The organism is Vibrio rhizosphaerae (assembly GCF_024347095.1).
GTDB classification, from domain to species: Bacteria; Pseudomonadota; Gammaproteobacteria; order Enterobacterales; family Vibrionaceae; genus Vibrio; species Vibrio rhizosphaerae.
This window is the reverse complement of the sequence record NZ_AP024903.1, coordinates 115,343-1,038,088: the sequence shown is the minus strand read 5'-3', so window position 1 is coordinate 1,038,088 and position 922,746 is coordinate 115,343. Positions and strand designations below refer to the sequence as shown.

765 protein-coding genes, 11 tRNA genes, 7 rRNA genes, 2 other RNA genes, 10 pseudogenes and 1 riboswitch (2 of these 796 only partly in view) are annotated in these 922,746 nt (G+C 45.9%); of the genes and pseudogenes, 305 read left to right on the top strand and 490 right to left on the bottom strand.

Translation table 11 applies throughout. The features are described from left to right. Together OCV37_RS04440 and bamE are read left to right on the top strand one after the other, a co-directional pair. Positions 1–532, top strand: the 3' portion of a protein-coding gene (locus tag OCV37_RS04440) for a BUD32 family EKC/KEOPS complex subunit (RefSeq protein ID WP_157635000.1). It extends 38 nt beyond the left edge of the window; 532 of the gene's 570 nt are visible here — the last part of the coding sequence; its start codon lies beyond the left edge, outside the window; it ends in the stop codon at positions 530–532. 547 nt (positions 533–1,079) lie between these two features. Then, complete coding sequence (gene bamE / locus OCV37_RS04435) at positions 1,080–1,442, top strand: outer membrane protein assembly factor BamE (protein WP_038182150.1); 363 nt, start codon at positions 1,080–1,082, stop codon at positions 1,440–1,442. Positions 1,443–1,579: 137 nt separating this feature from the next. Here the strand turns inward: bamE and OCV37_RS04430 are convergent, their stop codons facing one another. Continuing rightward, the gene (locus OCV37_RS04430; RefSeq protein WP_038182152.1) at positions 1,580–1,891 is read right to left on the bottom strand and encodes an RnfH family protein; all 312 of its coding nucleotides are present in this window, start codon (positions 1,889–1,891) and stop codon (positions 1,580–1,582) included. Next, entirely contained in the window at positions 1,888–2,319 is a 432-nt protein-coding gene (locus OCV37_RS04425; protein ID WP_038182733.1) for an SRPBCC family protein, read from the bottom strand. The genes OCV37_RS04430 and OCV37_RS04425 overlap by 4 nt, the downstream gene beginning before the upstream one ends. Positions 2,320–2,538: 219 nt before the next feature. Between OCV37_RS04425 and smpB the strand changes: the two genes are divergently transcribed. Further along, on the top strand, positions 2,539–3,018 hold the full coding sequence (gene smpB, locus OCV37_RS04420; RefSeq protein ID WP_038182156.1) for an SsrA-binding protein SmpB: 480 nt from the start codon (positions 2,539–2,541) through the stop codon (positions 3,016–3,018). A gap of 68 nt (positions 3,019–3,086) precedes the next feature. Beyond that, positions 3,087–3,452, top strand: a transfer-messenger RNA (tmRNA) gene (gene ssrA, locus OCV37_RS04415). 200 nt (positions 3,453–3,652) lie between these two features. Here ssrA and OCV37_RS04410 read toward each other — a convergent pair. The 4 genes from OCV37_RS04410 to OCV37_RS04395 form a co-directional block, all read right to left on the bottom strand. Beyond that, positions 3,653–3,943: a type I restriction-modification system subunit M N-terminal domain-containing protein gene (locus tag OCV37_RS04410; RefSeq protein ID WP_038182159.1), complete on the bottom strand. Its 291-nt coding sequence runs from the start codon at positions 3,941–3,943 to the stop codon at positions 3,653–3,655. Then, complete coding sequence (locus OCV37_RS04405; protein ID WP_169739368.1) at positions 3,933–6,407, bottom strand: N-6 DNA methylase; 2,475 nt, start codon at positions 6,405–6,407, stop codon at positions 3,933–3,935. Before OCV37_RS04405 ends, OCV37_RS04410 begins: the two co-directional genes overlap by 11 nt. Positions 6,408–6,822: 415 nt before the next feature. After that, a complete protein-coding gene (locus OCV37_RS04400) occupies positions 6,823–7,422 on the bottom strand; it encodes a metallophosphoesterase (RefSeq protein ID WP_038182162.1) in 600 nt (199 codons plus the stop codon). A 316-nt stretch (positions 7,423–7,738) separates the two neighbouring features. Then, positions 7,739–9,025, bottom strand: a complete 1,287-nt coding sequence (locus OCV37_RS04395; RefSeq protein ID WP_038182165.1) for a hypothetical protein — start codon at positions 9,023–9,025, stop codon at positions 7,739–7,741. 499 nt (positions 9,026–9,524) lie between these two features. On the opposite strand from OCV37_RS04395, the gene OCV37_RS04390 reads away from it, so the two are divergent. Next, entirely contained in the window at positions 9,525–10,403 is an 879-nt protein-coding gene (locus tag OCV37_RS04390; RefSeq protein WP_038182168.1) for a HEPN domain-containing protein, read from the top strand. A gap of 135 nt (positions 10,404–10,538) precedes the next feature. On the opposite strand, the gene OCV37_RS04385 is transcribed toward OCV37_RS04390, so the two are convergent. The 3 genes from OCV37_RS04385 to OCV37_RS04375 all read right to left on the bottom strand — a co-directional run bounded on the left by OCV37_RS04385 (position 10,539) and on the right by OCV37_RS04375 (position 16,956). Then, positions 10,539–13,832, bottom strand: coding sequence for a type I restriction endonuclease subunit R (locus tag OCV37_RS04385; protein ID WP_038182171.1), 3,294 nt, complete (start codon positions 13,830–13,832; stop codon positions 10,539–10,541). An 84-nt stretch (positions 13,833–13,916) separates the two neighbouring features. Next, complete coding sequence (locus OCV37_RS04380; protein WP_038182174.1) at positions 13,917–15,338, bottom strand: restriction endonuclease subunit S; 1,422 nt, start codon at positions 15,336–15,338, stop codon at positions 13,917–13,919. After that, positions 15,328–16,956, bottom strand: coding sequence for a type I restriction-modification system subunit M (locus OCV37_RS04375; RefSeq protein ID WP_038182177.1), 1,629 nt, complete (start codon positions 16,954–16,956; stop codon positions 15,328–15,330). Before OCV37_RS04375 ends, OCV37_RS04380 begins: the two co-directional genes overlap by 11 nt. Before the next feature lie 280 nt (positions 16,957–17,236). On the opposite strand from OCV37_RS04375, the gene OCV37_RS04370 reads away from it, so the two are divergent. From OCV37_RS04370 to OCV37_RS04355, 4 genes are all read left to right on the top strand, one after another. Further along, a complete protein-coding gene (locus OCV37_RS04370; protein WP_038182180.1) occupies positions 17,237–19,855 on the top strand; it encodes an MIX and LysM peptidoglycan-binding domain-containing protein in 2,619 nt (872 codons plus the stop codon). Positions 19,856–20,218: 363 nt separating this feature from the next. Continuing rightward, positions 20,219–20,551 carry a hypothetical protein gene (locus OCV37_RS04365; RefSeq protein ID WP_038182186.1) on the top strand — a complete coding sequence of 111 codons (333 nt, stop codon included), beginning with the start codon at positions 20,219–20,221 and terminating at the stop codon, positions 20,549–20,551. Positions 20,552–20,789: 238 nt separating this feature from the next. Then, on the top strand, positions 20,790–21,668 hold the full coding sequence (locus OCV37_RS04360) for a HEPN domain-containing protein (protein WP_038182189.1): 879 nt from the start codon (positions 20,790–20,792) through the stop codon (positions 21,666–21,668). A gap of 288 nt (positions 21,669–21,956) precedes the next feature. Continuing rightward, complete coding sequence (locus OCV37_RS04355; protein WP_038182192.1) at positions 21,957–22,877, top strand: hypothetical protein; 921 nt, start codon at positions 21,957–21,959, stop codon at positions 22,875–22,877. A gap of 62 nt (positions 22,878–22,939) precedes the next feature. Here the strand turns inward: OCV37_RS04355 and alsE are convergent, their stop codons facing one another. The 6 genes from alsE to OCV37_RS04325 all read right to left on the bottom strand — a co-directional run bounded on the left by alsE (position 22,940) and on the right by OCV37_RS04325 (position 28,357). Then, positions 22,940–23,632: a D-allulose 6-phosphate 3-epimerase gene (gene alsE / locus OCV37_RS04350; RefSeq protein WP_038182194.1), complete on the bottom strand. Its 693-nt coding sequence runs from the start codon at positions 23,630–23,632 to the stop codon at positions 22,940–22,942. A gap of 186 nt (positions 23,633–23,818) precedes the next feature. Further along, on the bottom strand, positions 23,819–24,919 hold the full coding sequence (locus tag OCV37_RS04345; RefSeq protein ID WP_038182198.1) for a PTS fructose transporter subunit IIC: 1,101 nt from the start codon (positions 24,917–24,919) through the stop codon (positions 23,819–23,821). Positions 24,920–24,975: 56 nt separating this feature from the next. Further along, positions 24,976–25,299, bottom strand: a complete 324-nt coding sequence (locus OCV37_RS04340; RefSeq protein WP_038182201.1) for a PTS fructose transporter subunit IIB — start codon at positions 25,297–25,299, stop codon at positions 24,976–24,978. A 68-nt stretch (positions 25,300–25,367) separates the two neighbouring features. Then, on the bottom strand, positions 25,368–25,835 hold the full coding sequence (locus tag OCV37_RS04335; RefSeq protein WP_038182204.1) for a PTS sugar transporter subunit IIA: 468 nt from the start codon (positions 25,833–25,835) through the stop codon (positions 25,368–25,370). Positions 25,836–26,243: 408 nt separating this feature from the next. Further along, positions 26,244–26,699, bottom strand: a complete 456-nt coding sequence (locus OCV37_RS04330) for a PTS sugar transporter subunit IIA (RefSeq protein ID WP_038182207.1) — start codon at positions 26,697–26,699, stop codon at positions 26,244–26,246. 23 nt (positions 26,700–26,722) lie between these two features. After that, positions 26,723–28,357, bottom strand: coding sequence for a BglG family transcription antiterminator (locus OCV37_RS04325; RefSeq protein WP_211252067.1), 1,635 nt, complete (start codon positions 28,355–28,357; stop codon positions 26,723–26,725). Between the two features lie 782 nt (positions 28,358–29,139). On the opposite strand from OCV37_RS04325, the gene OCV37_RS04320 reads away from it, so the two are divergent. The 7 genes from OCV37_RS04320 (at position 29,140) to OCV37_RS04290 (ending at position 34,184) form a co-directional block, all read left to right on the top strand. Then, complete coding sequence (locus OCV37_RS04320; RefSeq protein WP_038182217.1) at positions 29,140–30,120, top strand: 6-phosphofructokinase; 981 nt, start codon at positions 29,140–29,142, stop codon at positions 30,118–30,120. A gap of 44 nt (positions 30,121–30,164) precedes the next feature. Continuing rightward, complete coding sequence (locus OCV37_RS04315) at positions 30,165–30,458, top strand: PTS sugar transporter subunit IIB (protein ID WP_038182220.1); 294 nt, start codon at positions 30,165–30,167, stop codon at positions 30,456–30,458. A 117-nt stretch (positions 30,459–30,575) separates the two neighbouring features. Further along, positions 30,576–31,949: a PTS sugar transporter subunit IIC gene (locus tag OCV37_RS04310; protein ID WP_038182223.1), complete on the top strand. Its 1,374-nt coding sequence runs from the start codon at positions 30,576–30,578 to the stop codon at positions 31,947–31,949. Beyond that, positions 31,936–32,778, top strand: coding sequence for a class II fructose-bisphosphate aldolase (locus OCV37_RS04305; protein WP_038182226.1), 843 nt, complete (start codon positions 31,936–31,938; stop codon positions 32,776–32,778). Before OCV37_RS04310 ends, OCV37_RS04305 begins: the two co-directional genes overlap by 14 nt. A 131-nt stretch (positions 32,779–32,909) precedes the next feature. Continuing rightward, a complete protein-coding gene (locus OCV37_RS04300) occupies positions 32,910–33,173 on the top strand; it encodes a hypothetical protein (RefSeq protein WP_051680597.1) in 264 nt (87 codons plus the stop codon). A 13-nt stretch (positions 33,174–33,186) separates the two neighbouring features. Further along, the gene (locus tag OCV37_RS04295) at positions 33,187–33,624 is read left to right on the top strand and encodes a PTS sugar transporter subunit IIA (protein ID WP_038182228.1); all 438 of its coding nucleotides are present in this window, start codon (positions 33,187–33,189) and stop codon (positions 33,622–33,624) included. Then, positions 33,621–34,184, top strand: a complete 564-nt coding sequence (locus OCV37_RS04290; RefSeq protein ID WP_051680602.1) for an AAA family ATPase — start codon at positions 33,621–33,623, stop codon at positions 34,182–34,184. The genes OCV37_RS04295 and OCV37_RS04290 overlap by 4 nt, the downstream gene beginning before the upstream one ends. Positions 34,185–34,307: 123 nt before the next feature. On the opposite strand, the gene OCV37_RS04285 is transcribed toward OCV37_RS04290, so the two are convergent. Then, positions 34,308–34,841 (bottom strand): helix-turn-helix domain-containing protein, encoded by a 534-nt coding sequence (locus tag OCV37_RS04285; RefSeq protein WP_051680603.1) that lies wholly within the window; start codon positions 34,839–34,841, stop codon positions 34,308–34,310. 21 nt (positions 34,842–34,862) lie between these two features. On the opposite strand from OCV37_RS04285, the gene OCV37_RS04280 reads away from it, so the two are divergent. Then, the gene (locus OCV37_RS04280; RefSeq protein ID WP_038182231.1) at positions 34,863–35,075 is read left to right on the top strand and encodes a hypothetical protein; all 213 of its coding nucleotides are present in this window, start codon (positions 34,863–34,865) and stop codon (positions 35,073–35,075) included. 236 nt (positions 35,076–35,311) lie between these two features. Here OCV37_RS04280 and OCV37_RS04275 read toward each other — a convergent pair whose 3' ends face one another. After that, complete coding sequence (locus tag OCV37_RS04275) at positions 35,312–36,802, bottom strand: UxaA family hydrolase (protein WP_038182234.1); 1,491 nt, start codon at positions 36,800–36,802, stop codon at positions 35,312–35,314. Between the two features lie 313 nt (positions 36,803–37,115). On the opposite strand from OCV37_RS04275, the gene OCV37_RS04270 reads away from it, so the two are divergent. From OCV37_RS04270 to OCV37_RS04255, 4 genes are read left to right on the top strand one after another with little or no spacing between them, the layout of a single operon-like run. After that, entirely contained in the window at positions 37,116–38,549 is a 1,434-nt protein-coding gene (locus OCV37_RS04270) for a tagaturonate reductase (RefSeq protein ID WP_038182237.1), read from the top strand. A gap of 37 nt (positions 38,550–38,586) precedes the next feature. Then, the gene (locus tag OCV37_RS04265; RefSeq protein ID WP_038182240.1) at positions 38,587–39,579 is read left to right on the top strand and encodes a C4-dicarboxylate TRAP transporter substrate-binding protein; all 993 of its coding nucleotides are present in this window, start codon (positions 38,587–38,589) and stop codon (positions 39,577–39,579) included. A gap of 51 nt (positions 39,580–39,630) precedes the next feature. Next, on the top strand, positions 39,631–40,161 hold the full coding sequence (locus OCV37_RS04260) for a TRAP transporter small permease (protein ID WP_038182243.1): 531 nt from the start codon (positions 39,631–39,633) through the stop codon (positions 40,159–40,161). A 2-nt stretch (positions 40,162–40,163) separates the two neighbouring features. Then, positions 40,164–41,450, top strand: a complete 1,287-nt coding sequence (locus OCV37_RS04255) for a TRAP transporter large permease (protein WP_038182246.1) — start codon at positions 40,164–40,166, stop codon at positions 41,448–41,450. 240 nt (positions 41,451–41,690) lie between these two features. Here the strand turns inward: OCV37_RS04255 and OCV37_RS04250 are convergent, their stop codons facing one another. Continuing rightward, positions 41,691–42,596 carry a GntR family transcriptional regulator gene (locus OCV37_RS04250; RefSeq protein ID WP_038182250.1) on the bottom strand — a complete coding sequence of 302 codons (906 nt, stop codon included), beginning with the start codon at positions 42,594–42,596 and terminating at the stop codon, positions 41,691–41,693. A 134-nt stretch (positions 42,597–42,730) separates the two neighbouring features. Here OCV37_RS04250 and OCV37_RS04245 point away from each other — a divergent pair, with 134 nt between their 5' ends. Then, a complete protein-coding gene (locus tag OCV37_RS04245; protein WP_038182252.1) occupies positions 42,731–43,750 on the top strand; it encodes a zinc-binding alcohol dehydrogenase family protein in 1,020 nt (339 codons plus the stop codon). 577 nt (positions 43,751–44,327) lie between these two features. Further along, positions 44,328–45,617, top strand: a complete 1,290-nt coding sequence (locus tag OCV37_RS04240; RefSeq protein WP_051680604.1) for an anaerobic sulfatase maturase — start codon at positions 44,328–44,330, stop codon at positions 45,615–45,617. A 3-nt stretch (positions 45,618–45,620) separates the two neighbouring features. Here OCV37_RS04240 and OCV37_RS04235 read toward each other — a convergent pair whose 3' ends face one another. Further along, positions 45,621–47,621, bottom strand: coding sequence for a glucose PTS transporter subunit IIA (locus tag OCV37_RS04235; RefSeq protein WP_038182254.1), 2,001 nt, complete (start codon positions 47,619–47,621; stop codon positions 45,621–45,623). An 18-nt stretch (positions 47,622–47,639) separates the two neighbouring features. Next, positions 47,640–48,491, bottom strand: coding sequence for a BglG family transcription antiterminator LicT (licT, locus tag OCV37_RS04230; RefSeq protein WP_038182257.1), 852 nt, complete (start codon positions 48,489–48,491; stop codon positions 47,640–47,642). A gap of 333 nt (positions 48,492–48,824) precedes the next feature. On the opposite strand from licT (OCV37_RS04230), the gene OCV37_RS04225 reads away from it, so the two are divergent. Then, positions 48,825–50,369 carry a methyl-accepting chemotaxis protein gene (locus OCV37_RS04225; RefSeq protein ID WP_038182259.1) on the top strand — a complete coding sequence of 515 codons (1,545 nt, stop codon included), beginning with the start codon at positions 48,825–48,827 and terminating at the stop codon, positions 50,367–50,369. A 274-nt stretch (positions 50,370–50,643) separates the two neighbouring features. Continuing rightward, entirely contained in the window at positions 50,644–51,243 is a 600-nt protein-coding gene (locus OCV37_RS04220) for an RNA-binding S4 domain-containing protein (protein WP_084717474.1), read from the top strand. Positions 51,244–51,472: 229 nt separating this feature from the next. Here the strand turns inward: OCV37_RS04220 and OCV37_RS04215 are convergent, their stop codons facing one another. The 5 genes from OCV37_RS04215 to OCV37_RS04195 form a co-directional block, all read right to left on the bottom strand. Continuing rightward, positions 51,473–52,876: a hypothetical protein gene (locus OCV37_RS04215; RefSeq protein ID WP_038182264.1), complete on the bottom strand. Its 1,404-nt coding sequence runs from the start codon at positions 52,874–52,876 to the stop codon at positions 51,473–51,475. A 325-nt stretch (positions 52,877–53,201) separates the two neighbouring features. Then, positions 53,202–67,847 (bottom strand): non-ribosomal peptide synthetase, encoded by a 14,646-nt coding sequence (locus OCV37_RS04210; protein WP_051680607.1) that lies wholly within the window; start codon positions 67,845–67,847, stop codon positions 53,202–53,204. Beyond that, the gene (locus OCV37_RS04205; RefSeq protein ID WP_051680609.1) at positions 67,844–75,316 is read right to left on the bottom strand and encodes a condensation domain-containing protein; all 7,473 of its coding nucleotides are present in this window, start codon (positions 75,314–75,316) and stop codon (positions 67,844–67,846) included. Before OCV37_RS04205 ends, OCV37_RS04210 begins: the two co-directional genes overlap by 4 nt. Continuing rightward, complete coding sequence (locus OCV37_RS04200) at positions 75,313–82,071, bottom strand: non-ribosomal peptide synthetase (protein WP_051680612.1); 6,759 nt, start codon at positions 82,069–82,071, stop codon at positions 75,313–75,315. Before OCV37_RS04200 ends, OCV37_RS04205 begins: the two co-directional genes overlap by 4 nt. Before the next feature lie 36 nt (positions 82,072–82,107). Further along, entirely contained in the window at positions 82,108–83,034 is a 927-nt protein-coding gene (locus tag OCV37_RS04195; RefSeq protein ID WP_157635004.1) for a TauD/TfdA family dioxygenase, read from the bottom strand. Positions 83,035–83,367: 333 nt separating this feature from the next. Between OCV37_RS04195 and OCV37_RS04190 the strand changes: the two genes are divergently transcribed. Together OCV37_RS04190 and OCV37_RS04185 are read left to right on the top strand one after the other, a co-directional pair. Next, positions 83,368–85,632, top strand: a complete 2,265-nt coding sequence (locus tag OCV37_RS04190; RefSeq protein ID WP_038182268.1) for a TonB-dependent siderophore receptor — start codon at positions 83,368–83,370, stop codon at positions 85,630–85,632. A 239-nt stretch (positions 85,633–85,871) separates the two neighbouring features. Then, entirely contained in the window at positions 85,872–86,567 is a 696-nt protein-coding gene (locus tag OCV37_RS04185; RefSeq protein ID WP_038182270.1) for a thioesterase II family protein, read from the top strand. A 13-nt stretch (positions 86,568–86,580) separates the two neighbouring features. Here OCV37_RS04185 and OCV37_RS04180 read toward each other — a convergent pair whose 3' ends face one another. The 9 genes and pseudogenes from OCV37_RS04180 to OCV37_RS04140 form a co-directional block, all read right to left on the bottom strand. Then, entirely contained in the window at positions 86,581–87,537 is a 957-nt protein-coding gene (locus OCV37_RS04180; RefSeq protein ID WP_038182272.1) for a transposase, read from the bottom strand. Between the two features lie 290 nt (positions 87,538–87,827). Continuing rightward, entirely contained in the window at positions 87,828–88,427 is a 600-nt protein-coding gene (locus OCV37_RS04175) for a nitroreductase family protein (protein WP_038182275.1), read from the bottom strand. Beyond that, positions 88,424–89,962, bottom strand: a complete 1,539-nt coding sequence (locus OCV37_RS04170) for an ATP-binding cassette domain-containing protein (RefSeq protein ID WP_051680616.1) — start codon at positions 89,960–89,962, stop codon at positions 88,424–88,426. The genes OCV37_RS04175 and OCV37_RS04170 overlap by 4 nt, the downstream gene beginning before the upstream one ends. Positions 89,963–90,155: 193 nt before the next feature. Continuing rightward, positions 90,156–91,127, bottom strand: a pseudogene (locus OCV37_RS04165) (ABC transporter permease subunit); the annotation flags it as partial. After that, positions 91,124–92,179: an ABC transporter permease subunit gene (locus tag OCV37_RS04160; protein ID WP_038182277.1), complete on the bottom strand. Its 1,056-nt coding sequence runs from the start codon at positions 92,177–92,179 to the stop codon at positions 91,124–91,126. The gene OCV37_RS04160 and the pseudogene OCV37_RS04165, both read right to left, overlap by 4 nt. Next, positions 92,176–94,023 carry an extracellular solute-binding protein gene (locus OCV37_RS04155; protein ID WP_084717476.1) on the bottom strand — a complete coding sequence of 616 codons (1,848 nt, stop codon included), beginning with the start codon at positions 94,021–94,023 and terminating at the stop codon, positions 92,176–92,178. The genes OCV37_RS04160 and OCV37_RS04155 overlap by 4 nt, the downstream gene beginning before the upstream one ends. After that, positions 94,017–95,708 carry a cyclic peptide export ABC transporter gene (locus tag OCV37_RS04150; protein WP_051680618.1) on the bottom strand — a complete coding sequence of 564 codons (1,692 nt, stop codon included), beginning with the start codon at positions 95,706–95,708 and terminating at the stop codon, positions 94,017–94,019. Before OCV37_RS04150 ends, OCV37_RS04155 begins: the two co-directional genes overlap by 7 nt. A gap of 367 nt (positions 95,709–96,075) precedes the next feature. After that, complete coding sequence (locus OCV37_RS04145; protein WP_051680621.1) at positions 96,076–96,504, bottom strand: YbaN family protein; 429 nt, start codon at positions 96,502–96,504, stop codon at positions 96,076–96,078. Positions 96,505–96,890: 386 nt separating this feature from the next. Further along, a complete protein-coding gene (locus OCV37_RS04140) occupies positions 96,891–97,793 on the bottom strand; it encodes a LysR family transcriptional regulator (RefSeq protein ID WP_038182280.1) in 903 nt (300 codons plus the stop codon). A gap of 275 nt (positions 97,794–98,068) precedes the next feature. Here OCV37_RS04140 and OCV37_RS04135 point away from each other — a divergent pair, with 275 nt between their 5' ends. The 4 genes from OCV37_RS04135 to OCV37_RS04120 all read left to right on the top strand — a co-directional run bounded on the left by OCV37_RS04135 (position 98,069) and on the right by OCV37_RS04120 (position 102,683). Next, positions 98,069–99,532, top strand: coding sequence for a coniferyl aldehyde dehydrogenase (locus OCV37_RS04135; protein WP_084717477.1), 1,464 nt, complete (start codon positions 98,069–98,071; stop codon positions 99,530–99,532). 56 nt (positions 99,533–99,588) lie between these two features. Next, positions 99,589–100,266: a type 1 glutamine amidotransferase domain-containing protein gene (locus tag OCV37_RS04130; RefSeq protein ID WP_038182283.1), complete on the top strand. Its 678-nt coding sequence runs from the start codon at positions 99,589–99,591 to the stop codon at positions 100,264–100,266. A 205-nt stretch (positions 100,267–100,471) separates the two neighbouring features. Next, a complete protein-coding gene (locus tag OCV37_RS04125; RefSeq protein ID WP_038182286.1) occupies positions 100,472–101,113 on the top strand; it encodes a hypothetical protein in 642 nt (213 codons plus the stop codon). A gap of 268 nt (positions 101,114–101,381) precedes the next feature. Then, the gene (locus tag OCV37_RS04120; RefSeq protein ID WP_038182288.1) at positions 101,382–102,683 is read left to right on the top strand and encodes a hypothetical protein; all 1,302 of its coding nucleotides are present in this window, start codon (positions 101,382–101,384) and stop codon (positions 102,681–102,683) included. A gap of 88 nt (positions 102,684–102,771) precedes the next feature. Here the strand turns inward: OCV37_RS04120 and OCV37_RS04115 are convergent, their stop codons facing one another. The 6 genes from OCV37_RS04115 to OCV37_RS04090 form a co-directional block, all read right to left on the bottom strand. After that, a complete protein-coding gene (locus OCV37_RS04115; RefSeq protein WP_038182291.1) occupies positions 102,772–103,899 on the bottom strand; it encodes an HNH endonuclease in 1,128 nt (375 codons plus the stop codon). 11 nt (positions 103,900–103,910) lie between these two features. Further along, on the bottom strand, positions 103,911–104,510 hold the full coding sequence (locus OCV37_RS04110; RefSeq protein WP_038182293.1) for a class I SAM-dependent methyltransferase: 600 nt from the start codon (positions 104,508–104,510) through the stop codon (positions 103,911–103,913). Positions 104,511–104,634: 124 nt separating this feature from the next. Then, positions 104,635–106,467: a response regulator receiver domain gene (locus OCV37_RS04105; RefSeq protein ID WP_084717478.1), complete on the bottom strand. Its 1,833-nt coding sequence runs from the start codon at positions 106,465–106,467 to the stop codon at positions 104,635–104,637. Further along, positions 106,460–109,441, bottom strand: coding sequence for a sensor histidine kinase (locus OCV37_RS04100; RefSeq protein ID WP_038182296.1), 2,982 nt, complete (start codon positions 109,439–109,441; stop codon positions 106,460–106,462). Before OCV37_RS04100 ends, OCV37_RS04105 begins: the two co-directional genes overlap by 8 nt. A gap of 85 nt (positions 109,442–109,526) precedes the next feature. Continuing rightward, positions 109,527–110,693: a DNA cytosine methyltransferase gene (locus OCV37_RS04095; RefSeq protein ID WP_038182298.1), complete on the bottom strand. Its 1,167-nt coding sequence runs from the start codon at positions 110,691–110,693 to the stop codon at positions 109,527–109,529. Between the two features lie 90 nt (positions 110,694–110,783). Continuing rightward, a complete protein-coding gene (locus OCV37_RS04090) occupies positions 110,784–111,302 on the bottom strand; it encodes a very short patch repair endonuclease (protein WP_051680623.1) in 519 nt (172 codons plus the stop codon). A 576-nt stretch (positions 111,303–111,878) separates the two neighbouring features. Here OCV37_RS04090 and OCV37_RS04085 point away from each other — a divergent pair. Next, the gene (locus OCV37_RS04085; RefSeq protein ID WP_038182300.1) at positions 111,879–112,787 is read left to right on the top strand and encodes a HEPN domain-containing protein; all 909 of its coding nucleotides are present in this window, start codon (positions 111,879–111,881) and stop codon (positions 112,785–112,787) included. Between the two features lie 12 nt (positions 112,788–112,799). Here OCV37_RS04085 and OCV37_RS04080 read toward each other — a convergent pair whose 3' ends face one another. Both OCV37_RS04080 and OCV37_RS04075 read right to left on the bottom strand, forming a co-directional pair. After that, on the bottom strand, positions 112,800–113,168 hold the full coding sequence (locus OCV37_RS04080; RefSeq protein ID WP_038182307.1) for a hypothetical protein: 369 nt from the start codon (positions 113,166–113,168) through the stop codon (positions 112,800–112,802). A gap of 227 nt (positions 113,169–113,395) precedes the next feature. Continuing rightward, positions 113,396–113,797 carry an HVO_A0114 family putative DNA-binding protein gene (locus OCV37_RS04075; protein ID WP_038182310.1) on the bottom strand — a complete coding sequence of 134 codons (402 nt, stop codon included), beginning with the start codon at positions 113,795–113,797 and terminating at the stop codon, positions 113,396–113,398. A gap of 304 nt (positions 113,798–114,101) precedes the next feature. Between OCV37_RS04075 and OCV37_RS04070 the strand changes: the two genes are divergently transcribed. From OCV37_RS04070 to OCV37_RS04030, 9 genes are all read left to right on the top strand, one after another. Continuing rightward, positions 114,102–114,278 (top strand): hypothetical protein, encoded by a 177-nt coding sequence (locus OCV37_RS04070; protein WP_157635008.1) that lies wholly within the window; start codon positions 114,102–114,104, stop codon positions 114,276–114,278. 524 nt (positions 114,279–114,802) lie between these two features. Continuing rightward, positions 114,803–115,078 (top strand): helix-turn-helix domain-containing protein, encoded by a 276-nt coding sequence (locus tag OCV37_RS04065; protein ID WP_038182313.1) that lies wholly within the window; start codon positions 114,803–114,805, stop codon positions 115,076–115,078. Beyond that, a complete protein-coding gene (locus tag OCV37_RS04060; RefSeq protein WP_038182317.1) occupies positions 115,071–116,306 on the top strand; it encodes a type II toxin-antitoxin system HipA family toxin in 1,236 nt (411 codons plus the stop codon). Before OCV37_RS04065 ends, OCV37_RS04060 begins: the two co-directional genes overlap by 8 nt. 342 nt (positions 116,307–116,648) lie before the next feature. Beyond that, the gene (locus tag OCV37_RS04055) at positions 116,649–116,936 is read left to right on the top strand and encodes a putative quinol monooxygenase (protein WP_038182320.1); all 288 of its coding nucleotides are present in this window, start codon (positions 116,649–116,651) and stop codon (positions 116,934–116,936) included. 144 nt (positions 116,937–117,080) lie between these two features. Then, the gene (locus tag OCV37_RS04050) at positions 117,081–117,329 is read left to right on the top strand and encodes a hypothetical protein (RefSeq protein WP_157635010.1); all 249 of its coding nucleotides are present in this window, start codon (positions 117,081–117,083) and stop codon (positions 117,327–117,329) included. 250 nt (positions 117,330–117,579) lie between these two features. Further along, entirely contained in the window at positions 117,580–119,253 is a 1,674-nt protein-coding gene (locus OCV37_RS04045; protein WP_038182325.1) for a CurL C-terminal domain-containing protein, read from the top strand. Positions 119,254–119,281: 28 nt separating this feature from the next. Next, positions 119,282–120,511 carry a CaiB/BaiF CoA transferase family protein gene (locus OCV37_RS04040; protein ID WP_038182327.1) on the top strand — a complete coding sequence of 410 codons (1,230 nt, stop codon included), beginning with the start codon at positions 119,282–119,284 and terminating at the stop codon, positions 120,509–120,511. Positions 120,512–120,531: 20 nt separating this feature from the next. Beyond that, complete coding sequence (locus tag OCV37_RS04035; protein WP_038182329.1) at positions 120,532–122,040, top strand: condensation domain-containing protein; 1,509 nt, start codon at positions 120,532–120,534, stop codon at positions 122,038–122,040. Between the two features lie 41 nt (positions 122,041–122,081). Beyond that, positions 122,082–123,092, top strand: coding sequence for an NADPH:quinone oxidoreductase family protein (locus OCV37_RS04030; protein ID WP_038182338.1), 1,011 nt, complete (start codon positions 122,082–122,084; stop codon positions 123,090–123,092). Between the two features lie 120 nt (positions 123,093–123,212). Here the strand turns inward: OCV37_RS04030 and OCV37_RS04025 are convergent, their stop codons facing one another. From OCV37_RS04025 to OCV37_RS03965, 13 genes are all read right to left on the bottom strand, one after another. Further along, a complete protein-coding gene (locus OCV37_RS04025; RefSeq protein ID WP_084717480.1) occupies positions 123,213–124,118 on the bottom strand; it encodes a shikimate dehydrogenase in 906 nt (301 codons plus the stop codon). Continuing rightward, complete coding sequence (locus OCV37_RS04020; protein ID WP_038182341.1) at positions 124,109–124,939, bottom strand: TIM barrel protein; 831 nt, start codon at positions 124,937–124,939, stop codon at positions 124,109–124,111. Before OCV37_RS04020 ends, OCV37_RS04025 begins: the two co-directional genes overlap by 10 nt. Before the next feature lie 40 nt (positions 124,940–124,979). Next, the gene (locus OCV37_RS04015; RefSeq protein WP_038182344.1) at positions 124,980–126,050 is read right to left on the bottom strand and encodes an NADH:flavin oxidoreductase/NADH oxidase; all 1,071 of its coding nucleotides are present in this window, start codon (positions 126,048–126,050) and stop codon (positions 124,980–124,982) included. Positions 126,051–126,121: 71 nt separating this feature from the next. Then, the gene (locus OCV37_RS04010) at positions 126,122–133,462 is read right to left on the bottom strand and encodes an SDR family NAD(P)-dependent oxidoreductase (protein WP_038182346.1); all 7,341 of its coding nucleotides are present in this window, start codon (positions 133,460–133,462) and stop codon (positions 126,122–126,124) included. After that, positions 133,452–145,061 (bottom strand): SDR family NAD(P)-dependent oxidoreductase, encoded by an 11,610-nt coding sequence (locus OCV37_RS04005; protein WP_169739369.1) that lies wholly within the window; start codon positions 145,059–145,061, stop codon positions 133,452–133,454. Before OCV37_RS04005 ends, OCV37_RS04010 begins: the two co-directional genes overlap by 11 nt. A gap of 63 nt (positions 145,062–145,124) precedes the next feature. Continuing rightward, positions 145,125–153,977, bottom strand: a complete 8,853-nt coding sequence (locus OCV37_RS04000; RefSeq protein WP_038182349.1) for a type I polyketide synthase — start codon at positions 153,975–153,977, stop codon at positions 145,125–145,127. Then, positions 153,977–160,126 carry an SDR family NAD(P)-dependent oxidoreductase gene (locus tag OCV37_RS03995; RefSeq protein ID WP_051680625.1) on the bottom strand — a complete coding sequence of 2,050 codons (6,150 nt, stop codon included), beginning with the start codon at positions 160,124–160,126 and terminating at the stop codon, positions 153,977–153,979. The genes OCV37_RS04000 and OCV37_RS03995 overlap by 1 nt, the downstream gene beginning before the upstream one ends. Then, on the bottom strand, positions 160,123–165,306 hold the full coding sequence (locus OCV37_RS03990; RefSeq protein WP_169739370.1) for an SDR family NAD(P)-dependent oxidoreductase: 5,184 nt from the start codon (positions 165,304–165,306) through the stop codon (positions 160,123–160,125). The genes OCV37_RS03995 and OCV37_RS03990 overlap by 4 nt, the downstream gene beginning before the upstream one ends. 51 nt (positions 165,307–165,357) lie before the next feature. Continuing rightward, positions 165,358–172,047 carry an SDR family NAD(P)-dependent oxidoreductase gene (locus tag OCV37_RS03985; protein ID WP_084717481.1) on the bottom strand — a complete coding sequence of 2,230 codons (6,690 nt, stop codon included), beginning with the start codon at positions 172,045–172,047 and terminating at the stop codon, positions 165,358–165,360. Continuing rightward, the gene (locus tag OCV37_RS03980; RefSeq protein ID WP_038182355.1) at positions 172,037–179,995 is read right to left on the bottom strand and encodes a type I polyketide synthase; all 7,959 of its coding nucleotides are present in this window, start codon (positions 179,993–179,995) and stop codon (positions 172,037–172,039) included. The genes OCV37_RS03985 and OCV37_RS03980 overlap by 11 nt, the downstream gene beginning before the upstream one ends. Before the next feature lie 16 nt (positions 179,996–180,011). Further along, positions 180,012–180,791, bottom strand: coding sequence for a thioesterase II family protein (locus OCV37_RS03975; RefSeq protein WP_169739371.1), 780 nt, complete (start codon positions 180,789–180,791; stop codon positions 180,012–180,014). A gap of 110 nt (positions 180,792–180,901) precedes the next feature. After that, entirely contained in the window at positions 180,902–181,837 is a 936-nt protein-coding gene (locus OCV37_RS03970; protein WP_038182359.1) for an aspartyl/asparaginyl beta-hydroxylase domain-containing protein, read from the bottom strand. A gap of 75 nt (positions 181,838–181,912) precedes the next feature. Next, complete coding sequence (locus OCV37_RS03965) at positions 181,913–183,490, bottom strand: NAD(P)/FAD-dependent oxidoreductase (protein ID WP_038182362.1); 1,578 nt, start codon at positions 183,488–183,490, stop codon at positions 181,913–181,915. An 848-nt stretch (positions 183,491–184,338) separates the two neighbouring features. On the opposite strand from OCV37_RS03965, the gene OCV37_RS03960 reads away from it, so the two are divergent. Both OCV37_RS03960 and OCV37_RS03955 read left to right on the top strand, forming a co-directional pair. Beyond that, positions 184,339–184,692: a GIY-YIG nuclease family protein gene (locus OCV37_RS03960; RefSeq protein ID WP_038182365.1), complete on the top strand. Its 354-nt coding sequence runs from the start codon at positions 184,339–184,341 to the stop codon at positions 184,690–184,692. A gap of 21 nt (positions 184,693–184,713) precedes the next feature. Continuing rightward, the gene (locus OCV37_RS03955) at positions 184,714–185,310 is read left to right on the top strand and encodes a hypothetical protein (RefSeq protein WP_051680627.1); all 597 of its coding nucleotides are present in this window, start codon (positions 184,714–184,716) and stop codon (positions 185,308–185,310) included. 3 nt (positions 185,311–185,313) lie between these two features. Here OCV37_RS03955 and OCV37_RS03950 read toward each other — a convergent pair whose 3' ends face one another. The 3 genes and pseudogenes from OCV37_RS03950 to OCV37_RS03940 form a co-directional block, all read right to left on the bottom strand. After that, entirely contained in the window at positions 185,314–186,696 is a 1,383-nt protein-coding gene (locus OCV37_RS03950; protein ID WP_051680629.1) for an MATE family efflux transporter, read from the bottom strand. Positions 186,697–186,956: 260 nt separating this feature from the next. After that, positions 186,957–187,093 (bottom strand): annotated as a pseudogene (locus OCV37_RS03945) (IS3 family transposase); the annotation flags it as partial. 195 nt (positions 187,094–187,288) lie between these two features. Then, complete coding sequence (locus OCV37_RS03940) at positions 187,289–189,181, bottom strand: PTS fructose transporter subunit IIABC (RefSeq protein ID WP_038182367.1); 1,893 nt, start codon at positions 189,179–189,181, stop codon at positions 187,289–187,291. Between the two features lie 488 nt (positions 189,182–189,669). Between OCV37_RS03940 and OCV37_RS03935 the strand changes: the two genes are divergently transcribed. After that, entirely contained in the window at positions 189,670–190,518 is an 849-nt protein-coding gene (locus OCV37_RS03935; RefSeq protein ID WP_051680647.1) for an AraC family transcriptional regulator, read from the top strand. Here the strand turns inward: OCV37_RS03935 and OCV37_RS03930 are convergent. The 5 genes from OCV37_RS03930 to ulaR form a co-directional block, all read right to left on the bottom strand. Then, a complete protein-coding gene (locus tag OCV37_RS03930; RefSeq protein WP_038182370.1) occupies positions 190,515–191,306 on the bottom strand; it encodes a PTS sugar transporter subunit IIA in 792 nt (263 codons plus the stop codon). The two genes, OCV37_RS03935 and OCV37_RS03930, sit on opposite strands and share 4 nt — an antisense overlap. Continuing rightward, positions 191,303–191,608 carry a PTS fructose transporter subunit IIB gene (locus OCV37_RS03925; protein ID WP_038182375.1) on the bottom strand — a complete coding sequence of 102 codons (306 nt, stop codon included), beginning with the start codon at positions 191,606–191,608 and terminating at the stop codon, positions 191,303–191,305. Before OCV37_RS03925 ends, OCV37_RS03930 begins: the two co-directional genes overlap by 4 nt. A 136-nt stretch (positions 191,609–191,744) precedes the next feature. Continuing rightward, complete coding sequence (locus tag OCV37_RS03920; RefSeq protein ID WP_038182378.1) at positions 191,745–192,782, bottom strand: hypothetical protein; 1,038 nt, start codon at positions 192,780–192,782, stop codon at positions 191,745–191,747. Between the two features lie 278 nt (positions 192,783–193,060). Further along, entirely contained in the window at positions 193,061–194,128 is a 1,068-nt protein-coding gene (gene ulaG, locus OCV37_RS03915; RefSeq protein WP_038182381.1) for an L-ascorbate 6-phosphate lactonase, read from the bottom strand. A gap of 125 nt (positions 194,129–194,253) precedes the next feature. After that, entirely contained in the window at positions 194,254–195,009 is a 756-nt protein-coding gene (gene ulaR / locus OCV37_RS03910; protein ID WP_038182384.1) for an HTH-type transcriptional regulator UlaR, read from the bottom strand. A gap of 366 nt (positions 195,010–195,375) precedes the next feature. On the opposite strand from ulaR, the gene OCV37_RS03905 reads away from it, so the two are divergent. From OCV37_RS03905 to OCV37_RS03865, 9 genes are all read left to right on the top strand, one after another. Then, on the top strand, positions 195,376–197,136 hold the full coding sequence (locus OCV37_RS03905) for a PTS ascorbate-specific subunit IIBC (protein ID WP_038182387.1): 1,761 nt from the start codon (positions 195,376–195,378) through the stop codon (positions 197,134–197,136). Positions 197,137–197,236: 100 nt separating this feature from the next. Further along, positions 197,237–197,716, top strand: a complete 480-nt coding sequence (locus OCV37_RS03900) for a PTS sugar transporter subunit IIA (protein ID WP_038182390.1) — start codon at positions 197,237–197,239, stop codon at positions 197,714–197,716. A 9-nt stretch (positions 197,717–197,725) separates the two neighbouring features. Beyond that, on the top strand, positions 197,726–198,436 hold the full coding sequence (locus OCV37_RS03895; RefSeq protein ID WP_038182393.1) for an L-ribulose-5-phosphate 4-epimerase: 711 nt from the start codon (positions 197,726–197,728) through the stop codon (positions 198,434–198,436). A gap of 6 nt (positions 198,437–198,442) precedes the next feature. Then, positions 198,443–199,264 (top strand): pyridoxal phosphatase, encoded by an 822-nt coding sequence (locus OCV37_RS03890; RefSeq protein WP_038182397.1) that lies wholly within the window; start codon positions 198,443–198,445, stop codon positions 199,262–199,264. Between the two features lie 5 nt (positions 199,265–199,269). Continuing rightward, on the top strand, positions 199,270–199,917 hold the full coding sequence (locus OCV37_RS03885; RefSeq protein ID WP_038182402.1) for a 3-keto-L-gulonate-6-phosphate decarboxylase UlaD: 648 nt from the start codon (positions 199,270–199,272) through the stop codon (positions 199,915–199,917). A 4-nt stretch (positions 199,918–199,921) separates the two neighbouring features. Beyond that, complete coding sequence (locus OCV37_RS03880; RefSeq protein ID WP_038182405.1) at positions 199,922–200,821, top strand: L-ribulose-5-phosphate 3-epimerase; 900 nt, start codon at positions 199,922–199,924, stop codon at positions 200,819–200,821. 197 nt (positions 200,822–201,018) lie between these two features. After that, the gene (locus OCV37_RS03875; protein ID WP_038182816.1) at positions 201,019–201,444 is read left to right on the top strand and encodes a hypothetical protein; all 426 of its coding nucleotides are present in this window, start codon (positions 201,019–201,021) and stop codon (positions 201,442–201,444) included. A 113-nt stretch (positions 201,445–201,557) separates the two neighbouring features. Then, a complete protein-coding gene (dgt, locus tag OCV37_RS03870) occupies positions 201,558–203,084 on the top strand; it encodes a dGTPase (RefSeq protein WP_038182410.1) in 1,527 nt (508 codons plus the stop codon). Between the two features lie 488 nt (positions 203,085–203,572). Beyond that, positions 203,573–205,129, top strand: coding sequence for an alanine/glycine:cation symporter family protein (locus tag OCV37_RS03865; protein ID WP_038182412.1), 1,557 nt, complete (start codon positions 203,573–203,575; stop codon positions 205,127–205,129). Positions 205,130–205,247: 118 nt separating this feature from the next. Here OCV37_RS03865 and OCV37_RS03860 read toward each other — a convergent pair whose 3' ends face one another. Together OCV37_RS03860 and OCV37_RS03855 are read right to left on the bottom strand one after the other, a co-directional pair. After that, positions 205,248–206,327 carry an ATP-binding protein gene (locus tag OCV37_RS03860; protein ID WP_038182415.1) on the bottom strand — a complete coding sequence of 360 codons (1,080 nt, stop codon included), beginning with the start codon at positions 206,325–206,327 and terminating at the stop codon, positions 205,248–205,250. Next, on the bottom strand, positions 206,324–207,088 hold the full coding sequence (locus OCV37_RS03855; RefSeq protein WP_245609130.1) for a response regulator: 765 nt from the start codon (positions 207,086–207,088) through the stop codon (positions 206,324–206,326). The genes OCV37_RS03860 and OCV37_RS03855 overlap by 4 nt, the downstream gene beginning before the upstream one ends. Positions 207,089–207,197: 109 nt before the next feature. On the opposite strand from OCV37_RS03855, the gene OCV37_RS03850 reads away from it, so the two are divergent. From OCV37_RS03850 to OCV37_RS03820, 7 genes are all read left to right on the top strand, one after another. Then, positions 207,198–208,412: an efflux RND transporter periplasmic adaptor subunit gene (locus OCV37_RS03850; RefSeq protein WP_245609131.1), complete on the top strand. Its 1,215-nt coding sequence runs from the start codon at positions 207,198–207,200 to the stop codon at positions 208,410–208,412. A 68-nt stretch (positions 208,413–208,480) separates the two neighbouring features. Next, positions 208,481–211,627, top strand: coding sequence for an efflux RND transporter permease subunit (locus tag OCV37_RS03845; protein WP_038182421.1), 3,147 nt, complete (start codon positions 208,481–208,483; stop codon positions 211,625–211,627). Positions 211,628–211,631: 4 nt separating this feature from the next. Beyond that, complete coding sequence (locus OCV37_RS03840; protein ID WP_038182822.1) at positions 211,632–213,041, top strand: efflux transporter outer membrane subunit; 1,410 nt, start codon at positions 211,632–211,634, stop codon at positions 213,039–213,041. 206 nt (positions 213,042–213,247) lie between these two features. Further along, positions 213,248–213,802: a GNAT family N-acetyltransferase gene (locus tag OCV37_RS03835; protein ID WP_038182424.1), complete on the top strand. Its 555-nt coding sequence runs from the start codon at positions 213,248–213,250 to the stop codon at positions 213,800–213,802. 157 nt (positions 213,803–213,959) lie between these two features. After that, positions 213,960–214,409, top strand: a complete 450-nt coding sequence (gene soxR / locus OCV37_RS03830; RefSeq protein WP_038182427.1) for a redox-sensitive transcriptional activator SoxR — start codon at positions 213,960–213,962, stop codon at positions 214,407–214,409. Positions 214,410–214,670: 261 nt separating this feature from the next. After that, positions 214,671–216,110, top strand: coding sequence for a methyl-accepting chemotaxis protein (locus OCV37_RS03825; RefSeq protein ID WP_038182430.1), 1,440 nt, complete (start codon positions 214,671–214,673; stop codon positions 216,108–216,110). A gap of 334 nt (positions 216,111–216,444) precedes the next feature. Beyond that, positions 216,445–217,200, top strand: a complete 756-nt coding sequence (locus OCV37_RS03820; protein ID WP_038182433.1) for a helix-turn-helix domain-containing protein — start codon at positions 216,445–216,447, stop codon at positions 217,198–217,200. Between the two features lie 74 nt (positions 217,201–217,274). On the opposite strand, the gene OCV37_RS03815 is transcribed toward OCV37_RS03820, so the two are convergent. From OCV37_RS03815 to rbsK, 5 genes are all read right to left on the bottom strand, one after another. Next, positions 217,275–217,925, bottom strand: coding sequence for a LysE family translocator (locus tag OCV37_RS03815; RefSeq protein ID WP_038182435.1), 651 nt, complete (start codon positions 217,923–217,925; stop codon positions 217,275–217,277). A gap of 177 nt (positions 217,926–218,102) precedes the next feature. Next, complete coding sequence (locus OCV37_RS03810) at positions 218,103–218,309, bottom strand: hypothetical protein (RefSeq protein WP_157635014.1); 207 nt, start codon at positions 218,307–218,309, stop codon at positions 218,103–218,105. 296 nt (positions 218,310–218,605) lie between these two features. Continuing rightward, complete coding sequence (locus OCV37_RS03805; RefSeq protein WP_038182438.1) at positions 218,606–219,625, bottom strand: aldose 1-epimerase family protein; 1,020 nt, start codon at positions 219,623–219,625, stop codon at positions 218,606–218,608. A 49-nt stretch (positions 219,626–219,674) separates the two neighbouring features. Further along, positions 219,675–221,003 (bottom strand): L-fucose:H+ symporter permease, encoded by a 1,329-nt coding sequence (gene fucP / locus OCV37_RS03800; protein WP_038182441.1) that lies wholly within the window; start codon positions 221,001–221,003, stop codon positions 219,675–219,677. A gap of 86 nt (positions 221,004–221,089) precedes the next feature. Continuing rightward, positions 221,090–222,019, bottom strand: coding sequence for a ribokinase (gene rbsK, locus OCV37_RS03795; protein ID WP_038182445.1), 930 nt, complete (start codon positions 222,017–222,019; stop codon positions 221,090–221,092). Between the two features lie 215 nt (positions 222,020–222,234). Between rbsK and deoC the strand changes: the two genes are divergently transcribed. After that, positions 222,235–222,894: a deoxyribose-phosphate aldolase gene (gene deoC / locus OCV37_RS03790; RefSeq protein WP_084717483.1), complete on the top strand. Its 660-nt coding sequence runs from the start codon at positions 222,235–222,237 to the stop codon at positions 222,892–222,894. Between the two features lie 43 nt (positions 222,895–222,937). Further along, a complete protein-coding gene (locus tag OCV37_RS03785) occupies positions 222,938–223,774 on the top strand; it encodes a DeoR family transcriptional regulator (RefSeq protein WP_038182448.1) in 837 nt (278 codons plus the stop codon). Positions 223,775–223,951: 177 nt separating this feature from the next. Here the strand turns inward: OCV37_RS03785 and OCV37_RS03780 are convergent, their stop codons facing one another. Then, positions 223,952–224,824: a LysR substrate-binding domain-containing protein gene (locus tag OCV37_RS03780; RefSeq protein WP_261888119.1), complete on the bottom strand. Its 873-nt coding sequence runs from the start codon at positions 224,822–224,824 to the stop codon at positions 223,952–223,954. Between the two features lie 105 nt (positions 224,825–224,929). Between OCV37_RS03780 and OCV37_RS03775 the strand changes: the two genes are divergently transcribed. From OCV37_RS03775 to OCV37_RS03765, 3 genes are read left to right on the top strand one after another with little or no spacing between them, the layout of a single operon-like run. Beyond that, on the top strand, positions 224,930–225,145 hold the full coding sequence (locus OCV37_RS03775) for a carboxymuconolactone decarboxylase family protein (RefSeq protein WP_245609136.1): 216 nt from the start codon (positions 224,930–224,932) through the stop codon (positions 225,143–225,145). Continuing rightward, a complete protein-coding gene (locus OCV37_RS19795; RefSeq protein ID WP_390902281.1) occupies positions 225,078–225,251 on the top strand; it encodes a carboxymuconolactone decarboxylase family protein in 174 nt (57 codons plus the stop codon). The genes OCV37_RS03775 and OCV37_RS19795 overlap by 68 nt, the downstream gene beginning before the upstream one ends. Positions 225,252–225,295: 44 nt before the next feature. After that, on the top strand, positions 225,296–225,781 hold the full coding sequence (locus OCV37_RS03765) for a DUF4865 family protein (protein WP_315973425.1): 486 nt from the start codon (positions 225,296–225,298) through the stop codon (positions 225,779–225,781). Between the two features lie 28 nt (positions 225,782–225,809). Here OCV37_RS03765 and OCV37_RS03760 read toward each other — a convergent pair whose 3' ends face one another. Further along, entirely contained in the window at positions 225,810–226,001 is a 192-nt protein-coding gene (locus tag OCV37_RS03760) for a hypothetical protein (RefSeq protein ID WP_038182450.1), read from the bottom strand. A gap of 120 nt (positions 226,002–226,121) precedes the next feature. Continuing rightward, positions 226,122–226,973 (bottom strand): SDR family oxidoreductase, encoded by an 852-nt coding sequence (locus OCV37_RS03755; RefSeq protein WP_038182452.1) that lies wholly within the window; start codon positions 226,971–226,973, stop codon positions 226,122–226,124. Between the two features lie 265 nt (positions 226,974–227,238). Here OCV37_RS03755 and OCV37_RS03750 point away from each other — a divergent pair, with 265 nt between their 5' ends. Further along, positions 227,239–228,165 (top strand): AraC family transcriptional regulator, encoded by a 927-nt coding sequence (locus tag OCV37_RS03750; protein WP_038182454.1) that lies wholly within the window; start codon positions 227,239–227,241, stop codon positions 228,163–228,165. Positions 228,166–228,233: 68 nt separating this feature from the next. Here the strand turns inward: OCV37_RS03750 and OCV37_RS03745 are convergent, their stop codons facing one another. Continuing rightward, positions 228,234–228,482 (bottom strand): hypothetical protein, encoded by a 249-nt coding sequence (locus OCV37_RS03745; protein WP_038182457.1) that lies wholly within the window; start codon positions 228,480–228,482, stop codon positions 228,234–228,236. 210 nt (positions 228,483–228,692) lie between these two features. Further along, on the bottom strand, positions 228,693–229,466 hold the full coding sequence (locus OCV37_RS03740) for an SDR family NAD(P)-dependent oxidoreductase (RefSeq protein WP_038182460.1): 774 nt from the start codon (positions 229,464–229,466) through the stop codon (positions 228,693–228,695). A 290-nt stretch (positions 229,467–229,756) separates the two neighbouring features. On the opposite strand from OCV37_RS03740, the gene gcvA reads away from it, so the two are divergent. Next, positions 229,757–230,683 carry a transcriptional regulator GcvA gene (gene gcvA, locus OCV37_RS03735; protein ID WP_038182464.1) on the top strand — a complete coding sequence of 309 codons (927 nt, stop codon included), beginning with the start codon at positions 229,757–229,759 and terminating at the stop codon, positions 230,681–230,683. A 122-nt stretch (positions 230,684–230,805) separates the two neighbouring features. Beyond that, positions 230,806–232,020 carry an MFS transporter gene (locus OCV37_RS03730; protein WP_084717484.1) on the top strand — a complete coding sequence of 405 codons (1,215 nt, stop codon included), beginning with the start codon at positions 230,806–230,808 and terminating at the stop codon, positions 232,018–232,020. Positions 232,021–232,076: 56 nt separating this feature from the next. Here OCV37_RS03730 and OCV37_RS03725 read toward each other — a convergent pair whose 3' ends face one another. Both OCV37_RS03725 and OCV37_RS03720 read right to left on the bottom strand, forming a co-directional pair. Continuing rightward, entirely contained in the window at positions 232,077–232,226 is a 150-nt protein-coding gene (locus OCV37_RS03725; RefSeq protein WP_157635016.1) for a hypothetical protein, read from the bottom strand. A 614-nt stretch (positions 232,227–232,840) separates the two neighbouring features. After that, entirely contained in the window at positions 232,841–233,773 is a 933-nt protein-coding gene (locus OCV37_RS03720) for an aromatic alcohol reductase (protein WP_038182466.1), read from the bottom strand. Between the two features lie 115 nt (positions 233,774–233,888). Here OCV37_RS03720 and OCV37_RS03715 point away from each other — a divergent pair, with 115 nt between their 5' ends. Together OCV37_RS03715 and OCV37_RS19750 are read left to right on the top strand one after the other, a co-directional pair. Continuing rightward, positions 233,889–234,785 (top strand): LysR family transcriptional regulator, encoded by an 897-nt coding sequence (locus tag OCV37_RS03715; protein ID WP_038182836.1) that lies wholly within the window; start codon positions 233,889–233,891, stop codon positions 234,783–234,785. A gap of 88 nt (positions 234,786–234,873) precedes the next feature. Continuing rightward, on the top strand, positions 234,874–235,038 hold the full coding sequence (locus OCV37_RS19750; RefSeq protein ID WP_084717485.1) for a helix-turn-helix domain-containing protein: 165 nt from the start codon (positions 234,874–234,876) through the stop codon (positions 235,036–235,038). Here the strand turns inward: OCV37_RS19750 and OCV37_RS03710 are convergent. The 3 genes and pseudogenes from OCV37_RS03710 to guaB form a co-directional block, all read right to left on the bottom strand. Continuing rightward, positions 234,979–235,419 (bottom strand): annotated as a pseudogene (locus tag OCV37_RS03710) (tyrosine-type recombinase/integrase); the annotation flags it as partial. The gene OCV37_RS19750 and the pseudogene OCV37_RS03710 overlap by 60 nt on opposite strands. Positions 235,420–235,726: 307 nt before the next feature. Beyond that, the gene (guaA, locus tag OCV37_RS03705) at positions 235,727–237,304 is read right to left on the bottom strand and encodes a glutamine-hydrolyzing GMP synthase (RefSeq protein ID WP_038182469.1); all 1,578 of its coding nucleotides are present in this window, start codon (positions 237,302–237,304) and stop codon (positions 235,727–235,729) included. A gap of 97 nt (positions 237,305–237,401) precedes the next feature. Further along, the gene (gene guaB / locus OCV37_RS03700) at positions 237,402–238,868 is read right to left on the bottom strand and encodes an IMP dehydrogenase (RefSeq protein WP_038182472.1); all 1,467 of its coding nucleotides are present in this window, start codon (positions 238,866–238,868) and stop codon (positions 237,402–237,404) included. Between the two features lie 210 nt (positions 238,869–239,078). On the opposite strand from guaB, the gene xseA reads away from it, so the two are divergent. Beyond that, entirely contained in the window at positions 239,079–240,419 is a 1,341-nt protein-coding gene (gene xseA, locus OCV37_RS03695; protein ID WP_038182476.1) for an exodeoxyribonuclease VII large subunit, read from the top strand. On the opposite strand, the gene OCV37_RS03690 is transcribed toward xseA, so the two are convergent. Further along, complete coding sequence (locus tag OCV37_RS03690) at positions 240,416–240,658, bottom strand: zinc ribbon domain-containing protein (protein WP_038182479.1); 243 nt, start codon at positions 240,656–240,658, stop codon at positions 240,416–240,418. The two genes, xseA and OCV37_RS03690, sit on opposite strands and share 4 nt — an antisense overlap. Positions 240,659–240,685: 27 nt before the next feature. Here OCV37_RS03690 and OCV37_RS03685 point away from each other — a divergent pair, with 27 nt between their 5' ends. Continuing rightward, entirely contained in the window at positions 240,686–240,811 is a 126-nt protein-coding gene (locus OCV37_RS03685; RefSeq protein WP_261888118.1) for a hypothetical protein, read from the top strand. Between the two features lie 327 nt (positions 240,812–241,138). On the opposite strand, the gene der is transcribed toward OCV37_RS03685, so the two are convergent. The 18 genes from der to trmJ form a co-directional block, all read right to left on the bottom strand. Next, positions 241,139–242,629, bottom strand: coding sequence for a ribosome biogenesis GTPase Der (gene der, locus OCV37_RS03680; protein WP_038182845.1), 1,491 nt, complete (start codon positions 242,627–242,629; stop codon positions 241,139–241,141). A 186-nt stretch (positions 242,630–242,815) separates the two neighbouring features. Continuing rightward, positions 242,816–243,976, bottom strand: coding sequence for an outer membrane protein assembly factor BamB (gene bamB, locus OCV37_RS03675; protein ID WP_038182482.1), 1,161 nt, complete (start codon positions 243,974–243,976; stop codon positions 242,816–242,818). Positions 243,977–243,988: 12 nt separating this feature from the next. Then, the gene (locus OCV37_RS03670; protein WP_038182485.1) at positions 243,989–244,603 is read right to left on the bottom strand and encodes a YfgM family protein; all 615 of its coding nucleotides are present in this window, start codon (positions 244,601–244,603) and stop codon (positions 243,989–243,991) included. A gap of 45 nt (positions 244,604–244,648) precedes the next feature. Continuing rightward, on the bottom strand, positions 244,649–245,926 hold the full coding sequence (gene hisS, locus OCV37_RS03665) for a histidine--tRNA ligase (protein ID WP_038182488.1): 1,278 nt from the start codon (positions 245,924–245,926) through the stop codon (positions 244,649–244,651). Positions 245,927–245,953: 27 nt separating this feature from the next. Further along, positions 245,954–247,081, bottom strand: coding sequence for a flavodoxin-dependent (E)-4-hydroxy-3-methylbut-2-enyl-diphosphate synthase (gene ispG, locus OCV37_RS03660; protein WP_038182492.1), 1,128 nt, complete (start codon positions 247,079–247,081; stop codon positions 245,954–245,956). A gap of 8 nt (positions 247,082–247,089) precedes the next feature. Continuing rightward, positions 247,090–248,067 (bottom strand): cytoskeleton protein RodZ, encoded by a 978-nt coding sequence (gene rodZ, locus OCV37_RS03655; protein ID WP_051680631.1) that lies wholly within the window; start codon positions 248,065–248,067, stop codon positions 247,090–247,092. 449 nt (positions 248,068–248,516) lie between these two features. Next, positions 248,517–249,641, bottom strand: a complete 1,125-nt coding sequence (locus OCV37_RS03650) for a bifunctional tRNA (adenosine(37)-C2)-methyltransferase TrmG/ribosomal RNA large subunit methyltransferase RlmN (protein WP_038182500.1) — start codon at positions 249,639–249,641, stop codon at positions 248,517–248,519. A 146-nt stretch (positions 249,642–249,787) separates the two neighbouring features. Next, positions 249,788–250,225, bottom strand: a complete 438-nt coding sequence (ndk, locus tag OCV37_RS03645) for a nucleoside-diphosphate kinase (RefSeq protein WP_038182503.1) — start codon at positions 250,223–250,225, stop codon at positions 249,788–249,790. Between the two features lie 60 nt (positions 250,226–250,285). Next, complete coding sequence (gene pepB / locus OCV37_RS03640; RefSeq protein WP_038182507.1) at positions 250,286–251,572, bottom strand: aminopeptidase PepB; 1,287 nt, start codon at positions 251,570–251,572, stop codon at positions 250,286–250,288. 166 nt (positions 251,573–251,738) lie between these two features. Next, positions 251,739–251,933: a Fe-S cluster assembly protein IscX gene (iscX, locus tag OCV37_RS03635; RefSeq protein WP_038182510.1), complete on the bottom strand. Its 195-nt coding sequence runs from the start codon at positions 251,931–251,933 to the stop codon at positions 251,739–251,741. A gap of 38 nt (positions 251,934–251,971) precedes the next feature. Beyond that, complete coding sequence (gene fdx, locus OCV37_RS03630; RefSeq protein ID WP_038182513.1) at positions 251,972–252,310, bottom strand: ISC system 2Fe-2S type ferredoxin; 339 nt, start codon at positions 252,308–252,310, stop codon at positions 251,972–251,974. A gap of 13 nt (positions 252,311–252,323) precedes the next feature. Beyond that, on the bottom strand, positions 252,324–254,183 hold the full coding sequence (gene hscA / locus OCV37_RS03625; RefSeq protein ID WP_038182517.1) for a Fe-S protein assembly chaperone HscA: 1,860 nt from the start codon (positions 254,181–254,183) through the stop codon (positions 252,324–252,326). 21 nt (positions 254,184–254,204) lie between these two features. Further along, positions 254,205–254,720: a co-chaperone HscB gene (gene hscB / locus OCV37_RS03620; RefSeq protein WP_038182520.1), complete on the bottom strand. Its 516-nt coding sequence runs from the start codon at positions 254,718–254,720 to the stop codon at positions 254,205–254,207. A 170-nt stretch (positions 254,721–254,890) separates the two neighbouring features. Then, a complete protein-coding gene (gene iscA / locus OCV37_RS03615; protein ID WP_038182523.1) occupies positions 254,891–255,214 on the bottom strand; it encodes an iron-sulfur cluster assembly protein IscA in 324 nt (107 codons plus the stop codon). Between the two features lie 59 nt (positions 255,215–255,273). Next, entirely contained in the window at positions 255,274–255,657 is a 384-nt protein-coding gene (gene iscU / locus OCV37_RS03610) for a Fe-S cluster assembly scaffold IscU (RefSeq protein ID WP_038182526.1), read from the bottom strand. 36 nt (positions 255,658–255,693) lie between these two features. Continuing rightward, complete coding sequence (locus OCV37_RS03605) at positions 255,694–256,908, bottom strand: IscS subfamily cysteine desulfurase (RefSeq protein ID WP_038182530.1); 1,215 nt, start codon at positions 256,906–256,908, stop codon at positions 255,694–255,696. 26 nt (positions 256,909–256,934) lie between these two features. Then, positions 256,935–257,456: a Fe-S cluster assembly transcriptional regulator IscR gene (gene iscR / locus OCV37_RS03600; protein WP_038182532.1), complete on the bottom strand. Its 522-nt coding sequence runs from the start codon at positions 257,454–257,456 to the stop codon at positions 256,935–256,937. 113 nt (positions 257,457–257,569) lie between these two features. Beyond that, positions 257,570–258,292 carry a tRNA (cytosine(32)/uridine(32)-2'-O)-methyltransferase TrmJ gene (trmJ, locus tag OCV37_RS03595; protein WP_038182535.1) on the bottom strand — a complete coding sequence of 241 codons (723 nt, stop codon included), beginning with the start codon at positions 258,290–258,292 and terminating at the stop codon, positions 257,570–257,572. 198 nt (positions 258,293–258,490) lie between these two features. Here trmJ and suhB point away from each other — a divergent pair, with 198 nt between their 5' ends. Next, positions 258,491–259,294 (top strand): inositol-1-monophosphatase, encoded by an 804-nt coding sequence (gene suhB / locus OCV37_RS03590; protein WP_038182538.1) that lies wholly within the window; start codon positions 258,491–258,493, stop codon positions 259,292–259,294. Between the two features lie 77 nt (positions 259,295–259,371). Here suhB and secF read toward each other — a convergent pair whose 3' ends face one another. The 5 genes from secF to queA all read right to left on the bottom strand — a co-directional run bounded on the left by secF (position 259,372) and on the right by queA (position 264,962). Beyond that, positions 259,372–260,319, bottom strand: a complete 948-nt coding sequence (gene secF / locus OCV37_RS03585) for a protein translocase subunit SecF (RefSeq protein WP_038182541.1) — start codon at positions 260,317–260,319, stop codon at positions 259,372–259,374. Between the two features lie 31 nt (positions 260,320–260,350). Further along, positions 260,351–262,207, bottom strand: a complete 1,857-nt coding sequence (gene secD / locus OCV37_RS03580) for a protein translocase subunit SecD (RefSeq protein ID WP_084717487.1) — start codon at positions 262,205–262,207, stop codon at positions 260,351–260,353. A 19-nt stretch (positions 262,208–262,226) separates the two neighbouring features. Then, the gene (gene yajC / locus OCV37_RS03575) at positions 262,227–262,559 is read right to left on the bottom strand and encodes a preprotein translocase subunit YajC (RefSeq protein WP_038182546.1); all 333 of its coding nucleotides are present in this window, start codon (positions 262,557–262,559) and stop codon (positions 262,227–262,229) included. 106 nt (positions 262,560–262,665) lie between these two features. Next, positions 262,666–263,799: a tRNA guanosine(34) transglycosylase Tgt gene (gene tgt / locus OCV37_RS03570; protein ID WP_038182848.1), complete on the bottom strand. Its 1,134-nt coding sequence runs from the start codon at positions 263,797–263,799 to the stop codon at positions 262,666–262,668. Positions 263,800–263,900: 101 nt separating this feature from the next. After that, positions 263,901–264,962 (bottom strand): tRNA preQ1(34) S-adenosylmethionine ribosyltransferase-isomerase QueA, encoded by a 1,062-nt coding sequence (gene queA, locus OCV37_RS03565; RefSeq protein ID WP_038182549.1) that lies wholly within the window; start codon positions 264,960–264,962, stop codon positions 263,901–263,903. Positions 264,963–265,187: 225 nt separating this feature from the next. On the opposite strand from queA, the gene OCV37_RS03560 reads away from it, so the two are divergent. Continuing rightward, positions 265,188–265,655, top strand: a complete 468-nt coding sequence (locus tag OCV37_RS03560) for a CBS domain-containing protein (protein WP_038182553.1) — start codon at positions 265,188–265,190, stop codon at positions 265,653–265,655. Positions 265,656–265,818: 163 nt separating this feature from the next. On the opposite strand, the gene aceA is transcribed toward OCV37_RS03560, so the two are convergent. The 3 genes from aceA to OCV37_RS03545 all read right to left on the bottom strand — a co-directional run bounded on the left by aceA (position 265,819) and on the right by OCV37_RS03545 (position 270,432). Then, positions 265,819–267,129: an isocitrate lyase gene (gene aceA, locus OCV37_RS03555; RefSeq protein WP_038182558.1), complete on the bottom strand. Its 1,311-nt coding sequence runs from the start codon at positions 267,127–267,129 to the stop codon at positions 265,819–265,821. 197 nt (positions 267,130–267,326) lie between these two features. Next, entirely contained in the window at positions 267,327–268,964 is a 1,638-nt protein-coding gene (gene aceB / locus OCV37_RS03550) for a malate synthase A (protein WP_038182561.1), read from the bottom strand. 562 nt (positions 268,965–269,526) lie between these two features. After that, positions 269,527–270,432, bottom strand: a complete 906-nt coding sequence (locus tag OCV37_RS03545; protein WP_038182563.1) for a hydrogen peroxide-inducible genes activator — start codon at positions 270,430–270,432, stop codon at positions 269,527–269,529. Positions 270,433–270,622: 190 nt separating this feature from the next. On the opposite strand from OCV37_RS03545, the gene OCV37_RS03540 reads away from it, so the two are divergent. Then, positions 270,623–271,234, top strand: coding sequence for a peroxiredoxin C (locus OCV37_RS03540; protein ID WP_038182566.1), 612 nt, complete (start codon positions 270,623–270,625; stop codon positions 271,232–271,234). A gap of 116 nt (positions 271,235–271,350) precedes the next feature. Here OCV37_RS03540 and phoU read toward each other — a convergent pair whose 3' ends face one another. From phoU to OCV37_RS03520, 4 genes are read right to left on the bottom strand one after another with little or no spacing between them, the layout of a single operon-like run. Beyond that, complete coding sequence (gene phoU, locus OCV37_RS03535; RefSeq protein ID WP_038182569.1) at positions 271,351–272,064, bottom strand: phosphate signaling complex protein PhoU; 714 nt, start codon at positions 272,062–272,064, stop codon at positions 271,351–271,353. A 39-nt stretch (positions 272,065–272,103) separates the two neighbouring features. Continuing rightward, entirely contained in the window at positions 272,104–272,922 is an 819-nt protein-coding gene (gene pstB, locus OCV37_RS03530) for a phosphate ABC transporter ATP-binding protein PstB (RefSeq protein ID WP_038182572.1), read from the bottom strand. 2 nt (positions 272,923–272,924) lie between these two features. Next, complete coding sequence (gene pstA, locus OCV37_RS03525) at positions 272,925–274,565, bottom strand: phosphate ABC transporter permease PstA (RefSeq protein ID WP_038182576.1); 1,641 nt, start codon at positions 274,563–274,565, stop codon at positions 272,925–272,927. A 17-nt stretch (positions 274,566–274,582) separates the two neighbouring features. Further along, the gene (locus OCV37_RS03520; RefSeq protein ID WP_038182579.1) at positions 274,583–276,781 is read right to left on the bottom strand and encodes an ABC transporter permease subunit; all 2,199 of its coding nucleotides are present in this window, start codon (positions 276,779–276,781) and stop codon (positions 274,583–274,585) included. A 495-nt stretch (positions 276,782–277,276) separates the two neighbouring features. On the opposite strand from OCV37_RS03520, the gene ppk1 reads away from it, so the two are divergent. After that, a complete protein-coding gene (gene ppk1, locus OCV37_RS03515) occupies positions 277,277–279,382 on the top strand; it encodes a polyphosphate kinase 1 (protein ID WP_038182582.1) in 2,106 nt (701 codons plus the stop codon). Continuing rightward, a complete protein-coding gene (gene ppx / locus OCV37_RS03510) occupies positions 279,366–280,868 on the top strand; it encodes an exopolyphosphatase (RefSeq protein ID WP_038182585.1) in 1,503 nt (500 codons plus the stop codon). The genes ppk1 and ppx overlap by 17 nt, the downstream gene beginning before the upstream one ends. A gap of 70 nt (positions 280,869–280,938) precedes the next feature. On the opposite strand, the gene OCV37_RS03505 is transcribed toward ppx, so the two are convergent. From OCV37_RS03505 to phoB, 3 genes are read right to left on the bottom strand one after another with little or no spacing between them, the layout of a single operon-like run. Then, positions 280,939–281,877: a PstS family phosphate ABC transporter substrate-binding protein gene (locus OCV37_RS03505; protein WP_038182589.1), complete on the bottom strand. Its 939-nt coding sequence runs from the start codon at positions 281,875–281,877 to the stop codon at positions 280,939–280,941. A 26-nt stretch (positions 281,878–281,903) separates the two neighbouring features. Continuing rightward, entirely contained in the window at positions 281,904–283,205 is a 1,302-nt protein-coding gene (gene phoR / locus OCV37_RS03500) for a phosphate regulon sensor histidine kinase PhoR (RefSeq protein ID WP_038182592.1), read from the bottom strand. Positions 283,206–283,253: 48 nt separating this feature from the next. After that, positions 283,254–283,943, bottom strand: a complete 690-nt coding sequence (gene phoB / locus OCV37_RS03495; RefSeq protein ID WP_038182595.1) for a phosphate regulon transcriptional regulator PhoB — start codon at positions 283,941–283,943, stop codon at positions 283,254–283,256. A gap of 293 nt (positions 283,944–284,236) precedes the next feature. Between phoB and rdgC the strand changes: the two genes are divergently transcribed. The 3 genes from rdgC to OCV37_RS03480 all read left to right on the top strand — a co-directional run bounded on the left by rdgC (position 284,237) and on the right by OCV37_RS03480 (position 287,101). Then, a complete protein-coding gene (gene rdgC, locus OCV37_RS03490) occupies positions 284,237–285,148 on the top strand; it encodes a recombination-associated protein RdgC (protein WP_038182598.1) in 912 nt (303 codons plus the stop codon). A gap of 293 nt (positions 285,149–285,441) precedes the next feature. Next, the gene (trhP, locus tag OCV37_RS03485) at positions 285,442–286,842 is read left to right on the top strand and encodes a prephenate-dependent tRNA uridine(34) hydroxylase TrhP (RefSeq protein WP_038182599.1); all 1,401 of its coding nucleotides are present in this window, start codon (positions 285,442–285,444) and stop codon (positions 286,840–286,842) included. Position 286,843: 1 nt separating this feature from the next. Further along, positions 286,844–287,101, top strand: a complete 258-nt coding sequence (locus OCV37_RS03480) for a YfhL family 4Fe-4S dicluster ferredoxin (protein ID WP_038182601.1) — start codon at positions 286,844–286,846, stop codon at positions 287,099–287,101. Positions 287,102–287,186: 85 nt separating this feature from the next. On the opposite strand, the gene nfsA is transcribed toward OCV37_RS03480, so the two are convergent. Continuing rightward, a complete protein-coding gene (gene nfsA, locus OCV37_RS03475) occupies positions 287,187–287,909 on the bottom strand; it encodes an oxygen-insensitive NADPH nitroreductase (RefSeq protein ID WP_038182602.1) in 723 nt (240 codons plus the stop codon). 41 nt (positions 287,910–287,950) lie between these two features. Next, positions 287,951–288,283: a DUF1904 domain-containing protein gene (locus tag OCV37_RS03470; protein ID WP_038182852.1), complete on the bottom strand. Its 333-nt coding sequence runs from the start codon at positions 288,281–288,283 to the stop codon at positions 287,951–287,953. A 139-nt stretch (positions 288,284–288,422) separates the two neighbouring features. Here OCV37_RS03470 and OCV37_RS03465 point away from each other — a divergent pair, with 139 nt between their 5' ends. Continuing rightward, the gene (locus OCV37_RS03465; RefSeq protein ID WP_245609132.1) at positions 288,423–288,875 is read left to right on the top strand and encodes a hypothetical protein; all 453 of its coding nucleotides are present in this window, start codon (positions 288,423–288,425) and stop codon (positions 288,873–288,875) included. Positions 288,876–289,461: 586 nt separating this feature from the next. On the opposite strand, the gene OCV37_RS03460 is transcribed toward OCV37_RS03465, so the two are convergent. The 3 genes from OCV37_RS03460 to OCV37_RS03450 form a co-directional block, all read right to left on the bottom strand. Continuing rightward, positions 289,462–291,165, bottom strand: coding sequence for an ApeA N-terminal domain 1-containing protein (locus tag OCV37_RS03460; protein ID WP_157635018.1), 1,704 nt, complete (start codon positions 291,163–291,165; stop codon positions 289,462–289,464). A gap of 258 nt (positions 291,166–291,423) precedes the next feature. Beyond that, positions 291,424–292,377, bottom strand: coding sequence for a phage integrase (locus OCV37_RS03455; RefSeq protein ID WP_038182606.1), 954 nt, complete (start codon positions 292,375–292,377; stop codon positions 291,424–291,426). Then, positions 292,374–293,027: a LexA family transcriptional regulator gene (locus OCV37_RS03450; RefSeq protein ID WP_169739372.1), complete on the bottom strand. Its 654-nt coding sequence runs from the start codon at positions 293,025–293,027 to the stop codon at positions 292,374–292,376. The genes OCV37_RS03455 and OCV37_RS03450 overlap by 4 nt, the downstream gene beginning before the upstream one ends. Before the next feature lie 142 nt (positions 293,028–293,169). On the opposite strand from OCV37_RS03450, the gene OCV37_RS03445 reads away from it, so the two are divergent. From OCV37_RS03445 to OCV37_RS03350, 20 genes are all read left to right on the top strand, one after another. Next, positions 293,170–293,397: a hypothetical protein gene (locus OCV37_RS03445; RefSeq protein ID WP_021020732.1), complete on the top strand. Its 228-nt coding sequence runs from the start codon at positions 293,170–293,172 to the stop codon at positions 293,395–293,397. Beyond that, positions 293,394–293,591 (top strand): hypothetical protein, encoded by a 198-nt coding sequence (locus OCV37_RS03440; protein ID WP_038182610.1) that lies wholly within the window; start codon positions 293,394–293,396, stop codon positions 293,589–293,591. The genes OCV37_RS03445 and OCV37_RS03440 overlap by 4 nt, the downstream gene beginning before the upstream one ends. Further along, complete coding sequence (locus OCV37_RS03435; RefSeq protein ID WP_157371839.1) at positions 293,584–293,760, top strand: hypothetical protein; 177 nt, start codon at positions 293,584–293,586, stop codon at positions 293,758–293,760. Before OCV37_RS03440 ends, OCV37_RS03435 begins: the two co-directional genes overlap by 8 nt. A 212-nt stretch (positions 293,761–293,972) precedes the next feature. Continuing rightward, positions 293,973–295,772, top strand: coding sequence for a replication endonuclease (locus OCV37_RS03430; RefSeq protein ID WP_038182863.1), 1,800 nt, complete (start codon positions 293,973–293,975; stop codon positions 295,770–295,772). A 2-nt stretch (positions 295,773–295,774) separates the two neighbouring features. Continuing rightward, a complete protein-coding gene (locus OCV37_RS03425) occupies positions 295,775–295,954 on the top strand; it encodes a hypothetical protein (RefSeq protein ID WP_038182612.1) in 180 nt (59 codons plus the stop codon). Then, positions 295,947–296,342, top strand: coding sequence for a hypothetical protein (locus OCV37_RS03420; protein ID WP_038182614.1), 396 nt, complete (start codon positions 295,947–295,949; stop codon positions 296,340–296,342). Before OCV37_RS03425 ends, OCV37_RS03420 begins: the two co-directional genes overlap by 8 nt. Next, on the top strand, positions 296,342–296,824 hold the full coding sequence (locus OCV37_RS03415) for a hypothetical protein (RefSeq protein ID WP_038182617.1): 483 nt from the start codon (positions 296,342–296,344) through the stop codon (positions 296,822–296,824). Before OCV37_RS03420 ends, OCV37_RS03415 begins: the two co-directional genes overlap by 1 nt. Continuing rightward, positions 296,811–297,470, top strand: coding sequence for an ATPase (locus tag OCV37_RS03410; protein ID WP_038182619.1), 660 nt, complete (start codon positions 296,811–296,813; stop codon positions 297,468–297,470). The genes OCV37_RS03415 and OCV37_RS03410 overlap by 14 nt, the downstream gene beginning before the upstream one ends. A gap of 244 nt (positions 297,471–297,714) precedes the next feature. Further along, a complete protein-coding gene (locus tag OCV37_RS03405; RefSeq protein WP_038182622.1) occupies positions 297,715–298,521 on the top strand; it encodes a major capsid protein P2 in 807 nt (268 codons plus the stop codon). 10 nt (positions 298,522–298,531) lie between these two features. Next, entirely contained in the window at positions 298,532–298,798 is a 267-nt protein-coding gene (locus tag OCV37_RS03400) for a hypothetical protein (RefSeq protein WP_021020721.1), read from the top strand. Positions 298,799–298,808: 10 nt separating this feature from the next. Continuing rightward, entirely contained in the window at positions 298,809–298,967 is a 159-nt protein-coding gene (locus tag OCV37_RS03395; protein WP_162841948.1) for a hypothetical protein, read from the top strand. Beyond that, positions 298,964–299,185, top strand: a complete 222-nt coding sequence (locus tag OCV37_RS03390; protein ID WP_038182626.1) for a hypothetical protein — start codon at positions 298,964–298,966, stop codon at positions 299,183–299,185. Before OCV37_RS03395 ends, OCV37_RS03390 begins: the two co-directional genes overlap by 4 nt. After that, positions 299,182–299,595, top strand: a complete 414-nt coding sequence (locus OCV37_RS03385; protein ID WP_038182629.1) for a hypothetical protein — start codon at positions 299,182–299,184, stop codon at positions 299,593–299,595. Before OCV37_RS03390 ends, OCV37_RS03385 begins: the two co-directional genes overlap by 4 nt. After that, complete coding sequence (locus OCV37_RS03380; protein ID WP_038182632.1) at positions 299,595–300,071, top strand: hypothetical protein; 477 nt, start codon at positions 299,595–299,597, stop codon at positions 300,069–300,071. The genes OCV37_RS03385 and OCV37_RS03380 overlap by 1 nt, the downstream gene beginning before the upstream one ends. Then, complete coding sequence (locus tag OCV37_RS03375) at positions 300,068–300,679, top strand: hypothetical protein (protein WP_157635020.1); 612 nt, start codon at positions 300,068–300,070, stop codon at positions 300,677–300,679. The genes OCV37_RS03380 and OCV37_RS03375 overlap by 4 nt, the downstream gene beginning before the upstream one ends. Next, entirely contained in the window at positions 300,679–301,515 is an 837-nt protein-coding gene (locus OCV37_RS03370) for a hypothetical protein (RefSeq protein ID WP_038182638.1), read from the top strand. Before OCV37_RS03375 ends, OCV37_RS03370 begins: the two co-directional genes overlap by 1 nt. Before the next feature lie 61 nt (positions 301,516–301,576). Then, on the top strand, positions 301,577–301,987 hold the full coding sequence (locus tag OCV37_RS03365) for a virion protein (protein ID WP_038182866.1): 411 nt from the start codon (positions 301,577–301,579) through the stop codon (positions 301,985–301,987). Between the two features lie 91 nt (positions 301,988–302,078). Next, positions 302,079–302,300 carry a hypothetical protein gene (locus OCV37_RS03360; RefSeq protein WP_038182641.1) on the top strand — a complete coding sequence of 74 codons (222 nt, stop codon included), beginning with the start codon at positions 302,079–302,081 and terminating at the stop codon, positions 302,298–302,300. 304 nt (positions 302,301–302,604) lie between these two features. Continuing rightward, complete coding sequence (locus OCV37_RS03355; protein WP_038182644.1) at positions 302,605–302,967, top strand: hypothetical protein; 363 nt, start codon at positions 302,605–302,607, stop codon at positions 302,965–302,967. Continuing rightward, entirely contained in the window at positions 302,964–303,284 is a 321-nt protein-coding gene (locus OCV37_RS03350) for a hypothetical protein (protein WP_051680633.1), read from the top strand. The genes OCV37_RS03355 and OCV37_RS03350 overlap by 4 nt, the downstream gene beginning before the upstream one ends. A gap of 43 nt (positions 303,285–303,327) precedes the next feature. Here the strand turns inward: OCV37_RS03350 and OCV37_RS03345 are convergent, their stop codons facing one another. The 11 genes from OCV37_RS03345 to rluD all read right to left on the bottom strand — a co-directional run bounded on the left by OCV37_RS03345 (position 303,328) and on the right by rluD (position 314,686). Continuing rightward, a complete protein-coding gene (locus OCV37_RS03345) occupies positions 303,328–303,495 on the bottom strand; it encodes a hypothetical protein (protein ID WP_157635022.1) in 168 nt (55 codons plus the stop codon). 317 nt (positions 303,496–303,812) lie between these two features. Continuing rightward, positions 303,813–303,889, bottom strand: a tRNA-Trp gene (locus tag OCV37_RS03340). A 31-nt stretch (positions 303,890–303,920) separates the two neighbouring features. Beyond that, positions 303,921–303,997, bottom strand: a tRNA-Asp gene (locus OCV37_RS03335). A 164-nt stretch (positions 303,998–304,161) separates the two neighbouring features. After that, a 5S ribosomal RNA gene (rrf, locus tag OCV37_RS03330) occupies positions 304,162–304,277 on the bottom strand. An 86-nt stretch (positions 304,278–304,363) separates the two neighbouring features. After that, positions 304,364–307,252 (bottom strand): 23S ribosomal RNA (locus OCV37_RS03325). A gap of 435 nt (positions 307,253–307,687) precedes the next feature. After that, positions 307,688–307,763: transfer RNA gene (locus OCV37_RS03320), tRNA-Ala, on the bottom strand. Between the two features lie 98 nt (positions 307,764–307,861). After that, positions 307,862–307,938, bottom strand: a tRNA-Ile gene (locus OCV37_RS03315). A gap of 184 nt (positions 307,939–308,122) precedes the next feature. Beyond that, positions 308,123–309,664 (bottom strand): 16S ribosomal RNA (locus tag OCV37_RS03310). The 16S, 23S and 5S rRNA genes sit together here with 4 tRNA genes alongside, the layout of an rRNA operon. Positions 309,665–310,306: 642 nt before the next feature. After that, positions 310,307–312,880 carry an ATP-dependent chaperone ClpB gene (gene clpB / locus OCV37_RS03305; RefSeq protein ID WP_038178031.1) on the bottom strand — a complete coding sequence of 858 codons (2,574 nt, stop codon included), beginning with the start codon at positions 312,878–312,880 and terminating at the stop codon, positions 310,307–310,309. Positions 312,881–312,989: 109 nt separating this feature from the next. Then, positions 312,990–313,709, bottom strand: coding sequence for a peptidoglycan editing factor PgeF (gene pgeF / locus OCV37_RS03300; protein WP_038178032.1), 720 nt, complete (start codon positions 313,707–313,709; stop codon positions 312,990–312,992). Next, complete coding sequence (gene rluD, locus OCV37_RS03295) at positions 313,706–314,686, bottom strand: 23S rRNA pseudouridine(1911/1915/1917) synthase RluD (protein ID WP_038178033.1); 981 nt, start codon at positions 314,684–314,686, stop codon at positions 313,706–313,708. Before rluD ends, pgeF begins: the two co-directional genes overlap by 4 nt. Before the next feature lie 151 nt (positions 314,687–314,837). Here rluD and bamD point away from each other — a divergent pair, with 151 nt between their 5' ends. From bamD to OCV37_RS03255, 8 genes are all read left to right on the top strand, one after another. Continuing rightward, positions 314,838–315,566, top strand: coding sequence for an outer membrane protein assembly factor BamD (gene bamD, locus OCV37_RS03290; RefSeq protein WP_038178034.1), 729 nt, complete (start codon positions 314,838–314,840; stop codon positions 315,564–315,566). Positions 315,567–315,929: 363 nt separating this feature from the next. Further along, positions 315,930–316,259, top strand: coding sequence for a ribosome hibernation-promoting factor, HPF/YfiA family (hpf, locus tag OCV37_RS03285; protein ID WP_038178035.1), 330 nt, complete (start codon positions 315,930–315,932; stop codon positions 316,257–316,259). 225 nt (positions 316,260–316,484) lie between these two features. Then, positions 316,485–317,660: a prephenate dehydratase gene (gene pheA / locus OCV37_RS03280; RefSeq protein ID WP_038178036.1), complete on the top strand. Its 1,176-nt coding sequence runs from the start codon at positions 316,485–316,487 to the stop codon at positions 317,658–317,660. 185 nt (positions 317,661–317,845) lie between these two features. Then, a complete protein-coding gene (locus OCV37_RS03275; RefSeq protein ID WP_390902288.1) occupies positions 317,846–318,883 on the top strand; it encodes a polyamine ABC transporter substrate-binding protein in 1,038 nt (345 codons plus the stop codon). Beyond that, positions 318,867–321,191, top strand: coding sequence for a putative bifunctional diguanylate cyclase/phosphodiesterase (locus OCV37_RS03270; protein WP_038178038.1), 2,325 nt, complete (start codon positions 318,867–318,869; stop codon positions 321,189–321,191). The genes OCV37_RS03275 and OCV37_RS03270 overlap by 17 nt, the downstream gene beginning before the upstream one ends. Beyond that, on the top strand, positions 321,191–321,733 hold the full coding sequence (gene yjjX, locus OCV37_RS03265; RefSeq protein ID WP_038178039.1) for an inosine/xanthosine triphosphatase: 543 nt from the start codon (positions 321,191–321,193) through the stop codon (positions 321,731–321,733). Before OCV37_RS03270 ends, yjjX begins: the two co-directional genes overlap by 1 nt. A 74-nt stretch (positions 321,734–321,807) precedes the next feature. After that, a complete protein-coding gene (locus OCV37_RS03260; RefSeq protein WP_038178040.1) occupies positions 321,808–322,191 on the top strand; it encodes a hypothetical protein in 384 nt (127 codons plus the stop codon). A 17-nt stretch (positions 322,192–322,208) separates the two neighbouring features. After that, positions 322,209–323,591 carry a class II fumarate hydratase gene (locus tag OCV37_RS03255; protein WP_038178041.1) on the top strand — a complete coding sequence of 461 codons (1,383 nt, stop codon included), beginning with the start codon at positions 322,209–322,211 and terminating at the stop codon, positions 323,589–323,591. Between the two features lie 89 nt (positions 323,592–323,680). Here the strand turns inward: OCV37_RS03255 and trpR are convergent, their stop codons facing one another. After that, positions 323,681–323,980 carry a trp operon repressor gene (trpR, locus tag OCV37_RS03250; RefSeq protein ID WP_038178259.1) on the bottom strand — a complete coding sequence of 100 codons (300 nt, stop codon included), beginning with the start codon at positions 323,978–323,980 and terminating at the stop codon, positions 323,681–323,683. Between the two features lie 59 nt (positions 323,981–324,039). After that, positions 324,040–326,031: a transglycosylase SLT domain-containing protein gene (locus OCV37_RS03245; RefSeq protein WP_169739338.1), complete on the bottom strand. Its 1,992-nt coding sequence runs from the start codon at positions 326,029–326,031 to the stop codon at positions 324,040–324,042. A gap of 194 nt (positions 326,032–326,225) precedes the next feature. Between OCV37_RS03245 and ettA the strand changes: the two genes are divergently transcribed. Together ettA and OCV37_RS03235 are read left to right on the top strand one after the other, a co-directional pair. Continuing rightward, positions 326,226–327,893, top strand: a complete 1,668-nt coding sequence (ettA, locus tag OCV37_RS03240) for an energy-dependent translational throttle protein EttA (RefSeq protein ID WP_038178042.1) — start codon at positions 326,226–326,228, stop codon at positions 327,891–327,893. A 110-nt stretch (positions 327,894–328,003) separates the two neighbouring features. After that, the gene (locus tag OCV37_RS03235) at positions 328,004–328,399 is read left to right on the top strand and encodes a PilZ domain-containing protein (RefSeq protein ID WP_038178043.1); all 396 of its coding nucleotides are present in this window, start codon (positions 328,004–328,006) and stop codon (positions 328,397–328,399) included. Between the two features lie 112 nt (positions 328,400–328,511). Here the strand turns inward: OCV37_RS03235 and tyrA are convergent, their stop codons facing one another. Then, entirely contained in the window at positions 328,512–329,639 is a 1,128-nt protein-coding gene (gene tyrA, locus OCV37_RS03230) for a bifunctional chorismate mutase/prephenate dehydrogenase (RefSeq protein WP_038178045.1), read from the bottom strand. Between the two features lie 12 nt (positions 329,640–329,651). After that, positions 329,652–330,722 (bottom strand): 3-deoxy-7-phosphoheptulonate synthase, encoded by a 1,071-nt coding sequence (locus OCV37_RS03225; protein WP_038178046.1) that lies wholly within the window; start codon positions 330,720–330,722, stop codon positions 329,652–329,654. 243 nt (positions 330,723–330,965) lie between these two features. Between OCV37_RS03225 and OCV37_RS03220 the strand changes: the two genes are divergently transcribed. Together OCV37_RS03220 and btsR are read left to right on the top strand one after the other, a co-directional pair. After that, complete coding sequence (locus tag OCV37_RS03220; RefSeq protein WP_038178261.1) at positions 330,966–332,636, top strand: sensor histidine kinase; 1,671 nt, start codon at positions 330,966–330,968, stop codon at positions 332,634–332,636. Positions 332,637–332,659: 23 nt separating this feature from the next. Further along, a complete protein-coding gene (btsR, locus tag OCV37_RS03215) occupies positions 332,660–333,370 on the top strand; it encodes a two-component system response regulator BtsR (protein ID WP_038178047.1) in 711 nt (236 codons plus the stop codon). Between the two features lies 1 nt (position 333,371). Here btsR and nagZ read toward each other — a convergent pair whose 3' ends face one another. Next, positions 333,372–334,364 (bottom strand): beta-N-acetylhexosaminidase, encoded by a 993-nt coding sequence (gene nagZ, locus OCV37_RS03210; RefSeq protein WP_038178048.1) that lies wholly within the window; start codon positions 334,362–334,364, stop codon positions 333,372–333,374. A 221-nt stretch (positions 334,365–334,585) separates the two neighbouring features. Between nagZ and OCV37_RS03205 the strand changes: the two genes are divergently transcribed. Beyond that, a complete protein-coding gene (locus tag OCV37_RS03205) occupies positions 334,586–335,704 on the top strand; it encodes an anhydro-N-acetylmuramic acid kinase (protein WP_038178262.1) in 1,119 nt (372 codons plus the stop codon). Between the two features lie 20 nt (positions 335,705–335,724). Beyond that, positions 335,725–336,645, top strand: a complete 921-nt coding sequence (gene murQ / locus OCV37_RS03200) for an N-acetylmuramic acid 6-phosphate etherase (protein WP_038178049.1) — start codon at positions 335,725–335,727, stop codon at positions 336,643–336,645. 64 nt (positions 336,646–336,709) lie between these two features. On the opposite strand, the gene OCV37_RS03195 is transcribed toward murQ, so the two are convergent. After that, on the bottom strand, positions 336,710–337,063 hold the full coding sequence (locus OCV37_RS03195; protein ID WP_051680282.1) for a DUF2799 domain-containing protein: 354 nt from the start codon (positions 337,061–337,063) through the stop codon (positions 336,710–336,712). A gap of 278 nt (positions 337,064–337,341) precedes the next feature. Between OCV37_RS03195 and OCV37_RS03190 the strand changes: the two genes are divergently transcribed. Further along, a complete protein-coding gene (locus OCV37_RS03190; protein WP_038178050.1) occupies positions 337,342–338,829 on the top strand; it encodes a carbon starvation CstA family protein in 1,488 nt (495 codons plus the stop codon). 82 nt (positions 338,830–338,911) lie between these two features. On the opposite strand, the gene ispH is transcribed toward OCV37_RS03190, so the two are convergent. The 6 genes from ispH to murJ form a co-directional block, all read right to left on the bottom strand. Then, positions 338,912–339,874 (bottom strand): 4-hydroxy-3-methylbut-2-enyl diphosphate reductase, encoded by a 963-nt coding sequence (gene ispH / locus OCV37_RS03185; RefSeq protein WP_038178051.1) that lies wholly within the window; start codon positions 339,872–339,874, stop codon positions 338,912–338,914. 29 nt (positions 339,875–339,903) lie between these two features. After that, entirely contained in the window at positions 339,904–340,362 is a 459-nt protein-coding gene (gene fkpB, locus OCV37_RS03180; protein WP_051680284.1) for an FKBP-type peptidyl-prolyl cis-trans isomerase, read from the bottom strand. Positions 340,363–340,451: 89 nt separating this feature from the next. Beyond that, positions 340,452–340,952, bottom strand: a complete 501-nt coding sequence (lspA, locus tag OCV37_RS03175; RefSeq protein WP_038178052.1) for a signal peptidase II — start codon at positions 340,950–340,952, stop codon at positions 340,452–340,454. Between the two features lie 22 nt (positions 340,953–340,974). Next, the gene (ileS, locus tag OCV37_RS03170; protein WP_038178054.1) at positions 340,975–343,836 is read right to left on the bottom strand and encodes an isoleucine--tRNA ligase; all 2,862 of its coding nucleotides are present in this window, start codon (positions 343,834–343,836) and stop codon (positions 340,975–340,977) included. Between the two features lie 61 nt (positions 343,837–343,897). After that, positions 343,898–344,833 carry a bifunctional riboflavin kinase/FAD synthetase gene (gene ribF / locus OCV37_RS03165; protein ID WP_038178059.1) on the bottom strand — a complete coding sequence of 312 codons (936 nt, stop codon included), beginning with the start codon at positions 344,831–344,833 and terminating at the stop codon, positions 343,898–343,900. A 179-nt stretch (positions 344,834–345,012) separates the two neighbouring features. Continuing rightward, on the bottom strand, positions 345,013–346,530 hold the full coding sequence (gene murJ / locus OCV37_RS03160; protein ID WP_390902287.1) for a murein biosynthesis integral membrane protein MurJ: 1,518 nt from the start codon (positions 346,528–346,530) through the stop codon (positions 345,013–345,015). 491 nt (positions 346,531–347,021) lie between these two features. Here murJ and rpsT point away from each other — a divergent pair, with 491 nt between their 5' ends. Then, positions 347,022–347,282, top strand: a complete 261-nt coding sequence (gene rpsT / locus OCV37_RS03155) for a 30S ribosomal protein S20 (RefSeq protein WP_038178065.1) — start codon at positions 347,022–347,024, stop codon at positions 347,280–347,282. 83 nt (positions 347,283–347,365) lie between these two features. Here the strand turns inward: rpsT and OCV37_RS03150 are convergent, their stop codons facing one another. Then, positions 347,366–347,659, bottom strand: coding sequence for an ArsR/SmtB family transcription factor (locus OCV37_RS03150; protein ID WP_038178066.1), 294 nt, complete (start codon positions 347,657–347,659; stop codon positions 347,366–347,368). Between the two features lie 193 nt (positions 347,660–347,852). Continuing rightward, the gene (gene nhaR, locus OCV37_RS03145) at positions 347,853–348,743 is read right to left on the bottom strand and encodes a transcriptional activator NhaR (protein ID WP_038178068.1); all 891 of its coding nucleotides are present in this window, start codon (positions 348,741–348,743) and stop codon (positions 347,853–347,855) included. A 189-nt stretch (positions 348,744–348,932) separates the two neighbouring features. Between nhaR and OCV37_RS03140 the strand changes: the two genes are divergently transcribed. Together OCV37_RS03140 and OCV37_RS03135 are read left to right on the top strand one after the other, a co-directional pair. Then, positions 348,933–349,766 carry a thymidylate synthase gene (locus tag OCV37_RS03140; protein WP_038178069.1) on the top strand — a complete coding sequence of 278 codons (834 nt, stop codon included), beginning with the start codon at positions 348,933–348,935 and terminating at the stop codon, positions 349,764–349,766. A gap of 24 nt (positions 349,767–349,790) precedes the next feature. Next, complete coding sequence (locus OCV37_RS03135) at positions 349,791–350,174, top strand: GFA family protein (protein WP_038178070.1); 384 nt, start codon at positions 349,791–349,793, stop codon at positions 350,172–350,174. 79 nt (positions 350,175–350,253) lie between these two features. Here OCV37_RS03135 and OCV37_RS03130 read toward each other — a convergent pair whose 3' ends face one another. From OCV37_RS03130 to rppH, 5 genes are read right to left on the bottom strand one after another with little or no spacing between them, the layout of a single operon-like run. Further along, positions 350,254–350,988 carry a hypothetical protein gene (locus OCV37_RS03130; protein ID WP_038178071.1) on the bottom strand — a complete coding sequence of 245 codons (735 nt, stop codon included), beginning with the start codon at positions 350,986–350,988 and terminating at the stop codon, positions 350,254–350,256. 37 nt (positions 350,989–351,025) lie between these two features. Then, a complete protein-coding gene (gene lgt, locus OCV37_RS03125; protein ID WP_038178073.1) occupies positions 351,026–351,838 on the bottom strand; it encodes a prolipoprotein diacylglyceryl transferase in 813 nt (270 codons plus the stop codon). A gap of 47 nt (positions 351,839–351,885) precedes the next feature. Further along, complete coding sequence (locus tag OCV37_RS03120; RefSeq protein WP_038178074.1) at positions 351,886–352,680, bottom strand: sulfite exporter TauE/SafE family protein; 795 nt, start codon at positions 352,678–352,680, stop codon at positions 351,886–351,888. A 19-nt stretch (positions 352,681–352,699) separates the two neighbouring features. Next, positions 352,700–354,946, bottom strand: a complete 2,247-nt coding sequence (ptsP, locus tag OCV37_RS03115; RefSeq protein ID WP_038178075.1) for a phosphoenolpyruvate--protein phosphotransferase — start codon at positions 354,944–354,946, stop codon at positions 352,700–352,702. Between the two features lie 2 nt (positions 354,947–354,948). Beyond that, positions 354,949–355,467 carry an RNA pyrophosphohydrolase gene (gene rppH / locus OCV37_RS03110; RefSeq protein WP_027694250.1) on the bottom strand — a complete coding sequence of 173 codons (519 nt, stop codon included), beginning with the start codon at positions 355,465–355,467 and terminating at the stop codon, positions 354,949–354,951. Between the two features lie 628 nt (positions 355,468–356,095). On the opposite strand from rppH, the gene mutH reads away from it, so the two are divergent. Then, positions 356,096–356,761, top strand: a complete 666-nt coding sequence (gene mutH / locus OCV37_RS03105; protein ID WP_038178078.1) for a DNA mismatch repair endonuclease MutH — start codon at positions 356,096–356,098, stop codon at positions 356,759–356,761. 214 nt (positions 356,762–356,975) lie between these two features. Further along, on the top strand, positions 356,976–358,025 hold the full coding sequence (locus OCV37_RS03100; protein WP_038178079.1) for an NADP(H)-dependent aldo-keto reductase: 1,050 nt from the start codon (positions 356,976–356,978) through the stop codon (positions 358,023–358,025). 100 nt (positions 358,026–358,125) lie between these two features. On the opposite strand, the gene OCV37_RS03095 is transcribed toward OCV37_RS03100, so the two are convergent. The 5 genes from OCV37_RS03095 to brnQ all read right to left on the bottom strand — a co-directional run bounded on the left by OCV37_RS03095 (position 358,126) and on the right by brnQ (position 364,842). Continuing rightward, entirely contained in the window at positions 358,126–358,386 is a 261-nt protein-coding gene (locus OCV37_RS03095) for a hypothetical protein (protein WP_038178081.1), read from the bottom strand. A gap of 572 nt (positions 358,387–358,958) precedes the next feature. Further along, the gene (gene vpsR, locus OCV37_RS03090) at positions 358,959–360,290 is read right to left on the bottom strand and encodes a cyclic-di-GMP-binding transcriptional regulator VpsR (protein ID WP_038178082.1); all 1,332 of its coding nucleotides are present in this window, start codon (positions 360,288–360,290) and stop codon (positions 358,959–358,961) included. 356 nt (positions 360,291–360,646) lie between these two features. After that, on the bottom strand, positions 360,647–362,179 hold the full coding sequence (lysS, locus tag OCV37_RS03085) for a lysine--tRNA ligase (protein WP_038178083.1): 1,533 nt from the start codon (positions 362,177–362,179) through the stop codon (positions 360,647–360,649). A gap of 30 nt (positions 362,180–362,209) precedes the next feature. Continuing rightward, positions 362,210–363,308, bottom strand: a protein-coding gene (gene prfB / locus OCV37_RS03080; RefSeq protein WP_157634848.1) for a peptide chain release factor 2 whose coding sequence is annotated in 2 segments (ribosomal slippage) — positions 362,210–363,232 and positions 363,234–363,308 — 1,098 coding nt in all. Because the reading frame shifts where the segments join, the coding sequence is not laid out codon by codon here. A gap of 217 nt (positions 363,309–363,525) precedes the next feature. After that, positions 363,526–364,842 (bottom strand): branched-chain amino acid transport system II carrier protein, encoded by a 1,317-nt coding sequence (gene brnQ / locus OCV37_RS03075; RefSeq protein ID WP_038178085.1) that lies wholly within the window; start codon positions 364,840–364,842, stop codon positions 363,526–363,528. Between the two features lie 354 nt (positions 364,843–365,196). On the opposite strand from brnQ, the gene OCV37_RS03070 reads away from it, so the two are divergent. Further along, the gene (locus OCV37_RS03070) at positions 365,197–365,919 is read left to right on the top strand and encodes a tRNA1(Val) (adenine(37)-N6)-methyltransferase (protein ID WP_038178265.1); all 723 of its coding nucleotides are present in this window, start codon (positions 365,197–365,199) and stop codon (positions 365,917–365,919) included. A gap of 170 nt (positions 365,920–366,089) precedes the next feature. Continuing rightward, complete coding sequence (srmB, locus tag OCV37_RS03065; RefSeq protein ID WP_038178266.1) at positions 366,090–367,334, top strand: ATP-dependent RNA helicase SrmB; 1,245 nt, start codon at positions 366,090–366,092, stop codon at positions 367,332–367,334. Between the two features lie 66 nt (positions 367,335–367,400). Here srmB and prfC read toward each other — a convergent pair whose 3' ends face one another. From prfC to ubiT, 29 genes are all read right to left on the bottom strand, one after another. Then, entirely contained in the window at positions 367,401–368,990 is a 1,590-nt protein-coding gene (prfC, locus tag OCV37_RS03060; RefSeq protein ID WP_038178087.1) for a peptide chain release factor 3, read from the bottom strand. Between the two features lie 274 nt (positions 368,991–369,264). Beyond that, the gene (locus OCV37_RS03055) at positions 369,265–369,807 is read right to left on the bottom strand and encodes a porin family protein (RefSeq protein ID WP_038178088.1); all 543 of its coding nucleotides are present in this window, start codon (positions 369,805–369,807) and stop codon (positions 369,265–369,267) included. Positions 369,808–370,084: 277 nt separating this feature from the next. Continuing rightward, positions 370,085–370,813, bottom strand: coding sequence for a response regulator transcription factor (locus tag OCV37_RS03050; RefSeq protein ID WP_038178089.1), 729 nt, complete (start codon positions 370,811–370,813; stop codon positions 370,085–370,087). Between the two features lie 120 nt (positions 370,814–370,933). Continuing rightward, positions 370,934–372,502 carry a polysaccharide deacetylase family protein gene (locus OCV37_RS03045; protein WP_038178090.1) on the bottom strand — a complete coding sequence of 523 codons (1,569 nt, stop codon included), beginning with the start codon at positions 372,500–372,502 and terminating at the stop codon, positions 370,934–370,936. A 348-nt stretch (positions 372,503–372,850) separates the two neighbouring features. Further along, on the bottom strand, positions 372,851–373,297 hold the full coding sequence (locus tag OCV37_RS03040) for a low molecular weight protein-tyrosine-phosphatase (RefSeq protein WP_038178091.1): 447 nt from the start codon (positions 373,295–373,297) through the stop codon (positions 372,851–372,853). A 19-nt stretch (positions 373,298–373,316) separates the two neighbouring features. Next, positions 373,317–373,997, bottom strand: coding sequence for a YccT family protein (locus tag OCV37_RS03035; protein WP_038178093.1), 681 nt, complete (start codon positions 373,995–373,997; stop codon positions 373,317–373,319). 82 nt (positions 373,998–374,079) lie between these two features. Then, positions 374,080–375,042, bottom strand: a complete 963-nt coding sequence (locus OCV37_RS03030) for a porin (RefSeq protein ID WP_038178094.1) — start codon at positions 375,040–375,042, stop codon at positions 374,080–374,082. A gap of 262 nt (positions 375,043–375,304) precedes the next feature. After that, positions 375,305–376,705, bottom strand: a complete 1,401-nt coding sequence (locus OCV37_RS03025; protein WP_038178095.1) for an O-antigen ligase family protein — start codon at positions 376,703–376,705, stop codon at positions 375,305–375,307. Positions 376,706–376,787: 82 nt separating this feature from the next. After that, on the bottom strand, positions 376,788–377,261 hold the full coding sequence (locus OCV37_RS03020) for a hypothetical protein (RefSeq protein ID WP_261888117.1): 474 nt from the start codon (positions 377,259–377,261) through the stop codon (positions 376,788–376,790). Positions 377,262–377,567: 306 nt separating this feature from the next. Further along, a complete protein-coding gene (locus OCV37_RS03015) occupies positions 377,568–378,383 on the bottom strand; it encodes a polysaccharide deacetylase family protein (protein ID WP_051680261.1) in 816 nt (271 codons plus the stop codon). 13 nt (positions 378,384–378,396) lie between these two features. Continuing rightward, positions 378,397–378,843 carry an acyltransferase gene (locus tag OCV37_RS03010; protein ID WP_051680263.1) on the bottom strand — a complete coding sequence of 149 codons (447 nt, stop codon included), beginning with the start codon at positions 378,841–378,843 and terminating at the stop codon, positions 378,397–378,399. 27 nt (positions 378,844–378,870) lie between these two features. Next, on the bottom strand, positions 378,871–379,344 hold the full coding sequence (locus OCV37_RS03005) for a glycosyltransferase (RefSeq protein WP_038178098.1): 474 nt from the start codon (positions 379,342–379,344) through the stop codon (positions 378,871–378,873). Next, positions 379,341–379,790, bottom strand: a complete 450-nt coding sequence (locus OCV37_RS03000) for a glycosyltransferase family protein (RefSeq protein WP_038178099.1) — start codon at positions 379,788–379,790, stop codon at positions 379,341–379,343. The genes OCV37_RS03005 and OCV37_RS03000 overlap by 4 nt, the downstream gene beginning before the upstream one ends. Further along, entirely contained in the window at positions 379,780–380,526 is a 747-nt protein-coding gene (locus OCV37_RS02995) for a heparin lyase I family protein (RefSeq protein WP_169739340.1), read from the bottom strand. The genes OCV37_RS03000 and OCV37_RS02995 overlap by 11 nt, the downstream gene beginning before the upstream one ends. Positions 380,527–380,541: 15 nt before the next feature. Next, positions 380,542–381,567, bottom strand: coding sequence for a glycosyltransferase family 4 protein (locus tag OCV37_RS02990; protein WP_051680267.1), 1,026 nt, complete (start codon positions 381,565–381,567; stop codon positions 380,542–380,544). A 2-nt stretch (positions 381,568–381,569) separates the two neighbouring features. Continuing rightward, positions 381,570–382,109, bottom strand: a complete 540-nt coding sequence (locus OCV37_RS02985) for a serine O-acetyltransferase (protein ID WP_038178271.1) — start codon at positions 382,107–382,109, stop codon at positions 381,570–381,572. Positions 382,110–382,120: 11 nt separating this feature from the next. Beyond that, a complete protein-coding gene (locus tag OCV37_RS02980) occupies positions 382,121–383,269 on the bottom strand; it encodes a glycosyltransferase (protein ID WP_038178100.1) in 1,149 nt (382 codons plus the stop codon). After that, positions 383,266–384,255, bottom strand: coding sequence for a glycosyltransferase family 2 protein (locus tag OCV37_RS02975; RefSeq protein WP_051680269.1), 990 nt, complete (start codon positions 384,253–384,255; stop codon positions 383,266–383,268). The genes OCV37_RS02980 and OCV37_RS02975 overlap by 4 nt, the downstream gene beginning before the upstream one ends. Continuing rightward, positions 384,245–385,576, bottom strand: a complete 1,332-nt coding sequence (locus OCV37_RS02970; protein ID WP_038178102.1) for a flippase — start codon at positions 385,574–385,576, stop codon at positions 384,245–384,247. Before OCV37_RS02970 ends, OCV37_RS02975 begins: the two co-directional genes overlap by 11 nt. Next, entirely contained in the window at positions 385,573–386,928 is a 1,356-nt protein-coding gene (locus OCV37_RS19860; protein ID WP_038178103.1) for an O-antigen ligase family protein, read from the bottom strand. The genes OCV37_RS02970 and OCV37_RS19860 overlap by 4 nt, the downstream gene beginning before the upstream one ends. A gap of 47 nt (positions 386,929–386,975) precedes the next feature. Next, on the bottom strand, positions 386,976–387,377 hold the full coding sequence (locus OCV37_RS02960; RefSeq protein WP_038178104.1) for a VanZ family protein: 402 nt from the start codon (positions 387,375–387,377) through the stop codon (positions 386,976–386,978). Continuing rightward, positions 387,378–388,157: a hypothetical protein gene (locus tag OCV37_RS02955; protein WP_157634852.1), complete on the bottom strand. Its 780-nt coding sequence runs from the start codon at positions 388,155–388,157 to the stop codon at positions 387,378–387,380. It lies immediately after the preceding gene. Next, positions 388,120–390,312: a GumC family protein gene (locus OCV37_RS02950; RefSeq protein WP_038178107.1), complete on the bottom strand. Its 2,193-nt coding sequence runs from the start codon at positions 390,310–390,312 to the stop codon at positions 388,120–388,122. The genes OCV37_RS02955 and OCV37_RS02950 overlap by 38 nt, the downstream gene beginning before the upstream one ends. A gap of 37 nt (positions 390,313–390,349) precedes the next feature. Next, positions 390,350–390,889 carry a polysaccharide biosynthesis/export family protein gene (locus OCV37_RS02945; protein WP_245609093.1) on the bottom strand — a complete coding sequence of 180 codons (540 nt, stop codon included), beginning with the start codon at positions 390,887–390,889 and terminating at the stop codon, positions 390,350–390,352. 69 nt (positions 390,890–390,958) lie between these two features. Continuing rightward, the gene (locus tag OCV37_RS02940) at positions 390,959–392,362 is read right to left on the bottom strand and encodes an undecaprenyl-phosphate glucose phosphotransferase (RefSeq protein WP_038178110.1); all 1,404 of its coding nucleotides are present in this window, start codon (positions 392,360–392,362) and stop codon (positions 390,959–390,961) included. Between the two features lie 648 nt (positions 392,363–393,010). Beyond that, the gene (gene rimI / locus OCV37_RS02935) at positions 393,011–393,454 is read right to left on the bottom strand and encodes a ribosomal protein S18-alanine N-acetyltransferase (RefSeq protein WP_038178111.1); all 444 of its coding nucleotides are present in this window, start codon (positions 393,452–393,454) and stop codon (positions 393,011–393,013) included. Further along, entirely contained in the window at positions 393,451–393,855 is a 405-nt protein-coding gene (locus tag OCV37_RS02930; protein ID WP_038178113.1) for a DNA polymerase III subunit psi, read from the bottom strand. Before OCV37_RS02930 ends, rimI begins: the two co-directional genes overlap by 4 nt. A gap of 62 nt (positions 393,856–393,917) precedes the next feature. After that, complete coding sequence (locus OCV37_RS02925) at positions 393,918–394,436, bottom strand: GNAT family N-acetyltransferase (protein WP_038178114.1); 519 nt, start codon at positions 394,434–394,436, stop codon at positions 393,918–393,920. Further along, complete coding sequence (gene ubiT, locus OCV37_RS02920; protein WP_038178116.1) at positions 394,420–394,950, bottom strand: ubiquinone anaerobic biosynthesis accessory factor UbiT; 531 nt, start codon at positions 394,948–394,950, stop codon at positions 394,420–394,422. Before ubiT ends, OCV37_RS02925 begins: the two co-directional genes overlap by 17 nt. 193 nt (positions 394,951–395,143) lie before the next feature. Here ubiT and OCV37_RS02915 point away from each other — a divergent pair, with 193 nt between their 5' ends. The 3 genes from OCV37_RS02915 (at position 395,144) to OCV37_RS02905 (ending at position 399,220) form a co-directional block, all read left to right on the top strand. Beyond that, positions 395,144–397,183, top strand: coding sequence for a putative bifunctional diguanylate cyclase/phosphodiesterase (locus OCV37_RS02915; RefSeq protein ID WP_038178117.1), 2,040 nt, complete (start codon positions 395,144–395,146; stop codon positions 397,181–397,183). Between the two features lie 103 nt (positions 397,184–397,286). Then, the gene (gene ubiU, locus OCV37_RS02910) at positions 397,287–398,300 is read left to right on the top strand and encodes a ubiquinone anaerobic biosynthesis protein UbiU (protein WP_038178119.1); all 1,014 of its coding nucleotides are present in this window, start codon (positions 397,287–397,289) and stop codon (positions 398,298–398,300) included. A 32-nt stretch (positions 398,301–398,332) separates the two neighbouring features. After that, positions 398,333–399,220 (top strand): U32 family peptidase, encoded by an 888-nt coding sequence (locus tag OCV37_RS02905; protein ID WP_038178120.1) that lies wholly within the window; start codon positions 398,333–398,335, stop codon positions 399,218–399,220. Between the two features lie 41 nt (positions 399,221–399,261). Here OCV37_RS02905 and OCV37_RS02900 read toward each other — a convergent pair whose 3' ends face one another. From OCV37_RS02900 to rlmE, 16 genes are all read right to left on the bottom strand, one after another. After that, positions 399,262–400,587: an MATE family efflux transporter gene (locus tag OCV37_RS02900; RefSeq protein WP_038178122.1), complete on the bottom strand. Its 1,326-nt coding sequence runs from the start codon at positions 400,585–400,587 to the stop codon at positions 399,262–399,264. A 138-nt stretch (positions 400,588–400,725) separates the two neighbouring features. Beyond that, positions 400,726–401,628: a lipoprotein NlpI gene (nlpI, locus tag OCV37_RS02895; RefSeq protein WP_245609090.1), complete on the bottom strand. Its 903-nt coding sequence runs from the start codon at positions 401,626–401,628 to the stop codon at positions 400,726–400,728. Positions 401,629–401,744: 116 nt separating this feature from the next. Continuing rightward, on the bottom strand, positions 401,745–403,880 hold the full coding sequence (gene pnp, locus OCV37_RS02890) for a polyribonucleotide nucleotidyltransferase (RefSeq protein WP_038178124.1): 2,136 nt from the start codon (positions 403,878–403,880) through the stop codon (positions 401,745–401,747). A 278-nt stretch (positions 403,881–404,158) separates the two neighbouring features. After that, a complete protein-coding gene (rpsO, locus tag OCV37_RS02885; protein ID WP_038178125.1) occupies positions 404,159–404,428 on the bottom strand; it encodes a 30S ribosomal protein S15 in 270 nt (89 codons plus the stop codon). Between the two features lie 131 nt (positions 404,429–404,559). Next, entirely contained in the window at positions 404,560–405,498 is a 939-nt protein-coding gene (gene truB / locus OCV37_RS02880; protein WP_038178127.1) for a tRNA pseudouridine(55) synthase TruB, read from the bottom strand. Beyond that, positions 405,498–405,893, bottom strand: coding sequence for a 30S ribosome-binding factor RbfA (gene rbfA, locus OCV37_RS02875; protein WP_038178128.1), 396 nt, complete (start codon positions 405,891–405,893; stop codon positions 405,498–405,500). The genes truB and rbfA overlap by 1 nt, the downstream gene beginning before the upstream one ends. A 120-nt stretch (positions 405,894–406,013) precedes the next feature. Further along, the gene (gene infB, locus OCV37_RS02870) at positions 406,014–408,716 is read right to left on the bottom strand and encodes a translation initiation factor IF-2 (protein ID WP_038178129.1); all 2,703 of its coding nucleotides are present in this window, start codon (positions 408,714–408,716) and stop codon (positions 406,014–406,016) included. Positions 408,717–408,740: 24 nt separating this feature from the next. Next, positions 408,741–410,228 carry a transcription termination factor NusA gene (gene nusA / locus OCV37_RS02865; RefSeq protein WP_038178130.1) on the bottom strand — a complete coding sequence of 496 codons (1,488 nt, stop codon included), beginning with the start codon at positions 410,226–410,228 and terminating at the stop codon, positions 408,741–408,743. 21 nt (positions 410,229–410,249) lie between these two features. After that, positions 410,250–410,705 carry a ribosome maturation factor RimP gene (rimP, locus tag OCV37_RS02860; protein ID WP_038178131.1) on the bottom strand — a complete coding sequence of 152 codons (456 nt, stop codon included), beginning with the start codon at positions 410,703–410,705 and terminating at the stop codon, positions 410,250–410,252. Between the two features lie 233 nt (positions 410,706–410,938). Beyond that, a tRNA-Met gene (locus tag OCV37_RS02855) sits at positions 410,939–411,015 on the bottom strand. 58 nt (positions 411,016–411,073) lie between these two features. Beyond that, positions 411,074–411,157 (bottom strand) — tRNA-Leu (locus tag OCV37_RS02850). 10 nt (positions 411,158–411,167) lie between these two features. Further along, a complete protein-coding gene (gene secG, locus OCV37_RS02845) occupies positions 411,168–411,518 on the bottom strand; it encodes a preprotein translocase subunit SecG (RefSeq protein WP_038178132.1) in 351 nt (116 codons plus the stop codon). A gap of 256 nt (positions 411,519–411,774) precedes the next feature. Beyond that, positions 411,775–413,115, bottom strand: a complete 1,341-nt coding sequence (gene glmM / locus OCV37_RS02840; RefSeq protein ID WP_038178134.1) for a phosphoglucosamine mutase — start codon at positions 413,113–413,115, stop codon at positions 411,775–411,777. Positions 413,116–413,131: 16 nt separating this feature from the next. Next, positions 413,132–413,968, bottom strand: a complete 837-nt coding sequence (gene folP, locus OCV37_RS02835) for a dihydropteroate synthase (protein WP_038178135.1) — start codon at positions 413,966–413,968, stop codon at positions 413,132–413,134. A 66-nt stretch (positions 413,969–414,034) separates the two neighbouring features. Further along, a complete protein-coding gene (gene ftsH, locus OCV37_RS02830) occupies positions 414,035–415,996 on the bottom strand; it encodes an ATP-dependent zinc metalloprotease FtsH (RefSeq protein ID WP_051680271.1) in 1,962 nt (653 codons plus the stop codon). Positions 415,997–416,094: 98 nt separating this feature from the next. Continuing rightward, positions 416,095–416,724, bottom strand: coding sequence for a 23S rRNA (uridine(2552)-2'-O)-methyltransferase RlmE (gene rlmE, locus OCV37_RS02825; RefSeq protein ID WP_038178273.1), 630 nt, complete (start codon positions 416,722–416,724; stop codon positions 416,095–416,097). Between the two features lie 122 nt (positions 416,725–416,846). Here rlmE and yhbY point away from each other — a divergent pair, with 122 nt between their 5' ends. Beyond that, positions 416,847–417,143: a ribosome assembly RNA-binding protein YhbY gene (yhbY, locus tag OCV37_RS02820; RefSeq protein ID WP_038178137.1), complete on the top strand. Its 297-nt coding sequence runs from the start codon at positions 416,847–416,849 to the stop codon at positions 417,141–417,143. 61 nt (positions 417,144–417,204) lie between these two features. Here yhbY and greA read toward each other — a convergent pair whose 3' ends face one another. After that, entirely contained in the window at positions 417,205–417,678 is a 474-nt protein-coding gene (gene greA, locus OCV37_RS02815) for a transcription elongation factor GreA (protein WP_038178138.1), read from the bottom strand. Between the two features lie 576 nt (positions 417,679–418,254). Here greA and OCV37_RS02810 point away from each other — a divergent pair. Then, complete coding sequence (locus OCV37_RS02810) at positions 418,255–419,274, top strand: porin (RefSeq protein WP_261888116.1); 1,020 nt, start codon at positions 418,255–418,257, stop codon at positions 419,272–419,274. Between the two features lie 76 nt (positions 419,275–419,350). Next, positions 419,351–420,814: a serine-type D-Ala-D-Ala carboxypeptidase gene (gene dacB, locus OCV37_RS02805; RefSeq protein WP_038178140.1), complete on the top strand. Its 1,464-nt coding sequence runs from the start codon at positions 419,351–419,353 to the stop codon at positions 420,812–420,814. A 72-nt stretch (positions 420,815–420,886) separates the two neighbouring features. Here the strand turns inward: dacB and tyrS are convergent, their stop codons facing one another. After that, the gene (gene tyrS, locus OCV37_RS02800) at positions 420,887–422,074 is read right to left on the bottom strand and encodes a tyrosine--tRNA ligase (RefSeq protein ID WP_038178141.1); all 1,188 of its coding nucleotides are present in this window, start codon (positions 422,072–422,074) and stop codon (positions 420,887–420,889) included. A 129-nt stretch (positions 422,075–422,203) separates the two neighbouring features. Here tyrS and OCV37_RS02795 point away from each other — a divergent pair, with 129 nt between their 5' ends. Beyond that, the gene (locus OCV37_RS02795; protein WP_038178143.1) at positions 422,204–423,496 is read left to right on the top strand and encodes a peptidoglycan DD-metalloendopeptidase family protein; all 1,293 of its coding nucleotides are present in this window, start codon (positions 422,204–422,206) and stop codon (positions 423,494–423,496) included. A 135-nt stretch (positions 423,497–423,631) separates the two neighbouring features. Here OCV37_RS02795 and erpA read toward each other — a convergent pair whose 3' ends face one another. Next, entirely contained in the window at positions 423,632–423,973 is a 342-nt protein-coding gene (erpA, locus tag OCV37_RS02790) for an iron-sulfur cluster insertion protein ErpA (RefSeq protein ID WP_038178274.1), read from the bottom strand. A 396-nt stretch (positions 423,974–424,369) separates the two neighbouring features. Here erpA and hemL point away from each other — a divergent pair, with 396 nt between their 5' ends. From hemL to rsmC, 3 genes are all read left to right on the top strand, one after another. Then, on the top strand, positions 424,370–425,659 hold the full coding sequence (gene hemL / locus OCV37_RS02785; RefSeq protein WP_038178146.1) for a glutamate-1-semialdehyde 2,1-aminomutase: 1,290 nt from the start codon (positions 424,370–424,372) through the stop codon (positions 425,657–425,659). Positions 425,660–425,861: 202 nt separating this feature from the next. Next, positions 425,862–426,935: an AI-2E family transporter gene (locus OCV37_RS02780; protein WP_038178148.1), complete on the top strand. Its 1,074-nt coding sequence runs from the start codon at positions 425,862–425,864 to the stop codon at positions 426,933–426,935. Positions 426,936–427,007: 72 nt separating this feature from the next. After that, complete coding sequence (gene rsmC, locus OCV37_RS02775) at positions 427,008–428,048, top strand: 16S rRNA (guanine(1207)-N(2))-methyltransferase RsmC (protein WP_038178149.1); 1,041 nt, start codon at positions 427,008–427,010, stop codon at positions 428,046–428,048. Between the two features lie 150 nt (positions 428,049–428,198). On the opposite strand, the gene OCV37_RS02770 is transcribed toward rsmC, so the two are convergent. From OCV37_RS02770 to hrpB, 6 genes are all read right to left on the bottom strand, one after another. Next, positions 428,199–429,428, bottom strand: coding sequence for an ammonium transporter (locus tag OCV37_RS02770; RefSeq protein ID WP_038178151.1), 1,230 nt, complete (start codon positions 429,426–429,428; stop codon positions 428,199–428,201). Positions 429,429–429,455: 27 nt separating this feature from the next. After that, positions 429,456–429,794 carry a P-II family nitrogen regulator gene (gene glnK, locus OCV37_RS02765; protein WP_038178152.1) on the bottom strand — a complete coding sequence of 113 codons (339 nt, stop codon included), beginning with the start codon at positions 429,792–429,794 and terminating at the stop codon, positions 429,456–429,458. Positions 429,795–430,032: 238 nt separating this feature from the next. After that, on the bottom strand, positions 430,033–430,401 hold the full coding sequence (locus tag OCV37_RS02760; protein ID WP_038178275.1) for a YacL family protein: 369 nt from the start codon (positions 430,399–430,401) through the stop codon (positions 430,033–430,035). Between the two features lie 209 nt (positions 430,402–430,610). Beyond that, positions 430,611–433,208 carry a bifunctional aconitate hydratase 2/2-methylisocitrate dehydratase gene (gene acnB / locus OCV37_RS02755; protein ID WP_038178154.1) on the bottom strand — a complete coding sequence of 866 codons (2,598 nt, stop codon included), beginning with the start codon at positions 433,206–433,208 and terminating at the stop codon, positions 430,611–430,613. A 353-nt stretch (positions 433,209–433,561) separates the two neighbouring features. Continuing rightward, positions 433,562–435,931 carry a penicillin-binding protein 1B gene (gene mrcB, locus OCV37_RS02750; protein ID WP_038178155.1) on the bottom strand — a complete coding sequence of 790 codons (2,370 nt, stop codon included), beginning with the start codon at positions 435,929–435,931 and terminating at the stop codon, positions 433,562–433,564. A 273-nt stretch (positions 435,932–436,204) separates the two neighbouring features. After that, positions 436,205–438,688, bottom strand: a complete 2,484-nt coding sequence (gene hrpB, locus OCV37_RS02745) for an ATP-dependent helicase HrpB (RefSeq protein ID WP_261888115.1) — start codon at positions 438,686–438,688, stop codon at positions 436,205–436,207. A 55-nt stretch (positions 438,689–438,743) separates the two neighbouring features. Here hrpB and sfsA point away from each other — a divergent pair, with 55 nt between their 5' ends. The 7 genes from sfsA (at position 438,744) to panC (ending at position 444,793) form a co-directional block, all read left to right on the top strand. After that, positions 438,744–439,487: a DNA/RNA nuclease SfsA gene (gene sfsA / locus OCV37_RS02740; RefSeq protein WP_038178156.1), complete on the top strand. Its 744-nt coding sequence runs from the start codon at positions 438,744–438,746 to the stop codon at positions 439,485–439,487. Between the two features lie 124 nt (positions 439,488–439,611). Next, positions 439,612–440,058: an RNA polymerase-binding protein DksA gene (dksA, locus tag OCV37_RS02735; RefSeq protein ID WP_038178158.1), complete on the top strand. Its 447-nt coding sequence runs from the start codon at positions 439,612–439,614 to the stop codon at positions 440,056–440,058. A 121-nt stretch (positions 440,059–440,179) separates the two neighbouring features. Beyond that, positions 440,180–441,052 carry a tRNA glutamyl-Q(34) synthetase GluQRS gene (gluQRS, locus tag OCV37_RS02730; protein WP_038178160.1) on the top strand — a complete coding sequence of 291 codons (873 nt, stop codon included), beginning with the start codon at positions 440,180–440,182 and terminating at the stop codon, positions 441,050–441,052. Between the two features lie 101 nt (positions 441,053–441,153). Next, positions 441,154–442,521: a polynucleotide adenylyltransferase PcnB gene (gene pcnB / locus OCV37_RS02725; RefSeq protein ID WP_038178161.1), complete on the top strand. Its 1,368-nt coding sequence runs from the start codon at positions 441,154–441,156 to the stop codon at positions 442,519–442,521. Beyond that, entirely contained in the window at positions 442,518–443,018 is a 501-nt protein-coding gene (gene folK / locus OCV37_RS02720; RefSeq protein WP_038178162.1) for a 2-amino-4-hydroxy-6-hydroxymethyldihydropteridine diphosphokinase, read from the top strand. Before pcnB ends, folK begins: the two co-directional genes overlap by 4 nt. Before the next feature lie 12 nt (positions 443,019–443,030). After that, a complete protein-coding gene (gene panB / locus OCV37_RS02715; RefSeq protein ID WP_038178165.1) occupies positions 443,031–443,825 on the top strand; it encodes a 3-methyl-2-oxobutanoate hydroxymethyltransferase in 795 nt (264 codons plus the stop codon). A gap of 56 nt (positions 443,826–443,881) precedes the next feature. Then, the gene (panC, locus tag OCV37_RS02710; protein WP_038178166.1) at positions 443,882–444,793 is read left to right on the top strand and encodes a pantoate--beta-alanine ligase; all 912 of its coding nucleotides are present in this window, start codon (positions 443,882–443,884) and stop codon (positions 444,791–444,793) included. Between the two features lie 119 nt (positions 444,794–444,912). Here panC and OCV37_RS02705 read toward each other — a convergent pair whose 3' ends face one another. The 17 genes from OCV37_RS02705 to OCV37_RS02625 all read right to left on the bottom strand — a co-directional run bounded on the left by OCV37_RS02705 (position 444,913) and on the right by OCV37_RS02625 (position 462,024). Then, positions 444,913–445,665, bottom strand: coding sequence for an IclR family transcriptional regulator (locus OCV37_RS02705; protein WP_038178167.1), 753 nt, complete (start codon positions 445,663–445,665; stop codon positions 444,913–444,915). A 138-nt stretch (positions 445,666–445,803) separates the two neighbouring features. Beyond that, complete coding sequence (locus OCV37_RS02700) at positions 445,804–446,292, bottom strand: YhcH/YjgK/YiaL family protein (protein WP_051680273.1); 489 nt, start codon at positions 446,290–446,292, stop codon at positions 445,804–445,806. Positions 446,293–446,301: 9 nt separating this feature from the next. Further along, on the bottom strand, positions 446,302–447,186 hold the full coding sequence (locus OCV37_RS02695) for an SMP-30/gluconolactonase/LRE family protein (protein ID WP_084717396.1): 885 nt from the start codon (positions 447,184–447,186) through the stop codon (positions 446,302–446,304). 11 nt (positions 447,187–447,197) lie between these two features. After that, positions 447,198–448,310: a substrate-binding domain-containing protein gene (locus OCV37_RS02690; RefSeq protein WP_038178169.1), complete on the bottom strand. Its 1,113-nt coding sequence runs from the start codon at positions 448,308–448,310 to the stop codon at positions 447,198–447,200. Continuing rightward, complete coding sequence (locus OCV37_RS02685) at positions 448,310–449,347, bottom strand: ABC transporter permease (protein ID WP_038178170.1); 1,038 nt, start codon at positions 449,345–449,347, stop codon at positions 448,310–448,312. The genes OCV37_RS02690 and OCV37_RS02685 overlap by 1 nt, the downstream gene beginning before the upstream one ends. Further along, positions 449,334–450,872 (bottom strand): sugar ABC transporter ATP-binding protein, encoded by a 1,539-nt coding sequence (locus OCV37_RS02680; protein WP_038178172.1) that lies wholly within the window; start codon positions 450,870–450,872, stop codon positions 449,334–449,336. Before OCV37_RS02680 ends, OCV37_RS02685 begins: the two co-directional genes overlap by 14 nt. Before the next feature lie 326 nt (positions 450,873–451,198). After that, on the bottom strand, positions 451,199–452,068 hold the full coding sequence (locus tag OCV37_RS02675) for an L-ribulose-5-phosphate 3-epimerase (RefSeq protein WP_038178173.1): 870 nt from the start codon (positions 452,066–452,068) through the stop codon (positions 451,199–451,201). Between the two features lie 18 nt (positions 452,069–452,086). Next, positions 452,087–452,851, bottom strand: a complete 765-nt coding sequence (locus OCV37_RS02670; RefSeq protein WP_038178174.1) for an IclR family transcriptional regulator — start codon at positions 452,849–452,851, stop codon at positions 452,087–452,089. Between the two features lie 9 nt (positions 452,852–452,860). Then, the gene (locus tag OCV37_RS02665; protein ID WP_038178175.1) at positions 452,861–453,511 is read right to left on the bottom strand and encodes a 3-keto-L-gulonate-6-phosphate decarboxylase UlaD; all 651 of its coding nucleotides are present in this window, start codon (positions 453,509–453,511) and stop codon (positions 452,861–452,863) included. Beyond that, positions 453,508–455,010 (bottom strand): FGGY-family carbohydrate kinase, encoded by a 1,503-nt coding sequence (locus OCV37_RS02660; RefSeq protein ID WP_211252026.1) that lies wholly within the window; start codon positions 455,008–455,010, stop codon positions 453,508–453,510. The genes OCV37_RS02665 and OCV37_RS02660 overlap by 4 nt, the downstream gene beginning before the upstream one ends. A gap of 33 nt (positions 455,011–455,043) precedes the next feature. Further along, positions 455,044–455,739: an L-ribulose-5-phosphate 4-epimerase gene (locus tag OCV37_RS02655; protein ID WP_038178176.1), complete on the bottom strand. Its 696-nt coding sequence runs from the start codon at positions 455,737–455,739 to the stop codon at positions 455,044–455,046. 94 nt (positions 455,740–455,833) lie between these two features. Continuing rightward, on the bottom strand, positions 455,834–456,808 hold the full coding sequence (locus tag OCV37_RS02650; protein WP_038178177.1) for a TRAP transporter substrate-binding protein: 975 nt from the start codon (positions 456,806–456,808) through the stop codon (positions 455,834–455,836). Positions 456,809–456,820: 12 nt separating this feature from the next. Then, positions 456,821–458,101 carry a TRAP transporter large permease subunit gene (locus OCV37_RS02645; RefSeq protein WP_038178178.1) on the bottom strand — a complete coding sequence of 427 codons (1,281 nt, stop codon included), beginning with the start codon at positions 458,099–458,101 and terminating at the stop codon, positions 456,821–456,823. Continuing rightward, positions 458,098–458,655 carry a TRAP transporter small permease gene (locus OCV37_RS02640; protein ID WP_245609091.1) on the bottom strand — a complete coding sequence of 186 codons (558 nt, stop codon included), beginning with the start codon at positions 458,653–458,655 and terminating at the stop codon, positions 458,098–458,100. The genes OCV37_RS02645 and OCV37_RS02640 overlap by 4 nt, the downstream gene beginning before the upstream one ends. A 48-nt stretch (positions 458,656–458,703) precedes the next feature. Continuing rightward, positions 458,704–459,705 (bottom strand): 3-dehydro-L-gulonate 2-dehydrogenase, encoded by a 1,002-nt coding sequence (gene yiaK, locus OCV37_RS02635; protein WP_038178179.1) that lies wholly within the window; start codon positions 459,703–459,705, stop codon positions 458,704–458,706. Positions 459,706–460,268: 563 nt separating this feature from the next. Then, entirely contained in the window at positions 460,269–461,039 is a 771-nt protein-coding gene (locus OCV37_RS02630) for an ABC transporter permease (RefSeq protein WP_038178180.1), read from the bottom strand. 13 nt (positions 461,040–461,052) lie between these two features. Continuing rightward, complete coding sequence (locus OCV37_RS02625; protein ID WP_038178181.1) at positions 461,053–462,024, bottom strand: ABC transporter ATP-binding protein; 972 nt, start codon at positions 462,022–462,024, stop codon at positions 461,053–461,055. Between the two features lie 420 nt (positions 462,025–462,444). Here OCV37_RS02625 and can point away from each other — a divergent pair, with 420 nt between their 5' ends. Continuing rightward, positions 462,445–463,113 (top strand): carbonate dehydratase, encoded by a 669-nt coding sequence (gene can / locus OCV37_RS02620; protein ID WP_038178182.1) that lies wholly within the window; start codon positions 462,445–462,447, stop codon positions 463,111–463,113. A gap of 182 nt (positions 463,114–463,295) precedes the next feature. Here the strand turns inward: can and hpt are convergent, their stop codons facing one another. Next, a complete protein-coding gene (gene hpt / locus OCV37_RS02615; protein ID WP_038178183.1) occupies positions 463,296–463,829 on the bottom strand; it encodes a hypoxanthine phosphoribosyltransferase in 534 nt (177 codons plus the stop codon). Positions 463,830–464,258: 429 nt separating this feature from the next. Between hpt and OCV37_RS02610 the strand changes: the two genes are divergently transcribed. Next, positions 464,259–464,879, top strand: coding sequence for a LuxR/HapR/OpaR family quorum-sensing transcriptional regulator (locus OCV37_RS02610; RefSeq protein WP_038178184.1), 621 nt, complete (start codon positions 464,259–464,261; stop codon positions 464,877–464,879). Positions 464,880–465,014: 135 nt separating this feature from the next. On the opposite strand, the gene lpdA is transcribed toward OCV37_RS02610, so the two are convergent. The 7 genes from lpdA to xerD all read right to left on the bottom strand — a co-directional run bounded on the left by lpdA (position 465,015) and on the right by xerD (position 475,949). Beyond that, positions 465,015–466,439: a dihydrolipoyl dehydrogenase gene (gene lpdA / locus OCV37_RS02605; protein WP_038178185.1), complete on the bottom strand. Its 1,425-nt coding sequence runs from the start codon at positions 466,437–466,439 to the stop codon at positions 465,015–465,017. Between the two features lie 244 nt (positions 466,440–466,683). Then, entirely contained in the window at positions 466,684–468,558 is a 1,875-nt protein-coding gene (aceF, locus tag OCV37_RS02600) for a pyruvate dehydrogenase complex dihydrolipoyllysine-residue acetyltransferase (RefSeq protein ID WP_038178186.1), read from the bottom strand. Positions 468,559–468,574: 16 nt separating this feature from the next. After that, positions 468,575–471,235, bottom strand: coding sequence for a pyruvate dehydrogenase (acetyl-transferring), homodimeric type (gene aceE, locus OCV37_RS02595; RefSeq protein WP_038178187.1), 2,661 nt, complete (start codon positions 471,233–471,235; stop codon positions 468,575–468,577). A gap of 65 nt (positions 471,236–471,300) precedes the next feature. After that, positions 471,301–472,071: a pyruvate dehydrogenase complex transcriptional repressor PdhR gene (gene pdhR, locus OCV37_RS02590; RefSeq protein ID WP_038178188.1), complete on the bottom strand. Its 771-nt coding sequence runs from the start codon at positions 472,069–472,071 to the stop codon at positions 471,301–471,303. Positions 472,072–472,409: 338 nt separating this feature from the next. Continuing rightward, positions 472,410–474,149 carry a single-stranded-DNA-specific exonuclease RecJ gene (gene recJ / locus OCV37_RS02585; RefSeq protein WP_038178189.1) on the bottom strand — a complete coding sequence of 580 codons (1,740 nt, stop codon included), beginning with the start codon at positions 474,147–474,149 and terminating at the stop codon, positions 472,410–472,412. A gap of 196 nt (positions 474,150–474,345) precedes the next feature. Next, a complete protein-coding gene (dsbC, locus tag OCV37_RS02580; protein WP_038178190.1) occupies positions 474,346–475,080 on the bottom strand; it encodes a bifunctional protein-disulfide isomerase/oxidoreductase DsbC in 735 nt (244 codons plus the stop codon). Between the two features lie 14 nt (positions 475,081–475,094). After that, positions 475,095–475,949 carry a site-specific tyrosine recombinase XerD gene (gene xerD, locus OCV37_RS02575; protein WP_245609094.1) on the bottom strand — a complete coding sequence of 285 codons (855 nt, stop codon included), beginning with the start codon at positions 475,947–475,949 and terminating at the stop codon, positions 475,095–475,097. Positions 475,950–476,185: 236 nt separating this feature from the next. Between xerD and fldB the strand changes: the two genes are divergently transcribed. Beyond that, positions 476,186–476,704: a flavodoxin FldB gene (gene fldB / locus OCV37_RS02570; RefSeq protein WP_038178192.1), complete on the top strand. Its 519-nt coding sequence runs from the start codon at positions 476,186–476,188 to the stop codon at positions 476,702–476,704. 36 nt (positions 476,705–476,740) lie between these two features. Here the strand turns inward: fldB and ampD are convergent, their stop codons facing one another. Then, complete coding sequence (gene ampD, locus OCV37_RS02565; protein ID WP_245609095.1) at positions 476,741–477,292, bottom strand: 1,6-anhydro-N-acetylmuramyl-L-alanine amidase AmpD; 552 nt, start codon at positions 477,290–477,292, stop codon at positions 476,741–476,743. A 142-nt stretch (positions 477,293–477,434) separates the two neighbouring features. Here ampD and nadC point away from each other — a divergent pair, with 142 nt between their 5' ends. From nadC to OCV37_RS02485, 15 genes are all read left to right on the top strand, one after another. After that, entirely contained in the window at positions 477,435–478,325 is an 891-nt protein-coding gene (gene nadC / locus OCV37_RS02560) for a carboxylating nicotinate-nucleotide diphosphorylase (protein WP_038178194.1), read from the top strand. Positions 478,326–478,499: 174 nt separating this feature from the next. Continuing rightward, a complete protein-coding gene (locus tag OCV37_RS02555; RefSeq protein WP_038178195.1) occupies positions 478,500–479,066 on the top strand; it encodes a hypothetical protein in 567 nt (188 codons plus the stop codon). Between the two features lie 181 nt (positions 479,067–479,247). Further along, positions 479,248–479,691, top strand: a complete 444-nt coding sequence (locus tag OCV37_RS02545) for a pilin (RefSeq protein WP_038178196.1) — start codon at positions 479,248–479,250, stop codon at positions 479,689–479,691. A gap of 50 nt (positions 479,692–479,741) precedes the next feature. After that, the gene (locus tag OCV37_RS02540) at positions 479,742–481,505 is read left to right on the top strand and encodes a GspE/PulE family protein (RefSeq protein WP_051680278.1); all 1,764 of its coding nucleotides are present in this window, start codon (positions 479,742–479,744) and stop codon (positions 481,503–481,505) included. Further along, positions 481,486–482,709: a type II secretion system F family protein gene (locus OCV37_RS02535; protein ID WP_038178197.1), complete on the top strand. Its 1,224-nt coding sequence runs from the start codon at positions 481,486–481,488 to the stop codon at positions 482,707–482,709. Before OCV37_RS02540 ends, OCV37_RS02535 begins: the two co-directional genes overlap by 20 nt. Before the next feature lie 107 nt (positions 482,710–482,816). After that, complete coding sequence (locus OCV37_RS02530) at positions 482,817–483,689, top strand: prepilin peptidase (RefSeq protein ID WP_038178198.1); 873 nt, start codon at positions 482,817–482,819, stop codon at positions 483,687–483,689. A 1-nt stretch (position 483,690) separates the two neighbouring features. Beyond that, a complete protein-coding gene (gene coaE, locus OCV37_RS02525; protein WP_038178199.1) occupies positions 483,691–484,299 on the top strand; it encodes a dephospho-CoA kinase in 609 nt (202 codons plus the stop codon). Positions 484,300–484,330: 31 nt separating this feature from the next. Beyond that, on the top strand, positions 484,331–485,071 hold the full coding sequence (zapD, locus tag OCV37_RS02520) for a cell division protein ZapD (protein ID WP_038178200.1): 741 nt from the start codon (positions 484,331–484,333) through the stop codon (positions 485,069–485,071). A 33-nt stretch (positions 485,072–485,104) separates the two neighbouring features. Then, positions 485,105–485,308, top strand: coding sequence for a DNA gyrase inhibitor YacG (gene yacG / locus OCV37_RS02515; RefSeq protein WP_038178201.1), 204 nt, complete (start codon positions 485,105–485,107; stop codon positions 485,306–485,308). A 258-nt stretch (positions 485,309–485,566) separates the two neighbouring features. Next, positions 485,567–486,193, top strand: coding sequence for an RNA polymerase factor sigma-70 (locus OCV37_RS02510; RefSeq protein ID WP_038178202.1), 627 nt, complete (start codon positions 485,567–485,569; stop codon positions 486,191–486,193). Then, positions 486,190–486,384 carry a zf-HC2 domain-containing protein gene (locus tag OCV37_RS02505; protein ID WP_261888114.1) on the top strand — a complete coding sequence of 65 codons (195 nt, stop codon included), beginning with the start codon at positions 486,190–486,192 and terminating at the stop codon, positions 486,382–486,384. The genes OCV37_RS02510 and OCV37_RS02505 overlap by 4 nt, the downstream gene beginning before the upstream one ends. 87 nt (positions 486,385–486,471) lie before the next feature. Then, entirely contained in the window at positions 486,472–486,747 is a 276-nt protein-coding gene (locus OCV37_RS02500; protein ID WP_038178203.1) for a BufA1 family periplasmic bufferin-type metallophore, read from the top strand. 15 nt (positions 486,748–486,762) lie between these two features. Next, positions 486,763–487,683: an MNIO family bufferin maturase gene (gene bufB, locus OCV37_RS02495; RefSeq protein ID WP_038178204.1), complete on the top strand. Its 921-nt coding sequence runs from the start codon at positions 486,763–486,765 to the stop codon at positions 487,681–487,683. Continuing rightward, a complete protein-coding gene (locus OCV37_RS02490) occupies positions 487,667–488,416 on the top strand; it encodes an HvfC/BufC N-terminal domain-containing protein (RefSeq protein WP_051680279.1) in 750 nt (249 codons plus the stop codon). The genes bufB and OCV37_RS02490 overlap by 17 nt, the downstream gene beginning before the upstream one ends. Before the next feature lie 10 nt (positions 488,417–488,426). Beyond that, positions 488,427–488,903, top strand: a complete 477-nt coding sequence (locus OCV37_RS02485; RefSeq protein WP_038178205.1) for a DoxX family protein — start codon at positions 488,427–488,429, stop codon at positions 488,901–488,903. A gap of 117 nt (positions 488,904–489,020) precedes the next feature. Here OCV37_RS02485 and parC read toward each other — a convergent pair whose 3' ends face one another. From parC to nudF, 6 genes are all read right to left on the bottom strand, one after another. Further along, on the bottom strand, positions 489,021–491,309 hold the full coding sequence (gene parC, locus OCV37_RS02480) for a DNA topoisomerase IV subunit A (RefSeq protein ID WP_038178206.1): 2,289 nt from the start codon (positions 491,307–491,309) through the stop codon (positions 489,021–489,023). Positions 491,310–491,311: 2 nt separating this feature from the next. Beyond that, the gene (gene parE / locus OCV37_RS02475) at positions 491,312–493,192 is read right to left on the bottom strand and encodes a DNA topoisomerase IV subunit B (RefSeq protein ID WP_038178207.1); all 1,881 of its coding nucleotides are present in this window, start codon (positions 493,190–493,192) and stop codon (positions 491,312–491,314) included. A gap of 245 nt (positions 493,193–493,437) precedes the next feature. Continuing rightward, entirely contained in the window at positions 493,438–494,022 is a 585-nt protein-coding gene (gene yqiA, locus OCV37_RS02470; protein ID WP_038178208.1) for an esterase YqiA, read from the bottom strand. A 41-nt stretch (positions 494,023–494,063) separates the two neighbouring features. Next, on the bottom strand, positions 494,064–494,885 hold the full coding sequence (gene cpdA / locus OCV37_RS02465) for a 3',5'-cyclic-AMP phosphodiesterase (protein WP_038178209.1): 822 nt from the start codon (positions 494,883–494,885) through the stop codon (positions 494,064–494,066). A 12-nt stretch (positions 494,886–494,897) separates the two neighbouring features. Continuing rightward, positions 494,898–495,356, bottom strand: coding sequence for a DUF1249 family protein (locus OCV37_RS02460; protein ID WP_038178210.1), 459 nt, complete (start codon positions 495,354–495,356; stop codon positions 494,898–494,900). Beyond that, on the bottom strand, positions 495,344–495,973 hold the full coding sequence (nudF, locus tag OCV37_RS02455; protein ID WP_038178211.1) for an ADP-ribose diphosphatase: 630 nt from the start codon (positions 495,971–495,973) through the stop codon (positions 495,344–495,346). Before nudF ends, OCV37_RS02460 begins: the two co-directional genes overlap by 13 nt. Positions 495,974–496,206: 233 nt before the next feature. On the opposite strand from nudF, the gene tolC reads away from it, so the two are divergent. Then, the gene (tolC, locus tag OCV37_RS02450; RefSeq protein ID WP_038178212.1) at positions 496,207–497,514 is read left to right on the top strand and encodes an outer membrane channel protein TolC; all 1,308 of its coding nucleotides are present in this window, start codon (positions 496,207–496,209) and stop codon (positions 497,512–497,514) included. Between the two features lie 92 nt (positions 497,515–497,606). Here the strand turns inward: tolC and hldE are convergent, their stop codons facing one another. From hldE to OCV37_RS02430, 4 genes are all read right to left on the bottom strand, one after another. Then, positions 497,607–499,037 carry a bifunctional D-glycero-beta-D-manno-heptose-7-phosphate kinase/D-glycero-beta-D-manno-heptose 1-phosphate adenylyltransferase HldE gene (gene hldE, locus OCV37_RS02445; RefSeq protein ID WP_038178213.1) on the bottom strand — a complete coding sequence of 477 codons (1,431 nt, stop codon included), beginning with the start codon at positions 499,035–499,037 and terminating at the stop codon, positions 497,607–497,609. Between the two features lie 77 nt (positions 499,038–499,114). Beyond that, the gene (gene glnE, locus OCV37_RS02440; RefSeq protein WP_038178214.1) at positions 499,115–501,961 is read right to left on the bottom strand and encodes a bifunctional [glutamate--ammonia ligase]-adenylyl-L-tyrosine phosphorylase/[glutamate--ammonia-ligase] adenylyltransferase; all 2,847 of its coding nucleotides are present in this window, start codon (positions 501,959–501,961) and stop codon (positions 499,115–499,117) included. A 194-nt stretch (positions 501,962–502,155) separates the two neighbouring features. Beyond that, positions 502,156–503,412, bottom strand: coding sequence for a methyl-accepting chemotaxis protein (locus OCV37_RS02435; RefSeq protein ID WP_038178215.1), 1,257 nt, complete (start codon positions 503,410–503,412; stop codon positions 502,156–502,158). Between the two features lie 323 nt (positions 503,413–503,735). Then, positions 503,736–505,256, bottom strand: a complete 1,521-nt coding sequence (locus OCV37_RS02430) for a CYTH and CHAD domain-containing protein (RefSeq protein ID WP_038178283.1) — start codon at positions 505,254–505,256, stop codon at positions 503,736–503,738. 202 nt (positions 505,257–505,458) lie between these two features. On the opposite strand from OCV37_RS02430, the gene OCV37_RS02425 reads away from it, so the two are divergent. The 4 genes from OCV37_RS02425 to OCV37_RS02410 all read left to right on the top strand — a co-directional run bounded on the left by OCV37_RS02425 (position 505,459) and on the right by OCV37_RS02410 (position 509,578). Next, entirely contained in the window at positions 505,459–506,139 is a 681-nt protein-coding gene (locus tag OCV37_RS02425) for a TIGR00153 family protein (protein ID WP_021020529.1), read from the top strand. A gap of 129 nt (positions 506,140–506,268) precedes the next feature. Further along, the gene (locus OCV37_RS02420) at positions 506,269–507,528 is read left to right on the top strand and encodes an inorganic phosphate transporter (RefSeq protein ID WP_038178284.1); all 1,260 of its coding nucleotides are present in this window, start codon (positions 506,269–506,271) and stop codon (positions 507,526–507,528) included. 156 nt (positions 507,529–507,684) lie between these two features. Beyond that, positions 507,685–508,293 (top strand): TIGR04211 family SH3 domain-containing protein, encoded by a 609-nt coding sequence (locus tag OCV37_RS02415; protein WP_038178216.1) that lies wholly within the window; start codon positions 507,685–507,687, stop codon positions 508,291–508,293. Between the two features lie 61 nt (positions 508,294–508,354). After that, positions 508,355–509,578, top strand: a complete 1,224-nt coding sequence (locus OCV37_RS02410) for a multifunctional CCA addition/repair protein (protein WP_038178217.1) — start codon at positions 508,355–508,357, stop codon at positions 509,576–509,578. Between the two features lie 74 nt (positions 509,579–509,652). On the opposite strand, the gene eno is transcribed toward OCV37_RS02410, so the two are convergent. From eno to rlmD, 5 genes are all read right to left on the bottom strand, one after another. Further along, positions 509,653–510,954, bottom strand: coding sequence for a phosphopyruvate hydratase (gene eno, locus OCV37_RS02405; RefSeq protein WP_038178218.1), 1,302 nt, complete (start codon positions 510,952–510,954; stop codon positions 509,653–509,655). A gap of 74 nt (positions 510,955–511,028) precedes the next feature. Then, entirely contained in the window at positions 511,029–512,669 is a 1,641-nt protein-coding gene (locus OCV37_RS02400) for a CTP synthase (RefSeq protein WP_038178219.1), read from the bottom strand. 201 nt (positions 512,670–512,870) lie between these two features. Further along, positions 512,871–513,680, bottom strand: a complete 810-nt coding sequence (gene mazG / locus OCV37_RS02395; RefSeq protein ID WP_038178220.1) for a nucleoside triphosphate pyrophosphohydrolase — start codon at positions 513,678–513,680, stop codon at positions 512,871–512,873. 76 nt (positions 513,681–513,756) lie between these two features. Continuing rightward, a complete protein-coding gene (gene relA, locus OCV37_RS02390; RefSeq protein WP_038178221.1) occupies positions 513,757–515,976 on the bottom strand; it encodes a GTP diphosphokinase in 2,220 nt (739 codons plus the stop codon). Between the two features lie 97 nt (positions 515,977–516,073). Continuing rightward, the gene (gene rlmD, locus OCV37_RS02385; RefSeq protein ID WP_038178222.1) at positions 516,074–517,405 is read right to left on the bottom strand and encodes a 23S rRNA (uracil(1939)-C(5))-methyltransferase RlmD; all 1,332 of its coding nucleotides are present in this window, start codon (positions 517,403–517,405) and stop codon (positions 516,074–516,076) included. A 357-nt stretch (positions 517,406–517,762) separates the two neighbouring features. Between rlmD and barA the strand changes: the two genes are divergently transcribed. Then, positions 517,763–520,546: a two-component sensor histidine kinase BarA gene (barA, locus tag OCV37_RS02380; protein WP_038178223.1), complete on the top strand. Its 2,784-nt coding sequence runs from the start codon at positions 517,763–517,765 to the stop codon at positions 520,544–520,546. On the opposite strand, the gene acpS is transcribed toward barA, so the two are convergent. From acpS to rpoE, 11 genes are all read right to left on the bottom strand, one after another. Beyond that, positions 520,535–520,924, bottom strand: coding sequence for a holo-ACP synthase (gene acpS / locus OCV37_RS02375; RefSeq protein ID WP_038178224.1), 390 nt, complete (start codon positions 520,922–520,924; stop codon positions 520,535–520,537). The genes barA and acpS overlap by 12 nt on opposite strands. 3 nt (positions 520,925–520,927) lie before the next feature. Continuing rightward, a complete protein-coding gene (pdxJ, locus tag OCV37_RS02370; protein WP_038178225.1) occupies positions 520,928–521,659 on the bottom strand; it encodes a pyridoxine 5'-phosphate synthase in 732 nt (243 codons plus the stop codon). Further along, positions 521,656–522,387 (bottom strand): DNA repair protein RecO, encoded by a 732-nt coding sequence (gene recO, locus OCV37_RS02365; RefSeq protein WP_038178226.1) that lies wholly within the window; start codon positions 522,385–522,387, stop codon positions 521,656–521,658. The genes pdxJ and recO overlap by 4 nt, the downstream gene beginning before the upstream one ends. Before the next feature lie 91 nt (positions 522,388–522,478). Then, a complete protein-coding gene (gene era, locus OCV37_RS02360; protein ID WP_038178227.1) occupies positions 522,479–523,444 on the bottom strand; it encodes a GTPase Era in 966 nt (321 codons plus the stop codon). Continuing rightward, a complete protein-coding gene (gene rnc, locus OCV37_RS02355; RefSeq protein WP_038178228.1) occupies positions 523,437–524,114 on the bottom strand; it encodes a ribonuclease III in 678 nt (225 codons plus the stop codon). The genes era and rnc overlap by 8 nt, the downstream gene beginning before the upstream one ends. Before the next feature lie 81 nt (positions 524,115–524,195). Continuing rightward, positions 524,196–525,092: a signal peptidase I gene (gene lepB / locus OCV37_RS02350; protein ID WP_038178229.1), complete on the bottom strand. Its 897-nt coding sequence runs from the start codon at positions 525,090–525,092 to the stop codon at positions 524,196–524,198. Positions 525,093–525,235: 143 nt separating this feature from the next. Next, complete coding sequence (gene lepA / locus OCV37_RS02345) at positions 525,236–527,029, bottom strand: translation elongation factor 4 (protein ID WP_038178230.1); 1,794 nt, start codon at positions 527,027–527,029, stop codon at positions 525,236–525,238. Between the two features lie 125 nt (positions 527,030–527,154). Continuing rightward, on the bottom strand, positions 527,155–527,643 hold the full coding sequence (locus OCV37_RS02340; RefSeq protein ID WP_038178231.1) for a SoxR reducing system RseC family protein: 489 nt from the start codon (positions 527,641–527,643) through the stop codon (positions 527,155–527,157). Beyond that, entirely contained in the window at positions 527,640–528,623 is a 984-nt protein-coding gene (gene rseB / locus OCV37_RS02335; protein ID WP_038178232.1) for a sigma-E factor regulatory protein RseB, read from the bottom strand. Before rseB ends, OCV37_RS02340 begins: the two co-directional genes overlap by 4 nt. Beyond that, on the bottom strand, positions 528,620–529,282 hold the full coding sequence (locus OCV37_RS02330) for an RseA family anti-sigma factor (RefSeq protein WP_038178285.1): 663 nt from the start codon (positions 529,280–529,282) through the stop codon (positions 528,620–528,622). Before OCV37_RS02330 ends, rseB begins: the two co-directional genes overlap by 4 nt. Before the next feature lie 32 nt (positions 529,283–529,314). Then, a complete protein-coding gene (gene rpoE / locus OCV37_RS02325; RefSeq protein ID WP_021020509.1) occupies positions 529,315–529,887 on the bottom strand; it encodes an RNA polymerase sigma factor RpoE in 573 nt (190 codons plus the stop codon). A gap of 438 nt (positions 529,888–530,325) precedes the next feature. Between rpoE and nadB the strand changes: the two genes are divergently transcribed. Continuing rightward, positions 530,326–531,939, top strand: coding sequence for an L-aspartate oxidase (gene nadB / locus OCV37_RS02320; protein ID WP_038178233.1), 1,614 nt, complete (start codon positions 530,326–530,328; stop codon positions 531,937–531,939). Between the two features lie 40 nt (positions 531,940–531,979). Here nadB and OCV37_RS02315 read toward each other — a convergent pair whose 3' ends face one another. Both OCV37_RS02315 and OCV37_RS02310 read right to left on the bottom strand, forming a co-directional pair. Further along, a complete protein-coding gene (locus tag OCV37_RS02315; RefSeq protein WP_038178234.1) occupies positions 531,980–532,327 on the bottom strand; it encodes a hypothetical protein in 348 nt (115 codons plus the stop codon). Positions 532,328–532,358: 31 nt separating this feature from the next. Next, on the bottom strand, positions 532,359–532,619 hold the full coding sequence (locus OCV37_RS02310; protein ID WP_038178235.1) for an FAD assembly factor SdhE: 261 nt from the start codon (positions 532,617–532,619) through the stop codon (positions 532,359–532,361). 309 nt (positions 532,620–532,928) lie between these two features. On the opposite strand from OCV37_RS02310, the gene ygfZ reads away from it, so the two are divergent. The 3 genes from ygfZ (at position 532,929) to OCV37_RS02295 (ending at position 535,267) form a co-directional block, all read left to right on the top strand. Further along, on the top strand, positions 532,929–533,903 hold the full coding sequence (ygfZ, locus tag OCV37_RS02305) for a tRNA-modifying protein YgfZ (RefSeq protein ID WP_038178236.1): 975 nt from the start codon (positions 532,929–532,931) through the stop codon (positions 533,901–533,903). Further along, entirely contained in the window at positions 533,893–534,381 is a 489-nt protein-coding gene (locus tag OCV37_RS02300) for an aminoacyl-tRNA deacylase (protein ID WP_038178237.1), read from the top strand. The genes ygfZ and OCV37_RS02300 overlap by 11 nt, the downstream gene beginning before the upstream one ends. A 679-nt stretch (positions 534,382–535,060) precedes the next feature. Further along, positions 535,061–535,267, top strand: a complete 207-nt coding sequence (locus OCV37_RS02295) for a DUF1107 domain-containing protein (RefSeq protein ID WP_038178238.1) — start codon at positions 535,061–535,063, stop codon at positions 535,265–535,267. A 68-nt stretch (positions 535,268–535,335) separates the two neighbouring features. Here OCV37_RS02295 and OCV37_RS02290 read toward each other — a convergent pair whose 3' ends face one another. The 3 genes from OCV37_RS02290 to OCV37_RS02280 all read right to left on the bottom strand — a co-directional run bounded on the left by OCV37_RS02290 (position 535,336) and on the right by OCV37_RS02280 (position 538,507). Then, complete coding sequence (locus tag OCV37_RS02290) at positions 535,336–536,556, bottom strand: FAD-dependent 2-octaprenylphenol hydroxylase (protein WP_038178239.1); 1,221 nt, start codon at positions 536,554–536,556, stop codon at positions 535,336–535,338. Between the two features lie 11 nt (positions 536,557–536,567). Continuing rightward, the gene (ubiH, locus tag OCV37_RS02285) at positions 536,568–537,746 is read right to left on the bottom strand and encodes a 2-octaprenyl-6-methoxyphenyl hydroxylase (RefSeq protein ID WP_038178240.1); all 1,179 of its coding nucleotides are present in this window, start codon (positions 537,744–537,746) and stop codon (positions 536,568–536,570) included. A 182-nt stretch (positions 537,747–537,928) separates the two neighbouring features. Further along, positions 537,929–538,507, bottom strand: a complete 579-nt coding sequence (locus OCV37_RS02280) for a YecA/YgfB family protein (protein WP_038178241.1) — start codon at positions 538,505–538,507, stop codon at positions 537,929–537,931. Positions 538,508–538,766: 259 nt separating this feature from the next. Here OCV37_RS02280 and zapA point away from each other — a divergent pair, with 259 nt between their 5' ends. The 5 genes from zapA (at position 538,767) to serA (ending at position 542,179) form a co-directional block, all read left to right on the top strand. Continuing rightward, positions 538,767–539,075 carry a cell division protein ZapA gene (gene zapA, locus OCV37_RS02275; RefSeq protein WP_038178242.1) on the top strand — a complete coding sequence of 103 codons (309 nt, stop codon included), beginning with the start codon at positions 538,767–538,769 and terminating at the stop codon, positions 539,073–539,075. A 15-nt stretch (positions 539,076–539,090) separates the two neighbouring features. Next, a non-coding RNA gene (gene ssrS / locus OCV37_RS02270) (6S RNA) lies at positions 539,091–539,274 on the top strand. 1 nt (position 539,275) lies between these two features. Then, a complete protein-coding gene (locus OCV37_RS02265; RefSeq protein ID WP_245609092.1) occupies positions 539,276–539,902 on the top strand; it encodes a 5-formyltetrahydrofolate cyclo-ligase in 627 nt (208 codons plus the stop codon). 141 nt (positions 539,903–540,043) lie between these two features. Beyond that, positions 540,044–540,700, top strand: coding sequence for a ribose-5-phosphate isomerase RpiA (rpiA, locus tag OCV37_RS02260; protein ID WP_038178244.1), 657 nt, complete (start codon positions 540,044–540,046; stop codon positions 540,698–540,700). 249 nt (positions 540,701–540,949) lie between these two features. Further along, complete coding sequence (serA, locus tag OCV37_RS02255; RefSeq protein WP_038178245.1) at positions 540,950–542,179, top strand: phosphoglycerate dehydrogenase; 1,230 nt, start codon at positions 540,950–540,952, stop codon at positions 542,177–542,179. 146 nt (positions 542,180–542,325) lie between these two features. Here the strand turns inward: serA and OCV37_RS02250 are convergent, their stop codons facing one another. From OCV37_RS02250 to OCV37_RS02240, 3 genes are read right to left on the bottom strand one after another with little or no spacing between them, the layout of a single operon-like run. Further along, complete coding sequence (locus OCV37_RS02250) at positions 542,326–543,645, bottom strand: TRAP transporter large permease (protein ID WP_038178246.1); 1,320 nt, start codon at positions 543,643–543,645, stop codon at positions 542,326–542,328. Next, positions 543,635–544,282, bottom strand: coding sequence for a TRAP transporter small permease subunit (locus OCV37_RS02245; protein WP_038178247.1), 648 nt, complete (start codon positions 544,280–544,282; stop codon positions 543,635–543,637). The genes OCV37_RS02250 and OCV37_RS02245 overlap by 11 nt, the downstream gene beginning before the upstream one ends. A gap of 54 nt (positions 544,283–544,336) precedes the next feature. Further along, positions 544,337–545,353 (bottom strand): TRAP transporter substrate-binding protein, encoded by a 1,017-nt coding sequence (locus OCV37_RS02240; protein WP_038178248.1) that lies wholly within the window; start codon positions 545,351–545,353, stop codon positions 544,337–544,339. Between the two features lie 219 nt (positions 545,354–545,572). Between OCV37_RS02240 and OCV37_RS02235 the strand changes: the two genes are divergently transcribed. From OCV37_RS02235 to pdxR, 3 genes are all read left to right on the top strand, one after another. Further along, a complete protein-coding gene (locus OCV37_RS02235; protein ID WP_038178286.1) occupies positions 545,573–547,000 on the top strand; it encodes an NAD-dependent succinate-semialdehyde dehydrogenase in 1,428 nt (475 codons plus the stop codon). A 44-nt stretch (positions 547,001–547,044) separates the two neighbouring features. Beyond that, the gene (gene gabT / locus OCV37_RS02230; RefSeq protein WP_038178249.1) at positions 547,045–548,322 is read left to right on the top strand and encodes a 4-aminobutyrate--2-oxoglutarate transaminase; all 1,278 of its coding nucleotides are present in this window, start codon (positions 547,045–547,047) and stop codon (positions 548,320–548,322) included. A gap of 92 nt (positions 548,323–548,414) precedes the next feature. Continuing rightward, positions 548,415–550,205, top strand: coding sequence for a MocR-like pyridoxine biosynthesis transcription factor PdxR (gene pdxR / locus OCV37_RS02225; RefSeq protein ID WP_038178250.1), 1,791 nt, complete (start codon positions 548,415–548,417; stop codon positions 550,203–550,205). 54 nt (positions 550,206–550,259) lie between these two features. Here the strand turns inward: pdxR and ilvN are convergent, their stop codons facing one another. The 5 genes from ilvN to OCV37_RS02200 all read right to left on the bottom strand — a co-directional run bounded on the left by ilvN (position 550,260) and on the right by OCV37_RS02200 (position 555,894). Continuing rightward, complete coding sequence (gene ilvN / locus OCV37_RS02220) at positions 550,260–550,754, bottom strand: acetolactate synthase small subunit (protein WP_038178251.1); 495 nt, start codon at positions 550,752–550,754, stop codon at positions 550,260–550,262. Further along, entirely contained in the window at positions 550,754–552,475 is a 1,722-nt protein-coding gene (locus tag OCV37_RS02215; RefSeq protein ID WP_038178252.1) for an acetolactate synthase 3 large subunit, read from the bottom strand. Before OCV37_RS02215 ends, ilvN begins: the two co-directional genes overlap by 1 nt. A 470-nt stretch (positions 552,476–552,945) precedes the next feature. Then, positions 552,946–553,914, bottom strand: coding sequence for a transcriptional regulator LeuO (leuO, locus tag OCV37_RS02210; protein WP_038178253.1), 969 nt, complete (start codon positions 553,912–553,914; stop codon positions 552,946–552,948). A gap of 403 nt (positions 553,915–554,317) precedes the next feature. After that, positions 554,318–555,364: an MJ1255/VC2487 family glycosyltransferase gene (locus OCV37_RS02205; protein ID WP_038178287.1), complete on the bottom strand. Its 1,047-nt coding sequence runs from the start codon at positions 555,362–555,364 to the stop codon at positions 554,318–554,320. Beyond that, positions 555,361–555,894, bottom strand: a complete 534-nt coding sequence (locus OCV37_RS02200; RefSeq protein ID WP_038178254.1) for a phosphatase PAP2 family protein — start codon at positions 555,892–555,894, stop codon at positions 555,361–555,363. The genes OCV37_RS02205 and OCV37_RS02200 overlap by 4 nt, the downstream gene beginning before the upstream one ends. Positions 555,895–556,499: 605 nt before the next feature. Here OCV37_RS02200 and leuA point away from each other — a divergent pair. The 4 genes from leuA to leuD all read left to right on the top strand — a co-directional run bounded on the left by leuA (position 556,500) and on the right by leuD (position 561,314). Further along, a complete protein-coding gene (leuA, locus tag OCV37_RS02195; RefSeq protein ID WP_038178255.1) occupies positions 556,500–558,047 on the top strand; it encodes a 2-isopropylmalate synthase in 1,548 nt (515 codons plus the stop codon). 95 nt (positions 558,048–558,142) lie between these two features. Continuing rightward, positions 558,143–559,234, top strand: a complete 1,092-nt coding sequence (leuB, locus tag OCV37_RS02190; protein WP_038178256.1) for a 3-isopropylmalate dehydrogenase — start codon at positions 558,143–558,145, stop codon at positions 559,232–559,234. Positions 559,235–559,293: 59 nt separating this feature from the next. Further along, positions 559,294–560,709: a 3-isopropylmalate dehydratase large subunit gene (gene leuC / locus OCV37_RS02185; RefSeq protein ID WP_038178257.1), complete on the top strand. Its 1,416-nt coding sequence runs from the start codon at positions 559,294–559,296 to the stop codon at positions 560,707–560,709. 2 nt (positions 560,710–560,711) lie between these two features. Beyond that, the gene (leuD, locus tag OCV37_RS02180; protein ID WP_038178258.1) at positions 560,712–561,314 is read left to right on the top strand and encodes a 3-isopropylmalate dehydratase small subunit; all 603 of its coding nucleotides are present in this window, start codon (positions 560,712–560,714) and stop codon (positions 561,312–561,314) included. Between the two features lie 136 nt (positions 561,315–561,450). Here leuD and rrf (OCV37_RS02175) read toward each other — a convergent pair. The 11 genes from rrf (OCV37_RS02175) to OCV37_RS02125 all read right to left on the bottom strand — a co-directional run bounded on the left by rrf (OCV37_RS02175) (position 561,451) and on the right by OCV37_RS02125 (position 571,259). Next, positions 561,451–561,566: ribosomal RNA gene (gene rrf / locus OCV37_RS02175) — 5S ribosomal RNA — on the bottom strand. Positions 561,567–561,591: 25 nt separating this feature from the next. After that, positions 561,592–561,667: transfer RNA gene (locus OCV37_RS02170), tRNA-Thr, on the bottom strand. 227 nt (positions 561,668–561,894) lie between these two features. Further along, positions 561,895–562,010 (bottom strand): 5S ribosomal RNA (gene rrf, locus OCV37_RS02165). An 87-nt stretch (positions 562,011–562,097) separates the two neighbouring features. Beyond that, positions 562,098–564,986: ribosomal RNA gene (locus tag OCV37_RS02160) — 23S ribosomal RNA — on the bottom strand. A 493-nt stretch (positions 564,987–565,479) separates the two neighbouring features. Beyond that, positions 565,480–565,555: transfer RNA gene (locus OCV37_RS02155), tRNA-Val, on the bottom strand. Positions 565,556–565,584: 29 nt separating this feature from the next. Next, positions 565,585–565,660: transfer RNA gene (locus OCV37_RS02150), tRNA-Lys, on the bottom strand. Between the two features lie 17 nt (positions 565,661–565,677). Beyond that, a tRNA-Glu gene (locus OCV37_RS02145) sits at positions 565,678–565,753 on the bottom strand. A gap of 102 nt (positions 565,754–565,855) precedes the next feature. Beyond that, positions 565,856–567,397, bottom strand: a 16S ribosomal RNA gene (locus OCV37_RS02140). A 350-nt stretch (positions 567,398–567,747) separates the two neighbouring features. Continuing rightward, positions 567,748–569,022: an HD-GYP domain-containing protein gene (locus OCV37_RS02135; RefSeq protein ID WP_038178974.1), complete on the bottom strand. Its 1,275-nt coding sequence runs from the start codon at positions 569,020–569,022 to the stop codon at positions 567,748–567,750. A gap of 340 nt (positions 569,023–569,362) precedes the next feature. After that, the gene (locus OCV37_RS02130) at positions 569,363–570,883 is read right to left on the bottom strand and encodes a hypothetical protein (protein ID WP_038178976.1); all 1,521 of its coding nucleotides are present in this window, start codon (positions 570,881–570,883) and stop codon (positions 569,363–569,365) included. 291 nt (positions 570,884–571,174) lie between these two features. Then, positions 571,175–571,259: transfer RNA gene (locus tag OCV37_RS02125), tRNA-Leu, on the bottom strand. Between the two features lie 200 nt (positions 571,260–571,459). On the opposite strand from OCV37_RS02125, the gene OCV37_RS02120 reads away from it, so the two are divergent. Next, positions 571,460–571,939: an RDD family protein gene (locus OCV37_RS02120; RefSeq protein ID WP_038178978.1), complete on the top strand. Its 480-nt coding sequence runs from the start codon at positions 571,460–571,462 to the stop codon at positions 571,937–571,939. 39 nt (positions 571,940–571,978) lie between these two features. On the opposite strand, the gene lptG is transcribed toward OCV37_RS02120, so the two are convergent. Continuing rightward, complete coding sequence (gene lptG, locus OCV37_RS02115; RefSeq protein WP_038178980.1) at positions 571,979–573,052, bottom strand: LPS export ABC transporter permease LptG; 1,074 nt, start codon at positions 573,050–573,052, stop codon at positions 571,979–571,981. Beyond that, a complete protein-coding gene (gene lptF / locus OCV37_RS02110) occupies positions 573,045–574,154 on the bottom strand; it encodes an LPS export ABC transporter permease LptF (protein WP_038178981.1) in 1,110 nt (369 codons plus the stop codon). Before lptF ends, lptG begins: the two co-directional genes overlap by 8 nt. A gap of 192 nt (positions 574,155–574,346) precedes the next feature. Between lptF and pepA the strand changes: the two genes are divergently transcribed. The 3 genes from pepA (at position 574,347) to OCV37_RS02095 (ending at position 579,390) form a co-directional block, all read left to right on the top strand. Further along, positions 574,347–575,858, top strand: coding sequence for a leucyl aminopeptidase (gene pepA / locus OCV37_RS02105; protein WP_038178984.1), 1,512 nt, complete (start codon positions 574,347–574,349; stop codon positions 575,856–575,858). A gap of 125 nt (positions 575,859–575,983) precedes the next feature. Continuing rightward, a complete protein-coding gene (locus tag OCV37_RS02100) occupies positions 575,984–576,433 on the top strand; it encodes a DNA polymerase III subunit chi (RefSeq protein WP_038178986.1) in 450 nt (149 codons plus the stop codon). Between the two features lie 95 nt (positions 576,434–576,528). Beyond that, on the top strand, positions 576,529–579,390 hold the full coding sequence (locus OCV37_RS02095; RefSeq protein ID WP_038178988.1) for a valine--tRNA ligase: 2,862 nt from the start codon (positions 576,529–576,531) through the stop codon (positions 579,388–579,390). Positions 579,391–579,499: 109 nt separating this feature from the next. Here the strand turns inward: OCV37_RS02095 and OCV37_RS02090 are convergent, their stop codons facing one another. The 4 genes from OCV37_RS02090 to rluA all read right to left on the bottom strand — a co-directional run bounded on the left by OCV37_RS02090 (position 579,500) and on the right by rluA (position 583,669). Further along, entirely contained in the window at positions 579,500–580,495 is a 996-nt protein-coding gene (locus OCV37_RS02090) for a M48 family metallopeptidase (RefSeq protein WP_038178990.1), read from the bottom strand. Further along, positions 580,495–581,667 (bottom strand): YjgN family protein, encoded by a 1,173-nt coding sequence (locus tag OCV37_RS02085; protein WP_038178992.1) that lies wholly within the window; start codon positions 581,665–581,667, stop codon positions 580,495–580,497. The genes OCV37_RS02090 and OCV37_RS02085 overlap by 1 nt, the downstream gene beginning before the upstream one ends. Before the next feature lie 259 nt (positions 581,668–581,926). Continuing rightward, positions 581,927–582,889, bottom strand: a complete 963-nt coding sequence (locus OCV37_RS02080) for a D-2-hydroxyacid dehydrogenase (protein WP_038178994.1) — start codon at positions 582,887–582,889, stop codon at positions 581,927–581,929. A gap of 42 nt (positions 582,890–582,931) precedes the next feature. Then, positions 582,932–583,669, bottom strand: coding sequence for a bifunctional tRNA pseudouridine(32) synthase/23S rRNA pseudouridine(746) synthase RluA (rluA, locus tag OCV37_RS02075; RefSeq protein ID WP_038178996.1), 738 nt, complete (start codon positions 583,667–583,669; stop codon positions 582,932–582,934). Positions 583,670–583,995: 326 nt separating this feature from the next. Between rluA and OCV37_RS02070 the strand changes: the two genes are divergently transcribed. Beyond that, on the top strand, positions 583,996–585,285 hold the full coding sequence (locus OCV37_RS02070) for an NRAMP family divalent metal transporter (RefSeq protein ID WP_038179000.1): 1,290 nt from the start codon (positions 583,996–583,998) through the stop codon (positions 585,283–585,285). A 75-nt stretch (positions 585,286–585,360) separates the two neighbouring features. On the opposite strand, the gene rapA is transcribed toward OCV37_RS02070, so the two are convergent. Further along, entirely contained in the window at positions 585,361–588,267 is a 2,907-nt protein-coding gene (gene rapA, locus OCV37_RS02065; RefSeq protein ID WP_038179002.1) for an RNA polymerase-associated protein RapA, read from the bottom strand. A gap of 486 nt (positions 588,268–588,753) precedes the next feature. Between rapA and OCV37_RS02060 the strand changes: the two are divergent. The 9 genes and pseudogenes from OCV37_RS02060 to OCV37_RS02020 all read left to right on the top strand — a co-directional run. Then, positions 588,754–588,900: pseudogene (locus tag OCV37_RS02060) on the top strand (PhoH family protein); the annotation flags it as partial. Between the two features lie 183 nt (positions 588,901–589,083). Then, positions 589,084–590,460 (top strand): PhoH family protein, encoded by a 1,377-nt coding sequence (locus tag OCV37_RS02055; RefSeq protein WP_038179006.1) that lies wholly within the window; start codon positions 589,084–589,086, stop codon positions 590,458–590,460. A 786-nt stretch (positions 590,461–591,246) separates the two neighbouring features. Then, entirely contained in the window at positions 591,247–592,635 is a 1,389-nt protein-coding gene (locus OCV37_RS02050) for a glycoside hydrolase family 1 protein (RefSeq protein WP_038179008.1), read from the top strand. A 231-nt stretch (positions 592,636–592,866) separates the two neighbouring features. Beyond that, positions 592,867–594,738 (top strand): beta-glucoside-specific PTS transporter subunit IIABC, encoded by a 1,872-nt coding sequence (locus OCV37_RS02045; RefSeq protein WP_038179010.1) that lies wholly within the window; start codon positions 592,867–592,869, stop codon positions 594,736–594,738. 99 nt (positions 594,739–594,837) lie between these two features. After that, positions 594,838–595,683, top strand: coding sequence for a BglG family transcription antiterminator LicT (licT, locus tag OCV37_RS02040; protein ID WP_038179012.1), 846 nt, complete (start codon positions 594,838–594,840; stop codon positions 595,681–595,683). Between the two features lie 388 nt (positions 595,684–596,071). Beyond that, complete coding sequence (gene argF / locus OCV37_RS02035) at positions 596,072–597,076, top strand: ornithine carbamoyltransferase (protein WP_038179014.1); 1,005 nt, start codon at positions 596,072–596,074, stop codon at positions 597,074–597,076. A gap of 279 nt (positions 597,077–597,355) precedes the next feature. Beyond that, the gene (pyrB, locus tag OCV37_RS02030) at positions 597,356–598,285 is read left to right on the top strand and encodes an aspartate carbamoyltransferase (RefSeq protein ID WP_038179015.1); all 930 of its coding nucleotides are present in this window, start codon (positions 597,356–597,358) and stop codon (positions 598,283–598,285) included. A 12-nt stretch (positions 598,286–598,297) separates the two neighbouring features. Continuing rightward, positions 598,298–598,762 (top strand): aspartate carbamoyltransferase regulatory subunit, encoded by a 465-nt coding sequence (gene pyrI / locus OCV37_RS02025; protein WP_038179018.1) that lies wholly within the window; start codon positions 598,298–598,300, stop codon positions 598,760–598,762. Positions 598,763–598,848: 86 nt separating this feature from the next. Beyond that, complete coding sequence (locus OCV37_RS02020) at positions 598,849–599,235, top strand: RidA family protein (protein WP_038179020.1); 387 nt, start codon at positions 598,849–598,851, stop codon at positions 599,233–599,235. 84 nt (positions 599,236–599,319) lie between these two features. Here the strand turns inward: OCV37_RS02020 and OCV37_RS02015 are convergent, their stop codons facing one another. The 8 genes from OCV37_RS02015 to mlaF form a co-directional block, all read right to left on the bottom strand. Next, entirely contained in the window at positions 599,320–600,063 is a 744-nt protein-coding gene (locus OCV37_RS02015) for a 1-acylglycerol-3-phosphate O-acyltransferase (RefSeq protein WP_038179022.1), read from the bottom strand. Positions 600,064–600,153: 90 nt separating this feature from the next. Next, the gene (murA, locus tag OCV37_RS02010) at positions 600,154–601,419 is read right to left on the bottom strand and encodes a UDP-N-acetylglucosamine 1-carboxyvinyltransferase (RefSeq protein ID WP_038179023.1); all 1,266 of its coding nucleotides are present in this window, start codon (positions 601,417–601,419) and stop codon (positions 600,154–600,156) included. 9 nt (positions 601,420–601,428) lie between these two features. Beyond that, the gene (gene ibaG / locus OCV37_RS02005; RefSeq protein ID WP_021019064.1) at positions 601,429–601,683 is read right to left on the bottom strand and encodes a BolA family iron metabolism protein IbaG; all 255 of its coding nucleotides are present in this window, start codon (positions 601,681–601,683) and stop codon (positions 601,429–601,431) included. 17 nt (positions 601,684–601,700) lie between these two features. Beyond that, positions 601,701–602,009, bottom strand: coding sequence for an STAS domain-containing protein (locus OCV37_RS02000; protein ID WP_038179026.1), 309 nt, complete (start codon positions 602,007–602,009; stop codon positions 601,701–601,703). After that, positions 602,006–602,641: a phospholipid-binding protein MlaC gene (gene mlaC, locus OCV37_RS01995; protein WP_038179028.1), complete on the bottom strand. Its 636-nt coding sequence runs from the start codon at positions 602,639–602,641 to the stop codon at positions 602,006–602,008. The genes OCV37_RS02000 and mlaC overlap by 4 nt, the downstream gene beginning before the upstream one ends. Positions 602,642–602,644: 3 nt before the next feature. Further along, positions 602,645–603,154 carry an outer membrane lipid asymmetry maintenance protein MlaD gene (gene mlaD / locus OCV37_RS01990; RefSeq protein WP_038179030.1) on the bottom strand — a complete coding sequence of 170 codons (510 nt, stop codon included), beginning with the start codon at positions 603,152–603,154 and terminating at the stop codon, positions 602,645–602,647. Positions 603,155–603,156: 2 nt separating this feature from the next. Further along, the gene (gene mlaE, locus OCV37_RS01985) at positions 603,157–603,948 is read right to left on the bottom strand and encodes a lipid asymmetry maintenance ABC transporter permease subunit MlaE (protein WP_038179032.1); all 792 of its coding nucleotides are present in this window, start codon (positions 603,946–603,948) and stop codon (positions 603,157–603,159) included. Beyond that, positions 603,938–604,741 (bottom strand): phospholipid ABC transporter ATP-binding protein MlaF, encoded by an 804-nt coding sequence (mlaF, locus tag OCV37_RS01980; RefSeq protein ID WP_038179035.1) that lies wholly within the window; start codon positions 604,739–604,741, stop codon positions 603,938–603,940. Before mlaF ends, mlaE begins: the two co-directional genes overlap by 11 nt. Before the next feature lie 535 nt (positions 604,742–605,276). Here mlaF and OCV37_RS01975 point away from each other — a divergent pair. From OCV37_RS01975 to mgtE, 12 genes are all read left to right on the top strand, one after another. Continuing rightward, positions 605,277–606,242: a calcium/sodium antiporter gene (locus OCV37_RS01975; protein ID WP_038179036.1), complete on the top strand. Its 966-nt coding sequence runs from the start codon at positions 605,277–605,279 to the stop codon at positions 606,240–606,242. A 21-nt stretch (positions 606,243–606,263) separates the two neighbouring features. Beyond that, entirely contained in the window at positions 606,264–607,238 is a 975-nt protein-coding gene (gene kdsD / locus OCV37_RS01970; protein ID WP_038179037.1) for an arabinose-5-phosphate isomerase KdsD, read from the top strand. Then, positions 607,238–607,795, top strand: a complete 558-nt coding sequence (gene kdsC / locus OCV37_RS01965; protein ID WP_038179038.1) for a 3-deoxy-manno-octulosonate-8-phosphatase KdsC — start codon at positions 607,238–607,240, stop codon at positions 607,793–607,795. The genes kdsD and kdsC overlap by 1 nt, the downstream gene beginning before the upstream one ends. Further along, entirely contained in the window at positions 607,792–608,355 is a 564-nt protein-coding gene (lptC, locus tag OCV37_RS01960) for an LPS export ABC transporter periplasmic protein LptC (RefSeq protein WP_038179039.1), read from the top strand. Before kdsC ends, lptC begins: the two co-directional genes overlap by 4 nt. Next, positions 608,336–608,833, top strand: coding sequence for a lipopolysaccharide transport periplasmic protein LptA (lptA, locus tag OCV37_RS01955; RefSeq protein ID WP_038179040.1), 498 nt, complete (start codon positions 608,336–608,338; stop codon positions 608,831–608,833). Before lptC ends, lptA begins: the two co-directional genes overlap by 20 nt. Before the next feature lie 3 nt (positions 608,834–608,836). Beyond that, positions 608,837–609,562, top strand: a complete 726-nt coding sequence (gene lptB, locus OCV37_RS01950; RefSeq protein WP_038179041.1) for an LPS export ABC transporter ATP-binding protein — start codon at positions 608,837–608,839, stop codon at positions 609,560–609,562. Positions 609,563–609,635: 73 nt separating this feature from the next. Beyond that, positions 609,636–611,108: an RNA polymerase factor sigma-54 gene (locus OCV37_RS01945; protein ID WP_038179043.1), complete on the top strand. Its 1,473-nt coding sequence runs from the start codon at positions 609,636–609,638 to the stop codon at positions 611,106–611,108. A gap of 24 nt (positions 611,109–611,132) precedes the next feature. After that, a complete protein-coding gene (gene hpf / locus OCV37_RS01940) occupies positions 611,133–611,423 on the top strand; it encodes a ribosome hibernation promoting factor (RefSeq protein WP_038179044.1) in 291 nt (96 codons plus the stop codon). Between the two features lie 2 nt (positions 611,424–611,425). Further along, on the top strand, positions 611,426–611,875 hold the full coding sequence (gene ptsN, locus OCV37_RS01935) for a PTS IIA-like nitrogen regulatory protein PtsN (protein WP_038179046.1): 450 nt from the start codon (positions 611,426–611,428) through the stop codon (positions 611,873–611,875). Positions 611,876–611,893: 18 nt separating this feature from the next. Then, positions 611,894–612,760: an RNase adapter RapZ gene (rapZ, locus tag OCV37_RS01930; RefSeq protein ID WP_038179048.1), complete on the top strand. Its 867-nt coding sequence runs from the start codon at positions 611,894–611,896 to the stop codon at positions 612,758–612,760. A gap of 37 nt (positions 612,761–612,797) precedes the next feature. After that, complete coding sequence (locus OCV37_RS01925) at positions 612,798–613,076, top strand: HPr family phosphocarrier protein (protein WP_038179050.1); 279 nt, start codon at positions 612,798–612,800, stop codon at positions 613,074–613,076. Positions 613,077–613,188: 112 nt separating this feature from the next. Next, a complete protein-coding gene (gene mgtE / locus OCV37_RS01920) occupies positions 613,189–614,547 on the top strand; it encodes a magnesium transporter (RefSeq protein ID WP_038179052.1) in 1,359 nt (452 codons plus the stop codon). Positions 614,548–614,747: 200 nt separating this feature from the next. Here mgtE and pmbA read toward each other — a convergent pair whose 3' ends face one another. Next, positions 614,748–616,094 carry a metalloprotease PmbA gene (gene pmbA / locus OCV37_RS01915; protein WP_038179054.1) on the bottom strand — a complete coding sequence of 449 codons (1,347 nt, stop codon included), beginning with the start codon at positions 616,092–616,094 and terminating at the stop codon, positions 614,748–614,750. A 109-nt stretch (positions 616,095–616,203) separates the two neighbouring features. Here pmbA and yjgA point away from each other — a divergent pair, with 109 nt between their 5' ends. Continuing rightward, entirely contained in the window at positions 616,204–616,731 is a 528-nt protein-coding gene (gene yjgA, locus OCV37_RS01910; RefSeq protein ID WP_038179056.1) for a ribosome biogenesis factor YjgA, read from the top strand. A 73-nt stretch (positions 616,732–616,804) separates the two neighbouring features. Here yjgA and thiQ read toward each other — a convergent pair whose 3' ends face one another. From thiQ to mpl, 5 genes are all read right to left on the bottom strand, one after another. Next, a complete protein-coding gene (gene thiQ, locus OCV37_RS01905) occupies positions 616,805–617,512 on the bottom strand; it encodes a thiamine ABC transporter ATP-binding protein (RefSeq protein ID WP_038179059.1) in 708 nt (235 codons plus the stop codon). After that, entirely contained in the window at positions 617,499–619,097 is a 1,599-nt protein-coding gene (gene thiP, locus OCV37_RS01900) for a thiamine/thiamine pyrophosphate ABC transporter permease ThiP (RefSeq protein ID WP_038179208.1), read from the bottom strand. Before thiP ends, thiQ begins: the two co-directional genes overlap by 14 nt. Positions 619,098–619,111: 14 nt before the next feature. Further along, positions 619,112–620,101, bottom strand: a complete 990-nt coding sequence (thiB, locus tag OCV37_RS01895) for a thiamine ABC transporter substrate binding subunit (protein ID WP_038179209.1) — start codon at positions 620,099–620,101, stop codon at positions 619,112–619,114. Positions 620,102–620,180: 79 nt separating this feature from the next. After that, a riboswitch (TPP riboswitch) is annotated at positions 620,181–620,316 on the bottom strand. Between the two features lie 40 nt (positions 620,317–620,356). After that, positions 620,357–620,980, bottom strand: coding sequence for a flavin prenyltransferase UbiX (locus tag OCV37_RS01890; RefSeq protein WP_038179061.1), 624 nt, complete (start codon positions 620,978–620,980; stop codon positions 620,357–620,359). After that, positions 620,977–622,335, bottom strand: a complete 1,359-nt coding sequence (mpl, locus tag OCV37_RS01885; protein ID WP_038179063.1) for a UDP-N-acetylmuramate:L-alanyl-gamma-D-glutamyl-meso-diaminopimelate ligase — start codon at positions 622,333–622,335, stop codon at positions 620,977–620,979. The genes OCV37_RS01890 and mpl overlap by 4 nt, the downstream gene beginning before the upstream one ends. A 304-nt stretch (positions 622,336–622,639) precedes the next feature. Between mpl and fbp the strand changes: the two genes are divergently transcribed. Both fbp and ppa read left to right on the top strand, forming a co-directional pair. Beyond that, positions 622,640–623,653, top strand: a complete 1,014-nt coding sequence (gene fbp / locus OCV37_RS01880; RefSeq protein ID WP_038179065.1) for a class 1 fructose-bisphosphatase — start codon at positions 622,640–622,642, stop codon at positions 623,651–623,653. A gap of 135 nt (positions 623,654–623,788) precedes the next feature. Continuing rightward, on the top strand, positions 623,789–624,319 hold the full coding sequence (gene ppa / locus OCV37_RS01875; protein ID WP_038179066.1) for an inorganic diphosphatase: 531 nt from the start codon (positions 623,789–623,791) through the stop codon (positions 624,317–624,319). Positions 624,320–624,542: 223 nt separating this feature from the next. On the opposite strand, the gene OCV37_RS01870 is transcribed toward ppa, so the two are convergent. From OCV37_RS01870 to tamA, 4 genes are all read right to left on the bottom strand, one after another. Further along, on the bottom strand, positions 624,543–624,875 hold the full coding sequence (locus OCV37_RS01870) for a hypothetical protein (protein ID WP_038179067.1): 333 nt from the start codon (positions 624,873–624,875) through the stop codon (positions 624,543–624,545). A gap of 236 nt (positions 624,876–625,111) precedes the next feature. Next, the gene (locus OCV37_RS01865) at positions 625,112–625,462 is read right to left on the bottom strand and encodes a gamma-glutamylcyclotransferase family protein (protein ID WP_038179070.1); all 351 of its coding nucleotides are present in this window, start codon (positions 625,460–625,462) and stop codon (positions 625,112–625,114) included. Between the two features lie 158 nt (positions 625,463–625,620). After that, positions 625,621–629,400, bottom strand: a complete 3,780-nt coding sequence (gene tamB, locus OCV37_RS01860; protein WP_051680381.1) for an autotransporter assembly complex protein TamB — start codon at positions 629,398–629,400, stop codon at positions 625,621–625,623. Beyond that, on the bottom strand, positions 629,397–631,115 hold the full coding sequence (gene tamA / locus OCV37_RS01855) for an autotransporter assembly complex protein TamA (RefSeq protein WP_038179211.1): 1,719 nt from the start codon (positions 631,113–631,115) through the stop codon (positions 629,397–629,399). The genes tamB and tamA overlap by 4 nt, the downstream gene beginning before the upstream one ends. Before the next feature lie 451 nt (positions 631,116–631,566). On the opposite strand from tamA, the gene msrA reads away from it, so the two are divergent. The 7 genes from msrA (at position 631,567) to OCV37_RS01820 (ending at position 637,151) form a co-directional block, all read left to right on the top strand. Then, on the top strand, positions 631,567–632,196 hold the full coding sequence (gene msrA, locus OCV37_RS01850; RefSeq protein ID WP_038179072.1) for a peptide-methionine (S)-S-oxide reductase MsrA: 630 nt from the start codon (positions 631,567–631,569) through the stop codon (positions 632,194–632,196). 87 nt (positions 632,197–632,283) lie between these two features. Further along, positions 632,284–632,598 carry a DUF2607 family protein gene (locus OCV37_RS01845; RefSeq protein ID WP_051680383.1) on the top strand — a complete coding sequence of 105 codons (315 nt, stop codon included), beginning with the start codon at positions 632,284–632,286 and terminating at the stop codon, positions 632,596–632,598. A 207-nt stretch (positions 632,599–632,805) separates the two neighbouring features. Beyond that, positions 632,806–633,447 carry a zinc uptake protein ZrgA gene (zrgA, locus tag OCV37_RS01840; RefSeq protein ID WP_038179074.1) on the top strand — a complete coding sequence of 214 codons (642 nt, stop codon included), beginning with the start codon at positions 632,806–632,808 and terminating at the stop codon, positions 633,445–633,447. A gap of 61 nt (positions 633,448–633,508) precedes the next feature. Next, on the top strand, positions 633,509–634,219 hold the full coding sequence (locus OCV37_RS01835; RefSeq protein ID WP_038179076.1) for an ABC transporter ATP-binding protein: 711 nt from the start codon (positions 633,509–633,511) through the stop codon (positions 634,217–634,219). Positions 634,220–634,221: 2 nt separating this feature from the next. Then, positions 634,222–635,481 carry an ABC transporter permease gene (locus OCV37_RS01830; protein WP_038179078.1) on the top strand — a complete coding sequence of 420 codons (1,260 nt, stop codon included), beginning with the start codon at positions 634,222–634,224 and terminating at the stop codon, positions 635,479–635,481. Positions 635,482–635,489: 8 nt separating this feature from the next. Next, a complete protein-coding gene (locus OCV37_RS01825; protein WP_038179081.1) occupies positions 635,490–635,990 on the top strand; it encodes a DUF3299 domain-containing protein in 501 nt (166 codons plus the stop codon). A gap of 267 nt (positions 635,991–636,257) precedes the next feature. Further along, positions 636,258–637,151, top strand: a complete 894-nt coding sequence (locus OCV37_RS01820; RefSeq protein ID WP_038179083.1) for a TIGR03899 family protein — start codon at positions 636,258–636,260, stop codon at positions 637,149–637,151. A 55-nt stretch (positions 637,152–637,206) separates the two neighbouring features. Here OCV37_RS01820 and cysC (OCV37_RS01815) read toward each other — a convergent pair whose 3' ends face one another. The 5 genes and pseudogenes from cysC (OCV37_RS01815) to cobA form a co-directional block, all read right to left on the bottom strand. Continuing rightward, positions 637,207–637,836, bottom strand: coding sequence for an adenylyl-sulfate kinase (gene cysC, locus OCV37_RS01815; protein WP_038179085.1), 630 nt, complete (start codon positions 637,834–637,836; stop codon positions 637,207–637,209). Positions 637,837–637,892: 56 nt separating this feature from the next. Beyond that, a complete protein-coding gene (locus tag OCV37_RS01810; RefSeq protein ID WP_038179087.1) occupies positions 637,893–639,617 on the bottom strand; it encodes an SLC13 family permease in 1,725 nt (574 codons plus the stop codon). Between the two features lie 44 nt (positions 639,618–639,661). Further along, positions 639,662–641,089 (bottom strand): sulfate adenylyltransferase subunit CysN, encoded by a 1,428-nt coding sequence (gene cysN, locus OCV37_RS01805; protein ID WP_038179090.1) that lies wholly within the window; start codon positions 641,087–641,089, stop codon positions 639,662–639,664. Between the two features lie 17 nt (positions 641,090–641,106). After that, a complete protein-coding gene (gene cysD / locus OCV37_RS01800; protein ID WP_038179091.1) occupies positions 641,107–642,015 on the bottom strand; it encodes a sulfate adenylyltransferase subunit CysD in 909 nt (302 codons plus the stop codon). A 135-nt stretch (positions 642,016–642,150) separates the two neighbouring features. Continuing rightward, positions 642,151–642,930, bottom strand: a pseudogene (gene cobA / locus OCV37_RS01795) (uroporphyrinogen-III C-methyltransferase); the annotation flags it as partial. Between the two features lie 329 nt (positions 642,931–643,259). On the opposite strand from cobA, the gene OCV37_RS01790 reads away from it, so the two are divergent. The 3 genes from OCV37_RS01790 to OCV37_RS01780 all read left to right on the top strand — a co-directional run bounded on the left by OCV37_RS01790 (position 643,260) and on the right by OCV37_RS01780 (position 646,447). Then, the gene (locus OCV37_RS01790) at positions 643,260–645,236 is read left to right on the top strand and encodes a bifunctional 2',3'-cyclic-nucleotide 2'-phosphodiesterase/3'-nucleotidase (RefSeq protein ID WP_038179094.1); all 1,977 of its coding nucleotides are present in this window, start codon (positions 643,260–643,262) and stop codon (positions 645,234–645,236) included. 71 nt (positions 645,237–645,307) lie between these two features. Further along, the gene (locus OCV37_RS01785) at positions 645,308–645,901 is read left to right on the top strand and encodes a Crp/Fnr family transcriptional regulator (protein WP_051680385.1); all 594 of its coding nucleotides are present in this window, start codon (positions 645,308–645,310) and stop codon (positions 645,899–645,901) included. Positions 645,902–645,991: 90 nt separating this feature from the next. Further along, positions 645,992–646,447 (top strand): GNAT family N-acetyltransferase, encoded by a 456-nt coding sequence (locus tag OCV37_RS01780; RefSeq protein ID WP_038179096.1) that lies wholly within the window; start codon positions 645,992–645,994, stop codon positions 646,445–646,447. Positions 646,448–646,578: 131 nt separating this feature from the next. Here the strand turns inward: OCV37_RS01780 and OCV37_RS01775 are convergent, their stop codons facing one another. Beyond that, positions 646,579–647,190, bottom strand: coding sequence for an OapA family protein (locus OCV37_RS01775; protein ID WP_038179098.1), 612 nt, complete (start codon positions 647,188–647,190; stop codon positions 646,579–646,581). A gap of 228 nt (positions 647,191–647,418) precedes the next feature. Here OCV37_RS01775 and OCV37_RS01770 point away from each other — a divergent pair, with 228 nt between their 5' ends. From OCV37_RS01770 to OCV37_RS01760, 3 genes are all read left to right on the top strand, one after another. After that, positions 647,419–648,039: an FKBP-type peptidyl-prolyl cis-trans isomerase gene (locus OCV37_RS01770; protein ID WP_038179100.1), complete on the top strand. Its 621-nt coding sequence runs from the start codon at positions 647,419–647,421 to the stop codon at positions 648,037–648,039. Between the two features lie 110 nt (positions 648,040–648,149). Next, positions 648,150–648,632, top strand: coding sequence for a DUF2780 domain-containing protein (locus tag OCV37_RS01765; protein ID WP_038179102.1), 483 nt, complete (start codon positions 648,150–648,152; stop codon positions 648,630–648,632). A 211-nt stretch (positions 648,633–648,843) separates the two neighbouring features. Next, on the top strand, positions 648,844–650,112 hold the full coding sequence (locus OCV37_RS01760; RefSeq protein WP_038179105.1) for an O-acetylhomoserine aminocarboxypropyltransferase/cysteine synthase family protein: 1,269 nt from the start codon (positions 648,844–648,846) through the stop codon (positions 650,110–650,112). A gap of 116 nt (positions 650,113–650,228) precedes the next feature. On the opposite strand, the gene rplQ is transcribed toward OCV37_RS01760, so the two are convergent. From rplQ to kefG, 37 genes are all read right to left on the bottom strand, one after another. Then, the gene (rplQ, locus tag OCV37_RS01755) at positions 650,229–650,615 is read right to left on the bottom strand and encodes a 50S ribosomal protein L17 (protein WP_038179107.1); all 387 of its coding nucleotides are present in this window, start codon (positions 650,613–650,615) and stop codon (positions 650,229–650,231) included. Positions 650,616–650,641: 26 nt separating this feature from the next. After that, positions 650,642–651,634: a DNA-directed RNA polymerase subunit alpha gene (locus tag OCV37_RS01750; protein ID WP_038179109.1), complete on the bottom strand. Its 993-nt coding sequence runs from the start codon at positions 651,632–651,634 to the stop codon at positions 650,642–650,644. A 24-nt stretch (positions 651,635–651,658) separates the two neighbouring features. Then, positions 651,659–652,279, bottom strand: a complete 621-nt coding sequence (gene rpsD, locus OCV37_RS01745; RefSeq protein WP_021019664.1) for a 30S ribosomal protein S4 — start codon at positions 652,277–652,279, stop codon at positions 651,659–651,661. Between the two features lie 27 nt (positions 652,280–652,306). After that, entirely contained in the window at positions 652,307–652,696 is a 390-nt protein-coding gene (gene rpsK, locus OCV37_RS01740; RefSeq protein WP_001118870.1) for a 30S ribosomal protein S11, read from the bottom strand. Positions 652,697–652,714: 18 nt separating this feature from the next. Further along, positions 652,715–653,071 carry a 30S ribosomal protein S13 gene (rpsM, locus tag OCV37_RS01735; RefSeq protein WP_038179111.1) on the bottom strand — a complete coding sequence of 119 codons (357 nt, stop codon included), beginning with the start codon at positions 653,069–653,071 and terminating at the stop codon, positions 652,715–652,717. A 148-nt stretch (positions 653,072–653,219) separates the two neighbouring features. After that, a complete protein-coding gene (rpmJ, locus tag OCV37_RS01730; RefSeq protein WP_000868186.1) occupies positions 653,220–653,333 on the bottom strand; it encodes a 50S ribosomal protein L36 in 114 nt (37 codons plus the stop codon). Between the two features lie 27 nt (positions 653,334–653,360). Continuing rightward, a complete protein-coding gene (gene secY, locus OCV37_RS01725; protein WP_021019662.1) occupies positions 653,361–654,698 on the bottom strand; it encodes a preprotein translocase subunit SecY in 1,338 nt (445 codons plus the stop codon). Between the two features lie 18 nt (positions 654,699–654,716). Next, positions 654,717–655,151 (bottom strand): 50S ribosomal protein L15, encoded by a 435-nt coding sequence (rplO, locus tag OCV37_RS01720; RefSeq protein ID WP_021019661.1) that lies wholly within the window; start codon positions 655,149–655,151, stop codon positions 654,717–654,719. A 5-nt stretch (positions 655,152–655,156) separates the two neighbouring features. Continuing rightward, positions 655,157–655,333 (bottom strand): 50S ribosomal protein L30, encoded by a 177-nt coding sequence (gene rpmD / locus OCV37_RS01715; RefSeq protein WP_021019660.1) that lies wholly within the window; start codon positions 655,331–655,333, stop codon positions 655,157–655,159. Positions 655,334–655,338: 5 nt separating this feature from the next. Continuing rightward, positions 655,339–655,839 carry a 30S ribosomal protein S5 gene (rpsE, locus tag OCV37_RS01710; protein ID WP_021019659.1) on the bottom strand — a complete coding sequence of 167 codons (501 nt, stop codon included), beginning with the start codon at positions 655,837–655,839 and terminating at the stop codon, positions 655,339–655,341. A 14-nt stretch (positions 655,840–655,853) separates the two neighbouring features. Continuing rightward, positions 655,854–656,207, bottom strand: a complete 354-nt coding sequence (rplR, locus tag OCV37_RS01705; RefSeq protein WP_021019658.1) for a 50S ribosomal protein L18 — start codon at positions 656,205–656,207, stop codon at positions 655,854–655,856. 9 nt (positions 656,208–656,216) lie between these two features. Continuing rightward, positions 656,217–656,750, bottom strand: coding sequence for a 50S ribosomal protein L6 (gene rplF / locus OCV37_RS01700; RefSeq protein ID WP_261888113.1), 534 nt, complete (start codon positions 656,748–656,750; stop codon positions 656,217–656,219). A 15-nt stretch (positions 656,751–656,765) separates the two neighbouring features. Continuing rightward, the gene (gene rpsH, locus OCV37_RS01695) at positions 656,766–657,158 is read right to left on the bottom strand and encodes a 30S ribosomal protein S8 (RefSeq protein ID WP_021019656.1); all 393 of its coding nucleotides are present in this window, start codon (positions 657,156–657,158) and stop codon (positions 656,766–656,768) included. 29 nt (positions 657,159–657,187) lie between these two features. Continuing rightward, the gene (gene rpsN, locus OCV37_RS01690; RefSeq protein ID WP_038179113.1) at positions 657,188–657,493 is read right to left on the bottom strand and encodes a 30S ribosomal protein S14; all 306 of its coding nucleotides are present in this window, start codon (positions 657,491–657,493) and stop codon (positions 657,188–657,190) included. A gap of 17 nt (positions 657,494–657,510) precedes the next feature. Beyond that, positions 657,511–658,050, bottom strand: a complete 540-nt coding sequence (rplE, locus tag OCV37_RS01685) for a 50S ribosomal protein L5 (protein ID WP_038179114.1) — start codon at positions 658,048–658,050, stop codon at positions 657,511–657,513. 23 nt (positions 658,051–658,073) lie between these two features. Further along, a complete protein-coding gene (gene rplX / locus OCV37_RS01680) occupies positions 658,074–658,391 on the bottom strand; it encodes a 50S ribosomal protein L24 (protein ID WP_038179115.1) in 318 nt (105 codons plus the stop codon). Positions 658,392–658,403: 12 nt separating this feature from the next. Further along, positions 658,404–658,775, bottom strand: coding sequence for a 50S ribosomal protein L14 (gene rplN, locus OCV37_RS01675; protein ID WP_021019652.1), 372 nt, complete (start codon positions 658,773–658,775; stop codon positions 658,404–658,406). 155 nt (positions 658,776–658,930) lie between these two features. Further along, positions 658,931–659,185 carry a 30S ribosomal protein S17 gene (rpsQ, locus tag OCV37_RS01670; protein WP_038179116.1) on the bottom strand — a complete coding sequence of 85 codons (255 nt, stop codon included), beginning with the start codon at positions 659,183–659,185 and terminating at the stop codon, positions 658,931–658,933. After that, positions 659,185–659,376, bottom strand: a complete 192-nt coding sequence (rpmC, locus tag OCV37_RS01665) for a 50S ribosomal protein L29 (protein ID WP_038179117.1) — start codon at positions 659,374–659,376, stop codon at positions 659,185–659,187. The genes rpsQ and rpmC overlap by 1 nt, the downstream gene beginning before the upstream one ends. Then, positions 659,376–659,786 carry a 50S ribosomal protein L16 gene (rplP, locus tag OCV37_RS01660; protein WP_021019649.1) on the bottom strand — a complete coding sequence of 137 codons (411 nt, stop codon included), beginning with the start codon at positions 659,784–659,786 and terminating at the stop codon, positions 659,376–659,378. The genes rpmC and rplP overlap by 1 nt, the downstream gene beginning before the upstream one ends. 11 nt (positions 659,787–659,797) lie before the next feature. Next, on the bottom strand, positions 659,798–660,502 hold the full coding sequence (gene rpsC, locus OCV37_RS01655; protein ID WP_021019648.1) for a 30S ribosomal protein S3: 705 nt from the start codon (positions 660,500–660,502) through the stop codon (positions 659,798–659,800). A 19-nt stretch (positions 660,503–660,521) separates the two neighbouring features. Further along, the gene (gene rplV / locus OCV37_RS01650) at positions 660,522–660,854 is read right to left on the bottom strand and encodes a 50S ribosomal protein L22 (protein ID WP_038179118.1); all 333 of its coding nucleotides are present in this window, start codon (positions 660,852–660,854) and stop codon (positions 660,522–660,524) included. A 10-nt stretch (positions 660,855–660,864) separates the two neighbouring features. Then, complete coding sequence (rpsS, locus tag OCV37_RS01645) at positions 660,865–661,143, bottom strand: 30S ribosomal protein S19 (protein ID WP_004398469.1); 279 nt, start codon at positions 661,141–661,143, stop codon at positions 660,865–660,867. 20 nt (positions 661,144–661,163) lie between these two features. Next, the gene (rplB, locus tag OCV37_RS01640) at positions 661,164–661,988 is read right to left on the bottom strand and encodes a 50S ribosomal protein L2 (RefSeq protein ID WP_038179119.1); all 825 of its coding nucleotides are present in this window, start codon (positions 661,986–661,988) and stop codon (positions 661,164–661,166) included. A 16-nt stretch (positions 661,989–662,004) separates the two neighbouring features. Next, a complete protein-coding gene (rplW, locus tag OCV37_RS01635) occupies positions 662,005–662,307 on the bottom strand; it encodes a 50S ribosomal protein L23 (RefSeq protein ID WP_021019645.1) in 303 nt (100 codons plus the stop codon). Then, entirely contained in the window at positions 662,304–662,906 is a 603-nt protein-coding gene (rplD, locus tag OCV37_RS01630) for a 50S ribosomal protein L4 (RefSeq protein WP_038179121.1), read from the bottom strand. Before rplD ends, rplW begins: the two co-directional genes overlap by 4 nt. A 16-nt stretch (positions 662,907–662,922) precedes the next feature. Then, positions 662,923–663,552: a 50S ribosomal protein L3 gene (gene rplC / locus OCV37_RS01625; protein ID WP_038179124.1), complete on the bottom strand. Its 630-nt coding sequence runs from the start codon at positions 663,550–663,552 to the stop codon at positions 662,923–662,925. A gap of 14 nt (positions 663,553–663,566) precedes the next feature. Continuing rightward, a complete protein-coding gene (gene rpsJ, locus OCV37_RS01620) occupies positions 663,567–663,878 on the bottom strand; it encodes a 30S ribosomal protein S10 (RefSeq protein WP_001181007.1) in 312 nt (103 codons plus the stop codon). A 377-nt stretch (positions 663,879–664,255) separates the two neighbouring features. Beyond that, positions 664,256–664,996, bottom strand: coding sequence for a 23S rRNA (guanosine(2251)-2'-O)-methyltransferase RlmB (gene rlmB / locus OCV37_RS01615; protein WP_038179126.1), 741 nt, complete (start codon positions 664,994–664,996; stop codon positions 664,256–664,258). Between the two features lie 10 nt (positions 664,997–665,006). Further along, a complete protein-coding gene (gene rnr, locus OCV37_RS01610; protein WP_038179128.1) occupies positions 665,007–667,451 on the bottom strand; it encodes a ribonuclease R in 2,445 nt (814 codons plus the stop codon). A 197-nt stretch (positions 667,452–667,648) separates the two neighbouring features. Further along, complete coding sequence (gene motX / locus OCV37_RS01605) at positions 667,649–668,284, bottom strand: flagellar protein MotX (RefSeq protein ID WP_038179131.1); 636 nt, start codon at positions 668,282–668,284, stop codon at positions 667,649–667,651. A 200-nt stretch (positions 668,285–668,484) separates the two neighbouring features. Continuing rightward, on the bottom strand, positions 668,485–669,786 hold the full coding sequence (locus tag OCV37_RS01600) for an adenylosuccinate synthase (RefSeq protein ID WP_038179133.1): 1,302 nt from the start codon (positions 669,784–669,786) through the stop codon (positions 668,485–668,487). A 147-nt stretch (positions 669,787–669,933) separates the two neighbouring features. Then, positions 669,934–670,878, bottom strand: coding sequence for an isoaspartyl peptidase/L-asparaginase family protein (locus tag OCV37_RS01595; RefSeq protein WP_038179135.1), 945 nt, complete (start codon positions 670,876–670,878; stop codon positions 669,934–669,936). A 101-nt stretch (positions 670,879–670,979) separates the two neighbouring features. Then, a complete protein-coding gene (slyD, locus tag OCV37_RS01590) occupies positions 670,980–671,522 on the bottom strand; it encodes a peptidylprolyl isomerase (RefSeq protein WP_038179137.1) in 543 nt (180 codons plus the stop codon). Positions 671,523–671,643: 121 nt separating this feature from the next. Beyond that, positions 671,644–671,844 (bottom strand): YheV family putative zinc ribbon protein, encoded by a 201-nt coding sequence (locus OCV37_RS01585; protein ID WP_157634892.1) that lies wholly within the window; start codon positions 671,842–671,844, stop codon positions 671,644–671,646. A 3-nt stretch (positions 671,845–671,847) separates the two neighbouring features. Then, positions 671,848–673,653, bottom strand: coding sequence for a glutathione-regulated potassium-efflux system protein KefB (kefB, locus tag OCV37_RS01580; RefSeq protein WP_038179141.1), 1,806 nt, complete (start codon positions 673,651–673,653; stop codon positions 671,848–671,850). After that, positions 673,654–674,238 (bottom strand): glutathione-regulated potassium-efflux system ancillary protein KefG, encoded by a 585-nt coding sequence (kefG, locus tag OCV37_RS01575; protein WP_038179143.1) that lies wholly within the window; start codon positions 674,236–674,238, stop codon positions 673,654–673,656. Between the two features lie 273 nt (positions 674,239–674,511). On the opposite strand from kefG, the gene OCV37_RS01570 reads away from it, so the two are divergent. From OCV37_RS01570 to crp, 6 genes are all read left to right on the top strand, one after another. Further along, entirely contained in the window at positions 674,512–676,434 is a 1,923-nt protein-coding gene (locus OCV37_RS01570) for an ABC transporter ATP-binding protein (protein WP_038179145.1), read from the top strand. Next, on the top strand, positions 676,431–676,913 hold the full coding sequence (locus OCV37_RS01565; RefSeq protein WP_038179147.1) for a TIGR02444 family protein: 483 nt from the start codon (positions 676,431–676,433) through the stop codon (positions 676,911–676,913). The genes OCV37_RS01570 and OCV37_RS01565 overlap by 4 nt, the downstream gene beginning before the upstream one ends. A 50-nt stretch (positions 676,914–676,963) precedes the next feature. Further along, positions 676,964–677,941 carry a hydrolase gene (locus tag OCV37_RS01560; protein ID WP_390902285.1) on the top strand — a complete coding sequence of 326 codons (978 nt, stop codon included), beginning with the start codon at positions 676,964–676,966 and terminating at the stop codon, positions 677,939–677,941. Between the two features lie 202 nt (positions 677,942–678,143). Continuing rightward, on the top strand, positions 678,144–678,356 hold the full coding sequence (locus tag OCV37_RS01555; protein WP_038179149.1) for a YheU family protein: 213 nt from the start codon (positions 678,144–678,146) through the stop codon (positions 678,354–678,356). 117 nt (positions 678,357–678,473) lie between these two features. Then, positions 678,474–679,343, top strand: coding sequence for a phosphoribulokinase (locus OCV37_RS01550; protein WP_038179151.1), 870 nt, complete (start codon positions 678,474–678,476; stop codon positions 679,341–679,343). Positions 679,344–679,613: 270 nt separating this feature from the next. Further along, complete coding sequence (crp, locus tag OCV37_RS01545) at positions 679,614–680,246, top strand: cAMP-activated global transcriptional regulator CRP (protein WP_038179153.1); 633 nt, start codon at positions 679,614–679,616, stop codon at positions 680,244–680,246. Between the two features lie 73 nt (positions 680,247–680,319). Here crp and OCV37_RS01540 read toward each other — a convergent pair whose 3' ends face one another. The 5 genes from OCV37_RS01540 to OCV37_RS01520 form a co-directional block, all read right to left on the bottom strand. Next, entirely contained in the window at positions 680,320–681,114 is a 795-nt protein-coding gene (locus tag OCV37_RS01540; protein ID WP_038179155.1) for a DUF1338 domain-containing protein, read from the bottom strand. A 64-nt stretch (positions 681,115–681,178) separates the two neighbouring features. Further along, the gene (gene astA, locus OCV37_RS01535) at positions 681,179–682,201 is read right to left on the bottom strand and encodes an arginine N-succinyltransferase (RefSeq protein ID WP_038179157.1); all 1,023 of its coding nucleotides are present in this window, start codon (positions 682,199–682,201) and stop codon (positions 681,179–681,181) included. A gap of 105 nt (positions 682,202–682,306) precedes the next feature. Then, positions 682,307–683,518, bottom strand: coding sequence for an aspartate aminotransferase family protein (locus OCV37_RS01530; RefSeq protein WP_038179159.1), 1,212 nt, complete (start codon positions 683,516–683,518; stop codon positions 682,307–682,309). Positions 683,519–683,780: 262 nt separating this feature from the next. Further along, the gene (locus OCV37_RS01525; protein WP_038179160.1) at positions 683,781–684,359 is read right to left on the bottom strand and encodes an aminodeoxychorismate/anthranilate synthase component II; all 579 of its coding nucleotides are present in this window, start codon (positions 684,357–684,359) and stop codon (positions 683,781–683,783) included. 156 nt (positions 684,360–684,515) lie between these two features. Next, positions 684,516–685,676 carry a 5-methyltetrahydropteroyltriglutamate--homocysteine S-methyltransferase gene (locus OCV37_RS01520; RefSeq protein WP_038179162.1) on the bottom strand — a complete coding sequence of 387 codons (1,161 nt, stop codon included), beginning with the start codon at positions 685,674–685,676 and terminating at the stop codon, positions 684,516–684,518. A 317-nt stretch (positions 685,677–685,993) separates the two neighbouring features. Between OCV37_RS01520 and OCV37_RS01515 the strand changes: the two genes are divergently transcribed. Next, complete coding sequence (locus OCV37_RS01515; protein WP_157634894.1) at positions 685,994–686,188, top strand: hypothetical protein; 195 nt, start codon at positions 685,994–685,996, stop codon at positions 686,186–686,188. Positions 686,189–686,450: 262 nt separating this feature from the next. Here the strand turns inward: OCV37_RS01515 and OCV37_RS01510 are convergent, their stop codons facing one another. The 3 genes from OCV37_RS01510 to OCV37_RS01500 form a co-directional block, all read right to left on the bottom strand. Then, positions 686,451–686,792 (bottom strand): hypothetical protein, encoded by a 342-nt coding sequence (locus tag OCV37_RS01510; RefSeq protein ID WP_038179163.1) that lies wholly within the window; start codon positions 686,790–686,792, stop codon positions 686,451–686,453. A 261-nt stretch (positions 686,793–687,053) separates the two neighbouring features. Then, the gene (locus OCV37_RS01505; protein ID WP_051680389.1) at positions 687,054–689,021 is read right to left on the bottom strand and encodes a glycoside hydrolase family 44 protein; all 1,968 of its coding nucleotides are present in this window, start codon (positions 689,019–689,021) and stop codon (positions 687,054–687,056) included. A 564-nt stretch (positions 689,022–689,585) separates the two neighbouring features. After that, positions 689,586–690,569, bottom strand: a complete 984-nt coding sequence (locus OCV37_RS01500; protein ID WP_038179167.1) for a glycoside hydrolase family 5 protein — start codon at positions 690,567–690,569, stop codon at positions 689,586–689,588. A 384-nt stretch (positions 690,570–690,953) separates the two neighbouring features. Here OCV37_RS01500 and OCV37_RS01495 point away from each other — a divergent pair, with 384 nt between their 5' ends. Both OCV37_RS01495 and OCV37_RS19780 read left to right on the top strand, forming a co-directional pair. Further along, entirely contained in the window at positions 690,954–691,997 is a 1,044-nt protein-coding gene (locus OCV37_RS01495) for a CARDB domain-containing protein (protein WP_038179169.1), read from the top strand. 152 nt (positions 691,998–692,149) lie between these two features. Further along, positions 692,150–692,263: pseudogene (locus OCV37_RS19780) on the top strand (hypothetical protein); the annotation flags it as partial. Between the two features lie 36 nt (positions 692,264–692,299). Here the strand turns inward: OCV37_RS19780 and OCV37_RS01490 are convergent. Next, positions 692,300–692,593, bottom strand: coding sequence for an immunity protein TriTu family protein (locus OCV37_RS01490; protein ID WP_038179171.1), 294 nt, complete (start codon positions 692,591–692,593; stop codon positions 692,300–692,302). A 98-nt stretch (positions 692,594–692,691) separates the two neighbouring features. Continuing rightward, positions 692,692–693,957 carry an RHS repeat domain-containing protein gene (locus OCV37_RS01485; protein ID WP_038179173.1) on the bottom strand — a complete coding sequence of 422 codons (1,266 nt, stop codon included), beginning with the start codon at positions 693,955–693,957 and terminating at the stop codon, positions 692,692–692,694. A gap of 160 nt (positions 693,958–694,117) precedes the next feature. Here OCV37_RS01485 and OCV37_RS01480 point away from each other — a divergent pair, with 160 nt between their 5' ends. After that, positions 694,118–695,389: an NAD(P)/FAD-dependent oxidoreductase gene (locus OCV37_RS01480; RefSeq protein WP_038179174.1), complete on the top strand. Its 1,272-nt coding sequence runs from the start codon at positions 694,118–694,120 to the stop codon at positions 695,387–695,389. 52 nt (positions 695,390–695,441) lie between these two features. On the opposite strand, the gene trpS is transcribed toward OCV37_RS01480, so the two are convergent. From trpS to pilM, 11 genes and pseudogenes are all read right to left on the bottom strand, one after another. Beyond that, positions 695,442–696,476: a tryptophan--tRNA ligase gene (gene trpS / locus OCV37_RS01475; protein WP_038179175.1), complete on the bottom strand. Its 1,035-nt coding sequence runs from the start codon at positions 696,474–696,476 to the stop codon at positions 695,442–695,444. 118 nt (positions 696,477–696,594) lie between these two features. Then, a complete protein-coding gene (locus OCV37_RS01470) occupies positions 696,595–697,281 on the bottom strand; it encodes a phosphoglycolate phosphatase (protein WP_038179176.1) in 687 nt (228 codons plus the stop codon). A gap of 82 nt (positions 697,282–697,363) precedes the next feature. Then, positions 697,364–698,038, bottom strand: coding sequence for a ribulose-phosphate 3-epimerase (rpe, locus tag OCV37_RS01465; protein WP_038179218.1), 675 nt, complete (start codon positions 698,036–698,038; stop codon positions 697,364–697,366). A 157-nt stretch (positions 698,039–698,195) separates the two neighbouring features. After that, complete coding sequence (locus OCV37_RS01460; protein ID WP_038179177.1) at positions 698,196–699,035, bottom strand: Dam family site-specific DNA-(adenine-N6)-methyltransferase; 840 nt, start codon at positions 699,033–699,035, stop codon at positions 698,196–698,198. Between the two features lie 80 nt (positions 699,036–699,115). After that, complete coding sequence (locus OCV37_RS01455) at positions 699,116–700,660, bottom strand: SPOR domain-containing protein (protein WP_038179178.1); 1,545 nt, start codon at positions 700,658–700,660, stop codon at positions 699,116–699,118. A 35-nt stretch (positions 700,661–700,695) separates the two neighbouring features. After that, a complete protein-coding gene (aroB, locus tag OCV37_RS01450; RefSeq protein ID WP_038179179.1) occupies positions 700,696–701,784 on the bottom strand; it encodes a 3-dehydroquinate synthase in 1,089 nt (362 codons plus the stop codon). 28 nt (positions 701,785–701,812) lie between these two features. Beyond that, positions 701,813–702,331, bottom strand: coding sequence for a shikimate kinase AroK (aroK, locus tag OCV37_RS01445; RefSeq protein ID WP_021019597.1), 519 nt, complete (start codon positions 702,329–702,331; stop codon positions 701,813–701,815). Between the two features lie 187 nt (positions 702,332–702,518). Further along, a pseudogene (gene pilQ / locus OCV37_RS01440) lies at positions 702,519–703,478 on the bottom strand (type IV pilus secretin PilQ); the annotation flags it as partial. A 160-nt stretch (positions 703,479–703,638) separates the two neighbouring features. After that, entirely contained in the window at positions 703,639–704,256 is a 618-nt protein-coding gene (pilO, locus tag OCV37_RS01435; RefSeq protein ID WP_038179182.1) for a type 4a pilus biogenesis protein PilO, read from the bottom strand. Then, entirely contained in the window at positions 704,246–704,893 is a 648-nt protein-coding gene (locus tag OCV37_RS01430; protein WP_038179184.1) for a PilN domain-containing protein, read from the bottom strand. Before OCV37_RS01430 ends, pilO begins: the two co-directional genes overlap by 11 nt. Continuing rightward, positions 704,883–705,794 (bottom strand): pilus assembly protein PilM, encoded by a 912-nt coding sequence (gene pilM / locus OCV37_RS01425; protein ID WP_038179186.1) that lies wholly within the window; start codon positions 705,792–705,794, stop codon positions 704,883–704,885. The genes OCV37_RS01430 and pilM overlap by 11 nt, the downstream gene beginning before the upstream one ends. A 274-nt stretch (positions 705,795–706,068) precedes the next feature. Here pilM and OCV37_RS01420 point away from each other — a divergent pair, with 274 nt between their 5' ends. Beyond that, positions 706,069–708,663 carry a penicillin-binding protein 1A gene (locus OCV37_RS01420; protein ID WP_038179188.1) on the top strand — a complete coding sequence of 865 codons (2,595 nt, stop codon included), beginning with the start codon at positions 706,069–706,071 and terminating at the stop codon, positions 708,661–708,663. A gap of 142 nt (positions 708,664–708,805) precedes the next feature. On the opposite strand, the gene oxyR is transcribed toward OCV37_RS01420, so the two are convergent. Next, positions 708,806–709,699, bottom strand: coding sequence for a DNA-binding transcriptional regulator OxyR (oxyR, locus tag OCV37_RS01415; RefSeq protein ID WP_038179190.1), 894 nt, complete (start codon positions 709,697–709,699; stop codon positions 708,806–708,808). A gap of 161 nt (positions 709,700–709,860) precedes the next feature. Between oxyR and OCV37_RS01410 the strand changes: the two genes are divergently transcribed. Next, entirely contained in the window at positions 709,861–710,604 is a 744-nt protein-coding gene (locus OCV37_RS01410; RefSeq protein ID WP_038179192.1) for a glutathione peroxidase, read from the top strand. Positions 710,605–710,907: 303 nt separating this feature from the next. Further along, positions 710,908–711,156, top strand: a complete 249-nt coding sequence (locus OCV37_RS01405; protein WP_038179193.1) for a DUF3624 domain-containing protein — start codon at positions 710,908–710,910, stop codon at positions 711,154–711,156. Between the two features lie 322 nt (positions 711,157–711,478). Here the strand turns inward: OCV37_RS01405 and argH are convergent. From argH to argC, 4 genes and pseudogenes are all read right to left on the bottom strand, one after another. Beyond that, a pseudogene (gene argH / locus OCV37_RS01400) lies at positions 711,479–712,858 on the bottom strand (argininosuccinate lyase); the annotation flags it as partial. Positions 712,859–712,952: 94 nt separating this feature from the next. Next, positions 712,953–714,170, bottom strand: coding sequence for an argininosuccinate synthase (locus OCV37_RS01395; RefSeq protein ID WP_038179195.1), 1,218 nt, complete (start codon positions 714,168–714,170; stop codon positions 712,953–712,955). A 101-nt stretch (positions 714,171–714,271) separates the two neighbouring features. After that, positions 714,272–715,066: an acetylglutamate kinase gene (gene argB / locus OCV37_RS01390; RefSeq protein ID WP_038179196.1), complete on the bottom strand. Its 795-nt coding sequence runs from the start codon at positions 715,064–715,066 to the stop codon at positions 714,272–714,274. A gap of 7 nt (positions 715,067–715,073) precedes the next feature. Beyond that, complete coding sequence (gene argC, locus OCV37_RS01385; protein ID WP_038179197.1) at positions 715,074–716,078, bottom strand: N-acetyl-gamma-glutamyl-phosphate reductase; 1,005 nt, start codon at positions 716,076–716,078, stop codon at positions 715,074–715,076. A 248-nt stretch (positions 716,079–716,326) separates the two neighbouring features. Here argC and argE point away from each other — a divergent pair, with 248 nt between their 5' ends. The 3 genes from argE (at position 716,327) to OCV37_RS01370 (ending at position 721,300) form a co-directional block, all read left to right on the top strand. Beyond that, positions 716,327–717,463: an acetylornithine deacetylase gene (argE, locus tag OCV37_RS01380; protein WP_038179198.1), complete on the top strand. Its 1,137-nt coding sequence runs from the start codon at positions 716,327–716,329 to the stop codon at positions 717,461–717,463. Positions 717,464–717,761: 298 nt separating this feature from the next. Continuing rightward, positions 717,762–720,395 (top strand): phosphoenolpyruvate carboxylase, encoded by a 2,634-nt coding sequence (gene ppc / locus OCV37_RS01375; protein WP_038179200.1) that lies wholly within the window; start codon positions 717,762–717,764, stop codon positions 720,393–720,395. Positions 720,396–720,760: 365 nt separating this feature from the next. Continuing rightward, a complete protein-coding gene (locus OCV37_RS01370) occupies positions 720,761–721,300 on the top strand; it encodes a PadR family transcriptional regulator (RefSeq protein ID WP_038179201.1) in 540 nt (179 codons plus the stop codon). A gap of 61 nt (positions 721,301–721,361) precedes the next feature. On the opposite strand, the gene cysE is transcribed toward OCV37_RS01370, so the two are convergent. From cysE to epmA, 5 genes are all read right to left on the bottom strand, one after another. Beyond that, the gene (cysE, locus tag OCV37_RS01365) at positions 721,362–722,186 is read right to left on the bottom strand and encodes a serine O-acetyltransferase (RefSeq protein ID WP_038179202.1); all 825 of its coding nucleotides are present in this window, start codon (positions 722,184–722,186) and stop codon (positions 721,362–721,364) included. 57 nt (positions 722,187–722,243) lie between these two features. After that, complete coding sequence (gene gpsA / locus OCV37_RS01360) at positions 722,244–723,233, bottom strand: NAD(P)H-dependent glycerol-3-phosphate dehydrogenase (RefSeq protein WP_051680393.1); 990 nt, start codon at positions 723,231–723,233, stop codon at positions 722,244–722,246. Between the two features lie 185 nt (positions 723,234–723,418). Then, positions 723,419–723,895 (bottom strand): protein-export chaperone SecB, encoded by a 477-nt coding sequence (secB, locus tag OCV37_RS01355; protein ID WP_038179203.1) that lies wholly within the window; start codon positions 723,893–723,895, stop codon positions 723,419–723,421. 56 nt (positions 723,896–723,951) lie between these two features. Continuing rightward, positions 723,952–724,386 (bottom strand): rhodanese-like domain-containing protein, encoded by a 435-nt coding sequence (locus OCV37_RS01350; protein ID WP_038179204.1) that lies wholly within the window; start codon positions 724,384–724,386, stop codon positions 723,952–723,954. Between the two features lie 194 nt (positions 724,387–724,580). Beyond that, the gene (gene epmA, locus OCV37_RS01345; protein WP_038179206.1) at positions 724,581–725,558 is read right to left on the bottom strand and encodes an elongation factor P--(R)-beta-lysine ligase; all 978 of its coding nucleotides are present in this window, start codon (positions 725,556–725,558) and stop codon (positions 724,581–724,583) included. Between the two features lie 234 nt (positions 725,559–725,792). Between epmA and frdA the strand changes: the two genes are divergently transcribed. The 5 genes from frdA (at position 725,793) to OCV37_RS01320 (ending at position 730,386) form a co-directional block, all read left to right on the top strand. After that, positions 725,793–727,595 carry a fumarate reductase (quinol) flavoprotein subunit gene (gene frdA / locus OCV37_RS01340; protein WP_261888112.1) on the top strand — a complete coding sequence of 601 codons (1,803 nt, stop codon included), beginning with the start codon at positions 725,793–725,795 and terminating at the stop codon, positions 727,593–727,595. A 2-nt stretch (positions 727,596–727,597) separates the two neighbouring features. Continuing rightward, positions 727,598–728,338, top strand: coding sequence for a succinate dehydrogenase/fumarate reductase iron-sulfur subunit (locus OCV37_RS01335; RefSeq protein ID WP_038180694.1), 741 nt, complete (start codon positions 727,598–727,600; stop codon positions 728,336–728,338). A gap of 3 nt (positions 728,339–728,341) precedes the next feature. After that, complete coding sequence (gene frdC / locus OCV37_RS01330) at positions 728,342–728,725, top strand: fumarate reductase subunit FrdC (protein WP_038180690.1); 384 nt, start codon at positions 728,342–728,344, stop codon at positions 728,723–728,725. 9 nt (positions 728,726–728,734) lie between these two features. Beyond that, on the top strand, positions 728,735–729,097 hold the full coding sequence (gene frdD, locus OCV37_RS01325) for a fumarate reductase subunit FrdD (protein ID WP_261888111.1): 363 nt from the start codon (positions 728,735–728,737) through the stop codon (positions 729,095–729,097). Between the two features lie 80 nt (positions 729,098–729,177). After that, positions 729,178–730,386: an IS256 family transposase gene (locus tag OCV37_RS01320; protein WP_261888062.1), complete on the top strand. Its 1,209-nt coding sequence runs from the start codon at positions 729,178–729,180 to the stop codon at positions 730,384–730,386. 140 nt (positions 730,387–730,526) lie between these two features. Here the strand turns inward: OCV37_RS01320 and OCV37_RS01315 are convergent, their stop codons facing one another. Together OCV37_RS01315 and efp are read right to left on the bottom strand one after the other, a co-directional pair. Next, the gene (locus OCV37_RS01315) at positions 730,527–731,915 is read right to left on the bottom strand and encodes an SPFH domain-containing protein (protein WP_038178702.1); all 1,389 of its coding nucleotides are present in this window, start codon (positions 731,913–731,915) and stop codon (positions 730,527–730,529) included. A gap of 261 nt (positions 731,916–732,176) precedes the next feature. After that, a complete protein-coding gene (efp, locus tag OCV37_RS01310) occupies positions 732,177–732,743 on the bottom strand; it encodes an elongation factor P (RefSeq protein ID WP_038178704.1) in 567 nt (188 codons plus the stop codon). Positions 732,744–732,777: 34 nt separating this feature from the next. Here efp and epmB point away from each other — a divergent pair, with 34 nt between their 5' ends. Beyond that, a complete protein-coding gene (epmB, locus tag OCV37_RS01305; protein WP_038178706.1) occupies positions 732,778–733,800 on the top strand; it encodes an EF-P beta-lysylation protein EpmB in 1,023 nt (340 codons plus the stop codon). Positions 733,801–733,835: 35 nt separating this feature from the next. Here the strand turns inward: epmB and OCV37_RS01300 are convergent, their stop codons facing one another. From OCV37_RS01300 to OCV37_RS01290, 3 genes are all read right to left on the bottom strand, one after another. After that, complete coding sequence (locus OCV37_RS01300) at positions 733,836–735,284, bottom strand: ATP-binding cassette domain-containing protein (RefSeq protein ID WP_038178708.1); 1,449 nt, start codon at positions 735,282–735,284, stop codon at positions 733,836–733,838. Positions 735,285–735,398: 114 nt separating this feature from the next. After that, positions 735,399–737,036, bottom strand: a complete 1,638-nt coding sequence (groL, locus tag OCV37_RS01295; RefSeq protein WP_038178710.1) for a chaperonin GroEL — start codon at positions 737,034–737,036, stop codon at positions 735,399–735,401. A 75-nt stretch (positions 737,037–737,111) separates the two neighbouring features. Next, positions 737,112–737,402, bottom strand: a complete 291-nt coding sequence (locus OCV37_RS01290; RefSeq protein ID WP_038178715.1) for a co-chaperone GroES — start codon at positions 737,400–737,402, stop codon at positions 737,112–737,114. Positions 737,403–737,648: 246 nt separating this feature from the next. On the opposite strand from OCV37_RS01290, the gene OCV37_RS01285 reads away from it, so the two are divergent. Next, positions 737,649–738,269, top strand: a complete 621-nt coding sequence (locus tag OCV37_RS01285) for a helix-turn-helix transcriptional regulator (protein WP_038178717.1) — start codon at positions 737,649–737,651, stop codon at positions 738,267–738,269. A 130-nt stretch (positions 738,270–738,399) separates the two neighbouring features. After that, the gene (locus OCV37_RS01280; protein ID WP_038178718.1) at positions 738,400–738,741 is read left to right on the top strand and encodes a DUF3135 domain-containing protein; all 342 of its coding nucleotides are present in this window, start codon (positions 738,400–738,402) and stop codon (positions 738,739–738,741) included. A gap of 120 nt (positions 738,742–738,861) precedes the next feature. Here OCV37_RS01280 and OCV37_RS01275 read toward each other — a convergent pair whose 3' ends face one another. Next, on the bottom strand, positions 738,862–739,212 hold the full coding sequence (locus tag OCV37_RS01275) for a tautomerase family protein (protein ID WP_157634880.1): 351 nt from the start codon (positions 739,210–739,212) through the stop codon (positions 738,862–738,864). Positions 739,213–739,418: 206 nt separating this feature from the next. Here OCV37_RS01275 and tpiA point away from each other — a divergent pair, with 206 nt between their 5' ends. Then, a complete protein-coding gene (gene tpiA, locus OCV37_RS01270) occupies positions 739,419–740,189 on the top strand; it encodes a triose-phosphate isomerase (protein ID WP_038178722.1) in 771 nt (256 codons plus the stop codon). A gap of 132 nt (positions 740,190–740,321) precedes the next feature. Next, complete coding sequence (locus tag OCV37_RS01265) at positions 740,322–741,701, top strand: MATE family efflux transporter (RefSeq protein WP_051680343.1); 1,380 nt, start codon at positions 740,322–740,324, stop codon at positions 741,699–741,701. Positions 741,702–741,746: 45 nt separating this feature from the next. Here OCV37_RS01265 and rraA read toward each other — a convergent pair whose 3' ends face one another. From rraA to priA, 7 genes are all read right to left on the bottom strand, one after another. Continuing rightward, entirely contained in the window at positions 741,747–742,310 is a 564-nt protein-coding gene (rraA, locus tag OCV37_RS01260) for a ribonuclease E activity regulator RraA (protein ID WP_038178724.1), read from the bottom strand. A gap of 76 nt (positions 742,311–742,386) precedes the next feature. Beyond that, a complete protein-coding gene (locus OCV37_RS01255; RefSeq protein WP_038178725.1) occupies positions 742,387–743,304 on the bottom strand; it encodes a 1,4-dihydroxy-2-naphthoate polyprenyltransferase in 918 nt (305 codons plus the stop codon). 176 nt (positions 743,305–743,480) lie between these two features. Beyond that, entirely contained in the window at positions 743,481–744,812 is a 1,332-nt protein-coding gene (gene hslU / locus OCV37_RS01250; RefSeq protein WP_038178727.1) for an HslU--HslV peptidase ATPase subunit, read from the bottom strand. 44 nt (positions 744,813–744,856) lie between these two features. Continuing rightward, positions 744,857–745,396, bottom strand: a complete 540-nt coding sequence (hslV, locus tag OCV37_RS01245) for an ATP-dependent protease subunit HslV (RefSeq protein ID WP_038178732.1) — start codon at positions 745,394–745,396, stop codon at positions 744,857–744,859. A 142-nt stretch (positions 745,397–745,538) separates the two neighbouring features. Beyond that, entirely contained in the window at positions 745,539–746,084 is a 546-nt protein-coding gene (gene ftsN, locus OCV37_RS01240; RefSeq protein WP_038178733.1) for a cell division protein FtsN, read from the bottom strand. A 105-nt stretch (positions 746,085–746,189) separates the two neighbouring features. Further along, a complete protein-coding gene (gene cytR, locus OCV37_RS01235; RefSeq protein ID WP_038178734.1) occupies positions 746,190–747,194 on the bottom strand; it encodes a DNA-binding transcriptional regulator CytR in 1,005 nt (334 codons plus the stop codon). Positions 747,195–747,443: 249 nt separating this feature from the next. Then, positions 747,444–749,648 carry a primosomal protein N' gene (priA, locus tag OCV37_RS01230; RefSeq protein WP_038178924.1) on the bottom strand — a complete coding sequence of 735 codons (2,205 nt, stop codon included), beginning with the start codon at positions 749,646–749,648 and terminating at the stop codon, positions 747,444–747,446. Positions 749,649–749,899: 251 nt separating this feature from the next. Here priA and rpmE point away from each other — a divergent pair, with 251 nt between their 5' ends. Together rpmE and OCV37_RS01220 are read left to right on the top strand one after the other, a co-directional pair. After that, the gene (gene rpmE, locus OCV37_RS01225) at positions 749,900–750,121 is read left to right on the top strand and encodes a 50S ribosomal protein L31 (RefSeq protein WP_038178735.1); all 222 of its coding nucleotides are present in this window, start codon (positions 749,900–749,902) and stop codon (positions 750,119–750,121) included. A gap of 319 nt (positions 750,122–750,440) precedes the next feature. Then, positions 750,441–751,718, top strand: a complete 1,278-nt coding sequence (locus OCV37_RS01220) for a malic enzyme-like NAD(P)-binding protein (RefSeq protein ID WP_038178736.1) — start codon at positions 750,441–750,443, stop codon at positions 751,716–751,718. 82 nt (positions 751,719–751,800) lie between these two features. Here the strand turns inward: OCV37_RS01220 and OCV37_RS01215 are convergent, their stop codons facing one another. Continuing rightward, positions 751,801–752,451: a glutathione S-transferase family protein gene (locus OCV37_RS01215; protein WP_038178737.1), complete on the bottom strand. Its 651-nt coding sequence runs from the start codon at positions 752,449–752,451 to the stop codon at positions 751,801–751,803. Positions 752,452–752,543: 92 nt separating this feature from the next. Further along, a complete protein-coding gene (gene metJ / locus OCV37_RS01210) occupies positions 752,544–752,861 on the bottom strand; it encodes a met regulon transcriptional regulator MetJ (RefSeq protein ID WP_038178738.1) in 318 nt (105 codons plus the stop codon). A gap of 213 nt (positions 752,862–753,074) precedes the next feature. Here metJ and OCV37_RS01205 point away from each other — a divergent pair, with 213 nt between their 5' ends. The 3 genes from OCV37_RS01205 (at position 753,075) to metF (ending at position 757,783) form a co-directional block, all read left to right on the top strand. Further along, entirely contained in the window at positions 753,075–754,241 is a 1,167-nt protein-coding gene (locus tag OCV37_RS01205) for an O-succinylhomoserine (thiol)-lyase (RefSeq protein ID WP_038178739.1), read from the top strand. Further along, complete coding sequence (locus OCV37_RS01200; RefSeq protein WP_038178740.1) at positions 754,241–756,652, top strand: bifunctional aspartate kinase/homoserine dehydrogenase II; 2,412 nt, start codon at positions 754,241–754,243, stop codon at positions 756,650–756,652. Before OCV37_RS01205 ends, OCV37_RS01200 begins: the two co-directional genes overlap by 1 nt. A gap of 240 nt (positions 756,653–756,892) precedes the next feature. Continuing rightward, positions 756,893–757,783 carry a methylenetetrahydrofolate reductase gene (gene metF / locus OCV37_RS01195; protein ID WP_038178741.1) on the top strand — a complete coding sequence of 297 codons (891 nt, stop codon included), beginning with the start codon at positions 756,893–756,895 and terminating at the stop codon, positions 757,781–757,783. A gap of 117 nt (positions 757,784–757,900) precedes the next feature. Here metF and zapB read toward each other — a convergent pair whose 3' ends face one another. Next, on the bottom strand, positions 757,901–758,143 hold the full coding sequence (zapB, locus tag OCV37_RS01190) for a cell division protein ZapB (RefSeq protein ID WP_038178743.1): 243 nt from the start codon (positions 758,141–758,143) through the stop codon (positions 757,901–757,903). Between the two features lie 319 nt (positions 758,144–758,462). Between zapB and glpX the strand changes: the two genes are divergently transcribed. Beyond that, a complete protein-coding gene (gene glpX, locus OCV37_RS01185) occupies positions 758,463–759,470 on the top strand; it encodes a class II fructose-bisphosphatase (protein ID WP_038178745.1) in 1,008 nt (335 codons plus the stop codon). Positions 759,471–759,601: 131 nt separating this feature from the next. Here the strand turns inward: glpX and pfkA are convergent, their stop codons facing one another. After that, a complete protein-coding gene (pfkA, locus tag OCV37_RS01180; protein ID WP_038178747.1) occupies positions 759,602–760,564 on the bottom strand; it encodes a 6-phosphofructokinase in 963 nt (320 codons plus the stop codon). A 564-nt stretch (positions 760,565–761,128) separates the two neighbouring features. Between pfkA and OCV37_RS01175 the strand changes: the two genes are divergently transcribed. After that, positions 761,129–762,619, top strand: a complete 1,491-nt coding sequence (locus OCV37_RS01175; RefSeq protein ID WP_051680373.1) for a M28 family metallopeptidase — start codon at positions 761,129–761,131, stop codon at positions 762,617–762,619. Positions 762,620–762,758: 139 nt separating this feature from the next. Here OCV37_RS01175 and fieF read toward each other — a convergent pair whose 3' ends face one another. Together fieF and OCV37_RS01165 are read right to left on the bottom strand one after the other, a co-directional pair. Beyond that, positions 762,759–763,670, bottom strand: a complete 912-nt coding sequence (fieF, locus tag OCV37_RS01170) for a CDF family cation-efflux transporter FieF (RefSeq protein ID WP_038178752.1) — start codon at positions 763,668–763,670, stop codon at positions 762,759–762,761. Between the two features lie 257 nt (positions 763,671–763,927). Continuing rightward, entirely contained in the window at positions 763,928–764,440 is a 513-nt protein-coding gene (locus tag OCV37_RS01165; RefSeq protein ID WP_051680344.1) for a Spy/CpxP family protein refolding chaperone, read from the bottom strand. A gap of 220 nt (positions 764,441–764,660) precedes the next feature. Between OCV37_RS01165 and OCV37_RS01160 the strand changes: the two genes are divergently transcribed. Both OCV37_RS01160 and cpxA read left to right on the top strand, forming a co-directional pair. Next, positions 764,661–765,356, top strand: a complete 696-nt coding sequence (locus tag OCV37_RS01160) for a response regulator (RefSeq protein ID WP_038178754.1) — start codon at positions 764,661–764,663, stop codon at positions 765,354–765,356. After that, the gene (cpxA, locus tag OCV37_RS01155; RefSeq protein ID WP_038178756.1) at positions 765,356–766,783 is read left to right on the top strand and encodes an envelope stress sensor histidine kinase CpxA; all 1,428 of its coding nucleotides are present in this window, start codon (positions 765,356–765,358) and stop codon (positions 766,781–766,783) included. The genes OCV37_RS01160 and cpxA overlap by 1 nt, the downstream gene beginning before the upstream one ends. A gap of 107 nt (positions 766,784–766,890) precedes the next feature. Here the strand turns inward: cpxA and OCV37_RS01150 are convergent, their stop codons facing one another. Both OCV37_RS01150 and OCV37_RS01145 read right to left on the bottom strand, forming a co-directional pair. Further along, the gene (locus OCV37_RS01150; protein WP_038178758.1) at positions 766,891–767,355 is read right to left on the bottom strand and encodes a tRNA (cytidine(34)-2'-O)-methyltransferase; all 465 of its coding nucleotides are present in this window, start codon (positions 767,353–767,355) and stop codon (positions 766,891–766,893) included. 55 nt (positions 767,356–767,410) lie between these two features. Next, on the bottom strand, positions 767,411–767,890 hold the full coding sequence (locus OCV37_RS01145) for an FxsA family protein (protein WP_038178760.1): 480 nt from the start codon (positions 767,888–767,890) through the stop codon (positions 767,411–767,413). 330 nt (positions 767,891–768,220) lie between these two features. Here OCV37_RS01145 and OCV37_RS01140 point away from each other — a divergent pair, with 330 nt between their 5' ends. The 6 genes from OCV37_RS01140 (at position 768,221) to OCV37_RS01115 (ending at position 776,976) form a co-directional block, all read left to right on the top strand. Beyond that, positions 768,221–770,092 (top strand): sensor domain-containing diguanylate cyclase, encoded by a 1,872-nt coding sequence (locus OCV37_RS01140; protein WP_245609102.1) that lies wholly within the window; start codon positions 768,221–768,223, stop codon positions 770,090–770,092. Positions 770,093–770,281: 189 nt separating this feature from the next. Beyond that, positions 770,282–771,727 carry an aspartate ammonia-lyase gene (gene aspA, locus OCV37_RS01135; RefSeq protein WP_038178763.1) on the top strand — a complete coding sequence of 482 codons (1,446 nt, stop codon included), beginning with the start codon at positions 770,282–770,284 and terminating at the stop codon, positions 771,725–771,727. A 264-nt stretch (positions 771,728–771,991) separates the two neighbouring features. Further along, positions 771,992–773,785 (top strand): protein-disulfide reductase DsbD, encoded by a 1,794-nt coding sequence (locus OCV37_RS01130; protein ID WP_084717419.1) that lies wholly within the window; start codon positions 771,992–771,994, stop codon positions 773,783–773,785. A 242-nt stretch (positions 773,786–774,027) separates the two neighbouring features. Continuing rightward, positions 774,028–774,657, top strand: coding sequence for a response regulator transcription factor (locus OCV37_RS01125; RefSeq protein WP_038178765.1), 630 nt, complete (start codon positions 774,028–774,030; stop codon positions 774,655–774,657). A gap of 334 nt (positions 774,658–774,991) precedes the next feature. After that, the gene (locus OCV37_RS01120) at positions 774,992–775,258 is read left to right on the top strand and encodes a DUF4212 domain-containing protein (RefSeq protein WP_038178767.1); all 267 of its coding nucleotides are present in this window, start codon (positions 774,992–774,994) and stop codon (positions 775,256–775,258) included. 14 nt (positions 775,259–775,272) lie between these two features. Next, on the top strand, positions 775,273–776,976 hold the full coding sequence (locus OCV37_RS01115; RefSeq protein WP_038178769.1) for a sodium:solute symporter family protein: 1,704 nt from the start codon (positions 775,273–775,275) through the stop codon (positions 776,974–776,976). Between the two features lie 149 nt (positions 776,977–777,125). Here the strand turns inward: OCV37_RS01115 and OCV37_RS01110 are convergent, their stop codons facing one another. After that, entirely contained in the window at positions 777,126–777,797 is a 672-nt protein-coding gene (locus tag OCV37_RS01110; protein WP_038178772.1) for a 7-cyano-7-deazaguanine/7-aminomethyl-7-deazaguanine transporter, read from the bottom strand. A gap of 339 nt (positions 777,798–778,136) precedes the next feature. Next, positions 778,137–779,420: a dicarboxylate/amino acid:cation symporter gene (locus OCV37_RS01105; RefSeq protein ID WP_169739346.1), complete on the bottom strand. Its 1,284-nt coding sequence runs from the start codon at positions 779,418–779,420 to the stop codon at positions 778,137–778,139. 435 nt (positions 779,421–779,855) lie between these two features. Here OCV37_RS01105 and gmk point away from each other — a divergent pair, with 435 nt between their 5' ends. From gmk to OCV37_RS01065, 8 genes are all read left to right on the top strand, one after another. Next, complete coding sequence (gene gmk / locus OCV37_RS01100; RefSeq protein ID WP_038178933.1) at positions 779,856–780,494, top strand: guanylate kinase; 639 nt, start codon at positions 779,856–779,858, stop codon at positions 780,492–780,494. A 96-nt stretch (positions 780,495–780,590) separates the two neighbouring features. Next, on the top strand, positions 780,591–780,863 hold the full coding sequence (gene rpoZ / locus OCV37_RS01095) for a DNA-directed RNA polymerase subunit omega (RefSeq protein WP_038178773.1): 273 nt from the start codon (positions 780,591–780,593) through the stop codon (positions 780,861–780,863). Positions 780,864–780,897: 34 nt separating this feature from the next. Beyond that, a complete protein-coding gene (spoT, locus tag OCV37_RS01090; RefSeq protein WP_038178774.1) occupies positions 780,898–783,012 on the top strand; it encodes a bifunctional GTP diphosphokinase/guanosine-3',5'-bis pyrophosphate 3'-pyrophosphohydrolase in 2,115 nt (704 codons plus the stop codon). Positions 783,013–783,211: 199 nt separating this feature from the next. Next, positions 783,212–785,290 carry an ATP-dependent DNA helicase RecG gene (recG, locus tag OCV37_RS01085; protein ID WP_038178775.1) on the top strand — a complete coding sequence of 693 codons (2,079 nt, stop codon included), beginning with the start codon at positions 783,212–783,214 and terminating at the stop codon, positions 785,288–785,290. A gap of 321 nt (positions 785,291–785,611) precedes the next feature. Next, entirely contained in the window at positions 785,612–786,088 is a 477-nt protein-coding gene (locus tag OCV37_RS01080) for a MarR family winged helix-turn-helix transcriptional regulator (RefSeq protein WP_169739347.1), read from the top strand. Further along, positions 786,085–787,533: an efflux transporter outer membrane subunit gene (locus OCV37_RS01075; protein WP_038178776.1), complete on the top strand. Its 1,449-nt coding sequence runs from the start codon at positions 786,085–786,087 to the stop codon at positions 787,531–787,533. The genes OCV37_RS01080 and OCV37_RS01075 overlap by 4 nt, the downstream gene beginning before the upstream one ends. 21 nt (positions 787,534–787,554) lie before the next feature. After that, on the top strand, positions 787,555–788,745 hold the full coding sequence (locus OCV37_RS01070) for an HlyD family secretion protein (RefSeq protein ID WP_038178937.1): 1,191 nt from the start codon (positions 787,555–787,557) through the stop codon (positions 788,743–788,745). Between the two features lie 17 nt (positions 788,746–788,762). Beyond that, positions 788,763–790,262, top strand: coding sequence for a DHA2 family efflux MFS transporter permease subunit (locus tag OCV37_RS01065; RefSeq protein WP_038178777.1), 1,500 nt, complete (start codon positions 788,763–788,765; stop codon positions 790,260–790,262). Positions 790,263–790,277: 15 nt separating this feature from the next. On the opposite strand, the gene envZ is transcribed toward OCV37_RS01065, so the two are convergent. Together envZ and ompR are read right to left on the bottom strand one after the other, a co-directional pair. Then, complete coding sequence (gene envZ / locus OCV37_RS01060) at positions 790,278–791,597, bottom strand: two-component system sensor histidine kinase EnvZ (RefSeq protein WP_038178779.1); 1,320 nt, start codon at positions 791,595–791,597, stop codon at positions 790,278–790,280. 100 nt (positions 791,598–791,697) lie between these two features. Beyond that, a complete protein-coding gene (gene ompR / locus OCV37_RS01055) occupies positions 791,698–792,417 on the bottom strand; it encodes an osmolarity response regulator transcription factor OmpR (protein WP_038178781.1) in 720 nt (239 codons plus the stop codon). A gap of 175 nt (positions 792,418–792,592) precedes the next feature. On the opposite strand from ompR, the gene OCV37_RS01050 reads away from it, so the two are divergent. Both OCV37_RS01050 and OCV37_RS01045 read left to right on the top strand, forming a co-directional pair. Beyond that, positions 792,593–793,936 carry an aminotransferase-like domain-containing protein gene (locus tag OCV37_RS01050; RefSeq protein WP_038178784.1) on the top strand — a complete coding sequence of 448 codons (1,344 nt, stop codon included), beginning with the start codon at positions 792,593–792,595 and terminating at the stop codon, positions 793,934–793,936. Between the two features lie 411 nt (positions 793,937–794,347). Continuing rightward, positions 794,348–795,994: an RICIN domain-containing protein gene (locus OCV37_RS01045; protein WP_051680348.1), complete on the top strand. Its 1,647-nt coding sequence runs from the start codon at positions 794,348–794,350 to the stop codon at positions 795,992–795,994. Positions 795,995–796,108: 114 nt separating this feature from the next. Here OCV37_RS01045 and OCV37_RS01040 read toward each other — a convergent pair whose 3' ends face one another. From OCV37_RS01040 to OCV37_RS01025, 4 genes are all read right to left on the bottom strand, one after another. Beyond that, complete coding sequence (locus OCV37_RS01040; RefSeq protein ID WP_038178785.1) at positions 796,109–796,813, bottom strand: DUF1481 domain-containing protein; 705 nt, start codon at positions 796,811–796,813, stop codon at positions 796,109–796,111. A 48-nt stretch (positions 796,814–796,861) separates the two neighbouring features. After that, positions 796,862–797,134 carry a nucleoid-associated protein HU-alpha gene (hupA, locus tag OCV37_RS01035; RefSeq protein ID WP_038178786.1) on the bottom strand — a complete coding sequence of 91 codons (273 nt, stop codon included), beginning with the start codon at positions 797,132–797,134 and terminating at the stop codon, positions 796,862–796,864. A 237-nt stretch (positions 797,135–797,371) separates the two neighbouring features. Next, entirely contained in the window at positions 797,372–797,947 is a 576-nt protein-coding gene (locus OCV37_RS01030; RefSeq protein ID WP_038178787.1) for a uracil-DNA glycosylase family protein, read from the bottom strand. Positions 797,948–797,961: 14 nt separating this feature from the next. Continuing rightward, on the bottom strand, positions 797,962–798,879 hold the full coding sequence (locus OCV37_RS01025; protein WP_038178788.1) for a D-2-hydroxyacid dehydrogenase: 918 nt from the start codon (positions 798,877–798,879) through the stop codon (positions 797,962–797,964). Between the two features lie 229 nt (positions 798,880–799,108). On the opposite strand from OCV37_RS01025, the gene OCV37_RS01020 reads away from it, so the two are divergent. Further along, positions 799,109–799,696, top strand: a complete 588-nt coding sequence (locus OCV37_RS01020; protein ID WP_038178789.1) for a YjaG family protein — start codon at positions 799,109–799,111, stop codon at positions 799,694–799,696. A 52-nt stretch (positions 799,697–799,748) separates the two neighbouring features. On the opposite strand, the gene wbaP is transcribed toward OCV37_RS01020, so the two are convergent. The 17 genes from wbaP to OCV37_RS00935 all read right to left on the bottom strand — a co-directional run bounded on the left by wbaP (position 799,749) and on the right by OCV37_RS00935 (position 819,518). Further along, positions 799,749–801,122: an undecaprenyl-phosphate galactose phosphotransferase WbaP gene (wbaP, locus tag OCV37_RS01015; RefSeq protein WP_245609103.1), complete on the bottom strand. Its 1,374-nt coding sequence runs from the start codon at positions 801,120–801,122 to the stop codon at positions 799,749–799,751. A 224-nt stretch (positions 801,123–801,346) separates the two neighbouring features. Beyond that, positions 801,347–802,171, bottom strand: coding sequence for a glycosyltransferase (locus OCV37_RS01010; protein ID WP_038178791.1), 825 nt, complete (start codon positions 802,169–802,171; stop codon positions 801,347–801,349). Next, complete coding sequence (locus tag OCV37_RS01005; RefSeq protein ID WP_038178793.1) at positions 802,152–803,327, bottom strand: O-antigen ligase family protein; 1,176 nt, start codon at positions 803,325–803,327, stop codon at positions 802,152–802,154. Before OCV37_RS01005 ends, OCV37_RS01010 begins: the two co-directional genes overlap by 20 nt. Continuing rightward, the gene (locus tag OCV37_RS01000; protein ID WP_169739348.1) at positions 803,299–804,549 is read right to left on the bottom strand and encodes a lipopolysaccharide biosynthesis protein; all 1,251 of its coding nucleotides are present in this window, start codon (positions 804,547–804,549) and stop codon (positions 803,299–803,301) included. The genes OCV37_RS01005 and OCV37_RS01000 overlap by 29 nt, the downstream gene beginning before the upstream one ends. Before the next feature lie 17 nt (positions 804,550–804,566). Continuing rightward, positions 804,567–805,409, bottom strand: a complete 843-nt coding sequence (locus OCV37_RS00995; RefSeq protein WP_084717421.1) for a glycosyltransferase family 2 protein — start codon at positions 805,407–805,409, stop codon at positions 804,567–804,569. A gap of 129 nt (positions 805,410–805,538) precedes the next feature. Continuing rightward, positions 805,539–806,477, bottom strand: a complete 939-nt coding sequence (locus OCV37_RS00990; RefSeq protein WP_038178797.1) for an NAD-dependent epimerase/dehydratase family protein — start codon at positions 806,475–806,477, stop codon at positions 805,539–805,541. A 23-nt stretch (positions 806,478–806,500) separates the two neighbouring features. Further along, complete coding sequence (locus OCV37_RS00985; protein WP_038178799.1) at positions 806,501–807,085, bottom strand: D-sedoheptulose-7-phosphate isomerase; 585 nt, start codon at positions 807,083–807,085, stop codon at positions 806,501–806,503. Between the two features lie 3 nt (positions 807,086–807,088). Then, positions 807,089–807,808: a nucleotidyltransferase family protein gene (locus OCV37_RS00980; RefSeq protein ID WP_038178801.1), complete on the bottom strand. Its 720-nt coding sequence runs from the start codon at positions 807,806–807,808 to the stop codon at positions 807,089–807,091. Between the two features lie 38 nt (positions 807,809–807,846). Continuing rightward, positions 807,847–809,019 (bottom strand): DegT/DnrJ/EryC1/StrS family aminotransferase, encoded by a 1,173-nt coding sequence (locus OCV37_RS00975; RefSeq protein WP_038178803.1) that lies wholly within the window; start codon positions 809,017–809,019, stop codon positions 807,847–807,849. Next, complete coding sequence (locus OCV37_RS00970; protein WP_051680351.1) at positions 809,012–809,998, bottom strand: transketolase family protein; 987 nt, start codon at positions 809,996–809,998, stop codon at positions 809,012–809,014. The genes OCV37_RS00975 and OCV37_RS00970 overlap by 8 nt, the downstream gene beginning before the upstream one ends. Next, the gene (locus tag OCV37_RS00965; RefSeq protein WP_038178805.1) at positions 809,991–810,818 is read right to left on the bottom strand and encodes a transketolase; all 828 of its coding nucleotides are present in this window, start codon (positions 810,816–810,818) and stop codon (positions 809,991–809,993) included. Before OCV37_RS00965 ends, OCV37_RS00970 begins: the two co-directional genes overlap by 8 nt. Next, positions 810,805–811,752, bottom strand: coding sequence for a GDP-L-fucose synthase family protein (locus OCV37_RS00960; protein ID WP_038178808.1), 948 nt, complete (start codon positions 811,750–811,752; stop codon positions 810,805–810,807). Before OCV37_RS00960 ends, OCV37_RS00965 begins: the two co-directional genes overlap by 14 nt. Before the next feature lie 2 nt (positions 811,753–811,754). Further along, the gene (locus OCV37_RS00955) at positions 811,755–812,744 is read right to left on the bottom strand and encodes a GHMP family kinase ATP-binding protein (protein ID WP_038178810.1); all 990 of its coding nucleotides are present in this window, start codon (positions 812,742–812,744) and stop codon (positions 811,755–811,757) included. 79 nt (positions 812,745–812,823) lie between these two features. After that, positions 812,824–814,344 carry a B12-binding domain-containing radical SAM protein gene (locus tag OCV37_RS00950; RefSeq protein ID WP_038178812.1) on the bottom strand — a complete coding sequence of 507 codons (1,521 nt, stop codon included), beginning with the start codon at positions 814,342–814,344 and terminating at the stop codon, positions 812,824–812,826. A 169-nt stretch (positions 814,345–814,513) separates the two neighbouring features. Further along, a complete protein-coding gene (locus tag OCV37_RS00945; RefSeq protein WP_051680353.1) occupies positions 814,514–815,482 on the bottom strand; it encodes a Wzz/FepE/Etk N-terminal domain-containing protein in 969 nt (322 codons plus the stop codon). Between the two features lie 40 nt (positions 815,483–815,522). Beyond that, positions 815,523–818,177, bottom strand: coding sequence for an SLBB domain-containing protein (locus OCV37_RS00940; protein ID WP_051680355.1), 2,655 nt, complete (start codon positions 818,175–818,177; stop codon positions 815,523–815,525). 39 nt (positions 818,178–818,216) lie between these two features. Continuing rightward, entirely contained in the window at positions 818,217–819,518 is a 1,302-nt protein-coding gene (locus tag OCV37_RS00935) for a capsule assembly Wzi family protein (protein ID WP_169739349.1), read from the bottom strand. Between the two features lie 927 nt (positions 819,519–820,445). Here OCV37_RS00935 and OCV37_RS00930 point away from each other — a divergent pair. From OCV37_RS00930 to cysN (OCV37_RS00890), 9 genes are all read left to right on the top strand, one after another. After that, on the top strand, positions 820,446–820,751 hold the full coding sequence (locus OCV37_RS00930) for a hypothetical protein (protein WP_038178820.1): 306 nt from the start codon (positions 820,446–820,448) through the stop codon (positions 820,749–820,751). Positions 820,752–820,928: 177 nt separating this feature from the next. Further along, positions 820,929–821,546, top strand: coding sequence for a YjbF family lipoprotein (locus OCV37_RS00925; RefSeq protein WP_245609104.1), 618 nt, complete (start codon positions 820,929–820,931; stop codon positions 821,544–821,546). Further along, positions 821,543–822,328 (top strand): capsule biosynthesis GfcC family protein, encoded by a 786-nt coding sequence (locus OCV37_RS00920; protein ID WP_038178821.1) that lies wholly within the window; start codon positions 821,543–821,545, stop codon positions 822,326–822,328. The genes OCV37_RS00925 and OCV37_RS00920 overlap by 4 nt, the downstream gene beginning before the upstream one ends. Before the next feature lie 44 nt (positions 822,329–822,372). Then, complete coding sequence (locus tag OCV37_RS00915) at positions 822,373–824,535, top strand: YjbH domain-containing protein (protein WP_390902284.1); 2,163 nt, start codon at positions 822,373–822,375, stop codon at positions 824,533–824,535. A 260-nt stretch (positions 824,536–824,795) separates the two neighbouring features. Beyond that, positions 824,796–826,526, top strand: coding sequence for an SLC13 family permease (locus OCV37_RS00910; RefSeq protein ID WP_038178823.1), 1,731 nt, complete (start codon positions 824,796–824,798; stop codon positions 826,524–826,526). A gap of 33 nt (positions 826,527–826,559) precedes the next feature. Continuing rightward, on the top strand, positions 826,560–827,474 hold the full coding sequence (gene cysD / locus OCV37_RS00905; RefSeq protein WP_038178824.1) for a sulfate adenylyltransferase subunit CysD: 915 nt from the start codon (positions 826,560–826,562) through the stop codon (positions 827,472–827,474). Next, complete coding sequence (gene cysC / locus OCV37_RS00900) at positions 827,474–828,112, top strand: adenylyl-sulfate kinase (RefSeq protein WP_038178825.1); 639 nt, start codon at positions 827,474–827,476, stop codon at positions 828,110–828,112. Before cysD (OCV37_RS00905) ends, cysC (OCV37_RS00900) begins: the two co-directional genes overlap by 1 nt. A 2-nt stretch (positions 828,113–828,114) precedes the next feature. Next, a complete protein-coding gene (locus tag OCV37_RS00895) occupies positions 828,115–829,083 on the top strand; it encodes a hypothetical protein (RefSeq protein WP_038178826.1) in 969 nt (322 codons plus the stop codon). Positions 829,084–829,125: 42 nt separating this feature from the next. Next, on the top strand, positions 829,126–830,535 hold the full coding sequence (gene cysN / locus OCV37_RS00890) for a sulfate adenylyltransferase subunit CysN (protein ID WP_038178827.1): 1,410 nt from the start codon (positions 829,126–829,128) through the stop codon (positions 830,533–830,535). A 28-nt stretch (positions 830,536–830,563) separates the two neighbouring features. On the opposite strand, the gene OCV37_RS00885 is transcribed toward cysN (OCV37_RS00890), so the two are convergent. After that, positions 830,564–831,112: a sugar transferase gene (locus OCV37_RS00885; protein WP_038178829.1), complete on the bottom strand. Its 549-nt coding sequence runs from the start codon at positions 831,110–831,112 to the stop codon at positions 830,564–830,566. Beyond that, positions 831,109–832,059 carry an NAD-dependent epimerase/dehydratase family protein gene (locus tag OCV37_RS00880; protein WP_038178831.1) on the bottom strand — a complete coding sequence of 317 codons (951 nt, stop codon included), beginning with the start codon at positions 832,057–832,059 and terminating at the stop codon, positions 831,109–831,111. Before OCV37_RS00880 ends, OCV37_RS00885 begins: the two co-directional genes overlap by 4 nt. A gap of 196 nt (positions 832,060–832,255) precedes the next feature. Between OCV37_RS00880 and OCV37_RS00875 the strand changes: the two genes are divergently transcribed. Together OCV37_RS00875 and OCV37_RS00870 are read left to right on the top strand one after the other, a co-directional pair. Continuing rightward, the gene (locus OCV37_RS00875; RefSeq protein ID WP_038178834.1) at positions 832,256–834,133 is read left to right on the top strand and encodes a polysaccharide biosynthesis protein; all 1,878 of its coding nucleotides are present in this window, start codon (positions 832,256–832,258) and stop codon (positions 834,131–834,133) included. Next, positions 834,130–834,873, top strand: a complete 744-nt coding sequence (locus OCV37_RS00870; RefSeq protein WP_038178836.1) for a glycosyltransferase — start codon at positions 834,130–834,132, stop codon at positions 834,871–834,873. Before OCV37_RS00875 ends, OCV37_RS00870 begins: the two co-directional genes overlap by 4 nt. A 172-nt stretch (positions 834,874–835,045) precedes the next feature. Here the strand turns inward: OCV37_RS00870 and rffA are convergent, their stop codons facing one another. From rffA to rfbB, 22 genes are all read right to left on the bottom strand, one after another. Further along, a complete protein-coding gene (gene rffA, locus OCV37_RS00865) occupies positions 835,046–836,188 on the bottom strand; it encodes a dTDP-4-amino-4,6-dideoxygalactose transaminase (protein WP_038178838.1) in 1,143 nt (380 codons plus the stop codon). Then, positions 836,181–838,490, bottom strand: a complete 2,310-nt coding sequence (locus tag OCV37_RS00860; protein WP_157634884.1) for a hypothetical protein — start codon at positions 838,488–838,490, stop codon at positions 836,181–836,183. Before OCV37_RS00860 ends, rffA begins: the two co-directional genes overlap by 8 nt. Before the next feature lie 6 nt (positions 838,491–838,496). Further along, positions 838,497–838,871 carry an EamA family transporter gene (locus OCV37_RS00855; RefSeq protein WP_038178841.1) on the bottom strand — a complete coding sequence of 125 codons (375 nt, stop codon included), beginning with the start codon at positions 838,869–838,871 and terminating at the stop codon, positions 838,497–838,499. Between the two features lie 4 nt (positions 838,872–838,875). After that, positions 838,876–839,850, bottom strand: a complete 975-nt coding sequence (locus tag OCV37_RS00850; protein WP_211252034.1) for a glycosyltransferase family 2 protein — start codon at positions 839,848–839,850, stop codon at positions 838,876–838,878. Positions 839,851–839,914: 64 nt separating this feature from the next. Continuing rightward, positions 839,915–841,318 (bottom strand): AMP-binding protein, encoded by a 1,404-nt coding sequence (locus OCV37_RS00845; RefSeq protein ID WP_038178844.1) that lies wholly within the window; start codon positions 841,316–841,318, stop codon positions 839,915–839,917. Between the two features lie 6 nt (positions 841,319–841,324). Further along, positions 841,325–842,359 carry an N-acetylneuraminate synthase family protein gene (locus OCV37_RS00840; protein ID WP_051680359.1) on the bottom strand — a complete coding sequence of 345 codons (1,035 nt, stop codon included), beginning with the start codon at positions 842,357–842,359 and terminating at the stop codon, positions 841,325–841,327. Positions 842,360–842,375: 16 nt separating this feature from the next. Then, entirely contained in the window at positions 842,376–844,160 is a 1,785-nt protein-coding gene (locus OCV37_RS00835; protein WP_038178845.1) for a thiamine pyrophosphate-binding protein, read from the bottom strand. Positions 844,161–844,167: 7 nt separating this feature from the next. Next, positions 844,168–844,641, bottom strand: a complete 474-nt coding sequence (locus tag OCV37_RS00830) for a 3-hydroxyacyl-ACP dehydratase FabZ family protein (RefSeq protein WP_038178847.1) — start codon at positions 844,639–844,641, stop codon at positions 844,168–844,170. A 2-nt stretch (positions 844,642–844,643) separates the two neighbouring features. Next, a complete protein-coding gene (locus tag OCV37_RS00825) occupies positions 844,644–844,880 on the bottom strand; it encodes an acyl carrier protein (protein ID WP_038178849.1) in 237 nt (78 codons plus the stop codon). Between the two features lie 58 nt (positions 844,881–844,938). Then, complete coding sequence (locus OCV37_RS00820) at positions 844,939–845,664, bottom strand: hypothetical protein (RefSeq protein WP_038178850.1); 726 nt, start codon at positions 845,662–845,664, stop codon at positions 844,939–844,941. 11 nt (positions 845,665–845,675) lie between these two features. After that, positions 845,676–846,887: an acyl-CoA reductase gene (locus OCV37_RS00815; RefSeq protein WP_038178851.1), complete on the bottom strand. Its 1,212-nt coding sequence runs from the start codon at positions 846,885–846,887 to the stop codon at positions 845,676–845,678. Then, a complete protein-coding gene (locus tag OCV37_RS00810) occupies positions 846,868–847,950 on the bottom strand; it encodes a LuxE/PaaK family acyltransferase (RefSeq protein WP_038178853.1) in 1,083 nt (360 codons plus the stop codon). The genes OCV37_RS00815 and OCV37_RS00810 overlap by 20 nt, the downstream gene beginning before the upstream one ends. A 56-nt stretch (positions 847,951–848,006) precedes the next feature. After that, a complete protein-coding gene (locus OCV37_RS00805; RefSeq protein ID WP_038178854.1) occupies positions 848,007–849,539 on the bottom strand; it encodes a hypothetical protein in 1,533 nt (510 codons plus the stop codon). 9 nt (positions 849,540–849,548) lie between these two features. Further along, positions 849,549–850,418 (bottom strand): glycosyltransferase, encoded by an 870-nt coding sequence (locus OCV37_RS00800; protein WP_051680361.1) that lies wholly within the window; start codon positions 850,416–850,418, stop codon positions 849,549–849,551. A gap of 23 nt (positions 850,419–850,441) precedes the next feature. Then, complete coding sequence (locus tag OCV37_RS00795) at positions 850,442–851,371, bottom strand: hypothetical protein (protein ID WP_038178856.1); 930 nt, start codon at positions 851,369–851,371, stop codon at positions 850,442–850,444. Then, positions 851,355–852,392: a sulfotransferase family protein gene (locus OCV37_RS00790; RefSeq protein WP_038178857.1), complete on the bottom strand. Its 1,038-nt coding sequence runs from the start codon at positions 852,390–852,392 to the stop codon at positions 851,355–851,357. The genes OCV37_RS00795 and OCV37_RS00790 overlap by 17 nt, the downstream gene beginning before the upstream one ends. A 72-nt stretch (positions 852,393–852,464) precedes the next feature. Continuing rightward, on the bottom strand, positions 852,465–853,808 hold the full coding sequence (locus OCV37_RS00785; RefSeq protein ID WP_038178859.1) for an ABC transporter ATP-binding protein: 1,344 nt from the start codon (positions 853,806–853,808) through the stop codon (positions 852,465–852,467). A 26-nt stretch (positions 853,809–853,834) separates the two neighbouring features. Further along, positions 853,835–854,653: an ABC transporter permease gene (locus OCV37_RS00780; RefSeq protein WP_038178861.1), complete on the bottom strand. Its 819-nt coding sequence runs from the start codon at positions 854,651–854,653 to the stop codon at positions 853,835–853,837. Between the two features lie 28 nt (positions 854,654–854,681). Continuing rightward, positions 854,682–855,245 (bottom strand): dTDP-4-dehydrorhamnose 3,5-epimerase, encoded by a 564-nt coding sequence (gene rfbC, locus OCV37_RS00775; RefSeq protein ID WP_038178862.1) that lies wholly within the window; start codon positions 855,243–855,245, stop codon positions 854,682–854,684. Between the two features lie 6 nt (positions 855,246–855,251). Beyond that, complete coding sequence (rfbD, locus tag OCV37_RS00770) at positions 855,252–856,130, bottom strand: dTDP-4-dehydrorhamnose reductase (RefSeq protein WP_038178864.1); 879 nt, start codon at positions 856,128–856,130, stop codon at positions 855,252–855,254. Between the two features lie 9 nt (positions 856,131–856,139). Next, positions 856,140–857,015: a glucose-1-phosphate thymidylyltransferase RfbA gene (gene rfbA, locus OCV37_RS00765; RefSeq protein WP_038178865.1), complete on the bottom strand. Its 876-nt coding sequence runs from the start codon at positions 857,013–857,015 to the stop codon at positions 856,140–856,142. Between the two features lie 2 nt (positions 857,016–857,017). Further along, positions 857,018–858,085, bottom strand: a complete 1,068-nt coding sequence (rfbB, locus tag OCV37_RS00760) for a dTDP-glucose 4,6-dehydratase (protein WP_038178866.1) — start codon at positions 858,083–858,085, stop codon at positions 857,018–857,020. A 243-nt stretch (positions 858,086–858,328) separates the two neighbouring features. Between rfbB and rfaD the strand changes: the two genes are divergently transcribed. From rfaD to waaA, 8 genes are all read left to right on the top strand, one after another. Next, positions 858,329–859,270: an ADP-glyceromanno-heptose 6-epimerase gene (gene rfaD, locus OCV37_RS00755; protein ID WP_038178867.1), complete on the top strand. Its 942-nt coding sequence runs from the start codon at positions 858,329–858,331 to the stop codon at positions 859,268–859,270. Between the two features lie 81 nt (positions 859,271–859,351). Continuing rightward, positions 859,352–860,518, top strand: a complete 1,167-nt coding sequence (locus tag OCV37_RS00750; RefSeq protein ID WP_038178868.1) for a nucleotide sugar dehydrogenase — start codon at positions 859,352–859,354, stop codon at positions 860,516–860,518. 176 nt (positions 860,519–860,694) lie between these two features. Then, positions 860,695–861,750 (top strand): glycosyltransferase, encoded by a 1,056-nt coding sequence (locus OCV37_RS00745; protein WP_051680363.1) that lies wholly within the window; start codon positions 860,695–860,697, stop codon positions 861,748–861,750. Positions 861,751–861,828: 78 nt separating this feature from the next. Then, entirely contained in the window at positions 861,829–862,860 is a 1,032-nt protein-coding gene (gene waaF / locus OCV37_RS00740; RefSeq protein ID WP_038178951.1) for a lipopolysaccharide heptosyltransferase II, read from the top strand. Positions 862,861–862,868: 8 nt separating this feature from the next. Next, positions 862,869–863,891, top strand: a complete 1,023-nt coding sequence (locus OCV37_RS00735) for a glycosyltransferase family 9 protein (RefSeq protein WP_038178870.1) — start codon at positions 862,869–862,871, stop codon at positions 863,889–863,891. 2 nt (positions 863,892–863,893) lie between these two features. Beyond that, on the top strand, positions 863,894–865,117 hold the full coding sequence (locus OCV37_RS00730) for an O-antigen ligase family protein (RefSeq protein ID WP_038178953.1): 1,224 nt from the start codon (positions 863,894–863,896) through the stop codon (positions 865,115–865,117). Between the two features lie 12 nt (positions 865,118–865,129). Continuing rightward, positions 865,130–865,909 (top strand): glycosyltransferase family 32 protein, encoded by a 780-nt coding sequence (locus OCV37_RS00725; protein ID WP_038178872.1) that lies wholly within the window; start codon positions 865,130–865,132, stop codon positions 865,907–865,909. A 1-nt stretch (position 865,910) separates the two neighbouring features. Continuing rightward, on the top strand, positions 865,911–867,191 hold the full coding sequence (gene waaA / locus OCV37_RS00720; protein ID WP_038178874.1) for a lipid IV(A) 3-deoxy-D-manno-octulosonic acid transferase: 1,281 nt from the start codon (positions 865,911–865,913) through the stop codon (positions 867,189–867,191). Here the strand turns inward: waaA and OCV37_RS00715 are convergent. The 3 genes from OCV37_RS00715 to OCV37_RS00705 form a co-directional block, all read right to left on the bottom strand. After that, complete coding sequence (locus tag OCV37_RS00715) at positions 867,169–868,149, bottom strand: hypothetical protein (RefSeq protein ID WP_038178876.1); 981 nt, start codon at positions 868,147–868,149, stop codon at positions 867,169–867,171. The two genes, waaA and OCV37_RS00715, sit on opposite strands and share 23 nt — an antisense overlap. Positions 868,150–868,255: 106 nt before the next feature. Beyond that, entirely contained in the window at positions 868,256–869,296 is a 1,041-nt protein-coding gene (locus tag OCV37_RS00710; RefSeq protein ID WP_038178955.1) for a glycosyltransferase family 9 protein, read from the bottom strand. Positions 869,297–869,299: 3 nt separating this feature from the next. Continuing rightward, on the bottom strand, positions 869,300–870,001 hold the full coding sequence (locus OCV37_RS00705) for a 3-deoxy-D-manno-octulosonic acid kinase (RefSeq protein ID WP_038178878.1): 702 nt from the start codon (positions 869,999–870,001) through the stop codon (positions 869,300–869,302). A 100-nt stretch (positions 870,002–870,101) separates the two neighbouring features. On the opposite strand from OCV37_RS00705, the gene OCV37_RS00700 reads away from it, so the two are divergent. Beyond that, positions 870,102–871,154 (top strand): glycosyltransferase family 9 protein, encoded by a 1,053-nt coding sequence (locus tag OCV37_RS00700; protein ID WP_038178880.1) that lies wholly within the window; start codon positions 870,102–870,104, stop codon positions 871,152–871,154. 110 nt (positions 871,155–871,264) lie between these two features. Then, a complete protein-coding gene (locus OCV37_RS00695; RefSeq protein ID WP_038178882.1) occupies positions 871,265–872,044 on the top strand; it encodes a glycosyltransferase family 2 protein in 780 nt (259 codons plus the stop codon). Here the strand turns inward: OCV37_RS00695 and OCV37_RS00690 are convergent. After that, complete coding sequence (locus OCV37_RS00690; RefSeq protein WP_038178885.1) at positions 871,983–873,047, bottom strand: glycosyltransferase family 9 protein; 1,065 nt, start codon at positions 873,045–873,047, stop codon at positions 871,983–871,985. The two genes, OCV37_RS00695 and OCV37_RS00690, sit on opposite strands and share 62 nt — an antisense overlap. Before the next feature lie 169 nt (positions 873,048–873,216). Here OCV37_RS00690 and coaD point away from each other — a divergent pair, with 169 nt between their 5' ends. Further along, complete coding sequence (coaD, locus tag OCV37_RS00685; RefSeq protein ID WP_038178887.1) at positions 873,217–873,711, top strand: pantetheine-phosphate adenylyltransferase; 495 nt, start codon at positions 873,217–873,219, stop codon at positions 873,709–873,711. Positions 873,712–873,726: 15 nt separating this feature from the next. On the opposite strand, the gene mutM is transcribed toward coaD, so the two are convergent. The 6 genes from mutM to OCV37_RS00655 all read right to left on the bottom strand — a co-directional run bounded on the left by mutM (position 873,727) and on the right by OCV37_RS00655 (position 878,428). After that, positions 873,727–874,536, bottom strand: coding sequence for a bifunctional DNA-formamidopyrimidine glycosylase/DNA-(apurinic or apyrimidinic site) lyase (mutM, locus tag OCV37_RS00680; protein WP_038178888.1), 810 nt, complete (start codon positions 874,534–874,536; stop codon positions 873,727–873,729). Position 874,537: 1 nt separating this feature from the next. Next, positions 874,538–875,041 (bottom strand): hypothetical protein, encoded by a 504-nt coding sequence (locus OCV37_RS00675; RefSeq protein ID WP_038178890.1) that lies wholly within the window; start codon positions 875,039–875,041, stop codon positions 874,538–874,540. 138 nt (positions 875,042–875,179) lie between these two features. Beyond that, on the bottom strand, positions 875,180–875,347 hold the full coding sequence (rpmG, locus tag OCV37_RS00670; protein ID WP_004728408.1) for a 50S ribosomal protein L33: 168 nt from the start codon (positions 875,345–875,347) through the stop codon (positions 875,180–875,182). Between the two features lie 13 nt (positions 875,348–875,360). After that, a complete protein-coding gene (gene rpmB, locus OCV37_RS00665; protein WP_021704597.1) occupies positions 875,361–875,597 on the bottom strand; it encodes a 50S ribosomal protein L28 in 237 nt (78 codons plus the stop codon). A gap of 365 nt (positions 875,598–875,962) precedes the next feature. After that, complete coding sequence (radC, locus tag OCV37_RS00660) at positions 875,963–876,637, bottom strand: RadC family protein (RefSeq protein WP_038178891.1); 675 nt, start codon at positions 876,635–876,637, stop codon at positions 875,963–875,965. A 111-nt stretch (positions 876,638–876,748) separates the two neighbouring features. Next, a complete protein-coding gene (locus OCV37_RS00655; RefSeq protein ID WP_038178892.1) occupies positions 876,749–878,428 on the bottom strand; it encodes a methyl-accepting chemotaxis protein in 1,680 nt (559 codons plus the stop codon). Positions 878,429–878,623: 195 nt separating this feature from the next. On the opposite strand from OCV37_RS00655, the gene coaBC reads away from it, so the two are divergent. The 4 genes and pseudogenes from coaBC to lpxM all read left to right on the top strand — a co-directional run bounded on the left by coaBC (position 878,624) and on the right by lpxM (position 882,471). Then, positions 878,624–879,826 (top strand): bifunctional phosphopantothenoylcysteine decarboxylase/phosphopantothenate--cysteine ligase CoaBC, encoded by a 1,203-nt coding sequence (gene coaBC, locus OCV37_RS00650; RefSeq protein WP_038178893.1) that lies wholly within the window; start codon positions 878,624–878,626, stop codon positions 879,824–879,826. A gap of 71 nt (positions 879,827–879,897) precedes the next feature. After that, positions 879,898–880,488: a nucleoid occlusion factor SlmA gene (gene slmA / locus OCV37_RS00645; RefSeq protein WP_038178957.1), complete on the top strand. Its 591-nt coding sequence runs from the start codon at positions 879,898–879,900 to the stop codon at positions 880,486–880,488. 6 nt (positions 880,489–880,494) lie between these two features. Next, entirely contained in the window at positions 880,495–881,439 is a 945-nt protein-coding gene (gene lpxL / locus OCV37_RS00640) for an LpxL/LpxP family Kdo(2)-lipid IV(A) lauroyl/palmitoleoyl acyltransferase (RefSeq protein WP_038178894.1), read from the top strand. A 19-nt stretch (positions 881,440–881,458) separates the two neighbouring features. After that, positions 881,459–882,471 (top strand): annotated as a pseudogene (gene lpxM / locus OCV37_RS00635) (lauroyl-Kdo(2)-lipid IV(A) myristoyltransferase). Between the two features lie 73 nt (positions 882,472–882,544). Here lpxM and pyrE read toward each other — a convergent pair. Continuing rightward, positions 882,545–883,189, bottom strand: coding sequence for an orotate phosphoribosyltransferase (gene pyrE / locus OCV37_RS00630; protein WP_038178899.1), 645 nt, complete (start codon positions 883,187–883,189; stop codon positions 882,545–882,547). Positions 883,190–883,346: 157 nt separating this feature from the next. After that, entirely contained in the window at positions 883,347–884,063 is a 717-nt protein-coding gene (rph, locus tag OCV37_RS00625; RefSeq protein ID WP_038178900.1) for a ribonuclease PH, read from the bottom strand. Positions 884,064–884,296: 233 nt separating this feature from the next. On the opposite strand from rph, the gene OCV37_RS00620 reads away from it, so the two are divergent. After that, positions 884,297–885,163, top strand: a complete 867-nt coding sequence (locus OCV37_RS00620; protein WP_038178901.1) for a YicC/YloC family endoribonuclease — start codon at positions 884,297–884,299, stop codon at positions 885,161–885,163. Positions 885,164–885,343: 180 nt separating this feature from the next. Then, positions 885,344–885,538, top strand: coding sequence for an Arm DNA-binding domain-containing protein (locus tag OCV37_RS00615; RefSeq protein WP_038178902.1), 195 nt, complete (start codon positions 885,344–885,346; stop codon positions 885,536–885,538). A 10-nt stretch (positions 885,539–885,548) separates the two neighbouring features. On the opposite strand, the gene OCV37_RS00610 is transcribed toward OCV37_RS00615, so the two are convergent. From OCV37_RS00610 to OCV37_RS00545, 15 genes and pseudogenes are all read right to left on the bottom strand, one after another. Beyond that, entirely contained in the window at positions 885,549–885,776 is a 228-nt protein-coding gene (locus OCV37_RS00610; RefSeq protein ID WP_051680365.1) for a hypothetical protein, read from the bottom strand. A gap of 28 nt (positions 885,777–885,804) precedes the next feature. Beyond that, complete coding sequence (locus tag OCV37_RS00605; RefSeq protein ID WP_245609107.1) at positions 885,805–886,623, bottom strand: nuclease domain-containing protein; 819 nt, start codon at positions 886,621–886,623, stop codon at positions 885,805–885,807. Further along, positions 886,610–886,837, bottom strand: coding sequence for a DUF2357 domain-containing protein (locus OCV37_RS00600; RefSeq protein WP_245609105.1), 228 nt, complete (start codon positions 886,835–886,837; stop codon positions 886,610–886,612). The genes OCV37_RS00605 and OCV37_RS00600 overlap by 14 nt, the downstream gene beginning before the upstream one ends. A gap of 5 nt (positions 886,838–886,842) precedes the next feature. Then, positions 886,843–889,983 carry a DUF3427 domain-containing protein gene (locus OCV37_RS00595; protein ID WP_038178904.1) on the bottom strand — a complete coding sequence of 1,047 codons (3,141 nt, stop codon included), beginning with the start codon at positions 889,981–889,983 and terminating at the stop codon, positions 886,843–886,845. Positions 889,984–889,993: 10 nt separating this feature from the next. Continuing rightward, a complete protein-coding gene (locus tag OCV37_RS00590) occupies positions 889,994–890,326 on the bottom strand; it encodes an HVO_A0114 family putative DNA-binding protein (RefSeq protein WP_038178906.1) in 333 nt (110 codons plus the stop codon). 329 nt (positions 890,327–890,655) lie between these two features. Continuing rightward, positions 890,656–890,914: pseudogene (locus tag OCV37_RS19745) on the bottom strand (DUF927 domain-containing protein); the annotation flags it as partial. Between the two features lie 144 nt (positions 890,915–891,058). Further along, positions 891,059–892,036, bottom strand: a complete 978-nt coding sequence (locus OCV37_RS00585; RefSeq protein ID WP_084717424.1) for a TauD/TfdA family dioxygenase — start codon at positions 892,034–892,036, stop codon at positions 891,059–891,061. A 15-nt stretch (positions 892,037–892,051) separates the two neighbouring features. After that, positions 892,052–892,468, bottom strand: coding sequence for an ACT domain-containing protein (locus OCV37_RS00580; RefSeq protein WP_169739350.1), 417 nt, complete (start codon positions 892,466–892,468; stop codon positions 892,052–892,054). Between the two features lie 101 nt (positions 892,469–892,569). Then, a complete protein-coding gene (rsgA, locus tag OCV37_RS00575; RefSeq protein ID WP_051680371.1) occupies positions 892,570–893,622 on the bottom strand; it encodes a ribosome small subunit-dependent GTPase A in 1,053 nt (350 codons plus the stop codon). 110 nt (positions 893,623–893,732) lie between these two features. Beyond that, positions 893,733–895,010 (bottom strand): MFS transporter, encoded by a 1,278-nt coding sequence (locus OCV37_RS00570; RefSeq protein ID WP_038178909.1) that lies wholly within the window; start codon positions 895,008–895,010, stop codon positions 893,733–893,735. Then, on the bottom strand, positions 895,003–896,736 hold the full coding sequence (locus tag OCV37_RS00565) for a non-ribosomal peptide synthetase (RefSeq protein ID WP_038178912.1): 1,734 nt from the start codon (positions 896,734–896,736) through the stop codon (positions 895,003–895,005). Before OCV37_RS00565 ends, OCV37_RS00570 begins: the two co-directional genes overlap by 8 nt. A 27-nt stretch (positions 896,737–896,763) precedes the next feature. After that, positions 896,764–899,820: an amino acid adenylation domain-containing protein gene (locus OCV37_RS00560; RefSeq protein ID WP_038178914.1), complete on the bottom strand. Its 3,057-nt coding sequence runs from the start codon at positions 899,818–899,820 to the stop codon at positions 896,764–896,766. Continuing rightward, complete coding sequence (locus OCV37_RS00555) at positions 899,817–904,148, bottom strand: non-ribosomal peptide synthetase (RefSeq protein WP_038178916.1); 4,332 nt, start codon at positions 904,146–904,148, stop codon at positions 899,817–899,819. Before OCV37_RS00555 ends, OCV37_RS00560 begins: the two co-directional genes overlap by 4 nt. After that, positions 904,141–905,877, bottom strand: a complete 1,737-nt coding sequence (locus tag OCV37_RS00550) for a non-ribosomal peptide synthetase (RefSeq protein WP_038178918.1) — start codon at positions 905,875–905,877, stop codon at positions 904,141–904,143. The genes OCV37_RS00555 and OCV37_RS00550 overlap by 8 nt, the downstream gene beginning before the upstream one ends. Positions 905,878–905,921: 44 nt before the next feature. Continuing rightward, on the bottom strand, positions 905,922–906,833 hold the full coding sequence (locus OCV37_RS00545; protein WP_157634888.1) for a hypothetical protein: 912 nt from the start codon (positions 906,831–906,833) through the stop codon (positions 905,922–905,924). 48 nt (positions 906,834–906,881) lie between these two features. On the opposite strand from OCV37_RS00545, the gene OCV37_RS00540 reads away from it, so the two are divergent. Further along, complete coding sequence (locus tag OCV37_RS00540) at positions 906,882–908,090, top strand: IS256 family transposase (protein WP_261888062.1); 1,209 nt, start codon at positions 906,882–906,884, stop codon at positions 908,088–908,090. 359 nt (positions 908,091–908,449) lie between these two features. Here OCV37_RS00540 and OCV37_RS00535 read toward each other — a convergent pair whose 3' ends face one another. The 9 genes from OCV37_RS00535 to OCV37_RS00495 form a co-directional block, all read right to left on the bottom strand. Next, positions 908,450–910,012 (bottom strand): NAD(P)-binding domain-containing protein, encoded by a 1,563-nt coding sequence (locus OCV37_RS00535; RefSeq protein ID WP_051680529.1) that lies wholly within the window; start codon positions 910,010–910,012, stop codon positions 908,450–908,452. Positions 910,013–910,023: 11 nt separating this feature from the next. Further along, positions 910,024–911,052, bottom strand: coding sequence for a TauD/TfdA family dioxygenase (locus OCV37_RS00530; RefSeq protein ID WP_169739363.1), 1,029 nt, complete (start codon positions 911,050–911,052; stop codon positions 910,024–910,026). Between the two features lie 19 nt (positions 911,053–911,071). Next, the gene (locus OCV37_RS00525) at positions 911,072–912,670 is read right to left on the bottom strand and encodes an MBL fold metallo-hydrolase (protein ID WP_261888139.1); all 1,599 of its coding nucleotides are present in this window, start codon (positions 912,668–912,670) and stop codon (positions 911,072–911,074) included. 725 nt (positions 912,671–913,395) lie between these two features. Further along, positions 913,396–913,881: a hypothetical protein gene (locus OCV37_RS00520; protein ID WP_157634962.1), complete on the bottom strand. Its 486-nt coding sequence runs from the start codon at positions 913,879–913,881 to the stop codon at positions 913,396–913,398. Between the two features lie 440 nt (positions 913,882–914,321). Further along, positions 914,322–915,281 (bottom strand): LacI family DNA-binding transcriptional regulator, encoded by a 960-nt coding sequence (locus tag OCV37_RS00515; RefSeq protein WP_038181071.1) that lies wholly within the window; start codon positions 915,279–915,281, stop codon positions 914,322–914,324. A 179-nt stretch (positions 915,282–915,460) separates the two neighbouring features. Then, the gene (locus OCV37_RS00510; protein WP_038181073.1) at positions 915,461–915,769 is read right to left on the bottom strand and encodes a PTS lactose/cellobiose transporter subunit IIA; all 309 of its coding nucleotides are present in this window, start codon (positions 915,767–915,769) and stop codon (positions 915,461–915,463) included. A gap of 38 nt (positions 915,770–915,807) precedes the next feature. After that, on the bottom strand, positions 915,808–917,193 hold the full coding sequence (locus tag OCV37_RS00505; protein ID WP_038181075.1) for a glycoside hydrolase family 1 protein: 1,386 nt from the start codon (positions 917,191–917,193) through the stop codon (positions 915,808–915,810). Positions 917,194–917,268: 75 nt separating this feature from the next. Further along, positions 917,269–918,597, bottom strand: a complete 1,329-nt coding sequence (locus tag OCV37_RS00500) for a PTS sugar transporter subunit IIC (protein ID WP_038181076.1) — start codon at positions 918,595–918,597, stop codon at positions 917,269–917,271. A 25-nt stretch (positions 918,598–918,622) separates the two neighbouring features. Then, positions 918,623–918,937 carry a PTS sugar transporter subunit IIB gene (locus tag OCV37_RS00495; RefSeq protein ID WP_038181079.1) on the bottom strand — a complete coding sequence of 105 codons (315 nt, stop codon included), beginning with the start codon at positions 918,935–918,937 and terminating at the stop codon, positions 918,623–918,625. A gap of 405 nt (positions 918,938–919,342) precedes the next feature. Between OCV37_RS00495 and OCV37_RS00490 the strand changes: the two genes are divergently transcribed. After that, complete coding sequence (locus tag OCV37_RS00490) at positions 919,343–920,659, top strand: PTS sugar transporter subunit IIC (protein WP_038181080.1); 1,317 nt, start codon at positions 919,343–919,345, stop codon at positions 920,657–920,659. 184 nt (positions 920,660–920,843) lie between these two features. Here OCV37_RS00490 and OCV37_RS00485 read toward each other — a convergent pair whose 3' ends face one another. Beyond that, positions 920,844–921,983, bottom strand: coding sequence for a PspA/IM30 family protein (locus OCV37_RS00485; RefSeq protein ID WP_038181082.1), 1,140 nt, complete (start codon positions 921,981–921,983; stop codon positions 920,844–920,846). 557 nt (positions 921,984–922,540) lie between these two features. Here OCV37_RS00485 and OCV37_RS00480 point away from each other — a divergent pair. Then, positions 922,541–922,746: the beginning of a hypothetical protein gene (locus OCV37_RS00480; RefSeq protein ID WP_038181084.1), read on the top strand. It continues 883 nt past the right edge of the window; 206 of the gene's 1,089 nt are visible here — the first part of the coding sequence; the start codon lies at positions 922,541–922,543; the stop codon falls past the right edge of the window.

Sequence of the window (922,746 nt, the reverse complement as noted above, 5' to 3'; positions counted from 1 at the left end):
GTTGCTTTATTTAAACTCGATTGGATTTCAGGTTCCTCAGATCGCGCTGGAAGGAAAACGTTTCTTTGTCACATCGGATCAAGGCCTGCCGCTTTCACAGGTTGAAGCGGAACGCATCACCGATGATGTCTTGATGCAGCTCATCACTTTATTTATCAAATTACACAATGCGGATATTGCCCATGGCCGCCCGGCTCTGCGCGATATATTAATCGACCAGCATAATCAACTCAGTCTGATCGACTTTGAAGAGTCAATCATGCATGCGAGCACCAAACTCAAAGCCAGAGACATTTATCTGTTACTGTTGGATCTATGTCGTATCAAACAAGTCACCATTGAACAAAAACGGCGCATCTTATGTTATTGGAAACAACAGGTTTCCGATGAACACTGGCAAAGCTTATTAGAAATTCATCAACTTTTACGCAGATTTAAACTACTTGCACATGGTATTCTATGCTTTAAAAAGAACAATAAATTAAGTCAACAATTTTTGGAGACGTGCATATTATTTGATATGTTTTTATAATCAGTCCGACTTATTATTATTCATCAGAATAAATTATTCACATTCATCAATATGACACCCGTTAATTAAGTCTCTTTAAAAATATAAACATTGATACTCATTTTATTTACTCATCAATAACCACAAATAATTATAGGATATTTTTTATTGTGGTTATTGTTCATGCTGTCCGTCCACAAGATGGCACCTTATCATCAGATACAACGTTCTTAAACGGCTTCATCTTTATTCCCCGGTTTTATGGCCCCGGTCTTCTTTCTGCCCTCTACCCTCTACCCTTTAAAAATACCCGACGATCCGATTTAACTCACCGCTCCCGGATATCGTCACCCCCATCCGTGTAGACCCGGCAAAAAATCCGCCGTCATTGCTTATCAAGGTCTATGATGGGTGATGAATATTGAAAAAAAACCGATCCGATGCAACAAAATCCAAAATTTGTAGTCAGAGTGAAGGATAAGATGGTGGGGAACCCTTTTACTTCTTCACCAAGCTTGTTTATTATCAGCCAAGCTTTCACTCTAAATGACAATGTAGTAAACAAACTATGCAATTGAAGAAGTCTCTCATCACCGCATCACTCGCAATGCTTGTCCTCAGTGGATGTTCATCGGTGACCGATATGTTGGTTTACCGAATCGATATCAACCAAGGCAACTATGTTGATCAACAAGCGGTCGATCAACTGAAATTTGGCATGACCAAACAGCAAGTCCGCTATGTCCTTGGCTCGCCGATGCTGGTTGAGAATGGTTATCCCGATACTTGGTACTACATTTATCATCATGTCTCAGGCCATGAAGACCCGGTACAGAAAAATCTGATTGTCAAATTTGACAAAAGAGGCTCACTCATTCATCTGGCCGGTGACTTTCATAACAGCGATCAATTTTTCGAAAGTATCCAATAGACCGAATCAAATCCCAAACAAGAAAAAGCTCGCATCATGCGAGCTTTTTCTCATTCAAATCATACAGACTCATTTTGTGACGCTATCCGCCGCGGTCATGAGTGACAACAATCTGCCACATCCGTACAAATCATCACTCACTCAGCTTTTGCAGCAGCTTTGGCCTGTTCAGCCCGCTTTCTGCGGATTTCTTTCGGATCGGCCAGTAATGGACGGTAAATCTCAATCCGATCCCGGTCCCGAACCGTTGCATCCAGTTTGACCGGACGGCTGAAAATCCCGACTTTATTCTTTGCCAGATCAATTTCAGGATACATCTTCAACACCCCGGACTGACGAATAATCTCTTCGACCGTCATCGCCGGAGAGACCACTAACGACAAGACGCGCTGTTCATGCGGCAGCGCATACACGACCTCAACATGAATCCGATGCTCTGCATCTGTCATACATACACCTGCTTAGCCCGTTTGGTGAAAGCATTGACCATATTATTGGTCAGATCATTGAATATCTTACCGAATGCCAGCTCAATCATCTTACTGGAAAACTCAAATTCAAGTTTCAGTTCAACTTTACAGGCCCATTCATCGAGCGGTGTAAAGTACCATCCACCCCGCAGGGTTTTAAACGGCCCGTCCACCAAGTTCATCAATATTGCTTCACCCGCCTTTAACTGATTCGACGTGGTAAACGTTTTGCTGATCCCCGCTTTGGAAACATCAACAGAAGCGACCATTTTATCGGCATCTGACGCGATCACTCTTGCACCGGAACACCCCGGCAAAAACTCAGGATAACGCATCACATCATTGACTAAATTAAACATCTGCTCAGCGCTAAACGATACCAGTGCAGAACGACTCACCTGCTTCATTGATGCTCCTTCTTCCTCTTTACACCCAAGCGTTGTGATTTTACTGTGATACACAAGTGAGCTCAAGGTCAGCATCTCCGGCTGGCACCTTCCTAACCGGCCCACCCCAACCACAGTACGACAACAAATGCAGATTTATCAGTCAATTGTGTATATTTTGCCCCAATGCCAACAAAAGGATTTCCCAACCTACACGCAATCCGTATAATACGCCCCACTATGGCAAAGAAAAAATCAAAAGCAGGGAGCAACACGATTGCTCTGAACAAAAAAGCTCGCCACGAATATTTCATCGAAGATGAGATAGAAGCTGGTCTGGAGCTTCAGGGCTGGGAAGTCAAATCACTTCGCCAGGGCAAAGCAAATATCGCAGAAAGTTATGTGTTCTTGCGTGACGGAGAAGCATTTATCTCTGGCATGAGCATCATTCCGCTGCAACAAGCGTCAACACATGTGATTGCCAACCCGACCCGGGTGCGCAAACTCCTGCTCTCACGTCGGGAGCTCGATAATTTATTTGGCCGAATCAACCGTGAAGGAATGACCCTCACAGCGCTGTCGCTGTATTGGTCTCGCTCATGGGTCAAAATAAAAATCGGAGTCGCGAAAGGTAAGAAACTGCATGACAAGCGGGATACAGTCAAAGACCGAGACTGGCAACGCCAAAAAGACCGCGTCATGAAAAGCGCGTTGCGCTAAACTTAACCATATGATTGTGCAGCACTAGACACTAGGAACAATTCTGGTAGTATGCACACTCTACCTCTGGGGCTGATTCAGGATTCGACGGGAATTTTGCAGTCTGAGGTGCATGCCGAGGTGCGGTAGGCCTCGTTAACAAACCGCAAAAAAATAGTCGCAAACGACGAAAACTACGCACTAGCAGCTTAATAACCTGCTGAGAGCCCATCTGCCCTAGCCTCTGCTTGTAGGACGGGGAGTTCAGATGGTCAAACCAAAACAAGCTGGCGTGGATTCCCCCACCTGAGGGATGAAGCGTAAGAGATAATTCAGGTTAGCTATTCATTCGCGTGTCGGTTCGCAGGTGGTAGTGAAATTAAAGATCGACTAAGCATGTAGTACCAAAGATGAATGATTTTCGGACGCGGGTTCAACTCCCGCCAGCTCCACCAAATTCGTATACGAAGACGTTCTAGAACGTTTGAAAGCCCCGCTAAGCTCCTAGCCTAGCGGGGCTTTTTGTATCTATAATGTTCGAGATTGTTTTACTAGATTCGTAAAACTTGGTACCAAGCTATGTACCAAGGTGAGTTTAGTACTAAGCATCTTGGTACTAAGTTTGGTTTAGTACCCCTCAACCCCATACCTGGATTTATAAAAATGGGCGTGACACAGAATAATGAACAGTCTCGATGTAGAAGGTACTATCGTACTCATCTTCATCATCTGCTAACTCTTCTGCTTGCGCTTGTGTTTTACCTTTACCTAGGTAGTACTGAATGACTTTCTCTTGCTCTTCTTCAAACGCATCCGACATTCGCTTTAAGAACATCATGCCAAAAATATAGTCTTTAAATTCAGAGGCATCCATGTTGCCACGAAGGATATCAGCGGTTTCCCATAGGAAAGATTCAAGCTGCTGGAGGGTGAGTTTATTGGTCATTTGTTAGTGCTACTTTAAAGTGATTCTGTATGTATCTTAACATTTCAACACCTGTTAGTTCAGGCGAAGATGTGTCTGTTCTAATGTAAAACTTGCTGTTGTCTAAAAACATTGGGGCAGGTGCTGGTAGGCAATCAATACGTACTACTGTTTTTCCGTCAAATGGTACCTCGGTCAATTGGCAGTACTGGGCGTAATCAGCACTAATTCGCGATGCTAGCTGTGCTCCTAATTCTTGAAAATAATTGTCCATCTTCTTAAACCCAAAACGTTTCTGTTCTATGTCTACACCTGTCACCTTTCCTTTATCATTGACACCTATAAGCAGAATCCCACCTTCCGTATTCAAGAACGAAACAATGTCTTTTATGATTTCAGCTTGTACATCACGATTTTTCTCTACTTTCTTCGATTCATCACGAAGCTTGTCTACATTGGCAAAAAATGATTGTTTAAACTCCATTTGGCGAGTCTCACCAAGAGAAATTAAATGCTGTAGATGCTTAACATCACTTAGCGCCGAAAGCCTGAACACCATTTCATCAGTACTATCTTCGATGGATTTATATTTCTTAGGTTCAGTGGTCAACTTCTTAAAGAACTCTTCAATTTGTTCTCGCGCTATTTCTAACTTTGATGCCACCTTTATGACTTCGAGTTGAACATCTGGCTTAGGAATGGGAATGCTTAAGGATCGAATAGAGCTTGCACTAAGTGATTGAATACTCGTTCCTGTAGGAATTTGACTCAACATTTTTCGTCCAAGTTCAGATTCAAAGAATAACTTTGCATATTCAGACAGCAGTTTCTCCTTACAAAACCTAACCTGAATAAATTTTCCTTTAGGGGCATTTGGACCTTTTAAGCTTAACAATATCGCCCCTACCTCAGGCCTAATCCTCTTAAAATAAATCGTATTTGATTCATCTAAGTCATCTACTGCCGAAGCAATACTGACTGACTTCACGAGCTTTTTATTTGAGAGAGGTACACGCTCAAAGCCTTCATGATGGCTCATAAGGGCGTCTATCTCCCGAATTACCGGAGAATTGTTCACATAATGTGTAGTGTTTAAGTTGGAGTTTTTAGACAAAATGTCATCAACTGAAACAACTTTACAAAACGTACCTACCGATTCGAACTTCTCAAATGAGCAAACAATTTTATGGATATCGTCTTCTCGCAAGACATTCATCTGCCTTTTCGAAAAGAAATCTTGCGACGCGTCAACAAACAAAACTTTATGCTTACGTTGACGTTGTTTGTTTTTGTTTATGATCACAATACTGGTAGGAATGCCAGTCCCATAAAAAAGACCGGGAGGTAAACTAACTACCGCCTCTACCAAGTCGTCTCTTAGTATTCCTTCACGTATACTTCTCTCGCCATTTCCTCTGGATAATGCGCCATTGGGCAAAATCATTCCTGCCTGACCATGCTCATTCAGGCTAGAAATCATATGTTGCAAGAAAGCAAGATCTGCGGAGCTTTTGGGCGGAACGCCATAATAAAAGCGGTTATAGCGGTCATACCAGAAAACGTCAATTTCATGAATCTTTACATTATACGGTGGGTTAGCTACGGCTATATCAAACTTCGCTAAACTTCCCTCTGTAACATGCTTCGGTTCTAGTAACGTATCACCTAGCCTTACATCTGCATTTAGTGCACCGTGCAAGAACATGTTCATCTTACAGATAGCCCAAGTATTGCGGTTTATCTCTTGTCCATATAGCGAAAAACTATCTAAATTTACTTCTCGTTCTTTTAGCGAATTACAAGCTTGTATGAGCATCCCCCCTGCACCACAAGTTGGGTCATAAAGGGACATTCCCTTCTCGGGCTTCAGAATTCCGACTAAAAGTCGTACAACCTCATTAGGTGTATAAAACTCACCCGCTTTCTTCCCTGACTCATCTGCAAACTTTTTTATTAACCACTCAAAGGCATATGAAAAGACATCGGGGCTAGTTAAGTAATTGTCACTAAGAGTGAAGTCAGATAGATAATAAATCATCTCCTTCAGAGGGTTATTTCTGGAACTTGTTTCTGGGATAAAATCGATAGCTGTTAGTACCCCTTCAAGCTCCTTAGTACCTCGTTCAATTCCATAACAAATATCGTTGAGCATATGAGCGATTTCCAAATCGCTTTCTAAATTCTCAATTTTTGACCACCTAATGGTTTTAGGTATACGAAATCCGCACTGATCTGCTGCAATTTTTTCTGACAGTTTCTCTGCTTCATCTTCTGAATATCCATCGTTTAACAACAGCTGAATTTGTTGTTCTTCGATCTCCTCGAATGAATCAGACAAGCGCTTGATGAAGACAAGCCTTAGAAACTGATCCTTAACATTTGAGAGATTTGCTCTTCCTCGAAGCAGTGAGGCGGCTTTCCATAGAATTGTATTAAGTTCTTGAAGGTTTAGATTCGAAGACATTTTATAAGTAGCTTTATTCACACGCTTAGATCCTGACATATTACTCGTGAGGATATGCCTTAACAATCATATAAACTAAAAACTGAAGTACTGGGGAGGAAGAAAATCGTACTTTATATAGAGTTGGCCGCCCAGAAGCTACTGTTGATATAACGTGCCAACTTCACAATGACAAAAATTTATTACTACCAAGTAACGAGACATTTTAGTACCAAGATAAGTACCAAGACAAAAACTCAAACTAAACTTAATCAATATAAAACAACATATTAGAATTACAGTTCAGATGCCGCCAGCACAAATCAAAGCTTAAAGACGCCCTCGGGCGTCTTTTTTCTTGTCTGGAACAAGCTCAATCGGATTCGGTGTTTATGAGTATTGTCGATAATTTCTTAGAATTGAACTCCAACGATCAATTTGGACAGCCACCAATAAATCAATGATCAGATATTGTTATCGTATGATGAGAAATATCATCGGACAGATGGAAAACATTAAATCCAATTGCTATTTTTTGATCATACTTGATCTCATCATGACAAGTATGATCAAATTGAACCCATGAAGAAGGACACGATAAAAATATAGTATTTTCTCTTTCTTCTATGAAGTAGTTATGGCAATGTCCATAAGCAAGATATTTTAAATGATTTATTTCCGATATCGATTTCATCAATAAATCACCATTATCAAGACATATCTTCTGAAACCAATCTGCTCCGATTTTAAAAGGTGGATGATGAATGAAGATGATCTTATTCGAATTCTCTCTAAGCTTAGACTTTATCGTTTCAAAATAAGCAATATCGATCTTTCCTCCGCCTAGATATTCTCCTTTTTCACTAGAATCCAAGAAAATAACATCATTGCCACATATTTGTATAACATCATGAATTTTAAATAAATTTTCTTGTGTCGCTAACTCCTGCATTAAGACTATATCATCATGATTACCGGGAATAGCATATATTGGATTGTGAGTAAAAGTTCTTATATATTGATAAAGTTCAATATAATGAGATTTATCAGCTTTCATGACCAGATCGCCAGAAAGCACTAAAATATATTCATTATATAAACTGTTTATTTAATACTAAGGATAGATTTTTCCTTGAATCGTGATTTTTGTCTTCAATACAAAAATGTATATCTGATATTTGAATGACTTTATCCATTTTTATTTAGATTCCCTATAATTTTCAACTTCGTACATATTATCCGAATTAAATCGATTATAGGGAGAGCTATCATCAGATATATCGTTTTTTTGCAATGGCCTTCACTGATATGATAAAGAATTGTGTTATGGGAAAGTTTACACAATTCTTTATCAAGCGTTGCCATCATACACCTCAATCCCAATCAGAAACCGCAAAATTATAATCATGCGCTTGTATATGACTACCGAGCTTTTCCAGTTTTGTCTCGCTTCCCACAATCCACTGCCACATAGTATCTACGGCTGATTTGGAGTTACTTTCATTCATAAATTGTGTCAGAGAGCTTGCTGGTCTCCACTTCCGATCTTGTTTGTTCCCGCCGATATAAACCCCTCGTCCATCTGTGAACGGCCCGACATCCTTTTGATTTAAGGGATTTAAAAAGCTTGGTACGATAGAGACAAGTTGCGCTTGAGATTTGTAATGCGCCAACGCTTCTAAAGTGATCTCATGCGGTACTGCAATCGTGAGGTTTTCATTAATATTGAGTGATTGTAACCACCCGACATAATCTGCATGAAACTCAACATGCCAACCATGCATCAACTTAGCGACCTTTCTCACCACTGAACGGTAAATGTGTAATCCGACCTGAGAAGGCGCACCATCTTCTGCAGCCTTTCCGCCACCGTAAGGATATAGATTCCCAACCAAAGTTGAATGTGTACCAGGAACGCCATAAAGGTGGAAGCTTCGGTTATTAACAAGACCAGTCATAGACGGCATAGTGGTAGCAAAACCAACCGAACGTTCGTCATGAGCATAAAAGCCATGATATTCAGTGACATGTTCAGGAAGTTCCCACCAATTAACCAGTTTACTGTTGAGCAGCTTCAAATTCTTGACAACCGTTTCGCCAAACTGATGTGTATAACTGGATAACCACGTCACGGCTGACATAGCAGCAAGATCCAACCAGCCCATATCTAGCGCTCGCACATTGGTACCGAGCCCAGATACAGGATCCATTGCTACGACTTTTATGTCGAGAGTAATCGACGGGCGGTCGAATTTATCCAGTTCGGTCCAAACTTTTGACACCATGTGAGCCGCATAAATACAGCCAATCCCTCCTCGACTCCACCCCATCATCGTAACAACGAGCTCAGTATCATGGCTGTGTCCGTGTTCAAGCGCCGCTTCCATGGTTGTTCTTGTATTCATGACAAATGTAACAATAGCTTGTACATCGCTTCTCATTTGCACGCCAAAAGCTGTACCGAGTCCACTTGATACAGTATTTCCGCCTTTACTACCACCGACCCCATTGATACGCAATACATTGTTAATTTGCCCATCAGCGTCTTTGGCATACTTTCCAAAACGTGACACAATTTCACCATGGATGAAACGACCTTCCTCTCTAAAATCTCTTTCATAATTAGAGTCTGTACCGTTATAAAAAACATGTAGTTTCATATATACTTTCCACCTGACAAATATTCAGCGGGCACATCAGTTAAATAAACACATTGAATTTATTAATATTTTTGATATACCCATGATTCATATTATTGAAGGTCAATTTAAGCTGATTTATCTGGTATCACTCGGCGTTATGCATGCGGTTTACAGTTTAAATCATGTTGTTAAGGGGCTAATAATCTGGCTTCGAAGGTAAAATTCATCAGACAGATATTGATATTTTTGATGTTTTCATATTCAAGATAGGTATCCGGCTGCCTCCCAGCGCCAGCACAATCCATCCCCCACAAGCATTAGAAAAGTATGATTTTTCCTGAATTGTGTCGCAAAGTGCCCCTGCGTATATCGCCACCGCCACCAAAATCGCTCACGATACCGACATCAAATCACAGCCGGGTATCACCATGACAAAACCGCAAATCATCAACAAAAACAACACCGAACGATGCGGTAACGGTTTGTTTTCCCTCCGGCTCATAGTAGGATAACCGCGATGAAAACAGCACTCGACCACCTCCCGGAGCGGAAGCAACAAGAACTTCATACCATCACCACCGTATTACGCGATACGCTGGATGATTTCTTACGCAACAAAAATGGCAGTAAAGCTGAGTTTCGGATCCTTAAAATTATCCTGTTTGGCAGCCATGCCAAAGGGACATGGGTCAGTGACCGCCCCAACGGTTATATCAGCGATTACGATATTCTGGTGATCGTCAACCGCTCGTCATTGGTCGAAGAGTACGCGGTGTGGCACAGTGCCGAAGAGCAGATCGCGCGTCGGGTTAACTCCGCCCCGCTCGGCTTGATCGTCCACACGCTCAATGAAGTCCATCAGCAACTCCAGCAAGGTCACTACTTCTTTAAAGATATTCGGGAACAGGGTATTGAACTGTTCAGTGCCGATAAGCGGGAACTGCCCATGCCGGGGAATTTAAGTGAGTCAGAGCGAGTGGCAATTGCCAGTAAACACTTTAGCCACTGGTTTGAAAGTGCTGAACAACATGAAAAATATTTCAAAATTATGTTCGAGAACAAAGACTTGAATCTCTCAGCATTCATGCTTCACCAAGCCACCGAACGCTTTTTTGCTTGCACCCTATTAGTGTGTACCAACTATCTGCCCAAAACCCACAATATTGAAAGCCTGCGCTCGATGTGCGCCCAGCAAGACCCGGCCTTTGCCGAGTTATTCCCGATGGAAAACAAGTTCCACCGTCGCAGCTTCCAGCGCCTCAAACGCGCCTACATCGATGCCCGCTATTCCGAACATTACGAAATCACCGCCGAAGAGCTGACGTATTTACAAAGTGAAGTGGACAAATTACGGGAGATGACGGAACGGGTTTGTCGCGGGAAGATAGCACCCTAGTTGCTTTGTCGTGATCAACTCAAATTGTCGTGTTCAACTCAAATTGGACTGAGGTGCTTGGATCCAGAGACTTGAGACACAATAAAGGCTAGCCAATCTGGCTGAGAGACCGGCTATCGGAGAGACAGAGGCGATTTATGCGTTCATATGCTTTTTATAGTTCACCGCCTGCTCTAACACGCTTTTATACACATCATCGTTTGCGATAGGCGGAAAGCCGAACTGATGTAGTAGCAGAATTAAATCGACTTTGAGTTTGGCTTTGATGTCATCACGGTTGCTCCAGTCCGGGTACTGCGCGGTGTTATCCACCACCACTTTCATCTGTTGTGCGAGCGCTAACATCTTGTCGTTATCGTAAGTGAAATGATACTTGGTACACATATGCTCCAGAATATCGAGAAAAGCTTTCTCTTCCATATCGATACCAATGTCTTCAAACGACATCATTTCACTGCGGATGTTGTAGATCATATCGGTCATCTCTTGGCTAAAGGTATCGAACTCTTCGCCGTTCAATGCATCGTTTTCTTTGCGCTCATTGTACGTGTCCACCAGTGCCTGAAAGCGTTTCGAGAAATTAATCCCTTGCAGTTGGTTCACCTTTTTAAATTCATTGATGGCTTTTTGCAGCATTTTTTGCAGCAACTGCATTTTGGTATTGGGCAGTTTGATTTTATTGATGCGATCCATGTAGGCATCATCAAAAATATCGATGGTTTCCGCTTTGTCTTGCCCGAGGGTAAAGATTTCCTCAACCCCATCGGCACGAATGGCTTCAGCAATCATCTCCCGGACTCGCGCATTCATTTGCGCGGTATCGGGCGCATCCCCTTTAGTCAGTTTGTATACAATCGACCGTACCGCGATATAAAAATGAATCTGCTCACGTTCCGCTTGCGTGATCGCGTCACTGCCGACACACACGTCATAAGCGGCTTTCAGGCGTTTCACCAGCCCCATAAAGCGCAATTCAATCTTTTTGGTTTGCAGCGCAAACTCTGCCGCACGATTCAGACAAGCCAGTTGATTGACCGGATTCTCGGCAAAGTAATCCTGACTATCGAAGTGATGGAACATCTGCGCCAACAGGTGCAAGTGGTTACGCACTTCAATCAACGATTGTTGAGTCTCCTCAAAGTTGCTTCCATCGACTTTGGAATACATCGCAAGCGCCTGATTCATGCGGGATTTAATCCCGATATAATCAACCACCAACCCTTTATCCTTACCTTCAAACTTACGATTGACTCGCGAGATGGTTTGAATCAGGTTGTGCTTTTGCAGTGGCTTATCGATGTAGATGGTATCAAGCTCCGGCACATCAAATCCGGTTAACCACATATCTACCACAATGGCGATTTTAAAATTCGACTGCGGATTTTTAAACTGCTTATCCAGCTCTTTGCGATAATCCTTAGTACCAAGCAGTGCATACATTTCAGCGGCATCGTCTTGGCTACGCGTCATCACCATGTTAACCATCGGTAATGCCAGCAGCTCTTTTGGGTCTTTGTCGGTCAGCGCAATCCCCTCAATGGCTTGTTGCGTCTCAAACCCTTTTTCTATAAACCAAAGAGGACGCAGAACTTTCACCGCTTGGTAGAAGCCATAAGCAATCTCACGACTGGCACAGACAAACATCACCTTGCCTTTGACGGTCGCACCTTCCTCAACCCGTTTCTCGTAATGGGTGACAAAGTCTTCAGCCAACATTTGGATGCGATCCGGATCTCCCAGAATGGTATTCATATTGGCCGTGGCTTTTTTGCTCTCTTCAATCTGATGCTCATTCGCGCCCGCTTGCTCGCACGCTTGATAATATTTTTCTATCTCTTCAAGCTTGCTGTTATCCAAAATCACTTTAGCCGCACGGCCTTCATAGACAATCCGCACGGTGATTTCATCATTGACAGATTCAGTAATGGTGTAACTGTCTACCGGGTCACCAAACACATCCAGCGTGGCGTCGATCGGCGTCCCGGTAAAGCCAACATATGTGGCATTGGGTAATGAGTCATGCAGGTATTTGGCAAAGCCGTAAGTCTTTTTCACCGTGCCTTTGTTCTGATCCACTTTGATTGTTAGATCAAGATTGATTTGGCTGCGGTGCGCTTCATCAGAAATACACACCACGTTACAGCGATTGGTCAGCAGTTTGATGTCTTCGGTAAACTTATGAATGGTGGTCAGGAACACACCGCCACTGGCGCGCCCGGCTAATTTGTCACGCAAATCCTGACGGCTGGTCACCGGTTCAACCACTTCATCGCCAATATACGTGGTGGCATTACAAAACTGTTTGGAGAGCTGTTCATGCAGATCGGTACGATCGGTAATCAGCACAATGGTTGGGCTGGCAAAATCGACGCTTTTCATCAGCAAGCGAGCCAGAAACTGCATGGTAAAACTTTTGCCGCAGCCTGTGGCACCAAAGTAAGTGCCCCCTTTACCGCTGCCGCCCGCTTCACGCGGCACGATATTCCCCTCAGCATCGAGCACTTTACGCTCTTTTCTGATGTTGTAATACAGCTTACGTGCCGCGTAATACTGCGGGTAACGACAGCAAATTTTTTGTTCTTTTTTACTGGTATCCGGGAAGAAGACGAAATTTTTGATCACATCTAATAAACGAGTGGGATGAAACAATCCGTTGACCATGGCATTGAGTGAATCAATGCCCTGCTTCTCATTAGATTCATTGCCGGTGATTTTGCGCCATGAATAGAAATACTCATACGGAGCGAACAGGTTGCCCATTTTGTTATTCACGCCATCGCTGATGATACACAGGGCGTTATAGACAAACAGTTTGGGAATATCGCTGCGATAACGATTCGTCAACTGATCCCAGGCATGGTAAGTCGTCGCCGCTTCTTCACGCACGGCGGATTTCAATTCAAACACCACCAGCGGCAGGCCGTTGACGTATAAAATGACATCCGGAATGCGCTTTTGCTGATCGGTGCCGATAATCTCTAGTTGGCTGACTAAACGATAACGGTTGTGATCATCGCCAATGGTGGCATCGCCTGCAACAAACATCGCATTGAGCCGCTGCGACAAGGCTTGGGTATCGATCAATTCGATATAGAGATCTTTTTGCTGGCGATCGTCACGTTTGAACAGGAAACCATTATTTAACCACTGACAGAAGGTTTTGTTGCTCTGATACAAATCGCTGGCGGGCAGGGTTTGCAACTGGCGAATAATGGCGTCGATTTCCGCATCCGTAATGCCATCGGCGTGATAGCGCTTGGCAAGATAAGCACGCACATCATCGAGGATTAACACCTCTTCTTTACTCTCGCGCGGGATCTCGCTGCCAATAAAATGCGGGTACACAGTCGTGCCAGAAACACGTTGATGTTGCCCCAGCATCGCGATGATCGCTTGTTCCAACTTAGCTTCTGTAAAAGTGGTCGTCATAACGTCCTGTTCTTATCGTTCTTCTTGGGTTTAGCACAGTGCAAAACAAAAAAGGCAGCCGAGAAGGCTCAGGCTGCCGATGGGTTATGCGGTGGTTGTTTCTGCGATGGTGGATTCCACCTCATCCAAGCGTAATTCACCGGAGATGAGTTTGGGTAACAAGGTATCGCGAAGATTAATTAGCGTTTCAATCTCATCATTCCTTTTTTCACAACGATCAAGAAAACAATGAGAATACCTTGAATAAACAGATATTAACCTATCGTCAGGTACCAAAATCTGCACTGGATTTAAATTAGCTATAGTCATTTGTGGTTGTGCAGATCCAGAAGTTAAGCTAGTTAGATCTTGCTGAATTAGACAATAAAACAAAAATATAGAACTTATTTTCTGCTCTTCTATAACAAGCGAATTATTAGTAATAAAACTAAAAGGCTTTGTCCAATGAACTTTCCCGGAAGCAGCACCCCGACATGAAATTATTACTTGTGACTTCTCATACAGATAACGGTCATATGAACCAATTATTCCATTTCCACCGTAAACAGGATAACCATCTTTCAAAATTTTCGATTTAGGTAAATTTTTCCCATAAGTGATGGTAGAAATGTCTTTCAGGTACAATACACTCCACCCCTTCGGCACCCAGCCTAACTCACTTTCCTCAAAGGCATTGGGGAACAGTCGGCGGATGTCATCCGGTAGCGGTTGATAAGGGGACGCTAACGCATCGCCAGCCGCTGGGTTGCTGTGAGTGCTATGCGGCTGGTTTGCCTTATTTGCCTTATTTGCCTCATTTACTGCATGGCGCAGAGCTTGACGCTGCTCGGCGCGCGCTTGCAGTTCATCAGGAATGGCCTTTCCCTGATCAAAAAAGCCCGCATCCAGTGCGTTATCAATCACCGGATCGAAATCCACAAACCACGATTTAAACAGCGTCTGCGCCATTTGTTCTAGGGTTTGGTTGATTTGGCGGTTAAGGGTGATTTTGTTATCGAGTGTTTTTAAAATACTCGCAATCTTCTTTTGTTCTTCTCTCGGTGGATAACTTATTTCCAACCGACCGATCATCTCATTGTTTAGGCTAGCCCGTGTAGACATTGTTGAAAATGCCAACATTGCCTGTCGAAACTTAGGACTACGAAGATAGTAACCTACATACTCTGGTTCCAACTCACATTCAGAGTTTGGTCGTAGACGTTTACAGAACCCATTAAAAGTTGCATCTTCATAATCTTTTAACGCAACACAACTCATCCCCAATTCATTCATCGTTTCACTGGTTCGAGTTAAAAAAACATCACCTCTTTTGACTGAACAACCGTCTCTTTCTTTATCACTAGATTCAACTAAATCACCAAGAATATCCGGAGTGAAATAATTATAAAAAACATCTTTAAAAGTCAAAAATGGGTAACCACTACCAAAATCCTTAGCAGGCTTCGATAATCCAGAACGGACATCATACATATCAAGTAATCTGGCTGTTTTCCAATCACTCCCCATAACCCAATGCCTCCATATTAGTACGAATCGCTTTATCCAGCGCTTTGGCTTCATCCAATTGGCGATATAAGGTTTGGGTCAGTTCAGTCATTTTGGTTTCAAACGGAATGCCATCGTCTTCTAAGTCCGCTGCGCCCACATAACGCCCCGGGGTGAGGACAAAATCGTTCGCCGCAATCTCGGCAATGGTTGCCACTTTGCAGAAACCTGCTTGGTCTTCATATTGCGATAAGCTGATCTCTTTCGCTTCGAGGCGACGTTGGATTTCCGCCTCATCACTGCGCCACGCGTGGAAGGTGTCAGCGATTTTGGCGATATCTTCAAAAGTCAGCTCTTTATTGACGCGGCTGACCATGGTGCCCATGTCACGGGCATCGATAAACAGGGTTTCACCCGTGCGGTCGCGATAACCAAATTTCGGGTTGGCGGCTTTGCTCTTCGACATAAACCACAAACACACCGGAATTTGCGTGGTAAAGAACAGTTGCCCCGGCAGCGCAATCATACATTCGATGCGATCGTCGTTAACCAGCTTGGCGCGAATGTCACCTTCACCGCTGGTGTTGGAACTCATCGAGCCGTTGGCTAACACAAAACCGGCGACCCCATCTTCGCTCAGCTTCGACAGCATGTGCAAAATCCACGCGTAGTTGGCATTGCCTGTGGGTGGCGTGGTAAAGCCAGCAAAGCGCGCATCATCGGTCAGCTCGGCATCGTTACGCCAGTTTTTCAGGTTAAACGGTGGGTTAGCTAGGATGTAATCGGCTTTTAAATCTTGGTGCTGATCCGCGTGAAAAGTATCCGCCGGGCGTTCGCCTAAGTTACCGGTTAAGCCGCGAATCGCTAAGTTCATTTTCGCCAGTTTGTAGGTGGTAGTCGTAAGCTCTTGGCCGTAAATGGCAATGTCTTTACTTTTACCCTGGTGGCTTTCGACAAATTTCAAACTCTGCACAAACATACCGCCAGAACCACAGCATGGATCGTACACTTTGCCTTGATACGGTTCGAGCATGTCTGCCAGCAGGGTCACAACGGATTTTGGTGTGTAGAATTCGCCGCCGCCTTTACCTTCATTCGCCGCAAAGCGACCGAGGAAGTATTCATATACCCGGCCAATCAAATCTTCTTCACTGGTGTTTTCGTTACATTCGCTCGCGAGGGTATTGATGTTCTCGATGGTATCAATCAGCGACGCCAAGCGTTTCACTTCAAGATTCATGCGCGAGAAGTAGTTATCCGGCAACGCGCCTTTGAGGCTCGGGTTGTTCTTTTCAATGGTCGCCAGTGCGGTATCAATCACCACGGCGATATCATCTTGTTTAGCGCGCACTTTCACATACGACCAACGCGCCACTTCCGGCAGGAAGAAGATGTTGTCTTGCTGATAAAACTCCGGCATGTCGACGAAGGCTTCCATCCCGGTGGCTTTCAGTTGCTCGCGCTTGGTTGCAAATTTATCGCTGATAAATTTCAGGAACACTAAGCTCAATACCACGTGTTTATATTCGGAGGATTCAACGCTACCGCGCAGTTGGTTGGCGGTGTCCCACAAGGTTTCTTCAAAGCCTTTGGCTGATTTTTTCTTCGCTGAACTTTTCTTTGCTGGTGCTTTTGCCATGAGTCTGCATTCTTTTATCTATGAGGCGTACGATTTACCGTACGATAATTCCGATTGATTATATATGAAAATGAGACCAGTCAGAAAGCGAGTTGGTGCATGAGTGTGTGACCAACCTCAGCTTATCAGGCGCTCAAAAATATAAACGGTTTTTCCTTACTCCGGGGAAACGGCAGAGCTTGCAAAAAAACAATCTCAACCATTCATGACCTGATCCATCTTTGTCTATTTCCTGTAATATATGCACCCCATTTAATTGCAACCCAACAAAATAATAACAATGAGTTACAACGTCGTTCGTCTTTCCGATCTGATGGCTTATGAATTTGGTCAGGTCGAAGGTGATTTTGATTCCCTCAGAGAATCCGATTTAAAAACAGCGTTTCCCGCCGGCATGAGTTTCAGACAATTGCAGGCCGAGTTAAAAAGCGGTGAGCTGGTTTTACTGCACGATACCCCCTCAGAGCCGTTGATGATCCCGGCTCAGGATCAAATGAACCACCAGCGCTGGCAAATCAATCCGCGCATTGCCACTCAACTGGAGCCACTGGCACAACAAGCTTATCTGGAACGCGTTGCGCTATCAGAGAAAGGTGGCGGAAGTCATGCTGCCGGAGGAGGTTCCGGTACTGGCTATTCAGGGAGTCTGCATCCGGCTCAGCCGATGCCGCCTTATGTTCCTGAGCCGACCATCCCGGATAATGCCGATCAGGTTCCTGCTTCAAAATATGAATATATGCTGGAAATCGCCTGCTCAGATGAATCCCGCCTGTCGATGCTTCGTTATGGCTTTGTGCTACAGGGTAAAAAAGCAGAAGTGAAAACCGGGCCACAACAGCAAGACCGGACGGAACACGGCACTCGTTATGTGTACCGCGCAGCCTATAACGAGCAGAAAAGGCTCTATGCTTTCAGTGACAGCGCACCGCTTGGCGTCAGTCTGCCAGATCCGGTACGGGTAAAACCCATTGGTTCAGCGATGGTTCGTGATGCCTATATTCCTATCCAGCCTGCGGTGCAGGTCGGCGGACGGCTTGGTTTTCCGGCGTCCGGGTATCTGTATCATTTCCGGGATAACAAATTGGTTCAGGAATATTGTCTGCCGGAAGATGGTGAAGGCCTCTTTTATGCCACGCTTTCCCGTGAAGGGGTGCTGAACACCGCAAGAGGCTGTCCGTGCAGTCACCGGGCTTTACTGGTGTTCTGGAAGATAAACGGGGTGGCGATCAACCATCAGTCACTGGTTTATCTGAAACACCCCATCACCTTGGAGCAACTGAATCATCTGGATGACACCATTGCACAGCATGGGATTCATCTGGATATCCGTGCCCTGCTGGATGCAACCCGTCAACCGGTCATGAGCCGGGAGTCGGCAGAGCAGAAACAAGAGCAGCCCGAAGAGCCGACCACCCACACGGTGCAGCGTGCTCCGGGAAGTAACAAGCGAGAATCGTGGCCGGAGATCGCCCAACAATACGGACTCAGTGCTAAAGAATTGCTGAATCTGAATCCCGCTTATCACGCAGACCCGATGACATTGAAAATCGGGGATGTGCTGAATATCAGCACGAAACAAGAAAGCGCCGTCGTGCCGGAACGGATCAGTGCGATGCCACCCCAATCCCCGCAGGATTACAATCAGCCGCTCAATAGCTGGTATCGCTATCAGGAAAAATATCTCTCCGGCACTCAGGTGATCGCAATTCATGATCAAAGTCTGGTCACGGCAGATATTCCGCTGGTGCGTATTACCGATGAACCTGTTGCTTTTGATTTGGGCTTTTCTATGGTTGAAAAGCATCAGTCTCAGGCCAGCTTGTGGAACGATTTACTTGCGGATGAAACCGCTCCGCAAGTGCGCTCGATGCTGCAACAACTGAACGGTCATCTGAATGACCCGGTTCGCCCCGGAGAGCTGGTGATACTTGCCAGTCAGGCGCCACAATCAGACCAAGAACAACAAAAACTCAAGGTATTACAGGAAGAGGCGAAAATCGCCAGCGAAGCCATTGGTGAACTATCGGATGAACAGGCCGAACTGAATCACCGTTACTTTGAAACACTGGATTGCAAAGTCTGTGAAGCGTTCGAACAAGGCGCACCAAGCGATGCCTTTGCATGGAGCAGCGCCGCCACAGGAACTTTGGCCCCGGCAATGCAGAAACATCTGGAAAACGTGGCTACAACCCTGCAAAAGCTGGATGGTTTATATATTCGTTTCTTAGGCAAACATATCGCCCGGGACGCATTTATCCAACAACGTCAGGCATTAACCGGCCTGCTCGACTCACAACTGGATAAACTCACCCAGAGAACGCTGAGCCTTCCCGTCCATACCGGATTGAAAGAAAAGCTCGGCATTCATTCAACCAAATCACTCATTCACCATGCGGATGAAATTCTGGAAGGCGGACGCGTACCGGAGCTTGGCAGACATCTCGCAAATACATCAAAATGGGTGAAATACGCAGAAAACGCAGGCAAAGTGTCCATCGGGTTGAGTATTGCCAGTGCTACCTATTCAGTCACGCAGCAATGTGAAGCCGGTGGATTGAGTGATTGTGCAAGGGCAACAATGGTTGAAACTGGTGGCGTTGCTGGTGGTTGGGTCGCAGGGACAGCAGGTGCGATTGCTGGGGAAGCGATTGTTATAGCGTTCAGTATTACTTCGGCTCCAGTTATCTTAATCGTTGTTGGTGGGGCCGCGTTAGGCGTAGGTATTCTAGGTGCTGGTGCTGGAAAAATGGGAATGGGCTCTTTCTTTGACTCCATGAAATTTGGCGACTTACTTGATAATATTGAATCTAAATTTATGGATGATATCCCCAATGAGATCGAATCCTATATCAACAAAAGTATCTTTAGTGATTTTGGTATTCCAAGTAATTTTAACTAGTTAGAAATAATAATTATTATGAATGAAGTAATTTCAAGATGCCTTGGTTTGTTTGGTATGGTCTGGATGATAGTCTTCTTTATCTGTAGCCTACGTTATAGTTTTGGAGATAGAAAACATGTACAGACATTAGTTCGTAAGCTGGCAAGAAACCCGAGTTGGTACCTAGAAGATAAAGGTTTCATCATGATCTCAGGGATCAGCGCTGGCGGACTCTTAGCAATCTATAGTTTTATTTACCCTTTCGTTGTCCGTCGTTCTGTAAAGCGTGGTTATAAATTGGATATTATGATGTGGTTACACTGGCTGTGGTGGATGGTTTTTTCATACGCTGTCATTGTAGAACTTATGAAGTAGCCCGTTATGTATGAGATTATTTTGCGTGGTATCGGTATTTATGCCCTTGTCTGGATGATAGTCATATTTATCTGTAGCTTGCGTTACAGTTTTGGCGATAGAGAGCATATTCAGGTATTGGTTCGTAAACTAGCCAAAAATCCTCGTTGGTATTTGGAAGACCGGGGCTTTCTCGTAATTTCAGGCATGAGTGCTGCGGGTATATTTTTCATGTACACAATGATCTACCCACTTATTGTTCACCGTTCTATCAAGCGTGGGTATAAAATGGATCTGATGATGTGGCTACACTGGCTGTGGTGGGTATGCTTTTTATTCCCATGGTCTTACGTAGTGTAGTAGTGCAAAATATTAGCGCAATATCTTCCCCACAAGCATTAGAAAAGTATGATTTTTCCTGAATTGTGTCGCAAAGTGCCCCTGCGTATATCGCCACCGCCACCAAAATCGCTCACGATACCGACATCAAATCACAGCCGGGTATCACCATGACAAAACCGCAAATCATCAACAAAAACAACACCGAACGATGCGGTAACGGTTTGTTTTCCCTCCGGCTCATAGTAGGATAACCGCGATGAAAACAGCACTCGACCACCTCCCGGAGCGGAAGCAACAAGAACTTCACACCATCACCACCGTATTACGCGATACGCTGGATGATTTCTTACGCAACAAAAACGGCAGTAAAGCTGAGTTTCGGATCCTCAAAATTATCCTGTTTGGCAGCCATGCCAAAGGCACATGGGTCAGTGACCGCCCCAACGGTTATATCAGCGACTACGATATTCTGGTGATCGTCAACCGCTCGTCATTGGTCGAAGAGTACGCGGTGTGGCACAGTGCCGAAGAGCAGATCGCCCGTCGGGTTAACTCCGCTCCGCTCGGCTTGATCGTCCACACGCTCAATGAAGTCCATCAGCAACTCCAGCAAGGTCACTACTTCTTTAAAGATATTCGGGAACAGGGTATTGAACTGTTCAGCGCCGATAAGCGGGAACTGCCCATGCCGGGGAATTTAAGTGAGGAAGAATCACGTTCGATTGCAGCAAAACACTTTAAACGTTGGTTTGCTAATGCAGAATCGTTTTACCTCAATTACGGCCACTGTATTGAACGTGAAGATTATCCGATCGCTGCTTTTGAGCTTCATCAGGCCACCGAACGCCTGTTCGCCTGCACCCTGTTGGTGTGTACCAACTATCTGCCCAAAACCCACAATATTGAAAGCCTGCGCTCGATGTGCGCCCAGCAAGATCCGGCCTTTGCCGAACTGTTCCCGATGGAAAACAAGTTCCACCGCCGCAGCTTCCAGCGCCTCAAACGCGCCTACATCGATGCCCGCTATTCCGAACATTACGAAATCACCGCCGAAGAGCTGACATATTTACAAAGTGAAGTGGACAAATTACGGGAGATGACGGAACGGGTTTGTCGCGGGAGGATAGCACCCTAGTCGTTTTGTAGTGGAATACCAATTAAGTAAAATTGCTCTCGTTTAGCTCAATGCAATTGGGCTACACACAATGAAATTCTTAGTGGTTATATAATCGCATTCCAAGAATGTCCCCTTGTAATCATCCCCCAAACTAGAGAACACACATAACAATTTGCTATAGTCACTCGCCGGCTCGCTAGCACAAATTCTCAGGCAGTGCCGCTTCGTTAAAATATCCCATATGTTTTTACGCCTGTAGCGGGCATATAAGAAAACAACACAAATTCTATTTTGAGAGAAATAATCATGAGATCGTACTTTTTTATTCTGATTGCATCATTTTCAGTGGTGATATTAGGTTGTAATGATGATCAAAAAAATGAGCCAGTCAAATCAGCCGTCAAACAGATTGATGAACCCGTTTACTTTGACTATATTCCTGATGGCACATATCAGATTTCTTTGACGCAGACGAATACTACCAGTTCACGTATGGTGCCTATGTTGTCACCATCCAACAATTCTCCCACGGAGATTAGAAGTTATAGTGAATGGAACCTAACTCATCAAGGGGATAGTTATCGGTTTGAATTGGTTGATATTCACTATGAGTATTCATTTCTCTCTCACACGGTGATATTCGATACGCGCAATGATAACGTAGAACTTGAAAGCTCATATGCTTCGGTTCGTACAACAAAAGAAGGTGAGTCAGAATTTTCAGCAGCGCTAAAAGCGCTCAAAAAGGTGAAAGGTTTTTCCTTTACTCTCGGAAAAGATGCGAACTTGCCAGAAGGTATGTTTGGGCTGACTTCCAAATATCAACTGCCCCTTAAGTCAATGACGGTTGCAAACAATCCCTACTCGCCTCATGAAGAAATTAAATTACATTTAGGCGAAGAAAAAATCGTCCCGATATTTACCATGATGCTCGCTCGCCCATTAAAACCGATGACGGCGAATGAAACCTACACAACGGCTACGGGTACTTGGGAATTGTCCAAAAGAGCAGATAAATTAATTTATCGAGAAAAAGATGGTGATACTTCAACGGTGGTTGTCGATGCTTTTGATTACAACAATCACTGGGAAAGTAGCGATTTTCAGCGCTTTAAATCAACCAAGAAAGACATCAAGTTTGGAAATAATAAAATGAAGATGATTACTAGTCACACACATGCCGCGGAAATAGAAATTCGCCGCGTCAATGATAAGAGCGCCCAATAAAAAATCGGTCCGGGCTGTGTGTTCATCGCCCCACAGCCCGGCCACCACTGACTTGAACCAAACTAACGAAACGTTTCCCCCGTCGCTTGTTCAAACTCAGCCACCATTTGGAACCATGAACTTTCAATATGATCCGTCAAATTGAACAGCCCGCTGCGCCCAATCACGTAAATATCGGGTTTGGCAGCATGGATCACTTGCCAGTGCTCTTTATTGGTTGAGCCATCCATTTCAATCAGATAGTGGTAGTCATGCGCATCACGCAACTGTCTTAACTCGGTAATTTTATCGAGCATCTTGACCAAGAATCGTTGCCCGGCAAATCCCGGGTCAACGGTCATGATGGTGACTTTATCAAGCAGATCGATATACGGCAGAATCGCGCTTACCGGCGTCTCGGGGTTTAACACCACACCGGCCTTGAGCCCGGCAGCATGAATTTGGTCAATCAGACGAAAGGCAGTGCCATTGGTGTTTTCTGCCGGCATACAGATGAATTCACATTTGATATTGATCAGTTGCTGCACCCAGAATGCCGGGTCAGTAACCATCAAATGGGCGGACATCGGTTTATTGCTCAGTTTACGGGTCTGTTCAATAAACCACGGCGATAAACTTAAGTTCGGGACAAAATGTCCATCCATAATATCAATATGAAATGAATCAACGTGATCGTTTAAAAAAGTAATTTGCTCTTTAAATTGATCAAGGTCCATAGTCATTAACGATGGAGAAATATGTATATGTTCACTCATATTTTCAAATTCCGTTCTTTGGTGAAAAGATAGATCAAATAGCAATAACAAACCCTCACCATTCAATAACGAGGCGAAAGTTATATAATTCACGCCATTATTTATATGGATGATTTCAATATTTGAATTTGATACTGAGTCTATTTAAAGCACTATATTATTCATTGCTATTTTACCAAGAGAGCACTAGTTAATTTTAATATCATCTAAATTGAGCTCTTCTTCGTCATTATCTGCGATGACATCCATCGGGACATCTTTTTTAATCAGCGCATAAACCGTACCGGTCACGAGAATATTGACGACTAAAGCCATCAGTCCGGCCATCGGGTTCGACATGGTGGGCAGCATAAAGATCCCCCCAAAAGGGACAGTCGCATCAGCGCCATACACCAGAGTAATCGCTCCACCACAGGCACCGCCAATCGCTGCCGCAGTAATCCCGCGGGCAATATCGTTCATCACAATCGGAATCGCGCCTTCCACTATATTAACCACGCCCATTGGAACCGCAGATTTAAGGGTTTCGATTTCCTCGTAGTTATAAATATTTTTACGCAGCAGTTTGGCAATAAAATAAGCCAGACCAAAACCAACCGGTGTGGCTGTATTAACCAACTGGAGGGCGGTAATCGGTTCATTAATCCCCTGCGCCTGAAGCGTTAATACAAAGGCAAAACATGTTTTATTAATCGGCCCGCCAAAGTCAATAATACACAGCGCACCAATCACCGCGCCTAATACCAAGTTCGATGAAGTGCTCATACTTTTTAAGAAAGAGGTCAGCACCTCGGTAAAAACCCCCACGGGAGTACCGATGATATAGACCATAACCAGCGCACTGATGAGCGAGGCAAAGAAAGGCACAATCAAAGTCGGCATTAATCCTTTCGCCCAATTAGGCACCTTGACATGTTTAATGATGGCAAGAGCCAGATAGCCCGCCATGTAACCACCAAGAATCCCGCCAATAAAACCGGCAGAAATCGCATTCGCTGCGAGCCCGACCACAAAACCCGGTGCGACACCCGGTTTACCGGCAATCGAACCGGCGATCCCGCAGGCAATCACAACCGGCAACAGACCGAGCGCCTTGGCGCCGACGGTGGCGAGAACGCCCCACACATCAAATTGCCCGGGAACCAGTGTGTCTTGAACGGTCCCGCCCAGCGATAAACCGATGGAAATAATAAAACCAGCACCGCAAACAATGGGAATTAAAAATGATATAGCGGTGAGCAGATGCCCTTTCGGATTGGCTGCTTTCCATATTTCTTTCATGCTCATATATAGCACCTTCTATTTCATGTGGGATGTAATGGATAAATCAATCGCTGTTATTTTTATTGTGCTTGACTGCTTAAGACGATTTCTTGTAGTTTTTCTATCAGTTTATTGGGTGACTTCACCGCCATTTCTGTCGGCACTTTGACGACTTTTTTCCCGGCGAATCGTTCTTCTCCGGAGACCTGAACATCAGCCGCCAGTAAAACAATATCGGCTTGGGCAATGTCCTCTGCTGTTAATGCATTCTCAATCCCAATCGTGCCCTGCGTTTCAATTTTTGCATGATGGCCCGCTTTCTGGGCTGCGATTTCAATCTTTTTCTGTGCAATATAGGTATGTGCAATCCCTACCGTACAGGCTGAAATACCAACAATATTCATAATCACCCTCGATAATTCATTCAGTGTTTTATTTCTGCGATGAGAAATAAAATGAGTGGACGTTCAACTTAAGCATTCACTTCATGTTGTGTATTAAAAATTTTAATCATATTTTCCGGATCATTTTCTGCCAGTAATTGCGCGATAATCTCCTCGTCGGCTAATGCGCTTGAAACTTGTGTTAATAACCGGATATGCATCGTGTCCTGATCCGCTAAACGCACAGCAAATAAAATCACACAACGAATATCGCTCCCGTCCATGGTTTCCCAAGGGATCTCATGCTGAGTGCGACCGATAGCCAGTGTGGTATGAGTCACCGCTGAAGACTTGCCATGCGGGATCGCAACATGGTTTTCAAATCCGGTTGAACTTTGTTCTTCCCGTAACCAGACATCCCGAAGAAACTGCGCTTTGTCGCTGACAGAGCCATCCTGCACTAATAAATCGGTTAATTCTTCAATGGCCTCTTCCTTGGTTCTGGCGAGCATATTTAATTTAATATGTTTCGCCTTCAGCACTGTCGAAATATCCATAAACCACCTTTGTTAATATTGAATGAAAATTGAGAAACAGTTTGTGTATCACTGACCGGATATCACTTTCTGTCATAAAAATTACTGTAATGAGAGACATCTTTAATAAAAATTCTGTCATGAAAATTCCGGCATAAAAAAGTGCTGTCATGCGATTATTCTTTAATATTGAATAAACGATTTGAGACCTCACCCAATCACCTTGCCCGAAACCCAATCAATCATCAGATAAAATCAAATTCGCTGCTCAAACTATCTGGTCATTATTATTCGGCTGTCCTCGATGATAATAACGATAAGAAAAATCACCCCGGGTCACAATACTAAATAGTGTCCATCATTCAGGACAATTGATGAACACTGCCAAGATGAGAAAATAAAAACATACCGACTCATTTTATCGGTGACTCACAACGGTTGATTCAACATTGCGATGATATTGTGAGGTTCATTTTCTGCGAGTAATTGCGCAATGATCCCCTCATCTGCCAATGCACATGAAACCTGAGTTAATAACCGGAGATGCTCCGTATTAGGCGCATCCGAACAAATGGCATATAAAATAATGCAACGAATATCGCTGCCATCGTCAACTTGCCAGTCAATGCCCTGCGGCGGTCGCCCAATCGCCAATGCGGTTTGGCTGACCGCCGAAGATGTGCCATGCGGCAGGGCGATATGATTTTCAAATCCGGTGGTTCCTTGCGCCTCTCGTTGCCAGACATCCCGAAGAAACTGAGCTTTGTCGCTCACACAGCCCCCCTGCACCAATACATCGGTTAATTCTTCAATGGCCTCTGCTTTGGTTCTGGCGCTCATCTTTAATTTGATATGTTGCGTCTTCAGCACTGATGAAATATCCATTGATGTTCCCCGTTAACATGAAATCAAGCTTGCTTCACCGCGTACGCATCGCTGGCTTGCTGTAGTTTCTCTGTAATGAGCTTTTCCGTAATCCGCTGGATATCGGCATCATTCAGAAATGCGGTGACATAGACGACCGGCGTCTCGACCTCTGACACATGAACCGTAGAAATAATCAGGTCGGGCTGCATCTGCTGGTTCACTCGCTGCACATTCCCGACGGGCACCGCGGCAACAATCTCCCAATCAGGAAATGCACGCAGAATCCGGCTTTTCAGCAAATGTGATGTGCCGATTCCGGTAGAGCACACCAACAGAACACGCTTGTGGGTGATCTGGCGTTCAATCGCTGCCTGAAAGTGAACCGCCAGATACCCCACTTCATCATCAGACACTTTATGTTGCGTCGCTGTTTGCTTAATCGCTTGTTTTTCAATGCCTTCTTGTTCAATGTTTTCCTGTTCAAGGCCGTCTTGTTTAAGGCGATAGCGCAAGACATTTTCTATCGCAATCCGGGTTAAGTGATAGACATCCACCAGCTCATTTTTAATATCCTCCAGCAAAGGGTTGCGAATATTAATCTGATAATGCAGTCGATTCATCAGGGGACGGATATGCACGACCAAGCCGTCATACAACTGGCTGTCCTGACTCAGATCGATATTGATGAGCTGTGAAAAGTGCGTCACTAAATCCGATGTAATCTCACGCGCCTCATCGCTGAATAATTCTGAGTGCAACTTCTGGCTGTTGTGATTTTCAACGACTAATACACCCGATGAAATAATGTACTGGTAAATAAACCACACTTCATCATCGGGTAGCGGTAAAGCAATGTATTGCTCAATTTTTTCGACCATGCTTTCGGCGACGAGAAACACAGTGTCCGCCAAGGGTTGGCGGGAGACAGGCTCAGGTTGATCGAGTAAATTTCCTCTGGTACGGCGATGCATCATAATCAAAATATGGGTAAATAGGTTGATGTAGTACGCTTCACCTAATGGGTAGGCCAGTTCTTGTTCCATGTCTTGCAGCAGCCCCTGAACAAAGGCGACTTCATCGTGACCGAAATACTGAACCAGCGCTTTATAGCTCCCCGAGTCCAGTCTTGAATGGTTGACAAGACCAAGCTCCTGATGGTTGATTAAGCCGTTGATCAAGGCAGCCATCGCCTGACGGACATGATTTTCATCCCCTTGAATCCGGGTACCGCTTTGACTGCGAATCAACTGTAACCCAAGCGGCGTTATCCAATCTTCAATCATTCTCAGATCATTCACGACAGAGGCATTACTGATATAAAAACGTTCTGACAGCTTGTTGATTGACGTTTCTTTGGGGGTCTCACTCAATAGCCAGGACACAATTTTTATCCGGCGGGCGTGCCCCATCATGTTGTCTGAATCTTCACTCTCACCATTGAGTTGTAGTTCCAGTTGCAAGAGGTCTGCGGTATTGTCGGCCAACAGCAAAACCCCTGCCCCGACTTTTTTATCCACCTGAACGTTCGAACCCGCTAAGTAATCCTCAATCATATTCAGATCACGCTGGATTGTTTTTTTCGAGACGTCAAATTGCTCTGCCAAATTGAATAAGGTGACATACTCTCGCTGTTGGAGCAGAAAACGTAATAATTTATGTTGTCGTGAGGTAATCATTTCAATTTTTACCTTTGGTTATCAATCCATGATTCATCGTTCAATCTATGCTATTTCGTCTTCGGTTTCGGAGCGGTGGAGACTCTGTGAGTTTCAAGATAAGAAAATATTGATGTGGTCACAATACTAAATAGTGTCCATAACTCAGGACAATTGATGAACACTAAAGGAGATAACAGTCAACATAAGATGCTGATTAAAATAAATAATCCATCAAATACAGCGCATCAGCCAACGTCCCCAAAAACTACCAAAACATGATATCGGTTCGCCTTTTTGGTTCATTCATCCCGGTCATTACGCCCCAAAAAAGCAAGACCCGGCCTTTGCCGGGCGATTCCCGATGGAAAACAAGTGCCACCGCCGCAGCTTCCAGCGCCTCAAACGCGCCTACATCGCGCGATGTAGGGTAAACAAAAGAGTGCGTGTGTTCCATGACTGACGAATCAGTGTAAACCGAAGAGTTCTAAAATGGTCCAACAATATAACCACCTGATCGGATACATAAGTCGTAAAAGTGATCGCCACTTGATATATGTTGTACTTGTTTGGAGAAACTCAGCCTCATCAATCCATACTTCTGCCCATATGCATCATCCTTCAAAATTTAACATTTAAATAACAAATGGGATATTTTCGTGATTTAAATCACAATAAATAGCAGTGATCCAGATCGATTTTATTCACAGATTATTTTTTGATCTAATTTTTGTCGATCTTGATCACAACAAAGCTTTATTGAGTGTTTAATAATCAAACCATAACAAGATAAGGAGAATCCTATGAAAATTGGTATCGTGATTAGCGGCGGAGATGGCGCTGGTATCAATAACTTTATTTTTCAGGTGGCTAGACTATCCGGTGCGGATATCACGATTTTTAATGGCGGTATCTACGGGTTGCTCAACGGCAGCAAGATTGATATCAGCTACCGCGATTTAATTGATTACTCGATTTCTTCAATGCCGATTATTTCATCGGGCCGTTCTGAGCGGTATTTAAACCCGAGAGAGTATGAACAGATCGCAACACGTTTGAAGAAGGAAAAAATATCCGTCCTGATTCTGGCCGGTGGTGACGGCTCGATGAAGTTTCTGCATAAACTCAGTGAGTATGGCGTCAACTGTTTCGGTGTCGGGATGACGGTTGATAATGATTTGGAAGGCTCTGAATATACCATTGGGTTTTCAACCGCCTGTGAAGAAGTCTTACATGAAGTGACCAAATTAAGAAATACCGGCCGGGCATTGCCGAATCGTGTTTTTATGGTTGAAGTGCTCGGGGCATATTGTGGTGAATTAACCCTTCAGTCTGCCATCAAATCGAATGCTGATTTTGCCTTAATTCCTGAATATATGATTCCGATTGAAGAATTAGCCAGCCGGGTGAAAGATAAATTAGCCATTCAAAATAGCGTAATTATTTTATGTGCCGAAAGTTACACCCATGAATATACCCCCGGATTTCAGGGTGCAATTAATACCGTGGCAGAACAACTAGAACCATTAATTGGTATCAGAATCAGAAAAACCACATTAGGATTTGGTTTAAGGAATGGAAATCCAACCACTGAAGAAATTTATCAGGGTACGATTGCTGCCAGCGAAGTCGTACGTTGTATCAAGAGCGGCATGGCGAATAAAGTCATTGTTATTAATGCCAGTAATAAACCAATTCCGGTTGATTTGAATACCATGCAAAACCGGACAATTGATAAGGAAGGTCACTATTTTAAACTCGCAAAACAATTAGAAATTATATGAAAACATAACGTGAAACAAGGTAGAACATGAAGAGGGATTAGCTCATGACTTATAACATATGGTGTGTGTGCGGTTGTGGTTTGGGCTCTAGTTTTGCATTAGAAATGACAGCGAAGCCCATCCTGGAAAAAATCGGTATCGACTTTAATTTAAATCATACGACGGTATCCGAGGTTTTAGCACTAAAACCGGATGCCATTATTACCTCAACGTCATTCTCTGACGCAATAAAAGCAAGCGCCTCGCCCGAGGATGCTGAAAAAATAATTACGATCCAAAAGTTTACAGATAGTCATGAAATGGAAGAGAAATTAAATAAGTTCTTTTTACATAAATAAGCTCTTTTTACATAAAGCATATTTCTCAACCCATTTTATTTATATCACTCTCAAACATAGCTTAATTATAAAAAATTAAGCTATGGCACCCTATTAATTAAAAATGGAGCACATATTATGAGCGCCTTTTTCGAATTTATTGTAAAAGACTTATTAGGTCAGGCATCCATACTCATTGCATTTATTGCCATGATTGGTCTGATATTACAGAAAAAAACCTACGGCAAAATATTTGAAGGCACATTTAAAACCATGCTGGGTTTTTTAGTGATGATGGCCGGGATTAATATTATTGTCGAAACCCTTACTTTTCTGAACCAAATTTTTACCACGGGATTCGGCATGTCGGGCTATATTACCGATGTCGCCGCGATTGCGGGCGTTGCTAATAAACAATTAGGCAGTGAGGTCGCGTTAACCCTGCTGGTGATCTTCGCGACGAATATTCTGATCGCCCGCTTTACACCGTGGAAATATATCTTTCTCACCGGTCAGGCGTTGCTATGGATGAGTACCATTGGTGCCGTCATTGGCTACAAAGCCGGATTAACCGGACTCCCCCTGATCCTGACCGGTGGGATTTTCGGCGGCATTATGGCGGTGGCGATGCCCGCTATCGCGCAACCTGTGGTGCGTCGTATCACCGGCAACGACAGTATTGCACTGGGGCACTTCTGTACCATTGGTTATATGGTTCAGGCTGCTGTCGCGAAAGTGGTCGGTAAAAACTCCAAATCAACCGAAGACATTCAACTGCCGAAAGCATTCTCTTTTTTGAATGATACTTACCTGTCGATGGCGGTGGTGATGATCCCGATGTACCTCATCCCGGCAATCGCCGCAGGCCCGGAATATATTGCAAAATACTCGAACGGTATGAATTACCTGATGTATGCATTCATGCAGGCAATGGTGTTTGTTGCCGGGGTCTTTGTGCTCTACTCCGGGGTACGCCTGTTGCTGCAAGAGTTGGTACCGGCATTTCAGGGCATTGCAATGCGTTTGGTGCCGAATGCCAAGCCTGCGTTAGATTGCCCGGTGCTGTTCCCTTATGCACCGAATGCCGTGATTCTGGGCTTCTTGTCCACCACCGTGGGCACCGTGATTGGCATGCTGCTGTTCCCGATGTTCGGACTGGCAATGATCCTGCCCGGCTTATTAACCAACTTCTTCGCCGGAGGAACCGCCGGGATTTTCGGTAATGCCATCGGCGGCCGACGGGGTGCCATTATCGGTGGTGTCGTCCACGGCTTATTCATCACTTTCTTACCCGCCATTCTGATCCCACTGCTTGAAACCTACGGGTTTGTCGGTGTGACCTTCAGTGACTCCGATGTTATCTCATCCGGTTTGCTGCTCGGCAACGCCTTCAACGGCAACTGGGGATTTGTGGTGACCTTCATCGTCTTTGTGATCGCCATTACCTACTTCGTCAACAAATCGCTTTCTCGCTCTGAAGATAAAAAGGATATCGCTAATGAAACTGCTTAATTTCAAACAACTCTTGCCCATTGCACAACAACGCGGATTTCATGCAGTGGGGTCATTTAACTTGCACTGTCTTGAAATGCTCCCCGCTTATTTCGAAGCAGCACTCGATACCAATGCCCCGTTGATGATTCAAATCTCTACGGGAACGGCGGAATATTTAGGCCGGGAGTTATTGGTAAGTTCGATTCAAAGCCTGGCGGAAAAACACGATGTGCCCACCTGCCTGCATCTGGATCACTGTTCAAATCTCGATGACATTAAGAAAGCCATCGACAGCGGGTTCAGCAGCGTGATGTACGATGGGTCGCATTTACCGTTAGCGGAAAATATTGCCAATACCAATATCATTCTGGAATACGCCCGCCAGTTCGATGCCACGGTCGAGGCAGAACTCGGGGCCATAGGCGGTGCGGAAGACGGTAAAGCGGTCGCCGACAGTGACATCGCTTTTACTACGGTAGCAGAGGCGACTCAGTTTGTCCGCGAGGCTGATGTTGATATGCTGGCCGTTAGTATCGGCACCGTGCACGGGTCTTACACCGCCAAAACCAACATTCAGCACGAATTATTGGCAGAAATCCATCAGGCGGTCGATAAGTCTCTGGTTCTTCATGGCGGGACAGGCGTCAGTGATGAAGACATGCATTTCGTCATCCGCCACGGGATGGATAAGGTCAATGTCGGCACGGAAATGAATGTCCAGTGGGTGAAGCACTGTCAGGATACCTTCTCCAGCGGCAAAGTGGATGACTCGGTGCGTAAGTTCTTTATTCCGGCCCGCAAAGCGGTCAGAGAGGTCATTGCGGAGAAGATGCGTCTGTTTCAATGATAAAAAGATGTGATGACAGACGTTATCACCGAGACTTTATCACCGAGACTTCAATCACCGCATGGATTTCCATGACATCGTTCAATCACGATTCAGCGCCCCGCTGCGGCGGGGCAATGAAGGAGGCTTATATGCAATTCCTGAAAAAGTTATTCGCTGGCCACACCCCCCCGGTTGTCACTGCAAGTGAAGCGGATGCCATTCACCAAGCTATTTTGCAACTGGAACAACAATATGCTGCAACCCCCGATGATATCACCCTGCGGCAAGAACTGTTGATTAAATATACTCAGGCAGCCTCGATTTATTCGCAAGTTCCGGCCTATCAAAGTCGCGTTGACGATGTGTTTGACAAAATGAACGAGCTGAGAAATACCGCGCGGAAAAATTTCTGAGAAGGAAACCTTTATGCTGAAAGCGCTTTTAGTAGAAGCCGATGCCATCCAGTTACAAGTGGATGTACAAAACTGGCAAGAGGCTCTCGATATTGCGGCTCGCCCACTGTTGGAGCATCAATTTATCGATCCCTCTTATTTAGATGCGATTAAATCGACCACCGAAGAAACCGGCCCTTATTATGTGTTCGAAGACGAACGGTTTGCACTGCCCCATGCCCGTCCGGAGGACGGTGTCAACCGGCTCGGTTTTAGTTTAGTGACCCTCAAACATCCGATTACCATTCAATCAAGCCCTGAAGTGGATCTGATCATCATGTTATGTGCGTTAGATGGTCACAGTCATATTGAACAAGGTCTTCGGCCTATTTTTGAACGACTCGGTGATGCCAAGACCCGGGCACGATTAAAACAGGCGACGACCAAAGAAGAGGTGCTGAATTTACTATGAAAACTGTCATTCTTGTGAATGGAATCCCGGCTTCAGGCAAAAGCACGACGGCAAACCGCATCGCCGATTATCTGACGTGCCCCTATTTGTCGATCGATACCATCAAAGAGCCGTTTATGGCGCTGTATCACGATGTGGATCGCAACCTCAACCGCAGACTTGGTCAGGCGGCTTATCAAGTCATCTGGGACACGATTGCTCAGGCTCCCGACGCCTGTGTGTATGTAGTCGATGCGTGGTTTGGTTTCCGTCCCAAAGAGGAACTGCTCCGGTATGTGGATGCGGCCAATATTGATCATGTGATCGAAGTGTGGAATCAGGTGTCGCCCGAGACGGTGGTTGAACGTTACAAACAGCGTTTACCCTACCGACGAAAAGGCCATCCCGGTGCTGAATATCTGCCTGAACTGGAAACATTAGCCCAAAAAGCAAAACCGATGCATATCGGGGAGCTGATTTGGCTCGATCAGGACGATACGCCGAGTCACACCCAATTATTACCGGAAATCAGCGCACGGATAGCAGCCCGCGACCCGGTCAAAAAAACGATTAACTCTTAAAAAACCATCAACACTTACAAAAATCCTTAAAACGTCAAGTAAACGCCCTGCTGTTGTGGGGCTTCTTCTACACATCACCGGTTCCCCCAAGGGAATCGCTGTTGCAGTTTACTTTTGCCGGGTCTAACGCTGCCGGTATTGGCTTGGAGTAAACCCGCTGGCCAGTTTAAACCGATTGGAAAAATGCCCCGATGAGCTGAAGCCACACTGCAAAGCGATGGTGACTAAAGACAGATCCGTGTTTTTCAGCAAGGTTTTTGCCAACAGTAAGCGCTGCTGCATCACGTATTGATGCGGAGCCAGTCCGACGGATTGTTTAAACATCCGTGCAAAGTGATATTCACTTAAATTCACCACTGCCGCTAAATCAGCGAGTTGGATGCCGGCACTGAGATTGGCTTCAATATAGGCCTTCACCCGGGCAAGCAGGTATGGTGCGAGCCCGCCGGTGACCTGAACCGGCTGCCATTTAAAATGGGTGTAGTGATGTACCAGATGGGTTAACAATAATGTCGTCGCGGCGCTCAGCGCCAGACGATCTGCCGTGTCATTCCAGCTCAGATTCAATAAGAACTGCCGGTACAGCGTCGTAACTTGCGGATCATCGACAAAAATCCGTTCATCGACACTGAGTCCGTACGGGCTCTTGTCCCACACGGATTCTGCGATCTGCTTTAAGTGCTTGTCCGTGGGCGTATCGGGACAGGCGCGGCTGCTTATGCGACGATCTTATTCCCGCTAGTGGCATTATCGATCTCAACGCTGTTTGAAGGTTATGTCTGGACCCAAAGCGCCGTGGTTGGCTTAGTACTGATTCTGACCGGTAATGTCGTGATGTTTTTCAAAATCCCCTCCCGGCCGAAGCCGCATCCGAGAGCAGTTCTTGATTAAAAACAGTTCTTGATTAAAAGCCGCTCTTAATGAAAAGCGGCTCCTGATTAAAAACGATACGGACTCATTGATGAATTCGCTTTTACCTAAACGCAATCGGCAGTGCGCCCGGCAGATGCATTCACATCGCCGGGCGCTTTTACCGGAGGAAATGGGCAAAACGGTATCTGAGAACGACTGTGTTTGAGAACGACAGCATCTGAGAACTATCGTATCGAGAACCATCGTATCGAGAACTACAGCGTCACCCCGGATTTAAAGATCGCCAGTTCACGAAAATCATTCTTTTCGTTGTTAGCCGGCTCACCACTGGCAATCGCAACCACACGTTCAATAAACTGGTCGAGAATTTCAGGCATGGTGACCCCTTCGACCAGAGATCCGGCATTGAAATCAATCCAATGCGGTTTTTTCTCCGCCAGTTCCGAGTTGGTGGCAATCTTCATGGTCGGCACAAACCCGCCATAAGGCGTACCACGCCCCGTAGAAAACAGCACCATATGACACCCGCTCGCAGCCAGCGCCGATGTGGCAACCGCATCATTGCCCGGAGCACTCAACAGATTCAAACCGGGTACAGATAGCGTGTCACCATAGGCCAGCACATCGATCACCGGGCTATTGCCCGCTTTTTGTGTACATCCCATCGATTTATCTTCCAGCGAAGAAATCCCGCCTTTTTTATTCCCCGGTGACGGGTTCTCATAAATCGGCTGGTCATGGGCAATAAAGTATTGCTTAAAGCCGTTAATCATCGCCACAGCTTTATCGAAGGTTGCTTCATCGATGCACCGTTCGAAAAGAATATGCTCGGCACCGAACATCTCCGGGACTTCGGTTAATACCGAGGTGCCGCCAAACTGAATCAGATAATCAGAGAACGCGCCGAGCATCGGGTTCGCAGTAATCCCGGATAACCCGTCCGAGCCGCCGCACTCTAACCCGACGCGTAACCGGCCGATACTCATCTCGGTACGGGTATCCTGACGGACGGTCTGATAGATTTGCGTAAGCTGTTCAACCGCCGCAGCCACTTCATCCCGTTCGTTTTGCGCCACCATGTAGCGTACCCGATCGGGATCGACGTCACCGACCAGCTCCTGAAACGGGACAATCTGATTGTTCTCACATCCCAGCCCAATGACTAATACACCACCGGCATTGGGGTGTTTAACCATGTTGGCCAGAATTCTACGGGTATTTTCATGGTCGTCACCGAGCTGTGAGCAACCATAGTTATGGGCAAACAGATGGACGCCGTCACACTGCAACTGCGGATGATTTTGTTTGAAGCGCTCAACCGCCTGTCTCGCAATGCCATTGACACAACCGACGGTCGGAATCACCCAGATTTCGTTACGAATCGCCACGTCGCCATTGGCACGCGCATAGCCCTGAAAGGTGCGCTCTTGCGTGCTCAGCAGTGGCACAGGCACAAATTTAGGATGATATTGGTAGCTATCGGTATCCGACAGATTGGTCTTCATATTGTGGGTATGTACCCACTGCCCGGCTTCAATATCAGCCGTCGCCCCGCCAATCGGGCTGCCATATTTGATAATGTTATCACCACGCGAAATTGATCGAATGGCCACTTTACTGCCCCGTTCGACATCTTCTGCAACGGTGATCATGACGCCGTCCACATCAAGCTGCTGATGGGCCTGAATCGCGTCGAGACAAACGACGACATTGTCGCTTGGATTGATTTGAATGAACTTTTTCATGGGTATCCCTGTTAAGTGACCCCGTCCGACGCATAGAGTGTACTCTGTGACCTGTATTTTAAGCAAATAAAAAACAACCCATCTTAAAAAAATGCGCGCTTAAAATAACAAATTCCATGTTCACCCCGTCTTTAACGGCTAATCTATGATTAAAATCGGAATAAAAAACAGATAAAAAACAGACAAGAATGATCACTTACACGTTTGAAGGTTTTTTGCTGTTACAATTTTTTTACCTGACCTTAGACTTTCCCTAACGCATTCGATAACGCCTGTCCGACACACAGAGTTACGTATAATTTAGGGATATGAAATGACGCTACTGAGCAGAGACCTCTCAACCCAACCCCGCCGTCCTGAAAAAATCATTCAGTTTGGTGAAGGTAATTTTTTACGCGCATTTGTCGATTGGCAAATTGATCTTCTCAATGAACAAACCGACTTCAATGCCGGTGTGACCGTTGTCAGACCGATTGATGCCGGCCATCCTAAACTGGATACTCAGGGCGGGGTTTATACCGCGTTGATCCGCGGCATCAATGAAGCCGGAGACAGTGTCTCGCAGCCGCGGATTGTCACCTCAGTCAACCGCGAAGTGCTGGCTTACGGCGAATATGAACAAGTGCTGCAAATTGCCGAAAACCCCGAGTTAGCGTGGGTGGTGTCTAACACCACGGAAGCAGGCATTGCATTCGATGCACAGGATCGCGTTGATGCTTTTCCGCCGAAAACTTTTCCGGCCAAGTTAACCCAGTTTTTATTCCGTCGTTATCAGCACTTTGAAGGCGCACAGGACAAAGGACTGATCTTACTGCCGTGTGAACTGATTGACGACAACGGCGAGAAGCTCAAAGAAATGGTGCTCAAATATGCCCGACTTTGGAAGCTTGAAGACGGTTTTACCAATTGGATCTTGACCGCCAATACATTTTGTTCAACGCTTGTTGATAGAATCGTTACCGGCTATCCAAGAGATGAGATTGATGCACTCGAAACCACCCTTGGCTATCAAGATAAGTTTCTTGTGGCAGCAGAATACTACTACTTGTTTGTGATTCAGGGCCCGCAATGGCTTAACGACAGGCTAAAATTGGATCAGTGTCCGCTCAATATTAAGATTGTTGACAACATCAAGCCTTATAAAGAACGCAAAGTCGGGATTTTGAATGGTGCGCATACCGCGATGGTGCCGGTGGCTTACTTGTCTGGTTTAGATACCGTCGGTCAAGCCATGCAGGACGAGGATGTGGCCACATTTCTCGATGAACTGCTCAATGACGAAGTGATTCCGTCCTTATCGATGAGCGAAGAAGAACTTCAGGCATTCAAAGAGAGTGTTCTGGACCGCTTTAGAAATCCTTATATCAAACATTATTTGATTTCGATTGCGCTTAATTCACTGACGAAATTTAAAACCCGGCTCCTGCCGCAGCTGATCACTTATACCAAGAGCCGGGGAACCGCACCGAAGTTTCTCAGCTTTAGTCTCGCCGCTCTTTACTGCTTCTATCTGGGCCGGCGTGACGGGGATGATATCCCGCTCAATGACGATGAACATTTGTTAGACCATTTCAAAACGTGGCGGACAACCACGGGTAGCCATGCAGCACCGGTCCGGGATTTTCTCGGTCTGCAACAACATTGGGATGTTGATTTAACCGAACTCCCGAATTTAGAAAACCTCGTCGTGACCTATGTAGACACGATTCAATCAATTGGAATGAAAGCAGCACTGAAAAAACTTTAAGTTTTTTCACTCACAGAACTGATAAAGGAATAAATCCATGAGAACCCTACAGCGTAATCTTAAGAAACTGACTTCGGCAATCGGCCTGACTCTCGCCGTGAGTTTCGGTGCCAATGCAGCCACTGAAATCATGATTGCCTATGGTAACCAACCGGGTGAACCGATTGATAAAGCGATGCACTACTGGGCCGATCAAGTTCAGGAAAAATCGCATGGTGATATCAAATTCCGCCTCTTCCCTTCCAGCCAGCTCGGCGGTGAAACGGAAGTCATGGAACAGGCCAAACTCGGGGCCAACATCATCACTATCAGCTCTTACGGCTATCTGATGGATACCATCCCTGACTTCGGGGTGATTAACGCACCTTATTTGTCACAATCGTTTGAGAAAAAATCGAAACTGCTTCACACCGATTGGTTCAAAGGCCTCAGCCACCAGTTGGAAGGTAAAGGTCTGAAGATCGTCGTCCCTGATGTGGTCTACGGCACACGTCACCTGCTGTCGAAAAAACCGGTTCATACCCCGGCAGATCTCAAAGGCGTAAAAGTCCGCGTCCAGCACTCGCGCTTATTTGTCGCCACGGTCAAAGCAATGGGTGGTATTCCGACACCGATGTCCCTGTCTGACGTTTATCCGGCACTTTCTCAAGGGGTAATCGATGGCGTGGAAAACCCAGCAGTGGTTCTCTTCGGCGGTAAATTCTATGAAGTGGCGAAAAACCTCAGCTTAACCGCGCATACCAAACACATGTCGCCATTTGTCGCAGGAACCAACTTCTGGAACACCCTGTCGCCAGAACAACAAAACATCATCATCAGCACCAGTCGGGATATGGTGAAATATGGGGCGGACCTGATTGCTCAAAGTGAAACTCAGGCAATCGATAAGCTGAAAGCGGCTGGCGTCAAAGTCAACGAAGTTGATATTCAGGCCTTCGAAAAAGCGGCACGTCAGGCAGTTCAGAAGGACTTCCCTGAATGGTCTCCTAACTTATATAAAGATATTCAAGAAAAGCTATCTCAGTTGTAATCAAGACGGGGCTCAGACTTGAGCCCCTTGCTCAGCTTTCTGGAGCTCATCATGGAAACTCAAATGTTGCAAAATCAGGTCGTTCCAACCTCAAAAAACAGACTCATCGCCGTTTTAGACCGTATCAGTCAACTCGATGTCGTGATTGCTACCACCTCGCTGGCGCTCATTGTTTTGCTGATGAGCTACGGTGTGGTAACACGCTACGTCTTCAACTCACCCAGCTCATGGGTCGAAGAAGTCTGTCTTGCGTTGTTCACATGGACGACCTTTATGGGCGCGAGTGCCTTAATGCGCACCGATGAAGTGGTACGGATTGATTTTCTATCGCATAAACTGCCTGCGGCAGCAGCCGACATCCTCGATAATCTGATTCGCCCGTTATTTGTTATTTTTGCGTTGGCTTTCATTATCAATCTGGGCTGGAAGTTACTGCCATTTTCACAAGTCCGGTTTACGCCCTCACTCCAGATTCCATACGTCTATATCTATGCGGCCATTCCGTTCAGTGGCATGTTTATGCTCTATCACCAATTGAAACACCTTTACACCTTTTTCACATCACGTCGTAAGGAAGACTAATCATGTCCGTTACTTTACCCATTGCTGCACTGCTGTTTTTATTTGTGCTAGGGATTCCGGTTGCATTTTGTATCTTCATCGCGACACTGACTTATTTCTTGCTCAATAACCACCTGCCGATGATGATTCTGATTCAGCGGCTTGCCGGAGGTCTGGATTCCATCACCCTGCTTGCGATTCCATTCTTTATTATGGCCGGTGTATTTATGAACTATTCGGGGATCAGTAAACGACTGCTGAAATTCTCTGAAGTGCTGACCGGACATATGAACGGCGGTCTGGCACAAGTTAACGTTATTCTCAGCACCCTGATGGGCGGCTTGTCCGGCTCAAACATCGCAGATGCGGCCATGAGTTCTAAACTGCTGGTGCCACAGATGGTCAAACGCGGCTATAGCGCGTCATTTTCATCTGCGGTCACTGCGGCCTCATCGCTGATTACGCCGATTATCCCGCCGGGTATCGCGTTGATCATCTACGGTTACGTCAATAACGTCTCTATCGGGAAACTGTTCCTTGCCGGGGTGGTACCGGGCATTTTACTCTGCCTGATGATGATGGTTTTGGTGGCTTTCATTGCCAAAAAACGCAACTACGCACCGATTCGCGAAAAACGTGCCTCGGTCCGTGAAATCACCGTCTCAGCCAAAGATGCTTTTCTGGCTTTGCTGCTGCCGGTAATTATTATCGGCGGGATTCGCTTCGGGATCTTTACCCCGACGGAAGCTGGTGCGGCAGCGGTCGTTTATGCGCTGGTGTTAGGGATGTTCGTCTATAAAAATATGAACACCAAAACCCTGTGGGATGCGACCAAAGAATCGGTACTGGCTTCTGCCAATGTCCTGTTGATTATTTGTATGGCGGTCGGTTTTTCTAAGTTCCTCACCTGGGAGCGCGTCCCTCAACAACTGGCGTCCTGGCTCACCGCCACCGTGGAAAGCCCGATGACCTTCCTGCTGTTGGTCAATCTGTTCCTGTTAATTATCGGTATGTTTCTGGAAGGCAACGCGGTGATGATCGTTCTGGCTCCGCTGCTGGCACCGGTCGCTCAGTCTTACGGCATCGATCCGGTTCACTTTGGGATCGTCTTTATTTTCAACGGTGCGATTGGCACCATCACCCCGCCGCTCGGGACGGTGATGTTCACCACGTGCTCGATCACCAAGGTGTCGATTGAAGATTTTGTCAAAGAGATCATGCCGTTCTGGATTTTGTTGATTGTCGCCCTGCTGATGCTCACCTATATTCCGGTGATCTCAACCGGCCTGCCCAATTTAGTCTTCGGATAAACCATCGCTATCAATACAAACGGGCCCATCAGGGCCCGTTTTGTTTGGCGGCATATAGCACGTCTGTCCTGCTAACACGTCTGCTAACACGTCTGTCCCGCTAACAACTTCGCACGCCTGTCCTGCTAACAAATTCAAATAGAGCAATTCAATTAAAGCGTCTGTCCCGCTAACGCGAATAGGGCATCTGTCCTGCGAACCATCTGACCAATCAATTAAAGCGTCTGTCCCGCAAATCAATCAGAGCGTGTTGGTTATCAGGCTGTTTTCCATGGTGCGTTTTGCGGTCTGCAAATGGCGTCGTAACTCCCCCATTGCCCCGAGATCATCGCCGCTAATCATCTTACTCAGAATTGCCATATGCTCTTCAATCGCGACCATATTGCGCTTACGTAAATCGGAATTGTCCCACTGATAGTGATAATGGAAGATCACCGAAATAATGTCATAGAACTGGTCCATAAACGGGTTGTTGGAAGCCGATAACAGCAGCGAGTGGAATTTATGGTCAAGCTCAGAAAAGGCCTGATATTCACTCACCATCGCATCGCGCAGTTCCCGGTGCTCATAGAGCAGGTACTGGGCTTTCAGCCAGCGTTCATCGCTGCGCGGCAAATTCATAAAGCGATTCAGCGCATGGCATTCGAGCATTTCCCGCAACTCAATCAGGCTCGCGGCATAATGTGTATCAAAACGAATCATTCGCCAGCGGCCGCGGTTGATATTCTCAATAAAATTAAACCGGGAAAAGCGGATCAAATGCTCACGAACCACCGAGGTTGAACACTTAGAGCGTTTCGACAATTCCAGCTCGGTAAACTCCTGCCCCGGCAGCATCCGTTTGTTTTTAATCTGATCGTTAAAGAACACTTCAAACACTTTACTTTGCAGATCTTTCTCTGACATCGTAGTGGCATATTCATCCTCCTCTGAGGGTAAACGCGCCACCTCCCAGCCATTGTCGCTCTCGCTTAGTATCCCTTTGTCGCGCAGGTCGTTCATGATGTGCCGAATCGTAGTCCGGCTGACACTGAACAAGTCCGCCAGCGAAGACTGAGACGGTAACGGTGATTCAATATGCTCAAGACGAACTGCATCGAGTAACTGGTTCGCAATGATCTCGCGAAGTTTTTTATTTCTAGCCATTGATACCCTCCATCCCGATAAAATACCATTAAAAAACAGAAAAAATTGACTACGCCTGAGCATTTTCGAGAATTTAATCAAATAAAAAACAACCCAAATACAATGTTTTCATGCATCCATCATGAGAGATACCTATGAAAACATTAGTCTGCGATAAACCGTTTGATTTGCAGTATGTCGAACAAGCCATACCGCAAGCGCAAGCCAAAGAGATTCTGGTCAAAGTCTCCTCCGTCGGAATTTGTGGTACCGATATCCATGCCTACACCGGCAACCAACCGTTCTTCTCTTATCCCCGCATTCTTGGCCACGAACTCTGCGGCACCGTCCATGCGCTGGGTGAAGGTGTCACCACCGATTTTGCAGTGGGTGATAAAGTGGCTTTAATTCCGTACGTCGCCTGCCATGCCTGTCCTTCTTGTGACAGTGGCAAAACCAACTGCTGTGAAAATATTTCCGTCATCGGTGTGCATCGCGACGGCGGATTCAGCGAATACTTAACCGTGCCCGAGGGCAACCTGCTGAAGGTCAACAATGTTGATGATCAAACCGCAGCATTGATTGAGCCGATGGCGATCAGTGCCCATGCCGTTCGACGTGCTGATGTAAAACCGAATGAAGCGGTGTTGGTGGTCGGTGCCGGTCCGATCGGGATTGGGGCGGCGGCAATTGCAGCCGCTGACGGGGCTAATGTGATCATGGCAGATACTCAGCCGGAGCGAATCGCCCATGTCCAGCGTGAGCTGAACCTGCCGACACTTAACCCGCTTGATGAAGACTTTCACGAGCAACTGGCAGCGGCATTCGGCGGCTCACTGGCTCAGACTGTGATTGATGCTACCGGTAACCCGCGTGCGATGAATAGTGCTGTCAATCATATTCGTCACGGAGGCAAAATCGTCTTTGTCGGTCTGTTTAAAGGCAACTTGGAAATCAACGATCCTGACTTCCATAAGAAAGAAACCACGCTGATGGGCAGCCGCAACGCAACGATGGAAGACTTTTGTAAAGTCCAGCGCCTGATGGAAGCCGGGAAACTCACCTCGCGCATCATGCTGACCCATACGTTTGATTTCAACACCATTGGTCATAGCTACGAAACCGATGTGATCAATAACAAGGCTCTGCTCAAAGGCTTAATCAAAATCAGCTAGTCACTCATGCCCGTTCTCATTGCGGGGCAATCGTTGCTTACCGTCACCATGACGGACAGCCGTGACATAGCAGCGCAACATAGCAACCGTGACATGACAACCACCTGCTGCGATGCAGTCGGTGGTTGAAGTCCAAAGGTTGAAGCTCTATCGGTTGAAGCACTATCGGTTGAAGCACGAAAGAGGGCTTCGTCACCATCGCATTGCAGGACGCACAATACTGTTCGATACACCAATAACACCACCACCTTTATGTGACGCAAAGCTCAAAAAACACGACTGTACGGCTATATCTGTGATCAGATACGGTGTTTACCCCGTCACAGATATTGCTATCTAAGGGTGGGTATGTTTATGCTCTTAGTCAGGCGCAGTCTTCCCGTCATCCTGTTTGTCAATATAGTCCGGGCGATCGTGACATCACGGAAAACACAGCCAGTCAAAATGAGCGCAACCTTGGGATTGTTACTGTTCCTATCAGGCAAAACCTAAATAAGTCAGCATCGATTGAGGGTGTTGAGTTGTTTAGGTTTTTTTTATTCATATTTTTGATAACGAGAATTCAGAGAGCCATGTCATGAATGACCACACCATCCCCATCAATATTGTTGATCCATCGCAACAGGCTTCACCTTCCCTGCATTTACCGAAGCTGGGCGATGATGATTTCTACATGTACCACAACATGGTGAAACCAACCGGCTCATTATGTAATCTGGATTGCACTTACTGCTTTTATCTGCACAAAGAGCAGCTCCTGAATCAATCCAAGCGGCCCAGAATGGCACCGGATCTGCTGGAACTTCATATCCGACAGTATATGGAAGCCAATACCGGCCCGACGGTTGATTTCACATGGCAAGGGGGAGAGCCGACGCTGGCCGGGCTCGACTTTTATCAAAAGATTATCCGCATCCAGCAAAAATATAAGCGCCCGGATCAAATCGTTTATAACGACTTACAGACCAATGGTCTGCTGCTGAATGATGAATGGTGTCATTTTTTAAAGGAACATGATTTTCTGGTCGGTTTATCGATCGATGGTCCGGCTGAATTTCACGATCTTTATCGTTACACCAAAACTAAAATGCCAACCCATGCCAGAGTGATGGAGGCAGTCTCACTGCTCCACCAATATAACATTCCGTTTAACGCCTTGTGTGTCGTCAACCGTGACAATGCAAAACAACCGTTGGCTGTCTATCGCTTCCTCCGCGATCAGGTGAAGCCCCGGATCATTCAATTTATCCCCGGTATCGAAACCAAAGATTTTGAATCGGTCGCCCCGGGTCAGTGGGATCCGGATAAACTGCCCATGCTCTCTTCTTCGGCAGCAAGACCCGGTAATCCAGACTCGGTCGTGACCGACTGGAGCGTCGACCCGATCGATTGGGGGAACTTTCTCTGTACGATTTGGGATGAGTGGTTCCGGCGTGATTTTGGCCGGACCTTTATTGATCAGTTCGAAAACATCATCTCAATCATGTTCAATCACGGCCCGCAAAAGTGTGTGAATGCGCAAGTCTGCGGCAAGGCCGTTGCCATTGAACACAACGGAGATATCTATTCCTGCGATCACTTTGTCTATCCCGAATATAAGCTGGGCAATATCCGACAGGTTCATCAGGGGGATTTAGTCTTCTCTGACGCACAGAAAAAATTTGGCTTGGCTAAATTTGAATCTTTGCCAAAACATTGTAACCAATGTTTCTTTCTCAATTTGTGTTGGGGAGAGTGTCCGAAAAGCCGCTTCCTCCGCACACCGGACGGGGAAGCCGGGCTCAGTTATCTTTGCTCAGGCCTGAAGCTCTTTTATGCCAAAGCGACCAATGCCTATCCTCAGTTGAAACAGCTGCTGAAACTGTAGCCATCAATCTTTAGTCCGCACGCTCAGTAATCTGGCGCCATGCTCAATCGATGCTCCCTTTTGCGCATGGCATATCGCTTCCGCATACGCCGCTGAATTTTTGATAATAATCGCCGTCTCTAAGTTGTAGCCCATCGCGGCAATGGCGGCATCATCAAAATGGATGAGTGGCTGGCCTTGTTTGACCGACATGCCTTTTTGTAATGCTTTAGAAAAATGCATCCCTTCCAGTTTGACCGTATCGATTCCAATATGAATAAAGACTTCCAGACCCTGCTGAGTTTTGATGCCAATCGCATGACTACTGTTAAAATCGGAGACCACCTCCCCATCAACCGGTGCGTACACCGTGCCACTGTCAGGAATAATCACCACCCCCGCACCTAAAATCCCCATGGCAAAAATCGAATCGGATGACTCTTCAAGCGGCAGAATATCCCCGGATAAAGGCGAAAAAATTGTCTCACTGAAAACGGTCTCACTGAATTCACTTGGATCCGATGGGTCAACGGCTATTGGCGGTTGCGACTCAGCCGATGCCTCCGGGACATATCTGGAAACCCGCCCTGATAACGGCTTGTGGTGTTGCACAGGGTCTTTCTCTTCGTTGCCGTCCGCCTGAACCCCGGACGCCTTCTGAACGGGCTGGCCGGAGAAATAATAACTGAGATACCCGGCCAATAATGCCGCACTCAGGTTAGCGGCCAGAGCGGCATAAACGGTGCCGTCGATGCCGTGCTCGGGAATGATCTGGGTCAGCGTAAACAGACTCATTACCCCCATGGAATAGACTTTGGTTTGATAAAAACCAACCAACATTCCCCCTAAAGCGCCCCCCAGACAACCAAACAGAAAAGGACGTTTTCTCGGTAAGGTAAATCCATAAACTGCCGGTTCGGTAATCCCAAACAAGGCCGTCACTGAAGCAGATCCCAATAGCCCCTTTCGTTTACGGTCTTTTTCACGCAAGAACAGTCCGAGACAAGCCCCCGCCTGACCAAAGACGGCAGGCATCAGCAACGGTACTAAGACATCATAGCCATAGACAGACACATTATTCATCACCGCAGGCACCAGCCCCCAGTGAATGCCAAACACCACCAGAATTTGCCAGATGCCGCCCATTAACAGCCCGGCAAATGCGGGGCCGACCTGATAGAGTGAAATAATCAACCATGATATTTCGAAGGCAACCCAAGAGGAAAGCGGCCCGATAAAAATAAACGTCATCGGAACCATCACCGCAAGACATAACGCCGGGATCAGTAAATCTGCAAAAGAAAATTTCACGAATTTTGCGAGAAAATGCTCAAGCTTCGCATTCATCCACGTCGCCAGTATGACCGGAAGAACACTCGATGAATAATTAATATAGTAAATCGGCAGGCCAAAAAAGGTATCCGGTGCCTGACCATTGTCCAGATTGTGTGAGAAAAATAAGCTGGCGGCACTGGTAATATCGGGGTGGACCATGGCAGCACCGATTGCCATCCCTACAAATGGTCGTCCCTTAAATTTTTTTGCAGCGGTAAACCCCAAAAAGACGGGCAGAAAGATGAAGGTTGATGTCGATGCAAGACTCAGTAAACGATACACACCACTATCGGTCGAAAGCCAGCTCAACGTGACACATAAGGTCAACATCCCATTGAGAATTCCAGCCCCGGCTAATAATCCAAGCAACGGCGTAAAAATACTGGTAATCATATCAATGGACTGGTTAAAAAATCCGTGAACACGTTTCTCTTCTACGTTTCCACCGAGCAGACACATTAACTCATGATAGGTCTGGACGACCGGTCCCCCGACCACAATATGATACTGGCCAAAACTCTTCATCACCGCAACGACATCCGGCAAATCAAGTAGTTGATCACCGGCGACCTTCTCTTCATTTTTCAACACAAAACGCAGCCGCGTCGTACAATGCACCACGCTTTTAATATTATTCGCGCCCCCCACAAAGATAAGAATCTGACTTGCCAGTTCCTGATAATGATTCATTTCACTTTGTCTCTGCAATTATGATGAATGAGCCGCTCGTCTGACTCGCTCTATATGAACCGTCAGAAACATCATCTCTTCTGAAGTCATCACATGTTGATATTTCTTCTCGACGTACTGACCAATTTTCTCGGTACAGTCAAACGACTTCGGATATTTGTCTTTAATTGAGATAAATAAAGAGTCGTCATCGGAGGCAATGGTTGTTTGATGGATGAGTCGATGGGCAAAAAATTTCAGATGAGTAACCAGTCTTTGAAAATCGGTTCCTTTCTCATCCAGACTAATCGCCATCTGGTACTGAATCATCTGCACAATATCACGAATCAGATTGGTGACACTGATGGTATTGTTCATATCTTCATTGAGCTGCGCATTCACTAAGTGCAGCGTGATAAAGCCGGCTTCATCTTCATCAAACTGAATGCCTGACGCTTCTTTCAATAAACGTAATGCTTCCAGACCGACGCGGTATTCCTGCGGATAGAGCTGGCGGATTTCCCAAAGCATCGCATTTTTGATCTGTTGTCCTTTCACCATTCGCTCGAGGGCAAAGAATAAGTGGTCAGCGAGCGAAATACGCACACTCGGATGCAACTGCCCCGGTAAATCCCGTTCAGCTAAGCTGACAATCGATTCCGTCACCGAAAGCAGTTCTAAAGGAATTTTTTCCAGCAACTCGTGATAACGCGCATCGAGCGCTTTATCATCGGTTTTGGCCAGCGTAAATACTTTCTCAATGCGTTGTGCATTGATCGACATTCCTTTCTTCATTTGAAAGCCGATCCCTTTCCCCATCACAACGACTTCATGTCCATACTCATCAACAGAGATAATGACATTATTATTCAGTACTTTTTCAACCTGCATGTTTGTCCAAACTCGTTTTTATATAAAAAAACCTGAACACCGAAAGCCATGCGTATCACATAGGCTTTCGGTGTTCAGGTTTTGCATGCTTGTGCATTCGCAATCCTTATTGATTATCAAAATAGCATGTTATTTAGGGTGCTAACAATGCAAGGCGATGTAACTGTGCTGCGCAGCACAGTTACAATAGCGATTCAGTTGATGACCCATATCAACGTCCTGTCATGTTTATTTGATAAAATTATAACCTTGTATGCAAGTGACTGCGTTTAAATACAGCAAGCGCTGGATCAATCATCACGGACCGATCGATCGTATAGTAAAGAGATTACAATGACAGACAAAAGAGTCAGTTTTTCAGAGGATGACAGCCTCATCTCCACCACTTCCCCCGACAGCCATATCACCGATTGTAACGAAGATTTTTGCCGCGTTGCCGGCTATCAACCTGACGAGCTGCTCGGAAAGCCCCATAATATCATTCGCCACCCGGATATGCCCCGGGCCGCTTTTGGCCAAATGTGGGAATATATTCAATCCGGTAAAAGCTGGATGGGACTAGTCAAGAATCGATGTAAACATACCGGGCATTATTGGGTGTCTGCTTTTGTCACCCCGATTATGGGCAAAGATGGCAAAGTCTACGAATATCAATCGGTCAGAACCCAGCCGACCGACGCACAGATTTCACGGGCAACGGCACTTTATCGCCATTTAAAAAAAGGCCCCGTCGCGATCAGACGCCGCCCATGGATCACTCTGTTACTGGCGCTGGCCCTGCTACAATTTGCGACCCTGCTCGCTTTTGCTTTCGACCTCTTGTCACTGCCGCTCGCACTCGGTGTGATGATGCCATCAGTCGTGCTCCAAATCGCCTGTGTATTGCGACTGAAACAGCGCATCACATCGTTAAATAAACAAGCTCAGGCGCATTACGATAACCCGCTCATGGAACACCCTTACACCGGCTACTGTGATGATCTCTCCCGCATTGAACTGGCCCTGCTGATGAAGCGCGCAGAGTTGAGAGCCGCCACCGCACGGGCCACAGAAACATCGGACGCGTTACTCCGGGCAGCCAATGAAGAAGTCCACAATCGGATGCTCATTGATCGGGAACTGAACGGACAGGAAACCGCTACCAGTGCGATGGCAGTTTCAGCGGAAGAGATGTTAGCCTCCATTGATGAGGTCTCCAAACAGGCGAAACAGAGTGCAGAATTTGCGAACGATGCGCAAAACAAAGCGCAGGAAGGCACCCAAACCATTGATGAAGCTGTCCGGACGGTTCATATCCTGAGTCAACATCTGACCCGGTCAAAAACCGCACTGGAGCAACTGTATAGCGACGTTGACGGCATCGAAACGATTCTGGAAATGATTCAGGATATCGCCGAACAAACGAACTTACTGGCTCTCAATGCCGCGATTGAAGCTGCAAGAGCCGGAGAACATGGCCGGGGCTTCGCTGTGGTCGCCGATGAAGTCCGCGCCTTATCAGCCAAAACAAGCACTTCAGTCGGGGGGATTCGCTCAAAAATTGAAGAGCTGCAAACCACCGTCAATAAAACAGGCCAATTAATGGAAGAAGGGGTCAACGCCTCAGAACAGAGCGTCGCCAAATCACAACAGAGTAAGGCCTCATTCGAGGCGATTGTGAGTGACTTAATCTCGATCGGCGAGCAAAGTGCGTACACGGCCCAAGCCATCACCGAGCAAGTACAGGTTACCCAAGGCATCAATGCGCATGTGATGCGGATGAATGATGCAATTCAGTCGACAAAATCACTCTCGTCTTCATCGGTTGCTCGCACCAACGCGCTTGTCACACGTCTGGAGAGCCTGCAACGGCTGGTACAGCAATTTAGTCAATCGTAAATCGATTCTGCATTCCCCATCCGGGCAGCATGACCGCTCTCCGGATGGATAAAGTGTTATCCGATGGCGGATTGAAGACGTAACTGCATCAAAATGAAATAGCGTCTGTCCCCGTAACGTTCTAGTCCCCGTGACCTTTCCGTAACGAAAAGAACCCACAGTGCCTGTCCCCATCACTGATTCCTGTTCATTCTGCTATTTTCGATCAATAGCACTGTCACTTGTGACGGCAAACCGATACACTCTCCCCAAAATCACCTCTCAGAATTTAGCTATGCAAAACCATGACAACCACGCTGATGAAGCGACAGAAATTGAAATCGAAGCGATTGGCATTGAAGTCAACCATCAGCCCATCGAACTCTATAAAGTTCTGAAATTAGCCAATGTGCTCAGCGGTGGCGGAGAAGCCAAGTATGCGATTGCTGAAGGATATGTGGTGGTCAATGGAGAGGTCGAACGACGTAAACGCTGTAAAATCTATGACGGTGATCTCGTCGAGTTTAACGGTGAATACTATCTGGTGATTTGTGATGTCCCGGTAGCTGAGCCTGCTTCGCCTGACGCCATACAGAAAAAAGCGAGTAAAAAGGCACCTCAGACAACCGCTTCAGAGCATGCTTCACCGCGTCAAAGCAAAAATAACCGGGCGAAAAAAACGTCGGCGCACAAAAAGGCACCTCCGTCAAAACAGGGAAAAACCAATCACAATGCACTGATCATTGGCAAACATTATCAGCCTGAGCAGGAAAAGAATCCCGTCCCCAATAACCATCTTGCCGACAAAAACCCGAAAAAGAAAACGCCCACAGACAAATCCCAACCCACAGAGCATGACGTGGTTGGCGGCCGCGGTGCGATTAAATTTTTCTGACACTATGGGTCGGATGATGTTTGATACCAGCCGCCACCGGACGATCATGCGAATATTTGAACCATCGGCATCGGATGCGGGCAATGGCAATTGAGCGATCACCCATCATGTATCCCCCAAGCGGTTTATCATGACCCTCGATATAAAAAACCTGTTTCCGGGTGATGAACTCAGAAACAGGTTGAACAGGGTTAATCAACTGAATGGGTGTTAATCAACGCAATGGATATTACCCATGATATGTCAGATGAGAGATATCATAAAAAATAATATAACCCTTATCTGTTGTGTATTGTGAGCGACTACCATCATACGATGTCTCGTCTATCACCATTTGAGGGATCGGGGATAATTTGCCGCCATAGTCAACATAAATAACCAACGCATGAAGATCATAATGATAGGTATAGACTGGACCATAGAATAAGAGACGACCGTAATCTGCCGGGGATTTTACCGTGAGTTCAAAATTACCGTTGTCATCTGTTGTCGCCCAGGCGACTTCATTCAAAGACTTTCCGGCATTACTTTGAAACTCAAACTTTAATTTCGCGGTAGCAATCGGTTCACCGGCTGAATTGATGGCTTGACCTTTGATAACGGCAGAAGTTTTAAGTGCAAAGTAGTCACCCTGACCATAGTCTATTCTTCTGGAACTATATTCGTCTGTTGTAACGCTTAGTGATAAACCTGCCAGTTTTTCAGTTGTAGTCAGGGTATAGGTATCCGTAGCAACCACCTTGTCACCATCAGCCCTTACCGCCCAATAGTAAGTCCCCGCAGAGAGTGTTGCTGAGGCTGGGTCTTTGTCATCGATCACCCCGAGACTCTGACCATTCGCATTGAATAGTTCAGCTTTATAATTCCCATAGCCTTCTCCGGTGAGAGCAAAAACCAGTTGTTTCTGCGTGGGGATCTCAATTTTAAACACATCAAGATCATACATATTGTCCATTTGCCCGGTAATCGGCCCCATGCCTTCAACATTGGTGGCTTGCCAGAAGTTATCGTTCGGCTCATTGTCATCATATTTCGTTGAAAATGCAGTCGTCAGAACAAAGCTATCACCATAATTCTCCCCTTCAGAGCGAATCACCAATATGTAGTCACTTGCTGCACTGCTCGTTGCTGCGATTTGTTGTCGTAAAGCGCCCAGCGTGGTTGAAAAACCAACCGAGGTATAATCTGCCGATGCATCACCCGCAGGTTTGCTATACAGATACGCTTTGTAAGTCATGTTGCTCGGAATCTGAGACGCAATCACAGTCACCTTTCCGGCTTCATTGGCACTGAAAGCATACCAGTGTTCAGGAGAATCGGCAGTCAGGGTATCTTTGTAGGCATTATTTAATGCAATCGAAAAGACGGGCGGCGCGGTATCAGATGCTGCGGTTTGTAAGATTGATTCGGCATCATGAGTCAGATCGAACTGACGGACATCAATCGACTGTTCAAAAGGTTGTGTTGTGACATTGAAGTCAGATTGCGTCGTCATCCCAGTCTGATGCATGGGTTTAATCCGTAGCTGAACATCGTCAGTGATCAGTTGGGGTTGAGCGTAAACATAGGTAGAAATTAACAGACAACCACTAAGCAATGCCTGAATAACGCCCTTATAGGCTGTATATTTCATAATTATTTTCCATGAGTGAAATCTAAGAAATGGATGATATGGCTACAACAGAAGTGACGATAAAGAATACAAGACAATAAAGACCTTCAACCGGGAAGGGAGCATAACAAAACAAACATATGAAATGTATGGCATATTATTATTTATATGCATCACCCCTCATTTTATATGGTTTCTAATCGAGATAACTAGCAACGACTCAGCTATCCAAGCGGTAAATATTTGCATCCGATTGAAAATCGATGCGTTGATACCACCCCATCGATGACAGAGCCCGGCATTGCCGGGCTCTTCTGTTGAGGCACATCCCCACTCAGCCAATCACTCAGCTCAGTTCATCACTGACAGCGATAGCCAAACGTTGAATACGGACGAGGATCTGCTCAGCCACATGCGGATCACGCACAATACTGTCATGATCCCCGGAGAACACCTGCGACTGCACCTGCCCGTAACAATCCCACTCACTGGTATCCGCCCCCTGCTGATAACGAGAACCATCGAGTGTCTGACTCGACCAGAATACCTGCAACGGCGCGGCAACCGGCTTCAGTACATGCTCACGCATGAGCTGATGGCTGTGCATCAACAACTGCATCTGCATCAAACGCAGCGCCCGATCTGCGGCTTCATCATCCAAAAGCGCCGTCTCCCCCAGCAACTGCGCCAGTGTGTCGAACACAAACAAGTCCTGCGCTTGCGGGGACAGACGCCCGAACACCTGCGAGGACAGACACCCTTGCCCTGTTGTCTCGGGGCTTATGGTACCCGAGTCACTAACGGGGACAGACGCCTCAACACCCTGCGAATCTTGCGGGGACGGCGAATCTTGCGGGGACAGACGCCCTAATCCCTCCCCTGATGATTCCGGATCCGGTTGCGCCGTCTGTCCTGCTAACGTTTGCTCCAGCGATATCAGTTCAGCCAGATGATTCTCCAGCAATAACACCCGGTGGCGATGATTGAGGCAAGCTAAGTAACGCGTCACCCGATTGAGCTGTGGGACTTGCAAGCGTGCTTTCTCCACCTCAGCCCGCGCATCGATAATGGTCACGCTCTCGACCGTTTCATTGAGCGCTTCAAGCTGGTGCGCTATAGCCATGGCCAGCCACGCTCCGAACGACCATCCCACCAAACGGTAAGGCCCGTGAGGTTGCACGGTGCGAATCAGTGCGACATAGCGTTCAGCCAGTTGCTCCAGATTTGCTGAATCTGCCATGCTGAGACCATGCAATTGCGGGGATTCAATGCCATAAACCGGGAAACGGTTATCGAAGTGTTGCACCATAGTCTGATAAGCCCGGACAATCCCCCCGGCAGGATGAAGCAGGAAGACATTACCCTGTGCCTGACTGGTGAGTAGATTGGCTTCGGCCTGAGCATTCATCGGGACCAGCAATGCCGTATCAGTTGACGTCGCATCCGTCTGTCGCTCCGCATCGGCATAACACTCATGCTGCGGCTTGTCGGCCGTATCCGGTGTCGGTTCTGCTTCGACATGCAGCGCAAGTGCCTGTAACTCAGAATGACGGAACACCGCAGTGAGTGGCAAGGTTAGTCCACTCTGACGCCGAAGCATGGCTACCAAGCGGCCGGCCAGCAGTGAATTGCCGCCAAGGGCAAAGAAGTCATCTTCCCGATAAACCGTGGCGACACCAAGCAGTGACTGCCAAATCTGAGCCAGCGTCGTCTCAGCCGAAGTCTGCGGCACTGTTTTCTGTGTCGAAATAAGCGCAGATAACTGCGGCTCAGGCAGGGCTTTGCGATCAATCTTATCGTTCGCATTGAGTGGCATCTGTGTCAGATAAACGATCTGCTGAGGCACCATATACGCAGGCAGTGTGCGCTTGAGTGATGACAAAATGGTATCGCTGTTCATCACTTCGTCGTGCGCTCTGACGGTTGAATGAACGGTGACATATCCGACTAAGCAGGCTCGCTCCGTACCGGCATAACAGAGGCTGACCACCGCTTCACGGATCCCGTCGATCGCGCCGAGCCGCGCTTCTATCTCACCGGTCTCAATCCGGTAACCACGTAACTTGATCTGAAAGTCCGTCCGGCCGACATAGAAGAGTTCGCCATCGGCCGACAAACGGACCCGATCCCCGGTTTTATACATCAGGGCGTCAGCACGGTGCGCAAATGGATCCGGCAAGAAGACTCCGGCGGTCAAATCGTCCCGGTTGAGATACCCCAGCGACACGCCGTCGCCGCCGATGAATAACTCACCTTCTGCTCCCGGAGCCACCGGATGGTGCCATGCATCCAACACATATAATTGCGTATTGGCAATTGGCCGGCCCAGCGGCGGCTGCGCCATATTGGCAGAGGTGATTTCTGCACAAGATGACCAGACCGTGGTTTCCGTCGGACCATACATATTCAGCAGACGCACACCGCGGGCAAGCATGCCTTCGGCCAATGCCGGCGGCAGCGCTTCCCCGCCGACCAGCGCGGTCAGATGTGACCAATCCTGTACAGGTTGTTCCATTAACATCTGCCATGTGATCGGTGTTGCCTGCATCACTGAAATGCCCCGCTGTTGCAGACATACCGATAACGCTGCACCATCGCGCACCATCGTTTCATCAGCAATGACCACCTGTGCGCCGACAAGCAAAGGTACGAACAGCTCCAACACCGCGATATCAAACCCGACCGTCGTCACAGCCAGTAACTTATCGTGCTCAGTCATGCCGGTCACCGACACCATACTCTGCAAGAAATTACTCAATGCCGAGCGGGGGATCTGAACGCCTTTCGGCCGCCCGGTCGACCCGGAAGTAAAGATGGTGTAGGCCAAGCCTTGATCTTGCTGTGTCAAACGCATCAACGCCTGCTCGCGGTCGGCGTCACTGAATGGTGTGGTCGCAATCAGTGACGACACACTGTGATTCAGACCCGTCTCACCGAGCATCACCGAGCCGTCATTCAGGATCAAATCCGGTGAGATCTCTTCCAGAATCAATTGTAGACGAGCTTGAGGCTGGGACGGATCCAGTGGCACATAACCGGCACCGGTCGCATAAACGCCCAGTAATGCAACCAACATATCAGTCTGACGCGCATGACACACCACCACACGACTGTGCGCCGTTACTCCCCGGCATCGTAATGCATACGCAAGATGCAATGCACGCTCCAGCAGCTCAGCATAAGTCAACTCGCCATTCCCGTCAGACACCGCCACACGGTGTTGTTTCGTGGCCCAGTCCGCCAGAATTCCTGTTCCGAGATGCCATTGATCCAACGTGACAGATTCACCGCGCAAACCGGCATCAGCGGTGACACTCTGACGGCTGATATCCGTCAGCACATCACGGCTCTGAGCGGTGGTAAAGGCAGAAAGAACCCGTGTCAGCGTTGCCAACATGGCCTGGGCTGCCCGAAGAGAAACCCGTTCACCATCGCAACCCATCCGCAACATCAACGCTTCATGGGGCATCACTGTCAATGTCAGCGGATAATTATTGCGCTCATAAGCCTGCAATGGCGTGACTGACAAACCGTGATTACTATTACTGCTCTTGCCTGCCCCCTCGCCGAGCGCTTCATTTTCAAACACGAGTAGCGCATCAAAAAGCGACTGTCCCCGCAATGCGCCATTTTGTGCCAACGCACTCTGGGCAGTAATCTCCACCAGCGGCAGACATTCGTGTTCCCGCAATTCCACGCCCTGACGGTGTACCAGCGCCAGTAATTGAGCCAGCGTCTGATCAGGCTGTAAACTTATCCGCACCGCGATCGTATGAATAAAAATACCGATAATCCGCTGTGCTTGCGGTAACTCAGCAGGACGCCCGGATGTGGTCATGCCGAACACAATATCGTGCTGCCCGCTGTGATGAGCAAGCGTCAAAGCCCACGCCGCCTGCATCACCGAATTGAGCGTCACCCCATGCTGCCGACACAGCGACTTGACCGCCGAGGTAAGCGTTTCACTCAGGCGATGCTCAAACAACGCAAATGAATCACGATCGGAGCCGGAAGGCAAGGCGACCGGGGTTTCAAATCCACGCAGATAGTTGTTCCAGAACGCTTTAGACGCATCGAGATCCTGCTCAGCCAGCCAATCGAGATAGATCGAAAAATCCGGTCGCGGAGTCAGTTGGATCGCGGTATCTCCCATCGCCTGACGATAACGCTGCATCACATCCTGAATCACCAGAGCCGAACACCATGCATCAACAATCAAATGATGACGACTCCAGATCAACCAATGCTGCTGCTCCGCAATACGAATCAGCGTCAAACGCATTAATGGCGGCGTATTGAGATCAAACCCTCGCGCCCGATCAGCCCGACAAAACGCATCCAGTTGTTGATGCAGCTGTTGTTGATGCTGCGATTGCGTGATGTCATCACCGGACCAATCCAACATTTCAACCGGCAGCGTGACTTGATCCGCAAAATACTGGCGAGGCTCACCCTGTGCATTATCCTGAAAACGTGCCCGCAGCGCCTGCTCAGTATTAACCGTTTGCTGCCACGCCTGCACAAATGCTTCGGCATCCAGCGCGCCGTCAATCGCCACCGCTGTCTGATTGAAATATACCGAGTCCCCCCCTTGCAGCGCAGAGCTATGCAGATACATCCCCTGCTGCACCGGCGTCAACACATACCCAGCCACCGGCTGGGCCGTCTGTCCTTGTAACGTCTGTTCCTGCGTCTGTCCTGCTAAAGGCGTCTGTCCCCGTAATGCTAAAGGCGTCTGTCCCCGTAACGTCTGTTCCTGCGTCTGTCCTGCTAAAGGCGTCTGTCCCTGTAAGGACGAGACACGTTCAAGCCCCTGTTCAAAGGCATCAACCACAGGGTCGAGCTGCGGCTTCAGCGCTGGCGGATACTGCCAAACCACCGTCAGCTGGCCGTCCCGGATTTGTGCTGTGACTTCAATCAACTGGCGGCGCAAACTCTCAGGATGGCGCGCTTGTCCGGCACCGTCAGTCAGCTGCCAGTCCATATCGGACGTGCCGGTTTGGCCCAGATAATTGAACAAAATCTGCGGCGCGGGGAATGCCAGCCGTTGATGCAGATAACGCAACACACCGTAACCGATACCGAGGTCAGGCACAGCAGCCAGTTGGCCAGCGACGCGCTCTAAATCCTCCGATGCAGTGTCCAAGCGAACCGGGAAGCGACTGGTCAGCCACCCGACGGTCTCACTCAAGTCTTGCCCGGCAAGCCAAGGACAACGTCCGTGACTCTCCATTTCAATCAGTAGCTGATCCCGTGGAAACTGCACCTGAACCGCCTGAGTCAGCGCGGCAAGCATCGCCACTTCACAAGCCGAGCGCTGATGCAGGCTCCCTAATCCCAGCAAATGGGCGGTCAGTTGCGGTGAAAATGTCTGGTGACGACGATATACTGCGCCGATCGTACCGGGCTGAGCGCCGGCTATCAGAATCCCGGCATCAAACCGATTAACCATCGGCTGCCAGTATTGTTGCGCCGCGACAAGTTTGTCATCCGGCAAATCCAGCAACTGGTGCTGCCACTGGGCAGCGGTGGTTATTTCCTCACCGAGCGTGACCGCATCCCCATTCAATAAGCGCTGATAGGCCTGATGTAATTCCCGGCCAATGACACGCCACGAGACCCCGTCCACCACCAGATGGTGCGCAACCAGTAACAGCTGACTACGGCCGTCAGCCAGATTAAAGGCGACCACTTTGAATAATGGTCCTTCGCTCAGATTGAGACTCTGCTGGGTTGCCGCCACCAACGCGGTTAATCCGGCCGTATCCTGACCATCGAATCCGGCATACACCGCCGCCGTTTCATGCGACAAACGATAGCCAGCCTGTGCCGGTGTATCCAGATGTTCAAAACGTGCCGTCAGCAACGGATGCTTGTGTAACAGCGCATCGACTGCCTGACTCATCACCCGGTGAACAATCCGGGTCGGTACTTGGAGCATGACCGCCTGATTCCAGTAATGCGGATGGGGCTGCGGCTGTTCGAGGAACCACTGTTGAATCGGCAGAAGCGGCAGGAGCGACGGCTTTGCTGATGCGGTGTCAGTGTCTGGTGTCTGCACGCTCGTTTCAGCCGCTACAGCGGCAGACTCCGCGCCTGCCGAAGGTGGCGCTGTTTCACCGAGTGTCACCGCCAGCTCAGCAATGGTCGGCGTGGCATAGAGCATTTTCGGCGTAATCACCAGACCATGCTGCCGCGCCCGGGCCACCAATTGCAAGGCGATAATCGAATCCCCGCCCAGGGTGAAGAAATTATCATCCACCGATACCGGTTGCCGGAGTAACGCAGCCCAGAGAGATTGCAGTGTTTCGGTGACGGATGGCGTTCCGGCCACTGTGGCCGACGCCTCAGCAGATGGTTCAGCCATTGATGGAGCATGTACCGGTGTCTTGCATTCAACCGGTGTGATTTTCGCAGCGGCACCGCCAGATTCAGCGGTTTGTTCCGCCAGCAATGCCGTCAACGCAGCAATCGTCGGTGCGGCATAAATCTGTTTCGGCGTCAGTTTCAAGCCATGCTGCCGTGCTTTGGCAATAAATTGCAGACAGATAATCGAATCAGCGCCCAGCGTAAACAGGTTATCTTCGGCTTGCGGCCGGACATTGAGCAGACGCTGCCACAGGTCGCCGAGTACCTCATGAATTGCAGTTGCAGTCGGTAAAGCAGGTTCACCGTCAGTCTGAGCTGTGGCAGCCGAATCCGTGTCAGGCAGCGACGGTGAACCGACTTCTGAGAGCGAAGGGGTCACCATTGACGCAAGCAAACACGATGTCAGCGCCTGTCGATCCAGCTTGCCGTTTTTCTGTAACGGGAACTGAGTCAACGCCTGCCATAACCGTGGCACCATATAATCAGGCAACAGAGCTTCCAGCGCGATTTCAAGCTGTTTTAACCGGCGCGGGTCTGCATCTTCACAGGGAGCCAGCCTCACTGCTGCCGCCAAACGTTGACCACTCGGCCCGTCAACCGCCAGCACCACAGCTTCTTCAACTTCAGGCAGATCTTGCAAGGTCGCACTCACTTCTCCCAGCTCAACCCGGAACCCCCGAATTTTTACCTGATCATCCTGACGCCCCAGATAGCGTAGTTCGCCCTGTGCCCCTCGCATCACGCGATCTCCGGTTTTATACAGCGGCAACCCAACCGAGTCATCACTCAAGCCCAGAATATCGGTACGGCTGAACTGTCTGGCCGTGTTATCCGGCTGATTCAAATAACCTTTTGCGACTCCGGCACCGGCAATCCACAATTCACCGGCGACGCCGTTAGCCACGGGCAATCCCGCATCATCAACCACATAGGCGACCCCATTTGCCAGCGGTGTCCCAATCGAACCGAGATCATCCGCTGAACGAATTTCTGTGGCGCAGCAACCAATCGTTGCCTCCGTCGGGCCATAGTGATTGATGAGGGTCATCGTCGGCGCAAGCGCTTGCAACTGTGCCCAAAGGGACGCATCCAAGGACTCTCCACCGACGATCAGACATTGCTGCGGTAATAACCGTTGCGGCTCAGCAACGGCTAGTAATGCTTTCAGATGTGACGGTGCGATTTTCAGCACATCCACCGGATGTTGTGCCAGCCGTCCGGCCAAGGCTTCGGGATCAAAATAGTCATTCGGAGGCAACAAACGCAAGGTTCGGCCACTGCATAATGAAGCCAGTACACACGTGAAACCCAGATCCGCAGCCACAGTAGCAAAGGTGGTCATCGATGCATCCGGTGTCAGCGGGACGCGCTCAAACAGCGCATCCACATAACTGAGCAGATTACCGTGACTCACTTGTACTCCTTTGGGTTTACCCGTTGAACCGGAGGTATACACCAGATACGCGGTGTCCTGTGCCGTTAATCGTGGTAACGGCGACACCGGTGCTGTTGTCACGCCAGCGCATCGACTCAGCTTGGTGATATCGATCCACGCACATGCGTGATGTACCCGCGCTTGATCGGCGTCGTTACGGGGGACGTCGTTACGGGGACAGACACCCCAATCACCGGAGGACTCATTGCGGGGACAGACGCCCCACCGCCCGTCACCCCAGTCACTGGCCCAGCTTGGCACTTCCCCGCCAATCACATAAGCCGGTTGTGCATCGTCGATGATGTGCTGAATCCGGGAAAATGGCAGCTCCGGGTCAATACATACCCATGCCGCCCCCTGATACCAGGCCGCCAGCATTGCAACGATTTGTTCCGTCTGTCGCGGCATACAAATCGCCACGACAGGCACCTCGCTGCCTCGCTCAGTGCGGTTCACCCCATCTCGATTTATTTCAGGTAGCTGCTGCGCCAATTGCCCGGCCTGAGAGAGCAATGTCTGATACGACCATTGTGTCAGTGAATCTTGGCCGGAATGAAATGCGAGCGCTGTCGCTTCACTTGGCTGCGTCTGTATCCGTGCCAGTGCATGTTCAGACGGTACAGAAGTGACGTGAGATAACGCCCCGAGCGAAGCCGGTACGGCACCTGAACATTCCGCCTCAGACCAGCGACGGATCAGGTTCATCAGTGATTGCTGCGGTGAATGCGGATCGGCAACCACCCGCTCAATCCAGCCGATTAATTGACTGACCAGCCCGGGCATCCGTCCGGCATCGACTTGCTGCGGGTTGATCAGCAGATCAAATTGCAGATTGGTTCTCGGCACCACCCGCAATGTCAGCGGGAAATTATTCTCCACATGGTGCGCATCCAGAGACAGCGAAAGTCCGTCGATCGGTGTTGAATCTGACACCGGCAGATTTTCAAATACCAACAGGCTGTCAAACAACGGACCGCTACCGGATAGCGCGGCATAACGCTGAATATTCGCCAACGGGGTCTGCTCGTAATCGCGCATATTCAGATTTTGATCCTGCAATGCGGCCAGCCAGTCCCCCAGCAAGGTATCGGCCTCAATCCGCAGACGCAGTGGGAGAGTATTGATAAAGACCCCCATGATCCCATCCGCATTGGCGAGATCTGCCGGACGGCCGGATGTTGTTACGCCATACACCACATCATCTGTGGCCAGATAACGGGACAATACCAGTCCCCATAATCCCTGAATCACGGTATTTAAGGTGATCCCTTGCGTCCGCGCCCAGCTTGTCAGTGCGGCACTGAGCGACTCACCCAACGACTGCGAATGGAACGTTGTGTCCGAACGCACCGATGCATCAGCCACAGGCGCGGGAAGTGACTTGCCTTGCTCAAATCCTGCCAGAGCACGCTGCCAATATGCTTTCGCATCAGTAGCGCGTTCTGATTCAGCCAGCCATGCGATAAAATCGCGATAAGCGGATCCGGCGGTGCCGGGTAAAGACTCCCCCTTCACCAATGCCCGGTAATCGGCCATCACTTCTCCCACCAGCCGTTGCAGACACCAGCCGTCCATAATTAAATGGTGAATTGTCCAGATCAGGCGGTAATTCGCTTGCCCGTCTGCGGTATCGGGCCAGCGCACCAAAGCCAGTCGCATCAGCGGTGCTTGTTCAAGATCCAACTGTGTACGCGCTTGCTGTTGTAATCGGTGTAACTGTTGCTGACGTTCAGCCTCGGTCAGCGCCGACGCATCATATTCATCAAACACCAGCGGCACTTGCGGCGTCTGTCCCTGTAACGCCTGTCCTTGTGAAGACTGTCCCCGTAACGGCTGTTGCACCAGTTGATGCGGCTCATCAACCCCGTCACAAATAAAGCGGGTCCGCAAGGCGGTATGACGGTTGACTGCCTGTTGCCATGCCTGCCGGAAATACGCCGGATGCAACGGCCCCCGGCATGTCACCACACTCTGACTGATATAGGCATCGGGATGGTCGAGGCAGTGGAAGTACATCCCCTGTTGCGCCGGAGACAGCGGGTAGAGGTCTTCCACGCTCATCCCCTGATGTTCGGCCTGACGCACAATCGCCTGCACCTGTGCCTCACTGACCTTCGCCAGCGGATAATCTGCGGCAATCGCTCCCGCGGCGATCTCGCGGCTCTGCGCCAGCGATTCAAGACTATCGGCTAACAACGTGGCAAGTCGCTGTGCCTGTACCTGAGGTAACCATTGCGCAGCATACTGCACATTGATCACCAACTGCCCGTGTTGAACAAACGCATTGATTTCGATCGGCCAGTGACGTGGGTTTTGTTCATCGCGGAATGCCGACAATACTTCAGGTGCTTTGCTAAACAACGCGGCTCCGTCGCGGGATGTCGATGGCAGATCCAGTTGTCCCAGATAGTTAAACACCAATGTCGGTTGCCAGCGTGCCGGTGACAACTCACTCAAACGTGACTGAATCGGTAAAAATGGCATTGCCTGACCGCGCTCCGGGTTATGGCTCAGTGCAACACGATTCGAAAGCAACGCCTGCTGCCACGGTTGATCCGCTGTCGCAGGAGCACTGATCAGCGCCGGATAAATCCGGGTAAACCACCCCAGCGTTTGACTGACATCGAGATCCAATTGATCCCGGCCATGCCCCTCAAGCTGAATCAGATGGTGCGGTTGTCCGCTCCATTGCCACAAAGCATACGCCAAGGCCGTCAGACAAATTTCTTCGCCATTGGCTTTTACCGCCGGCGCAATGCGCTCAAACAGAGTCTGCGTGGTGTGAGGCGACAACTCAAAACGTTCCATCGCAGCAATCCCTGCCGGCTGCTGCGGAAACAGCGGTTGTTCCGCCAACGGGTAAGTTACTTGTAAGGCTTGCTGAACGTCCGGCTGGGCAGTCCACGCCTGCCATGCTTCCAGCCCGGTGTATTGCTCAGTCACCGACGGATCGGTCGTCTGTCCCGGTAAGTCCTGCTCTAAAACCGTCTGTCCCCCGAAGCTGGCAGCAGAGCCGAAACGTGCTGCAAACTGCTCGGTCCAGCCTTTGTAAGGCAGTGTCTGAGCCTGAAAAATCCCGTCTGGCAGAGCCATCGGTTGCGGTGTCTGTCCCTGTAAGAGCGTCTGTCCCGGCAAGGCCATCTCCTGTAAGCACAGATATCCCTGATGCAACGCCTCCAGTAAAATTCGCCATGAAACCGCATCGATAATCAGGTGGTGTGCGACCAGCAACAGCCGGTATGAGCAGTTCGCTGTTGCATCCTCGGCAATACGCACCAGAACCGCGCGGAACAGCGGGCCTTCGCTCAGCGACAGGGCCGACTGCGTTTGCTGACACAGTTGATCGATGCGAGGCTGAAGTGGCTCGTCTGCGGAGACTTGCCACTCCAGAGACTGAAATGCCAACTGCTCAGCGCTGATCTGATTTGGGCGGGGAATCGACTGAATCCATTGACCATCCGAATTGCGCGAAAAGCGGGCAGCAAGCAATGGATGTACCTGTAACAGCCGTACGAGTGTCTGTTCTACCAACGCAGGGTCAATCACGGCCGTACTGGTCAACAACACAGCCTGATTAAACTGATCGGGATTGGGCAGGTTCTGACTGAGGAACCAGTGTTGAATCGCACTCACCGGCGCGTCGCCATAATACCTTTCAGCAGAAAAATCGGCCTGTTCACTGACTTGAGCAACCGCGGCCAGCGCTCTGACTGTGGCATACCGGAAGACTTGCTTCGGCTCTATCGCCAATCCGACAGCCCGGGCTTTAGACACCACCTGAAGGCTCATGATCGAATCCCCTCCCAGCGCAAAGAAATTATCTTCAACACTGACGGTTTTGAGTCGCAGCACGTCAGCAAACACTTGTGCCAGTTGTGCTTCACGCGGTGACTGCGGTGCCACATACGCGCCTGCGTTCTGACGTGCCAGATCGATCGCCGGTAAAGCTTTGCGATCCGCTTTGCCGTTGGCATTGACCGGCATCGCATCGAGACGGACAAACACCGCAGGAATCATATAAGCCGGTAAATGAGACGCGAGTAACGTCTGCCACTGCGCCCAGTCCGGTTCATCGCCCTCTATCACCACATAAGCGGCTAACGTTTGTTGATCCGGTGCGGTGACCAGTACCTCTTTGACAAAATCCAGCGCAAGAATCGCAGCTTCAATCTCCCCTAACTCAATGCGTAAACCACGGACTTTGACCTGAAAATCGGTCCGCCCCAGATATTCAATGCTGCCATCTTCGCGGTAACGGGCCAGATCGCCGGTCCGGTAGAGACGCGCATACCAGCGTGTGTCCTCGTTAGCATGCCCCGCCTTCAGGCGTCTGTCCTTGTAATCTTCATAAAAAGGATTGGCGATAAATGCCTGCTCGGTCAGGTCATCCCGGCCCAAATAGCCGCGGGCTAAACCGGGGCCACTCAGATAAAGCTCACCAGCGACGCCCACCGGTACCGGATTCAGCTCTGCATTGAGAATCCAGGTTTGCATATTGGCAATCGGATAACCGATCGGCACGATGGCCGGACACGGGGTGCTGCAATCCCAGTAAGTGACATCGATTGAGGCTTCCGTCGGCCCGTACAGGTTATGTAACTGGCAGGAGAACAGCGAAAAGAAGCGCTCTTTCAGGGCAAAGGAGAGCGCTTCGCCACTGGTAAATACCCGGCGCAGCGAGGTACAAGCCGTCACATGCTGATGATCTAAAAAGGCTTGCAGCATGGTCGGAACAAAATGCAGAGTCGTCACCGTATGCTGGCGGATCAAATCGACTAATGTCTGGCTGTCTTTATGTGCATCGGGCGGCGCGACGACCAGCGTCGCCCCCACCATCAGCGGCCAGAAAAATTCCCAGACCGACACATCAAAACTGTACGGCGTTTTCTGGAGTACCACGTCTGTCCCGTTAAGGGGATACTGATCCTGCATCCACAAGATCCGGTTCATGACACCCACATGCGGCACAGCGACGCCTTTGGGCTTACCCGTCGAGCCGGAAGTAAAGAGGACATACGCCAGATGATCCGGTTCTGTCTGATTTGGCACCTGCCAGTCCGTCGCTTCCTGAGCCACCAGAGACCAGTCATCATCCAGCACATGACACGGCAAGTCTCCGGCAAATGTGTGGGTAAAATGGTCCAGTTCAGGGACAGTCAGCAGCAAGCTTGGTCGGGCTTGTTGAACAATAAATGCCAGTCGCTGTGCCGGATGCTCCGGGTCAACCGGCACGTAAGCACATCCGGCTTGCACCGTCGCCAGCAAACTGACCACCATCTGAGCGCTTCTTGGCATACAAATGGCAATCCGGCTTTCCGGTGCGACACCTTGTTTACGAATCCAATGGGCCAGCTGATTGACCTTATGGCTGAGCGTCTGATAATCCCAGCACACTTCCTGCAGCCCTTGGGGTGTGGTTTGCGTGAAAACCAAGGCCCGCTGCTGTGGTGTTTGGCGTGCCTGTCCTGCGAAGGCCTCACCGAGTGTCGCATGTGCCAGTTGGGGCGGCAGAAAAGCCGGCTGTTCAGTTTGGTTCCACTGCCATAAGGTCTGCCACTCGGAGTCACTGAGACCGGACATAGTGCGCAGTGGCCGGGTCGGTTCCCCGGCCAGGCATTGCAATAAATCGCGCAGCGCCGTCAGATAACACTGAGCCAGACGCGCCACATCTTCGCCGCGATAACAGGCGGTCCGATACTGGAATGACAACGCAAGTTGTTGGTTTTGATGAACGGCAAATAAAGAAAGATCATATTTGGCGGTAAATTCCGGAACCGGCAGCGATTCAATCACCATCTGCCCCAGCCGGATCGGCGCGGAGGATGACTGCTCCAGATAATTGAACATGCTCTGCGCCAGCGGTTCATGGCTGATATCCCGTGTCGAAACCAGTGCATCGACCAGCTTTTCAAACGGCATCGCACTGTGACTTTGCGCCCCAGTCAGTGCCTGATGAACCGTTTGCAACCACGTTTCTGCGGTCGTGTCAGTGCTGAGTTGCGCGCGAATCACCAGTGTATTGACGAACAGCCCCAACATATTTTCGAATTCAGGCAGCGCCCGCTCTGCCACCGGACATGCAACCCGGATATCTTGCTGTCCGGTGCGCTGACTCAGCATCCACTGGTAGGCGGCAAGCAACACCGTATAAGGTGTCATCCGATACGTTTCACAGACACGTTTCAGTTGCTGATAGTCCGTCGGTGCCAGCGAAAAATGATAACGTGCACCGTCATCCTCTCCGACGCTCCCGTTGTTTGTCGTCCCCGACAGCGCTTCAGCTGAACAACGCATCGGCAGCTCAAGGTGATAGTCGCCGCTTTCCAGCGTATTGCACCAGTAAGTCATCAGTTGCTCGTAGGTCTCACCGCTCAGCAACTGTTTCTGCCATTGGGCATAATCGATATATTGAAACGCCGGCGATGCGGCTTGCGGTGAATTTGACGCGCCTGCCATCACCTGTCCGGTCAACGACCGCGCCATCAACTGACTGGCTTTCTCCACCATCATGCGTGTCAGATTCTGCAATGACCAGTGATCGACCAGAATATGATGGAAGGTCAGGAGCAACTGGGACGCTCCTGAGGCACATTTCAGATGCGTGAGGCGGAACAGCGGCGGCTGTGCCAAATCGAACGGTTCGCTCATGGCGGCTTTCAGCGCCGCCTGATAGGCAACATCAGCGGCTTGTGGCGACTCGGTAGCACATAAATCAATCTCACGGATTTGCCATGCATCCATGATCGCCTGTGCGGTATGGATATGCGCAGCCGGACGGCCATCCGCTGCGGCTGAAAATGAGGTCCGCAGAATTTCGTGCTCTGCCACGAGCTGGCCAAAGACTTGCTGAAACAGTGCCAGATCAACCTGCCCCTGAACGGCCAGTAGCGCATTAACATTATATTGGCCGCTTGCCTGCTCAAACTGCTGTAAGAACCACATCCGTTCCTGAGCAAAAGAGAGGGGCAAGGCATCATCTGTCCGGCTGACCTGAGTCAGCACCGGCCATGTCCGGGACGGTTGCTGCTGCGCCAGATGCGCAATCATATCGGCTTTTCTCGCCTGTAATGTCTGCTTTACCTCGGCAGTCAATGCCCCTTTCGGCGCATCCACTTTTAATTTGCCATCTTCCAGACGTAAGTGAATATCACGCTGGAATAACTCAGCTAAAAGTACGGCAATACTCATAATTCAAAGCTCTCCCGTTCATCTTCGTGGTCGGTCGCAGATTCAGCCAGCCGCGAATGATCATTCATATCCACATAAGCAGCCAGACTGGCCAGATCCGGTAGTTCGATCAACTGTGCCAGACGAAGATTCAGGTTAAATTGTTGATTGATTCGGTTCACCAGACGGGTCAGCAATAGCGAATGCCCGCCCAGCGCAAAAAAGTTGTCGTGACGCCCGACAGATTCGATCCCCAGCAACGTCTGCCACAAGGCTGCCAGTTGCTGTTCGGTCGGGGTTTGCGGTGCGGAGAACATCACGCGCTGCCAGCTTGGCTCCGGTAAATGTTTGCGATCCACTTTGCCGTTATGGGTCAGCGGCAAAGCACTCAGGATCTCGATTTGATCCGGCACCATATAAGCGGGCAACCGCTGTTGCAGGAAGGTCATCAGCGGCTCAACCGGCAGTTGCTGATCACAGACCACATACCCGACCAGCGCATCCTGTTGTCCCCGCGCACGCACCTGTACTACCGCTTCGCGGATCGCCGGATAAGTTGCCAGCACGGCTTCGATTTCTCCCAGTTCAATCCGCTGACCACGAATTTTGACCTGAAAGTCCGCCCGTCCCAGATACTCGATGGCCCCATCCGCACGATAGCGCGCCAGATCCCCCGTGCGATACAAACGGGCATACTGCGCATCGCTGGTTGGCTCGGCTGCGGCTGCATTTACGGCCAACGGATTGGCAATAAACACCGACTCGGTCAGCTCAGGCTGTCCCAGATAACCCGCCGCCAGACCAACCCCGGCCAGATATAACTCCCCTGCCACGCCAACCGGCACCGGATTGAGCTGCGCGTCGAGAATCCACGTCTGCATATTGGCAATCGGATAACCAATCGGCACTTCGTTGACAATATTTTGTGCCCGACAATCCCACCAGGTGACATCAATCGATGCTTCCGTCGGACCGTACAGGTTATACAGTTCCACATGCGGCAATAACGTCAGGCAGTGTTGCTGGACGTGATAAGGCAACGCTTCCCCACTACAGATCAACCGACGTAACTGCGGATGCGGACTGGCCGTTTGCTGAGCAGGCATTGATTGAGAAGTAACTGGTTGAGAAATAACTGGCGACGAAGCGGCTTGCGGTGTCTGTCCCGCGAAGGATGCTGCGTCTTCAGGCGTCTGTCCCGCTAAGACGGCAGCAGATTCGAGCGTCTGTCCTGCCAAGGAATTTTCTGTGAAGGATTCAAGGAATCCATGCAGCATCGCAGGCACGAAATGCATCGTGGTAATCCCGTAATCGCGCACTAACTCAGAGAGTCTGCCACTGTCTTTATGTGCATCCGGCTCAGCCATCACCAGTCGTGCGCCACTGACCAACGGCCAGAAAAACTCCCAGACCGAGACATCGAAACCATACGGGGTTTTCTGTAACACGGCATCGTCATGCTGCAAACCAAATGTGTCCTGCATCCATGCAATACGGTTGACGATCCCGGCATGAGGCACCGCAACGCCTTTCGGCTGGCCGGTCGAACCGGAGGTATAGAGGACATACAGAATATCGTCCGGCTGTACGATCTGGCTGTCTGCGGGCTGCCATGGCTGGCCGTGGTAGATCTGACTTTCCGCGATTGCCGTTTCAACCCCCAGCACCATTATCGGTGTCTGTCCCGCTAACGGCGCCTCTCCTTCAGGCGTCTGTCCCGCTAACGTCGTCTGTCCTTCGAACTCGTCTTTGAATTCGTCGAACAGATGCATCACGCCCTGCTGTGCCAGCACCACTTTTGGCCGGGCACTGGCGACGATCATTGCCAGTCGCTGAGCCGGCAGATCAGGATCGAGCGGCACATAAGCACAACCGAGCTTCACACAGGCAAGTATGGCAATCACCATCTCCGGTGAGCGACGCATGCATAACCCGATGCGCTCGCCTCGCATACACTGATGTGACCGGCGCAGGGAATGGGCGAAGCGGGTCGCCAGCGCATCCAACATCTGATAGCTCAGCGCGAAGTCCTGACCCGGTTGCCATTCGTTGTTGTCCGAACACCGCGCTTCCGGGGAAAGTGCATCCAGATCAAACGATGTCCCCCGGTCCGCCGGACACATATCAGCCGGACACACCAAGGCAATCCGCTCCGGAGTCTGTTCAACCTGACGTGCAAGATAAGCATCCAGCGTGGCCGGAACATCATAAACTTGCTCAGTCTGGTTCCACAGCCATGGACCGGTCTGTTGAGACTCATTCACCAAAGCACGAATCAATTCATCTTCATGTATTTCATCTCCGGCACAGGCTGCCTGAGTCAGTAACGTAACAAAATCCGCCAGCATCGCGGTGGCAACCAACGGCTCAATCTGACTCGAATCGAGGGTGAGACGCATATCCAGTTGTTGATGCGGCACCAGCACTAACGTCAGCGGATAGTTATTGCGCTCCAGCGTTTCCCGGACGGTAAACTGTAGTGCATCATCCATCTGGAACTGTTCACCGGGATAATTTTCGAACACCAGCAAGTTATCGAACAGTGCATCGGTCAGCCCGGTTGCTTTCTGAATCTCAACCAATGGCACATGCTCATGTTCACGGCTGTTGATCAACTGATTTTGTAAACGGTGTGCCAGCATCACCAATGATTGTGATTGATTGAGCTGCGCAACTAACGGAATCGTGGTAATAAACACGCCCATCATCTGCTGTGCATTGTCCAGAGCATCAGGGCGCCCGGCACTGGTGATGCCCATGGTGACAGTGTCATGATTGGTGTAACGCTTGAGAATCAGTGCCCAGACCGCCTGACACAATGAGTTCAGCGTCAATTGATGTTTGGCCGCCAACGCTTTCAGCCCTGCGGTCGATGCCGGAGACAGCGTTTGGGTATACTGCTGCACCACTGATGGACGAACTGACGAACCCGCAGTACGCATCGATGCCTGTCCTTGTTCCGATTCTCCTTGTTCCGACTGTCCTTGCACCGGCTTCAGTGGCCGGGGAAGCCGGACACCATCTGTTGCGTTAGTCGTGGTCAACAACTGTTGCCAGTAATCTAAACTGGCCGTGGTATCTTGCTGTTTCAGCCACGCAACAAAGTCAGCAAACGCCCCGACACTGACCGAATCAGCAGCCCCTCGTCCCGCCGTCAGGCTTTGATAAGAGCGGCGCACTTCGGCCACCATTTGTCCGGTACACCAGCCATCAACAATCAAGTGATGTCGGGTCCAGATCAGGCAGTGATGGTCAGCTGTGAGACGTACCAGACGGAAACGCATCAGCCCCGGATGTGTCAGCGTAAATTCTTGTTTGAACGCGGCTTGTGCCAGCTGATGAACTTGCTGCCCGGACGCCGTATCGTCATCACCAGTGATCACTTGCCAGTCAAGCGGCACGGTCTTGGCCACATATTGCAACGGAACATCCAGCCCTTGCCAGATGAAACCGCTGCGTAGCACCGGATGGTGGTCGAATAATGCTTGCCAGGCGTGCTGCAACGCCTGTACATCCAGTTCCCCATGAAAATCAATGATGCTCTGATTGAGATACAATCCTTGGTTCGGTTCCGCAAGAGAATGGAATAGCATCCCCTGCTGCGTCGGAGTCAGCGGATAGAGATTATCCAGAGCATCCGGTGCAATCGGGAGTTGTTTCAGCAAATTCTCGAATGCGGCCTGAGATGGCACCACATCCATGATCAACGGATAATCGCTGAGTGACCGGACGGACGATGTCCGCTCACAATGCTCAATCAACGCCGATAACAGCGAGATGAAATCTTGCGCTACTTGCCGGATCATCGCGGACGTCTGAACATTGCAGTTGAACTGCCAGCGCAGGGTTAACGCACTGTGTTGGATCATCGCATTGATATCCAGCCACTGTTTACGGCGATTGCTGCCATGACGCTGTTCGGGAACCGTTTCATCCGCGAGGGAAATATCGCCAATCGCTAAACCGCGATCCAACTGACCGAGATAGTTAAACACAACCGAAGGGGTCACCAGTGCATCCAGCTCACCGCCCAGATATTTCAGCACGCCGAAGCCCTGCCCCTGATCCGGCACCTGACGCAATTGCGCTTTGGTATCCAGAATCAATTGCCGCATGGTGGCGTCTGTCCACGCAACGCCGTTCCCTAAACCGTCTGTCCCCGTAACAGAAGCGTCTGTCCCCGGAGTAACATCGGTCTCCGTGGTTATCTGGGCATGGCACTGCAAACGCACCGGATAACGACTGGTAAACCAACCGACGGTTTGCGATAAATCTAATGCTTCGTGTTGCCGGCCGTGACCTTCCAGTTCAATCAGCAACTCAGGCTCTTTGCGCCATGTCGCAAACACGCCATTGAGTGCGGCAAGTAACAGGTCATTAATCCCGAGTTCGTAGGCTTGTAATGCCGTTGTGGTTAATTTTTGAGTGAGTGCAGGCTCAAGCTGTACCTCAAGAGTATCGGTATCCGCCAGACGGTTGGGCTGGGTAAAGTCGATCTCCCCGAGCGAGGCAGGTAAACGCACCCAGCGGTGCTGCGTTGCGGCGTCTGTCCCTGCAAGCGGCTGCCAGTATTGGCGGGCAGCTCGCTTGCGGGATTCAGGCCACTGTTGCAGATAATTCACCCACTCGCCGTATGAGGCACTTGGCGCTGTCAACTCAGGTTGCTCGCCGCCTGAAAGACTAAAATAAGCCTGACATAACTGACTGAGTAATACTCGCCAAGACACGCCATCAACCACCAGATGGTGCGCCGTCAGTAAGATCCGGCCACCGTCTTGATCGTGAAAGTCGATCACATCAACACGAATCGGCGCCGTCTTTTGCAGGTCAAGCAATGACTGCTGCGCGCTTAATAAACGGTTGAGTTGCTGAGCCGGAATAGCATGAGCCTCGACCGGCCACTTTTCCTCGCCAAGCAGTCCCTCGCCAAGCTGCTGTAATACCGTTTGTTTCTCAGCATGGGCATTCGCGGTTTGGGTGTCTGTCCCTGTAACAGCATCACTCCCTGTCGAGACATCGGTTAGAGCGTCTGTCCCCGTAATCACGTCATCAACAGCACTGACTTCATCAGCAATAAAGTAGCGCGCTGACAACTGAGGATGCAGAGCAAACACCTGAGAGACCGCCTGACGCAGGCATGGCAGATCAAGCGTGTCGGTATAACTTAATAACACCGATTGATTCCAGTGATTGGCTTGCGCCAGATGCTGGGTGAAAAACCAGTGTTGAATCGGAGCCAGCGGTATATCCGATGAGCGCTGTACTGTGCTCTCCGTCTGGACGGCAGGTTTGCAGCCAGTCAGCTCACGGGCAAGCGCAATCGGTGTCTGCAGGGCAAAAACCTGTTTCGGCGTCAGTCGGATGTCGGATTTTTTCAGTAACGCAACCAGTTGTAAGCAGAGAATGGAGTCACCGCCCTGCCGGAAAAAACTGTCATCCAAAGCAACGGTTTTGTTCAGCAGAGTGCCATATCCGGCAGCGATCTGTGCTGCCAGCCGGAGAACATCATCGGTATCACTCGATGCCGCCTGTAGCTGTTCCCGGGCAATCTTCAGCGGGGTTTGCTGCGCAAAAACCTGTTTCGGCGTCAGTCGGATGCCGGATTTTTTCAGTAACGCAACCAGTTGGAGACAAAGAATAGAATCGCCACCGAGCTGGAAAAAGCTGTCATGCAGCGTCACATCTTTACGTAGCATCTCTCGGTAGCCCGCCGCAATTTGCCCGGCCAGTTGCATGACCTCATCGCTGTCCGTAAACGAAAGCGTATCGGCCCCCGTATCATCGGCATGCATCGGTTCAGCCGGCTCCCGTTCACGGATATCCCATAACTGATCAGGTTGCCCAAACACCTGCGTCAGGGTTTGCAGATACGTTTGCAGGAAAGCCTGTATCGTCTCCTGACGGAACAGTTCGGTACTGTATTCAAGATCAATCCGTAATGCCGACTCGCCGTCAGCCTGATCAATCTCATTTAAACGCACGGTCATATCGAAACGCGCCTGTTTAAGGTCGCGTTCTGCCACATCAACCGAGACATCGGTCAGGGCCAGTGAACTGCGCGGCACATTACGGTAGACAAACAGTACCTGAAACAGCGGGCTCCACGCCTGTCCCCGTTCGATATTCAGTGCATCCAGCACCAGATCAAAAGGCAGATCCTGATGTTCGAACGCCGCTTGTGTGGTCTGCGACACTTGTGAGACCAAGCGTCGGAACGTCACTTGCGACGGTAACTGATGACGCAACACCAGTGTATTGACCAAAAATCCGAGCATGTTCTCTAATTCAGGTCGTTGCCGGTTGGCTACCGATGTTCCCAGACAGATATCTGTCCCGGCCCCTTGCCGGTTGAGTTGGAGTAAAAAAGCGGCTTGCATGACGTTATATAAGGTGGTTCCTTCGCGAGCAGCAAAGTGTTGTGCGGCCTGAAACACATCATCTGGCAGCGTCAGACGCTCTTGTGCGCCCTGATAGTTGCGCTGAGCAACACTCGGGTAAGGAAAATCAAACGGTAACTGAATCTGACCCGGCGCATTGGCAAGGGTTGTCTGCCAAAATTCACGTTGTTGTTGCGCCTTGTCACTGGTCAGCCATTCTTGCTGCCAGAGTGCATAATCCGCATATTGCAACGGCAACGGCCGGATAGCCTCCTCGTCCGGGTGCATGAGGTGATGATCATATAATTCAGCCAGTTCCTGAATCAGCAAAGACTCCGACCACGCATCAAAGGCGATATGATGAATCACAAACAGCAAGTGCCAGCGCTGATGTCCCTCTTGCGGGGACAGACGCCCTTGGCTTGCATCTGCCGCTCCCCTTGCGGGGACAGACACCTTGAGTTCGGCTTTCCTTTCTGAAGACCGTGCTTGCGGGGACAGACGCTTTTCAGAAGCCTCGGAATCCTCTTCAGCCGAAGCTTCGCCGACAGATGAAAGCAACGCCACTCTGACAGGCAGGTCGCGATCTAATGCGAACGGCTGATTGCTGATCTGTTCACAGCGCTGCTCTATATCGGTGACCCGAGTATAAATCTCAAACGGCAGTGGATAGTCCTGCTCGACTTGCTGGTACACCTGACCGGCCGCATCGGTCTGATAAGTACTGCGCAAAATATGATGACGTTGCAATAAGCCGGCAAACGCCCGCTGCATTGCCTGTAGGTCAAGCGCGCCGGTCAGAACCAGCCGCCCGGTCAGGTTATACAAGGCCCGGCCCTGCTCATACTGTTCAATAAACCACAAGCGTTGCTGAGCACTCGACAGCACAGCACGATTGTCCGGATGGGCCCCTGGAACAATCGGTAATTGCCAGCTGTCAATCTGCTTCGATTGCAACAATGCCCGGAACTGCTGCTTTTTCTCCGCAGGCAGCTGCGCCAGACGTTGCGCGATGTGATAAGGATCCAGCGGGTTCTCCGGCTTGGCCGGCTGTTGTCCGTCCCGCGGATTGGATTCAGGAGAATTCTGTTGATTCAATTCGGCATGACTCATAATTCAAACTCATCTAACAGGGCAGCCATCATCGCTAAATCATCTTGCTGTGAAGTGTCAGCGGTAAGTTTGTCTGCCAGTGCTTTGATTGTTGGGTTGTGGAAAATTTCAGCCAACGGCAGACGTTGATTGAAAGTGCGCTGAATGCGGGCCTGCAAGCGCGTTGCAGACAGGGAGTTGCCGCCTAAGTGGAAGAAGTTATCATCCACGCTCACTGCGGTTACATTGAGAATTTGCTGCCAGATATCGGCCAGACTTTGCTCGGTTGCGGTTTCCGGTGGCAGATGGCGACGCCCGGCTCCCGCTGTCGGATAAGGCAGGGCCTGACGATTGATCTTGCCGTTGGTATTGAGCGGTAGCTGCTCCATGACCTCAATACAGGCAGGCACCATGTATCCCGGCAGATGTTCGGCCAGATAGGCAGTCAGATCCGTCGGCTCGGGATGGCCGTGACGAATAGAAACATAAGCGGCGATAAAGGCGGAATCTTGCTGAGCATCCCACAGCACCACGACCGCATCTCTGACCGCATCGTGATTGAGTAGCAGCGCTTCAATTTCGCCGAGTTCAATGCGAAAACCACGGAGTTTGACCTGAAAATCCATACGCCCGAGGTAGTGAATGCGCTGCTGTGCATCCATCATCACCCGGTCGCCGGTGCGGTACATTCTCGCCCCGGCCTCAGTGCGAAATGGATTGGCAACAAACTTTTCTGCGGTCAGTTCAGCCCGGTTCAGATACCCCTTCGCCAAACCGTCACCGGCGATATACAGTTCACCTTCAACCCCGACCCGCACCGGATGCTGCATCTCATCCAGCACATAAAAATCGGTCTCGGCAAACGGCTGACCAATCACCACATGGTTGGTTGATCCGTTTTCCAGTGACGCCCAAGAGACCGGTTCACAGCTTGCCCAAATGGTTGCTTCCGTCGGACCATACAGATTAAATACCCGATTCGCTTGCCGAAGCAGTGTGGTGGCCAACGTTTTCGGCAAGGCCTCCCCACCGGATAAAACATCGAGCGTCTGCCACCATGCCCCTTCATATTCGGCCAGTCCCTGCCAAGTGGCCGGTGTCGCCTGTAACAGGTTGATGTCATGATTGATGATCTGCTGCACCAAAGACTGGGTATCTTTGCAAACATCGTCTCCGGCCAACACCACCAAACCACCATGTAGCAATGGCAAAAACAGCTCCAATGCGGCGATATCGAATCCGACAGTGGTGACGGCCAGCAAACGGCTTTGAGCAGAAACCGGAATCTCGTTGGCAATCACGTGCATGAAGTGTTGCAACGCCCCTCTCGAAATCTGTACCCCTTTCGGCCGCCCTGTAGAGCCGGAAGTAAAAATACTGTAGGCCGTCGCCTCAGCCGGAATAGTCTGCTCTAATGTCGGCACCGGTGTATGAGCTGACACGGTAACCGTTTGTAATTCAGCAACCGTTACCTGACGAATATCGCTGCTGAGTGCCAGCGGCTCAGCCACCAGCAAACAGATTGCACCGGACTGTTGCAGAATGTTCTCCAGCCGCTCCGACGGATGTCCCGGGTCCAGCGGAATATAGGTTATCCCGGCGCGGTATAACGCCAGCAAGTTAATCACCAGCTCGGTATTCCGCGGCAATGCCACCGCGACGGTCCGCGTCAAGGCGTCTGTCCCTGTAACAGTGTCTGGCTCTGTAAGGCCGTCTGTCCCTGTAAGGGCGCCATCAAAAGCGTCTGTCCCCGTAAGTTCAGCCACCAGTCCGGTCAGTACCGCCGCGCGGTTTTCAACCGCCTCAACCAATGTCGCATAGGTATATGTTTGATCGGTGGCGATCAGCGCTGGCTTATCAGGTGTTTGACGGGCCTGATGATGTATTTGCTGAATTAAGTCATCACTTGGGCGGGACGCTGTACTCTTAGCGGGGCCTCGAAGGATCGCCAGTTCACTGTCGTGTGCGATCAGAGCGGCCAGACAGCTATCGATGCGCTGCGTGAATGACCGACCAAGCTGAATTAAAGCCTGTTCAAAAATTGCCAGTAAGGTGGTGATCTGTTGTTCGCAGAGACGCAGCTGATCATACCGGCAGTGCAAGGTCAGCGTCTCACCGGGTTCGATCTGCAGCATCAGCGGTAAGTTGCTGTGTTCAAGAACCGATAATAATTCGATTTTCGGATCGTCCAGATCAGCCAGTGCCGGCGGGAACGGGTAATTCTGATACACCAACACTGTATCGAATAGTGCCTCTCCCGGTGGCAGAGATAATGCGGACTGAATCTGCGCGAGCGACAGAAAATCGGCATGGCGGGATTCCGAGGCACTGAGCTGCACTTGTTGCGCCAGTGCTTGTAGCGACTGATCTGCTTTCAGGATCACCCGTTGCGGTAAGGTGTTAATGAACATCCCTGCCGTTTGCTGAATCGCGGTTACGGCATCGCTCCGCCCGGAAGTGGTACTGCCAAAGACAACATCACTGCGCCCGGTTGCTCGGTTTAAGGTCAGCGCCCATCCCAGCTGCAGTAAAGTATTGACCGTCAGATTATGGGCTCGAGCCTGCTGTGTTAATTGTGTCAGCAGGCCGGCATCCAGCTCTGTTTTTACATAATTGGTTTTTACACAATTGGCTTTCGGTGCGGTGTTTTGCGGAGAATCAGTTTGATCCTCAGGCGAATCAACCGTTACGTTCACAGCATGCGCCGCGTCAGCCGAAACGGCAGATGCCAGCGTTGTCGGCCCTTCAACACCGGCCAGTGTTTGTTGCCAGTAAGCCATTGCTTGAGATACATCCGCATCAGCCAGCCATTGGCTGTAAGCCTGTAGTGTCGGCGCTTCAGCCAGTGTTTCCTGACGATACAACGCTATCGCTTCTCCGGCGATCAACGCGGATGTCCAGCCATCAACCACCAGATGATGACGCGTCCACACCAAGCGGAACTGTGCTTGCCCGAAGTGCACTAACGTGACTCGCATCAACGGGGCGGTGCCGATATCAAACCCGTTATCAGCCTCATGGGTTAACAATCCGGCAAATGCGGTTGACTGATCCTCACCACTCAAATGCTGCCAGTCCTGATAATCGGTTTCGATTTGCAGCCCGCGGCACACCACCATGACCGGTTGATCCAACCCTTCCCAGATAAATCGGCTGCGCAGAATATCGTGACGTAACGCCGCTTCTTGCCATGCATGAAGAAAGTCGAACGGCTCTATCTGCCCGGTCAACGACATCGCCGTGACATTGGTATATAAACTCGGATCATTTTCCAGCAGACAATGATAGAAAATCCCTTGCTGGCCGGGTGACAGCGGCAGAATATCCTCAATCACTGCCGCCTCAATCTGCGCGGTGATCTGCGTCAGATCCGGCTGGCTGAGATCGGCCGTCACATCCCCACATTCAATGCTGTTTGGTAATAATGCCATCTGACGCCGGCTGCACGAGCGTTGCGGTGATGCAGTCCGGTTATCCGTTATCTCAGCCGTCGCATTCACAACCTCTTTTGCTTGTTGTTCAGCAAGAAATTCAGATAGTGCAGCCGGGCTTTGATGACGGAAGATAACCTGAGGGGTCAGCGGTAATGATGCCTTTCTTGCCATCGCGACCAGTTGCAGCGCCAGAATTGAATCGCCACCCAGCGCAAAGAAGCCAGCCTGAGGATCAATGGCCGACGGTTCCAGTTGCAGCACCTGAGCAAAAAGGGTCTGGAGCTGACGGACCCATTGCGAATGTGGCGCAGCTAGATCGGTCTGTCCTTCTGACTCGCCCGCTAACGCCGTCTGTCCTTCTAACTGTGTCTGTCCCGCTAACTTCTCAGCCTCTAAAACCGTCTGTCCCCCCAAGCTCGTTTGTCCCGCTAAGGGTGTCTGTCCCGCGAAGCGGGAAGGCGTGGTTGTTGGGCTGCCAATTAACGTTTGAGCCTGTTCACGCAAGGCTTTGCGGTCAATCTTGCCGTTACTGTGACGCGGTAGTTGCGCAAGGTGCTGCCAGAAATGCGGTAACATATAGCCGGGCAATTCACTTTCCAATGCCGTGATCAGTTGCTCGGTGTGGCGGTCAGCAACAACAAATGCGACCAGCGACTCACGACGCGCATCCCGTTCGAAACAGACAGCCGCTTCCCGCACCGACGGAAGTTGTGCCAGCCTGCGTTCAATCTCGGCCAGTTCGACGCGGTATCCGCGGATTTTTACCTGACCATCCGCACGACCGATAAACTGTAACGCCCCGCCGGGTAAGCGTCGGACCCGATCTCCGGTCCGGTAGATGGTCTCCCCGGAGATTAGCGGATGGGCGATAAAGCTTTGGGCGGTTTTTTCAGCATCCTGCCAATATCCTTCGGCAAGCTGCTCGCCGGCAACGTAGAGTTGACCAATCGCTCCGGTCGGAACCGGAGACATCGCATCATCCAGCACATAAATTCGGTTACCGGCCAATGGTGTTCCCAGAGAAACCGGCTGGTCAGCCGTCAGTCGGCCGGCAAGGACACCGACCGTTGTTTCTGTCGGCCCATAGTGGTTAAAGACCGTCAGGTTCGGCGCGGTTTGCCATAACTGTTGCAAAAATGTCTCGGTGGTCCCTTCTCCGCCGAGCACTAAAGCGCAGCGGGGCAGAATCTCCAATCGCCCGGAGGCCAGTAATCCTTGCAGATGGGACGGTACGACTTTCAGCATATCGACCGGATAGGCAGACAGATGGTCGGCCAGCCCTTCCGCATCGAGCATCCAGTCTTCATCGAGGACACGGACAGGGAAGCCGCCCAGTAATCCGCCCCACAATGCGGTATAACTCAAGTCGGTTGCGATACTGGCCAGACTGGCGTAAACACTGCCGGGTTGCAGATTCAAACGCTGATTCAGGGCCGTGACATAAGCAGCTAACGCTTGATGTCCGACAGCAACAGCTTTCGGTGTCCCGGTCGAACCTGAAGTGAAGATCATATAAGCGGTTGATGCAGCATGGGCCGGTAAGGCAGCAAATTCAGTGGAGAAACCGTCAATCCCGGAGGCATCCAGCCACACAATCGTATCGGCCAACCATGCCGGACGTGCCCCCAGCCCGACACAGGCTCGCACTTGTGCATCGGCCATCATGCCGTGTAAACGCGCTGTCGGTAACTTGTCATCAAACGGGACATAAGGCATCCCGAATTGCCAGGCTGCCAGCATCGCGGCAACCTGCTTCTCCCCCCGGGGAAGCAATACCGCGAGTGAACCCTGACTTTGGGGGCTAAATCCCTGCTGAACAAGTCCATTGCACAGACTGGCGACAGTCCGGTTTAACGCCCCGACCGTGATCACGTCTTCGTGATGTAATAACGCAACGTCATCGTCGGCGCGTTGCTGCCAGAGTGCCCATGCAGTGGCAGGTTGAGATGCCGTGGACTGAGTGATCGTTTGAAGGTCAGCCCGCGAGTGATCGGGTTCAGAGACGGTCATCCACGCCATCACCGGTAAAGACTGCAGCGTGTGTTCCGGATTAGTGGTGAGACAGTCGAGTAAGGCAAAGAAATCATCTGCCATTGCCGCGATCGTTTCCTCACGGAACAAGCTGGTGTTAAACCGCCAGTGACATGACAGCTCTCCGGTCTGAGATTTATACACACCAAGATTCAGTTCGTGTGCTGCGCCCCGTTGTCCGGTTTCCAGCATCCGGCCAATCAGCGGGCGACAAAAATCAAGCGCATGGGTCGGCGTGTAAGTCAGCATATGACTTACCAAGCCACTGCGATCCGCACTGCGCTCTTTCATCAGTCCTTGGGCAAGTCGGGCAAACGGCAACTTCTGGTGCGGTACAGACGTTTTCAAAAACGCCGTATTGTGTTGCATCAACGCAGCAAAACTGGTGGATTGTGAGAAATCAGCCATCACCGGGATCGGGTTCGCACAATAGCCGACCACGTCGCGGTCACGTCGTCCGCGCCGACCGGATGTGGGTGACGCAATGAGAAAGCGCGTCTGTCCACTTAAGCGATGGAGGTAATACTGGAATGCGCTCAGTAACAAAACATACGGGGTGACCTGATAGGTTTTTGCCGTGGCAAAAATCGCATCGCTCAGGCGGCTGTCTGCCTGACAAATCCACTCGTCACCGGTAAAAGCGCGGATTTCAGGACGCTCAAAGTCAGTCGGAATATTTAATCCCTCTGGGACATCGCCAATAGCCTGTTGCCAGAACGTCGTGGCTTTGTCTGCTGATTCACTGGCTAACCATGCTTCCTGACGGCTCAGCCAATGCGAAAACTGTTCATGGACCTCCGGTGCCGGTTGCCCTGTCGTCAGGTGGGTATAAAATTCAGCCCATGTCTGCATAAACCGCTCCATGCCATAGAAGTCCCCGGCGATGTGGTGTGCGGTCACGGTAATATAAGAAATCCCTTCCCCGATCAGCAGATTGACGCGCAACACATTCCCGGTTTCAAGTTGAAACGGTTGATCGGCTGACCGAGCGATCCATTCCTGACGCTCTGAGTCAGTGCATGTGCGGTGTTCGACACAAAATTCAGCCTGTGTTGCGGCAAACGCCCGCGCACAGACTTGTTCACCTTGCTGAAAATATCCGGTTCGCATGATGACATGAGATTCAACCGCCAGATAAAAGCTCTGTTCCAGTTTATCCAACTGCAACGCTGGCTCTCCCGGCTGGCCTAATTCACTGACGAAATAAACGTTATATGCGGCAGAAGCCGGGGCAAGCTGGTATAAAAACCACAGGGCGGCCTGATTGAGTGACACCGCTTGATTGACCTGTTCCAGAGAAGTGGATTCCATCGTTATATTTTCCTCACCTAGCGCTCAAAACAATGATTAGCAGTTTGGTTCTGCCATCGCGACAACCACTTTTCGCGGCCCGGTAAAACGGGATCGAGCATGGGCAACCAGCATGTTGTCTAACATCAGGACATCTCCCTGTTGCCACGGGAATTTCACCATGCACTCGTCTAATACCCCGCGAATTTCATCGAGAATGCCATCTTCTATCGGTGAGCCGTCACCGTAATAAACGTTCCGGGGGAGATCGTCTTCTCCGACAATCGATAACAGCGTTTCACGAATATGAGCTTCGAGATTGGAGACATGGAACAGATGTGCTTGATTGAACCAGACCATCTCCTGTGTCACCGGATGTCGGGCGACCGACTGACATACCTGACGGGTTCTCAGCTCACCATCGCCTTTCCAGGTAAAATCAATCTGATGGGCGCGACAAAACGCTTCGACCTGTTTGGGATCATTGGTGGCAAACACCTTTTCCCACGGCAGATCCAGCCCGTTACCATAGTTACGGACATACATCAGTTGTTTCTCTTCGAAGCGCTCACGGATGCGAGTCGGGATCCGACGATAGACTTCACGACTGTCAGCAATTGGCGTTTCACCTTCCGTCTCTGCCGGTTGGATACAGTGGAACCAGATTTTCATCGGCCAGTTGAGGGTATAAGCCTGTTCGTTATGGAGAGGAATAACCTGATGAGCAGGATATTCGGTGGTGGTATAGACCCCTTCCCCGAGGTCGGTGCGAGGCGTTGAGCCAAACTCATAATTAAGCAGCGGAAACCCGAATGATCGGGCAAAGGCTTGAAATTCCGCTTCCCCCAGAATATCAAATCCGCGGAATAGAATACCGCCATGCCGATGAAGGTGATCAGAAACAATCTGGTGCATCTTACTCAGATCTTGTCTCCATCCTTCTGAATTTTGCATGATGACTTTCAGGGGTAATTCAATGGCCATCGCAATATCTCCTCTTGTTATTTTGGGTCGGTTATCTCTGTACGGAAAACACATACACTTTATGGGGTATATGCATAAATGCTCTATGAAATAGAAAATAGAGCACCATCATAATCTAAATGATAGTGATATTGAAAATAATTATCATTAAAACTTTACAGTTGTATATAGAATTGTTTACATTTACTGACGCTCAATTTACATGCAACGGTGAGATAGCTATCTGTTGATAACTATGGAATTAATGGTGCTTCTATAGAAAGGACACACGGCATTGTCAGTAGTCAGATCGGTTATCTCGAATTACTTTCATCGGAAAAAGCAGTCATCAAAATGAATAAAATACCTTTAGCTCAAATCATTCGTGAATTGATCCACCCCCGTAATGTGTTAATGCTCGGATTCACCGCTTCTCCAGTTTTCGCCGCAACCAATGAAACCGATCAGGACAATGCAGATGTGATGGTCGTGACCGGCACCAGTATTAAACAAACGCTGACTTCCAATATTGCGCAGTCCACCATGCGGACTGAAGCTGACCTGACGGAAATTCCACGTTCAGCAGTGGTGCTTAACCGTGATTTGCTCGACCAGCAAAATGCGGTCGATATGAATGATGTGCTGAGTAACATCAGTAATGTTACCAAAGGAAATGACTACGGCGGGACTCGGGATGAATTCACGATCCGGGGATTTAAAGCCAGTGTTTACGAAGATGGTACCCGTGTGTATGGCTTGGCTTCAGATAAAGCTGTTTTGGAAGATATTGAATACGTCGAAGTCGTCAAAGGGCCGGAGTCGATTCTGTACGGCAACATGAATCCGGGCGGCCTGATTAACCTCATCGGCAAAAAACCGGAAGCAGAACAAAGCACTCAGCTCACGATGAACCTTGACGAGCATGGCAAGCGACGCCTCAGTATCGACACAACCGGTGCTGCTAACGAAGAGGGAACGCTGCTGTATCGCCTTGTCGGGGTCGCCGATGATTCCGAAGGATGGCGTGATGACTCCGACAGCAGACAAACCTATATCGCCCCCTCTTTAACCTGGATTGCTAACGAGGACACACGCCTTACCTTCTCGTATAAATACAACAAAGAAAAGGTCCCCTTTGACCGAGGCACCTTAGCCGTACTCAACTCATCCGGTGGTGACTGGCGATTCCTTGATATCGGCAGCAAACGTCTTGGGGCGGGATTCTCTTCACAAGAGAGAACCACACAGAAATGGGGACTCGATATCGAACATGACATTAATGATATCTGGACGACCCGACTGAAATTGCGTCATCAGAAACGAGATTATGACGGCACACGTGTGCATTTCTATGCCTCCTCGGCGGCTTCCCGAAGCAAAATAGCCGGTGTGACGATTTACGGCCAAGACCAGAACAAAAAGGTTTTCGACGGGACAATCAACCGTTATATCGGTGGTGAAAATACGTCAAGCCGGACCGATGTACTTTCTTGGGAAAACCAACTGGCCTTTGATATTGGTCAGACCTATCATCAAATCACCACAGGGGTCGATGCAACCCGCTATAAAGAAGATAAAACGACCAGCGTTTCTGCCAGCTGGAGTGGTTTACAAAGTGCAACAACAATCTATTCAAAACGTGTGCTAAAAACACCGAATCCGAATAGTGGTGCTTACGACTATAACTCAGACAATTTTACTAATGTGTCCGACCCCAATGACATGTTCAAGATCCAAGATGAATCCCAGACATTAACGGAGTACGGGATTTACCTGAATGATCTGATTGAGTACGGTGACTGGCACTTTGTTGCAGGCCTGCGCGCTGACCGTTATTCACGTAAGTATATCCAATCAACACTTCCATCATTTAAGGCAAGTGAGACAAAGGCTCCTTACGAAACGAACGTCAGTGGTCAGTTAGGCGCTTTATACAAGTTCACTGACAATGTTTCAGGCTTCTCAAACGTCGCAACCTCTTATATGCCCAACAATAAGTATGATTCGGTTGCGAATCATTGGGTGGATTCTCAAAAAGGGACTCAATATGAAGTTGGTACCAAACTGGCCCTATTGGATAAAAACCTTAATCTGACACTATCAACCTATCGGATTGATTTGGACAATGTCGCATATGCGGGGGATGTTACGGGTAGCTTCAATGTATATAAACAGCGTAGCCGCGGCTTTGAAATCGATGGTGATTACACCATTACCGATCAACTGACGGCTATCTTCTCTTACGGTTATACCGATGTTGAGTTTGTCAATGCACCGGATACAACCGCAAAACCAGTGAACGTGCCAGAGCACAATGCCAGCACCTGGTTGCTTTATGATATCAATGATCAATGGGGTGCGGGGACAGGCGTCGTTTATGTCGGAGAGCGCGCCGGTAACCAACGTCAAGGCTATGATTATACACTCGATGCGTACACACTAGTGAACATGACCGCTTGGTATCAACCAGCCTTTGCTGATAAAAAGCTGCGTGTCCAACTGAATGTCGCCAACCTGTTCGACAAAGACTACTACGCATCATCTTCTGATTCATCACAGAATGCGGTGTATCTGGGATCGCCCAGAACTGTATCGCTGAAAGCGAGTTATAAGTTCTGATGTTGTTATTGCATTGTTGAAAGTGCAAGGCCGTTTGGAGGACAGACGGCCTTTCTTTTGTCTTCTTGTCTCAGCGGGACGGACTTCTAAGTGGGACAGGCACTTTTGAAATTCTACGGTACTGGCGGGACAGTCGAACATAGCGCGACTGAACATTCGCAAGAACAGACTTTCGAATTTCTTAGTGGGACAGATGGGTTATTGAATGGATGCGTTATGGAATGATTTGAGGAAACAACATGGCAACACTGATATGTCTACCATCTTCTGGTAGTTCATCTTCACTCTACGCTGACTGGCGCACCCAACTTGCAGCGCACAATATCACACTTTATTGCCCTGAATATCCGGGGCGGGGACGACGATTTACTGATCCATTACCGACCAGTATTCCCGTGCTGGTGGATGATCTGATCCAACAACTCGGAGACCGTCTCTCCTCTCGTGAACCATACGCTCTATTTGGGCACAGTCTGGGCGGCCTGATTGCCTATGAACTTACTTTAAAAATCCAGCAAACATCAGGCCTTACATCACCACAAAGGTTGGTGATATCAGCCAGCCATGCACCTCACTTACGAGGAGAAAACCAGCTCAGAAGTGATCTTTCAGAGCAAGCGCTTATCGCTTTACTGCAAGAGATGGGAGGGATAAAACATGAAGTGTTTGAACATCCTGAACTACTTGAGCTTTTTTTACCGATTATCCGTTCGGATCTTGCCCTGAATGACAATTATAACCGGCAAGAGATTGAACCATTAATTTGCCCAATCACGACCATTCATGGCCTAAACGATCCGGTTGTCACCCAAGAGAAAGTCAAACAGTGGACTCGGTATACTTCTGACTACCAGCATTTGGACTGGCCAGGAGATCATTTCTATTTTCAGCAGAATTTGACGGCTTTTTTAGAGCGGTTGGTTCAACTGCTCTGAAAAGATAAGACATTCAAATCGTGATACCGTGTAGTCTTTGGCGATTCAACAAAGACTTCACATGCTGAAGACGTTGTTTGGGGCCAATCCATAGGCCTCGCTCTTTTTCAAGTCGGGAGTAAAGACCGAGGCTATCCATTTGGTTCAGAGATAAGCGACTGATAATACGAGGATGTTTGTGATCGATATATCCCGGTTTACCTTCACGTATTTGTCGTCCGATCCAATCCACCCATTCTATATAATCGATCAGACGAAATGGCACACCACTCGGTTGTTGCTGAGATCGATTTCCGATAAATGGCAACAAACCTGAAGGGGTCTCCTGATTATTCTCCAATGCGTCAAAACGTCGCTTGAACGACGTATATTCTGAGGTCTCTGGCGTTTCAGCAATATTGGCCCGGACAGGATTCAAATCGGTATACGTCATCGCTGCCAGTAAGGCCTTTTCATCTAACAGCGCCTGAGATTTGAATCGCCCCTCCCAAAAGTGCCCGCGACACTGATCCTCTTGGTTGGCCCTTAAAGCGATATGATAGTTCAGCTCTTTCATCAACCAACTGAGTGAATAAAGCCGTTCACGCCAAATTGCTATTAATTTCATACAAGCAGGATATTCAGACGCTGACAGTTGCCCAGTCAGATAGGATTGTATCAAGGGTGGGAATTGATGTTCTTGCCCCCATCTCGCAATCACTTCCCTTTCTGAAAGTTGCAGAGCTTTAGCACGATTGACATGGACAACCAAATGATAATGGTTACTCATCACCGCATAAGCGCAAATATCGATACAGTAAATTTTAGCCAAAGCCAAAATTCGCTGCTCAACCCAATGACGACGATGTTCATAAGAAATACCGGTGAATGGGTCATCACCGCAGAGGAAAGAGCGCCGAACACAGCGTGACACACAGTGGTAGTACGAAGTGATGTCAGGGGAAACGAGCTGTGTTCGGGCAATCGTCATAAAAATTCCGGTCGAAAAATGATGAAATCAGTCTGCCGCAAATCAGGATGTTGAAAAAGAGTCCTCTGACAAAGCTACGAGTGATATAACTTTTTTCGATGTAACTTTTATGTTGATAAAGAATGACATACTAACTGGATTTGAAGCATTGCTGGTTTATTGGGAGATTTATTTGGTGTGTCCTGATAAGTCCATAAAGTCGATAACATCCTTATGTCGTCTGTCCCGATAAAAATCTGCCTGTCCCCGGAATATCCCGTCAGTCCCCTCAATATCCCTATCTTTCCTTCTCAATCTTCGAAATATGGTGTTGGCTTTGCTGCTAATCCTTGCCATTCAAAGCAGTACGGGTTGGGTGATTGCCGCTCTACGGGGCGGACAGCGCGTGCTTTCGGGGTACCGACGGAGATGGCGCCAAGCACTTGGTCTTCCGGCTGCATGCCCAGAATAGGCTTCAGCTCGTCACCGGCCAAAAAGGTATACCAAAATCCGCCATAGCCCATCAGATGCAGCCCCGTCATGATATTTTGTACTGCGGCACCACCACATAACCACTGATCCCACAATGAAACATGATGCGCCGGTTTTAAGTCAGTCACTGCGATAATCATCATCGGGGTATTGGCAATCTCCTGACAGGAGCGCCGTGCCTTTTCGGTCAGTTCGCCATTCGGGAGCTGCCGACGATACATCTCTAAGGTCGCATCTGCCAGCATCTGCATTTTCTCGCCTTTGACAATCAAAAAACGCCAAGGCTTCAAATTACCGTGGTCTGGTGTGGTCATCACCAGTTCAAATAAATGATGGAGTTCTTGATCACTGGGTGCCGGATGGATGAGTTTCTTTCGTGCATAAGAACGTCTGGACAATAACGGTGCTAAAGATTTCATGATTCAATAACCTGTCGTGAGATGGGTGTTTCGTGCCAGTTTGCATCGGCAACATCGTCATGATGGGGCATATCGTGCCGGACAGAGCGCGCCTTCCCGGCCAATTGTCTGCCTTGAGATAAAACCAAATATTGATGACAGAGTGTGGCTAATAGCCCCTGATCATGGCTGATCACAATCAAGCTGAAATGTCGTTCGGCCTGTAAACGCTGAAGCAACGCAATAATATGCCGACGATTCACTTGATCCAGTGCCGTGGTCGGCTCATCCAGAATCAACAGTTTCGGAGACACAATCAGTGCTCTGGCAATCATCACGCGCTGCCTTTGCCCGCCAGATAGTTCATGGGGATAACGCGCCAGTAATGTCTCATCAAGACCAACATCTTGCATTGCTTGGCGGAGGTGTGGCTCAACATGATGAGTCTGCCCCTGATGCTGGGCCAGATAAGCATCTTTGAGAGACTGGAAAATCGTCAGACGCGGATTAAAACTGGATGTTGTATCCTGAAAGACAAACTGCATCTTCCCGCGTTGCGCGCGCAGTTCTTGGCGGGACAGACGCTGCCAGTCCATGCCATCAAATTCGATACTTCCCGTTGCAGGAATAAGCCTCAGTAAGGCTTTCGCCAGCGTTGATTTTCCGGCCCCACTCTCACCAATCACACCGAGATTTTCTCCCAGTGCCAATTCGAAATGAATGCCATCAATAATGTGTTTAACGGTCAGATGACTGACACGTAGCAACGGCGCAGAAACTACTGGCTCAGGCCGTTGGAATGACGGTCGCGCTAACAACATGCGTGTGTAGTCTTGCGTCGGAGCGGTAAAGATTTGTTCAGTCCTGCCCTGTTCAACAATCTCGCCTCGTTTCAGAACCACCACTTGATCAGCGATATCTCTGACTAATTGCAAATCATGAGAAATCAAGATCATCGCAATGTTCAGCTCTTGCTGTAAGCGTTTCAAAAGCCGCAAAATTTGCTGCTGAGTTTGCTCATCCAGTGCTGTTGACGGTTCATCGGCAATCAACAGCCGCGGGGAATTCGCGATAGCAATGGCAATCAGCAGACGCTGCCTTTGTCCACCAGACAACTGGTGCGGAAAGCGCTTGCGATGTTCAGGACGTAACCCGACCTGAAGCAGTAGCTCATCGATACGCTGACGAAGTTGCGAGGGAGACCGTTTGTGAGCAGGCTGATGTAATTGAATCGCTCGACTCAGTATCCATTCAGCGCGCTTGACCGGATTCAGCGCCGATAGCGGTTCCTGAGCCACCCGGCCGATAGCACTACCGCGCAACGTGCGCCATTGCTTATCAGTCAGAGCAGTCAGCTCCTGATGCTCAAAGAGAACCTCTCCGTCCTGAACACCATCCGTTGGAGCAAACCCCATCATCAGTTTAGATAACAGCGTCTTCCCGGCACCACTTTCCCCGACAATCGCAAGGGTCTCCCCCGCAGCCAGCTCAAAACTGACATCCTTTAACAATCGCTGAGAACCAATTGAGAATGAAAGATCATGACATTTCAGCATGCTTGTCTCCCCCTTTGATTTCGCTGCCAGACTTGCATGAGGTTAAACCGTTCGGGTGTCTGTCCTCGCAAGAATCAGCCCGAACTGAGGTGTCTGTCCCGGTAACATCTTTCGCCGCCGCCATATCCGTAAAAGCGTCTGTCCCCGTAACACCACTATTAGAGCCAACGTTGGAACTTCGTCTTGCGGCCAGTTCCTGAACCATCTCGCCAATCAAAACCACCGAGGTCACCAGCACTAAAATATAGGTGCATCCAATCATCCCCAGCCAAGGTGCCTGCAAATTATTTTTCCCCTGAGCCAGCAGCTCCCCGAGTGAAGGATAACCGGCAGGCAGCCCAAAACCGAGAAAGTCTAATGTGATCAGCGCACCGAGAGCCCCGGCAAAAATAAATGGCAGATTACTGATCAATGCAACGACAGCATTTGGCAGGATATGGATGAAAATAATTCGTCGGTCGGCAACGCCGGCAATGATTGCAGCCTGCACATAATCAAGCTGGCGAATTCTCAGGACTTCCGCCCGGACTTGCTGTGCCAAATGATGCCAACCTAACAGTGACAAAATCAGCAACAGTATCCAGGGGCCGGGCTGGACCAGACTCGCCATAATCATGACAATAAAAATAGCCGGAATCGCGCCCCAGATTTCAGTCACCCGCTGCCCGATCAGATCAATAACGCCGCCGAAGTATCCCTGACAAGCCCCAAAAAACAGGGCCAGACATGCAACAATCAAGGTCAGCCCCAGCGCAAACATCAGACTGATTTGTGTCCCGTAGAGAATCCGGGCCAGCACATCCCGTCCCTGATCATCCACCCCCAGCCAGTTTGTCGCGGAAGGTGGCGATGGAAAGCTGACATCGTAGTTAATGGTGTCGAAAGAAAAATGCACCGGAGGCCATAACCACCAGCCATGCCGGGTAATTTCTTTGGCAACGAACGCATCTTTATAGTCCGCTTCGGTATCGAAAAAACCGCCGAATTCGGTTTCAGGATATTCATGGATCAGCGGAAAGTACCACTGCCCCTGATACACAATCAGCAATGGTTTATCATTGGCCAGTAAGGGGGACAGACAACTGATGACGAAAATCATGGCAAGGAGCACTGCGGCTAACTTACCTCGCCGGACGACTTTAAACTGCTTCTGCTGCAACCTCATCCGTTCACCGCCTCAAACGTCATTCGCGGGTCAACCAGACGATACAAAATATCGCCCAGTAATGTCATGAGTAACCCGAGGAGTGAGTAAATATAAATGATCCCCAAGACCACCGGATAATCACGCTGCAACAGTGATTCAAATGCCAGTAACGCCACGCCGTCGAGTGAAAAGATGATTTCAACGAGCAAAGCTCCGCCGACAAATAACGCCAGTAAGTCGGCAGGGATCCGGGCAATCAGAACCAATAAACTGTTTGGCAAAACATGGCGGAATAAAACACTCTGTCGGCTTTCACCGATACTGAGGGCGGTTTCCACATAAGGCTGGTTGAGTTGATCAACCACGGAATTGCGCATCAAGACCGTAATCGGTGCCAGTCCGCCCGCCACGCAAGTCATCACTGGCAAGAAAATATGCCAAAGATAATCTTTTATCTGCGCCATCAGCGTCATCTGTTCAAACCCCGGAGAGACCAGCCCCCGCAGTGGAAACCAGTTAAACACACCGCCGCCGGCAAATAAAATCATCAACAAAATCGCAATAATGAAGGTCGGCAGAGCGACCGAGAGAAAAAGCACAAAACTGGTAGCGGCATCCAGCCATCCACCGCGATTCAGTGCTTTCCAGACACCGAGAGGAATCGCGATCACATAAGTAATCAACAAACTCCAAAAACCGATAGAAAAAGATGTCGGTAATTTGCTCCCGATTAACGCCGCCACGGACTTCCCGCTAAAATAACTCTTGCCGAGATCCAGCGTCAGGTAGTGCCATACAGTCTCGGTATAGCGTTGCCAGAGCGGCTGATCAAACCCGTACTGCCGGGCAATTTTCTCGCGCAACCGAGTGTCGATCTGCTGCCCGTCTAACTGCGTATTTTCACTGTCGAACAGCGACGCGGTGCCCGTATCCATTCCCCCCATTTTGGCAAGAACAGCATCAAGCGGCCCGCCGGGGAGCCACTGCAACAGAAAGAAATTCAGCGTCACAATCGTCAGCAAAGTCGGCACAATCAAACACAACCGTTTGACTACATATTGGCGCATCATGGGTGGGCGCTGTCCTGCTGTACTTTATTCCGACTGTCCCCGCTATTCCGACCGCTATTCCGACTGTCCCACCAAAATTCGATTTCATAACCATAGGCAGGATTCACTTTGGGCCGCTGAATATAATCCGCATGTGCGACGAGCTGGAAGTTACGGGCCCATAACGGCACAAAGTAATATTTCCATTTCAAGACGCGATCCAGTGCTCTGCCGTAAACTTCAGTTCTCTCATAACTGTCGGCGTGAACTAAATCGTTCACTAACGCATCAATCACCGGGTCATTAAATCCGGCAATATTGTTGCTGGTTGCGACATCCGCAAACGACGACAATAAAGCAGAACGGACTTCGGTATTGGGCGGAATGCGTACTTTGTATTGAATCGGTGTCATATCAAACTGACGCTGCATCAGCTGCTTATAGAATTCCGTACCGGTACGTACCGTCACCTGTCCTTCGATGCCCAACCGCTTCAGATTTTGCAAATAAGCGCCAAGGACGGGCTTCATCGCCGGAGACGGAACCAGAAAATGAATCACAAAGGGCTGATGATTGGCATCAACCAACCGACCCTGCTCAGTTTTCCAGCCAGCGGCTTCAAGCAGTTGCTTCGCTTTGATCAGGTTCGCCCGATCATTGCCTGAACCATCAGTGGTCGGCCAATGAAAGGTATCGGTGAACAAGGCGGGGGGTAATGCTTGCTTGAACGGTGCTAATACCGCCGTTTCTGAGGAAGATATGGGACCTTCAGCGGCGAGAAAACTATTGTTAAACAGACTTTCCGCACGCTGATATTTGCCCTGAAAGGCACGCTTATTCAGCCACTCAAAATCAAATGCATACGCCAGAGCTTCACGGGTTTTCGGGTTAGCAAACTTCTCTTCACGCAGGTTGAACAATAACGCGGTCACAAATGACGGTGCCTGATAATCAATCCTGTCTTTGACGACTGTCCCTGTATCGAATGCCTTGCCTTGATAGAGTTTTTGCCAGCGCGCCAGATTTGACTCGGCAATATAATTCACTTCCCCCGCAGCTAACGCTTGTACAGCGGCATTACGGTCCCGGAAATATTCGACACGAATCGTTTTGAAATTATATTTGCCACGATTGACCGCCAGATCTTTGCCCCAGTAATCATCGCGTAATTGATAAGTAATACTCCGCCCGGGGATCACCGAGGTAACCTGATAAGGGCCAGAACCGACGGGCTTCTCTAGTGACGGTTTGGTGAAGTCTTTTCCTTGCCAGACATGCTTTGGCAGGACAGGCAGATTACCGGAATTAAGGATCTGTAAACGGCTGCCTTGATCACCAAAATTAAACTTCACTTTTCGTGGTCCTAACACCTCGACCGACTGCACGCCCTGAAAACGGGATTTAATGTTACTCAGTCCCACGGTTTGAAACTGTTTAACAGAAAAGGCCACGTCTTCAGCCGTTACCGGTTGTCCGTCACTAAAACGGGCATTTTTTCTCAGCTGGTAGATCACCCATGAGTCATCATCAGCAATGGTGATCGTTTCCGCCAATGCGCCGTAGCGGGTTTTGATTTCATCTTTGTCATGACCGCGATCCGTCAGGCTGTCATAAAGCCAGAACAGGCCTCTGGGCTTGGTACCAAGATTAATAAATTGATGCAGTGAATCAAAACTGCCAATTTCCGCAATCACCAATTCCCCCTGCTTCGGCGCATTCGGGTTAGCGTAGGCAAAATGGTCAAAACTGGCAGGATATTTCGGCTGACCGTACAGGGAAACCGCGTGAGTCACTTCATCCGCCGAAACGGGCTGACAGAACCAACCCAACGTAAATATCAGGATACCCAGTGTTTTTCTCAGCATACGACGTCTTCCTTTTTATCTGAGGCGTTGTTCTCGGATTGAGATGACTGAGGTTGAGATGACTGACCATGAAGCGGCTCATCGTCCAGCATGATATGCCCTTGATCAATCCGGTAAATTTTGTCAGCCATATAGAAATAGTGATCATCATGCGTAATCGCAATGACTGTCTTCCCTCTTGCTTTCAGCTCAGGCAGTAACTCGGTATAAAAGACTTTGCGGAATGCCGGGTCCTGATCAGCCGCCCATTCATCCAGCAAGATAATGCTGCGATTCTCTAAATAAGCCAGCAGGAGTGCCAGACGTTTACGCTGCCCCTGAGACAGTTTGGTGGTACTCAACTCGCCCTCAGTGACCGTCACTTTCTGTTCCAACGACAGTGCTTTGAGATAATGCTCAACCAGTGCAGGATCGGGACTGTCCCCTGATTCATTAATCAGTTGTTTAAACAGATAGAAATCCGCAAAGACCACCGAGAAATGGCTGAGAAACCAATCGCGGTTTTCTTCATTGATCTCCTGACCGGCAAATACGATATTGCCGCCATGGGGCGTGTAAAGACCGGTGACCAACCGGGCACATGTTGATTTACCGCTGCCGTTCCCCCCGACCCAAAACACCAGCTCCCCCTGCTTCAGTTCAAAATCAATCGGGCCGACACCAAATCCGGGTTCACCGGATTCTGACGGGTATTGGTAGGTCACATTCTGCATGTGTAACGACTGCCAGCATGCTTCCTGCGCCGGCTGTTCGCCTACGGCGTCTGTCCCTTCATGCAATGCCAGTTGCTGTACTTTGGCATAAGCGACCGAACCTAAAATCAAAGCGGGTAATGAACCAATCATACCGGCCAGCGGAGAGCGTAAATACAAAATCGTCAGCGCAAAAGTGGTCAGCTGTTCTTTGGTTCCGACCCCAAATACACTGTGAATCAAAATAATCGAAGCAATCAGCAACAAAATAGAGGTATTGACCCAACTGCCGTTTAATACCGTATATCGATCTGCTTTAACTTCCAGCCCTAATGCCCGGCTGACAACCGGTTTTAAGCCATCGCTAAAGAAACTACTGCGACGCTGACGGCTGAGTTTCAACTCGTTACGCCCCAACAACAGACCCGAATAACGGTCATAGAGTTGGTCGTCGTTTTCCCGCACTTCACGCTTCAATTGTCTGGAGGCTGACATCAATTGCCGGGCAATCACCACCGCAAGAATAGTCATCACCAATGTACAAAGGAAAAATGGCAACGACAGTTGCAACAGATAGCCGTAACAACACAGCAGTACCGCAGCACCATAGACCACAAAAGGCAGGCTGTTAAACGCCTGACTAATCGACGTCACATCCTTAGTTAAAGCGGCCAGAATCGCCGGTTGCCCCAGTTGATCAATGCGCTCCACCGAGGTTTTTAACACTCGTTGAGACAGATGCAGTCGCAACCGATACACCACATGATGGCCCAAAGATGTCAGCATTGCCTGAGAGAAAAAACTTAAGCCAAATAACAGGAAAATCAAGACGAACAGTAAAGCGACATCCTGACCGGTAATCACATCCGCTGATGAGACGCGACTCATCATTGCAATCACCGCCACTCCGGCACCCGCACTCAAAGCACTTAACAGAATTGCCGTCAGAAACTTGAACGTGTTTCCCTTTAATAACGTCCACACTAATGTCATACAACACACCAGAAAACAAATAAGAATTATTAGCGTTCGTATTATGTACGAGTGTCTTATAAAAAGATAGAGAAGAAAGAATCAATTATGTGCAATTCATTGCCATTCATAACGAGGACAGGCGGCATAAGAAAGACCAACAGATGGGAGACCTTATGGGGACAGACGGAATTACAGGGACTGATATGGTAATTGTGATTACGAGGACAGACGCTAGACAGTGAATAACGTGATTGCGTGGACAGGCAGGATTACCGATTGATTGCGAGGACAGGCACAATGGGAAAACGAATACAAATAGGGAAAATAGCGGGGACAGACGCCACAATGCACAACCCCTAACATTGCAAGCTTTAATGCATGGAGCTTAATGTTCGTCCTGACTGAGATCCGGAGCTTCCGGCACTTTTTCCGGGCGTCTCCAGATATAGAAACTCCCGATCAACATACCCATGGTCGAGACTGCCACCCAGACGAAAGCCACTTTGTGCAACAACAAAATCAGCAGACAGACTGACATCGATAACGCTGACAAAATCTTATTCTTGCGGGAGATAACTTTGCCATTTTGCCAGTTCTCGATCATGTTGCGGAAAAAGGGCTTTGACATGAGAAAACGATGAATCGTCGGAGAACCTTTTGCCGAGGCCCACGCACATAAAATCACAAATTCTGTCGTGGGCAATCCCGGTAAAATCGCCCCGATAATTGCCAGAATCAGACTGATAACCGCAATCAGTTTATACACCCACAGATGTATGCCTGATGCCTTTTGTTGCTGTTGTTCTGTTGTCATTGCACTTACCGATATTCTCCGGGGGCAAACCCCATCACAGCCCAGAGCGGATGGGGAGGAAGAACAATGAATATCATTGCTCAGATGTTATCACGCATCATATCACGATTGATGCATGACTCACGACTCCCTTGGAGTGTCTGTCCCGCGAAGAAAATTATCTGTCTCCTCCCTCGACAAACCGACCTGTAAAATTTCCTAGAAAAAGTGCCTGTCCTTCCTAGAAAAAATTGAAAAAGCGCCTGTCCTCCTAACGGTCAGTCATTCTCACACCACATGGCAGATGCTTAAACCGTCTGCTTAAACCGTCTGTCCTTGTTAGAAAAATCTTAATCTGCCTGTCCTTTCTATTCCCTTTTATTCTGCCTGTCCTTTTTACTTTCTTTTTATTTTTTACTTGCATGCAACGGATTCAACAACCACAAAAGAGTCTGCCGTGCATGGGCAATGCGGGGTTGTCTCAAAGCACTGGGGGCCCATGCCATGTAATATTCCAAGCGGGTGTCAGCAACCGGAGCGATGATCCGCTGCAAATCTCCCTGTCGGATCTGTTCATGACACAAATAATCCGGCATAACTGTCCAGCCAAATCCCTGCATCAGTAAACGACGTAGCGCCCGTAAATCCTGACTCACCAACGCAGGGGGATGGTTGCCCAGATGAATGTTATTTTTCTTCATCCAGTGATCAATCACCGACAACTCAAGGTTGTACGTCAACATCGACTCATTGATCAGCGCCTGAGTCAAATCGTCTGCCTGTGCAATACGTGTAGCGACAGCGGGAGCAGCAACCGCCATCACAGGCACAGTCATCACAGTTTCGCTGCGCAGGCGCTTATCCGTCACCGGGTGAGCAGTAAATCCCAGATCGCAGTGCCCTTCCACCAGCATGTGATGAACTAAATCACCGTCACCGGCATGCATTCTGACCCGAATGTCCGATTGCAATAACGGCAGCAGACGCGGTGCAATCACCTCCGCCATAAAATCCGCATGGCCAATAATTTGCAACACCCCCTCCATATTGACGGATCTGGATCTCGCCTGTGCGAGTGCTGATTCAACGGCATCGAGCTTATCACCGATATCAACTGCCAATTCATCGGCAGCGGTGGTCGGTTCCACCCCGGAGGCTTCACGGGTAAATAACTTTCTCCCGACAGCCACCTCCAGCCCGGCGATATGCTGTGACACCGCCGGTTGAGTCAGATTCAAATTCCTTGCCGCAGCGCTGATCGATCGCTGGCGATAAACTTCGACAAAGGTTCTTAACCGGTTCAGAGACATTGACACTCCTGCGCTTCAAAGAAAGCCATAAAAATATTTATACCCATCCTAAAATAACCTTGTTAGCCCCATCACGCCACTCTCATATATGCTTTTTTACCGAAAGCACAGCAGTCGAATCACATCATTGGCTGTCTTTATCATGGGTTGTATGAATCCATACGTTTTATTCACTGAGGCGTTTTATTAACCAATCGGTTGAATGAACGAATATTACAGCCAACGAATTCAGCACTGCATTCAACCAACAAGGTTAGCTTTATTAAGGAGTTTATATGTCTGTTCAAACATCATCCGCTCAAGTGGCCGCAGCGAATCTCGATTCTGCTGATACATCATCTTTTAATGAGATGAACTCAATTCTCAGCAGCATGAAACGGGCGCATCTCAAATCTGGCCCTGCCGATGCCGAGTTACGTCAGGACCGCCTCCTACGGTCGATTCGATTACTGAAGGAGAACCACGTAGCACTGGCACAAGCGATGAGTGAAGACTTTGGACACCGCAGCACTTATCAGTCGATGCTGGCCGACATCGTGACCTCAGTACGGGCACTGCAATATGCGGCCGAGCATGTGGCAGAATGGATGACCGCCGAAACCATCGATGCAGACCAAGGAATGCAGGCGCGAATCCAGCCGCAGCCACTGGGCGTCGTTGGCGTCATCAGTCCGTGGAATTTTCCGCTGAACCTGTCATTCGGCCCGCTGGCGGGAATTTTTTCAGCCGGTAATACCGTGATGCTGAAACCTTCCGAACTGACGCCAAAAACATCCGAACTGATTGCGGAACTGGTGGGACGTTACTTTGACCCGATGGAATTTGTCGTGGTACTGGGTGACAGCAAAATCGCAGCGCAATTCAGTTCATTACCGTTCGATCACCTGCTCTTTACCGGCAGCACGGCAGTCGGTAAAAAAGTGATGCGTGCCGCCTCAGAAAATCTGGTGCCGGTCACGCTCGAACTCGGCGGTAAATCTCCGGTTGTCATCGCCCCCGATGCAGATTTGTCGACCGCGATGACTCGCACCTTGGCGATTAAAGCATTTAACGCCGGTCAGATTTGTCTTTCGCCAGATTATGTTTTATTGCCTCAAGGGAAAGAGGAATCGCTGATTGATGCCGCGCAGCAGGCAATTCGCCACAGCTTCCCAACCATGCAGGCGAACCCGGACTACACATCAATCGTTAACGAGCGACACTATCAGCGCTTGATTGACTTACTTGACGATGCGCAGCGAAAAGGTGCACGGGTCATCAGTCTCGCCCCTGCAGGAGAAGTCGCTTTTGATCAAAGCAGCCGCAAAATAGCTCCCCATCTGGTTCTGGATGTCACCGATGAGATGGCCATCATGCAAGAAGAGATATTCGGCCCGCTGCTCCCGGTCAAAACCTACCATGAGTTAGGCGATGCCATTGACTATATCAATCAGCATCCTCGTCCGCTGGCAGCGTACTACTTCGGCGAGAGTCAGACACAACAAGCCCAGTTTGCCAGTCAAACCACCTCAGGCGGGCTGGTCATCAATGATGTGATGACACACGTAACCATTGAAGAACTCCCATTTGGTGGTGTTGGTGCATCCGGGATTGGCGCGTATCATGGGATCCACGGATTCCGTCGCTTTACCCATGCCAAACCAATAGTTATCCAAAGTAAAGAAGGCGCATCCAGCCAGCGTATCCGTGCGCCCTATGCCGATAAAATGGCACAACTGGAAGCATTTTTGAGTCAATAAACCCGAGCAATGACTCACCACATATCAACAACAAAGACTTGAAAAGGAAGAAAATAATGAAGATTTTAATGGTACTGACCTCACACAGTGAACTTGGCAACACCGGTGAAAAAACCGGCTTCTGGCTCGAAGAATTTGCTGCCCCCTACTACAGCTTCCTCGATGCAGGTGCTGAAGTCGTACTGGCTTCACCGGAAGGCGGGCAGCCGCCACTTGATCCGAAAAGCGATCTGGCTGATTTCCAGACAGCGCAGACAGAACGTTTTAAAGCAGATCCGGCGGCACAAAAAGCCCTTGCCAATACCGTCAAACTGGCCAGCGTCAAACAACAAGATTTTGATGCAGTCTTCTACCCGGGCGGACACGGCCCGCTGTGGGATCTGACCAACTCACAAGATTCAATCAAACTGATTGAAAGCTTCGAGCGTGCCAACAAACCGATCAGCTTTGTCTGTCATGCACCGGGCGTTCTGCGTCATGTCAAAGCAGCCGACGGAACCCCGCTGATTCAAGGTCGCAAAGTCACTGGCTTTACTAACAATGAAGAAGCTGGCGTACAACTGACTGACGTGGTGCCGTTTTTGATCGAAGATGAATTCAAAGCACTGGGCGGCCTGTATGAGAAAGGCGATGACTGGGCACCTTATGTGGTTGAAGATGGTCTGCTGATCACCGGCCAGAACCCAGCCAGCTCAGAAGCGGTTGCGCAAGCGCTGTTAAAAAAACTCGCATAAGCCGCAATTGAGCGGATGACGCTCAAACAAAATCCACTGTCTATCAAACGATACTGTTTCGGCCTGCTCAGGAATGAGCAGGTCTTTTTTATTGTGTTGACCAACGCTCACTTTTTTCACGCTATCCCTTTAATTTATATAATAAAGTTATCAATTATGGTATAAGCCAACTGAATAAAAATATGGTTCAGATCAGGAAATAAACATGAAACAATTTATTGCAACGATTGCCGGGCTCTCTTTACTCTCAGGTTGTGCGACCATCAAGCCCAGCGCTACATGGATGTATCGGAATCAACCAGCAACCGCCGAACAAATCGCCCAATCGAAACAAGACTGTGGCTGGAAATCAGATCTCAGCAAACTATATGACACCTATCAAAAAGAATCTCTGTCGGAAGCAGAACAAATAAACCGCACAGATCAAATGTTCAAGCAGAAAATGACCTGTATGGCCACCAAAGGCTATTCGGTCAAAACCATTTCAGGCACAGACCATAGCATCAATGCCCGTTTAAGCATGACAGCACAGAAAATGAATCTGCTACTCCCGATATTCATAAACAACGCGATAATATTAGATAAATTAGAAACTGGTGATAAAGAACTACGGTTTAAATATACCATCCTTAACCGGAAATTATCAGCGCTTGCTCCCCATGCATTGACCAAAACAATGAGAGCAATGATCACCAGAGATAACTGCCACAATCTTTACTCCGAACAATTTATTACTCACCACATTCCTACAGTGCATATTTTTCGAGATAAACAGGGGAAAGAAATCAGCTCAATTAAACTATTTTGGGAAGACTGCCAACCCCCTTTAGCTCACAAAGTACGATAAAAACGCAAAACAACTCAGTCAGGAAAAAATTAAAAACATCAAGTCGATAATAGCGAAGGAGCTATGTTCATTACCCAATATCGAGTTACACCGATGCCATGATGACCACACCAAAAAATATAATTTCTTTAAAAATCATCAAATAATAGCAACATTCCTATTGATATACCGAACATTCGATTTATTATGAACCCTCTTTTGATGGGTAGCGTTCAATGCAAACATTGAAAAAATCAATCTGCCTTTAACAATATGTTGGAAATACGGTATGAATTTAAATCGAAAAAAAAACAATTCTCTTTTAAAGAGTAAAACATTGCTAAAAAGCGGGCAGCGTTTATTGGCCAAATCATGCTTCTTATTTTTGATTGGCTTCTCTTATTCAGCGATTGAAAATAACGCGCATGCTTTCGGCCTTGGCGATGTTGTCAAAGTCGGCGGTGATCTGGTTGATTCAGCGATGAAGAAACAAGACGAAAAAGAAAAAAAAGAACAAGAGCAAAAACAGAAGATATTACAAGATGCCAGAAACTATGCCGACCCGATACTAAAACGATATAAACATGTTTCTGGCTATCATGGCATTAAAATTTCCCACGACACCCAAACACTCTATAGCGACCTGAAATATGTTTACAGTGGCGATGATGCTGACAAAATTCGTCAGGCTGCGAAAAAGCTTGATGAGAACCTGAGCCCTTACCAGTCACAAATTAACCGTATCGAACAACAGAAAAAGGCACAAAAAGAGAAAGAAAGACAACAACGTCTTGCTGCTGAGAAAAAACGTCAGGAAGAAATGCAAAAGCAAGCAGCAGCTGAAAAAGCGGCGACGACACCTCAAAAAAAACCTATATCAGATATTGAAAGAGAATCACAAGAAAGACTAAAACGTTTTAATGAAGAGTCAGCAAAAAGACAAGCTCATGATGAAGAAATGAGAAAACAGAGAGAGCTTAAATTAATACAAGATGCAGAACGCCAACAAGCAGAACAAGAACGCCAACAAGCGGAGCAAGATAAAGAAAATGAAAAGAACAGGCAATATTTTATAACTGAATTGAAAAAAAGAAGAATATTCGATGACAAACTATCTAAATATTCCGAGCTGTATCCGTTATCTCAACTCCAATTAGCTGTCGCTTCTTACAGTGGTCGCATGGAATACAAAAAAGCGACAAGCGAATTGGCACGAGGTGCCACCCGTGGACAACGTAAGAGTTTACTATGTGGTCTCCAAGGCAAACACTACGATTGGATCGGTAAGGTCACAGAGCTGACAACCAATAGTGAAGGGAAAGGAGTGCTCGCTGTGAAGTTCGGTGAACATATGTACCTGACAACCGCCAATAATGTTTTTAGTGATATTGGTGTAAACAGTTTGCTCGACCCTAGCAGTGAGATATTCCAGTCTGCACTCACACTAAGCCGTGGTGACATTATTCGGTTTGATGGCTACTTATTCTCAAGTCAAAACGACTGTGTTCGAGAATTCAGTGCCACATTGAGAGGCAGCATGACAGAACCTAACTACCTGTTTAAATTTATTCACGTAGAAAAAATCAACTAATATATTGTTGGTCAACAAACGTAGTAGAACCTGCCCATTTGTGGGCAGGTTTTTTATTCTCTGTATATATCATTGAAAACAAATCGGTTCAGACCCCTTTAAACAACTCAACCCGATGATAATCGAGATATTTCCGGTGCTCCCGATGCAGAGTACAGTGCATGTCTGCGTGGATGCCGAGGGTTGTCGGGGATTGGAGCTGCCCGGAGATCATGATCCGGCCATTCGCCTCAAATGAAATAAAACCGAGATCGAAAGCTTTATCGAGATTGGCAAGCAGCAACAAACCGTTGAATTTATCCAATCGCTCTTCGTTCGTCGAATATCGCCAAGGCTTGATGTGTGAAGCAACCAACAATTGGGTATTCGGATAACGAGTCACGGCACAGCCCTGCCACAGATCAATCAACTGCCTGCGGTAACTTCCCTGCCCCATACGGGTATTCATCAGAATTTTCTTTTCCGTCGTTGTCAGGCGTGGATCACTCATGATTTGATTGACATCATCCTGAAGATCAACCTGATTCAAATCCTTCAGAAAGAGCAGATAAGATTCAATCACTTGGGAAAACAGTGGATGATGACGAGAATCAGCAACTTGCCCTTGTTGAGATACCTTAAATTGAAGGGCCAGCGCATGAAAATCGCGGAATGATTTGATGTCAAACACGGCATGCTCAATGCCTAATTGCTGTTGCAGCCAAAGGGATAAATCGTGTTCAATCACCCGGCAATATTCGCGAATCGTGTTTTGCGTATGTCCGGTATCAGCCAACCACTGCTGATACAGAAAAGCCAGATCGGACAAGTTATGATTGAGCGCTTCTCTGAGATCATGATTGGTGATGCGGCTTTGCATATATTCAAACAACGCATCATCAAGGGTGACATGAGAAATCGCTTTTTTGGAGTAACGTTTTACCGTCGCAGGGTCAATGCCGGGATTGTAGACAACATGCCAGAAGCCTTCACTTTTCAGGTGAAAGTACGGATTCTCCGGGGTATCTTTATCGGTATCGCTGCGACGCTGATTAAAATAGTGGCTGAACGCCGTTTTCAGTGTGTCATCGAGATCAATCCGGTTGGTTGCAATGGTACCGTTCTCAATCAACTCAATCACCGCCAGCAGCATACACACCTTATGCGGGCTTTTATGCTGGCCTTTGGTATTCATATTCAGATTGCGAAACATCTCGCAGTAGTCATCCAACAACATGAATTATCCTTTCAGGCTTTTCCTTGCGACAAAACCACCGTTTGCCAGCAAATATCTTGTCGTTTGAGACTGTCATCTTGTCGGGATGAAATCAAGCGTGGCGTCAGTCCGACGCCTTCTGCCTGAGCAATCAATTCGTCGTCAGACAACAGATAAGTCACTCTTTCATCGGCAAAATCACCATAGCGTAAAGAGATCACCAAACGCCCACCGGGTACCAGCAACGCCGCCAGATGCCCCAACGCCAACTGACGTTGTGCCGAGGTTAAATGCATCCACACCGCACTGACCAGAATCACATCGAATTGCCGTTTGCGTTCAGCAAGCTGCGATAACTCAGGCAGTGCGTCATCCAGCCATTCAACCGAGTTTCCGGTCAACCGTTCACCTTCCGCCCGCATCTGCGCCACCGGCTCCGCCGCCAACACCACACAACCTTGCGCCGCCATCCAAAACGCGTCCCTCCCGGAACCAGCCCCGACATCCAACACCACCTCACCTTTCTCCGGCCAGAAGTGCTTCCAACTTGCATGCACTTGTTCGAAGCTGAGGGTGTTGTATTGGGTTGCGAGAGATTGGGCGTTTTTTTGGTAGAAGGGGGAATTCGGCATAAGACTTACCAATTACCTTATTTAAGATACAGAGGAAACGACAATACTCGAAATAATCGGAGAGCAAATTTCCCTCCGATTAACTTTAATAGTCGATTAAACGTCATTCCTGATATATCAATGCCTACTGTAAAAAAGCAGAGTTATCAATAAAGCCTAAACCGACCCTTGATTGGCTTGCTGAGAACTTATGAAGCAGGTTCAGAGCATATTCGTACCGTAATTCGGCAATAGCTTCGGCTTCAAGAACAACAGATTCTAAAACATCATTCCCTTGTTTTTCTCTGAGACAAGTCAGTTGAAAGATACCTTTCTCACCAAATATACCTTGTTTCGCCGCAAAAAATGTATCCCAGGTCGGATTATCTTTCCCGGAAGACAGACAAAACGCTTTCGGCTCTCCGCTGTTCGATATCAAATAGATATAATTGTTTGTGTTTGCTTCTTTATTTGCCGTAGATAATTGTGCTACTGATTGAAGCCTAACCGCTTTAAAAGCCAGGTGACTTTCACCAATTCTCGATGCCCACTGTTGTCGTTTACGTGGCACAAGGTCACAAGCCGGGGTCAGACAAACCCAATACTCATCTTCAGCCTTGAAGACAGTTCCGGTTGTCAAATGTTTCCCTAACAAAGGATGAGAACAATTGAATGCATTTAAATGACCCAAGGTTTTGTCTTTATCACTGACACATTCATTGAAAAAATGTTTTACAACATCAAGAGGATTACCGGATACTTTTCTGTTTGCAGCAGTAACTAATTTTGCAGAAAAGTCTCTGAGTTCATCTTTTGTCGCTCTGTTCAATTGCTCCCAATGTGCATCAATCACAATATCATGCTCATGTGAATTCTCGGTACTTTTAGTAATCAGATTGTATAACCAGCCTGCCTGTGCTTCTCTTTTGGCGACGATTTTATTCGCCTGCTCTAATCCTCGCTCATCAATATCATGGCGCATTTTTGCCATAAGCAGATGCATGGGAGAAGCATTCAATTCAATCAGTGAACGTTTGAGCGGTTCGATAAGTTCATCCTGAGGTTCACCGTTACGCTTTCTGATAACAGAAATAAACACTCTGCCTGTTGCAATATAATTCAATTGACCTTTTTCATTCTCCCAACTCCATTTAAGACCTCCCTGACAAATACCGTCACATTTTTTTTTCAACCGCTCAATTTGATCTCCGACAAACCATTTAACCAACTCATCACATGTAATATTGATTAGATTCGATACTGTATTTAATTCTTCCTGAAAAGCATGGAGAAAATGTTTTGGAGAACGGACAGCAACAGCTGAACTATCAGAAAATTTTACATGTTTCAGTATGTCCTGAATACTCATCTTTTTCTCAAAAAAAGAATATTCAACACCGTTATTTTCATCCAACCACTCTTCAACTTTCTCTTTTATCTCATCAGTAACTTGAAAATTATGGTCATCAGGAACAGAAGCAAATTGGCATAGTATTTCATTAAACACCTGTTCTATATCGCCGTCACCAAATCCTTTTGTGTGAACAAGGATTATATTAAAGTGATTGTTATTTTCTAATACACTGATAATTTTCCTTGCCTTCTCTCCGTTATCGGTTGTCGGTTCGCCGTTAAGGTGATAGTCCAGAACGACCAAGTCACTATGATTCAAATGCGGAGGAACGGTATCATTGTTTCCTAACTCAGGGCTTTTCCCGTCAAAAACATCGACACTCCAATTTCTGTCAGTATGGCAAAGACTGATTATTTTTTGCAGTCGTTGAAGATTCGGCAATTTCTGTTGGTCTTTCGGCAGCTCATCACCGGATACTTTCGCTGATAAAAACTGTGTCAGTGTCGGATATTCATCATCGACTACAGTTATATTCCGTATCGGGTCAATAAATGCCTCATAAATTAAATCTTCGTACGCCGGGAATGTTGCTGCCTGTTCCCCTGTATTTACCATATCAGCCATGAGTCACCCCTTTGAATTCGATTGCAAAATTAGCTCCCGGAAGAGCTTTATAATTCTCACGTGTTTCATATCTTATTTTATGGCCACCGGCCTGTAAGTTTTGCTTAGACAAATAAAGACCGACTCCCCGTCCGCCACGTTGTTTTCGGGTAAAAAACAGAGTGAACAATTGCTCAACATCATCCGAATCAACCCCCGGCCCGTTATCTGCAACAATAATCTCATTATTGTTCACATCCAGTGTAATATATCGTTTCTCATTTTCTGTTCGTTGCACCCAATATAAGGCGTTATTCACAAGGTTAATGAAAACAGGATAAATTCGCGAAGGATATTCATGAACAAACAATGATGCAAAAGATTTTGTCATACTGAATACAACATCGGATTTAGCAAACTGCTCTTCAAAGTAGTCATTTACATAATTATAAATTTCCTGACCGGAGATTCGCTTTGATATTTTCTCGCCGGACAATTTCAGCGGAGATAAAAACCTTAGCTTTTCCATTAATGAAAGATGAGCATCGTTGGCTTTCTTCAGATAATCTTTCTGCTCACCATTCAATTGTGTTTCAGCGATTGACTTTAGACTGCTGTCAATAATCAAGTCCAGACTTTCTAACTCATGACCGACAATTTCAACGGTGACCCCCAACTGAGCCAAAGAGTGAAGCCGAGCTAATTCTTCTCGATATTTAGTTGACTCATTCATACTATGAATAGCAAGTCCTTCAAGATCAATCTCTTCGTTGATTCTTTCCAGTGCAGTAATATAAGGAGACAATTTCTGAGCATTCTCTATTTCAACTTTTTCCTGCTCTTCGTCAAGAATCGTCAGCACTTTGCTCAGTGGTATTTTCTCCAGCTTTAAATCTTCTAATTCATTTTCAACAACAGTTTTATATTGTTCCCGACAATGTTTAACTAAATTATCCAACTCTGTCTGTTGCTTACTGAGCATTTCCCTGCCGCGTGTAGCATACTTCGTGATTGAATTATTAACGGACGCAAGTTTACTGCGATATATTTCCGTCGCTTTCTCATAATCAGTTTTTTGCTGTGATTCAGCAATTGCACGATTCACCGCGGAAGTCAATTGCTGAATTATCTCTTTCGCAGCCAGTTCACTCCTCCTGTACGAGCGATAATCATCTTCCAAGCGTCCCAGACTGGGGGGAATCGGACTTAAAGAAAAGCTTTGAGTGACTTCCGTTAACTGATCAATTTCACTTTTCAGTGCCTGAAGTTCATCAATAGTGTTGATTGACAAGCGACTTTCGGCTGACTGGCGCAACTCGTTCAACTTCTGGAGATGATTAATTAAACGCGATGTATTATTTTTAATTGACCGTCGGATTCGCCCTCTCTCTTTACTCAGTAATTTTTTTCGGTCTTCTTCTGCTTTTAACTGCGCTTTCTGTTCTTTAATCGCCTCTATCGTCGGTTTTCTTGTCTCTGAGTAGCGCCCCAGATGTTTTTTAGCCACATCAATAAGAATATTTTCCACAATTTCCCGGAACAGCTTTGAGGCTTTATTATCAATAAATCCTTCCCGACCAGCTTTGTCTTTCAGATTCGGATTGGACTCCCGGGTCAAAGCGACACGGCCGAACATCCTGCGGTTTGACCAGAAATACATACCTGCATTCTTGGTACGCCGTTCTTCTACCCGAAAATAGTCACTGTCTGCTCTGCCGTACGGCATAATTCGTAAACCGTCTCTGAACACCAGCAAGCCGCTGTATAATTCAGACTGTTGCTTAAACATTGAATGAAGATCATCAGGAAGTGATGTATTACCTATCTGATCTTCATATGAACCTATACGTAAATGAAAAGGGCCGAAAGCAGTATCCTTGCGGGTTTTATATGCTTGTTTAGGTTTTACGGTATAGTCTTCCGCTACCCACTCACCGAACACTTTCACCCGCCCCTTGAAATACCCTTCGTGGTCCACACTACCTTCAATGATATGTTCCAGATCTTCTAAATTTGCAATATTGAATTGTTTTTCTTTATGCAGTATTTCATCAGGCAAGTTTCCCCGCCATGCAGTCACCGAGTAATCAAAATTATCCGTTGCCGGTTCACCTTTTTTTGAATACGGATCGGTAAAATTCGACAGTGTCTGAAAGAAATTTTCCCGGTAACTTCTTTCATAATCTTCCGCTTCTTTCAGTGGTGTTGATGAGAGCAAAGCCTGAAGCGCATCCTGAAGACCAGCAACGAACATCGCCGTACCGTGGTCTGCCTCAGAACGCCATACCTGCCATTGATTAAAATGACGCTCGGTAAACACTTCTTCAATTAAAGTGTTTTCAATCCGGCATTTTGTAGTGTCATCCGCTTCAACGCCGACAGATAACTCCCGTTCAGAAAACATTTCCCACGCTTCAGCTAATCTCTGATTCCGCGCTTCATCATCAGAATCCCCCCAGATATTGCCCATCAGGCCGTCAAACATTCCGGGAAGTTCTTCAAGCAGTTGATAACAATGATCGAACTCTGTCACAGGAATACGTATATCCTGAAGATAAATAAAAGGATTCTCGAACAAACGCCAGTCTATCAATGAAGCAACAAAGCGAGAGTCTTTTCTTTTGGAGACCAATAATAAAAGCGGTCCTAAAGCCGCACTGGAAAGACGCCCAATTCCTTTTTGTCCCTGTTTAGGACGGGGATACAACCCATTTCTGTCTTCCGGTCTAGCTTCAAAACCGTCGGTTTTTGATTCTGTGCCTACCGTCAGCCATTTATTTTCAAACTCTTCACGGTTCATACCATGACCGTTATCCAATAAGCCTGCGACATCAATGTTTCCGTCAAACAAGTGTAAACTTACTTCAGTTGCGTAGGCATCGTAAGAGTTTTTCCAAAGTTCTGATATGGCTGTCGGGCAATCAGCAATCTGTTCCCGTCCGAGATGATCTATTGTTCTTGCTCTGGTTTTAAACGACGACGAGGTATAAGCCATAAGATTAATTCCGACCAATTCTACAGAGCCTGTTTCAGGCTGCTCATTGAAATAAAAAAAGTGCCTGACATTGTAGGCACTTTTTTTATTTCAATCTACTGCATATCTCTCTGATTAATATCGTCCCGAGGAGAGGAGGAATGGCATTACCAATCTGTCTTGCTTGTTCCGTGGAATTACCGAAAAAATTAAAAGAGTCGGGGAATGATTGCAAACGGGCAGCATGACGTAGCGTGATACCATGATTTTCCCAAGGATGGATGAAGCGCCCTTTTGAAGGGTTATGACAACCGGTTGTAATCGTATTACTCGGCAAGTGGATAAGAACCCTTCCGTACACATCTTTATGTCCTTTATATCCGCCGGAGTGGCATCTCAACCTGTGCCTTTCTCCGGCATCTTCCCGACTTCCGTTCAGCGGCGTATCGATGAATCGCTCCTCCATTAACTTTGTCGGTACCATATGAACACCGCACACATCATCTTTTTCTACCGGAGTCCCGTACTCTAATTCTCCGAGTAATTCCATGGTTTGTTCATAAGTCAGATCCGTTTTTTTACGGAAATACTCATCCCAATAAGCGTGATACAAATAATCAGGAATAGGCTCAAAAGCGCAAGAAGCAGCCCGCCACCGGGGAAATTTACCGGAACCGGGAGAAAAATGAGTAGGAGCAGGCGGGAAACTGATATTTATCACATCCGAATCTCTTCGGACACCGTATATGAAAACACGCTTACGATTTTGAGGAACACCATAATCCTTCGCGTTAAGAGCATTACAAAACTTTATTTCATAATTTTCTTTATCGGCTAATGCTAAAAATTTCTTCAGATACTCCTCATGGCGCTTCCAAAGCAAACCGGAGACATTCTCCACAAGAAAAATTTTCGGACGAAATTCATGTACAAATTCAAAATAACGGAGCAATAAGGAATTCCTCGGGTCACCGACTCCGGCATTTTTGATGCGATGTGTCGAAAACCCCTGACACGGCGGCCCTCCGAGAATGAGATCTAACTCCGAAACTTCCAACCCCAACTCTTGACGTAACTCACGAGGAGAAATTTGATTGATGTCATCATTCAACAGAGTGATATCACGTTGCTGCTGCTCAATAAAATTCTTTCTGTATGTGTATGCAGCTGCTTTATCAAACTCGATAGCAGCCAGAACATCCACACCCGCCTCAATAGCAGAAAGTGTAAAACCACCCGCGCCGGCAAATAAATCAATCGCTGTAAAAGACATCACACTATTCCTGAAAATTTAGCCGGGACATTTTACAGATTTACGGATAAAACACCATATAAGCAAGCGACTTAATCACCATGTTTTTAATCAGCTCTTCTTTGCATGAAACCATGTCATCTCATCCGGGATATGTTCATAAGAAGTAAAATTATGCAATCCCTGAGTGTCGATGATTCCTATAGGCGTCCCGCTTTTTAACCATGTAATCACAAGCAATCCGAGAGTACCTTCAGGTAGTTTCCAGCTTCCCGAAACAGAACATTCCCAGACAATCAAAACCCGAGTCCCCATATCACACAGTTTCTTTGTGGTGTCCGAATCCCTTTGTACATTTTTATTTAGCTTTTGGCTCCAAAAATCCTTCCGGGTTTGCGGCAACCTGAAGTGTTTGCAATTATGCGCATGCCAAAAACAGCCGTGTACAAAAACTGCCGCTTTATATTCAGGAAAATAGAGATCCAGTTTTCCCGGAAGCTCTTGAGGGCAAATCTGATAAAAAAGTCCTCTGCCACTGAGGACATTACGTAACAAGATTTCCGGTGTAGTGCCACCAGCTTTAACAGCCTTCATATTCTTACTTCGGGTTTCTTTATCATGAATATCCACAATGTCCTCCCGCGCAAAATCTATACAGACTCACTTAAGCCCAAGTATGCACCCGATAAAGAAGTAGCTAAATACTGATCCTTCAGCAGAAATAATTTTCTGACAATATAATGGTAGAGACATCTCCGATTTCTCCACAAACCACACATTTATGCCCCCGCTCCGAAGAAAATGACTCCGTTTTTTTCAGACGAATGGCACTACGACGTTTTTCAGAAGTATTAAATCTAAGGAAAAAATTCACAAATAAATTTTTAGGCTTTTTCGGGCAGAACGCCCGTAAAAGCCGATCCTGACCTGCGTGCACCGATGCCTGACAAAAAAGAGTTTCTGGTTCATCTTTGCTCTTTCAAAGATGAACTGATGCGCAGACACCAATGCGACTGAAACCCACAAAACCCTTCGCGCATCACAAACCACTCAAACTAAAACCGTGGCAACAATCAGCGAAAATCACATTATCTAATACTCCAACCAACACCCCATTTACACCAAAAACCGCACTCACACGCAAAACGCACCTCAACCCCGAGACTCCCATTTACCCGATTCTCACCGCGTAGTACGATGACCGACATGAAAAAGACACTTGACCATCTTCCCGAGCGGAAACAACAAGATATTCACACCATTGCGACCATTTTGCGCGATGTGGTGGATGAATACGTCGCTGGAAGAAGCGGCAAAAAAGCCGGTTTTAAAATCCACAAAATTATCCTGTTCGGCAGTTATGCCAAAGGTAACTGGGTCAATGACCCGGCCAACGGCTATGTCAGCGATTATGATGTGCTGGTGATCGTCAATCGCTTCGAACTGGTGGAAGAATTCACCCTGTGGAGTCTGGCGGAAGACCGTATCAGCCGTCGCATCCCCAAAACACCGCTGGGGCTGATTGTTCACACCCTCGGCGAAGTCAATCAATGGCTACACGACGGGCACTATTTCTTTCGGGATATCCGCGAACAAGGTATCGAGTTGTACAGTGCCGATGGCCGGGAACTGGCACTACCGGGGGATCTGACGGCCGAAGAAAGTCAGCAGATTGCGCAAAATCATTTTGATCGTTGGTTCAAAAGTGTGCTCGACTGTCTGAATGTCTTTCAGATCATTTTCAAGAATCCACAGTTTGAGCTGGCAAAAGCAGCCTTTGAACTTCATCAAGCCACCGAGCGTCTGCTTGCCTGTACCCTGTTAGTGTGTACCAACTATCTGCCTAAAACCCACGATCTGGAAAAACTGCGCGCCTTCTGTGCCGGACAAGACGAACGATTCGCCCGCCTCTTCCCTGCCGACAACCAGTTCCGTCGCCGCAGCTTCCACCGCCTCAAACGCGCCTACGTCGATGCCCGCTACTCGGAGCATTACGAAATCACCGTCGAAGAGCTGGACTATCTGGCCGAAGAGGTTGAAAAACTTAAAATGCTGACCGAAGAGGTTTGTCGGGGAAGGATTGGAGAGAATATTGAATCGCAAAGGGAGAAATAAGTATTGAGGTATTTACTGACATTTTTTTAAATTACTCCAAAGTATATAAAAGACCAGAACAGATATTGAGAAATCCATCCCTAAAGAAAACAGCCAATCAGGATCTTTCTTTTGGTCCGAATATTTAATCAGTGGATATACATGCTCTAATAATGTAATAACAGGAAACGAGCAGGCTATTATCTTTAATTCAATCTCTTTTAGATTTAATTGCCCACGAAATATTCCAAAAAGAGCAATAATGACAAAGAAAATGCTAGTTATTGTAAAAAAGGCAAGCATTTTTTCTACAATATCTCCCCAAGTCCCCCAAGCATTAAGAACACCATAGCTCAGGATAAAAAGTGCACACAAGGCACCGGATGTTTTTCTTAACGTCATACGTTATTACCGATTGATTGACAAAGCCTTATCGTATCAAAAGTCCTGAGAGTCGTTATGTTATTTTTTGCCCAGAACATCATAGAATTATCCACCAGCGATACATAATGCTATCAATAGAGAATGACTAAAATGATTTTCAGATTCGCTCTGCTCAATTGTCTCCGCACTGCGGAGACAATCTTAACCGAGCAGAAATGACGGGCACATATTTAGGAGCTTTCGCCTCAGGCCGCTGACATCGAAGCCATTAATTTCAATAACTTTTGCTCAAGTGCAGAGTCCGAAATAATCTCAAAATCCGTATAAATCGCCACCGGTTTCAGAGCTTTACCGGTCGTCGGCTCCATGCGGACGAAACCTTTTTCACTAAGCGTTTTCAACGTGTTGGATAAGTTAGATTTGGCCCGACCGGAGATTTTGGCCAACGCAGTCAGGCTTGCCGGTTTTTCCGTCTCAATCAGGCGTAATAAGGCGATATTCTCCGGCCTTAAAATCTGTGCTACCGCATTGACCGATGTGTACCAAACCTTCGGCTCGTCCGCTTGCGGCACATATTTCCCCTGCGCGATCGCCAGCAGACGGAAACGAATCAGTGCTTCAGACATAATGCCGATTCTGGCTTTCATGTGATTTCCCCTCTATTGCTACGATGGTTGGCGGAACCGTCCATGCTTCAATTTTCCACCAATAACCATCATCCCGGTACACGACTGTGCCATGCATACTTAACAAAGTATCTAATCCTTCCATCAGCTCTCCTGATGTTATACTCAGAGCATAACAAAATAAATCCTATTAGGAAGTCATTCATCACCAAATGATGCCGTTCCGCACTTTTCAATTCCCCAAAAACCTCACTCACACGCAAAACTCACCTCAACCCCGAGACACCCATTTACCCGGTTCTCACTGCGTAGTACGATGACCGACATGAAAAAGACACTTGACCATCTTCCCGGGCGGAAACAACAGGATATTCATACCATTGCGACCATTGTGCGCGATGCCCGCGACTCGGAGCATGACGAAATCACCGTCGAAGAGCTGGACTATCAGGCCGAAGAGGTAAAAACTGAAAGTGCTGACGGAAGACGTTTGTCGGGGTAGGATTGGAGAGAATATTGAATAGTTCTAACTTCCCGCCCCTCAAGTCGCCCCCAAGTTAATACTTTGATTTTATTGACAGAGTACTGAGTTCGATGATTATTTGTAGAGAATATTCAATCGAAAAGGAAGAAGAATACAACCAGACAATACTAAATTGAAAACCTTGCAGCAGTTGTTGGCCGAAGGTGAGTAAAGTGATGATACCGACTACGATTTAGATGAACTTATCGGTGAGCTTGATACTCCGGAAGCAAAACAAATGGGTCGAATAATAGAAGACAACCCGGATTTATCATATGCATTCATGCAGTAATTACTGATTGCCAAAGCCGAAAAAGATGTCGGGGAGCTGGAGGCATAGACCTTTAGCTGAAATCCAGCAGGTTCTGCAAACCCCGACATGCAGAAAAACAGTTAGACAACGTAATCTCAATCGAAAAACAGAGCCATAAAATTGATACTATAATGGCAAATTTATAGTAAATATGTATACTTTAGTTACTACTGTAACAAAAAGGTACATCATGCTTTCTTTATATACCGCCTATGATGTTCAGCTTGAACTGAAAACATTCATCAAACAATCCCGCAAGCAACAAAAGCTCACCGTAGAAGCGTTGGCAAAACGTTCCGGTGTGCCTTACAGCACGATCAGAAAATTTGAAAGCAGTGGTAATATCTCTCTCCGGCAGTTTCTGATGTTATTTGAAGCAGTCGGTGATCTCAGCCAAATCAGAGCACTCACTCAGACGCACCAGTCGGAACCCAAAAGTATTGACGAGGTTTTAAAAGATGCTTAATGCGCCGCTGTACGTCAAAAGAACTTTATCCGACGGGAAGAAAATCACCGTCGGCACCCTTGCCGAAAATAAAAACGGCACTTACTTTCAATATGATACTACCTATCTGCAACAGCATCCGACGTCGCTTGCTCCTTTCAATCTCAAAGCAGATCTGACGCTGCAAAAAGCACCGAAGCATCCACATTACGGTCTGCATGGTGTCTTTGCCGACAGTTTACCGGACGGCTGGGGTCTCTACCTGATGGATCGGGTTTTCAGAAAGCATGGTTACAATCCTCAGTTGATTACTGCTTTAGAGCGGCTTGCTTACATCGGTGATCAATGTCTCGGCGCACTGTCTTATGAACCGGAGATTCAACTGACAGACCCCGATACTGCTGATGTAAATCTTATGCAGCTAGGTAAAGAGGCAATAAAAGAGTTTGAAGGCACTGAATCACATCTGATTGAGCATTTAATGAATGCAGGCGGGTCCGGTGGTGCCCGCCCAAAAATGAACGTCACCCAATGTAGTGACGGCCGATATTCTACCCATCCGGATGCTATCGGTAAAAAGCTGATCGTCAAACTTACCTCCGAGAAATTTGCGTTAAAACATGCGGAAAGTCTGGTGGAATTCACCTATATGACGATGGCGAAAAATCTGGGAATCGAAGTCCCTGAGTTTGCGCTGATCGATGCTGGTGACGGCCAGTTCTGGTTGCAGCAAACTCGCTTTGACTGCACAGACAAAGGCCGCTATCACATGATCTCTGCCAGTGGACTACTGGATGCCTCATTCCGGGAACCATCATTGGATTATGTTGATCTCATTAAAGCAACCCGGTTGTTATGTAATCCGGATGAAGCTAGAAAGATGCTCAAAAGAGCACTATTTAATTTTATGACCGTCAATCAGGACGATCACGCAAAAAACTTTGCCTTTCTCGCAGACGACAATGATCAGTGGCGGCTGTCACCTTTTTACGATGTTGTCTACAGTCCATCCCCCTATCAGGAGCACATGACAGCCTTTCACGGCAATGGTAGAAATCCCGCAAAAGCGCTGGAACAGATGGCCGGGCAAGCCGGGTATTCCAGTGTAAAACCGCTGCTGGAAATGATGGAGGAAATTTATAGTGAGACCCGGAATTTTAGAACGCGAGCCAGACATCTTGGACTCCCCGAACACTTGATCAAAGAAATCGGGCAGCAAATAGATGCCCGCTGGAAGCAGATCCAATGATCAAAAAAAACCTATATTTCAATAGCATAGCATCATTGTCTCTGTATGATGAAGAGATGCGCGTCTCTCACGCTTCACTCTGTTGTTTTAATCCTGGATAAACAGGCTCGACTAAAATGCTAATGACATCACCGAAGCCATGCTCCGATTAAGAAAAGAATTGCCACAGATTAGCAATCTGGTGATTGCTAGCACCGAAAGATGTCAATATGATGTAGCGATGCATCCAGAACCTGACATCGCTACCGGGTTCTGTTCAAAGGAGAAAACAGCTGAAATCATACCGTACAGATTGTGCCGGTCTGTGATTTTGTCCGTTTTGTATGTTTCAGGAGGCAATGTATGTACGTTGTGACGGTAACTTTCACTCTTGTTCCCGAGTCATTTGAATCATTTATTAAGCTCGCTAAAGAAAACGCTGATATCGCAAAAGATGATCCCGGATGTCTTCAGTTTGATATCTGCTGGAATGACAAAGAGAAACAGGTCTTTTTCTATGAACTTTATGGGTCGGAAGAAGAATTCAATGAATGTCTGCAAACCGAGCATTCGCTCATCTTTGAGCAAAAAATAGGGCCCATGATTGCAGAGAAAAAATCCAAAACATTTTCTCAAATCCATATGGCATAGCAATCAGCAGATGAGATAGCCAACAACAAATAGCATCGCTATCAATTTGTGATCCGCACCGACTCAGCAGATGCGGATCGTCGTTTATATCAGAGACTCACCGACTGTAGTTTCGCCTGACGCATTTTCTTCAATGCAATGCAGGTGAGCGCAGTAACAACGGCGCCAAGTGCCATGCTATCCGTGCTCCTGATAGAGAAATTCATCACCGCAGGCAGTCAAGTCCCTATTTTGATGATGGTTGGTCAAAAGGCGAAACAACGTTCTGTTGGAGCGATGTTGCTCAAAGCCAATCCATTAACGCAAGTTCTTTCTATAGGTATGTCTGATAATTCAAAAAAATATCATTTGAAATTATTATTAAAAATGACAGGAGCAACAAAACAAGGTTAATTTATTCATTGCTCAACTTTTTCAGTTCAGCAAGTTCTCTTGTTATCAAGATAAAGATCTTAATCCCTTCCTGATGGATTTTTTTGAAAAATTATAAGAAGAGAAAACGACGTTGCAGGTGGTATGTTCGTCTCACTAAATATATTCCTTGTTTTTCTAATAACATTCCGACAAAATGTGCAACAAGTTAAATACTTGTTGTTCATTAGTTAATTAATTCTCACTTATTTGTTGCTCAGGAAGAATCAATATGACTGAATCGGAATTAAGTAAGAGCAAACCGTCAGAGATTGCCATTATCGCTGCTATCCAATCCTCAAAAGCACCTTTAAGACCAAGCCATTTTCACAACGATAGCAAGCCATTCTTATTTGATACAAACGCTTCAACTGATATTAAGTCGAATAAAAATCACAACACTACGTCTCTGGATACGAATTTTTTTGAGACGATTTATCAACCAGAATTATACCTTGATGAGCAGGTTAAATGTTATCTAGAAATGATCTGGCAGCTACTTGAATCAGCAGGCGTCACAAGAGACGTTATTAATAAAAACAATAGTGACAACATTGTCGTTTATATCAATCAAGAACCAAATTTTGCGATAGATACAACCTTTAGTGACACTAGACTCAGTAATTATCAGGAATATCAAACAATATATGAAAGCATCACCAACCATCTCTCCAAATTATTGGGTTTACCCTCTTCCTGTTTTTTAAACGAACGAGCTTTACCTACCTCTATCCATTCATTTGGTGAGTTATCCCATTATTTATTGGTTGGAGATACTCAGATTGCTATAATACTTGGCGTCCCCTTATCTAAAACATCCAATCAATTACAATTGAGTACAATGCCCCCGGATGCAACACCTTGGGGCGTCTTACTTGGTAAGGATCCCAGAAGCAGCCAGCATCATGAACTCCCTATTTTGGCTATGGTGTCACCTGATTCTGAAAGACCTAATAAATTCAATAATTATTCCTCTCATATCCTGTCTCCAGTAGAAATACCAGCCACAGCCCCCGAGCTGAACCACCCTGAACTTATTGTTCTATCAGCCAACACATCTCAAGCACTACAAATAAAAGCTGCCGAACTATTCAATCATATCCTTGATTTTATTCCCCTTGAAAAGATCAATAATGCCAGTTCAATGCTCACGAACTCCGGAACGCTGTCCTTACAAGATCTAGCTTATACTCTGCAATGTGGTAGAGAGGCGATGGGCTATAGATTAGCAATGGTTGTCAACCGCTTAGATGAACTTCTCTTCGGTCTCGCTCAATTTCTCACAAACGAGGGAGAGGCCACCCCCCCCGTGCAAAATGTATTAAATAGGGTTCAACCTCAAGTGCCAGTGAATCTCTATCGTGGTCATCCAAATCGTAACAACCAATTTCAAAACCTTTTCTCCGGTAGTAGTGGGGAAACGATGCTCAACACGCTCATTGAAACAGGAGAACTCAGTAATCTCGCGTTATATTGGAGCCAAGGCGGTGATATTTCATGGACAAGAATAAAAAGATCGGTCATACCGAATAAAATTCACCTGCCTGTTTATCCTTTTTATCAGCCATCCACACATACACAGCAAAATGCCGAAGAAAATACCGCCTTGTCTTCGAGTATCACCATCAGTGGCATCGAATCCGACTTAACCACTATCTGGCAAGAGCTCTTAGGGAGACCGAAAATAGGGCGACATCAAAACTTTTTTGAAATCGGCGGGGATTCACAGTTAGGAATGCATATGCTCTCCATTATACGTGGCACCATAGGCGCTGATTTACCACTCAACTGTCTCTATGAAGCACAAACCATTGCCAAGATGAGTGAACAAATCGTACTCACTCTTGCGCTCTCATCATCCGAATACTCTCAAGACGACGAATATGAAGAAGGCTTCATCGTCTAGTATTTTTCCGAAATGAAAGGAATTCAGTATGCTAAAACAACCGCCCCCTCTAAAAGGGATCCGAGTCATTGATTACAGTCACTTTCTCGCAGGTCCTTATGTTTCACGCTGTTTAGCCGCGTTAGGTGCCGAAGTCATTAAGGTTGAGCGTCCCAAAGCAGGCGACGCAGGACGAAACCATCCCTATTTTATCAAAGGACACAGTGGGTATTTTCTACAGCAAAATATGGGGAAAAAAGGACTATGTGTAAACGCCAAAGATCCTCGTGGTCTGGAATTCATCAAAAAGCTGACGAAAACGGCTGATGTCTTTATCGAAAACTACAGACCCGGCGCTCTAAAAAAACTAGGATTGGGATACGACACACTAGCAGAAGAGAATCCGGGCTTAATCTACTGCTCTATCTCAGCCTACGGACAAACTGGACCTGATTCCGAGCGTGCAGGTTTTGGTTTAATTGCAGAGGCAAAAAGTGGTGCAATGGATCTCATTGGCCAACCAAATGATGTGCCACCACTGATGAGAATGCCTGTCGCTGATATGTATGCGGGTAGTCATGGTGTTTCTGCGGTATGTGCAGCTTTATTTAGTCGCCATACAACCGGTATTGGCCAACATATTGATATTGCATTATATGACTGTATGGTTTCAATGCATGATTTTGCAGTACAGTTCCATACCCTGAGCGATGGTACCGATGTGGTGAAGCGAAGTGGTAACCATTTGCCTCAATCCACCCTTTATGGTGTATTTCCTGCTTCTGATGGTGCTATCGTCATTGCTGCACAAGTGAATGAAGTTTGGCAACAATTGGCGCACCTCATTGGGGGTGAAGAACTCGCCAACGATACTCGCTTTCAGACAGCAGAAAATCGTAATACAAATAGTCAAGCTGCTGTTGACTTGGTCAAATCCTGGGCAAAACACCGAACAGTCGCAAACTGTATTGAGCTTCTTGAAAAAGCGAATGTGCCTAACGCCCCAGTCCAGACAATCAAACAAGTATTGGCAGACCCACAGATTCATGCACGTCGAATGATCATTGAACAGGAACATCCAGAATTAGGTACCATTTTGATGCCCAATGTTCCTTTTAATTTCTCCAATATTGAACCTCAACGGTTAGATATCGCACCAAATCTTGGTCAACATAATCAGGATATTGCCGAAAGTATCGGCTACACCGATGAAGAAATTAAGGCATTGGAAAATGATGGTGTTTTATATCAAGTCCCCCTTAAAGATGAAACTAACTGATATTAAGGAAGAACATTTTAATGGAAAGTATTCCCCATTTAATTTTCAATTTCCAAAATAGAGGAATAGCCTTAACGCTGAAGGATGGTGCGCTCGCTTATAGAGCGCCAAAAGGCACCCTCACAAATCAAGATAAAACCACGCTCAGTGAACACCGAGATGAGATCATCACTTATTTATCAGCGCTAGAAACTCAACTTGAAACACCTGTGACTTTTGAAGAATCGACCGAAATAGAACCCTCCGCGTTACAGAAACTTTGGTGGTTTTGGTATGGCGTACCAGAACGTCAGCTAGAACAGGAACGACTTCCATTAATTAAGCCTTATCGGAATACCAGCAAAGCCAGAGTCGAAGCTGCAATTAGACAACTCATCTCCCGACATAACATACTTAGAGCATCATTTTATGAGGATGACGGTTATTTAAAGATCACCTTAAATGATGCGGGTTCGTTTCCGATTGAATATCAGACCTATACACCCACAGGCTCAGAACTGGAAACGGAAAAAGAACTGAAAGAATTAGCAAAAGCATTTTCAGAAAAGCAACTTCCACTCAATGGTCAGTGGCTGCTCCGAGCCAAAATTGTGAGCCTTTCCAAAGAAGACTTTTTGTTATTGTTCGTTTTCAATCATATCATTGTCGATGCAGGATCAATCGTATTAATTATGTCTGAATTGGATACTCTGATTTCCAACGCTCTTCCACAAACACTCCCGCCTGCCATACAGTTTACTGATTATGTCATATGGGAAAAACAATGGCTGAACAGCGCAGACCGACAGCCCTTATTCAATTACTGGAATCAGCGTCTGCAAAATTTATCGCCACTGAAAGCCCCAGTTAGCAAGGAAATTCTCAGTTGGCAATCTGGCACGAAAGTAGACTATAAATTTATCATAAAAGGCTACTTTCTACAGCAAATCAGAGCATATGCTGTTGCACACAAAACCTCATTATTTAATGTATTTCTTACCACTTTTGCACTTGCTCTGTCTCGGTGGTCTGGTATTTCAAAATTTCCGATCCGTTGTGTGGGGAATTTACGTACTGCCCCCTCAGTCACTCCCATCATCGGTTATCTTGTTTGCAGTGACCTTGTAGAAGTTGACATACCATCCGATTACGATTTCGAATCCATACTGAAATACAATGAGATTGAATACCACAGTGCTATAAAACTCAGAATTCCTACCATGCTGAGAGTTCCGTTACCAAGTGGTACCACAGGACAAGGCGTTGAAGATCCAAGACATATTGCAACAGGGATAAATATGTTCATTATTCGCCAATCCGACGCGAAACAAACGTCTGAGACGGAAACATATGAATGGCCACCCAAAGTAACGCGTTCCTCAGGGGAACCTTGGCCTATCCTTTTGCCATCGATTTATTTCCGACTGCTCGATTTTGGCGATTCAATCGATGTTTCTCTAGAGCTCAATGATGAACAGTTATCCGCTCAAGAACAACAAGCTTTGCTCGATACGTTTTTCGCAACAACAGCAGAATTTTTGTTTCAATAATGTGAATTTGAAGTGACTATCTTCATAAAAAGGAAAGAATAATGAGAGCTTTACTAAGTAAAACAACGGGAGGACCAGACAGCCTTGAACTGTGTGAAGTGCCAGACCCCGAATTGGCGCCGAATGAAGTGCTGATCAAGGTTAGATCTTGTGCAATCAATTACCCGGATATCTTGATTATTCAAGATTTATATCAGGATAAACCACAACGCCCCTTCATTCCAGGCTCTGAAATAGCAGGCATTGTCGAAGCGATAGGTACCCAAGTTAAAACTTTGCAAATCGGTGACCATGTATTTGCGGCCACAGGTAATCAAGGTGGCCTCGCAGAGAAAATTACATTAAGCGAAAAAGACTGTTATTTGTTTCCTCATGAACAGTCTTTTGAAGAAGCTTCGAGTCTACTGCTCACTTATGCAACAGCCTATTACACTTTAAAGAACCTTGCTGATCTCCAAGCAGGGGAAACACTCCTAGTCCTTGGCGCAGCAGGAGGCGTTGGGCTTGCTGCTGTAGAGCTAGGTAAGGTCATGGGAGCGCATGTTATTGCTGTCGCCTCTTCAGAAGAAAAGCTCTCTCTGGCTTATCGCTATGGGGCACATGCTGGGATCATCGGTCCAGAAGATATATCAACTCAAGAAGCATCAAAGTATTTTAAAAATCAACTTCAGGCCACCTGCGGTCAACACCTTCCAAATGTCATCGTTGATCCTGTTGGTGGTTGCTATTGCGAGCCAGCATTACGGACTATAGCTCATCGAGGACGCTACTTAGTGATAGGATTTACAGCCGGTATTCCTAAAATCCCAATGAATCTGATTCTACTCAAAGCTTGCCAAGTATTTGGTGTCCTTTGGGGGAAATTTGTTAACGATGAAACAGTATCCAATCGTAAAAATGTGCAAGAACTCATCACACTTTGGCAAGCAGGTAAGATTAAACCCTTCATTTCAGAGACTTTCCCTCTGGCTCAGTCAGGAACAGCTATGAAACGCTTACAGGATCGTAAGGTCATGGGCAAAGTTGTTGTCACAATGGAATCTATAGATTAAAACACTCAATCGATGCCCTTTAGGGCATCGATTGAGTGTTTATTTATATTTTAAGCTCATAATTCTCAACGACAAAGACTAATTTTTCAGCCTCTTCTGACGACGCATCAGTTAAGTATTCTATGCATGATTTGCTTGCGATTGTCTAAAACGTTTCAACATGCGAGTGACATCAGCCTGCTGCCCCGTAAACAATTCAAATGCCCTCACCGCCTGATGGATCAGCATGCTCAAACCATCCAATGTTGGACATCCTAATGATCGGGCTGCTTTTAAAAGCACTGTTTCATCTGGGGAATAGACGACATCTGCAACCCACATATGGGAGGAAAGCAGGTTCAGTTCAACTACTGAACCTGAATACTTATCTGAGCCGATAGGCGTCGCATTAACGATACCCATCGTTGCTTTTATCTCGGCATCTGAAGGATGGGTCATTGTAATTTCGCGCTCTGGGAAATAGGCCTTAAGTCTATCAACCAGTTGGTGCGCGCGGTCATCGATGACATCCACAATTGTCAGTTTCTGAGCCCCAAGCTCTAACAAACTAAATGCGGTTGCTGCACCGACACCACCGGCTCCAAACTGTATGACTCGCTCTAGATTCACATGCTGCAACTGTGCGAGAAAGCTTTCACGGAATCCCTCAGCATCCGTGTTATATCCCACCCGTTTGTGGCCTTGAAAACAAACGGTATTGACTGCTCCAATCGCTTTTGCTTCCAGACTCAGTGTATCTAACAAGGGAATCACGGATTGCTTACAGGGAATCGTAATGTTGAGCCCCGAAAAAAGGGAGCGTTCTGCCTGCGCCAATAGTTCTGATAAATCTCCGGTTTCTGGCTCATCTAAATCAAACAGCGTATAAGTACACTGAATTTGATGCGCAGTGGCTTCAGACTTATAAAGCGCTGGCGACAATGAATGTCCAATCCCTGAACCAATCAACCCTAATTGACACACAGGTGACTGCTCAGTGTCGATCACATTGCCGCTTACAGGAACTTGCAAATCATTTAAAGACATAGACTTTCCTCTACCCGATGGATCAAATTTATTGTGGATTGAAAGATTTCTTGAGCATGCTGCGCAGCAGGCTTATCACTATTTGTCGGGACTTCCAAAGAGATTGCAGTCCCATCAGCCAATGTTGTTAATAAAGATTTCAAAGGTAAAGAGCCTTGTCCCGGAGCTAAACGCCCTGAACGAGCTTCTTGCAGTAAATCTTCAGATGTTGCCGGACATTGTTCAGCTATCGCATCACACAACTGAATAGAATGAATGAAGTCAGGTGCACGTAATATGTCTTGCACTGTCCCTCCAGTGCGAAATAAATGAAGCGCGTCAATTAACATACCGCCATTCGATTGCCCAGCGGCGGTTACAACGTCAAACGCATCCTCAAAATTTTTCACCGCCCGCCAAGCCATATATTCCAGTTCCACATAAAGATCATAAGGTGCTGCCAACTCACACAAACGCGCATAATTATCAATTAAGCGAGTTTGATCAGGATCATCGCCACAAACATATAAACGTTTGGCACCGAGAGCGCCAGCGGTATCAAGGAGGCCTTGCAAATCTGAAGGGTTAAAATTTTCACCAATACCAATAAATTCAATATCGTTGACGCCAATGCCTTCATCACTCAAACGACGTTGCATATCACGACATTGGGCAGAACCTTCAGGTAATTCATAAAAAATTGAACCCGAAAAAGCAGGATATAACCGCAAGCCAATATCAGAAAAACCGACCTTTGCTGCCAGGCTGACCAATTCGAGTGGTGGCACATTTAAAACCGACAAATGAGCAAGTGCCAAACTCGGTATATTTGATAAATTCATAAATCAATCACTTCCTTTATATAAAAATTATCCTGATGATCTAAGTGGCAGACGACCAAGCCCGTAAATATTGTTTGGGGACACAAACCTCAGCACCACACGCCGTAGCCGCACGAAAAGGAAAATAAGGGTCACGCAAAGACTCTCTGGCAAACAATACAAGATCCGCATCACCTCGATAAATGATGTCATCTGCTTCCTTACCAGGAGTAATCATGCCGACTGTACCTGTTGCAATGCCTGCCTCACGACGAATCTGGGCAGAAAATTTAACTTGATATTCGGGTGCAAAAGGAGGTTTTGCATCCGCAATATTCAAGCCAGAAGATGTATCTATCAGATCCACACCATCTTCTTTCAGCCAAATCGCCAATTGAACACACTCGTCAATATCCCAGCCACCGGGTGCCCAATCTGTTGCCGATAAACGAACAACCAATGGAAAGGGAGCTGGCCACTCGCTTCTGACAGAGGCAATGACTGAACGCAGCAACCGCGCCCGGTTCTCAAGGGAGCCGCCATAATCATCTTCTCTTTGGTTTGATAAGGGGGAAAGGAATTCATGGAACAAATAGCCATGCGCTGCATGAATTTCAATCACGCTAAAGCCGGCAGACTTCGCCCTCCGAGCCGCTGAGGCAAAGTCTTCTATCACTTTAGCAATACCGCCTTTATCCAATGTAACTGGCACATTGTACCCCTGATTAAACGCCAGTGGACTTGGTGCATAAGAGGTCCATCCCCCCGCATCCGGGGGAAGTGGATGACCACCTAACCAAGGTAAATCGGTACTTGCCTTACGTCCGGCATGAGCGAGCTGAATGCCCGGGACAGTCCCTTGCGCATGTAAAAAGTCCACAATCCGCGCCCATGCAGATACCTGCTGGTCATTCCATAACCCTGTACAACCATGTGTAATACGTCCCTCAGGTGAAACTGCTGTAGCTTCTGTAAATATTAAGCCAGCACCACCGACTGCCCGACTCCCGAGATGAACTAAATGCCAATCATCTGGTATGCCATCTTTCGCGCAATACATACACATGGGTGAGATAGCTATTCGATTTTTTAATGTGGCATTACCAAGTTCAAATGATGAAAAAAGCGACACTCTGATTCTCCATAACCAAAATATTAATGTAATAGATTGAAGTAAAAGCAATGAAATAAATCATTAGCTATTTACTCATAGGTTGTACCTATTTCTTCTCCCATCTGGGGTTCCCGTCGTCTCTGTTCGCCCGTTGTCGGACCTGAGAGCCAATAACGTTGTCGCTCAAAGGGATAAGTTGGCAAACTGATACACTTCACCGGCTGCCCCTGTCGAAGTTTATCCCAACAGATACGCCCTCCCTGTACCCAGTGCAGCATCAGTTTCTCCAACTGCCGTTCAGCAATCAAAGACTGAGCCATCGCTTCTCCGGCCACTCCTAAAAGGAGGTTTCGCAGCTCGAGCTGGTCTTGAATGTTCCCCGTTTGTATAAGAACAGGAGCGATATCCTTCCCTGAAACCGTATCAAGAACAGATTCAGAAGAAAGATAATGAGATAACCCCTGACGTAACTCATCAATACTGCTAACCAGCAATGACAAACGACAATCCATTTCTTCCCTGCCAGTCTGCAAAGTATGTGCAATATCAGCCAACCATTTCGATTGTGTCTCAACCTCATTTGATTGATGTTTGTCCAAATACATCAGCATATTCTTCACCATCTGTTGCAACTGAGTTTTTGAGCGCGCAGAAAGCACGATCATCTCGTCTCCATGAGGAACAATTGATGATTTCAGTGCCGTACTTCTCTCGGTCGGAGCATACTCTTCTAGGATCAGGTGCGCATTGGCGCCACCGGCACCAAATGAACTGACCGTCGCACGTCGTTGATCATTCTCTGGCTGTTCCCAACGCTGACACTGATGCAACAGACGGAAGGGAGACTCTAACAGTGGAATGTTTGGATTCAGAGGCTCGGCTTTCACCGTTGGGATCATTGTCTGATGCTTCATCTGCAAAATAACTTTCGCAATTTGCGCCATACCAGAAGCCGCTTCAGCATGACCGATATTCGACTTAACCGTCCCCATCGGACAACTGCCTTTTTTCACACCGGCATTCATGAATACTTGGTTCAATACTTTAAATTCAATGGAGTCTCCAAGGCTGGCCCCATTGGCTGCCGCCTCAACATACTGAATACTGTCAGGAGTAAGCTGCGCGCGCTGAAAGTTTGTCTCGATCAACTCGGTCTGAGCTTCAGGATTCGGCGCATAAAACCCAGTTGAATGACCGCCATGATTGATCGTTGAAGCTTTAATCACCGCTTCGATTCGGTCACCATCTTCGATAGCTCTCTCTAAAGGTTTGAGTAGTACAGCACCAACCCCTTCAGACGGTAGATACCCATCTCCATCGCTGAAACTTCGGCTCCCTGCATGACTGCCCATGATGTGAGCCTGACTTAATCCGACATATTTCAAAGGATGAAGAGAGAGATTGACCCCGCCTGCAATCGCAATCTCACAATCTCCGTTATATAGACTCTGGCAAGCCAAATGCACGGAGGTAAGAGAAGATGAACACATGGTGTCAATGGCAACACTCGGCCCCTTAAGATTGAAGAAATAGGACACACGGTGAGCAATAGCATTATAAGAAGACAGCATCGTTGCCGTCTGCTCATGAACATTCCCGGCACACGCACTATAGAGTTGATACATCGCCCCCACAAAAACACCAACCCGAGAATGATAATTCTGTTTCAGTTTATCCCGGGTATAAGCTGCGTCTTCCAACAAATTCCACACGGTTTCAAGGAACAGGCGCTCTTTGGGGTCAATGTAGGCTGCCATATGCTGTGGGATATTGAAAAACTCAGGGTCAAACTGATCTACACCTTCAATGAATCCCCCGATATCCCCATAGCTTTTACCGGATACATTTTTACGTTCATCATAATAAGCAGCAGCATCCCACCGTTCTTCTGGTACACGAGTGATGCCATCGTAACCTTCCCGTAAATTTTCCCAAAACGTCTCCAGATCAGATGCGCCAGGATAACGTCCCGATAAACCGATGATCGCAATATCACCCTGCTTAGCGTTAGAAGTGTATTTTCTATGACTTTCATTTTTTCCTGAACCAGCAACTTGATCCTGTGGCGTTTCTTGTGGTTTCTCTGGTTGTGAGATTGTCACCTTCACATCAGCACTGCTTAACAAATGATGCATCGGATTAGCCGTTGGCGAATGCTCCTTTTGCGTCGCTTCAACTTCAATGTCTTTGATCACGTCGTTTAACAGATAGGTTGTTAAACTTTCGATCGTCGAATAGTCATGGAAAAGTGTCGATGCCAAGACACAATCCAGATCTTTTTCTATCCGTAGTCTCAAATCAACACCTAATAAAGAATCGAGCCCAAGATCAAACAGACTGGCTCGCTCATCAAGCTGACCCGGAATTTTTAACATCTCACCGATCACTTGATTTAAATATTGCTTCAGCAGACGGCATCGATCATTACCATGAACACGTCCTAAACTTGCCAGAACGCTCAGAGCTGTGGATTGCTCTTCAGGTTTCTGCATCGCGGATGTCGAAAGGTGCTTACGATCATCGTCCAGAACATTGCTTAATAATTGACGTAGATACGGCATTTTATCGCCATCAAGGGTCATTTGACGATTCAAAGGCAAGACAGCAAATTGAGGATGCGCACTGATGAGCTGCTCCTCTATCACCTGAATGCCCTGTCTGGGTGGAATCAAGCCAAGTAGCGCATTTTCTCTATCAGGTACTTGCTGCGCCATATTGGCTGCCAAGCCAATTTCTGACCAGCCCCCCCAATTAATTGATGTCGCAGCGACACCTTGACCTCTTAAATACCAAACAAAGCTATCCACAAACGAATTTGCAGCTGCGTAATTTGCTTGCCCAGGGTTTCCTAATATTGATGCTGCAGACGAGTAGATCACAAAGAAATCGAGTGCTTGTTCACGCACCGCTTGATAGAGCGACAAAGTCCCTGCAACCTTAGGCGCAAATACTTTGAGGTAATCCTCCCATGACTGCTGTGCTACAACGCCATCGGCCAAGACACCCGCTGAGTGGACGACTCCTTTTAAAGGAGGTAGGCCAATCAACCGTTCAGTTAAGCTGTTGACAAAAGCATGCGCCTTCGAAATATCTGCAACTAATGGATAGACAGAAGCGCCCAACGCCTCAAGAGACTGTATCGCGGCTTGACTGTCATCTGTGAGACCAGCCCGACGGCCGACTAAAATGAGATGACGAGCCCCTTGACGAATTAACGCTTTCGCTGTTTCTAAGCCAAGTGCACCTAATCCACCAGTAATCAGATAGGTGCCTGTAGTATCCAATTGAACATTGTGAGACAAATCTGTCTGACTTGGGAGAATTCGAGCAATCAAACGTTGGCCATTCCGAATAGCGAATTGACATTCATTCACTTGATCCAGTATGTGGAGCACATGGTCAAGGTCATGATTATTGATAAGATCTGTTGACAACAAGTCAATCAAATTTGCATGAACTACATTTTCATTGATGTAGCTCGTCACGTGGCCCCATAACATCGCAGCCAACGGTTGTGAAGGCGCTTGTCCATAAACAGGCTGACTGTCACACGTCAGAAAGCTCAATGCCAACCGTCTTCGCCGAGGATCCAAAATTGATTGACATACCCAAAGTGGGTACTTGGCATAAATCGATAATTGCTCATGTCCAAGACTCTCCGCTTCAAATGGGGTGACTGACCAGCCATAAATCACACCGGTTAGAGCATGTACATCATGCTCCACTGCGTCGAATACCTCATTTAGATCTGCCATACTTTGAAAAGAAACTTGCCGATAATGAGGTTCCTCGGGTTGGTTCAGGCAGAGAACGGAAACACGATCACCACGGTCAATCAATGCTGTTTCCAGTGCCTTGCAAACACTGCCCTGATCAGAAAAGAGCAACCAATGACGTTCAACAGATGCTGGGTTTTCCGCTCTTGCCTGAATGGATCCGTCCGTTTCATCAGGTAACCATTGCTTGTCATACAACCATTCATGATAAGCGGCAGTTTTAACAGATTCAGTGTCCGTATAATGCGTTGTTTCAAACCTCTCAATGGTCATCACCACCTCACCGAGCGAATCAAACACAGTCAGAGAAGCGTAACTATTTCCGGCCTCCGGTTCCTCCGTATCAGACGAGTTCACAGAAGAGACCTCAACAGCACACCATAAAATTTCCGGGAGCGGTTTGAAGAGACGAATGCCTCGAACCTGTGAAGGCACCCGAACCCCCTGCTCATGACGCTGCACTGATGCAGCGACAATCGCCTGCAAGCACCCATCCAATAGAATTGGATGGGTGCTATATCCAACAAGAGACTGCTCGACCGTCGGTGGTAAAGCAATTTTTGCCAGTGCTGTATGGGGGCCCCGATATATCTCGAAGATACCCTGAAAGTCTTCCCCATAAGTCATGCCACTTAATGCAATTCCCTGATAGAAATGACGAATAGCTATCGCCTCATGGCATTGATGCTGAAATTCAGACAAACTGACCTGTGGCGTCATTGCCGTCGCCTGAGCACTAGTCGATAGTCTGCCTCTGACATGTTGCTGCCACTCTTTTGCGTGCTGTAATTTGCTATACACTGAAACAGTTCCAGCATCTGGGTTGACATGGCAATAAATGTCAATCGGTGCTTCACCTAAAGGACACTTATGCAGCAACTGCAAGTCTTCAATCCATAGGTTTTGCTCTGGCCAACACCACCGACCTGCCGTGAGAACAATATCAACAAACAAACTAACCGGCACAATGGATTCACCGAGTATCTGGTGTGCGCCCAGGTAAGGCATTCGAGCCAGTGAGAGTTCGCCTTGGAAGTTACGAATCCCTGAAGGACAGGCAAAGACCGTCTGTAAGATTGGGTGTTCAATGACCTCTTCACCCTGACGCTCATGGCGTGATGACATCTGTAACATTTTTCCGGAACGACCAACCGTCGATGGAAGCGTCTCATCAAACGAGTAACCCCACTTAGTCCATATGCTTTGCCGTTGGAAAGGATAGGTCGGTAAACTCATTTTCAGACATTGACTATCCTCATAGACTCGCTCCCAATGCAAGGTATAACCACTCATATAACACTGTGCCAGAAATCCTTGGAGCGGCATTGTTGCATCCCGATTTGTCTGACCATATACCCATTGGAACAGATTTTCCTCGGGCGTATCCGTCATCGTCAGTGACAATGTATCGTCCAAGGAAATACAACAATAATCTACCGTGTCGTATTCGATACTAAATGTGGCTCCGAGGGTTTCCAGTGTCACATTCTGTGCCAGAGGCTCATGCCCAAACCAAGATTCGGGTAATACTGCATTTTTGCCGGCACTACTGACAAAGTCATATCGCTTGCGACCCAAAGCAATGGTTTTTTTGACCGTCCCTGTGGATAGAATATCCATCAGCGACTGCCAACCAATCAAGCCAGCGACACTCGCAGCAACATATTCCCCAACCCCAATCCCCGTAATACACGTCGGAGATAAGCCTAGATGAACCAACAGTTCAGCCAGTGCCCAGCGATGGATTGCATGAGGTAATACATCCGCTGTCTGCTCGGTCCCTGTCAAAATTGATTCAAAGTCAGCGAGCGAGTGTGGATACCCCATTTCTTCTAGATATTTGTAAGCTTTCTCAATTGAAGATCGATAAGTGCTTCGCGTCTGGTATAGGTGATGCGCTAAGCGCCAGTCCACATTGGTTTGGCCACTGATCACCCAAAGTAAGGGGAAGGAACCTGCTTCTGGCAAAAATTCATCGCCTCCCGTGACCTCAATATATTCTTTCAGACAAGCTTCTAGGTCTTTGACATCGTTAACCGCAAACGCGATTCGATACGCGCTATCATCACGCCCGGTTGCCGCGGTGTAACACAAGGCAGACAAGTCGATGTCAGAATGCTGATTCAGGAATTCGAGATATTGTTTTGCATAATCATTCAGAGCAGCGCGGGAACGAGCAGACAACCGAAATATTTTCCCTTCATTTTCATCCTTCGGTTCTTTCGCTTCTGTATATGATTCCAAAATAATGTGGGCATTCGTCCCACTAAAGCCAAATGAGCTCACGCCAGCAAATACAGGCCCTTCAGTAGCCAAAGGCGTCGGTTCATCGACAATATGAAGCATACTTTGATCCACTTTGATTTGTGGATTCAATGTTTTGAAGTGAAGATTTTGAGGCACCTTACGGTGACGAATCACTTCCATGGCTTTGTGTAATCCACCAATACCAGCCGCAGACTCCATATGACCAAGATTCGATTTTAGTGCACCGAGTTTTAAGGGCAGCCTATCCACAGGCTGATCTGCCTTTCGCTGATGATGCGATTGCTTGATATAAGCCGATTCAAGCGCACGAACTTCGATTGGATCACCAAGTGCTGTTCCCGTGCCATGACATTCAACAAATTCAATTTTATCAGGTGAAACCCCTGCATCATCTAAAGCGGCAGCAATGACTTTGCGTTGGGCTTGACCACTCGGTGCCGTTAACCCTTGGCTACGGCCATCGTGATTGATCGCTGACCCACGAATCAATGCATAAATTTGATCCCCATCTTGCAACGCACTGCTGAGACGTTTCAACAAGACCGTACCGCACCCCTCTGAACGAACATACCCATCCGCATTGATATCAAAAGTCTGACAGTGTCCTGATCGTGATAACATTTGAGAACGACAAGCAACAACACTACCTTGTGGTGAGAGAATAAGATTCGCTCCGCCCGCAATTGCCTTATCACACTCACCGCGGCGGATCGCCTGCACAGCGAGGTGCACACTCACTAAGGATGAAGAGCAAGCCGTATCAATCGTCATCGCAGGCCCTTCCAGCCCATAGGTATAAGAGAGTCGACCAGCAGCACAACTACGTGCCGTCCCCGACCCCACATAGTAGCTTGCTTTTTCCAAAGGGCCCTGCAACTGACCATAGTCATCGCTCATTAACCCAATATAGACACCGGTCCGGGTGCCCGAAAAACTGTCTACAGCATATCCTGCATCTTCAATCGTTTCCCAAACCATTTCCATCAAGAGCCGATGCTGAGGATCCAAATGTATTGCTTCTTCAACCGATAAACCAAAGTGTGCAGGATCAAAACGGTCAACATTCTCAAGCAACCCCATCGCATCACTATAAATACCACCTTCGGTATGAGGATTATCAGTAAGAAAACGGGACATCGGCCAACGCTGATCTTGCATTCTTTCAATGCAATCACGTCCTTGCTCCAGAGCTTCCCAGAACTGTTCCAATGATCCAATTCCCCCCGGATACCGACAAGCCGCTCCGACAATGGCAATGGGCTCCTTATGCATCGTTTCCAGTTGATGGTTAATCGCTTTCAGTCGTTTAATTTCATTCAGACTCTTACTGAACAATTCCTTTGTATCTTGCATCGGTGTCGTTTCCTGCAAATTTCTATGCGTCATTTTCTAATTCCTGTTCCAGCATTTTAGAGAGCTGCTCAATTGTCACGTCCTCTGAGATTGGCTGAGGTGATACATCGAATGACAATAGTTCCATTACCTGTGTAGTGAGCGTTGATAAATTGGGGTAATCGAAAATAATGTCGACATGTAGTTCGAGTGCAAATGCTTCTCCCACATGACGACTGAACTCAACCGCAGTAATTGAGTCCATCCCTAAGTCAAAAAATGGCTGTTCATCCTTAATATGGCTTCCATCAACCTTTAGAAACTCACACAAAATGTTCCGAATCGTCCGTTTGATATGATGTTGCTTCTCATCAACAGATAAACGGGACAAAGTATCCACGAGTGCTCCGTCTTCCCCGCTGATAACAGGATCGAATGAAGGCACATCCTGTAACAACAGTTGCAGCACATAATCTGCAAGGCTCAGCAAATTGGGATAGTCGAAAACAATATCAACGTGAAGCTCAACCCCAAAGACTTCACCGACTTGGTGACTGAAATCGACTGCGGTAATTGAATCCATCCCACAATCAAAAAATGGCTGCTCATCCTTAATGTGGTCGGGATCAACCTTAAGAAAATCGCTCAATATGCTCCGAATCGTCTGGCTGACAGTATTGTTTTGTTCATCTGCCGATAAATTGAAGAACGCCTCTCCAAACAAACGATGTTTGAGCTCTTCATTGAGAGAAGTACCACCCGACAGCTCCAAACCAGATGTATTCAAAGCCCTATTTTCTCTAAAACATACCACCTGAGGTCTTGGGTTTTGCATCAGGAAGCAGAGAGATGAAAGAGCCTGCTCTGGACTCAAACGCTGTTCGAATCCAATACCTTTCGCTTCAGCGCGTCCAGCCATCCCCGTATTTTCCCAGGCGCCCCAGTTGATACTCATCACCGGAACACCTAACTGCGACCAAGATTGTGCGAAATAATCTAGAAAGGCATTCGCAACTGCGTAATTAGATTGACCGATTGATCCCCCAATAGATGCAATGGAAGAGAACAGGACAAAACAGTCCAGTTCCATCTCTCGACTCATTTCAAGTAAATTCAGAGCCCCCTGTACTTTAACCGACAACACATCCGCCCAGTCGGCCGCCGTCTGTTGTGTCATGAGGGCATTGGCTGAAATAGCGGCCGTATGGAAAATACCAGCAACAGGGGGCATGCAAGACGTCATCTGCTCAATATGTGCTTGCAGGACCGTCATATCGGACACATCACCCAGTCGGATCTCGACCTGACATCCAACATTTCGCAGCGCTTCAATACGTTCATTCGTATTGGTATGCTCGTTCCGACTCATGAGTACCAATGAGGTCGCCCCTTCCGAGACTAGCTTTTCAGCCGTGAGTAGGCCAATATCACCTAACCCACCTGTAATTATATAAGTCCGGTTCGGTTTGACAGGAGAGACGGAATTCCCACAAGACACGTCTTCTATAGAATGTACGGCTTCCAAAACGCTTCGGTAACGTTTTCCCTCACGGTAAGCGACCACAGAGTCTTGTACCGACGGTGTGATTTCCGCTAACCATCCGATACCATCCTCGCTTTCTGTCGAAAGGTCATCCAAATCGATCAGTAGAACCGGGAATGACGGAAATTCTTGAACAGCAGTTTGCACCAGAGCCGCAGCCGCGACACTTGCCGCAGATAAGGGCACATCATTCAGACAGACAGACTGTCCGGTTCGGGTCAGAACGATAAATGGCTTACCTTGTTTGCTTGCAGCAACTAACCATTGCTGCAAATACCAAATATCTTGAGTCAATATTTCAACATCGTGTGGTGATCGATCAGATGCTTCAAGCAACTCAGTATAGATGAACGCGCCAGCCTTTGAACATTCATCCAATAGAAGGCGAAGTTCATCGACTGATTGCCGTGCAGCTTCTGCGGCATCCACTTGGTGACAAGCACAATCACTTAATTGCTCTTGCAACCGTTGTTGAACAGCATTTGCTTTACCAATTAGTAATACATTTTGTAAGTTTTCAACTGCATCAATTGCGATTGAATTCACGGACTCTGTATTTCGTAAAGGCGAGGGTTGCCATCGCAATTGATGGATAATCGATGTCTCTGGCTTGGCGCTGTCAACCATAGGGACATTGACTTTTCTGAAGCTGGCATGTTCAAACCGCGCACAAATACGTTCATGTTCATCCACAACGGTAATATCGTAGACCAATTCATCAGCATGACTGTTCTCGGGTAAAAACTGCGTCATGCACCAAAAATGTGAGCCTGACGGCCAGTCATGAATAGAAATACTTTGTATCGCATAAGGCAAAAAGAGTCCGTCTGATTGTCTCTCTAACTTGTCCCCCACCCCGTTGACAGACTGTATACAGGCATCCAAAACACGCGGATCTAATACAAATTCAGATGAAATATTCCGAATTCTAGCAACCAAACACAGACCATCACCTTGCACTTCCTCAATCAGTCGATATGACTCTCCAAGATTCAGTTCTCGAGGGATAGACGCCTGATAAAAGGTCTCTTTATCCATGGTGTACCTAGGCGCATTCAGTACAGCGTGGAATGTCGACAAAAGTTGATTATCATCCGTGATGAGAGCTCTCTCAGTCGATGATTCACTCATGTCAATGGCTTCCATCGTTGCAAAGACATGCCACTCTTTCATGGTTGGTTCACAATAAAATAGCTCCGTCCGTCCTGTCGGCTTCATCGCAAGCTGAACGGACAACTGTGATTCAAAATGAACGGGGCGAACCAAGCGAACCCCTTTCATTTCAAGAGGATACGAACATTGATGAGCATGAAGGATAAAAGCCAGACTCCCAGCGGCAGGCAATATCCGTGTATTACTCAAACGATGTTCGTCGAGGAAAACCTGATGTTCAACAGATAAGTGGAAGTCAACATATCGACACCCATCTACAGCTGCAGTGATGTCCTGACTGATCAGTGGCACTTGGCGTGTTTGTTCTTGCTCGAGTGATTCATTAACCCAGTACCGTCGCGTTGGGAAGTGACTAGAAGGCAAGGCTATCCGATGCGGTTCAACGGGAGAAAAATAAGTATACCAGTCAATATCCAATCCCAGAGAAGAGCACATGCTCAGTAACTGGTGGAGTTCAGTAAACGCTTTCCCATTGACAGCACTTCGAACAAGATCCAGAGAAATATCACTGTCCCCCCAAACATAATCAACGGACGTTTTTGGACAAATAGAGTCGCAGCGTTCATTGACAGCAGAGGACAAACGACGATCAGCTTTAAAGCTCATCCTCATATGACCATGAGAAAAATGGATCCCGGCTAAAATAGCTTTAAGCTCAGTATCACTGTCCGCAAGCATACCATCGATCATCTGTTCGATATCCGACACACCGACGAGGGTTGCAACACATAGCAAGGATAACCCTTCAACTTGGATACACTCGGGTGCAATGCCTAGTGACAAGAGCAAACGTCCATACGCTACATTTAAGATGGCCAAACGAACTTGCTCAGGTAGCGCGATATTTTCGTCTACAGAACCGTCTTTCAATGTACATAGTTCTATCGAGGACAATACATCGAAACCTCGCTGCTTGAGCGCTTCAACACTGGCATCAATCGTCCCTCGAAACAGATGATACAAGTCATAGTAAGTACAGGCCTGATTCATCCATGCAGCTCTTTGATTCACCGATATCTGCCACTCCAACCGTGGCCGTTTAATCTTTCTATCTACAATATCCAGCTCACCATCGGCTAATCTCTTTAACCCAGCGAGCAATGCTTCTTGTGTTTGCGCCGGAAAGACTGCCTGCACACTTTGCCCAGTACGAGATATACAGAAAGTATAAGCTGCATCCATTAGCAATGGCGTATCCTCAGTCAGTAACTGATGGTATCGGGCCGCATCACGCTTTAGTTGTGTCGGGTTGATGTGAGAGAGCGCCACCAAAGGTACAAACTCTGAGGGTTGTTTTCGAGGGAGCATCATTTCCTGAAACTCTTCGACTACAAGATGCGCATTTGTTCCACTTAACCCAAAAGAACTCACTCCAGCTCGACGCTTTGTTTTCGACGTCCACTCATGAAGAGAAGTCGTTACCTGTATATTGCTCTGTTCCCAATCAAAATTGGGGTTAGGCTGTTCAAAATGCAAATGAGGGACGAAGGTTTCGTGTTTCAAACAGAGTAGAACCTTGATCAACCCGGCAACACCCGCTGCAGCCTCAGCATGACCAATATTGGTTTTAACCGAACCGACATATAATGGCGCCTTATCGCGTGATTCACTGAAAACCGCCTGTAATGCATTTAGTTCCAGAGGGTCCCCGAGGTGAGTTCCCGTGCCATGTGCTTCAATATAGGAGATATCAGAAGGGGATAACTGGGCATCATGAAGCGCTTTTTCCAACACCTTTTGCTGCGATAACCCACTCGGTACGGTCAAACCGCCGGCACGCCCATCATGGTTCACTGCACCGCCACGAATCACACCCACGATTGGGTCCCGATCCCGCTTAGCATCCGCCAAGCGTTTTAAGACCACTACACCACAACCTTCCCCACGAACAAAACCATCAGCACTGGCATCAAATGTGCGACAGTGCCCGCTTGGTGAAAGCATGCCACCTGCACACTCGATAACCAGAGGTTCTGGAGAAAGCTGTAAACTTACACCACCTGCTATCGCCATATCACATGCACCAGACCGCAAATTAGTGCATGCCATCTGAACCCCGACTAAGGAAGATGAACAGGCTGTATCAAGAGTCATTGTCGGCCCCATCAGACCGAAGACATGAGACACTCGTCCTGCGACCACACTATTCGCAGAACCAGTTCCGACATAAAACGCATTCTCACGCACATGTTGCGTCAAATGTAAGTAGTCCTGCGTCATAACCCCCATGAAGACGCCCGTTTCAGAACCGCCTAATCCCATTGGGTTCTGTCCTGCACTCTCTAAAGCTTCATAACAAACATCTAAAAGTAGCCGCTGTTGCGGGTCCATAAGGTCTGCTTCAATACCAGCAATACCAAATCTCTCTGGACAAAACTGAGCGACTTCATCAATAAAACATCCTTCTGCAACATAGATTTTCCCCGATTGCGTTTTGTCCGGGTCATAATATCGCGAATGATCCCAACGTGTTTCAGGAATCGGCTGAACCGCATCTACACCATTTTTCAGTAATTCCCAATACTCTCCAATCGAATTTGCCCCCCCAGGGAAGCGGCAGGACATCCCAACCACCGCAATCGCATCATCTCCTTGCAGTTCGACATCAGCAGTTTTCGTTGCAGGATCACTGGAAAGCGTTTCTGCATGATGAGTGAACGGAGTTTTTTGCTGCCCATGATTGTCACTGACACATTGGAGAAGAAACTCAGTCAATGAATGAATGGTGGGATAGTCATACAATAGGGTTGACTCAAATTTCTGCCGGAATTGATTTTCCAACAAGCTTCGCAAGTCAATGGCAAGCAGAGAATCAAGCCCCAATTCAAATAAACTGGTTTGATGTTCAATGTTCCCATGTTGCTTGAGTAATTTGACTAAGGTACCTTGTAGATAATTTTCGACTTGACGTTGTCGTTGAGCTTCATCCATTTGTAGCAAGTCTTGCACAAACTGATCTGCATGTTCCTTTTCTCGATTATCAGGTGCTGTTCCTGCTTGCTGGACTCCCGATTTGTTACTCTTCAGTAGGCTCGATAACAAACGTTGAACCTGTGGTAAATACTGTGTATCTATCTTTCGGTCGAAGTCTATAGGTAATACAGTGAACTGCACATTTTTACTGGCAAACTGTTTTGCAATCAAATCAGCACCCTGCTCAGGAGAGATGGTACCTGCAATGGATTGATTTTGAGTCAAACGCGCTGTAATCCCTCTTGCAGCCGCAGCACCTATTTCAGACCAAGCCCCCCAGCCAATCGCAAGCCCAGGGCAGCCTTGTCCACGCAGATACCAAGCGAATGCGTCTAAAAATGCATTGGCAGCGGCATGATTAGCCTGGCCTGGATTTCCCATTACCGCTGCTGCTGAAGAATAGATCACAAAAAAATCCAGGTCGTAACCAGATACTGCCTCATAGAGGTGAATTGCACCAAAGACCTTGGGTTTTAGTACCTTCAGATATCTTTCCCAGCGTTGTTTTTCTATTACGCCATCATCTAAGACCCCCACCGAATGGACAACCCCTCGAATCATGGGTAACTCATCTAACACTTGGTTCAGTGCAGTATTGAGTGCCTCACCATCACTGACATCAACATAAAGAGGAACGACATTCACACCTTGTTCACGGAGCATATCCAATGTTTTCATGACATCTCGACGCTCACGACGGCCAATGAGAATCAAGTTTTGGGCCCCTTGTTCAACAAGTTTTTGTGCCGTTTGCAGTCCTAAATCGCCAAATCCACCGGTGATCACATAGGTCCCATCAGCCACAATGTTACACCGCTGTGCTGGCGCTTCCGGAACCGATAACGTTGCCCGTTTAAGACGTGCAGCACACAACTGCCCCTCTCGAACAACCAACTGACATTCTTCTTTTTGTGTCAACGCTTCATACAAGCATTCACCTGAAACAGAAGTACCATCTAAATCAATAAGCCGTGCAAATGCTGCATTTTCGTTGATATAAGTGAACACGTGTCCCCAAACCATCGCCTGTAAAGGCTGTGCAACTTTGTGATCCCGTGGCTGGGCACCTGCGGTCAAAAAGCTAGGAGAAAGGTGTCGCCAGCGCGCATCCAACAGCGTTTGACAAAGCAGTAATGGATATTTCAGATAACGCTCAGACTTCTCCAATAGGTCGTCACAGTTTAGGTCTGACGGACTCATAGACCACGCATAGACTAAACCGATAATCGGGCCTTGCTGCGCTTCCACCGACATCAGTAATGTTGAAAATGCATCTAATTCTTGAAAGCGAGGATGCTGCATGAATTCATTCAGGGAAATAAACACCCAATCCAATCCACGTTGCGCCAACTCATTTTTCAGGGCGTTTAGCCCTTGGGTTTCGATGGTGTCTTCATCACCAAGAACTAAGTAGCATCCCTTAGATACCACATCAGTGGTGCTCGCAATTTTCTCTGCAATAAATATACTTTCGGTTCGCTCTAGCTCATCCGTCACAAGCGTTGACTCAAACCCCGAATCATGTAACAAAGTCTGCCACTCTTCGGTATTTAATAATGGTCCATTTTGACGTAACGATGTGTCCGTATAACTCCACCAGCCAGGTGTCATCCCAAAGCTGAGGTCAAGCCAGGCTTGCTGCTCTGTTACCTCACGTAATAACAAGAGGCCGCCATCGGCTAGACAGAGAGATAAATGATTCAGGGTCTGAGTCAGATCAGCGGTTGCATGCAGCACATTTACTGCAATCACAACATCAAATGCCCCAGCAGTGAATTCTTGTTCTAGTGGATTTTGCTGCAAATCAAATATCCGATAGTCTACCGACTCGAATGCACCAAATTTTTCTTTTGCACGCATCAAAAAATGGGGCGAAATGTCGGTAAAGACATAATCGATGTTTTTACCATCGACTTGCTCCAAAACTTGTTGCGTTGTAGCACCAGTCCCTGCACCAACTTCTAAAATCCTTAATCGTCTGCCTGAAGGTATTTGACTTACAGCTTCAGCAACCAGTGTTGCTATCCGTTGATTTAACAACAAACTCCCAGGGCTATCTTGATAAAGCGCCTCGGTCCCTTGTGAATGGCCCGCCTCGAATAGCAGATCAACCGCTTTCGTTTGCCCTTGCAGTACCTCAGCTAGTGCGTTACCACAGCGAACGAATAAGTCCAACTCATGCGTTTCTTCCCCTAGCTTAGATCTCAGTTTTGATTCGATTTCATCAGCAGGCAGTGCTGAAACAGGGAGGTGCTCACTCAGGGAAACTAATTTTTTTAGTAATCGCTGATAATCTGGCAGAATCCCGTATTGTTCGAGCATCTCATCGGGCAGCGTATGAGCAGTAAGTAATGATGTAAAAAACTGCTCATCGAAGCCAAACTGCGTCAATGCTCGATGAATGAAATGTCCAGAAAGCGCATCCAGATCCTGCATCATGTCCACAGACATCGTATAAGGTACAGTACTAAACCGAGATTGTGCCTGCGTCAGCAATGCAGACACATCGACATCTAATTTCTCGGAAGAAAACCGACAGGGTATCCATTGCTTTTCTAGCAACCATTCTTGCCATAATGCCCCTTTAAGCTCCGGCCGATACTTCGATGCCTCAAAACGCTTAATTGAGAGAATCGCTTTTCCCTGTTCATCATATACATATAAAGCAACGGAAAGCTTTTCTTGTTGGCTCAAGTAGTCATACATCGTTGCTTCATTGTGAAACACTTCGTCAGGGGCAAGAATTTGTACAAAACACCATAAGCTCTCAGCACTATTTCCCTGAAGATGCATTTCATGAAGCTCTGTCGGCACATACAAAGGTAGTTTTCTGTCTGAATTTTGCGTCCCCATTGCCCCACTGATGACCTGAAAGCAAGCATCCAACATCACCGGATGTAAGCCACAACCTGACCAGTAATTCGGCAAATCAGATGGCCATTCGATTTTGGCCAATGCAACACCTGAACCGCTATATAACTGACGAATGGCCTGAAAAGAAGGGCCATACTCAATACCCGACTGTTTGGCTCTGAGTAAGTGTTGTTCAACAGAGATGACCTGAGAGCACCGTTTCCGAACATCAGCAAGCGGCTTGATATTTAACTCGGCACGAAAACCAACATTTACTTGCGCACTGACATGTTTCGTCCATTTCCCACGCTCTGATGTTGTATAAATTTCAACCTTCGCTATGCCATTCTCAGTCGGGTCGACTCGACAATACACACCAATGGGTTGAGAATCCAAAATACACGCTTGGCTGATCTGTATTTGAACAATGTTCGCAGGCAGTCCATCGGGACCGACACACACCTCTGCAATTAAGTTTATATAAACACTTGCAGGTAGAACAATCTCTCCTGCAACGAGGTGATCTCTTAAAAATGGTAACCGTGATAAGGCAAGTTCACCCGCATATAAGCTTCCACCATCAGGCACGGCTAAAACTGTTGTAAAGATACTGTGCCCCACAGTTGAGAACATTGATGGGAGTGACGCCACTCGCTCTGTCACTTGTGGGGGTAACCAATAGCGACGTCGTGCAAAGACATAATCCGGCAAGACGGGATATTGAGATTTATCCTGCGGTATCGTCGTATAGTCCCATCGCAGCGTCGCCCCACGATTAAACAAATTGATGCGTAAATTAATCCATGAGGGCTGAGTCTCGGATTCGATAGTCTTCTGAGGAAAAATCTGCAAAGCTGAAACATCAATGCCAATCTCTGAGTCTAGCATTGACCAGTGATACGGATGCTGTTGTGAGAGCAACGCCTCAAGCAGTCTTTGCTTTGCTTCTGAGACATTGTGATAAGGCCATTTTACCCAATCGACATCCTGACGCGTCGAGTCATGTCCTTTGACAAAGATCTGACGCTGCGCTTCTTTTAGGTGTATGTCCTGAATCAGATATCGGATATCCGCTTCAACTCGTTGCTCTTGCTCTGTTAAATCAGCTCCTGAGATTTGATCCAAGCGCACACATAAATCTGCTGCTTGCTCAAGTGTCAAAGATTTAGCAAAAACGAGGGCAGCAATCGTGCCTGTACCAGATGCCTGAACCTTTCTTATCTCGGCCCCTTCTTCCACGAGGTGCTCGACATAAGAAAGTTGTGAAATCAAGTGGCGCAGGGTGGGATATGCCTGAGACGACATCAACGCTTCGATACTGAATTCAGTCGCTTGTGTGACTCGGGTTTCAATACACCGAAAATACGAGCACCATGTGTCAGAGGCAAAGATCTGAGGTGGTATGGGATATTGACTATTGGAAGGACCAAAACAGGCGACCATAGTCGGTTTTCCAAGCGGCTCTGAGTATTCACCTTGAATCCCTGACACAAGACAAGATAAAAGTTCTTGCCTCGTTGCCGCATGACAACCAAAACGATAAGCAAAATGATTACGAATACTATTCACCGCTCCGGAAATAAGAGGCAGTGAAAGGTGAGGCGTTTCTTTCAAAAAATCACGGAATTGAGAGAGTTGTTGGCGCAATGACGTAATGCTATGCGCAGAAAAATAGAATGGATAAACAGCTTGGGACTGTGTCTTACTTGATTCAGCATGGGCTTGAACGTTCAGCGCATCTTTCTCAGTCGAGTGCTGAGAGACTATCATATGAACATTCGTACCGGTATAACCAAACGAGCTCACAGCAGCGATACGAGACTGCTCATCATGCCATGTGAACGAAGACGTCCCATCTTTCGACGCGCCCTTCGGAAAAACAAGCGACTCGCTCAAACCATCAAAGTGCGGGTTGAGTTGCTCCAAATGCGTAATCGGCGGCAGTACATCGCCTTGGACCATCTGGATTAACTTAATCAACCCAGCAACCCCTGCAGCCGATTCACAATGACCGATATTGGCTTTCACCGCCCCCATCACTAACGGTTTGGTACGCCCTTTTGCTTGTCCATAGACCTGATCCACAGCCTGAACCTCAACAGGGTCTCCGAGGGCGGTGCCAGTCCCATGCGCTTCGAGATAATTTACCTCGGCAGGATCCAGCTTTGCCTGAGACAAAGCCTGACGGATAACGTCCATCTGGGCGGGTCCATTGGGAGCATTCAATCCATGACTGCGTCCATCCTGATTCACTGCTGAACCTCGAATTACCGCCAGTATCTTGTCACCGTCTTTTTCCGCTTGCTCCAAGGTTTTGAGTAAGACGAGGCCACACCCTTCAGAGCGAACATAACCATCCGCCCCGTCACCAAATGTATTGCAGCGCCCACGCACTGAAAGCATGTGAGCAACAGAAGCACCAATCGCAGCTTCGGGGCTTAATAATAAATTTACCCCTCCGGCTAAAGCCGTAGAGCACTCTCCCATCCGTAAACTTTGACAAGCAAGATGCACAGCAACCAGTGATGAAGAACATGCCGTATCGACAGATACACTCGGACCATTCAGCCCAAAAACATAGGACAACCGACCTGAAGCAGCGCTCAACGCGTTACCTTGTCCTACATAGGCATTCAAATCCTCAGTACTTTTGATCAAATTTGTATAATCACTGTTCATTTGACCAACAAAAACACCCGTATCTGAACCTCTCAGTGCCATGATATCGAAACCTGCGCGTTCAAAACAATGCCATGCCTGTTCAAGTAGCAACCGATGCTGCGGATCCAGATAAGGTGTTTCTTCCTCTGAGATACCAAAAGCAGAAGGGTCAAATTGATCAATATCTTTCAACAACCCAAAATGACATGTGCTTATTTTTCCGGGTTCCCCCACAAGTGGGGAAAAGTATTCAGCCATATCCCACCGCTGGTCTGTCATCGTGGTGACCGCATTCTCTCCATTTCGGATCAATTGCCAGAACGATTCCGGATTCGAAGCACCAGGGAAACGGCAAGATAAACCAATCACCGCAATAGGCTTATCTCGCTCACCTTCAAGCGCTTGTATTCGCTGATCTTTCTCCTGAATCTTCAGGATGGAATTTTTCAATAAATCCTTGTAAGAATTTTCACTTCTTTTCTGTGTTTGATTCATATTCAAGTGAATACTCCTTTACAGCAGTGTTTCCAGTATGTGTGCGAGTTGCTCTTCATCCAGCTCATCCATATGCTTATTTGTATCCGGCAATGGCTTCTCTGTTGACTCACAGTCCGGTTCTAGTGTTTGCATAATATAGGTTGCTAGACTTTCTACATTGGGATAGTCAAATATCAGAGTTGCAGGTACTCTTATACGCAACTTTTTATATAGCTTTTGCTTCAGTTCAATGGACATCAAAGAATCAAATCCAAAGTCTTGAAATGGCTTTTGGTCATCCAGTTCACTCTCTTCATCCAACTTCATGATCTTTCTTGTAATTTGACGTAAATAGCTTTTAACAGAATCAAGTCGAGCCATTGATGGAAGCGCTCGAAGTTCTTCCAACAGATTAACGCTATTGTCTTCTTTCTCATTGTCGGTATCCGTTTGGTCAACCTGATGACTTTCTATCCAATGTTGAACAAACCCGGGTATCGGTCGATGCCCAAGCGCGCTAAAGATGGACCAATCCACATCAATGACCCCCGCTTGAATCACATCAGATGACATCAAGCGTTCCAAATCCATAATCGCTCTCGCTGGATTCAATAAACGCAGCCCAGTCTCTGATGTCTTTCCTGCTGCCATACCGATTTCGTCCCAGCCAGACCAATTGAGCGCCAGTGCTGGTAAGCCTAAAGCATGTCGATAATGCGCAAGCTGATCCATAAAACCGTTTGCAGCGGCATAATTACTTTGTCCTGCTGCCCCCAGTAACGAAGCCAATGATGAATACAGAACAAAACAATCAAGCGACATGTCCTGAGTTAATGTATGTAAATTCCAGCTTCCAATGACCTTGCTACGCATAACATGAGCGAAGTCATCATCAGTTAAGGAAGAGAAAGCCCCATCAGACAGCGTCCCAGCACAATGGAAAATGCCACACAGCGAGTCAGAAATCTGTTCCTCAGCAAGCAACGTCTCTAAAGCCGTCCTGTCAGAGACATCACAGGCTCTATACTCGAACTGAGCATTAAATGTGTCATGAAGTTCTTGCAATCGTTGACTGATTTGCTCATTTTCAGCACGTCGTCCTAGCAAGAGGAAGCGTCTTGCGCCATGACTTAGAAGCCATTTGCATGTCTCCAAAGCGAGTGCCCCCAATCCTCCTGTCAACAGGTAAAGCCCCGTGTCACGACAATGAAAAGCATTCTTCCCAACAATCTCCTCGCCAGCAAATTCCCCAATCCGTCGAACATAGCGGTGTTCTTGATGATAGCAGACCCAACTCAATGGCATTTGACACCATTCATTTTCCAAAAGGGTTGCGTTTTGCTGCAATGATAACGTATCCACATCGAGCATTCCGACAGAGCAATTTGACCATTCAAGGCTCAGTGATTTACAAAGTCCCGATGCAAACCCAAACAAAGGAGAACCACTTACTTTGCCAATTGGATGGGCATGTTCTTTTGAAAGCACCTGAAAACGTGTTGCTATACCAGAGTCAAACAAGGTTTCACTAAGGTTATGAGCGTATCTGACGGCAGAGACAAGCGCCATCATCCCTTGCATCCCGTCGCTGTTTGCTACGCTGCCATGCGGATCATATTGAGATAAACAGTAAATCAAAACAACATCATGACTTTCATGTCGTTCACGACACGTTTGTTCAACCACCTGAGTCGTAGGGTGATGCAGTATGTTCAGCGGTGCTAAAGCAGATGCGAAATCAGGGTCAATTTCATCTTCGACCGTGTTTAACAAAACATAAATTGGCGCCCCCTCTTCCGATGGTGTCAATGGCGTCGCCAAAGGTTCAGCCACCCACGCTTCATTCAGATAAGCAGAAGAAGCTCTGATCGGTTTGATCTGCTGCGCACTCACCCACCGAGTACATAATCCCTCAATACTCAGAAATGGTTGTTCCCCTTCGACCGACAAAGCGATGTCATGGACAAAAGCAGCGCCACGATCTTCTTTATTGAGACGGGTCTGACAGATAAATGGCAAGTTTGGGACCGCCTCTCTATCTCCCAGAGATGCCACAAGTAATCTATCAATAGTAACGGGAATTGTCGCCCCGCTCATATGACTAGTGCCTGGCTGTTCAGCCTTTGTCGCCAAAGCGATCGTTTGTAATAGTGAATCGAGCTCTCCCGGCACTAATGGCCCTGAATCACCTGCATACCAACGCATTTCTGACTTCGAGTAGCCAACAAACTGTTGGATCGACACAATACTGCGAAATTCATGAGACAAGGCAATTTCTGAAGAATAAAGTTCATCATAAAAAGTGGCTGCATTGATTTCAGTTAATGGTGGATTCGACACTGGAATCACGATAGAAGCAGCTTGAGTCTCCGTCGATTTTGCTCTAGCTCGCAAGTGTGTCCGGATCCCCTCAGAGTGTTCACTTAGAACTTCAATGCTGAACGCTTCGCCTTCATCTTCAGTGATCGTCGTAAACTCATACAAGGCCACTTCTGTCTCTGCATCAGGGATGAATGTTCCCTCACATAAAACATCTAAAACTTCCCAGCAACAACTCCCGCGCAAATCCCTGAGCATGCCAATAATCAGGGCTAAATGTGCAGCGGCTGGTACCACAAATTCGTTATGGACCAAATGGTCTTCGAGATTGAAAGGGGGCTGATTCAGGTAATCAACGGCATAAACCACCTTCGTTGCGCTTCTGGGGCCCAATCTCACGCCCAGATTAACTGCGTTGGAGCGTTCTTTTCGAACAGCTGAGAGTGGTTGCCAGAAATGTTGCCGCTGGAATGGATAACACGGTAAAGATCCGCCCAGCATCGACAGAGCCGACGTTTGGTGTCCCACACTTGTTACCGTGTGTGAACTTTCCAATATTGAGCGAAGTTCAGCAATCATCTCCCCCTGCGGCGCAGCTGCAAATATCCTTGTATGCGCCAACTCAGCACGACGCCAACTCTGCTGGCAAAAATCTTCATATTGTTTTGCAGGTAGCACAACCAATCTATCAAGATAAGCATGCATCATGTCGTTGAGTGCAACTTTTGTCGCGGCTGAGATTCGTAAACCATCTGGTGTATCCCTCTTTGTAGATATAGAGGCTCTTTCAGGTGCAGATTGCAATATCATGTGGACATTTGTCCCACTGAAACCAAATGAACTCACGGCTGCATAACGCTCAGTACCATCATGTGGCCATGGCTGTGTTGTGTCTGGGATACGAACCGTGTCGTCGAGCTGAATTTCTGGATTCAATTGCGCCAAATGTAGATGGGGCACAATCGTCTGATGGTACAAACAAAGCGCTGTTTTTATAAGTCCGGCAATGCCTGCCGCTGCTTCCGCATGTCCCATATTTGTTTTGACAGACGATACCCATAACGGGGAATGACGAGACAGCCTCTCTGCATAAACAGCTTGCGCTGCTGACATTTCAATGGGATCACCCAACGGTGTTCCCGTCCCATGCGCTTCCAACAGTTCAACCTGCGTGGGGTCAACCGCAGCATCCCGTAAAGCTCGACGCAAAACACGTTGTTGCGACTGTCCATTGGGTGCGGTAAGTCCTTGACTGTGACCATCCTGATTGGAAGCAGATCCTCGAATCACTGCGATGACATCATCCCCATCAGCAACGGCATCTTTTAAGCATTTAAGAACAACAAGACCACACCCTTCACTGCGGACATATCCATTCGCCTTGGCATCAAATGTTTTACAACGCCCATCAGGCGCTAACATACTCCCTTTAGAAAGTAAAACAGATGTTTCTGGTGACAACAGCAAATTCACGCCCCCCGCAAGCGCAATACTGCATTCACCTTGACGTAAAGCCTGAGTTGCGAGATGTACAGCCATTAGTGATGAAGAACATGCTGTATCCACCGCCAATGTTGGCCCTTGCCAATCCAGAGTGAAGGCTAAACGCCCAGCAGTAACACTTAATGCATTTCCTGTGCTATGGTGATGAGATAAGGTCGCTGCATCCGTCGGAAATCGCTTCGCATAATCATCAGGACCAGGACCAATGAATATCCCCCCCAGCACATCGGTGGCTGAAAAATCGTACCCCGCGCGCTCCAGGGCTTCCCACCCGGCCTCCAACAATAATCGTTGTTGTGGATCCATACACTGCGCTTCACGCGGCGTAATACCAAACAAACCACAGTCGAAAGCATCCAAGTGATCGATAATACCAGCACGTGCCGTGACTAGCTGCCCTTGACGCATCAATGATCGAACATCCCAACGAAGTGCATCAATCTCCCCGACTAAATCTCTCCCTTCCTTCAACGCTGACCAAAACGCTTCAGGGGAGTTCACACTACCAGGGAAACGACAAGCGATACCAACAATCGCAATATCCCGACGACTTGCTTGCTCATCAGACTCTGCGGGCAGCGTCTCAGACGTACTATCATACCCCTCTGTCGCACGCTGTTGATTGTCATGATCATGGAGTTCAATCTGTAAATGCCGAATAAGCTTGCCCACTTGTGGAAAGTCAAACAAGAACCTTGTCGGAATCTCCGCCCCAAGTTGCAATTGCAATTGTTCACGTAATTCAACCAAAGTGACTGAGTCCATACCCAGCGCATTGAGCGTGTCCATTTTTCCGATCTGGTCAGACTCAGATATACCGAGAATCGCAGCAATCGTATCGATCACGATAGTTTCAATCTGTTCGCGTTGGCATTTCCCCTTATTTCCGGATAGAGATGAGGACATTGACTGGGTTATTGCGCCATTTATGGGCGGCAACATCTCCGTCAAGAATGGGCGTGCAGTCTCCCCTTCCCGGGCTCGAACTCTGGGCCAATCAATCTCTGCTAACATCGACAATGGTGATGACGCCCCCAACCATGCTGCACACCGGTGTCGAATGACAGACAAAGGCAACGGCTTGATCCCCATACGACGGAGCTGGCGTTTCACATCGTCATGTGCTGTCATACCAGTGTCAGCAACGGCCCCCAGACGGATGCTCATGACAGGCTTACCTTGCTCATATCGTTGTAATGCGAGACCATCAAGATAACCATTCGCGGATGCGTAATTGGCTTGTCCAACCGCCCCCAACACCGATGCAATCGAGGATGTCATGACAAAAAAGTCCAGCGGCATATCTTCACTCAGTCGGTCAAGCCACCACCCACCGACAGCCTTAACATCAAATGCACGCGCAAACGATTCTGCATTCAATTGATTGAAAGCGGCATCCGACAATTGCCCAGCAGCATGAATGATGCCGGCCAAAGGCAGATGAGTATTCTTCAACACTTCAAAAACGTTCTGAATTGCATCACCATCAGTCAAATCAACACCATAGACACTAAGACGAGCCCCCAAAGACGTCGATTTCGTTCTTAATTCATTCAGTACATGATGCTCTGTCTGGCGAACCAAGAGGATTAGATCTTTCGCACCTTGCTCGAGAAGCATCTCCGCAAATAAGCGTCCTAAAGTCCCCGTTCCCCCGGTCACGAGATAGCTCCGTTCTGGGTGAACATTCACCCGGGATCGCTGATGCGTATCGGTTTGAGATGCAGAGACCAACCGGGGAACCAGAACCTGATCATCCACAAGGCGTCTCTCCCAATCGCCACAACGAGGCGTATGAATTTCGGCAGCTAACATCTGAGCCCGGCGTGTCACGTCTAAGCGATCATCCAAACCAATCAACGTCAGATCGAATGATGTTTCTTCACGCACGGTGCGGCAAAGTCCGGCAAGACCAGAAGCCAATGGCCTATAACCTTGTTCGCCACTATCAACCACAATGACTAACCTGGGAGTACGAGCCACTCGGTCTTGAGTCATTTGTACAATCAACGACAATGTTTCAAAACATGTTTGCGATTCAGGCGGAGCTTGTCCGTCTGGCATATATAAAATCACTGAATGACAATGATCAAGGGCACTCCCGTCTTGAATCAAAGCTTTCGGTGCCACAATTTGACATTCTGTCCCAATCTGAGCCATTGAATTCGATAAAGCTGCAGCCAATTGACACTCTTGTTCCGTGCATACTAAACAAAAATTATTCTGCTCATTCTCTGATTTTAAATATGTGTCTCCTGCCTGACTGAACAACACATGATTCCATACCACATCGTAGTCTAAGTTTGCTGAAGCAACGTTTCTGCGTCGTTCTCCCTCTAACCAATATGGTTGCCGAATAAACGGATACTGCGGCAAAGGCTGTGAACTCTTATAGGCGGAAATTTCTGGCCATTGAAACGGTAGGCCAGCAAGGTATAGAGAACGCATCGTTTCATAGCAGACATGATGGTTATTCCCACTTTGGAGCATATTCAACCATTGAGCATCTGACGTATCAGGTAACATTCTTGCCATATCAATCAGTTGTCTATGTGGCCCTAACTCTACACACAAACGAGAAGAGGCATCCTGCCAATCCGGTTCTGCCGTCAGGGCCGCAATGGCCTGTTCAAACAGAACAGCCCCGCTGACCTGAGAGACCCAATAGGATGAATCTAATAATTCTTCATCGACGGAACGTCCCAACGCAGTAGAAATAAAGCTAATCTGCGGACGATTAAAATTAGTCTGTTGCACAACGGCTTCGAATTCACGCAACATAGGGGTCATCATCGATGAATGAAAAGCATGAGAAACCGGCAATGAAACACACCGAATGTCGCGTTTCCCAGCAATCTGAGCCAAATGCTGAATGGCCTCCCCTGAACCAGATAGCACGTGGTTTTTGGGACCATTTACAACGGCTAAACTCACATCTTGACGGCTATGCGTTAACAATTCCTCTACTTGTTGGCGATCCGCAAAAACGACCATCATTCCCCCGGGGGAACAACGTTCAACCATTAATCGTCCTCTAGCAACGATCATCCGAGCAGCATCATCCAAATCGAAGATACCAGCGACAACCGCTGCGGCATATTCGCCGATACTGTGTCCCAACACATATTGGGGCATCCCAACACGTGTCGACAAAAATTGAGCAAGAGCATACTGCAAACAGAATATGGCCGGCTGAGTATACTGAGTGTCATTGAGTTGAGCAGCTTCATGCCAGATTACAGATAGAATTGAACGACCAAGGTGAGGTTGAATAGCCGCGTCAGCGTGTTCTAACCACCGTCGAAAATCCGGCTGGGTTTCAAACAGAACCTTTCCCATCTGAACATACTGCGAGCCCTGCCCCGTAAAAAGCCATGTAACAAGCGGTGGCAGTGAGGGTTCCCTTACATCCTCATTATGGCTGGCAGCTTTCAGTTGAGATACCAGCGTTTGACGATCTGTCGCAACAAAACCGGCACGATACGGATATTGACTGCGCCCTGCGTTAACAGCAGCACAAGCCCCTTGCCAGTCTCTTTCTGAGGCAAAATACTCACTGTAGTCTTGCAGCAATAATTTTAAGGCTTGTGGATCTTTAGCCGAAATACCAAGAAAAGCATGAGATTCTGAGGTCGACTTTTCAAGAACAGGAGAGATTGTTTGCGGAGCCTCCACATCAACAACAGCACTGACCGGGTCCTGAAGAATAAGGTGGGCATTGGTGCCACTAAAACCAAAACTGCTCACTCCCGCATAAAACGGGTGCTCAGGGTCATAGGTCAATGGGGTCGAATTGTTGACAATATCTAAATCATCCCCCCAATAAATCAATGTGGATTTTTGTGCCACATTGATTTGTTTTGGCAACATGTGATGTTTCAAGGCCAATACGACTTTTATCACCCCAGCGACCCCACTCGCGGCCTCAAGGTGACCGATATTCGCTTTAATTGAGCCAATCAAAAGTGGCGATTGTCTTACCTGCTCTTGACACAGTGCCTGTCGTAGTGCCTTCGCTTCAATCGGATCCCCTAGCTCTGTCCCAGTACCATGTGTTTCAACATACTGAATTGCCGCCGGGTCCACTTGGGCAACCTTCAATGCCGTCTTGATTAAAGATTGTTGTGCATAACCATTCGGAACCGTTAAGCCACTACTGGCACCATCTTGGTTGACATGCCCAGAACGAATGACAGCTAGTATTTGGCATTTCTCTGCCACGGCATCTTCAAGTCTCTTGAGCACAAGCACGCCACATCCTTCACCTCGCACCAATCCATCAGCATCATGACTAAATGGACTGCAATGACCACTGGCACTCAGTACTTTATTTTGCGCTAATGCAACCGTTGGTCCGGGACTCAATAAAGTATTCACCCCGCCAGCCAAAGCTGTATGGCATTCCTGATTCACGAGACTTCGACAAGCCTGATAAATTGCAACCAAAGAGGAAGAGCACGCCGTATCAATTGCTAAGGCCGGACCATTAAAACCGTAGTAGTAAGCGAGCCGCCCTGCCGCTGAGTTCAACGATGTACCTGTAATCGAGTAGGCATCAGGGCTCGCATCACGATCCCCTGAAAAGGTCATTGCACCGTATTCACTCGAGCTAATCCCAACAAAAACACCGACGGCTTCATTCCGTAAACGCTCAGCAGATATCATTGCATTCTCAAGTGCATGATAACTGACTTCCATTAATAAACGCTGTTGTGGATCCATTTGACGGGCTTCTCGCGGAGAAATACCAAAAAATCTCGCGTCAAATTGCTCAATATCTGACAGATAACCAGCACGACGGCTATAGGTTTTTTCTGGTGTCCCAGGGTTCGGATCGTAATAATCATCGATGTCCCAACGCGTCAATGGCACCTCCGATATAGCCTCGTCACCTTGTTGAAGCAATTCCCATAATGCTTCAACATTATCTGCACTGGGAACACGACACCCCATCCCTACAATCGCAATCGGTTGATTAATCTGTGCTGACAAAGCACGGATCTTCTCACGACTCTGTTTTATCAATGCATTCTGTCTGGCTAAGAGTAATTCATGCGTCTGGTCCATCAGATATCCTCCAATGTTTCTTGCATGGCTTTTAATTCATGCTCTATCTGTTCCAAAGTGACTCCAGATGTAACGGAGTCCTGCGGTTGAGACGCGTTGAACACAGAAGAAATATGCTGTCCATTTTTCTGTGTCACATCGGTCTTCTCTAGTTGATGTTTGAATTGGTCAAATAACCACTGACTCAAGCGTTGAAGATTTGCATTGTCCAAAACATCAATAGACGACACTTCTTTTCCAGACATGCCTGCAACCTTTTCTGCAAAAGACATCGTTAATAACGAATCCATCCCGAGTTCATGAAACCCTGTTTCCAGATAACTTTTGATGTCACCGCTTAATCCCAACACATCTCGCAAAATACTGAACAATTCTGCCTCAACAAATTTTCGACGCTTCGCGACTGGTTGTGCCATAAAACGATTTGAGAATGAATATTCATCAGCATGAGTCATAACAGAGGCATCACTGCGATAACTTCTCAAACCAAGTTTCTCAAAATAGGACTGCAACCAACTTCCTCGATAGAAAGGTTTAAAGATGCGCCAATCAATGTCTAAAATCGCACACTCAGCAGCTCGCAATTCACCAATGAGCATCTTTGCGATGTCCTGCACTTTGAAACTTCGAACACCAACCCGCAGTGCCGCTTCCTTACCCGCAAGATTTAACATTCCGGCATCCACAGGTCCCAACTGGACAACAGAGCCAGCAAGCCCTAGCGAACGACGAAGCTGTATTACACGATCAGCAAAATGATTCGCAAACACGTAGTGTGCTTTCCCTTTAGCCCCCCATAGCCCAACCATCGAAGAGAGAACTAAGAATGTTTTAAGATCCCTTGGTGCGCGTTGATGCAGATACCAAGTGCTTGCTAGCTTGGATAACACCACCTCTCTTAAATCACCCGACTGACTTTCACGAATCATCTGATCACCACCGATACCCGCGGTATGAATTAAATGTTCAAGATGGAGAGATTGGGCTTCTATCTGTTCGAAGACATCATCGACTTGAGCGGGAATACTCAAATCCGCTTCAATCGCTAGCACTCTAAAACCCATGTTTTCCAAAGCATGTACCTGAGTTTGTTGAGAGCTGCCTTCGATATGACGGCTAACCAAGACCAAAGTACCTTTTGTATTTTGTCCTGTAGGATAATTTCCATTTGACTTCATAAATGCCCCTAAAGCATTCGTCAACGCAGTTCCAATGCCACCAAAACCACCCGTGATGAGCACAGCACCTCCAGCACAGAGGCTTTGAACTATCGAATTAGACATAGCCCCTTCTTCTTTGGCTATGTCAGGCAACAATAATGGCTGATAGGGTTGATTAGCTCTGATCGCGATATAGCGTAAATGTCCTGGCTGCCGAATATGGGACAACATTTGTTGAATCATCGATACTCTGTCTTGATCACCGCACAGTTTTTCACAATCAATCACACCGCCAATCCGACCTGGGTATTCTAATGCTGCACTTTTCATCACTCCCGTCATGGTCGATTGGCCAAGTCCTGTGAGTGGATCCGACGGCAACACTTTTTCGGCTTGTGTCGTCACCCCCCAGACACGGGTTTGATAAAAACGTTTGTCTTCAAATAAATGACGGCACAGTGACATCGTTGATTCAGCACACTGTATACTCGCTTCAACGATGTCTGGACTGTCTTCAGTATCCGGAGGAAAACAAACAAGGTAATCTGGCGAGTATTGTGCGGGTAACTTGACACCACTCATGATATCTTTCCAAGAAAGACATTCACACAAAGCGCCTTGTTGCTTAAGCTCTTCGACCCAGATTTGCGCCTGACCATCTTGAATTAAAAGCCATTGTTCCTGTTCGGAACAATTTTCAGCTTGAGCCACAATGAGCGCTTCAGCGCTCATTGGATGAGGCAGGATAGACTGAGCGTAAGAAAAATCGTGTTCTAAAAGTTGCTGCTCCCATTGTTCAGCACTCATCACCGCATAATCAGGGCGTAGCATCGTGTCTTCAAAACGCCACCAACCTTCTGTCATCCCAAAACTCAAATCGGCAGCCAACTGTTGTGAAATACATTCCCGTAACAACAAGTATCCATCAGGGGCGAGCAACTCTCGAACGTGTCCCAGTGTCTGAGAGATAGAGCGTGTTGCATGCAGGACATTTGCTGCAATGATGAGATCATAAGTCCCAGCTTCAAATAATTGCTCGGCAATCGGTTGTTCGATATCTAAAATTTGGAATTCCATGAAGGAATGGTTCTGGAATATCTCCTCCGCCCTTTTAAGAAATAATGATGAGATATCCGTAAAGCAGTAAGTCTCAACAGGGAGGTCATGCAAAGCCTCAAGTACACTTTTCGTTGTTCCTCCAGTTCCTGCTCCAATTTCTAAAATCCTTAACGGACGCTTTGCACTCAAGGCCGCTACCATCTGCCCAAGCTGCGCATTGAGCGCCCTAGAAATGGGGGAATTCAAATAAACAGCATCACTACCAACCATTGATGTATCCCGGAATAGGATATCCAATGGGTCTTGTTCACCCAGCAGTACACCTCTTAAAGCAGAGACACAGTGTTGCATGAATATGGTTTCCGAGTCGTACTCGGGATAAGATACGGAAAGTTGTGTCCAATCTATATGGGCTAGCTCATCAGCAACCGAGGCCTCTTGGCCTGTCTTTTTCAACAAGTGCCAAAGGTGAGAAAACAGTTTCTGCTGAGACTCATGAATCCGGCATTGGGCCAATGCTTTCGGAAGAGAAATGTTGTCAACATATCCCAATTCTCGGAATGTTTTGACAACAGCTTTTAAACAGAACTGCTCAACACCTTGCCGATAAGCATTATAAGTTTCCAATCCAAATCGCTCTGCCCAAAAATCAGCTGTTTCAACATTCTGAAATAAAGCAGAAGGAGATAAAAAGCTAGTGGGTTCAGCCCCCCCCTCTGTTTTCCAAGATGATCGTTGCCAGGTCTGAGAATAAAAACATTGAGCAGGAGACAACCATTCAGAGGTTGACTGAACTGCTGTTGAATGCGTTGAAGCTTTCGGCAATCGTTTAAAGAAGACATCAGAAAAAGCCCCCACAACTTGCCCATTTTGCTGGGTAATCAATACATCAAAACAACGCCCATCATTACTTGGTTTCGATAACATCCGCACAATTAAGCTCGATGGTAAATCCGTTTCAAATACTGCATTTCCCAGAGACGCAAGCAAATGAACGTCAGAGTTCGTTTCTGGCTGGCCACCGCTAATCTGGAAACAACTATCAAGTAACAGGGTAAATAATGTCGTCGATTCGGCCAGATCTGCTTTTTCAAGGACAACTTGACCTTCCAGCACATTGGTATTTGACTTCAACTGTTTTACGCCCCGGAATTGTTCCCCTAATATCACCCCGGCTTCATGATGCTGCGCATACAATTGATCAACATCTAGAATATCCCAGCGATACTCATCAGCAACGTGGAAGGACTCTAGGTCAATTATGGACACAACTGATTCTGTTCGAGGGGTACATTTTGCACTTGCATGACGAATCCAATCTTTATCTCGAACTGTCGAACCACGACTCCACAAAACGATATCGACTTGTGGTGTTCCCCCATCAGAGGGGTGTCGTTGAACCTGAGCAAGGTATGACCTATCAGCTAAATCAAGATCAACGGGATGGAAAAACTCGATTGCTGACAACTGTAACTGAGCAACATCCAGCGCATCTGCCGCTAAATGATGCATGAGTTCGATTAATAATGAGGCAGGTAAAATTCGATGCCCCTGAACACGATGCTGTTCAATGAAATCGAGCCATGGTGTCTCTGCATCCAATTCATAGGTCAACATCTCATTCGGTTGACTGAGTTTATGCGTGACCATTGGATGAATATCAGACCTGAGCATATTTTTTTTGTGTAGTATGCAATCAACCCGAGGGGACTTGAATGTTTTATAGTCAAATTGACGCTTCGGAAAATCGTCAATCACAGCATACTTTTGGGAATAACAAGATGACCACTGAATCGCCACACCTGCGGAAAATAGTTTAGCCAGTGCAGGAGATAATGTTTTCTGACCCGCCAATACCTGAAACTCACACTTATCCTTGTCCAGAAAATCAGGGCATCTTTGCCCTAAGACAAGAGATGACGACATTGCCGCAGCCATATCTTCTGGTTGCTCCAGTTGTAGAGTCGCATTCGGCCCAATCAGCCAAACATCAGGTGCTGCTGACGACCGTATCAAATAAGGTTGTTGTGTAGGCGCTTCTGTCCCTGTCAACCAGGCATGAATATACGCAGGTTCAATGCCTTCCGCCAAAATCTGATCAGGGTAAACACCATAATGTGCGAGTTGCTCGAGTAAACCACGATGCAATCGAACATGCTCAGTTTCCTGAGACCAAGAGCCTGTCACGATGTCTTCATGCTTCTCTGTTGAAATGAGTTCACGTAATTGGTCTGGATCATCCTCTCCTGACAAAACCAGCACGATGGGATTGCGTTGCATAGAAGACACTCTTCCTCGCATCGCTTCTTGTAATGCTTTGATCAACTCATCGGGGTCAGCCCCACAAACAGCAATTCGTTCAGACAAAGCTGCCCGTCGACAAGTCGAGGTGTAACTCACAGTGGGTAAGGTTTGTGTCGACTGGCTCCCAAGGTAGCGAATCATATCTTCGACATGACGATGTAGCGCTCCAGATGTTTTCGCACTCAAGGCAAGTACCACTGGCCCCGTCATCGATGTATCCGTCTTGTCCGCATGTACCTCTTTATTGACCGATACAGCAGACACAATGGCATGAACATTGGTTCCACTAAAACCAAAGTTACTAATACCAGCACTCACGCTTGCCCCATCAGGGCAGCTCAGTTTTTCGGTTGTCAGAGGAATACGAAAAACATCACTATCCCAGTCGATCTTCGGGTTAATTTGCTCGAATCCGCGTTGTGGGGGGGCTTCTGAACGACTGACGATAAGAGCGGCTTTAATCAGACTGGCAATGCCCGAGGCGGCTTCCAAATGCCCTAAGTTAGCTTTGACACTCCCGACATGAATTGGCAACTGCGCGTCATGTCCTAAAGAAAAAACGGATGCCAATGCACGTGCCTCTATCGGGTCACCCAAACTGGTTCCTGTGCCGTGAGCTTCAACATATTGGATGTCCTCTGCTCTGAGATTGGCCTGAGCAAGTGCTGATTGAATCACCGCTTCCTGAGCCGAACCATTCGGAACAGTCAATCCACTACTATGACCATCATGGTTGATCGCGACACTTTTGATCACCGCATGGATACGATCTCCATCTTGTAAAGCATCTGACAATCGTTTGAGTACGACAACACCGCAGCCTTCACCTCGAACATAACCCTTTGCACGCGCATCAAATACATGGCAATCGCGTTCTGAAGTCAACATTCGTGCCCGTGAAAAATTCACCCCGGAATGTGGGGTCAGAACAGCATTCACGCCCGCAGCCAGCGCCAATTGACAATGATGATCCTGTAAGCGCCGACAAGCTTCATTCACAGCAACAAGAGAAGAAGAGCAAGCCGTATCGATTGACATCGTTGGCCCAGTAAAGTCATAGAAATATGATAAACGTCCGGCAGCCATACTTGGCGAATTGCCCGATGCAATATAAGCATTCGCATGTTGAACATCAGCCGATAGTGCCATGCCATAATCTTGGCTACCAATACCGACAAAAACTCCCGTATCACTCCCCCGCAATGCATGTATATCATAACCGGCATCTTCTAATGCTTCCCAGCTTTGAACCAGCAACAGCCGTTGCTGCGGGTCAAGGTTTTCTGCCTCAACCGCTGACAAACCAAAGAATTCAGCATCAAAGTCATAAATGCGTTCCAGTAACCCGGCATAGGGAGAGACTAATTTACCGACCGCATCATAATCCGAATCAACAAACTGCTGATTACTCCATCGGTCGTTGCCAACTTCAATGACACCACTTTTACCGGCATCTAACAGATTCCAGAATGACGAGAGATCACGGACCCCTCCGGGAAATCGGCAGCCAATACCAATGATTGCAATATCTGTTTGGTGATTTTTTTCATATTGTGCAAGTCGATTTTTGAGCGCTTTAATCGTTTTAATCGATTGCAGCAGCACATCTTTATTGTTTGCCGTCACGAGGTTTCCTCCAGACGTTCAATCTCTTCGTGTAAAATCCGTGCCAGCTCATCTTCGCTATAATTCACCATCTCATCAGTCTCATGCTCTTCTTGCGCCATTGAAGGTGTATGGACAAACAACGAACCCAGTTGATGTTTGGCAAGGAAACTTGATAGTGCAGTAATAGTCGGATAATCGAAGGCGATGGTTTGGGGCAACGGACAACCCAGTTCTTTTTCTAGTTTTTTATGGAGAATCATAGAATGAAGTGAGTCGATCCCGAGCGCACTAAAGCCTTCAAAATCCTCAATTAATTGAGGGGCATTCTGGTCAAGACACTCACTTACAATCTGCTTAAGGCGCTCTTTCAGCAAACGCATGCGGCGTTCAGGAGCAACCTTCGATAGAGAAGATGATAAACTTTCATCCGGTTCATCATTTTCGGTTTGATCATGCAACAGTCCGGTCTCGACTGAATGTAAGTCTTCGCACAATGGCAGCGGTGCCATTGTGGTCGATAAATAACGCTGCCAGTCAATATCACCAATCGCAATAACCGGTGGCAAAGACTCAGGTTCGGTAGCACTCGCCAATACCCCCCCTAGCGCGTGGAGGTAGCTCTCCTCCTCCAACATCGAGACACCCATTTGTCGATAGTGTGCTGCTAATCCTTTTCCCGCCCGACTGGCCATGCCACCACCAGCCCAAGGCCCCCATTGAATGGCCAGTCCGGGCAAATTCTGAGTACGGCGATGTAGGATGACCTTCTCTGCCATCGCATTCGAAAAGGCATAACCTGACTGACCACTCTGACCTAGCAATGACACCAATGAAGAGAACACGACAAAATACTGTAATGGTTGATCGAGGGTCGCTCTATGAAGATTGAGAGTCCCTTGATGCTTCGCATGCAACATTTCTTCAACTTGTGACCAGGTATGCTGTTCAAACAAATTTTGCTCCAGCACACCCGCACAATGGAAAATACCATTCAATGGAGGCGCTTTTGCGAGTGTGTTCTCCAGCACACCTTGTAAGGTAGCAAAATTGGAGACATCCCCCCTGACCGTTTGAATGCTTGCATTGAAATCGCGACACCATTGCTGCAACAATACTGTTTGCGCCTCATCAGGAGGACGTCGATTCAGATTAATGATATGTCGTGCTCCACAACGTAACAGCCATTGGATGAGACTTGCGCCCGCTCCCCCCGTTCCCCCTGTCACAATGTAACTATGTTGTGCCGACAGAATTGGCATGTAATTCGCTGAAAACGGAGGAAGCTCTGTCAGTCGTGGGATATAAGCTTGATTTGCTGAGAGGTAACACTCCGTTTCTTTTGTCGTGAGCAACCATGTCATAGACTGTGGTAAGCAGTCAGACAATTCAGCATTGCATGAAACCAGTGTCGCTGAAAAATCAGCTCGCTCTTTACGATAGCAGGATAAAACTGCCTGCCAGCAGGAATTGCCCCCGGTGGAGGCACGATTCAACCGACTGGATTCACACACAAGCAGATGGCCACTTTCAAAACGTGCTGTCACAAGATCTTGTAAGACTTGCCAAACAGACGCGGCCGAGTTCTGCCAAGAAGCGGTAGACATATCTTCTGTCGACTCTGCTCCATCATTCAAACAAACGACGGTTCTATCAAATCGCCCCTGTAAAGAAGGAACTTGTTCGAAACTTGCTTCCGTAATAGTCAAACCTTGTGCAACCAATGTTTGATACCATTGCTGACACAACCGCTCGGCACCCTTCTGAGAGACAAGTAGCACATGGGAAAGTGTTGACAGTTCCGACGCTGCTTGGTGGCACTCAACCTCGGCATCTTTCCACCGCTTAACATAATACTTGGTAGGAACACACCATTGGGTTGCTTGTTCCTGGCGCTGAGAAAATGCTTGTGCAAGTCCGACACTTTCATTGAGTGGGCGGTCACTATACCAACAGCGAACACGATGGAAAGGTTGGGCTGGCAAGGCGCGGGAATGCCCCCCTTCCCCACGCTCGACAATTACATGTGCATTGGTCCCGTTAAACCCAAAAGAACTGACCGCACCCAATAATCGCCCCGTATCCTCTAGTACCTGAGATTGACGAGGAATGACGATCCCCTGCGTCGCATCAATATAAGGATTGATCGTATTAAAATGTAACTGGCCAGGCATTGTTCGCTTTTGCAGGGTCAATACCAGTTTTAATAATCCCGCTAAACCAGAAGCAGACTCTGTATGACCGATGAATGACTTGATGGTCCCTAATTTCAGAGGCGCAGACCTCGACTTTCCATCCGTATAGACAGCACGTAAGGCATGATATTCAATCGGGTCGCCAAGTGGCGTTCCTGTCCCATGAGCTTCAACCAAAGTCACCTGTTCGGGTGAAACCTCAGCATCTTTTAATGCGGCACGAATCACCTGCTCTTGAGCCCTCCCGTTGGGAGCGGTCAGTCCACTACTCCGCCCATCATGATTGACCGCACTGCCGTGAATCACCGCATGAATTCTGTCTCCGGCCGCTTGAGCATCAGACAAACGTTTGAGCACCATCACAACACAACCTTCGGCTCTGACATAACCATCTGCCGATGCATCAAATGCAGATCCTCGTCCTCTCTTCGACAAAGCACCAGCCTTAGACAACAACACAAAACTTTCTGGTGCAATTAATGTGTTCACACCACCAACAATGGCGATTTTCCCTGATTCACGACGAAGGTGACGTACGGCAGCATCTAACGCAACAAGAGAAGATGAACAGGCAGTATCATATGCAATCGCCGGCCCCTTGAGTCCAAACAGATGAGAGATTCTCCCTGCAATCAAGTTCATCGATTGCCCCGTAGGCATCAGCCCTGCGTACTCACTACTTATATCTGATCGACACAGTGGACCATATTCGTTCTGACCAATCCCAAAAAACACCCCCGTATCGGCCATCTCACTCGATGTGCCATCGATCAAATGATGCGGTTCTATACCTGCATCTTCAAAGGCCCGCCACGTTGTTTCAATCGCTAGTCGTTGCTGCGGATCCATGAACTTCGCTTCATTATGAGACAATTGAAAACATGCATGGTCAAAACCTGAAATATCGTCCAAATATCCCCCAGCAAGGTTAAATGCCTTACCTGATTCATCATTCATCGAACAAAAACGGGACAGATCAAAACGATGAACAGGCGTGCGATTAATCACATCTTTGCCATCATTCAGCGCTTGCTCCATCATCGTCCATAAGGATTCTGGGTTATCAGCACTGGGTAACTGACAAGCCATTGCCACAATAGCGATAGCCTCATTTCCCTGTGCGTTTGTATGGGTAGAATGCGTTTGTTCAACGGTAGGAGCATTTGCTTCCTGTTTCATCGTCTGAGCATATAGCTTGTACCATTGCTCAGAGATATCGACTGACATTTCGTAGAGGTTCGGATAATCGTAAATGACAGTTGGACGGCATGGCACTTCAAACCGCTGACGGATTCTCTGACTTAGCTCAACACCGAGAATCGATGTTAAACCAATCTCTTGCGTCGGTTTGTAAACCGCATTCTCAATCAACACCTCACCCAGTAACTCACTCACGATGCTACACAAGACCTCCAACGTTTGCTGCGGGTCAGAGAAATTTTCAAGACTTGTATTTTCCACAACTGGTTGGTATATGGTCTCAGCACCACCAATCAAATGTCGAAACCAACGCAAATGCTTGTCCATCGGTAGATGCTGAGCGTAACGTTGCCACGCGACATCAACCACCTGAACCTGAGATCCAACCGTATTCATTAAACGGCCAAGCATCGCCATACCGACATTCGGTTCAATCAAACCCAATCCTAAATGGCTGAAAGACTCCTGCTGCTGGTCAATAACCATTCCGATATTTGCCCAAGGCCCCCAAGCAATACTTTTCGTGAAGTGTCCCTGATGATTACGATACGTACTCAAAGCATCTAGGAATCGATTCGCCATCGCATAAGGAATCAACGATGCGGTTCCCCAGCAACCAGATATGGATGAAAAATAAATCTGGAAATCAAGGGCCGCATCTCTTGTCAGCACATCGAGGAACAAGGCGCCAGCAGCTTTTGCTCGCATCATGCTATCAATCGAGTCGATATCCAGATGATTTAAAGCGACTTGCTGGCTACTGCCCGCGACATGAAAAATACCTTTTAATGCGGGTCCCTGCCGACGTAAGTCATCTAACGCTTCTCTCACTGCTGACAAGTTGCCCAAATCGACCGAAATCAAATCAATCTCAGCATGCGGGTACATTCGATGCCAATGATTCAAGGTTTGTTCAATCTCTGGTACCTCTTTCCCTCTCCGGCCAAATACAACGACTCGAGATACGCCATGATTGAGTAGATGCGACACCAACCGACGCCCAATGCCTCCCATTCCCCCAGTGACCAGATAAGTGGCATTCGGTTTTAGACGAACCATATCACCGGTCGATTTTGTAGCCGTCGTCGAGCGATGAAGTTCCGGGATATAGCGTATTCCTGCTCGGTAGGCGACCTCTTCATCCCCCGCATCACACAAGACTTCTTCGATCGCAGAGGTGAGAGACAATGTTGACGTATCTAAATCGATGCATCCCCCCCACATCCGAGGACACTCTAATGATAAAGATTTTCCTAAAGCAATCAGAGGGGAAGCGACAGTATCAATTTCATGTTCATCCTCGGGTAACGACTGCCCCCAATGCGTGAACAACCATAATCTGGGAGGACTGACCCGCTCTGCGATCACAGCAGCCAAAGCCATTGTTGCCGACCAAATATCTAACATCGTCTGCGCAGCCTTTGGTGCTGAGATATCAAATGAAGTATTTGGCAAAAGAAAGATTAATATATCAATATATTCGAGACGCCCCTCTAGTTGTCTTGATATGTTTTGTGGCGTCCACCCCTGAGTTGTATCCAGTACGAAGTACTCAACCTGAATGCCACTGTCCTCCATCGATATTTCAGGGAAACTCTCATGGGAAGGGATAATGATCATCAACCGAGCAGATATCTCTCCGTCTTCAAGTTGCGGTAGAGATATTTGTTGCCAATGGGTCTGATAAATAGGCACTTCACTAACTTCATCTGGCCTTAGCTGTAACACTTCCTCACGTAATGCTACGACCAATTCACTCAATTGAGCTTTGGTCAGATGATTAAGTTGGTCTCGAAAATGGGGCAATTCAGTCTCCTTCGCCATCCCTGTAGGACAGCCATCAATCCAATGATTCAATTAATTCAAGAGCAGCTCTTCAAGCATACGATTCACCGGGTTTTCACCACGAACCAAACCTTGTGGTCTTGAACAGTCCCGTCGTTCAAATGGGTAAGTTGGCATCAATCGACGCTGGCAGTGACTATGTTCGAAATACACATCCCAATTCACTGTTCGTCCACCGCACCAAAGTGTCCCTAGCGCGTTTCGCCATAAACTGTCATCTTTGCTTGACACAACATTCAGACAATGGTGACCGACGCCTTCAAAATCTGATAAAAGTAAAGAGCCACCACTCAGACTAGTTCTCTCCAACGGAATCCGTCCTAACTGAGATGGTGCCTCAGAAACGCCATGCAGCAATTGTTCGATCGCACTCTCCCAAGTGCATTCCTGCCATAACACCGCGGTAACCAACCACATATCATCACTGAACAAAACTTTGTCCGGTTGAATACCCACAGACATCAGCCATCGGATTGTCGCGTAATGCACACAAAACCAGGATAATTTCAGTCGTAAGGCTGGACTGATATCAGCTTGACTGACATTGTGAAGATCGATACTTGCGTACTGGAGGATGCTTTGTTCTGCCATGTGTAATGAATCAACAAACTGCTGTTGTCGGTTCATGGCAAGCGCTTTCAATGGCGGAATATCTGTACTCAATGTTAAACAAAAAGCGACTTGCTCTATGGACTGAGGTAACGGCAACTTATCCTGATTCATAGATGTTTCTATTGCTCGCAGTTGCACAATCAGATCTTCATAACTATCTGGGTATAAACACATGGTATGTTGATGGCGACAACGGCCAACAAGTGATGAATAACAACTATTGGCCAAAACCGTGTCCCTGTCTTCTGAAGTTGGTAAACTTTCCAATGCGGAAATATAGCGTTGACTCAAGGCCAGTAATGCTGTTGGTGTTCGAGCTGACAGACAGAAAATTCGATCATCAGAATTCTTACTATATAACTGAGCCTTATCATTGTCATAGGCAGCCACGACCAAATGTGCATTTGTGCCACTAAACCCGAATGAACTCACTGCACACATTAACTCATTATTTTCTTTGTCTTTTAATGCGACAGGTGTAGTTGGAATACGAACGACTGATTCGTCTATTTCTAATAACGGGTTTAATTGATGGAGATGTAAGTTGGGCGGAATCTGTCGATGCTTAAGCATTAACAAAACTTTCAGCAGCCCCACCGCACCCGCAGCACTCTCTGTATGTCCTAGGTTACTTTTCACTGAGCCGACATAGAGTGGATTCTCAGCATCATGGTGACTTCCATAAGTTTGTTGCAGCGCTGACATTTCGATAGGATCACCCAGCTTGGTGCCAGTACCATGTGCCTCAACATAACGGATCATTGACGGCTGTAGATTCGCTTTGGTTAGCACCGACTCAATCAGGTTGGCCTGTTGAAGGGCACTTGGCGCAGTCATACTCTGACCTTGTCCATTCTGATTGGTCGCTCCACCTTTTATCACCCCCCAAATCACGTCGCCATCTCTCTCTGCATCGGACAAACGCTTGAGCAAAACCATAGCACACCCCTCGGAGCGAATATAACCATCGGCCTCACTATCAAAAGTCCGGCATCGACCGCTTGGAGACAACATACCTGCTTTAGATTGAACGATATTATTGGCGGGTGAAAGAATCAGATTCACTCCCCCAGCCAAGGCAACCCGACAATCTCCCTGATTAAGATGTTGTGCCGCGGTTAGCACCGCCACTAAAGATGAGGAACAAGCCGTATCAATCGCCATACATGGCCCTTTCCAGTCAAAGTGATACGCAATACGACCAGGGATCGCACTAATATGGTGGCCCTGACTCATTAACCCCGTAATCGCTTTAGTATGTCGTTGTGATAGATCTGCAAAATCAGAAGGCCCGGGGCCAATGAAGATGCCTCCCTGATCCGCGAGAGATTCTGGCGTGTAGGCCGCTGATTCAATCGTCTCCCAGGCAACTTCCAGAGCAATACGCTGTTGTGGATCCATATATTCGGCTTCACGATCACTCAGTCCGAAAAGTTGGTTGTCAAATCCGTGTACATTTGTAATCTGTCCGCCATCATTCGAATACATACGCCCATTCGCTGACACATCATCAGAATAGAAACGATTGATATCCCAACGGCTTCCATCGAAAGGACTCACTAAGTCCACACCTCCGATAAGATTGTTCCAGAAAGCCTCAATCCCATCCGAACCGCCAGGTAAACGGCACCCGACACCAATAATCGCAATATCTTGATTATCCATCCTTACTGGCGATGAGGACACTGGTGGCGACAGAGTCTGCGCTGCCTCCATCGAAGCACTTTCTTCAGCAACTATAGGAGCTGCATGGTGAATCGAGTGTATACCGACAGTTTCTGTTTCTTCAGCTCTCGCTTTATGTTGTTGACGCAATTCGTCCAGAAGCAAGCGGGACACACCATCAATCGTCGGCTTATCAAACATGAGAGAAACCGGTAGTTTCAAATCCAATTCGGTGGCAAAACGATTTCGTAATTCGACCGACAACAAAGAATCCATCCCCATGTCGAGCACCGAAGTTTTCGGATCAATGTAATCTTCGCTGTCGATAGCTAAGACTTGACGAATCGTGGTTTCAACATATTTTGCCAACTGGTGTATGGCAACCGTGTCATTTTGTCGTTTCAGTGCGCTTGCTAAATCACGGTGGTTGTTATCCTCATGATGGGAAGATGCATCAATGGTGGCAGACTGCGAAGCCTCAAGCGTCGTTTGTGTGAATTGAGATAATAGAGGCAGTGGCACTCGTTCCGCCAAATAAGCATTGATACGCGGCCAATTAAATTGAGCAATGACTGACTCTGTCTGATGCTCGGTCAACGCATCTAGCATAGAGGACAACGCTAAATCGGGGTCAATTAGAACCAAACCAGAGCGCTCGATCTTATGGTTTAATCGTTCATCACTTGCCATCCCAACATCTGACCAGGGTCCCCAATGTATGACCGTAGCGGGCAATCCGACGGCACGACGCGAACGCCCCAATGCAGCGGTAAACCCATTCGCACTGGTATAGTTGGCCTGCCCTGCCGACCCTACCAAACTGGCTATCGATGAAAATAAAAGGAATAAATCCACATCAGTGCCAGACACCATCTCTTGCGAGAGACGATGTAGATTCAAAGCCCCTACAACCTTTGACTGAAAAACTTGTTGAAATTGTGTATGAGTCAGATTCTGTAATGATGCATCGGCTAGTTGACCAGCACTATGAATAAAACCAGCTAAGGGAAAATTGGCTGACGATTCAACGGCACCACGTAAGGCATCATAATCTTGCACATCAGCCTGAACCAGTGTCACGGACATTCTTTCCCGTTTGAGCGTCGCCAATCTCTCTGCGACATCGGGCGCTTCACTTCCTCGACGTGACACAAGCAATATTTGACCAGCCCCGGCACGGGATAACCATCTCGCTACCGAGAGCCCGATGCCACCCAATCCCCCTGTAATTAAGTAGGCTCGATCATGACGTACGGTCACCGATTTTGAGAGCACTCGGTCAGCTTTTGCCAAGCGATGAATATATCTGCGTCCCTGACGAAATGCCAAATGATTTTCATCATCCTTCGAGTATAATACAGTCACAATCTGAGCGAATTTATCGGCCGCTAAGCTATTAGGATCCAGATCGATACACCTTGGACGCAACTGCGGTTGTTCCATGCACAACGTCTGTATAAATCCATTGACCAGCCCATCAACCACATTCACTGCAGTCCGCTCAGAAATACTTTCAACCCCTTCGGTAACAACCCCAAACCGGAACTGACTATAATTTGTGCGTTCTAGAAGCGCCTGTGTCAGGTTTAATAACGCTTTAGCACGTTGTTCAACCGCGGTCACGATGGTTTCATGGGACTGACTGTCACTATGCCATCCCGTAGAAAAGCTATCATGAGGTCTAAACCAGACGAGTAGCTCTACAGGCGTGGAACGATCAAGATGGTATTCAGTCAATACCGTGTCGATCACAGCTCTTTCTTGCCACCCTTTGGGCAGAACCCCCAACGTTACCTCTGATGGTAAGTTCTCCATCGGTAAGTCATCTATCGGCCCTTCAATCAGAATAACACACGGTTTAATGTCAGACACGGCTGCCAGCGTTACTGTTTCCTCTTGCCATAACACCTTAAATCGATGGCAATCTTCAGGACTGACTTCATGTAATTGTTTCGTTTTGGCATTCTCAGGCCAATAATGGCGACGTTGAAAAACATAATTGGGCAGCACGAGACGTCGGGGACGAGTACCACTATATAGCCCTTCCCAATGAAGTTTTAGACCCGCTTCATACAAGGTAGCCCAAATAGTGTCCCAATCTTTTGCATCCTCATGCTCGCCCAATAGGGGAAGCACTGATGAGCCTTCTGCTGTTTGAAAACCATCCGTAACACTGAGAAACAGCGTTTTTCTATCTACGCCGCTATTTAACAGCGTTCCTTGATTTGGCTCTTCTAACCAACCCCTGAAGCTTTCGATGTCCTGATAAAGTGCTGAACAGTTCCCACCATGCCATATATCAATCAGAGAAACCGATGGGATGCCAAGTTGCCAACCTATCATTGCTTCTTTGTGCAGACATACTCTGAGATAACGCAAACCATCCTGATGCTGAATCATGCCAACAGCACTGGCAGCAGCCAATTTACTACACAAATCAGTCCCAGTAATCGCAGTAAATGCAACACCCGCTGTCCGTAATGTTTGGCAGAGGGCACATAGCACAAGATAAGAAGCTTCTTCTTTACCTAGCGCATATTTATCTAAATCAATTAGACCGTGTAAATCAACGTGGGTATCAGCAAACGATGCTTCAAATATTGTTTTGAAATGCTGAGCAAAAACTGAGCTAGATTTAGAAAATTTCTGTTGTAGTCTCTGTGCATCTTCCCCTAAATCACTCAAAATCAACACAATACCATCATGATCGACTTTGGGCGCATATCTATCATGAGAAAAGCTGGAAATCGCCCTATCTAAAGATTCTCTTAGCGTACTTAGCGCCTCTCCATCCAAAGCGATCCGTACCGGGAAATGATCTCGTCCCACTTGACTGGTATAGGCTAACGCCTGTAAATCTAGGCTCTCATCGGAAATATAATCACGATAACGCAGCATCAAATCCAACAGCGCTTTGGGAGTTTCGGCGGAAATGGTTAACAGTTGTGGACTTCGCCATGTCACTATTGGTGATGTGAGCTGTACATTGCTCACAATTGCGTGCGCATTTGATCCACTGAAACCAAAAGAATTCACAGCGCCATAGTGCAATTGGAATGGTTCAGACTCGGATTCTGAAGGGGAAAATGACTGTGTTTCTGTCGCGATTTCTACGCCATCCAGTAATCGGATATGAGGATTTAAACGAGTGAAATTACGCTGTGGAATGATTCTGTTTTTTGACACACATAAAGCCAGTTTAATAAGCCCCGCAACACCCGCACTCGCCTCGGTATGTCCAATCAATGCTTTCACTGATCCAATTTTCAATGAATTATCTTCACTCCGCTCCTGACCATAAACAGACTGGATTGAATTCATCTCAATCGGATCACCCAATGGCGTACCGGTCCCATGCGCCTCAATGAAACGAACTTGCGATGGTTGAATCCGCGCTTTTTTGAGGGCAGTTTGCATCAACTCAGCTTGTGCCGTTGAACTAGGTGCAGTTAATCCCTGACTCCGCCCATTATGATTGACAGCTGTAGCTGCAATTGTGGCCACCACTGGATCACCATCTGCCAGGGCATCAGACAAACGTTTGAGTGCGACAACGGCACACCCTTCACTGCGCACATAACCATCTGCTTTCTCATCAAAGGTCCAGCATTGACCTGTTGGCGATAACATACGAGCATTAGAACTGACGATAGACGCTTCTGGAGAAAGGATAAGTGAACTACCACCAGCGATTGCATAATCACATTCATCCTTGAGCAAGCTTTGACACGCCAGATGCACCCCCACTAGAGAAGAAGAACACGCCGTATCCAACGTCATACACGGCCCGCGAAGTCCTAGAATGTATGCTAACCGACCAGCACCAATACTAAATGCTTCACCAGATGCGTAATAAGGGGAATGCTTTGCATTGACACCCATCATGTCTGGCGCATTCAAGTGAAGATAATCTTTATTCATCATCCCGATGAACAAACCAACCGATTTTCCTTCAAATTCTGAACAGGCATGACCACTATTTTCAATGGCTTCCCATGTCACCTCTAACAAAAGTCGTTGCTGTGGATCCATAGATTCAGCTTCACGCGGCGTAATAGAAAAGAAGCTCGCATCAAACTTATCCACCTGATCCAACAAACCGACAGAACGTGTATGAATTTTCCCAGCCACCTCAGGATTGGGATCATAAATCCCCTGCATGTGCCATCGTTCATCAGTCATCTGAGTGATTGCACTTTCCGATGAACACAAGAGTTTCCAATAGCTATCGGTGTCCACCACACCGCCAGGAAATCGACATCCAATACCAACTATCGCAACTGTGTCATCCGGTTGCATAACCTGCTGATTGACATCAAGTAGTTGTTCTCTCTGCCGAAGTGCCAGAGCTAACAACTGATTTTTTGACAACTGATTCAGTCTTTTTAGGTAACTCCCTTTCCACGAACTGGATTCACTCATCATCTATCTCCTCACTCAATAAAGCAGTAAGTAGTTCGTCATCAAGATTCTCGATTTCATCTAAATCCTTGTCTATCTCAAAGAAAGATTCATGGGACAAACTGTCATCATTGATGGGAACACTATCATTGCTCTGGTCTCTCAACGCACTCCGTTCCAATACGTATTCCGCCAACAAACTGAGCGTTGGATAGTCAAACATCATGGTCGTCGCAAAAGTTGCACCGACACTGGTGGTTAACATTGAACTGAGTTCAACACTAACAATGGAAGTAACACCATAATCAGAGAACGGTTTGGACGGTTCAATCACGTCGGGAGATAGACCCGTTAATTGGGCGATTTTTTCTGCCACAAAACGACGGGTACGTAACACCTGTTCTTCACCTAATGCCCCTTCTAAAACCGATGCCAACGAGACAGAGACCTGCTCTTGTATCGGTTGGGTACGCAATGAAGACAAAATTTGCGGCAGATATTTTTCCTGATTGATGTGTTCAATATGCCACTGAACAACACAACATTGTGCTTCATCCGAATTGAGCAAAGCAGTAAACAAATCATCACTACAAGCGCTCGGATCAATCCCCGTCATAAAATAACTCGCACGCTCTAGCGCCATCTGAGACAAATCAGACAGCATTCCCGTCTCTTTCCAGGGGCCCCAGTTAATCGATGTTGCCCTAATACCTTGTTGCCGTAGATAATGCGCATAACTGTCCATCACCGCATTGGCTGTTGCATAATTCGCCTGCCCTACAGCCCCCAAAATACCGACGATAGAAGAGAATAACCAAACGAAATCAAGAGACTCTGTTGCAAACGCATCCACAAGATGTTTCGTCCCCTCAACCTTAGGGGCATAAACCCGAGAAAGCATTTCCTGAGTCTGATTGACGAGCAACGCATCTTCCACAACTCCGGCTGCGTGAATCAGTCCTCGGACCGTGGGACCTTGCTCTAACTGCTTCATCACATTGGTAATATCGTGCGGCTCTGTCACATCACAGCGAAGCAGAATAATCGCTTGACGTTTTTGATTAAGGTGTTGCACCCAAATGGGTAATTCTTCAGGAAATGACCGTCCCAACAGTACAATCTGCCCTGCGCCTTCTTTATGAAGAAATGTAGTAATGTATTGCCCAATTCCCCCGAGCCCACCGGTGACAATATAGCTGGCATCACCCGAGATTCTGATAGATTCAGTCGAGCTTGTTACTGGTTGAAGCACACGTTGAAATAAAGCGCCCTGTCGTAACGCAAAATGTTCAGGCCAATCCGTGGCTTCTGTAGCCTTGAGTGTCGCATTAGACGTCAGCAAAATTTGCTCAGCCTGACGACGTGCTTCTTCCTCAGTTTGTGTCGGTGCAACATCAACAAGGGTGAGTTCATGCGTAGCGACTTCGGCTCGTAGTGTATTCACCAACCCCCAAAGCCCCGCACCTTGGTCAACATCCATCTCGTCAGTTTTCAAAACCGGATAGGCATGTGATGTTAGGAAAATAGCCCGCGATAAACGCTCTGTATCTGTTGAGGCTACAAACTGAGCCACAGCTAAATCAAGTTCATACCGCCCCCTAGCATGAGCACCATTAGTCGGTTGAGTTAACCACCAACTATGAACGAGTCCAAATGGTGTCTCTTGTGATGTCGAGAAATTCATTAACTGTCTGGTAAATATGGATGGCTTCTGAGCCTTCTCCCATTGCAGCACTTCAACTCGCATCCCTGCCGAGGTCAGCACATCGATAATTGCCTGCCCCTGACCATTATCATCAGTAAGTACCAACCAAGCAGGGATTTGTTCTTTGAGTGAGACAAGTGATAAAAGCTCAGCTGATACCTCAGATGCCATCCAATCGGGACGATAAATCTCCGGTGTACTGCTCGGAATGGCTTGCAAACCTAGACTTTGGCGATTCACCCACACGCAGTTCAACCCAACAATATTAACTAATAATTGACCTGCAATGTCATAAATTGACATGTTGGCTGATATGCCACGGGTCGTCGACTGACACACACATGCGACATTCACTTCAGACGGAAGTGACGACAACCAAGTAAACTGCTCAATAATGACTGGGAGTAAAAGTTGGTCATGGTTAGCTTCTAAATCATCGATGACGACAGCGAGAATGGTTTGGAAACACCCATCCAGACTCCATGGCGTCGCTGCATAGCCTGCATTTGGCGTTGTATTAGAAAATCTGAGTGTCGTGACCAAAGTATTTCCAGCGCGCCGAACATTCCGAATCCCTTGGAACGGAGGCCGATAGGCATAGCCTAATGCTGAAATTCGTTTATAGAACGTTTCTCCCTGCATGACAGCGTCACTGGTTAATGGCAGATCAACAGTTGTGACTTCCTTTTCCCAAGCATCCTCCGGACCAAACGTCAGTGCTTTCATTGCTGTTCTTGCATACAAGGATCGGGGAGCCTTCTGATCCGCCTGCCATGCTTCTAATTGTATAGAAAGCATATTGCCCGAATCACCTTCTGAAACTCTCACTTGAATATAGGTTTCTTGTTCATCAGACAGTGTCAACATCTGTTCGAGATGCATATCTCTAAGCTCTACGTAACCGTCTCGCTTCAAACAACACATCCCAGCCTCTAACGCCAACCCAATGTAACCACTGGCAGGAAATAGACTCTCGCTGCCAATCGCATGCGCCCATATATCACGGTCACGCTTTGGTTCGATACGGTTCGGAAAGATACCAACTAAGTTAGGCGTAGCAGACTGCGGTTGTGATTCGGTCTCTTTGTCTATATCGCGCCTTGTATCCTGTTCTGCGCTATCATCGACGGAGACAGATGTAAGAGCGTGCTCTTTCGAAGACTCAGTGAGCCAGTATTTGCTTCGATCAAACTGATAAAGTGGTACGTCAGAGAGTCTCGTCACGCTTTCATGAGGATAAAAACGCCAATCAATGTCTACACCAGACTGACTCAACCGAGTAAAGAGACTCGCTAGATTATGGTTCTCAGCATCGACAAGAGTAGAAAGCCAAAGCGTATTTTTATCTGCATCAATCAGTAAACCCATATTCGTCAGAATCGGACGGGGGCCAATTTCGACCACCATATCGACCCCATGCTTCAGAAGACTTCGTACAGATTGCTCAAAGTTCACGGGTGAGCTGATATGATCAGTCCAATATTGGCTATCCATCACCTCGGTATATCGATCACCAGTTAAGTTTGAAAAAAGATCTGACTGTGGTGCCTGATAAGTCAGTGGTTCCGCTATCGCTTTGAATGGTTCGAGAATAGGGGCCATCAGCGGAGAATGGAAAGCTCTTTCCACGGTGAGTGGAAATGTTTTCATCTTCAGTTGTTCAGCATTTTGAACAATGCGCTCGATCTGTTCTGGATCCCCCGATATTACCTGATTTGAAGGCCCATTCTTCGCTGCAATAGAGACAAGTTCATAGCCTTCAACTAAGCACTCAACATCGCTCAATGGTGCAAGAACTGCAACCATCTTACCCATTGCAGTTTGTTCATCCATCAACTTACCGCGATAAAAGAGCAATTGGATCGCGGTTTCGAGGCTAATGACTTTGGTATAACAAGCTGCCGCATACTCTCCGACGCTATGTCCAAGAACCGCTTCAGCTTCAATCCCTGACTCCCGTAACATTTCAGAGAGACTATATTCGATACAAAATAACGCGACTTGAGTATAGCGAGGTTGGTGGATCAGAGTCTCATCATTCCCCCAAAGAAGCTCAAATAAATCAAATTCACCATACGTCTGAACGAAAGCGGCACACTCTGACAGGTGTTGATGGAAAACCGGACTAAAACGATCCAGGCGAGAAGCCATCCCCTTATACTGAGCCCCCTGACCAGTAAACATAAATGCGATTCTGGGTTGAACCGATGAAGTAACAGGCGGATTCTCTGAGGATAAATTTTTTAACTGCGCTTGCAGAGACGTTTTCAGTGTCTCAAGCGAATCAAAAGGAAAAGAGATTCGGTAACAATGCTGCGTACGTCCTTGTGTCAGTGTTTTCGATAGTGCAGCAAGATTGAGTGTTGCCCCGTGCTGATCGATATACGTCAGCAAAGCAAGGATATTCTGCCGTAACGATTGAATCGATTTGGCAGAGATAACAGCGGGTAATGGGCTACGTCCATGCCACTGCTCAGAGTCAGGCATGTGAAACTCTTCTAGTACAATATGAGTGTTACTACCGCTGAAACCAAAAGAGCTAATCCCAGCCAATCTTGGTTGGCCTTCGGTCACTTCCCAGAACTCACCTTGCGTCGGTACATCAATGTCAGCCTGCGCAATATTCATCAATGTATTCATATTTTGAAGATGCAGATGTGGTGGAATCCATTGATGTTGCATCGATAAAGCGACTTTGATGATACCAGCCATCCCTGAAGCCGCTTCTGTATGGCCTAAATTGGTTTTCACTGAACCAACTTTTAATGTGTTCCGACGTGCCGTACCATCACAGAAAACCTGTCTGAGTGCCTGCATCTCTACAGGATCCCCTAGATAAGTCCCCGTCCCATGCGCTTCGATATAACTGACATCCTCAGCTTTGTATCCGGACAACTGCACAGCTCGACGAATCACATCTTCCTGAGCGAGGCCATTCGGTGCCGTAAGACCATTGGTGCGTCCATCCTGCATCAATGCGGCCGATTTAATCACTGCGTGAATAAAATCCCCATCCCGGATTGCATCGGCTTTTCTTTTTAACAGTAGGAAAGCCCCACCTTCACTTCGCACATAACCATTGGCCTCAGCATCAAACGTTTTACAAAGCCCATCGACAGACAACATTCCTGCTTTTGCATAAGCTAAACTCAAATTTGGGGAAATCATCGTATTGATCGCGCCTGCCAGTGCTATTTCTGCGTTGCCTTCAAGAAGATTCTGACATGCTGTATAAATCGCACTACTCGAAGAAGAACATGCGGTATCAAGTGTGAGCGTTGGCCCACGGAAGTCAAAAAAGTACGCCAACCGTCCTGCTGCTGTCGATAAAGCATTACTACCACCAAAATAGGCATCCACCGCATCAACACCTTGTCGTAAGGTCAGCGTTTGATAATCTTGTGTATAAGCGCCTAAAAAAATACCGACTGGGTGACTTGCAAATTGTTCAACATCCATACCGGCATTTTCAAAAGCTTCCCAAGCAAGCTCTAGCAAGATACGTTGTTGTGGGTCTAAGGATGCGGCTTCCGCAGGGGTAATATGAAAAAATTCCGCATCAAACTTATCTATGTCTTTCAAAAAACCGCCACGATGGATGTGTTGCCAACGTGTATCTAATGTCTCCAATTCGGATTGAAATTCTCGCCATCGGGTCTCCGGACGCTCACTAATTACGCACTCTCCTTGTGTTAAGACCGACCAGAATTCCTCAAGTGTTTCAATCCCTTGAGGGAAACGTAATGACATGCCAACAATGGCAACGTCAGTCTCTTGCGACGATTGAACTTCGGAGTCAGAGCGTCCGACATCAGATACAGACACGCGGTTAGGCACTGCCTGTCGTCCCACAAGCGATGCATGACTCAGCTCTGCTTCAGGCTGTACGTAAGATTTGTTTAATTTATCGATGTAGTCAGCGATCGCGACTGCCGTTGGATAATTGAAGAAATACGCAGGTTCAAACTCAATACCAAATGCACGATTAAGTAAAAGACGGAGTTCCATCAATCCCATGGAATCCAACCCTAGCTCCTTTAACGGCAAATCATCTCGAAAATCACTTGGTGTTTTCATTATCTGGCGAATACAATCTGACACGATAGTAATTGCCCGCTCTATATCTCTTGTTGCTCTCGGTTGAGTTTGATTTGGTCTTTGAAAACGTTTGCTCAGGTCATAGCGGATCAGAACCCCTGCACCTTCATTCTCTTCATCCTCTGGACGTGTCTCAGGCACTAAACCCTCTATCGAAGCCCCATGGCTAAAATGAAAGCGCAATAACGGTTCAATTGGATAACCCTGAGCATCTTTCTTAAAAATGTATTCTTCCAATGGCACAGATTGTTGAGCATATGCCACGCACCGTGTTACCCCATACACTGCTTCGACTTTCGGGGTGAGTGACGCTAAATCAAGCGTATGCTCTAAAAGATGATCCCCCAGCGACAAAAATTGATAATCAGGATCTGAACTAAGCCCCAAGAGTTGCCAATATCGACCATCATTATTATGAGCATTCAAATAATTTGCATAACCCAGAGAAAATATCGGCTCGATTTCGTCAATGCGTTGAGAATAAAGTACACTAACAACACGCCCTTCATATTCCACGACGAGTTGACCTTTAGGAAAGGTGCGATGACGTCGCTCAATCTCGGTTGTTGAAAGTCTCATGTGCTCAGGCCAACAAGCCCGATCAATGGCGAGCACAGCCGGCATATCATCTAAGACAAAAGGCCTTACAATGACCTGCTTAGGCAAGAGCTGCTGCAATACAATACGAGAAAAAGGTGTTGTTTTGGGATATCTCGACAATGTCTCTCGGTTAGGATACAAACCTGCACAAGCGAGTGCTTGATGGAACATTCCAGCATCGACTAAAACTTGTCCGGACATAGCGTGATAGAAATCGAAATGGAAACTCTCTGTCTGATTAAAATATTCGCGCGTTAAGCTAATGGGTAAAGAAAAAACTTCGAGCAGAATTAGTCCATGTTTCCCCAAAATACTTGACCACCGTGTCAAATACTCACAGAGGTCTTTGAACACCGTATCAGAGTCAATCCAATCACCTCTACCATTGACAAGAATATGATCATCTCTGGGGATCATGTCTGTCGGTGCTGCCTCAATATTGATGGGTCTATCATGATCTAAAAATGAACGTACATGTATAATTTGATCAACATCTGTAATGCCGTATGACCGTAGATCTGTCATCAAATCCTGAGGCTTACCAATATCCCCAGGTAACAACAGATGAGGGAATCCATCCAATGTCTTTGCTGATTCCAGCAAGGATTTCTCGTTATAATCAGCACCAACCAAAAGCAGAGGGTATTGTTCTAGATACTGTCCTCTTAAACTATTTTTAGTGATTTCCTCATAAAGTGTTTTTAACAACGCACCATCGCCACACCCCATATCGACGATATAATTAGGTTGCTCTGAGACAGGTGTTCGATTGAAAATCTCAACGATAAACTCTGCCAAATCGAAAAAATACTTACCATGTTGGAAGCCGCTCCCAATCACATTAAGGCTTCGATCGACATGGACTTCATGTCCCAATTCATCACGGTCAAACACTTGCTTTGGGTCACCACAAAGTAGTTCTTTAAAATTCAATAACATTGGCCGGTATGACACCATAGTAGCCATGGTCAACGCACGATTACATAAGTGCCAACCAGCCTGATTAAGGACTAGTTTGTCTTCTTCTAACAGGTTTTTCCGAGTCAGAAAATACTGTACATCAGACCAAATACTTTCGTGAATATACTGTTCAAGTAAACTGGACTGGATGTTTTCGTCCTGACCGAGTCCTAATTCAGCGAGCGCCAATAAAAACGGCACCATGATCACGCCATCCATGAGCTGCTGCGTTTCTTTATCAGTTTTACCCCAATCATCGACTGACAAATCGAGCCAAGCTCTCACCTTGTTTTTATGAGTACCATTCAAAAAATAATCATAGAAATCGATTTTATAAACTTCAATCATTGTGTCAGGTAGACGCCAGTCATGATTTGTATCCGGACTCAGTGTATATTTTTCCCGGTCTGTCGTTGTGACATAACCCAGTGCATTCAGGGTTCGAAAAATCAGTCGGCTATAACCAATGTTGGCCGACAGCTCTTTTGTTATTTCCTGTACGCTTACAGGTCCCTTTTCCAACGCAGTCATGATACCTGTCTCTTGACAAACCATTAGCATCGGAATTGCTGCGTAGCCATGAAGGTAGGTATTAACGACTTCCAGCATGCTATGTGTCCTTTTGTTAGATGATATCTATTTGAACAAGTTGATGACGAATGATATTGCTAATGCGCTTCACCACCCCATGGCGTTGTTCATTAATGAAGAAATGCGACCCTGGTAGCCATTGACTGGAGAATTTCGCTGACGTTAATTCTTGCCAAAGCATCACGTTATGTGGATCGACCATATGATCGGACTGACCATTAATACAAAAAATATCACTCTCAAGTTTTTCTCCCTGAACGAATTGATATCCCTCTAGCGCGGTTAAATCAGCTCTGATTTGCGGTAAAACTAATTGGAGGATATCGGGATTCTGGAGAATGGCATCAGGCATACCACCGTAGCTTCTGACAATTTCAAGGAACTGAGCGTCATCCATTTCCTTAATTGAAACAGGCTTTGGCTTAACAGGTAAATGAGGAGCGACATGTCCTGAAACAATCAAACCATCTAAGGTGTAATCTTTCTGCACAATTCTCGCGATTTCAAACGCAAGAAGAGCCCCCATACTGTGACCCCAAAAAAAAATTGACGACTTTCCTAAAGCAGGGCGAATTGCCTTTGACAAGTACGAAACAATATCTGACATTTCAGTAAATGGCGGTTGTTGATGTGTGGTTTCACGACCGGGTAATCTGGCAACAAATGGAATGACTTCCAAAGGTAATAAATTACAAAGTGTGTGATAAGAAGAGACCCCCGCACCAGCGTAGGGAAAACAAAACAATATCACATTTGCATTAGTACGCTCCTTTACTGGCGAGCTAAAGCATTGTTCAAAATCGACGCCGAACAAAATGATATATCCTTATCCATGATGATTGTTTTAAGCGGCTATTCTCATTATTCCTTGTGATGAAAATACCGCGAATGTCATTAGGGCTCTATATGAGCCCGTTCAGGGACTCAGGTAAACACAGGGGTCGTCCCCCATATCCCCCAATTTTTTGGCTTAGGAACATATAATTCACCTTCATGCTCCCAGTACTGTTGAATCAAAGGCTCTTTTTCTTCTATTTCAAATCGGTTCAGCAGGAAAGGTCTCATCGCCTCCGACATACGGTACTCATAGAGGATATGGCGAACTTCTTTCTTCCGAAACCCTGCGAGTAAGGCTTCACACTCAATGGCGGTAAGGTCTGGATGCCAAGTATCAATGATGAACACTAAACGACTTTTATCCCCATTCCATGCTTCATGTTCAAAACAATCTTCGAATATGATTGACTCTCCGGTCTCCCACTGCTTCCTTACCTCACCAACACGTAGACTACAATCGGACTCAACAATAATGCCAACGCTATATCGCAGCCTCAACGAATCAACACTACAATGCGCAGCGAGATGGGTGTGAGGATCCTGCCAAGACAATAGCGCTTCAGAAAATGGGTGCAACATGCCACAACGAGGTATCTCGGCAGCAATTCGGGATAAGTTGGGACAGTGTGCAGACATAAACGGGAGATTAACTCCCATGTACCAAAGTGGGAAAATATTCCATGCCCCATCTGTCACAATTCCCCCCGTAAAAGACAGTGTGCGATCTCTTAAACGCAGCGCGTCTTCTTTGATTGCTGGTGTTGCTTCACGTAAGTAGTCAGCAACAGGATCGCCTTTAGATGAGCGCATCGGTTGATTATCGAGGCCTGGGAAAATCGGTAAAAATGTAGGATGCTGCTTATATAAACGTTCTCCGTGTTGGGCTTTCTCCATCCGAATTAAGAATTCTTTGACACGGTCTAATTCAGAATCCCCATCCATGATTTTTTGGTAATACCCGCCTTCTTTCATTACCTTAATCACAGCTTTACGAATTTCTAAATTCTGCTCAAATGGTGACACAACCAATTCTCCCACTCTTGATATTTCTGGATTTACTTATTCGGTATCTATTGAATGCTCCAGAGTTATTAAAACCTAGCTGTTTACGACTTGCTCTTCACTTGTATCTGCTAATTTTTTAGGTTGAAAATTCCACGCAATATCAACATTATTGAAAATACTTACGGATATTTTATCGAGCAGTTCGATATTCTCTCTTAGTTTTTCAATCAGCGCGTCGTCATCTTTATATTCAATGGTCAACTCTTCGTTCAGATTTCTACCAAACAAAAAGGTTTTAGTTAAATCGACATATTCGCCATCGAGATGTACATCATGAGTAATGGGTTGACGTTTAAAGTGTTCAGCTACAGAACGTAATAAATAGTTGTAATGTGCTAACTCTGAATCAACCAACGCTAAAAAATCAGGATCAGTAAACTTTCGATTAAAGTACAACAGACATGTGACACCGAGATAAATAACGCTATCCCAAAGAATTTTCTGCTTCATCACAAAACCATTCCCAAATTTTGGATATAAGCCTTCATATAGCATTGAGACCACATCAGCTAACTTCATAAAGGTATCGTTAAAAGAAGATGCCAATTGTCTAATATCTTTACCTTTGAAGTCTTGTACAATTAGTTCAGTCACAAAATCGTTGCTATAAGCAATAAAATCACTACCAGGAGAATAGAAAGGATCGATAAATACTCCGGATTCACCAGTAATACACCAGCGATCCGCTGAAAATACTTGCTTACAACTATATGAATAATTCCGATATCCAATAAAATCCATCACTTGGCTTCGGTAACTTTCAACTAACTCTGCACATTGCGGTTCATGTTCATACAACCAATTTAAAGCTTTCTCAAAGTTGTTCATATCTTTGAAATTATGCATTTGATTATCAAAGACAATCCCAACACTGGTTGCACCTGAACCCAAAGGAATAAACCATAACCAATAACCTGGTCCCATGAAGTGATTCGTACTTAAACGACGCGGTTCAACAGCACGATCCTGCCATTGGGGAACATCACTTAAACTGCCAATATCAACCTCTGCGTCCAATCTAAACCAGACGGCATCATTATGAAGGTTGCTATCTTTCTCCAAATTCAGTTTACGCTTAATTAACTGATTACGTCCGGTGGCATCAACCAACCACTTACTCTGAATAGACTTCACCTCGGATCCATGCATATATTTTACTTCATGCATTTCTTCAGAATTTAGCGTTACCTGTTGAACTTTTGCTTTAGTATGAATTTCAATGCCATTATCCACATTCAATTCATGCAGATAATTTTCAAAGCGGCCTCGATCCAACTGATAACTAGGAGTAACTGGAAACTCGCTTGGTCCAATTTCAAAGCGTTTCGTGACATCTCGATTCTCGCCCTGAGGAAAGAAGTATCTCAACCCAAGCTTTGGCAGTTGCTCATTATCGATGTGTTCTCTCAACTCTAGACGTTCTGCAAAATAATGCGCAGCAACTTCTACACTCGATTCACCAACCTTATAACAAGCCTCAGGAGCCGGCCTTTTACTTCGCTCAAGAACTATAATATCCAGCTCAGGCATTTCCATTCGCAACTGACGTGCTAAGGTTAATCCTGCCAGTCCGCCACCTAAAATTAAAACATCCGTTTGTTGGTGTCCCATATCTAGGCCACTCCTTAATATTCCATAGGCGAAAATCGTAATATATATTTACGATCATTTTAATATTATTTGAATCTACGAATAAACATAGAAATCATAATAATTTCAGAAAACGAGAATAGAAATTCACACTCTATTTTTACCACCCAATAAAGCAGAGGGTTATTTAACAGAGAGCTATTTAATAAATAACAACATCCTCAACAGGTCAAAAGATACACCTCATTAATCAGAAAACAAAAAAAACAACAAATAATCATTAATATGTACATTATATTAACTAGTTTTTATTTATTGTCACCCATTTTTTACAAATAAACCTTTAATTTTATTTATAACATTATAAAAAACCATTTATGTGACATACATCAATCAAAAAATGAATATCCTAATATATTGAATATCAAGGATAATATAGAAATAACCTTTCTCTATATATCAAAAATAACTTTTTATACATGATGTATATTTATTATGTATATTTATTATGTATATGTTACTTGCACTCATTATTAAATGATAATTTTACCAAATAAAATATCATTTAATAGACTCACCGCCACCCCAATTAATGACAGTATTATTTATATAAAGATTGATATTTTCAGGAAACATCTAAAAATACAAAACAAGTCGCTATAAAAATGAAAGGAGACTAGGAATAGTTACAGTATCAGGAACATGCACTTCGTCATTGACGGAGATACTTTCATTAGAGAGAATGAGTTTCGTTAAATATCTACTTTAGGGTCGATCAATTAGGTTCAAAGAACCTCAATATCAACAACCTAAACCAAACTGTTTAACAAGCTGTCATATATTTTCGAATAATTAATGTGGATAAACCGATGGATAGAAGAAAAAAACTAAAGAAACAGTATAAAGAAACACCACGACCGATGGGTGCTTATCGGGTTTACAATCAAGAAGATCGTCTATCACTGATAGGAACCTGTAAAGACGTTCAAGCGAGACTGAACCGACATAAGACCGAACTTAAACTTGGTAGCCATCGAAATAAAGCAATTCAGGCGGACTGGAACCGTTTAGGCGAAGAAGCATTTACTTTCGAAATCATTGAACTCATCGAACCTTTGGACGACCCAGACTATAACCCAGACGATGATTTAGAAGAGCTCATGGAGATAATATCGGCACAAGATGCCTATACGCCTGACAAACTCTACAACAATAAAAAGTAAGTCAAACCTAGGATATGAAAGATGGAAGCTATAAGTAGAATCGATAAGTGTAGAGTTCAGGCAAATCGCCTAAGAAAAATGGTCAAGTTAGGCTTAGAAAAAGAGAGCGTCGAAGAGGATATCAAGGCGATACTTGAAAGATTTAAAACATCAGGAATTTTGAAAAGCCGATCAGATGATGAATCAATACAGTTAAAGCGTCTTAATACTTTTTCCATAAACAAGTATTTGGAGCTACTTGCAAAAGAAGCAGGATATATCGATTGGTCAACAATGGCACAGGTGATCAAAGTGGAAGATCACATTGATGATACTGAAGCCACTGAGTTATATCGTTCAGGTGTCAGTGAGCCCAACTTAAATGTCTGGTGCCCAACTTATGATGATGCAAAGGCGTACTTAGATACTCACAAGGGTTTCTACTTACTACAATTTAAAGGGCAATGTTTTCTGGCTCAAGCACCACACATTGAAGGTTTAGGTCTCAATCCTCAAGATCCTGACTGGGAAAAAATAGGTCGAGACTGGGTAAAACCGAAAGATCCAGAGGCGAAATCACGCTTGCGAGAAAAATTACAACAAGCGCGAAAACAAAGGGAGGGCGTTCAAAATAGCTGAATACTACCTTTTGGCCATATTTCTGGATTTCTGAATCCAACGCCAATACAAGAAGATACAAGAAAATGCGATTGCCAAACTATGGGCAATCGTAATGCCAATCAATCCCCATTCAAAGGTAAATCCCATTAAATAAGCAAGAGGCACGCCTATCGGCCACACAGTAATAAAACTAAGTAGCATCGGAAATTTAGTATCATGAAGCCCTCTAAGCGACCCTGTAACAATATTTTTTATCGCATCGAAAACCTGCCCAATTGCAACTAAAATTAATATAATGGAGAGAGTTTTATAAATAGCTGTATTTTGGGGGGTGTTATCAATAAACACTCGAATAAACACATCAGGAATGGTTGCAAATAATAATAGAACAACAGAAGAATAGATAACTCCCATTCGGATATAAGCTCGCCCTATATTTATGACTTCACCAAACTTTTCCTCTCCAAACTGCTTGCTAATTGCAACAGTAACCGCCTGAGATAAGCCAAATATAGGGATGGCTAGCATCATTAAGTATCTAGTGACAACCTGCTGCATATTGAGTGCTTCTATACTAATCCAACCAACCATTATAATAATGAATAGGAATGAAAACATCTCATTCCCTACATGTAACGAAATAGGGAAACCAAGTCGAATAATACGACCTGAATCTTGTTTGAGAAACTGCCATTTCAGATTAGTTAATTTCTTATCTTTATAATCAGAGCTTCTAAATATAAAGCAACCTAGACTAAGCACTGCCACGCAAGAAGTTATTGAGATAGCCCAAGCTAGCCCCTCCAACCCCATCGCTGGAAACCCAAATTTACCAAATATAAGGATATAACTGAGGACAGATGATAAGAGTAAATTTCCTATGCTATATAGAAATACAACAACCTGTTTAAATGTTCCTAAAAAAAGCTGTATAAAAACTGTAATTAAACCAGCAGCAGGTACAGACCATAAGTAAATTCGAAAATACTCTGCGCAGAGATGAGCCAAATTCTCAGGCTGCCCTAACAGCAACATAATTGGCTCAATATAGATCAATATAGCAATGCTAGAGAAACTCAGTATCAGTGAAATAATGCACCCAGCGATAAATAACTGGCCTACACGTTCAGGCTTTCCCTGACCTGTGACAATACCAATCAATGGGCTGAGAGATGAAAGCAGTCCAAAAACAACGGTGACAAGAATCATTTGGATCGTATTAATAAATAAACCAGCTGCAAAAGCTGATTCACTGACCCGAGACAACATTAGATTACAAATAAATCCATTTGCCATGATGAGAAACTGTGAAATAACTAATGGTAATGACAGTTTAAGTGCTTCTTTAAAATAACTTTTGTGAGCGCTCGGGCTGGTATTGGCTAGAGGCGGGGCTGTAGACATTTACTTGTCCTTAAGGATAATTAGAATTCATCCTACAATTTGAAAGATTGTAGTCATGGAAAAATAAAATTTATCTATTGATACATACACGAAAGATTGGTTAATGATATGTTACCAATATTTTAATTTATATGAATACAATGTTATAGCACAAGTGAATTTTGTTGACAATACAACTACTGGTAACGTGCCTTTGTTCCAAATTAACAAAACCAGATCATCCCCCCTGACACCTTTCTACACCGAGTGACTTCATTCTGGTATCCATAGACCTGACGTGAGTAAAAACCAATAATGACTGCCAATATAGCCAGCCTTCACTTGTGGCAGAATATCTAATATCACCCGCCCATTTTTGGTTCGGAGCTGTAGCGTTAAAATCCTGCGCCAACAGGTTCAATGAATGTCTGCAAACCGAGCATTCGCTCATCTTTGAGCAAAAAATAGGGCCCATGATTGCAGAGAAAAAATCCAAAACATTTTCTCAAATCCATATGGCATAGCAATCAGCAGATGAGATAGCCAACAACAAATAGCATCGCTATCAATTTGTGATCCGCACCGACTCAGCAGATGCGGATCGTCGTTTATATCAGAGACTCACCGACTGTAATTTCGCCTGACGCATTTTCTTCAATGCAATGCAGGTGAGCGCAGTAACAACGGCGCCAAGTGCCATGCAGAACAGAGCCAGCAATGGTTTGTTCATTGCCCCCAGTAAAGCGACAACCGGTCCGCCGTGTGCCACGCTATCCGTGATGCCGAAAGAAAAAGCCATCACCGCAGCCACCATTGAGCCCAGCATATTAGCGGGAATCACCGACACCGGATCCTGCGCGGCAAACGGAATCGCCCCTTCAGAAATCCCGACCAGCCCCATTGCGCCGGCCGCTTTACCGGCTTCCAGTTCTGATGGCTCAAACAAGCTCAGTTTACGACCAAGTATGGTCGCTAATCCCATACCGAGCGGCGCTACCGGAATCGCACAAGCCATCGCGCCCATAAACTGCGTCTGACCGCTGGCAATCATGCCGACCGAAAACAGAAACGCGACTTTGTTGAACGGGCCGCCCATGTCAAATCCGGCCAGACCGCCCAAAACAATGCCCAGCAACACCATATTACCGGTACTCATGGTGGTCAGCAGCTCCGTCATGCCATGCATCAGGCTGGCAATCGGTGCACCAATGACAAAGATAAACAGGCCGGAGATAAACAGCGCACCGGTAATCGGTGCGATCATAATCGGTACCAGCGGCTGAATCATTTTGTGGTAGTTAAAGCTGGTCAGCCAGCGGATAAAATAGCCCACCAGCAAACCGGCAATAATCGCACCGATAAAGCCGGTCCCGGCAGCTGCATCGTAGAATGAACCGTTATTGGCAATCCAGCCGCCGATCATTCCCGGCGCCAGTGCCGGACGATCAGCGATCGCATAGGCAATATAGCCCGCCAGAATCGGAATCATCAGCTGGAAGGAGACCACACCGACATCCAACACTTTATTCCACAAACTGCCTTGCGGAATCGCCATCCCCGCTTCCGTCGGCTCTCCGCCAATTGCCAGTGCCAATGCAATCAACAGCCCTCCGGCAACCACAAACGGAATCATGTGCGAAACGCCGTTCATCAGATAACGATACAACTCCGGACGGTTACGGGATGGTGCGGCCTCGCGACTTTCCGCTCCAGAATCAGGCTGATATACGGGAGCCTGCAATGCTTTGTGAATTAAACCTTGCGCATCGCGGATTGGCTCTTTAACGCCGGTTTCAATCAGTTTTTTACCGGCAAAGCGGGCCAATGAGACCTGTTTGTCACTCGCGACAATAATCGCATCCGCCGCTGCAATCTCTTCTGCCGTCGGGCTGTTTTTCACGCCGATCGAGCCATTCGTCTCGACTTTAATCTGATAGCCCAGTGCCGCGGCTCCTTTTTCCAGCGATTCAGCCGCCAGATAAGTATGAGCAATCCCGGTCGGGCATCCGGTCACCCCGATCAGAAAGCCGTTTTCTCCGGATGACGGCGGTATCGGTTCTGACTTCGCCAGCAACAGCGCCAACGCATCCTCTTCAGTCTGCGCGGCAAACAACTGCGCAATAAATCCTTCTTCAATCAGTTTGGCAGAAAGCTCCGCCAGTACTTCGACGTGATGATTGGCATTGCCATCGGGAGAAGCAATCATAAAAAAGAGTTTTGATGGCTGTCCGTCTTCGGCACCGTAATCAATGCCCTGCCGACTGATCCCGACCACAACGGCAGGCTCACTCACCGCGGCACTTTTGGCATGGGGAATTGCAACCCCATCATCAAAGCCGGTATTACCGAGCGCTTCCCGGGCATAAATATCCGCCAGAAATTGTTGTTGATCGGTGATGCGCCCTTCCGCGGCCAGCATTTCAGCCAGCTCGGCAAGCACGTCATCTTTGGTGGTTGACGAAAGATTCAGCCGAATCAATCGCGATGAGATAAGTTGAGTGATCATTTTCGTTCCCCGTTCGTTCTGTCTGCCGTCGCTGCGATGATGGGAAAGAAGAAGACGAAAAGTGTCTGTCCTCATAAGCACTGTCCCCATAAGCAAAAAGTGTCTGTCCCCATAAGCAGCACGGTCATCACAACCAGACATGTTTGGGCGTCTGTCCCCGTAACGTTGTTTGGGTAGTTGTCCCCGTTTGGGTGTCTGTCCCTGCAACGTTTTTCCCTGCAACGTTTTAGTGTCTGTGCCCGTAACACTCATATTGTGGGGACAGTCCCCGGACGTTGGTAGTGAAACAAAAATGCATTTACTGGAGGATTGTATCATCATGATTCAAATGTGATCTGTATCGGTCTGTGGCACTTAAGTTCTCCGTATCAATCGTGAATAATATTTATATCAATAAATCATACGACGGTTCAGGAACAGAAAAATGCATGAGGATAACAACATGACTTGTCATATAATTTTGCATGTGTGAGTCACGGCAGGAAATGATGAGTCAGGTATTTCATAATCTGATTGAAGCGATTATTGATGAACGGGACAGTTGTCAGCGCATCTGGTTTGCCGGCGATCAACAGACGCCGCCGCCTTTCAGTTATCAGGTCAACTTTCCCCGTCTGGAAATTGCGCTCAAAGGTGATTACAGCAATCAGATCGAAGATGCGTTGCATGGCATCACGACCGTTGAGATTCAGGCCGGGAGTGCGCTGTATATTCCCCCCAATTGCTGGAATAAGCCGGACTGGGAAAATGAGTGTTCGGTGATCAGTCTGTTGTACGGCCGCCGTCAGATTGGGTTCAGCTTTGTCGCCAAGCGTAAAGGCACCGACGGTTTTTATGATGTCCAGAAGCATAGTGTGCAAATGCGCACCGGTTATGCGATCGATAATATTCTGGAAAGCCTCAATGCACTGGCCAGAGAAGCACAAAAGTCCCCGATGGATGAGCATCTGCTTTGCGCGCTGCTGAGCTACACGCTGAGTATTCTCCGTCAGCCGGAACGCTCAGCCAAAAACCGTAGTGAAGATCTTTATCAGGGGATCTGTATTTATATTCAGGAAAACTTTCACCGCGGCATCACCCGGGACTCGATTGCTGCACGTTTCAGTCTCTCTGCCAATCACCTCTCCCGGCTGTTTCATCAACAGGGACACATGACGCTGGCGGATTATATTGCCTGGGTCAGAATTGATCGGGCGAAGTTCATGCTGAAAAAATACCAGTTCCGCCTTCACGAGGTTGCCGAGCGTTGCGGTTTTCAGGATGTGAATTATTTTTGTCGGGTGTTTAAAACCAAAACCGGCATGACGCCTTCCGAGTACCGGACCCGCTTTGATTAGATGATGGGGGTTGGATCACCATGCGCCATCACATGCAGCACTATCCCTTTGAGGGTTTCTTCCCGCTGGGCATCAAGCAGCAGTTGTGCATTGAGATCGTCGATCAGCCAGCGGGTTAAGCGGGTCATCGCCATCACAATATCCCGGTTCAGCGACTGAGGCAGCACCAGACCAATCAGTAAGGAGACCGGCGCACAAACAGACTGCCAGTCGAGCGGTTGTGTCAGGGGCATCACCATCAGTACCGGTATATCGACGACCTCACTCATCACATGCGGCAATGCCACCCGGTTCGGGAGTGCGGTTGTCGAGATATCCTCCCGCTGACAAAACTGTGCCAGTAGTTTGTCTGTCTGCCCGGGCGCAATTCGGGCGGCAAGATAATCCAATGCCGAGCGCTTATCGGTGAAACCGGTATGGCATTCATAATCCCAACGGTACGCAAACGGCAGAGAAAACGCCGGATGAGCCGCAAACAGTTGCTCCGCGGTATGATTTCTCCGGTGTGACGTTGACAGCAAGATCGTCTGTTCGCTTAAGTATTCGGTGAAGACCATGCAGGCCAGTTCAGCATCCAGCCCCTCGATTGCGATCTGACACAACTGATCAGCACTGTTGTTCAGGCTCAGGACATTGAGCGGCTGATTGAGCCGGGTATGAGTTCCCCGGCTCAGATTGTAGAAGACGAAAATTGAGCGAAAGTAACCGCACAGCTGTTTCAGCGCATTCGCCTGCCATGCTGGCAGCCCTTTATCCTTGAGCAGAAACGTGATCCGAGTAGTAATCATACTTTTTTCAGACAGCGCTCTAAAACCTGTCCGGCATGGATCAGAACGTCTTCAATGGAAAAGTGAAAGACCTGACAGCCTTTAAACCGCGATTTCTCTTCAATTTCGATATCAGAGACAATCATCCGGATATCGGCAGCAACGATATCGGCAACCGTCAGCTCATTTTCGATGCCCATAGCGCCCTGAGTCTCAACTTTGATCGACAAGCCACGCTGACTAGCCGCTTTACGCAGCTGATCTGCTGCCATGTATGTATGAGCAATTCCGGTCGGACATGCGGTTACGGCCACCACTTTCATGATCGCTCCTTGGTAATTTGATCGTGATTGGTTACAACTGAATACTGAGATATTTTCCTGACCAGTATAACTCAATTGACAGAGAACTCATCCGAGTAGGATTGATTTGCGCGTGCTGAATACGGGAAAGCGGCGGTTACGGCCACGGCATATAACTCAGGTAATCCAAACCGGCAGACAACTGGATACCCAGATAGAGATTGGCGGCCTGAACGGCCTGACCGGCAGCACCTTTGATCAGATTATCAAGAGAACAGACAGAGAGGCACTTGTTCTGTTTTACCACTGTAGACACTTCAGCATTGTTCGTGCCACACACTGTTTTTAACATCGGTGTCTGGCCATTGATGAGATAATAAATAAAGGGCGTGTCTTTGTAGGTAGAAAAATATGTGCGTTTGACATCTTTGAAGGTAAACCCGTCATTCAGGGTGCTATAGGCCGTGATATACACACCACGCAGAATATCCAGATCAAAAGCAGAAAAAATGATGTTCAGCGGTTCATCCGTATATTGTCTCAGGGTTTCTATCTCCGATAACTGCACGTGATGAAAAGCGTCATGTAACCCGAAATTATTCAGTCGTTCTGCATATACGGCTGCGGAAATATCTTCATTAAACGTCGAACCGAGCTTCGCTTCAATCACAATATCGCCTGAAATCATACGATGACGAATCAGCGGATATAAGGCGTAGATAGCGGCCGTTGCAATCCCCCCGGGGATTTGGATCATCGATACCGATGGATCCGGTGTTGTCAGTTCCGGGATAAAAAACTGGCAGCGAAGATTGTCGGCCAAATCTGCCGCGAGCTGCCGCGTAAAGATGCCATTGTGGTCCATCGACTGAAACCCGTCTCCGCCGCTGAGATTCAGTATCCATGTACTATGCTGGTTGAGGTAAGGTAGGCGTGCCGATAATTGCTCCTGAGGCAGGCAGGAAAAAATCAAATCATAGTCGTCATTCAGCTCGTCCAAAGGTAAATAACGGAGCATTGGCTGATCACGCTGGTAACGAAACCGGTCATTATACCGTTCAACCAATTCACCGGCTTGTGACTCAGAAGAGATAAAAGTGACCGCTATATTGGGGTGTTCACTGAGTATTCGATATAATTCTCCGCCGACAAAGCTGCTACCTTCCAAAATCGCAGCATGATAAATCCTATCCATTTTAATCTATGTCCCTTTCATGTAGTCGGGCACGTCAATCATGACTGACCATCAAAACGACACGCTATCAAAACCACACGCTATAAATAATCATTAAAAATTAAATATAAGAGAACATAAGGACATTTCAACTTCATCGGTTCATTAACTTCATTAACTTCATTTTCTTCATTTCTTGGCACGTATGTCAGATGTAAACATTCAGGAACAGCCGCTGATGAAATAGAAATAGAATCAACCGCCCTGCTACAGGGCGGCAATCACCGTCATTCAGCCCGTTATAAAAATGCCTTATACGGTAACTCGGGTTCATCGGTGAAAATATCGCGGAATCCCCGGAAATGCTGATAATGCATCCGGCCTTTGTCCGTCGGATAGGTATATTGACCGCCGACCTGCCAGAAGAATGGGGCAAAGCCGTACTGTAAGCGTTCTTTTTTCATCTGCCATAACACTTCAATTTCACGCGGATCGTTTTGGAAGTTAGCCCAGATATCATGATGGAATGGCACCACCACCTGACAATCCAGCGCTTCACCGGCGCGCAAAATATCAGACGCAGTCATTTTATCGGTGACACCGCGTGGGTTCTCACCGTATGAAAGTAAGGCGACGTCAATCTGGTATTCGTTCCCATGTTTGGCATAGTAGTTTGAGTAATGAGAATCACCGGAGTGATAAACTGAACCACCGGTTGTTTCGATTAAGTAATTCACCGCCCGGTCGTCCATCCCGTCAAGAATCGATTTGTCATAAGATGAGACCCCTTCCGGCAAAGTGACAAGGGCCGTCCGGTCAAAAGAGTCCAGCACTTTGATACGCACATCGCCAATCTCGATACAATCACCGACTTTGGCAACCACACAGCGCGCTTGCGGGACGCCCCAGCTGATCCATAAATTCACACACGCTTGCGGGCCGATAAACTTCACATGCTCACCGCAATTTTGCAGCACGGCCGCAGCCACGTTCACATCGATATGGTCGGCATGATCATGAGAAGCCAATACCGCATCAATGTCTTTGATGGCAAACGGATCCAGCACAAACGGAGAGGTCCTCAGGTTGGGCTGCAATTCGCGCACACCGCCCATACGCATCATCTGATGCTGATTCTTCATCAGTGCATTTTTCTGGGTGCGTTTACCGGTGCCGCACCAGAAATCAATCGACAGGTTGGTATTGCCTTCAGTTTTCAGCCAGATGCCGGTACATCCCAACCACCACATTGAAAACGTATTGGGTTCAATCACGGTTTGCTCAATCTCTTCATTGAGCCAAGTCCCCCATTCAGGGAATGTATTGAGGATCCACGATTCGCGTGTAATTTCGTTTACCTTACTCATAACAACACCTTTTATTTCTGATTTATTATAAATTTTGCATGTAGGGAGCCGTGCGCCTGGACCGAAGTCCAGGCACCTGAAAAATGATCAGTTCAGAATGGAGCGCGGGGCAGCGCGGTATCAGGCTAGACCAAAATAACCTGCGTCCCCTGCGCTTCTAATGCACTCACAACGTGGGTCGGCGCATCTTTACCGGTAATCACAATATCGATCTTGCTGCTCGGGCAGAACAGCATACCGGTCCGTTGGCCGACCTTGGAACTGTCAACCACCACCACCAGTTTGTCGATCTGTTCCAGCATCTGTTGCTCTGCGACAGCGGTTAACATATCAGCCTTGTATAACCCGTTTTCTGTCAGGCCTTTACCACTGGTAAACATCCAGTGACCGGCATAACCGCCCAGCGCATCCGGTGCCGGATTGAGGAAAATATTCTGCGCTTTATTGTATTGCCCACCGATAATGATGACATCTTCGTGATCCTCATTGATCAGATAGCTCGCCAGCGGGAAATAATTGGTCACGATCTGGACATCCTGCCCGCATAGCTGCTGCCCCAGCATAAATGCCGTCGAACCACAGTTGATGACGACACTATCCCCCGGTTGGCAGAGTTCGGCTGCACGTATCGCAATGAGGGACTTCTCCCGATAGTGCTCGGTACTATCGATATTCAGCGGGGTCCACTTTTTCTTTTTACCGACAATCCGTTCGGCACCATTGCGCACTTTCTTCAGTTTACCGAGTTCATCAAGTTTTGAGATATCGCGCCGGGCAGTGGCCGGAGAAACGTGAAAGGCGTCGATAATATGAGACACATTGATCGATTGTTTCTCTTCCAACAAAGACAGAATGCCATGATGTCTCTGGACTTCATTCATAAGCATCATCCTATTTATCACTAAGTGATTACTTGTGATTACATTTGATTTGTTTTGATTCTATTAATCATCCCGATTGATGTCAAATGATTCAGACGAAAAATTAAACGCTCAATTACACAAAACAATAAGTCATTGTTTTTCAATTAAATAAATCATTTCAAGTGATCAGCGTAGCATTTGTAACACCGGATACCATGCAAAATTGATATAAATCAATCTAATCAAAAACAATCATTGAATGATTATAAATGATTTTTTAAAGTCTATTCCGTGAGCAAAACACATCGATTCCTGCATATCACATGACGGAATCCCTCTGACCTACATCTAACGACAAATACAAATATATCTAGGGGTAAGGATATGGAGTTCTTGTATAACATCTTCTATATTTTTTACAGCCAAGTGATGACCAAAGCCCCGTTACTCCTCGGTTTGGTTACTCTCATCGGTTACTGGTTACTCAAAAGAGATGCAACGACTATTTTGAAAGGATCGATTAAAACCATTGTTGGTTTTATGCTGGTTCAGGTCGGTGCAGGGACACTGGTCGCAGGCTTCAAGCCGGTGATCGCCAAACTCTCGGAATACCACGGACTGACAGGTTCGGTGATTGATCCATATACAACGATGATGGCCACAATGGAGGTCATGGGCGAACGGTATTCATGGGTCGGTTATGCGGTCTTACTGGCGCTGGCAATTAATATTGTGTTGGTACTGTTTCGCCGCTATACCGGTATTCGTACCATCATGCTGACCGGGCATATTATGTTCCAGCAAGCCGGTCTGATCGCCGTCTTTTACCTGATTACCGGTGCGGGCATGTGGGAAACCATCCTCTGTTCAGCGGTATTGATGGCGCTGTACTGGGGCATTTCATCCAATATTATGTTTAAACCGACAGAAGCGGTCACCGGGGGTGCCGGATTCTCGATTGGTCACCAACAGCAAGTCGCGTCTTGGATTGCCACCAAAGTTGCCCCCAAACTCGGGGATAAAAATGACAGTGTTGATCACTTGAAACTGCCCGGCTGGCTCCACATTTTTCACGACAGCATCGCCGCGACAGCCATCGTCATGACGGTTTTCTTCGGCATTATCCTGCTCTCCTTCGGCCTTGATAACCTGCAAGCGATGGCCGGAAAAACTCACTGGACCATTTATATTCTCGAAACCGGTTTGAAATTCGCGGTGGCCATTCAGGTCATTGTTGCCGGGGTGCGGATGTTCGTCGCTGAACTGTCTGAGGCCTTTAAAGGTATTTCTGAACGCGTGATTCCCAATGCAGTCCTCGCGATTGACTGTGCGGCTATCTATGCTTTTTCTCCCAATGCGATGGTATTCGGCTTTATGTGGGGTGCGATCGGTCAGTTTACCGCAGTGCTGGCGATGCTCGCCTTCAATGCACCGATCATGATTATTCCCGGCTTTATTCCGATGTTTTTCTCCAACGCCACAATCGGGGTTTTTGCCAACCATTTCGGTGGCTGGCGTGCGGTGATGAAGATCTGCTTTGTGATGGGCATCATTGAAGTGATCGGGTCTGCATGGGCAATCCACTTATTCAGTCAACATGGTGTCGCATTCAACGGCTGGATGGGCATGGCCGACTGGGCCTTGGTTTTCCCGCCAATCATGCAAGGTCTGTCCATCTCAAAACTGTTCTTCTTCGCGCTGATCGGACTGGCTGCCCTCTATATGTTTTTTGCGGCTAAACGGTTGCGAGCAGAAGAAGATGCTCAGGGCATGGTTGAAGTCAGTGAAGAACCCGAAGTTCTCGAAGCCGTGGAACAAGCCCTGAAAACACATGACGGACAGCGTCCGGTCAGCATTCTTGCGGTGTGCGGTAACGGTCAGGGTTCATCGATGATGATGAAAATGAAGATCGGCAAATATCTGGAGAAAAAAGGCATTCCGCATGTGATGGATTCCTGTGCCGTGTCGGATTACAAATCCAAACTGGCGACCACCGATATCATTGTCTCATCGCGACATCTGTCCTCAGAAATGGATCCGGGAGAAGGGAAGTTTGTCCTTGGCGTACAGAACATGCTCAATCCCAATTCTTTCGGTGATGAGCTGCTGGAGATCATCAATAACAACTTTGCCGGTCACCGGTAAGGTGACATCGACCACATCAAACATTGAACATTTTACTATGACTACAGGCCCGTCCTTTTCACCGATCTCAGTCAAAGGACGGCCCCTCACGGAGATGATTATGGGACTGAAACAGTCACTGATTGAGAACAATTCAATCCGGCTACAGGCATCAGCTTCAGACTGGCGTGCAGCGATCAAAATCGGCACCGACCTGCTGATCGCATCCGGTGCGATCCTGCCGTCTTACCATGATGCCATTATCAGCAGTGTCGAAACGCTCGGCCCTTATATTGTGATTGCCCCACAGCTGGCAATGCCGCATGCCCGGCCGGAAAATGGTGTGGTACGTACCGCTTTTGCGTTAGTCACGCTGGAAAAACCCATCTACTTTACCGGAGAAGATGAACCGGTGGATGTGCTGATCACGCTGGCCGGCAGTAGCTCTGACGAACATATGGAAGGGCTGATGGAAGTCACTCAGATATTAGATGACGACGAAAGCGAAACCGGCGTGGATCTCGATAAGCTCCGTCGTTGCCGTTGTCAGGAAGATGTGCTGCACGTCATTGATACAGCACTGGCGAAAGCATCCGCTTAAGGAGCCCCGATGTCAGAACAATCCGATGCATTCCAATCGTTAAAACAGCAAGTGCTGGACGCCAATCTGCAATTACCACGCTATGGCTTGGTGACGTTTACCTGGGGCAATGTCTCTCAGATTGACCGAGCAGCCGGGGTTGTCGCAATCAAACCATCCGGTGTGGCATACGAAGCGATGACCATCGATGACATAGTGATTGTCGATTTAGCCGGAAATCAGCTTGAAGGTTCCCTCAATCCGTCGAGTGATACCGCCACACATCTGGAGATTTATCAGGCTTTTCCGCAAGTTGGCGGGATAGTACATACCCACTCACGCCATGCCACGATCTGGGCGCAGGCTGAGCAGGATATTCCGGCACTCGGCACCACGCATGCCGATTATTTTTACGGCGATATCCCCTGCACTCGCCGGCTGTCCGGTGATGAAATCATCAATAGGTATGAAAAGAATACCGGATTGGTGATTGTCGAAACGTTTCACATGCGCCATATTGAACCGATGTCTGTCCCCAGTGTGATTGTCGCAGGACACGCACCTTTTTCATGGGGGGCCGATGCAAACGACGCCGTACATCACGCGGTGGTGTTAGAAGAAGTTGCGGCGATGGCGATTGCGACACGCTCCCTGAATCAGGGGATCACCATCCAACCGGAACTCTCCGACAAACATTACCTGCGTAAACACGGTGTAAATGCTTACTACGGACAAAGGTAATCTTACATGTATAAAGTGCTTGCATTAGACTTAGACGGAACCGTACTCACGGACGACCACACCATTCACCCTGAAGTGAAACAGGCGATTCACGCGGCGCAGCAACAGTGCCATGTCGTGATTGTCACCGGTCGTCACCATACCGCAGCAAGACCCTATTATCTCGAACTGGGGCTGAATACACCGATCATTTGCTGCAACGGTACCTATGTCTATGACTATCAGAACGAAACCGTCTTGCAATACGACGCGATTGCCAAAGACGATGCGCGGAAATTCATCGATCTCGCCACGCAATACCAGATGAAGATGGTGCTGTACGTCACCGATACGATGAACTATGCCAAACATAATCCGATTGTGTATATGGAAGCACTCGAAAAATGGGCCAGCCAATACCCGGAATCCATCCGTCCTCAGATTCATCGGATTGATTCATTTCACCAATTGGTCGATCACGCAGATCACGTGTGGAAGTTCGTCGTCGAAGGGGTGCCAAGTTCCGTCGAACGTCTCTCAGAACACCCTTGGGTGAAAGAGACATTCAACGGGGAGTTCTCTTGGTCAAATCGCATCGATTTTGCCGCCAAAGGCAATAGCAAAGGTAAACGACTGGCGGAATATGTCGCCAATCTGGGATATGACGCTAATCACGTCATTGCCATCGGCGATAATCACAATGACATCTCAATGCTGACCTATGCCGGCTTAGGCGTGGCTATGGGCAATGCTGACGACACCGTCAAATCTCACGCGCAACAGATCTGTCAAACCGATAATAACAGCGATGGCATTGCCCATCTGATACGACAGAAAATTCAAGGATAAATCTCATGACCCTACCCATGATTCAAATTGCTTTAGACCAGACCGACCTGACCTCAGCCATCGAAGTGGCACGCCGTGTCGAAAGTTTTGTCGATGTGATTGAGGTCGGCACAATTCTGGCTTTTGCCGAAGGCATGCATGCCGTCAGAACGCTGCGTCGCAATCATCCGGAGCACCTGCTGGTCTGCGATATGAAAACCACCGATGGCGGTGCGATTCTGGCCCGGATGGCTTTTGAGGCCGGGGCAAACTGGATCACGGTTTCCGCTGCGGCTCACATCGCCACCATCGATGCCTGTAAACAAGTCGCCGACGAATTCAACGGTGAAATTCAGATCGAACTTTATGGCAACTGGACAATGGCTGACGCCAAATCATGGGTTGATCTGGGGATTACTCAGGCTATTTATCACCGCTCGCGTGATGCAGAGCTGGCCGGTGTCAGCTGGACACCGGACGATCTGGAGAAGATGCGTCAGTTATCCGATTTAGGACTGGAACTCTCCATTACCGGTGGCATCGTCCCGGATGATCTCTATCTGTTTGAAGGAATCAAAGCAAAGGCATTTATTGCCGGCCGGGCGCTGGCCGGAGCGCAAGGCCGCGAAACAGCAGCCGCGCTGAAAGGACAGATAGAACGTTTCTGGGGGTAAGCGGATGTACCAACATGTACAACGTCACCGGACCGGCCTGTATGAGAAAGCCCTGCCAGCCAACATGACATGGGAAGAGAAACTCACGACGACGCGCGCACTGGGATTCGATTTTCTTGAAATTTCGATTGATGAATCGGATGAACGGCGTAGCCGGCTCGACTGGGATAACGATACCATTTATGGCTTGCGTCATTGGTGTGAGCAACTTCAGGTACCGCTGCATTCGATGTGCCTGAGTGCCCACCGAAAGTTCCCATTCGGTTCGCTGGATCCGGCGGTTCGTCAACAAGCGGATCTGCATCTGGAAAAAGCCATTACACTGGCTTACAAGTTGGGTATCCGGGTGATTCAGCTCGCGGGATATGATGTTTATTACGAGCCGACCAGCGCACAAACTCATGCCAATTTTGTGGCAGGGATGAAGCGTGCAGCCAAACTGGCCGAACGTGCCGGAGTGATGCTGGCGGTAGAAATTATGGATACGCCGTATCTCAATGCGCTGAGTAAATTTGAAGTGCTGAATCGCGCGGTGCACTCCCCCTATTTCACCGCTTATCCGGACGTCGGGAATATCAGTGGCTGGAATTATGACGTCTGCACGGAACTGGCGCTGAGCTTACCGCACATCACGCAGATTCACCTCAAAGATACCCATCCGGTCAAACCGGGGTATCCGGGGCAGTTCCGCGATCTGGTGATCGGGGAAGGCGACGTTGATTTTTCGGCGGTTTTCAGCACCCTCAAACAGCTCGACTGCGTGGTGCCGTTGGTGCTCGAAATGTGGGCCCGGGATGACCACTGGCAAGATAATATTCATACGGCCCAGCAACGTCTCAATCAAGCCTGCATGGTGGCAAACCTGCCACCGCTCTTTCCACAAGCGGCAGTTGCCGTTCATTAACCGCCTAAAATTCGGACAGGCACATCGGTGTCTGTCCCTGTTCTCTGTCGCTGCATAAAACCGGTTCATTTCTGACTCGGCCGGACTCCGCTTCAAAACACACCGGACAAAAAGTTTAACCGGAAAAATTGACATCTTACCTTGGTTATCGCAAGGTGAATGCTTGTGCATATAACACAGATCTCACCCGCAATTTGATGAAACGACTCCACCTACAACTCTTCTGGTATGAGAAGCATCACACCCTGCTTGACATGGAAGACTTACCGCCCCTGTCACCGACTCAGGCACAGGAACTCAAACACTGGCTCAAACAACGCCGCAAACTGCTGACTTATGAGGTGCACCACCAGCCGTGGGTCAAAGTGAATGTGGAGGGAGCGTCTTCCAGTCTGTGTCTGTTGCCGAACGGCACATTGACCGAGCAGGATTTATTCAGTGACAAAACCCAGCGCGGGCTGTGGAAGGTGGTGGATGGTTTCCTATTTATGAAAGTGATCAGTGGTGAATTTATTATTGAGTATCAGGTCGTCGGTTGTGCGGAACAGAATATTCATTGTGGCATCGAGTATATTAACGGACAACTCAGCACCTACAGTAAATTTATTCAAACCCGGTCATAAACAGCACATGCGGACACAGATCAGTCACGATAATCATAAGAATCAGTTTTCATTCGTTAAAAAATTGTTTTAAATAGCAAATACCCGTGTGACACAGATGGAAGGCGTCAGTTATGTCGATCGATTTCAGAGCCAGATTCAGATTCAACCGCCCTTATGACCAAAGTAACGGCAAAGAAGAAAGTATCATTCCATATAACCACAATGGGAAAATCCCGTCGTTATCCTGCTTTGAAAGTGATCGCGGCCGGATCATCAATTCCGCCGCAATTCGGCGCTTGCAACAAAAAACGCAGGTTTTTCCGCTGGAACGCAACTCCTCGGTCCGGAGTCGCCTGACCCACTCGATGGAAGTGCAGCAAGTCGGGCGTCATATCGTGCAGCAAATTTATAAAATGCTGGGGCCGGATGCAGAACGCTACGGGCTTGAATCGCTGGAACGCCACTTTGAATCGATCGTGGAAATGGCGTGCCTGATGCATGATGTCGGCAACCCACCTTTTGGTCACTTCGGTGAGCAGGCGATCAATGACTGGTTCCATCACTATATTCCGTTGAAAGCAGCAACGATTCCGCTTCCTGAGCCATTGCAGAAAGATCTCACCGAATTTGAAGGCAATGCGCAAGCGGTTCGGTTGGTGCATTCGATTCTCAGCCTCAATCTGACTTACACACAAATCTCGGCAATCCTTAAATATACCCGGCGTGGCGATGAACTGAGCCCGAAGACATTGCAAGCCCAAGGCCATCAATTTGCTGCCGGTGAGCTGCAATATCTGAAAAAGAAGGTCGGCTACTATCTCAGTGAAGAGGTTTTCATCGATAAACTGTACCGCTCTCTTTCTCTGGAAAAAGGCAATCGCGCGCCATTCTCTTATATTATGGAAGCGGCCGATGATATTTCATATGGCGTTGCAGATATTGAGGATGCGGTCGAGAAAGGCATTATAGATATCGAACAGACCAGTGCCGCACTGAAAGCCGAATATCAGCGACTGTGGCAAGCCGACTATCCGCATGCAGATCCGAATACGATGGATAGCATTGTTGAGACGGCACTCGCGAGTGCCAATCGTGCCAATAACTGCGCAGTAAGCCACTTTTTTATTACCTTACGGGTCGAAATCAGCAAACGCCTGCCGAAACATGCTGCCGAGCAGTTTATCCACAATATCGAGGCCATATACCACGGCAATCTCGACCGTGCGCTGATTGAAGATGACAGCACCGAACATGTGCTGGTCGAGACGCTGAAAAACGTCGCCAAAAAACATGCTTTCTGTGATAAAGAAGTGGAAGCCCGGGAGCTGCAAGGCTATCAGATCATCACTGGCTTGCTCGAATTCTATCAACCGTTATTAGAACTGAGCAGAGAACAGTTTGAAGCGATCGTGGGCGGTGAGAACAAGCCTCTTCTCCCTGCGCGCTTATATAAAAAATTACCGAACAAACACTTGCGAGCCTACGAAAATGCGCTGAAAGCAATTCAGCGGGGGAATTACCCGGGAGGGTATTCACTGGATGAGAACAGTTGGGAGTATTACTTTCGGGTCCGACTGATTCAGGATTACATCAGTGGTATGACCGATCAGTTCGCTTTTGATGAGTTCCGGGCGTTGAGTGTGATTGACAGTCTGTAATTTACGAACATCTTATCCGTCACCAAACATCGCAGAACAGGTCATCGATATCCGACCTGTTCTGTAGCATGTTTAACCAATAGATAGTACAACCAGCAACATAAACGCTGGCATCTGCATGGCAACCATAATATGTCGAATATTTAACCATTATTGTCGGGGTTATGCCTTTATACCGTCAGGGTGCAGCATAAAATATCATCCAGATTCATTCACATGTCACATCTTGCTTAAAAAAATCACAGAACACTCTCTATTTATCATTCTAAAAATAAATAACCAATCAGTGTTAAAAACCATTCATTTACCAAAAACCCAATACATAAACCTTATTATTTGGCACATATCAATATTTAACATCATTTCAAGAATAGATAGCATTAGAAAGTTACATATATTAACATTTAATTTACATTGAGATGAAAATATTGCAAACACAACAACGCCTCAATGACACACAACAACACTCAAATACAGGAAAAATAACCATGCAGTCACTTGTTGATTTTTTGAATGATATCATCTGGAGCCCGGCACTGATTTATCTCTGCCTTGGCGCCGGACTGTTCTATTCGCTCCTGACACGCTTTGTTCAGGTCCGTCACTTTGCTGAAATGTGCCGCTTACTCTTCTCAGCGAAAACATCAACCAAAGGGATTTCGTCATTTCAGGCTTTGGCAGTCTCACTTTCTGGGCGTGTCGGAACAGGGAATATTGCCGGTGTCGCAGCCGCAATCGGTTTTGGCGGCCCTGGCGCAGTCTTTTGGATGTGGGTGGTCGCGTTTCTCGGTGCTGCGACCGCTTATGCCGAGTCAACTCTGGCTCAGATCTATAAAGAAGAAGAGAATGGCGAGTTTCGTGGCGGTCCCGCTTATTTCATCGAAAAAGCGATGGGTCAGAAATGGTATGCGATAATTTTTGCGGTGGCCACCATTATTGCGTGTGGCGTGCTGTTACCGGGCGTGCAGTCAAACAGTATCGGGAATGCGATTGAATCGGCATTCGGCAGCGGCGAGATGGTTGAAACCGCCATCGGGACATTCAGTATGGCGAAAATCCTGACCGGGACGATCATTTCGATTCTGATGGCGTTCATTATTTTCGGTGGTGTCAAACGTATTGCCAGTTTCACTCAGATTGTCGTTCCTTTTATGGCACTGGCATACATCATGACCGCTTTCGTGATTATCCTGCTGAATATCAGTCAGGTACCACAGGTCTTCAGCCTGATTGTCGGGGATGCATTCACGCCAATGGCAGGTGTCGGTGCCGCGATCGGCTGGGGGGTTAAACGCGGCGTTTACTCCAATGAAGCGGGTCAGGGGACCGGACCTCACGCAGCGGCAGCGGCGCACGTTCAACACCCGGCTCAGCAAGGATTAGTTCAGTCTTTCTCTATTTATATTGATACACTGCTGGTCTGTTCTGCAACGGCGTTTATGATTCTGATCACCGGTGCTTACAATGTACACGGCGCAGCAGAAGGCACATTCCTCGTGCAACATCTGGCAGCCGATGTCGCAGCCAACAGCCCGGCATTTACTCAGATTGCGATTGAGAAAGCGATGCCGGGCGTCGGTAAAACCTTCGTCGCGATTGCGCTGTTCTTCTTTGCATTCACCACGATTCTGGCCTACTACTATATTGCCGAAACCAACGTCGCCTATCTCTGCCGTCGCTTCGGCTCTGAGGCATTAACCTTCCTGCTCAAAATTGTATTGCTCAGTGCAACGTTCTACGGCTCGGTGAAAGCCGCTAACCTTGCATGGGCAATGGGGGATATCGGTGTCGGTCTGATGGCGTGGCTCAATATCATCGGGATTCTGATTATTTTCTTCCTCAATAAACCGGCCATGTCTGCCCTGAGCGATTATGAAGAACAGCAAAAACAAGGGGTTGAACAATATACCTTCAATCCGGTGAAGCTGGGGATCAAAGGCGCGGATTACTGGGAGCGTCGCTATGAGCGTCAAACCGGTCAGAAACCGACCGCAACCTCTGACAGTGAAGTCCTGCCACTCACCGGTGAGCGAACCGAGTCATAATCGGTCAGTATCTGCCATTCATTGACAGTGATAGCGAATCTTGGCATCAAATCATTGTCTGCAAAAGGGAGCGTTGAAAGCTCCCTTTCTTTTGATTGCAGATCATTGATGCTGGATTTTATTGATGCGCTTCGGGTGATACCGCCACGCGGGCGGGCCAGCATAACTCAATAGTGGTGCCGCCGGCGTCATTGATATAGCAGCGCACATCGCCCTGATGGGCATGGGCAATCGCAGCCACCACGGCTAAACCTAAGCCACTCCCCCGCTGAGATGTATCTTTGGCGCGGTGAAAAGCGGTAAATACATTGGGTAATAATTCCGGGGCAATCCCCGGGCCTTGATCGGCAACGCTCAGAAAGTAAACCCCGTCTTGTTCTCTTGAGCCAATGGTGACTGTCCCCGCGACGGCATACTTGCTGGTATTCTCAAGTATCGCCAGCAACGCTTGCCGGATCCGCACCGAATCACACCACACCAGCTCAGCGTGTAACGCCAGCCGGACCGACTGCCCTGCGGCCTGCAACATACTCTCTGTCATCTCCGTCACCGACTTGATCTCTGCCGAGAGATGTACCGCTTCGGGACTGATATGCAGCTCGCCGCTATTCATTAAACTCACCACCCGTAAATCTTCAATCAGGTGCGACAAGCCTTCAACCTGTACCAACAGTTTGTCGAACTGCGCTTTATCGGCGGTAAACACCCCTTCGGCCAGTCCCTGTAACCGCCCTCTGAGGATGGTCACCGGAGTTCGTAATTCATGGGCAATCGCTGCATTCCAAAAGTTTTGCGCCTCAGACATCTGGTGTAATTTTTCTGCGAGCCGATTGAAATCTTCTGCCAGTCGTGCGGCCTCGCCCAACGAATGATCCTCCACCGAAACCCGTACATCCAGCTCCCCTTTGGCAAGGGTGCGGATCCCTTCGGCAACCGAATTCAGCGGCTCGAGAATACGTCTGGAGAGTTTGACGGCCACATGTACCGCCAACAAAATCACAAACACAAAGGTACACAGAATCCAGATCCACTCCGGGAAGGAGGGGGTGATATCAGTCTCACTGGGGATATCATTCGGCCAATACTTCTCCCACAGGTAATAAAACACAAATGAACCGAGGATCACGAGTAATGCCGAACCCATCGCGATTTTCATCATCGAGAAGGCTATCTGGCGACTCAAGCCGACCAGTTTCATGACTCGCTCCGAAAACGATATCCGACACCACGTACCCCGACGGGAATCCCGTCAACCCCAAACCCTTCGAGTTTTTTACGCAATTTACTGATGTGGCTGTCAATCGTGCGTTCCAGTGTATCGCCCTCCGGCAGGCACGCGGTTAATAACTCGCCCCGGCTAAACACGCGCTTCGGCGAGCGAATAAAATGAGCCAGTAATTTAAATTCGGTCAGGGTTAAAGAGAGTAAATGACGCTGCCCGTCTTGAATGATTGCAATTTCGTGGCTGTCGACATCCACTTCGAACGGTTCGACCCGCAACAAGCGCTGCGCCTTGGGATGACGGCTGTCCATCGTCCGCCGCAACACCGCCTGAACTCTTGCCACCACTTCGGCCGGATTAAACGGTTTAATCACATAATCATCGGCACCGATTCTCAGCGCCACCAGCTTATCGACATCTTGATCCATCGCGGTCAGCATAATCACTGGTGTATTACTGTGCTGACGCAGTTCAGCCAACACTTGCCAGCCATCCATTTTCGGCATCTGAATATCAAGCAGCACCAGATCCGGTTTCATCGAGGCATGCAGTGTGAGGGCCTTTAATCCGTCAGTGGCGTGTACAGTACGCATCCCGCTTTGTGCTAAATAAGCGGCCAGTATATCGGCAATTTCTGGCTCATCTTCTGCGATCAGAATCAATGCCTGATGATTGGCCTCAGCACTTTGCGTAGCATCAGCACTGAATTTCGGCGCGCCAACACGAAAATCATTCATCTCCATCAAATCTCCATATTCATTCAGCGGAACCTCCACACACGGGCGGTAAACTGCAATCTCTCTCTACAGCGGTTAGCGCTTTTATCATGGCAAAAAGGATACATCAGTGAAAAAGATAAATATATGTGCCCGTGGTCGCTTACATATATTGGCGGTTCTCTTTTTAGTGGGTTGTCAGCCATCGGATACCGTCCGGCAAGAATCTTCCCGCCCCGTCGGTGCATCGGCGGATGCCTCAGAAGAAACGGATACCAGCCAAGCCGAACCTTTCGTGTCAACTCTGGCGGTACAGCCGACGCCCTTAGATGTGTTTGAAGACTTGCCCGCCAGAGTAACCGCGTTCCGTGTCGCAGAAATCCGCCCTCAGATCAGTGCGATGGTTCAGCACCGCCTTTTTCAGCAAGGGACAGAAGTCAAAGCGGGTGATAGCTTATATCAGCTTGATCCGGCTCCTTTTCAGGCCGATGTTGCAACAGCGCGGGCGACATTGCAAAAAGCGCAGGTAACGTTAAAACGAGCCCGGGATAAAGCCGCCTATTTAAAACCGTTGGCTGAAGCGGATGCGATCAGCCAGCAAGAATATGATGATGCCGTGTTACAGCGTGCTCAGGCCCGGGCAGACGTCGCCCAAGCCGAAGCCATGCTCTTCCGTCGTGAATTGGATTTAAATTATACCCGGGTCACCGCCCCGATCTCAGGCCGCATCGATCAAACTCTGGTGACCGAGGGGGCGTTGGTCAGTCGTGCCGATACGGCACCGATGACACGCATCCAACAGATTGATCAAGTGTTTGTTGATATTCGCCGTCCGGCTTCTTCTCTGGCATCAAGCCGCGAGGCTCTGGCAACGACGACAGCGTCATCGGCCCTGACAGAACAGTCCGATGCCCGAGGCCGGATCGAGATACTACGGGCCAACGGACAACCTTACCCGCTGCAAGGCCAGCTGCTCTTTTCAGGAATCAATATTGATACCGGCACCGGCGATGTTTTATTGCGGGTGTTGGTGGATAACAAGCAGCGTCTGTTGCTGCCGGGGATGTTTGTCAAAGCCCGGGTGCTCCATTCGCACTTTGCCCGCGCTCTGACAATTCCGCAGCAAGCGGTCGTCCATATCGGCGGGTTGCCACATCTCTGGCTCATCGACAGTGAGCAGCATGCGGTGTTAAAAGCGGTGCAACTCGGGGCCTTGGTCAAGGGGCAATACCATGTCACCGCGGGCCTGCAAGCCGGTGATGCCGTGGTGGTTGCAGGAAAAGAAAGACTGCGGGACGGCATCACCGTTCATCAGCGGCCGTGGCAAGCATCACTGCCCCGTTAAACGTTCACAATCAACGTATGCACCGTCAACACATCCACAATCCATGATTTAGGTGAGAGTGTCCTTTTATGGCTCAGTTTTTCATACAACGCCCGATATTTGCCTGGGTGATTGCACTATTCATTATCTTATTCGGCTGTCTGGCAATTCCTGAATTGCCGATTGCCCGTTACCCGTCCGTTGCGCCGCCGACCGTGAGTATTACGGCGACCTATCCGGGGGCTACGCCCAAAGCAATGAATGATGGTGTGCTCAGCCTGATCGAGCGGGAGTTATCCAGCGTTAAAAACCTGATGTATTTCGAATCCTCGGCAGATACTTCCGGGTCAGCCTCGATTACGGCAACGTTTAAACCCGGTACGGATCCCAACATCGCACAGGTGGATATTCAGAACCAGCTCAAGATGATTGAGTCGCGTCTGCCGCAAGCGGTGCGCCAGAATGGCTTAAGTGTCGAATCGGCTACCTCGAACTTTCTGATGATTGTCGGCCTGAAATCCGACGATAACCGCTTTGATGAAATCGCCCTCAACGACTATCTGGCCCGTCACCTTGTTGAAGAGCTGCGTCGTATTGATGGCGTCGGGCGGGTGCAATCGTTTGGTGCCGAGAAAGCGATGCGGATCTGGGTTGAGCCGGACAAACTGAACGCGCTGGGGTTGACCATGACGGATATCAGTCAGGCCGTGACCCAGCAAAATAGTCAAATCGCCCCTGGTAGTGTCGGTGCAGCACCGACGATCGCGGGGCAACGCGTCACCGTGCCATTGACGGTCCAAAGCCAGCTCACCACGCCGGAGCAATTTGCCAATATCATTCTGCGCACCCATCAGAACGGTGCCACAGTGGTGTTAGGCGATGTGGCCCGGGTAGAAATCGGCTCACAAGCCTACGGGTTCTTAAACCGGGAAAATGGTAAAAACGCCACCGCAGCCGCAATCCTGCTGAGACCGGGTGCCAATGCCATCCGCACCGCAGAAGCGGTTGAGAAACGCTTGGCGGAATTAAGACACAGCCTGCCGAAAGGCATGAGTGATTCGATCCCGTTCAACACCGCACCGTTTGTCAAAGTCTCGATCGATAAAGTGATTCAGACATTAATTGAGGCGATGATTTTGGTCTTTTGCGTGATGTTCTTATTTTTGCAGAATATCCGCTATACCTTCATCCCGGCGATTGTCGCCCCGATTGCCTTACTGGGTACGTTCACCATCATGCTGATCACCGGCTTTTCCATCAATGTGCTGACTATGTTTGGCATGGTGTTAGCCATCGGGATCATTGTCGATGATGCCATTGTGGTGGTGGAAAATGTCGAGCGGCTGATGGCTGAAAAAGGTCTATCGCCCAAAGCGGCAACCGCTGTCGCGATGAAAGAGATCACCGGTGCAATTATCGGTATCACACTGGTTCTCACCGCAGTCTTTATTCCGATGGGGCTGGCCGGGGATTCGGTGGGGGTGATTTACCGACAATTTACCCTTTCGATGGCGGTCTCGATTCTGTTTTCTGCATTTTTAGCCCTGACCCTGACTCCCGCATTGTGTGCCACGCTGCTCAAACCTGTCAGCGCGGCACACGAGAAACGCAGATTCTTTCAGGGATTCAACCGCGGCTTTGAGCACCTCAATAAGCGTTATGCAGTGCATGTGCGCGGCTGTATCCAGCGTAAGGGCCGGATGATGGTGCTCTTTGTGCTGCTGACCGCGATGCTGGTGATCTTTTTTCGCCAGTTACCGACCTCGTTTCTGCCTGAAGAAGATCAGGGCTATTTCATGACCAATATTCAGCTCCCTGCCGATGCCACGGCTGAGCGGACCTTGGCAATCGTCAAGCGCTTTGAAGACTATATTCTCTCCCGGCCCGCGGTAAAATCCACCATGACGGTGATCGGGTTTGGTTTTTCCGGCTCGGGCACCAACACGGCCCAAACCTTTACCACGCTGCAAGATTGGGAAACCCGCAGCGACACCTCTACCCGGCAGGAATTGGCATTGGCTCAACAAGCGATGGCCGATGTGCCGGAAGGCAGTGTGACGCATATGTTACCCCCGGCCATTGAAGAACTTGGTACCAGTTCGGGGATCAGTTTTTTCTTACAAGATCGCGGGGGGCATGGTGAACAGACGCTCCGGCAAGCCGAAGCAAAAATGCTCGCGCTTGCGCAAAAAAGTCACCTGCTGGCTGAGTTTTACTCAGACGGGCTGCCGACCGGTACCAGTATTCATTTAGAGATTGATCGCCAGAAGGCCGCCACCCTCGGCGTTGCCTACCCGACCATCAGTGACACACTGTCGACCGCACTGGGATCGCTGTATATCAACGATTTCCCCAATGCCGGACGGATGCAACAGGTCATCATGCAAGCGGATGCTTCAGCCCGGATGCAGATTGATGATGTCTTGCATCTTTATGTCCGCAATCAAAACGGTGGCATGGTCGCCTTGTCCGAATTTATTACCCCGAGCTGGCGTGAAACCTCACCACAGTTTCTGCGCTTTCAGGGCTATCCGGCATTACGCATTTCTGGCAGAGCCGCCGCCGGTGTTTCCAGTGGTCAAGCAATGGACGAAGTCGAACGTCTCGCCACACAGCTTCCCTCCGGGTTTACCATTGCGTGGACAGGCGAATCTTTACAAGAACGTCAATCGGCTTCTCAGGCACCATTGTTAATGGCGCTCTCCATGCTGGTGGTCTTTTTAGTGCTGGCAGCCCTCTATGAAAGCTGGTCGATTCCGCTGTCGGTCATTTTGGTGGTGCCGCTGGGACTGCTCGGTGCGGTGTTAGCCGTGATCTTGCGGGATCTGCCCAATGATGTGTTTTTTAAAGTGGGCCTGATTACCGTGATTGGTCTGTCGGCAAAGAATGCCATTCTGATTGTCGAGTTCGCCAAACAACTACGCGAGCAAGGCCACGGATTAATGGAATCAGCCACACAAGCCGCACAATTACGCTTACGACCGATCTTGATGACCTCGCTGGCCTTCGGCCTCGGTGTCGTGCCGTTGATGCTGGCCAGCGGTGCCAGCCAGGAGACTCAACATGCCATCGGAACAGGGGTATTTGGCGGTATGGTCAGCGCAACGATCCTTGCCATCTACTTTGTACCGACATTCTTCGTCTGGGTGATCGGTCTGCAAGAACGGCTCACGCGCTGGCGTCAATCGAATCCCTCATCTGTTGATCAGACTAATGCTGATCAGACTAAAGGTTAATCCCATGCGTTTATTGATTGTTTGTCTGACGGGTTTGCTTTCTGCCTGTTCTCTGACTCCCGAAATGACCCGACCGGTACCGCCGATACCGGCAACTTATCCGCCCCATGACCATGCGCAGGGGCTCTCGTCAGCGCGCCTTGGCTGGCGAACCATGTTCCGTGATGAACGCTTACAAACGCTCATCGAACTGGCGTTTGTCAACAACCGCGATTTACGGCTGGCGATCCTCAATGTTGAAGCCGTGAAGGCGCAATATGGCATTCAACGCTCAGCACAACTGCCACATCTGGATGTGACGATGAGTCGCAGCCGGCAACGGAGTGGCACAGGCAGTGACAATGACAGCAAAGCAGCCGAGATCCAGCAACAGCATCGCCTCAGTCTCGGGCTGAGTGCGTTTGAGATTGATTTGTTCGGCCGCATGAGATCGATGTCAGATGCCGCTTTTGCCCGCTACCTCGCCAGTGACTATGGCCGTCAGGCGGCTCAAATTACATTGATCAGCGCGGTTGCCGATGCCTACTTTGCCGAGCGTCTGGCCGACGAACAACTCACACTGGCAAAACAGACTCTCACCGACTGGCAACAATCGCTTGAACTGATCCAAATGCTCCGCCGGGGCCAGCAAAACAGTGCGCTGGATGTCGCCCAAGCCGAAGCACAGCTTGCCAGTGCCCAAGCCAGCCAAGCGGCCAAAACCCGGGCATTGGACCAAGCGAGAAATTCGCTGCGCCTGTTGGTGGGGCAAAGCTTACCGGACGACCTCCCCGTCCCGCATAAATTAGCAGAACAAGGCGTACTCACCCGGCTACCGGCGGGGTTACCTTCCGATTTATTGCTGCACCGACCGGATATTTTGCAAGCGGAGCAAATCCTCATCGCGGCCAACGAAGACATCGGCGCAGCACGGGCCGCGTATTTTCCGCGTCTCTCACTGACCAGCTCAGTTGGCTATGCCAGTTCGGATATCCGCAATCTGGTCGGCTCAGCCCACTCGATGTGGTCGTTGATGCCGCAAATTGAGTTGCCGATCTTTCAAGGCGGAAGACTGGATGCAGCTTTACAGCTGGCAAAAGTTCAGCGCGCCAGTGCCATCGCACAGTACGAAAAAACCATTCAGCTCGCATTTAAACAGGTCGCGGACGGGTTATCCGGCAGTGAAACGTATCAGCAGCAGGCGGCTGCACAAATGCGGGTGGTGGTCGCAACAGCGCGCAAAGCACAACTGTCGAAACGCCGTTATCAGGCGGGCGTCGAAAGGCGCTTGGTCTGGTTAGAAGCCCAGCGACAGCTCTATGATGCCAAACAGACATGGCTTGAACTCAGGCAGCAACAATTAAAAAATGCCGTATTTTTGTATCAGGCCCTCGGGGGCGGACTGGTCGCTTCATCGGCAGCGCTTGCGCCATGATCGCCAGAGCCGATGACCGCAAAATCAATGATGCAATAAATACAACGTTCTGCGGCGCAACTGTGTCATGATAGGGACAAGCGCGCCGTTTGTCCGAACGGTTCATGATTTCACGCGATCGTTGGTGTGACCAAACCGTTCGTTCCATCAGTACAAGGTTATTTCTATTTCGACAAAGTTCTTTCTATCCTGACAAGGTTATCGCAATGCAACCCAAGAAACACATCACATTAATGCCCGTTCACCCCGATGCTCTGCCCGCGTTCAGAGATCAGTTAAAATCGGCATTCAGCGATGCGGCGGCCAAAGAATTTGGCCCGCACCATGGTAAACCGATCCCTACAACAGAAGATATCTGGTCATCATTTCAGGTCGCGAATACCGCGATCTATCATCTTCTGTATCAGGGTGAACCAGTCGGTGGCGCGGTGTTGTTACTGAACGAGGACACACAGCATCATTCGCTGGAGTGGTTTTTTATTGACTTGGCCTATCATAACCAAGGGCTGGGGCTGGCTGCATGGCAGGCCATTGAAGCAGCCTACCCTGCAACTCAGGTTTGGCACACGGCAACCCCCTACTTTGAAAAAAGGAACGTCAGCTTCTACCTCAATAAATGCGGCTTCCACATTACTGCATTTCACAATCGCTATTATCCGGATACGCACTTCCCTGCCGATCTCAGCGATTACAGCCCGACGGATTTATATGAGTATGAATACTTGCTCTTTGAGAAAGCCATGACGCCGCAAGCGGACTAACCGCAGATAGCGCCGCTTGCCATGCATGATCATCTCAGAGAAACCGATGCGTTGGCATCAAACGGCATTCCCGGGCTGGTGACAGAGAACAAGGCTTGAGCAATGCGCGGTTGATGTTTATCATGCGACCTAAACTTAAGTTGAGGTCAACAGACAAGTGCAAAAGAAGATTATTCCTGAGTGGATCTCCGTGGGTGTGCTGAGTGAAAGAACCGGCGTGGCGGTGTCTGCGTTACATTTCTATGAGAAAAAAGGCTTAATCAAGAGTCAGAGAAATGCCGCCAATCACAGACAGTATCCCAAACACGTAATTCGGATTGTCTCCCTGATCCAAGTGGCACAGCGAACCGGTTTCACTTTGGAGGATATTTTATCTGAGCTTGAAGGGCTGCCGAACCGGACCCGGGTCACTCTGGAAGACTGGGAAGCATTGGGGACCCGCTGGCAAAAAGAGCTTGATAAAAAAATCACCCAACTCACCGAATTAAGAGACATGATGACCGACTGTATCGGCTGCGGCTGTCTTTCGCTTGAACGATGTAAACTGCTCAACCCCGGTGATAAATTAGGCGAGAAAGGCGCAGGCCCACACCTGATGAGTCAATAAAACATTGCAACATTTTGATCCAAAATACCGCATATAGATGATGCCCCTGAGTAGCAGAAATCATAATCAATTCTATAGTTATGTAATATTGAAGGCATTTGAGAATAGATGATGAAAATTAGTGCGAAACTCTACCTAAGTATTAGTGTACTGATCTCTCTGGTCGTCGTGAATTATTGGATCAGTTATGCGGGCATCAGCAAATGAATCAATGCGATTGAGTTTGTCACCGGACCGGCGTGGTCAACCGCAGATGGCGCGATGGAAGGGACAATCGGCTTACAGGGACAGTTGATCCAGTTACAACGTTTTGCATCCGGTGAAGTTTCCAAAGATAAAACTTTAGAGGCCTTAAGCGAGCACACTGCTTTAACCACTGAATCTTTCCAGCGACTCAAAGAGGCCGGACTGATTGAGCCGGATAAAACCAAACAGTTAGATGTTTACCTGAGTGAGTTTGAAACCCGTAAAAACGCATTACTCAACGCCAATGATAATGCTCAGTCTGATGCTTTAGTGACATTACTGACTCAGTTTGATGCGATGCAAGAATTTATCGGGCAACTGGAGGAGTCCGGGGATGAAAAAGTTGAGAAAACAGCCATCGCGCTCGAAAGCACCATCGCCAGTATCAAAACCTACTCTCTTGCCGTTTTAATCGCTGCGATTTTAATTGCAATCGCAGTGGTGACAACCGTTAAAACATTAGTGCTTAAGCCACTCCATTTCATGATCACGCGTATTGCTTCACTGGGGAGTTCAAACGGCAACCTAAATATGAAGCTCGATGTGAAGAGTAACGATGAGATTGGACAACTAGCCGGTCATATCAATCACTTTATCGATGTGGTTTTCAAGATCGTCAATCAGGTTGGTGACACGATGCAAAATACCACCCGGCTCGCTGATTCAATCGGTGATAACCTGCAACAAATCGATGAGCGGGCACGCAGACAGAATCATGATACCAATGAGGTTGCTGCATCCATCCAAGACATGAGCCTGTCACTGAATGAAGTCGCCGAGTCAGCCAGTCAGACACTGCTCAGCGCAACGCAGGTACAGGAGCGCTCGGCAACCGGCCAGAAAACACTGGAAAGTACCGTGAAGTCTCTCGATGAAGTGGTCAGCTCGATGACTCAGGCTGCCGGAGTGATCAGTACACTCGAAGAAGACGGACAAAACATTGGCTCGGTACTGGAGGTGATTCGCAGTATTGCAGAGCAGACCAATTTGCTAGCGCTCAATGCAGCGATTGAAGCAGCCCGGGCCGGAGAATCAGGACGTGGCTTTGCGGTGGTTGCCGATGAAGTGCGTAATCTGGCAAACCGGACACACACGTCAACCGTTGAGATTCAAACCGTGGTCGAGCGGATTCAAAAAGGCTCGAGCAGCGCTGCCAATGCGATGCGCGATTCACAGGCACTCACTGATAAGGTGTCATCAGAGGCACAAAGTGCCATGATTCTGTTTGATGAAATTATCTCTGAAATCAATAACTTTAGTCAGTCTAACCAAGAAATTTCAGCGAAAACCCATGAACAAAGTCAATCTTCGCTCAGTTTGAATCAGCGCATCGAAAATATTGCCAGTAACGCCAGTGAAAATGCAGATTTAACCCGTGCCAGCGTCGCGATCAAAGAGCAATTGTTAGCACAAGTTGATGCATTAAAGCTGCAAATTAAACGGTTTGGTGTGTAAAGCGATACCTGCAAATCCCGGACGGCGGACTTCATCTATGTGTCTGTCCGGGGAATGCGCCACTCAAAGACGTTCCGTTTCTCCGATGACTTCCTCCTCAATGCATCAAAACGGGCAGTTATCACTTATCTCCCATATTTCCCTTTCACAAAAACGTCCGTTGTGGTTATGCTCTGTAAAACAGCGTACTTATAAAACACGGTATCGATAAAAAATTGCATTTAGCATGATGCGATATAAATTTGCTCTCCAATTCGCAGCGCAATCAACGTATTGGGAATGCATCAATATCGGTGATACAGATAGCGGAGCTCAACAGCAGTCAGGAATCATAATGAGCCAGTCCACGTTCAAAAACATCTTTACTTTCAAAAATATAGAAACCGCAAAGCTTGTCACTCTCGATGTCAGTTTGAAAATATTGAAGTCTTCCGGACGAGAGATATTTCTACAAGATGCAGCCGTGTTCGTGCTTCTTCACCACTTTTTCACTCACGAAGCCGCGGTGCTCAGTTATCATGATATCGGCTGTATTGTCAGAGAACAGAAGTCAACATTTCACATGGAAGATTGCCCCGACAATATCATCGCCAATAAATATGTTTTTAAAGTCCGGTCAATTTTAAAAAATCTGATGATCGATGATTTTATTGTGACCGTTCGGGGACTGGGATATAAAGTTTCCGGCAAATGGCTGCCACTGTTAGCAGATAAAGAGGATGGGCAAAATAAACATGCCTTTTTAAAGGAAATCATAGCCATTATTGAAGACAGCATTGCGTATAGCGAGTCCGTCAATATCACGCAGGATAAGAGCGGATTATCTTTCATCAAACCGGATCAAGAGACGGCCTTGAACCATTTTCGGCGCATCAATGATTGCTATCATCACTTCTTAAGCCACTATTCAGCCCCGGGCAATAGTATCGAACTGTTTGAATTAAGAGAAAAAATCACTAAGGTGCTGCTTTATACTATCTACTGGCGTGTCGGTGATAACCTGAGTGACGAAAAATTCAGATCAGACTATAAAAATGAACTTCACCTGCTGCTCCGCCAGATAAAACAAGCCCTAGCCTTCCTTGAGTGAAACACCAAGGGCACAGAATAATTGCGTTCGTAGTGATCGACTCAAATTGCGGTATACGAAATCCATCCATTTATCTAAATCAAAGCGTACGTGATTATCATATAAATCCCCATCGCAGCCATGAGTATCGCCAAGAATCGGTCAATCAAATAGACTTTACGGTCAAACTTTACTCTGACGCTCGGGATGGTCACAATGAAAATAAATGTCAGATACCATGTCATTTGTACGGCAATGATCGAGATAATGACCAATAAGAGTTTTTCTGTCTCCAGTGTCGGAGAAATAATAATAGAAAATAAAGAGATGAAATATATCGCGGCCTTCGGGTTGAAAATATTAACGATCAAGCCGCTCCAAAAAGCGGATTTGGCTTTAGTCTTCTTTTCCGCTTGAACCGGTGCCTCAGCCTGAGTCGGCTCTTGCGTTGGCTTGGCAAACGACCCTTTGATGGATTTATATGCCAAGAACACCAGATAACTTCCCCCAAAAATACCAATCCCTCGGGTCATATAATCCGAATGCCCGAATACTGTGGTTAAACCGGCAACGGAATAGCTAATATGAACCAATAAACCGACACAAACCCCCATTCCGCAAACCATACCGGCTTTTCGCCCCTGACGGAGTGTTTGTTGCGAAACCACCACAAAGTCAGGCCCCGGAGAAATGGAGGCCATTAAATGAATGGTCAAAATAGACAATAATGCGGTCGTGAAATCCATGACTTCCCTCAATGAATGAAATCGCTCACTTGGATGCGAGCTTTTTTACGTTTGCTTCGTGTCACGTGGCACCCTGTTCAGTGCCATTCAATGATGCCGAGAGCATATTCGGGCTGATGATGTGCCGGTGTCAGATAGCGTTGAGACATGCGATTCCCTAGCTTCGTATCATTGTTGTCATGGCTTACATGCTAAGTCGCTTTTAGAGGTGAATAAAATATGAATAAATCCAGAATAAGCAGATAAATTCGGGATATTTGCCGCAACCGGAATGATGATCCAGCCGCCTAGAATAGAGGCGATGACGAGATTGCCATCATTCGGATGATGACGAAATTCACTCTCCCTTACCGATACTGAACCGATATTTTGAGAATAGAGCACAAGCTTGGCTCTCCCCCCTACATTTCCAGATACTGCAATCGATGCTGTTTCAATTCTGCATACAACTGAGCCTGAACGTAATTGAGCCGATATTGGCTTCTGTTCAGGCTCAGTTTGAGTTTCGCCAAAGGTGGTAAACCGTTCGTGGTAAACCGTTCAATTGGGTTATGCTCTGCAGGTAGCTGAAAGAGGAATGTACGGTAATCCCTGATCCGGCTTCAACGACACGCCATAAATGACTGAAGCTTCTGCCAATCAAGTTAATTTTTCACGGGATCCCGTCGCGTCTCAAATAATCAGTGAGATTCAATAATTCCAGTTGTCACTGCAAATTCTCTGATTTCTTGTGGCTGCAAATGAATGAGTGTCCCATTATTTTTCGCAGCCAGATAACCTTCAGGGCGACATGTGGCCGGAAGAACATAAGCTGCAACTTTCTGGTCACCATTGTACAGAATCCAACGGGTCGCATAGTTCAGCATTGATGTATCAAATTGTGTGATTAACGTTTTACCATTCGCAATAACCATTTCGAACTGTGCTCTGTCGGTATGTGACGATAAGTTATCCATAAAATAGACGATCTCAGGGTCGTACATCTCAGGCGTTGAGAGCTGTTCAATCGGCGTTACTTGTGTTTTAAGCTTGTCATTAAAGGCAAGCCATTGCGCCGTTGGCGTTACATGTCCGGGGACAGACTCACGCAGTTTTATGGCACTGTCGGGAATATTCTGTTTCATTTTCGCATCAGGGAAATATGCGGTATTCATATGGCACATATACTGAAGCGGCATCGGCACAGAAGCCAGGTTTTTTACCTTCATGCGGATATCGAATACCGAAGCATCTTGCTGAATAGCAACCGATGGTGAGGCCAGATAGTGATCACCAAACCCCATCACATATTCATATTCTCCTTTGATGGTGATTTTGTGTTCTTCGATTTCCAACCAGGCTTTATCTATATTCGCACATGGCATTTCTCCATGAAGCGGATGATCATCTTCTGGTGCAGGACAACCATTACGAATCAAACCCGAGTGAAAAGCAAAACATCCGTATGTGGCAACAATTTGATCACTGGGTTTCGGCTCGGAGAACATATTTTCCATACAGAGATCTTCTCCGAGAAATTTAGCATCCCATATCATTTGCCCCATATAAGGCAGAATCACTAAATAACCTTTCGAATTTTCTATTCTTAAAGCTTCAATACCTGACGGATATTTAAAGACTGAGATGGTAAAGCATTCGGACTGGATTAAAATAGTTTCTTGCTGATGAAATAAATGTTTACCTAAAAGCATTGTATACATAATTTTATCTCCTAGAGATGAAAGCCACTCCCTGAGTGGCCTTCCTTAATTAATGTGTTTGCTCTGTTAAGTGGGGTTGTATTGGATTGGTATTTTTATTTTTCATTTCACCAAAGAAGTAATAACCGACATACCCAAAACAGATAAAATTCACCAAGAATGACAATTGCATTCCGACCATATCGGCAACTAAACCTTGGATGGCTGGTACAACTGCCGCTCCGACAATTGCCATCACGATGACAGCCCCTGCCGTTTCTGTGTATTCGTTATCGACTGTATCCAATGTGCCCGCATAGATCGTCGCCCAACAAGGGCCAAACAAAATGCTGACGCCGACTGCAATATAAACTGCACTAAAATCATGACCTAAAGAAACATACGTCAGGAATGCCATGCCAATCAGTGAATAAGCAATCAGGACTTTCTCGGCTGAAAATTTGGTCATTAATATATTGGCGACGAACTTACCAATAAAGAAACAGACAAACGAATACACCATATAATTGGATGCAGCCCGTTCATTAATATCTGCCATTTCTAACGCTAAACGGATGGTGAACGACCAGACTGCGACCTGCATTCCCACATATAAGAACTGCGCAACAATACCTTTCTTAAAACGACTATTGGTCGCCAGATATTTTAAAGTCTTACCAATCGAAGGCGCTTTCTGACCACTTTTCTGTGTTACTTTACATTTCGGATATTGGGTCAGCATAAACAGAGCAAACACCCCGACCAGAATGAAAATAATGTATTTATAAGGCTTCAGTGTATGCTCTAGCATTTCAAGCCGGAATGCATGAATCTGCTCAGGAGACATCACCGCCATCTGTGACTCCAGACTCGCACCATCCTGAAAAATAAGATATTTACCAAGCAAAATACCGGCAATCGCACCGATAGGATAGAAAGTTTGACTGATATTCAGGCGTAATATTGAATGAGATTTAGGCCCCAGCATCGAAGAATAGGTGTTGGCTGCCGTCTCTAAAAAAGACAGACCGACCGCAATGGCAAAAATTGCAGCCAGAAACATGGTGTAAGTCGCCATATGAGACGCAGGGAAAAATGCGGCACACCCCAAGATATAGAGAGACAAGCCAATCATAATCGCCACTTTATATGAGGACTTTTTAATGACTAAAGAAGCGGGAATTGCAATTAAAAAGTAACCGCCATAAAAAGCACTCTGAACTAATGCACTGGCAAAATTCGATAATTCAAAAACTGATTTAAACTGGGTAATAAGAATATCATTTAATGAAGCCGCACAGCCCCATAACGGAAATAAACAGGACAATAATATAAATTGAAAGATGGGGGTTTTATCTAAGTACCCATCAGTTCCTTGGATGGTATTATTCTTAATCATTGTAGGGTTCCTTTTAGGACAGGTGGTTATGCGGCTCATTATTTTCAATGAGCCTGTTTTTTTAATTGTTATTTCAGACTAGGTGGTTATTTTGTGTGTTTCGCTTCGAACTCTTCAAACTGTTCAATACTTGGATAAGAAAACTGTGTTCCTTTTTCCGTGACACTGAATGCGGCAAATAGCGATGCTTTTTCCAGTGATTTTTGTACATCCCGGGTTTGCATAAAGTAATGCGAGAAGCAACCAATAAACGCGTCGCCGGCACCACTGGTATCCACCGCATTCACCGAGGTGGGTTCAATAAAGACGTCTTTGCCATCTTTGCTTAACCAAATCGCACCTTTGGCTCCCATGGTGACAATAATGTTGTTCAGGCCCTTATTCAGAAGAATGGTGGCTGCGGCTTTGATTTGTTCGACGGTTTCAACGGGTTTGTTAACTAAGATTTCCAGTTCGGTTTCATTTGGTACAAAGAAATCACAACGACAAGCATATTCAATATCAAGTTCGGGTACAGCGGGGGCCGGATTAAGCAATACAGGGATATTGTGCTTGTTACCAAATTCGATCGCGGCATATACCGTTTCAAGCGGTACTTCTAACTGAAGGACAATCAGGCTGCACTCCACCAGCGTTCTTTCCGCCTTCTCAATATCAGCCGGCTTTAAAAACTCATTGGCACCTTTAATGATCAAAATAGAATTCTGAGATGTCGGGCTAACAAAGATAGGTGCAACACCGCTCGATGTCTGAGGCTCTTTACTCACGTATTGGGTATTAATGCCATAAGACTGAAAATTCCTGATGGTGTTATCGGCAAACATGTCATCACCGACTTTGGTAACCATGACCACATCAGCACCCAATTTCGCAGCTGCAACCGCTTGGTTCGCACCTTTGCCACCACATCCCATTTTAAATGACGGTGCTTCGAGTGTCTCGCCCTCTTTTGGCATCCGTTCCGTGTATGAAATGAGATCAACCATATTCGATCCGATCACCGCAATTGTTTTCATTTTGTACATCCTCATTCATGTTATGAAAATAACACTAATCGATCTCAGATAACATTTACTGCGATCCCGATCACCTTAATGATGTTAATATTGGTTATAAAATGAGGATATACGGGATTGATCACAATTCAATGTAAATATAATAACATTAATGAATTTGAGTGTTATTAATATAACATCAACCATTTTTCTCAATGAATACACAAGGGAACCTTATGAATCACATGATTGACCACACGCTGCTATTGGCGAATGCAACCACACAACAAATCAACACACTATGTGATGAAGCACATCAACATCAGTTTTTCTCTGTCTGTATTAATCCGGCTTTTGTCGAGCACTGTGCCAAACGATTGGCGACATCCAATGTGAAGATCTGTACCGTAATCGGTTTCCCGTTGGGGGCGAATACGACAACTGTCAAAGTGTTTGAAACCAAGAATGCAATCGCGCTTGGTGCTGATGAAATCGATATGGTCGTCAACATCAGTGATGTACTGGATGCAAACTGGGACAAAGTTGAACAAGAGATCCATGCAATCAAAGCTGCATGCGGGCAAACCTTGCTCAAAGTGATCTTTGAAACTTGTCTGTTAACCAATCAACAAATCATTGAACTATGTAATATTTGTCAGCGAGCCGGTGCTGATTTTGTGAAAACCTCAACAGGTTTTTCGACCGGTGGCGCAACGGTTGAGCATATTCAGTTAATGCGTGATACTGTTGGCAAAAATATGGGCGTGAAAGCATCTGGCGGTATTCGTACCAGAGAAACGGCCCAAGCAATGATTGATGCAGGGGCATCACGTATTGGAGCGAGTGCCAGTGTAAGTATTGTCACAGGCCAAGCCCCAGCCTCTCATGGTTACTAAAAGCAAGAAGCCTTCGGCTGTTAAAGGCCGGAAATGGAGAAACATGGTTACCAAGCAGTTAGAAAGACTTCGTCGCATTGAAGCGTGTCTCAGACACAGCGATAAGATTCATTTGAAAGAAATCGCCCGTCTTTTAGAAGTGTCAGAAATGACCGTGCGTCGAGATTTAAGCTCCAATGCTGCCCACTCTTTTCCTTTAGAATACTACGGCGGTTATATCCGCCGTGGTCATCCCATCGTTCATGATGAAGGGGCCGATGATAGCGGATTAACCATCGGTGAAACCGCAACACCTTATGCCGACAATCGCCAAAGTAACGCAGTAAATGCTTTCCCCCCCGTCAAAGTCAATAACTACATTTCCGCAGTTGTCTCTGATTTTATTGAGATGAATGATGTGGTGTATTTCGACAATGGCGATCTCAATGCCGACATTATTGGTTCGATCCCCAATCATGTAATGTTTACCGGGGTAACAGCATCGATGAATGTATTTCTGGCCCTCAAGCAGAAGCCAAACTGTAAAGCCATTTTACAAGGTGGCAGCTACAACCCGGTTCATGATGTATTTATTTCAGCATCAAATGATGTTCTGACGCCGATGATATTTCAGAAGGTATTTATTTCATCAGCCGGTGTGCACGATAAGTTTGGTGTGACCAGTTCAGACATGCTGGTCTCTAATATTGCCAGCTTGGTGATGGAGAGAAGCCTAAAGCGCTACCTCATTGTAGAAAAGAAGGCCATAAACCAAACTGCGACCTATAAAATCGGTGACCTGATGGATTTTCACTATCTGATCTCAGATGAAAGCCTACCCAACAAGCTCGAGACTGCATGTAACGAAGCTCGGTTACACGTTCTCACGCCGAAACCATAAGATGATCGCCACCAATGATATGAGGGCATGGCGACCGAGATAACGTCTGTCACAGACTTTCCGTGTCTGCCCCTCTTTCTGGTACTTTCGACATTTGGCCGATAGCGTGAAACGTCCTCCCTAAACGATACTGAACTGATATTTTGCGAGTCGCGCGCAAGCTTGGCTCTCCTCTCCCTACATTTCCAGATACTGCAATAGCTGCTGTTTCAATTCTGCATACAACTGAGCCTGAACGTCATCGAGCTGATATTGGCTTCTGTCCAGACACAATTTGAGTTTCCCCAACGGGGGTAGACCGCTCAGTTTGGTGATGCTCTCCGGGTGGCTGAAAGAGGAACGTACGGTAATCCCTAATCCGGCTTCAACGGCACGCCATAAATTACTTAAGCTTCTGCCAACAAAGTTAATTTTCCACGGGATCCCGTGATGATCTAGCGCTTCGGTGGCTTGTTGACGGATCAGACATGAGCCGTCCAACATCACTAACGGCAAAGGCTGCGCCATCAGCACGGATTCTCTGAGGTGTTTACTGGCCGGGCCATACCATTGCATGGGTAATTCCGCTAAAAACTCACTGTAAGGCGCACTTTTTTCACCCATCCATCCCAGTGAGAAGTCTAACTCACCAGAGACAATATCACGCAGCAGCTCTTGATGACGTCCGACAATTGACTGTAACTGTATTTGTGGATGGCTGCGTGAAAATGCACCTAACAGTTGGGGTAATAGCACATCACTAAAATCTTCTTGTAAGCCAAAAGTGACTTTGCCTGCCAATCGGCTGCCGCTCAGACGGTTCAGCAATTCATCATTTAACTGCAACATTCGCCGGGCGTATCCCAGCACCACTTCACCGGCCTCCGTCGGTTCAAGATTCCGCCCCACTTTCACGGCTAACTGTGTTTGACACTGCTGTTCGAGCTTCTTTAACTGTGCGCTGGCAGCAGACGCAGAACGGCTCAGACGCTCGGCGGCAAGCGCAAAACTGCCCAGTTCAATCCCTAACACAAAACAGCGCAAAGCATCTAAATCAAGGCTACGCATCATCAATCATCCTGAAAAACAAAATAGTCAATGCCAATAGTTTTGATTTTTTGAATCAAAATTTCAACTTATGATTTCCCTGTCACTTCAATCAGGCGAGGAAAACAGATGACTGCTCAGGAAAAAGAACTCATGACAATGATTGCCCGGCTCGCGCCTCAGTTCCACCAGCTCACTTCTGAGGTGCTCTTCGGGCAAGTTTGGCAGGATGACACACTCAGCCAAAGAGACCGGAGTTTAATCACGGTTACCGCCCTTGTGGTGCTCATTACCCGGCCACCTGACCCGTGCATTGAGCAATGGCTTGCGTACCGAAGAGCTTAGCGCGGCAATCACCCACTTAGCCTTTTATGCCGGATGGCCTGTTGCCGCCTCAGCTTTCGAACGTTTAGATGCAACCCCGTCTCAATGCAATCAGACGGCAGACTGATCTTTTACTTGTGGTATTCCAGCCACAGATTTACAGGAGAAATAATGATGATAGCAATGCAATACAAATTCGTACTCCCTGCTGATTACGACATGGAACTGATAGAACGCAGGATCAAAGATAAGGGATATTTATTAGATGGCTGGCCGGGGTTAGTGTTCAAGGCTTACTTATATGCACGTCAGGATGCAGCGCTGTATCACAGTCCCGAGAATCGCTATGCGCCCTTGTATGTGTGGGAAGATCATCAGGCGATGATAGCCTTTCTTAGCAGTGACGGATTCAAAGCACTGTGTCAGCAATTTGGCCGGCCCAAAGTTGAAACTTGGTTTCTTGATGCGGTGCCGCCCCCACCCGCTGAGCCACATCACTTTGCATCCATTGCCCATAATGCCAATCAACAAGCGGATATCCAGGGCATTAATTACCATGAATGGCAAACACTGAGCGTCGCATGGGTGAGCGACGCAGAGCTCAGTACCTACCAAGGGCGAGAGCTTTATGCCATCGGTTATGTGGCCCGGGGGTGATAAAGAAACGCACCTTTAGATAAACAGCTCAGAGACATTTCCCGGAAACGGAAGACGGACAGTCGCCGTTTCCGAGAATCACAAAACCAGACAATGTCGCGTGAGCCAGTACCAACATCTCCAGACTCATCGCGATAAAACCAATGGGTACGACACCATAAATCTGGATTTTGGCGAGCCATTTTCCAAACCATCCCCCCCGGTTATCGCGGTGATGCATGTGCCCGTTCCGATAACCAAACCGGCTTCGATCAGCTCAACAATACCCATATCGGCCATAAAAAAAACCGGGATATGCTCCGTTTACATGTCCCTTGATAGAACGGAAATCAGCGACTGATCAATAATCTGTTGCATCAGACGCCTCTCGCCAGCACTCAAGATCATGATTCACGGCCTGCATTTTCTGCTCAGCAAGGGAATTGGCAATCTTACCGGCAAAAAGATGCACCGGAGGTTCGTCTGCATCCGCGGCCGCCAGTATGAGGGATGCAACCTTATCAGGGTGACCCGCTTGTTTACCATCCAAGCCATTGAGATGGAGATCCAGCGAGGCTTGCGCTTCGGTATAGTCGGCGATTGTGCGTTGAGCGACGACAAGTGTGTCCTTTGACAGAAAACCAGTGCGCACCGGTCCAGGATAGACAACCGTCGCTCTGATATTTAACTCGGCCAACTCGGCAGCCAAAGTCTCCGTCAGACCGGCCAGCGCAAATTTACTGGCAACATAGCTGCCCCAACCTGCATACCCCCCCTGAAAGCCGACAATCGATGACACATTAAATATATGCCCGCTTTGCTGTGCACGCATATGAGGCAAAACGTAGCGTAGCACATGCAGTGGCGCGAACACATTCACATCGAAATTGTGCCGTAATTCGCTATCGGTCAAAGCTTCGATAGTGCCCTGCTGACCGTAACCGGCATTGTTTACCACGTAGTTGATGCGACCGAAAGTGGCTATCGCCTCATGAATAGCGTTTTGAACGCTTTCTTCGTTGATCAGGTCGACTTCCAGTGTGAGCAACTGTGGATTGTCATGACCAAGCGCCTGACGCAAAACGGATTGATTGCGGGACGTTGCGACGACAATGTCACCGCGCGCCAGCAGTTGGCGAGCCAGTGAAAAACCAATGCCACGGGCAGCACCGGTAATAAACCAGACGTCTGTTGATGATGTTTGTTGTTGCATATATAGATACTCCGGCTGTTAAACATGAGGGACATGATCAGATAAAAAGCGTCATCTCCGTCCGTCGTTCCAGATAGCAGTGGCGATCTTGGAAAGATCGGATAACCATGATCTTAAAGAGCGCTCTGTATGTGCGATAGGTCTAACAATCTTTGATGATTGCCTAATCCTATTGGTCATATTGATTTTTAGGCATGCCATCAACCAAAATATAACGACTCAATCAGCGAAGCAGGTCTTATGTATGTCCGAAATGTCTCCTTGCATGACTAAACAAGCCGAAATGGCAGCAATAATTCGTCAATTGGCGCCACATGAAGGCTATACCCGAACCTTGATTGATGATGTGCGTCTGATGCGCGCTAACGGAAATTTAGGACGTACCCCAGTCCTTTACGAACCAAGCATTATTATCGTTTGTCAGGGGCACAAGCGTGGCTATCTGAACAACCGGGTTTATCACTATGACCCGCTGCATTACCTGGTTCTGTCTGTACCGCTGCCTTTTTCGAGTGAGACCGATGCCAGCCCCGAGGAGCCTTTGCTCGCGGTGTCAGTTCGGCTGGATATGACGGCTGTGGCAGATCTCGTGATGACTGTAAATCACCACTCGGGGAACACTTTGCCCTCCCCCGCAGGGATCGTATCGACACCACTGGATGACTCACAGGCAGATACAACAGTTCGACTGCTGCAAGCATTGTGTTCTCCGCTTGAAGCCCGTGTGCTCGGGCCCGGGATCATACGTGAGTTAATTTTTCGGGTTCTGCAGGGTGAACAAGGCGGTGCAATCCGTGCCGCATTAGCCTGCCATGGCAATTTTGGTCGTATCGCACGATCACTGCAGCGTATTCATCTTGATTACGCTCAGTCTCTGAATGTGGCAACTCTTGCACACGAAGCCGGCCTGAGTGTGCCGGCATTCCATGCAAATTTTAAATCCGTAGCAGCCACGTCACCGATTCAGTACATCAAATCCGTACGTCTTCACCAAGCACGACTGATGATGATCCGGGATAACGTCACTGCTGCCGGCGCGGCTGCCCGGGTCGGCTATGAAAGTGCCTCGCAGTTCAACCGCGAGTTTAAACGACTGTTTGGCCGCAGTCCGGGGGAAGAGACGCGCAATATGCGCACCGCATTTGCTTTAATGGAACCAACCCAGCTTGAAGCCGTGTCGCCGACACTCTGACCTACATTTATCTTGATTGAGAATGGAAAGGCTCATACGTTGATGAGAAGAATGGTCAACAAACTCTGTCAGTAAAGGACCCAGTTTGTCGCATAAACCACCAGAACGATCAGCACCACGAAAAAGGCGATAAAGGCGAATATCATTGACAACTTTTTCATGGCGCTTGGTGTATCAAATACCGCACCTTCTGCTTCTCTCACCCGCCGCTCTTCATCAAAATGCCATTTAATGGCTAAGTAAGCCACAATCCCTAAGACAATAATCTTAAAAGCACCAGCAAAGTACGGAAAGAAGTCAGCCCAACTGCCGTTCATTATTTATCTCCATCATGTTGAATATCGATTTACGGTAGCACAATCCGAGGTTCATGTTTACTCTTTGATTGTTCCGTCGTTCAAGGTAGTCGGTGATTGCAATCTGTTTATGATTCACGTTGACACTTTGTGACCAAGATTCTGAAATTCACCGACTCGAAGATAAACCGTCGTACCTCAGTTGTCCGCTTTTAGGGATTGACGATCAGATTAGTTGCGGCCAGCCATGACACCACCGTCCACATCCCACACCGCACCGGTGACCCAGTCAGCTTTGTCAGAAAGCAGGAAGATGATCGCATTCGCAACGTCTTGAGACGTGCCGACGCGGCCAATCGGATGGAAGCCGTTAAAGCCCTGAAGTGCCTGATGAACTTCGTCTTTAGGAATGAAGCCTTCATAAATGGGGGTCTGTACAACCGCGGGTGATACCGCGTTCACTCGAATATGACTGGCAGCCAGTTCCATCGCCAGATGTTGCGTCAGAGAGTGGAGACCTGCTTTCGCCATTGAATACGCGGACGATGGTGTCGCAGCAATCGCCTGTTTTGCCCACATAGATCCCACATTGACGATAGCGCCCGGACGGTTTCCTGCCACCAGATTGGCGGCAACTTTTTGGGTAATAAAGAAAAATGCCCGGTTAATTTGCATGTATTGATCGTAATCCGATGCGTCATGCGCTAAGAAGGGTTTAGGGAAGAACACTCCTGCCGCATTTACCAATAAATCAACATCTGAATGTCGGTTATCAATCACTTTTAGTAATGCTTGCATGCCTTCATCTGTGGTCAAATCTGCGGTCAGCGCTTCGACGGGCCCCAGAGAAGACAGCTCTGCACGTGCCGCTTCCGCTTTTTCTGCGCGGTGACCGACGATCACGGCTTGACCACCTTGTGCAAGGATCATACGAGCCGTTTCGAGGCCCATTCCGCTTGTTCCACCGATAACCAGTAGTTTTTTACCTGCAAATTGATTGTTCATCGCTTTATCTCTCTTAAACCGCACAACGCGGAATCTGTTCGTGTTGAGCCAAAGTGTGTAGCACCTTCACCTCTTGTTGTTTATGTTTTTATCCGGCTTCCCAAGAACCTTTCTCTTCATGCATTGATATAAAGAAAAACTTTTCAGGAATGACTTTGGATATAAACGACTGACTCACCGAGACGGGTAGCAATGCGCTTAACCATCGGCTTGAGAGGTATTTTTCACCGATTTACTTCCGTTCACAAACGAGATAATCTGTTTCAACACTAAAGAAAAACTTTATTGATATGAAGCTACCGATATACCTTAATGCTCTGCGGGCCTTTGAGGCCAGTGCCCGGCACCAGAGTTTCTCTGCGGCAGCAGCAGAATTGCATGTCACCCCCGCCGCCGTGGGACAACTGGTTCGTTCATTGGAAGAATGGCTCGATGCCCCCCTTTTTCATCGGATGAACAGTGGAAAAATTCGTTTGATTCCGACTGAAACCGCAGAACGAGCACTACCCGACATTCGCGCGGGATTTGATAAATTGATGATCGGGTTAGAACGTTTACAAGAAAGTTCCGTGAGTGGTGTTCTGACCGTAACCGTGAGTCCGGCATTCGCTGCCAAGTGGCTATTGCCACGACTGGATCGGTTTCAGGAGATTTGCTCGGAAACGGATGTTCGCTTGGATACCAACCTAAAGCCAGTCAACTTTGCCGTTCAGCGCGTCGATATCGGTGTTCGTTATGGGTTGGGTCACTGGTCAGGATTGAAGTCGGAAAAGCTAATGGATGAAGAAGTCTATCCTGTGTGCTCCCCGAGACTCTTGCGTGAACAGCGTCATTTCGATCATCCCGGTGAACTGCTCCGTGAAACGCTGATTCATGATTTATCTATGGATGACCATACCGGATTCCCGACGTGGTCGGAATGGTTGAAAAAAGCAGGTGTGACTGACCATGAAACAGCACACAACATTCAAATCAATAACTCGGCTGCCGTCCTTCAGTCCGCCATTGACGGGAGGGGAATCGCCCTTGCACGTAGTGTTATGGTTCGAGATGACCTTGCATCAGGGAATTTGATCCGTCTGTTTCCAGAAATTCAATTTAATTCCCCTTTGGCATATTACGTGGTTTATCGCCCGGAATGTGCAGAGCAACCAAGAATGCAAGCTTTCAGAGACTGGCTATTTAGCGAAGTAAATCGGGATGAGCGACAACAATAAAGATTTTCTATGTGTGCTTTAAAGATCATTTCACTTGCTGTTGCTGTCCTCAGTGATTACGGTAGCTGTGATAATTTTTCACTTTTGTGCAGGCACTTCACCTGATAAGGAACGTAAACAGAATGGCGAATGAAGCTCATGCCGCAGTGGATGAATCCGAATACATCAGTCCGCAGTCGCATCGCTCTAATTTATGGCGTTTAACTCTGGCACAGGCACTGTCCGGGGCAAATGCCGTGGTGGTTTACGCAACCGGTGCTATTGTCGGGAATATGCTCAGCCCTTCACCGGTATTGGCAACATTACCCATTTCAATTTTTGTTGTCGGGATGGCGGCTTGTGTTTTTCCTGCCGGAGAAATTGCCCGGCGATATGGTCGACGAATCGCGTTTTTAGTTGGGAGCGGTGCGGGCATATTCACAGGCTTATTTGCTATGGCTGCACTGTTTATGGGATGGTTTTGGCTATTTTGTCTTTCCACTTTTTTGGGTGGTGCTTATGCAGCGGTCGTGCTCTCTTTCCGTTTTGCAGCCACGGATGGTTTACCCGTCAGTAAGCGTCCCCAAGCGCTGTCTCTGGTCATGGCCGGCGGCATTGTTGCCGGAATTATCGGGCCACAATTGGTGACGCAAACCATGCATTTGTGGCCGCAGAAAATGTTTGCTGCGACTTTCCTCGCTCAAGCTATCGTCGCACTGCTGGCAGGTTTCATTCTCTTTGGCGTGCATTCCCCGACACCGAAAAAACAGAGAGAGCAGAGCGGACGTTCGCTGTCTGAAATTGCCCTTCAGCCGCGTTTTATCTGTGCGGTCATTTGTGGTGCAGCCTCTTACTTAATTATGAATTTTTTAATGACGGCAGCACCATTAGCCATGCATATACATGGTCACAGTCAAGAGTCGTCCAATTTAGGTATTCAGTGGCATGTTATCGCGATGTACGCCCCCAGCTTTTTTACTGGTAAGTTGATAGCGCGTTTTGGCGCTACGAAAATATCGGCACTGGGGATTCTACTGACAGGATTATCGGCCGTGATTGGCCTGATTGGAGAAGATGTCTTTCATTTCTGGTCGCTCTTGATCCTTCTGGGGCTGGGGTGGAACTTTGGCTTCTTAGGCGCATCGGCTCTGGTGTTAGAATGCCATCAACCGGAAGAGAAAAATCGGGTGCAATCTCTTAACGATTTCATCATTTTCGGTTTGATGGCGATTGGTTCATTTTCCTCCGGAGGGATTCTCAGTTCCTATGGATGGCATACCGTGCTGCTGGTTTCATTTTTTCCTTTGGTTTTGGCAACCCTCACGCTCGGAGCCTCGGGGAGAAAACACCGGCGCTAACACACTTTTGTCCATCGTTGAATCGCAAGATCTACGTTGGTTATGCTTGATAAAGATCAACAAGACACATATGAAATACCGCCCAGCGCACCATCACCGGGCCGTGTCTGGTGTTGTGCAGCCACGGCCCCAAAAAATAGAGGGCCTTCATCACGGTGAACAGATACAACCATAAAAAAATGCCAGTCAGTAATACTGACTGGCATTTTAGTTCTGCTTTGGCCAAGATGAGAATGCTGCCCTATTACCACAGAGCGCTTGTTTTTCTTCGGTAGTAATGATTCGCGAGCCCGAGGTGATGCTATCCAATTTATATCCCCAACTTGTTGCTGTACATGAATAAAACATCCATCTATATATAAATAAGTATACTTTAGCACAATACCTAACTAGTGGTTTATGAGATAAACCTTCATCTGCATCCTGTTTCAATTCGTGATAAATGAACGTCACACTAATAAACAAAAAATAAGAAACGATTTTGCGTATTTATCTAAACTTTTTCAGTTCATCTTTAATCCAGCTATATTTGGCTGTTTTTTGCTCACAATAATCGAATAATCGATTCCTGACCGCTTTCTATTATCAGTACTTGGACTACTATTACGAATAAGAGATAACGATATCTTTCTTTTATTAAAGATATGGCTAAATCCAGTTTTTCGGAGACCCGCAACCACTAAAAATGGGATGGTTATAATAGGTGTCTTATTTATTTGGAATCCAAAGTCTATGTAACTAGGGCCAATATAATTGGCCCTAGTTATTCAGGTGACTGAATTACGTAGATGAAAAAGAGTTATTCAACAGTAATAAATAATTACCCTATATGCGTATTTAACCACTGCTCAGTATCTTGAGTTTCAATTCCTTTTTTAAAATTGTACGTTTTCTCGATATTCCACCACATGCCATCACCAAGAGCAAAGGCTGCCCGGTACCTTAGCATTTGGTCGTCAGGGTTTTTAGTCAGCTCAGTTTGCAGGTTATCCAAACTGAGAACATTACGTGTGAAAGGCTTATTACTGAAGCGATCAACTACATCAGCTAAGTCACCGTAACTAATAGTATCACCAGCAACAAAGACGACGTCATTGATGATTCGGGGGGATTCTAATAAGATTTCAGTGGTTAATTTACCAATATCTTCAGGGGCGGTTACCGTGACTTTATTATCCCAACTGCCAAGTGCGTTGATATAGCCTTCTTCTAAGTTAACCACATCAAAGGCTGGTTCAAACAGAAAACTAGTAAACATACCGGTAGAGACAATGACCCACTCAGTACTTTGCTGCTGGCGTAAAATAGATCTAACCTCATACTGTTCATCGAATACTGGTTGACCACTTCCTTTACCTACTACATCGTAATCTACACCAAATTGCCATGGGAAGTACCGCGCAACACCCGCCTCTAGAGCAGCTTGTGTGATTCTTGTTTGAGTACCTAAACCCGCAACAAAGCCTGTACAATTTATAATTGTATTAAACTCAGAAAAAAAGACAACTAAGGCTTCTTGACTAATGTTACTTAAATCTAATGCCTTAAATTTCACCCCTTTTGCTGTAAACGTCCTTAATGACTCGTCAACTGGTGTTGCACCATTCTCAAGTGAACTAGGCGAGACTAAAACAGTTATATCCCCACCCAATTCAGATACTCTAGGTTGTAATGCATTAAGAACCGCGAGACCAAGCTGGCCAGCCCCCATGACAAGTATTTTTGATACATCTACGTTTAAATTGTGATTCATAAATTGATTACTCTCTATTGATTGTTTCGAAATAAAGTGTAATTTAGATTATTCAAAGTAATAATAGCTAGTTATAGGTTAAACTGTTCTTAATTTTGGGATAATGGTGGACATAATGGATCGCTTCGAAGGTATGAGAGTATTTGTTCAAGTTGTAGATGCGAAGCATTTCGGTAAGGCGGCTGAGGCTCTTAATATACCTAAATCCACGGTATCCAGAATTATAAAAGAGATGGAAGATTATTTAGGGGTCAAGTTGTTACAGCGAACCACACGCAAGTTAAGTGTAACGCCCGATGGTGAGAGTTATGCAACACAATGTCGACACATACTCGCAGAAATATCAGCAATAGAGTCCAACTTCCCAAACAAAGCTAGAAATCCAAGTGGCAGGCTAAAAGTGAGTATGCCAACATCCTTAGCGCATCATTCTATTTTACCAAAAATTAGCGAGTTTATTGATAAATATCCAGATATTGAGCTCTTACTTTGTACCAGCGATAAGAATGTTGACTTATTTCATGACGGCTATGATTGTGTCATTCGTGCTGGAGAAATTGAAGACTCAACATCATTAGTTGCACGCCCACTCATTACTTCATCTTGGGTTGTGGTCGCATCGCCAACCTATATAAAGCGCTTTGGAAAACCAGAGAACTTAGATGAATTAACTAAGCACCATTCTATCGGCTATCTAAGTCAAAGCTCTGGGCGTGTAATTAACTGGCAGTTTATTGAGAACGAAGAAAACGTTAAGGTTCAAATGAACGAAACACTAAAAGTGAATGATACTGATACTTTCATAAACTGTGGGTTGCAGGGCTTAGGTTTAATACGCATCGCTAGCTATTTAGCACAACCCTATATAGACAATGGTAAATTTATACCAGTTCTTGAACAATACCAGACGCCGATGATACCACTATCCCTCGTTTACCCTCAGAGTAAACATTTAAACCTGTCATTTCGAGTTTTCGCTGATTGGATTCAATCCGTTTTGACTACGGCTTAACAATTGAATAGATACATTCCATGCTCAGCGCTTTGTTTGGCCTTTTCTTATGTAGATGGGGTAAAGTGTAAGAACGCTGAATCACTAATTGAATAGGATCGAGAAACACTTTCACTTTTGCAAAGCGGCAGATCATCTTGGGGTAAGTCGTTCAGCTTTGAGCCATGTTATAAAAGGCTTAGAGGCATATCTAGGCTCGCAGATCTTCATGAGTGATTTCTGTCAGCTTCTGATTGCCAAATTTGCCCTCTAACTCTCGGGCGTAGACTGAGCGACGCATATCCCGGGTAGAGTCGGCCATCTGATAACCACGCAGCCATTTCTGAGCCCAGGCACCAAAGGTTTCAGCATCTTTGGTTCTCGCCTTAGCACGGGCTTTCTCTTTGGCCGGTGACTTTCCATCAGTAACCATTCTCTTCGCTTCATTGAGACGCTCACGCGCTTCTGCTAACGTGATGCCTCCTACTCCGTAGCGACCAAAGGTAATGGTTTCTTGTCTGCCATTGATCGAGTAATTGTAGCGAAAAGAGATAGAGCCTGCGGTAGTGACAGCAACATAGAGGCCATCACGGTCATTGACTTTGTAAAGTTTATCTTTGGGTTTGAGATTGCGTAGCTTGGTATCAGTCAGCATGTTTCGACCTATTATTCTTGTTTGATACCATGCTGAAAAACCTCTAAAAAACTAGAGATTAATCCTTACAAAACAGATAGATATATAAATTTAATACCATGCCCCATCAAAAACACTCAGCATGGTATCGGGCGTAATCCATGGCATTACCGATGAATCATACCCATCAAAATACCACGGTCAAACCGTGCTTGGCGTTGCCAGACATTGCCAAAAATGACTAAGCCAAAAACAAAAAAAGTCCGCAATTACGCGGACTTAAGGTTGATTTCGTGCCTGTTAATGCCAGAGCATTCTTAAAGGAGGATTATTCCCACTCAATCGTTGCCGGTGGCTTGCCTGAGATATCGTAAACCACGCGTGAGATCCCATCGACCTCATTAATGATGCGGTTGGATACCCGGCCTAAGAATTCGTAAGGCAGGTGTGCCCAGTGTGCGGTCATAAAATCGATAGTTTCTACCGCACGCAGAGAGACAACCCAGTCGTACTTACGACCATCGCCCATTACGCCCACAGAGCGAACCGGAAGGAATACGGTGAATGCTTGTGAGACTTGGTTGTACAAGTCCGCAGCACGGAGCTCTTCAATGAAGATTGCATCAGCGCGACGCAGTAAATCACAGTATTCTTTCTTGATTTCGCCTAAAACACGCACTCCCAGCCCCGGTCCCGGGAATGGATGACGATAGAGCATGTCGTATGGCAGACCAAGTTCTAAACCAATTTTACGCACTTCGTCTTTAAACAGTTCACGTAATGGTTCAACCAGGCCCATTTCCATATCTTCCGGTAATCCGCCCACATTGTGGTGAGATTTAATCACATGCGCTTTACCGGTTTTAGATGCTGCAGATTCAATCACATCCGGATAGATGGTTCCCTGAGCCAGCCATTTGGCATTCTTCAATTTGCTGGCTTCTTCATCAAAGACTTCGATGAACTCATGTCCGATCACTTTGCGTTTTTCTTCCGGATCAGATTTGCCCGCCAATGCTTTAAGGAAGCGCTCTTCAGCTTCAACTTTGATAATGTTCAGGCCGAAATGGTCACCGAACATTTCCATTACCTGCTGACCTTCATTTAAACGCAGCAAACCGTTATCAACGAACACACAGGTCAGTTTGTCACCGATAGCGCGCTGAACCAGCATCGCAACAACCGAAGAATCCACACCACCGGACAGTGCCAGAATGACTTCGTCGTCACCGACGGTTTCTTTAATACGGGCGACAGCATCTTCAATGATTGAGCTTGGTGTCCATAAGCGTTCACAACCACATGCACCCAGCACGAAGTTCTCAAGCATTTGCAAGCCTTGCTTGGTGTGGGTCACTTCTGGGTGGAACTGCACGCCGTAGTATTTTTTCTCTTCATTGGCCATGGCTGCGTATGGGCAGGTATCCGTTTGAGCAACTTGAGTGAAACCCGCAGGAATCTCTACGACTTTATCACCGTGGCTCATCCAGACATCTAATAATGCGCAGTTGTCTGCGGTCAGACTATCACGCAAACCCTCAAACAGCTTCGACTCTTGAACCACTTTAACCTGAGCATAACCAAACTCACGCTCGGTCGAACCGGAGACTTTTCCGCCCAATTGTTCTGCCATGGTCTGCATGCCGTAGCAAACACCCAAAACAGGCACGCCACAATCAAAGACATATTGCGGTGCACGAGGAGAGTTTTCCTCAGTCACACTTTCAGGGCCGCCTGATAAGATGATGCCATTCGGATTGAATTCTCGAATGTCGGCTTCATCGACATCCCAGCTCCATAGTTCGCAATATACGCCAATTTCACGGACACGACGTGCGACAAGCTGCGTGTATTGTGAACCAAAATCGAGGATAAGGATCCGTTGGTCATGAATGTTTTTGGTCATGTTGAGTCGTCTTCAAAGAAAAGTTTATAGAACGGAGGCGAGTTTACCCGCCTCTCATGTCATCATCAAGCAAAAAGCAAACGTTTTCGTTACGGGATTATGACCCTAAACGATAGTTTGGTGCTTCTTTGGTAATTTGGACATCATGGACATGGGATTCTTGAATACCAGCACCGGAAATCCGTACAAATTCAGCTTTGGTACGCAGATCTTCAATGGTTGCTGAACCGGTGAGCCCCATACAAGAACGCAGACCGCCCATTTGCTGGTGTACGATTTCTTTTAACAGGCCTTTGTATGCAATGCGTCCTTCAATCCCTTCCGGCACCAATTTATCAGCCGCGTTATCTGACTGGAAGTAACGATCAGAAGAGCCTTTGGACATCGCGCCCAATGAGCCCATACCACGATAAGCTTTATAAGAACGACCTTGATAGAGAATGACTTCACCCGGTGCTTCTTCTGTTCCGGCAAACATCGAACCGACCATGACGCAAGATGCGCCGGCGGCGATGGCTTTACAGATATCACCCGAGAAACGGATACCACCGTCACCAATCACCGGAATGCCATATTCATTTGCAACAGAGGCTGCATCACCGATAGCTGAAATTTGCGGAACACCCACACCGGTGACAATACGCGTGGTACAGATAGAACCCGGGCCAATCCCGACTTTAACCGCGCTCACACCAGCTTCAATCAGTGCACGTGCACCTTCAGCAGTTGCGACATTGCCGCCAACGATATCTAAATCGGGGAAAGCAGCTCGCGTTTCACGAATGCGTTGTAAGACCCCTTCAGAATGGCCATGAGAAGAATCAATCAGCAGTACATCAACACCGGCTTCAACCAAGGCTTTGACGCGCTCTTCGTTCCCGGCACCGGCACCGACAGCGGCACCAACCCGTAAACGTCCCTGCTCGTCTTTACATGCATTCGGCGCAAGCTCTGCTTTATGGAAATCTTTGGCGGTGATCATCCCGGTCAGTTGGAATTCATCATTGACGACCAGCACTTTTTCAACACGTGCTTGGTGCATTTTTTCCTGAACTTCTGCGCGAGAGGCACCTTCTTTTACCGCTGCCAAGCGCTCTTTCGGAGTCATGACTGCTGCAACTTTTTTGGTCAAATCCGTGACGAAACGGACATCACGACCAGTGATAATGCCAACCAGTTCATTACTTTCGGTCACAACCGGGAATCCGGCAAAACCATGTTTTTCAGTCAGAGCCATCACATCAGCGATGGTTTGCTCTGGTTGAACCGTCACAGGAGACGTAACAACCCCAGCTTCGTAGATTTTGACCTGACGAACCTGAGCCGCTTGTTGCTCGATTGACATATTCTTATGAATAAAGCCAAGCCCACCTTCCTGAGCCAACGCAATTGCAAGACGAGCCTCTGTCACTGTATCCATGGACGCAGAAATCATTGGAATGTTTAGCGTGATATTTTTGGTCAGCCGAGTTTTCAGCTCAGCAGTATTGGGAAGAACAGTTGAGTGGGCGGGGACGAGCAAAACGTCATCAAAAGTCAGGGCTTCTTTAGCGATTCGTAGCATTTGCAATATCTCACAGCTTGGGTGTTAAAAGAAAGAACCCAATCCCTTAAGCGTTTTTCATCAAGGTGAATTGGATTTGATATTGCGGAGGGATTATACCGAGCGATTAATCGTTTTACTACACATTTATTCAATTTTTATTTGCAATTACCCCCTTGATATGTATTATATTGCGGCTAATTTCCATTCCTACGGCCATGACATTCGCCTGTGCTATCTGCAAATAATCAAAACATTTACACTGTCTCCCGTCTTAATGCTGAAGTCCGTCTGCTGCTCGAAAATGAGATGGGTATCATCTGGCTGCTTGGTGAAGTTTCCAATTTTTCTACGCCTGTTTCAGGCCATTGGTACTTATCGCTGAAAGACGCCCGGGCACAGGTCAAATGTGCGATGTTTAAAGGCAATAATCGTTTTGTCTCTTTTAAGCCTCAAAACGGACAGCAAGTTTTGGTCAGAGCCCGTTTGTCGTTATACGAACCACGCGGCGACTATCAGTTAATTATTGAGAGTATGCAACCCGAAGGTGACGGACGGCTGCAGCAAGAATTCGAACAGTTGAAACAAAAGCTCACCGCAGAAGGTCTGTTTGCCCCCGGCAATAAGAAACCTCTGCCTGAGCATCCGCAATGTATCGGTATCATTACCTCTAAAACCGGTGCTGCACTGTTTGATATTCTCGATGTATTGAAACGCCGGGATCCGACACTGCCTGTGATTATCTATCCGACAATGGTACAGGGAGAAGATGCCGCTATTCGTATTGCTCAGGCCATTGGCCGGGCCAATGCCCGTCAGGAATGTGATGTGCTCATCGTCGGGCGTGGTGGCGGCTCTCTGGAAGATCTGTGGTGCTTTAACCATGAAATTGTTGCCCGGACGATTGCCGCCAGTCAAATTCCGATTGTCAGTGCGGTCGGCCATGAGATTGATATAACGATTGCCGATTTTGTGGCCGATGTACGGGCACCGACACCTTCAGCTGCGGCGGAGCTTGTCAGCCGCGACAGTAGTTACAAACGTACCGGCCTGCTCAATTATCATCATCGTCTGAGTCAGGCCATCCGCTACTATCTGGCAGCGCAACGCCAGAAGAGTCAGACACGTCAACATGCTTTAGAAAAACAGCATCCGACTTATCGTCTGGAGCGACAAATTCAGCAGCTCGATGAGTTAAGTATTCGTCTTCAGCAGGCAATACAGAACTATATTGCCAGACATTCGCAAATGCTGGAGCGCACCGCCTACCAACTCAGATATCACTCTCCGGGACAACAGATCCAGCAACAGCATTATCTGCTGAAAAAATATGAACAGCGATATATTGATGCGATAGAAAGGAAATTACTCAACTCACGCCATCAACTGGCTCTTGCAGCGGAGACGCTGGATGCAGTAAGCCCACTTTCGACATTGCAACGGGGTTACTCCGTGACCCAAAATCAAGCAGGTCAGATTATTCGGCATCGGCATGACGTCAAACCCGGTGAATGTATCACAACTCGTGTCACCGATGGCCTGATTCGTTCAACAGTGATTGAGTCTGACTAATCCTCCAGTTTGACTACCGGCTGAAATACCACTCGTAATTCAGGATGTCGTTTTGACTTCTGCTCATTGCACTGTGGACAAAAATAGCTCACCGCACCACAAGCTTGCAGCCGTTCTAACTCCGTTTGACAATCAGGACAATACGCGACTTTGCGGTAATGTATGGCGCACTCAGAGCAGTAATACTGACCATCCCATTGCAGTTCTTCATGGCATGCCGGGCATTGATTCTGGCTCATCCTTTCCTCCATTTTACGAATAGAACAATGAAACAACGTGTTGATCGGATCCGTATTGCTGATCAGTATACGGATCCGATCAGTGCTGAGATCAACCGTTTGATTGTATATGAAGTGAAACGGACACATGTAACGATTTGGCTTTCTTGGTAAAAAAGATGGTAAAGTAGATCCAGACAGCAAAGAACAAGATCTTTACTTGATCACACGCTTTATTCCCACTGATCAGCGATCAATGCCAAAAAGAACATTTATATAACCACACACCGAAAGCATAAGTTACATGTTCTGTTTTTGAATTTTAAACGATATTTTATAAATAAAAATAGCTATCAAAAACTCACACAAAGCATTTCATAAAAAGATCATCTCCCTTACATGATCGGTGATTTGTCAAAGATATCTTGTTACAGAGAAGCATCATCAGACATAAAAAAACCCGGCTTAGCCGGGTTCTTATCTCTCTTGAAAGACAAAATTTTATTTCTTGCGGTGCTTCATCATCGACATTAAGCGTTTTTTCTGTCTCTCTTGAGATAACGTTAATTTAGACGACTTATTCTCATACGGGTTCTCACTATTCTGGAACTGAATCCGAATCGGTGTTCCCATGATCTCTAAAGACTTCCGATAGTAATTCATTAAGTACCGCTTATAGGAGTCCGGCAGCTCATTGACCAAGTTGCCGTGAATCACAATAATCGGTGGGTTATAACCACCGGCATGCGCATACTTCAATTTGACGCGTCGACCACGGACCATTGGTGGCTGATGATCTTCCGTTGCCATTTTCATAATCCGCGTCAGGACTGATGTACTGACCCGCGTTGTCGCTGATTTGTAGGCCTCTTCAACTGACTCAAACAGATGCCCCACACCAGTACCGTGTAACGCTGAAATGAAGTGAATCCGAGCAAAATCAACAAATCCTAAACGACGATCGAGCTCTTTTTTAACCCGTTCTTTGACATCGGTATCCAAGCCATCCCACTTGTTCACGGCAAGAACAATCGAACGTCCGGCATTCAAGGCAAAGCCAAGCAAGCTTAAATCCTGATCTGAGATATTCTCCCGCGCGTCAATCAACAGTAATACAACGTTGGCATCTTCAATCGCTTTGAGTGTCTTAACAACCGAGAACTTTTCTACGGTCTCATGAATGCGCTTGCGGCGTCGGACACCAGCCGTATCAATCAAGACATATTCGCGCTCATGACGTTGCATCGGAATGTAGATCGAATCACGAGTGGTGCCGGGCATGTCATACACGACAACCCGCTCTTCTCCCAGAATCCGGTTGGTCAGCGTTGACTTACCGACATTAGGGCGACCGATAATTGCCAGCTTGATGGGTTGTTCTTGCAGACGCTGGTACTCCGCTTCTGCCTCTTCTTCGGTATAATCGTGGATTGCGGGTTGTTCCGCTGTCTCGATTTCGGTCAGATCTTCGATTTCGGCCTCAGCCTGTGCTTTTAACGATTCAATCGTTGGCGTCATGACCCGTTCAATCAGTGCGCTGACACCTCGTCCGTGGGCTGCTGCAATTTGGAACATCTGTGTCATCCCCAACTGCCAAAACTCAGCGCTGGCAGCATCAGCATCGATCCCATCGACTTTATTCACAACCAGAAACGACATCTTTTCAATTCTACGTAAATGCGATGCAATCCCTTCATCTGCTGGTGTCAATCCGGCACGGCCATCGACCATAAATAGCACGACATCAGCTTCTTCAATTGCCGCCAGAGACTGTTGTGCCATTTTGCTTTCTACACCTTCTTCCCCCCCATCGATACCACCAGTATCAATGACGATGAATTCTTGCTCGCCTATTTTGGCATGACCATACTTACGGTCTCGGGTCAGACCGGGAAAGTCTGCAACCAATGCATCGCGAGTACGGGTTAATCGGTTGAATAATGTAGATTTACCGACATTCGGACGCCCAACCAGCGCAACAACAGGAACCATAACACCCTCTAAATTGTTCAATGCGATGTGTACGACCATGTGACTGCGTGCATTGATTTCATCAGTCTGGTCGATATAACACAAAGCACGGCTGCTTATCACAAAAGCAGCCGCTCAAAACCACAATAAAATGGCTCCTAACTGTTGCCAGCCAGGAGCCGATTATAAAAATTATATCACGAATTCTTAGCGGATCGTCAGTTTCTTCAGATCACCGTTTCGAGTCGTCAACAGATAACTACTGTCTGGCAAAGCGATAGGCGCAACAGCAAATCCGCTACTGTTGACAAATTGCTGAGCTACAAATTCACCACTACTGCGATCAATCCAGTACAGGTAACCTTCACTGTCCCCGACAACGACATAGTGATTGATCACCACAGGTGCGGTCACTAGACGATGTTCGAGTTTACTATTTGTCCATAACTCTGTACCGCTGCGAGCATCAACCGCGACAATATGATCTTCATCCGTTGCGAGGAAAATGCGTCCTCCATCTGTGGCCATATCTTTTGCGGAAGAATAAGTCCGTTTCCAGACCGGTTTTCCAGAACGCAAATCGATATCAACCAGCTGACCATTATAACCAATGGTATAAAGAGAATCGCCAATGACCAGCGGTGATGAATCGACATCAACGAGTCGATCAATTTCCGTTGCCCCTTTCGGAATCCCGATGGCTTGTTGCCAAATCATCTGGCCCTGAGAGGTAATTGCGGCAGCCAAGCGGCCGCCGGCAGTTCCCCAAAAAACACCACCAGAGACGGAAACCGGTTCACTGACACCACGTAATGTCAAATTCGGCACTTCGGTGCTTATTACCCACTGTTCTTTACCACTTTTCTGATCCAGCGCAGTCAAATTGCCATTACTGGTATTGATAATGAGGAGGTTGCTGTCGGTTGTTGGTGATGCCAGAACTTCACCGCCGATATTCTGTTTCCAGTTCAGAGCACCAGTTTTAGCATCCAGTGCGTAAACAATCCCATTTTCACTGCCGACATAAATCTGGTTAAATCCGGCATCAATTCCACCAGCCAGACGGACAGGATCATCCACTTCAAGGTCATGATGCCAGAGCTCTTTACCACTTTCCGGGTTTAGCGCTTTGACCAAACCATCCCGGTCTGCAACAAAAATGGTGTCATAAGCATATTTCGGTTTGAGTTTCGAAAAATAATGGCCAACTCCGCTGCCAACCGAAGCCCGCCAATCCTCATGTGGCGTAAACTGGCTCTTGACGACAGGAACCGGCGCCATGACGACCGAGTCCTCTTCTCCGGAACATCCAACCAATCCACCCGTTATTGCAGCTACTACAAATAAGTTGCCAAACCACTTTTTCATTCACGCACGCCCTTATTTGGCCAGATCATCTAACTTCATTTGTAATGTCTGGCTGGCATCCTCAGCCTGCTGGGCTTCAGTATAAGCAACGTATGCTGCCTTTTTATCGCCCTGACGCAGCGCGATATCACCTTTCAATTCCGCAACACGGCCTACCCATCCTGAGTCTGTAATCTGTTTTAAAGCCGCTTCAGCACTCTCGTAATTACCTTGTTCTGCCTGAATCCGGGCAATTCTGTAATCAATCAACGTATCCAATGCTTTGTCATCGGTATGCGCTTTAGCCCATTCAAGCTGAGCCAGCGCTTGATCAAGATGCTTGGCATCAATTTGAGATTTCGCTAACTGCATGGCAGCCAACACAGCATAGTTACTGTCTGAATGCTGTTCAATGAAACTCTGGACGGTTTTTTCTGCGTCGAGTCCTTGCTGAGAAAGTGAATCAATCACATCAGAATACTGATGTGAAGCCGCCACCTGAGCCGCTTTCACTGATGATTGATAATAATTCCAGCCTAGGATTGCAGCTAAGCCAACCACAGTGCCGACAATAACGGCCCTGCCATTTTCTTTCCACCAACTCTTAATCGCTTCAACTTGTTGTTCTTCGGTATCGTAGAGTTCCACGTTTTTCCCTCTTTAATTAAGCTTCTCAGCTGAACTTTCCAACCATCAGCACTTGAAAAAATAAGCCAGTTTTTCAATCACATCTGACTGTTGTACCGTTTCCTGAGTCCCACCGTTCAGATCTTTAAAGACGACCATCTGTTGTGTCATTTCATCCTCTCCCAGAACTAACGCAACAGAGGCACCAACTTTATCAGCCCGCTTAAACTGTTTCTTGAAATTCCCACCACCAAGGTGATTCATGATACGTATCGTCGGTAATGATTCACGCACGGACTCCGCCAGTTTCATTCCTGCCGATAATGTACCCTCGCCAGCAGTCACAATATAGACATCGACTTGACGCGCAACATCATCCGTCAATTCCAGCGCTTCCACCATGAGAACCAGACGTTCCATCCCCATCGCAAAACCAACTGCGGTCGTTGCTTTACCACCCATTTGCTCGACCAGCCCATCATAGCGACCACCACCACAGACCGTTCCCTGAGCGCCAAGACTTTCCGTCACCCATTCGAAAACGGTACGATTATAGTAATCGAGTCCGCGAACCAAACGTTCATTGACCGTGTATTCGATACCGGCATCGTCAAGAAGTTCACATAAACCGGCAAAATGAGCGCGAGAATCACTATCAAGATATTCTGACAGCTTCGGCGCATCACCTAGAATTGCCTGAATTTCAGGATTTTTGGTATCCAGAACCCGTAACGGGTTGGTATACATCCGACGTTTACTGTCTTCATCCAGAACGGATTCATGCCGCTCCAGAAAGGCAACTAATGCAGTCCGATATTCGGCACGCGCCTCCGGTGAACCAATGGAGTTCAGTTCGAGCCGCACATACTGAGCGATCCCCAGCTCTCGCCACATCCGGGCTGTCATCATGATCAGCTCAGCATCAATATCGGGGCCATCCAAACCAAATACTTCGACGCCACACTGATGGAATTGGCGATAACGCCCTTTCTGAGGGCGTTCATGGCGGAACATCGGCCCCATATACCACAACCGTTGTTCCTGGTTATACAGCAGACCGTTCTGAATACCGGCACGAACACAACCCGCCGTCCCTTCTGGACGTAATGTCAGGCTATCGCCGTTCCGATCCTCAAACGTGTACATCTCTTTTTCAACCACATCGGTTACTTCACCGATCGCACGACTGAACAGATGCGTCATTTCGATGATTGGCATACGGATTTCACTATAACCATATGCACTGATCACTTGTTTTACCTTGCCCTCAACCTTTTGCCAGAGCGGTGATTGTGTCGGGAGGCAGTCGTTCATGCCTCGAATTGCTTGAATTGTTTTTGCCACAAGGATTACCGTAAATTCATCATCATATTAATTGTTGTCTTCGACTTGCGTGACCTGAATGCGATTTTGTTGGTCAAGCATTGACGCTTTGGCCCGGATTTTTGCTTCAAGCTGATGAATTAAATCATCATTATCGAATCGTTCTTTTTGGCGGACACCATCTTCATAAAATGCACTTTTGCGATTGCTGCCTGCAATCCCCAAATGCGAAGCTTCAGCTTCCCCGGGGCCATTAACAACGCAGCCGATAATCGAGACATCCATTGGTGTGAGGATATCTTCAAGGCGCTCTTCCAGTGCATTAACGGTACCGATCACATCAAATTCCTGACGGGAACAACTCGGACAAGCAATAAAATTGATTCCCCGAGAACGAATCCGCAAAGATTTGAGGATATCAAATCCGACTTTAATTTCTTCGACAGGATTTGCAGCCAGAGAAATGCGCAACGTATCGCCAATGCCTTCGGCAAGCAACATGCCCAATCCAACAGATGACTTCACCGCACCGGCGCGAGCACCACCGGCTTCGGTGATCCCTAAGTGCAAAGGTTGATCGATTTTCTGAGCCAATAAGCGATAAGAATCAACGGCCAGAAAAACATCGGATGCTTTGACACTGACTTTAAATTGATCAAAGTTCAGACGATCCAGAATATCAACGTGACGCATGGCCGATTCCACCAACGCCTCAGCTGTCGGCTCACCATACTTTTGTTGGATATCTTTTTCTAAGGAACCGCCGTTGACACCAATGCGGATGGGAATGCCTTTATCCCGGGCACAATCTACAACCGCCCGAATACGTTCTTCGCGACCGATATTACCCGGGTTGATCCGTAAACAATCGACACCGTATTCAGCAACCTGAAGTGCAATACGGTAATCAAAATGAATGTCGGCTACCAAAGGAATGGAGACGCGCTTCTTAATTTCTCGGAATGCTTCCGCTGCATCCATGGTAGGAACGGAAACCCGAACAATATCTGCACCGACTTTTTCCAGTGAAAGGATTTGAGCAACCGTTGCTTCGACATCGGTCGTTCTGGTATTTGTCATCGACTGAACTGCGATGGGCGCACCATCGCCGATAGGAACATCACCGACGTAAATACGTGTCGAACGGCGACGTTTTATTGGAGACTCATATTGCATATTTTTGTCTAAGGTAAGCTAAATCTGGCTACTTTGCCTGAAGTATACCCAGAAAGGTCCACGGGTTCACCTGCAAATGTCATAGAAACACTTTCTGGCGCACCTAAAATAACCTTAAATGGGGGTTCCCCCTGAAGCTGAACAGATTGATTGGCTTTTTTCAATCCGATAAATAATGTTTTACCGTTCGTATCAGTTACCCGAACCCAGCAATCATCCTCAAAACTCATGGTCAATGTTGTCAGTGCAACTGCAGATTGGGGGTCATTTGCGGAGGTGGGCTCGGAATCAGCAGTGACCGGTTCTGCCGATGCCGTATCGGTTTTGTCCGTCACGGCTTCATGTTCTTCTTGAGGTGGCTGTGCGGATTCAGATTCCGGTGCTGTCTCATCAGCTAAATTTGCTTCTGATTCTTCAGATGGCGTGACATTATCATTGGATTGCGCTTGCTCTTGAGATGACTGAGTCAGATCCCGCACGGTTGTAAAATCATCCGTTTTCTCATCACCCGACGAATCCACTTTTTGCTCCTGCCCTGAAGATGTTTGGGCCTGAGGGGGAATCAGCGTGTCCTGTTGTTGGTTTTGATACCACCAGACCGATGAAATACCAATGACAATGGCAACAATACCAACCGTAATCAGATTAATTCGGCTGTTATGCTGCGCTCGTGTTGTTTTCATTGAAAAACTGGTCATCAACAAGTCAGGATCGGTCGCGCCACAATAATGATCATAGGCGGCTAGGATCTCCGATTCATCAATCCCAACCTGCTTGGCATATGAGCGAACATAACCTCTTGTAAATGTTGATACCTTATCGATATCAAAATTATTCTCCTCGAGTGACTGAACAACCGTCAGACGCAATCGAAGTCGGTCAGCGATCTGCTTTTGAGTCAACCCAAGTGATTCACGCTTCTGTTTCAAAAGCGTTCCGGGACCAATCTGGTTATCTTCTTCTTTGACTATTTCTGGTTCTGTCATCACGTAGCATCTATCTCTTGTCTCTTTGCTGTAAACCGATATAAGCATAGTGCTTTATTCATTTTAGTTCTTTTGGGGTCGCTTGTTTCTGTTCCAGCATAAAATAAGGTTTATCTTAGCGTTAAAATTATCAGCAACTCAAATAATTTTAACTCATGCATGTCATTCTAAAGGATATTAAAACTGAAACAACAATGAATTAAGGAAGAAGACTCGGTCAAATTCAGGTTTTTCGGAAAATTGACACAAAACAGGGCTAGTTTCTGGATAAAACAGACTAGAAGATGAATTTTATCAACTCATCGCACTTCTTGACCGAGAGAAAACAGAGACTCAAAAAGCCCCGACAAGACAGGTAATTGTATAAAAAGATAGGGATTCCGACGCGAACTCATTGTCATCAGAACAAAATAAACGTCCGCGTCAGGGAAGGTCATATGTAATCGTAATCACTGAACCGCTTTAATCGGAATTATATTTTCCTGCTCACTCAATAATCGGGTCCGTTTGGTACGATCAATGACATCTCCGACAAGCTGACCACAGGCGGCGTCAATATCATCCCCGCGAGTTTTACGCACAGTCACGGTATACTCATGCGCCATCAGCGTTTTCATGAACCGATCAATACGAGAGTTACTCGGTTTTCGGTACGGAGACCCCGGATAAGGGTTGAATGGAATCAAGTTGATCTTACAGGGTGTATCTTTCATCAGCTCTGCCAGCTCATGCGCATGCTCAGTACCATCGTTCACATGATCCAGCAGAATATATTCAACGGTGACTTTGCCACGGTTCGCATTCGATGAAGCAATATAACGGCGAACCGATGCCAGAAAATCCTGAATATCCCAACGATCATTGATTGGCATGATCTCACTGCGCAACTGATCATTCGGAGCATGCAGAGAAATTGCCAGCGCAACATCAATTCGTCCGGTCATTTGTTCCAGTCCGGAAACTACCCCCGATGTCGACACAGTCACTCGACGTTTAGATAAACCGAACCCTAAGTCATCTAACATGATTTCTAATGCCGGAAGCAAGTTCTTCATATTGAGTAATGGCTCACCCATTCCCATCATCACAACGTTGGTAATCGGACGTCGGCCGGTCTCTTTTTCCATGCCAATTTCACGAGCAGCCCGCCACACTTGGCCAATAATTTCAGACACCCGTAAATTACGGTTAAAGCCTTGCTGCGCTGTCGAGCAGAATTTACATTCCAGAGCACAACCCACTTGAGATGACACGCATAGTGTCGCCCGATCATCTTCCGGGATGTAAACTGTTTCAACATCTTGATCACCAACCCGCATTGCCCACTTGATGGTGCCATCTGATGAATGCTGAGCTGCAGAAACCACTGGCGCTTTAATCTCACAGCGATGTTTCAGCTTTTCTCTCAGCTTCTTATTAATGTTGGTCATCTGTTCAAAGTCATCACAACCAAAGTGATAAATCCACTTCATAATTTGATCGGCACGAAACGCCTTTTCGTTCAACTCTTCAGTAAAAAACTGGCGTAGCGCTGTACGATCGAAATCGAGCAGATTAATTTTTTGTGTGGTCATGGCGCCTCTCAGAAAAGCCGTACATCAAATTCAGGGCGCGAATTGTACAGCCTTTGAGCACTGACAACAAGCCCCGTCGCTCAGCAAAAAACCCCGTTTTGAACGGGGTTTTGTCATCGTAAATTTCAGTGATAAATCACATTCAGTTATGACTGAGACACTCTTGGACAAATCTCTGAATCAGGGAAGAAAAACGCGATTTCCCGCTCAGCAGATGCCTGACTATCACTGCCATGAACGGAGTTCAAACGCATACTCAAAGCATAGTCGGCACGAAGTGTGCCACAAGCCGCTTCTTCTGGGTTAGTTTTTCCCATCAGCTCACGGTAACGAGCAATGGCATTTTCACCTTCAAGCACCTGCACCATAATTGGCCCGGAAGTCATAAACTCTTTTAACGGCTCAAAAAATGGTTTGCCTTGATGTTCTGCGTAAAAACCACTCGCCTGATCTTCAGTCAAATGTACCATCTTCGCCGCAATAATCTGCAGTCCGGCTTTTTCAATGCGATGATAAATTTCACCAATCAGATTGCGCTCTACAGCATCTGGCTTGATGATCGAAAACGTTCTTTCTAACGCCATAAAATTGTCCTTTCTTTCCTTTCTCTATCAGCGTTCAGATATCAAGATCTGAACTTTATTTTATTCTGTCAATAAACGCGCTAACGTACGAATCCCTATCCCTGTGGCACCGGCAGCCCACTTATCAGTAGCCGATTTACGGTAAGTTGCCGAACAATCGAAATGGAGCCAGCCTTTCTGATAGTTTTCGACAAAATGAGATAAAAACGCAGCAGCGGTACTCGCACCCGGTGTGTAGTCAGAAGCGCTGATATTCGACAAATCAGCAAAACTAGACGACAACATGTCACGATGGAATGATTCTAGCGGTAGTGGCCATAACCGTTCACCTTCCATTTTTGCAACGGAAAGCGCTTGATGGCTCAAGCTCTCGTCAAAACTCATCAATGCGTGGTAGTCAACCCCCAACGCAGCTTTCGCAGCGCCGGTGAGTGTTGCACAGTCAATAATCATCTCGGGATTTTGTTCACTGGCATAGATGAGACCATCGGCTAACACTAAGCGCCCTTCCGCATCCGTGTTCATGATCTCGACTGTTTTACCATTCTTATAGGTAATAATATCGCCTAATTTCAGCGCACGGCCGGACACCATGTTTTCCGCACAGCACAGAATCAGTTTTACCCGTTTATTCAGGCCACGCAGAATTGCAAGTCCTAATCCACTGGTAGCCAGCGCTGCCCCACCCATATCTGACTTCATCGATGTCATTAAATTGGAAGGCTTCAGACTATAACCACCGGAATCAAATGTAATACCTTTTCCGACCAGACAAGCATAAACAGGTGCATTCTCATCACCGGTCGGGTTGAAATCCAATTGCAGCATCGCGGAAGTGCGTTCAGAGCCACGCCCGACAGCAAAAATGCCTTCCCAGCCATCTGAAAGTAAATCTTTATCTTTCACAATACGATAGGAAACTAATTCAGGTGCGAGAGACTTCACAAACTCAGCGGCCATCGTTGCCAACTGCCGGGGAGCAACCTCTTCAGCACTCTTATTGATGACATCTCTTGCCCAGTCTGATGTTTTAATCCGAGCTTCAAGTTCGCGTTGCTCGTCTTCGGCAAGTCCTTCCCATGTCAACGTGTTTAATTTTTTCGGATCACGGTAGCCTTGATAAAAAGCCCAGACTCGCTCCAAATCCCAGTCACTGCCGACTAATGAAATATTGCGTAAGCTTTGCCCATCCATTTTGCGGGCTGCTTTCTGAATCGTGGCCAGAGGAGTAGATGATGGATCGATATGAATGGTCACACCGGATTCTGAATAAGAAATTGTCGCCTTTTCTCCCCACTGTTCAGGGGCTTGTTCTTGACTAATCGATACTGACATATTTACAGACATGGCCTCTCCTTGTCTTTCTTCACTTTTTGCCACTTATTTTCTGGTTCACTCAGACAATTTACCATTATATCTGGCAAACATGTCAAATTAATAAAAAGCGGACCTATAAAGCTCCGCTTTTGACGAGATTTATTTTACAAGCACGCTAGATGCAAGGATGGCAACATTAATCGATTTCGTCCATCCAACACAGAATAATAGCTTCCAGAATTTTTTCATTGGAATGGTTTGGATCATCATCAAAATCATCCAAATCCATCACCCACTGGTGTAAATCAGTAAAGCGTACATTTTTCGGGTCAACATCAGGATACTGTTCGCATAACTCGATGGCGATATCCCTTGAATCAATCCACTTCATCATTCGTTCCTATCAGATACGGTATACAACGGTAAAAATCAATGCTCTTCCGCAGCATGGTTTAAGGTATATTTCGGAATCTCAATCACCAAATCTTCATCTGTGACCTTCGCCTGACATCCCAAGCGAGACTCGGGCTCAAGTCCCCAAGCCTTATCCAGCATATCGTCTTCAAGCTCATCACTTTCATCCAGTGAATCAAACCCTTCCCGAACGATAATATGGCAGGTCGTACACGCACACGACTTCTCACATGCGTGCTCAATTCCAATTCCATTTTTTAAGGCTACATCAAGTACCGTTTCGCCGGTTTCAGCGTCAAGGACCGCGCCTTCAGGACACAGATCTTCATGAGGTAAAACAATAATCTTTGGCATGTGTGTTTCTCTACTACGACTCAATATCATCTACAGACTGGCCAGCCAGTGCTTCACGAATTGATTTATCCATGCGGCGTGAAGCAAATGGCTGACTCACTTTATCGATCTCTTTAATACCCTGCTCAATCGCATTAGCATCATCACCATTTCTCAAAGCAATCAAACTTTCAATCGCACTCAGAAGCGTGGCTCTTTCTTGCTCATTTAAGAGTTCATCACCATCAGCCTGCATGGCGGCAATTAACCCTTCGATGACCCGGTCAGCTTCGACACGTTGTTCCATCAATGCCCGGCGCTGCATATCTTCGGCAGCATGAGCCATTGAATCTTTGAGCATGGAGGCAACTTCATCTTCACTTAAACCATAAGACGGTTTCACCTGAATTTCAGCCTGAACCCCGGTACTTTTTTCCATCGCAGTCACCGACAGCAAACCATCAGCGTCGACCTGATAGGTCACCCGAATATGCGCAGCTCCGGCAGTCATCGGCGGAATCCCTTTTAAAGAGAAGCGAGCAAGGGAGCGACAGTCATCAACCATCTCTCGTTCGCCTTGGACGGTATGAACCATCATCGCCGTCTGACCATCTTTAAACGTGGTGAATTCCTGAGCCCGGGCGACAGGGATCGTGGTGTTACGCGGAATAATTTTTTCCACCAGCCCACCCATGGTTTCAATCCCCAACGACAGAGGAATGACATCCAACAACAGCATTTCTGAATCGGGTTTATTCCCCGCTAGGATATCAGCCTGTGTCGCAGCACCAATCGCCACGACTTCGTCAGGGTTAATACTGGTTAACGGATCGCGGCCAAAGAATTCACCGACCATTTCCCGGACAAATGGCGTGCGGGTTGAACCACCAACCATCACCACTTCAATCACCTCATCGGCATCCACTTCGGCATCTTTCAGTGCGCGACGACAAGACATCAGCGTCTTTTTCACCAACGGCTGAATCAACGTTTCAAACTGTTCACGGCTCAGTTGACCTTGCCAGCCAAGCACTGAAATATTCGCCAATTCGGCATCTGATAAATCAATTTTGGCCTGAGAGGCAGCATCTAATAACGTCCGATATTCTTCAGCATTCAGCCGACGGTCAATCCCGATACAGGCTTTGAGGTGTTCTGCAATCAGGTGATCAAAATCATCGCCGCCAAGCGCGGAATCTCCGCCCGTCGCCAATACCTCGAAAACACCTTTGGACAAACGCAGAATGGAGATATCAAACGTACCACCACCAAGATCATACACTGCAATCACGCCTTCACGACCAGAGTCAAGGCCATAAGCAATTGCTGCGGCCGTTGGCTCATTCAACAGGCGTAAGACATGCAGTCCGGCAAGCTGAGCGGCTTCTTTCGTCCCGGCCCGCTGAGCATCATCAAAATAGGCTGGCACAGTAATCACGACGCCAGCTAATTCACCACCCAGTGATTGCTCAGCCCGCTGCGCTAAGGTTCGGAGAATATCGGCTGACACTTGAATTGGGTTTTTATCCCCTTGCGCCGTTTGAATAACCGGCAAACCATTTTGACTGGCTGTAAACCGGTAAGGTAAATGCGGATAACGTTGCTGAACGTCATCTAAAGAACGACCAATCAGTCGTTTCACTGAAATAATAGTATTTTCAGGATCTTGTTGGGCTTTTTGTCTCGCATCGACACCAACCAGCACTGCATCTTGAGCATAATTCACAACGGAAGGGACAATAGCCCGTCCATGTTGATCGGGTAGCGTTTCAGCAGTACCGCTGCGGACCGAAGCCACCAACGAGTTTGTTGTACCTAAATCAATGCCTGCTGCCAGCTTGTGTTGATGAGGTGCCGCACTCTGACCTGGTTCAGCGATTTGCAGTAATGCCATAGGGCTTTCCTTTGTTCTGAACTAACCGAGAAGCTTCTCTTCGGCGCGTTCGATTTCATTTCTTAGTTTGGCAATAAATTTGAGTTTACGAGCCGTATCGGCCGCCGATTCCCACTGGCATTGCGCCAGTTGCTCCTTCAGGGTCGTCAATTGTATTTTATACATTTTGCTGACTTTCCCATCAAAATCAATCAGCTGTGACTGTGCATCAGCCGCACTTTCAAGGGTTTCCAGTTCTTCACGTAACAACATTTGTTCCATCAGGAACTCAGGATCCTGCATGGTCTGTTGCTCACTGCGCAGATCAATATCATGTAGCATCAACAGATATTCCGCACGACGAATCTCATTTTTCAGAGTCTGGTAAGCATCATTGATTTCAGACGCTTTTTGTACCGCAACTAACCGTTCACGCTCAGAAGCCGCAGCTAAATTATCTGGGTGAAAGCGCTTCTGCAACTCCCGGAACTGAGAAGAAAGAAGGCTACCATCCAGATCAAACTGAGTTGGTAGCCCAAATAATTCGAAGTAATTCATATTAATATCAGTCCTGATCCATCGGCTATCCAATCCAACACTTACCATCTCTGACTGCCAATGTTGTGGTCGCTCGCTTATGATCTATTTTTCTTGGCGATGAAATGCTGAACCACATAGTCGGCGAGATGAATCAATGTTGTCGTATTCACGGTCACAGCCATGTTGCGTTAAACATTGAAGCTTTCACCGCAACCACATTCACTTTTGACATTCGGGTTATTGAATTCAAAGCCTTCGTTTAATCCCTGCTTCACATAATCGAGCTCAGTACCGTCAAGATAGACGAGACTTTTTGCATCGATGATGATTTTAACACCATGATTTTCAAAGACTTGATCTTCTTCATTGAGATCATCAACAAACTCGAGCACGTAGGCCATGCCAGAGCAACCGGTTGTTTTAACACCTAAACGCAAGCCAATCCCTTTTCCGCGATTGTCTAAAAAAGAACGAACTCGATCTGCTGCTGTTTCAGTTAAGGTGATGGACATACAACTTTAACCTTAAATCTAGTGGGTTTCAGAGGGAGACAAGCTCCCTCTATCAATCATTAATGTTCGTGTTTTTTCTTATAGTCAGCAACTGCTGCTTTAATTGCGTCTTCAGCAAGAATCGAGCAGTGGACTTTAACTGGTGGCAGTTCAAGCTCTTCAGCGATCTCAGCATTTTTGATCGCTGCCGCTTCATCAATCGACTTGCCTTTCACCCACTCGGTCACTAATGAGCTGGAAGCAATTGCACTCCCACAGCCATAAGTTTTAAATTTTGCATCTTCGATGATGCCTTCAGGTGACACTTTGATTTGCAGTTTCATAACGTCACCGCACGCCGGTGCACCGACCATACCGCTACCGATACTTGGATCTTCCTTGTCAAAAGAACCAACATTGCGTGGATTCTCGTAGTGGTCGATTACTTTATCACTATATGCCATGATGATTACCTCATATCCTCTATCGCTGGGAAGAAATTAATGATGAGCCCATTCAACGGAACTCAAATCAACGCCTTCCTTGTACATATCCCATAGAGGAGACATGTCGCGTAATTTATCTACTGCTACCCGGATTTGCTCGACCGCGTAGTCTACCTCTTCTTCCGTCGTAAAACGACCGAATGAAAAACGAATTGAGCTATGAGCCAGTTCATCGTCCATCCCCAGCGCTCGTAATACATACGATGGTTCTAAACTGGCAGACGTACATGCACTACCAGACGAAACCGCAAGATCTTTTAAAGACATCAGTAGCGATTCACCTTCAACATAAGCAAAGCTGATGTTTAGGTTGTTCGGCAGACGCTGCTCAAGATCACCGTTGACCGTGACTGCTTCCATCCCTTCAAGGCCAGCCAGCATCCGATCACGTAGCTTCTTCGCATGATCATAATCTTGCTGCATTTCTTCCTTGGCGATTCGACATGCTTCACCCATCCCGACAATTTGATGCGTGGCTAATGTTCCGGAACGGAACCCGCGCTCATGTCCGCCGCCATGCATTTGTGCTTCAAGACGAATCCGGGGTTTACGACGAACATACAACGCGCCAATCCCTTTCGGACCATAGATCTTGTGTCCAGACAAAGAAATCAGATCCACCTTCACTTGTTGCACATCAATCGGTAATTTTCCGGCAGACTGAGCAGCATCCACATGGAATACAACTTTGTGTTCACGGCATAACTCACCGATGGCTTCAATATCCTGAATCACACCAATTTCATTATTGACATGCATAATGGACACCAACACGGTTTCATCACGCATTGCCGCTTTCAGCTTGTTGAGATCGATTAAGCCATTTGACTCTGGCTCAAGATATGTTACTTCAAACCCTTCACGTTCGAGCTGACGACAGGTATCTAAAACGGCTTTATGCTCGGTCTTACAGGTAATGACATGCTTGCCTTTTTTACCGTAAAAATGAGCTGCACCTTTAATCGCAAGGTTATCAGACTCCGTAGCCCCTGAAGTGAACACAATCTCTCTCGAGTCAGCATTCAGTAAAGCTGCAATTTGCTCACGAGCCGTATCAACAGCTTCTTCTGCCTGCCAGCCATAACGGTGAGAACGAGACGCCGGATTACCGTAAATACCATCAACCGTCATGTACTGAACCATTTTTTCAGCAACCCGATGGTCTACCGGACAAGTTGCTGAATAATCAAAATAAATAGGCAGTTTCATTTTCTACTCCAATGTAAAACTAGCAATTATGACCGAGCATTCGCTCTAAGAGACACGGGTTCTGCTGAAACCGAAAGCGGCTTTTGCTGCGTGCGTCCCTGATTGATCGCAAGGTCTACATTCTGTCGATCTGAAATTTCTATTACTTCGTTATCATTCATCAGATCGCCCAGTGTGATATTATTGAGAAAATCACTAATACGAGAACTTAAATCGCACCAAAGCGTATGTGTCAGACAACGTGTACCGCCCTGACAATCGCCTTTCCCTGAACATTTGGTTGCATCAACAGATTCATCAACAGCACTGATGACATGCCCGACAGAGATCGCGTAAGCTTCGTTACCTAAACGGTAACCACCACCCGGCCCACGAACACTTGCAACCAATCCGGCTTTACGCAGTTTTGCAAACAACTGCTCCAGATAGGACAAAGAAATACCCTGGCGCTCGGAGATATCAGCCAGCGGCACTGGATTTTGTTGCGAATGCAGAGCCACATCAAGCATGGCGGTTACTGCATATCTTCCTTTTGATGTTAATCTCATAATCACTTGTATCCACACCGTTTATGTGGAAAGCAGTGTGTCATACCTGACTAAATAGGTCAAGTATTTATTTGACCTATTTAGTCAGGTATTTATCCATTCAATAGTAAGGGTTATTTGGCACATCGCTCAATCGACGTCAAAATGCCTCTTAATATATTGATTTCCTGAGATTCTGGGCGTGCCCGACTAAATAAACGCCGTAACTTATTCACCACCAGATTGGGTTGTTCTGCGGTAATAAACTGAGTCTGATACAGCACTTTCTCCAGATGTTGATAGAATCGTTCCAACTCCTCATGACGCGGATACTCTGGCTGCTCGTTTTGAGGAAAAGCCTGAGTTTGTCGGTCCAAATAAGCCACCCGGATTTCATAGCACAGTGTTTGTACTGCCATTGCCAGATTTAAAGAACTGTACTCGGGATTGGCCGGAATCGCGACATGATAGTGGCACTTTTGTAACTCTTCGTTGGTCAGACCGGTTCTTTCCCGGCCAAACACTAATGCGACAATCCCTTGTTCTCCTTCCCGAACAAATCGTTCTCCGCATTCTCTTGGGGCCAGCATCGGCCAGGACAGTGTTCTGGAGCGTGCGCTACTACCAACGACTAACTGACAATCTTCAACAGCGGCTTCCAGAGAATCAACGACCGCTGCATTTAACGCAATGTCACTGGCACCCGCAGCCATCGCGATGGCCTGTGCATCAACCTCACATTGAGGCGCAACCAAAACCATCTGGCTAAATCCCATCACTTTCATTGCCCGAGCCGCGGAACCGATATTACCTGAATGAGAAGTGCCGACGAGCACGATTTTCACTTGACTGAGCATGGGTAATTCTACTTTATTGATTATGGGATAGACGACATCATGAATAGCTGACGATATTACCATAAAGCAGATAAAAATGGTCAGGTTCTAAGTGAAATAATCCCCTACAGGACATAATTTAACCACTTCCTTTTCTCAATATCTCTGGTATACTTCCGCCCGCTTTTTTCGTTCTTTAACATCCGTTGGGAAACTCGTATGCATCCAATGCTAAATATCGCTATTCGTGCCGCACGAAAAGCTGGCAACCATATTGCTAAATCACTAGAAAACGCTGAAAAAATTCAATCCACTCAAAAAGGGACAAATGATTTCGTGACTAATGTAGACCAAGAAGCTGAGTCTATCATTGTTGACGTAATCAAAAACTCTTATCCAGAACATGTCATCATTGCTGAAGAAAATGGTGTGATTGAAGGAAAAGACAAAGACGTACAATGGATCATCGACCCACTGGATGGCACGACGAACTTCCTCAAAGGACTCCCTCACTTCTCCGTATCTATCGCTGTACGCATTAAAGGCAAAACTGAAGTTGCTTGTGTGTATGACCCAATGCTGAATGAACTTTTTACAGCGCAACGTGGGGCAGGAGCGCAGTTGAACAGCTCTCGAATTCGAGTCAATGCACTCAAAGATTTACAAGGTACCGTTCTGGCAACAGGGTTCCCGTTCAAACAGAAGCAACATGCTGAATCTTATCTGAAAATCGTCTCATCACTCTTTAATGAATGTGCGGATTTCCGCAGAACCGGTTCTGCTGCACTGGATTTATGCTATGTTGCTGCGAATCGCGTGGATGGTTACTTTGAACTGGGATTAAAACCATGGGACATGGCTGCCGGTGAGCTTATCGCCCGTGAAGCCGGTGCGATTGTGACTGATTTCGCTGGCGGGACGGAATACGTCAAGTCAGGCAATATCGTCGCCTCCAGCGCAAAAGGCACCAAAGCAATCCTGAAACATATTCGTGAACAGGGTAACGATGCGATTCTGAAATAATATCGCTCGGATCCGATACATAAAAAAACCGCTGATTTCAGCGGTTTTTTTTCATTGAAGCTCAAGCTCATCGTCCGTTAAGGAAGTTCATCGAACTCAGCACCTTCCTTCTCGACTTGAGGTGGAAGTAAGTGCTCACGTTTAATCCCCAGTTTCAAGGCCAGAGCAGATGCAACATAGATTGAAGAATAGGTCCCAACGGTGATCCCCAGCAACAACGCCAGAGCAAAACCGTGAATCATTGCCCCACCTTCAACAAACAAAGCAATCACCACAAATAACGTAGTACCGGAGGTAATTAACGTCCGGCTCAGTGTTTGTGTGATTGAATTATTCATCACTTCATCCGGTTCGCCTTTACGCATTTTACGGAAATTCTCACGAATCCGGTCAAAGACAACAATGGTATCGTTCAGTGAGTAACCCACCACCGTCAGCAAGGCTGCAATAATGGTCAGATCGACTTCAATCTGTAAGAATGAGAACACACCCAGTGTAATCGTGACATCATGTGCCAAAGACAAAACGGCCCCGGCAGATAAACGCCATTCGAAACGCATTGAAACGTACATCAAGATACAGAGCAGCGAAATCAGGATTGCCATCCCTCCTGCTTCTGTCAGCTCATCACCGACATTCGGTCCGACGAACTCGATTCGACGCATTTCAACGTGTTGACCCGTGCCCTTATTGATAGCACTGATGATCTGATTGCCTAACGCTTCACCCGCCATATTTTCACGCGGACGCAAACGAACCATGACATCTTTGGCCGAACCAAAGTTTTGGACTGTTGCATCACCAAAACCCTGTGTCTCAAGCGCATTTCGGACCTGTTCAAGATCAGCCGGCTGCTCAAAACTCACTTCAATCAGTGTCCCGCCGGTGAAATCAAGCCCCCAGTTAAATCCCTTGATAGAGATCGTCACAATCGACGCCACAATCAGTAGCGCTGAAAGGACAAAGGCAAACTTTGACCAACGCATAAAGTTGATCGCTTGCTTTGCTTTTAGAATTTGAAACATATCTATTCCCAGCTTTTAATCATGACGACGATTAGATCGACAATTTCTTAATCCGCTTGCCGCCATAAAGCAAGTTCACCACACAACGTGTTCCAATAATGGCAGTAAACATTGACGTCAGAATACCAATGGACAAAGTCACCGCAAACCCTTTGATTGCACCCGTTCCGACTGCAAACAGGATAATCGCCGTGATCAGCGTTGTGATATTCGCATCAGCAATGGTACTAAATGCATTGGCATATCCCTGATGAATCGCCTGTTGCGGATTACGACCTTCAACCAGCTCCTCCCGGATCCGCTCAAAGATCAACACGTTCGCATCCACCGCCATACCAACGGTCAAAACAATCCCGGCAATCCCCGGCAATGTCATGGTCGCCCCTGGAATCATCGACATCACGCCAACAATCAAGATCAGGTTTGCAACCAGCGCCAAATTAGCAATCAAACCAAATTTACGGTAGTAAAGCGCGGTGAACAACATGACGGCAATCAGCCCCCAGACACACGCCTGAACACCCATATCGATATTCTGTTGTCCCATAGACGGACCAATCGTCCGCTCTTCAACAATAGAAATCGGCGCAATCAGCGCACCGGCACGGAGCAGCAAAGCCAGATTGTGTGCTTCTGCAGAAGAATCGATCCCCGTAATTCGGAAACTGCGTCCTAAAGCTGACTGAATTGTCGCTTGGTTAATCACCTCTTCGTGCTTAGTCAGGATAACTTTGCCTTGCGGAGTCTTACGACCACTGTCTTTATACTCAGCAAAAACAGTTGCCATCAACTTACCGATATTCTTCTCGGAAAACGCAGCCATTTTGCTGCCACCTTCACTATCGAGAGAGATATTAACCTGAGGTCGCCCGTATTCATCAGCACTCGAGCTGGCATCGGTAATACTCGCACCACTGAGAATGACACGTTTTTTCAGCACAACCGGACGACCTTGACGGTCAAGTTTAACCTCAGTGCCCGGTGGCACTCGGCCAGCTGCAGCTGCAGCCAAATCGACACTGGTATCCACTTCGCGGAATTCCAAGGTCGCCGTCGCACCCAGAATTTCTTTTGCACGAGCCGTATCCTGAACACCGGGTAGTTCAACCACAATCCGGTTCGCCCCTTGACGTTGAACTAGCGGTTCGGCAACCCCGAGTTCATTGACCCGGTTTCTCAGAATCGTAATGTTCTGCTCAACGGCGTAATTACGAATTTCTTGCAGACGCGCTTCGGTATATACCGCCGTCAGAACATAACGACCTTGGCTTTCTGCCGCAGAGATAGTCATATCCCGATGCTTCGGCTGCAGAACATTGATGGCCTCATTCGCCTGTTCTTCGTTACGCAGCACGACTTCCAAACGCTTGTTGTCAGCAGTATGAACCGCACGATAACGAATCTTGGCTTCCCGAAGTTCGGTCCGGAAGGCATCTTCTTCCTGAGTCAGCAATTTATCCATGGCGGCATCCATATCCACTTCCATCAGGAAATGCACACCACCCCGTAAATCAAGCCCGAGCTTCATTGGCGTCGCACCAATAGACTCCAGCCAATGTGGTGTCAGCGGCGCAAGATTTAATGCCACGATCATATTACGATCAAGGGCTTCCCGGATCGTATCCCGGGCACTGAGTTGGGTATCGGTATTATTAAATCGGACAAGAACAGAGCCGTTTTCTAAAGCAGCCGATTTATAAGAAAGATGCGCTTTATCAAGCGACTGGGTGATAGTATCCAGCGTAGCCATATCAACGGAGGCGCCTCGCGCCCCTGTTATCTGAACAGCTGGATCTTCACCGTAAATATTCGGAAGTGCATACAATGCAGAGATGGCGATAATAAACAGCACCATCAGATACTTCCATAATGGGTAACGGTTCAGCACAGCGAGGATCCTCTAGCTGTTATAGAGATTTAAGCGTACCTTTTGGCAACACTGCAGTAACGAAGTCCTTTTTAATCACAACAGGATTATTCGGGTTCAATTCGATTGTGATGAAGTCATTGTCATCAGCAATTTTAGTAATTTTGCCAATCAAACCACCACTGGTTAAGACTTCATCACCTTTGCTCATTGAAGACATCAGATTTTTATGCTCTTTAGCACGTTTGGCTTGTGGCCGATAGATCATGAAATAGAAGATGACAGCAAACACAGCCAGCATGATCAGCATTTCAAAACCACCACCTTGTGGTGCGCCTTCGCCCGCCGCGTGGGCAACAGAAATTAAACTCATTGAGAAACGTCCTCTCGGGTTATTGTTGTTAAATCATATTCACTTTATGTTGGGTTGCGCCATTGAAATTTCAACCACTTGGTGATTATCTGCCGGCGCAGTCCATTCAGGCTTTCGCCAGTGGCGGAACCGCACGCTCTCTGCGAGCGTAAAATTCCTCAACAAACACATCAAATCGATCCGCTTCAATCGCTTCACGAATACTTGCCATCAGTCTCTGATAATAGCGAAGATTATGGATCGTGTTCAAACGCGCGCCCAAAATCTCATTGCAGCGATCCAGATGATGCAAGTAAGACTTCGAATAGTGCTTACAGGTATAGCAATCGCAATGTGGATCTAAGGGTGTCGTATCCGTCTTATGTTTTGCGTTACGAATTTTTATCACACCACCGGTCACAAACAAATGACCATTTCTGGCATTACGCGTCGGCATCACACAATCAAACATATCAATCCCGCGACGGACGCCTTCTACCAGATCTTCCGGCTTTCCGACGCCCATCAGATAACGGGGTTTGTCTTCCGGTAACTGGGGACAGGTATGCTCAAGAATACGGTGCATGTCTTCTTTCGGTTCACCGACCGCCAGACCACCGACAGCATAGCCATCAAAACCAATATCGGTCAGACCGGCAACCGACACATCGCGTAAATCTTCAAACACCCCACCTTGTACGATCCCGAACAGTGAATTGGGGTTTTCCAGCTGGTCAAAATGGTCTCGTGAACGTTTTGCCCAGCGCAGTGACATTTCCATCGACTGCTTGGCTTCCGTGTGCGTTGCCGGGTACGGTGTACATTCATCAAAAATCATCACGATGTCAGAGCCGAGATCCTTTTGGATTTCCATCGACTTTTCTGCATCCATAAAGATTTTTTCGCCATTAACCGGATTCCGGAAATGGACTCCCTCTTCGGTAATCTTGCGAATATCACCCAGACTAAAGACCTGAAAACCACCGGAGTCAGTCAAAATCGGACCTTGCCAGTTCATGAAATCATGCAGATCACCGTGCATTTTCATCACCTCTTGCCCCGGGCGTAGCCACAGGTGGAAGGTGTTGCCTAACAGGATTTCAGCACCTGTTTCTTTGACCTCTTCAGGGGTCATTCCTTTGACGGTGCCGTAAGTACCGACCGGCATAAATACGGGCGTTTGCACTGTCCCGCGTTCAAAAGTAATCTGCCCGCGTCGAGCATTTCCTTGTTTCTTTTTCAGTTCAAATTTTAACTTCACAATGCCTCCAAAGTGCCAGAGAAACAATCTGACGGTCTAACGAGAAATTTTCTCCTGGATGTGTGGTTCACAGACATCCTTCATTGATATTTGTATAGCGCTTATGCGCTTTCATGCTTGCGCTTTTCAATAAACATCGCATCGCCATAACTGAAGAAACGGTATTGTTGCGCCACAGCATGACGATAGGCTGCCATCACATTGTCATATCCGGCAAAAGCACTGACCAACATGATCAGCGTCGATTCGGGTAAATGAAAATTAGTGATCAGGCAATCAACCACCTGATATTTATATCCCGGATAAATGAAGATATCGGTATCGCCAAAAAAAGGCGCTAGCGTCTGGCCATTTTTCCGTGCCTGATGCGCCGCACTCTCCAGTGAACGAACCGATGTGGTCCCGACAGCAATCACTCGGCCGCCACGTTGACGGGTCGCTGCAATCGCTTCGACAACTTCCGGGGGAACTTCAACATATTCAGCATGCATATGATGATCATTGATGTTTTCAACCCGTACCGGTTGAAATGTACCAGCCCCGACATGGAGCGTAACATAAGCCATTTCGACCCCTTTTGCCGCAATTTGTTCAAGCAAATCAGTATCAAAATGTAACCCTGCTGTCGGCGCTGCAACCGCTCCCGGCTTTTGGTTATAGACGGTTTGATAACGCTCTTTATCCGCGTCTTCATCGGGCCGATCAATATAAGGTGGTAAAGGCATATGTCCGATGGCATTCAAGACATCCAATACCGCCGTGTCAGTCTCCAGACGAATCTCAAACAAAGCATCATGACGTGCCACCATAGTGGCCGGATACTCGTCATTTTCTCCCAGTAATAATGCACTACCGGCACGAGGGGCTTTTGACGACCGGACGTGAGCCAGTATGCTGTGCTCATCGAGAACACGCTCAACTAATACCTCGATCTTGCCGCCCGAGGCCTTGCGGCCGAACATTCTCGCCGGAATAACTCGGGTATTATTGAAGACCAGTAAATCCCCCGGCTGCACCAAGCCGAGCACATCGGTAAAGGTCCCATCAACAACAGCGCCGGTCTCACCATTAAGTTGCAACAAACGGCTCGATGTCCGCTCAGCTTTTGGGTACCGGGCAATCAATTCATCGGGTAAGTCAAAATGAAAATCGGAAACTTGCATCACTCTTTTCTGTCTAGTCATTCGCAGCGCGGTAGTATATACGGAAATCAGCGAGGACGGCAGGGTATTCCATGGATTCCGGCCAAATCAGGAATAATTTTTTAATCAAACCCAGAAATCGGTCGCGATCTCTCATCTCTGCCGGGCAGAAATCACTATAGTCAAAGTATCCACCTGCTTGGATTTACGCCCCCCGATGATTGCCGCTTCAGTAAGGAGTTCGCTATGATCAAAATTGAAGACATGATGACTCGCCATCCACATACCCTAACCCCCACACATACCATAGAAGATGCCCGGGCATTTATGGAAAAATATGAAATCCATCATATTCCGATTGTCGATCAGCACCAGAAAATCCTGGGTATCGTTTCACAGAGGGACATTTTACAAGCTCAGCACTCCTGTCTGAATCGTGATATTTCTCCTTCGACGATCCTACTCTCCCATCCGCTCTCAGAAATCATGCATACACATATGATTACGGTTTCTCCCGATGCAGGACTGAAAGAGAGTGCGCTGTTTATGCAAAAACATAAAGTGGGGTGTCTTCCGGTCATCGAACATGAACGTTTGGTTGGAATTATCACCGACAACGACTTTGTCGCGATTGCAATTAACTTACTTGAACTCCAAGAGGAAGCCGAACCGGATGAATTTGACGATGAAGATGATGCGATTGATTCCCTTTAGCGGGCATCACAACGCAAACTGAATCGGTTATCACAACTTAAATATTCATAACAACCTGATGATTTAGCTAAAAAAAGAGCAGCCGAAGCTGCTCTCTTTGCAACCTGACGGGGTAAATTGCAAAGTCAAATGGCAAGGTGAATCATCCAGCTCATCTCGAGATTCAGAACTGATCTTCTTCGGTTGACCCTGTCAGTGCGGTCACAGAAGATTGACCGCCCTGAATCGTATTGGTCACGCGATCAAAATAACCGGTTCCGACTTCCTGCTGATGGGCCACAAACGTATATCCGCGTTCTGCCGCTTCAAACTCAGGCCGCTGAACTTTTTCAACGTAGTGACGCATGCCTTCGCCCTGCGCGTAAGCATGGGCTAAATCAAACATGTTGTACCACATGTTATGAATCCCCGCTAAGGTAATGAATTGATAGCGGTATCCCATATCAGCGAGTGACTGTTGGAAGTGACGAATGGTTTCTGCATCGAGATTTTTCTCCCAGTTAAAAGAAGGAGAACAGTTATATGCCAGAAGCTGATCCGGGTACTGCTCATGAATCGCTTCAGCGAAACGCCGTGCTTCTTCCAAATCAGGTTTGGCAGTTTCACACCAGACTAAATCGGCATAAGGCGCGTAAGCCAGTCCGCGGGAGATTGCCTGTTCAATCCCGGCTTTCACGCGATAGAACCCTTCAGCGGTCCGCTCTCCGATAATAAAATCCTGATCATAAGGATCGCAATCCGAAGTCAACAGATCGGCCGCGTTTGCATCGGTTCGCGCAATCACCAGTGTCGTGGTACCAGCCACGTCGGCAGCAAGCCGGGCGGCAATCAGTTTTTGCACGGCTTCCTGAGTGGGCACTAATACTTTGCCCCCCATGTGACCACATTTTTTCACTGATGCGAGTTGGTCTTCAAAATGAACTCCGGCCGCACCCGCTTCAATCATATGTTTCATCAATTCATAAGCGTTAAGAACACCGCCAAAACCGGCCTCTGCGTCGGCAACAATCGGCAGAAAATAGTCGATCCCGCCTTCATCTTCAGGGGTGACACCATTCGACCACTGGATTTGATCAGCTCGGCGGAAAGCACTATTGATTCTTTTGACCACCGCCGGTACAGAGTCCACCGGATAGAGGGATTGATCCGGATACATCGCTGAAGCCGTATTGTTATCCGCAGCAACTTGCCACCCGGACAAATAAATGGCTTCAATACCAGCTTTAGCTTGTTGAACCGCCTGTCCGCCAGTCAGTGCCCCCAGACAATTGACATAGCCTTTTTTCGCCTCCCCATTGACCAGAGACCAAAGTTTGTCAGCACCACGTTGTGACAGGGTGTATTCCGGCATGACCGATCCCCGGAGTGCAACAACTTCCTCGGCTGAATAAGTCCGTTTCACATGCTGCCAGCGTGGATTGGTTGCCCAGTCTTTTTCTAACGCTTCAATTTGTTGACGACGAGTCAGAGTCATAATTCTATCCCTCATGTTATCCCGAATGATATCGGTAATCCTTCTCTCTTTTCTTTATCATCCCGTCTTAAACAGTTGATATCGAAAAGCTTGTTTCACGTTTTGATTTATCTTATTTTTATCTCTCGCCACGGCTTGCTTTGCTGTGTTCAAGCCAGCGTCGAGTTACTCCCCACTCGGAACGCATTCCTCACGGTTTACGCCAGATAGTCGTATCCCGGCACCGTTAAAAATGCCGTTAACGCATCACTGGTCGTCAGACGTTTCATAAGTTGTGCCGCTTCACTGAAACGTCCTTGCTCAAACCGCTCAGCTCCAATTTCTTGACGCACCACTTCGACCTCTTCAGCGAGATAACGCTCGAACAAAGCTTTAGTGACCGTCTCTCCGTTATCCAATGTTTTATGGTGCCGAATCCATTGCCAGATAGAGGTTCTGGAGATTTCTGCCGTTGCCGCATCTTCCATCAGACCATAAATCGGCACACAACCATTCCCGCCAATCCAGGCTTCGATGTATTGCAGTGCGACCCGAATGTTATGCCGCATCCCCTGCTCAGTCCGCTCTCCCTCACAAGGCTGGAGTAATTCTTCCGCAGTGATCGGCGCATCATGCTCGCGCATCACATCCAATTGATTGGTCCGGCTGCCAAGCACTTCGTTAAAAACGGCCATCGCAGTATCCGCCAGCCCCGGGTGCGCGACCCATGTGCCATCATGGCCATTGGTACCTTCCAGCAGCTTGTCCTGACGAATTTTTTCCTGAACCTGACGATTCTGTGCTGCATCTTTCGCCGGAATAAAAGCAGCCATGCCGCCCATGGCAAACGCTCCGCGTCGGTGACAAGTCCGAATCAGCAGACGGGAATAAGCACTGAGGAAAGGTTTATCCATAGTCACGACCTGACGATCAGGCAGCACGCGATCCGGATAGTTTTTTAATGTTTTGATGTAGCTGAAAATATAGTCCCACCGGCCACAATTCAGACCGACAATATGCTCTTTCATCGCAAACAGAATTTCATCCATTTCAAACACTGCCGGTAGTGTTTCAATCAAGACAGTCGCTTTGATCGTACCGGTATTGAGTCCGAAATAATCTTCGGTGAAATGAAAGACATCGCTCCACCACTTCGCTTCCTGATGACTTTGCAGTTTAGGAATATAGAAATAAGGACCACTGCCTTTTTTCAGTAACGCCCGATAGTTGTTGAAAAAATAGAGCGCAAAGTCGAATAACGCGCCGGGGATCGGTTGTTGTTCATATGTGACATGCTTTTCCTGCAGATGCAGCCCACGCACCCGGCAAATCAACACCGCCGGATCATCACATAACTGATAAGACTTACCGGTTTCCGGTTGTACATAACCAATTGTGCCATTGACGGCATCCTGAAGATTAATCTGTCCTTCCAGCATTTTTGACCAAACCGGAGACATCGAGTCTTCAAAGTCAGCCATGAATACTTTCACATTGGCATTGAGTGCATTAATGACCATTTTCCGCTCGGTCGGCCCGGTAATTTCAACCCGCCGATCCTGCAAATCATGAGGAATCCCTGAAATTTTCCACTGTCCGTCCCGAATCGACTGGGTCTCCGGCAGGAAATGAGGCAATGTGCCCTGATCGATGCTTTCCTGACGCTCGATACGACGTTGTAATAAAATGGCGACATGCGGGGCAAAACGAGCACAAAGCTCAGCTAAAAAGAGCTGCGCTGACGATGAAATAATATAAGCCTGTGCTTCAGGCACATCGCCGTGAATGTTCAGTCGTTCCAGCACTTTTTGTTGCTCACAGGAGAGCGTTTGTTCATCAGCGAGTGGTTCCATCATTGCTTCCCTCTTCTTTCATCAAAATCATCCATTACATGTCAATTTCATTTGTAAATTTAAAACAACATTTAAATACAACTCGAATCCGATATTTTTCCTGACTGCTATCTACCATGTTCCAGTTCGAGCCATTTTTCAACCTTTCGAATACTAGACATAAGTCTTATTCAACCTAGGTAAACTCTAGGAAATAAATAGATAAATGGAAAGCCCCTTACACCGCAAAAGGCAAAATTCGAAGTTTCATACTGTGGGAAGAATAACCCTAAAAAGAAATTTAATTACGTAATTTAATTACTAAAAATATGAATAATCAAGCCCGATGATAAACGGCTATATTTCTGGGAATGGTTGGTAGTTATTGATTTAATTCAAATTGATCCGACATGTCAGCCACAAACGTCTTGCTGACTTGTGTAAAATTGACATTGTGAATATTTTTGATTTTATGAAAGCTTCAATCGGCAGGTACTGTAAAATTTTACAAAAAAACGCAACACATCAAGATAAGGAACTATAAAACCGCCTTATCACAGCATAAATATCTGGTTAAGACCAACTGCTAAAGGAGTTCTGAAACCACCTCAGATAACTGATGAAAGACCTGACTGCGAGAAGAGCTTGGCCGCCAGACTAAACCAATCAAGCGAAATGCACTTTGACCCGGCGGATCAACCACCACCAGATTCTGGTTATCCAGTAAACCGTGTTGAATCGCCATCTGCGGAATAAACGTCGTCCCCAATCCGTTGGCCACCATTTGCACCAGCGTGTGCAAGCTCGTTGCCATGAAAGGGTTAATTTTTTCTTTGTCCGTTAACTGACAGGCCGATACTGCGTGCTCAGTCAAACAATGCTCATTCTCTAACAGAAATACGGATTCATCGGGCAGGTCATCATAACGAATCGGAACGGGAATACGATCAGCCTGACTCTGACTGATAATCATGCGGAAGGGATCTTTGCCGACAATCCGGCTTTCCATATTGCCGATATCCACCGGTAAAGCTAACACCAGTACATCCAGCTCTCCGTGGCGTAACCCTTGCAATAAGTTGGTGGTGGTGTCTTCCCGCAACAATAAATGAAGTTTCGGGAAACGAATATTGACCTCTTGAACCAGATCCCCCAATAAGAACGGTGCAATCGTCGGGATGCAACCGACTCTGAGCTGTCCTTCCATGAGATCGCCCTGACAGAGTTTGCCCATTTCAATCAAGTCTTGCCCTTTCGCAAGTAAATCTCGGCCTTGATGAACCACTTGCTCACCGGCATGTGTAAAGACTAACGGGCTCTTCTTATCCTTTTTCTCATATAAAGGACAACCGATGAGCGCTTCCAGTGTCTGAATACCTTTACTCAGGGTGGACTGACTGACAAAACAGCGTTCAGCCGCTTCGCTGAAATGGCGTGTTTCATACAGTGTTACTAAATAATGAATTTGCTTTAAACTCGGCCATTTATTCATAAAATCATTAATATAGGGGTTAAATCTGTATAAACGCTAGCATATCCTAGTTCATCGTTTTTTTCGATAAACTTAATCTATTTATTTCTCTTTTTCCTATACAAGGATTTGTCTATAGTTGATCGGAAACAAACATGGACCGGGCCGTTTTTAACAGTCTGGAAATTTCATATTATTAGGAGCAAAAAAAATGGTACTAGTTGGTCGTAAAGCCCCTGATTTTACTGCTGCTGCTGTTCTCGGTAACGGTGAAATTGTTGATTCATTCAACTTTGCAGAGTTCACTAAGGGTAAAAAAGCTGTTGTCTTCTTCTATCCACTAGACTTCACATTCGTTTGCCCATCAGAGTTAATCGCATTTGACAAACGCTTTGAAGACTTCCAGGCGAAAGGCGTTGAAGTTATCGGTGTGTCAATCGATTCTCAATTCTCACACAACGCATGGCGTAATACACCGGTAGATAAAGGCGGTATCGGTGAAGTAAAATATCCTCTGGTTGCTGATGTAAAACATGAAATCGTACAAGCATACGATGTTGAGCACCCAGAAGCGGGCGTTGCTTTCCGTGGCTCTTTCCTGATTGACGAAGAAGGTGTTGTTCGCCATCAAGTCATCAATGATCTGCCTCTGGGCCGTAACATCGACGAAATGCTGCGCATGGTTGATGCCCTGAACTTCCACCAAAAACATGGTGAAGTTTGTCCGGCACAGTGGGAAGAAGGTAAAGCAGGCATGAAAGAATCACCTGACGGTGTTGCAGCTTACCTGTCTGAGCACACTGCAGATTTAGATAAAAGATAAGACAGACTTACCAGTTCTCAACGCTGGTCGGTGGTTGGATAATAAATAAAGAATGATTTACCCCAATCATGAAAAGTAAAGTCGATAAACAAAACCGGAGCAATGCTCCGGTTTTTTTATGACTCAGAATCCGTTTTTAACACATCATCCAGTGATTGATCCCCCAGATGACGGACATCCTTGCCTTTTACGAAATAGATGATGTATTCACAAATATTCTGACAACGATCACCAACACGTTCAATGGCACGCGCAGACCACATCACTTGCAGGATATGCGGAATATTCTTGGTATCTTCCATCATATAAGTCATCAACTGGCGAATGACCGCTTCATATTCAGAATCCAGCCGATCATCGAGTTTATGGACCTGAGCCGCAGCCTCCACATCCATTCGGGCAAATGCATCCAACACCTGATGTAGCATGGCGATGGCTTGACGGCATAACGGCTCCAGCGATACCTGAAACCGACGTTCTTTCGAAGCCGGGCTCTCGATAGCAACGTGAGCCATTCGGGTTGCAACGTCACCAATTCGTTCCAAATCAGTGATGGTTTTGATAATGGCGATAATCAGGCGTAGATCTTTCGCGGTCGGCTGTCTCTTGGCAATGATCCGGGTACAAGCATCATCAATAGCAACTTCCATTGCATTGACTTTGTGATCATCGCGAATCACCTGACGAGCCAGCTCCAGATCTTGCTTATGCAGTGCTTGCATGGCATAGGATAATTGCTGCTCGACCAATCCGCCCATTGTCAGAACATGCGTCCGGATCGCTTCAAGCTCAGCGTTAAACTGTCCGGATATATGGCGACCAAACTGCATAAAGCCTCTCTTCAGTTGTATGGACGTAACGACGAACGATCATCCGTAACGCCCGGTAATATAATCTTCGGTCTGTTTTTTCACCGGCGATGTAAAAATAGTATCGGTATCGGCATATTCAACCAATTTTCCCATATGGATGAAGGCGGTATGATCACTGACCCGCGCTGCCTGTTGCATGTTATGCGTGACAATCACCACCGTATATTTGGTTTTCAGATCATTAATCAGTTCTTCGATTGTCAGCGTCGAGATCGGATCCAGCGCGGATGTCGGCTCATCCAATAATAGGATTTCCGGTTCAATCGCAATCGCCCGGGCTATCACCAAACGCTGCTGTTGCCCGCCGGATAAACCGAATGCATTTTCATGTAAACGATGTTTGACTTCTTCCCACAGGGCTGCTGCCCGCAACGAACGTTCGACGGCATCATCCAACGTCCGGGCATTGCGGACACCTTGTAGGCGAAGCCCGTAGATCACATTTTCATAGATAGATTTGGGAAATGGATTGGGACGCTGAAACACCATGCCAACCCGTCGGCGCAGCGTTGCAACATCAACCGCCGGTGCGTAAATATCCTGACCGTGCAGGGTCACTTTCCCTTCAACACGACAGCCTTCAACCAAATCATTCATCCGGTTCATACAACGCAACAACGTTGACTTACCACAGCCCGAAGGCCCGATAAATGCCGTAACTTGTCCCTTGGGAATGCGCATCGAAATATGGCTGAGCGCGACTGTTCCCTGATAAAACAGGCTGAGATCATCAATCTCAATTGCAGTCTGTTTATCACTGAGATGTTTCACATCAATGGATGGTTGGAACCCAAGCGTATGATTCAGCGGCAACATGATTAATCCTGTCCCATTGTTCTGTATTTCTCCCGCAAATTATTCCGGATACTAATTGCTGTCAGATTCAGTGTCACAATCACGGCCACCAGCAAAAATGATGTTGCAAACACCAGCGGCCGTGCAGCCTCGATATTACTGGTCTGAAAGCCGACATCATAAATGTGGAATCCCAGATGCATAAATTTTCGTTCCAAGTGGATAAATGGAAACTCATTATCGACCGGAAGACGAGATGCCATTTTCACCACCCCGACCAACATTAACGGAGCCACTTCCCCGGCAGCTCTGGCAACAGCCAGAATCAACCCGGTGATCATTGCCGGCGTTGCCATCGGCAAAACCACCCGCCAGATGGTTTCAAATTGGGTGGCTCCCAGCGCCAACGACCCATGACGAACAGAGAGTGGAATTCGGCTTAACCCTTCTTCTGTCGCGACAATCACAACCGGTAATGTGAGCACAGCTAACGTCAAGGCTGACCACAGTAGTCCGGGGGTACCAAACGTCGGCGCAGGCAAACGCTCGGCATAAAACAACGAATCAATGGTGCCACCAATGGTATAGACAAAAAAACCGAGTCCGAACACACCATAAACAATGGAAGGCACTCCCGCCAGATTCATCACGGCCACGCGAATCAGGTGAGTTAAAGCATTTTCGCCGGCATATTCATGTAAATAAATCGCGGCAACCACTCCCAGCGGCATGACGATGACAGACATAATAATCACCAGCAAGATAGTGCCGAAAATCGCAGGGAACACCCCGCCTTCCGAATTCGACTCTCTCGGATTATCCGCCACAAAATGCCATACCTGCTTTCCCCAGTGAATCATTTTTTCGGTCAAAGACATATCGTTGGGATACCAGATATTCAAAATCTGACTCACCGGAATACGATGGGTATCTCCCCGCATATCGACCACCAGCAACGCCTGCATTCTGAGCTGCTCCCGCAACCCATCCAACGTCTGAGAAACCGTGGTAAGTTTTTGCTCCAGCGCAGATTTCTGCTGTTCATATTGTGCCAGATAAGCGCTATCGATCTGATGATTCAGTTCCCGTTTACGTTTCTCTAAACGGAGTTTTTCAATTTGTTGGCTCCAAACCTGCACTTTGTCATGCATCAGGGTTTGAATCTGTTGATGGCGCTGCTCAGACTCACGTAACCCGGCCTGTAAAGCTGCATGAATGTTATCCGCCATCACGCCGTCAGCCAGTTGATAGCCAACAGGCTTGCCAAAAAACTGCCCGTCCCGCACTCGCTCAATCACGGCCCATCCATGCGGTTTTGAGGGTTCAGAGAGCTGACTTTTGAGGACGGAGATAAAGTCTGACGGATAAATATCCCGGTTCGCAATCTTAATATGCAAACGAGTAATTGAATCCCCTTGGTTGCCACGCCTGCTATTCTCTGGCGAGGACAAATGCGAAGCTAGCACCGTATCTTGGTCGTAAAGCTGCCCCACCAAATGCTCCCCCGACGCAGTCTGCCATGACAATAGTGGCGTCGGCCAGAAATAGGTTAACCCCTTCCAGCCAATCAGCAGTAACAACCCTAATACAGCAAGTAAACTGAAACTGACCGCCCCTCCGGTTAACCATATCCACGGGGAGCCGGACTTTATCCAATTCATCATTTAATTCAGTCCCAACCTCACAATGCCCGATATTTTTCCCGTAAGCGCAAACGGATCCATTCAGCCAACGCATTGACTAAAAACGTAAAGACAAACAGAAGTAATGCGCCCAAAAATAACAATCGATACTGACTGCTACCGACTTCTGCTTCCGGTAATTCCACGGCAATAGTCGCAGCCAGCGTTCGCATCCCTTCGAAAATATTCCAGTCCATAATCGGGGTATTCCCGGTGGCCATCAACACAATCATGGTTTCACCGACAGCCCGGCCAAGCCCCATCATAATCGCTGAAAAAATCCCCGGACTTGCCGTCAGTAGCACGACGTGGGTGAGGGTTTGCCAAGTTGTCGCTCCCAACGCAAGCGACCCGTCAGACAGGTGTTTCGGGACCGAGAAAATTGCATCTTCAGCGATGGTAAAAATAGTCGGAATCACCGCAAATCCCATCGCGATCCCAACCACCAATGCATTGCGTTGATTGAAGTCGATACCATATTGCGCCAAAAACACGCGAATATCGCCATCAAATAGCCAAGTCTCAAGATGAAAACCAACGGGCAACATCAAAACCATCACGCCAGCCAGTACCGGGACTAAAAGCGCAGCGTGCCAGCCACGCTGCACCGTTCTTCGCCATCGTTCCGGTGAAAAATGCCAAATCAAGCCGAACACGATGGTCGACAACGGCAATAAGATAATCATCACCACCGCAGCAACCAGATGGCGCTCTAAAATCGGTGCCAGCCACAACCCGGCCAGAAATCCAATAATGACGGTCGGTAATGCTTCCATCAGTTCGATGGTCGGTTTGACCTTACGTCGCATCCGGGCTGACATAAAATACGCGGTATAAATTGCCGCTAAAATTGCCATCGGTACAGCAAAAATCATCGCATAAAATGCAGCTTTAATCGTGCCAAATGCAATCGGCACCAAACTAAACTTCGGTTCAAAACTATCTGAAGCCGACGTTGACTGCCAAACATAGTCCGGCTCCGGGTAGTTTTCATACCATATTTTCTGCCAAAGCGCGGAAAATGAGATCTCCGGATACCCGAGATCAACGCGAGCCAGATTGATGTGTCCCTGCTGATAAGCCACCAGATATTTTTCATTATCAGACAATGCGACCCCGTCTGGGGATTGTTTGAACACCTTTTGACTCAGCACCAGCTTATGATTGGTCGCCTGATAATTGCGCACCTGACCGTCATGATGGAATGAGAAAAATCCCTGATGATAAACATCCGTCATGATCAGACTCGTCTGGTCACCGGTATTAAATGCGCGAACAGGCATAAACTGTCTTTTTTGATCGCGAATGACATCAAACCACTGGGTCACAACACCTTGTTGGTCTCGCACTAACAACGAGTCGCCTCCCGGCAATAGAACAATTTGGGCAATCGTTCGCTGTGCGTCACCCCGGGTCAGATCAACCACCTCTCTGACTGAGTATGTATGACCATTGCGAAGCGCAATCACAAGATGGCCACCTTCCCGGATATACAACGTCTGACCATCCGGTGAAAAAAGTAATGCGTCAGCGGCTACTTTTTCCGGAAAATGAAAGACTCTCACCTGCGCCGAATCACTCGAATCCCGGGCAAACGACAGCACCGTCACCATGTCATTTTGAGTCGTAAATGCCAGCGTCACGGCTTGCGCAGACACAGCAAATGTCAACTGCTGTACATGATCAGGAATATCAGCACTTAGTGATGACGGCAATGTTAATGGTTCAAAATCCGGGACAAAAATCGTTTCCCCCGCACGAAGCCGATGGGAAAATTGAGGCCGGCCGATCACCAGCTGTTTCCCGCTACCTAAAGCAGCAAACCAATGCCCAACAACGGCACTCTGCTGTGGTACGAAACCAAGTTGCTGCTGCCAAAGCGGAGACGATTCGGTTTTCTGAGTTGACCAGAACGTCATTTTCCCCAGATGATCGAGCATAAATACATACTGACCATAGTCATCAACGGCGAGTTGGATTGGAGGCTGAGCCGCGCCAGAAACGCGGGGATGAACAGAAGACATCTTGATGTCAGCACTGGAAAACAGTGGTAACGCCACCCAGATAAGATATACAAAAATTAAAATCAGCGCCCCCAGCACACTGACACCGCCGGCACGAACGGTAAAACGAACCAGCCGATCTTTCACAAGACGCTTTTTATCCGCTGCTTTAAGAGAAAACTGAGGGTATGGCATGTTTGTCCTAATGACCTGACCGATAGACACGAATAATACTGACAGAGAATAACACCCGCCCCGACCGATGACCGGCTGACGAGGATCCGGGCTGCACCATCTCCGACTCACAAGCATATGTCAATGACGTGACATTTATATTACAGCAAGCGCTAACCACCTGAAATAACAAGTGGCAGGCACACCCGATTTTATCATTGATTCGTCAGCTCTTTTTTCTGTTTGTTCCCTTTGACCAAATGAGTCAATATCCCGAGACAACACCACGAATCACCAAATGTCTTATATACTTTGAAATAAAAATGTAACACAAAACACCTAACTTCCTTTGTATTACTGATAGTTATATTTACTTTATATGATAGGGGCTACGCGTATAAACGCCATGACTCACAGTCATGATCCCACGCATGATCATTCACAGTGAACTCGTCATCATGACTTATTCACTGTTGCTGAATGTGTTGCCCCGAGTTGCATGAAAGGTCTGATTGTATGAGTGTTGAGAAGTTATATATTGAAAAAGAATTAAGCTGGTTATCCTTTAATGAACGGGTTCTTCAGGAAGCCGCCGATAAATCAGTACCACTCATTGAACGCATCCGTTTTCTGGGAATTTTTTCTAACAATTTAGATGAGTTTTATAAAGTTCGTTTTGCCGATGTTAAACGGCGAATCCTGATTGACCGGGCGCATGGCGGCAACAGCACCTACAAACATCTACTCTCCAAAATGCAAAGCAAAGCGCTCAAACTCAATCTGGAATTCGAAGAACTCTATAACGAGCTGATCAAGGAGATGGCACGCAGACGAATCTTTTTAGTCAATGAAACTCAGCTGGACGAATTTCAGGGGAAATGGGTCAGAAAGTATTTCAAAAATGAAGTCATTCAGCACATCACACCTTGGCTCCTCAATGAAGAAGCTGACATGCTGCAATTTCTCAAAGACGAATATGCCTACATTGCCGTCGAACTGAACACCGATGAGCGTTCTCACTATGCATTGATTGAAATTCCGACCAATCACCTCCCCCGGTTTGTGATGGTTCCGGAGCAAAAGGGCAAGCAACGCAAAACGATTATGTTGCTGGATAATATTATTCGCTATTGTCTGGATGATATTTTCCGGGGATTCTTCGAGTATGAACAACTCAATGGTTATGCCATCAAGATGACCCGGGATGCGGAGTATGACCTCAGCCATGAGGTGGAACACAGCTTGCTAGAACAGATGTCGGAAGGTCTTAGCCAGCGCCTGACCGCAATGCCAGTCCGCTTTGTCTACGAAAATACCATGCCGAAAGAGATGTTGCAGTTTCTGTGCGATAAACTCAAAATTTCCAATTATGACAGTCTGCTCCCCGGAGGTCGGTATCATAACTTCAAAGATTTTATCTCATTTCCGAATGTCGGACGGAACTATCTGGAAAACAAACCGATGCCGCCGCTTAAGTGCGCTGATTTTTTCGGTTTCGCCAACAGTTTCGATGCCATCAAAGAGCAAGATATCTTGCTGTATTACCCTTATCACACTTTCGAGCATATTACCGAGTTGGTCAGACAGGCGTCATTTGATCCCAAAGTTCTCAGTATCAAAATTAATATTTATCGCGTTGCAAAAGATTCAAAATTGATGCATTCCCTGATCCATGCAGTCATGAACGGCAAACAAGTGACGGTTGTGGTGGAGCTGCAGGCTCGCTTTGATGAAGAAGCCAATATCGAGTGGTCCAGAATCCTGACAGAAGCCGGAGTACACGTTATTTTTGGTGCACCAGGGCTCAAGATCCATTCAAAATTGCTGTTGATCAGTCGCAAAGAGGAAGAAGAAATCATCCGCTATGCCCATATCGGAACCGGTAACTTCCATGAAAAAACGGCCAGAATTTATACCGACTTTTCACTGTTAACCGCGGATCCGGAAATTACCAATGAAGTGCGCAGCGTGTTTGGTTACATTGAAAATCCATATCGCCCGGTCAAATTCCGCCACTTGATTGTCTCTCCCCGAAACTCCCGCGCCCGCCTCAATGAGTTGTTGGATAATGAAATTGCCAATGCCAGAGCCAATAAAAAAGCCGCCATTACCTTGAAAGTCAATAATCTGGTGGATAGAGAGCTCAGTAACAAACTGTATGAAGCCAGTACTGCCGGTGTTCAGATCAAAATGATCATTCGGGGAATGTGTTCACTGGTACCGGGAATAGAAGGCATCAGTGACAATATTCAGATCATCAGTATTGTGGACCGCTTTTTGGAACATCCCCGCGTGATCATTACTCACAATGACGGGGACCCGATGGTTTATATCTCTTCTGCTGACTGGATGACGCGAAACATCGATCATCGGATTGAAGTTGCCACACCAATTCGTGATGAGCGTCTGAAAAAACGCATCATCGACCTTATCAATATTCACTTTACCGATACGGTGAAAGCGCGTTGGATAGACAAAGAGATGAGTAACCGATATGTTAACCGGGGTAATCGCAAGAAGATACGTTCTCAGATAGCGATTTACGACTATCTGAAGAATGTCGAAAAACAAACACGCAAGCAAAAAGCAATAGAAGTAAAGTCTCATGAAAGCACCGAGTGAACCCCGGCACATCGCTGCCATTGATTTAGGTTCAAACAGTTTCCATATGGTGGTCGCACAGGTCATCGATCAAGATCTTCAGTTGGTCAGCCGCCATAAACAGCGTGTCCGACTGGCATCAGGGCTGGACGATAATAAAAAGCTCGATGCCGAAGCAATCAACCGCGGGTTAGATTGTCTTGCGATGTTTGCTGAACGAATTCAAGGATTCGCACCAGAAAATGTTCGTATCGCGGCAACACATACCTTACGTCAGGCAGCAAATGCTCAGAAATTCATTGAGCGTGCCTGGGCCATTTTGCCCTACCCGATAGAGATTATTCCGGGCATGGAAGAAGGCCGGCTCATTTATCTGGGGGTTGCCCATACCCAGCCACAATCAGACTCGATGCTCGTCGTTGATATTGGCGGGGGAAGTACAGAAATGGTGATTGGTCAGGGATTCGAAGCGCAGCTCGTCAATAGCCTTCAGATGGGATGTGTCAGTTATAATCAGCGTTTCTTCTCCCAAGGCAAACTGTCCAAAAAGCGGTTTGCTCAGGCATTTGTTGCCGCTCAACAAAAGCTGGAATCCGTCGCCCGTCAGTATCGTAAGAAAGGCTGGCAAAGTGCGTTCGGCTCATCTGGCACCATTAAAGCTGTCCGTGAAGTGTTAATCGGCATCGGTTATGACGATGGCATCATCACCATCGAACGACTGGAAACCCTGATTGACAAACTCTGTGAAAAAACACAAATCGAAGAGTTGGATATCAAGGGACTCAATGATGAAAGAAAGCCGGTCTTTGCCGCAGGAGTCGCGATTCTTTATGCCATTTTAAAAGATCTGAATATCAAAGAGATGCATTTTTCCCAAGGTGCACTCAGAGAAGGTCTGTTGTATGAAATGGAAGACCGTTTTAAGTGCTCGGACATTCGTCTGAGAACAACCGAGAGTCTCGCCCAGAAACATCGGGTTGACTTAGAACACGCAGCCAAAATCAAAGGCTTAGCCCGTCAGTTTTTTGAGCAGATCAATCCCAATGCCAAGATTTCGGCTCAGGATCATGAACTGGTCGATTTACTGGAATGGGGGGCACTGTTACACGAAGTGGGTCTCAGTATCAGTCTGCAAGGATACCATCGTCATTCAGAGTATATTCTGCGCTACACCAACATGCCCGGCTTTAACAGCGAGCAACAGTTGGTCCTCTCGACGTTAGCCCGCTTTCAGCGAAAAGCTTTAAAACTCAATGAAATGCCGGATTTCACACTTTACAAGAGAAAACAGATCATACGGCTGATCCGCATTCTCAGGCTGGCAATTGTTCTGAATGGACAAAGAAGTGATGAGTTACTCCCGGAGATCTTTCTGACGGCAGAAGACAACGTCTGGACCCTGTCCAGTCAGGATGCTGAATGGCTAGAAAACAACAAGCTGTTACATGCTGATCTACTCAGCGAACAACAGTACTGGGAGAATATCGGCTGGACATTGATCTTTTAACCGGCTGCAAAATATGAGAGACACAGAGCATGAAAGACGATGTTGCAGTGGCATCGTCTTTCGAAACTCATCAATTTAAGCCGACTTTCGCCAGTTCTTGTTGGGCGATTTGAGGTGACACAGGCACATACCCGTCTTTAGCAACCAACGCCTGTCCTTCCCGGGAAAAAATAAAGCGAACGAATGCTTCCTCTACTGGTGACAGTGACCGTTCCGGACTCTTATTGATATAAATATAGAGGTAGCGTGATAACGGATAGTCTCCGGATAGGATATTATCCCGGCTCGGAAAAATATAATCGCTTCCCTGACGCGATATCGGCACCAGCCGAACCCCGGAAACCGAATAGCCAATCCCCGAATAACCGATGGCATTCATTGATGATGCGACCGACTGAACCACAGACGCCGAACCCGGCTGTTCGTTCACTCTCGGACTGAAATCACCGCCACACAGAGCGTGATTTTTAAAATACCCGTAAGTCCCTGAAACTGAATTACGACCAAATAACTGGATCGCCCGCAGCGCCCAGCGCGCCTGAATACCTAACTGCGACCAGCGTGTCAGATGCTGCGTCTCACCACAGCGTAGTGTCGCTGAAAACATCGCATCGATCTGCTGAAAACTGAGCCCCTGAATCGGATTTTCCTGCCGAACAAAAATACCGATGGCATCAATTGCCACGCGTAAGGCCGTCGGTCGATAACCATATGCTTGTTCAAATGCCCCGACTTCCCGGTGCCTCATCACCCGACTCATCGGCCCCAGTTGGGCCGTTCCCTGAATCAATGCCGGCGGAGCCGTCGAAGAGCCGGAGGCCTGTACTTGAATATTGATATTCGGATAATAAGACTGGAATGCTTCCACCCACAAAGACATGACACCTGCCAGCGTATCAGATCCCACCGACAGAAGACTGCCGGAAACATCGAGCTGTTTGTGATATTCGGGCAACGATTCTGATAGCGTGGCGGCTTGCAGAGCCCCACAGCTCCACCAACAGACCATGACCCATAACCAGCGTTTGAAGCGACTCATGACTGGACAACCAAGCGTTTCGGTAATACAAAAGAAAACCGACTCCCGACACCGACTTCGCTGTGAATATCAAGGTGTGAGTCATGGTGAGAAAGGGCATGTTTCACAATGGCCAATCCAAGCCCACTCCCCCCCGTATCACGGGAACGTGCTTTATCGACCCGATAGAACCGTTCCGTCAGACGGTGCAAATGTTGCGGCGCAATGCCTTCGCCTGAGTCTTCAACTTCCAGACAAGCACCTTGAAAACTGACATACCAACGGACATGAATATCGGCCTTGGGCGGTGTATATTTGACGGCATTATAAACGAGATTCGAGACCGCACTTCTCAGTTGATCTTCATCTCCCAACACTTTCAGGGTCGGATCAACGTCAAAATGCAACTGATGTTGATTGTCGCCACTCAAACTGATGGCCTCTTTTTCCAATACCTTAAGCATGGCAGGAATATCAACGACCTCATCCAACTCATGCATCGGGGCCGCTTCTATTTTTGATAAGGTCAGGAGCTGATTGACCAGACTGTTCATCCGACTCAATTGCTCGGTCATGACCTGATGCGCTTTCTCCCACATCGGCCCGCCCAGCATATCCGGGTCTTCAGTCATCTCCAGATACCCCTGAAGTACTGTCATCGGGGTGCGTAATTCATGAGAAACATTGGCAAAGAAGTTGCGACGCATCCCTTCCAGTTGTTTCAACTGAGTCACATCACGTACCACCAACAAGTGTTCCCCTTTGGTATAGGGCACAATCCGCAACTCCAACATGCGATCAACATTCAGCGGAGAGTGAATTTCCAGAGGCTCGGTAAAATCATTCTTTTCGAGGTATTTAATAAAATCCGGCGCCCGCAGCAGATTGGAGATCGGCTGACCTTCATCTTCCGGCCAACGAAATCCCAGTAAATTTTGAGCCAGTCGGTTACACCAGACAATATTACCTTCGTCACGGAATACCACCACACCATCAGGCAACGATTCAGCCCCATTACGGAAACGGCGGATCAGATTACTCAGCTCTTTACGTTTTTTACGCTGACGTTGTTGCAGGTGATAGATACCATTAAACAGATATTCCCACTGTCCTTTGCCTGACGGCGGCCCTAAACGGCGCTCATCCCACAGCCAAGCAGAAAGCCGGACCTGATTTCCCAAATGCCAAAGTAATTGAATCGCCGTTGCGATCAACAACAACCAAGGCATATAACCAAAGATCCAGCCGAGAATCAGCCAGGGACAGTAAAAAAAAGCCAGCCCCCAAGCCAGCCTTTTCCATGTTAGACGTTCAACCATCTCGCTCCTCTACGATTTTTCAACCCAGCGACCAACATCTCTGATGTGTTATGCTTTCGTTGAAAAACGATATCCGGCACCACGAACCGTCTGAACCAATTTATCGTGCCCTGCATCTTCCAGAGCCTTGCGCAAACGACGAATGTGAACATCCACAGTCCGATCTTCGACATAGACATTCGTTCCCCAAACATTATTGAGGAGTTGTTCGCGGCTATAAACCCGTTCTTGATGTGTCATGAAGAAATGCAATAATTTAAATTCTGTCGGCCCCATATCCAATGCTTTCTCATTGGCTGTCACACGATGAGACACCGGATCTAGTTTCAGTCCCTGAACATCAATGACATCTTCCAAAGCCGTCGGCGTCACGCGTCGAATAACCGCTTTAAGTCGGGCGACCAGCTCTTTGGGAGAAAAGGGTTTCGTAATGTAATCATCAGCACCAACTTCAAGCCCCCGAACTTTATCCTCTTCTTCCCCGCGAGCCGTCAACATCACGACGGGGATATTTCGGGTCAGCTCTTCTCGTTTCATGTGCTTGATAAAATTGATGCCACTGCCGCCGGGAAGCATCCAATCCAGTAAAACCAGATCAGGGAAAGGTTCTGCGAGTTTGTTAATCGCGGTCTCATAATCTTCAGCTTCAACCGCCTGATAACCTTTTTGCTCAAGTACAAAACACAACATCTCTCGAATGGGTGCTTCGTCCTCCACCACAAGAATCCTTCTGGACATACCGATTAACCTTTGTTTTTCTATCAACGCCTTGCATTATTAAAAATAATTATGACACTTTTGTGACCTTTGAAAACAAATTTTCACATAACTTTCGTCGCAAGTTCACAGATAAGTGCTCTGCTGCGACATCCCGCCATCATCCATGTTGCTCCGATGTCTCCGTATTGTCATGACGCGGTTTTAATCGCTGCCGGGAAGTTAACCGGCTCCAGAGAATGCAAATCGGCTGAGACATTCATTGGCTTTTAGCCTATGATATTTGCCCTTGATTATGGGACAAGAGAGACTTTATGTGGTTTAAAAACTGTATGGTTTATCGTGTAAACCGCGATATCCGCTTCAATGCCGATCAATTAGAAAAACAACTTCATGAATTCCGCTTTACACCATGCGGCAGTCAGGATAAACAGAAATTCGGCTGGACAAGCGTGATGGGAAAAGAGGGGAATATGCTGACCCACGTTTCTGAAGACCGCATCCTTGTGTGTGCCAGAAAAGAAGAAAAGCTCTTGCCGGCATCCGTGATTCAAGACTCGCTTGCGAGTAAAGTTGAAACCCTTGAGGCGGAAGAAGGTCGTCCGATTAAAAAGAAAGAAAAAGATACGCTCAAAGAAGATATCATCATCGATCTGCTCCCGCGGGCATTTAGTAAAAGCCAATACACTTACTTGCTGATCTTACCGTCACTTGGGCTCATTGTGGTTGATGCCGGCAGTTATAAAAAGGCAGAAGAAGTGATTGCTCTGCTGCGAAAAACCATGGGCAGCCTGCCGGTTATTCCGGCGATACCGCAAAATGCCGTAGAAACAACCCTGACAGAATGGGTACAAAGCGCGCAACTCCCTGCTGGTTTTCAACTTCAGGATGAAGCCGAACTCAAATCGTTACTGGAAGATGGTGCCACCGTGCGCTGTAAAAAACAGGATCTGACCAGTGACGAAATTATGAGCCACATCACTGCCAATAAAGTTGTGACTAAACTGGCACTCAGTTGGCAAGAGCGCATCACTTTCGTTCTGGCCGACGATGCCAGTCTGAAAAGAGTGCAATACAGTGATGAGCTGAAAGATCATAATGAAGACATCCCTCGGGAAGATCGTGCGGCTCGCTTTGATGCGGATTTCTCGTTAATGTGCGGTGAACTCAGTGCTTTTCTGCCCAATCTGTTTGACGCATTAGGAGGCTTACCAGAAGCCGATTAACACTAACCAAGTTCTTGAATATACACAAGCCAGTCGTTGGGTGACCAACCACTGGCTTTCGATTGTTACACGCAATATGTTTATCCCCTGCTTTTCCACGCCTGATGGTAACCATCCCTTAAATCAGGAGGCAGAGTCAGACCTTTTTCAGCCATCTCATCCTGTTGTCGAAATACATAACAAATCAACCGAAACAAAACTAGGATCACAGTCTGTTTTGACGTAAAATTCGCCCCCTCCAATACCATCAGGTGGTATTGGCCTGACTTGTGATCAGATTTGGAATAGAAGCAATGACAACAGAAAATACATTCGTACCAGAACTCCTTTCTCCGGCTGGTAGCCTTAAGAATATGCGTTACGCCTTTGCCTATGGCGCAGATGCGGTGTATGCCGGTCAACCACGTTATAGTTTGCGCGTTCGTAATAATGAATTTAATCATGAGAACCTGAAAATTGGGATCGATGAAGCCCATGCTCAGGGCAAACAGTTTTATGTGGTTTGTAATATTCAACCGCATAACTCCAAGCTCAAGACTTTCATCCGCGATTTGAAACCCGTCGTCGATATGGGGCCGGATGCGCTGATCATGTCAGACCCGGGACTCATCATGATGGTGCGGGATGCCTTCCCTGAAATGCCAATTCATTTGTCTGTACAGGCCAATGCTGTCAACTGGGCAACCGTTAAGTTCTGGTCAATGCATGGCGTCACCCGGGTGATTCTGTCCCGAGAACTCTCTCTGGAAGAGATCGAAGAAATTCGGGAAAAATGCCCGGATACGGAGCTCGAAATATTTGTTCACGGCGCACTATGTATGGCTTACTCTGGTCGCTGCCTTCTTTCCGGATACATTAACAAGCGCGATCCGAATCAAGGCACATGTACCAATGCCTGCCGCTGGGAATACAAAGTCGAAAAAGGCACAGAAGACGCAGCTGGTCAGATCGTCGAACAATTTGATCCGAATGCGCCACAATCCATCGAAGTGCAAAATGAACGCCCTGAAACCACCATTGGTGCCGGCAAACCGATTGACGATGTGGTGCTACTGTCCGAAAGCCATCGCCCCGATGAGAAAATGGCCGCTTTTGAAGATGAACATGGCACTTATATCATGAACTCAAAAGACCTGCGGGCAGTCCAGCACGTTGAACGCCTGACAAAGATGGGGGTTCACTCCCTGAAAATCGAAGGCCGGACCAAATCGTTCTATTACTGTGCCAGAACAGCCCAAGTGTATCGTAAGGCAATTGATGATGCTGTCGCGGGTAAACCGTTTGATGAAACACTGATGGGAACATTAGAAAGTCTGGCACACCGCGGTTATACCGAAGGTTTCTTACGCCGTCATACCCATGATGCTTACCAAAACTATGACTACGGCTATTCTGTATCCGACAGCCAACAATTTGTCGGTGAATTTACCGGTAAACGTCGTGGCGATTTGGTGGAAGTCGAGGTAAAAAACAAGTTCTGTCTCGGTGATAGTCTGGAACTGATGACACCGCAAGGGAATATTGTGTTCACACTCGAAGCTATGGAAAACCGTAAGGGTGAAACCATTGATGACGCGAAAGGCAACGGTCATTTCGTCTATATTCCGGTTCCGGCAGACGTTAAACTCGATTATGCATTACTGATGCGCAATCTGAACGTTGGTCAGGATACGCGAAATCCGACAGGCAAGTAATATGGCGCTCTTAATCACCAGCAAATGTACCAATTGCGATATGTGCGAACCTGAGTGTCCGAACAACGCTATTTCATTTGGTGAACATCTGTATGAAATTAATCCGGATCTGTGTACCGAATGCAAAGGCCACTATGATCAGCCAACGTGCCAGTCGGTTTGTCCGATTAGTAACTGCATCATTACCGATCCGAAGCACATTGAAACAGAAGATGAGCTGCTGGAAAAATTTGTCATCATTCAGGGACTGGCTGAATAAAGCGACCTGTTATCCTTTTTTATATGACACTCTCGATAAAAAGCCCAATCAGAGATTGGGCTTTTTATTTCTTCTTTTATTACGGCTATTTTTTCGCTAATCCCTTACTGTTCAGGTAGTCACGAATATAAGGGCGTTGCTCTTGACATAGCTTAGATGTCACTTGATCAGACCATGCTTGCTGTTTTGTATTTGATGAACGATTCAGATAGTAACTTTCCATCCTTTGATCGTATTCAGTGATCATCGCATGATCGAGTGGCTGGTATTGATTCTCATGAACAATGACTTGGGGACTCAAACGTGGTTTTAATTCTGGATTCTGAGCAGGATAACCCAGACACATCCCAAACAAAATTGCGGTATATTGGGGCAAACCCAGTAACTCATCGACTTCTTTCGGAGAATTACGCAACCCACCAATATAAACACCGCCTAACCCCAGAGACTCTGCGGCCAGTAAGCAATTCTGCGCCATAATACCGGCATCAACCGCACCAATCAAAGTAAGCTCAGTGTACTCTAATTGAACATCAGGATTCATTGAAGCGTGCCGTTGGTAATCAATACAGAACACTAAAAATTCTGCTGCACTTGCCACATAAGGTTGATTCCCGGCCAGTTCAGCTAAAACCCGTCGTTTATCCGGATCGGTGACCCGTATAATCGAGACCGTCTGTAACAAACTTGAAGATGATGCTGCAATTCCAGAAGCAATAATTGTATCCAATTGTTCTTTTGTCAGTGGTTTCTCTTGAAAGGAACGAATCGAACGATGTCCCTGAATTGTTTCAATAACCGGATTCATCTTTAAATTGCCTCCATTTTCTCACTAGTAAATTTCTTATATTAATAATGCTGCGCATTATCATAGTAATCCGTTTGAGAGAGTGCTGTAAAAATAACAGCGACATCAACCGCTTCTCCAATCACTTCCCTGACCTGATGCGTGATAATTTGTGCAACCCGATCTTGAGTCTCCTGACCACGATCAAACCACAAAACCTCAACAAACGGATAAGCGGGAGCAACCTCCCCCTCATGAAAAAAGGTGGTGTATATATATTCGAATGTGAAGTCTTCACGAGGTGCATTCATCAGGGACTGTAACTCATCCACCAATGTTTTAGAAAGGTGTTGAACGGTTTGCGGTTCCACCGCACGAAATCGAAAATGGGGCATACTGACTTCCTCTTTTTCGCAGAATGATATCATTTTTCCTCATTGCTGTTGAGGGCGTGAGGAAGATTTAACTGTCAGCGTTCTCCCTGATGAACAGTTTGGGTTGCATTATCTTCAGACTGAGAAATGAATTGAAGCAATGACAAAACGCTTTCAATGGTTATATCGGTACAACGATCGAGCGATAGATTCAGTTGGCCATTCAATGATTATGCATGTAGCAACTCAATATATAATAAAGATTATGGGTTTCTTTTCACATAATCCCCAACAGTTTGCACCTGAGATAAAAAGACACCTTGAAAAAACCCACGAGAACTCTATATCTAGCAATGCATTGTTGCATAGCGTATTAATTAATATAGGTATTATTTATATGAAAGATCACAATCATGTTAATTTCAGTGAAGAGCATGAAATGAATTATCATCTAGAATTGGTTAATAAATCAAAATCAAAAGAAAATAGGAATTACTTAAGAGAAAATACTCAGTGGAGAGCAAAGAAAGAGCTAGATAAAACTGTACTTACTCATGATGAGTTTAAGCCTTATGTGGAAGCAGATAAGATACATCTAAGTGATCCAGTCTAATTTGGTCGTCTCCTGTTTTATTCAGGACTCCTCCTGCTTATAACATGTAATCCTATTATTGACACAACCCAACACTTCTCTTAACTCATATAAATTATCGATAAGATATAGGTGTATTGTATGAGGCTATTCTGAAGTAACAGAGTTTTTCGCGACACCCTGTTTATTTCTATTAATGCTATCCAAAATACAAAAAACCCGCTCAATGAGCGGGTTTTGTTTTGCATAATTATGCAATTTGTAATGGCAGGGGTGGAGGGATTCGAACCCCCAACACGCGGATTTGGAAAACCCTTTACACCACTAATAAATCAATAAGTTATAAAAAGAGGAAATTTTGTTTTGGGCGTATGTGGGCGTATAAAATCGCACAAGTTGTATTATTTAAATTAGCGTCATATTTTAAACTCCTTTCTTATAGACAAAATATTTGAATTCCTATGCAAGTTTATTAGAGGAATTTAGATATAAAAAAGCCCTCCAACTGGAAGGCTAGAATCGGGTTCTAAATTATTTTTGGACAGACACGTTTTAGAGCTGTTACATCAAGGCTGTTCTGTCAGATTATGAAAAGTATGTTGAAACTTTACCTATGAGTTAACAAAATAACTCCATAATAGCATTTTTCATTTCTACCACTGGAAATGTATAACTTATTAACATATTCCAGTTCAGCGTTACTGTCTTTGGGAAGCTTGTCCTTAACAAAGTTTCGGACGTCGGATATGCCGCTACCATGCCAGTGATATTTTGTTTCATAAGATAAAGGCTTGTTTAATGTAAACTGGTTATTATTAAATTCGTAATCAACAACTATATAATCAAAAGAGCCAAAATTTTTAAGGTCAATATCTTCTTGTAAAGTAATAAAACGCGCAGTGCCAGCTAGTTTATCTCTAGCTCTCTCATTACCACCTGCATTAATTATGAATGAGTTATGGGTATAACTTAAACTTTTCGCTATTTGGGTGTCACTAAAACCAAGCTCATGAAAAACGAAGTACATTAATAATGTTAAAAGACGATCTTTTAATTGAACTTCCTTTGTAATTTCTCCGTTTATCACCGTATTGTAATTTTTCCCGTGTGCCACACTATTTCTGATTTTCTTTAGTATCTTAAAGTCATCTTCACTGAAAGAAATAGCCTCTTTAATGTCGTTGCTTGTTCTACTCATTAAGAAGTCGTATTTTTGCTGAAGAGTCGGGTGAGATGTATTTCTTAGATCAGCGAGAACACTTTCAAACCCTTTTAAGACTAATAAATCCTTTGATGAAAGATCATTATCAACAATAAATTCTTCTAGAGTTTGGCTAAGCTGTGACTTTAGTTCATTAAATTTAACTTTGTCTAATTTGTGGCCTTTTCCTTTTGACTCTTGTTCACAATACATTTCAAGCGTTACAACTACAGATAGAATCTCATATTCCCAAATACCAGGTTTTGAACGAGATAACGAAACTACTAAGCGGTTCCAAATTGTTCGAAATGATTTAATTTTGAAGTAATTTTGTATAATTGTTTTCCAAAGGTTCCACATGAACAAGTTGTCAACGTTGCATAGAGCTTGGTGAAATTCATCAAGCGGTTTATCTTCATAAGTAACACTTGGAAAAATAAGAGATTGATAATCATGTCGCTTCTCTGAAGGAATCAAATAAAGCTCTTTGATAGATAGGGAATACCCTAACAGAAGTGAAAAAAGGCTTCTTATTTCTAAAGCAATACTTTCTGCTTCGTTTAGCGTAAACGTGCCATTTATCTTTTTGACGATAAAACAATCTTGTATTTTTATATGGTGTTCGGTTGATGCCATTGCTGTTGATGACACATAACGGTGATTTTCTATCGTATAATTGTTTTTGTTGTAGTTAAAATTAACTGAGAATTTTTCTACAGAAGTGTCTCGCTTGAACTCAGTTTCTGTTATTTCAGAGCTTCGCAATCTTTCAAACCAAGTTGATATACCAGTTAGGTGCACTTCTATCAGATCGATGCCATTTGGAATTAAAGAACCCGTAGTGACAAATCTGCATATAATGATCGCCCCTCTTTGAAGCTCTGATTGATGTAGAGTAAATGTCTTGTTTGAACCAATCTCATAACAAGTGATTGGGTCTTCAATGACTCTACATTCTTCAAACAGTAGGATGTGATTATCTGTGTGTATTTTAAGGTGCGGGATACCAGACTGATTAAAAGAAAGAACACCAGTTAAGTCTTGATTATCAAAATTGAACTTTACCGTAAACTTGTAACTTTCGAAGAAGTTTAGCGCCATTCTAGACATTCTTTTATCCCCAGTTTTTCGAAATAGTGTAGCCAGTTCAAGCGATTAGATAGGAACTGTTTTTACCAAACATTATCTTTATAAGATTTTCATAAAATACAGACTCCATTGCAGAACGTGTCTGTATAGTTACAATTACTCAACCAGACTCATATTTTATTATTAGAAAAAGTTGGTCAAGAACTGACATGAGAAAGTAGTCACCCATCTCGAGTTAAATGATTTTGGGGCAATTTCAATTTTGCTCTGTCTTACCAATCACTGATGCCGATTCAATGGATTCAACTCCACAGCATCACTTAAATGACTTGGTGCAAGGTGTGAATAACGCATTGTTGTGGTGATCTCACTATGGCCGAGAATATCTTTCAGCACAACAATATTTCCCCCTTGCATCACAAAGTGACTCGCAAAGGTATGACGTAGCACGTGAGACATCTGACCTTTAGGGAGTTGAATCTGCGCTCTTGCTATCGCTTTACGAAATGCACTTAAGCTATGTAAAAATAGTTGCTCATCGCCACTTTTGCCAAGATTTTTCAACTCGTTAAATAAAATTTCATTGATCGGGACTGTACGGTTCTTACCGGATTTAGTATTCAGAAAGGTAATTTTCCCTCCGGCCACCTGTGACGCTTTCAGGCTTTCGGCCTCACTCCAACGGGCACCGGTTGCAAGACAAACCTTGACCACATAGATCAGGGATTGGTTGCTGGATAGCTGACAGGCATGTAACAGGGTTGCGATTTCATCATGACTGAGAAAACGAAGCTCCCCTTCTCTCTCTTTGAACTGGCGGATATGTTGGACGGGGTTGTCATAATCGATCACCCCGAGGCGCTTAAGCTCGTTAAACATAGCCCGTAGGTAGGCATGTTCTCGGTTAGCGGTGGTTGTACTGACTTCCTGCGTCCGTTGCTCACGGTACTTGGCAAAATGTTCGTTTGTCAGGTCGGAAGCAATCGGATTACCGAGCCGTTCAGACATTCGATACAGTAACTTTCTCAGCCGGATATGGTCACGGAGCGTCTTACCGTGCAGCCGATACCAAATACTGACCATTTCATTCAGTCGTCGGGTATCCCGATTCGGGTGTAACTCTTCATCACGTAGTGTCAGGGTGATTTCATGGTTTTTAGCGTCCCTTTCCCGAGCAAAAAAACGGTTTGGATCATGGGTGGTAAAAAACCCCCATTCGCTCGACTCAATCATGCCGCTTGTCTGACCCTCTGCAACACACGGACAACCTGACCGATGATTTGAAAATCCCCTTTAAAATCTTTGCTCAGCTCAATATCTTTATAGCGCTCGTTATCACTTGAAATCAGATATTTCCCTTCCGCATAGTCATACTGTACCCGTTTGACTAAGACATCATTGTCAATCCGAATCACACAAAGCCCGTCGCGTACTTCCTCATGGCGAACCAGTATCAAATCCCCATCATAAAGACTGGGTTCCATACTATCCCCCATCACTGGAACAATGGAAAGTTTTTTACCATGCAACCCCTGCTGACGTAGCCAGTCAGCGCTGAAACGAAATTCAGCAACAGGATTTTCATGCTCAACCAGAGCACCATTACCGGCACTGACGCGTAAATCGTATTGATACACCGTCACCATATTCTCATCAGGAAGTTCTCCAGACGCTAACCATTCGACAGTTGTTCCCATAGCATCAGCAATGATTGCAAGTTTCTCTAAAGTAGGGCTTGTCAAATTATTAGCATAATTGTTAAGCGTTGCTCTTGTTAGCCCTGTTTTCTTTGCAAAATCATTAAAGCTGCAATTATCCATTAACTTTTTTAGTCTTTCTGGAAAATTGTTCGCTTTTTCTTGTTCCTTAAAAATCAATGACATAATTAAAAAACCCCAACCAATCATCTAAAAAATTAGACATAGATATTGATTGATCAATTTATTGGATATAACATTATTCCATCTAATAAATTGGACAACCCTATATAAAACCGATTACGCCCGATATTAGGAGGTTTGATCTATGTCTGCAAGCGTTCAGACAATCAATAAGTTCTGTGAAGAAACCGGAATGAGTCGTACCAAAGTCAAAGAACTAATCAATGACTGTATCATTCCCACCATTCCACAGGAGCAATCAGGCGGATTGGTATTGATTAACAAACTTGAGTTTGACCGAAGGATTGCAGCAAATCAGATCATGCTGCCCATCCCGCCAAGAAAAAGAAAACTGTTGGATAGTGAAGCATGAAACACGAAATTAAATACCGCAATAGCATGACGGGCGGCATTGTCTGTCAAGTCGGCAACATCAGTATCTTTATAGATGAAATCAAACGAATAAACGGGGGCGAATGGCTCGCGCTGCATTCTTTTCACGGTGACATTATCGGTATGGCGGAAGGCCAGCAAGCGGATGATATCGAGGCGCAATTCAATGGATGATGTGAGTTATACCCTACCCAAGGGGCACAACTCCGATTATCTGGCACCTTATCACAAACCCTGTCCTGACATGGTCACAGGTGCCGCGATGACGGAGCAGCAACGTAAACGAAACCTTTTCTTAATCCAGAAACTCCGCGAGAAACACGGTTTAACGCCACAAAAATAATGAAATATACCGCTTCTTTTATTGGTCATCATATCAATCGCACTTTGCGCAAAAAACACCTGATTGACGTTTATCAGGTGCGCCCCGATTCGCCTTATCTCTCGGCCGCGCTTCGGCTGGCGGAGGCAAAAGGCGATCAGCACAATGCAGCCGAAAAAGACGCAGCAAAACGGGATACCTTCGAAAATGGCACAACATTTTCACGCCACTTTATGCCCCGTCTGCCAAAAATCGTTCAGGAAGATATCGAATATCAGATATACCGGCGGCGTAAGCGGTCTAATCCGACCCGTAAGAATATCGAATTAGCGGTCAATGATGCCATCCGGCATGGCCTGAAATTCGCCCCGCTGATTGAGAAAAAGTTTCCTTTTGTCGATGCCCGTAAAAATGCATCGGCACCCCCTGTCACACTCGGTCATCAAACGGTATCGCTCGATCATGACACCCTGATGAGTAATGAGCAGATTGAGCGCCTTGCATGGAATCTTACCCATGAATTCACCGCAATCATGGGCAGTATTTCTATTGATGAAGCAACAGAACACGGATACCTTGACGCATTACAGGCGGCATTTTCAACGATGAGTGATAAGCTGTTTCAGTTCCATATCAAGCCGCCACAAATCCGCAAACATCACGATAATATCCGAGAAGCCGAGCGTGAATTAGAGCGGGCGATCCGTCGTTGTCTCGATGTCGGTTATCTGGCGCGTAAATTCCGGTTTTTACGCACCCAATATATCGAATATTCACAAATCGCCCTTGATCGGGTCGGAGCCAGTCAGGGACAACGCAAATATATTTCCCGTCGTTCGTTTGCCCGCTGGCGTGAGAAACAGGGCGAAGCCAAGCGCTTTATCGAATCAATGGCCGTCTTCGACCCAGAGACCGGCACCGCCTTTGATTTAGAGGAAGTCGTCAAGCGTACCACTGCCAATCAGGAAAATCGTCGCGTTGAATTAGTCGTCCGCTCCCGTGGTGATGAAGAGCGCGCGATTGATTTAGGTTATGAGGGCGTATTCATTACATGGACACTGCCGTCCAAGTATCACCGCAATTCCAGTAAATGGAACGGCTGCACCCCCAAAGAAGCCCATCAGAACATCATGGAGCAATGGAAACGCGCCCGTGCCCTGTTCAAGAAACATGAGATTGACTGGTTCGGCCTGAGAGTGGCCGAGCCGCACAAAGACGGCACACCTCACGCGCATCTGTTCCTATACGTTCATCCCAGCCAGAAGGCTGATTTTGTACGTATCTGTGAATCCATTGCCTGTGAAGAAGACAAGGACGAGTTAATCAGTGGTGGCCTGTTTCACAAATCCCACCGGATTAAAATTGAATACAGCGATCCGGCCAAAGGCACCGCAACCGGCTACATCATCAAATACATTTCAAAAAACATTAACGGCTCACACATGCCGGAGAATGATGCCGAAGAATCGGCATTCTCTGCCCGTGCGTGGGCTTCAACCCACCGAATTAAACAGTTTTCACAATCCGGCTCCCCTGCCGTGGGTTTGTGGCGGCAATTGCGACGGGCAAGTGCAGTCGATACCGCCTTTGATGAAGAATTGGAAACCTTGCGTGACCATGCCGATCAATCCCGTTGGAAAGGGTTTTGTGAGTTGGGCGCAAAAGCCAAGCTTGCTTATGAAGAAAACTTCAACAAATACGGGGATACCGTCAAACGAGTCATTGGTGTGAACTGGCTCGGAAAAATCATTCAAACCTGCGCCACCCGTTACAGTCTCGTGAAAAAGAAGGACGTCCAGCGTTTGCAAGAAGCGCGGCGCGCTTCCCCTTGGAGCACTGAAAATAAGTGTAACCCTTCCTCAGAAAAGGAAATTTCAACGCTTGAAAAAGCACTCATTGACGCCACCGGATGGAGTGTCAAAGGCGTTCAGTGTCTGATTGCCCCGTTGATGCGCGGGGCAAAGATAGCCATTGACCGTTATGTCTCCCTGAAACTCAGCAATGACCGATTAATCACCCTTACAGACAGGTAAACATGAGCAAACTACAAACGAAAACAACCCAATTACTGGAAGAAATGGACACCGAAGCACAAGCCTATAAGCCCCCGTTAGGGTTTGGCTTTATCAAGCCGTGGCTGACCAAAACCATTTGGTTATTGAAAGCATTCAATCACCGACTCACAACACTTGAAGGAGAGATAAAGCATGACTGAATCTGACGATATTCTCGGGTATGTGGTTTGTCATACCTGCCAAAATCCCAAAGCCATTAAGCAAGGCAAAGGCAAACGCTCGGCCTTTGTTCACGGTCGCTGTGATTGTGGTCCAGATACTCGAACCGGCAAAGCAGCCCAAGCAGAAATGAAAGCCTTTCAGCCCCTTGAAACGGTTCAGGCTCAGATTGACGAAATGAGCCAACCGGAGCCGCAACCGGAATCATTGCCAATCCAGACGGAAAAACAGACGGAAAGTAACCCCAATCCAGAGCCAAAACCAGAAACACAATCAAAGCCAATGACTACACTCGCCTGTATGGGATTAGGGGGTGCTTTAGGCGTGGTGTTCGGTGGTCTGATTAAAGCAATCAAGGTGGTCTCTTAATGGAAAATCTAACGGAATATTCAGAAAACGAAATACCAAATGATGACGGTCTGGAAACCCATTCAAAAGCAGATGAAGATGCATTGCTGAATGAAATCACCGAGCAGGATTTTAACCCTGATGAAGCCGTTGCTAAAACCGATCCCAAAGAAGCGGCAGCACTGGCAGCAGGCGAAGCAACTTCAATGGCTGTCATCGGTGTCACTGAAGAAGTGATCCGGCAGTTCGTACACAAAGATTTCATGTTTGATGAAGCGCAGGCCAAAGGGGTGGCAGGGGCTGCGGCTCCGCTGTTCCTCAAATACGGGGGTGAGCTTCCGCCTTGGCTTGTCCTGTACAAAGAAGAGCTGACCTTTGTCATGGCTGCGGGGGCGCTCGGCTTTTCATCGTATCATCAGGTGAAAGCGCTGAAAGCCCTTGACCGAGCGAAAGAAATCCAAGCGGCCAAAGAAGACGGAGCGCCAGACCATGCAGCCGATTAACCCCAATAATGCGCTGCACAATGGTCATGTCTATGCGGTCGGGATGAGTGGCAGCGGTAAAACCTCAGCCGCAAAGAAACTCTTTATCCGTGCAACCGATCAAGTCGCTATCTTTGATCCGGTTGGCGACTATACCGGCACGCTGGCCGGTCGTGTCGTTCGGGGGTATGACAATATCAAAGACTTTGCCACCGCCATGATTGCAGGGCGTAAAACACGGCAAGGGTTTAAAATTGCCTATCAACCCAAGCATGAAACCACCGTCAAAGACTTTGACCGCTTTTGTCGGGTGGTTTGGGGCTGTGGCAACGGCAAACATCCAAAGCCGCTAAAAATCATCTGTGAAGAGGTTGCAGAGCATAGCGAGAATGCGGGGAAAGCCACCGGTTATCATGGCAAAATTTTGCGGCTGGGTCGCAAGTTCAATCTGCATTCGATCAACCTGTTTCAACGGGGTCAGGAAGTGTCGAAAACCATTATTGATAACTGTCAGCGCGCCTGTGTGATGATGCAGAAGACCCATACCAGTGCGCAATATTTAGAAAAAATGACCGGCATATCAGCCAGTGAAATCGACCGGTTAAACCCGCTTGAGTACCTGCTTCAGGATGGAAAAGCCTACCAGAAAGGGGCGATCCGATGGTGAAATGCGACTCAAATCACATTTATTCTAAACCGGATTCACAATCGGGTTAGGAATCGATTGTGAATCGTGTGCTTTGATACAGACCGCCTAATGTTGGGCGGTTTTTTATTGGAGCAAAAATGAAGTTATCCGCAAAGAATATCGCTGTGGTCGGCCTGATTGCCGCAGTGGTTGCCGCTGGCGTGGTCTGGGCGTCAAATAATGTTGATTCTGTTGAAGACGCGATCGGTTAAGGGGAGAGCGTATGAATTCAGTGATGCGACTTAATTCATTTACGGGCGTTGCCTACGGGGAAAAAGCCTCAATGGTTATCCCGACTGGCCCCGTTTATGAAGAAATCTTTCTTGAAACCAACCTGTCACCAGAGCAGATCAAACGGGTTTCGATTACTTTAAACGGTGATGAAATCATTGTCCTTGACGGGAAGTTAATGAAATCCCTTGAAGCCTACAAAGGGATGCCGTCGATTGATGGTTTTTATCATATTCCGCTGGCTGACATTACCGCTAAGACTAAAAACGGGATGCGTTACACCGCCCTTGTGACTGAGGCCGGAGACAATATTATCCTTGAAGTAGAAATTACACCGGATGCCAGCGGCAGCGCGCCGGGCGTCGTGCTCAAAGGTCATGCGACGGTCTCCCCTGCACAAGGGGTGCGTATTGTTGTACCGCAAATCAAAAAGCAAACCATGCAAGCAACATCGACAGAGAATGAGTTTCTTGATTTGGTCTCGGGTCCGCTGCTGCTGGTTCGTCGGATGCATTTCTTGTCAGAAACTGTGAACTCACTCGAAATTCACCGCGATTATATCAAAGTGTATGACACAACCCGCGCAGTTGAGACGATGCGCGCCAAACGCAATCGTCGATTCTGGCAATCAGGGATGTATCACTTTGACCCGATTATGCGCGGTTATTTCATTGATGAACTGTTCCAGACCGCGCACACCAACGAGTTGAAATTCACGGTGAAAACCGACAGTGCTGTCGGCTCGATCCCGATCATTGTTGAATCCGTCAAGATTGTTCGTCCTGACCTGATCAAGTAAGGGGGCAATCATGGCGTTCTTAGATGATTTAAGTAATTTTGGCTCCGGCTTGCTCGATAGTGTCGGGGAAGGCTTCGACAACCTTGTCGGAGCCGCAACCAGTGATAACAGTTCGGTCAACGCCAACACGCAACCACAGGCAACCCATCAGGCCGATGATAACGGCAACAAAGTGACACCGGCACCACAAGGCAATGACAAAACCCTCCTGTATATCGGGGGCGGTCTGGGTGCCTTACTCCTGATTGGGATTGTGGTCATGGCGGCTAAAAAATAAGGGGGTATCAATGCCATTACCATTGATTTATCTGATCCCCCTTGCGACAGGGGCGTTAGGGTTCGGGGGCGGCTTCTGGGCTGGCTCCGGTGTGGGGAAGTTAGTCAAACTGTCAGCGATTGGGGGCGGGTGTTATCTCGCTTACCGGCTGGTTAAGGAGATGAAATGATCCCAACTCTCACAGGCGGACTGACCAACTCCGGCACCATGCCGATTAATGCGGGCGGTGGTGCTGCCGGTGATGCAACAGCAACCGCCAGAAACAGAATCGGGGGTATCACCAACGGAGCGATTAATTTTAGCGGCAGTGCGGGACAGCGTTTAATGCAAAACCTGCCGCTTATCCTTGTGATTGCTGCGATTACGTTTGTGGTGGTGAAGAAATGAAATTGACGCTCATCCGCCCGAATCGGGCTGACATCAAAGCGCAATTGGCGTTGCTTCGTCCGGCTTTCAATCGTGTTCCCGATGCCAAATATGAGTATGCGTTTTGCTGTGATGCTGTCGCCTGTAAACGCGCCAGCTTTTACCAGTTAAAAGGCAAAGGGGTTGCGGTGCGCTTCGTCGGTTATGTGACCGAGCATAACGAATATCTGATTCTGGCGCTGACCGGCAAGGGACTCAAACAAGCGGCACCCGTTATCATTGATGCGGTTCGCTCTCAGGGGTATCAATGCGTGAAATATCACACAGTGCGTCAGGGCATGACACGGATCTTAAAACGATTTGGTTTTGTTATCACTGAAACTCATGGTGATGAATCGATCTTGTGTCTGCAATTTACAGGGGGTGATTAATGGGCGGTGGCGGAAAGTCAAGCAGCAGTAACACGACCAATACAACTACCGTCAGCGGCACCAATGCGGTACAGGGCGATAATCTCGGGGTGATCCTCAGTGGTATTCAAGGCAGTGTCGGCAATATTACCGTTACCGATCAAGGGGCGGTCAATGCAGCAAAAGAGACCGCCAAACAAGCTCTTGAAACCAGTGCGGACACCACTAAAGAGGCTTTATCTTTCGGCAAAGACTCGCTGAAAGAAGCATTTTCATTTGGTGAAAAGTCCCTGTCCGCCAATAAAAGCGCCATTGATGCAATCAAGGCGGTTGCAAATCAGGCCAGTGAAAACACACGCACCGCCCTTGCCGTTGCAGATGCTGCCAAACAGCGCGAGCAAACCGGACTGGATAACAGTAGTTACCTGACTAAGTTTGCAATCGCGGCCTGTGTGGCCGGTGGTGTTCTGGGTGTTGTCGCACTAAGGGGAAAATGATGATTTTACAACCCAATACTGAAACCCCGATCTCTGTCGGGGGACGGGGAAAATATTTGATTGTCCGGTCAACGACGGCACCGGTTTTTATTTCTGCCGACGGTCTGAAACCGCAGCGGCTTGAATCCGGTGACCGGATTCAGGTCACTGAGTTTGAGAATATGTTTCTGACGCATCATTCACCCGACACCGTGAATTTTGACTATCAGATTTCAGACTTAGAGCACAAACCGGCCTCCACATCGGGGCTGATTGTTCAGCGAATCATTGAGCCGTTGAAATTTAATGCAAAGGTCACGGTCACTGACGGGCAAAAAGTAGAACTGATTTCCCCATCGGCCCTGACCACTCAGCCAGATATTGAAATTGCCGCCGGCGAAAAAGCCAGACTGACCACGGGCGGGTATCGTCAACTGACAATTCAGGTCATCAGTGATGAAGTCACAATATTACGTATTGGTGACTTCAATGTATCCAGCAACCGCGGCCTGATGGTGATGGGCAGTCAAAGCGCGGTCGGCTCGGTGTCACTGGATTTTACTGGGGAGCTGTACGCCTACAACGCGAGCACCACCCATGCCCGTCTGACCATTACGGGGGTGAAGTGATGAATATTACTAATCCTGTATTCAATCAACCTCAAAACGGCATTGATGACATTATCGGTCTGAGTGAAAAGCTCACTACGCTGTCGGACAAAGATAAGCAGCTTGTCATGGATATTCTGAGCCTGAAAAATTCAGACCAGACCCTAGCAGAAAAAACACAGGCTCTAACCGCAAAAGATGCAGCGCTGGAAAGCATGATTGCAGATCTGGCAAGTGTCAGTCAGCTACTTTCCGTCAGAAACATCCTGATCAATCCAAATTTTCAGGAAAAACAACGGAATTTCAACGGCCAGTGGTCAACGCTTGAAACGGGTCAGTATGGTTATGATTGCTGGTGTAAAACGGAAAACGGAATTGCTCAGATGGTTGAAAGCGGACAATACAAGCCGGATACCATTTACACGCTATCCGGTGAGAACATCACAACAGGACAACTGACCAGTCCCTCATCGGGGCACTGGCGGATTGATATCCCGAGTGATGCCCGAAAAGTTGTTCTCAATGAGGGAGAGCGACCGCTTCCCTATCAGGAGCCAGACAGAGCACTCAACCGTTTACGGTGCTGGGAACGTTATTACGATGTCGGCAGCAAAGTCAACGCGACGCTGACTGAAGTCGGCGGCATGCGCTGGGCATATATTGAAATCACCCTGCCGGTACAGATGCGCACCAAGCCAACCGCTGGATATAACAGTTATAAGGACTTCAGCCCAGCCCCGAATATCGGTACGTGGTCAAGCGGAAAACGGGTTTATATCACCGGAAGAGCGACGGCCAGAGGGGCAGACCCGAGTGTTACCGGGCTGCGGTTTGATGCAGAAATCCCACTGGCATAAGGCCATAACCATGACACTGAAAGCAGTTTTAATTTTTATCGGAGCAGGAGGACTCACCTATATGCTTTATCGGGCAACTTTGCCGCGTGGCGTTCGTAACAATAACCCGCTCAACATTCGTGACTCTTCGAATGACTGGGAAGGGAAATCGGCACTCAACCGTGATAAAGAATTCGAGGAGTTCAAACATCCGGTCTATGGCTTTCGAGCTGGCGCACGGATACTCAGAAGTTACAGCCGCCAAGGGTATAAAACACTCAGTCAAATGATTTATCGGTTCGCGCCAGACAATGAAAATGACACAGCACTCTATGTGCAGCAAGTCAGCGAATGGACGGGAATTTCTCCAAATCAGACAATTGATGTCAATGATAACGACCAACTCGCCCGCCTACTTTATGCAATGAGCCGTAAAGAGGTCGGCAATTACTACGGCCTGAGCATGGCACAACAAGGGGTTGCAATGGCATGACAAAGCAAGACATGAAGCGGATCGCCCTGTCGGTTGCCGGTGCGATTCTGGCAGCGTACACCATCAAATATTTAAAGAAGAGTAAATTACTATGAGTAACTTTTTCAAAGATAAACTAGGCATTGATATCAACCAAGCCTCAACAAAAAAGGGATTCACGCTAATTGGTGCAGGGGTTGCACTGGCTGTAGGTCATCCTGAACTGTTAACCGCCAGTATCACACCGGACGGGGTTCAGTATGGCGGTTTAATCGGTACGGCGATCCCCGTTCTGGTTGGCCTTTGGGAAACAATGCGGGATGAATTTAAGTAATGGGAGAATATCAGACTTTAATCATTGCGGCTGTCAGTGCATTATCCAGCGGAATAGGCGTCGGTGTTACACTAAAAACAGATGTGAAGTGGCTCCGCCTGATGATGGAAAAATTGGATGTTCGTATTACTCAGTTAGAACAGAGGAAATAAGAAGAATTTTAACATTAGTTAAATATATAAATTTATTGGAGCGAAGATAGAATCCACATCTCACCATAACAATATACCCCTCCTTAAAGCTCTCATATGACTGTTCGTATGATAATATCCCTTGTCATCAGAGTTACAAGGTGGGGTTTATCATGGCTAATAATAAACTAGCCGGTTTTATGTTTGTCTTCATTGTGCTATCTATCGCACTAGCAACAGCATTTGATTATGTCGGTACAACGATTGAGCAAGTGATCCAGTTTGTCACTCAATTAATGACATTTTTCGTGGTTATTGCATTATTTGGAGTATGGAAAAAAATTGATTTATTTACTCATAAGTCAATGAGAATAATTGCGGTGTTATACCCCATTATTATTATAATCCGAACGGTTTACCCTCTCCTTGAGTATACAGAGCAAACTATACCCCGTATTTATATTTTTTCTCAGTCCATAGAAATAATTCTGTCTTTAGTTGTTGCAGGAATCTTCCTTCGAGAGATAAAGAAATGAATAACTTTGATACGGCAAAAAAATTGAAATCAAGTCCTTTAGGTAGTGTCTTCATTTCAATGTTAGAAAAAATTAAAAATTTATATGATGCAAATGATCAATATAAAGAATTAGTCGTATCATTGAATGGATTACTAGATGCAGGATATCATTTTAATTCGCCAGAAGTTCAGGGCATCGTGAATGTATTACGAGATTTACCTTCATATGGGGCAAGACAGCGTAATTTTGAAAGAATGTATCTGCAAGATGAATATACGTTGAGAAAACTCCCGAGTGACCCGAATAAGATTCCTTATGGATATTGGGCAAGATAATAAAATTCAAATGATTTAAGGCTCACATATCGTGAGCCTTTTTTTATCTCTGTGGATTTTCCTGCTCATCAAATGTGATCAGATTATTGAGATAAACCAACACTTCTCTTAATTCGTTTAAATCTTCTTGCTTAGCGTAAGCAATCAAATCAATAAGATGTAAGCGCGCTGTATGGGCTAAATCGAGTCTTTCTGGTTTGGTGTCTGGCATAAGAACCCCAAGTATAAATATAACCAATACACCACCGCAAAGGCTCTAAACTAAGGGTGGTGAGCTGAATAAGGTTAGAACCCCGCCTACTTGGAAACGGTGCGCACGAAGCGCCCTCATCCAGCTCACCATAATTTGATATGGCAAAGCTGTACATGAACTTTAATTAGTCCATATATCAAGTAGAAAACAGGGTTCTAAACCTGCGGCTTAAAAAATACTCACCACACAGATCTGTGTCAACTCTGTTCCCTCTCAAGATACAAAAAACCCGCTCAATGAGCGGGTTTCGTTTTGCATAAATATGCAATTTGTAATGGCAGGGGTGGAGGGATTCGAACCCCCAACACGCGGATTTGGAATCCGCTGCTCTGCCAATTGGAGCTACACCCCTGTAATCGCTAAAAGCGAGAATATAAAATCAGTGGCGGAGCGGACGGGACTCGAACCCGCGACCCCCGGCGTGACAGGCCGGTATTCTAACCAACTGAACTACCGCTCCACTGAGGTATTTCTCTCTAAATAAAGTCTTACCAATAATCGCTTTATTTAGAAGTTTGTCGCTGTGCGATGAGGATATTGAAGCGAGACGCGCAGTGTGCAAACGCACATGAGCATCGCAGCTATCAAAAGCATCAAGCTTCAGTAGACAAACTGCAAATTAAAGCCTGGCGATGTCCTACTCTCACATGGGGAGACCCCACACTACCATCGGCGCTGTTTCGTTTCACGACTGAGTTCGGCATGGAATCAGGTGGGTCCAAAACGCTATGGTCGCCAAGCAAATTCTTCAATTCGGAAAGCCGTCTTTCTGTTCTCTACACAATCAATTTGTTCTTATTGAGCCACAAAACCCCTTCGGTGTTGTATGGTTAAGTCTCACGGGCAATTAGTACAGGTTAGCTCAACGCCTCACAGCGCTTACACACCCTGCCTATCAACGTTCTAGTCTCGAACAACCCTTCAGGACGCTTGAAGCGCCAGGGAGAACTCATCTCAAGGCTCGCTTCCCGCTTAGATGCTTTCAGCGGTTATCGATTCCGAACTTAGCTACCGGGCAATGCGATTGGCATCACAACCCGAACACCAGAGGTTCGTCCACTCCGGTCCTCTCGTACTAGGAGCAGCCCCTTTCAATTCTCCAACGCCCACGGCAGATAGGGACCGAACTGTCTCACGACGTTCTAAACCCAGCTCGCGTACCACTTTAAATGGCGAACAGCCATACCCTTGGGACCGACTTCAGCCCCAGGATGTGATGAGCCGACATCGAGGTGCCAAACACCGCCGTCGATATGAACTCTTGGGCGGTATCAGCCTGTTATCCCCGGAGTACCTTTTATCCGTTGAGCGATGGCCCTTCCATTCAGAACCACCGGATCACTATGACCTGCTTTCGCACCTGCTCGAGCCGTCACTCTCGCAGTTAAGCGGGCTTATGCCATTGCACTAACCTCACGATGTCCAACCGTGATTAGCCCACCTTCGTGCTCCTCCGTTACACTTTGGGAGGAGACCGCCCCAGTCAAACTACCCACCAGGCACTGTCCTCACCCCAGATAATGGGGCCAAGTTAGAACATCAAACATACAAGGGTGGTATTTCAAGGTCGGCTCCACAATCACTAGCGTGACTGCTTCAAAGCCTCCCACCTATCCTACACATGTAGGCTCAATGTTCAGTGCCAAGCTGTAGTAAAGGTTCACGGGGTCTTTCCGTCTAGCCGCGGGTACACTGCATCTTCACAGCGATTTCAATTTCACTGAGTCTCGGGTGGAGACAGCGTGGCCATCATTACGCCATTCGTGCAGGTCGGAACTTACCCGACAAGGAATTTCGCTACCTTAGGACCGTTATAGTTACGGCCGCCGTTTACCGGGGCTTCGATCAAGAGCTTCGCCTAAGCTAACCCCATCAATTAACCTTCCGGCACCGGGCAGGCGTCACACCGTATACGTCATCTTACGATTTTGCACAGTGCTGTGTTTTTAATAAACAGTTGCAGCCACCTGGTATCTGCGACTCTCATCAGCTCCATCCGCAAGGGACTTCACCAGCAAGAGCGTACCTTCTCCCGAAGTTACGGTACCATTTTGCCTAGTTCCTTCACCCGAGTTCTCTCAAGCGCCTTGGTATTCTCTACCCGACCACCTGTGTCGGTTTGGGGTACGATTTCTTGTGAACTGAAGCTTAGAGGCTTTTCCCGGAAGCATGGCATCAATGACTTCATCACCTTGGTGACTCGACATCGTGTCTCAGCCTATCGTAGAGCCGGATTTGCCTAACTCTACAGCCTACGCACTTGAACCTGGACGACCGTCGCCAGGCCCACCTAGCCTTCTCCGTCCCCCCATCGCATTCACAACAAGTACGGGAATATTAACCCGTTTCCCATCGACTACGCCTTTCGGCCTCGCCTTAGGGGTCGACTCACCCTGCCCCGATTAACGTTGGACAGGAACCCTTGGTCTTCCGGCGAGGGGGTTTTTCACCCCCTTTGTCGTTACTCATGTCAGCATTCGCACTTCTGATACCTCCAGCAGACTTTACAATCCACCTTCAACGGCTTACAGAACGCTCCCCTACCCAATATACAAAAGTACATTGCCGCAGCTTCGGTTTACAGCTTAGCCCCGTTACATCTTCCGCGCAGGCCGACTCGACTAGTGAGCTATTACGCTTTCTTTAAATGATGGCTGCTTCTAAGCCAACATCCTAGCTGTCTGAGCCTTCCCACATCGTTTCCCACTTAGCTGTAATTTGGGACCTTAGCTGGCGGTCTGGGTTGTTTCCCTCTCCACGACGGACGTTAGCACCCGCCGTGTGTCTCCCGGATAGTACTTACTGGTATTCGGAGTTTGCAAAGGGTTGGTAAGTCGGGATGACCCCCTAGCCTTAACAGTGCTCTACCCCCAGTAGTATTCGTCCGAGGCGCTACCTAAATAGCTTTCGGGGAGAACCAGCTATCTCCGAGTTTGATTGGCCTTTCACCCCTAGCCACAAGTCATCCGCTAATTTTTCAACATTAGTCGGTTCGGTCCTCCAGTTGATGTTACTCAACCTTCAACCTGCCCATGGCTAGATCACTCGGTTTCGGGTCTATATCCAGAGACTAAACGCGCAGTTAACACTCGCTTTCGCTACGGCTCCCCTAATCGGTTAACCTTGCCACTGAATATAAGTCGCTGACCCATTATACAAAAGGTACGCAGTCACCCCACAAAGGAGGCTCCTACTGCTTGTACGTACACGGTTTCAGGTTCTATTTCACTCCCCTCACAGGGGTTCTTTTCGCCTTTCCCTCACGGTACTGGTTCACTATCGGTCAGTCAGGAGTATTTAGCCTTGGAGGATGGTCCCCCCATCTTCAGACAGGATATCACGTGTCCCGCCTTACTCGTTTTCACTCTCATAACGCCTTCGGTTACGGGGCTATCACCCTCTATTGCGTGCCTTTCCAGACACTTCACCTAACGTTATCAAAGCTTAAGGGCTAGTCCGATTTCGCTCGCCGCTACTTTCGGAATCTCGGTTGATTTCTTTTCCTCGGGGTACTTAGATGTTTCAGTTCTCCCGGTTCGCCTCATTAACCTATGAATTCAGTTAATGATAACTGCTGCTGCAGTTGGGTTTCCCCATTCGGAAATCGCAGACTCAAGTGGCTCTTACTGCCTCATCTGCGCTTATCGCAAGTTAGTACGTCCTTCATCGCCTCTGACTGCCAAGGCATCCACCGTGTACGCTTAATTACTTAACCATACAACCCGAAGAAGTCTTTTTTGCTTGGTCTTTTTCCCTGAATACGGCGTTAGCATCGAAGGCTGCTTGGTTGCTATCAGACGATAGCGCCCTGCGACATCCTTCTTGCTGCCTTGTCTCAGGCAAAAATCCTCAGCGCAAAAACCTAAGGGTTGATATCATCAACTAATTAGGTGTCACACAATATTTTATACATGAGTGTGTGACTTGGTTTTGCCGGACTCAATTTGAACACACAGTTGCCTGTGTATTCCCAAGAACACTTGATTGTGTTGGTCTTTCTCTTTCGAGAAAGTATTGAGAACTTTTACAAATAATCATCTGTTTCCAAAGAAACAAACATTATTTTGTCAGCTTTCCAAATTGTTAAAGAGCAATGATTTTGTATCGACAAAACCATGTTTAAAGATTCTTCATTAAAAACCCTTAAAGATGGTGGAGCTATGCGGGATCGAACCGCAGACCTCCTGCGTGCAAGGCAGGCGCTCTCCCAGCTGAGCTATAGCCCCATCTTGAGATATTTCTTCAAATCTTTTTATTCAAGGCAGATTGTGAGGCCGCATATATCAATATGCAACGAACAATCTAACGCAGAAGAAAATGATTTTGGTGGGTCTGAGTGGACTTGAACCACCGACCTCTCGCTTATCAGGCGAACGCTCTAACCACCTGAGCTACAGACCCATCTCTTGCTGTGTGCTTTCCCTGACTTCTGCGTCAGACTGCTTATCCTCGGTCAGTTATTTACTGATGTAAACGCCTTCCCTCGTCAATTGCCTTCCTTGAACTCAGAAAAACCACGGTGCAATTTCTCTTTGCTTATAAACCAAATCAATCTGTGTGGACACTCATCCAAAATATCTTTACGTAAGGAGGTGATCCAGCGCCAGGTTCCCCTAGCGCTACCTTGTTACGACTTCACCCCAGTCATGAACCACAAAGTGGCAAGCGTCCTCCCGAAGGTTAAACTACCTGCTTCTTTTGCAGCCCACTCCCATGGTGTGACGGGCGGTGTGTACAAGGCCCGGGAACGTATTCACCGTAGCATTCTGATCTACGATTACTAGCGATTCCGACTTCATGGAGTCGAGTTGCAGACTCCAATCCGGACTACGACATACTTTTTGGGATTCGCACACTCTCGCAAGTTAGCCGCCCTCTGTATATGCCATTGTAGCACGTGTGTAGCCCTACTCGTAAGGGCCATGATGACTTGACGTCGTCCCCACCTTCCTCCGGTTTATCACCGGCAGTCTCCCTGAAGTTCCCACCCGAAGTGCTGGCAATCAAGGATAAGGGTTGCGCTCGTTGCGGGACTTAACCCAACATTTCACAACACGAGCTGACGACAGCCATGCAGCACCTGTCTCAGAGCTCCCGAAGGCACACCAGAATCTCTTCCGGCTTCTCTGGATGTCAAGAGTAGGTAAGGTTCTTCGCGTTGCATCGAATTAAACCACATGCTCCACCGCTTGTGCGGGCCCCCGTCAATTCATTTGAGTTTTAATCTTGCGACCGTACTCCCCAGGCGGTCTACTTAACGCGTTAGCTCCGAAAGCCACGACTCTAGGTCACAACCTCCAAGTAGACATCGTTTACGGCGTGGACTACCAGGGTATCTAATCCTGTTTGCTCCCCACGCTTTCGCATCTGAGTGTCAGTATCTGTCCAGGGGGCCGCCTTCGCCACCGGTATTCCTTCAGATCTCTACGCATTTCACCGCTACACCTGAAATTCTACCCCCCTCTACAGTACTCTAGCCTGCCAGTTTCAAATGCAACTCCGGGGTTAAGCCCCGGGCTTTCACATCTGACTTAACAGACCACCTGCATGCGCTTTACGCCCAGTAATTCCGATTAACGCTCGCACCCTCCGTATTACCGCGGCTGCTGGCACGGAGTTAGCCGGTGCTTCTTCTGCAGCTAACGTCAAAATGCAGCTCTGTTAAAACTACATCCTTCCTCACTGCTGAAAGTACTTTACAACCCGAAGGCCTTCTTCATACACGCGGCATGGCTGCATCAGGCTTGCGCCCATTGTGCAATATTCCCCACTGCTGCCTCCCGTAGGAGTCTGGACCGTGTCTCAGTTCCAGTGTGGCTGATCATCCTCTCAGACCAGCTAGGGATCGTCGCCTTGGTGAGCCATTACCCCACCAACTAGCTAATCCCACCTGGGCATATCCTGACGCGAGAGGCCCGAAGGTCCCCCTCTTTGGTCCGTAGACATCATGCGGTATTAGCCATCGTTTCCAATGGTTATCCCCCACATCAGGGCAATTTCCCAGGCTTTACTCACCCGTCCGCCGCTCGACGACGAGAAAGCAAGCTTTCTCTCGTTTCCGCTCGACTTGCATGTGTTAGGCCTGCCGCCAGCGTTCAATCTGAGCCATGATCAAACTCTTCAATTAAAGTTTTTGTGACACGATGTGTCGGCTCAATGAATACTGCTTTTTGTCTCTGCTTTAAAAGCAGAAGCAAAAAGTGACATTACATAAGTAATGTTGAATTGACTGTGCTCTTATTGAATCACAGTTGCCTGTATCCAACTTGATTTGGTCACTCGATTCATTGATAAAATCTTTTTGGATATTTATCGACGAGTGCCCACACAGATTGATTGGTCTATATTGTTAAAGAGCTTCGCTTTCTGCGCTATTTAGCACTCAAAGCGGACGGACATTTTAGCGAGATAATCTTTTGTGTCAAACACTTTTTTTACTCGATTTTTTGAGCATTTATAGCTCAAAATCCGCTGCTGAATCGTGACACTGTCCCGAGACAACGAGGCGCATTATATGGCGTTAAATTAACTTGGCAAGAGCAAAAACTATAAATTCTTTCTTTTTTCGTTCAACAGATTAAATATCAAGCGAAGCGACCATTTTTGTAGCGTTTTTCTTTGGATTACTTCGCATTTTTAGTGTTCATCAACGATTCATTTTCATAAGAATATGTTCCCATCAAATCATTACCATCGCTCATGACGGTGTTTTTTAGGTAAAAAAAGAGGTGCCATCAGCACCTCTTCTCATTATTTTTAATCTTATCGTCTATTGTGACATCACAATCTGGCTGTCTTCTACAGAAAGGCGAATCGGAATGCCGGGCAACAACGCACCACTCAGAATTGATTTTGCCAGTGGGTTTTCGACCGACTGTTGTATGGCTCGTTTGAGTGGCCTTGCACCATAAACAGGGTCATAACCGACTTGAGCAATCAAGTCTAATGCAGCATCGTCAACGTCAAGATCATACTCTTTCTCCTGCATCCGCTGACGCAAATGTTCAATTTGAATCGATGCAATTGACTTAATCTGTCCTTTACCCAATGGATGAAAGACGACGCTCTCATCAATCCGGTTGAGAAACTCAGGACGGAAATGTTTACTGACCACATCCATCACTTGCGCTTTCATACTGTCATAATTCAGTTCTTTAAAATGTTCCTGAATCTGTGATGAGCCTAAATTAGATGTCATGATCACAACCGTATTGCGAAAATCGACTGTTCGACCTTGTCCATCGGTTAAACGTCCATCATCTAATACCTGAAGCAAAATATTGAAAACATCTGCGTGTGCTTTTTCAACCTCATCTAACAAAATGACAGAATAAGGTTTTCGCCGGACCGCTTCAGTCAGGTAGCCACCTTCTTCGTATCCGACATAACCGGGAGGTGCGCCGACCAAACGTGCAACAGAATGTTTTTCCATAAATTCAGACATATCGATCCGAACCATGGCATCGTCACTGTCAAACATAAAATTAGCCAGTGTTTTACATAGTTCGGTTTTACCAACGCCGGTTGGCCCTAAGAATAGGAATGAACCAATAGGTCGGTTAGGATCGGATAAACCGGCTCGGCTACGACGTATCGCATTGGAGACGACCTCAACGGCTTCCCCTTGGCCTATCACCCGTCTGTGCAGCGCATCTTCCATGCGAAGCAATTTCTCTTTTTCCGCTTCCAGCATTTTGGAAACGGGAATACCGGTCTGTCTGGACAGAACCTCTGCAATTTCTGCGTCCGTGACCTTATTTTTCAACAAGGTCATTTCCTGCATCTCCGCCTGAGCAGCAAGATCGAGTTGTTTTTCTAATTCAGGAATCCGCCCATACTGAAGCTCTGACATACGATTCAAATCGGTTGCTCTTCGAGCCACTTCAAGATCTAAACGAGCTTGTTCAAGTTCAGCTTTAATATGTTGTGTTCCTGAAAGAGCTGCCTTTTCAGCATTCCAGATTTCCTCTAATTCAGCATACTCGCGCTCTTTCTCTTGCAGTTCATCATTGATGATATTCAGTCGTTTTTCACTGGCATCATCATGTTCATTACTGAGTGCCTGCTGCTCGATTTTTAACTGCACAATTTTGCGTTCAAGCTTATCCAACGCTTCTGGCTTAGAATCGATTTGCAGACGGATGCTCGATGCAGCCTCATCAATTAAATCAATCGCTTTATCGGGCAGTTGTCGATCCGAAATATAGCGATGCGAAAGGCTCGCAGCCGAGACAATTGCAGGATCAGTAATTTCGACGTGATGATGAAGCTCATATCGCTCTTTCAACCCACGCAGAATCGCAACGGTGTCTTCAACACTTGGCTCAGAGACCAGAACTTTCTGGAACCGTCTTTCAAGCGCGGCATCTTTTTCAATATACTGACGGTATTCGTCGAGTGTGGTTGCACCAACGCAGTGAAGTTCACCTCTGGCCAATGCTGGTTTCAACATGTTACCGGCATCCATAGAGCCTTCACCTTTACCGGCACCGACCATCGTGTGCAATTCATCGATGAACAGAATCACGTTTCCTTCTTCTTTCGCCAGCTCATTCAGCACCGATTTCAGACGTTCTTCAAATTCTCCGCGATATTTCGCACCGGCAACCAGCGCCCCCATATCAAGGGAAAGAACGCGGCGCCCGCGTAGCCCTTCAGGTACCTCACTATTGATAATTCTCTGCGCCAATCCTTCGACAATCGCCGTTTTACCGACACCGGGTTCACCAATGATCACCGGGTTATTTTTGGTTCGCCGCTGCAGAACCTGAATGGTCCGTCGGATCTCATCATCACGGCCAATGACCGGATCGAGCTTGCCCTGCTCAGCACGCTCAGTCAGATCGATGGTATATTTCTCAAGCGCCTGACGTAGCTCTTCCGCATTCGGATCATTGATTTTTTGTCCGCCGCGAATTTTTTCGATCGCCTCTGATACTTTTTTCTCAGTCAAGCCTATCTCTTTCAGGAGTTGTCCGAGCGGCCCCCGGTCTTCTAACGCGGCAAGCAGAAAAATTTCGGAAGAGATATAAGCATCTTGGCGTTTCTGGGCTATCTTGTCACACATGTTTAAAAGTGTGCCCATAGTATTGGACAACTGAACTTCCCCGCCAATCCCACTGACTTTAGGCAGTCGGTCAAGCATTTCTCCAAGTTTGGAACGTAAATGCATGACATCCGCATCCAACATAGTTAATAGGGGGCGAATCGGGCTACCATTTTGATCGAGCAAAGCCACCATCAAATGAACGGGTTCTATATATTGATGATCACGCCCAAGTGCCAGTGACTGGGCATCAGAAATAGCAATTTGAAATTTGCTGGTAAATCGATCAAGACGCATATCTATCTCCTGCTTTCTTCGGAGCAATAAAATTTCACTGTTAGAAAAATGGATACGCCGGATCGTTTTTTCAAGGGGGAGTGGTTAAATTACCACCATAAAAAGATGGTTATTTGATCCAAATGAATGATGCTTGTCTCCCTGTGACACCATCACGTCGGAAAGAAAAGAAGTTGTGTGCATCACTGTATGTGCATAAGCCACTGGCAGAAACCTGTGTAACCCCGACTCGATGTAGTCGTTGCTGCGCCAGTCGGACTAAATCCGCAGACCATTTGCCAGCTTGCTGACGGGGTTCAAAGGCTTGTTCTGCCATTGGATCCCCTCGAGTAAATGCGGTGACCACATCATCACCGACTTCGAAAGCGGCTTTTCCTATTGCAGGTCCCAGCCATACCATGACGTCACCGGAGAAATAACTGACGGCTTGCTCAAGAATACCGCCAGCTAAACCTCGCCATCCGGCATGAACTGCAGCAACTTCGGTCCCAGATGTATTGGTCATCAAAATAGGCAGGCAGTCAGCGGTCATCACGGCACACACGACACCGGGCGTGCGGGTAAAAATGCCATCCGCCTCGATGATATCCGTCGTCGGGTGATCAATATTCAAAACTTGAGTTGAATGCGTTTGATTCATCCACACCGGGGCTGACGGCATTTCCGCATACGTCATGACTCGCTGCCGGTTTGTTGCGACATGCTCCGGTGAATCACCGACATGCATCCCCAAGTTCAAGCTTTGATATGCGCCGGTAGAAACGCCACGCTGGCGCGTCGAAGACACCGCCCGAACATTTTGAGGAAGCTGCCAGTCAGGAATGATCATGATGAATACTCATCTTTTCCGTATTTGTCGGTATCGTCACGTAACGCTTCGGTCAGAATCACCATATCGTCAGGAACCGGGGCGTGAAATTCCAGTTCTTCTCCGGTAACCGGATGTTCAAACCGCAACATCACCGCATGTAATGCCTGACGATCAAAGTTTCTGATCAGCGCCACAACATTTTCATCCGCACCTTTCGGAATTCGGACACGGCCACCATAGGCGATATCGCCTAGCAGCGGATGCTGAATCGATGCCATATGCACACGAATCTGGTGAGTTCGCCCGGTTTCCAGCCGCAATCTGATCCGCGTATGCTCACGAAAATGTTCTGCCACACGATAATGCGTCACTGCGGGTTTTCCCATCGGAGAAACCGCCATCAATGTCCGTTTGGTCGGATGCCGTCCAATTGGCTGATCAACCAGACCACCAGCGGTCATTGTTCCGATCGCAATCGCTTCATATTCACGGGTAATTTTGCGTTTCTGAAGCGCTCTGACTAAACGCGTCTGCGCCGGTACTGTTTTCGCAACCACCATCAAGCCGGTGGTATCTTTATCGAGACGATGAACAATCCCCGCCCTTGGGACTTCCGCAATTTGTGGATAATGATGCAGCAAAGCATTCAACACTGTGCCGTCTGGTGTCCCGGCTCCGGGATGGACCACAAAATCTCGGGGTTTATTGATCACCAGAATATCGTCATCTTCGTAAACGATGTCCAAGGCAATATCCTGAGGTAGCCAGCGTGCTTCATCTTCCAGTTCGGCGTGAAGGGTAATTTCTTCCCCGCCCATTACTTTCAGACGAGGCTTAGTCACCACCTCTCCGTCAACAACCACTTTGCCGGCAAGTAACCATTCTTTCAAACGAGAACGGGAAAAATCAGAAAACAGTTCGGCAATCGCCTGATCGAGGCGTTGTCCTAACTGACTATCTCTTACGGTACTCTTTAATTCAATCTGCTGAGCCATATCGAACTTTTTAAAAAACAAGGAGACTAATAGTCCCTAGTATGGATAAAATGATGCACCATTGTATCTGTTACCACAGAGAAAGTAACGTAACCTTTTACAAAGAGCACTTTCACTGAATTATTTTGAATTAAAGGAAGCCACTTCTGACATGAAATACCAAGCTTTATCAGGTCTACTTGCGCTGACACTTCTCGCGGGATGCTCCAGTAGTGAACATGTTGTTCCCGATATCCCTCCTTCACAGCTCTACTCAGAAGCCAAAGTCTCTTTGCAAAGTGGTAATTGGACCAATGCAATTGAAAAATTGGAAGCCATGGACTCGCGTTATCCGTTCGGTGCGTATTCAAAGCAGGTTCAGCTTGATTTGATCTACGCTTATTACAAAAGTGACCAGCTCGCTATGAGTCTGGCAACGATTGATCGTTTCATCCGTTTAAATCCAACACACGATAAAATGGATTGGGTGCTGTATATGCGGGGCTTAACTAACATCGCCCAAGATACCAACTTTATACAGGAGCTATTTAACATCGATCGTTCCGATCGCGATCCTGAACCGGCGAAAGAAGCATTTGCCGATTTTAAGAAATTGCTTGAACGTTATCCCAATAGCCCTTACGCCAAAGATGCTCACCAGCGGCTGTTAGCCCTTAAAAACAGACTGGCGAAATACGACTTGGCGACGGCTGATTTTTATTTGCGAAGAGAAGCGTGGATCGCAGCCATTAAACGTTGTCAGGAATTACAGAAAACTTTCCCGAATACCGAAGCCGCAAGAGAATCATTGCAGATACAGTTAAAAGCCTACCAACAATTAGGCTTGACTGACGCGGTGAAACGGACACAAACACTTATCAAATTGAATCCTGTCGAATAATCACAAGAAAATGGGTCATCGACGGACCGCTTGCTCTTTCTCATTGATTTGAGGAAGAGCAAGATGACTTTTTGGGGGAATAAAACAGCGGATTGTGCGGGACGAGCAGCATGGTAACTTTTAACAAGCTGAAACAAGCCACTAAAAAACAAGTATTTTTCAGTTCAACCTTTCTCTAATCTATCGTGACATAAAATATTCTCAACTCTTTTTTCACTTTCTCGCGATGACTCTTTGCGACAGATCACGTTTGCTTCGACCTCCGAATTTACCGCCCATTTAAGTGATTTATGTCACATTTTTTCCATATCAAACAGGTAATCTGAAGGTAATCCAGATGGGATAGCAACAGAGGAATCATCTATGAATGTAAACATTATCGGTAAGAATATTGAAGTCACCTCTGCAATCCGCGAGCATATCGAAGGGAAAATCAAAAAACTGGAAAAATGGCAAGTTGACATCATTGGCTGCCAGACAACTTTCCAAGAAGAACCGGATAAAAAGAAAAAATTCGAAGCTGTTATTTCTATCCCCAAAGGACAACTGGTTGCCTCGGCCACACACGAAGATCTCTATATCGCAGTGAATGAAGTCGAACAAAAACTAGAACGTCAGCTTAATAAATTGAGACATAAACCAGAAGCAAGACGGACGGATAAAGACAAAATTGACCCATCTGAAATCTTGTAAAAATCAAATCATCCCACTTTGTAAACAGCGCTGAACCAGCGCTGTTTTTTTGCTTGACGCCTTATGACACCTTGCTTATTGTGTGACTCATTACCATTTTCAATTTTAGATGCATCCCGAGAATCAGCGCTGAAACACCGAATCAAAATCACAATCATTGCGCCTATAAAATAACAATTGGAGGCCTCCTCTCTGTACGGAGGTCTTTTCTTATGAGGATATATTATGACGTCTCAGAAGTACTCTTTGCAGGATATTCGCTTAAGACTGAACGAGTTAGACGATCAGTTACTTCAATTACTCTCCGAACGCCGGAAATTGAGCATTGAAGTTGCCAAAAGCAAAGTAGAAACCGCAAAACCCGTGCGCGATGCCGACAGAGAACAACAGTTACTGGTTAAACTGATTAATAATGGCAAAGAAAAATACCAGTTAGATGCCCCTTATATCACTAAAGTGTTCTATACCATCATCGAAGATTCCGTATTATTGCAACAAAACTATTTACAGAGTTTAGCCAACCCGGTCCACAGAAAACCAACATCCCGCGTCGCTTTTCTCGGCGCGAAAGGCTCCTATTCACATTTGGCGACCCGTGAATATTTCAGTCGAAAAAATGTCGAACTGATTGAGATGAATAGCGAACAATTCAAAGATGTTACCAAAGCGGTCGAATCCGGACATGCAGATTACGGTGTATTACCGATAGAAAATACCAGCTCGGGCTCCATCAACGAAGTCTATGATTTGCTTCAGCGCACAACATTACACATCGTCGGGGAACTAACCTTACCGATAGAGCATTGCTTGTTAGCCACACAAGATATACCACTGGAAGAGATTCGGGTCCTTTACTCCCATCCACAACCACTACAGCAGTGTAGCGAGTTTTTAGGGTATATGCGCCATGCAACTCTCGAATCTTGTATCAGCACTGCAGATGCTATGCAGAAAGTCAAAGCGATGAACCGTCATGATGCTGTGGCAATCGGTAATGCTTCCAGTGGCAAGCTGTATGGATTGCAACCCATCAAAACCAATATTGCGAATCAAACCGAAAACTATACCCGCTTCATTATTGTGGCTCGCAAACCAGTCGAAGTGTCCTTACAGATCCCAGCCAAAACCACACTGATTATGGCAACCTCCCAAGAAGCCGGGGCTTTAGTTTCAACACTTCAGGTATTGCAAAAATTAGGTATCAATATGACTAAGCTAGAGTCGAGACCCGTTATGGGCAATCCCTGGGAAGAGATGTTCTATGTTGACTTAGCGGCACATTTAGCCTCGCCTGAGATGCAGAAAGCTTTGGAAGAACTGACTCACTTAACCAAATTCCTCAAAGTGCTGGGATGTTACCCCATTGAAAATGTAAAACCGACACGGGTGGATCAATATTGAAAAATTAACGATTTTCACTGTGATAAGGCTGACAATACGGCATCGACAACATAGAATGAATCCCCTCACCCAACCGTAGTTTTTGTTGTATTGTTCGCTGAGATACAGGATAAAGTAGCAAATAGCACCTACCTCATCTGTAGGATCGGCATACGTCAGGTTCGAACATATAAATGATCATTAAAATACTGGCTAGAATACTGATGCTTACCTTTGCTGCTTTTCCTTTAACAGCGACTGCCTCAGAACTGAATATTTATCTGTGGGAAGATACATTATCCAAACATGTCACCTCGGAATGGGATAAATATTTTAATATCCCTTTACATCTATTTCATTTCGATAATGATGATGAACGTAGTCTTCTCATGCTGAAAAGTTTTCAGCTTCCTTTTGATATTATTGTTCTGGACAATGTTTCTGCCCAGATTTTTGCCCGTCAGGATGCGTTTGAAGATTTGTCATCATTAGAAAACCGTCAGTATATCGATCCTCGTTGGAATCAAGTTTGCGGGACGCATGCGGTTCCTTATTTTTGGGGAAGCGTAGGGATTGTCTATCGAGCAAATAAAGTCCCTTCACCGCCGAGAACGTGGTCTGAATTCATGAATCCACCGCCGACAGTCAAAGGACATATCGGCATGATACAAGACAGTATCGAAACCTTATTACCTTTCCTATACTCACAGGGATTATCCCCGATAACCGATTCTTTATCTGAATTGAGAGCCGCTTATCATGCCATGGAACGTTTCAACGCCAATATCATCACTTATGAATATGCACTCAGTTATGTGAGAAGCCACCAAGATAATGACAACCTATACATGGCATTAGGATATAGCGGCGATCAATATTCACTGAACCGCTATTTTCACACGAACAACTGGAAATTTATCACACCTGACGGTCCCATATTCATCTGGGTAGATTGTATGGCTATTAATAGTAATTCAGAAAATAAAAAGGCAGCCAAAGATTTTCTGAATTATCTGATGCGACCAGACATCGCCGCTCAAAATGCGCTGGATATCGGAGCTGCAACGCCTAATCAGGCAGCACTCAAACGACTTCCTGCCAGCTTTATTCATGATGAGAGTATTTTTCCCCCCATCGGAAACAGACAGAACATCATCATGGATACAGAACTTTCACCCTTGAATTTAAATATTCGGTCCAAAATCATCAATAGTTTAATGAATCAGTATGAAGCTCAGCCATAGAATATTATTACTCATCGCACCCGTTATTTTATTGAGTGCAGCTGCATCGAGTTACATTATTTATGTTACGCAAAGAGATGCGCTTATCAAACGGACCGATAGTTATCTACAGCTCAATATGGAAAAATTGGCGGGCTATTATCGTCAGACAAATACTCTGGTTAGTAGTTACGCCTATACATTGGCAAAAAGCGATATTATTCGTCACTATGTTCATCATGAACAGAATCCATTTCGGGAACTTGAATTGGTGGATAACCTCAATGGTACCATTTACGCACTTCAACCCAAGCAACAACAGTTTGTTGCATTATCGATTTTAGACAGTCAGCACAAGGTTCTTTACTATGTCGACAGGAGTCATGATCCTTTTGCCCAGATGGATCCCAAACTTCTAAAATATACTGAGCAAGTTTACCAGCGAACCAAAAAACCAACTTATATCGGCTACACTGAAAACTCATCAGGAGAAGGCGTCCTAATTCGTTATGATGTGTTAGATACAAAAACCCTACAAACCCCACTAAGTTATAACCAGAATGAAATCTTTTTCGTGCTTGTCTACGCAACCCTTGATCGTTTCAATCACCTGAAAAAAAGCCTCGAGTACACCAATCAGACAACTATCTTTTTTACACATCGACCGACTGAAAATAAAGCAGCCATCAAAGAAGATCTGATCCAGACCGTTGAACTTCAGCCCGGCTGGTTCGCGACGCTGGACCCGGCACCGTTGATCCTCGACCAACAACTGAATGCCATTCAAAAAGAGTTAATCTTAGCATTTAATATCTCGGCATTTTTTACCGTGATCTTATTATTGCTCTTGCTGTACAGACATGTGATTAACCCAATCACCCGGCTGGATCATCAATTGCAGGAAGTTGAAAATAATAAACGCAAAAATATTGAAGTTTTGTCGAGTAATGATGAAATCGGACGCTTATCCTCTCGCTTTTATGTGATGTATACCGAATTAGAAAAAACTTATCAGCAAACGAAATTATTAGCAGAGAACGATCATCTCACCAATCTGGCCAACCGCCATCAGTTTCAACGCCATGCTAAAGCCATTCTTTCTCAGGCTCACTCATCAGTCTGGGCACTCTATATTGATTTAGACAACTTTAAATATGTTAATGATAAATACGGGCATCAAATCGGGGATTCACTGCTGATTAATTTTGCTAATCATATCAAAGCACTGTGCCAACACTTTAACCAGACTCATGACGTATATTGTCTGGCCGCCCGGCTTTCCGGAGATGAATTTGCCATTCTTCTGCACGCCTCACCTCAACACCGCGACATCGTCGATCAGTTTGCTCAAAAATTATTAGCCCCCATCAAAAACCGGACGCATTCCCCCATCGGACATTTTCCGATTACTGCCAGTATCGGAATTGCGACCTTTCCTGAAGATGGCCAACATATTGAGAAACTCCTTTCCAATGCGGATACCGCGATGTATCAGGCAAAAAATGCCGGCAAAAACCAGATTGCACACTACTCAAAAGCACTGGATAAAATTGTCCAGCGCCGGGCAAACATCGAGCGGGCGCTTAGAAACGGTTCTTTCGATCATGAGTTCAGTTTGGTTTATCAACCCTATTTCACCAGTTCTGAAAAAACCATTAACGGATATGAAGTATTGTTGCGCTGGGAATCACTTCAGTTAGGTGAAATTTCTCCTGACGAGTTCATTCCTATTGCAGAGCAAACCGGATTATTCGGTGAAATTGACCGCTGGGTGATCCATAAAGCATTTGAAGAATTCGCCATGTTACAAGCCATTGAGGATGAACCGAAAAAAATCGCAATCAATCTGTCATCGGCAGAACTGAACTCCCTACAACTGGCAGAATATATCGAAACCCTTGCGACCTCTTATCAGATTCCGGTCGATTTGGTAGAGTTTGAAATTACCGAAACGTTTGCAGCCGAATCTCAGAGCTTTCCCTTATTACACGAATTATCGAAACTCGGATTTGGTCTGACGATCGATGACTTTGGCTCCGGATACTCATCGATTGCTCAGTTGGTTCAATATCCGGTACAAAAGATAAAATTAGATCGCCAATTTCTTGATACTTTAATTAACACTCAAAAACATCAGGTAGTGAAGCCATTGATTGACCTGTGCCACTCTCAGAATATGGAAGTCACGGCTGAGGGGATCGAAACAGAAAGTATGTATCAATGGTTACAGGAATACCAATGTGATTATTTACAGGGATATTATTTCGGTAAACCCCTATCAATCAAAGAGCTGACAACCCTTGCTGAACAATCAAAAGGAACACCATGATGAACCGAATTATTATTGCATCGCTCAATCCGGTTAAAATTAAAGCCGTAGAGAATGCTTTTCAGGAAGTATTCCCGACCCTTCAGGCAGAAGTGATCGGGATCTCCGTCCCCAGTCACGTCGCCGATCAGCCGATGAGCGATTCAGAAACTCATTTAGGCGCCCTGAATCGTGTGGCCAATGCCCGGAAACAAGTACCGGATGCTGATTTCTATGTTGGTCTGGAAGCCGGTGTAGAAGGTCAATTTACTTACGCTTGGATGGTGGTGGAGTCGGGGCAAAAAAGAGGTGAATCACGTTCTGCAAGTCTGCCGCTTCCCCCCGAAGTCGTCACACAATTAAATACCGAAAACGAGCTTGGCAGTATTATGGACGACCTGTTTCAGACAACGAACATCAAACAGCAAGGCGGTGCTATCGGCTTACTCACCAACCATCGTCTGACCCGCAGCTCTGTTTATCATCAGGCTTTGATTCTGGCGCTTGTTCCTTTCGCCAATCCGACACTTTATCCTGATAACTTGACTCTTACTCAGAATTGAACCACGCCTGAATGCATTCACTTGCATCCAACAGATTAAGATGATAATAATTATCATTATACTGTGAGGTGGCTATGTATCAAGAAGAGATCTTATATAGCACTTTTTTCAAAGCTCAGGATCGGTTTATTCAACACCACCAGCCGACTGGCTTTGAACCTGAAATCATTCAGGAATATATTCAGAGTGGGCTGCTGCTTGCGTCGCTGTATCGTCCCGAAACGCATCATGAAAACGGCCTCCTCCATGAATTGTTTCTCCGGCGGATATTTTTTCATCTTCTTGACGCAATTCAAGACCCTATCTACAGCCGAATTTTCCGCCGAATCTGCCTTGATTCGATTCATATCCCACTACTCACACTCAAACGCTATTATCGTCAGTTAAAGGACGGTGATGTCAAACTGATGGCATTACAACAACAGGTAAGAAGTATTCAGACCATACTCGATGAATAACATATAGGAGCGCACTCATGAAACAAACATTCAGAACAGAAACCGATAGTATGGGAGAAGTGCTGGTTCCTGCGGATGCTCTTTATCAGGCACAAACACAACGCGCGGTGAATAATTTCTCCATCAGTCAACGACCAATGCCTCGCGGCTTTATTCAGGCTTTGGCTTATATCAAACAGGCCGCCGCACACACCAATATTCAATTAGGCCTGCTAGAGGATGAAATTGCCAATGCAATCTGCCTTGCATCACAACAAATTATTGACGGGCAGCACTTAGAACAGTTCCCTATCGATATTTTTCAAACCGGTTCCGGTACCAGCTCAAACATGAATGCCAATGAAGTTATTGCAACACTGGCTTCCCAAACTCTCGGGACTCCGATTCATCCAAACGATCATGTCAATATGGGACAAAGCAGTAACGATGTTGTCCCGACCGCCATTCAAATCAGTAGTACACTCTCGATCGAACAACAGTTGCTCCCTGCATTGAGCCATCTGATTAAAACCCTTGATCATAAAAGTACAGAAATTGGTCATTGCGTCAAAACGGGGCGTACCCACTTAATGGATGCCATGCCCGTGACATTTGCGCAGGAACTCAGCGGCTGGTCCTATCAAATTCAACATGCAATGGCGGGCATTAAGCACAGCCTGATGTCCGTCAAAGCGTTAGGGCAAGGCGGTACAGCGGTGGGAACAGGCATCAATGCAGATCCTCGTTTTGCAGCAGCCTTTGTGGAACACTTATCTCAGAAAACCGGGATTCAGTTCACCAGCAGCGAGAACTTCTTTTTCAATCTCAGTAGTCAAGATGCCATTGTGGCGTTATCAGGCCAGTTAAAAACAACCGCGGTAGCGCTGATGAAAATTTCCAATGACCTCCGCTGGATGAATTCCGGTCCGCTGGCTGGATTAGGGGAAATTGAATTGCAGGCACTGCAACCCGGCTCTTCAATCATGCCCGGTAAAGTTAACCCGGTGATTCCGGAAGCAACCGCGATGGCAGCCGCACAAGTCATCGGTAATGATGCAACGATTACCATCGCAGGACAGGCCGGTAATTTCCAGCTCAATGTCATGTTACCGGTTATTGCACATAATATTTTGGAAAGCATTGAACTCCTGAGTAACAGTGCCACAGCACTGGCTGATAAAGCCATTGCAACATTCACGGTCCGTCAGGATAACCTCGATATCGCCTTAGCGAAAAATCCGATTTTAGTCACAGCTCTCAACCCAGTCATCGGCTACATGAAAGCAGCCAAAATCGCCAAGCAAGCTTATCAACAACATCGGGCGATCCTCGATGTCGCACTTGAAGAAACGGATCTCAGCCGGGAAGAGCTGGAAAAATTACTCGACCCGCAAAAGCTAACCCAAGGGGGGATCGGTTAATCTTTCAAAATAATACAGAGCAGAAATCAAGCCGATTGGGACGCACTCAATCAGGTAATCAATATCAATCGGCTTGATTCAACGGAGGGTTAATTCTTGTCAACCAGCAGTCCAATCAAGGCTGCTTTATTATCTTCGGAACATGCTTTCAGTTCGTTTGAACCTCGGGTAATTGTCGCGACCCCAACCCCCAGCATTTGACTAATTTGCCGCTGAGACAGATCACCTTTGAGTAACTCATAAAATATATTGATTCTGGAAACCAACGCTTCCCGCTCATCTGAAGTCATCATCATCGTCAACAACATGGCCAGATGATCTTGTTCTGATGCTTCTCTCAGCAGTTCCAATAAAGACTGCCAGTCAGTAAATTTTGGTTGCTGTAACATGACTGTACTCGTTGATTGATACACATCATTCATTGTAGTGGTTTTATCGCTCAATGGAATCAATATTTTGTCTCCACTTCGATGTGCTGTAAAAAATCGCCTTCGATGCCCATCAAATAACGGTAATAGTTTTCGAACATCAGGACATTTTGTACATATCCTCTGGTTTCGTGGAAAGGAATCGATTCAATAAACCGATAGACATCCAACTCACCATCCGAATCTTTCAGCCACTGATCAACCCGGTACGGCCCGGCATTATAGGCAGCAAAAGCCAGAATCCGGTTGCCGTCATATCGCGTCAACAACTCATGAAGGTATTGGCTGCCCAGTTCAATGTTTTTTTCCACATTAAACAAATCACGGGCACTGTGATATTGCAGTTGGTATTTCTTGGCAACATGCCGAGCCGTAGATGGCATAATTTGCATCAGCCCCTTTGCGCCCACCGGGGAATGCGCTTCAATGTCCATCGCACTTTCCTGCCTTGCTAAAGACATCAATGAGATCGGATCAACCTTGTTTTTATTGCCAAAAAATTCAAACCATTTCAGATACGCTCTGGGAAATCGCAGATCCAGATTTGCCCATAGCTTAGCCTGTATCGCAGCCACTACAGCCAAATGATACCAATGCGCTGTCGCCGCATAACGTGCCAACATCGCCCGCTCTTCGACCGACACTCGTTGCAATAACCAACGCCACTCACTTTTAGAAGCCGCTAGTTTCCCCCGCTCAATCAATTCCTCAATCCGCGTCAATGCCTGCTTATAAGGCTCAATCAAATCAGGGTTATAACTCAGGGTACTGGTTCGGTAAACAAAGGGTTGTTGCAGCATTTCAGATGCCGCCACCCCATAAAAACTGCGCAATTCGGTAAGCGCTGCTAATTTATTGATCCCTTCCGCTTCATTGCCCAATTCGATTTCGCTCCGACCGAGCCAGAATTGCCATCCGGGTAACTGTTGTTGCGATTCAGGTAAATAGCGAATCCAACGATGAATACGCTGCCAATCTCCACGCCGGATTTCCTGACGAATACGCTGTTCAATTAACGGTGCATCCCCACTTGCGGCAATCACTTGATCACGCCATTCGGTGATCCCCGATACCGATGTTTCATCCAGCAATTGGCTGGCAACATAGAGAGCCAGATGGTTCAGTTCTTCAGAACTCAACAACGATAACTGATGCTGTGCGATCAGCGAATACACGGCAATCGGCTTCTCTGCTGCCCATTTTTTCAAACCAAGCACGACCGTTTTAGCATCATCCTCACTGAATACATCGCGATTCATCAAAGTCAGGACTCGCTTCGGATCGCGATAAATATCAATCAACCGCTGCGCCTGTGCCTGCTCCGTTTTCAACTGTCGACTCAGATACTGCATCAGAGAGAAACTTCGCTGCTCAAAGGCGAGAAACATTCGGTCAATGATTTGTCGGTCAGTAAAAAGCGGCGTTTTACGCCACTGAGAAAACAGAAAATCACACGCATCAGAGACACTATTGCCACTCAACCACAGTGACTCAGCCCCTTGATAAGCTTCATTTTTTCTACCGGTATGCCACATCGCGGTGTAGTAATAGCAGCGATATTTTTCTTGATTGGGAATGGATTTTTGATAAGTCAGTAACACTGACCACTTTTTCTTCTGCGCGAGCGCATCTAAATAAGGTGCACTGATACGTCCGGCAAACGGGAAATTACGATGACTATCAATAAAATTTTTGATAACCAAAGGGGGTTTATCACCAATGTTGACTAAAATAGAACGATAGTCGAGGTAAGGTGTTAAAGGATAATCAAGTAGTTGGTCACGGATACGATGGTATTTTTGCACATCTTGTTGATCCAACCAGAGCTGAGCACGCTCGTAAAGCTGACGTTGTTGATCCAGAGTTAAATCACTTTGTGCCAAACCACACGGTACATACCCATTGCCGATAACCACCCCAAGTAAAACCGGCAGTACTCTCCCCCAAAAACCGTTCATAAACGATGTAATCGGCCCGACTCTCCCAAAACGACTTTTTAACATTTTAGTCATGTTTTTCCTCATTTATTACATGAGAGAGGCTAAATTAACAAAAAATTTCAAACAACATCAATTTGTAAATTTTTTCCCAAATGATCTGACACCCCAAAGTCTGCATGAAAAAAATGTCTGTGAGTAACAAATGTCATCTGATTAGTATAAAATGACCGTTTTGGTCTATGAGTAACAGTTAGGAACGATCGGCAATGGCTGAATACGTGTATACAATGTCTCGGGTGAGCAAAATTGTGCCCCCGAAAAGACAAATCCTGAAAGATATCTCTCTAAGCTTTTTCCCGGGTGCCAAGATTGGTGTACTGGGTCTCAATGGCGCTGGTAAATCAACACTGCTCCGCATCATGGCGGGTATTGATACGGACATTGATGGTGAAGCCCGGCCTCAACCGGGATTGAATGTCGGTTATCTACCGCAAGAACCGGTACTGGACGAAAGTAAAACTGTCCGTGAGATTGTTGAAGAAGCGGTTTCTGATGTAAAAAATGCCCTTGAACGCCTCGATGCAGTTTACGCAGCTTACGCTGAACCGGACGCAGATTTTGATGCGCTTGCCAAAGAGCAAGGAGAGCTGGAAGCCTTAATTCAGGCCAAAGATGGCCACAACCTTGACAACATGCTAGAGCGTGCCGCAGATGCCCTTCGCCTGCCTGAATGGGATGCGAAAATTAGTCATCTGTCGGGTGGTGAGCGCCGCCGGGTCGCAATTTGTCGTTTGCTACTGGAAAAACCAGACATGCTGCTCTTAGACGAACCAACCAACCATCTGGATGCAGAATCGGTTGCTTGGCTGGAGCATTTTCTGGTCGATTACAGCGGTACTGTGGTCGCAATTACCCACGACCGCTATTTCTTGGACAATGCAGCAGGTTGGATTCTGGAGCTTGACCGGGGTGAAGGGATTCCATGGCAAGGGAACTATACCTCTTGGCTGGAACAGAAAGACGCCCGTCTGAAACAGGAAGCTGCGCAGGAAAAAGCCCGGCAGAAAACCATCGAGAAAGAGCTTGAATGGGTTCGTCAGAATCCGAAAGGTCGTCAGGCAAAATCAAAAGCCCGGATGGCTCGCTTTGAAGAATTACAGAGCAGTGATCATCAAAAACGCAATGAAACCAATGAACTGTTTATCCCACCAGGTGAACGTTTAGGTGAAAAAGTCATTGAAGTGAAAAACCTCACAAAATCATTCGATGGCAGAGTGTTAATTGATGATCTGTCATTCACCATGCCGAAAGGGGCAATTGTCGGCATCATTGGTCCCAATGGTGCAGGTAAATCAACCTTGTTCAAGATGCTCAGTGGTATCGAACAGCCGGATGCCGGCACCATCGACATCGGTGATACGGTGAAGCTCGCTTCGGTTGATCAGTTCCGTGACAGTATGAATGATAAGAATACCGTCTTTCAGGAAATTTCCGAAGGTGCCGACATTATCCGCATCAATAACTTTGAAATTCCGGCTCGGGCCTACTGCTCACGCTTTAATTTTAAAGGCGTGGATCAGCAGAAAGTCATCGGCGAGCTTTCCGGAGGAGAACGTAACCGTGTCCATCTGGCCAAACTACTCAAAGCCGGTGGTAACGTCTTACTGCTTGATGAACCGACCAACGATCTCGATGTGGAAACACTCCGGGCACTGGAAGAAGCACTGTTAGAGTTTCCCGGATGCGCGATGGTCATTTCGCATGACCGGTGGTTCCTTGACAGAATTGCGACACACATTCTTGATTACCGTGATGAAGGGCAAGTCAACTTCTATGAAGGTAACTATACTGAATACTCAGAATGGCTAAAACAGACACTGGGTGCTCAAGCGGCAGAACCGCATCGCATTAAATACAAACGTATTGCGAAATAGTGTTTTCTGTTCGGAAAAGGCCGCCATTGCGGCCTTTTTATCACAGGGAAGACGGATAAGATGCATTCTCCTCAACTCAGCACCTTCTTCTCACTGACAGAGGCAGAGATATGGCAGAAAAACGTCGATTTTCACGGATTATCTACCGAGCTCCGGCTTTACTGACCCAAGGGTCAATCCACCTTGCAACGACCGTTCAGGATCTATCACTGCATGGGATCTTGCTTTCTATTCTTGATGACACGAGACTTGATCTTCAACAACCGATCTACATTGAGTTTCCACTCCCTGAAAGTGATATCTCGATTCAAATGACAGCCAATATTGTCAGTATGAAAAACAGTACATTGCACGCCAGTATTGCTTATATTGATGTCGATAGTATTTCTCACCTGAAACGGCTGATTGAGCTCAATGTCGGTAATGATGCCCTCTTACATCGGGAACTCGAACACCTGACTGATTTAGGTGATGAGGATGAAAGCGAGGCACCGGATAAAATATAGTCAGGCTCAATCATCACGCCCCAAGTGGTGAGCATTATGCGCTTAACATGTAAAAAAAGAGCGGTTCATCCGCTCTTTTTTGTACTTTCAGTTGACGATGCAACGAGCCGTTTTACCCGCGGTGAATTGCATCATTGGCATGTTTGAGGAGACTCTGGCTTTCCGACATAAACTTTTGTGAGTAGTCACCGAACCATTGGCTGGTTTTCGTAAAACTCTCGATAAAGCGCCCTTTGTCATCTTCATCAATAATCGACATGGCTTCGGTAAAGCACTGATAGAAACGACGAATCATGTCAGTATTTTCTTCTGAAGAAAAAATGATGTCGCCGTAAAGGTTCGGGTCCTGCCCAAATAAGCGCCCGACCATCACTAATTCCAGCCGGTAAATCGGAGAACTGAGCTGAAGCAGCTTGGCTAAGTCAGGATTTTCTTTCGAGAGATGCAAGCCATACACGTAAGATGTAAAGTGTCTCAGAGCCTGAATCAATGTCATCCCATGATCATGATCCTCTGCCCGAATCTTGCACAAACTGGCTCCCCAAATCGATATCTGCTGGAGCAGCCACTGATAACTGTCCGCACCGCGCCCATCACAATAAACAACCACCTGCTTCGCAAGGCTTGGCACATCGGGGCCAAACATCGGGTGTAATCCGACAACCGGCCCGGCATGGACCTTTAGCATGGCTTGTAATGGCTTCGATTTTATCGAGGTCAGATCGCACAAAATACAATCTTCAGGCAGATGTTTGAGCTTCGATATAACATCCAGCGTCAGATGAATCGGCACGGTCACGACAACCATTCCCGCGTCATGTAATAGTTCATCAGCACGATCCCAGTCCTGACTCCCGAGAATTTTGACCGTATAACCGGATAACCGGAACATACGGGCAAACAGACCACCGAGCTGACCCTTTCCACCGACAATCACAATCGGACGCAGTTCTGGGTTCAAACATTTAAAGCCAGCATCTTTCTCACTCGCATAAGACTCACGCATGGTCCGGCGTAGAATATCTTCTATCAGTTGAGCAGGAACCCCTTGGTTTTCCGCTTCTTCACGACGAGCCGCCAACATCGCAGCTTCACGTTCAGGGGCATAGATCGGCAAACCATGCTGACTTTTCACTTCACCGACTTTTTCAACCAATGCCAGACGACGCGCAAGCAGCTGAATCATCTGCTGATCGACTTCATCTATCTGATCGCGTAACGCGTTGAGCTCAACTGACATGAACAACCTCTTTTAATCTTGCAAACGTTTTTCTAAGAATGGAACCAAATCCTGATGCGCGCGACGCAACAAGCTCTCGGTCGCTTCCCAGCTAATACATGCATCCGTGATGGAAACACCATACTGCATTTCCTCACGCGGTAAATCAGCGGATTGGTTTCCTTCATGAATATGACTTTCGATCATCAGTCCGATAATCGAGCGATTTCCCTCACGGATCTGATGAATGACATCTTCAGCAACCAGCGGCTGACGTCTGAAGTCTTTACGGGAATTCGCATGACTACAGTCAACCATCAATGCCGGGTCAAGTTTTGCATTGTGCATCTCTGCTTCACATTCAGCAACAGAAACTGAATCATAATTCGTTTGCTTACCGCCACGCAGAATCACATGACCGTTTGAGTTGCCTTGAGTGGTCAGTAAAGCGACCTGCCCTTCGGCATTTATGCCCATGAAGCGGTGACTTGATGAAGCGGCCTGCATGGCATTAATTGCCGTAGATAAACTGCCGTCAGTACCATTTTTAAATCCGATTGGCATCGAAAGACCACTGGCCATTTCCCGGTGTGTCTGAGACTCGGTTGTTCTTGCACCAATCGCCGCCCAGCTGAATGTATCAGAAAGGTACTGCGGGCTGATCGGATCAAGCGCTTCCGTCGCGAGCGGGATTTCCATTTCTGCCAGCTCGACCAATAATTGTCGGCCAACATGTAACCCGTGCTCGATATCAAATGTGCCATCCAGATGCGGGTCATTGATCAATCCTTTCCAACCCACAGTTGTCCGTGGTTTTTCAAAGTAAACCCGCATCACCAAATACAGCTGATCACTGACAGCTTCGGCCAACGCTTTAAAACGTTTGGCGTACGCTTTAGCCGCGTCTAAATCATGAATTGAACAAGGGCCACAGACCACCAGTAAACGGTGATCCCGTTTATGAATAATATCAGCAATCGTCTGGCGAGACTGATGAATGAATTGCTGTGCTCTTTCACTCAGAGGCAGTTTCGCTTTCAGTGCTTCCGGAGTAATCAAAACCTGTTGGTCAATTATATTAATATCATTAAGTTCATTCATCATTGCCACCTGTACAAAAAAATTTACACGCTATTTTATGTTAACGAGAATTAAATCACATATGCCGCTTAAATTACCAGTAAAAATGGCACTTGTGAATGTAAAATAAAAGAAACATTAATTGTAAACCTAAATTTACACAACAATACAGCCACCATGTCATCACAATTCATTGGTTGATTAGTATTTTATTGCTGAGCCTTCCCCTAGAATAAGCAAACAGTTTACAAGATGTTTTGTATCATCATGGATGTGATTCTTTCCCTACTGCAACAAATGTGCGTTTATCTGGTTCTGGCTTATATGCTCAGTAAAACGCCGCTCTTTCTGCCACTCCTGAACATATCTTCCCGTTTAGAGCACAGATTATCCATTTATGTGCTTTTCTCTCTGTTTTGTATTCTAGGCACTTATTTTGGCTTACAGATCAATGATGCCATCGCCAATACCCGGGCGATTGGCGCCGTTATGGGAGGATTATTCGGCGGGCCAATTGTCGGATTTGCGGTTGGTTTGACCGGTGGACTTCATCGTTACTCGCTCGGCGGGTTTACCGATTTAGCCTGTGCGATCTCAACCACAACCGAAGGCCTGATTGGCGGATTATTGCATACTTATCTGATGAGAAGATATCAGCGGGAACGTTTGTTTCATCCGGGGGTCGTCTTCGGGATCACCTTGTTTGCTGAAATCATTCAGATGCTGATTATCCTATCGGTTGCGAAACCATATGACCAAGCGTTTTCACTGGTCAGTACCATCGCCGCTCCGATGATTATTGCCAACTCCGTCGGCGCAGCGTTGTTTATGAGCATTCTGAAAGATAAAAAATCGATTTATGAAGAATACTCTGCAACCTTTTCCCGTAAAGCGTTACGTATTGCGGAACGTTCCGTCGGGTTACTATCCGATGAATTTACCGCCAAAACCGCAGGACCGGTTGCCCGTATTGTCTATGAGGAAACCAATGTCGGTGCCGTATCCATTACCGATCGGGAAAAAATCCTCGCTTTCATCGGGATTGGCGACGATCACCATCATCCGAATACACCCATCTCATCGCCCAAAACACTGGAGTCGATTGAAAAAAATGAAATTATCTATCTCGACGGATACGAACGCCCTTATCAATGTTCTCTGTCACCGGACTGTAAATTAGGCTCCGCACTGATCATTCCGCTACGCGTTGATGACCGTGTCATCGGGACAATCAAACTGTATGAGCAGAAGCGCAAGTTGTTCTCCTCAATTAATATGTCAATGGCTGGCGGTATTGCGCAGCTCTTGTCGAGCCAGATTCTTCATGGTGAATATCAACAGAAGAAAACCTTATTATCTCAGGCAGAAATCAAGCTTCTGCATGCACAAGTGAATCCTCATTTTCTCTTTAATGCTTTAAATACAATCAGTGCGATCATTCGCACCGATCCCCCTCAGGCTCGCGAACTGATCCAGCATCTGGCTCATTTTTTTCGCAGTAACTTAAAACAGAATATTGAAACCATCACCCTTGCTGAAGAACTGGCGCATGTGAATGCTTATTTGATGATTGAACAAGCCCGGTTTTGTGATCGCCTTAAGATTGAAATTCAGATCGAGCCCTCACTGATGGAGCGACGTTTGCCTACATTTACCCTCCAGCCCTTAGTAGAAAATGCTATCAAACATGGCACATCCAATTTACTCGGGCTGGGTAAGATTCGTATTTATAATCAACCGACAGCGGAGGGACACCTGATTGTTGTTGAAGATAATGCCGGGCTCTACCGTTCTTCACCCAGTCAAACCCACGGCCTGGGGATGCAAATTGTCGAAAAGCGGCTGATCAATTATTTTGGTCATGCATCGCAACTGCAAACCGATGTCCAAGCGGATATCTCGACCAAAATGCAGTTTTTACTCCCAAACCTAACCTGAAATTCCGTTGAGAGAATATTTGAATGCAAGTGCTGATTATTGATGATGAAATACATGCCAGAGAAGAACTGATCCAACTGCTGGAAGAAGATGAAACCTTACAAATCATCGGTCAGGCGGGAAATGCCATTGAAGGGCTGAAACAGATCAACCAACTCAAACCGGATGTCGTTTTTCTTGATATCCAAATGCCTCAACTGACGGGGATCGATCTACTGGCGATGTTAGATCAAGAAACCATGCCGAGAATTGTTTTTGTCACCGCCTATGATCAATACGCCATTCAAGCTTTCGAAGATAACGCGTTTGACTATCTGCTCAAACCCATTGATGACAAGCGTTTGCATAAAACGCTGCAACGATTAAAGCGAGACCTCCAACGACAGGACATTTCTCCCATTGTCCCGAAGTCACTGGAACAGATCCCATGCAGCGGGCTCAACCGGATTGTGATTGTTCCCATACAAGCGGTTGAATTTGTCAGTAGTGATCTGGCAGGAGTTCATGTCCAGACCCGTGACAAAAAAGCCACCAGCCAGCTCACACTGAAGCATCTGGAAGAGAAGACTCCGCTGCTACGCTGCCACCGTCAGTATTTGATTCATCCGAAAAACATTCAGGAAATCAAGCTACTCGAGAATGGTCTGGCAGAAGTCGTAACCGTGTCGGGACATGCAGTTCCGGTTAGCCGGCGTTACCTGAAAAATTTAAAAGAAACGCTTGGCATCAGCTAGCTCATTCCGCCTGCTCTGTCAGCGGCTTCAGCGCTTCAACCGCCTGTTTCCACTGCGGTGTTGCTCTCAGTTCTGCCGGATGAAACGAACGTTGCTTTTGCAGAGATTCCGCACCGGATACCGTCATCATCGGAAGATGATCCAAGACACGAACAGACGCAGCACGGTCATTACACAGCAATAACATATCACATCCGGCCGCCAAGGCTTGATGTGAACGGGCCAGCGCATCGCCCATCACCGAGGCACCTTCCATCGCTAAGTCGTCGGAAAAAATAATGCCTTTAAAACCGAGTTGCTGACGCAAAATCTGCTTTAACCAGAATGCCGAACCACTCGCTGGCTGCGGATCATAGTGCGAATAAATGACATGCGCTGGCATCATCGCATCCAAGATTCCGGCCTGAATGTGCTGCTGAAACACCTGCATATCCGTTTCAAAAATATCTTCACGCCGATCATAGGGTGTTTCTTTGTGTGAATCTTCGACCACCCCGCCGTGCCCCGGAAAGTGTTTGCCAGTTGTTGCCATCCCGGCAGACTTCATGCCCTGAATATATGCCTGACTCATCGATATCACCGTGTCACGCGCTTCACCAAAAGCACGGTTCCCAATCGCACGACAGGAAAACCCCGTATCAAGAACCGGAGCAAAACTTAAGTCAATATCATGGGCAATCAATTCACTGGCCATCAACCAGCCCCCTAACCGAGCCATGCGTTCACTCTCAGGAAAACGCGCATAGTCTGCAGCTGCCGGTAATCGGGTAAAACCGTCGATAAACCGCTGAACACGCCCACCTTCCTGATCAACACCGATCAGTATTGGTTGTCTTGCATATTGGCGAATTGACTGAGTTAAAGCCTGTAACTGTCTTGAGTCAAAATAGTTTCTGGCAAACAGAATCACGCCACCGACCGTCGGATGCGCCAGCATCTCTTTCTCTTCCGCACTCAGCTCACATCCTTCAACATCTAACCACAGCGGCCCCATACACATCTCCTGAACTCAAATAATTGATTCTCTTGCCGCGATTATATACACAACCACCTTTTGATGCAGTGCTATTCGCAGAAACAGATTTCCACTCATGTCAGAGACTAACGGTTTGAAGCAAAATAAAAAACAAGTTACAGATAAAGATGGGTCAGCACAGTGGTGCTGCGACAAAAATCAATTACAATGCAATGATGTTCCGTCAGCAGGAAGCGATCATGGCTCAGAAAGAACGATATATTGGCGTGATGTCCGGCACGAGTCTCGATGGGGTTGATGTGGCGCTGATAGAGATTGATGGCCGTCACATTCGGTTACTCTCATCGACCATGTATCCGATGCCAGAATCAATTAAGCAGAGTATTCTCAATATCTGTACCGGTCAGCCGACCCATCTTCCGGCGATAGGAATCCTCGATCACCGTCTCGGGCACTTGTTTGCTGATGCTGTCAATGCACTATTGGCACAAAGCGGATATCAGGCTCAGGATATCCGGGCGATTGGCTGCCACGGTCAGACGGTCTATCACCATCCGACAGGGGATACACCTTTTACAATGCAGCTTGGTGATGCCCATATCATCGCCACGAAAACCGGGATTGATACTGTCGCAGATTTTCGTCGTAAAGACATGGCGCTGGGCGGTCAGGGGGCACCTCTCGTGCCTGCGTTTCATCGGGAGGTCTTTGCACATGATGATGCGACACTTGTCGTACTGAATATTGGTGGGATTGCCAATATCTCTGTGATCAGACCGGAGCAGCCGCTTTTAGGATATGATACCGGCCCGGGTAACATCCTGATGGATGCTTGGTGCCAATACCACACGCGAGAAAAATTTGATCAAGATGCACAGATGGCGCGTAGCGGGCAAATTGATATGCCGCTGCTAGAGCTGATGAAGCAAGATCGCTATTTTGCAGCACCCGCCCCCAAAAGTACCGGCAGAGAATATTTCAATCTGGATTGGGTGCAATCGAAAGTCAGATTAGTGAACCATCATATCACGCCAGAAAATGTGCAAAGAACCCTGTGTCGGCTGACCGCTGAAACCATTGCCGATCAAAGCTGCATGTATGCCAGCGGGATTCAGCCCCGGCTGTTTGTCTGTGGTGGCGGGGCGAACAATCCGCTATTGATGCAGGACTTACAAACCTTGCTGACAGACTGGCAGGTCAGTAACACCTCGGCACAAGGCGTTAACAGCGATGATATGGAAGCGATGGCTTTTGCCTGGCTGGCACACCAACGCATACACGGACTTCCGAGTAACGTACCTGAAGTCACTGGCGCAACCAAAGCGGTGTCACTGGGCGTCATTTATACCCCTCAATAAAATCACAAGAGTAAAAGCTTATGGCCAATGATGCTTTATTGTCTGCCCTGTCTCAGTTGGTTTCTGAAGGACGAAATCCAGAAACGATGGATATCGATTTGTTGTCCACTGAAGCCATTCTTGAGCGGCTCAATCAACAGGATAAAACCGTCCCTTTCGCGGTAGAAAAGGTCATTCCCCAAATTGCAACAGCCGTCGATGCGATTACGACGGCCTTTAAAAATAAAGGCCGGTTAATCTATATCGGCGCCGGCACCAGCGGTCGTCTGGGCGTTTTAGATGCATCAGAGTGTCCGCCGACCTTCGGTGTTTCTGACCAAATGGTCATCGGCTTGATCGCCGGGGGCAAAGAAGCCATGTTTAAAGCACAGGAAGGCATTGAAGATTCCCCGACCGCAGCGACCACCGATCTACAAGCCATTGCGCTCACTCAACATGATGTGGTGGTCGGTATTGCAGCCAGTGGCCGGACACCGTATGTCATCGGCGGGCTGGACTATGCAAACCAGATCGGCGCAACGACTGTTGCTGTGTCTTGTAATCCAGACTCTAAAATCGCCGACATGGCACAAATCGCAATCTCACCGCTGGTTGGCCCGGAAGCATTAACCGGTTCAACCCGACTAAAATCCGGTACGGCACAAAAACTGATCCTGAATATGCTGACCACCGCGAGTATGATTCGCTTAGGTAAAAGCTATCAAAACCTGATGGTTGATGTTCAGGCAACCAATAAAAAGCTGGAGGCCCGAGCGGTTAGAATTGTCATGCAAGCAACCGATTGTGACAAACCCCGGGCGGAACAGTTACTGGTGCAGAGTCACAACAATGCCAAAGTCGCAATTCTGATGGCACTGACCGATATGAGTTATCAGGAAGCACTCGACAAACTCTCACAATCGGAAGGTTTTTTACGCAAGGCGATCCAACCGTCGGATTAAAGACTTCGTATGTTTAGCCATTGCAATACTATGCCGCGGGGAAGTGGATACCATAGGCCATCACTTAGTGACTGGTATATTGATCCCAACCTCGTTGCCACTCCATACGGAACTGATTCCCCGCAGGTGTTCCGGCACAAACCCCGTCGTAATATTGACCGGATAACCCGATTTGATAGGCAAAGTCAGGATTACAATACTGGGTCACCCCGTCATTGTACCCTTCGTCATAATTGGCTATCTGCACGGCTCCCAGCTTATGCAGCGATTGATAGGATCGCTGTTGGTGCCCTGCAATGCCATCCCGATAACCGATCTGATACCAATCCCCTTGTGTAGCAAGCGATTGTTCTGACGCAGCGCACCCCAATAGCAACACAGCAATCACAATCCCACCGAGCCAAGTCCGAAAATTTATCACGACATCAATACCTTGTTTTTAACTTGTGTAACTCCAACCATATACGCTTTCGCGACAAAACACCAAACAACGATGCGCCGTTTCCTTCACTGCACATCCGCCTGACTCAACAAGGCTATGACGCCCCTGTGGTATCGATAACAAAACCACTTGCGGCGGATAAAAGACCACTTAATTCGGCATACAACCACTCAGCTGACTTTCCCATGCATAACACTTCTGGTCGGACTAGTCTTTCATAGAACATCTCTGTCAGCCAACAGAAGGAAAATAATATGCTATGGTTCTTCGTCTCCCTCGTCGCGTTAATCGGCGGTTACTTTATTTACGGTACACTTGTCGAAAAAATATTTGGTATCAATGAGAAACGTCAGACGCCCGCTTACAGTCAGAGAGATGGCGTTGACTATGTCCCGATATCAACGCCGAAAGTCTATCTTGTCCAATTACTGAACATCGCCGGTGTCGGCCCCATATTCGGACCAATTATGGGAGCCCTATACGGTCCGGCGGCATTATTATGGATTGTCGTCGGCTGTATTTTTGCCGGTGCTGTACATGATTATTTCTCTGGTATGCTCTCCGTCAGAAATGGGGGAGCCTCCGTACCGAACATCAGTGGCAAATACCTTGGCAATGGCGCGAAACATTTCATGAATGCCTTTGCGATTATTCTCTTGCTGCTCGTTGGCGTTGTATTTGTTTCTGCACCTGCCGGAATGATCACCAACTTGGTGAATGAGCAGCTTTCGCTGCAGATGGGAACCGGTCTGATGGTCATCGTCATTTTTGCTTACTACATTTTGGCAACGATCGTTCCTGTCGATAAAATTATCGGACGTTTATATCCATTATTCGGAGCATTGCTGATTTTTATGTCTGTCGGTCTGATCACTGCGCTCATGCTCTCCGATAAACATACCATCATGGGTGGTTTTGAGATTCAGGATCTGTTCAGTAACCTCAATCCGAATAACATGCCATTGTGGCCGGCACTTTTCATCACCATTGCTTGCGGTGCGATTTCGGGCTTTCATGCCACACAATCCCCTTTGATGGCGCGTTGTATGGAAAATGAAAGAAATGGGCGTTTCGTCTTCTTTGGTGCCATGATCGGCGAGGGCGTGATTGCTTTAATCTGGTGTACGATTGCCTTGTCTTACTTTGGTTCGCTGGACGGCCTGTCCGAAGCCGTCGCTCAGGGTGGCCCGGGAAATGTGGTCTATAGCGCTTCATTCGGATTACTGGGCGTATTCGGTGGTATTCTGGCCTTCCTTGGTGTAGTCATTCTGCCAATCACTTCCGGTGATACCGCTTTTCGTTCCAGCCGTCTGATTCTGGCCGAGTATTTTAATGTCGAGCAAAAAAACTTACGCAGCCGGTTACTCATGGCAATGCCACTCTTTGTTGTCGGTGGAATTCTGACTCAGGTGGATTTCGGTATTATCTGGCGCTACTTTGGTTTTGCGAATCAGACAACCGCAGTAGTCATGCTTTGGACGGCTTCAGCTTATCTCGTACGCCATCAGAAATTCCATTGGATCACCACGATCCCGGCCCTGTTCATGACCACAGTCTGTGTCAGCTTTATTCTGAACAGCAGTACACTTGGGTTTGGTTTACCAATGCAAATTTCAACGATCCTTGGCTTCTTAGCTTCTATTGCGATGCTGGCCTACGTGCTCAAAGTTGCAAAAGGCCATGATAACGTCGCCCTTTCCGAGGTGAAAAAAGCCGCGAAAGAGCAGACCAAAACAGCTTAGTCACATATAGTCTATATCATTTTTCATGTAAAAAGGGCTCCCTTCGGGAGCCCTGATATCATCATCGGAAACAAACTAATGGTCAGTCTACCAGCTTAATTTGTAACTCTTTCGGCACTTCAAAAAACATATTTTCTTCGCGTCCCAAGACTTCTTCTACTGAGACAGCCCCCAATTCTTTAATGCGATCCAGAATTTGATTGACCAGCGCTTCCGGTGCCGAAGCGCCCGCCGTCACGCCGACAACCTGAACACCGGATAACCACTCCGGATGAATATCTTCCGGCGTATCGGTAAGAAATGCAGCCGTGCCCAGTTTTTCGGCTAACTCTTTCAACCGCGTTGAATTCGATGAATTCTTTGAACCAACCACGATCATGACATCCACTTGCTGAGCAAGAATCCGCACCGCATCCTGCCGGTTTTGCGTCGCATAACAGATGTCATCTTTACGAGGCCCTTGGATATCGGGAAACACGCGTCGGAGTTCGTCAATCACATCCGCCGTTTCATCGACCGAAAGCGTTGTCTGGCTAACATAGTGGAGCTGTCCGGGATGCTTGACGATTGCTTTCAGATTAGCCACATCTTCCGGTTTTTCAACCAGATACATCCCTCCGGTCTGGCTGGCATATTGCCCCATCGTTCCTTCGACTTCAGGATGACCGGCATGACCAATTAAAACGACTTCCATGTGTTTTCGACTGGCCCGGGCAACTTCCATATGCACTTTGGTCACCAGTGGGCAAGTCGCATCAAAAACGGTCAACGCTCTGGATTTAGCTTCATTTCTGACCGCCTGAGAAACACCATGCGCAGAAAAGATCACAATATTGTTGTCCGGGACTTCACTCAGCTCTTCAACGAAAATAGCACCGCGCTGCTTCAAATCTTCAACAACAAACCGGTTATGAACCACTTCATGACGAACATAGATCGGTGGCTGATACATTTCCAAAGCTCGCTCGACAATACTGATGGCCCGGTCCACACCGGCACAAAAGCCCCGAGGATTTGCTAGTAATATTTTCATCTCATTGCTCATGTTTTTTACTCAACTCACGACATATGTCGCTATTCAGCCGATTCAACGGCCAAAATTTCAATATCGAACGTCACATCCTGACCGGCCAGCGGATGATTAAAATCAACGGTCACCGACTCGCCTTCGATCGCGGTGACAATACCGGGAATCTCCATCCCGTCCGGGCCACTAAACGCCATAATCACTCCGACTTCAAGCTCAGTATCTCCGGCAAATCGGGTCCGATCCATATGGTGGATATTATCCGGATTAGGTAAACCGAATGCATCTGCTGCTTTGAGCTCAATCGTGCGTTGATCGCCGGCCTGTAACCCGAGCAAACATTGCTCAAAATTATCGCTTAAGCTGCCATCCCCGATCACTAACTTCGCAGGTTTTCCCATCTGGTGGGTACTGTCTGCGACAGAACCATCTTTCAATTTGATCGTAAAATGAAAAGTGACCGCAGTGCCTGTTTGTATCAATTGTTGTTCGCTTGTATTTGCCATGTGACTTACTTTCCCCGGGCTTGATGCAAAAAGCGCTATCCGGTTGAGCAGACAGCGCTTAGGGTGATTCATTCATGAATCCGGATAAACTATTTCGGCTCATCCTTACGACGGAAACCATCAAAAATCAGCATGACGGCACCGATGCAGATCGCGCTATCAGCCAGATTGAAGGCCGGCCAATGATGACCTCCCCAATAGAAATCGAGGTAATCGACCACAAAGCCATGCACGATACGATCAAACACATTGCCCACAGCGCCGCCAATAATCATCGCGTAGGCGCTGTTTGTCCACCGTTCGGAGGCGGGTTGCCGACGCATCCAGAACATCAGTAACAGAACCACGAACAGGGCAATACCGGTGAATAACCAGCGCTGCCATCCTGTCTGTTCACTGAGAAAACTAAACGCAGCACCGTAATTATGAACATATAACAGATTAAAGAACGGCAGCACCTCAATGCGGTGTTGCCATCCGTAATCCATATGATTCATGACGACCAGTTTGATCAGGATATCGAGCGCGAAAACCACAACCGCCAGCCATAACCAGCGGATTCCCGAACGCTTCATTGTCAGCTCTGTCATATTGATTCCGTCAGTCTACTGATTAAGCAAATTTACGCACTTCGCCAGCACCTTCGACATTCGAGACACAGCGACCGCAAATATGTTCATGTCCGGCAATGGTACCGACATCATCCGTATGGTGCCAGCAACGTTCACACTTCGCCGCTTCTGTCGCTGCAACCTTCACAAACAGCCCCTCAATCTCAGTGCTTTGCGCCTGTTCCGTCTTCTGGGAAACCGGTTGAACAATCGCTTTTGAGGTCAATAAAACAAAACGCAGTTCATCTTCAAGCCGGTTCAGCTGATCAGCCAGTTCACCATCAACATACAGCGTCACTTCAGCTTGCAACGAACCACCAATGATTTTCTCACTACGCGCGGTTTCCAGCAGTTTATTCACGACGCCTCGCACGTCCTGAACACTGTTCCAGAATGCATTATCTAAAGGCTCACCATCTTGCAAATCGAACAGGCCGTCATACCACTCTTCAGCAAAGACAAACGGATGACGTGTTGCACCGTTTGCTTGTAACTCTGGCATTTCACGCCAGATTTCATCAGCAGTGAATGACATAATCGGAGCCATCCAGCGAACCAAGGCTTCAACGATATAGAACAGCGCCGTTTGACAACTTCTTTGGGCGTGGCCGCCGCACTTCGCTGTATATTGACGATCTTTAATCACATCGAGATAAAACGATCCCATTTCAATTGAGCAGAAATGCATTAAGCGCTGTACAACTGCGTGCGTGTTATACCCATCATAAGCTTTGATGATTTCTTTCTGCGTTGCGAGCGCACGAGCAACAGCCCAACGATCCAAGGCAACCATCTCTTCCATCGGGACAATGTCTGTTGCCGGATTAAAACCATTCAGGTTGGCCAGGAAGAAGCGCGAGGTATTACGAATTCGACGGTACGCATCTGCAGAACGTTTCAGAATCTCATCTGAAACAGCAACTTCACCAGTGTAATCCGTAGAAGCAACCCACAAACGCAGAATATCGGCACCCAATTTATTGACAACATCTTTCGGCGCGATGGTATTACCGATCGACTTAGACATTTTACGGCCTTGACCATCCACGGTGAAACCATGCGTCAAAACTTCCCGGTATGGTGCTTTATCTTTCATCGCAATCGATGAAATCAGTGAAGACTGGAACCAGCCACGGTGTTGGTCGGAGCCTTCCAGATACATATCAGCCTCAGCACCGTGGAACTCTTCCCGGTTATCGACCACTGAATAATGGGTCACACCAGAATCAAACCAAACATCCAGCGTATCCAATACTTTTTCATACTGTTCAGCTTCATCACCCAACAATTCGGTAATATCCAGATCCCACCAAGCTTGAATGCCCTTTTGTTCCACGCGTTGAGCAACTTGCTCGATCAACGCAGAAGAATTCGGATGCAACTCAGACGTCTCTTTATGCACAAACAGTGCAATCGGCACACCCCATGTTCTTTGGCGGGAAATACACCATTCCGGACGACCTTCAACCATACTTTGGATACGGCCTTCGCCCCAATCCGGCATCCATTTGATATCTTTGATCGCTGCCAGCGCTTTGCTGCGCAACCCTGCCTGATCCATTGACACAAACCATTGTGGTGTGGCACGGAAAATAATCGGTGTTTTATGGCGCCAGCAATGCGGATAGCTATGTTCATAGGCATGATGATGTAATAAAGCGCCCTTCTCTTTCAGCACTTCAATCACTGAATCATTGGCTTTAAAGACATGCTGACCGGCAAACAATTCGGTATCCGGCAGATAAACACCGTTTGAACCGACCGGATTGGCAACTTCTAATTGATATTTCTGACCAACGACAAAGTCTTCCTGACCATGCCCCGGTGCGGTATGGACAACCCCGGTTCCTGAATCAGTTGTGACGTGATCCCCCAGCACAGCCGGGATAGTGAAATCATAGAAAGGATGATGATAACGGGTTAGCTCTAAATCAGCCCCGGTGGCAAATCCAAGATTATGGAAATGCTCAATTCCGGCACGATCCATCACATCTTTGGCCAATTCTGCCGCAACAATAATCCGTTCGGCCTGACGCCCTGTCGCTTCATCGGCTTCAAGCTGAATTAACACATATTCCAGATCATCGCGTAAACAGACGGCACGGTTGGCCGGTAAGGTCCACGGCGTGGTTGTCCAGATCACGATAGAGACGTCACCATCACCTTCATGTCCTTGATTTAAAGTGAATTTAGATAACAACGCAGGGACATCAACTGCTTTGAAGCGAACATCAATCGATGGTGATTTTTTATCTTTATATTCGACTTCCGCTTCAGCCAGCGCACTACCACAATCGGTACACCAGTGAACCGGTTTAAAGCCTTTGAGCAAGTGTCCGTTATCAGCAATTTTGCCTAATGCACGGATAATATTCGCTTCAGTGGCAAAATCCATTGTGAGATAAGGTTTATCCCATTCACCAAGAATACCCAGACGTTTAAAGCTCTCTTTTTGTCCTTCGACTTGGCCGGCAGCATACTCACGACATTTTGCACGAAACTCAGCTGCCGTTAATTTCTGTCCCGGTTTACCGAATTTCTTTTCAACCATCAACTCAATGGGTAATCCGTGACAGTCCCACCCCGGAATATAGGGGGAGTCAAAACCTGAAAGTGTTTTGGATTTGATAATAATGTCTTTAAGAATCTTATTCAGAGCGTGACCAATATGAATATCACCGTTGGCGTAAGGAGGGCCATCATGTAATACGAAAGATTTTTTGCCTTTTTTAGCTTTACGGATAGCGCCGTAAAGGTCCTCTTGATACCAACGTTTCAGCATATCCGGCTCGCGTTGCGCCAGGTTGCCACGCATTGGAAACCCTGTCTCAGGTAAATTCAGGGTATCTTTATATTCACTCATCGATTCTTAATTCCGTTATACTGGGCGAAGTTAGACATTATGTCAGCCGAATCAATTACGGCTAACCCTCATACTGAAGCAACCACACCCTTGCCGCTTCAGCATCCAATTCGATTTGTTGTTTCAGTGCTTCAAAGGAATCAAATTTATGCTCCCCTCGAAGTTTATGTAAAAGTGCGACTTCTAACTGTTTACCGTAAATATTGCCTTGAAAGTCAAATAAATGCACTTCCAGTTGCTGACGAACACCATTCACTGTCGGTCGGTTGCCAATATTGGCAACGCCATCGATTGGTGTGTCCGTCAGACCACAGACCCGGACGGCGTACACCCCGGAAACCGGAGAAACACACCGCTTTAGTGGAATGTTTGCCGTTGGGAAACCAATGGTTCGCCCTAATTTTCTGCCATGAGACACCCGGCCACTGATACTGTAATGACGCCCAAGCATCTCTTTGGCAGCGGCAAGTTCATCTCGTGCCAGTGCTTCACGAATCGCAGTACTGCTGACTCGCAGGCGATCAACACAAAAACTTTGTGTACTGACCACCTCAAACCCGAATTTCTTACCGGCTTGTTGCAACATCGCAAAATTACCACGCCGTTGCCGACCAAAACAGAAATCATCGCCAATGACAAGAAACTTAACACCCAAGTGATTGACCAACAAGTCATGAATGAAGGTTTCTGCATCTAATTGGGCAAATTGATGATCAAAGTTAACACAAAGCAAGCGATCTATGTCGAGTCGGCTCAACTGAACAAATTTATCGCGCAGACGCGTTAACCGAGCCGGTGCATAATCTGGATTAAATAGTTCCATCGGCTGTGGTTCGAAAGTCATCACCATCGATGGAACTCCCAATCTCCGGGCTTGTTCCGACACCAATCGTAGTACCTGTTGATGTCCGAGATGGACACCATCAAAATTGCCGATCGTCAACACACAACCATGGTGCTGAGTGCGTATATTATGAATACCTCGGATTAATTCCATATCGGACGTTTAAAACCTATGATTCAATTCTCTGGTGATGAAACCGACGGATTATATAACCTCAGCTCAGGAGAAGAAAGTCAATCAAGCCAACAAATGTATTCGGCATCCTGCTTTGCTCAGGAAATCGTCCCCTTGGAAGGCCAACGTTCTCTGGTATGAAAACAGCATGCCACAACCTATTGTGTCACTCGGATATCTTTCAAGCGAATTCCGCTGATTAAGCTGACTCCCCCATAAACACAGGCACCAGCCACGATCAACCCGGCCAACATGAGTCCTCGTTTTAACGTGCCCCAATCAGCCCAAGTCGCCAGATGATCCGCCCCGAAAGCAAGGCAGATACTCATCATAATACTGGCAGTGAAAATCCGGCCAATAAATAGCATGGTCGACCGCTGCATCCGATATACGGCGGCTAAATGTAGCCCTCTATATAATAAAGCCATATTGATAAATGCGGACAAGGCCGTCGCCATTGCCAAACCAACATAACCGAAAAACCAAGCAAACACCGCGTTAAACAACATATTGGTGATCATCGCAACAATCCCATATTTGACCGGTGTTCGGGTATCCTGACGAGAATAGTATCCCGGAGCTAAGACTTTAATCAGCATGAAGCACAGTAAACCTGAAGCGTATGCCTGTAACGAAAGCGCCGCCTGCTGCACATCGACTAAAGTAAATTCACCACGCATAAACAAGACCATAATCATCGGTTGGGCTAAGACGATCAAGCCGAGCGTTGCCGGAATGCCCAGCAAACAAACCATCCGCACCCCCCAATCCATCGTATGGGCAAATCCGATCGGTTCAGCATCGACATGTTTTCTTGATAGGGCCGGCAAAATCACGGTGGCAATCGCGATACCAAATAATCCAAGCGGGAACTCCAACAGCCGATCCGAATAGTAAAGCCAGCTAATCGATCCGGTTTGCAAAAAACTGGCAATAAAGGTATCGAACAGTAAGTTGATTTGGCTCACCGAAACACCAAATAATGCAGGGAGCATCAACGTTCTGATTTTACGAACTCCGGGATCATTCCAACCCCATTTCGGCCAGACGAATACCCCGGCTTTGATTAAAAAAGGCAACTGAAACAAGAACTGGACCAGCCCGCCGAGAAACACGCCTAAAGCTAAACCAATCTCTGGCTGTGCCAGCCGAGGCGCAATCAAGAGTGCAGAACCAATAATCATCACATTCAGAAAAACGGGAGTAAATGAAGAAACCGCAAACTTACCCAACGTGTTTAAAATCGCGCCAGAGAGGGCAACAAACGTGATAAACCATAAATAAGGAAATGTAATTTTGAGCAGCAAACTGGCCAGCTCAAACTTTGCTGCCGCTGGCCCGCCATGTAACCAGTCAAGAAACCAGCCTGCACCGAAAATAGCCGTCACAACACTAGAACCGAGAATTCCGAATAAGGTGACGATCGAAACGAGAACCCCCAATGTCCCGGAAGCCCGAGCAATCAACAAACGCGTTTTGTCCATATCCCCCTGAGCGTGATATTCGGTCAGTACCGGGACAAATGCCTGTGAAAAAGCACCTTCGGCAAATAGGCGGCGTAAAAAGTTGGGAATTTTATTGGCAAAGAAGAACACATCAGCACTCGCCCCGGCCCCCATAAGATTTGCCACAACAATATCTCGAAATAATCCTAAAACGCGCGATAGCAGTGTCATGGTACTGACTATCAGACCAGACCTGAGAAGACGTTGACTCACCGTAACCTCTATTTATATGTCAAATCGCATCCGAGAGAATCCCGGTGACTTTACTGATATAGCAGGATGAAAAGCATCACGCTGGCTGTATCGGCATGCTGAAAATACTTGCAGCCTGTGTGCAGTTTTTTAACGCAGAATCCTCTGCTTTTCAAATCATAGTTGTGTCAATAATAGCCCCAGCGATTCAAACCGAGTGGTCTGGCATCACGCTCATGAGAAGACATAATAAACACAAAAAAGATGACCGTTGAAAGAGCAGATTAAGTATTAGCATTCAAAAAAGAATGCTGTTAGAATCCCCGCCATCTTAACCGCGAATGTCCAACGATACCAAAAATGTTTTGGTTCGTTGTGTTTTTGCACAAATGAATTGACATTTCTAGGTAAATAGGGGATAGTTCCCGCCCTTAAAATGTCACTGAACTAAAGTTTTTGGGAGTAGACCCTTGGCAAATAGTAAATCTGCTAAGAAGCGCGCTATTCAGGCGGAAAAAAATCGTCAACACAACGCGAGCCGCCGCTCAATGATGCGCACTTATATGAAGAAAACTGTCGCTGCAATTAAAGCAGGCGACAAACAAGCTGCAACTGCTGCACTAGCTGAAGCAACACCAATTCTTGATCGTATGGCAACAAAAGGCCTGATCCACAAGAATAAAGCAGCTCGTCATAAAGCTCGTTTTGTTGCGGCAATCAAAGCGCTGTAATGCATTAATTGCTTCATACAAAAATAAAAAACCGACATTATGTCGGTTTTTTTATTTTCGCTGATAACAATCAACAACGAATTCTACGAACAATAAAGACGATACAGTAATTCAATCATCTCTTTCACTTCATGGCTGCTGATCGAATAGTAAACCGTCTGAGCCTCTTTGCGCGTCGCAACCAATTGCTCCCGACGCAATAAAGCCAGATGTTGCGATAATGCAGACTGACTCAGCTCCAGTTTTGCACACAGCTCTCCGACTGAAAATTCCTGCGTTAACAGTAAACACAATATCTGAAGACGTCGCTCATTCGCCATCGCTTTAAGCAACACAACGGCTTTGGCTGATTTTTGTTCCATTTCCTGAAGATTCACGAAAGGCTCCCTTTATGGACAGGTTCATTTCATACGTACAACGACTACAACCTTGCAGCCTGACAAAATCACTTTACTGTCGGTTTACTCACCGTAATTCATCATTATTATGTTCTCGGCGGCACGATGAAATTGGTACTTGATAATAAGTAAGCGCTAGATATTAAAGCAATTACCCATGAAAAAGAACTAATTATACTGATAAATAACCAAAATCTTCACTGCATATCCCCTTCACTGACGGGTGCTGAATCATCCGCTCCGCAAAGATAACGTAATATTCTTCCTTTAAATCATCAATTCTATCAAGCAAATGCATCGGCATATCGCTGTTCACCGTTTCCGTATAGAGCGACGGCGCTAAAAAAATAGCCTCTCGATGTTCTCTGGCAAAAGCTTTCATCAATGCAACATCGTCAAACTCCCCCATGATATTGGGTTGAATTCCCTGACTATCAAACCATTGCATCACACTTCTTCCCATTGCCGTCCGACTCCCCGGAATCAGTATTTTTCCATTGGACAGTGCTTCGGTGAGTGAGCTCGCTTGAGGAACAGTATAGGAGAAGAAGCACATTTGATTTTCTCCCAGCTTCTTACTAAACAAACCGGGACTGCGAGCAGAATCAACCGGACAATCCGATAGGATCATATCCAGTTTATGCTGTGAAAGCTGCTCAAGCAGCAACTCATGTGTTGATTCGAAACAACGTAAATGAATATGTTCATCTTCAGGAACAGCACACGATAAAATCTTACTGACAATCTGTTTGGAAATTGCATCGGCAACGCCCACATCCAGTAGTAAGTTGGCCCGTTGACTATAGTTGACAATGTCAAGCATCTCATAACTCAAGCCATACATCCGATCCGCGTATTTATAAACCAACTGTCCCAACTCTGTCGGTTCAACACGCCGACCGGCGCGTTTCATCAACTGACCATCCATCCGCGCCTCCAGCGCTTTAATTTGTCCGGTCACCGTTTGCGGAGTCAGAAACAAGGCCTGAGCGGCTTTCGTGACCGAACCTTGTTTACAAACCATCCAAAAATAATATAAGTGATTGTAATTTAAATGAGACATATACTCAGACCATCAGTCCGCTTCAATTCATATCAGTACAGCGTATTCTATCATCAGCATGATCGAAATAACCGAGGTTTTCAATATTAAGCATCGATATATCCGAACATGAAAATATCTTCAATACTGCCCCTTACAAGTCTCTGGGAAATTCATTAAACTGATAAAAAATTGATGAATAGGCAAGTTATGAAGCAGTACATTGCATTATTGGAAGATATTTTGGAAAACGGTGATGTCAAAGGTGATCGCACCGGTACGGGAACACTTTCGGTGTTTGGACGTCAAATTCGTCATAATCTTCAAGATGGTTTTCCTCTCATTACCACCAAGAAACTCCATTTTAAAAGTATCGCAAACGAACTGATTTGGTTCCTCAGTGGTGATACCAATACCACGTGGCTGAAACAAAATGGTGTCTCGATCTGGGATGAGTGGGCGACGGAAAGTGGTGACTTAGGCCCGATTTATGGTAAACAGTGGACGGCATGGCCAACACAATCAGGTGAAAGCCTCAATCAGATCGATTATGTCGTGGATGCCTTAAAAAATAATCCCAATAGTCGCCGTATTCTGTTTCATGGCTGGAATGTGGAGTATTTACCTGATGAATCAATGACACCTCAGGAGAATGCCCGACAAGGAAAAATGGCGCTCCCCCCTTGCCATTTGCTGTATCAATTTTATGTTTCAAATGGCAAGCTTTCTGCACAATTATACATCCGTAGTTCAGATAGCTTCCTCGGGTTACCTTATAACATTGCCTCACTGGCATTACTCACCCATATGCTTGCCCAACAATGCCAACTGACACCGCATGAAATTGTGGTTAGTTTTGGTGATTTACATGCATATTCCAACCATATGGAACAAATTAAAACTCAGCTTACCCGGGAGCCACGTCCGTTGCCGGAATTACGCATTTTGCGCCACCCCGAATCGATTTATGACTATCGTTTTGAGGACTTTGAAATCGTCGGATATGATCCACATCCATCGATTAAAGCACCCGTCGCCATATAAAGACATTCGTGTCACGAGGAAGAGATGAAATATCAGGGAAGTTGTCACTGTGGCGCGATTCGATTTGAAGTCGAAGCACCTGAAGTCATGGAAGCAGACAAGTGCAATTGTTCTATCTGTAACAAGTCGGGCTATTTGCACCTTATCGTTCCCAACTCAAAGTTTAAGTTGTTATCCGGTGAAGCTCAGTTAGCAACTTATACTTTCAATACAAAAGTGGCACAGCATTACTTTTGTCAGCATTGCGGCATCAAACCGTTTTATGTGCCCCGCTCGAATCCCGATGGGATCGACGTCAACGTTAATTGTATTGATACACCGATCCCGCAACTAGAAGTCTCGGACTTTGATGGTCAGGATTGGGAATCTCATGCCCATAAACTGGCGGACAAGAGCAAAGAAATATAACGTGGTAGAAATGTATCTCTCGACCATATCACTGGTCGAGAGAACTAACACCTGAACGTCTAGCGAGAGACCCATGACACTAGCTTTCGTCGGCTGCCGCTATTTCGTGGGTATGAATTCGTTCACCGACCCACACCAATAAACGCCCCAGAAACAGATAAACCGCTTCTTCATATTCGTGTACCGGATAATTTAGAAAAGTCATCGGAAGTCCTTCCTTATCCGCAAAGCGGGGAAAAGCAGCCAAATCACTATCAACCTGATACAGATGCTTGATCTTATTGTTGACAACTCTAAGTTCATTCACGGTATCGTAATGTGTCAGTGAATCAAGTGCTAAACCATATCCATGATAAGCACCCTTGATAAGATCCCATCGATAAGGCGGGGCGATCTCTGATGCATCGATCGCCAACAAATTCGATTTCAGCAGCACATACGCCCGCTTGGTAAATTGCTCGACAATTGCCCACATCCCGATAATGGTCGATTCATCCGCAAGGTTTTTGACTCGCTGCACATCGGTATCATTCGAATGGATCAATTGAGAAGCCTGATACTTGAGAAACTCCAATGCCTCTTCATCATCTGTAGCATCAAGCCGTGCCTTCACCTGTGCCGAAAAATCATCCAGCGCTGCACATTTGCGATTCAGTTCCTGATAAGCAATCTCATGAAACAGACAAAAGTTATCGATTCTTTCGTCCAGCTCGACACTCAAGTCGTGTGTTTTATATCGATGCGTGTCGAACGGGGCTCTGGGATCCCCGCTCATATGTCTCGATAACTTGGTCTTCAATGCATTTAAAGCCATTCAGTCACCTGTATAATTCTTGTGCCGGGAACACAATCTATTGAGTGCGCGCGGATGAGCCCGAATCTCGGCGATAGGCCCAAACCATCAATAACGCCCCGGCAAGGATCATCGGCAAAGAGAGAATTTGCCCCATTGAGATAAACCCGGCGAATAGCCCAAGTTGTGCATCCGGCTCTCGGAAATATTCAACAAACGTCCGACAGGTACCGTAACCAATGAGAAATAGTCCTGCAACCGAGCCGGCAGGGCGGGGCTGACGGATAAAAACGTTGAGGATGATAAACAAAAGTACCCCTTCCAGAAAGAATTCATACAGCTGGGAAGGATGACGTGGCAATGGTCCCGCACCGGGGAAGACCATGCCCCAAGGCTCATGAGTCACTCTGCCCCACAATTCACCATTCATGAAATTCCCTAAACGTCCCAGCGCGAGTCCAAAAGGAACAAGTGGCGCAACGAAGTCGGCCACGGCAAAAAACTGGCGATGGTTACGTTTGGCATACCAGAGCATCGCGGTCATCACCCCGAGTAACCCACCGTGGAAAGACATCCCGCCCGTCCAGACTTTAAACAGATAGAGCGGGTCTGCCAGAAAATATTCAAATCCGTAAAACAGCACATAGCCCACACGTCCGCCAATGACCACACCGACAAATCCGGCAAACAAAAGGTCAGAAACCTGTTCCCTTGTCCACCCGCTTCCCGCTTTATCGGCTCTTCGGTTCGCCAACCAAGTCGCAAAAAGAAACCCAAGCAGATACATCACGCCATACCACCGAATGGAAAGTGGCCCAATGGAGACTAAGACAGGGTCAATATTCGGAAACTGCAAGAATTCCTGAGACATAAATCTTTACTCTTATTCAATATAAAATGGTTTATGACATACCACGCTTAACGCAGCAGCATATGAACGGATACAAACATCAGAAACACAGCAAATACCTTTTTCAATACTGATGTCGGTAATTCGGTCGCTAACTTGGCTCCCACCTTGGTCGTAAACATCGACGTACAGGAAACAAACAGCAAAGCGGGTAAGTAGACGTACCCTAAACTAAACGCAGGCAGGCTTTTGACCGAAAAACCATGCCAAATAAATCCCACCATACCAGATAATGCAATTATGCAGCCACAGAATGACGATGTTCCCACCGCCTTACGCATTTCTATGCCATGCTTATTCAGATAAGGCACTGATAACGCCCCGCCACCAATACCAGCTAAGCTGGCAATCATGCCAATAAAACTTCCACTAAGGATCATCGAGGCTTGCCCCGGCATCGGTTTCGCCGTTTGCTGACGAATCGAGAGAAACATTTGTATCGCCAGCAAGAAAACAATCACACCAAAAACTTTGGGCAGATATTCGCTCGGCATCCAGTCGGCAAGAGTTGCCCCCATCAACCCACCGACAATAATCCCGGGGGTTAGCCATTTGACGGCAAGCAAATCAATATTGCCATAACGGAGATGATTTAACGCCGAAGAACCTGAAGTCAGAATGATACAGGAGAGAGAGGTCGCCAAAGCCACTTGCATCGCGATATCCGGTGTAATGCCGACATGAGGAAATAAAAACAACAACGCGGGAACAATAATTAAGCCACCACCAATGCCTAACAACCCGGCCATAACGCCGACAAAAGCACCTAACACAATCAACAGCAAGACAAAAGTGATGGTCACGCTCGTTCCTCAGATAAACTTAATGTTTACCGGCTCGGATAAAGCCGGCAAAACCGAACTCTTCAAAGTAAGCCCGCATCATACTATAAATATCATGACCATAAGTTTGCATCAGCGCTTGCGATGCAAGTTTTTGCAACGTTTTAATTTCTGAATGACGAATCAGGTATTTCACTTTAGCCACATTCGCCGTGTTCATACTCAATGTCTGATATCCCATCCCAATCAGAAGCAGTGCGCCAATTGGATCACCGGCAAGCTCACCACAAACGCAAACCTGAATCTGATACTGATGACACACATCAGAAATATGTTTCAATGCCATCAAAACTGAAGGATGCATCGATTCATAGACATCGGCAACCCGGGCATTGTTCCGATCAACCGCTAATAAATATTGCGTCAAATCGTTTGTCCCGACCGAGATAAAGTCAACCCGGTCTGCCATTTGGGGTAAAAGATAAAGCATGGATGGGACTTCGAGCATAATCCCGATCGTAGGCCGTTTCACCCGGTCGTCCACAGCGGAGACTTCCGTAAATGCTTGCTCAATGAAGACCAGCGCATCATCAAGTTCTTTCATGCCGGAAATCATCGGTAACAAAATGCCCAGATTCCCGGTCTCGATACTGGCTTTCATCATCGCCCGCAGCTGAATCAAAAAAATATCGGGATGATCCAGCGTAAAACGGATACCTCGCCAGCCTAAAAACGGATTATCTTCTTCAATTGGCAGGTAAGGTAAAGGCTTATCGCCACCGACATCTAATGTTCGCATCACAACCATCTTTCCGGGATGGGCAGACAACACCTGACGATAAAGCTGGATTTGCTCTTCTTCGGAAGGGAAACGATTCTGTAATAAGAACGAAATTTCAGTCCGGTACAAACCGACCCCATCCACCCCTTGATTAACAGCAGTGTTATTCTCGGTATTCAGACCTGCATTCAATAAGATATTGACCGGATATCCATCGAGAGTGATCGCTTTTTCGGCAAGGCTTTGATTGACCATCTCCGACAACTCACCTTCTTCTTCCATCAGTTCCTGGTATTCGGCCAGAACTTCAGCATCCGGTGAAATATGGATAAAACCACTGTAACCATCGACAATGGCTAATTGGTTATTAATTTCTTTGAAATTTAGGGATACGCCCATAATGGCAGGAATCCCCAAAGCTCGGGACAGAATCGCAGCATGAGAGTTGGCGGCCCCCTCAAGTGAAACAACAGCCAAAAGTTTATCTTTGGGAATACTGGCCAGAACGGAAGCGGTTAGCTCCCTGACCACAAGAATGATCGGCTTTTCCAATGCTAATTCTTGCTGTTCACTGTTGTACAAGAAGTACAGCATTCGTTGCCCGAGCTCTCGAATATCTTGTGCTCTTTCGCGCAGGTAAACATCCGACATTTGAGAAAAGCGTTCAACATAGGCTTCAACCACCTGACGCAAGGCCCAATCCGCTCGGTCACCTTTCTGGATCTGCTCTTTCAGATCCTTACGGAGCATCGGATCATTGAGTAAGTGAGTGAACAGGTCAAAAATAGCCAGCGTATCTTTGTGAATATCCCCATCCAGCTTTTTCCGCATTCGCCGAAAATCACTCAGCGCATTTTCAACGGCTCGGGATAACCATTCTTGTTCTTTTTTGACGTCAAGACTCGAAGCCGGCAATACGCTTTCCAGCTCTGGTTGAGAGTTATCCCACCAGAATTCACCAATCGCAACTCCCGGAGAAACACCAATCCCACGGACAACCGGCTGTTGTTTTGCCAGAGACCATAATCCCTGAGATTGCGAGTGCGCCACCAAAACGGCTAACTGAGCCGACAGTGTTACAATAAATGATTCTTCGATTTCACTAAATTGGCGGGGAGATCGTTGCTGGATAACCAAAACCCCCAGCACCTGCTTGCGGTAAATAATCGGTGCACCGAGAAAACTCTGGTACACCTCTTCACCAAGTTGTTTGAAATATTTGAAATTAGGGTGTTTTGAAGCTTCAGCCAGATTGATCGGTTCAGCTGAACGTTTCACTAACCCGACCAACCCCTCATCAAAACCGATATGTATTTTATTGCCTTTAAATTTCAACCCTTGAGTCGCAATCAGTTCAAGGCGTAACTTTTCTTCATTGGCGAGATAAATTGTGCAGCACTCGGTATTCATGGCCTCACAGGTCTGTTTCACCAGAATGTCAAAAGCCTGATGAACATCTTCAACTTTTGAAACCTGTTCCATAATGTCCCGAAGCTGAGAGAGCATGCTTATCCTCTTTTCCCTTTCCGTTTACCTTTTACTTTCCGTGCTTTAAATGGCATCGCTATCGAGGCAAACTCTTTCATCGCCCGCCGATAAACATCGCGTTTAAATGAAACGACCTGCCTTACCGGATACCAATAACTCACCCAACGCCAACCATCAAATTCAGGGGTTACTCCACGCTGCATGTTGATTTTAGACTCATGACACTCTAAACGCAGAAGAAACCATTTCTGTTTTTGTCCAATACAGACAGGTTGAGAATCCCAGCGTACCAATCGTTTGGGCAATTTATACTTTAACCAATGACGACTGGAACCAATGACCTTCACATCCGTTTTTGTTAAACCAACCTCTTCGTACAACTCTCTGAACATGGCTTGTTCTGGTGTTTCACCATGATCAATGCCGCCCTGAGGGAATTGCCAAGAATGTTGTCCGTATCGTTTCGCCCAGAATACCTGACCATGGTTGTTGCAGATTACAATACCGACATTGAGTCGATAACCATCGCCATCTATCACTGGCAAACCTCTAATAAAATTTAACTTCTCCTGATTTTTTCATAGATCCCCAGATGTAGCAAATATCCATTGACAATAAAAACAAAAATACGACGTGGACTAAATTTGAGATGCCACTGCCGATGAATAACTTATTAACACAAGATGACAAATTTGGCTGATCTTATTCACCTTTTCTGTGAGTAACTATGTGAAAAAGTGATAGATTACTCACAATAATTCGATGTTCTTCTCATAACAAACTTTTCAACAACACGAGATAAAATCCAACTAGACCTTACTTATCAATCAATTAGTTCAACAGCCACGACTCGGATGATCATCATTTGATTCATCAGGATCAATCCCGGAATCACATTGCACAAAGATCAACCACTGTCATTTTTATCCACACCACAACAACGATTTCACTAAAAAAATCATAGAAAACCGGTAAAAAAGCCTGTATATCCATCCATATAGAGAAGTAACACATCGTTATACACAAGCGTCCTGTGGATAAGCTGAGGAAATCATCACAGAGTAGCTCTTTGAGACAAACCATGACGACCTCTCATTTCATCTGTTAAACTAGTGCTCGTTACATCCTAAACTGTTGCCCTTCGACTGCGAATATCTGAAAGATCTTATGAGACCAGAACCACAGACAGAAAGAGAATTACTTGAAAGAGCTTGGGAGATAGCCGGATTCAGTTTTGCTGAACTTGCAGCCACTGCCGGGATGAAAGTGCCTCTGGATCTGAAAAAGGATAAAGGTTGGGTCGGTCAACTTCTCGAATGGCACTTGGGTGCAACGGCAGGCAGCAAACCCCAACAGGATTTTGAAAAACTGGGCATTGAGCTAAAAAGTATTCCTGTTAGTGCTGTCGGCAAACCACTTGAAACAACATTTGTCTCCGTGGCACCGTTAACAGGTGTGCAGGGGCTGACCTGGGAAAACAGTCATGTCAGGAACAAACTGTCGCGCGTTCTCTGGATCCCGGTAGAAGGAGAACGAGAGATTCCCATCGCTGACAGAAAAGTCGGTGCCCCCCTGCTATGGAGCCCTTCACCGCAACAAGAAGTACAACTCAAAAATGACTGGGAAGAACTGATGGAATTCATCGTGTTAGGCCAGATAGAACAAGTCACCGCCAGACATGGAGAGATCCTTCAATTACGACCCAAGGCGGCCAACGGTCGCGTCAAAACCGAAGCTTATGGCTATAACGGAAAAAGAATCCGCACACGCCCACGCGGATTTTATCTGCGCACTCAATTTACCGCACAGATTCTCGCCCATCATTTCATATAAACGCATCAGTCAAAACTGCACCACAACCGATATCGTTCTAGCCTTGATGATTGCAGGTTTTGATCACCAAACCTTGACTATTAATTTCTATTTCCTTTTCGGTAGGCACTTCGCTTATAGTGAAAGGCGAAGCATATATACGCGCGTTCAAACCTAATGAAAATTGCAGTCGGATCTGCTAGATAATTGGTTCTCTAACAAGAAAGGAAGTCATATGCATTATACAAAGCTGCCTCACTCAACATTAGAAGTCAGTAAAATCTGCCTTGGTACCATGACCTTCGGTCAACAAAATACATGTGATGATGCTTGCAGCCAACTTGACTACGCTCTCGAACGAGGCGTGAATTTTATCGATACGGCAGAAGTCTATCCGATTCCCCCTTCTCCGGAAACTCAGGGAAAAACAGAAGAATTTATTGGCCACTGGCTTGAAAAATCAGGCAAAAGAGAAAAAATCGTGCTGGCAACTAAAGTGGCTGGTCCGGTCAACGCAGGGCCAAGAAATCCACTTCAGATCCGGGAGAACATGGCACTGGATCATCGTAATATTCATCAAGCCATTGACGATAGTCTCGCACGATTAAAAACGGATTATATCGATTTGTACCAGCTGCATTGGCCACAGCGTCAAACCAACTGTTTCGGCACACTCAATTATCCTGAACTTCCAGAGAAAGAAGAAGTGACATTGATTGAAACACTGGAAGCAATGACCGATCTCGTCCGGGCAGGAAAGATCCGCTATATTGGTGTATCCAATGAGACCCCTTGGGGTGTGATGACTTATCTCCGGTTAGCCGAAAAACATGATTTACCCCGGATTGTCACGATTCAAAACCCCTATAATCTGTTGAATCGTAGCTTTGAGATAGGCCTGTCAGAAATCAGTCATTTTGAAGGGGTGAAATTACTGGCTTACTCCCCGCTTGCATTTGGCATTCTCAGCGGAAAATATCTCGATGGTGCCAAGCCGGAAGGGGCTCGCTGTACTCGCTTCGAACGATTTAAACGCTACTTCACTCCTCAGGGAATTAAAGCAACCGAAGCTTATATTCAACTTGCCCGCGATTATCAACTCGACCCGGCACAAATGGCCCTTGCTTTCGTCAATCAGCGTTCGTTTGTCGGCGCCAACATTATTGGGGCAACAACATTAGATCAATTAAAAAGTAATATCGATAGTATTGAAATCACATTGTCGGATGAAATCATCGCCAAGATCAATGAGATTGCGACAACCTACTCCAACCCTTGTCCGTAATTGTATTGCTATTGATAACAGCCCTCCGCCTTATTGAAGGCTATCGACGAGCGAAATAAGCACAGGCCAAAAGGACGCACATCCTTTTGGCCTGTTTGAGTTATGTCGGTATTCGCAATGATATCAACTGCCTGAGCAGGTGCATCCGACGAGTCACACGTTGATCTTCATTGATCGAACGAGACATTGCCCGGCCATCCGCTTCCAGACCGATATCACGCAGCAAATGAGGATTGTCCCATGGAATATCGTAAGCACTCCGACGTACTTTTCTTCTCCATACCCGCCATACCCGTTCTTCACGACGTAAATCAGCTCGAATGAGCCATGCTGCAAGTGATAAATAAAATGAATGACGCATAGGTATTCTCCTTGAGAGATCATCGGCTGAAGGAAACCTAGCGGTACTTAATAGAATACGGGACAGAGAATTGGATTCTTTGACTTATTAAGCTGCTACATTTCCGCAGCCTAATAAAAAAGCTTACGGATTGGTTAACTAAAAATATCTCGTTTCATTTGTTGTGGCATACCCGTAGTGGTATTGACTGGCAAATGAGAAATAAGTAGAGATAGAAACGCACGGCAAGAAATAATGCTGAATAAAGATTTCATAGCGCGTCTCCTTTAGTTGTTACAATCCAATTGATAATGATGACCGAAGTCACAACGATAATTTAATAGGAATAAATCAATAAATCAATCAATGAACCATCCATATTCTTCAAAAAAATAGATTAATTCAATAATTAACAATCGTTCAGTTAACCATGATGACATTCAGCTGAAATGAATTATTTTATTGAAACAATTCACTAACAATATTTTTAGTCATACAAGGATAGGGATAAAATAAAAAAGCCTTACCGACATCATAAGGCTTTTCAAATCAATTTATAAGAACTTCCTAAAATAAGATAATCATCATATAAATTAATTCATGTCTTCTGAAATTAAATTATGCTTATTCAGCAAACGATACATGGTTGCTCTGGATATGCCTAACTCTTTTGCTGCCTGAGTAATTTGCCCGGAATTAGACTCAAGCACCAGCATCAACGCTTCTTTCTCAGAACGTTCACGAATACTTTTCAGACTTAGTTTTCCATCTCCAAATTTTGGTAAATCCAGATTGCTCTCACCGAGCATGACCGTATCAGACATCAGGACCATTCGTTTTACCTGATTGATTAACTCACGAATGTTCCCTGGCCAATGGTAGCGGGAAAGCATTTTGAGTGCATCCTCTGTAAAATCGCGAGCTTGGGCATTATACTCTTTTGAAAATTGCTGAAGATAATGACGGGCAATTAAAGGGATATCGGAAACACGTTCTTTCAAGCTAGGGACATTGATTCGCAGTACATTGATATAGTGATATAGCTCGTCATTGAAATTACCATCAATCAAAGCTTTCTCTATATCCGTCGCATTTGCGGCGAGAATCCGGATATCAACCGTCTGGAATCCTCTCGATGTCTCTATCGTTCCTTCTTGAAAAAAACGGAGCAAATTCAACTGCTGATCTTTTGTAATTGATAAAATATCATTCAGAAGAACAGTGCCACCATCTGCTTTTTCCAGAATTGAAACAAAATCATCATCGGCGCCAATACCAAACAATTCCATCGCAAAACGTTTTTCGGACATTGCACGGCAGTTAACAGAGATAAACGGTTTTTTGGCACGGGAAGAAGAATGATGGACCGCCTTGGCAACCATCTCTTTACCTGAACCACTCTCACCATGAATCAAAATACTCACATCGGTTGGCCCGATTCGTTTGATCTGATCACGCAGTCGTTTCATTGGTACCGACTCGCCAATCAGGCCAAAATTATCGTTTAACCCATAGTGAGGCCACACTTTTTTCTCAAGCTTCAACATACCAAGCTGATGGCCGATCGTACTTAGCAGCTGCGCATCTGGGATTGGCGCAGTAAAGAAATCAATACAAAAGTTTACAATAAATTGACATATTGTATCTGAGCTTAATTGTGATTCGCGAATGAAGGCCAGCCATCGAACTTGTCTATGACTACTCACTAAGTTCGCAACCCCATTTAAACTGAACTCATCGTGACTTAAATCGACAATACCGATACATGGACCGATTTCATCAAACAAGACATCTGCCTTTCTTAAATCGCCGACTTGAGAACATCGCCAACCAACTTGTTCTAATACCGAAAGCCATGGTTCATACGTGCCACCAACCACGATAAGAGAACCTGGCACAGAGTCCATACGGAACTGATTACCCATGAACTATTCCTTATCATTTATTCATATTGTTATGTTATTTGGGGGCTTATATAGTATTAATTATTAATAATTACGCTACCGTAGGCACGAATTAAAAAACGCATATTCTTACTTATGAGACTAACATAGAAGATGACATAAAAAGAACAAAAGCGACAAAATACTACGACCCGTTTTCCTTATCCGATGACAACTACTTAAATATATTTCCCCCCTTTCCACTCCTCTAATATATGAAATCATCACTGGTCTAATCATCCTACCTGCTCTTTCTGATAAAACAAAGCCTTTCCCGAAGGAAAGGCTTTCCGTGTTTTTTAGCACTTTAATCCATCACCAGTAATAAATTTAGTCAATTATCCCTGAGGACGCATTGCCGGGAATAAAATGACATCCCGAATGGTATGCGTGTTTGTGAACAACATGGCCAAGCGGTCAATACCAATCCCCTGTCCCGCAGTCGGCGGTAAACCATGTTCTAGCGCAGTAATATAATCAGCATCATAGAACATCGCTTCATCATCCCCGGCATCTTTGGCATCAACTTGTGCCTTAAAGCGTGCATCCTGATCTTCAGCATCATTCAACTCAGAGAAACCATTGGCAACTTCCCGGCCACCGATAAAGAACTCAAAGCGATCCGTAAGAAATGGATTATCATCACTACGACGCGCCAGAGGAGAAATATCCGCCGGATACCCCGTAATGAAAGTCGGTTGAATCAGTTTTGGCTCAGCAGTTTCACCAAAAATTTCTTCCAGTAACTGGCCACATGTCCAGAATGGTTCAACTTCGATATGCAGTGATTTAGCAATCGCAACCATCAGCTCACGATCCTGAATCTTGTCATTATCAAGACGCTGAATCTCTGCATGATCAGGATTGTAGTGTATTACCGCTTCTAACATACTCATACGGGCATACTGGCCACCAAACTCAACCGTTTCATCGCCATAAGGCATTGACGTCGAACCTAGCACTTCCAGCGCAACCGAACTTAACATTTCTTCGGTTAAATCCATCAAATCCTTATAATCCGCATAAGCCTGATAGAATTCCATCATGGTAAATTCAGGATTGTGGCGAGGAGAAAGTCCTTCATTTCTGAAGTTACGGTTGATTTCGAAGACTCGGTCAAAACCACCAACAACCAGACGTTTGAGATAAAGCTCCGGAGCAATCCGCAGATACATTTCCATATCTAACGCATTATGGTGGGTAATAAACGGACGAGCCGTTGCACCACCGGGAATGCTCTGCATCATTGGTGTTTCAACTTCAATATACCCTTTGCCGATCATAAAGTGACGAATTGCACTGACCAACTTAGAGCGGATGATGAATGCCTGACGTGAATCTTCGTTCATGATCAGATCGACATAACGTTGACGATAACGCATTTCCTGATCCGTCAGACCGTGGAATTTTTCGGGTAATGGACGCAGCGCTTTCGTCAACAGTTGGTAAGATTCCATATTGACATATAAATCCCCTTTTCCGGACTTATGCAGTGCTCCTTTTACACCAATGATGTCACCGATATCCAGCCCTTGATATTTGGCTTTCAAATCTTTCTGTACATCTTTACTGGCATACGCCTGAATTCGGCCGGAAGTTTCCTGAATCACGAGGAAAGGGCCACGTTTTGCCATAATTCGTCCGGCAATGGCTACAACATGATTCAATGCTTCCAATTCTTCTTTTGTCTTTTCACCGAATGTTTGTTGCAAATCACTGGCCAGACTATCACGACGAAAATCATTCGGGTGACCGTTTGCCTTACAATCCTGACGGATATAATCTAACTTACCGCGTCGTTCCGCGATAAGTTTATTCTCTTCTTGTCTGTTACTTTCTTGCGTCGTTTCGTTTTGAATCGCATCAGTCATTTCGATGTACCTGTCATATCGGTGAAAAGCTTAAAGACCTGATTTCAGGCTTGCTTCAATGAATTTATCTAAGTCGCCATCCAGAACCGCCTGAGTATTCCGGTTTTCGATCCCCGTTCTCAGATCTTTGATCCGCGAGTCATCAAGCACGTAAGAACGAATCTGACTCCCCCATCCGATATCGGATTTGGCATCTTCATTCGCCTGTTTCTCGGCATTCTGTTTATGCAGTTCAAGCTCAAACAGCTTCGCACGAAGTTGCTTCATCGCCTGATCTTTATTTTTGTGCTGGGAGCGGTCAGTCTGACACTGAACAACTGTGTTGGTCGGTAAGTGCGTAATCCGGACCGCTGACTCAGTGGTATTGACGTGCTGACCACCGGCACCGGATGCCCGGTAAACATCGATGCGCAGATCAGCCGGATTGATATCGATATCAATGTTTTCATCAACCTCGGGATAGACAAACGCAGATGCAAAAGAAGTATGACGACGACCGCCGGAATCAAACGGTGACTTACGCACCAAACGGTGAACGCCAGTCTCAGTCCGTAGCCAGCCATAAGCATATTCGCCGACGATCCGCACCGTGACCGATTTCAGCCCGGCAACTTCACCCTCGGAAACTTCAATCACTTCAGTCTTAAAGCCTTTCGCTTCGGCCCAACGCAAATACATCCGCAGTAGCATTGAAGTCCAGTCTTGTGCTTCGGTGCCACCGGAACCTGCCTGAAGGTCAATATAACAATCGGAAGGATCGTGCTCTCCGGAGAACATCCGGCGAAACTCCAGTTTTTCCAGATTAACTTCAAGCTCATCCAGCTCGGGACCGATCTCATCGAACGTTTCCTGATCTTCGGCTTCAATCGCCAGCTCAAGCAAGCCTTCAACATCATCAACACCCCGATCCAAAAGATCGATGGTTTCGACGATGGCTTCTAACGCGGCACGCTCTTTTCCCAGCGCCTGTGCTCGCTCAGGTTCGTTCCAAACTTCGGGTTGTTCAAGTTCTGCGTTGACTTCTTCGAGACGTTCTTTTTTTACATCATAGTCAAAGATACCCCCTCAGGACATTTGTGCGCTCAGACACATCCTGTAGGCGGTTTTTTATCGGGTTGATTTCAAACATGATTGCTCAGTCGTTTATTAGAGTAGAATTTAACCGAAGAATTCTACTGAAAAATGTGATGAAGATACAGGAAAAATTGTGGGTTACGCATGACTTTCCCTGTCATGCGATATCACTGAACCGAACGCGGATGTGATCAGAAATCATGTCGCGTTCGGTGATGCGAAACACAAGAATCGCGGTGAAGGTTCACCGGGCAATTCTCCGTCGCGACCAATCAGTTGGTTGCTTCATTCATGGTCATCGATTGCTCTGAACGCGGGATAAAAAACATGGCAATCAATGTCACGACGGTCGGTAAGATCCATCCCATGCCAATCTCAAACAGTGGCAGGAAGTTGAAATAAGAGACATCCACACCAACAAATTTGAAAGCATCAATCAGCGCAAACAGGAAAGGCACCAGTAAAGCGATCCGGTAAGCCAGTTTAGGATTCGGTAATTTATTGCGGATAAATGTCAGTGCAACCAGCGTAATCGCGACCGGATACAAAGCAAACAGCACGGGAATAGACAGTGAAATTAACTGGCTTAAGCCAACATTTGCAACCACAGCACAAACCACACTGTTCACAATGACCCACTGATGATAACTGAATCGCGTCAGTGAACTAAAGTAATCAGAACACGCAGAAATGAGACCAATCGCTGTCGTCAGACAAGCCAACAATACAATAATGGATAAAACAACTTGCCCAAAGTAGCCAAACATCGCCTGCACATACAGACTGAGAATCACCCCACCGTTGTCAGCCCCGCTCGCAATGACTGAACTGGTTGCTCCCAGATAGAACAACGAAATATAGACAAATGCGAGACCGAAAGCCGCAATAAAGGCGGCCGCAATCAGATACTTGGTCGTGGCTTGAGATTCGGTAATCCCTTTGCCGCGCAGGACATCCACCATCAACATCCCGAACATCAACGACGCGAAGGTATCCATGGTGTTATAACCTTCCAGAAAACCTGTGGTTAAAGGTTTTTCCAGATACGCGCCTTGCGCAGCCACAATCGTTCCTTGTGGATGAACAACGACACCCACAGCAACAATAATCAGACCGACAAATAACGTTGGCGTTAAAACCTTACCAATTAAATCAATCAGTTTCCCTTGAGACCAAGAGAAAAAAGCAGCAACGACAAAAAATAGAACAGAGAAAAAAGTCAGATTAGCAAAGCTACTGTCACCAACCAAGGGGTTAAATGCCATCTCAAAAGCAACAAGCCCGGTTCGGGGGGCGGCAAAAGCAGGGCCGATAATGATAAAAATCAGCACCGCCATAATCGTCGAGACTCTAAGTGGTAAATCTTTGGTCAGGTGTTGCCAGCTGCCGCCTGCAACCGCAACCGCAATAATAGCAATTAAAGGGAGTCCGACGGCCGTCAGGAGAAATCCACCCATTGCCGATGAAAGGTGTTCGCCTGCCATTTGTCCGGCAAGCGGAGGAAAAATGATGTTACCGGCCCCAAGAAAAAAAGCGAACAGCATAAAGCCGACCGCCATAATATCGGTTAATTTCAATGTCTGTTTCACAGAGCACCTTCTTATGTTTATGTTGTGTTTGTCACTGCGGCAGTAGACTGCCTCTCGTTTTTATGCGGCGATAATGAACAAACAGAATGAAATAATCAATAAAACGATAAAAAATAGTCAATTGATCCATGTAAATTCACATTTACTAGAACAAAAAACCAATAAGAAAGTAAAAAAATGATACAAAAAATAAAAACTATTGGTACAACTTATTCACAAATGCAGTCTCTGCTGGATGGACTTGAAAGGTCATACGATTCCTGCCAACATCTCGCTCAATGTACACCTCATGACCGGAAAAGCATTGAACGCCGCTTCGGTGAAGTGAAGTCAACGCCGGATAAAACAATATCGATGAAAAAAGGCTCACCGTCCCCCAAAACGTTTCATTTCAAACAATTTTCGGTCTCCGCTGGCGAGTGCGGCATGCCCGTGAGTACGGATGGTGTGTTATTAGGTGCCTGGATGAATGGCGAGCATCTTCGTTCGATTCTCGATATCGGTACCGGCACCGGCTTATTGGCTTTATTTTGTGCCCAACGTTTTCCAACGGCACAGATCACGGCACTCGATATTGATCAACAAGCCATTCAGACGGCGATCCACAACCGGGATCATTCGCCATGGGCATCACGGATCAAAATAGAACATCAAGATATCTTAACTTTTGCTCCCCGGTCGGATTATGATGCGATTATCTGCAATCCGCCTTATTTCACCTCAGGGCAAACGTCCGTCGTGCCGGAACGGGCACTGGCCCGACACGTTTCCGGCTTCTCTCACCAACAGCTTTTACATCATTGTTATCATTTGCTTTCACCTTCAGGACAACTCAGTATGATTTTGCCTTGTCAGGAAGGGGATGCGCTGATTGAAGTCGCCAAACAACAGGGGTGGTTTCTAACCCGCTATTGTCTGGTCTCTCCCACCGATACCAAACCTCCTGCCCGGGTACTGTTTTCACTCAGCAAAACAGCACCATCGGCCTGTGAATTCACCCAGCTCACAATTCGCGCTCAAAACAGCTATACATCGGCGTTTACCGAACTGACCCGGGCGTTTTACCTCAAAATGTAAAAAAGCCTGAAGATGTAAAAAAGGATGTAAGATCGTGATGGAAGTCTCTATAATGCCGAGCTTTGGTTTTGCCATCCCCGTTGCACCTGTCTCGGATAACGGATAGCTTAACAGATAGTTTGATGAATGAGCGTTTTGATGCAGAGCGTTCGACAAGCAGAGAAATAGCCGTGATTAAAAATTTTTCAGACTTAGAATTAGATCCTTGTCTTCTTGAAGCCATTGAAAAAGCAGGATTTACTCGTCCGACGCAAGTTCAGGCCGAGTCCATTCCCTATGCTTTAGATGGTCGGGATGTCATGGCTTCTGCCCCAACCGGTACCGGAAAAACTGCCGCTTTTGGCTTGCCCGCGATTCAGTATTTAATCGACTTTCCACGGAAAAAGCCGGGGCCTGCCCGAATCCTGATCCTCACGCCGACCCGGGAACTGGCCATTCAGGTGGCGGAACAGATCCAGACACTGGCGCAATTCACCCATCTGAAAATCGTCACGATCACCGGTGGCGTCCAATATCAGCAGCATGCCGATCTGCTCAATGCGACACAAGATATTGTGGTAGCAACGCCCGGTCGGTTAATGGAGTACATTGAGGCCGAGCGTTTTGACTGTCGGGCCATTGAATGGCTGATCTTAGATGAAGCGGATCGCATGCTGGATATGGGCTTTGCACCAACCGTGAATCGCCTTTCCACCGAATGTCGCTGGCGTAAACAGACCTTACTGTTCTCTGCCACACTGGAAGGAAAAGGAGTTGACGGGTTTGCCGCAGATCTGTTGAACGAACCGGCAGAAGTCCGCGCCGAACCGCCAAGACGGGAACGGAAAAAAATCACTCAGTGGTACCATCGTGCAGACAGTCTGGCGCATAAGAATGAACTGCTCAAAGAGATCCTGACCGCCCAGTCTCAGCGCGCTATCGTCTTCATCAAAACCCGGGAGCGACTGGCAGAGTTACGTTCAGAATTAGAACGCAGCCAGATCCCTTGTGCATGGATTCAGGGTGAAATGCCGCAAGAGCGGCGTAATAATGCAATTACCCGCTTTCGTGAAGGAGAGATCAATATTTTACTGGCAACGGATGTCGCCGCCCGCGGCTTAGATATTTCCGACATCAGCCATGTGATCAACTATGATCTGCCCAGAACCGCCGATGTATTCCTGCACCGTATCGGCCGAACGGCCCGGGCCGGGAAAAAAGGAATTGCGATTTCACTGGTTGAAGCGCATGACCAACCGATGATCGAACGAATTCAGCGTTATATGAACGAAGAGATCAAAGAGCGCTTTATCGACGGTTTACGACCGCAGCATAAAAAACCGGTCTTCAAAAAGAAAAAGTCACCGGCGAAGAAAAAGGCAGCAACTAAAGATAAAAAAGCGGTGAAGAAGAAAGCGGCTAAAAAGAAAAAGTAATGTTGCTTTCACACCGAGATCAAAAAAGCTCCCCGAGGGAGCTTTTTTGTCTCTGCCGTGGCGTGATTAGTGCTCACGGGTAGCGCGAAAATCAATGTCCGGAAAACGTTCTTTAGCCAGATTGAGATTGACCATCGTTGGCGCGATATAAGCCAGATTATCTCCACCATCCAATGCAAGATTAGCCTGATTCTTACGCTGAAATTCATCTAATTTCTTCGCATCATCACACTCGACCCAGCGTGCCGTTGCCACATTGACACTCTCATAAATCGCTTCCACGTTATACTCAGATTTCAGCCGAGCCACGACCACGTCAAACTGTAGCACCCCGACCGCGCCAACGATCAGATCGTTATTCTGCATCGGACGGAAGACCTGCACCGCCCCTTCTTCAGATAACTGCACCAATCCTTTCAGCAGTTGTTTCTGCTTCAATGGATCTTTAAGACGAATGCGACGGAACAGCTCAGGCGCAAAATTCGGGATGCCGGAGAACTTCATTGTTTCTCCCTGCGTAAAAGTATCCCCGATCTGAATTGTACCGTGGTTGTGTAAACCGATAATATCGCCGGCAAACGCCTCTTCAGCACGCGCCCGGTCACCGGCCATAAACGTCACTGCATCAGAAATACTGACCTGTTTACCGATTCGTACGTGATTGATCTTCATCCCTTGCTGGTAAGCACCGGAGACAATCCGCATAAAGGCGATACGGTCACGGTGTTTAGGATCCATATTGGCCTGAATTTTAAACACAAACCCAGAGAATTTTTCTTCCGTCGCCTCAACAACACGGTCAGCCGTTTGACGCCCCAGCGGCGCAGGTGCCCATTCCGTCAGCCCATCAAGCATATGATCAACACCAAAGTTCCCCAAGGCTGTGCCGAAGAATACCGGAGTCAACTCACCCTGCAGGAACAGTTCCTGATCAAACTCATTCGAAGCACCGACAACCAGTTCCAGCTCTTCTCGCAGTTGCGCGGCCAGATCATCACCGACTGCCTGATCGAGCTCCGGATTATCAAGCCCTTTGACGATCCGCAATTCTTGAATGGTATGCCCCTGACCGGTCGAATATAAAATGGTTTCATCACGGCGTAGGTGATAAACACCTTTGAAGTTTTTACCGCAGCCAATCGGCCAAGTCACCGGCGCACAAAGAATATCCAGCTCATTCTCTACTTCATCTAACAGCTCCATCGGATCGCGGATATCGCGGTCCAACTTATTCATGAAGGTAACAATCGGTGTATCCCGCAGACGGGTGACTTCCATCAGCTTACGGGTCCGGTCTTCAACCCCTTTGGCAGCATCGATCACCATCAGGCAAGAATCGACCGCAGTCAGCGTCCGATAGGTATCTTCAGAAAAGTCTTCGTGTCCGGGAGTATCGAGCAGGTTAACCAGGCAATCATTATAAGGAAATTGCATGACTGACGTGGTAATCGAGATGCCCCGCTCTTTTTCCATATCCATCCAGTCCGATTTCGCATGTTGATTCGAGCCACGCCCTTTGACCGTACCGGCCTGTTGAATCGCACGTCCGAATAACAACACTTTTTCAGTAATGGTGGTTTTACCCGCATCCGGGTGGGAAATGATCGCAAAGGTTCTTCGCTTATTAACTTCGTTGAGAAAATTCTGGTCAGCCATGAATAAAATCTTTTATCTGTACACGGATTTGCACGCACTTTTCAGGCGCTTTTCAGGTGCGCCACGGATCAAACCCGTCAGGTGAATCGTAATAGGCTGCTATTCTCGCTGATCTTGGCTGTTTAAACAATCTGGTTGTGCAACAATCCCAGTGATGTGAATGAATCAGACTGACGAAGCGAAAAATCCGTGCCCGACACGATTTTCAGGCGTGCAAGCAACGGATCAGCGTATAAAATGAAATGACTCGTCATCAATCACGGTCGGATGTGAATTAAAATCTGTACATCATGCCGATATTGGCCGAGTTGACATCCACATCACTCATCCCCAATCGTTGCAGTCCGATATTGAATGAAAAACGTTGATTGAATCGAAACAGCCATCCCGCCCGCAAATTATAACCAATCCCGTCTTCGTCAATGGTTTTGACTGAACGTAATTCAACTTCGGTCTGGTTATAGTTCAGCCCGACAGACGCATAAAGAAACTGGCGATCCGTAAGATAGAAGTTGCGGTTCAGACTCAGTGATAATGCCCGGTAATCCAGCTCTTCTTCTGACTTCGTCGCAATACCAATGTCTTTACGTGGCACACTACTTCCGGATCCCATATGTAAGCCGGCCAAAACGCTCCAGTTCTGATTCAAATCTATCCCGGCCATAAGTGCACCGGTCCATGAAACATCAATATTATCCGATGCCGATTTATAATCGGAAGACCCGACTCCGGTTTCAATCCCAATCCATGTCGCTGCCTCACTGGTTGATGCGAGTAATACACTAACGACACCTAAAAAACTGATCAATTTTTTCACGACTACTTTTCCTCTACAACAATGAAAATGGACAAAATCAATTGGCAAGTCATTATCATTGAAAAGAGGCTGATATTTGAGCGACTTATAGTGACGTTGTGTGACAGTCTGTAACCGCGAACCGGTAGTCTGAACAGGAGATTTGTGACGGGAGACCGGGCCAGACTGAACATCCGATTGCGGCCCAGTTCATTGAATTTTTGAGGAAACGGCAAGCCTGACTCCGTTCCCCGGAGTCAACGCTATCCGCTGCATACCACGTGATGGCGGAACAGAATTAATCCTCTTCGGCATAAACACACAACTGGTAGCCAACCCCCCGGATGGTTTTGATCAGCGCTTTACCATCGTCCAACACGAGCTTTTGTCTTAATCGGGAGATACGGCGATCAATCGAACGATCTAAACCATCATATTCAAAACCACGGATTTTCTGCAGAATCTCATCCCGGCTGACCACTTTACCAACCGTACTGGCCAGTAAAACCAAGAGTTCAAATTCAGCAGTGGTCGTTTCAACGGGCGCCTGATTCAACACAACGGTCCGATTACTTAAATCAATCACCAATGGTCCGCAGACCAGCGTATAGGGTTCCATCGTTATATTGGAATGGGATGATTTTCGTTCCGAACGCCGTAATAAAGCATAAATCCGGGAAAGTAATAAATGAGGCTGCACCTGCTTAATCACATAATCATCGGCACCGATTTCCAGTCCTTTCATCTGGTCAGCATCATCGTCTAAAGCCGTTTGCATCAAGATATAGCCGGAATAAAAAGTGCGGAGCTCCCGACAAACCTCCATACCATTCATCCCCGGTAACATTACATCAAGAATCACCAGATCCGGCGAAAGATCAGCCACTTGCTTAATCGCATCAGTACCGTTATTCACCGTCATCACGTCAAAACCGTAGCGAGACAAAAAATCCGCGATCAAGCTAGAAAGCTCGACGTCATCTTCCACCAGAAGAATACGTTTATTGTAATTCAGGTAGGGGGTCATTATTTCTGGCTCCTCAAAATCAAATGACTATCGAAACCAGTGTAACGAAATTCAGCCCAAAAGAATGTAGTATTTTGTACCAAATCACCTCAGTCGGGCTGAAAGGACAGAAAACAGTATCTATGATTCAGGCACTGTCTTTTTAATATCTCGCTCATACCACTGCGGTTTGGTCAGCACCACCAGTTCTCCGGCCTGAACCTTTTCAGCGACAGCATCAATGTAGGCTTTGAAAAATGACTCATACACATTGATCCCCGGATTGGGTGTATCAGGTGTCCACCCCTCTTCCGGGTCAGGCACGATCCGGTGAAAATAGGTTTCAAGCGTCGTACCGCGTAAAAGCACGCGATCTAACAACGGAGAAAACTGATTAAATGTCATATAAGAAACGCCCTGACCAATAGTGGTCATCTCCCGGCCGCCAAAACCAAAACGCGTGTACATATCCCCGCCGACGGTAATTCGTCCGGACTTAAACCCGGCATCCCGGAGTGCCTCTGGCAGTTTATCTAAATAAAACTCCCCCGACTCATCGTTAAACATCGCGGGTAAGTTCTGTGGCGGAATCTTTTGTGACAAAGTGACCGAAGAGACTGCATCGCCGCCACCATTAATGACATAGGTATTCTTAGGAATATTTGAACCATAAACGCGCATCCCGACATGAATCGGATAATTGCTATCCAGTGTCACCACATTTGAGCCATCGGAAGTCATCGATGTGACCTGAATCGGCCGGACCTTGGTGTCAAAAAACTTCCCGCCGGGATAACAGAAATGGTACATCGCCTCGGAATCAAGGCCATGTTGTTTCAACGCATCCCACGCGGAAGTCGCATTGGTAACGGCAGTGGCAACATCCGCAGCATCGGTCATCGGCGTATCATCGGGTGAACCATCCACGCTAATCGCCCAGCCGGCATCCGACAACATCGAAATCTGCTCCCAAGTTAACCGATTCGTCCACCCAACCTGCTCGGTTGGTACATAAATAGTGCCGACTAACCCATATTGCGCCATATAGGGATAAGCAATGCTTTCTATCGTATCTTCACCATCGTCAAAACCGATGACGACGGTGGGTTGACCTTTTGCATTCGCATATAGTGAATCAATGGTATTGTTGATCAAATAAGGCGCGGTACGAGCCGGTGAGCTGACCCGAACTCTGGTGACATCAACCGATTGAGACAACAAGGGATCTTCTGATTGATGAAATGCAATCCAATACGTTTTCAGCGGTGCATTCGAATTCAGATTGGCGACATTGAGATTATAATTGATGCCGGTGTACGAACCACCAGCGGTTCCCAGTCTGACATTCAGGTTGCTCGTCACACGAGGTAACGCTTTGTGAACAGCAAAGGCAATCACGCCCATATCATTCGAATTGATCGACGCCGATAAACGCTTCTGGGCAATGGCATGGGACAGTTCTTTACCCTTCCCCAACACAGCCATGGCTCCCTGCCCTTCCGTCACCGGACAAACCTGCCGGAAGGTTCCCCCACGATTGACGGACCACCCCGTCATCGAGTCAAAACTTTCCAGTAATGTCGGCGTGGGCAGACTTGTTGATTCCGATTCACTGGCTTGAGTAGTGACAGCAACTGCCGTCAAACAAATCAGTAACAAACCACCGAGTAACCGGTGATGTAAAGATAAAAGCCACCTAGCTAACTGCATATTTTCTCTCCCTCATCATAAAAACAGACGGTTTCATTGATTATGAACCGGGGGCAGTCCCCCGAATTACCTTAGATGTTGTTTCAGCAAAAACGACTGAATAAAAACACCCATACGAATCCATTTAATTCAAACAAGCAACGTCGTTCATTCATCAGGCGCGATCATGCATGGCAAAACAATTTGAAATAACAGAGAAAAGTAAGATTGCTGTATGTATATGTTTAGCCTTCTTATTTTGGGAAGCATGACAAAAGTTAGGGGAATTTTATTATGATACGTATCTATAAATATGGCACAGACTGACCATTTAGGTTGAAAAACAGTCAATCTGTGGGGGAATGAGGTTTACTGACAGATCTTATCGGCCCAAGCTTGCGCAGCACGATCGAGCACAGTATAAACCTGTTGAAAAACTGCCGGGGGTTGTTGATAGGGGTCATCAATCTGACTGATCCCCAGCCAATGTCCGAAAAGCATCGCTTTATGACGTGCTTGCGGAAACATGCGACTCAGCATATCAATCTGATTGAGATTCATCACTAAGATTAAATCACAGCAATCAACCATAGCAGGGGTAACTTGTTGTGCCCGGTGACCGGTCAGATCGATCCCCAATGTACAGGCAATATCTTGCGCAGTCAGGTCAGCCGGAGCACCGACGAGTCCACTTTTCTCAGTCACTAATCCGGCAGAGCACACCGAATAAGATGGCATGAGGCGCTGAAGCCGTTCGGCCGCATAAGGAGAACGGCAGATATTCCCGGCACAAATCACGAGAATGTTTTCAAACATAAGGCATCTCTTCGAAGCATTATTGTTGCTCAATCATCCACTTGAGCAAGGCTTTACGTTGTGCATCAGTTGCTTGTAAATACCAAGCCTGAATCTGAGGCACAAAATGATCAGCAGACCGGGAATCTGATGGCTGAGCAATCTCGGTTTGCCCCGTATCTGTCGATTGCGGTGACTTGGACATGGACGGAGACAACTCAGTCCGGGGCGACGACGTGCCGCCGGATAAGCGCGAAATCCCCTGCTGGCGATTATAGCGCGCAATAGCAGCTTCAATATTCTGATAAGGCAGAAAACCGGGATTCCCCGGCAGTTCAACCGGTTGGAGAGCCGTATATTTACCCTGCGAATCGACTAATTGCCACACCACCGTTCCATTTTCAAATGCAGATTCCGCAGTTGAATAGTCACGAAAACGCGAATGACTCAGAACCATTGACGCCGATTCTGAAAACGGGATGAACACAACCAAAGGTGTTGACTGATATTTCTTCTTCCGGGAACCATACCGCAATGATTCTTCGTACCGGAATACAAACTGATGCGTCCCTCCCGGCAACTGAATCATCTGAGTATGCTCCACTTTCTGCCCATCAACAGCCAATAGTGCCACACTGCCCGGCAAGCTCAGTTCTGCCGCACATACAGCACCGGAAAAACACCCGGCGAGCAGTCCAAGAATAGATAGAATACGTTTCAAAATGACTCCCTGAGGTGATGTTGATATTTGCATGAACCCGCGTTGGCCCGACTGAACAATCGCGCCGTGACATCCGACAAGATCAGAATGTTGTATCCATACCGACCACGTAACCTGTTTCTTGATCATCCTGATCGGTCAGGCCGACTTCGGCATAGATTGCGACATCATTCGACAATGCATAAGTCACATTGAAATAGAAATCATTGACATCACCGTTTGGCACAGCGTTGCTGATGCTATGATCCGTCTCGACAACCGCCCATCCGGCAGCATATTCAAACCGTCCGCCATCGTTATAACTCACCGTCAAACCATAGGTTGATTTATCCCGATCCGATGCATTTTCCTGCTCCGTCGAAGAAACACCATAGGTTGTCGCAAACTGCCAGTCACCATACAGATAACGGACTTCCAGATCGTAGGTTCGAATATCCATTTTATTCTTCTGAGCCTGAGCAAGAAAAATGGTAAAATCAAAGTCTTCGACTCTTGCTCCTAAATTACCATCGAGCTGGTAATCATCGTTACTCCCGGAAGCATTGGTATTATTCTTATTCTCCAAATATGCCAGCCCGCCATAAAACATTTCACCGCCGTCATATTTATATTTAATCACCTGATCCCCTTCGTTCTTGGCACTTTCAACAAAGGAGGTAAAACCGAATTCATAGTCGTCCCCGATACCGGAGTCATCCAAAATCGTCGGTTGCGCACCAAAACTAATGGTATGAGACTGAAGATAGATGATCTTACCGTATACATCGCCGCGTCGGATCGAGCTATTATCCTCTTCATCATTGGCATCGACATTCATATGCGAACCCACCACCAAATCTTCGGTCAGCTCATAGGTCATATCAAAGCCAAATTTCGCTTCGTTGACATTCCATTCAGAATGCTTGCTTTTATCCTGAGATTTATAATACTGCACATCCACTTCCCCGGATAAATCAACAGTCACACCATCCAGTGAATATATTTCCGCGGCATGAGTCACCGAAGCACTACTCGCCACTGCTAACGTAATTAATGTTTTTTTCATGTTATTCCCCGATTATTTTAATCGTACTGACGTCCTATTTATCTCTACAAAAAATTTCAGTAAAAACGATTTACGACCCAGGTTTGGCGTCATATTTTGCGAGTGCAAAACGATTGAATTAATCCATAAATCAAAAGCACAGACGTCAACTTCATGAAAGTTCTTGTTCAGCGCTCAATCAATAAAAATATTTCTCGTATAATTCTTATGAATAAAACAAATTCTCGTCTGGTTGCACCATCATGAAATAAAACAGTGACGCTCAGACAGTCGCCATTTCAGCGGCAACAGAATGATTCGCCGGACGAATCTGGATGTATCTCACACAACCGGACAGCACCAGAATCAGGATAAACGTCACCGCATTCGCGGGAGCCTGAAGATGAAAATCGACACTGATTTGCGCCAGCATCGCCAAAATGCCCATCAGGCAGCCTAATGCGGTTCCTTTTAAGGTTTTACTGTGTCGGGTTCTGATCCCCCTGAAGCAAAACCATAGTGCGATCAGTATCGGTAAACTTAACAGTACAACCGCAGGGAGCCCGGCCTCGACAGCGAATTGAATATACTCGTTATGGGCATAGTTGTAATAGCCGATATTGTAGTGCGTGTAGTGAGGGAACGTCGAATAGAAGCTGCCTAATCCCGTACCGCTCAACGGATAATCACGAATGATATCCAGACTCCACGCCACCGCCTGATCACGCGTCTCAGCCGCAACGGAAGTGGATTCGATACGCTGTTTCACTTTATCAATCCCAAACAATGTACCGACCAGCAATGTATCAATCAGCATCATGGAAATAATCAATGCCGTCAGTGCCCTCGGTCTGCGCTGATAAAAACACAGAGCAATGACCCCGCCACATGCGATCACCGAAAAGAAAACTGCATTCCCCATGCGTGAACGCGTCATGATCAGAGCAATCACCATCACAATCAGACATAAACGGAGCATCATTTTGGCGGACAGCAACGCACTGAACCAACGCCGGATACGCACCTGCCAAGAGCCGGATTCAGTCTGATGCAGTTGCGAAATAATCAGTCCAATCCCCAGACATAAACACATCACCAAATAATTGGCAAAATGATTGAAATAAACAAATGTCCCTGTGGCCCGATTGCCTTGCGGCAAGTGAAATACCCAGCTTTGACGGACATCTAATAATATGGTCAAGCCCCCGTAAAACGCTTGAAAAGTGCCACTGATGACCAACGCATACAGCACAGTTTTCACACGCTTGACGGAATCGATCAAAATCACCGCATTCAGCGCAAACAGCGTATAAGCGATCCCTTTCATCAGCCCGGTGAATGTCGCATAACGATCATAAGAAAGACTGCCGACATCGGCCCCTGCCTGACGATAAATCTGAGCCACATCCGGTGCAATGACACGGAGTACCTCTAACGGCAATGGGATTGCCTGAATGGCGACCCACAACTGGAAAAGACTCAGCGGTGCCAACAACCAGACAAATTTTCGGATTTTCTGCCAGGGAAACTGATGCCATAAAGAGACGGTGAGTAACAGCGTCTGACAGGCTATCCAGATTTCAAATATCGACCATGACCACATTCTGTGGCTCCCGAGCGGAATCGGCAGCCAGACCAGCATGAGCAATAAAGAATACCAGCATCCACGTTCGATCCGCGTCATATGTATCCCCGTTTAAGATGAACATGTTCAGGTCGTGTTGGAACGATAAACCCATGCCCCGATGTACATGCTGAGCCCGGCATTAGCTGGGAGAAATACCACTTCCCCGGAGGTGACGCCGGATAATCGGCGCTTGTTGGGTTGGAGCCGGCCCCGCTGCAGTGGCTTGCGCAACAGTTGTCGGGTCAATATTCGCGACAATCGCCAGTTCCGGTAACAGCGTTGCATCTAAGCCCAAATCAAGTGCCATTGATGCAATTGCCAGCGCCGCTTCAGGCGCAGCATTAAATGCGGCCAAGACGAGGTCTTCAAGGGATTCGTTCGGTGCTTTGCGATACACCGCCTGAAGCACTAACGGTGCATCCAGCGGATTTTCCTCCGCCATAATACGAACCACATCGAGCGGCGCACTGGTCACAAACAATCGTTCAACCCGTTGCTCGATTCGCGCTTGTTCACCCTTGGAAGCGGCTGCCAAAACGGTATTAGCCTGAGTGCCGTTCCCCGGTGCAGCCATGACGGAAGATGCCAATCCGACACTCCATAAAATATGCACTGTCAATCCTTTGAGTTTCATCATTATTTCCCCGTCCACCCGTCGTTATGCCAAATTTAATCATGACGATCCCATCTGTTCATGTATATAACCATTCAGGCTGAGCAGACAGCTACATGCATTCAATGATTCAAACTATAGGGGGATTCGGGGGCGTAAAACAAGACGATAAAATCAGCAAATGTTATTATTATCAATAGTGAGACAAATAGATTCTGAAATATACATTGATGAGACTCATTCATTGAATAGTAACCCGATGAATGAGTCTCCGAGAGCGGGGAAAATTATTTATCGCGGCAAGTGTTATTGCTGATGAATATAATCAACAATATTTTTATACGTTGTTACCCAGTATTGATCCTGATGTTTGGCCAGATACTGTACTAATTCACGGTGTGCCTGATCACTGGTCGATAAATAATCGCCGCCAACACCATGAAATTTAATTCCGATAATTTTAGTCTGCGGATTCGCAGCCGAGTGTTCAATGTAGTTGATCAGCTGTTCTCCAGAGACATTATGAGCAGACCAGTAAACTTCTTCCGGCTTGGGTAATGTTTGCCCGTAGACTCCGGCGACCAAAGGCCGTACGGCTGACAGATAATCACCGCTCCCCGTCATCGTCTCAAAACATGGTGGCGTTAACGTGCGACTCTTTTGCCCATCGAGTAAAAACAGGAACGTATTTGCCATCTTCACTTCCGCTGCCATCCATTCCGGAGTCCGCTGCTCCAGCGATGCATAGGGCTTGACCCAACTCCGGTCCGGTCCTTGAGAAGAGCACGGATGAAACACGGTATGATTTCCCAGCTCGTGCCCTTCTTGTGCGACTTTCTTCCAGGCATCAACCTGCGATTGATTATTGAGTGTTGCAGAACCGGGGAGCAGATAAAAAGATCCTTTAATATGGTACTGATCTAACACCGGCACCGCGTGCTCCAACTGAGACGCAAGCGCGTCATCGTATGACAGATGAACCGCGACATGAGCCCCATTCGGAAACGTGATTTTACCGGCACTTGCCTGAAGCGGTGTAACGAAAACCATGAGTATCCCGAGATAAAAACTGCTGATGTTTAACTTTAGCCGATGTTGACGTTGATTGTTGATACCTATCATGCATTCACTTCCATTATTGAACTGAATCTTTTGGGAAAATCCCCAGTCGATTCAATTGAATACCTTCTTTTTTGACAATAGCCGGATTACCAGCCACTAACGTGTTAGACGGGACATCTTTGGTGACCACCGCACCCGCCGCTACAATACATGAATCACCTATCGTGACCCCGGGTAAGATCAACGAATTACAGCCGATATGACAATTTTTACCAATCTTCACATCCGCTTTGAGATGGCGACACATATCATGCGCCAAAATCGCGACCCCAAACGCAACGTATGTCCCTTCGCCAATGTAGATCCCATCGCCATTACGTTTATCGATTTTCGCTTTTAAAGAAATTCTTGCCGTTGCGTCGATATGGGTTCCAAAAAAACGATTGAGATACCACACATTCAAAGAGAGAAGACGTTGGCGGAGCTGAATTTGGATAAAATCTTTTATTTTTTTCATCATCGTAAATATCTACCCTACGTCTGGTCATCATGCGCTGGCCAGTGACAAGATGTACTGCGCCAATTGATCTCGTTCCGGTGTATCCAGCCCTTCAGGCGCCGCGAGTGTCTGATAATCACGCAACAACGCTTCCAGCTCATGTTCATCCCGGGCAGTATAAATCCCCTTCACATTTGAAAATGAATTCAGGGTATCCAACTGATGATCATTGCGATGTTCCTGATACTGCGCCAGCCGGGGGAAAATAATTAACGGCTTGCGGATCCGCAAGCAATTGATGATCGTCCCCATCCCGGCGTGAGAGATGATCAATTCAGACTGACGAAACTGCTCATCCAGTTCATCGGGCGCAAAAAACTTGGCACTCTGAATCGACTTGGCCTGATAGTCAGATTCACCAATCTGGCTGCTCACATCCAGCTGATATTTTTCAGCAAGTTGATCCACCGTTTGAACCAAACGATCAAACGGCAGTTGTGTCCCTACAGTTAAAAAAATCATATCACTCTTCCTTGATAGGTCACCTGATGGGATTCAGCGACTTCGCGCCATTGCGAGATCACATGAATCCGACATTGAGCGGCCAGCCGCCCTGAAAGCGACAACTTTTTCGAATTGGCGATACTGTCAACCCAGACTGTTTTTATCCCGCTCATTTTACTCAGCAGTGCCATCACCAGCCCGGGTGCCGCCCCGGTGGTCACCACCAGAGACGGGCGTTCTTTGCGGAGGATCTGCCAACACTGGAAGACCACTTTAACCGCGAGATAAGCCGTATCCCGGCTAAAGTCAGAAATTTGATAATAGCGCTCTCCCGCCATAAAGCCGGGCTGATTGTCGTAAGTCCCAGCGATCACCCGGTCACAACAATCGAGCTTTTCAGAAAGCAGGCTCAATTGAACAAAGTGCCCGCCCGGGGAAGCCACCAGCAATATTTTATTTTTCATTCTTGACCTCATTGATCGTCAGCGCGCTATATTCGATGCCCATCAATTCATCGATGTTTTTGTCGCGATATAAACCAAACTTAAAATAGTGGTAGTAATCGTTCAGCATGATCTTATCGGCAAAATCAAACGAATGACGTTTCCCGTCTACATCACACCAGCCGGAAACCCGTCCATCGGTCTTATAGAGCCAATGCACCTGAGTACGACAGGTGATTTGCTGCTTGGGCCGGACCGGAATTCGTTCATCGTGATTCGCCGTATGCAGTACCAGATACAGTTGATCATCATATTCGAGCTGATAGGAGAGCGGCGGAGAGCTGCTCTTATAATTGGACCAGGTTTCTCCTTTTCTCGGATCCGGTTGATCATGCCACTGGGCGACAATCACCCATACACCATCCCATCCTTGAGAAAAAACCGGCGAGTCCAGTAGTTTAAAAGAGAACTGATAACGGATCGTATCCCCGACCTCATAGGGGCTCTGGACACTCACTTCCGAACGTTCACCGTTAAAAATATAAGAATTATTCCCGTTCAGAATAAACTGCACCCCATCGTCTTTCATCGCGATGGCTTTCGGATTGGCTTCAAAAAAGAACTGTTCGGCGGGTTGATTATATTCAATCACCCGTTTCAGCTCGGCAGTCTTTTCCTCATTACTGCAACAGGCCGTCGCCATCGCTGAATAACTTCCCAAACCCCCAAAGAGACATAGATATAGCATTTTCCTCATGATCATAACCTAACCTTAACTGACGTATAATTTTTCTAAGCGCGGCATCACGACCGACACATCATAATGTTGTTGATAAAGCGCTCTGGCATTCGCAGCCATGCTTAACCGACGCTCATCATCGAGCGCCTGACGAATCATCGTCGTCAACTGTTCAACATTTCCCGGATCCACCAGATAACCGGTCTGCTCAGGGATAATCACCTCAGGAATCCCTCCGACCGGGGTTGACAAAACCGGGAGTCCGGCAGCCATCGCTTCCAGAATCACGACGGGCAATCCTTCGTTATAAGAAGGCAGGATCAGAAGCTGTGTTTCAGCCATCAGCCGGGCTTTCTGCTGGTGATCAATCCAGCCATGAAATACCAACTGTTTCTCAACCCCGAATTCAGCCACCGCCTGCTGAAAACGTGCCACATCACCACCGCCACCGACATGCAAAACGACATCCGGTAACGCACGTAAAGCACGCAACAGGTCAAAAATCCCTTTGCGCTCAATCAGTGCCCCTAAAAACAGCACATGATTTTGTTGCCCTTCTGATTCCGGAGAGGGTGCGACGACGGCAAAATTGGGTAAGACCACCAGATTCGCTTGTCGGGAGGACTCAAGGATCGATTCGACATACTCACGCCATGATTCCGAAAGGACGATAAAAGCATCCGCATCGCAGATCAGATCTCGAATCTTCTGCTGCACACCCCGATCACTGCCCTGATAGAATTTTTTAAATTCTGAACCGTGCAGATGAATCAACACCTTCCGCCCAAAAAACTGCGCCACTTTGAGGTACATTCTTTTACGCCAGAAACTGCCACGATAAGACATGTGCAGGTGAAAAATACGCTCTCCGGGAAGAAGAGATAACCAGAAAACGACCCACAATCCCCATAATGCCAGCATCAGGTCGGATAATTTATGTTCCCCTTTATGGCTGATAAACCGACGATAACGAAACTGCTGATTCAAATTGAGCTTCAGATTGTTAATCACAGCATCAATTCCGCCATTCTGACCGGTGCCTAATACGATAATTTCCATTCTCAGTCACTCCATGGGTTGACCATCAATTCCGCAGACCCTTTTTCTGATACCACTTTGGCAGGAATACCGGCCACAATGGCATGATCAGGGACATCTTTCGTCACCACTGCGTTGGCGCCGACCACCACATTATCACCAATACGAATGCCGCCGAGGATACAGCAGCCCGAACCGAGATAAACATTGTCACCAATGGTCGGCCACGCACCGTTTTTACCGGCAATGGTGACATTGTGGACAATCGTTGCATTCCGGCCGATCGTGACATGTTCTCCCCAAGTCGTACCGAACACATGGTGCATTCTCAGCCCCGGACCAATCGAGGCGCGATAATTGACATCACTGGTGTAAATGATCTTGGCTACCTTATAGAGCAAGATAAACAAGAGATTGAGTCCCGGAATATGCCGGCTATGTTTTGCCAATCGCATCAACAAAACAAACCGAAATCCCTTCTGGCTAAGAAAAGCCTTCACGAGTAGTAATGTGCTGTATCTTCCATACCAACGAAAGACATCTGCTCTGATATGATTCAACATCTACGAAAACCTTAAACCAATGCTTCAAAGAGCGTTTTATAACGCTCACTGATTTCCCGCTCAGAAAACTGTGCTGCGCGCGCTAAACGTGCGGCACGAGAACAAGAAGGCGTTGCCAGCTCATCACTCATCGCTCTGGCCAGCGCGGCACTATCACCGACGGAGACTAACCGGCCAAACTGGCCGCCTTGTAAAATTTCAGCGGGGCCACTGCGACAGTCGGTTGACACGACCGGCACACCAAATGCGAGCGCCTCAACAATCACGTTGCCAAATCCTTCCCACGCGGAAGACAGAACAAACAGATCGGCTTGCGCGTAATAACGTTCCACCTGATCTGAAAACCCGATGAACGTGATGTAAGACTGTAAATGATGCTGATCGATATACTCGGTTAACCGGGCCATTTCAGCCTGATCATGGGTGCCACCGACAATCATGACCTGTATATCATGTTGAGGTCGGGTCTCTATCAGGGCACAGACAGCCCGAAGTAAAGTCATGTAATCTTTTTGCGGGGTGACACGCCCAACCGCCAGAATCGTTTTGGTCACCGTCTCTGGTTCTGTTGAACCGGGGACGTTTACAGGCCGCTCAACAGACTGTGAAACGGGGGTCGCCTCCTGCGCGGGAGCTGCCTGATTAAAGCGCACCGGGTTATGAATGAAACAGCATTTATCGGCCTGTTTGATCAGCGGCACGATGTCGTTCATCACCCCTTCGGAAACCGCCACCACCCGATCGGCCATACGATAAAGCCACTGCACAATCAGACGGACTTTCAAGCGTGTCAGCACTGATTTATGCTGAAAATGTTCCACGATCGAGGCGTGTTCACTCACCACAACTTTGGCCCGGTGACGCGCAATTGCAGCGGACAGCAAGCAAGCCGCATTGGTATCCGGATAAGCCGAAAGTATCACGTCCGGTTTAAAGTCCTCGATCACCCGCTTAAAACGCCACAGACTCATAAACGTTCGCGGCACATCCAGACTGCGCACCGGAATGTTTTCATTCAATAGTGTGGTGTAACTCGCCCCCTCGCTACGGTCGGTGACGAATAACACCGCATGATCCTGCATCAATGTTCTGGCAACGGACAGAAACACCTGTTCTGCGCCGCCGAATCCCATATAAGAAATACGAAAAATAATTCTCATCGCCGTTTCATCCTGTGGCCGAAAAAATAAATCGAGGGAAAGAGACAGATCATCGTTTTACGACGGGATAACAGCCCCTGAAGATAAAGTCTGCAAATCGTCAGTACCGGCAGACGTTTGACCTGACGGCAAAAATCAAAGAATGGCATCGTCCGTTTGCCTGCCGAGTGGCACATATAATACAAATTCGCGTCCACAATCGTTTTGAGATGAGTAGTATCGGTTGATTCGATCCCGTGTTCACCGCAATTATCCCGAGGATCAGCAAACACATGAACATTGAGAAAATCGCGTACCCGCTGACACTGCGCCATCGTCACCCGGGAAATCGCACTGGTTTCACCAATCCGGTAACGATACAAGGTCTGATCACTGGCGTAACAGGTACGCGCCTGCGTATACACCGTACACAGGTACATCAAATCTTCACAGTATTTCACGCCGGCAGGAAACGTCGCCCGCTTTGCCACGTCAGCCCGGATCAAACGGCACATGACTAGCCAGACAAATGAGGAAACCGCCCCTTCAAATGCTTGGGCCTTGTCATTCAGACCGCGGCAGCGAGTGACATGTCCCGTGCCCAGAACGGTTTCAACCTGATTGCGAAACGTCTGATAACCGAACTCGAAAATATCGACATCAGGATGCTGGTGAATCAGCGCGTAAAGACGAATGAGATAGTCATGCTGCACGGCATCATCAGCGTCAACAAAGGTGATATAACGCCCCTGAGCCAGATTCAACCCTGTATTTCTCGCGACACTGACCCCGGCATTGGGCTGATAGTGATAACACAACCTCCCGGTACGCAATGGCTCCGCAAAACGCGTTTCTAATTGTCTCTGGGTCGCATCCCCGGAACCATCATCAATCACAATCACTTCAAACTGGTCATCCCCATGCGGGCAACTGGCAAAAATAGACTGAAGTGTATCGGGCAAAGTTTCGGCTGCATTGTATGCCGGGATAATAATACTAATTTCCATAACGCTGACGCCCCTCGACCAAAAATATAAAACTCTGTCTGAATGCTTCAATCGGCCGGCACACAATACGCCCCAATTCCTGAACTACGACCACGACAAAAATGCGGGTCCGGGGAAACAGCAGATAAGCAAGTAAGTCAGCGATCGCATAAGAAACCACCGATACCGTCGCCACACCTGTCGCCCCCCAGACCTGTACCGCAACAATCGATGCACAGAGAGAAACCGTCGATGCGACAATCGTTTTAATCAGTTCAATACGGGTCCACTGACGAATGATCAGGACTCTGGAAAACAGCGCTCCGAAGTAAGAAAACACCAGTTTCCAGATCAGGATTTTGAGAATGATCCCCGCCCCCTGATACTGAGCACCGTAAAGTAAATGAACAATGTAGTCCCCGGTTAAACTGACAAAAATACCGCCACCGACAGAACAATAAATCATCAAGCGGACAATATTTCTGAAAATATGACCGTCCAGTTTTTCTTCGTTCAGTTCCTGATTGAGCCGGGTAAAAAATGCAAAGACAAAAATATGACCGACAAACAGTAACTGCATGACCAATTTCGTTGCGACACCGTATAGACCGACCGCCTCCGGGGAGAGGAATTTCTCAATGATCACCACATCAAAGTACATAAAGATCGGAAACAGGATCGAAGAGAAAAATACAAATTTTGATTCGCTGATAAGCTGTTTTCCATATCGCAGGCTGTCGGCAATCGCAGGGAACAACTCATCTTTGGTCTCGCGATAAAACGCCCTCAGCAGAATCACCTGTGCCACCACTGAGTAGACCACCAGATAGAAAATGGCCCACACAAAATTCAACTGAAAGTAAATCACCCCAAGAATATAGACAATCGCAGCAACACGAGATGCCACGGTGGAAACGGACAGAATCCGGGGTTGTTCGGTCGCTTGGAAATACAGCCGAAATGCAGAAGATTTGCCAAAATAAGTGGTAACACAAGCGGTAAGTGACAACGCCAAGACCAGTTCATCCGGTGTCTTGCTGAAAAAATAGGCCCAACAAAAAACTGCAATAAAGAACACCACGCCACCGACTAACCGCACCAGAGAAACGGCATAAAACACCCGCTTTTTCTCATCGTGGCGGACATATTCTTTCATCACCACGTTATCCATCCCGAGAATGAACACACAGGAAAGAATGCTCGCCAGCGCTTGAATATAGGAGAGGTATCCCATATTCGTCGGGCCGTATATTCGGGCAATAAAGACGATACTAAACAAGCCAAACAATACACCACCGAGATTGTCTAAGCTGAACCAAATTAATTTTCGAATATTACTCATGACGACACTTTATTGTTTAAAATCCGCTGATTTAAAATGCGATTGTTTGAGATACGACTGTTTGAAATACGATTGTTTAAAATACAATGGCCTGAAGCTTGTTCGTTTAAAGATCGATGGTTTAAAGATCGACGGCTGAAAACACGCTCTTTGCCTGTGATGTATTTCAACAACACATAACAGAAGAGAAAACAAAACCAGCTAAAGCCGGAGCCCAATAAAAACTTCGTCTCAGTGACATTATTCAACACAACAAACGTACCGACACAAAAACATAACTTGGTGATTGCGACATTTTTTTGAGTCCGCAGTGATGTATAAAAGGTCATAAAAAAATCACAAATGGTATAAACGAAGAGCGCGGTTCCGATGGCACCGATAGAAATCAGCATATCGACGTAGCCACCATCCGATGCGGCTAACTTTTCAACCCATTCCGGCGCATATTGGGCCAATTCCGTTTCTTGGATCAGGTTGTTGTCCCCTAATCCCCAGACAGCCGAGTAACCCACGCCTAAGAACAGCTTTTCGTAAGATTGATTCAACATCACCAACCACAGCTTTCCGCGGCCTGTTAACCACTCTTCCCGGACATGCGTCAGTACCCAATCGACCAGATCCCGGTAATAAAGCACGAACAGCAACACAAGTGTGACTGACACGCCAAATGCGACAATACGCCCGCTGCCGTAATAGAACCGGCGGAAACGATGTATCAGCAGTCGGTCCCAAGAAAAAATCAGCCAAGCAAGCACAATCACCAGTACAAACAGCGCAATGGATGTTTTGGATAACGTTGCCAGCAGCAGTAAAAATGTTGCCAGCAACATCCCGACCCGCCATAAATTCCAGCGCTGCACCGAGTAGAGATAGAAGAATAAGAAGACACTGATAATCGGCCCTAAATTATTTTTGTTGGCAAATGCACCCGATATTTCTAACACCCGCCCGGCCAGCACATCGTTCTTCATGACCAAAAGATATGTACAACATAACCAGAAACAGAACGTGTAATACACCACGCGCCGGGCATTGATGGCATAGAAATGCAGAACAAACAGCGTGACATAACCAAATAAGATCAGCTGCCAGAACAATTCGTAGTAGGTCACTTTCGGCCATGGCGACCATTGGGCCGTCACCGCACACCATACAAAAACGATCATCAATGGATAACAACGCCGGCATAATGAAAACATCTGCTTGATGAGCGCCGGCCGCAATGACAATCCCAGAAACATCAGTAGATACAACGTCAGAATCGGGCGTTTGAACAAACCATTAGACAGCGTCAAAAATAGTAAATTAGACGAAATTAAAAGACTGTATAGCGTGTTTTTGTGGAATCTCATTGAACTCACTTCTGTGCTCGGTCATCATCAGCCGGACGCCCCATCGCTCAGGATTTGGGCATGACGACGCGCTTTGACAGGATGTAATCCACCACGGTTGCGATGCACAAGGCAATCCCGGCCCCCAGCAGATTCGTCATCATGTCATCAACTGAAAATTCACGTCTTTCCAGCCAGTACTGGGAACATTCATCCAACATCATCAGCGTAATAACGAGAACCGTCGGCCAGCCAATCAAATGGGGAGACGGCTCCTTACGCGTCTGAGTTCTGGTGACCCAAACCGACAGACCGGTTAACATCAAAGCACACAGGAAGTGAAGATGTTTATCTCCGCCCAGCAGCTCCTCCAACGCAATCACATATTGCGCCCCCACCCCACTACTCTTACTCAATGAAAGCATGCCGACCACAGCAACCGCCAAGATTAGTATCCGATATTGCTTCATTCAAACGCCCTCCTGAGAATAAGGATGATCACGTGTAGCATCCGATAAGTTGCCACATGTCCACAGTGGCAAACGCATAAAAACAGCCACACTACAAAACTGCTGTTTGTAAGGCGAAACTTTGAATATTTCATTCAACCGCCACCGTTTCAGTCCATATTGTTCATGCGCAGTCATATAGTGAACGGCATTGAGGCGTTGTTGTGGGGAGAGCTGCGACCAATACTGAAACAACACATTCATGGCCGTTTCAGCTGTATATTTTTCGTATGGTCCGAAGAACGCCGCCCGATTCAAAACACCGATGACATCATCAAATGGCTTTTCCCATAAAGCGAGCAGTTCCGTTTCCTGAGTATAGCCATCAGGAAACAAAGGTCTGAGCCGGATCGACTGCCAGTTATAATGGTCGCTTTGCTGTAAATACTGCTCTTTTTCAACGCCCTCAGCCACAAAGCTATTGAGTAACGCCGTATAAGCGGCCATTGACAGATGTTCCGGGTTGTCGTCGTCCCATGACAACATCTCGTCGCTGAATTGATTCAACTGCGCAAGCGTATCGGCCATCGGGTGACCTGATTGATCAATCCGTTCAATTCCGAGCTGGACGACATTGCTGTACAAACTTCCCATCAGAGTCTGTGCCGAGAAAAAGATCATCCAGACCGAGAGTGCAATCAGCGCATATTGTGAAATTTTCGCGCCACGGATTGCCACCGTCTCAGAACGATGCGGTAAGATCTCAGTTTTCCGCATAGCCATAATACTGACCATACTCATACTCAAGCGCCCCTGATTTCTGGCTGATTTGATTCACGACCACCCCCGCAAGCGTAACTTGATGACTGATAAGCTTCGTCATCGCTTTCTTCACCAGTGTCTGTTTGGTCGCATTGGCTTTCACCACCAGTACCACTGAATCCACACACTGCCCGATGATTAAAGAATCACTGACCGGTAACGTCGGCGGTGTATCAATAATGATTCGATCATAGTGCTCTTCCAGTTCTGTCAGTAAGGCTTTCAACTGGGGAGAACTCAACAGCTCTTGGGGATTAGCCGCTAACATTCCGGCCGGTAAAATGGATAAACCTGACGCTTCATCTTTGAAAATACATTCATCTAACAGCGTGTTCATCAACAGATGATTGGTCAGTCCTTGTTGATACTTTTTGTAAGCAAACCGTTCGGCAACCGCCGGTTTGCGTAAATCGAGATCGATCAATAAAACTTGTTCAACCTTGGCAAAGGAAACCGCTAAATTCAGAGCAACAGTCGTTTTGCCTTCTTCAGGTAATGAGGATGTCACCGCAATTTTCCGGTGTTGTCGGTCGATGTGATTGACCAGCAGGGAGGTCCGGATCGAACGAATCGACTCACTAAAACCGACTTCATTCTCATCCGCAAAGATGCTGCTATCGATGGGTTTCTTACGGAATCGTTTCGATTTGACCACCGGAATGCCCCCCATCGGAATTAAGCCGAACTTATCTTCAAAATCACCCGCCGATTCAATGGTATTTTTCAGCAGATCAAGCATCAAAACAAAGCCAATTGCCATCCCCATACTGAGAATAAATGCCGCAATGACAATCAGTTTTCGTTTCGGTGCACTGGGTAACTGTGGGATCAAAGCCTGATCCGTAAATCGCGCACTGGTGGAGTCGAAATCACTGGTTGCCGTGGTTTCTTTTTGTCGCGTCAGAAAGAGATTAAGAATTTCCCGGTTGGTTTCAACTTCACGCTGCAATGAATCATATTTACTTTTCTTGACGGTCAAGTCCTGAAAGTCATTTTTCTCGCGCGCAACTTCCTTGACCAACAGCGCTTCTTGCTCTTTTGTTGCCTGAAGTTCTTTGCCGATCCCCCGAATTAATTTCTGAGTCACACGTTGCGCCTGATCTTCAATTGACTTGAGTTTAGCTTGCGCAGCAATCATTTTGTCATGCTTCGGCCCATAGCGTTTACTCAATTCATTGACTTCATTCTGGGCTTCCAGCTCCGCATTGCGGATATCAATGACCTGAGGATGCTGAGAGATCGAAGGGATCGCAGATAAAGAAGCGATATCTTTCACATTGCCAGAGGTTAACGCTTTATAGGCCGATTCCGTTTCTATCCGTTCATCACGAACCTGCGCCAAACGCTCAGTCAAACTTGCCAACTGTTTGCTGGCAAGAGATTCAATCCCGCTGTCATCGATTAATTTCTCTTTGATCAAAAAATCAGAGAGTGCTTTTTCAGAATCCGCTAATTGCTCTCTTAATTCAGATAAGCGCGACGTAATCCAGCTCGATGCATACTGGGTTGCGGAGATTTTCGATTCAAGATTATTCTCAATATAGGCATAACCCACTTCATTGGCGATTTGGGCTGCCAGTTGAGGATCCTCAGATGTAAAACTGATATTGACCAGCTGGGTCTTTAAAATCGGGGTAATCTCAAGGTTTTTCTTAAATGCATCTAACACTTTCTGACGAATATATTCAGGATCCGGCGCATCTTCTTCATGCTTCGAACCAAGCAATGCCGCAATAACGGGATAAGATTTTATCGTCTCGACAAGACCGGGTTCCTGATTCAACAGCGGATTAAACTCTTCTTTCTGATCCAACGCCAATTTATGAATTACTTTTTCGGCAATCTGATTGGATCTTAATATCTCAAACTGTGTTTGATAATATTCTTTCTGATTCGGCTCGATCCCGACAACATCTTCAATTGAAATCGCTTGTCGTTCTTTTGATTCAATCAGTAAAGTCGCGGTTGCGGTATATTTCGATTTTAAAGACAGAGCAACGAATACCGATAGTCCGGTCACCAATACTGAGAAGATAAATATTGAGATCCAGTTTCTCTTGATTAAATTCAGATAATGTGTCAAATCAATTATATCATTCTGCTGATTGGCATTATCTTCAAAGTGCTCTTGCATGTTTTACCTTGCCTTCATCTATTTTATATTTTCAGACTTACCAAAAAGAACTCACCACATAAATCGTATCACCGGGATGAACCGCTTCATTCAGTTCGACTTCATGCTTACCTTTCAGTAATTCCTCAATCTGATCCTGAGATAACCCTTCGATTTCTTCATCTTTGGTTAAATAGATACCACGCGTCTTGCGGTATTTCGCGAGAAATCCGCCAGCCAGAGCAATCGCTTTCTGAACAGTCAGGCCCGGTTGATATTCGTAACCACCCGGAGAATTCACCACACCATTCACATAGATATTTCGATATTTCACAATATTGATTGTTACTTTAGGATCCACTAAATATTCACCTTTCAGACCACTGACAATCATATTGCGAAGTTCACGAAGTGTTTTATGTTTTAATTCCAGACTCCCTAAATAAGGGTAATCCATTGTGCCCCCACTATCGATGAGATACGCCTCATATGATAAGTCGGGCTCCCCATATACAGAAATTCTGATTGTATCTCCAGCACCTAATCTATATTCAGCCGCACTTGAATAAAAAGAAAAGAAAATGCAGCATAAGACCATGCTTTTTAATATTATTTTCAACATCAATTACCTGTCAGAACTTTAAAACTCATTCTCGAAAACAGTGAATTAATACGCTGTTTTCCCGACAAATCCTTTAAATACCGTCAAGAATATGATTTTTAAATCGAGCCACAGAGACCATGTCTGAATATAGCTCAAATCAAACTCAACCCGTTTTTCCATCTTATCGAGTGTGTCGGTTTCTCCCCGGTAACCATTAATCTGAGCCCATCCTGTAATCCCCGGTTTCACATGATGACGAAGCATATACTTATCGATCAGTCCACGATATTCCTCATTGTGAGCAACCGCGTGCGGACGCGGGCCGACAATTGACATCTGTCCGGTAATCACATTGATAAACTGAGGGAGCTCATCCAAAGAGGTGCGGCGAATAAACGCGCCGAATCGGGTTACACGAGGATCATTCTTGGTTGCCTGTTTGACCACAGAACCGTTATCCATCACTCGCATAGATCGGAATTTCCAGACTTTGATCGGCTTCCCGTCAAGTCCATAACGCTCCTGTTTGAAAATAATCGGCCCCGGTGATGACAGTTTCACACCAATGGCAACAAACAACAGCACGGGACTAATCAACATGGTGATCAGTGAGGCGAGAATGATGTCTTCAATCCGCTTGATCAGAGAGGTAAAACCGTAAAAAGGTGTGTCGTAAACACTTAATGTGACGACTTTACCGATATTTTTCAGCCGTGACTGCATCAGATCAAAGGTAAAGAAATCAGGAACAACATAGACGTGGGCATTGGAGTCAGCGAAGGCATTTAAGATTTGTTTAATTCGTTTGGCAGCTTCCATCGGCAGCGCAATATAAACTTTCTGTACACTGTGGCTTTTTGCCAGCATCAGTGCATCATCGATCTTGCCACGTAGCGGAGAAGAGAGGCGATGTAAGCCGATTCGATCCAGACTGCGGTCATCATAGAAACCGACCAGCACTTCGCGGCTTGAACGGTGCTGTTTGAGTTCTTGAGCCAGCTGAAGCCCCGAGCCTGTCGCTCCGATAATAATCGCTTTACTGCGATGTTTATCGCCGGGAAAAATAATCCGGAACATCCCGTGAACCAGCCAGCGCCACCCCACCAGACACAACGGGGTAATCCCGAACCATATACCAATGACCAGACGAGAATAATCTTCACTGACTTTAAGAAAGAAACCAACAATGAGAGATAATGCGACACAAATACTCCAAGTCATAAGTATCGCAAAGAAGTTTTGTTTGAATGAAATATATTTGTACGGCCGATAAACACCAGCAATATCAGATATAACAAAATAGACAACAGCAAATAGACTCAATATTAATTGATAGATAGTTGCAAAATCATCCAAGTATGACTCTGATACTAAAAATAAAATTATTGAAATAACAAAAATATCAACAATCTTAAAGCCGACTGATGATTCTTCTCCATAATATTTAATTCGACTACCGTATCCCATCTGACATCCCACCTAACCAATATAAATTTAGTATGCTACCGCCCTTGGGTGAAGCACCCCACAAACTGAATCAGTAACGCTATAGCATCATGGTTAAAAAATTATAACCCTTTGTTTATATGTGATTTTTAAAGAAACGAATCAGCACTTACCTACCCAAACCAAATGTGCCACTTCACTTTATTTGTCAAAATGTGAAGTTGACCATAACGAAAGTATGCGACATGAGTCACTATTGTTTCAATGTTAATAAAAGCAAATCATGTCTATATTCTTGCCATTCTTAAAAATGAGACGAAAGACTCATGTCATGATGAATAATGATAAAATACGTAAGAAAGCATGACTCATTGTTATTATTTTTTACTGACCGTATGGTCAATTTATATCGATACACAAGTAAATCGATATCAAGGAAAATACATGGCAATGTTATTTTGGTGTCAAAACCTCAATAATGAGACACTCTGCTCAAAAATATTTATTTAAAACGATAAATACTTCAATAATTTTAATTGAATCGATGGTGACTATTAAATCAGTTCCGATTAACGACGATATTAAAACAGATGAATAGCCACAAAACGAAATATGGTGGCAGATGAGAGGTTAGAGAAAATATTTAGATAAAATGTAATGACGACAATATCATAGAAAATAACTCATGATGATCGCATCTTCACGTCCATTTTCTGTAGGGTAGTAACCAAAGCGTCGATCAACCTCATTAAACCCTGCATTGAGATAGAGCTGATACGCCGGCAGATTACTTGCCCTCACTTCCAACCACACGCTTTCTGCAGTTTGTTGCTCACAGAGCGAGAGCAAAAACACCAGCAGTTGACGGCCAAGCCCTTTGCCCTGATACACGGGGTCAATGGCAATATTGAGCAACGAGACTTCTCCGACAATATTCTGAGCGTAAAAATAGCCACCGACCCGCCCATCAACCAACAACGTATGATGACAAGCACCACGACTATCCAGTGCACGAATGATCGACTCTTTCCAGGGAAATGAGTGAGCCCGACGCTCAATTTGATAGATCTGATCCAGATGATCAGCAGACATAGGGACAATCGAAATATTCATGAGGCCTGATAAGAACAGATTTGACGCCAGAGATCACGACGATGCTGAGGATGGCCGTCAATCTGACTCAGCAAGGGTGAGGTGAGCAGCTTTCCTGCCATTGCTTCGGGTGCAGGACAACCGGCAAACCAGAACCATTCAATATCTGTATGCGAGACTAAATCGAGAGAATGAGGATAGATATGGCAGGCTTCTTCGAGTGAGACATGAAAACTCTTGAGCACTTTTTCAAACATCACTGCCTGAGCCCCTTCGGGCAGCACCGGGCTGACAAATAACAATTTACAGGATGATGGTAACGCATATGGCGTGTGAACAACCCCTTGCAATCGCTCAGGATGAACGAGCTGCCAGCGCTGAATCCCCATTTCCTGTAAATAATTTTGTTGACGCTCTTGCATGAATGTCAGCCCAATGAACCAATAAAAGAGAGGAGCGCTATATTAACAAATTTCCTTTTGAATCAGAAGCCGGGAAAAACTGAAAGCAGTGACGCGTCAAACTCAAGCGGATGTCCGCTCATTGCATCGACCGTCCCCGAAACCATCTCACAAATCAGTAACTGATGAGGTGATGGCAACACCGCCGCCGGGCTGATCCCAAAATGATTTCCCGGCCGAAAACCAAGTGACTGATAATATTCATCGACACCAAATACCGTACATACAGGATAGCCGAATTCATAAAGCGAATTCAGCCCTTCGGTGACTAACTGTGGCTTGATATCATCCTGAGTCTGAGGCGCTGTGAGCAACAAACGCAGATGCTGCCAGCTATGAAACACACCATCATGTGCCACTGGCGTAAAGAGAATATACCCCAGAATCTGTCCTTCATCATCGCAGGCCACCAGCGATAAGGTAATACGACTGCTTTCCCGGTAAGCCATCACCAGATCAGCCGTATCGTCGTCGTTCAGTGATGAACGTAGTAACTGATCGATGGGTAAAATATCGGCAGGTGCTTCAGTGCGAATAAGCATTCACGGTTCCTTTCTGGTGTGAGTGTTCTGACTGCATCCCTTTATACACAAAATCAGAGAGCTGATTCAAAGAATATTTAATGAGGACAGGGAATGTCTCCAGATCCACGCTATCCATCATATTCTTCACCTCCAGTCCCAATTCTGTATCTCCTTCAATTGAGAGACGTCGCTGGAAAAAAAGAGTATCCGGATCTTCTTTCCGCCCGGCAATTAACACGAAATCATTCAGAGAACCACTAAAACAGGCATCCGGCTCAACCGTCGGTTCTGCAATAACCAGTTGCGCTTTACAACAGGTCAGATGCCAAGCGAGTTCTAAATCTTTCACTTGAACTTTCAAGCATTTATTCTCAAGAAACTCAAACTCACCTTCGGCCAGAGCTTCTTTAAAAATGGTATTCAAAGCTTCTAAAAGAATTTTGTTTTGCACAATGTTTGGCAAGAAGCGTGCTGGTGTTCTCAAAAATGAAGCTGCATTTTGTACCATGTAGTTCTGAATCTTGTTAAACACACTCGTTATCCACTAAGTTGATATCAATGGCGCTATCATACTGAAAGATTGAACCTGAATTGCTGTTGTGAATCAAAAAATCCAAGACCGCCATACGCTTCACTAATGTTATAAAGACGGTTATAGTGGCGTACTCCGTATCGATTTCTAAATGCTGAGTACCTGTCTGGTTTCGGAGCAATGAATAGTTGGCATGATTTCACAAGAATTTCAACGCTGGTTGACCCAGCTAACGTTACATAGCCCTTTCTTTTTTGCCATTCTCGATGCCCAGCACAACTATACGATGGTAAATGAACGCTATTGTGACATATCCGGTCTCACCAGTGATCAACTCATCGGTTCAAATGATCGGGCAGTCTTCGGTGAATCATTCTATCAAGCCATTCGCCCCTATTACCTTCGCGCGTTTAACGGTGAAATCATTGAAACCGAGCTGACGCTCAGTGACATGCATATCGAGACGACATTACTGATATCGCTCTCGCGACTGCCGTCCGATGAGCAAGCGCCCGGTATCATCTTTCAGGCTGTCGATGTATCAGAAAAGCAAATGTTACTTGATACCATCGATGAGTCAGAAAAAAAATTCTCAGCATTAGTGGATATGCTGAAAGAAGCCGTGCTGATTGTTGAAAAGAATACCATCATTTCCTGCAATCCTGCGGCGGCGCATTCTCTGGGGATCAATACGGTCGATGAACTTTACGGCGAGCAACTCTCAGAAATTTTTATTCAGACATCAACTCAAAAACCCTTTGTTCTCAATGCCTCCTCTGCCATTCAACACCCGGTTTCCTGCTATACAACTCAAGCATACGGAGAAGAACGTCAGGTGACACTTCGCACTGAAGCCATCAAGATTTTTGGCAGTCAGGCATTCTTTGTCCTCATTCAACCACAAGAAAAAAAGAAACCGGAACGATTACATCACCCTTCAATTGATGCCCATATTGACCCATTAACGGGTTTGTATAACCGAACGGGTTTTACCAAACGACTCGATATGTTCATTGCTGATAACACGCCCTTGGTGATGCTCTATCTCGATATTGATAACTTTAAAAACATCAACGACTCACTGGGACATCATATCGGAGATAAAGTGATCCGAGAGGTTGCGGCTCGTCTCAAACGACTTCTCCCCCAAAATGCCATTTTAGGGCATCTGGGCGCAGATGAGTTTGGTTTACTCCTGCCGGAGCCGGAGAAACCCCGTTCCGCAGAAATGCTTTCGGAACGGATTATTGCCTTAGTCAATCAACCTTTCGATTTAAATTATTTTAGCAAACGACTGGCCTGTTCCATTGGTAGTGTGACTTATCCAGGTGACGGTAGTGATGCCCGAATCTTACTGCAAAATGCCGACACGGCGATGTATGAAGCGAAAGCAAGAGGCCGCAATCGTATGATTCGCTTCAGTTCGCAAATGAATAAAGAAGCGAGAACCCGTTTGTGGCTGGAGATCGAGCTGCAAAAAGCCCTGCAAAATAATGGGCTTGAAGTTTGGTATCAACCGAAAGTCAGTGCCAGAGATTTTAGTATCAACGGTGCTGAAGCCTTGGTGCGATGGAAGCATCCGGTCGAAGGGTATATCAGCCCCGGTTCATTTATTCCCGTTGCGGAAAAGGCAGGATTAATCGAGCATCTGGGTCGGGCTGTCATGCGGGATGTTTTTACCACGGTCAAACGTTGGAAACAACAGGGGATCCTCCCCGGCCCGGTCGCGATCAATCTGTCCCCGGAACAATTTGGTAACCCGAAACTGATCGATTTTATGGAGAAACTCCTGCGCTCGACCCAGCTCGATCCAAGCTGTATTACATTTGAACTGACCGAAAGTGCGGTCATGAGCAACAGCGAACACACCGTGCAAATGTTGAATGCGATTAAAAAACTCGGCTTTACTTTATCGATTGATGATTTCGGCACCGGTTATTCATCACTCTCTTATCTCGCCCGTTTTCCGATTGATGAACTCAAAATCGATCGCGCCTTCATTACAGAAATCGATCAATTACCCAAACAGTTGACGGTCATTGAAAACATCATCAATCTCGGTCAATCTCTCCGGTTAAAAGTCGTGGCTGAAGGTGTAGAAACACAGCAGCAAGCGATTTTACTCGCGAATCTTCACTGTCATTCGATCCAAGGATTCCACTTTCATCGTCCGCAACCCAAGCAGGAAGCCGAAGCATTATTTGCCCAAAACCGACGCCACTCAGCGTCATAAATCCAGATCAATTCAGGTCAAACCTGCCTCACATCAATTCATTCTGCAACGCTTTTCCATACAATACAGCCACTTCAAGAGCTACCAGTGAAATTAAGTTACTATGGAACTGCTTTGTCCTGCGGGAAACCTGCCCGCCCTGAAGACGGCAATCACCAATGGTGCCGATGCGGTGTATATCGGTTTTAAAGACGACACCAATGCCCGCCACTTTGCCGGCTTAAATTTCTCAGGAAAGAAACTGGAAAGTGCTGTTCAGTTCGTGCATGAGCATCACAGGAAAATCCATGTCGCACTCAATACATTTGCCCATCCGGACCGGTTTAACCACTGGACAGCAGCGGCAGATAAGGCGGTTGAGCTGGGAGTCGACGCATTGATCGTGGCCGATATAGCGCTGTTGGAATACATCTCGAACCGCTATCCCGAACAAGAAATCCATCTTTCCGTTCAAGCCTCAGCCACCAACAGCGCAGCCATTGCGTTTTATCATCAAAACTTCAACATCAAGCGTGTTGTACTCCCCCGGGTTCTCTCGATTCACCAAGTCAAACAACTCTCTCAGGCAGTGGCTGATGACGTTGATCTGGAAGTGTTTGCATTTGGTAGCCTTTGTATTATGTCGGAAGGCCGCTGCTACTTATCTTCATATATGACGGGCGAATCTCCCAATACGGTCGGAGCGTGTTCACCTGCGAAATTTGTGCGTTGGCAGGAAACACCACATGGAATGGAAACCCGGCTGAATAACATTCTTATTGATCAATACAAACCCGGAGAGAATGCGGGCTATCCCACTTTATGTAAAGGCCGTTTCAGGACCGTGTTGAACGGTCAGCAACCGTGTTATCACACACTGGAAGAGCCGACGAGTCTGAATACGCTATCGTTGTTACCGGAACTGTTTGCCGCGAATGTCGCCTCCGTCAAAATTGAAGGCCGACAACGCAGTCCGGCCTATGTCGAGCAGGTGACCAAAACCTGGCGGGCAGCGATTGATCGCTATTTGTCAGACCCGCCAAGTTATCAGGTTGACGAGACATGGAACCGCACCCTTGCCAATGTGTCCGAAGGCACCCAGACGACGCTTGGTGCCTATCATAGAAAGTGGCAATAACAAGAAAGTGGTCATAACAAGAGAATTCACAGATGAAATATGCATTAGGCCCATTACTCTATTTCTGGCCCAAAGCCGAGCTTGAACAGTTCTACCGTCAGGCGCAAACCTCCAGCGCAGATATTATTTATCTGGGAGAAACGGTTTGTTCCAAACGGCGAGAGTTAAAAGCACACGACTGGCTGGCAATCGCACAGGACATGGCACAGACAGGTAAACAAGTTGTCCTGTCAACGATGGCATTGCTTGAGTCCCGCAGTGAACTGACCGTGATGAAGAAATACATTGATAACGGTGATTTTATCATTGAAGCCAACGATGTTTCAGCGGTTCATCTCGCCAGTGAAAAGCGGGTACCATTTGTTGTCGGGCCGGCGATTAACTGTTACAACGCTCATACGTTGAAATACCTTCTTCGCCAAGGCATGATCCGATGGTGTATGCCCGTCGAACTTTCTCATTCATGGCTGCAACAAGTGCTACATCAATGTGAAACATTAGGGATTCGCAACGCCTTTGAAGTTGAAATATTCGGCTATGGTTATCTCCCTCTGGCATACTCCGCCCGTTGTTTCACGGCCCGGGCCGAAAACCGCCCGAAAGATGAATGTAAAACCTGTTGTATCAATTATCCCAATGGTATCCGTGTCCAAAGTCAGGAAGGGCAAGACGTCTTTAATCTGAACGGCATTCAGACACAATCAGGCTACTGCTATAATTTGATCAACGAATTACCCACGATGACCGACAGCGTCGATGTGGTCCGCCTTAGTCCGACAGATGCGCAAACCCTGACAACCCTGCAAGCATTTCGCGATAACGAAACCGCAGCGCAATCCTATCCATTAGACAGTCACCAATGTAATGGCTATTGGCACCGTGTCGCGGGTTTAGAGAATGTGCCTGCTGAATCCCGCTAAAACGCACGATGCACCCCCTGCATGATCGGATGCAATGCCTATCAGGCGGCTGAATAAAACAGCCGTCTGATATCTTTGTACAAGATAACCAACACCACCGAAGACAACACAATATTTGAAATGGGAAATGCTAACCAAACGCCGGTTAATCCCCAGCTTAACGGGAGCAAAAAGAGGAATGGCGGCTGAATCAGAATGTTCCCTAAAGCGATCCCGATGGCCTTTTTCCCCCGGTTGATCGATTGATAAAACGCAGATGCCACGACAATAAATCCATCCAAGAACAGGGCAATAAAATGGAGCCGTATCCCGTAAGTCGCATAGTCACTGAGTTCAGCATTATCACGGTTGAAAATCGCAATAATATCATGAGGATAAAGATTCATAACCAGAGTCACAATCACACCAAATGATACCGACAATCCCATCGCGAGCCATAATAGCTGTTTAATATTGTGCCACTGCTTAGCACCGTAGTTAAAGCTGACTAACGGTTGCATCCCACTGGCAAACCCTTCCACCGTCAAATAATAGAATGTCACAACATAGCCGAGAATCGTGTATGCCCCCAAAGCCGTGGTGCCGCCATAAATCGCAAATTGACTGTTATGCAGTGCAACCATGACACTCCAGTAGAGGTACATAAAAAAGCTTGAAAGACCAACCAGAACAATCTGACGAATATCCTGCCAACGGAAAAACCGGAGGTCAGCCAACGTCAAACGTAAAGAGGCTGCCGGAGAAAAGAAATAACTCAGCCCGACAATCGTGACGACGCCCTGTGATATCGCCGTCGCAATCGCAGCGCCCTGTAAACCCATTTCCCAGACCACAATGAAGAGATAGTCAAAGACAATATTCAGACACCCGCCGATGATCATCAGATAGGTTGCCAGTGCCGGACTGTCATCGTTTCTCATCAGAAAGGGGAATGCGGTTGAAGCCAGAGTAAAACAAGAGGTGAACAACACCACCTGCATATACTGCATCGCCATTGCAAATACGTGGGGGTCATGCGTTTGCCAATTGAGGATATCGACCATAAAATGCCACAATCCAACAGACAGTAAAACCGATAACAACACCAACAGAATCAGTCCGGTACTGATCGTCTGGCGGGCCGCCGAAATATTCTTTTGTCCTTTGTAAATCGAAGTAATGGCTCCGGTGCCGACACCAACCATTAAACCGATACCAACCAAGAAGCCAATCATCGTCCAGGCAATATTGATCCCGGCGAGTCCGTCAACCCCAAGATACTGTCCAATAAAAATACCATCAATGAGCTGGTATACCCCATTGACTAACATGGCAGCAACGGTTGGAATAGCATAACGAAAATACTGTGAATAAATGGACAATTGCATGATTCAATCCAAACCTGAAATACAAACAGCCTGCAAAAATTCATGCAGGCTGCCTACGATACACTTCACCTCGGGTAACGAATTCAAAAGCTGAAAAACCGTCCTGAGGTAATCATTTTAATCAAGAAAACATCGAGATTACGATGAATGATTGTCCTTAATCTTATGGTATATCTGTTCCAGTTCTAAGAAAGCGTAACGATGTTCAACATACTCGTAAACATTCATTGAGATTGCGAGTTTATAAAGTGCGACCGCTTCTGCATATTGGTCTTGCATCTGGTAACGCTTACCGAGATAAAAATAGGCTTCCGTTAATCGACGAGCCAGTACCGTGTTGTCACTGGTCTCCTGCAAAATTTGTTTGAAGACAGTCGAGTCATCAGTTTCACCCAACATCATGGCAACCAATGACCATCCCCAAGCCTCTTTTGCATCAGACTGATGTGACTGATAACTTTTTAACAACGCTTGCTGTGCAACATCCGCATCAATATCACTGACAATCAGATATTGCCATAAAGCACTGAAAGGATCGGCGGGATCTTGTTGGATGACCTGCTCGATTTCATCCCGCGCTAAACGAGGCCGACCACCGTAATGTAGTGCAATGGCCAAATTTCTGCCTGCGTATACACTTTTCGGATCAAGTTCGAGCGCCGAATCAAATGACTCATAAGCAGCATCAAAATCGTTGATTTCGGTGTAATAAACGCCCAGCATATTGAAGACTTCAGGCTGAGACGGATAAAAGCGTAACGACTGTTCAAAATCCAAACGAGCCAGATTTTTTAATCCCAGCGAATCGTAACTATTTCCGCGCTCATAAAATACTTTGGCCCGGATTTCGTCAGAGAGTTCTTTTTGTTGGAGCAGCTGACTCAAGCGTAAAATTTTTACTTCTTGTTGAATCGTCGGTTGTAACGGCCGAGCCATCGGGGCGTACAACCACTCAGACTCCTGTTGATGCTGCATCGATGAGCACCCAGCAATCAGAAGTAAACTGAAGCCAGTCAAAACTGTGAGAAACCACTTCGCCAAAATTATTCTCCTCAACGCTCTCATAAAAAAAGGGAGCCAAACAGCCCCCTTTATAACATCATGCTTGCAAATAAAAAAGCGACCCAAAGGATATATCTTATCCCAGAGGTTCGTTTCTATTCTGCGTCAGATGGTGCTTGTTGTGATGCGTCTTCAGCCGCTGGTTTCGCGACGGCTTCTTTCATACTCAGGCGAATACGGTTTTGACGATCAATTTCCAATACTTTCACCTGAACTTCTTGACCTTCTTTCAGGTAATCAGTCACTTTCTCAACCCGCTGATCTGCGATTTGAGAAATATGAACCAGACCTTCTTTAGCACCAAGTACAGCGACGAAAGCACCGAAATCGACGATACGAGTCACTTTACCCGTGTAGATCCGACCAACTTCAACTTCAGCAGTCAACTCTTCAATACGACGAATCGCATGTTTAGCCGCTTCACCTTCTGTTGCAGCGATCTTAATCGTGCCATCATCTTCAATTTCAATTGTGGTACCCGTTTCTTCGGTCAGTGCACGAATCACTGCACCCCCCTTACCGATAACATCTTTGATCTTATCAGCACTGATTTTCATTGTATGGATACGAGGTGCAAACTGAGAAATATCATCACGCGCACTCCCGATCGCTTTATCCATCACAGACAGAATGTGCAAACGCGCACCTTTTGCCTGATTCAATGCGATCTGCATGATCTCTTTTGTGATCCCTTCGATTTTGATATCCATTTGCAGTGCAGTCACACCATTTGATGTTCCGGCAACTTTAAAGTCCATATCACCCAGGTGATCTTCATCACCCAGAATGTCAGACAGAACGACAAAATCATCGTTCTCTTTCACCAGACCCATCGCGATACCGGCAACAGAAGCCTTAATTGGCACACCGGCATCCATCAATGCCAAGGATGAACCACACACAGAAGCCATTGAAGAAGAGCCATTCGATTCTGTAATTTCAGAGACCACACGAACGGTATATGGGAATTCATCAATTGATGGCATCACGGCTTGAATACCACGCTTCGCCAAACGACCATGACCGATTTCACGACGTTTTGGTGAACCAACAAACCCGGTTTCACCCACACAGTAAGGAGGGAAGTTATAGTGGAACAAGAAGTGATCTTTTCTCTCACCCGTTAACTCATCGATAATCTGTGCATCACGCTGAGTCCCCAGTGTCGCAGTGACGATGGCTTGGGTTTCACCACGAGTAAACAGAGATGAACCATGCACGCGAGGCAGTACACCAGTACGCACATCCAGTGCACGAACCATATCTTTTTCACGACCGTCAATACGCGGCGCACCAGAAAGGATACGGCTACGAACGACTTGTTTTTCTAATGAACTCAGCATATTACGCAGTTCATTTTCATCCAGAGAATCATCTTGCTCTAACAATTTAGCAATGACTTCCGATTTGATCTGACCCACTTGCTCGTAACGTGCTAGCTTTTCAGTAATTTGATACGCCTCAGCAAGACGAGTTTCTGCATGTTCTGCAACCAATGCTTTCAAACTTACATTGACTTCAGGCGCGCTCCAAGACCATGCCGGCGTTGCAACTTCAGCTGCAAATTCATTGATCGCTTGGATCACGACTTGTTGCTGTTCATGACCAAAAACGACCGCAGAAAGCATCTCTTCTTCAGACAGAATATCTGCTTCAGATTCAACCATCAGAACGGCATTCTCTGTACCTGCAACAACCAAGTCCAGACGAGACTGAGCCAGTTCTTTTGCGCTTGGGTTCAGTACGAGTTGACCATCAATGTGACCCACACGAGCCGCACCAATCGGGCCATTAAATGGAATCCCGGAAATCGCCAACGCGGCAGAAGTACCGATCATGCTTGGGATATCGGGTTGAACATCAGGATTCACCGCCATCACCGTGGCAATAATCTGAACTTCATTGGTAAAGCCATCAGGGAACAGAGGACGAATTGGACGGTCGATCAGGCGAGCCGTCAGCGTTTCGCCTTCAGAAGGACGACCTTCACGTTTAAAGAATCCGCCAGGAATCTTACCGGCTGCATAAGTCCGTTCCTGATAGTTCACTGTGAGCGGGAAGAAATCTTGACCTTCTACCGCTTCTTTTTTTCCAACCACAGAAACGAATACCGATGTATCGTCCATGGTGACCATAACTGCTGAGGTTGCCTGACGTGCAATTACGCCAGTTTCAATCGTGACGGTGTGATTGCCATATTGAAAGGTTTTCACAACTGGTTTTTCAAACATTATTATTCCTTTGCCTAGGTTATCCTAGAAATGGGTGAACAATCCTCAAGGCATCACAAATCGCGACTAGTGAAAGGATACTGAACAACATCGATACCAATCTCCTTTGAATAGTCGCGACCTTTTGGCCGACTTCGGTGACTGTCATGCTTTGAGTCTGAGTGTTGAATTCAGTCAACTGACTTCAACGGTCGCTAGTATAAACTACTCGAGCGGCCTTTGGCTAAATTTAGCCATTAAAAAAGGGGCTTTCGCCCCTTTTTTGTACAAATCCAATCTTAGCGACGTAGGCCAAGACGTTGGATAAGGTCGTGGTAACGATCCAGATCTTTACCTTTCAGGTAATCCAGAAGCTTACGACGACGAGAAACCATGCGTAAAAGACCACGACGGCTATGGTGATCGCCTTTGTGCTCTTTGAAGTGACCTTGAAGGTGGTTGATTGAAGCTGTCAATAGAGCAACTTGAACTTCTGGTGAACCAGTATCGCCTTCGCCACGCGCGTAATCAGCAACGATTGCTGCTTTAGTTTCTGCATTCAGAGACATAATTTCTCTCCTAAGAGTTTGAGTTTTAGTTTGTGTCAGCCAATCTCTGATTCAGCCGACACGAGGAGCGGGGATTATAGAGAATATTCCCTATCCCCGCAATAGCGAATCATTCGGAAATAACCGATGTTTCACTCACGAAAAACAACTAATCGTTTGGGAGCGATCTTGCCGTCATCGTCAATCTCACCAACGCCGATAAAACCGTGTTCTTCCCCAACCGTTAATCGGATGGTGCCATGGGTTGGCGCACCAAAAACCTGAACAGCCTGCCCTTTCTGAACCATACCAGCCAAATCAGGAATCAAATTCACTTCAGGCAGTGACTGAACGGCGGAATCCATCGGCAATAACAGCGGGTCAAGTAAGGTACTTGGGGCAACATCCTGTTCACGGGCTGACTGAAGTATCTCTTCCAGCGCATCAAGTGTCACCATCCGTTCAGCCGGATATTGAGCAACTGCGGTACGACGTAGATACGTCACATGAGCCCCGCAGCCTAACATTTCACCCAGATCATCAACGATCGTCCGAATATAAGTGCCTTTAGAACAATGGATTTCCATCTCGACTTCATCCGCTTCATAGCGGAGCAGTTCAATGGAATAAACCGTGATCTGACGGGCCTCTCTGGGCACTTCGATGCCTTCCCGGGCATATTCATACAGAGGTCGCCCTTGATACTTCAATGCTGAAAACATCGATGGAATCTGCGCGGTTTCACCTTTAAATTTCTCAATCGACCGCATCAAATCCACTTCAGTGATTTGCACCGGACGAGTCTCAACAACCTCACCGTCAGAGTCAGAGGTATTGGTCCGGATCCCCAGTTTTGCAATCACCCGATATTTTTTATCTGAATCGAGAAGAAATTGAGAAAACTTGGTCGCCTCTCCCAGACAGATAGGAAGCATACCGGTTGCCAGCGGATCTAACGCCCCCGTATGTCCGGCCTTTTCTGCAAAGAAAATGCGCTTCACTTTCTGGAGCGCATCATTGGAGGAAATCCCCGTAGGTTTATCCAGTAAAATGATGCCATCAACCGGGCGACCTTTACGACGACGAGCCATTACGCCTCCTCATCCGAGCCTGATTCACCTCTTTTTCGTTTGTCTTCATCAACAGCTTGATTGACCAGATTCGACATGCGCATCCCTTCAACCAACGTATCGTCATAAACAAACCGGACTTCAGGTGTCAGGCGCAGACGAATCCGCTTGCCTAACATCATCCGAATGTGAGACTCATGCTCTTTCAGCGCTTTCAGACAGCTTTCAGGCGTCTGCTCGCCAACACATAAGAAGGAGACATACACTTTGGCATACGCCAAATCCCGGGAAACTTTTACTTCAGAAATTGTCACCATCCCCAGACGAGAATCTCTGACTTCACGCTGCAATATCATTGCCAGCTCTTTCTGCAGCTGCTGAGACACGCGCTGCGTACGACTAAAATCTTTTGCCATATTTAAACTTTCTCATAGAAAGAATGGGGGGATGGTCTAGCCAACCCCCCATGGTGTATTCAACAACCAACGATCCATTCAACAACGGTTCCGGTGATCAAAAGAGATCACCCATAACGGTTAGTCGATTGACCGTTTAATTTCCACTGTTTCAAAGACTTCGATCTGGTCACCAACGCGGACATCGTTATAGTTTTTCACACCGACACCACATTCATAACCATTCTTCACTTCTGCAACATCATCTTTAAAGCGACGGAGTGATTCCAGTTCACCTTCATAGATAACCACGTTATCACGCAGGACACGAATCGGATTATTCCGTTTAATCAGTCCTTCTGTCACCATACAGCCCGCGATAGCACCCAGTTTCGGAGAACGGAATACATCACGAACTTCAGCCAGACCGATAATCTCCTGTTTAAATTCAGGAGCCAGCATGCCGCTCATCGCCTGTTTCACTTCATCAATCAACTGATAGATGATGGAGTAGTAACGCAGGTCAAGGTTTTCTGCTTCAATTGTTCGGCGAGCAGATGCATCCGCACGAACGTTAAAGCCCAGTACGATAGCATTCGATGCAGCAGCCAGTGTCGCGTCAGTTTCGGTGATACCACCGACACCAGAACCAACGATATTCACTTTGACTTCATCAGTTGACAGTTTGACTAAGGCATCAGTAATTGCTTCAACTGAACCTTGAACATCAGCTTTCAGGACGATATTCAATTCAGCGACTTCACCGGCAGTCATGTTCGAGAACATATTCTCCAACTTCGCTTTCTGCTGACGAGCCAGTTTGACTTCACGGAATTTACCCTGACGATAGTTCGCCACTTCACGCGCTTTACGCTCATCGCGAACCACGGTAGCTTCATCACCCGCAGCCGGTACGCCAGAAAGTCCAAGCACTTCGACCGGAATTGACGGCCCCGCTTCCAGCACTTCATTTCCGACTTCATCACGCATCGCTCTGACTCGGCCATACTCCTGACCACAAAGCAGGATATCCCCTTTGCGCAGCGTACCAGACTGAACCAGAATCGTCGCAACAGGACCACGGCCTTTATCCAGCCGAGACTCAACCACAACACCAGAACCCATGCCATCAGCAACAGCAGTCAGTTCCAGAACTTCCGCTTGAAGCAGGATCGCTTCCAACAAAGCGTCAACGTTTGTTCCCTGCTTAGCAGAAATATGAACAAACATGTTTTCACCACCCCATTCCTCAGGAATGATGTCGTATTGAGCCAGTTCGTTCTTGACGTTATCTGGGTTAGCTTCTTCTTTGTCGATCTTGTTCACGGCAACGATAAGAGGCACATTCGCGGCTTTAGAGTGTTGGATTGCTTCAATCGTCTGAGGCATTACCCCATCGTCAGCAGCCACAACCAATACCACGATATCTGTCGCCTGAGCACCACGAGCACGCATCGCTGTAAATGCCGCGTGTCCCGGAGTATCAAGGAACGTAATCATCCCATTGTCAGTTTCAACATGGTAAGCACCGATGTGCTGGGTAATACCACCTGCTTCGGCGGACGCAACGTGCGTACGGCGGATGTAATCCAGTGTCGATGTTTTCCCGTGGTCAACGTGTCCCATGATGGTTACAACCGGTGCACGAGGAACAGCCTCTGAATTGCTGTCCCGGTCAGAAAGAACCGCTTCTTCCAGCTCATTCTCTTTGCGGAGAATCACTTTATGACCCATTTCTTCGGCAACGAGCTGTGCAGTTTCCTGATCAATGACTTGGTTGATCGTAGCCATTGCACCCATTTTCATCATCACTTTGATGACCTCGGTGCCTTTTACTGACATTTTCTGAGCCAGTTCAGAGACAACAATCGTTTCACCGATAACAACATCAGATTTGGCAACAGTCGCGTTTTTATCGAAACCTTGCTGCATTGATGAAGGTTTACCACGGCCTCGATTTAAGTTACGGCCACCTTTACCACCGCGAGGACGCATATCACGTTCTTGGCGTTGTTCATCGCGAGCAGAAGCTTTTTTCTTCGCTTTTGCACGGCGACTACCTTCATCTCGACGGTCTGCTTCGTCTTCTGCCTCTTGGGCATAACGGGAAGTAGTTAGATGGTAATCTGTATATTCGTCTTCCATATCACCTTTTTTCTCTTCTGCAGCAGACCAACGCTCTTGATTCTTTTCAGCCAATTCACGCGCTTTTTCGAGCTGACGCTGACTTTCCTCTTCAGCTTTACGTCTCAATTCTTCTTCCTGACGACGCTTCAGTGCTTCGGCTTCTTGTCGCGCTGCCTCTTGCTTGGATTTCTCTTCATCAGAAAGCTGGACTTTCTGACTGCTTTTCTCTTCACGCTTCGCTTTTTCTTCCGCGTCACGCTTCATCTGCTCTTCAGCTTCCCGTTTGGCTTTTTCTTCAGCTTCACGCTTCGCCTGAGCTTCTAATTTTGCTTTTTCAGCTTCTAACTTTGCTTTCTCTTCGGCTTCACGCTGGGCTGCTTCTTCAGCCTGACGTTTCGCTTCATCTTCGATTGCACTACGCTTAACATACGTACGTTTTTTGCGCACTTCAACCTGAACATTCTTACTTTTACCACCCCCCGCATTCACACTGAGTGTGCTGCGAGTTTTTCGCTGTAATGTCAAACGAGTCGGTTCATCCTTTGAAGAGCTACCACCGTGCTCTTTACGCAGAAAAGTTAACAGTTTCTGTTTTTCATCTTCAGAAACACTATCCGCTCCCGTTTTGGTCATTCCTGCGTCAGCAAGTTGCTCTAATAAGCGGTCAACTGGTGTACCAATCTCTTCACTCAGTGCTTTAACTGTAAGTTCTGTCATGCCGCTTTCTCCCCTTGCTGAAAATTACGCGTCTTCGCCAAACCAACAAATATTACGCGCAGCCATAATTAATTCTCCGGCGCGTTCTTCTGTCAGTCCTTCAATACCTTCAAGATCATCAATTCCCTGATCAGCCAAATCTTCGAGAGTGATGACTCCCTTAGCTGCCAGTTTGTAAGCCATGTCACGCTCAAGACCAGATAGATTCAACAGATCTTCAGCCGGCTCACCTCCATCCAGTGACTCTTCTCTCGCCAAGGCAAGAGTTGTTAGTGCATCTTTTGCACGAGTACGCAATTCTTCAACAAGGTCTTCATCCAACCCGTCAACCTCAAGCAACTCATTCACTGGTACATAGGCAACTTCTTCTAATGTGGAGAAGCCTTCTTCAACCAACAATTCAGCAAAGTCCTGCTCAATATCAAGATGCTTCATAAACAACTCAATCGACTCTGTTGATTCTTCCTGATGTTTCTTCTGAAGATCTTCAACGGTCATCACATTGAGTTCCCAGCCAGTTAACTGAGAGGCCAAACGAACATTCTGCCCACTACGGCCAATGGCCTGAGCCAGATTGTCGGCTTCAACAGCAATGTCCATCGAATGGGCATCTTCATCAACGATAATAGATGCAACATCAGCTGGTGCCATCGCATTAATAACAAATTGCGCCGGGTTATCGTCCCACAGCACAATATCAATCCGCTCACCACCCAATTCACCGGAAACGGCCTGAACACGGGCTCCCCGCATGCCGACACATGCGCCGACTGGATCAATCCGCTTATCGTTAGTTTTTACTGCGATTTTTGCTCTGGATCCCGGATCGCGAGATGCGCCTTTCAGCTCAATTAATTCTTCGCCAATTTCTGGGACTTCAACACGGAATAATTCAGCCAGCATTTCAGGCTTAGAGCGTGTAATAAAGAGCTGGAACCCACGCGCTTCAGGTCTCACGGCATAAAGCAAACCACGAACACGGTCACCAGGGCGGAAGTTTTCTCGAGGAAGTTGATCTTCTCGCAAAATCACAGCTTCTGCGTTATTGCCGAGATCGAGAATAATGCTATCCCGACTCACTTTCTTCACAGCGCCAGTAACAAGTTCACCCTCATTATCAATAAACTGCTCAACAATTTGTGCCCGTTCAGCTTCACGAACTTTCTGAACAATCACTTGTTTTGCCGTTTGAGTGGTGATCCGGTCGAACTTAACCGATTCAATTTGATCTTCAATAAAGTCACCCAATTCGATGGAATCATCATCAAATTGAGCCGCTTCAACTGAAATTTCTTTAGTCGGATTCTGGACGTCTTCTACCACTAACCAGCGACGGAATGTTTCAAATTCACCGGTTTTTCTATCAATTGCAACACGAACATCAATATCGATGTCGTATTTTTTCTTAGTCGAAGTTGCTAATGCAGTTTCAAGCGCTTCAAAAATACGTTCACGAGGAACAGCCTTCTCGTTTGAAACCGCCTCAACTACCGCTAAAATTTCTTTACTCATTATTTCCAGCCTCTTTAAGACTTAAAATTTAGGGATCAGATTAGCTTTTGAAATGTTGCTGAGCGCGAATTGTTCTTCTTGCCCATCAACAGTAACCGCAATCGTTTCACCATCAACCGATTGGATGATACCTTTCCATTTGCGGCGGTTTCCAACAGCCATTTTCAAAACAATATTGACCTCGTGACCAATAAATTGCTCATAGTGTTCAGACTTAAACAAAGGTCTGTCTACGCCTGGTGAAGAAACTTCAAGGTTATAAGCCACAGAAATAGGATCTTCTACATCAAGCACAGCGCTGACCTGACGACTCACCTCAGCACAGTCATCGACCGTTATGCCATTGTCGTGATCAATATAAATTCGTAGTGTCGAATGTGCACCGGCACGAACAAATTCTAATCCGACCAATTCATAACCTGCAGCAACAACAGGTGCCTCAAGTAATTCAGATAGTTGTTTTTCTAACCCTGTCATTTAAACGACTCCAGAAACAAAAAAAGGGCTATGAGCCCAATTTCAATTCCAAGCAAACAGACCAAATCTTTGATATATGAACAGTGACGACTACTCATATACAAGAATCAGATAACAAAAAACCCCGATAGTCGGGGTTTTTATCTATGCTGGACCCTGAATGTTAAGACGCTGTCTTAACATATAGTGAGAAATATTTCTCACTATCAAACCTGCAACAACCAATTCAGAATTGGTTGCGGGGGCCGGATTTGAACCGACGACCTTCGGGTTATGAGCCCGACGAGCTACCAAGCTGCTCCACCCCGCGTCCGACTTGCTGAGCATTATACGCTCTCAATCTTCATTTACAAGTTTGTAAAGAATAATGGTGCCGAGAGAGGGACTCGAACCCTCACACCATAGGCGCTAGCACCTCATGCTAGTGTGTCTACCAATTTCACCATCTCGGCTAAATTCTTTTTACTGAGGAATTTCGCTACTGTTTGTATTATCAGCAGGAATACCATTATCAGTATTATCAGTCTGTGTCTTCTCTTGAACCGCTTGGTTCTGAGCAGGATCAACCCATTGAGACTTTGCTTTATGTGTTGATAAGTTTCCTAATACCAGACTAACAATTAGGAATACAATTGCAAAAATTGCAGTCATTCGAGTTAAGAAATTTCCAGAGCCACCGGCACCAAATACTGTATTTGAAGCACCGGCCCCGAATGAGGCTCCCATATCTGCGCCTTTACCTTGTTGAATCAACACCAATCCGATGATAGCAACCGCTGCCAACAGGTAAATCACAAGTAGAACTGTAAACATAACATATCCACCTATGTTCCAAATTGTTGAGCCAGCGCCGTTCTTATCTATCGACCAGAACTAGGCTAGCGCCCTCCGTCTCGGAAGTGGGGGCAATACTAACGAAAGGATTGAAAACTGGCAAGAGGATAAATTACTTTTTTTTCAAATTCATGGCTAAGCGGTTAAAAAAGGGACAACCACTATCTTTTCACCATTCAAACAGCGTGAATGAAAGGAAAGGAACCCTCACGTTTGAGGATTCCTTTTTCCAAATTTAACAATTTGCCTTCACAACATCAGCGATTTTTAAAGCAGATTCACGAACCTGTGTTTCATCTTCACCTTCAACCATAACCCGAAGTAATGGCTCCGTGCCTGATTTTCTCAGCAGAACGCGCCCTTTCTCTCCTAATTCAGCTTCAACTGTCGCAACACACTGTTTGACAGCCTCAGCATCAAGTGGATTAGAATCTCCGCTGAACCGCACATTTTCCAGTACCTGTGGGAAAAGTTTCATACCGCTCGATAATTCACTGAGTGACATTTCACTATCAACAACGGCTGTTAAAACTTGTAGCGCAGCGACAATTGCGTCTCCGGTGGTCATTTTGTCTAATAAGATCACATGCCCTGAATTCTCTGCACCGATTTTCCAGTCTTTTTCCAGCAGTTTTTCCATTACATATCGATCACCGACAGCAGCCCGGGCAAATGGAATCCCCAATTGCTTTAAGGCAACCTCCATACCGAGGTTAGTCATCAATGTACCAACAACTCCCCCTTTCAACTCGCCCTTACGTAGCAAGTATCGAGCAATAATATAGGCAATTTGATCACCATCGACTTTACAGCCGAATGCATCCACCATGATGAGACGATCACCATCACCATCAAAGGCCAAGCCAAGATCTGCTTTTTCTTCCAATACTTTCTGCTGAAGCGCTCTGGTATCTGTCGCCCCCACCTGTTCATTAATGTTTAAGCCATTTGGCTTCACACCAATCGCAATTACATCAGCGCCTAGCTCTCTGAAAACACTGGGTGCAATATGATAAGTCGCACCATGAGCACAATCGACGACAATTTTTAACCCGGCCAAACTGAGTCTCGATGGGAACGTACTTTTACAAAACTCAATGTAACGACCTGCAGCATCAGTTAAGCGAGAGGCCTTACCTAGCTCAGCAGAAGGCACACATTCAATAACCTTGTCGAGTTCTTGCTCAATTTCGAGTTCCACTTCATCCGGTAATTTGGTTCCTTCAGATGAAAAGAATTTAATGCCATTATCATCATACGGATTATGTGAGGCTGAAATAACGATTCCCGCTTCAGCACGAAAAGTTTGCGTCAGATAAGCAACAGCCGGGGTCGGCATCGGCCCTGTTAACGTGGCTTCAAGACCCGCTGCAGCCAAACCAGCTTCCAGAGCTGATTCCAACATATATCCAGAGATCCGGGTATCCTTACCGATAATCACTTTACGAGTGCCTTGTTTCGATAAAACTCGCCCCGCAGCCCATCCCAGTTTCATGACAAAATCAGGAGTAATCGGGAACACTCCAACCTTTCCCCGAACGCCGTCGGTACCAAAATAGCGTCTGTGATTCGACATCGTTATTCCTATTTTCTTATAATTGATTGGCTTGAATCATACTGATTATTTTCATGGCTTCAACGGTTTCAGCGACATCATGAACCCGGAAAATTTGTGCACCTTGCATGGCTGCAACCGCTGCACAAACAACACTTGCGACCATACAATCAGCCGGTTGTTTATTGAGAAATTTATGCAACATGGTTTTTCTGGATAACCCAATCAACAAGGGCAAACCAAATTGATGGAAAACTTTTAGATTCGCTAATAACTGATAATTATGCTCAAGCGCTTTGCCAAAACCAAAGCCGGGATCAAGAATAATGTTCTCTCGTCGAATACCAGCCTTTTCACATGCGACAATTCGATGCTCTAAAAAGGTATAAACATCCTGAAGCACATCACGGTACTCCGGGCGTTCCTGCATGGTTTCCGGCTGCCCTTGCATATGCATGAGACACACGGGAATACCTGCTTTCGCAACGACTGCTAATGCCCCCGGCTCCTGAAGTGAACGAATGTCATTAATCAGGTCTGCACCGGCATCAATACTCTGTTGCATCACTTCAGCTTTACTTGTATCAACAGAGATCCAGATGTCCGGATACTTTTGTCGAATGGCGCTGACAACAGGCACCACTCGTTTCAATTCTTCTGCGACAGTCACTTCTGCAGCACCCGGGCGGGTTGACTCGCCACCAACATCAATGATGGTGGCGCCAGCATTAATCATTGTATCGGCATGAGCTAACGCTTTTTCCGGAGAAGCAAACAATCCACCATCAGAAAAAGAATCAGGTGTTGTATTCAAAATTCCCATCACCTGAGGACAACTTAAATTTAAAGCTTTATTGGATGTCCGAATCTCCATCACATCCTATCCCCCATAATAGCAAAAGCCCCGATTATACCGGGGCTTTTTCAGCGACAAAACGATTTACTCAGTTCGTCCACTTTGATCATCATTATCTGATTTATCCTGCGAAGCGTCATTTGCCGTTTCTTCAGGTGTATCATCACGAGAGGCTTCAGCAGACTTCGCTTTTTCTTGAGCTGCAAGCTCCTGTTCAACCCAACCCGCAGGCTCCCGGATCTCAGGCTTACGATCCATCAAGTCATCAATCTGACCTGCATCAATGGTCTCATATTTCATCAATGCATCTTTCATCGAATGCATGATATCCATATTATCCAACAGGATCTTTTTCGCTCTCTCGTAATTTCGATCAATAATTTTACGAATTTCATCATCGATCAGTTTCGCGGTATCGTCAGACATGTGTTTGGTTTTCGTAACACTTCGTCCCAGAAAAACTTCACCCTCTTCTTCGGTATATAGAAGCGGACCTAATTTTTCGGAAAATCCCCACTGGGTCACCATCTTACGAGCAATATCTGTTGCACGCTCAATATCATTTGATGCCCCGGTTGATACTTTGTCTGCACCATAAATTAATTCTTCCGCCAGACGTCCGCCATAGAGACTGGAAATCATTGATTCCAGATGTTGCCGAGACATACTAATGCGATCTTGCTCCGGTAGGTACATCGTAACCCCTAAAGCACGTCCACGCGGAATAATCGACACTTTATAAACGGGATCATGCTCAGGTACTAAACGACCGACAATCGCGTGTCCAGCTTCATGATATGCGGTTGAAGCTTTTGTATCTTCTGACATAACCATCGAACGCCGTTCGGCACCCATCATGATTTTGTCTTTCGCGAGTTCAAACTCAACCATCGAGACATTGCGTTTGTTTCCCCGTGCGGCAAACAACGCAGCTTCATTGACTAAGTTAGCCAAATCGGCACCAGAGAAACCTGGCGTACCACGGGCAATCAGTGAAGCATTAACATCGTTAGACGTCGGAACTTTACGCATGTGAACTTTCAGAATCTGTTCACGACCACGGATATCCGGTAGCCCAACCACAACCTGACGGTCAAAACGTCCGGGACGCAGTAATGCTGGGTCTAAAACATCCGGGCGGTTAGTCGCCGCAATAACAATGATGCCTTCATGCCCTTCAAAACCATCCATTTCAACCAGCATTTGGTTCAATGTTTGTTCACGTTCATCGTGTCCACCGCCGACACCAGCACCACGTTGACGTCCGACAGCATCAATTTCATCAATGAAGATAATACAAGGAGAAGCTTTCTTGGCCTGCTCAAACATATCTCTGACCCGGGAAGCACCGACCCCGACAAACATTTCGACAAAATCTGAACCTGAGATCGTAAAAAACGGTACTTTCGCCTCTCCGGCAATCGCCTTGGCTAATAGGGTCTTACCTGTACCCGGAGGACCAACCATCAAAACCCCAGTTGGTATTTTCCCACCCAGTTTCTGGAAACGGCTCGGATCACGCAGATAATCGACCAGCTCTTTAACATCTTCTTTTGCTTCATCACAACCGGCAACATCACCAAATGTGGTTTTAATTTGCTCTTCAGTCATCATGCGAGCTTTGCTCTTACCGAACGACATGGCACCTTTGCCACCACCGCCCTGCATCTGACGCATAAAGAAGATCCAGACCCCGATTAATAAAATCATGGGGAACCAAGAAATGAATATTGTGCCTAGCAAGCTTTGTTCTTCAGGAGGCGTCCCCTGAACTTTGACATTCTGATTGATCAGATCATCAAGTAACTTCTGATCGTATACTGGCATGTATGTGACGTAACGAGAGCTACTGCCTCGGCGAGTAAAGGTAATCTCACTATCTTTGAATTGAGCTTCCTGAATTTGCCCCTGACCCACTTCTTTTACAAAAGTGGTATAGTCAACCGCCCTGCCACTATTATCTCCAGGGCCAAAGCTCTGAAATACGGACATTAAGACAACGGCGATAACCAGCCATAATATTAGATTTTTTGCCATGTCACTCAAGGTGTAAGCCTCGCGATAACTAGTTGTAATTAAAGGTAGGGTACTACAGATTATAGTATGTCGCTACCGTATCGACAGCGCCTGAACCCCGTAAATGGTTACCCTTTGTAACCAGTTGCTACAATGTAGACTTCCCGAGAGCGTGCTCTCGATGAGTCTGGTTTTCTTATTTTTACCACTTTAAACAGTGACCGGACATCTTTCACGTATTGCTCAAAGCCTTCTCCCTGAAAGACCTTGACAATAAAACTACCATTCTCAGCGAGCACTTGTCGACACATGTCGAGTGCCAATTCTACCAAATACATCGCTCTGGGCTGATCAACGGATAAATTTCCGGCCATATTCGGTGCCATATCAGACATCACGACATCGACAAGGTTCGGAGAAATTCTATCGAGTAATGTATTTAAAACCGTCTCTTCCCGGAAATCCCCCTGGAGAAAGGCAACACCAGCAATAGAATCCATCGGTAGAATGTCGCATGCAATCACCTGCCCCGAATCCCCGACGACATTAGCAGCATATTGAGACCATCCGCCTGGAGCGGCTCCCAAATCAACCACGGTCATTCCCGGTTTGAGCAGTTTATCTTTCCCTTGAATTTCTTCTAGTTTGAAGATAGCACGAGAACGATAACCTTTCTTCTTTGCATCATTTACATATTTATCATCAAAATGCTCTTTCAGCCATCGGCCTGAGCTTGCAGAGTGCTTATTTTTACTCATTTCTGTTCCAATACAAATCACTTCACCAGATAAACAAGAGACGGAAGGTGTGGTCATCTTCCATAGATGGCGCTAAAATAGTTGTTTTCAACCCTAATATAGTAAATTAAATTGGCTGCATCATGAACCTAAGCACAAAACAAAAACAGCATTTAAAGGGCTTAGCCCACCATTTGAAACCCATCGTTCTTATGGGCGCAAATGGCCTGACAGAAGCCGTGCTTGCAGAGATCGAAATTGCACTGAATCATCACGAATTAATCAAAGTCAAAGTTGTGTCAGAAGATCGGGAAACCAAGCAGCTGATTATTGACGCAATTATTCGCGAAACGGGTGCGGAAAAAATCCAAACCATTGGCAAAGTGTTGGTGTTATACCGTCCTTCAGAACAAAAAAGAATTGAGATACCTAGAAAGTAAAAAAAGCCGCTGAAGCGGCTTTTTTACTACATCCAAACAGAATACCGATTCATGATCAGTTTTATTTATACTCAACTTTATCGATATCAAACGTTTTTTCACCACCCGGAGTCACGATCGTCACTTCATCGCCTTCGATCTTACCAATCAGTCCGCGGGCAATCGGAGAACTCACTGAAATACGGCCAGCTTTGATGTCAGCTTCATCATCACCGACAATTTGGTAGCTTTTTTCTTCATCGGTCTCTACATCTATCAGAGTGACCGTAGACCCAAAAATAATTTTACCTGAATTATCAAGCTTCGTAACATCAATCACTTGAGCAACAGAGAGTTTATACTCAATATCGCGAATTTGAGCCTCACAGATACCCTGTTCTTCCCGGGCAGCATGATATTCTGCATTTTCCTTCAGATCTCCCAGTTCACGAGCTTCAGCAATCGCCTGTGAAATCTTTGGTCTTAATTTCAGAAGTCGGTCAAGCTCTTCACGAAGGAGTTGCTCGCCACGAACCGTCATTGGAACTTTTTCCATTTTATACCTCGAAACCAAAGTTATCTTTGGACAAAACAAAACTACCCAATCCCGAGGATTAGGTAGCTTTTCATTCAAATTGATTGTCTCAGTGTAAACAAAGTTGGTAGCGAAATCATCTAAATTCAAGATCTCTATTTAGAAATCTTGGATATCACTAAATTAGTACGCTGAACCACACAGATAAAAAATTGATCCATGCCACAAACTATTATTCTAAATATGAAGCAAAAGTCGTAAAAAAAAATAAATATAGATCAAATTTTTCAAGTAATGGAACTTTGCTTTTTAACAAAAAAATCCTTTAAGAACATAGTTTTGATATTTATTTACATCCCTAAAAACGTCGTTCACTACGTTGATTTATATCATTTTACTAACTTCGCCCCACCTTTGCATGTACAACTAGATTACGAGAAAGGCGAAAAGTTCAATGTTTCATAACTTTTTTATTATGTTGCATTGTACGGATTCGCATCACAGATGATGGACGATAGTCGCTCGGATACCTCGCTTAACAGGTCAGACCGATTATGTTCTTCAACGTTTATGGACAGTAAATTTAGGATTAACAAGATGAAAAAAACTCTGATCGCTCTTGCAGTGGCAGGTGCTGCAGTGGCAACTGGCGTGAACGCTGGTGAACTATACAACCAAGACGGCACATCCCTAACGATGAAAGGACGTGTCGAAGGCATTCTTTCTCTGAAAGATGGCGATGCATCAGATAAATCTCGTACTCGTCTGGGTTTCTTAGGTAAACAAGAAATCAATGATAACCTGTACGGCTTAGGTTACTTCGAAGGTCAATTTACCTCTCAAGATGGTTCTGTAGACGGTTCTAAAAGTGTAAATAAAGAAAACGGTACTTTTGAAAGCCGTTATACTTATGCGGGTCTGGGTGGTACATACGGCCTAGTTACTTATGGTAAACAAGATGGTGTTCTGACTCCGCTGTCTGATTTTACTGACATCATGTCATATCACGGTGACAGTTCAGTTAAAAAACTGACTGTACTTGATCGTGTTGATAACCAATTAAAATATGCTGGTTCATTTGATAATCTGAATGTATTTGCAGAATACCGTTTTGCAGATCGCTCTGACGAAGACCAGAATGGTGGTGTTTACACAGACAACAAACAAGATGGTTATGGTCTGTCAGCAACTTATGCACTGGCTGACATCGGTGTTGACCTAGGTTTAGGTTATGGCGCACAAGACGATGACAATCAAATCGTTGCAACAGTTGCTTATACACTGAATGACCTGTATCTGTCTGCATTGTACAGCCACATCGACTACGATGCAGCTGGTGCTGATAACTATGACGGTTACGAAGTTGCCGCTTCTTACACCATTGACAAAACTAAGCTGATTGCCACATATAACTACGGTAAAACAAACGACACCAGCGTTAATAACCTGGCATTAGAAGTTGCTTACTACTTCCAGCCAAATTTCCGCAGCTATGTATCTTATAACCTAAACATGCTTGATAAAGGCGATACATACAAAGATGCTGGCAATCTAAAAACTGTTAGCGATGCTGGCGAACAGGATGAGATGGTTGTAGGTCTACGCTACGACTTCTAATCTGAACCAGATTTAAGATCCTTAAAACGCCCGCGCTAGCGGGCGTTTTTTTATCTGGTTATACTAATGACATAACATGATTATATTGGGTTGTTTTGTGCTTCGGACGCTTCTGGTTACTATTGCTTGTTTTATTCTGACTGCTGAGTTATGTGCAGCTCAGGCGACCCCTTATGCCCATCTGCTCCCACCGACGAGCAGAACCGCCCTCCTCGTAGAACAATTGGATACATCCCTGCGAGAAATCGATACAGGCAGTCAGTCATTCTATCCTCCCGCCAGTACGATGAAACTGATTACTGCGCTGGCTGCTAAATTAGAGCTGGGAGATCAATTTCGCTTTAAGACCTTATTAGGTAAAGCAGATCATGACTTGGTTCTCCATTTTAGTGGCGATCCACAGCTCACGACCGATGATTTAAAACATATGTTCACGATGCTGAAACAGCAGGGCATCAAAAAAATTGAGGGTAACTTGTGGCTCGATAATACGTTGTTTAGCGGCTACGAAAGAGCAGTCGGCTGGCCGTGGGATATTCTGGGAGTATGCTATAGCGCCCCGTCGAGTGTCATTGTGTTAGATGAAAACTGTGTCCCCGGCTCAATTTATACGCAAAAGGACGGTCATACTCGCGTTTATATACCGGAGCAATATCCCGTTCACGTATCAACTCAGGCCAAAACGGTTTCATTACAAGAACAAAAACAGCAGCTTTGCGATCTTGAGCTACGCAGCAATCATGAAAACAATTACCGCTTGTCCGGATGTCTGGTTCAGCGCAGTTCACCACTCCCCTTAAAATTTGCGCTCCAAAATACCAGCCTTTACGCGACACGTATCGTTTACAGAATTCTCAATCAATTGGGCATCACGCTTACTGGAGATGTGCTCGTCGGGCGACCGCCGAAACCGCTGCAACAAGTCTTGGCTCACCATGAATCGAAACCTCTCGTTGAGTTACTGGATACCATGCTGAAAGAGTCAGATAACCTGATCGCCAATAATGTCACTAAAACCTTGGGACACAAATTTTTTGTTCAGGCTGGCAGCTTTGCCAATGGGACGGAAGCCATCAAACAGATCTTATATGCGAAAGCTGGTATTGACCTCAAAAGCGCACAACTGGTTGATGGTTCAGGGTTATCGCGTAATAACCGGATGACAGCCAATCAGATGGCTGATGTTTTGCGGTATATCTGGCAACATGACACATCCCTGCATCTGATTGGTTTACTACCGGTTGCGGGTCAAAGTGGCACACTGAAATACCGCAAAAGCATGCGCTCTTCGGTTGTGAAAGGTCATTTAAGTGCCAAAAGCGGTTCTCTATATGGCAGTTATAATATGGCGGGATACGGACTGGATAAAAAAGGTCAGCCTCAGGTGCTCTTTGTTCAGTTTGTCACGGACTACTTTCCGGATGATAAGGAAGAAACCGTGCAGGCACCATCACAGCTAGAGCAGTTTGAAGAAAAACTATATCGGGATATCATTCAAATGAGCCAGCAAAAACAATCTTATTTATCCAGTATCAAATGACATATCCGGAATCCAATAAAGCCTGAATCATCAGGCTTTATTGGGAGCAAGACCTTACTTACTGAAGATATCTTACTGAATCGTCACGCGGGCAAACTTCCGCTTGCCAACCTGAAGTACATAGGTGCCATTGTCAGGAATCCATTTGGTATCTTCAACTTTCTCTCCAGCGGCTTTGACTGCCCCTTGACGAATCATTCGCATAGCGTCCGATGTTGAACCAACCAGAGCGGCATCCTTCAACATATTGCTGATCGCGATACCGGATGAAAACGTGAATTCAGGCATCTCGTCAGGAATGGCGCCTTTTTGGAAACGTGCAATAAATTCTTGCTCTGCACCATCAGCGGCTGCTTCGTCATGGAAACGTGCAATGATTTCTTTCGCCAGCAAGATTTTAATATCCCGGGGATTCTTGCCCGCAGCAACGTCATCCTTAAACTGCTGAATTTCAGTCAATGGGCGGAAAGATAACAGATCGTAATAACTCCACATCAGCTCATCCGAAATCGACATGATTTTGCCAAACATTTCTTCAGGCGCTTCGTTTATACCGATATAGTTATGCGCTGATTTTGACATTTTTTTCTCGCCGTCCAGACCGACGAGTAGTGGCATCATCAGTACAACCTGTGGTTTTTGACCATTTGCTTTTTGCAGCTCACGTCCCATCAGCAGATTAAATTTCTGATCCGTTCCACCGAGTTCAACATCCGTTTCCATCGCCACAGAATCGTAACCTTGCAGTAGCGGGTACATGAATTCATGAATCGCAATCGGCTGACCACTACTGTAACGCTTTTTAAAATCGTCCCGTTCTAACATACGCGCAACGGTCTGATTGGCAGCTAAACGCAGCATTCCCTCAGCACCTAACTCCGAAAGCCACTCGGAATTAAACTGAATTTTCGTTTTTGCAGGATCAAGAATTTTAAACACCTGCTCTTTATAGGTTTCAGCATTGCGAATCACATCTTCGCGTGTCAGCGGTGGACGTGTGGTATTTTTTCCTGTCGGGTCACCGACCATCCCCGTAAAATCACCAATCAGGAACGTCACTTCATGACCTAATTCCTGAAAAGCACGTAACTTATTCAAAATGACAGTATGACCTAAATGAATATCCGGTGCGGTTGGATCAGCACCCAGCTTAATTCTTAACGGACGGCCTTCTTTTAGTTTTGCTATCAGTTCCTCTTCAGGAATCAACTCTTCAACACCGCGCTTGATTTCAGCTAATGCGGTTTCAATTGTTGCCATTCTCGTTCGCTCCCACAAATTTGGCAGAAATATATTAGTTAGGTATATTACTTGAATAGCGATGCATTTTGAAACCAGTTAAACTATTGTTCTAAGGATTTTATGAACCATCGGTAAAACGCTGTCTATATGTTGTCTATTTTTGCTCGCCTGCCACGATTACATCAAACACTGATTGGGTGTTTCTCCGCTTTAATCGTGATTGCTATTTTTTTCCTGCCCAATCCGAAAGAACTTCAAGGAAAAGAAAAACAACTCGAAATCGGTCGTCATTATCCACTCTCTATAAATGCAGAAGCGCTTTCTCCCGGTATCGCGATTCCTCCGACAGCAACCCTTCGTTGGGAACAATATCAGGTAAAATCTGGGGAAAGTGCAGCCGTTTTATTTCAGCGTATTGGACTCTCGTCACGTCTCCTGTATCAATTAACCGCCAGTGATCCAGAAATCAAACAACAACTCACCCGACTTCGTCCCGGCGATGAACTCAGTTTCGGCTTTGACGAAAATGATCAACTTGTGCAACTGCGGCGTAGTCTCTCGACCTATGAAGCATTGATGATTACCCGATCAGAGAATGGCTTCACCGCGAAACTGGATAAAAAAGAAGTCCACTATCAGTATAATTATGCGGAAGCCCAAATTACTTCTAACTTCTGGAATGCAGCGGTCAATGCTGGATTAACGCCGAACCAGATTATGGAACTGGCCGGTATTTTTGGTTGGGATGTCGACTTTGCCTTAGATATTCGTCAAGGTGATACATTTAGCCTGCTCTATCAGGAAGCCGTGGTCGAAGGCGAAATTGTCGGTAAGGGTAATATTATTGCGGCTACGTTTACCAACCAAGGCACGACATTTAAAGCGATCATCAACGATGATAATGGTGATTATTATGATGAGAATGGACGGGCGATGAAAAAAGCATTTTTGCGTTCTCCGCTCGATTTTCGGCGGGTCTCATCGAACTTCAACCCACGCAGACTTCATCCGGTGACCGGAAGAGTCAGGCCCCATCGCGGTACGGATTATGTAGCACCAGTCGGAACCCCCATTTGGGCTGCCGGTGATGGTGTCGTCGTCAAATCGAGTTATAACCGCTTCAACGGTAATTATGTTTTTATCAAACACAGCAATACCTACATGACCAAATACCTTCACCTGAAACGTCGATATGTAAAAACCGGGCAACGGGTGAAACAAGGGCAAAAAATCGGGGCTTTGGGCGGCACAGGCCGAGTTACCGGGCCACATTTGCACTACGAATTTTTAGTCCACGGTGTACACAAAAACCCGAGAACAGTGTCGCTCCCGCAATCGGCATCACTCAAAGGGCAAGCCAAACAAACTTTTATTGCCAATGCAAAAATCAGATTGCAACAGCTGGAACGCTTCAGCCATCTGATGTATGCCAAACGTTAAGGCACGACTATATTGCACAACCATTGCTGAGTTTGTGCGATGAAACGGCATCATCGGGTAAATTATCAGGACCGGAACACATCCATGTCGGCTCGAGTACAACGACCCGACATGGTTTATCAGGAAGGAATAGACTCAGACACTAAACGAGGCACCACAACCACAAGTGGTTGTTGCATTAGGGTTATTAACAAAAAAGCGAGAACCTTCAAGTCCTTCGGTATAATCGACTTCACCACCAATCAGATATTGCAGACTCATCGGATCAACCACCAATGTGACCCCACAATTTTCAATTGTCATATCCCCGTCATTCACATTTTCATCAAATGTAAATCCATATTGAAAACCGCTACATCCCCCTCCGGTAATGTAAACCCGAAGTTTTAATTCCTGATTTTCTTCTTCGGCAATTAACGCTTTAACTCGCTTCGCTGCCGCATCAGAAAACGTCAGCGGTATACTTAAATCACTCACAACGACCTCTCTCATGCTTTGATATCTCTTGCTAACATAGTTTCAGTCAACAGAACCTCAGTCAACATTGTTGCATGAGATATACTTCATTATCTGTATTGATTATCTAATACCTGACTGAACCGTTCAAGTATTCCCCCCATGCATCAGACCAACTTTCTTTCTCAGACGACAATGACCACCCAACCGCGCCCATAACATGGTAGTCTATGTTATTCAAAATATTGAAATCATTCTGAGTAAGGAAGTCAAATCGGCTGAACAGGCACTCATGAGTCATCGCCCTGTTCATCTCTTGGCGTTTCAGGAAAAAATCGAAAAAAATATTTCTCTTCGAATAATGAATAGTACAATGCTTGCCAAGTTGGTCCAACCACTCAAAAGAGGATAATTTCCATGACCAAATCATCTGATCTATATCAACAGGCACAGACCACCATTCCCGGTGGTGTCAATTCGCCAGTACGCGCCTTTAACGGTGTCGGTGGCACGCCGATTTTTATCGACAGAGCGGACGGTCCATTCGTTTTTGATGTTGATGGCAGAGCGTACATCGACTACGTCGGTTCATGGGGGCCAATGATTCTGGGTCATAATCACGCGGTGATTCGTGAGTCGGTGATTGGTGCGGTACAAAAAGGATTAAGTTTCGGCGCTCCGACGGAACAAGAAATCGCCATTGCAGAGCTGGTTTCACAATTAGTACCATCAATGGAACAGTTACGCATGGTCAATTCGGGGACAGAAGCAACCATGAGCGCCATCCGTCTGGCACGCGGATATACAGGCCGCGATAAAATTATCAAATTTGAAGGATGTTATCACGGTCATGCAGACAGTCTTTTGGTCAAAGCCGGGTCTGGCGCACTCACCCTCGGTCAGCCAAGCTCTCCCGGAGTACCGGCTGACTTTGCCAAATACACATTGACGGCTCGTTTTAATGACCTCGATTCAGTCCAAGCGCTATTCGACGCTAATCAAGACGAAATCGCCTGTATTATTGTTGAACCGGTCGCCGGTAACATGAACTGTATTCCACCGGTGGAAGGCTTCCTTGAAGGACTCAGAACCCTCTGTGATGAGAATGGTGCCCTACTGATTTTTGATGAAGTCATGACGGGGTTTCGGGTTGCTCTGGGGGGCGCTCAGGCACACTATAACATTCAGCCTGACTTAACGACCTTGGGTAAGGTTATTGGTGGCGGAATGCCCGTCGGTGCTTTTGGTGGCCGTAAAGACATCATGCAACATATCGCGCCCACCGGCCCCGTTTATCAGGCCGGAACACTGTCAGGAAACCCAGTCGCAATGGCTGCCGGTTATGCCTGTCTCAGCCTGCTCAAAGAAGAAGGTAACGAAAAACGCCTCGCATCAAAAACGAAGCAGCTTGCAGATGGTTTTAAATTTTTTGCCGACAAACATGGCATTCCACTGCTGGTTCATCAGGTCGGCGGAATGTTTGGCTTTTTCTTCACCGATCAACCACAAGTCACTTGCTATGAAGAGGTCGCCCGCTGTGATGTTGAGAAATTTAAACGCTTCTTCCATCTGATGCTTGATCACGGTGTCTATATGGCGCCATCCGCTTTTGAGGCCAGTTTCACCTCGCTGGCACATTCCTCTCAGGAAATTGAAGCTACATTAGAAGCCGTGGATCGCAGCTTTGCCATGATGGCAAACGACTAAGCGATTTACATCATAGTTAAGATTTGGGCGCGCCTCACCGGAGCGCCTTTTCTTTATCTGCTTTGACGATAAAAAACCCGGTCAGGCACAATTTCTGGCAGAGGTTTACCATTTCTAACATGACGATGATTGATAACAACCCGAATTATCGTCATGATACATGTCCATCATTGAAATATGAGTCATCGAAGGTAGAAACAACGTGAATACCATCCCCAGTCATCGAGTGATTATCGCGGCATTACTTGTTGCAGCGATTGCCTGTTATCTGCTCATTGAGCCCTACATTAATTCGATTGTGTTGGCTTTTATTATTTCTTTACTGATTTATCCGCTCCATCAATATCTGGAGCAAAAGCTGAATCCCTACAAGAATGTTGCTTCATTCCTGTCCTGCGTCATTCTGACTTTTATTATCGTGCTGCCACTATTATTGGTGTTTGGCGCAATCGCGCAACAAGGGGCTCGCTTCTCGCAAACGCTTTATCAGTGGGTGACTCACGGTGGCGTACAGGAAATTTTCAATCATCCTTGGGTGGTCAAAGCAATGGACTTTGCCAATACCTACCTACCATTTGATACCATCGATCCCGCCGCAATTGCCGAACGAGTTGCCAAGATGTCCAGTCAGGCAGGAACTCAGCTCGTTGGTGTCAGCGCGAAACTCGTTGGCGATGCCACAGCATTCATCATGGATTTTTTCCTGATGCTCTTTGTGCTGTTTTTCCTGTTACGCGATTATGAAAAAATCATCACAACATTACGCCATGTCCTCCCGCTGTCCCGCAGCCAAGAAGATCGGCTGCTGGAGGAAATCGAAAAAGTGTCTAAATCCGCAGTCATGGGCTCCTTTCTGACTGCACTGGCGCAGGGCGTTGCCGGTGGTATCGGGATGTGGCTTGCAGGTTTCCCCGGTCTGTTCTGGGGGACGATGATCGGCTTTGCCTCTTTTATTCCGATTGTCGGTACGGCATTGATCTGGATGCCAGCCTGTGCTTATCTGCTACTGACCAACGATATTTCTTGGGGAATCTTTCTCATGATCTGGAGTATCGTGGTTGTCGGTTCAATTGATAATTTACTGCGACCTTTCCTGATGCAGGGAAGCTCGGGCATGAATACGCTGATGATCTTTTTCTCACTGCTTGGCGGTATTCACCTGTTCGGTCTGATGGGATTGATATACGGCCCTTTGATCTTTGCAATCACCATTGTGCTGTTCAATATCTATGAAGAAGAGTTCCAGTCATTTCTGAACCGACAAGATAACAGTTAAATGACTTCAAGCTATCCACAGATTATGAGAAAATCGCGCCTCTTCTTGTGATACCGAATATAGAGCACAGTCATGTCGAGCGAATATTTCTCAGTCCAGAATTCAGCCCCCAGTCAAATTGCTGAACGCCAATTAGACTATTTTCAGGGAAAACATCTACTGGTTGCCGGTGAAATCGAAGACCAGTTTCCCCTGCAATTACGACAGACCTGTCAGTCCGTCTCCATCTTTACCACGCACTACGGTTATTATCGGCAGATAGCAGATAATCCTCATATTACGGGTTATTTTGGCGCAACATTAAGCGAGGACTGCCACGCCGATATGCTATTGCTCTACTGGCCAAAAGCGAAACAAGAAGCAGAATACCTGCTGGCCATGCTCATGACTAAACTTGGCCCGGGAACTGAAATTGTTGTGGTCGGCGAAAATCGCTCCGGTATAAAAAGCGTGGAAAAGTTATTCGAGCCTTACGGCATTATCCGAAAGTATGATGCGGCACGTCGTTGCTCTTTCTACTGGGGAGAATGCAGCCAGACACCAGCGCAGTTCAATATGCAAGACTGGTTTAAAACTTACACGGTCAATTACCGGCAAAAAGACATCATCATCAAGAGTCTGCCCGGCGTGTTCAGCCATGGAGAATTAGATATCGGTAGTCAGCTATTGTTAGATAATCTATCCGATATACGGGGAGACGTCTTGGATTTTGGCTGCGGTGCCGGTGTCATTGGGACTGTGATTGCCGCACAATATCCGGCAGTCACCCTATCGATGTGTGATGTCAGCGCACTAGCCATTGAATCCAGTAAAGCGACGCTGGCGGCTAACGGGCTGAGTGGCCATGTTTTCCCGTCAGATATCTATTCAGATGTGACCGAACGTTACGATCATTTGATCAGCAACCCACCATTTCATTCCGGGCTGGGAACCAGCTACCATGCCAGCGAGACCTTCCTGAACCAGTCTCCCCACTATTTGAAACCACGAGGCAAATTATCAATTGTCGCCAACAGTTTCCTCAAGTATCCCCCGCTGATTGAACAGGCGTTGGGTCACTGTGACACGCTAGCTAAAACCAATAAGTTTGCCATTTATCAAGCCACACAATGATGGGATACATACCGGAATAAAAAACGTTACGACGTCTCATGTTCGACAGTATCAACGGAGCCCCGGGCCTAGCAGGGCGTTTTCTTTGCACAAAAAAACCTGCCCGGACTCGGGCAGGTTTTATTCATCACAATCAATGGATCAGGTGGCTTATTTCGCAGTCACGAATTCAGGATAAGCACCGACACCACAATCGTGCATGTCCATCCCTTCCATCTCTTCTTCTTCTGTCACCCGAATTCCCATTGTTGCTTTGAGGATACCCCAAACAATCAGACTGGTACCAAATACCCAACCAAAGATAACAACTGCACCTAATAACTGAGAACCAAATGATGCCTCCGCGTTGCTGATTGGCACAGCCATCAGACCAAACAGACCACAAACACCATGAACAGAGATTGCACCCACTGGATCATCGATTTTCACTTTATCCAATGCAACAATCGAGAAGACCACAATCACACCGGCAACAGCACCAATTGCAACCGAGTACATGGGTGACGGAGAAAGAGGATCCGCTGTAATCGCAACTAAACCAGCCAACGCACCGTTCAGGACCATGGTCAAATCCGCTTTACCCCAAGTTGTTTTACAGACTAACAATGCGGCTAATGCACCGGCTGACGCTGCAGCATTGGTATTCAAGAAGATCTTACCAACCGCTGACGCATTGGCAGCATCCGAAATCATTAACTGTGATCCGCCGTTGAAACCAAACCACCCGAACCACAAGATAAAGGTTCCCAGTGTTGCCAACGGCATGTTTGAACCCGGAATCGGATGAACTTCACCATTTTTACCATATTTGCCTTTGCGTGCACCCAGTAGCAAAACACCCGCTAAAGCTGCTGCTGCACCAGCCATATGAACAATCCCTGAACCGGCAAAGTCACTGAAATGAGCAGCAGAAAGGAAACCACCGCCCCATGTCCAGTAACCTTCAACAGGATAGATGAAACCAGTCAGAACAACAGAGAAGATCAAGAATGCCCACAGTTTCATTCGCTCAGCCACTGCGCCAGAGACAACGGACATTGCTGTTGCAACGAACACAACTTGGAAGAAGAAATCTGATTCTAAAGAGTGGTCTGCATCTGCTGCCTGAGAGCCGATCAATCCACCAAATGAAGGCAACCAGCCCCCTTTGGTATTATCAACATACATGATGTGATAGCCGACGATGAGATATAACGTACAAGCAATCGCATACAGTACAAAGTTTTTCGTCAGAATTTCAGTGGTATTCTTTGAACGAACCAGACCAGATTCCAGCATTGCAAATCCAGCAGCCATCCACATGACCAATGCGCCCGAAATGAGGAAGTAAAAGGTATCCAGCGCGTAACGTAACTCCGTTACAGTTACTGATAATTCCATAATAGTCTCTCCAATCCTTAGAATCTTTTAAAGTGCTTCTGAATCTGTTTCACCAGTGCGGATTCGTACCGCTTGGCTCAGATCATAAACAAAAATCTTACCATCACCGATTTTGCCTGTGTGTGCTGCTTTAATGATGGCTTCAACGACACGGTCAACATTGTCTCCCTGTGTTGCGATTTCAAGTTTAACTTTCGGTAGAAAATCAACCTGATACTCAGCGCCACGATAAAGCTCGGTATGGCCTTTCTGACGACCGAATCCCTTTACTTCTGAGACGGTCATTCCCTCGATCCCCACATCAGATAAGGCCTCACGGACATCGTCTAATTTAAAAGGTTTTATAATTGCGTTAATTAATTTCATGGCGTCCTCTCTCGAGCTGTACTCCGGTTACACACATTAAATCCAAGGTACGTGCCAACTTTTTAACTAATTGATTTTAATCAACAAAAATAACAATAAGGAGATTTGGAGATAAATAACGCACCAGTTTCGTGCAATAATTTCACAAAAATAAGGCGAATTTTGAAAACCTCACCACGGCTGTGCAAGGTAAAAGAATTTGTTCTCAGAGAACATCATTGATTCGGGAGGAAGCAGATTAATTTTGCGTGAATTGTTGCCACTGTATGAGCATCGATTCAAAATCATCAAGACCACAAGTCGCGATACTTTCACTCTCATATAGAGAAAATTCATCTTCAAAATCATGATGATCCGAATGTGTCAGGATATTTTCAAAAATCGTCACTTCGCCTTCCAAAACCTTCAGTGATATTTCTCTGCCAAACCAGACCTGCTCAGTGAAATCATCTTGATATGCGGATTGCAGCAACTGTAAAACCTGCTCAATGATTGTGCGATCCGTACCCATTTCATCTTCAAGAAGACGAGAAATAACCCCGTGTTCCATATTAAACGCAGCGTAATACTCACCTAATAACATATTTTTTCTGAATTCAAATTCCATCGTACCGAGATTCATTGAGACACATTCAAACCGATGCCTAGTATATACGGAAGTCATCTAAGATGCAGGCATCATCATCCTGTCTGCGTATGTTCACTGACGATGCGATCAGGCTGACAACACAAGATGACCTGAAGGAGGAGAGGAGATTTCTGATAAAAAAATCCCTCCATGCGGAGGGATTTATCTCGATTCAAAAGGAACAGACCCTATGCTGGCTCTTGGAAAATCACGGTATCTGCTTTTTCGGTATACTGATTCATCTTATGGAAGTTCAGATAACGATAGGTATCCGCAGCCGTCGCATCAATTTTCGCAGCATACTCAAGATACTCTTGCGTAGTCGGAATGCGTCCTAAGATTGCACCCACGGCTGACAGCTCCGCAGAAGCAAGGAAAACATTCGCACCGGCACCGAGACGATTCGGGAAATTACGTGTAGAAGTCGACATCACGGTGGATTTATCTGCGACCCGGGCTTGGTTACCCATACACAGCGAACATCCCGGTGTTTCGATCCGCACCCCGGCACGGCCAAAAATACCGTAATAACCTTCTTCAACCAGTTGGTCTTTATCCATTTTGGTTGGTGGTGCCACCCATAAGCGGGTTTCTAACTGTCCGGTATAATTATCCAGCAGTTTACCGGCTGCACGGAAGTGACCGATGTTCGTCATACAAGAACCGATAAAGACTTCATCAATCGGAGTTCCCTGAACTTCAGACAACAAACGGGCGTCATCCGGATCGTTCGGCGCACACAAAATCGGTTCATTGATATCATCCAAATCGATTTCTAAGACATGCGCATAATCAGCATTGTCATCAGCACGCATCAACTCCGGTTTATCGAGCCACTCTTGCATCGCACGAACACGGCGCTCAATGGTCCGGATATCACCATAACCTTCCGAAGCCATCCACTTGAGCATCACAATATTCGACTGCAGATACTCTTCAATCGATTCTTGAGACAGTTTAACGGTACAACCCGCCGCACTACGCTCTGCAGACGCATCCGATAACTCAAATGCTTGCTCAACGGTTAAATGTTCTAACCCTTCAATTTCGAGGATTCGACCCGAGAATTCATTGATCTTACCGGATTTCTCAACCGTAAGCAGACCATCTTGAATCGCAAAATAAGGAATCGCATGTACCAAATCACGCAGCGTAATCCCCGGTTTCATCTTGCCTTTAAAACGCACCAAGACCGATTCAGGCATATCCAATGGCATCACACCGGTTGCAGCAGCAAATGCCACCAGCCCCGATCCGGCAGGGAAAGAAATCCCCAGAGGGAAACGCGTATGCGAGTCACCACCAGTACCAACCGTATCCGGCAACAACATGCGGTTCAACCATGAGTGGATAATACCATCGCCCGGACGAAGTGAAACACCGCCACGATTCATAATGAAGTCAGGTAGGGTGTGGTGAGTGTTCACGTCAACAGGCTTCGGATAAGCCGATGTATGACAGAATGACTGCATCACCAAATCAGCCGAGAAGCCGAGACACGCCAAATCTTTTAGTTCATCACGCGTCATCGGGCCTGTGGTATCTTGCGATCCGACGGTGGTCATCTTCGGCTCACAGTAAGTACCGGGACGAACGCCCTCAACACCGCAGGCTTTACCTACCATTTTCTGCGCCAGAGTAAAGCCTTTACCGCTATCTTTTACCGGCGCCGGGCGACGGAAAACATCTGACGGTTCAAGGCCAAGGGATTCACGCGCTTTATCGGTCAGACCACGGCCGATAATCAACGGAATCCGGCCACCGGCACGCACTTCATCAATCAGCACACCGGTTTTCAGTTTGAATTCAGCCAATACTTTATCTGTATCATGCTCGCAAACCTTGCCTTCATACGGGTAAATATCAATCACATCGCCCATATTCAGCTTGGAAACATCCACTTCAATCGGCAATGCGCCTGCATCTTCCATGGTGTTAAAGAAAATCGGAGCAATCTTACCACCCAGAACATAACCACCGGCACGCTTATTCGGTACATAAGGGATATCGTCCCCCATAAACCACAGCACGGAGTTTGTCGCTGACTTGCGTGAAGAACCGGTTCCCACAACATCACCGACATAAGCCAGCGGGTAGCCTTTTTCTTTCAAAGCATCAATTTGTTTAACAGGGCCAACATTGCCCGCATCATCCGGTTCGATCCCTTCACGCTCATTTTTCAGCATAGCTAAAGCATGAACCGGAATATCAGGACGAGACCAGGCATCCGGTGCCGGAGACAAATCATCGGTGTTGGTTTCGCCACTCACCTTAAATACAGTGAGCGTGACCTTTTCAGGCATACTCGATTTAGACAGGAACCATTCTGCATCGGCCCAGGATTGGAGCACCTGCTGAGCATAGGTATTGCCAGCTTTCGCTTTTTCTTCAACATCATAGAAAGCATCAAACATCAGCAGAGTATGAGACAAAGCCTTGGCCGCTGTCGGCGCTAATGCTTCGTCATCAAGAAAAGAGATCAGGGGTTCAATATTGTATCCGCCTTGCATCGTTCCGAGCAGTTCAGCTGCTTTGACCCGGTCAACCAACGGAGAGGTCACTTCTCCTTTTGCGACAGCAGCAAGAAAACCGGCTTTCACATAAGCGGCTTCATCAACACCGGGGGGAATACGATTTTCAAGCAGATCAAGAATGAAGGCTTCTTCTCCTTGCGGAGGAGACTTTAATAACTCGACCAGACCAGAAACTTGTTCAGCATCCAGAGGTTTAGGGACAACCCCTTCAGCAGCACGCTCTTCGACGTGTTTACGATAGGCTTCAAGCACGACTTTTTCCTCTCATTGCGGTTCATTCACTTTATTATAGCTATAGGAACGAACGTCCTTGGAAACTTGGCACTCCGTGCAGAGACAAACTCAAATTATCTTAGCCGTGGAGGCCAAACGGTTGATGCAGAATAGCAAACTTACTCATAAATGGAAATGTATACTCTTTGACCCACGCAGCAACTTCTGACGAAATATTTCATCGAGATTTCAAGCCTGACGCAAAAACACTTCGCGGCTCAAAAGTACGGCTGAAAAACCGACCATTCATGGTCTTTTCAGCCGTACGTAGAGCGATAGATAATGCAACTGAATATAATCGCCCTTATTTCATATTTTCGTTGATGAAAATCCTACCATTCGAAAATCTTTTTCAGCCAGCGTAAAGGCTTATCATTTTCTTCACACCGCTGTTTCCAGGTATGATCTGCATCCCACACCGGGAGTTTGAATTTATCATCACAATCGAGGCTCAATGCTCCACGGCGATCTTTATCAAATCCAATCATGGTGATGCCCTGTGGCCAGGGTAAATGCAAGACCTTCGGCACACGTTTTTGCAGATAATCAGCATACACACGTAAGGCCCCGCTCGCACCGGTTAATCCGGTTGATTGGTTATCATCCCGGCCAACCCAGATCGTCGTGACTTCACGACCATCGACACCGACAAACCAACTATCCCGATAGTCATTCGTCGTCCCGGTTTTCCCGGCAAGCATCGCCCAGGAAAAACGATTTTGCAGATACCGGCCGGTGCCTTCAATCACCCCTCGTTTCATGGCATAGGTTGTCAGCCATGCGGCCTGCTGTGAAACCGCCTGTGTACTTTTAGGAATCGACTGATAGAGCAAGTTACCATCCAGATCCATCACCGAACGTAATGCCGACAATTTTGCTTTTCGCCCGGAGTTAGTCAGCGTCTGATACATTTGTGCCACTTCTATCGGGGTGAGCGAGAACGCGCCTAAAAACATTGAAGGCACCGGACGAATTTCTTGCCCGTCAACCCCGAGAGCCACCAATGTATCACTCACTTGAGGAATCCCCAGTGTCATCCCTAACCGAATCGTCGGAATATTGATAGATTTTGCCAAAGCAAGATACAGAGGGACTTCGCCACGGAACTGGTGATCAAAATTCTGTGGTGTCCAGACATCTCCCCGATCCGATTTCAAACTCATCGGCTGATCATCTAACGTTGTCGCCAGATTATACTTGTCAGGGGCTTTCAATGCCGTCAGATAGACTGCCGGTTTCACCAGCGAGCCGATTTGACGCCGGCCATTCAGCACTCGATTGAAACCATCGAATCCAATTCGGACCCCGCCGACCATTGCCCGGATTTCGCCACTTTGACGATCCACCGCAATTGCAGCAGCTTCCAGACCTTTCCCTAACTGAGGCACTTTCTTTTGTACCGCGTTTTCAAGCTCAGACTGAGAGACCGGATCCAGCGTGGTGAATACTCTCAATCCTTTGTCGGATTTAAAGCGCTCCCCCACTTTATCTTTCAATTCAATTGCCAGTTGCTGAAAATAAGCCGGTTGACGTCGGGCAATATGCGGATTTTTCTGCACATCTAACGGGCGTTCTACCGCCTGAGCATACTGTCTTGCCGTCAGAATATCTTGCTGAAGCATCAGCTTGAGTACCAAATCACGCCGCTCTCTGGCACGCTCGGGGTAACGAACCGGATTATAGTAAGATGGCCCTTTCACCATACCAACGAGCAACGCCAGTTGATCAATTCTCAGCTCTTGCAGTGGCTGACCGAAATATAGCCGGGATGCCAAACCAAATCCATGTACCTCTTCGGCACCATTCTGGCCGAGGTACACCTCATTCAGGTAAGCCTCAAGAATGCGATCTTTACTGAAACGATAATCGATGATCAGCGCCATATACGCTTCTTGCAGCTTTCTCACCAACGTTCTCTGGCTGGAAAGGAAAATATTTTTTGCTAACTGTTGGGTGAGGGTACTCCCCCCCTGCACTGTGCGTCCGGCACGAACATTCGCGACCAACGCTCTCAGAATGGCGAACGGTGAAACCCCTTCATGCTGATAAAAATGCCGGTCTTCCGTCGCCAGCAACGCATCAATCATCACTTCCGGAAATTGCTCCCGACGTAAAAATAACCGCTGTTCGGTAATGTTTTTCTCCAGCATCCCCAACATCTTCGGTTCCAGACGTAAGAAACCGATATCCTGATGTTTGTCCAATGACTGAATTCGGGTCAAACCATCATCGTTAAAATAAAGCATCACATGCCGATCCGGTTCGGGGCCGTCGGCAAACTCGAAAGGACGACGAATCAGTTCGATTTTAGTGGAAGATGCTGAATACTCGCCGGCATAACGCGGCCGGGCGACCTTGCGGTAATTCAAGATATCCAGCTCATGTCGCAACCCGTCCAGACTGATATCATCACCGGGAGACATCGATAAGATTCGGGCATAAACAACGGTAGGCAGATCAAAAAGTTGGCCCTCAAACTTTTCACTCACGAGATTATTGAGATACACCCCATAGAATCCAATCACGATGGCAAGGGTAAGACCGATTTTCCACCCGATACGCCACAGTTTACCAAACCACCCGGTGCGTTTAGCGGCCGTTTTGTGACTCGAACTCTCTGCTTGTTTTGTTCCGGCTTGTTTTGCCCCGGAGACACGACGATCAGAACGTCGTCTCTTCTGCTGATTTTTTTGACTACTCATTGAATTAATTATCGCTTTGTTTCTATCTCTGGTCTGAATGACGGGCAACTTGCGCTGCCATCTCACCGGTTCGCAGCTATGTTACCTGATGTGTTGGTGCATGAACATGATTGGAGATTGTTCATCTTGTGTACTAAGCCCATGGTTTAATGTCAATTTGAACAGCTTGGTTTGACACAATATTAACAACGACAACATGTTTACTGACATCCTTGACACTCAGCTCGCAATGACTGCACGCCCCGCCAAGCGCTCAGGCAGACCAAAAGAGGCCTATAAATATTTTTTGATCTTTCTGGTTGGTTGATGATGAGCCGGATCATCCGGCCACGGATGCTTCGGATACCGCCCCTTCATCTCTTTTTGTACCTCACGATAAGCGCCCTGCCAAAAAGCCGCCAAATCCCGGGTGATTTGCAGCGGCCTTTGTGCCGGTGACAATAATTCAAGTACCAGAGCAATTTTACCGTGTGCAATGAGTGGTGACGCCTGTTCTCCGAACATTTCCTGTAATTTCACCGCCAGCACCGGGGCATGTCCGGGCTGATAACGGATCGGATAGCGAGAGCCGGTCGGCACCACATAATGAGTGGGCAACGCCTGGTCGAGTTGCTGTTTCACGTTCCAGCCGATACGCGCTTCAAGTGCAGCGACTAAATCAAGCTGCGCTAACGCTTTTAAGGTTTTCATCCCGGTCATATAAGGCAGTAACCACTGCTCTGCTTCAGCCAGCAACGTCTCTTCATCCATATCAGGAACGCCCAATTCGGGTAACCACTCCCGGGCACACTGAGCCCGGTTCAGCAGTGATTGTGCACTTGCGTGCCAGGGTAAAATCGCTAACCCCTGACGAACCACGGCATTGAGCAATGCTTCGGCAGCTCTTGCCGGATCGGGTTCTCCCAGCGATTGACGCACCAAGATCAGCTGCCCGCAACACAGATGCTTTTCTGCGGTCAGTCGTCCTTTGTTATCATCCCAGTCAAGCCATTCCCGCCACTCAAATAAATGCGGCAGTGCTTGTTGCAACATCGTTTGATCCGCACGGACCGCAGAAAAAATCCGACTATCGCCCTGTTGTGTTTTAACAATATCAGCCACCACCAATAACGGCTCATCTGCCAGTGGTTCATCGGGCATCATCATGGCTCCCTGGCCATTGGCTAACCGATAACGGCTTGCCTGACCACGAGATAAAGCAATGCGGTCAGGAAATCCGGCAGCCAGCAACGGCGCCACCCATTCGGGGAGGATTTTATGTGGCATAGAAACCGGTTCAAGTTTGGCGAACAATTGTTTGGCACGCTTCAAATATATGGGACAACGTGGCAGGGCCCCACTTTCGATGAGATGCAATTGGAACAGCAAATCAGGATGAGCATTGCCCCGCGGCGGCTCTTCAAGCAATGCCACCAGCATGGCTGCTGTTGCAGCAACGGAAATCCCTTGTTGCTTGGCACGCCATAGCATCGCCCCATAGCGGGGCGCGACGCCAAGCAGGGTCATCGCTGTTCCCATCTCCGTCAGCCGCCCATCTTGTTCCAGAGCCCCCAACCGGAACAATAATGCACGGGCTTGTTTCAGGGCTGCCTCAGGCGGGCAGTCTAGCCAGTTTAAATCTAATGGTGAACGGCATCCCCACTGAGCCAGTTCCATCGCAAGAGAGGTGAGATCAGACCGTAAAATTTCCGGTTGTTGTGCCGCCGGTTGCCGGGCCAGCATCTCTTCACTGTAAAGACGCAGGCAAACGCCGGGCGCTAGCCGACCGGCACGTCCGGCCCGCTGCTCAGCCGAAGCACGAGAGATGCGTACCGATTCCAGCCGACTAATACCGGTTTTCGGGTCCCACTGCGCGAGCCGTTCAAGACCACAGTCAACCACCATGCGAATCCCTTCAATGGTCAGACTGGTTTCCGCAATATTGGTTGCCAGCACGACTTTGCGTTTTCCCGTCGGTGCAGGCGCAATGGCCTGTTGTTGTTGCTGTACCGACAATTGTCCATACAACGGACAGATCAACACCTCCGCCCCCAACTGCCCCTCAAGCTGTTGAGCAAGGCGTTGAATCTCGCCAGCCCCGGGCAAAAACACCAACATCGATCCCGGCTCCCGGGCCAGTAAAGCTGTAATCTCTTTTGTTGCGGTCTCAATCAACCGAGAGCCGGTTGCAAGCTTTTTGTACGCCAGTGTGACCGGATAGCTGCGCCCTTCAGATTCAAGATAACTTGCTGCCGGTAAGATACGCTGCAATGCTTCCCCATCGAGCGTCGCGGACATAATCAACAATTTAAGGTCGTCGCGCAGCGCTTCCTGCACTTCCAACGCCAGTGCCAGCGAAATATCCGCATCTAAGTTACGCTCATGAAACTCATCAAAGATCAGTAACTCAATCCCGGTCAGTTCCGGGTCTTGTTGCAGCATCCGGGTCATCACCCCTTCGGTCACAATTTCCAGTCGTGTCTGAGGACTGACCCGCGTCTCTCCGCGCACCCGAAGCCCGATCGTCTCTCCGACAGACTCCCCCAGCTGTGAGGCCAGATACCCGGCGATATTCCGTGCAGCGAGTCTGCGCGGTTCCAGCATAATGATCTTGCCAGTCACCTCGCCCTGCTGAAGTAGCGCCAATGGCAAACGTGTCGATTTTCCGGCTCCGGGCGGGGCTTTCAAGATCACTTGAGGACAATCCGCAATCGCTGCCAATAATTCAGCCATGACGGCATCAATGGGTAACTGAGATAACGCTGACGATTGTGACAAAACATCATCCTTATGATTAAATGAGGGAAATATTGTAACGAAAAAACCAATATAAATGCAGTTTGATCCCCCGTTAAGTGCCGCTGTTCTGCTCAAACGTTACAAACGTTTTCTGGCCGATATTCAATTACCTGATGGCACGACCACCACCATCCACTGTGCAAATACCGGTGCAATGACTGGCTGTGCAACCCCCGGAGATACGGTCTGGTTTTCCCGCTCAGATAATCCGAAACGCAAATATCCTTACAGTTGGGAGCTCACCGAAACAGCCCACGGACATCAGATCTGTGTCAATACGATGCGAGCCAATACACTGGCCTGCGAAGCGATACAATCGGGTGTCATCGAAGAACTCCAAGGGTATGACACCTTACGGACCGAGGTGAAATACGGCCAAGAGAACAGCCGGATCGATATTCACCTCAGTGCCGCCTCCCGGCCGGACTGTTACATTGAAGTAAAAAGTGTCACGTTACTTGAGTATTCTCCCCTAGATGCCAAGCCATCCGGTCAGGGATACTTTCCGGATGCGGTCACGACCCGGGGACAAAAACACCTCCGGGAACTGATTGAGGTTGCCCGAAATGGAAAACGGGCCATACTTTTATTTACTGTATTACACTCAGGGATTGAAAAAGTCTCGGCCGCCCTCCATATAGACGCAACTTATGCACGTTTGTTGGAAGAAGCACAAAAGGAAGGCGTGGAGGTCCTGTGCTACAAAGCAGCGCTCTCCAAATATGAGATGCAACTTGTATCAAAGATAGAATGGATCAATGAATCGATAAAATGTTGATATTGTCTGCACATTGATAACAAGTTTACAACGAGTGTTTGCCACCCCCTTTTCTTTCTGGTATAGATACCCGCCTTAAGTAGACTGCTCTCGCAGTTGACTAGGTGTTAGTAGGAGATGCTGTATGACAGAATCCAAAAAAAAATCGCTAGGCATCCTAGCCATCGCAGGTGTTGAGCCATATCAGGAACAACCGGGTGAAGAATATATGTCACCGGGCCAGATTGCTCATTTTACAAAGATTTTACAAGCTTGGCGTAACCAACTCCGAGAAGAAGTTGAACGGACTGTCCATCATATGCAGGACGAAGCAGCAAATTTCCCGGATCCTGTGGATCGTGCATCTCAGGAAGAAGAGTTCAGCCTAGAACTGCGCAACCGAGATAGAGAGCGTCGTTTAATCAAGAAAATCGAAAAGACCCTGAACAAGATTGAAGAAGAAGACTTCGGTTTCTGTGAATCTTGTGGCGTTGAAATCGGTATTCGTCGTCTTGAGGCGCGTCCAACCGCCGATTTATGCATTGACTGCAAAACGCTTGCAGAAATGAAAGAAAGACAGATGCAAGGTTAAGCGAGTTCACATCTTATGAAAAACAAACAAGGGAGCTGATGCTCCCTTGTTTGTTTTTCTTTTCCGGTTCAAAATACGGCGATATTTATTCAGCCACACAATCATTGCCATCCATATAAATATGAGTCATTACATCGGACGCTTTGCCCCTTCCCCTTCCGGCCCGTTACATTTTGGTTCGCTTGTTGCCGCATTAGGCAGCTATTTTCAGGCACGGGCGATGAACGGTGAATGGCTGGTCAGAATTGAAGACCTCGATCCGCCCCGAGAAATGCCGGGAGCAGCAGATCTCATCCTGAAAACGCTGGAAGCCTACGGCCTTCACTGGGATCGAACCGTTTGGTATCAGAGCCATCGTCATCAGGCTTACCAAGGCCAAATTGATGCATGGCTCGCACAAGGTCAGGCGTACTTTTGTCGTTGTACCCGCAAACAGATCAGAGCTTCGGGCGGATACTACAACGGCGCCTGCCGTCATCGACACCTGACACCTCAGCCCGGCTATGCTGTCCGCTTACAAGTGGATACACCGATTACGCATTTTTACGATGAAAAGCATGGCAAGATTGAGATTCCGCTGGCGTTGGCACAAGAGGATTTCATCATTAAACGCCGGGATGGCCTGTTTGCGTATAATCTGGCCGTGGTTCTTGATGATATTGATCAGGGAATCACTCAAGTTGTCCGAGGTGCTGATTTGATTGAGACGACCGGTCGCCAGATCAGCCTCTATCAGCAACTGGGCCATCCACCGGTCAGTTATCTTCATTTACCGCTGGCCGTTGATCACTCTGGTCATAAACTCTCAAAACAGAATCATGCCCCCGCCATTGATCGACACAATCCACGACCGACTTTGATTCAAGCCATGGCGTTTCTCGGCTTTGAGCTACCCGTCGATATCGAAGCAGCAGAACTGTCAGAAATTGTTGCTTGGGGCTGTCAAAACTGGCATATTCATCAACTCCCAGAGACGTTTGAAATCACTCGATGATTCTCAAATTGAGTCCAATAGGCTATGATTAGCCGCAAATTGACCCACAAAGACATTCTGTCAACAAAAGACAACAAGGTAGAGATTCTTATCCTTGTCTGATGCTCATGAATAAAAACGATATTACAGAACAAGCTCATCGCGTTTATCCGGATTTGACGCTAAACATCCTCACGCGAGAAGAGCACAATATCTCTCGCAAACAGATCAGCGAGAGCGCACTGAAAGTGCTTTACCGACTGCAAAGTTCAGGCTATGAAGCCTATCTTGTCGGCGGTGGCGTCCGTGATCTTTTATTGGGGGAATCCCCGAAAGATTTCGACATTACGACGAATGCAACACCGGAACAGGTTCGCAAGTTGTTTCGCAACTGTCGTTTGATCGGCCGACGTTTTCGTCTCGCGCATGTGATGTTCGGACGTGAAATTGTCGAGGTCGCTACATTCCGTGGTCATCATCAGGAAAACGACCGTCAGAAATCGAGTCAGTCCGAAGCGGGTATGCTGCTCCGGGATAACGTCTACGGCACCATCGATGAAGATGCCGAACGACGGGATTTCACCATCAATGCGATGTATTACAACATTGCTGATTACACCATCCATGATTACGCGGGTGGGATTGAAGATATTGAAGATCGACTGATCCGTCTGATTGGCGATCCGCACACCCGTTACCGCGAAGACCCGGTGCGGATGTTGAGAGCGGTTCGTTTCGCGGTCAAACTCGATTTCGATATTGAAGAAGAAACCGCTGCACCGATTGAAGCACTGGCACCGTTGTTACAAGACATTCCATCGGCACGACTCTATGAAGAGTCACTGAAAATGCTACAAACCGGATATGGTCTGGAAACATACCATCAAATGCGGGAGTACAACTTGTTCCAGCAACTGTTTCCGATGATTTCGGCCTATTTCACCGAGGATCACAGTTCACCGACGGAAAAAATGCTCGATCTGGCACTCGATTCAACGGACCAGAGAATTGAGGAAGGAAAAAGAATCAATCCGGCCTTTATGTTTGCTGCGATCCTCTGGTATCCGATGACTCATCTGGCCGAAACATTTATGGAATCCAAAAACCTCTGTTACTACGATGCCGTGATAGAAGCAGGTAACAAAATATTGGATCAATTGGTCAAAACGGTTGCCATTCCGAGACGCCATACAGCGACCATTCGCGATATCTGGCAGCTACAATTGCGCTTCTCCCGTCGTCACGGGAAACGGGCTTTCCGTTTACTGGATATCAATAAATTCCGGGCTGGTTTCGACTTCTTAGCCATGAGAGGCATCGTCGAAGGCGGGGAAACACAAGAACTCGCCCAGTGGTGGGAAACCTTCCAGAATGCCGGAAAGAACATGCGTCAGGCCATGGTCAATGATATTGGCCGAATCAATTCTAAAAAAGCCAAAGCACGCCAACGCCAGACGGGACCGAAAAAAAATAAACAGGATGTGTCATGATCACAGTTTATATTGCGATCGGGAGTAATATGGCACAACCGGAGCAACAAGCCCGGCAGGCGATTCAGGCCTTACAACATCTGCCGGAATCGGAATTTATTCAGGCATCTCAACTGTATAGCAGTGCACCGATGGGCCCAACGGATCAACCGGACTACATCAATGCTGTCGTTGAGATCAAAACGCATTTAAAACCACTTGAATTATTAGATCAGACACAAGCGATTGAACTCAGTCAGGGACGAGTGCGAAAAGAGCAACGTTGGGGCCCGAGAACGTTGGATCTTGATATTCTTTTATATGGTCATACGGTGATCAATTCTGAGCGATTGGTCGTCCCCCACTACGGGATGAAAGAACGAGAATTCGTGCTCTATCCGCTGGCTGAAATTGCACCGAATTTAGTCCTCCCGGATGGGACTGAACTGAATCAACTCCTCCAACAGGTTGATCAAAATGGACTCACGATTTGGCACGCCCCTGCCGACGTCTCGTAAGGATGATGACCGATGAAAAAAATCACGATTAACAATTTGATGCGCTGGAAACAGGAAGGCCGTAAATTTGCGTCCGTCACCGCCTACGATGCCAGTTTCGCGCAACTTTTCGAAAGCCAGAATATGCCCGTGTTACTGGTGGGTGACTCGTTGGGAATGGTTCTGCAAGGCCAGACAGATACGCTACCGGTGACGATAGAGCAAATGGCCTACCACACCCGGTGTGTCAGAGCAGGCAGCCCCAATTCACTCTTAATGACTGATATGCCATTTATGAGCTATGCCACCCCGGTTCAGGCCTGTGAAAATGCGGCCAAACTGATGCAAGCCGGTGCAAATATGGTCAAAATCGAAGGGGGTCACTGGCTGGTAGAAACCGTCAACATGCTGACTGAACGTGCGGTTCCGGTCTGTGCTCATTTAGGTCTGACCCCGCAATCAGTCAATATCTTCGGTGGCTATAAAGTACAAGGACGAGAAGAACAGCAAGCCGAACAGATGCTGAATGATGCGCTAGCCTTACAACATGCTGGTGCACAAATCGTCTTGCTGGAATGCGTCCCGAGTCAGTTAGCCGCTCAGATTACCCAAGCACTCGATGTTCCGGTCATTGGGATCGGTGCCGGCGCTGAAACCGATGGTCAGGTGTTAGTGATGCACGATATGTTGGGGATTTCGGCCAACTACATGCCTAAGTTCTCAAAAAACTTTTTAGCGGAGACTGGCGATATCCAACAAGCGGTCGCCAAATACATGGAAGATGTGGAACATGGTATTTTTCCTGATGAAGAACACACCATTGCCTAATACAGTATTATCCGGGCCAGTATTGCCTAAAGCCCCCTTGTCGGAAGGAGCAATTCATGCAGACTTACACTGATATCTCAGCGCTCAAAGCGCAGGTTAAACAGTACAAGCGTGATGGCCGCACCATTGGTTTTGTCCCAACGATGGGGAATCTGCATGAAGGTCATTTAACGCTGGTGCGCAAAGCCAAAACCATGGCCGATGTTGTCGTGGTCAGTATTTTTGTTAACCCCATGCAGTTTGATAAAGCAGAAGACCTCAATAACTATCCCCGGACTTTGGATGAAGATCTGGCTAAGTTAACTCAGGAAGGTGTCGCACTGGTCTTTACCCCTTCAGCTGACATCATGTATCCGGAAGGACTTGAGCAGCAGACATTTGTTGAAGTCCCCGGGCTTTCTCATATGCTGGAAGGTCATTCGCGCCCCGGTCATTTTCGGGGTGTCTCAACCATCGTGACCAAACTATTCCATATCGTCGAACCGGATATTGCCTGTTTTGGAGAGAAAGATTACCAGCAACTGGCGCTGATTCGTCAAATGGTGATTGATCTCTGCTTCGATATTGAGATTGTCGGTGTCCCGACCATTCGCGAAGCCGATGGTTTGGCAATGAGTTCACGCAACAATCTGCTGACGCTGGATGAACGTCAGCGTGCGCCGGTACTCGCCAGAACGATGCGGTGGATTAGTAGCGCAATTCGCGGGGGACGAACGGATTTCGATTCCATTGTTGAAGATGCAATTGATCAACTCAGAGCTGCCGATCTGGAGCCGGATGAAATCTTTATTCGTGATGCCCGGACCCTGCAACCGGTGACAGAAACCAGTAAACAGGCGGTGATTCTCATGTCAGCCTTTATGGGTAAAGTGCGCCTGATTGATAATCAGGTGGTCGATCTCGCCCGGGAAGGCAAAGAGGCAAACAAAAACATCAGCGAAGCGGAGAACAACGAGAGCAATAATTAATCCCGTTGGTTATCCTGACAGAAGACAGCTCAAACCGGGCTGTCTTCGCTATATCAAAGTCTGTGACGAAGACAAATCCAGATCAACAGACCATCCGAATACACATGCGACATCGCTGATTAACGTATTTTCCCGCCCAGCGCACCAACCACTTCCCGCAAACGCTCAAGTATTTGCGCCTGACCAAAGCGATGAATTTCTGGGGTCAGCCCCGAGACACTCACTGCATAATTAGCCGCCTGCTCGGTTTCCAGCGGCACGGCAATACAGGTAATCCCGGATTCATTCCCTTCTCCGTCAACCGCAAACCCTTGCTGTTTGATCAGCGCCAGCTCGCGGTAAAAATCGTGCTCCGTCTGGATTTCAGCCTGACCGAAATGGCGAAAGCTCGCCAGATCATGGCAGTGGCTCAGCCAGTACTTCTGCTGTTCGTCCTGAGGGAAATAAGACAGAACCACTTTACCGCAAGCAGAATGCAACAGTGACGAAGCCAGTCCGGCATGAGCATTGGTGTGAAAGAGCGAGTTTTTCGGTTCTTCTTTTTTCAACAGAATGACTTTATCAAAATCACGCCGTTGTAAATTGACGGTAAACCCAGTGCGCTCAGCAAGCTCAGCCATATAGGGTGCCGCTTCTTCCACAAACGTATCATGATGGATCACAGAATAACCGAGAGTGAGCATCTTGGTCGTCAGACAGTATTTGCCACTGTCCGCCTGACGGAGATAACCACACTGGCACAGACACTTACAAATTCTGTGCACGGTTGTTTTCGGGTACGGTATCACCTTGCACAACGCATCAAGGCTCATCCCACCCGATACGGTTGCAACAGTCTCCAGAACTTCAAAGGTTTTATGTACTGATTGCATAGAGTGACTCTATAGTGCTCGCGGCTTCTGCCACACTTCAACTTTTAATGACGTAAAATACAGAGCTATGCATCATAGCCAGCGTATTTTCCCAAACCATGCTTCCGATGATAAAAATGGTGACACAGACGGCCTGAATCAAGCCGGATACTTCAGCTTAATCACCACTTTTCGAACCTGTGATGTGGCCGTGACTGAAAGATTCGGCATATGCGCGGTTCTTGGTGTAAACAGATAAAATTGATCATGCGACATGGTTTGATAAGCCAAGGTCACGAGCTGCGGATCAAAGAAACAGATATCGCGTTGTGAATCATAATGATAGTCCTGAGATAACTGCTGATGTTGGGCATCAGTCAGCTCAACCCAGCCAAACTGTTCTTCTCCCTGAACAATGAACTGAACATCACAATATTTGTGATGAAATTCAGGACCAACCGGACTTTCTGCCGCAGTTTGATACTCGAGGATCATAAAAAAAGCATCGTCCGGATCGATGCCGGGAATGGTATGTCGGCCAGCTTCAAGCGCGTGCAAGTCTTGTGCAGCAACATAATCAATCGCCCGGACAAATAACGCTGGTAACAAAGCACGATAATCCGAGGCATGAAAATGACAAGCGAGCATAGTAATTCCTTATAATTCTGCCAATGTCTGGCAGTTGAGAGCGATAGCATAAACTGAAGTCGATGCTGTGATATAGAGCGTACTTTCATCGTGATTAAACGTACAGTTAGAAACCGTCTCTGGTACCGGAATACAGCCAACCAGCACCATCTCGCGATTCAGCACTAAAATCCCTTCAGACGAACTACAATACAGTGTTCCGAAACGGTCCATGGTCATCCCGTCGGGAATGCCGTGTTCCACCTGATACACCAAACGACCTTGAGAGAGCACTCTTCCATGCACATCAAAGGCTTTCAAGTGTTTTAATCCTTGTGTCGGAAAATCAACAATCGACATGTCCGCCACATACAAGGTTTTTTCATCGGGAGAAAAGACCAGACCATTGGGCCGCTGAACGTCGGTCGATGCAATCGTTAATGACTGATCACCCGGGTCATAGCAGTAGATATAACATCCAATCATCTGACTTTCTGATTTAAATCCCTCAGCATCACTGATAATACCGTATGGCGGATCCGTAAACCAAATTGTCCCATCCGAACGACGCTCAACCACATCATTCGGTGAGTTGAGCCGTTTGCCATCATACTGATCAACCAGAATTTTGGCGAGTGCCAGATTGTCTTTATGTCGGATCGAAATACAGCGTCGCCCGTGTTCACATGTCACCACATCGCCATTGGCTAATGGATAATTACCATTGGCAAAATGTGAGTAATCGGTGACGAGTTCAGTCTCTTGGGAATCGGGATGATACAGGTAGAGCGCATTCTTCTTGACATCCGAAAACAGCAGTTGGCCAGAGTGCTGCAACCATGCAGCGCCCTCACACCAGATATGACCGCCACTGACTTGATGCAGTGGCGACAACAAGGCCTGTTCAAACGACATATTCACCTCGCTCAGTTCACTTTCCAGGATGCCTGATAATAATCCCGATAGCCATTTTCCGGATCGTATAAATTGCGGTCTCCGCCGGATTGGTGAATATTCTCTGCCGTGACTAAATGCGCAGGCGTCACATAACCGCTGATCGGCTGATCGTGGAACAATCGGTTCAGTTCATCGATTAACTGCCAGCCATGCAGATTTAACGGTTCGGCGACCGTTGCAACCTGAAAATCACCGTTACGAATGCGCTCAAACGCGGACTCACTCCCATCTCCGGCAGAGATATTATACGGGCCCTCACCCTTTTTCTTACCCGACAGTGAACGCAGCGCCGGAGCCATGTAGTCGAAATAGAGGTCATTGATGGCGAGCGTATAGTTGTACTTATCGCCATACTTCTGAACCAACGAGAAGGTCAGTGGCGGAATACGCGCTGAAGTATTCGCCAGAGGAGTATCTTCATAACTCAGCACAGAACATCCGGTACATTTTTCAATATAAGATTTCATCACGTCGGCTTTACGAACCGCAATACTATATAAACCATCGGTCAGTATCACGACATTCGCATGGCCATCGGATTTGGCAATCGCATACATGGCCGAGACTTTAGCAACATCATCTGCCGAACTGGTAATATTATCTTCAATATAAAGTTGCTCAATCGGACCGGGCTCCGGTGTCGCGTGCCAGCTGACAATCCGAATCCCCAGTTTATGCGCCTGACGCAGCGTTGGAATCATTGTATTGGGGGTGAATCCACCGATGACAATCCCATCCGGTTGTAACGCGATGGCTTGCTTCAGAGCGGAAGACTGCGATGGCACACTCCCCGCGCCATCCAGTACTCGCACTTGCCAGCCAATGGCTTTAGCCGCCTCCTGATAGCCTTTCATCACGCCTAAAACACCACTATTTTTCAGGTCGGAAGCAATAAAAATAACCGTCTTATCCTTGGCTGCTACCGGACCTTTCGGCAGTGAAAACGCCGCAGCACTGTCGGTAGACGCCTGTTGAACAACCTGCTTTGCCATTGCAACATAATCCGCTGCCTCATCTGCAAACACAGGGAGGGTCAATGCCGTACCGATCACCATGGCGAGTATTTTGAATCGTCTTTTCATTATTTCACCTTCACATTATTTTTGGTTGCTGTTTGTTTACGTTTTTGGCTAAAGCCAGCCAAAGTGATGGAAATTAACAGAATCGCACCATTGAAGAGCGGTTCGACAAAGAATGGTGTGCCCCACTGCTGGAGACCGGAAATCCCGACACTGACCAGAGAAACGCCGATCAGGGTGCCCCAGACGTTGACCCGCCCGGCACGAAATGTTGTGGAGCCGAGGAATGCGCCGACCAAAGCCGGTAACATGTAGTCCTGCCCCACCGAAGAAGAGCCGATCCCGATATGAGAGGCCAACAAAACACTGGCAAAAGCGATCAGGCCATCGGAGACCACATAAGCCCCGATGTAACAAGATGTAGTATTGATACCATTTAAGGTCGCGGTATTCGGGTTCGCACCAACCGCATAAAGTTTGCGTCCCAGCGCGGTATATTCAGTCACCAGCCACAGCAGCAGCGTAATCGCGAGCAAGTAAAAAACAATGATCGGAATGCCCGCAATTTCATAACTGCTGAACAGATAAAAATGCTCCGGCAACACACCCACAATCTGACGCCCTCCGGTATGCCATAGTGACACGGCGTAGATCACGGTCCCCGTCCCTAACGTTGCCACAAAAGAGTCAATATCGGCCAAGGCCACCAACATGCCGTTAAATGCACCGTAGAGACATCCGCACAGCACCACAATCACTGCCGCGGCTTCCCAGGAGAAACCATATCGTTGCTGGAGCGTAATGACAAAAACGTGCCAGAAAGTCACCCCAAACCCGACATTCAGATTCATTTTACCGGTGATCATGGTCACCATTGCCGCTAAAGCAAGAATCGCGACCACACTCTTTTCACTCAGAATCGCCTGAAGCGTCAGCATGGAAAAGAAAGTATCAGTGGTCAGACTAAACAACAGGATTAGAAATACCGTCAGGAGTAATAATCCATAGCGCATTGCGATCTGAGTGATGAAATTTCCGAGCCCCAAAGAGAAGGTGATATCCGTCTCTAATGCAGTCGATTTAATGTTAGACGTTGCCATGTTCGCCCTCTCCTACTTTTGAACCTGATGCATACTTCAATAAATTCGCTACCGTCACTTGCTGCTCCGTCAGCTCTTTCACCACTTTTCCCCGGTTAAACACTAAGGCCCGATTCGAAATATTCACCACCTCTTCAAAATCACTGGAAATCACAATCACAGACAATCCCTGCTGAATCGACTCACGCATGATCCGATAGATTTCAGCCCGCGCACCAATATCAACACCGGCGGTGGGATTATCCAAAATAACAATCGGCTTATTCAGACTGAACCAGCGCGCCAGAATCACTTTTTGCTGATTGCCACCACTCATCGAACTGATCGCAATGTCCGGGTCCATTGGCCGAACGTCATACTGTTTCATGGCTTCGAGCGTGTTACGGTATTCTTGCTGTCTGGACAGGAAGCTCAGATACCCCGCACCGCCAATGGTCGGATTCAAGTTAAAATTTTCCAGCGCGCTCATGGTGCTACAAATACTCTCTTTGACCCGGTCTGCCGCCACCATGGCGAAGCCACTGCGAATACTGTTCGCCGGAGAGCTGATATTGGCTTTTTCCCCTCGGATAAAGACTTCACCGGACTTGATATTGAGCCCGCCGAACAATGCCTGACCAATCGCTTCCTGCCCGGCATTACGCAAACCAACCAAAGCAACCAGCTCGCCATGACGCAATGTCATATTAAATGGCTCCAAATCACCCAGTTGCAGGTTACGCACTTGCAAAATATCATCCTGCTCCGGCTGGAGCGGGGTCCGATAATTCATCTCTTTGTGCGTACCGACAATAAGCGTTACCAGCTCATCAATGGTGTAATCATCGACGAGCCCAGAGCCGACTAAACGGCCATCGCGCAACACCACCACGTCATCGCAAATATCATGAATTTCATCCAACCTGTGAGAGACATAGATCATCCCCACGCCTTGTGCTTTCAGACGTTTCAACACCTCAAACATCCGGCCGACATCACTGGCAACGAGGGAAGCGGTCGGTTCATCTAAGATCAAAACCTCTGCATCCGCGACCAAGGCTCTGGCAATGGCCAGTAATGATTTTTCAGCCGCACTTAAGTTAAAAATACGCTCAGACGCTTTTACATCGAGTCCGACTAAATCCAACACTTGCTGCGCTTTTTGTTCGGCCGCTTTCCAGTTGATCATCCCCCAGCGCTTCGGGAACCCCAGTGTTAAACCGATGTTCTCGGCAACCGTCATCCATTCAATCAAGCCAAGATCCTGATGAATAAAAGCAATCGGAACTTTATCGGCTGATGCTAAATGGGCAGCATCCTCAATCAATGTGCCTTTAAAACGAATCTCACCGGAGGTTTTTTTATGAATACCGGCCAAGGTTTTGATCAGGGTTGATTTACCGGCACCATTTTCTCCGAGGAGTGCCACACAACGACCGGGATGAACATGAAAAGAGGCCGACTCCAAGGCAACAAAGTTGAAGAATCGTTTGGTTAACCGATCAATCGAGAGCAGGCTTCCTTGTGGATTGTTGAGCACTTCCATAGATACCTCATGATGATATGACTGCTTCGCTGGCTACCGGCGCACAATCAATCTCGTTATAAATTCCATATTATGGAATAATATTATTTTCAATTCCAAATTACGATATAGTGTTTTTAACGTTCAAAAAGTGAGCAAGATCGGTATTTGATAGGGATATCGTTTGTTTTTGACCTTTAAGTGAATTGGATCACACTCACTGACAAGTCTGTGCGGCTTCGTTTTCCGGTCAAATGTCATGACGGCTCGGAGATGAGCAATCGGGTACGTTGACACGTACCCTCTGCCGTCATTGAATCAGGAAGGCCGACCGGACGAAAAGCGACCTATAGCGGAAACCCGACGCTCTGGGCCATCGCTGTTAAACGCTGTTTGGCGGTGATGATATTGTCCCGCCAGTGTTCATCGTGGGCCCACATTTCAATCACAAACGGTGCACCGTAGTGAATCTCTTTGAGTGCGGTAAAAATGGCCGGGAAATCGACTTCCCCTTCACCAATGACCAAATCACGAAATTTGCCGGGAAAACCGTGTTTGACTTTCAGCGTGTCTTTGAGATGAATCTGAACCAGATGATCGCGGGCCAGCTTCAGCTCGGTACACACATCGTGATTCCAGCCGGTAATATTACCGACATCGGGATACGCCATGAAATAAGGAGATGGGACTTCCCGTTTCAGAACTTCAAATTTGGATAACGAATTCAGATAGGGAGTATCCATTATTTCTACGGCCAGCATCACCCCGGCCTGCTCGGCCCGCTTTGCCGCCCAACGCATACCATCAACGAAGCGCTGGTGGGTTTGTAGCGATTGGGATTCATAGTAAACATCGTATCCGGCCAGTTGAATGGTGCGAATCCCCAATCGATAAGCCAGTTGGATGGCCTTTTCCATAATCTCACGGGCTTTTTCACGCACCTGTGGATGTTCAGAACCAAACGGGAATTTACGATGCGCACTCAGGCACATGCTCTGTAAGGGGATGTCGTACTGAAAACAGAGCTGACGAAGCTGATTAATGTCATCATCTCCCCAGTCCAGTCGTTGTTGTCGTTCATCGGTTTCATCAACAGAAATTTCGACAAAATCGAATCCGAGTGATTTCGCTTCTCTGAGACGTTCTTCCCAGGATAGGGTTGCCGGCATCGCCTTTTCATATAAGCCGATGCGGGATTTCAGGGTATGGTTGTTCATCGCTGGTATCCTTTTCAATCACTGCCTAAACAGTTCTTGTTCTATCTTTTCTGTCGTTTGTTTGATCTTCTTCGCGAGGTTATCCGGTCCGAAATTTCTTAACCGGGGGGTTAGTGTTGAGAGGCTGACGGCATACGCCGGAACCCCTGAACGGTCAAAAATTGGGACAGCAGTACATGAGATTCCGGCTTCATTTTCTTCATTATCAATCGCATAGCCTTGTGCTTTGATCTGCTTTAGTTCATTGAGAAAATGGGGCTTATCTGTAATGGTATTGTCCGTCAGCTTTTGAATCAGGCCGACATTGCGCTGCCAGTAATTGTCCTGATCTTCCGGAGTTGAAAATGCCAGAAAGACTTTGCCCGCAGCGGTGCAGTACATTTCGGAATACATGCCGACAAATGTCCGGGTTCTGAACGGCGAATGTTGCGGTTCCAGCTTATCGCGGAACACGATCTTATCTCCCTCGCGGGAAATAAAGTTGATCGTTTCATTCAGCTCGTTCACCAGCGCATTCAACTTCGGCCGGGTCGTCGCCAGAACATCAGAACTCAATGCCGAATGACCGATATGTAGTAGCTTGAGGGTTAGCCGATAGTTCTTCGATGCTGAATGTTGAGCGACATAGCCCAACGCTTCAAAGGTACTGAGCATACGATAAGCCGAGGTTTTATTGATGCCAGTCTGCTGCGCAATTTCATGCAACGCGACCCCATCGGGGTGGTGGCTCAGAAATTCCAGCACAGCCATAGACTTCACCAGTGATTTGACCTGCTCACTCATAGAGAAACCTTACCAGTAGTGGTTGATTTGTTTGCGGAATTCACGGGCAATGGTATTGCCATCGTGATTTGCCAGTGCGCGTCCAGCGATGAACGATTTTGCACGGATATTCTGAAATAAATGAATATCTTCGGGAACAATACCACCGGTAATCGAGAGTTCAAGCCCGACCTCGGATAATTGTTCCATGAGCATCAAATCATGTTCACCCCACCCTACACCGGCCGCTTGCGCATCCCGGGAGCGGTGATAAATGGCCTGAGTGACGCCACTTTCTACCCAGAGTTTCGCGTCCTCAATGGTCCAGTGTCCGAACAGTTCAATCTGAATTTCGCCGTCAGACTGTTGTGCAACCCGCTGAGCTGAGCGCACGGTTTCAATATGAGCTGCCGCCCCGACGGTGACCCAGTTGGCACCGTGGGCAAATGCCATCGCTGCCAACGTTTCTCCCGCATCGAGTAATTTCATATCACACACCAGAATATGCTGAGGATACTGTTGCCGCAGGGTTTTGACCGCATGCATGCCTTCCGAGAAAGCCAGAACCGTTCCGATTTCAATCACATCCACCACATCAGCGACATGGCGAACGTCATTCAACGCGGTGCTCAGGTCGGTCGAATCCAGTGCGATTTGCAAATAAGGTTGTGTCGGTTTCATACCATCTCCTCAAAATGTTTCAGGGCTTCGACGTAACGCAGATAGCGTTCAAACTGGCTTTGATAGCGGGCATATAAATCGGGATTGGGAGACACCGTGGTGATCGGGATATCAGATGCAGCCAATGCGGTGGTAAGATCAGGATACGTCCCGCTGCCCACCATCGAAATCAGCGCAGCACCTAACGCACCGGTTTCCTCAACCGCGGGAATTTCGAGTGTGAGTCCGGTTAAATCGGCCAGCATCTGCATCCAGGTCGGTGATTGTGTGGTACCGCCGGTTACTCGTAATACCTTGGTTTCAGGGAAACGGCGTAACATTTTTTGTAAATGGACATAATGGCAACACAAAATGCCCGACCAAATCGCTTGAATCAGATGCGCTTTGCTGTGATAAGCCTGCAAACCATAAAACGACCCTTTCAGTCCCAACCCCGCATTCGATCCATACAGAAATGGCACAAATAGTACGTCACTGGCTAACGGTTCTAACGCACTGACTAAACGTTCATTCTCTTGATGATCAATCGTTTCGCCGCCCAGATAAGGCGCGAACCATTCATAGTTACTGGCCGAAGTCGGGCTGGCTTCATGGACGATATAGGCACCGGGCATCGCGTAATGTCCGTAAACAAACTGCGCGTCGGCATGGTTTTCAAGCGATGTTGTGATTCCGGAGGTCACAGACCAAGTCCCCATCACAGCATTCAACATTGGCTGATCAGCATGAATACCGGAACAGATCGCTGTCGAAACCACATCAAATAACCCGCCGTAAACCGGGGTACCGACCATTAATCCGGTCGCCTGGGCGGCCGCTTCGTTCACCATACCGGAGCATTCCGCAGGATAAATCAGCTTCGGCAATGCCCCGAATACCTCTTCGATGCCGAAGAGAGACAAGAGTGCCGGATCATACTGTTGCTGGCTGGCATGATAGAGGTTACTTTCCGACATGTTGGTGACTTCTGCCCGGATCTCTCCGGTCAGGCAGTAACGCAAATAGTCGTGAGACATGAACACCGTGCCAATCTGTTCGTAGAGATGAGGCTCGTGCATTTTCACCCAACGCAAAATCGAAACGGGATGTCCGGTCCATAATGTCTGCCGGGTCAGCGGATAGATCGCCTCAGGAATACCGTCTTGCTGCCACTGCCTGACAATATCAATCGCCCGGGAATCGGACGACAGAATGCCATGACGCAGCGCTTTGCCATTTTTATCCAGCAAATAGAGTCCTTTTCCCTGCGCAGAAATACTCAAGCCCCGAATCTGCTCCGCACGGATGCCACTCTGCTTGATTACCCCTTGAATCGCCCGGCAGGTTTCTTGCCAATACTCGGTCAGATCCCGTTCGATCCAGCCCTGTTTGTCGCGAATCACTTGAGTATTTTCACGATACAAAGCCACTTGATGGCCATGCTCATCAAACAAGCCAGCCTTCAGCACCGTGCCACCGGAATCAATGCCAAGAAAATAATTCAGTGTGTGTTGTTCCATCCGCAGCTCCGCTCCCGTATCTCAAAGAATTGATTAACGCTTTTGTCCGTAATAGGCATCTTTCCCGTGCTTACGGAAGTAATGCTTATCCGATAACTCTTGCTGCAACGTAATGCCGGCATTCAGCGCACGGGTACCGAGAGCCATGGAGGCCACTTCTTCCAGAACCACAGCGTTGTGTACCGCTTCATCAGCATTTTTACCCCAACTGAACGGAGCGTGTCCGGCAATGATCGCGCTGGGGACAGCAACCGGATCAATCTCTCGTCGCAGGAACTCTTCAATAATGACCAAACCGGTATTTTGCTCGTAGTCCCCCTCAATCTCCGCTGGGGTCAGTGGACGTGTACAGGGAATATTGCCGTAAAAATAATCCGCATGAGTGGTACCGAGAGCCGGAATATCCAATCCAGCCTGCGCCCAGATGGTGGCATGGCGTGAATGGGTATGCACAATGCCACCGATCGATGAAAACGCTTTATAAAGTTCAAGGTGGGTTTTGGTATCGCTGGAAGGATTCAGCGTCCCTTCAACAATATTGCCATCCAGATCGACGACAACCATATCGTCCACAGTCATCTCTTCGTATGCCACGCCGGATGGTTTGATCGCGATGATCTGGCGTGCCCGGTCAATCTCCGAAACATTGCCCCAGGTAAATGTCACCAGACCATGTTTCGGCAGACTCAGGTTCGCCTCGAATACGCGTTGTTTGATTTCAGAATACATACCTGTTCCTCTCGACAAGGCTGACTGATGCCTTTGCTTTTGATTCGGGTACCCGGCAAAGCACCGGGCACCCGAGTTACATCAATCACTGACTTTATTTTTGAGATGCCAGAATGCGATTGATCATGCTGTCACCGTTTTCTTTGATAAATTCATTCCACACCGGTTTAACCACCGCCTGAAATGCTGCGCCATCCACATCCCGGTTGACTTTCATGCCATGAGATTCCAGCTCAGCGATCATCTGATCTTCTTTTTTGATACTCATTTGACGCTGCATCTTGACCGCTTCGGTCGCAACATCAGTGATGATTTTCTGTTCATCAGCACTGAGTTTTTTGAAGCTTTTTAAATTCATGGTTAAGACCAGTGGTGAGTACGCGTGCTGGGTCATGCTGAGATATTTCTGGACTTCATAAAATTTAAAAGACAGCGTGACACCGATGGGGTGATCCTGCGCATCGACGACACCGGTCTCCAAAGCGGTATAAAGCTCAGAAACCGGAATCTGTTGGGGGTTGGCATCCAGTGCATTGAACATATCATTGAGTGCTTTGGAGTTATTCACCCGCATTCTCAACCCGGCAACATCTGACGGCTTGCGGATTGGGCCGCGATTATTGGTCATATTCCGATAGCCGTTTTCAGGATATCCCAACCCTTTGATGCCATATTTTTCCATCGATTTGAGTACATCCTGACCGACCTCACCGTCCAAGACCTGATAAGCGGCTTCCCGGGTCGGGAAAATAAATGGCAAAGTGAAGGCAGCCGATTCAGGGAGTAAGCCAGACCAGTTATTTAATCCAACCATCGAGATATCAATGATCCCCGCCCGGGTACCATCAATCATCTGTTTGTCATTACCCAATTGTCCTTGAGGAAAGATGTTGACTTTAATATTTCCGTGAGAGCGGGCTTCCACCTCTTTTTTAAAGAACAGCGACATGTCCTGTTGCAAATCTGATTCAGGTGCAGCGTGAGCAAGCTTCAATGTGGTCGCGTAAGACTGGGTCGTGAACATCGCCAGTGCAGCCACTAAGCCTGCAACTTTCAGCATTGATTTCATGTTGTTTCTCCGTTATCCGATAAGAAGTTTCATTGGTGTTGTTATCATGCTCGGGAAGATGACGAACAGCGTCAGTAACACGGTGTACGCCAGAATAAATGGAAAGATGCCTTTGACCGCTGCCGACATCGGCACTTTGGCCACGCCACACACGACATTGAGTACCGTACCAACCGGTGGCGTAATCAGGCCAATCGAACAGTTGATCACAAACATCAGTCCAAAATAAGTAGGGTCGATACCTGCCAGCTTGACCACCGGCATCAGGAGCGGCACCAGTATCAGAATGGTCGGGCTCAGATCCATCACCATCCCGACACACAAAACCAGCAGCATAATGACCGCCATCAGCAGACGCGGGCTGTCAACCAGCGGGGCCAGCATCTGTGCCAGTTGTTGGGGCAACTGAGCCACGGTAATCAGCCAGGCTGCGACCATCGCACACCCGACCAAGAACATCACCATCGCGGTTGAACGGCCGGCATTGAGTAAAATGTGATAAAAGCCACGCAGGTTGATTTCCCGGTAAATCACCGAAGCGACAAAGATGGCATATACGGCGGCGACAACCGCAGCTTCTGTCGGCGTGAACACACCAAAGCGAATCCCGCCGATAATGATCACCGGGAGTAATAACGCCCAGATACCATCTTTCAACGCTGCGCGTTTTTCCGCGGCAGAAGCTTTGGGTTGGACATCCAGATTTTCGCTGCGGACGGTGAATGCCCAGACAAACATCAGCGTTAATCCCATTAATATCCCGGGCACGATCCCACCGAGAAACAAATTCTTAATGGAAATACCACCGGCAACCCCGACCAAAATTAATGGCAAAGACGGCGGAATCACGGGCGCAATGATACCGCCCGCAGCTAACAGCCCCATTGATGGACTTTGCGGATATTTGGCTGCTTTCATCATGGGATAAAGAATACTGACCAAAGCCGCAGCATCAGCAACCGCAGAGCCAGAAAGCCCGGCCAGCAACACCGATGTCATAATCGCCACGTATCCCAACCCACCTTTGCGGTGACCGACATAACAAGTTGCCAGCCGGACAATCCGTGTCGATAACCCGCCCGCAGACATTACCTCACCGGCAATCAGGAAAAACGGAATCGCCAGTAAGGTAAAACTATCCACCCCGTTCACCAGTGACTGAGCCAGAATGTCAGCACTGAACAGATCCATATGCACCATCAACGCAATAGAAGACAGTAATAAAGCAAAGGCGACAGGTAATCCGAGCAGGATCGACACAATCAAGACTGTTAAGAAGATAAATAGCGTCATGCCTGATCCTCCTGAGTCGGTGTTGTCTCCGAGGTATTGCCGGATGGTGCATCGAGCATCCACTGCGGGAAAAAGATTCGTCCGAACGCCAGAACAGCCATCAACCCGCCGGAGATTGCCCCCGCAAGATAGAAAAGTGCAGAAGGCAGCCCGGTCAACGGTGAAATATCACGCCAGTTATCCATCATCTGACTAAATGCGCCATAAAACAGCATCCCGACCGAAATCAAAATAATCAACCAACACAACCGTCTGAGAAATGGGACCCAGCGAGGCATGAGTTTTTCGGTAAACTCCTTAACCGCCAGATGTTCATCCCGTTTAAGAACAGTCACTGCGCCTAACATCACCACCCAGACAAGCCCCATACGGGATAACTCGACGGATGCCCGCAGCCCTGACGAAAATCCATACCTGAGTACAACATTGGTAAATACCAGCACCAACATTGCGACCAAAATCGCTGCCATAATGATGTCAATACTGTCCCAAACCCATTTCAATCCCGTGCGCATATACAACTCTCCGGCAATGATGACTTCTCTGAATCCCACGTTTATATCAGGTCGGCCGATGTGATCAGCCCGACCCGTGTCGTCAAACTAAAGCGCAAGGATCTGTTGCCAAATCTCATCGTGAATCTCGATACCACCTTGCTGTTGGTGCTTGTCGATATAAGACTGAATTTCTGATCCGGCAATCATGACCTTGCCGCTTTCAGCAGGTTCAGAGGCGAGCACATAGTCCCGGATACGTTGCATCTCTTCGATCAGACGCTCGCCGTCTATCGTTTTACTGGTATCGATCGCAATCAAAAATTGTGAGACGCCGAATTCAGCTTTCATGTCTTCGGTTAACGCCGGGACAGAATAACCACCGGTCACCGCCGTCAGTAGCATATCCAGCACCACTGCCATCGATGATCCTTTCCAGAATCCCATCGGCAGGAGTCGTTTGTTTTCCCACAGAACATGCGGATCAGTCGTTAACTGTCCCTCATCATCAAAGCCGCCGACGACCGGGAGTTCTTTATCGGCCAACACATAGTTTTGCAGCTGACCGTAGGAGTACTGACTCATAGAGCAATCCACCAGCACGGGTGGATCGCCCGCAACCGCCATAATCAATGGGTTGGTCCCAATCCGATGATCTTTCCCACCCCAGGCGGGCATCACGGCAATTGAGTTGGTAGACGCAATGCCAGCCAATCCGGCACGAGCCATTTTGAGTACGTAAGTCCCGCCGCGCATCCAGTGGTTTGAATTGCGCATTGCCACCATGCCGATACCATACTGTTTGGCCAGTTCAATGGCTCGCTCAGTACAAATCAGCCCATTCAGAACACCGGGGCCGAAATGGCAGTCCCACTGCTCCAGAGCACCCAGACTGTTGACGCATTCAGGAACGGCATTGAGCTTAATATGTCCTTGATCGACCTGAGAAATAAAAACCGGAAATCGGTTGATACCGTGCGAGTAGGTTCCTTCATTCGCCATTTCAACAAACCCTTGCGCCAGTTTGGTTGCTGAGTCGGCGGCCATGCCCCTTTTGAGCAAGGCACTTTCAAATTGATGTTGCAGTTCATTTAAGGATACGAGAGGCATTGCTTATCTCCGATTCATTTCACATTACGTAATCGATGCTACGTTTTATTCCGAATTTTAAAATCTCAAATTGCTCACTTTGTGAGCCAATGATTCAAATTTAAAACAAATAGCAGTTTTTGTTTCGTAATACGAAATGTTCGAAAATGAAATAAAAATACGCAATTAACTCAACAAACAGTAAATAAAACTTATAACGGGATAAAATTCAGATAAATCACAAAAAAATGAAGAAAAATTACAACAAAAGTGCAACCAAAATGAATAAGTCAGATAAAATGGAAAGATACATACAATGAATAAATGGATGTACTGAGGAAAAATGAAATGTCTTGGATAAAGTCCGCTCGGTTCTTTTTCGCCATGGGTGTATTACTCACATTGAGCGTCTTAACCACCACTTGGCCGTTTCTATAACACTGCGTTTCTAACACCCTAAAACTTATATCAATCACAGCAACATAAGCCGAAATAAAAATCAGGGTGCATCTCAAATCGATGCACCCTGATGGCTCAAACACTAGACTAATCGTTCGTCAGAAATTCAGTCGTCCGATTGCTGATTAGGTTCTCAGCCCTATCCCCTTTTTCACCAAGATATAGGACATGGTATACAGCGCCACAATGAAGATCCCCAGCACCGAAAACGATGCCTGAATACTCACATCGGAAATCCCCAGAAATCCATAACGGAATGCATTGACCATATACACAATCGGATTGACTTTGGACACATACTGCCAGAACTCAGGCAGCAGCGATAAGGAGTAAAACACGCCGCCAAGGTAAGTCAGCGGCGTCAGGATAAACGTCGGCACAATCGAGATGTCATCAAAACTCTTGGCATAGATGGCATTGATAAACCCACCGAGCGAGAACACCACAGATGTCAGGAATACGGTCACGACAATAATGCCCCAGTGTTCAACATGAAGATCAACAAAAAATAGCGACACCAGTGTAACCATCACACCGACACATAATCCACGGGCCACTCCCCCCATAATATAGCCGCCAATGATGACGTAAGTCGGTACTGGCGCAACCAATAACTCTTCAATATTTTTGTGCATTTTAGCCCCAAAAAATGAGGAGGCTACGTTTGAGTAAGAGTTGGTAATCACCGACATCATAATCAGGCCGGGAACAATGTAGGCCATGTAGCTGACCCCATGCATCATGCCAATGCGAGAACCAATCAAATTACCGAAAATAATAAAATAGAGTGTCATGGTAATCGCTGGTGGTACAAGGGTTTGTACCCAGATCCGGGAAAAACGAACCACTTCTTTTCCCAGTAAACTGCAAAAGGCGGTCCAATAAAGCTTATACATGCTTCCTCTCATTTCAATTCGTTGACGTCTCATGATGTGCAGCATCACGGTTTGCGGTGGTATGTCGGCCTGTCGTCGATTCGTTGACGATACGGACAAACAATTCTTCCAGTCGATTGGCTTTATTGCGCATCGACAGAACCGGAATGCCATGATCACTTAACTGACGGAATATATGGTTGAGTCCTTGGGTTTTCTCGATCTCAATTTCCAGCGAACCATCGGTATGCTTCTGACTGAGCACCCCGGTCAACTCCGGAATATCAGTCACCGTGGGGGCAAGATCCAGAATAAAAGTTTCCACCTTGAGCTGCCCGAGTAAAGCTTTCATCGAGGTATTCTCAATCAACTCTCCCCCCTGAATGATGCCAATGTTGCGGCACAACATTTCCGCTTCTTCCAGATAGTGTGTGGTCAGAATGATGGTAATCCCTTGGCGGTTGAGCTGTTGCAGGAAATCCCACATCGAGCGACGTAATTCAATATCGACACCTGCAGTTGGTTCATCAAGAATCAACAGCTGAGGCTCGTGCATTAAAGCCCGGGCAATCATCAAGCGACGCTTCATCCCACCGGAGAGATTTCTCGATCGTTCTTTGCGCTTTTCCCATAAGTCGAGCTGAGTGAGATATTTCTTCGCCCGCTCTTTGGCTTCGGCACGCGGCACACCATAGTATCCCGCTTGTTGAATCACAATCTGCTCAACCGTTTCAAACTGGTTGAAATTAAACTCCTGAGGGACTAATCCCAAAGAAAGCTTAGCCAGCTCCATTTCTTTATCCAGATCATGGCCAAACACGGAGACTTTTCCTGCGGTTTTATTAACCAGTGAGGAAATAATGCCGATTGTGGTTGATTTGCCGGCACCATTGGGACCGAGCAAGGCGTAAAAATCTCCTTTTCTCACCGTCAGATTGAGGCCTTTCAGTGCTTCAAATCCACCAGCATACGTTTTACGTAAATCGGTTAGTTCTAATGCATTCATATTGAATAAGATCCTGTGTCAGTGACATCGCCTGCTGAAGCAGCAACTGATGATAAGGATATGAATAGACGAATACTGTTCATATGGAGGCTCAGCCGCTCAGTTTCAACCTTATATCAGAAAAAACAAAATAGCGAAATTGCAGCAGAAAAAACAAAAAATCATAACTAAATTGGTGGCATTTAACATGAAAATATCAAAAATTACGTTTTCCTTCGTCATTCAGGTTAAACATTAAAAGATTGCACAAATAATCAGCAACACTTTCCCGTTGTTGCTATATCTGATCAGATGAGTAAAAAAAGCAATATATTCGCCACCAGATTGTGTATATTGATTCCCAGTTAAGTCTACCGAACCATCGGATTGATTATCTTTAGGTAGTGGGAAAGACACCCCATTGCTGATAAGGAAAGTAAGATGCCCCAGATCAAAACACTATTCGAAAATAATGCGAAATGGACCCAGGCGATTAAAGCAGAGAATCCTGAATATTTCAGTAAACTGGCAGAGGGCCAGAATCCTGATTTTCTGTGGATTGGTTGTTCCGACAGCCGCGTTCCGGCAGAGCGTCTGACCGGACTTTATGCCGGCGAACTCTTTGTTCACCGCAATGTTGCCAACTTAGTCATTCATACCGATTTGAATTGTCTCTCGGTCGTCCAGTATGCGGTTGATGTTCTGAAAGTGAAGCATGTCATTATCTGTGGGCACTATCACTGTGGCGGCGTCAATGCTGCAATTGACACTCCGAAGCTCGGACTCATCAATAACTGGTTACTGCATATTCATGATGTCTACTGCAAACACCGCGGTTACCTTGATAAGATGTCAGATCAAGATCGCGCTGACAAACTGGCAGAAATCAATGTCGCAGAACAGGTTTATAACTTGGGTAACTCGACCATCCTGCAAGGTGCATGGGAGCGAGGGCAACAAATTGAATTACACGGTGTGGTCTACGGTATCGAAGACGGAAAACTAGAGTATCTGGGGGTTCGTTGTCATTCCCCGCAAACGGTTGAAGACAATTACCATCAAGCCATGGAAAAAATTCTCAACCCTGAATATGAATTGCTTTGTCGCTGATGACGGTTTGACTGACAGTGAATCCGTGAAGTGAATTGACCGGATAAAATAAAAGCCCTCTTCGGGCTCTTATTTGATCAAAAGCGATTTCCAAGCGGCCATGCCAGAGCGGCACGTTCTTGGTATTCCCCTGTTGTTCCTATCTACTGTTCCTATACCGATGGGGTATCACATCAATCAGCTTATGCTTCTTGCAGGATCACCCGACCGATATAAGGCAAATGACGGTATTTCTGTGCATAATCAATACCGACACCCACGACAAACTCATCTGGAATTTCAAAACCAATCCATGTTGCATCAACCGGTACTTCACGGCGTGAAGGCTTATCCAGTAAAGTACAGATACGAATCGAACGTGGCTCGCGCAGCGACAGAATCTCTTTGACCTTATTTAAGGTATTCCCCGTATCGATAATATCTTCAACCAGCAAGACATCTTTCCCTTTGATATCATCATCGAGATCTTTCAGGATACGAACATCCCGTGAACTTTCCATCGCGTTCCCATAGCTGGAAGCCGTCATAAAATCGACTTGATGCGTCAGTTGAATCGCTCGGGCTAAATCAGCCATAAACACGAATGATCCGCGGAGCAATCCGACCAGAACCAATTCCTCGCTATGCTGATAATATTCGGTAATTTCCTTCCCTAGGGCTTGAACACGTTTCTGGACATCCTGCTCAGAAATCATGACTTCAACGGTATGCTTCATAAGAATCTCATTGCTTTGGTTTGGCATTTTACATTAATGCATCTTGTGTCACTGAATCCGCCATCGTTTGAATGATAAGCCTATCAATGAAGGGGGCGTATAGTACCACCTCTGAGATCAGAGTTAAACAAACCTGACCGAACGGTCAAAACGCTCGCTATCTCTCTGCTCAACGAAAGTATGTCATGTCATTTTGCTCAACTGCCGGATGAATAAAATTCATCTATAAAATAAAGACATAATTTCACGATAATTATCACTAATATGATTCAATTCTATCATTAATGATACTTGAGGCACTGCACAAAAACTTCATAGAAATAATTGACCTGACACATATGCACCATTACACTCATATATCGAACACAAAATAATAAAATAATCATTAGAACACATATTCATTCAACGTAATTGGCAAGGAAAAAAACTATGGACGCTTCAATAGAAAAACGCCCTCGTACACGATTATCACCTCAGAAACGCAAACTTCAGCTCATGGAAATAGCGCTTGAAGTTTTTGCTAAACGAGGTATCGGACGTGGTGGACATGCAGATATCGCTGAGATTGCTCAGGTTTCTGTTGCAACTGTATTCAACTATTTCCCAACACGGGAAGATTTAGTTGATGATGTGCTCACCCACGTTGTTCACCAATTCTCAAACTTCCTCGCAGATAATATCGACGTGGATAGTTATATCAAAGATAACCTCTATAACCTGACCCATAAAATGACAAAACTGGTTTTTGAAGATTGTCATTGGCTGAAAGTGTGGTTCGAATGGAGTGCATCCACTCGTGATGAAGTCTGGCCACTATTTGTCTCGACCAACCATACCAACCGCCTGTTGGTGAAAAATATGTTTACCAAAGCAGTTGAGCGTGGCGATGTCAGTGAACATTATGATCCTGAGCATTTGGTCACTTTGTTCCTCGGCATCTTCTACTCTCTGTTTGTTCAGGTTAACCGTCTACAAGATCAAAAAGAGATCGATGACCTGGTGAACAGTTATCTGGACATGTTATGTATTTATAATAACCGTCGGGCTTAATGTATTATCAATGAACTCCACTCTCTTCGTGTTCGACTGGAAAGTGTGTTCGTTCCAGTGAGAGCTTCAACCGGACTTCAGAGATAAAAAAACCGCTGTCATCACAGCGGTTTTTTTATTAAAGAGCATCAGCCATTATTTCTTTTTCGCTTTCGCGTTTGGCAGATCCGTAATTGTGCCTTCGAAAACTTCAGCCGCCAGACCCACTGACTCATGCAGTGTCGGGTGAGCATGAATGGTGAGCGCCAAATCTTCAGCATCACAACCCATCTCAATCGCCAGACCAATTTCACCCAACAGTTCGCCACCATTGGTGCCGACAATCGCACCACCGATCACGCGATGTGTGTCTTTGTCGAAGATCATCTTCGTCATCCCATCAGAACAATCTGATGCGATAGCACGGCCAGATGCAGCCCAAGGGAAAGTGGCAACTTCGTAGTTGATTCCTTCAGCTTTGGCTTCTTTCTCAGTCTTACCAACCCATGCGACTTCAGGCTCAGTATATGCAATTGATGGGATCACTTTCGGATCAAAGTAATGTTTCTTACCGGCAATTACTTCAGCAGCAACATGTCCTTCATGAACCCCTTTGTGTGCCAGCATTGGCTGACCAACGATATCACCGATTGCAAACAGATGAGGAACATTAGTACGCATTTGCTTATCAACATTGATAAAGCCGCGATCATCAACTTCAACACCAGCTTTCTCTGCATCGAGCAGTTTACCGTTTGGCGTCCGGCCGATTGCAACCAAGACTGCGTCATAGCGCTCTGCTTCTGCCGGCGCATTTTTGCCTTCCATCGACACATAAATACCATCGTCTTTTGCTTCAACAGCAGTGACTTTGGTTTCCAGCATCAGGCTAAACTTGTCTTTGATGCGTTTGGTGAAGACTTTCACGACATCTTTATCTGCCGCAGGAATCACCTGATCAAACATTTCAACCACATCAATCTGTGAACCGAGTGCGTGATAAACCGTACCCATTTCAAGACCGATAATACCGCCACCCATGATCAGCATTTTCTTCGGCACTTCTTTCAATTCAAGTGCATCCGTTGAGTCCCAAATGCGTGGGTCTTCATGCGGAATAAATGGTAATTCAATCGGACGAGAACCGGCTGCGATAATCGCATTGTCGAAGTTAATGACGGTTTTACCATCTTCACCTTCAACTTCGATGCTGTTTGGCCCGGTAAACTTACCAAAGCCGTTAACAACGTTCACTTTACGCATCTTCGCCATACCGCTCAGACCGCCAGTTAACTGGTTGATTACTTTTTCTTTCCACAGACGAATCTTATCGATGTCTGTTGACGGTTCGCCAAACACGATGCCGTGTTCTGATAATGCTTTCGCTTCTTCAATCACTTTCGCAACATGCAATAGTGCTTTAGACGGAATACAACCGACATTCAAACAGACACCACCAAGGGTGTTGTAACGCTCGATAATTACAGTTTCCAGACCTAAGTCGGCACAACGGAAAGCAGCGGAGTAACCAGCAGGACCTGCACCTAGCACAACCACCTGGGTTTTGATTTCTTTGCTCATTTTGACCTCTTGTAGTCATTATCCCTTACAGGCTAACGGGGCTTCAAAAACATACGTCTTAAACATGTGAGGAATGAATCCTAAAACCAATCCAGTTTACAGAGATGTTAATGATATGAAAAGATAAACCCCAAAGCCTGTGAGCCAGTCAACAATTAAAACTCAAGAATAACATTGCGGTTTTAATTGCCCTTTGATTCTATTGATTAAGGCGGCTATTCAGCCGCCTTTTCATTGCACAAGATTACAGTACCAAACGACGAATATCGCTCAGGCAACCGTTCAGGTAACTGATGAAACGTGCACCCTCAGCTCCATCGATCACACGGTGATCGTAAGACAGAGAGAGTGGCAGTTGCAGACGAGGAACAAAATCCTTGCCATTCCATACTGGTTTCATTTCTGATTTAGAAACACCCAAAATTGCAACTTCAGGTGCATTCACGATTGGTGTAAAGGCTGTACCACCGATACCACCCAGACTAGAAATCGTGAAACAGCCACCTTGCATATCTGAGGCAGTCAGTTTACCGGCTCGAGCTTTCTTGGAAACAGCCATCAACTCTTCTGAAAGCTCATAAATGCCCTTCTTGTTCACATCTTTGAACACAGGAACCACCAAGCCATTTGGCGTATCGACTGCAATCCCGATGTTAACGTATTTCTTCACAATCAGGCTTTCACCGTCTTCAGACAGCGAAGCGTTGAATGATGGGAAGGCTTCCAGAGCTTTGGCCGCAGCTTTCATGATGAAAACCAGTGGCGTGATCTTCATGCCGGTATCTTTCTTCGCTTCAATCGCATTCTGTTCTTTACGGAATGCTTCCAGCTCAGTGATATCCGCATTATCCCACTGGGTTACATGAGGAATCATGACCCAGTTACGTGCGAGGTTTGCACCGGAGATCTTCTTAATGCGAGATAATGGCTTAACTTCCGTTTCACCAAACTTACTGAAGTCCACTTTTGGCCATGGCAACAGACCCAATGCACTGCCGTCACCTTTCCCAGAAGCAGCACCAGACTCTAGTCGTTTCAGGGCTTCTTTGACAAAGTTCTGGACATCTTCTTTCAGGATACGGCTCTTACGCCCCGTACCTTTCACTTTAGCCAGATTAACACCGAACTCGCGAGCCAGACGGCGAACAACCGGAGAGGCGTGCGCATACTCGTTATTTTCCTGGAAATCACCCGTTGCTGGTGCAGCACTCGCAGCGGCCGGTTTTTCAGCATTTGCTTTTGGTGCTGGTGCAGACTCTGATTTTGCAGGCGCTTCAGCAGGAGCAGCACCGGCCACTTCAAAGACCATGATCAAAGAGTCTGTTGATACTTTGTCACCGACTTTGATTTTGATTTCTTTGACCGTACCGGCAAAGGGTGCAGGCACTTCCATTGAAGCTTTATCGCCTTCCACGGTAATCAGTGACTGCTCTTCAGTGATCGAGTCACCCACAGCGACCATGATTTCAGTGACTTCAACTTCATCACCACCGATATCCGGGACGTGTACATCTTTCGGAGCTGATCCAGAGGAAGCAGCCGCTGGCGCTTCAGCAGTCGCAGCTGGTGCAGCACCGGAGCCAGCAACTTCAAAGACCATAATCAGCGAACTGGTTGACACTTTGTCACCCGTCGCAACTTTGATTTCTTTGACTGTACCGGCAAATGGTGCAGGCACTTCCATCGAAGCTTTGTCACCTTCAACCGTCAGCAGTGATTGCTCTTCTTCAACCTGATCACCCACAGCAACCATGATTTCAGTGACTTCAACTTCGTCGCCACCGATATCAGGCACATGCACTTCTTTCACTTCAGTGCTTGCTGTTGATGCCGCTGGTGCAGCATCTTCAGACTTGGCATCAGCAGCCGGTGCAGCGGATGCTGCACCTTCATCTTCAAAGATCATGATCAACGAGTCAGTCGACACCTTATCGCCCACGGCAATTTTGATCTCTTTGACAATCCCGCCTTGCGATGCAGGCACTTCCATAGAAGCTTTGTCACCTTCAACAGTGATCAGGGATTGCTCTTCTTCAACTTTGTCACCAACGCTTACCAGAATCTCAGTGACTTCAACCTCATCCGCACCAATATCAGGTACATTAATTTCGATTGTCATTGTTTTTCTACCTCAATTAAGCGTATAGCGGGTTTGTTTTTTCTGTATCGATATCGAATTTCTTAATCGCTGCGGTCACAACAGATTTCTCGATATCACCTCGTTTAGCCAGTTCATTCAGTGCAGCAACCACAACATATCCCGCATTCACTTCAAAGTGACGACGTAAGTTTTCACGGCTGTCAGAGCGACCGAAACCATCGGTTCCCAGAACTTTATAAGATGCAGCAGGTATATAAGCACGCACCTGTTCGGCATAGTTTTTCATATAATCTGTAGCTGCGATTGCAGGCTCAGAACCCATCACAGTCGCGATATAAGGCACTTTCTCTTCCGCTTCAGGATGCAGCATGTTGTCACGCTCACATGCCTGACCATCACGAGTCAGTTCATTAAATGAAGTCACGGAGAAAACATCAGAAGCAATGTTATATTCTTCGCTCAGGATCACTGCAGCTTGACGCACTTCATTCATGATCGTACCAGAGCCCATCAACTGCACTTTACCTTTGTTACCAGCATGTGTTTCCAGTTTATAGATCCCTTTGCGAATCCCTTCTTCAGCACCATCTGGCATCGCAGGCATTGCATAGTTTTCATTCATCAGCGTGAGGTAGTAGTAAACATTCTCTTGTTCACCATACATGCGACGAATACCGTCTTGAATGATCACTGCGACTTCATAAGCGAATGTCGGATCATATGAAATACAGTTTGGAATGGTGCTGGCCTGAACATGGCTGTGACCATCTTCGTGTTGCAAACCTTCACCGTTCAGCGTTGTCCGACCGGCCGTACCACCCAGTAAGAAACCGCGTGCTTGTTGGTCACCCGCCATCCATGCCATATCACCGACACGTTGGAAACCGAACATCGAGTAGTAGATGTAGAACGGAATCATCGGCAAGTCGTTGGTGCTGTATGATGTTGCCGCAGCAACCCAAGAAGACATCGCGCCCAGTTCGTTGATCCCTTCTTGCAGAACCTGACCTGAGGTATCTTCTTTATAGTAAGCAACAACACTGCGGTCTTCCGGTGTATACGTTTGACCTTGCGGGTTGTAGATACCGATTTGACGGAACAAACCTTCCATCCCGAAAGTCCGGGCTTCATCAGCAATAATCGGCACAATATGCTGGCCGATATTTTTATCTTTCAGCAGGATGTTCAGTGTCCGGACAAATGCCATAGTTGAAGAAATATCACGCTTCTGCTCTTCCAGCAGCGGCTTGAACTCATCCAACGCTGGCGTCACGAATTCTTGTGTGAACTTCGGCAGACGCTGTGGGGTATAACCGTGCAACGCTTTACGACGAGCGTGCAGGTATTCATATTCTTTTGAACCTTCTTCAAGTTTCAGGTAAGGCAGAGATTTCACATCTTCATCTGAAATCAAGTCTTGCAGGCCTAAACGATCACGCATCTTCAGGACATGGGTCATATCCATTTTCTTCACTTGGTGCGCAATGTTTTTACCTTCTGCGGCATCACCCATGCCATAACCCTTAACCGTTTTCGCCAGAATGACGGTTGGACGGCCTTTGGTATCCTGAGCATTTTTGAAGGCAGCAAATAGTTTCGATGTATCGTGACCACCGCGTTTCAGCGCAAAGATCTCATCGTCTGTCATATCCGCAACCAGCGCTGCTGTTTCAGGATATTTGCCGAAGAAATGCTCACGAACATAAGCACCATCTTTTGACTTAAAGGTCTGATAGTCACCGTCAATGGTTTCGTTCATCAACTGTAACAGCTTGCCAGAGGTGTCTTTCGCCAGCAGTGAATCCCAGTTGTTGCCCCAAAGTACTTTGACCACATTCCAGCCGGCACCGCGGAACAAACCTTCCAGTTCCTGAATGATTTTACCGTTACCCATGACCGGTCCATCCAGACGTTGCAGGTTACAGTTAATCAGGAAGCAAAGGTTATCCAGTTTTTCACGCGCCGCAAAAGAGATTGCACCACGAGATTCTGGCTCGTCCATTTCACCATCACCTAAGAACGCATAAACACGCTGTTCAGAGGTATCTTTCAAGCCACGACCATCAAGATATTTCAGGAAACGCGCCTGATAAATCGCAGAGATCGGTCCAAGTCCCATCGATACGGTTGGGAATTGCCAGAATTCAGGCATCAATTTCGGGTGTGGGTAAGATGGAATCCCTTTACCATCAACTTCTTGACGGAAGTTATCCAGTTGCTCTTCAGTCAGACGACCTTCAACAAAAGCACGGGAATAGATCCCCGGAGAGATATGACCTTGATAGTAAACCAGATCGCCGCCGTCTTTCTCGTTTGGCGCACGGAAGAAATGGTTAAAGCATGTTTCATAAAACGCAGCAGAAGATTGGAATGAAGCCATGTGGCCACCCAACTCTAAGTCTTTCTTCGAAGCACGAAGAACGATCATGATTGCGTTCCAGCGGATAATTGACCGGATACGGCGCTCAAGTGTCGTGTCACCCGGATAGGCAGGTTCCTGATCAGCAGGGATTGTATTGATATAGTTTGTTGTAACACCTGTTGGCATATCGACGCCATCGAGACGTGCTTTCTCCAGAACTTCTTCCAAGAGATACTGAGCACGTTCAACGCCTTCTTCACGGACAACTGACTCAAGTGCTTCTAACCACTCCTGAGTTTCCAGTGCATCTACGTCATGCTTCATGTCAGACATGCGATCTTTCCTTTTGTTGGTTTGATCAAAACAAATCAGTAATAAAGGCCATTCGACCAAGGTAATCAGTCAGGCTTATTACCCTGCTGAATCCGGCGTAACGAACGTTCTCGTCGAGTCTGTTCACGCGTGAGATCCAGCAGTGTTTCTTCAATATAGGCGAGATGAGAATGCGACATTTCACGAGCTTTTTCAGGCTCCCCGGAAACGATAGCATCTACGATACTTGCCCTATGTTTACTCACTTTCTCCACCACTTCAGGGCGGCGGTGTAATAATTTGAAATTCTGTAATACATTTTGTTCAAGCAGCGGTGCCAGACTGCGAACAATATGAAGCAGGACCACATTATGGGCAGCTTCAGTCAATGCGATTAAAAATTCGACAACACTGGATGATTCTTCCGCGATATTTTTTTCGATTTGTTTTTCGCTAATCTTTTCCAGACAAGCCTGAATTCGCACGAAATCTTCTTCTGTACCGCGCAGAGCGGCAAAATAAGCAGATATCCCTTCCAAAGCATGGCGGGCTTCAAGTAAATCTAATTGAGTTTCAGAATGGCTGGATAGTAAATCGAGTAAAGGATCCGAGAAACTCGTCCCGATATTCGCAGTCACGAATGTTCCCCCACCCTGACGGCGAGTCAACAAACGCTTTGCTTCAAGCCGTTGAATCGCTTCCCGGACGGATGGACGGGAGACATCAAACTGTCGGGCTAGTTCTCGTTCTGGAGGAAGTTGCTGCCCAGGCGCTAATATACCTTCCACCATCAGCCGTTCCAGTTCTTGCTCGATGACGTCGGCAAGTTTCGGCTGACGAATCCTTTGATAAGCCATACTTATTATTCTGCTATGTTATATTTTGGTATCTAGTCAATTGGTAATACCAATTATCAACTGGTGCAGAAATTAACATATTCAAAAGTTACCTGTCCAGATAAAATTTGACCCAAATCATAGAACGCATCACAATTAAACATACTCGCAACAATATCTATGCATAACTGCTAATAAATATAGTGACATTAGGCAATAAATTTAGCAGGTCTGACCAATTTCATTGACCCAGCGAATGTATTTGCCACGCGCTCATCGAGTAAAAATCCAAGTGATAAAATGAAGATGATTCCGCAAGCGAAATCATCTTAGTGAAGAGAATACATTTCATAAACACGCTAACGTGCTTCTATATGATCGACAATCAATTGGAGTGACTGGTTCCCGCGAAATTCATTAATATCCAGTTTATAAACAATATGAATGGTTTTGACTGACCGATCCGGCCAGCGACGCACATCAACATTAAACGCAATCGCATCAATCATTTTATGCGTGGTATGCCCCCGATGAAGCGGCTCAAGCATGAGTTTTAAATGCTTCTCTGCGACCAATTTCTGATCCAGCACTTTAAATTCACCATCAAACACTGGCTCAGGAAATGCCTGTCCCCAAGGACCTCCGGCTCTGATTATTTCCGCGGTATACATCGAAAACTCTTCCGGTAGCAGTTCTCCGTCAGATAAAAGCACACCTTTGAGCGCCGTTTCATCAAGACTATCGCGGACAATCTGATCAAACTGACGGGAGAAATGTTCAAAATCACTGGCTCGGATCGAGAGCCCCGCAGCCATCGCATGACCGCCAAACTTCAGAATCAAACCAGGGTGACGCGTGTCAATCAAGTCCAGCGTATCACGCATATGCAAGCCGGGAATTGAACGACAAGAGCCTTTGAGTAAACCATCACCGGCATCCGCAAAAGCAATCACTGGTCGGTGATAAGAATCCTTAATTCGAGAGGCCAGAATCCCAATCACCCCTTGATGCCAGTCATGTTGAAACAAAGCAATACCGAAAGGAAGCTCACTTCCTGCCCCTAATTTCAGCCGCTCACAGAATGCCACGGCTTCCTGCTTCATACCTGACTCAATCTCTTTACGGGTCTGATTGAGCGCATCCAGTTCACTGGCCATTCTGCGCGCTGCATGGATGTTGTCACATAATAATAATTCCACCCCGAACGACATATCATCCAATCGCCCGGCGGCATTGATTCTCGGCCCTAAAGCGAAGCCGAAATCCGCAGCAACCAGTTGGCGGGGGTTGCGTTTCGCGACTTCGATGAGAGCCTGAATGCCGGGCCGCACATGCCCGGCCCGAATTCGCTGTAACCCCTGATAAACCAACACGCGGTTATTTTCATCCAATGGCACGACATCGGCGACCGTTCCCAGTGCAACCAAGTCCAGCAGCTCCATTAATTTCGGCTCCGCAATGCCATGCTCTGCAAACCAATGACGCTGACGCATCGCTACACAAAGTGCCATCATCAGGTAGAAAGCCACGCCGACCCCCGCCAGTGATTTTGAAGGAAACTGACAACTGGGTAGATTCGGATTCACCATAGCATCGGCTTCAGGCAACACATTACCCGGCAGGTGATGATCGGTAACGATCACTGTCAATCCTTGCTGTTTGGCATAACGAACCCCTTCGATCGACGAGACACCGTTATCCACAGTCATAATCACTTCAGCATTCATCGCCAGTGCCTGATCGACCACCTCAGGGCTCAAACCATAACCATCATCAAAACGATTGGGCACCAAATAATCGACCTGCTGACTGCCCATCATGCGCAGTGCCAGAACCGATAAAGCAGAACTGGTCGCTCCGTCAGCATCAAAATCCCCGACAACAATAATGCGCTGTTGACGCTGAATCGCATCAAAAAGAATTGCAACGGCACGATCAATGCCATCAAGCAACTGATAACTGTGGAGTGATTTGGCACTTTTTTCCAACTGACTGACATCTTTGACGCCACGACCGATGTACAAACGTCTCAAAATCGGAGGAATGCTCTCCGGAAGCAAGGAAATATCAGCGACAGGTCTTCTTTTTACTTCAATCATTTTTTACTTCAGTTCTGGTTCACGGGGATGATGGCTTGAGACTCAATGGCAATGAATCATTTGCACATCATACCACGCAGGTAAAGCCTCTGTTGAGGTGATTGCACATCCGGTCTCCAAGCCAAAAGAAACGGCCCTAAAATGAATGGCCCGACATTCATCGGGCCAAATCGAGCAGTTCGGAAACGCTTGTCGGTTAAATCGCTTTTAAACGCTCAAGTAATTTATCTGGTGGCAAGTAACCGCCAATCATTTCTCCGTTTGGCAGGAAAATTGCCGGGGTGCCGCTGATTCCCAGCTCCCGCCCCAGTTGGTAATGGTTAGCCACTTCTTTCTTGCATTTTGATATATCCCCTTCAGGCTTGGGAATATCACGGTTAATTTTGGCATCATTGAGTGCCTTAGCCGGGTCTGCGTCACACCAAATCGCAGCCATCTGCTCGGCGACCTGTCCGGTTGGCCCCTGACGCGGGAACGCCAGATAACGGATTGTAATGCCTAGATCATTGTACGCTTTCAACTGGCTATGCAGACGAATGCAATATCCACAAGTAATATCCGTAAACACTGTCACCTCGTATTTTTCATGATCCGCTTTATACACGATCATCTGATCTTTCAACTGCTCAATACGCTTGGCATTGATTGGGGCCTGACGTTTGGCAATCACGTCTTCATACTGGCCGTTGCCTTTCATTTTATACAGGGTTCCGGCAATGAAATAGTCACCCTTGGGAGATGCAAACAGCACACCATTGGTGGTTTGAATTTCAACCAGACCATCAACATCAGCAGGGACAACATCCTTAACGCTCAATCCCAACGACTGGAATCGCTGCATTAATGCCTGTTTATCAAATGAATCAGCGGCAGATGCTGCCAGAGAAAAAAATACTAAACCTAATAAAATTAATTCGCGGATTGCGCGCATCATTGTCACCTTACCTAAGCCCTTGGATGATGTTCGTTGTGGAGCTGTTTTAATCTTTCAGTCGCCACATGAGTATAAATTTGCGTTGTCGATAAGTCACTATGCCCCAACAACATCTGTACGACTCTGAGATCTGCACCATAGTTCAGTAAATGAGTTGCAAATGCATGTCGTAGCACATGAGGAGATAACATTTCCGTATCGATACCCGCCTGAACTGCGTAATATTTAATCCGGTACCAGAATGTCTGCCGTGTCATCTGACGCGCCCTGCGGCTAGGAAACAACACATCAGATGAATGCTCACCCAACAAAATTCCTCGCCCTTGCTGTAAAAAAGTCTGAATCCACTCGATGGCATTTTCACCCATTGGCACCAGTCTTTCCTTACCACCTTTACCAAAAACCCTGACGACTCCCTGCCTCAGACTAATATTCTCCATCGTCAGCGTGACCAGTTCCGTGACCCGTAATCCCGTCGCATACAGCAATTCAAGCATCGCTTTATCACGTAACTCGACAGGGTCTTCAGGATTTGGGGCATCCAGTAAGGCTTCTACCTGAGCTTCACTCAAATCTTTCGGTAAGCGTTTCGGTAATTTTGGCGTTACCAACAACGCACTCGGATCATCCGTTCTGACTTTTTCACGATTCAGATATTGAAATAAACGCCGAATCGCAGAAAGCATTCTGGCCCGGGATGTCTGTTTATAATTCTCATCCACCAGCCAAGCCTGAAACGCTTGTAATTCAGGCGTCAGAACGGAGGCTAGCCGATAGTTGTGACCCTGCATCCAACGCAACAGTTTTTCCAAATCATGACGATAAGACGCCAGCGTGTTTTCTGATAACCCACGCTCCATCCACATCGCATCCAAGAACTGCTCAACCCAGCGTTGATCCGCAGCAAAAATATCAGACACTATCAACCTCACTTCTATTGCACCTGACCTTAATACCATAGAATCCTCTGTCGAAAGAAGAAACATCACCAAAAACAGATCATTTTTATCGCCAATCACTCATCTTGAGCTCGTCGGGGGATAGCGTTAGAATCCGACAACCTTAAGCACGTGGCACACATTGATTTGCTGGAATAATTGTTATGAAGATTGGTCTTTTCTACGGTTCCACTACCTGTTACACCGAAATGGCAGCAGAAAAAATTCGCGCAATGATCGGTGAAGATATCGTCGATGTATACAACGTGAAAGATATTCCGTTAACGCGAATGCAAGACTACGACTTACTGATCCTCGGGATCTCAACTTGGGATTTCGGCGAAATTCAGGAAGACTGGCAAGCCATTTGGGATAAAATTCAACAACCGAATCTGGCTGGCAAATATGTCGCACTCTATGGGCTTGGGGATCAGGAAGGCTATGGAGAATGGTATCTCGATGCCATGGGATTACTTCACGATGAACTGAAACCTTGTGGCGTCCATTTTATCGGCTATTGGCCGAATGAAGGCTATCAGTTTGATGCATCCAAAGCGTTGACTGAAGATGGCCGCTATTTTGTCGGTCTCGCACTGGATGAAGACTCTCAATACGAACTGAGTGACGAACGGATCGCCAACTGGTGTGAACAAATACTGGTTGAATATCATGATGCCCTCTAGGGCGGATGACATTCATCCTCCCACAGCATTTCATTCTCATGGTTTTTTCAGCATGTGTCGATAACGCCGCCAGTCAAACGTTAATCCCGGATCGGTTTTGCGCAACGGTGCAATATACTGATGCCCGGTAATACGTTGCTCGGTGATCTGCGGATAACGCATCAGGATGTCTTGTGTCAACGTCGCCAGAGACTGATACTGCGCATCGGTATAAGCGGTCAATTCGGTTCCTTCCAATTCAATGCCGATTGAATAGTCGTTACATCGTGGTCGTCCGGCAAATGATGACTTCCCGGCGTGCCAGGCCCGATCGAGAAAAGAAACAAACTGAATCACCTGCCCGTCACGTCGGATCAGACAGTGCGCCGAGACCCGAAAATCAGCAATAACTTGAAAAAAAGGATGTTCGCTCGCTTGCAGTTTGCCCTGAAACAACTGTTCAATATAAGGTCCGCCAAATTGCCCCGGTGGCAGAGTGATATTGTGGATCACCAGCAGAGAGATATCCTCAGGGCTTTCCCGTTGATCATAAAACGGAGAAATCACCCGCTGGGCCTTGTCGTACCATCCATTCGAATCAATCATCATTGTCATCCTTTCACCTCTTGCCCCGGGATTTTACGTCAATTCGTGGAAAATTCGAACGCAATGGCTGAATTTCACATCCGGTCATCGTATTATGCCGCATCTATACCACTTAACATATCTAACCAACAGCGAAAGATCGTCGATGAAAAACAGCCATAATAGTCAAGAACGCCTCAGCTACCTCAAACAGCAGTTGCCTCTCGATATTACTCGAGTCGTCAGAGAAACCCTTTATGAAGATCTGGGTGGAACCGTCGATCCAAATGCCGATATTACCGCCAGTCTGATTCCGGCCGATCAGCACAATACGGCGACGATCATCACTAGAGAAGCCGGTGTTTTTTGTGGTCAGGCATGGGCAGATGAAGTATTTCTACAACTTGGGGACAGCGTGACGATCGAATGGCATGTGCAGGATGGGGATCGGATTGAACCCAACCAAACGTTATGCACTCTACGCGGTCCATCCCGGATTCTACTGACCGGCGAACGCAACGCCATGAACTTTATTCAGACATTATCCGGCTGTGCCACTAAAACCTCCCAGTATGCCGCCATGCTTCAGGGAACCCAATGCCGCCTGCTCGATACCCGTAAAACAGTCCCCGGTCTGCGTCACGCCCTCAAATATGCCGTGACCTGCGGAGGTGGGTTGAATCATCGCATCGGTGTATTTGATGCATATCTGATTAAAGAAAATCATATTATCGCTTGTGGCGGGATTGCGGCAGCCATTGCCACGGCAAAACAACGTCATCCCGGTAAACCGGTCGAAGTTGAAACCGAATCCCTTGAAGAGTTACAACAAGCGATCGAAGCTGGCGCAGACATCGTTATGCTGGATAATTTTGACTGTGACATGATGAAAGAAGCAGTCCGTATCAATGCCGGCAGAGCCGCACTGGAAACGTCAGGCAATGTGACACTCACAACGATTCGTGAATATGCGATGACAGGAGTTGATTATATTTCTGTCGGAGCACTCACCAAACACATTCAGGCACTCGACTTGTCGATGCGTTTTCAGGAATAGCACACAGCGGTATTCACACACGATCCGGAGACATAAGGCATGCGCTTTTTGCGTTCATTGATGAGCACAGACGCAAGAAAAGACAAAAAATTGTGAACGCTGCCATCCGGATTGTGTCTATGCTTCTGTCAAGATGTTCACGATGAACGGATACCGGATAAAATCATCACCGATATGATCAATGTTAATTCTCTGCTGCGCTCTAAGAGCACCAAAATTTTCCTGCTGTTGTTACTGGTGATTGCCCTTGGTCTGTGGGTGATATCCTATTCCCTGCTGACCTACCAAAATAAAGATATGGACTGGGAATGGTACGATTTCGGTGGCGTGCAAGTCACGCGAACCACGGATACTCATCAGTTACTGTTTCGCCGTGTGTACCCTTTTCAGCAAGCCGTTATTTTTACCTCTCTGACGCTGGACAACCGCTTTGATCTGTTCACCGTTTTCAATCATCCATGTTCACCGGATCACCCTTATACTGTCACCGTCAGCAGTGGTAAAGAGCCGCAACAACAAGCACTCATCTGCGATGACAACGGCCGGGAACTCTCTTTTCGTCTGGTCATGACAATCCCTCACCCTTTAACCATCACGTTCGGACAACAGTCCATCACCTTTCAGCCCAGACACTGGGCATTGGCATTTCTGAAAAAAGATCAGTTCATTCAGAAAAATAAGCACTACTTCTGCACCAAAAAACACTTCGATGCCTGTGAATACGAATGGTCCAGAGACTAAGACTGGCGAGTTCGAATCGGATGTTCACCATAAAGAATGCGTACTCTGTCGATATATTCTGAGATTCATATGTCACTCAGAAATGAGCTTCACCTAACTCTCCCGCATTAATAAAGGGTCCCGATATTAATCATCCGGCACGGAATTATGATGTGCTCCGTTCATCTAACAACGGAGATTTATGATGCCCTCAACAGCCAAACAACAACGTGGATTTACCCTCGTTGAATTAATGATTGTCGTCACCATTATCGGTATTTTGTCTTCGATTGCCGTACCGGCTTACCAGAACTATATCCAAAAATCAGAAGTCACCGCCGGTATCAGCACAACCAGTGCGCTCACCACCAATATCGATTTATTCATACAGGAAAACGGTCGATTTCCATCAGCAACCGGCCTGAGTGATGTCGGTGCAAGTGCCACGATGAGTTCACTGGGAACCTTATCGCTGCTCCCCGATCCCGAAGTTGCTGAGCAGGGCTCACTGTTATTCGAATTCAATCCCACAACATCTGTTGCCGGGAAAAAGGTCCAATGGCGTAAAAATCCAACCACCGGATGGCAATGCATTCAAGATACGGCCCGACAAATCAAAGGTTGCCAGAAAGGCACCATCATGTAACGCCCCTCTGACGGGAAAATACCAACCATTCGTCCACAGACAGAGGCACGATGATGAGCCAATTACTTCGACTGCTCCACTCAGAACACTACCTGACACAAGAACAATTGACCATGCTGGCGCAACAGTCTGGTCATCATGCCACCGGGCCACTCAAAACCCTGCTGGATTCTCAACTGATGACGGCAAGACAGATCGCCGATTTTATTGCCCGGCATCTCAAGATGCGCCGGATCGATATCAGCCCTGCTGATGTAGCAATCTGCCAGCAATTCGATATCAGTGAGCTGATGCAGCTTTATTTAGCGCTGCCAATCGCTATCCGGCATGAATGGCTGACACTGGCCGTCGGCGATCCAACGATCCCTCACCTTCGAGAAGATTTTCAGTTTGCAACCGGACTCAATATTGATGTGGTTGTTGCGGATGCTGAACAGCTACAAGAAGCCATTGCCTATTACGAATCCAGAGACAACATCGGCCAGAGTCTCCCTGCACAGAACCGATTGGATGAATACGTGATCCAAGAAGATCATGATGATTACCAGACAACGGATATCCAACCCAACGATGCCCCGGTTACGCAGTTCATTCTCCAGCTGATTCAGGAAGCCCATCAAAGGCGTGCATCCGATATTCATTTCGAACCCTATGAGCAGACGTATCGTATCCGCATGAGAATCAATGGATTACTTCTGACAACCCATACACCATCGAATAAAGTCAGTCGCAGACTCGCATCCCGCTTGAAAGTATTAGCCAACCTAAACATTGCAGAACGCCGCTTACCGCAAGACGGGCGGATCAAGCTCGGCTCTCTATTGACAATCGATGTCGATCTCCGGATATCAACACTACCGACACAGTGGGGAGAGAAAATAGTGATTCGTCTTCTTAACAGTCATCAGATGGAACTGCACCCGGATCAATTGGGATTTTCAGCGGCACAACATGAGATGTTTCTACAAGCGATTCAGCATCCGCAAGGCATGATCCTGATCACCGGCCCGACAGGCAGTGGTAAAACGGTAACGCTCTATTCCGCACTAACTTGGCTCAACGATGAGTCTCGTAATATTTCAACCGTAGAAGATCCGATAGAAATCGCCCTCTCCGGTGTCAACCAGATTCAAGTGAACGAAAAAATAGGACTGTCATTTAGTCATATACTCCGAGCGTTGCTCCGGCAGGATCCTGACATTCTGATGATCGGTGAAATTCGTGATCCGGAAACCGCACAAATGGCATTTCGCGCAGCTCAGACCGGGCATCTGGTATTCTCAACGCTACATACCAATTCGGCATATGAGGCCCTGACCAGACTGATTTACATGGGACTGGAAACCTACCATATTCTCCCAACCATTCGTCTGGTAGTTGCTCAACGACTGCTTCGTAAACTTTGTCCGCACTGTAAGGTTGCAGTACAACTCGCACCGGAACTATGCCAGCGCTGGCCAATATTAAATGAAGGTTCGATTTATCAGCCATCACCGCAAGGCTGTCACGCCTGTATTGCCGGTTATCAAGGCCGCTTCAGCATTTATGACATGTACCATCCCAGCCAATTCTCGACATTCTCCGCTCAGACATCCCATCATCAGGAAGCTCACCAGCCGCTCCCGGGAAACAACACCACAGCAGGTCTTTGGCATGAAGGAATAGAGAAAGTCCGGCAGGGCGTGACGGCTTATGAAGAAATCGTCCGGGTGCTGGGAACACCACCGACGGCGGTGAGCACGCAAACATATGCCGTTTCACCACTTCAATACACCACCAACAGAGGAGATGATCATGCCACCGCCGACACCTGAACTACATCGCTATTACTGGCAAGGAATTCATCTCGATCAACAGCGTAAAACAGGGCATCTCTGGGCGTTCTCTCAGGAAGAAGCGTTGCGCCAGCTACAACCCAATTTGACTGCAATTCACATCATTCGCCCGGATCCACCCAATCCATTCAGCCGATGGCGCAATCGGGTCCGCGAGAAAGATATGACCGACCTAATCCGACAACTGGCAATCATGCTCAATGCCGGGCTGCCCATCGTTCAGGCTCTCCTTCTGATTGCCACGCAGTTTTCTCGTTTTGGCGCGAAACTCATTGTCCTACAGGCACACAATGCGCTAATGAACGGCGCTTCGGTCACAGACGCACTCCAACAAAGTTCATCCGCTTTTCGTGGTTTATACGGTGATATGCTTCTTGCGGGCGAAATGACCGGAAAAATCGCCGAAACACTGGCTCAAATTGCTGATTACCGAGAAAAAAATGCACAACTTCAGGCCAAAATGATCAAAGCAGCCACGTATCCGTCGATTGTCATGGTGAGCACACTGTTACTGACCACACTAATGTTAGCCAAAGTCATCCCTGAATTTGCTCAGATGTTTAACCATATGCACGCCGAGTTACCCTGGTTCACTCGGCGAATTCTGGCTATATCGGACCTTGTCCGATTCTGGGGAAAATGGGCGCTTGTATTCGTGCTGGGTGTGATATGTCTGTTGAAGATCTTCTGGCATCGTATGACGACGCTCCAAATGATGACAGAACGACTGCTGTTCAAACTGCCGCTATTGGGGATATTGAGAACCAAAGCGATCATGATTCGTTGTTGTCGCACCCTCGCAACCTGTTATGATTGCGGCATTCCTTTACTGGATAGCCTGAAAAGCGCACAAAATATTGCCGGATCGCGACGATATCAAGCTGCCTTAGAAACCGTTTTAGTTCAGGTTTCAGCCGGAAGCAGCTTATATCTAGCAATGCAGACCAGTCACCATTTTCCTGAGTTTGTCACTCAAATGGTATTCATCGGAGAAGAATCCGGTACATTAGGTCAGGTGCTGAACAAAGTCGCGCAACAATACGAGCAAGACATTGATCAGTGTATTGAACAGCTCGGAGAAATGATCGAACCCTTATTGATTTTGGTGCTGGGTGGCCTGATCGGGGGATTGGTCATCGCAATGTATTTACCTGTCTTTAACTTAATGCAGGTGATGGGATAGTATAATGTCCGTAGTCGTACACTCAGATGCGTTTTGAGTCACCGGTCTGAATTGAAACTGCCTCGCTGAACGGGGGTTGGTTATCGAACAATATTGAGCACAGTTGAATGGATGCATTTTTGATTTATCCTTGGTTATTTCCTGTTTTTGCAAGCCTCTTCGGCCTGATCATCGGGAGTTTTCTCAATGTCGTCATCTATCGTTTACCACAGATGATGGTCACAAGCTGGAAGCAAGAATTTGGCGAAGCTTTCCCTGAGTACAAGATTCCTTCCCCCACAAAGAAGGAACGGATTTCCCTGAGTCTCCCGGCATCATTCTGTCCTCACTGCCATCATCGAATTCGGCTTTGGCATAATATCCCCTTATTTAGCTGGTTACTGCTCGGTGGCAAATGTGCAGACTGTGGCAAGCCGATATCGGTACAATATCCACTGGTCGAGCTGATGACAGCACTGGCAAGCTGCATTGTCGCAATTCACGGTGGCATGACCTATTACACGCTGGCATTACTCATTTTTACCTACATCAGCATTGCTGCGGCATGTATCGATCTTAATCAGATGTTACTTCCTGACAATTTAACCATCCCGCTGATCTGGCTCGGGCTGTTACTATCCCTGACACATATCAGTCCACTGCCTTTATCTGATGCGGTGATCGGCGCAGTTGCCGGCTATGTGTCACTCTGGTCGATTTACTGGATATTTAAGCTCCTGACGAAAAAAGAAGGCATGGGATACGGTGACTTTAAATATCTTGCAGCCTTAGGCGCATGGATCGGCTGGCAAACGTTACCGCTGGTCATTTTACTGGCCTCGGTGATTGGCATCCTGTTAGGTGGCACACTACTTTTGATGAAGAAGCAAGGTAATCAGGCCTTTCCATTCGGCCCTTCTCTGGCGATTGCCGGATGGTTCTGCCTCATCTGGGGAGACCCCATGATGAGCTGGTATACATCCATTGTACTAGGAGCGTAATATGACATTCGTTGTCGGGTTAACCGGAGGCATCGCAAGCGGAAAAACAACGGTAGCCGAACTTTTTCATCAACACTTTGCGATTGATATCGTTGATGCCGATGTCATTGCCAGAGAAGTTGTCGCTCCCGGGACGTCAGGTCTGGCTGCCATTGCTGAGCACTTCGGTCAGACAATCCTCAACGCAGACGGGACATTAAACCGTGCGCGCCTGAGAGAAATTATCTTTGCTGACCCGGAAGAAAAATCATGGCTGAATCAACGACTTCATCCGATGATCAGACAAAAAATGCAAATAGCACTGACTCACACGACCTCACCCTATGCGTTGTTAGTCATTCCACTCTTAGTTGAAAATCAACTTCAGTCGATGGCAAACCGAATTTTAGTTGTCGATGTTGCAGAAGCGATACAAATTCAGCGCACAATGGCACGTGACGGGATCAGTGATGATCATGCTCAGCGTATACTTTCTGCGCAGGCTACCCGGGCAGAGCGACTTGCCGTGGCCGATGACGTGATTGACAATAGCGCAGAAAATGACCAACTTTTGTCTCAAATCACAACATTACACCAGAAGTATCTAGCCATGTGCGGCAAAAATTTGTGACAATGAAACGGAATCAATAAAGGCTAGCGAAATGACGATCCATCAATTCGAACATCCTCTGAATGAAAAGACTCGAATTTATCTGAGAGTCGAATCCCTGCTGGCCCAGCTCCATCGTGCATCTCAATTTGATGAGAGAGACCAATATCAGCTTTTTTTCCGGGCATTATTTGACCTGCTTGATATTTTTGAACAGATCCAGCTCCGGAGTGAATTGGCAAAAGATATCGAAAAGCAGCGGATCATGTACCGAAACTGGCTGAATGTTGACGGCGTCGATCAAAATACATTGTTGGCATTACTGAGAGAAGTGGATGAAGTGCATTCAAATCTGATGAATGCAGAGCGGTTTGGCGTCTCACTCAAAGAAGATCGCTTCCTGAGCGCGATCCGCCAACGCTTTAATCTTCCCGGAGGATCATGCTGTTTTGATCTGCCGGCGCTGCATTACTGGCTGCATACCCCGACAGAACAAAAACAGCAGGATGCTTTGACTTGGCTCCAAACCGTGAAACCCCTATCATCTGCACTGAGTCTGTGGCTGAAACTCGCCCGGGAAACAGGTCAGTACCGGGCTTATACGGCAAAATCAGGCTTTTATCAGAGTGATGCCGAAGATGCCAATATTCTCCGCCTGATGATCCCTTTGGAATATGGGGTTTATCCGATGATTTCAGGACACAAAAACCGTTTTGCGATAAAATTTATTGAATTTGAAACAAATCAAGCCAGCACCTGCGATATCCAGTTTGAACTGGCGGTTTGTTGCTAACGTACATGTGACTAACGAACAATATAGAGAATTATGACGAATCCAAAGATCACAACCGTTCAATGTCCTCAATGTGGCGCAGCTGTTGTCTGGGGAGAGCAAAGCCCCTTTCGCCCGTTTTGTAGTAAACAATGCCAAATGATCGACTTCGGCAGTTGGGCCAATGAAGAAAATGTCATTCCCAGTGCCCCCGATACATCCGATACGGATGGTTGGTCAGAAGACAATCTCGATTAACCTTCACATCTTCACATCCGCTCTGTATTGGGGCGGATATTTCTATTGTTCCCACCACCATCTTTCTCTTTCTGTGAATGCCGGATAGAACGACCTCCCCCGGCTTGCTCATCGGCTGGATCCCCCGGTGATGCAGACGAAGGACATCATCAACACGCACAATGCCGTCACCCGATCCATAAAAAATAAAAATACCCTGTAAGGAATTGATTCAAGATTCGTCTAAACTAACAGAGTTCCTTTTTATTGAGATATTGAATGACATTAGCCGATTCAGATATTCAACTAAATACATTTTCACAACATCTCTTTGACGATGAGCAGTTTATCCAACCGTTAAGGCAGCAGATGTTGAAATTTGCCCGCTTACAAGTTCAAGACGAGCAACTGGCCGAGGATGCGGTCCAGGAAGCAATGATTGCTGCGTATCAACATATCGATAAGTTTGAACAGCAAGCCGCACTGAAAACTTGGATTTTTGCCATTCTCAAGAACAAGTTGATCGATTTGCTGAGAAAAGAAAAACGCACCACGGTCGCCAGCCAGCTTGAACAAGGAGACTGTACACAAGGTGATGCCTTGATGGAAAAGCTGTTTGATCAACATGGCCACTGGCATAAACATGAACGCCCGGTGAAATGGCAACAACCTGATAGTTGCATTGAAAATGAACATTTTTGGCGCGTATTCGATGCTTGCCTGAATGCCTTACCGGAACGCTATGGGCGATTATTCATGATGCGAGAGTTTCTTGAGCTGGAAACTCCCGAGATTTGTCACCATGAAGACATATCGATCAGTCACCTCAATGTCACGCTCTACCGTGCTCGTCTCAGACTCAGGGAGTGTTTAGAAAATAACTGGTATCTGTCGGAGGAACGATGATGATGAACTGTAAGCAAGCCACCCGACTTCTTTCCGAGCGAATGGAGCGAACACTCACCACCAAAGAAAAATTAGCACTACACCTCCATACGGGCATGTGCAGCAGTTGCCGTCGCTTTGGCAAACAGATGGATGATATTCGTTTATTATCAAAAAGTTACATGCATACAGAATTAAAAGATAAAAAATAATAAATTTTTTTCATTTTTAGTGTAATACCCATCCCTGTTCATCCGTCGAATAAGGGAATCAGACAACACACTTGTGAGGAACACACGATGAACACATCAAAAACATCTCTAGCGCTCGCTCTGACAACTGCGGTTGCACTCTCGGCAGCAACATTACCGGCACAGGCAGCCAGTAAAGAAAAATGCTACGGAGTCGCACTTGCCGGACAAAATGATTGTAAAGCCGGACCGGGTACTTCTTGCGCCGGAACATCGAAAACCGACTATCAGGGAAATGCATGGAAGCTTGTGCCGAAAGGGACTTGTATGGATATGAGCTCTGAAACCTCACCAACAGGTCATGGACAGCTCAAAGCATTCTAAGTCGGGGAATTCGCGATGATTGAACTTCGTCCAACCCCATCCGCCGAAGACGTGCAAACGTCTTCGGGCTTTCCACACTTGAGTGGGGTGAGCTTAAAACCCTGTCATTATCAGGCGATTCTGGCAGAAAAACCAACCATCGGTTTTTTTGAAATCCATGCCGAAAACTACCTCTCCGCCGGAGGCCCCAACCGTTACTATCTGGAAAAGATTCGGGCCCATTATCCGATCACCGTTCATGGCGTGGGCCTTTCTATCGGTGGCGAGTCGCCGTTAAACCGGGAGCACCTCAAGAAAGTCGCGCAACTGGTCGAGTGGATTGAACCACTGGTTTTCTCAGAACACCTGGCATGGTCCAGCCATTTCAATCATTTTTTCAACGATTTACTGCCACTTCCTTATACAGAAAAAACGCTGGCGCAAGTTTGTGCGCACATTGATCAGGTTCAGGAACAACTGAAGCGCCCCATGCTACTGGAGAATCCATCGACCTACTTGCGCTTTAAAACAACAACCATGAGTGAGCTGGAATTTATCACGACTATCATCCAGCGGACCGGATGCCAGTTACTACTTGACGTCAATAATGTTGCCGTTTCCTGTTTTAATCATCAGCAGGATCCTTACCAATATATCGATCAATTTCCGGGTCAGGCCGTGCGACAGATTCATCTGGCCGGTTACGCTGTAGACAAAAATGAGACCGTCCCTCTGAGAATTGACAGTCATGATCGGGAAGTCGCGGATGATGTCTGGCAACTCTATCAATATACGTTGCAAAAATGGGGCGATAAACCCACGTTGATTGAATGGGACGGACAACTCCCGGAACTGGTGGTACTGCAACAGCAGGCAACAATGGCAGATCAGATCCGGACGCGTATTCAACGAACCGTTCAATCAGCATCAGGGGCCGAACATGCAACAGCAATTTAGCCAGTCGATTCTGATGCAAAACGATGACGCACTGCCACAAATCGACGCCGCATCAGTCGCAGAAAGACAAGCTCGCTTTGCCGTTTACCGCAACAATGTCTATCACTCACTGACTGAGGCACTGGAAGAAATCTATCCGGTCTGCAAACAGGTGGTTGGTGAGGATTTCTTCCGCATGCTGGCGGGACATTTTATTCAACGTTATCCGCCAACTTCGCCAATATTGAGCGAGTATGGGGCGCAATTTGCTGAGTTTTCCCGCTCGATACCACAGCTTTCATCGCTGCCTTACTTCAGTGAATTAGCCCAGCTGGAATATCAGTTATTGCAATTGACCCACGCCGCCGATATCCCCGTACTCTCTATCAGCGATATTCAACAACATCTGGCAGCATGCGCCGACCCGACACAATCGGTCTGGCAACTCACGGACCCCTGTTGGTTATGGCAAACCTCTTATGCTGTTGGCTTAATTTATCAGGCCCACCAGCCAGACTCAGCCGTGATGATTCAGGATATTCAATGGAATAAAAGTGAGTACCTACTACTGACTAAAAGTTCGTACTATGGGGTGTTCTATCCTCTTTCTGCGGATGAATACCACTTAATTCAACAGCTAAAGCATGGCGTCACGCTCGCGCAAGCCAGCCAAAATATCGTACCTGACCATTTTCCGGCGTTATTTGCAACGCTATTGCAAAAACCCATTATTCGAGCCATTTGGCCACAATAGGAGCCTGTTTATGTCACTGCCGCTGCTGAAGAAAATATCGGCCTCTCCGTGGACCGAATCGATCATCTTATTGCTGAGTCGCTTTGGCCTCGCTGCAATTTTCTGGCTCTCCGGACAAACCAAAATTGAAGGCTTTGCTTTCAATTTGATTTCCGGCCCAATCCATTTCGGCTGGCCGATGATCAAGGACAGCACATTTGCCCTGTTCGAATATGAATATGACCTCCCAGTCATTCCTTATGTGATGGCTGCTTACCTTGCCACGATTGCCGAACATGTGCTTGCCGTCTTATTACTTACCGGATTGGCGACCCGTCTTGCCGCGCTGGGAATTTTTGGTATGACACTGGTGATTCAGATTTTTGTTTACCCGGATGCTTATCCGACACATGCGACCTGGCTGGCACTGAGTGCCTGGATCATGTACAAAGGCGCGGGCGCGATATCACTAGATGCCCGGCTAAGGTGTCGCGGCTTCAATCAATAAGTCGTAAGTAAGTGTAGTAACCAGTAAGTAAACCGACACAATGAATCTATAAAAAAACCGGGCAATCTCATTGCCCGGTTTTTTTATTTCTCACGATAGCTGCGCCATGAATGTCAATTAAATATCTTCATTGCCAGCTTGCGTATCCGCTTCATCAACCACATCGTCAATGTCAATCCGGGTCACCCGTTGCAGGCCACGCGGCAGTAATGCACCTCTGCGGCCTCGTTCGCCCCGGAAGTTCTCCAGATCGTCAGGTTTCAGTCCAAGCTTACGTTTACCGGCATAGATCGTCAGTGCAGCCCCTTGCGGCAACACCATCAGATGAGAGACAAACTCTTCTCTTGCTTTGGCTTTTGCTGAAGGAATATTAATGATCTTGTTGCCTTTGCCTTTCCCCAATTGAGGCAGATCTTTAATCGGGAATAACAACATCCGTCCCTGATTAGTGATCGCCATAATTTCATCAGATTCTAAACTGCTCAGCGGCTGCGGCGTCATGATCAGTGCGTTATCCGGCAAGTTCACCAGTGCTTTCCCGCTGCGGTTTTTGGAGAGAAAATCACTGCCTTTACAGACAAATCCATATCCGGCATCTGAACCGACCAACCAGAGCTGATCTTCATCGCCCATGACCACCTGACGGATTTGAGTGCCTTCTGCAACATTCAAACGCCCGGTAATCGGCTCACCCTGAGAACGGGCGGATGGCAAGGTGTGTGCTTCAAGCGAGTAACTACGGCCATCACTGCCGAAGAACACCGCCTGCTGATTACTTTTCCCGCAGGCATGCGCCAGATATTGATCGCCCGATTTATAGTTCAGCCCCTGACAATCGATATCATGACCTTTCGCATGACGAATCCAGCCTTTATCCGACAAAATGACTGTAATCGGTTCACTCGGTACCAGTTCTCTTTCCGTTAAGGCTCTTGCTTCGGCCCGCTCAACCAAAGGAGAACGACGGTCATCACCATATTTTTCAGCATCGGCTTTGAGTTCTTTTTTCAGCAGCGTATTCAAACGACGCTCTGAACCAAGCAGTTGTTCTAATTTATCCCGCTCTTTTTCCAGTTCTTCTTGCTCAGCCCGGATTTTGAACTCTTCCAGTTTTGCTAAATGACGCAAGCGTGTATCCAGAATCGCATCCGCCTGAATTTCCGTGATACCAAACCGCGCCATCAGAACGGCTTTCGGATCATCTTCGTTGCGAATTATCTCAATGACTTCATCAAGATTGAGATAAGCAACCAGCAAACCCTCAAGGATATGTAGCCGGGCCAGCACTTTATCCAACCGGAACTGCAAGCGACGCTTGACCGTACTCCGGCGGAACTCAAGCCATTCGGATAAAATTTCCACCAACCCTTTCACCTGAGGACGATTATCCAGCCCAATCATATTCAGGTTCACACGGAAGCTCTTTTCTAAATCCGTCGAAACGAACAGGTGATTCATCAGCACATCACAATCGACTTTTTTCTTGCTCGGTACAATCACAATTCGGGTCGGATTTTCATGGTCAGATTCATCACGCAGATCTTCGACCATCGGCAGTTTCTTCGCCCGCATCTGGCTGGCGATTTGCTCCAGCAGTTTCGCACCGGAAACCTGATGAGGCAGTGCGGTAATGACAATATCACCACCTTCTTTGTGCCAGACGGCCCGCATCTTGATACTGCCACGACCGGTTCGATAGATTTTTTCGATATCGGTTCGCGCAGAGACGATTTCGGCTTCGGTCGGGTAATCCGGCCCCTGAACGAATTCCATAATCTCATCTAAGCCAGCCTGTGGTTTATCGATGAGATGGATGACTGCGTTGGCAATTTCCCGGACATTGTGCGGCGGAATATCAGTGGCCATTCCGACAGCAATCCCCGTAACCCCATTAAGCAGGATATGTGGCAAGCGTGCCGGCAACATTTGTGGCTCGCGCATGGTGCCATCAAAGTTGGGTTGCCACTCAACGGTGCCTTGCCCGAGTTCGCCAAGCAGTATTTCCGCAAAACGCGACAGCTTGGCTTCGGTGTAACGCATCGCTGCAAAAGATTTCGGATCATCCGGCGCCCCCCAGTTCCCCTGACCATCCACCAGCGGATAACGGTAAGAGAAAGGTTGTGCCATCAGAACCATCGCTTCATAACAAGCCGAATCACCATGCGGGTGATATTTACCCAGCACGTCCCCGACGGTCCGTGCTGATTTTTTATATTTGGCCGAAGCCGATAACCCAAGCTCCGACATCGCATAAATAATACGGCGCTGAACCGGTTTCAGACCATCGCCAATGTAAGGCAGTGCGCGGTCCATAATGACGTACATCGAGTAGTTCAGGTATGCGTCTTCCGTAAACTTACGTAACGGCAGCTGTTCTACCCCGTCAAAACTGATTTCTGTTGCCATGTTTATACCTCTGCCAAGTCACCGTTGCGTTGCAACCAAGTTCTTCTGTCGTCAGCTCTTTTCTTACCAAGCAACATGTCCATCATCTCATCGGTTGCTTCAGCATCATCGATGGTGAGCTGGACAAGGCGACGCGTATTCGGATCCATGGTTGTTTCACGTAACTGAAGTGGATTCATCTCCCCCAGTCCTTTAAAACGCTGTACGTTGATTTTGGCTTTTTTCTGACTCAGGCGTTCCAGCACGCCATCTTTTTCCTGATCATCCAATGCATAGTAGACTTCTTTACCGCAATCAATCCGGTAAAGCGGAGGCATCGCAACATAGACATGTCCGGCACGAACCAGCGCTGGGAAGTGGCGCGTAAAGAGTGCGCATAATAACGTCGCAATGTGCAGTCCATCTGAATCCGCATCAGCGAGGATGCACACTTTACCGTAGCGCAGGCTGTCGAGATCGTTGTTGTCGGGATCAATCCCCAACGCCACTGAAATATCATGAACTTCCTGTGAAGCCAGCACTTGATCGCCGGAGACTTCCCATGTGTTGAGAATTTTCCCCCGCAATGGCATCACGGCCTGAAACTCACGATCACGGGCCTGTTTGGCACTGCCGCCCGCCGAATCCCCTTCCACCAGAAATAATTCAGTCCGACTGAGATCTTGCACCGTACAATCGGTCAGTTTTCCCGGCAGGGCTGGTCCTGAAGCAATTTTTTTACGGACGACTTTTTTACTGGCCCGCATCCGACGGTGAGCATTTGCAATGCAGACCTCGGCTAGTTGCTCTGCCAGTTGTGGTTTTTCATTCAACCACAGACTGAATGCATCTTTGACAACCCCGGAAACAAATGCAGCGGTCTGACGTGATGACAGGCGTTCTTTGGTCTGTCCGGCAAACTGTGGATCCTGCATTTTGACAGACAAGACGTAGGAGCAACGTTCAAAAACATCTTCACCCGTCAGTTTAACCCCACGCGGTAATAAATTACGGAATTCACAAAACTCACGCATGGCATCGAGTAGCCCCTGACGCAGTCCATTGACGTGCGTGCCACCTAATGCTGTGGGAATCAAGTTGACGTAGCTTTCGGTGATCATATCACCACCTTCCGGTTGCCAAATCACGGCCCAGGTGGCGGCTTCAATCTCAGCTTTAAACTCACCGGTAAAAGGCTCTTCAGGCAACAACGTGTAGCCTTTAACACCTTCAGCCAGATAATCCTTCAAGCCATCTTCGTAGAACCAGCGGTAGTCATTACCATTGACTTTATCGTCGAAGGTAATCTCAAGGCCGGGGCATAATACCGCTTTAGCGCGCAGGTTGTTAATCAACCGCGAAACCGAGAAATTACCAGAATCAAAGTAGCTGCTATCCGGCCAGAAGTGAACGCTGGTTCCGGTATTTCTACGGCCACAAGTGCCGGTCACCGTCAGGTCCGAGACTTTATCACCATGCTCAAACGCAATTTCGTAGACTTGCCCGTCACGCCGAACGGTGACTTCCACCCGTTTGGACAAGGCATTGACGACCGAAATCCCCACCCCGTGCAAACCACCGGAGAACTGATAATTTTTATTGGAAAATTTACCTCCGGCGTGAAGCTTACACATGATCAGCTCAACGCCTGAAACTTTCTCTTCCGGGTGAATATCAACCGGCATACCCCGCCCGTTGTCGATCACTTCCAGAGATTGGTCAGAATGAAGAATAACTTGGACCTTCGATGCATACCCGGCTAACGCTTCATCAACACTATTATCAATGACCTCCTGACCTAAATGGTTCGGACGTGCGGTATCGGTATACATCCCTGGTCTGCGACGCACTGGTTCTAAGCCATTCAATACTTCAATGGCACCAGCATTATATTGTTCAGTCATATTTCGGGATGCTTATATCAATCAATGATTCTAACTTTGCGCTCAATCTGTAAACATTTCGAGATTATTTACAGTTGTCACTGAAAAAAGTTTATTTGTATGGCACACATCATACGTGGGAAATGCCAGAGACTTCAATCCTCCTCTTTCCCATCGATGTTTGAGGTATAGTCTGGAAGAGAAGGCGTCCTGTCAAGCATCTGTCAGGCTTCGGCCTTAGTTTCTGACACTTTTCTCAATGCATGTCAAAGTTCCAGAAATTCGAGAATCGCAGCAGCGTAGCGCTCAAAGCCCACAAAGCTATGATCGCCCCCCTGTTCTACGGTTTGTCGGGCGTCTCGAAATTTATCAACCGCCTGACGATAATCAAGCACTTCATCACCCATTTGTTGTAACAACCAGAACTGGCTTGGATCAGGCAGTACCTCGATATCCAACCCCTTAAGTTCCTCGATATGGCACGCTGCCAGCGTATACTTTTCATCTGTATATGGATTCACCTGTTCGCCAAGATAGTCTTGTAACAATTCGTAAGGGCGAACCGCCGGATTCACGACAACAGCCCTGAGATGAAACTGTGAATTCAGCCAGATAGACAGATAGCCACCGAGCGAGCTTCCTACCAAACCAATACGATACGTTTGCTGTTTCTCTCGAATCAACTCGAAAAGCATTTGGGCGGCTGCTTCAGGGAAACAGGGAAGCTGTGGCACAATGACTCGCATGTCAGGACGATAATCACGGCAGTATTGCTGCATAATCATCGCCTTATGAGATAAAGGGGAGCTGTTGAAACCGTGAATATAGATCAATAAAGAAGGTTTGTGCATTGATGACCTCATCCTCGCCCCATGCGGGTGATTTGCTGTTATCAGTATCCGTTTGCAGAGAAGTCAGGTAAGAAAAGACCTTGCTTCAAACGACCAACCTGTGTCGTCAGTTGTCCGTCGGGATGAAGCTCCAGTTCACGCCAACCGGGAGAGACTAAATCCAAAGCGAACTCATCCGAGTGCGGCTTAAACTGAACGCACGTTGACGGTGTAGACATCACCTGAATCCCATGGTAATCACGCTCCATCACTTGGTGGACATGACCGCAAATGACACCTTTAACGTGCGGGTATTTCAACAGGACTTCCCAGAATGCGTCGCTGTTTTTCAACGTATGCTGATCCAACCAACGACTCCCGACTAACAACGGGTGATGATGGAGTAAAATCAGCGTATGTTTTGCCGGCGTCTGCCGTAAAATCTCGTCCATCTGTTCGAGCTGTTCAGGACTGATATGCCCATAGGGAACCCCGGAGACCTGAGAATCGAGCAAAATCATCTGCCAGTGGGCACCCACTGTCACGTGTCTCGGTTGGATGATTTGAGAATTTGCCAGAATGGTTTTCATCGCAATTTGCTCATCATGATTTCCCGGCAGACACAAACAGGGCTTCTGCAAAGGCGCAATGCCATCGACAAAAAGCTGATAAGACGCTTCGGAATGATCCTGAGAAATATCTCCGGTCGCCAGAATGAGCTGATAATCGACATTTCTGGCGATCACTTGTTGCACGACAGCCTTAAAACTATTGGCTGTATTGACACTGAGCAAGCTGCCCTCATCAGAAGCAAATAAATGAGTATCGGTCACCTGAAGCAGTTTTATACTCTCAAGATGTTCGGTATGAAACGAAACGTCCAAATTTACTTAACCTTATGAAGATGATCGATCCCGGATATTAATCGGTGCACGAGTAATACCATGCTTTAAACAAAAGGTCAGCCAGTCACCTAAAAAGCGGTTGGTCTGCGCCTTTTCATCTTTTTGTACCATACTATCGTTCGGATAGTCGTAACGAGGTTTTAAACGGTGTATCTGTTCAGCGCTACACACCTCAGCAACACGCGCATCGTGATATAAACGGACCGACATGGTGGGTAAGGGAAATACAGCCACATCATCACTCTGACAGATTTTGACCAATGTTGTATATTTGGTCACTTCCATAACTTCGAGTTGATAATTCATACGCAAGGCTTGGTAACAACGCACATCTTCAGCGCTGTGCAGCGAAGGCAACAACGCATTTAGTTTTGCGTAGTTTGTTTCATAAACCCGCATCAGCTCAGGTAAATCAACATGATACGGCTTTTTCATTGCTACTTCTGCCATTGTGTCTTCAGTTCTTCCCAGTTTAACGCCAGCCATTGTAACGCGATAATGGAGGCACCATTTTCAATTTTACCCGTCTTCACCCAGTCATAAGCCGCTTCCCGGCTTAATACATGGACACGAATATCCTCATCTTCCCCATCCAGCCCGTGAACACCATGCGCGACAGAGGAATCGACTTCACCGACATACACGTCAATCATTTCATTACATCCGCCGGATGAAGGATAATATGACGTTACCGGAGTAATCCGCCCGACGACGAGTCCCGCTTCTTCAACAGATTCCCGACGCACAACGTCTTCCGATGATTCACCTTCTTCGACAATCCCGGCAACAACTTCAAACTGCCATGGATGCTGGTTTTCAAGCGCACCAACACGAATTTGTTCAATTAAGACCACCTGATCAAGCACCGGATCATAAAGCAGCACGGCAGCAGCTCGTCCCCGAACAAACATTTCCCGTTCAACAACCCGGCTCCAGCCGCCTTCAAACTGCCTATATTTGAAATAATACTTTACCATTTTGAAGAAGCCGTTAAAAAGTGTCTCTTTTTTGACAACCTGCAAATCTTGAGCAGAAAATTGTGTCGGCTCTTTTTGTGAGGATCGCATTCTTTCTCTTCTCCATTTGAATGTTTAAATTTAACCATGTAAGAGTTTACGTACCAAGGATGCAGCTCAATTTTTTATACAAAAATTACTAAAATAGTTAAATTAAGTAATTTGTTTACTATACAGATGGATAATTAACCAGAAAAATGACAAACTGCCTGAGCACTTCTTCGGAAATTTAGGTTAAACTATCGAGCGCAATCTCTCATGACAATATTGCAGGAATAGGAAGAATGAAAAAACTGCTCCCACTATGCGTCAGTATCACTCTGGGCAGTCTGTCCCCAATCGTTTGGGCAGATACCCTTGCGGAAATCTATGACCAAGCCAAACAAAATGATCCCCAGTTGCTTCGCGCAGCGGCACAACGAGACTCAGCCTATGAAGCAATAAAGTCAACCCGGGGAGAACTCTTACCACAAATTAACCTGTCCACAGGTTACAACATTATCAGCAGTAATAAAGATGTTGCAGATAGCAAGCAATGGTCAGCAGGGGTGACTTTATCCCAGAAGCTTTATGACCGAAACAGCTGGCTGAATCTGGGTATTGCTGAGAAAGCCGCTCGTCAGGTCGATTCTCAATATGCGCAAACACAACAGAACCTGATTTTACGTGTTGCTCAAGCTTATTTTGAGGTGCTCAGAGCCAAAGATAACCTCGCTTTTGTGCGTGCTGAAAAAAATGCCGTGGCTCGCCAGCTTGAACAGACAAAACAACGTTTCGAAGTCGGCTTATCTGCGATTACCGATGTCCATGATGCTCAGGCACAGTACGATAGTGTGCTGGCAGATGAAGTGTTAGCTGAAAATAATCTGACGAACAGCTATGAAGCGATTCGGGAGATTACCGGTCAGGCACACGATCATCTCAGCCCATTGGATACCGATCGTTTCTCTGCCAGTCGAATGAACAACACGATGAGCGAGCTGGTCAACGAAGCTCAGAAGAAAAATTTATCGCTGCTGACGGCCAGAATCGGACAAGATATTGCCCGTGAAAAAATCGCTTTAGCCAGTTCAGGACATTTACCAAACCTGAGTTTGGATGCGGGCTATAGCACTAAACATGAATACGAAGAGTCCAATGCGAACTATAAAGCTTTCGATCCGATCAATAATGTCAGTGTCGGTGTCAACCTCTCCGTTCCCCTTTACACCGGTGGTAAAATTACCGCAGAGACCAAACAAGCCGAGTATGGTTTAACTCAGGCCAGTGAGGATCTTGAGGCAAGCTATCGTAGCGTTGTCAAAAATGTTCGGGCATACAATAACAACATCAACGCCTCTATCGAAGCGATCCGGGCTTACCAACAAGCGGTTGTGTCGGCAAAATCGGCACTGCAAGCCACGGAAGCCGGTTTTGATGTCGGTACCCGAACCATTGTGGATGTGTTGGATTCAACCCGTCGCCTCTATGATGCTAACAGAAAGCTATCTGATGCCCGTTATGATTACATCTTGAATGTGCTTCAGTTAAAACAGGCTGTCGGGACCTTAAATGAACAGGATATCCTTGATATCAATGCGGGTCTGAAATAATTCTCCAGATATGCCGCTCTGTATATAAAAAAGCCAGCTTTGCTGGCTTTTTTATTGATTGTTTCTTTAGGGATTGTTGCCGGGTGTAACGCTTAACCACGGCCACCTTTGATAGCTTCAATAATTTCAGACGTCGAGCAACCATCTTCAAAATTCAGCACCCGGACTTCCCCTCCGGCAGCAATCACCTCTTGACCACCAGCGATCTCTTCAGGACGATAATCACCGCCTTTGACCAGTAAATCCGGCAATACAGTCGCAATCAGTCGTTGCGGGGTATCTTCGCTGAACGGGACAACCCAGTCCACCGCACCTAACCCGGCCAGAACCGCCATACGGCGATCTGTCGGATTAACCGGACGACCGGGGCCTTTCAAGCGCTTGACCGACTCATCCGTGTTCACGGCGACAATCAGGCGATCACCCAGTTGTGCCGCATGATTAAGATAAGAGACATGTCCGGCATGAAGAATATCGAAACAACCATTGGTCATGACCACTTTTTCACCACGGGCCTGTGCTTTTTTGACCGCTTCAATTAATCCTTTCTCACTCACAACCCCGAAATCAGTATCCTGACTGCCATGAATCGCTTCTGCCAATTCAATCGTTGAGACGGTTGATGTCCCGACTTTGCCGACAACAATACCTGCAGCGGCATTGGCCAGCGCACAGGCTTCATCTAATGGTTTGCCTGCAGCAACAGAAGCTGCCAGAACAGAAATAACCGTATCTCCTGCTCCCGTCACATCATAAACTTCTTTAGCCAGCGTCGGTAAATGGAACGGTTCATGTCCCCGTCGCAGCAAAGTCATGCCATGCTCACTTCGTGTCACTAACAAGGCCTCGAGTTCATATTTGTCAATCAAGGCAAAGCCTTTCTCAACCAATTCATCGTCCGAGTGGACTTTACCGACCACCATTTCAAACTCAGCCATATTGGGCGTCAGTAGCGTGGCTCCCCGATAGCGTTCAAAATCGGCCCCTTTCGGGTCAATAAAAACGGGAACACCGAACTGTTTGGCTTTCTGAATTAACTGTTGAACATGCTCCAAAGCCCCTTTGGCGTAATCCGATAAAATCACAGAGCGGGCCTGAGGCAACGCGCTTTCCATCCGCGCCAGAATCAGCTCGGGATCGGTATTCTCGAATTTATCTTCAAAATCAAGACGGATTAACTGTTGTCCGCGACTTAATACACGTAATTTGGTAATCGTGGGATAAGACGGTAAGGCGACAAAATGGCAATGTACATTTAATGAAGTCAGCTTTTCTTCCAACACTGCGGCTGGCTCGTCCTGTCCGGTTAACCCGACAAGATGTGCCTGTCCGCCAAGCGATGCAATATTCATAGCAACGTTTGCTGCCCCGCCCGGACGTTCCTCATTATGTTCAACTTTCACGACAGGAACCGGGGCTTCCGGTGAAATTCGCCCAGTCGGACCATACCAGTAACGGTCCAGCATCACATCACCAACAATTAAAACACCTGCTTGATTATAGTCAGGTAGAATTGGCTTCATTAGAACTCTCCAGTTTTTCGATTTGTTCAGAGTTTATCACAGCCGAATCACAGGCTGAATAACCACTCTCCGAGATATTATCCCAGCCACTGTTGCCATGCCTGAGTCACCACTTGACGTTCGGTCATGAGTTTATCCTGACTGACGTCCGCATCCAGATTCAGCAAATTACGGTGATGAATTTGGTCTCTCATCGTGGTATAGGCCTCAATGAGTGCCTGCATCTGTTCTGATGACATCATACCGACCGCCATCAACGACTCGAAGATTCTGACATTATCCGACCATCGGGTCAGTTCCGGGTACTGACTGCTATAAGCAAGCACCAGATACTGTGCCAGAAATTCAACATCCGTAATCCCGCCACGATCTTGTTTAAGCATAAAACGGCCTGGTTTTTTCTCCGCGAGGTGCTGACGCATTTTCTCTCGCATCTCAACCACTTCTCGTTTCAGAACCGATGCATCTCTGACACGGCTTAAGACCTGATGGCGAGTTTGCAAAAATGAATCTGCCAGTAATTCATCACCGTAAATCATCCGGGCACGAACCAGAGCCTGATGCTCCCATGTCCATGCTTCCTGATGCTGATATTCTGCAAAAGCACTGACCGGTGCAACTAATAGCCCCGAGGCCCCTGAAGGCCGGAGACGCATGTCAACTTCATATAAAATGCCGGAAGCCGTACGCACCGAGAAAATATGGATAATCCGTTGGGCCAGACGCAGATAAAACTGCCGACCATCAATATCTTTGTGACCACTGGTATTGATATTGGCCGGGCAATCATGCAGAAAAACCAAGTCCAGATCGGAGTTATAACCCAGTTCCCAACCACCGACTTTACCGTATCCAATCACAGCAAATCCTTTGCCATCACGCTGATTCAGATGTGTCGGCTCCCCATATTTTTCCTTTAACTGTTCCCAAGCCTGCTGAACAACCGCTTCAACAATGGCTTCAGCCAAATAAGTGAGGTGGTCACTCACTTTCATGACAGGTAAGACATCGGCAATATCAGCAGCAGCAATACGCAACAGACAGATCTGCTTAAACTGACGCAAACCTTCCATTTGCTGTTCCATATCATCCTGAGGAATACGAGCTAAGAAATCTCGCAGTTCAATCCGGTATTGATCAAGCGGAATCGGATGATAGAGCTGATGCGGATCCAGTAATTCGTCGAGCAAAATCGGATAACGCGCCAATTGCTCAGAAATCATCGGACTCGCAGTACATAAACGGGTTAATTGCATCAGCGCCGCCGGGTGCTCATCGAGCAACTCCAGATAGGTGGTACGGGTAGCGATACGTTGCAACAGATACAGAACCCGGGAGAAGCCAAACTGAGCATCCGGGTGACGGAAAACCGCCTGAAACACTTTCGGCATTAAATGATTTAACACTTCCCGCCCGCGGGGGCCCAATGTTTTTTTCGCCAGCTCAGTTTTAAATTGCAGCAGTACGCCTGCGATTTGGCTTTCCGGGGCTAAGGCGAGATCTTTTTGGAGGATATCCGCGATCACTTCCGGTTTATTGGCCATATCCCAAAGCTCTTGATACATCGGCTCAACCGGCGTTTCTTCGCTCTCATCTTCGTCGCCGATTAAAGCTTTGAAGACTTGATGCACTCGGTCCATATGTGCCTGAATATTCTGCAGGAGTGCCTCCCAGCTCGCCATTCCTAAAGCGGTCACCAGACGCTGCTGGGAACATGAATCATCGGGTAAGGTCTGCGTCTGCTTATCCGCCAGAGCCTGCAGCAGATTTTCTACACGTCTTAAAAACAAATAGGCCTGTTGTAGCGAAGCGACATCACGTTCATCGAGTAGCCCTAATGTCAGGATCGCCTCCAGCGTTTCTAATAAACCACGTTTTCTTAAACTCGGTTCGCGACCTCCCCGAATCAACTGAAATGACTGCACAATAAATTCAATTTCCCGGATACCGCCTGCACCGAGTTTGATATTATTCACTAAACCTCGGCGACGTACTTCACTTTGAATCATCGACTTCATCCGGCGCAGTGATTGGATCGCACTAAAATCAATGTAACGGCGAAAGACGAAAGGACGTAGCATCTGTCTCAGTTCCTGATAGCACGCATACATTTCACGCCCCATCACACGAGCTTTGACCATTGCATAACGCTCCCAGTCTCGGCCCTGTTCCTGATAATAGTCTTCTAATGCAGCAAAACTCATTACCAGCGGGCCGCTATCACCAAAAGGTCTGAGTCGCATATCAACGCGATAGCAAAAACCATCCGCTGTCTGTTGATCAAGGCTCTTGATGATTCTCTGTCCCAATCGCGTGAAGAATTGTGCATTGGCAATACTTTTTCTTACTCCCTGCGTTTCACCGTTATCCGGGTAGGCAAAAATCAAATCGATATCGGATGAAAAATTCAGTTCTCCGCCACCCAGCTTTCCCATCCCGATAATTAACATGGGCTGGGTCTCACCGGCTTGGTTGACCGGTGTTCCCCACAGCTTGCAGCAAAGCGCGTATTGCCATTGATATGTTTCAAAAATCAATGCTTCCGCCAATTCTGAGAGATGATGCAAACTTTCTTCAAGTGGCGAGTCCGCCAGAAAATCACGCCAGGCAATATAAAACATTTCCCGGTTTCTCACCGTGCGCAGAATATGCTCTCCCGTCGCTTCATCCGGCTCTGTAACCAACTGTTGTTGTAACTGTTGCCGGTAACCCTCAGCCCGGGACTGGCATGCAATCATTGCCGGAAACATCTCACATAACTGCGCATCACGCATCAATGCTTCATAAAGGAAATCACTCAATCCCAACACATATTTCAGTTGTTCGGTTAAAGATGAAGGCCAGGATAAAATCACCGGATGTTTTTCCGTCACCCGCTGATAATTTAAATCGGATAATGCTTGAAGTTCGGATGGTAATTGCATTCACAGCCTCTTATGATCGGTGCCCGACAAAACTGATAAGTAAAAACGAATAGGTTAAAACGAATAAGTAAAAAAGCAGCCCGCTTGCAAAAATGATGGCAAAAAAAACGCCCACTTGAAGAAACTGCGCCAACGTGATTAAACCACGAAAGTGCAACAGCCTCTCAGTGAGCGCTTACCGTTTCACAACACGATCAGACCTTGAATGAAGTTATCTTCTGATCCAGTTCCTCGGCATTGCTCTGCATGATTTCTGATGTTTCCAGTAACTCACCGACCACAGTAACTGACGCTTCTACCAGCTCTCGGACATTGGTCAGGTTCTGGTTCATTTCCTCGGCAACCCCACTCTGCTGACCGGCAGCACTGGCAATTTGGAAATTCATATCATTGATTTGCTGAATTTGTTCAACAATTCCGTCCAGCTCACTGCCCGCATTCGCGACTAATTCAACACCGTCAGCCGCTTCAACAACACTCTTTTCCATCAGCCCGACAGCAGAATTGGCACTGCTTTGCAGCTGAGAGATCATGTCCTGAATCTCAACAGTTGCTTGCTGAGTTCGCTGAGCCAGATTGCGGACTTCATCCGCAACCACAGCAAAGCCCCGGCCAGCTTCGCCGGCACGGGCCGCTTCAATCGCCGCATTCAGTGCCAATAAATTGGTCTGTTCAGAAATACTCTGGATTGTGCCGACCACGCTACTGATAGCAACAACCCGTTCCTCAACCTGATTGACTGCTTGTGCCGATTCAGAAATATCAGAGGAGAGATCACGCATTTTCAGAACCGTACTCTGAACAAATTCCTGCCCGGTTTTCGCACGGGAAGAAGCCTGTTCAGTTAATGAAGAGGCGCTTTGTGCATGCTCAGCCACCGTATGAACCGTCGAAGACATTTCACTCATTGCCGTCGCTAACTGATCAATTTCATTAAACTCTTCCTGCGCCGACTCTTTTGTCTCCGACATGCTGAGTGTCATCACTTCAGTCAGACCGGATAATTCCTGAGAACTGCTGATTTGAAGTTTGATCATGTCCTGCAATTGACGGCGGGTTTTTTCGAGTTCTCTGGCAACATCGCCATATTCATCCTTACATTCCATCTCAACCGGTTCAGATAAATCCCGGTTTGCCATGATCTTAATTGCATCACTAATATACTGCGTCTGTCTTAACATCACTCTCGCTGCAAACAGCAACAGAACAATAAAGACAATGATTAATAGTAACGTTTGCCAGACAACTTGGGTGATATAGGCTTCATAGTGATGTTGTGCAATCTGAACATTGTTCGTGGCATCCAAAAGGGCCGAGTAAAACACACTGGCATCCCAGAGCTGTTTTGCAACGATTAATATCGTACTGAATACCATCAGCATCACCATTTTGGGAACAAGACGAATATCCGTAATTACTCGTTCCCAAGGCTTAAAAGCCAGTTTTGTCATGATCCGTCTCCACTAAAAGTCCTAATTTTCCTAATTCAATCGTTCCCGCTAATCACTATGGCTTATATTTATGATTGCAATCACTATGGAAAGAGCATACCAAAATTCACCTGCAAACATTATGAAGGTCATCAAGAACAGCGTAGATACCCTTATATTTTCAGGCTATCTACACTGACAGATGGTTTTGATGCTCAGAGTAATCATTGATTATATCGACTCATCGGAGCTGTTCTGTAGTCTTTTCTGTATGTTATATCTCACAGAAGAGAAGACGCAGGGCGCATGAACGGAACATCCCGATACTGATTCGATTTTTCAGGTTAGATATGTTTCCAATATGGCGTCACACTCATACTGATGTTTCGAGTCTGCTCCATCGCATGAAGAATTGAGTTTTCCTGACGAATCAACCACCGTTTTAATTGCTCTTGCTGCTCGCCTTCCAGCTTGTCAACTTGCTGCTCTAAGGGTTCAAGAGTTAACAGATCATCAATCCCTTGCAACAAGTCAGCCCATGGCAGTCTGAAGGACTGGCGTTCCCCTTCGTTATAGAGACTGGCAAATCCAATCCCGGTATACAGGTTTCGCATCAGACAATATTGCTGAATCAGATAATCCTGTTTGGAAAACACTTTATCGGCAGGAAAAGCGGCTAATAACTCGTTCCAGCTGTGTTCCAGTTGCTCTGCTGAAAATGCTTCGATCGACTCTGCCATCATCACCCGAGCCTTCTCATTGAGAAAAGGCTGCCAGCCTTTCGTCAAAATCCATCGGCTCAGATCCAGAATCAAGCCCACATAACGCGAGCCATAAAACAGCTTCAGCATATCCTGCGTTGAAGGTAAATCTTCCTGTAGTGTCCGCAACTCTCCCAGTAAAAACTTCCGGGCATCCAGTTTGCGCAAAATATGTCCTTTATCGTCACAAAGATAATCAAGATAGTTGGACATTTTCAGCCAAGACAGTTCTTCTTCCAGCCATTTGAGTTCTTGGCGCAGGATGGCACTAGCACGTCGCGGGACGATATCACTATAGATGGCAAGAGTCTGACGAATAAAGCAAACGGCATAACGGATCCCATGCAGTGCATCGTTCGTTGCTTTTTCGGCATAAATTTGTTCATGGTAATGCCAATGATCTAAGGCATGTTCCAGTGAATTGATAAAACAAGACTCAACCGAATCATTGGCTGTTGTTTCAACCAGCGCCAACGGTTTGGGTTCATCGCCCGGATATCCGAAAGCCAATCGATACCCTCTGGCGGCTTTACTTAAATTACCAAGGCGAACCCCGCCTTCATCACTCAATGTTCTGGCCAGAGAAAACAACGCATCGGTCTGGCCGGATTTTAGCTCCAGCTCCACCTCACAAATCGGCGCTTCTAACTCTCCGGCGATTACTTTGCCCTGATCGAATGCGACTTCAATTTGACTGCCATCGGGCATGCCGACGAGCCACTGCTCACGCGTGAAATCGGTTGAAAACAAGGGAAGAAGCTCGGCTTCTAATACTTCGGGGCTGCGGCCTTCGGGCCAGATATCTTGAGGATGGAGGGAAAGAGAGGGAGTGTTACTGTCATGTTCAGCATTATATTCCGGTCGCTGATGCAACCCGGCAACCACCCGACCAGCAGTTTTCACCGTCTGCACATAAACCCCGTCACAACATCGGATACGCAGACCGATATCGTGCTGACGCAACCAGCTATCCGGTGAATCAAAATATGTATTCTCTAATTCACGGCAACGATGCTGAAATACTTTGGTCTGGGCAAGCTTACGACGCAAAACATCTGAATATTCAGGAGAAACGAAAAACTTCAGTTCTATCTCAGTTTCCATAACAATACCTTTCGTGGCAGATAGCGACAGGATATTGCCAATTTCGGACAGGAGCAAGTGAGAAATAACATATCATTCGTACGCTAAAATGGTTTTAAAGCACCGTCGAATGAGTTACCATGCGCGCCTTTATAGCCAATGTTCAACATTTCATCATAATGTTGTATGTTCTTTTAAGGTTATATTTTTTGGATTGAGTCACATGCCAGTGAATACAATTATGGGGTTATTTGCAAAGTCCCCAATTAAGCCTTTGCAGAAACACGTCGTCTGTGTCAATGAATGCTGTTCTTACTTGATCAGTTTCTTTGAAGTTACCTTCCAGAAAGATTGGGAAAAAGCAGCCGAAATTCGCGCTCAGATCTCTCATCTGGAAAAAGAAGCCGACGTACTCAAACGTGAAATCCGCCTGAAACTGCCGCGCGGATTATTCCTCCCGGTTGATCGAACCGATATGCTCGAACTGCTCACCCAACAAGATAAACTCGCGAATCTCGCGAAAGATATCTCTGGCCGGGTTTACGGCAGAGAGCTGATGATTCCAGAGCCACTACAAAAAGATTTTATCGCCTATGTGAAACGTTGTCTGGATGCAGCGACCCAAGCGCAGAAAGTCATCGGTGAACTGGATGAACTTCTTGAAACCGGATTTAAAGGCCGGGAAGTGACATTGGTTGCGGAAATGATCAACCAACTTGACGCCATTGAGGATGATACCGACACGATGCAAATTCACCTGCGTCAGCAGCTGATGGCTATCGAGTCAAAATATAATCCGATTGACATGATGTTCTTATACAAAATTCTAGAGTGGGTAGGCGGTATCGCTGACCAGGCTCAACGTGTGGGAGCTCGCTTAGAGCTAATGCTCTCTCGTTCCTGAGATTATAGATTTTCACAATAACTAAGGGCACTCACACATTGCGTCTCTAATCTGATTATTGTGGCTGAATTTCATGCCACGATAGAAGGTCGCGTGTGCTCCGCTAGTTATCAACAACTAGGTATTATGATGGATATCCTTGTAAATTACGGTTCTATCTTGATTCTTGTGGCAGCAGCTTTCGGTTTCTTGATGGCGATCGGCATCGGTGCTAATGATGTAGCAAATGCGATGGGAACATCGGTTGGCTCCAAGGCACTGACCGTAAAACAAGCTATCTTTATTGCGATGGTTTTTGAGTTCGCCGGCGCCTATCTTGCCGGTGGAGAAGTAACAGACACAATTCGTAAAGGCGTCATTGAAACAAATCTCTTTGTCGCACAACCTGAAATTCTTGTTTATGGCATGATGTCATCGCTTCTAGCGGCAGGGACATGGTTGTTGCTCGCCTCTTATATGGGATGGCCCGTATCTACAACTCACTCGATTATTGGTGCGATCATCGGTTTTGCCTGTATCACGCTGGGTACCGAAGCGGTTGACTGGCATTCCGTTCAAGGGATTGTCGGCAGTTGGATTATCACTCCGATTATCTCAGGCTTCTTTGCCTATGTTATTTTCGTCAGTGCACAACGTCTGATATTCGATACAGAAAATCCGCTCCAAAATGCGAAACGTTTTGTCCCGGTTTACATGTTTATCACCACGATGGTTATCGCGCTGGTTACCATAAAGAAAGGTCTGAAACATGTCGGCCTCCATTTGAGTACTGGTGAAGCATGGCTTGCAGCGATGTTTGTTTCCGCACTCGTCATGGTCGGCGGCTATCTGTATATCCAAAAGCGCTTCTCAAAACGGGAAGAGGACCACAGCTTCTCCGGTGTTGAAAGTATTTTCAGTGTCCTGATGGTTGTGACTGCTTGTGCAATGGCCTTCGCACATGGTTCGAATGATGTCGCCAATGCGATTGGTCCATTGTCAGCGGTGGTTTCCACCGTCGAAAATCTGGGTCAGATTTCAGGAAAAAGCCAGATTGCCTGGTGGATCTTACCGTTAGGCGGACTGGGGATCGTCGTCGGTCTCGCAACACTGGGACACAAAGTGATGGAAACCGTCGGGACAGGAATCACCGAACTGACACCAAGCCGTGGTTTCGCTGCCCAGCTTGCAACAGCTTCGACCGTTGTTCTGGCCTCAGGAACCGGGTTACCGATTTCAACCACGCAAACGCTGGTTGGTGCGGTTCTCGGTGTCGGTTTCGCCCGTGGTATTGCAGCATTAAACCTAGGTGTGGTACGTAACATTGTTGCGTCATGGGTCGTAACACTCCCCGCAGGTGCACTACTGGCTGTTGTTTTCTATTATATGATAGAGAAGTTCTTTATTTAGCCGGTGCAACCGTCAGACCTGTGTCAGAACCATGTGATTATTGACTCAAATCTGCATAAAGGGAGGCCTAGCCTCCCTTCTTTGTTGCACCACATAAAGAAACTTTTTACTATTTGAAGAGATTTACTTTTCAACCCTATCGTTAAAGGATTTATCGTGAAAAAACTGTTATTCATGTTGCTGCTTTCGCTTCTGACCACGCCCGTTTTTGCACAAGTACACTATATAGCAGATGACTTGTTTACCTATATGCATTCAGGTCCGAGCAACCAGTATCGAATTATTGGCAGTATCAATGCCGGTGAGAAAGTCCAACTGCTGAACACCAATAAAGAAACCGGTTATAGTGAGATACTCGATAGTAAAGGGCGTCAGGGTTGGGTACAAGACAAGTTTATTACCACCACTGAAAGTATGGCGTCCCGTCTGCCTCGCTTAGAAAAAGAGCTCAAAGATGTTAAAGCACAGTTGTCCGATGCCGAGCATAAAGCGAGTCAGGAAAAAGCCGGGCTGGTCGAATCGCTTGAAGTTCGCAACAAGCAAATTTCGGAACTGGAAGAAAACTATAGTGGCATCAGCCAGAAACTGGCGACAGCGCAGAGTGAAACCCGTGAGCTACGGGCAAAATTAGATACTCAGAAAGAAGACCTGCTCATGAAATACTTCATGTACGGTGGCGGTGTTGCGCTTGGGGGGATTCTATTGGGGATCATTCTGCCCCATTTAATTCCAAGACGGAAAAAATCGCACTCAAACTGGCTCTGATCGCATAAGAAGGCCGAATCCCGGCCTTCTTCATCATTTCCTTCACGCCAAGAGGTAAACCGTGCAAATCTATCTTGTCGGAGGTTCCGTCCGCGACCAGTTACTCGGCCTTCCGGTCAAAGATCGAGATTGGGTTGTTGTCGGCAGCACCCCATCTGTCATGCTTGAACAAGGTTTTACCCCTGTCGGGAAAGATTTTCCGGTATTCCTGCATCCCAAAACCAAAGAAGAATATGCGCTAGCGAGAACGGAGAAGAAAAGTGGCTCTGGCTACCACGGATTTGCGTGTTTTTTCTCACCGGAAGTAACACTTGAAGACGATCTGATGCGCAGAGATTTAACCATCAATGCCATGGCACAGGATGCTCAGGGCCAGCTGTTCGATCCCTATCACGGCCAAACCGATATAGAACGACGTGTGCTTCGTCATGTCTCAGATGCCTTCGCAGAGGATCCGGTGCGGATCCTTCGCGTTGCCAGATTCGCGGCCAGATATGCTGCACTCGGATTTACAGTTGCCCCGGAAACCATGATGCTGATGCGTGAGATGGTTCAGTCCGGAGAAGTTGCTCATTTAACGGCTGAACGAGTCTGGCAAGAGCTCCATAAAGCGCTGGCAACAGACGCCCCGGACGTGTTCTTATCCGTACTCAGAGAATGTGGTGCACTGGCTGTAATTTTCCCTGAGATTGATTGCCTTTTCGGCGTACCTCAACCAGAAAAGTGGCATCCTGAAATTGATACGGGCATCCATACGCTCATGGTACTGCGTCAAGCAACACAGCTTTCCACGGCTTTGCCAGTCAGATTTGCCGCCATGGTTCATGACCTCGGTAAAGGCAAAACCCCACCGAGTGAATGGCCGAGCCATAAAATGCATTGCCATACTGGCTTAGCTTGTATCCGGGCGTTGTGCAAACGGATTCGTGTGCCATCGGAATATCGAGATTTAGCCTTAACCGTCTGTGAACACCATACCAATATTCACAATGCTGCCATTTTAAAGCCGGCAACCTATCTCAAAATACTGAATAAAATGGATGTATGGCGTAAACCGCAGCGACTGGAAAATGTCCTGCTCTGCTGTCAGGCAGACCATCAGGGACGGCTGGGCTACGAAGCGCTCTCTTATCCACAAAAGTCACTGTTTGAATCAGCCTATCAGGCTGCACTGGCAATTGATGTTCAATCAATCATTGATGCTGGATATCAAGGCTCAGCGATTCGAGACGAACTAGACAAACGCAGAATAGCTGCGCTCAAAGCCGCGTTATCGCCAGAATGATTTTATCGTCTGAATAACGAAGATAAAAAAAACGCCTCCGAAGAGGCGTTTTTCAATTCATGATAAAGCCGTAATTAAGCTTGACCTTTCACTTCTTTCAAACCGTTGAAAGGTGCACGGTCGCCCAGAGCTTCTTCGATACGGATCAGTTGGTTATATTTCGCAACACGATCAGAACGGCTCATAGAACCAGTTTTGATTTGACCTGCAGCAGTACCAACAGCCAGATCAGCAATCGTTGCATCTTCAGTTTCACCACTACGGTGAGAGATAACAGCGGTGTAACCTGCATCTTTTGCCATCTTGATTGCAGCCAGTGTTTCAGTCAGAGAACCAATCTGGTTGAACTTGATCAGGATAGAGTTAGCAACGCCTTTCTCGATACCTTCTTTCAGGATCTTCGTGTTAGTTACGAACAGGTCGTCACCAACCAACTGGATCTTGCCACCCAGCAGTTCAGTTTGGAACTTGAAGCCGTCCCAGTCAGACTCGTCCAGACCATCTTCGATAGAAACGATTGGGTATTCTGCAACCAGACCTTCAAGATATTTAGAGAACTCTTCAGAAGAGAACGTTTTACCTTCGCCTTTCAGGTCGTAGATACCTTGTTCTTTGTTGTAGAACTCAGAAGCTGCACAGTCCATAGCCAGAGTCACGTCTTTACCCAGAACGTAGCCAGCTTGCTCAACTGCTTCTTTGATTGCAGCCAGTGCAGCAGCATTTGATTCAAGGTTAGGAGCGAAACCACCTTCGTCACCGACAGCGGTGTTCAGGCCTTTTGCTTTCAGAACTTTGGCAAGGTTATGGAACACTTCTGCACCGATACGCAATGCTTCTTTCAGCGTTTTCGCACCAACAGGTTGAATCATGAATTCTTGAATATCAACGTTGTTGTCTGCGTGCTCACCACCGTTGATGATGTTCATCATTGGCAGCGGCATAGAGAATTGACCAGGAGTACCGTTCAGTTCAGCGATGTGCTCGTACAGAGGCATGCCTTTTGCAGCCGCAGCTGCTTTTGCGTTTGCCAGAGAAACAGCCAGAATCGCGTTAGCACCGAACTTAGATTTGTTTTCTGTACCATCCAGATCAATCATCACTTGGTCGATAGCTGCTTGATCTTTTGCATCTTTACCAATCAGCGCTTCAGCAATTGGGCCATTGACTGCTTCAACAGCTTTCAGAACCCCTTTACCCAGGAAACGAGACTTATCACCATCACGAAGCTCAAGCGCTTCACGAGAGCCAGTAGATGCACCAGATGGTGCAGCAGCCATACCTACGAAACCGCCTTCTAGGTGGACTTCAGCTTCTACAGTTGGGTTTCCGCGAGAGTCGATGATTTCACGACCTAGAATTTTAACGATCTTAGACATTAATGTTTCCTCTCTTTGAATTTAAATGTCAAACCTATAGGGTAACCGTATTCCCTACCGTTACCCGTGTCCTTTTATTTCTCTATAGTACGACGCTGGTACTCACCAGCAGCTTTTACAAACCCGGTAAACAGCGGATGTCCATCACGAGGTGTTGAAGTAAACTCAGGGTGATACTGAGAAGCCACAAACCATGGGTGATCAGGGTTCTCAATTACCTCAACCAGTTTTTTATCCGCAGATAAACCAGACACTTTGAGTCCTGCTGCTTCAATTTGAGGGCGAAGTACATTATTCACTTCATAACGGTGACGGTGACGTTCGTAAATGGTTTTACTACCATATAATGCATGCACTTTACTGCCTTCTTCAAGATGACATAATTGTGCTCCCAAACGCATCGTACCACCTAAATCTGATTTCTCGGAACGCTCTTCAACCTGACCGTCAGAATCAATCCATTCGGTAATCAGACCGACAACAGGATATTCAGTCGCACGATTAAATTCTGTTGAATGCGCACCTTCCATCCCCGCAACGTGACGGGCATACTCAATCAACGCCACTTGCATCCCTAAACAAATGCCCAGATAAGGGATCTTATTTTCACGCGCATACTGAGCCGCGAGGATCTTCCCTTCGATACCACGATCACCGAATCCGCCCGGCACCAGAATCGCATCTAACCCTTCGAGCAATTCAACGCCTTTATTCTCCAGATCTTGAGAATCCACATACTTGATCTGAACACTTAAACGATTTTTCAGACCTGCATGTTTTAAAGCTTCGTTGACCGATTTATACGCATCAGGCAACTCAATATATTTGCCGACCATACCGATGACCACCTCACCGGTCGGATTGGCTTCTTCATAAATCACCTGTTCCCATTCAGACAGGTCTGCTTCCGGAGCTTCAATCCCGAAGCGAGAACAAACCAAATCATCCAGCCCCTGTGACTTAATCAGTTGTGGAATTTTATAAATTGAATCGACATCTTTCATCGAGATGACGGCTTTTTCAGCCACATTACAGAACAGTGCAATTTTTTTCCGCTCATTGGCAGGAATGATGCGATCAGAACGACAAATTAGGATATCCGGCTGAATACCGATAGAGAGTAATTCTTTGACAGAGTGCTGAGTTGGTTTGGTTTTCACTTCACCGGCAGCTGCCAGATAAGGAACTAAGGTTAAATGCATAAACATGGCATTTTCACGACCAATGTCTACAGCAAGCTGACGAATCGCTTCGATGAACGGCAGAGACTCAATATCACCCACGGTGCCACCGATTTCAACAATAGCGACTTCGTGACCTTCAGCACCGGCAATCACACGATCTTTAATCGAGTTCGTAATGTGAGGGATCACCTGAATGGTCGCACCGAGGTAGTCACCACGGCGTTCTTTGCGTAGCACATCCGCATACACACGACCTGCGGTAAAATTGTTCCGCTTGGTCATCTTGGTCCGGATAAAGCGCTCGTAATGGCCCAGATCCAGATCGGTTTCCGCCCCATCTTCAGTGACGAATACTTCACCGTGCTGAGTCGGACTCATGGTGCCCGGATCAACGTTAATGTACGGATCCAGCTTCATGAGGGTCACTTTCAGACCACGTGCTTCTAAAATCGCTGCAAGCGATGCTGCTGCAATGCCTTTACCTAGAGAGGATACGACCCCGCCAGTCACAAAAATATACTTTGTCGTCATGTTTAACCTGAAATTGGTTGAATGAGGGAAATGGATTTCTTCTGGACGGGAAGTAAATATACCAGAACCCCATTAACGCCACAACGTGAAACTTATCACACTCTCAATTTTTCTTTTTTGCTTCAAATCAAATCCAATTCGCACAATTGTAGCTCATTTGAGTTGAGCCACATGGATAAGACTCACATGACCAGTTAACGTTCAATCTGAACCCTGATTTTTCTCTTGGCGCTTGACCTGTACCCAAAATTGATCGAGTTCATCGAGTGTATAATCATCCAGTGATTTCCCTGCCTGACCGGCCAAAGCTTCGACCCCTTGAAACCGCCGGGCAAACTTTTGATTTGCACGCGTCAGCGCTGACTCAGGGTGATGCTTTAAATGACGTGTCAGATTCACCACCGCAAACAACAGGTCGCCCAGCTCATCTTCTATCGCAGCAGGATCTGCCGGAGAGCGACGCACTTCGTCAATGACTTCATCAAGCTCTTCCCGAACTTTATCGACGACTGGTGTTAACGTCTCCCAGTCAAAGCCATGCTTCGCACATTTTGTCTGCAATTTATAAGCGCGGCTCAATGCGGGGAGTGATTGCGGAACCCCATCCAAAATACTCTGCTCTTTACGTCCTGTATGAGCTTTCTCTTCCGCTTTGACTTTCTCCCAATTGGCCCGAATCTCAGCTTCACTGTCAAATACCTGATCAGAAAAAACATGGGGATGACGACGAATCAACTTCTCGTTCACACCGCGAATCACATCATCAAAATCAAATAGTCCTTGTTCTTGAGCCAATTGGCTGTAAAAAATAGCCTGAAAAACAAAATCCCCTAGCTCTTCTTGCAGATTTTCCCAATCTTGCGCATAAATGGCATCAACCACCTCATAGGTTTCTTCCACCGTATGCGGCACAATACTTTCAAACGTCTGCTTTTGATCCCACGGACAACCGGATTGAGGATCTCTGAGCCGAGCCATAATCTGCTTTAACTGTTCAATCGGATGAGACATAACCCCTCTTTTTTATGCTAAAGAGAAAGCGAGGGAGATCCCTCGCTTTCTGTGAGACTAAACCTGACGAATCAAGTTACCCCAATCGTTTAACCGACAAAACATCTTTCGTCTGCTCAATCCGTTTACATACCCGGGAGAGCACTTCAACACTTGTCAGTTCCAAATCAAAATCCATATAAATGAGCTGACGTTTATGATCGGTCCGGCTTTTCATACTGGCGACCTTAATTTTCTCATTGGCCAGCAGTGTCGTGATGTCTTTCAACAGACCACCACGTTCCATCGCTTCGACCCGAACGGTCAGAACATAAGACCCGAGCAGCCCGCGTCCCCAAACGGTATCAATAATGCGCTCCGGCGCATGATGCATCAACTCTTCCAGCTGTTCACAGTCACTCCGGTGGACCGAAATCCCCCGCCCCTGAGTAATGTAACCTTTAATCTCATCACCGGGAATCGGACGACAACAACGCGCCAGATGGGTCATTAAATTATCAACCCCTTCGACGACAACCGCATCTTTGCTCGGTGCCGGCGTGGTCGTCTTCTGTTCCTTCTCTTGTAATTTTTCAAGGACCAGCTGATCTTCTTCTTCCGCGGTCGGTTTGTTGACCAATGCATTGATATGATTGACGATTTGGTTAATCCGTAAATCACCGCTGCCGATGCCGACATATAGTTCATCCGGTGAATTGACATTAAACCGTTTCAGCGCATATTCGCTGGCATCTTTGAGCGTCGCACCGATTTTTGCCAGTTCGGTTTCCAGAATTTCCCGGCCTGCCTCTAAATTCTTCTCCCGGCTTTGCTTTCTAAACCAAGCATTAATCTTGGCCCGGGCACGGCCAGAGTGAACAAATCCCAACGCAGGATTGAGCCAGTCTCGTGATGGATTCGGTTCTTTGGCGGTGATAATTTCCACCTGATCGCCCATCGTCAGTTTATGAGTAAATGGCACGATACGTCCGGCGACTTTTGCACCGATACAGCGATGCCCGACTTCCGAATGGATATGGTAAGCAAAGTCCAGAGGTGTTGCCCCCATCGGCAAATCAACCACATCCCCTTTCGGGGTAAAGGCATAAACACGATCATCAAATACCTGACTGCGCAATTCATCCAACATTTCGCCGGAATCGGACATTTCTTCTTGCCAGTCAAGCAACTTGCGCAACCACGTAATTTTTTCATCATAGCCACGGTGTCCGGCCGAACTGCCTTCTTTATATTTCCAATGTGCAGCAACCCCTAACTCGGACTCCTCATGCATCTGACGGGTCCGAATCTGAATTTCAATGGTTTTCCCTTCCGGGCCAAGAATAACCGTATGAATTGACTGATACCCATTGGGTTTCGGGTTGGCGACGTAATCATCGAATTCACTGGGTAAATGTTTATATTTGGTATGAACCACGCCTAGCGCTGCATAACAATCCTGCAGTTTTTCAGCAATAATCCGAACCGCCCGGACATCAAATAACTCATCGAATGCCAGACTCTTTTTCTGCATCTTGCGCCAGATACTGTAGATATGTTTCGGACGTCCGCTGACTTCGGCTTGAATGTTGGACAGAAGCATCTCTTCACGCAGATCTTCCACAAAATCTTGAATATATTTTTCGCGGACAATCCGTCGTTCAGACAACTGTTTGGCAATTTGTTTGTAGGTATCCGGTTGCTGATAACGAAAGGCGTAATCTTCCATTTCCCACTTTAACTGCCCGATCCCCAGACGGTTGGCCAAAGGCGCATAAATATTGGCGCACTCTTTTGCCGCCTGTCGTCTGATTTCGTCTGGCTGATCTTTGACTTCCCGCAGGTTACAAATACGTTCAGCAAGCTTAATCACCACGCAACGGAAATCATCCACCATCGCTAACAGCATCCGCCGGACATTATCAACCTGAGTTGACGCTTCACTGCCTTGCATGGTGACATTCAATTGCCCGATCGCCGCCATCTCCTCAACACCATCAATCAACTTGATAATGTCTTTGCCATAGCGTTCTTGCAAAATTTCAGCATCGAGCAATCCACCAGATACCACTGGGAATAATAGCGCGGCAACTAAGGTTTCCGGGTCCATCGACAGCGTGACGAGTATCTCGATCATCTCACGACCACGCCACAGCAATAGCGGCCCGGCCGGATGATCGACGACCAGAAGTTCCATCTGTCGATAAACCTGTTTTAGTCGCTCCGCGATTTTAGGATCGCGCACGATACTGGCGATCCACTTCTCGGGTTCAAATTGTTCGTCTGGATTCAGATGTGCGTTTCTTACCGCAACCATTATTCTCTATTTCGTCCTAGTGTTATGTTCGTTGATTGAAGATCGCTATGTGACTTCGACCCTAACGCTCCTGATGAGTTCATCTCATCTGACGGTTTCACGACCGGCGTGACTGTCTGATAAATAAAGCCATCGATTCCAGATGGCTGGTGTGAGGAAACATATCTAACATCCCCACTTTCTCTAACTGATATCCTTGCTGTAAGAGGCGCTGACTATCTCTGGCCAGCGTCGCCGGATCACAAGATACATAAACCACGCGCTGAGCGCCAAAATCTGACAGCAAATCGATCACACCTTTTGCACCAGCTCTGGCCGGGTCGAGTAATACTTTATCAAATTTCTCCTGCGCCCACTCGGTTCCGGTCAATGTTTCCTCAAGATTCGCCTGATAAAAATCAGCATTGGAAATCTGATTATGCACCGCATTATGACGCGCCTGTACGACCATTTCCTCAATGCCTTCAACCCCGACCAGTGATTTGACCTGCCGCGCAATAGGTAAACTAAAGTTACCCACACCACAGAATAAATCTAGCACACGATCTTCTTCACTGAGCGTCAGCCAAGACAGGGCCTGCTCAACCATTTTCTGATTAATATGGCGATTGATTTGTATGAAATGGTGGGGCCGGAAAGCAATTTCAATCCCGGTCTCACGATAGACGGGTTCATGACCATGTTGTAAACGCGGCTGACCGGCTTCGGTCATCATATACAGGGAAAGATGCTGTTGCTGCGCAAAAGTCATGATCTTGTCTTGATCTGATGTCGTCAGTTCACCAAGAAGACGCAATAACATGACCGGGCCGCTATCAGCTGCAATCAATTCCAGATGACCGAGTTTCTCTGGCTGAGATACTGACTCAAACAGCACTCTGAGTTGAGGAATCAGTGGCTCTAGTGCAGGATCCAAAACGGCACAACGCTCAATATCAACAATCCGGTTGCTTCCTTTCTGACGGAAGCCGAATGCAAGAGACTTTGACGCGCTGTCCCACTTCAAACTGAAACGGGCCCGACGTCGATACCCCAAATCCACATCAGAAATAACCGGTGAGAGTGGCACCGATAATCCGGCAAACTTACGAAGCAACTGTGACAGCGACTCCTGCTTGTACCTGACTTGCTCGCGGTGACAGAGGTGTTGCAGATTGCATCCGCCACAGCGCTGATAATGCGGACAAAACGGTTGGGTCCGCTCCGCACTCTCCTGTTGTACCTGAATAAGTTTTGCCCGGGCATACTTACTCTTATTCTCGGTCAGTTGAATCAGGACTTGCTCGGTCGGTAAAGCACCTTCGATAAACACTGGTTTTCCACCCAGAGAAGCGATCCCCTCACCATGATGGTCCATACGAACCACCGCAACAGATTGGTGCTTTTGATTGATCGTCGATTGCTTTTTAGGTTGGAAAAAACGAGCCATATAAATCTATTACCGCTTGTGATGTCGTCAAATGTATCTTTCCCGGAGTGATAAACAACGTACCGATGAAAGGCCTGAAATAACAACAGAGATTTTTGAATTGCCGTTATTTTCCCATATCCACCTCACGATGTTTAGCAAATAATCCACCCAGAAAAAAACGAGCAATAAAAGCGCATTCAATTTCGTGAAATCATCACTATTCTTATCAAGAATAAATTGTGAATTGTCGATGACTTGATTAAGCTAGCAACTCAGATAATCCTTCTCCGTGACGGAAGAAAATCTCAACAGAAAGCAGAAAAGTGCATCACTTGATACGTTATTTCTGAGCTTCATTATGATAATTAGAGACTCATGACCACCAAATATGGCTTGCGCACTCGCGTCATCACACTCACTCTGGCACCGACGCTCATTATCGGCCTGCTATTAAGTGCGTTTTTTTCTTACAATCGTTACCACGATCTTGAGTCTCAGGTGATCAATGCTGGCTCAAATATCATTGAGCCGCTGGCAATTGCCAGCGAAGAAGGATTAGAGAAACACAGCCGGGAATCAGTCAGACGCATTATCAGTTATGCGCATCGTAAAAATTCTCAGTTTGTCCGGAGTATCGCCGTTTTCGATAAGCATCATGAACTCTTCGTCACCTCAAACTTCCATCCCAATTTTGAATCGCTGACTTATCCGAAAAACAAGCCGATCCCGATTTTAGGTAGTGCCGAAATGCGGGATAACAACACCTTAATTCTGCGCACTCCGATTCTAGCGGAAAGTCGGCTGATTGATGGCAGAGCGAATGCCGAAACCTTACCGGTTCTGGGCTACATTGTCATCGAACTTGACCTATCATCGCTGAGACTCCAGCAGTATCAAGAAATCTTTTCTGCGATTTTGGTCTTAATTCTCGGTTTAGCACTTTCCGGGGCGTTTGCCTTCCGTTTACTTCACGATGTTACCCGTCCGATTACTCATATGAAAAATATGTTGGATCGGATCCGTCGAGGACATTTGGATGTGCGGATTGAGGGAGAAATGCATGGCGAGCTCGATGAGCTGAAGAAAGGTATCAACGCGATGGCTGTTTCGCTATCGGAGTACCATGTCGAGATGCAACATAGTATCGATCAAGCTACATCCGATCTTCGGGAAACACTCGAACAGCTTGAAATCCAGAACGTTGAACTGGATATCGCCAAGAAGCGGGCTCAGGAAGCTGCCCGGGTCAAATCAGAGTTTCTGGCCAATATGTCTCACGAATTAAGAACGCCATTGAATGGCGTGATCGGCTTCACCCGACAAATTTTGAAAACACAGCTTACCAATAGCCAGAAAGATTACCTGCAAACCATTGAACGTTCCGCGAATAATCTCTTAACGATCATTAATGACATTTTGGATTTTTCCAAACTGGAAGCGGGCAAACTGGCACTGGAAAATGTGCCGTTTGAATTGCAAGAGAATCTCGAAGAAGTGGTCGATCTGCTGGCCACCAGTGCGCATGAAAAAGGGCTGGAGATTAACCTCAAAATTGATCCGAAAATTCCTGTCGGTCTGGTCGGAGACCCACTCCGGATCCAGCAGGTTATCACCAATCTGGTCGGCAACTCGATTAAGTTTACTGAACGAGGCAATATTGATATCAGTGTTGAACTGCGTTCCGTCCGGGACGACTTGGTTGAGTTACAATTTATGGTCCGCGATACCGGGATTGGGATTTCCGAACGACAACAAGCGCAGTTATTCCAAGCGTTCAGTCAGGCGGATGCCAGTATTTCCCGTCGTTATGGCGGCACGGGACTGGGCTTGGTCATCACGCAAAAACTGGTCAGCCAGATGGGTGGAGAGATCAGTCTGACCAGCCGCTTGCACCGCGGTTCAACGTTCTGGTTTACGATACGGCTTCATCCGACCGACATTATGATGGGTGAATGGTATACCCAGAAACAGTTGGCGGGTAAAGAAGTTCTGCTGATTGAATCTCATATGCAGTCGGCTTCTATTTTGCAGCAGACGCTGACGCAATCGGGCTTACGCGTCAATTATATGTCCGTATTACCGGATAATCCGCCGCAATCCGACTATGTGATCCTCAACTTCTCCCCGGTTCAAAAACTGGTCTCTGAAGAAGCGGAAGCACTGGTCAAAAAAGCGGTGGCTTGCTCTGAACATGTGTTAGTCGGAATTCCGAGTACCGAATTAGCACTGGCTGACCATTTGATGACGCATTATCCGATCAAGTGTCTGACGAAACCGCTTGCGCGTAAAAAATTGCTCCAGGTGATGTTGGATATTCATCCTGAGATGTCTTCTTTCCCGGAAGAAATCAGCCATTCGGCTTCGATTGAGAAGATGCCGTTAACCGTCATGGCCGTCGATGACAATCCGGCAAACCTGAAGTTGATCACGGCGCTCTTACAAGAGCGGGTTGATACGGTGATTAGCTGTACCAACGGAGAAGAAGCCGTCGAGATCGCAAGCCGCCAGAAGTTTGATATTATCTTTATGGATATTCAAATGCCCAAAATGGATGGGGTCACCGCTTGTCAGGAGATCAAACAATTACCGCTCAATACCACGACACCAGTCATTGCTGTCACGGCCCACGCCATGGTAGGAGAACGGGATCGTCTGCTCAATGAAGGGATGGATGATTACCTGACAAAACCGATCGAGGAGCATGTCCTGCAGCAGGTTTTGGTTCACTGGAACCCTCAACCGCAACGGTCACAACAAGACGCCCCAACCCTCGCGCCGCCACAATCGACTGATATCTCACCATCAGCGTCAGCACAGTCTTCAGTCATTGACTGGCAGATGGCTTTAAAACAGGCTGCGAATAAAGAAGATTTAGCCAAAGATATGCTGACGATGTTGGTTGACTCTATCCCAGACATTCATCAGACCATTGAATTATCTTTGAACGGCGAATCTGATCAGGAAACCTTACTGCATCATATCCACAAGCTGCATGGCAGTTGTTCCTATAGCGGCGTGCCCAGATTAAGAAAAATCTGTGCGACGCTGGAACAGTCACTGCGCTCAGGCTCGGCCATCAAAGACCTTGAGCCTGAACTGTTTGAATTACAGGATGAAATGGCAAAAGTGGCTGAAGCCGCGCAACGATTAATGGCCTGAGTTTTCAAGAATCACTGAAGCAACTGCGTAGCGTCGCTCATCAGATATCGAAAGATGAATCGCGTTTACGCCAAATGACTGAGCAAACTCAGCAGCTTTGCCACTTAACTGGAGTGATGGTTTACCGTGTTCATTATTCAACACAGTAAAATCCTGAAGTGATACACCTTGCGCGATCCCGGTCCCCAATGCTTTTGAGGCGGCCTCTTTGACCGCAAAACGCTTCGCTAAAAATCGCTCCGGTTTTTTACTCTGAGCATAAATTTCAAACTCACTGTCACTCAAAATGCGCTGTGCAAAGGCATCGCCATTTCTGGAAATCGCAGCAGCGATCCGCTCGATTTCAACAATATCAGTGCCAAAGCCGACGATTGCCATAAATTAACGTCGGGCCTCAATCATTAAAGCCTTCATATCCGCGACAGCCTTCGCAAGACCATCAAAGACAGAACGACCAATAATCGAATGACCGATGTTCAGTTCGTGGATTTCAGGCATTGCAGCAATGGCAGCGACATTATGGTAAGTCAGCCCATGACCGGCATTGACGATCAAACCGATATCACTGGCATAGCTGGCTGCTGCTGAAATTTTCTTTAACTCATCTTGCTGAGCCGCAGTGGTTTCAGCATCCGCATAATGACCGGTATGCAATTCAACGTAAGGTGCACCGCAGGCTTTCGCCGCATCAATCTGTTCTTTATCAGCATCAATGAAGAGTGACACTTTAATCCCGGCATCCGTTAACTTCTGAGTGGCTGATTTGACTTTTTCAAGCTGTCCTAAAACATCCAGACCACCTTCAGTGGTTAATTCTTCACGCTTCTCGGGAACGAGGCAAACATAGTCCGGGCCAACCTCTAATGCGATCGCCACCATTTCATCAGTGACGGCCATTTCTAAATTCATCCGGGTTTGTAGTGTCTCTCTTAGAATCTTTACATCACGATCAAGAATATGGCGGCGGTCTTCTCTCAAATGAATCGTTATTCCATCTGCACCAGCTCGTTCAGCCACCTCAGCAGCATGAACTGGATCGGGGTATTTAGTCCCACGTGCATTCCGTAATGTTGCAATGTGATCGATATTAACGCCTAAAAGAATTGCGCTCATGTTCCTTTACTCCGTGCTCTCGAAATACCAATTTGAGAAATGAATAGTTCTCGGCTTTTTAATGGTTTTGCCCCCAGATAAGGTTTGAGTGCTATCCGGGTAAACCGTTTGGCAGCCTGTAACTGTGCTTGTGTCGTGAAGCGTCGCTCACTGATGGCTATCAACTCTTCTCCCACAAATGTCAGATTATCTTTGCGAACGGAAGCAATAAACCCTTTTTGTTCCCGGTATCGATAAGTCATGGTCGGCACAACTGGTTCTCCGCTGCCGGCACAATGTAAAAAATCGACACCATAACCTAAACAAGCCAGTAACGAGAGTTCAAAACGCCGTAAGGCCGGCTCTGGATTCGATGACTGTGCCAGTTCGGTCAATACTTGCAGATAATCATAAAAAAGCCCCGGTAAGGGAACTTCTGAAGGGATGAGTCGTGCCAGTAATTCATTGACATACAGCGCTGAATATAAATGAATGCCGGTTAAAGGTAAACCCAGACTAATCGGTTCGGCTTGACGCAGTGTACGCATCGTCCCCTTCCCCGACCATTTCAGTAACAAGGGTACAAAGGGTTGCAACACCCCTTTTAGCGGGGAACGAATACGTCGAGCACCTTTAGACAGTAAAGTCATTCGCCCGAATTCTTCACTGAAGATATCAATAATCAGGCTACTCTCGCTATATGAGCGTCGATGTAGCACAAAACAGCGCTGAAGTTGGTTCTCTGACATTCATTCCTATCTCTTTGAGGTAACAACCTCAGGGGCTGTTGGCGAAATATCCAATGACGCTCCGCCCCAGAGGCAAGAGAAAGCGATATCACTACAGATCGTCAATATATCCCAGACTTCTCAGCGCTCTTTCGTCATCAGCCCAACCGGATTTCACTTTGACCCAAGTTTCCAGATAGACTTTCCGACCAAATAACGCTTCCATATCAAGCCGGGCTTCGCGGCCGATCGTTTTAATTTTCTCGCCCCCTTTGCCGATGATCATTTTCTTCTGTCCAATCCGCTCGACTAAAATCAAGCCATTGATATGAAAACCATCGGTTTCCGGGTTGTAATCAAACCGTTCGATGTCAACCGTCACCGAATAAGGCAGCTCTTCCCCGGTAAAACGCATGATTTTTTCCCGGAGGATTTCAGAGGCCATAAAACGTTGTGAACGATCCGTCACATATTCACTCGGGAAATGGTGCACCGCTTTGGGAAGATAATTGCGGACATGCTGACGAATCGCATCAACATTTTTTCCGTGTTTGGCTGAAATGGGGATCACATCGACAAACGCCATCTTATTAGACAGCTCGTACATATGCAGCATCACTTCATTACGGTCTTTGACATTATCCACTTTATTGACGCAGAGAATCACGGGGAAGCCCGCTTTATTCAGCTTGGTAAACACCATTTCGTCATCTTTGGTCCAGTGGGTACCTTCGACCAGAAACAGAACCAAATTCACATCACTGAGTGAGCTGCTTGCCGCACGGTTCATCAGACGGTTAATCGCCCGTTTTTCTTCAATATGGAGCCCCGGTGTATCGACATAAATCGCCTGATAGTCCCCATCGGTATCGACCCCCATGATCCGGTGACGAGTCGTCTGTGGCTTACGCGAGGTTATCGAAATCTTCTGTCCCAGTAGCTGGTTCAGTAAAGTAGATTTACCGACATTAGGACGACCGACAATCGCCACAAAACCACAGTGTTGGTTTTCCGGTTTACTCTCTTCCTGACTTTCTGATGCAAAAAAAGCATCAATATCAAATTCTTTATCAGCCATTATTCAATTGCTCTAGTGCTAGCTCTGCAGCCGCTTGTTCTGCCTTGCGGCGGCTGGTGCCTTTTCCGATAACAGGCATTCCAATACCCGCGACGTCACATGACACAGTAAACTCTTGGTTGTGTGCCTCACCCTTAATATTAGTCACTGTATAAACAGGCAACGGTTTTCTTCTGCCTTGCAGATACTCTTGCAGCCGGGTTTTGGGATCTTTTTGTGATACTCCGGGCTGAATGGCATCTAAACGCGTTTGATACCAGTCTAAAATGATCCGTCGGATCGACTCAATATCACTATCTAAATAAATGGCACCAATAATCGCTTCAACGGCATCCGCAAGAATTGAATCGCGGCGGAAGCCACCACTTTTTAATTCTCCTGGACCTAATTTTAAGTACTCTCCCAGCTCAAACTCCCGAGCCAGCTCAGCCAGAGTATTTCCCCGGACAAGCGTCGCACGCATCCGGCTCATATCCCCTTCGTTACTCTTCGGAAAGCGGTGATACAGCTCATCTGCGATGACAAAACTTAAAATTGAATCGCCCAGGAACTCAAGACGCTCATTATGATGACCATTGGCACTCCGATGTGTCAGCGCCAGTTCCAGCACAGCACTATCACTGAACTGATACCCTATTTTTTTCTCAAGTTTATATGTTGGAGAATTCATGATTTCTCAATATTGAAAGGCTGATCGGTTGACCAGCCTGGTTAAATAAATGCCCCGATAATCGCAATTATCCGGTAAAGATTAATGAATCTGACCAATCCGATTCAAGCGGACTCCGGTTGGAATCCATGATGGCAACACGCTGTCAGGCGAACGATTAAACTCAAAGCTAATCCATATCGCAACCGCCTTACCGACCAGATTGGCTTCAGGAACAAATCCCCAGTAACGGCTATCGGCACTGTTATCCCGATTATCACCCATCATAAAATAGTGTCCTTCAGGAACAACCCACTCATTCACTCCCGGACGAGGCCGATAATTCATCGGATTGTCCATCTGCCATGGATTAATCAGAATATGGTGTTTAACCTGACCGAGTTGTTCATCCAATTGCTCCAGCGGCATAACATTTGATTTCAGGTCACTACGAACACGGTTGCTCTGCGGTACAAGCTTACATTCACTTGTTCCTTTGGGCTGAATACACAAACGCTTATCCGGACTGTAGCGAATGATATCACCCGGTAATCCGACAACACGTTTAATATAATCAACACTCGGATTCGGTGGGTAACGGAACACCGCAATATCACCACGCTCCGGTTTACCTGTGGCTAAAAACTGGGTATGCGTCACCGGATCTTTTAAACCATAGGCAAATTTTTGAACCAAAATAAAATCACCAATCAATAAAGTTGGTTTCATTGACCCAGATGGAATCTGGAACGGTTCAAAAATAAATGAGCGGACAATCAGAACCAACGCAATGACAGGAAAAATAGACACGCTATTTTCCACCCACCACGGCTGCGGTAAAACCTTACTCTGTAGGGATGGATCGACCTCGTTCGTCTGAGCCAGAATGTCAGCGCGTTTCTGCTGGCGATTTTTCGCCCAAACCAACTTTTCGAGCACCCAGATAATCCCGGTCACAAGCGTCACAATAACTAGTATGAGTGAAAATATATTCGCCATGAACTTCCCTTTGTTAAAAATGCGAAAGTGAAAGAACCGAAACTCTTTCACTTGAGTTGTGTATCGCCAAGTCACTCAACCTGTTAATGAAAACAACATTTTGAGTGTATCAGGATATATCTGTTCAACAGACCCAACGTTAATTAATCTTTCCCGACATGGAGAATGGCTAAAAACGCTTCTTGCGGTAATTCAACATTACCAATCTGCTTCATCCGCTTTTTACCTTCTTTCTGTTTCTTCAACAGTTTTTTCTTCCGGCTCACGTCACCACCGTAACATTTGGCCAGCACGTTCTTACGTAGTTGCTTCACGGTTGAACGGGCAATAATATGGTTGCCGATAGCCGCTTGAATCGCAATATCAAACATCTGACGAGGAATGAATTCCTTCATTTTCTCAACCAGCTGACGCCCACGCGTCTGAGCCTGATCTTTGTGGGTAATGATGGCCAGTGCATCAACTTTCTCGCCATTGAGCAATACATCAACCCGAACCATACTTGAGGTTTCAAAGCGCTGAAATGCATAATCGAGAGAAGCATAACCGCGAGACGTTGATTTTAAACGGTCAAAGAAGTCCAACACGACTTCGGCCATTGGAATATCATAAGTCAGCGCCACTTGATTGCCGTGGTACACCATATCAACCTGAGTACCGCGTTTTTCCACACAAAGTGTAATCACATTGCCCAGATAATCGGAAGGCACGAGGATGTTACATCGACTGATCGGTTCACGGATCTCATTGATGTCATTCACCGCTGGCAGTTTTGCCGGGCTATCAACATGGATGATTTCCCCATCGGTTTGCTCGACCTGATACACCACGGTTGGCGCGGTCGTGATCAAATCCAGATCATATTCCCGCTCCAGACGTTCCTGGATAATTTCCATGTGTAGCATCCCAAGGAAACCACAGCGGAAACCAAATCCAAGTGCCGCGGATGTTTCTGGCTCATAGAACAGCGACGCATCATTGAGGCTAAGCTTGCCGAGCGCATCACGGAAGTTTTCATACTCATCGGAAGAGACGGGGAACAGTCCGGCATAGACCTGCGGTTTCACTTTTTTAAATCCGGGGAGTGGCTTTTCACACCCAGATTTTGAGTGGGTTAATGTATCCCCGACAGGTGCGCCCAGAATATCTTTGATCCCACAGACAACCCAGCCCACTTCACCGGTACCCAGTTTTTCGGTATCAACTTGTTTCGGTGTGAAGATCCCGATACGGTCAACACCCCAGGTTTGCCCGGTGCTCATAACTTTGATCTTATCGTTCTTTTTCAGGATCCCATTTTTGATCCGAACCAAAGAAACAACGCCGAGGTAATTATCAAACCAAGAATCGATGATCAACGCTTGCAGAGGTGCATTCTCATCCCCTTCCGGCGGTGGAATATCTGAAACAATACGCTCCAGCACATCATCAACACCAACACCAGTCTTCGCCGAGCAACGCACAGCATCGATTGCATCAATGCCAACAATATCTTCAATTTCTTCAGCCACTCGTTCCGGTTCAGCAGCCGGCAAATCGATCTTATTCAGGACAGGAACAACTTCCAAATCCATTTCAATCGCGGTATAGCAGTTGGCAAGAGTTTGCGCTTCCACACCTTGTCCGGCATCAACAACTAACAACGCGCCTTCACATGAAGCGAGAGAACGGGATACCTCATAAGAAAAGTCAACGTGTCCGGGGGTATCGATAAAGTTGAGCTGGTATGTTTGCCCATCTTTTGCAAGGTAGTCCAGAGTGACACTCTGAGCTTTAATGGTAATACCTCGTTCACGCTCAAGATCCATGGAATCAAGAACCTGCTCTGCCATTTCACGGTCAGTTAAGCCGCCACACACCTGAATCAGGCGATCGGAAAGCGTGGATTTACCGTGGTCGATATGGGCGATAATCGAAAAGTTGCGAATGTGCTTCATAGGTTTGGGATGATTAAACTCTTTTAATATTTAGAAGAAAAAGAACAAACCGTCTCAAAGATACAGGTTCTATTCCATTTAAGTTGGCAGATTCTACCCAATTTAAAAGGGATTCGCATCATAAATCACTTCGAGACATCATGTCTGACAATCGGCTCTCCTAAAACCCGGAGCAAAACAACTTCTTCCTGAGACAGCTTTTCCATCCGGCGGGCCAAATTTCTGGCAATCCAGACCCCGCCGACGGTGAACAAGAAAGTACAGGCAATCACCCACGGCTCACCACCACCAACCAGAGGCGCAAGCCAAAGCTGCCCAATCCCCCCGCCTAAAATCATCATAAGCAAAGGAAAAAGATAAACAATGGCCGCTGATTGTAAGAGACTTTTTTCGGGAAATCCGATCTCAACAACCTGACCCACTTTGACCTGTTGAGACGTCTGCAACTGCCAAGTCAGTACTTTCTTACCGATGGCTTTCGAGACCATTCCTGTGCCACAGCTGGAAGATGATGCACAGTGACTACAGCTGGTCTGTTGCTGACAACTCAGTTCAACCTGATAGTCACCAGAAGTTTCATGCACGCGAGCAACGGTCGCCAAAGCCGTCATCATGGCTGACTTTCCTCAGGTGTAACTTTTGAATGCGCTTCAAACGTCACCGATTGCGCGATTCGTTTGGCTGTGGACGGTGGGATATCACCAATCACTGAGATTTCAGTTTTTCCTTTCACAACCGTCTGTAATGTCCGACGCCCTTGACGGATCAACTGATTTTTAAGTGAGAGGTTGTCACTATCGGCAACATAGACAGAAAAACTAAACAGGCCATCGGTATATATCTGGCTTTCAACCAAACGATCCGTAATTGCCATCCGGTAACGGTTCAACTCTTTAGAAGAAAATCCATTAGGAACCCAGCCAACGCTCCAAAATGTTTTTTTCACGGGATTTTCAGGCAACGAAAGGACATGAGGCAATTGCGCTTTATTCAAACTGAGCATCAGCTCAGCCAGTTTATCACTCAGCGTGTACGAAATGGCCCGGTACTGCTCCAGCACTTCACCGTCACGATCGACGAGATCCGCGCGAAGTGGCAGATGGCTTCGCTCATCGATCCACAAGACATAGGAGTAACGCAAACCATCTTTCGGCACCACCCGAATCACCTGACATGCAGCACCGGCTTCTCTCCCTCGACCAATTTTTACAAAGTCATAGTAATGACTCAATTGGGTCATATTGCTATGGAGTAATGGAATAACCGGAGCCACCATTTTGTCGGATTCAATGGTAAACGGTTCAATTCCCGGTTCGATATAACTCACCTCGTGACCACGCCGGATCACTTCTCGAACCGGCCCACTCAGGTAGACCAGATGGGCTAAAGAATACCCTTTTTCGACAGCATGACGATATAACAGAGGCTCAATCCCATTCTTTTTTATCAGAATATAGGAAAGCTCATAATTCAATTTTTGGCTGGCGCGGCTCATCTGATGTAACAAAGCCTCTGCAGAGAGCTCCTCTGCAAAGGCTAATGAGACATTCAAACTGAACAGCGCAGTTACAACACTGACCAGAAATTTTTTCATTCAACAACTAACTCTTGGTTTTCACCTGCATGATCAGATGATTGCCGTTTTTGTTCACTGTAAAGTTTCAACTGTAGCTCATAATCCTGCAACATCGCATTGACACGACGACGTTGTTCCTGAGCACTATTTTCCGTCGTATGTCTCATCATCGAATCACGCGTCAGACTAACGGGCTCAGCCGTTCCAGCCAAAGGAATGGTCTGTAACACGGGAAGTTGCCCATTATCAGCGGTGCTTACACCATCAGAACTATCACCGGTCTGATACTGTTGAACACCGACAATGACAACCAGTGAGACACAAGCCGCGACAGCAACCTGTCCCAGTTGACCTAACCATGCAGGTAACTGTCTTCTGGATTGTTTTGGCAATGGCTGAGATTCCAAAGGAGTAATCGTCAAAATGTCCGAACTCTCAGTATTATGTTGTTCATGAGCCAAATCTTTACGATGGACGGGTTCATCCTCCAACGCTAACGCAACCCGGGCGGCAATATCCCATTCCCCCTGAGGCGTATCACCACGCATCACATCACCAATCATGTGGTAGTTGCGCCATGTTTCTAAACCTTCATGATCTTGAGATAAATCGCTAATCAACGATTTATCGATCAACTCGCCATCCATAAGCGCCGAAAGTTTCTCTTTATCAGCCATTTTATTCACCATTATCTAGACAACTCCAGACATTACAAAAGCGAACCAATCCGCTTTTCTACTGCTTCTCGTGCTCGAAATATCCGTGATCTTACCGTTCCGACAGGGCAATTCATCACAACCGCAATTTCTTCATAGCTTAATCCTTCCAACTCTCGCAGAGTCATTGCGGTCTTCAAATCTTCAGGCAATGCATCAATTGCCGCAAATACGGCATGTTTCAATTCTTTCGACAGCGTAATATTCTCTGGGTTCGAAATTTCTTTTAAAACATTGCCACTTTCGTAATATTCAGCCTCTTCAGCATCCACATCATTTGCAGGAGGACGTCGGCTTTGTGCAACGATATGGTTCTTTGCAGTATTCACGGCAATTCTGTAGAGCCACGTATAAAATGCACTTTCTCCCCGAAATGAAGGAATAGCCCGGTAGGCTTTAATAAAAGTATCCTGAGCGACATCAGCGACATCACCGCTGTTGTTTACATATCTGGCGATGAGGTTGCAAACTTTATTCTGGTACTTAACCACCAAAAGATTAAAGGCTTGCTTATCTCCACTCTGAACGCGCTCAATCAATACTTGATCAGTCAACTGCTCGTGCATTCGAGCGTATACTCCTATCGTTCATCCCTTACCTTCTCAGATATGGGTATTAATACTTCAAAATGTAGTATTGACACCACCGCTTACATGAGCAGTATAGTAAGACTCATGCTCAGGGAAATAGTTCCCCGCCTGCAGTGAAATTTTTCTTCATATTAAAGATGAATCTACCGCTTCACAAATCAGCGCTTCGTCACTTTCCTTAAATGAGGTAAAATTTTATCAATGTCAACCGTGTTTATTAAAGCATTGCATGTAGTGAAAGAGAAAAACAAGCGAAATCGAGAATTCATTCATTTTTATCTGACTCATTGATTATATCGTCACTACGTTTCAATACTTAAGAGATCCAATTGTCATTCCAGGGAACATGTTCATGGCTGAAAACAACATGAACGGAAGAGCTATCAATCAGGAATTGTTGGGAAAAATAAAACTATGCATGTAAATCAAGAGCATCAGTGTGATGTACTCGTCATCGGTAGCGGTGCTGCCGGGCTTTCACTCGCACTGCGTGTCGCCAAAAAATGCCAGGTTATTGTTCTGAGTAAAGGCCCCTGGAGTGAAGGCGCAACTTATTATGCTCAGGGAGGCATCGCAGCTGTATTCGATGAATCCGACAGTATTGAATCGCACGTCCAAGATACGCTGATTGCCGGTGGCGGTATCTGTGAAGAAGCAACGGTTCGTTTTATTGCTGAAAATGCTAAAAAGTGTGTTCAGTGGCTGATTGATGGCGGTGTCCCCTTTGATCTGGACGAAGATAGTGACGAGGATCATCCGAAATATCACCTGACCCGGGAAGGTGGTCATAGCCATCGCCGAATTCTCCATGCTGCGGACGCAACCGGGATGGCGATGCAGACCTCTTTACAAGATAATGTTATCAATCATCCGAATATCAGAGTGCTGGAGCGCCACAATGCACTCGATCTGATCACGGAAGACAAAATCGGTGGTGACCCGAAGAAGGTGATCGGTGCCTACGTCTGGAACCGCAATGATGAACACGTCGAAACAATTAAAGCAAAATTTATCATTCTGGCGACTGGTGGCGCGTCCAAAGTATACCAATACACATCTAATCCTGATGTTTCATCGGGAGATGGCATTGCTATGGCATGGCGAGCTGGATGTCGGGTTGCCAATCTAGAATTCAACCAGTTTCATCCGACTTGTCTGTATCATCCGGATTCACGTAACTTTTTGCTGACCGAAGCTTTACGGGGAGAAGGCGCTTTCTTACGCCGTCCCGATGGTACTCGATTCATGCCGGATTTTGACGAGCGGGCGGAGCTTGCACCGAGAGATGTTGTCGCCAGAGCCATCGACTATGAAATGAAACGGATTGGCGCAGATTGTATGTATCTGGATATCAGCCATAAACCGGCCGATTTTATTGAGAAACATTTCCCGACGATTTATACCCGCTTACAGAGCCTGGGTATCGACATGACCAAAGAACCGATCCCGATTGTTCCCGCGGCACACTACACCTGTGGCGGTGTCATGGTAAACCGGCAAGGGGAAACCGATCTGCAACAGCTTTATGCCATCGGTGAAGTCAGCTACACCGGTTTACATGGAGCAAACCGGATGGCGTCGAACTCGTTACTGGAATGTGTGGTTTATGCCCGTTCTGCGGCACAAGATATTCTCAGTAAACTTGAACATGCTCAGCTTGCCAAATCACTTCCGCCATGGGATGAAAGCCAAGTCACCTGCTCTGATGAAGAAGTCGTTATTCAACATAACTGGCATGAACTGCGGCTCTTTATGTGGGATTACATGGGGATCGTTCGCACCGATAAGCGCTTAGAACGCGCTCTGAGAAGGATTCATCTGCTTCAACAGGAAACCCATGAGTACTACAGTCATTTCCGAGTTTCCAATAATCTAATCGAACTCAGAAACTTACTTCAGGTGGCCGAATTAATGATCTGTTGTGCAATGCAACGCAAGGAAAGCCGCGGATTGCATTACACGCTGGATTATCCTGAGCAATTGGCGAATAGCGGTCCAACTATCCTTGATCCGAAAGACTTTACCTGACATCAATATTGTCTGGGAGCACGCGGCAAAAAGCAGCCCGTCACCGGAGATAATAACGCCTTCGTTTTTCCATCACCAAAAGCTGCCGGTATGTGTGCTCCCGGCAGCTATCACGCCATAGAATCTGCCGCTTGCCGTGCGCTTCGACGAAAATCACAAACCAGATTGCACATGAGAGTTCAACTCGCTCAATTCCCTGTTGCTGACATCCAGCGATCAACATTCCCGTATCCGTGTAACGGCATGGAGCAGCAATGGCAGGTAATAAGAGTCTTCGGTCATGCCAGATTTTCAACAACCAGCAGATACAAATCATGGCAGGAATCAGGGGGAAATCGGTAGAAATAAATGCCCAGATGGTCAGTTGAACAATCAAACCTTGAACCATGCAGGCATTCAAAGAGACGGTGGGATAAAGATTAACGGACTTTACCAAGGTTATAAGCAACTATCTTATCAACCATTGAAGCATGACTAAGATTTTCACTCCGCTTGTGCCCCATCAGCCAAGTGAAGAGATCCGGATCATCACATTCCAACAGGGAGACAAAATCCTGCTGATCGGATTCACTCAATTGCTCAAAACATTCTTCAAAGAATGACATAATCACCACATCTAGTTCCAACATACCACGCCGGCATGCCCATTTAATCCGGGCTTTCTCTTCGTCGGTATACATTCTAAAACCTCATTGATTTAATTTTTATTAGTGTATCAAGGGAGTACTCTACACGCTACCAACTGGGTCACAGTCCAATCTAAGCGACAAACCTATCCGATTTAACATACCTTTCTGACAATTAGCAAAAGATTTGTCTGAAAACAGTAGTATGATTTGAACTCACCCGTATTTGTCAGTCGATGCCTACCATGAAATTGTATCGTAAGCCATTCTGCAATACTGAGAAATTACGCCTAACGGTGATTTGGGAATCAAAAGGTTTACGTATAGAATGTCTCCATTCCATCGGCACAAGGTGATACAGAGATGAACCAAGAAAACAACTTTCACCCTTTCGAACATACGCCAGAGACGCCATTACCGAATTTAATCCTCACACATCTCACATCATGGGGATACATTTCCGCCATCGGCGCAGATCAGAAATCTTATTTACAAGGTCAGATTACCTGCGACATTGTCTCGCTTGCTAAAGATCAATCAACATTCGGTGCTCATTGCGATGCCAAAGGAAAAGTCTGGTCGGTATTTCGAATTTTCCAGCACAAGAATGGCTACGCGATGTTCCAACCCGCCAGCGCAATCGATGCAGCGCTGCAAGCGCTCAAAAAATATGCGGTATTTTCCAAAATCGAACTCACACAGGGTCATGATGTTCTCCTTGGCGTCATGGGCCAAGATGCTGAAAATTACATCGATCATCTCAGTGATACCCGAGGTGATGTCAGGGATTTCGAAGGCGGAACTGCAGTCAAAATTTCGGCCCAGCGTTGGTTAGTACTGGCCAACGAATCCACGGCACAGTCATTGATAGCCCAATTTCAGGGTGAAAAAGTCGCTGAAAGCTTATGGACCCGTTTTGACATTGAAGAAGCGCTCCCGATTGTGACGGCAGATGAACAAGAACAACACATTCCTCAGGCGCTGAATCTTCAGGCACTCGGTGGAATTAGCTTTAGCAAAGGCTGTTATACAGGGCAGGAAATCGTAGCACGGGCAAAATATCGTGGCACCAACAAGCGCGCGATGTACGTACTCAAAGGCAATATTGATGCGACGCTCAACCACGAGCAACCGCTTGAACTGGAACGTTCGGTCGGGGACAATTGGCGTCATGCTGGTCGCTTTCTGGCTGTCTACCCATTCAGTGACCATACCGCAATCGGTCTGATCATCCTGCCAAACAATCTAGATGAAGATACCCGTTTCAGAATCGCTGGCTCACCACAAACAGAGTGGATGATACAGCCACTGCCTTATGCACTGGACGATGAATCCTAATCGGGATAGCCAAGTGCTCGAGTTCCTCAGACAGCAGCAGGTACCACACCGGCTGCTGTTACAACAAGAAGCAGCCGTTACCATCGCAGCGGCTGCAATCTTACGTGGCGTTCGCCCCGCACAGATGGTCAAATGCATCCTACTCAGAGATATGCGTGAGCGTTATGCCCTCGCTTGTGTACCGGGAGACTTGTCTGTGGATCCCAAAAAAGTCAGATCTTACCTTGGGTGGAAAAGAATGACGTGTGCAACTCGCGACCAAGTCCTACAAGTGACTGGTTATGCCGTTGGCGCAGTGCCGCCTTTGCAACTCAAAACGCCAATGCCGATTCTGTTCGACCCTAAAATCACCCAAGAGCCAGAAATTACCATCAGCAGCGGGCACCTCTATGCGAGCATTGCGATGCAAGTTAATGACTTGGTTCAGCTTGTTCAACCTTCTCTTATCTCAATTCATCGTGAGCCGTTGTTTGATTAATGTAAACCATTACAAAAATATGTGACCAGGTTCAAATATAATCAAATAAACAAATGAATTATTAATCAATAATAAAACATAAATAGTCATTTTTGTTTTTTTCACGTAGTCTGTCTGTGTTAGTTCAGTGACGCACTTTCAACATAATCGTGATTGAACTGGCTAAAAAGTGAAACTGATTCAAGTCAGTACATCCACTTTTTGTGTAATGCATCTGTGACTATTTCGCCCGTATCCCAACAGATGCGGGCTTTTTTTTCACCCGACTCCGGGATTTTTTTTGACAGGTACCGGTCAAAAACTATATTCATGGATAGACATCATGAAATTTAACAATGATTCAGCATTTTTGTTATAAAAGTGTCACACTAATCCGGCCTAATAGTCCACCGAGAACGGGGACGGCACATTGTTGCAGAGGATGTGTGTAAGCTGTCTCAAAGTTAACAGAACCGATACAAACAATGGGTTTCATTCTGTTAAATATGTAGAAGACAGCACAAAAATTCAATTAGCTCATCGTGATGTGATTATTTCACTACAGATATCACAACATAAAGCACGAAATAAAATAGAATCGTTAGAGTGAGTTGAGTTCTCACAAGGTGGATGTTGAGGCTGGCAGTTTTGAAGCCACCCAGCTGACAATCACCTTAGGTATTCAAGAAAGGACGATAATATGAGACTGTTTAAGCGCTATACACCGAGTATGATTGCTAAACATATTAGTCGGCTATTTAAAGGCAGAATCTATATTGACGGTATCGGTAAATTTGAGTTCGATCAGGGGAAATTGATACTTCCGGAACAAGCAGAACCAAGACATTACCGAACAGTCAAAGAAATTAATCAGGAAATCATGCGGCTCAAGTACGTACCCGCATAAAACAGAACAGGGCAACAAAACTTGTTGCCCTTCAGCGTCCGATGGCGATATTCAACTTGATATCAAAATCACTCAGAATTCATTAGTTTCGCCAATTCAGGTAAGTCACCCCGAACCCCTAACGCCCGCAACATCATTTCATTTTTGACATTCGGCACTTGGTTCAATACCGACATCCCTATCCCCCGAACTAATTTTTTCACCGGAAACTCTCCGGAAAATAATGTTTTAAATCCCTGCATTGCCGCAATCATCTTTGCAGCTTCCGCTTTTCTCCAGCGTTCATATTGACGCAGGTTCCGCTGATATCCAATGTCTTTTCCTTGCTGCCATAACATTTTGATTTCCTGAGCTAATGATGCAGCATCAAGCAATCCAAGATTCACGCCCTGACCTGCCAGTGGATGAATTGTATGGGCAGCATCTCCGGCTAATGCGATACGTTCACAGACAAAATCTCGTGCATAACGCATTTTCAGAGGGAAGACGGCTCGCTCGCTCACCAACTCACATAACCCCAGATGTCGGTCAAATTCAGTACACAGTGAACGGTTGAATTGCTCTGTCGTCATGTTTAGCAATGTTTCGGCCCGCTGAGGCTCTGTGGACCAGACAATCGAACACAGATGCGGATCCGCCAATGGTAAAAACGCTAACGGCCCCTGAGGTGTAAAGATCTGCCGGGCAGTCTGCTGATGCGGTTCTTCCGTCATCACATTTGCAACTAAAGCAGCATGACCGTAATCCCAATGCGTCAGGGGAATATCCTGCTGCTGACGAACCCAAGAGTTTGCCCCATCCGCACCGACAACTAACTTAGCGGTGAGCGCACTGCGATTATCCAGAGTCAACCAGACTTCACTTTCCCCCACCACCAGACTCTGACAACGGGCAGGCATAAAAAACGTGACATTCTGTTGAGACTGAACCACATCCAAAGCAGCCAGTTGAATCACCCGGTTCTCCACAATATGGCCTAAGTCAGGCTGGGCAAGTTGTTGGCTGTCAAACTCAATCCGGGCAAAGCTGTCTTTTTCCCAGACATGCATCTTGTGATAAGGCGATGCCCGACGCCGGATAATGCCATCCCAAATCCCCGTGTTTTTGAAGATATATTCACTGGCACGGCTCAACGCAGACACACGAATATCCGGTTTTTCACTCAATATCGGTTCAGGTGTATAGCCTTCAATTACAGCAATTCTTAAATCGGTATTCTTCAGCGCTGCCGCGAATGTCAGGCCAACCATACCACCACCGATAATGGCAATATCAAAACTTTGCATCATATAAAAACCTTCTAACGAGATACATGTCCCAGCGTCTGAGTCAACAAGGGTTGTTTGAGCACAGGGAAGTTATCAATGGCCATCAATCCTAAATTTCTTCCGACCACCGCAGGGAACCATGCATTGGAGAAAATGTGAACCAAGGCAGAGGTCATTGTCATCGTCTTCTGTCGATCCGGCGTGCGACGATGTTGGAAAGCAGACAGCGCTGCATAACAGCCGACATCATCCGGATAGTGTCGAATCTCTTCAACTAAAGTTGCTATATCCCGGATACCCAGATTAAATCCCTGCCCGGCAATCGGGTGGAGCGTTTGTGCTGCATTACCGATGATGGCAAAACGATGCGAAACAGCCCGCGTCCGATAAGTCAGCTTGAGCGGATAAGCCACTCTCGTCCCGATACGACTCATTTTCCCCAGTCGCCAACCAAATGCTTGCTGGAGCTGAGACAGGAATGTCTCATCATCCCAATCCAGCATGTTTTCCAAAGCATCAGGTCTCACGCACCACACCATCGACATCCGCTGACGTGTCATCGGCAACAATGCTAATGGCCCACTTTGAGTAAAACGTTCAAAGGCTTGACCTTGATGCTCCTGACTCAATGCAACATTCGCAATGACTGCAACCTGTTCAAAGTCATGTACGTTGGCATCAATCCCGATCTGACGGCAACAGGCTGAAGCATTACCGTCGGCAGCCACTAAAAGTTTGCCGCGGAGACTCGATTGATCATCGAGCAAAATCTGAACTTCGTCTGTCGTTCGTTCAACGGTTTGGATAGAGGCAGGACAAAACAATTCAATCGCGGGACGTTCCTGCAACAACCGGTGATAAACCTGCCCTACATCAGCTAGCTCAACCACATATCCCAGCGCAGACACGCCTTGTTGTTTGGCTTCGATCTCCGTCATGCCTGCATGTCCTCGGTCAGAAACATGGATTCGAGAGATCGGTGTCGCATAAGGTTGAATCGCATCCCAGAGCCGATACGCTTGAAGTATTTGAACCGTTCCGTCAGAAAGTGCGATTGAGCGTGCATCAAATCCGGGATGCGCCTGAGCAGAAAAATCATACGACTCAACCACTGCGATCCGAAGTTTTCCACCACAACTGGCATCTAATGCCAGTGCCAGGGTTGCTCCAGCCATTGCACCACCAGAGATAATGACATCAAACCTTTTCATTCGACTGCTTTCCGTTTGTTGTTTGTAGCGTTTTCCGTATCACTCAGCCATCAGCTCTTCAGCAATCCAAATTGGGACAGTAAAAGCTTGGAGAATCATACTTTCCGTACATCATCGCGATAGACTAACTCACCGAAAATATCATATTCGGTACCGGTTCACCGTCCGGCCATCAGACCCGTTTAGTGGATTGTGGGCCGCTTATTTTCGTTCTTTAGCTGAACACCATATTCTGCATGAATCGCCAAGACACAAGCTTTCACATGCTCGATCACCTGCTCGAGGAGCAATGCCTGTTCCTCGAGATCATCATCTTCATCAATTCCGAGCCGAGCCATCTCCTCTAAATCAGCCAAAGCTTCTTTGGCATCATCCGATAGCTTGTTCACATCCGGGTGAGCTAATCCCAGTCCGGAGATAAAATGATTGATCCATTCAGAAACCCCATCCGCTAATTCAAACAGACCGTGTTCACCATCGCCGGCGGGTAGACACAACCATAGCTGAAAATGGTGCTGTGTGATTTCTTCAGCCGTATGAGCCATCAGCTCACTGGCCAATCCCAGTGCAGCCATCGGCCACCCCATCCCATCATTGGTATAATCAAATAATAACGGCTGCCAGCGCCCATCTTCCGGGCTCAGACCACCGGATAACATACCCGTTAAAAGCCCATGTAGTTCGGCGGGTGTTACAGAGAGGGAAACAGACTTTAGCGTATCAGCAAAAGCCTTATATTCAGGAAACTTATTGTCACTCATAGGGCTGCCTAAAGAAAAATAAAACCAATCCTACCACCTCACTCTCATTGCTGAAATGTTCAAAACATCAAATCTGTTAAACTGTTCGGAACAATCGCCTAGGTTTTGCACGAATTGTCTAAGATCTGTGTTTTTAACCAATCATTGACCTTGATATCAAGGGAAAGACTTGAATCTTATCGACGCTTTTCCTATAGTTTCCGTCTTGATGATACCGTCAACGTATCATTCACAGTGGCATGTTGCGAGTTCATAAGTCATGAGTAATCAAGCGGTTGATGTTGAGATTTTAGGAAAGATAACACGAGTGAATTGTCCCCCGGGACAAGAAGATTCACTGATTCAGGCAGCAAAAGAGCTTGATGATCGTTTGAAAGAAATGGCGGAAAGAACTAAGGTGACTAATGAGGTAAAGTTACTCACGATTGCTGCTTTAAATATTTGTTATGAGTTACAAAACCAGATAAAAGAGAATCAACAAACGACGGAGCATCTCGCAGCTAGAATGGAGCAACTCTCCACATCGCTGGATCGCGTGATTCATCAAGCCGAGCGGGAAACGTTGTAACTCTGCGCCACCAAATTTACCCTGAAGTGTTCGTCAGCGGATTACGTCCCTGAGCCGATAAGCAATACATAAGGGTTGGTACTTGCTGGCTATTGAGCAAGCTCGGCACGCACCGAGAAGCCTACGGTCAACATTACTGATCCGCCTTGAACCAGCTGGTTCAAGGGTCAAACATCTGCAACGGCACTTTGGGGTTCCCTATGCATCAACACAACATGACACGCGCTGATTTGAGAAAACAGATCCGCGCAAGAAGAAAACAACTCTCTGATGCGTTTCAGCAAGACGCCAGTGCCCGGCTGATTCGTCAGCTTTGTCACTTACCTGAACTAGAGACCAGTCACCATGTAGCCGTTTATTTATCGACCGATGGGGAATTATCAACCCGCGAATTGATTGAATGGCTCTGGCAGCTGGGCAAATCGACTTACCTCCCCGTGATCCATCCCTTTTCAACAGGCCAACTGCTTTTTTTACGCTATACACCGGATACTGCCATGGTGCAAAACCGTTATGGTATTGCCGAGCCGCAGTTGAATAAACAGCTGATTCTTCCGACACGTCAACTTGATCTGATTTTTACCCCCTTAGTTGGCTTTGATGCATCAGGACACCGTCTCGGGATGGGAGGTGGCTACTATGATCGAACGCTGGTACCTTGGTTTAAAAATAGAAGCGGTGCCAAACCTATCGGGCTCGCCCACACGTGCCAGTTTGTCGAACAGCTTCCTATTGAATCCTGGGACGTTCCACTGCCGAAGATTGTCACCCCTGACAAAATCTGGGACTGGGAGTCAAACCGCCTATCACAGGGCCAAATGATGTGACCCGACACAGCGGAAAAGACGGATAGACGCTGCAACTCCGGTGAAGATAAGTATATAATCCCCCGCGAAGAGACCGATTACATCTTCAGACGACAGCATTTTCAGACCGTATTGACGCGCAATCAGCAGGAGAGCAATTGAATGACCCAAGATGAAATGAAAAAAGAGGCAGGATGGGCAGCACTTAAGTATGTCATTAAAGGTGGCATTATCGGCGTTGGCACCGGCTCAACCGTCAATCACTTTATCGACGCCTTAGGGTCAGTCAAAAATGAGATTAAAGGTGCAGTCTCCAGCTCAAAAGCATCAACAGAAAAACTGGAAGCATTAGGGATTCAAGTGTTCGACTGTAATGATGTTGAAAAACTGGATGTCTATATTGATGGTGCCGATGAAATCAATCCGACACGGGATATGATTAAAGGCGGAGGCGCCGCCCTCACCCGGGAAAAAATTGTTGCGGCAATCTCCGAAACATTTGTATGCATTGTTGACGGGACCAAAACAGTTGATGTACTGGGTCAGTTTCCACTGCCAATCGAAGTAATTCCCATGGCCCGTGAACAAGTTTCCCGCGCGCTGAAAAAACTTGGCGGCGAACCGGTTTATCGTCAAGGTGTAGTGACAGATAATGGCAATATTATCCTCGATGTACACAATATGCAGATTACGGACCCGAAAGCATTAGAATCGACACTCAACAACATCCCCGGGGTTGTGACCAACGGCCTGTTTGCACATCGTGGTGCTGATATTGTGATTATCGGTACACCAGAAGGCACCCGATTTATCGAGTAAATCATCAATCAGACAGGCTCTAATCACCATAAATCATGAAAAACGGTACACTGCGTACCGTTTTTTAATTGGCAATAGAAAAATTATTCCTTATGACGTAATTTTCTTACCAATTCGGAAATTTTTTTGTTACTTTATGGTGAGAAGATGCACAAGGCAAACGTTTGCTTGTTAAAATAATGCTCAATTCTCCGTTTTGGTGACCGTGCACCTTATTTCTCCATCTTTCCATCGTTAAGGACAAAAATAATGGCCAAGGTTTCATTGGAAAAAAACAAAATTAAGATTTTACTTCTTGAGGGTGTTCATAACTCTGCCGTCGATGTGCTTCAGGAAGCTGGCTATACCAATATCGAATATCACAAAGGTTCATTATCCGAAGCCGAACTATTAGAAGCGATTCAGGATGCACACTTTGTCGGTATTCGTTCCCGAACCAACCTGACGGAGAATGTCATCAACGCAGCGAAAAAACTGGTTGGAATCGGCTGCTTTTGTATCGGCACCAATCAAGTCGATTTAGGTGCAGCGGCAAAACGTGGTATTCCCGTCTTTAATGCCCCGTTCTCCAATACCCGTAGTGTCGCCGAGCTGGTGATGGGTGAAATCTTGTTGCTTCTGCGCGGCATTCCAGAAAAAAATGCCCTAGCACACCGCGGTATCTGGAAAAAAAGTGCCGATCAAAGCTTTGAAGCACGCGGGAAAAACCTCGGTATCATTGGCTATGGTCATATCGGAACTCAGCTAGGAATTATTGCTGAAAACTTAGGCATGCGGGTTTATTACTACGATATCGAGAATAAACTGTCTCTGGGAAATGCCATTCAGGTTGCATCTCTGGCAGAGTTATTGGGCAAGAGTGATGTCATCTCTTTGCATGTCCCTGAAACGCCGGACACCAAGAATATGATTTCCACTCAAGAATTTGCTCAAATGAAACCAAATTCAATTTTCATCAACGCAGCACGAGGCACCGTTGTTGATATCGATGCGCTATGCGGCGCATTGGAATCTGGACAAATCACCGGTGCTGCAATTGACGTATTCCCTGTTGAACCGAAAACTAACGCCGACCCGTTCGAATCACCACTGCTTCAGTTTGACAATGTCATTCTGACACCGCATGTCGGTGGTTCAACGCAAGAAGCGCAAGAAAACATCGGTATCGAAGTGGCCGGTAAGATTGTCAAATACTCTGATAATGGTTCGACTGTTTCCAGCGTCAACTTGCCAGAAGTATCCCTGCCAGAACTCAGAGAATGTTCTCGCCTACTGCACATTCACCAAAACCGTCCGGGTATCCTGAATCAAATCAACACGATCTTCGCTCAGGATGGCATCAACATTGCTGCGCAGTATCTGCAAACATCGGCTGATGTCGGTTATGTGGTGATTGATGTTGAGACCGCCCGCTCTGAAGAAGCATTGCGTAAGCTAAAGAAAATCGAAGGTACAATCCGCGCTCGAATTCTGCATTAATCAGTGCTTGAACGCTTCCGATACCCAAGCCCTTTCTGCTAATGAAAGGGCTTTTTCTTTGTCCGGCTCTAAAGCGATTCATACATTTTAGGCTGAGCCTAAAAAACCTGCCGACAGGCAGGTTTTTCGTCAAGAATACCAATATCTCAGTGAATCACCAGATTGGGTAACCAAGTGACCAGATCAGGGAAAATCATACAGATAACCAGTACGATGAACTGAACGGTAATAAAGGGTAACACTGACTTATACAGATCCATCATGGTGACACCTTTTGGCGCAATCCCTTTCAGATAGAACAACGCAAAACCGTAAGGTGGCGTCTGTACCGCAATCACGATATTCAAAATCATCAACACACCGAACCAAATCGGATCATAGCCAAGAGATACCGCAACCGGAGTAAAGATCGGCGCACACATCAGCACAATGATGAATTCATCGATGATGAACCCCAATAGCAACATGATCAGCTGGAACATAATGATGATCATAATCGGTGGTAAATCCAACCCTTGGGTAAACCCGGATACCATGCCCTGAATTCCCATCAACAGATGGAAATTACTGAACACCGATGCACCGAGAATAATCCACATTGCCACGCTTACCAGCATTGCGGTTTGCATCCCTGAACGTCTTAACATCTCCGGTTTAAACCGCTTAAACAGGATCGACAAGAGGATGGCTCCCATCACCCCCAAAGCACCGGACTCAGTCGGAGTCGCGATCCCGGCAATAATACTGCCCAGAACGATTACAATCAGGGCGAGTGACGATGCACCGTCCCGGATGGTCTTAAATAATTCGTAGCCTTTTGGCACTTCAATATCATTATCAGAATCCAGTGGTGCTCGTTCAGGACGCAATTTACAAGAGATCATCACGTATGTAATCAACAGAACAATCGTGATCAGTGCCGGGATCATGGCTCCCAAAAACATTTTACCCACTGAGTTTTGGGTCGCAGAAGCGAACATAATCATGGGGATACTCGGTGGAATCAGAATCCCCAAAGAGCCACCAGCCATAATCACCCCAAGGGCAAGCTTCTTATCATAGCCACGATCGAGCATTGGCTTGAGTGCGATACTACTGGAAGTCATGATACCGGCACCAATGATGCCGACCATCGCGCCGATCATCGAACAAACGCCAATGACACTAATTGCCAAAGAACCGCGCAACCGCCCGATCACTAACTGACTGGCATTAAACATGGCATCCCCAATCCCAGAACGGGTTAGGATCTGTCCCATATAAATATAAAGCGGAATCGCTAACAGAATAAAATTAAAAAAGGTGCTCTCAACAGTCGTCGGCACAATATTAAACAGAGCTTCTCCCCAGACCAAATAACCGACGCCCATAGCAATGCCACCCAATGCCAGCCCTACTTGAGCCCCTAACACAAAAGCGGTCAGAATACAGGCCAGCAAAACAAGGGTTAACATCTCAATTCCCATTTGGATTCTCCTTGTCAAAAACAGACTTCTCTACTGAATCATGCTCAGTGCGAAACGGCTCATCCTCTAAACTGACATGGAAAGGCTGTTCATCTAAGCTGACATGTGAATGCACGGTTCCGCTTAATTCACGTCCCGTCAAAAGGAAAAACAGATTACTGATCACTTCCGTGGAATATTGGGCAACAAAAATGCTCGCAGAAACCGTAATCATCAGCCAGAAGTGATGCATCGGCGGAGCCCATTCACTCTGGGTTCTGTAATTATATTGAAGGCTCTCCAGAAACATGCCATAGCAAGTTTTGATCATGACCACTAAAAATCCGATTGCCAGAACCGCAGTGATCAGGTCAAAAATCCGGCGCGTCTTTTCCGAGACTTTGCCGTGGACAATGTCAACATTGATATGCGCTTCACGTTGTTGTGCATAGGCGCCACCTAATGCGGCGATATACCCAAACAGAAACAGTGAGGTGTCATAACCCCAGATAGTCGGTCTATCAATGACATAACGAGCAAAGACTTCATAGGCAACAATACTGGCTAATACAGGAAGCAGATATGAAACCGAACGCCCGATTAGGCCAACAACATATCTGACTAACTGGCAATATCCTCTTAAAATTGGTTCAACCATATAAACTCCCAAACCAATCAAGGTGAATCATTGATTCACCTTGATTATTCCTTGTTACTGCTTGTTCAGGATATCAACAAGCTGTTTTGAATAAGGGTCTGCACTGGCATATTCCTGTGCGAGTGACTTCCCTGCTGCTTTCCAAGCTTTTTTGTCGGCTTCAGATGGCTCCGGACTCCATTTCAACCCTTTCGACTCCATCTCTGCTACAGCCTGAGATTCCCAGAGTTTCGACTTGGTTAGCTGCTCAATCGCATGCTCGGCAGTCGCACCTTTGACAATCGCTTGCAGGTCTTTCGGTAATTTGTTCCATGCTTTTTGGTTAACAATAATCGGTAGAACCTGAGCACCGGCAATGGGTAGCGGATACATGTATTTTGCCACTTCCACATGGTTACCATCGCGGTGATCAATCATATTGGAACCGATAGAACCATCGATAACACCCGTTGCCAGTGAGGTATAAATTTCACTCCAGGACAGAGAAACAGGTGCTGCACCAAGGTTACGCAGGAACTTACCATAAGCGCCCGGCGCACGAATTTTCATGCCTTTAAAGTCAGCAATCGAGTTGATCGGCTTTTTGGTAATGATATAAACCGGGGGCTGAATATAAGGTTCCAGCCAGACGATCCCCTGAGAGGCATAGGCTTTTTTCAAGACTTCACCCCAGCCGCGCTCATGAAATAATGTCATTAGTTCACTGGCATCTGACGTTCCGCCGGGTAAACCGACCTCAACCACCCCAGCCGGAAACTCCCCCGCATGCATGGGTTGGAAAGGTGCCCCCATGGTAATCAAACCGGAACGGACAGCACTCAAGATACCACTGGTACCCACCCCTTCTCCGGAGTACAGAACTTGCACAGCAATACGGCCATTGGACATCGTTTCAATATTTTTAGCCAAGTCTTCATACACAGCACCAAATGCCGTACCGCGACCATACAGATTTGCAAAGCGCCAATTATATTCAGCAGCAAAACTAACCGTAGAACTCGCAAGCGCACTAACGCCCAGCGTGACAGCCAGTAATGTCTTCGCAAGCTTCTTTCCCTTTAACCCAAACATAGAAATTCCTCTTCCTGTGTCGTTACTTGTTTGTTACTGATTTGTTTCACAGGTTAATATGAAGAAAGCAAAACCAAAGCAATAGAACCAGAAAGGCAATTTGTATGGTACCAGCCAGCAACTTCCCTCTGGTACCACACAATTGATCTAACTGGTACTTCGGATGGTGCCATTTTTAGATCTACCATCTTTATTACAGCTAACAAAAGAGACACAATGATGGACCAAATTGTTAACAAAAACCTACTCAAAGCAACGTGTCCTTTCAGTGAAGACGCGATTGCAGTCCTCAATCCGGCAACCGACGAAACGCTCACGTACATTCCTTCGGTTCAGACGACAGATATCCTCACGCTGATTGAGAAATCAAAACAGGCTCAACAAGCATGGCAACAACGCTCAGCTGCAGAAAGATCTGCCATCTTAAAACGTTGGTATGATCTCGTGGTTGAAAATAGTGACGATCTCGCTCGGATTATGACCCTCGAACAAGGAAAACCCTTGGCTGAAGCCAAAGGCGAAGTCATGTACGGCGCATCGTTCATTCAGTGGTTCGCAGAAGAAGGGAAACGCACTTACGGTGATACAATTCCGGCACCAACGTCAAACAAGCGTTTGATGACCATTAAACAACCGGTTGGTGTTGCTGCTGCGATCACGCCTTGGAACTTCCCCATCGCCATGATTACCCGTAAAGCAGCCCCGGCACTGGCGGCTGGGTGTAGTTTTATTGTCAAACCTGCCAACCAGACACCACTGTCAGCCTATGCAATTGCAGAATTAGCATACCAAGCCGGATTGCCAAAAGATCTTCTCATCGTGGTTAACAACCACTCTTCAGTCGCCGTCGGTGATATTTTCTGTAGCCACGACGACATCAAGAAGTTGTCTTTCACCGGCTCGACTCAAGTCGGAAGCCACCTCATCAAGCAGTGTGCAGAAACGATTAAGCGCACCTCAATGGAATTAGGCGGTAACGCGCCATTCATCGTGTTTGATGATGCCGATATCGATGCTGCCGTCAAAGGGGCTATCGCCTCGAAATTCCGTAATGCAGGACAAACTTGTGTGTGCGCCAACCGCTTCTATGTTCAGGACAGCGTTTACGATCAGTTTGTTGAAAAGTTTGCCAAGGCCGTAGCCGATCTCAAAGTCGGTAATGGTGTGGAACCTGATGTGGTGATTGGCCCGCTGATCGATATAAAAGCGAAAAACAGTGTGTTGGGTTACATCAATACCGCCGTTGAACAAGGGGCAAAAATCGCATTTGGCGGACGCTCTCTCGATGGCCTGTTCGTTGAACCAACCATTCTGACTGAAGTCACCCAAGATATGGAAATCATCCACACCGAATTATTCGGTCCGGTCGCTCCGATTGTTCGCTTTACCAACGACGATGAACTGGTTGAAAAAGCCAACGATACGATTTACGGACTGGCCAGCTACTTCTACACCAGCACCCTGAATCGTGCCTTTCGGATTGCCGAACAGCTTGAATACGGCATGGTTGGAATTAATGAAGGCATTATCTCCAATGAAGTCGCACCATTTGGTGGCGTAAAACAATCCGGCTTTGGCCGGGAAGGTGCCAAACAAGGAATTGATGAATATCTCAATGTTAAGTATCTCTGTTTTGGTGGCTTCTGACATCTCACAATAACTACTGTTTGAATGTGAAGGAATAAAAACTCATGACAAATATGGAATGGCAAGCCCGTAAGGAAAAAGTCGTCGCAAAAGGGATGGCTAATCTGGCACCAATTTACGCGGCGAGTGCTAAAAATGCGACGATCACCGATATCGAAGGTAAAACCTATATCGACTTTGCAGCCGGGATTGCCGTCAATAACACTGGGCACTCTCATCCGCAAATTATTGAAGCGGTTAAAAAGCAATTGGACAACTTCAGTCACACCTGTTCAATGGTAACGCCTTACACCAGTTTTGTTGAACTGGCTGAAAAAATTGTGGCGAAAACGCCGGGGAATTTTGCCAAAAAAGCCGCATTCGTGACCACCGGAGCAGAAGCTGTCGAAAATGCGGTAAAAATTGCGCGGGCGCATACGGGCCGTTCAGGTATTATTGCTTTTAAAGGTGGCTTTCACGGACGAACCAATATGTGTATGGGACTCACTGGCAAAGTCGCACCTTACAAAGCTGGTTTCGGCCCGTTTCCGAATGAAATCTACCACCTGCCATTCCCAAATGAGTATCATGGCGTGACAGAAGCCCAAAGCCTGAGTGCTTTGAATGACTTATTCGCTTGTGATATCGAACCGAGCCGTATCGCGGCAATCATTTTTGAACCGATTCAGGGAGAAGGTGGGTTCTATCAGGCTCCGGCATCATGGGCGCAAAAAATCCGCGACCTGTGTGACCAACATGGTATCGTGCTCATTTGTGATGAAATTCAAACAGGCTTTGCCCGAACCGGCAAAATGTTTGCGACAGAATACTTGGGTATTGAAGCGGATCTGATCACCATGGCCAAAGGGATCGCTGGCGGGTTCCCGCTGTCAGGTGTTGTCGGAAAAGCAGACATTATGGATGCTGCCAACCCGGGTGGTGTGGGTGGTACTTACGCGGGGTCACCACTTGCTTGTGTTGCCGCATTAGAAGTGCTCGATATCATTGAAAAAGAAAATCTCTGTGAAACAGCACAACATATTGGTTTACTATTCAAGGAACAATTGACTGAGTTGCAAAAAGAGATTCCCCAAATTGGCGATATTCGCCAAGTCGGCGCGATGATCGCAATCGAGTTCAATGATCCTGACAGTGGCGCGCCACTTGCAGATCTGACCAAACAACTTGTGGTAAAAAGTAACCATGCCGGGGTAATTTTGTTATCTTGTGGCGTGAAAGGAAATGTAATTCGCTTCCTGCCACCATTGACGATTGAGCCTGAACTGGTCACCAAAGGCCTTGAAATCATCAAAGCAGAATTACAAGCACTGCTCGCTCACTAACGACATTCAGCGAAGATACGGTCATGTTTATGCCGTATCTTCGTTGCTCACTCGGATTAGTCAGCGGTGTAAGAAACAGTTGTAGGAGCCGTATGCTAAGCCAGTATATCCATCTTGACCCGCAAGATTCGAAGACGCTGCAAGATCAAATCAAAAGCAGTCTTGCCAAAGCGATCTTCGATGGTTTTATACCTAAGCAATCGCCTCTTGCCTCTTCACGTAAGCTGGCAAAAGACCTCCATGTTTCCAGAAACACGATTTTGCGTGTCTACGAACAATTAACCGAAGAAGGTATCCTTGTCTCGATTGAGCGTAAAGGCTATTTTGTCAGCCCTTCTTTGAACATTACCGTGACACCACTCACTTCAGCCCCCCGGCAGCAATCAACCCAACTCGATTGGAGCCGCTACTTAGTCTCTGAAAACCGGGTCTCGGAACGAGAAGCAAAAGATCTCAAAAATTATCCTTATCTCTTTGTCAGTGGTGTGGTTGATGATGACTTATTCCCTGTTTCTGAATGGCGAAAATGTAGTATTCAGTCACTCAATCGCATTAACCATCGAACCTGGACATCAAATGACTCAGACTATGATGATCTGATTGAACAGATCCGCACACGCGTACTGACCAAGCGGGGGATATTCGTTAACCGAGACAATATCGCCATTACGCTCGGGTGTCAGAACAGCTTGTATTATCTGTCCAAACTGCTCCTCTCTACGAACGCTTCCGTTGCGGTTGAAAACCCCGGTTATCCGGAAGCATTACACCAGTTTCAGGCCAGACGTGCTCAGATCGTACCGATCAACGTTGATCAAGAAGGTATGGTGATTGATGAGCGTCTCACCGACTGCCAGTTGGTTTATACCACCCCGAGTAATCAATTTCCGACCACCGTGCGCCTGTCTGCCAATCGTCGCCGGAAGCTGCTTGCGCTGGCCGAAGAGCATGATTTTCTGATCATTGAGGATGACTTTGAACATGATGTTAATTTTATTGAAGATTCCTGCCCGCCGCTGAAAAGTGAATCATCCAGCGAACGTATTCTCTATATTTCCAGTTTTTCTTCGACCATTGCTCCGGGATTACGACTGGGATATATCGTTGCGTCGGCTCCCTTGATCTCACAAATCAAAGCCCTGCAGTTCAGAACACATAGCTTGCCGCCGAAAAATAACTGTCAAACTCTGGCGCTGTTTCTAAGCCTCGGATATTACGATGCATTGGCTCAAAAAATGCTCAAACGTTATCGGGAAAAGTGGCTGACCATGGAAAAGGCTTTGAATTACTATTTTCCACAGTCAGGCGTAACCCCTTCTCTGGCAGGGACAGCATTCTGGATCGACTATAAACAGGGATTCGATGCAAAGAGATTTGAACAGCTGGCAGAACAGCATGGAATTCTGATTAACAATGGTGCCAAATACTATTACTGTGATGAACGGACCAATAGCTTCCGGCTGTGTTTCCAGTCCATCAGAACAGAACAGATCCGGGAAGGAATTGCGCTACTTTCCCAAATCGCCAAGCAAGTGATGCCAATCGAGACCTTACAGGAATGTCAGCAACCGCCACTCAGTAGCAGAGCCATTCGCCAACTGCTGAAAAATCAAACCCTCTTAACCAAAGACTGTTTCAATATTCCTTACCGAATAACCTTTCAGGCCGACGGCAAAATGACCGGGATCTCTGAGCGTCCCAACGATATTGATGAAGGCTATTGGTGGGTGGAACACGATCAGTTTGTTTACCAATGGCGGAACTGGCAATTTTCAGATATTCGCAAGATCACCATCGTTGTGGAAAACGGAGACGTGAAACGATTTGACGAAGATGGCTATTTTATTGGTGAAGCGCAGTTGATATCTAATCAGCTTGGATAAAAAAGCCGGCTAACGCCGGCTGAAATTGGTGTGGTTGCGTCAAATCAATGGGGATTACGCACGGAGCGCTCTTTCGCGGCGGGCGATCCCGACAATCCCGCTACGAGCAACTTCTAGCACTTCCGTCACTTCTGAGATAGCTTCAATAAACGCATCCAGTTTTTCAGTTGTTCCAGCCATCTGAACCGTATACTGGCTACTGGTAACATCCACGATTTGACCTCTGAAAATATCCGTCGTCCGTTGCACCTCAGCCCGGGCAGCGCCACTGGCTCTGACTTTGACTAACATCAGTTCCCGTTCAATATGTTCAAACTCTGACACTTCCTGAACTTTTAACACATCAATCAACTTGTGAAGCTGCTTCTGAATCTGTTCCAGTTCCATCGCGTTGGTTTTTGTCGTGATGTTAAGACGAGACAAGGTCTCATCGTCAGTCGGGGATACATTTAAGGTTTCAATATTGAAACCACGCTGGGAAAACAGTCCGACCACACGAGACAAAGCACCGGGTTGGTTCTCCATTAATACTGAAATAATGTGTCTCATTAGGTTCTCTCCGTTTTGCTCAACCACATTTTGTCCATCCCTTCGCCTTTAATCTGCATTGGATAGACATGCTCTGTTTCATCGACATTGATATCCACAAACACCAGACGATCTTTCAGATCCAGCGCTTTCTTCAATCCGGCTTCTAATTCATCCGGTGTTGAAATACGGATACCGACATGCCCGTAAGCTTCTGCAATTGCAGCAAAGTCCGGTACAGAACTCATATATGAATTCGAGTGACGTCCCTGATAAATAATATCCTGCCACTGTTTTACCATTCCCAGGAAACGGTTATTCAGATTGATAATCTTGACCGGAATATCATATTGAAGTGCAGTTGACAGTTCTTGAATATTCATCTGAATACTGCCGTCCCCGGTCACCACGACCACTTCCTCTTCCGGATGAGAGAACTTGACCCCCATTCCCGCTGGTAAACCAAATCCCATGGTGCCCAGACCACCAGAATTGATCCAGCGACGCGGTTTATTAAACGGGTAATACAGTGCGGCAAACATTTGGTGCTGGCCGACATCAGAAGCAACGTAAGCGTTGCCTTCCGTCAAGCGATGGAGCGTTTCGATCACTTGCTGGGGTTTGATCCGGTCACTGGATTTCTGATAGGCAAGGCATTGACGCTCCCGCCAAACTTGAATCTCTTTCCACCATTGTGTCAAAGCCTCTTTATCATTCGAACCGCCTTGTTCAACCAGCAACTTCAGCATGGTTTCCAATACTTTTTCTGCTGAGCCGACAATCGGTAAATCCGCCGGGACATTCTTCGAAATCGAAGACGGGTCAATATCAATGTGCATGATTTTGGCGTTAGGGCAGTATTTTTCCAGATTGTTGGTGGTCCGATCGTCAAACCGAACGCCAATCCCGAAAATCAAATCGGCATGATGCATCGCCATATTGGCTTCATAAACACCGTGCATTCCCAGCATCCCCAACGCATTGGCATGGGTTCCGGGAAAGGCACCGAGTCCCATCAGGGTACTAACCACCGGCAAATTCAAGGTTTCCGCTAGCTGCAGAATCTGCTTGTCAGCGCCGGAAATAACCGCACCACCACCCACATATAAAACTGGTTTTTTCGCTTCTAACAGCGCTTTAAGTGCTTTCTTAATTTGCCCTTTATGCCCACTGGTGGTCGGATTATAAGAGCGCATCTTGATCGTTTTCGGATACTGATAAGGCAATTTGACCTGAGGATTCATCACATCCTTCGGCAAATCAATAACGACTGGTCCGGGTCGCCCGGTCGAAGCAATATAGAATGCTTTTTTTATCGTTTCGGGAATATCTTCTGCTTTTTTGACTAAAAAGCTATGTTTCACTATCGGGCGAGACACACCGACAATGTCACACTCCTGAAATGCATCATTACCAATCAAGCTATTGGGAACATTTCCTGATATGACAATCATCGGAATAGAATCCATATAAGCTGTCGCAATCCCGGTGACAGTATTGGTGGCACCAGGGCCGGAACAAACCAGTACCACGCCGGGTTTGCCGGTTGAACGGGCGTAGCCGTCAGCCATATGTGTTGCTGCTTGTTCATGGCGAACAAGCACATGTTTAATTTGGTCTGTTTTTTCGTGAAGGGCATCATAGATATCAAGCACGGATCCACCGGGGTAACCAAAAATCTGCTCGACACCTTCTTCGATCAGAGACTGAACAACCATCTCTGCACCGGATAGCATTACCATATTATTCTCCTTACCAGTCACTGTATCCCGAGGTCAGTTCAACAGTCTGGTTGGTTACATAGTCTAGGGCTTATTCGTAGCCTAATCGAAATCGATTCGCTAATGGCTATGTCCTTGCGGGGTCATAACACCACAAGGGATAGAGCAACTTTACTCGCTTCAGAAAGATTGGTCTATTCGGTTTTTTGTCGCATTTAACGGGAAATGTTGCGTATGGATATTCTTGAAGAGTTCTCTACGGGATATGCCTACATAATCAGATTAGAATGTCAGCACAGCAAACAAAAAAGACATAAAATATTTGTTTCATGTAACAAAAGTCATCAAGATGCTAAAGAAGAAACGAATCTGTTGATATAAAGTAATCAATCGAATAACAGACCATCATTAAGGGAAGCATAGAAGAAGGGGCAATGCAGAAATAAGCGATGTTGCCTTCCCTTCATCGGTCCGGCAACATCAAATACAGATTAGTTTGTCGTAGGCGTACCGACAATTTCACTACAAATCATCATTAGCTGCTCTCTCAACCAACCATGTCCCTTATCTTTTTCGTTCGACTCATGCCAGCTTAAGTAACCGCTGATCTGTTGACGTTCAAATGGTAAGGCAATCGTTTGTAGTTGCTCGCGATTCGGTGAGGCTTCCACCAACCAACGAGGTGCAATGGTAATCAGTTCTGACTGACTCACCACATAAAGCACATTGCTTAAGCTGGTTCCTTCATAGTGAGAATGGCAGTCGATATCTCGGTAAGCCTGTTCACTGAAACTCCGCAGACCATGTGCCTGAGAGAGCTTCGCATGTTGCTCTTCGATCACTTGAGCCTGAGTAATCGAACCTTGAATTCGAGGATGTTGTTTCGAGGCAACAATCATCAGCTCATCTTGGAAAATTTCGGTGCTGCAGAAGCCGGACTCTTCAAAACGAGCGTAGTCAATGACAAAATCGACTTCCTGATAGCGTAACCGTTCAGCAAGCTGTTGATTTGAGTCGGCTTCCAAATGTAATTGCACTTGAGGTGCCTGATCGTGAATCGACGAAAAAATCTTCGGTGCGAAGCGCAAATCATTCGGACTACAAATAGCCAGATTGAACTGCCGGGTTGAAGATTCAGGCGTAAAGACTGAATTTGGTAATTCATTGCGAATTAACTGTAATGCTTGGCGAACCGGGCCAAAAAGCTGCCGAGCGCGCTGAGTCGGCTGGATGCCCCGTCCCTGCCGCATGAACAGTTCATCATTAAACATCACTTTCAAACGTGCCACAGCGTTACTGACCGCAGGCTGAGACATCCCTAAATTATGTGCTGCCCGAGTAATATTCTGCTCTTGCATCACAGCATCAAACACGGTGAGCAAATTTAAATCAACGCCTCGTAGCGTACTTTCCATCCGATAGCTGGCGACTGGTTGGATAACTTCTTTTTTTTCTAACATTGGAATGCCTCTTGTTGTGCTTCAGTCATCACTTTCGTTATCCCGCTCGGGATAGCACTCTTGTCAGTTGAAGTGACATACATCAGATAAAGTGACTCAACGTGATTCTATTTTGAACAACCTATTGATAAATCGTATGGGTAGGCTGTGCAATCAACTATCTTTTAATTGATGTACAAAAGGCAAATAGATTGATAAAAAGTCAGTTTATTTTACCTCATTTTTAAAAATTATAATAAAAATCAACTAGTTAAAAAAACATCAAAAAACATAAAATCGCGATTTTTATAGTATTCACAAAATTAATTGACGCGACTTATAGGTTCTCTCCCAAAAGCAGACAACTATTCACAGCATATATAACAGTTAAAATTGATTAATTGCGGTCAATGAATAATGCGAATTATACCGTGACATAGTCAGGGAAATTGACCTGCTTCCAGAGAGAATGACACAGTGGCTGATGATCATCCCAACGCCCCTGAACCACCCATTCAGCTATCGCTTGGGCAACATCGGGATAAACTACTCGTTCGGCGTTCGGTTCTTCGAGCCACTGGCGAATGACAGCCACATCAAGCGATTCCATCGCAGAGGCGAGTCCCAGAATTTCAAGGGTTGCGACGTTGCTCTGCTGCTCAAATTGGCCCATCAGCGGTTTGAGGAGTAATTTTTTACCATATGACATGGCTTCAGAAGGGAGTTCAAATCCACCATTCGCAATCACACCGGCACAACAACGTAAATGCTCCTGAAAGTGCTCATGACAGAGTGGATGAAATGTCATGTTCTCTGTCTGTGTTATCTCATCAATCATCGGGTGATAACAGACGAACTGATAGTGACCGAAACGAAAGAACAGATCCATAATGGATTCCAGTGATTCGAATGGGAGATAGATTAAAATGAAAGGTTGATTTTCTGCTGCGGCTTCGCCGATATGAATAATCGGCGGTAAAATCGGGTGTTCAAAATGATACCAGTGCAGCCCGAGATAATGATCTGCAGGAGCAAAATTGGTAATAATCTTCTTATCGAGCCAGTTCGCTCCCTTTAACGGTACCGGATAACGAAAAGCATTCTGATGACTGAGACTGATGCAGGGTTTGTGTTGTAATTTTGCAGCCCACGACGTAATCGGCTCAAAATCACTGATGACTAAATCGTAAGCACTCAGATCAAGCTGGCGAATATCGGAAATCAATTGACCGAAACGATTCTCTTTGGCTGTTTTTAAATAATTGACCCGTCCCTTTTCGGTCATAAATGTCAACCCACGACGAGTTTGATAATTGCCAAAGCTCTCCATTGAAAAATATTTATCTTTCTCTCTGCCACTGAAAATAAAATCGACATCAACATGATGATATTGTTGAAGCGCATGGCTCATCGCTCTGGCTCGTGCGGTATGACCATTCCCAGTCCCCTGAACACCATAAAGAATTTTCAAATCATCCACTCCGTGATCAATTGGCCCGCTTGCGCACAACTCATTCCTAATAAAGCACCAATCAACACATCTGTGAAAAAGTGAACCCCTAACAAAATACGGGCAGCACCAATACATCCCGCCCAGAGAAACACCATGATTGACAATGAGGGATAAAAAGAAGCGATGAGTGTCGCCATCAGAAAAGCGGCACTGGTATGCCCGGAGGGTAAGCTAAACCGATCGGAAGGTGTAATATGAGCAACAACTCTTGAGGAGAATTCTTGAGGGCGACGCCGTTGAAAAAGGTTTTTAAACAGCCAGTACAGCGGCAACTCGATCAGAAATGAGATCAATCCGGTGACAAGTAACGCCTGACCTGCGATCTTATCAATCAAAAAAGCAGCACCACCGATGACAACATATAAATGACCGTCTCCGGTATGGGATACCGCCCGGCTGATGCGTGCCAGCGGATAACTGAATCTGTGTTGCAGACAGAACAGTGACAAGGCCAGATCAAATTTTACAATCGGTTCAATAACTCTCATGACTGCATTCCTATCGTTCAACCCTTTATAGCTAAGACACTAATGAGTCCAGATGACAGCGGTGTGACTATTTGTTGTCGAAACCATGAATATTGTTGGATAATCTCAGCCGGTCAATCGCTCGAAATTGCCAATCGTACGCCGCATGAAAAGTCATGTCTGATGAGAGATAAGAAGTGTCGAAACCGCATCTAAGCTACGGAAAAAGAAAAGCAGTTCGAGATGGTCAAGTCAGTTGTTTCAGGGCCGTGTCACACGGTGTAAACTCACATCCGACCATCACGATATTGTGAATATGACTTGCCGACCAAACAGGTACTACCAATAAATATACAATTTTGGGTTGACGTAATGTATCAGGTGCGGTACTAATTTGTTATTGAATTTTGTGGAAAGTAAATGAAAATGACATTTAAAACTTCTCTCCTACTAGGCCTACTCCTTATCGTGTATCAATCGCGCGGGTAGCCTGTGGACAGAAGACACCACAAAGAATTACAAAAACCCGCATCGAGATGCGGGTTTTTTTATAGCTGAAAGCACTTTACAAAAGAAAATATTAAGTGAGCAAACACAACCACTTACCGGTCTAGGAGCCAGCCAATATGAACGATCAGGTCATTATCTTCGACACAACCTTGCGGGACGGAGAACAAGCATTATCTGCCAGTTTAACGGTGAGAGAAAAATTACAAATTGCCTACGCACTGGAACGACTGGGAGTGGATGTGATTGAAGCAGGCTTTCCGGTTTCCTCTCCGGGAGATTTCGAATCGGTACAAACCATTGCTAAGAACATAAAAAACAGCCGAGTTTGTGCCCTTTCCCGCGCGGTCGAGAAAGATATCGATGCCGCCGCAGAAGCCTTGAAAGTTGCCGAAGCCTTCCGTATCCATACGTTTATTTCAACCTCAACCATCCATGTTCAGGACAAACTTCGTCGTAGCTATGAGCAAGTCGTGGAGATGGGGGTGAAAGCTATCAAACATGCACGTCGTTATACCGATGATGTTGAGTTTTCTTGTGAAGATGCCGGTCGAACACCAATTGATAATCTCTGTCGAATGGTTGAAGCAGCCATTGATGCCGGTGCCCGTACAATTAATATCCCTGATACCGTTGGTTATACAGTTCCCGGCGAATTTGGTGGTATCATTCAGACATTGTTCAATCGTGTCCCCAACATTGATAAAGCCATTATTTCTGTCCACTGTCACGATGACTTAGGCATGTCCGTCGCCAACTCTATTGCTGCGGTTCAAGCCGGGGCAAGACAGGTCGAAGGCACCATCAACGGCATTGGTGAACGCGCTGGTAACTGTGCATTAGAAGAAATCGCGATGATCATTAAAACTCGTCAAGAGCTTTTAGGCGTTCATACGGGTATCAAGCACGAAGAAATTCACCGAACCAGTAAAATGATCAGCCAGTTGTGTAATATGCCGATCCAAAGTAATAAAGCGATTGTTGGTGCCAACGCATTCAGTCATTCTTCGGGTATTCACCAAGATGGGATGCTGAAAAATAAAAACACCTATGAAATTATGACACCCGAGTCGATTGGTCTGAAAAATCAGGCATTAAATCTGACCAGCCGCAGTGGCAGAGCTGCGGTCAAGAGTCATATGGATGCCATGGGGTATCAGGAAGATGAGTACAATTTAGATGCACTGTATGAGGATTTCCTGAAGCTTGCTGACCGCAAGGGGCAGGTGTTCGATTATGACTTAGAATCCTTAATGTACTTCTCCAACTTACGTGAAGAAGATGATTTCTACAAACTCAACTATCTGAGTGTTCAGTCGGGTAGTGTGATGGCGACCACCACAATTAAGCTGCAATGTGGTGATGAAGAAAAATGCGAAGCTGCTGTCGGTAACGGTCCCGTAGACGCATTGTATCAATGCATCTACCGGATAACAGGTTATGATATTGTCCTCGATAAATTCGATCTCACTGCCAAAGGCGAAGGTGAAGACGGCTTGGGACAAGCGGATATTATCGCTAACTACAAGGGGCGGAAATATCATGGTACCGGTATATCAACCGATATCGTTGAAGCTTCAGGAGAAGCGTTACTACATGTGATCAACAGTATTCAACGCGCTGATCAGATCGAAGTCATCAAACAGCAAAAAATAGCCACAGTATAATAGCAACCATATAAGGTTCTTACGCATCGGTCTCATTGTGTTACAGACCGATGTGGTAACCAAATCAATACATACGAGAGTGAACAAGGACTCACATGACAGACAAGACTTATAAAATTGCAGTACTGCCCGGTGATGGTATCGGCCCGGAAGTCATGCAACAGGCTCATAAAGTACTGGATGCGATTCAAACAAAGCACAACATCGTTTTTGACCGTACCGAGTACGACGTGGGTGGGATTGCAATCGATAATCACGGCAGTCCGCTTCCGGAACAAACACTGAAAGGCTGTGAACAAGCGCAAGCGGTTCTGTTTGGTTCAGTCGGAGGACCAAAGTGGGAACATCTGCCACCAAACGAGCAACCTGAACGTGGTGCCCTGTTACCGTTGCGTAAACATTTCCAACTGTTCTGCAACTTACGGCCAGCACAAATCCATCAGGGACTTGAAACATTTTCACCACTCCGTGCCGATATCTCGGCCAATGGTTTTGACATTGTCGTGGTACGTGAGCTGACTGGGGGAATCTACTTTGGTCAGCCAAAAGGTCGCGAAGGCGAAGGCGCCAATGAGAAAGCATTTGATACCGAAGTCTATCATCGCTATGAGATCGAACGGATTGCTAAAATTGCTTTTGAATCAGCCCGTTTACGGCGGAAAAAAGTATGCTCAATTGACAAAGCAAACGTCTTGCAAAGCTCTATCTTATGGCGAGAAGTCGTGAGCGAAATGAGTAAAGATTATCCGGATGTCGAGCTATCTCATATGTACATTGATAACGCAACAATGCAGCTGATCAAAGATCCGGCTCAGTTCGATGTCATGTTATGTTCAAACATCTTTGGTGATATTCTCTCTGATGAGTGTGCCATGATCACCGGTTCAATGGGAATGCTTCCTTCAGCGAGTCTGAATGAAAGTAATTTCGGACTGTATGAACCGGCAGGTGGCAGTGCACCGGACATCGCAGGGAAAAATATTGCCAATCCGGTAGCTCAGATTTTATCAGCAGCGTTAATGCTCCGATACAGTCTCGGTGAAGAAACAGCAGCTCAAGATATTGAGGCAGCGGTCAGCAAAGCATTATCCGCAGGAGAACTGACAGCTGATTTGGCAACCAATAAACCAGCACTGACAACCTCTGAAATGGGCGACAAAATTGCTGCCTATATATTAAAAGATTAAGTGCATAGGTATGTGACCGGGAGGATTCCCGGTCCACGAACAAGCTCAAGGTAGAAGCAATGTCAAAAGCAAAAACACTATACGAAAAAATCTACGATGCACATGTCGTCGTTGCCGCTGAAGGTGAAAACCCGATTTTGTACATCGACCGTCATCTGGTCCATGAAGTCACCTCACCACAAGCTTTCGACGGACTCAGAGAAAAAGGTCGCTCAGTCCGTCAAGTGAACAAAACTTTTGCGACGATGGATCATAACGTCTCAACAACCACAAAAGACATCAGTGCTTCGGGTGAGATGGCTCGAATCCAGATGGAAACACTATCGAAAAACTGCGAAGAGTTCGGTGTCACCCTCTACGATATCAATCATAAATATCAGGGTATCGTACACGTCATGGGCCCTGAGTTAGGCATAACCCTACCGGGAATGACGATTGTATGTGGTGATTCCCATACCGCGACTCACGGAGCATTCGGGTCACTGGCTTTTGGTATCGGTACATCTGAAGTAGAGCACGTACTTGCCACACAAACCCTCAAACAAGCCCGTGCCAAAACCATGAAAATTGAAGTTCAAGGTAAGGTTGCGAAGGGAATTACGGCAAAAGATATTGTACTGGCGATCATCGGTAAAACGACCGCAGCAGGCGGAACCGGGTATGTCGTTGAATTCTGTGGTCAGGCGATTCGGGATCTGTCAATGGAAGGCCGGATGACCGTCTGTAACATGGCAATTGAACTGGGCGCGAAAGCGGGCCTAATTGCACCGGATCAAACAACATTTGACTACATCAAAGACCGTAAATTTGCGCCAACAGGTGAAAACTGGGACAAAGCGGTCGAGTACTGGCAGACACTACAGTCTGACGACGATGCAGAATACGATGCAGTAGTGACATTAGATGCTGCTGATATCAAACCTCAAGTGACTTGGGGCACCAATCCCGGACAAGTCATTTCGATTGATACACCGATTCCGACACCAGAAAGCTTTACGGATTTAATTGAACAGTCATCCGCAACCAAAGCACTGAACTACATGGGTCTTGAAGGCGGTAAACTGCTCTCTGACTATCATGTCGATAAAGTATTCATCGGTTCTTGCACCAATTCTCGGATTGAAGATATGCGGGCTGCAGCACAAATTGCCCAAGGTAAAAAGGTGGCATCACACGTACAAGCAATCGTTGTTCCGGGTTCAGAGCAAGTCAAAGCGCAGGCTGAATCAGAAGGGCTAGATAAAATCTTTACCGATGCAGGGTTTGAATGGCGTTTACCAGGGTGCTCCATGTGTCTTGCCATGAACAATGACCGTTTAGGTCCGGGAGAGCGTTGTGCATCAACGTCAAACCGTAACTTTGAAGGACGTCAGGGCCGTGACGGTCGCACACACCTTGTCAGCCCGGCAATGGCTGCAGCGGCGGCAATCGCAGGACATTTTGTTGATATCCGTACACTTGAGCAAGGGGAATAATAATGTCAGGATTTAAAAAACATACCGGTTTAGTCGTTCCGCTGGATGCAGCGAACGTCGATACTGATGCAATTATCCCAAAACAATTTCTTCAAAAAGTAAACCGTATCGGTTTTGGCAAGCACCTTTTCCATGACTGGCGCTTCCTTGATGATGCTGGTCAACAACCTAACCCTGACTTCGTTATGAATGCCCCCCGTTATCAGGGAGCAAGTATTCTGCTGGCCCGTGAAAACTTTGGTTGTGGTTCATCTCGTGAACATGCGCCATGGGCGTTGGCTGATTACGGTATTCAGGTGATCATTGCACCAAGCTTTGCTGATATTTTTTACGGCAACACAATCAACAACCAAATGGTGCCGGTTCGCCTGAAGGAAAGTGAAGTCGATGCGCTTTTCCAATATGTTGAAGCCAATGAAGGTGCTGAAATTACCGTTGATCTGGAAGCCATGAAAGTCTCGGCAAATGGGCAAGAATACAGTTTTGAAATTGATGAATTTCGTCGCCACTGTCTTCTGAACGGGCTGGATAATATCGGTCTGACACTGCAACACGAAGATAAAATTGCCGAGTATGAAGCGAAAATCCCAAGCTTCTTAAGTTAGCCCAAATACAAAGCCATTTATGGAAGTGATAAAAAGCTGATGTATACATCAGCTTTTTCTTTATTATCGCTCTTACATCTGTATCACCAATCACCAGACGAAAAAAGCCCTGACAATGTCAGGGCTTTAAATGGGTGCTTAGCAGTGACCTACTCTCACATGGGGAGACCCCACACTACCATCGGCGCTGTTTCGTTTCACTTCTGAGTTCGGCATGGAATCAGGTGGGTCCAAAACGCTATGGCCGCTAAACAAAATTTAATCTTTCTTTGTATACTGGTGCTGATACCCAGACTCGAACTGGGGACCTCATCCTTACCAAGGATGCGCTCTACCACCTGAGCTATATCAGCAAATTGGGTAATAGCTTGTCTCTACGGGACAGTTGCTAAATAGAGTCTTACGCTGAACAGCTCCACTTAGGTATTTCTCTCTAAATAAAGTCTTACAATCAACTGCTTTATTTAGAAGTTTGTCGCTGTGCGATGAGGATTTTGAAGCGAGACGCGCAGTGTGCAAACGCACATGAGCATCGCAGCTATCAAAAGCATCAAGCTTCAGTAGACAAACTGCAAATAAAGCCTGGCGATGTCCTACTCTCACATGGGGAGACCCCACACTACCATCGGCGCTGTTTCGTTTCACGACTGAGTTCGGCATGGAGTCAGGTGGGTCCAAAACGCTATGGTCGCCAAGCAAATTCTTCAATTCGGAAAGCCGTCTTTTTTGTTCTCTACACAATCAATTTGTTCTTATTGAGCCACAAAACCCCTTCGGTGTTGTATGGTTAAGTCTCACGGGCAATTAGTACAGGTTAGCTCAACGCCTCACAGCGCTTACACACCCTGCCTATCAACGTTCTAGTCTCGAACAACCCTTCAGGACGCTTGAAGCGCCAGGGAGAACTCATCTCAAGGCTCGCTTCCCGCTTAGATGCTTTCAGCGGTTATCGATTCCGAACTTAGCTACCGGGCAATGCGATTGGCATCACAACCCGAACACCAGAGGTTCGTCCACTCCGGTCCTCTCGTACTAGGAGCAGCCCCTTTCAATTCTCCAACGCCCACGGCAGATAGGGACCGAACTGTCTCACGACGTTCTAAACCCAGCTCGCGTACCACTTTAAATGGCGAACAGCCATACCCTTGGGACCGACTTCAGCCCCAGGATGTGATGAGCCGACATCGAGGTGCCAAACACCGCCGTCGATATGAACTCTTGGGCGGTATCAGCCTGTTATCCCCGGAGTACCTTTTATCCGTTGAGCGATGGCCCTTCCATTCAGAACCACCGGATCACTATGACCTGCTTTCGCACCTGCTCGAGCCGTCACTCTCGCAGTTAAGCGGGCTTATGCCATTGCACTAACCTCACGATGTCCAACCGTGATTAGCCCACCTTCGTGCTCCTCCGTTACACTTTGGGAGGAGACCGCCCCAGTCAAACTACCCACCAGGCACTGTCCTCACCCCAGATAATGGGGCCAAGTTAGAACATCAAACATACAAGGGTGGTATTTCAAGGTCGGCTCCACAATCACTAGCGTGACTGCTTCAAAGCCTCCCACCTATCCTACACATGTAGGCTCAATGTTCAGTGCCAAGCTGTAGTAAAGGTTCACGGGGTCTTTCCGTCTAGCCGCGGGTACACTGCATCTTCACAGCGATTTCAATTTCACTGAGTCTCGGGTGGAGACAGCGTGGCCATCATTACGCCATTCGTGCAGGTCGGAACTTACCCGACAAGGAATTTCGCTACCTTAGGACCGTTATAGTTACGGCCGCCGTTTACCGGGGCTTCGATCAAGAGCTTCGCCTAAGCTAACCCCATCAATTAACCTTCCGGCACCGGGCAGGCGTCACACCGTATACGTCATCTTACGATTTTGCACAGTGCTGTGTTTTTAATAAACAGTTGCAGCCACCTGGTATCTGCGACTCTCATCAGCTCCATCCGCAAGGGACTTCACCAGCAAGAGCGTACCTTCTCCCGAAGTTACGGTACCATTTTGCCTAGTTCCTTCACCCGAGTTCTCTCAAGCGCCTTGGTATTCTCTACCCGACCACCTGTGTCGGTTTGGGGTACGATTTCTTGTGAACTGAAGCTTAGAGGCTTTTCCCGGAAGCATGGCATCAATGACTTCATCACCTTGGTGACTCGACATCGTGTCTCAGCCTATCGTAGAGCCGGATTTGCCTAACTCTACAGCCTACGCACTTGAACCTGGACGACCGTCGCCAGGCCCACCTAGCCTTCTCCGTCCCCCCATCGCATTCACAACAAGTACGGGAATATTAACCCGTTTCCCATCGACTACGCCTTTCGGCCTCGCCTTAGGGGTCGACTCACCCTGCCCCGATTAACGTTGGACAGGAACCCTTGGTCTTCCGGCGAGGGGGTTTTTCACCCCCTTTGTCGTTACTCATGTCAGCATTCGCACTTCTGATACCTCCAGCAGACTTTACAATCCACCTTCAACGGCTTACAGAACGCTCCCCTACCCAATATACAAAAGTACATTGCCGCAGCTTCGGTTTACAGCTTAGCCCCGTTACATCTTCCGCGCAGGCCGACTCGACTAGTGAGCTATTACGCTTTCTTTAAATGATGGCTGCTTCTAAGCCAACATCCTAGCTGTCTGAGCCTTCCCACATCGTTTCCCACTTAGCTGTAATTTGGGACCTTAGCTGGCGGTCTGGGTTGTTTCCCTCTCCACGACGGACGTTAGCACCCGCCGTGTGTCTCCCGGATAGTACTTACTGGTATTCGGAGTTTGCAAAGGGTTGGTAAGTCGGGATGACCCCCTAGCCTTAACAGTGCTCTACCCCCAGTAGTATTCGTCCGAGGCGCTACCTAAATAGCTTTCGGGGAGAACCAGCTATCTCCGAGTTTGATTGGCCTTTCACCCCTAGCCACAAGTCATCCGCTAATTTTTCAACATTAGTCGGTTCGGTCCTCCAGTTGATGTTACTCAACCTTCAACCTGCCCATGGCTAGATCACTCGGTTTCGGGTCTATATCCAGAGACTAAACGCGCAGTTAACACTCGCTTTCGCTACGGCTCCCCTAATCGGTTAACCTTGCCACTGAATATAAGTCGCTGACCCATTATACAAAAGGTACGCAGTCACCCCACAAAGGAGGCTCCTACTGCTTGTACGTACACGGTTTCAGGTTCTATTTCACTCCCCTCACAGGGGTTCTTTTCGCCTTTCCCTCACGGTACTGGTTCACTATCGGTCAGTCAGGAGTATTTAGCCTTGGAGGATGGTCCCCCCATCTTCAGACAGGATATCACGTGTCCCGCCTTACTCGTTTTCACTCTCATAACGCCTTCGGTTACGGGGCTATCACCCTCTATTGCGTGCCTTTCCAGACACTTCACCTAACGTTATCAAAGCTTAAGGGCTAGTCCGATTTCGCTCGCCGCTACTTTCGGAATCTCGGTTGATTTCTTTTCCTCGGGGTACTTAGATGTTTCAGTTCTCCCGGTTCGCCTCATTAACCTATGAATTCAGTTAATGATAACTGCTGCTGCAGTTGGGTTTCCCCATTCGGAAATCGCAGACTCAAGTGGCTCTTACTGCCTCATCTGCGCTTATCGCAAGTTAGTACGTCCTTCATCGCCTCTGACTGCCAAGGCATCCACCGTGTACGCTTAATTACTTAACCATACAACCCGAAGAAGTCTTTTTTGCTTGGTCTTTTTCCCTGAATACGGCGTTAGCATCGAAGGCTGCTTGGTTGCTATCAGACGATAGCGCCCTGCGACATCCTTCTTGCTGCCTTGTCTCAGGCAAAAATCCTCAGCGCAAAAACCTAAGGGTTGATATCATCAACTAATTAGGTGTCACACAATATTTTATACATGAGTGTGTGACTTGGTTTTGCCGGACTCAATTTGAATACACAATTGCCTGTGTATTCCCAAGAACACTTGATTGTGTTGGTCTTTCTCTTTCGAGAAAGTATTGAGAACTTTTACAAATAATCATCTGTTTCCAAAGAAACAAACATTATTTTGTCAGCTTTCCAAATTGTTAAAGAGCAAAATGTACGCTTGAGCATTCAAGCCACACTTTCTAATGACTTTCAGCGCCACAACATCGCACCACATCGGTTAAACCGCTGGTCTGAGTTTGCTGAGCCAAAAATAGTTAGAAAGTGGTGGGCGATACCGGGTTCGAACCAGTGACCCCCTGCTTGTAAGGCAGGTGCTCTCCCAACTGAGCTAATCGCCCACTTTCAGGCGTCCCTCAAAAGAGGAAAATGGTGGGTCGTACAGGATTCGAACCTGTGACCAATTGGTTAAAAGCCAACTGCTCTACCAGCTGAGCTAACGACCCGGACTTCTCAAAAGAAGTGGTATCCCGTAGGGGAGTCGAACCCCTGTTACCGCCGTGAAAGGGCGGTGTCCTAGGCCTCTAGACGAACGGGACATTGTCTTGCTTAATGACCTTTCATCCGAAAAATCACATCGCAACGCGCTCTGTTATAAACCAAATCAATCTGTGTGGACACTCATCCAAAATATCTTTACGTAAGGAGGTGATCCAGCGCCAGGTTCCCCTAGCGCTACCTTGTTACGACTTCACCCCAGTCATGAACCACAAAGTGGCAAGCGTCCTCCCGAAGGTTAAACTACCTGCTTCTTTTGCAGCCCACTCCCATGGTGTGACGGGCGGTGTGTACAAGGCCCGGGAACGTATTCACCGTAGCATTCTGATCTACGATTACTAGCGATTCCGACTTCATGGAGTCGAGTTGCAGACTCCAATCCGGACTACGACATACTTTTTGGGATTCGCACACTCTCGCAAGTTAGCCGCCCTCTGTATATGCCATTGTAGCACGTGTGTAGCCCTACTCGTAAGGGCCATGATGACTTGACGTCGTCCCCACCTTCCTCCGGTTTATCACCGGCAGTCTCCCTGAAGTTCCCACCCGAAGTGCTGGCAATCAAGGATAAGGGTTGCGCTCGTTGCGGGACTTAACCCAACATTTCACAACACGAGCTGACGACAGCCATGCAGCACCTGTCTCAGAGCTCCCGAAGGCACACCAGAATCTCTTCCGGCTTCTCTGGATGTCAAGAGTAGGTAAGGTTCTTCGCGTTGCATCGAATTAAACCACATGCTCCACCGCTTGTGCGGGCCCCCGTCAATTCATTTGAGTTTTAATCTTGCGACCGTACTCCCCAGGCGGTCTACTTAACGCGTTAGCTCCGAAAGCCACGACTCTAGGTCACAACCTCCAAGTAGACATCGTTTACGGCGTGGACTACCAGGGTATCTAATCCTGTTTGCTCCCCACGCTTTCGCATCTGAGTGTCAGTATCTGTCCAGGGGGCCGCCTTCGCCACCGGTATTCCTTCAGATCTCTACGCATTTCACCGCTACACCTGAAATTCTACCCCCCTCTACAGTACTCTAGCCTGCCAGTTTCAAATGCAACTCCGGGGTTAAGCCCCGGGCTTTCACATCTGACTTAACAGACCACCTGCATGCGCTTTACGCCCAGTAATTCCGATTAACGCTCGCACCCTCCGTATTACCGCGGCTGCTGGCACGGAGTTAGCCGGTGCTTCTTCTGCAGCTAACGTCAAAATGCAGCTCTGTTAAAACTACATCCTTCCTCACTGCTGAAAGTACTTTACAACCCGAAGGCCTTCTTCATACACGCGGCATGGCTGCATCAGGCTTGCGCCCATTGTGCAATATTCCCCACTGCTGCCTCCCGTAGGAGTCTGGACCGTGTCTCAGTTCCAGTGTGGCTGATCATCCTCTCAGACCAGCTAGGGATCGTCGCCTTGGTGAGCCATTACCCCACCAACTAGCTAATCCCACCTGGGCATATCCTGACGCGAGAGGCCCGAAGGTCCCCCTCTTTGGTCCGTAGACATCATGCGGTATTAGCCATCGTTTCCAATGGTTATCCCCCACATCAGGGCAATTTCCCAGGCTTTACTCACCCGTCCGCCGCTCGACGACGAGAAAGCAAGCTTTCTCTCGTTTCCGCTCGACTTGCATGTGTTAGGCCTGCCGCCAGCGTTCAATCTGAGCCATGATCAAACTCTTCAATTAAAGTTTTGGTGACACGATGTGTCGGCTCAATGAATACTGCTTTTTGTCTCTGCTTTAAAAGCAGAAGCAAAAAGTGACATTACATAAGTAATGTTGAATTGACTGTGCTCTTATTGAATGACAGTTACCTGCATCCAACTTGATTTGGTCACTCGATTCATTGATAAAATCTTTTTGGATATTTATCGACGAGTGCCCACACAGATTGATTGGTCTATATTGTTAAAGAGCTTTCTTCACAACGTTCTCCGTTCGAAGTGGCGGCCATTCTAACGGGATAAAATTTAGAGTCAAATACTTTTTAGAGATGTTTTAGATTTTTTTCTGATTTGCTGTTTTTTCAAGCACAACTATTGTTCTTCATTATCAAAAAAGTACGAAATCCGCGAACGAGGGTTCAGATATTCACGGACTTTATCCGGTAATTTTGCCGGTAAAATGACATTAACGATCGTTAATTCTTTCTCAGCCAAATCAACAATCGGAGCTTCTGTTCTTGGCACGGATGGGTCATAAATAAGAACACTCGGATAGAGTAAATCATTTGAGTTAATCGAAATCACCAGCCCGACCATTTCATTTGATAACTGCACAATCGTACCCGGTGGATAGACCCCCATAAACTTCACTAAGATACTTAAGTTATCAAAATTGTATAAATCACGGCAGTTTTTATACATATGAGAGAGCGCCGCATAAGGAATTTTCTGTTCACTCACAATATTGCCATGGCACAGTGAATCAAAAGCGTTTGCAACGGCTATAATCTGCGCCAGTTCATCTATATCATCCCCTTTCAAGCCGTCAGGATAACCGGAACCATCCATATGCTCATGATGCTGGCCAATCACCCGTTTCGCACTCTCGGGAAAACCGTCAATACCATTGGCAATATCAATCCCATAACGTGTATGTTGCTTCAGATAGTTTTTCTCCGGTTCAGTGAGCGGCGTCTGTTTCCGGACAATCGCAGCCGGGACTTTAATCTTGCCAATATCATGAAACAGCGCAGCAAAAGCTAACTCTTTGATCTTTTCTGCATCAAATCCTTTCACTCGGCCAATCATCATCGCAATCACAGACACGTTCAGTGAATGAAAATAGATATCTTCAAACTCACTTTTGCTGTTCATCAGGTGAAGAGTCACACTCTCTTCAGCCAATAATTCATCAACAACATCTGCCACTAATTGCGAGGCTTCCTCCACAGCATCTTGCGGACGGTTGCGAATCTTATTCATCACACTTCGAATCCGTGCCAGAGAACGTTCGAATTCTTTTTCACAACGAACCACACGACGGCGGTAGGCTTTCAGCTTATCGATTCGACTTTCTTTCTCTTCCCAGAGTTTTTTCGCCTCATCATCGATGGCAGACTCATCCTCTGAGGGCATTGGACTATCATTCTCTTCAGTTGCCAAAGTTTGCAGAGGCAATGGTTGTGTATCACTTTGAGCCGGATTCAAATAAACATGCTGAATACCAAGATGCTTAATAATTTTAATCTGATCTTGGTTCTTAATTTTAAAGCTATTAAGCAGAAACGGGTGATCATTCCACTTCACAGGCAAGCGGATATGTAACCCCGGCTGTAATCTGTCTACTGTAATTTTTATATTTGCCACAATCGAATTAATACTCTCAATCTGTAAGAACTATCCATGACTTTTACATTGTAGATGTAACAGTGTGCAGGTGCATACGATTCACAAGTCAGTCTGGTATTCGTCGACCAGAACACTAGCGAATCAATAAAACAACGCTCTACTGTATGATAAAAAACTCAATAATTAAAAGGAATCAGAATCACATAATTGATGTAATTTGAAAAAATAATCAAGCAAAAAGTACAGTTCAACAGGGGAATAAATGAGTGGCAGATTCGATTAATGTGGTGTGGTGCATATGCACAACACCACATAGATAGGAAAAGGGAAGCCTCAGCTTCCCTATAAAGAATAGAGTTTATCCTTCAACGTTCAGCACTTTTTGTGTACAAATATGCCCAAGAGTTACCCCCATGACCGTCTTATAATCTCCAACACCAAATGGCGTTCCCGGTACCTCAATTTTCCATACTCCCGTATCAAAACCGGTTCGGTAAGTCACTTTATGATTATAAACATAAGCTGTATGAACCACTTCTCTTTCCAACTCACAGTTATTCCGCCCGACGATGATCGTCCCTCGAGCAACTCCTTGCTTATCCGTATAAGCACTGTCGAGAGAAGGATTCCATACCACGTGGTATCCATCACGTTGAAAGTCATATTCATATAAATTCAAGTCATACAGGAAATTTACTTGCGCATTTGCTGCTGGTTGTCCAGTTGAATCAGTAAGCTTCGCTTGCCAAGTTAATTTATTATACACCTGAGTGGTAAGAAAAAGCCCAGCTGGCCCCCTGAGCACATTGGGAAGATGGCTCGTGTCTGAATACATTAGACGAACCACATCCGGCTCACCCTGAACAGAAGATGATTGCATCGATGCCACTGACGGACCGAGCAACACACGATATTGCTTACTTGCATCAACTGTTTTTGCCGGATTATGTTTAACTTGAAGGAGAAGCTGTGTCCCTTCTGTGGCAACATAGTGAGAGGTATTGTCTTCCCGCTCAACAGAGCCACTCAAGACACTTAAGCTAAACAGCCATTGTTTCGGTGAATGACTATCATCAACTTCGATATCAATTTTTTTACCTTTCTCAACCGTATAAAGGTAATAATCCAAATCGGATGCTGAATCGATATTCCCTACAATCATATTACGAGTTTCAGGTAACCGAGTTGAAGTCTGGGGCGTATCATTTGGCTCATAAGCATCGATAGCCGAATTGACCGACACACCGAACTGAATGCTGGCATTCTCAGCAGCTTTCGCTTCCATGTACCAGTAATAGTGCCCCGGTTCAACCACCGCGGAAACAACCTCATCCGCATTGCCGGGGTGATCAGACGTACCGACAATGAAAAGTTGGTCATCCGCACCATGCTTGAGCACTGACAGTTTCATATCTGTCGTTTCAGCCTGACCGACTAACAACGCCATCATTTTGGAACGCTGTTTAACCTCAAAGTGATAACAATAGACCCCATCTTTTTGCACACCACTCAATGTATATAACGATCCTGAAGCTAATGTGTCACATAAAGGGGTAACAGTATCAGGACCATCTTCAGCCGTCGCAGATAACATAAGGTTTTGCGCAGATGTTTTCGCGACATGTTCAGCTAAGCCCTCTAGTTTTCCGGCCTGTGGCTGGAGCGATACTTGATTGGAAAAATCGGGATCGGAAAGGTCGAGCTGCATCGGCACAAAGGTTTGCCGTTGCGCGGACTCAATCGGTGTGACTTGGCGACTAAGCTGTGCATAATCTGCAGATAGTAACTGGTCAAAATAAGGGGCATTTTCAACTTCAGCGAGTGCGTATCCACTGAAAATACTCGGTAATAATAAGAACCATGACAACTGCTTACGCATATTGCCTCCATAGTGAGTGAATGAAAAATAACTGTATCACCCCATATGCAACTAATTTAACCCAATTCAGTACCTTTTTTTACTTTATTTGATCATACATGTAACAACTTAAAGGTTATAAAAACAAATGAATCAATAAATGATAGTGATGAATTTTTCGGGGTTGGGATGCGTCAATAAAGAAGGAAAAAATGAAATGGAAGCAATGAAGCTGTCGGTACCGAAGTGAGATCATAGATAGCCAGATATAACAAAGCCCCGACTTTCGTCGAGGCTTTATCACTTAAATCATGGTACCGATGGGCGGACTTGAACCGCCACGCCCGAAGGCAACGGATTTTGAATCCGTCGTGTCTACCAATTTCACCACATCGGCATTAGGGGCTCCCCCTTTAGTGAGGTGAATTATACGGAAGAAATGAATCAGCGCAATAATAAAAAGTGAAAAAAAGCGAAAATTCAATTGATTGTTGATTATTTCACCATAAATGCCAATTTACTCGGTTTGCCCTCTTTTTTACCCTTGCAATAATGACTATCCTCTCGGTAACAATTTCATTGAGATATAGATAAACGATGTCACATCAACCTCATCTGCAAACTGCTGGCTTTATCCGTCGTATCGGGGCCCTTGTTTACGATACCTGTCTGATTTTATTACTGGAAATACTGGCAGCAGGCGTAATCGTTGCCATTCTTGAAGCAATGGCCGCCATTGGAATACTTCATTATGGTGACTACAAAGATGTCGGCAATTTCTTAACACACCATCCCTTATGGAGCACCATCTTTACCGCTTATCTGGCAATTATCTGGATCGGTTTTTTTGTTTGGTTCTGGACTCAAAAAAGACAAACACTCGGCATGAAAGTCTGGCGACTGGTTGTCAGTAATGAAGATGGTACGCCGATTACGATCACCCAAGCACTGATTCGCTTATTTACCTCTGGATTCGGGCTATCTAACCTGACCGTTCCGCTCGATCCTCAGAAGCGGGGATTCCATGATATTTGGGCTAAAACCAATCTCTATGTCATCCCCAAAGACAATACGTAAACTACTTATTCTAAAGCAGCCACGATTCTGAAGAATAGACTACAATTTCCGACGGAGCAGAACTAATGCAACCGAGAGAAAAACAATACTGGGGGCAACAGCCCCTATTGCCGGATGGAAGCCATATACCAGACTCAGCGGGCCAAAAAACTCACTGGAAATATAGAACGTAAACCCGGCAATCACACCTGACAGGATTCTCGCCCCCATCGTGACACTGCGCAGCGGGCCAAAAATAAACGACAGCGCCATCAGCATCATCACAGCAATCGAAATCGGCTGGGTAACTTTACGCCATAATGCCAACTCGTAACGGGACGAATCCTGTTCAGATATTTTCAGATAATGTACATAGTCATACAAACCACTGAGAGACAGTTCTTCCGGTTTGACCGTCACAACCGCTAACTTATTAGGTTCAAGTGAGGTGTGCCACGGATAAGTGGAGAACTGCTGTTTCGAGATGACAACATCATCACTCATATTGGTAATATGCACGTTCTTCATTTCCCACTGCTGGCTACTTTGCTCGTAATCAGCCTCCGTGGCAAAAACCACTTCTCGTAATTTCTTGTGCTCATCAAAACGCCAGATATTCAAACCGTACAGCTTGTCATCATTGACCTTATTAATAAAAATAAAGTCATTGGTATCTCTGGCCCATACCCCCATGCGAACAGAGAGCAGTTGACCACCAGATGTAGCAAATGCCCTTAAATCACGCGCCATTTTCTGCGCTTGAGGTGCTCCCCACTGCCCTAACAGAGTAATCACAATCATTAATGGGACGGCGGTCTTCAACACGGAAAGTCCGATATCCAGTTTAGAAAAACCGGAAGCCTGCATTACCACCAGTTCAGAGCTGGCCGCAAGCATTCCAAGACCAATCAAAGCCCCCAGCAAAGCAGCCATCGGGAAAAACATCTCGATATCACGAGGAATACTCAGCACGACAAAATACAACGCCTTAATCAGATCATAACTTCCCTGACCGACTTTTCGCAGTTGCTCTACATATTTGATGATGCCAGATAAGCCGACAAAAGTGACCAGAACTAAACTGGTCGTCGCAATGATCGTTCGGCCGATGTATAAATCTAAAATCTTAAACACGACTTGCCACCTTTCTTTGTCTGTAGCGATCTTTCAACCGGCGGACAAACACACTATCGAGGCTATTAATGAATATGGCGGTTCCCAGCAGAGCAGCATTCAACGGCCACATCCCGATACCAGATGGGATCCCACCATCTTCAATGGCGGATTTGGTTGCACTGATTGCTAAGAAATAAGTCAGATAGACTAAAATCGCCGGACCCATTTTTGCGAACCGCCCCTGTCTGGGATTTACCGCAGACAACGGAACCACCAGCATAGTCAACAATGGAATACAAACGACCAGAGAAATCCGCCACTGTAACTCAGCCTGAGCATGGCTATCCGGATTCCTCAGCAGTTCCAACGTCGGAATCGCTTCCCAGTCACGTCCTCGGTTTTCCACCTTGCGCTGGCCGATCAAGCCTTCATACTCATCGAACTTAGTCACCATATAACTGACCTGCGTCGGCACGCCTTCATAACGCGTCCCATGCCTCAAACTAATAATCTGACGGCCATCCTTGAGTTCTTTGACATTTCCTGAATCAGAAAAGATCACACTGGGCAGGATCGAATCTTTCGGCGTGAGCTGTGCAACAAACACATTCCGTAATTTCTTATCTTCGATATTGTCGATAAAGACGACAGAAGAACCATCCGGTGTGCGCTGAAAATGACCTTCCTGCAGTAAATCGACACTATTTTCAGCGGCGAGCTTATCCATCAGAAGTGCTTCACGATCCTGACTCCACGGGGACAGCCAAAGTGAATTAATCGCAGCCGCACTGGCAGTAATAATCGCCAGATACAATGCTGCTCGCACCAGAAACTTATTACCGATACCGGTGGCGTTCATGACTGTAATTTCACTTTCCGCATACAACCGGCCAAAGGTGATCAAAATACCGATGTATAAACTAAGTGGCAGCATCAACTGCCCCATCGCTGGCATATTTAATCCAACGATCGAAAAGATCAATCTGGCCGGGATCTCACCATCGGATGCATCCGCCAGAACACGGATAAATTTTTGGCTCAAAAACACTAAAAAGAGGATGAAAAAAATCGCCAATTGGCTTTTTAGTGTCTCTCGGATCAAATATCTAACGATAATCACACTGAAATTACCTATGAAAAACTTGTTTTTTTAATCGAATCACTATAATTTTTCGTTGAAACATGTATTTTTTAAAATCTTATGCCTCTCGGGAAGCTGAGTAAAAATGATTCGGATTTCGCTGTCGTTCAGCCAGTAAGAGTGCATTATCTACGATTTAGTTCTATTTGTCTTCACGATGTAGGAGTACGCATGGAGTTTAGTGTAAAAAGCGGCAGTCCAGAGAAACAACGCAGCGCATGTATCGTTGTCGGTGTATTTGAACCACGCCGACTTTCTCCAGTTGCTGAACAGCTTGATAAAATCAGCGATGGCTACATTAGTTCATTGCTACGACGCGGTGATCTGGAAGGAAAACCGGGACAGATGCTTCTGCTGCATCAAGTACCGGGCGTCCTTTCTGAACGTGTATTGCTTGTCGGCTGTGGGAAAGAAAGAGAGTTAGGAGAACGTCAGTACAAGGAGATTATCCAGAAGACGATTAGTACCCTGAATGAAACGGGCTCAATGGAAGCCGTATGTTTCTTGACCGAGCTGCATGTCAAAAGTCGGGATACCTACTGGAAGGTTCGTCAGGCTGTCGAAGCAACCAAAGATAACCTGTATACCTTTGATCAGTTTAAAAGTACCAAACCGGAAACACGTCGCCCGCTACGCAAGCTCGTGTTCAATGTGCCGACTCGTCGGGAACTGAATCTCGGTGAGAAAGCAATCAACCATGGACTGGCAGTCTCTTCCGGAATTCATGCCTGTAAAGATCTCGGCAACATGCCACCAAATATTGCGAACCCAGCCTATCTGGCTTCTCAGGCTCGCCGCCTTGCTGACGACTACACCAGCATCACCACGAAAATCGTTGGTGAAGAAGAGATGGAAAAACTCGGTATGACGTCCTATCTCGCTGTTGGGCGCGGTTCTAAGAATGAATCGATGATGTCGGTGATTGAATACAAGGGACATCCCGATCCGGCGAGTAAACCCATTGTTCTGATCGGCAAAGGCCTGACCTTTGACTCTGGCGGTATTTCATTGAAACCCGGTGAAGCGATGGATGAAATGAAATATGACATGTGTGGTGCCGCATCTGTTTTCGGAACCATGAAAGCCATCGCAGCGTTGAATCTGCCACTGAATGTCACCGGGATTCTTGCCGGCTGTGAAAACATGCCGGGCAGTAATGCATATCGCCCCGGAGATATTCTCACCACCATGTCCGGACAAACGGTTGAAGTGTTAAATACCGATGCAGAAGGACGCTTGGTGCTCTGTGACGTGTTGACCTACGCGGAACGTTTTGAGCCTGACTGTGTGGTCGATGTTGCAACCTTGACCGGTGCTTGTGTGATTGCCTTGGGTCACCACCTCAGTGGCGTGATGTCCAATCACAACCCGTTAGCCCATGAGCTTATTAATGCATCAGAGCAATCCAGTGACCGGGCATGGCGCTTACCGATTACCGATGAATATCAAGAGCAGCTGAAGAGTCCGTTTGCGGATATGGCCAATATCGGTGGCCGTCCGGGAGGCGCGATCACCGCTGGATGTTTCTTGTCCAAGTTTGCCAAAAAATATAACTGGGCTCACCTTGATATTGCCGGTACAGCTTGGCGTAGTGGTGCATTGAAAGGTTCTACAGGACGCCCTGTCCCACTGCTGGTTCAGTTTTTACTCAATCGTAGTGGACTGGTTGAAAACGAAGAGTAATAGGCAACAGAGAATCGTTGAAGACGATGCGATCACGAGCGTTTCTCTGTTCTGCTAAGTTTCTCTGTTCTGCCAAAGAGGGTCATAATGGCCCTCTTCATTTTTAATGTTTGTTTGATACGCCGATGAAAACAGCCACATTTTATCTGATTTCGCCCGATAGCCGTCAGGCACACCCTGAAGGATTCCGGGAGTATGTACTGTTTCTCGCTCAATATTTCGCGCATCAGGGGGCCAGAATCTATCTCAATTGCCATCATCGCGACGAGGCTGAATTGTTTGCCGAGCTTTTCTGGCAAGTCCCGGCTGAAACGTTTATGGCACACAATCTCGTCGGAGAAGGCCCGAGAAATGGCACGCCTGTTGAAATCGGCTATCCGCAGGTCTCCCCGTCCCGAAATCGGCAAATCGTCATAAATATGGCAGAAAACAACACAACCTTTGCGGATCGCTTTACAGAGGTGATAGACTTCGTTCCTTGCGAGAAAAATGCCAGACAATTGGCCAGAGAACGGTATAAAATTTACCGTCAAAACGGGTATAAGCTCCAGACAATTGACATCGCTTACCCATAATTAAAAAACATTATCGCTCAGGTTTTCTGTATCCAGAGACCTTAGTCATAACGTTTAATCCCGATTAATTCAGACAGTATCCATCGAAGAGCACTATGGAAAAGACATATAACCCGACATCAATTGAACAAGCTCTCTATCAGACTTGGGAAAAGCAAGGCTATTTCAAGCCTAACGGTGACACATCACAAGCGTCTTACAGCATTATGATCCCGCCACCGAACGTCACAGGTAGCCTGCATATGGGTCATGCCTTCCAAGATACCATCATGGATACCCTGATCCGTTGTCAGCGTATGAAAGGTAAAAATACGCTCTGGCAAGTCGGAACCGACCACGCGGGTATTGCGACACAGATGGTTGTTGAACGTAAGATCGCTGCCGAAGAAGGGAAAACCAAACATGATTATGGCCGGGATGCCTTCATTGATAAGATCTGGGAATGGAAAGGTCAATCCGGTGGCACGATCACACAACAGTTACGTCGCTTAGGAGCCTCCGTCGATTGGGATCGTGAACGCTTTACCATGGACAAAGGCTTTTACGCTGCCGTTCAGGAAGTCTTTATCCGCCTCTACGAAGAAGACTTAATCTATCGGGGCAAGCGTCTGGTCAACTGGGATCCGAAACTCCATACCGCGATCTCAGATTTAGAAGTGGAAAACAAAGATAAAAAAGGCCACATGTGGCACTTCCGCTATCCATTGGCAGATGGCGTGAAAACAGCCGATGGTAAAGACTATATTGTGGTTGCAACCACCCGTCCTGAAACCATGCTGGGAGATACCGGTGTTGCAGTCAACCCTGATGATCCACGTTATCAAGATCTGATTGGTAAACATATCATGCTACCGCTCGTCAATCGCCGTATTCCGATTGTCGGTGATGAACATGCTGATATGGAAAAAGGCACCGGTTGTGTCAAAATCACGCCCGCACATGACTTCAATGACTATGAAGTCGGTAAGCGCCATAACCTGCCGATGATCAACATCTTTACCTTCGATGCCAATATCCGCTCAGAAGCAGAGGTGTTTACCAGTAAAGGTGAAGCCAGCGAAGATTATCCATCTGAGCTGCCGGAGAAATATCAAGGTGTTGAGCGTTTCGCTGCCCGTAAGCTGATCGTGGCTGAATTTGAGTCACTGGGTTTACTTGAAGCGATTAAAGATCATGATCTGACGATTCCATATGGTGATCGCGGTGGTGTAGTGATCGAACCGATGCTGACCGACCAATGGTATGTCCGGACCGCACCGCTGGCTGATGTAGCCACCAAAGCGGTTGAAGACGGTGAGATTCAGTTTGTCCCGAAACAGTACGAAAATATGTACTTCTCTTGGATGCGCGACATTCAGGACTGGTGTATCTCACGTCAGTTATGGTGGGGACATCGCATTCCGGCATGGTATGACAATCAGGGCAACGTCTACGTTGGACGCCATGAAGAGGAAGTCCGTCGCAAACATGGGATTGCGGCTGATATCGCCCTTCATCAAGATGAAGATGTGCTGGATACCTGGTTCTCATCGGCCTTATGGACTTTCGGTACATTAGGATGGCCGGAGCAAACGCCGGCACTCAAAATGTATCATCCGTCGGATGTTTTGGTCACAGGCTTCGACATTATTTTCTTCTGGGTTGCCCGGATGATTATGATGACGATGCACTTCATGAAAGATGAAAACGGTAAACCGCAAGTTCCGTTTAAAACAGTTTATGTGACCGGACTGATTCGCGATGAAAACGGCGACAAAATGTCGAAGTCCAAAGGGAATGTGCTCGATCCAATCGATATGATCGACGGCATTGATCTGGAATCCCTCGTGACCAAGCGGACCGGCAATATGATGCAGCCGCAACTGGCCGCTAAAATCGAGAAAAATACTCGTAAAACGTTCGAAAACGGGATTGATGCTTATGGTACCGATGCGTTGCGTTTCACGCTGGCAGCAATGGCTTCAACCGGACGAGATATCAACTGGGATATGAAACGTCTTGAGGGTTATCGAAACTTCTGTAACAAGCTCTGGAATGCCAGCCGCTATGTACTGATGAATACCGAAGATCAAGATTGTGGATTTGCCGCCGATGCACAGCTGGAATATTCACTGGCCGATCAATGGATCGAGTCTCAGTTTGAGCTGGCAGCGAAAAACTTTAACCTCCATATCGATAACTTCAGACTGGATATGGCTGCGAATACCCTGTACGAGTTTATTTGGAACCAATTCTGCGACTGGTATCTGGAACTGACCAAACCGATCTTATGGAAAGGCACCGAAAACCAGCAGCGTGCGACGCGCCGTACTTTGATTACCGTTCTGGAAAAAACACTACGTCTCGCCCACCCGGTGATTCCGTACATTACAGAAACCATCTGGAAAAGCGTCAAACCGCTTGTTGCAGGGATTGAAGGTGAAACCATCATGTTGCAGGCGCTGCCACAGTATGATGAAACTAACTTCAACCAGAAAGCGTTGGATGATATTGAATGGGTGAAATCATTTATTACCAGTATTCGTAACCTGCGCGCTGAGTACGACATCAATCCGGGCAAACCATTGTCTGTCATGCTCAAAGCGGCTGATGAAAACGATGCAGCTCGCCTTGCAGCAAACCAACAAGTCTTGATTGCTCTGGCAAAACTGGCCGATGTACGGGTCTTAAATGCAGGTGAAGAGACACCGGCATGCGCAACGGCCTTAGTCGGTAAATCAGAACTGATGATCCCAATGGCGGGGTTAATTGATAAAGCAGCCGAACTGGACAGACTCGCAAAAGAGATAGCCAGAACACAGGGTGAAATCAAACGGATTGAAGGGAAGCTTGGCAATGAAGGTTTTGTCGCTAAAGCGCCTGAAGCCGTCGTTGCCAAAGAAAGAGAAAAGCTTGAAGGCTACCGAGAAGCATTGGTGAAACTGGAAGAACAGCAAACCACGATTGCAGCGCTGTAAATCTCGAATACCAGCACTTCAGATCTAAAAACAGCGGCAATGCCGCTGTTTTTTTATTGTCTGACTGAACCGATCGTCATTGATCTTCACCAACGTCTGGCTTTACTTTCTATGGCTGACGCATCGACTCAATCCGTTCTGAAAAGTTAGGATGTGAACTCAACCAGTCCGGCGTATGTCGCATTTGCTGCTGCTGAAGCAACTCAAACATTGCGGCCATTGGCTCACTGGTATGATAGATCTTCAACATTGCCTGTTTGGCAAACTGGTCAGCCTGACGCTCCATATCACGTGATAACCCCGTGTTCATCACAAAAACGCCAGCACCGATCATCTGATGCACAACCCCCGAAGTATCCCCGGTCAACGAAGCCACCACAACGGCTGTCAAACTCGATTCAACCAGACGCGTCATCATATGACGATGATAAATGTGCCCCATCTCATGCAAAATCACCCCATCGAGCTGCTGGTCACTCTGTGCCAGTTCGACCAAAGGATCAAGCAGAACAATTTTGCCACCGGGGAGTGCGAATGCATTAGCAATATCACTACCGCGAAACTCAATCTGTACCGGGAAAGGCATTGGTGGGAGCTGCTGTTGAAATAAAGCGACCCGTTTTCTAATCGCTTGTTGCTGCTGCACCGGAATATGGCTGGTTTCAAACTGCTCATCCAACTGGTCGAGAATTTTCTCGCCAACGAATACAGGCACGCCGTCCGGCAACATTCGAGCCGCATAGTGACTGAACCATGGAATCCCATAACGGTAACCGGCGAACAACATCGCAATACAGAAAACAATACTGACAAAGATCAACCAGAGATTCGATTCAACCTTGCGGATTCTGAGCGACTTCCTGCCCTTCTTCTGCAGCAGACAATCAATATCTTTATTCTGGTCGGGGACAAAAACCCATCCGTCGGGAAAAGAGACTCGTACGGGCAGGTTGCCAACACTGTCACTCAGCGTCAACTGTTCCAACGAGGTCTGACTGACCATCTGATGATCACAACACAGTTTGATCTGTTCCCCTGAGATGTCGATATCCGCAGAGCACCGTTGTGATAAACGGGGCGGATAAGCCGCCCCTGAGACTCGCATTATCCAATCCCCAGATTAATATCAAATGTTTGAACCAGCTCGTCTCCCAGCGCAGAACGGACATCAGAATCTTGATCCACGGCCTCGATCATATCTAAATGACCAATCACCTGCGTCTGCTCGGCTGAATATTTCGCCATCCGGACTTTCACCCACGGATGCGCTAGTCCTAACGTAAAAATTAACCCCAGCATGTTCGTCAACAATAAACCGACATATTTCAATACCGAGAAACTGGAATGAAGCTGAAGAGTCTGGTCATCTAATGTCGCTGATGTTTTTGAAAAGACGTAATTACGAACCCGGACACTCATATAAGCAGCGGAAATCATCCCTAACAAAATGAATAACAGGTAGCCAAAGATAATCCCTGCGAACATCGTGTTATTCATCGAATACATGAGGTTATCCATATTCATGATGATCTGCATCATCACCGAATAGAAGAAAATCCCGACAAACACGGACAGAATCAACGCACCACCGATAAAAATACCAATCGCACCTAAATTAATGAAAAAGAGTTTTTTACTGGAAATAACCGCTGAAAAATCCGCATTCCCATATCGGTAGCCATTCATAAAATAACGCCATACGCCAGTCATCACCCATGCCTGAATAAATGCGCACAGCGCAATGAAGGCGATGATCATAATGACCATCAGAAGTACACTATTCGTCAAACTAGCGGTAGTGGCAATCAAAGAGATACCGAGAATAAATGCGAGAATCGCAGCCACACCACGCCCCATGAAGGTGATATAAGCTTGTTTGAGCGAGCCTGCAAAAGCAAAGTGGGTATTGCGATAACTGGTCATTGCAGAATCAAAGCGGACATTACTCCACACCATCCAAGGTAACACGGCATAAAATAAAATTAACAGGGCCGCAGACACAACTTCAGAGATCGAGCTTAACACCACCCAAATTAACAAACACAGCATTGCAACGATGCGCCCTTTGAGAATTTGTTTGGGCGTGCCGTGATATTCAAAGTTATCTTCAGCGAGATATGTATTACCATAGAAATAACGTTTGGTTCTCACTTTGGCCCAGGCCGAATAGATCCCCAATGTCACAACGGAGAGCAAAATGTTCACAATCCAAATGCCAAAAAACTCCCCAGTCCGTCCATTAAAACGGAGAGGATTCACAGTATTATTTTCGTTCATGAGTCAATCCTGACGTTACATTCAAAATATATGCCTAAATCACATGAAGATAATTTAGGCACATCATATAAAGTGGCAATATTATCAACAATATAAATATTCTGCACGCATCTGAATGACAAGCGTATGAATGTGAGATATTTTGCCCAAAAATAGTATCCCCATCGCCATTCTTACACTCATGGCGTGAGAAAGCACAACTCTCATTGAAACCGTCTGTTTCGTGAAACGATCTGTTCAGTAAAGTCATGCATTATGTTTAAACCACTCGGTCCTGTTTTTGTCCCTGATGAAATGCCGCAATATTATCCATTAATCGCCCGACTAATTGCTGAATGGCAGAATCACTTCCCCAAGCAATATGAGGCGTTAATAATAGGTTCGGTAACTCAATATTTGCCACCAGCGGATTCTGATCATCCGCTGGCTCCTGAGTAAAAACATCAACGCCGGCAGCCGCAATCGTACCAGACCTCAAAGCATCAACCAGAGCGGTTTCATCGACCAGCCCGCCCCGGCCCGTATTGATCAGAATCGCATTGGCTTTCATCATGGACAACTCATCCGCACCGAGCAAATGATGGGTTTGTGTGGTTAAAGGACAGTGTAGTGAAATGACATCAGCCTGACGTAACACCATTTCAAACGGCAGTAATCCCTCCCGGCAAACCGCTGCCCCTTTATGCTCGGCAAAGATAACCTGCATGCCGACCGCCCGGGCCAGTTCAGCGGTGGCTTGTCCCAGCGAGCCACGACCGATAATCCCGAGAGTGCTCCCGGCCACATCACCGATTGGGTGCGTGAAAAAGCAAAATTGCTGACGCTGTTGCCACTCCCCCCGGGCAATATCATGATGATAAGCCATCAGGTGACGCCGGAGTGCGAATATCATACCGATCACATGTTCAGGCACGGAACGTGTCGCATACCCCTGCACATTGGTGACAGCAATGTCATGCGCCCGGCAATACTCAATATCAACATTGTTCACACCCGTTGCTGCAACAGCGATCAAGCGTAATTCAGGGAGCTGAGACAGTATCTCAGCGCTAAGCACCACTTTATTGGTAATGATCACTGCAGCATCCCGCACTCTTTCCAGTAACTGTGCGGGAGAGGTTTGATCATAACTGACCCACTGATGTTCAAAAGGGAGTCCGGGGAAGTGGATATGAGGTGGGATGGTAGCTCGATCAACAAATACGACTCGCGGTAATGACATCCTTTGCTCCTTACACTTGATTGAGAAGGTTGAGAAATATGGCTATGGCCTTGGCAGCTTCTTATAATCCGGCAGTTTTCTCTCTGGGTCAAAATGTTCAAAAATAACGGCTTCGGCTGGCGGATAAAACTCACACGGTACAAATATCCGTCGCAACCAATGGTTTTTGGGATGATAGAAACTCAGCTCAGCGGCATGTAAATGGAGCCGCGATGCAAATGCTTTCGCCGGTTCCGGCGCATAAAACTCATCGCCGACAATCGGGTGCCCGATGGCGAGCATGTGAACCCGCAACTGATGAGAACGCCCCGTCACAGGAAAAAGACGCACAACGGTCGTCAGCGCTTCTCTTGCGACCACTTGGAATAAAGTCCGGGATGGTTTACCCGTTTCAAAGCAAACTTTCTGACGGGGACGGTTCGGCCAGTCACAGATCAACGGTAAATCCACTTCGCCCTCATCAGGCTCAACATTGCCCCACACCCGCGCATAATAGACCTTATGGGTGAGTCGATACTGAAACTGTTTTTTCAGGGCACTTTCTACATGCTTATTCTTGGCAAACAGCATCAGTCCGGACGTCGCCATATCCAGACGGTGAACCACCTGAATTTCCGGGTAATCATTCACCAACCGAAGCCACATACTGTCACTGTGTGCCGGATCTTTACCGGGTACCGAAAGCAAACCTGACGGTTTATTCACTGCCAGAATATGCTCGTCTTGATAAATGATCTCCGTCCATGGTGTTGTCGGAGGCGAGTACGATGTCATTGCCATATCAGCATCTCTAGAGAAAAAAGCGCTGCATTATATACCGAAATGACCGTAGATGCAGTCTGATTGGTCAGCCACATCATTGGTGCAATGCTGAGATAAATCCTGACGAAGTCCTCATACCACTGAATGATTCGTCCCCGTTTCTGAACATTTATGTCTATATAAATTGACACATACGACAAATGTGATATTCATGAGTTTCATTGACAAAATAATAAAGACACGCATCAAAAATACTGCGTGCATCATCCGTCTATCGTGACCAACGATAGCGCAAACACACAGAATAAAAACGACACAACATTGCTTCAAACTAAGGAACAAGAATGGAAAATGCTGCCACTTATCCCTCTTCGCAGGGATCTTCATTGTCCAGAGCGATCAAATCACTCGGTCCCGGAATCATGATGGCTGCCGCTGCCGTCGGAGGATCTCACCTCGTCGCATCAACAAAAGCGGGGGCAATCTATGGCTGGCAACTGGCTATCTTAATCTTGCTCGTAAACCTGTTTAAATACCCTTTTTTCCGGGCAGGGGTGCAATACACGATGGGCACCGGGGAATGTCTGGTTCATGGTTATGCACAACTCGGCAAACCTTACCTTTGGATTTTCATGCTGCTGAGTATCATTTCGGCGGTCATTAATACGGCTGCGCTGACACTCTTTAGTGCCAGCTTGCTGGGATATTTCATGCCATTTGAATTATCCAGTCTGGCTTTATCAGTCATTGTCGTCGTCACCTGTCTGGTCATTTTATTTGCCGGCCACTACAAAGCACTCGATTCACTGGCGAAAATGATCATGGCGGTTCTCACGATCGCGACCTTGTCTGCGGTTGTCATTGCGATTGGTCACCCGGTTGCCACCATCGCTGACGCGCCCGACCCATCGCCCTGGACACTTGCGGCGATCGGCTTTCTGGTTGTCACGATGGGGTGGATGCCGGCACCGATTGAAATCTCCAGCCTGACCTCGATCTGGCTGAAAAATCAGTGTGCACATCAGCAAGTCACACCCAAATCGGCACTGTTCGATTTTAATGTCGGCTATATCGGAACCGCGATTCTGGCGATTGTCTTTCTTGCACTTGGCGCATTACTGATTCATGGTACGGGAACCGAATTATCCAAGTCTGGGATTGGATTTACGCATCAGTTAGTCAATTTGTATGCATCAACCATCGGTGAATGGGCCCGCTACCTGATTGCAGTAATTGCGTTCTTCTGTATTTTTGGCAGTACGATCACCGTTATCGATGGCTATTCGCGAGTCATTGCCGAATCACAACGCCTGTTAAAACAACAAGCAACTGACGATCAAACCGATGAGAACAAACATCGTTATCTAACGCCCTGGATGCTGATTGTTTCGATAGTCGCGCTGAGCATTCTCGCTTTTGCCAAGTCAGCCCTACTGCCGATGCTAAATTTTGCCATGATCATGGCATTCGTCACGACGCCCGTCTTTGCACTGCTCAACTATGTTTTGGTCACCAGAACACCACTGCCTGATGCGCTGAAACTGGGGCCGAAAATGAAATTATTATCGATCGCGGGGCTGATTTATCTATTCGGCTTCCTTGCCCTTTTCCTTTGGTGGAAATGGTTCATGTAAGTCATAACGGACTCCTGAATGTAAAAAAGCCATCCGTGTCATGATGGCTTTTTTTATTTTGAAGATAAAGACAACTTACTGATGCGAAACGACAATCAAGCGCAATGAATCCAGCTGATATTGTGCTTGTTGAATCAGAACCGATAATGCTGAAATCTGGTTGCCCAGAATCTCTATTTCTTCATCACGAATATTCGGATTAACCGCTTTTAAGGCCTGCAGGCGTTCAAGCTCGCGATTCAGTACCGCTTCCATCTCTTGTTGTGCCGCTTGTCGAATACTCGCAACCTTCGGCTCGATCACCGCTTCACTTTTCTGAATCAGTTGATGAACATCTTGCTGAACAGAAGTAACCAGCTTATTCGCTAAATGACGGTTGACCGGGCTGAGCTGGCGATTGAATCCGTCGAATGCGACTTGGGATGACAAGTCATTGCCCTGTGCATCCAGCATCAGCCGGATTGGTGTTTTTGGCAAGAAGCGACCGATACCACTTCGTTTGGGTGCCTGAGCATCCACGACATAAACCAATTCGAGTAAAATCGTTCCGACCGGTAGCGCTTTATTTTTCAACAACGAAACGGCAGATGTCCCGACCCCCTCGCTCAGAAGCAAATCAATACCGCCCTGAATCATCGGGTGCTCCCATGTCATGAAATGGATATCTTCCCGGGAGAGTGCCGTTTCTCGTTCAAAGGTAATCGTTGCCCCTTCATAAGGTAACCCCGGATAACTTGGCACCATCATATGCTCAGAAGGAGTCACGACCAACATATGCTCACCGCGATCATCCTGATTCAGTCCAATGGTATCAAACAGGCTCAGCGCAAAAGCGACCAGCTCCGTATCACCGTCTGTTGCCGCAATTTCACGGACTATCTGTTCAGCTTTTTCACCGCCATGAGAGTGCATTTCCAGTAAGCGATCCCGCCCGTGTTCCAACGCAGCTTTCAATTCATGATTCATCTTCCGGGCATCGGCTATCAAATCTTCCAACAACGGCTCATCTGATTGCGACAGTAACGCCATCAAACGTTCAGCGAAGGATTCAAATACCGCATTTCCCGTCGGACACGTCTCAGTGAAAGCATTCAAGCCTTCATGATACCAACGGGCAATCATTTCCTGTGACGATCCCTGTAGATAAGGCACGTGGATCTCAACATCCTGCTTCTGACCGATCCGATCCAGACGACCGATACGTTGTTCCAACAGGTCAGGGTTCATCGGCAGATCAAACATGACCAACTGACTGGCGAATTGGAAATTGCGTCCTTCAGAACCAATTTCACTACACACCAGCACCTGAGCGCCGCCTTCATCCTGCGCAAAATAAGCCGCCGCTTTATCGCGTTCAATGATCGACATGCCTTCATGGAAAACCGTCGCCCGAATGCCTTCCCGCTCACGCAATGCCTGTTCAATCTGTAGTGCAGTCTCTGCCTTCGCAGCTATCACCAAAATTTTCTCACTGCGCTTCGATGTCACTTTATCCAGCAACCAGTTGATGCGTGGATCAAACATCCACCACACCTGCGAACTATGGGCCTGAGCGTGATACGCACTTTCCGGATACATACCGCTTTCAATTCTCAGGCGGTGACCCGTGTCAAGTGAAGCGATTAATTGGGCAATGAAGTCCTGATATTCCTGTGGTTGCGCCAGTGGAATCAGATTGACACAACGCTGTGGAAATCCCTGAATAGCGGATCGGGTATTACGAAACAGCACGCGTCCGGTCCCGTGACGATCCATCAGGTTACCGATTAACTCTTCTCTGGCACTGACTTTATCTTCGTGGCTGGTATCGCCGTCAATAATTCGGAAAAGCGGTTCAACATCCTGCTCAGAAAGCAGTTCAACGATATGATTTTTCGATTCATTGGATAACGCCCGGTCTTCAGCCAGTTCAGATACGGCTTCGGCAACCGGTTCATAAGACGCTTCTTCTTGAATAAACGTATCAAAGTCATAAAAGCGATCCGGGTCCAACAAGCGTAACCGGGCAAAGTGGCTTTCCCGCCCGAGTTGTTCTGGGGTTGCCGTCAATAACAGAACACCGGCAATCTGTTGCGCCAACGCCTCAACAATCAGATATTCAGCACTGGGCTGATCAACCTCCCAAGCCAGATGGTGTGCTTCATCAACCACCATTAAATCCCAGCTGACTGCTTTCGCTTGTTCGAAACGCTGCGGATGTTGGCGGAGGAAATCAAGCGAGCAGAGAACATACTGCTGAGTCTCAAACGGATTTTCAGCTTCACTCTGTGATTCGATACAGCGCTCTTCATCAAAAATAGAAAAATGCAGGTTAAAACGACGCATCATTTCAACCAGCCACTGATACTGGAGGGTTTCCGGGACGACAATCAGGATCCGTTCCGCTCGCCCTGACAGCACTTGTTGATGAATAATCATCCCCGCTTCAATCGTTTTACCCAATCCGACTTCATCAGCCAGTAGAACGCGAGGCGCATGACGTTGCCCGACTTCATGGGCAATATAGAGTTGGTGAGCAATCAAACCGACCCGGCCACCGCACAGTCCGCGCATTGGGCTTTTATGCTGTTGATGCTGATTGAGCAACGCGCGGTAGCGCAATACGAAGTTGTCCATGCGATCAATCTGACCGGCAAACAACTTATCCTGAGGCTTATTAAATCGAATTTGATGGCTTAAAAAAATCTCGCGTAATTGAACTTGTGTTTCCTGCGTATCCTGACGTGTCCCGATGTAAGTCAGTACCCCGCCGTCTTCGCTCACCTGTTCAATCTGCAATGTCCATCCTTCTTGGCAATCGACGGTATCCCCCGCATGAAAAATCACTCGGGTGACCGGTGCATCGTGGCGAGCATAAACACGATTCTCTTCTGATGCAGCAAACATTAATGTGACGGTCCGGTCATCTAATGCCACCACAGTTCCTAATCCTAAATCGCTTTCGGTATCACTTATCCAACGTTGCCCCAACGCAAAAGCCATGAATCAATTACCTCATTTTGATCAAAGTATCACAGAAAATCTGCCGCTCACTAACCCGTATCATTATGACGATGATTCCAGTCGGGTGCAGAAAATGGGCGCTCATCTTACTTGATGCTGTGATACAGGTCACGCGAAATCCACGGATTGGCCCGATGACATAAAAATGTAAAGAATAGATGTCATTTGTAAACGAATTGATTGCTATACTTACACCATTCGGTATACAAGTGATCATCACTTCTGAAACTTGATAGTTATGCAGCACAATGAAGCGGCTGAATCAGGCGACGACGTTGGCACAGACTTATGACAGGTTCAGTAGTAACGAATAAACCGATGTTCGGTCATCGTGTTTGTTTAGCAGGTTTGTTGAAAGGTTTGCAGTACGTCGCAGAGACATACAAACCCAGTACAGTATGATTCTCGACCTCTGCTGACAAGCTATCTCTTCTCAGTCAGCCGCGTGACGGCAAGGAGACGCTTATGGGCGATACCGACCGGAAACGATTTGTTCTGGATACCAATATCCGCCACTATGAACCGCTAGTTATTGATTCCTTCCAACAACATGATGTGGTCTTCCCAATGACCGCCCTCAAACAACCCGACCCAATTCAACAATTAACGCGATATCGTCAGGAATCCCGGGCTCCCAATCTGGGCTTGGAATCATCCGCGTCAAAAAAGACGAAATTTTCTCACCATACAGACATGAAAAGCAGTGGGCTTGTGCTCGGATAGCAGAGATTTATTCATGGAATCAATCATGATGTCAGCAACATCGGTCTTTCCATTATATGTAGGAAACATATTATGATATCAAGAACCAATACTCCCCGCGTTTTAGATACTTCGGCGTTAGTCCACGATCCCAAAAGTTTACTCGCCTATCAGGATGATGTTTATATTTGTTTAACGGTACTGGAAGAGTTAGACAATTTAAAAGAGCGTAGAGAAAAATCGGTCAGCGCAGATGCCCGGGTCTGTATCCGAATGCTCGAAGATTTAGTGAATGGTCATAATGCAGAAGAACTCCAAGAAGGTATTGAACTCCCATCAAGTGAGACCGGTAAACGAGGAAAACTATTTATTGCTGTCGATACCAATATTGAAGTTGAAGAATCTCTTCGTCATGGTATTGGCAGTGATGCAGACAATCATATTATTAACTTCGCCTTCCAACTCCAGAAAAAACTCGGCAGAGACGTATCGTTGGTCAGCCGTGACATTAATATGCGGCTAAAAGCCCGAACCATTGGTGTATTTTCTGAAGATGTTCCGGTTGATAATCAAATTACAGACATCGACCTACTTTATTCCGGCGTACAATATTTCGAAGGTGATTTATTTAATCGTATCGAGACCGATAAAGATTTCAAACTATCGGGTGATCATTATCAATTTGATCGTCATTTATTTAATGAAGAAGTTCAGAAAAATATGTATTGGTTTGATGATGAACAGCATATCGGGGTGGTTACCCAAGTCACATCAACCCATGTCATCACAAAACTTTTACCGAAAAAACAAGGGAAAGTATGGGGAATTAGCCCCAAAAATCAACGACAAGCCATTGCATTAAGCCAATTAACCGATCCGAGCTATGACCTGAATATTATGCTCGGCCCCGCCGGATCCGGTAAAACATTCTTAGCCGTCGCGGCAGCATTGCATCAGGTGATCGAAACAAAGCAATATAAAAAAATTGTCGTCGTCAGAAGCAGAGACTTTATGGACGATGATCCGGGATTTCTCCCCGGTGATTTGAAAGAAAAATCGCTACCGCTCATGGTCGGTATCACCGATGCCCTCGTCTCGATGCATTCAGGTGATGGTGAAGATTGCAATGTTCACGAAACAGTCGAGCACATTATTGAACGAGCCAATATTGAATTTACAAGTATGGCTTACTTCAGAGGACGTTCTCTCGACGATGCCGTTTTAATCATTGATGAAGCTCAAAATATGACTCGCGCACAGGTCAAAGGGATGCTCAGCCGAGGTGGTAAAAACTGCCGGACGATCTTACTTGGCAATCTCAGTCAGATTGACGATAAGTTTGTCAGTGCGGCATCCAGTGGTTTATCAGCAGCGGTCAATGTCTATAAGAACTATGAGAAAGGTTCAATTCTCATTTTCGATGAGGTAGAAAGAAGTTCACTGGCTGAATTTACAGAAACCTATTTCTAAATTTTAATATGAACGGCTCACAACCATTTTTATAGTGAACCGTTCTTTTTTATTTCAGTCTTTTCCACATTAAAAATATTTTTCATAATAGTTCATACAATCAAATCAAAACGGCTCACCAATTAAACAGGATAAACTTGGTGAATTCTAAACTTAAGGAACAAATAATAAGAAACATTAACAACCACTTTAAATAAAACTCAAGTAAAATAAGCTCAATGAGGATCTAAAAATATCATCATCATTTTTGACATTACCTTTATTTAATTTAGTAATTTAAGCGTATATGTCATGAATATTTTTCAGAATTACACGCCACCCAAAATACCAAGCTTGATATTGGCATATTAATTCCCGGGTTACCCGGCAGTCTAATCATTCATGATGACTCATATCCGTATGCATTTTTCATTGGTATCATTTATTGCTTACGTGCTGTTCTTAAAACAAATTTATCATATAAAAGATCAAGTAAATCAGTTGACGTTGTGGAATCTTATTAAATATAGGTCAACACAATAGTATATATGAAAAAATAACCTCTATACTTCTACAATCTAACAAGATCGCTGAGGCAACATCAGGCCAATTTCCTGTGATAGTTATCACATAATCATCCCATATCAGTTTTATTGTTCTATTGATTTGTTTATTGTTTGCGTAAAGGAAAGGGCGTTACCTCTTTTTGGGCGAAACCTGAGATAAGCGTAGTTAAATACTATGTTTATCTCAGGTTTTTTTTTGGATTTAAAAAATTAACACAGAATTATGAATCGGGAGATAGCAATGAAAGGTTTTCCAAAAAACTTTTTATGGGGCGGCGCAGTCGCCGCAAATCAGGTTGAAGGTGCATGGAATGTTGGTGGAAAAGGCGTCTCAACTTCAGATATGCAATTAAATGGTATACATGGTGGGATGACACAGAGAGACACTGACGTCACCTGTATTAAAGATACTGCAATCGATTTTTATCATCAGTACCCGGAAGATATCAAACTGTTTGCTGAGATGGGTTTTAAGGTATTACGGACGTCCATTGCCTGGTCAAGAATATATCCCAACGGGGATGAGGCTGAACCATGTGAAGCCGGGTTAGTATTTTATGAGCAATTATTTGCCGAGATGGCTAAACACAATATCCAGCCTTTAATTACATTATCTCACTATGAAATGCCATATGGTCTGGTAAAAAAATTAGGTGGATGGATTAGTCGGGAAACGATAGATCATTTTGAAAAATATGCGATTACCGTATTTAAACGCTATAAGGATCAGGTTAAATACTGGCTGACGTTCAATGAAATTAACATGTCACTCCACTCTCCTTTTACTGGCGTCGGACTGGAAGGGACACCCGATGAACAAACAATTTATCAGGCGATTCACCATCAGTTGGTCGCCAGTGCCCGCGCAGTGAAAGCATGCCACGACATTATCCCTGATGCTTCAATTGGTAATATGCTCTTGGGAGCCGTGCGTTATCCAATGACATGTCATCCTAAAGATATGTTAGAGATGCAAAAGAAAAACCGGGAATGGTTATTCTTTGGTGATGTCCAGACTCGCGGTGATTATCCGGCATGGGCACAACGATATTTCCGTGATAATAACATTCACCTTGATATCACGGAAAGTGACTATGCGGATTTAAATAATACGGTTGACTTTGTTTCCTTCAGTTATTACATGAGCGGCTGCTCTACTTGGGAACCTGAAAAATATCAAGGTTCTCGCGGTAATATTATTCGGCTCATTCCCAATCCATATTTAGAAGCATCAGAGTGGGGCTGGCAAATTGATCCTGAAGGATTGCGTTACTTATTGAATGAACTGTATGACCGTTATCAAAAACCACTTTTTATTGTAGAAAATGGATTTGGTGCACGAGATGTCGTTGAAGAAGACGGAAGTATCCATGATAACTACCGGATTGATTATTTACGTCAACATCTGATTCAGGTGAGAGAAGCGATAGAAGATGGTGTTGAGCTTTTAGGCTATACCAGCTGGGGTCCCATTGATCTGGTTAGTGCCGGTACAGCTCAGATGGAAAAACGCTATGGATTTATTCATGTTGACCGTGATGATGAAGGTCACGGGACGTTAATGCGTCGACGTAAAGACAGTTTTTATTGGTATAAAGATGTGATTTCCAGTAATGGTGAGTGTTTATAAAATTATGATACTAACAAAGTCATAGACGATCGTGGTTTAAGATATGCTCTGAAATTCAGAGCATATCTCACAATATAAATTTAACTTCACGACTTATTTAATCTATTCATATTGAATTTTGTGATTTCACTGGAGCATTTCATATTCACTCCATCTTTTCATAAATTTATGATTTAAATATAGAGTAAGAATTTCAATTTGTTCAGTACCTTATTATTAAGAGGAATTTTCATGAACACTAAAGAGCTAGCCTCTAACATTTTAAAAGAAGTTGGTGGTGAAAGTAATGTAGCTTCGTTAGTTCATTGTGCTACACGTTTACGCTTTAAAATTGTAGACATCAATAAAGTAAACATGGATGCACTAAATAAACTGGACGGTGTTATCACAGCAATAAACTCTGCTGGACAAGTTCAAGTCGTTATCGGAAATCGCGTTTCTGATGTTTATATGGAATTTGGTTCTCTCTCATCAATACTGAACGAAAATAGAAGATCAAATCAAAATGATGAGACAAATAAAAATAAAGGAAACTTACTCGAAAAACTGGTTGATGTGGTTTCATCTATTTTCACACCGTTACTCGGCGCAATGGCAGCATCAGGGGTATTGAAAGGGATTCTTTCCATTCTAACGGCACTCAACTGGCTCTCTCCGACACAAAATGAATATATTATCCTCTCTGCTGCATCGGATAGTATTTTTTATTTTCTACCCGTTCTATTAGCGATTACTTCTTCTAGAAAATTTGGTGCAAATACCTTTGTCTCGGTCTCGATTGCCGGAGCAATCATCTACCCGAGTATTCAGGCACTTTATGCGAGTGGTCAAGACGTCTCATTTTTTGGCATCCCTGTAATTTTGATGAAATATACAGGCTCTGTTCTGCCAATCATTCTTTGTATCTGGGTGACGAGCTATTTAGAGAAAAAATTAAAGAATTTATTCCATGATAGTGTTCGCAATATCGCTACACCCTTTTTATTAGTCACCATCATGGTCCCCTTGACTTTAATGTGTATCGGTCCTGTCAGCGTGACCGCAAGTACCGCGGTTGCAGATGTCTTCGTTGGGATCTACAAATTCAACCCAATCATCGCAGGCGCATTGTTTGCTGCTTTCTGGCAGATCTTCGTTATTTTCGGGGTTCACTGGGGCTTTGTGACACTGTTCATTAATGATTTATCGATTCTCGGCCGGAGTTATCTGAAAGCCGCGACCGGCCCGGCTGTGTTTTCACAATCAGGTGCCTTGTTGGCCGTTATGTTCCGTACGAAAGATGAAAAAATGAAAGCCTTGGCTGGTGCTGCATTTATTACGTCACTATTTGGGATTACCGAACCCGGTGTTTATGGTGTAACACTGAAACTGAAAAAACCATTCATATGTGCCGTTATTGCGGCAGGTTGTGGGGGAGCGATTGTTGGTTATGCTCAAAGTTCTGCCATTTCTATGGGGATGACGAGCTTACTGACCGTTCCGATTTTCTACGGTCCCGGCTTTACCGGATTCATTTTAGGCTGTCTTATCGCCTTTGTTGCCAGTTTTGTACTGACTTTAATTGTTGGTTTTCCAAATACAGCTGAAGAACAACCATCAGAACCAGCAGCATCAACCTCTGTAAACGTATCGAAAAATGAGTCACCGAAAGTCGTCGGAGACAAAATGATCGTTGCAGATCAAGTGCTGAGTCTGCCACTGAAAGGTGAAATTATTACGCTGGAAAATGTCGATGATAACGTATTTTCCTCCGGCGCTGTCGGTGATGGTATAGCAATCATTCCGACAGAAGGTCGAGTGTACGCCCCCACAAATGGCGTGATTGCTCATACCTACAATAGCGGCCATGCGATTGGATTACTGTCAGATAATGGCGCTGAAATTTTGATCCATGTCGGTATTGATACCATACAACTCCAAGGTAAACATTTTACAATGCACGTCAAAGAGGGTGATCGTGTCACAGAGGGACAATTGTTAATTGAGTTTGACAAAGAAGCGATCATTGATGCCGGCTATCAGGTTGTGACACCATTTGTGATTACAAATATTGCCGCAGATTCAGTACCAGAAACATCGACACTAACGCCTCATTTATCTTGAATAATGTAGTCGCCAATAAATATTAATGATATTTATGTAAATACAAACAACCATAACCATACATCAATATAGTTATGGTTGCACAGATAGGGTGAGCTCATGAAAATTGACCGTGTTTTAAATAATAATGCTGTACTCGTCATTACAGATAATGGCAATGAATCGGTTGCATTAGGTAATGGCATCGGATGGGGAAAAAAGAAAGGCGACCTCATTCAAGAGTCTGACATTGAAAGTCATTTTTTAAAATCTCAGGGTGGCATTCATGATTTTTTTGCAGATATTTTATCTGAGATGCCCCCTATCTATCTAACCCTCACAGACCAAGTGATTAAAATGTCACGTGAGGATTTGCAAATCGAGCTTCAAGATACATTATTTTTATCTCTTTGTGATCACATTAATTTTGCCGTTTTGCGTCATCAAAAAGGGATGGCTATCCGTAATCAATTTTATTGGGAAATCAAACAATTCTACCCTTTAGCATACTCAGTCGGAGAAAAAGCTTTAGCGTTAATTAATCAGACATTAAATCTTGATATACCAACAGATGAAGCTGCCTTTATTGCCCTGCACCTTGTCAATGCAGCGGGTGAAAATAATATGAAAAATGTTATCCAAAAGACTGAGATAGTCAAAGATATACTGAACATTATAAAATATGATTTAAATATTGTCTGGAATGTTCAAGACATACACTATCAGCGTCTGCTGGCACACTTGAAATTTTTTGCCCAACGTCTGTTTAATAATAATCTGGTTGAGCACGATCAAGTCTCTTTATACGATGATATCGACCAACGATTAAATTTATCGTGGCATACCGTCAGTAAGATTGAAACTTATTTAAATAAAAAATACAGTTATGTCTTAAGCTATGATGAAAAGGCTTTTTTAACCATCCATATCGAGCGTGTGCGCAACATTAACCAGTCTGATTCTTAGAAAACACTCCTCGGGTATAGCATATCGATGCTTGATCAACGCAATGATTCAGATGAAATCAAAAGTGTCGATACGGTAAACTGTATCAGGCACCGCACAGCTTCATTCATTACTTTTCCTCAATCCCGTATCACGAATAAAACTTGCCAGTTGCGCCGATAAACAACCGAGAGTTGACCTTGACAGATGTTCACTCCCCCCTGTCCGGCCAGAATCAAACCGTTTCACAAAGCAGCGACAATATTTTCCGAAGATAATATGCAGTAAAAAAGCAAAAATCGGGGCCAATCATGAATAACTTACCATTTTTACAAAATAATTATTCACAATACAGGGAGTTCTATGGTTTACTAACCCTATTCGTTGTGACCGTTCGCAGGACTGACTTATGGCTTTTAATTTACGCAACCGCAATTTTCTCAAACTTCTTGATTTTACGCCAACTGAGATCCAGTTTTTGCTGGATCTGGCGACAGATTTGAAGAAAGCAAAGTACACCGGTACCGAGCAGAAAAGACTGGTGGGCAAAAATATTGCACTGATTTTTGAAAAATCATCCACCAGAACCCGTTGCTCGTTTGAAGTTGCCGCCCATGATCAAGGCGCACAGATATCATATATCGGCCCTTCAGGCTCTCAGATTGGTCATAAAGAATCAATGAAAGATACCGCCCGGGTTCTCGGTCGCATGTATGACGGTATTCAATATCGGGGATACGGTCAGGCTATCGTTGAAGAACTGGGCGCTTATGCCGGTGTGCCAGTCTGGAACGGGTTAACCGATGAGTTTCACCCCACACAAATTCTGGCCGACTTCCTCACCATGCAAGAACACAGCCGTGGCAAACACCTTTATGAAATCTCCTTTGCTTATCTGGGTGATGCCCGGAATAACATGGGGAATTCGCTCATGGTCGGTGCCGCAAAAATGGGAATGGACATTCGTCTTGTCGCACCAAAATCATTCTGGCCGGAAGAATCACTCGTCCAAGCCTGTCAGGAAATTGCCAAAACCACCGGGGCAACAATTACCTTGACCGAAGATGTTGCAGCAGGTGTCAAAGGTTGTGATTTTCTCTATACCGATGTCTGGGTATCGATGGGCGAAGCCCCCGAAGCCTGGGATGAGCGCGTTGCATTAATGACGCCTTATCAGGTCAATATGCAAACCATTCAGCTCACAGGCAATCCACATGTAAAATTTATGCATTGTCTCCCTGCATTTCATAATGATGAAACGGTTGTCGGTAAAGAAGTCGCTGAGAAATATGGCATGCAGGGACTGGAAGTGACAGAAGAAGTCTTTGAATCCGATTACTCGATTGTATTCGATGAAGCAGAAAATAGAATGCACACCATTAAAGCAGTGATGGTCGCGACGCTTGGGTCCTGATATTCCCGGCTCGCAAAGAGGATCAGATTTATTCTTGGCAGATAAGATGTAATCGCTTGCACTCAGTAAAGTTAAGCGTATAATGCCGAGCAATTTGTCTCAGAGGGAACAACATGAGCGTTCGGGGTTATTCATTCCGCACCACAGTCTTGTCAACGCTGCATTGGGGTAAGCAAAGATACTTGCCTCATCTATTGTTCTCCTTGATTACTATTTTTGAAAGCCTCCCTGATCGGGGGGCTTTTTTATGGCTGTCAGAAAATACAAGGGAAGATGATCATGACGAATTCGCTATATAAAAAGCACATCATCTCAATCTCTGAACTCACACGGGATGAGTTAGAGTTGATTGTCAACACAGCAGGCCAGTTGAAAGCAACGCCTCAACCGGAATTAATCCGAAATAAAGTCATCGCCAGTTGCTTCTTTGAACCCTCAACACGAACGCGCCTCTCTTTTGAAACCGCGATTCAACGGATTGGGGGGAACGTCATTGGATTTGATAACGGGGGGAATACCTCACTGGCGAAGAAAGGTGAAACACTGGCGGACTCGGTGCAGATTATCTCTTCCTATGTGGACGCCTTTGTGATGCGTCACCCTCAGGAAGGTGCCGCACGTCTGGCCTCAGAGTTTTCTAACGGCGTGCCCGTCATTAATGCCGGCGACGGTGCGAATCAGCATCCGACTCAAACCTTGCTCGACCTGTTTACCATCACCGAAACCCAAGGACGTCTCGACGGGATCAACATCGCGTTTGTCGGTGATCTGAAATATGGCCGTACCGTACATTCCCTGACTCAGGCGCTCGCTAAATTTAACAACAACCGTTTCTTCTTTATTGCACCAGATGCACTGGCAATGCCCGACTATATCTTAGAAGAATTGGAAGAAGCAGGACATGAGTACAGCCTGCATACCGATATCGAAAGTGTGATTCCGCAAGTGGATATTCTCTATATGACCCGCGTCCAGAAAGAGCGCTTTGATGAATCGGAATATGCGCATATTCGCTCGGCTTATATCCTATCTGCTGCGCAGCTTCAGGACGCCAAAAAGAATATGAAAGTGCTCCATCCCCTGCCCCGCGTTGATGAAATCACCACGGATGTCGATCAAACACCACACGCTTATTTCTTTCAACAGGCAGAAAATGGCGTATACGCACGCGAAGCGCTGCTTGCGCTTGTGCTGAATGAAACACTGTAAAGGGAGAATATCATGCCAAAAGATTCACAATTACAGGTAGAAGCGATTAAAAACGGTACCGTTATCGACCATATCCCTGCACAAATCGGCATCAAGGTATTGAAGCTTTTCGATATGCACCACTCTTCTCAGAAGGTAACTATCGGGCTCAATCTGCCTTCATCAGCGTTAGGCATTAAGGACTTGTTGAAGATCGAAAATGTCTTCATTAACGAATCCCAAGCCAACAAACTGGCACTGTATGCACCACATGCGACGGTCAACCAAATTGAAAACTATAAGGTTGTCAAAAAGCTCGCACTGAAACTGCCACAACGCATCAATAATGTCTTCGCTTGTCCGAATACCAACTGCATCTCTCACAATGAACCGGTAGAAAGTAGTTTCAGCATTGTGGAAAAGAAACAGGATATTCGGTTGAAATGTAAGTATTGTGAAAAGGTTTTCTCAAGAGAAATCGTTACGGAGCGCACTTAAAATCACCCCGGTGATTGAGGCTTTACCTCCGCTCGGAATCAGGGCAAACTGACCTTTCTCAAGCAATATGTAATGGATAGAACACAATGACAAAAGTAATTCATACAGAATCAGCGCCAGCAGCGATCGGGCCATATGTGCAAGGTGTTGATCTGGGTAATCTCATCATGACGTCCGGACAAATCCCGGTCAATCCGGTTACAGGTGAAGTACCGGCCGATATTGCAGCACAAGCCCGTCAGTCTCTGGAAAACGTCAAAGCCATCGTTGAGTCAGCCGGTTTAACCGTCGCCAATATTGTGAAAATGACGGTTTTTGTGAAAGATCTCGGCGACTTTGCCACCGTCAATGAAGTCTATGGCAAGTTTTTCGATGAACATAACGTAGCAAACTATCCGGCTCGCTCTTGTGTTGAAGTTGCACGTCTGCCCAAAGATGTTGGAATTGAGATAGAAGCCATCGCCGTCCGTTAAGTTGTTCGAGCAACACACGCTTCAAAAAAGAAAAGGTTGATAGCAATATCAACCTTTTTCATCATCACAATCAGCCAATCCGTATCAGTTTGTCACCGAACCTCGGCTCTGATTTAAAACAGAGACCTCTTGATCCAACGATTCAAGTTTCTCTTTCATGACCTTATGACACTCTTTCGCCAGACGACGAACATCTTCTTTCTGCAAGCCTTCTGTCGGAATCGGTGCCATCATCTCAACAATCACATGTCCGTTATCCCAGCGATTCAATCTAAGATGATTCGTCGAGCTGCACACAATCGGCACAACTGGTACACCCGCGGCAATCGCGGCATGAAATGCACCCACTTTAAAAGGCAATAAACCCCGTCCGCGGGAGCGAGTCCCTTCAGGAAACATCCACACCGAAACATTGTCATTTTTGACACTATCGACCACCTGATCAATCGTCCCTTTCGCTTTGGCTTTATTGGCGCGATCAATCAGGATGTTACCGGTCAGCCAATAGAGTTGCCCGAATAACGGCAGCCAGACCAGACTTTTCTTCCCAACGGTAACGACTCTTGGTGTTACCGCCGATGAAACTGTGAACATATCCCAATTGCTCTGATGGTTGGCAATATAAATACTCTGTGTCTGCTGAAGCGCATTTTCCGGCAAACGCAACTCAAGTTTGATCCCGAACAAACGGGACATACGGGCAAACAATCGACCAAATGTATAAACATGTTTCGGATTACGAGGGCTCAACAAACAGTAGCCGCAGCCGAAGATAAACATGAATAGCGCAAATATCACGACAACGAACACACGTAATAGTGCAATCATTCTGTTCTCCTAATAAGGGCTACCGTCACCGCAGCAGCCCCATAATAAAAAAGTCGAAACGCTCCCGTTTCGACTCAGTCCGACAATAAATTAACCGACGTCACTGAACCTTTCAATAGTGGCGCCCAGTGCTGACAATTTATCTTCAATCCGTTCGTAGCCACGATCAATATGATAAATTCGATCAACGATAGTTTCCCCTTTGGCAATACACCCGGCAATAACCAGACTGGCCGAAGCACGTAAGTCTGTCGCCATCACCTGAGCACCGCTCAATCCATCGATATCACCACAAATAACGGTATTGCCTTCAATCTCAGCTTTCGCCCCCATCCGCATTAACTCAGGGACATGCATGAACCGATTTTCAAAAATGGTCTCTGTAATCACACCACTGCCTTTGGCAATAATGTTAAGTAACGTAAACTGAGCTTGCATATCCGTCGGGAACCCCGGATGCGGAGACGTTCGAACCGAGACGGCTTTCAGTGTTCGACCAGTCATATCCAGTGAGATCCAGTCGTCACCGATTTCAATCAATGCACCGGCTTCTTCCAGTTTCGCTAAAACGGACTCCAGCAGATGTGCATTCGTGTTGCGACAAACAACTTTGCCACCCGAAACGGCAGCAGCCACCAAAAATGTACCGGTTTCAATCCGATCAGCCACAACGGTATGTCTGCCGCCTCCTAACCGATCGACACCTTCGACAGTGATCGTATCTGTTCCCGCACCAGAAATTTTCGCACCCAATGTGTTCAAAAACATCGCAGTATCAACAATTTCCGGCTCACGTGCAGCATTATCCAGAACGGTTACGCCTTCTGCCAGTGTTGCCGCACACATCACAGTGATCGTTGCGCCGACGCTGACTTTATCCATGACGATATGTGCGCCTTGCAAACGACCATCGACGCTCGCTTTGACATAACCGTCTTCCAGCACGATTTTAGCACCCAGTTGCTCCAGCCCCTGAATATGTAAATCCACAGGGCGTGCACCAATCGCGCAACCGCCCGGCAGAGAGACTTGTCCCTGACCAAAACGGGCAACCAACGGACCTAACGCCCAGATAGAGGCGCGCATTGTTTTTACCAAATCATAAGGGGCACAATATTGATCGATACGACTGGGATCAACGTGTACTGAACCATTGCGTTCCACTTTTGCACCTAATTGCTGCAATAGCGCCATGGTCGTATCAATGTCACGCAAATGAGGAACATTGGCGACTTCAATCGGTTCCTGAGCCAGAATCGATGCAAACAGAATCGGCAGCGCTGCATTTTTGGCCCCGGAAATAACCACTTCTCCCTGTAACGGTCGATTTGATCCGGTTACTCGAAATTTTTCCATGAATCAACCTTACAAAGACATCAGTTTTTTATCGCGTTCCCATTCTGCCGGGGTGTAGGCTTTGATGGAAACGGCGTGAATTTCATTACGTTGAATATATGCCATTAAAGGGGCATAGATGAGTTGTTGTTTCTTCACACGGCTCATCCCATCGAAGCATTCGTCAACGGCGATCACTTCAAAATGGCTGCCTTCCCCCTTAACATGGATTTCGTGAAGATGAAGTGCCTCATCTAAAATCTCTTGTACCTGTGCACTATCCACTGTCTACCCCTAATTACTTATTCTGAAATATGCTTTGCGATGAGCGAATCAACGTTACTTAATTGAAATAACATATGAAGCTGCTCTGGCACGAAACTGAGCATTATATGACAGTTTCGTTTTTTTGCATGTTCTATTAAATGAATCAACAATACCATGCCTGCGGAATCGACCCGCACCACATTTTCAAGTGAAAGCATGATTTGCTCATCAGTCGGTTGCCACTGCTGCAGAAACTGCCATAGTTCAGGGACAGTTTCTCGATCCAGTGCACCACTCAACTCGATCTTGCCTTGTTCAAGCGGATTCCACTGAGGATGTGTCATGACTTTTTCTCAATGGTTATCGGTTGCTGAGAGAGTGTTTTCAACTCATTCGCCACGGCTAATATACCGTCACTATTAATTTTGCCACTCCACTCCGAGCGCTTACTGGATAACATACTGATACCTTCGGCGATCATATCAAAAGCTTGCCACTCGCCTGATTTTGATTTCCTCAATTGGAACTCAAGTTTAATATCTGGATTCGGTGTATCGATAATATTGACCATCACCGTTGCAATCCGGTCGGTTGCATCAATTTTCGGCGCTGGCCCAAATTGAATTTCCTGATCGCTGTACTGGGTTAAAACCTGCGCATAACTAGTAATGAGATAACCTTGAAATGCATCGATAAATGCCAGGACGTCATCCTTCTTCGCGCCCTTCAGGTAAGGACCTAACAGCTTTAAAGCGGCGTATTGATAGTTGACATAAGGCATCAACTCATCTTTGACGATGACTTTCAGATAATTCGGATCTTGACGAATCTGACTCTGTTCGGCTTTCAAACGCTGAAACGTCTGTTCTGACACCTGCTTCATCATCAGATAAGGATCGTGCATATCAATGGTTTTCGCCTGACTGGTCATTGAGCACAATAAAACCACCAGTAACATCATGTAGCGCATTAACATCCCTTACTCCTTCGTCTCTGCCTGCGTTTTTTTATCATCACCGGAATTACCACTTCGATAGAGGAACTGCCCGATCAGATTTTCCAGTACCAATGCAGATTTCGTATCTTCAACCTTGTCACCATTACCCAGCAACTCGGTTTCATCTCCCCAGACAAATCCGGGCACCAAACTAATATACTGTTCACCAATCAACCCGGATGTCAAAATCTGCAGACTGGACGTCGCAGGAAATTCTTTATACTGGCTGCTGATTGACAGTTTGACCATCGGCTTTAATGATGCCGGATCTAAACTGATGTCAGAAACCCGGCCGATAACCACACCGCCGACTTTGACGGGAGAACGGACTTTCAGACTACCAATATTGTCAAACTCCGCAGTCAGTTGATAAGTATCATCCGATCCCAGACCTTTTACATCAGCAACTTGAAAAATCATCACCAAGATTGCGCAAATTCCGGCAATAACAAAAGTGCCCACCCAAAATTCTATTGTTCGTGTTTGTTGCATGTTTAGTTCCCAAACATCAGTGCAGTTAAAACAAAATCAAGACCTAATACAGCGAGAGACGAATAGACGACTGTTTTCGTGGTCGCTCGGCTGATTCCTTCAGAGGTCGGAATTGCATCATATCCATTAAACAAGGCAATCCATACGACGGTAAAAGCAAACGCAAAACACTTCACCATACTGTTACCAATATCGTGACCTAATTCGACAGTTGCCTGAATCGTTGACCAGAAACTACCGTCATCAATCCCTTTCCAGTCCACACCAACCAATTGTCCTCCCCAGATACCGACCGCCATAAAGATCATCGCTAATACCGGCATCGAGATCACACCGGCCCAGAACCGAGGAGCAATGACACGTTTTAAGGGATCAACGGCCATCATTTCAAGACTCGACAACTGCTCAGTCGCTTTCATCAAACCAATTTCAGCCGTCAGCGCCGAACCGGCCCGGCCCGCAAATAATAGGGCGGTCACCACCGGACCTAATTCACGTAACAACGATAAAGATACTAACGTCCCTAAACTGCCTTCGGCGCCATAATCAACCAAAATGACATAGCCTTGTAAACTCACAACCATGCCGATAAACAATCCAGACACGATGATAATCGCCATCGAGAGCACACCGACACTATAGATTTGCTTCACCAGCAACGGAAAATTCTTGATCGGGTGAGGCCGACTCATTAAAGCACCCAGCAACATAAACGTCGCACGACCAAATGCTTCACAGACACCAAAAGTTCGCCGGCCAGTGTGAATGGCAAACTGAATAAAACTAGTCAGCATGAAATAGGTCCTTCTCAAGTGATGGCGCAGGATAGCGGAAAGGCACCGGCCCGTCAGCTTCCCCCTGTAAAAACTGCCTGACCCGCGGGTCATCGTTCTGTTTCAATGATTCTGGCGACCCTTCAGCAATGATTTTGCCATTGGCGAGAATATAGACCCAGTCGGCAATACTCATCACTTCGGGCACATCATGAGAAACCACAACGGAGGTGATTCCCAAAGCTTGATTCAAGTGACGAATCAATTCCACAAGAACGCCCATCGTCATTGGATCCTGCCCGACGAATGGCTCGTCAAACATAATCAGCTCAGGGTCCAGAGCGATAGCCCGGGCAAGCGCCGCCCGACGCGCCATCCCACCGGATAATTCACTCGGCATCAAATAAGCCGCACCACGTAAACCAACTGCTTCCAGTTTGAGTAACACCAGCGTCCGAATAAATGGTTCACTCAGATCGGTATGCTCCCGCAGCGGAAATGCGACATTATCGAACACGTTCAGATCGGTAAATAATGCACCGGACTGAAACAGCATACTCATTTTTTTCCGTGCCTGATAAAGCTTGTTTCGCCCCAAAGCAGGGATATTGACCCCATCAAACCAGATCTCTCCGGTTTCAGGCAACAGTTGCCCACCAATCAATCGGAGCAGCGTCGTTTTGCCGATCCCGGAAGGCCCCATAATCGCAGTGACCTTTCCCTGCGGGACATGAAGTGACACATCGTCAAAAATCTTTCTGTCACCACGAGAAAACGTCAGATTGTTAATCGTTACCAGATCAGATTCGGACATACACAGCCTATCATTCCTTTCCTATGTTCCCTTGTTCATGACGACAGACATCACGAACAAAAAACGCAATCATAAGTATAATTTCAAAAATTTAAAGCACGGCATCATACTGATGCAAGCCTAGTGACGCTCAGCAAAACATCAGCCCTGAGAATCACGCCAAACGGGCTCTATCATACCATCACTGGCGCAAGAATCATTGCCTTACTTTTGTCGCCTCCTCCCCGCCCCATTCACTGTGCCGAAAAAACAGACTGTCCGAACCAGTTTGGCATCCCTATTTTCGATTTTGATGGTAAGATGCTCCTCCTTTGTCAGAGTGCTTACAGGTGTCTGACAAAGATGGACAGAGAAGAGACTGTCAGGTCAATGACAGCGGTTGCTGAGCAACATTTTGAATTCGCTTAGAAAGATAAATAAACCTGTGTCTGCATACTTTTGATGAATAAATGAAGCGGTTTCACTTTTCTTTTGCAAGCCAAAACGTCAAAATCGACGGTTAAATATTTTTATCTTTACCCACTAGGAATAACACATGCTTACAGCTGTTGCTTTATTGATTGTCGGACTCATATTACTGGTATGGAGTGCAGATCGGTTGGTTTTTGGCTCTGCAGCGCTGGCACGCAATGTTGGGATTTCACCACTGGTGATTGGGATGACGATCATTGCAATGGGCTCATCAGCGCCCGAAATGATGGTCTCAGCAACGGCAGCGCTCGCCAATAAAACCGATACCGCCGTTGGTAATATTCTGGGTTCTAATATTGCCAATATTGCCTTGATTCTGGGGATCACGGCAATCATCAAACCATTATCGATTAATTCAGAACTGTTACGCAGAGAACTTCCATTCATGATAGGAGTCACACTATTATCCGGTGCGATTCTTTGGGATGGAAATCTTGGTTTCTACGAAGGCGTCTTGCTATTTGTCGTATTTGCCATATTCATTCTGGCCATGCTCAAAATCAGCCGTAGTGACAATCGTCAAAAAGATCGGCTTCTGGCTGAACAAGAGTCAGAAGTACCGGAAGGCGTGAATAGTAAAATAGCGATAATCTGGGTCGTTGTCGGTCTGATCCTGCTGCCACTATCCGCTGAACTTCTGGTCAATAATGCCGTTATCATTGCAAAATACTTTGGCATGAGTGATCTCATCATCGGTCTGACAATCATTGCGATTGGGACGAGTCTGCCAGAGCTCGCAGCCTCACTGGCTGGCGTCCTCAAAGGTGAAGACGATATGGCCGTGGGTAATATTATCGGCTCGAATGTATTCAACATTCTCGCGGTCATGGGCATCCCCGGAATCCTTAATCCCTCAGTCATCAGCGAACACGCAATGGGACGGGATTTCTGGGTCATGTTGGGGCTTTCTCTGCTCTTAGTCGTGATGGCGTTAGGAAAATCGCGCAGCATCAACAGAATCGAAGGGTTGATTCTATTCGCTATATTTATTGTCTATCAGACTTATTTGTTTATGAACATGAGCGCTTAGGAAGATAAAACGGAGTTGAAGATGTCACAACACGTGGATTACACCCAGTCAGCAAAACAGGTTTTAGATACAGAAATCAGATGTTTACAGCAAATAGAACAGTATATTGATGCACATTTCTGTCAAGCCTGCGACATGATCCTCAATAATACCATGGGCAAAGTGATTGTCATGGGGATGGGTAAATCCGGTCATATCGGTAAAAAAATGGCAGCAACGTTTGCCAGTACCGGGACGCCGTCATTCTTTGTGCACCCGGGAGAAGCCGCTCATGGGGATCTCGGGATGATCTCAGAAGGTGACATCGTGATTGCAATCTCCTATTCAGGTGAATCATCAGAAATCCTGCCGCTTTATCCGGTCTTAAAGCGTCGCTCAATCCGGATTATCAGTATGACCGGCAATCCGCAATCGAATATGGCCAGACTGGCTGATCTTCATTTACAAGTCTCCGTGCCGGAAGAAGCCTGTCCGTTAGGGCTTGCTCCGACTTCCAGTGCCACCGCAACACTGGTGATGGGGGATGCCCTTGCCATTACGTTATTGCAGGCACGAGGGTTTACTCAGGAAGACTTTGCCCTCTCCCACCCGGGAGGTGCCTTAGGCCGTAAGTTGTTACTCAAACTGAGTGATATCATGCATACTGACGAGCAGTTGCCTGTCGTCAGCCCCGATGCCTTAATTCGCGATGCGTTAATGGAGATTAGTCAAAAAGGGCTAGGCATGACGGCCGTGGTCGATCAACAGCAAAAATTACTCGGTATTTTTACCGATGGCGATCTCAGACGAATTCTCGACAAACGTGTCGATATTCACACTGCAAAAATTTGTGATGTGATGACGAAAAAACCAACCACAGCGTCGCCCCACATCCTTGCTGTTGAAGGACTGAATTTAATGCAGGAAAAACGCATCAACGGTTTGATGCTGGTTGAAAACGGTCACTTGGTCGGAGCCCTGAATATGCACGACCTTCTGAAAGCAGGAGTGATGTAGTGACAGAGATGGTTGAAACACTTTATGGTCCTGTGACGTCATCGATTTGGAGCATGGCAAGCCAAATTCAATTACTCATCTGTGATGTGGATGGTGTGTTTTCCGATGGTCGCATTTATTTGGGCAATCAAGGAGAAGAGCTCAAAACCTTCCATACCCGAGATGGGTACGGCATAAAGTCATTGATGAGCGCGGGGATTGAAGTTGCGGTTGTGACCGGCAGACACTCAAAAATAGTGGAAAACCGCATGAAAGCGCTGGGAATTTCACTGATTTATCAAGGTCAAGATGATAAAGTGACCGCATATGCTGATATTTGTCAAAAAACACAGATTTTACCGGAACATACCGCCTATATCGGTGATGACTTGATCGATTGGCCGGTGATGGCGCAGGTTGCCTTAAGAGTTTGTGTTGCCGACGGTCATCCATTACTGGCCAAAAGAGCCAACTACGTCACGACAATTCCGGGTGGTCATGGTGCCGTACGGGAAGTCTGTGATTTAATCTTACAGTCTCGGGGTGAGTTGGAAATGCACAAAGGTTTGAGTATATGAGTCTGGCTCGTACGACCTATATACTCTTATTTTTCATTATCTGCTGGTCAATTTACTACCTGCTCGATAATGAAAGAAAAGCGAATGAACAAGTTGCTCCGAATACGGAGCTGCCGATGTTTAGCGGCGAACATTTATCCAATACATCATACGGTACGGATGGTGTGAGAAGCTATACCATCACATCAACGCACTTGGATTACTACGCAAAAAGTGGCAATACCGTATTCGAGCATCCAATTTTACAGGTCTACCGAGATGGTCGGGTTATGGAATGGAAAGTGACCGCTCAACGGGGCATTCTGACCAAGAATAAGGTATTAACACTTTACGACAACGTCATTGGTAAAAACTTACTTGAGAATTCCAGTTTCGATTCACTCGAAACAGCAAAACTCAGCATGCAATTGGATAACCGTGATTTTTGGACAGACACACCTGTCTTACTGAAAGGTCCACAATTTGAAACACAAGGTCAGGCGATGAAAGGAAATTTTGCCGATCATAGCGCCTTACTTTATAACCATGTACAGGGTAGATATGAAAATCTCGCACCTTAGTTTGTTCGCTTGCCTGTTTATTTCAAGCGGCGCTTTGGCATTAGCAACAGATACCGAACAACCGGTTTATATCGATTCGGACAGTCAGCAACTTGATTTAAAAAGTAATCAGGTGACGTTTGTAGGGAATGTCACCCTCAAACAAGGCAGCATCAATATTCATGCTGACAAACTAATCGTGACTCGGAATCCTCAAGACGGACAAATTGAGGAGATCCAAGGTTTCGGTGATCTGGCCACGTTTTCTCAGTTAACTGATGAAGGGAAAACCCTTTACGGCGAAGCCAAGAAACTCAATTATCAAATGGCTGCGGATCAATTGACCATGACCGAGAAAGCAATGCTATCGCAAGATGATAGCGTGATCCGTAGTACCAAAATCCGTTACAAAATTTCTGCACAAAAACTCATTGCAGACGGAAATTCAAACGAGCGTGTTTCAACCGTGCTGCAACCACAGGCAACGAATAAAGAATAAATCATGGCCATACTAAAAGCAGAGCATTTAGCCAAAAGCTATAAAAAGAGAAAAGTCGTCTCTGATGTCAGTCTACAGGTAGAGTCCGGGCAAATTGTCGGCCTACTGGGTCCCAATGGTGCGGGTAAGACAACGTCGTTTTACATGATTGTCGGCCTGGTCGCCCGGGATGAAGGCTCGATCCAGATTGATGACAAAGACATCAGTGTTCTGCCCATGCACCAGCGCTCTCGCATGGGCATCGGCTATCTGCCTCAAGAGGCATCGATCTTCCGTAAACTCTCGGTGGAAGACAATATCATGGCCGTACTGCAAACCCGGGAACAGATGTCGCGGGAAGAACGTCAGGATAGACTGGAAGACTTACTGGAAGAATTCCACATCGGGCACATTCGCAATAGTGCCGGGATGGCACTCTCCGGTGGTGAACGGCGCCGTGTCGAAATTGCCCGGGCACTGGCTGCCAACCCAGAATTCATTTTGCTGGATGAACCATTTGCCGGGGTTGACCCCATTTCAGTGATTGATATCAAGAAAATTATTGAACACCTCCGGGATCGGGGGCTTGGTGTTTTGATTACTGACCATAATGTCAGGGAAACCTTGGATGTTTGTGAAAAAGCCTATATCGTAAGCCAAGGTAAGCTTATCGCGGAAGGAACACCGCAAGAAGTTCTCAATAACGAGCAGGTCAAACAGGTTTATCTCGGTGAACAATTCCGTCTATGATTAAAGTAAGCACGGGATTTAAATCAGACAGACACCAGAATACGGCAACACAGAATAAGGCAATCGAAACTGAATGAAACCGTCACTACAACTCAAGTTAGGCCAACAATTAGCCATGACACCTCAGTTGCAGCAAGCGATTCGATTGCTGCAACTTTCGACTTTGGATCTCCAACAGGAGATCCAAGAAGCGCTCGATTCCAATCCGCTACTTGATGTTGAAGATGCGCAAGATGACGTTCATTCCCAAGAAGACAAAACCGAAATATCAAAAGAAACTACGGCTGATATCGCTGATGCAGAACCTGAACCACAAGATAGTTCGGAAATGATTGAAAAATCAGAAATCAGCAATGAACTTGAAATCGATACGACTTGGGATGATGTCTACAGTGCCAATACAGGCAGTACCGGAATTTCACTCGATGAAGATACCCCCGTCTATCAGGGGGAAACGACCCAAACGCTACAAGATTACCTACTGTGGCAATTAGATTTAACGCCCTTCAGTGATACGGATCGAGCGATTGCACTGGCGCTCATCGATGCGATAGATGACTACGGCTATCTGACGCTCTCTCTTGAAGATATTCTGGAAAGTGTCAGAAGTGAAGAAGATGACGATATCGAGCTGGATGAAGTCGAGGCGGTCAGAAAACGTATTCAGCAATTTGATCCTCTGGGCGTCGCATCATTGAATCTACAGGATTGTCTGTTATTGCAACTGGCAACATATCCAAGTGATACCCCGTGGCTTGACGAAGCCAAACGCCTGCTGACTGACCATATCGATCAATTAGGCAACCGGGATTATAAGTTGATCCAAAAAGAAGCAAAGCTCAAAGAAGACGAATTACGCGCCGCTTTGCAACTCATTCAAGAACTCAACCCACGCCCCGGGAATGATATTAATGCGGAGCATGCCGAATATGTCATTCCGGATGTGTCGGTCTTCAAAGATCGGGGCAAGTGGGTCGTCGCTATCAATCCGGACAGTATGCCAAGATTAAAAATCAATCAGCAATACGCAGAACTGGGACGGGGAAATGGCGCAGACAGTAATTATATCCGAACAAATTTACAAGAAGCAAAATGGTTAATTAAAAGTTTAGAAAGTCGAAACGAGACGTTGCTCAAAGTTGCCAAGTGTATAGTTGAACATCAGCACGATTTCTTCGAGTATGGGGAAGAAGCAATGAAACCGATGGTTCTGAATGATGTCGCCCTTGCCGTTGACATGCATGAATCAACCATCTCGCGGGTCACAACCCAAAAGTTTATGCATACCCCTCGGGGCATATTCGAGCTGAAGTACTTTTTCTCTAGCCACGTAAGCACAGACAATGGTGGAGAATGTTCATCAACCGCAATTCGTGCACTGATCAAAAAACTGGTTGCCGCAGAAAATCCAGCGAAACCACTCAGTGACAGTAAAATTGCAACACTACTAGCTGATCAGGGGATTCAGGTCGCTAGACGTACCATTGCAAAGTACCGAGAGTCTTTGGGTATATCCCCATCGAGTCAGCGTAAACGCCTGCTATAAAGGCCCAACAGAGAAGGAAAGTCTATGCAAATCAATATTAATGGCCACCACATTGATCTGACCGATTCAATGCAAGACTATGTTCACTCAAAATTTGATAAACTTGAGCGTTTTTTTGACCATATCAACAGCATACAGGTCATTTTACGGGTTGAAAAAAAACTTCAACAAGTCGCTGAAGCAACGCTTCATGTTAATCAGGGGGAAATTCATGCAACCGCTGAAGATGAAAACATGTATGCCGCAATCGATAGTCTGGTTGACAAGTTAGTCCGTCAGCTGAATAAGCATAAAGAAAAATTAAGTAGTCATTAATCATGCAACTCAATGAAGTTCTGTCTCTGGACTGCACGAAAAGTGCAGTCCAATGTTCGAGCAAAAAACGCGCGTTAGAAATCATCAGTGAAATTGCGGCCAGTTATACGGGGCAAAATGCAACTGAACTGTTTGAAAATATGCTCTCCCGAGAAAAAGTTGGCAGTACCGGTATCGGTAACGGCATCGCCATCCCACATGCAAGAATGACATTCAGTGAAAATGCAGTTGCAGTTCTCATTCAATGTGAAGAGCCTATCGATTTTGATGCTATCGATAATCGGCCTGTCGATATCCTGTTTGCCCTGTTTGTCCCTGAAGAGCAATGCCAAGCCCATTTAAAAACTCTCGCTCAAATGGCTGAACGACTGAATGACAAACAAGTGTTAAAGCAACTTCGTAAAGCTGAAAACGATCAAGAACTTTATGATATTATGACGAACCAGTCTTGATTTACTGAGTATGTCACGATGCGCTTAATTGTTGTTAGTGGTCAATCCGGTGCCGGCAAAAGTGTTGCTTTAAGGGTGCTGGAAGATCTTGGATACTATTGTGTCGATAACCTCCCTATCGATTTGTTAGAAGCCTTTCTTCAATCGGTTCAGGGCAGCAAACAGAATGTAGCGGTGAGTATTGATATCCGCAACTTACCGCATGATCCATCCTTGCTCAGCGAAACCTTCCGGTCGCTGAAAGAGGCTGTTTCATACACGGTGAATGTGCTCTTCCTTGATGCGACCGAGGATGCCCTGCTCAAACGCTATAGTGAAACGCGCCGAATTCATCCCCTTTCGTTACACAACAATACGCTGACGCTGGCACAAGCCATTGCTCAGGAAAAGCAGATCCTTGCACCACTGAAAAAACAAGCCGATATGCTGCTCGACAGTACCAACAAATCGATTCACGAGCTGAGTGAAACGATTCGTATGCGGGTCGAAGGAAGAGAGCGCAAACATTTAATTATTGTCTTTGAATCGTTCGGCTTCAAATATGGCTTACCCAGTGACGCCGATTTTGTTTTTGACGTTCGTTTTCTGCCCAACCCGCACTGGCAACCTGAATTACGTGCATTTACCGGACTCGATGCACCGGTGAAATCTTTTCTGGAACAACAGACCGAGGTGATTGATATGCGTCAGCATATTCAGTCATTTATTGATTATTGGCTCCCGTCGCTGGAGAAAAATAATCGCAGTTATCTGACCATTGCCATTGGCTGTACCGGCGGAAAACATCGCTCGGTTTATCTGACCCAACAAATCGGCGAATACTTCTCCCAACTTGGACATCAGGTACAAATTCGCCATACTTCACTAGAGAAAAATACCCCCTGAAACCAGCGCTTGGGACAAGCCAACAGAGGATCATGCGATGCCACAACTCAGTAAAACGGTTTTAATTCAAAATAAGCTAGGACTTCATGCCAGAGCGGCCGTTAAACTAGTAGAGTTGGCCCAATCATTCGATGCCATCCTGACCATTCGGAGTCAGGAAGGGAAAGAAGCCACAGCCGATGGCGTTATGGGGCTGCTGATGCTGGAATCCGCGCAGGGGCAATATGTCACCATCTCCGCAGAAGGCAGTGAAGCGGAACCGGCCTTAGACGCGGTTTGCTATTTAATTGAAGATAAATTCGAAGAAGAAGACTAACCAATTCTTTTCACGCAAAATAAATTTAATCCTGCAATAACTTCTTATTAAATCAGGCATAGAATTCAGTTACTATGTCACTCACATAATAAATACGACACAGGGGGAAGTTATGGCAGAGCATATTGAGTTTGATCAGGCTCACCTGACCCTCCGGGAAGTCACAGAAGCCTTAGAAAATGGTCGTTTTGTCCATGTCCGTCGCCAACTTCAGGACATGGAACCAGAAGATATCGCTCACCTTCTGGAAGCCTCACCTCGTAAAAGTCGTAATGTCCTCTGGCAACTGACCGATCCGGAAGACTACGGTGAAATCCTCGATGAACTCAGCGAAGACGTCAAAGACGCACTGGTGTCCAAAATGGCACCGGAACGGCTGGCAGAAGCAACTGAGGGCATGGATACCGATGACCTTGCTTACGTGTTGCGAAGTCTGCCTGATGATCTCTCCCGGGAAATTCTGTCCCAGATGGATAATGTCGACCGTCTTCGGGTCGAAATGGCACTCTCCTATCCGGAGGATACTGCCGGTGGTTTGATGAACACCGACTTCGTCACGATCCGCGGTGATGTCGATGTGGATGTAGTCCTGCGTTATTTACGAATGAAAGGTGAGTTACCTCAGGCAACCGATGCTCTTTATGTCATTGATGAAGAGAGTAAACTCATCGGTCACCTCTCTCTCGCCAGTTTATTAACCAGTCAACCGGACGTCCGTATCTGCGATATTATGGAAGATGCGGATGAAGCGATTCAGGTTGATGCCAAAGATTCTGACGTTGCCAGTTTGTTTGAACGTCGTAACTGGGTCTCGGCACCGGTTGTCAACGCGGAACAATATCTGTTAGGACGGATTACCATTGATGATGTGGTTGATGTCATCCGTGAAGATGCTGAACACTCGATGATGAGTTTAGCCGGGATGGACGATGAAGAAGATACGTTTGCACCGGTGATGAAATCGGCCCGGAAGCGGAGTATCTGGTTGGGTGCCAATGTGCTTGCTGCACTGGCAGCGGCTTCGGTATCCAATATGTTTGAGGCAACCCTCGAACAGATGGCGTCAATCGCTGTACTGATGACCATCGTCCCCTCCATGGGGGGCGTAGCCGGTAACCAAACTATCGCACTGGTAATTCGTGGTCTGGCTTTGGGACACATCGGTGACAGTAACAAACGAGAACTCCTGCTTAAAGAAGCGGCTGTCGGTCTGCTCAACGGCTGTCTATGGGCACTGCTGATTGGTGGTATTGTCGTGCTGTGGAAAGGCAACTGGTTACTCGGCGGCATCATTTCAGCAGCCATGTTAACCAATCTGACGGTCGCCGGAATCGCCGGGGTCACCATTCCTATCTTACTGAAAAAGATGAAAATTGACCCCGCACTCGCTGGTGGAATGGCGCTCACTACCGTGACTGACGTGATTGGTCTGTTTGCCTTTCTCGGTCTGGCGAGCATTTTTATCGCATGAGCGTTTATGGCATGAAGTGGTCTGGTCGCCACTTCATTCTGATTTGAGATGACGCACGCCAACCGCCTGGTCCCCTGTGATCATATCCCGTCGTTTCGCTGATATTTCGAGATATTTTCTTCCCCAAGATCACTCATAGTTATCGCATTAAAAAACGGGCAATGAAGCCCGTTTCAATCGATTTGATAGCAGCAGAATAATTATTCCCCGGCGACCTTCATTGATTCAATCAAAATAGAACCGGTCTGAATCTGAGAACGTACATCAACATCATTACCAACAGCAACAATGTTGCTAAACATCTCTTTCAGGCCCGCGGCGATGGTAATTTCGGAGACCGGATACTGAATCTCACCATTTTCGACCCAGAAGCCGGCGGCACCGCGTGAGTAATCACCGGTGACAATATTGACGCCCTGTCCCATCACTTCCGTGACCAAAAAGCCCGTGTCCATATCTTTCAGCATCTGCTCAAAGTTCCGTCCACCAGAGGATTTGACAAACCAGTTATGAATCCCGCCGGCATGACCCGTCGGCGTCATATTCAGCTTTCTCGCGGCATAGCTGGTCAGCAAATAAGTCTCTAATACACCACCGGTGACAATGTCTAAATCCCGGGTTGCCAGACCTTCGCTATCAAACGGACTGGAAGCCAATCCACGTAAAATATGAGGCCGCTCAGCAATAGAAAACCAGTCCGGGAAAATTTGCTCACCCAAATGATCCAGCAGAAATGATGATTTACGATACAAATTACCGCCGGAAATCGCCATGACGAAATGACCGATCAAACCAGTCGCAACTTCGGGGGCAAACATCACCGGATAATGACCGGTTTTCAGCTTTTGCGGATCCAGCCGGCTCACAGTTCGTTCGGCAGCCAGTTGGCCCACCTGCTGTGGCGTCCACAAATCATCCTTATGGCGCGCAATGGTATAGCTATAATCCCGCTCCATACGATCCTGTTCACCCTGCCCAATCACACAACAACTGATACTGTGGCGGCTGGATGCATAACTGGCGAGCAGGCCATGGCTATTACCATAGACTTTCACGCCGTAGTGGCTGTCATAACTGGCACCGTCACTCTGTTTGATCTTGGGGCTGTAGTCGAGCGCGGCTCGTTCTGCGGCAATCGCAATACTGGCAGCCTGATCCGGATTCGGCTCATCGGGGTGAAACAGATCCAGATCCGGGATCTCTTGTACCATCAACGCCTTAGGTGCAGGACCGGCAAACGGATCCTCGGAGGTATAATGGGCAATATCCAATGCGGCCATGACGGTTTGCCGAATTGCCTGTTCACTCAAATCCGATGTCGAAGCACTGCCTTTGCGTTGCCCCCGGTAAACTGTAATCCCCAAGGCACCATCACTATTAAATTCGACATTCTCAACTTCACAAAAACGGGTTGAAACACTGAGTCCCGTACTCTTGGTAATTGCCACCTCTGCAGCATCGGCTTGTGATGATGCAAGCTCTAAAGCTTTCGCGACCGCAGCTTCAAGCTCACTTCGCTGTTGTGCAACTTGCTGTTTTACATTCATAACTGATGTCTCTTCTTGAAACTATTTCGATAGCATAACAAGAAATTCTCGTTCTCCCCACGATTCTTGCTAAAATAACGGACATTGATAAGCAGATAAGTTAGAGACTATGGCGCGAAAAAATCAAAAAGCTCCCTGGGAAGAGGAAGAAGAGATCATTTGGGTCAGTAAAACCGAAATGAAGAATGACATGATTGAGCTGCAACAACTCGGGGAAGCTCTGGTTGAACTCAAGCCAGCGACCTTAGAAAAGTTTCCGTTACCTCCGGAACTTGCTGAGGCGATTAAAGATGCACAACGGTTTAAGAATGAAGCGAGAAGACGACAACTTCAGTATATTGGCCGTTTGATGCGTCATATCGAAGTGGAACCGATTCAGGCAGCGCTGGATAAATATCGTAACAAACATGCTCAGGCAACCGCTGCATTCCACCGTCTGGAACAACAACGGGATCAATTGATTGAGGAAGGGGATCCGGCGATCAATGCCGTCATGGAAAAACACCCTGAAGTAGACCGGCAGCAACTGCGGCATCTGGTGCGCCAAGCGAAAAAAGAACAGCAAGGTGGAAAATCATCTAAAGCCGCCCGAGAAATTTTTCAGCTGCTGAAAGCGCTGGAAGAAGCTCCGGAGTAACATTCGTTATCCGATATCAGGTCATGCCGGGATTAATTGCGGCATGACCTTTTTGTTCGCATTCAAAGCCCGTTCATCCGCTTCCTGCACGAATAAACGCATCCAGTGACGCATTGGCGTGTGGTGTTGTGAGCGCCTCAATTTCTCCGGTCACCTGTACATGATTATCATCGATATAAGCAAAATGACTGGCCATATTTTTGGCATCATTCACATGATGCGTCACCATCAACACCGAGATATTGCGCTCACTGGCCAAACGTCTGACCAAAGCCAGCATATCGGCTCTTAAGATCGGATCTAATGCAGAAAAAGGTTCATCCAACAGCCAGTGTGAACGTTGCTGGACAAAGCAACGTGCCAAAGCAACCCGCTGCCGTTGTCCACCAGACAACTGTTCCGGTTGTCGGTCTAACAAATTCTCGATACCCACCTGATGTGCTGCATCGGCAACTTTATGCCAGTCTTTTTGTGTCAGTTTCAGTCCGGGATGTAAGCCTAAGCCGATGTTGTCACGCACCGACAAGTGAGAGAACAGGTTGTGCTCCTGAAACAACATCGAAAATGGGCGCTCATATGGCGGCAAAGATAATACCGATTGTTCATCAACCCGGATATCTCCAGACTTCGGCGCAATAAATCCGGCAACCAGACTTAACAACGTCGATTTACCAGCTCCACTCGGCCCCATCAAGGCCCAGATACAGCCTTGCGGCACACTCAGCGAAAAATCAAACCATTCTTGCTGATATTCATAACGCACCTGATCAAGTGTCAGCATTGACATATCCCCCGCGCCGAAACAGACGCTCTGCAACAAAAAAGCAGCCAAGGCTGATGATTAATAAACAACCGGCCACGACCGCAGCGGATTCCATCTGATAGCTTCCCAGTAACTGATAAAGGTACAGTGGCAGCGTTCTGAAATCTTGACTGCCAAATAACGCGATGGCACTCAAATCCCCCATTGCCACTAAAAAGCTGATCACCCAAGCGTGAATGATCGGTTTCCTCACGGCACGCCACTCCACCAGCCAGAGACGACGCCATCCCTGCATGCCAAGGCTGGCACACAAGTACTGATACTGCTGTGCCAGCATCCACAACGGTTGCTGTAAGGTTTTAATGACGTAAGGCAATGCCATCATGGCATTAACGGCCACCACCACCCAATAGGCAAAATCAAATGCATTGGTAAACGTCCGTAACAGGAGAAACAGTCCGGTACTGATCACCAGACCCGGCGTAACCAAGACCATCATACCGACGGTTTCCAGTATATCAGCACGCCGCCGTTGCTGATTCAGTCGCCAACTGCGGCTCGTGAGTAAGACCCCGATACCAGCGACCAAAGCCAATGAACCGGCCACCAGCGCAACACACAAAGAGCTGCCGAATGCTTGCCAAAAACCGGCACCACTCAACACTTGCCACCAGTGTGAATTGAGGCCGGAAATAATCACCATCATGAGCGGAGGCAGTACCAAGCCCCCACAGATAATAATCCATCCACAATCCCAGTAACGTGCCCAACGGCTATCCCGGAATAACGGCTGACGAGGGGAAACTCCCTGACTACTGACATTGATAGTTTTCGTCAGACTTTGCAGCATAAAAGCCAACAAACCGCACAATACCATTTGCCACAGAGCCAGCATGGCACCGGCGCGCAGATCAAAATCAAACTTAATCGCCTGATAAATTGCCAGTTCGATCGTCGTAGACTGCGGCCCGCCCCCCAGAGCCATCACAGTCGCAAAGCTGGTAAAACACAACATGAAAACCAACCCGGCGACATGAGGAATTTGTTGGCGAATCCGCGGCCAGTTGACGTAACGGAACACTTGCCACGGTGTCATTCCCAGATGACAGGCTAATAAATTTTGCTCTTTCGGAATCATTTCCAGCGAATGTAAAAACAGGCGGCTGGCATAAGGCAGGTTAAAAAAAACATGTGCCAGCAAGATCCCGTTCAAGCCATAGATTGAAACACTGAAATCCAGTCCCAGCGAATGCATTCCCCCGGCAATAAAGCCACTGCGACCATAAATCGCCAATAAACCAAATACCCCGACCAATACAGGAATAACCAAGGTGGTAGAGAAGAGTTTGATCAGTAACTCACGTCCGGGAAATGCACGACGATGCAGAGCTAAGGCAACCGGAATTGCCGGAATCACACTGAACAGCGTGGATAACAGTGCCTGATAAAAACTAAACCGCGTGACATGGAGATAATAAGGATCGCTCAGCACAGCGGTCAGTTCGAGACCAGAAGCATGAACCAACAATGCGCCAAAAGCACTCAAAATAAAGGCCACCACCCCCGTGGCGACCCAGAGCCCGATGCGGGGCGTCCGTTGCAATTTCACGGCAGCGGCTATCGAGCTTGCGTGAGCGCGGTTTGCCACTCGCGAATCCAATGTTTGCGGTTTTCAGCAACCTGCGTCGCACTAAACTGCAATGTTTTTTTCGGGACAGAGAGATGACGGAAAGCGTCCGGCAGAGTGACCGAGGTGACCGGATACATCCAGTTCGTCGTCGGGATCACCGACTGAAAATCCTCACTCAACATAAACTGCATGAACTGATCGGCCAGCGCCTGATGTGGACTGCCCGCCAATTTCGCCGCCACTTCAACCTGCATGTAATGGCCTTCCGAAAACTCAGCCGCAGCATATCGGTCATCCTGCTCAGCGACCTGATGATAAGCCGGCGAAGTGGTGTACGACAGAACCATATCCGACTCACCTTTCAGAAACATCGAATAAGCCTCCGACCAGCCTTTGGTGACCGTCACTGTTTTCTTCGCCAATTGTTGCCAAGCCTCTGCCGCATGCTCACCATAGACGGATTTCATCCATAACAGTAACCCTTGCCCCGGTGTCGAGGTGCGTGGATCCTGATAGATAATTTTCAAGTCCGGGGATTGTCCGACCAGAGCTTTAAGACTCTGAGGTGGGTGAGGGAGTCGATCCTTACGATACACAAAGGCAAAATAACCATAATCGTAAGGAATGAACACATCATCATGCCACCCATTGGGTAACGTCAATGCTGCAGTATTGACATGATGTTTAGCGAACAGCCCCGTCTGTTTGGCTTCTGCCATCAGGCTGTCGTCCAGCCCCAGAACGATATCCGCCTGACTATGATGACCTTCAAGCCGCAGACGATTAAGAATGGATACACCGTCATCGAGGGCGACATAATTCAGCTCACAGCCACAGCGCGCCTCAAATGCTTTCTGAATCGCAGGCCCGGGGCCCCATTCTGAAGTAAATGAATCGTAGGTATAAACGGTTAATGTCGGGGATTTGGCCTGCACCGCGCCAGCGGTCAGACTCAGGGCGAAGATGCCTGCATAAATCGAGGCTTTAGAATAGTTCAATGTCACAGCTCGCTCTCCTTGCTACGAGCGGCACAGGGTTGAGGCAGGCCTCAAAAAAGGGCAGACCAAACTCAATTCCTACGCCAGCATTATCTGGTTCAGGTCGTTGCGGGTTCCGGGCAATTGCCCAATCTCAGCACCATAACAACATCCCGAACCGGTTATTTGTCATGGAAGCTCCCCGATGAGTGCGGATGATTTTACTGTGAATTGAATCAATGTGCTACTGATGATTCAGCGCTGATATCCCCAGCGCGGCACAACCGTTTGCTCAATCCCCAGATGATCAAGAATCCGCGCAACCATAAAATCGACTAAATCATCAATCGACTCCGGCTGATGATAAAATCCGGGTGCGGCCGGCATAATCGTCACACCGACCTGAGACAACTTGAGCATATTTTCCAAATGAACCGTTGAAAAAGGGGTTTCCCGCACCACCAGCAGCAGTTGTCCTTTTTCTTTGATCACCACATCGGCTGCCCGCTCAATCAAATTGTCCGACATCCCATAAGCAATCGAAGCAACACTCCCGGCAGAACACGGGCAAACGACCATTTGTTTGGGCGCAGACGAACCGGAAGCCACCGGAGAAAACCAATCTTCTTTGCCACAGACAACCAACTGTTCCCCACGACATTGCAGGTGCTCAACCAAAGCCTGATGGGCCTTATCCGGCGCAGCAGAAAGCTTGAGGCCATGCTCGGTCGCCAACACAACTCTGGCTGCTGATGAAATTAACAGATAGACCTGATAATCCGCAGCCAGCAGGTGTTGCAGTAAGCGTAAGCCATAAGGAGCGCCAGAAGCGCCGGTCCAAGCAAGGGTAATCGATTTTTCATGCGAAAGACGGCTCATACGCGCCCCTCCAACTGTTGCAGGAGTTTGTCATGAATGCCGCCGAAACCACCATTACTCATCACCAAAATCGAATCTCCAGCGTCAGCGACCTGCACCACTTGTTGTACTAAAGCATCAATCTCATCAGCCGTGTATCCCGGCTGGTGACACTGTGCGACCACATCAGCAACAGGCCATGTCAATTCTTGCGGCTGATAGATAAACACCATATCCGCCTGAGCCAAAGCATCTGCCAGCGCCTGCTTATGCACACCCATTTTCATCGTTGCCGAGCGAGGTTCCAGTACCGCCAGAATCCGTTGCGCCCCGACTTTCGCACGCAGCCCGGCCAATGTCTGTTGAATGGCCGTCGGATGGTGGGCAAAGTCATCATAAACCGTCACACCATGCACTTCACCACGCAGCTCCAGACGACGTTTCGTATTGACAAAATCGCCCAGCGCTTCACAAGCGATGGCCGGCAAAACACCGACATGACGCGCTGCCGCAACGGCCATGATTGCGTTATGTACATTATGATCGCCGATCAAATCCCATGAAACCGTGCCGACAGACTCACCATTGAATAATATTTGGAATGATGATCCATCTTTTGCCAATTTTGTTGCATTCCAGTTTGCATTCTCTCCGCAGAACTCTTGTTCACTCCAGCATCCGCGTTCTAAAACATCATTTAATGCCAGATCATTTTGGGGAGAAAGGATGCGACCAATACCGGGAACCGTTCGGACTAAATGATGAAATTGTTTCTTAATCGCTTCAAGATCGTCGAAGATATCAGCATGATCGAACTCAAGATTGTTCAGGATCAGGGTATTCGGATGGTAGTGGACAAACTTAGATCGCTTGTCGAAAAAAGCACTGTCATATTCATCGGCTTCGACGACAAAAAAGTCACTTTCACCCAGTCTGGCGGAAATTCCGAAGTTACCGAGCACCCCACCGACCAAAAAACCGGGTTGATAACCGCAATATTCCAGTATCCAACTCAGCATACTGGCGGTGGTGGTTTTCCCGTGGGTACCGGAAACGGCCAGAACCCATCGATCACGCAGCAAAAACTCACTCAGCCACTGCGGTCCGGACGTATAGGGCAGCCGATGATTGAGGACATACTCAACACAAGGATTCCCCCGACTCAGAGCATTACCGATCACGACTAAATCCGGACGAGGATTAAGCTGTTCAATATCAAAACCCTCTATAATTTCAATGCCTTGAGATTCCAGCAACGTGCTCATTGGTGGATAAACATTGGCATCGGAACCGGTAACCCGATGTCCCATCTGGCGTGCCAGCGTCGCGACGCCGCCCATAAATGTGCCACAAATTCCGAGTATATGTATGTGCATGAATCCCTCAGTCCTCTGTTCTGATTTTCGCTCATCTTACAGCCCTTCATTATCATGATTCACATCATAAAAGCGAGTCGGAAATCGACAATCAGACAGAGATTTTACCCTCAGTCTGGCAGGATTCACGCTTGTCGGCATCATGTACGAAAAATGAGATCTAGGTCAGTTACTTTATTACCTTAAATAAGATCTGGATCATAGAATCTTATTTAAAGGGCATCTGTCGCCCATTTGCATAATGCCAATTTGCTGTCTTTCAGACGAATGGCAAGTATTCATGATTGCTTTTCAAGGAAATAACATGTCAGAGATGAGAACCTTAGGAGAATTTATTGTTGAGAAACAGACCGATTTTCCTCACGCAAGCGGAGAGCTCTCTTCCCTTCTTGCGTCGATACGTTTGGCAGCAAAAATCGTAAACCGTGAAATCAATAAAGCGGGACTTGTCGATATTACCGGCGCGGTCGGTACAGAAAATATTCAGGGCGAAGATCAGCAAAAACTCGACGTTTACGCTAATGAGAAATTTAAAGCCGCACTTGAAGCGCGTGATCAAGTCTGCGGTGTTGCGAGTGAAGAAGAAGACGAAGCCGTTATCTTCAATAAAGAATTAAATAAGAATGCCAAGTACGTCGTGTTGATGGATCCGCTGGACGGGTCAACCAATATTGATGTGAACGTGTCGGTCGGGACGATTTTCTCGATCTATCACCGCGTCTCTCCGATTGGTACGACGCCAACAGCGGAAGACTTTCTGCAACCCGGTCATAAACAGGTCGCAGCCGGCTACGTGATTTACGGCTCTTCTACCATGTTGGTGTACACCACCGGCAATGGCGTCAACGGCTTTACGTACGATCCGTCGTTGGGCACATTCTGTCTCTCGCACGAGAATATGATGATCCCGGAAGATGGCCGAATCTATTCGATTAATGAAGGCAACTACATTCGTTTCCCGACCGGAGTGAAAAAATACATCAAATACTGTCAGGAAAATGTGCCGGAAGATAATCGTCCTTATACTTCACGCTATATTGGCTCACTGGTGGCAGATTTTCACCGTAACTTGCTCAAAGGTGGCATCTATCTGTACCCAAGTACCCTCAGTCATCCACAGGGTAAACTTCGTCTGCTCTACGAATGTAATCCCATGGCATTTTTGATGGAACAGGCCGGTGGTATCGCGACCGATGGAATGAATCGGATCCTTGACCTCGACCCGCAAGAACTCCACCAACGGGTACCGTTTTTTGTCGGTTCAAAGAATATGGTCACCAAACTTCAGGAATTTCTGAAAACCCATCAGGACGATTAGGTTTCTTTGTCAAGCGCCTCCGGGCGCTTTTTTCTTGTTCTGCACACTTCAGTGAGCAACACTTTTTGCGTTCAACGATGAAGTGAATAATAATAGGCGCTTCAAAACGTCCGCTAAACAGTAAGGAATACATTCATGAGTTTGAATAACGTACCAGCAGGTAAATCTCTGCCTGATGATATCTATGTCGTCATTGAAATCCCGGCAAATGCTGATCCTATCAAATATGAAGTAGACAAAGAGTCTGGTGCTGTATTTGTAGACCGCTTTATGTCTACACCAATGTTCTACCCATGTAACTACGGTTATGTAAACAATACACTCTCTTTAGATGGTGACCCGGTTGACGTGCTGGTTCCGACACCTTACCCACTGGTTCCCGGTGCAGTCATTCGCTGCCGCCCTGTCGGTGTACTGAAAATGACCGATGAATCCGGTGAAGATGCAAAAGTTGTTGCCGTACCTCACTCAAAACTGACCAAAGAATATGATCATATTCAAGATGTGAATGATCTGCCTGAGTTGCTGAAAGCACAAATCAAACATTTCTTCGAACGCTACAAAGAGCTTGAGTCCGGAAAATGGGTGAAAGTTGACGGCTGGGAAGATGCAGCATCCGCTCGCGCAGAGATCCAATCCTCTTATGAGCGTGCGCAAAACAAATAATCGGTCTTTTGACTGAAAAAAGGAGAGATGTTGATCTCTCCTTTTTTATTTGGTGGTATCCCGTCCCAAGACTTCTCTCTATGGCAACACCAACTTATTCAAGCCACAAGCTCATTACACGAGATTACACATTAGCCTTTAAATTAGGCGTTGTTGAACGTGTCAAAAAAGGGAGGAATCCAATCCGATCAGAAACCCTCAACGTTTGTTATTGTATATGTCTCTAATCAGAGAACTTACTATGGAACCAAGAGCTATCTGTAGTATCCAGCGTCGGATGATCTTTATAGCAACCATTGGTTTTGAATTGAACAAGTTTCCCCGTCGCATTCGCAGCCAAGGCAATACTTAACCATCTGTCAATTTGCGGGTGATTTGGAGCAACATCTATCCTAGTCTTTGTGCAGCCCGGTTCATTGATTTGCGTATCTGTAGCGATAAAGAACCTGCCATCACCATATAACCCCGTATAAACCACATGACCGGTTAGATTATCCGAAGCCAAAGACTGACCATTAAAAACAGCCATTAGTAGTAGAAAACAAATGTATTTCATAGTTTTTCTCATTCTGAAAGTTCCAATTTTGACTCAATATACATAGCAAGACATTGCAGAGAATCGTGTGCAAATTCTTATCTAGGTAGTCACTTATAACACTCGATAAAATAAGGGATTTCTCTATCCTGTGGCAAGCCTATTTAATTGAAATTAATTTGGGCAGGGCGCACCACATAACACCACGAGAGTCATCATGGGTACGCATCTATAGGTACATCTCTGAAATGACAACCTCAAATCCGCTGGCACCAGTCTCCGGATGCGATCGCCTGCGTTAACTTGGATACATCCTGATAGAAATAGATCCAAGCCATGCCGAAAGGCGTTTCGATTTGCTCCCGGCGGTATTCAACCGGCACATCTTCCAGCTCATCAAGACGGGATAACGTCTGTTCATCCACGACATAGATTTCTCCCATGACCGACTGATGGCCCTCAATCAATCCCGGGTAAGGCCCGAGATCATACAGGGTGAATTCCGGTGGCGTTTCGTAGTATCCCAGCATCGGGCTTTCTCCCAGATACCAGTGATTATCTTCTCCGTCACGCAACGTCCCGTAGACAAACACTAAATGCTGCTGCATAAACACTCCTTGTTTATTCTCACACGTCGATCAGAGTCAGACCCCAGCCTTTCATCATGATCTCTCTAACCATAGACGTTGCCGCCGTAGAAATCATGCAATAGGGTCGTCTTTCATCATGAATGACGAATCCGCGACGCCAAGCCGTCACTCGTCCCTTAGTCAAACTCAAACTGATACAGAACATTCATGGTACTCGTCAGCCCGGAGATCGCTTCAATATACAGATCACTCATCAGCCGATAACGCACCGTAAACTCACCGACAGAGTTAAAAATACCAACCCCGTATTTCACTTGCAATCCCGGTAAAATATAACCACTGACCGTCACCTGAGACTTGTCTCCCGAGCCGGAGGTATCTAACTGGAGATCCTGAACGCCAAATGCCTGACCGATCTCGCCAACCAATTTTCCGCTCTGGGCAAGGCTCAAACCAATCAGGCTTGTGGTCAATGCACCATTGTTTGACTCTGCATCGAGATTTTGTCCGCGGATTAAGTAAGAGAGCGCATTTGCCTGCGCCATGGCCGGCTCTGAAAAAACTGACACGGACGGATTATCTGCCGGTCCGTTCACTTTGATCCCGGCAGTGACATTATCAGCAATATTATTCGGGTTCCGAATTGCGGTAATCGACACATAGGGCTGGCTGATCGGCCCATTCAGAATCACTTTACCTTGTTGAATGACCAAATCTTGTCCCAGCGAGCGATAGGTCCCGTTCAGAATATTCACTTCTCCGGTCATAAATGGCGTGTTGTCTCGCTGGGAGATCGTCACCTCACCTTGCAACTTGCCATCCAGACCGAAGGCTGACAGCTGAACGCCAGATCCTATCTTCACCGTCACTTTACTTTCCAGAGTAAACGGTAGTGATTGCGTCTGTTTGATCGGTTGAGCGTCTTGAATAATGACTTGATCCGATGACACCTTCACTGCGCTATCCGGGAGTTTATCAACCGTAATCTTCCCTTCGGGTAATTCAACCGAACCTTCCACTCGCGCGACTTTCGGTGTCAATGTCAGGGTCATATCCGGGATAGCCTTGAGCTTGACGTAAGGCGGAAAATCGATATCGACACCATCGGCATATAACCGGGAATGAACCGCCCAGTCATCGAGTCGCGTCCAATCCGCATCGCCCTGAAGATGCAACTCCCCTTCCGGGGTTTTGACCAATGCCGTCAGTTCGGCCTGATAGCCCTTAAATTGGATATCAATATTCCCCTGACGAATATCGACCGGTGTCACTTGCCCCTGTAACTGAATTTGACTGACGGTCAGTTTTCCTGTGACCTGAGGATGTAACAAATCGCCATGGACTTTGAGGTTTCCGTCAGTGATGGCGCCGAACTCACTGTAAACGCCTAACAGAGGTTGTATCAAGCTCAGATCCAACCGCTGAATACCGATGTTTGCCATCACCTCACGCTGCTGTTGCCGGATATCCGGAATTTTCACCGCTAAGTCAAGTGCACCATGTTCCGCCAGATCGATCTGACCGGTGGCCGCCAGATGGTTGTCTTTGAGATCCATTTGAAAATTCATCTTGTGCCATGCGACCACCAGCGATTTCATCGCGATTTGCTGTTGTAGCTGACCTTGTTCAACACGCACCGTTAATTGAGCTTTCGGGGGCAGTTGTTGGTCTTTTCCCTGTTGCCACATCAGAAATGCTTTCGCATTGACGCGTCCTTTCAGGGTGGTATTTTCCGGCAACAGTTCCGGCGAAAAGTCGGCCAGACGCGCTAAGTCAAGTTGATGCAAAGACAAAGCTAACTGCCCGGATGCCGGGCTGATCGTAATGTCTTGATCAAGACACAATGAAGAAGATTGATCCTGCCAACAATGGGCCTGCACACTGAATTGTCGGGTTGCCGAAAGCCAATCGATGCGTACGGGAGACTGAAGTGTCAACTGATGTTTTTCCCGCGATAAAGAGGCTTGATGCAATGTCCCTTGCCAGCGATGAAACGCACGATCAGTCGCCCCGGATACTGCAAGCTTAACCCGTCCTTCCGATGTATCCGCATCGAGATTGAATCGGTGTTGGGATAAGTCTCCGCGCCCGCTTAACCTGACAGTTTTCAGCCTATATTGCTGATAACGTCCTTGCTGTAAATTCAGCACGACATCACCACGCCCTTGCATCAAATCACTGATGTTGCCTTGCAAAGAGACCTGACTGGCTTGGATTTGATCCTGCCACTCCACTTGCGTGCCGGTCAGAGCGACCTGTGCTTCAGGATGGCGGAAACTGCCCCGCAAACGAATATCGCCTTGAATATTGCCTTTCCCGTCCGGGAGACTTTTCGATAAATCCGGGACAGAGAGATGTACATTCATATCCCAGCGTTGATCTAACGTGCCCTTGAGCCGAAGTTGATTTTTACCATGGGAAAGTACCAGAGCCGGCGTCGAGGCTTGGATCTGATTACTATCGGTTTCACCGGCGAGGGTCAAAGGCCCGGACACATGCAGTGGATATTGTTGCAGTTGCCCGTTCAGTTCAAGCTGAGCCACATCAAGTTGCCATGTTTTGCCGGATAGCGCTGCCTTAAGATCAATCTGCCCATCCAATTGCCCCGAAATATCCGGCCACTGCGCCTGAGGCTCAATTTTTTGGAAGGATAACTGCGAACTGAGCGTGAACGCTTTATGCCAGTCAAGCTGACTCTTTCCGGTAATCACACCATTCAGTGTCTTGACTTGTAATGCTGAAAGTTGGAGCTGAGTGAGGGTTCCCTGACCAGTAATATCAACCTGAGTAGCGGGTATCTCTTGGCCGTGAATCAACCCTTGTAAAGCAAGCCGATACTGATCAAGCTGACCTGCCAGACTGACCTGCCCCAGATCCAGTTGATACTGCGCAGTACCGGAGAGTGGCCACTGTCCACCCAGATTATTCACCGTGATATCGAAAGGGAAACCAGCAGTCAGCGGCTCAAGTTGTGCCGAAAGACTTCCCTGAATCCGTTCTCCCAATGTGGCAGCAAGCTGCATTTTGCCCAGACTGCCACTCGCTTCGGCGGTCACGCGTTGTCCCGCTATCTCAGGCAGATGTAGTACTGAATTCATGTGAATATCCAGTGGATAATCTCCGGATAACGATATATTGCCATGGCCATCGGCTTCAATTTCTGGCGTGGCAACATCCAAATGTTCGATGCGGATCTTATGTCGGTACGCCTGTGCGGATAATCGGAGCGTTTGAATCTGACGCTCGCTTTCCCCACGGATATACATATCCGTCAACTGGAATTGATTGAGACGGATGTCCATCGGAATCCATATGTCGGGTAATGTCACCGCAGGATAGGAGAAGTTGTCCAACGACGACGCTGCGGCCGGTTGGGCTTCAGCTGACGATGCCAGTTCGAGACGAGTCTGCTTGAGTGCGACTTTATCCAGTGTCAGACGACTGCGATACCATGACAGTCCGCCATTTAACGTTTGCCACTGTAATTGCGTCTGCGGCAAGACCAGCGTCACATCTTCCAGTGAGAAGTGAGTGATCGACAACGGTATTGGTAAATTGAAAACCGTCTCTGCTGCTGAGTTATCCTTATCCGTATCGGAAGGTGCGTTACTTTCTGCGACTGAAACCTGCACATGGCTGACTTTCAGTGAGTCAAGGCACAATGCAGGCTGAAACAGACAACGACTGCGGACCGATAATCCGACATGTTCCAGCCGGAGCTTCACTGGCGTCTGTGAATCTTGGTATGCCACATCATACAAATCGAGCTTTCCGGCTAAAATCCCTTCCGCACGCCGGATCTGTAAGCCGGGGACAAACTGCTCAGCACCTAAAACCGCCAGATGTAACCCGGCTGGCGTATAAAGCAAAAACCCAGTCAACGCAATCAATGCCGCAAGAAGCAATCCGGTCGCAATCATCAGCCATTGACTGGTACGCAGCGCCAACCGAATCATAAATCCGGCCCTAATGTGAAGTGAATATGGAATTCATCACCCGGTGTCGCATCCAGCCCCCAGGCAAAATCAAGACGCACCGGACCAATCGGCGAGACCCAACGCACACCAACGCCCGTACCACGTTTCCAATTTGGCGAGGTATTAAACGCATCACCATAATCGTAAAACAGTGCCGCCCACCAGTTACCATAGAGATTGTATTGATACTCCAGTGATGCCGTCGCCAGATACTTAGCCCCGCTCAGCGCACCTTTGGCATCTCGCGGCGAGATCGACTCATACGAATAACCGCGAATACTGTTATCCCCCCCGGCAAAAAACCGCAGTGACGGAGAAACCTGATTAAAATCATCCACAAAATTGGCGCCGCCCGCCAAACGGAATAATCCGCGATGATGTTCTTCATAGGTCCGAATCCACGACGTCCCTGCTTGAATTCTTAAAATATCGGTTTCTGAGTGCAAATTCTTATTACCGTATTCTAGTGTTAGTGTTTCTTTATCTCCCCAAGTGAGCAAGCGCTTACCTCTAACCCGAGTCCGGGAAAGTGTAATCCCCGGTAAAACAAATTGGCCGACGTCATCGAGCGTCCCCAACTCATAATTCTCTATCAGATAACGGGTAAATAACGTCCGCTGCCAGCCATTCGATAACCGCCAATGCCGTTCAACCGAGAGGTTCGATTCAATACTTTTTGTATCCAGCTTGTCGACCCGTTTCAGCCCGTATTGCAGTTCGTAATACTGATTCAATACATCTTCCAGCGGTATTTTATAACTCGCGGTCACACGCTGTTCCGGATTGGACAGAGAGAAACTACTGCTGAAGCTATGCCCCTTGTTATTGATCCACGGCTTATTCCACTTCAGTAATACCGTTGGTCCGACGTCTGTCGAATAACCGGCCCCCGTTTCAATCTGATTCTGGCTGGCTGGTGTCAAGGTGACATGCATCGATAAGTCTTGTTGTGAATCCAGCTGACTCAAATCCGGTTCAACCAAAACCGAAGAAAACCAATCGGTGCTTGCGAGACGCTGATTAAACTCCCCGACTTTAGAAACCTCATAAGGGTCTCCGGGGCGGTAGGGCTGTAATGACGCCACCCGCTCTGATTCAATCTGGCTTCCGACCATAATGGTTTTACCGAAACGATAGCGGATCCCACTGTCAAAATGCAGCACCACCCGCGCCAGATTGTCATCTTTCAGAATTTCCAGACGATTGCTGGCAAACTTTGCATTAAAGTAACCGCGCTCCAACGCCAGACTTTGTAACCGAGACTTCAACTGCTCATAATCAGCATGATTGAGGATTTCACCTTTTTTCAGTCGGCTTGCCTGCACTACACGCTGAAAATATTCATCTTGCCGGGCATCTCCCAAAAGCTGAATATCAACGCTATCAATGCGTGTCGGCGGGCCGGGATCCACATGAACCGTGATTGCCGCATCGGCTTGATTGTATGAAAAACGAATGACGGGATGATAGTAACCCAGCGCTTGTAAAGCCTGCGATATATTGTCTTTGACACGAGCCTGAAAACGTAAACTCGGGGCATAATCTTGGGGTGAAATGGATGACAGATAAGCATCGACGTTGTCAGACAGATCGCCATCCAATCCATCAATGGAAAGGGAGATCTGACGTTCTGCAGACACGGCAGAACAACACAGCCCAAACAGTAATCCAAAAAGCGTAAAATATTGTCTCATACCACCGTTATATAGCATCGCAGGATAAAGCGTGAAAACAATATCTTAACCGTAGAGGCGCTTTTCGTCTGTACGCACAGCGTAAATTTTATTGTTTCACACACTTGTTATTTCATTCATCGGTCATTTCAGACATGGTTTGTTGCAATTTAAAGCTCTGCCCCCTGGGGGGACGGCACCGCTATTCATAAGATATGCGGAATCTATCACCCCCAAATACGTTCATATCCGATAAAATTTACCCCAAGAAAATGGGGCCGGCCTCCTATCATTTGGAAGCCAGTTAACAGTTTTCACTCAACTGAGTACAACATCATCATGTTCTGCTCGTTTTAACCGCAGGAAAACAACAACCGGGTTCGCGCCTGATCAAAAATGCACTACATTTATAGACTCGGTGGCCTCAAGGTTCAGCATTCATATTTCACCTGAAGAAAAGAAAGGTAAACTCATGTCAGACAAACAACAGATGGTTACAGAAGAAACTGCTTTGAAAGGTCGTTTCACACCACTTGAAATAGAAGACCATCATTTTGTCAATCACACCCGTCTCACGGCTGAGCCAGAAAAAGGCCAGCAGAAAATCTTAATCGGGATGGGCTGTTTCTGGGGTGCGGAAAGACTGTTCTGGCAACTTCCCGGCGTTATTTCTACCTCAGTCGGTTACTCCGGCGGATATACACCGAACCCGACTTATGACGAGGTCTGTACCGGTCAAACCGGCCACGCCGAAGTGGTCAGAATCATTTATCAGCCGCAACAAATCTCACTGGAAACCCTACTCGGGCATTTCTGGGAAAATCACGATCCCACGCAGGGGATGCGTCAGGGCAATGATCTCGGGACACAATACCGTTCGGTTATCTATGTTTATCACGATAAACAGCGTTTGATCGCTGAACATTCGCGGCAAACGTACCAAAAATTACTCAATAGTGAAGGCCGAGGACAAATCACCACGGAGATTCAGTCCGCCGGACCTTATTACTTTGCCGAAAGTTACCACCAGCAATATCTGGCCAAAAATCCGAATGGTTATTGTGGACTCGCAGGAACAGGTGTTTGCTTCACGCCACTCTGAACGATGGCCGGCCATGATACGAATAACACTTGCACCCGCGGTTGATTGTTATATTATAACATTTTTCTCTTGCACTGCGGATGTCCGATGTTGGCTGCCAGTAAAACGATTCGTCCATCAATGATTCGTCTCCCCGGAAAGATGGTGGCGCTTGCTACCATCTTTTTGATGCTCTGGCTGAGCGCAGCTTATATTATTCATCAAGCTGACACATTAGCCGTGCATCATCAGCATCATGACTGTCAGTTATTCGCCGGGATTCACCACGCAATTCAATCTTCTGTACCGATTCTGCCAGTTATCGCGTCTCACGGATATAGCGAACCAACATCAGAAATCATTAGAATAAGTCTGCCATTTTTAGCTTATTTTGCGCGCTCACCTCCGTCAGTCGTTCAGTAAACCTCAATTTAGGACATCTCACTGAATGGCGATTTGCAGGTGACTCATGATGTTTCGATCGGTGTCGCTCTCATGATAAGCGGTAGTAGGGCTATCCAATCGGTCACAACAATAGTCAAGAGCGCTCTGCATTCAATCGAACCCCGCCAGACTGAGGTTTTCATCATAAATTCGATTTAAATCATTCTTAACGACGGAGTTTTTTTCATGTTTAAAATACATAACCTTGCATTGGTTGCAGGGCTCATGACAGTAGTATCAGCACAAGCCGAAGAAGGTTTTCGTCAGCACGAAGCGCATGTTCACGGTGTTGTCGAAATGAATATAGCTCAGGATGCTGATGCATTATTGGTCGAAATCACGGCTCCGGGTATGGATGTGGTTGGTTTTGAGCATCCGCCACAAACCGATCAGGAGCATCAAGCACTCGATCAAGCCGTGGCGCTGCTGAAACGAGCGGATGATCTGATTACCATCAATGCAGCGGCTGGCTGTACACTTGAACATAGCAATGTGCGTCAGACGGCTCACCACCATGAGCATGAAGATGAGCACGAACATCACGATCATGATGCTGCCCATGAAAGTGAGCACCACCATGACCACGATGAAGATGCGGATCATGATGAAGAACATCATCATGATGGCGATGAGCATGAGCATGGCACGCATACTGCCTTTTCAATTCAGTATACTTATACCTGTCAAAACAGTGGCAAGTTAGATCACCTCACCACACAGTGGTTCAGTCATTTCCCACGCTCACATGAAATACATACAAATGTCTTTACAGATCGTCAACAGACAGCCATAAAGCTGAATCCGGATCAGACGAAAGTATCTTTGTAACATCAAACTTCATCTATCAGCAGGACATTCTATGTCCTGCTCTCTCAGAGGATTTCGAGTCATGAAGGATTCACAACCATCTGGATCAGAATACGTCATCGAGCTCCGCAATGTGCAATTTTGCTGGACTGTCGATGCTCCCCCGACGATTGATATTGAGCACCTGACCGTCAGTGCCGGTGAGCATCTATTCATCAAAGGCCCAAGCGGCTGCGGGAAATCCACCCTGCTCGCGCTTCTGACAGGGATCAATACGTGCCAGTCAGGTTCACTCTCTGTCTTAGGCCATGAGTTATCCGCTTTACCATCCAGACAACGGGACCGCTTCCGTGCGGATCATATTGGTTATATATTTCAACAATTTAACTTACTGCCATATCTGTCTGTTATCGACAACGTTGTGCTTCCCTGTCATTTTTCAGCACGGCGCCGGGATCATATTACCGGCACCTTGCACGACAAAGCTCATCAATTGTTGACCGGTTTAAAACTTCCGGAACATTTACTCAATCAGCCAGTCGTAGAACTCAGCATTGGACAACAACAACGCGTTGCAGCCGCACGGGCATTGATCGGTTCACCCCAGCTGATTATCGCAGACGAACCTACTTCAGCACTGGATTACGACAACCGCAGTGCCTTCATTCAGCTCCTGATGGAAGAAGCCGATCAGGTCAATGCAACACTGGTGTTTGTCAGTCACGATCCGACACTGGAATCCATGTTTAACCGCAGTATCAGTCTGCCGCAACTGAATCGGGTAGGAAACTAGACATGAAAATCATTATGAATCTGGCCTGGAAGAGTGTTCTCAATCGTAAAACAACGGCACTCTTAACGATTTTAACCGTGGCGATTTCGGTCATTCTCCTCATGGGTGTAGAACGGATCCGAACACAAGCGAAAAGCAGCTTTGCCAATACGATTTCCGGTACCGATCTGATTGTCGGCGGACGCTCCGGCCAAGTGAACCTGCTCCTTTATTCTGTCTTTCGAATCGGCAATGCCACCAATAATATCGACTGGAAAAGTTTTCAGGAATTCAGCCATCATCGTGCAGTCAAGTGGGCGATCCCCATCTCGCTGGGAGATTCTCATAAAGGCTTCCGGGTCATGGGAACCAACCTTGATTATTTTAAATTCTACCAATACGGACATAAGCAGCACCTGAGTTTTCAGGCTGGTCAGCCATTCCATGGACTATTCGACACCGTCATCGGAGCCGATGTCGCCAAAAAACTTAACTATCATATTGGCAGCAAAATTATCATTGCTCATGGCATCAGTGATGTCGGATTCAGCCGCCATGATCATCTCCCCTTTACCGTGACCGGAATTCTTGCCCCGACAGGCACGCCGGTGGATCAAACCGTTCATGTTTCACTGGCCGCGATTGAAGCGATTCATGTCGGCTGGGAATCCGGTGCTCATATTGGCGAAACGCCGGATGCAGCCGTTCTGGAAAAAAGACATTTTCAACCCTCTCAAATTACCGCAATGTATCTGGGCTTAAAATCCCGGATCCAAACATTCGCCTTGCAGAGAGAGATCAACGAATATCGTAAAGAACCGTTGAGTGCTATTCTTCCCGGGGTCGCATTACAAGAATTATGGGGCATGATGTCTGTGGCCGAAAAGGCGTTGATGGCGGTATCGGTTTTTGTGGTGATTGCCGGCCTGATGGGGATGCTCAGCAGCCTGTTAACCAGCCTGCAAGAAAGACGACGTGAGATGGCGATTCTCCGAGCGATGGGCGCTCAGCCGAAACATGTCTTTGCCCTCTTGATCAGTGAAGCCAGTGCGTTAACCTTTACCGGTATTGTTGTCGGTGTGGCAGGATTATATGGTTTAATGTCGCTGATCGCACCGGTGATTCACGCCCAGTACGGTATTATCATCACACTGGATCGTTTGAGCTACCATGAATGGCAATTACTGGGTTACGTGCAACTCGCAGGGATTCTGATTGGTGTAGTGCCGGCACTACGCGCCTACCGACAATCACTCAGCGATGGCATGACCATAAGAATATAGGAAAAATAATGAAGAACACGTTTTTATCGCTCATGTTCCTGTGCATGGCACTTAGCTCTGCCTCAGCCTGGAGTGTTCCCAAGCCTCAGACGCTTGACTGGATGGATTTGATCCCGAAGAAAGAACGTCATCAGTTCGATCAACAGGGGATGCCTGCCGTCAATCATAATGGTAACACTCCCGCCAAACAGAGTCATGTCGGTGATGTCCGGCCAGATCTCGACGGAAAATTTGTCAAAATTCCGGGGTTTGTCATCCCTCTCGAAGGCGATGATCAAACTATTACCGAGTTTCTGCTGGTTCCTTATTTTGGCGCATGTATTCATGTGCCACCCCCACCGCCGAATCAGATTATTTATGTCAAATTCCCGAAAGGTGCCCCTGTTCAGGAGCTGTGGGATATCATCTATGTTGTCGGCAAACTCAGGGCAGAGCCGGTCAGCAGTGACGTTGCTGATGCTGGATATAAAATCGAGGGGAGTCGTATTGAACCTTACGATGATCAGTAATACACGCCGCTCACAAAGAACAACGTCTATACGACAAGATAACTTGAGAGATAGCCGAGTAGCGCAAAATAAAGAATAAATATGACGGTGATAGACAGAGCCTTTTTCACTGGAATCATCAATGCTCAAAATTAAAAGTAGTAACAATTTTAACAAAACATTAGCATTTTGAGTAGCGGAATTTGATCAATTCGGCTAGATGTCTCTTGAATTCCGCGTTAAATTGTTACTATTACTCTCAGTTGCCAGTTGGTATCAAAATTATTCATGGAACAACGCACTCCTACGGTTATTGAACATCAGGATGATGGGGCAACCAAGTCTCATTCAAGAAGCCGCTATATCAAAGATAGCGGTCATCGAATCCAAAGCATTGCCAAAGATCATGGGCTCGATGCGTTGATCAGTGAAGAAAAACCAGAAATTGCACCGTTTGAAAGAGCGATACAACGAGAACGAAAGCGGAGAGAACAGCGGCAAAAAAACTTGGAGAGTATCGTCAGACTCGCCTATAAATCCTGTAAAAATGAGACTGCAGGCGATCCGGATCAGGATTGGCTCTATCGCTTTTTCGATATGGCGCAGGACATCCATAACTCATCGATGCAACGCCTGTGGGCACAAGTGCTGAAACGTGAAGTCACTAATCCCGGCTCGACTTCGATGAAAGCCTTGCAAGTGCTCAAAGATATGACCCCCAAAGAAGCTCAAATCTTACAGAAATCTGCCGCGATTGCCTGTAGCTTCGGGCAAGACAGCAGCCGTAAGTTATTCGTTGGGATCCGGGCACACAATGGGATTTTTACCTTCGGCAAGCGCGATACCACAATCACCCTGAGTTTGGGAAGTTTTCAGCTCCCTTATTCAAGCTTGCTGGTTTTAATCGAACTGGGGCTGTTGCATGCAACCGAGCTGGCCTCCGGTGAAATTGAACAAGAATCAGCCCTCCCCTTTCATTATCAGGGCAAGAACCTGTCCCTGCAGGCGATGAGTAAAGGGATTCATTTACTCTATTATCGCTTCAGCCCCACCGGTAATGAATTATGTAAACTGTTAGGTAATAAACTCAACCAACAATACTACGATCAAATGGTTGCTTTATTAGGTCAGAAATTCATGATTCATACCGATGCTACCGGCAGTATCCACCACACCGTCTAAGTCATGTCTGCCGTAGAACACAGCATGGACTCAGTTGAAAATTGTTCAGCCCGAATTAGTGTGATGCCGTATCGATGATGCCGCGTTGATTGAGTTGGGTCAGACATTGTTCGACTAAAGCATCAATCCCCATTTCACCGGCTGGCAGATCAATCTCAGGCTGTAGTGGCACCTCATATTCGGCATCAATGCCGGTAAAATTCACAATCTCACCCGCCCGTGCTTTTTTGTACAACCCTTTCGGATCGCGCTGTTCACACACCTCCAGCGTGGTGTTGACAAACACTTCCAAAAACTCCCCCTCCGGCAGTAACTCTCGTACCATTTGGCGTTCGGTGCGATGTGGCGAGATAAATGCGGTCAACACAATCAACCCGGCATCTGCCATCAACTTGGCCAGTTCCCCGATCCGACGGATATTTTCCCGGCGATCCTGAGCAGAAAAACCAAGGTCACGACATAACCCGTGGCGCACATTGTCACCATCCAGCAGATAGGTGTGATAACCCAATTGGGCAAGGCGATGTTCCAGCGCACCGGCCACTGTTGATTTTCCAGCCCCGGATAATCCGGTAAACCAGAGCACGGCAGGTTTCTGCTTTTTCAGCGTCGCACGAAATGCTTTATCGATCGGGTGCTGATGCCAGACGATATGTTGATCTTTTTCATTTGGCGCGATACTCATAACACTCTTCCTTTATCAATAAAATGGTCAATATTTGGTTAAAAAATTAATAGCGATTAAAACGGGAAAAATATCGGTATTAAGGTCAGTACCAGCGAAGAATAGACCAAAGAAATTGGAATCCCGATCCTGACATAATCACTGATTTTGTAGTTACCGAGACTATAGACCAATAAGTTAGTCTGATAGCCATAAGGAGAAATGAAGCTCGCACTGGCTCCAAATAACACGGCCATAATAAACGGCATTGGATCCACCCCATAGCCAACCGCCAGACTATACCCCAGCGGAAATGCTAACGCGGCTGCGGCATTGTTGGTGATTAATTCTGTCAGGAGCAAGGTGATCAGATAGGTTGCGACGAGGCCGCCAAATACACCCCAACCGTTCATCGTATGGATAAAAAATTCCCCCATACGCTGCGACAATCCCGATGAAATCATCAACTGAGCAATCGATAGTGCCGAACCGACAATCACCACGATATCAAGCGGAAAGCGACGACGCAGCTCGCCGATTTGTACGATACCAAACACCACCAACAGAATCAGATAGATAGACAATCCTTTAATAATCGGCAATACATGAAACAGTGCAGCACCGATCACGGCCATAAAACCGAGTAGTACTAAGCTTGATTTATGACTATCTAACCGGGCACTCGAATCTAGATCATTGATAAAGAGAAATTCCCGATGCAATGCATGACGCTGGGCTTCAAACTGTTTTCCCGGAACCAGTACCAACGTATCACCGGCGGTTAAAGTAATATTTCCCAACCCGCCTTCCAGACGTTCGTGTCCACGGCGAATGGCAACAACAACAGCATCAAATCGTTCACGAAAATGGCTGGATTTCAGGGTTTTATTACAAAAACTGGCCGAAGAACTCACCACGACTTCAACAAAATTTTGTCCATTCAAATGGTGCTGACCAAATAAGGTTAACCCTTTGATTTCCTGAAGGGTTGACACACTTTCGACATCCCCGCAAAAGAGCAGCCTATCCTGTGCTTGTAAGACGAAATCCGGCCCGACAGAAGGAACACTCTCGCCATTACGAATCACTTCGGCCAAGAATAGTTTACGAAGCGCACGCAGATTATTTTCTGCAATACTGTGTCCGGCCAGTGGTGAGTCTTCACCAACCGTGGCTTCGAGGAAATACGGTAGCTCATCTTGTCCCAATTCATCGTTATTCGGCAGCAGATAACTTAATGGAATCAGAATCAGCACCCCACCAAACAGTACAGCTAAACCAATCATGGTCGGGGCAAAAAAGTTGAGACTTGGTAATCCCGCATCTTCGACAAAACTGTTGATAATCAAATTGGTAGAAGTACCAATTAAAGTCAGCGTCCCGCCAAAGATTGCCGTATAAGACAGTGGAATGAGCAGCTTCGACGGCGCATGTTGCTGGTTACGTTTAATCGCTCCAATCAGGGACACGACAACCGCGGTATTATTGGTGAATGAAGAGAGAAAAGCAGTCGAGAATCCCAGCTTGGCAATCACCGTTCCGAGCCGCCCTTCGGAAATCGTGCTGCTGATCCAACTGATAAGCCGGGTTTTTTCCAGCCCGGCTGAGGCTAAAACCAATAAAATCAGTGTCAGTAGGGATGAGTTGGTGAAATTTGCAGTCAAATCGTTGACATCAATCATCCCCGTCATAAAGGTAATAAACGCAGCACCGGCGAAGATAAAACTCGGTTTTATCCGCGTAAACAGCAAGCAGACGACCACACTGCATAAAATGGCAATGATGACCCCTTGTTCCCACATCACTCATCCCTCAGTGCGGGTGGTCCCCCACCCGCATCAGCCGATTACTTCAGCAATTGACTGATATCTTTGGCACCCCAATGCGGGAAGTGCTTACGAACCAGTGCATTCAGCTCTAACTCAAATGCAGAGAAATCACCCTGTGCCTGAGCCACCGTTTGAAGACTGTCACGAACCAATCCAGCACCAACCGTCACATTGGTCAGGCGGTCAATCACAATAAAACCACCGGTATCGGCGCAGTCGAGATATTTATCAAGTGCAATGGCCTGATTGAATGTCCATTCACACAAACCAATCCCATTGAGTGGCAGAGATTCAGCCTGATAAGTCGAGAGATTATTAATATCATACTGGTGGCGAATCGCTTTAACCTGTCCAATCGTTTTATGACTGGCGATTTTGATATCGTAGTCTCGCCCCGGCTGCAAAGGTTGCTCTGTCATCCAAACCACATCCGCTAATAAGTGGTTGGTGGCATCAAGCTGAGCCTGCTCCAGAACAATTAAATCCCCGCGGCTGATATCAATTTCGTCATTCAGTGTCAGTGTGACAGCCTGACCGGCATGAGCCAGTTCAAGATCTCCATCGAAAGTGACGATGCGGGCGATCGTCGAGGACTTGCCGGACGGCAGCACTTTGACGTGATCACCAACCCGGACCAGACCCGATGCAACCGTTCCGGCAAAGCCACGGAAATCGAGATTGGGACGATTGACGTACTGAACCGGGAACCGGAACTCACCGGTACCTTTGACCTGATCAACATCAACAGTCTCTAACATCTCAAGCAGAGAAGGACCTTGGTACCAAGACATATGCTGACTTTTATCAACAACATTGTCCCCTTCCAGCGCGGAAATCGGGATAATCTGAATATTGGTTTCTCCCTGAAGGTGTCGGGAGAACTCGAGATATTCCTGACGAATCTCATCGAAGCGCTGCTGGGAGTAATCGACTAAGTCCATTTTGTTCACCGCAACAACAAAGTGTTTCAGGCCTAACAAGTTGGAAATAAATGAGTGGCGGCGGGTTTGATCCAAGACGCCTTTACGCGCATCAATCAGAATAATCGCTAAGTCACATGTTGAAGCACCGGTAGCCATATTCCGCGTGTACTGTTCGTGTCCCGGAGTATCTGCGATGATAAATTTACGCTTCTGCGTTGAAAAATACCGGTATGCGACATCAATGGTAATGCCTTGTTCACGCTCCGCCTGTAAACCATCGACCAGCAATGCCAGATCTGGACGCTCACCGGTAGTCCCAACGCGTTGACTATCCGAATGAACCGCGGCCAATTGGTCTTCATAAATCTGTTTTGAGTCATGAAGTAAGCGCCCAATCAAGGTACTCTTACCATCATCGACTGAACCACATGTCAGAAATCTAAGTAACGATTTGTGTTGGTGTTGATTCAAATACCCTTCAATACCTAACTCAGCTAACTGAGCCTGAACTGCACTATTCATAAAACTTTCCTCGCCCCTTAGAAATAACCCTGACGTTTTTTCAATTCCATGGATCCTGACTGATCATGATCGATCGCACGCCCTTGACGCTCACTCGATGTCGCCACCAGCATCTCTTCGATAATTTCAGGTAAGGTACTTGCGGTCGATTCAATCGCCCCGGTCAGCGGATAACATCCAAGCGTCCGAAAACGCACTGATTTCTGTTCAACCACCTCTCCCGGTAAGATTTCCATCCGGTCATCATCCACCATGATGAGCATGCCATCCCGTTCAACAACAGGACGTTTTTCAGCGAAGTAAAGCGGCACAATATCGATCCCTTCCAGATAGATGTATTGCCAGATATCCAACTCAGTCCAGTTCGATAAAGGGAAAACCCGAATGCTCTCGCCTTTGTTGATCTGACCATTGTAGGTATGCCAGATCTCCGGACGCTGGTTTTTCGGATCCCAAGTATGATTCTTATCGCGGAATGAATAGACCCGTTCTTTCGCTCGCGACTTTTCTTCATCGCGCCGGGCACCGCCAAAGGCTGCATCAAATCCGTACTTATTCAATGCCTGCTTCAGACTCTGCGTTTTCATAATGTCGGTGTGTTTCGAACTCCCGTGTACAAATGGGCTGATCCCCATTGCTAATCCTTCGGGATTTTTATGTACCAGTAACTCGAAGTCATACTTCTGCGCCGTTTTATCCCGGAATTCGATCATTTCTCGAAACTTCCAGTTGGTATCAACGTGCAGCAGTGGAAACGGAATTTTACCCGGATAGAAAGCTTTACGGGCTAAATGCAGCATCACTGATGAATCTTTCCCAATGGAATACATCATCACCGGGTTGCCGAATTCAGCTGCCACTTCACGGATAATGTGAATACTTTCAGCTTCTAGTTGTTTTAAATGAGTTAAGCGTTGTTGATCCATCTCTTGCTTCCTTTTGACTCACAAGATGAGCGTGTTATGCAATTCGATTTCTGAATAGAGAAGTCAGCCATGACTGAGTCTGGATGACTTATATATTGGTCGTGATATCCCGTGTTCTTCATATCTACAGAGAAACTATGCATACAAAGAACTGACAGTCGTATCCTGAGCCCTGCCGAACCAGTTGAGCTTTTCGGACAATGCAACCACTTCACCAATCACAATTAAAGCGGGTGAATCAGCTTGGGCTGCCAACTGCGGCAAATCATCCAACGTGCCACAAAAAAGCTTCTGTGCTGCCTGAGTGCCACGTTCAATGACCGCAACAGGCGTTGTTGCATCACGGCCATGTTGCAGGAGTTGTTCGCGGATATAACCGGATTTCATCAATCCCATGTAGATAACCAGCGTCTGCCGTCCCCGGGCCAGCGTTGACCAGTCCATTTCATCTTGCTCAGCACGAACATGACCGGTCACGAAAATGGCAGACTGGGCATAATCCCGGTGTGTTAAAGGAATACCGGCATAGGCTGTTGCGCCAGCGGCAGCGGTGATACCGGGAACAACCTGAAAACGAATCCCCGCCTCAAACAGGCATTCCAGCTCTTCGCCGCCCCGACCAAAAATAAAGGGATCGCCGCCTTTAATCCGCACGACACGGTGCCCCTGCTTGGCAAAATCAACCAGCAGTTGGTTGGTTTTATCCTGTGGCACACTATGGTGGCCTGCTCGTTTACCGACACAAACCAGAATCGTACTGTCAGGCACCAGTGACATGATCTCCTCTGAGACCAAATAGTCATATAAGACAACATCAGCTTGCTGGAGAAAACTGACCGCTTTGACTGTCAGTAATTCCGGATCGCCGGGACCGGCACCAACCAGAGCCACCTCTCCGGCTTGTAATTGAGATTTTGTGAAGTGGCCGCAGATTTGTTCTGACGTATCAGCCTTCACAGATGAACGCACTGACTTGACGGGTAAACGAGTTACCACTTGATCCTTTGCCATAACACACTCCACCTCCAATGAATATGTGCATTATGGCGACCTCTACATATGACATGAAATTCTAAAATTTCATTTTTTATTCGAAAAGCTGATAAGGAAACCTTTTCTTCAACAAAAAAAGCCGATGACTGTATTAAACGATACACATCACATTTTCTAACTCATTGAAATATAGCTTTCATTCATCTTTGCTACATTAGCCAAATATTTACTGCTTATGGATCCAGCCGCGTATGAAACCGCTTAAAAAATTTCTCATGCCATCATTACTCAGTGAACTACTGGTACTTTCCTCATTCGCACTGCCATTTTCCGTCAGTGCAGAAACTATCCACCTTCGAATCATAGAAACAACGGATATCCATGCCAATGTCATGGACTATGACTACTACAAAGACAAATCGTCAGAAAAAATAGGACTCATCCGGGCTGCAAGTCTGATCAAACAGGCCCGGGCAGAAAATCCGAATTCACTGTTGATTGATAACGGTGATCTGATTCAAGGCAGTCCGATGGGTGACTATATGGCAGCCAGAGGGATCAAGGCAGGCGAAATTCATCCGGTATATAAGGCGATGAACCTCCTTGGTTACGAGGTCGGAAATATTGGTAATCACGAATTCAATTACGGGCTTGGGTATCTGAAAGAAACGCTTAACGATGCCAATTTCCCTTATATTAATGCCAATATATTTGACGCAAAAACGAATCAGCATTATTTCCGGCCTTACCTGATCAAATCATATACATTGACCGATACCGACGGGAAGCCACAGCAGTTGAAAGTTGGCTATATTGGCTTTGCTCCCCCTCAGATTATGGTCTGGGATAAGAAAAATTTAACGGGTAACGTCTACACCAAAGATATTAAAGCCACCGCGCAAACGCTGATTCCTCAAATGAAGCGAGAAGGGGCAGATATCATTGTGGCAATTCCTCATTCAGGGATCGCCACTACCCCCTACCACGTCGGTGCTGAAAATTCGGTTTACTATCTCGCAGAGCTTCCAGACATCGATGCGATTACTTTTGGTCACGCTCATGCAGTATTCCCCGGTAAAGGTTTTGATAATCTGCCAAATGTTGATAATCGCAAGGGAAGGATTCATGGGGTCGCAGCAGTAATGCCGGGACGCTGGGGAAGTCACGTCGGTATTATTGACTTAACGGTAGAGAAGCAAAATCATCATTGGCAGGTAACGGATAGCCAATCAGAAGCCCGTCCGATTTATAACAATACCACGCATCATGCCTTAGTCTCTGCGGATGCTCAGCTTCGTCAAGCCGTCCAGTCGGATCATCAGGCAACCCGACAGTTTGTCAATCAACCCATTGGCCGCGCCAGTGATAAAATGTATAGCTATCTGGCTCTGGTTCAGGACGATCCGACCATTCAGATCGTCAACCTAGCCCAGAAAGCCTATGTTGAAAAAATGATTCAGGGCGATCCGGATCTCGATGGCCTGCCAGTCCTGTCTGCAGCAGCTCCATTTAAAGCCGGTGGACGAAAAAATGATCCTTCGAACTATACCGAAGTGGAATCAGGAGAATTGACTTTCCGGAATGCTGCGGACCTGTATCTTTATCCGAATACTTTGGTCGCACTCAAAATCACCGGTCGGGAGCTGAAAGAATGGCTGGAATGCTCTGCGGGGCAATTTAATCGTATCGACCCGACTCTGGCGACACCTCAATCTCTCATCGACTGGGATGGATTCAGAACCTATAACTTTGATGTGATAGATGGCGTTGAATATCAGATTGATGTGACCCAACCGGCCCGATACGATGGTAACTGCCAACTCGTTCATCCGGGGAGTCAACGTATTGTTCGCCTGTCTTATCAGGGTAAGGCGATCCCGGATAAGCAAGTCTTCCTCATGGCTACCAATAACTATCGTGCCTATAGTCACAAGTTTCCGGGAACCGGCGCTTCACATGTGGCTTTCGATGCCCCTGATGAAAACCGCACAATTCTGGCCAATTACATAACTCAGATGAGTAAACAGCAGGGCGAAATTCACCCTCAAGCGGATGACAACTGGCGTTTAGCCCCGATTGAGGCCTCAAAAAAACTTGATATTCGCTTTGAGACAGCTCCGGGAGAAAAAGCCGCACAATTCATTCAGCAATATGGTCGCTATCCGATGAAGCCACTCATGACGGATGAAACCGGCTTTGCGGTCTATCAGATTCAGCTACAAAAATGAGCCTGAATTGATTACAGTACAGCCGTAGCAGAAGTGAAGTTACGACTGTACTGTCATTCATTGAGGGTTGCATGGAAAACACATTCCGGACTGATTTAGCTCATTATGGCTTTAGCGCTGAGGATATTGAGGCATTGGTCGATATCGCCACCCCGCTCGATCTCCCGACTCGCCATATTCTTTCTCATCAGGGAGAAGTGGCCACTCACATTTATTTTGTTCTCGAAGGCATCTGTCACGCCAGTTATCTCACCGATAAAGGGAAATCTTTCAGCAAAGAGTTTTACTGGGAATCAGACTGGGTTATTGGTTTTGAAAGTCTGATCAAGCAGGAACCCCTGCCCTATCTTTTAGAAACACTGTCCCCGGTCTCTTTAATGTGCCTCCCCATTCAAACACTATTTGAATGGCATAAATCCCGACATCCGGTTTACATTAAACTGCTGGAAACCAAGCTGCTCCATAAAGAAAACAAAGAACGGTTGATGTTGCTCTATACACCAGAAGAACGTTATCAGTTATTCCGTCACCACTATCCAGAGCTGTTGGCACGATTGGCTGACTACCATGTGGCCGCTTATCTGGGGATTACACCGATCAGTCTGAGTCGAATCAAAAAGCGTCTTGATCCACCCCTAACTCAATCGTTATTTAAGTCGCCGTAAATCCTCGCGGTTAACATTTGTTAATGATGAACACATCATGTAAAAGTAGATTGACCAATATGACCTTCATTCACTCTGACGGAACTTTCGATGATCACTTGGCATCTACACCCCTTTTCCGGGCTGACCACAACTCAGTTATATCAACTACTCAAATTACGGGTTGACGTTTTTGTCGTGGAACAAACCTGCCCCTATCCTGAATTAGATGACAAAGACCATATGTCCGGTGTCCATCATCTGCTGGGATATCAGGATGAAAAAATCATCGCCTGCGCAAGATTAATCCCACCCGGTATCAGCTATTCGGGAAGTAGTATTGGCCGAATCGCAACTCATACTTGTATTCGGGGGGAAGGTGCCGGACATCAATTACTGACTCATGCCATCGAGCAATGTTGCCGCCTATGGCCGGATAGCCCTATAGAAATTGGGGCACAGGCACAGTTAGAGGCCTTTTATCGCCAATACGGATTCGTTCCGACGTCCGAACCTTATCTTGAAGATGGCATTATGCATATCGATATGAAGAGAACATCTCTGTAAGGACTCCCTCAAGGAAACGCTCCGTTAGTGCCTTATCTGACTGAAATATCCAACTTTAGTGTAATCTCGGGGGAATAGATCATATCGCTATTCTTCCGATACCTTGGCGCCTGATGTGTTCTCTGCCGCTGCTATTTACTCCGGCCAAAACCACCATTAGATAGACGAAAAAACATGATCGATTGATCCTTTTGTTCGACTTGCAGAATGTCCAGTTCACCTTTTGTCGTCAATTTATAACGAATCAACTGTCCTGGCTTAATATTACTGAGCGGCTTATCAGAACCTTCAACCTGAACCAGTGCATGCAGGTCTGCCAATGATAAATCGTTGGTACGGAATACCTTAGAAAGCGTGTCGCCATTTTGTATCGTATAGTTAACCCACGCCGTGGTACGAGGTTCTGAGGCCGGTTTAACCGTTTTCGGAGCGACAACAGTCGGTTCCTTCAGACTATCCGGGTCAAGCGCAAGTGCAACGCGCTGCTCTCCGACTGACGGTTCACCAACGGGTTGTTCAGATGCAACTTGCTGCCCTTTCGGCCAAGGAATCAGAATGAGCAGAATGACCACAGGGCACAAAACCATCAGCAAACGTTGATGCAATTTCGGTAATTGACACCATAGATTACGACACAGTCTGACAACAGACTGAAATAACTGCTGGAAATTCATAGCAGACCATTTGCTCTGAACAACCGCAAGATAACCACCTTGCACCTTTTTTTCCTGTCGGCGATTCACGAATTCACATCTCCCATGCTTATTCCGGCTAGTATAAAAACTCGCGCTTAGTGAGTATAGGGGAATCATCGCTATAACTAAAATGTTGACACAATCTTGAAAAAATTTCATTTAAGTTTAGAGTCGTATCACATCAAACTATGCAATGAAATATTCTCCCGGTTCTTCATTTCATCATCTGTCAATAACTGTTATCCTCTGTCGTTTTAACACAAAAGAGTGACAGTTATGTCTGACGTACAACTTGAAACAAATGAACAGAAGGCAAGCTACGGTATTGGTTTGCAAATGGGCCAACAGCTTGCTGGTAGTGGTTTAGAAGGGCTCAGTGTTGATGCGATCGCTGCAGGTATTGCAACAGCATTGACAGGTGACATGCCAGCAATCGAAGTCGATGAGATTAATCAAGCATTGCAAGCCGTTCATGCAAAAGCACAAGAAGCACGTGAATCTGCTGCGAAAGCTGCAGCTGCTGATGGTGAAGCATTCCTGAAAGACAATGCTCTTCGTCCTGAAGTGACTGTTTTAGAATCAGGCCTTCAGTATGAAGTCGTCACCGAAGGTACTGGAGAAGTACCGACTTCTGATAAGACTGTTCGCGTTCACTATCATGGTCAACTGACTGATGGTACGGTATTCGATAGTTCTGTAACTCGTGGTCAGCCAGTTGAATTCCCAGTCACCGGCGTCATTAAAGGTTGGGTTGAAGCACTACAAATCATGCCTGTCGGTTCAAAGTGGAAACTCTATATTCCTCAAGATCTTGCTTATGGTGAGCGCGGTGCCGGTGCGGCAATCCCACCATACGCAGCGCTGGTTTTTGAAGTTGAACTGCTCGACATTCTGTAAGCCAGTCAGCTAGCAATAAATTAGCAAAGAATTCACATCAAGCGGTGCTCAGGCACCGCTTTTTTTATCTAAACTTAATCATCAGCTCACAATGATGGAAATAGCATCTCATGACAAGAACACGCACTCTGATATGGACGCTGATGTTAAGTACGACACTGACATCCCCAAGTTACGCTTTTTTCAAACTCGGTAATAATGCAGAAGATCTGCCCGGCACAATCAGCAAAACACTGGGACTCACCGGAAACAGTTCAACACTCGTTTCACAAATCGCGGAACAATTCCCTATATCTGGTCAACAGGCAACAGGTGGCGTGGGTTCGATGTTGTCTTACGCGAAACAAGCCCTTCCAGCCGCTCAGTCAACTGAATTAACATCGCTGCTCCCTGGAATAGATTCACTGACCAACGCAATGCCACAGCTCAAGAACAGTTCTTTAACTAGCATGGATGAGGTCAATTCTGTGTTTCGTCAACTTGGAATGGAATCTTCCATGGTCACTCAATTTGCCCCGGTTATTCTTAAATATTTAACAAGTCAGGGCGCATCAACCGGGCTGATTTCATCACTCACTTCGCTCTGGCAATAAATTCTGTTTCTATAGATTTACCCAGTAAAAGCGTTGCTTCTGGTTATAATATCCATTTTAAAACAAGGGGTATGAATAGCCTGAAGCAATTTTATAATATGATCCATCTCAGACTCTGTTAATCACATGTTAACCAACCTTTGGTTTCCCCTCCGTTTCTTATAAAAAGTCGCGTACAATAATTCCTTTATAACAAGGAAGAAACATAACAATGAAAGACGAAACTTTATCTATCCATCATGGATACGAGACAGATCCAACAACGAAATCCGTCGCTGTGCCAATTTTTCAAACCGCAGCTTACGAATTTGATGATGCACAACATGGTGCTGATTTGTTTAATCTGGAGGTCCCCGGGAATATCTATACCCGCCTGATGAACCCAACCAATGATGTACTGGAAAAAAGAGTGGCTGCACTTGAATGGGGCATTGGTGCTCTGGTAGTGAGTTCTGGTGCTGCGTCGATTCATTACGCCATTCTGACGCTGGCAAAAGCCGGAGATAATATTGTTTCAACGCCACAGCTCTATGGTGGCACGTATACCTTATTTGCCCATATGTTACCGAACCTCGGTATAGACGTTAAATTCGCCAAGGATGACAAACCGGAAAGTCTGGCAGCTTTGATTGATGACAATACAAAAGCTGTTTACTGTGAATCCATTGGTAACCCAGCCGGAAATATTGTTGATATCGAAGGTATCGCAAAACTGGCTCATGCCAAAGGCGTCCCGGTTGTTGTTGATAACACCGTAGCAACTCCGGTTTTATGTAAGCCGATCTCTTTTGGTGCCGATATCGTGGTGCATTCCATGACAAAATATATAGGTGGTCATGGGACCTCTCTGGGTGGCGTGATTGTCGATTCGGGTAAATTTCCATGGAAAGAACACCAAGAACGTTTCCCCGAATTCAGCCAACCAGAAGCATCTTACCACGGTGTTGTTTATAACGAACAATTTGGTGATGCCGCCTTTATCGCCCGGGCGAGAACTGTCCCGATGCGTAATACCGGCTCAACGCTTTCACCAATGAATGCATTCCTATTACTACAAGGTCTGGAAACCTTGCCATTGCGTATGGAACGTCATTGTGAAAATGCCATGAAAGTTGCCAGATTCCTGAAATCGCACGATAAAGTCAGTTGGGTCAGTTATGGTGGTCTGGAAGAATCCGAATTCTATTCGTTAGCGCAAAAATACATGCATGGCAAACCATCATCGATTATGTCATTTGGTCTGAAAGACGGATATGAGGCAGGCATTCGCTTTTATGATGCCTTAAAACTGATCAAACGCTTGGTGAATATCGGTGACGCAAAAACACTTGCATGTCATCCGGCGTCAACGACCCATCGTCAATTGAATGAAGAAGAACAACGTCAGGCTGGTGTTCAACCCGAGATGATTCGCTTATCCATCGGTATCGAACATATTGATGATATCTTGGCAGACTTGGATCAGGCATTAAACGCATAGTGGTAATCAGAATATCATCAATGTAATAGTATCAATGTTGATATCGACCAGAACGCTAAAAATGCACAAAAAAAAGCCGAACATAAAAGTTCGGCTTTTTAGTTGAGTAAATCAACTTATTCAGCTGCAGCTTCTGCTTCAGCTGCTGGGCGATCAACAAGCTCAATGTATGCCATTGGCGCTTTATCACCGGCACGGAAACCACACTTAAGAATGCGAGTGTAGCCACCTTGACGTGCGGCGAAACGTGGACCCAATTCATTAAATAGTTTTGCAACTACTTCGTTATCACGAGTACGAGCAAATGCCAGACGACGGTTAGCAACACTGTCAGTCTTAGCTAGTGTAATCAAAGGCTCAACTACGCGACGTAGCTCTTTAGCTTTTGGCAAAGTAGTCTTGATAACTTCATGACGTACCAAAGAGCTAGCCATGTTGCTAAACATCGCTTTGCGATGACTGCTGTTGCGGTTGAGTTGACGACCACTCTTACGATGGCGCATGACCAAATCCTTCTAACTTGTATCGATTAATCTTCAGCGATAGATGCTGGTGGCCAGTTTTCTAGGCGCATACCCAGAGAAAGACCACGTGATGCAAGCACGTCTTTAATCTCTGTCAGAGATTTCTTACCGAGGTTAGGTGTTTTAAGTAATTCTACCTCAGTACGCTGTACTAGATCACCGATGTAGTGAATCGCTTCTGCTTTCAAACAGTTAGCAGAGCGAACTGTTAGTTCAAGATCGTCTACAGGACGCAATAGGATCGGATCGAATTCAGGCTTCTCTTCTTTCTCCTCAGGAACTCGTACATCACGTAGATCTACGAATGCATCCAGTTGTTCAGCAAGAATTGTTGCTGCACGACGGATAGCTTCCTCAGGTTCGATTGTGCCATTTGTTTCCATATCGATGACGAGTTTGTCCAAATCAGTACGCTGTTCTACACGAGCTGCTTCTACAGTATAGGCGATTTTATCCACCGGGCTGTAGGTAGCATCAACAAGTAGGCGACCAATTGGACGATCATCTTCATCTGTATGGATACGAGCAGAAGCCGGAACATAACCACGACCACGTTGAACCTTGATGCGCATTGCGACCTCAGCATTGTCATCATTAAGATGACAAATAACGTGCTCAGGGTTTACGATCTCAACATCACCATCATGAGTGATGTCACCTGCAACAACAGGGCCCGAGCCTGATTTGTTTAGTGTAATGAACACTTCATCTTTGCCTTCGGCAACGCGAACAGCTAAACCCTTCAGGTTCAGAAGGATCTCTAGGATATCCTCTTGAACACCTTCTTTGGTGCTGTACTCGTGTAGTACGCCTTCAATTTCAACTTCAGTCACAGCACAACCTGGCATAGACGAAAGAAGAATTCGGCGAAGTGCATTACCCAGAGTATGGCCGAAACCACGCTCTAACGGCTCAAGAGTTACTTTTGCGTGTGTCGTGCTGATCTGTTCGATATCAACAAGACGTGGCTTAAGAAATTCTGTTACAGAACCCTGCATTGTGTCCTCTCTTTAATTTAAACCTTACTTAGAGTAAAGCTCGACGATCAATTGTTCGTTGATGTCAGCTGATAGATCTGAACGTTCTGGCAAACGCTTGAACGTACCTTCCATTTTGCTGCCATCCACTTCAATCCAAGTTGGTTTTTCGCGTTGTTCTGCAACTTCTAGAGCTGCTGTGATACGAGATTGCTTTTTCGCTTTCTCACGCACTGCAACAACGTCGTTTGCCGTAACATTGAAAGAAGGAATGTTTACTACTTTACCGTTAACCAGAATAGCTTTGTGACTAACTAGTTGACGTGCTTCTGAGCGAGTTGCACCGAAGCCCATACGGTAAACAACATTATCCAAACGACCTTCAAGAAGCTGAAGTAGGTTTTCACCTGTATTGCCTTTTAGACGAGCAGCTTCTTTATAGTAGTTACGGAATTGTTTTTCAAGAACGCCGTACATACGACGAACTTTTTGCTTCTCACGAAGCTGAACGCCATAATCAGATAGACGACCGCGACGAGCGCCGTGTACACCTGGTGCGTTATCTATTTTACACTTGGTATCTATCGCACGAATGCCTGACTTAAGGAATAAGTCGGTACCTTCGCGGCGGCTAAGCTTCAGCTTAGGACCCAAATATCTTGCCATGATCTTTCTCCAATCTTCCTCGAAACGTTAAACGCGACGTTTCTTAGGTGGACGACAACCGTTATGAGGGATTGGTGTCGCATCAACAATATTTGTGATACGGAAACCAGCAGCGTTCAGTGCGCGAACTGTAGATTCACGACCTGGACCTGGACCCTTCACCATAACTTCCAGATTCTTAAGGCCATATTCTTTAGCCATTTCAGCACAACGCTCAGCAGCAACCTGTGCAGCGAACGGCGTTGACTTACGAGAACCACGGAAACCAGAACCGCCAGCAGTTGCCCAGGCTAGAGCATTACCTTGACGATCAGTAATGGTTACGATTGTGTTGTTAAAAGATGCATGGATGTGCGCCACGCCATCTGCGACTTGCTTGCGTACGCGCTTACGTGCGCGAGTTGGTTGTTTAGCCATTGTACTCTACCTTCCCGATTATTTCTTGATCGGCTTACGCGGACCCTTACGGGTGCGAGCGTTGGTTTTAGTACGCTGTCCACGTAGAGGTAGACTGCGACGATGACGAAGACCACGGTAACAACCAAGGTCCATAAGACGCTTGATGTTCATTGATACTTCACGACGTAGATCACCTTCTACAGTGTATTTAGCTACACCATCACGCAGTTGATCGATCTGCTCTTCAGTTAGTTCACTGATCTTAACACTTTCAGCAATACCCAGTTCAGCTAAGATAGCTTGCGAACGAGTTTTACCGATACCGTAAATTGAAGTTAATGCAATTACAGCATGTTTGTGATCAGGAATGTTAATGCCTGCTATACGGGCCACTATTCACTCCTAGTACTTTCATCAAAGAATTATCCGCAACAAAGCCCGTAGAGGATACGTTGCGGGATACTACTTCTTTTGCACGCAAAAGGTAGGCCGAGGAATATACTCGACCAACCTTGTTTTTTCAAGTAAAAAATTCTGCTAATTAGCCTTGGCGCTGCTTGTGCTTTGGCTCACTGCAAATCACGCGAACGACACCGTTACGCTTGATAACTTTACAGTTACGGCAGATTTTTTTAACGGAAGCACGAACTTTCATTGCTAAACTCCGTGAGAGAAATCTGAATTAACGGCCGTAGCCTTTCAGATTTGCTTTTTTCAACACAGAATCATATTGACTTGACATCATATGAGTCTGTACCTGTGCCATAAAGTCCATAATAACCACAACTACAATTAGTAGTGAGGTGCCGCCAAAATAGAAACGTACATTCCAAGCGACCATCATGAACTGAGGGATCAGACAGATAAAGGTAATATATAACGCACCAGCTAAAGTTAGACGCGTCATCACTTTATCAATATATCTGGCTGTCTGCTCACCTGGGCGGATACCGGGTACGAACGCACCAGACTTCTTCAAATTATCAGCTGTTTCACGTGGGTTAAATACCAACGCAGTATAAAAGAAACAGAAGAAGATAATTGCAACTGCATATAGTATGACATACAGAGGTTGACCAGGGCTTAGTGCCAAAGACACTTTTGTCAGCCAGCTAAATGCTGAACCTTCACCACCACTATTACCAAACCACTGTGCTAATGTTCCGGGGAACAAAATAATACTCGATGCAAAAATTGCGGGAATTACCCCTGCCATATTAATTTTCAATGGCAGATGAGTGCTCTGTGCTGCAAAAACTTTGCGACCTTGCTGGCGTTTTGCATAGTTAACGACAATGCGCCGCTGACCACGCTCCATAAAGACCACAAAATAAATCACAGCAAAAGAGATAACCGCAATCAAAAGGAGAAGAAGTACATGCAATTCACCTTGACGCGCTTGCTCAATCGTTTGTCCGATTGCCTTTGGCAGACCAGCAACAATACCTGCAAATATCAGTAATGAAATACCATTACCGATACCCCGCTCAGTAATCTGTTCACCTAACCACATTAAGAACATAGTACCGGTTACTAGACTCACTGTTGCGATAAACGTAAACATGGTTTGGTCGATAACAACCAGATTAGAGACCATGTTTGGTAGTCCTGTCGCAATCCCAAGAGCTTGGAACGTTGCAAGTACAAGCGTGCCGTAACGCGTATATTGGCTAATCTTACGACGCCCTGCTTCACCCTCTTTCTTGAGTTCAGCTAACGCGGGATGAACTACAGTTAGCAGTTGGACAACAATCGATGCCGAAATATACGGCATGATTCCAAGAGCTAATATAGATGCACGCGAGAGAGCACCACCGGAGAACATGTTAAACATTTCTACGATGGTCCCTTTTTGCTGTTCGAACAAATCGGCTAGTACAGCTGCGTCAATACCAGGAATCGGCACAAAAGAGCCAGCTCGGAATACGAGAAGCGCACCTAATACGAATAACAAGCGCGACTTCAATTCACTTAAGCCGCTCTGAGCACTACGAAAATCTTGTCCTGGTTTCTTAGCCATCTGTACCTCGTTTCGAGATTATTCCTCGATTTTTCCGCCTGCAGCTTCGATTGCAGCTTTAGCGCCTTTAGTTACGCGTAAACCCTTCACTGTAACAGCTTTGTTGATCTCACCAGAAAGAACGATTTTCACATTCTCAATGTTTTTAGTCACAACATTTGCTGCTTTCAGGCTATTCAGGTCAACAACTTCGCTTGTTACTTTCGCTAATTCACTTAGACGAACTTCAGCAGACACTAAGCTCTTGCGAGAAGTGAAGCCGAATTTTGGCAAACGTTGTTTTAAAGGCATTTGTCCACCTTCAAAACCTGCACGAACTTTACCGCCAGAGCGTGATTTTTGACCTTTATGGCCACGACCACCTGTTTTACCCAGGCCCGATCCGATACCGCGACCTAAACGCTTCTTAGAAGGTTTAGAACCAGCAGCCGGAGATAGAGTATTCAAACGCATTCTGATTACTCCTCAACTTTAACCATGTATTGAACTTTGTTGATCATACCACGAACACATGGCGTATCTTCAAGTTCAACAGTGTGGTTGATGCGACGAAGGCCTAAACCACGCAAAGTAGCTTTATGCTTTGGTAGGCGACCAATTGAGCTTTTAGTTTGAGTTACTTTAATAGTTGCCATGGTACTTACTCCGAAATTGATTCAACAGTTAGACCACGTTTAGCTGCAACCATTTCTGGTGACTTCATGCTACCCAGCGCATCGATCGTTGCACGAACGATGTTGATTGGGTTTGTTGAGCCATACGCTTTTGACAAAACGTTATGTACACCTGCAACTTCAAGTACAGCACGCATCGCACCACCGGCAATAACACCTGTACCTTCAGCAGCTTGCTGCATATAAACTTTAGAGCCCGAGTGGCGACCTTTTACCGGGTGGAAAAGTGTGCCTTCGTTCAACGCGATTGTAATCATGTTACGACGCGCTTTTTCCATTGCTTTTTGAATCGCAGCAGGTACTTCACGGGCTTTGCCGTAACCGAAACCTACACGACCATTACCGTCACCAACCACTGTTAGTGCAGTAAAGCTCATGATTCGACCACCTTTAACCGTTTTAGAAACACGGTTAACAGCGATTAATTTTTCTTGCAAATCACTCGCTTGTTGTAATTCTTTAGCCATCTTCCAACCCTACCTTAGAATTTCAGACCAGCTTCGCGAGCAGATTCTGCTAGCGCCGCTACTCGACCGTGGTATTGGAAACCGGAACGATCAAAAGCAACTTCTGACACGCCTTTTTCCAGAGCGCGTTCAGCAATAGCTTTACCTACCGCTTGTGCTGCTTCGATGTTTCCAGTGAATTTTAATTGCTCACGGATCGCTTTTTCTACAGTAGAAGCTGCAGCGATAACCTCAGAGCCATTAGATGCGATAACCTGAGCGTACACGTGACGAGGAGTACGGTGTACAACTAGGCGAGTGGCACCCAGTTCTGCAATCTTACGACGTGCACGAGTGGCACGACGGATGCGAGATGCTTTCTTATCCATAGTGTTACCTTACTTCTTCTTAGCTTCTTTAGTACGCACATTTTCATCTGCGTAACGAACACCCTTACCTTTGTAAGGTTCAGGCTCACGATAAGCACGAATATCAGCCGCAACTTGACCCACAAGCTGTTTATCACAACCAGTGATGACAATTTCAGTTTGACTTGGACATTCTGCTTTAATTCCTGTTGGCAATTCATGTTCAACAGGGTGAGAGAAGCCCAGTGTTAGTGCTACAGCATTGCCTTTCATTGAGGCACAGTAACCAACACCTTTTAGTGTAAGCTTCTTCGTAAAGCCTTCCGTCACACCGACAACCATGTTGTTCACTAGTGCACGAGCAGTTCCTGCCTGTGCCCAAGCATTCGCAACACCTTCACGCGGTCCGAAAGTCAGGTTACTTTCTTCTTGAGCAATCACAACTGCGTTATTCAGTACGCGAGTCAGTTCACCCTTTGCACCTTTCACAGTGATCTCTTGGCCGTTTAATTTCACCTCTACGCCAGCTGGAATAGCGACAGGTGCTTTAGCAACACGAGACATATCCTACTCCTATAATTAAGCTACGTAGCAAATGATTTCACCACCAAGACCTGCTTTACGGGCAGCGCGGTCTGACATCAGACCCTTGGAAGTGGATACAACAGCAACACCCAAACCGCCCATCACAGATGGCAGCTCGTCTTTTCTTTTATAGACGCGCAGGCCAGGACGTGAAACACGTTTGATTTGCTCGATAACTGGTTTCGCTTGAAAATATTTCAGCGTAACTTCCAGTTCAGGTTTTACATCGCCTTCAACAGCGAAATCTTCGATATAACCTTCAGCTTTTAGAAGTGCAGCAATTGCAACTTTTAGCTTTGAAGAAGGCATTTTTACAGCAACTTTGTTTGCTGCCTGACCGTTACGAATACGGGTCAGCATATCCGAAATCGGATCTTGCATGCTCATAAACTTTACTCCAAATGATTAAGTGGCAATTACCAGCTAGCCTTACGAAGTCCAGGAATCTCGCCTTTCATGCAAGCTTCACGAACTTTGATACGGCTTAAACCGAACTTACGTAGGTAACCGTGTGGACGACCAGTTTGGTTACAACGGTTACGCTGACGTGATGCACTTGAATCACGAGGAAGTGTTTGAAGTTTCAGAACAGCATCCCAACGTTCTTCTTCAGATACGTTTACGTCGCTGATTGTAGCTTTTAACGCAGCACGCTTTTCAGCATACTGAGCGACAAGCTTTGCACGTTTTACTTCACGTGCTTTCATTGATTGTTTAGCCATAACAGTAACCCTTCACCTTACTTGCGGAATGGGAAGTTAAAGGCAGCCAGCAGAGCACGGCCTTCCTCATCAGTGGACGCACTAGTCGTGATTGTTACATCAAGACCACGAACACGATCGACTTTATCGTAGTCGATTTCCGGGAAGATGATTTGCTCGCGAACGCCCATGCTGTAGTTACCGCGTCCATCAAAAGATTTCGCGCTAACACCACGGAAGTCACGTACACGTGGCAGAGCGATAGAAATTAAACGCTCCAAAAAATCCCACATACGTTCGCCACGCAAGGTTACTTTACAACCAATTGGGTAGCCTTCACGGATTTTGAAACCTGCAACAGATTTGCGAGCTTTTGTGACAAGAGGCTTTTGACCAGAAATGGCCGCCATGTCAGCTGCTGCATTCTCAAGCAGTTTCTTATCGTTGATTGCTTCACCAACGCCCATATTTAGGGTGATTTTCTCAATCCTAGGGACTTGCATGACGCTTGTGTAACCGAACTGTTTGGTCAGTTCAGCGACTACAGACGACTTGTAGTAATCATGCAGTTTCGCCATAGTAGAACTCCAAATTACGTCTATTAGTTAGAAATGGTTTCACCGTTAGATTTGAAGAAACGGACTTTTTTGCCGTCTTCAAAACGGAAACCGACACGGTCCGCTTTACCAGTAGCTGCATTGAAGATTGCAACGTTAGAAGCATCAATTGCTGCTTCTTGTTCAACGATGCCACCTTGAACACCCATAGCCGGTACAGGCTTCTGGTGTTTTTTCACAAGGTTGATGCCTTCAACAATAACTTTACCGGTTCCAAGAACCTTAGTTACTTTACCTTTCTTGCCTTTATCTTTACCGGCAAGAACAACGATTTCGTCGTTACGACGGATTTTAGCTGCCATTTCAGTGCTCCCTTACAATACTTCTGGAGCCAGTGAAACAATCTTCATAAACTTCGCATTACGAAGCTCACGAGTCACTGGACCAAAGATACGTGTACCGACTGGTTGCTCAGTATTGTTATTCAACAATACACAAGCGTTACGGTCGAAGCGAATGACAGAACCGTCTGGACGACGTACGCCTTTACGGGTGCGAACTACCACCGCCTTCAGGACATCACCTTTTTTTACTTTACCGCGTGGAATTGCTTCTTTGACGGTAACTTTGATGATGTCGCCGATATGTGCGTAACGACGGTGAGAGCCACCCAGAACCTTAATACACATTACGCTGCGAGCGCCTGAGTTATCAGCTGCGTCCAGCATACTTTGCATTTGGATCATGTTAGTGCTCCGCTAAATATTAAAACTAGACCCTCTCGGGTCGGGCTGCCTTTAAAAAGGGAGGCGAATTGTAACACCCTTTTTTCAGATTGGGTAGTCAAAAAACAAACGGCCCCAAAAATAATTGGAGCCGTTTTTTAATTGAAAAACAAAAGTTAAATTTTTGCTTTTTCTACCACTTTCACCAAAGTCCAAGACTTCGTCTTAGACAATGGACGGCACTCACGAATTTCAACAGTATCGCCTTGGCCACACTCGTTGTTTTCGTCATGTGCGTGAATTTTAGTCGTGCGTTTAACGAACTTACCGTAAATCGGATGTTTTACGAAACGTTCGATAGCAACAACAATAGACTTATCCATTTTGTCACTAACAACACGACCAAGTTGAGTACGAATTTTGTCGCTCATTATGCGCCTGCCTTCTCAGTCAAAACAGTTTTCACACGTGCGATATCACGGCGTACAGCTTTCAGAGTATGAGTCTGCTGTAGTTGACCAGTCGCTGCTTGCATGCGCAAGTTGAACTGTTCACGTAGCAAATTCAATAGCTCAGTATTCAGCTCTTCAACGCTTTTTTCGCGTAGATCTTGTGCTTTCATCACATCACCTGCTTAGTTACGAAAGTAGTCTTGAACGGAAGTTTTGCAGCTGCAAGCGCAAAAGCTTCACGTGCCAATTCTTCAGGTACACCGTCCATTTCGTACATCACCTTACCAGGTTGGATTTGGGCGACCCAGTACTCAACGTTACCTTTACCCTTACCCTGACGAACTTCAAGTGGTTTTTCTGTGATAGGCTTATCTGGGAATACACGAATCCAGATTTTACCTTGACGCTTAACGTGACGTGTCATCGCACGACGAGCCGCTTCGATCTGACGAGCAGTCAAACGACCACGGCCGACAGCTTTCAAACCAAATGTACCGAAAGAAACATCAGTACCTTTAGCTAGACCACGGTTGCGACCAGTATGAACCTTACGGAACTTTGTACGTTTAGGTTGTAGCATCTGTCGACTCCTTACTTACGGCCTTTACGCTGTTTCTTAGGCTTATCACCTTTAGGCTCAGCGGTATTTGCATTTGCAGCTGGCATCCCACCCAGGATTTCTCCTTTGAAGATCCAGACTTTAACGCCAATCACACCATACTGAGTGTGAGCCGAAGAAGTTGCGTACTCAATGTCTGCACGAAGAGTATGTAGAGGTACACGACCTTCACGATACCACTCAGAACGTGCGATTTCAGCGCCGCCTAAACGACCGCTTACTTCTACTTTGATACCCTTAGCACCTAGACGCATTGCGTTTTGTACAGCACGCTTCATCGCGCGACGGAACATAACACGACGCTCTAGCTGAGACGCGATGCTATCAGCCACTAACTGACCGTCTAGCTCAGGCTTACGTACTTCAGCGATATTAATTTGCGCTGGTACACCTGCAATTTTCGCTACCGCAGCACGTAGTTTTTCGACGTCTTCACCTTTCTTACCGATAACGACACCTGGGCGAGCCGTGTGAATAGTCACACGAATGCTTTTCGCAGGACGCTCGATAACAATGCGTGATAGAGACGCTTTTGACAATTCCTTGGTGAGGAACTGACGTACCTTGAAGTCGCCGTCTAGGTTGTCAGCGAATTCTTTGGTGTTAGCAAACCATGTAGCATTCCAAGGCTTAACGATGCCCAGACGAATACCATTTGGATGTACTTTCTGACCCATTGCTTACTCTCCTAGTCTCTTAGCGATCTGCGACAACCACAGTAATGTGGCTTGAACGCTTCAAGATACGGTCCGCACGGCCTTTGGCACGAGGCATAATACGCTTCATGACAGGGCCCTCATCTACGAAGATTTTTGCGACGCTTAGATCGTCGATATCTGCACCTTCGTTATGCTCCGCGTTTGCGATAGCTGACTCAAGAACTTTCTTAACTAAGTCAGCAGCTTTTTTGTTGCTGAAAGTTAGAATTTCTAGAGCCTGATCGACAGACTTACCACGGATCAAATCTGCAACTAAGCGAGCTTTCTGTGGAGAAATACGAGCAAAGTTATGTTTAGCAACAGCTTCCATCATCTACTCCTTACTTCTTCTTCGCTTTCTTATCTGCAGCGTGACCGCGATAAGTACGTGTTGGTGCAAATTCACCCAGTTTGTGACCGATCATTTCATCAGTTACGAAAACCGGAACGTGCTGACGACCATTATGGACAGCGATGGTCAAACCAATCATTGATGGAATGATCATTGAACGACGGGACCAAGTCTTAATAGGCTTTTTGTCTCCGCTTTCCACCGCTTTCTCTACCTTCTTCAGCAAGTGTAGGTCAATAAATGGACCTTTCTTGAGAGAACGTGGCATGGCTTATCCTCTTAAATAGATTACTTATTACGACGACGTACAATGTACTTGTCGGTGCGTTTGTTTTTACGGGTTTTGAAGCCCTTCGTAGGCATACCCCAAGGAGATACAGGGTGACGACCACCAGATGTACGACCTTCACCACCACCGTGTGGGTGATCAACCGGGTTCATCACAACACCACGAACGGTAGGACGAACACCACGCCAGCGTGTAGCACCTGCTTTACCAAGTTCACGAAGCATGTGCTCAGAGTTACCGACTTCGCCGATAGTTGCACGGCCTTCAGCAGGCACGCGACGCATCTCGCCAGAACGCAGACGAATTGTTGCGTATGCACCGTCACGAGCGACGAGTTGTGCATAAGCACCAGCAGAACGTGCAAGTTGTGCACCTTTACCTGGCTTCAATTCAACACAGTGAATCGTTGAACCCACAGGGATGTTGCGCATCGGCAGAGTGTTCCCTGCTTTAATTGGCGCATCAACACCAGACTGGATTACATCACCAGCTTGCAGACCTTTCGGTGCAATGATGTAACGACGTTCACCGTCTGCATAAAGAACCAAAGCGATGTTTGCACTACGGTTTGGATCATATTCCAGACGCTCAACTTTTGCCGGAATGCCATCTTTAGTACGTTTAAAATCAATCAAACGATAGTGTTGCTTATGACCACCACCGATGTGACGTACTGTGATACGACCGTTGTTGTTACGACCACCATTTTTAGAATTTTTTTCTAAAAGTGGCGCATAAGGCTTACCTTTATGCAGGTCATTATTCACAACTTTAACGACGTGACGGCGACCAGCCGAAGTCGGCTTACATTTAACAATAGCCATTTTTCAACTACTCCTGTTATTCCGCGCCGCCAACAAAGTCAAGATCCTGACCTTCTTTCAAAGTTACATACGCTTTTTTCACATCGCTACGACGGCCTTGGCGCATACCTTGACGCTTAGTCTTACCCTTAGTAATCAGGGTATTTACAGATTCAACTTCAACTTCAAATAGCTTTTCTACGGCTGCTTTAATCTCTTTTTTCGTTGCATCTTTCGCTACTTTGAAAACAACAGTGTTTGCTTTCTCGGCAACCATTGTTGCTTTTTCAGAGATGTGCGGAGCACGCAGAACTTTTAGTAGACGCTCTTCGCTAATCATGCCAGCATCTCCTCAACTTGCTTAACTGCAGAAGCAGTCATAAGAACCTTGTCAAACGCGATCAAGCTAACAGGGTCAATACCCGCTGCATCACGTACGTCAACTTTATAAAGGTTACGAGCAGCTAAGAACAGATTCTCGTCTACTTCACCAGTAACGATAAGTACATCGTTAAGCTCAAGTTCTTTAAGCTTAGCTACCAGTTCTTTAGTTTTTGGAGCTTCAACTGAGAAATCATCAACAACGATCAGACGCTCTTGACGAACCAGCTCAGAAAGAATGCTCTTCATAGCGCCACGGTACATTTTTTTGTTTACTTTTTGGCTGTGATCTTGTGGTTTCGCAGCAAAAGTAACACCACCTGTACGCCAGATTGGGCTACGGATTGTACCAGCACGAGCACGGCCAGTACCTTTTTGACGCCATGGTTTAGCGCCGCCGCCAGAAACTTCTGAACGTGTTTTTTGAGCACGAGTACCTTGACGAGCACCTGCTGCATACGCAACAACCACCTGATGTACAAGAGCTTCGTTGAACTCACGTCCGAAAGTAGTTTCGGAAACAGTTAGTGCGTCAGCACCTTTAACCATCAATTCCATTACTTACTCCTAGACGTTATGCTTTAACAGCTGGTTTAACGATCACGTCACCACCGATAGCACCAGGGACTGCACCTTTAATCAGAAGCAGATTGCGCTCAGCGTCAACACGTACGATCTCTAGGTTTTGAGTCGTTACACGCTCAGCACCCATGTGACCTGCCATTTTCTTGCCCTTGAATACACGGCCTGGAGTCTGACATTGACCGATAGAACCAGGAGCACGATGCGACAATGAGTTACCGTGAGTCATATCTTGAGTACGGAAATTCCAGCGCTTCACAGCACCTTGGAAACCTTTACCCTTCGATGTACCAGTAACGTCTACTTTTTTTACTTCATTGAAAAGTTCAACAGTCAATTCAGAACCGACTGAAAACTCTTCTCCGTTTTCTAAACGGAATTCCCAAAGACCGCGGCCAGCATCAACACCTGCTTTCGCAAAGTGACCAGCTTCTGGCTTAGATACACGGTTGGCTTTTTTCGCACCAGAAGTTACTTGGATTGCAGTGTAACCATCAGACTCAAGTGTTTTAACTTGAGCAACACGGTTCGCTTCAACCTCAACAACTGTAACTGGGATAGAAACGCCTTCTTCAGTAAACACGCGGGTCATACCCACTTTACGTCCGACTAGACCAATCATTATTCTAATCTCCCTTAACCTAGGCTGATTTGTACATCAACGCCAGCAGCTAGATCGAGACGCATCAGAGCGTCAACAGTTTTGTCTGTTGGCTCAACGATGTCGATTAGACGTTTGTGAGTACGAATTTCGTACTGGTCACGAGCATCTTTGTTGACGTGTGGAGAGATAAGAACAGTGAAACGCTCTTTACGAGTAGGCAGTGGGATAGGACCACGAACCTGTGCGCCAGTACGCTTTGCTGTTTCAACGATTTCCGCAGTAGAAGCATCGATTAATTTGTAATCGAAAGCTTTTAGGCGGATTCGGATACGTTGGTTCTGCATGAGACAGAGCTCCAAATTAAAAAATTACACAAACAATATCGCCACTCAAACCCACTAATCGTAGGAGAATGTCGATTGATTCATGTGAAACCGTAGTTCCGCAATTGGGAACATTGTCAGCTAATTTAGATCAACTTTATTTTTAAGCTAATTTATATTAACTGCGAACATAAGCTAAGTATACATTACCTGATAAATCAAAAAGATGTATCAGCTCCTTGCTGCTCATTGGTTCACAACTGGCTTAACCAGTGGAGGGGTATTATACAGATAGAATGGTCACATGCAAGGTGCGATGGAAAAATAATCGAAATAACATCAGAAGGAACATTCTGGCTCTGTTCTCTTATCCAGAGCCAGTCAGTCGAAGAGGAAAATTACTGTGGTAAACGCTGCCTTACTGCTTCAAAAAGACAAATACCGGTAGCAACTGATACATTCAGACTTGAAACACTCCCTGCCATCGGAATTTTAACCAATGCATCACAGGTTTCTCTGGTCAGGCGACGCATGCCATCACCTTCAGCACCCATGACAATGGCCAATGGACCTGTCAATTTCGACTGAAAGATATCCTGAGTCGCTTCTCCGGCGGTCCCGACAAACCAGATGCCTTGCTCCTGTAACGCTTTCATGGTTCTGGCCAGATTCGTTACTCGAATCAGGGGCACCGTTTCAGCCGCACCGCAGGCAACTTTGCTTACTGTGGCATTCAATGGCGCTGATTTATCTTTCGGAACAATCACCGCCGCTACCCCCGCAGCATCTGCATTTCGGAGACAAGCACCAAGATTATGCGGATCAGTTACCCCGTCTAAGACGAGCAATAACGGTTGTTCAACTGTACTTAAAATCGTTTCCAAGTCATGCTCATTTAACGCTTTGGCAGGTTTCACTCTTGCCATCATGCCTTGGTGGCTCTCACCTTGAGATTTTTTATCCAGAGCCTGACGACTCATCTGCTGAATCGAAATCCCGAGTCTATTCAGCTCATTTAACATAGGAAGAAGGCGCTTATCTTGCCGATCTTTTAAAACAAAGACTTCAATCAGGCGATCCGGGGCTTTCTCTAATACAGCACTCACCGCATGAATGCCATATATAAATTCATTACTCATTTGTTACCTATCATTTACCAGTTTTGGCTGATTTCGCTTTGCGTTGACGTGATTTTTTCTTACGGACTTTCTCAGCCTTGCTTTTTTTCTTAGCCGTTTTCTTATTCGGGTCATCCCCACCGTTAGGATTTTTCACCGGTTCAATCGCTGGTGTTGCTTTCCCCTGACGACGGGAGGTTCTTTTCTTGCCTTGCTTTGCTTCTGCGTCACGTTTCTTGGCCGTTTTCCCTTCACCGCGTAGCTTACGACTTGTCTCGACTAATTCAAAGTCAATATGACGTTCATCCAGATTTACGGCCTGAACTTTCACTTTCACAGCATCACCCAGACGATAAATCAGACCAAAGCTTTCACCAACTAAACGTTGACCAATCGGATCATACTGATAATAGTCATTGGCCAAGCTGGAAATATGCACTAAACCATCAATATGTAGTTCAGTCAGGCGGACAAAAAATCCAAACCCAGTGACATTGGCAATCACGCCGTCTAATACTTCACCGACATGATCTTGCATATATTCACACTTCAACCAATCAGAGACTTCCCGTGTTGCATCATCAGCACGACGCTCTGTCATTGAACACTGCTCACCGTAATAATCCATTTCATCGAATGAGTAGTGATAACCGCCTGTTGGCGTCCAGCGATCTTGATTCGTCCCTTGCTGTTTAGCAATCAGATATTTAATCGCACGATGTAACAGGAGATCGGGATAACGTCGAATCGGGGAAGTAAAGTGGGCGTAACGCTTCAACGCTAAACCAAAGTGACCACAATTATCAGGATTGTATACGGCTTGCTTCATCGAGCGGAGCAGCATGGTCTGGATTAGTTCATGATCAGGTCGGTTTCCGACTTGTTTCATTAAGTGCGCATAATCCGTCGGCGAAGGTTCCAGCCCACCGGTCAAATTGAGCCCCAGCTCTCCGAGAAAATCCCGGAATCCCATCAGCCGTTCTTCTCCCGGAGTTTCATGAATACGGTACAAGGCTGGTTCTTTCATTTTTTCAACCAACGATGCAGAAGCGATATTCGCTAAAATCATACACTCTTCAATGATTTTATGGGCATCGTTACGGACTAAGGGTTCAATCCGATCGATTTTACGTTCCGCATTAAAAATAAACTTCGTCTCGACCGTTTCAAACTCGATTGCACCTCGATTTTCCCGCTCACCTTTGAGAACCTGATACATCCGGTGTAACTCTTCCAGATGGGGAACTAACGGTTGGTAACGCTCACGAAGCTCTTCTTCTCCGGCTAAAATCGCAGCGACTTTGTTATAAGTCAGTCGCGCATGGGAATTCATAACGGCTTCATAATGCTTATAACCCGAGAGTTTACCGGTAGCTGAAATCGTCATTTCACAGACCATGCAGAGTCGGTCGACCTGAGGGTTGAGAGAACAAAGCCCGTTTGACAAAATTTCGGGCAGCATTGGGACAACCTGAGACGGAAAGTAAACAGAATTACCACGATTAATTGCTTCTTTATCCAGTGCAGAGTCAGTTCTGACGTAATAACTCACATCGGCAATCGCCACCCAGAGACGCCAGCCACCACCTTTTTTAGCTTCACAATACACAGCATCGTCAAAGTCTCGGGCATCTTCACCATCAATGGTGACCAACGGCAATGTTCTCAGATCGACTCGACCTATTTTCGCCTCTTCCGGCACTTGCTCACTAAACTGCTTCACCTGTTGTTCAACAGCTTCCGGCCACTCATGTGGGATCTGATGCGTTCGAATCGCAATCTGTGTCTCCATACCCGGAGCCATATTTTCCCCCAGTACCTCGACCACTTGTCCCATCATGCCGCGGGAACGACTCCCCCGATCGGTAACTTCGATCACCACGACATTCCCCATCCGTGCACCGGCACGCGACTCATTGGGAATCAAAATATCATGACTAATCCGAGAATCATCGGGAACGACATAAGAGTAACCGTGCTCAAAGAAGAATCGCCCGACAATCTGACTGTTTCTTTCCTCTAAGATTCTGACCAAGCGCCCTTCTTTGCGGCCTCTTTTATCGGTTCCATTGGGCTGAATCAGAACGTAGTCGCCATGAATCAGCGTTCTCATCTGATGGTGTGGCAGTACAATATCGTCTTCTTTCCCCCGGGTTCCTTCCGGTCTGAGCCAACCATACCCATCTTTATGTCCGATAACATAGCCTTTGATCATTTCCAGTTTTTCAGGCAAGGCATAGCATTGGCGACGAGTGAACACCAATTGTCCATCTCTTTCCATGGCTCTCAGGCGTCGTCGTAAACCTTCGTATTGCTCTTCTCCTGAAAGTTGTAAAACCTCAAATAAATCATTGCGATTCATTGGAACATTCGCCTGAGCCAGAAATTCTAAAATAAATTCACGGCTGGGAATGGGGTTGTCGTAGTTATTTGCTTCACGATCAGCAAACGGATCGTTTTGAATTGTGTCAGACATAAGTCGTCCTAAGGAAGAAGGTCATCTCTTAAAATACTGCCTGAATCGACCCTATTTAGACAGCGACTCAGAAAGCATGAATGTTGCTTTATTGAAGATATATTAGCGGGAAGTTGTGATTTCTTCAAAAATCAGGTGGTTAAACTAGGGAAGTTTTCAATAAATTGTAACAGAAACGAACGCATCACGATACAGCGCTACCAAAGTGTTTCTCTCATTTTTGCACGGGCAATAATATTTTCAGGCATCCGTTGTTCCAACCCCTGACGCAACATCGCAATACGCTTGTGCATGCGCGTATCCGCTGTCACGGAATGATAGAGCCAGCGATAAGCATCTTCATAGTCAAGTGGGCTGCCATAATCCCTGAGTAACAATTCTGCCAGTTTTACACGAGCTTTCAAATTGCCCATACCGGCAGCTTCTCTCAGGTACACAATCGCACGTTCACGATCTTGCTGAACCAGCACCCCTTCAGCGTAATAGCGACCTAGCTGCTCAAGCGCTGTCGGTAATCCCTGACTGGCTGCCGCTTCCATATAATATAAACCCAGCTCTGCATCCTGATCGACACACACGCCCCATGCCAGCATATCGCCATACAAAAATTCATACGAGGGTAAATTAATTCGCGTAGCCCGGGCAACGATATCTTCAACCAGCTGACATTTATCAGCCTTGACTCGCTCCAGATGTTTATTCTGTTCGATTAGTTGAATTAAATCAGCTTCGGAATAAATTTGGACTGGCGGCCCGACATCAGCGACAGCAGCATTGACTGAAACGCTCAACGTCATCATTAACAACGAAGCTGCTACACTTAGTAGCCTCATATACATACTCTTTTTTTGAACGATCGCTTAACCATATCACCCACTTTGAGCGGGGCTTAAATACCGTATCGGCAGACGAACAAATGACTTTAGGAGAAAGTTATTGTTGATTTTTTATACAACACAAATGTACATAACAATCCCTCAAAAAGCAAAAAGCCGGTCGTTGAAGACCGGCTCTGATATCAAGTGATATTAGGTTATGCAACACTGAACGGATGAACTTTAATAATCGTTTCATTCCGATCCGGACCTGTGGAAATAATATCGACAGGTACTCCGGTTAATTCTTCAATGCGCTGAACATAGTTCAATGCAGCCTGAGGCAAATCTTCAAGCTTTTTAACGCCGAACGTGCTCTCAGACCAGCCTGGCATGGTTTCATAAATCGGTGTGACATAATCATAAGCATCGGCAGCCATTGGCGAAACTTCTGCAATCGAACCGTCTTTCATTTGATAACCGGTACAAATTTTGATTTCTTTCAAACCATCTAAAACATCGAGCTTAGTCATACAGAAGCCGGTAATCGAGTTGATTTGAATTGCACGGCGCATTGCAACGGCATCAAACCAACCACAACGCCGCTTCCGTCCGGTTGTTGCGCCAAACTCCTGACCTTTGGTACCCAGATGCTCACCAATATTGTCATTCAATTCAGTCGGGAAAGGACCGGCACCGACACGAGTACAATACGCTTTAGCAATACCGAGAATATATCCAAGATGACAAGGACCGAAACCGGAACCGGCAGCAACACCACCAGCGGTGGTATTAGACGAAGTGACGTATGGATAAGTCCCGTGGTCGATATCCAGCAGTGTCCCTTGCGCGCCTTCGAACATAATTTTATCGCCGCGCTTACGTGCTGCATCCAGTTCATCAGTGACATCGATAACCATTGAGGTTAATACGTCAGCATAACCCATGGCCTGTTCCAGAACGGCCTCATAACTGACGGGCTCAGCTTTATAGAAATTGACCAACTGGAAGTTATGATACTCCATGACTTCCTGAAGTTTGGCAGCAAAAGTAGTCCGGTCAAACAAATCACCGACACGTAAACCACGACGTGCGACTTTGTCTTCATAAGCAGGGCCGATACCCCGACCGGTTGTACCAATCGCTTTCGCTCCCCGAGCGGCTTCGCGCGCCTGATCAAGAGCAATATGGTACGGTAAAATTAGCGGGCAAGCTTCAGAAATGAAAAGACGTTGGCGAACTGGAATACCTCGAGCTTCAAGCTCTCCCATTTCTTTTAACAGTGCATCCGGTGAAAGCACAACACCATTCCCGATAATGCATTTGACGTGTTCGCGGAGAATACCGGATGGAATCAAGTGAAGAACGGTTTTCTCACCATCAATGACCAGAGTATGACCTGCATTGTGACCGCCTTGATAACGGACTACATACTTTGCATCTTCAGTAAGCAGATCAACAATTTTCCCTTTACCTTCATCACCCCATTGGGTGCCTAGTACGACAACGTTATTTCCCATCTTTCCAAATCTGATTGCTGGTTAAAAATGGATTCTACCACCGAACCTGGGATGATGCAGTCATTTTTTAAGCATAAAAAATTCATAAAAAAATGCTTTTTGTTCGATTTTTGAATCAAAAAGAAATCGTTTGCGTAAAATACCGAACTACACCTCATACGCATCGATTCTAATCTGTTTTCGACCATGAATGTCGATACTACTACGATACATTCCCGGACAATTCATACCAAAATGAATTTCTCCGGATGAGTCAATGGCAATCACACCACCATGGCCACCGAGTTTTTTTAGATCACCTTGGATAACGGCCGTACATGCGGTATGAACATCTTCCTTTAAATAACGCATTCGTGCTGCGATATCACTGGCAACACCACAGCGGATAAAAACTTCTCCCATGCCGGTGGCAGATACAGCAACATGATGGTTTTCTGCATAGGTGCCAGCACCAATAATCGGCGAATCCCCGACGCGGCCATACTGTTTGTTCATCATCCCGCCAGTGCTGGTCGCTGCGGCAAGGTTGCCATTGTTATCCAATGCAACAGCACCGACGGTGCCAAATTGATGGTCGTCAGGATAGTCGGACTCAGACAGCGCCGTTGCCCTCTCAGCTTTGACGGCTAACAATTGTTCATAACGTCTGTCGGTGAAGAAATAATCCTGTTCGGTATAGTCATAACCAAGCTGTGCTGCAAACTCTTCTGCCCCTTCCCCAAAGAGCATCACATGACCACTCTGCTGCATCACATCTTTTGCCAGTTGCACTGGATTTTTAATATGGCGAACGCCAGCAACGGCCCCCGCTTGTCGCTGTTCACCATTCATAACAGCCGCATCCATTTCAACCATCTCTTTCGCGGTTAGGACAGACCCTTTCCCGGCATTAAAATACGGCGAATCTTCCAGAATGCTGACAGCACAGACAACCGCATCAACCGCACTGCCACCTTGCGCAAGTATCTGATGCCCTTGAGAGACAGCTTGATCTAAGGCTTGTTCTATATGGCGCTGCATTTCATCCGTCATGCGTGCGCGTAAAATCGAACCGGCACCACCGTGGATTGCAATTGCAAAAGGTTTTTTCATATCGACATCCTTAAAAGTATAAAAAAACACCTGCACAAAGCGGCAGGTGTTTTCATTCAGATTCGGTCAAACGCAGATTCTGTCAAACGGAATGACAAAAATTAATGGCAGCCACACCCGCCATTTCCACCACAGCAACCTTCTTCACCGTGGTCGTGGTCGTGTCCGCAGCTACCGCCACCTTGATGAATGTGACCGTGAGCAATTTCTTCATCGGTCGCTTCACGCACGGCAACAACCTCAACATCGAACGTCAGTGTCTGACCTGCAAGCATATGGTTGCCATCAACCACGACTTCATCGCCGTCAACTTCTGTAATTTCAACCGGGATTTGACCCTGATCGGTCTCTGCCAGAAAACGCATGCCCGCTTCAAGTTGATCAACACCATGAAAAACATCGGCCGGAACACGCTGAACCAAGTCATCATTGTATTGACCGTATGCATCTTCAGGAGCAATCGTCGCTGTAAATTTATCGCCTGCAACTTTACCTTCAAGTTCACGCTCTAGTCCGACAATCAGGTTGTGATGACCATGCAGGTAGTCAAGCGGGGCATCAGCAGTTGACTGATCAGCGACAACTCCGTCTTCTAATTTGAGTTGATACGCTAAACTCACCACAACATTCTTTTCAATTTTCATAAACGCTCCAAGGCATCGAGTGTATTTTGTCACCGATTGTGACGGTATTGCATCTGTCCAAGTGATTCGTCATCCTTGGAGAATGGGTCAATATTATGAAGAAGTCTCTCGTAAACCTCAATTAATCCGGTTTAAAAATGCCAATCATCGCATTTTCCGCATGGGTACTTTGCTCAACGGAGCGTGGCGTTCTCTGTTCGGTATGACCACATTCTACACATTCAACATGCTCAATATGATTCTCTTCCCACCAGCGCAGTGAATCGGCAGTATGACATTGCGGACAACTGGCTCCGGCGATAAAACGTTTCTTCATTCGCACAAATTAATCCTGCTCTCTTTCCCAAAAATCTCGGGCTTGATGATCTTTCTCCATCTCACGCCCAAATATTTCTTCCAGCTCTTGTCGCGTCTCTTTAGCACGCAAGGAGAGCTGCTTGCCTTCATTATGCATTGGCAACAGCTCTTTCAGCATCGCATTATCTAAACGACAAAAATGTGATTCAGCTCGTTTTGCCTGATAGGGATGCATCCCTAATTCAATCAATGTTTGTCTGCCTAAATCCAGCGCGCCTAAGAATGTCTCTCGCGAGAAATGCGGTACGCCATGATTAAGCAATTGATAAGCCTCAACCCGGCTCCGCGCCCGCGCTAAAATTTTCAGCTGTGGAAAATGATGCTGACATAATGCAACAATTGCCATCACCTCATCAGGGTCATCGGTACAGACCACAATGGCTTCGGCATCTTCAGCGCCCGCAGAGCGGAGTAACTCCAGGTTCGTCGCATCCCCATAAAAGACTTGATAGCCATATTTACGCAGCAGCTTGATCTGACTTGCATCACTTTCAAGAATGGTGACTTTGATTTTATTGGCAAACATCAAACGCCCCACAATCTGGCCGAATCGGCCGAAGCCGGCAATAATCACTCTTGGATCATTATTTTCAACATCAACCGCTAAATCATCCACAGCGTTGAACTCTCGGGCAAACCAACGTTTCTGGATATTAAGTAATAACGGGGTCGTGACCATGGACAAACTGACCACCACCAGCAAAAAGGAGGTTTGCGAGGATTGTAGTAAGCCTTCCGACTGCGCTGCGGTAAAGATGACAAACGCAAACTCCCCGCCCTGACTCAATATTGCCGCCATACTACTGCGCGCTTTAGCACGAGTGCCGAACAAACGAGCCAACAAATAGAGAATCCCGCCTTTAATCAGTACCAGTAAAGCAACGGCTGCCAGAATCTGTAATGGACTTTTAAGCAGCAACCCTAAGTCGACGGCCATACCAATTGCAATAAAGAATAGCCCAAGCAACAACCCTTTAAATGGCTCAATAGATACTTCGAGTTCATGACGGAATTCACTTTCGGCCAACAATACACCCGCCAGAAACGTCCCAAGCGCCATGGATAGCCCTAACGATTGCATCAGCAGCGCAATCCCAATCACTAATAATAAAGCGGCAACCGTGAATAACTCTCGGACACCACTCATGACGATATAACGAAACAAGGGACTCAACAAAAAGTGACCGCCGACCAGCAACCCGACGATGCCACAGAGCATCCAGAGCGCATCAATCCAGTCACCAGCTGAGTTTCCCGCTAACACGGGTAAAATCGCTAACATGGGGATCACAGCAATATCCTGAAATAACAAGACCGCAAAGCCGGACTGCCCGGTTTCACTGCGCTCCAACTCCTGCTCTTCTATGACTCGCAAGGCGATCGCAGTCGAGGAAAGTGCAAGCCCCATCCCCATCACCAGACTGACCTGCCAGTTGCCGACAAAGAGATGAATGAGACCGGCTAACACCGCACTGGTCACAACAACCTGAGCCCCGCCAAGTCCCAGAATCGGTGATTTCATCTGCCAAAGCTTGCGCGGATTTAGCTCCAGCCCAATCACAAACAGCAATAAAACGACGCCGAATTCGGCAAAATGCAAGATCGCTTCAACATCACTGATTAATCCCAACCCCCACGGACCAATCGCAACACCAGCCAATAAATATCCGAGCACCGACCCTAATCCGGCACGCTGAGCGACGGGTACAGCAATCGCAGCCGCAGTCAAAAATACAGCGCCACTTTGTAAAAAATCATTCGTCAATGCGGCCATTTATTGCTCCTCTGCATTGTGAGTCTCTGTTATCTCGGGATCACTCAACCACTGCCGGTAAGACTCAGCATGCTTGCGTCTTTCCGTTTCAGTAACATTGCGTGACCAATACAAAATCAAGGGGTCACACCATGTCATACGGCAAAGAGAGGCAACCAGCTCAAACGGTTGCAGAATTTCGTCCAACGGATATTTGTTATACCCTTTATCGCCAAAAGCAGTTTTCTTGCCCCCGGTCGTAATCACACTACGCCAGACTTTACCTGCCAATGCACACTGAGAGCCGAAAGCAAAATCTTTGCATAAGACCCGATCCAGCCATTCTTTGAGCAATGCAGGACAAGAGTACATATAAAGAGGATGTTGAAAAACGATGACATCATGCGTCATCAACAAATTTTGTTCTGCATCGACATCAATAAAAAAATCAGGGTACTTGGCATAAAGATCATGGATGGTGACATTTTCAAGCGATTTGATCGCGTCAATCAAGATCTGATTCACAATGGAACTCTGAGGCTCCGGATGAGCAAAGATCACCAACACTTTGGGACATTCGGCGGTATGCAAAACCGTATCTGACATAACTCTCTTCACTCCGCTATCTATTTATCTGAATCATAACGCATTGTAGTCACCCCGTAGCAACATTCCGCGAAATTTCTGTCATAATTATTTTGATCTTCGGACGATATCTATTCAAATCGTAGTCAACACAAACGGAACCGACTGGCAAATTAGTCTGCTAAACCAGCGGACACATCCGAATAACCAACCGCCACACGCGGCTAATCATCGACATTTGTCATCAATCCACCTACTATTTCGGGCAGTTTGTTTTCAACCTGATACATTTTTATGATTACTTTTTCTGATATTCAGTTATTGCGTGGCGGAAAGCCGCTTCTAGAACAAGCCTCAGCGACCATTCATCCGGGCGATAAAGTGGGTCTGGTCGGAAAAAACGGCTGTGGGAAATCAACCCTCTTTGCATTACTCAAAGATGAGCTCAGTGTTGATGCCGGCGCTTTCAATATGCCAGCGCAATGGGAGCTAGCCTGGGTCGCACAAGAAACACCGGCACTTGAGCGGAGCGCAATTGAATACGTGATTGATGGGGATCGTGAATATCGTTTACTGGAAAAACAGTTACTACAGGCGGAACAACGCGAAGAAGGCACTCGGGTCGCAGAACTGCACGGTCACATTGAAACTATCGGCGGTTACAGTATTCGCGCCCGGGCATCTGAATTACTCGACGGACTTGGATTCAGTCAAGAGCAGATGCAATGGCATCTGACCCAATTTTCCGGTGGCTGGCGGATGCGCCTGAATCTGGCTCAGGCTCTATTATGCCGCTCTGACCTATTGCTGCTCGATGAGCCAACCAACCACTTGGATTTAGACGCGGTTATGTGGCTGGAACGTTGGTTACAAAGTTATCCGGGCACATTGATTCTCATTTCACATGACCGGGATTTCCTTGACCCGATTGTCGGTAAAATTATTCATATCGAGAATCAACAACTCAACGAATACACCGGTAACTATTCGTCATTTGAGAATCAGAGAGCGGAGAAACTGGTGTTGCAGCAGGCGATGTATCAGAAACAGCAAAAGCAAATTTCGCATATGCAAAGCTATATCGATCGCTTCCGCTACAAAGCGTCTAAAGCCCGACAAGCCCAGAGTCGGATTAAAGCGCTGGAACGGATGGAAAAAGTGCTGCCCGCGCAGTTAGATAATCCATTTAGCTTTGAATTCAGAGAACCGGCAGCCCTGCCGAACCCGATTCTGATGATGGATGAAGTCGCTGCCGGATATGATAACGTCGCGATTCTCAAACAAATCAAATTGAACCTGGTCCCCGGTAGCCGCATTGGTTTACTGGGTCGTAATGGTGCCGGTAAATCAACACTCATTAAATTACTTTCCGGTGATCTCCAACCTCAAAGTGGTCATCTCACCTATTCTCAAGGTGTCAAAATCGGCTATTTTGCTCAGCATCAGTTGGAAACACTTCATCCTGAAGAGACACCGTTACAACACTTAATGCAAATCGCCCCCAATCATACGGAACAGCAGTTAAGAGATTATCTCGGTAGTTTTGGCTTTCAAGGCGATAAAGCCCTCGAAAAAGTCGCCCCGTTCTCCGGTGGCGAAAAAGCCCGACTGGTGCTGGCGCTGATTGTCTGGCAAAAACCAAACTTACTATTACTGGACGAACCGACCAACCACCTTGACCTCGATATGCGTCAGGCACTCACACTCGCTTTGCAGACTTACGAGGGGGCAATGGTGATTGTCAGTCACGACCGTTATCTGCTTCGGGCAACCACCGATGACTTCTATCTGGTTCATGATGCAAAAGTCGCAGCATTCGATGGTGACCTGAATGATTACTATCGCTGGCTCACGGATCAACAAAAACAGGCCAAACAAGATAAGAAAGAGCAGACGCCAACGAAAGACAGCCCGTTCAGCGCAGCGGCGAAAAAAGAACAAAAACGGAAAGAAGCAGAGCTGCGTCAGCAAACCGCACCAATTCGCAAGAAACTGACACAATTAGAGCAACAAATCGATAAATTACAGGCAACACTCAGCGATGCAGAGCAACAATTAGGCGATTCTTCTCTGTATGAGGCAGAGAATAAAGCTAAACTTACTCAGGTGCTGGCACTTCAGGCTCAAAGTAAATCTGACCTTGAAGAACTGGAGTCCCAATGGATGGAGCACCAAGAGCACCTAGAACAGATGGAACAGGAGTTCAACATTTTATGATTCAGACACCGATTTCCCTGACACTGGAGCGGCTATGGCAATTCAGTTTGCAATATTACAGTGTCCGGGAAGTCAAAGAAGCCTGTCTCAGCCTCCAAAACAACTACCACGGTAATGTCAATTTACTTTTGCTGCTGAAATGGCTTGATGAACAGCAGCTCAGTATCGGACAACAAGACTGGCATCGTGTCATGACCTGTATCAGCACAACCGAAGGACTGCTGAATAGTTATCGAGAGTTACGCAGAAAACTCAAAGTTCATCTGCCAGACACACTCTATCGTGAATCACTCCAATTTGAACTGCAACTCGAGAAGCAACAACAGTCCGATTTGGTGGATTGTATTAATCAACTCCAGTTGCAGCCCGGCGACTCACAATTAATGACCCAGCGCTACTGCCATGCGCTGACAGCCGACCATCTTGCCAAAATTTTTGCGAAACCAGCATCATTTTCAACCACACCGACTAAGAGATAAGGAAAACCAGCGCGGTGAAAAGCCCCATACAACCGATGAACAAAGCCACAATCATGCCGTTTCAACCAGCGTCAGGCGCTGCAGCGCCACACATTCAGACCTTGTTGCCCAGATGGGTCCGGCGCCATCCTTTATTTACACCACACAAGGAGACTCTGACAACGCCAGATGATGATGTGTTGACGCTGGCCTGGAGTGAAGACCCAAATCACCCCAGTGCGCAAACAAAGCCTTTGTTTATTCTTTTTCATGGTCTGGAGGGAAGCTTTCACAGTCCTTATGCCAATGGACTGATGCATGCTTTTGCGCAACAAGGCTGGTTAAGCGTCATGATGCATTTCCGCGGATGTGATGGTCAACCAAACCGGCGAGCCCGTGCTTATCATTCTGGCGAAACCAGCGATCCACGCCATTTTCTGATGCATATTCAGCAACGTTTCCCGTCAAATTATAAGATGGTGACTGGTGTCTCACTCGGCGGCAATATGCTGGCGAATTATCTGGCTGAGTTTGCTGATGAGCCTCTTGTTGACAGTGCGACTATTATCTCCGCACCATTTGATTTAAGTGATAGTTCGCACCGGATTAATCGCGGCTTCTCACGCCTCTATCAGACATATCTGCTTCGTTCGCTCAAGCAAAATGCTTATCGTAAATTCGAGACACTGCGACAAGCGATTCCCCTCTCACAGCAGTCAATCAGGCAATTACAAACATTGCAGCAATTCGATGATTTGATCACCGCGCCCCTGCACGGATTTGCAAACGCACAGGACTACTATCAACGCTGTTCGGCGATCTCAAAACTGGGGCAAATTCGTCTGCCAACACTGATTTTACACGCACAAGACGATCCCTTTATGACCGAAGCCGTCATTCCGACAGCACCGCTGCCTCAGGTCATCGATTATCAGCTCATGCCCCATGGCGGACATGTCGGCTTTCTGAGTGGCACCCTTGCCAAACCACGCTTCTGGCTGGAAGAAGCGCTGCCCCACTACTATCGGGCACAGTCACCCAAGCCTTAAATTCAATCCCCCGTCTCTTCGCCAACGACGCCCGAGCACACTGAGCAACCTGATCAGTGTTCTTGGGCTTTGCCTAAGTCACGTCGCAAACATTATTCGATATTTGCGTGTAAAATCATGATTATTGCGCAACATCATGCAAAATCCGTTAAGATACACGCTATTCATTCATCCCAGAGTGATCGTATAAAAGGTCATCATTATGATTATTCCTTGGCAAACGCTCGAACCAGACACACTCAATAACCTGATCCGAGAGTTTATTCTCCGGGAAGGAACTGACTACGGTGAGCATGAAATCTCGCTTGAAGAGAAAGTCGCTCAGGTCAAACAACAAATTCAGTCCGGAGAAGCCGTTATTGTTTATTCCGAACTTCACGAATCTGTTGATATTCAACAAAACAGATATCGTTAATTCATGAATTGTCCGGTGACAGCACCAATTTCCGTGATATAGTGAAATCGATTTCTCGATAACACTTTCGAGAAATTGATTGAGTGAACGACAAGGAATGATAAGACAAGGTATGTCATGTCAGCAAAACATCCGATTATCGCAGTAACCGGCTCATCAGGAGCCGGAACGACAACGACTTCTGAGGCTTTTCGCAAAATGTTTAACATGATGCGGATTAAGCCGGCTTGGGTTGAAGGGGACAGTTTCCACCGCTTCACCAGACCGGAAATGGATGTCGAAATCCGTAAAGCCAGAGAACAGGGCCGCCATATCAGCTATTTCGGCCCCCAAGCAAATGATTTTCCGGCTTTAGAGGAGTTTTTCCGGGAATATGGCCGTACCGGCACGGGAAAAATTCGCCGTTACCTGCATACATTTGATGAAGCGGTTCCCTATAATCAGATGCCGGGAACATTTACGCCTTGGCAAGATCTCCCCAATGATACCAATGTCCTCTTTTATGAAGGACTTCACGGCGGAGTTGTTGACGGTGAAACCAATGTGTCCCAACATGTTGATTTTCTCATTGGCATGGTGCCGATCGTCAATCTGGAGTGGATTCAAAAATATGTCCGGGATACCCGGGATCGAGGCCATTCCAGAGAAGCAGTAATGGATTCGATCGTTCGCTCCATGGATGATTACTTAAATTACATTACGCCCCAATTTTCCCGGACACACATTAACTTTCAGCGAGTTCCGACCGTCGATACATCGAATCCGCTGAGTGCAAAAGGGATTCCGAGTCTGGATGAAAGTTTTGTCGTCATCCGCTTACTAGGCATCAAAAAAGTTGATTTCCCTTATCTATTGGCAATGATTGATGGCTCTTTTATGTCATGTCATAACACAATTGTTGTTCCTGGCGGAAAAATGAGCTTTGCGATGGAGTTGATTGTCCGTCCGATTCTCCAGCAGTTGATCGAGACGGGAAAAATTGGCTAGACACGAATTGGGCTCTTTAGTTCCTATACCGTGATAATGCGCACGTTTTTGCGTACTAAATCACGGTCATGACACGATTAAAGTCAAGAAATTGTGTAAGAAAAAGGATACTATTTGATACCGAAACAGAAGACAACTTGCAGGCTTTCTCAAGTGCTTTTATGCTAAGTATTCAGTTCCGAGACATGTGTAGTTTAAACGTGTTCAGTTCAAAAGCTTTGCGAAAACATGGAAAGCAGCAAGCATACCCTGCAGAGGAAGAGAGATATTATGGTTCTAGGTAAACCTCAAACCGATCCAACATTAGAGTGGTTTCTTTCACATTGTCACATACATAAATACCCTTCAAAGAGTACGCTGATTCATGCAGGCGAAAAAGCGGAAACGCTTTACTACATCGTGAAGGGATCTGTTGCTGTTCTGATCAAGGATGAAGAAGGAAAAGAAATGATCCTTTCTTATCTCAATCAGGGTGACTTCATCGGTGAACTTGGTTTATTCGAAGAAGGTCAAGAACGGACAGCTTGGGTCAGAGCGAAATCTCCCTGCGAAGTTGCAGAAATTTCCTTCAAAAAATTCCGTCAGTTAATTCAGGTCAACCCAGATATTCTGATGCGTCTGGCAGGACAAATGGCAAGCCGCCTGCAAGTCACTAGCCAAAAAGTTGGTGATCTGGCGTTTCTGGATGTGACTGGTCGTATTGCACAGACGCTGTTAAATCTGGCAAAACAACCCGATGCAATGACGCATCCAGACGGTATGCAAATCAAAATTACTCGTCAGGAGATCGGCCAGATCGTCGGCTGTTCTCGTGAAACCGTTGGCCGCATCTTGAAAATGCTCGAAGAGCAGAACCTTATTTCAGCCCACGGGAAAACCATTGTTGTTTACGGTACAAGATAATTTTTATGCTTGCGCCGACAAAAGAGCCATCCTTGTGATGGCTCTTTTATTTACGACAATAACGCATGACATATCACTGCGCGTTGGTACTCTCAAAGATCTTATCCGCTGAAGCTTCGACAAACCCGGGATATAAGATGCCATTTGCCATCGGATACCGTTTGGCGAATTCATAAAAACCACCGGGAACTAACAACTCGGCTTCATCGAATTCAACCACAACCCGGTCCGCCATAGTCGATGACTGTTCCAGAAATAACTCGGGCGAGCCCTTCACTTCGCCTCCGGATGAATTGATCACAAATCCCTGTTGGTGTAGATAAGCATTCACCTCCGCAACCTGATGAAAACGAGCCAGTTGATTGACGCTCACCGTAAAATGGTTGGCGCCATAACCATGTGCTGCCACCCAAGCGGCGTATTCACTTTCCTCCGCCAACAGATAATACTGCTCGAGTGAAATCGGCCATAAACGCCCACCATAAAGAAAATCAGCATCAGCAACCATTTCGGCTCGGACATGAGAAACCAGACTTCTCACGATCTTTTGCAACGATTCGGAGCAGCGTTCAACTTCTAACTCACTGATGAAGACTTTCGGTAACTGAGAGTCCGGATGTTCAAAGTGCTGCGCCGCTAATTTCTTTTGCTCAAATTGATAGTGCCCTTTCGACACATACCCCAGTCGTACAAAAGGCGCAGCTATCACCTCAAGGTTTATGGGTGACACATTAAATGTTCGTAACGCAATATGATCATTATTCAGCGGCTTCTTATCCTGAAGTAGTTGGTGAATCCGCTGTGCTGATGGGCAAAGTCTGGTTGTATAATCTTGCCATAAGGCGGCAAACAGTGAGTTCGGCGTCATAGCGCCTCCTTCTTTATCAATTATCTTGGGCTATCATCACGTCCTTGTTTCCTGATTCAACGGATTAACGAATCATCAGAAAACGGACCCGATCACCAGACTGAATCAACAGAGCCTGAGCAACTTCAGGCGTGATGATCACAGTCTCAGATTCCGGATGAAAATCGACCTCGGCAATCGTCGCCCGGAAAAATTCAAATGAAGTATTACTGAGTATGACTTTTTGTTGGCTCTGATGTTGCGCCACTTTCACCGTTGCAGAGACAGAATGCCTCACCGATTCAATATGGCGTAAATCACATTCAACCGTCGGGCCCGCATCAAAAATATCGACATAATTACGACAGGTGAAACCTTCCTCTTCCAACAATTTTAAAGCCGGTTTGGTCTTGTCGTGCACCTGCCCTATCACGGCTTGAGCTTCAGGGCTGAGCAGGTTGATATAAATCGGTAATTTGGGCATCAGTTCAGCGATAAAGCCTTTATGGCCCGAGCCGGTCAAATAATCAGCCAAAGAAAAATCGATCGAAAAAAAATGTTCCTGCAACCATTGCCAGAACGGAGAATTCCCCTGCTCATCAGACACCCCTCTCATTTCAGCAATAATTGTCTGAGCAAAGCGTTCCCGGTGTTCCGCCAGCATCAGAAAGCGGCATTTTGACATCAAGCGTCCGTTAAGACCGGCGCGAAATTCAGGCAAAAGAAATAGAGTACAGAGTTCAGAACACCCGGTATAGTTATTCCCCAGTGTCAGTAATTTCACGATTTTGTTGACGCCCAAACGTCGGGAAGAATGAAGAATGGTACTGATATGATAAGAGTAAGACGGGGTATCCCAGCCGACGTAAGCTTCAATTGCGGTCGTACCAGCAATCCGACCACTGTCACTATCGACCCCAACCATCAGATAACTTTCATCAGTCGGTGACTGAATGTCCGACTTTGCAAAACTTGCTTCTGAATGTTCAATGCGATGAGACAACAACGCTTCATTGACAGGTAATGAGGTAAAACCATAACCCGATTCTATCGCACAATGGTAGAGCGCATTATAGTCAGTCATTGTTATGGGACGAACCACAAGCATGGATACCTCTCCCTGAAAACCTGAGTTCGAAATGAAACCAGTCTGACTATAAGCATAGCTCAGGATCATGACGAACCTGAGCTAAAGTTAAAACTAAGTTTTAAACTAAGTTAATGATGCGATGGCTTTTTCCAGTCGTGACAGGCCTTCCTGAATATCGACATCCTCAATCACCAGAGACGGCGTGAAACGAACCACATTCGGTCCGGCAACCAATACGAGTAGTCCTGCTTTGCCCGCAGCCTGTAGAATATCACGCGCTCGGCCATGCCAAGCTTCTGTCAACTCAGCACCGAGTAATAACCCTTTACCCCGGATCTCACTGAATATCGGATATTTGCCATTAATCCGTTCCAATCCCTCACGAAACAGCTGCTCTTTTTCTTTGACCCCTTGCAGAACCTCAGGCTGAGAAGTGATATTGACGACCGCTTCGGCAACCGCACAAGCCAGTGGATTCCCCCCATACGTTGAGCCATGCACCCCGACCTTAAAGTGAGATGCAATGGCTGTCGTCGTCAGCATCGCACCAATCGGAAATCCGCCACCCAGCGATTTTGCCGTACTGAGAATATCCGGTGTCACTCCCGTCCCCTGATAGGCATAGAAATCACCGGTCCGACCGTTACCTGTCTGCACTTCATCAAAAATTAATAATGCATTGTGTTCATCACACAGCGCTCTGACTGCCTGAATGAATTCCGCTGTCGGAGAAATAATGCCCCCTTCGCCCTGTAGCGGCTCCATCATCACCGCGCATGTCCGCTCTGAAATCTGAGCTTTAAATGCAGCTAAGTCATTATAAGGCAGGTGAACCACATCCGAAGGTTTCGGCCCAAAACCATCTGAGTAAGACGATTGTCCGCCAACGGTGACGGTAAAAAATGTCCGGCCATGAAAGCCCTGTTTAAAGGCGATGATTTCCGATTTTTCCGGACCATAATTATCCGCAGCCCAACGACGTGCCAGCTTCAATGCAGCTTCATTCGCTTCAGCCCCGGAGTTGGCAAAAAAAACTTTCTCGGCAAAACTCAGCTCAGTCAGTTTTTTTGCCAACCGCAATGCCGGTTCATTCGTCATCACATTACTCAAATGCCAAAGTTTCTGTGCTTGCTCCGTTAAGGCTTCAACCATAGCTGGATGACAATGCCCCAGACAACTCACTGCGATTCCCCCGGCAAAATCGATATATTCATGATCAGCCTGATCCCACAACCGGGACCCTTTTCCTTTCACCGGAATCACTTCCATCGGGCTGTAACAAGGCACCATCACCTCATCAAACTGTGCCCGTTCAACATTATTCTGTGTAGCCATTCACACTCCCTCTCCGCTCGTGAGCTTACAACCACCTCATCCAAATATTCACCAGTATAGATGATCTGATCATTCTGACCGTATTTCTATCATTACAGATACGATTCACTCAATATCTATGGACAATATTTCTACCCATAGACCATATCATTGACCTTGATACTTGTCAGATGATTCTGTCACGACACATTCTATATGTATAATTATGCAATAAAAATGATTTTTTATTTAATTTTATCAGAGAGGCAACTGAACCATATGCTCAACGGCGTAAGAAGTTCGCCAGCAACGCATGCCCTTGTTCAGTTTTTATCGATTCCGGATGAAACTGCACCGCATCAATAGGCAAAGTCCGATGCTGGTATCCCATGATCTCATCGACAGCGCCTTCATCCGTTTCAGTCCAGGCGGTGATGTCAAAACAGTCCGGTAAGCTCTGCCGCTCAACAACCAAAGAGTGATAGCGAGTGACCGTTAACGGATGATTTAAACCATGAAATAGTCCCTGACCACTGTGGCAAATCGATGAAACTTTACCGTGCATCACTTGTTTGGCGCGAACAACCTTTGCCCCAAAAGCCTGTGCAATTGCCTGATGACCGAGACAAACCCCCAACAAAGGAAGCTGACCAGCGAAATGCTTGACGACATCAAGGGAGATCCCTGCTTCATTGGGCGTACAGGGTCCCGGAGAAATCACCAGATGAGAAGGATTCAGTGAGGTAATTCCGGCAATATCAATCTGGTCATTACGAACGACGTTGACTTCCACCCCCAGCTCACAGAAATACTGATACAGGTTATAAGTAAACGAATCATAATTATCAATAATGAGTAACATGAAGATCCTACGTCAAACGCCTGCCGAAAATCAGGTCGCTATTGTGCAGGATAGATGCAAGAAATCAAGAATGTCTGATGAATAAAGAAGTCACCACTGAGTGGTAACTCCTTTATCTAACTTATTTTAAGCGCAACTATATCATGCCATGTTGAGCTATCCCCATACCTGTTCGGCGACCTCTCTCACCAAAGCAATCTTCTGCCATTGCTGTGTATCGGTCAGTTCATTCCCTTCTTCAGTGGAAGCAAAACCGCACTGTGTACTCAGGCAAAGATTTTCCAGAGGCACATATTGTGCAGCCTCGTGAATGCGGGAAATCACTTCATCTTTATCTTCCAATTCACCGGTTTTCGAGGAAACCAGACCGAGAACGACCTGCTTATCTTGAGGAACCAGAGCAAGCGGTGAAAAATCCCCGGAACGGTCTGTATCAAATTCCAGATAAAATGCCGAAACATTTTCTTTAGCAAACAGTACATCCGCAATCGGCGCATAACCACCGGATGCCGCCCAAGTTGACCGGTAATTGCCGCGACAGACATGGGTTGTCAAAATCAGATCGGCTGGCGCACTAGCCAGTGCACGGTTATTCACCTGCAATAACTTCTCCGTCAGCGACGCGATGCTCTGAGCGTGGTCAAAGTCATGAGAATCCCCACAGCCACAACTGGCTTCCTTCGGTGTCGAGGCTTTGGCCGCAATTTTAGGATCCGTTAACATCCCCCACGTACAATCGTCGAGCTGTAAGTTACGACAGCCCAATGCATATAATTCCTCAATGAACGTTTGATAAGTCTGCACAATATCATCGAGTAAATCAGCTTCATTCGGGTAGATGGCTTGTGTCTGCTCCAGGTTACACGGACGCTGGAGCTCTTTCAGAAACTGTGCCGGAGCCGGAATCGTCAGACGCGGCACAATCCCCTGTTCTGCAAATTGCATCAGAAAACGAAAATGCGCCAGAAAAGGATGTTGTTCACCACTGATTTTCCCGGTCAAACGGATACTTTCCGGACGGGTTTCAATTTGAGCAAAGAGATAACCTTGTTCAATCTCAGATTTCTCCACGCCATTGATACCCCACATAAAATCCAAATGCCACCAACTCCGCCGGAATTCACCGTCAGTAATCACCTGTAAACCCGCGGCTTTCTGACGAGCGACAAGCTCCGTAATGGCTTGATCTTCAACATCGGTCAACTGCTGCTGAGTCAGTTGACCGGCTGCAAATTGTCGGCGAGCGTCATGAAGATAATGAGGGCGAAGATAACTGCCGACCACATCGGCACGAAATGGGGGAACAGATAAAGACATGATATTTTCTCAAGTTGCTATTGAATCATATTCATAGCGTACTCTGTTATTTACATGAGAAAAGTGAGATTTACTCAAACCAAACATGAGAAATATTCATGTCAATTTAACAACTGAACTAGCTGGATAAGAGCTGGATAAATGTTTTATGACATTCTGAATCACGATTACCTAGATAAAACGAGCCTGAGATTGTGGGTAAACAAGTATAACAGGCACCCAATTATGAAAACAAAATCATATTTTAAGCATGCATCATCATTAATAAATATATTCTTTACTGATGTATACACACTCACAACGTAAGGAAGCTTGTCATGAAATCGCCACTTATTTCATCTATCGCACTACTTTGCTTCATTGGTTTTACTGGTATCGCATCAGCAGCTGTAGCAACACCAGGCACCTACACTCTTAACTTTGATTGGGGTTGTGACGGAAGTTACTCTTCAACAGCAGTAACACTCAATGCGGACGGCACTTTTAACACTGGTAGTTACAGCGGCAACTAGGTAGAAAATAATCAGACACTGACGCTCACTTATAGCACAGGAACCTATTATACCGGTTACCATACCAGTAAGGCAGCCGTCGGGGTACAAAGATCACAAAACGGTTTAGACGGCTGCTTTTATATTCTGAAATCAAGCATAGTGGCAACTAAACAAGCGCAAAGCAGTTCCGTGGATTCAGATGGTCGGGAATGAACAGGCCATTGAAAAATGAACACATCGGGAGAAGTCACCGCATCTCCCTTTTCAATAACAGTCATGTTTAATTATGTACAGCAATGTAAAGTGGTGTTTCTCTGTCCCCCCAATCGTTGCATTGATGCATTCCTTTCACTTCTACTGGTTTTGCTTGTGCTTGTGCTGAAAGCACTAAGGAATACATCGCTTTTCCAAGCTCATTACTCAGAGAAAAGGCCCACTCATTTGCCACAGTACTACAAGGCGCCTTATCTGTATTTCCTTGTGTGGTAAACATAACCACACCATGACCTGAATTATCCCGGTGTACAATCACTTGGGTAATCGTTCCTGTTCCGGTCCCGGCAAACGCAGTAAAAGATAACAAAGAGCCCAACAGGATGTTGCTTAAAGTTAATTTTTTCATTGTTGTTCCTATTCATACTTATATTATTTTGGGGATATAAACAGCTCATCGATTTATATTTATATGTGGTCTGGGATCCAACCCATTCATGAATAAGCCTTTAATTTAGAGCTATACCCTAATTTTGTGTTGCTTTAAGATCAAGTGAATTCAATACTATTCGCTAGCTTTATCACCATTTTTATCAATGATAAAAAATCCCCGGTGTATACCACAGGGGATTTAGATTTTCATCCAAGTTCAGTCGCTTAAAAATAGCGCTTAACGATTGGCACAGAACCCGATGGAACTGGTACTTGCACCGGGCTGCAACACTTTATTCCATTCAACACCACGAATGGTTACTTTGCTGCCGGCCTGTTCCCAGTTTGCATTCCATAATGCATACACGCTGCCTTCTACATCAAAAGTGGTGTTCCATTCAACAGCTTCAGAGCCATTGTTAGTGACCACAACGTCAGAACAGTATGATGTACTGCCATCTTGCGGAATATTGACGGTCACAGTGATACCATCAGCACCGGGATCGGTTGGATCAGTGGGATCTGTCGGATCGGTAGGATCAGTCGGGTCTGTTGGATCGGTCGGATCCGTTGGGTCTGTCGGATCAGTGACTTCTGAAGTACTAAAGACAAAGTGATACGCTGAAAGGGCTGGAATATCATAGTTAAGCTGATTATTTGTGACCTCAACTTCACCTTTATCTTGAATTTCAACAGAATCTGAATTCAAGACATAAGTCTTACCTGACTTATAAATCGTGGTCGAATCGATGTTGAATACACCGTTAATCGACTCATTCATATTCTTGTTCAGTACGATGACATGGAGCAAACCCGTCTCTGAATCAACCGAAGCATAAATAGAGCTGTTTTCTTTATCGCTCATCGTCGCTGTGACGCTGGTATCACCAAACGTCCCATTTGCGCCGTCATAGTTGCGATAGAGACGATATGCACTGGCTAAATATTTCTCTTCATCATTCAAAATCCAACTGTTGGCAGCATAAACATCATATTTACCGAAGATCCCCAGCACATCGGCTTCAGTAATCGCACCGGTAATATCATCGCCACCACCATAACCGTACTCAGTGAAGGCAATTTTGGTTCCCGGATAATGTGCTGCAATTGAATCTTGGATATGTGGAATCAACGGGAGCTCTGCCATATTCCATTGTGCAATCCAGCTATCTTCTTGATACTCAGGATCCCATAACGTCCGGGGAGCCTGCAGCCGGGCATTTTTATCTTTCACTGAATCAGCACTGCCATCGGTGACGCGTTGATCCCCTCTTGCTTCGGAATACCAGTGCAGGTCAAGCACGTCCAGTAATCGCATTCCGGATGATGCACCTGCCGCTTTCATCTGAGCCAGATAATAATCGATAAACCAGTGATATTGATCTGAATAGTTCGACCAGTCCGGAGCATCACTCAATCCGGTAAAAGCGCCAAAACCATATAAAGCAGGCCCGAAGATCGTGGCCGTCGGATCAACACCTTTGACAGCCTGAGCTGCTTCAATTGAACGGTCCACCAGCTCTTTGGCACCCAGTTTGTCAGGATGAATCCGAGAGTGAGTGTGAGACCATAAACTGGGTTCATTATCTAATGAATATGCGAATACACCGCCATCGGCCGCTTTTCCGTAGCGTTGAACCAGAAAGTTAACCATTTCATCGGTATACACGGCATTATCGGTGAGATCAGGTGTTAATGAGAACGGTGCATTTTTTTTCGATATCGCCGGAATCCAACGAGATGACGGAGCCACTTCGCCTTCCTGAACAGTGCCATTCTTATCGGCAGCGACATAACCAGCCAATGGCACCGTTAACATAGCTTTCGCACCGGGAATCACATCATTATCCACAAAGTCGGTCAGCGTAATTCCCGGAATGGTTTCATCCGCACCATCAGGAACCATGTAAGTATCACTGGAATGCACCCAGTCGGATCCCGCATTGGAATAGTTGTTCTCCCAGTTATATCCTGTTGTCCGGTTCCCGCCCATCCGATAGAAACCAAAGTTCTCATGACCCGTCATATTCATTCGATGATTGGTCCCGTAGATTAAATCACTGATTTTATGGTTTTGTTCATCGGGTGAAATTGAATAATCGATGCTTACCTGGGCAGATACGGCGCTACTGGCTAATGCCGCAAAAATGAGTACAGATAGAATTTTAGGTCGGGCCAGTCCATGTCGATGACTTGATACATTCATTACAAGTATTCTCCTTTGCTACTTTTGATAAAGTGATGCAGCCGGAACAAAACTCGATCAGAGCAACGCTCTACAAACAAAAAGTTCATCAAACATTCGGTATACCGACAGTGGCAAAAACGTACCAAACCAGCTCGTCAAACGTCTTTATATTCGGGCATGGTATTGATGAAGATGCAGGATTAATCACGAAAGAGTTTTATCCGTCAACATTCATACTCTCCCTAATCTGTCTCGTTTTATATCGTCTGGCTATTTCAATGCGGACACGAAAGTCATACAAGCTCATAGACACCGCTCTTTTTCACGATGAACACAATGTCTTGTCACACGCCAAAATTCAGACGACTGAGACAAAATGGAACAATTAGCATATTAGTACAACAAATTGCTTATAATCGGGCTGGTATATAATGAATCTTATAATTATTCCGAATCTGTATGATTGCTCCCAATTCACTCGCATCTAAGTGATAAATAACGAGTTACAATGATCAAAGTCCAGACAGAGATAGTGCTATCTCTGTCCGATTGGTGATTGATCAGATAAACACTCACAACATGTTACTGACAAGATGCACCACAAGTGAATATTGTGGCTGGTGTCGAGGTTGTTCGGATACCATTCACGCCATCAATCAGGATTTTGCCCCATGCACTATATGAGTTGTTATCCCAGTGGTTGACAATATCCAGATCCGCAACATCTTGATTATTGCCCGACCATGACCAGCCGATATAGCCGATATTCAACGTTTCGGCCCGCTCCATAATCGCATCTTCCGCAACATCCTCGCCTTGATGGCTCGCACCAAACTCACCGACAACCAGTGCCAGACCTTTGTTGAGAAATGCAGTGATGTAATTATTCACAGCCGGATAGCCCCCATAGACCTGATACATGTGGACACTAAAAATGGTATTGCGCAGCGGGTCAGCATCAAATACTGACTGCGCACGATTCAGCATAATCTGTTGCCAGTCTTGTCCCCAGTTTGGCGCATCAACCATCAGAGTATGAGTCAATCCCGCGTTTCTTAAGCGCTGAATGGCATGGATATGACCGTCAATCCACACATTGGCATTCACGCCATTCCCCACGGGTTCATTACCCAGATTGATGATGACATAATCCTCTTGCCCAATAAGTTGATCTTTGAGTTCAATCCAATAATCCGCGGCAGAATCTAAACTTGCAGCCTGCCACTCTTCACCAAAGCCGGTTGTATCATGGACTTCAAGCACCGTGATTAGATGTCTTGTTTTGGCTTGCCAAATCACATTCGCTACATCGGCAGGACTATTCTTATTCCAGCGCTGACCATTACTCAAAACCACCCGAACTGTATTTGCCCCTGTCGCGGCAATTCCGTCTAAAGCATGATTCAACCGATCAACATACCAAGTGTGGGCATGGTTGATGCCACGCATTTTAAAAGGATGCCCATTGCCTTCATATAAAACGCCATTGGCGATATAAAACCCGGCTTGGGCAGATAAAGCGTAAATACAGCCCAACGTTGCGATTAATATTTTTATCAATTTCATATTCCTATCCTTACCGACGATGAAAGCACCGTGATGGATGATGCCAACTGTAGATTTAAACCGTAAAAATATGGTTGTAATTTCATATAAATTCAAGTTAACCAGTAGTGACATTGAGTGTCTGGCAGTGAAATCGTGTTGCTTATTTTTTCGCTTGGGAATTTTTTCTGGTTAAGAGGCTTCGCCTGAAATACATCGCCACACCCATTCTTCCGGTGATTATTTTCCATTGATCACAGTGTGGAGAAAAAAGAACCTATAGCATTGACTCATAATAAATTGATTTCATAATAACCCCAAATAAATATAAATCTTGTTTTATTTGTTACAAGGGTCGCGTCATACCTCACTGACGGAATCATCATGAACATATAGGAACTAAGTATGAAACTAAAAAAAATAGTCGTTGGCCTGCTCACAACCACAGCGCTTTGTAGTCAAGCTGCTCTTGCCTCGATTTATCCGGGCAATGTCGATATCGTTAACACAGATCTCCCATACCCAAATCAAAAAGTACTTGAAGTGGACTACCACATGTTCGGCTCTGAAATCTTTAATAACGGCAATACCGTTAATTTTGCGCTGACACAAGATGGTGGGAAATCCGGCATTAATATTGGACGTGATTTTGCAGATATTTCATGTGGAAGCGGAGGCTTAGGCGGTACAATGCGCTGCGTCCCAAGTAGCTCAACACAAACATACCGAGTCAATTTGGATAGTGTGTTGAGTGAACAAAACAAAAAAGTATTGGCCGATTCATGTGTCCCCTATGAATTTAAGGTGAAGGCGAGTTACAGTATTTCGAGTGCACTGAGTTTCAATACCGTCAAGATCGGGGGAGAAGGCGCACCCGACTGGCTGGTCTCTTCCGGTAGTTTTTCGCCGAATCAGGTCGCCGCAGGCGATAACGTAGTCATTAATGCGGTGGTATCATCAGCCAATTGCGCACAAAAAAGCGGTACAGCTCCAACACTAGCTGTATTTTTAGCGAATGCAGATAAGCAACTTATCTATTTCTATGGCGAAACACCCATTAGACTCCCCAACGGCTCAAGCCACACGATCACCGTCCCGATGCTTTCAGGCCTGACGGCGGGTACTTATTATTTAGTGTTGGCAGTCGACCGAACTAATGTTGTTGCTGAAACCAATGAAAATAACAATATTGCGATGGGTAAAATTATCGTGATTGACAGTGCTGTCGGCGGACAAAGTATTGCACCAGAAAATGAGCAGTCAGCCAACACCAGTGGATCAATGACCTATTTGAGTAGAACCGACGAAGATAACCAAAACTTCGTTGACCCACAATTACCGGTCACTCCCGGCATGCAAGTGCTCAAATCCAGAGAAATAAACCAAGACGATCTGTTCAACGCTATCAACCAACTTGATGCCGTTGCTTTACCAGAGCATCAAGAATAACCGGCGCATTTAGTCGTTGTCTTAAAAAGCCCGCGAATGCGGGCTTTGGGTGGGTGGTAGTGATTATTATCAACTCCGGCTTGCTCTGAATGACTATGCTACTTTAAATCCAAATTCACTTTACAGGTGATGACTTAACTTCTAGGGCGAGAGACGAAGCCAGAGCAGATATTTTTGATTATATTGAACGGTTCAATAATCCAAGAATGCGACGTAGACTAGCGGATCAAGAACGCGATTCGGGAATTGGAAACTTAGGGCCTTAAACGACATAGCCCCGGCGGAGCTGGGGCTATGTTTATTTATGCTTCAATTTTTTCAAAGAACTCTGCAAAACAGTTATCAAACTCTTCTGCAGACTCAATAACGCAATACTTATCTATAACAGACTGTTCACTCTCAACATCAAGAGCTTCCATATTGCATTCACCAGTAGACCAAACAACTATACGAGAAACATATTTATCACTATCAAAGTCTATTCTTACACTGGGTTTATCAATATCTAGCGGTGATTTTGTAACCTCGTATTGAAGCCCTTTTTCTTTGAAGTTATCACCATTAGCTGCAATCCAATTTTCAAAAGCATCGATCATGATTAGTACCCTCAAGGTAGTTTGTTTGCTTTGTGAATTATATTTGTAGCACTTGGCATCTGAGGAATATCCATGCCTTTTTTAGCTGCTAAACGTCCTTAGAGAGAATTTGGTCCGGCTATCTTCGCCCAACCTTCAGAGGTTTGTTTTAACGATGATGATGGAACATTGAATTCCACATACCGACTACCCGGAGCAGCTTGTTTTAAGAACGCTTCAGCTTGAGCAGGATTAGCAACATGGGTTGTACCAGAATAGCTTTCTTGAACCTTGCCGGACTTTAACATCGCCTCATGTTCAGCCTTAGACATCCATCGGCCTACTGTAGTAGTTCCACTGTTTGTAACAGTGAACTTCTTACCAGCCGTCTTCAGCCCAATAAAACCTGCACTAGCATACATTATCCCATTAATTTTGTTGGAAGTATCAGGGGTCACTTTTTCTGAGAATGCATCTAAAACATCCTCTGGAGCCTGATTATAACGCTGCCCTGCTAGATTCCAAGCATCCTTGAATTCAGTCCAACCAGCAGTTTTAGATTTTACCCAATTGTCAAAGTCATCACTTAAAGAGACAAGATCATGTAATCCACTTCCAAAATAACTATCCTCACCAGTCTCTGGAGTAGTAGACTCCTTGTTATCCTGTGATGAATCATCATCTTCCCGAGTTCCTCGACTTCCATTCGAGTTAGATGAAGTACCATTGGTACTACACCCATTATTACCACCATGATCACCTGAGCCACCGTCCCCCGACGAATCCGGAGAGCATTGTCCGCCCAGCCCTTCAACACTATAACCGGTCGGATCCTGATACTTCAATGGGTTGTTCCAGACATAGGAATAACGGTTAAAGCTATTGGTCACAAATGGTGCCTGAATCTCCGGATCCGGGCTGATAAACCGTCCCAGTTCCTGATCATACACCCGGCCGTTCATATGAATCAGCCCGACTTCAGTGATCTCTTCATGGACGGTGTAACCCCGGTTGGTGATGGCTGCCTGTACAACATCCAGCGGGCCGTCTTCACGCCAACTCACTTTGCGCTGTTTACCCCAGGTATCATAACTACGCCGTTCGACCACTACGCCATAACCGTCGGTGATCATATCGACCGATTCCAGCGCATCATAGTGCAAATAGCGTATCTGCTTATCTTTCAGCTTATCATCGGCATCTTTGACCTGCGTATTCAGCGCGATCAGCTTGCCATCGGCATAAATAAAGTGTTTATGCTGTACTTCACCAGTCTTGGTATCAGTCACCCGTTCATAGTATTTACCGAAGTAGAACGTCTCCTTACCGTCACTGGTTGTCTTCAGATAGCGGTTATGTTCAGCATCATACTTGAAGGTCACCATATTACCGTTACGCGTAATCGTTTCCGGCTTGTTAAATGCGTTCTATATCAACGTCCATTCATCTGTTCTTCTTTCTGTGACGCAGATCGGGCGCACAATCTTAAACATAAGCTATTATTAATTTAGAAATTACTAATATAAAAAGAGCGAGAAAGTAAAGATGAAAAGAACGATCGTAGTGGGTGCAGGGTTAGGAGGTATCTCCATCGCCTATGAGTTAAGGCAAAAACTACCAAAAGATCATGAAATACGACTGATCAATGAAGGGGCTGAATTTCATTTCATTCCTTCAAACCCATGGGTTGCCCTTGGAGAGCGAACCAGAGATCAGGTCGTATTGAACCTGACTCCCTATACAAAAAAATTCCAGATTCCGTTCAATACTTCCGGCGTTGCTCAGATCCACGCTCAAAATAAAAGCCTGCGAACGGAAGACGGAACCGAATACGAGTATGACTATCTGGTCATCTGTACTGGTCCGAAACTGGCGTTTGAAGCGGTCCCCGGTGCCGGTCCGGAGAATGGTTATACCCAGTCAGTCTGTACGGTTGACCATGCGGTACATTCTCACGAAGCCTATCAGCAGCTCATCAAAAACCCGGGACCGGTGATTGTCGGGGCCCTTCAGGGAGCCAGTTGTTTTGGCCCGGCCTATGAATATGTTCTGTCGCTGGAAAGCCAGTTGCGTAAACTGAAAATCCGCGCTCAGGTGCCGATGACGTTTGTCACCAGTGAACCTTACATCGGCCACATGGGACTCGGCGGCGTCGGCGATTCAAAAGCATTGATGGAGCACGAATTCCGGGAGCGGGGCATTCAGTGGATTTGTAATGCACGCACCACGCACTTTGAACCCAATATGGCCCATATCGAAGAGCTCAACCGCAAAGGCGAAGTCGATTTCGAACACCACTTACCTTTCAACATGGCGATGTTTTTGCCACCATTTAAAGGGTCACCTGCGGTGGCGAATGTTCCTGACTTATGCAACCCCAAAGGCTTTGTGCTGACTGATGAATATCAGCGTAGCCCGACGTATCCGGAAATCTTTGCTGCCGGTGTTTGCGTTGCAATTCCGCCACTTGAAGAAACCCCGGTACCTGTCGGAGCACCGAAAACCGGTTTTATGATTGAATCCATGACCAGTGCGATTGTGGAAAATATTCTCAGTATTGAGCGAGGCGAAGCGGTGAAAAGCAAGCCGTCGATGAATGCTGTCTGTCTGGCCGACATGGGGGATAAAGGGGCAGCGTTTATTGCTCTGCCACAAAATCCGCCACGGAATACCAACTGGACCTCGATGGGACAATGGGTTCACATTGCGAAAATCGCTTTCGAGAAATATTTCCTCTATAAAGTCAAAAAAGGTACCAGTGAACCGATTTATGAAAAATATATTATGAAGGCTGCGGGGATCAAACGGATTCAATAAAAAAGCTGCCAATAGGCAGCTTCAAAATTGCTCTAACCTCGATTGGTGAAGCTTAATATGGCGTCACAAAACCAACCGCTTGATAGGCTTTTTTCAGGATTGGCGCTGCTTTTGCCGATGCGGCTTCAGCGCCAGATTTCATCACTTCATTGAGATACCCCAAGTCAGCACGAACTCGGTGATATTCACTCTGCACGGGTTCTAACATCGCGACGATCGCTTCACCGACGTCTTTCTTGAACGGACCGTACATTTCCACTCCCGCATATTTTGCTTCAATTTCAGCAAAACTCATCCCGGTTGCTGCCGAGTACAGCCCCATTAGGTTGGAGATCCCGGCTTTGTTTTCAACATCATGACAAATCCGTGGTGGTGTTTCGGTATCCGTTTGCGCTTTATTGATCTTTTTAAGAATCGATTTTGGATCTTCAAGCAACGTGATGACATTCTTACGATTATCATCCGACTTGGACATCTTCTTGGTCGCATCCTGAAGACTCATCACCCGGGCATTCACTTTCGGAATGTAAGGTTCAGGAACAGTGAAAATCGGTTGCTCAGGACTGTAAATATTATTAAAGCGAATGGCAATATCGCGAGCCAGCTCAAGGTGCTGTTTCTGATCATTCCCGACAGGAACCTGATGGGTGCCATATAAGAGAATATCGGCAGCCATCAAGACCGGATAATCAAACAGTCCGACATTCACATCATTCGCATAACGTGCAGATTTATCCTTGAACTGAGTCATCCGACTCAGCTCTCCCATCTGGGTGTAACAATTGAGAAGCCAGCCAAGCTGGGCATGAGCAGGGACATGAGACTGAACAAATAAAGTGCTCTTATGCGGGTCAATGCCCACCGCAAGACAGATCGCCAATGCATCGCGGGTTGCTTCCTGTAACGCTTTCGGATCCTGACGCACGGTGATCGCATGAAGATCCACAATACAATACTGACAGTTGTATTCATCTTGCATCTGATGCCATTGACGAAGCGCACCCAAGTAGTTACCAATACTGAGTTCACCGGAGGGTTGAACACCACTAAAGACGATCGGTTTGTCCGAGACGAGGGAGTTGCTCATGAAAAGATTCCTTTGACTTCATCAAAATTAGAGAGAAACCGTGTGATTGTTCTGCAAACAGTCACACGGTTTACTCAGTGTACTCATCAAGAAGTATTTTTCTAGATATTTATCGTATTCATGCGGAGACAAGAACAATATCAAGTAACTGACTGATTTGATCCGCAACATAATCGGGGTTTGAATCGGCAATCGGTTCACCATGATTGTAACCGTATGTCAGACCAAATGAACGGCATCCGGCACGCTGTGCGGCCAGAATATCATTCTTTGAATCACCGACCATCAGCATCTGCCGGGGCTGGCAGTTATAGGTGGTCAGTAGCCACTCAAGCGCCATCGGATCCGGTTTCTTTTTCTCAAAACGGTCACCGCCAATCACTTCTTTAAAATAGTGGGAGATGCCATGTTGTTGCAGAATATCGGGCACGAACCGGGATGGCTTGTTCGTCGCGATAGCCAGAATAAACCCGGCTTGGTGTAACTGCGCCAGTGTTTCTTTGACACCCGGATACAAATGGCTGAGGCGATGCCCCGTGGCAGCATAACATTCATCAAAGCGTTGTCTGGCATCTTGCATCAGCTCAGGACTCAACGACGGGTCAACGGTCAAACTCTGGCTCAAAGCCCGGCCAATTAACACATCGGCACCATTACCAACATAGTCACGAACCTGTGCTTCAGAGACGCCCGGATAACCCAAAGCGCGAACGGCCTGATCAGCAGCCACAGCAAGATCGGGAACACTGTCTAACAACGTGCCGTCCAAATCAAAAACAATCAATTGAATCGGTTCAAAAGACATGACATCAACTCTCTATTTCATTTTATGACGGTGGGCCATGATCAACACACCGAGACTGAATCCTTCCGATTCAAACCACTGTTTACCGCTGAACCTGTGCCAGTTCAGCCCGCATAGCATTAATCACTTGCTGGTAATCAGGCTGACCAAAGATCGCGGAACCTGCCACAAACATATCGGCACCGGCTTCAGCAATTTCACGGATGTTATCAATTTTGACGCCACCATCGATTTCTAAACGAATCTGGCGACCAGAAGCATTGATGCGCTCACGTACAGCGCTGAGTTTATCCAGGGTATGCGGAATGAAAGACTGGCCGCCAAATCCCGGGTTCACAGACATGAGCAGGATCAGATCCACTTTATCCATCAGATAATCCAGATGAGTCAGCGGAGTCGCAGGATTGAGTACAACACCAGCCTGACAGCCATGATCTTTAATCACTTGCAACGTACGATCCACATGCTCAGATGCTTCGACATGAAAAGTAATCATGGATGCACCGGCTTTGGCAAAATCCGGAATGAGACGGTCAACCGGTTTTACCATCAAATGAACATCAATCGGTGCGGTCACACCATAATCACGTAATGCTTTGCAAACCGGAGCGCCAAAGGTCAGATTCGGCACATAATGGTTATCCATGACATCAAAATGAATGACATCCGCGCCAGCGTTCAGGACATCAACAACATCCTCGCCTAAACGCGCTAAATCAGCGGAAAGGATGGAAGGGGCAATCAAAAAGTCTTTCATAAAGCAGGCCTCTGTGAGCATGAAGATCGGGAATAGTTGCCAAGATGGATCATTCTACAGAAGCCATTGCCCGGATCCTAGCGTGTGTTACGCTTTGATATCATTTTTGCCGCATGTCGTGGCATCGTTCACGTAACCACAATGAAGTAAAGCTTGGCTATTTCGCGGCTTGCGGCGCAGAATAACCTTCAAATAAAGCAAGCAATTCATCTACTTTATTGCGCCCTGCACCATTACGGCTGATGGTTCGTTTCACCTTGACGACATTGAGTTTTGCACCGTGGTACAACCGCCGGGTCAGAATCGTATCATGATTAGAGATGAGGACCGATATGCCTCGCTCATTCGCGGTTGTCTCAGCAATATCAGCCAGCGCGGCCTGATCATCGAGCGAAAATCCACCACCGGCATAAGAGGTAAAATTTGCAGTGTGCGACAACGGCGCATACGGTGGATCGCAATAAATCACACTGACATGATCGGCTTGTGCAAAACTGTCCCGATAATTGGTACAGATAAACGTGGCTTTCTTTGCTTTCTCAGCAAAGAATTCAAGTTCGGCTTCAGGGAAGTAAGGTTTTTTATAAGAACCAAAGGGAACATTAAATCCCCCTTTTTTGTTATACCGGCATAATCCGTTAAAGCCAAAACGGTTCATATACAAAAATGCCAACGAGCGATAAAGCACTTCATCGGTTTGATTAAACTGCTGACGCACGGAGAGATAGACTTCTTTGCGATTGTTTTCTGCAATAAACCATCGTTTGGCTTCCGCAATATAAAACTCGGGCCGCTCTTTCAGCAGGTTATAGAGATTGATCAGGTCCGGATTGATATCAGCCAGAACATAATGCTCGTAATCGGTATTGAGAAAAATAGAACCAGCACCGACAAAGGGCTCAACTAAAGTTTGAGCGGCCGGTAAATGGCGTCGGATATCATCAACCAATCCATATTTTCCGCCAGCCCACTTCAGAAAGGCGCGATTCTTCTTCATCTACTGCTCTATCTATCCACCACAATCAACAAGGCTGCGAAATCTAACATATTTTCACTTTATCCCCAAGTGAACCCGTACTATTTCACCCGTTCAATCTCTCGATGTACCTGTCTGAGAGATTTTGCCCAAGGGCCCAGCGACTGAATCGGACGTGGCAGTGTTGCTACGGCATCCCGGGCCATCTGGATCGTAGGGTAGTTTTGGTACGTCACAATATACCAGTTCACCTGATCCCGGATGGTCGGATAAATATAAACCTGATTCTGTAAGCGATGACGTTGGATAAAATCTTCAACTTCCCGGAGCGAATTGAATGCAGCAAGCTGCAAGGTATAGCTGCGATCAGACATCGCCTTTAATTCAGTCGTGGTATAAGAAAATGAGTAACCGGGTAAAGATTGGTTAGTGTTAGATTGAGCAGGTGTTGAAGATGAGGCGCTCTGCTCAGCCGACGCTGTTTGCTGAGGTTCAGTCGTCGCAGCAGATACATCGTCATCCGGGGTCGGCGCAACCTGACGCGCCACATCCGCAAGTTGTTTGGTATTGACTGATTCCGCTTTGCCATCCATCAAGGCATCAACCACTTCAGAAGAAATCACAACCCGTTGTCCCTGATCATCCTCACCAACCCGATCAGAATCAGAAGTCACCGCCGGAGGAAGCGCATTGGAATCGTCCTTCACACCATTCGGTAACGGCTCGGTCGTCGCCTCTCCGGACGAAGCGGATGTATCCGCTGTTTGATTCTCTTTAGGGTTGCCGGTTAAGGCAGGAATCACGGTCTGTTCTTTCGTCGCGGTATCATTGGCAACCATATCGTCCAGCACTCGCTCAGGCGTCTGCTCTTCAGATAACATCCACCAATATCCCCCACCGAGGATCACTGCGAGTAACAGTATCAGTGCCGCGATCTTAACCGGAGACCCGACTATTGAGCGAATCACAATCCGCTTTTCCATCTTCTTCTCTCCTAATGCTATGATATCACCCGGTGTTTTATTCACCTTACTATACGCATGGCGAACCCGCTTCTCCATTTTATCGTCGATAAAACGGACCACCAGATATTCGAAAAGACGATCAGCGTCATCTTGAGAAAGTCGCTCGATCTCCAGATCAACCGGTTTATGTTCCTGACCATACCCAATTCGAGTAATCAGAGGGTCCAATACCCGGGGCAGAGCAAAGAGGATGACATTGATCGACCATTGCGGCTTATCCTGAGCCTCAAGGACAAGCATCCATAGTTCCGAAATCAGATTCTCAGACAGACGCTGCGCATTATCGACCACGATAACAATATTACAGGGCTCATCATCAAATACAGCCGCCAAATTATCGACCAATGCGTCATCGGGACTAAACCGCGCGTGAGAGTCGATCTGCGTCAGAATTGTCATCCGATGCTGGCGATCATCCTGATTGGGATAACACAATAAGAGCGACTGATTTTTGTCCTCCGCCCACGCTTCCAGATAACGTTGTGCGAGCCAAGTTTTACCGGCTCCGGGTTCACCGGAGACCGTCACCAGATTTGAACCGAAATGTGTCAGCAACCTCAGCCGCTCTAACAAATCGACCTGAGACTGCAATTCCAACACTCGCCCGTGTGCTGCACTCATGAACTCATCCTACTCAGAAGCATGAAAGACTTGAATTATACTGTACGACAGAAATCGATCGCCTGCTCAATGGTTGATTCCGGAATATCCTTCAACACTTTTGCCGTACCGATTCCGGTTGGGAGAACAAGCCGTAATGTACCGGCCAGTACCTTTTTATCCCGCATCATATGCGTCATAAAATCAGAGAAAGACATACCTTCCGGCGTGTGAACCGGCAGCTTCGCTGACTTGAGGAGCGCAACAATTCGTGAGAACTGCGCTTCAGAAATTAAGCCATGTAATTGTGCCGTCTTGGCAGCCATCACCGTTCCGGATGAAACCGCTTCACCATGCAGCCATTGTCCATAGCCCAAATGTGCTTCTATGGCATGACCAAAGGTATGACCTAAGTTCAGCAATGCCCGAATGCCAGCCTCTTTTTCATCCTGCGCCACAACTTCAGCTTTAATTTCGCAACAACGGGCAATGGCGTAACTCAGTGCTGACTGCTCCAGCGCATACAGCGCATCAAGATTATTTTCAAGCCAGTCGAAAAACTCAGCATCATAAATAATGCCGTATTTGATCACTTCTGCCATGCCGGCAGCAAATTCCCGTTCGGGCAGCGTTGACAGGCAATCGGTATCGATAATCACTGAACGCGGTTGGTAAAAGGCGCCGATCATATTCTTGCCCAGCGGATGATTTACCGCGGTTTTACCACCGACAGAAGAATCAACCTGAGACAATAGCGTTGTCGGGATTTGAATGAAATCCACACCACGTTGATAGCATGACGCTGCAAAGCCAACCAGATCACCGATCACTCCACCACCGAGCGCAACAATGACAATATCTCGCCCGAGATTGTGTTCAAGCAAAAACGTCATGACGGTATCAAACGTATTCAGAGTCTTATATTGCTCGCCATCGGGAAGTGTCAGCAGATAGGTCTGACAGCCAATCTCGTTTAATAACTGTGTGATTTTGTCAGCATAAAGTGGGGCAACCGTGACGTTGCTGACGATAACCACTTTTTGCTGAGGAGAAAGAAAAGAAAGAAGCGCCGGATTTTGAAATAATCCGGCTCCGATTGAAATGGGGTAACTACGCTCACCTAGACTGACCGTAATCTGCGCCATGGTTGCACTCCGCAAAAATAAAAAAAACCTATTGTTCTTCTAACATTTTTACGATCTGATTGGCTACCACTTTTGCACTTTGATCATCAGTTTTCACAGTAATATCCGCAATTTCTTCATAAAGCGGATTACGTTCCTCAGCCAAAGCTTCTAAAACTTCGCGTGGCTGTTCCGTTTGCAGAAGCGGACGCTTTTTATCACGACTGGTACGAGCTAACTGTTTCTCAATTGTCGTTTCCAGATAAACGACAACGCCCCGGGCAGAAAGACGATTGCGATTTTCTTTGCTTTTAACAGACCCACCGCCTGTTGCCAGAACAATACCCTGTTGTTCTGTTAGATCATGGATGACAGTTTCTTCACGTTTCCGGAAACCATCCTCTCCTTCAACATCAAATACCCAAGCAATATCTGCCCCCGTCCGTTCTTCAATAACGGAGTCAGAATCGACAAATTCCATATGAAGTTGCTGTGCCAGATATCTACCAATAGTACTTTTGCCAGCCCCCATAGGGCCAACAAGGATAATATTACGTTTTTCAGCCATGTTTAGCAGTAATTAACAACATTAATTCAATGACATCGCCACAAGTGAATTCAAGGTATAACAAGGAATGAATCAGCTTCGTGGCACCAATTCCTCACAGACATTTCGTGATAAGACCCGAAATTATCTAGATCTGAGTGCCCGAATGCAACCTTATTTTTAGACGAACAGCAAAAAGCGGACTAACTTATTGAATCACAACCTTGGGTGTAACAAAAATAAGTAACTCGTTCTTATCCGTCTTTTGATAATTACGCCGGAATAGTTTGCCTAGCCATGGTAACTCTCCTAACACCGGTACTTTATCAACCCGGTGCATTTGGGTGTTCTGATAAATCCCACCAAGAACAACCGTTTCACCATCATTAACGAACACTTGAGTGCCAATTCTTTGTGTCGTGATGGCAACTGCTTCCCCGGAACCCGTCTTAACCACCTCTCCGGGACGATCCTGTGTCACGCGTAAATCCAACAACATATGATGATCCGGGGTAATATTCGGTGTCACTTCCAGACTCAGTACTGCTTTTTTAAAGGCAATGGTCGTCTTATCATCGGAACTCGACTCCTGATATGGGATCTCGGTGCCTTGTTCAATAAACGCTGACTGATGATTTGTGGTTAACAGACTCGGGCTGGAAATAATTTCGGCACGGGACTCCGTCTGTAATGCCGATAACTCCAAATCCAGTAATGTGCCGGATCCCAGCTTAGCTAATCGAAAAGCAATCGATGAAGCATTGCCGGATGTACTCGGTAAATTAATGTTCATAAAATCGGTGACTTGTGATGCGTCGCTTGTACTCCCCCCTGCCACATGAGGCTGTTGAATATGACTCCCAACAGCAAAATGTCCTTGTTCCAATCCGACACCCCAGCGCACACCAAGCTCATCAAGCGCCCCTTCACTAACAATGACAATCCTCGCTTCAATTCTGACCTGTTTGACCGGTACATCAAGCGCCTGAATCATGCGCCGGATCGCGGCCAAATGATGTGGCGTATCACGAATAATCAGTGAATTGGTGCGTGGATCAACGCGTACCAGTCCGGATTCAGAAAGCAGTCCTGCTTTTTCTCCCCCTTCAATGAGGGACAATAAGTCTGCCGTTTTCGCGTATTGCACGGGAATGAATACGGTTTCCAGTCTCGGTAGTGATGCATCCGATCTGTCTCCGGACGCTGTACCGGTTTGGGCCATTGCCGGTACGTCAAACGGATCAATCGTCGGTTGAGCCAATACTTGCGTGCACATCCCCCATAAAATACTCCCTATCAGGCAGATGTCAGATAACACCCTCCGATCGTTATTTTGACTCATGTTGATCATGTCCTTTTATATAATGGCCTTTACTCTGTTCTGCTGTCTGTTGATAAAAATATCCAGTTGCGACAACCTCAATACGACGTTGCTGAGGTGACTCTCTCTTCCAGAGGACCGGTTGAAATACAACCCCAATAGACTGGTGTTCGATTGCCTGCATGAAGTTCAGGATATCCGGAAACAGGCCACTCAGTCTGATCTCGAAGACATCCGCATGATGTCCATAGCGTTGTTGCGGTTTTTTCCATACGATGTGTCGAATGCGGATATGCTGTTCTGCGGCGGCCAGCTCGATCTGTTTGACCCATGCTGAAGCGTCATGCACTTTCGTCATCCGGGCTAAGGTTTGACCCAGTTTGCGCTGAATTGCCTCCCAACTTGCTTGCTGACGACGAAAGTCACCTAATTGTCGGCGGTTATCTTTCTGCTGCTGAGACAGAGCTTTCAGTTGAATTGGATATTGCAGTAATGTCTCATACCGGCTTTGCCAGAAAAGCAGGTAACTGACGCCCGTGAGGACTATAAAAAGCACCGCTATCACGCCTACCTGTTGCCGTGTCGAGGTATTTAACATCCACCGCCGGAGAGAATCAGTGAACATTGGCGAGCTCCTGTTTGCTCATCGCATCAATGACGACATCAGGTTCCAGTGTCACATCAGGCTCAATCGCTAAGGTCGAATCGGTCCCCGAGTTTACGACCATCCATAAACGCAGCTGGAACGTATTGAATTGGCTGCCCCACTGCGGGGCTTCGTCGGTCATGGACAGAATATCCAGCTGTCGGATCAATGGGGCTTGTCTCAGCTGATGAATCAAGCGATTCATCGCTGTCGGATGACGACTGAATCCTCGAAGAACAACCTGTTGTTCCGTCAAACGGATGTCTTCCAGATAGATACCATCGGGAATAACCGAGACGAATAAGGACATAAGCCGCCGCGGTAATTGACTGTGTGCGATCCACTGTTCAGCGAGCGCCAGCTTACTTTGATTCTGCTGCGCATGTTGCCGCCGCACTTCCCACTCACGCAGGCGCTTTTGCTGCTCGCTCAGTTGTGAATTGACCTGCTGCTCTGATTGTTGCCAGCGTGTTTGCTGCTGATGCCATTCAAAATAGATAAGACTTTGCATCGCCAGCCACAGACCACCCCCAAAAAGCCACAATCCATATAAAAATCGTTGGCGTCGGTATAATTGGCTTTGCCGCCAATCCATTAAATTCAGTTCATGCAGCATAGCCCGCCTCCAACGCCATGAGTCCGCGTAACGCGCTACCGGCAGCCAAAGGAAGATAAGACCACAGATGGGTAGGGACAAGCGCTGATGTTTCGAAAGCAGAGGCAACCATCAGATGTTCTACCGGCCCACGAAATTGCTCATGCAACACCGGTGACAGAGCCTGATAAATATCGGGGGAACCATTGATCCACATCCCGTTCAGGAGTGCGGCAGGATGTAATGAACGAAACAACTGAACCTCTTGTACAACCAGAAGAACCGCCGCCTCGAACGCCTGTGCGGAAAAAGGAAACTGACGATAGAAACTCAGTTCGTCGGTGATAAATCCCAGCGCGACAGTATCATCACTGATATCAATCATGAGCCATCCCTGACGTTGGGTACAGCACATCAAATGCAGCAAAAATTGCAGAAAAGCCTGTTTCTCCGTATCGATCAATACCGGTCTGAATCCCGCCAGACACAGCGCTTGCAGACGGCTTTCTACCACCTCTTTTTTCGCGGCATAAACCTGATAGTCAGTTTGAAGCGGAACATAATCTAAATAGACGGATTGACGAGAGAGACCGGTTTTTTCAGCAAAGGCCTGTGCGATGAACCACGGCTCGAGACTTTTATCATAATCACGGTTCGGGAGTGACAGCGTTCTGGTCATCACCGCCAAGTCAGGCATCGCAATCGCAACACGATGTTGCCAAAAAGGTAATCTCTTTCTTATTTTGGCAAGTTTATTGACAATACTCTGATAATCAATGACCTCATTCTCAGAGAGAATGTCCTTGGTAACGGACAACGTTTCACAATCAAGTAATGACACGATGTTATGTTGGCGCTTTAAAGTAACAGTCGTAATACGATGACGGCGGATATCAATTCCCGTTACGATACGTTTTCTCATACAGACTCCAGTCGTTCAGCACTGTTCAAATCGCTGATTGGTAGTACAATAAGCGTTCATTCTGAGATAGCACCAACCCCAAAATAACGGGATGATAAAAAGATGAAACGGCGGGCGCCGCATTATATTTTTAACAACCAATATTTTTAGTCGTGTAGACTCGTTCCAACAGGTCTATCTTGAAATGAAACGTTAAGCGATCAGTTTCTTAGAGAAAATAGCGAAAATTAGATCGGATGACATGCGTTCAATCCGACCAAACAGGGATTATCCGGTGAAGTTCATAAAGCGATTATTTTTATTTTCATTGATTTGCATGGTTTTAGGGGTGAGTACAATTTTTGGGTTTTACTACTATGTAAAACCGGAATTACCTGACGTCGCCACCTTAAAAGATGTTCAGCTTCAAACGCCGATGCAGGTTTTCAGTAAAGATGGGAAACTGATTGCCCAGTTTGGAGAAAAGCGCCGAATCCCACTTAAACTGAGTGACATTCCACCGGATTTGATCCACGCATTTCTGGCCACGGAAGATAATCGTTTTTATGAGCATTATGGATTTGACCCCATCGGGATTACCCGCGCAGCATTTGCCGTCATATCATCCGGTAGCGCATCTCAAGGTGCGAGTACCATTACTCAGCAGCTCGCCCGTAATTTCTTCCTGAGCAATGAGAAGAAAATCATGCGCAAGATAAAAGAAATTTTTATCGCCGTGCATATTGAACAGTTGCTGACAAAAGACGAAATCCTCGAACTGTATCTGAACAAAATCTATCTGGGCTATCGTTCTTACGGGGTTGGAGCGGCAGCACAAGTCTATTTCGGCAAAAATGTCAAAGACCTCACGCTTGGTGAAATGGCCATGATTGCCGGGTTGCCGAAAGCTCCCTCGACCATGAATCCAATCTACTCACTGTCCCGGGCAACCCACCGCCGTAATGTCGTTCTGATGCGGATGCTGGACGAGCACTATATTACGCAAGCGCAATATGAATCAGCCAAAGCGGAGCCATTAGTCGCGCGATATCACGTGGCTGAAATTGAAGTCAATGCGCCTTATGTGGCTGAACTTGCACGCGCCTGGATGGTAGAACATTATGGTGAAGACGCCTATACGTCAGGCATGAGAGTGACCACCACCATCCAGTCTGATCTGCAAAATGCCGCCCACAGATCAGCCATTAATAACTTGATTGCCTACGATCAACGTCATGGTTATCGCGGTGCAGAAAAAGTGTTATGGAAAACCGGTCAACCGGCGTTTACCCAAGAACAGATGGAAGAGTATCTCACCGAACAACCGATCTATGATGATATGTATCCTGCCATTGTGACCGATGTTGCCCAACAATCGGCGACGGTTTGGGTCAAAAATCATGGCACACAAACTATTCCCTGGGATGGGATGAAATGGGCCCGACGCTTTATTACGGATGACCGGCAAGGAGACGCGCCAACAAACGCCCACGAAATCATGACAGCCGGTGAACAAATCTGGGTGCGACAACGTGATGAGACTCAGGCTGAAAACCAACCGATCTGGCACCTCAGTCAGGTGCCCAATGCCAACACGGCTTTTGTTGCCATGAATCCTGAAGATGGTGCCGTGCTTGCGCTGGTCGGTGGTTTTAATTTCATCCACAGTAAATTTAACCGCGTGACACAATCGATCCGTCAGGTGGGGTCGGGCATTAAACCTTTCATCTATTCCTCAGCCATTGATGATGGTTTGACGCTGGCAACGCTGGTCAATGATGCACCAATCAATAAATGGGATCAGAGTCAGGGGACAGCATGGCGTCCTAAAAATTCGCCTCCGACTTACCGGGGACCAACCCGGTTACGGATTGGCTTAGCACAGTCGAAAAACGTCATGGCAATCCGCGTACTCAGAGCGGTTGGACTGGAACGTGTTCGACACTATCTGACCCGTTTTGGTTTCGATCTGGACAACCTGCCACATTCAGAAACCATTGCGCTGGGGGCCGGTAGCCTGAGCCCGATGAAACTGGTTCAGGGATATTCTGTCTTTGCCAACGGTGGTTATAGTGTTGATGCCTACTACATTGATCATGTCGAAGATCCGTTCGGAACACTGGTCTATCGCTCAACACCAAAAATCGTCTGTCATGATCAATGCCCTGATCAGGACATTGACGAATCACAGGATCAGTCCGGTGTCACCCCATCGGGAGAGAATGAGCAAGGTATCGGTGCTGCCGATATTCATCAGAATCCAGTCGGTGATGAACATCGTTCACCTCGCTTTAATGAACATTCCGCGGACGTTCAATATGCACCACGCGTCATCTCGGAACAGAATGCATTTTTGGTCCGGGAAATGATGTATAGCAATATTTGGGGCGGCGGAAACTGGCAGGAAGGAACCGGCTGGAACGGTACCGGATGGCGTGCCCAAAAACTCAAACGCCGGGATATTGGTGGTAAAACCGGAACAACCAACGATTCGAAAGATGCCTGGTATAACGGCTTCGCACCGGGTATCGTTGCCAGTGCCTGGGTCGGCTTTGACAGCCACAACCGGGATCTGGGCCGAACCACCAAAAACCCGAATCTCGACGACGTACCGATTAGCGGTGGCGAATCCGGAGCCAAAACCGCAGAACCGGCCTGGATCGATTTCATGGCGCATGCATTGAATGATGTCCCGCCACACGAGAAAGTCATCCCGAAACATATTGTTCAGGTCAGAATCGATCGGGAAACCGGGCTGTTAACCACGAAAACAGATGGCAGTGCAATGTTCGAGTATTTTATTCAGGGCACCGAACCGAAAGAATATGTGCAAGATGCCGTGACGAACAGTCTGTACACCTCACCCAATGGCGGTGAAGAACTGTTTTAATCATGTGCGAGAGTGCCACTTTTGTTTCAATGACACTTTTGTTTCAATGACTCAGTGGCCTTCTCCAGAAAATCAACCTAAAAAAGCGGAGTTCACTCCGCTTTTTCTTTTTGCTGTTTCATGTTGAGTGGAAACTTCGCTTTTAAGTCAGTTCATTGAGCCGCTGACGAATTAAAGCCGCCAATGTTTCAAACCGCTGTCTGAGTGGTGAACCGGGTCGATAAACCAGTGCTAATGTCCGGCTGGGAACGGGGTTAAAAGCTTTCAGATAGCACACACCGTCTTTTTCCCGGCAATCCGGCAAAGAGAGCTCCGGCAGCAATGTCATTCCGGCACCGGCAGCCACCATATTGCGTAATGTTTCTAAGCTGGTTGCCTTAAAACGTTCATCGTCTTTCGCACCTGCGGCAAAACAGAATCCCAGCGCCTGATCACGCAAGCAGTGTCCGTCACCCAACATCAGCACGGTTTGTCCTTTCAGTTGAGACATATCCAGTTGCTCACACTTCGCCCACGGGTGTTCAGATGGCACGGCAAGACTCATCGGCTCATTGTAGAGTTCGATTTCTTTAAATGGCTTCGTCTCTTCCACCGACGCAAGCACAAGGCAGTCTAACTTGCCGTCTTCTAATTGGCGCACCAGCTGATTCGTTTGCGCTTCATGCAAATACAGTTCTAAATCCGGAAAGTTCGTTTTCAGTGACGGGACAATGCGGGGCAACAAGTAAGGACCAACGGTCGGGATAAAACCAATATGCATCGGACCACTCATTTCATCGCCCTGTCCGCTCGCCATATCTTTGAATGTTTTAATCTCTTTCAGGATGTTTTTTGCCTGTTCGACGAGTTGTAGTCCAGCGTCAGTAAAGAGTACCCGACGGCTGCTCCGTTCTAATAACACCGTTCCCAGCTCGTCTTCCAGCTTACGGATCTGCCCACTAAGCGTGGGTTGGCTGACAAAACAGGCTTCAGCCGCTTTACGAAAATGACGGTGTTCGGCTAAAGAGACCAAGTATTCAAAATCGCGGATATTCATTTCATCCCCCAATAGATTACATCTATCAAAACCATAGCATCAAACGATTAGAGCTATCAAAGCTTTTTTTGAATAATGAACCTATCAAAACAAAAAACAAGTGCCCGACACTTGATATCACTTTCGAAAAATAGATTTGAATTTAAAAAAGGACACTCAATATGTTGACATCTAAAAAAGGCCAGCCCGTTCCACAAGTCACCTTTCCGACACGTCAGGGGGATCAGTGGGTCAATGTAACCACCGATGAATTATTCAAAGGGAAAACCGTCATTGTTTTTAGTCTTCCCGGCGCATTTACCCCGACATGCTCTTCAAGCCATCTACCACGCTACAATGAGTTATTCCCTGTCTTTCAAGAGCATGGTGTCGATGACATCTTGTGTGTGTCGGTAAACGATACATTCGTGATGAATGCCTGGAAAAACGATCAGGAAGCCGACAACATTACTTTTATTCCGGATGGCAATGGCGAATTCACTGCCGGTATGGGGATGTTAGTCAATAAACACGATTTAGGATTCGGTCAACGTTCATGGCGTTACAGCATGCTGGTCAAAGATGGCATCGTTGAAGAAATGTTTATTGAACCCAATGAACCGGGTGACCCATTCAAGGTTTCAGATGCCGATACAATGCTGAAACATATTTCTCCGGGATATCAGCTTCAGGAATCAGTCACCATTTTTACCAAACCGGGTTGCCCATTCTGTGCCAAAGCCAAACAGGCCCTGATCGACCATGGTATGCAATATGAAGAAGTCGTCTTAGGCAAAGATGCGACAACCGTCAGCCTGCGTGCGATTACCGGCCGTTCCACGGTCCCTCAAGTTTACATTGGTGGCAAACATATTGGCGGCAGCGAAGAACTGGACATCTACTTGCGCGAATCCACCACCAACTAAAAATGCAGACCTCCGGGTGAGCCGGAGGTCTGACTCAAAGCCAATAATAACGATGTGCTCTACCACTTATTTAGAATTCCAACTGCCTGCATTAGCTCGATTGAATCTCGGGAGTTGAGTCAGTGTTAATGTCCATAATGCTGACTCTGTTGCGGTGTGTTACTGTCTTTGAATTGACAGTAATTCATTTCGACTCTGGTTCTCTTCTTTCCCCCAAGTGAGAGAACCAGAGTAATTTTTTTGCTTGATTCCCTACATCTCCTCACCTACGCTTGCCTTTTATTGGTTCAATAAACACTTCAAATGACTTGTAACAACTGTGAATCTGGCTGGTTTTGGAAAAAAATAGGTCGCTGTCAGCGCTGTATGAACCAGTTAAGTGTCCTTTGTGTCTTATTCTGGGTCAGCTGGCTGCTGTGGGGAATACAGCATACAAAATCGGTTGAAGGGATTGCACTCATCGGTTTTGGGCTTGCGGTTCATCTGCTGCTCAGTCTTCACCTCTGGATGAAATTTATTGTTCTGCCATTACGGAACAGAAAACCGCACTAGGTCGTTCATATGGATCATGTATGCACAGACAGACTCAGGCGGCTTATCGCAGGCTGCCATATTCGGATGAGCTCTCTCACAGCAACGACCGAAAAAACCGCCGGAAAGAAAAAGCCCCAAGACCAAATTTAGTCTCGGGGCCTCTTAGATTCATCTAAGAAAAAGCAGTGGTATAAAGGTAGACCCTGCCTTTCTGAATTGGTTCCAAAAAAAATCGATCTTTTTTGATCAGTCGTTCACGATGACTCAGTCAGATGATTCAGTGAGCCTGTCGCGCATCCGTTCGCAGCGCAAATCACCGACCACAATCATCGATATTTCAATCCTTATCACTCAGCCGTTGCTGTGCCTGTTCAACGGCATAAGCCACTTGTTCTGGCGAGACACCGCCTAAAGCACACCGCTGTTTGAGGCAAGAATCAATCGTCAACGTTCCGTAGACATCCTCGTCAATCACTGCGGAGAATTCACGGAGTTCAGCCAGAGACAGTTCTTCAAGTGCACAGCCTTTCGCAATCGCACCGACAACCGCAACACCGACAATATGGTGTGCTTCACGGAATGGAATCCCTTTCGCAACCAGGTAATCCGCGAGTTCGGTTGCATTAGCATACCCTTGTTTGGCAGCTTCCAGCGTCCGTTCACCATTGATTTGAATGCCTTCAAAACAAAGGGCTGTCATCTCGAGACAGTCATACCATGTATCCAAGGCATCAAACAGGCCTTCTTTGTCTTCCTGCATGTCTTTGTTGTACGCCAGTGGCAACGCTTTGACTGTCATCATCATGCCAGCCAGTGCCCCATAGACACGCCCCGTTTTACCACGAATCAATTCCAGTGCATCCGGATTTTTCTTCTGTGGCATCAGCGAAGAGCCAGAGGTAACGGTATCAGCAAGTTCAATAAATCCGGCTTCACCCGAGTTATAGAAAATCAGATCTTCTGCCAGACGAGACAGATGCAACATCGAAATCGATGCAACTGACATCAGTTCCATGACATGATCCCGATCGGACACGGCATCTAAAGAATTACGGGTTGCACGTTGAAAATCTAGTGACTGAGCCAACCGCTCACGATCAATCGCATAAGCGGTCCCCGCTAAAGCACCGGAGCCCAGCGGACAAGTATTCAGACGTTGCAGCGCGTCTTGCAAACGCGAACTGTCCCGCTCGAACATTTCCAGATAGGCCAGACACCAATGTGCAAAGGTGACGGGCTGAGCACGTTGTAAGTGGGTATAGCCCGGGAGTACGGTTGTTTGATTGGCTTGGGCCACCTCAACCATCTTCGTTTGTAAGCGCTGTAACGCATCCAGCAATACTTCGCCCTGAGCTCGGCACCACAATTTCAAATCGGTTGCGACCTGATCGTTACGTGAACGGCCGGTATGGAGTTTTTTGCCCAGATCGCCGACCCGATCAATCAACTGCTGTTCAACCCATGAATGAATATCTTCAGCATCTGACTGCAAAATCTGTTCTGGAGCAGCAACCACCGAGGCTTTTAACTCATTGAGGGCTGCTTCTAACTGCTGCTGTTCATCCTGAGTCAGCACATTGACGGATAGTAATGCTTTCGACCAAGCCACTGAGCCGACAATATCCTGTTCAGCCAGACGGTAGTCAAAACGAAGAGAATCATTGAAGTCTTTAAATCTTGTATCTGCTGCCTGAGTAAACCGACCACCCCATAATGCCATTATATCTCTCCTGCCATTTACATCTTTATTAAAGAGAAAAGGGATCCGGACCAAAGTCCGGATCCGCCTTTTTATTACACACCAACGTTGCTAGTTATTTTTGTTTTGCTGCATTCAGCGATCGGATACGACTTGAAAGAGAGTATAGACGGATAAATCCACCTGCGTGACTCTGGTCATACACATCATCGGCACCAAATGTCGCAAACTCTTCTGAGTAAAGGCTATTTGGAGAACGTTTTTGAATCGCAGTGGCATGACCTTTATACAGTTCGATCACGACTTCACCGTTGACATCTTTTGCCAGTGACTCGGCTGCGGCAAAAACTGATTCACGTAATGGGGTAAACCAACGACCATCATAAATCAGATGCGATGCTTTAATCCCGATCTCTTCACGGAATTCAAATGCGGTTTTATCCAGAACCAGCTGCTCAACGGCACGCAGCGCTTCCATCATAATCGTGCCTCCCGGAGTTTCATAACAACCACGAGATTTCATGCCGACCAGACGGTTTTCAACGATATCGATCCGACCGACACCATGTTTTGCACCTTTCTCATTCAGGCAAACCAGCACTTCATAAGGAGACATCGCCTGGCCATCAACAGCAACCACTTCACCATTTTCAATTTTCAGTGTCACGGTTTCAGCAGCATCCGGTGCTTTCTTCGGATCAACGGTCCACGCCCAACAATCATCATTCGGTGCATTCCAAGTGCTTTCCAGTACACCGCCTTCGGTCGAGATGTGCCATGCATTGGCATCACGCGAATAGATTTTCGTCAGTGACGCTGCACAAGGAATATTCCGCTCAGCCAGATAATCCAGACACTCTTCACGGCTTTCCAGATCCCATTCACGCCATGGCGCAATCACATGAAGGTCCGGTGCCAATGCAGAGAATGCCCCTTCGAAACGCACCTGATCATTCCCTTTCCCGGTACAGCCGTGAGCCAGAGCATCCGCGCCGACTTTACGCGCCACTTCAACCTGTGCTTTCGCAATGACCGGACGCGCCATTGAGGTACCGAGTAAATACTTCCCTTCGTAGTACGCACCGGTTTTCAGGCTTGGATAAATATATTCGGCAACAAACTCATCTTTCAGATCAACCACATGACATTCAGACGCACCGGAGGCAATGGCTTTCTCTTCGATACCGACCAACTCATCTGCACCCTGACCGACATCGGCAACGAATGCGACCACTTCACAACCATAGTTTTCTTTTAACCATGGGATAATGACTGACGTGTCCAGACCGCCAGAGTATGCAACAACAACTTTGTTTACTTGAACCTTACTCATAATCTCTTCTCCAATATCTCGGCTCTGCACATGGCGGTCAGCGCCAAGCGTTTCTCTACTCTGTAAAAATCTATTGAAACAAAACAGTCTAATGAATGAAACTATTTTGTTGTGGGATAAAAACGGGTTCCGACGCGATGCTGATCACCGGAAAATACATGGGCCAGCAATTCTGGCGACCGCCAGCCTGAAACGGTAATCGCACGCCCTAAGTCATCCGCGGCTTCAAGGGCGGCTTTCACTTTGACAATCATGCCATCGGTGATCACACCGTCGTCAATCAGTTGATTGGCCTGACAGGCATCGAGCTGTGGAATCAACTGCTTTTCCCCATCCAGAACGCCGCTGACATCCGAAAGCAGCACCAATTCGGCATCGAGGGTTTTAGCCACGGCAACAGCGGCATCATCGGCGTTCACATTCATCATTTGTCCGTTGGCAGTCAGTCCGATCGAACTGATAACCGGCACCCCGCCCGCTTGCATGATCGCATTCACAATCGTCGGGTCACCGGCAGATGGCCGCCCCACAGCGCCCAGTTCAGGATCAAGTTCTTCGACCTGACACAGACCGGCATCACCCAAACATAAACCAACCGCTTTCAAGCCACTTTTGATCGCTTCCCCTTGTAACATCTTATTCGCGGTACCGGCTAAAGCCCCCGTGATAAATGGGATCTGATCATAAGGTGTAACCCGAAGGCCATGCTTCTTAACGGTAGTAAACTGAAGTTTCGTCATCAGTTCATCCACGAGATATCCCCCGCCATGAACAATCACGATCGGACGATGTTGTTGGTACTGTGCCACCGTCTCAAAAAGTTTTGCCAGTGTGTCGCGACTTGCGAGTACCGCGCCCCCAAGCTTAATTACCACCGGATGAGATAATTGTTCCATACGTGCCTCAAATTAACGCGGTCATTTCCGGATAACCATAGTGAATATTCAGACACTGCATCGCCTGACTGGAAGCACCTTTCAGCAAATTATCAATTGCTGAAATGACAATCACATGTTCTCCCTGAACTTTCCAGCCGATATCGCAAAATGGCGAGTTGACCACATGTTGCAACCGAGGCAGCGTTTCGCCACATAAACGGACCGCTGGTTTATCTGCATAGGCTTGCGTGAATGCTGCGGTCACATCGGCTGTCGTCACACCCGGCTTCAATTTCATGGTGATCGTCGCCAGAATTCCCCGTTTAAAATTACCCAGATGCGGTGTAAAAATCACATCACATCCTAAATGAGCAACAATTTCAGGCTGATGACGATGCGTAAATACGCCGTAAGCCTGTAAACTCACTTCACAAAAACTATTGGTCATGGTCGCTTTGCGACCCGCACCAGAGACACCACTGGTGGCATTAATCACCGGCCACTGCTGCGTATCAATCAGCTCGGAGATCAGTAAAGGCTTGATCCCCAATTGTGCGGCGGTGGTATAACACCCGGCAACAGCGACAAGTTGGCTGGACTGAATCGCAGCCTGATTCCATTCCGCCAGACCATAGGCAGCTTGATCCAGATGCGTCTGATGCTGATGCTCAAATCCATAAAAATTAGTATAAAAATCCGGATGATTGACACGGTATGCCCCCGACAGATCAAAAACCTGACACTGATGGGCGAGAAAGATAGGGGCGAGATCGTGACTCACTTCATGGGCGGTTGCTAAAAAAACCACATCAGATTCCTGAGCAACTTGTTCCGGGTCGACCAGGGCCTGAACGGACATATCAATACGTCCGGCCAACTGGCCATGTAATTGGGCGATGGGTTTTCCGGCATCCACACTGTTGGCGGAAACATACAAACCTGATAGCGTTAGCTCAGGATGTTGCTGGACCATCAGGGCAAGCTCTGCACCTGTGTATCCACTGGCTCCGATAATGGTTGTTTTTAACATATCCCTGCATCCGATTTTTTTGACTGTATCTTTGAGTGAAACGCGTTATCTTTTAATGAAACGGTTAGATGTTTAATTCAACACTTGAACCTCAGTTCAAACACGTACATTCTGATTAAATACTAAACGAAAAATGATTATTAATATGCTGTTTTTCGCTTATTTATGGTTTTTTATTCAAAAAAAATGATTTAATATGCTTTTTACCCTCTCAGCCTAACTCTGTCAATAGCAGGAGCAAAGATTCTATGCAATTCCCTAAATTCAAGGCGGTTTATCAGGACCTCATTTCTACCTCTTCCATTAGCTCGACAGATCCAAGCTGGGATGAAGGCAATGAAGCTGTGATTGCGAAGCTTTCAGACTGGTTGAGTACTTTAGGTTTCTCAGTACAGATCGACACCGTTGCGCCCCACAAACATAACCTCATTGCGAAAAAAGGGGCCGGTGAAGGAGGATTGTTGCTGTCCGGTCATAGCGATACCGTCCCCTTTGATGAAGGCCAGTGGAATTTCAATCCCCATACCCTGACTGAGTCGAATCAACGTTTTTACGGTTTGGGTACCGCTGATATGAAAGGCTTCTTTGCCTTTATTATAGAAGCGGTCCAAAAAATCGACTGGCAGAAGCAGACCAAGCCACTTTATATATTGGCAACCTGTGATGAAGAGACGACGATGATGGGGGCGCGTCATTTTACCGAGAGCGCACCATTTAAACCGGACTACTGCATCATTGGTGAACCCACCAGCCTTGTGCCGGTCTATGCGCATAAAGGCCACGTGGCCAATGCGATCCGTGTGACCGGTAAATCAGGGCATTCATCGAATCCGGCATTGGGTGTCAATGCGATAGAAATCATGCATGAGATCTTGTTTACCTTGATGCAGGTACGAGAGCGGCTCATTAAAACCTATCACCATCCGGGCTTTGAAGTCCCGACACCGACACTCAATCTAGGTCATATTCACGGTGGAGACAGCGCTAACCGGATTTGTGGCTGCTGTGAACTACACTATGATGTCAGACCGCTGCCGGGAATGAGCCTTGAAGGGCTTGATCATCTGCTACGAGAGTCGCTTCAGGAACTGGAAGCCAAATGGCCCGGTCGCATCGAAATGAAACCATTGCATGATTCAATTCCCGGGTATGAGTGTCAGAAAGATCATCCGTTCGTCGAACAAATTCATCAGTTAAGCGGACGAGAGGCCGAAACCGTCAACTACTGTACCGAAGCGCCTTATCTGCAACAGCTTTGTCCAACACTCGTGATGGGACCGGGGTCCATTGATCAGGCCCACCAGCCCGATGAATTTCTGGCTTTCGAGTACATCGATCCAACCATTGATCTACTGACCAAATCGATTTACAAATATTGTTTTTGATCACAAATCACGATGTGGATTGAGCACAATGTATCGGCACAATGGACACCATCAACATTGTTTGGCATGGAACACTTTTTGAAGCACATAAAGGGCCTGAAACAGGATTAACCATTCAGGCCATTCTGAAAGAAACTTTCAACAAAAAACGCTTAAATCCTATTTATTATTTAATCTATTCGTATAGACAACAAACAGAATATTGTTACTCTATATGGAGTTTAACTGGAGAGAATCCACGATATAGCAAGATCGAACAAGAACATTGGATGTAGTTTTTTTTCAAGGCAGGATGACAATGAACGAAAAATATACAGCGCTAAAAAGTAACGTAAGTATGCTCGGCAGATTGCTCGGTAAGACAATCCTCGATGCCGATGGCAACGTTATTTTAGAAAAGGTAGAGACGATACGGAAACTCTCGAAATCATTGAAAGACGGTAACCCATCCGATCGGGATACGTTGGTCGAAGAGATCAAGAATCTGTCGGATGATCAAATTACACCGGTTGCCCGAGCGTTTAACCAGTTTTTGAACTTAACCAATATTGCAGAGCAATATCATACGATCTCTCGCCACTGTGACGCTCATATTTGTACGCCTGACGCGATCAACGAACTCTTCAATAAACTGAACCAAAATCAGGTCAGCAAGCTAGACACAGCACAAGCAATTCGTGATTTGAATATTGAACTGGTACTGACCGCTCACCCGACGGAAATTACCCGTCGCACCATGATCAACAAGCTGGTCAAAATCAATCAATGTCTGTCGAGTCTGGAGCTCATTGAGCTGGCCCCCAAAGAACGCAATAAAGCAGAACGCCGGCTCGAACAGCTAATCGCGCAATTCTGGCACTCGGATGTCATTCGTAAACAACGCCCGACCCCAATGGATGAAGCCAAATGGGGATTTGCGGTCGTTGAAAACTCCCTCTGGGAAGCCGTGCCGGAATTTTTGCGTGAACTGGATGAACGACTGGAAGGTTATCTGGGAGAAGGGTTACCGATTGACGCACGTCCTGTCCATTTCTCTTCCTGGATGGGCGGAGACCGTGATGGTAACCCATTCGTCACGCATAAAATTACCCGCGAAGTGCTACTGCTTTCTCGCTGGAAAGCGGCAGATTTGTATCTGCGGGATATCAATGAACTGATCAGTGAACTGTCGATGACCAAGTGTAATGATCAGGTCCGCAGTCTCGCCGGTGAAGAAGAGCACGAACCTTACCGGGCCATCCTGAAAGATATTCGTCAACTGTTGACCGACACGATTGATATTCTTGGTGAAAAGATTCAGGGTCAGCAGTTGTTAGTCAAAGCGCCGTTGAAAAATGTCAGTCAGCTATGGGAACCACTGTATGCCTGTTATCAGTCATTGCATGAATGTGGCATGGGCTCGATTGCCGACGGTTCCCTGTTAGATACGCTACGCCGTATCAAAGCATTTGGCGTCCATCTGGTTCGCCTCGATATTCGTCAGGAAAGCACCCGTCATTCTGATGTTTTGTCTGAACTGACGCGCTATCTGGGATTAGGGGATTACGACCAATGGAGTGAACAGGATAAGATTGCCTTTCTCACCAATGAATTAAGCTCGAAACGGCCACTCATTCCTCGTGACTGGGAGCCCTCCGAACCCGTTCAGGAAGTGCTCGATACGTGCCGAATCATTGCTGCAAACCCGAAAGAAGCATTCGGCGCTTACGTCATTTCAATGGCCAGAACCGCCTCAGATGTGCTCGCGGTACACTTGCTTCTTCAAGAGGCCGGTTGTCCTTATCGTATGGATGTTTGTCCGCTGTTCGAAACCTTAGACGACCTCAACCGCTCTGAGTCTGTCATCCGTCAGTTGATGGGAATTGATATCTATCGCGGTTTCATCCAGAACCATCAGATGGTGATGATCGGCTATTCAGATTCCGCCAAAGATGCCGGGGTAATGGCAGCTGGCTGGGCACAGTACAGTGCGATGGAATCCCTAGTGAAAGTCAGCGAAGAGGAAGGTATCGAACTGACCTTGTTCCATGGTCGCGGCGGTACATTGGGACGCGGTGGAGCCCCCGCCCATGCAGCACTGCTGTCACAACCGCCCAAAAGTTTGAAAGGCGGCCTGCGAGTCACTGAACAAGGCGAAATGATCCGCTTCAAATTAGGGCTGCCGGATGTCGCAATCAACAGTTTCAATCTCTATGCCAGTGCGATTCTGGAAGCAAACCTATTGCCGCCTCCGGAACCAAAACAGGAATGGCGTGATCTGATGGAAGTCTTATCTGAGATTTCGTGTGAAGCTTACCGGAAAGTGGTCCGTGGCGAACCGGATTTTGTGCCCTATTTCCGTCAAGCGACGCCAGAGTTGGAATTGGGTAAACTGCCACTGGGATCTCGCCCTGCCAAACGTAATCCCAATGGTGGTGTCGAAAGCCTGCGTGCTATTCCATGGATTTTCTCGTGGAGCCAGAACCGTCTGGTATTACCGGCTTGGCTCGGTGCCGGGGAAGCGATTCAATACTCCATTGATAAAGGACATCAGGCGCTATTGGAAGCAATGTGTCGTGAATGGCCATTTTTCTCAACCCGTCTGGGAATGCTGGAGATGGTCTATTCAAAATGTAATCTGGAAATTGCCCAGTATTACGACGAGCGTCTTGTCGATGAACATCTGAGAAAACTGGGGCAACGACTGCGGACGCAATTACAAAAAGATATTCAAACCGTTCTGAATGTCGAAAACAATGAAAACCTGATGCAAAGTGATCCGTGGGGGCAAGAATCAATCCGCCTGAGAAATATCTATGTCGAACCACTCAACATGCTGCAGGCTGAATTGCTCTATCGGACGCGTCAATATGATGCCCCACCCGCTGAACTTGAAGAAGCATTGATGGTCACCATTGCCGGTATCGCAGCAGGTATGCGTAACACCGGTTAAAGAACCAGAATATTATGCTAAATATAAACCAAAAGGTCGCAATCCTGCGGCCTTTTATTCTGATAAAATCATCAATTGAGCTTTTTATCAGTTTTTTTGCATTTTTCCACACGTTTATTCTACTCTTTGCTTATTATTAGATATACTATCCAACCGCTGCAACATTCTCATAAAATAACGGCGTTGCAGTCAGTAAGTTATATGAATTTACTATACTAACAATTAGGTGATGAACGGCTTTTAAGGTGACATATCCGGCAACTAATTTTTAGGCCGGTGACTGTTTGGATGAATTTAAGATTGAGCCATAGAAAGCTCAGCAATATCCAAACCCATTGTGTTAATTAACCATTTGGATTGAAGACATGTCATTACCACACGTTATTCTTACTGTTTTAAGTACACGCGATGCGACGGGATACGATATTACTAAAGAGTTTTCCTCGAGTATCGGTTACTTTTGGAAAGCAAGTCACCAACAAGTTTATCGCGAACTGAATAAAATGGGTCAGCAAGGGCTTGTCACTTGCGTATTGGAACCTCAGGAAGGAAAACCGGACCGTAAGGTTTATTCAATTACGGAAGCCGGCCGTCAAGCCCTGAGCCAATGGTTTGATCAACCAACAGCCCATCCGACGGTTCGCGATGAGTTCAGTGCCAAGTTGATGGCTTGCTCTGTTCAGGATGAAAAACCTTATCGTGAACAACTGGTTGAACTGATCGAAGAGTCGAAGAAGTTTGTTGCTCACTATCAGGAAGTTGAAGCAGCTTACTATGCAAACCCAGCTTCGTTGGATAAACAACAGAAACTGGAACGCTTAACACTTCGCCGTAATCTTCTGGCTCGTCAGGCATGGCTTGAGTGGGCAGAAGAAACACTGGAAACATTAAACTCTCTTGCTTAATTCGTTGACAGTGACAAGGGATGCCGATGGCATCCCTTGTTCGTTTTCACACCGTCTAAATCTAAATACCGTCCCCGCCAATAAACATCTGCGAATTGCCATTGAAATGCTGATCCATATCCAAAGACGGTTTGTCTGTTTGTGGACGGCCGACAATTTTCGCGGGCACACCCGCAACCGTTGTATGAGGTGGTACCGCCTGTAAAACCACTGAACCCGAGCCAATCTTGGCCCCTTTACCAATCTCAATATTGCCTAAGATTTTGGCACCAGCACCAATCATCACCCCTTCACGAATTTTCGGATGTCGGTCACCACACTCTTTCCCGGTTCCGCCAAGAGTCACATCTTGCAGAATTGAGACATCATCTTCAATCACGGCCGTCTCACCAATCACAATTCCCGTTGCGTGGTCGAGCATGATGGCTCGCCCAATCCGGGCTGCGGGATGAATATCGACCTGACAGGCGACCGAAATTTGATGTTGTAAATAACCGGCAAGTGTTGTGCGCCCTTGCTTCCATAGCCAGTTAGCCACCCGATACCCTTGTAGTGCATGAAAACCTTTCAGGTATAACAGTGGGATCGAATATCTTCCTACCGCTGGATCACGGGTAACCGTCGCACAAATATCACAAGCGGCTGATTCGGCAATGCCCGGATCTGACTGCAATGCTTCCTCAACCACTTCTCTGACGGCCATAGCAGGCATTGAAATTGTGTGTAATTTATTCGCCAGAATATAACTCAGAGCGGCGGATAAGCTATCATGCTTAATAATCGTCGCATGATAGAAACTCGCCAGCATCGGTTCTTGTTCCGTCATCTCCCGGGCTTCTTGAACAATGGTTTGCCACACAACCTTATGTTTTGCACATTGCTTCATTATCTGAGTTCTCTGTTTGCTATCTATTTTTGCGTGCTCGGCCACCATCGGCGCCGATCAATGCTCGGCCTTTTTATCTCTTGAGAGTAAATCCCTCGCAGCTATGCGAGCATCTTTCCCTTGATAAAGGACCTGATAAACCTGATCGACAATCGGCATTTCGACGCCCATGCGCTGAGCCAGGAGCCAGACTTCTTTGGTATTACGATACCCTTCAACCACCTGACCAATTTCACGCTGTGCCGTGTCAACCGATTGCCCCTGCCCAAGCGCTAAACCAAAACGCCGGTTTCTCGATTGATTATCGGTACAGGTTAACACTAAGTCGCCTAATCCGGCCATGCCCATAAAGGTCTCTGGCGCAGCCCCTAACGTCACCCCTAATCGGCTCATTTCTGCCAACCCCCGGGTAATTAAAGCGGTTCGTGCATTGGCACCGAATCCCATGCCATCAGAAATACCGGCACCAATCGCAATAACATTTTTTACAGCCCCGCCAAGTTGTAATCCGATGAAATCCGAATTGGCATACACTCGAAACGTCTTGCTACAGTGAATCTGGTCTTGTAAATCAGCAACAAACTGACTGTCAGCCGAAGCGACTGATATTGCCGTCGGCATCCCCATAGCCAGTTCTTTAGCAAATGTTGGTCCTGAGATGACAGCTAACGCGTGCTGATCACCGACAATATCATGCGCCACATCCTGGAGCAGGCGTCCGGTCTCAGGTTCTAACCCTTTGGTTGCCCAACAGATACGGCTGTCCGCCCGGAGATATGGCTGTATCTGTTGTAAAACTTCACCAAAGACATGGCTCGGTACAACGATCAATAAATCCCGGGATGCCTGAACAGCAGCTTTTAAGTCTGAAGTGACGATGAGGGTGTCCGGAAAAGGAATATCCGGTAAAAAGGCCCGGTTTTCCCGATCCGCTTCTAATTGCTGCATATGTTGCGGGTCGTGTCCCCAGATTAAAATATTCGCGCCATTCCGAGCCAGAGAGATGGCAAGAGATGTTCCGTAAGAACCCGCGCCAATGACCGTCATCGCGATTGAGTCTCGGGTAATCAAATCGGTATGTGAAGTCACAATATTCTGTCCATTCAGTTCAACATGCACTATCGATGTTTATGTTATACAAAAGATATACAAAAAATGCACATAACACCTTGCTGATGTCGTGTGCATTTTATTAGGTATTTAATATACCGCTAACGGGTCAAACGACACCCTTAAGAGGCATTCTCTGGTTGTGCTTCCTGAGATGCTTGCTGTTGCAAATAATTCATGAATAACGCATCAAAATTAACCGGCGCCAGATTCAGTTGTGGGAAACTTCCTTTCGCAACAAGGCTAGAAATGGTTTCACGCGCATACGGGAAAAGAATATTCGGGCAAAATGCACCTAAACAATGTGCCAACTGGCCCGGTTCCATATGCTCGGCAGAGAAGATCCCAGCTTGCTGAACTTCACATAAAAATGCAGTTTCATCTTCTTTCTTGACGGTCACGGTCAGACGCAGAACCACTTCATAAACGCCTTCGCCTAGTTCTCTGTTTTGTGTATCGAGATCCAAGTTAACATTCGAATTCCCGTCTTTCTGAAAAATAATCGGGGCGTTCGGGGCTTCATAAGAGGCATCTTTCAGGTAGATACGCTGGATTTCAAAGTTCTGCTGCGGTTCTTGCTGTTGCGCTGCTTCAGACATGATATTTTCCTTATTGATTCAAAATCCTCAAAGAATTTCGTTCCTTGAGGATTGGATTATTTTTTACCACGAACAAGAGGAAGATTGGCTTCATTCCAGGCCACAAGACCATTTTTCAATAGACTCACCTTTTCAAAACCAGCTTTAGCCAACAACGTGGCACTCTCCTGTGCAGTTTGTCCTGTTTTACATACGACAATGATGGGGGTGGATTTACGGTTTTCAAGGGAACCATAAGATCCAGACTTAATTTCTGAAGGTAACAAGTTCACCGCATCGGTGATATGTCCTTGTCGGAACTCTTCATTAGAACGGATATCAACCACAATACCATCTTCTTTATTAATCAGATGCGTTAACTCGTTCACCGAGATCGTCTGGTATTTAGCTGTGGATGATTTAAAAATATTCAGGATAAGTGCAACTAAGATACCTACCCAAGCCAGCGAAAGAATCATGTTCTGCTGGAAAAACTCAATATACTCCTGCATGTCCTGTCTCTTGTATTGCAGTTCAAAAACAGACTGGGAGTATAACGATGTTATTCCGAAGACGCGAGTGATTCACATCATAAACCGAAAGAGCGACAAACTTTACACAGCAAATAAATGGCTGATACAGCGCGGCTTGAGCAATAAAGTAAGCACCGTGATGCTCACCATATTGCGACATTCCCTAAGTCACTTTAGGCATGCGGGAAAGGAAACGCGATCACATCCTGTATATGAGACTGCCCCAAAGCCAGCATCACTAAGCGGTCAATACCCAACGCAACACCGGCGCAATGGGGCAAACCGGCCTCAAGTGCCTGAATCAGATGATAATCAATGGGTTGCTGCGCCAATCCCATTTGTGACCTTTTCTCATTATCGGCTTCAAATCGACGCAATTGTTCTTGCGGATCATCGAGTTCGTGAAAACCATTCGCCAGTTCAATCCCTTTAAAATAGACTTCAAACCGTTCCGCGACCCGGTGATCATCGGCACTGACTCGTGCAAGAGCGGCCTGAGATGCCGGGAAATCATAGACAAATACCGGAGCCGTCTGACCAATCGCCGGTTCAACCACCATACTAAACAGCAGTTGTAACAGCGTATCCCGATCCTGTTCATGTTCAGCAATATCGGCAAATCCAAACTGTTGTGCCTTCATGCGCAGTTCATCCATCTCACAAGCCAGAGGACAAAGACCAACATGCTTGAGAAACACCTGCTGATAAGTCGTGCGTTGTGCCGGGACACACCCCAAGATACTTTGCAGTAAATCATCCATTTCATCCATCAACTGATGATGATCAAACCCGACCCGATACCATTCGAGTAAAGTAAATTCAGGATTGTGATAGCGCCCGCTCTCTTCATTTCTGAAGGCTTTACAAAGCTGAAAGATTGAACCGGAGCCAGCGGCAAGCAGGCGCTTCATATGAAACTCAGGGCTAGTCATCAGATAAACCGCCTGTCCCGAGGCAAAGTCAGGCCCGAAAAACTGACTTTTAAAGGTTTGCAAGTGAACATCGGTGACGGTCGCAAAACTCATTGAGGGAGTTTCAACTTCCAAAACGCCTCTTTCCGTCAAAAAATGACGGATAGCATGCATTAATCGGGATCGCTCACGCAGGTGAAACATTGAAATTGTTGGTTTCCAAGAGAGGTGACTTTGCATGAAAAATTGGCCTTAACACAACAAAATCCCATCGGGATATGCCGTCAAATGTAAAACGTGAAAGCAATCACACATGGGATAATTATATCGATAGTGAAGCATGATATTCGATTAAAAACCTAACGAAATCAATTTTTTCAGCATATGAGTTCAATTAGACTGAAAAGACCCTAAAAGCACTATGTTTTTAGATAATAAGCGGGGTTCCCGCAAATCACTCACTGGAGGATAACTGTGCAAACACTTACCACAGATATCGCGGTCATCGGCGCTGGTGGTGCCGGTCTTCGTACTGCGATTGCTGCCGCAGAAGCTAACCCTGATTTACAGGTGGCTCTGATTTCAAAAGTATATCCTATGCGCTCACATACGGTTGCCGCAGAAGGAGGCTCCGCAGCAGTTATCAAGGATGAGGATAGCTTAGATAACCATTTCAACGACACTGTCGGGGGTGGGGACTGGCTTTGTGAACAGGATGTCGTGGAGTATTTTGTCGAAAACTCAACCCGGGAAATGATCCAGATGGAGCAATGGGGCTGCCCCTGGAGCCGGAAAGAAAATGGTGAAGTCAACGTTCGCCGTTTCGGTGGTATGAAAGTCGAGAGAACCTGGTTTGCCGCAGATAAAACCGGGTTCCACATGCTGCATACCCTGTTCCAAACATCAATTAAATATCCCCAAATCAAACGCTTTGACGAATATTTCGTCGTTGACCTGCTGGTTGATGACGGCGTGGTTCAGGGCCTGATCGCGATTCATATGTCGGAAGGCGAACTGGTCACGATTAAAGCAAAATCCGTTGTGCTCGCTACCGGTGGTGCGGGTCGGGTTTATCAATGTAATACCAATGGCGGTATTGTTACCGGTGACGGGATGGGAATGGCCTATCGTCACGGTGTACCGCTGCGCGATATGGAGTTTGTCCAGTATCACCCGACCGGACTGCCCGGTACCGGGATCCTGATGACCGAAGGGTGTCGGGGTGAAGGCGGTATTATCGTTAATAAAAACGGCTACCGTTATCTGCAAGATTACGGCATGGGCCCGGAAACACCGGTCGGTCAGCCGAAAAACAAATATATGGAACTCGGCCCGCGTGACAAAGTCTCTCAGGCTTTCTGGCACGAGCAACAAAAAGGGAACACCATCAAGCACCCACTCGGCGATGTCGTCCATCTGGATCTGCGTCATCTGGGTGAGGAATATCTGCATGAACGTCTGCCCTTTATCTGCGAGCTGGCTAAAGCTTACGTTAATGTCGATCCGGTCAAAGAGCCGATCCCGATCCGTCCGACGGTACATTACACCATGGGCGGGATTGAAACGAACGGTCAGTGTGAAACCCGTATCCAAGGCTTATTTGCTGTCGGGGAATGCTCATCCGTCGGACTGCACGGTGCCAACCGTCTCGGCTCTAACTCACTGGCTGAATTAGTGGTATTCGGTCGTGTTGCCGGTGAACATGCGGCTAAACGCGTTGAAACATTCAAAGGCTGGAACGATAAAGCCATCGAAGCACAGGTCAAATCCGTTGAACAACACATTCAGTCTCTGATGGATCAGGAAGGCGATGAAAACTGGGCCGATATCCGGACTGAAATGGGCAATGCCATGGAAGCGGGCTGCGGGATCTACCGTCAGGCCGATTTGATGCAACAGACGGTTGATAAACTGGCTGAGCTGAAAGCACGCTACAAAAAAATCAGTATCAAAGACAAAGGCAAAGTCTTTAACACCGACTTACTGTACGCGATTGAAATCGGCCATAGTCTGGAAGTTGCCGAAGCCATGGTGCACTCCGCCATTCTCCGCAAGGAATCTCGGGGCGCGCATCAGCGTCTCGATGAAGGTTGTACCGAGCGTGACGATGTGAACTTCCTCAAACACTCACTGGCCTTCTATCAAAAAGATGCTGCGCCCCGGATTGACTACAGTGATGTCACCATCACCAAGTCACAACCGAAAGCTCGTCTTTACGGTGCCGCTGCTGAGCAAGCCGCTGCAGAAGAAGCCAAACAGCGCGCAGAGGAGAATTAATCATGGTCACCCAACGTATGCAAAAAGTGGATATTCTGCGTTATGACCCGGAAAAAGATGCGGAACCTTACTTACAGTCTTTCGAGGTCCCTTTCAATGAAACCATGTCGATCCTCGACACGATTTCATATGTGAAAGATCATCTGGATAAGAATCTCTCCTATCGCTGGTCCTGCCGGATGGCGATCTGCGGCTCTTGTGGTGTGATGGTCAATGGCGTGCCGAAACTCGCCTGTAAAAGCTTCCTGCGCGACTACCCGGACGGTGTGAAAATCGAACCGCTGGCCAATTTCCCGATTGAGAAAGATTTAATTGTCGATATGACGCCGTTTATCGAGCGTCTCGAAGCGATTAAGCCTTACATCATCGGTAATGACCGCAAACCGGAAGACGGTACCAACCTGCAAACCCCGGCCCAGATGGCAAAATACAAACAGTTTGCCGGCTGTATCAACTGTGGGTTGTGCTACGCCGCTTGTCCGCAATTCGGGTTGAATCCTGAGTTTATCGGTCCGGCCGCGCTGACGCTGGCTCATCGCTACAATCTCGACAGCCGTGACCATGGTCAGGCCGAGCGGATGACACTGCTCAATGGTGAAAACGGGGTCTGGGGTTGTACCTTTGTCGGCTACTGCTCTGAAGTGTGTCCGAAGCATGTTGATCCGGCTGCGGCGGTGAACCAGGGGAAAGTGGCATCGTCGATGGACTTTGTCATTGCCATGTTAAAACCTCAGGAGGCATAAGAGATGAGTCATCGTAAACCCTATGTAAGGGAAGTCAAACGGACGTGGTGGAAAAGCAATCCGTTCTATCGCTTCTATATGATCCGTGAGGCGACGGTTCTGCCTTTAATCGTGTTTACCCTCTTCCTCACGGTTGGTCTGGGATGTCTGGTTAAAGGACCGGAAGCATGGCAGTCATGGCTGAACTTTATGGCGAACCCGTTGGTCATTGTCATCAATCTGATTGCGCTGGCCGGGAGTCTGTTTCATGCCTATACCTTCTTCGGCATGATGCCACAGGTGGTACCGATGCGTCTGAAAGGCAAGCTCATCGATAAGAAAATCGTGGTGCTGAGCCAATGGGTCGCTGTTGCCGTCATTTCTGTTTTCGTGCTCATCATTGTTTAAGGAGGCACCGTGATTAACCAAAATCCAAAACGTTCAGACGAACCTGTCTGGTGGGGCCTGTTCGGTGCCGGCGGGACTTGGTTTGCTATGCTTACCCCAATCACTATTTTTGTGCTGGGGGTCATGGGCCCGCTGGGTATGCTTGATGCCGATGCGCTGAGCTATGATCGTGTCGCAGGTTTTGCAACCAATATCATTGGCGCACTGTTTGTGATTGCCACAATTGCCCTGCCAATGTGGCATGCGATGCACCGTGTTCATCATGGGATGCATGACCTGAAAATCCATACTGGTGTGGTGGGTAAAATCGCCTGCTATGGCATTGCGAGCATCATGACAGTGCTGTCTGTGATTTTTATCTTTATGATTTAATCGCGAACATCATCTTGTGAGGTAGTGTTCAAAATTCTGTGTCATTTCTGTAAACTGAACCAAAAAGGAAATGACACTTTATGTCTGACGATAAATTCGAAATCGATATTCAGGCCTTTGCCAAAGCTCTCCAATCTGGACAAGGACTGAACGGCAAAGATGGCCTGCTCACGCCGCTGATTAAGCAAATCACTGAAGCTGCTCTCGGCGCTGAAATTGACCAGCACCTTGCTGATGAACCCGATAATCGAAAAAATGGTAAGTCCCGGAAAAATATCAAAACCTCATCCGGCGAATTTGAACTCGAAACTCCCCGTGACCGCAATGGCTCTTTTGACCCGCAAACTGTCAAGAAGCACCAGACCCGGCTGACCGATGAGATGGAACGCAATGTCCTTTCCTTGTTTGCCCTTGGCAACAGCTATCAACATATCCGCGAATATCTGCTGGATATGTATGGTATCAGCGTTTCCAATGGCACGATTAACGCCATCACCGACCGTCTTATTCCTGAGCTCAGAGCATGGCAGGAGCGCGATTTAGACCCCGTCTATCCGGTCGTATGGCTCGATGCCGTTCACTACAAAATCAAGGAAAACGGCCGCTTTGTTTCCAAAGCTATTTACACCATCCTTGCACTCAATATCGAAGGAAAAAAAGAGCTGCTGGGCATTTATCTCTCTGATGCCGAAGGCGCGCATTACTGGCTCAGTGTCCTGACCGACTTACAAAATCGCGGTGTCAAAGATATCTGTATTTCCTGTGTCGATGGTCTCAAAGGATTCCCAGAAGCGATTGAAACCATTTATCCGCAAACCGAAGTTCAGCTCTGTGTTATCCATCAAATCCGCAACTCGATGAAATATGTCGCCAGCAAAAATCAGAAAGCTTTTATGGCAGATTTAAAGTGCGTCTATAAAGCTGCGACGCTCAAGGCTGCCGAGCACGAACTTGATGAGCTGGAAATCAAATGGGGGCAACAATATCCGTTGGTGATTCAGTCATGGCGCAATAAATGGGAGAACCTATCGGTATATTTCAAATATCCCGAGCAGGTTCGCAGAGCTATTTACACCACCAATGCGGTTGAGGCGGTACATCGGCAGTTCCGCAAGCTGACCAAGACCAAAGGTGGCTTCGCCAATGAAACCAGCTTGCTCAAGCTATTGTATGCAGGTATGTTGAAAGCCAGTGAAAAATGGACGCATCCGGTGCAAAACTGGAACCTGACGCTGTCTCAGCTCAGTATCCACTTTGAAGGTCGACTCACCCCATACCTGGATTTATAAAAATGGGCGTGACACAGAATAATGAACAGTCTCTCTTGTGATAAAAACAAAAAGCTGAACCATACGGTTCAGCTTTTTTACGTGTTGTGTAAAGTCACTGTTTCTTGATTCAAGAAACACACGATGAGGGATAGAAAATTCTATTTTTTATTGGTTTGGACTTTTTTAGCTTGATCCATCACACCTAAAGCGCCAAACGCGGTTAAAACATCTAAATTAGTTTTCAGACCATCCTCTCGTCCGCCACCAATATAGTTTTCAGGCATTTGAACTTTGAAGTTCTTCAAATTGTTATAAAGGACGTTTGCAACATCTCGATGTAATTCAGCCAGATAAACCTCACGGTTTGCACCTAAAGCAGCATATTTAGCTTTCAACACTTCAGCTTCTGCCTGCCCTTTTGCAATAATCGCTTTCGCTTCAAATTCAGCCGATAACGCATTAGCTTTTTGAATCGATAGGTTCGCCTGCGCAATCGCAAGTTCTTTTTCTTTATCCACTTCAGCTAAACGTTTGGTCTTCTCAACTTCAACGATTTCACGCTCGGCAATTTGCTGGGCCACAGCCACAGCTTGTTGTTGAGCAATGATTGCAAGCTCTTTACTACGTTGTGCATCTTGAACTTCACGTGTACGTTGAATTTCTTTACGCAACTGTTCCGTTTCTGCCTGTGCTTTTGAAGTTTCTTGCTCTTGGATGGCACGGATTCTATCTGCCACCAAGCGCTTTTTATCCGCCAACAGTTGATCAAGTTGTTTCTCTGGCAATGGATCGCCAATAGTCACTTGCGTCACCTGAATCCCATATTGTTGTAATGGGTTATATTGTCGAACCGGCATACCAGCGTCATCCGTCACGGGGACGGTTTTCCAAACAAGCTGTTGTGTTTTCTGTAATTTATGTGAGTTGGATTGATTGATACCAATCGGCGCTAAATCCATTTCTTCCACTTCAACTTGTTTTCGTTCGGTCAAATAAATACCTTCACGTAACTGATCTTCAAGCTTTGATTTAAATTGATTGAGTCCACCTTGGAAGAACTCTTCGCCCGTATATTGAGTCGCAGTAATAACGGTCACATTTCGCGCATTTTTCACCAATAGCGCATCAATGACATTTTTATTATTCCGAAACTCTCGATGCATTTTTTTGACCGCTTCAGGGTCAGAACTGAGCTTGAAACGAAATGTAACGGGCACTTTACCAATATAAGTATCCGCAAATCGCACTTGAATTGAATCAAGCTTTTGATAGAAATCTTCCCCGGTATTATTGCCAAAAGAAACCGTAATCACCTGATCATACTGTGTGATTTTTGACAAAAAGGGCATTCGAAAATGAAACCCCGGCTCAGTAAACACATCTAACTGACCCGTGATATTATTCTGATGGACATAGGTGTACCCCGCATCCGTCATTAAAAAGGCACTATTAATGGTTAACCCCACCGCCAAAACAGGTAACCCATACACCGCGGCCTTCAAGCCCTTATGTAATAACTGACGTTTCTTGTTAGCATCAAACTGCATTTTCTTATCCAATATTGAATTAAACCGATAAAATGAAAATAGATTGCAACGATGTCATCAAATCCATCGCTAAAAATTATCAATCAGCACGTAATATAGTGAATAATGATAATAAAATAAATGAATATCATTCCCATAATGATATGAATAACAAATATAAATAAGCAACTAGGTGAATACTGGAGAGGGTGTATAGCAAGGTAAAAATAAGAGTGCCTTCGCTGAAGGCACTCTTATATCAAAGAAATAGGGAGAGAAGCATTACTTCACGCGGCTGACATATTCAGCGGTACGTGTATCAACTTTGATCACTTCACCAATCTGGATAAACAGCGGTACACGAACCACAGCGCCTGTCGATAGTGTCGCAGGTTTACCGCCGGTGCCTTGCGTATCCCCTTTCAGCCCCGGATCAGTTTCGGTCACTTCCAGTTCAACAAAGTTCGGTGGTGTGACAGCAATTGGGTTGCCATTCCACAATGTCAGCATACATGCATTGTTCTCAACCAACCATTTCGCATTGTCTCCGACAGCTTTTGCATCAGCAGCAACTTGTTCGAATGTTTCGCTATTCATAAAGTGATAGAATTCGCCATCGGTATAAAGATAATCCAGATCGATATCCATGACATCTGCGACTTCTGCGGAATCTCCGGATTTGAAGGTTTTTTCCAACACTTTGCCGGAAAGCAATTTACGGATTTTAACGCGATTGAAAGCCTGACCTTTACCTGGTTTTACATACTCGTTTTCGAGAATGACACAAGGCTCGTTATCGATCATAATCTTTAGACCGCCTTTAAATTCATTCGTGCTAACAGTAGCCATTATTTCCTCTTACTTATACTTCGAGTTAAATTCAATGCCGCACATAATAACCCGAAAAATTGAATCTGTTGAGCAAAACTGGCTCAAACAACTTGCGAATGCGATCTCAGATCCAGAGCAACTACTCAGATATCTGGAAATTGATCCAACACCTTGGGAGCAAGGATTTAAAGCCAGAAAGTTGTTTGCCCAGCGAGTACCACTCAGTTTTGTCGAACGCATGGAGAAAGGGAACCCATTTGATCCATTGTTACGTCAAGTGCTACCACTGTGTCAGGAATTCGAAGTCTCACCGGGATTTTCAACCGATCCGCTGGCAGAACAAAGCAATGAACAACCGGGTCTCTTACACAAATATAAAAATCGAGTCCTCCTGATTTTAAAAGGCGCCTGTGCTATCAATTGTCGCTACTGTTTTCGCCGCCACTTTCCTTATCAAGACAACAAAGGCAATAAAACGGTCTGGCAGGAAAACTTAGATTACATCGCGCAGCATCCCGAATTGAATGAAGTGATTCTTTCCGGTGGCGATCCACTCATGGCAAAAGATCATGAACTTGGCTGGCTGATCGAGCAGATTGCTTCAATGCCACATATCCAGACACTGCGGTTTCACTCTCGCTTGCCGGTCGTGATTCCAGAACGGATCACCCCAACACTCACAGCATTACTCGCTCAAACCCGTTTGCAGGTGGTTTTTGTCTCTCATATCAATCATGCCAATGAAATCAATGCTTCACTGGCAGAAGCCATGAACGCTCTCCGTCAGGCAGGAGTAACACTCCTCAATCAGGCCGTTTTGCTCAAAGGCGTCAATGATTCGGTTGCCGCGCAGATAAACCTCAGTGAAGCGTTGTTTCAGGCAGGGATTCTCCCCTACTATCTCCATGTTCTGGATAAAGTTCAGGGTGCCGCACACTTCTTTGTCTCAGATGAAGCAGCAAGAACCATTATGGCCGGGGTAATTGAACAAGTCTCCGGTTATCTCGTCCCCCGACTGACCCGGGAAATCGGCGGACGCAGCAGCAAGACACCATTAGACTTGCATTTAGAATAAGCCCAAGACTTGAAAAAGATGCCGTCCGGAGGAAGTTACGCTTCCTCCGAGATACAGACCCGATAGCCACCATTCGGATCTGCAACAAAATCAACATAATTACGGATCGCAGCAAGCCGATCTTCCTCATAATGCGAGACATATAATAACTGCGTTATATTCAATTCAGCCAAACGGTTAAGCACGGTCATCACCAAACGACGGTTTAAGTAGTCCAGTCCCTGATACGGTTCATCCAGAATCAGTAACGCCGGTTGTTTGATTAACGCTCGAACGATTAACAGTAATCGCTGCTGACCATAATCCAGTTGTCTGAATGTATGTTTTTCATAATCACTCATTTCCAGCACATCTAACCAATGTCGGGCCATCTGCACTTGCTTAGCCGAGGGTTTTTCATAAAGACCAATTGAGTCAAAGAACCCCGATAGCAACACATCCAGAACAGAACAGTTCACTCGGTATTGCAGATGCAAAGCAGAAGACACGACGCCAATATGGCGTTTAATGTCCCAGATACTCTCACCACCGCCGCGACGCATCCCCAATACCGTAATATCGTTACAGTAACACTGAGGGTGATCGCCCAAAATCAGGCCGAGTAAGGTACTTTTACCACATCCGTTCGGACCGCGAATCTGCCAATGCTGCCCGGCTTGAATCTGCCACGAAAGATCCTGAAAAATCAGAGCGTCGGTATATTCAACCTTGACTTGATTCATCACCACTCGCGGATTCGGCATCATAGTGTCTGGGGCATATTGCTGACTCAACGCCAGCCACGCTTCTTGTTTCGTCTCAGTCAGTGCTGCGAGTTGTTCTAAAATCGGATGCTGTTGCCACTGTTCAATCGTCATGGTTTGGGTCAACTGCTTATCATCAAACAAAGCGATATGGGTGAGACACTGAGGGAGCTCATCTTCCCTTGAAGTAATCACAATCAATTGCATGTCACTGGCCAGTTGATTGAGACAATCGGTTAGCTGGTGACGATGTGCTGTATCTAATCCGGAATAAGGTTCATGCAAAATCAGGAATTCTGGTTTTCCGGCTAAGGCTCGGGCGAGCATTAAACGCCGGGTCTCGCCGGTGGATAGCTGACGAAATCCCCGAGCTTTCAAATAGGTCAAATCGGTCAGTTCAAGCAAAGAGGCTAATTCATCTGTGGTGCATCCGGCTTCCTTTAACAGTGCTTCAACCGTAGAGCCATAATCAATATGATCCTGAAAGTCGGTTTCATCTTTGGCAATTTCATCATCCAGTAACCGCTGTTGCTCTGACAAAGAAACCAAACCAACCCGTTGCGGTTTGCCCTCGATAGCCTGCTCACTTTCTGCCAGCGTACCGGAAAACAGGCGTACTAGAAGTTCACTACTCTGCGCATGAGCAATAAATACCCCCCAATGCTGTGAGGGCTGTAGCGCCCAGTGAGAAATATTCAGCTGTTCCGTCGCATTCGCATAACTTAATCCTTGAATTAACATATCCACACCATTGTCAGAAAGAAGATCAACATCCTATACCAGCCACTGTAAAAATGAAAAAAGGGTGAGGAAACCTCACCCTTTTCAGATCATGCATCAGATGTGATGAATCAATTACATCATGCCTGGCATGCCGCCCATGCCGCCCATATCTGGCATTGCAGGGCCATCGTTCTTCGGTACTTCAGTGACCATCGCTTCAGTCGTAATCATCAGACCTGCAATCGATGCTGCAAATTGCAGTGCGCTACGAGTCACTTTAGTTGGGTCAAGGATACCCATTGCGATCATATCACCGTACTCACCGGTTGCGGCGTTATAACCGTAGTTACCTTCACCCGCTTTGATGTTGTTCGCAACAACAGATTCTTCATCACCCGCATTCGATGCGATTTGACGAATTGGTGCTTCCATTGCACGTAGTGCAACACGGATACCCACGTTCTGTTCTTCGTTGTCACCTTGCAGATCAACCAGCTGAGAAGCCGCACGAATCAGTGCAACACCACCACCGGCAACGACACCTTCTTCAACTGCAGCACGTGTTGCATGAAGCGCATCTTCAACACGGTCTTTCTTCTCTTTCATTTCAACTTCAGTTGCTGCACCGACTTTAATCACGGCAACACCACCTGCGAGTTTCGCAACACGCTCTTGAAGTTTTTCTTTGTCGTAGTCAGACGTTGCTTCTTCAATCTGTTGACGAATCTGAGCAACACGACCATCAATCGCACCGGCTTCACCCGCACCATCAATAACAGTCGTATTTTCTTTAGTAATGGTGACGCGTTTTGCCTGACCCAGATCTTCGAGTGTTGTTTTATCCAACTCAAGACCAATTTCTTCAGAAATAACAGTACCGCCAGTCAGAATTGCAATATCTTGCAGCATTGCTTTACGACGATCACCAAAGCCTGGTGCTTTTACTGCCGCAACTTTGACAATACCGCGCATGTTGTTCACAACCAGAGTTGCCAACGCTTCACCTTCAACGTCTTCTGCAACAATCAGTAGCGGACGAGATGCTTTAGCGACAGCTTCAAGTACTGGCAACAACTCGCGAATGTTGGAGATTTTCTTATCAACCAGCAGAATGAATGGGTTTTCCAGATCAACTGAACCGGATTCCTGATTGTTGATGAAATAAGGTGACAGGTAGCCACGATCAAACTGCATCCCTTCTACGACATCCAGTTCATCTTGTAATGCTTGGCCTTCTTCAACAGTGATCACGCCGTCACGACCAACTTTTTCCATTGCTTCTGCAATGATGTTACCCACGCTGGTATCAGAGTTTGCAGAGATAGTACCAACCTGTGCAATCGCTTTATTATCTTCACAGGGTACAGATAGCGCTTTCAGCGCTTCAACCGCTGCAACAACAGCTTTATCGATACCGCGTTTTAAATCCATTGGATTCATGCCGGCAGCAACCGCTTTTAGACCTTCATTCACGATGGACTGAGCCAGAACTGTTGCAGTTGTTGTTCCGTCACCCGCTGCATCATTTGCCTGAGATGCAACTTCTTTCACCATTTGTGCACCCATGTTCTGGAATTTATCTTCCAGTTCAATCTCACGCGCAACAGAAACACCATCTTTAGTAATGGTTGGTGCTCCAAATGATTTATCCAGAACAACGTTACGGCCTTTCGGGCCCAATGTTACTTTTACTGCATCAGCCAGAACGTTTACACCTTCCAGCATTTTTACTCGTGCATCATTTCCAAACTTAACGTCTTTAGCAGCCATCTTTTATTCCCTATTTCTTAATTCGGTTTTCGTCAATTGTTTTGAATAAGAGCAAAAATTACTCAACGCCTACTTTTATTCGACAATCGCCAGAATGTCATTTTCAGCAAGGATCAATACTTCTTTGCCATCGATCTTTTCCGACTTGGTGCCGTAACCTTCAGCAAAAATAACAGTATCACCAACTTTGACGTCCAGCGGCTGAACAGTCCCATTTTCAAGCACTCGGCCTTTGCCGACAGCAAGTACTTTTCCACGTGTTGATTTTTCCGCCGCAGAACCAGTTAAAACGATCCCACCAGCAGACTTGGATTCAACTTCTTGGCGTTCAACGATAACTCGGTCATGTAATGGACGAATATTCATCGGTCGTCTCTCCTGATTTAATTATTTGTGTTGTTTATGAAAACGCTGTTTACCAGCTTGTGCTTTCTATGTGGGGGAGAAAAATAAATATCCCAAGGGTAAACAGGCAAAAAAATGTGATCTGCGTAACAAAATAATAATCATTGCTGACTTTCTCTCTCTGACAGCTTCCCATCTTCGGACAATAGTCAATTGTTTACTTTATTAACTGAAGTCTGAATAATAGGTGGAGCGAAGAGGACACCCATGAAAACAGCCGACAAGATATTGCATACGCTCAAGCGGGAAGGCGCAGTCACTGCGAAACAGCTTGCTGATCGCTTTGGGATCACAACGATGGGCGCCCGTCAACATCTTCAGTCACTTGAAGAAGATGGGTTGATCCACTTTTATGATGTCAAAGTCAAAATCGGTCGCCCGACTCGCCACTGGACACTGACAGAGGATGGACATGCTTACTTTGCCGACCGTCATGGTGAACTGACACTGCAAGTGATTGATGCCATAGAGCAGGTATACGGCTCCGAAGGTATCGCTAAAATCGTTGCCACAAGAGAAGCACAGACCTTGTCACAATATCGTGCCGAAATTCAGACCTGTAATACGCTGGAAGAAAAGCTTGAGATGTTAGTAACCTTGCGAGAAAGAGAAGGCTACATGGTTCAGTTGGAAAGTTTATCGGACGGCTACCGCCTCATTGAGAATCATTGTCCGATCTGTAAGGCAGCGACTCGATGCCAAAGCTTTTGCCAATCTGAGTTACATATCTTTCAGTCTCTGCTTGAAGGACTATGTACCATCGAACGCCAAGAGCATATTGTCTCCGGGCATCGACGTTGCAGCTATATCATTAAAAAACTGAGTTAGCATCCATTTGTTAGAACTTCTCACATTAAGTTCACAATTTGATCAATTTTGGTTTATCATTGAGTAGTATTCTAATTAAACGTATTTAATTTGAGTCATAGGCTAGCATACAAAGAAACTGAGGTGATATATGGCCGCACCAAGTTTTTATACCGAGCTCCCCCCATTTGATGAGCTGGTAGCACTGGCTAAACACAATCCAGAAGCATTCGCGATGCTGAAACGTGACATCTGCGAAGAGATGATTCTCTCATCGTCTCACAAAATGCAAGACCGACTCTGGGCTCAACAAAGCCACATCGATAGAGTCGTGCGCTCATGCAAGAATGCGGATCATGCCAATGTAAAACTAATGAGAGAGTTGAGTGCTCAGATGGTAAAATTCCAAAATGCGTTAACCAGCAACTCGACAGACAACAGCGCAGGCTCTGCGGATGTGATTCCGTTTCATCGATACAGGCCGCATGTTTAAGGCTGAGATGGCTAAATCATTCGGATAAAACTTACTCACGCCCATGAAAAGATGTTCGGTTGACGAGACCACCTTGAGCGTCAATTCGGCTTGCTCAACGCCTTCTGAACGAGGGAGTATTTAGTTGTAACACCGAATATAGTGCTGCTCAATCACTCTCAATAACACAGAAAGATTTTCAATTTTATCGGCATCCTGTTCAAAGCGTTCGGTAAGTTTTCCGATCACTGCGTCACGGATATCCAGCACATATTCCTGACTCACTTCCACAATTAACTGTATGAAATCCCCAGAATCCAACTGCTCACCGACAAACCACTGGTGACTCCGAATCGCGTTACTTTTGACGGCCAGACCAAATCGTTGAATGGTCTCATCGTGGAGTAGCACTTGATGAAGATCTTCCAGTAACCGAGAAATATTCACGCGTTCATCAACTGGCGCTGAATACTCCATCCGAAGATTGATCATATGATGTATCCCTATCATGACATCCAGCCAAGGATTAGCCGGCATCCCGCCCACAGTAAACTGCTTTGGTAAAATAGAACCAAATTGCAACGATCTCAAATGCGTAAACCAAGAAAGTCATGATTCGTATCATGATCTACTTACTTTTATCTGTTATATTCTGTCGAAGTCACATTTTTATACTCACTGAATTTGGAGATATTCCTATGCGTCGTCCTGTTGTTATGGGTAACTGGAAACTAAACGGAAGTAAAACAATGGTCACAGATCTGCTCTCTGGCCTGAATGCTGAACTCGAAGGCGTTGCCGGTGTTGACGTCGCGGTAGCACCACCTGCTCTGTATCTTGACCTTGCTGAACGTCTAATCAAAGAAGGCGGAAATAAGATCATTCTGGGCGCTCAAAATACTGATATCCACAACAGTGGTGCCTTCACTGGTGATATGTCTCCTCAAATGCTGAAAGACTTTGGTGCAACACACATCATTATTGGTCATTCAGAGCGTCGCGAATACCATCATGAATCTGATGAATTCGTTGCACAAAAATTTGCGTTTCTGAAAGAAAATGGCTTAACACCTGTCTTGTGTATCGGTGAATCAGAAGCTCAAAACGAAGCGGGTGAGACGCTTGCCGTTTGTGCTCGCCAACTTGACGCAGTGATCAAAACACAAGGTGTTGAAGCACTGAATGGTGCGATCATCGCTTACGAACCAATCTGGGCGATTGGTACCGGTAAAGCTGCTACCGCTGAACAAGCACAATCTATTCACGCTTCTATCCGCGCTCATATTGCGAAAGAAAGTGAAGATGTTGCTAAAAATGTCATCATTCAGTACGGCGGTTCCGTTAAAGCAGAAAATGCAGCAGAGCTCTTTGCTCAACCCGATATCGATGGCGCATTGGTTGGTGGTGCAGCACTAGATGCAAAAGGTTTTGCAGCAATTGCAAAAGCGGCCGCAGCAGCGAAAGCATAACCAGCCAATATAAATATATTTTCAAGGCCGGCACCTGCCGGCCTTTTTATCATCCGGAGACTGAACTGGCTGTTTTGACCGGAATCGAGTATGCTGTGAACCCGGTTCCCCCGATAGACATCCTTCTTTTCTATGCATGATAAACACGGGCTGCTTTCGGCACCAATTCCTGTCGTACTCCGCCGGATGACCATCCCGATGACCTTCGGCATGATATCGGTGCTGATGTTCAACTTAGTCGACACCTACTTTATCTCTCTGCTCGGTACGCAAGCGCTAGCAGCCGTGAGCTATACATTCCCGGTCACTTTTGCTGTCAATTGCATTACGATGGGGATCGGTGTCGGTCTATCGACCCGTATTGCTCATTTTCTGGGGCAAAAATCGATACACAATGCGGCCCGTCTGACCATTCATGGGTTATTACTGGCCGTGTTTTTAGTCAGCATTGCTTCTGGTATCGGTTTGTTTACCATTTCGCCACTTTTTACTTTACTGGGTGCCCAACACGCCTTATTACCTTTGATACAGCAATATATGTCCGTTTGGTATATGGCCATCCCATTGTTGGTCATCCCTATGGCTGGAAACAGCGCCATCCGGGCAACCGGAGATACCCGAACTCCGGCCTTACTCATGATCCTCTCCGGCATCATTAACGGCATTTTAGATCCATTACTCATCTTCGGTTATGGCCCCTTTCCTGAACTTGGGATTCAAGGTGCAGCCATTGCCAGTGCGATTAGCTGGTGTGCCGCACTCATTGGGACATTATATATTTTATTCTACCGGGAACGGCTAGGTACACGACCTTATTGGCGCTCATTATGGCAAGACTGGCAACAGATTTTGCGGATTGGAACGCCCGCAGCGCTGTCGAACGCGATGAATCCGCTCTCTGGTGCATTGTTGATGATACTGCTTTCTCAACATGGTACCGAGGCGGTTGCGGCATATGGTGCCGCGCAACGTGTTGAGTCAATTTTGATTCTGGTGCTGATGTCATTAACGTCGACACTCACCCCTTTTCTCGCGCAGAATTTTGGTGCCGATAATCCGCAACGCGGCTTTGCCGGACTATTTTTAAGTATACGGTTCTCAGTCGTGTTCCAGACCCTCATTTTTTTGATGATGGTTCCGCTCAGTATTCCTATTTCTGCACTATTTTCACAGGAAACATCGGTTCGGGAAATACTCTGGCATTATCTGTTAATTGTGCCATTGAGTTATGGCTTTCAAGGGATTGTGATGATGATTGTTTCAGCGTTGAACGCATTACACCAACCTATGAAAGCTTTCAGTTGGAATTTTATGCGTCTGTTTATTTTTACGCTCCCTTCAGCTTGGATCGGGTCACAACTTTGGCAAGTGAATGGATTATTTGCAGGCATTGCCATCGGCAACATTCTCGGCGGGATATTCGGGTATTTTCAGGCTGTATCTTTACGCAGACAAAGCAAGCAATTCAATGACAAGCAAGCCAATTGCGAGAACAACAGAAGCCAGAACTAGATGAGCCGTCGTAACAGACGGCTCTTACATCAGACAAAACTCAAATTAAATCCGTTCTTCATCTTCTTCGACAATAACATCATCATCATCATCGAGTTCTTCCTCATCTAATTCAGCCTCTTCAAGGTCTGTATTTAACGGTTCCTGAGAAAGAATGATACCGGTACTGTCAGCATACAGATAATCTTCCGGTAAGAAGGTAACACCACCAAAATTCACGGGAATATCGATTTCCCCAATACTTTGCGCTGCGGCGCCAACCGGAATCGATGCCATGGCCTGAATACCAATATTCATTTCTTCCAGCTCGTCCACTTCACGAACGCACCCGTAAACAACCAGCCCTTCCCACTCATTTTCTTCCGCGAGTGCTGCCAATTCAGCATCAACCAAGGCACGACGTAAAGAACCACCGCCATCAACCAACAGTACCCGACCTAAACCGTCTTGCTCAAGCACTTCACGAATCAAACTATTATCTTCAAAACATTTGATCGTTGTTATCTGGCCGGCAAAAGAGGCTCGCCCACCAAAATTACTGAACATCGGTTCTACAACATCAACCTGATCGAAATAAATATCACAAAGTGCAGATGTATTGTATTCCATGGTAACCATTCTCACAGCGGAAAGTATCTTCAACGAGTATATCGACTATGTAAGTCATTGCAATGACAAAGCTCAATTAACTGATCAGTGTTTGAGTAATGACCACACCAACAAACAACAAATTTGTCACGATAGAACATCTGACGACCGCCGGTAACATCGGGGCGATCTGAACAGGTTGTTCGGCCTCCCAGACGGCAACCGCATGTTTGACCACCGCCACCAAACTCAATAGAAAAGGAAGAGCAAGCCACAGCGGATCCGTCTGTAGCCACAGATATAAACTGAACGTAAAGACCGCGCCGGCGAGTAGGATAAAATGATATTTTTTTGCCAGAATCGGCCCTAAACGAACGGCAATGGTCCGTTTACCGCAAATTTCATCATTTTCGATATCCCGCATATTATTGACATTCAATACTGCGACGGCCAATAAGCCACACGCGATCGATGGGAGTAGTAGTGTCGTATTAATTTGACCGGTATAAAGAAAATAAGTCCCGGAAACGCCCAACAAGCCAAAGAAAATAAATACCGAGACATCACCCAGCCCGACATAACCATAGGGCTTATTACCAACGGTATAGGCAACGGCTGCGATCATCGCCATGACGCCAAGGCCAATAAAAACCAGAATATTTTCCAGCGAGTCCAGAGCATAAAGAATCAATGCCATGCCAGAAATGACTGTCAGCAGCACATTGATGATCATTGCATATTTCATATCTTTCAATGTAACAGCACCCGATTGAATTGCCCGAATGGGCCCTAATCGTGCGTCATTATCTGTTCCTTTCACCGCATCGCCATAATCATTAGCAAGATTAGACAAAATTTGCAGTAAAATCGCAGTGACCAAGGCCAGAATGGCTATCGGCCATGAAAAATGCTTTTCAGAAAAAGCTAAGGCACTTCCTGTGAGGATCGAAATCAATGCTAAAGGCAAGGTTTTCGGTCTAGCCGCATCCATCCAAATCGAAAGAGAGTTCATCATGATTACAGCCTAGTGGACGACAAGAGCCCTAGTATACGACGAATTCATTGATAATAAAAAGCCCGCATAAAAATGCGAGCTTTTATATCCAGATGTCATCAAAATACCAGTGTAATCATCATATTGAGCTGGCAATTGAGCATTCGACCATCACAGTCCTATCCTATGCCTGACGCTTATAGAATAAAACGACTGAGATCTTCATCGCCAACCAATTCACCGAGACGCTCTTTGACATAATTCGCATCGATAGTGAACGATGAGCCCGCTTTATCGGTCGCATCGAAAGAAATTTCATCCATCAATCGTTCCATCACCGTATGCAGACGGCGAGCTCCGATATTTTCAGTGGTTTCATTCACCTGCCAGGCAGCATCAGCGATCTGTGCGATGCCATCTTCTGTGAATTGAATCGAAACATTTTCTGTTGCCATCAATGCTTGATATTGCTCTGTCAGAGATGCCTTAGGTTCGGTCAGGATACGTTTGAAATCATCACTGCTCAGCGCTTCCAGCTCAACCCGAATCGGCAGACGTCCTTGTAATTCAGGAATCAAATCTGACGGCTTGGCAACCTGAAAAGCTCCGGAAGCAATGAACAGAATATGATCCGTTCTGACCATCCCATGTTTCGTCGACACGGTGCTGCCTTCGATCAGGGGTAACAAATCTCGCTGTACACCTTCCCGCGAAACATCTGGGCCAGACACTTCGCCACGCTTACAGATCTTGTCGATCTCATCGACAAACACAATACCATGGTTCTCAACATTGAAGATGGCTTGTTCTTTCAGTTCATCCTGATTGACCAGTTTGGCAGCTTCTTCTTCCGTCAACGCTTTAAACGCATCCCTGATCTTTAGCTTACGTTTCTTTTGCGTGTTTCCGGCCAGATTCTGGAACATGCCCTGTAGCTGGTTGGTCATCTCTTCCATACCGGGAGGCGCCATGATTTCAACGCCCATTTGCGGTGCTGCAACATCGATTTCAATCTCTTTATCATCGAGTTGACCTTCACGCAGTTTCTTACGAAATACCTGACGGGTATGAGAAGTATCTTCGGTTCGCTCTTCTTCACCCCAAGAATCACGTGGTGGTGGAAGCAATACATCAAGAATGCGCTCTTCAGCGAGCTCTTCTGCCCGGAACTTTACTTTTTCCATGGCTTGCTGATGGGTCATTTTTACTGCAACATCCGTCAGATCACGAATGATCGATTCCACTTCTTTCCCGACGTAACCGACTTCAGTAAATTTTGTCGCTTCGACTTTCATAAATGGCGCATTCGCCAACTTTGCCAAACGCCGGGCAATTTCAGTTTTACCCACCCCTGTCGGGCCAATCATCAAAATATTTTTGGGCGTGACTTCGACACGCAGGCTTTCTTCCAACTGCATTCGACGCCAGCGATTACGTAAAGCAATCGCGACCGCTCTTTTCGCTTTGTCCTGACCGATAATATGACGATTGAGTTCATGAACAATTTCACGAGGAGTCATTTCAGACATGCTTATTTCCTTTGTTCTGTATTGCAGACGCTATCGACGAGTATCTATGACTCACTTTGAGGGATATCAAGTACTTCGATAGTCTGGAAATGGTTAGTGAACACACAGATGTCACCTGCAATTTGCAGCGCTTTTTCAGCGATTTCCTGAGCGTCCAGATCGGTATTTTCAAGTAAAGCCGTCGCAGCAGCCTGTGCATAATTGCCACCAGAACCAATTGCAATCAAATCATGTTCTGGCTGAACAACATCACCATTACCGGTAATAATCAGTGAAGCGGTCTCATCGGCAACGGCTAAAATCGCTTCCAAACGACGGAGTGCCCGATCGCTGCGCCAATCTTTGGCAAGTTCAACAGCAGCCTTTACCAAGTGACCTTGATGCATTTGCAGCTTGCTTTCAAAACGCTCAAACAGTGTAAATGCATCCGCTGTACCACCAGCAAATCCAGCCAGAATTTTATCGTTATACAGGCGGCGTACCTTACGGGCATTTCCTTTCATCACGGTATTGCCCAGAGAAACTTGACCATCTCCGGCAATAACAACTTTATTATCACGACGGACGGATACGATTGTAGTCACGAGAGGACCTCTTCCATTTTATAAAGTGTGTTAGAAAACTATATAAGGACAAGCGGGTTTGAATTCAAGTCAAAAGGCGGGATATCGTTGTTATTTCCTCCGGAATACCGTCATCGGCTCCGGAGGATAGAAAGAAATGTGTTTATTGCTTTTCCTTCCAAATCGCACACGGTTCAATCTTAGCGCGCTGAAGTTTGTGCCGATCACGTTCGGCATCACGTTTAAATTTGTAAGGGCCGATCACCACACGGTACCAACTACTATCTTCTTTCTTGCGGATTTTACTTTTAATCCCCTGAAAAGCGATATCCAGTTTCCGTTTTTCAGCCTGAGCCATTGTTTTATAAGCGCCACACTGCATAATGTACGGAATATCCGATACCTTCAGTGCTTTCGGAGTCACTTCGATCTCACGTTGAGGCAACGTATCAACATAGTCCCACTTTTCAGTCGGCGGCGGGGGAAGCGTCTGTTGATTGTCATGTGTCGATTGCTTCACTTCGGCTTGATGAACCACAGGCTGACTCGCCGGAGGAGACGGCTGTGTACTCAGTGTATACAAACCATAACCAAACACAGCCACCAAAATCACAGCGAGCGTACCACTCAACCAAGGGCGCTTCTTCGGGGCTTTTCGCGCAGTTTTCTTCGTTGCACTTCCCCGTTTCACATAGTCTTTATTAGCCACTAAATTACGCTTACCTTACAAACAATGACTGTATGTTAAAGAAGACCATCAGGAAGCACAACTCTGAGCACAATACCCAGCGTTATTATTGAGACTCACTCGATATCATCCGCGAGGAGCGGCAACACTTTCACGAATCACCAGTTTTGTTTCCAACAGGCGTGAGCCCGCACGTACATCGTGTCCCCGAAGGACTTCTAACATCATCAGCATCGCCTGACGGCCAATTTCATATCGAGGCTGAGAAACGGTGGTTAACGGTGGATCACAATACTGCGCAAAATTAATATCATCGAAACCAACTACGGATAAGTCCTGAGGGACTCTCGCGCCTAAGCGTTTCGCTTCCTGAATCGCCCCGATAGCCATCATATCGTTGTGACAAAAAACGGCGCTCGGTGGATCAGACAAACCTAAAAGGAGCCGAATCGCTTTTACTCCGGCTTCAAAACTGAAGTCACCTTTATAATGATAGGCAGGATTCATCGTAATGCCGGCACGTCTTAAAGCCTGCATATACCCTTGATGACGGAAATGACACAGAGCAGCAGAATCGGGACCGGCAATCTCACCAATCTTTTTATGGCCCATTTGAGTGAGATAGTTAACGACCTCAAACGCCGAGGTCAGGTTATCAATATGGACAGTCGGCAACTCCAGCTCGGGGGCGTACTCACAGGCCATCACCATCGGCGGTAAATTTTTCTGCTCCGGTTTACTGGCATCAAATGGTAAATCGGTACCAAGAAGTAACATGCCGTCGGCTTGTTTGGTGAAAACCAAATTGACAAAAGAACTTTCCCGTTTCTTCTGTTGCCCACTATCACCAAGTAGTACTAAATAACCATGCTCGACAGCCGCATCCTCAATACCACGAATAATTTCAGTAAAGTACGGGTCACAAATATCGGGAACGATCGCAACAATTGTTTTCGACTCGTTACGTCTTAAATTTCGTGCCAGTGAATTCGGAGAATATCCGGCTTCAAGAACTGCATCTTCAACCCGTTTTCTTGTCGTTGGCGACACTTTTTCGGGATTCATCAATGCCCTAGATACGGTCGCGGTTGACACTCCCGCTAGTTGAGCAACATCCTTCATTGTCGCCATACATTAAAACCCTCTTTCAAAATAGTATTTGCTATAAAACTGATTGATTGCACACACTTTTGATATATCTATCAAGAACTTGATGAATGTGCTTCCATAGTTTAAGCATTTCTACGGATAAAGTTACGGTCTATTTAACACTTCTTACATCATAAACGAGAAATGGATCACGATACATAGGTTTTATGTGGCAACCAAAAGACAAATCAAGTCAACGCGCTTCCCACCGACTCAATCAGGAGCGGGTCATTATGACAAATCGTGTGGTTCAACATCGAGTGACCACCGTACTTTCCCCGCAAGCGGTAGGCGTTGAATGACAGGTTTGGCACTCATTAACAGTTTTTGCATCATGGGCCGGGTCATTGTTTGCATTAATAGCTGCCAGCGATATTTCCCGGCTCGTTTTGCCATCGGCGCCGGAGATGGACCTAAGACCGTACAGGTTGCGTGATCAAACAGAGGATGAACTTCCAAAGTCTGCTTCACTTGTCTGAGAAAATCCTCGCCAAGTTCGGCTTGATTTGATTCAGCTTTAAATAACGTCAAATAACTGAAAGGCGGTAATAATGCCAGTTTCCGTTCATGCAATGCACTCATGGCAAAATGGCGGTAATCTTTCTTGAGTAATGCCTGCAGTAAAGTGTGCTCCGGATGATGTGTCTGAAGAATGACCTCACCAGGCTGACTGGCTCGTCCGGCCCGACCTGCGACCTGAATGAACAGCTGCGCCAATCGTTCAGATGCACGAAAATCATGGCTGTATAAAGCACTATCAACATCAAGTAAACCGACCAGTGTCACCCGAGGAAAATGATGGCCCTTGGCCAACATCTGTGTCCCGATCAAAATATGATATTCCCCCTGATGAACAGCCTTGAGAGCTGATTCCAGCGAGCCTTTTCTGCGGGTACTGTCCCGGTCAATCCGGATCGTGCGATAGTGAGGAAAAATTTGCGCCAGTTGGCTTTCCAACTGTTCGGTCCCGACACCCACGGTGGCCATCTGTGTCGAACCACAATCATGACACTGATGTAATACCGGGCGCTGAGAACCACAGTGGTGACAGCGAAGCTCTTGTGTCACCTGATGATAGGTATAACGGGCATCACAGCGCTGACAATGGGCGACCCAGCCACACTCATGGCACATCAATACCGGCGCATATCCCCGTCGGTTGAGAAACAGTAAAACCTGATTCCCGACCTGCAAGTGCTTTCTCATTTCAGCAATCAACGGTGCCGATAGTCCGCCTTCAAGATAAAGCCCTTTAACATCCAGAACCCGATGGGTCGCAGGGACGGCATCACCAGCCCGTTGTGTCAAAGTTAAGTGGTGATATTTACCACTGAGCGCATTCTGTAAGGTCTCAAGAGCAGGCGTTGCTGACCCCAAAACAATCGGAATCTGTTCAAGACTGGCACGCATGACCGCCACATCCCGCGCATGATAACGTAAGCTATCCTGCTGTTTATACGAGGCATCGTGTTCTTCATCGACGATAATAATGCCTAAATCAGCAAATGGCGTGAATAAGGCAGAACGCGTACCAATGATCACGCCGGCATGGCCATCACGGGCTGACAGCCATGCGTTCAGCCTTTCCGTCTCATTGAGCCCAGAATGCATCACCACCACCGGCACCATAAAACGAGAGCGAAAACGCTGAATTGTTTGCGGTGTCAAACCAATTTCGGGCACCAGAACCAACGCTTGTTTTCCTTGCTTCAGAACCGGTGCAATCAAGTTTAGATAGACTTCCGTTTTCCCCGAACCGGTGACTCCTTCCAATAAATAACAACCAAATTCATGCTGGCTGTTAACCGTCGCAATCGCAACGGACTGCTCCATATTCAGTTGTGGCTTTTCTTCTTCGTCTTCCAGTAACTCAGGCCACGGCTGAGGCGTCGGTTTGCGCTCAATCGCTTCAATCCACCCCTTTTCCTCCAGCGTGTTCAAGACCTGACGACTGATTTCCTCATCGACGAATGTTTGATGACTTTGTATACCGTTTTCCAGCAAACGCAGTACTTTAGCCTGCTGAACCGCACGGCCAAGCCCCTGCATCAGCTTATCCCGTCCGGCGGATGTCAGACACCACTCTCGCAAGGTGGTAAAATCTGCCGCCTTTCCTTTTCTCAATGCTGCCGGCAATGCATTAGATAAAGTATCGCCAAGTGGATATTGATAATACTGGCTGCACCAGATAAACAGTCGAAATAAGCTCGTCGGCCAGACAGGCTGATCATCCAATACGGCGCGAATCGGTTTCAGCATATCCGGGCTCAGCTCTGATTCATCTCCGAGCGCAGTCACAATGCCAATCAATGTCTGCCGCCCAAACGGCACGGAAACCCGGCCACCGATCACAGGCTGACAATGTGCGGGTATCAGATAGTCGAACTGTTTATCTAAAGGGACAGGTAACGCCACTCGGGCAATGGATGGATGCATATCACTGAACATCAGATGTAAAAATCATGGACCACAGTCTAATCGAAGCGACGGTGAAATTCGAGGCAGCAATGAGAATGGTGAAAATAACAGCAAAACTAGTTGATCCCCGCTCATGGATTCTTTAATATAGCGCGCCTTGATGATGCGGATACCCGTATCACAACCGATGTAAGACGATATGATTAACTGACATGTGGTGTCCGGCAACGATCCGGATAGCGACATGGCCCGATTTTTGAGGTTCTCCCATGAAAACTGGTATCCATCCAGAATACAAAGTTGTAAGCGCAACCTGTTCTTGCGGCAACGCTTTCGAATTCAGATCAACACTGGACAAAGATTCTCTGCACTTGGATGTTTGTGACAAATGTCACCCATTCTATACTGGTAAACAACGTATCGTTGATACCGGTGGTCGTGTAGATCGCTTCAACAAGCGTTTCGGCGCGCTGAGCAGCGGTAAAAAATAATTTCTCTTCACTGAGAATTTTAAAAAGGACACCAGCAGGTGTCCTTTTTATTTTCCCAAACCCATCCCCACACTCCTGATACCAACCTTATTGCCGTCAGTCATCATGACCTATCGATATAGTACTGATTTGCCAATATCAATGTAATCGTTGCATAAAACAGAATATATCAGCATAAACTCCTCCAACCTCTCCATATTTATGTGATTTTTAAATACATAATGCCATGAGTGCCTAGGCAGATCCCCTCACATCCATTAGAATGATGTCTCTTTCCCTGTAACTTTTCCGATCAACATTACAACGAGACGCGACCCTTATGTCTGAAGATAATCACCAAGATTTAACCCCCGAAGAAGCATTTCGCCAGAAAGCTTTGGATTATCACGCCATTCCGACTGCAGGAAAAATTGCAGTCACCCTCACCAAGCCAGCTGATACCGCTGCAGATCTGGCTTTAGCCTATAGCCCCGGCGTTGCCGAGCCTGTTCGTGAGATTGCGCAGGATGTCGATAATATTTACAAATACACCGCAAAAGGAAACACCGTTGCCGTTATCTCTAACGGAACAGCGATCCTTGGACTCGGCAATCTAGGGCCAATGGCATCTAAACCGGTGATGGAAGGAAAAGCATTGCTTTTCAAACGATTCGCCGGCCTTGATTCATTCGACATTCAAGTGAAACACCGTACTATCGATGAGTTCGTCGAGACGGTTGCGAATATTGCCGATACGTTTGGTGGCATTAATCTGGAAGATATCAAGGCACCGGATTGTTTTGAAATCGAACGGCGTCTTATCGAACGTTGTGATGTACCAGTATTCCACGATGACCAGCACGGCACAGCCATTGTCACTGCGGCAGGAATGCTCAATGCCATTGAACTTCAGGGCAAAGATCTGAAAGAGTGTACGATCGTTTGTCTGGGTGCCGGCGCAGCTGCCGTTGCCTGTATGGAACTGCTGATCAAATGCGGGGCCATGCGTGAAAAAATCTATATGCTTGATCGTAAAGGGGTGATTCACACTCGTCGTGATGATCTGAACGAATACAAACAGTTATTTGCCAATAATACGGATAAGAGAACGCTGGAAGATGTGATTCAGGATGCTGATTTATTCCTTGGCGTTTCAGGTCCAAATCTGCTGCCACCGGAAGCATTAGCCCTCATGGCAGAAAAACCGATTGTCTTTGCCTGCTCAAATCCAGATCCAGAAATTAAACCGGAGCTGGCTTATCAAGTTCGCAACGATTTGATCATGGGAACAGGTCGTTCTGACTACCCAAATCAGGTCAATAACGTTCTGTGCTTCCCGTTCATCTTCCGTGGTGCCTTGGATATTCGGGCGAGCGAAATTAACGATGAAATGAAAATAGCAGCGGTTGAAGCGATTCGTCAGCTTGCAAAAGAAGCAGTACCGGCAGAAGTCTTAAAAGCGGCCAGTGTCGATAGCCTTTCATTCGGCCCCGAGTACATCATTCCCAAACCGATGGATCCTCGCCTGCTGCCCCGGGTAGCCAGAGCCGTAGCTCAAGCAGCCGTTGACTCAGGCGTTGCCCGAATTTCAATGCCTGAAGGTTACATGCAGGATTAAGGCAACACACTTAATCCACAGTACAAGAAAGAGGAGACACCCAGTGTCTCCTCTTTCTTCATTTTGCTTTTAATCTATCGGTTCAGGCTGGGATATTTTGCAAGGCTTGCTGATAACTCTCCAGTTGAGCCACCTGTTTAAGATAACGTTGAATGTTCGGATAAGAAGATAGATCGGCCCGCATGTCGGCTAGCTGTAATACCAGACTCATCTGAAAATCAGCACCGCTAAGCTGCTCTCCGGTAAACCATGTTCGCTGCGCTAGCGTGTCATCGATATAACGTAAAAAAGTAGAAACGCGAGGCTCAATGACTATCTGATCCATCTTATTGAGGAAGGAACCAATCAACGGACGCAACAAGAATGGGAGCTTTTCTCTTGATTTGATAAAGATCAGCCGCATCACCAACCACATCATGAACGAGCCTTCAGCGGCATGTAACCAGTAACGATAATCCAGTAATGCCTGACCCGACTCAGGCCGGAAACGATGTTGGTGATCGTAGGCATCGATCAGATATTCAATAATGGCACCCGACTCGGCAATCGTCTGTTCGCCGTCAACAATCGTCGGTGACTTACCTAACGGATGAATGGATTTCAGAGCATCTGGTGCCCCCCAAGTTTTCGGGTCCCTGCCATAATGAACAACTTCATATTCGAGCCCGAGCGCTTCCAACAGCCAAACCACACGTATGGCCCGGGACTGCTCAAGGTAATGCACATAAATCATACCGACGTTCCTTCTGCTCAAGACGCTTCTGCTCATCTCAGGAAGTCACTCTGTGTTAGTTACATGACTTCCTTTCGAGAAAATACCGCGGATTACTCATCATAAGATTCAAATTCAATGCCCATTGCGGTCATCATGGCTTTTGCTTCGGTCGGAATATCATCCGGACGATCTTTACGCAAATCTTCATCCGTCGGCAAAGGCTGCCCGGTATAGGCATGTAGAAATGCTTCACACAAAAGCTCACTGTTTGTTGCATGACGTAAGTTATTGATCTGGCGTCTGGTCCGTTCATCCGTCAATACTTTAAGAACTTTCAACGGGATAGAAACCGTAATTTTCTTGACCTGCTCGTTTTTCTTACCATGTTCAGCATAAGGACTTATATATTCACCATTCCAATCAGCCATTGCTTCCCCTCATTGCCGGAATCCATCATTATTATCAAAAAAAGTAGGTGTTAATTTTAGCTTTATTTACTGCTATAAGCAAAGACATATAGACGTCTGGAAGTATTGACGTCTTATTGAAAAATCAGTAGAGTGAGCAACCACACTCAATCCGTGTTGGTTGAGGCTGTCAGTCATGAACGCCACCTGTCACCAAGTAGAAAGGAATCACATATGAGCACTCGCAAACCTGCAACTATCGCCGTTAGAACGGGTATTGAGTCAGACACGCAGTACCATGCTGTCGTTCCGCCGATTTATCTCTCAACGAATTATGGATTTCCGGCATTCGGAGAAGTCCCTCAGTATGACTATACCCGTTCCGGTAATCCGAACCGCGGACTTCTGGAACAGGCACTGTACGAGCTGGAAGGCGGTCAGGGTGCCGTCATTACCAATTGCGGGACATCCGCGCTCAACCTCTGGGTCTCTACTTTTATCGGCCCTGATGATCTCATTGTCGCACCTAATGATTGTTATGGTGGCACCTATCGTTTATTCAATACCCGAGCCAACAAAGGCGACTTTCGGGTGTTATTCGTCGATCAATGTGACGAGGTTGCACTGACTGAGGCTCTGGCCCAGAAACCAAAACTCATTTTGCTGGAAACCCCATCGAACCCGCTGGTTCGCGTCGTCGATATTCAAAAAATCTGCCAACAGGCCAAACAGGTTGGTGCTTTAGTTGCCGTGGACAATACTTTCCTGACTCCGGTCTACCAACAGCCAATATCTTTGGGTGCTGACTTTGTGATCCATTCTACGACCAAATACATCAATGGCCACTCCGATGTGATTGGCGGCGTCATCATCAGTCACAGTAAAGAACACGCAGAACAGCTTTCCTGGTGGGCCAACTGTATCGGTGCTTCCGGCACACCATTCGATAGTTATATGACGCTCAGAGGGCTTCGTACCTTGAGTCCGAGAATGCGTTGCCATGAAGAAAACTCGCTGAAAATACTCGCGTACTTGCAGTCCCACCCTCTCATCGGGACCATTTACCACCCAAGCTTACCGACTCATCCCGGTCATGAGATTGCGAAAAAGCAGCAAAGTGGCTTTGGTTCGATGCTTAGTTTTGAATTTGCAGGGAGCTATGAAGAGTTGCAACAATTTGTCAGCCGGCTCAAGCTGTTTTCATTAGCGGAATCACTCGGTGGTGTCGAAAGTTTAATTTGCCACCCGGCGACGATGACTCATCGTGCGATGGGTGAGGAAGCGCTCCACAAAGCGGGAATTTCGCTACAACTATTACGGCTATCAGTCGGCTTAGAAGATGCTGATGACTTGATTGCCGATCTGGATCAATCCCTGAATTGGGTAAAGGAGAATCGTTGATGACCACCGTACGCCACCTCCATAAATTCGGAGGAAGTAGTCTGGCTGATCCGGCATGTTATCGCCGCGTTGCTCACATCCTCAAAGAGTACTCGCAAAGTCACGATCTGGTTGTGGTTTCTGCCGCAGGCAAAACAACCAATCAACTCATTGCTTTTATTGAAAATCTCACGGTTGCACCGCAGCAGGCTCAAGAAATTTTGGCTCAAATCCAACAATTTCAACGTCAGTTGATTACCGAATTGCTCGAAGGCGAAGCCGCTCAGGCATTGACGAACCGGCTCGGTGATGAGTGCATGACCCTTGCAAAACTCACCGCCCCACTGACAGCGGCTCAACAGGCATTTGTGCAGGCTCATGGTGAGATGTGGTCATCTCGTTTAATGGCCGCACTACTCAATCAGCAAGGATTAATGGCGATTGCACAAGATGCCAGAGCCTTTTTACGCGCTCACCGGGAGACACAACCGGAAATCGACCGGGCTCAGTCTTATCCGCTGCTCAAAGAAATTCTGGCGCAACACGGTCATCAGCGGATCGTGATCACGGGCTTTATCGCACAAGATGAAGCCGGTGAAACCGTGCTGCTGGGACGCAATGGTTCCGATTACTCGGCGACCATCATTGGTGCACTGGCAGAAGTCGAACGGGTAACCATCTGGAGTGATGTCGCCGGTGTCTACAGTGCTGACCCCAGAATTGTCTCCGATGCCTGTCTGTTGCCGTTACTTCGTCTGGATGAAGCCAGCGAACTGGCGCGCCTTGCCGCACCGGTCCTACACAGTCGAACATTACAGCCTGTCGCACAAAGTGCGATAGATCTGCACCTCCGGTGTAGTTACGACCCTGAAGCCGGCTCAACCCATATCGAACGAGTGCTTGCTTCAGGACGGGGAGCCAAAATTATTACCTCTCTGGATGAAGTCTTGCTGATTGAACTCAGTTTCTCACGCGGACACGATTTCCAGCGGTTATACAAACAAGTGATCGAGCAGCTCAAACGAGCCCAGCTTACACCACTTGCTTATGACAAACAGGATGACCAGTATCGCATCCAGCTTGCTTACACGGCTGAAATTGCGTCTGGTGCTTTATCTTATTTGCAAGATGCAGCGATTGAAGCCGAAATCCGCCTCAAAGAAGGTTATTCACTCGTCGCAGCTGTCGGTGCAGGTGTGACTAAGAATGCGAACCACTGTTTTGGCTTTTATCAGCAGCTCAAACAGGCTCCGATTGAGTTCCTGTGCGAATCTGAATCAGAATTAAGTCTGGTTGCGATACTTCGTCAGACTCCCGTAGATACGTTTGTGAATCAACTGCATACCCATCTGTTTCAGGCACAGAAACGTGTCGCACTCGCTCTCTGTGGCAAAGGCAATATCGGTTCGAGCTGGCTTAAGCTGTTTACAGAGCAGAAAGCCGAGCTGGAAAAACGTCGCGGGATGAATTTTGAACTGGTTGCAGTCATTGATAGTCAGACCTACTGGTTTGATGAACAAGGGATTGACCCGACAAAAGTCGAAGCCCATTTTATTGAAGAATCCGTCCCGAATGATGGGCAGGAATGGCTGTTCAAGCTAGGACAAATCCGCGGCTATGATGATGTGATTGTGCTGGATGTGACAGCCAGTGCTGAACTCGCTTCACAGTATATTCAGATTGCAGAGCAAGGAATGCATCTGATTTCCGCCAACAAGGTCGCAGGCTCTTCCAGTAGTGAATACTACTATCAAGTCAAAGACTCTTTTGCAAAAATCAGCCGTCACTGGTTTTACAATGCGACGGTTGGCGCGGGTCTGCCAATTAATCATACGGTGAGAGATCTGCGGGAAAGCGGCGATGAAATTGTCGCCCTTTCCGGGATTTTCTCAGGCACATTGTCCTGGCTATTCCAACAATATGATGGCTCCGTGCCTTTCAGTGAGTTAGTTGATCTGGCTTGGCAACAAGGCTTAACCGAACCGGATCCGAGAAATGATCTGGATGGTTCCGACGTCATGAGAAAACTAGTGATTCTGGCGCGTGAATCCGGGCTGGATATTGAACCCGATCAGGTCACGGTCGAATCGCTGGTCCCGGAGGAATTGCAATGCCTCTCCTTAGATGACTTTCTTGATCAAAGTGCCCAGCTCGATATCCAGCTGGCTGAACGTCTGGCCAAAGCACAGCGGGAAGATAAAGTGTTGCGTTATGTCGCTCGTTTGGAAAAATCAGGAAAAGCCTCTGTCGGCGTAGAAGCATTACACCGGGAGCATCCGTTAGCCAATCTGCTTCCGTGCGATAATATCTTTGCGATTGAAAGTAAATGGTATAGAGATAATCCGTTAGTGATTCGCGGCCCCGGTGCCGGAAGGGATGTCACTGCGGGGGCTATCCAGTCAGATATTAATCTATTGTCCAGCTTGTTATAAGCCCACTCACTATCATTACCCTTCCATCGTTCAGGAGCCTTTGGGCTCCTGATTTGTTCCTCAAGTTTTGTTTCTCAACTAAGGTTACTAACTGGGGAAAGGTGAAAAGCCTTCATACAAACGTGAAAAATATTCATGTTTATATTGTTGACATGAAAAACGATTCAATAGAATATCTAGACATATAGACGTCTAAACGTCAATTAAGACTGAATTACCATCATTCACGGGAGAGAGAAGATGGGCTACTCATATGCTGGACATATTGATGCACTGAATCAAAATATCAGTGAGTTATCCGGGAACCTCAATGTCTCTTTTGAGTTTTTCCCGCCAAGTTCACCACAAATGGAAGAAACTCTCTGGAACTCAGTACATCGTTTAAAAACCTTACAGCCCAAATTCGTGTCTGTCACTTACGGGGCAAACTCCGGAGAGCGGGACAGAACCCATTCCATTATTAAAGAAATCAAGTCCCAGACAGGCTTAGTCGCCGCGCCCCATCTGACCTGTATTGATGCCAGTCGCGAAGAGTTGACCCAGATTGCCGATGATTACTGGAACAACGGCATTGAGAACATTGTTGCGCTCCGTGGTGATATTCCGCCGGGCGGCGGAAAACCAGATATGTATGCAGCTGATCTGGTGACATTACTTAAATCCCGGCATGATTTTGATATTTCTGTCGCCGCATTTCCTGAAGTCCACCCCGAAGCGAAAAGTGCTCAGGCCGACCTGCTGAACCTCAAACGTAAAGTTGATGCTGGCGCGAACCGTGCCATTACTCAGTTTTTCTTTGATGTTGAATGTTATCTGCGATTCCGTGATCGTTGTGTCAGTGCCGGTATCGATGTGGAAATCGTACCGGGTATTCTTCCGGTGTCCAACTTTAAACAAGCCGCTCGCTTTGCCGCACAAAACCATGTCAAAGTGCCGGGATGGATGCACAAACAATTCGACGGATTAGATGACGATCCGGTGACGCGTCAGCTTGTCGGAGCAAGCCAAGCAATTGATATGGTGCGAATTCTTGGTCGTGAAGGGGTCAAGGACTTCCATTTCTATACGCTGAATCGAGCAGAAATGACCTATGCACTGTGTCATACACTGGGCATCCGGCCACAAGCATAAATCGAATCCCCATCTCTCCCATGAAAAATGCCGACAAAAATGTCGGCATTTTTTGATATCGCGTGGACGATATAGAAAACTTGAACCTAATCGTATTGATATAAAAGGTCCTGCGCCTTACTCCATATCTTCCATCTTACCCAGCAAATTGCGAATGCGTTCCTGCCATGCCGTCTGCTCTTGCTGAATATCCTGTACCCGCTGTTCCAGTTCATCACGGCTGGTTTTCAACTGAGTTGCTTCTTCAATCAATTTCTGTTTTTCTTCTTTTAATTCTTCGACCTCCATTTGAAGGAGTGTGATGGTATCAACAGCAGTTTGAATTTTGGCTTCTAATTTCTCTAATACTTCAAAAGACATGCTTATATCCTTTACGATTCTGCACTTGCAATGATGATTGTACTTAGCTGTTCATTCTACTCAGCCACGGCTGGAGAAACACGCTCTATCTTGAATATTTTCACCATTCGATTAAAAAACCGACGTGAATTGACACGATTCTTACTTTGCTTGTTCTTCGTCGCCCATTCAATCCCTTCTTGGACCCTGAAATATCGCTGAAGATCTGAGACCGCTTTGATCAAGTGCAAGAATACACAAGCATTTCAGCAAACGTTTTCGTCGGGATATGCTAAAATTCGACGCAAATTTCCCAGTTTTCCGTCAAGATGGAGTTCACATGAAACGTGATTTAGCAATGGCCTTTTCCCGAGTGACCGAAGGTGCCGCTTTAGCCGGGTATAAATGGCTTGGGCGCGGTGATAAAAATGCAGCGGATGGCGCAGCTGTTGAAGTCATGCGGAGTCTGTTGAATAAGACAGAGATCACCGGGGAGATTGTCATCGGAGAAGGGGAAATTGATGATGCCCCAATGCTTTATATTGGCGAGCAAGTCGGTTTGGGAGGCGATGAAGTTGATATCGCAGTGGATCCGATTGAAGGCACCCGCATGACAGCCATGGGACAGTCAAATGCACTCTCAGTCTTGGCAGCAGCGGAAAAAGGTAGCTTTTTGAAAGCCCCCGATATGTATATGGAAAAATTGGTTGTCGGGCCGGGCGCCAAAGGATGTATCGATCTCAATCAACCCCTCAAACAAAATCTCGAACATGTTGCACAGGCATTAGGTAAATCACTGGATAATCTGGTCGTCATTACTTTGGCTAAGCCCCGTCATGAACAAGTCATCGCAGAAATGCAACAATGGGGTGTCCGCGTATTTGCCGTACCCGATGGTGACGTGGCAGCTTCAATTTTAACTTGTATGCCCAACAGTGAAGTCGATGTGATGTATTGTATCGGCGGCGCACCGGAAGGCGTGGTCTCTGCCGCCGTAATTCGCGCCTTAGACGGTGATATGCATGGTCGTCTTCTGCCTCGCCATGAAGTCAAAGGTGACACCGATGAAAACCGCCGAATCGGACAGCAGGAAATTGAACGTTGTCAGCAAATGGGCGTTGAAGCCGGGAAAGTGCTGAGGATGGAAGATATGGTCCGCAGTGATAACGTCATTTTCTCCGCAACGGGAATAACCAAAGGTGATTTACTCGATGGTGTTACCCGTCAGGGAAATATTGCGGTCACCGAAACCCTGCTCATCCGTGGCAAGTGCCGGACAATTCGCCGGATTCAATCGACGCATTATCTGAACAGAAAAGATCCGGAAGAGCGGATGTGGATTGTCTGATCATTTTTCGCAATCTGACGGTAAACAGATGTCGGTAGAATAATAGTCATAGGAAGAAAACCGGACTTAATAACCGATACAAAAAAAGACCGCATACAGCGGTCTTTATTAATATGTGCTACGAAAAAACCTTAAAACAACTCTTCGGCAACTTTGTATAGATCCTTACGGACAGGACGCTTCATATTCTCGATTGCATCAATGATATCGTGGTGAACCAGATCTTCTTTCTGAATACCGACACAACGACCACCATGACCTTCCAGCAAGAGATGAACCGCATAGTTCCCCATGCGAGACGCTAACACCCGGTCAAATGCAGTTGGCCGGCCACCACGCTGAATGTGTCCAAGAACAGTCGCACGCGTTTCACGCTTGGTCGCTTCTTCAATCTTCTTCGCCAGAACATTGGCATCCATCATCAGCTCAGTCAGCGCAATGATGGCATGTTTCTTACCTTTCGCGATGCCGTCTTTCAGATTAGAAATCAACTCATCCATATTCAAGCCCGTCTCCGGGGTGATGATATATTCACAGCCGCCGGCGATGGCAGACATCAGTGTTAAATCACCACAATGACGCCCCATGATTTCAACAATCGAAATCCGCTGGTGAGAAGATGACGTATCGCGCAAACGGTCAATGGCATCAATGACGGTATTCAAGGCAGTCAGATAACCGATGGTATAATCGGTACCGGCAATATCGTTATCGATGGTGCCCGGCAAGCCGATACATGGATATCCCATTTCTGTCAGCTTCTTCGCGCCCATGTAAGAGCCATCGCCACCGATGACAACCAGAGCCTCGATACCATGCTTTTTGAGGTTATCAATCGCTTTTTCACGAACATGAACCTCTTTAAACTCAGGGAAACGAGCTGAACCAAGGAATGTACCACCACGGTTAATCACGTCAGAAACACTCGAACGCTCCAGCTTAACAATCCGGTCTTCATAAAGTCCCAGATAGCCATCATAGATGCCGAAAACTTCTAAACCAGCGCCTAATGCAGTACGGACAACGCCACGAATCGCAGCGTTCATCCCTGGGGCATCACCGCCACTTGTTAATATCCCGATCTTTTTAATCATGCTCACCCTCTAAAATATTGGGAATGTCACTCTAATAGATAGTTGTATCCGGCTGTTTGTATGAAAACAAACCGATCTTCTCAGCACATCATGTCACTTTTTTTGCAAAGTTACCCGATCTTTTTTTGCATTGAAGATTAAGTGCTCATATTGTGGATGAGTATTGCAATTTTGTCATTATTCTTTGTTGATTCACATCAGGGTATCGTTTTTTTCTTATGCGAATCAACGATAGTAAAGGTCAGTATTGAATACAAAATCGTCTAAGAAATTGCTGTTTTGCGCTGACCACAAGGTTTACAGCCGACCATGATATATTCACACGCATATCAAAAATTACATAAATGTAAATAATATAAACATTTATTAACATTATTATGCTCACCGTTGTTTACATTCTGATTATGAATTAATTTGCATTAATTCATCCCTAATCTTGCTTTGTTTTGTTAGTTTAGTAGCGCTGGCCTTTACAGCCTTTTACCACTCAGATCAAGCGCCTACGATAGGGAGATCAGGATAATGAAATACACTAAAACCAGTCTGGCCGTCTTACTGACACTGATGAGTACCCCACTCATCGCGGCAGAACATTTACAACAGACTGACGACAACAAAGTCTGGATATCGATTGGCGCTGATGCAAAAGGCACGCTGCTGGAATCCACAAGCCATCCGATTCAGGCTCAGTCGATTGTCGATAATCCTCTGGTTTGGGTTGGGCAAGTCAACCAACAGGATCTGGCTGAACTATCGTATAACATGCATGAAGAGCATCACCGTTGCGGGGGTTATATTGTCCATGATTCTAAACAAAGTGCGATTGAAGCGAGCCGGATTCCGTTAACCAGCAGCTCATTTGCAGCGGTTGGCATTCATCAGCAGGATATCGTCAAGCCCTTGATTCCGCTCATCAGTGCCAATCAAATTACGGACACAATCACCAGCTTATCGGACTTTACGAATCGCTTTTATACCACCCTGACCGGTGAGCAAGCCTCAAACTGGATTGCCAGTGAGTGGCGAGGACTTGCTTCAGCATGGCCAAATGCTTCTGTTCAGCAGGTCAGCCATTCGGGCTACCGGCAAAAATCTGTCATTCTGACCATCAAAGGCTCAGAAAAACCTGACGAAATTGTGGTCATCGGGGGCCATTTAGATTCAACGATAGGTTCAAGAACCAATGCACAGAGTGTTGCACCCGGCGCGGATGATGATGCATCCGGCATCGCGAGTGTGACTGAAATCATCCGGGTTCTGGCAGAAAACAACTTTAAACCGAAACGTACCGTTGCTTTCATGGCTTATGCGGCGGAAGAAGTCGGGTTACGCGGCTCTCAAGATATCGCCAGCCAATATAAGAATGCAGGCAAAAACGTGCTTGCTGCTCTCCAGTTGGACATGACCAATTATCCCGGCTCTGCTGAAGATATTGTCTTTATGACCGACTATACCGACAGCAATCTCAATTCATTCCTGACAAAACTGCTGGATGAATACCTTCCCAATCTGAAATATGGCTTTGACCGGTGTGGTTACGGTTGTTCGGATCACGCCTCATGGCACGGTGCCGGATACCCCGCATCCATGCCTTTTGAAGCAAAATTTGCCGAATACAACCCGCATATCCATACCCCACGGGATACGCTCACCAATTCTGACCGTGAAGGAAAACATGCACAAAAATTTGCCCGGCTGGGCCTCGCCTATGTGGTAGAAATGGCTAATTCAACGGTGGAACAACAACAGGATCCAGTCTTGAAAGTCGGACAGCCTTTGACCGGATTAAGTGGTCAGGCATCGGGTCAAAGCTGGTATACATTCGAACTGCCAGAATCCCGTTCCTTTACGATTTCGATGTCGGGTGGTCAGGGTGATGCCGATCTTTATGTCAAGTATGGCGCGAAAGCAGGAACCCGCACTTATGATTGCCGCCCTTACAAAACGGGGAATAACGAGTCATGCTCGTTTGATCGCGCAGCCGCGGGGACTTACTCAATCATGCTACGCGGTTATTCTGACTACTCGGGCGTTACGCTAGAAGCGCGGTACTGATAGCGGTAGAAGCGAGACAAACAGGTCGCAGCTATACGGATAACCTGAAACATCGTGTTCCGGTTATCCGTTCTGTTTATCTTGAATCACAGGGCACAGCCCCCACGCAAAACACATCCGTCATCTCCTCTGCTATGCTTTACGACCATTCCGCCACTTTTTGCTCGTATTCGGACTTCAGAATCACTGAGTAAGGGTCTTGGTGAACCAGCACATCGGAACCGGGAAAATGCTCCAGTAATAATGCTTCAACCTGATCAGAAATCTCATGCGCCTGAATCAACGGTAAGTGATCATCTAATTCCAGATGCAGTTGAATAAAACGCACCGGCCCGGACATTCGCGTTCGTAAACCATGAATCCCTAACACCCCGTCCACCGATAAACTCAACTGACGAATGTGACTGATTTCTTCGTCCGGTAGTTTACGATCCAACAATGTCTGAATGGCTTCATGAATGATCTGGTATGCGCTATATAAAATATAAATACCGATTCCGACGGCAAAAATGGCATCGGCCTGAGTGACCCCCTGCCAGCTCATTGCTAATGCAATCATAATCGCAATGTTCATCCATAAATCGGACTGATAGTGTAACGAATCCGCAGCAATCGCCTGACTGCCGGTTTTACGAACGACATATTTTTGATACCGCACCAGCAGGAAAGTCACCACAATCGCCAGCGCACTGACATAAATCCCAAACTCCGGCGCTTGTAACGGCTGAGGCCGAAAGAAACGGTCAACGCCGTTCAGCAGTAAAAAGCAGGCAGAGCCAGAAATAAACATCGCTTGTGCCAGTGCCGCCAAAGATTCGGCTTTCCCATGACCAAATGTATGTTCACGATCAGCAGGCTGCAGGGCATAGCGCACCACCCACAGGTTGACCACAGATGCGGCAATATCCAGCAGAGAGTCAATCACCGATGCGAGTAAACTGACTGAGCCGGTATGCCACCAAGCAAACATTTTAATGATCAGCAATGTCACCGCGACAATCGTCGCACTCCATGCTGCTGATTTCACTAAGCGAATATAATTTGCGTGCATTAAATACTCTGAATGAATGTCATCACGGATGGTTAACTATATAACGAAACCCGCTTCATTGCAGGTTATTTATTGATGAGACACAATATAATTATCTGATTTATAAGATGAAAGTGATAATAATTATTGGTCATAGTCGCAAAAAAGAGGTGCATCCCTGTCACCTCTTTCTGCACAGATGTCATGCGTTTGACTCAAGTGCTGTCCCGTCACATGCTGTTTTCACGACGTTCCCCTCAAGCCTCGCGGATGTCAGCCTACCATTGGTTCATCATGAAGCGTGGACCGTTGTTACCACCCGCGCCTTGACCGGGACCGGCCATGTTATTGTAAGGCCGTTCTTGAAACACCTTCTGCCATTGCTGCTGTTGTTCTGGTGTCAAAATACTCAGCATGTCATGCCGTTGACGCATCATTTCTACGCGTCGGTCAATTCGCGCATTTTCCATTTTGCCAGCCAGTTCCTGAGCGGCTTGTTCATCAAAATTTTTTGCCAGTACAATCGGCGCCATCTCTTGATGGAAATCCTGCATCCGAGCCTGTCTTTGCTCCCAATGTTTTTGTCGGAGTGCCGTCAATTGATTTTGCTGCTCTGATGTCAGGTTGAATGATCGCAACATCCCCCGGTTATCATAACGCTGACAGTCAAAACGTTGGTTTCCCCAATGACCGCCGCCATGATGACCTTGATATCCGGCAAAAACATTCATACTGCCGAGCGTTAACGGAAGAATAGCTGCTGCCAATATTACTTTTGTTAAAGTGCTCATCTCTGTTACCTCTTCGTGGACAGACTGAATCAACATCAGCCTTTCGTATATCGGTAACTTAAGCTTACATACTGTAAGGTCAATTGGTGTATAGCCTAGGTAAAAGAGTGTAAATGAGGCACCAAACGATCTTTATCCGTGAATTTTAAAGGTAAACTATGGGTAGAAGTGACTGGCTTGCAAAGACAAAACGTTCACAGAACGCTGCGGAGAACAACTGATGCCCCATATCCTAATCATTGATGACGATACTGAGTTAACCGCGCTCCTCAAGGAAGTGCTCAGCTTTGAAGGATTCAGTGTTGCAGAAGCCCATGACGGAGAAGCCGGTCTCAATATGCTTGATGAACAAACAGACATTATCTTGTTGGATGTGATGATGCCCAAATTAAATGGGATGGAAACCCTGAAAAGAATCCGTTCCTCTTCTCAATATGCGCAAACGCCAGTGCTGATGTTGACCGCCAAAGGCGAAGAAATCGATCGGGTCATCGGCCTTGAGCTGGGGGCTGATGACTATCTGCCAAAACCATTCAGTGATCGGGAACTGCTGGCCCGCATCCGCGCGATTCTCCGCCGTACCCAACAAGCTCCGATGCATAAATCAAATGAGGCGCTTGAGTGTGACGACTTACGCCTCTATCCAAAAAAACAAGAAGCATACTGCAACGATGTATTGCTTGAGTTGACTACAACAGAATTTGCGCTGCTCACTCACTTCGTACAGCATCCGGGAGAGATACTCACGAAAGAGTCTTTGAGTCTGGATGTACTCGGTAAACGACTGGCAGCCTTTGACCGGGCAATTGATATGCATGTCTCCAACCTGAGGAAAAAACTACCGTCGCGCAGTGATGGTCGGGAGAGAATCAAAACACTACGCGGACGCGGCTACCTGATGATAGCGGAGGACTGATGCATCTTCCTAAGTTAAACAGCCTCTACGGCCGGATCTTTGCCATCTTCTGGTTCACCATGTTGCTGATTTTGATCGTTGTACTTTTGCTGCCGAATCTTGATCCGCGAAAAGCCAGAGATTTACCCACTTCAGAACGTCAACGGTTAGCCGCAATTAAAGAGAATCTCGAAACCCGATTTGCCGGAGAACAAGATCTCTCGCTTATTCTCAGAACGCTGTCGGCTCGGTTCATCCGCCAATCCCGACAACACAATATGCATTCACAGCCACTCAGGGATAATCAGGACAAACCGCACCTGTTTCTGACCGATATGGCAGGGAACATTCTGATGGTGAATGGCAATCCGATGATCAACACTCGGATTCTCCAAAATTTTATTACCGGCGTCGAATCGATCGAACACCCCCAGCAGCGTCTGTATGGCCATTTTCTGATGACGGGGCCGATGCCGATTCACCTTGCCCAACAACCATTACTCCTCTATGCCGCCTTCCCCGACAATCAGCTGCCCCCCTTGTTTATTCGCTTGCTGGATCACCCGCTCTCTCTGTTACTGGTGGTCATGTTGATCAGTACACCGTTACTGCTTTGGCTGGCATGGGCATTAAGTCAGCCCGCACAAAAGCTGGCTCAGGCTTCACAGCGGGTTGCTCAAGGCGAATTTGAGGTTGATCGGACCCTAGAGCAGGGTACCACTGAGTTTCGTCAGGCCGGACAGAGCTTCAACCACATGGTCAAAGCCGTCAATGAGATGATTTCAGGGCAACAACGGTTGCTATCCGATATTTCCCATGAACTGCGTTCACCACTGACCCGTCTAAGGATGGCAACCGCACTCGCCACTCGCAAACAGGGAACCAGCGCCGAACTGGAAAGAATTGATACCGAAGCCCAACGTTTGGAGCAAATGATTGGTGAGTTGTTGGAACTTTCCAGAATGCAGCTGAACAGCCACTCAAGCCAAGAAACACAACCTTTGTCGAGTTTATGGGAAGCGTTACTGGAAGATGCCGTCTTCGAAGCGGAACAGATGGCAAAGACACTCAGCTATGCCACCATTCCGGAGCGACGGATATCGGGCAATCCGCAACAACTGATGAGTGCTGTCGAAAATATCGTCCGCAATGCGATTTACTACGGTAAAGATCAAATCCGGGTCACCTTCAGTACCACCCCTGAGCTGTTAACCCTCTGCGTTGAAGATAATGGTGAAGGCGTGCCGGAGGATGAACTTGCCAATATATTTCGGCCATTCTATCGCGTTTCAACCACAAGGGAGCGTCACAGCGGAGGCACCGGATTAGGACTCGCGATTAGCGAAAATGCCATCCGCCAGCATCATGGCACAATTCAAGCCAGTCGAAGTCCAATGGGTGGACTGATGGTTACCATCATGCTGCCCTTAGATTCATCAACCGGATAATCTTGATTCGTGCCGTTAGACTGAGTCTCTTTTGTCATCACCGACTAAAAAAGATCAAAGCCGCCCACCCGGCTGCTTTGCAGAATGATGAAAATATTGGTTATGAATTACTTCCCACCGGGAAAGCCGAGTTGACGCCATGCTTCGTAGCTGACGACAGCCACAGAATTGGAAAGGTTCATACTCCGCGCATTCGGCAGCATCGGGATTCGGATTCTGCGGTCTTCAGGGAAGCCATTGCGAATGTCATCTGGTAATCCCGCAGTTTCAGATCCAAATAACAACACATCCCCCGCTTGATAAGTTGGCTCATCATGCGGTCTGGAACCTTTCGTCGTCAGGGCGAAGATTCGTTGATCACCAATTGCAGCTAAAAATGCTTCGTAGTTCGGATGAACACTGACCTTCGCCATATCCCTGTAATCAAGTGCCGCACGACGCAGATTTTTTTCTTCCAGATCAAAGCCTAAGGGTTCGATTAAGTGAAGATGGCAACCATTATTAGTTGATAACCGGATGATATTCCCAGTATTTTGGGCAATGTTCGGACAATATAATGCAATGTGAAACATGGAATTGATGCCTATAATTTTACTTTTTAGTGATACAAGCTAAATGCCATTTACGTTAGTTCAATCGATCCTGATCGTCATCATTATCTTTGCGATCATATTCACCTTCGTAAGTGTTACCGCGATGAGATTCCCGATCCTGAGGCCCTCCGCGGCCGAATGGTTGCTGGACATTCCCTTGAATCACGACTTTATCCATCAGTTTACGGGCCAGTATCGCACGGGGTCCCGGAAGCAGCACAAACATCCCCATCAGATCCGTCATGAAACCCGGGGTCAGTAGCAGTACCCCGGCAACGGCCAACAGTACGCCTTCCAGAATCTGTTGTGCCGGTAGTTCGCCCTCCTGAAGTCGCTGTTGCATCGTCAGCACAGTCTGCAATCCCTGACTTCGAACCAGAGATGCTCCGACAAACGCCGTGATCAACACTAAACCAATGGTCGGCCACAACCCCAGATAGCCACCGACCTGAATAAATAAACCAATCTCAATGATTGGCACTGCAATAAACAAAAATAAGATAAGGGGAAACACAGCGCCTCCTGTTATAGGTCTGCAAACTTATTGAGTGTAACGAAATCTATCGATAAAACCGACCCCTGAGTTTCACTTCCTTACTATTTTGAGCGCGTCCCGGTTCAAAAATCGTCCACAAAGCGACTGATCAGGAACATGAGAAATATCACCGGTCGTGATGCTTTTTCACTGGCCTGTTTACCAAAAAAATGAATCAAAGTGACCAGATGAGCAGCAAAAACCCCGATTCTCTCTGGTATCTTCACTCATCCTGACCTAAGTTTTAAGAAACCAAGTAAATAGTCAGTTAGGCGCATAATGAAACGAGCACAAAGAACCATCAAAAAGATGTTACTCATATGGCTGTGTTTATCCGTGATCCCTTTCGGATATTATTTCCATCTCAGTCATGAAGCACATCAGTTCTTTGTTCAACAGCTCAAAAACCAGAGTCAACAGTATCTTGAACATGTCGAAGCCAAAGCGATCCAACTGAGCAAACTTATCCAACAAAATTTTGCGCAACTGAGTCAATCTCCTTTACTTCTCGACTTTGCCAAAACAGGCAACCCGACTTACCGAAATTATCTTAAAAACCAATGGTACCTGACAGCTGCGAATGTCGAATTTTTTTACCAGTTGCGCTACCTTGATGCTCAGGGGAAAGAAATCATCCGTGTCGATTATACGCCGCAGATGAGTCAACCTTATATTGTTCCGGACAATGCATTACAACATAAAGGGCAACGCGACTATTTTTATTATGCACAGCGACTTGCTTCAGGAGAGCAAGGGTATTTCGGTATCGATCTGGAACGGGAATTCGGTCAAATCATAACCCCCTATAAACCGGGATTTCGCATCATCTATCCAATCGATCATGACCAACAACGCTTAGGTTATTTCATTGCTAACCTTGAAGTCTTAGGCATTATCAAAAATATAACATCCAATACGCTCGGCTACTCAGTTGATTTTATTGATAAAAGTGGCTATTACACCCTTAGCAATCATAAAAATAAACTGTTTGGACGGCTGCTCAAAGAGCGGGAAAATATTAATCTTGCTTATGAGAATCCCAATTTATGGGAATATATTCATGAAACCCCCTATCAATCCGGCAGCCTCCAAACGGCTGAAGGTTTATATGTGTTTCAACCATTTCAGGCCTCACTATTCGGTAACAATCATGAAATGACGCTGCTGACGATGTATCCGCAGAATCTTATTCAGCAAGGCTTTGCTCAAAGGGATGCAGAAATTCGGATGACTGTCATCATGCTGCTGCTCTTGTTCGGTATTATTGCTGGTTTTTTCGCCCTACTCTGGGAAAGTTATTTAATCAACCGACTGGAGCAAACATTCAATCAGGTCGTACTCGATAACAGTGTTGCTGTCGCCCTAACCAACGCCCACCATATCATTCTGCGGGCAAATATACGTTTCTGTGAACTTTTCGATACTGAACCGTCTGAAATTCAAGGGAAAAATATTCTCGATTTACAACCTGCCAAAACCAAGTACAAAAATATTCTCAAACAACTCCAAACCAGTGGAGAATGGCAGGGCCAAGTGCGGATCGGCAATGAAGAACCCCCGCACGTCTGTAAAGTTGAAGTGCGGGCTCTGGAAGGTTCCATCAGACAGATCAGTCATTACGTTTATTCATTCAGTGATATCTCAGAGCACTACAACGCGATTTTAGCGCTCAAAGAGAAGAATGAACGGGATATCATGACCGGACTCTGGAATAAGAAAAAATTCAACCAGACGTTACTGCATTATTCCAGATTGCAGGAACGATATAGCAACCAGCCGAAAAGTAGTCTGGCCATTATTGATGTCGATGATTTCAAACGGATCAATGATACCTACGGCCACGCCGTTGGTGATCAGGTCCTGCTGCGTTTGGCAAATCAAATGTTATCGATCCTGCGCGATACCGATTTTGTCTCGCGCATCGGTGGTGATGAATTTGCAGTCATCATTCAACATGCCGATGTCAAAACATCGCAGAAATTAATGGAACGGATCAGTCTTGCGATCGAGTCATGGCAAGAATATGACACCACGATCAGTATCGGAATTGCTGAAATCACAGCCAGTCATCAACAATCCTTCGTCAATGCAGATAAAGCCCTCTATCGTTCTAAGAGAAAAGGAAAAAATTGTGTTTCCGCTCATGGAATCGAACAGCTGACCGTTGTGCAAAATAGCTAAAGACAATAAAGTAATTGTCGGTAGTGAAAAAGGTGATCAAGTTACTTTTTTTATCCAGTAGACTCAGTATGATGTTCTACGCGTTTCGGTCGGATTTCCAAACGTTAACACTACCAGAATGGATTCTTTGAAGAATTAATCCCTATAAATTGATAACTACAAAGTTGAGTTACCTAAGGATCCTATACTATGACAACCCTCTCTGAAGCAGTTGCTCAAACCGCTACCCGTCTGGAAGAAGATTTACTCGGTCAACGTCATGTCCCTGCTGATGCATATTACGGCATCCACACGTTACGTGCTGTAGAAAACTTCAATATCTCCAATGTCACCATCTCGGATGTTCCTGAATTTGTTCGAGGCATGGTCATGACGAAAAAAGCGGCAGCACTCGCTAACAAAGAACTAGGCGTGATTCCAAAAGAGATTGCATCTTATATTATCCAAGCATGTGATGTAATGCTCGAAACAGGGAAGTGTATGGATCAATTCCCGTCAGATGTATTTCAGGGCGGCGCAGGGACTTCGGTCAACATGAACACCAACGAAGTCATTGCCAACCTTGCTCTGGAACTGATGGGGAAAGAAAAAGGACAATACGATGTGATCAATCCCAACGATCATGTCAACAAGAGTCAATCAACCAACTGTGCTTACCCAACCGGGTTCCGTATTGCAGTGTTTAACAGCGTACAAAAGCTCGTCAGTGCAGTCGGTTACCTCAAAGAAGCATTTGAAATTAAGAGCCATGAGTTCAGCAATATCCTCAAAATGGGCCGGACTCAGCTACAAGATGCTGTCCCGATGACCGTTGGTCAGGAGTTCCATGCCTGGGCTGTAACATTGAATGAAGAAATCCGAGCGCTGGAATATACGTCAAAACTGTTGCTTGAAGTTAACTTGGGGGCGACCGCTATCGGTACCGGCCTCAATGCTGCGGAAGGCTATCAGGCGTTGGCCGTGAAACATCTGGCAGCCGTCACCGGTCTGGACGTCGTTCCGGCAGAAGACTTAATTGAAGCAACCTCTGACTGTGGTGCTTATGTGATGACACATGGTGCGCTCAAACGCTTGGCGGTGAAGCTTTCTAAAATCTGTAACGATTTACGTCTGCTTTCTTCCGGTCCTCGAGCGGGTCTGAATGAACTGAACCTGCCAGAGCTTCAGGCGGGCTCATCCATCATGCCGGCAAAGGTAAACCCAGTGGTACCGGAAGTCGTCAATCAGGTGTGCTTTAAAGTCTTGGGGAACGACAATACCATCTCTTTTGCTGCTGAAGGCGGACAACTTCAGTTGAACGTGATGGAACCGGTCATCGGTCAGGCCATGTTTGAGTCCATCTCAATTCTGTCCAATGCCTGTATCAATCTACGCGATAAGTGTATTGATGGTATTACCGTCAACAAAGAAGTGTGTGAGAACTACGTGTTCAACTCAATCGGAATTGTGACCTATCTGAACCCATACATTGGTCACCATGAAGGTGATATTGTTGGCAAGATTTGTGCGCAAACAGGTAAGAGTGTCCGTGAAGTGGTACTTGAACGCGGTCTGCTCACCGAAGCTGAAGTGGATGATATTCTCTCTGTCGAAAACCTGAGACATCCTCAATATAAAGCGAAACGCTACGAATAACAGTTTGTCTGACCTGAAACATTCTGCGGTATCCGTCCCGGATATCGCAGAATCAGTTATCCTGAATTCAAATATCCACCCTATCACACAAATTCTTCCTTCTATTCTGAGAATATCGTCAGAGAGCCATCGCCTTTTTTTGGCTTTTGGTCGAATACTTGAATCTATCTGCCCAAGACTGGCTGCTATCTCTCGCATTTCCCGGAAAACTTGCGTTATGATGAGCCAACTCAAGTCAAACATATCCTTTTAATACGGACAATTATGCGGACTATTTTTCTCATTTTGACAATGCTGGTATCGGCCTTATTACCGCTTCATGCTCAGCAATTTGATGCGCCGTTGTCCTCCGCTTTTACCCCGAATCAATCGCGATTCGTGACGGTCGATCAGGCGTTTCCCTTTCTCGCCTATCAACAAGGAAATCAATTAACCCTGAGCTGGGATATCAAGCCGGGCTACTATCTGTATCAACACAAACTGAATTTCGACCCACAACAAGTACGCATCCTCTCAACGCATATGCATCAGGGTGAATCACATCATGATGAGTTTTTCGGGGATGTGAATATCTATAACACCCCACTGCAAATCACACTGGAACTGGCTGATGCGGGGAAAAATGCTGAGATTCAAGTCGGATATCAAGGCTGTGCCGAACAAGGCTTCTGCTATCCGCCAGAAGTTCGCACCGTGCCGATAGCCCCGCTTCCGCCGGCAGCAACTTCACAACCGTCAAACAGCGCGGCATCTCAGCCGTTACAGAAACAAAACAGTCAGACGACGCAGCAAGCCTTGCCTCAGGCAGAACAAAATCGTTTAGCTGACGCGCTGGGACAAGATTTCTGGACCGTTGTATTATTCCTGTTTCTCGGGATTGGCTTAGCCTTTACCCCTTGTGTTTTTCCCATGTATCCGATTGTCACCAGTATTGTGCTTGGTCAGAACAATCTTAATAAGAAACAGGCCTTCGGACTGGCCGTCATTTATGTTCAGGGCATGGCCCTCACCTATACGTTACTCGGACTGGTGGTTGCCTCGGCTGGCTTACAATTTCAGGCCGCGCTCCAAAGTCCGGCAATTCTCATCACGTTCAGCCTGCTTTTCATCCTATTGTCACTCTCCATGTTTGGTCTTTACACGATTCAAATGCCATCCAGTTTACAGACGCCCCTAAATAACCTCAGTCAACGGCAGTCCGGCGGTCGTCAGTTGGGTGTCTTTATCATGGGCGCGATTTCCGGACTGATCTGTTCTCCCTGTACCACCGCCCCACTCTCTGGTGCTTTACTATACGTGGCACAGACGGGTGACTTGATGCTCGGTGGTATCGCGCTTTATCTGTTAGGGCTCGGCATGGGGATACCATTGATCGTCATTGCTGTTTTCGGTCAGCGTTTTCTGCCTAGATCGGGACCGTGGATGGAAAAAATGAAAACGCTGTTCGGGTTTATCCTCCTTGCTGCACCGATTTTCCTGCTGGAGCGAATCATCCCCGAATTATGGTCAGTCAGCTTATGGGCTCTGCTTGGTGTGAGTCTTTTCCTCTGGATATTACTGACAAGTCTCCGTTCGGCAGCCAGCCAGCTCCGCAAAACATTACTACTGGTATTTTCTCTTGCTGGTGTTGGACTTTCCCTGACACCGGCGGTGCTGTATTCCGGCATCATCACATCGCCGGCAAATGCCGAGTCACTATCATTTGTCCGGATTCAGAATATTGAGGAACTGACACACCAGCTGGCTTTAGCAAAAGTAAATCAACAACCGGTCATGATCGACTTTTACGCAGACTGGTGCGTTGCCTGTAAAGAGTTCGAAAAATATACGTTTTCAGATCATACCGTACAGCAAAAGCTCGCCAATTATCGTCTCATTCAGGCTGATGTCACGGCAAACAATGCGCAAAATAAAGCACTGCTGAATCATCTGGGAGTCCTCGGATTGCCGACACTCAGCTTCTGGAATATGGCAGGAGAACGCGTTCAGCAGGCGCGAATTACCGGCTTTATGGCGGCTGATGAGTTCTTAGAACATCTGCACCAATATGATTTATAGCGCATATTGTCCCGGATGCGAAATCACAATACCCGTTGTGACGAATGCAAAGCGGAGTCCTTACCGGCAGGTAAAGGACTCCGAGCTCACACCGAGAATGTATTGACATACAATCGGGAAGCCCGCACACAAAGATGTATGCAAAAAAGGGGATAGAGTTCAGAGTTTTCATGCTCCGATATTGTGCAAAACTATAAACGGAACAATAATTTGGTTAACAACTTGTGAAAATATGAATAGTCATGGACGCGACCTACACCATCATTATCGCAGATGATCATCCCCTCTTCCGTAATGCCCTGTTTCAATCAGTGCATATGGCCGTGAGTGGTGCCAATCTCCAAGAAGCCGATACACTCGATGCACTCCTGACCCTTCTGGCAAAAGAGGCCGAACCGGATCTGGTTTTACTTGATCTAAAAATGCCCGGCAGTAACGGCATCTCGGGTCTAATTCAACTCAAAAATGCTTACCCGGATTTACCGATTGTCGTGGTATCAGCCAGTGAAGAACCGACCGTTGTAGCACAAGTGAAAAAGCATGGTGCGTTTGGCTTTATTCCCAAATCCAGCGATATGCGGACACTGGTCAATGCTCTCAACCAAGTACTGAATGGCGACCCATACTTCCCCGAAGATCTGGTTGTAACCAACCACCCCGATAACGATTTGGCCGAAAAGATTGCGACCTTGACACCACAACAATACAAAGTATTGGGCATGCTGTCAGATGGCTTACTCAATAAGCAGATTGCCTATGAGTTGAATGTTTCAGAAGCCACAATCAAAGCCCACATGACTGCTATTTTTCGCAAGCTCGGGGTCAAAAATCGTACGCAAGCCGTCATTCTGCTGAATGAAATTAGCGGCTGAATCACCTGTTATTTCATCAGACCACGATCGGGCATCAAGTCAATGATGCTTACATTCAATTCATTTCCTATTCGCTGAACCTGATTTGATGTGAACACCCTATTTGATTGAGTGTAAACACATCGGATGTGGTTCGCTGTATATACTTTTGGCTAACAACCACATCATTTAACATATATTTTACATTTATCATCTCAATAAAAACCTGCCAATCCATCGATATACCAGCATTTATTACCCGACTAAAGTTGCAAAGATCAAACCATAACGACCTGCTATTTTATAATCGTAACATTGTATTAACAATAATACCGATAACAGGAAGGAGACAGCTATGGCGTTTGAATCATCAGAGCACGCACAAGCTTACTGGAAAGAGAATTTAGGAATCATGGGAACCCTGCTGACAATTTGGTTTCTGGTTTCTTATGGTGCCGGGGTTTTATTTGTAGACGCGCTGAACACCATTCAATTCGGTGGTTTTAAACTTGGATTTTGGTTTTCCCAGCAAGGCTCAATTTATGTCTTTGTTGCCCTCATTTTTATCTATGTCTGGCGAATGAACGCACTCGACAAGAAATACAACGTCCACGAAGACTGATGAAGGAGTGACACATGGATATTCAAACTTGGACATTTATCCTCGTGGGCCTGACTTTTGCCTTGTATATCGGGATTGCGATCTGGGCAAGAGCGGCTTCAACCAGTGAGTTTTATGTTGCTGGCGGAGGCGTCCATCCGGTTGCGAACGGGATGGCAACGGCTGCTGACTGGATGTCTGCAGCATCATTTATTTCAATGGCGGGGATCATTTCTTTTATTGGCTATGACGGCGGTGTCTACCTGATGGGTTGGACTGGCGGCTATGTCCTACTTGCACTTTGCCTCGCACCTTATCTTAGAAAATTCGGTAAATTTACCGTCCCGGATTTTATCGGTGACCGATATTATTCCAGAACAGCGCGAATGGTTGCGGTCTTTTGTGCCATTTTCGTCTCTTTCACCTATGTTGCCGGCCAGATGCGTGGGGTGGGTGTTGTATTCGCGCGCTTTCTTGAAGTCGATATCAACATGGGCATTATTATCGGGATGGCGATTGTATTCTTCTATGCGGTCATGGGGGGCATGAAGGGCATCACCTATACGCAGGTTGCACAATATTGTGTACTCATTTTTGCATTTCTGGTACCAGCCATTTTCACCTCACTCATGATGACCGGCACACCGATTCCGCAACTGGGATTCGGTTCAACCATTTCAGGGACCGATACGTATCTCTTGGATCGCTTGGATGGTCTAACCCAAGAGCTGGGCTTTACCGCCTATACTGACGGTTCGAAAAGTATGGTGGATGTCTTCTTTATCTGCGCCGCCTTAATGGTCGGTACGGCAGGTCTCCCCCACGTTATCATCCGCTTCTTTACGGTCCCGAAAGTCTCTGATGCACGAATTTCTGCCGGATGGGCACTGGTGTTTATCGCCCTGCTCTATACAACAGCACCTGCAGTGGCGGCATTTGCCCGGGTCAACATGATCGATACCATCAATGGTCCGGACATGAAAGGGGTTCAGTCTGCGGATGCACCGAGTTGGTTTAAAAACTGGGAAAGTACCGGATTGGTTTCATGGGAAGATAAGAATGGTGATGGTCGCATGTTTTACGCCGGTGATGCGCGTAATGAAGTGAAGATCAACCGGGATATTATCGTTCTGGCATCTCCGGAGTTAGCCAAACTGCCAAACTGGGTGGTTGCCTTACTGGCGGCCGGTGGTCTGGCAGCGGCACTCTCAACCGCCGCCGGTCTGCTGTTGGTGATCTCCACCTCGATCTCACATGACTTGCTCAAAAAAGGCTTCAAACCGGACATGACGGACAAGCAAGAACTACTCGCAGCACGGGTCGGGGCAGCACTGGCCGTCATCGGTGCCGGTTATCTGGGTATCAACCCGCCGGGTTTCGTGGCGCAGGTGGTCGCCTTTGCCTTCGGCCTTGCTGCAGCCTCCTTCTTCCCGGCAATTATTATGGGGATTTTCTATAAGAAGATGAATAAAGAAGGGGCAATTGCGGGAATGCTCTCAGGGATCCTTTTCACTGCGGCGTACATTATCTACTTTAAGTTCATCAATCCGGCAGACAATACACCAGCCAACTGGTGGTTCGGTATCAGTCCGGAAGGCATCGGTACATTAGGCATGTGTCTGAACTTCGTGGTCGCGATTGTCGTGAATAAATTCACGGCAGAAGTTCCCGATGATGTGCAGGAAATGGTTGAGTCGATTCGCTATCCGAAAGGGGCTGGTACCGCACATCACCATTAAAGGCTCATCCAAACGGATATAACTCGCAGCAAATCGAGTCACTTCGATTAATCAGGCCCCGATAAACCGGTATTTATCGGGGCCTTTTTTCACAACGTCAGAATGTTGTGAGGAACGCACTCAGGACAAACAACCTGAAGCGCAGCACTTTAAGCTTTTACACTCGTCAGTGAAAAATCGGGATTAATTGCGGTAATACGGTTCACCAGATAGTTCAGTAACACACCGTACATCGGAACAAACAGCCCTAAGCTGATCACCAATTTAAAGCCATAATCAACCATCGCGATTTCCTGCCAATGTTGTGCCATAAACGGATCGGGGCTTTGGTAGAAAGCAATGCCAAAGAAGGCGACCGTATCAAGTGCATTGCCAAATAATGTCGAGCAGGTTGGTGCAATCCACCACTGTTTAAGTTGGCGTAAACGGTTAAAAACCTGAACGTCCAGCACTTGCCCGAACAGATAAGCCATAAAGCTGGCAATCGCAATCCGAGCGACAAACCAGTTGATTTGCCCCAAGTGCTGAACTCCCTGAAAATGTCCTTGAAAGAACAAAACCGACAAGAGATATGAAACGGCTAAAGCCGGGAGCATCACTAAAAAGATAATGCGTCGGGCCAGTCTGGCACCAAAGATTCTAACGGTGAGGTCAGTGGCGAGAAAAATAAACGGAAATGTAAACGCGCCCCAAGTGGTGTGATAACCCATCACCGTAAAGGGGATTTGTACCAGATAATTACTGGATGCAATGATCAGCAAGTGAAATAAAACGAGAAAACTCAGCGCTTTGCGCTGCTGTGCAATGGTAAAGAGACTCATGTTCTACCTTTTTCTTTTGGTTTGGGGTGAGGGAACCCAAATACAAATATGTTCATTGAGGCCAATGGCCTCACTTCTGTGCTCTTATTGAACTGAACAGCTCAAAAAGAGGGCGGATTATACAACAACATCCCATGAGTGCAAGAGAGATCAATGCAGTAAAAAACGCAAGACATAGCGAAGTGCGTGAGAAAATACTCCGGCTCATCCTAACGGACAAGCCGGAACATTATTGGTGAAAACATGGTTGGCGAAAAGCAGCCAAAGACGGGCGATGTCTTGACTTTAGCAATCAGCCCCTGCGCAGGTAGGTCTATGCAGGGGACAGAGATAAGATGATTATGAAAGTGAAGTTGCTGATTCCACTTCCCGTTCTTGTTCTCTTCCTTGTTCAGATGTTTGCTCTTTTCCTTGAGGATACTGTATTTCTTTTTCTGAAGCGCCAACGACAATCGATGCCGCCAGATCACCAATGACATTAATCGATGTTCTTGCCATATCCAAGATCCGGTCAATGCCCGCAATCAAAGTTAAGCCTTCTAACGGCAGTCCCACTGACGTTAAAACAATCGATAACATGATTAAGCCACCACCGGGAACACCGGCTGTTCCAATCGCACCTAAAGTTGCCGTCAGAATGATGGTTCCCATTTGTGCGAAGGTTAAATCGATGCCATAAACCTGAGCAATAAAGAGTGCACAAACCCCCTGATAGAGAGATGTCCCGCCCATGTTGATGGTCGCCCCTAAAGGTAAGACAAAACTTGCGATCTTGTCAGATACACCAAAGTTTTCCTTAATTGTCCGGATACTGACAGGCAAAGTACCGGAACTGCTGGACGTACTAAATGCAGTCGCAGCAGCAGGGAGAATGCCTTTCATAAACCGCACCGGTGAAATACCTGCAAACCCTTTGACAGTGAATGCATAGACCAGCACCATCTGGATAATACAACCGACATATACCGCAGCAATCACTTTAATCAGCGGAATCAGGACGGCCGCACCATTTGAAGCGACAACAGGAACAATCAGGCCAAACACACCATAAGGTGCTAATGACATAATAAAGCCGGTAATTTTGTACATAATTTCAGCCACGCTTTCGAAAAACGAAATAAATGGCTGGGCTTTCTTTTCCGGTAGAGACGTCGCGCCCATACCGAGAAATAAAGCGAAAGCAATAATCTGAAGCATATTGCCTTCAATCAGTCCTTTCAGCGGGTTTTTCGGGATAATATTTAAAAATGTATCCACCAGACTGACACTTGCTACCGCTTTACTTGTGCCACTCACCGGAATACTCAAACCGGCACCCGGTGTAAAGATAGTTGCTAAAAATAGACCAATCGCCACAGCAAAAGCTGTTGTTAACAAGTAGTAACTAAGTGTTTTTCCTCCGATTCGACCTAAAGTTTTAATATCGCCGATACTGGCGGCACCCACGATTAACGATGAAAATACTAAAGGGACGATTAGCATTTTAATCAAGTTGATGAATAAAGTTCCGATGGGTTTAATATAAGTATTCGCAATATCCGGCGCCCCTTGCAGAAGCAATCCGACTACGACCCCGGCAGTAAGACCAATGAAGATTTTGGTGGTCAACTTCATTTTTTTCATGATGTTCCTCATTGTTTTTTATAGATGACATCGCCCGTATTATCGTCTATGACTGCGTCTTTAATCGGTCTATTCAAATGGAACAATAGACCTTGTTTATTGTATAGTTTGTGCTACACAGACTCGCGCGACATTATCACATTAATCAATAGCAAACTACGATAGACTGTGATGGAAAGGGGGATTTTACACATTATTCTGCTTTATCCTACTGTTTCACTCAGAATAATCAACCAAACGCCATTAGCACGGACTTGAGCGACAAGAATAGTTTGTGATACCCTTCGCCTCCATTTTTTACCTATGTTTCAGCTCAAAATAAATCTCGGTATTCTTCTCATGATCGGTTTAAAATGAGTCGCATGGGTTCAACTGATCCTGAGCATCCCGCTTGGTGATCACGCATTAACTGATAGTGAGAGTGAAATAGACATGATGGGTCAAGGTACGCTTTACATCGTTTCAGCCCCCAGTGGTGCAGGAAAATCCAGCCTCATTGCGGCCTTATTAGAAAAGAACCCGACCTATGCCATGAAAGTTTCCGTATCGCACACCACCCGGACTCCCCGACCCGGTGAGCAGGATGGCATCCATTATCATTTTGTCGATAAAGCCCATTTTGAAGCCCTGATTGCCAAAGGTGAATTTCTCGAATATGCCGAGGTCTTCGGTAACTATTACGGCACTTCTCAGGTCTGGATCGAAGAAACACTCAAGAAAGGGATCGACATCTTTCTTGATATTGACTGGCAAGGGGCGCGGCAAATTCGGCAACAAATGCCGGCAGCCCGCAGCATTTTTATTCTTCCCCCGTCAAAAGAAGAGTTGGAACGACGCCTGAATGCCCGCGGCCAGGATAATCAAACCGTCATTGAGCAAAGAATGAGTGAAGCGCAATCAGAGACGTCTCACTATGCTGAGTATGACTATCTCATCATCAATGATGACTTTGACGCCGCATTAATGGATTTTAAAGCGATCATTCGCGCAGAAAGATTGAAGCAAGACAAGCAAGCTGCTAAATATAGCAATATGTTGTCGGAATTGTTGTCCCCGGGAATCACGAGACAATAAAACCCGACGAGATACCCCATGAAGTTTACAATTCACTTGGTTCGGTTGTATAATTTCTGGTCATTTATAGATTTTTATTAACAAGTTGGAGTTCTCATGGCACGCGTAACTGTTCAAGACGCAGTTGAAAAAGTTGGTAACCGTTTCGATTTGGTTCTTATTGCGGCCCGCCGCGCTCGTCAAATGCAAACAGGTGGAAAAGATCCATTGGTGCCAGAAGAAAACGATAAAGCGACCGTTATCGCCCTGCGCGAGATTGAAGACGGTCTGATTACAAAAGACGTGCTTGATGCTCGTGAGCGTCAAGAGCAACAAGAACAAGAAGCCGCAGAATTGGCAGCCGTGAGCAGTATTGCTCATAACCGTTAATTTTTGCAGGTAACACAACAGACGGGCCTAAAATTTGTATCTATTCGATAGCCTCAAAGCCGTTGCCCAGGAATATCTGACAGAGCCTCAAATTGAGGCTCTGCGTCACTCTTATGTCGTCGCAAGAGATGCGCACGAGGGTCAGACACGTTCCAGCGGAGAACCTTACATTATCCATCCGGTCGCTGTTGCCCGTATTCTGGCAGAGATGCGGTTGGATTTGGAAACCCTGCAAGCAGCCCTTCTCCACGATGTTATCGAAGATACAGAAGTCACCAAAGAAGAGTTAGAAACCAAATTCGGCACCGCGGTCGCTGAACTGGTTGATGGCGTCTCAAAACTCGACAAATTAAAGTTTCGCGATCGTAAAGAAGCCCAAGCGGAAAACTTCCGCAAGATGGTTCTGGCGATGGTTCAGGACATCCGGGTCATTCTGATCAAACTGTCAGATCGCACCCATAACATGCGAACGCTTGGTGCGCTTCGGCCGGACAAAAAGCGCCGAATAGCCAGAGAAACACTCGAAATCTATGCGCCGCTTGCCCATCGTCTCGGGATTCACAATATCAAAGTCGAGCTGGAAGAGCTTGGCTTTGAGGCCCTTTATCCCAATCGCTACCGTGTGCTGAAAAATGTTGTTAAATCAGCACGGGGCAACCGTAAAGAGATGATCCAACGTATCCACACAGAAATCGAAGGCCGCTTAAAAGATATGGGGCTCAATGCCCAAGTGCTGGGACGTGAGAAAAATCTGTTTTCTATCTATAACAAGATGAAAACCAAAGAACAGCGCTTCCATAGCATTATGGATATTTACGCTTTTCGGATTATCGTGGACACCGCTGATACATGTTATCGGGTCTTGGGTCAGGTACACAGTCTGTACAAACCCCGGCCGGGACGTATCAAAGATTATATCGCCGTCCCAAAAGCCAATGGCTATCAGTCAATTCATACATCCATGGTTGGTCCGCATGGTGTCCCGGTGGAAGTTCAGATTCGCACGGATGATATGGATCAGATGGCCGATAAAGGTGTGGCCGCTCATTGGTCTTACAAAGGCAATGGTGAGCGTACCGGCACCACCGCACAAGTGAAAGCACAGCGGTGGATGCAAAGTCTGTTAGAACTACAGCAAAGCGCTGGTAATTCATTTGAATTCATTGAAAACGTCAAATCTGATTTATTCCCTGATGAGATTTATGTCTTTACGCCGAAAGGGCGAATTGTGGAACTCCCGGCAGACGCAACCGCCGTTGATTTTGCCTATGCAGTGCATACCGATGTCGGCAATACCTGTGTCGGAGCCCGGGTTGACCGGAACCCATACCCGCTCAGTAAATCGTTAAAGAATGGACAAACCGTAGAAATCATCAGCGCGCCGGGTGCACGTCCAAACGCTGCATGGCTCAATTATGTAGTCACCTCCCGGGCCCGGACGAAAATTCGTCAGGTCCTAAAAACCATGCGCCGGGAAGAATCAATCACTTTGGGACGCCGCTTGCTCAACCATGCTTTGGGTGAACAAACCATTACCAGTATTGATCCAGACAGTATCCAGAAAGTTCTCACCGAACTGAAAATGGAACAACTGGACGATATGCTGGCCGCCATTGGTTTAGGTGAACTGATGAGTATCGTGATTGCCCGACGCCTATTAGGCAATACCGATGGCATGACGGTCAATGAGAACAACAGACCGAAACGCAAACTGCCGATCCGCGGGGCTGAAGGTATTTTGCTGAATTTTGCCAACTGCTGTCATCCGATTCCCGATGATCATATTGTGGCGCATATTTCTCCGGGGAAAGGTCTGGTTGTCCACCGTGAAACCTGTGCTAACGTCCGGGGTTATCAACGTGAACCCGAACGGTATATGGCTGTCGAGTGGTCAAATGACTATGAGCAAGAGTTCATTACTGAACTGAAAATCGACATGCAGAATCATCAGGGAGCACTCGCGGAACTGACCAATGTGATTTCCCAGACAGGCTCCAATATTCACGGTATCTCAACGGAAGAAAGAGACGGACGTCTGTACACCATCACGGTTTTGCTGACAACCAAAGATCGGGTGCACCTTGCCGGGATCATGCGAAAAATCCGTGTCATGCCTCATGCACTGAAAGTCCGGCGTAAACGCAGCTAATCGATTTTCAAAGCGTATGACCAGATAGCAACAGAGATATCTGGTCTTCGTTCTTTTCCGCGCCGTTTATCGACGACGACTCTGCGGATGAGAGCCCCACAATGCGACCCACCTTAAAATAAAAGCATAAAAAACCTGTACAAAAAAACAGTTCAATGGTTGAATATTTGCTAACTCAATGCATTATACATAACCGATCATGTCGCAATTGCTTTCAGCTATTCCGTTAACATCACTGTCAGGCGTCGGAGCCAAAGTCGCTGAAAAACTCAGCCGGATCGGTTTGAACACCGTACAAGATCTGCTGTTTCACCTCCCCCTGCGCTATGAAGACAGAACCCGGGTTTACCCAATCGCTCAGCTTCATCCCGGATTGTGGTGTGCCACTCAGGGTGAAGTGATGCAAACGAGTACCGTTTTCGGCCGAAAGAAGATGCTGACAGTCAAAATTAGCGACGGACACGGTTCACTGACACTACGCTTTTTCAATTTCACCGCTGCTATGAAAAATAACTTCACTGAAGGTAAATTTGTTCATGCATACGGAGAAATTAAACGTGGCAGCGCCGGTCTTGAGATTATTCATCCGGAGTATAAGTTTTACACGCCACAACAACCGATCGATACAGAAGCCAGCCTGACACCGGTTTACCCAACAACGGATGGCCTCCGACAACTCACACTCCGTCAACTAACCGATCAAGCCCTTGCCCTCCTTGATAAAGCGGCCGTACAAGAACTGTTGCCCGAAGGGTTGTATCATCATCAAATCTCTCTGTCTCAGGCACTACACACGATTCATCGGCCTGCAGCAGATATCGAGCTTGAATTATTTGATCAGGGTCGTCACCCGGCACAGCTGCGTCTTATTATGGAAGAGTTGCTCGCACAAAATCTATCGATGCTGGCAGTTCGACACCGTGGTCAACAAGACTCGGCATTACCACTACCGCATACCGACCAATATAAGCAACAGTTTCTGTCACAACTGCCTTTCCAGCCAACCGGCGCACAAGCGCGGGTAGTTCAGGAAATCGAAACGGATCTGGCAAAGAACCACCCGATGATGCGTTTAGTACAGGGAGACGTCGGGTCAGGGAAAACACTGGTCGCGGCGATGGCAGCACTTCGGGCAATTGCACACGGCTACCAAGTTGCCCTGATGGCTCCTACAGAGCTGTTGGCGGAGCAACATACTCTCAATTTTAACAACTGGTTCGCCAGTATGGGATTACAGGTTGGCTGGCTGGCCGGAAAACTGAAAGGCAAGGCAAAAGAGCAAGCTTTGGCTGATATTGCATCCGGGGCCACTCACATGGTGATCGGGACTCATGCCTTGTTTCAGGAACAAGTCAAATTCCATCACCTCGCCCTGATTATCATTGACGAACAGCACCGATTTGGTGTGCATCAACGTCTGGAGCTGCGAGAAAAAGGGGCAAAACAAGGTTGTTTTCCACATCAGCTGATTATGACTGCCACGCCGATTCCGCGCACACTGGCGATGACCGCCTACGCCGATCTGGAAACATCCGTCATCGATGAGCTGCCACCGGGCCGTACGCCAATTCAAACGGTCGCTATCCCGGATACCAAACGAGATGATGTCGTTGAACGGGTTCGGCACGCTTGTCTGACCGAAGGCAAACAAGCTTACTGGGTCTGCACCCTCATTGATGAATCTGAAATTCTTGAAGCACAGGCAGCCGAGGAGGTCAGCCAGTTACTTCAACAACAATTACCAGGCGTTCGGATTGGTCTGGTACACGGGCGTATGAAATCGGCAGAAAAACAACAAGTGATGCAAGATTTCAAAGACAATCAGCTTCATCTGCTGGTAGCAACAACCGTGATTGAAGTGGGGGTTGATGTACCGAATGCGAGCCTGATGATCATCGAAAATCCGGAACGACTCGGTTTAGCCCAGCTCCACCAGCTGAGAGGCCGAGTCGGCCGTGGATCTGTCGCCAGTCACTGCGTCCTGCTCTATCGTCCTCCGCTTTCAAAGACCGCTCAGAAGCGCTTAGGCGTGATGCGCGAGAGTAACGACGGATTTATCATTGCTCAGCGCGATCTGGAAATCCGTGGTCCCGGAGAGCTTCTCGGCACCAAACAGACCGGACTTGCTGATTTTAAGATTGCAGATCTGGTACGGGACCAACAACTCATTCCTGAAGTACAACGCATCGCCCGACATATTCACGAACGTTACCCAGATCATGCGACCGCAATCATTGAGCGCTGGCTTGGTGAACGGGATGTTTATGCAAAGGCATAGTTCTCTTATGAAGGTATAGTTCTCTTATATCAGACGATTGACAACCCGATAAAATCGCCCGATATCAGCCGCTCATTCATGGGCGTCATGCCACCCTCTTCATTTTCATCAATGATTGCTTATCGAGATTGATGTGTTGCCGTTGATTCTCCGAGAACCATGATCTTTTCGGTTGACTTCGTTCAAAACGCATTCAATAATAATTGCATAGTCAATTAATGATATGACAATAAATGATAAGGCAAGTAAATAATATCTGTCATTGAAATGATCGTCACCCACATTGATTGACATCACATGAATACAGAGGGCATCAGCGTCATGACAGAGAAAACACCAGACTATATATTTGAAAACCTCGGTTTTCTGTTAACGAAAGCGGTGCAAATCAAAGACCGGATTCTTGATGCGCATTTAATGCCGGAAGACATCACATCAACCCAGTGTAAAGTACTGTTTAAAATCTACCACTTTGGCTGTGACCGCCCGTCACTCATCGGTAAATCTTTAAATGTGGATAACAGTGCGATTACCCGGACACTTGATCGGCTGGAGAAAAAAGAACTCACTCAACGTTTGCCCGATCCCAATGATCGCCGCTCAATACGTGTTGCCTTAACACCCAAAGGGGTCGAAGTCGTTCAACGTGCGACACCACTCGCCATGAATTCTCTGGATGAGCTGACCCAAGCTCTGAATAAAGAAGAACTGAATCAACTGCGTCAATGTCTGAAGAAAATTGTCCGGTCAGGCATGCCAGACCATTGTAAAGATGAGCTTATCGAAGGTGACGCATGAAAAATTTACTGCAATACTCGTCCATGACAATCGCCTTGTTCTTATGTGGCTGTGCTGCACCGAATCACATTCAGCCCCATAATCACCTCGCGAAACAATCGATTCTAGCCCACAGTCAACAATTGAATCATCCCCATCTGTCACCGGCCAATTGGCCTGCTCAAACCTGGTGGCAATCCTTGGGGGATGAGCAGTTGGATCATCTGATCCAGACGGCGCTTAACCATAGTCCGACGATGCAGTTGGCAGATGCGAATCTGGTCAATGCATCAGCAATGGTGATGGCTGCCAACGCACAGTTTGATCCGACCCTGTCTGCAACCGCCGGAGCCACCCGATCCAGACTTTCCCGCTCTGAAGACTCCACACTGCAAGGCAATCGTTACGGCACACTTTATACCCTTGGGCTGACCGGAAGCTATGCATTCGATCTATGGGGGGGCAACCGGGATCGCTGGGAAGCTTCAGTTAATCATCAGCTTGCTGCCGAAATTGATCATCAAGCCGCGAGAATCACACTCTCCAGTGCAATCGTGCAGACCTATATTCAGTTATCCAACGCTTACGCACTACAAGATTTGGCCCGGCAAGATCTGCAACGGACTCAACGTATTGTTGATATTACTCAGCGTCTGCTGAAGAATGGCTTAACCTCAGAAGATCGCTTATACACGGCTCAAAGCAGCACGGCAGCAGCCAGACAAATTGTGAAAAAGCGTTCTCTGGCAATCAGCCAGTTAAAAAATGCTCTGGCAACCTTGATCGGACAAGGGCCGGATATTGCGACCACGATTCAACGCCCTTCCATACAAATGGAGACCGCACTGTCACTCCCGCAAAATCTTCCGGCGAGCCTGCTCTCTCATCGTCCTGATATTGTCGCGGCCAAATGGCGAATAGAAGCCATGAGCAAAGAAATCGATGCTGCAAAAACACGTTTTTATCCGAATGTAAATTTAAGCTTCTGGGCTGGCTTTAAAGCCATGCTCGGCGATGCGGTATTTGAGGATGTCAGTCGTTCATGGCGAGTCGGGCCGGCAATTTCCTTGCCTTTATTTACCCAAGATTTAAAAGCCAATCTGATTGAGAAAACCGCTGGCTATGATCGGGCCGTCGCACATTACAATGACACATTAGTCAAGGCGCTGGGCGAAGTGAGTGATAACATTCTGATTATCAACTCGATCGCATTACAGCTCGAAGATGCCCGACAAAGTATGCGTCTGGCCGACAAAAGCTATCATATTACAGAAAAACGCTATGAAGCAGGCATGGGCAGTCATCTTGAAGTCCTGATGGCTGAACAGCAACTGATTCAGGCAGAATCATCATTCACACAGTTGAAAAACCAGCAACAAGAACAACAAGTCCACTTAATTCGTTCATTGGGAGGCGGTTTCCACGATGCACCGCCAAGCGCTCCTCTCTCAACCACAGCAAACTAATCATGATGAAGGTTTATGAATATGCAAGATCATACAAATGAAACGGTTGATTCACCTCGCAAAGGGCAACGCAAAAAAAGCTTAGCGATTTTGCTGATCGTCATTCTGATTGCGGCCGCTGGAGCGGGATTTTATTACATGCACTATGTGATTGGTCATCAAGAGACCGAAGACGCTTATGTCAAAGGTAACTTGGTCCAGATCACCCCAGAAATCAGCGGCACGGTCACTCAGATCGCCGCCGAAGATGGCGACTATGTCAAACAAGGTCAGGTGTTAGTTCGTCTTGATGATGCCGATGCCAAACTAGCGTTCGAGAATGCAACCGCTAATCTTGCTCAGACAGTGCGCAAGGTCCGGGGCTTATTTAACAATGTTCAACAAGCCAAAGCCGTTGTAGAAGAAAGAAAAATCGCTTTGAATAAGGCCAAAACAGACTTTGAGCGACGTAAAAATATGGTGGCAGTCGGCGGGTTGTCTCAAGAAGAACTCAGCCACGCGCAAGATATGATGAACTCTGCGGAGAAAGCACTGGCCGTTGCTGAGCAACAACTCAAATCTCAGCAGGCGATGATCCACAATACCACGGTAGAAACTCATCCTTTAGTCAAGACTGCCATTGCAAAAGTGAAACAAACCTATCTGGAAGAGCAGCGGACTCAGCTGGTTGCTCCGGTTTCAGGTTATATTGCACGACGTAATGTACAAGTCGGACAACGGATCAATCAAAGCTCCATTTTGATGGCTGTCGTTCCTTTAGAGAGCGTCTGGGTTGATGCCAATTTCAAAGAAACGCAGTTGACGGATATGCGTATCGGACAACCGGTTGTTCTGACATCTGATCTGTACGGTGATGATGTGGTATTTCATGGTACTGTCGAAAGTCTGGGGATTGGAACAGGCAGCGCTTTTTCGATTCTGCCCGCACAGAATGCCACTGGTAACTGGATCAAAGTTGTCCAGCGTCTGCCTGTTCGTATCCAGTTGGATGAACAAGATGTACAGAAACACCCACTCAGAATTGGTTTATCGATGAAGGTTAATGTGGATATCTCGGATACCAACGGACAGTTACTCTCACAAAGCACCCCGGAAAAACCGCGTTATCAGACCAACGTCTATAACCAGTCCCTAAAGGGTGTTGATCAGCTGATCGACCAGATCATTACCGAAAATGATATTGCGACCAAACCATTCATCGCGAATCAGTAAGCAGGTGAGGTGACGAAATGAGTCAATCTCAGGAATTTCAGCCCGCCAATATGGCACTGTGTGTGTTCGCAATCGCGCTGGGTGTATTCATGCAAGTGCTGGATACCACAATTGCGAACGTATCATTGCCGACAATCGCGGGAAATATGGGCGTCAGCCTCAATCAGGGCACATGGGTCATTACGTCATTTACCGTCAGTAATGCTATCGGCTTGCCGATTACAGCTTGGTTAAGCCGCCGTATCGGTGAAGTGCATCTTTATGTCGGTGCACTCATTGCTTTCAGTGTGACATCATTTCTTTGTGGCATCTCCCAGACCATGGGCGAACTGGTTATCTTCCGGACCCTGCAGGGGCTTGCGGCTGCGCCGCTGTTCCCGATGAGTCAGGTACTGCTGATGTCAGTATTCCCGAAAGAAAAACGCAGTATGGCACTGGCGCTGATCGGGATGGTTGCCGTGGTTGGTCCGATAGTCGGGCCGATTCTCGGAGGCTGGTTAACCTATGACTATAGCTGGCCCTGGATTTTCTTCATTAATATTCCGATTGGTATATTTTCGGTCACAGTCATTCTCAGTCAATTGAAAGATCGCCCGCATCAACCCATGAAAACCAAACTGGACATCGTTGGTTTAGCGACCATGGCTTTAGGAGTTGGCGCGCTGCAAATTGTGCTCGATAAAGGGAATGAGCTGGACTGGTTCGCCAATAACTGGATTGTCGGCGGCGCTGTTTTCTCAGTGATCATGCTGATTTTTATGGTGATTTGGGAATTGACCGATGAAAATCCAATCATTAATTTGCGTCTGTTTGCCAATCGCAATTTCTGTATCGGAACAATCATCCTGACCTTAGGGTTTGCCGGCTTTTTCAGTATCAATCTGATCTTGCCACAGTGGTTACAAAGCCAGATGGACTACACCGCACTCTGGGCCGGGCTGGCAGCTGCACCCATGGGTATCATTCCACTCTTCATGACACCGATTCTGGGGCGCTTCGGCAGCCACCTCGACATGCGTAAACTGGCTTCATTATCCTTTGTAGTCATCGGTCTGAGTTGCTATGCCCGGGCTCGGTTTAACAGTGATGTGGACTTTGCCACCATTGCATTAGTCCAGTTATTCATGGGGATCGGTATTTCGCTGTTCTTTATGCCGATGACGACGATTTTGCTCTCCGACCTGCATGGACCGGAAATTGCGGATGCAACTTCCCTGTCCACATTTATCCGCACGATCGGTGCGAGCTTCGCATCATCACTCACCAGTTGGATTTGGTCGAGAAATGCCGGTGTACACCATTCCATCATGGCCGAGCAAATCTCACCTTATAACCCACAAATTGCGCCATCGTTACAGCACGGCGACCCGGTGAGCTTTCTGGCACAGTGGAATGGCATCATCACCTCTCAGTCGTTTATGATGTCAACCATCGATCTGTTTTCGATTCTGACCCTGCTGTTTGCGGCTTTAGTGCCACTGATCTTCTTGACCCGCAAAGCGGTGAAAGAAGCCTAAGCGTCACAGAGCCTATCAGGTATGTTTCAGCTTCCCGCTTACCGGGAAGCTGATCTGCACCTTCAGCCCGCCATCCGAACGATTATTCATCGATACTCGTCCTTGATGCTGACTAACAATCCGTTTCACAATGGCCAAACCAAGCCCGGAGCCTTCACTGCCCCGCGCGGCATCTCCCCGGGTAAACGGTTCAAATACTTTTTCCATTTGCGCCTCTATAATACCGGGACCATTATCTTCCACGCAGATCCACACTAATCGGTTATCAGCCGTCATGCCGGAGCTCACTTTGATCCAACCGTGCCCATAACGGCTGGCATTGACAATCAAGTTCGTCAGGGCACGCTTGATTGCAATCGCATGCCCAAACGCAGGTTTCAATCCCGTCGCAAGTTCTGTTTCTACCGCCACCGTTCGCTCTCCGGAACGGGCCACTTCGAGTATCAAGTCATTTATTTCGACAGGCCGGAATGTCTGTGCATTGACCGGTTTCAGATAGTCCATAAACTGACTGATAATTTCATTACACTCTTCAGTATCGCTGATAATGCCTTCGGCCAGATAGCGATCATCGGCAGACATCATCTCGGTTGCCAAACGAATACGCGTCAATGGCGTGCGTAAATCATGGCTAATCCCAGCCATCAACAGCGCCCGGTCTTCTTCCAGCGCCTGAATACCTTTCGACATCTGATTGAAAGCATAAGTCACTGAACGGATTTCAGAGGAACCTTTCGCTTCGAGCGGGGGCGGAATCTCTCCTTTTCCGACGGCTTTCGCCGCTTTTTCTAAGCGAATCAACGGGCGATTTTGCCAGCGGATGAACAGCCAGCCGCCAAACAGAATAAAGCAAGCCATCATCAAACTATTCCAAAACAACGGTAAGAAATCGTCTTCTTGTAATTCTGAGAGTGGGATCCGCAGCAGAACGTCCGGTAATGCATCGATTCTCATCCACAGCACATAACTTTTTTCCTCAAGAGACATTCGGACATCAGTCGGAGAGCCAAGCTCCTTGCTCATTTGTTCACTCATCAGATCAATCGACGTTGCTTGCTGATAAGTCGTGCCTGCCTGACTGTGCAACGGATGAATGGTTACCCCCAACTTCTCCAACACCTGACGGCGCATCGGGGCATTCAACGGGATACCATGATGCTCATCCATCGTATCATCTAACATCAAGTGGATTTCATGACTTAAAATCTTATTAAACTGCTGCAAGCTAGGCAGCAACGCATAATGGAAAACGGCGTAGTAAGAGTAAAGCTGGTTGGCAACCAATAAGACGAGAAAGAGTAAAATGGTTTGGCTAAAAGCGCTGCGGGCACGCATTATGGGACTCCTGCATCATCGGCTCGCCAAAATCAATGACGAACCGATGTAAAAAATCGCGTTGAGAGGGTTAACGCTGAGAGGGTTAACGCTGAGAGGGTTAATTGAGCCGGCCATCGGGAACAAAAACATATCCTAATCCCCAGACGGTCTGAATATAACGGGGTTTTGCCGGATCAATTTCAAGCATTCGACGCAAACGGGAAATTTGCACATCGATAGAACGCTCCATTGCGGAATATTCTCGCCCTCTTGCCATATTCATCAGTTTGTCGCGCGACATGGGCTCACGCGGGTTGGATACCAAGACTTTCAGAACTGCAAATTCACCGGAAGTCAGTGGCATCACCTCATCCCCGCGGAACATCTCCCGTGTCCCAAGATTGAGCCGGAACTCACCGAATTCAATGAGGGTTTCTTCAGCACTCGGTGCACCGGGCAGTTCATTGACCTGACGGCGTAAAACCGCTTTGATCCGTGCCAGTAACTCACGGGGATTGAATGGCTTGGGCAGATAATCATCGGCACCTTGTTCCAGACCGGTGATCCGATCTTCTTCATCCCCTTTTGCCGTCAGCATCAATATAGGTAACTGATTATTCGATTCACGCAGACGACGACATATCGATAATCCATCTTCCCCGGGCAACATCAGATCCAACACCATGAGATGAAAATTCTCACGGGCCAACAAGCGATCCATTTGCTCACTATTGGCAACACTCCGGACATGATAACCCTGATCTGAAAGATAACGCTCCAGCAACGAACGAAGCCGGGCATCATCATCGACGACTAAAATCTTTTCACTTTCCTGCACGCATCACCTCGGTTCATCTGATACGATTCCTCTGATTTTAATGTATCACCATTTCTCGACGAAGGCCGAAAAGAATTGTTAACGTTTATGTCTTATCAACACGCATCATATTTTCATCCCCCGAAGAGTCCAGTACACTAAGCCACAGAAACTAAGCATAGAAAATAGGTACGTTGTGAGTGAGGCCAAGTTTAAACAGATAGCCCAGACGATTATCTCAAGAATCACCGAGGGCTATTATCCACCCAATTCGCAACTTCCCCCTCACAGGGTACTGGCCGATGAGCTGAATACCACACCAGTGACCGTTGCAAAGGCTTATAAGTTATTGGCCGAGCAAAATCGTGTCGAGTCTTTTGTTGGCCGCGGCACTTTTGTCTGCGGTGAATCTCATTTATCTCGGGTGATTCATGCCTCGGAAGATGAAACTGAATTCAATTTTTCGATTCTTCAGCCCTGCCTGAGCCATAACATCGTTGCCCTGCAAAATGCATTTCAAAAAGCGGCAACCCAAATCACCCCGCAACTGATTGGCTATGCCGAGTATTCGGGCCACCAGCAGCACCGGCAAGTCGGTGTGGAATGGGCTGCCCGCTACGGGCTCGCCGGAGGAACGCTGGAGAATACACTCTTAACCGATGGCGCCCAAAATGCGCTGGCCTTGCTGATCGAAGCTCTGACCAAACCGGGAGATACCATTGCAGTTGAGTCACTGACGTATCCGGGAATTCTTGCCATCGCCAGTCTGATGCGACGGGAAGTGGTCGGGATCGAGATGGATGCACATGGCATCACACCCGATAGTTTGCAGCAAGTGCTGCAAACCGCAAAGCCCAAACTCGTGGTTGTCGTACCGTCACACCAAAACCCTACCGGCGTCAGTATGCCTGCGGCACGACGAGAGATCATTGCCCAACTGATCCGCGATTCGCAGACTTGGCTCATTGAAGATGACATTTATGGCTTTCTCAATGCCGAGCCCATTCCAGCCATTTGTAACTGGCTTCCTGAACAGGGATTCCACGTCACCAGTTTATCCAAAGCCATCAGTCCGGCCTTACGGTGCGGGTTTATCAAGGCACCGGATGGGCAGGTCAGCACCATCAATGCCCATATCCGCGCAAATATCTGGCTTTCTTCGCCCTTTAACTATGAGGTGGCATCTGAGTTAGTCTCATCCGGTATGGCTTTTGAATTGGCTCAGCGCCAACAACAACTTGCCCAACAGCGCCAACAGATCGTTCAGGAAATTATCGGTCCGGAAACACCACACTTGTCTGGTTACCATATCTGGTTGAAACTGCCACCGCACTGGCAACCAGAACGCTTTACCCTGGAAGCAGCCAAGCGGCATCTCTTAGTCAGTAGCGGTAGTTATTTTGCTGTCCGTCAGCCCACCAATCATATCCGTCTGTCGCTGATGTCAATTCACTCAGAAGCGCGTTTCCGGGAAGGACTACATCAGTTAAAAGCCTTAATCGATACCTGTACAACAAGCACGCTGCCCTTTCAGGTTTGACTCCGAGAGCGCCGTCAGTGTACCGGCCAGAACACAGCGACTGAAAAAACCTTTAAAGCCATGCGCCGCATCACCAGTGACGCATACCACGCTCATCGCCAACTTCGTTCGGCACACATTATTGTTTTAAAAAAAATAAAACATCATATTATAAAAATAATTCTATCAAGCATAATGTCACTATTTACTATGTGAATTCACACCTTGAATCATTCGATGGCTTTCTCGGCAGTTATGACTACTTTTCAACCACAATGTCGATTATTTTCTAGACACAACAATTTATAGCCCACTCGCTGATCACATCCCCCATGGTGAGCGTCCTGTGGGCTCTCAACCAGCTGTATTCATCTCAATTCGTGGTTTGATGGAATGGTTCAATCGATATCAACAGAGAAGGATTTCAGAACGATGCAACAGATTAAAACTCTAAGTTCTCCCCTTGCTGGACTACTTTTTGTCACCTTACTGCCTCTCGGGTTCCCTCTATCCGCAACTGCGGCGACGGTTCCTAATGGCACGATATCTCCGATCATGGATGTCAACTCCGGTTTATGTTTGGGAGTGAGTGGTTTCTCGAACAGCGCCGGAGCTCAATTGCAGATTCAGAACTGTAACGGGTCCGACTACCAAAAATGGCAAGTCAGTCTCGACGCGGGTAACTGGGCCACCATCAAGAACAGAGGCAGCGGTCAGTGTATTGATGTCACCAATAAGTCTGCCGAACCCAGCACGAATTTACAGCAATGGCAATGTAACGGTGACGAGAATCAAGCTTGGAATATCAGTGATCAGGGCAATGGTCAATATGCCATTATTTCTAAATACAACGGTCTCGCCATTGATGTGTATGGTGCCAGAAAAGCCAATGGTTCACCGGTTGTCCAGTACACTTGGACCGGTGCCGATAATCAGCGCTGGAAATTCCCATCATCCTCATCCTCTTCCGGCTCAACCAATACCACCAACACACCATTTGGTTTTGCGACTGGCACAACCGGAGGTGCGGGAGGTCAGGTTGTGACGGTTTCAACACCCAGCCAGCTTGAAAACGCGATTCGCGGTAATCAAGCCAGAATTATCCGGGTCAATGGCATCATCGATTTCCGCGGCAACAGAACAACAACAGCCGCCTGTACCTATTCTGAAAACAACTGTCGCTATAATGGCAAACAAGAAAAGATTCTTGATCGCTTGGGCTACTGTGATGGCCGCAGTACTTATAACATTACCTATGACACCGCCGGAACTGAACCTATGCGCGTCGGTTCGAACAAAACCATTATTGGAATTGGCGCTCGTTCGGGTATTAAGGGCAAAGGCTTTTACATCCGAGACGGGGTTTCGAATATCATCATTCGTAATCTCTCAATTACCGACATCAATGACGGGATCGTATGGGGCGGAGATGCTATCTCAATCGATAATGCCAGCCGTATCTGGATCGACCATAACTATATTGCCCGTATCGGACGCCAGATGCTGGTGACCGGATGGGGAACGGCCAAGCAAGTGACGATTTCAAATAATTATCTTGATGGGACCACTGATTACGGGCACTACTGTAATGCCAAACATTACTGGACCATGCTGTTCCTTGGCGAAAATCAGACGATTACCGTGGCAAACAACCGTATTAAGAATACCTCAGGACGCTCGCCTAAAGTTGACGGGGGAATGATGCATATGGTGAACAATTACTTCGATGGTAACTATGGCGGCGGATTACAAGGCGATGCGACTTATATCATTATGGAAGGCAACTATTATACGCGTGGTAATAATTTCTCTCCCATTAGTTCTGTCAAATCCGGGACTTTATTTGCACCACTCAGTTCAACTCTGGGACAGTCCAATTCAAGTTGTTTGAATGTATTGGGTCGAGCCTGCATAGAAAACTACGATGAGAACGGACAACGTAATTTTGCTCTCAGCGGAAATGTCATGAATGCCGTCAACGCGAATAGCAGCTGGCGAGCGGGTGTTCGGGCAACTCAACCGGTCAGCACTGCAACGCTACGTAGTTTCAACTTTGGCCCGCAAGGTAACATTAATTAGGTAACAATTAATGAATGTGGCATTCCATTCAGCTAAAACAGGCGGGATCCTCCGCCTGTTTTTCAATATCAGCGACGCAGACAGAACTCACACGCAAATTAATCAACCGGAATACTAGTCTTTTTCAATCAGATTGGGGCGAGAAATACACTCATGTCCATCATCAGCAAGCACGAGTAACTCTTGAATATAGACCCGGCCATTTCTGATATTCCCCAGAAATGCCATATAGTTATCCAGACTGGACAGCCGTTGAATCACAAAGCTAGGCAGCGTCTTATTAAACTCCACTTTCTCATATTCTTGCCCGCTACAAGTCTCAAACGTTTCGCCATCCCAAACGCCCTGAATGAGCCGCTGATCTTGTTTGTCCTGTTTTTTGACCGTATCAACAATCGCTCCGGCCTGAGATTTATAATGTTCCAGCGTTTCTGAAGTTAACGGAAAGACTTTATGATTGACCCGGTACTGCTGATAAACGGCATCACCATTTTTATCAAAACGGACATGTACCTGAAAAGGGACCATAATTTGTTTCCCTGCCGACCCGGAAAGTTGTTCACCTTCACGGACAAGCTCTTTTAACACACTATTCTCCCAACGGTAGCTGGTTCGATACCAACCATCATGGCGGGATTGAATATAGTCATCGGCAGCATAGGGGTGATTAGATTCTTCGGTATACCAATACAGACTCGTGGCATCGCCCATTCGTTCACCACCGGAATAATTTTCTAATGGCAAAGATGTCGATTGCTGAGAGGAGGAACAGCCGAGCATGAGCCCGGAAAGGAGACAGGAAATAAAAATCTTTTTCATAAAAAAACTACGCCAAGAACACAAAACTGCCTTGGCGTAGAGTATAAATTAATTTACTGATTCTTTCAGTGCTTTTCCGGCAACGAATGCAGGAACGTTTGCTGCAGCGATTTGGATTTCAGCACCAGTTTTTGGATTACGTCCAGTACGTGCCGCACGATGATTGACTTTAAATGTACCAAAACCAATTAGTTGAACTTGGTCACCTGATTTGAGTGCCTCTTCAACTGCACCTAGAGTCGCTTCTAGAGCAGACTTTGCTTGCGCTTTCGAGAGATCTGCTTTTTCTGCAATAAAGTCGATTAATTGGGTCTTGTTCATTCGGTTTCCCTTCTAATATGTTATCAAACCTAATCAACTCTAAAGCATAAAGCCCCCGTCTGGCAAAGGTTTGTCGATGTTCTTTTGCTTATTTGGTGAAAATTTAACTACAAACTGAGCAACAACTCACAATTTTCATGGTTTCGTGATGACATTTTACTGCTGAAATCTGTATTGCAAGCCCGAAAAATCAGGTCTGACAAGTGTTTGTTCCGCTATATCAGCCGAAAATAACGTTCATTTTTTCAGCAAAGTATGAACTTGCTCTCTTATGAAAGGAACGACGTCATTTTCAAACCATGGATGCTTTTTTAACCATAAGGTATTTCTTGGCGAAGGATGGGGTAACGGGACCATATCAGGAAGCCAGTGAGACCAGTTTCGTACCGTCTCAGTCAATGTTTTAGGTTTATTCGATAGATAGTAATTCTGGGCATACTGACCGATTAATAACGTCAGCGCGATATTGGGTAACTCATCCAAAACATGTTGATGCCACTGTGGTGCACATTCCTTTCGTGGCGGTAAATCACCGGAACGCCCCTTGCCCGGATAACACAGTCCCATCGGCATAATAGCGATTTTCTGCGCATCGTAAAAAGTATCCCGATCAATGTCCAGCCAAGTTCTGAGCCGGTCACCGCTGGGATCATTCCACGGAATAGATGTCTGATGCACCCGAACACCGGGGGCTTGTCCGATAATAAGAATCCGGGCATCACGATGGGCACGAATGACCGGATTCGCGCCCAATGGTAACTCAGGCTCACAAAGTCGGCACTGACTGATTTGCTGTAACAGGGTCTCTAGCATCCGTCACCTTCTCTTCAGTAACCTTGATTAAAATCGATGACATATTTTAAAGTTTTTCCTTGCTGCCATAACACTAAGTTTTCCATAAAAATATCGACAATCTGTTCAGGAAAACTGATGGCTGCAATATGGGGGGTTAACGTGATTTGTGGATGTGACCAGAACGGATGAGACGAAGGCAGCGGCTCTGTGACAAAAACATCCAGAAACGCATGCTGTATCGCTCCGGCCTCGATTGCGGTAATCAAATCATCCTCTTTCAGCGTATTGCCACGCCCGACATTGAATAATAATGCCTGATGACAGTTGTTCAGTATATTCAGGTCGAGCAAAGATTCAGTCGACGGCGTATTCGGTAAAGTACTGACGACCACATCGGCCACCGCCAATGCTTTCTCGATATCATCAATTGCATAGACATCATGAAACAGACGCTGTTTCGGGTACTTGCCGGTTCGGTTGACGCCAATAACGATAAGTCCCATATGTCGGGCTGCCTGCGCAAGAAAGGAAGCAATATTACCGGTACCGAGAATCACCATCGTCTTTCCGGTCAACGATTGATACAGATGTGGCTGCCAAGATTGCTGCTGTTGCTGCTGCCGATAGCCGTTAAAATGTCGATAGTGTGCAATCATATAACCGAGCACATACTCGGTAATTGACTGACCAAAAATCCCTTTGACATTCGTCAGGAGGTAATCCTGTCGTCTGCCAGCTTGAACAAGCGAGTCAACCCCTGCAAATGTCGACTGTAACCAGCGCAGCGCGGGAAAATCATCGATTACCGGGGCAACCAGCGGCGGAGCGGCCAGTACAATGGTTGCATCTTGTTTGTGTTGCGTGAACCGTAATTCAGGTATCTGTTTTTCTTCAATCAGAGTTCGGTAGGTCTCATCCTGTCCGGTATGCAGATAAAGATGATGTGTCATGTGCGCTTCCACTGCCTGGTGATGATTTCAGAGAGATTCATCATACATGATCGAACCAGCCGACTCTCACAAAAATCTTGATTCCGGAAACCAGACTCAAACGAGTCGCCACAGCCAAATATCATGTATGTCCATGAAAGGAGAGTTGTAAAGTATGTCAGGCTCAGGCTAGCCTGCACATGCATTATCAAGTACACTGCCGGAGTCTTATTTCGGAGCACCCGTCAACATGCTACAAAACCCTGTTCAGTTACGTCTTCAGAAGCTTCACCCTTGGCAACAAATCACGTTTACGGCTTGCCTGTGTGAACGGATGTACCCTAACTATGCGATGTTCTGCAAGCATACTGAATTTGCACCTCATACCACTTACCGGCAGATTTTGGATACCGTGTGGGAGTCTCTCACCGTCAAAAGCGCCAAGATAGACTTCGAGCGTCAACTCGAAAAACTGGAAGCATTGATACCATCTCAGGATGCATTCGATATCTATGCGATTTATCCGGCAATTGATGCCTGCGAAGCACTGGCAACGCTCCTGCATAGTCTGTTAGACAAAGACCAACTCGCTGAAGCACTCCAGCAAGTCAGTACCATTTCTGTGAATACGGTCGTCCAGCTGGAAGAAGCGCAAACGGATTTATCAATCACCAACGAAAATCAAAAGCAAAACGAAGCGGTTTGTGCGGAATGGGATGTGCAATGGGCGATCTTCAGAGCATTGAAAGAAGCCGAAGAGCGGGATATTGAATTGATAAAATCCCTCAGAGATGAACTGAGAGAAGAGCGGGTCTCAAACATTGGGGTGAGTCTTTAGCACCTCATCCCAACCTCTGAGTCTGGAGAGAATGATTTGCGGCCTGAAGTCGTTAATAGGCCCCGGTACGTCGAACGACAACATTCACGGTCTTAAATAAAATCACGATGTCATTCCAAAGTGACCAGTTTTTGACATACCAAGAATCCAGATAAACACGGGTGTTATAATCGATGTCGCTACGGCCGCTGACTTGCCAAAGCCCTGAAATCCCGGGCTTCGCACACAGGTAATAGTCGACATCATCCCCATAACGTTCCAATTCTTCGTCGACAATCGGTCTTGGACCGACCAGACTCATTTCACCTTTCAGCACATTCCACAGCTGTGGTAATTCATCCAGACTTGTTTCACGCAAGAAGCGGCCAATCGAAGTAATCCGCGGATCGTTTTTCAATTTAAACCATTGCTCCCATTCAGCTTTAGCCTCCGGATCCGTTGCCAGAAGCTCATCCAACAACTCTTGAGAATTCATCACCATCGAGCGGAACTTCAGGCAGTTGAATTTTTTACCGTTGAGGCCGATACGTTCATGTCCATAAGTCGCGGAACCACCGTCACGCGAGACTCGCCAAGCGATAAATAAGAAAAATGGTGCAAGTAATACCAGTAATGTTGCAGAACCAACAATATCGAATAAGCGTTTAATCAAGCGTGAGGATTTACGGGGCAGATTATTTTTCAATCGCAACATCATCACTTCATGACTAAAAAAATGAGATATATCCGTGCCATAAAGCGGAATACCACGTAGGGCTGGTACAATCGAGATATCTAAAAGTTGCCTTTTCATTGACTCTCTGATCCAAAACTCCCGTAATTCAGCTTCTTCTCGCTGCAGAGCAATAAACACTTTGTGAAACTCATCAACCCGGTTAAAGAATTCTGTGCGGCTGAGACAAGGAATACCAAAACGAGAACTTGTATGTCCTTCAGTCGGGACAACAATCGCAAGCACATCAAAACCAGTTGAAGGCTCACTTTGGAGAGCACAATAGACACTCTCTGCATCTTCAACTTCACCGATGATCACACAGGGAACTTTCCAAAAGTCTAATTTATTCAATAACGCTTTTGCGAAGCTACGGAGTAACGGAAGCAGGACCATAACAGCAGCCCATGTTAACCACCACATATCGGTAGAATAATTATATTCAAATGCGGCATGAACAGAAATCGACACTAGTGCCATAAATAATAAGATGAACAATATATCTCTCAACTCATCCCAAAAAGGCTTGCGATAACTATAATGACGCTTACTTCCCCATAACCATACGATAGAAGCGATCCCGGAAACGATGAGTGTCAATATTTGGCCTTTTATATCCTCATGTAAAGAAAAAGACTCATATCCTTTTACATAGACCAATGAAATGAGAATAGAAAGCATAAAAGACAGACAATCAAAAAAAACAAGAGCCATCTTATTTATCATCGGTGAATAATGGACTACTCTATCTACCCTATCACTATTTCCGTATGTTAATTGGGTCATGATTGCACCTAACTATATGTGATTCACATTAATTTATATAGAAACAAAACATAATAAGATCAAATATCATGTTGGATTTTTTTATCTTCATTCTCACTTTGAAGACAAATAATTCAAATATTGAAACAACTTATTTAAAGACAATATTGTCACTAACTTTCTCTCACTAACTTGTACATAGATTTTCTTAATACGACAGGAGACAAACGCAGAAAGGAATATATAAAACATGACATCATGAGTTGATAGAAACTAATATATTTCTTTCTATAACAAAAAAGTCTAAACTTATACTCATTAATAAGATATTTTAAGCCACCACGTCGATCGTATTGCTCATGAGATGTTCTAACTTGAATAAGCGGTTTTTGTATAGCATAATATTTAACTCCCGATGCAATTAACCTTAAGTGAAGTTCATAATCCTCTAACAGTCCAACAGCTTGGTTATATCCACCATGGACATCAACAACCTTCTTATAAAACATAATACTAGGGTGGACTATAACGTTTCTATAAGGTATAGCTTTTTTAATCTGACTGTGGCCTTCAGGAGTTTTTTTAATGCTACCTAAATCAGAACACTCATCCGAAAAATCTGATGCCCAAGAACAAATAACATAATTTTCATCTTCTAATGAAATTATTTTTTTATATTGACTTTCAAGACGCTCACTATTGGATAAATCATCCGCATCCATTCTAGCCAGTATATCATTAGAACTATATTGGATTGCTAAATTCATACAGTAAGCCAAACCGTGATTTTCTTTTAAATAATAGACTTTAAAGTTACCTTTATAATTAAATCTCGATATAACCAACTGTTGTTCCGCATCAATCTCACCATCTACAATAAGAATAATCTCATCTGCAATATAGGATTGTTCAGCCAGGCTTTTTAAAGACTCATCAAGATATTTAGCCTTGTTCCCTTTATATGTTGACATTAATACACTAACAGGTATTACAGCCATATTTTTCTTCTCCTAAAACTGTCTCAATATATTGAAATCTTTTTTGATAATAAAGTCCGTCACCAATACCCAAGAAAAACCAAAATATAATGTCATATCCTGTAAACTGAAATAAAGAAACAATAAAGAAAATAATTAAAAACCCTCTAAACTCAACAATATAGTCTCTAAAAAATCTATTCAATAAAATATATAAATATAGAAGTAAAGGAACTAACCCCATGTCCAAAAAATATTGTAAATATATATTATGAAAATTATTTTCAATAAAATTAATCCCAATTAATTCTCTTGCAAAAATAACTGCATTACCGATACCATATCCAGTCAAGTTTGTCTTTAATAGTTCAAATGCAGCAAGCCAAAGCATACCTCTGCCATTGGTCGTCACTTCTAATTCATCAAATGCATGTAACATCCGATGAATAATAGTAACATTATTAAAAATTGAAATAATCAAAATCACAAAGCACATCATTAAAAATGATATTAGAATATTTTTCTTTCTACTGAAGAACAATGAAATTCTCGTATAGATAAGAAAGGCGACTTCAATAATCCCAATACGAGAAAGATAGATCAGAGATAAAATAAATATAATCCCTACAGAAAAATAAAAAACTCTACGTTCATAAATGAAAAATATCGTAAGCAATGATAAATAGGTGACTTCTATATTATGTCCACCACCAATAAAAAAGTAAACATCAATCAGTGATTGCTGATTCGTCGCATACACCCGAGAAAGCTCATCAATAAAGATAAGATCTTTTATTAATATTGCTAATATAAAAATAAATAATATTCTCTTTAACAATACATAAAGTTTTTTTGCATCAATTCTAATCCCGACATCCGATGCTATATAATAAATGAGCAAGCAATATAATGCTTGGAATATTATAAAACCACCACCCCAGACATAAATTTTATATATATTAACCAGAACAGCCACTAGTATAAAAAGAGCAACATCATTTCTTAGTATAAAAAAACGACTCCTGATAAAAATCAATATGGAAATAATAGGAATAAGAATATGATAAAATTTTACAGTGGAACCATTCGGTAATTCATAGAAATTAAATTGAAAAAATATAGAAAACAGAAGTAACGAGACAAATAAACTACTTTCCTTTATTGGCGAAATTGACATAGCAAACCTGCAATGGATTAAAATCAAGATACCATAAGAAATATAACAAAGCTAATAGCTCAACAAATACATAAGATAAGATCAAACCAGATAAATTAAACAATGAAGCACATATAACAATAAAAGGAAGCCCTAAAATTAATAATGCAATAGAGTATCTGTAGATAATCAAGTCATTCTTCATATTTAGATAATATTGCATTGCACATAAAGAGCTCAAAGATATAGATGGTATAATCATTAGCATTAACAAAAATAATGGTATTATTTCCTCAAAGGACAGATATTGTTCATCGATCAAGAATGGTAAGATAATTTTACTTGAAACAGCTAAGAACACACAGACAGATAATGACAATATTAATATTCTAAAAAACACTTTTGAAAAAACACCTTGTAACATGAACTTATTATTTTGAGATATAACCTGAACAATTTTTGGCGTGTAGAGAGTACTTAGTCGATTAATAAATATTAGTGGTGCTCTACATATTTGATCTAATACAGAGTATATTGCAACTTCTCTGACACCTAACGCACTCCCGATAAATAAGTAAATACCTTTTGTTACCAAAGCACTGGTTATATTAGTAAACATTAATCTGTAATTATTTTTAACTTTTTGAACAAAAGATCCCATATTAATATTGATGCGAAAATTCAATACATAGAGGTTATACAGTAAAAGAATAAAGTTCAAACAGATAAACGGCAGAGTCACAACAAAAGAAACATAGTATATATCTTTGTCACCATGAATAAAATAAAATAACGATAAGATACTTATTGAGAAAGAAGATATCATAACAAATACATAATGAATCATCTTATTAATAATTTGGTAAAAAATAAAAAAATCCAGGCAGAAATAAACAAGATAAATGAATAAACAATAGAATAAAGGCTCATGAAATACATCAAAGAAAGAAAGAAGAAAACATAGTAAAAATGAGAGAGTCAAGTAGAACAATTTAATGCCTATATATTCACTCATTTTTTTATTGAATTCTTCACTTTCAAACTTATCTATATATCGATTAAATGCACTGGATAAATCCCTAAGAGAATCATTCGCCACCCCAGAGTTGGTGAGAATAGAGAGAAAATTAAACAATGAAAGGAAGAATATAAACTTACCGTATAATTCAAAAGAAACCGTTTTAAGCAAGTATACATTCACTGACATTGGAAGCAGTATCAGAAAAAATTGTACTGCTGACATTGATATTACTTTTGAATTCATATGAGAACATATCTCTTAATCATTCTTTTAATAGACCGGACTATAAAATAAAAATTAGTCATAAATATTGAACCAGCATATCGAAGTGAAGACTCCCTGACTTCAGATAAACCTTTGTAGTAATACTTATCAGAATTACCATCTAAGGCAAAGTAAGTCACAAGTTTATCTGTATACTTACCGGTAATATTTTTTACATATCCTCTTACAAGCCAATCATAATCTGGTGCAACTTTTTTAGCTGTATCATAAAGGCCAACGGTATCTAAACACTGCTTCTTAAATACAATTGTCGGCTGGTTTATTCTGGGCATAGTATACGCAATTTTTTTGATATAGTTTTTATCACCTTGTAATCGCCTGCTATAATCACCACCAAAATTACCAATCAGACAGTCACCGAAAACAAAGTCACAATCCTCATCGAAACTTTCAACAGCATTCGATATAAAGTCAGATGTAATATAGTCATCTGCGTTCAGTAAGAATATGAATTCTCCGCTGCAAATTGTAAAACCTTTGTTGATTGCATCAGTCGCACCATCATCAGGTTCAGATATCCACAAATCAATACAATCTTCATGATGTTTGATAATGTCTAAAGTTCCGTCTGTAGAGTCTCCGTCTATAATAAGATATTCGATATTCGGATAGGTTTGTTCGATGACGGACTCGATTGTTTTCTCGAGTGTTAAACTTGCATTTCGACAAATTGTGATAATTGAAACTAATGGCATATCTTTATTTTTATGCTTACCATTTAAATACTGACCGCCTTTTTTGATACCGTTCATATTTAAATAATCATCATATGTTTTATAAGTCTTATTTTCGTTCATATATCACCAAATTAAAATAATAATAAAATAGGCATAATTGTGATAAACCAAGCATGTTACAAAAAGCATTAGCCATGTATCTTTATGTGCTAATGCTTTTCATAGAAATTAAAAATTACGACTATATGATTAAATATTTCCGTATTTACTATTTTTAAGCATGGTATACCCTTTGATCAACTCTTGAATTCCATAATCAAGAGAAAATTGAGGTTTGTACCCTGTGGCCTCAATTTTTTCATTCGATACAATATAATTTCGTTGATCCGGATCTTTACCTAGTTCAGCTTCAATAAAATTAAATCCATCGACATGTCGCTGGATAATCTGACACAACTCTTTTTTGGAAACATTGGCTTCACTCAGTCCGACATTAAAGATCTCACCACGCATTTCTTCAAAGTTATTGATACCGTGCTGGAAGACACGTGAAATATCCCGAACATGAATATAATTTCGTTTGAAATGGCTCTCAAACAGCACAACAGCTTTATCATTCACCGCCCGATAAGTGAAATCATTCACCAGTAAGTCAATACGCATTCTCGGCGACATACCAAAAACAGTCGCCAGACGGAAGCTAATGGCGTTCTCATGTTCCATGAGTTCCTTTTCAACAGCGACTTTGTCAATCGCATATTTTGAAATCGGACGAAGTTCTGATTCCTCAGTACAATAGTTGTCCTTATCTCCTGAACCATACGCACTATTGGTCGTCGGCATCAAAATACGCTGATCTTTAGAAACAAGATCCAACATCAGTGAAATCGCATCATGATTTGTGGTTTCTGCGCCAATCGGATCTCTGGCACATAAAGGTGCACCAACATATGCAGCAAGCGGGATAATGATATCCGCTTTACGTATTAATGGTGCAATTGTATCTTTTACACGCACATCACCCCGTACGATGTCAAAATTTTCATGGTAACAAACGTGATTTAAGCTCGATTGATGAAACATAAAGTTATCAACCACGGTGACTTTATGCCCCAAGTTCAGCAAGTCAGGCACCAGAGTTGATCCAAGATATCCGGCACCACCGGTCACTAAAATATTAAAAGACATGAATTACTCCTAATTATTGAAGATTATTCTTTGAAGAGTGCGATTTCTACACACTCACATAAAGTGTGAGCCAAAACGATATGAAGCTCCTGAATCGCTGCGGTCGTAATGCCCGGCGCAATAATGCAATAGTCAGCGAGCTCTTTAGCCTTTCCGCCATCATGGCCAGTAAATACGAGGGATGGAATATGGCGTGATTGACATGCGCTCAGCGCATTGAGGATATTTTCAGAGTTACCGGACGTTGTAATACCAAGAAAGATATCGTTCTCCGTCACTTTACCCAACAACTGGCGAGAAAATGTGTGTTCATAGCCGTAATCATTACCGATAGCCGTCAAGATTGAACTATCAACGGTCAAAGCTTCAGCCGGAAGCGGAGCACGATCACAGGCGAGTTTACTCACAAATTCTGCTGCCAAGTGTTGTGCATCAGCAGCAGAGCCGCCATTTCCGGCAATGTACAACCGCCCCCCTTGCTTATAGCACTCGATCACCTTATTGACTGCGATTGAAAAAATCTCATTTTGAGCATGATCCTTGAGCATTTCCTGCTTTGCAGCGATCGATCTTTCTAAATTTCGAGTTAATATACTGGTGACTTGCATTCTCTAAACCTTTTCTAAGCCGATAATTGTTGGTGCTCTGGCATAGTCATAAGGCAAACCGATATCAATGAAACAAGAATCAAATTCAAGGCCATAGATATCCTCACCATGTGCCAGGAGCTGATAGAAAATATCAGATTCAAGCGATAACACTTGCCCGGAACTATCTGAATAGTATCGATGCATAATGGATGGGTTGATTAAATAAACACCACCATTCGCCAGCTCTCCGGCTTTCCCTTTCTCAGCATTCAATGCTTTTATTTTTCCGGATGGATTGATATCTATTCCCATATACCGTTGTGCTTCATCGGCCCGGAAAAGCGAAAAGGAACAGTCAGATTGCATTTGTTTATGGAAGTGAACGAGTTTATCAAGCTCAATCGCAAAAAATGTATCACCATTGAGTAACAAAAATGGCTCATCCATATTTTGTAATTTTGAAATCGCCAGCAGAACCCCACCACCGGTCCCCAGAGGAGAGGGCTCGACAGCATATGAGATTTCACTGCCTCGATAGCGGGTACCAAAATATTCTTGGATCATCGAAGATTTATAACCGACAGATAGAATGAATCGGCTCACACCTTGATTCATCCAATAATCTAATAAATATTCTAAAAATGGTTTTCCAGAAATTAACGCCATTGGCTTGGGGCGGTCAGACACAACTTCACGAAGACGTGTACCGAGCCCGCCAGCCAAAATGATCGCCGTTATCATCAGATGAACTCCCTGTCATACATGTGGATGAAGTGTCTCTAGGCTTCATTCAACACTTTACATATATAGTCGATTTCATCCTCTTGCAGATCCGGGAAATTACCAATATAAAATCCATAAAAATGAATATGTTCGGTTTGCGGATATTGTTCGTACAAATGCTCAGGAACGACACCTCTTAAATAAGGCTGACGAAGTTGGTTTCCGCCCCCGGCACTCCCACGCCGATACTCAATACCTTCGGCTTGCAATCTTTTTTCGACTCTTGCGACCAAGGCATCATCTTTCTCTTTCAACACCACATTAAAAGCGTAGTTGCTTGAACCTTCGAAATTGAAATCATTTCTGTATTTAGAACTATCTAAATTTTCAAAAAAACGAGTTTGATTCTCAGTTCTAATCCTGACATTGTCATCTAAACGCTTGAGCTGACTCAGTCCGAGAATCCCACCAATCTCATTGTTTCTTACGTTATAGGCTGGGTATGCAAAGATGAAGTCTTTATTCAGTTCCGGATAATTAAGAATAAATTCATCCTTCAGGCTCTGCTCTGTTGACTCTCTGACCATCCCATGGCCACGTAACATCCGTAACTGTTGGTAAGTTTCGTAATCATTGGTACAGATCATACCGCCTTCTATCGTGCTCATGTGATGGGCATAATAGAATGAGAAATTCGACATATCACCGAAACTACCAACTCTCTGACCGTTATGGGTTGCACCGTGAGATTCACAAACATCTTCAATCAAGGGGATATGACGGCGCTTCAGCTCATGTAAAAGCTCATCGGTCAGTCCATTGAAGCCCTGAATATGCGATAAAAATACGGCTCTAGTTTTATCGGTAATCTTATCGATAATTTGATGGGTATCCATCCCTAACGTTTGAGGGTTAATATCTGCAAAGACAGGGGTAAAACCACAATGAAGCACAGACGCGACGTCAGAAATCCATGTTAAAGGCGGCACAATCACTTCACCACCTTCAGGGTAACGAATTTTCAGAACAGCCATAGACAGCAAATTGGCTGACGAACCGGAACTAACAAACACCGAGTATTTAACACCTAGCCATTCGGACCAGGCGGCTTCAAATTCACGACACCGAGGCCCATTAGTTAAAATTGGATTATCTTCCTGTAATAGTTGAATCACCGGTTCTAAGTCTTCTCGAAGAATATTATTTCTCATCAGAGGAAATTTAATCATGAGCGATATCTCTAGGTTCCATATTTATTTTAAGAAAGTTTTGTATCTGACAAAAAACAGATTCCGTCCCAATACCAACCTGTTCATGTAATTCGTCACGTTTACCCAACTCAAAACGATAATCCGGTTCGACACCAATACCGAGGAAAGGCTGCTTCATACGGTGCGTTCGGAGCAATTCTCCGAGACGGGCATCTATCCCCCCACGACCGCGGAACCCCTCTTCCATCGAGACAACCACCTTACTCTGATGAAGGCGTTGCACCAGAGAAGACTCATCACAATCCTGAATATCAAACAGATCAATAACAGCGACTGAAACACCGATTTCTTCAAACCGTTGTGCAACCGTCAAAGCGGTATGAACCATATACCCCGTCGCAACAAGTGTCACATCGCCTTGAGATGTCAAACAATTAAACCCTTTATCTAGGTCAATAGATTGATTTTCATAGATTTGAGGTAACACCTGAGCATCAAGACGAATGTACTTAGGTTTATCAACATTGATACATTTTGAAAATATTTCTGAAGATAGAAGGTGATCACTTGGAGAGAGTAACTGGAAGTTGGCAAGAGAACGAACCAAGGTCAAATCCTCATAGCACTGATGAGTTGGTCCTGAGACAACGTAGCTATACCCGGCACCAACACCGATGAGATTGACATTAATTTTTCTAACTTTGGATAATAGAGCCAGACACACCCGCAATTGCTCATAACAACGCATCGTAATAAATGGTGCGATGGCATAGGCAAAAACTTTAAATCCTTCCAACGCAAGCCCGGATGCAACATTAACTAAATTCTGTTCAGCAATACCGACATTTTTAAACCGCTCAGGAAAGTCAGCCCTGATTTTATCTAATACCGGAGAACCAAAATCGGCAGTCACGAAAAATATTGAAGGGTCATCCTTCATTGAGTGCCATATTTTTTCCAGCAATGCATCCCGCATTGCAATAGGTTTATTATTCATATGATGACTCTATCAAGTTATCTATAACGTCTGGATTTACACCAAGAATATGAGACAGCTCCTTATTCTCTAAATTAGGAACACCTCTTCCTTTAATCGTGTTACATATCAGCGCTTTTGGTCGTTCCTGATGTGTCGTTTTCAACTCAGCCAGTTGCTCTCTCAATAAATTGACATCGTGGCCATCCACCACTCGCGCATCCCAACCAAAGGATTGTAATTTTTCACAAAGATTGCGGTGAGACACAATATCATCGGTATAACCCAACATACTGATTGCATTGTTATCGACAATTAAATTCAGGTTATCCAGACGGTGTTGTGCTGCAAACATAATCGCTTCCCAACATGCGCCTTCATGTAGCTCGCCATCACCGGTAATCACAAACACCTGTTGTGTTTTTTGTTTTGTTTTGAGGCCAACAGCCATACCGGAAGCAACACCGAGACCATGCCCAAGAGAGCCATTAACTGTTTCATATCCCGGTATCACCGGGTCAGGAATTCCCCCAAGAAATCCCCCCTGACAACAGACTCGTTGCAGCTCTTCCCGAGCAAAAAAACCAAGATCGGCCAGTATCGGATACATACAGATAGAACCATGCCCTTTACTGATAATGCAGCGATCTCGCTCATCATCAAGGGGCTGGGCCGGATTAAAATTGAGAACGTTGCCGTAATACAAAGCAACGAAGATTTCTACGGGAGACAGAGAAGAGGCAATTCTTGTTTCAGGTGCACGTCGATTAATGGCTAATGTTTCTCGCCATACCCAACGCGCTTGCTCTTCTAAATCTACATTGGTACTAATGTGAGGCATCTGAATAACTCTCCTTATACCAACGGTATGTTTCTTTCAGACCATCGAGAAATGAGGTCTCTGGTTGCCAGCCGAGACTTCGTAATCTTGTACTGTCGAGTAATTTTCTCGGTGCACCGTCAGGCTTTGATGTATCCCATCGAATTTCACCGTCATAACCAACAATCACCTGAATCATTTCAGCAAGCTCTTTGATTGAATACTCATCACCACTGCTGATGTTGAGGGGTGATTGAAGTTGTTCGGTATCCGATTCCATGATCGTCAGAACAGCTTTTGCTACATCGGATGAAAATACAAACTCCCTGCGCGGCGCTCCAGTTCCCCATAACTCAACATAAGGTAACTGTTGCTTCTTTGCTTCATGAAAGCGGCGAATCAAAGCAGACAGAACATGACCCGATTTCGGATCAAAGTTATCAAAAGGCCCAAAAACACTATTTGGAATCACCGAAATAAACTGCGAGCCATACTGGCGATTAAATGCATCACATAACTGTAAGCCTGCTAACTTTGCCATTGCATAAGGCAAACTGGTGGGCTCTGGTTTTGCTGTCAATATCATGTCTTCAGACATCGCCTGCAGACATTCTCGCGGATACATACATGAGGAACCAAATAAGATAAGTTTCTTAACTGAGAATTTTTGAGCACTTTCAATCACATTGAGTTGTATCTTTAAGTTTTCAGTTAAAAAATCGGCAGGTGTTTCCTGATTTTGAATAATGCCACCGACTTTGCCTGCGGCAAGAAACACATAATCCGGTCTGTTGTTTTCGAAAAACGCCTCTACAGCATGATTATCTTTTAAATCTAGTTCCCGGTGTTCTTTGATAACAAGGTTTCGATAGCCACGAGAATAACACTCTGAATAGATAGCAGACCCAATTAATCCTTGATGGCCGGCAATATATATTTTTGTATTTTTATGCATGCTCACTCACTTTTATAATAAGCAACACTGGCACCACTATCTTCAAATTTAAATGGTACACAAATAAGATGAGACAACCTTTCTAATATTTTTGGCTGTATTTCTGGCTTAGCAAATATAAGAACAAATCCCCCGCCACCAGCACCAAGAACTTTACCGCCTTCAGCACCTAACTCTCTTGCTGCTTGGTATATTTCATCGATCGTACTATTTGATATTTTCTCAGAAAGTTGTTTTTTATAACTCCAGCTTTCATGTAATAGTTTGCCAAATTCGAGTATGGAAGTATTAGAATTTGAAAGAATATTAATCGCTTCAGGTACCATATCCTGCATGGCTTTGAGTTCTTGTTCTCTCTTATTAATATTCTGAATCTGGTTACCAGTGATATCAGAAGAGAAACGAGTTACACCAGTAAAAAACAACATCAAATGGTCATTGAGTTCTCTCTTCCGTTCTTCAGGGATAATCACCGGAGAAACAGAAAAATCATCATTAGTCATAAAATCGATCCGATTCAACCCACCGTAAACGGTAGCAATCTGATCCTGAGAACCAACCACATCATGGATAACATTTTGTTCGATATGAATCACTTCTTTAGAAAGATTGTACTTATCAATCATTTCACCGGATAAGCTTTTGACAGCGAGATATAAGCCAGCAGTAAAGGAAGAACTGGAACCAAGCCCTGAACGGGCTGGTAAATCGCCATCATGATGGATCTCTAAACCATCTTGAATATCTAAATAATCAAAGATCCCTTTCACCGCTGGATGTTTGATTTCTGATGCGTCTTTTATATTTTCAATCAGTGAATAAACGATTCTGTGTTTATGCTCAAAGAAGGGGGGCAGATGACGACAAGTTATATAGCAATATTTATCAATTGATGTTGAGAGCACATTACCACCATATTGTCTGTACCAGTCAGGGAAATCAGTGCCCCCACCAAAAAAAGAAATTCTGAACGGCGTTTTCGTAATAATCATTTCAATCCCTCTATTGAAGCCTGTTATCCATATATGAAACGAATTAATTGTAAAAATTAACCCTTATCAAAAATAACAATCAGTCACCCAAAATCCGGCGTTTTAACTTTATTTTCGCCATATTTTCAATATTATTACGCTCTTTAATCCCCAGCTTTTTCTCGATCATATTTAAATAATCAGGATTGGAGAAATATGTCTGCCAAGCATAATCTCTGAATTTAAGAACTTCGGCTGCACTTACATGACGGGTAGGTAATGGCGTACTATGATATGAAAGAAAAGCGTAACCATCATAGGTCTCTGGCAATTTCCAATTATTTCGCTTTGCTTCAAAGTAAATAGGGCTACCCGGCAATGCCTGACATGGATACATATTGGCCATTTCAGTATTCAATTCAATGGCTAAATCTAGTGTATCCTGCATAGTTTCCAGCGTATCTTCCGGGAAACCGAAAATAAAATTACTGATAATTTTAATGTCATATGATTGGATCATTTGGCATATTTTACGAATGTTGACATCCCGAAATGTGCCTTTAGATACTTGTTGGCGAACGACCTGATTACCAGACTCAACCCCAAGAGCCAGCCAATTGACGCCAGCCTGTTTAAAGAGTTCGAGTTCTCTTTCCCGAATCGTATCAACACGCGCATATGCCCACATGTTAAAATCAAACTTCTCTTCGATACAGCGTTCTAGAATCGGGTGGTAATGTTTCCGGTTGAGAAAAAACATCTCATCACTGATACGCAGTGTTTTCACTCCCATATCTGACAGCTTTCTCATTTCCCGAATCACCCATTCGGTACTCCAAAAACGCATACCCCGTGAATCAGCAGCACTCACTTCATCCCCGTTATCCATTCGATTCACAATATTGATCATGCAAAAATTGCACGCAAAATTGCAGCCAAGCGCTGTATATATCGCAGCAAAAGGCGTCCTTTTCTCATGATCGAAGTCTGCATGCCAGAAATGAGCACGATACAGATCAAGCGGATATTCACGATAGGGGAGTAAGTCCCACGCATACCCCGGCATATCTTGATCCATCCTCTCTTGAGGAACCACTTTTTCCGGTGGATTCAATACCGGTTTGCCCGAAATATTTGGTTTATATCCAATCCCCCGGACATTGATTAGATCTGAATCCAGATTGCCGGCTAACAAATTGTGCAGGGCATATACACCTTCATTGAGTAAAACAATATCAACACAATCATAAGATAAGACGTCTTTAGGCAGCGCACTGGTATGGGAACCGACAAAGGCTATTTTTGCCTTCAGTCCCGATTCTTTTAAGGCTTCAGCCAGAGCTAAAGCACCAATCATATTGGTTGTTCCGGAATTAGGATTTTGGCCATAGACAACAAAGACAACCAATCTTGCTTCTGACTCAGTGACTCGTTTTACCGAAGACTGAATATCAAGTCGTTCTGCATCACTGTCAAGAATACCGACATCAAAGCCTTTGGCACGACATGACTCCGCTAATAAAAGCGCCCATGTCGGTGGCTCAATCGCAGAATATGTTTTTGCCAGATCCTGATATACATGAGCTGATGAACTGGGATTTATCAATAAAACATCTACCATACTGACTCCAATTAGTCGAATTTATAAATTTCTATTCCATGAATAGTAGGTAATTTGTATAAAATAATTTATTTATCTCACGTTGATACAAATGCACTTATAAATATATAGATGCATTTATCAGCAGAAATATAATTTTGCATATAATAAATATAGTATAATTTTTAAGTTACTTTCTTGTTTGATGTCTTATAAATATAAATGACATTCCTAAGAAAAGACCCAATATTACTGATGCAATTATCACAATTATTTTTTTAGGCCTGATTTCGTCAATGTCTACAACTGCCGGGTCAACCGTTTTAAATACATATTCTTTACTAACCTTTGTCAGCATTAAGGTTTTGGTTTGTTGTTCAATCAATTGATAAAGCATATTTCTGCTATCAGCAAGACTGGTCTGATTCAACTGATTATTTAAATACGCAATTCGACTCTGTGCCTCTAGCATATCTTGCTGGCGAATTTCATCATTTAAATCAGCAATTAACCATGTCGCCCAACGTTGGGCTATATGCGGAGAATAAAAACGGACCGTCACAGTTACCATGCCGGTGTTAGAGTCCAGGTCTACAGTCATGATTTTCTTTAAGAAGTGCTGTGTCGCTTCTAAAATTGTTGGCTCAAGAGATTCACCATCCTCAATAAGCCATCGTTTGTTTTCAGGATCATAAATATTGGTTTTAAAATAAAACTCACCGGAATCTTTATCCCACCCGTTGATTGCCATCACGGGTACCATAAGATTATGACGCTGAATAAAGCCACCAATAAACTTTCGTGATTGCAGCACCTGAAGGGCTAAAATAGTCTTATCTGCATTCCCTTTCCCTAGATTTATTCCTGCTAATGAGGCCAATCCACCAAATTGACTATTTAATACCGATGCCATTCCCATCTGTTGTTCATCAGGAATCGGTGCAACAAGCACTTGAGATTCATATATCTTATGTGAGAATAAAATATAGCTCCCTCCCAAAAGAGCAGAGAAGAGCATAAACAGCACTATCCACCATTTACCAGCCCAAAGTGCAGAGAATATCGCCCGTAAATCAATTTCATTATCAGTAATCCGAGGGACGGAATAGTAGAACGGGGCAGAATTCGTATTGAATGCTTTATCTTCCATTTCACTCATTATCAATTAATTCCTAAGTTATTGTGAGCTAGAGAAATTGTTATTTAATTGCATTCCATGCAACACCTATCTGATACATCATTTGTGTTGCAGTGCTAAACGTACTCAAACCGTCCAGGTAATCTGTATCAATCGGAACAACAATGGTGTCACCGGGCTCTAAAGATTTCTCTGAGCGGACAAACCAGTGAGACTGATTGGGTAGCATCACTGCACCATTGGCCCGAATCACATAAACACGGTCAGTATCCGCCTGCTTTTTCTCCCCGCCTGCTAAGTTAATGTATTTCTCGACGGACATGCCGGGTTTGAATGTGAAATTACTGGCGATTTGAACCTGACCAAGAACAGAAATGGTATTTCTTCGTGGCGGAATATACAGCTTGTCGCCATCTTCAAGCATGACATCATCTTGGGCGTTGCCTAAAAGAATATTAGGCAAGTCAATCACTAACCGGCCAACAGCTGGAATATCTAACAGATCATCGACAACTTTCATCGCTTCTGTCGGAGATGAGGTATACGTTGCAGCACTACTTTGACGTCGGAGTGTCAGTGAAGCGATCTCTTGGCGGAGATTATTGGTGACCATTTTCATCCGCTGCTCTTCTTGTAAACGGAGAACCTCGCGGCTAAAGACAGCACCCTGCGGATAGGCAAACTGGGAAAGCCCTCCCGCACGTTGCACTAAATCGCTGATTGTTTCACCTTGATTAATCGTATAACTTCCGGGATGCATTACTTCTCCCTGAATCTCGACAATATTGTTCGTCTTCCAGTTTGTTTTGCGTTGTACAACGATCCGATCTTTAGATTCGAGCAGAAAATTATCATTGGGATTGGTCAACGCTTTTATTAAATCAAATGTCTGGTGATGAATCGCAATCGTGCCGGGCATAGGAACAACCCGGGACAATTCCGCCTCATCTTTAGCCGCAGACTCCAGTAACCCACCCGCAGCAGCAATCGCATCTTTTAGGCTGCCGCCTTCAACCAACGGATATACGCCCGGATAACGAACCGCACCACTGATCTCATAGATTTTCGCTCTTTGACCATTGACTGCTTGTAGTTGTAACCGGGTAATTAGGGGATCTAATAACCGCGAACGAGATGCAGGATCACTGTTTTTCATTTCCTGCTGACTTTTATCTCGATCCTGTATGACTAATTTCGGCTTTTCACTATCAACCAGTTCAATTCCGGTTAATGCATCCCGCTTTTTGGGACGCTGCAGCGTCTTCTGTTTTTCAGCATGAGAAAATAAATCCTCGGATGTTGCCGGTGGTTGTTGTACTGATTCAGTCTTCCATTGATTCAAGGAGATATCAGTAGCAAAAACAAATAATTGATCATTGGGCTGCAATACAAGATCATCCGCTGAATTAGCAATATTGATGGCATTATTCAAACTAAATTGTAAAACTTTGATGTTATGTTTACGCCCGGTTTCGCGCACAATGATTGCATAATCCAGATCAGCATTCGGTGCCAGATCATCCGCTGAGGAGAATAAACCCGACACTTTCATTCCCTGAGAATAGGCATACGCTCCCTGCCGAATCGCTGCACCTCTGACAATCACTGCATTTTTTAATGCATCACTGACTGGATTAACCGTAATATCGTCACCATCTTGTAGGGTGAATGACTTATCTTTGGTTAGATCAAGTGTATGAATATGGATGCCATTACTCTGGTAGCGCTTAACCTGAAGCTGGGGTAAATAGGCGCTGGCCTTACTCCCTCCGGCAAGCTTCACAAGCTGCTCGATCGTGGTTCCCGATTTAATTTCATAAACAGCAGGGCGACGGATTTCTCCCTGAATACTGACGGAAGGCCCTTTGGCGGCAACAAATACAGTATCACCCGACTGTAGACGAATATCATTCAGATTATTGCCTTTCAAAAGCAAATTATATAAGTCCAACCGGGCTATTACTTTATTCTCTCGACGAACGGTGATATTTCGCAACGAACCACTTTTGCTAAATCCACCAGCAGCAATCAGTGCCTGAGTCACAGTTGCCAAACTCGGAATGTTATAGGCCCCCGGCTGATAAACATCGCCGGCAACATACACTTGCATCATGCGCAAAGAACCAAGAGAGATGGATACTTCAGCACCGAGTATCTGTTTATTAATGCGTTCTGTAAGATTCGCTTTTAGCTCACTAAAAGTTTGCCCAGCCACATGAATCGGCCCTAATTCGGGAAACTGAATAGAACCATCCCGTGAAACACTCAGGCTATAACTATTATTCTGGCTGCCGAACAGTTGCACATTAATTTCGTCACCGGCGGCAATCAGATAATTATTCGGAACAGGTAAGTCATCAACAGGCGTATAACTTGAAGGCTGGCCTGAGAATAAATCATAACCAAAGTCAACTAATTGTTCAGATTCATTGCCTTGTTCTGTGTTAACTGTTTGAGTGTCATCCTCTGTTTTTTGTTTTTTATCAACATCTCTCGGCTGTATTGTCTGGACAGGCTTAGAGGTGTCTTCAGCCTTACCCGAGCCCGCCAAAATTGACAGATCAACGCCATATTGCTGCGCTAATGCCTGCTGTTGCGCTGGTGATAACTGCTTAAATTGGGCGAGTTGTGATGCGGTGAAATTGGCAGACCAAGAAGAAAAACTACTAAAGAAAACAAAAAAAACTATAACTAATCTGAATAGAATATATCTCATCAAGTTCATCCAATGTCCAAACAATTGATAGTGAATCGATTAAAAACGAAAATCCCAGTTAACCCAGTAATTCCATTTATCGGTTTGATTATTTTTTGTATCAGGCATGAAATCAGAGCCTAATGTCAGGCGACTATTTGCCAGCGGCAGACGCACATAGGCCGTTAATTTTTTCAGTGTTTCATCATCTGTCTGCTGATAACTCTGTCCTTGCAATGTCCATTCCCAGCTATCAGGCGTGATCCAGAGTAGTTTCAATGATTTTGCTTCTCCGCCATCCATCCCACTGATTGACTGGTAGTCATGTTGCCCAACCATTGTCTTACGATCAGACAACATGTTTTGCCACTGTTGCTTGGCTTCATCAGTTAACCGCTTGACCTCGGCAACCCAACGCAACGACTGTCCACCAAGATCAAACTGGCTTTGCCAGCCAATGATCAAGGACCCCAGTGATCGGTCATTGACTAAACTGGCTCCCTGCGCATAAATACTCTGAGTCAAGACGGTTCCCACATTCAAGACAGGTAAACTCAGACGGATATCGACACTATATTGCTCCTGTTCACCATCCTGTGGTTGAACTGAGCCCGTCAAATATCCATCCCAGTCGGGTTTATCAAACCACTTCTGATAAACCAAACCAATATTCAAGCGATTGGCAGGACTAAACTCAAACCGATTCGACCACTGCTTATCATTCCGGTTTGGCGTCTCATTAAACCCCCAGAAACTTTCAACATGCCAGCTACCGAGTATCGGCCAGTCATAGCCATCATAAGCCAGGCTAAAACCGGGCACAGTGCGACGCGTATGCCCCCAAGCCAAATTGTAAATCGAAGTCGGCCCCCACCAATGTTGCAGACTGCCAAAAGTTGCGCCCAGATTTCCCCAATTGACGGCGATATAACTATCATCAAACCCATAGTCGGTATCTTCACGACCGAACTTATCCGGTGAACGTTGATAGTTGGCTGCGACACGAAAAGCATATTCACTCTCTACAAGCTCATAACTCGATTTCACCTGCCAGTGTGTCGTTAGCGGCGCAGCAAAACTCCTGTCGTCCCGAGGCGCGTGAGCATACCCCATAGAGACATGCTTTCTGCTATTCCCTAAGGTGTCTTGATTTAATGCATAGCTTAGATGTTGATAGGCTTGCTCAAGCGGTGCGGGGAGCTGAATCATATGCATCAGCTGTAGATCGGTATCAAGGCGAGACCAGCGTATTGGGTAGGAATTGATAGGTACAGAGATAAGACCGGCATCCGCCAGCATCTGTAGATCAGACTTAAGATAGGCATCATCCATGGATAACCAAGGCGCGGCTTCAATTTTCAAAGGAAAAAGCAACGGAAAACCAATAAGATAAAATGAAAAAAATCTTAGAATTATATTTTTAGCCAAGATTGTACTCACACCACAATAAACTGACGCTAATTAGAAGAAAAAGGGGTCATCAAGCACGCTACCGCCCTTGGGTCAGCTTCCCAGAAAGCATGCTCAGAGCTCATCCTTGTGATCAAAACACGTTGTCTGTATCAAGTTCGCAAAAAAATATACTGTACGCCGGTTCTATAATTTATTTTAACGAAATCAACATTAAAAAATTTTCATAAAAATCATAGTTTAAAAATCTCAACATGCCATATATATATCTGAGATTCTCATCGATTAGACACAACAAAAAGGTAATCATATAAATAAAAAACCAAGAACTATCTGGGAAAAGACCAGATATTTTTTACCTGTATTTCATAGTATTAGTAGAGAAAGTTCAATTTGGCAAATGATGAATGATACGATTTGTATATAAAATTCACTTCTGCCTTCGCACCACACGTCTCACCACAAAAATCCCATAAAAATAGATATCTTTTATGCACTTATAGTTACAATAATATAAATATAAATAAAAGCCACCTAAAAATTCGTCTGGATTTATTTTGATTCGAGAATAAAATCAAATTTGAAATCCCAACTTCATCAATGCACATAAATATATGCATACACTGGAAAACATTATAAAACAATCAGATAAATGGATAACGAGACTCGCAATCAAGTTTATTTAAAGACGATATAATACAACCGGATGCATTGTTAAATCTCTCAAGAAAAAATTATGAATTTTTTATAACAACTTCATATAAGTCAATAATTTCACACAGCATGTTTACATAACCTTCAAAAATGTATTATGTTTAATAAGCTCTTGTTTATTTTGTGAGCAACATCGATGTTAACGTTATTTCCTAGGAGATAAATATGAAAAAAACTGCAATTACTTTACTGGCAATGTTTGCTTTCAGTGGTATTGCATATGCTGGCCCGGCTGCCGGAGTTGTTTCCGGTAGTGCAGGGGGGACTGGCGGAGCCGGTGCTGCAGGCGCAGGTGCCGCTGGTGCTGGTGCTGGTGCCGCTGGTAGTGTTGCGGCAGCGACTGGTGCAGCCGTTGGTGGAATAAGCGCAACTATTGCAGCAGCAACTGCAGCGATCGTTGCAGCGACAGCTGTCGCGGTTAGTGCTTCCAATGACACCACTGCAACAACAACAGTGACTTCAGCTCAGTAACAGTAGTTATTGATTGTTTGTTAATGTAATAAAAACAACAGCCGTCTTGGGCGGTTGTTGTTTATTTCGTTTAATTATGCCTCTATGACAAAATTTTTTCGTTTTTCTCATTACTGTTACTTATTTTTCATACCATTGCTCTTATTAATTGGCGGATGCTCCCAAAATGCTCAGGACTTGTCTGAGACGATTCAGTCGGCTTTTTGGGGACCGGATAATCATGCCATTTCACCAGACAAAGTTGAGGAACTGCCTTACGCAAGTTTATATGTCAGGATGGGAGAAAACCCATTAGCCCTGATGATACTCACATGGGCAGAACCAACCAATTCACCAGAGCATCCGGCCAATTTAAAGTGGCTGTCAGCAAACCGAGAAATGTTGGTGACACAAGCAGGTCGGGTGATTAAAACCGTCAATTTAAAAGAGGGCAACCTCATTCACCTTGAGTCAGCAAATATTGATCCACTGGTACTGGGGCTCCAGAAAGACACAACTCCTCATTCTTGGAAATACAAAATAACTTGGTCTCCTGGATATCACACCCATTATCAGGCGCTATCTACATTTACGCTAGAAGATATAGAAAACAAGCACTTGCCCAATGGAACTCAAGCCCTGCTTCATGTTATTGAACAGGTCGAGATTCCACAGATAAAACAACAATATCAGAATCACTATTGGCTCAATCCCCAATCGGGTGAAGTGATTGCAAGTGAGCAGTACATTTTTCCGGGGTCAGAAAGATTAACCCTTTCTCTCGGCAAGCGTTATGTGGGAGACAATCGCGGATGAAGTCATGGAAAGTCATCGTTTATTTAACCTTATGCATCAGCACTGGCGTGGGATCCGTTTCATTTGCTGCATCATCGACTGATGTAGAGATTCATTTTGAATCATCACCACAACGCCATCTCACCTACAATCATCGCCCTCGGCTCGATGAGGTTGTATTACAGGCGCTGAATAAAACGGACGCAGATAGGCGTAAGATCGACTGGTTCACATCCGGCATATATGACATCAATGTCGAATTAAAGTTAAAACAACAAGTTTTCGGCGTCATCGCAAAGCAGCAAGCCATTGCCAGTAAACGATATCATGGTTCTTGGTTCTATTGGTCACAGCTCAGAAACTCACTCGAATCACTACACTATGCGAAGCGAATTTTTCACACGATTGATCCAGATGCAACCCGCCTCAGTCTGCCACTGAATCCTAAACTGACCGGTAACTGGCTCATGACGCTAAAATACACGCCTAAAGATGTGCTGGTTTTAGGTGGCGTTACAAAACCGGGAAAACAAACGTGGCAGCCTCGTCTGGATGCGGGAAGCTATGCGCAAACAGCCGGGCTATTTGATAACACCATTTCGAAAGTCACGGTGATCCAACCCGATGGTAAGGTCGAACAACACCAGACGGGATACTGGAACTACTCTTTTTCAGAAATCGCCCCGGGGGCGATTGTTTATGTCCCTCTTCCGGTAGAAGAACTCCCTGTCATTTATCCAAATGATCGCCTCCAAAATCCTAACGACCTTGTTGTCGAGCTACTAAGAAACAGATTGCCATGATGAAACATTTATCCGGTGCTTTAAACTGGCCACCCTATGCATCCATGACGATAGCGACGATTGTCTTTGGCCTGAATTCGCTAAACGCCTATTCAGACGAGTTTAGCCCACCATCACTAACCCACTCCCAATCCGATTTTGGCGGTGTGGGATTAATTCAGATGCCGAGTGGCAGAATGATGCCCGAAGGAGCACTTGAACTGAATGCCACCAACAATGATGACTATATATACTACTCTTTGTCTCTACAGTTATTCCCTTGGCTGGAAACGACTATCCGCTACACCCAGATCCATGATTTGCTTTATAGCAACGATGCATCCTTTAGTGGTGATACAAAATATACCGACAAATCAGCCGATGTAAAACTGAGCCTTGTGGATGAAAATTTTTGGCTGCCCCAAATTTCTGTCGGATTTAGAGATATTGGTGGTACGGGACTCTTTGACGGTGAGTTTATCGTGGCCAACAAACAGTTCGGCCCACTCGATTTTACCCTTGGTATTGGTTGGGGTTATATCGGTAACCGGGGAAACCTCTCCGGTGATCACCAGACCTCTTCCGACTGCGGCAGAAGCACCGGCTATCAGAGCTCCGCTGGCAGTATTTCTCTTGGAAATATGTTTACCGGATGTACTTCAGTCTATGGTGGGATCGAGTATCAGACCCCGTTCGAACCACTGGTCTTAAAACTGGAATATGACGGGAATGACTATCAAAGTGATTTCCCCGTTACTCAGGGCAAGAAACCCATGCATGTTTCCACACCGTGGAACGTCGGTCTGGTGTATTCACTCACGGATTGGGCGCGTTTAAGGCTGAGCTATGAACGGGGTAACACGTTCACCGCCGGTATCTCACTCAATACCAACCTTGCTAGCCTGAGACCCGTCTGGATTGATGAACCTCGTCCGGATTACCACCCGCAACCGAAGAAAAGCACGCTGTCAGAAGAACAATGGCAACAACTCGTCGCTGATATGCAAAAAATTGCAGGTTACCAACAAGTATCATTCCGGCAAGATCAAGAGAGCAAGACCGTGACACTCACCGGGACTCAGCAAAAATATCGCCATAAAAAAGAGGCAGAAGAACGTGCTGCATTACTGCTCGCCAACACTGGTCTCGATGCCGATACCTATAAAATAGTTGAGACGGCGAATGGGCAACCTCTCACAGAAACACAAATCAACGCTTATGCATTTGAGCGCGTCGCCAAGAATGATTATCCCGGGGCTGATTTTGATGATGCGAAAACAACGGGTGAGCCCTCTGTTATCTCCGGGGAATTGAAGGCCCAAAGTGCCAAAAGCTGGCAATTTGGTTTCACCCCGGCCTTACAACAATCTTTCGGCGGGTCTGAGAATTTCTACCTCTATGCCATTGGGGTAAAAGCCAATAGTAGCTATCGGATGGGACAGCATTTCATTCTCTCCAGCAGTTTATACGGCAATATCACGGATAACTATGATCAATATAAGTACACCGTGCCGCCTGATGGGACTGATTTAAAAAGGGTCAGAACGCTGGCACGCCAATATTATGATCACACTTTCCGTATGGACAGTCTTCAACTCACGTACCTTGATCATTATGGAGATAACATCTACGGACAAGCCTATGGCGGTTATCTGGAATCGATGTTTGCCGGCGCCGGTGGTGAAATCATCTATCGTCCGCTTAATAGAAATTGGGCTTTCGGTATCGACGGGAATTATGTCAAACAGCGCGATCCGGATAGTGTGTTGGGTCTTTATAAAGACGAAAGACACTTTGATCCGCAAACCTCCCGTTACTACCGTGTTCAAACGGGGACGTTTACCGGCCACGCGACACTTTACTGGCAACCGAAATTTTGGTCGCTCTTCAATAATACTTTACTCAAGATCAGCGCGGGTCAGTACCTCACCGAAGATAAAGGGGTTACGGTTGATTTCTCAAAACAGTTTGATAGTGGTGTCATTGCCGGCGTATTTGCCGCGAAAACCAACCTATCAGCGTCAGAATATGGAGAAGGGAGCTTTACCAAAGGCGTTTATATTTCGATTCCACTCGACCTGATGACAATTAAGCCAAGTGTCAATCGTGCCAATATTTCTTGGTTACCACTGATGCGAGACGGGGGACAAAAACTCAATCGGCAGTACGAGCTTTACAACATGACCGATGCTCGCTCACCTTGGTTTACACGATCGATTACAGAGTAATGTAACCTTAATCAAAAAAATTTCAGTTTGAGGTTGGATAAGATAGACTATTACGAGATTTATCATCTTAATGAAAGAAAATGTTTATTTTTCCACCTCAACAGAATTGATAGTAGGTAGACAAACGAAAGGTCTCAGTATATAACTAACTGATATATAGATAATATGTTTATCTCATTTCTGTTTGGTTGAAATGAATTCACATTGATAGATACGATAGAACTCTCAACAGAGTTCACTCCGATGAAGACTCAGAAACCATGTTACTCATAAATAGTTCGACCATAGTATTGATAGCATTTTTTCTGACCATCCTTGGCTTAATCCGCTACCAATTATATCCTGAGCGAGTTTTTGGTGCGTTACTTCTGTTCTTATATACAAGCAATTTGGTTTCCAGTGAGCAAGTCATCGCCAGCTTTGCTAATCCAGGCCTACTAACTCTAATCCTCTTAATACTCTGTTCCCTTGCTTTGGAAAAGACCAAGATACTTAGAGTTATCGCAAATTATGTCATCAAACCTGGGTATTACGTCACTTGGTTTAGATTATATGTAGTTACAACGATTTCTTCAGCATTTCTCAATAACACTGCAGTCGTGTCAACGATGCTGTCTCCGATTCGTAATAACCCTCATCACATGGCTAGCAAACTGTTAATTCCATTGTCATATTCAGCAATTCTAGGCGGAACTCTCACCCTGATTGGCACTTCAACTAACTTAATTGTAAATAGTATGGTTATCGATCAAGGTCTCCCCGGGCTAGGTTTCTTTGATTTTACACTGGTAAGCAGTGTTCTCGTTTTATCATGTGGCTTCACCCTGTTGTTATGTTCTCGCTGGCTCCCCGAAAAAGCGGCCTATCACACCATAGCGTCAGACTATTTTATTGATATTTCTGTTCATCCGGATTCCCACCTCATCGGAAAATCCATTGAGAAAAATGGATTACGCAATTTGGAGTCACTATTTTTAGTAGAGATTCTACGGAGAAACAGACTGATCTCACCAGTCGCTCCACATGAAATCATTGAATCTGGAGACCGTCTTATATTTAGTGGTGATATTAAAAAAGTCACTCAACTGACACAATTTGATGGTCTTAGCTCCTTTGCCGACCAGAATGGTCTACCGTTGGATAATTTAACTGAAGTCATTATCCGTCCGGATAGTATATTAGTTGGACAAAACCTGAAGGAAGTTGGGTTTAGAGCCTTATTTGATGCCGCAGTTGTTGGCATTCGCAGAGACGGTGAGAAACTCTCAGGAAAGTTAGGTGATGTCTCACTTCACTCTGGGGATTATCTAATTCTAGCAATTGGCGATGACTTCAAGTCGCGTCGGAATATTAGTAAGAATTTCTATCAGGTAAGTGGTGTAACAACCGAACAGTACTTGCATGGAAAGCAAGAGAAATTAACAATTATTGGATTTATTACAGCTATCACTCTCGCTGCAATTGGTATCGTTTCTTTATTCAAAAGCTTGCTTATCTTCCTGAGTTTGTTACTTTTCTGTGGATGCTTGAATCCAAACGAAATCATACAGAGATTCCCCAAAAACATCTGGCTGATTATTGCAACAGCTATCCTTCTTTCTCAGACAATCAGCCAGTCCGCTGATTTTCTCGAATTAGGTTTGTGGGTACAAAAGCACCACTCGATTTTTACCCCTTTCATCGGATTACTGCTAATCTATGGAATCACTTGGATTTTAACAGAATTAATAACGAACAATGCTGCAGCAGCTTTGAGCTTTCCAATAGCATATGGTCTTGCAACCAACATGGGCGTTGACCCCAAAGCATACATCTTGGCAGTTGCTTTTGGCGCTAGTGCTAGTTTTATCAGTCCTTACAGCTATCAAACGAACCTTATGGTTTACAGTGCCGGGCAATACCGGCTCGTCGATTTTGTTCGTATGGGCTTGCCGGTCAGTCTCATGTATGGCGTTGTTGTCATCGGATGTATTACAATTTTTTATTTGTAGTTATGCCTATTCATTTTATCAAGGGACATAGAAATGACACTTTCTCCTGAACGTATGACCCATTTGAAACAGCTAGAAGCTGAATCAATACATATCATGCGAGAAGTCGCAGCTGAATTTGATAATCCTGTAATGCTGTATTCCGTCGGTAAAGACTCTTCCGTCATGCTGCATCTTGCCCAGAAAGCATTTTCCCCAGCGGTTCCGCCTTTCCCTCTGATGCATGTTGATACAACATGGAAATTTAAGGAAATGATCCAGTTCCGTGACTACATGGCAAATAAACTTGGCATGAAATTGATTGTCCATCAAAATCCTGAAGGGTTAGCCATCAAAATCAACCCTTTTATCCACGGGAGCTCGAAGCATACCGACATCATGAAAACCCAAGGATTAAAACAGGCACTCGATAAATACAACTTCGATGCCGCGTTTGGAGGAGCCCGACGCGACGAAGAAAAATCCAGAGCGAAAGAACGTGTCTATTCATTTCGGGATGAACACCACCATTGGGATCCGAAAAACCAGCGCCCAGAATTGTGGAATATCTACAACGGCCGGATAAATAAAGGGGAGAGTATTCGTGTATTTCCCTTATCGAATTGGACAGAACTAGATATCTGGCAATATATATATCTGGAACAAATTGAAATTCCCAGTCTTTATTTCGCGCAAAAACGGCCGGTCGTTGAACGGGATGGCATGTTAATTATGGTTGATGATGAACGTATGGCGTTAAAGGAAGGAGAAGTAATAGAAGAAAAAATGGTACGCTTCAGAACATTAGGCTGCTACCCCCTCACTGGAGCGATCGAATCCAAAGCAACCACGCTTCCTGATATTATTCAGGAGATGCTTTTAACAACGACTTCAGAAAGGCAAGGGAGAGCTATTGATCATGACAGCTCAGGCTCAATGGAAAAGAAAAAACGTGAAGGATACTTCTGATGAGTTCTTCTGGTAAACATCAAGAGCAACATGATGTATATCATAATGTCGTGTGGCATTGTTCATCGATAACACAATCGGATCGCATTAAGCAGAAAAATCAAAAGCCTGTCGTACTATGGTTTACCGGATTAAGTGGTTCAGGGAAGTCAAGCATTGCAAATGCAGTAGAAGTACGCTTGTTTCAGCAAGGAAAGCATAGTTACCTGCTCGATGGCGATAATATACGCCACGGACTGAACAAAGATTTAAGTTTTAACGATACTGATCGGGTAGAAAACATCCGTCGTATTGGTGAAGTAGCAAGATTGTTTGTTGACTCAGGCTTGATTGTACTGACCGCATTTATTTCTCCATTTGCCACAGAGCGCCAACAAGTCAGAGCACTGTTTCCAGAAACACAATTTCTGGAAATTTACATTGATACCCCACTGACAGTCTGTGAAGCCAGAGATCCGAAAAGCCTCTACAAAAAAGCTCGTACTGGTGTTATCAAAAACTTTACGGGTATCGATTCTGAGTACCAGCCACCGCTTCATCCAGAAATTCATATCAAAACAGAAAAAAAATCAATTGAAGCCTGTGCTGAGGAAATTATCGAAAAGCTGCAACAACTCGGTTACCTCGAAGGAGAGTAATAATGCATTATGACATATTTAACGGGGATGCCGACGGCATTATCGCCCTGCTACAACTACGCCTTGCAACCCCTAAGCAAAGTCAGTTAATTACTGGCGTAAAAAGAGATATCAAGTTACTCAATCATGTTGTGACAGCTGGTGATGCAACATCCGTAACAGCACTTGATATATCCATGGAAAAAAACACCGCGCCATTACAAAAGTTACTCAATCAGGGAATAAACGTATTTTATTGCGACCATCACCGCTGTGGTGAAATACCTCAATCACCATACTTAGAAACACTCATTAATCTTGATTCCGAGGTCTGTACCAGTCTACTCATCAATCAAAGGTTAAATGGTCAATTCGTCACGTGGGCTATTGCAGCCACTTTTGGGGATAATCTTCATCAACGTGCACAATCCATCGCGGAAAACGCAGGTTTAAATCAAGAAGACACGAATTATCTTTGTGAACTGGGAACACTCATCAACTATAACAGTTATGGTGCAAGTCTTGATGATTTGCATATTCCCCCAACAAAGCTTTTCCAGCAGTTACTAAATTATCCGGATCCGTTCATGCTTAGGGAAGATCCCAAATCCCCCTATTATCAGTTACAAAAGGGCTATGCATACGATAATTCCAAAATTACAGGTATAACACCAGTCGCAGAAAATATGGTTTGTCGAGTATTTGAACTACCGAGTGAAGCTTGGGCCCGCCGTATCAGTGGTGTTTTCAGCAATGAGCTAACTAACCAGTCGCCAAAACTGGCCCATGCGGTACTGACTCTCAATGAAAACCAAAAAAATTATACTGTCAGTGTTCGAGCGCCATTGAGAAACCGGATGGGGGCTGATGAGGTATGCTGTCAATTTGCCACAGGAGGAGGAAGGAAGGCTGCTGCTGGAATTAATGCGCTTCCTCTGGATGAGAAAATGCACTTTATCGATGTGCTTACCCATTATTACCAACAGAATTGAATCAAAACTATTGCTGAATAGTTTGATAAAGAGGAAGAGACGATGGCGCACTCATCGGAATTGATTGAAAAAGATATTGAAGCTTATCTTAAAGTTCACGAAAACAAAGACATGTTACGCTTTTTGACTTGTGGTAATGTCGACGACGGCAAATCGACATTAATTGGCCGACTGCTATACGACAGTAAGCTTATCTATGAAGATCAGATGGCTGCCATTGAAAAAGATTCACAGAAATTTAATACAACAGATCAATCATTTGATTTAGCACTTCTGGTTGATGGACTCCAGTCAGAAAGGGAACAAGGCATCACCATTGATGTTGCTTATCGTTACTTTTCGACCGATAAACGTAAATTTATCATCGCAGACACACCTGGACATGAGCAATATACGCGTAATATGGTTACAGGCGCATCGACATGTGCTCTTGCAATTGTCATGGTAGATGCTCGTCATGGCATTCAGACCCAAACTCGTCGCCACAGTTATATATGCAGTTTATTAGGTATTAAACATGTTATTGTTGCTATAAATAAAATGGACTTAATAGACTATAATCAAGAGGTTTATAAAAGAATAAAAACTGATTATCGAGATATGGCTAAGCACCTCAACATTGATGATGTCCGCTTTGTCCCAATTTCTGCATTACTTGGAGATAATGTAGTCGTCCCCAGCCAAAACATGGACTGGTACCCCGGGGCAACATTGATGAAGTTATTGGAAACGGTAAAAATCGATCAAGATAAAGATTTGGAGCATATGCGCTTTCCAGTTCAGTATGTAAATCGAGCTAATCTCAATTTTCGAGGATTTTGTGGCACACTAGCATCAGGACTGTTACAAGTTGGAGATGAAATCACAACTCTGCCATCTGGAAAAACCTCTAGGATTAAATCAATTTACACATATGACGGGGAATTAGAATCAGCGCGACCAGGGCAAGCATTAACATTAACTCTTGAAGATGAAATTGATATTTCCCGTGGTGATATGTTGGTGCATACGGGCCATGGACCTGCAATTACAAAACAGTTTAATGCCAATGTCGTGTGGATGAGTGAGACACCACTGAGAACTCATAAGGAATATATATTCAAATTTACCACCAAATCCTGTACAGGAAAAATCTCTGGAATCCCATATAAAATCGATGTCAACACATTGGAACAACACGCAGAAAACAGTGAATCTATGGAGCTCAACGAGATTGCATTAGCAACAGTGAAGTTGACGACGGGTATCGCCATCGATAAATACCAACTTCTTCCTCAAACGGGTTCATTTATTATCATCGACCGACATAATAATGCCACAGTGGGAGCGGGAATGGTCGAAAACGTCTCTCCCCAATCCACAGAAGATATACGGTTTTATACGCAGGCCGATAAAGATCTTAACGCTTACATTCGCAAGCACTATCCCGAATGGGGTTGTATCAAAATTTAAGCAAGCACACACCGGGTTAAGTAAGTACTTACTTAACCCGATCGCCTGAACCTTTACCCACTAGGGTCTGGAAAATATAAACGAAATAGTTGCGAATGGTCATGGTCTGAACCATTTTCTGGTCCAATTCAGCAAGCAGCTCAGGCGTAGACATATCAACCTCATTCACTTGCGCCAATCCGGTAATACCGGGAAGCACGTCAAAAACGCCCCGTTTTTCTCTTGCTTCTATCAACTCTTCCTGATTAAACAAACAAGGTCTTGGCCCGACTAAACTCATCTCGCCTTTCAGTACATTGATCAGTTGCGGTAACTCGTCGATTTTGGTTTTTCTTAAAAATGCCCCCAATTTTGTCACAGAAGTCGCACCGACCAGATGTGTCGCAACAGACTGAGTACTCGGTGGCATCGTTCTGAACTTAATCAAGGTAAATGGCTTTTGCCGCCGGCCGACCCGGGTTTGGGTAAAAATGGGGCTCTTTGTATCAAAATATCCCAAAATACAAACACACAACATCACCGGCCACAAAGTCACAAGCCCCAGTAATGCAAAAACAAAATCCAGTAATCTAATCATTGTTGCTCTTTCTGCTGTTGATATGCCAGAACCGTGTGTCTGAGACCATCCTCCAGTGAGACTGGCGGGGACCAACCCAACTTCTCTTTTGTTGCACGAATATCAAGTTGCAGAGGATAACATAACCTCTGGCCAATCGCCCGTTTACCCAATAGCGACAGTCCCCATAATAGCAACCGGGGGGGGACTGGTATCAAACGAGACGGCACATTCATCACTTTCGCTAAAAGGCGTAAGAGCTGGGGAATTGAGATATCATGATCATCGGAAACAAGAAATGTGTTTCCCGCAGCAACCGGATGGGTACAACACGTGATAATGAGATCAGCCAGATTATCCAGATAGACCAGACTCCTTTTGGCCGGAATCGCGCCGAATGGCAGAGGTAAGGACCGAGAAACCCAGTTCATCATCGACAAGAAATTCGCTTTGACTCCCGGACCGTAAACCAGTGGCGGACGAATCACAACAACTTCCAGCCCTGTCTCATCGGCTAATTGCCATAATCCGACTTCTGCCTGATATTTGCTCACTCCATAAGGGTCTTCTGGTTGCGCATCGAATGTCGGCAAAAAAGGTTGCCCGTTTTTTGTCCATTCACCGTTGACCTTAATGGAACTGATAAAAATAAATCGTTTCACACCCGCGTTGACAGCCTGACGCGCCAAATTGAGTGTACCAAGTACATTCGCATCCTGATAAGCATGTTGCGCTTCTTCGGGAGATTCATTCATTTGGTGCACTCTGGCAGCACAATGCACCACACAGTCAACGTCCATAAGAGCTGACGACCAATCGGTATTCGACTCTAATGCACAAACAATCGATGGTTGCCGAGAAAGATCTGCTGTTCTACCATGTGTCAAAACATCCCAGCCCTGATTACAGGCCATTTGTGTGACGCGTCTTCCAACAAAACCAGAACTACCAGTAACTAAAACTTTCATCAATTTCCCACAACATCAAGATGCTCAAAAAGCAACCTAACAACACCGATAACCACCAATAATCTGAAGTTTACAATTGATCCAGATGAAGTGTAAGACTTAAACTAGACTATCGGTGCTCAAGAACAAAAATATATAACCGATAATAAGACATAAACCTTCCATCTCTTAATGAGATCAATTGGGCATAAAAGCAATGTTTACTCCGATTCAACTACTATTCCAAACCAAACGCCGAAATAAACGTATCATTAGTGTTTTTTATGATATTTTTGCTGTACTGATATCATTATTGTTTGCCATGGTTCTACGTCTTGATGGTTTTCATTTCACTTTAGGATATAGGGAAGGACTTTGTGTTTTAGCAACAATCATTGTCACTTTAATCACTTTCGTTCGATTTGGGATGTATCGTGCTGTGCTTCGCTATATGATGCTTCCAGCAATCGGACATATATTTTTAGCTGTATTTCTGTCTTCACTCACACTCTCACTCAGTGGCTTTTTCTTTCAGGCATTCATTCCCAGAAGTGTCCCATTTATCTATGCTGGTTTAGCCATTCTGACTCTGGGAGGGCCCAGGATCCTGATCAGAACGATTTATTACTATGATTACAAACGACATAAGCCAAATGTCTTCATATATGGTGCCGGTGCAACTGGCAGAGATCTGGCTTATGCCCTGATACAGGGTGATGAATATCATCCTGTTATCTTACTGGATGATGATCCGACTAAAACCGGACAAATTATGTTTGGTATCAGAGTTCATCATAGCAATGAATTTGAACGGTTAAAGTCTCTCTATCAACCGATAAAACTGCTACTTGCGATCAATAATATCAGCAAAGGAGAACGATTACGGCTGTTGGAAAAACTCTCTCACTGGCCGATTGAAGTTCAGTCCGTACCGAGTGTCGAGGATATTGCCACCGGTAAAGCAAGGGCAACTGACGTCAGAGATCTGGATCTGTTTGATTTGCTCGGACGAGCACCTGTTGACCCTGACCCCACGTTATTGTCTAAAAATATCACTGGTAAAAGTGTGATGGTTACCGGTGCCGGTGGTTCCATTGGTTCAGAGCTCTGCCGACAGATTTTGGCACAAAACCCAGCGACATTAATCCTATTCGAACTCAATGAATACAACCTATACAAAGTTGACCAAGAGCTACAATCAGTAAAAACACGAAAAAATCTAGAAACAATAATTGTAACAGCACTTGGCTCGGTTCAAAGACAAAACCGTGTATTGAAGCTTATGCAGGCCCACAATGTAGAAACGGTTTATCATGCCGCAGCCTACAAGCATGTTCCGATTGTTGAAAATAATATTGTCGAGGGAATTCGTAATAATGTCTTTGGCACATTGTCTTGTGCAAATGCAGCAATTGAGGCTGGTGTAAAAAACTTTACATTAGTCTCTACCGACAAAGCCGTTCGCCCGACCAACATTATGGGAGCCAGCAAGAGAATGGCCGAGCTTGTGTTACAAGCACTTGCCGATAAAGAAACAGATACAACATTTACTATGGTCCGCTTTGGCAATGTATTGGGCTCTTCAGGCTCTGTTGTCCCCCTGTTTAAAAAGCAAATCCGTCAAGGTGGACCAGTTACAGTGACACATCCAGACATCATTCGTTATTTCATGCTCATTCCTGAAGCTGCACAGCTGGTTATTCAGGCAAGTGCTATGGGACACAATGGACAAGTGTTTGTATTAGATATGGGAGATCCAGTAAAAATATTGGATCTGGCAAAACGGATGATTCACTTAATGGGAATGAAAGAATATTACGACGGGAAAGTAGATGAAGGGGATATCGAAATCCGTTTTACAGGACTACGTCCCGGTGAGAAATTATATGAAGAATTATTGATTGGTGAAAATGTTGAAGGAACTAGTCATAAAAAAATCATGACAGCAAGTGAGAATAAGCTGTCATGGGAAAACATGAATAAATTAGTCGATGCACTTGATATTTGTTGCCATAATTTTGATATTAACTGCATTAAAAATATTCTTTTTGAAGCTCCTACTGGTTATAACCCTAAAAATGAGTCGCGCTCATGACACTCTACATATCAGTTATCAATCATAATCATGATAGTATGATTATTGACAACAATATCCTCGGGGAATTATCAAAAAATCATAAAGTCATATTAAAATCTAACACTCCTTCGACTCAAGCACTGAAAGAATATTGTGTAAATTCAGATGTTGAGCTAATAGAAGGAAGGGAATGCAAAGGTTTTGGTGCAAATAATAATGAGGTTTTTTATTATGCTACAAATCAAATGAACATGAATATAGATGATTTTTTCTTAGTCCTAAACCCAGATGTATGCATTAGTAATGAGGCATTAGATAATTTGATTCAGTTTGCCAAACAGTATAAAAGTGACATATCTACAATTAACTTGTACAAAGATAAAAACTATACTATTTATGATAACTCTATTCGAAAGTATCCAAGTTTTTTGAACCCAATAAAATCACTTCTAAATATAAATAGAAATGATTACTATGATAAGTCATTAATAAAACAACCAACAAGTATTGATTGGGCTGCAGGTTCATTTCTATTATTTACAGTCAAGTGTTATAAGCATTTAAATGGCTTTAATGAAAATTACTTTATGTATTTTGAAGATGTTGATATTTGTACTCGTGCAAATAAGAATAAGTTTAGAATTTTATATTATCCTGATGTTAAAGCCATTCATTATGCAGCTCATCAAAATAGAAAAATTTTCTCAAAAAATTTCATATGGTACATTTCCAGTCTAATGAGATATCACTTCATCTAAACTAATACCAATAGTATATAATAGGAAAAATCAGATCGAAAATATAAAATTTCAAAAATCTAATTCCCCCTATTAATAGAAATATTTCGATATATTTTTAACTATAGCTCTTATAGTACAATTGTTTCAAAAATGATATGTATTGAATAAAGATAGTTTTGTGGCTGAAATTTTAAGAAAATTTATCCAATACAGAAACCACTCGCTCCTGTTGCTCTGTTGTTAAACCAACCCATAATGGGAGTCTAATGATCTTTTCTGACAATGAGTTTGTATTATTCATAGAACCAGAAGTTGTTCCACAATTCTGACCAGCAGGGGAAGAGTGAAGAGGAACATAATGAAAAACAGCAGAAATGCCATGATTTCTAAAGCTATCTAAAACCGACTGCCGGTCCACATCTTCATTTAACAATATATAATACATATGAGCATTATGCTCACATTCATTAGGAATGATAGGACGTCTCAAGAGACCTTGTTTCTCATAAGGTGCTAGCAAGTTATGATAATGCTCCCAGCTAGACAATCTATTCTGGGTAATTGATAAAGCTTCTTCCAACTGTGCCCAAAGAAAAGCTGCAATGATTTCACCAGGCAAAAAAGAGGAACCGATATGCTGCCAAGTATACTTATCTACCTCACCTCTAAAAAATTGACTCCGATTTGTCCCTTTTTCACGTATAATTTCAGCTTGGAGAGACATCTCAGGGTCATTTATAAGCAAAGCGCCTCCTTCACCGGAGATTACATTTTTTGTTTCATGAAAACTATAAGCACCTAAATCACCAATACTCCCAAGAGCCCTTCCCTTATACTTAGACATGACCCCCTGAGCTGCATCTTCAATTACTTTCAAGTTATGCTTTCTTGCGATATTCATGATAGTGTCCATTTCACAAGCAACACCAGCATAGTGCACAACCACAATTGCTTTTGTCTTAGAAGTAATTGCTGATTCAATTAGCATCTCATCAATATTTAATGTATCGCTTCTAATATCAACAAATACAGGAACACCACCTCGAAGAACAAAAGCATTCGCAGTAGAAACAAAAGTATAAGAAGGCATGATGATTTCATCACCAGGCTGTATATCTAACAATAAAGCGGTCATCTCTAAAGAAGCTGTACATGAATGTGTTAGAAGTGCTTTCTCACACGTTGTATGTTCTTCAAGCCATCTATGACATTTTTTTGTAAATGGACCATCACCCGCTAATGCACCGTTAAAATGAGCATTAGAGATATAGTAAAGCTCCTTCCCGGTCATATATGGCCAGTTAAATGGTATATTTTTATTAGATTTATCCATGCCTTCCTCTAAAATATTTTTTATATAACAATAATGAAACCAACAACAGAAACAGTACTCCCCAAAAGGCATGTACTACCCAACTATAAGTCACATAAGGCTTGAATTTAAGTCTTATTTGTTTCACACCCTTAGGAATTAGTACCCCTTGAAAAACATGATTAACAATCAATGTCTTTGCTGGTAACCAACCTTGAGATGTTTTTAACTCTGCAACCCAGTCTCGATGATATTTTTGGCTCAATATAAATATAGATTCTGCATTGTATGTTTCCACTTTGTATTCTAATAAATCATCATACAATAACTGAACTTTAGGTTTGAAAATTTTATGATGAGAGTCTTTTAAATGAGTTATGCTAACATCATTGTCAGTTATTACAATATCTTTATCTACTATAACTTGGATAGAACGTCCCATTCTTGAATCTGAATTAACTTTATAGACGTATAAATCAGACATGTGATCAATATAGCTGAGATTCGGACTATCTAACTTATCTCTACTCAGAATCATTCCTATATTACTCATCCAAAAATAGTCACTACTATAATCAGGATTTATAAATTTATTTATTCTACCATAAGTAATTGAGCTTCCACCTAACTCTTTAATAAGATAATGATACTTATCAGAAGACAGACTATTATAACTATGAATAGAGTTAATCCCTACAATCACATTAATATTTGGTGGTAAAAGATTAACATTAGAAGAAATAATTGCCAGATTACTATTTCCTATATTATTTTGAATTATTTTTATTAAATCAGATGTCATAATAATTTCATCAAGCTTTTTATGAAACACTTTAGCAGGAGAAAAAATAAACACCAATATCAACAAAACGGCAGTAATAGAGCAGGTGTAATACTCTTTATAGCTACGAAAGGTAATCATTGAAAAAATTATAACAAGAGCCATAAAAATAACTTTTGTATAATATATCTTTAACGATAAGTGAACACCATAAAATACACCTAAAAATAAGAAAAGCAATGAAATAGACCCAGCAACATACAATGCTCTTTTTATTCTATTAAAATCTTTATATTTTAACAGTGCATCCACACTAAATGCCATAATAATTATAATAGGAAGAAGAAGCGTAGCTAAAGGATTGCTCCTTGATAAATTAAAACCTAGGAAATCAACACCTAACACATATAACGATGGTATAAAAGTAAACATGATGGCTATAATAATAAAAGCCCACCAATAATATGAATAACCATTCAAAGATTTAAATGAAAACATGCAAGAAAAAATCAACATAAACAAACTAAATAATGTGGTACTTAGTCCATCATAATGTAGAGGATAAGGTAGTTGAATAGTGTTCCCATAAATTTCTGGTATGAAGGAAAGAATCAAGAATTTGACGAATTCCCAAACACCATGAAAATCAGGTAAAGTTTTGGTAAAGAAAGAAACGTCAGGAGAGACTCTAGCTGATTGCGATAAATTATATGCTAAATCTAAGTAAACAGGAGCAGCACAAATAGCACCAACAATTATAGCAGAACCGCCCCAATAAAAAGTCAATCGAAAATCTTTAATGGACTTTCGATAAATTTTATACATTAATAAAGTGCTATAGCCTCCAATCAAATACATATGAAATACTATCGGCTGAGGATATCCTGTCATTAATAAGCTATAGCACCCAAATGATAACCCTAACCATCCCCAAGCATCTCTCTTTTTATAGATGCGCTGAATTGCCCATAGTATACAAGCAGACCAACACCATACTGATAAAAACATGGGGAAAGTAAGCCAATACATGAAGGGAGGAGAAAAAGTTAAGCAAACAGCAGCTACTAGCCCCGACAATGGAGCTAAATTACATTCTCTACAAAATAAAAGAATAAATATACCAGATAAATAAGCAATAGATAATGACAATATTGTTATATATATATATGCATTATCAACGAATTTGGAAATAATTAAACTTAGAACATATGCAGGGCTAAAACCGGAGAGATGGTATAAAGGTCTTCCCAGTTCATTCTTATTTGTCCATAGACTTAACCATCCAGAATGTTTACCTTTTAAAAAACCAGTTATTTCAGGGATAAAAACACTAGAAAAATCACTAAACTTCCGATTCTCTTTTAAATTGATAACTTGAGTATTACTGGCAAGTTCTTCTGCTTGATAGTGAGGAGAAATGACCTCTCCATCTAGCCAAAAATATCTTGTAAAAATCAAAAAAATTATTGTGAACAGTAATAAGCAATATCGATATTTACTTATATTAAAAGAGTGAAATAGCCTAAAATTACTATATAACAAAAATATTTATCCTTTTGCAGCAACAATAGTTCCAATCACGATAAGTGCAACCCCAACAACATTATTTAAAGAAATCGGTTCATCAAGAACAATGTAACTAAGTAAAATAACAATAACAAAATTCAAACTCATAAATGGATATGCATAGCTTAAGTCAAATTTTGTCATTGTCGCCATCCATGCCAGGGATGCTAAGAAGGCCGCTAGAAAACCAGAAAAGATACCTGGATCAAATAGTAATAAAATTAAGAACTTCAGTTTTTCAAAAAAATCAGCAGGAAGTGCACCATACTTTGATATTCGAACTTTTAATATAAGTTGACCATATACAGTGAAAAAAATCGTTGCGAATATGTAAAAATAATCAAAAATTTTTACCATTATATTATTTTCCGGCAGTATTAATATCAATGCTTAATTCTTTATCAGCATTATTTGTGCTTGATCTCTCTATATCAGATATAATATATAGAGGCCTTCTTTTTGTTTCATCAAATGTTTTACCCAAATAAAGACCAAGTAAGCCAAAATTTGCCATTATCATACCTGATGTAAAAAATATAGAGACGACAACACTTGTCCACCCCTCTACCACATCACCTAAATACCATTTAATACAGAGAAAAACACCAAATAGAAAGGATAGAAGAGAAAAAATAAATCCAATTTTTATTCCTATCTTTAATGGTCTGTTAGTTTCTGAAATAATATTATCAATAGCAAATTCTAGTAATTTACTGAATGTATAGGAACTTTTTCCTTCTGGTCTAGCAGAATGTTGAATGTCAATATCTTGCCGATTAAACCCTAACCAGCTAATAAAATAACTATAAGGACGATTTTGTTCAGGCATTGTATTGTAACTATCAATAACCTTTCTAGATATAATACTAAAATTAGCAACCGCAGGGTCTGTCGTAAATCCAGTTAAGTAGTTAAATAACCGATAGTACAAGTTGGCAGTGAATTTTTTAAAGAAAGAGTCTTGTCGTACAGCTCGTCTTCCAAATACAACATCATATCCTTCTTGTGCTTTCGCTACTAACTTTAGTATCTCCTCCGGAACATCTTGAAGATCACAGTCCATAACAATCGCATAATCACCAGAACAATAATTTAATCCAGCCGCAATAGCTCTATGTTGACCAAAATTCCGAGAAAGATTCATACCAACAACATTACGATTTCCTTGTTTAATAATATTTGATATAACACTCCAAGAGCCTTTAGGGCAAGCATCATTAACAAGAATAATTTCAAAATCAGTTGTAATAGAAGTTAATACTTTGCTTAGTCTGGATACGAGTTCTTCCAAAATATTTGGAGCACCATATACAGGTATAATAACACTAATATTCATTAGGTATAAATTTTCCATCTAAATAATTATTATAAAAAATAATATGTCTCATATCATCTCTATACTAAACTAATGTTCTAAGATTTTGATAGTTTACCTTCCCATTAGGAAGTATTGGGATTGACTCTAAAGCTATTATTTTCACACCAGCACGTTTCACGTCTGTAACTTCTGATAGATATTTTAATAATTTTTCATTTTCGATTATACCTTCATGGAATATAATTAAAAAGTCATCAAAATCTACACACGCTAGCTTATTAGAAGTGAATCTCATTTGAATTAGATGTTCAATCTCATCAAGGTTAATACGTAAACCAAAATGCTTTAAAATTCTTTTTAAACGTCCTTTAATATAAAAATAATTATCTTCATCAAAGCAGGCTAAATCTCCAGTTTTCAAATAACCATTCCATTGATTAGGGAGATATAAATCTTCTCTACATTCAGCATAGCCAAGACATACATTATGTCCTATATAAACGAGCTCTCCACAATCACCTGCACGCTCTATAACATTACCAGAGTGGTCTATTATCTGAAAACGACCATCAGGAATCGCGATGCCAATACTACCAATTTTTCTTAAGCAGTGTTCAGGAGGAAGATAAGACATTCTTGTGGTTGCTTCAGTCTGTCCATACATGACAAAGAGATCTTTCCCATTTGCGTCACAATATTGAGCGATTTTGCTTTGGAGATGTTCATTTAATTTACCACCGGCCTGTAATATTTTCTTAAGATGTGGTAGGTCGTTCCGGAATACACGAAGGCGATCCATCATTTCAAATGTATAAGGAACACCAGCTAATATAGAAATATTATAGCATCTAAATTGTTCCCAGAATTCTTTCTGTACAATAGATTTATTCGTTAATAAAATATCTCCACCAGAGAGTATCTGACAATTTATGATGGACATACCATATGTATATGTTATTGGTAAGGACGTTATTGCTACATCTTCTTCACTTAAATTCAAATATTCAGTAATAGATTTAGTATTAGAAAATATATTATTTCTTGATTGCCGAACAAATTTAGGGCTACCGGTAGAACCAGACGTTGATGCAAGTAAGCAGAGTTCTTCTGGTAATTTCTTATGCTTTTCCTTACCTAAACGAATAAGACAATAACCATATTTAGAAAAAACAATATCCTTGTTCTTATAAAGAGCTGGTACTAATCGTTCAGGTACCCAACAAAACTCTGGCTGATATTTTTTAATTATATCATCTAGATGAGAATCATGAATATCAACACCAAGTATTAAAGGAACATGTACTCCATAAGCAAAAGTCAAATACCCTAACAATCCTCCTAGGGTATTATCAACCTGACATAATACTAAAGTAGGTTCATTAATTAAATCATGAATTTCTTTACCTAATTTCATAAGATCAGAGTATAAAAATTCATTCCCATCTTCAGTAATAATTTTTGATTTACTCTCTGGAAATAAAAACATCAAAACCTACTTGCTAAATGTTTCAGGAAGTATCAAATGATCTGCTAAAACTTTTTTCGTAATTCTTTTCCCAATAACGCTCTCATAAGTGTCTGCTGGAATCCCATATCCTGGTCGCTTCAGCACAATATCGGACTCTGTTAATATTGTCCCTTCTTCTAAATCTCTTGCAGCTACAACGCTACGACGCATATTTTTGCGCTGCTCATACTCATCGTCTGTTACGATACGCTTGTATGAACCTAACGCTTTATGAACGGACTTACATTGTTCAACCAGTAACTTCATTTCTTCAGGCATAGTCGCCATCTGGTTGTCCATACCTATTTTTTGGTTATCTAAGGTAAAATGCTTTTCTATCAAGCTAGCGCCAAGAGCAATTGAAGCAGATGCGACTTCACATCCAATAGTATGATCGGAATAACCTATGGATAAACTCGGGAACCGCTCCCTCAATGAAATGATATTATTAAGATTAATCATTTCCGATTTTGCAGGATAGATTGAAACACAGTGTAGAACACATAAGTTTTGAACGCCTGCGTCAATAAGTTCGTCCACAGCAAATTCAATTTCACTAAACTCACCCATCCCTGTAGATAAAACGACTGCCGTATCAAGCTTACCAAGCTGTCTCAAAAAAAGTTTATTATTTAACTCCATTGATGCAATTTTTAGGAAATGAGGATTACACTCATTCACCAGAAACTCGGCTTCTCTTAAAGAATAAGGCGTTGAGGAAAATCCAATTCCTTTATCATCACAGTAAATAGCCAAATCTTTTAAGTCTTTTTCTGATAAACTGTACTTTTTTACAAATCGTTTAGCTATAGGATTATGCTCATAATAAGTTTTCGAATATAACGAATCTGTTGTCCACGACTGAAACTTTACACAGTCACAGCCACACTCTTTCGCTGCATTAATCATTTCTTTAGCAATAGAAACATCGCCAAAATGACTGGTGTTTAGTTCTGCAACAAAATAAGGTTCGTGTTGCCCTCCAATAAATCGTTCATTATTTAACTTAATGATAGACATAACTAATTACCTCATATTATTGATCAATTGGATCAATAATCATCTCTTCTAAGAAAGTCGCTCTATCCAAAAATGGCCACTGATCCTCTAACGGACGCCTAACGAATTTCTTGGATTCAGTTTTTGCGTAAGCAACTTCTACATATTGTTGATCTTCTAATCCCATAATCTCGCACAAGACAGGTCCTTCCATACTTAATACTGTCTGGATCCCTTGAGATAGATCAGAGGTTTTCTCGATGAAGTGGTAGTCCAAGCCAAAACATTCTGCAACATTTTTAAATTCAGGGCATGTCACACCATTGCTAGAATCAGTGCCAATTGTTCTTTTTCTAAATAGCTCTTTCTGCCTTCTTCGAATAATTGCATATGCATTATTATTGATGACAAAAATCTTAATATTGGATTTTTCTGTTGCTATTGTTTGAAGCTCTTGAAGATTCATCATAATGGAACCATCGCCAACGACAACAATAGTTGCTCTTTTGGAGCACTTTTCAATGCCTAACGCAGCAGGAACAGCAAACCCCATAGCCCCCTGAGACACAGGATGAACACAAGTCTGGTCTTTTCCAAAATCTATATTAGTTGGGAGAATGACATCAGCAAATCCAGAATCACAAACAAAAACAGCATCTTTGGGCATTTGCTCAGATAAAGAATCAGCTAAATCATACAAGTCAACACACTCCTGCTGAGTATTAACTTTATGCGTATTTTTAAACAGCTTCTTCCAATGCAAACACTTTTCTAGCCAGTGATGACTCATTGTACTAGGCTTGATTTCAACGCCTTCCAATGCTCGAAAGAATAGCTTCAAGTCAGAGTGTACAAATTGATCTATTTTTACACCATCTTTGTTATGCTCTTGTCGATCGATATCGACAACAACAATTTTTGCGTTCCGTCCAAATTTACAATAATCAGTCCCAGTAGTCATGGATGTAAGTCTAGAACCAAGCACAAGTAGATAGTCAGAATTTTGAACAGCAAAAGCACCAGCTCTGGAGCATCCCATAGAACCAATCGATCCTATCGACATCGGTTGCTTTGTACCATAAGCATCAGCAGCCGCAAATGTATAAACAACCGGGATTTTATGGATTTCTGCAAATTGAGCTAGTTCATTAGCCGTCTTTGAATGTTTAATCCCACTACCAATCATAATGACTGGCCTTTCAGCATGAGTTAAGTCACTTGCAATGGTATTAATATCATTTTCTGATGGTTGTATAAAACTCTCTGATGGCTCGTACCCAATCATTAAATCAGGTTCCACTCTCATATTCTGGATATCAAGAGGGACATCAATCCACACAGGTCCTTTCCGACCTTCTTCTGCAAGATATAGTGCTTTTTCAAGCTCATATCTAATTGAATCTGGTTCAGTTATCATCACCGAATATTTCGTGATAGATCCAACTATATCAATTATATCTGCTTCTTGTTGGCCATATGTTCGAATACCACTTTGAGTAAAACGTGTAGTTTCATTAAGTGAATTCTGACCAGAGATAAAAATAGCTGGAATTCCATCTTGCCATGCAGACAAAACACCCGTTAGTGCATTCGTTGATGCACACCCCGTAGAAACAACAGCACATCCTATCGTACCGGTCACCTCACTTGCAGCAATAGCCGCAAAAGATGCACTCTGCTCGTGATGAACAAAACAAGGCTCAAAATCATCTCGCTTAGCTATTGCATCATCAAGGAAAAGGGCACCTCGTCCCGTGACAACAAACGGTGTTTTAACACCAATAGACGCAAGCTTATCAAAAATATAGTCGGCTACACGCATCGTAGACTCACTTCTTATTGGGGATGAATTTCTCAAAGACGGAAGGAACGGAAACAGTAAATCTAGCTGAAACAGCAAACTCACCATTTACTGTACCTTCAGCAACACCTTTCGCGATACCACGCCGGAATGACTCAAGTGTCGCATTAATTATTAGAGTGTCACCAGGGACAACCTTTCGGCGGAATCTCACGCCATCCAAATCGAGAAAGTTAGTTTTACTACCTTTATACTCGTCTTTACTTAAGAAAGTCATGATAAAAGTTTGGACCAAACACTCCACGAGTATAAACCCAGGAACATTTGGATCATCTTCGTAATGAGCAGGGAAAAACCACTCATTATAAGTGAAGTTTTTCACTCCCACAGCAGACACACCAGGGACAGCTTCAATAATTTTATCAACAAATAGAAGAGGATAACGATTCTGCTGGGATGCGAGTATACCCGGGGTATCAAATGTTAATGGCTGTTGTCCCATAATTAAAAATCTACACCATATTTCTGAAGAATTTTCTGTCCTTCCTCATAGCTAGAAAAATCAGTGATATCATCAATATCCATCTCAATATCAAATTCATCCTCTAAAACCGTCATGAGATTCATATGGCCAACACTATCCCATTCATTGATGTCTTGATACTTCAAACCAACAAGGTTTTCTTGTGTTATACCGAATGTATCAATAAATGCTTGAGCGTACTTTTCTTGATTAGACATATAGTTACCTTTGGAATATTAAAGTTTTTATTTCTATTGACCTACGACCAATCGGTAGTCAGACCATTTTAGATAGGACATAATATTGTTCATGCAAGTTACATGCAATACTATAGTGTATAGAGGACGCTCCTCTATTGTTTGACGAGAAAGACGTTTTAACTGCCTTAGCGCCTTGTGAGAAAGCCTCTTGATATGCCAAATAGTTCATAAAAAAACCTATTGCATATTTCTGATATGATTCAAATATGCCAGCTAATATAGAACTCATTTTATTGTTTTTCATCGTTCCTAATACGAAAAAACCGGCATACTCATCATTAAAATTAATTCGATAGAATCGAGCTCCCCTAGCCTTCTCATCAGAAAGCCAACCTATATAGCGTCTTATAGACTTTTCGATACCCAATCCAGATTCCATAGCAATACGATCTGTTTTAAAAAGTCCTTTTCTAATTTCTGAATACAGTACTTCCACATCCTCATCAGTCATTTCAGTATATGAGATTTTTTTCATAATTCTCTGCTGTATATTGGATAACGTTGGAAGTTGATTAACTGACACAACAGTAATCATTTCAATGAAGGAAAAACCATTTGATAAAAGATCATTGCACAATTGAGGATGGCCAACAGGTACTTTCGAAACAATATAGTCTGCATGACTTTTAACACTGTCGAACCAAACATCATACAATTCAATATTATCAGCATCATTAAAAATTAATTCATACGTTTTAAGATTGAGATTTCTCTGTTCCCAATATGCATCTATAACATCCATGATAACACCCTCTATAGAATACTTATTGTTTTACTCATCTGCCGAATTAAGTCATAACCATCCCAAATTAGAGAAAAATCAGATGCCCGACCAACAGGAACAATGCGATCCACTCCTAAAGTCACACGAGTAGATAGGTTATTGAATAACTCATCAGAACTAATACCAAAGTATGTAATCGTCTGTAATTTACGGGAAATATGTTGATTCAATGCTGAGAAATCCTTGCTACTATACTCAAGAAAAAGTCCACCTGATGATGTGAAATGTTCGAAGTTATCAGGAATTTTTTTGATTGTAGTGCGATTAAAACAAACGCCAGTTGTATTATAAGAATACCCGTCTAATTCCACAGCACACATATGCTGTTTAACAAGTTTTTCAACAACCATATTGTTCTGGTTTATATACTGCTTAGCTTCACAATATTCATGAAAGGTTTTCCAAAACTTATCTTTAGCTTGATCAATTTGTACCTCAGAACCAATCCAATAAATAAGCTTAGGAGACGTACATGCATTTTGGTCAAAGAATAATGTATCATTATAAAAATCACTGGCTAATTTAGAAACATTTTCTTCACTTATAATAGCCATTGCATCCATAATACAAAATGAATAACGATCAGAAAATGTTATATCATAAGCTTTAGGTTGAAGAGCGAAACTACGAAGTAGTTTAATTGTATCATCACTACCCCAAACAACTCGAATATCACATAAACTAGTTAAATACTCTGTTATTTCATTATTGTGTTCATATTTAAATAAATGAACATAATTTTGTATTTTTTTAAACTTTCCTATATCTAAAATATCTTTTACTATTTTAGTCAAATATTCGGCTTGTTCAAATCGTCTAGAAGACATTCGAATCAAACAAACATTTCCAGATAAAAGTCCTGCGAGTAAACTATATGCAAAATTCAACGGTACATTAGACGGAGTAAAATGTAGACTGATACCCCGCCCTACCCGCTTTACTTTATGAGGAGATGAATAGTCATTCTTTAATTTATTCAGATGTCTCTTTCTACATAAAAAAGCAAATGATGCCAAATCAGGATAACTTCTCGACTCAACTGATTTCAGTACATTCTTCGATATTTCATCGAAAAAATCTAAAACAATGTCATCAAATATATTAAGAGGTGCAAGATTTAGAACATCATCAAAGTTAGAAGGGATTGTTTTAAAATTCACATTATTTTTCAGGCTTTTCATATGTATCACTACACCCTCTAAGTTCTGCATTTTTAAGACGTCCATAAATTTTAAAGTGAGTACCAGTGCGACCACAAGGACACCCATCAAGGCCGATAATTTCTCCTTCATCCTCTGTCAGCAGAGAATGGCCCGGGTAGGAGCTGGGAAGAATGGAGAAAACTTGTATAATCCCTTTGTGATGAGGAGGTAATACGCTAAGATCTCTAGTACTTCGAACAAGAACATCGTTAAAAATAGACGTATGCATATGACCATATTCACATTCAATAAATATTGAACCTGTTTGTTCAACCATGCCATAATAATTATGAACATTTCTAAGGGAGAAATTTTTATTTAATATATCTCTAAAATGCTCTTCACTCACAGAGTGCTCAACTAATTTTTTCCAGCCTCCACCGTGAAATAATATTCCTTTGGATAAGTCAATATCAATATGAAGATCGATTAACTGCTTAACAAAATGTAACCATATAATGTAGGTAAACCCAAACAGAAAAATAGGGGTAGATTCATACTTTCTCAGAAAACTTAAAATGCCATCTACATTCAATGTCATATCATCATTCAATGCAAAGACTTTTTCCCTAGCAAATATAGAGAATCCTAATATCCCAGCACCTCTAGCAGAAAAATTAGCTCTATCTCTCAATACAGATGGAGAATCAATTATGAGCATTGGCATTCTTTTTTTCCCAATAAAGGAATTAACCGAAGCAGATAATACCTTTGTCTGTTGAGACGCAGTTTCTTTATTTAGGAATATTTTAGAGACTCTCTGACCAGTCGTACCTGAAGAGGTCATAACTTTAAAAACATCCTCATCAGAAATACTCTTAAGATCATATTCTTTAAATAATTGAACCGGAATATAAGGAATCTGCTCGATAGATTTACAAGAGTGTATATCAAAATGCATTGACTGAAGAATTTTACTATATTCAGTGCAATGTTTTTTGTGAAAATCTGTTAACTCCATAAATTTATCAAATTGAAAATTAATTTTTTTATCAATATGCGTAAAAAATGGATTCATATTTATTATTTCATCAAATTTCATAGAAATCTATAAATTCCTTACAATAGCTCTCATGATCATAATTTAAAGCAGGGAGATCATTTATGTTTAAATATACTATAATGTTCATAAGCACTATGATCTATTTCTTCAAAATTATTTACTATATAATCATATAGTAATGGATGTGTGTTTTTAAATCTGAATTTGTCTTGTCCATCCAAAGGATAATCATATATAAAAACAAAACCAACATCTTTTGCTTTGATTTTTTCTATCTCTCTATTTTCAAATACAGCATCACGAGGAAATAATGAATATATTTCCCAAATAGGAGATACTTGATCTAACAAGGCGTAGGCACCAGGCCAGAAAGGAACAATGAGTGAAGTTCCTCTTTCTGAAGAATAATTTTTTTTGAGTTTTTTTAATAAGGATATATCACTAGCAACATATTTATTAACATAAATGTTATCACCTTGTATATTGACACTAGAGCATACATCTTTGCATTGCCAATATGGTTTGTACTTATACATAATCCAGATACTAACAACACAGACTACTACAACTAAAATCCACCTGAATCTTTCTGATAATCTATTGATATAGCAGAGAATACCGAGTAAGAAAGGAAAAATACTTTGAGCTAAATGAGGAATATCCGCTCTAGAAAGATAAAAGTGACAATAAAGTATTGTAAGTAATACTGTAGCAACAAGAAATGGCTTAACAGGCTTATTTTTTATTATTGCTAGTACTATATATACAATCCCTCCAATACCATAAAGGATCATTCCTGTAAGAAATAAACTAACAAAAACTTCTCTAATAGAATCACTTACTGACAAGTTACCAAGATTTAATGTCCATATCCACGGGATGGGTAAAGGTATATTTGTCCGTCCTAATTGAATTAAAAATAGAATACTATCCCAGAATGCATTATAAAAATCAGAAACAAACAATATCATGAAAATCATTGGAGAATAACCAACGATTACTCCCAAGCCGAATATAAATAGTGATTTGATTATATTAAATTCGTCTTTATATATAATAGCGACCCAAATAATAGATAGAATACTTGCTATTAATCCATAGAAACCGTGATTTCGACCAAAAAAAGCTATCAGTCCTAGAAAAATACCACTTATAAATATCTTTTTTATATGAGGTGAAGTTAATAAATAGACCAAATTAGCTACAAGAAAAATAGACAAAACAACATCAAAAATTTTATGTCTTGGGTGCATCCAAAAAGATGCTATCACTGCAGAAACAATTAAGAATAAGAAGCCGGTATTTTTATTAGGTCTAGATTTTGAAATTAATAATAAAAAGCAGAACATTCCAAAAAATTGAAATACAGCAATAGATAACCTTAACGTTATTAATCCAGTATTGTCCAATAAATACATGAAGAAAGCAGACCAATAATATCGTCCAGGATCATATGCCATAAAATCTCTTAATGGAACTTGCCCCAAATAGGTTTGCTTTGCACCATACCAAAGATACCCTTCATCCCAAAGGCTGAATTCTTTATTATGTTGAAAATAAAACAATAACATTACAAACAAAAACGAAATTATAAATATTTTAATTATGCTATCTTTATTTATATCCATAATAAATAATCAGTCTCTATCATATAATTTAATTAATATTTTTTTTAAAATACCAACTTCGTTAAAAATAAAATTTCTATTATTAATATTTATAATAGCGTTAAATATTTTTTTTTGTTTAACTATTTTTTTCATCATGACATGGAAAGAAAAAGGATTTGAAACAAATCGACAAACCTGATCAAACTTTGAAATCGCTCCTACAATATTACTACTATGTTGCCTATATCTCAGCATCGGCTTATCTATAAATAGATATTTACCTTCATATTTAGCAAATAATGAAATCCACCAATCATGCATTAGGATATCTTCTATATTTACTTTCGCTAAAGATTCTTTAACTACATTAGATAAAGCACAATTCATGCAAATAGTAGCACCTTGTACACAATTCCTATATAGGATTGAGTCATCTTGAAGAAAGTTATTACTAAATTTCTGTAATTGACATAGTGTATACCCCAAAGATTTATTATGTTCGTCAATCAATAAAGAATCAGAAAAGATCATACATGGCTCATCAGGATTGTTACATTCATCCATTCTCTCAAGATATAATTCAACTTTATTCTCTTCCCAAATATCATCTTGATCCGCTAAGAATAGCCAATCGTAATCATGTAGTTCAGAAATAGAATAAAGGAAATTTGAAACAACGCCTTTTCGAGTACCATGCCTATGTACAATATTATTAAATGAGTATTTCTCTGACAATTTTTTTATTATTTTCTCTATATAGTTTATATTAACAGCATCAATACTATCATCATAAATGTATATATTATCTACAGTAATTGATTGTCTTAGAATACTATCGAGTAAATTTTCAAAATACTGATTTGGATTATATGTACAAATTAGAACAGATATTTTCATAATAACACAATAAATAGATGAGTTTATTTTATATTTTTAATTATTTCTTTATATTCTATAACACACCCTATCTTATCTAATTCATATTCAACCTTCTCATATAGGCATGGATAATTAGTAGGGTTATCTCTAACTAATTCTTTTTTGATAAATTTAAAACCAGATTCAAAAAGTTCTAACCAAAGATGATGTGTAGGATTGACTTCTCTTATAAGAACATCTAAGTAATATTTGGTTTTCCTCAAAATTTTGGGAGTTCTTAAATTATCAAAAATTCTATTTTTGAATTTTATTGCCAGTTCATCTTTAGGGTAACATACATTACACTCTAAATTTTTCTTGCTAAAATAATCATACATTGATAATTCAAAGTTTTTTATAACTTTCGTCTTGTCATTTGTATAAATATCACCACGATCAAAGAAAAAACTTAAAAGTGCACTTCTACTTTTATTTGTTAGTTTAAAACCAAATAGATAACTTTGATAATGATATTTCAATTGATGACTATCAGTATTAGCCCAAAATTCGGCATTATCATTAATTTTTGAGGCGTCACCGAAGGGACCTATTATACTATCATTAATAAATAAAATATTACTTATAGAAGAAAAATATCCTTTTTCTATAATATAGATTAATCCAGCAGCATAAGAGCCGAAATCATAACCAAAGTTGTTTCTTTTTATCAGAATATCACAAGATTCTTTAAATTTAAAATCTCTTATAAGATTATTACTGCCTTCAAATATAGGGTGCACAAGGACAACTAAATAATTATTATCTTTTAGCCATTTATATATACGCTCATGATAAGAAATTTGTTCTTCTCTTGTTACATATATAGAAAAAATCGCTATTTTTTGACTTATAGAATCGTTAAAGGAAACAACTTCCTTATTTTCTAATTTACTATATGATTTTTCCTTTTTAACTTTATCTATCAAAATCATTTTCAGCAATCTCTCTACCTAATACTTTTGAAATAAATCTGACGAGCCGAAAAGTTCTTGAATTTTTAATAAGTTTATTTTCACTTGCAATTAAATCAGCTTTATTCTTTAGATTCTCATATTCTATTCTCAGATCATCAAACTTGGATACATCTTCTCTATAGTTCTCATTTGAATAATCAAAAAAAGGATAATATTCTTTATATGCGGAATTTAACTCACTTTCTTCTGTTTTCTTAATCAAATCAACTACTTTGTTATTATTATTTAGATGAGAGTAATAATCTAATAAGTATGATGGTATGAACTCAGATAATCCTTTCATATCCATATCATGATGTTTCAAATCTTTTGATAAAAAATGATTTGTATAATAGTTCAGGTCACTTTCATTTTTTATTAAATTAAATTTAACTTCTATATCATTTATAATCGCAAGTGGATTACTCATCAATAGTTCATAATCTACAAAGATAAAGTTATTTTCATTCTCTTCTTTTAAATAGAAAAATGGTGTTTTAACGTATTCTAACCATAAATGAAGGCTTTTCTCTTTGCTCATGAAATCTCTTTTTCTTAAAGATTCACTTACATTTATTGGATTTCTAACCGCAAAGACATAATATATTGAAGCATCAACTTGAGAAAGCGCAATATTCCAAAAACCAAATAACTTAGTTACTCGAGGATCTTTAAATCCAAACTTACCCGAAATACTTTTTGATATTTTTTCTTGTAATAATTCTACTGCTTTATCTAAATATCCGTGGTCTACGAGAGATTGTATATCAAGTTCTGTTATATTTTTCAAAGAATCCCAGCTACAGTCTAGAAAACTTAACATTTCCTCATTTAATTTATATATGTCAAGATCTTCCCAAAATCCTTTCTCATTAACACCTTCAAAAGCAGGCATAAGATTTTGACCAAGTTCAATATCAAAAACTTTAAGGGCTCTGGCAATAGCACTTGTACCACTTCTATGCATACCTAATATAACGAATATTTTATTATGACTCATTTATATCCTCGTCAAATAATGACAATATTACTTTTAATGTAAAAATATTTAATATACATTAATAATTACACATTAGATTTCTGTTATTGATTGTTGATAACTACATTCAACACCGAAATCAATAAAACATGTCTCTTTTTGCTCTTCAATAGGTAAAATTCTGAACATAAATGCATCTAACATTCTACTTAAAAATTCTTCGTCTTGGTAAAGAGTTCCTCTTACTCCAGAGTTCATGACATAAACACCAGAATTGAGACATGTCTTAAATTTAAATTCAACTTCATATACCTCTCCTTTCTGTAATACTTCTAATCCAGAATATGGTGAATGAGCACTAATGAAGCCACCTAACTCTGTACCATTTAATGTTTTAATTACCATTGAGAATCTAATATTTCTCACGGTTTCCAAAACCTGGACTGAATAACAATATCGGTATACTTTATTTCTAACTAAAACATTAACTCTAGTTCCATCATCTAAGGAAATATAGGGGTCAGTAATCATCAACCCTTTATGTTCATAGGCAATTGGTTCAGCCCTTAGACTTGGATCAAAATATTCTCCATCCTCACATACTACTTTTTGCTGTTCAGAAATATGGCTTTGAGGATTATTTTTAAAAGCATTAACTCCTTTATCTCTTAACAATTGAATTAGAGTATTTCTTTTATCTTCAGGCGCATATAATATCTTTTGATAGCAGGAGATAACATCTTTTGGATTTCCATCCAGTAATAATTCGCCGTGTTCAAAAAATAAGGCCCGTTCACAGAGTGACATTACAGTTTGAGGAGAGTGTGTAACAAATAGTACCGTCACACCTGACTGTCTTAAGGCATTAATTTTGGAATAACACTTATTTTGAAATGCCTCATCACCAACAGCTAATGCTTCATCAACAATAAGGATATCTGGATCAACATGAATGGCAGAAGCAAATGCTAAACGAACATACATGCCACTAGAATATGTTTTTACGGGTTGCTCAATAAAGTCCCCTATATCAGCAAAGTCTAGAATTTCATCTAATCGGCTATCAATTTCTTTCTTTTTCATTCCTTGTAAAGCACCAAAGAAATAGATATTTTCTCGCCCAGAGAACTCAGGATTGAAACCAGAACCCAACTCAAGTAAAGCTGATATTCTCCCATTGACCGTGACATTTCCCAAAGTCGGAGTCAATGTTCCACAAATAATTTGTAATAGGGTAGATTTACCTGCACCATTGGCTCCAACTAAAGCAATTGACTCCCCTCTAGATACTTCAAAATTTATATTCTTTAGAGCATGAAATTCTTTATATTTGCCATTTTTTTTTCGAATAAAATTTTCTAGTAATCGATCTATTGGATTCTTATATATATGAAATAATTTTGATATAAAATCAACTTTAATAATTGTATTATTCATCGACATCTCCACATAAATTATCTATCTTATAGAATATCTGAGAAACCTTTTCTAACTTTCATAAAGAAGTTATAACCACCCCAAAATATAATTAATGCGGCAATTGTATAGATGAATAATAATTTAAAGTCAGGAGACATACCATAGACTAGTATACGTCTAAAATCATTAATAATTTGAGTTATTGGATTAATATATAATAAAGGCTTTAATTGATTGGGTATATTATCTATTGAAAAAAACACAGTACTAGTAAATAATAGAAAAGTTACGACTGTCCCTATCAATTGTTCAACATCTTTAATATATGCACTTAAAGCTGAAATAAACCAAGATACTCCCATAAATAAAATAGCCATGGGTATAAATACGACAGGGAGAAATAAAATAGTCCATTGAATAGTTCCACCACTTATAAGAAAAAAACCTATAAGTACTAACATACTAATCAACATATGGAATAAACTTGACATGAGTACTACCCAAGGCAATACTTCGATTGGAAATACAACTTTTTTGACTAGATTACTATTTCTAGAAATAATTCCTGATGATTTACTGATAATATCAGAAGCTAAAGCATGAACAACTAATCCGGCAAACAACATTACAGCATAATCAGCTGTTGAGTCACCAACATTGGGCCAACGAGCTTTAAAAACAAATCTAAAGAAAAATGTATAAAGACCTAACATTAAAAGAGGATTGAAAAAACTCCACATAATTCCAAGTATAGATCCTCGATAACGTGATATAATATCTTTTTTAGTCAAGCTTTGAATGATATATCTATGGTTAATCAATATAGAAAATGGCTTATAGAAGCTACAAAATAAGTTACTCATATTTTTGTCACCTAAAGAATAGCATCTATTAATTTTTAAATAATAATGGTGAGTCAGACAACTTTAAACCATGTTTATCTTTTGCTGATAAACACAATGATAAGTGCTCATCATCTATAGGCCATTTAATATTTATATCCGAATCATTCCATACAATAGAGTGCTCAGCTTTAGGGTTATAATAGTCAGTACATTTATAAACAAACTCAGCCTCATCACTAGTGACTAAAAAACCGTGCGCAAATCCTTCAGGTACCCAAAGTTGGCGCTTATTTTCTGCAGATAAATAAACACCCACCCACTTTCCAAAGGTTTGTGATTCTTTACGAATATCAACAGCAACATCAAAAACTTCACCAGAAATCACTCTCACTAACTTGCCTTGTGTATTTTCTGTTTGATAATGAAGTCCTCGTAAGATCCCCTTCTTTGATTTGGAGTGGTTATCCTGAACAAAGGTTGTCGGTTTACCTGTCACTAACTCTTCAAATTTTTTCTGTTGCCACGTTTCCATAAAGAAGCCACGTTCGTCACCAAAAACTGCTGGCTCAATAATTTTTACATCAGGAATTTCAGTTTCTATTACTTTCATCGCTATTTACAACTTATAATTTTCTAAATTAATTAATGCTCTCTGCCAGTCACTGGCAGAAATACCAAATTCTTGTTTAATCTTCTCTGTTGACAGTCTTGAGTTAGCAGGACGTTTTGCTGGAGTGGGGTATTGCTCGGTGGAAATAGGACTTAATTGAGGCTTTTTCGATAATAGTTGCTTATCTAAAGCTACGTCAAAAATTGTTTTAGCAAAATCAAACCAACTCACATGAGGTAAACCAGAGAAATGATAAATACCATATTGAATCGGTTGTTTATCATGAATTAAGAATGCGATTTTTATTAATACAGAAGCAATATCGCCAGCATAAGTAGGTCCACCATACTGGTCAGAGACGATTCCCAAGCTATCTCTCTTCTCCCCCAGCTTTAGCATTGTCTTCACAAAATTATTGCCGTGCTCCCCAAATACCCATGCAGTTCTTAAAATGATATATTTTTCACATATATCAGAAACAGCGATTTCTCCAGCTAACTTACTCTCACCATAAATCCCTTGTGGAGAAGTGACATCGGTTTCTTTATATTCACCATCAAACTCCCCAGAGAAAACATAGTCAGTAGAAATATGCAGGATAGCAGCCCCAATCTCATTCGCGGCTTGCGCTAAATATTTCGGTCCATCACGATTAATTCGATAAGATAATTCGACTTCTTCTTCTGCTTTGTCAACTGCAGTATAAGCCGCTGCATTAATAATGATATGAGGTTGAAATTTTCTTACTATATTGAAAACAGCACCTTGATCAGTAATATCAAGGTGATCTCGATCAACGGCTAAGCATTCAACTGTCGTATCTGATAGCTGCTGAACGATACAATGCCCAACCTGCCCATTACAACCGGTAACCAATATTTTCATCTTATGAGCCTACTTCTTAGATTCATTGATTAATTTAACCAGATAACGTCCATATTCATTTTTTAACATGGGCTGGGCAAGGGATAGCACCTCATCATTGGTTAGCCAACCACTACGCCACGCAATTTCTTCTAGACAGGCAACTTTTAGCCCTTGAACATGTTCAATTGTTTGGACAAAAGATGATGCTTCATGGAGACTTTCATGCGTGCCTGTATCCAACCATGCAAACCCTCTTCCTAATAGCTCGACATTGAGAGAACCATCCTCAAGATACATTTGGTTAATACTTGTAATTTCTAGTTCACCTCTTTCAGATGGCACGACCTGCTTCGCAAAATCTACGACGCGATTATCATAAAAATAAAGCCCCGTAACCGCATAATCTGACTTAGGATGCAGAGGTTTTTCTTCAATGGATAACGCCCTCATATTATGGTCAAATTCTACAACACCAAAACGCTCCGGATCTTTAACCTGATAGCCAAAGACAGTCGCCCCCGAGCTTCTTTCCGCTGCACGTTTTAGCATCCCGGTAAAATGCTGACCATAAAAGATATTATCACCTAAAACTAAGCATACTGAGTCGTCTCCAATGAATTGCTCCCCAATAAGAAATGCTTGAGCAAGTCCATCTGGACTTTTCTGAATGGCATACTCAATATGAATTCCAAACGCAGAGCCATCACCTAAGAGACGACAAAAGCCTTCATTATCTTCAGGCGTCGTAATGACCAAGATATCTCGAATCCCTGCCAACATCAGTGTTGATATTGGATAGAACACCATCGGTTTGTCATAAATAGGCACCAACTGCTTAGAAACCCCCCGGGTCAGAGGGTATAGACGTGTACCTGAGCCACCAGCTAATACAATTCCTTTCATTTTTATCCCTGAGCTCCTAAACGTTCCAATGAATAAGAGCCGTCAAGCACTCGATTCCACCACTTTTGATTCGATAAATACCACTCAACCGTTTTGCGGATACCTGATTCAAAAGTTTCCTCAGGCTTCCAACCAAGATCGTGTGCAATTTTTGTTGCATCAATCGCGTATCTAACATCATGTCCTGGACGGTCTTTTACGTAAGTAATCAAATTTTCGTACTTATCAACACCTTCTGGCTTATTTGGAGCAAGCTCTTCCAGCAGACCACATATGGTTTTCACAACCTCAATATTAGCTTTTTCATTATGTCCGCCAATATTATAGGTTTCCCCCACAGTGCCTTCAGTCACAACTTTATAAAGAGCTCTTGCATGATCTTCGACAAACAACCAATCACGAATCTGCATACCGTCACCGTAAACAGGTAGCTCTTTCCCGTCCAGCGCGTTCAGAATCATCAGCGGGATCAGTTTTTCCGGAAAATGATACGGGCCATAATTGTTAGAGCAGTTGGTTACAATCGTAGGGAAGCCATAAGTTCTTAACCATGCTCGAACTAAGTGATCGCTCGATGCCTTAGAAGCTGAATAAGGACTAGATGGTGCATATGGTGTCATCTCCGTGAATAAATCATGAGTTCCTTCTAAATCACCATAGACTTCATCTGTTGAAATATGATGGAAACGGAATGACTCTTTTCTTTCTTCGCTAAGCTGATTCCAATAATTACGGGCAGCTTCAAGCAATGTATATGTGCCAACGATATTCGTCTCAATGAATGCAGCCGGCCCATCGATTGAACGATCTACGTGACTCTCTGCTGCTAAATGCATTACCGCATCAGGTTGATGAACCTTAAAGACACACTCAAGCGCCAAACGATCACAAATATCTACTTGCTCAAATGAATAACGTGAGCTTGTTGACACTTTATCAGGTAACGATTCTAAGTTGCCTGCATAAGTTAGTTTATCAACATTAACCACGTCATCCGTTGTATTTTCAACAATATGTCGAACAACTGCGGAGCCAATGAACCCTGCGCCACCAGTAACCAAAATTTTCATTTAATAACTTCCTAATTAACTGCATTAGCATTCAATTTACAATAATTCTAGGGACGCTACCGCCCTTGGGTAAAGCTCCCAAATGCTTATCTACCGAGGAATAAAACTGGGTGAATGATACATGAATCTTTAACTTGAGGCGAGGTTAACCCATGCTTAACCCTGATTTTGTGATTACATCAGCATGTCAACTCGCTATAATGGGCGACAATTATACATATACATATCTTCACAGGAAAACCTATGATCATCGTAACCGGCGGTGCTGGCATGATTGGCAGCAATATCGTAAAAGCCCTGAATGACCAAGGAGTTGACGATATCCTTGTCGTTGACCATCTCGAGAACGGCAAAAAATTCAAAAACCTTGTTGACCTGAGCATAGCAGACTACATGGATCGTGATGACTTTTTAGCGCAGATCATGGCTGGCGATGATTTCGGTCCGATTGAAGCCATCTTTCACGAAGGTGCATGTTCGGCAACAACCGAGTGGGACGGTAAATACATGATGCTCAATAACTATGAGTATTCAAAAGAGCTGCTCCATTACTGTTTAGATAGAGAAATCCCCTTTCTCTATGCTTCATCTGCTGCCACTTATGGAGAAACAAAGACGTTCATCGAATCCCCTGAATATGAAGGCGCGCTGAATGTCTATGGCTATTCCAAGCAGCAATTCGATAACTACGTTCGACGTCTCTGGAAAGATGCTGAAGAAAATGGCGAGAAACTGTCACAAATTACCGGATTTCGCTACTTCAATGTTTACGGCCCTCGCGAGGATCATAAAGGTTCAATGGCATCTGTCGCTTTCCACCTCAACAATCAGATGAAAGCAGGTGAAAACCCGAAACTATTTGAGGGAAGTAATCACTTTATCCGCGATTTTGTGTATGTCGGTGATGTATGTCAGGTGAATCTATGGTTCTGGGAACAGGGCATTTCCGGAATTTTCAACTGTGGTACAGGGAAAGCAGAATCATTTGAAGAAGTTGCAAAAGCCGTGATTAAGCATCATGGTCGTGGCGTCGTTGAAACGATTCCGTTTCCTGAGCACCTGAAAGGTGCTTATCAGGAGTTTACGCAAGCTGATCTGACCAAGCTAAGAGCAGCAGGATGTGACATTGTGTTCAAAACTGTTGCTGAAGGTGTCTCAGAATATTTACACATCATCAATCAGTAGCATTTAATCGTTCCCAATCGTAAAGAGACTGTATCATAATGAGTGTCTCATTTTTAATACGTTGTTAGGTTGGGAGTCGTTATGAAAATTGCTGTTGCAGGGACTGGGTATGTCGGGTTGTCGAATGCAATCCTACTTGCCCAGAATCATACCGTTGTGGCATTAGATGTGATTGAGGAAAAAGTCGCGTTACTCAATGATCGAAAATCACCCATTATCGATCAAGAAATCGAAACATTTTTATCATCAAAGGCGTTGGATTTTAAAGCGACCTTAAATAAAGAAGAAGCCTATCGTGATGCTAGTTTTGTCATCATCGCCACACCGACAGATTACGATCCACAAACCAATTATTTTAACACTACGACCGTTGAAGCTGTCATTCAGGATGTAGTTGCAATCAACCCTGAAGCCACCATGATTATCAAGTCCACGGTTCCTGTCGGCTATACTGAACGAGTCAAACAACGCTTCAGTTGCCAAAACATTATTTTCTCCCCCGAGTTTCTCCGTGAAGGGAAAGCACTTCACGATAACCTTTATCCGTCGCGGATCATTGTCGGAGAACAAAGTGATCGAGCAAGGACTTTCGCGAATTTGCTTGTGGAAGGCGCACAAAAAGAAGATATTCAGGTGCTCTTTACCAACGCTACAGAAGCCGAAGCGGTCAAACTCTTCTCCAATACTTATCTGGCCATGCGGGTCGCTTACTTTAACGAACTGGATTCTTATGCTGAGGCTCATGGCCTGAACACCCGCCAGATTATTGAAGGGGTTTGTCTTGATCCTCGTATTGGCCATCATTATAACAATCCATCTTTCGGTTATGGGGGTTATTGTCTGCCAAAAGACACCAAGCAGCTTCTGGCCAACTACGATAAGGTTCCAAATAATATTATCGCCGCCATTGTTGACGCCAACAGAACCCGTAAAGACTTCATTGCAGAGAGTATTCTGAAAAGGAATCCCCAAACTGTCGGCATTTATCGGTTGATTATGAAATCCGGTTCGGATAATTTCCGGGCATCATCAGTCCAGGGAATTATGAAACGTCTGAAAGCAAAAGGGCTAGAAATCGTCATTTATGAACCCGCGATGAAAGAAGAGCAGTTTTTTAACTCTCGAGTAATGCGTGACCTGGATGAGTTTAAGCAAATGGCTGATATCATTATTTCAAATCGTATGTCAGATGAACTGTCAGAAGTCGCAAACAAAGTTTATACCCGAGATCTTTTCGGTTCCGACTAATCAAACCTTACAAAAAGAGTTCCGATAAAACATTCAGAACTCTTTTTTCTCAATCAATTAACCTGTTTTCTCCGAATGTTGTAGAATGTATATATCACTTTTATCAATAGGAGAGGATAGTGAGACATCCCGTAATATTACATATATGCCTGTCAAAAGGATGGGGAGGTCTGGAAATGTACCCGATCAGAATGGGTCAACAGTTCCTCTCTGCAGGCTATCAAGTATTCGGTTTGTGTCTGACTGGTACCCAAGTTGAATCAGGGATGCAAGAAACACAATTCTCTCTGTATACGGCAAGAAGTAAATCTCAGCTCATTACCGTCAAATTATATGCTCTCATTCAGTGGGTAAAACAACATCAGATTAATGTTATTCACTGTCATAAATCTGGTGATCTATTAATTGCAGCTCTGATTAAACAATTTGTTCCCGTAAAAGTTATATTCACCGAACACATGGGTGTCACAAGAAGTAAAAAAGATGCTTTCCATCGATGGGTTTACCGACATGTTGATCAAGTTTTGTCTATTAGTGATGAAACATACCAGAGAAATCTCAACGCGCTTCCTGTCGCACCCGAAAGAATCTCGCGCTTGTGGCTGGGAACAGAAATCCCAGACAAAACAGAATTGCTGCCCAATGAAATTGCAGCCATAAAACACTCACTTTCACTCCCGGAAAAGGATTTTGTGATCGGTACGATTGGTCGAATCAGCCCCGGAAAAGGACAGATAGAACTGGTGAAAGCTTTTGCTCGTGTGCAGCAAAGTCTTCCTCATAGTAAATTGGTTATCGTCGGGGGATTAGAAGCCTCACAAGGATGCGATTTAGCTTATCTTTCTCAAGTCAAAGAAATCATTCAATCCCTAGATTTAATCAACCATGTTATCTTCACCGGATTTCGTCAGGACACCCAGCAACTGCTATCTATCATGGATATTGTATGTCTGCCCTATGCCAATGAGGCATTCGGCTTAACCGCAATAGAAACAATGGCAGCTCAGCGCCCCATCGTGGCGGCAAATACCGGTGCACTCCCGGAACTATTGGAAAATTATGCGCAGTATTGTTCCCCAACCAGTGACCAATCCATTGCACAAGCCATTCTGAACAGCTATGAACATTATGATGAAGCAAAAAATAACGCGATATCAGCCAGAATAAGAGCATGTAAAGAGTTTTCAATACAGACACATACTCAAAATCTGCTACATTACTATCAGGAATAATCGAGAGCATCTTACGATACCATCGCACTGATGGTACTATGCCTTCTAATTTAGATGAGCCGTTCTAAAATCATGCAAATGAAAATCCTGATCATCGGCCCCTCATGGGTTGGAGATATGGTGATGTCTCAGAGTTTATATCGTGAACTCAAAAGCCGTCACCCAAACGCAACAATTGATGTTCTGGCACCAGCCTGGTGTGGTCCGATCCTGGAACGTATGCCTGAAGTTGATCAGGCCATCAAGATGCCGATCGGTCATGGCGATTTTAGTCTAGCTAAGCGGTGGAAAATAGGCCGCCAGTTAGCCGCCAGTCGTTACACACATGCTTTTATTCTTCCTAATTCAGCTAAATCAGCCTTAATCCCACTATTTGCTGGAATTCCGGTCCGTACAGGATGGAAAGGTGAAATGCGCTATGGTCTGTTGAACGATCTGAGACCAGACAGAAAAGTCTTTCAATATATGGTGGAACGCTACGTGGCCTTAGCGGCCCCCAAAAGCACCATGATCGACGAAGTATCACTGGAGAAATGCCTAAAACCGAGACTCAACGTTGATTCAAACCAACAAGCACAATTACGACAACGGTTTTCGTTAACATCTGACCGTGAAGTCGTTGGTTTATGTCCCGGCGCAGAATTTGGCCCGTCCAAAAGATGGCCTGCTGATTACTATGCAGAGTTGGCATCATCCCTCATAAAAACAGGGAAACAGATCTGGCTATTTGGATCACAAAAAGATCAGGAAGTCACGCAACATATCCGCAACCAGCTCCCTCTGGAATGCCAGTCACACTGTTTTGATTTGGCTGGGCAAACGACATTAGTAGAGGTGGTCGATTTACTCGCCTGTTGCCATACTGTTGTCAGTAATGATTCAGGTCTGATGCATGTTGCCGCAGCGGTCAATTGTCATATCGTTGCCATCTACGGCTCAAGCTCACCTCAATACACGCCACCATTAGCGGACAATGTAATTACGTTAAATACTGATATAGAATGCAGGCCATGTTTTCAAAGAGAGTGCCCATACGGACATCTCAACTGCCTGAAGCAACTGACACCCGATCAAGTTATTCGTCAGATTAAACATCAACAACCCAAATAAGAATTGTAATGAAATATCAATGGTTTGAGCGTGGGGCTTTCGCAACAAAAAAAGCCAGAAAGTATTTAACGGAAGTCTTCTCTCCACTCAATATCAAGAAGATTGCCGTCATCAGACATGCAGCGCTCGGTGATCAGGTGATTGCCCGCCCTTTTCTGATCGAAGCAAGAAAATTCTTCCCCAATGCGCAGATCACACTCGTTGCGGTATCAAACTATCAATATGGCATGCCGGAAGATCTGGTTGACCGTGTTCATGTTATGCCAGGCAAAGATAAGAAACAACAAACGTCCGTGTTCGATAAAATCAAGAACATTAAAGATCTCGGGGAACAAGATATCATTTTTGACTTAGCCAGTACCAATCGTTCGCACTGGATGATGGCATTGAGTCAGGCCAAGCTGAAAATCGGATTTCCATACAAGCATTATCTTCGTGGTGTGTTGTACAATGTTTGTGTTCCGCGTTCAGATTTCCAGCCGGAAGTTGAATGTATGCTGGATATGTTAAAAATTCTGGGACATGCTCCGAGCTATCCTCTCAATTTTAATTATCCGGATCATCGAGTCGAACAAGATACAACTAAACCATTTATATTATTTTTTAACGGAGCCTCCCAGACCTCAAAAATTCTGAGTCAACCACAAATGAAAGAACTCATTGAACTCTCTTTAGCCAATCATCCTAATATCCAACATATTTTTCTTGAGGGTAAAAATACCTTTGAAAAAGGAGATTTTCTTGAAGATCTCAAACAATACCCTAATTTTTCAATTCAGACTTGTCTGCCGTTAGAACAACTGATCGAGCTTGTAGCAAAAGCCTCTCTAATGGTCAGTCCGGATACTGGGGTCAGGAATGTCGCAATTGCAACGCATACCCCAACTGTCGGGATTTTCTACTCAACAGTTCCTTTTCGGTATACACCACTATATGAGAAACACCATATTGTCATGAACGCTGATGGCAGTATACCGAGTCCACAAAAAATATATCAAACAATTAAAAGTGAAGTTTCCTCATGGTTGTAGCGATGGAAAATACATATTACAGAAGAATATTTAATGGTTGTCTATTTTTAGTCCCGGCATTGTTGCTATGTACTAAAAATTTCAGTATCGGTGCTATCTTAATTTTACTATTAACTGCAACATGGTATTTAATTAAAGAGAAACGCAACTATACCCTAGATAAAATAGACTGGATGGTTATTATTATACTTTCGGCTTATTTTATAGCCAATATTCCTATTTATCTGTCTGATATGGAAACAACCAGATACTTTAAAGGGGCTTCTCGTTATCTATTCATCATCCCGATCTATTTTTTCATTCGTCATATCGTTACAGAGACAACAACACCGAGAAAATATCTCGACTGGGGAATTGTTGTGGGTGCGGTTGGTACAATCGTTATTGCAATTTACCAATTTTATGTCAAAGGGATGCCCAGAGTTGACGGTTATTTATACAGCATTAATTTTGGGTATCTCTCTTGCTCTCTTGCCTTTCTGGCTTTGACGCTAGCCAATAGTAGCCATATCAAAAAAATATTATGGCTATCTTTCCTGCTTTGCTGCTTTGCAACTATACTGACATTAACCCGAGGTGCTATTTTTGCGATTCCTATTTTAATTATCTTTAGTGTAATTTTTCAATCCAAGCAAAATAAATGCAAAAACATATTCAAGACAATCTTAATTATGTTGGTATTTTTTTGGGGTATGTATGCTTATTCAGCTCAGTTTAAGGAAAGAATTAACTTTACTGTAACTGAGTTCCATCGAATTCTATCTGGTGATGTCGCCGACGCTGAGTCCTCAGGCGGACGGATTCAACTATGGTATGCAGCAACTCAGTCTTTTATCAAAAGCCCCTTGATAGGACAAACTTACGCTCAGAGAGAAGAAACGATTCGGCAACTCTACCAAGAAGGTAAAATTAGTGACTGGCCGATAAGTGTAAAAAGAGCTCATGCGCATAATCAATATTTCGAAATGTTAGCGAGCAATGGTGTACTTGGTATATTCGCTATTATTGCCTTAATTTTTACCCCTTTATGTTTCTTTTTAAAACACATAAGTAAATCTACACATGCATTGACTGGATTTGTTTTTGTCTTAGGATTTTCCATATTCTGCTTAACAGAAGTCCCCTTAGAGCAGAATCTAATCAGCAGCTTCTATGGATTTGTGCTTGCCGTACTAATTAATTTTACTCGAAATGATCTTGATAACATCCAAGATAGTGAAACATAGTGGGATAAGAGAATGAATTTAATAATTATCACCAATCGCTTGATTCGACTTATAGGGAATTTATTTAAATTATTCTCTTACCTTTTTCATGCCGTCTTACCAAAAGCTCGTTTTACTATACCAATCAACTCTCAGCCTAAGGTGAATTGGGGAAATACCAGTGCGATTCCAAGAATCATCTGGCAAACCAATTATTCGAATCGCAGCACCTTACCTGTTTATCTCAATTACTTATTTAATCGCCTGATGTCCCTCGATTATGAGTACCGATACGTCAGTACAGAAGCGCGCGAACAGTTCATGAGAGAACACGCCCCTGAACATGTGTATAAAGCATATCAAAAACTGACTGATGGGGCGGCTCAAGCCGATTTATGGCGGATAACAGTTTTGTACCAACAAGGTGGCATCTACATGGATATCGATGCGACCCTTGTCTGGCCGCTTCGTAAAATCTTACAAGGTGAGCAGGAAGCGCTCTATATTAAGTTTAAAAAAGGGAATACTGATTATACAAATTTCTTCCTGGCGACAATTCCCAATAATCGCGACTATCAAAAAATTATGGACACTATCGTTGATAATATTGAAAACTATGACGTTAAAAAAGGTGTTTATGGGACAACCGGGCCAGAAGTATTAAATCGCGTGCTACAAGGAAGAGATGTCCATGCACTAGGAAGAAACTATGTGTGTATTCAGGGGACTTTCACTAATGAACATTTTCAATACTTAGATAAACCTCGCGGTAAATGGACCCATCAAGATCCAAACGATTTAGTCAAAAAATAATATGAACAGCTTAATTAGACTCATTTATACTTTTGTTCTGGCAATAATTGCTCCTTTTTATCTTTTAAGTCTATTTAAGAAGAAAGAAGGGAAGCCTTGTGTTGGCTCTCGTTGGACGGAACATTTCGGCTTCACACCACCTTTATCTGCTCATAAAGATCAAGAAATCATCTGGATCCATGCTGTATCGGTTGGAGAAACTATTAGTGTCATTCCATTCATCAAACAGTTAAATATTGATTTTCCTGAAAAAAGAATAATTATTACAACCACAACACCAACTGGAGCGGAGCAAGCTCAGAAGATAAGTGGTATTGCAGAGCATCGGTATATGCCGCTGGATTTCCCTTTTGCTATCAGGGGATTCATTCGATCAATAAGACCAAGCCATTTAATTATTATGGAGACAGAGCTATGGCCTAATTTATTGTATATAGCAAAGAATAATCATATAAAAATATCCATCATTAATGCTCGATTATCTGAGAAGTCATACCACAATTATCTGAAAGTAAAACCATTGATCAATTTTTGCCTATATCACATTGATCAAATCTATTGTCAACATAGAGAAGATAGTGACCGGTTTCATCTTTTAGGCGCTCAAACCTCACAGTTGTCAGTAACGGGTTCTCTTAAGTATGATATTGAAATTTCAGAAGAAATAAAAAAACAATCTGCCGATTTACGCAATAAGATAGGGGCTAGAAGACCAGTATGGATAGCGGCTAGTACTCATATTGGAGAAGATGAATTAATCCTTGAGAATCATAAACAGATTCTAGAAGAGTTCCCAGATGCACTCCTCATCCTTGTACCCCGACATCCCGAAAGATTCAACTCTGTGTATGAACTCTGTGTAAAAGAAGGCTTAACAACTCAAAGGCGAACTCAAGAAGACACTCACGGTCAACCATATCAGGTATATCTAGGAGATACTATGGGGGAGATGCTCATCTTGATCGGAGCCGCAGATATCTGTGTTATGGGAGGAAGTTTCATTGGGAAAACAGTTGGCGGACATAATGTCTTAGAGCCAGCATCTCTCGGAATACCAACAATTACTGGCCCCAGCTATTACAACTTTCGTGATATTACCCTCACTTTACAACAGTCAGGAGCAGTCATCATTCTCACTCATGCGAATGAAATTTCTTCTAGCGTCCTGTCATTATTGACAAATCCTGAGCGAATGAGAACGATGTCATCACAAGCACGGAATTTGGTTATTGAGAATTCAGGTGCGCTAACAAAAACCATTAACATGCTATTTCATCCATAATATTTTTAACCCATCTCTCCAATGTGTACCGTTCGACAATATCCTTGTCGATCAACTCATATGGCTTATCAAAAAAGTCACGGGGAATATTATTCTCATCGCTAATAATCGCGATATTATTAGTGTTATATATATCATAGTGTTGAATATGCGGGTTTGTCGTCACTAACTTTCTCTGATAACCAATCGATTCATATATTCTAAATGATAACCCTGATTGATCACCTTGTAATACATCTAATATCCCTTTTGATTGACTAATACAATGAGCAAGATCTTCACCTAAAATAAGCTTATTTGTCGATTTAATTCGACTGTCTTTAATATATCTCATTTTCCGAGGATGATCACAATAAAATATAATATTAGAGTTCAACCAAGGATTAGCATCCAGAATATCAATGACATGATGATACCGCTCTTTTGTAAAACACATAATGGAAAATAAATCGTACTGACACTCATCATAATGAATGAGAGGATGCCAATCTGGATCCAGATAATTATTGATTTTTTTAAATTCAAACGCTTTACAGTCCACTTCGTCATAGCTAAATTTAAAGTCAAACATGTCAATGTTTTCAGCATTATCTGGCGATTTTCTCAAACTATCCCATAGCGTTACAACCAACAGATTTGTATTATCTTTTAATATATCCAAGTGTTTTCGGTTAAATATATTAGGCTCCATCATCATAATAACATCATATTTATCCCGGCCAATAAAAAATGCTTTTAGAATCTTATCTATCTGAGTATCAGTCTGTTTATGTTTATAGTTAACGCCTGATAATTTACTATATATTTTTGATATAATACGATGATAATTATCAATATATTTAAATTTTGACAAATCAGAATGGTCAAGATGAGTGACCTGATGACCTTGGCGAGATATTTCTTCAATTATGGGTGTCGCCAGTCCAGCCCAGTTAGGACAAATAAAAAGAATATTCATTAATATAGTCCAACCTTATTTACTATCATATTACATACACACCTGAATCCTAACTGAAATATATTACGTATAAGTAGGATACTAACTAATTTATAGTAGGTAAATTTTAAAATTGAGACAAGTCAATATCATTTATATTATCTCTTGATGTAAAAATTGACTGAGCTAAATCTGAATTTGGCCCCCAATTTATATAATTTTCCTCATCATTTCTATAAATAGCAATTTGTTTCTTACCCAAACCGGAAGCAATATGAACAATTGATGTATCTACAGTAATAATTAAGTCAGCATTATCTACTATAGCAATAGCATCATAGATTGACTCACTATCATCAAAATGAAAAATCCGTTTGTTATCATGGATATTCATTTGGTTAATCTCATCTCGAGTTCCAGGAGATGAAAGTAATACACATTGATAGTCAGGATATTTTACATTTACCTGTTCAATTATATTCCAAATATTTTCTTTATTTAATTTACGAGTACTGCCACTACCGAAAGGATTAAATACGATATATTTTTTAATATTGTGTGTAAAAATGAACCTCTCTATTTTAGCTAATGACGCTTCACTTAATGGTATAATATAAGGTTCTAGTGGTTCATCTATTCCAATACATTTAGCAATAAAATCAAATTTCAAAGCATAGTGTTTATCTTTTATATCATTAGATATGTTTTTATTAATTAACTTAACTTTTGAATCAAGACCAATATTAACCTTTGTTTGCAGACACCGATGTAAATAAATATCTTTCATTTTCATGTTTTGATTCAATGATACTGCAACATCAATTTTTCCTAGCTTTTGACAAGCGATCTTAATTTCAGAATAAGATGGTCTTTTTTTGAGATATACAAATTCATTAACACCAAATCCATCTTCAAACAAACACCTCATACTAGGACTTGTCATAACAATAATTCTTATATCAGGTCTGAATTTCTTTATTTTTCTGATAACACCAGATGAAACAATTGCATCACCAATTTTGGCATCGTTGCGAATAAATAAAATACTCTTAGTTTTTGTTAAATCAAACCCTGTCTCATTTTTTCTATCAAATAGAAATCGTCCTAATTTCTGACGAAGCAAATCTCTAAAAGACTGAAATTTGACAATAATAATATTTTTCTTCATAAATCATTCGCTATACGTTCGATACAAACAATCAAATGATGAAAGATTCCAACAAATACTTTGCTTCAGCTGCTCTTTCAAAAATGAGCGTTTTAAGCGCAATATATTATTCTCCTTCCAATCACCATCAGACTGAATCATACACTTATCAAAATCAATAATCCAAACCTGTTCCTGCTCATCAATCAAAATATTATGAATATTCAAGTCTGTATGATTGACTTGTGCGTCATGCATCTTACGAATCTCTTGTCCGATTTTCACATATATTTCATCACGCAATGCATTTTCCTGAAGAATGGTCACTAAATCCCGGGCATTCGGAATTTTTTCCGTGATTAAATCGGCTTGATAGCACACATTTTTTTTAACCGCTCTGGCGGCAATCGGACGCGGTACATTCACACCGGCGTTTCTCAGATGGTTTAAAATCTGAAATTCTTGATAACTTCTGGTCTTATCCCATTGACAAAAAAGGTAATGGTCCCGAACCAACTTACCAAATAACCCGCCTCGCCGGTAATGCCGTAATGCTCCCTGTACGTTATCAAGTTGGATAAACCATGTTGTCCCCCGGCCAGAAGCCTGGCCAACGATCCGCTCCTGCTGCTGCCAGAAACCAACATCAAAACATTGCTCCGGAGGCACTGATAACAGCGCCTCGTCATACCACACCCGTAATTTACCTTTTTTGAACGTTTTCACGGCTTATCCAATGATTAAAACTTCACTCAATCAGCATTTTACATTTTCTTCCGGGCTCTGCATAATTCCGGACAACTCTCATTGCTTTATAGTGATCATTATGGCGTTATTTGATTCCGCTCCCCGCTCGATATGTATCCTGCGTCTGTCAGCCATCGGTGATGTTTGCAATGCCGTTGCAGCGGTTCAAGCCATTCAACGCCAATGGCCTGAGACAAAAATCACTTGGATTACCGGTCAATTAGAAGCTCAGTTGCTCGATGGTCTCGACAATATCCGCCTCATTGTGTTTGATAAAAAACAGGGGTTCAAAGCCTATCGACAGCTCTGGACCACGCTGAAAGAAGAGCGGTTTGATGCCCTGCTCCATATGCAGTATGCATTCAGAGCCAGCATTGCCACACTGGGAATAAAAGCAACCTACAAACTAGGCTTCGATGCAACACGCAGTCAGGATTGTCAGACTTGGTTTACCAATCAGCACGTGCCCTCCCCGAAGAAACCACATGTGCTGGATGGCCTGCTGGCCTTTGCACAGCATATTGGTATTCAAGATATTACGCCAAAGTGGGCACTAACTTACTCTCATCAGGACCACCAGTGGGCAACGCAACAACTCAGTCAGGACAAACGGAATCTGGTCATCGTACCGGGAGCCAGTAAAGCTTATAAAAACTGGACGGCAGCAGGGTATGCTGAAGTGATGCAACATATTCATGCACAAGGCTGGCATATTATTCTGGCCGGTTCGCCTGCTGAGGTTGAACGTGACTTAGCCCAACAGATACTCAGCCTGATTGACTTTCCGGTCACCAATAAAGTTGGCGATAGTACATTGAAACAAATGCTGGCTTTACTCGATCACAGCGATCTCGTGATTGCGCCCGATACAGGTCCGACTCATATGGCCAATGCAATGGGCACACCGGTTATCGGACTATATGCCCACCATAACCCACAACGAACGGGTCCTTATTGCTATCAGAATTATGTCGTATCCGTCTATGAAGAGGCCATTCAAGCAGAAACCGGCAAAACCAGTGCCGAACTCAATTGGCGCACTCGTGTCAAAGATAAATCCGCAATGGGTCGCATTCAGGCAACACAAGTGATTCAAATGTTTGAAAAAGCGGTACAAGATTTTAATCTGTGAGTGCAAGGTTGTTAAAGCCAATCCCGCTTGAAGACAATTATTGATATCCTGTTATTATTTGACAGCAAACCTGCTGAAACAACAGCATCATCCAACGGAGAAAGACCATCGTGACACAACCAACCTTAGCCGTGGCCCTGATTGTGAAAAATGAAGCCAAGCATCTCGAAGCCTGTCTTAAAACGGTTCAGGGTTGGGTCGATGAGATCGTGATTCTCGATTCAGGCAGTCACGACGAAACGGAGCAAGTCGCCCGACAATTTACCGATAAGTTTTTCACCAATACTGACTGGCCCGGGTTTGGACCACAACGTCGTCTCGCACAATCGTATGTCGAATCCGACTATGTCTTATGGCTGGATGCAGATGAACGCATCACACCGGAGCTTCGCAGTAGCATTCAAGATGCGGTCAAAGCCAACCAACCCAATACCATCTACCAAATATCGCGGTTAAGCTGGGTTTTTGGTCGATTCATTCGTCACAGTGGCTGGTATCCCGACAGAGTTTTACGACTCTACCCAACCAAACTGACGCAATACAATGACGCTTTGGTTCATGAAAAAGTAGAAGTGACTTCATCTATGCGGGTTGAAACGCTGTCAGGCGACGCAATTCACTACACGTACGATGATATGCATCACTATCTGGTCAAGTCAGCCGGATACGCAAAAGCCTGGGCAGAACAACGACAACAACGCGGAAAAAAAAGCAGTATCAGCCAAGGCATCATTCATGCACTCGGATGCTTCATGAAAATGTATGTCATCAAAGCCGGTTTTCTGGACGGCAAGCAGGGCTTGCTGCTCTCCCTGCTTTCGGCACATTCTACATTTGTGAAATACGCGGACCTTTGGATACGGACAAATACGTCGCCGCCCAAGCATTGATCTGACTTAAGAGCGACTGAATCCGAATTTGGCTCATATCTTCCTGCTGCGATTTTCCGCCAACAGCAGGCGGTGCAAACGACAGATGACGTCCTTGTGAATTCAATGGATACCAACGTAATGGCGTTGCCGAGCGTTTAGCCGGGAAGAAACCAATGGTCGGCACATCGATCGCAGCAGCAATATGCAGGGGCCCCGTAGAACCGGCAATAAAAAGACTCGCACAAGCAATTGATCGGGCAAAATCCACCAAGCCGTCATTCTTATGGTAGACGACCGCTTTTTCACCTTGGTGATTGATCGCCAATTGCAATTGATAGGCTTTTTCTTCTTCCCCCGGTCCGGCAGTCAGCACCACCTCAAAATCACCATTCATCCCATCAATCAACTGACGGTACTGTTCAAGAGACAGATTATTGGCCGACCCACCACTTCCTGCATGAACGAACACCCATGATTTGTGAGCACAAATACCCAGTTGTGCGGCGAGTTTATCTTTTTGTTTGGCAAGCTCTGATAGTGAAAAAGTCAGATATGGTGGCTGAGGTTCGACGACAGGTATCTGATGATCCTGCAAAAAAGCACGAATCAAATCCAGATTATACTCAAATTCAGGTTTTGCTGACTGGGAACGTTTCTGCTTCAACCGACGGTTGTAAAACACTTGCGCCAGTTTCGTCGCCGGAGCGATTCGGTATGGAATCTTCGCCTTCCAGACCAGTAAAGCATTGTAAGTCGTCGAAAATAAATTAATCGATGCATCAAAGTGACGTTGGCGAATCTCTTCAATCAACGCTTGCTGAGATGAAGGAGATCCCTTTTTAGTCGGGTCTTCAAGCACGTCATCAATCCACGGACATAATTCAGCAAGTGCAATAGTATAACGAGGCACCAGTGCAGTAATATGGCAGTCAGGCATAGATGCTTTGAGCATCGCAAAACTCGGCCATGCCAGCATGAAATCACCAATTTTATCATTACGAATGACAAGTATTCTTTTCATTTCAAACTCTTATTCCATCACATACCATCGTTCATACGGACATCAATAGGTTATTTTGAGTCTTTTTGTTACTATAGTGTGAGTGTCAGAGACTCTGACAAACGTTGCATTTTGAGCGACCTTCGGTATATACCTAAGGTACTCGGTTTAACTGTTGAGATTACCGACTGTGAGCAAAAAAAATCTATCGCGCGTCATCTATCCGGGAACATTTGATCCACTCACCAACGGACACCTTGATATTGTCAATCGCGCTGCTGGTATGTTTGATGAAGTCATTATTGCCGTCGCCGCCAGCCCCAGTAAAAATACCATGTTTACGCTGGCAGAAAGAGTCTTTTTTGCCGAACAGGCAACCCAACATCTGACGAATATTCGTGTACAGGGATTCTCCGGGCTCTTGGTCGATTTTGCCAAACAAGTCAGCGCCAACGTTTTGATCCGAGGCCTGCGGACCACCATGGACTTTGAGTATGAATTCGGCTTGACCAACATGTATCGCCGATTGATGCCGGAGCTTGAAAGTGTATTTCTTACTCCGGCAGATGAATTCGCCTTTCTTTCTTCAACAATCGTCCGGGAAGTTGCTATTCACGGGGGAAACGTCGATTCATTTGTCCCGCCGGTCGTTGCAGAATCCCTGCGTAAAAAGCGCAGTATTTAATTCAATTTGATGCCGCTACTTTTGACAAAGTGGGCAATAGAAGGTATTTCGTTGTCCAATTTTTTGCGCCACGATGGCTTGACCACATTCAGGACATGGTAGCCCTTCTTTCCCGTAAACACGCAGCTCCTGAGCAAAATAACCGGGTTTACCATCAGTTTGGGCAAAATCTTTCAGGGTCGTACCACCTTGTTGAATCGAGTGGGTCAGCACCGCTTTAATCTCACTCACCAGTGTTTCCCACTCACTCATTGTCAGAGATCCAGCTTCTCGGGTTGGCCGGACCCCCGTCGTAAACAAAGATTCATTGGCATAAATGTTTCCGACACCAACCACGATCTTATTGTCCATAATAAACTGTTTGACCGTCACCCGTTTTCCTTTTGCTCTCCCGGCCATATAAGCAGCAGTCAACTCATCCGACAGTGGCTCAGGACCAAGATTGTCGAATACCGAATGCATCGTACCTTTCTCAGCCCATAACCATGCGCCAAATCGTCTCGGGTCGTTATAGCGCAACACCTTCCCGTTCATCATAAACAGATCGACATGGTCGTGTTTGCCTGGTGGAAGCGAAACATCCAACACACGCAAAGAACCTGACATTCCCAAATGGATAATCGCCGTTCCGACATCGGTTTCCAGTAACAGATATTTGGCTCTTCGATAAATCCGTCGAATCACCTGCCCCGTAATCTGTTGGAGTTCAAAAGGAATCTCCCAACGCAGTTTCGGTGTCCGCACACTCACAGATTTCACTTGTTCACCGACCAGAAAAGGACTAATCCCCAGTCGGCTTACCTCAACTTCCGGTAACTCCGGCATCTTAATACTCCTCTTGCGTCGATGATTGAGTCATCACCGCCGGAAACAGATAACGGTCTTCTACCGAAATCGCGATCCAATGTTCCTGCCAGTTTTTGAATAACCAAAACTGGGGGAAACGATAATAAGTTATCCGCTGTGGCTCTTCTTGTTCTTCATACCAGACTTCAACGGTACCCGGATCATTCAATTTGCCCGACAATGAGCGGTAGGTTTTATCATCGATCTGTGTACCCACCAGATTACGCCACCGTTGTACCAGTTCCAGCGCTGAAATATCGAAAGATACGGTGGATGTCCAATCACCATGAGCATCACGCTCCAGCGACCAAGGTTGTGTCCGTATCGAAGTCATCGTTAGTTGGGGGTTGAGCAGTGATGGATTGCTCGGAGCTTCATGAGGTAAAAGATAATCTTTAATCATGGATGGTAGATTTAAAATGACGATAAATAAAATCACCGCCAGAATCAGATAATTATTCCAACGCCGTTTTCGATCCTTCATCAGGTCACTCTCAACAGATATGGTCGCTCATCAATATATCCGTTTATCCTATGATCTTTCGCTGGAAAAAGGTAGATAGCAGGTAATAAAAAACCCAGCAGAAGCTGGGTTTTATCATCATTACAAGGAGCAATTCAATTACTTGATTTTTGCTTCTTTGTAAACAACGTGCTGGCGAACTACTGGATCAAACTTTTTGATCTCAAATTTGCCTGGCATGTTGCGTTTGTTCTTGTCAGTTGTGTAAAAATGACCAGTACCAGCAGATGATACCAGACGAATTTTCTCACGAATGCCTTTAGCCATTGCTCAATTCCTCTTAAACGTTTTCGCCGCGAGCACGAATATCAGCAAGAACAGCATCAATGCCTTTCTTGTCAATGATACGCATGCCTTTCGCAGTCAGGCGCAGTTTAACAAAACGTTTTTCGCTCTCTACCCAGAAACGATGAGTTTGTAGGTTCGGCAGAAAACGACGCTTAGTAGCATTACGTGCGTGCGAACGGTTGTTCCCCGTTACAGGACGCTTACCAGTTACTTGGCATACTCGGGACATGAATGTCTTCTCCAAATCGTTTCAGCTCGATATCAACCTTGGTGGCCGAACCTCTCTCCATGTTGAAGGGTGAGGTTTAAAACCATTATGGAAAATCCATACAAGGCTATCAAAGGTCGCGCATTATACTAACTTGATGTGCATTGCTCAAGACCCGAACAGATCCTTTTTTGCAGATCCTAAGATCTTTTTCATCGCCGAGCTGATAATAGGTTGAAAATTTAGTGGGCGAATGATAACAGAATCTGCTGTTCCCACAACTAAAAACTTTCACGGATGCTATCAAATCAACCGAAAGCCGCAGGCTCCTCGCAAAATCACCGGATATCATTCATCTCTCTCCTACAGATGAGAGATTTACCATTTTAAATCCAGCCTCGTTCAGCGAAAGACACAATCTCACCATCACCAATCACAAAGTGATCCAACACTCGGATATCCACCAGCGCCAGAGCATCGATAATCCGCCGGGTAATATGCCGATCAGCCTGACTGGGTTCGGCTACTCCTGAAGGATGATTATGCGCCAGAATCACAGATGCAGCATGATGCTGTAGTGCCCGCGCGATGATCTCTCGCGGATAAACACTTGCAGCATTGATCGTACCCTCAAACATGATTTCACCACAAATCACCCGGTTCTGATTATCTAAAAACAACACATAGAATGCTTCCCGCCGCTTATCTCGAAGTATTCCGGACAGATAATGACGGGTATATTGTGGATTTGTCAGTGCATCGCCTTTCTGTAGGGTTTCCGAAAAATACCGCTGTGCCATTTCCAACACCGCCTGCATTTGCACAAATTTTGCCTCTCCCAGACCTTTATGCTGGCAAAATATACTCTTCTGGGCTGAAAATAATGCACGGAGTGAACCAAATTCCTGTAAAAGAAAATCAGCCAGTTCGAGGACATTCATGCCAGCAACACCGGTGCGCAAAAAAATAGCCAGTAATTCGGCATCTGACAGGGCGTGGGGACCACGGGAAAGTAGTTTTTCCCGTGGCATTGATTCTTTAGGAAGGAATTTCAGGCTCATTGTATCGCTCCTCTCGGTTTGCTATACAATGAGCCTGAAGATAAAATCGAATTCAACTTTGTTGATAAGAACCCCGATAGATATCAACTTCAGTTGTAAACTGTATGTTGGTTAAATCTTAAAGTGTCCGACCAAGTCTCCCATTTTCTTACCGGATTGTGACAGACGACTACTGATGGATTCCGACTGTTGCAGATTATGGCTCAACTCATTCACAATCTGCTGAATCGCGACCAGATTCTGGTTAATCTCTTCAGACACAACACTTTGCTGCTCTGCGGCCGATGCAGTCTGAATCCCCATATCCTGTATCGTCCGAATCGCTTGGGAAATGCCGGATAAGCTTTCTTTAATACGCACCGATTCTTGTTCAGTGCTCTCGCCACGCTCACGGCTCGCCTGCATCCGACTGACCGCTTTACTGACCCCTTGATTCAACGAGTTCAGCATATTGCCAATCTCTTGCGTGCTGTTTTGCGTCCGGCTTGCAAGCGAACGAACTTCATCAGCAACCACAGCAAATCCCCGGCCTTGTTCTCCGGCCCGAGCTGCTTCAATTGCCGCATTCAATGCCAATAGGTTGGTCTGTTCAGCAATTTCGCCAATCACGTCCAGAACCAGCGTAATTTCTCCGGCTTGTTGACTCAGTTCAGAAATCGCATCAGACGTCAGATTGACTTCTTTGACCAAACTACTAATGCCTTCAATCGCGAAATTCACCTCCTCCTGCGCCTCATTAATTTGCTGATTCGCAGACTCTATCGCCTGAGCTGTTGCATTGGTATTCAGGGCCACTTCACGGGCTGTCGCACTCATTTCTGTCACCGCAGCAACCACTTTATCCGTTTCCTGACAGTGACTATTCATCTTCTGATTTGAATGAGATGTCTGCTGATCCAGATCATTCACCGCCAATACTACATCATGCTCTGTCCGGCTAATGTCGGTGATCAGCGGATGAAGTTTGTCCATAAAGGAGTTAAATGCTTCCGCCACCATGCCAACTTCATCGCGGCTTTCCACATGCAAACGGGCCGTCAGATCACCGCCACCAGCGGCGACATCCTGCAACGACTTCAGGACATGGTGAAGGGGCGCAATCCCTTTAGACACTAACCAACTGACAATAATAATCGTGAGTATCAATCCCACCGCCGACAATCCGATAGCAGACCACATTTGCTGGTGTAACATTTTTTCCCGATTTTTTTGGAAAGCCGCAACTTGACGATCAATATCATCAATGTAGACACCAGTGCCCAGCACCCAGTCCCACTTGGGTAAGTATTCGGCATAACCTAACTTTGGCGCTTGCGCGTTCAACGATGGCTTGTGCCATGAAAAATAAAGAAATCCGTCCCCGGTTTTTGACGCCTCAATCAAACCGGCAATCACAGGGACACCATTATTATCTTTCATGTTATAGAGGTTCTTGCCTTCCAGCTGAGGCTTAATTGCATGAAGCGTATTGACGCCCTGAGAGTTATAAGCAAAGAAATAGCCATCATCATCAAAACGCATAGCTTTTAATATCTCTTTAGCCCGAGCCTGATTTTCACCATGTTGATCACTATCATAGAGAGACTTGATCGCAGTCGTCCCCATCATGATGTAAGACTTCAGTTTATTTTTATGACTGGTCACCAATTCTTTCCGGTATTGACCCAGTTCCTGCTGCAGCGACGTCATGCCACTCCAGTAATAAACCATTGTAATCATCGCCGTAATCACTATCAGAGGAATCACAGTGATGAAAAGGAGCTTGGTTCGGCTCCGAAGAGAACTCAACATAAAATTCCTTATTTGCTTATATCAATTAACCAGTTACCAATAATCCCTTATTGCATATTTTGGCCTAAATATCTGTGAGGAATACTCAAGTATGTGAATATGAATAACTGAGCGGATCAGTTCCTCTGACACAGTTCTGACATCTTCTCAGGAGTTGTGCTAGCATAGCCCGCAGAGTGATTAAGGAATCAAAACATGCAAACATTGGCAGGAAAAAAAATACTGCTGGGGATCAGTGGTGGTATCGCTGCATACAAATGCGCAGAGCTGGTACGCCGCTTGATTGATCACGGCGCAGAAATCCGAGTCGTAATGACCGATGCAGCAAAAGCTTTCATTACACCGCTCACCATGCAGGCCGTTTCCGGCCACCCCGTCTCGGATAACTTGCTTGATCCTGCTGCGGAACGCTCGATGGGTCATATCGAGTTGGCCAAATGGGCTGATCTCGTTTTGCTGGCACCGGCAACTGCTGATCTGATCGCCCGTATTGCTGCCGGCATGGGAAATGATTTGCTCTCGACTCTCATTTTAGCAACCCCCGCCCCTGTCGCCCTTGCACCAGCCATGAATCAACAAATGTATCGGCATGTTGCTACCCAGAAAAATCTCGATACCCTTGCTTCATTTGGCATGCATATTTGGGGACCGGATGCGGGAGAACAAGCCTGCGGAGATATCGGACCGGGGCGTATGTTAGAGCCGATGCAACTGGTCGCTTTGTGCGAACAGTTTTTCCAACCCAAATTACTCACCGGGAAATCGGTTCTCATTACGGCGGGCCCGACCCGTGAAGCACTCGATCCCGTCCGCTATATGACGAATTACAGCTCCGGTAAAATGGGATTCGAGATAGCGAAAGCCGCCGCACAGATCGGTGCAGATGTCACCCTCATTGCCGGTCCAACCCATTTATCGACACCGACTGGTGTCCAGAGAATCGATGTCATCAGCGCTGCCAACATGTATGACGCCGTGATGGCGCAAGCACCGCACCATGATGTATTTATCAGTTGTGCTGCGGTTGCCGACTATCGACCTGCGGACGTTGCCGCTCAGAAAATCAAGAAAACTGACGATGCCGATACCATGACCGTCACATTGGTCAAGAATCCGGATATTGTCGCCTCTGTCGCAGCGATGACCTCGCACCGACCATTTACGATCGGATTCGCGGCAGAAACCCAGCAAATTGAACAATATGCCCGTTCCAAGATGGCACGTAAAAATCTCGATATGATTTGCGCGAACGACGTGTCCGTCAGCGGACAAGGATTCAATAGCGATCACAACGCACTTCATCTGTTCTGGCCCGCTGGCGAGCGAAAATTACCATTAGCTCCCAAATCGCAATTAGCCCTTGAGCTAATGACACTGGTTAGTGAAAAAATAGGATAAAATAATCATCGTAACCGGCTGAATCGATTCCCCGGTTACTGATAGCATGTGGTAACGGAAAGGGTATGGAAATGACCGGAACAAAAAAAAATAACCGTCGTGACGAAATTCTTCAGGCACTGGCTGAGATGTTGGAGTCTCATGATGGCGCCTCTCGCATCACAACCGCCAAACTCGCGAAACAGGTCGGCGTCTCAGAAGCGGCACTCTATCGTCATTTTCCTAGCAAAGCCCGTATGTTTGAAGGGCTGATCGAATTTATTGAAGAAACACTGATGTCACGGATTAATCTGATCCTCAACGAAGAGAAAGATACACTCAACCGCCTCAGCATGGTCATGCAGCTGATTTTGACATTCTCTGAACGTAACCCCGGATTGACTCGGATATTATCCGGCCATGCTCTGATGTTTGAAAATGAGCGACTCCGTGACAGAATCAACCAGCTTTTTGAACGTATTGAAACCTCTTTACGTCAAATTCTACGCGAGCGCCAAATTCGCGAAGGAAAATCCTTCCCTGTCGGAGAAAATATTCTGGCGGCTCAACTATTAGGACAGGTTGAAGGCAGTTTGAACCGGTTTGTCCGTTCAGACTTCAAATATCAACCCACCGCAAATTTTGAACAATACTGGTCACTGCTCAGCGCACAATTGAAATAACACTTTATGAATGATTATAAAATCGGCAAACCTGCCTTTTCTGTCGCATTATTACACCCCAAATACTGGGGTGTTTGGTTTGGATTCGGCCTTCTCGCTGCACTCGTCAATCTATTGCCTTATTCCGTATCGCTTTCACTCGGACGCTCACTGGGAAAAATAGGCATGAAATTCGGCAAAAAACGCGTGCATATTGCCAGAACAAACCTGCAACTCGCCTTTCCGGAGATGTCATCCGATGCTATCGAGGCGATGGTGGTCGAAAACTTCAAAAACACCGGTGCAGCTTTAATTGAATCAGGGATCACTTGGTTCTGGCCGACCTGGCGCTTTCGTCGCATTCTGGTCGAAAAAGATATCAGCGCCCTGCGCAAACATGCTGAAAATAATAAAGGAGCACTGTTATGTGCCGTTCACGCGCTGAATCTGGAAATCTGTGCCCGCGGCTTCGCGGTACTTGGTTTACCCGGCTATGGTGTTTACCGCCCACACAGCAATCCTGCTTATGAATTTATCCAGTATCGCGGCCGAACCCGAAACGGCAACAAACTGGTCTACCGACGTGACTTAAAACAAATGATTCGCGTGTTACGCAAAGGCGAACGGCTGTTTTATCTGCCGGATCAAGACTATGGCCATAATAAATCCGTTTTTGTGCCCTTTTTCGGCGTTGATGATGCCTGTACCACAACCGGCACCAGCCTGATTGCCTACCCCAGTAAGTGTGCCATTGTCCCCGTGTCCGGATTCCGAACCGCTCAGGGAACCTACGAAATCATGGCTGATATTTCGATTGAAGATCAATATCCGCAAAAAGATATGACCGCTGCGGCTGCCTATCTCAATCACTATCTTGAAATGGTGATTATGCGCGCACCGGCACAATGGATGTGGCTCCACAAACGATTTAAGTCGCTGCCTGACGGAACCAGCCACACTCGATATCAATAAACACCAGGATCATCCATTCATGAGTTCAACGCCAGACAATGCTCGTCAAAATAGTCCGCGTCAAAACAGTATTGACGATTCCCTCTATAACCCGACGTTTCAGTGGTCTTTTTTGCATCCTCGCCACTGGGGAACTTGGCTGGGTATCTTAGTTGCCGCGCTGTTTGCTTTTATCCCCCCCAAATGGCGGGATGGCCTTGCTCGCAAAATAGCGAAACCGATCGTCAATAAAAATGGCCGCGTCGTGCGTCGCGCCCGGACCAACCTTGCGTACTGTTTTCCCGAAAAGAGCGAAGCCGAACGCGAGCAAATTCTCCATGAAACTTTTGTCAAAGCCGCCCAATATATGCTGGGTTACGCTGAGTTTTTAGTCCGCTCAACCCGGCATAATCAACAGCGGGGAGAACTGATTGGCGAGGAAAACCTGCTACCGTTATTAGATGCCGGAGAGAAAGTCATCATTCTCGCCCCCCATGCCTGGGCAGTCGATTACCCGGCGGTCATGCTGGCAGCTCGCGGTTATAAAGTCACAACCATTATGAAACCACAACGTAATCCGATTGGTGACTGGCTGATGCATGTGCAGCGCATGCAGTATGGGGGTCGTATTTTCGCACGAGATGCAGGTGTAAAGCCGTTTGTTCGTTCCATCAAAGATGGTTACATCGGCTACTGGCTTCCCGACGAAGATCATGGCCCTCAGAATTCTGTATTTGTGCCATTCTTCGCCACCGAAAAAGCTACGCTGAAAGGCTTCGGTAAAATGGCGCGCTTATCCAAAGCCAAAGTCATCCCCGTTCTGCCTGCTTACAACGATAAAACATCAAAATATGAAGTGTACATTTTGCCGGCAATTGAAAACTTCCCGACCGGTGATGAAATGCAAGATGCCCGGGCAATGAATCAAGCGATTGAAGATTTAGTTACCCCACATCCGGAACAATACATGTGGAACTTATTTTTGCTCCAAACGCAGCGTGACGGCAAAAAGATCTATCAATAACCAATCATCACAATCGCCAACGACGGTAGTTTAGAAACGATAAAAAAGACTCAGCCAGTGGCTGAGTCTTTTAGTAATCAATCATTGTTCATCCGCGACGATTTAAACCACACCGTACTGGTCACGATACGCTTTCACCGCTGCCAGATGTTCGTCGCTATTCCCTTGTTCTTCAAGGTAAGTAATTAAGTCAGTCAGGCCGACAATCGAAATCACAGCACACCCGAAGTCTTTTTCGACTTCCTGAATCGCAGACAACTCTCCGGTACCTTTTTCCTGACGATCAATGGCGACTAAAACCCCGGCCAATGCTGCACCGTTAGCTTGGATAATTGCCATTGACTCGCGAATCGCAGTCCCGGCAGTAATCACATCATCCACCAGCATAATTTTGCCTTCAAGTGCACTGCCGACTAAATGGCCGCCCTCACCGTGGTCTTTGGCTTCTTTACGGTTAAAACAGTATGGCGTATCGACATCATGATGATCGGCCAACGCCACCGCAGTTGTAGTCGCAATCGGAATCCCTTTATAGGCCGGGCCAAACAACACATCGAAATCGATCCCGGAATCGACCAATGCTGCTGCATAAAAACGCCCCAACCGCGCCAAATCCCGCCCGGTATTAAACAGACCGGCATTGAAAAAATAAGGACTTTTCCGGCCGGACTTCAAAGTAAACTCACCAAATTTCAAAACTTCTTTTTCAAGGGCAAATTCAATAAATTCACGCTGGTACGCTTTCATGACTTTCTCTCTTTTCCGTTTTCGTTGCTCTTTTGCTGCTGACTGTCGGCGATCGCATCGCATCCACCACGACCGCTAAAAATATGTTCACCAAGACATGGTCTGTGGAAAAATAAGCCGTAAAAAAATAGCGCCGACACGGCGCTATTTTCTACGATTAATCGGCTAAAGCTGCTTTCTGTACGGCAACAATATCCGTGATCCCTTTTTTGGCGACAGCCAATAGATCCAGTAACTGTTCATGGCTGAACGGTTCACCTTCCGCCGTCCCCTGAATCTCAATCATTTTGCCGGCTTCGGTCATCACCACATTCATGTCGGTATCGGCTGCCGAATCTTCGACATATTCCAAATCACACAACACATCATCACCGAGGATCCCGACAGAAACAGCGGCCACGTGACCTTTCATCGGGTTCTTTTTCAGCTTGCCGGATTCAACCAAAGACTGGAACGCATCCGCCATCGCAACACTGGCACCGGTAATCGATGCCGTCCGGGTACCACCGTCCGCCTGAATCACATCACAATCAACCGTGATCATGATTTCCCCCATCGCTTCCAGATCAACCACAGCACGCAGACTCCGGGCAATCAGTCGCTGAATTTCCATGGTACGGCCACCTTGCTTGCCACTGGCCGCTTCCCGGCGGGTACGCGAATGCGTTGCACGTGGTAACATGCCATATTCAGCGGTCACCCAACCTTTGCCCTGACCTTTCAACCAACGCGGCACATTTTCTTCTACACTGGCATTACACAACACCTTGGTATTGCCGAACTCAACCAACACCGAGCCTTCGGCATAAGCGGTATAATGGCGAGTAATTTGAATCGGACGAACTTGATCCGCAGCACGGTTGTTTGGACGCATAAGGTATCTACCTGTTGTTGTCTTGGATGAGTGATGAAATTGGCCGCAGATTATAGCGGAAATCCGCTCAGCAAACCACCATCAACAACCAGCTACATGGTACGAATGACATCAATAGAAATGGCAAGCAAACAATCCGCCGGATTCACTACCAACGCACGTCTTACACCACAGAATTGTGTTAAGATAAAACCAATATCAAGTCCAAATCTTCAAGACTTAAGGAAAATTTGATGATTTATAGTATGACCGCATACGCGCGCAAAGAGGTCAAAGCTGACTGGGGTACCGCCGTATGGGAAATCCGCTCCGTCAATCAACGCTATCTCGAAACCTATTTCCGACTTCCTGAACAATTCCGCAGCCTGGAACCGATCCTGCGTGAGCGCTTTCGTAAGCGTCTGGCCCGAGGCAAAGTCGAATGTCATTTGCGATTTGAGGCCAATCCTTCGGCAGCAAACGAGCTGACAATTAACGAAGCACTCGCCAAACAGGTGATCGATGCAGCCAATCAAGTGATGCACATGACCGGAGAGTTAAGCCGTATCAATCCATTTCAGGTGATGCAATGGCCGGGCGTCATGGAAACACCTGAACACGATATGGACACGATCAATACCGCGCTACTCGATGAGTTTGACGGCGCTTTAACCGAGTTTATCGAGTCCCGCGGCCGTGAAGGCGAAAATATGAAAGCGCTGATCGAACAACGTCTGGATGCCATCACACAAGAAGTCAATAAAGTCCGGGCGCACATGCCTGAAGTGATTGAATGGCAACGGGAGCGCCTGCTCAGTAAGTTTGAAGAAGCCAACGTCGAACTCGACCCCGGCCGTATCGAGCAGGAGCTGGTCCTCATGGCCCAGAAATCCGACGTTGCCGAAGAACTGGACCGCCTCGATTCTCACGTCAAAGAGACCAAAAACATCCTCAAAAAAGGCGGCTCCTGTGGCCGGCGTCTGGATTTCATGATGCAAGAGTTCAACCGTGAATCAAACACGTTGGCCTCAAAATCAATCAATACCGAAGTCACCGCCTCCGGCGTCGAACTGAAAGTCTTGATTGAACAAATGAGAGAGCAGATTCAGAATATTGAATAATTTTCTCTTGTTTTCCAAATCTTTCTAATAGTTATCAAAGCCCTGATTTATCAGGGCTTTTTATTTTCACTCTGTTCTTGTACGTTTCAATCTGTTTCATCCAAGCGGTGAGTTAACTGGTGAGTAATGCCTCGTTATACTTGCATCAAATGGTGAGTATTTGGAGGTCATGTGGCATCTATGACAGCAAAGCAGGTGGCCGCACTTGCAAAATCAGGTGAACCAATTAGAAAGTCCGACGGAAAAGGGCTCTACTTTGTCGTTCCAGACTCGGGAGCGCCCTATTGGGCCCTTCGATATAGTGGAAATGGCAAACGAAAACAAATGACTCTGGGTAAGTACCCTGTTCATTCATTTCACCTTCTGCATAATTAATAACACTCGCTCACACCATTGCCGCTTCGTACACTTTTTCAACCTCGATAAACTTAGTGACGCTCTCTAGGCGAGTTAAGGTTGTGAGTTTCATCGAGTTTTTCATTGGGCGATGCGGCACGTTGGTCACTGGCGTTTGCAGTGACAGTGGTTTGCCGAGCTCAAATAAATAATACAAATCAGCAGAACCTGACTTCTTACCCGATTGATCTTCAGTAATGGCGTAGCGTGGTAACACTGTGACTCGTTTAACCGGCCAAAGTTTGTCAATTTGCTTGGTTGAACTTTGAGTGTCTGAGGTAGACGCCAACGCTAAATAGCCGAATTTCCTCGGCAATATGCTGATTAAATTTCTGCAAAAACGTGCTTTGCGGCAGGTGATACCACTGCGCTGTGCTTTGCTCAAATTGTTCAAAGTAGACATTATCACGGCCACGTTGCCCACCCAATGCCACTGTCATCGTCAAATCAGGATACAGCACTTGGCGCATGCCGTAATAAGGTATGCGTGCGGCTTCTTGTACGTAGAGCCTTTCCGCCATGCCAGCCACAGGATACATGGCCTCATTGCCTTGCCCTGTTTGTGCATTCGGTGCTGTGCCAATTTGCGTTTGCAAAAACTCTAGCAACCATTGATGGCCGGAATAACTGCTCTTAGTCTGAATAGGACCAGTTTGACTAAGTTCGTTTTGGCTAGGCAAGAGTGCAAACGCGCCAATACCCACTTCTTCTATTGTGGCTTCGTAGGGGTTGGTTTTTGTGGCTTGATCAAAAAAGCCTGGGTATAAAGCAAACGCACCAAAAACAGGACGGCTTTTCTTAGGCGATTGGCCAGCATTTCCGCTTGATGGTGATTTAGGTCCGTGAGGTTCTGATAAACGAATCAGTGCGTCCCGATAACGGTGCATTTGGTTAATGGCATCGTCTGGTACGTAATCCGTACTTTCAAAATCTTCGCTGCTATCATCAAAGCCTTTTTTCTCGGTTTTAATGCGGTATTTAGCATCAAACAGCCAAATAAACTGCTTTTCTTCTGGTGAGCCTGCGTCTGCTTTTGTTAAATCGGCGCTTTTAGGCAGTGTCACTTCCAACACAATATCCGGCTCTTGGCCTATGTGGTGCAGCACAAATGACTTGTAAGCCTTGCTCGAAGCGTTTTCTTAATACGGTAAAATTTGCTAACCACATGAGAGGGAAATGACCACGTTGTTGACTGGTCGCAGCATCTTGCTCGGTTTTTTCTACTAAGCTAAAGCGCCAAAGCGGGTAAACCTTGTCGATGCTGAATGAAGTCATCATGATAGTTAACCCACTGCCAACTTCGCGGCTTGTTGCCACATAAAGTGGGGCATAGGCTCTTTTAACTGCCAAGTAATGCTCATTGGTTGTGACCCTGCATGCGACACATAGTCAACTTCACCATAATTCACAAAACTCATAGTGCGGCCATATTCATCTTTGCTTTGTTCACGCACAAATAAAAACAGTCGCTTGCCCATTTTTTGATGCTGGATGTATTCCAAACCACGCCCCTTGTCGGGTCGTGCACTATTTTGCGACTGCCAATGAAAGAGGTGTTCGTTTATCGCGTAATCGTGATACATGGTGGTTGGCGAAAATTGCTTTTCGTTTTTGTCCAAGGTGACAAACATCAGTTCAATATTTTGATCTTTCAGCACAAACACACCTTCGCGTGCTGGCGGTTGGCGCTCAAACGTGGTCGCACCAAATGCCACCAATATTTGCTCACGCGCATAAAGTGCATGCAGCCTCAGTGAAACCTCAGGCAAAGCCTGCATTTTGGGTTGTTCATGCTTGGTTTGAGCGAGTTGCCAGTTTAAAACATCGAATAATTCTGCTTTTAACTCGCCAGAATTTAGTTTTGCTAAGCTCTGCTCAATGGAATCGAATCCACATTCAGGTCCCGTTTTTTGCCAGAAATCGTAATGACACATCAAGGCATGACGTTGACTAGAATTTTCAACAATAAAGTTATTTTGGCAAAGCTGTTTTAAGAAGCTCAAATAGGCATGATCATCGCAGGTTAAAATTCGGTTATGAATGGACTTTCTAAGCATTTTCAGCAGAGCTTCATCAGCTGAATTTTCGTTGATTTCATCTTTAGCTTGCTGAACTAGCTGCGACCAACTCCCTCGCTTATAAAGCTCATTCAAGTCGATGTGAGAATTTAAGGTTAAGAAATTCGACAACGTTAACGGCAGTTTGGAATGCTGAGGATATTGGCGGATCATCGCGACTAGGCGCTTCAACGTTAATGAGGCTTGACGAATATTGCTGAGCACCATTTCTTGCGTGCGCTTACTCAACTCAATGCGACAACCGAGTGGCGCGTGGGGGAACCCTTGCTTTATTTCTTCGCTAATCGCTCGCTGACTTTTACCCACTAAGGCTCTAAATTTATTGGCAAAATCATATTCAGGGCGTGAGTTGCCAACAAAATCCAACACGGTACAGCACTCCTTACCGTCAGCTAAACGCAAACCGCGGCCAAGTTGTTGCAAGAAAATAGTTAAGCTTTCTGTCGGCCGTAAAAACAATAACGTATCCACTTCGGGAATATCGACACCTTCGTTGAAGATATCTACCACACAAAGCACGTTAATGCTGCCAGAACGAATTGCTTGCTGCTTTTGTTGCCGCTCGTGGCTGTTATCACTGGTCAACACATCCGCTTTAATGCCTTTTAATAAGAGTTGCTGTGTCATGTAACTCGCATGTTCTTTGCTCACACAAAAGGCCAATGCTTTCATTTTGCCTATATCAGTGATGATCTCCTGCATACTCAGCAAAATCTTGTCAAAGCGGACTTGGTTGTGGGTATAAAGATTGGTCAGCTGAGCTATATCGTAACGTCCACGACTCCATGCAATGTTGCGAAGGTCGGTATCATCATCAATACCAAAATACTGAAATGGGCAAAGGTGACGACGGTTAATCGCTTCCGGCAAACGGATCTCTGCCGCAATCACACCACCAAAATCCGCTAAAATATCACCACCATCATGCCGCTCTGGTGTTGCAGTCAGGCCGAGTAATATAGTTGGGGAAAAGTGCTCCAGCAGTGCACGATAACTAGTCGCTGCAATATGATGAACCTCATCAATCACAATGTAGTCATAATAGTCAGCGGTTAGGTTAAGCTGATCCAGTTGATTGTTCAGGGTTTGGATAGAAACAAACAATTGTCGATAGTGATCTGGCGTATGTCCGCCAACCCAAAGTTCACCAAAAGCAACATTACGCAATACCCCACGATACGCAGATCTGGCTTGCTTTAAGATTTCTTCTCGGTGAGCTACAAATAAGAAATTGGCTTGCGGTTTCTCTTTAACAAAGCGCGCAAAATCAAAGGCTGAAATCAAGGTTTTTCCGGTGCCGGTTGCCGCAACGACTAAATTACGATAGTGCTGGTGAACACTTCGCTCAACGGCAAGTTGTTCTAAGATTTCACTTTGGTACGGAAAAGGCGAAATATCAAAAAAATGGGTTGGACTAGCCTCAAAATCTCTGCGCTGTTGGCTCAAGGCTTTTTTGAGTTTTTCACTGCTTTTCGCATCACCATTGAAATGTTCAAAATCATTAGAAACCCAATAGGTTTCAAAGGTGCTCAATGATTTATTGATAATGTGTGGGATTTCTTGCGAAGTAATTTTTAAATTCCACTCTAAACCATTGGTTAACGCTGAATGGGAAAGATTGGAAGAGCCGATATAACCAGTGTGATAGCCAGTGTTGCGTAAAAATAGATAGCTCTTTGCATGTAAACGTTCCCGCTCAGTGTTGTAACTCAGCTTCACTTCGGTATTGGGTAAACTCGCCAAATACTCAACCGCTTTCGCGTCAGTCGCCCCCATATATGATGTAGTAATAATTTTTAGCTCGCGGCCGCTAGCAGTAAACTCTTCTAACTCTTTGCGAAAAATTCGTATCCCTGCCCACTTAATAAATGACACTAACCAGTAAATTTTATCCGCAGACAGAATCTCTCGCTTCAATTCAGATTCAAGCGACAATCCCGCATTACTGCCACAAAACAGCTCGCTTTGGCTTAAGCCTGTTAACGGAAAAATGTCGTTAATATAATTTTTTAAATCGGCAGAGACAGGATTTTCGAGCTCATAGAGCGCAGTCAGAATTTTACCTTGACTGGCAAGCAAATTGTCTTCGATAAAATCGTTATCTTGAATTTGTGTTTTTAGCCACAGTAACAATTGATTGGATAAAGCAATTTGCTGTTGCAGACGATCATCACTTGAGGGGACAGACTCAATCGCATATTCAAGTATGTGTGATAGGAAACGAGATAACCACGTTGATGCTTCACTACTATTGAGCTCACGCTCGCCGACATAGAATCGCTCTCGGTCAATTCGACTCTCGATAAGCTGCGTTATAAGCTGCTCATAAATTCCAACTTGTTGCATACTGTCCCTTTTACTCCAATGGCTGAATTAACAGTAACATGGATTGATATTGCAGCTTTACCGCTAATCCATTTGGTGATTTTTCCATTTCAACTAAGTTGTATTTGCCCAACGTTTTCAGTGTTCTCGACACATTACTGACCGCTCGCCCTGTAAGAGAGGCCAACTCAGTGACTGACTGAGGCTCTTTTTCAGCAATCACTTTTAACAACTGCTGGTTTTCTTTTGACAGTACATTGGCGACTGATTTTAGCGAATCGAACCAAATATCGACTGGGTAATCGGGATCGGGCGTTTGCCCTTTAATACCTATCACGCAGCGTGGTTGTTTTGCGTTTTTCATTGCTTTACTCGCATTTCTTTACTCGAATTGTTTGCCCGCACTCTCTACTTTCCCCTCTCGACGCTCAAAAGGACCAGCACCAGAGAATGCGTACAACAGTGTTTGAACAATCAAAAGACTGTATGCTTATACATAAGCTCCACATCTTATTAACTACTGATAATAGCGCAAGGTTATTTTCCGTTTAGGACGATTATAAGCCCCGTGCACAGTAAGTGCACCAGTACGCTAGCGGTATTGTCCGTATAGGAATTAAAGCCTCGTCCAGCCCTTATGTTGACTGCCGGTTCACTGCAAAGCGACAAGCACAAACAGGATTCATCGTCTTTTTAGTCATCCAATATGCTGCCTTTCACACCCTGTCTATTTCAAAGAAAGTACGTGGGCGGGTGCTGTCGGGCAAGCTGACTTTGCGCTATGGTCGATTACCATCGGGGGACTAGGTAGCCTGCGGCCATCAGCGCTTTGGCGGCGCGATCAGGGCTTAGGCCTTCGGTGGCTTCAAGCCGGTGGGTAAAACAGGTAGAGGGTTTGTGGGCCAGTAGAATCAAGCCAACCCGCCCGTTGACGTACTTGGCTGCTGTAACCCGTTTTCACAGACGATTAACCTCAACCGATAAAAGCACTCATCTGAGCGCCTCGAAAAAAGATGAACACGACAATTTACGGCAGAATCGACATGACTGTCTCAAGAAGTGAGCAGTGATAAATCGATTAAATCAAAAGAAAAGGTTACTCCCGCTTCACTTTATGAAATGCAGCTAACCGAATACTTCTGTCACCGAAAAAAGGTTCCCGTCCATGACTGGTCAGAATGTTATCTAATAAAAGTACATCTCCCTGCTGCCAGTCAAACATGCGCTTTTCCTCCAGTAAAATATCCCGGATATGATGTGCCACCGAATCCGGAATATCACTACCATCCCCGAAAAACGTCTGAAAGGGCAATTTTTCTTGACCAACTGCATCGATCATCGCATCAGCAATCTCGGGATGTAAATTGGCCACATGCCAGAAAGCAATATGATTAAACCAACACTTTTCACCAGTTTCTGGATGACGAATCACCGCGGTCCGTGTTTGTGTTGTCCTTAATTCATCGCCATCCCAATGGGTTGTCACATCATGTTGCTGGCAATGTTTCTCTACGGCTTGGCGGGAATCCGTTAAAAAGGTGTCCTGCCAATCCAATCCCAGCCCTGTGCCGTAATAGCGGACCAATCGCCAACCCAATACTTCAAACTGCTGACGATATGCGTGAATCAATCTTTGATAAATCCGGCGATTATCCGCTAACGGGGTTTGCCCACCAGCCTCTGGAGGAGTCAGACAGAAAAAACAAAGATATTGACAAATATCCAGCGACGATGAGTAGTCACTGTGCAGTGAAATTGTCTCGCTCGCCGGAAAAGCTGTTGTCGTATACAGGTTCGTCGCAACTTTCTCTCTTTCTGTAGCTTCTTCAAACTGGCTGAGATCAATCGATTCAAAAGGCAACGCCCTCACCAGATTCAGAAATGAAGTATCATCCGGCATGTCAAAACCCCTGAACAAGATGCCTCCCAACTCATTCAGTTGCCTCTTTACCAATGCTTCATTCTGGCGTATCCAGGTGGCAAGGTTTGTCTCATGGTTGGACGCCTCAACACATGCTATAAAATTAGTATCCGGGAATACCGTGGTCATCCTGACACTTCCTAGCTCGTTCATACGCTCGTCCCTCACTTACACTGGTTCGCAATCGGCAAAACGATATCCAACCGCCTTTAAGTGAGAGATCACTTGATGTCGCTGCATATTCGGTACCAGAACATAATCTCGGTCATGCGTACAGACAGCAAACTGACTGATACCTATCGAGGCGATGTGACCAGTTAATGTCGCAATCACACCGACAATATCAAAAGGCAGATCACCATTAACTCTCAGGCAAAACCAGTCTTTACTGACAGATGTCGCTTTTCGGTCCAGCCATCTCTGGTATTCAGGCGATAACCGTTGGACATCACACATTAACGAGATTTCATCATCCGTTACGGATAAATTAAAAAATCCGCAATCCTCCGGGAATGACAGGCCCGAAAGGTCAGGCAGGCGGTAGACAGCAATGTCATTGCTATAAATTTTTAAAGTAAATTCCATGATTCTGTTCAATTGGTAAAGCGGTTTCATCAAAAGAAGCCTCATCGCACCCACTCTCATTGGCCACTCGATAAACCTAAAGCAGACAGTTGTGAGAACGGTTAAAATTCTTTGTAGCGCCCCAGAACTTTCTCTTTTTCTTTTCGATTCTTGGTCACCTGACGCCACTGTCTGTGTCGCTCGCGCTGAAATGCTTCAGGATTATCCGCATAGCGTGATTCCGTCATCAACTTGAGATACGACTTATAACGTCTGGGGGACAGACTACCGTCAGCCAATGCAGCCTGAATAGCACAGCCCTCTTCCTTCTCATGGGTGCAATTGCGGTAACGGCAGTTATCTGCCAGCGCCTCAACATCGGAGAAGGTTTCCTCAACATTTTTCGTCGATGCCCCGATTCCAACTTGGCGTAATCCCGGAGAATCGATAATCAGCCCGCCAGTCGGGAGCATGAACAGAAATCGATTCGACGTTGTATGACTTCCCCGAGCGCCTTCATCACTAATGTCTAGAGTCTCCAGTACCTCCTCACCAAGCAAGAAGTTGATCAGCGAGCTTTTTCCGACGCCTGATGAACCAATCAGCACACAGGTATCTGTTTTTTGAATTAAGGACAACAACTCATCGAGTCCTTCACCCGTTTGGGTGCTGACCGGTAGTGCCAACAGACTTGGATCAAGCTGGGCAATTTGATTGACATACTCAGACGGATCATCCACCAGATCGCGCTTTGTGAGCACAACTGTCGGCTGAACTCCCGAAGCTTTGGCTAGGACCAGATATCGCTCCAGACGGTTCAAATTGAACTCAGCATTCATGGAGGTCGTAATGAAAATGTGAGAAATATTGGCTGCGATTGCCTGCTGCGCTCCGCTGGAGCGGGTCCGAGCAAGCTGAGTTTCACGCGGTAAAAGCGCTGTAATTACCTCGTCCCCCTGCAATTCCTGACAAATAACCCAGTCCCCAATCACTGGCCGCTCATCTGTTTCAAGCTGAAGACGGGAAACCTCTCGCTCTATCAGCTCTCCTTTTTCAACACCGATCACACCGTACTTTTTTCCATAGTCTTTAGAGACTCGGAATAGCGCTTCAATGCTGTATTCCCCAATATGCTGAAATATCGAATGTTTCAGTCCTAAGTCACGATGGTCCATTGACCCCCCTTTTCAATCCGGTATCAGAAATGAGATAAGTAACAAGCCATATCCCACCGAAAAACAGAATGTAGTTTTGAATTTTCGGCTCCATTTGCCGAGTCATATATTCAGACAATTGCTTGCTCATTTTCGACGGATTCATCCTTTCTAACCTTGAAAAATTGCCGGTAATTACGACTCAACATGAATGAAACAGCAATCAGTGTCAGTGCTATCCCCGAGCCAGTAATATATGCCGCCAAGTGCTCCTGCGCTAAGTCAACCAGTACACCGCCCAGCGCCATACCGATAGGTGTAAAGATTCCCATCACCATACCCAGCAGCCCAAAGACCCGACCATGGTATTTTGACTCGACATTACTCTGAATAATCACTTCTGCACGAATGGAGAAAATAACAGCCGTCGCGGTTTCCATCAGGATGCAGATAAAGACCAGCCAAGGACTTCCGGAAAGCCCCATGAATAATCGGGATAAACCAGTTCCGACCAGAAATGCAGGGATCAATACCGGAGCAACACGTTCCGGGATTTTGATTAGGCTACTGAGAGAACTTCCCAAAACAGCGCCAACGGAAAGCGCAGCGAACATGATCCCGAACCAGTAAGTGCTCAAACCCAGGGAGTTTTCAACAAAAAACGGTAAGAAGGTCATTAATGGCGCAAGAAATAAATCCATCAGACCCAGTGCGATAATCACAGCTAACAGACCTGGGACTTTAGCGGCAATCGAAAAACCTTCTTTTATATGATCCCCAAGCCTCTGCTCATCTTGCGATTCGTCTGCAGCGTGTTCCGGTGATGCAACTTTAATCCTTGATTCAGAAGCAGCTGAAGACAAATAGGTGATCCCGTTGATAAAAAACAGCATTGCCGGTCCCAGCAAAGTATAAAGAAATCCGGCACAAGACTGACCCAGAACTTCACTAATATTCTTTAACGTTCTAAACAACGAATTGGCTTTCAACAACTGACTTTTATCCACCAACATTGGCATCATAGCCCGACTCGCTGGGTTAAAAAAACACATCACAATATTCAGTGTAACTCCTGCAAGGATGACTGAAGGGACAACCAAAAAATCTATTTCGAGAAAAAGCGCAAAAGCCAGACTCAACACAGCCAGCGCTGAAATGACATCACACCATACAATGATGTTTTTTCTATTATAGCGATCAGCAAAGGCACCACCGAGCGTCCCAAAGATTAGATAAGGAATGGCTGAAAGTGCCAGCGTAACACCGACCATCAGACCTGATTCCGTTTGATGTTTTACAACCAAAGATTCGGCAATAAAGTAACATTGTGCACCAAATACACTGATAAACATTCCTTGTATCAGCAACAGAAAGTTTTTATTCTTGCTGATTGCATTTTCGTTATTCATTTATTTCCTTAGATTTATCTTTTATTAAGTTCTCAATGTAGGATATTTGTTCCTGAAGCGTTAACTTTTCCAGCAGTTGTGAAAGGTCAATACTGATATCAAAAGCTTTGGTTATATCCATGATTAAATCGATAAATAGGAGAGAATTCCCACCAATATCAAAAAAGTTGTCAGTCAGCCTGCAAGATGGAATATTTAATACTGCTTTCCAGTGCTGTATTACGACATTTTCGACCCGTAAATCAGCCATATTCATTTGCTTGTTCTGCCGTGAGAATATATCCGTTATCTGATGGTAATCTTTCTTGCCATTTGGGCTGATCGGCAAAATGTCCGACAATTGAATGACCGAAGGTATCATATAGTCCGGAATAAGCTCGGACAGTGCGTGGCGAATAGATGCCACAGTTCGGTCTGCCACACAAAGTGCTTTTAACCGCTCTTCATGAAAAATAACGGCTGATTGCGAAATGCCTTGTACTTGATTCATGGCTGTCTCAACTTCAATAAGATTGACACGGTTTCCAGCAACCTTGACTGTGCGCTCTTTCCGGCCGGCAAATACCAGCTCGCCAGCTGCATTCACATACCCCAGATCTCCCGTGCAGTAATATGGTTCATCTGTGTCCGGATGGTGCAGAAACTTTAGACGTGTTTCCGACTCTCTCCCTAAATAACCATTTCCTACACTGATACCAACAATACAAATTTCTCCGATATATCGCCCGGCTTCATCCGGCTCTGCATCACGGATAAACACCTCAGTATTGGTAATGGCTCGGCCAATAGGTGGTGTTTCCGAACCTGCGTGATGCGTGACATCCGATGCCACAACCCCAATCGTACACTCACATGGACCATACTCATTCACTACCCTGACATCTGGAAATTGACGCTGGTGCTCCGCCAATATCTCTGCCGTGACCTCTTCCCCGGCAAGTGTGATCGTATCCAGGGAATGCACCACATCATCGGAAAAGCACAACAGGCGCTTATATAGGCTTGGGACAATGGCAAACGACGTGATGGGATACCGACCGATCAGCTCCATGATATAGTCGCAGTTCGCACGCTTGTCTGCCGAAACCAAATACAAAGCACCGCCACAACACAACATCGATAAAATATCTGAGATTGCGCTATCAAACGACAAGGGAGCAAACTGTAATTTCATACTCCCGGCATGAAACTGGTAATACGCCAGCTTCCAGGTAATATAATTTTCAATCGATTCATGACGGATCAAAACTGAATTCGGATGCCCTGTCGAACCCGACGTCGAGACAACATAAGCCGCATCTCTGGGGTGAATGAGCGCATCTCGATTCGAATGCTCACTCGGAAGATCGACTGAAAGAGTGATCACCGGATAGTCTCTGGTATAACAGCATGTACTATCGGTATGGACGATGATCTTCGGTTGGACATCGGCCATAATCCGATGATTTCGCTCAGACGGGGCATCGAAATTAAGGGGGTGATATACCGCTCCAGCCTTCATAACACCAAGCATGACCGCTACTGCATCTGCAGATTTAGGCAGACAAACACTAACAATGTCTCCCTGACAAACCCCATGTCGGAATAAAAGTTCCCGAACAGCATTTGCCCGATACTCTAATTCACGATATGACACCACCCCGCTATCCGTATAAATTGCAGGATGTTCACTGAGAAAACTTGGCGAGCAACAATATAGCTCTAGCACACTTTTAAAAACTGACATTCGCAAATCCTAAAAAGTTTGGTGAAATCACTCATGTGCAGACTCATTCCGGACAGAGAACATGAAGTTTTCAGACAATGCTGAAAAACTGGTTTCAGGTTCCTCCAGAAAGCATGTAGTGATCTGTTCGAACCGAGCTAATATTTCTGAAACTTTGTCTTCTGAGTACAAATTTCTGGCAAATACTAAATTCAAATAAATGTCGTTGTTTACAGATTCAAAAATAAAACTCAAATCAAACAGGTTTGTTTCAACCTGAAGAGGCAACTTTTTCCATTGGATTGAAGCCTCTCCATGAAACGGTTCAAATTCGGGGTCGACAACCGTGACCCAGTACTGGATTGCAGCGGACGGAAATTCAGAAACCAACTCAATATATGGAATACAATCATGCCTTGCTGATTCAATCAGGTTTCGCTCACATGCACTGACCACATGACTCAGAGAACTCTGTTCAGTGATCACGTTATTTAGCAAGAATGTTTCAGCGTATAAGCCAATTTGATGAAGGTGTGCCTTCTGTTCACGGTTTGCCCGGACCGTCCCTAATCGCACCTGCTCACTGATGCTGTAACTCCGGATCACGAGTTGCACCAGAGATGTCAGCACCACAAAAAGGGTTTGTTTGTTGTCAAATGCAAACTGTTGTATTGAGGCAACTAATCTATCATCCAGCTTTCGGGAGTGCTGACCGCCATGCCCGCTTGGGAACGATGTCTGCCCAGTACATGCAGGCACGGTTGCCACCGCGCCATGGCTTAGAATCTGACGCCAATAGAGCCAAGCGTCCTCTTTTTCTGCATCCGTAACCATTTTAGGCTGATAGATACTCGCAACAGGCAATGCGCCCTCAACCGCTACAGACTCGTCTCCATGACAATAACCCAAGTAAACTGACTCCAGCTCCTTCAGGAAAACATCATGTGACCAGCCGTCGTAGATGGTGTGATGCACTTTCATCACCAGAAAAATCTCGTCACCGGTATCAAAAACATCAACCGCAGAGAAAATGTCATTTTCAATATCAAGCGGTTTTCTCAAGGCTTCTTCGACCCGCTGATGTACAATTTCAGCACACTCACCGGACAGATCGTGCTGCCGGATCATGTTTGCTTCTCCAACCCTGAGGAGGACATTTTCACCCTCAAGCCTTAAGGATGTTCTCAATGATTCATGTTTGTTTAACAGCGTTGTCAGGGTTTTCAGCAAAAGTGCACAATCGATATTGCCTTGAAGCTGATAGGCGTAGCTGAGATCATAAATATCAGTCCGTTCGCTGCTCAAGCAGGCAAACCAAATGCTTGCCTGTGTATGGGTCGATTTTGTCTTTCCGATTTGTATATTCACTGCCGTTGCAGCTTCAGTCACGGGAACAAAGGAAACCATTTTCTCCGCCATTTTGGCTAAGGTTCGCAGCTCTAAAATATCTGAAAACTTCAGCGCATAACCGGAAAGTTCCGCGACCAGCCGAATGGCCAGAACACTGGTGCCCCCCAACAGAAAGAAATCATCCTCCTGACTGACAGTTTCAACCTTCAACAGCTTCTTCCAATATGCCGCCAATATGGCTTCATGTTCTGTCAGCACTTTCGAACTAGGTGTAGAATGATTCCGCAGTGTTTCAGTCGCCTGCGCTTTGAGCTGGTTCCTGTCTATCTTGCCGTTTTGATTTTTAGGCAAACGGTCCATAAGCTCGACCTGAGCGGGGATCATATATCCGGGTAATTCTTCTTTTAATGCGTCTAACAGACTAGCTTCTGTCACACCTGAATCCGCTACTAATACAATATAGGCATACAGTAATTTAGACTGTGCTAACGCCACGACGACCACACAACACGATTCAACCCCCGGCTGCCGAAGAATAGTTTTTTCGATCTCTCCGATTTCGACCCGATATCCCTGTATTTTGATCTGCCGATCCTTGCGCCCATAGAAATCAAACTCACCGTCTGGGCGCCTTTTGATAAGATCCCCCGTCAGATAAATCACGCCAGCCTGATGATCCTGAACAAATTTCTCTTTCGTCAGTTTTTCCCGGTTCAAATAGCCGTGTCCGACGCCAATCCCCGAGATCCCCAATTCAAAGACATCCCACTCGTTCTCGGCGACGTCGTAAAGATGAAAACGCATATTGGCAATCGGGTGTCCGACCGTGGGCACCGATGAACCATTGTTATCACATCGCACAATGGACTGGAAAATGGCACATTCGGTGGGACCATACACGTAGAACAACGCCTTATCATCGGCCCACTGCTCTACAATCTTTTCACCAAACATCTCTCCGCCAGTTACCACCGTTTTAATAGTTGGAAATTGCTCCGGCTGCAAATGGGTTAAGAAAGTCGACATAAAAAAGGTCGTATCCACCGCCTTGTCATGAATCAGTGTTTGAAGGGCATCCAAATCATAACGCTGCTCATTGGTCGCGATCACAAGGATGCTGCCACTCAACAGTGATGTGAAAATTTCCCACACTGAAACATCAAATCCAATCGAGGAGAACTGCAGGATTTTACTGTCACTCTCTATCGCCATATCAGCAATCGACTGCTCAATCACATTCAACAATGCCTGATGAGAAATAATGGCGCCTTTGGGACGGCCGGTACTGCCTGAGGTATAAATAGCATAACAACTCGAACGGTCTGTTGTGGCTTTTTGGGGCGGCAGAGATATGTCCTCTCCCTCGATTGCTTGGTCAAGACAGTCAAAAGGAATCCGGCTATCAATATTGGCGGCCAGACGTTTTTCTGTCAGTACAAACGCATCCGCCACATCCTCCAGAATCTGATTCAGCCGAAGCAACGGTGTATTGGCATCAACCGGGATAAATGCCCGACCCGATTGAATCACAGCCAGAATTGCGGCGATGAGTTCAATGCCTTTATCCAGATACAGATAAACATAATGACTACCGGGGGAACTGCGATGGAGCCGATGTCGATACAGGTCTGCCAAGGCATACAATTCCGAGTAAGTCACCGCCTGATTCTGGTAGATGACCGCTGTTTTCTGACAAGACTTCACCGCAACACTTTCCAGAGACTGAAGTAAGCGACTTTGACTAAATGAGTTCATAATAACGACACCGCGACCTGATTAGAGCTGACAATTTCATAAAGCTTTCGGGAAAACACTGCAATGAAATGTGCAATGCTTTCCTCGCGATACAGTGAAGTATCAAACAAGACATCCAGCACGATATCGTCCTGTTCTAAATTGATATAGAACCAAAAGTCATTTTGAGAAAACACACGTTCAGGAGTAAATGATTGTTTGATAAAGTATTTTGAGCTCGGTATTTCTGGTCTATCCAACGACTCTAGCGTCAGGCCGACATCAAACAGCGGAAAACGCCCTTTAGGCCACTTGATACCTTTGCCCGAGATAATCCGTTCGAACGGATACGCGCCATAGGCCATGCTGTCGGCAATGGTCTCAGATACAGCGTGAATGACCTGATCGGTTGTTGTATGCACCTCGATATCCATTGCGACTGGGATCGGATTTAAAAAGCAGCCGACTTCCTCGCTATTGAGCAAGCGGCGGATATTATATGGAAAGCCAAACGACACCCGTGAGGACTGGGTGATGTCACTTAACATCAAAGCCAGAGCCGATGACAGCACGCTAAATTCGGTGGTTCGGTAACGTAGGGAAGCAGAAGCAACTACACGTCTTAAGCCGGTCAGAACATGATGGCAAACACGGCCCTCCCCACTTTTTTGTTCTCTGGGAAAGTCTACAGGCAAGTTCAGCAGGTAAGATTCATCCCCTGCAGGATTCTGCTCCCAGTACTGCTCGGCCTCACGGAGATACGTTGCATCGATTGCATGATGTTCACCGTGAGCCTCTAAGTCACGGTGTTCCACTCCGCTGGCAACAAAAACATGCCTTTCGATATCCGCGATGATTCTGTCAATACTGAAAACATCCGCAATGGCATGATGAATTAACATAACGAAATATCGTTCTGTACCGGAGTGCAATAAATAAAACTGAAAGAGTTGGGTTGACAGAGATAAGTTGCGCTTGAATATTCGGTTGAGTGCGTCTTCCAGCGAACCTTCCTGAATCTCTAGTTCCTGATAAACCTGATCGATATCAACGGTGACAGGCTTACTTGTGATCCTTCCTTTTTCGAACAGAAATGCAGAAGACAGAATGCCATGCTGACGAATAACCGCTTGACAAGCCAAACTCAGATAAGCTACCGGACATTCGCTATCAAGCTTCCAGTAATCCAGAATATTAAAGATTGATTTGTCCTGCTGGAGTAAGTTCGTTACCAGATAACGACAAGCCGAAGCGGAAGCGCTCCAGACATCACAGGCTATTGAATGATTCTGACGATTCTTTGTTGCCGCTTCATAAAGTGATAACCATTCCTTGAAGGTTGAATGCGCCATCAATTCTCTCAATGGAATAGGATGAGCCAGTGATTCATTCAGATCGTTTGACAACTGGATGAAATCCAAACTCGATGCCCCCAAGTCATAAATACTGGTAGTCTCACAGATTTCCACGTTGCCCAGCGTCTTGTGCCAGATTTGCCGAAGCTGATCCGCTGCCGAGAATGCAGCTGTTTGAACCAGCGAGTCCAGATAATCCTGTGCAATACGCTTTAAGGCTTTCCTATCTACTTTTCCATTTACCGACAGCGGAATCTCAGCAATGTCAATGTAATGTGTCGGGACCATTCGGGCAGGGAGAAATGTCTGTAATCGCCCACGATTCAATAATTCGGTGTTCGTCCCCGGCTCATACAGGCACAGCAACGTTCCAATATTGTCGTCTCCTTCAACATGAACCAGATAAAAACGATTCACTGCAAGTGTTTCACCAACAACCCGCTCGACCTCTTCTAATTCAACGCCAGCACCGGCTATTTTTACGAAATTATCAACCCGTCCGACAAAGCGCAATTCCCCAGCCATATTACGGTACGCTAGGTCACCAGTCCGATACATTCTTTGTCCGTGGATCGGATGGGGGACAAATTTCTCTTCCATTGCCACCGGATTTTTCAAATATCCTTGCGCAAGTCCCGGACCACTAACACAAATTTCACCGATCTCATTGTCAAAACAAAGCCCCCACTTTGGATGAATAATATCAACCAAATGATGAGCAATACCTTTGCCAATCAGCACCTCATCATCTTCAGGACCAAACTGATAAACAGTACTCCAAACTGACGTTTCAGCCGGGCCATATTCGTTATAAACCTCGGTTTCCGGCAGACTCTTCTGATGATGGTGAATTAAAGATATGCTGAGATTATCTCCGCATAAAACAACCTGTCTGACTCCTTTCAGGCTGCCGGAGTGGCTTTCTAACAAAGCGAAATAAATCGCAGGGACCATCATGAAATGGGTAACCTGATGATTTTTGATCAACTGGGCTAATGCGGCAACATCATTTCTGTCATTGTCAGGAAACAACACCAGCGACGCGCCAGACAGTAAAGTAGAAAAATAGTCGTTGACTGCCGAGTCATAAAACACAGATGGATACTGAAGAATGACATCACGGCTATCCAGTCGATAGTAATGCTGACGGTAGAGCACTGTATCGGTTATGCCCTGATGAGAAACGACTACACCTTTCGGCATCCCCGTTGAGCCCGACGTAAAAATAGTATATGCGATGTCATCTGGAGAATATGCCAGCGCCAGATTCTCAGAACTTTCATCAGACTCAAATAACGCCCGATCCGTGACAATGACTTCAGAGCAAGAGCCATTCAGCATTCCTTCAAATACCTGACTAGTGATTACCAGATCCGGTTGAACAAGCTCAAGCTGTCTACGTAACCGCGCCTCTCCATCATATGGAGACAGCGGTACATACTGGGCTCGGATTTTGAGAATACTGATAATAATCGGCAGTAACAGGGCACTACGTTCTACCAGAATACATATCGTTGCATGTGGCCGAATCTCAAAAGCATTAATTAATGTTCTCGCAATCTTATTCGCTTTCTGATTCAGCCAGTCAAAGGTATAAATTTCCTGCTCAAACCGGATTGCCGGACACTGGTTATATTCTTGTACGACCTTTTCAAATTCACGGATAAGATGACTGGGTTGACTGTGAAATGACAGCTGCTCTTTCGTCTTTTGATAAACGTCGTTATTTATTTTATTGATTGCAACATTGGTATCTGGGTGTAACAATAATTTCTCAATCAGCTGTTGAAAAGCCAGACACATTCCATGGAATCTTGATTCATTCTGGTAATGGTCAGCTCGTCCCTCCACTTTAATATTCAATGAAGAAGCCGTTCGGTTAGCTGAAATCACCAACGGAAAATCAGTTTTCTCATTGAAAGAGCTTAGATATTCCAAAGCTCCGTATATCTCGGTACTTTCCGTAAATTCCAGCAGTGCAGAAGCCCGTGTTACATCGACTCTGGACTCCATAATCAGATCGAACAGTGAAACTTTCCCGTTGCTCAATCCTTCATAGAAATCATCCTGAACCTGAGCCAAAAGAGCATCAAAATGCTGCTCAGGTTTCACATAACAACATACGGGTAGATAACTTGAATATAATCCGACATCTGTGGACGCGTTCCAATAATTACGCTGGTCCAGACTTACATTCAGAATAAATTTCTCTTGATCAAAATGTCTGGCAATAAAAACCTCAGTAAGCGCCAGCATCAGAATAAAAGGCGTCACTTCAGCAGACTCAACCACATGATTGAACCGATGCACTGCCGGCTCCCCAAGTTGAAACGCAAAAGAAAAAGCGGCATCGTCAGCCCGATCGTTCTGTTTTTCTAGATTGACCAAGGCTAAGTCCGATTTATAGTTCGTCAGCAGCTCCCGCCAGTAACTGAGCTGTACCACTTTCTCCTCACTGTCATGCCAGGCAATAACTTCATTGGTGTAGTCCTGATAACGCGTGAGATCCGCCAATGCTGTGGACAGCCCAAGTTTACCTGCCAGCTCTTTTTCAAGCTGGGTTTCAATATATGCAATAGAACGTGCATCGCAAACAATGTGATGAATGGATAGAATAAACTGACAGCAGTCTTCTCCGGGCCAGATCGATACTTTGACCAGCTCACCCTGTTCTATATCTGCACGGGTAAACGAATGCGACGACAATATTTCACTAACTTGTCTCTGCTCAACCGAAGGTGTATACCGATTGGCAAAACACACTTCCACAACATCATTTGTGCATCTGAATCGTGCACCCAGCACAGGCAAATCAGAAATGACTTTCTGAATAGATTTACTGAGACGTTCCACGGTACAATCATGTACCCGATAAAGTTGACTGATTTTATATAAATCACACTTCTCAGCATTTTCAAGAAACATGTTGTACAGCACAGCCTGCTGAGGATGTGCCTTCTGCCATGGTGTGTAAGAACTATAAACGTCATGCATCTGATACAGCTCCAATCAACTCTTTTAACGATTGCTTCGATGTAAGGAGGTCTCTGATCTTGATCTCAATGCCGAATTGCTTCTTCATCTCGGCTCTCAACTTCAGTGCCACTAAACTGGCACCGCCTAACTCCCTGAAGGATTTTGAATGGTCAAAATGATCGATACCCAGAATGGTTTTAACCAATTGTTCTCGGGGATCATCATGAGATATAGGAACAGTTGATTTTTGCTCACTCAGAAAATGGGCATAAGTCGCGATCATTTCTTTAATTGCGACTTTTCCATTTTCATTGTAAGTAAAATGATCCAGACGAATGGCCCGATATCTGACAGAAGGAGGGATGACATTTGTAAACTCAGGCACTTGCCTTGCTTTTGCAGAGTCAGCAAGAATATAAAATACGAGTAAGTCAGTATTTAAGACCGCCTTTATATCATCGGAAAGCTTGGCAATACGGACACGACCTACAAGGTGATTGTCCTTTAAGATATGATTCTCGATTTCCGAAAGACTTAACCTGACACCGGATATTTTGACCTGATCGTCCCGTCGCCCTTCGAAAACAACGTCACCATTGGCATCAATATATCCGAAATCGCCAGACTGATAAGCCACTGTCCCTGAGTCACAAGTGATAAAGCTGCTATTATCATGATTCAGATACCGGCACATACCGATCCCGCGAATATAAATTTCACCGACCTCACCGTATGGCATGGGCTGCATGTTCTCATCAAGAATTTCAATGACTGTACCGCTGAAAGGTTTGCCAATCGGCAAGCAGTTCAGATTGTGATAATTTTCCTGATCGATAACATAGTGAGTCGCAAGCATGGTTGTTTCAGTCGGACCATAAATATTCGCAACCACATCAGCATCAAAGCAGGACAGTGTCTGCATCAGCACATCTTTCGTTAAAACATCTCCGCCCAGAAACAGATATTTTAGTTTTACCTTTTCTTCAAAATCAGAAAATTCACAAAGCGCCTGAATGAAGGAAGGCACCTGATTAATAAAGTTGACGTTATATTGCTTGATGGTATTCAGATAACCGGAGATTTCATTCAGATATACGTGTCGTGGAGTGATGATAGTACCACCACAATATAGTGTAGAAAGTGTCACGAAAAGAGAGATGTCGAATGAAACACTACAGCACCAGAGTGCCTTCAAGTGACAGTCGAACCCCAAATCTCTGGTTGTATTGGCAATACGCTGGCTGATGTTTTCAGCACTGACAAACACAGGTTTTTTCTTACCTGTACTGCCGGATGTAAAATAAAGAAATCCCCCCGATTCAATACCCGTTTCAGGTAAATCGTTCGTCTCTGCTCCTACAACGAGTTGATCAAGTGTTATACTCAGATCAGATGCAAATAATGTGTCTGAAAAAGAAAGTTCAGAGTCATTCATCAAAGCTTTCTGAGTATCCGCGTTGAAATTTGTTACCTCAATCGGATAAACAACGGCTCGTACCTTTAACAGCGCCAGCATACAGATCAAGCTATTATTTGTTCGTCCAGCGACGAGGGGCACAATATTCCCCGCTCGGATCCCTTTATCTTTAATCAGTTGAGACGCCAGCTGTTCAGACTGCTCTTCCAGTAAGGCATAAGATACAGACCCTAAATCACCATTCAAAGCTAGCTTATCTGGTGTTCTCTCCGCATTGTCTTTGAGCTTTTCAAGCACAGTACTGAACTGTGACAGTGAATTACATTCCATTGTGCCACCTTCAAAATCCAATTTAAGGTCGATTTTTCCGCATATTAATTAATACATGGACAGCCTGCTGATTTGACTCGTCTCAGTGACTTTTTCTCTTTCACTTCACCGGCAATAATGACTTCGTCTGACGTATAGACGACAGTGTCCGGACAAATAATATCGATGTGATATTGGGTCCACGGCGTTAGGCCCAGCCCCCAATGGACAGTACCATTGCTACCGCCATAACATTCATTGGGCGAACGGTTTCCTTTCTGAAAATAGATATCCTGATTGGTCCCAAAACCAATCTCCCAAATAATTCTGTAACGCGAGTCGATATCAAATAACTTCTCTAACATCACAATCGCAGGATGGTTTTCGATATCACTACGTAATGAAGTAATTATGCCGTTCTCGACAGTCGCAATAATCGGTATTTTATAAAGCGATTCTAATGCATCAAAAATTCTATTCTGGTCTTCTCTTAAAAAAGACACAGAGCCATTGTTAACAATAGGATATCCACGAAAAGCAATTTCGCCCTGTATATTTAACCGTTTTTCCGCATTGTAGTTTCCATGAAACAGTGGCAATACACTGATTTCACCAGACGGCACAAATTGCTGCTCTCCCCAGTTGAGACGACCCAATTGTTCAAACCAGCAATATTCGTCACTGTCATGAAGAAAGATGGCTTCGCAACCATTCTTTTTATCAACAAACTGAATATGGTCAGATTCTTCGATATGATCAAAGAAGTGATCCGCCCAAGCTTTTTGGGCATCAGGTTCTGTCAATTCCATTTTTTCTAAGAAATAATTTATATCTTCTAAAAATATTTCTGTTGAGTTACAAGGCATTGAAATAATTTTACACTTCTCTGCAATTTTCTCTGCCGGTGGAGAAGAGAATAAGGCATTAGGAGAAATGACAAGGAAATGGGTTTGACGGGCTAATTTGGTAGTGTTCAAAATTCTGTGTCATTTCTGTAAACTGAACCAAAAAGGAAATGACACTTTATGTCTGACGATAAATTCGAAATCGATATTCAGGCCTTTGCCAAAGCTCTCCAATCTGGACAAGGACTGAACGGCAAAGATGGCCTGCTCACGCCGCTGATTAAGCAAATCACTGAAGCTGCTCTCGGCGCTGAAATTGACCAGCACCTTGCTGATGAACCCGATAATCGAAAAAATGGTAAGTCCCGGAAAAATATCAAAACCTCATCCGGCGAATTTGAACTCGAAACTCCCCGTGACCGCAATGGCTCTTTTGACCCGCAAACTGTCAAGAAGCACCAGACCCGGCTGACCGATGAGATGGAACGCAATGTCCTTTCCTTGTTTGCCCTTGGCAACAGCTATCAACATATCCGCGAATATCTGCTGGATATGTATGGTATCAGCGTTTCCAATGGCACGATTAACGCCATCACCGACCGTCTTATTCCTGAGCTCAGAGCATGGCAGGAGCGCGATTTAGACCCCGTCTATCCGGTCGTATGGCTCGATGCCGTTCACTACAAAATCAAGGAAAACGGCCGCTTTGTTTCCAAAGCTATTTACACCATCCTTGCACTCAATATCGAAGGAAAAAAAGAGCTGCTGGGCATTTATCTCTCTGATGCCGAAGGCGCGCATTACTGGCTCAGTGTCCTGACCGACTTACAAAATCGCGGTGTCAAAGATATCTGTATTTCCTGTGTCGATGGTCTCAAAGGATTCCCAGAAGCGATTGAAACCATTTATCCGCAAACCGAAGTTCAGCTCTGTGTTATCCATCAAATCCGCAACTCGATGAAATATGTCGCCAGCAAAAATCAGAAAGCTTTTATGGCAGATTTAAAGTGCGTCTATAAAGCTGCGACGCTCAAGGCTGCCGAGCACGAACTTGATGAGCTGGAAATCAAATGGGGGCAACAATATCCGTTGGTGATTCAGTCATGGCGCAATAAATGGGAGAACCTATCGGTATATTTCAAATATCCCGAGCAGGTTCGCAGAGCTATTTACACCACCAATGCGGTTGAGGCGGTACATCGGCAGTTCCGCAAGCTGACCAAGACCAAAGGTGGCTTCGCCAATGAAACCAGCTTGCTCAAGCTATTGTATGCAGGTATGTTGAAAGCCAGTGAAAAATGGACGCATCCGGTGCAAAACTGGAACCTGACGCTGTCTCAGCTCAGTATCCACTTTGAAGGTCGACTCACCCCATACCTGGATTTATAAAAATGGGCGTGACACAGAATAATGAACAGTCTCGCTAATTTTTGATGATCCAAAATGTGATGAAAGCTTTCTGGAGTATCACAAGCTATTATTTCTGTCGACAGATAGTCATTCTCCGTTGATATTTCGAATTTGTCAGAGAATTCACTATTCGTCAGTAGCACAAAATCACAGTTTTCAGACTCACCCAACTGCTTATATTTTTCTGGTCTTATTACAATCATAAATCCTCCATATGGTCCCCAACAATGTGGGGACCATGACGGCTTTAACCGATCAGATTGCCCAAGTATTGGCCATTCTTGTTACGGCTAATTTTCGCTTTTTTCTGTACGTTTGATTTTTTCATGATATTTTCCTTATGAACAATAGTTACCTAACGTTTCATGTCTCTTACCTTGAGACATATATTTCCTTTCCAATGGCAAAACCATTTTCAAGAAACTTTTAAAAGGTGTTGTATACATTTCCTTATCCCATTCATTCTGCAAATCTTCAGGAATATGGTATTCATCTACAATGGCACCATCTTTATAGACGCGGAATACCGGATGGATAAACGTACTGCTATCGCCATCATCCGGCATCCGGATAACATTAAATGGATCGGGATATTCTTTCTTTCCATATTCAAAAGTTAACCGAATATGGTTTGATTTATGATATATATTTTCAATAATATCTACCGGCACATCGACAACGTATTCAAGATATTCGTCACTAATAATTAGCACATCACTAATAAACCCAGGCTGCTGATATAGTGACGAATTACTATGAATTCGGTACATTATTTTTTCATAGGCAGATTCAAATGAGTTCATCTTCTCACGATGAAATGCATTTTCTCCTTGCTTCATTTTTAATATTTCAGCCAATGCTTTCACGTTGTATCTGAACCCATGAATAAATCCAGAAAATGATTTTTTATAATCACGCATATGCATTATTGTTCCAGCAAAAAACATACCATCAACATTTGATGACTCCCAATACTCTGTCATATCAGGATATTTATTATTTTCAGTAAGTTGAGGAACTGCATTACCTTCGAATATACTATTGTCAAAAGAGAAACCGATACATGAAATAATTTCGTCAACAACTATCTGCCAATTCTGCCCATTTGCATGAGTATAAAAAAAATCAACAATATACTTGTCTTTATCTTTAGTAATACTTGTTACTTCAGCATCAAGAATAGTGTTCTGTGACTTTAACTGATATGTATCTAATATATTGTTATTGACTGCTCTCAAATGCCCAACATAATGTGTTTTCCATGCCATTTTTACTGGTTTCGGGCTTAAAAGATGTATAACAGACGCTGTTTCAATTAAATTATCAGCCGTTTCAAAAGCAGAGTTACCTTTCCCTAAAATTAAAACAGACTTATTTTTATAATCATCAGGATTAACTGAAGCTTTCGTGTAAGTTTTTACATATTCACTACCAGGGAAACAAGGCTTATTTTCTTTTGCTAATCCAGTCGATATAATGAGTTTATCACATGTGTAAACCTTACCATCAGCATCCTTTAATGAAAAGTGTTCATCTTTATCAATGGAGATAATATCAACATTGTAATCCACCTTTAGTCCAAACTTATTTTTAAAATCATTCAGATACTGAACTAAATCTTTCGCATCAGGAAAATATTTCTCAGAATAATATTTAAAAAGAAAACCTTCATCATTTAATAATGAATTCCAGTCCCAACGAAGATTGACCTCATCATCATGGTAACCTGTATAAACCTTATTAATAGAAATCAACTTACCATGTTTTGGTAAAATTTTAAATGTATTCCCTGAACAATGACCCCTTTCTAGAATCAAATAATCTTCATTTGATTTTTCGAAATAATAAGCGAGCTGCAATCCAGCAGGTCCTGCGCCAATAATGATATATTTATGATGCATAATAACATTCCTTATACAATGCGTCTGTCGCACAGCTGGTTAAATTCTGAAGTTAAAGCACGCAGATCCCTGATAATATTAATTCTCTTTAACCACCGACCATAATTATCATATTTTGCTGAAAACTGACGCCTGCCGTGCACAGCTCTTCTATTATCAATCAGCATGATCTGTCCCTCAGTTAGACAGACATCAATCAGAGATTGGTTCACAACTGACTTGAATTGTTCCAGTGCCATTTCAGCATCTTTATTTTCACCAAGCACTACCATATAAGGCATATCTGCTCGCATGAAAGGCCATTCCCTATTTCCGTATAAAATTGATACAGGGGTATCTGCATACTTAGCTTCAGCGCTCATACAGTACTTTTTAATATCAATATCCCAGTGGTTACTCTTATTTTCTTTGACATGATGTGATGTATCTGGCGCAATGCAAAAAGACCTGCTAAACAGAACATCAAGTATTTTCTCATCTAACTGACGGACAATTTCATCGACATGACATAATGATGTCGCTGCCTGTTCCGAATTGCGATAACACATTAACGAAACATAATCAGCCGGTGTTGGATGGAAGGCTTCTTCCGTATGCCAATCCAATTCAACAGAACTGCTTGACCCCAACTGTTCATAAGCATCTCCTTGGATGGGCACAACATAACGCATAAAGCGGCCATTCTCTTGTGTTGACCACCCAAAAATTTCACCAAACAGACAGGAAATTAATGAATGGATCACTTCATAAGTAAACGTCTCTGAATGATGCCAATTACAGTCCCAAGTACTGGGTGTCTTAATATTTTCAATATCGAACGGAAGACCATTAATTAAGAATGCGGCGTAACTGTGAGCCGTATTTTTAAAATCTAATATAGCCTCTCTCAAATTTCGGCTGAGTTCCATCGCATATAACGAACAGTCTCTGGCGAAACAATCATTTTCAACCGAATCATGCCTTTCTATCAACTGATGACAAGTACGGTAGATGAACTCAAGGTCTTCAGTCGTTAACTGATATATCTTATAATTTTCCATACGCATCGCTAAATTAAAATCAAATTGAAATCTCTTCAGACCAATATAACAACTTGATCGACCTACCTTCCTGAAACATTTTTTCTTCTAAATGTTTATACTCTCTAACGATATAGTCATCGAAGCTTGCAGGCTTACCAGTTAAATATTCAAGCCATGGCTCAAGTCCCATCGCATAAACAAATACAAAATCAGGGTTAATCAATTGAATTAACTGTTCGGTCTCATTACAGTTACAGCCAGTTAGTCGTCTATTTTTTGCGTATTCTGGTTGATAACCTTGATTTAAAATAGGTTCATATAGCCAAGTATATGGTGCACCTTCACACTCCATGCCAACAAACATCTTGCTAACTTTAAGCGAGTGCTTGAACAGATACTGATAAATTTCTTCTTGTATAAACTTCGAGTCCGATAATATAAGTAGTTGCTCAGAATCAGTTTCAATATAATAAGATGACTTTGCATCCACTCGAAGATCGCCATGCTCTCCCAAAAAAGGAATAGTATGTAGTTGGAAAGTACTTCCATGAATCTTCTCAAACGGCTCTACTTCAACTACATTTCCAAAACCGATTTGTTTAAGTATCTTTGCCAGTGATGGGTCTTCAATCATGTCGCCAGAACTTTTAGGAATAATGATCTGCCCGACTTTATGTCTGATTTGGAGCAAGGTTTCTATATTAAAGTGATCAGCATGCCCATGAGTGATCACGACATAATCGATATGAGTAGGTAAATCAGATAGCGAGTATGAATTCTTCCCATCTTTTTCAAAAGACTCATTCTGAATCCAGGGATCAATCAGTAATGATTCAGATGCAGTTTCAATCAATAACGTTGCATGACCAAAATAACGAATCTTTCCACCATCAGGCTCTGATAATTCTTTTTCTCTATACTCTGACGTAAAAAACTTTCTGAACTTCTGTTTCTCTTCATCAGTCAACTTCATTTCCCGGCACAGCTTGTTGAAATCGATCGGGGCTTGTCTTGACTCAAAAATTTTATCAAGTATTTTATCTTTAAAATCAATATTAATCAGAAACTGACCTTCATGACAGGTTAAGCGTGGTGTATTAAACACTGGTGGACGTTTGATGTAATCCGTTTTTAATGTGAATAACACACTTTCACACCTATCAAATATTCCCTCAAATGCATTTTCAAAAAGACGATATGATCCACTCTGATTCCGATCATAGAAAAGCTCTGTCCTACCCTTTAACTCAAAAGGAATTTCTTGATACAGAGGCTCTAAACTATCACCTCTAAATTGCAAAACTAAATCATCAAGCTTTTCTACAGCAGAAACTAATTGTTCTTGTTGCGACTCGAGTTGTTGAGTGCTATCTAGGTACTGCTTCACACTAAATACGTCATCAACAGATAATCTGACCGTACCTACTTTTCCACTGGAAATACTGCTATGAAATTCAGGGTGTTTTAAAAATGATCTTAACTGCTTCCTATTCTTCCTCATAAAAAAAGAACGGGCGACCGGAGAAAGTAAATAGTGCCATGCATACCAATGCTCGACTAATGGCTCAATCACGACATTATCTCTCAGATAAAAAAACACCTCACCTTCCGTCTCAAGGAAATTTTCTCGCCTCATCATCCCAACTAACTCGTTAATTCTATAGTTTCCTCAAGCTAAGTAAGAAAGTGACCAAACTGAAAAAGACAATCAACATTTCATGAAAACACTCAGAACAATAAGAAACTGTATTAAATAAACAGCAATGAAATAACAATCAATGCAACAAATTTAACATTATACTCTCATAAAAAATACCAAATTGTAATAAAAAAATAAAAAAAATAACAAATACACAAATTCATTAACGTTTTGAATATATTTTAATCAGAACATCTATAATTCAAATAATCCATAGCTATCAAATCTATTGATTGCGACGACAATAGATGATGGTTTTTCCGTTCGTCCGACATCCTTTCGTTTTTAAAGTATTGGGTAGCAAGATAGGGGGGAATAGAACAAAGTATTAGTTATCAAAAGATATGACGACGACGTGGCCGGCTTCATGATGGTTACAAAACAATCAATACAGCTACGCCATACTGAAGATTTTTAGGCGATTGTTTCGTTCAGTTACAACGGCTGATTTAAAGTAAGAAAGTCAAAATATAAAATCAATTCCAGAGTAATTTATCTGCATCTATAAAGCACAGTGTCGGCTCTTCCGACAATATTATTGATTGGTGACCTTGTGTGTCCAAACATAGTTTCGAATTCAAAAGTGTTATCACGCAACAGTTACCTACACAGTGAGTCATCACACCATATCACTAAACAACCTTTTAGCGCTTCAACGCAGATTAAATACTCTGCTCAAATCTTCGTGATTCATGCCGATTATTCATTTCCACTTGCTCCAGCATTCTCTTCACGCATCGTTCTTTTCGTTTGGCTTTAACGCCAATCCAAATAAAGAAGACTGAAAACAGGAATATAAACAAGAGAGGAAGAGTCAGTAGAATATCATAAAAAGGGATAACCCCACTTCCCGAAAAGATAAAAGCAAGGACACCTAATGTGATGACACTCATCAGTGTACCAAAAAGAAGAAAAGGCTGTCCGTTACTGCGTGTGATTGATTGAACATGTCGTGACTGATTGATATATCCATACCCTAAAAACATATCGCTTTTAGGATCCTGAATCCCGGCGATAGCAATCAAGTCACCCTGATTCAATACCCATGATTGTGAGACTGTCAGAATCACAGTCTGGGAATTCTCCAGCTCGATACGAACGGTTGTGGGGGTTAAAGCTTGGTAAGACTGAACCTTACTCTCTATCAAAGTCACATTCATCAGTTTTGATATTCAATTTTAAATTTACCATCAGATCATAATACTGACTGCGGCAATTAGATTGATTCATGAGTAATGTCAGACGTGCTTAAAATCAACAGGCATCACACTATGAAAATGAGTACATACGATCGTTAATTTTTTCTTGAAAGTCAATGACATAATTCACATTTGCATGAATTGTTCAAAAAAAACCTCATTATTATTGGTAAAAATAAAATTTAAAGGCCCATAAATAACAATTTATTAATATGATGAGTTATTTGGATACATCAATAATTAAAATAAATAACATTAGAATTAGAAATATAAATAGATAGATAGACAAACGAATGGAGAGATATAAATCCCCATATCGCTACAGCCTGTGAATCCATATCAGTCTGTTGGCGACATGAGAGAAAGATTATCGCTACCGAGGAGATGTATCAGTTGCGATTGACCACCGAATCTCGCACAACCAGATTCCCCTGAATACTTGATTTGTTTTCTGACGGATGGCGTTCGAGGAAGTTATCGAGCTCTTTCATTAACACGGCAACCAGTCGCTCAGACGGATAACTGATACATGTTAGCGCCGGGGTTAACTGCTTGGCCAGAGACGAATCTTCCAGTGACAGAATCGATACATCCTGTGGGGTCGACAGATTAAAATCTTGAAGCAGTTTCATGGCGATAGCTGCATGGCTGTCTTTCATCACAATCAGTGATGTGAATGATGAATAACTGTTCAAAAGATTCATCATCGCCAGCTCCGCACTTTCATCTGCGCTGACAATGAGTTGCCGGTTGATCGGAATTGACATGTTCTGCATGGCGATTTTATAGCCTTCCAGCACTTGTTGAGACGCGTAATTCTGACCATCGAGTAAAATCGCGACAGATGCATGCCCCTGGCTGGAAAGATAGCGGCAGGCACTTTCACAGGCAAAACGGTAGTCGTAACTGATAGAGCGACAATTATCATGTACATAACTATCGACCGCAATTGTCTTGTCGAGCGCTGAAGCCGGAATATCCCCCCCGAAGGTAATAATGGCATCACACTGGCCATGCCCCCATGATTCCATCACCCGGCGATACTCATCCGGTGTGTCGGCAAAATTGACCAACATCCGCTTATCTCTTTGTTTGAGAGCATTGCACAATAATGGCAAAAAAGTAGAAACTTGCCCTGTATCCGAGCTCGTCAGAACGACACCAACATAGTCAGACTTCTGGGTTGCCAGACTCTGCGCCATGATATTGGGGCGGTAGTTAAGCTCTTCTACCGCTCTGAGCACAGCTTCGCGGCTTTCTTGTTTCACTCCCCGGCTGCCACTCATCACGCGAGAAACCGTCGCTTTTGAGACATTTGCCAACCGAGAGACATCAGTGATAGTAACCATGACAATCCTATTTAACCAAGGTCAATCAAAGGGAACATACAGAATGGAAAACGGTTCCCGTCTGTTTTCATTTTACCTTTGAAGACATATTTAACAAGAGGACTGCACAATATTAACCCGGACAATCCGGTGATTGTTATCACCGGATGTAACATCCCGTCCGAATCAAGGCCTATCAATCACGGTGCAATCCGCCGATATACGTCGATCAATTCAACCACCAACTCCTTGGCAAGCATCGATGTCATCAAATGGTCCTGCGCATGAACCATAATAAGCGTCATCGGTGTTTTCCCTTCACCTTCATCCGCTTCAATCAGTTGCGTCTGCACACGATGTGCAAGGCTGGCAAACTCACTCGCCTGATGTAACAACATATCTGCCTGCTCAAAATCCCCGCTTTTGGCACTGCGCAGTGCTTCATAACAAAGACTCCGGGATTGTCCGGCATTGACAATAATTCCCATGACTTGTTCTTCTAAATCCATTCTCGACTCCTATTTACCGCGATCCTGCGTACGGTAGTTCAATCATCAAAACCATTTGCTTCAGACACCTGAGCGAACCATTCACCGCTTTTTTTCACACTGCGTTGCTGCGTTGCCAGATCGAGTCGGTAAAAACCGTAGCGATTTTTATACGCATTGCACCAAGACCAGTTATCAATAAAGGTCCAGAGGTGATACCCAAAACATGCTGAGCCTTCTTCAATTGCACGATGTATCCATTTCAAGTGTTCACGAATGAAATCAATGCGATAGTCGTCCTGAATCTGTCCATCTTTGAGGAATTTCTCCTCGCCTTCGACCCCCATACCGTTTTCAGAAATATAGCAAGGAATATTGCCGTAGTTTTCACGGAGGTTGGTCAGAATGTCATAAATGCCTTTTTCATATATTTCCCAGCCCCGATGCGGATTCATTTTTCTGCCGGGCATTTCATAAGGTTCAAAGAACCATTCAGGCACAAAAGGCGCATTAGGGTTCACAGCACTCAAACGCGCTTTGACTCTTCTTGGCTGATAGTAATTGATCCCTAACAAGTCGATTTTGCCTTGAGCAATCAGTTCCCGATCACCATCATGGATATCAGGCAATTGTCCATACTGTTTGAGTAAGGCAACGAGTTGCTGCGGATATTCACCCCGAATCGCCGGATCGAGGAAGCTCCGGTTAAACATCAAATCGCAAATATTTGCCGCTTCCAGATCGGCCTGATGTTGCGAGCGCGGATAGGACGGCGTCAGATTGAGCACGATCCCGATTTTTCCAGTTAACTTCAGTTCACGATACTTGCTGACAGCCATCGCATGCGCCAGCACGGTGTGGTAGGCCACAGTCGCTGCACGACGAAAATCCAATACATTCGGATAATGAAAATCGTACAAGTAGCCGCCTTCAACCGGCACAATCGGCTCATTGAATGTAAACCAGTGTTTAACCCGGTCCCCGAACAGACGAAAACAGGTTTCAGCATAATCGGCATATGCCTGAAGTACACGACGACTCTCAAAGCCCCCCAGAGCCTGCATTTTCATCGGCATATCAAAGTGGAACAGACAGATAAATGGCTCGATCCCTTGTTCAATCAGGGTATCGATCACTTGATTGTAAAAATCAACCGCTTCAGGATTAACGTCACCCGTCCCCTCTGGGATCAGACGAGCCCATGAAATCGAAGTCCGGAAACTGTTATGATTGATATCCTTCATCAATTGGATATCTGAACGGAAATGCTCATAAAACGTTGATGCATCTGTTGCAGAAACGCCTTGGTGAAAGCGATTCGGTTCAGATTTGTACCAGTGATCCCAGATATTTTCCCCTTTTCCGCCAGAAAAGGCCGCCCCTTCCGTCTGCGTGGCAGAGGCAGCACTTCCCCAATAGAAATGCTGCGGGAATTGATACTTCATATTTACGCTCCATCAGCGGGCAGCAACCCTGCCCGCACAATATCTCTTATCTTGTTGGTTTATGATTCACTGAACTTAAACAGTGACGCCTTGTGGATGCTCAGCTTCTTTTTTCTGCGCTTCAGTCGCTTCTTTATCTAGCAGCTGTTTCTCATAAGCTTTCAGGAATGGCAGATACATCAGCGCAGCAGAACACATACACAATATAGAAAGAATCACCGGACTAACTGCCCAGTTGGCGGCCCATGACGCCCCGATTGGGCCCGGTGTTGTCCATGGTGTCAGCGATACCACTTTTGCAACGAGACCTAAGTCCACGGCAAACCACGCAAACACAGCATTAATCATCGGCACCAGTATAAATGGCAGGAAGAATACCGGGTTCATGATGATCGGTGCCCCGAACAAAATAGGTTCATTAATGTTAAAGAAGCCGGGAACAATCCCCATTTTCCCAATCGTTCTTAAGTGAACGGCTTTTGATCTCAGCAGTAAAAATGCGAGAGGTAAGGTTGATCCCACCCCACCGATCAGCAAGTAGTGATCCCAGAAACCTTGTAGGAAAATGTGAGGCAGAGCTTCACCTGCGGCCATCGCGACTTGGTTTTCAGACAAGTTAGTCATCCAGAATGGGTTCATAATCCCTGTCACGATTAACGCACCATGGATCCCTGCAAACCACAAAAGCTGACAAATAAAAACAGCAAGTAATACCGCAGCTAATGAGTCCGAAGCAGAGACCAACGGCTGGAGCAATGTCATGATTGCCTGAGGTAAAATCATGCCGGTTTGTGCTTCAATGAATAAGTTGAATGGGTACAAAGTCAGAATGATGAACAATACCGGAATGAGGATTTCAAACGAACGGGAAACCCCGGTTGGAACTTCCGGAGGCAGTTTAATGGTCACATGGTGACGCTTCAGGAAGGCATACACTTCTGTCGCATAAATCGCAGTCAGGATAGCAGTAAAAATTCCCTGTCCTGACAGATACTGCATTGAAATCGAGCCATCTTTTAATGGTGCGGCAACCAGCATGAATGCCATCAATGCCAGCAGGCCCGTCGTCATCGGATCAAGCTCATGGTGCTTGGCAAGACTGGAGCCAATCCCAACCGATATAAATACGGTCATAATCCCCATGCTGAGGTTGAAAGGTAACATGAGTTGATCGCGATATTCGTTGGAAAAATCCAGCCATGCCCGGGCAAATCCCCAGCTCGTATCCGCAGGAAATGGTGGAAAGATAAACACTAGCATAAATGATCCGACAATCATGAACGGCAGTGCCGCAATGAAACCATCCCTGATCGAGGTGAGATATTTCTGTTGACCAACTTTGACTGCTAGTGGTGTTAGTTTTTGTTCAATTGAATTGACCACATGGTCGTATAGAGTACTCATTTTGATGTCCTGTTCTTGGTTTTTCTCAAACGCACTCGCCTATCAGTTCTATTGCAAAATCAAGCACTTTCCCGCCATTTTGCATCCCATAATCCATCATATTGATAGGCTCGACTCTGATACCGTATTTGTCGGCTTTCTTTTGTAAGTCTTGTTGTAAGTACTTGACCTGAGGGCCCAGCAAAACAACTTGATAGTTACCAACCTGATCACTGAACTCCGAGGTACCATATGCCTTTATCTCTACCTCAATGCCGCGCTCTTGTGCTGCGGCTTCCATTTTCTTCACCAGCAACGAGGTTGACATTCCAGCTGAGCAACACAGCATGATCTTTTTCATAACCGATACTCCTTACGTCGTTTCGATACTTTGCTGCAACGATGCTTTCGTTTAAGCATTGATTCGTTAGACGCTTATTGAATTTGTTTAGGCCATTATCTGTTTAGACACTCAGAGTATGCGCTCACGGATTACACTTGGAAACCGGTTTCCAGGTGTAATCCGCGGGAATGTGAATCGGATCATTAAAACAGTCAAAAGCGAGTATGATTCTATGATCCATCAAACAAATTCATCGATTCAAGATCATGTAGATTGAGAGAAAGGCACTGATTTTGCCCGAATAAGAAGCGATATTGCCGTATGAAGGTGTGATCTAATCTTTATTTATCAATAGCAGTTTGTGGAAGAATAGCAGCTTGGAAAATCGGTTTCCAAAATCATTCATCAAGGACAAGGATTGCCATGAATCATTCCGTTACCAGACTGTTCGCGGATACACTTGATCATTATTTTTCGCCCTATGCAAGAAAGTTAAGCCAAAGCCCTCACCTGATCGCACTGCGTGATGGTTTTCAGATCTCAATGCCTTTTGTCTTTATTGGTTGTATCTTGGTACCGCTGATTTTTCCGCTCACCGCTCCCCTGTCGATGGGCGAACCGTCATCCATCGCACTGTGGTGGAAATCGTTCAGCCTCAGCTTACAGCCTTTCATTCTCCCGATGTACCAGATCACGCTCGGACTGGTTGCGATGATTGTCTCTTTTGGGGTCTCCGCCAGTCTGGCAAAACAGTACCGGCTTCCGGAGCGGTTATCCGGATTAACGGGTTGCCTCTCTTTTCTGATGTTGTCCGGGTTTTCAACCCTGAGTACTCAAGAACTCTACTATTTGGGAGGCGGCGGCATTTTTACGGCACTCGTTGCCGGTATCTATGCCGTTGAAATCATCAACCTGTTTATCAAAAAAGGTTGGTATATTCACATGCCTGATGACGTGCCACTGATTACCGCACAAGGGTTTAAATTACTGATTCCGATTTTCGTCGTCTTCCTGACCTTATCGTTGTTTGACATCACATTAAAACATTATGCAGGGGTTCATTTCCCTCACCTGATTGAAACGCTGTTCAAACCACTCATTCTCGCCTCGGATAGTCTGGCTGCAGTCATTATCTCAATTTTGGTTTGTCAGCTTCTGTGGTTTGTCGGCATCCACGGTTCGATTATCGTCACCAGTATTATGAATCCTTTCTGGATGACCAATTTACTCGCCAATCAAGCCGCTATCGAAACCGGTGTACAAATTCCACCGCATATTTATACCGCATCATTCTGGGACTTTTTCCTCCTGATCGGTGGCGTGGGCTCAACCCTGCCACTGGTCTATCTTGCGTTAAAAAGCCGCTCTAACCACATGAAATCAGTCGGAAAAGTTGCGCTATTACCTGCAATTTTTAATATTAACGAACCAATTTTGTTTGGCTTTCCGATCATTATGAATCCGGTATTTATTCTCCCCTTTATCTTTGTGCCGATCTTCAATGCCACCATCGCTTGGTATCTGACTTCAATCGGCGTCATGGATCGCATCGTCATGATGCTTCCCTGGACCGTTCCCGCACCACTCGGCGCTACTTGGGCCGCAAATGGCAGTATCGTCAATGTATTAATGGTGCTGTTTGCGATCTTTAATGCCTATTGTCTATATCTGCCTTTTTTCCGTGCACACGAAAAAATCATCCTCGCACAACAAGAACAGATGGCTCCCCAAAAGCATTAGATCATCCTTAATCCTGTCATCGTCACTGGCAGCAATCTGAAGAAGAAAGATCGACGGTTCTCCCCCTGAACCGCCGACTTTCTGATGATATGCTTTTCTTATTAACGTCTATTTATAGCGCTGTTCTGGTGAAACAGCTTTATGATTGAACAAAAACAAAACAACCGATTTTGTACAGCCCTCCTTAGAAGTGGAAATCAATCTGAGTACGGAATAGATGTCGATAGGCACCCGCATCAGTGCCGCCAGAACGGAACCGTTCCTGAACAGAGTAGAAGGTTTCCCAGACAACATTTTTAAATAGCACGTATTTCACCCCAAAAATGCCACCTTTGGCATCAGATGGTAATGAACCCCATTCATCATCATGGGAATAATCCCCATATCTTCTGAAGTCGATATAACGTAAATAAAGACCGTATGATCCTACTTGTGCTAAGTCAGTATCTTTATAATCGATCCGATACTCTTGGCTGGTGTTATGGTGTTCAGCATTGGTCATTGCAAATGCACCACGGAGTAAAAAGTCATCGTTCAGGCGATATTGCAATTCAAATGCGCCCATGCGATCCATTTTCTGAGCATCATTTTTGTTGTCGTTGGTGGCAAAAGTCAGACTGGTCTGCAAATCATCGGTCAAGCTACCAGTCAGGTTGGCACCGGCAATTGAAATATCAGAACTATTCGGCATGGTCACCAAATCACCCTGTCTCGGTCTCAACCAAAATGCTTTCGCATTCCATCCCGGTAAAACATCATAATCCAGTTGAACCCCGTCGGCCGCATGGCCAAACGGAACGGCCTGGAAGCCGTAGCCCCACCATTTCGTACCTAGTGTGACACCGACACCGCCGGGACGCCCTTCAACCCAAATCCGCTGCAATGTCCCGTCCTGATCACTGCTGCCGTTATCCCCATTACGCCATGATTGCGTGACGGTATAGCCTTTCCGGGTCTCAATCTGGAAGTTTGCATTCCAATCATCCGAGACTTTCATCTTGCCTTCTAAATCCATATAGAAGTGTTTGTTATTGGCACCGGAACCAATTGGCTCACGATCATCATGATCGTATTTAGCTCTGAAGAACCCAAAAATATGCACCCGATCCATCATGGCTTTCAAAGAGGCAATTGAATCCGTGTCTGCCGTCTCTTCATAATTCATTCTTTCTTGTTTCAGCTTTTCTAACTCACTCTGATATTGCTGATGCAATTGTTCGAGTTGTTGGATTTGAGTGTCCAGCGCTGCTTTATCCACTGCGGCAGCAACTGAACTAGCTGACCAGCAGGCAGCCAGCATCACTGGGAGTACCTTCAATCCCATCTGTGTTTTCCTGTCCATAGTTTTCTCGTCTTTATTTTATCTATCGTTTCAGACCACCCTCCCGAAATTGAAATGATGTCCCCTTGAAACCAAAGAATCATCACCCTCTGTTCTTACCAGCATCAATCACTTCAGCAACGTTTCAAAATCTGGAAACAGCCATAGCCAATGACGTTATTGCAAGAATCACAGCATCTTTTCGAGAGCTCAGTTATTGTTCAAAGCCAGTCTAATTCCATAAACAACAATAGATTGTGGTGTTCAGCACGATTTTTCAGATTGAGGGTAAATATTGGAAACCGGTTTCCAATAATGTTATCAATGTCACTTTTTTTGCAGAGAAAAACGTGGGTATATGAGAATGACGGATGACCTCAGGCAGACAACCGAGCCCCAAAACAGACTTTATGATTATCGTTATAACTATATATAACAGTGGCTATAAATGTGCTTCGATATATAAATCGAATAGATCGGTATAGACATCAAAATCAAATTAACGCTTTTATCCATTTGAGCATCGGCTCAATTCAATCATTTCAAACTATGGATAAATTATGCTTAAAAAATACTTCATCTACTTGGCTACGGTATGTCTATCTTTCAATGTGATCGCCAAAACGGGCGTCTTTCCGAGGCAGGATTTTGATCAACTGAGTTATGGGTTGTACTGGTTTGGCGCCAATGACCAGTACCAGAAAGCGGGACAAAATACACGGAATGGCGGCATCTATTATGACCCATCCAAACCAACACTGATTCT

Coding starts and splice junctions, on each gene's coding strand:
- bamE (WP_038182150.1), top strand. CDS start 1,080: ATGCAATTGAAGAAGTCTCTCATCACCGCATCACTCGCAATGCTTGTC.
- OCV37_RS04430 (WP_038182152.1), bottom strand. CDS start 1,891: ATGACAGATGCAGAGCATCGGATTCATGTTGAGGTCGTGTATGCGCTG.
- OCV37_RS04425 (WP_038182733.1), bottom strand. CDS start 2,319: ATGAAGCAGGTGAGTCGTTCTGCACTGGTATCGTTTAGCGCTGAGCAG.
- smpB (WP_038182156.1), top strand. CDS start 2,539: ATGGCAAAGAAAAAATCAAAAGCAGGGAGCAACACGATTGCTCTGAAC.
- OCV37_RS04410 (WP_038182159.1), bottom strand. CDS start 3,943: ATGACCAATAAACTCACCCTCCAGCAGCTTGAATCTTTCCTATGGGAA.
- OCV37_RS04400 (WP_038182162.1), bottom strand. CDS start 7,422: ATGAAAGCTGATAAATCTCATTATATTGAACTTTATCAATATATAAGA.
- OCV37_RS04395 (WP_038182165.1), bottom strand. CDS start 9,025: ATGAAACTACATGTTTTTTATAACGGTACAGACTCTAATTATGAAAGA.
- OCV37_RS04390 (WP_038182168.1), top strand. CDS start 9,525: ATGAAAACAGCACTCGACCACCTCCCGGAGCGGAAGCAACAAGAACTT.
- OCV37_RS04385 (WP_038182171.1), bottom strand. CDS start 13,832: ATGACGACCACTTTTACAGAAGCTAAGTTGGAACAAGCGATCATCGCG.
- OCV37_RS04380 (WP_038182174.1), bottom strand. CDS start 15,338: ATGGGGAGTGATTGGAAAACAGCCAGATTACTTGATATGTATGATGTC.
- OCV37_RS04375 (WP_038182177.1), bottom strand. CDS start 16,956: ATGGCAAAAGCACCAGCAAAGAAAAGTTCAGCGAAGAAAAAATCAGCC.
- OCV37_RS04370 (WP_038182180.1), top strand. CDS start 17,237: ATGAGTTACAACGTCGTTCGTCTTTCCGATCTGATGGCTTATGAATTT.
- OCV37_RS04365 (WP_038182186.1), top strand. CDS start 20,219: ATGTATGAGATTATTTTGCGTGGTATCGGTATTTATGCCCTTGTCTGG.
- OCV37_RS04360 (WP_038182189.1), top strand. CDS start 20,790: ATGAAAACAGCACTCGACCACCTCCCGGAGCGGAAGCAACAAGAACTT.
- OCV37_RS04355 (WP_038182192.1), top strand. CDS start 21,957: ATGAGATCGTACTTTTTTATTCTGATTGCATCATTTTCAGTGGTGATA.
- alsE (WP_038182194.1), bottom strand. CDS start 23,632: ATGAGTGAACATATACATATTTCTCCATCGTTAATGACTATGGACCTT.
- OCV37_RS04345 (WP_038182198.1), bottom strand. CDS start 24,919: ATGAGCATGAAAGAAATATGGAAAGCAGCCAATCCGAAAGGGCATCTG.
- OCV37_RS04340 (WP_038182201.1), bottom strand. CDS start 25,299: ATGAATATTGTTGGTATTTCAGCCTGTACGGTAGGGATTGCACATACC.
- OCV37_RS04335 (WP_038182204.1), bottom strand. CDS start 25,835: ATGGATATTTCGACAGTGCTGAAGGCGAAACATATTAAATTAAATATG.
- OCV37_RS04330 (WP_038182207.1), bottom strand. CDS start 26,699: ATGGATATTTCATCAGTGCTGAAGACGCAACATATCAAATTAAAGATG.
- OCV37_RS04325 (WP_211252067.1), bottom strand. CDS start 28,357: ATGATTACCTCACGACAACATAAATTATTACGTTTTCTGCTCCAACAG.
- OCV37_RS04320 (WP_038182217.1), top strand. CDS start 29,140: ATGAAAATTGGTATCGTGATTAGCGGCGGAGATGGCGCTGGTATCAAT.
- OCV37_RS04315 (WP_038182220.1), top strand. CDS start 30,165: ATGACTTATAACATATGGTGTGTGTGCGGTTGTGGTTTGGGCTCTAGT.
- OCV37_RS04310 (WP_038182223.1), top strand. CDS start 30,576: ATGAGCGCCTTTTTCGAATTTATTGTAAAAGACTTATTAGGTCAGGCA.
- OCV37_RS04305 (WP_038182226.1), top strand. CDS start 31,936: ATGAAACTGCTTAATTTCAAACAACTCTTGCCCATTGCACAACAACGC.
- OCV37_RS04300 (WP_051680597.1), top strand. CDS start 32,910: ATGCAATTCCTGAAAAAGTTATTCGCTGGCCACACCCCCCCGGTTGTC.
- OCV37_RS04295 (WP_038182228.1), top strand. CDS start 33,187: ATGCTGAAAGCGCTTTTAGTAGAAGCCGATGCCATCCAGTTACAAGTG.
- OCV37_RS04290 (WP_051680602.1), top strand. CDS start 33,621: ATGAAAACTGTCATTCTTGTGAATGGAATCCCGGCTTCAGGCAAAAGC.
- OCV37_RS04275 (WP_038182234.1), bottom strand. CDS start 36,802: ATGAAAAAGTTCATTCAAATCAATCCAAGCGACAATGTCGTCGTTTGT.
- OCV37_RS04270 (WP_038182237.1), top strand. CDS start 37,116: ATGACGCTACTGAGCAGAGACCTCTCAACCCAACCCCGCCGTCCTGAA.
- OCV37_RS04265 (WP_038182240.1), top strand. CDS start 38,587: ATGAGAACCCTACAGCGTAATCTTAAGAAACTGACTTCGGCAATCGGC.
- OCV37_RS04260 (WP_038182243.1), top strand. CDS start 39,631: ATGGAAACTCAAATGTTGCAAAATCAGGTCGTTCCAACCTCAAAAAAC.
- OCV37_RS04255 (WP_038182246.1), top strand. CDS start 40,164: ATGTCCGTTACTTTACCCATTGCTGCACTGCTGTTTTTATTTGTGCTA.
- OCV37_RS04250 (WP_038182250.1), bottom strand. CDS start 42,596: ATGGCTAGAAATAAAAAACTTCGCGAGATCATTGCGAACCAGTTACTC.
- OCV37_RS04245 (WP_038182252.1), top strand. CDS start 42,731: ATGAAAACATTAGTCTGCGATAAACCGTTTGATTTGCAGTATGTCGAA.
- OCV37_RS04240 (WP_051680604.1), top strand. CDS start 44,328: ATGAATGACCACACCATCCCCATCAATATTGTTGATCCATCGCAACAG.
- OCV37_RS04235 (WP_038182254.1), bottom strand. CDS start 47,621: ATGAATCATTATCAGGAACTGGCAAGTCAGATTCTTATCTTTGTGGGG.
- licT (WP_038182257.1), bottom strand. CDS start 48,491: ATGCAGGTTGAAAAAGTACTGAATAATAATGTCATTATCTCTGTTGAT.
- OCV37_RS04225 (WP_038182259.1), top strand. CDS start 48,825: ATGACAGACAAAAGAGTCAGTTTTTCAGAGGATGACAGCCTCATCTCC.
- OCV37_RS04220 (WP_084717474.1), top strand. CDS start 50,644: ATGCAAAACCATGACAACCACGCTGATGAAGCGACAGAAATTGAAATC.
- OCV37_RS04215 (WP_038182264.1), bottom strand. CDS start 52,876: ATGAAATATACAGCCTATAAGGGCGTTATTCAGGCATTGCTTAGTGGT.
- OCV37_RS04210 (WP_051680607.1), bottom strand. CDS start 67,847: ATGAGTATTGCCGTACTTTTAGCTGAGTTATTCCAGCGTGATATTCAC.
- OCV37_RS04205 (WP_051680609.1), bottom strand. CDS start 75,316: ATGAGTCATGCCGAATTGAATCAACAGAATTCTCCTGAATCCAATCCG.
- OCV37_RS04200 (WP_051680612.1), bottom strand. CDS start 82,071: ATGGAATCCACTTCTCTGGAACAGGTCAATCAAGCGGTGTCACTCAAT.
- OCV37_RS04195 (WP_157635004.1), bottom strand. CDS start 83,034: ATGGCCATTGAATTACCCCTGAAAGTCATCATGCAAAATTCAGAAGGA.
- OCV37_RS04190 (WP_038182268.1), top strand. CDS start 83,368: ATGAATAAAATACCTTTAGCTCAAATCATTCGTGAATTGATCCACCCC.
- OCV37_RS04185 (WP_038182270.1), top strand. CDS start 85,872: ATGGCAACACTGATATGTCTACCATCTTCTGGTAGTTCATCTTCACTC.
- OCV37_RS04180 (WP_038182272.1), bottom strand. CDS start 87,537: ATGACGATTGCCCGAACACAGCTCGTTTCCCCTGACATCACTTCGTAC.
- OCV37_RS04175 (WP_038182275.1), bottom strand. CDS start 88,427: ATGAAATCTTTAGCACCGTTATTGTCCAGACGTTCTTATGCACGAAAG.
- OCV37_RS04170 (WP_051680616.1), bottom strand. CDS start 89,962: ATGCTGAAATGTCATGATCTTTCATTCTCAATTGGTTCTCAGCGATTG.
- OCV37_RS04160 (WP_038182277.1), bottom strand. CDS start 92,179: ATGATGCGCCAATATGTAGTCAAACGGTTGTGTTTGATTGTGCCGACT.
- OCV37_RS04155 (WP_084717476.1), bottom strand. CDS start 94,023: ATGCTGAGAAAAACACTGGGTATCCTGATATTTACGTTGGGTTGGTTC.
- OCV37_RS04150 (WP_051680618.1), bottom strand. CDS start 95,708: ATGACATTAGTGTGGACGTTATTAAAGGGAAACACGTTCAAGTTTCTG.
- OCV37_RS04145 (WP_051680621.1), bottom strand. CDS start 96,504: ATGACAACAGAACAACAGCAACAAAAGGCATCAGGCATACATCTGTGG.
- OCV37_RS04140 (WP_038182280.1), bottom strand. CDS start 97,793: ATGTCTCTGAACCGGTTAAGAACCTTTGTCGAAGTTTATCGCCAGCGA.
- OCV37_RS04135 (WP_084717477.1), top strand. CDS start 98,069: ATGTCTGTTCAAACATCATCCGCTCAAGTGGCCGCAGCGAATCTCGAT.
- OCV37_RS04130 (WP_038182283.1), top strand. CDS start 99,589: ATGAAGATTTTAATGGTACTGACCTCACACAGTGAACTTGGCAACACC.
- OCV37_RS04125 (WP_038182286.1), top strand. CDS start 100,472: ATGAAACAATTTATTGCAACGATTGCCGGGCTCTCTTTACTCTCAGGT.
- OCV37_RS04120 (WP_038182288.1), top strand. CDS start 101,382: ATGAATTTAAATCGAAAAAAAAACAATTCTCTTTTAAAGAGTAAAACA.
- OCV37_RS04115 (WP_038182291.1), bottom strand. CDS start 103,899: ATGTTGTTGGATGACTACTGCGAGATGTTTCGCAATCTGAATATGAAT.
- OCV37_RS04110 (WP_038182293.1), bottom strand. CDS start 104,510: ATGCCGAATTCCCCCTTCTACCAAAAAAACGCCCAATCTCTCGCAACC.
- OCV37_RS04105 (WP_084717478.1), bottom strand. CDS start 106,467: ATGGCTGATATGGTAAATACAGGGGAACAGGCAGCAACATTCCCGGCG.
- OCV37_RS04100 (WP_038182296.1), bottom strand. CDS start 109,441: ATGGCTTATACCTCGTCGTCGTTTAAAACCAGAGCAAGAACAATAGAT.
- OCV37_RS04095 (WP_038182298.1), bottom strand. CDS start 110,693: ATGTCTTTTACAGCGATTGATTTATTTGCCGGCGCGGGTGGTTTTACA.
- OCV37_RS04085 (WP_038182300.1), top strand. CDS start 111,879: ATGAAAAAGACACTTGACCATCTTCCCGAGCGGAAACAACAAGATATT.
- OCV37_RS04080 (WP_038182307.1), bottom strand. CDS start 113,168: ATGACGTTAAGAAAAACATCCGGTGCCTTGTGTGCACTTTTTATCCTG.
- OCV37_RS04075 (WP_038182310.1), bottom strand. CDS start 113,797: ATGAAAGCCAGAATCGGCATTATGTCTGAAGCACTGATTCGTTTCCGT.
- OCV37_RS04070 (WP_157635008.1), top strand. CDS start 114,102: ATGAAAAAGACACTTGACCATCTTCCCGGGCGGAAACAACAGGATATT.
- OCV37_RS04065 (WP_038182313.1), top strand. CDS start 114,803: ATGCTTTCTTTATATACCGCCTATGATGTTCAGCTTGAACTGAAAACA.
- OCV37_RS04060 (WP_038182317.1), top strand. CDS start 115,071: ATGCTTAATGCGCCGCTGTACGTCAAAAGAACTTTATCCGACGGGAAG.
- OCV37_RS04055 (WP_038182320.1), top strand. CDS start 116,649: ATGTACGTTGTGACGGTAACTTTCACTCTTGTTCCCGAGTCATTTGAA.
- OCV37_RS04045 (WP_038182325.1), top strand. CDS start 117,580: ATGACTGAATCGGAATTAAGTAAGAGCAAACCGTCAGAGATTGCCATT.
- OCV37_RS04040 (WP_038182327.1), top strand. CDS start 119,282: ATGCTAAAACAACCGCCCCCTCTAAAAGGGATCCGAGTCATTGATTAC.
- OCV37_RS04035 (WP_038182329.1), top strand. CDS start 120,532: ATGGAAAGTATTCCCCATTTAATTTTCAATTTCCAAAATAGAGGAATA.
- OCV37_RS04030 (WP_038182338.1), top strand. CDS start 122,082: ATGAGAGCTTTACTAAGTAAAACAACGGGAGGACCAGACAGCCTTGAA.
- OCV37_RS04025 (WP_084717480.1), bottom strand. CDS start 124,118: ATGTCTTTAAATGATTTGCAAGTTCCTGTAAGCGGCAATGTGATCGAC.
- OCV37_RS04020 (WP_038182341.1), bottom strand. CDS start 124,939: ATGAATTTATCAAATATACCGAGTTTGGCACTTGCTCATTTGTCGGTT.
- OCV37_RS04010 (WP_038182346.1), bottom strand. CDS start 133,462: ATGACGCATAGAAATTTGCAGGAAACGACACCGATGCAAGATACAAAG.
- OCV37_RS04000 (WP_038182349.1), bottom strand. CDS start 153,977: ATGGACCAGACGCATGAATTACTCTTAGCCAGACAGAATGCATTGATA.
- OCV37_RS03985 (WP_084717481.1), bottom strand. CDS start 172,047: ATGATGAGTGAATCCAGTTCGTGGAAAGGGAGTTACCTAAAAAGACTG.
- OCV37_RS03980 (WP_038182355.1), bottom strand. CDS start 179,995: ATGCTGGAAGTCGTTAATACCTACCTTCATGGCTACGCAGCAATTCCG.
- OCV37_RS03965 (WP_038182362.1), bottom strand. CDS start 183,490: ATGGGACACCAACAAACGGATGTTTTAATTTTAGGTGGCGGACTGGCA.
- OCV37_RS03960 (WP_038182365.1), top strand. CDS start 184,339: ATGGATAGAAGAAAAAAACTAAAGAAACAGTATAAAGAAACACCACGA.
- OCV37_RS03955 (WP_051680627.1), top strand. CDS start 184,714: ATGGAAGCTATAAGTAGAATCGATAAGTGTAGAGTTCAGGCAAATCGC.
- OCV37_RS03950 (WP_051680629.1), bottom strand. CDS start 186,696: ATGTCTACAGCCCCGCCTCTAGCCAATACCAGCCCGAGCGCTCACAAA.
- OCV37_RS03940 (WP_038182367.1), bottom strand. CDS start 189,181: ATGATCACTCAACTTATCTCATCGCGATTGATTCGGCTGAATCTTTCG.
- OCV37_RS03935 (WP_051680647.1), top strand. CDS start 189,670: ATGAGTCAGGTATTTCATAATCTGATTGAAGCGATTATTGATGAACGG.
- OCV37_RS03930 (WP_038182370.1), bottom strand. CDS start 191,306: ATGATTACTACTCGGATCACGTTTCTGCTCAAGGATAAAGGGCTGCCA.
- OCV37_RS03925 (WP_038182375.1), bottom strand. CDS start 191,608: ATGAAAGTGGTGGCCGTAACCGCATGTCCGACCGGAATTGCTCATACA.
- OCV37_RS03920 (WP_038182378.1), bottom strand. CDS start 192,782: ATGGATAGGATTTATCATGCTGCGATTTTGGAAGGTAGCAGCTTTGTC.
- ulaG (WP_038182381.1), bottom strand. CDS start 194,128: ATGAGTAAGGTAAACGAAATTACACGCGAATCGTGGATCCTCAATACA.
- ulaR (WP_038182384.1), bottom strand. CDS start 195,009: ATGAATGAAGTCCAGAGACATCATGGCATTCTGTCTTTGTTGGAAGAG.
- OCV37_RS03905 (WP_038182387.1), top strand. CDS start 195,376: ATGGAGTTCTTGTATAACATCTTCTATATTTTTTACAGCCAAGTGATG.
- OCV37_RS03900 (WP_038182390.1), top strand. CDS start 197,237: ATGGGACTGAAACAGTCACTGATTGAGAACAATTCAATCCGGCTACAG.
- OCV37_RS03895 (WP_038182393.1), top strand. CDS start 197,726: ATGTCAGAACAATCCGATGCATTCCAATCGTTAAAACAGCAAGTGCTG.
- OCV37_RS03890 (WP_038182397.1), top strand. CDS start 198,443: ATGTATAAAGTGCTTGCATTAGACTTAGACGGAACCGTACTCACGGAC.
- OCV37_RS03885 (WP_038182402.1), top strand. CDS start 199,270: ATGACCCTACCCATGATTCAAATTGCTTTAGACCAGACCGACCTGACC.
- OCV37_RS03880 (WP_038182405.1), top strand. CDS start 199,922: ATGTACCAACATGTACAACGTCACCGGACCGGCCTGTATGAGAAAGCC.
- OCV37_RS03875 (WP_038182816.1), top strand. CDS start 201,019: ATGAAACGACTCCACCTACAACTCTTCTGGTATGAGAAGCATCACACC.
- dgt (WP_038182410.1), top strand. CDS start 201,558: ATGTCGATCGATTTCAGAGCCAGATTCAGATTCAACCGCCCTTATGAC.
- OCV37_RS03865 (WP_038182412.1), top strand. CDS start 203,573: ATGCAGTCACTTGTTGATTTTTTGAATGATATCATCTGGAGCCCGGCA.
- OCV37_RS03860 (WP_038182415.1), bottom strand. CDS start 206,327: ATGAAACTGGTCGGCTTGAGTCGCCAGATAGCCTTCTCGATGATGAAA.
- OCV37_RS03855 (WP_245609130.1), bottom strand. CDS start 207,088: ATGAATGATTTTCGTGTTGGCGCGCCGAAATTCAGTGCTGATGCTACG.
- OCV37_RS03845 (WP_038182421.1), top strand. CDS start 208,481: ATGGCTCAGTTTTTCATACAACGCCCGATATTTGCCTGGGTGATTGCA.
- OCV37_RS03840 (WP_038182822.1), top strand. CDS start 211,632: ATGCGTTTATTGATTGTTTGTCTGACGGGTTTGCTTTCTGCCTGTTCT.
- OCV37_RS03835 (WP_038182424.1), top strand. CDS start 213,248: ATGCAACCCAAGAAACACATCACATTAATGCCCGTTCACCCCGATGCT.
- OCV37_RS03825 (WP_038182430.1), top strand. CDS start 214,671: ATGGAAGGGACAATCGGCTTACAGGGACAGTTGATCCAGTTACAACGT.
- OCV37_RS03820 (WP_038182433.1), top strand. CDS start 216,445: ATGAGCCAGTCCACGTTCAAAAACATCTTTACTTTCAAAAATATAGAA.
- OCV37_RS03815 (WP_038182435.1), bottom strand. CDS start 217,925: ATGGATTTCACGACCGCATTATTGTCTATTTTGACCATTCATTTAATG.
- OCV37_RS03805 (WP_038182438.1), bottom strand. CDS start 219,625: ATGTATACAATGCTTTTAGGTAAACATTTATTTCATCAGCAAGAAACT.
- fucP (WP_038182441.1), bottom strand. CDS start 221,003: ATGATTAAGAATAATACCATCCAAGGAACTGATGGGTACTTAGATAAA.
- rbsK (WP_038182445.1), bottom strand. CDS start 222,019: ATGAAAACAATTGCGGTGATCGGATCGAATATGGTTGATCTCATTTCA.
- deoC (WP_084717483.1), top strand. CDS start 222,235: ATGAATCACATGATTGACCACACGCTGCTATTGGCGAATGCAACCACA.
- OCV37_RS03785 (WP_038182448.1), top strand. CDS start 222,938: ATGGTTACCAAGCAGTTAGAAAGACTTCGTCGCATTGAAGCGTGTCTC.
- OCV37_RS03780 (WP_261888119.1), bottom strand. CDS start 224,824: ATGATGCGTAGCCTTGATTTAGATGCTTTGCGCTGTTTTGTGTTAGGG.
- OCV37_RS03775 (WP_245609136.1), top strand. CDS start 224,930: ATGACTGCTCAGGAAAAAGAACTCATGACAATGATTGCCCGGCTCGCG.
- OCV37_RS03765 (WP_315973425.1), top strand. CDS start 225,296: ATGATGATAGCAATGCAATACAAATTCGTACTCCCTGCTGATTACGAC.
- OCV37_RS03760 (WP_038182450.1), bottom strand. CDS start 226,001: ATGCATCACCGCGATAACCGGGGGGGATGGTTTGGAAAATGGCTCGCC.
- OCV37_RS03755 (WP_038182452.1), bottom strand. CDS start 226,973: ATGCAACAACAAACATCATCAACAGACGTCTGGTTTATTACCGGTGCT.
- OCV37_RS03750 (WP_038182454.1), top strand. CDS start 227,239: ATGACTAAACAAGCCGAAATGGCAGCAATAATTCGTCAATTGGCGCCA.
- OCV37_RS03745 (WP_038182457.1), bottom strand. CDS start 228,482: ATGAACGGCAGTTGGGCTGACTTCTTTCCGTACTTTGCTGGTGCTTTT.
- OCV37_RS03740 (WP_038182460.1), bottom strand. CDS start 229,466: ATGAACAATCAATTTGCAGGTAAAAAACTACTGGTTATCGGTGGAACA.
- gcvA (WP_038182464.1), top strand. CDS start 229,757: ATGAAGCTACCGATATACCTTAATGCTCTGCGGGCCTTTGAGGCCAGT.
- OCV37_RS03730 (WP_084717484.1), top strand. CDS start 230,806: ATGGCGAATGAAGCTCATGCCGCAGTGGATGAATCCGAATACATCAGT.
- OCV37_RS03725 (WP_157635016.1), bottom strand. CDS start 232,226: ATGCCAGTCAGTATTACTGACTGGCATTTTTTTATGGTTGTATCTGTT.
- OCV37_RS03720 (WP_038182466.1), bottom strand. CDS start 233,773: ATGAATCACAATTTAAACGTAGATGTATCAAAAATACTTGTCATGGGG.
- OCV37_RS03715 (WP_038182836.1), top strand. CDS start 233,889: ATGGATCGCTTCGAAGGTATGAGAGTATTTGTTCAAGTTGTAGATGCG.
- guaA (WP_038182469.1), bottom strand. CDS start 237,304: ATGACCAAAAACATTCATGACCAACGGATCCTTATCCTCGATTTTGGT.
- guaB (WP_038182472.1), bottom strand. CDS start 238,868: ATGCTACGAATCGCTAAAGAAGCCCTGACTTTTGATGACGTTTTGCTC.
- OCV37_RS03690 (WP_038182479.1), bottom strand. CDS start 240,658: ATGAGCCAGAATCAATGCCCGGCATGCCATGAAGAACTGCAATGGGAT.
- OCV37_RS03685 (WP_261888118.1), top strand. CDS start 240,686: ATGAAACAACGTGTTGATCGGATCCGTATTGCTGATCAGTATACGGAT.
- der (WP_038182845.1), bottom strand. CDS start 242,629: ATGGTTCCTGTTGTTGCGCTGGTTGGGCGTCCGAATGTCGGTAAATCT.
- bamB (WP_038182482.1), bottom strand. CDS start 243,976: ATGAAAAAGTGGTTTGGCAACTTATTTGTAGTAGCTGCAATAACGGGT.
- ispG (WP_038182492.1), bottom strand. CDS start 247,081: ATGCAATATGAGTCTCCAATAAAACGTCGCCGTTCGACACGTATTTAC.
- rodZ (WP_051680631.1), bottom strand. CDS start 248,067: ATGACAGAACCAGAAATAGTCAAAGAAGAAGATAACCAGATTGGTCCC.
- OCV37_RS03650 (WP_038182500.1), bottom strand. CDS start 249,641: ATGACCACACAAAAAATTAATCTGCTCGATTTCGATCGTACAGCGCTA.
- ndk (WP_038182503.1), bottom strand. CDS start 250,225: ATGGCGTTAGAAAGAACGTTTTCGATCATCAAGCCAGATGCTGTAGAG.
- pepB (WP_038182507.1), bottom strand. CDS start 251,572: ATGTCTGTAAATATGTCAGTATCGATTAGTCAAGAACAAGCCCCTGAA.
- iscX (WP_038182510.1), bottom strand. CDS start 251,933: ATGAAGTGGATTGATTCAAGGGATATCGCCATCGAGTTATGCGAACAG.
- fdx (WP_038182513.1), bottom strand. CDS start 252,310: ATGCCAAAGATTATTGTTTTACCTCATGAAGATCTGTGTCCTGAAGGC.
- hscA (WP_038182517.1), bottom strand. CDS start 254,183: ATGGCATTACTGCAAATCGCTGAACCAGGTCAGAGTGCGGCACCTCAT.
- hscB (WP_038182520.1), bottom strand. CDS start 254,720: ATGAATTACTTCGAATTATTTGGGCTACCAACTCAGTTTGATCTGGAT.
- iscA (WP_038182523.1), bottom strand. CDS start 255,214: ATGTCCATCACCTTAACTGAAACAGCAGCAGATCGAGTTCGTTCTTTT.
- iscU (WP_038182526.1), bottom strand. CDS start 255,657: ATGGCATATAGTGATAAAGTAATCGACCACTACGAGAATCCACGCAAT.
- OCV37_RS03605 (WP_038182530.1), bottom strand. CDS start 256,908: ATGAAACTGCCTATTTATTTTGATTATTCAGCAACTTGTCCGGTAGAC.
- iscR (WP_038182532.1), bottom strand. CDS start 257,456: ATGAGATTAACATCAAAAGGAAGATATGCAGTAACCGCCATGCTTGAT.
- trmJ (WP_038182535.1), bottom strand. CDS start 258,292: ATGCTCAGTCAAGTGAAAATCGTGCTCGTCGGCACTTCTCATTCAGGT.
- suhB (WP_038182538.1), top strand. CDS start 258,491: ATGCATCCAATGCTAAATATCGCTATTCGTGCCGCACGAAAAGCTGGC.
- secF (WP_038182541.1), bottom strand. CDS start 260,319: ATGTTTCAAATTCTAAAAGCAAAGCAAGCGATCAACTTTATGCGTTGG.
- yajC (WP_038182546.1), bottom strand. CDS start 262,559: ATGAGTTTAATTTCTGTTGCCCACGCGGCGGGCGAAGGCGCACCACAA.
- queA (WP_038182549.1), bottom strand. CDS start 264,962: ATGCAAGTTTCCGATTTTCATTTTGACTTACCCGATGAATTGATTGCC.
- OCV37_RS03560 (WP_038182553.1), top strand. CDS start 265,188: ATGATCAAAATTGAAGACATGATGACTCGCCATCCACATACCCTAACC.
- aceA (WP_038182558.1), bottom strand. CDS start 267,129: ATGACTCTGACTCGTCGTCAACAAATTGAAGCGTTAGAAAAAGACTGG.
- aceB (WP_038182561.1), bottom strand. CDS start 268,964: ATGATGGAACCACTCGCTGATGAACAAACGCTCTCCTGTGAGCAACAA.
- OCV37_RS03545 (WP_038182563.1), bottom strand. CDS start 270,432: ATGAATAAATGGCCGAGTTTAAAGCAAATTCATTATTTAGTAACACTG.
- OCV37_RS03540 (WP_038182566.1), top strand. CDS start 270,623: ATGGTACTAGTTGGTCGTAAAGCCCCTGATTTTACTGCTGCTGCTGTT.
- phoU (WP_038182569.1), bottom strand. CDS start 272,064: ATGCAGTTTGGTCGCCATATATCCGGACAGTTTAACGCTGAGCTTGAA.
- pstB (WP_038182572.1), bottom strand. CDS start 272,922: ATGTTGCCGCTGAATCATACGCTTGGGTTCCAACCATCCATTGATGTG.
- pstA (WP_038182576.1), bottom strand. CDS start 274,565: ATGATGAATTGGATAAAGTCCGGCTCCCCGTGGATATGGTTAACCGGA.
- OCV37_RS03520 (WP_038182579.1), bottom strand. CDS start 276,781: ATGCCATACCCTCAGTTTTCTCTTAAAGCAGCGGATAAAAAGCGTCTT.
- ppk1 (WP_038182582.1), top strand. CDS start 277,277: ATGAGTGTTGAGAAGTTATATATTGAAAAAGAATTAAGCTGGTTATCC.
- ppx (WP_038182585.1), top strand. CDS start 279,366: ATGAAAGCACCGAGTGAACCCCGGCACATCGCTGCCATTGATTTAGGT.
- OCV37_RS03505 (WP_038182589.1), bottom strand. CDS start 281,877: ATGGTCTGTTGGTGGAGCTGTGGGGCTCTGCAAGCCGCCACGCTATCA.
- phoR (WP_038182592.1), bottom strand. CDS start 283,205: ATGGTTGAACGTCTAACATGGAAAAGGCTGGCTTGGGGGCTGGCTTTT.
- phoB (WP_038182595.1), bottom strand. CDS start 283,943: ATGTCCAGAAGGATTCTTGTGGTGGAGGACGAAGCACCCATTCGAGAG.
- rdgC (WP_038182598.1), top strand. CDS start 284,237: ATGTGGTTTAAAAACTGTATGGTTTATCGTGTAAACCGCGATATCCGC.
- trhP (WP_038182599.1), top strand. CDS start 285,442: ATGACAACAGAAAATACATTCGTACCAGAACTCCTTTCTCCGGCTGGT.
- OCV37_RS03480 (WP_038182601.1), top strand. CDS start 286,844: ATGGCGCTCTTAATCACCAGCAAATGTACCAATTGCGATATGTGCGAA.
- nfsA (WP_038182602.1), bottom strand. CDS start 287,909: ATGAATCCGGTTATTGAAACAATTCAGGGACATCGTTCGATTCGTTCC.
- OCV37_RS03470 (WP_038182852.1), bottom strand. CDS start 288,283: ATGCCCCATTTTCGATTTCGTGCGGTGGAACCGCAAACCGTTCAACAC.
- OCV37_RS03465 (WP_245609132.1), top strand. CDS start 288,423: ATGACAAAACGCTTTCAATGGTTATATCGGTACAACGATCGAGCGATA.
- OCV37_RS03460 (WP_157635018.1), bottom strand. CDS start 291,165: ATGTCTAGAATGGCGCTAAACTTCTTCGAAAGTTACAAGTTTACGGTA.
- OCV37_RS03455 (WP_038182606.1), bottom strand. CDS start 292,377: ATGATTGAGTCGAGCGAATGGGGGTTTTTTACCACCCATGATCCAAAC.
- OCV37_RS03450 (WP_169739372.1), bottom strand. CDS start 293,027: ATGTCATTGATTTTTAAGGAACAAGAAAAAGCGAACAATTTTCCAGAA.
- OCV37_RS03445 (WP_021020732.1), top strand. CDS start 293,170: ATGTCTGCAAGCGTTCAGACAATCAATAAGTTCTGTGAAGAAACCGGA.
- OCV37_RS03440 (WP_038182610.1), top strand. CDS start 293,394: ATGAAACACGAAATTAAATACCGCAATAGCATGACGGGCGGCATTGTC.
- OCV37_RS03435 (WP_157371839.1), top strand. CDS start 293,584: ATGGATGATGTGAGTTATACCCTACCCAAGGGGCACAACTCCGATTAT.
- OCV37_RS03430 (WP_038182863.1), top strand. CDS start 293,973: ATGCCCCGTCTGCCAAAAATCGTTCAGGAAGATATCGAATATCAGATA.
- OCV37_RS03425 (WP_038182612.1), top strand. CDS start 295,775: ATGAGCAAACTACAAACGAAAACAACCCAATTACTGGAAGAAATGGAC.
- OCV37_RS03420 (WP_038182614.1), top strand. CDS start 295,947: ATGACTGAATCTGACGATATTCTCGGGTATGTGGTTTGTCATACCTGC.
- OCV37_RS03415 (WP_038182617.1), top strand. CDS start 296,342: ATGGAAAATCTAACGGAATATTCAGAAAACGAAATACCAAATGATGAC.
- OCV37_RS03410 (WP_038182619.1), top strand. CDS start 296,811: ATGCAGCCGATTAACCCCAATAATGCGCTGCACAATGGTCATGTCTAT.
- OCV37_RS03405 (WP_038182622.1), top strand. CDS start 297,715: ATGAATTCAGTGATGCGACTTAATTCATTTACGGGCGTTGCCTACGGG.
- OCV37_RS03400 (WP_021020721.1), top strand. CDS start 298,532: ATGGCGTTCTTAGATGATTTAAGTAATTTTGGCTCCGGCTTGCTCGAT.
- OCV37_RS03395 (WP_162841948.1), top strand. CDS start 298,809: ATGCCATTACCATTGATTTATCTGATCCCCCTTGCGACAGGGGCGTTA.
- OCV37_RS03390 (WP_038182626.1), top strand. CDS start 298,964: ATGATCCCAACTCTCACAGGCGGACTGACCAACTCCGGCACCATGCCG.
- OCV37_RS03385 (WP_038182629.1), top strand. CDS start 299,182: ATGAAATTGACGCTCATCCGCCCGAATCGGGCTGACATCAAAGCGCAA.
- OCV37_RS03380 (WP_038182632.1), top strand. CDS start 299,595: ATGGGCGGTGGCGGAAAGTCAAGCAGCAGTAACACGACCAATACAACT.
- OCV37_RS03375 (WP_157635020.1), top strand. CDS start 300,068: ATGATGATTTTACAACCCAATACTGAAACCCCGATCTCTGTCGGGGGA.
- OCV37_RS03370 (WP_038182638.1), top strand. CDS start 300,679: ATGAATATTACTAATCCTGTATTCAATCAACCTCAAAACGGCATTGAT.
- OCV37_RS03365 (WP_038182866.1), top strand. CDS start 301,577: ATGCTTTATCGGGCAACTTTGCCGCGTGGCGTTCGTAACAATAACCCG.
- OCV37_RS03360 (WP_038182641.1), top strand. CDS start 302,079: ATGAGTAACTTTTTCAAAGATAAACTAGGCATTGATATCAACCAAGCC.
- OCV37_RS03355 (WP_038182644.1), top strand. CDS start 302,605: ATGGCTAATAATAAACTAGCCGGTTTTATGTTTGTCTTCATTGTGCTA.
- OCV37_RS03350 (WP_051680633.1), top strand. CDS start 302,964: ATGAATAACTTTGATACGGCAAAAAAATTGAAATCAAGTCCTTTAGGT.
- OCV37_RS03345 (WP_157635022.1), bottom strand. CDS start 303,495: ATGCCAGACACCAAACCAGAAAGACTCGATTTAGCCCATACAGCGCGC.
- clpB (WP_038178031.1), bottom strand. CDS start 312,880: ATGCGTCTTGATCGATTTACCAGCAAATTTCAAATTGCTATTTCTGAT.
- pgeF (WP_038178032.1), bottom strand. CDS start 313,709: ATGATCATTCCTGACTGGCAGCTTCCTCAAAATGTTCGGGCGGTGTCT.
- rluD (WP_038178033.1), bottom strand. CDS start 314,686: ATGGCTCAGCAGATTGAATTAAAGAGTACCGTAAGAGATAGTCAGTTA.
- bamD (WP_038178034.1), top strand. CDS start 314,838: ATGAAATACCAAGCTTTATCAGGTCTACTTGCGCTGACACTTCTCGCG.
- hpf (WP_038178035.1), top strand. CDS start 315,930: ATGAATGTAAACATTATCGGTAAGAATATTGAAGTCACCTCTGCAATC.
- pheA (WP_038178036.1), top strand. CDS start 316,485: ATGACGTCTCAGAAGTACTCTTTGCAGGATATTCGCTTAAGACTGAAC.
- OCV37_RS03270 (WP_038178038.1), top strand. CDS start 318,867: ATGAAGCTCAGCCATAGAATATTATTACTCATCGCACCCGTTATTTTA.
- yjjX (WP_038178039.1), top strand. CDS start 321,191: ATGAACCGAATTATTATTGCATCGCTCAATCCGGTTAAAATTAAAGCC.
- OCV37_RS03260 (WP_038178040.1), top strand. CDS start 321,808: ATGTATCAAGAAGAGATCTTATATAGCACTTTTTTCAAAGCTCAGGAT.
- OCV37_RS03255 (WP_038178041.1), top strand. CDS start 322,209: ATGAAACAAACATTCAGAACAGAAACCGATAGTATGGGAGAAGTGCTG.
- trpR (WP_038178259.1), bottom strand. CDS start 323,980: ATGTTACAGCAACCAAAATTTACTGACTGGCAGTCTTTATTGGAACTG.
- OCV37_RS03245 (WP_169739338.1), bottom strand. CDS start 326,031: ATGACTAAAATGTTAAAAAGTCGTTTTGGGAGAGTCGGGCCGATTACA.
- ettA (WP_038178042.1), top strand. CDS start 326,226: ATGGCTGAATACGTGTATACAATGTCTCGGGTGAGCAAAATTGTGCCC.
- OCV37_RS03235 (WP_038178043.1), top strand. CDS start 328,004: ATGGCAGAAAAACGTCGATTTTCACGGATTATCTACCGAGCTCCGGCT.
- tyrA (WP_038178045.1), bottom strand. CDS start 329,639: ATGTCAGTTGAGCTCAACGCGTTACGCGATCAGATAGATGAAGTCGAT.
- OCV37_RS03225 (WP_038178046.1), bottom strand. CDS start 330,722: ATGATGAATGAACTTAATGATATTAATATAATTGACCAACAGGTTTTG.
- OCV37_RS03220 (WP_038178261.1), top strand. CDS start 330,966: ATGGATGTGATTCTTTCCCTACTGCAACAAATGTGCGTTTATCTGGTT.
- btsR (WP_038178047.1), top strand. CDS start 332,660: ATGCAAGTGCTGATTATTGATGATGAAATACATGCCAGAGAAGAACTG.
- nagZ (WP_038178048.1), bottom strand. CDS start 334,364: ATGGGGCCGCTGTGGTTAGATGTTGAAGGATGTGAGCTGAGTGCGGAA.
- OCV37_RS03205 (WP_038178262.1), top strand. CDS start 334,586: ATGGCTCAGAAAGAACGATATATTGGCGTGATGTCCGGCACGAGTCTC.
- murQ (WP_038178049.1), top strand. CDS start 335,725: ATGGCCAATGATGCTTTATTGTCTGCCCTGTCTCAGTTGGTTTCTGAA.
- OCV37_RS03190 (WP_038178050.1), top strand. CDS start 337,342: ATGCTATGGTTCTTCGTCTCCCTCGTCGCGTTAATCGGCGGTTACTTT.
- ispH (WP_038178051.1), bottom strand. CDS start 339,874: ATGAGCAATGAGATGAAAATATTACTAGCAAATCCTCGGGGCTTTTGT.
- fkpB (WP_051680284.1), bottom strand. CDS start 340,362: ATGGCAAATACAAGCGAACAACAATTGATACAAACAGGCACTGCGGTC.
- lspA (WP_038178052.1), bottom strand. CDS start 340,952: ATGACAGAGCTGACAATGAAGCGTTCGGGAATCCGCTGGTTATGGCTG.
- ileS (WP_038178054.1), bottom strand. CDS start 343,836: ATGAGTGAATATAAAGATACCCTGAATTTACCTGAGACAGGGTTTCCA.
- ribF (WP_038178059.1), bottom strand. CDS start 344,833: ATGGAATTAATCCGAGGTATTCATAATATACGCACTCAGCACCATGGT.
- murJ (WP_390902287.1), bottom strand. CDS start 346,530: ATGACACTGCTATCGCGCGTTTTAGGATTATTTCGAGATATTGTTGTG.
- nhaR (WP_038178068.1), bottom strand. CDS start 348,743: ATGTCTCATTTAAATTACAATCACTTATATTATTTTTGGATGGTTTGT.
- OCV37_RS03140 (WP_038178069.1), top strand. CDS start 348,933: ATGAAGCAGTACATTGCATTATTGGAAGATATTTTGGAAAACGGTGAT.
- OCV37_RS03135 (WP_038178070.1), top strand. CDS start 349,791: ATGAAATATCAGGGAAGTTGTCACTGTGGCGCGATTCGATTTGAAGTC.
- OCV37_RS03130 (WP_038178071.1), bottom strand. CDS start 350,988: ATGGCTTTAAATGCATTGAAGACCAAGTTATCGAGACATATGAGCGGG.
- lgt (WP_038178073.1), bottom strand. CDS start 351,838: ATGTCTCAGGAATTCTTGCAGTTTCCGAATATTGACCCTGTCTTAGTC.
- ptsP (WP_038178075.1), bottom strand. CDS start 354,946: ATGCTCTCTCAGCTTCGGGACATTATGGAACAGGTTTCAAAAGTTGAA.
- mutH (WP_038178078.1), top strand. CDS start 356,096: ATGAGACCAGAACCACAGACAGAAAGAGAATTACTTGAAAGAGCTTGG.
- OCV37_RS03100 (WP_038178079.1), top strand. CDS start 356,976: ATGCATTATACAAAGCTGCCTCACTCAACATTAGAAGTCAGTAAAATC.
- OCV37_RS03095 (WP_038178081.1), bottom strand. CDS start 358,386: ATGCGTCATTCATTTTATTTATCACTTGCAGCATGGCTCATTCGAGCT.
- vpsR (WP_038178082.1), bottom strand. CDS start 360,290: ATGGGTAATCAGTTCCGTATGGACTCTGTGCCAGGTTCTCTTATCGTG.
- lysS (WP_038178083.1), bottom strand. CDS start 362,179: ATGACTGATGCGATTCAAAACGAAACGACGCAAGAAAGTAACAGACAA.
- OCV37_RS03070 (WP_038178265.1), top strand. CDS start 365,197: ATGAAAAAAGGCTCACCGTCCCCCAAAACGTTTCATTTCAAACAATTT.
- prfC (WP_038178087.1), bottom strand. CDS start 368,990: ATGGCTGACCAGAATTTTCTCAACGAAGTTAATAAGCGAAGAACCTTT.
- OCV37_RS03050 (WP_038178089.1), bottom strand. CDS start 370,813: ATGACCCCCTACCTGAATTACAATAAACGTATTCTTCTGGTGGAAGAT.
- OCV37_RS03045 (WP_038178090.1), bottom strand. CDS start 372,502: ATGCAGTTAGCTAGGTGGCTTTTATCTTTACATCACCGGTTACTCGGT.
- OCV37_RS03040 (WP_038178091.1), bottom strand. CDS start 373,297: ATGTTTGAAAACATTCTCGTGATTTGTGCCGGGAATATCTGCCGTTCT.
- OCV37_RS03030 (WP_038178094.1), bottom strand. CDS start 375,042: ATGAAAAAAACATTAATTACGTTAGCAGTGGCGAGTAGTGCTTCGGTG.
- OCV37_RS03025 (WP_038178095.1), bottom strand. CDS start 376,705: ATGACGCGGATCGAACGTGGATGCTGGTATTCTTTATTGCTCATGCTG.
- OCV37_RS03015 (WP_051680261.1), bottom strand. CDS start 378,383: ATGATAGGTATCAACAATCAACGTCAACATCGGCTAAAGTTAAACATC.
- OCV37_RS03010 (WP_051680263.1), bottom strand. CDS start 378,843: ATGATGAAAAAAATAAAAGATTTTATCCAAATTCAGCTCCGCCAACGT.
- OCV37_RS03005 (WP_038178098.1), bottom strand. CDS start 379,344: ATGATTTTTTTAACTGTAGGGACACAACTGCCGTTTGATCGTTTGGTT.
- OCV37_RS03000 (WP_038178099.1), bottom strand. CDS start 379,790: ATGAAAAATAAAATATTGCTGGTGGCTTCCCCGGGCGGGCACTTTGTT.
- OCV37_RS02995 (WP_169739340.1), bottom strand. CDS start 380,526: ATGAGGAAAATGCTATATCTATGTCTCTTTGGGGGTTTGGGAAGTTAT.
- OCV37_RS02990 (WP_051680267.1), bottom strand. CDS start 381,567: ATGGAAATTATCGTATTAGGCACCGGTCAGAATGGCGGAATTGATGCT.
- OCV37_RS02985 (WP_038178271.1), bottom strand. CDS start 382,109: ATGTTGAATCATATCAGAGCAGATGTCTTTCGTTGGTATGGAAGATAC.
- OCV37_RS02980 (WP_038178100.1), bottom strand. CDS start 383,269: ATGAGAATTATTTTTCGTATTTCTTATATGGGATTCGGCGGCGCAGAA.
- OCV37_RS02975 (WP_051680269.1), bottom strand. CDS start 384,255: ATGGAAATTAGTATTATTATCCCGGCATACAATGCAGCCGAAACTTTG.
- OCV37_RS02970 (WP_038178102.1), bottom strand. CDS start 385,576: ATGAGTAATATTCGAAAATTAATTTGGTTCAGCTTAGACAATCTCGGT.
- OCV37_RS19860 (WP_038178103.1), bottom strand. CDS start 386,928: ATGAGATTCCACAAAAACACGCTATACAGTCTTTTAATTTCGTCTAAT.
- OCV37_RS02960 (WP_038178104.1), bottom strand. CDS start 387,377: ATGAAGCAATATCGGATACTAATCTTGGCGGTTGCTGTGGTCGGCATG.
- OCV37_RS02955 (WP_157634852.1), bottom strand. CDS start 388,157: ATGAGTATGGTCAGTATTATGGCTATGCGGAAAACTGAGATCTTACCG.
- OCV37_RS02950 (WP_038178107.1), bottom strand. CDS start 390,312: ATGCAAGAGCACTTTGAAGATAATGCCAATCAGCAGAATGATATAATT.
- OCV37_RS02945 (WP_245609093.1), bottom strand. CDS start 390,889: ATGGTCTTATGCTGCATTTTCTTTTCTTTTTATTCAAGTGCGGCTGAA.
- OCV37_RS02940 (WP_038178110.1), bottom strand. CDS start 392,362: ATGGGATACGGTAGTCGAATTAAATATTATGGAGAAGAATCATCAGTC.
- rimI (WP_038178111.1), bottom strand. CDS start 393,454: ATGAATATTTCGATTGTCCCTATGTCTGCTGATCATCTGGATCAGATC.
- OCV37_RS02930 (WP_038178113.1), bottom strand. CDS start 393,855: ATGCAAGAGCGTCAACAAAATTATTTACAGGAAATGGGGATTCAGCGC.
- OCV37_RS02925 (WP_038178114.1), bottom strand. CDS start 394,436: ATGCTTATTCGCACTGAAGCACCTGCCGATATTTTACCCATCGATCAG.
- OCV37_RS02915 (WP_038178117.1), top strand. CDS start 395,144: ATGATTTCACAAGAATTTCAACGCTGGTTGACCCAGCTAACGTTACAT.
- ubiU (WP_038178119.1), top strand. CDS start 397,287: ATGGAACTGCTTTGTCCTGCGGGAAACCTGCCCGCCCTGAAGACGGCA.
- OCV37_RS02905 (WP_038178120.1), top strand. CDS start 398,333: ATGAAATATGCATTAGGCCCATTACTCTATTTCTGGCCCAAAGCCGAG.
- OCV37_RS02900 (WP_038178122.1), bottom strand. CDS start 400,587: ATGCAATTGTCCATTTATTCACAGTATTTTCGTTATGCTATTCCAACC.
- pnp (WP_038178124.1), bottom strand. CDS start 403,880: ATGTTTGAAAAACCAGTTGTGAAAACCTTTCAATATGGCAATCACACC.
- rpsO (WP_038178125.1), bottom strand. CDS start 404,428: ATGTCTCTGAATGCAGAAACTAAAGCAGCAATCGTTGCTGATTACGCG.
- truB (WP_038178127.1), bottom strand. CDS start 405,498: ATGGCTCGTCGTCGTAAAGGTCGCCCGGTTGATGGCATCATTTTACTG.
- rbfA (WP_038178128.1), bottom strand. CDS start 405,893: ATGGCAAAAGATTTTAGTCGTACGCAGCGCGTGTCTCAGCAGCTGCAG.
- infB (WP_038178129.1), bottom strand. CDS start 408,716: ATGACAGAACTTACAGTTAAAGCACTGAGTGAAGAGATTGGTACACCA.
- nusA (WP_038178130.1), bottom strand. CDS start 410,228: ATGAGTAAAGAAATTTTAGCGGTAGTTGAGGCGGTTTCAAACGAGAAG.
- rimP (WP_038178131.1), bottom strand. CDS start 410,705: ATGACAGGGTTAGAAAAACAACTATCTGAATTACTTGAGGCACCTGTT.
- secG (WP_038178132.1), bottom strand. CDS start 411,518: ATGTTTACAGTTCTACTTGTGATTTACCTGTTGGCAGCGGTTGCTATC.
- glmM (WP_038178134.1), bottom strand. CDS start 413,115: ATGTCGAATCACAGACGCTATTTTGGTACCGACGGCGTTCGGGGAAAG.
- folP (WP_038178135.1), bottom strand. CDS start 413,968: ATGGAGATTCGGACATCCAATAAAGCTTTAAATTTAAGTTGTCCTCAG.
- rlmE (WP_038178273.1), bottom strand. CDS start 416,724: ATGAGTAAAAATAAGCACTCTGCAAGCTCAGGCCGATGGCTGAAAGAG.
- yhbY (WP_038178137.1), top strand. CDS start 416,847: ATGAACCTAAGCACAAAACAAAAACAGCATTTAAAGGGCTTAGCCCAC.
- greA (WP_038178138.1), bottom strand. CDS start 417,678: ATGGAAAAAGTTCCAATGACGGTTCGTGGCGAGCAACTCCTTCGTGAA.
- OCV37_RS02810 (WP_261888116.1), top strand. CDS start 418,255: ATGAAAAAAACTCTGATCGCTCTTGCAGTGGCAGGTGCTGCAGTGGCA.
- dacB (WP_038178140.1), top strand. CDS start 419,351: ATGATTATATTGGGTTGTTTTGTGCTTCGGACGCTTCTGGTTACTATT.
- tyrS (WP_038178141.1), bottom strand. CDS start 422,074: ATGGCAACAATTGAAACCGCATTAGCTGAAATCAAGCGCGGTGTTGAA.
- OCV37_RS02795 (WP_038178143.1), top strand. CDS start 422,204: ATGTTGTCTATTTTTGCTCGCCTGCCACGATTACATCAAACACTGATT.
- hemL (WP_038178146.1), top strand. CDS start 424,370: ATGACCAAATCATCTGATCTATATCAACAGGCACAGACCACCATTCCC.
- rsmC (WP_038178149.1), top strand. CDS start 427,008: ATGTCGAGCGAATATTTCTCAGTCCAGAATTCAGCCCCCAGTCAAATT.
- OCV37_RS02770 (WP_038178151.1), bottom strand. CDS start 429,428: ATGGAATTATCAGTAACTGTAACGGAGTTACGTTACGCGCTGGATACC.
- glnK (WP_038178152.1), bottom strand. CDS start 429,794: ATGAAATTAATTAACGCAATTATAAAACCTTTTAAATTAGACGATGTC.
- OCV37_RS02760 (WP_038178275.1), bottom strand. CDS start 430,401: ATGGAATTTGAATTCAGAAAAAATATGTTATTAGGTGAGTATTACGCT.
- mrcB (WP_038178155.1), bottom strand. CDS start 435,931: ATGAGTAGTCAAAAAAATCAGCAGAAGAGACGACGTTCTGATCGTCGT.
- sfsA (WP_038178156.1), top strand. CDS start 438,744: ATGCAGTTTGATCCCCCGTTAAGTGCCGCTGTTCTGCTCAAACGTTAC.
- dksA (WP_038178158.1), top strand. CDS start 439,612: ATGACAGAATCCAAAAAAAAATCGCTAGGCATCCTAGCCATCGCAGGT.
- gluQRS (WP_038178160.1), top strand. CDS start 440,180: ATGAGTCATTACATCGGACGCTTTGCCCCTTCCCCTTCCGGCCCGTTA.
- pcnB (WP_038178161.1), top strand. CDS start 441,154: ATGCTCATGAATAAAAACGATATTACAGAACAAGCTCATCGCGTTTAT.
- folK (WP_038178162.1), top strand. CDS start 442,518: ATGATCACAGTTTATATTGCGATCGGGAGTAATATGGCACAACCGGAG.
- panB (WP_038178165.1), top strand. CDS start 443,031: ATGAAAAAAATCACGATTAACAATTTGATGCGCTGGAAACAGGAAGGC.
- panC (WP_038178166.1), top strand. CDS start 443,882: ATGCAGACTTACACTGATATCTCAGCGCTCAAAGCGCAGGTTAAACAG.
- OCV37_RS02705 (WP_038178167.1), bottom strand. CDS start 445,665: ATGCAATCAGTACATAAAACCTTTGAAGTTCTGGAGACTGTTGCAACC.
- OCV37_RS02700 (WP_051680273.1), bottom strand. CDS start 446,292: ATGCTCGCTTGTCATTTTCATGCCTCGGATTATCGTGCTTTGTTACCA.
- OCV37_RS02695 (WP_084717396.1), bottom strand. CDS start 447,186: ATGTCGTTTGAACAGGCCTTGTTGTCGCCACTGCATCAAGTCAGTGGC.
- OCV37_RS02690 (WP_038178169.1), bottom strand. CDS start 448,310: ATGAAAAGACGATTCAAAATACTCGCCATGGTGATCGGTACGGCATTG.
- OCV37_RS02685 (WP_038178170.1), bottom strand. CDS start 449,347: ATGGCAACGTCTAACATTAAATCGACTGCATTAGAGACGGATATCACC.
- OCV37_RS02680 (WP_038178172.1), bottom strand. CDS start 450,872: ATGGAAGTGCTCAACAATCCACAAGGAAGCCTGCTCTCGATTGATCGG.
- OCV37_RS02675 (WP_038178173.1), bottom strand. CDS start 452,068: ATGAACAACCATACCCTGAAATCCCGCATCGGCTTATATGAAAAGGCG.
- OCV37_RS02670 (WP_038178174.1), bottom strand. CDS start 452,851: ATGAGTGAGCAGGTCAAATCACTGGTGAAGTCTATGGCTGTGCTGGAA.
- OCV37_RS02665 (WP_038178175.1), bottom strand. CDS start 453,511: ATGAAACCGACACAACCTTATTTGCAAATCGCACTGGATTCGACCGAC.
- OCV37_RS02660 (WP_211252026.1), bottom strand. CDS start 455,010: ATGGAACAACACACACTGAATTATTTTCTTGGCATTGATTCCGGTGGC.
- OCV37_RS02655 (WP_038178176.1), bottom strand. CDS start 455,739: ATGTATTCTGAAATCAAACAACGCGTATTCGAGGCGAACCTGAGTCTG.
- OCV37_RS02650 (WP_038178177.1), bottom strand. CDS start 456,808: ATGAAATCAATGCTGAAAGTTGCAGGCTTAGTGGCTGCACTGGCGATG.
- OCV37_RS02645 (WP_038178178.1), bottom strand. CDS start 458,101: ATGACGCTATTTATCTTCTTAACAGTCTTGATTGTGTCGATCCTGCTC.
- yiaK (WP_038178179.1), bottom strand. CDS start 459,705: ATGCCTCTCGTATCCTTAAATGAACTGCAACATCAATTTGAAAGTGCC.
- OCV37_RS02630 (WP_038178180.1), bottom strand. CDS start 461,039: ATGTATAAGCTTTATTGGACCGCCTTTTGCAGTTTACTGGGAAAAGAA.
- OCV37_RS02625 (WP_038178181.1), bottom strand. CDS start 462,024: ATGAATGCATTAGAACTAACCGATTTACGTAAAACGTATGCTGGTGGA.
- can (WP_038178182.1), top strand. CDS start 462,445: ATGCCCCAGATCAAAACACTATTCGAAAATAATGCGAAATGGACCCAG.
- hpt (WP_038178183.1), bottom strand. CDS start 463,829: ATGAAGCATACCGTTGAAGTCATGATTTCTGAGCAGGATGTCCAGAAA.
- OCV37_RS02610 (WP_038178184.1), top strand. CDS start 464,259: ATGGACGCTTCAATAGAAAAACGCCCTCGTACACGATTATCACCTCAG.
- lpdA (WP_038178185.1), bottom strand. CDS start 466,439: ATGAGCAAAGAAATCAAAACCCAGGTGGTTGTGCTAGGTGCAGGTCCT.
- aceF (WP_038178186.1), bottom strand. CDS start 468,558: ATGACAATCGAAATTAATGTACCTGATATTGGTGCGGATGAGGTTGAA.
- aceE (WP_038178187.1), bottom strand. CDS start 471,235: ATGTCTGACATGAAGCATGACGTAGATGCACTGGAAACTCAGGAGTGG.
- pdhR (WP_038178188.1), bottom strand. CDS start 472,071: ATGGCTTATCAAAGGATTCGTCAGCCGAAACTTGCCGACGTCATCGAG.
- recJ (WP_038178189.1), bottom strand. CDS start 474,149: ATGATTGAAGTAAAAAGAAGACCTGTCGCTGATATTTCCTTGCTTCCG.
- dsbC (WP_038178190.1), bottom strand. CDS start 475,080: ATGCGCGCAATCCGCGAATTAATTTTATTAGGTTTAGTATTTTTTTCT.
- xerD (WP_245609094.1), bottom strand. CDS start 475,949: ATGTGGATGGAGCGTGGGTTATCAGAAAACACGCTGGCGTCTTATCGT.
- fldB (WP_038178192.1), top strand. CDS start 476,186: ATGAAGATTGGTCTTTTCTACGGTTCCACTACCTGTTACACCGAAATG.
- ampD (WP_245609095.1), bottom strand. CDS start 477,292: ATGATGATTGATTCGAATGGATGGTACGACAAGGCCCAGCGGGTGATT.
- nadC (WP_038178194.1), top strand. CDS start 477,435: ATGAAAAACAGCCATAATAGTCAAGAACGCCTCAGCTACCTCAAACAG.
- OCV37_RS02555 (WP_038178195.1), top strand. CDS start 478,500: ATGATCAATGTTAATTCTCTGCTGCGCTCTAAGAGCACCAAAATTTTC.
- OCV37_RS02545 (WP_038178196.1), top strand. CDS start 479,248: ATGATGCCCTCAACAGCCAAACAACAACGTGGATTTACCCTCGTTGAA.
- OCV37_RS02540 (WP_051680278.1), top strand. CDS start 479,742: ATGATGAGCCAATTACTTCGACTGCTCCACTCAGAACACTACCTGACA.
- OCV37_RS02535 (WP_038178197.1), top strand. CDS start 481,486: ATGCCACCGCCGACACCTGAACTACATCGCTATTACTGGCAAGGAATT.
- OCV37_RS02530 (WP_038178198.1), top strand. CDS start 482,817: ATGGATGCATTTTTGATTTATCCTTGGTTATTTCCTGTTTTTGCAAGC.
- coaE (WP_038178199.1), top strand. CDS start 483,691: ATGACATTCGTTGTCGGGTTAACCGGAGGCATCGCAAGCGGAAAAACA.
- zapD (WP_038178200.1), top strand. CDS start 484,331: ATGACGATCCATCAATTCGAACATCCTCTGAATGAAAAGACTCGAATT.
- yacG (WP_038178201.1), top strand. CDS start 485,105: ATGACGAATCCAAAGATCACAACCGTTCAATGTCCTCAATGTGGCGCA.
- OCV37_RS02510 (WP_038178202.1), top strand. CDS start 485,567: ATGACATTAGCCGATTCAGATATTCAACTAAATACATTTTCACAACAT.
- OCV37_RS02505 (WP_261888114.1), top strand. CDS start 486,190: ATGATGATGAACTGTAAGCAAGCCACCCGACTTCTTTCCGAGCGAATG.
- OCV37_RS02500 (WP_038178203.1), top strand. CDS start 486,472: ATGAACACATCAAAAACATCTCTAGCGCTCGCTCTGACAACTGCGGTT.
- bufB (WP_038178204.1), top strand. CDS start 486,763: ATGATTGAACTTCGTCCAACCCCATCCGCCGAAGACGTGCAAACGTCT.
- OCV37_RS02490 (WP_051680279.1), top strand. CDS start 487,667: ATGCAACAGCAATTTAGCCAGTCGATTCTGATGCAAAACGATGACGCA.
- OCV37_RS02485 (WP_038178205.1), top strand. CDS start 488,427: ATGTCACTGCCGCTGCTGAAGAAAATATCGGCCTCTCCGTGGACCGAA.
- parC (WP_038178206.1), bottom strand. CDS start 491,309: ATGGCAACAGAAATCAGTTTTGACGGGGTAGAACAGCTGCCGTTACGT.
- parE (WP_038178207.1), bottom strand. CDS start 493,192: ATGACTGAACAATATAATGCTGGTGCCATTGAAGTATTGAATGGCTTA.
- yqiA (WP_038178208.1), bottom strand. CDS start 494,022: ATGCACAAACCTTCTTTATTGATCTATATTCACGGTTTCAACAGCTCC.
- OCV37_RS02460 (WP_038178210.1), bottom strand. CDS start 495,356: ATGGCAGAAGTAGCAATGAAAAAGCCGTATCATGTTGATTTACCTGAG.
- nudF (WP_038178211.1), bottom strand. CDS start 495,973: ATGCGATCCTCACAAAAAGAGCCGACACAATTTTCTGCTCAAGATTTG.
- tolC (WP_038178212.1), top strand. CDS start 496,207: ATGAAAAAACTGCTCCCACTATGCGTCAGTATCACTCTGGGCAGTCTG.
- hldE (WP_038178213.1), bottom strand. CDS start 499,037: ATGAAGCCAATTCTACCTGACTATAATCAAGCAGGTGTTTTAATTGTT.
- glnE (WP_038178214.1), bottom strand. CDS start 501,961: ATGCAATTACCATCCGAACTTCAAGCATTATCCGATTTAAATTATCAG.
- OCV37_RS02435 (WP_038178215.1), bottom strand. CDS start 503,412: ATGACAAAACTGGCTTTTAAGCCTTGGGAACGAGTAATTACGGATATT.
- OCV37_RS02430 (WP_038178283.1), bottom strand. CDS start 505,256: ATGGAAACTGAGATAGAACTGAAGTTTTTCGTTTCTCCTGAATATTCA.
- OCV37_RS02425 (WP_021020529.1), top strand. CDS start 505,459: ATGCCAGTGAATACAATTATGGGGTTATTTGCAAAGTCCCCAATTAAG.
- OCV37_RS02420 (WP_038178284.1), top strand. CDS start 506,269: ATGGATATCCTTGTAAATTACGGTTCTATCTTGATTCTTGTGGCAGCA.
- eno (WP_038178218.1), bottom strand. CDS start 510,954: ATGTCTAAGATCGTTAAAATTCTAGGTCGTGAAATCATCGACTCTCGC.
- OCV37_RS02400 (WP_038178219.1), bottom strand. CDS start 512,669: ATGACGACAAAGTATATTTTTGTGACTGGCGGGGTCGTATCCTCTCTA.
- mazG (WP_038178220.1), bottom strand. CDS start 513,680: ATGTCTCATCCGATTGAACAGTTAAAGCAGATTATGGCTCGGCTCAGA.
- relA (WP_038178221.1), bottom strand. CDS start 515,976: ATGGTTGCGGTAAGAAACGCACATCTGAATCCAGACGAACAATTTGAA.
- rlmD (WP_038178222.1), bottom strand. CDS start 517,405: ATGGCTCGTTTTTTCCAACCTAAAAAGCAATCGACGATCAATCAAAAG.
- barA (WP_038178223.1), top strand. CDS start 517,763: ATGACCACCAAATATGGCTTGCGCACTCGCGTCATCACACTCACTCTG.
- acpS (WP_038178224.1), bottom strand. CDS start 520,924: ATGGCAATCGTCGGCTTTGGCACTGATATTGTTGAAATCGAGCGGATC.
- pdxJ (WP_038178225.1), bottom strand. CDS start 521,659: ATGAGCGCAATTCTTTTAGGCGTTAATATCGATCACATTGCAACATTA.
- recO (WP_038178226.1), bottom strand. CDS start 522,387: ATGTCAGAGAACCAACTTCAGCGCTGTTTTGTGCTACATCGACGCTCA.
- era (WP_038178227.1), bottom strand. CDS start 523,444: ATGGCTGATAAAGAATTTGATATTGATGCTTTTTTTGCATCAGAAAGT.
- rnc (WP_038178228.1), bottom strand. CDS start 524,114: ATGAATTCTCCAACATATAAACTTGAGAAAAAAATAGGGTATCAGTTC.
- lepB (WP_038178229.1), bottom strand. CDS start 525,092: ATGGCGAATATATTTTCACTCATACTAGTTATTGTGACGCTTGTGACC.
- lepA (WP_038178230.1), bottom strand. CDS start 527,029: ATGAAGCACATTCGCAACTTTTCGATTATCGCCCATATCGACCACGGT.
- OCV37_RS02340 (WP_038178231.1), bottom strand. CDS start 527,643: ATGATGACGGCTTTGGCGACCGTTGCTCGCGTGCATGAAACTTCTGGT.
- rseB (WP_038178232.1), bottom strand. CDS start 528,623: ATGAAAAAATTTCTGGTCAGTGTTGTAACTGCGCTGTTCAGTTTGAAT.
- OCV37_RS02330 (WP_038178285.1), bottom strand. CDS start 529,282: ATGGCTGATAAAGAGAAACTTTCGGCGCTTATGGATGGCGAGTTGATC.
- rpoE (WP_021020509.1), bottom strand. CDS start 529,887: ATGCACGAGCAGTTGACTGATCAAGTATTGATTGAGCGCGTTCAGAGT.
- nadB (WP_038178233.1), top strand. CDS start 530,326: ATGCATGTAAATCAAGAGCATCAGTGTGATGTACTCGTCATCGGTAGC.
- OCV37_RS02315 (WP_038178234.1), bottom strand. CDS start 532,327: ATGGTTCAAGGTTTGATTGTTCAACTGACCATCTGGGCATTTATTTCT.
- OCV37_RS02310 (WP_038178235.1), bottom strand. CDS start 532,619: ATGTATACCGACGAAGAGAAAGCCCGGATTAAATGGGCATGCCGGCGT.
- ygfZ (WP_038178236.1), top strand. CDS start 532,929: ATGAACCAAGAAAACAACTTTCACCCTTTCGAACATACGCCAGAGACG.
- OCV37_RS02300 (WP_038178237.1), top strand. CDS start 533,893: ATGAATCCTAATCGGGATAGCCAAGTGCTCGAGTTCCTCAGACAGCAG.
- OCV37_RS02295 (WP_038178238.1), top strand. CDS start 535,061: ATGAGACTGTTTAAGCGCTATACACCGAGTATGATTGCTAAACATATT.
- OCV37_RS02290 (WP_038178239.1), bottom strand. CDS start 536,556: ATGATGCAAAGTTTTGATATTGCCATTATCGGTGGTGGTATGGTTGGC.
- ubiH (WP_038178240.1), bottom strand. CDS start 537,746: ATGAAAAGGTTTGATGTCATTATCTCTGGTGGTGCAATGGCTGGAGCA.
- OCV37_RS02280 (WP_038178241.1), bottom strand. CDS start 538,507: ATGAGTGACAATAAGTTTCCTGAATATAAGGCTTTTGCTGATACGCTA.
- zapA (WP_038178242.1), top strand. CDS start 538,767: ATGAGTAATCAAGCGGTTGATGTTGAGATTTTAGGAAAGATAACACGA.
- OCV37_RS02265 (WP_245609092.1), top strand. CDS start 539,276: ATGCATCAACACAACATGACACGCGCTGATTTGAGAAAACAGATCCGC.
- rpiA (WP_038178244.1), top strand. CDS start 540,044: ATGACCCAAGATGAAATGAAAAAAGAGGCAGGATGGGCAGCACTTAAG.
- serA (WP_038178245.1), top strand. CDS start 540,950: ATGGCCAAGGTTTCATTGGAAAAAAACAAAATTAAGATTTTACTTCTT.
- OCV37_RS02250 (WP_038178246.1), bottom strand. CDS start 543,645: ATGGGAATTGAGATGTTAACCCTTGTTTTGCTGGCCTGTATTCTGACC.
- OCV37_RS02245 (WP_038178247.1), bottom strand. CDS start 544,282: ATGGTTGAACCAATTTTAAGAGGATATTGCCAGTTAGTCAGATATGTT.
- OCV37_RS02240 (WP_038178248.1), bottom strand. CDS start 545,353: ATGTTTGGGTTAAAGGGAAAGAAGCTTGCGAAGACATTACTGGCTGTC.
- OCV37_RS02235 (WP_038178286.1), top strand. CDS start 545,573: ATGGACCAAATTGTTAACAAAAACCTACTCAAAGCAACGTGTCCTTTC.
- gabT (WP_038178249.1), top strand. CDS start 547,045: ATGACAAATATGGAATGGCAAGCCCGTAAGGAAAAAGTCGTCGCAAAA.
- pdxR (WP_038178250.1), top strand. CDS start 548,415: ATGCTAAGCCAGTATATCCATCTTGACCCGCAAGATTCGAAGACGCTG.
- ilvN (WP_038178251.1), bottom strand. CDS start 550,754: ATGAGACACATTATTTCAGTATTAATGGAGAACCAACCCGGTGCTTTG.
- OCV37_RS02215 (WP_038178252.1), bottom strand. CDS start 552,475: ATGGTAATGCTATCCGGTGCAGAGATGGTTGTTCAGTCTCTGATCGAA.
- leuO (WP_038178253.1), bottom strand. CDS start 553,914: ATGTTAGAAAAAAAAGAAGTTATCCAACCAGTCGCCAGCTATCGGATG.
- OCV37_RS02200 (WP_038178254.1), bottom strand. CDS start 555,894: ATGAGAGTTATTGAACCGATTGTAAAATTTGATCTGGCCTTGTCACTG.
- leuA (WP_038178255.1), top strand. CDS start 556,500: ATGAACGATCAGGTCATTATCTTCGACACAACCTTGCGGGACGGAGAA.
- leuB (WP_038178256.1), top strand. CDS start 558,143: ATGACAGACAAGACTTATAAAATTGCAGTACTGCCCGGTGATGGTATC.
- leuC (WP_038178257.1), top strand. CDS start 559,294: ATGTCAAAAGCAAAAACACTATACGAAAAAATCTACGATGCACATGTC.
- leuD (WP_038178258.1), top strand. CDS start 560,712: ATGTCAGGATTTAAAAAACATACCGGTTTAGTCGTTCCGCTGGATGCA.
- OCV37_RS02130 (WP_038178976.1), bottom strand. CDS start 570,883: ATGCGTAAGCAGTTGTCATGGTTCTTATTATTACCGAGTATTTTCAGT.
- OCV37_RS02120 (WP_038178978.1), top strand. CDS start 571,460: ATGTCACATCAACCTCATCTGCAAACTGCTGGCTTTATCCGTCGTATC.
- pepA (WP_038178984.1), top strand. CDS start 574,347: ATGGAGTTTAGTGTAAAAAGCGGCAGTCCAGAGAAACAACGCAGCGCA.
- OCV37_RS02100 (WP_038178986.1), top strand. CDS start 575,984: ATGAAAACAGCCACATTTTATCTGATTTCGCCCGATAGCCGTCAGGCA.
- OCV37_RS02095 (WP_038178988.1), top strand. CDS start 576,529: ATGGAAAAGACATATAACCCGACATCAATTGAACAAGCTCTCTATCAG.
- OCV37_RS02090 (WP_038178990.1), bottom strand. CDS start 580,495: ATGCGAGTCTCAGGGGCGGCTTATCCGCCCCGTTTATCACAACGGTGC.
- OCV37_RS02085 (WP_038178992.1), bottom strand. CDS start 581,667: ATGAACGAAAATAATACTGTGAATCCTCTCCGTTTTAATGGACGGACT.
- OCV37_RS02080 (WP_038178994.1), bottom strand. CDS start 582,889: ATGTCATTACCGCGAGTCGTATTTGTTGATCGAGCTACCATCCCACCT.
- rluA (WP_038178996.1), bottom strand. CDS start 583,669: ATGGCAATGACATCGTACTCGCCTCCGACAACACCATGGACGGAGATC.
- OCV37_RS02070 (WP_038179000.1), top strand. CDS start 583,996: ATGGAAAATGCTGCCACTTATCCCTCTTCGCAGGGATCTTCATTGTCC.
- rapA (WP_038179002.1), bottom strand. CDS start 588,267: ATGGCTTTTGCGTTGGGGCAACGTTGGATAAGTGATACCGAAAGCGAT.
- OCV37_RS02055 (WP_038179006.1), top strand. CDS start 589,084: ATGATATCAAGAACCAATACTCCCCGCGTTTTAGATACTTCGGCGTTA.
- OCV37_RS02050 (WP_038179008.1), top strand. CDS start 591,247: ATGAAAGGTTTTCCAAAAAACTTTTTATGGGGCGGCGCAGTCGCCGCA.
- OCV37_RS02045 (WP_038179010.1), top strand. CDS start 592,867: ATGAACACTAAAGAGCTAGCCTCTAACATTTTAAAAGAAGTTGGTGGT.
- licT (WP_038179012.1), top strand. CDS start 594,838: ATGAAAATTGACCGTGTTTTAAATAATAATGCTGTACTCGTCATTACA.
- argF (WP_038179014.1), top strand. CDS start 596,072: ATGGCTTTTAATTTACGCAACCGCAATTTTCTCAAACTTCTTGATTTT.
- pyrB (WP_038179015.1), top strand. CDS start 597,356: ATGACGAATTCGCTATATAAAAAGCACATCATCTCAATCTCTGAACTC.
- pyrI (WP_038179018.1), top strand. CDS start 598,298: ATGCCAAAAGATTCACAATTACAGGTAGAAGCGATTAAAAACGGTACC.
- OCV37_RS02020 (WP_038179020.1), top strand. CDS start 598,849: ATGACAAAAGTAATTCATACAGAATCAGCGCCAGCAGCGATCGGGCCA.
- OCV37_RS02015 (WP_038179022.1), bottom strand. CDS start 600,063: ATGATTGCACTATTACGTGTGTTCGTTGTCGTGATATTTGCGCTATTC.
- murA (WP_038179023.1), bottom strand. CDS start 601,419: ATGGAAAAATTTCGAGTAACCGGATCAAATCGACCGTTACAGGGAGAA.
- OCV37_RS02000 (WP_038179026.1), bottom strand. CDS start 602,009: ATGACACATCCTCAGTGGAATCCGCTTGAACAAGGCAAGATCGAGTTG.
- mlaC (WP_038179028.1), bottom strand. CDS start 602,641: ATGTTAATGCGCTACATGATGTTACTGGTGGTTTTATTGTGCTCAATG.
- mlaD (WP_038179030.1), bottom strand. CDS start 603,154: ATGCAACAAACACGAACAATAGAATTTTGGGTGGGCACTTTTGTTATT.
- mlaE (WP_038179032.1), bottom strand. CDS start 603,948: ATGCTGACTAGTTTTATTCAGTTTGCCATTCACACTGGCCGGCGAACT.
- mlaF (WP_038179035.1), bottom strand. CDS start 604,741: ATGTCCGAATCTGATCTGGTAACGATTAACAATCTGACGTTTTCTCGT.
- OCV37_RS01975 (WP_038179036.1), top strand. CDS start 605,277: ATGCTTACAGCTGTTGCTTTATTGATTGTCGGACTCATATTACTGGTA.
- kdsD (WP_038179037.1), top strand. CDS start 606,264: ATGTCACAACACGTGGATTACACCCAGTCAGCAAAACAGGTTTTAGAT.
- lptC (WP_038179039.1), top strand. CDS start 607,792: ATGAGTCTGGCTCGTACGACCTATATACTCTTATTTTTCATTATCTGC.
- lptA (WP_038179040.1), top strand. CDS start 608,336: ATGAAAATCTCGCACCTTAGTTTGTTCGCTTGCCTGTTTATTTCAAGC.
- lptB (WP_038179041.1), top strand. CDS start 608,837: ATGGCCATACTAAAAGCAGAGCATTTAGCCAAAAGCTATAAAAAGAGA.
- OCV37_RS01945 (WP_038179043.1), top strand. CDS start 609,636: ATGAAACCGTCACTACAACTCAAGTTAGGCCAACAATTAGCCATGACA.
- hpf (WP_038179044.1), top strand. CDS start 611,133: ATGCAAATCAATATTAATGGCCACCACATTGATCTGACCGATTCAATG.
- ptsN (WP_038179046.1), top strand. CDS start 611,426: ATGCAACTCAATGAAGTTCTGTCTCTGGACTGCACGAAAAGTGCAGTC.
- rapZ (WP_038179048.1), top strand. CDS start 611,894: ATGCGCTTAATTGTTGTTAGTGGTCAATCCGGTGCCGGCAAAAGTGTT.
- OCV37_RS01925 (WP_038179050.1), top strand. CDS start 612,798: ATGCCACAACTCAGTAAAACGGTTTTAATTCAAAATAAGCTAGGACTT.
- mgtE (WP_038179052.1), top strand. CDS start 613,189: ATGGCAGAGCATATTGAGTTTGATCAGGCTCACCTGACCCTCCGGGAA.
- pmbA (WP_038179054.1), bottom strand. CDS start 616,094: ATGAATGTAAAACAGCAAGTTGCACAACAGCGAAGTGAGCTTGAAGCT.
- yjgA (WP_038179056.1), top strand. CDS start 616,204: ATGGCGCGAAAAAATCAAAAAGCTCCCTGGGAAGAGGAAGAAGAGATC.
- thiQ (WP_038179059.1), bottom strand. CDS start 617,512: ATGCTGACACTTGATCAGGTGCGTTATGAATATCAGCAAGAATGGTTT.
- OCV37_RS01890 (WP_038179061.1), bottom strand. CDS start 620,980: ATGAGCCGTCTTTCGCATGAAAAATCGATTACCCTTGCTTGGACCGGC.
- mpl (WP_038179063.1), bottom strand. CDS start 622,335: ATGCACATACATATACTCGGAATTTGTGGCACATTTATGGGCGGCGTC.
- fbp (WP_038179065.1), top strand. CDS start 622,640: ATGTCAGAGATGAGAACCTTAGGAGAATTTATTGTTGAGAAACAGACC.
- ppa (WP_038179066.1), top strand. CDS start 623,789: ATGAGTTTGAATAACGTACCAGCAGGTAAATCTCTGCCTGATGATATC.
- OCV37_RS01870 (WP_038179067.1), bottom strand. CDS start 624,875: ATGAAATACATTTGTTTTCTACTACTAATGGCTGTTTTTAATGGTCAG.
- OCV37_RS01865 (WP_038179070.1), bottom strand. CDS start 625,462: ATGCAGCAGCATTTAGTGTTTGTCTACGGGACGTTGCGTGACGGAGAA.
- tamB (WP_051680381.1), bottom strand. CDS start 629,400: ATGATTCGGTTGGCGCTGCGTACCAGTCAATGGCTGATGATTGCGACC.
- tamA (WP_038179211.1), bottom strand. CDS start 631,115: ATGAGACAATATTTTACGCTTTTTGGATTACTGTTTGGGCTGTGTTGT.
- msrA (WP_038179072.1), top strand. CDS start 631,567: ATGTCAGACAAACAACAGATGGTTACAGAAGAAACTGCTTTGAAAGGT.
- OCV37_RS01845 (WP_051680383.1), top strand. CDS start 632,284: ATGTTGGCTGCCAGTAAAACGATTCGTCCATCAATGATTCGTCTCCCC.
- zrgA (WP_038179074.1), top strand. CDS start 632,806: ATGTTTAAAATACATAACCTTGCATTGGTTGCAGGGCTCATGACAGTA.
- OCV37_RS01835 (WP_038179076.1), top strand. CDS start 633,509: ATGAAGGATTCACAACCATCTGGATCAGAATACGTCATCGAGCTCCGC.
- OCV37_RS01830 (WP_038179078.1), top strand. CDS start 634,222: ATGAAAATCATTATGAATCTGGCCTGGAAGAGTGTTCTCAATCGTAAA.
- OCV37_RS01825 (WP_038179081.1), top strand. CDS start 635,490: ATGAAGAACACGTTTTTATCGCTCATGTTCCTGTGCATGGCACTTAGC.
- OCV37_RS01820 (WP_038179083.1), top strand. CDS start 636,258: ATGGAACAACGCACTCCTACGGTTATTGAACATCAGGATGATGGGGCA.
- cysC (WP_038179085.1), bottom strand. CDS start 637,836: ATGAGTATCGCGCCAAATGAAAAAGATCAACATATCGTCTGGCATCAG.
- OCV37_RS01810 (WP_038179087.1), bottom strand. CDS start 639,617: ATGTGGGAACAAGGGGTCATCATTGCCATTTTATGCAGTGTGGTCGTC.
- cysN (WP_038179090.1), bottom strand. CDS start 641,089: ATGAATAGTGCAGTTCAGGCTCAGTTAGCTGAGTTAGGTATTGAAGGG.
- cysD (WP_038179091.1), bottom strand. CDS start 642,015: ATGGATCAACAACGCTTAACTCATTTAAAACAACTAGAAGCTGAAAGT.
- OCV37_RS01790 (WP_038179094.1), top strand. CDS start 643,260: ATGAAACCGCTTAAAAAATTTCTCATGCCATCATTACTCAGTGAACTA.
- OCV37_RS01785 (WP_051680385.1), top strand. CDS start 645,308: ATGGAAAACACATTCCGGACTGATTTAGCTCATTATGGCTTTAGCGCT.
- OCV37_RS01780 (WP_038179096.1), top strand. CDS start 645,992: ATGATCACTTGGCATCTACACCCCTTTTCCGGGCTGACCACAACTCAG.
- OCV37_RS01770 (WP_038179100.1), top strand. CDS start 647,419: ATGTCTGACGTACAACTTGAAACAAATGAACAGAAGGCAAGCTACGGT.
- OCV37_RS01765 (WP_038179102.1), top strand. CDS start 648,150: ATGACAAGAACACGCACTCTGATATGGACGCTGATGTTAAGTACGACA.
- OCV37_RS01760 (WP_038179105.1), top strand. CDS start 648,844: ATGAAAGACGAAACTTTATCTATCCATCATGGATACGAGACAGATCCA.
- rplQ (WP_038179107.1), bottom strand. CDS start 650,615: ATGCGCCATCGTAAGAGTGGTCGTCAACTCAACCGCAACAGCAGTCAT.
- OCV37_RS01750 (WP_038179109.1), bottom strand. CDS start 651,634: ATGCAGGGTTCTGTAACAGAATTTCTTAAGCCACGTCTTGTTGATATC.
- rpsD (WP_021019664.1), bottom strand. CDS start 652,279: ATGGCAAGATATTTGGGTCCTAAGCTGAAGCTTAGCCGCCGCGAAGGT.
- rpsK (WP_001118870.1), bottom strand. CDS start 652,696: ATGGCTAAACAACCAACTCGCGCACGTAAGCGCGTACGCAAGCAAGTC.
- rpmJ (WP_000868186.1), bottom strand. CDS start 653,333: ATGAAAGTTCGTGCTTCCGTTAAAAAAATCTGCCGTAACTGTAAAGTT.
- secY (WP_021019662.1), bottom strand. CDS start 654,698: ATGGCTAAGAAACCAGGACAAGATTTTCGTAGTGCTCAGAGCGGCTTA.
- rplO (WP_021019661.1), bottom strand. CDS start 655,151: ATGCGTTTGAATACTCTATCTCCGGCTGCTGGTTCTAAACCTTCTAAG.
- rpmD (WP_021019660.1), bottom strand. CDS start 655,333: ATGGCAACTATTAAAGTAACTCAAACTAAAAGCTCAATTGGTCGCCTA.
- rpsE (WP_021019659.1), bottom strand. CDS start 655,839: ATGGCTAAAGAATTACAACAAGCGAGTGATTTGCAAGAAAAATTAATC.
- rplR (WP_021019658.1), bottom strand. CDS start 656,207: ATGGATAAGAAAGCATCTCGCATCCGTCGTGCCACTCGTGCACGTCGT.
- rplF (WP_261888113.1), bottom strand. CDS start 656,750: ATGTCTCGTGTTGCTAAAGCACCTGTCGCTATTCCAGCTGGCGTAGAG.
- rpsH (WP_021019656.1), bottom strand. CDS start 657,158: ATGAGCATGCAAGATCCGATTTCGGATATGCTGACCCGTATTCGTAAC.
- rpsN (WP_038179113.1), bottom strand. CDS start 657,493: ATGGCTAAACAATCAATGAAAGCACGTGAAGTAAAACGTGCAAAGCTT.
- rplE (WP_038179114.1), bottom strand. CDS start 658,050: ATGGCGAAACTGCATGATTACTACAAGTCGTCTGTAGTCGCTGAACTG.
- rplX (WP_038179115.1), bottom strand. CDS start 658,391: ATGGCAGCTAAAATCCGTCGTAACGACGAAATCGTTGTTCTTGCCGGT.
- rplN (WP_021019652.1), bottom strand. CDS start 658,775: ATGATCCAAATGCAAAGTATGCTGGACGCAGCTGATAACTCAGGCGCT.
- rpsQ (WP_038179116.1), bottom strand. CDS start 659,185: ATGAGCGACAAAATTCGTACTCAACTTGGTCGTGTTGTTAGTGACAAA.
- rpmC (WP_038179117.1), bottom strand. CDS start 659,376: ATGAAAGCACAAGATCTACGCGAAAAAAGCGTTGAAGAGCTGAATACT.
- rplP (WP_021019649.1), bottom strand. CDS start 659,786: ATGCTACAACCTAAACGTACAAAGTTCCGTAAGGTTCATACTGGTCGC.
- rpsC (WP_021019648.1), bottom strand. CDS start 660,502: ATGGGTCAGAAAGTACATCCAAATGGTATTCGTCTGGGCATCGTTAAG.
- rplV (WP_038179118.1), bottom strand. CDS start 660,854: ATGGAAGCTGTTGCTAAACATAACTTTGCTCGTATTTCTCCACAGAAA.
- rpsS (WP_004398469.1), bottom strand. CDS start 661,143: ATGCCACGTTCTCTCAAGAAAGGTCCATTTATTGACCTACACTTGCTG.
- rplB (WP_038179119.1), bottom strand. CDS start 661,988: ATGGCTATTGTTAAATGTAAGCCGACTTCGGCTGGTCGCCGTCACGTC.
- rplW (WP_021019645.1), bottom strand. CDS start 662,307: ATGATTAGCGAAGAGCGTCTACTAAAAGTTCTGCGTGCTCCGCACATC.
- rplD (WP_038179121.1), bottom strand. CDS start 662,906: ATGGAATTGATGGTTAAAGGTGCTGACGCACTAACTGTTTCCGAAACT.
- rplC (WP_038179124.1), bottom strand. CDS start 663,552: ATGATTGGTCTAGTCGGACGTAAAGTGGGTATGACCCGCGTGTTTACT.
- rpsJ (WP_001181007.1), bottom strand. CDS start 663,878: ATGCAGAACCAACGTATCCGAATCCGCCTAAAAGCTTTCGATTACAAA.
- rlmB (WP_038179126.1), bottom strand. CDS start 664,996: ATGAGTAATGAATTTATATATGGCATTCATGCGGTGAGTGCTGTATTA.
- rnr (WP_038179128.1), bottom strand. CDS start 667,451: ATGTCTGACACAATTCAAAACGATCCGTTTGCTGATCGTGAAGCAAAT.
- motX (WP_038179131.1), bottom strand. CDS start 668,284: ATGAGGCTACTAAGTGTAGCAGCTTCGTTGTTAATGATGACGTTGAGC.
- OCV37_RS01600 (WP_038179133.1), bottom strand. CDS start 669,786: ATGGGAAATAACGTTGTCGTACTAGGCACCCAATGGGGTGATGAAGGT.
- OCV37_RS01595 (WP_038179135.1), bottom strand. CDS start 670,878: ATGAAAAAACCTTTTGCAATTGCAATCCACGGTGGTGCCGGTTCGATT.
- slyD (WP_038179137.1), bottom strand. CDS start 671,522: ATGAAAATTGAAAAGAATGTTGTGGTGAGTTTAGCGTATCAACTCAAA.
- kefB (WP_038179141.1), bottom strand. CDS start 673,653: ATGGCCGCATTGACGAATGATTTTTTACAAAGTGGCGCTGTATTTTTG.
- kefG (WP_038179143.1), bottom strand. CDS start 674,238: ATGTCAGATACGGTTTTGCATACCGCCGAATGTCCCAAAGTGTTGGTG.
- OCV37_RS01570 (WP_038179145.1), top strand. CDS start 674,512: ATGATTACTTTTTCTGATATTCAGTTATTGCGTGGCGGAAAGCCGCTT.
- OCV37_RS01565 (WP_038179147.1), top strand. CDS start 676,431: ATGATTCAGACACCGATTTCCCTGACACTGGAGCGGCTATGGCAATTC.
- OCV37_RS01555 (WP_038179149.1), top strand. CDS start 678,144: ATGATTATTCCTTGGCAAACGCTCGAACCAGACACACTCAATAACCTG.
- OCV37_RS01550 (WP_038179151.1), top strand. CDS start 678,474: ATGTCAGCAAAACATCCGATTATCGCAGTAACCGGCTCATCAGGAGCC.
- crp (WP_038179153.1), top strand. CDS start 679,614: ATGGTTCTAGGTAAACCTCAAACCGATCCAACATTAGAGTGGTTTCTT.
- OCV37_RS01540 (WP_038179155.1), bottom strand. CDS start 681,114: ATGACGCCGAACTCACTGTTTGCCGCCTTATGGCAAGATTATACAACC.
- astA (WP_038179157.1), bottom strand. CDS start 682,201: ATGCTTGTGGTTCGTCCCATAACAATGACTGACTATAATGCGCTCTAC.
- OCV37_RS01530 (WP_038179159.1), bottom strand. CDS start 683,518: ATGGCTACACAGAATAATGTTGAACGGGCACAGTTTGATGAGGTGATG.
- OCV37_RS01525 (WP_038179160.1), bottom strand. CDS start 684,359: ATGTTACTCATTATTGATAATTATGATTCGTTTACTTATAACCTGTAT.
- OCV37_RS01520 (WP_038179162.1), bottom strand. CDS start 685,676: ATGTCTTTATCTGTTCCCCCATTTCGTGCCGATGTGGTCGGCAGTTAT.
- OCV37_RS01515 (WP_157634894.1), top strand. CDS start 685,994: ATGAAATCGCCACTTATTTCATCTATCGCACTACTTTGCTTCATTGGT.
- OCV37_RS01510 (WP_038179163.1), bottom strand. CDS start 686,792: ATGAAAAAATTAACTTTAAGCAACATCCTGTTGGGCTCTTTGTTATCT.
- OCV37_RS01505 (WP_051680389.1), bottom strand. CDS start 689,021: ATGAATGTATCAAGTCATCGACATGGACTGGCCCGACCTAAAATTCTA.
- OCV37_RS01500 (WP_038179167.1), bottom strand. CDS start 690,569: ATGAAATTGATAAAAATATTAATCGCAACGTTGGGCTGTATTTACGCT.
- OCV37_RS01495 (WP_038179169.1), top strand. CDS start 690,954: ATGAAACTAAAAAAAATAGTCGTTGGCCTGCTCACAACCACAGCGCTT.
- OCV37_RS01490 (WP_038179171.1), bottom strand. CDS start 692,593: ATGATCGATGCTTTTGAAAATTGGATTGCAGCTAATGGTGATAACTTC.
- OCV37_RS01485 (WP_038179173.1), bottom strand. CDS start 693,957: ATGGTGACCTTCAAGTATGATGCTGAACATAACCGCTATCTGAAGACA.
- OCV37_RS01480 (WP_038179174.1), top strand. CDS start 694,118: ATGAAAAGAACGATCGTAGTGGGTGCAGGGTTAGGAGGTATCTCCATC.
- trpS (WP_038179175.1), bottom strand. CDS start 696,476: ATGAGCAACTCCCTCGTCTCGGACAAACCGATCGTCTTTAGTGGTGTT.
- OCV37_RS01470 (WP_038179176.1), bottom strand. CDS start 697,281: ATGTCTTTTGAACCGATTCAATTGATTGTTTTTGATTTGGACGGCACG.
- rpe (WP_038179218.1), bottom strand. CDS start 698,038: ATGAAAGACTTTTTGATTGCCCCTTCCATCCTTTCCGCTGATTTAGCG.
- OCV37_RS01460 (WP_038179177.1), bottom strand. CDS start 699,035: ATGAAGAAGAATCGCGCCTTTCTGAAGTGGGCTGGCGGAAAATATGGA.
- OCV37_RS01455 (WP_038179178.1), bottom strand. CDS start 700,660: ATGAGTGCAGCACACGGGCGAGTGTTGGAATTGCAGTCTCAGGTCGAT.
- aroB (WP_038179179.1), bottom strand. CDS start 701,784: ATGGCGCAGATTACGGTCAGTCTAGGTGAGCGTAGTTACCCCATTTCA.
- aroK (WP_021019597.1), bottom strand. CDS start 702,331: ATGGCTGAAAAACGTAATATTATCCTTGTTGGCCCTATGGGGGCTGGC.
- pilO (WP_038179182.1), bottom strand. CDS start 704,256: ATGTTCACTGATTCTCTCCGGCGGTGGATGTTAAATACCTCGACACGG.
- OCV37_RS01430 (WP_038179184.1), bottom strand. CDS start 704,893: ATGCTGCATGAACTGAATTTAATGGATTGGCGGCAAAGCCAATTATAC.
- pilM (WP_038179186.1), bottom strand. CDS start 705,794: ATGAGAAAACGTATCGTAACGGGAATTGATATCCGCCGTCATCGTATT.
- oxyR (WP_038179190.1), bottom strand. CDS start 709,699: ATGAATATCCGCGATTTTGAATACTTGGTCTCTTTAGCCGAACACCGT.
- OCV37_RS01410 (WP_038179192.1), top strand. CDS start 709,861: ATGTTGACATCTAAAAAAGGCCAGCCCGTTCCACAAGTCACCTTTCCG.
- OCV37_RS01405 (WP_038179193.1), top strand. CDS start 710,908: ATGACTTGTAACAACTGTGAATCTGGCTGGTTTTGGAAAAAAATAGGT.
- OCV37_RS01395 (WP_038179195.1), bottom strand. CDS start 714,170: ATGAGTAAGGTTCAAGTAAACAAAGTTGTTGTTGCATACTCTGGCGGT.
- argB (WP_038179196.1), bottom strand. CDS start 715,066: ATGGAACAATTATCTCATCCGGTGGTAATTAAGCTTGGGGGCGCGGTA.
- argC (WP_038179197.1), bottom strand. CDS start 716,078: ATGTTAAAAACAACCATTATCGGAGCCAGTGGATACACAGGTGCAGAG.
- argE (WP_038179198.1), top strand. CDS start 716,327: ATGCAATTCCCTAAATTCAAGGCGGTTTATCAGGACCTCATTTCTACC.
- ppc (WP_038179200.1), top strand. CDS start 717,762: ATGAACGAAAAATATACAGCGCTAAAAAGTAACGTAAGTATGCTCGGC.
- OCV37_RS01370 (WP_038179201.1), top strand. CDS start 720,761: ATGTCATTACCACACGTTATTCTTACTGTTTTAAGTACACGCGATGCG.
- cysE (WP_038179202.1), bottom strand. CDS start 722,186: ATGAAGCAATGTGCAAAACATAAGGTTGTGTGGCAAACCATTGTTCAA.
- gpsA (WP_051680393.1), bottom strand. CDS start 723,233: ATGACGGTCATTGGCGCGGGTTCTTACGGAACATCTCTTGCCATCTCT.
- secB (WP_038179203.1), bottom strand. CDS start 723,895: ATGTCTGAAGCAGCGCAACAGCAAGAACCGCAGCAGAACTTTGAAATC.
- OCV37_RS01350 (WP_038179204.1), bottom strand. CDS start 724,386: ATGCAGGAGTATATTGAGTTTTTCCAGCAGAACATGATTCTTTCGCTG.
- epmA (WP_038179206.1), bottom strand. CDS start 725,558: ATGCAAAGTCACCTCTCTTGGAAACCAACAATTTCAATGTTTCACCTG.
- OCV37_RS01335 (WP_038180694.1), top strand. CDS start 727,598: ATGGTCACCCAACGTATGCAAAAAGTGGATATTCTGCGTTATGACCCG.
- frdC (WP_038180690.1), top strand. CDS start 728,342: ATGAGTCATCGTAAACCCTATGTAAGGGAAGTCAAACGGACGTGGTGG.
- OCV37_RS01320 (WP_261888062.1), top strand. CDS start 729,178: ATGTCTGACGATAAATTCGAAATCGATATTCAGGCCTTTGCCAAAGCT.
- OCV37_RS01315 (WP_038178702.1), bottom strand. CDS start 731,915: ATGCAGTTTGATGCTAACAAGAAACGTCAGTTATTACATAAGGGCTTG.
- efp (WP_038178704.1), bottom strand. CDS start 732,743: ATGGCTACTGTTAGCACGAATGAATTTAAAGGCGGTCTAAAGATTATG.
- epmB (WP_038178706.1), top strand. CDS start 732,778: ATGCCGCACATAATAACCCGAAAAATTGAATCTGTTGAGCAAAACTGG.
- OCV37_RS01300 (WP_038178708.1), bottom strand. CDS start 735,284: ATGTTAATTCAAGGATTAAGTTATGCGAATGCGACGGAACAGCTGAAT.
- groL (WP_038178710.1), bottom strand. CDS start 737,036: ATGGCTGCTAAAGACGTTAAGTTTGGAAATGATGCACGAGTAAAAATG.
- OCV37_RS01290 (WP_038178715.1), bottom strand. CDS start 737,402: ATGAATATTCGTCCATTACATGACCGAGTTATCGTTGAACGCCAAGAA.
- OCV37_RS01285 (WP_038178717.1), top strand. CDS start 737,649: ATGAAAACAGCCGACAAGATATTGCATACGCTCAAGCGGGAAGGCGCA.
- OCV37_RS01280 (WP_038178718.1), top strand. CDS start 738,400: ATGGCCGCACCAAGTTTTTATACCGAGCTCCCCCCATTTGATGAGCTG.
- OCV37_RS01275 (WP_157634880.1), bottom strand. CDS start 739,212: ATGATCAATCTTCGGATGGAGTATTCAGCGCCAGTTGATGAACGCGTG.
- tpiA (WP_038178722.1), top strand. CDS start 739,419: ATGCGTCGTCCTGTTGTTATGGGTAACTGGAAACTAAACGGAAGTAAA.
- OCV37_RS01265 (WP_051680343.1), top strand. CDS start 740,322: ATGCATGATAAACACGGGCTGCTTTCGGCACCAATTCCTGTCGTACTC.
- rraA (WP_038178724.1), bottom strand. CDS start 742,310: ATGGAATACAATACATCTGCACTTTGTGATATTTATTTCGATCAGGTT.
- OCV37_RS01255 (WP_038178725.1), bottom strand. CDS start 743,304: ATGATGAACTCTCTTTCGATTTGGATGGATGCGGCTAGACCGAAAACC.
- hslU (WP_038178727.1), bottom strand. CDS start 744,812: ATGTCTGAAATGACTCCTCGTGAAATTGTTCATGAACTCAATCGTCAT.
- cytR (WP_038178734.1), bottom strand. CDS start 747,194: ATGGCGACAATGAAGGATGTTGCTCAACTAGCGGGAGTGTCAACCGCG.
- priA (WP_038178924.1), bottom strand. CDS start 749,648: ATGCATCCATCCATTGCCCGAGTGGCGTTACCTGTCCCTTTAGATAAA.
- rpmE (WP_038178735.1), top strand. CDS start 749,900: ATGAAAACTGGTATCCATCCAGAATACAAAGTTGTAAGCGCAACCTGT.
- OCV37_RS01220 (WP_038178736.1), top strand. CDS start 750,441: ATGTCTGAAGATAATCACCAAGATTTAACCCCCGAAGAAGCATTTCGC.
- OCV37_RS01215 (WP_038178737.1), bottom strand. CDS start 752,451: ATGATTTATGTGCATTACCTTGAGCAGTCCCGGGCCATACGTGTGGTT.
- metJ (WP_038178738.1), bottom strand. CDS start 752,861: ATGGCTGATTGGAATGGTGAATATATAAGTCCTTATGCTGAACATGGT.
- OCV37_RS01205 (WP_038178739.1), top strand. CDS start 753,075: ATGAGCACTCGCAAACCTGCAACTATCGCCGTTAGAACGGGTATTGAG.
- OCV37_RS01200 (WP_038178740.1), top strand. CDS start 754,241: ATGACCACCGTACGCCACCTCCATAAATTCGGAGGAAGTAGTCTGGCT.
- metF (WP_038178741.1), top strand. CDS start 756,893: ATGGGCTACTCATATGCTGGACATATTGATGCACTGAATCAAAATATC.
- zapB (WP_038178743.1), bottom strand. CDS start 758,143: ATGTCTTTTGAAGTATTAGAGAAATTAGAAGCCAAAATTCAAACTGCT.
- glpX (WP_038178745.1), top strand. CDS start 758,463: ATGAAACGTGATTTAGCAATGGCCTTTTCCCGAGTGACCGAAGGTGCC.
- pfkA (WP_038178747.1), bottom strand. CDS start 760,564: ATGATTAAAAAGATCGGGATATTAACAAGTGGCGGTGATGCCCCAGGG.
- OCV37_RS01175 (WP_051680373.1), top strand. CDS start 761,129: ATGAGTACCCCACTCATCGCGGCAGAACATTTACAACAGACTGACGAC.
- fieF (WP_038178752.1), bottom strand. CDS start 763,670: ATGCACGCAAATTATATTCGCTTAGTGAAATCAGCAGCATGGAGTGCG.
- OCV37_RS01165 (WP_051680344.1), bottom strand. CDS start 764,440: ATGAGCACTTTAACAAAAGTAATATTGGCAGCAGCTATTCTTCCGTTA.
- OCV37_RS01160 (WP_038178754.1), top strand. CDS start 764,661: ATGCCCCATATCCTAATCATTGATGACGATACTGAGTTAACCGCGCTC.
- cpxA (WP_038178756.1), top strand. CDS start 765,356: ATGCATCTTCCTAAGTTAAACAGCCTCTACGGCCGGATCTTTGCCATC.
- OCV37_RS01150 (WP_038178758.1), bottom strand. CDS start 767,355: ATGTTTCACATTGCATTATATTGTCCGAACATTGCCCAAAATACTGGG.
- OCV37_RS01140 (WP_245609102.1), top strand. CDS start 768,221: ATGTTACTCATATGGCTGTGTTTATCCGTGATCCCTTTCGGATATTAT.
- aspA (WP_038178763.1), top strand. CDS start 770,282: ATGACAACCCTCTCTGAAGCAGTTGCTCAAACCGCTACCCGTCTGGAA.
- OCV37_RS01130 (WP_084717419.1), top strand. CDS start 771,992: ATGCGGACTATTTTTCTCATTTTGACAATGCTGGTATCGGCCTTATTA.
- OCV37_RS01125 (WP_038178765.1), top strand. CDS start 774,028: ATGGACGCGACCTACACCATCATTATCGCAGATGATCATCCCCTCTTC.
- OCV37_RS01120 (WP_038178767.1), top strand. CDS start 774,992: ATGGCGTTTGAATCATCAGAGCACGCACAAGCTTACTGGAAAGAGAAT.
- OCV37_RS01115 (WP_038178769.1), top strand. CDS start 775,273: ATGGATATTCAAACTTGGACATTTATCCTCGTGGGCCTGACTTTTGCC.
- OCV37_RS01110 (WP_038178772.1), bottom strand. CDS start 777,797: ATGAGTCTCTTTACCATTGCACAGCAGCGCAAAGCGCTGAGTTTTCTC.
- OCV37_RS01105 (WP_169739346.1), bottom strand. CDS start 779,420: ATGAAAAAAATGAAGTTGACCACCAAAATCTTCATTGGTCTTACTGCC.
- gmk (WP_038178933.1), top strand. CDS start 779,856: ATGGGTCAAGGTACGCTTTACATCGTTTCAGCCCCCAGTGGTGCAGGA.
- rpoZ (WP_038178773.1), top strand. CDS start 780,591: ATGGCACGCGTAACTGTTCAAGACGCAGTTGAAAAAGTTGGTAACCGT.
- recG (WP_038178775.1), top strand. CDS start 783,212: ATGTCGCAATTGCTTTCAGCTATTCCGTTAACATCACTGTCAGGCGTC.
- OCV37_RS01080 (WP_169739347.1), top strand. CDS start 785,612: ATGACAGAGAAAACACCAGACTATATATTTGAAAACCTCGGTTTTCTG.
- OCV37_RS01075 (WP_038178776.1), top strand. CDS start 786,085: ATGAAAAATTTACTGCAATACTCGTCCATGACAATCGCCTTGTTCTTA.
- OCV37_RS01070 (WP_038178937.1), top strand. CDS start 787,555: ATGCAAGATCATACAAATGAAACGGTTGATTCACCTCGCAAAGGGCAA.
- OCV37_RS01065 (WP_038178777.1), top strand. CDS start 788,763: ATGAGTCAATCTCAGGAATTTCAGCCCGCCAATATGGCACTGTGTGTG.
- envZ (WP_038178779.1), bottom strand. CDS start 791,597: ATGCGTGCCCGCAGCGCTTTTAGCCAAACCATTTTACTCTTTCTCGTC.
- OCV37_RS01045 (WP_051680348.1), top strand. CDS start 794,348: ATGCAACAGATTAAAACTCTAAGTTCTCCCCTTGCTGGACTACTTTTT.
- OCV37_RS01040 (WP_038178785.1), bottom strand. CDS start 796,813: ATGAAAAAGATTTTTATTTCCTGTCTCCTTTCCGGGCTCATGCTCGGC.
- hupA (WP_038178786.1), bottom strand. CDS start 797,134: ATGAACAAGACCCAATTAATCGACTTTATTGCAGAAAAAGCAGATCTC.
- OCV37_RS01030 (WP_038178787.1), bottom strand. CDS start 797,947: ATGCTAGAGACCCTGTTACAGCAAATCAGTCAGTGCCGACTTTGTGAG.
- OCV37_RS01025 (WP_038178788.1), bottom strand. CDS start 798,879: ATGACACATCATCTTTATCTGCATACCGGACAGGATGAGACCTACCGA.
- OCV37_RS01020 (WP_038178789.1), top strand. CDS start 799,109: ATGCTACAAAACCCTGTTCAGTTACGTCTTCAGAAGCTTCACCCTTGG.
- wbaP (WP_245609103.1), bottom strand. CDS start 801,122: ATGGCTCTTGTTTTTTTTGATTGTCTGTCTTTTATGCTTTCTATTCTC.
- OCV37_RS01010 (WP_038178791.1), bottom strand. CDS start 802,171: ATGGCTGTAATACCTGTTAGTGTATTAATGTCAACATATAAAGGGAAC.
- OCV37_RS01005 (WP_038178793.1), bottom strand. CDS start 803,327: ATGTCAATTTCGCCAATAAAGGAAAGTAGTTTATTTGTCTCGTTACTT.
- OCV37_RS01000 (WP_169739348.1), bottom strand. CDS start 804,549: ATGTCAGCAGTACAATTTTTTCTGATACTGCTTCCAATGTCAGTGAAT.
- OCV37_RS00995 (WP_084717421.1), bottom strand. CDS start 805,409: ATGAACGAAAATAAGACTTATAAAACATATGATGATTATTTAAATATG.
- OCV37_RS00990 (WP_038178797.1), bottom strand. CDS start 806,477: ATGTCTTTTAATATTTTAGTGACCGGTGGTGCCGGATATCTTGGATCA.
- OCV37_RS00985 (WP_038178799.1), bottom strand. CDS start 807,085: ATGCAAGTCACCAGTATATTAACTCGAAATTTAGAAAGATCGATCGCT.
- OCV37_RS00980 (WP_038178801.1), bottom strand. CDS start 807,808: ATGATAACGGCGATCATTTTGGCTGGCGGGCTCGGTACACGTCTTCGT.
- OCV37_RS00975 (WP_038178803.1), bottom strand. CDS start 809,019: ATGATTAAATTTCCTCTGATGAGAAATAATATTCTTCGAGAAGACTTA.
- OCV37_RS00970 (WP_051680351.1), bottom strand. CDS start 809,998: ATGAATAATAAACCTATTGCAATGCGGGATGCATTGCTGGAAAAAATA.
- OCV37_RS00965 (WP_038178805.1), bottom strand. CDS start 810,818: ATGCCTCACATTAGTACCAATGTAGATTTAGAAGAGCAAGCGCGTTGG.
- OCV37_RS00960 (WP_038178808.1), bottom strand. CDS start 811,752: ATGCATAAAAATACAAAAATATATATTGCCGGCCATCAAGGATTAATT.
- OCV37_RS00955 (WP_038178810.1), bottom strand. CDS start 812,744: ATGATTATTACGAAAACGCCGTTCAGAATTTCTTTTTTTGGTGGGGGC.
- OCV37_RS00950 (WP_038178812.1), bottom strand. CDS start 814,344: ATGGTAGATGTTTTATTGATAAATCCCAGTTCATCAGCTCATGTATAT.
- OCV37_RS00945 (WP_051680353.1), bottom strand. CDS start 815,482: ATGAGTGAAATGGAAGATAAAGCATTCAATACGAATTCTGCCCCGTTC.
- OCV37_RS00940 (WP_051680355.1), bottom strand. CDS start 818,177: ATGAGATATATTCTATTCAGATTAGTTATAGTTTTTTTTGTTTTCTTT.
- OCV37_RS00930 (WP_038178820.1), top strand. CDS start 820,446: ATGAAAAAAACTGCAATTACTTTACTGGCAATGTTTGCTTTCAGTGGT.
- OCV37_RS00920 (WP_038178821.1), top strand. CDS start 821,543: ATGAAGTCATGGAAAGTCATCGTTTATTTAACCTTATGCATCAGCACT.
- OCV37_RS00915 (WP_390902284.1), top strand. CDS start 822,373: ATGACGATAGCGACGATTGTCTTTGGCCTGAATTCGCTAAACGCCTAT.
- OCV37_RS00910 (WP_038178823.1), top strand. CDS start 824,796: ATGTTACTCATAAATAGTTCGACCATAGTATTGATAGCATTTTTTCTG.
- cysD (WP_038178824.1), top strand. CDS start 826,560: ATGACACTTTCTCCTGAACGTATGACCCATTTGAAACAGCTAGAAGCT.
- cysC (WP_038178825.1), top strand. CDS start 827,474: ATGAGTTCTTCTGGTAAACATCAAGAGCAACATGATGTATATCATAAT.
- OCV37_RS00895 (WP_038178826.1), top strand. CDS start 828,115: ATGCATTATGACATATTTAACGGGGATGCCGACGGCATTATCGCCCTG.
- cysN (WP_038178827.1), top strand. CDS start 829,126: ATGGCGCACTCATCGGAATTGATTGAAAAAGATATTGAAGCTTATCTT.
- OCV37_RS00885 (WP_038178829.1), bottom strand. CDS start 831,112: ATGATTAGATTACTGGATTTTGTTTTTGCATTACTGGGGCTTGTGACT.
- OCV37_RS00880 (WP_038178831.1), bottom strand. CDS start 832,059: ATGAAAGTTTTAGTTACTGGTAGTTCTGGTTTTGTTGGAAGACGCGTC.
- OCV37_RS00875 (WP_038178834.1), top strand. CDS start 832,256: ATGTTTACTCCGATTCAACTACTATTCCAAACCAAACGCCGAAATAAA.
- OCV37_RS00870 (WP_038178836.1), top strand. CDS start 834,130: ATGACACTCTACATATCAGTTATCAATCATAATCATGATAGTATGATT.
- rffA (WP_038178838.1), bottom strand. CDS start 836,188: ATGGATAAATCTAATAAAAATATACCATTTAACTGGCCATATATGACC.
- OCV37_RS00855 (WP_038178841.1), bottom strand. CDS start 838,871: ATGGTAAAAATTTTTGATTATTTTTACATATTCGCAACGATTTTTTTC.
- OCV37_RS00850 (WP_211252034.1), bottom strand. CDS start 839,850: ATGAATATTAGTGTTATTATACCTGTATATGGTGCTCCAAATATTTTG.
- OCV37_RS00845 (WP_038178844.1), bottom strand. CDS start 841,318: ATGTTTTTATTTCCAGAGAGTAAATCAAAAATTATTACTGAAGATGGG.
- OCV37_RS00840 (WP_051680359.1), bottom strand. CDS start 842,359: ATGTCTATCATTAAGTTAAATAATGAACGATTTATTGGAGGGCAACAC.
- OCV37_RS00835 (WP_038178845.1), bottom strand. CDS start 844,160: ATGCGTGTAGCCGACTATATTTTTGATAAGCTTGCGTCTATTGGTGTT.
- OCV37_RS00830 (WP_038178847.1), bottom strand. CDS start 844,641: ATGGGACAACAGCCATTAACATTTGATACCCCGGGTATACTCGCATCC.
- OCV37_RS00825 (WP_038178849.1), bottom strand. CDS start 844,880: ATGTCTAATCAAGAAAAGTACGCTCAAGCATTTATTGATACATTCGGT.
- OCV37_RS00820 (WP_038178850.1), bottom strand. CDS start 845,664: ATGGATGTTATAGATGCATATTGGGAACAGAGAAATCTCAATCTTAAA.
- OCV37_RS00815 (WP_038178851.1), bottom strand. CDS start 846,887: ATGAAAAGCCTGAAAAATAATGTGAATTTTAAAACAATCCCTTCTAAC.
- OCV37_RS00810 (WP_038178853.1), bottom strand. CDS start 847,950: ATGAAATTTGATGAAATAATAAATATGAATCCATTTTTTACGCATATT.
- OCV37_RS00805 (WP_038178854.1), bottom strand. CDS start 849,539: ATGGATATAAATAAAGATAGCATAATTAAAATATTTATAATTTCGTTT.
- OCV37_RS00800 (WP_051680361.1), bottom strand. CDS start 850,418: ATGAAAATATCTGTTCTAATTTGTACATATAATCCAAATCAGTATTTT.
- OCV37_RS00795 (WP_038178856.1), bottom strand. CDS start 851,371: ATGATTTTGATAGATAAAGTTAAAAAGGAAAAATCATATAGTAAATTA.
- OCV37_RS00790 (WP_038178857.1), bottom strand. CDS start 852,392: ATGAGTCATAATAAAATATTCGTTATATTAGGTATGCATAGAAGTGGT.
- OCV37_RS00785 (WP_038178859.1), bottom strand. CDS start 853,808: ATGAATAATACAATTATTAAAGTTGATTTTATATCAAAATTATTTCAT.
- OCV37_RS00780 (WP_038178861.1), bottom strand. CDS start 854,653: ATGAGTAACTTATTTTGTAGCTTCTATAAGCCATTTTCTATATTGATT.
- rfbC (WP_038178862.1), bottom strand. CDS start 855,245: ATGAAAGTAATAGAAACTGAAATTCCTGATGTAAAAATTATTGAGCCA.
- rfbD (WP_038178864.1), bottom strand. CDS start 856,130: ATGAAAATATTGGTTACCGGTTGTAATGGGCAGGTTGGGCATTGTATC.
- rfbA (WP_038178865.1), bottom strand. CDS start 857,015: ATGAAAGGAATTGTATTAGCTGGTGGCTCAGGTACACGTCTATACCCT.
- rfbB (WP_038178866.1), bottom strand. CDS start 858,085: ATGAAAATTTTGGTTACTGGTGGCGCAGGGTTCATTGGCTCCGCAGTT.
- rfaD (WP_038178867.1), top strand. CDS start 858,329: ATGATCATCGTAACCGGCGGTGCTGGCATGATTGGCAGCAATATCGTA.
- OCV37_RS00750 (WP_038178868.1), top strand. CDS start 859,352: ATGAAAATTGCTGTTGCAGGGACTGGGTATGTCGGGTTGTCGAATGCA.
- OCV37_RS00745 (WP_051680363.1), top strand. CDS start 860,695: ATGTACCCGATCAGAATGGGTCAACAGTTCCTCTCTGCAGGCTATCAA.
- waaF (WP_038178951.1), top strand. CDS start 861,829: ATGAAAATCCTGATCATCGGCCCCTCATGGGTTGGAGATATGGTGATG.
- OCV37_RS00735 (WP_038178870.1), top strand. CDS start 862,869: ATGAAATATCAATGGTTTGAGCGTGGGGCTTTCGCAACAAAAAAAGCC.
- OCV37_RS00730 (WP_038178953.1), top strand. CDS start 863,894: ATGGAAAATACATATTACAGAAGAATATTTAATGGTTGTCTATTTTTA.
- OCV37_RS00725 (WP_038178872.1), top strand. CDS start 865,130: ATGAATTTAATAATTATCACCAATCGCTTGATTCGACTTATAGGGAAT.
- waaA (WP_038178874.1), top strand. CDS start 865,911: ATGAACAGCTTAATTAGACTCATTTATACTTTTGTTCTGGCAATAATT.
- OCV37_RS00715 (WP_038178876.1), bottom strand. CDS start 868,149: ATGAATATTCTTTTTATTTGTCCTAACTGGGCTGGACTGGCGACACCC.
- OCV37_RS00710 (WP_038178955.1), bottom strand. CDS start 869,296: ATGAAGAAAAATATTATTATTGTCAAATTTCAGTCTTTTAGAGATTTG.
- OCV37_RS00700 (WP_038178880.1), top strand. CDS start 870,102: ATGGCGTTATTTGATTCCGCTCCCCGCTCGATATGTATCCTGCGTCTG.
- OCV37_RS00690 (WP_038178885.1), bottom strand. CDS start 873,047: ATGAAAAGAATACTTGTCATTCGTAATGATAAAATTGGTGATTTCATG.
- mutM (WP_038178888.1), bottom strand. CDS start 874,536: ATGCCGGAGTTACCGGAAGTTGAGGTAAGCCGACTGGGGATTAGTCCT.
- OCV37_RS00675 (WP_038178890.1), bottom strand. CDS start 875,041: ATGAAGGATCGAAAACGGCGTTGGAATAATTATCTGATTCTGGCGGTG.
- rpmG (WP_004728408.1), bottom strand. CDS start 875,347: ATGGCTAAAGGCATTCGTGAGAAAATTCGTCTGGTATCATCTGCTGGT.
- rpmB (WP_021704597.1), bottom strand. CDS start 875,597: ATGTCCCGAGTATGCCAAGTAACTGGTAAGCGTCCTGTAACGGGGAAC.
- radC (WP_038178891.1), bottom strand. CDS start 876,637: ATGAGCCTGAAATTCCTTCCTAAAGAATCAATGCCACGGGAAAAACTA.
- OCV37_RS00655 (WP_038178892.1), bottom strand. CDS start 878,428: ATGTTGAGTTCTCTTCGGAGCCGAACCAAGCTCCTTTTCATCACTGTG.
- coaBC (WP_038178893.1), top strand. CDS start 878,624: ATGCAAACATTGGCAGGAAAAAAAATACTGCTGGGGATCAGTGGTGGT.
- slmA (WP_038178957.1), top strand. CDS start 879,898: ATGACCGGAACAAAAAAAAATAACCGTCGTGACGAAATTCTTCAGGCA.
- lpxL (WP_038178894.1), top strand. CDS start 880,495: ATGAATGATTATAAAATCGGCAAACCTGCCTTTTCTGTCGCATTATTA.
- pyrE (WP_038178899.1), bottom strand. CDS start 883,189: ATGAAAGCGTACCAGCGTGAATTTATTGAATTTGCCCTTGAAAAAGAA.
- rph (WP_038178900.1), bottom strand. CDS start 884,063: ATGCGTCCAAACAACCGTGCTGCGGATCAAGTTCGTCCGATTCAAATT.
- OCV37_RS00620 (WP_038178901.1), top strand. CDS start 884,297: ATGATTTATAGTATGACCGCATACGCGCGCAAAGAGGTCAAAGCTGAC.
- OCV37_RS00615 (WP_038178902.1), top strand. CDS start 885,344: ATGACAGCAAAGCAGGTGGCCGCACTTGCAAAATCAGGTGAACCAATT.
- OCV37_RS00600 (WP_245609105.1), bottom strand. CDS start 886,837: ATGATGACTTCATTCAGCATCGACAAGGTTTACCCGCTTTGGCGCTTT.
- OCV37_RS00595 (WP_038178904.1), bottom strand. CDS start 889,983: ATGCAACAAGTTGGAATTTATGAGCAGCTTATAACGCAGCTTATCGAG.
- OCV37_RS00590 (WP_038178906.1), bottom strand. CDS start 890,326: ATGAAAAACGCAAAACAACCACGCTGCGTGATAGGTATTAAAGGGCAA.
- OCV37_RS00585 (WP_084717424.1), bottom strand. CDS start 892,036: ATGAACGAGCTAGGAAGTGTCAGGATGACCACGGTATTCCCGGATACT.
- OCV37_RS00580 (WP_169739350.1), bottom strand. CDS start 892,468: ATGGAATTTACTTTAAAAATTTATAGCAATGACATTGCTGTCTACCGC.
- rsgA (WP_051680371.1), bottom strand. CDS start 893,622: ATGGACCATCGTGACTTAGGACTGAAACATTCGATATTTCAGCATATT.
- OCV37_RS00570 (WP_038178909.1), bottom strand. CDS start 895,010: ATGAATAACGAAAATGCAATCAGCAAGAATAAAAACTTTCTGTTGCTG.
- OCV37_RS00565 (WP_038178912.1), bottom strand. CDS start 896,736: ATGTCAGTTTTTAAAAGTGTGCTAGAGCTATATTGTTGCTCGCCAAGT.
- OCV37_RS00560 (WP_038178914.1), bottom strand. CDS start 899,820: ATGAACTCATTTAGTCAAAGTCGCTTACTTCAGTCTCTGGAAAGTGTT.
- OCV37_RS00555 (WP_038178916.1), bottom strand. CDS start 904,148: ATGCATGACGTTTATAGTTCTTACACACCATGGCAGAAGGCACATCCT.
- OCV37_RS00550 (WP_038178918.1), bottom strand. CDS start 905,877: ATGGAATGTAATTCACTGTCACAGTTCAGTACTGTGCTTGAAAAGCTC.
- OCV37_RS00540 (WP_261888062.1), top strand. CDS start 906,882: ATGTCTGACGATAAATTCGAAATCGATATTCAGGCCTTTGCCAAAGCT.
- OCV37_RS00535 (WP_051680529.1), bottom strand. CDS start 910,012: ATGCATCATAAATATATCATTATTGGCGCAGGACCTGCTGGATTGCAG.
- OCV37_RS00530 (WP_169739363.1), bottom strand. CDS start 911,052: ATGGAAAATTATAAGATATATCAGTTAACGACTGAAGACCTTGAGTTC.
- OCV37_RS00525 (WP_261888139.1), bottom strand. CDS start 912,670: ATGAGGCGAGAAAATTTCCTTGAGACGGAAGGTGAGGTGTTTTTTTAT.
- OCV37_RS00515 (WP_038181071.1), bottom strand. CDS start 915,281: ATGGTTACTATCACTGATGTCTCTCGGTTGGCAAATGTCTCAAAAGCG.
- OCV37_RS00510 (WP_038181073.1), bottom strand. CDS start 915,769: ATGGATTTAGAAGAACAAGTCATGGGAATTATTGTCAATGCCGGACAA.
- OCV37_RS00505 (WP_038181075.1), bottom strand. CDS start 917,193: ATGAAGTATCAATTCCCGCAGCATTTCTATTGGGGAAGTGCTGCCTCT.
- OCV37_RS00500 (WP_038181076.1), bottom strand. CDS start 918,597: ATGAGTACTCTATACGACCATGTGGTCAATTCAATTGAACAAAAACTA.
- OCV37_RS00495 (WP_038181079.1), bottom strand. CDS start 918,937: ATGAAAAAGATCATGCTGTGTTGCTCAGCTGGAATGTCAACCTCGTTG.
- OCV37_RS00490 (WP_038181080.1), top strand. CDS start 919,343: ATGAATCATTCCGTTACCAGACTGTTCGCGGATACACTTGATCATTAT.
- OCV37_RS00485 (WP_038181082.1), bottom strand. CDS start 921,983: ATGGGATTGAAGGTACTCCCAGTGATGCTGGCTGCCTGCTGGTCAGCT.